Origin of the sequence: Sphingomonas sp. AAP5, from assembly GCF_004354345.1 — a bacterium.
GTDB classification, from domain to species: Bacteria; Pseudomonadota; Alphaproteobacteria; order Sphingomonadales; family Sphingomonadaceae; genus Sphingomonas; species Sphingomonas glacialis.
Genome location: NZ_CP037913.1, coordinates 2,222,204 through 3,115,000, shown reverse-complemented (window position 1 = coordinate 3,115,000; position 892,797 = coordinate 2,222,204). Strand labels below are relative to the sequence as shown.

Annotated in this window: 804 protein-coding genes, 10 tRNA genes, 2 rRNA genes, 14 pseudogenes, 2 riboswitches and 1 other annotated feature (1 of these 833 running past the window's edge); of the genes and pseudogenes, 422 read left to right on the top strand and 408 right to left on the bottom strand. The window is 65.8% G+C overall.

Annotated elements, in window-relative coordinates; genetic code table 11:
- The 4 genes from E2E30_RS14350 to E2E30_RS14335 form a co-directional block, all read left to right on the top strand.
- Positions 1 to 1,118, top strand: a 23S ribosomal RNA gene (locus E2E30_RS14350) (it extends 1,678 nt beyond the left edge of the window).
- Between the two features lie 185 nt (positions 1,119 to 1,303).
- Positions 1,304 to 1,418, top strand: a 5S ribosomal RNA gene (gene rrf / locus E2E30_RS14345).
- A 104-nt stretch (positions 1,419 to 1,522) separates the two neighbouring features.
- Positions 1,523 to 1,599: transfer RNA gene (locus E2E30_RS14340), tRNA-Met, on the top strand.
- A 218-nt stretch (positions 1,600 to 1,817) separates the two neighbouring features.
- Complete coding sequence (locus E2E30_RS14335) at positions 1,818 to 2,006, top strand: hypothetical protein (protein ID WP_133190896.1); 189 nt, start codon at positions 1,818 to 1,820, stop codon at positions 2,004 to 2,006.
- A gap of 423 nt (positions 2,007 to 2,429) precedes the next feature.
- Here the strand turns inward: E2E30_RS14335 and E2E30_RS14330 are convergent, their stop codons facing one another.
- Genes E2E30_RS14330 through E2E30_RS14320 form a run of 3 tightly spaced genes read right to left on the bottom strand, consistent with a single transcriptional unit; the run spans position 2,430 to position 7,851 of the window.
- Positions 2,430 to 5,495 carry an efflux RND transporter permease subunit gene (locus tag E2E30_RS14330; RefSeq protein ID WP_133190894.1) on the bottom strand — a complete coding sequence of 1,022 codons (3,066 nt, stop codon included), beginning with the start codon at positions 5,493 to 5,495 and terminating at the stop codon, positions 2,430 to 2,432.
- Positions 5,495 to 6,526, bottom strand: a complete 1,032-nt coding sequence (locus E2E30_RS14325; protein ID WP_133190892.1) for an efflux RND transporter periplasmic adaptor subunit — start codon at positions 6,524 to 6,526, stop codon at positions 5,495 to 5,497. Before E2E30_RS14325 ends, E2E30_RS14330 begins: the two co-directional genes overlap by 1 nt.
- Complete coding sequence (locus tag E2E30_RS14320) at positions 6,523 to 7,851, bottom strand: TolC family protein (protein WP_133190890.1); 1,329 nt, start codon at positions 7,849 to 7,851, stop codon at positions 6,523 to 6,525. Before E2E30_RS14320 ends, E2E30_RS14325 begins: the two co-directional genes overlap by 4 nt.
- Positions 7,852 to 8,037: 186 nt before the next feature.
- Here E2E30_RS14320 and E2E30_RS14315 point away from each other — a divergent pair, with 186 nt between their 5' ends.
- The 6 genes from E2E30_RS14315 to E2E30_RS14290 all read left to right on the top strand — a co-directional run bounded on the left by E2E30_RS14315 (position 8,038) and on the right by E2E30_RS14290 (position 12,562).
- The gene (locus tag E2E30_RS14315; RefSeq protein ID WP_133190888.1) at positions 8,038 to 8,715 is read left to right on the top strand and encodes a winged helix-turn-helix domain-containing protein; all 678 of its coding nucleotides are present in this window, start codon (positions 8,038 to 8,040) and stop codon (positions 8,713 to 8,715) included.
- Positions 8,702 to 10,093 (top strand): sensor histidine kinase, encoded by a 1,392-nt coding sequence (locus tag E2E30_RS14310; RefSeq protein ID WP_133190886.1) that lies wholly within the window; start codon positions 8,702 to 8,704, stop codon positions 10,091 to 10,093. Before E2E30_RS14315 ends, E2E30_RS14310 begins: the two co-directional genes overlap by 14 nt.
- Positions 10,094 to 10,160: 67 nt before the next feature.
- A complete protein-coding gene (locus E2E30_RS14305; protein WP_133190884.1) occupies positions 10,161 to 11,171 on the top strand; it encodes a YncE family protein in 1,011 nt (336 codons plus the stop codon).
- A 10-nt stretch (positions 11,172 to 11,181) separates the two neighbouring features.
- Positions 11,182 to 11,373, top strand: a complete 192-nt coding sequence (locus E2E30_RS14300; protein ID WP_133190882.1) for a hypothetical protein — start codon at positions 11,182 to 11,184, stop codon at positions 11,371 to 11,373.
- A 179-nt stretch (positions 11,374 to 11,552) separates the two neighbouring features.
- Positions 11,553 to 12,032 (top strand): cupin domain-containing protein, encoded by a 480-nt coding sequence (locus E2E30_RS14295; protein ID WP_133190880.1) that lies wholly within the window; start codon positions 11,553 to 11,555, stop codon positions 12,030 to 12,032.
- An 8-nt stretch (positions 12,033 to 12,040) separates the two neighbouring features.
- Positions 12,041 to 12,562 carry a hypothetical protein gene (locus E2E30_RS14290; RefSeq protein WP_133190878.1) on the top strand — a complete coding sequence of 174 codons (522 nt, stop codon included), beginning with the start codon at positions 12,041 to 12,043 and terminating at the stop codon, positions 12,560 to 12,562.
- 53 nt (positions 12,563 to 12,615) lie between these two features.
- Here the strand turns inward: E2E30_RS14290 and cueR are convergent, their stop codons facing one another.
- Positions 12,616 to 13,005, bottom strand: coding sequence for a Cu(I)-responsive transcriptional regulator (cueR, locus tag E2E30_RS14285; RefSeq protein WP_133190876.1), 390 nt, complete (start codon positions 13,003 to 13,005; stop codon positions 12,616 to 12,618).
- Positions 13,002 to 15,284 carry a heavy metal translocating P-type ATPase gene (locus tag E2E30_RS14280; protein WP_133192114.1) on the bottom strand — a complete coding sequence of 761 codons (2,283 nt, stop codon included), beginning with the start codon at positions 15,282 to 15,284 and terminating at the stop codon, positions 13,002 to 13,004. Before E2E30_RS14280 ends, cueR begins: the two co-directional genes overlap by 4 nt.
- Before the next feature lie 387 nt (positions 15,285 to 15,671).
- Here E2E30_RS14280 and E2E30_RS14275 point away from each other — a divergent pair, with 387 nt between their 5' ends.
- Positions 15,672 to 16,250 carry a chemotaxis protein CheB gene (locus E2E30_RS14275; protein WP_133190874.1) on the top strand — a complete coding sequence of 193 codons (579 nt, stop codon included), beginning with the start codon at positions 15,672 to 15,674 and terminating at the stop codon, positions 16,248 to 16,250.
- A 127-nt stretch (positions 16,251 to 16,377) separates the two neighbouring features.
- Positions 16,378 to 16,587, top strand: a complete 210-nt coding sequence (locus tag E2E30_RS14270) for a hypothetical protein (protein ID WP_133190872.1) — start codon at positions 16,378 to 16,380, stop codon at positions 16,585 to 16,587.
- Between the two features lie 48 nt (positions 16,588 to 16,635).
- On the opposite strand, the gene E2E30_RS14265 is transcribed toward E2E30_RS14270, so the two are convergent.
- The gene (locus E2E30_RS14265; protein WP_133190870.1) at positions 16,636 to 21,045 is read right to left on the bottom strand and encodes a chemotaxis protein CheB; all 4,410 of its coding nucleotides are present in this window, start codon (positions 21,043 to 21,045) and stop codon (positions 16,636 to 16,638) included.
- A gap of 392 nt (positions 21,046 to 21,437) precedes the next feature.
- Between E2E30_RS14265 and E2E30_RS14260 the strand changes: the two genes are divergently transcribed.
- Positions 21,438 to 21,806 carry a response regulator gene (locus E2E30_RS14260; RefSeq protein ID WP_133192113.1) on the top strand — a complete coding sequence of 123 codons (369 nt, stop codon included), beginning with the start codon at positions 21,438 to 21,440 and terminating at the stop codon, positions 21,804 to 21,806.
- Between the two features lie 128 nt (positions 21,807 to 21,934).
- On the opposite strand, the gene E2E30_RS14255 is transcribed toward E2E30_RS14260, so the two are convergent.
- From E2E30_RS14255 to E2E30_RS14235, 5 genes are all read right to left on the bottom strand, one after another.
- Complete coding sequence (locus E2E30_RS14255; RefSeq protein WP_240698949.1) at positions 21,935 to 22,510, bottom strand: oleate hydratase; 576 nt, start codon at positions 22,508 to 22,510, stop codon at positions 21,935 to 21,937.
- Between the two features lie 106 nt (positions 22,511 to 22,616).
- Positions 22,617 to 23,579: a hypothetical protein gene (locus E2E30_RS14250; protein ID WP_133190868.1), complete on the bottom strand. Its 963-nt coding sequence runs from the start codon at positions 23,577 to 23,579 to the stop codon at positions 22,617 to 22,619.
- Positions 23,576 to 24,259, bottom strand: coding sequence for a MarC family protein (locus E2E30_RS14245; RefSeq protein ID WP_133190866.1), 684 nt, complete (start codon positions 24,257 to 24,259; stop codon positions 23,576 to 23,578). Before E2E30_RS14245 ends, E2E30_RS14250 begins: the two co-directional genes overlap by 4 nt.
- Positions 24,256 to 25,776 (bottom strand): putative glutamine/gamma-aminobutyrate antiporter GadC, encoded by a 1,521-nt coding sequence (gene gadC, locus E2E30_RS14240; RefSeq protein WP_133190864.1) that lies wholly within the window; start codon positions 25,774 to 25,776, stop codon positions 24,256 to 24,258. The genes E2E30_RS14245 and gadC overlap by 4 nt, the downstream gene beginning before the upstream one ends.
- 62 nt (positions 25,777 to 25,838) lie before the next feature.
- Positions 25,839 to 27,611, bottom strand: a complete 1,773-nt coding sequence (locus tag E2E30_RS14235; RefSeq protein WP_133190862.1) for a pyridoxal phosphate-dependent decarboxylase family protein — start codon at positions 27,609 to 27,611, stop codon at positions 25,839 to 25,841.
- A 127-nt stretch (positions 27,612 to 27,738) separates the two neighbouring features.
- On the opposite strand from E2E30_RS14235, the gene E2E30_RS20940 reads away from it, so the two are divergent.
- Both E2E30_RS20940 and E2E30_RS14230 read left to right on the top strand, forming a co-directional pair.
- Positions 27,739 to 27,906, top strand: a complete 168-nt coding sequence (locus E2E30_RS20940) for a hypothetical protein (protein ID WP_206365588.1) — start codon at positions 27,739 to 27,741, stop codon at positions 27,904 to 27,906.
- 160 nt (positions 27,907 to 28,066) lie between these two features.
- Positions 28,067 to 29,254 carry a M20/M25/M40 family metallo-hydrolase gene (locus E2E30_RS14230; protein ID WP_240698948.1) on the top strand — a complete coding sequence of 396 codons (1,188 nt, stop codon included), beginning with the start codon at positions 28,067 to 28,069 and terminating at the stop codon, positions 29,252 to 29,254.
- Positions 29,255 to 29,372: 118 nt separating this feature from the next.
- Here E2E30_RS14230 and E2E30_RS14225 read toward each other — a convergent pair whose 3' ends face one another.
- Positions 29,373 to 29,990: a hypothetical protein gene (locus E2E30_RS14225; protein WP_133190858.1), complete on the bottom strand. Its 618-nt coding sequence runs from the start codon at positions 29,988 to 29,990 to the stop codon at positions 29,373 to 29,375.
- Between the two features lie 275 nt (positions 29,991 to 30,265).
- Here E2E30_RS14225 and E2E30_RS14215 point away from each other — a divergent pair, with 275 nt between their 5' ends.
- From E2E30_RS14215 to phbB, 3 genes are read left to right on the top strand one after another with little or no spacing between them, the layout of a single operon-like run.
- Positions 30,266 to 32,515: a xanthine dehydrogenase family protein molybdopterin-binding subunit gene (locus tag E2E30_RS14215; protein ID WP_133190854.1), complete on the top strand. Its 2,250-nt coding sequence runs from the start codon at positions 30,266 to 30,268 to the stop codon at positions 32,513 to 32,515.
- Positions 32,515 to 33,519 carry a ferrochelatase gene (hemH, locus tag E2E30_RS14210; RefSeq protein WP_133190853.1) on the top strand — a complete coding sequence of 335 codons (1,005 nt, stop codon included), beginning with the start codon at positions 32,515 to 32,517 and terminating at the stop codon, positions 33,517 to 33,519. Before E2E30_RS14215 ends, hemH begins: the two co-directional genes overlap by 1 nt.
- Before the next feature lie 37 nt (positions 33,520 to 33,556).
- On the top strand, positions 33,557 to 34,279 hold the full coding sequence (gene phbB / locus E2E30_RS14205) for an acetoacetyl-CoA reductase (protein WP_133190851.1): 723 nt from the start codon (positions 33,557 to 33,559) through the stop codon (positions 34,277 to 34,279).
- A 326-nt stretch (positions 34,280 to 34,605) separates the two neighbouring features.
- Here the strand turns inward: phbB and E2E30_RS14200 are convergent, their stop codons facing one another.
- Positions 34,606 to 35,004: a glycine zipper 2TM domain-containing protein gene (locus E2E30_RS14200; protein WP_133190849.1), complete on the bottom strand. Its 399-nt coding sequence runs from the start codon at positions 35,002 to 35,004 to the stop codon at positions 34,606 to 34,608.
- Between the two features lie 150 nt (positions 35,005 to 35,154).
- Between E2E30_RS14200 and E2E30_RS14195 the strand changes: the two genes are divergently transcribed.
- Positions 35,155 to 36,156 (top strand): esterase-like activity of phytase family protein, encoded by a 1,002-nt coding sequence (locus E2E30_RS14195; protein WP_133190847.1) that lies wholly within the window; start codon positions 35,155 to 35,157, stop codon positions 36,154 to 36,156.
- A gap of 1 nt (position 36,157) precedes the next feature.
- Here the strand turns inward: E2E30_RS14195 and rpmB are convergent, their stop codons facing one another.
- A complete protein-coding gene (rpmB, locus tag E2E30_RS14190; protein ID WP_133192112.1) occupies positions 36,158 to 36,463 on the bottom strand; it encodes a 50S ribosomal protein L28 in 306 nt (101 codons plus the stop codon).
- 198 nt (positions 36,464 to 36,661) lie between these two features.
- Between rpmB and E2E30_RS14185 the strand changes: the two genes are divergently transcribed.
- Together E2E30_RS14185 and E2E30_RS14180 are read left to right on the top strand one after the other, a co-directional pair.
- The gene (locus E2E30_RS14185) at positions 36,662 to 36,949 is read left to right on the top strand and encodes a hypothetical protein (protein ID WP_133190845.1); all 288 of its coding nucleotides are present in this window, start codon (positions 36,662 to 36,664) and stop codon (positions 36,947 to 36,949) included.
- A 58-nt stretch (positions 36,950 to 37,007) separates the two neighbouring features.
- Complete coding sequence (locus E2E30_RS14180) at positions 37,008 to 37,436, top strand: nucleoside deaminase (protein ID WP_133190843.1); 429 nt, start codon at positions 37,008 to 37,010, stop codon at positions 37,434 to 37,436.
- Between the two features lie 121 nt (positions 37,437 to 37,557).
- Here E2E30_RS14180 and E2E30_RS14175 read toward each other — a convergent pair whose 3' ends face one another.
- Positions 37,558 to 38,238 (bottom strand): OmpA family protein, encoded by a 681-nt coding sequence (locus tag E2E30_RS14175; protein WP_133190841.1) that lies wholly within the window; start codon positions 38,236 to 38,238, stop codon positions 37,558 to 37,560.
- Between the two features lie 177 nt (positions 38,239 to 38,415).
- On the opposite strand from E2E30_RS14175, the gene E2E30_RS14170 reads away from it, so the two are divergent.
- Positions 38,416 to 39,741, top strand: coding sequence for a hemolysin family protein (locus tag E2E30_RS14170; RefSeq protein ID WP_133190839.1), 1,326 nt, complete (start codon positions 38,416 to 38,418; stop codon positions 39,739 to 39,741).
- 64 nt (positions 39,742 to 39,805) lie between these two features.
- Here E2E30_RS14170 and E2E30_RS14165 read toward each other — a convergent pair whose 3' ends face one another.
- The 3 genes from E2E30_RS14165 to purD all read right to left on the bottom strand — a co-directional run bounded on the left by E2E30_RS14165 (position 39,806) and on the right by purD (position 42,650).
- Complete coding sequence (locus tag E2E30_RS14165; RefSeq protein WP_133190837.1) at positions 39,806 to 40,363, bottom strand: hypothetical protein; 558 nt, start codon at positions 40,361 to 40,363, stop codon at positions 39,806 to 39,808.
- Positions 40,364 to 40,628: 265 nt separating this feature from the next.
- Positions 40,629 to 41,345, bottom strand: coding sequence for a hypothetical protein (locus tag E2E30_RS14160; protein ID WP_133190835.1), 717 nt, complete (start codon positions 41,343 to 41,345; stop codon positions 40,629 to 40,631).
- Positions 41,346 to 41,384: 39 nt separating this feature from the next.
- Positions 41,385 to 42,650 (bottom strand): phosphoribosylamine--glycine ligase, encoded by a 1,266-nt coding sequence (gene purD / locus E2E30_RS14155; protein WP_133190833.1) that lies wholly within the window; start codon positions 42,648 to 42,650, stop codon positions 41,385 to 41,387.
- Here purD and xseA point away from each other — a divergent pair.
- From xseA to E2E30_RS14135, 4 genes are all read left to right on the top strand, one after another.
- Positions 42,650 to 44,044, top strand: a complete 1,395-nt coding sequence (gene xseA / locus E2E30_RS14150) for an exodeoxyribonuclease VII large subunit (protein ID WP_443018341.1) — start codon at positions 42,650 to 42,652, stop codon at positions 44,042 to 44,044. The genes purD and xseA overlap by 1 nt on opposite strands.
- Before the next feature lie 12 nt (positions 44,045 to 44,056).
- Positions 44,057 to 44,257 (top strand): DUF2093 domain-containing protein, encoded by a 201-nt coding sequence (locus tag E2E30_RS14145; protein ID WP_133190831.1) that lies wholly within the window; start codon positions 44,057 to 44,059, stop codon positions 44,255 to 44,257.
- The gene (locus tag E2E30_RS14140) at positions 44,254 to 45,186 is read left to right on the top strand and encodes a M23 family metallopeptidase (protein ID WP_240698947.1); all 933 of its coding nucleotides are present in this window, start codon (positions 44,254 to 44,256) and stop codon (positions 45,184 to 45,186) included. The genes E2E30_RS14145 and E2E30_RS14140 overlap by 4 nt, the downstream gene beginning before the upstream one ends.
- A gap of 202 nt (positions 45,187 to 45,388) precedes the next feature.
- Positions 45,389 to 48,343, top strand: coding sequence for a TonB-dependent receptor plug domain-containing protein (locus E2E30_RS14135; protein WP_133190829.1), 2,955 nt, complete (start codon positions 45,389 to 45,391; stop codon positions 48,341 to 48,343).
- 222 nt (positions 48,344 to 48,565) lie between these two features.
- Here E2E30_RS14135 and E2E30_RS14130 read toward each other — a convergent pair whose 3' ends face one another.
- On the bottom strand, positions 48,566 to 49,102 hold the full coding sequence (locus E2E30_RS14130; protein ID WP_133190827.1) for a hypothetical protein: 537 nt from the start codon (positions 49,100 to 49,102) through the stop codon (positions 48,566 to 48,568).
- Between the two features lie 224 nt (positions 49,103 to 49,326).
- On the opposite strand from E2E30_RS14130, the gene E2E30_RS14125 reads away from it, so the two are divergent.
- A complete protein-coding gene (locus tag E2E30_RS14125; protein WP_133190825.1) occupies positions 49,327 to 52,428 on the top strand; it encodes a TonB-dependent receptor domain-containing protein in 3,102 nt (1,033 codons plus the stop codon).
- 137 nt (positions 52,429 to 52,565) lie between these two features.
- Here E2E30_RS14125 and E2E30_RS14120 read toward each other — a convergent pair whose 3' ends face one another.
- On the bottom strand, positions 52,566 to 54,218 hold the full coding sequence (locus tag E2E30_RS14120) for a tetratricopeptide repeat-containing sulfotransferase family protein (RefSeq protein WP_165954528.1): 1,653 nt from the start codon (positions 54,216 to 54,218) through the stop codon (positions 52,566 to 52,568).
- Between the two features lie 66 nt (positions 54,219 to 54,284).
- On the opposite strand from E2E30_RS14120, the gene E2E30_RS14115 reads away from it, so the two are divergent.
- Positions 54,285 to 54,533, top strand: coding sequence for a hypothetical protein (locus tag E2E30_RS14115; RefSeq protein ID WP_133190821.1), 249 nt, complete (start codon positions 54,285 to 54,287; stop codon positions 54,531 to 54,533).
- A gap of 4 nt (positions 54,534 to 54,537) precedes the next feature.
- Here the strand turns inward: E2E30_RS14115 and E2E30_RS14110 are convergent, their stop codons facing one another.
- Positions 54,538 to 55,599 carry a hypothetical protein gene (locus E2E30_RS14110; protein ID WP_133190819.1) on the bottom strand — a complete coding sequence of 354 codons (1,062 nt, stop codon included), beginning with the start codon at positions 55,597 to 55,599 and terminating at the stop codon, positions 54,538 to 54,540.
- A gap of 63 nt (positions 55,600 to 55,662) precedes the next feature.
- Between E2E30_RS14110 and E2E30_RS14105 the strand changes: the two genes are divergently transcribed.
- The gene (locus E2E30_RS14105) at positions 55,663 to 56,955 is read left to right on the top strand and encodes an aspartyl/asparaginyl beta-hydroxylase domain-containing protein (RefSeq protein WP_133190817.1); all 1,293 of its coding nucleotides are present in this window, start codon (positions 55,663 to 55,665) and stop codon (positions 56,953 to 56,955) included.
- Here E2E30_RS14105 and E2E30_RS14100 read toward each other — a convergent pair.
- Positions 56,945 to 57,913 (bottom strand): hypothetical protein, encoded by a 969-nt coding sequence (locus E2E30_RS14100; protein ID WP_133190815.1) that lies wholly within the window; start codon positions 57,911 to 57,913, stop codon positions 56,945 to 56,947. The genes E2E30_RS14105 and E2E30_RS14100 overlap by 11 nt on opposite strands.
- 47 nt (positions 57,914 to 57,960) lie before the next feature.
- Between E2E30_RS14100 and E2E30_RS14095 the strand changes: the two genes are divergently transcribed.
- Positions 57,961 to 58,944 carry a TauD/TfdA family dioxygenase gene (locus E2E30_RS14095; protein ID WP_133190813.1) on the top strand — a complete coding sequence of 328 codons (984 nt, stop codon included), beginning with the start codon at positions 57,961 to 57,963 and terminating at the stop codon, positions 58,942 to 58,944.
- Positions 58,945 to 59,278: 334 nt separating this feature from the next.
- A complete protein-coding gene (locus E2E30_RS14090; protein ID WP_240698946.1) occupies positions 59,279 to 62,230 on the top strand; it encodes a TonB-dependent receptor domain-containing protein in 2,952 nt (983 codons plus the stop codon).
- 80 nt (positions 62,231 to 62,310) lie between these two features.
- Here E2E30_RS14090 and clpB read toward each other — a convergent pair whose 3' ends face one another.
- The gene (gene clpB / locus E2E30_RS14085; protein ID WP_133190809.1) at positions 62,311 to 64,890 is read right to left on the bottom strand and encodes an ATP-dependent chaperone ClpB; all 2,580 of its coding nucleotides are present in this window, start codon (positions 64,888 to 64,890) and stop codon (positions 62,311 to 62,313) included.
- A gap of 214 nt (positions 64,891 to 65,104) precedes the next feature.
- Between clpB and E2E30_RS14080 the strand changes: the two genes are divergently transcribed.
- From E2E30_RS14080 to E2E30_RS14055, 6 genes are all read left to right on the top strand, one after another.
- On the top strand, positions 65,105 to 67,420 hold the full coding sequence (locus E2E30_RS14080) for a TonB-dependent receptor (protein WP_133190807.1): 2,316 nt from the start codon (positions 65,105 to 65,107) through the stop codon (positions 67,418 to 67,420).
- 121 nt (positions 67,421 to 67,541) lie between these two features.
- On the top strand, positions 67,542 to 68,612 hold the full coding sequence (locus E2E30_RS14075) for a hypothetical protein (protein WP_133190805.1): 1,071 nt from the start codon (positions 67,542 to 67,544) through the stop codon (positions 68,610 to 68,612).
- Between the two features lie 46 nt (positions 68,613 to 68,658).
- Entirely contained in the window at positions 68,659 to 70,800 is a 2,142-nt protein-coding gene (locus E2E30_RS14070) for a penicillin acylase family protein (protein WP_133190803.1), read from the top strand.
- A gap of 224 nt (positions 70,801 to 71,024) precedes the next feature.
- Positions 71,025 to 73,835 (top strand): M16 family metallopeptidase, encoded by a 2,811-nt coding sequence (locus tag E2E30_RS14065; RefSeq protein WP_133190801.1) that lies wholly within the window; start codon positions 71,025 to 71,027, stop codon positions 73,833 to 73,835.
- Positions 73,836 to 73,858: 23 nt separating this feature from the next.
- Entirely contained in the window at positions 73,859 to 74,161 is a 303-nt protein-coding gene (locus tag E2E30_RS14060; protein WP_133190799.1) for a hypothetical protein, read from the top strand.
- Between the two features lie 309 nt (positions 74,162 to 74,470).
- Positions 74,471 to 76,360 carry a CocE/NonD family hydrolase gene (locus E2E30_RS14055; RefSeq protein ID WP_133190797.1) on the top strand — a complete coding sequence of 630 codons (1,890 nt, stop codon included), beginning with the start codon at positions 74,471 to 74,473 and terminating at the stop codon, positions 76,358 to 76,360.
- Positions 76,361 to 76,395: 35 nt separating this feature from the next.
- Here the strand turns inward: E2E30_RS14055 and E2E30_RS14050 are convergent, their stop codons facing one another.
- Positions 76,396 to 77,466, bottom strand: a complete 1,071-nt coding sequence (locus E2E30_RS14050) for a 5-(carboxyamino)imidazole ribonucleotide synthase (RefSeq protein WP_133190795.1) — start codon at positions 77,464 to 77,466, stop codon at positions 76,396 to 76,398.
- Positions 77,467 to 77,623: 157 nt separating this feature from the next.
- The gene (gene purE, locus E2E30_RS14045; RefSeq protein WP_133190793.1) at positions 77,624 to 78,115 is read right to left on the bottom strand and encodes a 5-(carboxyamino)imidazole ribonucleotide mutase; all 492 of its coding nucleotides are present in this window, start codon (positions 78,113 to 78,115) and stop codon (positions 77,624 to 77,626) included.
- Between the two features lie 119 nt (positions 78,116 to 78,234).
- On the opposite strand from purE, the gene E2E30_RS14040 reads away from it, so the two are divergent.
- Complete coding sequence (locus tag E2E30_RS14040) at positions 78,235 to 78,870, top strand: hypothetical protein (RefSeq protein WP_133190791.1); 636 nt, start codon at positions 78,235 to 78,237, stop codon at positions 78,868 to 78,870.
- A gap of 171 nt (positions 78,871 to 79,041) precedes the next feature.
- Here the strand turns inward: E2E30_RS14040 and gpmA are convergent, their stop codons facing one another.
- Genes gpmA through E2E30_RS14025 form a run of 3 tightly spaced genes read right to left on the bottom strand, consistent with a single transcriptional unit; the run spans position 79,042 to position 81,502 of the window.
- Positions 79,042 to 79,728, bottom strand: a complete 687-nt coding sequence (gene gpmA / locus E2E30_RS14035) for a 2,3-diphosphoglycerate-dependent phosphoglycerate mutase (RefSeq protein ID WP_133190789.1) — start codon at positions 79,726 to 79,728, stop codon at positions 79,042 to 79,044.
- Between the two features lie 23 nt (positions 79,729 to 79,751).
- Positions 79,752 to 80,870 (bottom strand): M14 family metallopeptidase, encoded by a 1,119-nt coding sequence (locus E2E30_RS14030; RefSeq protein ID WP_133190787.1) that lies wholly within the window; start codon positions 80,868 to 80,870, stop codon positions 79,752 to 79,754.
- Positions 80,867 to 81,502 (bottom strand): DUF4136 domain-containing protein, encoded by a 636-nt coding sequence (locus E2E30_RS14025; RefSeq protein WP_133190784.1) that lies wholly within the window; start codon positions 81,500 to 81,502, stop codon positions 80,867 to 80,869. Before E2E30_RS14025 ends, E2E30_RS14030 begins: the two co-directional genes overlap by 4 nt.
- Positions 81,503 to 81,674: 172 nt before the next feature.
- On the opposite strand from E2E30_RS14025, the gene ykgO reads away from it, so the two are divergent.
- Positions 81,675 to 81,800 (top strand): type B 50S ribosomal protein L36, encoded by a 126-nt coding sequence (gene ykgO, locus E2E30_RS14020; RefSeq protein ID WP_010160916.1) that lies wholly within the window; start codon positions 81,675 to 81,677, stop codon positions 81,798 to 81,800.
- A gap of 5 nt (positions 81,801 to 81,805) precedes the next feature.
- Positions 81,806 to 82,414 carry an HAD family hydrolase gene (locus E2E30_RS14015; protein ID WP_133190782.1) on the top strand — a complete coding sequence of 203 codons (609 nt, stop codon included), beginning with the start codon at positions 81,806 to 81,808 and terminating at the stop codon, positions 82,412 to 82,414.
- A gap of 146 nt (positions 82,415 to 82,560) precedes the next feature.
- Here E2E30_RS14015 and pyk read toward each other — a convergent pair whose 3' ends face one another.
- Positions 82,561 to 84,018 (bottom strand): pyruvate kinase, encoded by a 1,458-nt coding sequence (pyk, locus tag E2E30_RS14010; RefSeq protein ID WP_133190780.1) that lies wholly within the window; start codon positions 84,016 to 84,018, stop codon positions 82,561 to 82,563.
- Positions 84,019 to 84,098: 80 nt separating this feature from the next.
- On the opposite strand from pyk, the gene E2E30_RS14005 reads away from it, so the two are divergent.
- From E2E30_RS14005 to ftsH, 13 genes are all read left to right on the top strand, one after another.
- A complete protein-coding gene (locus tag E2E30_RS14005) occupies positions 84,099 to 84,392 on the top strand; it encodes a DUF1244 domain-containing protein (RefSeq protein ID WP_133190778.1) in 294 nt (97 codons plus the stop codon).
- Positions 84,393 to 84,455: 63 nt separating this feature from the next.
- Entirely contained in the window at positions 84,456 to 84,695 is a 240-nt protein-coding gene (locus tag E2E30_RS14000; RefSeq protein WP_010185731.1) for a DUF2312 domain-containing protein, read from the top strand.
- A 112-nt stretch (positions 84,696 to 84,807) separates the two neighbouring features.
- Positions 84,808 to 85,551, top strand: coding sequence for a YebC/PmpR family DNA-binding transcriptional regulator (locus E2E30_RS13995; RefSeq protein ID WP_133190776.1), 744 nt, complete (start codon positions 84,808 to 84,810; stop codon positions 85,549 to 85,551).
- Between the two features lie 322 nt (positions 85,552 to 85,873).
- Entirely contained in the window at positions 85,874 to 86,359 is a 486-nt protein-coding gene (gene ruvC, locus E2E30_RS13990; RefSeq protein ID WP_133190774.1) for a crossover junction endodeoxyribonuclease RuvC, read from the top strand.
- A 43-nt stretch (positions 86,360 to 86,402) separates the two neighbouring features.
- Entirely contained in the window at positions 86,403 to 86,996 is a 594-nt protein-coding gene (gene ruvA / locus E2E30_RS13985) for a Holliday junction branch migration protein RuvA (protein WP_133190772.1), read from the top strand.
- Positions 86,996 to 87,223 carry a type II toxin-antitoxin system HicB family antitoxin gene (locus E2E30_RS13980; protein WP_240698945.1) on the top strand — a complete coding sequence of 76 codons (228 nt, stop codon included), beginning with the start codon at positions 86,996 to 86,998 and terminating at the stop codon, positions 87,221 to 87,223. Before ruvA ends, E2E30_RS13980 begins: the two co-directional genes overlap by 1 nt.
- Positions 87,216 to 87,434, top strand: coding sequence for a type II toxin-antitoxin system HicA family toxin (locus E2E30_RS21265; RefSeq protein ID WP_133190770.1), 219 nt, complete (start codon positions 87,216 to 87,218; stop codon positions 87,432 to 87,434). The genes E2E30_RS13980 and E2E30_RS21265 overlap by 8 nt, the downstream gene beginning before the upstream one ends.
- Positions 87,431 to 88,453: a Holliday junction branch migration DNA helicase RuvB gene (ruvB, locus tag E2E30_RS13970; RefSeq protein WP_133190768.1), complete on the top strand. Its 1,023-nt coding sequence runs from the start codon at positions 87,431 to 87,433 to the stop codon at positions 88,451 to 88,453. The genes E2E30_RS21265 and ruvB overlap by 4 nt, the downstream gene beginning before the upstream one ends.
- A 175-nt stretch (positions 88,454 to 88,628) precedes the next feature.
- Positions 88,629 to 90,896, top strand: coding sequence for a phosphoenolpyruvate--protein phosphotransferase (gene ptsP / locus E2E30_RS13965; RefSeq protein WP_206365587.1), 2,268 nt, complete (start codon positions 88,629 to 88,631; stop codon positions 90,894 to 90,896).
- 107 nt (positions 90,897 to 91,003) lie between these two features.
- The gene (locus E2E30_RS13960) at positions 91,004 to 91,975 is read left to right on the top strand and encodes a helix-turn-helix domain-containing protein (protein ID WP_133190764.1); all 972 of its coding nucleotides are present in this window, start codon (positions 91,004 to 91,006) and stop codon (positions 91,973 to 91,975) included.
- A gap of 64 nt (positions 91,976 to 92,039) precedes the next feature.
- On the top strand, positions 92,040 to 93,059 hold the full coding sequence (locus tag E2E30_RS13955; RefSeq protein WP_133190762.1) for a tetratricopeptide repeat protein: 1,020 nt from the start codon (positions 92,040 to 92,042) through the stop codon (positions 93,057 to 93,059).
- Between the two features lies 1 nt (position 93,060).
- Positions 93,061 to 94,170 carry a tRNA lysidine(34) synthetase TilS gene (tilS, locus tag E2E30_RS13950; RefSeq protein ID WP_133190760.1) on the top strand — a complete coding sequence of 370 codons (1,110 nt, stop codon included), beginning with the start codon at positions 93,061 to 93,063 and terminating at the stop codon, positions 94,168 to 94,170.
- A gap of 91 nt (positions 94,171 to 94,261) precedes the next feature.
- A complete protein-coding gene (ftsH, locus tag E2E30_RS13945) occupies positions 94,262 to 96,229 on the top strand; it encodes an ATP-dependent zinc metalloprotease FtsH (protein ID WP_133190758.1) in 1,968 nt (655 codons plus the stop codon).
- 336 nt (positions 96,230 to 96,565) lie between these two features.
- Here ftsH and E2E30_RS13940 read toward each other — a convergent pair whose 3' ends face one another.
- A complete protein-coding gene (locus tag E2E30_RS13940; RefSeq protein WP_133190756.1) occupies positions 96,566 to 97,630 on the bottom strand; it encodes a DUF3667 domain-containing protein in 1,065 nt (354 codons plus the stop codon).
- A gap of 77 nt (positions 97,631 to 97,707) precedes the next feature.
- Between E2E30_RS13940 and E2E30_RS13935 the strand changes: the two genes are divergently transcribed.
- The 13 genes from E2E30_RS13935 (at position 97,708) to E2E30_RS13875 (ending at position 107,279) form a co-directional block, all read left to right on the top strand.
- On the top strand, positions 97,708 to 98,976 hold the full coding sequence (locus tag E2E30_RS13935) for a glutamate-5-semialdehyde dehydrogenase (protein ID WP_133190754.1): 1,269 nt from the start codon (positions 97,708 to 97,710) through the stop codon (positions 98,974 to 98,976).
- A 31-nt stretch (positions 98,977 to 99,007) separates the two neighbouring features.
- Positions 99,008 to 99,274, top strand: a complete 267-nt coding sequence (locus E2E30_RS13930; protein ID WP_133190752.1) for a CopG family transcriptional regulator — start codon at positions 99,008 to 99,010, stop codon at positions 99,272 to 99,274.
- A complete protein-coding gene (locus E2E30_RS13925; protein ID WP_133190750.1) occupies positions 99,271 to 99,555 on the top strand; it encodes a type II toxin-antitoxin system RelE/ParE family toxin in 285 nt (94 codons plus the stop codon). Before E2E30_RS13930 ends, E2E30_RS13925 begins: the two co-directional genes overlap by 4 nt.
- Positions 99,552 to 100,169 (top strand): nicotinate-nucleotide adenylyltransferase, encoded by a 618-nt coding sequence (locus E2E30_RS13920; RefSeq protein WP_133192108.1) that lies wholly within the window; start codon positions 99,552 to 99,554, stop codon positions 100,167 to 100,169. The genes E2E30_RS13925 and E2E30_RS13920 overlap by 4 nt, the downstream gene beginning before the upstream one ends.
- A gap of 8 nt (positions 100,170 to 100,177) precedes the next feature.
- On the top strand, positions 100,178 to 100,579 hold the full coding sequence (gene rsfS / locus E2E30_RS13915) for a ribosome silencing factor (protein WP_133190748.1): 402 nt from the start codon (positions 100,178 to 100,180) through the stop codon (positions 100,577 to 100,579).
- A gap of 162 nt (positions 100,580 to 100,741) precedes the next feature.
- The gene (locus E2E30_RS13910) at positions 100,742 to 101,164 is read left to right on the top strand and encodes a 23S rRNA (pseudouridine(1915)-N(3))-methyltransferase RlmH (RefSeq protein ID WP_133190746.1); all 423 of its coding nucleotides are present in this window, start codon (positions 100,742 to 100,744) and stop codon (positions 101,162 to 101,164) included.
- 4 nt (positions 101,165 to 101,168) lie between these two features.
- A complete protein-coding gene (locus E2E30_RS13905; protein ID WP_133190744.1) occupies positions 101,169 to 102,353 on the top strand; it encodes a murein hydrolase activator EnvC family protein in 1,185 nt (394 codons plus the stop codon).
- A 131-nt stretch (positions 102,354 to 102,484) separates the two neighbouring features.
- Complete coding sequence (locus tag E2E30_RS13900; RefSeq protein ID WP_133190742.1) at positions 102,485 to 103,822, top strand: S41 family peptidase; 1,338 nt, start codon at positions 102,485 to 102,487, stop codon at positions 103,820 to 103,822.
- Complete coding sequence (locus E2E30_RS13895; protein ID WP_133190740.1) at positions 103,822 to 104,295, top strand: disulfide bond formation protein B; 474 nt, start codon at positions 103,822 to 103,824, stop codon at positions 104,293 to 104,295. The genes E2E30_RS13900 and E2E30_RS13895 overlap by 1 nt, the downstream gene beginning before the upstream one ends.
- Complete coding sequence (locus tag E2E30_RS13890) at positions 104,292 to 104,828, top strand: demethoxyubiquinone hydroxylase family protein (protein WP_133190738.1); 537 nt, start codon at positions 104,292 to 104,294, stop codon at positions 104,826 to 104,828. The genes E2E30_RS13895 and E2E30_RS13890 overlap by 4 nt, the downstream gene beginning before the upstream one ends.
- Positions 104,829 to 104,843: 15 nt before the next feature.
- Positions 104,844 to 105,272 carry a hypothetical protein gene (locus tag E2E30_RS13885; RefSeq protein WP_133190736.1) on the top strand — a complete coding sequence of 143 codons (429 nt, stop codon included), beginning with the start codon at positions 104,844 to 104,846 and terminating at the stop codon, positions 105,270 to 105,272.
- A gap of 14 nt (positions 105,273 to 105,286) precedes the next feature.
- Entirely contained in the window at positions 105,287 to 105,802 is a 516-nt protein-coding gene (locus E2E30_RS13880) for a DUF2306 domain-containing protein (protein ID WP_133190734.1), read from the top strand.
- Between the two features lie 4 nt (positions 105,803 to 105,806).
- Positions 105,807 to 107,279 (top strand): hypothetical protein, encoded by a 1,473-nt coding sequence (locus E2E30_RS13875; protein ID WP_133190732.1) that lies wholly within the window; start codon positions 105,807 to 105,809, stop codon positions 107,277 to 107,279.
- Here the strand turns inward: E2E30_RS13875 and E2E30_RS13870 are convergent.
- The 8 genes from E2E30_RS13870 to E2E30_RS13835 all read right to left on the bottom strand — a co-directional run bounded on the left by E2E30_RS13870 (position 107,271) and on the right by E2E30_RS13835 (position 117,469).
- The gene (locus tag E2E30_RS13870) at positions 107,271 to 107,618 is read right to left on the bottom strand and encodes a tRNA-binding protein (protein WP_133190730.1); all 348 of its coding nucleotides are present in this window, start codon (positions 107,616 to 107,618) and stop codon (positions 107,271 to 107,273) included. The two genes, E2E30_RS13875 and E2E30_RS13870, sit on opposite strands and share 9 nt — an antisense overlap.
- On the bottom strand, positions 107,605 to 108,276 hold the full coding sequence (locus tag E2E30_RS13865) for a glutathione S-transferase family protein (RefSeq protein WP_133190728.1): 672 nt from the start codon (positions 108,274 to 108,276) through the stop codon (positions 107,605 to 107,607). The genes E2E30_RS13870 and E2E30_RS13865 overlap by 14 nt, the downstream gene beginning before the upstream one ends.
- A gap of 69 nt (positions 108,277 to 108,345) precedes the next feature.
- Positions 108,346 to 108,783, bottom strand: a complete 438-nt coding sequence (locus tag E2E30_RS13860; RefSeq protein ID WP_133190726.1) for a hypothetical protein — start codon at positions 108,781 to 108,783, stop codon at positions 108,346 to 108,348.
- A 206-nt stretch (positions 108,784 to 108,989) separates the two neighbouring features.
- Positions 108,990 to 113,501 (bottom strand): glutamate synthase large subunit, encoded by a 4,512-nt coding sequence (gltB, locus tag E2E30_RS13855; RefSeq protein WP_133190724.1) that lies wholly within the window; start codon positions 113,499 to 113,501, stop codon positions 108,990 to 108,992.
- Positions 113,498 to 114,079 (bottom strand): DUF2059 domain-containing protein, encoded by a 582-nt coding sequence (locus tag E2E30_RS13850; RefSeq protein ID WP_133190722.1) that lies wholly within the window; start codon positions 114,077 to 114,079, stop codon positions 113,498 to 113,500. The genes gltB and E2E30_RS13850 overlap by 4 nt, the downstream gene beginning before the upstream one ends.
- Positions 114,076 to 115,530 carry an NAD(P)-dependent oxidoreductase gene (locus tag E2E30_RS13845; RefSeq protein ID WP_133190720.1) on the bottom strand — a complete coding sequence of 485 codons (1,455 nt, stop codon included), beginning with the start codon at positions 115,528 to 115,530 and terminating at the stop codon, positions 114,076 to 114,078. Before E2E30_RS13845 ends, E2E30_RS13850 begins: the two co-directional genes overlap by 4 nt.
- 154 nt (positions 115,531 to 115,684) lie before the next feature.
- Entirely contained in the window at positions 115,685 to 116,494 is an 810-nt protein-coding gene (locus E2E30_RS13840; protein ID WP_133190718.1) for an undecaprenyl-diphosphate phosphatase, read from the bottom strand.
- A 24-nt stretch (positions 116,495 to 116,518) separates the two neighbouring features.
- Entirely contained in the window at positions 116,519 to 117,469 is a 951-nt protein-coding gene (locus E2E30_RS13835) for a complex I NDUFA9 subunit family protein (RefSeq protein WP_133190716.1), read from the bottom strand.
- Positions 117,470 to 117,578: 109 nt separating this feature from the next.
- Between E2E30_RS13835 and E2E30_RS13830 the strand changes: the two genes are divergently transcribed.
- The 4 genes from E2E30_RS13830 to E2E30_RS13815 all read left to right on the top strand — a co-directional run bounded on the left by E2E30_RS13830 (position 117,579) and on the right by E2E30_RS13815 (position 121,851).
- Positions 117,579 to 117,665, top strand: a tRNA-Leu gene (locus tag E2E30_RS13830).
- A 279-nt stretch (positions 117,666 to 117,944) separates the two neighbouring features.
- The gene (gene otsB / locus E2E30_RS13825; RefSeq protein ID WP_133190714.1) at positions 117,945 to 118,691 is read left to right on the top strand and encodes a trehalose-phosphatase; all 747 of its coding nucleotides are present in this window, start codon (positions 117,945 to 117,947) and stop codon (positions 118,689 to 118,691) included.
- Complete coding sequence (locus E2E30_RS13820; RefSeq protein WP_133190712.1) at positions 118,688 to 120,469, top strand: glycoside hydrolase family 15 protein; 1,782 nt, start codon at positions 118,688 to 118,690, stop codon at positions 120,467 to 120,469. Before otsB ends, E2E30_RS13820 begins: the two co-directional genes overlap by 4 nt.
- A complete protein-coding gene (locus E2E30_RS13815; protein WP_133190710.1) occupies positions 120,466 to 121,851 on the top strand; it encodes an alpha,alpha-trehalose-phosphate synthase (UDP-forming) in 1,386 nt (461 codons plus the stop codon). Before E2E30_RS13820 ends, E2E30_RS13815 begins: the two co-directional genes overlap by 4 nt.
- Before the next feature lie 59 nt (positions 121,852 to 121,910).
- Here E2E30_RS13815 and E2E30_RS20805 read toward each other — a convergent pair whose 3' ends face one another.
- From E2E30_RS20805 to E2E30_RS13770, 10 genes are all read right to left on the bottom strand, one after another.
- Complete coding sequence (locus tag E2E30_RS20805) at positions 121,911 to 122,072, bottom strand: hypothetical protein (RefSeq protein WP_165954526.1); 162 nt, start codon at positions 122,070 to 122,072, stop codon at positions 121,911 to 121,913.
- A gap of 32 nt (positions 122,073 to 122,104) precedes the next feature.
- Positions 122,105 to 122,803 (bottom strand): arsenical resistance protein ArsH, encoded by a 699-nt coding sequence (gene arsH / locus E2E30_RS13810; RefSeq protein ID WP_133190708.1) that lies wholly within the window; start codon positions 122,801 to 122,803, stop codon positions 122,105 to 122,107.
- Positions 122,803 to 124,089: an arsenic transporter gene (locus tag E2E30_RS13805; protein WP_133190706.1), complete on the bottom strand. Its 1,287-nt coding sequence runs from the start codon at positions 124,087 to 124,089 to the stop codon at positions 122,803 to 122,805. The genes arsH and E2E30_RS13805 overlap by 1 nt, the downstream gene beginning before the upstream one ends.
- Positions 124,089 to 124,517, bottom strand: coding sequence for an arsenate reductase (glutaredoxin) (gene arsC / locus E2E30_RS13800; protein WP_133192107.1), 429 nt, complete (start codon positions 124,515 to 124,517; stop codon positions 124,089 to 124,091). Before arsC ends, E2E30_RS13805 begins: the two co-directional genes overlap by 1 nt.
- A gap of 59 nt (positions 124,518 to 124,576) precedes the next feature.
- On the bottom strand, positions 124,577 to 124,930 hold the full coding sequence (locus tag E2E30_RS13795) for an ArsR/SmtB family transcription factor (protein ID WP_133190704.1): 354 nt from the start codon (positions 124,928 to 124,930) through the stop codon (positions 124,577 to 124,579).
- 94 nt (positions 124,931 to 125,024) lie between these two features.
- Complete coding sequence (locus E2E30_RS13790; RefSeq protein ID WP_133190702.1) at positions 125,025 to 125,423, bottom strand: cupredoxin domain-containing protein; 399 nt, start codon at positions 125,421 to 125,423, stop codon at positions 125,025 to 125,027.
- Between the two features lie 203 nt (positions 125,424 to 125,626).
- Entirely contained in the window at positions 125,627 to 125,809 is a 183-nt protein-coding gene (locus tag E2E30_RS13785; RefSeq protein WP_133190700.1) for a CsbD family protein, read from the bottom strand.
- Between the two features lie 103 nt (positions 125,810 to 125,912).
- Positions 125,913 to 127,217: an NRAMP family divalent metal transporter gene (locus E2E30_RS13780; protein WP_240698942.1), complete on the bottom strand. Its 1,305-nt coding sequence runs from the start codon at positions 127,215 to 127,217 to the stop codon at positions 125,913 to 125,915.
- Between the two features lie 221 nt (positions 127,218 to 127,438).
- On the bottom strand, positions 127,439 to 128,281 hold the full coding sequence (gene kduI, locus E2E30_RS13775; RefSeq protein ID WP_133190698.1) for a 5-dehydro-4-deoxy-D-glucuronate isomerase: 843 nt from the start codon (positions 128,279 to 128,281) through the stop codon (positions 127,439 to 127,441).
- Between the two features lie 59 nt (positions 128,282 to 128,340).
- Positions 128,341 to 129,135 (bottom strand): IclR family transcriptional regulator, encoded by a 795-nt coding sequence (locus E2E30_RS13770; RefSeq protein ID WP_165954525.1) that lies wholly within the window; start codon positions 129,133 to 129,135, stop codon positions 128,341 to 128,343.
- A gap of 253 nt (positions 129,136 to 129,388) precedes the next feature.
- On the opposite strand from E2E30_RS13770, the gene E2E30_RS20800 reads away from it, so the two are divergent.
- Positions 129,389 to 129,772 carry a hypothetical protein gene (locus tag E2E30_RS20800; RefSeq protein WP_165954419.1) on the top strand — a complete coding sequence of 128 codons (384 nt, stop codon included), beginning with the start codon at positions 129,389 to 129,391 and terminating at the stop codon, positions 129,770 to 129,772.
- Positions 129,773 to 129,818: 46 nt separating this feature from the next.
- Here E2E30_RS20800 and E2E30_RS13765 read toward each other — a convergent pair whose 3' ends face one another.
- From E2E30_RS13765 to E2E30_RS13745, 5 genes are all read right to left on the bottom strand, one after another.
- Positions 129,819 to 132,779: a TonB-dependent receptor gene (locus E2E30_RS13765; protein WP_133190694.1), complete on the bottom strand. Its 2,961-nt coding sequence runs from the start codon at positions 132,777 to 132,779 to the stop codon at positions 129,819 to 129,821.
- Between the two features lie 187 nt (positions 132,780 to 132,966).
- Positions 132,967 to 133,590 (bottom strand): LutC/YkgG family protein, encoded by a 624-nt coding sequence (locus E2E30_RS13760; protein ID WP_133190692.1) that lies wholly within the window; start codon positions 133,588 to 133,590, stop codon positions 132,967 to 132,969.
- On the bottom strand, positions 133,587 to 134,984 hold the full coding sequence (locus E2E30_RS13755) for a lactate utilization protein B (RefSeq protein WP_133190690.1): 1,398 nt from the start codon (positions 134,982 to 134,984) through the stop codon (positions 133,587 to 133,589). The genes E2E30_RS13760 and E2E30_RS13755 overlap by 4 nt, the downstream gene beginning before the upstream one ends.
- Positions 134,981 to 135,742 (bottom strand): (Fe-S)-binding protein, encoded by a 762-nt coding sequence (locus tag E2E30_RS13750; protein ID WP_133190688.1) that lies wholly within the window; start codon positions 135,740 to 135,742, stop codon positions 134,981 to 134,983. The genes E2E30_RS13755 and E2E30_RS13750 overlap by 4 nt, the downstream gene beginning before the upstream one ends.
- Entirely contained in the window at positions 135,739 to 136,716 is a 978-nt protein-coding gene (locus tag E2E30_RS13745) for an alpha/beta hydrolase (RefSeq protein WP_240698941.1), read from the bottom strand. The genes E2E30_RS13750 and E2E30_RS13745 overlap by 4 nt, the downstream gene beginning before the upstream one ends.
- Before the next feature lie 190 nt (positions 136,717 to 136,906).
- On the opposite strand from E2E30_RS13745, the gene rhmD reads away from it, so the two are divergent.
- The 7 genes from rhmD to E2E30_RS13710 all read left to right on the top strand — a co-directional run bounded on the left by rhmD (position 136,907) and on the right by E2E30_RS13710 (position 143,637).
- Entirely contained in the window at positions 136,907 to 138,100 is a 1,194-nt protein-coding gene (rhmD, locus tag E2E30_RS13740; protein WP_133190686.1) for an L-rhamnonate dehydratase, read from the top strand.
- A 17-nt stretch (positions 138,101 to 138,117) separates the two neighbouring features.
- Positions 138,118 to 138,975, top strand: coding sequence for a fumarylacetoacetate hydrolase family protein (locus tag E2E30_RS13735; protein WP_133190684.1), 858 nt, complete (start codon positions 138,118 to 138,120; stop codon positions 138,973 to 138,975).
- Positions 138,972 to 139,721: an SDR family NAD(P)-dependent oxidoreductase gene (locus E2E30_RS13730; RefSeq protein ID WP_133190682.1), complete on the top strand. Its 750-nt coding sequence runs from the start codon at positions 138,972 to 138,974 to the stop codon at positions 139,719 to 139,721. Before E2E30_RS13735 ends, E2E30_RS13730 begins: the two co-directional genes overlap by 4 nt.
- 64 nt (positions 139,722 to 139,785) lie before the next feature.
- Entirely contained in the window at positions 139,786 to 140,691 is a 906-nt protein-coding gene (locus E2E30_RS13725) for an amidohydrolase family protein (RefSeq protein ID WP_133190680.1), read from the top strand.
- The gene (rhaT, locus tag E2E30_RS13720; RefSeq protein ID WP_133190678.1) at positions 140,688 to 141,752 is read left to right on the top strand and encodes an L-rhamnose/proton symporter RhaT; all 1,065 of its coding nucleotides are present in this window, start codon (positions 140,688 to 140,690) and stop codon (positions 141,750 to 141,752) included. Before E2E30_RS13725 ends, rhaT begins: the two co-directional genes overlap by 4 nt.
- The gene (locus tag E2E30_RS13715) at positions 141,749 to 142,816 is read left to right on the top strand and encodes a glycoside hydrolase family 43 protein (protein ID WP_133190676.1); all 1,068 of its coding nucleotides are present in this window, start codon (positions 141,749 to 141,751) and stop codon (positions 142,814 to 142,816) included. The genes rhaT and E2E30_RS13715 overlap by 4 nt, the downstream gene beginning before the upstream one ends.
- On the top strand, positions 142,810 to 143,637 hold the full coding sequence (locus E2E30_RS13710; RefSeq protein WP_240698940.1) for an alpha/beta hydrolase: 828 nt from the start codon (positions 142,810 to 142,812) through the stop codon (positions 143,635 to 143,637). The genes E2E30_RS13715 and E2E30_RS13710 overlap by 7 nt, the downstream gene beginning before the upstream one ends.
- Positions 143,638 to 143,812: 175 nt before the next feature.
- On the opposite strand, the gene E2E30_RS13705 is transcribed toward E2E30_RS13710, so the two are convergent.
- The 11 genes from E2E30_RS13705 to E2E30_RS13655 all read right to left on the bottom strand — a co-directional run bounded on the left by E2E30_RS13705 (position 143,813) and on the right by E2E30_RS13655 (position 161,102).
- Positions 143,813 to 144,781 carry a glycoside hydrolase family 43 gene (locus E2E30_RS13705; RefSeq protein ID WP_133190674.1) on the bottom strand — a complete coding sequence of 323 codons (969 nt, stop codon included), beginning with the start codon at positions 144,779 to 144,781 and terminating at the stop codon, positions 143,813 to 143,815.
- Positions 144,778 to 146,322 (bottom strand): MFS transporter, encoded by a 1,545-nt coding sequence (locus E2E30_RS13700; RefSeq protein ID WP_133190672.1) that lies wholly within the window; start codon positions 146,320 to 146,322, stop codon positions 144,778 to 144,780. Before E2E30_RS13700 ends, E2E30_RS13705 begins: the two co-directional genes overlap by 4 nt.
- Before the next feature lie 5 nt (positions 146,323 to 146,327).
- Complete coding sequence (locus tag E2E30_RS13695) at positions 146,328 to 148,835, bottom strand: glycosyl hydrolase 115 family protein (protein ID WP_133190670.1); 2,508 nt, start codon at positions 148,833 to 148,835, stop codon at positions 146,328 to 146,330.
- Complete coding sequence (gene bglB / locus E2E30_RS13690; RefSeq protein WP_133190668.1) at positions 148,835 to 149,950, bottom strand: beta-galactosidase BglB; 1,116 nt, start codon at positions 149,948 to 149,950, stop codon at positions 148,835 to 148,837. The genes E2E30_RS13695 and bglB overlap by 1 nt, the downstream gene beginning before the upstream one ends.
- A complete protein-coding gene (locus tag E2E30_RS13685; RefSeq protein WP_240698939.1) occupies positions 149,951 to 151,180 on the bottom strand; it encodes a glycosyl hydrolase 53 family protein in 1,230 nt (409 codons plus the stop codon).
- Positions 151,177 to 154,194, bottom strand: a complete 3,018-nt coding sequence (locus tag E2E30_RS13680) for a beta-galactosidase (protein ID WP_133190666.1) — start codon at positions 154,192 to 154,194, stop codon at positions 151,177 to 151,179. Before E2E30_RS13680 ends, E2E30_RS13685 begins: the two co-directional genes overlap by 4 nt.
- Positions 154,187 to 154,501 carry an L-rhamnose mutarotase gene (gene rhaM / locus E2E30_RS13675; protein WP_133190664.1) on the bottom strand — a complete coding sequence of 105 codons (315 nt, stop codon included), beginning with the start codon at positions 154,499 to 154,501 and terminating at the stop codon, positions 154,187 to 154,189. The genes E2E30_RS13680 and rhaM overlap by 8 nt, the downstream gene beginning before the upstream one ends.
- Positions 154,502 to 154,587: 86 nt before the next feature.
- A complete protein-coding gene (locus E2E30_RS13670) occupies positions 154,588 to 156,093 on the bottom strand; it encodes a rhamnogalacturonidase (protein WP_133190662.1) in 1,506 nt (501 codons plus the stop codon).
- 1 nt (position 156,094) lies between these two features.
- Positions 156,095 to 156,856, bottom strand: a complete 762-nt coding sequence (locus E2E30_RS13665) for an SDR family NAD(P)-dependent oxidoreductase (RefSeq protein WP_133190660.1) — start codon at positions 156,854 to 156,856, stop codon at positions 156,095 to 156,097.
- A gap of 29 nt (positions 156,857 to 156,885) precedes the next feature.
- Positions 156,886 to 157,689, bottom strand: a complete 804-nt coding sequence (locus E2E30_RS13660) for an IclR family transcriptional regulator (RefSeq protein WP_133190658.1) — start codon at positions 157,687 to 157,689, stop codon at positions 156,886 to 156,888.
- Between the two features lie 137 nt (positions 157,690 to 157,826).
- On the bottom strand, positions 157,827 to 161,102 hold the full coding sequence (locus E2E30_RS13655) for a TonB-dependent receptor (RefSeq protein WP_133190656.1): 3,276 nt from the start codon (positions 161,100 to 161,102) through the stop codon (positions 157,827 to 157,829).
- Between the two features lie 313 nt (positions 161,103 to 161,415).
- On the opposite strand from E2E30_RS13655, the gene E2E30_RS13650 reads away from it, so the two are divergent.
- Entirely contained in the window at positions 161,416 to 163,323 is a 1,908-nt protein-coding gene (locus E2E30_RS13650) for a rhamnogalacturonan lyase (RefSeq protein ID WP_165954524.1), read from the top strand.
- Between the two features lie 42 nt (positions 163,324 to 163,365).
- Here E2E30_RS13650 and E2E30_RS13645 read toward each other — a convergent pair whose 3' ends face one another.
- From E2E30_RS13645 to E2E30_RS13630, 4 genes are read right to left on the bottom strand one after another with little or no spacing between them, the layout of a single operon-like run.
- The gene (locus E2E30_RS13645) at positions 163,366 to 164,670 is read right to left on the bottom strand and encodes an oligogalacturonate lyase family protein (protein WP_133190654.1); all 1,305 of its coding nucleotides are present in this window, start codon (positions 164,668 to 164,670) and stop codon (positions 163,366 to 163,368) included.
- Between the two features lie 27 nt (positions 164,671 to 164,697).
- A complete protein-coding gene (locus E2E30_RS13640; protein ID WP_133190652.1) occupies positions 164,698 to 165,687 on the bottom strand; it encodes an alpha/beta hydrolase in 990 nt (329 codons plus the stop codon).
- 1 nt (position 165,688) lies between these two features.
- Positions 165,689 to 166,915, bottom strand: a complete 1,227-nt coding sequence (locus E2E30_RS13635; protein WP_240698938.1) for a rhamnogalacturonan acetylesterase — start codon at positions 166,913 to 166,915, stop codon at positions 165,689 to 165,691.
- Entirely contained in the window at positions 166,906 to 167,706 is an 801-nt protein-coding gene (locus E2E30_RS13630; RefSeq protein ID WP_240698937.1) for a rhamnogalacturonan acetylesterase, read from the bottom strand. The genes E2E30_RS13635 and E2E30_RS13630 overlap by 10 nt, the downstream gene beginning before the upstream one ends.
- A gap of 191 nt (positions 167,707 to 167,897) precedes the next feature.
- On the opposite strand from E2E30_RS13630, the gene E2E30_RS13625 reads away from it, so the two are divergent.
- Together E2E30_RS13625 and E2E30_RS13620 are read left to right on the top strand one after the other, a co-directional pair.
- Positions 167,898 to 168,548, top strand: coding sequence for a DUF6250 domain-containing protein (locus E2E30_RS13625; protein WP_133190650.1), 651 nt, complete (start codon positions 167,898 to 167,900; stop codon positions 168,546 to 168,548).
- Positions 168,549 to 168,559: 11 nt separating this feature from the next.
- The gene (locus tag E2E30_RS13620; RefSeq protein WP_335925400.1) at positions 168,560 to 171,280 is read left to right on the top strand and encodes an exo-rhamnogalacturonan lyase family protein; all 2,721 of its coding nucleotides are present in this window, start codon (positions 168,560 to 168,562) and stop codon (positions 171,278 to 171,280) included.
- A gap of 62 nt (positions 171,281 to 171,342) precedes the next feature.
- Here the strand turns inward: E2E30_RS13620 and E2E30_RS13615 are convergent, their stop codons facing one another.
- Positions 171,343 to 172,041 carry a pirin family protein gene (locus tag E2E30_RS13615; protein ID WP_133190646.1) on the bottom strand — a complete coding sequence of 233 codons (699 nt, stop codon included), beginning with the start codon at positions 172,039 to 172,041 and terminating at the stop codon, positions 171,343 to 171,345.
- Positions 172,042 to 172,133: 92 nt separating this feature from the next.
- Here E2E30_RS13615 and E2E30_RS13610 point away from each other — a divergent pair, with 92 nt between their 5' ends.
- Positions 172,134 to 173,063, top strand: a complete 930-nt coding sequence (locus E2E30_RS13610) for a LysR family transcriptional regulator (RefSeq protein WP_133190644.1) — start codon at positions 172,134 to 172,136, stop codon at positions 173,061 to 173,063.
- 91 nt (positions 173,064 to 173,154) lie between these two features.
- Here E2E30_RS13610 and E2E30_RS13605 read toward each other — a convergent pair whose 3' ends face one another.
- A complete protein-coding gene (locus tag E2E30_RS13605; protein WP_133190642.1) occupies positions 173,155 to 173,991 on the bottom strand; it encodes an alpha/beta fold hydrolase in 837 nt (278 codons plus the stop codon).
- A gap of 634 nt (positions 173,992 to 174,625) precedes the next feature.
- Positions 174,626 to 175,108: a c-type cytochrome gene (locus E2E30_RS13600; protein WP_133190640.1), complete on the bottom strand. Its 483-nt coding sequence runs from the start codon at positions 175,106 to 175,108 to the stop codon at positions 174,626 to 174,628.
- A gap of 246 nt (positions 175,109 to 175,354) precedes the next feature.
- On the opposite strand from E2E30_RS13600, the gene E2E30_RS13595 reads away from it, so the two are divergent.
- Positions 175,355 to 175,885, top strand: a complete 531-nt coding sequence (locus E2E30_RS13595; RefSeq protein ID WP_133190638.1) for a phosphoribosyltransferase — start codon at positions 175,355 to 175,357, stop codon at positions 175,883 to 175,885.
- Positions 175,886 to 175,895: 10 nt separating this feature from the next.
- Here E2E30_RS13595 and guaD read toward each other — a convergent pair whose 3' ends face one another.
- Genes guaD through E2E30_RS13575 form a run of 4 tightly spaced genes read right to left on the bottom strand, consistent with a single transcriptional unit; the run spans position 175,896 to position 179,350 of the window.
- Positions 175,896 to 177,188 carry a guanine deaminase gene (gene guaD / locus E2E30_RS13590; RefSeq protein ID WP_133190636.1) on the bottom strand — a complete coding sequence of 431 codons (1,293 nt, stop codon included), beginning with the start codon at positions 177,186 to 177,188 and terminating at the stop codon, positions 175,896 to 175,898.
- A complete protein-coding gene (locus tag E2E30_RS20935) occupies positions 177,185 to 177,484 on the bottom strand; it encodes a hypothetical protein (RefSeq protein ID WP_206365586.1) in 300 nt (99 codons plus the stop codon). The genes guaD and E2E30_RS20935 overlap by 4 nt, the downstream gene beginning before the upstream one ends.
- A 4-nt stretch (positions 177,485 to 177,488) precedes the next feature.
- Positions 177,489 to 178,865, bottom strand: coding sequence for an NCS2 family permease (locus E2E30_RS13580; RefSeq protein WP_133190634.1), 1,377 nt, complete (start codon positions 178,863 to 178,865; stop codon positions 177,489 to 177,491).
- A complete protein-coding gene (locus tag E2E30_RS13575) occupies positions 178,862 to 179,350 on the bottom strand; it encodes a bile acid:sodium symporter (RefSeq protein ID WP_438810923.1) in 489 nt (162 codons plus the stop codon). Before E2E30_RS13575 ends, E2E30_RS13580 begins: the two co-directional genes overlap by 4 nt.
- Positions 179,351 to 179,593: 243 nt before the next feature.
- On the opposite strand from E2E30_RS13575, the gene E2E30_RS13570 reads away from it, so the two are divergent.
- The 4 genes from E2E30_RS13570 (at position 179,594) to E2E30_RS13555 (ending at position 187,040) form a co-directional block, all read left to right on the top strand.
- On the top strand, positions 179,594 to 181,006 hold the full coding sequence (locus E2E30_RS13570; RefSeq protein WP_133190632.1) for an alpha-amylase family glycosyl hydrolase: 1,413 nt from the start codon (positions 179,594 to 179,596) through the stop codon (positions 181,004 to 181,006).
- A gap of 95 nt (positions 181,007 to 181,101) precedes the next feature.
- The gene (locus tag E2E30_RS13565) at positions 181,102 to 182,013 is read left to right on the top strand and encodes an ABC transporter ATP-binding protein (RefSeq protein ID WP_133190630.1); all 912 of its coding nucleotides are present in this window, start codon (positions 181,102 to 181,104) and stop codon (positions 182,011 to 182,013) included.
- Positions 182,014 to 182,027: 14 nt separating this feature from the next.
- The gene (locus E2E30_RS13560) at positions 182,028 to 185,615 is read left to right on the top strand and encodes an ABC transporter permease/M1 family aminopeptidase (protein WP_133190628.1); all 3,588 of its coding nucleotides are present in this window, start codon (positions 182,028 to 182,030) and stop codon (positions 185,613 to 185,615) included.
- Positions 185,616 to 185,675: 60 nt separating this feature from the next.
- The gene (locus E2E30_RS13555; protein ID WP_133192098.1) at positions 185,676 to 187,040 is read left to right on the top strand and encodes a cation:proton antiporter; all 1,365 of its coding nucleotides are present in this window, start codon (positions 185,676 to 185,678) and stop codon (positions 187,038 to 187,040) included.
- A gap of 12 nt (positions 187,041 to 187,052) precedes the next feature.
- On the opposite strand, the gene E2E30_RS13550 is transcribed toward E2E30_RS13555, so the two are convergent.
- The 15 genes from E2E30_RS13550 to E2E30_RS13480 all read right to left on the bottom strand — a co-directional run bounded on the left by E2E30_RS13550 (position 187,053) and on the right by E2E30_RS13480 (position 206,072).
- On the bottom strand, positions 187,053 to 188,108 hold the full coding sequence (locus E2E30_RS13550; RefSeq protein WP_133190626.1) for a glycosyltransferase family 2 protein: 1,056 nt from the start codon (positions 188,106 to 188,108) through the stop codon (positions 187,053 to 187,055).
- Positions 188,105 to 190,576, bottom strand: coding sequence for a DegT/DnrJ/EryC1/StrS family aminotransferase (locus E2E30_RS13545; RefSeq protein WP_133190624.1), 2,472 nt, complete (start codon positions 190,574 to 190,576; stop codon positions 188,105 to 188,107). The genes E2E30_RS13550 and E2E30_RS13545 overlap by 4 nt, the downstream gene beginning before the upstream one ends.
- A 113-nt stretch (positions 190,577 to 190,689) precedes the next feature.
- Positions 190,690 to 191,448, bottom strand: coding sequence for an SDR family NAD(P)-dependent oxidoreductase (locus tag E2E30_RS13540; RefSeq protein ID WP_443018336.1), 759 nt, complete (start codon positions 191,446 to 191,448; stop codon positions 190,690 to 190,692).
- Between the two features lie 22 nt (positions 191,449 to 191,470).
- Positions 191,471 to 191,546, bottom strand: a tRNA-Phe gene (locus tag E2E30_RS13535).
- Positions 191,547 to 191,576: 30 nt separating this feature from the next.
- Positions 191,577 to 191,765 (bottom strand): DNA gyrase inhibitor YacG, encoded by a 189-nt coding sequence (locus E2E30_RS13530; protein ID WP_133190620.1) that lies wholly within the window; start codon positions 191,763 to 191,765, stop codon positions 191,577 to 191,579.
- Positions 191,765 to 192,721: a ribonuclease gene (locus E2E30_RS13525; protein ID WP_133190618.1), complete on the bottom strand. Its 957-nt coding sequence runs from the start codon at positions 192,719 to 192,721 to the stop codon at positions 191,765 to 191,767. The genes E2E30_RS13530 and E2E30_RS13525 overlap by 1 nt, the downstream gene beginning before the upstream one ends.
- A 6-nt stretch (positions 192,722 to 192,727) precedes the next feature.
- Positions 192,728 to 193,297 (bottom strand): Maf family protein, encoded by a 570-nt coding sequence (locus E2E30_RS13520; RefSeq protein WP_133190616.1) that lies wholly within the window; start codon positions 193,295 to 193,297, stop codon positions 192,728 to 192,730.
- 136 nt (positions 193,298 to 193,433) lie between these two features.
- On the bottom strand, positions 193,434 to 193,652 hold the full coding sequence (gene infA, locus E2E30_RS13515) for a translation initiation factor IF-1 (protein WP_010162480.1): 219 nt from the start codon (positions 193,650 to 193,652) through the stop codon (positions 193,434 to 193,436).
- A gap of 306 nt (positions 193,653 to 193,958) precedes the next feature.
- Positions 193,959 to 194,819 (bottom strand): restriction endonuclease, encoded by an 861-nt coding sequence (locus E2E30_RS13510; protein WP_133190614.1) that lies wholly within the window; start codon positions 194,817 to 194,819, stop codon positions 193,959 to 193,961.
- Entirely contained in the window at positions 194,816 to 197,620 is a 2,805-nt protein-coding gene (locus E2E30_RS13505; protein WP_133190612.1) for a class I SAM-dependent DNA methyltransferase, read from the bottom strand. The genes E2E30_RS13510 and E2E30_RS13505 overlap by 4 nt, the downstream gene beginning before the upstream one ends.
- A gap of 70 nt (positions 197,621 to 197,690) precedes the next feature.
- Entirely contained in the window at positions 197,691 to 198,155 is a 465-nt protein-coding gene (locus E2E30_RS13500; protein ID WP_133190610.1) for a hypothetical protein, read from the bottom strand.
- 284 nt (positions 198,156 to 198,439) lie between these two features.
- Entirely contained in the window at positions 198,440 to 200,596 is a 2,157-nt protein-coding gene (locus E2E30_RS13495) for a sodium-translocating pyrophosphatase (protein ID WP_133190608.1), read from the bottom strand.
- 112 nt (positions 200,597 to 200,708) lie between these two features.
- Positions 200,709 to 201,659 carry a thiamine-phosphate kinase gene (thiL, locus tag E2E30_RS13490; RefSeq protein WP_133190606.1) on the bottom strand — a complete coding sequence of 317 codons (951 nt, stop codon included), beginning with the start codon at positions 201,657 to 201,659 and terminating at the stop codon, positions 200,709 to 200,711.
- Between the two features lie 334 nt (positions 201,660 to 201,993).
- Entirely contained in the window at positions 201,994 to 204,309 is a 2,316-nt protein-coding gene (locus E2E30_RS13485; protein WP_133190604.1) for a putative bifunctional diguanylate cyclase/phosphodiesterase, read from the bottom strand.
- On the bottom strand, positions 204,309 to 206,072 hold the full coding sequence (locus tag E2E30_RS13480) for a ShlB/FhaC/HecB family hemolysin secretion/activation protein (protein ID WP_240698936.1): 1,764 nt from the start codon (positions 206,070 to 206,072) through the stop codon (positions 204,309 to 204,311). Before E2E30_RS13480 ends, E2E30_RS13485 begins: the two co-directional genes overlap by 1 nt.
- A 43-nt stretch (positions 206,073 to 206,115) precedes the next feature.
- Between E2E30_RS13480 and E2E30_RS20930 the strand changes: the two genes are divergently transcribed.
- Complete coding sequence (locus E2E30_RS20930; protein WP_206365584.1) at positions 206,116 to 209,676, top strand: FecR family protein; 3,561 nt, start codon at positions 206,116 to 206,118, stop codon at positions 209,674 to 209,676.
- A 63-nt stretch (positions 209,677 to 209,739) separates the two neighbouring features.
- On the opposite strand, the pseudogene E2E30_RS13470 reads toward E2E30_RS20930, so the two are convergent.
- A pseudogene (locus E2E30_RS13470) lies at positions 209,740 to 211,004 on the bottom strand (IS3 family transposase).
- Positions 210,573 to 210,731: a sequence feature (AL1L pseudoknot), on the bottom strand. It overlaps the preceding pseudogene by 159 nt.
- Before the next feature lie 319 nt (positions 211,005 to 211,323).
- Between E2E30_RS13470 and E2E30_RS13465 the strand changes: the two are divergent.
- The gene (locus tag E2E30_RS13465; protein WP_133190602.1) at positions 211,324 to 211,689 is read left to right on the top strand and encodes a bleomycin resistance protein; all 366 of its coding nucleotides are present in this window, start codon (positions 211,324 to 211,326) and stop codon (positions 211,687 to 211,689) included.
- 424 nt (positions 211,690 to 212,113) lie between these two features.
- On the opposite strand, the gene E2E30_RS13460 is transcribed toward E2E30_RS13465, so the two are convergent.
- Positions 212,114 to 213,304 (bottom strand): IS91 family transposase, encoded by a 1,191-nt coding sequence (locus E2E30_RS13460; RefSeq protein WP_133190600.1) that lies wholly within the window; start codon positions 213,302 to 213,304, stop codon positions 212,114 to 212,116.
- A gap of 4 nt (positions 213,305 to 213,308) precedes the next feature.
- On the bottom strand, positions 213,309 to 214,226 hold the full coding sequence (locus tag E2E30_RS13455) for a tyrosine-type recombinase/integrase (RefSeq protein ID WP_133190598.1): 918 nt from the start codon (positions 214,224 to 214,226) through the stop codon (positions 213,309 to 213,311).
- 383 nt (positions 214,227 to 214,609) lie between these two features.
- On the opposite strand from E2E30_RS13455, the gene E2E30_RS21260 reads away from it, so the two are divergent.
- From E2E30_RS21260 to E2E30_RS13445, 3 genes are read left to right on the top strand one after another with little or no spacing between them, the layout of a single operon-like run.
- Positions 214,610 to 214,780 carry a metal-sensing transcriptional repressor gene (locus tag E2E30_RS21260; protein ID WP_443018335.1) on the top strand — a complete coding sequence of 57 codons (171 nt, stop codon included), beginning with the start codon at positions 214,610 to 214,612 and terminating at the stop codon, positions 214,778 to 214,780.
- Positions 214,768 to 214,875 (top strand): hypothetical protein, encoded by a 108-nt coding sequence (locus E2E30_RS13450; protein ID WP_272482932.1) that lies wholly within the window; start codon positions 214,768 to 214,770, stop codon positions 214,873 to 214,875. The genes E2E30_RS21260 and E2E30_RS13450 overlap by 13 nt, the downstream gene beginning before the upstream one ends.
- A gap of 38 nt (positions 214,876 to 214,913) precedes the next feature.
- On the top strand, positions 214,914 to 215,273 hold the full coding sequence (locus E2E30_RS13445) for an EamA family transporter (protein ID WP_165954523.1): 360 nt from the start codon (positions 214,914 to 214,916) through the stop codon (positions 215,271 to 215,273).
- Between the two features lie 486 nt (positions 215,274 to 215,759).
- Here the strand turns inward: E2E30_RS13445 and E2E30_RS13440 are convergent, their stop codons facing one another.
- Positions 215,760 to 216,674: a diacylglycerol/lipid kinase family protein gene (locus E2E30_RS13440; protein ID WP_133190594.1), complete on the bottom strand. Its 915-nt coding sequence runs from the start codon at positions 216,672 to 216,674 to the stop codon at positions 215,760 to 215,762.
- 74 nt (positions 216,675 to 216,748) lie between these two features.
- On the opposite strand from E2E30_RS13440, the gene E2E30_RS13435 reads away from it, so the two are divergent.
- Positions 216,749 to 217,654: a metallophosphoesterase family protein gene (locus tag E2E30_RS13435; RefSeq protein ID WP_133192096.1), complete on the top strand. Its 906-nt coding sequence runs from the start codon at positions 216,749 to 216,751 to the stop codon at positions 217,652 to 217,654.
- 103 nt (positions 217,655 to 217,757) lie between these two features.
- Here E2E30_RS13435 and E2E30_RS13430 read toward each other — a convergent pair whose 3' ends face one another.
- The 3 genes and pseudogenes from E2E30_RS13430 to E2E30_RS13420 form a co-directional block, all read right to left on the bottom strand.
- Entirely contained in the window at positions 217,758 to 218,126 is a 369-nt protein-coding gene (locus tag E2E30_RS13430) for a hypothetical protein (protein WP_206365583.1), read from the bottom strand.
- Between the two features lie 271 nt (positions 218,127 to 218,397).
- Positions 218,398 to 218,727 (bottom strand): hypothetical protein, encoded by a 330-nt coding sequence (locus E2E30_RS13425; protein WP_133190592.1) that lies wholly within the window; start codon positions 218,725 to 218,727, stop codon positions 218,398 to 218,400.
- Positions 218,728 to 219,143: 416 nt separating this feature from the next.
- Positions 219,144 to 219,332: pseudogene (locus E2E30_RS13420) on the bottom strand (IS701 family transposase); the annotation flags it as partial.
- A gap of 109 nt (positions 219,333 to 219,441) precedes the next feature.
- On the opposite strand from E2E30_RS13420, the gene E2E30_RS13415 reads away from it, so the two are divergent.
- Positions 219,442 to 221,367, top strand: a complete 1,926-nt coding sequence (locus tag E2E30_RS13415) for an AI-2E family transporter (RefSeq protein ID WP_133190590.1) — start codon at positions 219,442 to 219,444, stop codon at positions 221,365 to 221,367.
- Here E2E30_RS13415 and E2E30_RS13410 read toward each other — a convergent pair.
- The 5 genes from E2E30_RS13410 to E2E30_RS13390 all read right to left on the bottom strand — a co-directional run bounded on the left by E2E30_RS13410 (position 221,345) and on the right by E2E30_RS13390 (position 224,950).
- On the bottom strand, positions 221,345 to 222,325 hold the full coding sequence (locus tag E2E30_RS13410) for a polysaccharide deacetylase family protein (RefSeq protein ID WP_133190588.1): 981 nt from the start codon (positions 222,323 to 222,325) through the stop codon (positions 221,345 to 221,347). The two genes, E2E30_RS13415 and E2E30_RS13410, sit on opposite strands and share 23 nt — an antisense overlap.
- Positions 222,322 to 223,587, bottom strand: a complete 1,266-nt coding sequence (locus E2E30_RS13405) for an NRAMP family divalent metal transporter (protein ID WP_133190586.1) — start codon at positions 223,585 to 223,587, stop codon at positions 222,322 to 222,324. The genes E2E30_RS13410 and E2E30_RS13405 overlap by 4 nt, the downstream gene beginning before the upstream one ends.
- 88 nt (positions 223,588 to 223,675) lie before the next feature.
- Positions 223,676 to 223,984: a hypothetical protein gene (locus E2E30_RS13400; RefSeq protein ID WP_133190584.1), complete on the bottom strand. Its 309-nt coding sequence runs from the start codon at positions 223,982 to 223,984 to the stop codon at positions 223,676 to 223,678.
- A 29-nt stretch (positions 223,985 to 224,013) separates the two neighbouring features.
- A complete protein-coding gene (locus tag E2E30_RS13395; protein ID WP_133190582.1) occupies positions 224,014 to 224,628 on the bottom strand; it encodes a general stress protein in 615 nt (204 codons plus the stop codon).
- Positions 224,629 to 224,692: 64 nt separating this feature from the next.
- Positions 224,693 to 224,950 carry a GlsB/YeaQ/YmgE family stress response membrane protein gene (locus E2E30_RS13390; protein ID WP_133190580.1) on the bottom strand — a complete coding sequence of 86 codons (258 nt, stop codon included), beginning with the start codon at positions 224,948 to 224,950 and terminating at the stop codon, positions 224,693 to 224,695.
- Between the two features lie 691 nt (positions 224,951 to 225,641).
- On the opposite strand from E2E30_RS13390, the gene E2E30_RS13385 reads away from it, so the two are divergent.
- Positions 225,642 to 225,788, top strand: coding sequence for a lmo0937 family membrane protein (locus E2E30_RS13385; protein WP_133190578.1), 147 nt, complete (start codon positions 225,642 to 225,644; stop codon positions 225,786 to 225,788).
- A 189-nt stretch (positions 225,789 to 225,977) separates the two neighbouring features.
- Here the strand turns inward: E2E30_RS13385 and E2E30_RS13380 are convergent, their stop codons facing one another.
- Positions 225,978 to 226,568: an RNA polymerase sigma factor gene (locus E2E30_RS13380; RefSeq protein ID WP_133190576.1), complete on the bottom strand. Its 591-nt coding sequence runs from the start codon at positions 226,566 to 226,568 to the stop codon at positions 225,978 to 225,980.
- Between the two features lie 289 nt (positions 226,569 to 226,857).
- On the opposite strand from E2E30_RS13380, the gene E2E30_RS13375 reads away from it, so the two are divergent.
- Together E2E30_RS13375 and E2E30_RS13370 are read left to right on the top strand one after the other, a co-directional pair.
- The gene (locus E2E30_RS13375) at positions 226,858 to 227,364 is read left to right on the top strand and encodes a hypothetical protein (RefSeq protein ID WP_133190574.1); all 507 of its coding nucleotides are present in this window, start codon (positions 226,858 to 226,860) and stop codon (positions 227,362 to 227,364) included.
- Positions 227,365 to 227,391: 27 nt separating this feature from the next.
- The gene (locus E2E30_RS13370) at positions 227,392 to 227,745 is read left to right on the top strand and encodes a hypothetical protein (protein ID WP_133190572.1); all 354 of its coding nucleotides are present in this window, start codon (positions 227,392 to 227,394) and stop codon (positions 227,743 to 227,745) included.
- A 103-nt stretch (positions 227,746 to 227,848) separates the two neighbouring features.
- Here the strand turns inward: E2E30_RS13370 and E2E30_RS13365 are convergent, their stop codons facing one another.
- Positions 227,849 to 228,160: an HU family DNA-binding protein gene (locus E2E30_RS13365; protein WP_165954583.1), complete on the bottom strand. Its 312-nt coding sequence runs from the start codon at positions 228,158 to 228,160 to the stop codon at positions 227,849 to 227,851.
- 424 nt (positions 228,161 to 228,584) lie between these two features.
- Positions 228,585 to 229,082, bottom strand: a complete 498-nt coding sequence (locus tag E2E30_RS13360; RefSeq protein ID WP_133190568.1) for a MucR family transcriptional regulator — start codon at positions 229,080 to 229,082, stop codon at positions 228,585 to 228,587.
- Positions 229,083 to 229,593: 511 nt separating this feature from the next.
- Here E2E30_RS13360 and E2E30_RS21255 point away from each other — a divergent pair.
- A pseudogene (locus E2E30_RS21255) lies at positions 229,594 to 230,405 on the top strand (IS5 family transposase).
- A 72-nt stretch (positions 230,406 to 230,477) separates the two neighbouring features.
- Here E2E30_RS21255 and E2E30_RS13350 read toward each other — a convergent pair.
- Positions 230,478 to 231,239 (bottom strand): COG4705 family protein, encoded by a 762-nt coding sequence (locus E2E30_RS13350; protein ID WP_133190566.1) that lies wholly within the window; start codon positions 231,237 to 231,239, stop codon positions 230,478 to 230,480.
- Positions 231,240 to 231,559: 320 nt separating this feature from the next.
- Here E2E30_RS13350 and E2E30_RS13345 point away from each other — a divergent pair, with 320 nt between their 5' ends.
- Entirely contained in the window at positions 231,560 to 232,864 is a 1,305-nt protein-coding gene (locus E2E30_RS13345; protein ID WP_133190564.1) for an NRAMP family divalent metal transporter, read from the top strand.
- Between the two features lie 48 nt (positions 232,865 to 232,912).
- Positions 232,913 to 233,434 carry a hypothetical protein gene (locus E2E30_RS13340; protein ID WP_133190562.1) on the top strand — a complete coding sequence of 174 codons (522 nt, stop codon included), beginning with the start codon at positions 232,913 to 232,915 and terminating at the stop codon, positions 233,432 to 233,434.
- On the opposite strand, the gene E2E30_RS13335 is transcribed toward E2E30_RS13340, so the two are convergent.
- Together E2E30_RS13335 and E2E30_RS13330 are read right to left on the bottom strand one after the other, a co-directional pair.
- Positions 233,423 to 234,820, bottom strand: coding sequence for a sensor histidine kinase (locus tag E2E30_RS13335; protein WP_133190560.1), 1,398 nt, complete (start codon positions 234,818 to 234,820; stop codon positions 233,423 to 233,425). The genes E2E30_RS13340 and E2E30_RS13335 overlap by 12 nt on opposite strands.
- A complete protein-coding gene (locus E2E30_RS13330) occupies positions 234,807 to 235,481 on the bottom strand; it encodes a winged helix-turn-helix domain-containing protein (RefSeq protein WP_133190558.1) in 675 nt (224 codons plus the stop codon). Before E2E30_RS13330 ends, E2E30_RS13335 begins: the two co-directional genes overlap by 14 nt.
- A 160-nt stretch (positions 235,482 to 235,641) precedes the next feature.
- Between E2E30_RS13330 and E2E30_RS13325 the strand changes: the two genes are divergently transcribed.
- The 3 genes from E2E30_RS13325 (at position 235,642) to E2E30_RS21070 (ending at position 237,498) form a co-directional block, all read left to right on the top strand.
- Positions 235,642 to 235,956: a PepSY domain-containing protein gene (locus E2E30_RS13325; RefSeq protein WP_133190556.1), complete on the top strand. Its 315-nt coding sequence runs from the start codon at positions 235,642 to 235,644 to the stop codon at positions 235,954 to 235,956.
- A 100-nt stretch (positions 235,957 to 236,056) separates the two neighbouring features.
- Complete coding sequence (locus E2E30_RS13320; RefSeq protein ID WP_133190554.1) at positions 236,057 to 236,830, top strand: COG4705 family protein; 774 nt, start codon at positions 236,057 to 236,059, stop codon at positions 236,828 to 236,830.
- Positions 236,831 to 237,132: 302 nt separating this feature from the next.
- A complete protein-coding gene (locus E2E30_RS21070) occupies positions 237,133 to 237,498 on the top strand; it encodes a hypothetical protein (protein ID WP_240698934.1) in 366 nt (121 codons plus the stop codon).
- Between the two features lie 179 nt (positions 237,499 to 237,677).
- Here E2E30_RS21070 and E2E30_RS13310 read toward each other — a convergent pair.
- The 4 genes and pseudogenes from E2E30_RS13310 to E2E30_RS13295 all read right to left on the bottom strand — a co-directional run bounded on the left by E2E30_RS13310 (position 237,678) and on the right by E2E30_RS13295 (position 241,599).
- Positions 237,678 to 238,849: pseudogene (locus tag E2E30_RS13310) on the bottom strand (IS3 family transposase).
- A 406-nt stretch (positions 238,850 to 239,255) separates the two neighbouring features.
- On the bottom strand, positions 239,256 to 240,296 hold the full coding sequence (locus tag E2E30_RS13305; RefSeq protein ID WP_133190550.1) for an IS110 family transposase: 1,041 nt from the start codon (positions 240,294 to 240,296) through the stop codon (positions 239,256 to 239,258).
- A 223-nt stretch (positions 240,297 to 240,519) separates the two neighbouring features.
- A complete protein-coding gene (locus E2E30_RS13300) occupies positions 240,520 to 241,116 on the bottom strand; it encodes a hypothetical protein (RefSeq protein WP_133190548.1) in 597 nt (198 codons plus the stop codon).
- A 72-nt stretch (positions 241,117 to 241,188) separates the two neighbouring features.
- Positions 241,189 to 241,599, bottom strand: coding sequence for a MarR family winged helix-turn-helix transcriptional regulator (locus E2E30_RS13295; RefSeq protein ID WP_240698933.1), 411 nt, complete (start codon positions 241,597 to 241,599; stop codon positions 241,189 to 241,191).
- Positions 241,600 to 241,672: 73 nt separating this feature from the next.
- Between E2E30_RS13295 and E2E30_RS13290 the strand changes: the two genes are divergently transcribed.
- The 3 genes from E2E30_RS13290 (at position 241,673) to E2E30_RS13280 (ending at position 245,407) form a co-directional block, all read left to right on the top strand.
- Complete coding sequence (locus E2E30_RS13290) at positions 241,673 to 243,424, top strand: chloride channel protein (RefSeq protein ID WP_240698932.1); 1,752 nt, start codon at positions 241,673 to 241,675, stop codon at positions 243,422 to 243,424.
- A 64-nt stretch (positions 243,425 to 243,488) separates the two neighbouring features.
- Positions 243,489 to 244,205, top strand: coding sequence for an HPP family protein (locus E2E30_RS13285; RefSeq protein WP_133190546.1), 717 nt, complete (start codon positions 243,489 to 243,491; stop codon positions 244,203 to 244,205).
- Between the two features lie 137 nt (positions 244,206 to 244,342).
- On the top strand, positions 244,343 to 245,407 hold the full coding sequence (locus E2E30_RS13280; RefSeq protein ID WP_133192092.1) for an NAD(P)H-dependent flavin oxidoreductase: 1,065 nt from the start codon (positions 244,343 to 244,345) through the stop codon (positions 245,405 to 245,407).
- Positions 245,408 to 245,419: 12 nt separating this feature from the next.
- Here the strand turns inward: E2E30_RS13280 and E2E30_RS13275 are convergent.
- The 3 genes and pseudogenes from E2E30_RS13275 to E2E30_RS13265 form a co-directional block, all read right to left on the bottom strand.
- Positions 245,420 to 245,893 (bottom strand): annotated as a pseudogene (locus tag E2E30_RS13275) (transposase); the annotation flags it as partial.
- Between the two features lie 89 nt (positions 245,894 to 245,982).
- Positions 245,983 to 247,068 (bottom strand): sensor histidine kinase, encoded by a 1,086-nt coding sequence (locus E2E30_RS13270; RefSeq protein ID WP_133190544.1) that lies wholly within the window; start codon positions 247,066 to 247,068, stop codon positions 245,983 to 245,985.
- Between the two features lie 182 nt (positions 247,069 to 247,250).
- Complete coding sequence (locus E2E30_RS13265; RefSeq protein WP_165954522.1) at positions 247,251 to 250,310, bottom strand: PAS domain S-box protein; 3,060 nt, start codon at positions 250,308 to 250,310, stop codon at positions 247,251 to 247,253.
- An 871-nt stretch (positions 250,311 to 251,181) separates the two neighbouring features.
- Here E2E30_RS13265 and E2E30_RS13260 point away from each other — a divergent pair.
- The 3 genes from E2E30_RS13260 (at position 251,182) to E2E30_RS13250 (ending at position 255,270) form a co-directional block, all read left to right on the top strand.
- On the top strand, positions 251,182 to 251,787 hold the full coding sequence (locus tag E2E30_RS13260) for a general stress protein (RefSeq protein ID WP_133190540.1): 606 nt from the start codon (positions 251,182 to 251,184) through the stop codon (positions 251,785 to 251,787).
- 225 nt (positions 251,788 to 252,012) lie between these two features.
- On the top strand, positions 252,013 to 253,938 hold the full coding sequence (locus E2E30_RS13255) for an AI-2E family transporter (RefSeq protein ID WP_133190538.1): 1,926 nt from the start codon (positions 252,013 to 252,015) through the stop codon (positions 253,936 to 253,938).
- Between the two features lie 501 nt (positions 253,939 to 254,439).
- On the top strand, positions 254,440 to 255,270 hold the full coding sequence (locus E2E30_RS13250) for a class I SAM-dependent methyltransferase (protein ID WP_240698930.1): 831 nt from the start codon (positions 254,440 to 254,442) through the stop codon (positions 255,268 to 255,270).
- A gap of 220 nt (positions 255,271 to 255,490) precedes the next feature.
- Here E2E30_RS13250 and E2E30_RS20795 read toward each other — a convergent pair whose 3' ends face one another.
- Complete coding sequence (locus tag E2E30_RS20795; RefSeq protein ID WP_165954521.1) at positions 255,491 to 255,655, bottom strand: hypothetical protein; 165 nt, start codon at positions 255,653 to 255,655, stop codon at positions 255,491 to 255,493.
- 38 nt (positions 255,656 to 255,693) lie between these two features.
- On the opposite strand from E2E30_RS20795, the gene E2E30_RS20790 reads away from it, so the two are divergent.
- Positions 255,694 to 255,837: a hypothetical protein gene (locus tag E2E30_RS20790; protein ID WP_165954520.1), complete on the top strand. Its 144-nt coding sequence runs from the start codon at positions 255,694 to 255,696 to the stop codon at positions 255,835 to 255,837.
- A gap of 69 nt (positions 255,838 to 255,906) precedes the next feature.
- On the opposite strand, the gene E2E30_RS13245 is transcribed toward E2E30_RS20790, so the two are convergent.
- Positions 255,907 to 256,188: a hypothetical protein gene (locus E2E30_RS13245; protein ID WP_133190536.1), complete on the bottom strand. Its 282-nt coding sequence runs from the start codon at positions 256,186 to 256,188 to the stop codon at positions 255,907 to 255,909.
- A gap of 165 nt (positions 256,189 to 256,353) precedes the next feature.
- The gene (locus E2E30_RS13240; RefSeq protein ID WP_165954519.1) at positions 256,354 to 256,557 is read right to left on the bottom strand and encodes a hypothetical protein; all 204 of its coding nucleotides are present in this window, start codon (positions 256,555 to 256,557) and stop codon (positions 256,354 to 256,356) included.
- Between the two features lie 158 nt (positions 256,558 to 256,715).
- Here E2E30_RS13240 and E2E30_RS13235 point away from each other — a divergent pair, with 158 nt between their 5' ends.
- Entirely contained in the window at positions 256,716 to 257,576 is an 861-nt protein-coding gene (locus E2E30_RS13235) for a type IV toxin-antitoxin system AbiEi family antitoxin (RefSeq protein WP_133190532.1), read from the top strand.
- Entirely contained in the window at positions 257,573 to 258,460 is an 888-nt protein-coding gene (locus tag E2E30_RS13230) for a nucleotidyl transferase AbiEii/AbiGii toxin family protein (protein ID WP_133190530.1), read from the top strand. Before E2E30_RS13235 ends, E2E30_RS13230 begins: the two co-directional genes overlap by 4 nt.
- A gap of 781 nt (positions 258,461 to 259,241) precedes the next feature.
- On the opposite strand, the gene E2E30_RS13215 is transcribed toward E2E30_RS13230, so the two are convergent.
- Positions 259,242 to 261,494, bottom strand: a complete 2,253-nt coding sequence (locus E2E30_RS13215) for a transferrin receptor-like dimerization domain-containing protein (protein ID WP_133190524.1) — start codon at positions 261,492 to 261,494, stop codon at positions 259,242 to 259,244.
- Between the two features lie 740 nt (positions 261,495 to 262,234).
- Between E2E30_RS13215 and E2E30_RS13210 the strand changes: the two genes are divergently transcribed.
- Both E2E30_RS13210 and E2E30_RS13205 read left to right on the top strand, forming a co-directional pair.
- A complete protein-coding gene (locus tag E2E30_RS13210) occupies positions 262,235 to 263,227 on the top strand; it encodes an MlaA family lipoprotein (RefSeq protein ID WP_240698929.1) in 993 nt (330 codons plus the stop codon).
- Positions 263,224 to 263,760 (top strand): cytochrome b, encoded by a 537-nt coding sequence (locus E2E30_RS13205; RefSeq protein WP_133190522.1) that lies wholly within the window; start codon positions 263,224 to 263,226, stop codon positions 263,758 to 263,760. The genes E2E30_RS13210 and E2E30_RS13205 overlap by 4 nt, the downstream gene beginning before the upstream one ends.
- Here E2E30_RS13205 and E2E30_RS13200 read toward each other — a convergent pair.
- The 10 genes from E2E30_RS13200 to E2E30_RS20785 all read right to left on the bottom strand — a co-directional run bounded on the left by E2E30_RS13200 (position 263,723) and on the right by E2E30_RS20785 (position 273,517).
- Entirely contained in the window at positions 263,723 to 264,670 is a 948-nt protein-coding gene (locus E2E30_RS13200) for a hypothetical protein (protein ID WP_133190520.1), read from the bottom strand. The genes E2E30_RS13205 and E2E30_RS13200 overlap by 38 nt on opposite strands.
- On the bottom strand, positions 264,667 to 265,266 hold the full coding sequence (locus E2E30_RS13195; protein ID WP_133190518.1) for a class I SAM-dependent methyltransferase: 600 nt from the start codon (positions 265,264 to 265,266) through the stop codon (positions 264,667 to 264,669). The genes E2E30_RS13200 and E2E30_RS13195 overlap by 4 nt, the downstream gene beginning before the upstream one ends.
- Positions 265,263 to 265,922 (bottom strand): hypothetical protein, encoded by a 660-nt coding sequence (locus E2E30_RS13190; RefSeq protein WP_133190516.1) that lies wholly within the window; start codon positions 265,920 to 265,922, stop codon positions 265,263 to 265,265. The genes E2E30_RS13195 and E2E30_RS13190 overlap by 4 nt, the downstream gene beginning before the upstream one ends.
- A 14-nt stretch (positions 265,923 to 265,936) precedes the next feature.
- Entirely contained in the window at positions 265,937 to 266,698 is a 762-nt protein-coding gene (locus E2E30_RS13185; RefSeq protein ID WP_133190514.1) for an SDR family NAD(P)-dependent oxidoreductase, read from the bottom strand.
- Positions 266,685 to 268,778: an AMP-binding protein gene (locus tag E2E30_RS13180; protein ID WP_133190512.1), complete on the bottom strand. Its 2,094-nt coding sequence runs from the start codon at positions 268,776 to 268,778 to the stop codon at positions 266,685 to 266,687. The genes E2E30_RS13185 and E2E30_RS13180 overlap by 14 nt, the downstream gene beginning before the upstream one ends.
- Positions 268,775 to 269,317 (bottom strand): thermostable hemolysin, encoded by a 543-nt coding sequence (locus tag E2E30_RS13175; RefSeq protein WP_133190510.1) that lies wholly within the window; start codon positions 269,315 to 269,317, stop codon positions 268,775 to 268,777. The genes E2E30_RS13180 and E2E30_RS13175 overlap by 4 nt, the downstream gene beginning before the upstream one ends.
- Positions 269,318 to 269,393: 76 nt before the next feature.
- Positions 269,394 to 271,712 (bottom strand): TonB-dependent receptor domain-containing protein, encoded by a 2,319-nt coding sequence (locus E2E30_RS13170; protein WP_133190508.1) that lies wholly within the window; start codon positions 271,710 to 271,712, stop codon positions 269,394 to 269,396.
- On the bottom strand, positions 271,672 to 272,589 hold the full coding sequence (locus E2E30_RS13165; protein WP_133190506.1) for a FecR family protein: 918 nt from the start codon (positions 272,587 to 272,589) through the stop codon (positions 271,672 to 271,674). The genes E2E30_RS13170 and E2E30_RS13165 overlap by 41 nt, the downstream gene beginning before the upstream one ends.
- 70 nt (positions 272,590 to 272,659) lie before the next feature.
- Positions 272,660 to 273,193, bottom strand: coding sequence for an RNA polymerase sigma factor (locus tag E2E30_RS13160; RefSeq protein WP_240698928.1), 534 nt, complete (start codon positions 273,191 to 273,193; stop codon positions 272,660 to 272,662).
- Between the two features lie 156 nt (positions 273,194 to 273,349).
- A complete protein-coding gene (locus tag E2E30_RS20785) occupies positions 273,350 to 273,517 on the bottom strand; it encodes a hypothetical protein (RefSeq protein ID WP_165954518.1) in 168 nt (55 codons plus the stop codon).
- Here E2E30_RS20785 and E2E30_RS13155 point away from each other — a divergent pair.
- From E2E30_RS13155 to E2E30_RS13120, 8 genes and pseudogenes are all read left to right on the top strand, one after another.
- Positions 273,517 to 273,822: a hypothetical protein gene (locus tag E2E30_RS13155; protein ID WP_133190502.1), complete on the top strand. Its 306-nt coding sequence runs from the start codon at positions 273,517 to 273,519 to the stop codon at positions 273,820 to 273,822. The two genes, E2E30_RS20785 and E2E30_RS13155, sit on opposite strands and share 1 nt — an antisense overlap.
- A 395-nt stretch (positions 273,823 to 274,217) precedes the next feature.
- A complete protein-coding gene (locus E2E30_RS13150) occupies positions 274,218 to 275,078 on the top strand; it encodes an MlaA family lipoprotein (protein WP_133190500.1) in 861 nt (286 codons plus the stop codon).
- Between the two features lie 289 nt (positions 275,079 to 275,367).
- Positions 275,368 to 275,760, top strand: coding sequence for a hypothetical protein (locus tag E2E30_RS13145; protein ID WP_133190498.1), 393 nt, complete (start codon positions 275,368 to 275,370; stop codon positions 275,758 to 275,760).
- Positions 275,761 to 276,172: 412 nt separating this feature from the next.
- Positions 276,173 to 276,799, top strand: a complete 627-nt coding sequence (locus E2E30_RS13140; protein WP_240698927.1) for an MIP/aquaporin family protein — start codon at positions 276,173 to 276,175, stop codon at positions 276,797 to 276,799.
- Between the two features lie 77 nt (positions 276,800 to 276,876).
- A complete protein-coding gene (katG, locus tag E2E30_RS13135; RefSeq protein ID WP_133190496.1) occupies positions 276,877 to 279,168 on the top strand; it encodes a catalase/peroxidase HPI in 2,292 nt (763 codons plus the stop codon).
- 361 nt (positions 279,169 to 279,529) lie between these two features.
- A pseudogene (locus E2E30_RS13130) lies at positions 279,530 to 280,066 on the top strand (cytochrome b).
- 61 nt (positions 280,067 to 280,127) lie between these two features.
- Positions 280,128 to 280,355, top strand: a pseudogene (locus tag E2E30_RS13125) (MFS transporter); the annotation flags it as partial.
- A 593-nt stretch (positions 280,356 to 280,948) separates the two neighbouring features.
- Positions 280,949 to 281,713 carry a protein-L-isoaspartate(D-aspartate) O-methyltransferase gene (locus E2E30_RS13120; RefSeq protein WP_165954517.1) on the top strand — a complete coding sequence of 255 codons (765 nt, stop codon included), beginning with the start codon at positions 280,949 to 280,951 and terminating at the stop codon, positions 281,711 to 281,713.
- Between the two features lie 337 nt (positions 281,714 to 282,050).
- On the opposite strand, the gene E2E30_RS13115 is transcribed toward E2E30_RS13120, so the two are convergent.
- Positions 282,051 to 282,413: a DUF4142 domain-containing protein gene (locus tag E2E30_RS13115; protein WP_133190492.1), complete on the bottom strand. Its 363-nt coding sequence runs from the start codon at positions 282,411 to 282,413 to the stop codon at positions 282,051 to 282,053.
- Positions 282,414 to 282,636: 223 nt separating this feature from the next.
- On the opposite strand from E2E30_RS13115, the gene E2E30_RS13110 reads away from it, so the two are divergent.
- A complete protein-coding gene (locus tag E2E30_RS13110) occupies positions 282,637 to 283,935 on the top strand; it encodes a glycosyltransferase (RefSeq protein WP_133190490.1) in 1,299 nt (432 codons plus the stop codon).
- Here E2E30_RS13110 and E2E30_RS13105 read toward each other — a convergent pair.
- Positions 283,932 to 284,609 (bottom strand): ferritin-like domain-containing protein, encoded by a 678-nt coding sequence (locus E2E30_RS13105; protein WP_133190488.1) that lies wholly within the window; start codon positions 284,607 to 284,609, stop codon positions 283,932 to 283,934. The genes E2E30_RS13110 and E2E30_RS13105 overlap by 4 nt on opposite strands.
- Before the next feature lie 122 nt (positions 284,610 to 284,731).
- A complete protein-coding gene (locus E2E30_RS13100) occupies positions 284,732 to 285,370 on the bottom strand; it encodes a class I SAM-dependent methyltransferase (protein WP_133190486.1) in 639 nt (212 codons plus the stop codon).
- 456 nt (positions 285,371 to 285,826) lie between these two features.
- Here E2E30_RS13100 and E2E30_RS13095 point away from each other — a divergent pair, with 456 nt between their 5' ends.
- The 6 genes from E2E30_RS13095 (at position 285,827) to E2E30_RS13070 (ending at position 292,569) form a co-directional block, all read left to right on the top strand.
- Positions 285,827 to 286,402, top strand: coding sequence for a recombinase family protein (locus E2E30_RS13095; protein WP_133190484.1), 576 nt, complete (start codon positions 285,827 to 285,829; stop codon positions 286,400 to 286,402).
- Positions 286,403 to 287,461: 1,059 nt separating this feature from the next.
- Positions 287,462 to 289,990 (top strand): TonB-dependent receptor, encoded by a 2,529-nt coding sequence (locus E2E30_RS13090; protein WP_133190482.1) that lies wholly within the window; start codon positions 287,462 to 287,464, stop codon positions 289,988 to 289,990.
- Complete coding sequence (locus E2E30_RS13085; RefSeq protein WP_133190480.1) at positions 289,990 to 290,433, top strand: MaoC family dehydratase; 444 nt, start codon at positions 289,990 to 289,992, stop codon at positions 290,431 to 290,433. Before E2E30_RS13090 ends, E2E30_RS13085 begins: the two co-directional genes overlap by 1 nt.
- A complete protein-coding gene (locus E2E30_RS13080) occupies positions 290,430 to 290,951 on the top strand; it encodes a MaoC family dehydratase (RefSeq protein ID WP_133190478.1) in 522 nt (173 codons plus the stop codon). Before E2E30_RS13085 ends, E2E30_RS13080 begins: the two co-directional genes overlap by 4 nt.
- Positions 290,948 to 291,379 (top strand): Zn-ribbon domain-containing OB-fold protein, encoded by a 432-nt coding sequence (locus E2E30_RS13075; RefSeq protein WP_133190476.1) that lies wholly within the window; start codon positions 290,948 to 290,950, stop codon positions 291,377 to 291,379. Before E2E30_RS13080 ends, E2E30_RS13075 begins: the two co-directional genes overlap by 4 nt.
- Entirely contained in the window at positions 291,376 to 292,569 is a 1,194-nt protein-coding gene (locus E2E30_RS13070; RefSeq protein ID WP_133190474.1) for a lipid-transfer protein, read from the top strand. The genes E2E30_RS13075 and E2E30_RS13070 overlap by 4 nt, the downstream gene beginning before the upstream one ends.
- Here E2E30_RS13070 and E2E30_RS13065 read toward each other — a convergent pair.
- Both E2E30_RS13065 and E2E30_RS13060 read right to left on the bottom strand, forming a co-directional pair.
- Positions 292,559 to 293,515 carry an alpha/beta hydrolase gene (locus E2E30_RS13065; RefSeq protein ID WP_206365582.1) on the bottom strand — a complete coding sequence of 319 codons (957 nt, stop codon included), beginning with the start codon at positions 293,513 to 293,515 and terminating at the stop codon, positions 292,559 to 292,561. The two genes, E2E30_RS13070 and E2E30_RS13065, sit on opposite strands and share 11 nt — an antisense overlap.
- On the bottom strand, positions 293,508 to 295,124 hold the full coding sequence (locus E2E30_RS13060; RefSeq protein ID WP_133190470.1) for a flavin-containing monooxygenase: 1,617 nt from the start codon (positions 295,122 to 295,124) through the stop codon (positions 293,508 to 293,510). The genes E2E30_RS13065 and E2E30_RS13060 overlap by 8 nt, the downstream gene beginning before the upstream one ends.
- A 246-nt stretch (positions 295,125 to 295,370) precedes the next feature.
- Here E2E30_RS13060 and E2E30_RS13055 point away from each other — a divergent pair, with 246 nt between their 5' ends.
- From E2E30_RS13055 to E2E30_RS13045, 3 genes are all read left to right on the top strand, one after another.
- Positions 295,371 to 297,062 carry an AMP-binding protein gene (locus E2E30_RS13055; protein ID WP_133192089.1) on the top strand — a complete coding sequence of 564 codons (1,692 nt, stop codon included), beginning with the start codon at positions 295,371 to 295,373 and terminating at the stop codon, positions 297,060 to 297,062.
- Positions 297,059 to 297,832, top strand: a complete 774-nt coding sequence (locus tag E2E30_RS13050) for an SDR family oxidoreductase (protein WP_133190468.1) — start codon at positions 297,059 to 297,061, stop codon at positions 297,830 to 297,832. The genes E2E30_RS13055 and E2E30_RS13050 overlap by 4 nt, the downstream gene beginning before the upstream one ends.
- Positions 297,833 to 297,897: 65 nt before the next feature.
- The gene (locus E2E30_RS13045) at positions 297,898 to 298,563 is read left to right on the top strand and encodes a TetR/AcrR family transcriptional regulator (RefSeq protein ID WP_206365581.1); all 666 of its coding nucleotides are present in this window, start codon (positions 297,898 to 297,900) and stop codon (positions 298,561 to 298,563) included.
- Between the two features lie 116 nt (positions 298,564 to 298,679).
- Here E2E30_RS13045 and E2E30_RS13040 read toward each other — a convergent pair whose 3' ends face one another.
- A complete protein-coding gene (locus E2E30_RS13040; protein ID WP_335925399.1) occupies positions 298,680 to 299,672 on the bottom strand; it encodes a LysR family transcriptional regulator in 993 nt (330 codons plus the stop codon).
- Here E2E30_RS13040 and E2E30_RS13035 point away from each other — a divergent pair.
- The 5 genes from E2E30_RS13035 to mmsB all read left to right on the top strand — a co-directional run bounded on the left by E2E30_RS13035 (position 299,662) and on the right by mmsB (position 305,460).
- Positions 299,662 to 301,173, top strand: coding sequence for a CoA-acylating methylmalonate-semialdehyde dehydrogenase (locus E2E30_RS13035; protein WP_133190464.1), 1,512 nt, complete (start codon positions 299,662 to 299,664; stop codon positions 301,171 to 301,173). The genes E2E30_RS13040 and E2E30_RS13035 overlap by 11 nt on opposite strands.
- Before the next feature lie 4 nt (positions 301,174 to 301,177).
- Positions 301,178 to 302,323: an acyl-CoA dehydrogenase family protein gene (locus tag E2E30_RS13030; protein ID WP_133190462.1), complete on the top strand. Its 1,146-nt coding sequence runs from the start codon at positions 301,178 to 301,180 to the stop codon at positions 302,321 to 302,323.
- Positions 302,324 to 302,540: 217 nt separating this feature from the next.
- Positions 302,541 to 303,581 carry an enoyl-CoA hydratase/isomerase family protein gene (locus E2E30_RS13025; RefSeq protein ID WP_133190460.1) on the top strand — a complete coding sequence of 347 codons (1,041 nt, stop codon included), beginning with the start codon at positions 302,541 to 302,543 and terminating at the stop codon, positions 303,579 to 303,581.
- A 103-nt stretch (positions 303,582 to 303,684) separates the two neighbouring features.
- Positions 303,685 to 304,458: an enoyl-CoA hydratase gene (locus E2E30_RS13020; RefSeq protein WP_133190458.1), complete on the top strand. Its 774-nt coding sequence runs from the start codon at positions 303,685 to 303,687 to the stop codon at positions 304,456 to 304,458.
- Positions 304,459 to 304,587: 129 nt separating this feature from the next.
- Complete coding sequence (gene mmsB / locus E2E30_RS13015; RefSeq protein ID WP_133190456.1) at positions 304,588 to 305,460, top strand: 3-hydroxyisobutyrate dehydrogenase; 873 nt, start codon at positions 304,588 to 304,590, stop codon at positions 305,458 to 305,460.
- Between the two features lie 187 nt (positions 305,461 to 305,647).
- On the opposite strand, the gene E2E30_RS13010 is transcribed toward mmsB, so the two are convergent.
- On the bottom strand, positions 305,648 to 306,550 hold the full coding sequence (locus E2E30_RS13010; RefSeq protein WP_133190454.1) for a LysR family transcriptional regulator: 903 nt from the start codon (positions 306,548 to 306,550) through the stop codon (positions 305,648 to 305,650).
- A 96-nt stretch (positions 306,551 to 306,646) separates the two neighbouring features.
- Here E2E30_RS13010 and E2E30_RS13005 point away from each other — a divergent pair, with 96 nt between their 5' ends.
- Positions 306,647 to 307,756, top strand: coding sequence for an aldo/keto reductase (locus E2E30_RS13005; protein WP_133190452.1), 1,110 nt, complete (start codon positions 306,647 to 306,649; stop codon positions 307,754 to 307,756).
- Between the two features lie 425 nt (positions 307,757 to 308,181).
- Here E2E30_RS13005 and E2E30_RS13000 read toward each other — a convergent pair whose 3' ends face one another.
- Together E2E30_RS13000 and E2E30_RS12995 are read right to left on the bottom strand one after the other, a co-directional pair.
- A complete protein-coding gene (locus tag E2E30_RS13000) occupies positions 308,182 to 311,565 on the bottom strand; it encodes a PAS domain S-box protein (protein ID WP_133190450.1) in 3,384 nt (1,127 codons plus the stop codon).
- A gap of 484 nt (positions 311,566 to 312,049) precedes the next feature.
- Complete coding sequence (locus E2E30_RS12995) at positions 312,050 to 312,682, bottom strand: tyrosine-type recombinase/integrase (RefSeq protein ID WP_133190448.1); 633 nt, start codon at positions 312,680 to 312,682, stop codon at positions 312,050 to 312,052.
- A 296-nt stretch (positions 312,683 to 312,978) separates the two neighbouring features.
- On the opposite strand from E2E30_RS12995, the gene E2E30_RS12990 reads away from it, so the two are divergent.
- Positions 312,979 to 313,476 carry a MucR family transcriptional regulator gene (locus E2E30_RS12990; RefSeq protein WP_133190446.1) on the top strand — a complete coding sequence of 166 codons (498 nt, stop codon included), beginning with the start codon at positions 312,979 to 312,981 and terminating at the stop codon, positions 313,474 to 313,476.
- A gap of 159 nt (positions 313,477 to 313,635) precedes the next feature.
- On the opposite strand, the gene E2E30_RS12985 is transcribed toward E2E30_RS12990, so the two are convergent.
- The 7 genes from E2E30_RS12985 to E2E30_RS12955 are packed head-to-tail and all read right to left on the bottom strand — an operon-like array spanning position 313,636 to position 323,778.
- The gene (locus E2E30_RS12985; protein WP_133190444.1) at positions 313,636 to 315,315 is read right to left on the bottom strand and encodes an AMP-binding protein; all 1,680 of its coding nucleotides are present in this window, start codon (positions 315,313 to 315,315) and stop codon (positions 313,636 to 313,638) included.
- The gene (locus tag E2E30_RS12980) at positions 315,312 to 316,733 is read right to left on the bottom strand and encodes an MFS transporter (protein ID WP_240698926.1); all 1,422 of its coding nucleotides are present in this window, start codon (positions 316,731 to 316,733) and stop codon (positions 315,312 to 315,314) included. The genes E2E30_RS12985 and E2E30_RS12980 overlap by 4 nt, the downstream gene beginning before the upstream one ends.
- Positions 316,730 to 317,119 carry a hypothetical protein gene (locus E2E30_RS12975; protein WP_133190442.1) on the bottom strand — a complete coding sequence of 130 codons (390 nt, stop codon included), beginning with the start codon at positions 317,117 to 317,119 and terminating at the stop codon, positions 316,730 to 316,732. Before E2E30_RS12975 ends, E2E30_RS12980 begins: the two co-directional genes overlap by 4 nt.
- Positions 317,120 to 317,128: 9 nt before the next feature.
- Positions 317,129 to 318,592 carry an aldehyde dehydrogenase family protein gene (locus tag E2E30_RS12970; protein WP_133190440.1) on the bottom strand — a complete coding sequence of 488 codons (1,464 nt, stop codon included), beginning with the start codon at positions 318,590 to 318,592 and terminating at the stop codon, positions 317,129 to 317,131.
- 22 nt (positions 318,593 to 318,614) lie between these two features.
- Entirely contained in the window at positions 318,615 to 319,412 is a 798-nt protein-coding gene (locus E2E30_RS12965) for an SDR family oxidoreductase (RefSeq protein WP_133190438.1), read from the bottom strand.
- Positions 319,409 to 321,235, bottom strand: a complete 1,827-nt coding sequence (locus E2E30_RS12960) for a flavin-containing monooxygenase (RefSeq protein ID WP_165954516.1) — start codon at positions 321,233 to 321,235, stop codon at positions 319,409 to 319,411. The genes E2E30_RS12965 and E2E30_RS12960 overlap by 4 nt, the downstream gene beginning before the upstream one ends.
- 8 nt (positions 321,236 to 321,243) lie before the next feature.
- Positions 321,244 to 323,778: a TonB-dependent receptor gene (locus tag E2E30_RS12955; RefSeq protein WP_133190436.1), complete on the bottom strand. Its 2,535-nt coding sequence runs from the start codon at positions 323,776 to 323,778 to the stop codon at positions 321,244 to 321,246.
- 123 nt (positions 323,779 to 323,901) lie between these two features.
- Between E2E30_RS12955 and E2E30_RS12950 the strand changes: the two genes are divergently transcribed.
- Complete coding sequence (locus tag E2E30_RS12950; protein WP_335925471.1) at positions 323,902 to 324,561, top strand: TetR/AcrR family transcriptional regulator; 660 nt, start codon at positions 323,902 to 323,904, stop codon at positions 324,559 to 324,561.
- A 537-nt stretch (positions 324,562 to 325,098) separates the two neighbouring features.
- Here the strand turns inward: E2E30_RS12950 and E2E30_RS12945 are convergent.
- From E2E30_RS12945 to E2E30_RS12920, 7 genes are all read right to left on the bottom strand, one after another.
- On the bottom strand, positions 325,099 to 325,902 hold the full coding sequence (locus tag E2E30_RS12945; RefSeq protein WP_133190432.1) for a S1/P1 nuclease: 804 nt from the start codon (positions 325,900 to 325,902) through the stop codon (positions 325,099 to 325,101).
- A 396-nt stretch (positions 325,903 to 326,298) separates the two neighbouring features.
- The gene (locus E2E30_RS20780; RefSeq protein WP_165954515.1) at positions 326,299 to 326,442 is read right to left on the bottom strand and encodes a hypothetical protein; all 144 of its coding nucleotides are present in this window, start codon (positions 326,440 to 326,442) and stop codon (positions 326,299 to 326,301) included.
- A 215-nt stretch (positions 326,443 to 326,657) separates the two neighbouring features.
- Positions 326,658 to 327,164 (bottom strand): hypothetical protein, encoded by a 507-nt coding sequence (locus E2E30_RS12940; RefSeq protein ID WP_133190430.1) that lies wholly within the window; start codon positions 327,162 to 327,164, stop codon positions 326,658 to 326,660.
- Positions 327,161 to 327,667, bottom strand: a complete 507-nt coding sequence (locus E2E30_RS12935) for a hypothetical protein (protein ID WP_133190428.1) — start codon at positions 327,665 to 327,667, stop codon at positions 327,161 to 327,163. Before E2E30_RS12935 ends, E2E30_RS12940 begins: the two co-directional genes overlap by 4 nt.
- Positions 327,664 to 327,912, bottom strand: coding sequence for a helix-turn-helix transcriptional regulator (locus E2E30_RS12930; RefSeq protein WP_133190426.1), 249 nt, complete (start codon positions 327,910 to 327,912; stop codon positions 327,664 to 327,666). Before E2E30_RS12930 ends, E2E30_RS12935 begins: the two co-directional genes overlap by 4 nt.
- A gap of 660 nt (positions 327,913 to 328,572) precedes the next feature.
- Positions 328,573 to 329,046: a BLUF domain-containing protein gene (locus E2E30_RS12925; protein ID WP_133190424.1), complete on the bottom strand. Its 474-nt coding sequence runs from the start codon at positions 329,044 to 329,046 to the stop codon at positions 328,573 to 328,575.
- Between the two features lie 209 nt (positions 329,047 to 329,255).
- A complete protein-coding gene (locus E2E30_RS12920) occupies positions 329,256 to 329,873 on the bottom strand; it encodes an SOUL family heme-binding protein (RefSeq protein WP_133190422.1) in 618 nt (205 codons plus the stop codon).
- Between the two features lie 522 nt (positions 329,874 to 330,395).
- On the opposite strand from E2E30_RS12920, the gene E2E30_RS12915 reads away from it, so the two are divergent.
- On the top strand, positions 330,396 to 331,310 hold the full coding sequence (locus E2E30_RS12915) for a cobalamin B12-binding domain-containing protein (RefSeq protein ID WP_133190420.1): 915 nt from the start codon (positions 330,396 to 330,398) through the stop codon (positions 331,308 to 331,310).
- Between the two features lie 425 nt (positions 331,311 to 331,735).
- Here E2E30_RS12915 and E2E30_RS12910 read toward each other — a convergent pair whose 3' ends face one another.
- From E2E30_RS12910 to E2E30_RS12890, 5 genes are all read right to left on the bottom strand, one after another.
- The gene (locus E2E30_RS12910) at positions 331,736 to 332,128 is read right to left on the bottom strand and encodes a response regulator (protein ID WP_206365579.1); all 393 of its coding nucleotides are present in this window, start codon (positions 332,126 to 332,128) and stop codon (positions 331,736 to 331,738) included.
- Positions 332,128 to 333,906 (bottom strand): sensor domain-containing diguanylate cyclase, encoded by a 1,779-nt coding sequence (locus E2E30_RS12905; protein ID WP_133190418.1) that lies wholly within the window; start codon positions 333,904 to 333,906, stop codon positions 332,128 to 332,130. The genes E2E30_RS12910 and E2E30_RS12905 overlap by 1 nt, the downstream gene beginning before the upstream one ends.
- Positions 333,907 to 334,350: 444 nt before the next feature.
- Positions 334,351 to 335,547: a beta-propeller fold lactonase family protein gene (locus E2E30_RS12900; protein ID WP_133190416.1), complete on the bottom strand. Its 1,197-nt coding sequence runs from the start codon at positions 335,545 to 335,547 to the stop codon at positions 334,351 to 334,353.
- Between the two features lie 276 nt (positions 335,548 to 335,823).
- A complete protein-coding gene (locus E2E30_RS12895; RefSeq protein ID WP_133190415.1) occupies positions 335,824 to 336,870 on the bottom strand; it encodes a glycosidase in 1,047 nt (348 codons plus the stop codon).
- Positions 336,867 to 337,634 (bottom strand): SDR family NAD(P)-dependent oxidoreductase, encoded by a 768-nt coding sequence (locus E2E30_RS12890; RefSeq protein ID WP_206365578.1) that lies wholly within the window; start codon positions 337,632 to 337,634, stop codon positions 336,867 to 336,869. Before E2E30_RS12890 ends, E2E30_RS12895 begins: the two co-directional genes overlap by 4 nt.
- A gap of 612 nt (positions 337,635 to 338,246) precedes the next feature.
- Here E2E30_RS12890 and E2E30_RS12885 point away from each other — a divergent pair.
- The 5 genes from E2E30_RS12885 to E2E30_RS12865 are packed head-to-tail and all read left to right on the top strand — an operon-like array spanning position 338,247 to position 344,451.
- A complete protein-coding gene (locus E2E30_RS12885) occupies positions 338,247 to 340,544 on the top strand; it encodes an FdhF/YdeP family oxidoreductase (RefSeq protein WP_133190413.1) in 2,298 nt (765 codons plus the stop codon).
- 19 nt (positions 340,545 to 340,563) lie between these two features.
- On the top strand, positions 340,564 to 341,424 hold the full coding sequence (locus E2E30_RS12880; RefSeq protein ID WP_133190411.1) for a COX aromatic rich motif-containing protein: 861 nt from the start codon (positions 340,564 to 340,566) through the stop codon (positions 341,422 to 341,424).
- Complete coding sequence (locus E2E30_RS12875; RefSeq protein ID WP_133190409.1) at positions 341,421 to 343,505, top strand: cbb3-type cytochrome c oxidase subunit I; 2,085 nt, start codon at positions 341,421 to 341,423, stop codon at positions 343,503 to 343,505. The genes E2E30_RS12880 and E2E30_RS12875 overlap by 4 nt, the downstream gene beginning before the upstream one ends.
- On the top strand, positions 343,502 to 344,128 hold the full coding sequence (locus tag E2E30_RS12870) for a cytochrome c oxidase subunit 3 (RefSeq protein WP_133190407.1): 627 nt from the start codon (positions 343,502 to 343,504) through the stop codon (positions 344,126 to 344,128). Before E2E30_RS12875 ends, E2E30_RS12870 begins: the two co-directional genes overlap by 4 nt.
- Positions 344,125 to 344,451, top strand: a complete 327-nt coding sequence (locus E2E30_RS12865) for a cytochrome o ubiquinol oxidase subunit IV (RefSeq protein ID WP_133190405.1) — start codon at positions 344,125 to 344,127, stop codon at positions 344,449 to 344,451. Before E2E30_RS12870 ends, E2E30_RS12865 begins: the two co-directional genes overlap by 4 nt.
- A 460-nt stretch (positions 344,452 to 344,911) precedes the next feature.
- On the opposite strand, the pseudogene E2E30_RS12860 reads toward E2E30_RS12865, so the two are convergent.
- A pseudogene (locus E2E30_RS12860) lies at positions 344,912 to 345,145 on the bottom strand (chloride channel protein); the annotation flags it as partial.
- Positions 345,146 to 345,505: 360 nt separating this feature from the next.
- Here E2E30_RS12860 and E2E30_RS21250 point away from each other — a divergent pair.
- Positions 345,506 to 345,868, top strand: coding sequence for a PilZ domain-containing protein (locus E2E30_RS21250; RefSeq protein ID WP_133190401.1), 363 nt, complete (start codon positions 345,506 to 345,508; stop codon positions 345,866 to 345,868).
- Positions 345,869 to 346,023: 155 nt separating this feature from the next.
- On the opposite strand, the pseudogene E2E30_RS12845 reads toward E2E30_RS21250, so the two are convergent.
- Positions 346,024 to 347,047, bottom strand: a pseudogene (locus E2E30_RS12845) (IS3 family transposase); the annotation flags it as partial.
- Between E2E30_RS12845 and E2E30_RS12840 the strand changes: the two are divergent.
- A pseudogene (locus tag E2E30_RS12840) lies at positions 347,042 to 347,446 on the top strand (transposase); the annotation flags it as partial. The pseudogenes E2E30_RS12845 and E2E30_RS12840 sit on opposite strands and share 6 nt — an antisense overlap.
- Before the next feature lie 449 nt (positions 347,447 to 347,895).
- On the opposite strand, the gene E2E30_RS12835 reads toward E2E30_RS12840, so the two are convergent.
- Positions 347,896 to 348,933, bottom strand: coding sequence for a LacI family DNA-binding transcriptional regulator (locus E2E30_RS12835; protein ID WP_133190399.1), 1,038 nt, complete (start codon positions 348,931 to 348,933; stop codon positions 347,896 to 347,898).
- Between the two features lie 180 nt (positions 348,934 to 349,113).
- Here E2E30_RS12835 and E2E30_RS12830 point away from each other — a divergent pair, with 180 nt between their 5' ends.
- A complete protein-coding gene (locus E2E30_RS12830) occupies positions 349,114 to 351,342 on the top strand; it encodes a glycoside hydrolase family 3 N-terminal domain-containing protein (RefSeq protein WP_133192083.1) in 2,229 nt (742 codons plus the stop codon).
- Here the strand turns inward: E2E30_RS12830 and E2E30_RS12825 are convergent.
- Positions 351,326 to 352,537, bottom strand: a complete 1,212-nt coding sequence (locus tag E2E30_RS12825) for an MFS transporter (RefSeq protein WP_272482952.1) — start codon at positions 352,535 to 352,537, stop codon at positions 351,326 to 351,328. The genes E2E30_RS12830 and E2E30_RS12825 overlap by 17 nt on opposite strands.
- A 216-nt stretch (positions 352,538 to 352,753) precedes the next feature.
- Here E2E30_RS12825 and E2E30_RS12820 point away from each other — a divergent pair, with 216 nt between their 5' ends.
- The gene (locus E2E30_RS12820; RefSeq protein WP_133190395.1) at positions 352,754 to 354,199 is read left to right on the top strand and encodes a glucoamylase family protein; all 1,446 of its coding nucleotides are present in this window, start codon (positions 352,754 to 352,756) and stop codon (positions 354,197 to 354,199) included.
- A 36-nt stretch (positions 354,200 to 354,235) separates the two neighbouring features.
- On the opposite strand, the gene E2E30_RS12815 is transcribed toward E2E30_RS12820, so the two are convergent.
- A complete protein-coding gene (locus tag E2E30_RS12815; protein WP_133190393.1) occupies positions 354,236 to 357,316 on the bottom strand; it encodes a TonB-dependent receptor in 3,081 nt (1,026 codons plus the stop codon).
- Between the two features lie 381 nt (positions 357,317 to 357,697).
- Here E2E30_RS12815 and E2E30_RS12810 point away from each other — a divergent pair, with 381 nt between their 5' ends.
- A complete protein-coding gene (locus E2E30_RS12810) occupies positions 357,698 to 359,896 on the top strand; it encodes a glycoside hydrolase family 3 N-terminal domain-containing protein (protein ID WP_443018406.1) in 2,199 nt (732 codons plus the stop codon).
- A gap of 585 nt (positions 359,897 to 360,481) precedes the next feature.
- On the opposite strand, the gene E2E30_RS12805 is transcribed toward E2E30_RS12810, so the two are convergent.
- From E2E30_RS12805 to E2E30_RS21060, 4 genes are all read right to left on the bottom strand, one after another.
- Complete coding sequence (locus E2E30_RS12805; RefSeq protein ID WP_133190389.1) at positions 360,482 to 360,715, bottom strand: DUF6894 family protein; 234 nt, start codon at positions 360,713 to 360,715, stop codon at positions 360,482 to 360,484.
- Positions 360,716 to 360,863: 148 nt separating this feature from the next.
- Complete coding sequence (locus tag E2E30_RS12800; protein ID WP_133190387.1) at positions 360,864 to 361,055, bottom strand: hypothetical protein; 192 nt, start codon at positions 361,053 to 361,055, stop codon at positions 360,864 to 360,866.
- Positions 361,056 to 361,102: 47 nt separating this feature from the next.
- Positions 361,103 to 361,363 (bottom strand): hypothetical protein, encoded by a 261-nt coding sequence (locus E2E30_RS21190; protein WP_335925470.1) that lies wholly within the window; start codon positions 361,361 to 361,363, stop codon positions 361,103 to 361,105.
- A 104-nt stretch (positions 361,364 to 361,467) separates the two neighbouring features.
- A complete protein-coding gene (locus tag E2E30_RS21060; RefSeq protein ID WP_240698924.1) occupies positions 361,468 to 361,884 on the bottom strand; it encodes a cellulase family glycosylhydrolase in 417 nt (138 codons plus the stop codon).
- Between the two features lie 94 nt (positions 361,885 to 361,978).
- Here E2E30_RS21060 and E2E30_RS20925 point away from each other — a divergent pair, with 94 nt between their 5' ends.
- From E2E30_RS20925 to E2E30_RS12775, 4 genes and pseudogenes are all read left to right on the top strand, one after another.
- Entirely contained in the window at positions 361,979 to 362,443 is a 465-nt protein-coding gene (locus E2E30_RS20925) for a transposase (RefSeq protein WP_133190385.1), read from the top strand.
- A pseudogene (locus E2E30_RS21245) lies at positions 362,341 to 362,814 on the top strand (transposase); the annotation flags it as partial. The gene E2E30_RS20925 and the pseudogene E2E30_RS21245, both read left to right, overlap by 103 nt.
- 498 nt (positions 362,815 to 363,312) lie before the next feature.
- A complete protein-coding gene (locus E2E30_RS12780; protein WP_165954513.1) occupies positions 363,313 to 366,345 on the top strand; it encodes a TonB-dependent receptor domain-containing protein in 3,033 nt (1,010 codons plus the stop codon).
- A gap of 250 nt (positions 366,346 to 366,595) precedes the next feature.
- Positions 366,596 to 366,811: a DUF6771 family protein gene (locus E2E30_RS12775; RefSeq protein WP_133190381.1), complete on the top strand. Its 216-nt coding sequence runs from the start codon at positions 366,596 to 366,598 to the stop codon at positions 366,809 to 366,811.
- 289 nt (positions 366,812 to 367,100) lie between these two features.
- Here the strand turns inward: E2E30_RS12775 and E2E30_RS12770 are convergent, their stop codons facing one another.
- Positions 367,101 to 367,505, bottom strand: coding sequence for a hypothetical protein (locus E2E30_RS12770; protein WP_206365576.1), 405 nt, complete (start codon positions 367,503 to 367,505; stop codon positions 367,101 to 367,103).
- Positions 367,506 to 367,564: 59 nt separating this feature from the next.
- On the opposite strand from E2E30_RS12770, the gene E2E30_RS12765 reads away from it, so the two are divergent.
- Complete coding sequence (locus tag E2E30_RS12765; protein ID WP_133190377.1) at positions 367,565 to 368,833, top strand: MFS transporter; 1,269 nt, start codon at positions 367,565 to 367,567, stop codon at positions 368,831 to 368,833.
- Positions 368,834 to 368,887: 54 nt separating this feature from the next.
- On the opposite strand, the gene E2E30_RS12760 is transcribed toward E2E30_RS12765, so the two are convergent.
- The 4 genes from E2E30_RS12760 to E2E30_RS12745 form a co-directional block, all read right to left on the bottom strand.
- Complete coding sequence (locus E2E30_RS12760; RefSeq protein ID WP_133190375.1) at positions 368,888 to 370,027, bottom strand: M42 family metallopeptidase; 1,140 nt, start codon at positions 370,025 to 370,027, stop codon at positions 368,888 to 368,890.
- Positions 370,028 to 370,161: 134 nt separating this feature from the next.
- Entirely contained in the window at positions 370,162 to 371,151 is a 990-nt protein-coding gene (locus E2E30_RS12755) for an MBL fold metallo-hydrolase (protein WP_133190373.1), read from the bottom strand.
- Positions 371,151 to 372,257 (bottom strand): alpha/beta fold hydrolase, encoded by a 1,107-nt coding sequence (locus tag E2E30_RS12750; protein ID WP_133190371.1) that lies wholly within the window; start codon positions 372,255 to 372,257, stop codon positions 371,151 to 371,153. Before E2E30_RS12750 ends, E2E30_RS12755 begins: the two co-directional genes overlap by 1 nt.
- A 148-nt stretch (positions 372,258 to 372,405) precedes the next feature.
- A complete protein-coding gene (locus E2E30_RS12745) occupies positions 372,406 to 373,500 on the bottom strand; it encodes an alpha/beta fold hydrolase (RefSeq protein ID WP_133190369.1) in 1,095 nt (364 codons plus the stop codon).
- 108 nt (positions 373,501 to 373,608) lie between these two features.
- Between E2E30_RS12745 and E2E30_RS12740 the strand changes: the two genes are divergently transcribed.
- From E2E30_RS12740 to E2E30_RS12710, 8 genes and pseudogenes are all read left to right on the top strand, one after another.
- Positions 373,609 to 377,160, top strand: a complete 3,552-nt coding sequence (locus tag E2E30_RS12740) for a hydantoinase B/oxoprolinase family protein (RefSeq protein ID WP_206365575.1) — start codon at positions 373,609 to 373,611, stop codon at positions 377,158 to 377,160.
- On the top strand, positions 377,161 to 377,814 hold the full coding sequence (locus E2E30_RS12735; protein ID WP_133188008.1) for a DUF969 domain-containing protein: 654 nt from the start codon (positions 377,161 to 377,163) through the stop codon (positions 377,812 to 377,814).
- Positions 377,811 to 378,752, top strand: coding sequence for a DUF979 domain-containing protein (locus E2E30_RS12730; RefSeq protein WP_133188010.1), 942 nt, complete (start codon positions 377,811 to 377,813; stop codon positions 378,750 to 378,752). Before E2E30_RS12735 ends, E2E30_RS12730 begins: the two co-directional genes overlap by 4 nt.
- Complete coding sequence (locus tag E2E30_RS12725; RefSeq protein WP_133190367.1) at positions 378,752 to 379,726, top strand: DUF2891 domain-containing protein; 975 nt, start codon at positions 378,752 to 378,754, stop codon at positions 379,724 to 379,726. Before E2E30_RS12730 ends, E2E30_RS12725 begins: the two co-directional genes overlap by 1 nt.
- Positions 379,727 to 379,947: 221 nt before the next feature.
- Positions 379,948 to 380,759: pseudogene (locus tag E2E30_RS21240) on the top strand (IS5 family transposase).
- Positions 380,760 to 380,978: 219 nt separating this feature from the next.
- Entirely contained in the window at positions 380,979 to 381,218 is a 240-nt protein-coding gene (locus E2E30_RS12715; RefSeq protein ID WP_133190365.1) for a hypothetical protein, read from the top strand.
- Positions 381,211 to 381,468: a hypothetical protein gene (locus E2E30_RS21185; RefSeq protein ID WP_335925398.1), complete on the top strand. Its 258-nt coding sequence runs from the start codon at positions 381,211 to 381,213 to the stop codon at positions 381,466 to 381,468. Before E2E30_RS12715 ends, E2E30_RS21185 begins: the two co-directional genes overlap by 8 nt.
- Positions 381,378 to 382,196: a sensor domain-containing diguanylate cyclase gene (locus E2E30_RS12710; RefSeq protein ID WP_335925397.1), complete on the top strand. Its 819-nt coding sequence runs from the start codon at positions 381,378 to 381,380 to the stop codon at positions 382,194 to 382,196. The genes E2E30_RS21185 and E2E30_RS12710 overlap by 91 nt, the downstream gene beginning before the upstream one ends.
- 1,246 nt (positions 382,197 to 383,442) lie before the next feature.
- On the opposite strand, the gene E2E30_RS12705 is transcribed toward E2E30_RS12710, so the two are convergent.
- From E2E30_RS12705 to dapB, 4 genes are all read right to left on the bottom strand, one after another.
- Positions 383,443 to 383,519, bottom strand: a tRNA-Arg gene (locus E2E30_RS12705).
- A 41-nt stretch (positions 383,520 to 383,560) separates the two neighbouring features.
- On the bottom strand, positions 383,561 to 383,929 hold the full coding sequence (locus E2E30_RS12700; protein WP_133190363.1) for a hypothetical protein: 369 nt from the start codon (positions 383,927 to 383,929) through the stop codon (positions 383,561 to 383,563).
- A gap of 1 nt (position 383,930) precedes the next feature.
- A complete protein-coding gene (nth, locus tag E2E30_RS12695; RefSeq protein ID WP_133190361.1) occupies positions 383,931 to 384,593 on the bottom strand; it encodes an endonuclease III in 663 nt (220 codons plus the stop codon).
- Positions 384,590 to 385,318, bottom strand: coding sequence for a 4-hydroxy-tetrahydrodipicolinate reductase (dapB, locus tag E2E30_RS12690; protein ID WP_133190359.1), 729 nt, complete (start codon positions 385,316 to 385,318; stop codon positions 384,590 to 384,592). The genes nth and dapB overlap by 4 nt, the downstream gene beginning before the upstream one ends.
- Before the next feature lie 174 nt (positions 385,319 to 385,492).
- Here dapB and E2E30_RS12685 point away from each other — a divergent pair, with 174 nt between their 5' ends.
- Both E2E30_RS12685 and E2E30_RS12680 read left to right on the top strand, forming a co-directional pair.
- Entirely contained in the window at positions 385,493 to 386,194 is a 702-nt protein-coding gene (locus tag E2E30_RS12685; protein WP_133192081.1) for an NAD-dependent deacylase, read from the top strand.
- A gap of 102 nt (positions 386,195 to 386,296) precedes the next feature.
- Positions 386,297 to 386,572 carry a GCG_CRPN prefix-to-repeats domain-containing protein gene (locus E2E30_RS12680; protein ID WP_189677112.1) on the top strand — a complete coding sequence of 92 codons (276 nt, stop codon included), beginning with the start codon at positions 386,297 to 386,299 and terminating at the stop codon, positions 386,570 to 386,572.
- Between the two features lie 67 nt (positions 386,573 to 386,639).
- Here the strand turns inward: E2E30_RS12680 and era are convergent, their stop codons facing one another.
- The 4 genes from era to lepB form a co-directional block, all read right to left on the bottom strand.
- Complete coding sequence (gene era / locus E2E30_RS12675; RefSeq protein ID WP_133190357.1) at positions 386,640 to 387,545, bottom strand: GTPase Era; 906 nt, start codon at positions 387,543 to 387,545, stop codon at positions 386,640 to 386,642.
- The gene (locus E2E30_RS12670; RefSeq protein ID WP_133192079.1) at positions 387,427 to 387,918 is read right to left on the bottom strand and encodes a GIY-YIG nuclease family protein; all 492 of its coding nucleotides are present in this window, start codon (positions 387,916 to 387,918) and stop codon (positions 387,427 to 387,429) included. Before E2E30_RS12670 ends, era begins: the two co-directional genes overlap by 119 nt.
- A 172-nt stretch (positions 387,919 to 388,090) precedes the next feature.
- Positions 388,091 to 388,771 carry a ribonuclease III gene (gene rnc / locus E2E30_RS12665; protein WP_133190355.1) on the bottom strand — a complete coding sequence of 227 codons (681 nt, stop codon included), beginning with the start codon at positions 388,769 to 388,771 and terminating at the stop codon, positions 388,091 to 388,093.
- Positions 388,768 to 389,589: a signal peptidase I gene (lepB, locus tag E2E30_RS12660; protein WP_133190353.1), complete on the bottom strand. Its 822-nt coding sequence runs from the start codon at positions 389,587 to 389,589 to the stop codon at positions 388,768 to 388,770. Before lepB ends, rnc begins: the two co-directional genes overlap by 4 nt.
- A 116-nt stretch (positions 389,590 to 389,705) precedes the next feature.
- On the opposite strand from lepB, the gene pgi reads away from it, so the two are divergent.
- The 3 genes from pgi to gorA are packed head-to-tail and all read left to right on the top strand — an operon-like array spanning position 389,706 to position 392,962.
- Positions 389,706 to 391,196, top strand: a complete 1,491-nt coding sequence (gene pgi, locus E2E30_RS12655; RefSeq protein ID WP_133190351.1) for a glucose-6-phosphate isomerase — start codon at positions 389,706 to 389,708, stop codon at positions 391,194 to 391,196.
- Positions 391,196 to 391,567 carry a DUF4174 domain-containing protein gene (locus E2E30_RS12650; protein WP_206365710.1) on the top strand — a complete coding sequence of 124 codons (372 nt, stop codon included), beginning with the start codon at positions 391,196 to 391,198 and terminating at the stop codon, positions 391,565 to 391,567. Before pgi ends, E2E30_RS12650 begins: the two co-directional genes overlap by 1 nt.
- Before the next feature lie 45 nt (positions 391,568 to 391,612).
- Complete coding sequence (gene gorA, locus E2E30_RS12645) at positions 391,613 to 392,962, top strand: glutathione-disulfide reductase (RefSeq protein ID WP_133190347.1); 1,350 nt, start codon at positions 391,613 to 391,615, stop codon at positions 392,960 to 392,962.
- Positions 392,963 to 393,087: 125 nt separating this feature from the next.
- On the opposite strand, the gene E2E30_RS12640 is transcribed toward gorA, so the two are convergent.
- Positions 393,088 to 393,516, bottom strand: a complete 429-nt coding sequence (locus tag E2E30_RS12640) for a hypothetical protein (RefSeq protein ID WP_133190345.1) — start codon at positions 393,514 to 393,516, stop codon at positions 393,088 to 393,090.
- A 140-nt stretch (positions 393,517 to 393,656) separates the two neighbouring features.
- Here E2E30_RS12640 and thrS point away from each other — a divergent pair, with 140 nt between their 5' ends.
- The 3 genes from thrS (at position 393,657) to E2E30_RS12625 (ending at position 399,384) form a co-directional block, all read left to right on the top strand.
- On the top strand, positions 393,657 to 395,660 hold the full coding sequence (gene thrS, locus E2E30_RS12635; protein ID WP_133190343.1) for a threonine--tRNA ligase: 2,004 nt from the start codon (positions 393,657 to 393,659) through the stop codon (positions 395,658 to 395,660).
- A gap of 130 nt (positions 395,661 to 395,790) precedes the next feature.
- Positions 395,791 to 396,315 carry a translation initiation factor IF-3 gene (gene infC / locus E2E30_RS12630; RefSeq protein ID WP_037492586.1) on the top strand — a complete coding sequence of 175 codons (525 nt, stop codon included), beginning with the start codon at positions 395,791 to 395,793 and terminating at the stop codon, positions 396,313 to 396,315.
- A 243-nt stretch (positions 396,316 to 396,558) separates the two neighbouring features.
- Positions 396,559 to 399,384 (top strand): TonB-dependent receptor, encoded by a 2,826-nt coding sequence (locus tag E2E30_RS12625; protein ID WP_133190341.1) that lies wholly within the window; start codon positions 396,559 to 396,561, stop codon positions 399,382 to 399,384.
- Positions 399,385 to 399,474: 90 nt separating this feature from the next.
- Here E2E30_RS12625 and E2E30_RS12620 read toward each other — a convergent pair whose 3' ends face one another.
- The 5 genes from E2E30_RS12620 to mutS form a co-directional block, all read right to left on the bottom strand.
- A complete protein-coding gene (locus E2E30_RS12620) occupies positions 399,475 to 399,876 on the bottom strand; it encodes a VOC family protein (protein WP_133190339.1) in 402 nt (133 codons plus the stop codon).
- A gap of 108 nt (positions 399,877 to 399,984) precedes the next feature.
- Positions 399,985 to 400,446, bottom strand: coding sequence for a YaiI/YqxD family protein (locus E2E30_RS12615; protein WP_133190337.1), 462 nt, complete (start codon positions 400,444 to 400,446; stop codon positions 399,985 to 399,987).
- Positions 400,447 to 400,501: 55 nt separating this feature from the next.
- The gene (locus E2E30_RS12610; RefSeq protein ID WP_133190335.1) at positions 400,502 to 403,246 is read right to left on the bottom strand and encodes a [protein-PII] uridylyltransferase; all 2,745 of its coding nucleotides are present in this window, start codon (positions 403,244 to 403,246) and stop codon (positions 400,502 to 400,504) included.
- 113 nt (positions 403,247 to 403,359) lie between these two features.
- The gene (locus tag E2E30_RS12605; RefSeq protein WP_133190333.1) at positions 403,360 to 403,647 is read right to left on the bottom strand and encodes a hypothetical protein; all 288 of its coding nucleotides are present in this window, start codon (positions 403,645 to 403,647) and stop codon (positions 403,360 to 403,362) included.
- A gap of 190 nt (positions 403,648 to 403,837) precedes the next feature.
- On the bottom strand, positions 403,838 to 406,411 hold the full coding sequence (mutS, locus tag E2E30_RS12600) for a DNA mismatch repair protein MutS (protein WP_133192078.1): 2,574 nt from the start codon (positions 406,409 to 406,411) through the stop codon (positions 403,838 to 403,840).
- A gap of 155 nt (positions 406,412 to 406,566) precedes the next feature.
- Between mutS and E2E30_RS12595 the strand changes: the two genes are divergently transcribed.
- Positions 406,567 to 408,834, top strand: a complete 2,268-nt coding sequence (locus E2E30_RS12595; protein WP_133190331.1) for an NADP-dependent malic enzyme — start codon at positions 406,567 to 406,569, stop codon at positions 408,832 to 408,834.
- A 9-nt stretch (positions 408,835 to 408,843) separates the two neighbouring features.
- On the opposite strand, the gene E2E30_RS12590 is transcribed toward E2E30_RS12595, so the two are convergent.
- Complete coding sequence (locus tag E2E30_RS12590; protein ID WP_240698923.1) at positions 408,844 to 410,403, bottom strand: hypothetical protein; 1,560 nt, start codon at positions 410,401 to 410,403, stop codon at positions 408,844 to 408,846.
- A gap of 201 nt (positions 410,404 to 410,604) precedes the next feature.
- Here E2E30_RS12590 and E2E30_RS12585 point away from each other — a divergent pair, with 201 nt between their 5' ends.
- Positions 410,605 to 411,900, top strand: coding sequence for a glycoside hydrolase family 130 protein (locus E2E30_RS12585; RefSeq protein ID WP_133190329.1), 1,296 nt, complete (start codon positions 410,605 to 410,607; stop codon positions 411,898 to 411,900).
- 63 nt (positions 411,901 to 411,963) lie between these two features.
- Complete coding sequence (locus tag E2E30_RS12580) at positions 411,964 to 412,587, top strand: retropepsin-like aspartic protease family protein (RefSeq protein ID WP_133190327.1); 624 nt, start codon at positions 411,964 to 411,966, stop codon at positions 412,585 to 412,587.
- 116 nt (positions 412,588 to 412,703) lie between these two features.
- On the opposite strand, the gene E2E30_RS12575 is transcribed toward E2E30_RS12580, so the two are convergent.
- The 3 genes from E2E30_RS12575 to E2E30_RS12565 form a co-directional block, all read right to left on the bottom strand.
- Positions 412,704 to 413,492 (bottom strand): SDR family NAD(P)-dependent oxidoreductase, encoded by a 789-nt coding sequence (locus tag E2E30_RS12575; RefSeq protein ID WP_133190325.1) that lies wholly within the window; start codon positions 413,490 to 413,492, stop codon positions 412,704 to 412,706.
- A 167-nt stretch (positions 413,493 to 413,659) separates the two neighbouring features.
- The gene (locus E2E30_RS12570; RefSeq protein WP_133190323.1) at positions 413,660 to 414,805 is read right to left on the bottom strand and encodes an acyl-CoA dehydrogenase family protein; all 1,146 of its coding nucleotides are present in this window, start codon (positions 414,803 to 414,805) and stop codon (positions 413,660 to 413,662) included.
- Positions 414,806 to 414,947: 142 nt separating this feature from the next.
- On the bottom strand, positions 414,948 to 415,427 hold the full coding sequence (locus tag E2E30_RS12565) for a hypothetical protein (protein ID WP_133190321.1): 480 nt from the start codon (positions 415,425 to 415,427) through the stop codon (positions 414,948 to 414,950).
- A gap of 204 nt (positions 415,428 to 415,631) precedes the next feature.
- Between E2E30_RS12565 and E2E30_RS12560 the strand changes: the two genes are divergently transcribed.
- Complete coding sequence (locus E2E30_RS12560; protein WP_133190319.1) at positions 415,632 to 416,159, top strand: CHAP domain-containing protein; 528 nt, start codon at positions 415,632 to 415,634, stop codon at positions 416,157 to 416,159.
- A gap of 33 nt (positions 416,160 to 416,192) precedes the next feature.
- Here the strand turns inward: E2E30_RS12560 and msrB are convergent, their stop codons facing one another.
- Positions 416,193 to 416,684, bottom strand: coding sequence for a peptide-methionine (R)-S-oxide reductase MsrB (gene msrB / locus E2E30_RS12555; RefSeq protein WP_133190317.1), 492 nt, complete (start codon positions 416,682 to 416,684; stop codon positions 416,193 to 416,195).
- Positions 416,685 to 416,818: 134 nt separating this feature from the next.
- Here msrB and E2E30_RS12550 point away from each other — a divergent pair, with 134 nt between their 5' ends.
- Positions 416,819 to 417,103, top strand: coding sequence for a hypothetical protein (locus E2E30_RS12550; protein ID WP_133190315.1), 285 nt, complete (start codon positions 416,819 to 416,821; stop codon positions 417,101 to 417,103).
- Between the two features lie 65 nt (positions 417,104 to 417,168).
- Here E2E30_RS12550 and E2E30_RS12545 read toward each other — a convergent pair whose 3' ends face one another.
- Genes E2E30_RS12545 through E2E30_RS12535 form a run of 3 tightly spaced genes read right to left on the bottom strand, consistent with a single transcriptional unit; the run spans position 417,169 to position 420,616 of the window.
- On the bottom strand, positions 417,169 to 418,398 hold the full coding sequence (locus E2E30_RS12545; protein WP_133190313.1) for a cytochrome P450: 1,230 nt from the start codon (positions 418,396 to 418,398) through the stop codon (positions 417,169 to 417,171).
- A 29-nt stretch (positions 418,399 to 418,427) separates the two neighbouring features.
- Positions 418,428 to 419,684: an ABC transporter permease gene (locus tag E2E30_RS12540; RefSeq protein WP_206365573.1), complete on the bottom strand. Its 1,257-nt coding sequence runs from the start codon at positions 419,682 to 419,684 to the stop codon at positions 418,428 to 418,430.
- The gene (locus tag E2E30_RS12535) at positions 419,681 to 420,616 is read right to left on the bottom strand and encodes an ABC transporter ATP-binding protein (RefSeq protein WP_133190311.1); all 936 of its coding nucleotides are present in this window, start codon (positions 420,614 to 420,616) and stop codon (positions 419,681 to 419,683) included. Before E2E30_RS12535 ends, E2E30_RS12540 begins: the two co-directional genes overlap by 4 nt.
- A 104-nt stretch (positions 420,617 to 420,720) precedes the next feature.
- On the opposite strand from E2E30_RS12535, the gene queG reads away from it, so the two are divergent.
- Positions 420,721 to 421,785, top strand: coding sequence for a tRNA epoxyqueuosine(34) reductase QueG (gene queG / locus E2E30_RS12530; RefSeq protein ID WP_165954511.1), 1,065 nt, complete (start codon positions 420,721 to 420,723; stop codon positions 421,783 to 421,785).
- 205 nt (positions 421,786 to 421,990) lie between these two features.
- Here the strand turns inward: queG and E2E30_RS12525 are convergent, their stop codons facing one another.
- Together E2E30_RS12525 and E2E30_RS12520 are read right to left on the bottom strand one after the other, a co-directional pair.
- On the bottom strand, positions 421,991 to 422,356 hold the full coding sequence (locus tag E2E30_RS12525; RefSeq protein ID WP_133190307.1) for a hypothetical protein: 366 nt from the start codon (positions 422,354 to 422,356) through the stop codon (positions 421,991 to 421,993).
- Complete coding sequence (locus E2E30_RS12520; RefSeq protein WP_133190305.1) at positions 422,353 to 423,033, bottom strand: EI24 domain-containing protein; 681 nt, start codon at positions 423,031 to 423,033, stop codon at positions 422,353 to 422,355. Before E2E30_RS12520 ends, E2E30_RS12525 begins: the two co-directional genes overlap by 4 nt.
- A gap of 128 nt (positions 423,034 to 423,161) precedes the next feature.
- On the opposite strand from E2E30_RS12520, the gene E2E30_RS12515 reads away from it, so the two are divergent.
- A complete protein-coding gene (locus E2E30_RS12515) occupies positions 423,162 to 424,160 on the top strand; it encodes an adenosine kinase (protein WP_133190303.1) in 999 nt (332 codons plus the stop codon).
- A 96-nt stretch (positions 424,161 to 424,256) separates the two neighbouring features.
- Here E2E30_RS12515 and E2E30_RS12510 read toward each other — a convergent pair whose 3' ends face one another.
- The 8 genes from E2E30_RS12510 to hisB form a co-directional block, all read right to left on the bottom strand.
- Entirely contained in the window at positions 424,257 to 425,795 is a 1,539-nt protein-coding gene (locus E2E30_RS12510) for an amino acid permease (RefSeq protein WP_133190301.1), read from the bottom strand.
- 124 nt (positions 425,796 to 425,919) lie between these two features.
- On the bottom strand, positions 425,920 to 426,297 hold the full coding sequence (locus tag E2E30_RS12505; RefSeq protein ID WP_133190299.1) for an HIT domain-containing protein: 378 nt from the start codon (positions 426,295 to 426,297) through the stop codon (positions 425,920 to 425,922).
- A gap of 124 nt (positions 426,298 to 426,421) precedes the next feature.
- On the bottom strand, positions 426,422 to 426,745 hold the full coding sequence (locus E2E30_RS12500) for a phosphoribosyl-ATP diphosphatase (RefSeq protein ID WP_133190297.1): 324 nt from the start codon (positions 426,743 to 426,745) through the stop codon (positions 426,422 to 426,424).
- Between the two features lie 31 nt (positions 426,746 to 426,776).
- Positions 426,777 to 426,965, bottom strand: coding sequence for a hypothetical protein (locus E2E30_RS12495; protein WP_133190295.1), 189 nt, complete (start codon positions 426,963 to 426,965; stop codon positions 426,777 to 426,779).
- A 208-nt stretch (positions 426,966 to 427,173) separates the two neighbouring features.
- Positions 427,174 to 427,944 (bottom strand): imidazole glycerol phosphate synthase subunit HisF, encoded by a 771-nt coding sequence (gene hisF, locus E2E30_RS12490; RefSeq protein WP_133190293.1) that lies wholly within the window; start codon positions 427,942 to 427,944, stop codon positions 427,174 to 427,176.
- Between the two features lie 190 nt (positions 427,945 to 428,134).
- On the bottom strand, positions 428,135 to 428,872 hold the full coding sequence (gene hisA, locus E2E30_RS12485; protein WP_133190291.1) for a 1-(5-phosphoribosyl)-5-[(5-phosphoribosylamino)methylideneamino]imidazole-4-carboxamide isomerase: 738 nt from the start codon (positions 428,870 to 428,872) through the stop codon (positions 428,135 to 428,137).
- Entirely contained in the window at positions 428,860 to 429,465 is a 606-nt protein-coding gene (hisH, locus tag E2E30_RS12480) for an imidazole glycerol phosphate synthase subunit HisH (RefSeq protein WP_133190289.1), read from the bottom strand. Before hisH ends, hisA begins: the two co-directional genes overlap by 13 nt.
- 109 nt (positions 429,466 to 429,574) lie before the next feature.
- Entirely contained in the window at positions 429,575 to 430,162 is a 588-nt protein-coding gene (gene hisB, locus E2E30_RS12475; protein WP_133190287.1) for an imidazoleglycerol-phosphate dehydratase HisB, read from the bottom strand.
- 71 nt (positions 430,163 to 430,233) lie between these two features.
- Here hisB and E2E30_RS12470 point away from each other — a divergent pair, with 71 nt between their 5' ends.
- The 4 genes from E2E30_RS12470 (at position 430,234) to gmk (ending at position 433,322) form a co-directional block, all read left to right on the top strand.
- The gene (locus tag E2E30_RS12470; protein WP_133190285.1) at positions 430,234 to 430,716 is read left to right on the top strand and encodes an SspB family protein; all 483 of its coding nucleotides are present in this window, start codon (positions 430,234 to 430,236) and stop codon (positions 430,714 to 430,716) included.
- Positions 430,717 to 430,950: 234 nt separating this feature from the next.
- The gene (gene fumC, locus E2E30_RS12465; RefSeq protein WP_133190283.1) at positions 430,951 to 432,339 is read left to right on the top strand and encodes a class II fumarate hydratase; all 1,389 of its coding nucleotides are present in this window, start codon (positions 430,951 to 430,953) and stop codon (positions 432,337 to 432,339) included.
- Positions 432,340 to 432,395: 56 nt separating this feature from the next.
- Positions 432,396 to 432,617 carry a hypothetical protein gene (locus E2E30_RS12460; protein ID WP_133190281.1) on the top strand — a complete coding sequence of 74 codons (222 nt, stop codon included), beginning with the start codon at positions 432,396 to 432,398 and terminating at the stop codon, positions 432,615 to 432,617.
- A gap of 48 nt (positions 432,618 to 432,665) precedes the next feature.
- Positions 432,666 to 433,322 (top strand): guanylate kinase, encoded by a 657-nt coding sequence (gmk, locus tag E2E30_RS12455; protein ID WP_189677141.1) that lies wholly within the window; start codon positions 432,666 to 432,668, stop codon positions 433,320 to 433,322.
- A gap of 118 nt (positions 433,323 to 433,440) precedes the next feature.
- Here gmk and E2E30_RS12450 read toward each other — a convergent pair whose 3' ends face one another.
- Positions 433,441 to 434,124 carry an ATP12 family chaperone protein gene (locus E2E30_RS12450; RefSeq protein WP_133190279.1) on the bottom strand — a complete coding sequence of 228 codons (684 nt, stop codon included), beginning with the start codon at positions 434,122 to 434,124 and terminating at the stop codon, positions 433,441 to 433,443.
- Positions 434,125 to 434,173: 49 nt separating this feature from the next.
- On the bottom strand, positions 434,174 to 435,553 hold the full coding sequence (locus E2E30_RS12445; protein WP_240698922.1) for a hypothetical protein: 1,380 nt from the start codon (positions 435,551 to 435,553) through the stop codon (positions 434,174 to 434,176).
- A gap of 131 nt (positions 435,554 to 435,684) precedes the next feature.
- Between E2E30_RS12445 and E2E30_RS12440 the strand changes: the two genes are divergently transcribed.
- Positions 435,685 to 438,927: a S41 family peptidase gene (locus E2E30_RS12440; protein WP_133190277.1), complete on the top strand. Its 3,243-nt coding sequence runs from the start codon at positions 435,685 to 435,687 to the stop codon at positions 438,925 to 438,927.
- A 78-nt stretch (positions 438,928 to 439,005) separates the two neighbouring features.
- Positions 439,006 to 440,904, top strand: a complete 1,899-nt coding sequence (locus tag E2E30_RS12435; RefSeq protein ID WP_133190275.1) for a S9 family peptidase — start codon at positions 439,006 to 439,008, stop codon at positions 440,902 to 440,904.
- A gap of 154 nt (positions 440,905 to 441,058) precedes the next feature.
- Here the strand turns inward: E2E30_RS12435 and E2E30_RS12430 are convergent, their stop codons facing one another.
- The 13 genes from E2E30_RS12430 to E2E30_RS12370 form a co-directional block, all read right to left on the bottom strand.
- A complete protein-coding gene (locus E2E30_RS12430) occupies positions 441,059 to 442,090 on the bottom strand; it encodes a cell wall hydrolase (protein ID WP_206365572.1) in 1,032 nt (343 codons plus the stop codon).
- A gap of 131 nt (positions 442,091 to 442,221) precedes the next feature.
- Positions 442,222 to 445,053 carry a M16 family metallopeptidase gene (locus tag E2E30_RS12425; protein ID WP_133190273.1) on the bottom strand — a complete coding sequence of 944 codons (2,832 nt, stop codon included), beginning with the start codon at positions 445,051 to 445,053 and terminating at the stop codon, positions 442,222 to 442,224.
- Positions 445,054 to 445,254: 201 nt separating this feature from the next.
- A complete protein-coding gene (locus tag E2E30_RS12420) occupies positions 445,255 to 445,437 on the bottom strand; it encodes a hypothetical protein (protein ID WP_133190271.1) in 183 nt (60 codons plus the stop codon).
- Positions 445,437 to 446,594: a tRNA guanosine(34) transglycosylase Tgt gene (tgt, locus tag E2E30_RS12415; RefSeq protein WP_133190269.1), complete on the bottom strand. Its 1,158-nt coding sequence runs from the start codon at positions 446,592 to 446,594 to the stop codon at positions 445,437 to 445,439. The genes E2E30_RS12420 and tgt overlap by 1 nt, the downstream gene beginning before the upstream one ends.
- 112 nt (positions 446,595 to 446,706) lie before the next feature.
- Complete coding sequence (locus E2E30_RS12410) at positions 446,707 to 447,390, bottom strand: DUF1013 domain-containing protein (RefSeq protein ID WP_133190267.1); 684 nt, start codon at positions 447,388 to 447,390, stop codon at positions 446,707 to 446,709.
- Positions 447,391 to 447,494: 104 nt separating this feature from the next.
- Positions 447,495 to 448,532 (bottom strand): glycosyltransferase family 4 protein, encoded by a 1,038-nt coding sequence (locus tag E2E30_RS12405; RefSeq protein ID WP_133190265.1) that lies wholly within the window; start codon positions 448,530 to 448,532, stop codon positions 447,495 to 447,497.
- 5 nt (positions 448,533 to 448,537) lie between these two features.
- Entirely contained in the window at positions 448,538 to 449,437 is a 900-nt protein-coding gene (locus E2E30_RS12400) for a UDP-2,3-diacylglucosamine diphosphatase (protein ID WP_133190263.1), read from the bottom strand.
- A 118-nt stretch (positions 449,438 to 449,555) separates the two neighbouring features.
- Positions 449,556 to 449,864: a GIY-YIG nuclease family protein gene (locus E2E30_RS12395; protein ID WP_272482951.1), complete on the bottom strand. Its 309-nt coding sequence runs from the start codon at positions 449,862 to 449,864 to the stop codon at positions 449,556 to 449,558.
- Positions 449,865 to 450,017: 153 nt separating this feature from the next.
- Positions 450,018 to 451,712, bottom strand: a complete 1,695-nt coding sequence (locus E2E30_RS12390) for an AMP-binding protein (RefSeq protein WP_133190259.1) — start codon at positions 451,710 to 451,712, stop codon at positions 450,018 to 450,020.
- A gap of 68 nt (positions 451,713 to 451,780) precedes the next feature.
- The gene (locus E2E30_RS12385; RefSeq protein WP_133190257.1) at positions 451,781 to 451,975 is read right to left on the bottom strand and encodes a hypothetical protein; all 195 of its coding nucleotides are present in this window, start codon (positions 451,973 to 451,975) and stop codon (positions 451,781 to 451,783) included.
- Between the two features lie 56 nt (positions 451,976 to 452,031).
- Positions 452,032 to 453,717: a GGDEF domain-containing protein gene (locus tag E2E30_RS12380; protein ID WP_133190255.1), complete on the bottom strand. Its 1,686-nt coding sequence runs from the start codon at positions 453,715 to 453,717 to the stop codon at positions 452,032 to 452,034.
- A gap of 182 nt (positions 453,718 to 453,899) precedes the next feature.
- On the bottom strand, positions 453,900 to 456,227 hold the full coding sequence (gene clpA, locus E2E30_RS12375; RefSeq protein WP_133190253.1) for an ATP-dependent Clp protease ATP-binding subunit ClpA: 2,328 nt from the start codon (positions 456,225 to 456,227) through the stop codon (positions 453,900 to 453,902).
- Positions 456,228 to 456,368: 141 nt separating this feature from the next.
- The gene (locus E2E30_RS12370; protein WP_133190251.1) at positions 456,369 to 456,566 is read right to left on the bottom strand and encodes a DUF1192 domain-containing protein; all 198 of its coding nucleotides are present in this window, start codon (positions 456,564 to 456,566) and stop codon (positions 456,369 to 456,371) included.
- Between the two features lie 89 nt (positions 456,567 to 456,655).
- Between E2E30_RS12370 and E2E30_RS12365 the strand changes: the two genes are divergently transcribed.
- Complete coding sequence (locus E2E30_RS12365; RefSeq protein WP_133190249.1) at positions 456,656 to 457,636, top strand: NAD(P)H-quinone oxidoreductase; 981 nt, start codon at positions 456,656 to 456,658, stop codon at positions 457,634 to 457,636.
- 183 nt (positions 457,637 to 457,819) lie between these two features.
- Here the strand turns inward: E2E30_RS12365 and E2E30_RS12360 are convergent, their stop codons facing one another.
- On the bottom strand, positions 457,820 to 459,247 hold the full coding sequence (locus E2E30_RS12360) for an NAD-dependent succinate-semialdehyde dehydrogenase (protein ID WP_272482931.1): 1,428 nt from the start codon (positions 459,245 to 459,247) through the stop codon (positions 457,820 to 457,822).
- 9 nt (positions 459,248 to 459,256) lie between these two features.
- On the opposite strand from E2E30_RS12360, the gene E2E30_RS12355 reads away from it, so the two are divergent.
- From E2E30_RS12355 to E2E30_RS12310, 10 genes are all read left to right on the top strand, one after another.
- Entirely contained in the window at positions 459,257 to 459,496 is a 240-nt protein-coding gene (locus E2E30_RS12355; protein WP_010185119.1) for an exodeoxyribonuclease VII small subunit, read from the top strand.
- Between the two features lie 4 nt (positions 459,497 to 459,500).
- Positions 459,501 to 460,400: a polyprenyl synthetase family protein gene (locus tag E2E30_RS12350; RefSeq protein WP_133190245.1), complete on the top strand. Its 900-nt coding sequence runs from the start codon at positions 459,501 to 459,503 to the stop codon at positions 460,398 to 460,400.
- Positions 460,397 to 460,906 (top strand): pantetheine-phosphate adenylyltransferase, encoded by a 510-nt coding sequence (gene coaD / locus E2E30_RS12345; protein WP_133190243.1) that lies wholly within the window; start codon positions 460,397 to 460,399, stop codon positions 460,904 to 460,906. The genes E2E30_RS12350 and coaD overlap by 4 nt, the downstream gene beginning before the upstream one ends.
- A 92-nt stretch (positions 460,907 to 460,998) precedes the next feature.
- Positions 460,999 to 461,763, top strand: a complete 765-nt coding sequence (locus E2E30_RS12340; RefSeq protein WP_133190235.1) for a peptidylprolyl isomerase — start codon at positions 460,999 to 461,001, stop codon at positions 461,761 to 461,763.
- A 32-nt stretch (positions 461,764 to 461,795) separates the two neighbouring features.
- Positions 461,796 to 462,839: a tRNA preQ1(34) S-adenosylmethionine ribosyltransferase-isomerase QueA gene (gene queA, locus E2E30_RS12335; RefSeq protein WP_133190208.1), complete on the top strand. Its 1,044-nt coding sequence runs from the start codon at positions 461,796 to 461,798 to the stop codon at positions 462,837 to 462,839.
- Positions 462,836 to 463,306 (top strand): EF-hand domain-containing protein, encoded by a 471-nt coding sequence (locus tag E2E30_RS12330; protein WP_133190206.1) that lies wholly within the window; start codon positions 462,836 to 462,838, stop codon positions 463,304 to 463,306. The genes queA and E2E30_RS12330 overlap by 4 nt, the downstream gene beginning before the upstream one ends.
- Before the next feature lie 9 nt (positions 463,307 to 463,315).
- Positions 463,316 to 463,972: an HAD hydrolase-like protein gene (locus E2E30_RS12325; protein ID WP_133190204.1), complete on the top strand. Its 657-nt coding sequence runs from the start codon at positions 463,316 to 463,318 to the stop codon at positions 463,970 to 463,972.
- Between the two features lie 44 nt (positions 463,973 to 464,016).
- Positions 464,017 to 465,084: an MBL fold metallo-hydrolase gene (locus E2E30_RS12320; protein ID WP_133190202.1), complete on the top strand. Its 1,068-nt coding sequence runs from the start codon at positions 464,017 to 464,019 to the stop codon at positions 465,082 to 465,084.
- A gap of 99 nt (positions 465,085 to 465,183) precedes the next feature.
- Positions 465,184 to 466,056, top strand: a complete 873-nt coding sequence (locus E2E30_RS12315; RefSeq protein WP_133190200.1) for a dienelactone hydrolase family protein — start codon at positions 465,184 to 465,186, stop codon at positions 466,054 to 466,056.
- 64 nt (positions 466,057 to 466,120) lie between these two features.
- Positions 466,121 to 466,744, top strand: coding sequence for a glutathione S-transferase family protein (locus tag E2E30_RS12310; protein WP_133190198.1), 624 nt, complete (start codon positions 466,121 to 466,123; stop codon positions 466,742 to 466,744).
- A gap of 243 nt (positions 466,745 to 466,987) precedes the next feature.
- Here the strand turns inward: E2E30_RS12310 and E2E30_RS12305 are convergent, their stop codons facing one another.
- Entirely contained in the window at positions 466,988 to 468,625 is a 1,638-nt protein-coding gene (locus E2E30_RS12305) for a DEAD/DEAH box helicase (protein ID WP_133190196.1), read from the bottom strand.
- Positions 468,626 to 468,724: 99 nt separating this feature from the next.
- The gene (locus E2E30_RS12300; RefSeq protein ID WP_240698921.1) at positions 468,725 to 469,180 is read right to left on the bottom strand and encodes a hypothetical protein; all 456 of its coding nucleotides are present in this window, start codon (positions 469,178 to 469,180) and stop codon (positions 468,725 to 468,727) included.
- A gap of 85 nt (positions 469,181 to 469,265) precedes the next feature.
- Here E2E30_RS12300 and E2E30_RS12295 point away from each other — a divergent pair, with 85 nt between their 5' ends.
- Genes E2E30_RS12295 through E2E30_RS12285 form a run of 3 tightly spaced genes read left to right on the top strand, consistent with a single transcriptional unit; the run spans position 469,266 to position 472,128 of the window.
- Positions 469,266 to 470,723, top strand: coding sequence for an FAD-binding oxidoreductase (locus tag E2E30_RS12295; RefSeq protein ID WP_443018405.1), 1,458 nt, complete (start codon positions 469,266 to 469,268; stop codon positions 470,721 to 470,723).
- A gap of 59 nt (positions 470,724 to 470,782) precedes the next feature.
- Positions 470,783 to 471,553: a SapC family protein gene (locus E2E30_RS12290; protein WP_133190192.1), complete on the top strand. Its 771-nt coding sequence runs from the start codon at positions 470,783 to 470,785 to the stop codon at positions 471,551 to 471,553.
- Positions 471,553 to 472,128, top strand: coding sequence for a cytochrome b (locus tag E2E30_RS12285; RefSeq protein ID WP_133190190.1), 576 nt, complete (start codon positions 471,553 to 471,555; stop codon positions 472,126 to 472,128). Before E2E30_RS12290 ends, E2E30_RS12285 begins: the two co-directional genes overlap by 1 nt.
- A 169-nt stretch (positions 472,129 to 472,297) precedes the next feature.
- Here E2E30_RS12285 and E2E30_RS12280 read toward each other — a convergent pair whose 3' ends face one another.
- Entirely contained in the window at positions 472,298 to 473,146 is an 849-nt protein-coding gene (locus E2E30_RS12280) for an N-formylglutamate amidohydrolase (RefSeq protein ID WP_133190188.1), read from the bottom strand.
- A 111-nt stretch (positions 473,147 to 473,257) separates the two neighbouring features.
- Between E2E30_RS12280 and cpdR the strand changes: the two genes are divergently transcribed.
- The 4 genes from cpdR to E2E30_RS12255 all read left to right on the top strand — a co-directional run bounded on the left by cpdR (position 473,258) and on the right by E2E30_RS12255 (position 476,683).
- Complete coding sequence (gene cpdR / locus E2E30_RS12275) at positions 473,258 to 473,635, top strand: cell cycle two-component system response regulator CpdR (RefSeq protein WP_133190186.1); 378 nt, start codon at positions 473,258 to 473,260, stop codon at positions 473,633 to 473,635.
- 81 nt (positions 473,636 to 473,716) lie between these two features.
- Positions 473,717 to 473,791, top strand: a tRNA-Val gene (locus E2E30_RS12270).
- 834 nt (positions 473,792 to 474,625) lie between these two features.
- Positions 474,626 to 475,477 carry an archaetidylserine decarboxylase gene (asd, locus tag E2E30_RS12260; RefSeq protein WP_133190184.1) on the top strand — a complete coding sequence of 284 codons (852 nt, stop codon included), beginning with the start codon at positions 474,626 to 474,628 and terminating at the stop codon, positions 475,475 to 475,477.
- Positions 475,478 to 476,035: 558 nt separating this feature from the next.
- The gene (locus E2E30_RS12255) at positions 476,036 to 476,683 is read left to right on the top strand and encodes an outer membrane protein (protein WP_133190182.1); all 648 of its coding nucleotides are present in this window, start codon (positions 476,036 to 476,038) and stop codon (positions 476,681 to 476,683) included.
- An 80-nt stretch (positions 476,684 to 476,763) separates the two neighbouring features.
- On the opposite strand, the gene E2E30_RS12250 is transcribed toward E2E30_RS12255, so the two are convergent.
- From E2E30_RS12250 to E2E30_RS12220, 7 genes are all read right to left on the bottom strand, one after another.
- Positions 476,764 to 479,346, bottom strand: a complete 2,583-nt coding sequence (locus tag E2E30_RS12250; RefSeq protein WP_133190180.1) for a TonB-dependent receptor — start codon at positions 479,344 to 479,346, stop codon at positions 476,764 to 476,766.
- Positions 479,347 to 479,448: 102 nt separating this feature from the next.
- Positions 479,449 to 481,044 carry a tetratricopeptide repeat-containing sulfotransferase family protein gene (locus E2E30_RS12245; RefSeq protein WP_133190178.1) on the bottom strand — a complete coding sequence of 532 codons (1,596 nt, stop codon included), beginning with the start codon at positions 481,042 to 481,044 and terminating at the stop codon, positions 479,449 to 479,451.
- A gap of 67 nt (positions 481,045 to 481,111) precedes the next feature.
- Entirely contained in the window at positions 481,112 to 481,930 is an 819-nt protein-coding gene (locus E2E30_RS12240; RefSeq protein ID WP_443018329.1) for a TorF family putative porin, read from the bottom strand.
- A gap of 303 nt (positions 481,931 to 482,233) precedes the next feature.
- Positions 482,234 to 483,712, bottom strand: coding sequence for a SulP family inorganic anion transporter (locus E2E30_RS12235; RefSeq protein WP_165954579.1), 1,479 nt, complete (start codon positions 483,710 to 483,712; stop codon positions 482,234 to 482,236).
- A gap of 17 nt (positions 483,713 to 483,729) precedes the next feature.
- Positions 483,730 to 484,425, bottom strand: a complete 696-nt coding sequence (locus tag E2E30_RS12230) for a carbonic anhydrase (RefSeq protein ID WP_133190174.1) — start codon at positions 484,423 to 484,425, stop codon at positions 483,730 to 483,732.
- Positions 484,426 to 484,650: 225 nt separating this feature from the next.
- Positions 484,651 to 485,985: an ATP-binding protein gene (locus E2E30_RS12225; protein WP_206365570.1), complete on the bottom strand. Its 1,335-nt coding sequence runs from the start codon at positions 485,983 to 485,985 to the stop codon at positions 484,651 to 484,653.
- Positions 485,982 to 486,686 carry a response regulator transcription factor gene (locus E2E30_RS12220; protein WP_133190172.1) on the bottom strand — a complete coding sequence of 235 codons (705 nt, stop codon included), beginning with the start codon at positions 486,684 to 486,686 and terminating at the stop codon, positions 485,982 to 485,984. Before E2E30_RS12220 ends, E2E30_RS12225 begins: the two co-directional genes overlap by 4 nt.
- A 174-nt stretch (positions 486,687 to 486,860) precedes the next feature.
- Here E2E30_RS12220 and E2E30_RS12215 point away from each other — a divergent pair, with 174 nt between their 5' ends.
- Positions 486,861 to 487,115: a hypothetical protein gene (locus E2E30_RS12215; protein ID WP_133190170.1), complete on the top strand. Its 255-nt coding sequence runs from the start codon at positions 486,861 to 486,863 to the stop codon at positions 487,113 to 487,115.
- A gap of 99 nt (positions 487,116 to 487,214) precedes the next feature.
- On the opposite strand, the gene E2E30_RS12210 is transcribed toward E2E30_RS12215, so the two are convergent.
- From E2E30_RS12210 to E2E30_RS12200, 3 genes are all read right to left on the bottom strand, one after another.
- Positions 487,215 to 487,754, bottom strand: a complete 540-nt coding sequence (locus E2E30_RS12210) for a DUF3833 family protein (RefSeq protein WP_133190168.1) — start codon at positions 487,752 to 487,754, stop codon at positions 487,215 to 487,217.
- A gap of 90 nt (positions 487,755 to 487,844) precedes the next feature.
- Entirely contained in the window at positions 487,845 to 489,206 is a 1,362-nt protein-coding gene (locus E2E30_RS12205; protein WP_133190166.1) for a sensor histidine kinase, read from the bottom strand.
- Entirely contained in the window at positions 489,193 to 489,870 is a 678-nt protein-coding gene (locus E2E30_RS12200; RefSeq protein WP_133190164.1) for a response regulator transcription factor, read from the bottom strand. The genes E2E30_RS12205 and E2E30_RS12200 overlap by 14 nt, the downstream gene beginning before the upstream one ends.
- A 206-nt stretch (positions 489,871 to 490,076) precedes the next feature.
- On the opposite strand from E2E30_RS12200, the gene E2E30_RS12195 reads away from it, so the two are divergent.
- Positions 490,077 to 490,808, top strand: a complete 732-nt coding sequence (locus tag E2E30_RS12195; RefSeq protein ID WP_133190162.1) for a VIT1/CCC1 transporter family protein — start codon at positions 490,077 to 490,079, stop codon at positions 490,806 to 490,808.
- A 37-nt stretch (positions 490,809 to 490,845) separates the two neighbouring features.
- Here E2E30_RS12195 and E2E30_RS12190 read toward each other — a convergent pair whose 3' ends face one another.
- From E2E30_RS12190 to E2E30_RS12175, 4 genes are all read right to left on the bottom strand, one after another.
- On the bottom strand, positions 490,846 to 491,559 hold the full coding sequence (locus tag E2E30_RS12190; protein ID WP_133190160.1) for a phosphatase PAP2 family protein: 714 nt from the start codon (positions 491,557 to 491,559) through the stop codon (positions 490,846 to 490,848).
- A gap of 23 nt (positions 491,560 to 491,582) precedes the next feature.
- The gene (locus E2E30_RS12185; RefSeq protein WP_133190158.1) at positions 491,583 to 494,042 is read right to left on the bottom strand and encodes a TonB-dependent receptor; all 2,460 of its coding nucleotides are present in this window, start codon (positions 494,040 to 494,042) and stop codon (positions 491,583 to 491,585) included.
- Between the two features lie 193 nt (positions 494,043 to 494,235).
- A complete protein-coding gene (locus E2E30_RS12180) occupies positions 494,236 to 495,579 on the bottom strand; it encodes a sensor histidine kinase (RefSeq protein ID WP_133190156.1) in 1,344 nt (447 codons plus the stop codon).
- Positions 495,560 to 496,240 (bottom strand): response regulator transcription factor, encoded by a 681-nt coding sequence (locus tag E2E30_RS12175; protein WP_133190154.1) that lies wholly within the window; start codon positions 496,238 to 496,240, stop codon positions 495,560 to 495,562. Before E2E30_RS12175 ends, E2E30_RS12180 begins: the two co-directional genes overlap by 20 nt.
- A gap of 190 nt (positions 496,241 to 496,430) precedes the next feature.
- Between E2E30_RS12175 and E2E30_RS12170 the strand changes: the two genes are divergently transcribed.
- Complete coding sequence (locus E2E30_RS12170; RefSeq protein ID WP_133190152.1) at positions 496,431 to 497,273, top strand: oxidoreductase; 843 nt, start codon at positions 496,431 to 496,433, stop codon at positions 497,271 to 497,273.
- Between the two features lie 72 nt (positions 497,274 to 497,345).
- Positions 497,346 to 498,125: a MerR family transcriptional regulator gene (locus E2E30_RS12165; protein ID WP_133190150.1), complete on the top strand. Its 780-nt coding sequence runs from the start codon at positions 497,346 to 497,348 to the stop codon at positions 498,123 to 498,125.
- 147 nt (positions 498,126 to 498,272) lie between these two features.
- On the opposite strand, the gene E2E30_RS12160 is transcribed toward E2E30_RS12165, so the two are convergent.
- From E2E30_RS12160 to rimP, 15 genes are all read right to left on the bottom strand, one after another.
- Complete coding sequence (locus E2E30_RS12160; protein ID WP_133190148.1) at positions 498,273 to 499,490, bottom strand: histidine-type phosphatase; 1,218 nt, start codon at positions 499,488 to 499,490, stop codon at positions 498,273 to 498,275.
- Positions 499,491 to 499,543: 53 nt separating this feature from the next.
- On the bottom strand, positions 499,544 to 501,295 hold the full coding sequence (locus tag E2E30_RS12155; RefSeq protein ID WP_133190146.1) for a DUF885 domain-containing protein: 1,752 nt from the start codon (positions 501,293 to 501,295) through the stop codon (positions 499,544 to 499,546).
- Between the two features lie 142 nt (positions 501,296 to 501,437).
- On the bottom strand, positions 501,438 to 503,816 hold the full coding sequence (gene pnp, locus E2E30_RS12150; protein WP_133190144.1) for a polyribonucleotide nucleotidyltransferase: 2,379 nt from the start codon (positions 503,814 to 503,816) through the stop codon (positions 501,438 to 501,440).
- Positions 503,817 to 503,989: 173 nt separating this feature from the next.
- Positions 503,990 to 504,259 carry a 30S ribosomal protein S15 gene (rpsO, locus tag E2E30_RS12145; protein ID WP_010183700.1) on the bottom strand — a complete coding sequence of 90 codons (270 nt, stop codon included), beginning with the start codon at positions 504,257 to 504,259 and terminating at the stop codon, positions 503,990 to 503,992.
- Positions 504,260 to 504,279: 20 nt separating this feature from the next.
- A complete protein-coding gene (gene truB / locus E2E30_RS12140; protein ID WP_133190142.1) occupies positions 504,280 to 505,278 on the bottom strand; it encodes a tRNA pseudouridine(55) synthase TruB in 999 nt (332 codons plus the stop codon).
- Positions 505,279 to 505,282: 4 nt separating this feature from the next.
- Entirely contained in the window at positions 505,283 to 505,987 is a 705-nt protein-coding gene (locus E2E30_RS12135) for a site-2 protease family protein (RefSeq protein WP_133190140.1), read from the bottom strand.
- Between the two features lie 15 nt (positions 505,988 to 506,002).
- On the bottom strand, positions 506,003 to 506,581 hold the full coding sequence (locus E2E30_RS12130; protein ID WP_133190138.1) for a thymidine kinase: 579 nt from the start codon (positions 506,579 to 506,581) through the stop codon (positions 506,003 to 506,005).
- Entirely contained in the window at positions 506,581 to 506,979 is a 399-nt protein-coding gene (locus tag E2E30_RS12125) for a type II toxin-antitoxin system VapC family toxin (protein ID WP_165954509.1), read from the bottom strand. Before E2E30_RS12125 ends, E2E30_RS12130 begins: the two co-directional genes overlap by 1 nt.
- Positions 506,976 to 507,248, bottom strand: a complete 273-nt coding sequence (locus tag E2E30_RS12120) for an AbrB/MazE/SpoVT family DNA-binding domain-containing protein (RefSeq protein WP_165954508.1) — start codon at positions 507,246 to 507,248, stop codon at positions 506,976 to 506,978. Before E2E30_RS12120 ends, E2E30_RS12125 begins: the two co-directional genes overlap by 4 nt.
- A gap of 31 nt (positions 507,249 to 507,279) precedes the next feature.
- A complete protein-coding gene (rbfA, locus tag E2E30_RS12115) occupies positions 507,280 to 507,675 on the bottom strand; it encodes a 30S ribosome-binding factor RbfA (RefSeq protein ID WP_133190132.1) in 396 nt (131 codons plus the stop codon).
- A 155-nt stretch (positions 507,676 to 507,830) separates the two neighbouring features.
- Positions 507,831 to 510,635, bottom strand: coding sequence for a translation initiation factor IF-2 (gene infB / locus E2E30_RS12110; protein ID WP_133190130.1), 2,805 nt, complete (start codon positions 510,633 to 510,635; stop codon positions 507,831 to 507,833).
- The gene (locus E2E30_RS12105) at positions 510,632 to 511,402 is read right to left on the bottom strand and encodes a DUF448 domain-containing protein (protein WP_133190128.1); all 771 of its coding nucleotides are present in this window, start codon (positions 511,400 to 511,402) and stop codon (positions 510,632 to 510,634) included. Before E2E30_RS12105 ends, infB begins: the two co-directional genes overlap by 4 nt.
- Before the next feature lie 144 nt (positions 511,403 to 511,546).
- Complete coding sequence (locus tag E2E30_RS12100) at positions 511,547 to 511,774, bottom strand: tautomerase family protein (protein WP_133190126.1); 228 nt, start codon at positions 511,772 to 511,774, stop codon at positions 511,547 to 511,549.
- A complete protein-coding gene (nusA, locus tag E2E30_RS12095) occupies positions 511,774 to 513,405 on the bottom strand; it encodes a transcription termination factor NusA (RefSeq protein ID WP_010183714.1) in 1,632 nt (543 codons plus the stop codon). The genes E2E30_RS12100 and nusA overlap by 1 nt, the downstream gene beginning before the upstream one ends.
- A complete protein-coding gene (gene rimP, locus E2E30_RS12090; RefSeq protein ID WP_133190124.1) occupies positions 513,405 to 513,983 on the bottom strand; it encodes a ribosome maturation protein RimP in 579 nt (192 codons plus the stop codon). Before rimP ends, nusA begins: the two co-directional genes overlap by 1 nt.
- A 263-nt stretch (positions 513,984 to 514,246) precedes the next feature.
- On the opposite strand from rimP, the gene E2E30_RS12085 reads away from it, so the two are divergent.
- Positions 514,247 to 515,479 (top strand): PQQ-dependent sugar dehydrogenase, encoded by a 1,233-nt coding sequence (locus E2E30_RS12085; protein WP_133190122.1) that lies wholly within the window; start codon positions 514,247 to 514,249, stop codon positions 515,477 to 515,479.
- A gap of 105 nt (positions 515,480 to 515,584) precedes the next feature.
- On the opposite strand, the gene E2E30_RS12080 is transcribed toward E2E30_RS12085, so the two are convergent.
- Entirely contained in the window at positions 515,585 to 515,962 is a 378-nt protein-coding gene (locus E2E30_RS12080) for a PaaI family thioesterase (RefSeq protein WP_133190120.1), read from the bottom strand.
- Positions 515,962 to 516,399: a PaaI family thioesterase gene (locus E2E30_RS12075; protein WP_133190118.1), complete on the bottom strand. Its 438-nt coding sequence runs from the start codon at positions 516,397 to 516,399 to the stop codon at positions 515,962 to 515,964. Before E2E30_RS12075 ends, E2E30_RS12080 begins: the two co-directional genes overlap by 1 nt.
- 152 nt (positions 516,400 to 516,551) lie before the next feature.
- Between E2E30_RS12075 and E2E30_RS12070 the strand changes: the two genes are divergently transcribed.
- The 3 genes from E2E30_RS12070 to E2E30_RS12060 all read left to right on the top strand — a co-directional run bounded on the left by E2E30_RS12070 (position 516,552) and on the right by E2E30_RS12060 (position 520,206).
- Entirely contained in the window at positions 516,552 to 518,087 is a 1,536-nt protein-coding gene (locus E2E30_RS12070; protein ID WP_133190116.1) for an acyl-CoA synthetase, read from the top strand.
- A gap of 17 nt (positions 518,088 to 518,104) precedes the next feature.
- The gene (locus tag E2E30_RS12065; protein ID WP_133190114.1) at positions 518,105 to 518,893 is read left to right on the top strand and encodes a crotonase/enoyl-CoA hydratase family protein; all 789 of its coding nucleotides are present in this window, start codon (positions 518,105 to 518,107) and stop codon (positions 518,891 to 518,893) included.
- 218 nt (positions 518,894 to 519,111) lie between these two features.
- The gene (locus tag E2E30_RS12060) at positions 519,112 to 520,206 is read left to right on the top strand and encodes an FUSC family protein (RefSeq protein WP_206365569.1); all 1,095 of its coding nucleotides are present in this window, start codon (positions 519,112 to 519,114) and stop codon (positions 520,204 to 520,206) included.
- On the opposite strand, the gene E2E30_RS12055 is transcribed toward E2E30_RS12060, so the two are convergent.
- The 3 genes from E2E30_RS12055 to E2E30_RS12045 all read right to left on the bottom strand — a co-directional run bounded on the left by E2E30_RS12055 (position 520,201) and on the right by E2E30_RS12045 (position 522,831).
- The gene (locus tag E2E30_RS12055) at positions 520,201 to 520,629 is read right to left on the bottom strand and encodes an acyl-CoA thioesterase (RefSeq protein ID WP_133190112.1); all 429 of its coding nucleotides are present in this window, start codon (positions 520,627 to 520,629) and stop codon (positions 520,201 to 520,203) included. The two genes, E2E30_RS12060 and E2E30_RS12055, sit on opposite strands and share 6 nt — an antisense overlap.
- A gap of 131 nt (positions 520,630 to 520,760) precedes the next feature.
- The gene (locus E2E30_RS12050; RefSeq protein WP_133190110.1) at positions 520,761 to 521,543 is read right to left on the bottom strand and encodes an SDR family NAD(P)-dependent oxidoreductase; all 783 of its coding nucleotides are present in this window, start codon (positions 521,541 to 521,543) and stop codon (positions 520,761 to 520,763) included.
- Between the two features lie 115 nt (positions 521,544 to 521,658).
- Positions 521,659 to 522,831: an acetyl-CoA C-acetyltransferase gene (locus tag E2E30_RS12045; protein ID WP_133190108.1), complete on the bottom strand. Its 1,173-nt coding sequence runs from the start codon at positions 522,829 to 522,831 to the stop codon at positions 521,659 to 521,661.
- A gap of 103 nt (positions 522,832 to 522,934) precedes the next feature.
- Here E2E30_RS12045 and E2E30_RS12040 point away from each other — a divergent pair, with 103 nt between their 5' ends.
- Positions 522,935 to 523,600 carry a nitroreductase gene (locus E2E30_RS12040; protein WP_133190106.1) on the top strand — a complete coding sequence of 222 codons (666 nt, stop codon included), beginning with the start codon at positions 522,935 to 522,937 and terminating at the stop codon, positions 523,598 to 523,600.
- A 33-nt stretch (positions 523,601 to 523,633) separates the two neighbouring features.
- Here E2E30_RS12040 and E2E30_RS12035 read toward each other — a convergent pair whose 3' ends face one another.
- The 6 genes from E2E30_RS12035 to E2E30_RS12010 form a co-directional block, all read right to left on the bottom strand.
- Positions 523,634 to 525,097 carry a DEAD/DEAH box helicase gene (locus E2E30_RS12035; RefSeq protein WP_133190104.1) on the bottom strand — a complete coding sequence of 488 codons (1,464 nt, stop codon included), beginning with the start codon at positions 525,095 to 525,097 and terminating at the stop codon, positions 523,634 to 523,636.
- A 220-nt stretch (positions 525,098 to 525,317) separates the two neighbouring features.
- Positions 525,318 to 526,388, bottom strand: coding sequence for a hypothetical protein (locus E2E30_RS12030; RefSeq protein ID WP_133190102.1), 1,071 nt, complete (start codon positions 526,386 to 526,388; stop codon positions 525,318 to 525,320).
- Complete coding sequence (locus E2E30_RS12025) at positions 526,388 to 526,996, bottom strand: hypothetical protein (protein WP_133190100.1); 609 nt, start codon at positions 526,994 to 526,996, stop codon at positions 526,388 to 526,390. Before E2E30_RS12025 ends, E2E30_RS12030 begins: the two co-directional genes overlap by 1 nt.
- 58 nt (positions 526,997 to 527,054) lie before the next feature.
- Positions 527,055 to 527,894: a peptidoglycan-binding protein gene (locus E2E30_RS12020; protein WP_133190098.1), complete on the bottom strand. Its 840-nt coding sequence runs from the start codon at positions 527,892 to 527,894 to the stop codon at positions 527,055 to 527,057.
- A 138-nt stretch (positions 527,895 to 528,032) separates the two neighbouring features.
- Positions 528,033 to 529,328: an amidohydrolase family protein gene (locus E2E30_RS12015; protein ID WP_133190096.1), complete on the bottom strand. Its 1,296-nt coding sequence runs from the start codon at positions 529,326 to 529,328 to the stop codon at positions 528,033 to 528,035.
- Positions 529,325 to 530,758 (bottom strand): amidohydrolase, encoded by a 1,434-nt coding sequence (locus E2E30_RS12010; RefSeq protein ID WP_133190094.1) that lies wholly within the window; start codon positions 530,756 to 530,758, stop codon positions 529,325 to 529,327. Before E2E30_RS12010 ends, E2E30_RS12015 begins: the two co-directional genes overlap by 4 nt.
- Before the next feature lie 182 nt (positions 530,759 to 530,940).
- Here E2E30_RS12010 and E2E30_RS12005 point away from each other — a divergent pair, with 182 nt between their 5' ends.
- Positions 530,941 to 531,306 (top strand): hypothetical protein, encoded by a 366-nt coding sequence (locus E2E30_RS12005; protein ID WP_133190092.1) that lies wholly within the window; start codon positions 530,941 to 530,943, stop codon positions 531,304 to 531,306.
- A 71-nt stretch (positions 531,307 to 531,377) separates the two neighbouring features.
- On the opposite strand, the gene E2E30_RS12000 is transcribed toward E2E30_RS12005, so the two are convergent.
- Positions 531,378 to 532,070: a hypothetical protein gene (locus E2E30_RS12000; protein ID WP_133190090.1), complete on the bottom strand. Its 693-nt coding sequence runs from the start codon at positions 532,068 to 532,070 to the stop codon at positions 531,378 to 531,380.
- Positions 532,071 to 532,074: 4 nt separating this feature from the next.
- Positions 532,075 to 533,271: a toxic anion resistance protein gene (locus E2E30_RS11995; RefSeq protein ID WP_133190088.1), complete on the bottom strand. Its 1,197-nt coding sequence runs from the start codon at positions 533,269 to 533,271 to the stop codon at positions 532,075 to 532,077.
- A gap of 171 nt (positions 533,272 to 533,442) precedes the next feature.
- Between E2E30_RS11995 and E2E30_RS11990 the strand changes: the two genes are divergently transcribed.
- The gene (locus E2E30_RS11990; RefSeq protein ID WP_133190086.1) at positions 533,443 to 535,815 is read left to right on the top strand and encodes a TonB-dependent receptor; all 2,373 of its coding nucleotides are present in this window, start codon (positions 533,443 to 533,445) and stop codon (positions 535,813 to 535,815) included.
- 262 nt (positions 535,816 to 536,077) lie between these two features.
- On the top strand, positions 536,078 to 537,919 hold the full coding sequence (gene typA, locus E2E30_RS11985) for a translational GTPase TypA (RefSeq protein WP_133190084.1): 1,842 nt from the start codon (positions 536,078 to 536,080) through the stop codon (positions 537,917 to 537,919).
- A gap of 389 nt (positions 537,920 to 538,308) precedes the next feature.
- On the opposite strand, the gene lepA is transcribed toward typA, so the two are convergent.
- On the bottom strand, positions 538,309 to 540,168 hold the full coding sequence (lepA, locus tag E2E30_RS11980; protein ID WP_133190082.1) for a translation elongation factor 4: 1,860 nt from the start codon (positions 540,166 to 540,168) through the stop codon (positions 538,309 to 538,311).
- A 153-nt stretch (positions 540,169 to 540,321) separates the two neighbouring features.
- Here lepA and E2E30_RS11975 point away from each other — a divergent pair, with 153 nt between their 5' ends.
- Positions 540,322 to 541,236, top strand: coding sequence for a CsgG/HfaB family protein (locus E2E30_RS11975; RefSeq protein WP_443018404.1), 915 nt, complete (start codon positions 540,322 to 540,324; stop codon positions 541,234 to 541,236).
- Between the two features lie 308 nt (positions 541,237 to 541,544).
- Positions 541,545 to 542,087, top strand: coding sequence for a peroxiredoxin (locus E2E30_RS11970; RefSeq protein WP_133190080.1), 543 nt, complete (start codon positions 541,545 to 541,547; stop codon positions 542,085 to 542,087).
- A gap of 155 nt (positions 542,088 to 542,242) precedes the next feature.
- Here the strand turns inward: E2E30_RS11970 and E2E30_RS11965 are convergent, their stop codons facing one another.
- The gene (locus E2E30_RS11965; RefSeq protein WP_133190078.1) at positions 542,243 to 542,758 is read right to left on the bottom strand and encodes an AAA family ATPase; all 516 of its coding nucleotides are present in this window, start codon (positions 542,756 to 542,758) and stop codon (positions 542,243 to 542,245) included.
- A complete protein-coding gene (pnuC, locus tag E2E30_RS11960; RefSeq protein WP_133190076.1) occupies positions 542,755 to 543,327 on the bottom strand; it encodes a nicotinamide riboside transporter PnuC in 573 nt (190 codons plus the stop codon). The genes E2E30_RS11965 and pnuC (E2E30_RS11960) overlap by 4 nt, the downstream gene beginning before the upstream one ends.
- A 113-nt stretch (positions 543,328 to 543,440) precedes the next feature.
- Between pnuC (E2E30_RS11960) and E2E30_RS11955 the strand changes: the two genes are divergently transcribed.
- From E2E30_RS11955 to E2E30_RS11945, 3 genes are all read left to right on the top strand, one after another.
- A tRNA-Pro gene (locus E2E30_RS11955) sits at positions 543,441 to 543,517 on the top strand.
- A gap of 208 nt (positions 543,518 to 543,725) precedes the next feature.
- Positions 543,726 to 547,118 (top strand): polysaccharide deacetylase family protein, encoded by a 3,393-nt coding sequence (locus tag E2E30_RS11950; RefSeq protein ID WP_133190074.1) that lies wholly within the window; start codon positions 543,726 to 543,728, stop codon positions 547,116 to 547,118.
- Between the two features lie 143 nt (positions 547,119 to 547,261).
- On the top strand, positions 547,262 to 548,725 hold the full coding sequence (locus E2E30_RS11945; protein WP_133190072.1) for a carbohydrate porin: 1,464 nt from the start codon (positions 547,262 to 547,264) through the stop codon (positions 548,723 to 548,725).
- A 40-nt stretch (positions 548,726 to 548,765) separates the two neighbouring features.
- Here the strand turns inward: E2E30_RS11945 and E2E30_RS11940 are convergent, their stop codons facing one another.
- The 6 genes and pseudogenes from E2E30_RS11940 to rpoB all read right to left on the bottom strand — a co-directional run bounded on the left by E2E30_RS11940 (position 548,766) and on the right by rpoB (position 561,700).
- On the bottom strand, positions 548,766 to 549,446 hold the full coding sequence (locus tag E2E30_RS11940) for a type 1 glutamine amidotransferase domain-containing protein (RefSeq protein ID WP_133190070.1): 681 nt from the start codon (positions 549,444 to 549,446) through the stop codon (positions 548,766 to 548,768).
- Positions 549,447 to 549,700: 254 nt separating this feature from the next.
- Complete coding sequence (locus E2E30_RS21235; protein ID WP_443018327.1) at positions 549,701 to 550,333, bottom strand: TonB-dependent receptor domain-containing protein; 633 nt, start codon at positions 550,331 to 550,333, stop codon at positions 549,701 to 549,703.
- Between the two features lie 1,445 nt (positions 550,334 to 551,778).
- Positions 551,779 to 552,018 (bottom strand): annotated as a pseudogene (locus tag E2E30_RS21230) (TonB-dependent receptor plug domain-containing protein); the annotation flags it as partial.
- A 429-nt stretch (positions 552,019 to 552,447) separates the two neighbouring features.
- Positions 552,448 to 552,885: a hypothetical protein gene (locus E2E30_RS11930; protein WP_165954506.1), complete on the bottom strand. Its 438-nt coding sequence runs from the start codon at positions 552,883 to 552,885 to the stop codon at positions 552,448 to 552,450.
- Positions 552,886 to 553,078: 193 nt separating this feature from the next.
- Complete coding sequence (rpoC, locus tag E2E30_RS11925; RefSeq protein WP_133190066.1) at positions 553,079 to 557,371, bottom strand: DNA-directed RNA polymerase subunit beta'; 4,293 nt, start codon at positions 557,369 to 557,371, stop codon at positions 553,079 to 553,081.
- Positions 557,372 to 557,518: 147 nt separating this feature from the next.
- Positions 557,519 to 561,700, bottom strand: coding sequence for a DNA-directed RNA polymerase subunit beta (gene rpoB / locus E2E30_RS11920; RefSeq protein WP_133190064.1), 4,182 nt, complete (start codon positions 561,698 to 561,700; stop codon positions 557,519 to 557,521).
- A 320-nt stretch (positions 561,701 to 562,020) separates the two neighbouring features.
- Between rpoB and E2E30_RS21040 the strand changes: the two genes are divergently transcribed.
- Positions 562,021 to 563,253 carry a hypothetical protein gene (locus E2E30_RS21040; protein WP_240698920.1) on the top strand — a complete coding sequence of 411 codons (1,233 nt, stop codon included), beginning with the start codon at positions 562,021 to 562,023 and terminating at the stop codon, positions 563,251 to 563,253.
- A gap of 193 nt (positions 563,254 to 563,446) precedes the next feature.
- Here the strand turns inward: E2E30_RS21040 and rplL are convergent, their stop codons facing one another.
- Complete coding sequence (rplL, locus tag E2E30_RS11910) at positions 563,447 to 563,824, bottom strand: 50S ribosomal protein L7/L12 (protein WP_010183774.1); 378 nt, start codon at positions 563,822 to 563,824, stop codon at positions 563,447 to 563,449.
- Between the two features lie 52 nt (positions 563,825 to 563,876).
- Positions 563,877 to 564,398, bottom strand: coding sequence for a 50S ribosomal protein L10 (gene rplJ, locus E2E30_RS11905; protein ID WP_133190062.1), 522 nt, complete (start codon positions 564,396 to 564,398; stop codon positions 563,877 to 563,879).
- A 449-nt stretch (positions 564,399 to 564,847) separates the two neighbouring features.
- On the opposite strand from rplJ, the gene E2E30_RS11900 reads away from it, so the two are divergent.
- Positions 564,848 to 566,032, top strand: a complete 1,185-nt coding sequence (locus E2E30_RS11900) for a pyridoxal phosphate-dependent aminotransferase (RefSeq protein WP_133190060.1) — start codon at positions 564,848 to 564,850, stop codon at positions 566,030 to 566,032.
- Between the two features lie 135 nt (positions 566,033 to 566,167).
- Here the strand turns inward: E2E30_RS11900 and E2E30_RS11895 are convergent, their stop codons facing one another.
- Positions 566,168 to 566,479: a hypothetical protein gene (locus E2E30_RS11895; protein ID WP_133190058.1), complete on the bottom strand. Its 312-nt coding sequence runs from the start codon at positions 566,477 to 566,479 to the stop codon at positions 566,168 to 566,170.
- Between the two features lie 175 nt (positions 566,480 to 566,654).
- Here E2E30_RS11895 and E2E30_RS11890 point away from each other — a divergent pair, with 175 nt between their 5' ends.
- The gene (locus E2E30_RS11890; RefSeq protein WP_133190056.1) at positions 566,655 to 568,598 is read left to right on the top strand and encodes an AsmA family protein; all 1,944 of its coding nucleotides are present in this window, start codon (positions 566,655 to 566,657) and stop codon (positions 568,596 to 568,598) included.
- 55 nt (positions 568,599 to 568,653) lie between these two features.
- Here E2E30_RS11890 and E2E30_RS11885 read toward each other — a convergent pair whose 3' ends face one another.
- The 3 genes from E2E30_RS11885 to rplK form a co-directional block, all read right to left on the bottom strand.
- Positions 568,654 to 568,860: a cold-shock protein gene (locus E2E30_RS11885; protein WP_133190054.1), complete on the bottom strand. Its 207-nt coding sequence runs from the start codon at positions 568,858 to 568,860 to the stop codon at positions 568,654 to 568,656.
- A gap of 267 nt (positions 568,861 to 569,127) precedes the next feature.
- On the bottom strand, positions 569,128 to 569,820 hold the full coding sequence (gene rplA / locus E2E30_RS11880) for a 50S ribosomal protein L1 (protein ID WP_133190052.1): 693 nt from the start codon (positions 569,818 to 569,820) through the stop codon (positions 569,128 to 569,130).
- A gap of 4 nt (positions 569,821 to 569,824) precedes the next feature.
- Positions 569,825 to 570,256, bottom strand: coding sequence for a 50S ribosomal protein L11 (rplK, locus tag E2E30_RS11875; protein WP_133190050.1), 432 nt, complete (start codon positions 570,254 to 570,256; stop codon positions 569,825 to 569,827).
- A gap of 268 nt (positions 570,257 to 570,524) precedes the next feature.
- On the opposite strand from rplK, the gene E2E30_RS11870 reads away from it, so the two are divergent.
- Positions 570,525 to 571,253, top strand: coding sequence for a Crp/Fnr family transcriptional regulator (locus E2E30_RS11870; protein WP_133190048.1), 729 nt, complete (start codon positions 570,525 to 570,527; stop codon positions 571,251 to 571,253).
- Between the two features lie 274 nt (positions 571,254 to 571,527).
- On the opposite strand, the gene nusG is transcribed toward E2E30_RS11870, so the two are convergent.
- The 5 genes from nusG to E2E30_RS11845 form a co-directional block, all read right to left on the bottom strand.
- Positions 571,528 to 572,070: a transcription termination/antitermination protein NusG gene (gene nusG / locus E2E30_RS11865; RefSeq protein ID WP_010185156.1), complete on the bottom strand. Its 543-nt coding sequence runs from the start codon at positions 572,068 to 572,070 to the stop codon at positions 571,528 to 571,530.
- 16 nt (positions 572,071 to 572,086) lie between these two features.
- Positions 572,087 to 572,284 (bottom strand): preprotein translocase subunit SecE, encoded by a 198-nt coding sequence (gene secE / locus E2E30_RS11860; protein WP_029625164.1) that lies wholly within the window; start codon positions 572,282 to 572,284, stop codon positions 572,087 to 572,089.
- Positions 572,285 to 572,540: 256 nt separating this feature from the next.
- Positions 572,541 to 572,617 (bottom strand) — tRNA-Trp (locus E2E30_RS11855).
- A 47-nt stretch (positions 572,618 to 572,664) separates the two neighbouring features.
- Positions 572,665 to 575,019 carry a putative bifunctional diguanylate cyclase/phosphodiesterase gene (locus tag E2E30_RS11850; protein ID WP_133190046.1) on the bottom strand — a complete coding sequence of 785 codons (2,355 nt, stop codon included), beginning with the start codon at positions 575,017 to 575,019 and terminating at the stop codon, positions 572,665 to 572,667.
- A 103-nt stretch (positions 575,020 to 575,122) separates the two neighbouring features.
- Complete coding sequence (locus E2E30_RS11845; RefSeq protein WP_240698919.1) at positions 575,123 to 576,904, bottom strand: fatty acyl-AMP ligase; 1,782 nt, start codon at positions 576,902 to 576,904, stop codon at positions 575,123 to 575,125.
- 125 nt (positions 576,905 to 577,029) lie between these two features.
- Here E2E30_RS11845 and E2E30_RS11840 point away from each other — a divergent pair, with 125 nt between their 5' ends.
- The 5 genes and pseudogenes from E2E30_RS11840 to E2E30_RS21180 all read left to right on the top strand — a co-directional run.
- On the top strand, positions 577,030 to 577,581 hold the full coding sequence (locus tag E2E30_RS11840) for a regulatory protein RecX (protein ID WP_133190044.1): 552 nt from the start codon (positions 577,030 to 577,032) through the stop codon (positions 577,579 to 577,581).
- 103 nt (positions 577,582 to 577,684) lie between these two features.
- A complete protein-coding gene (locus E2E30_RS11835; RefSeq protein ID WP_443018326.1) occupies positions 577,685 to 578,275 on the top strand; it encodes a cold-shock protein in 591 nt (196 codons plus the stop codon).
- An 8-nt stretch (positions 578,276 to 578,283) separates the two neighbouring features.
- Positions 578,284 to 578,775, top strand: a complete 492-nt coding sequence (locus E2E30_RS11830; RefSeq protein WP_133190042.1) for a DUF192 domain-containing protein — start codon at positions 578,284 to 578,286, stop codon at positions 578,773 to 578,775.
- Between the two features lie 42 nt (positions 578,776 to 578,817).
- Entirely contained in the window at positions 578,818 to 579,210 is a 393-nt protein-coding gene (locus E2E30_RS11825) for an NADH:ubiquinone oxidoreductase subunit NDUFA12 (RefSeq protein ID WP_133190040.1), read from the top strand.
- 185 nt (positions 579,211 to 579,395) lie between these two features.
- A pseudogene (locus E2E30_RS21180) lies at positions 579,396 to 579,629 on the top strand (DUF2155 domain-containing protein); the annotation flags it as partial.
- Positions 579,630 to 579,664: 35 nt separating this feature from the next.
- Here E2E30_RS21180 and aat read toward each other — a convergent pair.
- From aat to E2E30_RS11800, 4 genes are all read right to left on the bottom strand, one after another.
- Positions 579,665 to 580,336 carry a leucyl/phenylalanyl-tRNA--protein transferase gene (gene aat, locus E2E30_RS21030; protein ID WP_443018403.1) on the bottom strand — a complete coding sequence of 224 codons (672 nt, stop codon included), beginning with the start codon at positions 580,334 to 580,336 and terminating at the stop codon, positions 579,665 to 579,667.
- A gap of 65 nt (positions 580,337 to 580,401) precedes the next feature.
- Complete coding sequence (locus E2E30_RS11810; RefSeq protein ID WP_133190036.1) at positions 580,402 to 581,127, bottom strand: ParA family protein; 726 nt, start codon at positions 581,125 to 581,127, stop codon at positions 580,402 to 580,404.
- Between the two features lie 113 nt (positions 581,128 to 581,240).
- Positions 581,241 to 581,618, bottom strand: a complete 378-nt coding sequence (locus tag E2E30_RS11805; RefSeq protein WP_133190034.1) for a hypothetical protein — start codon at positions 581,616 to 581,618, stop codon at positions 581,241 to 581,243.
- A 101-nt stretch (positions 581,619 to 581,719) separates the two neighbouring features.
- Positions 581,720 to 583,123: a Y-family DNA polymerase gene (locus tag E2E30_RS11800; protein ID WP_240698918.1), complete on the bottom strand. Its 1,404-nt coding sequence runs from the start codon at positions 583,121 to 583,123 to the stop codon at positions 581,720 to 581,722.
- A 301-nt stretch (positions 583,124 to 583,424) separates the two neighbouring features.
- Here E2E30_RS11800 and E2E30_RS11795 point away from each other — a divergent pair, with 301 nt between their 5' ends.
- The 21 genes from E2E30_RS11795 (at position 583,425) to E2E30_RS11695 (ending at position 608,217) form a co-directional block, all read left to right on the top strand.
- The gene (locus E2E30_RS11795; RefSeq protein ID WP_133190032.1) at positions 583,425 to 583,751 is read left to right on the top strand and encodes a DUF962 domain-containing protein; all 327 of its coding nucleotides are present in this window, start codon (positions 583,425 to 583,427) and stop codon (positions 583,749 to 583,751) included.
- Positions 583,752 to 583,934: 183 nt separating this feature from the next.
- Positions 583,935 to 584,927 (top strand): cysteine synthase A, encoded by a 993-nt coding sequence (locus E2E30_RS11790; RefSeq protein WP_133190030.1) that lies wholly within the window; start codon positions 583,935 to 583,937, stop codon positions 584,925 to 584,927.
- 50 nt (positions 584,928 to 584,977) lie between these two features.
- Positions 584,978 to 585,280, top strand: coding sequence for a hypothetical protein (locus E2E30_RS11785; RefSeq protein ID WP_133190028.1), 303 nt, complete (start codon positions 584,978 to 584,980; stop codon positions 585,278 to 585,280).
- Between the two features lie 331 nt (positions 585,281 to 585,611).
- Complete coding sequence (locus E2E30_RS11780) at positions 585,612 to 586,112, top strand: division/cell wall cluster transcriptional repressor MraZ (RefSeq protein WP_133190026.1); 501 nt, start codon at positions 585,612 to 585,614, stop codon at positions 586,110 to 586,112.
- Positions 586,109 to 587,068 (top strand): 16S rRNA (cytosine(1402)-N(4))-methyltransferase RsmH, encoded by a 960-nt coding sequence (gene rsmH, locus E2E30_RS11775; RefSeq protein ID WP_133190024.1) that lies wholly within the window; start codon positions 586,109 to 586,111, stop codon positions 587,066 to 587,068. Before E2E30_RS11780 ends, rsmH begins: the two co-directional genes overlap by 4 nt.
- Positions 587,068 to 587,688, top strand: a complete 621-nt coding sequence (locus tag E2E30_RS11770; protein WP_133190022.1) for a hypothetical protein — start codon at positions 587,068 to 587,070, stop codon at positions 587,686 to 587,688. The genes rsmH and E2E30_RS11770 overlap by 1 nt, the downstream gene beginning before the upstream one ends.
- The gene (locus E2E30_RS11765) at positions 587,685 to 589,424 is read left to right on the top strand and encodes a peptidoglycan D,D-transpeptidase FtsI family protein (protein ID WP_133190020.1); all 1,740 of its coding nucleotides are present in this window, start codon (positions 587,685 to 587,687) and stop codon (positions 589,422 to 589,424) included. Before E2E30_RS11770 ends, E2E30_RS11765 begins: the two co-directional genes overlap by 4 nt.
- Complete coding sequence (locus tag E2E30_RS11760; RefSeq protein WP_133190018.1) at positions 589,421 to 590,836, top strand: UDP-N-acetylmuramoyl-L-alanyl-D-glutamate--2,6-diaminopimelate ligase; 1,416 nt, start codon at positions 589,421 to 589,423, stop codon at positions 590,834 to 590,836. Before E2E30_RS11765 ends, E2E30_RS11760 begins: the two co-directional genes overlap by 4 nt.
- Positions 590,837 to 590,966: 130 nt before the next feature.
- On the top strand, positions 590,967 to 592,370 hold the full coding sequence (locus tag E2E30_RS11755) for a UDP-N-acetylmuramoyl-tripeptide--D-alanyl-D-alanine ligase (protein ID WP_133190016.1): 1,404 nt from the start codon (positions 590,967 to 590,969) through the stop codon (positions 592,368 to 592,370).
- Positions 592,370 to 593,440, top strand: a complete 1,071-nt coding sequence (gene mraY, locus E2E30_RS11750; protein ID WP_133190014.1) for a phospho-N-acetylmuramoyl-pentapeptide-transferase — start codon at positions 592,370 to 592,372, stop codon at positions 593,438 to 593,440. The genes E2E30_RS11755 and mraY overlap by 1 nt, the downstream gene beginning before the upstream one ends.
- Positions 593,437 to 594,738, top strand: a complete 1,302-nt coding sequence (murD, locus tag E2E30_RS11745; RefSeq protein ID WP_133190012.1) for a UDP-N-acetylmuramoyl-L-alanine--D-glutamate ligase — start codon at positions 593,437 to 593,439, stop codon at positions 594,736 to 594,738. The genes mraY and murD overlap by 4 nt, the downstream gene beginning before the upstream one ends.
- 38 nt (positions 594,739 to 594,776) lie before the next feature.
- Positions 594,777 to 595,958: an FtsW/RodA/SpoVE family cell cycle protein gene (locus E2E30_RS11740; protein ID WP_133192062.1), complete on the top strand. Its 1,182-nt coding sequence runs from the start codon at positions 594,777 to 594,779 to the stop codon at positions 595,956 to 595,958.
- On the top strand, positions 595,958 to 597,100 hold the full coding sequence (murG, locus tag E2E30_RS11735) for an undecaprenyldiphospho-muramoylpentapeptide beta-N-acetylglucosaminyltransferase (protein WP_133190010.1): 1,143 nt from the start codon (positions 595,958 to 595,960) through the stop codon (positions 597,098 to 597,100). Before E2E30_RS11740 ends, murG begins: the two co-directional genes overlap by 1 nt.
- A complete protein-coding gene (murC, locus tag E2E30_RS11730) occupies positions 597,097 to 598,500 on the top strand; it encodes a UDP-N-acetylmuramate--L-alanine ligase (protein ID WP_133190008.1) in 1,404 nt (467 codons plus the stop codon). The genes murG and murC overlap by 4 nt, the downstream gene beginning before the upstream one ends.
- A gap of 170 nt (positions 598,501 to 598,670) precedes the next feature.
- Positions 598,671 to 599,576: a UDP-N-acetylmuramate dehydrogenase gene (gene murB / locus E2E30_RS11725; RefSeq protein ID WP_133190006.1), complete on the top strand. Its 906-nt coding sequence runs from the start codon at positions 598,671 to 598,673 to the stop codon at positions 599,574 to 599,576.
- Between the two features lie 100 nt (positions 599,577 to 599,676).
- Entirely contained in the window at positions 599,677 to 600,624 is a 948-nt protein-coding gene (locus tag E2E30_RS11720; protein ID WP_272482930.1) for a D-alanine--D-alanine ligase, read from the top strand.
- Entirely contained in the window at positions 600,621 to 601,604 is a 984-nt protein-coding gene (locus tag E2E30_RS11715; protein ID WP_133190004.1) for a cell division protein FtsQ/DivIB, read from the top strand. The genes E2E30_RS11720 and E2E30_RS11715 overlap by 4 nt, the downstream gene beginning before the upstream one ends.
- A 29-nt stretch (positions 601,605 to 601,633) precedes the next feature.
- Positions 601,634 to 602,896 (top strand): cell division protein FtsA, encoded by a 1,263-nt coding sequence (gene ftsA / locus E2E30_RS11710; protein ID WP_133190002.1) that lies wholly within the window; start codon positions 601,634 to 601,636, stop codon positions 602,894 to 602,896.
- Between the two features lie 111 nt (positions 602,897 to 603,007).
- Positions 603,008 to 604,480, top strand: coding sequence for a cell division protein FtsZ (gene ftsZ, locus E2E30_RS11705; RefSeq protein WP_133190000.1), 1,473 nt, complete (start codon positions 603,008 to 603,010; stop codon positions 604,478 to 604,480).
- 124 nt (positions 604,481 to 604,604) lie between these two features.
- Complete coding sequence (locus E2E30_RS11700; protein WP_133189999.1) at positions 604,605 to 607,016, top strand: SPOR domain-containing protein; 2,412 nt, start codon at positions 604,605 to 604,607, stop codon at positions 607,014 to 607,016.
- A 28-nt stretch (positions 607,017 to 607,044) separates the two neighbouring features.
- Positions 607,045 to 608,217, top strand: a complete 1,173-nt coding sequence (locus E2E30_RS11695; protein WP_133189997.1) for a deoxyguanosinetriphosphate triphosphohydrolase — start codon at positions 607,045 to 607,047, stop codon at positions 608,215 to 608,217.
- A 78-nt stretch (positions 608,218 to 608,295) separates the two neighbouring features.
- On the opposite strand, the gene E2E30_RS11690 is transcribed toward E2E30_RS11695, so the two are convergent.
- A complete protein-coding gene (locus E2E30_RS11690; RefSeq protein WP_133189995.1) occupies positions 608,296 to 608,589 on the bottom strand; it encodes a hypothetical protein in 294 nt (97 codons plus the stop codon).
- Positions 608,590 to 608,800: 211 nt separating this feature from the next.
- Between E2E30_RS11690 and E2E30_RS11685 the strand changes: the two genes are divergently transcribed.
- Positions 608,801 to 610,351, top strand: a complete 1,551-nt coding sequence (locus E2E30_RS11685) for a DUF1800 domain-containing protein (protein ID WP_133189993.1) — start codon at positions 608,801 to 608,803, stop codon at positions 610,349 to 610,351.
- Between the two features lie 3 nt (positions 610,352 to 610,354).
- Entirely contained in the window at positions 610,355 to 611,506 is a 1,152-nt protein-coding gene (locus E2E30_RS11680) for a DUF1501 domain-containing protein (protein ID WP_240698917.1), read from the top strand.
- Between the two features lie 208 nt (positions 611,507 to 611,714).
- Here E2E30_RS11680 and E2E30_RS11675 read toward each other — a convergent pair whose 3' ends face one another.
- Entirely contained in the window at positions 611,715 to 613,631 is a 1,917-nt protein-coding gene (locus E2E30_RS11675) for a CocE/NonD family hydrolase (protein WP_133189991.1), read from the bottom strand.
- Positions 613,632 to 613,852: 221 nt separating this feature from the next.
- On the opposite strand from E2E30_RS11675, the gene argS reads away from it, so the two are divergent.
- The 8 genes from argS (at position 613,853) to tatC (ending at position 620,389) form a co-directional block, all read left to right on the top strand.
- Positions 613,853 to 615,577 carry an arginine--tRNA ligase gene (gene argS / locus E2E30_RS11670; RefSeq protein WP_133189989.1) on the top strand — a complete coding sequence of 575 codons (1,725 nt, stop codon included), beginning with the start codon at positions 613,853 to 613,855 and terminating at the stop codon, positions 615,575 to 615,577.
- Positions 615,577 to 616,248: an SPOR domain-containing protein gene (locus E2E30_RS11665; protein ID WP_206365566.1), complete on the top strand. Its 672-nt coding sequence runs from the start codon at positions 615,577 to 615,579 to the stop codon at positions 616,246 to 616,248. Before argS ends, E2E30_RS11665 begins: the two co-directional genes overlap by 1 nt.
- A 189-nt stretch (positions 616,249 to 616,437) precedes the next feature.
- Positions 616,438 to 617,445 (top strand): glycoside hydrolase family 3 N-terminal domain-containing protein, encoded by a 1,008-nt coding sequence (locus E2E30_RS11660; protein ID WP_133189985.1) that lies wholly within the window; start codon positions 616,438 to 616,440, stop codon positions 617,443 to 617,445.
- A 78-nt stretch (positions 617,446 to 617,523) separates the two neighbouring features.
- On the top strand, positions 617,524 to 618,267 hold the full coding sequence (locus tag E2E30_RS11655) for a segregation and condensation protein A (protein WP_133189983.1): 744 nt from the start codon (positions 617,524 to 617,526) through the stop codon (positions 618,265 to 618,267).
- Positions 618,264 to 618,851 carry an SMC-Scp complex subunit ScpB gene (gene scpB, locus E2E30_RS11650; protein ID WP_133189981.1) on the top strand — a complete coding sequence of 196 codons (588 nt, stop codon included), beginning with the start codon at positions 618,264 to 618,266 and terminating at the stop codon, positions 618,849 to 618,851. Before E2E30_RS11655 ends, scpB begins: the two co-directional genes overlap by 4 nt.
- A gap of 26 nt (positions 618,852 to 618,877) precedes the next feature.
- Entirely contained in the window at positions 618,878 to 619,126 is a 249-nt protein-coding gene (locus tag E2E30_RS11645; RefSeq protein WP_133189979.1) for a twin-arginine translocase TatA/TatE family subunit, read from the top strand.
- Positions 619,127 to 619,145: 19 nt separating this feature from the next.
- Entirely contained in the window at positions 619,146 to 619,613 is a 468-nt protein-coding gene (tatB, locus tag E2E30_RS11640; RefSeq protein WP_133189977.1) for a Sec-independent protein translocase protein TatB, read from the top strand.
- Positions 619,610 to 620,389: a twin-arginine translocase subunit TatC gene (gene tatC / locus E2E30_RS11635; RefSeq protein WP_133189975.1), complete on the top strand. Its 780-nt coding sequence runs from the start codon at positions 619,610 to 619,612 to the stop codon at positions 620,387 to 620,389. Before tatB ends, tatC begins: the two co-directional genes overlap by 4 nt.
- Positions 620,390 to 620,490: 101 nt before the next feature.
- Here tatC and E2E30_RS11630 read toward each other — a convergent pair whose 3' ends face one another.
- From E2E30_RS11630 to E2E30_RS21025, 3 genes are all read right to left on the bottom strand, one after another.
- Complete coding sequence (locus E2E30_RS11630) at positions 620,491 to 620,625, bottom strand: entericidin A/B family lipoprotein (protein ID WP_133189973.1); 135 nt, start codon at positions 620,623 to 620,625, stop codon at positions 620,491 to 620,493.
- A gap of 303 nt (positions 620,626 to 620,928) precedes the next feature.
- Positions 620,929 to 622,524, bottom strand: coding sequence for a sensor histidine kinase (locus E2E30_RS11625; protein ID WP_133189971.1), 1,596 nt, complete (start codon positions 622,522 to 622,524; stop codon positions 620,929 to 620,931).
- A 7-nt stretch (positions 622,525 to 622,531) separates the two neighbouring features.
- Positions 622,532 to 622,708: a NepR family anti-sigma factor gene (locus tag E2E30_RS21025; protein WP_229839242.1), complete on the bottom strand. Its 177-nt coding sequence runs from the start codon at positions 622,706 to 622,708 to the stop codon at positions 622,532 to 622,534.
- A gap of 249 nt (positions 622,709 to 622,957) precedes the next feature.
- Here E2E30_RS21025 and E2E30_RS11620 point away from each other — a divergent pair, with 249 nt between their 5' ends.
- The 3 genes from E2E30_RS11620 (at position 622,958) to E2E30_RS11615 (ending at position 624,697) form a co-directional block, all read left to right on the top strand.
- Entirely contained in the window at positions 622,958 to 623,764 is an 807-nt protein-coding gene (locus E2E30_RS11620; RefSeq protein WP_133189969.1) for a response regulator, read from the top strand.
- Between the two features lie 68 nt (positions 623,765 to 623,832).
- On the top strand, positions 623,833 to 623,976 hold the full coding sequence (locus tag E2E30_RS20765) for a hypothetical protein (RefSeq protein WP_165954505.1): 144 nt from the start codon (positions 623,833 to 623,835) through the stop codon (positions 623,974 to 623,976).
- Positions 623,977 to 624,052: 76 nt separating this feature from the next.
- Positions 624,053 to 624,697 (top strand): sigma-70 family RNA polymerase sigma factor, encoded by a 645-nt coding sequence (locus E2E30_RS11615; RefSeq protein WP_133189967.1) that lies wholly within the window; start codon positions 624,053 to 624,055, stop codon positions 624,695 to 624,697.
- Between the two features lie 16 nt (positions 624,698 to 624,713).
- On the opposite strand, the gene E2E30_RS20760 is transcribed toward E2E30_RS11615, so the two are convergent.
- Positions 624,714 to 624,851, bottom strand: a complete 138-nt coding sequence (locus tag E2E30_RS20760) for a hypothetical protein (RefSeq protein ID WP_165954504.1) — start codon at positions 624,849 to 624,851, stop codon at positions 624,714 to 624,716.
- 128 nt (positions 624,852 to 624,979) lie between these two features.
- Between E2E30_RS20760 and E2E30_RS11610 the strand changes: the two genes are divergently transcribed.
- The 6 genes from E2E30_RS11610 to E2E30_RS11585 all read left to right on the top strand — a co-directional run bounded on the left by E2E30_RS11610 (position 624,980) and on the right by E2E30_RS11585 (position 631,172).
- The gene (locus E2E30_RS11610; RefSeq protein ID WP_133189965.1) at positions 624,980 to 627,658 is read left to right on the top strand and encodes a DUF294 nucleotidyltransferase-like domain-containing protein; all 2,679 of its coding nucleotides are present in this window, start codon (positions 624,980 to 624,982) and stop codon (positions 627,656 to 627,658) included.
- A complete protein-coding gene (locus E2E30_RS11605) occupies positions 627,655 to 628,137 on the top strand; it encodes a peroxiredoxin (RefSeq protein ID WP_133189962.1) in 483 nt (160 codons plus the stop codon). Before E2E30_RS11610 ends, E2E30_RS11605 begins: the two co-directional genes overlap by 4 nt.
- A 221-nt stretch (positions 628,138 to 628,358) precedes the next feature.
- Complete coding sequence (locus E2E30_RS11600; protein WP_133189960.1) at positions 628,359 to 629,552, top strand: M23 family metallopeptidase; 1,194 nt, start codon at positions 628,359 to 628,361, stop codon at positions 629,550 to 629,552.
- A 47-nt stretch (positions 629,553 to 629,599) separates the two neighbouring features.
- Complete coding sequence (gene erpA / locus E2E30_RS11595; RefSeq protein WP_133189958.1) at positions 629,600 to 629,938, top strand: iron-sulfur cluster insertion protein ErpA; 339 nt, start codon at positions 629,600 to 629,602, stop codon at positions 629,936 to 629,938.
- A 30-nt stretch (positions 629,939 to 629,968) separates the two neighbouring features.
- Positions 629,969 to 630,739, top strand: a complete 771-nt coding sequence (gene xth / locus E2E30_RS11590) for an exodeoxyribonuclease III (RefSeq protein ID WP_133189956.1) — start codon at positions 629,969 to 629,971, stop codon at positions 630,737 to 630,739.
- A 178-nt stretch (positions 630,740 to 630,917) separates the two neighbouring features.
- Positions 630,918 to 631,172 carry a hypothetical protein gene (locus tag E2E30_RS11585; RefSeq protein WP_133189954.1) on the top strand — a complete coding sequence of 85 codons (255 nt, stop codon included), beginning with the start codon at positions 630,918 to 630,920 and terminating at the stop codon, positions 631,170 to 631,172.
- 47 nt (positions 631,173 to 631,219) lie between these two features.
- Here the strand turns inward: E2E30_RS11585 and E2E30_RS11580 are convergent, their stop codons facing one another.
- Positions 631,220 to 632,377: an N-acetyltransferase gene (locus tag E2E30_RS11580; RefSeq protein WP_133189952.1), complete on the bottom strand. Its 1,158-nt coding sequence runs from the start codon at positions 632,375 to 632,377 to the stop codon at positions 631,220 to 631,222.
- A gap of 126 nt (positions 632,378 to 632,503) precedes the next feature.
- Between E2E30_RS11580 and E2E30_RS11575 the strand changes: the two genes are divergently transcribed.
- The gene (locus E2E30_RS11575) at positions 632,504 to 633,601 is read left to right on the top strand and encodes a fatty acid desaturase family protein (protein ID WP_133189950.1); all 1,098 of its coding nucleotides are present in this window, start codon (positions 632,504 to 632,506) and stop codon (positions 633,599 to 633,601) included.
- 174 nt (positions 633,602 to 633,775) lie between these two features.
- On the opposite strand, the gene lptG is transcribed toward E2E30_RS11575, so the two are convergent.
- The 10 genes from lptG to E2E30_RS11525 all read right to left on the bottom strand — a co-directional run bounded on the left by lptG (position 633,776) and on the right by E2E30_RS11525 (position 644,101).
- On the bottom strand, positions 633,776 to 634,873 hold the full coding sequence (gene lptG, locus E2E30_RS11570; RefSeq protein ID WP_206365565.1) for an LPS export ABC transporter permease LptG: 1,098 nt from the start codon (positions 634,871 to 634,873) through the stop codon (positions 633,776 to 633,778).
- On the bottom strand, positions 634,870 to 636,069 hold the full coding sequence (lptF, locus tag E2E30_RS11565; RefSeq protein ID WP_189675456.1) for an LPS export ABC transporter permease LptF: 1,200 nt from the start codon (positions 636,067 to 636,069) through the stop codon (positions 634,870 to 634,872). Before lptF ends, lptG begins: the two co-directional genes overlap by 4 nt.
- A gap of 90 nt (positions 636,070 to 636,159) precedes the next feature.
- Positions 636,160 to 638,112, bottom strand: a complete 1,953-nt coding sequence (locus E2E30_RS11560; protein ID WP_133189948.1) for an ATP-binding protein — start codon at positions 638,110 to 638,112, stop codon at positions 636,160 to 636,162.
- A 62-nt stretch (positions 638,113 to 638,174) separates the two neighbouring features.
- Positions 638,175 to 639,437: a serine palmitoyltransferase gene (spt, locus tag E2E30_RS11555; RefSeq protein ID WP_133189946.1), complete on the bottom strand. Its 1,263-nt coding sequence runs from the start codon at positions 639,435 to 639,437 to the stop codon at positions 638,175 to 638,177.
- Between the two features lie 4 nt (positions 639,438 to 639,441).
- On the bottom strand, positions 639,442 to 639,684 hold the full coding sequence (locus tag E2E30_RS11550; protein ID WP_010185174.1) for an acyl carrier protein: 243 nt from the start codon (positions 639,682 to 639,684) through the stop codon (positions 639,442 to 639,444).
- Between the two features lie 61 nt (positions 639,685 to 639,745).
- Complete coding sequence (locus E2E30_RS11545; protein WP_133189944.1) at positions 639,746 to 640,654, bottom strand: NAD-dependent epimerase/dehydratase family protein; 909 nt, start codon at positions 640,652 to 640,654, stop codon at positions 639,746 to 639,748.
- Positions 640,655 to 640,685: 31 nt separating this feature from the next.
- Entirely contained in the window at positions 640,686 to 641,804 is a 1,119-nt protein-coding gene (gene proB / locus E2E30_RS11540; protein ID WP_133189942.1) for a glutamate 5-kinase, read from the bottom strand.
- 43 nt (positions 641,805 to 641,847) lie between these two features.
- On the bottom strand, positions 641,848 to 642,405 hold the full coding sequence (locus tag E2E30_RS11535; RefSeq protein WP_133189940.1) for a Uma2 family endonuclease: 558 nt from the start codon (positions 642,403 to 642,405) through the stop codon (positions 641,848 to 641,850).
- A 30-nt stretch (positions 642,406 to 642,435) separates the two neighbouring features.
- The gene (gene obgE / locus E2E30_RS11530; RefSeq protein WP_133189938.1) at positions 642,436 to 643,476 is read right to left on the bottom strand and encodes a GTPase ObgE; all 1,041 of its coding nucleotides are present in this window, start codon (positions 643,474 to 643,476) and stop codon (positions 642,436 to 642,438) included.
- A gap of 28 nt (positions 643,477 to 643,504) precedes the next feature.
- A complete protein-coding gene (locus tag E2E30_RS11525) occupies positions 643,505 to 644,101 on the bottom strand; it encodes a TetR/AcrR family transcriptional regulator (protein ID WP_133189927.1) in 597 nt (198 codons plus the stop codon).
- A gap of 54 nt (positions 644,102 to 644,155) precedes the next feature.
- On the opposite strand from E2E30_RS11525, the gene E2E30_RS11520 reads away from it, so the two are divergent.
- Positions 644,156 to 645,016, top strand: a complete 861-nt coding sequence (locus E2E30_RS11520) for a metal-dependent hydrolase (protein WP_206365564.1) — start codon at positions 644,156 to 644,158, stop codon at positions 645,014 to 645,016.
- A 117-nt stretch (positions 645,017 to 645,133) separates the two neighbouring features.
- Here the strand turns inward: E2E30_RS11520 and E2E30_RS11515 are convergent, their stop codons facing one another.
- The 3 genes from E2E30_RS11515 to rplU all read right to left on the bottom strand — a co-directional run bounded on the left by E2E30_RS11515 (position 645,134) and on the right by rplU (position 646,501).
- On the bottom strand, positions 645,134 to 645,685 hold the full coding sequence (locus E2E30_RS11515; protein WP_206365563.1) for a GNAT family N-acetyltransferase: 552 nt from the start codon (positions 645,683 to 645,685) through the stop codon (positions 645,134 to 645,136).
- 167 nt (positions 645,686 to 645,852) lie between these two features.
- Positions 645,853 to 646,125 carry a 50S ribosomal protein L27 gene (rpmA, locus tag E2E30_RS11510; RefSeq protein ID WP_133189925.1) on the bottom strand — a complete coding sequence of 91 codons (273 nt, stop codon included), beginning with the start codon at positions 646,123 to 646,125 and terminating at the stop codon, positions 645,853 to 645,855.
- Between the two features lie 13 nt (positions 646,126 to 646,138).
- A complete protein-coding gene (rplU, locus tag E2E30_RS11505; protein ID WP_133189923.1) occupies positions 646,139 to 646,501 on the bottom strand; it encodes a 50S ribosomal protein L21 in 363 nt (120 codons plus the stop codon).
- A 489-nt stretch (positions 646,502 to 646,990) separates the two neighbouring features.
- Between rplU and E2E30_RS11500 the strand changes: the two genes are divergently transcribed.
- Positions 646,991 to 649,762: a TonB-dependent receptor plug domain-containing protein gene (locus E2E30_RS11500; RefSeq protein WP_240698916.1), complete on the top strand. Its 2,772-nt coding sequence runs from the start codon at positions 646,991 to 646,993 to the stop codon at positions 649,760 to 649,762.
- A gap of 119 nt (positions 649,763 to 649,881) precedes the next feature.
- On the opposite strand, the gene hspQ is transcribed toward E2E30_RS11500, so the two are convergent.
- Entirely contained in the window at positions 649,882 to 650,262 is a 381-nt protein-coding gene (gene hspQ / locus E2E30_RS11495) for a heat shock protein HspQ (RefSeq protein ID WP_133189921.1), read from the bottom strand.
- A gap of 147 nt (positions 650,263 to 650,409) precedes the next feature.
- On the opposite strand from hspQ, the gene E2E30_RS11490 reads away from it, so the two are divergent.
- The 4 genes from E2E30_RS11490 (at position 650,410) to E2E30_RS11475 (ending at position 652,560) form a co-directional block, all read left to right on the top strand.
- A tRNA-Ser gene (locus E2E30_RS11490) sits at positions 650,410 to 650,499 on the top strand.
- A gap of 36 nt (positions 650,500 to 650,535) precedes the next feature.
- The gene (locus E2E30_RS11485; protein ID WP_133189919.1) at positions 650,536 to 650,868 is read left to right on the top strand and encodes a DUF6481 family protein; all 333 of its coding nucleotides are present in this window, start codon (positions 650,536 to 650,538) and stop codon (positions 650,866 to 650,868) included.
- Positions 650,869 to 651,010: 142 nt separating this feature from the next.
- On the top strand, positions 651,011 to 652,123 hold the full coding sequence (locus tag E2E30_RS11480) for a PAS domain-containing protein (protein WP_240698915.1): 1,113 nt from the start codon (positions 651,011 to 651,013) through the stop codon (positions 652,121 to 652,123).
- Positions 652,120 to 652,560 carry a response regulator gene (locus E2E30_RS11475; protein ID WP_133189915.1) on the top strand — a complete coding sequence of 147 codons (441 nt, stop codon included), beginning with the start codon at positions 652,120 to 652,122 and terminating at the stop codon, positions 652,558 to 652,560. Before E2E30_RS11480 ends, E2E30_RS11475 begins: the two co-directional genes overlap by 4 nt.
- 12 nt (positions 652,561 to 652,572) lie before the next feature.
- Here E2E30_RS11475 and E2E30_RS11470 read toward each other — a convergent pair whose 3' ends face one another.
- Positions 652,573 to 654,624: an NAD(+) synthase gene (locus E2E30_RS11470; RefSeq protein ID WP_133189913.1), complete on the bottom strand. Its 2,052-nt coding sequence runs from the start codon at positions 654,622 to 654,624 to the stop codon at positions 652,573 to 652,575.
- Positions 654,625 to 654,739: 115 nt separating this feature from the next.
- Here E2E30_RS11470 and E2E30_RS11465 point away from each other — a divergent pair, with 115 nt between their 5' ends.
- The gene (locus E2E30_RS11465; RefSeq protein WP_133189911.1) at positions 654,740 to 655,126 is read left to right on the top strand and encodes a winged helix-turn-helix domain-containing protein; all 387 of its coding nucleotides are present in this window, start codon (positions 654,740 to 654,742) and stop codon (positions 655,124 to 655,126) included.
- Here the strand turns inward: E2E30_RS11465 and E2E30_RS11460 are convergent.
- From E2E30_RS11460 to hpnI, 7 genes are all read right to left on the bottom strand, one after another.
- On the bottom strand, positions 655,110 to 655,628 hold the full coding sequence (locus tag E2E30_RS11460; RefSeq protein WP_133189909.1) for a hypothetical protein: 519 nt from the start codon (positions 655,626 to 655,628) through the stop codon (positions 655,110 to 655,112). The two genes, E2E30_RS11465 and E2E30_RS11460, sit on opposite strands and share 17 nt — an antisense overlap.
- A 61-nt stretch (positions 655,629 to 655,689) precedes the next feature.
- Entirely contained in the window at positions 655,690 to 656,664 is a 975-nt protein-coding gene (locus E2E30_RS11455; protein ID WP_133189907.1) for a lysylphosphatidylglycerol synthase domain-containing protein, read from the bottom strand.
- Positions 656,665 to 657,020: 356 nt separating this feature from the next.
- On the bottom strand, positions 657,021 to 657,923 hold the full coding sequence (locus E2E30_RS11450; protein ID WP_133189905.1) for a ferritin-like domain-containing protein: 903 nt from the start codon (positions 657,921 to 657,923) through the stop codon (positions 657,021 to 657,023).
- Between the two features lie 14 nt (positions 657,924 to 657,937).
- A complete protein-coding gene (gene hpnK, locus E2E30_RS11445; RefSeq protein WP_133189903.1) occupies positions 657,938 to 658,762 on the bottom strand; it encodes a hopanoid biosynthesis-associated protein HpnK in 825 nt (274 codons plus the stop codon).
- Entirely contained in the window at positions 658,759 to 658,959 is a 201-nt protein-coding gene (locus E2E30_RS11440) for a hypothetical protein (protein ID WP_133189901.1), read from the bottom strand. Before E2E30_RS11440 ends, hpnK begins: the two co-directional genes overlap by 4 nt.
- Positions 658,960 to 658,968: 9 nt before the next feature.
- The gene (gene hpnJ / locus E2E30_RS11435) at positions 658,969 to 660,393 is read right to left on the bottom strand and encodes a hopanoid biosynthesis associated radical SAM protein HpnJ (protein WP_133189899.1); all 1,425 of its coding nucleotides are present in this window, start codon (positions 660,391 to 660,393) and stop codon (positions 658,969 to 658,971) included.
- A gap of 3 nt (positions 660,394 to 660,396) precedes the next feature.
- A complete protein-coding gene (gene hpnI / locus E2E30_RS11430) occupies positions 660,397 to 661,554 on the bottom strand; it encodes a bacteriohopanetetrol glucosamine biosynthesis glycosyltransferase HpnI (RefSeq protein WP_133189897.1) in 1,158 nt (385 codons plus the stop codon).
- A 297-nt stretch (positions 661,555 to 661,851) separates the two neighbouring features.
- On the opposite strand from hpnI, the gene hpnA reads away from it, so the two are divergent.
- The 7 genes from hpnA to E2E30_RS11395 are packed head-to-tail and all read left to right on the top strand — an operon-like array spanning position 661,852 to position 669,736.
- Positions 661,852 to 662,850 (top strand): hopanoid-associated sugar epimerase, encoded by a 999-nt coding sequence (hpnA, locus tag E2E30_RS11425; protein ID WP_133189895.1) that lies wholly within the window; start codon positions 661,852 to 661,854, stop codon positions 662,848 to 662,850.
- Entirely contained in the window at positions 662,847 to 664,070 is a 1,224-nt protein-coding gene (locus E2E30_RS11420) for a glycosyltransferase (protein ID WP_133189893.1), read from the top strand. The genes hpnA and E2E30_RS11420 overlap by 4 nt, the downstream gene beginning before the upstream one ends.
- Positions 664,067 to 664,918: a squalene synthase HpnC gene (hpnC, locus tag E2E30_RS11415; protein WP_133189891.1), complete on the top strand. Its 852-nt coding sequence runs from the start codon at positions 664,067 to 664,069 to the stop codon at positions 664,916 to 664,918. The genes E2E30_RS11420 and hpnC overlap by 4 nt, the downstream gene beginning before the upstream one ends.
- A complete protein-coding gene (hpnD, locus tag E2E30_RS11410; protein WP_133189889.1) occupies positions 664,915 to 665,754 on the top strand; it encodes a presqualene diphosphate synthase HpnD in 840 nt (279 codons plus the stop codon). The genes hpnC and hpnD overlap by 4 nt, the downstream gene beginning before the upstream one ends.
- Positions 665,751 to 667,004 carry a hydroxysqualene dehydroxylase HpnE gene (hpnE, locus tag E2E30_RS11405; protein WP_165954503.1) on the top strand — a complete coding sequence of 418 codons (1,254 nt, stop codon included), beginning with the start codon at positions 665,751 to 665,753 and terminating at the stop codon, positions 667,002 to 667,004. The genes hpnD and hpnE overlap by 4 nt, the downstream gene beginning before the upstream one ends.
- Positions 667,005 to 667,013: 9 nt before the next feature.
- Positions 667,014 to 668,963 (top strand): squalene--hopene cyclase, encoded by a 1,950-nt coding sequence (gene shc, locus E2E30_RS11400; RefSeq protein ID WP_133189887.1) that lies wholly within the window; start codon positions 667,014 to 667,016, stop codon positions 668,961 to 668,963.
- Positions 668,960 to 669,736 carry a phosphorylase family protein gene (locus E2E30_RS11395; RefSeq protein ID WP_133189885.1) on the top strand — a complete coding sequence of 259 codons (777 nt, stop codon included), beginning with the start codon at positions 668,960 to 668,962 and terminating at the stop codon, positions 669,734 to 669,736. The genes shc and E2E30_RS11395 overlap by 4 nt, the downstream gene beginning before the upstream one ends.
- Here the strand turns inward: E2E30_RS11395 and hpnH are convergent.
- Both hpnH and ispH (E2E30_RS11385) read right to left on the bottom strand, forming a co-directional pair.
- Positions 669,656 to 670,801: an adenosyl-hopene transferase HpnH gene (gene hpnH / locus E2E30_RS11390; RefSeq protein ID WP_133189883.1), complete on the bottom strand. Its 1,146-nt coding sequence runs from the start codon at positions 670,799 to 670,801 to the stop codon at positions 669,656 to 669,658. The two genes, E2E30_RS11395 and hpnH, sit on opposite strands and share 81 nt — an antisense overlap.
- Before the next feature lie 8 nt (positions 670,802 to 670,809).
- On the bottom strand, positions 670,810 to 671,766 hold the full coding sequence (gene ispH / locus E2E30_RS11385) for a 4-hydroxy-3-methylbut-2-enyl diphosphate reductase (RefSeq protein WP_133189881.1): 957 nt from the start codon (positions 671,764 to 671,766) through the stop codon (positions 670,810 to 670,812).
- Between the two features lie 282 nt (positions 671,767 to 672,048).
- Here ispH (E2E30_RS11385) and E2E30_RS11380 point away from each other — a divergent pair, with 282 nt between their 5' ends.
- Both E2E30_RS11380 and E2E30_RS11375 read left to right on the top strand, forming a co-directional pair.
- A complete protein-coding gene (locus tag E2E30_RS11380; RefSeq protein WP_133189879.1) occupies positions 672,049 to 672,654 on the top strand; it encodes an ABC transporter substrate-binding protein in 606 nt (201 codons plus the stop codon).
- 35 nt (positions 672,655 to 672,689) lie between these two features.
- The gene (locus E2E30_RS11375; protein WP_133189877.1) at positions 672,690 to 673,712 is read left to right on the top strand and encodes an MlaA family lipoprotein; all 1,023 of its coding nucleotides are present in this window, start codon (positions 672,690 to 672,692) and stop codon (positions 673,710 to 673,712) included.
- 153 nt (positions 673,713 to 673,865) lie between these two features.
- Here E2E30_RS11375 and E2E30_RS11370 read toward each other — a convergent pair whose 3' ends face one another.
- Together E2E30_RS11370 and E2E30_RS11365 are read right to left on the bottom strand one after the other, a co-directional pair.
- Positions 673,866 to 676,460 carry an MMPL family transporter gene (locus E2E30_RS11370; protein ID WP_133189875.1) on the bottom strand — a complete coding sequence of 865 codons (2,595 nt, stop codon included), beginning with the start codon at positions 676,458 to 676,460 and terminating at the stop codon, positions 673,866 to 673,868.
- The gene (locus E2E30_RS11365) at positions 676,457 to 676,927 is read right to left on the bottom strand and encodes a DUF2141 domain-containing protein (protein WP_133189873.1); all 471 of its coding nucleotides are present in this window, start codon (positions 676,925 to 676,927) and stop codon (positions 676,457 to 676,459) included. The genes E2E30_RS11370 and E2E30_RS11365 overlap by 4 nt, the downstream gene beginning before the upstream one ends.
- A 196-nt stretch (positions 676,928 to 677,123) precedes the next feature.
- Here E2E30_RS11365 and E2E30_RS11360 point away from each other — a divergent pair, with 196 nt between their 5' ends.
- From E2E30_RS11360 to E2E30_RS11330, 7 genes are all read left to right on the top strand, one after another.
- A complete protein-coding gene (locus E2E30_RS11360) occupies positions 677,124 to 677,825 on the top strand; it encodes a DUF4129 domain-containing protein (protein ID WP_133189871.1) in 702 nt (233 codons plus the stop codon).
- Positions 677,822 to 679,033, top strand: coding sequence for a DUF4350 domain-containing protein (locus tag E2E30_RS11355; protein ID WP_133189869.1), 1,212 nt, complete (start codon positions 677,822 to 677,824; stop codon positions 679,031 to 679,033). Before E2E30_RS11360 ends, E2E30_RS11355 begins: the two co-directional genes overlap by 4 nt.
- On the top strand, positions 679,015 to 679,995 hold the full coding sequence (locus E2E30_RS11350; RefSeq protein WP_133189867.1) for an AAA family ATPase: 981 nt from the start codon (positions 679,015 to 679,017) through the stop codon (positions 679,993 to 679,995). Before E2E30_RS11355 ends, E2E30_RS11350 begins: the two co-directional genes overlap by 19 nt.
- Positions 679,996 to 680,137: 142 nt before the next feature.
- Entirely contained in the window at positions 680,138 to 681,448 is a 1,311-nt protein-coding gene (locus tag E2E30_RS11345) for a DUF58 domain-containing protein (protein ID WP_133189865.1), read from the top strand.
- Complete coding sequence (locus tag E2E30_RS11340; RefSeq protein ID WP_133189863.1) at positions 681,448 to 682,473, top strand: stage II sporulation protein M; 1,026 nt, start codon at positions 681,448 to 681,450, stop codon at positions 682,471 to 682,473. The genes E2E30_RS11345 and E2E30_RS11340 overlap by 1 nt, the downstream gene beginning before the upstream one ends.
- Positions 682,454 to 683,311 (top strand): RDD family protein, encoded by an 858-nt coding sequence (locus E2E30_RS11335; protein WP_133189861.1) that lies wholly within the window; start codon positions 682,454 to 682,456, stop codon positions 683,309 to 683,311. The genes E2E30_RS11340 and E2E30_RS11335 overlap by 20 nt, the downstream gene beginning before the upstream one ends.
- 149 nt (positions 683,312 to 683,460) lie before the next feature.
- Positions 683,461 to 684,465 (top strand): MBL fold metallo-hydrolase, encoded by a 1,005-nt coding sequence (locus E2E30_RS11330; RefSeq protein WP_133189859.1) that lies wholly within the window; start codon positions 683,461 to 683,463, stop codon positions 684,463 to 684,465.
- Positions 684,466 to 684,470: 5 nt separating this feature from the next.
- On the opposite strand, the gene E2E30_RS11325 is transcribed toward E2E30_RS11330, so the two are convergent.
- Positions 684,471 to 684,547, bottom strand: a tRNA-Arg gene (locus E2E30_RS11325).
- A gap of 80 nt (positions 684,548 to 684,627) precedes the next feature.
- Here E2E30_RS11325 and E2E30_RS11320 point away from each other — a divergent pair.
- On the top strand, positions 684,628 to 685,392 hold the full coding sequence (locus tag E2E30_RS11320) for a queuosine precursor transporter (protein ID WP_133189857.1): 765 nt from the start codon (positions 684,628 to 684,630) through the stop codon (positions 685,390 to 685,392).
- Between the two features lie 130 nt (positions 685,393 to 685,522).
- On the opposite strand, the gene purQ is transcribed toward E2E30_RS11320, so the two are convergent.
- From purQ to E2E30_RS11290, 6 genes are all read right to left on the bottom strand, one after another.
- Positions 685,523 to 686,194: a phosphoribosylformylglycinamidine synthase subunit PurQ gene (gene purQ / locus E2E30_RS11315; protein ID WP_133189855.1), complete on the bottom strand. Its 672-nt coding sequence runs from the start codon at positions 686,192 to 686,194 to the stop codon at positions 685,523 to 685,525.
- Positions 686,191 to 686,421, bottom strand: coding sequence for a phosphoribosylformylglycinamidine synthase subunit PurS (gene purS / locus E2E30_RS11310; protein WP_010185224.1), 231 nt, complete (start codon positions 686,419 to 686,421; stop codon positions 686,191 to 686,193). The genes purQ and purS overlap by 4 nt, the downstream gene beginning before the upstream one ends.
- Positions 686,422 to 686,502: 81 nt before the next feature.
- Entirely contained in the window at positions 686,503 to 688,107 is a 1,605-nt protein-coding gene (locus E2E30_RS11305; protein ID WP_133189853.1) for a hypothetical protein, read from the bottom strand.
- A gap of 6 nt (positions 688,108 to 688,113) precedes the next feature.
- A complete protein-coding gene (purC, locus tag E2E30_RS11300; RefSeq protein ID WP_133189851.1) occupies positions 688,114 to 688,893 on the bottom strand; it encodes a phosphoribosylaminoimidazolesuccinocarboxamide synthase in 780 nt (259 codons plus the stop codon).
- A 114-nt stretch (positions 688,894 to 689,007) separates the two neighbouring features.
- Entirely contained in the window at positions 689,008 to 690,222 is a 1,215-nt protein-coding gene (gene kynU / locus E2E30_RS11295; protein ID WP_133189849.1) for a kynureninase, read from the bottom strand.
- A 130-nt stretch (positions 690,223 to 690,352) separates the two neighbouring features.
- Complete coding sequence (locus E2E30_RS11290; RefSeq protein WP_206365561.1) at positions 690,353 to 691,225, bottom strand: alpha/beta hydrolase; 873 nt, start codon at positions 691,223 to 691,225, stop codon at positions 690,353 to 690,355.
- A 112-nt stretch (positions 691,226 to 691,337) separates the two neighbouring features.
- Here E2E30_RS11290 and parC point away from each other — a divergent pair, with 112 nt between their 5' ends.
- Both parC and E2E30_RS11280 read left to right on the top strand, forming a co-directional pair.
- On the top strand, positions 691,338 to 693,584 hold the full coding sequence (parC, locus tag E2E30_RS11285) for a DNA topoisomerase IV subunit A (RefSeq protein WP_133189847.1): 2,247 nt from the start codon (positions 691,338 to 691,340) through the stop codon (positions 693,582 to 693,584).
- A 155-nt stretch (positions 693,585 to 693,739) separates the two neighbouring features.
- Positions 693,740 to 695,410, top strand: coding sequence for a putative bifunctional diguanylate cyclase/phosphodiesterase (locus tag E2E30_RS11280; RefSeq protein ID WP_133192052.1), 1,671 nt, complete (start codon positions 693,740 to 693,742; stop codon positions 695,408 to 695,410).
- Here the strand turns inward: E2E30_RS11280 and E2E30_RS11275 are convergent.
- From E2E30_RS11275 to E2E30_RS11260, 4 genes are read right to left on the bottom strand one after another with little or no spacing between them, the layout of a single operon-like run.
- Positions 695,380 to 696,603, bottom strand: coding sequence for a CCA tRNA nucleotidyltransferase (locus E2E30_RS11275; protein ID WP_133189845.1), 1,224 nt, complete (start codon positions 696,601 to 696,603; stop codon positions 695,380 to 695,382). The two genes, E2E30_RS11280 and E2E30_RS11275, sit on opposite strands and share 31 nt — an antisense overlap.
- Complete coding sequence (locus tag E2E30_RS11270; RefSeq protein ID WP_133189843.1) at positions 696,591 to 697,187, bottom strand: CoA pyrophosphatase; 597 nt, start codon at positions 697,185 to 697,187, stop codon at positions 696,591 to 696,593. Before E2E30_RS11270 ends, E2E30_RS11275 begins: the two co-directional genes overlap by 13 nt.
- Positions 697,184 to 697,750 carry a DUF1285 domain-containing protein gene (locus tag E2E30_RS11265; RefSeq protein WP_133189841.1) on the bottom strand — a complete coding sequence of 189 codons (567 nt, stop codon included), beginning with the start codon at positions 697,748 to 697,750 and terminating at the stop codon, positions 697,184 to 697,186. The genes E2E30_RS11270 and E2E30_RS11265 overlap by 4 nt, the downstream gene beginning before the upstream one ends.
- Before the next feature lie 47 nt (positions 697,751 to 697,797).
- Positions 697,798 to 698,310, bottom strand: a complete 513-nt coding sequence (locus E2E30_RS11260; RefSeq protein WP_133189839.1) for a GNAT family N-acetyltransferase — start codon at positions 698,308 to 698,310, stop codon at positions 697,798 to 697,800.
- A gap of 151 nt (positions 698,311 to 698,461) precedes the next feature.
- Between E2E30_RS11260 and E2E30_RS11255 the strand changes: the two genes are divergently transcribed.
- Both E2E30_RS11255 and E2E30_RS11250 read left to right on the top strand, forming a co-directional pair.
- A complete protein-coding gene (locus tag E2E30_RS11255) occupies positions 698,462 to 698,833 on the top strand; it encodes a dihydroneopterin aldolase (protein ID WP_133189837.1) in 372 nt (123 codons plus the stop codon).
- Positions 698,830 to 699,147 carry a Rossmann fold domain-containing protein gene (locus tag E2E30_RS11250; RefSeq protein WP_133189835.1) on the top strand — a complete coding sequence of 106 codons (318 nt, stop codon included), beginning with the start codon at positions 698,830 to 698,832 and terminating at the stop codon, positions 699,145 to 699,147. The genes E2E30_RS11255 and E2E30_RS11250 overlap by 4 nt, the downstream gene beginning before the upstream one ends.
- Positions 699,148 to 699,180: 33 nt before the next feature.
- Here the strand turns inward: E2E30_RS11250 and E2E30_RS11245 are convergent, their stop codons facing one another.
- A complete protein-coding gene (locus E2E30_RS11245) occupies positions 699,181 to 700,032 on the bottom strand; it encodes a hypothetical protein (RefSeq protein WP_133189833.1) in 852 nt (283 codons plus the stop codon).
- Between the two features lie 221 nt (positions 700,033 to 700,253).
- On the opposite strand from E2E30_RS11245, the gene E2E30_RS11240 reads away from it, so the two are divergent.
- From E2E30_RS11240 to E2E30_RS11210, 7 genes are all read left to right on the top strand, one after another.
- Positions 700,254 to 700,922, top strand: a complete 669-nt coding sequence (locus tag E2E30_RS11240) for an energy transducer TonB (RefSeq protein ID WP_189675411.1) — start codon at positions 700,254 to 700,256, stop codon at positions 700,920 to 700,922.
- 69 nt (positions 700,923 to 700,991) lie between these two features.
- A complete protein-coding gene (locus E2E30_RS11235) occupies positions 700,992 to 701,780 on the top strand; it encodes a MotA/TolQ/ExbB proton channel family protein (protein ID WP_133189831.1) in 789 nt (262 codons plus the stop codon).
- Positions 701,781 to 701,872: 92 nt separating this feature from the next.
- The gene (locus E2E30_RS11230; protein WP_165954502.1) at positions 701,873 to 702,355 is read left to right on the top strand and encodes an ExbD/TolR family protein; all 483 of its coding nucleotides are present in this window, start codon (positions 701,873 to 701,875) and stop codon (positions 702,353 to 702,355) included.
- A gap of 54 nt (positions 702,356 to 702,409) precedes the next feature.
- Positions 702,410 to 702,838, top strand: coding sequence for an ExbD/TolR family protein (locus tag E2E30_RS11225; protein ID WP_133189829.1), 429 nt, complete (start codon positions 702,410 to 702,412; stop codon positions 702,836 to 702,838).
- Between the two features lie 781 nt (positions 702,839 to 703,619).
- The gene (locus tag E2E30_RS11220) at positions 703,620 to 704,288 is read left to right on the top strand and encodes a TadE/TadG family type IV pilus assembly protein (RefSeq protein ID WP_165954501.1); all 669 of its coding nucleotides are present in this window, start codon (positions 703,620 to 703,622) and stop codon (positions 704,286 to 704,288) included.
- A gap of 47 nt (positions 704,289 to 704,335) precedes the next feature.
- Positions 704,336 to 704,956, top strand: coding sequence for a hypothetical protein (locus E2E30_RS11215; RefSeq protein ID WP_165954500.1), 621 nt, complete (start codon positions 704,336 to 704,338; stop codon positions 704,954 to 704,956).
- A 26-nt stretch (positions 704,957 to 704,982) separates the two neighbouring features.
- Complete coding sequence (locus E2E30_RS11210; protein WP_165954499.1) at positions 704,983 to 706,800, top strand: TadE/TadG family type IV pilus assembly protein; 1,818 nt, start codon at positions 704,983 to 704,985, stop codon at positions 706,798 to 706,800.
- A 70-nt stretch (positions 706,801 to 706,870) separates the two neighbouring features.
- Here E2E30_RS11210 and dcd read toward each other — a convergent pair whose 3' ends face one another.
- Positions 706,871 to 707,425 carry a dCTP deaminase gene (dcd, locus tag E2E30_RS11205; protein ID WP_133189821.1) on the bottom strand — a complete coding sequence of 185 codons (555 nt, stop codon included), beginning with the start codon at positions 707,423 to 707,425 and terminating at the stop codon, positions 706,871 to 706,873.
- Positions 707,426 to 707,543: 118 nt separating this feature from the next.
- Between dcd and E2E30_RS11200 the strand changes: the two genes are divergently transcribed.
- Positions 707,544 to 708,215 carry a hypothetical protein gene (locus tag E2E30_RS11200; RefSeq protein ID WP_133189819.1) on the top strand — a complete coding sequence of 224 codons (672 nt, stop codon included), beginning with the start codon at positions 707,544 to 707,546 and terminating at the stop codon, positions 708,213 to 708,215.
- A 121-nt stretch (positions 708,216 to 708,336) separates the two neighbouring features.
- Here E2E30_RS11200 and E2E30_RS11195 read toward each other — a convergent pair whose 3' ends face one another.
- The 3 genes from E2E30_RS11195 to E2E30_RS11185 are packed head-to-tail and all read right to left on the bottom strand — an operon-like array spanning position 708,337 to position 709,980.
- On the bottom strand, positions 708,337 to 708,792 hold the full coding sequence (locus tag E2E30_RS11195; protein ID WP_443018325.1) for a cytidine deaminase: 456 nt from the start codon (positions 708,790 to 708,792) through the stop codon (positions 708,337 to 708,339).
- Positions 708,789 to 709,478, bottom strand: coding sequence for a glycoside hydrolase family 25 protein (locus tag E2E30_RS11190; RefSeq protein WP_133189817.1), 690 nt, complete (start codon positions 709,476 to 709,478; stop codon positions 708,789 to 708,791). Before E2E30_RS11190 ends, E2E30_RS11195 begins: the two co-directional genes overlap by 4 nt.
- Positions 709,479 to 709,497: 19 nt before the next feature.
- Positions 709,498 to 709,980, bottom strand: coding sequence for a UPF0262 family protein (locus E2E30_RS11185; RefSeq protein WP_133189815.1), 483 nt, complete (start codon positions 709,978 to 709,980; stop codon positions 709,498 to 709,500).
- A gap of 111 nt (positions 709,981 to 710,091) precedes the next feature.
- Between E2E30_RS11185 and E2E30_RS11180 the strand changes: the two genes are divergently transcribed.
- Positions 710,092 to 711,594, top strand: a complete 1,503-nt coding sequence (locus E2E30_RS11180) for a replicative DNA helicase (RefSeq protein WP_133189813.1) — start codon at positions 710,092 to 710,094, stop codon at positions 711,592 to 711,594.
- A 10-nt stretch (positions 711,595 to 711,604) separates the two neighbouring features.
- Positions 711,605 to 712,987, top strand: a complete 1,383-nt coding sequence (locus E2E30_RS11175; protein WP_133192048.1) for an RNB domain-containing ribonuclease — start codon at positions 711,605 to 711,607, stop codon at positions 712,985 to 712,987.
- 237 nt (positions 712,988 to 713,224) lie between these two features.
- On the opposite strand, the gene E2E30_RS11170 is transcribed toward E2E30_RS11175, so the two are convergent.
- The 9 genes from E2E30_RS11170 to E2E30_RS11135 all read right to left on the bottom strand — a co-directional run bounded on the left by E2E30_RS11170 (position 713,225) and on the right by E2E30_RS11135 (position 720,825).
- Positions 713,225 to 713,980, bottom strand: a complete 756-nt coding sequence (locus E2E30_RS11170) for a phosphoadenylyl-sulfate reductase (protein ID WP_133189811.1) — start codon at positions 713,978 to 713,980, stop codon at positions 713,225 to 713,227.
- Positions 713,973 to 714,380, bottom strand: coding sequence for a DUF934 domain-containing protein (locus tag E2E30_RS11165; RefSeq protein WP_133189809.1), 408 nt, complete (start codon positions 714,378 to 714,380; stop codon positions 713,973 to 713,975). Before E2E30_RS11165 ends, E2E30_RS11170 begins: the two co-directional genes overlap by 8 nt.
- Entirely contained in the window at positions 714,373 to 716,004 is a 1,632-nt protein-coding gene (locus E2E30_RS11160) for a nitrite/sulfite reductase (RefSeq protein ID WP_133189807.1), read from the bottom strand. The genes E2E30_RS11165 and E2E30_RS11160 overlap by 8 nt, the downstream gene beginning before the upstream one ends.
- A gap of 1 nt (position 716,005) precedes the next feature.
- Positions 716,006 to 716,302 (bottom strand): DUF2849 domain-containing protein, encoded by a 297-nt coding sequence (locus tag E2E30_RS11155; protein ID WP_133189805.1) that lies wholly within the window; start codon positions 716,300 to 716,302, stop codon positions 716,006 to 716,008.
- Positions 716,299 to 717,087 (bottom strand): uroporphyrinogen-III C-methyltransferase, encoded by a 789-nt coding sequence (cobA, locus tag E2E30_RS11150; RefSeq protein ID WP_133189803.1) that lies wholly within the window; start codon positions 717,085 to 717,087, stop codon positions 716,299 to 716,301. The genes E2E30_RS11155 and cobA overlap by 4 nt, the downstream gene beginning before the upstream one ends.
- 92 nt (positions 717,088 to 717,179) lie before the next feature.
- The gene (locus E2E30_RS20755) at positions 717,180 to 717,356 is read right to left on the bottom strand and encodes a hypothetical protein (RefSeq protein ID WP_165954418.1); all 177 of its coding nucleotides are present in this window, start codon (positions 717,354 to 717,356) and stop codon (positions 717,180 to 717,182) included.
- A gap of 59 nt (positions 717,357 to 717,415) precedes the next feature.
- Positions 717,416 to 717,871, bottom strand: coding sequence for a GAF domain-containing protein (locus tag E2E30_RS11145; RefSeq protein WP_133189801.1), 456 nt, complete (start codon positions 717,869 to 717,871; stop codon positions 717,416 to 717,418).
- Positions 717,864 to 719,276 carry a succinylglutamate-semialdehyde dehydrogenase gene (gene astD / locus E2E30_RS11140; RefSeq protein ID WP_133189799.1) on the bottom strand — a complete coding sequence of 471 codons (1,413 nt, stop codon included), beginning with the start codon at positions 719,274 to 719,276 and terminating at the stop codon, positions 717,864 to 717,866. The genes E2E30_RS11145 and astD overlap by 8 nt, the downstream gene beginning before the upstream one ends.
- A 190-nt stretch (positions 719,277 to 719,466) precedes the next feature.
- On the bottom strand, positions 719,467 to 720,825 hold the full coding sequence (locus E2E30_RS11135) for a protein adenylyltransferase SelO (RefSeq protein WP_133189797.1): 1,359 nt from the start codon (positions 720,823 to 720,825) through the stop codon (positions 719,467 to 719,469).
- A 70-nt stretch (positions 720,826 to 720,895) separates the two neighbouring features.
- Here E2E30_RS11135 and E2E30_RS11130 point away from each other — a divergent pair, with 70 nt between their 5' ends.
- The 7 genes from E2E30_RS11130 (at position 720,896) to E2E30_RS11100 (ending at position 728,550) form a co-directional block, all read left to right on the top strand.
- Positions 720,896 to 721,756: an alpha/beta fold hydrolase gene (locus E2E30_RS11130; protein WP_133189795.1), complete on the top strand. Its 861-nt coding sequence runs from the start codon at positions 720,896 to 720,898 to the stop codon at positions 721,754 to 721,756.
- Between the two features lie 167 nt (positions 721,757 to 721,923).
- Complete coding sequence (locus E2E30_RS11125) at positions 721,924 to 722,685, top strand: SDR family oxidoreductase (RefSeq protein ID WP_133189793.1); 762 nt, start codon at positions 721,924 to 721,926, stop codon at positions 722,683 to 722,685.
- A complete protein-coding gene (locus E2E30_RS11120) occupies positions 722,682 to 723,797 on the top strand; it encodes a glycosidase (RefSeq protein ID WP_133189791.1) in 1,116 nt (371 codons plus the stop codon). The genes E2E30_RS11125 and E2E30_RS11120 overlap by 4 nt, the downstream gene beginning before the upstream one ends.
- Positions 723,798 to 723,992: 195 nt before the next feature.
- Complete coding sequence (locus E2E30_RS11115; protein WP_133189789.1) at positions 723,993 to 725,135, top strand: glycosyltransferase; 1,143 nt, start codon at positions 723,993 to 723,995, stop codon at positions 725,133 to 725,135.
- Positions 725,136 to 725,199: 64 nt separating this feature from the next.
- Entirely contained in the window at positions 725,200 to 726,603 is a 1,404-nt protein-coding gene (locus E2E30_RS11110; protein ID WP_133189787.1) for an NAD(P)H-dependent flavin oxidoreductase, read from the top strand.
- Positions 726,604 to 726,676: 73 nt separating this feature from the next.
- Complete coding sequence (locus E2E30_RS11105) at positions 726,677 to 727,633, top strand: polysaccharide deacetylase family protein (RefSeq protein ID WP_133189785.1); 957 nt, start codon at positions 726,677 to 726,679, stop codon at positions 727,631 to 727,633.
- On the top strand, positions 727,630 to 728,550 hold the full coding sequence (locus E2E30_RS11100) for a GNAT family N-acetyltransferase (protein WP_240698913.1): 921 nt from the start codon (positions 727,630 to 727,632) through the stop codon (positions 728,548 to 728,550). The genes E2E30_RS11105 and E2E30_RS11100 overlap by 4 nt, the downstream gene beginning before the upstream one ends.
- Positions 728,551 to 728,742: 192 nt before the next feature.
- On the opposite strand, the gene E2E30_RS11095 is transcribed toward E2E30_RS11100, so the two are convergent.
- On the bottom strand, positions 728,743 to 729,651 hold the full coding sequence (locus E2E30_RS11095; protein WP_133189781.1) for a LysR family transcriptional regulator: 909 nt from the start codon (positions 729,649 to 729,651) through the stop codon (positions 728,743 to 728,745).
- 217 nt (positions 729,652 to 729,868) lie between these two features.
- Here E2E30_RS11095 and E2E30_RS11090 point away from each other — a divergent pair, with 217 nt between their 5' ends.
- From E2E30_RS11090 to E2E30_RS11070, 5 genes are all read left to right on the top strand, one after another.
- A complete protein-coding gene (locus tag E2E30_RS11090; RefSeq protein ID WP_133189779.1) occupies positions 729,869 to 730,279 on the top strand; it encodes a (R)-mandelonitrile lyase in 411 nt (136 codons plus the stop codon).
- Positions 730,280 to 730,401: 122 nt separating this feature from the next.
- Positions 730,402 to 731,157 carry an SDR family NAD(P)-dependent oxidoreductase gene (locus E2E30_RS11085; RefSeq protein WP_133189777.1) on the top strand — a complete coding sequence of 252 codons (756 nt, stop codon included), beginning with the start codon at positions 730,402 to 730,404 and terminating at the stop codon, positions 731,155 to 731,157.
- A 108-nt stretch (positions 731,158 to 731,265) separates the two neighbouring features.
- Entirely contained in the window at positions 731,266 to 731,892 is a 627-nt protein-coding gene (recO, locus tag E2E30_RS11080) for a DNA repair protein RecO (protein WP_133189775.1), read from the top strand.
- Between the two features lie 46 nt (positions 731,893 to 731,938).
- Complete coding sequence (gene leuB / locus E2E30_RS11075) at positions 731,939 to 732,991, top strand: 3-isopropylmalate dehydrogenase (protein WP_133189773.1); 1,053 nt, start codon at positions 731,939 to 731,941, stop codon at positions 732,989 to 732,991.
- On the top strand, positions 732,988 to 734,088 hold the full coding sequence (locus E2E30_RS11070) for a glycosyltransferase (RefSeq protein WP_133189771.1): 1,101 nt from the start codon (positions 732,988 to 732,990) through the stop codon (positions 734,086 to 734,088). The genes leuB and E2E30_RS11070 overlap by 4 nt, the downstream gene beginning before the upstream one ends.
- Before the next feature lie 665 nt (positions 734,089 to 734,753).
- On the opposite strand, the gene E2E30_RS11065 is transcribed toward E2E30_RS11070, so the two are convergent.
- On the bottom strand, positions 734,754 to 736,112 hold the full coding sequence (locus E2E30_RS11065; protein WP_133192047.1) for a phospholipid carrier-dependent glycosyltransferase: 1,359 nt from the start codon (positions 736,110 to 736,112) through the stop codon (positions 734,754 to 734,756).
- Between the two features lie 57 nt (positions 736,113 to 736,169).
- Between E2E30_RS11065 and E2E30_RS11060 the strand changes: the two genes are divergently transcribed.
- The 5 genes from E2E30_RS11060 to E2E30_RS11040 all read left to right on the top strand — a co-directional run bounded on the left by E2E30_RS11060 (position 736,170) and on the right by E2E30_RS11040 (position 739,473).
- Positions 736,170 to 737,375 (top strand): trans-sulfuration enzyme family protein, encoded by a 1,206-nt coding sequence (locus E2E30_RS11060; protein ID WP_133189769.1) that lies wholly within the window; start codon positions 736,170 to 736,172, stop codon positions 737,373 to 737,375.
- Entirely contained in the window at positions 737,372 to 737,770 is a 399-nt protein-coding gene (apaG, locus tag E2E30_RS11055; protein WP_133189767.1) for a Co2+/Mg2+ efflux protein ApaG, read from the top strand. Before E2E30_RS11060 ends, apaG begins: the two co-directional genes overlap by 4 nt.
- Positions 737,771 to 737,885: 115 nt before the next feature.
- Entirely contained in the window at positions 737,886 to 738,677 is a 792-nt protein-coding gene (locus E2E30_RS11050; RefSeq protein WP_133189765.1) for a LysR family transcriptional regulator, read from the top strand.
- Complete coding sequence (locus E2E30_RS11045) at positions 738,674 to 739,201, top strand: GNAT family N-acetyltransferase (RefSeq protein WP_133189763.1); 528 nt, start codon at positions 738,674 to 738,676, stop codon at positions 739,199 to 739,201. The genes E2E30_RS11050 and E2E30_RS11045 overlap by 4 nt, the downstream gene beginning before the upstream one ends.
- Positions 739,198 to 739,473 (top strand): hypothetical protein, encoded by a 276-nt coding sequence (locus E2E30_RS11040; RefSeq protein ID WP_133189761.1) that lies wholly within the window; start codon positions 739,198 to 739,200, stop codon positions 739,471 to 739,473. Before E2E30_RS11045 ends, E2E30_RS11040 begins: the two co-directional genes overlap by 4 nt.
- Before the next feature lie 6 nt (positions 739,474 to 739,479).
- Here the strand turns inward: E2E30_RS11040 and E2E30_RS11035 are convergent, their stop codons facing one another.
- From E2E30_RS11035 to parE, 3 genes are all read right to left on the bottom strand, one after another.
- Positions 739,480 to 740,673 carry a hypothetical protein gene (locus E2E30_RS11035; protein WP_133189759.1) on the bottom strand — a complete coding sequence of 398 codons (1,194 nt, stop codon included), beginning with the start codon at positions 740,671 to 740,673 and terminating at the stop codon, positions 739,480 to 739,482.
- Positions 740,674 to 740,767: 94 nt separating this feature from the next.
- The gene (locus E2E30_RS11030) at positions 740,768 to 742,087 is read right to left on the bottom strand and encodes a serine hydrolase (protein WP_133189757.1); all 1,320 of its coding nucleotides are present in this window, start codon (positions 742,085 to 742,087) and stop codon (positions 740,768 to 740,770) included.
- Positions 742,088 to 742,154: 67 nt separating this feature from the next.
- A complete protein-coding gene (gene parE / locus E2E30_RS11025; protein ID WP_133189755.1) occupies positions 742,155 to 744,137 on the bottom strand; it encodes a DNA topoisomerase IV subunit B in 1,983 nt (660 codons plus the stop codon).
- A 171-nt stretch (positions 744,138 to 744,308) separates the two neighbouring features.
- Here parE and E2E30_RS11020 point away from each other — a divergent pair, with 171 nt between their 5' ends.
- Positions 744,309 to 745,178, top strand: a complete 870-nt coding sequence (locus E2E30_RS11020) for an outer membrane protein (RefSeq protein ID WP_133189753.1) — start codon at positions 744,309 to 744,311, stop codon at positions 745,176 to 745,178.
- A 110-nt stretch (positions 745,179 to 745,288) separates the two neighbouring features.
- Here E2E30_RS11020 and E2E30_RS11015 read toward each other — a convergent pair whose 3' ends face one another.
- Positions 745,289 to 746,050 carry a GcrA family cell cycle regulator gene (locus E2E30_RS11015; RefSeq protein WP_133189751.1) on the bottom strand — a complete coding sequence of 254 codons (762 nt, stop codon included), beginning with the start codon at positions 746,048 to 746,050 and terminating at the stop codon, positions 745,289 to 745,291.
- Positions 746,051 to 746,113: 63 nt separating this feature from the next.
- Here E2E30_RS11015 and E2E30_RS11010 point away from each other — a divergent pair, with 63 nt between their 5' ends.
- The 8 genes from E2E30_RS11010 to queE all read left to right on the top strand — a co-directional run bounded on the left by E2E30_RS11010 (position 746,114) and on the right by queE (position 753,203).
- Positions 746,114 to 746,962, top strand: coding sequence for an ABC transporter permease (locus E2E30_RS11010; RefSeq protein WP_133189749.1), 849 nt, complete (start codon positions 746,114 to 746,116; stop codon positions 746,960 to 746,962).
- Positions 746,963 to 747,015: 53 nt separating this feature from the next.
- On the top strand, positions 747,016 to 747,738 hold the full coding sequence (locus E2E30_RS11005) for an efflux RND transporter periplasmic adaptor subunit (RefSeq protein WP_133189747.1): 723 nt from the start codon (positions 747,016 to 747,018) through the stop codon (positions 747,736 to 747,738).
- A gap of 108 nt (positions 747,739 to 747,846) precedes the next feature.
- On the top strand, positions 747,847 to 749,046 hold the full coding sequence (locus E2E30_RS11000; RefSeq protein ID WP_133189745.1) for an aspartate aminotransferase family protein: 1,200 nt from the start codon (positions 747,847 to 747,849) through the stop codon (positions 749,044 to 749,046).
- Positions 749,047 to 749,202: 156 nt separating this feature from the next.
- Positions 749,203 to 750,120 carry an ornithine carbamoyltransferase gene (gene argF / locus E2E30_RS10995; RefSeq protein ID WP_133189743.1) on the top strand — a complete coding sequence of 306 codons (918 nt, stop codon included), beginning with the start codon at positions 749,203 to 749,205 and terminating at the stop codon, positions 750,118 to 750,120.
- Between the two features lie 117 nt (positions 750,121 to 750,237).
- The gene (gene hslO, locus E2E30_RS10990; protein ID WP_133189741.1) at positions 750,238 to 751,152 is read left to right on the top strand and encodes an Hsp33 family molecular chaperone HslO; all 915 of its coding nucleotides are present in this window, start codon (positions 750,238 to 750,240) and stop codon (positions 751,150 to 751,152) included.
- A 91-nt stretch (positions 751,153 to 751,243) separates the two neighbouring features.
- Positions 751,244 to 751,675: a DUF3617 domain-containing protein gene (locus tag E2E30_RS10985; RefSeq protein ID WP_133189739.1), complete on the top strand. Its 432-nt coding sequence runs from the start codon at positions 751,244 to 751,246 to the stop codon at positions 751,673 to 751,675.
- A 180-nt stretch (positions 751,676 to 751,855) separates the two neighbouring features.
- The gene (gene queC, locus E2E30_RS10980; RefSeq protein ID WP_133189737.1) at positions 751,856 to 752,566 is read left to right on the top strand and encodes a 7-cyano-7-deazaguanine synthase QueC; all 711 of its coding nucleotides are present in this window, start codon (positions 751,856 to 751,858) and stop codon (positions 752,564 to 752,566) included.
- Between the two features lie 4 nt (positions 752,567 to 752,570).
- Positions 752,571 to 753,203 (top strand): 7-carboxy-7-deazaguanine synthase, encoded by a 633-nt coding sequence (gene queE / locus E2E30_RS10975; RefSeq protein ID WP_133189735.1) that lies wholly within the window; start codon positions 752,571 to 752,573, stop codon positions 753,201 to 753,203.
- Positions 753,204 to 753,224: 21 nt separating this feature from the next.
- On the opposite strand, the gene E2E30_RS10970 is transcribed toward queE, so the two are convergent.
- The 3 genes from E2E30_RS10970 to lipB all read right to left on the bottom strand — a co-directional run bounded on the left by E2E30_RS10970 (position 753,225) and on the right by lipB (position 755,097).
- Positions 753,225 to 753,902 (bottom strand): hypothetical protein, encoded by a 678-nt coding sequence (locus E2E30_RS10970; RefSeq protein WP_133189733.1) that lies wholly within the window; start codon positions 753,900 to 753,902, stop codon positions 753,225 to 753,227.
- 162 nt (positions 753,903 to 754,064) lie between these two features.
- The gene (locus tag E2E30_RS10965) at positions 754,065 to 754,325 is read right to left on the bottom strand and encodes a hypothetical protein (protein ID WP_133189731.1); all 261 of its coding nucleotides are present in this window, start codon (positions 754,323 to 754,325) and stop codon (positions 754,065 to 754,067) included.
- 88 nt (positions 754,326 to 754,413) lie between these two features.
- On the bottom strand, positions 754,414 to 755,097 hold the full coding sequence (gene lipB, locus E2E30_RS10960) for a lipoyl(octanoyl) transferase LipB (protein ID WP_133189729.1): 684 nt from the start codon (positions 755,095 to 755,097) through the stop codon (positions 754,414 to 754,416).
- Between the two features lie 113 nt (positions 755,098 to 755,210).
- Here lipB and E2E30_RS10955 point away from each other — a divergent pair, with 113 nt between their 5' ends.
- Positions 755,211 to 756,041, top strand: a complete 831-nt coding sequence (locus E2E30_RS10955; RefSeq protein WP_206365559.1) for a hypothetical protein — start codon at positions 755,211 to 755,213, stop codon at positions 756,039 to 756,041.
- A complete protein-coding gene (locus tag E2E30_RS10950) occupies positions 756,038 to 756,778 on the top strand; it encodes a hypothetical protein (RefSeq protein ID WP_133189727.1) in 741 nt (246 codons plus the stop codon). The genes E2E30_RS10955 and E2E30_RS10950 overlap by 4 nt, the downstream gene beginning before the upstream one ends.
- On the opposite strand, the gene E2E30_RS10945 is transcribed toward E2E30_RS10950, so the two are convergent.
- The 3 genes from E2E30_RS10945 to E2E30_RS10935 form a co-directional block, all read right to left on the bottom strand.
- Positions 756,751 to 757,341 carry a GNAT family N-acetyltransferase gene (locus E2E30_RS10945; protein WP_133189725.1) on the bottom strand — a complete coding sequence of 197 codons (591 nt, stop codon included), beginning with the start codon at positions 757,339 to 757,341 and terminating at the stop codon, positions 756,751 to 756,753. The genes E2E30_RS10950 and E2E30_RS10945 overlap by 28 nt on opposite strands.
- Positions 757,342 to 757,345: 4 nt before the next feature.
- On the bottom strand, positions 757,346 to 758,185 hold the full coding sequence (gene hemF / locus E2E30_RS10940; RefSeq protein WP_133189723.1) for an oxygen-dependent coproporphyrinogen oxidase: 840 nt from the start codon (positions 758,183 to 758,185) through the stop codon (positions 757,346 to 757,348).
- A 75-nt stretch (positions 758,186 to 758,260) separates the two neighbouring features.
- Positions 758,261 to 758,710 (bottom strand): tRNA (cytidine(34)-2'-O)-methyltransferase, encoded by a 450-nt coding sequence (locus E2E30_RS10935; protein WP_133189721.1) that lies wholly within the window; start codon positions 758,708 to 758,710, stop codon positions 758,261 to 758,263.
- Between the two features lie 188 nt (positions 758,711 to 758,898).
- Between E2E30_RS10935 and petA the strand changes: the two genes are divergently transcribed.
- The 5 genes from petA to E2E30_RS10910 all read left to right on the top strand — a co-directional run bounded on the left by petA (position 758,899) and on the right by E2E30_RS10910 (position 762,794).
- Complete coding sequence (gene petA, locus E2E30_RS10930; protein WP_133189719.1) at positions 758,899 to 759,471, top strand: ubiquinol-cytochrome c reductase iron-sulfur subunit; 573 nt, start codon at positions 758,899 to 758,901, stop codon at positions 759,469 to 759,471.
- Between the two features lie 10 nt (positions 759,472 to 759,481).
- Positions 759,482 to 760,789, top strand: a complete 1,308-nt coding sequence (locus E2E30_RS10925; protein ID WP_133189717.1) for a cytochrome b — start codon at positions 759,482 to 759,484, stop codon at positions 760,787 to 760,789.
- A 15-nt stretch (positions 760,790 to 760,804) separates the two neighbouring features.
- Positions 760,805 to 761,623 (top strand): cytochrome c1, encoded by an 819-nt coding sequence (locus E2E30_RS10920; protein ID WP_133189715.1) that lies wholly within the window; start codon positions 760,805 to 760,807, stop codon positions 761,621 to 761,623.
- A gap of 109 nt (positions 761,624 to 761,732) precedes the next feature.
- On the top strand, positions 761,733 to 762,269 hold the full coding sequence (locus tag E2E30_RS10915) for an adenine phosphoribosyltransferase (protein ID WP_133189713.1): 537 nt from the start codon (positions 761,733 to 761,735) through the stop codon (positions 762,267 to 762,269).
- Positions 762,270 to 762,362: 93 nt separating this feature from the next.
- A complete protein-coding gene (locus E2E30_RS10910) occupies positions 762,363 to 762,794 on the top strand; it encodes a hypothetical protein (RefSeq protein WP_133189711.1) in 432 nt (143 codons plus the stop codon).
- Between the two features lie 41 nt (positions 762,795 to 762,835).
- On the opposite strand, the gene E2E30_RS10905 is transcribed toward E2E30_RS10910, so the two are convergent.
- The 5 genes from E2E30_RS10905 to ychF form a co-directional block, all read right to left on the bottom strand.
- The gene (locus E2E30_RS10905; RefSeq protein WP_133189709.1) at positions 762,836 to 763,285 is read right to left on the bottom strand and encodes a MaoC family dehydratase; all 450 of its coding nucleotides are present in this window, start codon (positions 763,283 to 763,285) and stop codon (positions 762,836 to 762,838) included.
- Between the two features lie 38 nt (positions 763,286 to 763,323).
- Positions 763,324 to 764,598, bottom strand: a complete 1,275-nt coding sequence (locus E2E30_RS10900) for an alkaline phosphatase family protein (protein WP_133189707.1) — start codon at positions 764,596 to 764,598, stop codon at positions 763,324 to 763,326.
- Positions 764,599 to 764,857: 259 nt separating this feature from the next.
- Entirely contained in the window at positions 764,858 to 766,105 is a 1,248-nt protein-coding gene (locus tag E2E30_RS10895) for a hypothetical protein (RefSeq protein ID WP_240698912.1), read from the bottom strand.
- A 415-nt stretch (positions 766,106 to 766,520) separates the two neighbouring features.
- Positions 766,521 to 766,835: a hypothetical protein gene (locus E2E30_RS10890; RefSeq protein ID WP_229839236.1), complete on the bottom strand. Its 315-nt coding sequence runs from the start codon at positions 766,833 to 766,835 to the stop codon at positions 766,521 to 766,523.
- A gap of 38 nt (positions 766,836 to 766,873) precedes the next feature.
- Positions 766,874 to 767,974, bottom strand: coding sequence for a redox-regulated ATPase YchF (gene ychF, locus E2E30_RS10885; RefSeq protein WP_133189705.1), 1,101 nt, complete (start codon positions 767,972 to 767,974; stop codon positions 766,874 to 766,876).
- A gap of 198 nt (positions 767,975 to 768,172) precedes the next feature.
- Between ychF and E2E30_RS10880 the strand changes: the two genes are divergently transcribed.
- Positions 768,173 to 768,823 carry a hypothetical protein gene (locus tag E2E30_RS10880; RefSeq protein WP_133189703.1) on the top strand — a complete coding sequence of 217 codons (651 nt, stop codon included), beginning with the start codon at positions 768,173 to 768,175 and terminating at the stop codon, positions 768,821 to 768,823.
- A 131-nt stretch (positions 768,824 to 768,954) separates the two neighbouring features.
- Here E2E30_RS10880 and E2E30_RS10875 read toward each other — a convergent pair whose 3' ends face one another.
- Positions 768,955 to 769,569 (bottom strand): TIGR02466 family protein, encoded by a 615-nt coding sequence (locus tag E2E30_RS10875; protein WP_133189701.1) that lies wholly within the window; start codon positions 769,567 to 769,569, stop codon positions 768,955 to 768,957.
- Positions 769,570 to 769,634: 65 nt separating this feature from the next.
- Between E2E30_RS10875 and E2E30_RS10870 the strand changes: the two genes are divergently transcribed.
- The gene (locus E2E30_RS10870) at positions 769,635 to 770,822 is read left to right on the top strand and encodes a JmjC domain-containing protein (RefSeq protein ID WP_206365558.1); all 1,188 of its coding nucleotides are present in this window, start codon (positions 769,635 to 769,637) and stop codon (positions 770,820 to 770,822) included.
- 15 nt (positions 770,823 to 770,837) lie between these two features.
- On the opposite strand, the gene pth is transcribed toward E2E30_RS10870, so the two are convergent.
- The 6 genes from pth to E2E30_RS10840 all read right to left on the bottom strand — a co-directional run bounded on the left by pth (position 770,838) and on the right by E2E30_RS10840 (position 774,878).
- Positions 770,838 to 771,407, bottom strand: a complete 570-nt coding sequence (pth, locus tag E2E30_RS10865) for an aminoacyl-tRNA hydrolase (RefSeq protein ID WP_133189699.1) — start codon at positions 771,405 to 771,407, stop codon at positions 770,838 to 770,840.
- A 93-nt stretch (positions 771,408 to 771,500) separates the two neighbouring features.
- On the bottom strand, positions 771,501 to 772,184 hold the full coding sequence (locus E2E30_RS10860; RefSeq protein ID WP_133189697.1) for a 50S ribosomal protein L25/general stress protein Ctc: 684 nt from the start codon (positions 772,182 to 772,184) through the stop codon (positions 771,501 to 771,503).
- A gap of 252 nt (positions 772,185 to 772,436) precedes the next feature.
- Positions 772,437 to 773,294 (bottom strand): TraB/GumN family protein, encoded by an 858-nt coding sequence (locus tag E2E30_RS10855; protein WP_133189695.1) that lies wholly within the window; start codon positions 773,292 to 773,294, stop codon positions 772,437 to 772,439.
- Positions 773,291 to 774,217, bottom strand: coding sequence for a TraB/GumN family protein (locus E2E30_RS10850; RefSeq protein ID WP_133189693.1), 927 nt, complete (start codon positions 774,215 to 774,217; stop codon positions 773,291 to 773,293). The genes E2E30_RS10855 and E2E30_RS10850 overlap by 4 nt, the downstream gene beginning before the upstream one ends.
- 30 nt (positions 774,218 to 774,247) lie before the next feature.
- Entirely contained in the window at positions 774,248 to 774,697 is a 450-nt protein-coding gene (locus E2E30_RS10845; protein ID WP_133189691.1) for a hypothetical protein, read from the bottom strand.
- Positions 774,663 to 774,878, bottom strand: coding sequence for a helix-turn-helix transcriptional regulator (locus E2E30_RS10840; RefSeq protein WP_133189689.1), 216 nt, complete (start codon positions 774,876 to 774,878; stop codon positions 774,663 to 774,665). The genes E2E30_RS10845 and E2E30_RS10840 overlap by 35 nt, the downstream gene beginning before the upstream one ends.
- Positions 774,879 to 775,126: 248 nt before the next feature.
- Here E2E30_RS10840 and E2E30_RS10835 point away from each other — a divergent pair, with 248 nt between their 5' ends.
- The 3 genes from E2E30_RS10835 to ppdK all read left to right on the top strand — a co-directional run bounded on the left by E2E30_RS10835 (position 775,127) and on the right by ppdK (position 781,228).
- Entirely contained in the window at positions 775,127 to 776,026 is a 900-nt protein-coding gene (locus E2E30_RS10835) for a glycine--tRNA ligase subunit alpha (protein ID WP_229839235.1), read from the top strand.
- Between the two features lie 127 nt (positions 776,027 to 776,153).
- On the top strand, positions 776,154 to 778,484 hold the full coding sequence (gene glyS / locus E2E30_RS10830) for a glycine--tRNA ligase subunit beta (protein WP_133189687.1): 2,331 nt from the start codon (positions 776,154 to 776,156) through the stop codon (positions 778,482 to 778,484).
- A gap of 80 nt (positions 778,485 to 778,564) precedes the next feature.
- The gene (gene ppdK / locus E2E30_RS10825) at positions 778,565 to 781,228 is read left to right on the top strand and encodes a pyruvate, phosphate dikinase (RefSeq protein ID WP_133189685.1); all 2,664 of its coding nucleotides are present in this window, start codon (positions 778,565 to 778,567) and stop codon (positions 781,226 to 781,228) included.
- Between the two features lie 82 nt (positions 781,229 to 781,310).
- Here ppdK and E2E30_RS21020 read toward each other — a convergent pair whose 3' ends face one another.
- The 8 genes from E2E30_RS21020 to E2E30_RS10785 form a co-directional block, all read right to left on the bottom strand.
- Complete coding sequence (locus tag E2E30_RS21020; RefSeq protein WP_240698911.1) at positions 781,311 to 781,967, bottom strand: hypothetical protein; 657 nt, start codon at positions 781,965 to 781,967, stop codon at positions 781,311 to 781,313.
- Between the two features lie 93 nt (positions 781,968 to 782,060).
- Positions 782,061 to 783,059, bottom strand: coding sequence for a type II secretion system F family protein (locus E2E30_RS10815; protein ID WP_133189683.1), 999 nt, complete (start codon positions 783,057 to 783,059; stop codon positions 782,061 to 782,063).
- Between the two features lie 4 nt (positions 783,060 to 783,063).
- The gene (locus E2E30_RS10810) at positions 783,064 to 784,038 is read right to left on the bottom strand and encodes a type II secretion system F family protein (protein ID WP_133189681.1); all 975 of its coding nucleotides are present in this window, start codon (positions 784,036 to 784,038) and stop codon (positions 783,064 to 783,066) included.
- A gap of 83 nt (positions 784,039 to 784,121) precedes the next feature.
- Positions 784,122 to 785,408 (bottom strand): pilus assembly protein CpaE, encoded by a 1,287-nt coding sequence (locus tag E2E30_RS10805; RefSeq protein ID WP_133189679.1) that lies wholly within the window; start codon positions 785,406 to 785,408, stop codon positions 784,122 to 784,124.
- Positions 785,408 to 786,049: a CpaD family pilus assembly protein gene (locus E2E30_RS10800; protein WP_133189677.1), complete on the bottom strand. Its 642-nt coding sequence runs from the start codon at positions 786,047 to 786,049 to the stop codon at positions 785,408 to 785,410. Before E2E30_RS10800 ends, E2E30_RS10805 begins: the two co-directional genes overlap by 1 nt.
- Positions 786,050 to 786,067: 18 nt before the next feature.
- The gene (locus E2E30_RS10795) at positions 786,068 to 787,759 is read right to left on the bottom strand and encodes a type II and III secretion system protein family protein (protein WP_133192042.1); all 1,692 of its coding nucleotides are present in this window, start codon (positions 787,757 to 787,759) and stop codon (positions 786,068 to 786,070) included.
- Entirely contained in the window at positions 787,759 to 788,790 is a 1,032-nt protein-coding gene (cpaB, locus tag E2E30_RS10790; protein ID WP_133189675.1) for a Flp pilus assembly protein CpaB, read from the bottom strand. Before cpaB ends, E2E30_RS10795 begins: the two co-directional genes overlap by 1 nt.
- Positions 788,791 to 788,825: 35 nt before the next feature.
- On the bottom strand, positions 788,826 to 789,308 hold the full coding sequence (locus E2E30_RS10785; RefSeq protein WP_133189673.1) for an A24 family peptidase: 483 nt from the start codon (positions 789,306 to 789,308) through the stop codon (positions 788,826 to 788,828).
- Between the two features lie 48 nt (positions 789,309 to 789,356).
- Here E2E30_RS10785 and E2E30_RS10780 point away from each other — a divergent pair, with 48 nt between their 5' ends.
- The 3 genes from E2E30_RS10780 to E2E30_RS10770 are packed head-to-tail and all read left to right on the top strand — an operon-like array spanning position 789,357 to position 791,629.
- On the top strand, positions 789,357 to 790,319 hold the full coding sequence (locus tag E2E30_RS10780) for an alpha/beta fold hydrolase (protein WP_133189671.1): 963 nt from the start codon (positions 789,357 to 789,359) through the stop codon (positions 790,317 to 790,319).
- The gene (locus E2E30_RS10775) at positions 790,316 to 791,410 is read left to right on the top strand and encodes an NAD(P)/FAD-dependent oxidoreductase (RefSeq protein ID WP_133189669.1); all 1,095 of its coding nucleotides are present in this window, start codon (positions 790,316 to 790,318) and stop codon (positions 791,408 to 791,410) included. Before E2E30_RS10780 ends, E2E30_RS10775 begins: the two co-directional genes overlap by 4 nt.
- A gap of 45 nt (positions 791,411 to 791,455) precedes the next feature.
- Entirely contained in the window at positions 791,456 to 791,629 is a 174-nt protein-coding gene (locus tag E2E30_RS10770; RefSeq protein WP_133189667.1) for a YegP family protein, read from the top strand.
- Between the two features lie 10 nt (positions 791,630 to 791,639).
- On the opposite strand, the gene rnhA is transcribed toward E2E30_RS10770, so the two are convergent.
- Genes rnhA through ispH (E2E30_RS10755) form a run of 3 tightly spaced genes read right to left on the bottom strand, consistent with a single transcriptional unit; the run spans position 791,640 to position 794,017 of the window.
- A complete protein-coding gene (gene rnhA / locus E2E30_RS10765) occupies positions 791,640 to 792,104 on the bottom strand; it encodes a ribonuclease HI (protein ID WP_133189665.1) in 465 nt (154 codons plus the stop codon).
- Complete coding sequence (gene thrB / locus E2E30_RS10760) at positions 792,101 to 793,051, bottom strand: homoserine kinase (RefSeq protein ID WP_133189663.1); 951 nt, start codon at positions 793,049 to 793,051, stop codon at positions 792,101 to 792,103. Before thrB ends, rnhA begins: the two co-directional genes overlap by 4 nt.
- A gap of 3 nt (positions 793,052 to 793,054) precedes the next feature.
- Entirely contained in the window at positions 793,055 to 794,017 is a 963-nt protein-coding gene (gene ispH / locus E2E30_RS10755; RefSeq protein ID WP_133189661.1) for a 4-hydroxy-3-methylbut-2-enyl diphosphate reductase, read from the bottom strand.
- A 103-nt stretch (positions 794,018 to 794,120) separates the two neighbouring features.
- Between ispH (E2E30_RS10755) and E2E30_RS10750 the strand changes: the two genes are divergently transcribed.
- The 8 genes from E2E30_RS10750 to E2E30_RS10715 all read left to right on the top strand — a co-directional run bounded on the left by E2E30_RS10750 (position 794,121) and on the right by E2E30_RS10715 (position 802,617).
- Complete coding sequence (locus tag E2E30_RS10750; RefSeq protein ID WP_229839234.1) at positions 794,121 to 794,798, top strand: hypothetical protein; 678 nt, start codon at positions 794,121 to 794,123, stop codon at positions 794,796 to 794,798.
- Between the two features lie 65 nt (positions 794,799 to 794,863).
- A riboswitch (glycine riboswitch) is annotated at positions 794,864 to 794,966 on the top strand.
- A gap of 162 nt (positions 794,967 to 795,128) precedes the next feature.
- Positions 795,129 to 796,379, top strand: coding sequence for a glycine cleavage system aminomethyltransferase GcvT (gene gcvT / locus E2E30_RS10745; RefSeq protein ID WP_133189659.1), 1,251 nt, complete (start codon positions 795,129 to 795,131; stop codon positions 796,377 to 796,379).
- Positions 796,376 to 796,747 (top strand): glycine cleavage system protein GcvH, encoded by a 372-nt coding sequence (gene gcvH / locus E2E30_RS10740; protein WP_133189657.1) that lies wholly within the window; start codon positions 796,376 to 796,378, stop codon positions 796,745 to 796,747. The genes gcvT and gcvH overlap by 4 nt, the downstream gene beginning before the upstream one ends.
- Before the next feature lie 101 nt (positions 796,748 to 796,848).
- Positions 796,849 to 798,207 (top strand): aminomethyl-transferring glycine dehydrogenase subunit GcvPA, encoded by a 1,359-nt coding sequence (gene gcvPA, locus E2E30_RS10735; RefSeq protein ID WP_133189655.1) that lies wholly within the window; start codon positions 796,849 to 796,851, stop codon positions 798,205 to 798,207.
- Positions 798,204 to 799,772, top strand: a complete 1,569-nt coding sequence (gene gcvPB / locus E2E30_RS10730) for an aminomethyl-transferring glycine dehydrogenase subunit GcvPB (protein WP_133189653.1) — start codon at positions 798,204 to 798,206, stop codon at positions 799,770 to 799,772. The genes gcvPA and gcvPB overlap by 4 nt, the downstream gene beginning before the upstream one ends.
- 12 nt (positions 799,773 to 799,784) lie before the next feature.
- Entirely contained in the window at positions 799,785 to 800,288 is a 504-nt protein-coding gene (locus E2E30_RS10725) for a DUF1453 family protein (protein ID WP_133189651.1), read from the top strand.
- Complete coding sequence (locus E2E30_RS10720) at positions 800,285 to 800,908, top strand: DUF938 domain-containing protein (protein WP_133189649.1); 624 nt, start codon at positions 800,285 to 800,287, stop codon at positions 800,906 to 800,908. Before E2E30_RS10725 ends, E2E30_RS10720 begins: the two co-directional genes overlap by 4 nt.
- A 176-nt stretch (positions 800,909 to 801,084) precedes the next feature.
- On the top strand, positions 801,085 to 802,617 hold the full coding sequence (locus E2E30_RS10715; RefSeq protein WP_133189647.1) for an aminoacyl--tRNA ligase-related protein: 1,533 nt from the start codon (positions 801,085 to 801,087) through the stop codon (positions 802,615 to 802,617).
- Between the two features lie 147 nt (positions 802,618 to 802,764).
- On the opposite strand, the gene trhO is transcribed toward E2E30_RS10715, so the two are convergent.
- From trhO to glpD, 3 genes are all read right to left on the bottom strand, one after another.
- Positions 802,765 to 803,697 (bottom strand): oxygen-dependent tRNA uridine(34) hydroxylase TrhO, encoded by a 933-nt coding sequence (trhO, locus tag E2E30_RS10710; protein WP_133189645.1) that lies wholly within the window; start codon positions 803,695 to 803,697, stop codon positions 802,765 to 802,767.
- 155 nt (positions 803,698 to 803,852) lie between these two features.
- Positions 803,853 to 804,917, bottom strand: a complete 1,065-nt coding sequence (locus E2E30_RS10705) for an NAD(P)-dependent alcohol dehydrogenase (protein ID WP_133189643.1) — start codon at positions 804,915 to 804,917, stop codon at positions 803,853 to 803,855.
- Between the two features lie 64 nt (positions 804,918 to 804,981).
- Positions 804,982 to 806,472 (bottom strand): glycerol-3-phosphate dehydrogenase, encoded by a 1,491-nt coding sequence (gene glpD / locus E2E30_RS10700; protein ID WP_133189641.1) that lies wholly within the window; start codon positions 806,470 to 806,472, stop codon positions 804,982 to 804,984.
- A gap of 263 nt (positions 806,473 to 806,735) precedes the next feature.
- Between glpD and rpsL the strand changes: the two genes are divergently transcribed.
- The 35 genes from rpsL (at position 806,736) to E2E30_RS10525 (ending at position 831,660) form a co-directional block, all read left to right on the top strand.
- Positions 806,736 to 807,107, top strand: a complete 372-nt coding sequence (gene rpsL / locus E2E30_RS10695) for a 30S ribosomal protein S12 (RefSeq protein WP_019516007.1) — start codon at positions 806,736 to 806,738, stop codon at positions 807,105 to 807,107.
- A gap of 55 nt (positions 807,108 to 807,162) precedes the next feature.
- Positions 807,163 to 807,633 (top strand): 30S ribosomal protein S7, encoded by a 471-nt coding sequence (gene rpsG / locus E2E30_RS10690; RefSeq protein ID WP_133189639.1) that lies wholly within the window; start codon positions 807,163 to 807,165, stop codon positions 807,631 to 807,633.
- An 80-nt stretch (positions 807,634 to 807,713) separates the two neighbouring features.
- On the top strand, positions 807,714 to 809,810 hold the full coding sequence (gene fusA, locus E2E30_RS10685; protein ID WP_133189637.1) for an elongation factor G: 2,097 nt from the start codon (positions 807,714 to 807,716) through the stop codon (positions 809,808 to 809,810).
- A gap of 118 nt (positions 809,811 to 809,928) precedes the next feature.
- On the top strand, positions 809,929 to 811,119 hold the full coding sequence (tuf, locus tag E2E30_RS10680) for an elongation factor Tu (protein ID WP_010185493.1): 1,191 nt from the start codon (positions 809,929 to 809,931) through the stop codon (positions 811,117 to 811,119).
- 201 nt (positions 811,120 to 811,320) lie between these two features.
- Positions 811,321 to 811,629, top strand: a complete 309-nt coding sequence (gene rpsJ, locus E2E30_RS10675) for a 30S ribosomal protein S10 (RefSeq protein WP_007406109.1) — start codon at positions 811,321 to 811,323, stop codon at positions 811,627 to 811,629.
- 216 nt (positions 811,630 to 811,845) lie between these two features.
- The gene (gene rplC / locus E2E30_RS10670; RefSeq protein WP_010185494.1) at positions 811,846 to 812,601 is read left to right on the top strand and encodes a 50S ribosomal protein L3; all 756 of its coding nucleotides are present in this window, start codon (positions 811,846 to 811,848) and stop codon (positions 812,599 to 812,601) included.
- A 2-nt stretch (positions 812,602 to 812,603) separates the two neighbouring features.
- Positions 812,604 to 813,230, top strand: coding sequence for a 50S ribosomal protein L4 (rplD, locus tag E2E30_RS10665; RefSeq protein WP_133189635.1), 627 nt, complete (start codon positions 812,604 to 812,606; stop codon positions 813,228 to 813,230).
- Positions 813,223 to 813,534, top strand: a complete 312-nt coding sequence (locus tag E2E30_RS10660; protein ID WP_133189633.1) for a 50S ribosomal protein L23 — start codon at positions 813,223 to 813,225, stop codon at positions 813,532 to 813,534. The genes rplD and E2E30_RS10660 overlap by 8 nt, the downstream gene beginning before the upstream one ends.
- A 4-nt stretch (positions 813,535 to 813,538) precedes the next feature.
- The gene (gene rplB / locus E2E30_RS10655) at positions 813,539 to 814,393 is read left to right on the top strand and encodes a 50S ribosomal protein L2 (protein WP_133189631.1); all 855 of its coding nucleotides are present in this window, start codon (positions 813,539 to 813,541) and stop codon (positions 814,391 to 814,393) included.
- Position 814,394: 1 nt separating this feature from the next.
- A complete protein-coding gene (gene rpsS, locus E2E30_RS10650) occupies positions 814,395 to 814,670 on the top strand; it encodes a 30S ribosomal protein S19 (RefSeq protein WP_010164582.1) in 276 nt (91 codons plus the stop codon).
- Entirely contained in the window at positions 814,670 to 815,050 is a 381-nt protein-coding gene (gene rplV, locus E2E30_RS10645; RefSeq protein ID WP_010185498.1) for a 50S ribosomal protein L22, read from the top strand. Before rpsS ends, rplV begins: the two co-directional genes overlap by 1 nt.
- Entirely contained in the window at positions 815,050 to 815,751 is a 702-nt protein-coding gene (gene rpsC / locus E2E30_RS10640; RefSeq protein WP_010185499.1) for a 30S ribosomal protein S3, read from the top strand. The genes rplV and rpsC overlap by 1 nt, the downstream gene beginning before the upstream one ends.
- Positions 815,752 to 815,761: 10 nt before the next feature.
- Complete coding sequence (gene rplP / locus E2E30_RS10635) at positions 815,762 to 816,196, top strand: 50S ribosomal protein L16 (protein ID WP_010185500.1); 435 nt, start codon at positions 815,762 to 815,764, stop codon at positions 816,194 to 816,196.
- 1 nt (position 816,197) lies between these two features.
- Positions 816,198 to 816,416: a 50S ribosomal protein L29 gene (gene rpmC / locus E2E30_RS10630; protein ID WP_133189629.1), complete on the top strand. Its 219-nt coding sequence runs from the start codon at positions 816,198 to 816,200 to the stop codon at positions 816,414 to 816,416.
- Positions 816,417 to 816,426: 10 nt separating this feature from the next.
- Entirely contained in the window at positions 816,427 to 816,699 is a 273-nt protein-coding gene (gene rpsQ, locus E2E30_RS10625) for a 30S ribosomal protein S17 (RefSeq protein ID WP_010185503.1), read from the top strand.
- Between the two features lie 145 nt (positions 816,700 to 816,844).
- A complete protein-coding gene (gene rplN / locus E2E30_RS10620) occupies positions 816,845 to 817,213 on the top strand; it encodes a 50S ribosomal protein L14 (RefSeq protein ID WP_010164574.1) in 369 nt (122 codons plus the stop codon).
- A gap of 1 nt (position 817,214) precedes the next feature.
- The gene (rplX, locus tag E2E30_RS10615) at positions 817,215 to 817,532 is read left to right on the top strand and encodes a 50S ribosomal protein L24 (protein WP_133189627.1); all 318 of its coding nucleotides are present in this window, start codon (positions 817,215 to 817,217) and stop codon (positions 817,530 to 817,532) included.
- The gene (gene rplE, locus E2E30_RS10610; RefSeq protein ID WP_029625217.1) at positions 817,525 to 818,118 is read left to right on the top strand and encodes a 50S ribosomal protein L5; all 594 of its coding nucleotides are present in this window, start codon (positions 817,525 to 817,527) and stop codon (positions 818,116 to 818,118) included. Before rplX ends, rplE begins: the two co-directional genes overlap by 8 nt.
- Position 818,119: 1 nt before the next feature.
- The gene (gene rpsN / locus E2E30_RS10605; RefSeq protein WP_010185506.1) at positions 818,120 to 818,425 is read left to right on the top strand and encodes a 30S ribosomal protein S14; all 306 of its coding nucleotides are present in this window, start codon (positions 818,120 to 818,122) and stop codon (positions 818,423 to 818,425) included.
- Between the two features lie 10 nt (positions 818,426 to 818,435).
- Positions 818,436 to 818,831: a 30S ribosomal protein S8 gene (gene rpsH / locus E2E30_RS10600; protein WP_010185507.1), complete on the top strand. Its 396-nt coding sequence runs from the start codon at positions 818,436 to 818,438 to the stop codon at positions 818,829 to 818,831.
- A gap of 1 nt (position 818,832) precedes the next feature.
- Positions 818,833 to 819,366, top strand: coding sequence for a 50S ribosomal protein L6 (gene rplF, locus E2E30_RS10595; RefSeq protein WP_010185508.1), 534 nt, complete (start codon positions 818,833 to 818,835; stop codon positions 819,364 to 819,366).
- Positions 819,366 to 819,725 carry a 50S ribosomal protein L18 gene (rplR, locus tag E2E30_RS10590; protein ID WP_010185509.1) on the top strand — a complete coding sequence of 120 codons (360 nt, stop codon included), beginning with the start codon at positions 819,366 to 819,368 and terminating at the stop codon, positions 819,723 to 819,725. Before rplF ends, rplR begins: the two co-directional genes overlap by 1 nt.
- A 2-nt stretch (positions 819,726 to 819,727) precedes the next feature.
- Complete coding sequence (gene rpsE, locus E2E30_RS10585) at positions 819,728 to 820,474, top strand: 30S ribosomal protein S5 (RefSeq protein ID WP_133189625.1); 747 nt, start codon at positions 819,728 to 819,730, stop codon at positions 820,472 to 820,474.
- Positions 820,475 to 820,479: 5 nt separating this feature from the next.
- On the top strand, positions 820,480 to 820,656 hold the full coding sequence (rpmD, locus tag E2E30_RS10580) for a 50S ribosomal protein L30 (RefSeq protein ID WP_010164564.1): 177 nt from the start codon (positions 820,480 to 820,482) through the stop codon (positions 820,654 to 820,656).
- Positions 820,657 to 820,916: 260 nt separating this feature from the next.
- Positions 820,917 to 821,459 carry a 50S ribosomal protein L15 gene (gene rplO, locus E2E30_RS10575; protein ID WP_010185512.1) on the top strand — a complete coding sequence of 181 codons (543 nt, stop codon included), beginning with the start codon at positions 820,917 to 820,919 and terminating at the stop codon, positions 821,457 to 821,459.
- Between the two features lie 258 nt (positions 821,460 to 821,717).
- The gene (gene secY, locus E2E30_RS10570; RefSeq protein WP_133189623.1) at positions 821,718 to 823,070 is read left to right on the top strand and encodes a preprotein translocase subunit SecY; all 1,353 of its coding nucleotides are present in this window, start codon (positions 821,718 to 821,720) and stop codon (positions 823,068 to 823,070) included.
- A 42-nt stretch (positions 823,071 to 823,112) separates the two neighbouring features.
- Complete coding sequence (locus tag E2E30_RS10565; RefSeq protein WP_133189621.1) at positions 823,113 to 823,763, top strand: adenylate kinase; 651 nt, start codon at positions 823,113 to 823,115, stop codon at positions 823,761 to 823,763.
- A gap of 234 nt (positions 823,764 to 823,997) precedes the next feature.
- Positions 823,998 to 824,690, top strand: coding sequence for a response regulator transcription factor (locus E2E30_RS10560; RefSeq protein WP_133189619.1), 693 nt, complete (start codon positions 823,998 to 824,000; stop codon positions 824,688 to 824,690).
- The gene (locus E2E30_RS10555) at positions 824,687 to 826,042 is read left to right on the top strand and encodes a HAMP domain-containing sensor histidine kinase (protein ID WP_133189617.1); all 1,356 of its coding nucleotides are present in this window, start codon (positions 824,687 to 824,689) and stop codon (positions 826,040 to 826,042) included. The genes E2E30_RS10560 and E2E30_RS10555 overlap by 4 nt, the downstream gene beginning before the upstream one ends.
- Before the next feature lie 28 nt (positions 826,043 to 826,070).
- Positions 826,071 to 826,667 carry a Uma2 family endonuclease gene (locus E2E30_RS10550; protein WP_165954497.1) on the top strand — a complete coding sequence of 199 codons (597 nt, stop codon included), beginning with the start codon at positions 826,071 to 826,073 and terminating at the stop codon, positions 826,665 to 826,667.
- Positions 826,668 to 826,819: 152 nt separating this feature from the next.
- Positions 826,820 to 827,188, top strand: a complete 369-nt coding sequence (gene rpsM, locus E2E30_RS10545; RefSeq protein WP_010185518.1) for a 30S ribosomal protein S13 — start codon at positions 826,820 to 826,822, stop codon at positions 827,186 to 827,188.
- 55 nt (positions 827,189 to 827,243) lie between these two features.
- The gene (gene rpsK, locus E2E30_RS10540) at positions 827,244 to 827,633 is read left to right on the top strand and encodes a 30S ribosomal protein S11 (RefSeq protein WP_010164557.1); all 390 of its coding nucleotides are present in this window, start codon (positions 827,244 to 827,246) and stop codon (positions 827,631 to 827,633) included.
- 95 nt (positions 827,634 to 827,728) lie between these two features.
- A complete protein-coding gene (locus E2E30_RS10535; protein ID WP_133189613.1) occupies positions 827,729 to 828,793 on the top strand; it encodes a DNA-directed RNA polymerase subunit alpha in 1,065 nt (354 codons plus the stop codon).
- A 240-nt stretch (positions 828,794 to 829,033) separates the two neighbouring features.
- Complete coding sequence (gene rplQ, locus E2E30_RS10530; protein ID WP_133189611.1) at positions 829,034 to 829,456, top strand: 50S ribosomal protein L17; 423 nt, start codon at positions 829,034 to 829,036, stop codon at positions 829,454 to 829,456.
- A gap of 77 nt (positions 829,457 to 829,533) precedes the next feature.
- Complete coding sequence (locus tag E2E30_RS10525) at positions 829,534 to 831,660, top strand: prolyl oligopeptidase family serine peptidase (protein WP_133189609.1); 2,127 nt, start codon at positions 829,534 to 829,536, stop codon at positions 831,658 to 831,660.
- 65 nt (positions 831,661 to 831,725) lie between these two features.
- On the opposite strand, the gene E2E30_RS10520 is transcribed toward E2E30_RS10525, so the two are convergent.
- Positions 831,726 to 832,856 carry a 50S ribosomal protein L11 methyltransferase gene (locus E2E30_RS10520; protein ID WP_133189607.1) on the bottom strand — a complete coding sequence of 377 codons (1,131 nt, stop codon included), beginning with the start codon at positions 832,854 to 832,856 and terminating at the stop codon, positions 831,726 to 831,728.
- Positions 832,857 to 832,905: 49 nt separating this feature from the next.
- Between E2E30_RS10520 and guaA the strand changes: the two genes are divergently transcribed.
- The 3 genes from guaA (at position 832,906) to E2E30_RS10505 (ending at position 836,941) form a co-directional block, all read left to right on the top strand.
- Positions 832,906 to 834,462 carry a glutamine-hydrolyzing GMP synthase gene (gene guaA, locus E2E30_RS10515; RefSeq protein WP_133189605.1) on the top strand — a complete coding sequence of 519 codons (1,557 nt, stop codon included), beginning with the start codon at positions 832,906 to 832,908 and terminating at the stop codon, positions 834,460 to 834,462.
- Between the two features lie 123 nt (positions 834,463 to 834,585).
- Positions 834,586 to 835,935 (top strand): amino acid permease, encoded by a 1,350-nt coding sequence (locus E2E30_RS10510; protein ID WP_229839270.1) that lies wholly within the window; start codon positions 834,586 to 834,588, stop codon positions 835,933 to 835,935.
- 55 nt (positions 835,936 to 835,990) lie between these two features.
- Entirely contained in the window at positions 835,991 to 836,941 is a 951-nt protein-coding gene (locus tag E2E30_RS10505) for a cation diffusion facilitator family transporter (RefSeq protein ID WP_133189601.1), read from the top strand.
- A 4-nt stretch (positions 836,942 to 836,945) separates the two neighbouring features.
- On the opposite strand, the gene E2E30_RS10500 is transcribed toward E2E30_RS10505, so the two are convergent.
- The 3 genes from E2E30_RS10500 to E2E30_RS10490 all read right to left on the bottom strand — a co-directional run bounded on the left by E2E30_RS10500 (position 836,946) and on the right by E2E30_RS10490 (position 839,680).
- A complete protein-coding gene (locus E2E30_RS10500) occupies positions 836,946 to 837,623 on the bottom strand; it encodes a DUF4893 domain-containing protein (protein ID WP_229839233.1) in 678 nt (225 codons plus the stop codon).
- Positions 837,624 to 837,719: 96 nt separating this feature from the next.
- The gene (locus E2E30_RS10495) at positions 837,720 to 838,505 is read right to left on the bottom strand and encodes a 3-hydroxybutyrate dehydrogenase (protein WP_133189597.1); all 786 of its coding nucleotides are present in this window, start codon (positions 838,503 to 838,505) and stop codon (positions 837,720 to 837,722) included.
- 17 nt (positions 838,506 to 838,522) lie between these two features.
- Positions 838,523 to 839,680 (bottom strand): patatin-like phospholipase family protein, encoded by a 1,158-nt coding sequence (locus tag E2E30_RS10490; RefSeq protein WP_133189595.1) that lies wholly within the window; start codon positions 839,678 to 839,680, stop codon positions 838,523 to 838,525.
- Positions 839,681 to 839,831: 151 nt separating this feature from the next.
- Here E2E30_RS10490 and ypfJ point away from each other — a divergent pair, with 151 nt between their 5' ends.
- Positions 839,832 to 840,758 (top strand): KPN_02809 family neutral zinc metallopeptidase, encoded by a 927-nt coding sequence (ypfJ, locus tag E2E30_RS10485; protein ID WP_133189593.1) that lies wholly within the window; start codon positions 839,832 to 839,834, stop codon positions 840,756 to 840,758.
- Positions 840,759 to 840,896: 138 nt separating this feature from the next.
- Here ypfJ and E2E30_RS10480 read toward each other — a convergent pair whose 3' ends face one another.
- Positions 840,897 to 841,943, bottom strand: coding sequence for a DUF2171 domain-containing protein (locus E2E30_RS10480; RefSeq protein WP_133189591.1), 1,047 nt, complete (start codon positions 841,941 to 841,943; stop codon positions 840,897 to 840,899).
- Positions 841,944 to 842,187: 244 nt separating this feature from the next.
- On the opposite strand from E2E30_RS10480, the gene E2E30_RS10475 reads away from it, so the two are divergent.
- The 3 genes from E2E30_RS10475 (at position 842,188) to E2E30_RS10465 (ending at position 843,940) form a co-directional block, all read left to right on the top strand.
- Positions 842,188 to 842,263, top strand: a tRNA-Ala gene (locus E2E30_RS10475).
- An 85-nt stretch (positions 842,264 to 842,348) separates the two neighbouring features.
- Complete coding sequence (locus E2E30_RS10470; protein WP_133189589.1) at positions 842,349 to 843,197, top strand: oxygenase MpaB family protein; 849 nt, start codon at positions 842,349 to 842,351, stop codon at positions 843,195 to 843,197.
- Positions 843,194 to 843,940: an NUDIX hydrolase gene (locus tag E2E30_RS10465; RefSeq protein WP_133189587.1), complete on the top strand. Its 747-nt coding sequence runs from the start codon at positions 843,194 to 843,196 to the stop codon at positions 843,938 to 843,940. Before E2E30_RS10470 ends, E2E30_RS10465 begins: the two co-directional genes overlap by 4 nt.
- A gap of 9 nt (positions 843,941 to 843,949) precedes the next feature.
- Here E2E30_RS10465 and E2E30_RS10460 read toward each other — a convergent pair whose 3' ends face one another.
- From E2E30_RS10460 to E2E30_RS10445, 4 genes are all read right to left on the bottom strand, one after another.
- The gene (locus E2E30_RS10460) at positions 843,950 to 844,489 is read right to left on the bottom strand and encodes a hypothetical protein (protein WP_416194491.1); all 540 of its coding nucleotides are present in this window, start codon (positions 844,487 to 844,489) and stop codon (positions 843,950 to 843,952) included.
- A gap of 216 nt (positions 844,490 to 844,705) precedes the next feature.
- Entirely contained in the window at positions 844,706 to 845,011 is a 306-nt protein-coding gene (locus tag E2E30_RS10455; protein ID WP_133189583.1) for a hypothetical protein, read from the bottom strand.
- Between the two features lie 56 nt (positions 845,012 to 845,067).
- Positions 845,068 to 845,847: a transglutaminase-like domain-containing protein gene (locus tag E2E30_RS10450; protein WP_133189581.1), complete on the bottom strand. Its 780-nt coding sequence runs from the start codon at positions 845,845 to 845,847 to the stop codon at positions 845,068 to 845,070.
- Positions 845,848 to 845,922: 75 nt separating this feature from the next.
- Positions 845,923 to 846,657 (bottom strand): Bax inhibitor-1/YccA family protein, encoded by a 735-nt coding sequence (locus E2E30_RS10445; RefSeq protein WP_133189579.1) that lies wholly within the window; start codon positions 846,655 to 846,657, stop codon positions 845,923 to 845,925.
- Between the two features lie 257 nt (positions 846,658 to 846,914).
- On the opposite strand from E2E30_RS10445, the gene E2E30_RS10440 reads away from it, so the two are divergent.
- On the top strand, positions 846,915 to 848,474 hold the full coding sequence (locus E2E30_RS10440) for a spinster family MFS transporter (RefSeq protein WP_133189577.1): 1,560 nt from the start codon (positions 846,915 to 846,917) through the stop codon (positions 848,472 to 848,474).
- A 3-nt stretch (positions 848,475 to 848,477) separates the two neighbouring features.
- On the opposite strand, the gene E2E30_RS10435 is transcribed toward E2E30_RS10440, so the two are convergent.
- The 5 genes from E2E30_RS10435 to E2E30_RS21010 all read right to left on the bottom strand — a co-directional run bounded on the left by E2E30_RS10435 (position 848,478) and on the right by E2E30_RS21010 (position 853,163).
- A complete protein-coding gene (locus E2E30_RS10435) occupies positions 848,478 to 849,011 on the bottom strand; it encodes a superoxide dismutase family protein (protein ID WP_133189575.1) in 534 nt (177 codons plus the stop codon).
- 129 nt (positions 849,012 to 849,140) lie between these two features.
- Positions 849,141 to 850,160 (bottom strand): ferritin-like domain-containing protein, encoded by a 1,020-nt coding sequence (locus E2E30_RS10430; RefSeq protein WP_133189573.1) that lies wholly within the window; start codon positions 850,158 to 850,160, stop codon positions 849,141 to 849,143.
- A 32-nt stretch (positions 850,161 to 850,192) separates the two neighbouring features.
- Positions 850,193 to 851,188: a ferritin-like domain-containing protein gene (locus E2E30_RS10425; protein WP_133189571.1), complete on the bottom strand. Its 996-nt coding sequence runs from the start codon at positions 851,186 to 851,188 to the stop codon at positions 850,193 to 850,195.
- Between the two features lie 219 nt (positions 851,189 to 851,407).
- Positions 851,408 to 852,328, bottom strand: a complete 921-nt coding sequence (locus E2E30_RS21015; RefSeq protein WP_240698910.1) for a tetratricopeptide repeat protein — start codon at positions 852,326 to 852,328, stop codon at positions 851,408 to 851,410.
- Entirely contained in the window at positions 852,258 to 853,163 is a 906-nt protein-coding gene (locus tag E2E30_RS21010; RefSeq protein WP_240698909.1) for a retropepsin-like aspartic protease, read from the bottom strand. Before E2E30_RS21010 ends, E2E30_RS21015 begins: the two co-directional genes overlap by 71 nt.
- 321 nt (positions 853,164 to 853,484) lie before the next feature.
- On the opposite strand from E2E30_RS21010, the gene acnA reads away from it, so the two are divergent.
- From acnA to E2E30_RS10395, 5 genes are all read left to right on the top strand, one after another.
- Positions 853,485 to 856,157 carry an aconitate hydratase AcnA gene (gene acnA / locus E2E30_RS10415; protein ID WP_133189569.1) on the top strand — a complete coding sequence of 891 codons (2,673 nt, stop codon included), beginning with the start codon at positions 853,485 to 853,487 and terminating at the stop codon, positions 856,155 to 856,157.
- A 459-nt stretch (positions 856,158 to 856,616) separates the two neighbouring features.
- A complete protein-coding gene (locus E2E30_RS10410; RefSeq protein WP_133189567.1) occupies positions 856,617 to 858,002 on the top strand; it encodes a helix-turn-helix domain-containing protein in 1,386 nt (461 codons plus the stop codon).
- A gap of 130 nt (positions 858,003 to 858,132) precedes the next feature.
- Positions 858,133 to 858,915 (top strand): SDR family oxidoreductase, encoded by a 783-nt coding sequence (locus E2E30_RS10405; protein ID WP_133189565.1) that lies wholly within the window; start codon positions 858,133 to 858,135, stop codon positions 858,913 to 858,915.
- A gap of 150 nt (positions 858,916 to 859,065) precedes the next feature.
- Positions 859,066 to 860,661: an isocitrate lyase gene (locus E2E30_RS10400; protein ID WP_133189563.1), complete on the top strand. Its 1,596-nt coding sequence runs from the start codon at positions 859,066 to 859,068 to the stop codon at positions 860,659 to 860,661.
- A gap of 213 nt (positions 860,662 to 860,874) precedes the next feature.
- On the top strand, positions 860,875 to 861,699 hold the full coding sequence (locus tag E2E30_RS10395; RefSeq protein ID WP_240698908.1) for an ATP-grasp fold amidoligase family protein: 825 nt from the start codon (positions 860,875 to 860,877) through the stop codon (positions 861,697 to 861,699).
- 11 nt (positions 861,700 to 861,710) lie between these two features.
- Here E2E30_RS10395 and E2E30_RS10390 read toward each other — a convergent pair whose 3' ends face one another.
- The 3 genes from E2E30_RS10390 to E2E30_RS10380 are packed head-to-tail and all read right to left on the bottom strand — an operon-like array spanning position 861,711 to position 863,169.
- Positions 861,711 to 862,661 carry an aldo/keto reductase gene (locus tag E2E30_RS10390; RefSeq protein WP_133189559.1) on the bottom strand — a complete coding sequence of 317 codons (951 nt, stop codon included), beginning with the start codon at positions 862,659 to 862,661 and terminating at the stop codon, positions 861,711 to 861,713.
- The gene (locus tag E2E30_RS10385) at positions 862,658 to 862,867 is read right to left on the bottom strand and encodes a hypothetical protein (RefSeq protein WP_133189557.1); all 210 of its coding nucleotides are present in this window, start codon (positions 862,865 to 862,867) and stop codon (positions 862,658 to 862,660) included. Before E2E30_RS10385 ends, E2E30_RS10390 begins: the two co-directional genes overlap by 4 nt.
- The gene (locus tag E2E30_RS10380; RefSeq protein WP_133189555.1) at positions 862,867 to 863,169 is read right to left on the bottom strand and encodes a hypothetical protein; all 303 of its coding nucleotides are present in this window, start codon (positions 863,167 to 863,169) and stop codon (positions 862,867 to 862,869) included. Before E2E30_RS10380 ends, E2E30_RS10385 begins: the two co-directional genes overlap by 1 nt.
- A gap of 156 nt (positions 863,170 to 863,325) precedes the next feature.
- Between E2E30_RS10380 and E2E30_RS10375 the strand changes: the two genes are divergently transcribed.
- The 5 genes from E2E30_RS10375 (at position 863,326) to E2E30_RS10355 (ending at position 870,360) form a co-directional block, all read left to right on the top strand.
- On the top strand, positions 863,326 to 864,285 hold the full coding sequence (locus E2E30_RS10375) for an ArsR/SmtB family transcription factor (protein WP_133189553.1): 960 nt from the start codon (positions 863,326 to 863,328) through the stop codon (positions 864,283 to 864,285).
- Complete coding sequence (metF, locus tag E2E30_RS10370) at positions 864,282 to 865,226, top strand: methylenetetrahydrofolate reductase [NAD(P)H] (protein ID WP_133189551.1); 945 nt, start codon at positions 864,282 to 864,284, stop codon at positions 865,224 to 865,226. Before E2E30_RS10375 ends, metF begins: the two co-directional genes overlap by 4 nt.
- Before the next feature lie 127 nt (positions 865,227 to 865,353).
- Entirely contained in the window at positions 865,354 to 866,400 is a 1,047-nt protein-coding gene (locus tag E2E30_RS10365) for a homocysteine S-methyltransferase family protein (RefSeq protein ID WP_133189549.1), read from the top strand.
- 158 nt (positions 866,401 to 866,558) lie between these two features.
- A complete protein-coding gene (metH, locus tag E2E30_RS10360) occupies positions 866,559 to 869,270 on the top strand; it encodes a methionine synthase (RefSeq protein ID WP_206365557.1) in 2,712 nt (903 codons plus the stop codon).
- 160 nt (positions 869,271 to 869,430) lie between these two features.
- On the top strand, positions 869,431 to 870,360 hold the full coding sequence (locus E2E30_RS10355; protein WP_133189547.1) for a right-handed parallel beta-helix repeat-containing protein: 930 nt from the start codon (positions 869,431 to 869,433) through the stop codon (positions 870,358 to 870,360).
- Positions 870,361 to 870,556: 196 nt separating this feature from the next.
- Here E2E30_RS10355 and E2E30_RS10350 read toward each other — a convergent pair whose 3' ends face one another.
- Positions 870,557 to 872,203: an alkaline phosphatase family protein gene (locus tag E2E30_RS10350; RefSeq protein WP_133189544.1), complete on the bottom strand. Its 1,647-nt coding sequence runs from the start codon at positions 872,201 to 872,203 to the stop codon at positions 870,557 to 870,559.
- 75 nt (positions 872,204 to 872,278) lie between these two features.
- On the opposite strand from E2E30_RS10350, the gene E2E30_RS10345 reads away from it, so the two are divergent.
- From E2E30_RS10345 to E2E30_RS10325, 5 genes are all read left to right on the top strand, one after another.
- Positions 872,279 to 874,321 carry a protein-disulfide reductase DsbD family protein gene (locus tag E2E30_RS10345; RefSeq protein ID WP_133189542.1) on the top strand — a complete coding sequence of 681 codons (2,043 nt, stop codon included), beginning with the start codon at positions 872,279 to 872,281 and terminating at the stop codon, positions 874,319 to 874,321.
- On the top strand, positions 874,318 to 875,169 hold the full coding sequence (gene bla / locus E2E30_RS10340; protein WP_133189540.1) for a subclass B3 metallo-beta-lactamase: 852 nt from the start codon (positions 874,318 to 874,320) through the stop codon (positions 875,167 to 875,169). Before E2E30_RS10345 ends, bla begins: the two co-directional genes overlap by 4 nt.
- A 90-nt stretch (positions 875,170 to 875,259) precedes the next feature.
- On the top strand, positions 875,260 to 876,753 hold the full coding sequence (locus tag E2E30_RS10335) for a circularly permuted type 2 ATP-grasp protein (protein WP_133189538.1): 1,494 nt from the start codon (positions 875,260 to 875,262) through the stop codon (positions 876,751 to 876,753).
- 40 nt (positions 876,754 to 876,793) lie between these two features.
- Positions 876,794 to 877,729 (top strand): alpha-E domain-containing protein, encoded by a 936-nt coding sequence (locus E2E30_RS10330; RefSeq protein WP_133189536.1) that lies wholly within the window; start codon positions 876,794 to 876,796, stop codon positions 877,727 to 877,729.
- Positions 877,729 to 878,541 (top strand): transglutaminase family protein, encoded by an 813-nt coding sequence (locus tag E2E30_RS10325; RefSeq protein ID WP_133189534.1) that lies wholly within the window; start codon positions 877,729 to 877,731, stop codon positions 878,539 to 878,541. The genes E2E30_RS10330 and E2E30_RS10325 overlap by 1 nt, the downstream gene beginning before the upstream one ends.
- Positions 878,542 to 878,554: 13 nt before the next feature.
- Here E2E30_RS10325 and E2E30_RS10320 read toward each other — a convergent pair whose 3' ends face one another.
- Complete coding sequence (locus E2E30_RS10320; protein WP_133189532.1) at positions 878,555 to 879,358, bottom strand: arginyltransferase; 804 nt, start codon at positions 879,356 to 879,358, stop codon at positions 878,555 to 878,557.
- Between the two features lie 220 nt (positions 879,359 to 879,578).
- Positions 879,579 to 880,817: a threonine ammonia-lyase gene (locus E2E30_RS10315; RefSeq protein WP_133189530.1), complete on the bottom strand. Its 1,239-nt coding sequence runs from the start codon at positions 880,815 to 880,817 to the stop codon at positions 879,579 to 879,581.
- 54 nt (positions 880,818 to 880,871) lie between these two features.
- On the opposite strand from E2E30_RS10315, the gene E2E30_RS10310 reads away from it, so the two are divergent.
- Positions 880,872 to 882,533 carry an amidohydrolase gene (locus E2E30_RS10310; protein WP_133189528.1) on the top strand — a complete coding sequence of 554 codons (1,662 nt, stop codon included), beginning with the start codon at positions 880,872 to 880,874 and terminating at the stop codon, positions 882,531 to 882,533.
- A gap of 73 nt (positions 882,534 to 882,606) precedes the next feature.
- Here E2E30_RS10310 and ctrA read toward each other — a convergent pair whose 3' ends face one another.
- From ctrA to E2E30_RS10295, 3 genes are all read right to left on the bottom strand, one after another.
- Positions 882,607 to 883,311 (bottom strand): response regulator transcription factor CtrA, encoded by a 705-nt coding sequence (gene ctrA / locus E2E30_RS10305; protein ID WP_133189526.1) that lies wholly within the window; start codon positions 883,309 to 883,311, stop codon positions 882,607 to 882,609.
- Positions 883,312 to 883,418: 107 nt separating this feature from the next.
- Positions 883,419 to 884,483 (bottom strand): AI-2E family transporter, encoded by a 1,065-nt coding sequence (locus tag E2E30_RS10300; protein WP_133189524.1) that lies wholly within the window; start codon positions 884,481 to 884,483, stop codon positions 883,419 to 883,421.
- Positions 884,480 to 885,385: a LysR family transcriptional regulator gene (locus tag E2E30_RS10295; RefSeq protein ID WP_133189522.1), complete on the bottom strand. Its 906-nt coding sequence runs from the start codon at positions 885,383 to 885,385 to the stop codon at positions 884,480 to 884,482. Before E2E30_RS10295 ends, E2E30_RS10300 begins: the two co-directional genes overlap by 4 nt.
- Positions 885,386 to 885,510: 125 nt before the next feature.
- Between E2E30_RS10295 and E2E30_RS10290 the strand changes: the two genes are divergently transcribed.
- Entirely contained in the window at positions 885,511 to 886,209 is a 699-nt protein-coding gene (locus E2E30_RS10290; RefSeq protein ID WP_133189520.1) for a pirin family protein, read from the top strand.
- Between the two features lie 138 nt (positions 886,210 to 886,347).
- Positions 886,348 to 886,950 (top strand): NAD(P)H:quinone oxidoreductase, encoded by a 603-nt coding sequence (gene wrbA, locus E2E30_RS10285; RefSeq protein WP_133189518.1) that lies wholly within the window; start codon positions 886,348 to 886,350, stop codon positions 886,948 to 886,950.
- Here wrbA and E2E30_RS10280 read toward each other — a convergent pair.
- Entirely contained in the window at positions 886,940 to 887,743 is an 804-nt protein-coding gene (locus E2E30_RS10280; protein ID WP_133189516.1) for a M15 family metallopeptidase, read from the bottom strand. The two genes, wrbA and E2E30_RS10280, sit on opposite strands and share 11 nt — an antisense overlap.
- Before the next feature lie 70 nt (positions 887,744 to 887,813).
- On the opposite strand from E2E30_RS10280, the gene E2E30_RS10275 reads away from it, so the two are divergent.
- The 4 genes from E2E30_RS10275 to pnuC (E2E30_RS10260) all read left to right on the top strand — a co-directional run bounded on the left by E2E30_RS10275 (position 887,814) and on the right by pnuC (E2E30_RS10260) (position 892,686).
- Entirely contained in the window at positions 887,814 to 888,506 is a 693-nt protein-coding gene (locus E2E30_RS10275; RefSeq protein WP_133189514.1) for an RluA family pseudouridine synthase, read from the top strand.
- 32 nt (positions 888,507 to 888,538) lie between these two features.
- Positions 888,539 to 888,648: riboswitch (TPP riboswitch) on the top strand.
- Positions 888,649 to 888,678: 30 nt separating this feature from the next.
- A complete protein-coding gene (locus tag E2E30_RS10270; RefSeq protein ID WP_133189512.1) occupies positions 888,679 to 890,982 on the top strand; it encodes a TonB-dependent receptor in 2,304 nt (767 codons plus the stop codon).
- A 4-nt stretch (positions 890,983 to 890,986) separates the two neighbouring features.
- Positions 890,987 to 892,129: a phosphotransferase enzyme family protein gene (locus E2E30_RS10265; RefSeq protein ID WP_133189510.1), complete on the top strand. Its 1,143-nt coding sequence runs from the start codon at positions 890,987 to 890,989 to the stop codon at positions 892,127 to 892,129.
- Positions 892,129 to 892,686, top strand: a complete 558-nt coding sequence (gene pnuC, locus E2E30_RS10260; protein WP_133189508.1) for a nicotinamide riboside transporter PnuC — start codon at positions 892,129 to 892,131, stop codon at positions 892,684 to 892,686. Before E2E30_RS10265 ends, pnuC (E2E30_RS10260) begins: the two co-directional genes overlap by 1 nt.
- Positions 892,687 to 892,797: the final 111 nt, after the last annotated feature.

The window sequence follows — 892,797 nt, the reverse complement described above, 5'->3', positions numbered from 1 at the left end:
AGGGGGTAGCGACTGTTTAGCAAAAACACAGGGCTCTGCTAAGTCGGCTTCAAGACGACGTATAGGGCCTGACGCCTGCCCGGTGCCTGAAGGTTAAGTGGAGGGGTGCAAGCTCTGAAATGAAGCCCAGGTAAACGGCGGCCGTAACTATAACGGTCCTAAGGTAGCGAAATTCCTTGTCGGGTAAGTTCCGACCTGCACGAATGGCGTAACGACTTCCCCACTGTCTCCAGGACATGCTCAGCGAAATTGAATTCCCCGTGAAGATGCGGGGTTCCCGCGGTTAGACGGAAAGACCCCGTGCACCTTTACTGCAGCTTCAGAGTGGCATTAGGAAGAAACTGTGTAGCATAGGTGGGAGGCTATGAAGCGTTGGCGCCAGCTGACGTGGAGCCATAGGTGAAATACCACCCTGTTTGTTTCTGATGTCTAACCTCGATCCATGAAACTGGATCAGGGACCCTCTGTGGCGGGTAGTTTGACTGGGGCGGTCGCCTCCTAAAGAGTAACGGAGGCGCGCAATGGTGGGCTCAGGACGGTTGGAAACCGTCTGTTAGAGTGCAATGGCATAAGCCCGCCTGACTGCGAGACTGACAAGTCGAGCAGAGACGAAAGTCGGTCATAGTGATCCGGTGGTCCCTCGTGGAAGGGCCATCGCTCAACGGATAAAAGGTACGCCGGGGATAACAGGCTGATAACCCCCAAGAGCTCATATCGACGGGGTTGTTTGGCACCTCGATGTCGGCTCATCACATCCTGGGGCTGGAGCAGGTCCCAAGGGTTTGGCTGTTCGCCAATTAAAGTGGTACGTGAGCTGGGTTCAGAACGTCGCGAGACAGTTTGGTCCCTATCTGCCGTGGGCGTCGAAATTTGAGAGGAGTTGACCCTAGTACGAGAGGACCGGGTTGAACATACCTCTGGTGTACCTGTCGTTCTGCCAAGAGCGCAGCAGGGTAGCTATGTATGGACGGGATAACCGCTGAAAGCATCTAAGCGGGAAGCCTCCCTCGAGATAAGATTTCATAGAGCCGTCAGAGACCATGACGTTGATAGATCGGATGTAGAAGTGGAGTAATCCATGGAGCTAACCGATACTAATTGCTCTATTCGCGCTTGAGAGTCCCACCATCAATGACAATCCTGGGTAAACCAGCACGTCACCGATGGCGGATGATCAAATGCAACGCCTGATTGAACAAACTACATCATCACATAGGTATGCACGGACATCGATTTTGGGAGCCCAGCGCAAGCTGGGCCCCCCGAAAGAACCCGAACTTTTTGCTGTTCACCGGCTCCATTGCTTGGTGGCTATAGCGTCAGTGCCCCACCCGATCCCATCCCGAACTCGGCCGTGAAACCTGACTGCGCCGATGGTACTATCGCTTAAGCGATGGAAGAGTAGGTCGTCGCCAGGCATTGAAGCCGGTGAACACAAAACGTTCGTGTCTCTCATGAGAACCCATTTACATGTCATCTAAAACCCACTCGCGCTCGCGAGCAAAACATACAAAATCCCTGTCGCGGGGTGGAGCAGCCCGGTAGCTCGTCAGGCTCATAACCTGAAGGTCACAGGTTCAAATCCTGTCCCCGCAACCATACCCCGACGTACCAAACCGTCTCGGCATAGCCTGAGGCGGCTTTTTTGTGCCTGCTTTCCGTGGCTTGCCGCCAATCCGTCGCCGCTTGCTGCGCGCGCTTGGCCGCGTTTTTGGCCTATGATGTCGAGTTCCATTTGGGGGTATTTCGGGCGGCACGTCATAGCGCATGCCAGTCTCAGGAGCAGCCAATCGTTGCGGCAGGCGGCGGCATGGTTGATGCTGTGGATCACGCAGATTGCGATCGTCCTCTCGACCATGGCAGGCGTGATGTTCGGCGGCCATTATGCTGTGCTCGCCCATGTCGCGCATCAGGCGGTTCAGCAGTACCATCGGATTACCGCGCGCGAGATGCTCGGCGGCTTCGCCATGGCCGGACCACGCCAAGGCGCTGAACATGATTTTTGATTTCTGTGGGCTCCCCTGGTGCGGATCGCCTCTCAGGCATTTGGTCGCCGCGGCTCGCGCGGACGCGCGGTGATGCAGCACTATCGGGTGCGGTGTCGGCGATCACCGCTGCGATCGCGGGCGCACTGCGCAACCGCGCGGTCGGGTCCGCGCTCCACACCACTTTTCCGCGTCACACAGCCGGTTGCGATCGGTCCGTTGCGCCAATCGCGACAACCATCGACGGCGAAGGCGATTGCTACCGCCCCGATTCTCGCCGTGTTCGGGCTAGGGCTCAAGATTTTCGCGATCGTTGCTGACGTGTCGGCTGCCGGAATTCCCCCTCACAATACCGCGATGGTGGTCCGAGCGCAGCCGCGATTATTTCGGCGGAAAGCGATAGTCGGTCTGGCATCTCCTACACCTTCTCGTCGGTCCGATCGATCAGGATTCGCGTACGGTGTCGAGGACACGCTCGCCCTTTGGCAACGTAAGCCGTACCAGGACCGGCATCGCGAGCAATACCAAGGGGTATTGCAAGATCAGACCGGCGATGATCGCAATCGCGAGCGGTTGCTGGATCCCCGAGCCCTGACCGATAGCCAGCGCAAGTGGCAGCAGCGTGAAGATCGCCGCGAGTGTCGTCATCGTGATCGGGCGCAGACGGTTGCGGCTCGCCTCGCGCGTCGCCGCCGCGGGCGGCATGGTCCGCGCCAGCTCTTCGAATTCCGAGACGTAGAAGATCGCCATCTCGGTGCCGATGCCGATGATCATCGTCATTCCCATCAGCGCCGTGATGTTGAGATCGACCCCCGCCGCCCACAGCGCGGTGAACACAGCGGTGGTCGACAGCAGCGAACAGCCGATGATGATCACCGGCAACCAGAAGCGGCGATAGAGGATCAGCAGCAAGACCAGCTCTGCCACCAGCGCCGCCCCGAACACCTTGATCAACCCGGCAAAAGCGATCTGTTGCTGCTGGTAGAGGCCGCCCAGTTCATACCGCACGCCGGGGCCGAGAACGCTTGGCCGGTCGAGCGCCGCCCGCACGTCGCCGACCGCAGCACCGATCCCGCGGCCTTGGATCCGCCCGGTCACCGCGATCATCGGTTCGAGATTTTCGCGGCTGATCTGCGGCTGTCCGGTCACCGCCTCGATCGTGGCGACGCGCGACAGCGCGAAGACGTGTCCGTCGCTCGCGCGGATCGGCAATTGGGCGAGCCCGGCTTCGCTGAGCGTCAGTGCGTTGGGCAAGCGCACCCGCACGTCGACCGCCTTGCTCGGCTGGGCGAGCGTGGTTGCAATGCTCCCGGTCAGCGCGGCGCTCAACTGCGCCTCGATATCGGCGGGAGCGACACCCTCGATCCCTGCGCGAACCGGATCCACATGGACGTCGAGCGCATCGCCCGCGAGCTGTACCCCATCCTTCACCTCGACCACGCCGTCGATCTTGCCGATCAGCGCAGCGACCTTGCGCGCCTCGCCCTGCAGGACCGAAGGGTCGGCGGCATAGAGCTTCACCTCGATCGGCTGCGGCACTGCGGTCAAGTCGCCGATCAGATCCTCGATCAGCTGCGCGACTTCGACCTGGACGCCGGGTACCTCCGCGGTGATCCGCTCCGCCACCGCCGCCGCGATCTCCTCGGTCGGGGCGGCATGACCGGGCTTGAGCCGCACGAAATAGTCGCCGTGATAGCTCTGCCCGAGATCGCCGCCGAGCCCGGAGCCGAGCCGGCGCGAGAAGGTCAGTACGGCCGGGTTGGCCTTCAACATCGCGTCGATCTGCCCGACCTGCCGCCCCGTTTCATCGAGCGACGTGCCGGGCGCAGTGTAATAGTCCATCACGAACCCGCCTTCGTCGACCTTGGGCATGAAGCCGCTCGGCACGTTTTCGTAGCTGACATAGCCGATCGCCAGCAAGGGAACCGCGGCGATGGCGAGCAGCCAGGGGCGTGCCGACAGGCGGTCGAGAATGCCGTCGTGGAGCCGCGCCATACGCCCGACTCCGGGCGCGCCGGGGTCATGCCATGCGCTGAAATCGACCAGCCAGCGAACCAGCACCGGCACGACGAACGCGGTCATCGCCCAGGAGATCGCAAGCGCCGCCGCCATCGTCAGCGACAGTGCCTTGGAGAAGGCGCCGGTCACCCCGGTGAGGAACGACAGCGGCACGAACACGATCAGCGTCGCAAGACTCGATCCGGTGAGCGGCGCGAGGAACTCGCGCGCCGCCGGGATCACCGCGGCGTCCCCGGCGGGTCGGCCGTCCGCGCCGATCGCGCCGGCGCGGCGTGCGATATGCTCGACCATCACGATGACGTCGTCGATCAGCAGCCCGACCGCCGCGGCGATCCCGCCGAGCGTCATGATGTTGAAGCTCATCCCCAGCATGCTGAGGACGAGCACCGTTGCCGCAAGCGTCGCGGGCACGACGATGACCGCGACCAGCGTCACCCGCCAGCTGCGCAGAAAGCCCAACAGCACCACCGCTGCGAGCACGAGCCCGATCAGCACTGCGTCGCGCACACTGGCGACCGATTGCGTGACGAGCTCGCTCTGATCGTACCAGCAGACCAGCTTGACGCCGGGCGGGAGCGCGAGCGTGGCGAGCCTCTGCTGCACGCCCTGCGCGATCCGCACCGCATTGCCGTCGGGCTGTTCGTAGATGTTGAACAGCACCGCGGGCGTGCCATCCTCGACGATGCGCTGCCACACCGGGACGGCACCATTCTGCACGGTCGCTACGTCGTGAACGCGGACGACGCCCTGCGGATCGGCAGAGACGATGATTGCACCGATCTGCGCCGCGGTCGTCACGCTGCGATCGGCGATGACGAGCGACAGGCGCCCGCGATCCTGCACCTGTCCGACCGCGCTCAGCACATTGCCGTTGCGGATCGCGGTGGTGAGGTCGGCCATCGACAGAGCGTGATCGGCGAGCCGGTGCGGATCGGCGAGCACTTGCACCTCGGCTGTGTCGCCCCCCTGCACCCCGACGCGCGCGAGCCCTGGAACCGAGGAAAGCAACGGCGTGATCTGATATTTTGCGATATCCTGCAGCGCGACCGGATCGGCGGCGGTCGAGACGAGCGCGTAGGAAATGATCGGGAACACCGTCGGGTCCATCCGCCGGACGGTGTATTGGGTGCCACTCGGAAGCGACGCGATCGTCCGCGCGATCGCCGAATCGACCAGCAGCGTGCTCGCGACCATGTCGCGGCCCCAGCCGAAATCGATCGAGATCTGCGCTGCCCCGCGGCTGGTCGCGGAACGGACGTCCTGCACACCGGGGATCGCGCGGAGCGCTTCCTCGACCGGGCGGGTGACGGTCAGCGCGGTCTGATCGGCGGGGCGGCTGCCGGCATCGAGATCGACGACGACGCGCGGGAAGGACACTTGCGGAAACAGTCCGATCGGCAACGACAGCGCGGCGACGAGCCCCGCCACTGCCAGCGCGATGGCGATCAGGACGAAGGCGCGCGATTGCTCGCGCAGCAACCGCTCGAGCATCAGCGCGTCCACCGCACGGCGGCACCGTCGCTGACCTGATAGGCACCATCGACGATCAGGCGACGCCGGGGGTCGAGCGCCCCGCTGACGACATCGCCCGCATCAGAGGCGAGCGCCACCGTGACGGGGACGGCGACCGCCTTGCCGCCGCTGACCTGAAAGACGTGCGTCGGCCCGCCCGCGGTGACGACGGAGCGATGCGGCACCACCCAGCCGGCGACGTGCCCAGTGGCGATCGCGACCTGCATAGCTTCGCCCGGCAACAGGCTTCCGACCGGAAACGCAACGTCGACGTCGACCAGCCGGGTCTTGGCATTGAGCGCATTGCTGACCCGTAGCACGCGTCCGGTCAGCGACGTTCCGCCCGACAGCCGGAAGAGCGACGCGGATTGCCCGACCGCGACGCGACCGCGCTCGGCAGGGTCGACGCCGGCGGTCACGATGATACCCGTTCCCTTGGCGACCGTCAGGATCGGGGCGCCCGCTTGCGTCCGGTCACCCTGGGCGACGCTCACGGTGGTGACGACGCCGTCGAACGGGGCGGTCAGCGTCTGTTCGCCGTTCCCCGCGCCATCCGCCTGCAACGCCGCAAGCGCGGTCTGCGCGTCGGACACCGCCTTTTCCGCCTGGACCAACTGATCCTGCGTCGCGAGCTGTTGCGACAACAGCTGCGCGGTGGTCGTGCGTTGCTTGCGTGCCGCGCTCAGCGCATCGACCGCCTGGCGGTACAGGCTCCGCGACGCGGGCGCGGTGGCGAAGCTGGCGAGCGGCTGCCCGCGCCGGACCGCCGTGCCGGGGGCGACCATCAGGCGCGTGATCTGGCCCGGCTGCGCTTCGTTGAAGCTACGCGTTCCGTTGAGCGCGGGCGCAACGGTGCCATAGCCGGTGACCGTTTGGGGCAAGGATCCCTGGATCGGAGCGACTGTGGAGACGAGCGCGCTCGGTACTGCGGTTTGTGCGGAATCTGGGGTGCCCCCCGCACCGCAGCCCGACAGCGCCAGCGCGATCGACAGACCGAGCGGCACCCTCATCGCGACACCGCACGGGCGTCGTCGGCGCGCCAATCCACGGTCGGCAGGCCATCGCCGACAAGCGTCTGGATCGCGACCTGTCGGTCGAGCAATCCCAGTTCCAGCGTCATGATCTCCTGTTCCTTGGCAAAGCGGTTGTAGACGAGGTCGACATAGCCCCGCTCGTCGATGTTGGAGGCGCCGAACGCGGCCTGCGCGCGGTCGGCGGCGGACCGCGCCGCGGGTAGGTCGCGGCGCGCGACCGCGAGCTGCGCGGACAGTTGCTCCATCTCACGCAGCAACGCACCGACCGTGCCGACCGCCGTCGCAAGGCGCGCAGCATAGTCGGCCTGGAGCTGCGCACGAGTCGCGCGCGTGATCGCGACATTGCCTTGGTTGCGGTCGAAGATCGGCAGGCCGATCGCGACATTGGGGCCGCTGTTGATGACCTTCGAGCTGTCGCTGCTGACGCTGCCGCCGAGAACGACGTCGGGGAATTGCGCTATGATGGCTTGGCGCAGCTGTTCGTCGGCGGCGGCATAGCCCATCCGCAGCGCGAGCAGATCGGGGCGGCGGTCGGGCAACGTCGCGAGCTCGGCGCGGATCGCGGCGGGGTCGAACCGCGGCAGATCGATCTGCGTCGCGAGCGGGACGACGACGTCCGGCGCGAGCCCGAGCAATGCGTCGAGCTGATGCATCAACGCCAATTGTCGCTGATCGAGCGCATCGAGCGCGGTCCGCGCGGCCTGCAGCGCGACCCGGTCGGGCGCGACCGTCACCAGCGTGACGTTGCGCGCGGCCAGTGCCTGTTCGAGCTTGGCGTTGCGCGCGGCCAGCAACCGATAGGCCGCGACATAGCTTTGCCGACTGGCTGCGCCGAGGATCAGGTCGCCTGCGACTTGCCGCGCCTGCCCCGCGACTTGCCATTCCTGCCAGACGATATCCGCGGCGACCTGGCGTTCGCTGTCGACAGCGGCGCGGCGGCGCGTGCGGTAGGTGAGCAGCGCCTTGATGTCCTGGCTGAGGCCGATGTTCCACGCGGGCACCGCCCCGCCACCCGACAGCAGCGGGAGGAAGGCGCCGGTCAGCGACGGATTGGGCAGGACACCGGCCTGCCGCGTCTGGCCCGCGGCGATCGCGCGCCGCAGCCGTGCCGCCTTGAGGTCGGGGTTGTTGGCGAGGGCGAGGTCGACCACTTGCGCAACCGACAGCGGTTCTGTCGCGACGATCGTTTCCGCCCGCGCCAACGATCGCACGTCGGCCGCCAGCGGTGGCGCGGTCGCCAGCGGGAGCGGGGTGTAGCGCGCGCACCCGGTCACGCCGCTCAGTGCGGCGAGCGCAGCCATAGCGCGGCGCGGAAGGGTACGTCTCAACGCGGTCAACTCCGGAAGCCGAGCCACGGAAAGAACGCGCGGCCGTCGTGCGATATGGCATAGGCGGATGATGATCCGGATGTTGTTTATTCCCAACTTGCGCGCGACGCGGGACGTCCGGCTAGGCGATCGTGCTACGCAGCCGGTGGAGGTGATGCGGTGAACCTGCTGCTGCTCGAGGATGACGAAGCGACCCGCACCCATCTGGAGCGCACATTGGTTGCGGCAGGGCATGTCGTCGACGCTTGCAGCAACGGTAGCGACGCGGTCGTCCTCGGGTCCACCAACGATTATGCTGTCCTCATCCTCGATCGCATGGTGCCCGGAGTCGATGGGCTTGGCGTGCTCAAGGCGCTTCGCGCGGCCGGTGTTCGCGCCCCCGCGATCTTCCTCACCGCGATCGACGGAGTCCATGACCGCGTCGAGGGGCTCGACGCGGGCGCCGACGATTATCTGGTCAAGCCGTTCGCCGCGATCGAGTTTCTCGCGCGGGTCAACGCCTTGTTGCGCCGCCAGCCGGCTCGAGACGTGGCGACCGTGCTGCGCGTCGCCGATCTCGAAATCGATCTGATCAAGCGCAGCGTGCGGCGTGGCGGCCGGGCGATCCCGTTGCAGGCGCAGGAGTTCAAGCTGCTCGAATATCTGATGCGGCACGCAGGCGAGATCGTCACAAGGACGATGCTGCTCGAAAATGTGTGGTCGTTCCATTTCGACCCGCAGACCAATATCATCGAAAGCCACATGAGTCGCTTGCGCTCGAAAGTCGATCGCGGCTTCGATCAGGAACTGATCCATACGGTGCGCGGCGCGGGCTATCGGTGCGATGGCCTGGCTTAGCGGTTTCCGGAGCGGCGCGTTCCGCTTTGCCTGCCTGCTCGCGCTTGCGTTCGCGGCAGGCTCCGCGCTCGTCTTGGTCGTGGTCGAGCGGTCCATCGCGCATTATGCGGTCGATGCCACCGAAGGCGGCTTGACCAGCGAGGCCGCGATCCTTGCGGGCGAGGACCGGGAAGAAGGGCGAATAAGCCTGCTCGGGGCGATCGCCCGGCATCGGCGCGCGAGCGGCGCGGAAGCGTTCCGGTACCAGGTGATCGACCGCGCCGGACGCCTGCTGGTCGACGATATCGGCGCGCCGACGGTCAGGCTCGGCTGGGGGCAGGTCGCGGTGCACGACGACCCGCAGGACCCCGCCGCCGAGACCTTGCGGAGCCTCGGGGTTGCCCTCCCCAACGGCGGGACGCTGGTCGTCGCCACCGACACTTACGACATCCAGGAGTTGCGGCGTGCGCTCGACCGCTTCCTGGTCGTCGCGGGAGCGGTCATCACCGTGCTTGCGCTGGTCGGTGGCTATCTCATCGGCGCGCTGTTCATGCGCCGCCTCGACCGCGTGAACGCTGCGATCGCGCGGGTGATGGCGGGCAATACGGCCGAACGTCTGCCGCCGATCGGTATCAGCCGCGAATTCGACCAGCTCTCGGCGAACCTCAACGCGATGCTAGACCGGATCGGCGCGCTGATGGACGGCCTGCGCCAAGTCACCACCGACATCGCACACGATCTGCGCACTCCGCTCGGGCGGCTTCGCCAGCAGCTCGAGCAAACGCGCGATGCGCGTGACCCGGAGCGGTTCGACGCCAGCATCGACACCGCCATCGCGCAGACCGACGAGATTCTCGCGATCTTCCGGGCGTTGTTGCGGATCGGGACGCTCGAGGGGGGCGACGGGCGTCAATATTTCGCTCCGCTCGATTTGAGCGAACTGGTCGGGCGAGTGATCGCCGCGTATCAGCCCGTTGCCGAGGACGATGGGAAAACCTTGATCGCGGCGCATGCCGACGGCCTGCTGATCGAGGGCGATGCCGAATTGCTGGCGCAGATGATGACCAATCTGGTCGACAATGCGATCCGCCATACGCCGGCCGGAAGCACCATCGTCAGCCGGCTAGAGCGGATCGACGGCGCGATTGTCGCGAGCGTCAGCGATGACGGACCTGGCATTCCGCCGCATGAACGCGACGCCGTGCTGACTCGCTTCTACCGCCTCGACCGCAGCCGAAACTTGCCGGGCGCAGGGCTCGGCATGGCGCTGGCCGCGGCGATCGCGGCGCTCCATCGCGTCCGTCTCGAACTGCTCGACAATCGCCCCGGCTTGCGGGTTCGCCTGACCTTCGCGCGGCCCACACGCGTGGTCGAGACCGGGGTCGCAGCGCTGGATTAGCGATCCCTAACGTGACCGCGGTAGGGCGCTGGGGCAAAAGGCAGCCCTCATCTTCGTGGAGACCGCCATGCGCCGCCCTTCGCTTCTCGTCCTGCTCGCTGCAGCTGCCGCCACGCCGTCCGGTCTCGCGGCGACGCCCGCGCCGATCTATGCCGTCACCCAATCGATCGCTGGGCCCGACGGATCGTGGGACTATGCCCGCACCGACGACGACGGCACTTTCGTGTATGTCGCGCGCAGCAACGCGGTCACGGTGCTGGAAGTGGCGACCGGCAAGGTCACTTCGCTCGGCAGCGTGCAGCGCGGTCATGCAGTCGTGCCGCTGTCCGGCGGCAAGCTGCTGGTGACGAGCGGGACCGATGGCACTGTGCGGTTGTACGATCTGCGGTCGGGTGCCGAAACCGCGAGCATCGCCGTCGGCAAGAAACCCGACGCTGCCATTCTCGATCCGCAGAAGACCCATGCCTATGTCATCAATGCCGATAGCGGCACCGTGTCGGTGATCGACCTCGCCACCAGCAAGGTGTCTCGCACGATCCCGGTCAAGCCCGCGCTCGAATATGCCGCGTTCGGCGCGGACGGGACGCTGTTCGTCAACAACGAGGAGGCGGACGAGATCGAAACGGTCGACGGCGCGCGCGGGGTCGCCGGCAAGGCGATCGCGCTGCCGGGCTGCAAGGCACCGACCGGGCTCGGCTATGACAGCGCGCACGACCGCCTGATCGCGTCATGCGCCAACGGCAAGGCCGCCATCGTCGACGCCCGTCGGCGGCAGCTGAGCGCGCTCGTCGATATCGGCGCGGGGCCCGACGCCGTGATTATGGACGAGGCGCGCGGGCTCGCGTTCATCCCGTGCGGGAAAGACGGGGTGCTCGACATCCTCTCGCTGAAAGGTGTCCGTGTGGAAGCCGTGGGCGTCGTGACGACCGAAGTCGGCGCGCGCACCGGCGCGCTCGATCCCAAAACGGGGGCGCTGTATCTGCCAACCGCGAAGTTCGGCGCGCCTGCAGCGGGGGGCGGACGTCCCGCGATGGTGCCGGGGTCCTTTCACATTCTGGTGGTCAAACCTGCGCGTTGAAGGTGCGGTTTTGCGATCGTCGAAACTTTGTTCAACGATCGTCGGCACAGCCACGCGCGCGGCAAAAACCGCGCGCGCCGAGGAGAAGGCGGCTTCCCATCTCATCAACGTCCAGTCCGCCGAGGACATCGTCAAATATCCCACGACGCAACGCGAATTCTACGACCAAAGCTACGAGGCGGGTGTTCGGTTCAAGTTCTGACGATCTCGCGCGTTTCTCCGATGGTGATGCATACCGGCGGCGCAGCGTCCTGTGGCGTGCGTAGTTTCCGACGCTGTTCCGTCGCAGCGGCCTGCCAGATAGCGCCATCGCGACACGGCGTGCGCTTCAGAATGGGTGAAGCAGTCCCCGCCCGGTCGACGCTTTCGAGGAGACGAATGATGGCCGGCACCGACTCACGCATCAAAGACGTCGGGCCACAGCCGCAGTCGTTCGACCTCGAACGCGCGACTAGGGACAATGCCGAGTATCGGTCCGTCGCGTGGAGCGGTCGCTATCTGCAGGTGACGTTGATGTCGATCCCGGTCGGTGGCGATGTCGGTCTCGAGGCGCATCCCGAGACCGATCAGTTCCTGCGCCTTGATGCCGGCCATGGGCGCGTGCAGATGGGTGCTGCCAAGGACGCGCTGAGCTTCGAGAAAGACGTTTCGGACGGCTGGTGCGTGCTCGTTCCGGCGGGGACGTGGCACAACATCACCAACACCGGCACGACGCCGATGCAACTCTATACCGTCTACGCCCCCGCGCATCACAGGCCAGATACCGTGCAGGCCACGGCAGCGGCGGCCAAGGCCGACCAGGGCGACGAACCGGCCGCCTGGTCGGTGCAACCAAAGCCTGCAGCCGACAAGCACGGTTGACGGGGGAGATGCGCAAGGTTCGGATCGACATGGCCGGGCAGCGCTATGCGCGGCTTCTGTGCGTGGATTTTTCGCACACCGATCGGCACGGCCATTGTCATTGGCTGTTCGCCTGTGATTGCGGCACCATGATCGTGGCCCATGGCGGCAACGTACGGGCAGGAAGCACCACGAGCTGTGGCTGCAGACACCGCGAGATCAGCGCCGCGCGGCTGCGCACGCATGGCGAGCGCGCTGACAAACGGCATGCGCCGACCTACCGCGCTTGGCAGGCGATGAAGAGCCTGTGCGACAATCCAAAGGTCAGCGGCTATCCGCAATGCGGCGGCCGAGGGATTGCGGTGGCTGCGCGGTGGAGAGACGATTTTCCCGCATTCCTGGCGGATATGGGCGAACGCCCGCTCGGAATGACGCTCAGGCGCGACGATGCCCAACGCGACTTCGGCCCGAACGCCTGTCATTGGGCAGTGGTGCCGACGCGCGCTGAGCGGACTGCGCGCTCGTGGAGCCATCGCCACGCCGAGGTGTAAGGCGGATCATCGGCGCGCGCCGGGGCATCGCACGGACTGACGTCGTGGCGACCCTATGCGGTATCGAGGGCGGCGATGATGGGGCAATCCGGCCGCCCGTCACCATGGCATCGTTCGGCGAGATCGAGCAGCGTATTTCGCATCGCCTCCAGTGCAAGGGCCTTGCGGTGGAGGTCGTCGGCGCGCGCCAAAGCGAGGCGCTTGACGTCGATGCTCTGGCGGTCGCGATCGTTCCACAATCCCAGCAGCGAGCGGATGTCCTCGATCGGGAAGCCCAGATCGCGCGCGTTCGCGATGAAGCGGAGGCGGTGCACATCGGCATCGGCATAATCGCGATACCCGCTGTCGCGGCGGAGAGGCGCCGGGATCAGGCCGATCGTCTCATAATGGCGGATCATCCGCTGCGAGACGCCGCTCGCCTGCGATGCTGGCCCGATTTTCACAGCTTGGCCCGGTTCAATCGCAACGCGTTGGTCACCACGGTGAAGCTCGACAGCGCCATTGCCGCGCCCGCGATCATCGGTGACAGCAGCAAACCCGTGACGGGATAGAGCACGCCGGCTGCTATCGGGACTCCGATGCCGTTGAACACGAACGAGAAGAACAGGTTCTGGCGGATGTTGCGCATCGTCGCGCGGGCCAGACGGCGCGCGCGCACCATCGCCGCCAGATCGCCCTTGGTCAGCGTCATGCCCGCGCTCTCGATCGCGACGTCGGTGCCGGTGCCCATTGCCACACCCACGTCTGCCGCGGCGAGCGCGGGCGCATCGTTGATGCCGTCGCCCGCCATCGCGACCTTGGCACCCTTTGCCTGGAGCTCGCCGATGATCCGCGCCTTGTCTTCGGGTTTTAGCCCGGCATGGACCTCGTCGATCCCGCCGATTGCCGTGGAAACGGCTTGCGCGGTTGCCTCGGCATCGCCGGTGAGCATGACGATCCGCAACCCTTCCGCCTTGAGAGCGGCAATGGCGTCGCGCGCGGAGTCCCGAATGGGATCGGCGACCGCGATCAATCCGGCCGGCTTGCCCGCGATTGCGACGAGCATCACGCCCGCGCCGTCACGGCGATAGCGTTCCGCTGCTTCCGCGAGCGACCCCGCATCGACCCCGATCCGGTGCATCTGCGCCGCATTGCCCACCACGACCGCCTTGCCATCGACATGACCGCTGACACCCAATCCGGTCTGCGATGCAAACTGCGCAAGCGACCCGAGCTTCAGTTTTGCGTCCTGCGCGGCGCGCAGGATGGCAGCGGCCAGCGGATGCTCCGACTGGCCCTCCACGGCCGCCGCCGCCGCGAGCACCGTATCGCGATCGAAGCCGTCACCAGGCTCGATCGCGGTCACCTTCGGGCGGCCCTCGGTCAGCGTGCCGGTCTTGTCGATCACCAGCGTGTCGACGACGGCCATCATCTGAAGCGCCTCGGCATCCTTGATCAACACGCCGCCGCGCGCACCACGCCCGGTGCCGACCATGATCGACATCGGCGTCGCGAGCCCTAACGCACACGGGCAGGCGATGATCAGCACCGCGATGGCGTTGAGCAACGCGTGACCGAAGCGCGGCTCCGGCCCCACCATATTCCAGACGACGAAGGTAAGGATCGCGATCCCCACCACCAGCGGCACGAACCAGCCCGACACACGGTCGGCGATCGCTTGGATGGGTGCGCGGCTGCGCTGCGCCTCGGCGACCATCTTGACGATCCGCGCCAACACCGTGTCGGCGCCGACGGCACGCGCCTCGATCGCCAGCGAGCCGGTGCCGTTGATCGTCCCGCCGGTGACGGAAGAGCCCTTCTGCTTGAGCACCGCTGCCGGTTCGCCGGTCAGCATCGCTTCGTCGACCGACGACCGGCCATCGACCACGATGCCATCAACCGGCACTGCCTCGCCGGGCCGCACCCGCAGCGTATCGCCGGTGGCGACGTCGGAGAGGGGGATTTCTTCCTCGCTGCCGTCCTCGCGCAATCGCCGTGCTGTCTTCGGCGCGAGATCCATCAACGCGCGGATGGCTCGACCCGTCGCCGCGCGCGCGCGCAGTTCGAGGACCTGCCCGAGCAGCACCAGCGTCACGACGACGCCAGCCGCCTCGTAATAGACCGGAATGACCTTGTGCATGCGGAACGAGGGCGGGAACACGCCGGGCGCGATCGTCGCGACGAGACTATAGCTGAATGCCGCGCCGACGCCGAGCGACACCAACGTAAACATGTTGAGGTGTCGCGTGCGGATCGACGTCCATCCGCGCTGAAAGAACGGCGCACCCGCCCACAGGACGATCGGTGCGGTGAGCGCGAGCTGGATCCACGGCGAATATGTCGGCGGCACGACCGTGATGCCGAGCATCTCGGCCACCATCGAAATCGCAAGCAACGGAACGCTCAATGCCCCGGCCATCCAGGCTCGTCGGGTAAAATCGGTGAGTTCAGGGTTTGGCCCCGTATCGAGCGTCGGATCTTCGGGCTCGAGCGCCATGCCGCAGAGGGGGCACGTTCCCGGACCGTCGTTCCGGATCTGGGGATGCATGGGGCATGTCCATACTCCACCGGGGCCCGCTTTGGGCGCGGGTACGGGTTTGCCGGCGCGGTAGGTCTCGGGGGCTGCGATAAATTTGCTCCGGCAGCGCGCACTGCAAAAGGAATAGCGGTGACCTTCATGGTCGGCGTGATGTGCGGTCTTTGTCGCGTCCACGGTCATGCCGCAGACGGGATCGGTCACCATCCCGTCCGCTCGAGGACTGTCGGCATCGAGGCCGTGCACGGGAACATCGCTGGTCATCTGGGTCTCCATGCGAACCCAGATAGGGTCTGACACCGTGTCAGGGTCAAGCCCGGAGCCGGTCTGGTTCATAACGCACAACGCGCCGGCCATCACTTCGGCCTTTGAACGCGGCAGCGTGCGTTGGCGCCCGGGGCAACCGCTGCGCCGCCGCCGTCACGATGCTCGAGCGGAGCGGCGACTCCGAGCGATGCCGACCGAATGCCGGCACCGCACCAGAAAGCGTACGGGGTTCCGCGCAGAAATGCCTATGGTCGATCACCGCCGCCCGTCGCGCGTGCCGACGCAGGGACGTAGCTTGGCGCATTCACGCAAAGGAGCATTCGTTCGATGACAGCTCGGGATATACCGATCATCTGCGTCGGCGGATCGGCGGGTGGCCTTGATGCGTACAAGCGCTTGCTCGACAATCTACCGAGTGATCTCGGGGCGGCGATCGTGATCGTGAACCATTTGCGAACCGTCTCGACCCTGCTCCACGAAATCCTCCCGCGGCATACCGCGATGCCGGTCGAGCTCATTACCGAAGGGCTCGATATCCGACCGAACCACGTCTTCATCATTCCCGCGCAACGCGACCTGCACGTGCTCGACGGGGCATTTCGCCTCACGGCGATCTCCAAACCGCGGGGATGGCCGGACGTCATCACCGTCTTCCTGCAATCGCTGACGCAATATTGGCATGGCCGGCTCATCGCGGTGATCGTGTCGGGCTATGACGGCGACGGTGCGGACGCGCTGTGCGGGATTCGCGCGTGCGGCGGGGTCACGATCGCCCAATTGCCGGCATCGGCGATTCAGGCGGACATGCCCGACAGCGCCATTGCCAGTGGCTGTGTCGATTTTATCCTAGGTCCCGAAGATATCGCCGCCAAAATTGCGGAAATCCTCGGATCGGATAGCGAGTAGGCGTCCGTCCGCTCGAGTTGGTTGTTCCGTGCGTAGTTTCCGATCCTTGGGCGGCCGTGTTCGTCACCATAGCGTCTGGTCCGAGGACCGCTCCACCCCGCCGCGGTCGGCCGGAAAGACCAGCGCCATGTCAATCGAAACCAGAGCGTTTTTGCGCGACCGGGCACGCACCGAAGACCTGATCGCGGCGGCGACCGACTGTGGCCCCGCCGCATGGTCGCACGCCCATCTCGCGCGCCTCTACCGTGCGCGGTGTATCGACACGGTGGGCGAGGCCGCGGCGTGCTGCGATTGCGATATGCAGGCGGACTGCCGGACCCTGATATCGGCCGGGTAGCGCGGTGCAGCGGCGCTATGCTCCGCTCGACCGCTGCAACGCGCTGCCTCAGACCGCCGCGCTTTCGGTCGGGGGCAGAGCCGAACGCGGCCGTGTGGCATTCCCGTCGGCGGCGGCTTGCGCGATCCGCGCGAGTTCGGGAAGCGACTTGGCTTGCATCTTGTGCATGACCGTAGCGCGATGGTTTTCCACGGTGCGCTGGCTAATCCCGAGATCGGCGGCGATGTTCTTGTTGGGATGGCCCGCCAAAACCAGGTCCATGACTTCACGCTGGCGGTCGGTCAATTCGCCGACATGCGCGGCCGCTTTCTGGTGCGCGTCATCCCGCAGCCGAAGGTCGTGTGACTGATCGATTGCACGCGCGACGCTCGCAAGCAATTCGACCCGGCCGACCGGCTTTTCGATGAAGTCGCAGGCGCCGCTTCGCATTGCTTTGACCGCGAGCCCGATATCGCCGCTCCCCGTGATCAAGATCGCGGGGAGATGGTTTGCGCGGGCGCGCAATTGCTCGATCAGCGCCACGCCGCTCATCCCCGGCAAGTGCGCGTCGACCAGCAGGCACCCGTCATTGCCCGGCGCATACGCGGCAAGAAACGCCTCTGCATTTGGGAAATCCTGGACACTGCGGCCATCGCGCTCCAGCACATCGCGGATCGTCGCCAGAATGTACGGGTCGTCGTCGACGACATAGGTGATCGATGGGCCCGCAATCGCAACAGCTCCGGCCGGGTGCAACGCCGACGGCAGTGCCCGGGCCAACAGGAGTTCGATCGCCGCGAGCAGGTCGCGCGCCTTCACCGGCTTGCTCAGTTGCACGCAGTCTTCTGCCGCGATCCGCGCTAGCGCCGCGCTCGATATGTCTCCGGTGAGGACGATTGCCGGGAGCCCGTGCGGCAGGGTCGCCCGAAGGCTGCGCAGGAGATCGAGGCCATCCCGGCCGCCGGGCAGGTTATAGTCGGTCAACAGCAGTTCCGGCTTGATCGCACTGCCCGCAACCAGCTTGATCGCGGATGCTGCATCGGCCGCGGTCTTGACGATATGCCCCTCGCGCTTGAGGAGTTGTTCCAGCAATTCGACGACATCCGGGTCGTCGTCGACGACGACGATCTTGCAGGTGCGCCGGTGCCCGTCCGGGGCCGCATCGGGTTCGGGTGGTGTGGCGACGGCGCCCGGCGGATCGGCGGCCGGGCAGGGAAGCGTGATCGTGAAGACCGAGCCCGCGTTCGGGCGCGAGCGAACGTCGATGGCATGCCCGAGCAAATGGCCGAGGCGTTGCACGATCGACAGGCCAAGACCCAGACCGAGGCTGCGTTCGCGCGCGGCGTTGTCGATCTGGTGGAATTCCTCGAAAATCGCGTGCAACTGGTCGGCGGCGATCCCGATCCCGGTATCCCAAACCTCGATTCGAAGCGTGGCGCCGCGCCGTCGACAGCCGAGCAGGATCTTGCCCTGCTTGGTATATTTGATCGCGTTCCCCAGCAGGTTGCGAAGCATCTGCGTGAGCAGCGTGGCGTCGCTGTGAACCAACGCCGCACTGGGCAGGATGTGCAGCGACAAGTTACGGGCCTGTGCGAGATAACCGAACTCGTCGCGCAGCAGATCGAGCACGTCGGAGATCGGAAAGACCACCGGCATCGCCTCCACCACGCCGGCTTCGATCTGGTTTATGTCGAGCAATGCGTTGAGCATGCCGGACATCGCGGCCAGCGTCTGGCCCTGGCGGGAGACGAGTTTTCTGGGCTTCTCGCCCTCGACGGTCTGGCTCAGCAGTTCCTGCAGCAGCGTCAGCGACTGGAGCGGCTGGCGCAGATCGTGGCTTGCTGCCGCGAGGAAGCGCGACTTGGCAAGATTGGCGCGGTCCGCCTCGATCTTGGCGGCCTCGAGCGCCTTGGCGGTCATCTTCCGGTCGGTGGTGTCGGCGAAGGTGATGACGACGCCTTCGACGGCATCGTCATGCGTGCGATAGGGAAACACGCGGCGCAGAAACCACGTATCGTTCGGCGCGCTGATCTCGCGGTCGATCAAGCCGTGATCCGCCAGCACCTTGCGCGCATCACCCAACAGGTCGGGATCGGTCGCGATCGAGCGCAGGTCGGTGATCGGTCGTCCGATGTCGCCGGCGATGATGTTGAAGACCGACTTGATCGCGGGCGTATAGAACCGGATCTTCAAGTCGATGTCGAGAAAGAGCGTCGCGACATTCGTGCTGTAGAGCACGTTCTGCAGATCGTCCGAGGTCAGGCGCTGTCGTTCCAGCGTCTCCTGCAACTGGCTGTTGAGCGCGGTCAGCTCCTCGTTGAGCGACTGCAGCTCTTCCTTGGACGTCAGCAATTCCTCGTTGGTCGACTGGAACTCCTCGTTGACCGAGAGCGCTTCCTCGTTGATCGTCTTCTGTTCCTGGCTCGACGTTTCCTGGTTCAGGATCGACGTCTGCAATTCCGCCTGGGTTGCCTCCAGTTCCTGCTCGAGCTCGGTGACGCGCGCGGCGTCACCGCGATTGGGGGATGCCGTCGCACCCGCGCTCTCGCCCGGTTCCTCGACGAAGCAGACGAGCAGCATGTCGTCCTGCCCGTCGACCACCGCCATGACATCGATCCGAAACCAGATCGCGATGCCGTCCTGCATCACGCGCGTCCGGCCGCCATCGACGCGCGGCGTCGCCTCGCTGACCTTGTCGATCGCGAGCCGCAACTTGGTGCGGAGCGTCGGGGACGCCATCGCAAGCAAGTCGAGCGTGGCATAGCCCGGCGGGATCCGCAGATAGCGATCGGTCGGCCCGATCGAATAGAGACACTGCCGCTTGCGATTGATCAGGATGGCGGCGGGCGCGTGGGTGGCGATGACGGCCCGGCGGCAAATGTCCGCCAGCGTGGCCTGGCGCTGCGATGAGGCGGACCGGCCCGTCGTCCCCGGCATCGGCAGCGCGTCGCCGAAGCTGACGGGAAAGCCCGCGGTGCCGGTCCGGCCGTGCGCGACGTGCCGGTAGATGCGTTCCGACTTGGCGATCACTTCGAACCGGTCTCCGGCGCTGCCCACCGTCTCGGACGATCCGAGCAGCAGGATGCCGCCTTCGCGGAGCGCGAAATGGAACAGCGATATGACCTTGGCCTGCGCCTCGGGGTTCAGATAGATCAGCAGGTTACGGCAGGAGACGAGATCGATCTTCGAGAATGGCGGGTCCGACAGTACGTCCTGGACGGTGAAGACGACAGTGTCCCGCAGCGCGGTCGCCACCCGGTAGCCGGCCTCGTCCCGAACAAAAAAGCGCGCGAGCAGGTCCGCGGGGACCGTGTTCTCGATATCGAACGGATACAGCCCCTCGCGTGCGGTCGCGATCGCGTCCGGGTCGACGTCGGAGGCGAAGAGCTTGAGTTTGATGTCGCGTCCTGACGCCTTGATCGCGTCGCGGCAGAGCATCGCGATCGAATAGGCCTCTTCACCGGTGCTGCATCCCGCGACCCAGATCCTGAGCGGTGTTTGCTCGGGGAGGAGCCGGACGAGGTCGGGAAGGATCGTCTGCGCCAGCGCATCGAAGATCGCCGGATCCCGGAAGAAGCGCGTCACGTTGATCAGCAGGTCCTTGGCGAGCAGGTCGCGCTCGGCCGGCTCTGTGCGCAGCAGATCGAGATAGCCGGCAAGATTGCCGGGCGCGAGCGTGCGTAGCACGATCCGCCGCTCGATCCGCCGTTCCAGCGTCCCCGACTTGTACTGGCGGAAGTCGTGCGCCGTGTTGTCGTTGAGGAAGGCGATGATCGCGTTCAGGTCGGTCGATGCGGGCGGGGCGGGCATGCTCGGCGGGGCGGGCACGCTCGGTGCGGCGGGCACGCTCGGTGCGGCGGCGGACTGCGCGATCGCGACTTTGCGGTTCGCCAGTGCCTGGGGGATGTCTTCCAGCGCAAGGGTCTGATCGACCAGCCCCGTTTCGATCGCGCTCCGCGGCATACCGTCATAATCGGCCTGTTCGGGCTGTTGCGCGATCGCATAGCCGCCTGCCGCTTTCAGCGCGGCAAGCCCGCCACTGCCGTCCGCGCCCGTTCCCGACAGGATTACGGCGATCGTCCGGTCACCGCATTCTTCCGCCAGCGACGCCAGCAGACAATCGAACGGCAGGCGCGCGCCATGGTGCGCCTGTTGCGGGGAAAGGGCCAGCGCGCCGTCTTCGACCGAAAGATATCGGCCGGGGGGAATGACGTAGATATGGTCGCGGCGGATCACGCAGCCATCGATCGCTTCGCCGATGTCCATCGTGGTATGATCGGCCAACAGGTCGACCATCATGCTCTTGTGCGTCGGATCGAGATGCTGAACGACGATGAACGCCATGCCCGTGGTGGGTGAGATCGCGTCGAGCAGTCTGGATGCCGCCTTAAGTCCCCCCGACGAAGCGCCTATCGCGACGATCGGGACCGACTCCGCAAGCCGCGGCCCAGCGACTTTGGGGGTAGCTTTTTGCGGCATCGGCGACGCCGGATGGGGCAGAGGCTGGTCGCTTGCCCCCACCGATGGTGTTTTATTTACGGTCATGAAATGGACGTAGCACTGTCTGGTCCCATCCATCCTACGCATAGTTACGCTGAAAAATAAATCGCCGGTGCGCACCATGAGCTTGAGTATTTTCCGAGACTGACTGCGCGCATTTTTCTGAGGCAGTACCGCGGACGACCCTGATGACAACGCCGTTCACGATCGTGCCCGGGTTCATGTCTATCGCCGACGGGGTGGCCTGGAGGCTAGACAGTGTACCCGAACCCGAACAGCTTGCCCAAGATCGTGCGCGCGCAGCCACCGGCGGTGCACCACGGTGCGTCGCGGCGTGGACGTCGCGCGGATGAGGCAAGGCGTGCGCGGCTGTGAGCCCTGGACGCAGAATCCTCCTCGTCGAGGATGACGTCCTGATCGCGATGGATCTTGCCGACCTGCTGATCGCGATGGGGCACGATGTGTGCCACATCGCATCGACCGAGACCGATGCCGTGGCGGCGGCGCAGCGCTTGGCGCCCGATCTGCTGATCGTCGACGGCAATCTTGCCGAGGGCAGCGGAGTATCCGCAATGCGGCGGATCCTTGCCCGCGGCTTCGTCGCGCATTTCTATATGAGCGGGGATACGATCCAGCTCTTGAAGGCGGTGCCAGACGCCGTGGTCCTCGCCAAGCCTTTCACCCTGCATGCGCTCACGACTGCGATGGACACGGCAACGCGTGTTCGGGGCGGCCAGTGAGATGCCGCTCACGGTGATCGCGGTGCTGCGTGCGGCAAAGCCGAGATCCTCGAGACAGACGCGATGGCGGACTTGAACGCCACGATCATGCCGTCATACTGCGTATAAATGGTACGACAGATGTCGTCCTAGACGTCGATCGCCGAGAAATGATCGATGAAGCGTCGCAAGTAGCGGCGGAATTCGATTGCGCTGTGCCACGGCTCGAACGCGAACAGCGCGCCCCATTCCAGCCAGAAGGTGGTCTCGAAGAAATGGGCCGCGAAGCAGTCGGTGATGCGCTTGTCGTCGAGCCTGCGCTCGGATCCACCGATGAGCGCGAGCAGGTCGATCCGGTCGTGCTCGGTGAATCCCATGGCGTGCGCATCCGGGCGAGAGCCGTCCAGATTGGCGAGCCGCACCTCAGTGTCCCACCGCCATTCCGCAGCGGGGTTGGCTTCCTCGGGCACCGAGATCGTCGGGTCGCTCGCCGAAGGAATGTCGTCGAGCACGTCGACGGTGCATTGGTACATCGCCTCGAGCATATGGCTGCCGCTCAGGAAATATCGGTCCTCGGCGCTACCGTGCGCATCGAACGCGCCGCCGCTCTGGTGACGTTCCTCGAGGATCGTGATGTCCGCGCCCGCGACCTCTCCATCCCGCAGCAGGATGACCGCCCCGGCAAGCGCGGCAATTCCGCTGCTGACGAGAGTATAGCTGCTCATGCGTTGATCCTCTTGTCCCAAGGATCCCGCGGTAGTCCCGTTCCCCCGGCGCGAGCAGCGTCGGAAATTACGCACACCATCGGGGTATAGCTCGACGCGACGAACGCTAGAATGCCACGGCAAATGCTATCTGGGGCGCGGCGTAGGACGGTGTATTGCGGCCGGCGACGGACACTTCGACCCCCGCAATGAGCCCGGCGCGGGCCGACCAGTTATATTCCAGCGCAGGCGCCAAAGTCGTTCGGCTTGCGCGCCGGCCCGTGGTCCGTCGCACTGTGCCGCCGGCATCCATGCCCGTCAGCCGCGAACCGCCGGCATCGCTCCGGACAAGATCGAGTGCAACCACCCAGCGCTGGTCGAGCGCATAGCCGGCGGCCACACCGACCTGCGCGGACACGCCCGGCATGGCGTGGCCGACGAAGCCGTCCGTCGTGCCATAGACGCTCAGATCGCGAACGCCCGCCGACGCCAGCGCCTCGGTCATTGAGGCGAAGAGCCGGAGACGAACCGGGTGGCCGCCCGCGGTGTCAAACAGCGATTCGACGACGATCCCCTGTTTTGCCAGCAGCGCGCCGGTGCCGAGCCCGTCGAGCACGGTCGTCAGATGATCGTAGCGGCCGATCGGCAGCACGAGGCCGGCGCTCGCTGTGATCGAGGGCGATCCGCTTCGGCCATTCTCGTCCTTCAGGCGATATTCCAGCTCGATCGGCAGATCGGCGATCCCCAGGCCCCGCGCGTCATGCCCATCGGTCACGCGGACGACCGTCGGCAGCGCCTGAAAGCTCAGCCGGTCGGTGAGCGCATATTTCACGACCGTCACCGACTGCAGCTGCTGCACGCCGTCTCCGCCGGAGTGGCGATGGCCCACATCGTCATAGGCGCCGGTATCTATCTTGTAGATGAGATAGGGTTCGATCGCGAGCGTCCCCGCCGTCGACAAGGCTGGCGACGACGCCTCGAGCGAGCCGGTGAACCATTGGTTGCGAACCGCGAGATCGCCGTCCTGCGCCAGCGCTGCGCCAGGCGATCCCAGCGCGCACAAGGCGATCGCGGCGCACACCGTCTTCATCGCCCGCTGAGCCCGGGAAACAGCACGACCAGCGCGCTCGCCATCCCGCCGACCGCGATCGCGACGACGAGCAGGCCGAAGATCTTCTCGGTGATCAGCAACGCCTTCTCCCCGATCACCCGCGTGATCGGCGCGGCCAGGAAATCGAGCGCGACGATGACCGCGGCATTCGCGAGGATCGCGGCCATCGCGGCGAGATAGACCGGGCGGCTGCCGCTGCCCCAGGCGATGATGACCGACAAGACCCCGGGCCCGGCATAGATCGGGAAGCCCAGCGGCAGGATGCCGACCGATGCGGGGGAGGGCGCGACGGCATTGTGCGCGGCGACCGGCACATGCGTGTTGGACGCACGGTGGTGGTGGCTGCGGAGGGGCGTCGCCTCGGTCGGGGTCGGGGCGTTGAGCATCTGCCAGCCGATCACGCCGATCACCGCCATTCCCGCCACGCGCAATGCGGCGATGCTGACCCCGAAGACGCCGAGCGCGGCATTGCCGATGAACAGCGCGAGCAGCCCCGCGACGACATAGGTCGCCGCCGCAACCAGCGCGGTGCGACGCTGGTCCCCTTGTGTCTGGCCTGCGGTGGCGGCGACGAACAAGGGCAGAACCGCGATCGGCGCGGTAATTGCGAACAGGCCGACGGTCATCGTCACCAGCGCGCTGGTGTCGAGTGCCGTCATGCCGCGGTTTCGAACGGTTCGAAGTCCGAATCCGCCGCTTTCCAGTCGGGCTTGTGAAAGGCGTAGATCACGAAGGGGATGGCGAGGAAGACCGCCGACCCGACCACCAGCGCGCCGACATAGAGCACCGGGCTGCCCGTGCTGATCTGCGCCGGCGGGATGAAGCTGAACCCCAGCGCGACGAGCGCCCCGGCCAGCCCTAGCAAGCCGACCAGCCACATCCCGACATTCCCGCCGGGGATGCGGAACGGCCGCTCGCGGTCGGGCTGGGTGTAGCGCAACCGGATCGCGGCGACGTACAGCAGGACGTACATCACCAAATAGATGATCGTCGCCATCTGGCTGAGCAGTTGATAGGCCGATTCGACCGACGGCAGCACGGTGAACGCGACGCACAGCAGCGTGACGAGCAGACCTTGCAGGATCAGGATCGCGACCGGAATGCCGTGCGCGTTGGTCTGCTGCAGGATATGCGGCAGATACCCTGCCTTGCCGACCGCGAGCAGCCCGGTCGATGGCCCGGCGACGATCACGCTGACCTGGCCGAGCACGCCGAACGCCAGCATCGCCGCCATCACGTTGCCGAGCCACGGCAGCCCGAACGCCGCCCACAGTTCGTTATACGCGACGAGCAGCCCGCGGTTGATGTCGATCGCCTCGCGCGGAATGACCGCGCCGACCGCGAGCGTGCCGAGCACGAAGATCACCACGACCATGACCGTCGCGATCAGCACCGACAGCGGATAGTTGCGCGTCGGGTTCTTCAGGTCCTGCACATGGACCGCCTGCATCTCCATGCCGGCGAAATAGAGGAAGACGCTGGCCGCCAGCACCATGTTGTGGAAGTCGCTGAAGTCGGGGATCACGCTCGCGTGCAGGTCGAGGTGCATCGGCTTGCCGGCCGCGACATAGGCCACGCCGAGCGCGATCAGGATCGCGCCGGGAATGATCGTCCCGAACAGGCCGCCGAGCGAACTCAGCCGGGTCGACGCCGCCATGCCGCGAAAGGTTACCAGCGTCACGAACCAATAGACCGCGAGCAGGACGACGATCGTATAGAGTTTGTTGTCGGCAAGCGCCTGGTCGAACGCCGGCGGCCACCAGATATAGGCGAGCGCGGCTGCCGCGAAGATCAGCACGGTCGGGAACCAGATCACCACCGCCTGCCATTGATAATAGATGGCGGCAAAGCCCCAGCGCGGGCCGAACGCCTCGCCGATCCAGCGGAATACACCGCCTTGCTTGGGGAAGGTCGCGGCGAGTTCGGCGGCGACCAGCGCCACGGGCACCAGGAACACGATCGCGGCGAACAAATAATAGAAGATCGACGCCATGCCGTATTCGGCCTGGGCAGGCATGCCGCGCAGGCTGACGATCGTCGTCACGTTCATGATCGCGAACGCCATCATGCCGATCACGATCTTGGGTTGGGCCTTGGTCTGGCCGCCATGCGCGAGCCAACCCGCGGGCTTGGGCCTGCCGCCAGGCGCGGCGGCAGGAGGCGAGGGCTCGGTCATGGGAACAGCCTTGAAAGGGGCGCCGCCGACCACGGTCGACGGCGCAGAGATCGGACGAGGGGTTAGCGCTTGAGCACTTCGTCGCGCGCTGCCGCGACGCAGTGCAGCGCCCATTGCATCGTCTCGGGCGTAATGAAGACGTTCATCGGAAACGACTTCAAAGCGTAGACGACGGCCTCTTCGTCGGTGCCGTCGCGATTGTAGGTCGCGTCGCGGAAGCCCGTGCTGAAGCTCATGTACGGCGTGTACTTGCCGTCGATCTGCTTGCCCGAGCGGAACCATTCGAACAGTTTGTTGCCAACCGCTTCGGTCAGATGGTTATGCTTGATCAGGTCGCTGCGCAGCGCCGGATCGCCCAGTTCGCGGCCGAACTGGACCTGCGCGTCGACGCCCTCGGGATAGACCCGGAACAGCGTGATCAGGCCAGTGTCGTCGGGGTTGACGCAGACCATGTCGGGGTGGCTGCGGATCAGGTCGTAAAGGTAATATTTGGTCTCGAGAATGCCGCCGAGGATCGCCTGCATCCCTTCCTTGCCGAAATATTTGAGCGTCGCCCAACCCGCGAGCGACCCAGATGCGGTACGCGAGACTTCGAGCGTATAATACATCGGATTGTACGGCGTGCGCGCCTGTAGATAGGCGTCCGCGCCGCGGCGATGGATCGACTCGAACTCGGTCGCGTCGCGGTACAGGAAGCAGCTGCTGACATAGGGTGCCCAGCCGACCTTGTGGAAATCGATCCCGACGCAGTCGGCGTGTTCGAGCTCGCGCATCGCTTCGCCATTACGGCGCAGCACGGGCAAGATGCGGTCAGAGAATTCGAGCGGATTGGCGTCGAAATCATAGTCCTTGAAATAGACCCACGACCATCCGACGACGGCATCGGCATAGAGCACCGCCTTGCCAAAGCCCGCGGGATTTGGGTGGCGGTCCATCACTTCGCGGACCAGGCCGATCGGATCGAACGCGCTCGCGTCGGTCGTGCCCATCGTACAGACGACGGTCGCGACCGGAATGCCGCGCGCGGCGAAATCGGTCAGCAATTCCTCGAGATGGCCCAGATCCATCTGGTTGGTCGCGACATCGGTGCGGACATGGACGATGTTGTCCATGCCGAGGCCCAGCCAGTCGGTCGCATTCTGCTGCACATAATGCGCTTGCTGCGAACAGATCACCTTGGCGTCGGTCCGCACGCCCTTTTCGCGCGAATCCTTGAGGACGCGCGTCAGTCCGTATTTCAGGCCGTAAGTCCAGCAGCCGCCACCGCCATAGGTGTAGATCGCGCCGCTGTTGACCGGGTTCCAGCCGAACATGTTGGCGACCATGCCCGCCGTCTCCAGCTCGGCACGGTGGACGTTCCAGGCATATTCGCCCTCGAGGATGTTGGCGGAGAACACCTGCGACAGCATCGACGCGACGACGGCCGCAGTGTTCGACTGCGGGATGACGTTGCACATCGTCAGCGGGTTGCCCCAATTGGGCGCGCCCTCGAACAGCTTGACGACATCGTCGAGCACTTGGTCGAGATCGCCCATCGCCTGCGGCACGGTGATGTTCTTGACGTCGGGATAGGCATACGTGAGCGCCGGGTTCTTGCCGAGAAAGGCCGGGCCACCCTTTTCGGGGCGCAGCATGTCGAGCTTTTCGACGAATGTGTTGATCTGGCGCGCGAGCGGATCGTCATCGCCGCGAAAGGGCGAGGGGAACTCGCCTGCCATCTTGGCGTGGTATTTCGCCCATTTGGGCGATCGCGCGGCGGAGGACGGGGTCTCGCTGTCGCGCTCGGTGGATGCCGCATGCGCAATGGCTGCAGCGGCGTGGGTCCGGTCGTGCATCGCAATACCTCTGATCGAAGGGCGGGAGAATGCCGCCTGATCGGCGCACTGCGGGCCGCGCGTCAGCCTCGGAAAATACCCAGCATGGGGCACGGCTTGGGCGCGCGGATCCCGCGACCTCGAGCGCTTGGATCAGCGCAGGCAGTGCACCGGCCGGAAGGCGCCTGCCATCCGCACGGCGCAGACGCTGGCGATGTCCGCTGCGTTCGGTGGCATCAAGCACTCCGGTATCGGCGGGGAGAATGGCGTGTTCTGGCTCGAAGCCGATCTCGAACCCAAAGCCGTGATCGGCTGACGCGGCGCCATTTCGGGTATGGCGCCCAGGCGATCCTCGGCTACGATGGAGACACATGCTGCTGATCCTTTACGGATTATGGCGGCGAGAAGGGGACGCTTTGAACCACCGCCCGATCCAACCGACGCCCCAGAGCGTCCTTCGCGCCCTTTCCGCAGCGATGGCCCTCGTCCTGACCGCCCCCGTTCTGACCGCTCCCGTTCTCGCCCAGCCGACGGCGCAGCCGGTCGACCCGGTCCGCGTGCTGGTCAAGCGGCTTGATCTGGAGCGCTACAAGGCGACGATCAAAGCGCTCACCCGGTTCGGCGATCGCCGCCAGGGCACCGCGCGCAACCGCGCCGCGACCGACTGGGTCGAAGCGCAACTCAAGAGCTATGGCTGCACCAATACCGAGCGCTTGAAGTACACGTTCGGCGAGGAGCCCGTCCATACGGTCGCACCGGCCAAGGCAGCGGTGGTGGCCGGGTCGGACGAACCCGGCCGGTCGGTCGGTGGCGGGCGCTCGCGCGGATTCACGCGCACGACCGGCGTGAACAGCGATCCTGGCGCGCAGTCCGACCCGCGGATCAGGGCGCTGGACACGCCGCCCGCGGTCCCGGGCGCGCGCGAGGAGGTCTATTGCACCAAGATCGGGAGCGGCCACCCTGGCGAGATGTATATCGTCAGCGCCCATATGGACGGGATCGGCTTTGGCGAAGCCGCCAATGACGACGGCTCGGGTACGGCGCTGGTGATGGAATTGGCGCGCGTGTTCAGCAGCCCCGACGTGCAGACCGATCGTTCGATCCGCTTCATCCTGTGGAACAACGAGGAGACCGGCCTCAACGGCGCGAAGGCCTATGTCGAGCAGCGGGCGGCACTGCAAGGCAAGGAGTCGCCCGCCGGATCGGGCCGCTACCCCGAGCCGAAGTGGCTCGGCGTAATGCAACACGATATGATGCTGTTCGATCACGGCATGCCCCGCGCCGACGGCAGCATGAGTCCGGTGCAGCGTCCCGAGGCCGACGTGAACATCGAATTCCAGTCTGCATCCAAGCTAGCCGGCCAATCGCAGGAATTGGCTTGGGCGCTGCAGGCGGCGAACGAGCGGTACGCGACAGACTATCCGGCCGCGGTCGGACGGCACATGACCAATACCGATTCGAGTCCGTTCATGGACCTGGCACCGGCGGTCAGCCTGCGCGAGAACGACCGTGGCGCGCAGGTCGGAAGCGGCTGGGACCCGCAGTGGCACCAGCCGAGCGACCGCTACAGCACCTATGACGACAAGGATTTCCGCCTTGGGCTGAACGCGGCGCAGACCACGCTGTCTGCCACGGCGCAGCTGGCGGGTGCGACGCTGCGCTAGACGCCGCTGCCGATCCGCGGTGGCCGCGTTTCGACCGGTCGCGGTTTCCTCAGCGGATCCTCCGCGCCGTCGGGCAAACGGCCGCGCCACCACGACGCCGCCGGGCGGGGCCACGGCGTCACAGCGGCGCCCCGTCCTTGTCGAGCATCTCGAAGCGGTAGCTGCAGCCGTAGAAGGTCTTGCCGGGATGCGTCGTGGCGTTGGAGATGGTCCGCGCGACGACCAGATGGCTGCCGTAGCTTTGTCCCTCCGCCGCGGGCTCGGTGACGTCTTTCAGAACGCGCTCGCCCATGAATTTGCGGAACGGGACCGCAGCCTTCGTCTGCGCATCGGTCATGGTGCCGGTGTCGACGAGCGCGGCGACCATCGGGTCGCTGGACATGGCGTTTTCGACCTGCTCGGGGCGCGCGACCGTAGCTGGGTCGGGCAGGTCGAGGATGGCGAGGATCGCGTTCGCGGTGAACGCGATCCGGCGGGTGCTGTACGCGCCGGCGACGGTGATCGCCTGCGGCAGCTCATATTCGTTCATGAAGGCATTGCGCGAGGCGATCCGTTTCCAACGGCGCGTTTGCGCGAGTTTCTCCTCGCCATCGATCGCCATGGCGAACTGCGTGTAGCCGGGGACATCGAGGCGGCAGTGTATGGCGTCGACCTCAGATGTGCTCGCGGGACCGCCATTTGCGGTGTCGGCGTGCTGCACTGCTGAGGCTAGCGCGAGCGCGTAGAGAGACATCATCCGCCCTTGATAGCCCTACGCCCGGCATTTGCCAGCAGCTGCGCGGCACCGGACCCGGGCACGATCAGGCTCGGATCATCGACACGCGGTCGCGGCGCTGCCTCGGCCCGGTGACCAGCGCGTCGCTGGCGACCACCCCGAGCCTTAGCACAGGATCGCTTGTGCGGTTTCGGCGCTTCGATGCCGCCATGCCGCTTTGCAGCCCGTCGGCGTCCGGTCGCCGCGCGGTGCACAGCGAACTGGCGGCGCACCGCGCGGCGCGATAGAGCTTGGCGATGGCATCCCCCACGCTCCCCACGGTCGACCGTCGCACGCTGCTGATCGCGGGCGGCGCGGGGATCGGTCTGGTCGTCGCGTGGCAGCTGTGGCCGCGCGGCTATGTCGGCAATCTCACCGCCGACCCCGGCGAGACGATCTTCGGCGCGTGGCTCAAGATCGGCGATGATGGACGCGTCATCGTCGCGGTGCCGCAGGCCGAACATGGCCAGGGCGTCTATACCGCGCTGCCGCAGATCGTCGCCGACGAGCTCGGCGCGGACTGGCGCACCGTCGGGGTCGAGCCGGCGCCGAGCAATCCGCTTTACGCCAACCCGTTCGGCGCCGAGCAATTGTTCGAACAGCCCGACAACGGCCTGCTCAAGCATTGGCGCGATGGCCATGCGGTGCGGATCGGGCTGACGCTGACCGCAGGGTCGAGCTCGGTGCGCAGTTTCGAGGATCCGCTGCGCGCGGCGGGGGCAGCGGCGCGTGTCCTGCTGTGCAAGGCAGCCGCCGCGCGGTGGAAGATCGATTGGCAGGCCTGCACCACTGGCGAGGGCTTCGTCGTCCATGGCAAGGACCGGCTGCGCTTCGGCGAGCTCGCGGTCGAAGCGGTGCGCGATTTCGGGGGGGCGGCGCTGCCCGATCCGCTTCCGCTGCGCAGCGATCCCGCCGGGCGGCTGTCGGGACAGTCGCTGCCGCGGCTCGATGCGCCGTCGAAGGTCGACGGTTCGGCGACCTTTGCCGGCGACGTCCGGCTCCCCGACATGGTCTATGCGAGCATCCGCCAGGGTCCGGTCGGCGGCAGCAGAGTGGTGCGCGTCGATCGTGCAGCGGCCGACCGCGTCAATGGCGTGCTGCAGGTCGTCACCAACGATCGCTGGGTCGCGGCGATCGGGAACACCTGGTGGTCGGCCAACCGCGCGCTCGATGCGCTCGCGCCGCGCTTCGAGACCAGGGGGCCGATTGTGAACAGCGCGAGCATCGCCGCGGCGCTCGCCACCGCGCTGGCGGCGCCGGGGACGCGGATGGTCGCGCAAGGCGATGTCGCGGCGGCGTTCAAGGGTGCGCGGCTGGTCAGCGCGGCGTATCAGGTCGGGCTCGCGCCCCACGCCGCGATCGAGACGATGACCGCGACCGCGCAGTTCAGCCATGGCCGGCTCGAACTGTGGCTGCCGACGCAAGCCCCGGGCGTGGCGCGCGCCGCAGCAGCGGCGGCGATCGGGCTTGCCGAGGATGCGGTGCTCGTCCACCCGATGCTCATCGGCGGGTCGTTCGGCGCCAATCTCGAGACCGAGTGCGCGGCGCAGGCGGCGGTGCTGGCGCACGCGATCAAGCGTCCGGTCCAGCTCGTCTGGAGCCGGGTCGAGGATCTGCTGCACGATCGCTATCGCCCGCCGGCGCACGCGCGGATGACCGCGCGGCTCGGCACCAACGGCCAGATCCTCGGGCTTTCCGCCAAGATCGCCGCACCCGCGACGGGGCACGACCTCGCGCGGCGGATGTTCGCGCACGACGCGGGCACGAGCGCCGCGCTCGCGCTCGCCGGGGCGGCCGACCCCTATGCCGTCGCGGGCGCGATGCCGGCGTATCGCATCCCCGCCGTCGCGATCGATCACCATCCCGCCGAGATCGGCGTGCCGACCGGGCATTGGCGCTCGGGCGCGCACAGCTACACCAGTTTCTTCACCGAATGCTTCCTCGACGAACTCGCGCATGTCGCCGGAACCGAGGCCTTGTCGTTCCGCATCGCCATGCTCGGCGGCGACGCGCGGCTCGCGCGGTGTCTCTCGACCGCCGCGTCGCTCGGCGGCTGGGAAGGCGGCGTCGCGGGAAGCGGGCAGGGGATCGCCTGCCACAGCTTTCGTGGCAGCCACATCGCGGTGCTGGTCGAGGCGCATGTCGGCGAGGGGCAGGCGGTCAGCGTCGACCGCATCGTCGCCGCGGTCGATTGCGGGCGGCAGATCAACCCCGACCTCGTCCGCCAGCAGATCGAGGGCGGGCTGCTGTTCGGCATGGCGGCGGCGACGGGCTGCACGACGGGCTTCAAGGATAATCTTGCGACCGTTCGCGGGTTCGGCGGCCTCGGGCTGCCAAGGCTCGCCGACACGCCCGATATTACCGTCGAGCTCGTGCCGAGCGAGGCCGATCCGGGCGGGGTGAGCGAACTTGCCGTGCCGCCCGTCGCGCCAGCGATTGCCAATGCGCTGCAAGCCGCTACGGGCTATCGCCTGCGGAGCTTGCCGCTAATGCCCGGAACCCTGTGATGCTGCCTGCCGATCATCCCCCCATCCCCAAGCGGAAAGTCGGCATCTTGCTGACCAATCTCGGCACGCCCGACGGCGCCGATACCAAGTCGGTCAAACGCTATCTGGCGGAATTCCTGTCGGACCGGCGCGTGGTCGAGATTCCGCCGCTGATCTGGCAGCCGATCCTGCGCGGCATCATCCTCAACACGCGGCCGCAGAAATCGGCCGAAGCCTATGCGCAGGTATGGAGCGAGGACGGCTCGCCGCTCGCCGCGATCACCAAGGCGCAGAACAAGGCGCTGCAAGGCGCGTTCGGGCCGGGCGTGATGGTCGATTGGGCGATGCGCTATGGCAAGCCGTCGATTCCCGAGCGGTTGCAGGCGATGAAGGATGCTGGCTGCGAGCGCATCCTCGTCGCGCCGCTCTATCCGCAATATTGTGGGGCGACGACCGCGACCGCCAACGACAAGGCGTTCGAGGCATTGGCGAAGATGCGCTGGCAGCCCGCATTGCGCACGCTCCCGCCCTATCATGACGATGCCGTTTATATCGACGCGCTCGCGACCTCGATCGAAGCGGGTGTGGCGGCGCTCGATTTCGAGCCGCAGGCGATCGTGGCGAGCTTCCACGGCATGCCGCAGCGCACGCTCGAACTCGGCGATCCGTATCACTGCCATTGCCAGAAGACCGGGCGCTTGCTTGGCGAGCGGTTGGGGAAGCCCTTGGTCGTGTCGTTCCAGTCGCGTTTCGGGCGCGCGAAATGGCTCGAGCCGGCGACCGACATCACGCTCGAGGAATTGCCGGCCAAGGGAATCACCAAGATCGCGATCGTCGCACCCGGTTTCTCGGCCGATTGTCTTGAGACGCTCGAGGAACTCGCGATCCGCGGGCGCGAGAGTTTCGAGGAGAAGGGCGGCACGCATTTCGCCTATATCCCGTGCCTTAATGCCAGCGACACCGGTGTCGAAATGTTGCGCACTTTACTCGCGCGTGAACTTGAAGGCTGGGTGAGCGCCGCTTAGCGTGGCGCCCGGACACAGATCCTTTGAGGAGAGTAGAATGGCACGCGTCGCGATCGTAACCGGCGGAACCCGCGGGATCGGCGAGGCGATCAGCCTTGCGCTCCAGGATCACGGGATGACCGTCGCAGCGACCTATGCCGGCAATGACGACCGCGCGCGAGACTTCACCGAGCGCACCGGGATCGCCGCGTACAAATGGGACGTCGCCGATTATGACGCCTGCCAGGACGGGTGCGCGCGCGTCGCCGCCGATCTCGGGCCGATCGATGTGCTCGTCAACAATGCCGGCATCACGCGCGACGGCACGATCATGAAGCTCAGCTACCAGGCGTGGAAAGAGGTGATCGACACCAATCTCGGCGGGTGCTTCAACATGGCCAAGGGCGTGTTCCCGGGGATGCGCGACCGCAAATGGGGGCGGATCGTCAATATCGGGTCGATCAACGGGCAGGCCGGGCAGTACGGGCAGGTCAATTACGCTGCGGCGAAATCGGGCATTCACGGGTTCACCAAGGCTTTGGCGCAGGAGGGCGCGCGCGCTGGCGTGACGGTCAATGCGATCGCGCCGGGGTATATCGATACCGACATGGTGGCGGCGGTGCCGGCCGATGTGCTGGAGAAGATCGTCGCGAAGATCCCCGTCGGCCGGTTGGGCCAGGCGAGCGAGATCGCGCGCGGCGTGGCGTTCCTGTGCTCGGACGAGGGTGGGTTCGTGACGGGCTCGACGCTCAGCATCAATGGCGGGCAGCATATGTACTGACGGGCGCAGGCGCGGCCAACCGCGCCGGTGCGGGCCAAGGCCCGCAGCGCCCGGCACGGCCGGCGGACGGGGTTCACCCGGATCCGGCCGACGGCTTTGCCGGCGGCGTTTTCCGAGCAGCCCGTTCACACAAAAGAGGCCGGCCTCCTCGAGGAGAAGCCGGCCTCACACCCTCGCTTTGCGTGCGCCGAGGGTAGCTCTGAAATCCTCCAGCGCCGGCGGCAAAGCCGCCGTCGGTCGGGTTCGCCCGGGGGGCGACCCGCCGGCCGTTCCGAGTGCTGCGGGCTATGCCCGCACCGGCGCGGTCGTAGCCGCGCCTGCACTCGTCATCGGCAGCGCTGTCCGTCCTTCTCGATCGCGCGCCCGGCCAGCGCACCACCGCCTGCGCCGAGCACGGTGCCGAGCGTCCGGTCGCCGCGCCCTGCGATGGTGTTGCCGAGCAGACCGCCCGCGATCGCGCCGAGGATCGTGCCCGTATTGCCCGAATTGCAGCGCGAGCGGTTGTAATAGCGGCGGTCGTCGTAGCGGCGCCCATCGTCATACCGGCGGTCATCGCGGTATGCGCGGCGGTCCTGATAGCCATCGTCACGATTGTAGCCGTCGCGATACGCCTGGGCGTAGGCATAGCTCTGATCGTCATAGCGCTGCGCGGCAGCGGGCGTTGCGGCCAGCCCCGAGGCGGTCATGGCAACCGCGGTAGCGGCGAGCGTGAGCGTCTTCATCATGATGCGTCTCCTGATAGGCGGTGGCCCAATGCTGACGGTATGGCGACTCGCTGCTGAGGTAAGCCTGAATGCGCTTGTTACCCACCGTTCATCGCAGCACTGGGTCGAAACGCTGTTGCGCGCGCTTCGTGCCTCCCGCAGGGGCGGGGAATGCGAATTCTGTGGTCGGTCCTGCTGTGCGTCGTTCTCGTTCCCGACTGGATGGGAGCGCAGCGGCGCGAGGTGTTCGACCCAGCCTATCCCTTCCAGGTCGAGCCGGTCGAGCTCGACTTCGCCGACCCGCACCGCACGCGCGTGGGCGATCTGGCGTGGCTCGGCGGGATCAAGCTGTCGAGCGGCGACCCCGCCTTTGGCGGCTTTTCGTCGCTCCACGTCGCGGGCGACCGCTTCACGCTGCTGAGCGACGGCGGCGATGTGCTGCGCTTCACGATGGGGCGCGATTTTCGTGTCCATCGGCGCAGTATCACCACGCTCCCCGACGGACCGGGGCAGGGCTGGAGCAAGCGCGACCGCGACAGCGAATCGATGAGCGTCGACCCCAAGACTGGCGACGTCTGGGTCGGGTTCGAAAGCTATAACCAGTTCTGGCGCTACGATTCGGGCTTTCATCGCGCGCTGGCGCATGTCGCGCCGCCGGTGATGAAGAACTGGCCCGAAAATGAGGGCCCCGAGGCGATGACGCTGCTGCCGGGCGGCGGGATGGCGACGATCAACGAGACGACGCCGTGGCCCGATCAGCCCGGGCGGGGCGGGATCGTCTTCTATGGCGATCCGGTCGCGCACCCGCGCGGCGGCTTCCGCTTCAACTTCATTCCGCCCGCGGGGTATGACGTGACCGACATGACGGTCCTGCCCGACGGACGCTGGCTGATCCTCAGCCGTCGCTTCGCGCAGCTGCGCTTTTCGAGCACGCTGACGATCGTCGACGCACAGCAGGTCAAGCCGGGCGCGAGCGTGCGCGGGCGCGACATCGCGACGATCGCGGCACCGTTGCTGCACGACAATTTCGAGGGGGTCGCCGCCACGCGCGAAGCGGGCACGACGATCATCTGGCTCGTCTCGGACGATAACCAGTTCGCGCTAGAGCGCAGCCTGCTGTTCAAGTTCAGGCTCGATCCGGTCGGGCATAAGCCCGACCGGAGCAAAGGGTAGGTTAGGCTGCGGCCTGCGGCGCAGCGGCCGTCAGCTTCTTCGACACGTCGCGCTTGAGGCGACGCGCACGCAGCGAGAGCTTGTCGTTGGTCGTCTTGACCAGCCAGTTGTCGAGCCCGCCGACATGCTCGACCGAGCGCAGGCCGTGCGCCGACACGCGCAGCTTGACGCTGGTGCCGAGCGCGTCGGAGATCAGCGTGACGTTCTGCAGGTTCGGGAGGAACGTGCGCTTGGTCTTGTTGTTCGCGTGGGAAACGTTGTTACCCACCATCCGGCCCTTGCCGGTCAGTTCGCAGATGCGCGACATCTTGAATTCCTGAATACCAGATTGAGCCGTGAAGCAGCTCGTGAAGGCGGGGCGCATACCGAACGCGAGCCAGTCGGTCAACCGCGCGCGGCGATTCGGCTGCGCGTTCGGCACCGCTTGCAACCTTCAGGAAGACGCGGCGTTGGTTACGGTAACGATTCGAATGCGCAGTGTTCGAGTGTCCTGTTGGAGAAGATCATGCGGTTTCTGTTAGCTCTGGTCGGCCTTGCCGCGCTTGTCGTGGTCGCGCTCGTATCGCTGGGTATGCTCAAGATCGACACCAGGGCGGGCTCGTTGCCGTCGCTCAGCGTCAACGGCGGCAAGGCGCCCGAGGTCACCGCCAACATGGCGACCGTAGAATTCGGCAGCAAGACCAAAGAGATCGAAGTCCCGACCGTGACCACCACGACCAAGACGATCTCGGTCCCGACGCTGCGTGTCAACAAGCCGACCGGCGCCGACGGCAACAGCGTCACCACGCAGTAAGTAGCGATTCGCGCTTGAGTGGGGCATGGGGACGGTCGTGATCCCCATGCCCCTTTTCATGCGCGCCGCACTCGATGCCGCCGCCGCCGCCGGTGCCGCCGGTGAAGTGCCGGTCGGCGCGGTGGTGGTGCTCGACGGCCGCATCATCGCGACCGCGGCAAACGCCCCGCGCGCGCTGCACGATCCGACCGCGCACGCCGAGATGCTGGCGATTCGCGCCGCCGCCGCCGCGATTGGCGAAGATCGGCTGCAGAACTGTGATCTGTGGGTCACGCTCGAACCCTGCGCGATGTGCGCCGGCGCGATCGCCCACGCCCGAATCGCGCGGCTCTATTACGGCGCGAGCGATTCGAAGGGCGGCGCGGTCGAACACGGCCCGCGGCTGTTCTCGCAAAGCACGGTGCATCACCGGCCCGAGATCTTTCCCGGGATCGGCGAGGGCGAGGCTGCGGCGTTGCTGAAAGGCTTCTTCGCCGCGCGGCGCTGAGACCCGCGGACCGTTACCCCATCCGTCACCCAAGCGAAAACTGGGGGCTCCGGCCTGGAGGCACCGCGCGAGCAGCACGAGACCCCAGCTTTCGCTGGGGTGACGGGCGCGCTGCCGCGCCTTAGCGCAGATCGGTATCGGCGATCGGCACGATCTTGATCTCGACGCGCCGATTCGTCGCCTGGCCGTCGGGCGTCTCGTTCGAGGCGATCGGCTGACCCTTGCCGAACCCCTTGGTGCCGAGCCGCGCGGAATGGACTCCATGTGCGACGAGATACGCCGCGACGGACGCCGCCCGCCGTTCCGACAGCCGCTGGTTGTACGCATCCGACCCGACCGAATCGGTGTGGCCATAGACGTCGACGAGCGCGTGATCATACGCTTTGAGCACGCTGGCGATCTGGTCGAGCGTCGGCTGGAAGCCCGGCGCGACGCTCGCATCCTTATAGGCAAAGCTCAGTCCCGACGGGATCGTCAGGATCAGATCGTCGCCGCGCCGCGTCACTTGAACGTCGGTCCCCGTGATCGGCGCGCGCAGCTCGGCTTCCTGTCGGTCCATATAGGCGCCGATCCCGGCGCCCGCGATCCCGCCGATCCCGGCGGCGCTGATCCTCGCGGTGCGTGCGCGCCGCCCGCCGATGACGTCGTCGAGCAGATAGCCGCCGAGCGCCGCGCCGATCCCGCCGACCGCGGTGTCCGCCACGCGCGGCGTCTGCGCCGCCTGCGGCGTCGCGCACGCGCCGGTCGCGAGCAGGGCGCCGAGCGCGGCGGTGGTCGCCAAGGTGCGGAAGGTCGTCGTCATGCTGCTATCCCTTTTCCAGCCGGTACGCGCTGCTACGGCTGATCAAACCCGCCGGATGCGCCGGTTGTTCCGCTTGCGCACCGATGTCCAGCCCCGGCCTGACGCAGCGCTGCCTGCACGACGGCGTGCGAGAACGGTTGTGCAATGACCCGATTCGCGCGAAAGGTGCGCGGCGCCATGCACCCGCTTCCCCCCTTTCCTTGGATCGACGTCGCGATCATCGCCGTGTTGATCATCGTCAACGGCGTCTTCGCGATGTCGGAGCTCGCCATCGTTTCTGCGCGGAAGGCGCGGCTCGAGGCGATGGCGCGCGTCGGCGCGCGCGGCGCGCGCACCGCGCTCGCGCTCGCCGCCGATCCGGGCAAGATCCTCTCGACCACGCAGATCGGCATCACGCTGATCGGCATCCTCTCGGGCGCCTATTCGGGCGCGAGTCTCGGCGGCCCGGTCGCGGCGCGGCTGGCGTTCCTCGGGTTTGGCGCCGAGACGACGCAGTCGCTCGGCTTCGCGATCGTCATCGGCATCACGACGTACGCCTCGCTGGTGATCGGCGAGCTCGTCCCAAAGCAGATCGCGCTGCGCGCGCCCGAGCCGCTCGCCGCGATCATGGCGGGGCCGGTGCTGCTGCTCGCGCGGATCACCGCGCCGTTGGTGTGGCTGCTCGATTCGTCGTCGGGGCTGCTGTTCCGGCTGATGGGCCTGAAGCGCGAGAGCGAGGAGCATGTCACCGCCGAGGAACTCCACCTGATCGTCGCCGAGGCGAGCAAGTCGGGGATCATCGAGGAGCATGAACGCTCGATCATCTCCGGGGTCGTCCGCCTCGCCGATCGCCCGGTGCGCGAGGTGATGACGCCGCGCACCGACATCGAGTGGATCGACGCGACGATGGACGATGCCGGGATTCGCGCCGCTTTGATGCAGGCGTCGCACAGCCGGTTGCCGGTGACCGAAGGCTCGGTCGATACCGTGATCGGCGTGGTGCAGGCGCGCGACATCGCGGTCGCGTTGCTGGAGGGCGGGGCATTCGACCTGCGCGCGCTGATGCGCCAGGCGCCGGTGGTGCTCGACCAGATCGACGCGATGGACGCGCTCGACGCGTTGCGCCAGGCCGAGGTGCCGATGGCGTTGATCCATGACGAATACGGCCATTTCGAGGGGATCGTCACGCCGGCCGATCTGCTCGCGGCGATCGCGGGCGAATTCGCCTCCGACACCGATCCCGACGATGCGCCCTCGGTGGTGACGCGCGACGACGGCTCGCTGCTGGTCGCCGGCCAGATGGCGGTCGACGCGCTGGCCGAGCGGCTGGGGATCGATCTGCCCGAGGGGCGCGATTATGCGACCGTCGCCGGGCTCGCGCTCGCGGTGTTCCGACATCTGCCGGGCGAGGGCGAGAGCTTCGTCGAGCAGGGCTGGAAGTTCGAGGTGGTCGATCTCGACGGGCGGCGGATCGACAAATTGTTGGTGAGCCGCGCGCGCGAGGCTGGGTTCCGGCTGGGCTGACCCGGCGGGTTTCGCGGCGGCTGAGGCGCCGCCAAGACCTCAGCGGTCGAGCTCTGTTGAGAAATCAGGATCCGGTCCGGCGCAGCACCGACCGGTTGCGCGGAAGCCAGACGTCCTGCTTGTCGCCATCGGGGTTGACCTCCTTCAGCGTCGTCATCGTATCGCCCGCGCGCGTGGTCGTTTCCCGAACCTGCGCCATGTCGTTGCCGTCGCCGCGCCGCTCGGTCGTCACCATCGTCCAGTGCGCCGCATCGACCCCAGGCACGACCGAGTCGATCTTGGCGCTTCCCGAATCGGGCGCGCGGCTGCGGCGGAAGCTGGCGTAGGCCACCGTCGCGGCGGCGGGGTCGACCATCGTCACCGTGGTGATCGTCACGATCCCCGTCTTGGGGCCGTCGTCGAATTGGGCGGTGCGGATCGTCGTCACTTGGTCGGGCTGCGCGGCGATCGTCACGGTCATGGGCAGCGCCTGCCAGCTGTTCGACTGGTAATCGCGATATGCGAGCTCCCCCTGCCAGCGACCGGCGGTCTGCGCCAGCAAGGCGGCGGCACCATCGGTCGGCGTGCTTGCCGAAAGCGCCGGAGTGGCGACGAGCGCGAAGAGAAGTGCCAGATAGCGCATCGATGGTCTCCGACAGATCGCCACGACGAGTAGCCCCCTCGCCGACGATATGCCGGGGATCGGGCGTCTGCAATGGAGCGTCTGCCGACCCCGCGCTGTCCTACATCACGGGATTGTGGTATGCCTTCCAGGCTTTTTGAAATCGTCGAACGCTCCCGCCTGCATTATGCAAGGAATGGAAACGATCGCCGCTGAAGATGTCGCGTTTTGGGGTCAATCGAGTCAAGCGAAAGCCCCCCCCGACCTGCGTCCCCCGTTGCCGTGCTTACCCGCCCAGCTTCCCGAACGCCGCCTCATAGCCCGCGCGGTCGCCCGCGCTCAGCAGCGTGGCCTGCTCGATCCAGCGGTCGCGCGTCATGCGGCCCTTGAAGACGCCGAGCTTGGCGTCGAGCGCGGCGGCGGCATCGGGGGTCAGCGCGGCGATCTGCTCGACGCGAGTGATGCCGAGGTCGACGAGCGTTGCCGCCAGCTTGGGGCCGAGCCCCTTGATCTGCGTAAGGTCGCTCGCGATCGGTGTCGCCGCGGCGGGCGCTGCAGCCGGGGCTGGAGTGGGGACGGGCGCTGGGGCCGGGACAGGTGCTGCAACTGGGGCTGGGGTCGCAACCGGCGCTGGAGCCGCGACAGGTGCGGCAATCGGAGCCGGAGTCGGAGCCGGAGCAGAAACTGGTGCAGCCGCAGGCGCTGGACGCGGCATCTCCGCAGCGTCAGGCGCGCGCTCCGCCTTCGGCACGTCGGACGACACCGCCGGCGTCCCGTCGATCGACGCGCTCCCCGGCTCGGCGGTCGCGCCGTGCTCCTCGGCGATCGCGAAATTCTCCTCGACCTGCTTTGCCGCATTGCGGCGGCGGCGGGCGATGATCGTGCCGTAGATCAGGATCGCGATCGCGGCGGCGGCGAGCGCGACCATCAGGATGACGTGCGAGATGGTGATCGGCACCATCACGTCGATCGCCTGATTGGGGTTCTGGGGGCCGGAAGACATGACGCTACTCCTGAAGTTCACAAAGGCTAACGCACAAGCTCAGCCCGCGTCGCGCGCAATCTCGCGCCAGCCGATGTCGCGGCGGCAGAAACCGCTCGGGAAGCCGATCTGGTCGACTGCGTGATACGCCGCTTCCTGCGCGGCGGCGACGGTATCGCCGAGCGCCGTCACCGCGAGCACGCGCCCGCCCGATGCGACGAGCTGCTCGCCGTCGAGCCGCGTGCCCGCCTGGAAGACCAGTGCGCCGGTCTCCTCGGCTTCGGCCACGTCGTCGATCGCACCCCCGCTCGCCGGTGTGCCGGGATAGCCGTTGGCGGCGAGCACGACGGTCAGCGCGGTCTGCGCGACCCACTTCGCGGGCCCACGCTCGCCGAGCGCGCCGGTCGCCACCGATAGCAGCAGCTCGAGCAGATCCTCGTCGAGCCGCGCCATCAGCACCTGGCACTCGGGGTCGCCGAAGCGGGCATTGTATTCGATCAGCTTGGGGCCGTCCTCGGTCAGCATCAGCCCGGCATAGAGCACGCCCGAAAACGGTGTCCCCGCCGCCGCCATCGCCGCGACGGTCGGCTTGACGATCTCTTCGATCGCGCGGGCTTCGAGCTCGGGGGTGAGCACGCGCGCCGGGCTGTACGCGCCCATGCCGCCGGTGTTGGGGCCGGTATCGCCTTCGCCGACGCGCTTATGGTCCTGCGCCGAGCCGAAGCTGAGGATGTCCGTGCCGTCGGTCAGCACGAACAGGCTGGCTTCCTCGCCTTCGAGGAATTCCTCGATCACCGCTTCCCCGCCACGCGCGCCGAACAGATCGGCGAGCGCCGCCTCGGCTTCTTCACGCGTCATCGCGACCGTCACGCCCTTGCCGGCGGCAAGGCCATCGGCCTTGACGACCACGGGAACGCCGAAGCGATCGAGCGCATGGCGCGCCTCGGCGCGGCTCGTCGCATGGACATAGCCCGCCGTCGGGATGCCCGCGCGGTCGCACAGCGCTTTGGTGAAGGCCTTCGAGCCTTCGAGCTGCGCCGCTGCCTTGTTCGGCCCAAATACCGCGACGCCGGCGGCGCGGAGACTATCGCCGAGCCCGTCGACCAGCGGCGCCTCAGGGCCGATCACCACCAGTTCGACCGACTGTTCGGCGCAAAAGGCCACCACCGCGGCGTGATCGGTCAGCTCGAGCGATACGATCTGCGCATGCGCTGCAATGCCCGGATTGCCGGGTGCGGCGAACAGTGTACGCAGGCGCGGCGATTGCGCGAGCTTCCAGCTCAGCGCATGTTCGCGACCCCCCGAGCCGATCAACAGGACATTCAATGGCGGACCCTTTTCTAGAGATTGCGCGGCGCGAGGGGATGGGCGCCGGATTGGGCGGCCTCGTAGCCGAGCCCGCTCCCGGCGACAACGCCGCGCCGATGAGTGTCGGGGAACTCGCCGGAAAGCTCAAGCGCGTCGTCGAGACCGAATTCGGCTTCGTCCGGCTGCGCGGCGAAATCTCGGGCTACAAGCGCGTGTCGTCTGGCCACGCCTATCTCAGCCTCAAGGACGACAGCGCGGTGATCGACGGCGTCATCTGGAAGGGCAATGTCGCGCAACTGGGCTTCACCCCGCAGGACGGCGCGGAGGTGATCGCGACGGGCAAGATCACCACCTATCCGGGTCGCTCCAAATATCAGATTATCATCGATCGGATGGAGCTGGCGGGCGAGGGCGCGCTGATGGCGCTGCTCGAAAAGCTCAAGGCGAAGCTTGCGGGGGAGGGGCTGTTCGCACCTTCCGCCAAGAAGCCGCTGCCGTTCCTGCCGCGCCGGATCGGCGTCGTCACCTCGCCGACGGGCGCGGTGATCCGCGATATCCTCCACCGGCTCGAGGATCGCTGCCCGACGCACGTGCTCGTCTGGCCGGTCAAGGTGCAGGGTGCGGGCGCCGCCGAGGAGGTCGCACGCGCGATCGCCGGGTTCGACGCGATGCCGCTCGGGGACCGGCCCGACCTCGTCATCGTCGCGCGCGGTGGTGGGTCGATCGAGGATCTGTGGGCGTTCAACGAGGAAGTCGTCGTCCGTGCGATTGCGGCCTGCAGCATCCCTTTGATCTCGGCGGTCGGCCACGAGACCGACACCACGCTCGCCGATTTCGCCGCCGACCTGCGCGCGCCGACCCCCACGGCGGCGGCCGAAATGGCGGTGCCGGTGCTCGCCGATTTGCGCCTGACGCTGGCGGGCTATGGCAACCGCACCGAGAAATGCGCGCGGCGCTATGCCGAGCGCGGCCGCGAGCGGCTCGACGCGCTGGTCCGCGTGCTGCCGCGCCGCGACGCGCTGCTCGGGCCGCAGCGGCAAAAGGCCGACGATCTCGGCGCGCGGCTCGACCGCGGGCTCGAACGCCGCGTCGTCGTCGCGCGCGGGCAGCTCGATCGCTCGGCAGGCGCCTTGCGGCTCGCGACGCTCGACCGCCAGCTCGAACGCGGGCGCGACCGGCTGAGCGCGACGTGGCGGCTGGTCGAATCGCTCGGGCCCAATGCGATCCTCGACCGCGGCTACGCCTTCGTCTCGGCCAGGCCCTCGGGCGCGGTGGTCGGTTCGGCGAGCGCGGCGCGCAGCGCCGGCACCGTCACGCTCCACTTCCGCGACGGCGAGGTCGACGCCAAGGTTGAGCGCAGCGGCGCCAAGGCATATGGTGGCACGTCACCCGAACAGCCCACCCTCCTCTAAAAGAGCCGCGCCATGTTGATGTCCAATACCGATCGCCCCGCGCGGCTCCACTTCATGGCGAACGGGTTTCGCGTGCTGGCGCCCGGCGATCACGTCGTCTGCGCGGTCACGGCCACGCGCATCGCGCTCGACGATCTGCGCTATTGGAGCGTCGCCAAGCAGGAAGCCTATGCCAGCGCGGCGCTCGCGACCGAAGCGATGACGCCCGCATGAAGGCCCGGGGGGGCATTTCGATCATCGCCAACTGGACCACCGGTTTCGCCGCAATGGTCGTGCTCGGCAGTTGCGCGGCGGCGGCCGAGCGTTCGGCTCCCCAACAAGCGGCGCCCCAGCGCGTCACCGCGCCGCCGGTGCGCCGTCCGGCGCCGCTCCCGGCAAGCTTCAGCTACACCGGATCGATGATCCAGGGCGGCATCGTCATCGGCATCGCGCCCGCCGGCACCAGCCTGTTGAGCTTCAACGGCGCCGCGATCCCGGTCGCGTCTGACGGCCGCTTCCTGATCGGCTTCGACCGCGATGCCGGCCCGAGTGCGAGCCTCGTCGCGACGCTCGAGGATGGCCGCGTCGTGCGCGACACGCTGACGATCGCGCCGCGCGGCTGGGACATTTCGCGCCTGTCGACGCTCCCCAAGATTCCGCTGCCGCAACCCGAATTCGACCGGCTCCGCCCCGCCGAACTCGCGCAGATCAACGCCGCGCGGCGCGTCCAGTCGGATTCGCAAGGCTGGCGGCAGACCTTCCTGTGGCCGACGACGGGCCGCATCTCGACGCTGTTCGGCTCGCAGCGGATCTACCAGAATGGCGAGGCAGGGTCGTACCATTCGGGCCTCGATGTCGCCAAGCCGCAGGGCTCGGTGCTCCTCGCGCCCGCCGACGGCGTGGTCATTCTGGCCGCCGATCACCCCTTCACGCTCGAGGGCAACCTCTTGATGATCGATCACGGCAATGGCCTCAACACCGCGTTCCTCCACCTCGCGCGGATCGACGTGCGCGTCGGCGAGCGAGTCCGGCGCGGGCAGCCGGTGGCGCTGTCGGGGATGACCGGGCGCGCGACCGGGCCGCATCTGCACTGGAGCCTGAAGTGGCGCGAGGCGAAGATCGATCCGCTGCTGGTTGCGGGGCCGATGCCGCGTTCGGAATGAGCGGCGATCGGTGAAGCGGCGTTTGTAACGCCAAACCGGTTTCATTTGAAATAGTGTTGCATTGCGGCGACACTTGGAAAAGTTCCGTTACGAACCCTTTACAATACGGTCTCTGCCTTACAGTCTCGTGACATAGCGACGACACGGGGGATCGTGGTCGTCGCCGGCAACACTGCCGTAAGCACAACAGGGGTTTTCTTCGATGCAGTCCATGCAAGCCCGCGCAGTCGCGCGTCTTCGTTCAACCGCAGCGCCCGTCGCATTGCTCATTGCGCTTTCGGCGGGGCCAGCCTTTGCGCAGAGCACCGCACCGCTGCCACCTGAGTCCGCGCCGACCCAGGCGAGCGAAGAAGGCAAGGACATCGTCGTCACCGGCTCGATCTTCCGCCGCACCAATACCGAGACGCCGTCGCCGGTCACCGTGCTGACCACCGAGACGCTGTCGCGTGCCGGCATCACCAACATCAACGACGCCGTGCGCTCGATCTCGGCCGATGGCGCGGGCTCGATCTCGACCGGCTTCACCAACGGCTTCTCGGCCGGCGGCGCCGCGGTATCGCTGCGCGGCCTCGGCGTCTCGTCGACGCTGGTGCTGATCGACGGGCTGCGCTCGACCAACTTCCCGCTCAACGACGACGGCCACAACGCCTATGTCGATCTCAACTCGATCCCGTTCAGCGCGGTCGAGCGGATCGAAGTCCTCAAGGACGGCGCTTCGTCGAGCTACGGTGCAGACGCCATCGGCGGCGTCGTCAACATCATCATGAAGAAGCACTTCACCGGCGTCTCGGGCACGGTCGAAGGCGGCGTGACCGAGAAGGGCGACGGCGCCCGCTATCGCGCCAACCTGACCGCCGGCTATGGCGACTATGACGCCAAGGGCTGGAATTTCTACGTCAACGGCGAATATCAGAAGGACCAGCCGATCGGCGCGACGACGCGCGGCTTCCCGTACAACACCAACGATCTGAGCTCGATCGGTGGCCTCGACAACAATAGCGGCGACAGTTCGCTGCAGTTCCAATCGACCAACGCCGTCGTGCGCCGCGCAACGCAGACCGATCCCAACAATCCCTTCGCCGGCGGCGCCGCCTCGGGCACCTACACGCTGCTCGGCGGGACCGCGCAGTGCACGCGCGGCACCTTCACGGTGGCGGGCGCTGCGGGGGGCACGGGCTGCGCGCACGATTACGGCCAGGAATATGGCACGCGCTATAACGACATCCAGCCCTCGCAGGAGCGGTACAACTTCAGCGGGCGACTGAGCGTTCGCCTTTCCGACGCAATCGAGGGCTATGCCACCGGCAGCTATTCGCACAGCCAGGTCACGATCGGCCGCGCGCCCAACGGCATCCGCCAGACGCAGCCATACGGTGCTTCGCCGACCCAATCGTCGAGCAACCCGGGCATCGTGCTTCCGGCCTTCGTGTGCGCAGCCGGCATCAACTGCCTGACCGCCGCAGATCGCCGCTTCAACCCCAACAACCCGTATGCGGCCGAGGGCAATGCAGCGCGCATCTATTATGCGTTCGGCGACATCCCGGTCTATTCGATCCGCAACAACGAAGTGATCCGTGGCGCAGTCGGCTTCAACGGCGACATTGCAGGCGATTATCACTGGAAGGTCGATGCGGTCGGCGCGCGCGACAATTTCTCGATCGAGAACCACGGCGTGCTCGACATTGCCGGGCTGAAGAACGCGATCAACACCGGCGCTTACAACTTCGTCAATCCGTCGCTGAACACCGAGGCGGTGCGCAACACGATCGCGCCGGTCTACACGACTCCGTCGCACACCTCGCTGATCTCGGTCGATGCATCGATCGCCAAGGACCTCTTCGCCCTGCCAGGTGGCAATCTGCAGGTCGCGGTCGGCGGGCAGTTCCGCCACGAGACCGAAGTCAACAACAGCAACAACCCGGGTCTGACCAAATACGCCAACACCTCGGCGGCGTTCGGTACGCATGACGTCTTCGCTGGCTATTTCGAAGTCAACGCGCCGATCCTCGACACGCTCGAGGTCAACGCTTCGGGCCGCTACGATCATTATTCGGAAGGCTTCAGCCACTTCTCGCCCAAGATCGGCGCCAAGTGGACACCGATCAAGCAGCTCGCGATCCGCGGCACCTATTCGAACGGCTTCCGCGCGCCGACCTTCGCCGAAAATAATCCGGCGTCGAGCTATGCCGGCTTCGTGACGGTAACGCCGCCGGCGAGCTTCCAGCTGGCACATGGTGGCCTGATCACTGGTGGCAACACCAACCCTTACGCCCAAGCCTACAGCCTTGGTTCGGGCTCGACCGGCAACCCCAATCTGAAGCCCGAGAAGTCGCGCAGCTTCACCGCCGGGATCGTGGCCGAGCCGGTCCGCAACGTCAGCTTCACGGTCGATTACTACAACATCAAGAAGACCGACGTGATCGTGACCGGTCCGGATGCGCTCACTGCCCGTGCGAACTATTTCGCTGGGACCGCGCTGCCGGCAGGCTACACCGTTTCGGCCGTCGACTCGCCCGATCCGCTGTTCCCGAACGCGCTGCCGCGCGTGCTCATCATCAACGTGCCGTTCGTCAACGCCGGCTCGATCAAGAGCTCGGGCCTCGACTTCGGCGCCAACGTGACCGTTCCGATCGCCGACGGCGTGAAGTTCACCAGCCGCCTCGATATGACCTATGTGATCCAGTACGACCTCGATCCGGCGACCGGTGGCAAGATCCAGAAATATGCCGGTACGCTTGGGCCTTACGAACTGTCGTCGGGTGCTGGCACGCCGCGCGTCCGCGGCAACTGGCAGAACACGCTCGACTTCGGTCGCTTCGCGCTGACCGCGACGACCTATTACGTGTCGCGGATCAAGGAAGTCGCCGCTGACGAAGGCGACGATCTGAGCTGTGCCAATGCGAAGGGCGAGAACACCGGCAACCTGTACGGCACTGGCAACAACTTCTGCTATATCAAGCGGTTCGTCTATGCCGACGTCAACGCTGCCTTCAAGGTGAACGACAGCTTCACCTTCAACGTCTATGTCGGCAACATCACCGGCGAGAAGGCCCCGCTGGCACCGGCATCGTATTCGGGCGCCAACTACCTGCCGACCTGGCACATGGCCGGGATCGTCGGTCGCAGCTTCCGCGCTGGGGCGAACTTCAAGTTCTGATCTCGCGGCTCCCCGAGCGGGTTTGCCTGCTCGGGGGTGCCGGCGGGACGGCGCAGCGGCGTGGCGAAAGCCCCGACGTTGCGCCGTTTTGCTGTGTGCGGTGCCGACGCGGCGATTGCCGCCGTCATCCGGGCTAACGCCTGGAGCGCTTCAAACCGACGCAGCGCATGCACGTCACAAGATCCCGGCCTTCGCCGGGGTGCCGATGCGACCGCGTCCGAATCAGCGGAGGCGTTTCACATCGACCGCGCGGCCTTTGCCGATCTTGGCGGTATAGCGGCCCAGCATGCCCGCCTTGATGGTGACCGTGTCGCCCTTGCGCGGATCGAAGGTCGGCGATTCAGCCGTCGACTGCCATTCCCCGCCTTCGGCAAGCCCGAACGCCCACAGGCCGTAGGCCGCCTGGCGGGCGGATGTCACGGTGCTGGTGATCTCGCGAACGTCGGTGTCCGAATCGGCGCGGGGATCCTCCTTGCCGGTGCCGAACAGATTGAGGTGCGGTAGCGAGAACCCGAACAGCGAGCGCTTGGCGCGCTGGACAGCTTCGCGGTCGACGATCCTGATCTCGTGGCGATCGCGCGCGGAGATAAGGGCCGCGCTGGCCTGTTCGTAACACGCCAGGCGTTGGTCGGCGGCTGCCGTGCGACATGCAGCGAGCGCCGAAACCAAGCCTTCACCCCGGCTCTCGGTGGTCTGCGCTGCGGCAGGGAGTGGCGCCAGCGCAAGGCAGGCGATCAGGGCAGTGGCGCGTGTGGGCAAGAGACCGTGCTCCCATGGTTGTAGCCGTCGTAGCGGGCGCCCGCCGGGCGGAAATCTGTCCGAACGTGGCGATCTGTATCTAAAACATCACAGCCCGAACAATATTCACACGGCGGCGTATTAGCCCGTTGCGGTCCTACCTCGGGATATCATACCCATGTGTCAACGTCCGTCCAAAATCGGACACAGATTACACCAGCCGAACAGGCCGGAATGGGGGTTTTATGAAATCGACGACGCGGTCCATTTTGCTTGGGTCCACTCTCTTCGCCAGCGCGGCACTGGCCTCGGCGCCTGCCTTCGCGCAGACGGCACCCGCAACGCCGCCCGCTGACACCACCGCGCAACCCGCGCCCGCAGCGCAGCCGACTCCCACGGAAAGCGGTGCCGATATCGTCGTCACCGGCAGCCTTATCCGCAATCCCAATCTCGTCAGCTCGACGCCGGTTGCAGTGATCGGTTCGGACGAACTGGCGCTGCGCCAGACCAACACCGCCGAACAGGTCCTGCGCGATCTGCCGGGCGCGGTCGCGAGCATCGGCTCGGCGGTCAATAACGGCAATGGCGGCGCCAGCTACGCGGATCTTCGCGGCCTCGGCAACTTCCGCAACGTCGTGCTGCTCGACGGCAACCGCATCACGCCGTCGAACACCGTCGGTCGCGTCGATCTCAACAACATCCCGCTCGCGCTCGTCCAGCGCGTCGAGACGGTCACCGGCGGCGCTGCCACGACGTATGGCGCCGACGCCGTGTCGGGCGTCATCAACTTCATCACGCGCCAGGATTTCTCGGGCGTCGAGGCGACGGTGTCGAACCAGATCACCGAGCGCGGCGATGGCCACACCTATCGCGCCGATCTGACGATTGGCGCGAACTTCGACGACGGCCGCGGCAACGCGGTGCTGTCGGTCGGCTATCAGCATTCCGACCCGGTCTATCAGGGCGCGCGCAACATCGCGGTCAACAACTACACCTCGACCAGCGGCGCGGCCGGTGGTTCGGGCACGACGGTGCCGACGCGCTTCTCGGTCGCCGGTCTTGGCACGGGGGCTGCACGCGTTTCGGGCAATCGTCAGATCAACCCGACCACGGGCGCGCTGCAGTCGCCGGTCGTGCCGTTCAACTTCAACCCGTACAACATCTTCCAGACGCCGTTCCAGCGCTACAACATCTACGGCGCGGCGCGGTATGACATCTCCGACCATGTCGAAGTCTATTCGCGCGGAATGTTCTCGAAGAACCAGGTGAGCACGATCATCGCGCCGTCGGGCAGCTTTGGGTCGTCGCTCGCGATTCCGTTCTCGAACCCGTATCTGCCAGCGGCAGCACGGCAGACCTTCTGCGATAACAACCCGACCTTCAGCGCAACGGGCGTCCAGGTCGCCCAGCTGACGGCAGCGCAGTGCGCCGCCGCAGCGACGGCAACCGCGACGACCGATCCGAACTTCCGCTACTTCACGGTGGCGACCAACCGCCGCACGACCGAAGTCGGCTCGCGTCTGTCGGATTACACCACGACGTTGTTCGATTACCGCGCCGGCGTGAAGATCGGGATCACCGATTCGATCAAGCTCGACATCAACGGTTCGTACGGCGAATCCGAGAACATCCAGTCGATCCAGAACTATGTGCTGACCTCGCGGCTTCGCGCTGCGGCGTTTGCCACCAATACCACGAGCTGCCTTCCCAACGGGCCCAACGGCGCCGCCAGCATCACGGCGGGGACCGGCTGCGTTCCGATCAACCTGTTCGGACCTGAAGGATCGATCACGCCGAATCAGGTGTCGTATCTGACCGCGAACAGCACGACGTCAAACCGCGCATCGCTGGCGCAAGCGCGCGCGCTGCTCAACGGTGACATCGGCGTGACGTCGCCCTTCGCCGATACGCCGATCGGTTTCGCGCTGGGTACCGAGTATCGCAAATACACCGCGTCGCAGGCGTCCGACACGCTGTCGCAGACGCCGGGCGAGCTCGGTGGCGCAGGCGGTGCAGCGCCGACCTTCCAGGGCGGCTATCATGTCACCGAAGGCTATGGCGAGTTGATCGTTCCGGTGGTCACCGACAAGCCGTTCTTCAAGAGCCTGACGCTCGAGGGCGGCCTGCGCTATTCGAGCTACAAGGTCGATACCGCGGGTTCGCGTGGCTATGACACGCTGACCTACAAGGGCGGCGCAACCTGGGAGCCGACGAGCGGGATCCGCATCCGTGGCACCTATCAGCGCGCTGTTCGCGCGCCGAACATCAACGAACTGTTCGCACCGGTTTCGACCGGCCTGACGAACCTGTCGTACGATGCGTGCGCCGGCACCGGGCCGACCACGAATGCCAACCTCCGCGCGGTCTGCCTTGCGCAGGGCGCCCCGGCGGCCTCGATCGGCAGCATCCAGACCCCGACCGCAGCGCAGGCCAACTTCACCGGCGGCGGCAATCTCGCGCTCCAGCCCGAAAAGTCGGACTCCTACACGCTCGGCCTCGTATATCAGCCGAACTACGTTCCCGGCCTGTCGGTCTCGGTCGATTACTACAATATCTCGATCAAGAACGCGATTTCGCAGCCGACCGCAGGCGACGCCTACAATCTGTGCTTCGGCAACCGCACGGGCGCCGGGATCACCGCCGCCAGCGCGTCGAACGTGGCGTGTACGTCGATCCGCCGCAATCCGGCGACCGGTGCGCTCGACGGCGATCCCGCAACCACGGCCGGTCTGTTCATCGCCCCGAGCAACCTCGGTACGGTCCTCACCGATGGTATCGATCTCAACGTCAACTATCGCCGTAACCTCGGTTTCGCGAAGCTGAACCTCGGCTTCCTCGGCAACTGGACGTCGCGCTCGAAGTTCCAGGCGACACCCTTGTCGCTGGTCCGCAGCTGCGTAGGCTATTACGGCCAGAACTGCGGTTCGCCCGCTTCCGCTGGTCCGTCGTCGTCGGCCGGCTCGCTCCAGCCGCAGATCACGTGGAACCAGCGCACCACGCTGACCTTCAACCGCGTCGATTTCTCGGTGAACTGGCGCCACATCAGCTCGATGCGCGTCGAGCCGGGCGTCACGACGTTCAGCGGCACGATCGCCACGGGCGCACTGGCGGGCAAGGCCGTCAATTTCGGCAAGATCCCGTCGTACGATTACTTCGATCTGACGACGCGCTTTGCCATTGGCGACCATTTCGACCTGACCTTCACGGTCATGAACCTGTTCGATCGCGATCCGCCCGTCGTCGGTGGTACCGTCGGTTCGACCACGTTCAACAGCGGCAACACCTATCCGTCGACCTACGACGCGCTGGGCCGTCGCTTCGCAGTCGGCGCCACCGTCAAGTTCTGACGGATCTCCGACACGGGCAAACAGGGGGCGGGCCGCAAGGCTCGCCCCTTTTTGTATGCGTGCCGCGCTCGCGCGGGATGCTTTGAGACCGTGGACTTCGTAGGCAAGGCGGCGGCACGCGCCCGCCGCCGCCGGGCCTAATCGCCGCTGCCGAAGCGTTCGATCCACGGCGCGAGGATTGGCAGGACCGGGCCGAGCTGGTCGGCATAGCGCCGCCACTGGCCACCGCCATTATAGAGCCCCTTGCGCACTTGCGTCTCGCTCGCGGTACGGACGCCACGGTTCCTCGCCGTGCTGGCGAACGCTGCGAAATCCTCGGTCCAGGCGATCCCGATGAACTCGGCCAGTGCGCGGACGGTGGGTTCGAACTCCCCGACCAGTCGATCGTAACGGACGTCATGCGTCGCGATCGGCAGCGTCTCGCGGACAAGGTCGATCAGCCGCATCAGCGAATCATAATGCCGCGCGGTCTCTTCGAGATCGCTGAACGCCCAGGCACCCGCACCGGGCGTGAAATTGACGCGGAAACAGCTCAGGACGACGTCGCGCGGGTCGCGGCGCATCACGACAAAGCGCGCCTGCGGGAACAGCCGCGCGAGGATCGGCAGCTTGATCCCGTTGAACGGGTTCATGTCGACGAGCACCTTGCCCGCGACAGATGTTTCGGCGAGCGCCGCGACGCGCGCCCAATAGCGCGTCCGCAAATCGAGCAGCAGCGCGGGGTCGAGCGTATCGAGGTCGGGCATCGTGCCGTCATTGGCAAGCAGCGCGGCGTCGATATCGACCAGCGTGTCGCGTTCCTCGAGCGCGACGACATCGGTCGCGCTCGCCAGCACATTCTCGATCAACGTCGTTCCCGACCGCGGATAGCCCAGCAGGAAGACGTGCGTCGCGGCGGCACCCGCGACGCGCTTGTCGGCGGGCAATGCTGCGATTGAGCCGGTCGCGGCGACCTGCGCGCGGATCGAATCGATGAAGGCGCGGTGCGACGGACGGTCCACCGCCGGCGCGAGCTGTTCGCGATACGCCTCGCGAAAGGTGGCTTGCGCTGCACGATACGCGTCGAACGCTTCGGCGGGGCGGTCGAGCCGGTCGAGCGCGTCGCCGAGCAAGGTCAGCGTCCGCGTGCGATCGTCCAGCGCGAGCGGCGTCTCGAGCAAGGGGCGCAGCAAGGCCTCGGCACGTGCGCCGTCGCGCGCTTCGACCGCGAGCAGCGCCAGCGCGAAGATCGCCGACGGCTCGTGTGGGTTGAGCGCCAAGGCGCGCTGCGCATAGCTTTGCGCGCTCCCAGCATCGCCGCGCCGCGCGGCGGCGTCGCTCAGCTTGCCGAGCGCCGGCGACAGCGTCGGATCGAGCGCGAGCGCGCGGTGATAGCTGTCGGTCGCGGCGGCATCGTTCCGCAGTGCATCGAGCACATAGCCACGTTCGAGCCACGCCGCCGAATGCCGCGGTTCGGCCGCAACGACGCCATCGAGCACCGCGAGCGCGTCTTCGAGGAACCCCTGTTTGCGCAGCACCGCGCCGATCGAGCCGAGGATCGCAACGTCGCCCGGGCTGAGCGTCAGCGCTTGGCGGAGCAACGCGTGTGCCGCTGCGAAATCGCCGGCTTCCTCCTTGCGCCACGCGGCGAGGTTGAGCACGAGCGGATCGGCGCGCTCCGCCGCGAGCTCGCGCTCGGCGAGCCTTGCGGCGTTCACCACATCGCCCGCCGCAAGCGCTTGATCGATCTGCGATCTTTGCGATCGAGGTGCGACCGGCGGACGGCGGTTCTGCGTGTTTCGCTTTGACATTAGTCCGCCATAATCCGTATCGTTACGCAGGCACATCGCCATATGCTGTTATGCTGTGAGGACGTCATGCTGATCCTGCTCTTGCTATCGCTGACGGCTCCCGATCCGCAGCCAACACCCGCGCAAGCGACGAAGACGGCCGCCACCGCGCCCGAGAAGCGCGTCTGCCGGGAATTTCCGGTGACCGGCTCGCTGGTCGGAAGCCAGAAGGTGTGCAAGACGCGACGTGAATGGGACATCGACCGCGAAAGAATCCGCGCGAGCGGTCTCACATCCGGTGTCTGCGGCAATCAGGGCATCAGCGGGAATTGCTGAGCGCCTAGTCAAGCAAGCCCGCCGGGGCGATCAGCGCGATCGCGTTTGCCGCCGCGACCGCTTCTGCCCAGATCGCGACCTTTTCGATTTCGTCGGCGTGGAGCGTGTCGCCGCGCTGAAGCTCGGCGGCGCGATCGCGTGAATCGAACGCCGCGCCGGACTTGGAATGGGTGGTGAAGGCCGGTCCGTGCGCCATCGCCGCGAGCGTCACCGGATCGATCGCGCGCTGCGTCAGCGCAGCCAGACTCGCGAGCGCCGCCGACGGATCCGCCATCAACGTGGCGCTGTCGAGCGTGCGCACCCGCGCCGGCCCGAATTGCGCGACCAGCCGCGCGAAGAGCTGCTGGTGCGCGAGCCATCCGACCGCGGCGACCTGCAGGTCGGTCAGCCCGAGATAGTCGCGCGGACCAAAGCCGAGATTGACGAGCCCGTCGTCGAGCATTCCGGTCAGCAGCGTGCGCACCCAGAGCCGCCCGTCCAAACCCTTGCGCGCGATCGAGCCGAGATAGGTGCGCAGTGGCGCATAGAGCAGCACCGCACAGGCATCGCCGCGCAGCGTCAGCAGGGCAGGGGCCAGCGCGTTGACCGCGGTCGACGGCTTGACGAACACCGCTTCGCCCGGCTCGAACGGACGCGCCAGCAAGGTCAGCACATCGTCGAGCACCTCCGCCATGTCGGGCCCTTGGCCGCCGCGGCGGCGCCAGCCGATGATGTCGTTGAGGATCACCGGCTCTTTCAGCCCCATCGCCCAGCCGGGGTGATCGAGCGCGCGCGCCAGCAGCGTCGAACAGCAGAAGGCCGAGTGAAACAGGAAGTGGATCGGCGCGGCCGTCGGTGCGGCGGCGATCGCGTCGGCGCGGCGTACGACGAGCGGGGCGAGGCCAGCGGGCAAATACTCGTCGGTGAGGAAGGTCGCGCGGCGGTGCTCGGCGCGCGGCACCGGCACGAAATGCACGGCGTCGTGGCCGGGATCGTAGCGATGCGCGAGCCAGCTCGCATCGCGCACCGCTTCGGCGATCGATCCCGGCTGGCCTTGCGGGCCGCCCGACAAGGTGGCCGGCGTCATTGCGCCTGTTTGTGCAGCCGCGCGCGCGTTGTCTAGTCGGTTCGACGCCGATATGCAGGTGGCATGGACGATGCGGATATTCAGCGGATGCTTCAGGCGGGGGTCCAGGAGCGGCGCGCCGGACGGCCTGAAATCGCCGCGGGCCTGTTTCGCGACGTGCTGGCACAGGCCGGCGAGCATCCGCTGGCGCTCAACGCGCTGGGAATGCATGCCTTGGCGCTATCGCGTCCGGGAGAGGCCGCGGCCTATTTCGAGCGCGCGATCGCCGCCGACGCGCTTGCCCCCGAATTGTGGATGAACCTCGCGCGCGCGCGCCGCGAGCAGCGCGACGACGCGGCCGAGGCCGCCGCGCTCGAAGGCGCGCTGGCGATCGACCAGCGGCACTTCATGGCGCTGGTGCGGATGGCGGAACTGCGCGAGCGCCAGGGGGACGAGGCCAGTGCCGCCGACCGCTGGGGCAGCGTGCTCGCGATGGAAGCCTCGATCGAGGAGCGCAGCCCGGCGCTAGAGTTGATGTTCGACCATGCGCGCGCCTTCGTTCGCGAGCAACGCGCGGCGTTCGGCAATACCATCGACCGCGGGCTCGCCGCTGTGCGCGAGGCGATCCCGGTGACGGAGCGTCGGCGCGCCGACGCGTGTATCGATCATGCGCTCGGGCGGCGCGCGATCTATGCGAACGTCTGTGCCGGGATGCACTTTCCCTTCCTTCCGGCCGAGGAATATTTCGCGCGTGCGCATTTCCCGTGGCTCGCTGAGATCGAAGCCAAGGCCGACATGATCCGCGCCGAGCTCGAGACGATCCTCGCCGAGGATGCCGCGGCGATCCGCCCCTATGTCGCGATGCCGCCGGGGACGCCGCAGAACAAATGGTCGGCGCTCGATCATTCGCTGCAATGGGGGGCGCTGCATTTGTGGAAGGACGGCGTGCGCGACGGCGCCGCCTGCGCGCGCGCGCCGCGTACGGCGGAAGCGATCGCGGCCTTGCCGCTGTCCGATCTGCCGGGCCGCACGCCGACGGTGTTCTTCTCGCTGCTCCAGCCGGGCGCGCATTTGCCCGCGCATACCGGGGTCAGCAACGTCCGCTCGATCGTTCATCTGCCGTTGATCGTGCCGCCCGGCTGCAGCTTCCGCGTCGGCGGCGAGACGCGCGACTGGCGCGCGGGCGAGGCGTGGGTGTTCGACGACACGATCGAGCATGAGGCGTGGAATCGCTCGGACCGGATGCGCGCGATCCTGATCTTCGACGTGTGGAACCCGTATATCACCGAAACCGAGCGCGACCTGCTGCGCCGCTTCTACGCGGTCGCTGCCGAGACCGACGTCGCGGGTCAGTCCGCGCTCGGCGTCAGCGACTGAGCGCGGCTGCCAAAAGCGCGGCGTCGGGCGCCGCGGTCGCCGCGTGGCGTGCGACATAGCCTTCCGCCGCGTCGAGTTCGGGCGCGATCGCCGCAGCAACCTCGGCCGCGCGAGTGCGCCGCGCCGCATTGTCGAACGCGACGCTCGGATTCTTCGAATAGGTCGAGAAGAGCGGGCCCGCGACGACCGTCTCGAGCGTCTGCGCGGCGATCGGCACGCCGAGCTGCGCCGCGGCGGCGTGCAGCGTCGGGAGCGGCGCATCGAACAGCGTTTCCGCATCGAGCGTGCGGGCATTGGGCATCGCCGCCAGCGCGGTGGTGAACGCCTCGACTTGCGCGAGCCACAAGGCTGCACCGCGCTCGGCATCGCTCAGCGCCGACCAGTCGCCGAGATAGGGCGCCAATTGCGTCGTCACGTGGCGCAGCCAGCCGCGGTGATTGTCGTCGCGCAGGATCGCGAGCAGATACGCGCGCAGCGGGAGATAGAGCAGGATCGCGGGCGCGTCGCGCTGTGCCGCGGCGATCTGGGGCAGCAGGAAATTGACCGGCACGTTCGCCTTAACCAGCGTCGGCGCATCGCCGCGATAGCGCTTGCCGAGCATCGCCAGCACCAGCGCGAGCCGGGCAGGGTCGCGCTCGATCGCGCTCTGCCGCAGCGCCAGCGGCTCGCGCAGCACCAGGCTGGCGGCCGGATCGTCGAGCGCGCGCGCGAGCAAGGTCGATCCGCAATGCGCCATGTGGAAGATCCACGCGGTCGGCGCGGCGCCCCGCGCGCGCGGCATCAGATCGGCGAGCGGCAATGCCATGCGCTGCGCCGCCGCCGGCGAAATCCGGTGATCGAGAAAGATCGAACGATGATAGGCGGCGCGGTCCATCGGCACGAACACCGCATGGTCCTGCTCGAACGCCTGCAGGAAATGATCGGGCGAGCCGAAGAGATCGTCGAAGGTCAAGGCCACGCTTCGCTGTAGCGCGCAGGCGTGATGGCGGCTATCCCCGGTAGGCCATGGCCGCCATTCATTTGCCCGCGCTTCACCAGCCGCACGTCGTGATCGAAGCGACCGGCGAAACCTCGATTTTCGAGCTCGACCGGGCGCGCCTGATCGATCTTTACACGGCGCATGGCGCGCTGCTGTTTCGCGGCTTCGGCGTCGATGTCGCCGGCTTCGGGACCTTCGCCAAACAGTTCTGCGCAACCTCGGTGGTCAATGAAAGCCCCGGGCGTCAGCCGGTCGATCCTGCGGCGAACGTCTTCACGGTCGATGCCGGAAACGGTGCATTCGCGCTCCATCCCGAACTGTCGCGCGAACCGTGGAAGCCCGATGTCGCCTTTTTCGGCTGCATCGTCGCGCCGCGATCGGGCGGGCGCACGACGATCTGCGACGGCGTCGCGCTCGCCCGCGAAATGCCCGAGCCCGTGCGCCGTGCGCTCGCGAGTCGGCGCCTGCTCTACATCAAGCCGACATGGCCGGCGCTGCTCGACTATTGGCTCGGCACGCCCGAGCCGAGCGACGCGCAACTCGCGTCCCCGCCGCCCGGCTGTCCCTATTATTTCCGGCGTTATCCCGATGCTGGGATCTTGCGCGTGTTCAGTCGGCCGGCGCTGCACATTCCGATGTTCAACGACGCACCCGCCTTCGGCAATTTCCTGCTGTTCTCGCGCTTCAACCACGGGCGCGCCGACCATCCGGTGCTCGACGACGGTCACCCGGTGCCCGAGGAGTGGTTGCAGGCGATCAAGGCGACGGGCGATCGACTCAGCGCCGAGATCGAATGGGATCCGGGCGATCTGCTGATGCTCGACAATACCCGTTTCCTGCACGGACGGACCGCGATCGTCGATACCGCCGAGCGCGTGATCCTGACCTATTTCGGCTATCTCGATTTCGCGCGGCCCGACCCCGAGGAGCCCGCGAACGCGATTTGGCGGCGCGAGGATTTCGAACCGCCGTTGCGACCGGATCATCCGCGGTTGACGGTCGCCGACTGAGCGCTCGATCGGTGCGCGCGGGGGCGTTTAGCGGCCGCGGACGAGCCAGCACCGTCGCGACGCAATCTGTGCGGGGATGCACGCAAAAGACCCCGAATCTTTCGTAAATCGCCGAGTTACAGGCCGATATGGCCGGTCCGGATGCAATGTTGCAGCGCGGTTACAGGTCGTTGCAGAAGTTATCATCGATTCGTTTCGCGTATTTACAGCGACCCGGCGCGCCGCCAATCAATCGCCATGTCTCGGGGGGCCGAGCACATGTTCGGTTACGAGACTTGCCATCTACGCAGCACCGCGAGCGATCGGGGGGCGTGCGTTCAGCAAGGAATCGCATGTGACTGACACGACCTTTATCGCGCGTAAGACCCGGCTGCTGGCCAGTGCTGCATCGTCCGCCGTCCTTCTTTCGCTCGCCGTTCCGGCTTTCGCTCAGGACCAGGCGCCCGCTCCCGCTCCCGCAGCGCCCGCGCCCACACAGGCTGCGCCGGAAGACAATGGCGGCAAGGACATCGTCGTCACCGGTTCGCTGTTCCGCCAGGCGGTGACGCCGTCGCCCGTCACGACGCTTTCGGTGGAAAGCCTCGACCAGCGCGGCATCCAGACGGTGCAGGACGGTATCCAGCGGCTGTCGTCGAACAACGGCCCGGCGCTCACCAACTCGTTCACCGCGAACGGCGCTTTCGCCGGCGGCGCGTCGGCCGTGTCGCTGCGCGGCTTGTCGAGCAGCTCGACGCTGGTGCTGATCGACGGCCTGCGCGCCGCCTATTATCCGCTGGCCGACGACGCGACGCGCAACTTCGTCGATCTCAACACCATCCCCGACGACATCGTCGACCGGATCGAAGTGCTCAAGGACGGCGCCTCGTCGAGCTATGGCGCCGACGCGATCGCGGGCGTGGTCAACATCATCACCAAGCGCAGCATCCAGGGTGTTTCGGGCCGCGCCGAGGCCGGCATCTCGCAGGACGGCACCGCGCCGAGCCAGCGTCTGTCGCTCACCGCGGGCACGGGCGATCTGAACGAGAAGGGCTATAACGCCTATATCAGCGGCTTTTATTATCACAGCGGCCAAGTCCGCAACAGCGACCTGCGCGCGCCGTTCAACTCGTCGAACCAAAGCGGCATCGGCGGCCCGAACGACATCGTCAGCGGCGATAATTTCGGTGCGACCACGGCCGGTTCCAACCTTTACGTACGGCCGACCGGCGGCACGCAATATTCGCTGCTGGGCAATGGCTGCGCCAACGGGACGCCGTCGACCAACACCGTCGGCGGGATCGTACCTTCGACGGTCTGCGGGACCGACGCGATCAACCAATATGGCGTCGTCGCCCCGAACATCGATCGCTTCGGCGGGTCGGCCAAGTTTACCGCCAAGGTCGGCAGCACGTCCGAAGCGTATGCCGAGTTCAACTTCCTGCAGACGCGCAGCAGCTACACCGGCAACCCGTCGCAGATCTACGCGAACGCTCCGGCCGGCATCTTCTTCCAGCCATACTCGACCCGCTCGAACGCTGCCTCTTATGCGGCGGGTTCGGGCGCACTGACGCTGCCGGTGTTCGTCTGCGCTGCACGCGTCAACTGCACCGCGGCCAACGGCACGTTCAACCCGAACAACCCCTATGCCGCCTCGGGCCGCACCGCACAGGTGATCGGCACGCTGCCTGACACCGTCATGCGCGACGAGACGCGCTACCGCGTGTATCGCGCCGCGGCGGGCATCCACGGCACGGTGTTCGGCGATTGGGACTATCGCCTCGACCTGACCGCGATGCATACCGACTTGCGGCGCAAGCAGGACGGCTATGTCTACATCCAGCATCTGCTCGATGTCGTCGCGGACGGCACCTACAATTTCGCCAACCCCGCGGCGAACAGCCAGGCGGTTCGCAACTATCTGACGCCGACCAATACCACCGATTCGAGCTCCGATCTGTATCAGGCGCAGGCAAGCGTGAATAAGGCACTGTTCCAGCTTCCGGGCGGTCCGCTCGAGCTCGGCGCGGGTGCTTCGGTCTATTACGAAGCCGTCGACTCGCCGAGCGCAAACTCGGACATCAACGGCCCGACGCAGCGCTACTTCACGATCAACGCGTTCGGCACCAGCGGTCATCGGACCGTCACCTCGGGCTTCGCCGAGTTGAACGCACCGATCGTCGACCAGTTCACGGTCAACGCTTCGGGACGGTACGACCATTACTCGACCGGCCAGGGCGCTTTCTCGCCGAAGGTCGGCGCGAAGTTCACGCCGTTCAAGCAGCTGACGATCCGCGGCACCTGGTCGCGCGGTTTCCGCATCCCGAGCTTTGCAGAAGCCAATGCGTTGCCGACCACCGGCTATGTCACGAACTCGGCAGGCCTGTTCAACAACGCCTACCTCGCGCAGTATAACTGCACGACCGCGACCTTCAGCACCGCGTGCCCGACCTATCTGCGTTCGGGAAGTTATGGTGCGACCACGCTCGCCTCGCCCAATCTGAAGCCCGAGCGGTCACGCAGCTTCACCGGCGGCGTGGTGTTCGAGCCGATCCGCAACGTGACGCTGACGGTCGATTACTTCAACATCAAGAAGACCAATGCGATCACCTCGCTGACGTCGGGCGACGCGCTCAACGCGTATTATTCGGGCGCAGCGATCCCGGCTGGCTTCACCATCACGCCGGACGCGGCGGACCCCGCCTTCCCGAATGCCAAGCCGCGGGTGCTCTACGTTGCATCGGCGCTGGTGAACGCCAACACGATCAAGTCGTCGGGTATCGACTTCGGCATCAACAGCCGCGTCCGCTTCCACGGGATCACTTGGACCAGCAACCTCGACGCGACGATGCAGATCGAGCTCAGCACGAGCTTCCCCGATGGCCACTCCGAAACGTACGTCGACACGCTCGGCAACTTCAACCTGACCGCGGGTTCGGGCACGTATCGCTGGCACGGCAACTGGCAGAACACCTTCGAGGCCGGTCCGGTCGCGCTGACGGGCACCGTCAACTATACGTCGGGCTATGATCTCTCGGCGGAAGACCAGGGCACGGGCTATAAGGATTGCGGCCTGGCACCGTCGCCGGCGTACACCGGCTGCCGCGTGAAGAGCTATATCACCTTCGACCTCAACACGAGCGTCAAGGTCAACGACCGGATGACCTTCTACGTCAATGCGATCAACCTGTTCGATCGCCTGCCGTCGATCGATCCGGTCACCTATGGCGGGTATCTGTACAACCCGGTCCAGTCGGGCGAGGGCATTTACGGCCGCCGCTTCCTGGCGGGGGCAAAGTTCAAGCTGTAAGATCGCACTTTGCGCGAACGGAAAAAGGGGCGGCCTCGCGGTCGCCCCTTTTTTTGTCGGTCTCGCCAAAGGCAGGCGGCTTACTCGACCGCCAGCTCGAGCTTGCCGTCGCCTTCGTCGACCCGCACCGCCGCGCCGTCGTGCACGCTCCCGCGCAGGATCAGGTCGGCGAGCGGGTCCTGCAGATAGCGCTGCACCGCGCGCTTCAGCGGCCGTGCGCCGTACACCGGGTCATAGCCGACGCGGCCGAGCCACAGCCGGGCGGCATCGGTGAGATCGAGCTCGACCTTGCGTTCGGCCAGCAACGTCGCGATCCGCTTGACCTGGATATCGACGATCGGTGCCATCTCCGCCTGGCCGAGCCGGTGGAACAGCACGATCTCGTCGAGCCGGTTGAGGAACTCGGGTCGGAAGTGGCCGCGGACGATCTCCATCACCTGCGGTTCGACGCTCGCGACGTCCTCGCCTTCGCCCAAAGTCGTCAGCACCTGGCTGCCGAGGTTCGAGGTCAGCACGATGATCGTGTTGGTGAAGTCGACCGTGCGGCCCTGACCGTCGGTCAGCCGTCCGTCGTCGAGCACTTGCAACAGGATGTTGAAGACATCGCCGTGGGCCTTCTCGACCTCGTCGAACAGCACGACCTGGTACGGCCGGCGCCGCACCGCCTCGGTCAGCACGCCGCCTTCCTCATAGCCGACATAGCCCGGAGGCGCGCCGATCAGCCGCGCGACTGCGTGTTTCTCCATGAACTCGCTCATGTCGATGCGCACCATCGCGGTTGGATCGTCGAACAGGAATTCGGCGAGCGCCTTGGTCAGCTCGGTCTTGCCGACGCCCGTCGGCCCGAGGAACAGGAACGAGCCGAGCGGCCGGTTGGGATCCTGCAGCCCCGCGCGCGCCCGCCGCACTGCGGTCGACACCGCGCGGATCGCGTTCTGCTGGCCGATCACGCGCTTGCCGATCGTCGCTTCCATCGCGAGCAACTTGTCGCGCTCGCCCTCGAGCATCCGCTCGACCGGGATCCCGGTCCAGCGCGCGACGACGCCCGCGATGTCCTCGGCGGTCACCTCCTCGCGCAGCATGGCGCCCTTGGTCGCGCCCGCCGCGGCATCGAGCTGGCGCTGCAGATCGGGGATGCGCCCGTAGGACAGCTCGCCCGCCTTGGCGAGGTCGCCGGCCCGTTGCGCCTGCTCGAGCTCGAGCCGCGCGGCATCGATCTGTTCCTTGAGCTTGGCCTCGGCCGAGATCTTGTCCTTCTCGCCCTGCCAGCGCGTCGTCAGCTCGCTCGATTGCTGCTCGAGATTGGCGAGCTCGCCGTCGAGCTTGACCAGCCGGTCGCGCGACGCTTCGTCGCTCTCGCGCTTCAGCGCCTCGCGCTCGATCTTGAGCTGGATGATCCGCCGGTCGAGGATCTCGATCTCCTCGGGCTTGCTCTCGACCTCCATGCGGATCCGGCTCGCGGCCTCGTCCATCAGGTCGATCGCCTTGTCGGGAAGGAAGCGGTCGGTGATGTAGCGATTCGACAGCGTCGCAGCCGCGACGATCGCCGCATCGGTGATCCGCACGCCGTGGTGGAGCTCGTATTTCTCTTTGAGTCCACGCAGGATCGAGATCGTGTCGGGCACGGTAGGCTCGCCGACGAACACCGGCTGGAAACGACGCTGGAGCGCCGCGTCCTTCTCGACGTACTTCCGATATTCATCGAGCGTGGTCGCACCGACGCAGTGCAGCTCGCCGCGCGCGAGGGCGGGCTTGAGCAGATTGCCCGCATCCATCGCGCCTTCGGATTTCCCTGCGCCGATCAGCTGGTGCATCTCGTCGATGAACAGGACGATGTCGCCCTCGGCAGCCTTCACCTCGTCGAGCACGCCCTTGAGGCGCTCCTCGAACTCGCCGCGATATTTCGCGCCCGCGATCAGCGAGCCCATGTCGAGCGACATCAGCTTGCGGTCTTTCAGCGTGTCCGGAACGTCGCCATTCGCGATGCGCAACGCGAGCCCCTCGGCGATCGCGGTCTTGCCGACGCCGGGTTCGCCGATCAGCACCGGGTTGTTCTTGGTGCGGCGCGCGAGGATCTGGATTGTGCGGCGGATCTCCTCGTCGCGGCCGATGACGGGGTCGAGCTTGCCGTCGCGCGCCGCCTGCGTCAGGTCGCGCGCGAACTTCTTGAGCGCGTCGAACTTGTCCTCGGCCCCCGCGCTGTCGGCGACGCGGCCGTTGCGCACGTGCTCGATCGCGGCATTGAGCGCCTCCGGGGTGACGCCCGCGGTCTTCAGCGCCTTGCCGGCGACGGTATTGAGCGACAACGCCAGCGCGACGAGCAGCCGCTCGACCGTCACGAAGCTGTCGCCCGATTTGGTCGCGATCTGCTCGGCCTGGTCGAGCACGCGCACCGCGTCGTTATCGAGCCCCGGCGTCGTTTGCGCGCCGCTGCCCGACACTGCGGGGATCTTCGCGAGCGCGAGATCGGTCTCGCTCAGCGCGCGTTTGGGGTCGCCGCCGGCGGCGGTAATCAGCCCGGACGCCATGCCCTGCTCGTCCTCGAGCAACGCCTTCAACACATGTTCGGGCGCGATCCGCTGGTGGCTCATGCGGATCGCGACGGTCTGCGCCGATTGCAGGAAGCCCTTGGCGCGGTCGGTGAATTTCTCGATGTTCATTGGGAAGTGTCCCTCCTTCTTGCCAATCGATGTAGTGTTGCACTTATGCAACACAAGGGGCCGTGCCGGCGCGATCTCTCAAAACACGTCTAGCTGTAAAGACCGTCATCGGCGTGCCACGGAATCTACGCATTTCGGCAACGCAGCATGGCTAGGCACCGCGGCAGGGCGCGGGGAGTAGTGCCCCACAAACGATCAAATCGGGGATCCTATCATGCGTCGTTTCACGCTTTGCCTGCTTGCGGGCGCCGCCCTTTCCTGGCCACTGGCCGCGTCCGCGCGCGATGGCGCGCTCGCACCGACGCCGGCACCCGCAGCACCGGCACCCGAGGCAGAGCCGGTTGCGGATGATGCCGGCAACGACATCATCATCGTCGGCAAGGGCCAGACGCGGCAGGTCCAGCAACTGGGGCAAGCCGACATCGCGATTCTCGCGCCGGGCACAAGCCCGCTGAAAGCCATCGCCAAGCTGCCCAACGTCAACTTCCAGTCGGCCGATGCGTTCGGCGCGTACGAATGGTCGCAGCGCGTCTCGATCCGCAGCTTCAACCAGAACCAGATCGGCTTCACGCTCGACGGCATTCCGCTCGGCGACGGATCGTATGGCAACACCAACGGGTTGCACATCAGCCGCGCGATTTCGTCGGAGAATATCGGGCGGACCTTGGTCTCGCAGGGATCGGGCTCGATCGGCGCGCAGGCGACCAACAATCTCGGCGGCACGATCGAATTTTTCTCGAGCGATCCCAAGCCGACCACCGCGCTGACGCTCAACGGCAGCTATGGCAGCGCGAACACCGTGCGCGCGTTCGGGCGGTTCGACACCGGCGTGCTCGGCGACAATGGGCCGAGCGCCTATGTCTCGTACGGCTTCCTCGATACCGACAAATGGAAGGGCTTCGGCGTCCAGCGGCAGAATCAGGTCAACGCCAAGTTCGTCGCGCCGGTCGGCGCGGTACGGCTCGTCGGCACCTTCAACTATTCGGATCGGCGCGAGCAGGACTATCAGGACCTCTCGCTCGATATGATCAAGCGGCTCGGCTACCGCGTCGACAACATCGCCAAAAATTTCCCGCTCGCGGTGCTGATCGCCGATACCGGCGCGAACAGCGGCTATACTGGTGCGCCGAAGCTCAATCCGGCGGCGGGGTCGGTCACGCCCGCACCCTATGCCAATGCCGACGACGCCTATTTCGACGCGGCTGGGTTGCGTCAGGATTACCTCGCCTCGCTCGGCGTCGAGACCGCCAAGGACGCGACCGTCCACGGTGAATTGAAGGCCTATTATCACGCCAATCACGGACAGGGCCTGTGGTTCACGCCGTATGTCCCGTCGCCGTCGGGCGTGCCGATCTCGGTGCGCACGACCGAATATGACATCCACCGCAAGGGCGTGTTCGGCTCGCTCGGCACCAAGCTCGGCTTCAACGACATCACCGTCGGCGGCTGGTACGAAGTCAACGACTTCCGCCAGGCGCGCCGCTTCTACGCGCTCGACAGCCGCACCGCGCCGAGCCGCAGCGCGCGCGAGTTCCAATACCTTCCGTTCGCGACGCAGTGGTACAACACCTATCAGACCGACACCGTCCAATATTACGTGCAGGACAAGATCGCGCTTGGTGATCTGACGATCGATCTCGGCTGGAAGGGGTTTGCCGTCACCAATAAAGCGACGCCGATCGTGTCGGGCGGGCTCGCCTCGGGGCGGATCCAGGTCAAGGACTTCTTCCAGCCGCACGCCGGGCTCAATTACAGGATCGGCGATGCGTTCGAAGTGTTCGGCGATTTCACGCAAGTGAAGCGTGCGTTCGTCTCCGCCGCGACGAGCGGGCCGTTCGCGACGACGCAGGCTGGGTTCAATGCGCTGCTCACCACCAACAAGCTGAAGCCCGAATCGTCGGACACGTTCGAGCTCGGCGGGCGATACCACTATCGCGGCGTGACCGCGTTGCTCGCGGGCTATTACGTCGATTTCTCGAACCGCACGCTCGCGCAGAGCGTCGGCGCGGGGATCGTCGGCAACCCGCCGATCCTGTCGAACGTCGGTTCGGTGCGGGCCTACGGGCTCGAGACCGCGCTCGAGGCGAAGCTCGGCTACGGCTTCGGAGTTTACGGCTCGTACAGCTACAACGACTCGACCTATCGCGACAATGTGACCGTCGGCGGCGTTGTGCAGGCGATCCGCGGCAAGCAGACGGTCGACACGCCCAAACACCTGATCAAGGGCGAGCTGACCTACGACAAGGGCATCTTCTTCGGCCGCGTTGGCGCGGATTATATGAGCCGCCGCTACTTCACCTACACCAACGACCAGTCGGTGCCCGGCCGCGTGCTGGTCGATGCGACGATCGGCGCGCGCGTCACGATCGCCGATCGCAAGTTCGAGATCCAGGCGAACGCGACCAATCTGTTCGACAAAAAATATGTCGCGACGATCGGATCGAACGGCTTTGGCTATAAGGGCGACAACCAGACGCTGCTGGCGGGCGCGCCCGCGCAGTATTTCGTGACGATCAAGGCAGGCTTCTAAGCCATCGGAGGAGGGCAGGTCGTAAGATCGGGCTGCCCTCCATTCGCTCCGGGACGCGAATACGATATTAACCCTGACTGCCATAGGATCGCGCCGAAACCGCAGGCAATCCGGGGATACCGTGGCAACGCACTATGACACTCTGCGCTGGACCGCCGCAGCACCGGCACCCGGCTCGCTGTCCGACCCGTCGCGCGCGATCCTCGGCCCACGCCGTGATGCGCTGGTGTTCTGGGGCGCGCCGCTCGTCGCATTCCTCGCGGTCGAGCTGTGGCTCGACGGCTGGGCGCTGGCGGCACCGCACGACGCGGCGTCGGTCGCGATCAAGGGCATGTTCGCGGTGATCGCGATCACGACCTGGGCGCATCTCATCGCCGTCGTCCCGCGCGCCTATGGCAATCGCACGGTGTTCGCGGCGCATCGCGGCAAGCTGACAGTCGCGCCGATCGCGTTGATCGCGACGCTGTTTCTCTCGCCGATCGCTTTGGTCGCGGCGAGCGTGTTGGCGGTGTTCTGGGATGTCTACCACTCGGCAATGCAGAATTTCGGCTTCGCGCGGATCTACGACATGAAGGCGGGCAATCCGCCCGAGCTGCTGCGCAAGACCGATTTGCGGCTCAACACCTTGCTCTATGTCGGCCCGCTCGCGGCGGGGGCCGCGCTCGCGACGCATCTCCAGAGTTTTGCGAAGTTCGACCATACCGCGCTGGCCACGTTGGCCAGCGTGCCGGGCGTGCTGGCCGGCTACAATACCGGCATCCGGGCCGTCGCGCTGCTTGCTTATGCGATCGTGCTGGTGTGGGCGATCCTCGACTATCGGCAGGCGATGCGCGCCGGGTATCGCCTCCCCGCCCACAAGGTCGCGACGCTCGTCTCGACGGGCGCGGTGTCGATCCTCGCCTGGGGCTTCACGCCGCCGATCGTCGCGCTGGCGGTGATCAATCTCTATCATGCGGTGCAATATTTCGCGCTCGTCTGGGTGAAGGAGGGCGGGCGGATGACGCAGGCGTCGGGCGGGCGGCAGGGCCGCACGATGCTGTATTTCTGGGGCGGTTGCATCCTGTTCGGCTTGGCCTATGCGGCGGCGATGACGGGGAGCGTGCGCGTGTTCCTGGCGCCGTTCATCGCCTGCTCGCTGCTGCATTTCTGGTATGACAGCTTCATTTGGTCGGTGGCGCGCAAGCACGTCTAGCCTAATCCCCCGAAGGCTGCTCTATTCGCCCCGAGAGGGGATCCGAATGCGGACGATACGATCCGGGGCGGTATGGCTGGCGGTGGTGCTGCTCGGCGCCGCAATTGCTTTGGCGGTGTGGGAGCCGTTCACTGCGGCGCGCGTCGTCGCACCGGTCGAGCGCCATTACGACAGCGTGATCGCGCGGGATCGCTTCGGCGTTCCCCATATCTTCGGCAAGACCGATCCCGATGTCGCCTACGGTGTCGCTTATGCCCATGCCGAGGACGATTTCGCGACGCTGCAGGAGGCGGTCGCGATGGCGCGCGGGCGGCTTGGCGCGATGACCGGCGCGGACGGCGCCAAGGTCGATTACACGCTCGCCTTGCTCGGCGCGCGCGAGACCGCGCAGCGCGATTACGACAAGCAGCCCGCCGATGTGCGCGCGTTGCTCGACGCCTATGCCAGCGGGCTCAACGCCTATGCGCGGCGGCATCCCGGAGAAATCCGGCTCGCGCGACTGTTCCCGGCGAATGGCGAGGATATCGCGACGGGTTTCGTGCTGCGCACGCCGTTCTTCTTCGGGCTCGACCAGACGCTCGGTGCGCTGTCGGGCGACAAGCCGCTCCCGGCCGAGATCGCGGGGGCCGTGCCCGACAGCCCCGATCCGACCGCGCGCCCCGCGACCGGCGAGGCGATGCCCAACGGCTCGAACGCCTTCGTCGTCGCGCCGAAACGCTCGGCCGACGGTTTCACGCGCGTGATCTCGAACTCGCACCAGCCCTGGAGCGGGCCAGTGGCATGGTACGAACTCAGCGTGCAATCGGGCACCGGCTGGCATTTCTCGGGCGCGACCTTCCCCGGCGTGCCGTTCCCGGTGCTCGGGCATAACGAACATCTGGGCTGGACCAACACCGTCAACCGGCCCGACCTGACCGACGTCTACAAGCTCGTGCGCAATCAAGCGGGCACCGAGTATCGCTTCGACGGCAAGTGGCTCCCGCTCGAGGCGCGCCGCGTGTGGCTAAAGGTGCGCTTCGGGCCGTTCGTGCTGCCGATCCCGAAGATGGTGTATCGCGCGGTGCAGGGGCCGGTGATCGTCAACAAGAGCGGCGCGTTCGCGATCCGTTATGCCGGTGCCGACCAACTCCGCATGGTCGAGGAATATTACCGGCTGACGCGCGCGCGCGATTTCGGCGAGTGGCAGAAGGCGCTGGCGCTCCAGGGCGTTCCCGCGACCAATTTCCTCTATGGCGATGCCGCGGGCAACATTGCCTATGTCTACAATGCCAGCTTCCCCAACCGAAAGCCGGGGTTCGATTATCGCCACCTCCTGCGCGGCGATACCTCGCGCGATCTTGCGGCCGGCACGGTGCCGTTCGCGCAAGTGCCGCGCAACGTGAACCCCGCATCGGGCTTTCTCGCCAATGCCAACAACACGCCGTTCCAGGCGGCGGGGGCTGGGTCGGAGCTCAAGCCGGGCAACTATTCGCCGCTGCTCGGGATCGAGACCGACACGACCAATCGCGGCACGCGCGCGGTCGAGCTCCTGGGGGCCGATCCGTCGATCTCGGCCGAGGATCTGCTGCGGATCAAGTTCGACACCGGCGTCAGCAAACTGAGCTGGGCGGCGAAATGGTATGGCGATGTCGCGCGCGTCAATCCGAAGGGCGATGCGCAGCTGAAGCAAGCGATTGGCCTGCTGCGCGGCTGGAACTGGGATTTCGACGGCCATCACAGTGGCCAGGCGCTTGCCGCGATCCTGCTGCGGACGGGGCAGAAATGGCATTACCAGCGCCGCCCCGAGCTCGACCCGCGCGACGCGCTGGCCAAGGCCGCGGCATATCTGCAGACGCATTTCGGGACGCTCGATCCGCCGCTCGGCACGCTGCTGCGGTTGCGCCACGGTAGCGCCGATCTGCCACTCGACGGCGCACCCGATGTGCTGCGCGCGGCCTCGACGTGGGACGAAGCCGATGACGGGCGGCTGGTCGTCAAGCATGGCGACAGCTTTGTCATGGTGATGGCGTGGGACAAGGCCGGGCGCGTCGCGTCGGAGTCGATCCAGCCCTACGGCGCGGCGACGACGCGGCCCGAATCGCCGCATTATGCCGACCAGGCGCCATTGTTCGCTGCGCACCGGTTCAAGCCGGTGCTGTTCTGGCGCGACGATCTGCGGAAGAATGTCGAGCGCGTATACCGGCCCTAGTTGCTCCCCTCCCGGGAAGGGAGGGGCTGGGGGTGGGTCGGCCTAGGGCGGGTGTTACCCTCCCAACGGGCCGACCCACCCCCGACCCCTCCCTTCCAGGGAGGGGAGGAGAATGCGAACCGACCCGTTCAAACGAAGGCCGAGGAAGCGTTTGCTACCGCCCAAGCGCTGCTATAGCCTCACACTACAGTTCATCTTTCAGACGCCATTCCCAGGGGATTTCCATGACCGTCAAGCTGCTCGCGCTCTCTGGTGTAGCGCTCGCAACCTTCGTCACGCCGAGCTTTGCGCAGACCGCGCCGAAGCCCGTTCCGGTGGCGGACCTCGTGAAGCAGGTCGACATCCCCTATAGCGAATTCCGCCTGCCCAATGGCCTGCGCGTCATCGTCAACACCGACCGCAAGGCGCCCGTCGTCGCGGTGTCGGTGTGGTACAATGTCGGCTCGAAGTTCGAGCCCAAGGGCAAGACCGGCTTCGCGCATCTGTTCGAGCATCTGATGTTCAACGGCAGCGAGAACGCGCCGAAGGACTATTTCACCTATACCAAGGCGATGGGCGCGACCGATCTCAACGGCACGACCTATTTCGACCGCACCAATTATTTCGAGACGGTGCCGGTCGCGGCGCTCGACCGTGCGCTGTTCCTCGAAAGCGACCGGATGGGCTATCTGCTCGGCGCGATCACGCCTGCCGTCGTCGACGAGCAGCGCGGCGTCGTCCAGAACGAGAAGCGCCAGGGCGACAATCAGCCCTACGGCCTGGTCCAGTACAAGCAGACCGAAGCGCTGTTCCCCGCGACGCATCCGTATGGCCACACCACGATCGGCGCGATGGCGGATCTCGATTCGGCAAGCGTCGAGGACGTGAAGAACTGGTTCCGCGGGCATTACGGGCCGAACAACGCCGTGCTCGTGCTCTCGGGCGACGTCGACGTCGCGACCGCAAAGACGCTCGTCACCAAATATTTCGGTGCGATCCCCAAGGGGCCCGAAAGCGTCGTCCCGACCGCCGATGTCCCCACGCTCGCCGCACCGAAAAGCGAGGTGATCAAGGATCGCGTCGCCAATACGCGGATCTACCGGATGTGGGCGGTGCCCGGCATCAACAACCCCGACGCGGTCGCGCTCGATGTGGCGGCGGGCGTGCTCGGCGGGCTGTCGAGCAGCCGGCTCGACAATGCGCTGGTGCGCAAGGAAAAGCTCGCGGTGCGCGTCTCGGCGAACAATGAGAGCTTCGCGCAAGTCGGCATGTTCGTGGTCAGCGCCGATGCGCGCCCTGGTGTCGACCCCGCGCTCGTCGCCAAGCGGCTCGACGAGATTATCGCCGACGTCATTGCCAACGGCCCGACTGCCGACGAAGTCGCGCGCGTCGCGACGCGCGACGCCGCAGGGCGGATCGCCGGGCTCGAATCGACCGGCGGCTTCGGTGGCAAGGCGGTCGCGCTCGCCGAGGGCGCGCTGTATGAAAACGATCCCGGCTTCTACAAGAAGCAGCTCGCCGAGCTCGCCGCGCAGACGCCCGCGCGCGTCAAGGCAGCGAGCGCCAAATGGCTGACGCGCCCGGTCTATGCGCTGACCGTCATCCCCGGTGCGCGCGACGCCTATGTCGAGGCGACGCCGCCGGTGAAGGTCGCCGCGGCGCCCGAGCCGGAATTCAAGGGCACGCGCGGTGCGCTTCCGCCGGTCGGCACGCTGTCGAGCCTGGTCTTCCCCAAGGTCGAGCATGCCAAGCTCAAGAACGGCATCGAGCTCATCTACGCCTATCGCAACGCCGTGCCGATCACGCAGGCGTCGATCAGCTTCGACGCGGGCGTCGCGGCCGACGTGCCGGGCAAGCTCGGCACACAGGGGCTGACGCTCGACATGCTCGACGAGGGCACGACGACCCGCGATTCGATCGCGATCGCGGAGGCCAAGGAGCGGCTCGGCGCGAGCATCACCAGCGGTTCGGCGCCCGACCGCACGATCGTCGGCATGTTCACGCCGAGCGCCAATCTCGCGGCGTCGACCGAATTGCTCGCCGATATCGTGCGCCATCCCAAGTTCGATCCGGCCGAGGTCGCGCGGCTCAAGAACCAGCAGCTTTCGCGTATCTCCGCCGAGCTGACGAGCCCGCAGGGCCTCGCGCTGCGCGTGTTCCCTAAACTCGTCTACGGCGCGGCCTATCCCTACGCCAAGGCGCTCGGCAGCGGCGACGCCAAGGCGGTGGCGGCACTGACGCGCGACGATCTGGTCGCCTTCCAGCAAGCCTGGATCCGTCCCGACAAGGCCAAGATCTTCGTCGTCAGCGATCGTCCGCTCGCCGAGATCAAGGCCGCGTTCGACGCGCGCTTCGGCGACTGGACGCCGACCGGGCCCGCCGGCGTCAAGGATTTCAGCGTGAAGACCGCGCCGTCCGCGCCGAAAATCGTGCTGATCGACCGGCCCGATTCGCCGCAGTCGTTCATCATCGCGGGCGCACCCACCGCGCTCGTCGGCACCGACGATCTGCTGCCGCTGGAAACCGCGAACGACACGCTCGGCGGGGATTTCCTGTCGCGCGTCAACATGGACCTGCGCGAGGCGCGGCACTGGTCGTACGGCGTGAACGGATCGTTCCGTCGCGCGCAATACGCCACGCCGTATCTGCTCGGCACCGGCGTCCAGGCGGACAAGACCGGCGAATCGATCGCATCGCTGCGCACCGACTTCGCCGATTTCGTGACGACCAAGGGGATCACGAGCGACGAGTTCGACCGCACGATCACCGACGCGATCAGCTCGCTGCCGGGCAATTTCGAGACGTCGGGCGCGGTGCTTGGCGCGCTGCAGTCGAACGACCTGTATCGCCGCCCCGACGATTATTATGCGACGCTGCCGCAAAAATATCGGGGCTTCACCGCAGGCCAGCTTGACGCTGCGGCACGCGCGGCGCTCGATCCGAAACGCTTCGTCTGGATCGTCGTTGGTGACGCAGCGAAGGTCCGCGGTCAGCTTGACAGCATCGGGTTGCCGGTCGAGGTGATCCCTGCGGCGTCCGTGGCGGACGTGCGCTAGAAATTATTGGCAGGAGACACATCATGGCTGCAGTTGATGGGACGTGGGATACGATCGTCAAGTCGCCGCTCGGCGACCAGAAGGCGGTGCTGACGGTCAAGACCGACGGCACCAGCTGGACCGGGTCGCAGAACGGCGCGATGGGTTCGGTCGAGATCACCGACGGCACGGTCGAGGGTGACACGATCAGCTGGAAGATGTCGATCGTCGTCCCGATGCCGATGACGCTCGACTGCAAGGCGACGGCCGAGGGCGACACGCTCACCGGCACCGTCGGCGCAGGCGCGTTCGGCAGCTTCCCGATGACGGGCACGCGCGCGGCGTAACGCCGTTCGTTTGAGCGATGAAGACGGCCTGCGCTCCAATCGGAGCGCGGGCCGTTTTTGTATCGCGCGACCGTCACCCCGGCCTTGTGCCGGGGCCCACCGTGCCGCACACTTTGCGCGTCGGGGTTTGCAATCCGGTGTGCCCCGGCAGCATGAGGTCGTCCGATCGCCCCACTCCTGTCACCCTCGCGAAAGCGAGGGTCCCGCTTCTTCTTCGGGGGCGGGGCCAGGCAGCGGGATCCCCGCTTTCGCGGGATGGCGGCGAGAGGTGTCACGTGCTTGGCTGGGCGGACGCGCAGGGGATGGGGCATGAAGGCACGTTGGTTGTTGGGCGCAGCATTGGCGGTCTCGCCGCTCACCGCGCAGGCGCAAACCTATGACGAGCGCCCGGCGAAGCTCGTCCCCCCGAGCGAAGGCTTCAACTACGAGCGTCGCATCGTCGAGATCCCGATGCGCGACGGGGTCAAGCTCCACACCGTCATCCTCCTGCCCAAGGGGGCGCACGATGCCGGCATCCTGATGACGCGCACGCCGTACAACGCCGACGGGATGACGGGCAAAGGCGGTAACAACGCCGATCTCGCGACGAGCCTCACCGGCTATGACAATGCCACCGACGTGATCGTCGACGGCGGCTACATCCGCGTCGTGCAGGACGTGCGCGGCAAATACGGGTCGCAGGGCATCGCGATGATGAACCCGCCGCTCCACGACACCGCGCTCAACCCGACGCATACCGACGATTCGACCGACACCTACGATACGATCGACTGGCTGGTGAAACATCTGCCAGAGTCGAACAAGAAGGTCGGGATCCTCGGCATTTCCTACGACGGTTTCCTGTCGCTGATGCCGCTGATCAACCCGCATCCGGCGCTCGTGGTGGCTGTCCCCGAGAACCCGATGGTCGATGGCTGGCGCGGCGACGACTGGTTCCATAACGGCGCGTTCCGCGTCGGGATCGACTATATCTGGGAGCAGATCGCGACGCGCGACAATTCGTCGCCCTATGCGCGCACAACCTATGACGAATATGACGCGGTGATGCGCGCCGGCTCGACCGGCGCGCTCGCCACGGCGCACGGGCTCGACCAGATCGGCTTCTGGCGCAAGATCGCCGCGCACCCGGCGTATGACAGCTTCTGGCAAGCGCAGGCGATGGACCAGGTGCTCAGCCGCCAGCCGCTCAAGGTGCCGGTGATGCTCGTCCACGGCCTGTGGGACCAGGAGGATATCTACGGCGCGACGGCGGTGTACCGCGCGCTGAAACCCAAGGATACCGCCGGGAACATGGTCTATCTGACGATGGGCCCGTGGTATCACGGTCAGCAGATCGACGACGGCAAGGCGCTCGGCGATATCCAATGGGACCAGGACACCGCCAAATGGTGGCGCCGCCAAGTGCTCGGCCCGTTCCTTGCGCATTACCTCAAGGGGACGCCGATGGACGTCGCGCCCGTCACCGCGTTCCAGAGCGGCACCAATCAGTGGCAGCGCCTGCCGAGCTGGTCGGCGCAGCCGGCGATGACCAAGCTATACCTCCAACCGGGCGACGCGGTTGGTTTCGCACCGGCCGCTGGACCGGCGCAGACTGCGGACTATGTCTCCGATCCGGCGCATCCGGTGACCAACGTGCCGCGTCCGGTGCGGCCGGTTAGCTATGAGGACAATCACTGGAAGGCGTGGCTGGTCGGCGACCAGCGCATCGTCTCGAGTCGGCCCGACGTGTTGACCTTTACCGGCCCGGTGCTGACGCAGCCCGTGACGATCGCCGGGCAACCGGTCGTCCATCTCACCGCGGCGACCAGCGGTACCGACAGCGACTGGGTGGTCAAGCTGATTGACGTCTATCCCGACCAGGTGCCGAGCGACCCGAAAATGGGCGGCTATCAGCTGGCGGTCGGCATGGACATCTTCCGTGGGCGCTACCGCGAGGGGCTCGATCATGCCGTCGCGCTCAAACCCGGGGTGCCGCTGGCGTATAGCTGGGCGTTGCCGCAGGCGAACCATGTGTTCCTGCCGGGGCACCGCATCATGGTGCAGGTCCAGTCGAGCTGGTTCCCGCTCTATGACCGCAACCCGCAGCGCTTCGTGCCCAACATCTTCTACGCCAAGCCGGCGGATTACGTGAAGGCGACGCAGCAGGTTATGGTGAGCGGGCCCGACCAGAGCTACATCGCGCTGCCGGTCGTCCCCTAAATCCTCCCTCGCCCAGCGAGGGGAGGATCAAGCGTTTACCGCCCGAGTCGCGTGACATGCCCCATCTTGCGGCCCGGCCGGCTTGCGCCCTTGCCGTAGAGATGCAGATGCGCGCCCGGCTCGGCGAGAATCTCGGCCCAGCGGTCAGCGTCGTCCCCGATCAGGTTCTCCATCGCTACCGTGGGCGCCGTCAGGGCGGTGTCGCCGAGCGGCAGCCCGCAGATTGCGCGGATATGGTTCTCGAATTGCGAGCAGACCGCGCCCTCGATCGTCCAATGCCCCGAATTGTGGACGCGCGGCGCCATTTCGTTGAACACCGGCCCGTCAGCGCCGGCGAAGAATTCGCACGCGAGCACGCCGACATACTCGAGCCGGTCTGCGATCCGCCCGGCTAGCGCCGCCGCCTCGCCCCATTGCGCGGCAATCTCGGGCGGGGCGGGGAGGGTGGAGGTGGCGAGGATGCCGTCCTCGTGCTGGTTCCACGGCGGCGGATAGCTCACCATCTGACCGTCGGCGCGGCGCACCAGCAGGATCGAGAATTCGTGGGTAAACCGTACGAACCCCTCGAGGATCGCCGGCCGCTGCCCGATCGCTTCCCAAGCCGCGTCAACCTGGTCGAGCGCGGTGATGCGCACCTGGCCCTTGCCGTCATAGCCCATGCGCAGCGTCTTGAGGATCGCGGGCGTGCCGATCTCAACGAGCGCGGCGGCAAGGTCCGCGCGCGTCTCTACTTTTGCCCACGGTGCGGTACGCCCGCCGATCTCGGCGACGAAGGCCTTTTCGAGGGCGCGATCCTGCGCGATGCCGAGCGCGGCCGGGGCGGGATGGACCGGCACTTTGCCCGCGAGATAGGTGACAGGCGCCAGCGCGATATTCTCGAACTCATAGGTGACGACATCAGCCGCGGCGGCGAATTCGTCGAGCACGATGTGGCTGTGATAGTCGGCGCGAATGTAGCTCGACGCGGTTTGCGCGGCGACCGCTTCCTCGTCGGGGGCGAGGATCCGGGTTTGATAGCCGAGCTGCGCCGCGGCGACCGCAAGCATCCGCCCGAGTTGCCCGCCGCCGAGGATGCCGATCGTCGAGCCGGGGGGGAGGGGGGTCATGCGCGCGTGTCCGTCGAATGGGGGAGCCTCCCCTCCCTGGAAGGGAGGGGGCGGGGGTGGGTTGGCCCGTGGTTCGGCCGGGCGCCCGCCCCAGGCCGACCCACCCCCAAACCCTCCCTTCCAGGGAGGGGAGGAGACGGGAAGCAGCCGTCGAGCATCATTCCGGATCGATCGCCACGCCATCGGTCTGCGCCGCGCGCCACGCCTGCAGCCGCGCGCTCAGCGCCGCGTCCGACAGCGCAAGAATCGCCGCCGCCAGCAACGCCGCATTCTTCGCGCCAGCCTTGCCGATCGCCAGCGTGCCGACCGGGATCCCCGCAGGCATCTGGACGATCGAATAGAGGCTATCGAGGCCCTTCATCGTCTTGCTCTCGACCGGCACGCCGAGCACCGGCAAATGTGTCATCGCCGCCGCCATTCCGGGCAAATGCGCAGCACCGCCAGCGCCCGCGATCACCACCTGCAATCCGCGTTCCGCGGCACCGGTCGCATAATCGTAGAGCCGCTGCGGCGTACGGTGCGCCGAGACGATCTTCGTCTCGTGCGCAACGCCCAATTCGGCGAGCAAATCGGCCGCATGGTGCATCGTCTCCCAATCGGACGTGCTGCCCATGATGATGCCGACAAGGGGGGACGCGCTCTGTGCCATCACACCCGACTAGCGAGCGGGGTGCCGCAGGGCAACCACTCCGCCGTCATATCGCAAGCGGAACTTGTTCGACGTGGCGCGGGTTGGGCGAGTCCATACAGTCATATCGGACACACGCCATGACCCGTTTTTCGACCCTTTCGTCCGTCGCGCTCGCCAGCGTGCTGGCATTCTCCGCCCCCGCCTTTGCCGAGGGCAAGCACGACCGCGCCGAGCAGGCGATCGCCGAAGCGCGCGCCAAGATCGACGCGTCGGCCAAGGTCGGCGCGACCACCGAGACGCCGCGGCTCCAGGCCGATGCACAGGCGCAGCTCCGCGCCGCCGAAGAGCATCTCGCCGCTGGCAAGAAGGCCGAAGCGATCGACGATGCGCACCGCGCGTCGCAGCTTGCCGACACCGCGCTCGGCCAGGCGCAGCGCGCGCATAACGATGCCGCCCATGCCGCCACGACCAACGCCCGTAATGTCGCAATGGACGCGCAGGCCGATGCCGCAGCCGCCAACGCCCGTGCGAACGCGGCCGAGGAGGCCGCCGCTTCGGCAGCCGCCGACGCAGCCGCAGCACGGTCGGCGCCGCCGGTCGTCGTCCAGGCGCCCGCACCGACCACGACGGTAACGACCGAGACGACGAAGACCGCGGCGCCTGCCGTTCGTCACACCGCAGTCAAGCGCGTCGTGCGCAAGGCAACGACGCGCCGCGCTGCACCTGCGCGCGTGACCGAGAAGACCACGACGACGGTGACGACGGGCCAGTAAGCCCGAGCGATGGTTTGATCCCCTCCCCCGGCGACCGGGGGAGGTGGACGCCGAGCAGTCTGCGAATAGTGGAGGGGGCAACATGCGCTGTGCGCGCTGTCGATCTCCCTCCACCATCCGTTTGAAGAAGGCGGGCAGTTCCCCTTTCCGCCCAGCGACCGAGCTAAGAGCTCAGCGCTCGCTCAAATAATAACGATCGGTCGCCGCCAGCGAATCATCGAGTTCGTAAACGATCGGCTGCCCGGTCGGGATCTCGAGCGTCGTGATCTCGTCATCGGGGATCCCCGACAGATGCTTGACGAGCGCGCGCAGCGAATTGCCGTGCGCCGAGATGACGACGCGCTGCCCGTCGCGCAGAGCAGGCGCGATCCGGCCCTCCCAATATGGCAGGACGCGAGCGATCGTGTCCTTGAGGCTCTCGGTCGCGGGGATGTCGATCCCGGCGTAGCGGCGGTCCTGCGACAGATCGTATTCGCTGCCGGCTTCAAGCGGCGGCGGCGGGATGTCGAAGCTGCGGCGCCAGATATGGACTTGCTCGGCGCCGTGCTTGGCGGCGGTCTCGGCCTTGTCGAGCCCGGTCAGCCCGCCATAATGCCGCTCGTTGAGCCGCCAGTCCTTCTCGACCGGCAGCCACAGTCGCCGCATTTCCTCGAGCGCAAGGTTGAGCGTCTTGATCGCACGCGTCTGCAGCGAGGTGAAGCAGGTGTCGAAATCGAGCCCCTTCTCCGCCATCAGCCGCCCCGCGGCGCGCGCTTCCTCGACGCCCTTTTCGGTCAGGTCGACATCCCACCAGCCGGTGAAGCGGTTCTCGAGGTTCCAGGCCGACTGGCCGTGGCGGATCAGGACGAGGGTGGGCATCGGGGTCTCCTTTGCGAGGGGACCTAGATTGCGTCGATCATGTCGGCAAGCACTTCGAGACAGGCATGCGCCAGCGTCTTCGAGCGGGCGCCCGACCAGCCGAACTCGGCATCGGGGTTGGGGTCATGGTCCTTGAACGGCATTTCGAGCGTCATCGACACCGCACCGAACCGCTCGGCGAGCTGGTTGGTCGACATCGACAGGTTGGCTTTGCCCGGCGCCGCCTTGTCATACCCGCGTGCGGTCTGGAAATCGGGCGAGTGCGCCGCGAGCCGCTCGCCGAACTCGGTATATTTGGCGCCGAGCGCGTCGGTCCAGGACGGGATGCCCTCGAACCCGGCGAAGAAATTCGCCGCGATCGCCTCGTCGCCGTGCACGTCGATCGCGAAGGCGACGCCGGTCGCGTCCATCGCATCGCGGACGCACAGCACTTCGGGGCTCTTCTCCGGCGTCGGCGTATGCCACTCGCGGTTGAGGTTCACGCCCGCCGCATTGGTGCGCAGATGCCCGCGGAACGAGCCGTCGGGGTTCATGTTGGGGACGCAGTGGAAGGTCGCCTTTTCGCGCAAGGCGCGGGCCACCGGATTGGCGGCATCGGTCAGCCAGTCGAGCGCGCCTTCCATCCACCACTCGGCCATGCTCTCGCCGGGATGCTGGCGCGCGTAGAGCCAGACATGCGCGGGGCCGGTGCCGATATCGAGGCAATCGATCGCGCGGCCGTCGAGCGACTGGCCGAGCTCGCGATGCGTCACGCCCGGCTGCACCGCGATGCGGGCGACCAGCGCGTCGTGCTGCTCGATCGTATAGGGTTCGAAATAGGCGAACCAGACGAGTTCGCTGTCGCCGTTCCACTCGAACTCGAGCATCCCGTCGACGTAGCGCGTCGGGATCATCCGCCATGCCAGGCGATCGGTGCTCGCGCGCACCTTGTAGCCCGGCCAGCCGAACGGATAGGCCGATTGCGCAGCGTTGGTGATGCGCAAGGTGAGCCTCCGCCCCTTCGCGCCGGCGACGCGGAAGTGGAACCACTGGAAGAAGTCCGACTGATGGTCGAGCCGGATGGCGAGATCGACGCGGTCGCCGTCGATGGCGACCACGTCGATGTTTCCGCTATCGAAAGCGGCGTTGATGGTGATGCTCATCGCACCGTAATAGTGCGACCCGATTCCCCGGGGAAGCCCAGGAACAGCGCATGCGACAATTTGGCTGCCGCGGCGTTGGCTTGTGCCGCGGGCGCCTCGCCGGGCGAGAAGGTCTGCGCATGGCCTTCCCAGATCACCGTCGCGTCGCGGCGGCGGCGGATCTGGACGGTGAGGTCGGTGAGCACCACGGTGCGGTATTTCTGCTTGCCGATCGGGAAGGAGATGCCGCCACCGAGGCCCACGCCGCCGCCGCCACGATAGCCGCCACCACCGCTATAGCCACCACCACCGAGGCCGATGCTCACGCCGCTGCCGCCATTGCGCGGCGGCGCCGGGCGCGTCGTCCGCGTAAAGCCGACGACCGCGAGATATTGCGCATCGGGATCGGTTTTGGGGACGGTGAAGCCGTGCGCCAGCGCCTCGGTCTGGACGGCGGCGGCATAGGTCTTGAACTCAAGGCTGGCGGGGCCGCCACCGGGCGCGGGTTCGACCGCGAGCGTCCCCGTCTCGAGCGGCGTTGCCGTCGACCCGAGGTGGAATCGCGTCACTTCGACCGGACCACTCGTCGTCGTCGTCGCGCAGGCGCTCAAGCTCGCTGCCGCGGCAATTGCCATTCCCAAAGCCAGCTTCATACTCTTGTCCTTGTTATCACAGTCGTTGCAGGGGTGTAACGCCTGGACCCGGGCTTCGGGTTCCGTCGCTATAGCGCGGCGTATCGACGCGGTCGCGCTTGACTTGGGGAGGGCGCGACCATATGCGCAGCGGCTCTTTTCCACATTCCAGATTTTGCAAAGCGAATCGATCATGAAGATCCGCAATTCCCTGAAGTCGCTCAAGGGCCGTCATCGCGATAACCGCGTGATCCGTCGTCGTGGGCGTACCTATATCATCAACAAGACCAACCGCCGCTTCAAGGCCCGCCAGGGCTAAGCGACGTGACGCGGGCCGTCGTCTTCGACGTCGGCAATGTCTTGTACGATTGGAATCCCAGATTCCTCTATGAGCGCCTGATCGGTGACGATCGGGCGCTCGATGCATTCCTGCGCGATGTCGCGACCAAGGAATGGCATTTCCAGCATGACGCTGGCCGTCCGTTCGCCGAGACCTCGGCCGAGCTCGCCGCCGCGCATCCGCAGCATGCCGCGCTGATCGCCGCCTGGGGGCCGCGCTTCGGCGAGCAGCTTGGCGGGATGTTGCCGGGGATGCGCGACCTGGTGCGCGAACTCGAGGGGGCGGGGGTTCCGCTCTATGCGATCACCAATTTCTCGGGCGAGTTCTGGCCGTCGTTCCGCGACCGCGAGGCCGATGTGTTCGATCGCTTCGACGACATCGTCGTCTCGGGCGACGAATTGCTGACCAAGCCCGATCCGGCGATCTACCGCCTCGCGCTCGACCGCTTCGGCTTGCGCGCCGAGGACACGCTGTTCGTCGACGATCGCGAAGACAATGTCGCGGGCGCGCAGAGCGTCGGGATGGGCGCGGTGGTCTTCACCGACGCCGCGACGCTGCGCGCGGATCTCGCGCGCTACGGCATTCTCGCCTAAGCCACACCTTCGGTTCCATCGCGTAGCACCCACTTCGTCACCCCGGCCTTGTGCCGGGGCCCACCGTGCCGCGCGCGCTCGGGCGGCAGGGTGGGCATCGCAGTGGACCCCGGGACAAGCCCGGGGGTGACCGTGAGGGGTTGGACCTAGCTCGCATACCCCTTCAGCTCATCGCCACTGACCCGCACGACGTGGAGCACGTTGGTTGACCCCGGCGTCTTGAACGGCACGCCCGCGATCAGGATGATGCGGTCGCCCGCCTTGGCGAGGTTGTGGCGCAGCGCCATGCGCTTGGCCTTGGCGACCATCTCCTCGAACGAATCGACGTCCTTGGTCAGGATCGCATAGGCGCCCCACAGCAGGCCCGCCCGCCGCGCGGTCTCGGGGTTCGGGGTAAGGATCATCAGCGGCACGCCGGGCCGCTCGCGCGCGACGCGGCGGGCGGTCGAGCCCGAGGCGGTGAAGCAGATGATCGCGGCGGCCTCGACCGTCTGCGCGATGTTCTTGGCGGCTTCGGCCAGGGCATCGGCGGTGGTCGGGTCCGAGCGGATCACGGTGAAGTGGATCCGGTCGCCATGCGTCGGATCCTTTTCGACCGCCTCGCCGATCGCGTTCATCATCGCGACCGATTCGGTCGGCCACGCGCCCGCCGCGCTTTCGGCCGAGAGCATGATCGCATCGGCGCCGTCATAGATCGCGGTCGCGACGTCGGACACTTCGGCGCGCGTCGGCGAGGGCGAGGTGATCATCGATTCGAGCATCTGCGTCGCGACCACCACCGGGCGGCCCAGGCGGCGCGACACTTCGATGATGCGCTTCTGCAGCGGCGGGACGCTCTCGGGCGGCATCTCGACGCCGAGATCGCCGCGCGCGACCATCACGCCGTCGCACATCTCGACGATTTCCTCGAGCCGCTGGATCGCTTGCGGCTTCTCGATCTTGGCGAGCAGCGACGCCTTGCCGCCGATCAGCTTCCGCGCCTCGGCGAGATCCTCGGGGCGCTGGACGAACGACAAAGCGATCCAGTCGACCCCCTGGTCGACCGCGAAGGCGAGATCGCTGCGGTCCTTTTCGGTCAGCGCCGCCATCGGCAGCACGACGTCGGGGACGTTCAACCCCTTGCTGTTCGACAGCGCGCCTCCGACCACGACCTCGGTGACGATCGTCGTGTCGGTGTGGTCGGTCACGCGCAGCACGAGCTTGCCGTCGTCGAGCAGCAGGCGTGCGCCGGGCTCGATTGCCTCGAAAATCTCGCGGTGCGGCAGCTCGACGCGGGTGGTGTCGCCGGGCGTGGTGTCGCGGTCGAGCGTAAAGGTCTGCCCTTTGACGAGCTCGATCTTGCCGCCCTCGAACTTGCCGACGCGGAGCTTCGGCCCCTGCAGATCGGCGAGGATCGTGGTCGGGCGCTGATAAATCTTCTCGAGCGCGCGGATCGCCTGGATGACGGCGATCTTCGATTGCTGGTCGCCGTGGCTCATATTGACGCGGAAGGCGTCGGCGCCCGCTTCGAACAGCGCCGCGATCATCTCGGGGCTGCTGCTGGCGGGGCCGAGCGTGGCGAGGATACGTACCTTACGCGCGCGCGGGGCGATGGTCTTGATCATGGGGAGGTCCTTGCCGTGGGGAGGCTATACGCCTGCTGCTCTACCTCCTATCTCGCCATGATCAACCGTGGAGCGAACAGATGCGCGATTTGGATGGACTGGATGATGCCGTAGCGGCGGCGGCGTTTCGGCGGCTGGTGCGCCATCTGCGCCACCGCAGCGACGCCGAGAATATCGACTTGATGGGGCTGGCCGGTTTCTGCCGCAACTGCCTGTCGGACTGGGTCGAAGAGGCAGACGGCGGCATGACCAAGGACGAGGCACGCGCGATCGTCTACGGCATGCCGTACGCGCAGTGGAAAGCCGAGCATCAGGGCGACGCGACGCCCGAGCAGCTCGAGCGGATGCGCCAGAGTGTTTCGAAGAATGCGTGACGGCGGCGCTGCGCTGGCCTAAAGCGCGCGCCTTTCACTGATTCAAACCCCGGGGGATTTACCGTGAGCGACATTATCGCCGCCGACCAGCTACGCCTTCTCATCGAGCGCATCGAGCGCCTCGAGGAAGAAAAGAAGGGCATCGCCGACGACATCAAGGACGTGTACGGCGAGGCCAAGTCGACCGGCTTCGACGTCAAGACGATCCGCTCGATCGTGCGGCTGCGCAAGATGGAGAAGCATCACCGCGAGGAAGCCGAGGCTTTGCTCGAGACCTACAAGCAAGCGCTCGGGCTCGACTAAGCCGACCCGTCATGCTGAACTCGTTTCAGCATCTATGCGATCGGCCGAGCGTCGCCCATGGACCCCGGCTCCCAAGCCCGGGGTGACGACACTGTAGTTTGAGAGAGATCCAATGGCAGGCCATTCCAAATATAAGAACATCATGTACCGCAAGGGCGCGCAGGATAAGAAGCGCTCGGGCATGTTCTCGAAGCTCAGCCGCGAAATCACCGTCGCGGCGAAGATGGGCCTGCCCGATCCCGACATGAACCCGCGGCTGCGCATGGCGATCAACGCCGCCAAGGCGCAGTCGATGCCCAAGGACAATATCCAGCGCGCGGTCGACAAGGCGTCGAAGGGCGACACCGAGAATTACGAGGAAATCCGCTATGAGGGCTTCGGCCCCGGCGGTGTCTCGCTGATCATCGAAGCGCTGACCGACAACCGCAACCGCACCGCGACCAACGTTCGCACCGGCATGGCGAAGAATGGCGGCAACATGGGCGCTTCGGGCTCGGTCAGCCATGCGTTCGACCGGATGGGGCTGATTTCCTATCCGGCGTCGGCGGGCGATGCCGAAAAGGTGTTCGAGGCCGCGCTCGAAGCCGGCGCCGAGGACGTCCAGTCGAGCGAGGACGGCCATGAGATCTGGACCTCGAACGATTCGCTCCACGAAGTCGTGACGGCGCTGACACCGGTGCTCGGCGAGCCAGAAGGCGCCAAGCTCGCCTGGCGCCCGCAGACGATGGTCGAAGTCGGCGAGGACGATGCGGCGACGCTGTTCAAGCTGATCGACACGCTCGACGATGACGACGACGTGCAGACCGTGTGGGGCAATTACGAAGTGTCCGACGCGATCCTCGAGAAGCTGGGTTGATCTGGGTTTCACGCGAAGGCGCGAAGGCACGAAGAGAAGAAGGTTTGTTCGCGCGGAGGCGCGGAGGCGCGGAGATGGTGCGCTCCGGATCGGGCACCACCACTCCTCCGTCATGCCGGGCTCGTCCCGGCATTCACCGTGCCGCACTTGCTGCGCTCGGACGCCGGTGGACCCCGGGACAAGCCCGGAGTGACGGTCAGGGTGCGGTCGAGAAAATCTCTCCGTCTTCTTCTTCTTCTCCTCCGCGCCTCCGCGCCTCCGCGCGAACAAACCCCTTCTTCGCGCCTTCGCGCCTTCGCGTGAATCCCGTTCGCGCAGCGCAATGCTGATCCTCGGCCTCGACCCGGGCCTAGGCACCACCGGCTGGGGGCTGATCCGCGCCGAGGGCAACCGGCTCAGCCATGTCGCCAACGGCAAGCTCAAGACCGACACCGTCGCCCCGCTGCCGCGCCGGCTCGCGCATCTCGACGCGATGCTCAGCGCGTTGATCATCGACCATGCGCCCGAAGGCTGCGCGGTCGAGGAAGTGTTCGTCAATTCCAACCCGCAATCGACGCTCAAGCTCGGCCAGGCGCGTGGCGTCGTGCTGTGCGCGGGCGCGCGCGCGGGGCTCGAGGTCGGCGAATATGCTGCGCGGCTCGTCAAGAAAGCCGTGGTCGGCACCGGCGGCGCGGAGAAGGCGCAGGTCCATGCAATGGTCTCGGTGCTGCTCCCCGGCGTCAAGATTGACGGCGCCGACGCCGCCGATGCGCTCGCGGTGGCGATCTGCCACGCGCATCATCTCGCGAGCGCGCGGCGGCTGCCCTGATTTCGCTTTCCCGCAGCATCCCGTTCCTGTTACGTACCGGCGCATGATCGCCCATCTCAAAGGCCGCCTCGATGCGACCGGACTCGACCATGCCGTGATCGACGTCGGCGGCGTCGGCTATCTCGTCGGCGCGTCGAGCCGGACGCTCGCCAGCATCGGCCCGGTCGGCGAGGCGGTGATGCTCCATACCGAAATGCTGGTGGCCGAAGACTTCATCCGCCTCGTCGGCTTTTCGAGCGCTGCCGAGCGTGACTGGTTCCGCTTGCTCACCGGCGTGCAGGGGGTCGGCGCGCGCGTTGCGCTGGCGATTCTGTCGGCGCTCGAACCGACCGACCTCGCCCGCGCGATTGCCGCCCAAGACAAGGCAATGGTCGCGCGTTCGAACGGCGTCGGGCCGAAGCTCGCCGAACGCATCGTGCGCGAATTGAAGGACAAGATCGGCGGGGTCGAACTTGGCCACGCCGCGTCGTCGATCATGCCGGTTGGGGCGGGCGCGGACGCGGTTTCCGCGCTGCTCAATCTCGGCTTCCGTCCTGCCGAAGCCAGCGGGGCGGTGGCGGCGGCGGAGGAGGAATTGGGGGCGGGTGCGACGCTCGACGCCCTGGTGCGGCTGGCGCTGCGCAAGGCGGCGAAGTAATGCAGAGCGAGGAGATGACGATGCACATGACCGCCGTCCTGACCGCCGCCGAAGAGGGCGGTTTCAACGCCTTCAACCCTGAAACCGGCACGGGCAGCCAAGGCGACACGCTCGAAGACGCGATCGCCAATTTGCGCGAGGCGGTCGAACTCTATCTCGAAGAGTTTCCGATGAAGGTCGGGGCGCCGCCGGTCGTGACGTCGTTCGAAATTCCCGTTCATGCCTAAGCGCCCCGTCGTCTCCGGGGCGCAAGCCGTTCGCGCGCTGGAACGACTGGGATACGTCGCGATGCGCCAGCGCGGCAGTCACGTGGTGCCGCGTCGCGCGGAAAGAGGCTGCGTCGTGCCGCTGCACGGGAAGATCCGGGCCGGCATACTCGCCACCATCCTTCGTCGGGCCGACGTGCCCGACGAGGACTTTTTCGGAGCCATTCGCTGACCGACGACCGCATCCTCGCGCCAACGCGCAAGTCCGAAGACATCGACGCCGCGCTGCGCCCCAAATCGCTTGACGATTTCGTCGGGCAGAAGGCCGCGCGCGAGAATCTGCGCGTGTTCATCGCCGCCGCCAAGGCACGCGGCGATGCGCTCGATCATGTACTCTTCTTTGGCCCGCCGGGGCTCGGCAAGACCACGCTCGCGCAGATCGTTGCGCGCGAAATGGGCGTGGGCTTCCGCGCCACCTCGGGGCCGGTGATCGCCAAGTCGGGCGATCTTGCCGCCTTGCTCACCAATCTCGAGGATGGCGACGTCCTCTTCATCGACGAGATCCACCGGCTCCAGCCCGCGGTCGAGGAAGTGCTCTACCCCGCGATGGAGGACCGTGCGCTCGATCTGATGATCGGCGAGGGGCCGTCGGCGCGCTCGGTGCGGATCGACCTGCCGCGCTTCACGCTGATCGGCGCGACGACGCGGCAGGGGTTGCTGACGACCCCTTTGCGCGATCGCTTCGGCATTCCGGTGCGGTTGAGCTTCTACACCATCGAGGAGCTCGAAAAGGTCGTGTCGCGCGCCGCGCGGCTGCTCGACCTGCCGCTGTCGAGCGATGGCGCGACCGAGGTCGCGCGGCGCTCGCGCGGGACGCCGCGGATCGCCGGGCGGTTGCTGCGCCGGGTGCGCGATTTCGCGCATGCCGCGGGGCATGACCTGGTCGATGCGAAGGCTGCCGATGCCGCGCTCAATCGGCTCGAGGTCGACCGGCTCGGGCTCGACGCGATGGACCGGCGCTATCTGATGATGATCGCCGACATCTATCGCGGCGGACCGGTCGGGGTCGAGACGCTGGCGGCGGGGTTGAGCGAACCGCGCGACACGGTCGAGGAAGTGATCGAGCCGTATCTAATCCAGCTGGGCCTGATCGCGCGGACGGCGCGTGGGCGCTGCCTGAATGCGAGCGGGTGGAAGCATCTCGGGCTCACGCCGCCCGAAGGCGCGCAGGAAAGCCTGTTCGATAGCTGACCAAAAGCCCCTCCCCTGCAGGGGAGAGGTTGGGGTAGGGCCGTATCGGGCGCTGTCCTCTGCGAGGCTTCCCCCACCCCCGGCCCCTCCCCTGAAGGGGAGGGGAGGACCAGAGAAGCAAATCTTGTGCGGCGCACGATAGCCAAGCCCCGCACCAATCTGTTAGCCCATTCGTATGACTGCAGCCGCCTCCGCCCGCGAAATCCTCGTTCGTCTTCACGACGTGATGGCCTCGCGCACCGCGCCGCAGGCCAAGCTCAACGCAGTGGTCGCCATCGTCGGCGAAGGCATGGCGAGCGAAGTGTGCTCGATCTACCTGCTGCGCGAGGGCGTGCTCGAACTCTATGCCACCCGCGGCCTTGCGCAGGAGGCGGTCCACGTCACCAAATTGGCGCTTGGCGAGGGGCTGGTCGGCACGATCGCGCAGCAGGCCGAGATCCTCAACCTCGACGAAGCGTCGAGCCACCCCGACTTCGTCCAGAATCCCGAGACGGGCGAGGAGAAGTTTCGCAGCTTCGCCGGCGTGCCGATCATCCGGCGCGAGCGCGCGATCGGCGTGCTGTCGGTCCAGCATGTCGATCCGCGCCGCTATGACGAGGTCGAGATCGAGGCGTTGCAGACCGTTGCGATGGTGCTGTCCGAGCTGATCGCCAATGCCGAACTGGTCGATGCGAGCGGCGCCGCGACGATGCGCCCGCAATCGACCGCGCCGATGCGCATCATGGGTCTGAAGCTCGTCGAGGGCATGGCGAGCGGTTACGCCGTGTTCCACCAGCCGCGCGTTCATGTCGAGCATACCGTCGCCGAGGATACCGAGGCCGAGCGTCACCGCGTCTATGCCGCGTTCGACAAGATGCGCGCGCAGATCGAGCGGCTCGCCAGCCAGGCCGAGTTCGGTGGCGGTGGCGAGCATGAGGAGGTGCTCGAGACCTACAAGATGTTCGCCTATGACGAGGGCTGGGCACGGCGGATCAACGAGGCGATCGATTCGGGGCTGACCGCCGAGGCCGCGATCGAGCGCGTCCAGCAGCGCACGCGGATGCGGATGCGGCAGATCGACGATCCGTTGCTCGCCGACCGGATGCACGATCTCGAGGATCTGTCGAACCGGCTGCTGCGCATCGTCTCGGGCCAGATGGGGACCGCGGCGCAGATGGGACTGCGGCAGGACACGATCCTGATCGCGCGCAACTTGGGACCCGCCGAACTGCTCGAATATGATCGGCGGCGACTGAAGGGCGTGTTGCTCGAGGAAGGGTCGCTCACCGCGCATGTCACGATCGTCGCGCGCGCGATGGGGGTGCCCGTGCTCGGCCGCGTTCGCGACGTGCGGCGGTTGATCGGCGAGGGCGATCTGCTGCTGCTCGACGTTACTGCCGGCAATGTCTTCGCGCGGCCGTCCTCCGCGATGGAGGAGGTTTTCGATACCGCGCTCAACCTGCGCCAGAAGCGCCGCGCGGTCTTCGCCGCGCTCAAGACCGAGGCGCCGGTGACCAAGGACGGACATCGCCTGACGGTTATGGTCAATGCGGGCTTGCGCGACGACGTGGCGGCGCTCGACGTGACCGGCGCCGATGGGATCGGGCTGTTTCGAACCGAATTCCAGTTCCTCGTCTCGGCCACGCTGCCATCGCGCGAGCGCCAGCAGCGGCTCTACAAGGACGTGCTCGACGCCGCGGGCGACCGCCCGGTGATCTTCCGCACGGTCGATATCGGCGGCGACAAGGCGCTGCCGTATCTCAACAAGGAAGACGCCGACGAGGAGAACCCGGCGATGGGGTGGCGCGCGATCCGGCTTGCGCTCGAGCGCGGCGGGTTGATGAAGGTCCAGGCGCGCGCGCTGCTCGAGGCGGCGGCGGGGCGGACGCTCAGCGTGATGTTCCCGATGGTCAGCGAACCGTGGGAGTTCGACGAAGCGCGCGCGCTGTTCGAGGCGCAGCGCGAATGGCTGAGCGCGCGTGGCAAGAAGATGCCGAGCGAGATCCGCTACGGCGCGATGCTCGAAGTCCCGGCGCTTGCCGAACAGCTCGATTTGCTGCTGCCCAACATTGCGTTCCTGTCGGTCGGCACCAACGACCTGACGCAGTTCCTGTTCGCGGCCGACCGCGCCAATCCCAAGCTGGCCGAACGCTATGACTGGCTGAGCGGGGCGATCCTGCGATTCCTCGCAAAGCTCGTCGCACCGACGCGCGCGGCCGGGGTGCAGCTCACCGTCTGCGGCGAGATGGGCGGGCGGCCGCTGGAGGCGATGGCGCTGATCGGGCTCGGGATCGAACGGCTGTCGATCACCCCGGCGGCGGTTGGGCCGATCAAGGCGATGGTGCGCTCGCTCGATCGCGCCGCGCTCACCGTGTTCATGGCCGATCTGCTCAAGACGCCGCCGCGCGACATGCGCGGGGCGCTGCTTGCATGGGCGGGCGAAAACGGTGTCGAACTGGCGTGATCGTACGGCGGGCGGCGTGACAAGGCGTTGACTTGTCCCGCCCCCTTTGTGAGACAGCCGCTGGGCAAGGGACATATCGGGCCGCACGCGCCTTGCCGGAGGAAGTGATGACCGAACCGATCCCGGCCGACGAGCCGAAGCTGTTTCCCAAGACCGCGGGGGACACGCTGCGCGAGGCGCGCGAGGCGCAAGGCCTGTCGCTTGCCGAAGTCGCCGCGCGGACGCGGATCCCGGTGCGCCAGCTCGAGGCGATCGAGGAGGGCAATTATGCGGCGCTTCCGTCGATCACCTATTCGGTCGGCTTCGCCAAGGCCTATGCCCGCGCGGTCGGCGTCGACGAGGTCGCGATCGCGCGCGAAGTCCGCGGCGCGAGCGACCAGCCGAGCGCCAAGCGCACCAATTACGAAGCGTACGAAATCGACGAGCCGTCGCGCGTTCCGCCACGCGGCCTGGCGATCACCACCTTGCTGATCGCGGTCGTGGTGCTGATCGGCGCTGGGCTGTTCTACGGCACCTCGCTGTTCCGCGGCGATGGCGAGCCCGCCAGCGCCCCGAGCACACAAAGCGCCAATACCATCGCGGCCGCCCCGACCGTAGCCCCGTCGCCAAGCGTGCCGACCGGTGCAGTCGTGCTGACCGCGTCCGACGAGGTGTGGCTCCGGATCTACGACACGGCCGGCAAGACGATCCATCTCGGCACGATGAAGGCGGGCGAGAGCTATACCATCCCCGCCGACGCGGTCGGCCCGATGATCAATGTCGGGCGCCCTGACAAGCTGCAGGTGACCGTTGGTGGCACCGCGGTCGCGCCGCTCGGCGACGGCAAGCGCGCGATCAAGGACGTACCGCTCGACGCCGCTGCGCTCACTGCGCGCGTCACCGCGCCCGCGGCCGCGGTGACGCCTTCGGCCGCTGCTGGACCGACGGCGCGGCGCGAGGAGACACGCTCGACGCGGACGCGCACTGCGGCATCGACTTCGGCGCCGTCGTCGTCGCTCCAGCCGCTCAACATCGCGGCGCCTGCCGCGGTGGCGCCCGAACCGGCCGCACCCGCCGCCGCTCCGACGCCCGCCCCTTAACGCTGGCGGCACAAGGCTAATGTCGGCTATGCTACTCGCTTCATCAGCACCGGGGGGTGTACGAATGCGTAACCATCTATTGACCGCTTTCCTGCTCGCCGGGAGCATGCTGAGCGCGCTGCCCGCGAATGCGCAGAGCAGCAGCGGCAACGGGCGCGCGATCGAGGGCCGGGTCGACCGGCTCGAAGGCGAGATGCGCGCGGTGCAGCGCAAGGTGTTCCCCGGCGGGAGTGGCGGCAGCGGTGGCCAGTATATCCAGCCCGACAATCGTCCGGCCGATCCCGACGCAATCCTCGGCGGATCGCCGACCAGCCCGGTCGCCGATTTGACCGCACGCGTCGATTCGCTCGAGAACCAGCTGCGCACCTTGACCGCGCAGACCGAGACCAACCAGCACCGACTGCAAGGGCTCGACAGCCGCCTGAAGACGCTCGAGGCCAATGCCGCTGCGGCCGCTGCTGCGGCGACACCTGCGGCTGTGCCAGGGGATGACGGCGGCAGCTTCGACCGGCCCGTGCCCGCGCGCCCGACGGCGGATCGCACCCCCGATCGCGGGTTCGACCGACCCGCCACCCCGGCACGCCCCGCGCCGGCAAAGTCGACGGTGACCCCGCCGCCAGTGGTCAGCACCAAGGATCCGGCGCGCGCGCAGCAAGTCGCCGCGGTCGAGCGACCCGATTCGGGCGACGTTGCCGAGGACACCTATCTCTACGGCTATCGCCTGTGGGCGGCGCACCTCTATCCCGAGGCCGAGGCGCAGTTCACCACGGTCACGACCAAGTTCCCGACGCACAAGCGCGCGAGCTATGCGCAGAACCTGCTCGGCCGTTCGTATCTCGAGGATGGCCAGCCGTCGCGCGCGAGCCTCGCTTTCTACGACAATTACAAGAAATGGCCCGATGGCGACCGCGCGCCCGAGAGCCTCTATTACCTCGCCCAGGCGCTGGTGAAGCTGGACAAGCCCGCCGCGCAAGTGTGCAAGGTCTATACCGAACTCCAGCGCAGCTACGGCGCGAAGGTCGATGCCGATGCGCGGATGAAGGCGGGCGTCGCCAAGGGTCGTGCCGCTTCCAACTGCTCGTGAGATGAGTACGCCCGACCGCGTGCCGGTGGAGCCGGCACTGGTCGCGCGGTTTACCCGGGATGTCGAGCGGGCGCGCCCGCTCGCCCCCGTCGATCGTCTGGCGCTCGCGGTCTCGGGCGGGCCCGACAGCATGGCGCTGCTCGCACTCGCCGCCGCCGCTTTTCCCGGACGGATCGTCGCCGCGACGGTCGATCACCGGCTGCGCGTTGCCGCCGCCGACGAGGCGCGGATGGTCGCCGAGTGGTGCGCCGCGCAGGGCATCGCGCATGCGACATTGGTGGTCGACGACGCGATCGGCACGCGCGCGGTCCAGGGGCGCGCGCGCGACCGGCGCTATGCGCTGCTGCTCGAATGGGCGGCTGCGGCGGGAGCGATCTGCCTCGCTACCGCGCACCATGCCGACGATCAGGCCGAAACTTTCCTGATGCGCGCGGCGCGCGGGGCGGGGGTCGCCGGGCTCGGCGGTATTCGCGCGCACCAGCAGCTCGGCGCGATCGCGCTGATCCGGCCGTTGCTCGGCTGGCGGGTCGCCGAATTGCGCGCGCTTGCTGTGACGCACGCACTGCCCTTCGTCGATGACCCGAGCAACGTCGACCCGCATTACGAGCGCACCCGCTTTCGCGCATTGCTCCGCGACACGCCGTGGCTCGACCCGTTGCAGATCGCGCGCGCCGCGGCGCACGCGGCCGAGGCCGATGCCACGATACGGGGGATGGAAGACTGGCTATGGCAGACCCGCCGCAGCCCGATCCCCAACTGTCACCCCGGCCTCGTGCCGGGGACCACCGCCGTCCACGAGCAACATCCGCAGGACGTGCGGCACGGTGGATGCCGGGACGCGCCCGGTATGACGGGGGCGGGGGGCGTCGTCATCGACCTCGACGTCGCGGACCTACCCCGCGAGTTGAAACGCCGCCTCGCCCGGCGCGCGATCCACGCCGTCCGCGCGGCGCACGCGCTCACCACGCCAGCCTTCACCGACTCGGCCAATATCGAACCGCTGCTCGACTCGCTCGAAGCCGGCAAAACCGCGACCCATGCGGGAATCCTGGTCGCGGTGCGCGACACCCTCTGGAATTTTGCGCCACAACCGCCGCGTCACTCACACTGATCGACGATTTGATCGACGATTGCGCGGGCCGTTGCATTGCCATTAATCGCGCTGTGCTTATCTTATGGGTCACGAAAGGTATCCCGTGCCCATGAACGACAATGACAAGCAGCCCGGCGGCGACTCTGGCGGGCCCAACCCCTGGATGAAATCGCTGCTGATCTGGGTCGGCATCCTCGTCGCGCTGGCGCTGTTCGTGACGCTGATCGACAATCGTTCGGTCGGCCCCAACGTCAACGGGATCGCCTATTCGCAGTTCCTCGACCGTGTCCAGAACGGGCAGGTCAAGGACGTCAACATCGCCGGCGAAGTCGTCACCGGCACGATGAGCGACAACACAAAGTTCCGCACCTATGCGCCGCAGGACCCGCGCCTGACCGATCGTTTGCGCGAGAAGAACGTGACGATCACAGCCAAGCCCGAGGAAGGCGCGCCGATCTGGCAGGTCCTGCTCGTTAATTCGCTACCCTTCTTCCTGTTCCTCGGCCTCGGCTATTTCGTGATGCGCCAGATGCAGAAGAACAGCGGCTCGGGTGCGATGGGCTTCGGCAAGAGCCGCGCGAAGATGCTGACGCAGAAGGAAGGTCGCGTGACCTTCAACGACGTCGCGGGCATCGACGAGGCCCGCGAGGAGCTGCAGGAAATCGTCGAGTTCCTCAAGGACCCGACCAAGTTCGCCCGGCTCGGCGGCAAGATTCCCAAGGGCGCGCTGCTCGTCGGCTCGCCCGGCACCGGCAAGACGCTCCTCGCGCGCGCGATCGCAGGCGAGGCGGGTGTGCCGTTCTTCACGATTTCGGGGTCGGACTTCGTCGAGATGTTCGTCGGCGTCGGCGCGAGCCGTGTGCGCGACATGTTTGCCGAAGCCAAGAAGTCGGCACCGTGCATCGTCTTCATCGACGAAATCGACGCGGTCGGCCGTCACCGTGGTGCGGGCCTCGGCAACGGCAATGACGAGCGCGAGCAGACGCTCAACCAGCTGCTCGTCGAGATGGACGGCTTCGAGGCTTCGGAAGGCATCATCATCGTCGCGGCGACGAACCGCCCCGACGTGCTCGATCCGGCACTGCTCCGTCCGGGTCGCTTCGATCGCCGCGTCACGGTGCCGCTGCCCGATATCGAGGGCCGCGTGAAGATTCTCGAAGTGCACATGAAGAAGGTGCCGCTTGCGCCCGACGTCGATGCGCGCACGCTCGCACGCGGCACGCCGGGCATGTCGGGTGCCGATCTCGCCAACCTCGTCAACGAGGCGGCGCTGATGGCGGCTCGGCTCGGCAAGCGGCTGGTGGCGATGGCGCAGTTCGAGACCGCCAAGGACCGCGTCATCATGGGCACCGAATGGCGCTCGCTGGTGATGACCACCGATGAGAAGCGGATGACCGCCTATCACGAGGCGGGCCATGCTCTCGTTCGTGTCCACACGCCCGCGTCGGACCCGATCCACAAGGCGACGATCATCCCGCGCGGTGGTGCGCTGGGCATGGTCGTGTCGATGCCCGAGCGCGACAATTACTCGTATCACCGCGACAAGATGTACGCCGATCTCGCGACCGTAATGGGCGGCCGAGTGGCGGAAGAACTGATCTTCGGCTACGACAAGGTGTCGAGCGGTGCCTCGGGCGACATCAAGCAGGCGACCAAGCTTGCGCGTGCGATGGTGTCGCAATGGGGCATGTCGGACGCGCTCGGCCCGCTGCAATATGAAGAGCAGCAGGGCGAGACCTTCCTCGGCTACTCGCAGACGCAGCGCCAGAACATGTCGAACGAGACCGCGCTGATGATCGACAGCGAGATCCGCAAGCTGGTCGATGGCGGGCTGGCGCAGGCCCGCGAAATCCTGACCGAGCATATCGACCAGCTCCACCGGATCGCCGGTGCGCTGCTCGAATATGAGACGCTGACCGGCGACGAGATCAAGCGCCTCGCGTTCGACGGCGACATCGGCCGCGACGATGCCGATGCGAAGGTATCGATCGTGCCCGGCGCGGGGACCTCGATCCCCAAGACGCGCCGGCCCAAGGGCGGCGGGCCGTTCGGTAACCCGGCGCCTGCCGGGGCGTAACGCTCGCGGGACTGGAACGGTAAAAAAGCCGCGTCCGACAAGTGTCGGGCGCGGCTTTTTCGTATCTGCGCGGTGTGCGGACGCTTCTGCGCTGTTTTCCGCATCCGGTCGTCTTTGAGCGTGTCGAAGGACTATCGTTCTCGCTGCGACCGAGAGAATGGACGAGCTTCGACGCGTACAGCCCGACAGGGAATAGGCGGGTGCAACCGCAAAGCGGTCTCTCGCGCGCTCCGTTACAACGCTAAGACGCCGTTCACCCTGAGAAGCGGACCGACCGCGTAGGTAGTGCGATTTTACGGGTCCCTTAGCGAGGCACCGCAAGCCCGCCCGGCGCCGCTATTCCATGAACCCCATCGCCAGCAACAGGCAGGCGAAGGCGGTAAGCGCGATCCAGGCGAAGACGATTAGCGCGACCGTTCGCCACAGCGCCGAGCGTTTGCGCAGCGTGTAGGCACCCCGCAACTGTGCGAACATGTGCACCGGCGGCACGAACATCACGAGCAGCCCGATCAGTCCACTGCCAACGCCGACCGCGCCGGCGGTGCTTAGCGAGGCGACCAGCATCATCATGAAGGCGAGTGAATAGGTCACGAAAATGGCGTGGTCGTAGAGTTTGTAGCGCCGCCGCCACAGGAAGAGCAGCGCGACGAACGGAGTCGAGATCGGGATCAGCGCCCAGCTGTATTTGTAGGCGCTCGACTGCAGCTTGTAGAGCGCCAGTCCGGGATTGGCCTTCACCTTGGCGATGCCCTTGTCGAGCGCGTGCCAGTCGGTGCGCAGCCCGGAAAGCGGGACGTCGCCGATCGTGGCGCCCGACCCGCCATCCATCACGCTACGCGCGACCTGCAGGCTGCGCAGATCTTCCTGCACCTTCGCGATCTTGGCGTCGGCATTGGCGCGGCGCGGGGCGGCCTGCAGCCGGGCGAGCTTGGCTTGTCCCTTGGCGATGTCGGCGTCGATGTTCTGCAATGCGGTTTCACGCGCGGCGGGGGGCAAGTCGGTGCCGAGCTCGCCGCCAAAGGCGTGGATCGTCGCAAACATCAGGAACACCGCGAACAGGAACAGCGCCAGCGGCGACACGAAGCGCGCGCGTTCGCCCGCGATGTAGCGCCGCGTCAGCGCGCCGGGCTGGAACACCAGCATCGGCACGGTGCGCCAGATCTTGCCTTCGAAATGGAACACGCCGTGGAGCAGATCGTGCCCGATCGAGTGGAGCGAGCGGTGGACATGCCCGCTTTGCCCGCAGGCGTGGCAGAACTCGCCGTGCAACGCGGTCCCGCAATTGAGGCACAGTCCGTGCGCGAGCGGTCCGTGCGCGGTTTCGCCCGCAGGCGGCTCGACCGCACGCGCGACAAAGAGTCCCGTGGCGATATCGCCCGCTGTATCGATTCCCCCCGACATTGCGGCAGCATAGCAGTGGCTTTGGCGAATGCGATAGCTTTTGCCGCAAGGGGCGCGGTCGTGATACCGCGAGCGTCATGACCGACGCCACGACCCTGCTCGCCACCATGACCGATCGCGCCCGCGGCGCTGCCCGCTTGCTCGCGACGCTGCCGACTGCGGTGAAGGCGCGCGGACTGCTGGCGGCGGCGCAGGCGTTGCGCGATGCCGCGCCGGTAATCCTCGAGGCGAATGCCAGCGACATGGCGAAGGCGACCGCCGCCGGCTTGTCGGGCGCGATGCTCGACCGGCTCAAGCTCGACACCGCGCGCGTCGCGAGCATGGCCGACGGTGTCGCCGCGGTCGCAGCACTCGCCGATCCGGTCGGCGCGGTGATCGACGAGAGCGTGCGTCCCAACGGGCTGCGCTTGCGCCGCGTCCGTGTGCCGATCGGCGTGATCGGGATCATCTATGAAAGCCGCCCCAACGTTACCGCGGATGCCGCCGCACTCGCCGTCATGGCGGGCAATGCCGTCATCCTGCGCGGCGGTTCGGAGGCGATCGAGAGCAACCGTGCGATCCAGACCGCGCTCGTCGCGGGACTGGTGGCCGAGGGTATTCCTGCCGATGCCGCGCAACTTGTGCCGACCACCGATCGTGCTGCGGTCGGGGCGATGCTGACGGCGGACGGGTCGTCGGGCGCCGCCGCGATCGATCTGATCGTCCCGCGCGGCGGCAAGGGGCTCGTCGCGCGCGTCCAGGCCGAGGCGCGCGTCCCCGTGCTCGCGCATCTCGACGGGATCAACCATATCTATGTCGACGGCTCGGCCGATCCGGCGATGGCGAAGGCGATCGTCGTCGACGCCAAGATGCGGCGTACCGGCGTGTGCGGCGCGATGGAGACGCTGCTGATCGACCGCGCCTATCCCGATCCGGCGGGCCTCGTCGCGGCGCTTTCGGCGGCCGGCTGCGAAGTGCGCGGCGGGCCTGGCCTGCGCGCGCTGGTGCCGGGCCTCACCCCCACGACCGACGCCGATTGGGATACCGAATATCTCGACGCGATTGCTTCGGCCGGGCTGGTCGACGGCATCGACGGCGCGCTGCGCTTCATCGCGGCGCACAGCTCGCACCACACCGACGCGATCGTCACCGCCGACGAGGCCGTGGCGACCCGCTTCCTCGCCGAGGTCGACAGTGCGATCGTGCTGTGGAACGCCTCGACGCAGTTCGCCGATGGTGGCGAGTTCGGCCTCGGTGCCGAGATCGGCATCGCGACGGGGCGCCTCCACGCCCGCGGCCCCGTCGCGCTCGAAGGGCTGACGACGTACAAATGGGTGGGTTACGGCAGCGGGCAGGTGCGGGGTTGATGGCGGTCGGGCTCCGGTGTAATTTGCCGCGATGAACCATCCTGCGCCTTTTTCGCGATCGGTCACGATCGACCTGGACGATGAGACGGCTGCGCGGGTCGCCAAAGCAGCGGCTGCGCAAGGGATAACCGGAGCCGCATTTGCGGCCGAAGCCATCCGGCGAGTCATTGAGAGCGAAGACGATCTTCTCGCCTTCATCCAGGTCGGGATTGATGCGGCCGATCGTGGTGCCCTGACCCCGCAAGCTACCGTCTTCGAAAACCTGCGCCGCCGGAGGCAGCAGCGCGCCGTCGCATGAGGACCGTCGAATGGAGCGACCCCGCGATCGCCGATCTCGAGGAGATTGACGATTACTGGTCGGCATATTCTCCCGACGCCGCCGAGCGGATTGCAGCCCTGATTGAGGAGGCAGCCGAATTCGTCGCGGCCACCCCGGCAGCAGGGCCGGCGATTCCCGAGGTCGACGCTCGAAAATGGCGCGTCGCGCCCACCGACTATCTCCTTCTGTATCGGGTAAGCGACACGCACATCGAGGTGCTGCGTATCCGTCATGCGCGCGAAAATTGGATACGGACCTGACCCGCGTCGGCATCCTCGGCGGCTCGTTCAATCCAGCGCATGCCGGCCACCGCGCGATCAGCCTTGCAGCCCTCGATGCGCTGGGGCTCGACGAAGTGTGGTGGCTCGTCTCGCCCGGCAATCCGCTCAAGGAGAAGAGCGGCGACATGGCCCCCTACGCCGCGCGCTTTGCCTCTGCGGTGCGGATGGCGCGCCACGCGCCGATCCGCGTCAGCGCGATCGAGCACAAGCTCGGCACGCGCTACACCGTCGATACCGTCACCAAACTCCGCCGCGCTTTCCCCAAAAAGCGCTTCATCTGGTTGATGGGATCGGACAATCTCGCGCAGTTCGACCAGTGGAAAGGGTGGCGCCGGATCGCCCGCGAGGTTCCGATTGCGGTAATCGCGCGTCCGGGGTATGAACGTGCTGCTCTCGCGGCTCCCGCGATGGGTTGGTTGCGGCGCGCACGTCGGCCCGCACACCAGGCGAAGAACTGGACGCAGTGGAGATTGCCGGCACTCGTGCTGTTGCGCTTCCGCCCCGACCCGCGCTCCGCGACACAGCTTCGTGCTGCCGACCCCGCCTGGCAGCGGCATTTCCTGCCAGCCGTCCCGACCCCACCTTCTGCATAGGAATCATCTTGGCCTCATCTTCTCCCGTCTATCGCGCGTCCGAACCCGAAGAGGTCGACGCGCTGCTTCGGCTCGTGCTCGCGTCGCTCGACGACGATCAGGCCGTCGATGTCATCTCGATCCCGCTCGCGGGCAAATCGAGCATCGCCGATTACATGGTGATCGCGAGCGGCCGCTCGACGCGCCAGGTCGCGTCGATGGCGCAGAAGCTCAGCGAGAAGATCAAGGCCGAATACGGCCGGCCGTCGCGTATCGAGGGCCTGCCGACCGCCGATTGGGTGCTGCTCGATGCCGGCGACGTGATCGTCCATCTGTTCCGCCCCGAGGTCCGCACCTTCTACAATCTCGAGCGGATGTGGGCGTTCGGCGATGCGCCGACCCCGCCCGCCGCGCCGGTTATCGAGGACTGATCGCTGGATCTCCTGCTCCCCGGCGAAGGCCGGGGTCCAGGAGCGAGCGGTGCGGCGGAGTGCGCAGCGCCCGGCTATGGCGACCTTCGCGACTGGGCCCCGGCCTTCGCCGCGGAACGTGTAGCGGTACAGCGCTGAGCATCGCTCGCAACGGAGGCAAGCATGCTGCTCCACATCGTCGCGCGCGGGCGGATCGGGCGCAGTCCCGAGGCCGAACTGGTCGAGCGCTACGTCAAGCGGCTGTCCTGGCCGTACAAGCTGACCGAGCTGCCCGACACCGGCGGCAAGATGCCGGCGGTCGAGCACGGCTGCCGGATCGTCATGCTCGACGAGACGGGGCAGGTCCTGCCATCGCGCGATCTCGCCGCCACGCTCGAGAAATGGCGGGACTCAGGCGTGCGCGAGGCGCGCTTCCTGATCGGCGCAGCCGACGGCTTCGACGATGCGCAGCGCGCCTCGGCCGATCTGCTGCTGAGCTTCGGGCGGGCGACGTGGCCGCACCTGCTCGCCCGCGCGATGCTCGCCGAGCAATTGTACCGCGCGACGAGCATCCTTGCCAATCACCCCTACCACCGCGAAGGATAGCGCCATGCGGGGGCGGGCTCTTCTGATCGCGGGTGTCGCAGCGGCGATTGGCGCGAGCGTGGCCGTCGCGCAGGAACCCGTCGACCAGCGCACCCGGCTCGCCGAAGCCAAAGCGCAATCCGATGCCGCCGCGCGCCGCTCAGCCGCGCTCGAACGCCAGGCCGCCGCAGAGCGCGACCAAGCGCGTCAGGCGCAAGCGCAGGAAGCCGCGGTCGCCGCCCGCATCCAGCAGGCCGAGGCCGATATCGCCGCAGGGCAGGCGCGGCTCGCGATCGTCGATCGCTTGCTCGATGCGCAGCGCACCAAGCTGGCCGCCAAGCAAGTGCCCGTCGCGCGGCTGATGGGCGCACTGCAATCGCTCGCGAGGCGGCCCGCGATCATCAGTTTAGTCCAGCCCGGATCGGTCGACGATCTCGTCCATGTCCGTGCGGTGCTGGCGAACACGATGCCGGTGATCCGCGCGCGCACCGCCGACGTCCGCGCCGATCTTGCGCGCACCCGCCAGTTGCAGGCGGCAGGCGCGGTCGCGACCCGCGCGCTCGCCGAGAGCCGGTCGCGGCTCGAAGTCCAGCGGCTTGCGCTGACGCGACTCGAGGTGGCGCACCGGCTGCGCTCGCGCGCGTTCGGACGCGATGCGCTGATCGAATCCGATCGCGCGATCGCGCTCGGCGAAAAGGCGCGCGACATCGTCGACCTGATGGACACGATCGGCAACCAGGCGGCGACGCGCGAGAGCCTTGCGACGCTGCCCGGACCGCTCGCGCGCCCGCCACGCCCGGGCGAGGTCGCCGCGCCGATCGACCGCGGCACCTGGTCGCACAGCGCCCCACCGTATCGCTTGCCGGTGGAGGGCAAGATCGTCACCGGGCTCGGCGAACTCTCGGACACCGGCGTCCATTCGCGTGGGCTGACGATCGCGCCGCTGGCAGGCGCGCAAGTCGTCGCCCCAGCGGCGGGGCGCGTCGCTTTTGCCGGGCCGTTCCGCGGCTATGGCACGATCGTCATCCTCGATCATGGCGGCGGTTGGACGACGCTCGTCTCGGGGCTCGGCAGCACCAGCGCGCGGATCGGCGAAACGATCGGCCAAGGCGCGCCGATCGGGCAGGCGGCGCGCGGCGAAGCGCCGAGTGTGACGGTCGAGCTGCGCCGCCGCGATCGCGCGGTCGACATGACGCCGCTGCTCGGGTGAGGCGAAATCCGCGGCGGCAATCCCGCTCAGCTTCGGTTCAGCCCGGGCACGTCATCGATTGCCCCGCTTTGATCCCCGCGCAAACCCCGCTACGGTGCCTCCAAGACCTCTTGCTTGCCGAGTATTGACCGATGTCGCGTTTCACCACTTCGCTGCTCCAAGCTTCCGCGATCGCGGCGGTGCTGGCGATCGTGCCGATCGGTACGAGCGCAATGGCGGCGGTCGACAACGGCACGTATCGCGAGATGGCGGTGTTCCTCGACGTCTATAATCGCGTGAAGGCCGAATATGTCGACAAGGTCGACGACAAGGTGCTGGTCAAGGGCGCGATCGAAGGCATGCTCGCCGCGCTCGATCCGCACAGCGCGTACGAGACCGGGCTCGATTACGACAATCTCAAGATCCAGACGATGGGGAGTTACGGCGGGCTCGGCCTGACCGTCACGATGGAGGACGGCGCGGTCAAGGTGATGTCGCCGCAGCCCGACGCGCCGGGCGCGCGCGCCGGGATCAAGTCGGGCGACTACATCACGCATATCGACGGCAAGCTGATCTTCGGCGACACGCTCGACGAATCGATCCAGAAGATGCGGGGGCTCCCCGGCAGCAAGGTCTCGCTGACGCTGCTGCGCCCGGGACACGACAAGCCGATCGTCGTCTCGCTGATCCGCGAGAAGATCGTCCAGAAGCCCGTCAAATGGAGCGTCAAGGACGGCGTCGGGCTGATCACCATCACCGCCTTCTCCGAACATACCGGCGACGCGGTGACCGGCGCGATCCGCGGGATCGTCAAGCAGCTCGGGCACGACCCACTCGGCTATGTCATCGATCTGCGCGACAATGGCGGCGGTTTGCGCGACGAATCGATCGCGGTTGCCGACAATTTCCTGTCGTCGGGCGAGATCGTCTCGCAGCGCGGGCGCGACAAGGCCGATATCGAGCCGTTCTACGCCGAATCGTACGTGAAGGGCGATCTTGCGCACGGGCTGCCGGTGATCGTGCTGACCAATGCCGGCACCGCCTCGGCCTCCGAGATCGTCGCGGGTGCGCTGCAGGATCATCACCGCGCGCTGGTGATGGGGGAGCGCTCGTTCGGCAAGGGCTCGGTCCAGACGGTGATCGACATGGGCGCCAACGCCGCGCTGCGGCTCACCACCTCGCGCTATTACACGCCGTCGGGCCGGTCGGTGCAGGAGGGCGGGATCGAGCCCGATATCGCCGTGCCGCAGCTTTCCGACCCCGACTACAAGTCGCGCCCCGTTTTCCGCGAGGACGATCTGCGCCGCCATCTGATCAACGAGGCCAAGACGACCAACGCCGCGGTCGAGGAAGACGGCAAGCCCGATCCGCGCTTCGTGATGACGCCCGATCAGCTCAAGGCGAAGGGGATCGAGGATTTCCAGTTGACCTACGCGCTGAAGACGCTCGCGCGGCTGTCGAGCACGACGCAAGCGGTGGCGGCGCGGTAATGGCGCGCGACCGTTTCATCCTCGCCCGGCTGCTCGCGCTGCTGATTCCGCTCGCTCTGCTCGGCGGTGCGCTCGCCTTCCAATATATCGGCAAGCTCTATCCGTGCGAGATGTGCTGGTGGCAGCGCTACCCGCACATCGCCGCGCTGCCGCTCGCGTTGCTCGCCTTCGTCGTGCCGAGCCGCGCGCAGCGCGAGGTGTTCGTCAGCCTGGCGGCGGTGGCGATCCTCATCAGCGGCGTGATCGGCGCCTATCACGCAGGCGTCGAATATCATTGGTGGGCGGGTGTTACGGCCTGCACTTCGACCGTGTCGGGCGCGATCACGCTCGACAGCATCATGGCTGCGCCGATCATCCGCTGCGATGTCGCGCAATGGACGCTGTTCCATGTTTCGCTCGCCGGCTTCAACGCGCTCTTTTCGGTCGGTGGGGCGATCACCATCTTTGGCCTGATGCGAGGAGCAAAAGCATGAGCGGCTGGAAACCCGGCGACCCCAAGCGCGACACCGCCTCGATGGTGCGCGTCGACCAAGCGGGCGAATTCGGCGCGACGCGGATCTATGCCGGGCAGCTGGCGATACTCGGTGACCGCAGCCCGGCGGCGCGTGCGATCGCGGGGATGGCCAATCAGGAAGAGCGCCACCGCGCCTTTTTCGATTCGATGATGGCGCGGCGCTCGGTACGGCCGACATTGCTCGCGCCGCTCTGGGATGTCGCCGGCTTCGCGCTCGGCGCGGTGACGGCGGCGCTCGGGCCCAACGCGGCGATGGCGTGCACCGCCGCAGTCGAGACCGAGATCGACAAGCATTATGAAGACCAGCTCGTCGCGCTTGGCGACAGCGATCCCGAACTGTCCGAGGCGATCCGCGATTTCCAGGCCGAGGAGGTCGAGCATCGCGAGACAGCGCTCGCCGCGGGTGCCGAGAACACGCCGGGCTATCCAGTGTTGAGCGGGCTGATCCGGCTCGGTTGCAAGGTCGCGATCGCGACCGCGAAACGTATCTGACGGGGAGACAGGATCATGCAGAACCTGATGACGAAGGGCGCGCTTGCCGCGCTCGTGCTCGCTGGCTTCGGCGCGGGTGGGCTCGCCTCTGCGCCTGCTGCGGCGCAGGGCGTGAGCAACCCGCCGCTGGTGATCTACGGCAAGCAGAAATGCCCGACCGATTCCGATGGGAATGAGATCGTCGTCTGCGTGCGGCGTGCGCCGGGCGAGCAGTTCCGCATTCCCAAGGAATTGCGCGAATTGAAGGTGACGCCCGAAAACGAAAGCTGGGCCGCCAAGGGCGCAGCCAACGATCGGGTCGGTGCGACGGGAATCGGCAGCTGCAGCAACGTCGGCGCCGGGGGCGGCATGGGCTGCTTCGCGCAGGCGGGGCGCAAGTACAAGCGCGAGAAGCAGGACGCCAAGGCCGACCAGCGCGCTGTCGACGCTGCGCTGGTTCCCTGACGCAGGCCGGGGGGATGGCGACGCCTGCGGGGGCAGGGCGGACGAATGCGAGCAAGTCGCTACGCGCCGACCGCTATGAGACCGTGCTTGCCGGCGCGGCGGTGGTGCTGTTGGTCGCTATCCTCGTCGCGCTCGCCAAAGGCGCGGCGCATTGGGGAAGCGTGCCGCTCGTCGTATGGGGCCATCTCGCGACGGTTGTGATCGCGCTGGCGTTGACCCCCGTGATGCTGCTGCGTCCGCGCGGCGATGCCGCGCACCGGATGCTCGGCAAGGTGTGGGTCGTCGCGATGTTCCTGACCGCCGCCGAATCCTTCTTCGTCCGCCACGGCACGCCGCCGCGCTTCAGTTTCATCCATATCCTGTCGGCCTATGTCGTCCTCGCCGCGCCGCTCATCTGGTGGACCGCGCGGACGCACCGGATCGCGGCGCATCGCCGACAGGTTCGCGGGATGGTGACGGGCGCGCTGCTTATCGCGGGGTTCTTCACGCTGCCGCCGTTCCGGCTGCTCGGCCAATGGTTGACCGCCTGACCTTATGACACCCTCCGCCCCGATCGTTCGCGCGCCGCATGCGGTCGCGCTCCTGCTGTTCGCGCTCGTCTGGCTGTCGTGCGTGTGGTTCGGCTCGTTCGTATTCAATCCCAACAGCGCGACGCGGCTGTTCGGGACGCTGGCGCTGGTCGAGCGCGGGGAAGCGACGATCGATCGCTACCAGACGCTGACGATCGACAAGGCCGAGTTCAAGCAAGGCGGCGTGACGCATTACTATATGGACAAGGCGCCGGGCATGACGCTGATGGCGGCGCCGGTGGTGTGGGCGACCAACCGCGTCACGGGCGTCAGCTCGTATGATCATATCATCGACATTACCAATCCCCGGCTTGCCGAGTTCCTGCGGCTCCGTATGCAGCTCGCGGTCGCGTGTGGCGCAGCGATCCTCACCGCGTTTGCCGCGGTGCTGCTGCTCGATCTGGCGACGGGGATCACCGGCAGCCCGGCCGCAGGGCTGTTCGCCGCGCTCGGCTATTCGCTTGGGTCGATCGTGTGGGGCTGGTCGACGACGCTGTTCGGCCATGCGCCCGTTGCCGCGCTGTTCCTGATCGCGACCTGGGCGATCTGGCGCGGGACGTCGGGCGAGCGCGAGTTCGGCCGCTGGCGCTATCCGTTGATGGCAGGCGCGGCGCTCGGCTTTGCGGTGACGATCGAGTTCCAGGCGGCGCTCGGCGGGCTGGTGATCGGTGGCTGGGCGTTGTGGCGCAGCCGTGATGCGGCCTGGCCGGTGCGGCGGCGGCTGTATCTCGTCGCGGTGGCGACCGCGCTCGTCGCGGTGCTGCCGATGCTCGCCTATAACCAGTTCGCCTTCGGGACGCCGTTCATGACGGGCTATACCGGCGTGGTCGGGTTCAGCGGGATGAACCAGGGGCTGTTCGGGCTGACCTATCCCAAGATCACCGCGCTGCTCGGAATCACCTTCGGCGTGCGGCGCGGGCTGTTCTGGGTTGCGCCGATCCTGTTGCTCGGCTGGTTCGGCGTGGTGAAGCTGGTGCGCGACCCCGCGACGCGCGACCTTGGCGTGCTGTGCGTCGCGATGATCGTTATCGTACTGTCGATCAACGCATCCTATGCCTATTGGGATGGCGGCGCGTCGGTCGGCCCGCGGCATTCGGTCCCGGCGATCCCGTTTTTCGCGATTGGCCTCGCGCCGATCTGGGCGTCGATCGAGCGGCGCAGCGACAAGATCAAGGCGATCGCGCTGCTCGCCGTGTCTATCCTGCTCAACCTGATCGTCGCGGCGACCGACATCTTCGCCCCCGAGACGATGATGACGCCGGTGTGGTCGCGCAACATCATGGGCTTGCTCGCGCACGGCTATCTCAACACCGTGCCCAATATGTATTGGGGATTTTCGCCCTGGATCGGGCTGATCCTGTATCTCGACCTGGCGCTGCCGATGCTCGGGCTGATGCTGTGGTGGACCCGCCGGGCCGAGCGTCGCGGTTCAGTATAGCCGACCGCCGTTGGGGATCGGCAGATTGGGCTGGACGAGCACGACCTCGCCATTTTCATCGGGAAAGCCGAGCGTCAGCACTTCGGACATCATCGGGCCGATCTGGCGCGGCGGGAAGTTGACCACCGCGGCGACTTGCCGCCCGGGCAAATCCTCGAGCGTGTAGCGCGCGGTGATCTGCGCCGAGGAGCGCTTGATCCCGATCTCGGGGCCGAAATCGATCGTCAGGCGGAATGCGGGCTTGCGCGCCTGCGGGAAGGGCAAGGCCTCGACGATCGTCCCGACACGGATGTCGAGCTTCGCGAAATCGTCGAAGGTGACCTGCTCAGAAATCGACATCGTCATAATGTTTCGGTGCCATGATCCCTTCCATCCGTTCGGACAGCAGGGGACGGAAGCTCGGGCGGCTCTTGAAGCCGCGATACCATTTCGCGGTCTGCTCGTGGTTGCGCCAGTCGATTCCGCCGAGATAATCGGCCACAGAGATCTGCGCTGCCGCCGCCAGATCGGCGAGGCTCATCGTCGCGCCGGCCATCCAGTTATGATGGTCGAGCAAATAATCGATATAATCGAGGTGGCGCACCGCCGCCTTCATCGCATCGCGCAGCCGCTTCGAATCGGGCGGTTCCTTGGTGACGAGGCGCTTCTCCATCCGCTCGTGGAGCAAGGGCGCAACGACATCGGCGAAGAATTGCGAATCGAACCAGGCGACGAGCCGGCGAATCTCGGCGCGGTTGACCGCGGTGCCGTTGATCATCGCGTTCTTCTCGACCGTCTCTTCGAGATATTCGCAAATCGCCATCGAATCCATCAGGCGGATGCCGCGCTGTGGATCGGTCATCACCGGCACTTGGCCGGCGGGGTTCATGTCGAGGAACTCATCGCGCTGTTCCCACGGGTTTTCGCGAACGAGCTCGCAGCCGACGCCCTTTTCGCCGAGCAGAAGCCGGACCTTGCGCGAGAACGGGCAGAGCGGGAATTGGTAGAGTTGCCACATGCCCGCTTGGTAGAACGCACGAGCCGGGAGGGGAAGGCGTCACGCGACTTTGTGTCGGGCCACCCCGGATCAGCGGACCGCGTTAACCTCGGCCTGGGTGAGCGCAATCGCCGCGCGGAGGCGTTCGGTGGTGTGCTTGAGCTCGGCGCTGAGGCTGGCGATGTCGCGCGCGGCCTGGCCAGTCGCGGCGACCGCGCTGCGGGTCTGGTTGTGCAGGTCGCGCCGGTAATCGGGGTGGGTGCGCGCGGCGAGATCGCCGAGCGTGTCCTCGGGGCGGACATGGTCGCGCGTGTCGGTCAGCTTGGCGAGCGGGCCGACATGCGTCTGGAGCAGCGCATCGGCATATTGGTCGACCGTGGTCGCGATGATTTCCTGGACGAGCGGGCTCGACAGCAGCGCGCCGACCTGCGCCGCATCGGGGAGCGGGCGGGGCGGGGGTGCGCTCTCATTCGCGAACGCCGGAGTGGCGATGCCGCAAGCGACCAGACCGAGCAAAATTCTACGCATAATCAACCCTCGAACGCCCCCGATCGAGCGGTGCGCATAGCACGATTCGGGGCGTTTTGTCGATCCGCGAGTTGCATCGGGACAGATGCACCTGCCCCGTCATCCCCGCGAAAGCGGGGATCCCGCTTCTTTCCAGCGTCGGCAGAAGAAGCGGGACGCCCGCTTTCGCGGGGGTGACGGAGGGGCTGTCCCCCGACGGAAGGGGCCTATTCCGCCGCGACTTGCTCCACCCGATCATCGAGCGGGTGGCTGAGGCGAGTGAGCATTTCCTTCGGCACCACCTGCCAGAAGCGATCGACCACACGGCCCCAATCGTCGAGCAACGCCCCCGACCATTTCGAATCGGTCGCGGCATGGTGCGCGCGGACCAGGCCGAGCAGCACCGCTTCCCAGTGCAGCGACGACAGCCTGTTCCAGGTGATGTTCTCGGGGTTGGCGCGGCGTGCGAAGCTGCCGTCGGCGTCATAGACGAACGCCATCCCGCCGGTCATCCCCGCGCCGAAATTCGCACCGACCGGCCCGAGCACCACCGCGGTGCCGCCGGTCATATATTCGCACCCGTTCGCGCCACAGCCCTCGACCACGACGGTAGCGCCAGAATTGCGCACCGCGAAGCGCTCGCCCGCCTGGCCCGCCGCGTAGAGGCTGCCCGAGGTCGCGCCATAGAGCACGGTGTTGCCGATGATCGTGTTGTCCTGCGAGGCGAGCGGCGAGCTCACCACCGGGCGTACCGCGATGATCCCGCCCGACAGCCCCTTGCCGACATAGTCGTTGGCATCGCCGAACACTTCGAGCGTGATGCCCTTGCACAGGAACGCGCCGAGGCTCTGCCCGGCCGAGCCCCGCAGGCGCACATGGACATGCCCATCGGCGAGCGCCGACATGCCGAAGGTCCGCGTGATCTCGCTCGACAGCCGCGTGCCGACCGCGCGGTGCGTGTTACGCACCGAATAGGTCAGCTGCATCTTCTCGCGTCGGCTGAACACGGCCGCCGCGTCCTTGATGATCTGCGCGTCGAGGCTGTCGGGCACCTCGTTGCGGCGACCGGTGAGGCTGAAGCGGCGCTGATCGTCGGGCGCGTCGACCTTCGCGAGGATCGGGTTGAGATCGAGATCGTCGAGATGCTCGGCACCACGGCTGACCTGGCGGAGCAGTTCGGTGCGGCCGATCACCTCGTCCAAGCTGCGGAAACCGAGCCGCGCGAGGATGTCGCGGACTTCCTCGGCGATGAAGGTCATCAGGTTGATGACCTTCTCCGGACTGCCACTGAACTTGGCGCGGAGCTTCTCGTCCTGCGTGCAGACGCCGACGGGGCAGGTGTTCGAATGGCACTGCCGCACCATGATGCAGCCCATCGCGACGAGCGACAGCGTGCCGATGCCGAATTCCTCGGCGCCGAGGATCGCGGCGATGACGATGTCGCGCCCGGTCTTCAATCCGCCATCGGTGCGCAGCTTGATGCGACCGCGCAGGCCGTTGAGCGTCAGCGTCTGGTTGACCTCCGAGAGCCCCATTTCCCACGGCGTACCGGCATATTTGATGCTGGTTTGCGGGGAAGCGCCGGTGCCGCCGACATGGCCGGCGATCAGGATCACGTCGGCATGCGCCTTGGCGACGCCCGCCGCGACGGTGCCGATGCCGGCCGAGCTCACCAGCTTGACGCAGACGCGCGCGACCGGGTTGATCTGCTTGAGGTCGTAGATGAGCTGCGCGAGATCCTCGATCGAATAGATGTCGTGATGCGGCGGCGGCGAGATCAGCGTCACGCCGGGCGTCGCATGGCGCAGCTTGGCGATGAACTCGGTCACCTTGAAGCCAGGCAGCTGCCCGCCCTCGCCGGGCTTGGCGCCTTGGGCGACCTTGATTTCGATCTCGTCGCAGGCGTTGAGATATTCCGCCGTCACGCCGAAGCGGCCGCTCGCGATCTGCTTGACGCCCGAGTTGGCGTTGTCGCCGTTCGCATAGGGTTGGTAGCGCGCCTTGTCCTCGCCGCCTTCGCCCGACACCGCCTTGGCGCCGATCCGGTTCATCGCGATCGCGAGCGTCTCGTGCGCCTCGGGGGAGAGCGCGCCCAAGGACATGCCCGGCGTCACGAAGCGCTTGCGGATCTCGGTGATCGCCTCGACCTGGTCGACCGGAACGCCTTCGGCGGGGAAGTTGAACTGCAGCAGATCGCGCAGATAGACCGGCGGCAACGCCTCCACCCCGCGCGAGAATTGCAGATAGGTCGAGTAGGAATCGGTCGCGACCGCGTTCTGCAGCAGGTGCATCAGCTGTGCCGAATAGGCATGCGTCTCGCCGGTATGGCGCTGGCGATAGAAGCCGCCGATCGGCAGCGTCGCGACACCCTCGTCGAACGCCTTGTCGTGGCGCAGCTGCGCGTTGAGATGGAGCGAGGCATAGCCCTCGCCCGAAATCTTCGCGGGCATGCCCGGGAACAGATCGTTGACCAGCGCACGGCTCAAGCCGACCGCCTCGAAATTATAGCCGCCGCGGTAGGACGAGATTACCGCGATCCCCATCTTCGAAATGATCTTGAGCAGACCCTCCTCGACCGCATGGCGATGCCGCGCGAGGCATTCCGCGAGGCTCAGCGCGCCGAACAGCCCGCGCGCGTGGCGATCGGCGATCGACGCCTCGGCCAGATAGGCGTGGACCGTCGTCGCGCCGACGCCGATCAGTACGGCATAATAATGCGTGTCGAGGCATTCGGCGGTCTGCACGTTGATGCTGGCGTAGGAGCGCAGGCCCATCCGCACGAGATGCGTGTGGACCGCCGCCGCCGCGAGCACGCCGGCGATGCCGATGCGGTCGGGGCCGATGTTGCGATCAGTCAGGAACAGCTCGCTATGCCCCTGGCGTACTGCGGTGACCGCCTCGGCGCGGATCCGCGCGATCGCGGCGCGCAGCGTCTCGGGGCCGCCGCCGGCTTCGAAGGTGCAGTCGATCTCGGCCGCCTGGCTGCCGAAATGCGCCTTGAGCTTCGCCCAGTCGGCCCCGTCGAGCACGGGCGATTCGAGCACGAGCACGCCGTCGCGCCGATCCTCGGTGTCGAGGATGTTGGCGAGGTTGCCGAAGCGCGTCTTGAGCGACATCACATGACGTTCGCGCAAAGGGTCGATCGGCGGGTTGGTGACCTGGCTGAAATTCTGCCGGAAGAACTGGCTGATGAGGCGCGGCTTGTCCGAGATGACCGCGAGCGGCGTATCGTCGCCCATCGAGCCGATCGCTTCCTTGGCCCCCTCGACCATTGGCGCGAGGATCAGCTCCATATCCTCGAGCGTCTGGCCGGCGGCGACCTGGCGGCGCGTTAGATCGGCGCGGTCGAAGCGCGTGACTGGATCGCCGCCGGGCAGCGGCAGGTCTTCGATGCTGGTGAACTCGCCGATCATCGCGGCATAATCATGCTCGCCCGAGATCCGGTCCTTCACCGCGCGGTCGTGCAGCAGCACGCCTTCGTCGAGATCGATCGCGATCATCTGGCCCGGCCCGAGCCTGCCCTTCTCGATCACGGTCGATTCGGGGACGACGACCATCCCGCTCTCCGACCCGACGATCAGCAGGCCATCGATCGTTCGGACATAGCGGAGCGGACGCAGCGCGTTGCGGTCCATGCCCGCGACCGCCCAGCGGCCATCGGTCATCGCGAGCGCGGCGGGGCCGTCCCACGGTTCCATGACGGAGGCGAGATACTGGTACATCGCGAGATGATCGGCGGGCATGTCGATCGAATCGGCCATTGCCTCGGGGACTAGCATCAGCTTGGCGGTCGGCGCGTCGCGGCCCGAGCGGCAGATCGCTTCGAACACCGCGTCGAGCGCCGCCGTGTCCGATGCGCCCGCCGGGATCACCGGCTTGATGTCCTCCGAATGCTCACCGAAGGCGAGGCTCGCCATGCGGATCTCGTGGCTAAGCATCCAGTTCTTGTTGCCGCGGATCGTGTTGATCTCGCCATTGTGCGCGAGCGTACGGAACGGTTGCGCCAGCCACCATTGCGGGAAGGTGTTGGTCGAATAGCGCTGATGGAAGATCGCGACGCGGCTCTCGAAGCGCGTGTCGCGCAGATCGGGGTAGAAGATCGACAGCGATTCGGCGAGGAACAGCCCCTTGTAGATGATCGAGCGGCACGACAGGCTGCAGATGTAGAAGCCCTGGATCTGCGCTTCGATCACGCGCTTCTCGATCCGGCGGCGGACGAGATAGAGGTTCTTCTCGAACTCGGCGTAGCTCGCCTCCTCGGGCAGCGGCCCGGCGATCATGATCTGCTCGATCTCGGGGCGCGTGGCCAAGCCCTTCTGGCCGATCACCGACACATCGACCGGCACCTGGCGCCAGCCATAGATGGTGTAGCCCTCGTCGATGATGATGCTCTCGACGATCGTGCGGCACGCTTCCTGCGCGCCGAGATCGGTGCGCGGCAGGAAGATCATGCCGACCGCGAGGCGGTTGGGGAGCGGGCGGTGGCCCGACGCAGCGATCGCATCGTCGAAGAACTTGAGCGGCAAGTCGATGTGCAGCCCGGCGCCGTCGCCGGTCTTGCCATCGGCATCGACCGCGCCGCGGTGCCACACCGCCTTCAACGCATCGATCGCCGACTGGACGACGCGGCGCGATGGCGTGCCGTCGGTCGCGGCGACGAGGCCGACGCCGCAGGCATCGCCCTCGAATTCGGGGCGGTACATGCCGTGCTCGGCGAGATAGGCGTGCTGGTCGGTCATCGTTGGGACCCCTTGGTGTCGGCGGCTGTGGCGGCGCTCAGATAGCGGCGCACGATCTCGCGCTTGCGGGATTGAACTTCGTTGAGGAGCTGCGGCGAGGTGAGCGCATAACGCTGCCCGACCGTCGTGCGGAAGAAGCGCGCGATCTCGTCGAGTTCGGCAGCGGTGAAGCGCCGCGCGTAGATCGTCTGGTTCGCCGCCATCAGATCGTCGAGGATCGCGGATTCGCTCGCGGCAAGCCGCGCCCGCGTCCCCGCGCTCGGGCTGACAAACGCCTGGCACGGCTTCATGTCGCGCCCTGTCGCCGCGCGATCGAGGCAATTCTCGGTCAGTTCGGACTCGGCGGCGCGGATCGCGTCCTTGATCAGCACCGCTTGCCGCGCACGGAAGCGGCTGACGACGAGCAGCCGACCGGCAGCGGCGCGGCGTTCGTCATAGTCGGCGGCGGCATCGGCGTTGGCGGCGGGCGCGGGCAAAGCAGGGCGCCGCGCCTGGCCATGCGCCGTCGCGCCAGCAAGCAGCGCGACGCCGAGCGTGGCACTCCGGCCGAGCCACAGGCGGGTCCGACGCCGCATCATGCCGCTTGCTTGCTCGCCGCCATATCGGCCGCGGCCTTGGTCTTGAGATAGCGGTGCATGTTCGCCGCAACGTCGCGCCCATCGCGGATCGCCCAGACGACGAGGCTCGCGCCGCGCACGATGTCGCCCGCCGCGAACACGCCGTCGAGCGAGGTCATCAGCGTCTTGTTGTCGACCAGCACCGTGCCCCAGCGCGTCACGTTCAATTCGGGCGCGCCGAACAGCGTCGGCAGATCCTCGGCATCGAAGCCGAGCGCCTTGATCACCAGGTCGGCGTTGAGCTCGAACCCGCCTTCGGGGTCGATCTCGGGCGCGCGGCGGCCCGAGGCATCGGGTACGCCGAGCCGCATCGCGCTCGCCTTGACGGTCGAGACCGCGCCTTCGCCGGCAAAGCTCTCGGGCGCGGACAGCCAGACGAACTCGACGCCTTCTTCCTCGGCATTGGCGACTTCGCGCTGCGATCCCGGCATGTTGGCGCGGTCGCGGCGATAGAGGCACTTCACCGACGCCGCATCCTGGCGGATCGCGGTGCGGACGCAGTCCATCGCGGTGTCGCCGCCGCCGATCACGACGACATGCTTGCCGGCCGCGTTGAGGCTGCCATCGTCGAAGCTCGGCACGGCATCGCCAAAGCCCTTGCGGTTCGATGCGGTAAGGAAGGCGAGCGCGTCGACCACGCCGTTTGCGTCGACGCCCGGCGCCTTGATCGCGCGGGCGCGGTACACGCCGGTGGCGATCAGGATCGCGTCGTGGCGTTGGCGCAGCTCGTCCATGCTGGCGTCGCGGCCGACTTCGAAATTCTCATGGAAGACGATGCCGCCGGCCTTGAGCCGCTCGACGCGGCGCGTCACGATGGGCTTTTCGAGCTTGAAGCCGGGGATGCCGTAGGTCAGCAGCCCGCCCGCGCGATCGTAACGGTCATAGACATGGACGTCATAGCCGTTGCCGCGCAGGTATTCGGCGGCGCTAAGGCCTGCCGGGCCCGCGCCTATCACGCCGACCGATTGCCCGCGCGAGCGGCCGGGGACGAGCGGCTCGACCCAGCCTTCTTCCCATGCGGTGTCGGTGATGAACTTCTCGACCGCGCCGATCGTCACCGCGCCGTGGCCCGAGAATTCGATCACGCAATTGCCTTCGCACAGGCGGTCCTGTGGGCAGATCCGCCCGCAGATCTCGGGCATCGTCGAGGTCGCGTTGCTGAGCTCGTACGCCTCGCGCAACCGGCCCTCTGCGGTCAGCCGCAGCCAATCGGGGATGTGGTTGTGGAGCGGGCAGTGGACCGAACAATAGGGCACGCCGCATTGCGAACAGCGCCCGGCCTGGGCTTCCGCATCGGGAACCGGATAGCGCTCGGCAATCTCGCGAAAGTCTTCGGCGCGGAGCTCGGGCTCGCGCTTTGCGGGATAAACCTGCTCGCGATCGACGAATTTCAACAGGGACGTGTCAGCCATGTGCGCACCTTTCGGATGCGCAAATACCGAGCGATCGTCACGCTGTCATTACGAAAACGTGATTTATGGCAGCAACGCTGACCTATTTAAATCGTGACGCCGGGAATGCAACGAATTTCAGCGTCGTTCGTAGCCTAAATATGGCCGAAACGGACTAAATAGTCATAAGCCACATGAAAGCCGCGGTTCCGGCAATAATGCGGTACCAAGCAAACGGCACGAAGCCATAGCGTGTCACGACACCGACGAACCACTTCACGACCAGCAGTGCCACGATGAACGCGACGACGAAGCCGAGGCCGATCGCGCCAAGCCCGACGCCTTGCCCGCTCAGCAATTCGTGCCGGTTCTTGACGAGTTCGAGCGTGGTCGCGCCGAGCATCGTCGGGATTGCGAGGAAGAAGCTGAACTCGGCAGCGGTGCGCCGCTCGACCCCGAGCGCGAGCGCACCGAGGATCGTCGCGCCCGAACGGCTGACGCCCGGCACCATCGCCAGGCATTGCAGGCAGCCGATCCCGACGACCTTGCCGAGCGGAATGTCCGCGACGCCGACGATGTCGCTTTTGGGGGCGAGCCGCTCGACCGCGATGATCGCGATCCCGCCGACGACGAGCGCGATCGACACGACCACCGCATTGCCGAGCAGCGCCTCGATCTGCTTGTGGATCGCAAGCCCGAGGATCGCGGCGGGAATGAACGCGACGAGGATGTTGCGCACGAAGCGCAGCGACACCGGATCGCGCCGCGCCAGACCCATCGCGACCGCGAGGAAGGTCCGCCAGTACAGCACGACGATCGCGAGGATCGCGCCCAGCTGGATGACGATGTTGAACACTTGCCAGCGCGCCGCATCATAGCCGAGCAGCTTGGTCGCGAGGATCAGGTGGCCGGTCGACGACACCGGCAGGAATTCGGTCACCCCCTCGACGATGCCGAGCAGGATGATGCTGATGATGTCGCTCACGAAATTCCCCCTAATAGACGGCGCTTATGCCGCCGCCGGCACCGCGAAGCGTCCGCCCTTGCGGTAGCGCACCAGCCAGCCCGGCGCGACCGCGTCGAGCGGCGTCGGCGTGATGCCGAGCAGCTCTAGTCCGTTGGTCGCCGAAACCACATTGTCGTTTGCCAACATCTTCCACTGATCCTGCGTGATCGGCGCACCCGGGAGGAAGCCGACCGCAGCGATCGCCGCGCCGATCGCATCGGGCAGTTCGACGATTTTCGGCGTGCGGTTGGTCGCCTTGGCGATCCAGCGCACCAGAGCTCCCATCGACAGCACGTCGGGCCCGCCGAGCTCGAGCGTCTTGCCGGCGGCGAGCTCGGGATGGCTCAGCGCCGCGATCACGGCGTCCGCCACGTCACCGACATAAACCGGCTGGAACTTGGTGCCGGCGCGCAGCACGGGCACGACATGGACGAGCGGCATCGACGCCGCCGTCGCGACCATCGCGGCGAAGCGGTTGATGAACTGGTCCTCGCGCCCGAACACGATCGACGGGCGCAGGATCGTGGCGGTCGGGAAGGCGGCGTGGACCGCAGCCTCGCCTTCGCCCTTCGAGCGGCCATAGGCCGAGGCGGAGTGCGGATCGGCCCCGATCGCCGAGACATGGACGAGCGATGCGACCCCCGCAGCGGCAGCGGCCTCGGCGACGATCCGCGCACCCTCGACTTGGATCTTCTGGAAGTCCCCGCTCAGGATGCCGACGAGATTGACCACCGCGTCGGAGCCCGCGACCGCGCGGCGGATCGAATCGGGCTTGGAAATGTCGGCAACGGCGAATTGCGTCTGGCCCAAGCCACCGAGCGGCTTGAGGAAAAACGCCTGGCGCGGATCGCGCTGTGCGATTCGCACGCGCGCACCGCTTTCGAGCAGCGCCTGTGCGACATAGCGGCCGAGAAACCCTCCGCCGCCGATCAGCGTAACCAGTGTATTCTTCATCGCGTGCGCCTTGTGCCTGCCATTCGCTTGGGGTGGTCAGCCCTTGCCCCAGCACACAGTGTGTTGACAAGGCCGACTCGCCTCCCCTAAGGCCCGCGACCTACCCAGTGCCCGGATGGCGGAATTGGTAGACGCACCAGCTTCAGGTGCTGGCGCTCGCAAGGGCGTGGAGGTTCGAGTCCTCTTCCGGGCACCATTCGTTCTTCGCAGGACACCCGACAACCATCGACAAAGCGGCAGATTTTTGCCAACTTGTCGTGCGTGATGTCGGATGCTGTCCGAGCAGATTTCAGTCGACCTTAGCTCAATATGGGCCATGGCCCGAACCATCGGTGGCCCGTCTGAAAGATTGCCCGGCGGGGCATCCCGACACGGTTGACTGGATGATTTCGATAGAAACCGATCATATCGGGATGTGCAGGCATCGCTCACATAAGGGGCGCGAGCGCGGGATTTGTGATCTAACGCAGGCGCGATGACAAAGCCTTTGCCACGACCGCCCGCTGCCCTGTTGCGGAACGCTTCGCTGTTCCTCGATTTCGACGGAACGCTCGTCGCGCTTGCCACGCGCCCCGATCTGGTCGCGGTCGATGCGCGGCTTGCGGCGTTGATCGCGCGGTTGACGGAACGGCTCGATGGCCGCGTCGCCGTGATCAGCGGGCGCTCGGTCGATGGCATCGCCGCGCTGTTCGGCAGCCTGCCGCTCACGATCGCGGGGAGCCACGGCACGGAGGTGCGCTGGCGCGACGGAACGGTATCCTTGCCGGAACGACCGGCTGCTCTCGATCGTATTCATGCCATCATGACAGAATTAGCACACGCAACGCCGGGCCTGTTGGTCGAGACGAAGACGCTGGGCGAGGCGCTGCACTATCGCGGCGCCCCCCATATGGAAGCCGCGGCACACGCGCTCGCCGGGAAGCTTGCGGACGAGACGGGGCTGCACTTGCAGACCGGCAAGATGATGGTCGAACTGCGCGTCGGCGGGGCCGACAAGGGAAGCGCGCTACGCCAGTTGATGCAGCAGGCGCCGATGGCGGGGCATCGCCCGGTCTTCCTCGGCGACGACGATACCGACGAACCGGCTATGGCCGCTGCCGCCGCGCTCGGGGGTGCGGGTATCCTCGTGGGCGATCCGCGCCCGAGCAGCGCGCTCTATGGTCTGCACGATGTTGCCGACACGCTCGCTTGGCTCGAAACCGCGTGCGAGCAGGCGGCATGAGCTCGGTCGATCTGTGGCCGATCGGCAATTGCCAGGTCAGCGCGCTCGTCGATCGGGCGGGCCAGTTCGTGTGGGGCTGCGTGCCGCGGATCGACGGCGATCCGGTGTTCTCGTCGCTGCTCGGCGGCGAGACGCCGCAAGCCGGCTTCTGGGCGATCGAGATCGAAGACAGCGTGCAGGTCGAGCAGCACTATGTTCGCAACACCCCGATCCTGGTGAGCCGTCATACCGACGCGACGGGCAACGCGATCGACGTGATCGATTTCTGCCCGCGCTTCGAACGCCAGGGGCGCAGCTATCGCCCGGTGTCCTATGCGCGGATCGTGCGGCCGGTGACCGGCAGCCCGCGCATCCGCGTGCGGTTGCGTCCGACCTGCGGTTGGGGCGGGTCCTGCGGCGAGCAGACCGGCGGATCGAACCACATCCGCTTCCTGATGCCGGGCATGGCGCTGCGTCTGACGACGACCGCGCCGGTCGGGATGGTCGAGGAAGAGCGCGCGTTCCGCGTCGAGCGGCCGCTGCATTTCTTCCTCGGGCCCGATGAGGGGTTTGCGGGCGATCTCGCCGCGACGCTCGACACGATGCTCGCCGATACCACGCGCTACTGGCAGGAATGGGTGCGTGGCCTCGCCATTCCGCTCGAATGGCAGGACGTAGTAATCCGTTCGGCGATCACGCTGAAGCTGTGTCAGCATGAGGAAACCGGCGCGATCGTCGCGGCGATGACGACTTCGATTCCGGAACATGCCGGATCGCAGCGCAACTGGGATTACCGCTACTGCTGGGTGCGCGACGCCTATTATACCGTCCAGGCGCTCAACCGCCTCGGTGCGCTCGACGTGCTCGAAAACTATCTCGGCTACCTGCGCAACATCGTCGATGATGCCGCCGGCGGGCACATCCAGCCGCTGTACGGCGTGCTGGGCGAGGCGCGGCTCGAGGAGCGGATCGAACCGGCGCTCGCGGGGTATCGCGGCATGGGGCCGGTTCGCGTCGGCAACCAGGCCTATGAGCAGATCCAGCACGATGCCTACGGCCAGATCGTGCTGTGCGCGGTGCACGCCTTTTTCGACACGCGCCTGTTCCGCATGGCGGGTCTCGAGGATTTCGAATCGCTCGAGCGCGTGGGCGAGCGCGCCTGGCTCAATTACGACGAGCCAGATGCCGGTCTGTGGGAGCTGCGCACGCGCAAGAGCGTCCACACCTATTCGTCGGCGATGTGCTGGGCGGCGTGCGACCGGCTCGCCAATGCCGCGCTGGCGCTCGGTCTGACCGATCGCGCGACCTTCTGGCAGGAGCGCGCCGACACGATCCGTGCGCGGATCGAGACCGCCGCGTGGCGGCCCGAGACCAAGCGCATGTCGGCGACCTTCGCGGGCGACGATCTCGACGCGAGCGTGCTGCAATTGCTCGACCTGCGCTTCCTGTCGCCCGACGATCCCCGCTTCCTCGATACGCTGACGGCGGTCGAAGCGGGGCTGCGCCGTGGGTCGTTCATGCTGCGCTACGCGATCGAGGACGATTTCGGCCTGCCCGAGACCGCGTTCAACGTCTGCACCTTCTGGCTGATCGAGGCGCTGCACTTCACCGGGCGCAGCGCCGATGCGCGCGCGCTGTTCGAGGAGATGCTCGCCAGGCGGACCGCGGCGGGCCTGCTCTCCGAGGATATCGAGCCCGAGACCGGCGAATTGTGGGGCAATTACCCGCAAACCTATTCGCTGGTCGGCATGATCAATTGCGCCGTCCTGCTCAGCAAGCCGTGGAGCGCGATCCGATGAGCCGGCTGATCGTCATCTCGAACCGCGTGTCGGCCCCCAAGGGATCGCAATCCGGTGCCCAGGGTGGGCTGGCGGTCGCGCTCGCATCGGCGCTGCGCGAGCATGACGGCCTGTGGTTCGGCTGGTCGGGCGAACGGATCGATACGTTCACCGGCGAGATCGACTATCAGGTCAATCAGGGTGTGACGACCGCCACGATCGACCTGGAAGACCAGGACATCGACGAATATTATAACGGCTACGCCAACCGGACGCTGTGGCCGCTGTTCCACTACCGCGTCGATCTGGCCGAATATGAGCGCGATTTCGCGGGCGGTTACCAGCGGGTCAACGCGCGCTTCGCCGACATGGTCGCGCCGCTGCTCGAGGCCGACGACGTGGTGTGGATCCAGGATTACCATTTGTTCCCGCTCGGCGACGAACTGCGCCAGCGCGGCTGTGGCAATCGGCTCGGTTTCTTCCTGCACATTCCCTGGCCGCCGCGTCGGCTGCTGTCGATCCTGCCCGAAGCGGCGGAATTGGTGCGGCGGATGTTCGCCTATGACGTGATCGGCTTCCACACCGCCGAATGGCTCGAGTCGTTTCTCGATTTCGTCCGTCTCGAGCTCGGCGGAACGATCGGTGCGGACGGGATCGTGACGCTCGGCGACCGCAGCGTGCGCGCTCTGGTGTGCCCGATCGGGATCGACACGCCCGAATTCGTCGAGCTCGCAGCGGGCGTGCCGGCGCGGCTGGCGTACCGGAAGATGCGCGACAGCGCCGATGGTCGCGACATGATCGTCGGGGTCGACCGGCTCGATTATTCGAAGGGGCTGGAGGAGCGCTTCCTCGGCTACGAACGGTTCCTGGTCGAGCATCCCGAAGAGCGCAAGGAAGTGTTTCTCCTGCAGATCGCGCCGCCGTCGCGTGGCGCGGTCGGCAGCTACCAGCGGATTCGCGACACGCTGCAGGGCCTGTCGGGGCGGATCAACGGTGCCTATGCCGATGTCGATTGGGTCCCGATCCGCTACGTCAACCAGGGCTATGGCCGCGATACGTTGGCCGGAATCTATCGGGCGGCGAAGATCGGACTGGTCACGCCGCTGCGCGACGGGATGAACCTGGTGGCGAAGGAATATGTCGCCGCGCAGGATCCCGAGGATCCCGGCGTCCTGATCCTGTCGCGCTTCGCCGGGGCAGCCGCCCAGTTGACCGAGGCGATCCTGGTCAACCCGTATAGCGCCGAGGAAGTGTCCGACGCGATCCTGAAGGCCATGCGAATGGATCGCGCGGAGCGCATCCGCCGTTGGCGCGCGTGCATGGATTCGATTGAATCGCAGGACATAAATTGGTGGCGGCAGACGTTTCTCGACGCGCTCATGCTGCCGCGAGCAGGCGCGTAGGGTGTTGAGCCGACTGGACAGCGATCCTCCGATCCGAGCGGATTGACCGCAGACCCCGGCTAACCGGAGCGTTGGCTTGAACCCGGTGTGACAAGGCGCAGGGTCGTGGGGTCGGGGATATCCTCGCTCGGCAGGCGCAGCGGTGTCCCGTCGGAGCGCTCCCACTGCACCAGATTGCGGCCGAGCGCAGGGGCGATCGGCAGATCGATGATGCCCGACAAGCCGCCGGCCTGGTCGGTCGGCGCGATCCAGCCTAGGCCCGCCCAGCATCCTTTCGCTCGGAATAGCGGTCGACGAGCTGCGCGGTATGGGGTCGCAGCACGATCGTGAAGCGGACCAGCTCCTCCATCACGTCGACGATCCGATCATAGTAAGCCGACGGCTTCATCCGGCCGGATTCGTCGAACTCCTGATACGCCTTTGCAACGCTCGACTGGTTCGGGATCGTGAACATCCGCATCCAGCGCCCGAGGAGGCGTAGCGTGTTGACGCTGTTGAACGACTGCGACCCGGCCGATACCTGCATGACCGCGAGCGTGCGCCCTTGCGTCGGGCGCATCCCACCCATGGCGAGCGGGAGGTGGTCGATCTGCGTCTTCATGATGCCGGTGACTTGTCCGTGCCGCTCCGGGCTGCACCACACATGGCCTTCGGACCATAGCGACAGTGCGCGCAATTCGTGCACCGCGGGATGGTCGTCGCCTGCCACCTGATCGGGCAGCGGCAAGGTCGAGGGATCGAAGATCCGTGTTTGCGCACCGAAGAACTCGAGCAGCCGCGCGGCTTCCTCGACGCACAGGCGCGAGAACGAGCGTTCACGCAGCGACCCGTAGAGCAGCAGGATGCGCGGGGCGGGATCATCCGGTCCAAGGCCGATCGCCGGACGCCGCCGGGCATAGCGCGGATCGAGCGCGGGGAGATGGGTTGGATCGGGCAGCGAGCGCAGCGGCATCAGCGAAGGCTGAGCCGTAGCGCCAACGCCGCGAGCGTCACCAGCAGGATCGGGATGGTCAGCGTCACGCCGACCCGGAAGTAATAGCCCCAGCCGATCTTCACGTCCTTCTGCGCGAGGACGTGGAGCCACAGCAGCGTCGCCAGCGAGCCGATCGGCGTGATCTTTGGCCCGAGATCGCAGCCGATGACATTGGCGTAGATCATCGCGTCCTTGATCACGCCGGTGGCGTGGGTCGCATCGATCGAGAGCGACCCGACGAGCACGGTCGGCATGTTGTTCATGATCGATGACAACAGCGCTGCGATCATGCCGGTCCCGAACGCCGCGCCCCATACGCCGCCATGTGCCGCGTAATCGAGCGTGACCGCCAGATGATCGGTCAGGCCCGCATTCTTGAGGCCGTAGACCACCAGATACATGCCGAGCGAAAAGATCACGACCTGCCACGGCGCCCCGCGGACGACCTTGCGGGTTTCGATGACAGGACCGCGCGCGGCGATGACGATCAATACCAGCGCCCCCACCGCAGCGGTCGCGCTGACCGGAACGCCCAGCGGCTCGAGCAGGAAAAACCCGGCAAGCAGCAGGGCCAACACCACCCATCCGGCGCGGAACGTCGCGCGGTCGCGGATCGCTTCGCCGGGCACGCGAAGCTGCGTCACGTCGTAATTCGAGGGGATGTCGCGGCCGAAGAACAGGAGAAGCGCCGCGAGCGTCGCCGCTATAGCCGCCAAATCGACCGGCACCATGACGAGCGCATAGTGCGCAAAGCCGAGCTTGAAGAAGTCGGCCGAAACGATGTTGACGAGGTTCGAGACGACGAGCGGCAAGCTGGCCGTGTCGGCAATGAAGCCCGCCGCCATCACGAACGCCAGCGTTGCCTTGGTGCCATAGCCGAGCGCCCGCAGCATCGCGATCACGATCGGGGTCAGGATCAACGCCGCGCCGTCATTGGCGAACAGCGAGGACACTGCCGCCCCCAGCAGCACGACGAGCGCGAACAGCCGCTTGCCGTTGCCCCCACCCCAGCGCGCGACGTGGAGCGCCGCCCATTCGAAAAAGCCTGCTTCGTCGAGGATGAGGCTGATCAGAATGATCGCGACGAACGCGCCGGTCGCGTTCCACACGATCCCCCACACCACCGGCACGTCCGCCAGCGTGATCGCGCCGGCCAGCAGCGCGACGAGCGCACCGGCCATCGCGCTCCACCCGATCCCGAGCCCCCTGGGCTGCCAGATGACCAGCGCGAGCGTCGCGAGGAAAATCAGCACGGCGATCGTCATCAGACGATCCGCGCGCCATCCGCGCCGATGACCGCCTCGCCATCTTCCTTGGTGAACGCCCCGATATGCGTTGCGGGCAACAGGTCGAGGACGATTTCGGACGGACGGCACAGCTTCACGCCGAGCGGCGAAACGACGATTGGGCGATTGATCAGGATCGGATGCGCGATCATCGCATCGAGCAGGACCTCATCGCTCAGCGTTTCGTCGGCCAAACCCAGTTCGGCGTGAGGGGTGCCTTTTTCGCGCAACAGGTCGCGCGGGCTTAGGCCCGCCCGGTCGATCAAGCGGACGAGCAACGCCCGCGACGGCGGCGTCTTGAGATATTCGACGACGTGGGGCTCGATCCCGGCATTGCGGATCATCGCCAGCGTATTGCGCGAAGTTCCACAGGCGGGATTGTGATAGATGATGATATCGGCGGTCATGCCAGGCGCGCGCGCGTCGGGCGTCGCGTCTTCGGGCACGCTGGTATCGATACGGTCGCTCATGCGGTGCCCTCTTCGACGCAGCGGCCACGCAGCACCATGTCGCCCATGCGCGCGCAGATTTCTGGATTGCCATCGCAACAATCCTCCAGGAGATATTCGAGCAGGTTGGCCATGCTCTCGTATCGTGCCGAGTAGATCAGCGACCGGCCATCGCGGCGGTTCTCGACCAGATCGGCATTGGTCAGGATGGTGAGGTTGGACGATAGGGTATTGGGCGGGACATCGAGCCGCCGCGCAATCTCGCCGGCCGCGATCCCCTCATGCCCAGCCTGTACCAGCATCCGAAAGACGGCGAGCCGACTCGGATGGGCAAGCGCCGAGAGCGCTGTGACAGCGTTTTTTAGTTCCATTGTTCGACTACAGCCGAACTATCGTATCGTGCAATGAAAAGCGCTGACCTGTGACGGGCCGACCCCGACACAGGATCCGTCGTTCGTGCGACCGTTATTGGATGCGGAACGCGCCGGTATACGCGTTGTCGGCATCGCCAAGCGTCGTGCTGCTGAACTGGAACATCCCGCCCCGGCGCGTCAGCGGAGCCTGGAAGCGGATCGTGGCGCGTTCGCCCGCTGCAAGGACGATCTGCCCGTCGCGCACGACACCACGGTCTTCGCGGCTCAGGCGCGCCGCGGCGAAAAAGGCCTTCTGCGTGAGGTTGTGGCCCTTGTCCGATCGGTTCGCGATATGCAGCACGTACGAGCCGCCGCGGCGCAAAGCGATATTGCGGGGGACAAAGCCATGATCGGTCATCGTGATCGTCACTGGCTGCAGCGAGCGCGAAGCGGGGGTTTGCGCGAGGGCAGGGGTGGCCAGGGCAACCATGGCAAGCAGGACGGTTTTCATTGCGGTGTCTCCGTGTCGCATTCGCAGATGCAAATGACGGAGGGCGTGGTTCGTTCCGCGCGCCGTCGCCTGTCGCGGTGTTCGGACCTTTGGGTGGGATTGCCCGTTTTAGAGCGTTCAAGCACCGCGCGAGAACTGACGCAGGTCGTATCGAAAAAGGCCGCAGCGTCTCCGCGGCGGCCCCTGACAAGATCAGCGCTTGTTTAGATCTTGTCGCCGAGTGCGCCCTTGACGCTGCCCTTGACGTCCTGCGCGGTGCCCTTGAGCTGCTGCGCTTCGCCTTCGGCGACCAGCTTCTCATTGTCGGTCGCCTTGCCGATTGCTTCCTTGACGTTGCCGGCGATCTTGTTGCCTGCGGCGTTCAGCTTGTCGGTGAGTTCGCCCATGATTTTTCTCCATGACACCGCCGGGACCGCCTGCCGGCCCGGTCGTTTCGCGAACAGAACAGGCAAAGGCGACGTCGGTTCCGTGGTCGGCCGCGATCGTGCGTTATGCGTCGAATGTCGCGAACATCCCGATCGCCGCCAACGCCATCGTCGCGGTCGCCAGCCAGCCGATGATCGACAGCATCCGCGGCAGGCGGAAGGCGCCCATCGCTCTCGGGTTGTGCGCCAGGAGCATCATCATGATCATCACGGGAACGGCGACGATGCCATTGATGACCGCGCTCCAGAACAGCGCCTTGATCGGGTCGATCGGCGTGAAGTTGAGCGCTCCGCCCACCAGCGTCGCGGCGGCGATCATTCCGTAGAAGCGCTTGGCCCGGCCCGGTTTGCGGGTGAGGCCGACATGCCATCCAAAGACTTCGCCCAGCGCATATGCCGATGATCCGGCGAGCACCGGCAGCGCCAGTAATCCCGTCCCGATGATGCCAAGCGCGAAGATCAGGAAGGCGAAGCGCCCGGCGATCGGTTGCAGCGCCTGCGCTGCCTGCGCCGAGGTCTGGATGTCGGTGACGCCGTGCGCGTGCAGCGTGGCAGCGGTCGTCAGGATGATGAACAGCGCGACGACGTTCGAAAAGCCCATGCCGACGATCGTGTCCCAGCGAATCCGGCGCAATTCGGACGGGGCCTGTTCGGGCGCGCGAATGAGCGGCTTGGCGCCGGCGCGTTCCTTGACGTCCTCGGCTTCTTCCTCGGCCTGCCAGAAAAACAGATAGGGGCTGATCGTCGTGCCGAGGATCGCGACGACCACGGTCAGATAGGCGGCGTTGAAGGCAATATCCGGGATGACCACCGCATGCGCGACGATGCCCCACGGCAGCTTCACGATGAATGCGACGCCGACATAGGCGAACAGCGAGACGGTCAGCCATTTGAGCACCGAGACATAGCGCGCGTAGCGCACGAAGATCTCGAGCAGTGCGGATGCCACGGCGAACAGGGCGACATAGAGGAGTTGCGGCCCGCCGATCAGCAGCTGCAACGCCGCCGCCATCGCGCCGAGATCGGCACCGAGATTGATCGTATTGGCCACGACCAGCAGCGTGACGATCGCGTGGAGCAAGGGCGCCGGATAGTGTCGTTTGAGATTGCCGGCGATCCCGCGGCCGGTGATCCGCCCGATCCGTGCGCTGATCTCCTGGATCGCGCACATCAGCGGCCAGCTGAACAGCATGATCCACCCGAGGGTATAGCCAAACTGCGCGCCTGCTTGCGAATAGGTCGCGATGCCGCTCGGATCGTCGTCTGACGCACCGGTAATGAGGCCGGGGCCGAGCACATCGCGGAGCCTGGGGCGCTGGGGCTGTTTGACCGCGTCGGGTGGATTGGGCGATGCTGCCAGATCGGTCACGTATGCAGTCGCCTTGGTACGGCCGAAGGCCGGTTGCCGGACGCGTACTCCCGAAACGCGCCTTCTCCATAGCGTGTTCGATGCGCTACTCAACGCACCTTAGACGGTTTCGACTGTCGGCGCGCCGCACCGACTTCGCTCGGCGCCGTCGACCGGGATGACCCCGGCGACGCCTCTCCGGCGCGCCCGGGAAGAGCAACGCTCTCCCCAGGCCCGACGGGTTACGCCAGCTGGCAGATATCCAGCACGTTCATGTCGGTATAGTCCTGGTTCTCGCCCGCCATCGCCCAGATGAAGGCATAGGCCTTGGTGCCCGAGCCCATGTGGATCGACCAGGGCGGCGAGATCACGGCTTCCTCGTTCGCCATCACGATGTGCCGGGTGGCCTCGCCCTCGCCCATGTAATGAAACACGCGATCCTTCTCGAGATCGTCGAGCTCGAAGTAGAAATAGATTTCGCTGCGGCGCTCGTGGATGTGCGGCGGCATCGTGTTCCACACGCTGCCTTCCTTGAGCACGGTGAGGCCCATCACCAGCTGCGCCGAATCGCAGATGCCGGGGATGACCATCTGGAAGATCGTCCGTTCGTTCGACTCGGCGAGGCTCCCACGCTCGAGCGCGGTCGCGTCCTTGGTCGAGATCAGCTTGGTCGTGAACGCCTTGTGCGCCGGGCACGACGCCAGATAGAAGCGCGCGCCGTCGCCCGAGAATTGCACGTCCTTCGAGCCCATCGTCACATACAGGCAATCCTTGTTGCCGAGCGTGAACGCCTCGCCATCGACGGTGACGGTGCCCGCGGCCTTGCCGACATTGACGATCGCCAGTTCGCGGCGCTCGAGGAAGGGATGCCCCGCCGCCGAGGCCGGTTCGGTCTGGTCGGGAAGCTTGACCGATCCGGTCGCGACCGCGACGCCGCCGATCACGGCGCGCTCGGCATGCGTATAATTGAGCACGCATTCGCCGGCGCGGAACAGATCCTGGATCAAATAGCGATCGCGCAATTCGTCGTTGGAGACGCACTCCATCATGTCGGGGTGGGTTGCGTAATAGGTGCGGTCGAACATGTGAAACTCCGTTTCAGATATCGGACCGCCTGCGCCGCGAATGCGCGGAGGTCAAGCGGCTATGCGTTCGATCTGCTGCGCCGCACGCCAGCATGCCCGAGCACGGTTCCGACCGCCTCGGCCGCCTGCTTCACCCATGGCGCAAGCTCGGCCATTCGCGCGTCGCTGAGATAGGGGGCCGCGGCGGCGACGTTGATCGCGGCGACGATGCGGCCGGTGGCATCGCGCACCGGGGCTGCGACCGAACAGATCGAATCGGGCGGTGGCCCGCGCTGCAGCACGACGCCGCTCGCCGCCGCGGCCTCGAGCGCCGGCACCAAGGCGTCGGGGCGATGCTCGGCGCCGATCAGCGTCTGCAGTCGCGCCCATTCGGCGGGCGTGTCGTCGAGCATCAGTGCCTTGCCCATGCCGGTCTCGGGCAACAGGCGGCGCGTGCCAGGCTGGGTCGTCACGGCAACACGCTCGCTGCCCTGCGAGCGCAGCAAATGCACCGAATACTCGCCGTCGCGCCGGCCGAGGAACGCGCTCAGCCCGGTGCGCTCCGACAGCGCGTCGAGATGCGGGCGTGCGATCGCGGCGATGTCGGTCTGCTCGCCCGCGCGGTGGCTCAGGCGCAACAGGCTCGGTCCGCCGCGAAAGCGACCGTTGCCCGATTGTGCGAGGAACTCGCGCCCGGCGAGCGCGGTCACCAGGCGGTATGCCACGCCGCGCGGCAAGCCCGAGCGTGACGTCAGCTCGGCGAGCGTGAGCGACTCGTTGACCGCAAGTTCGAGCAAATCGAGCCCGCGCTCGAGCGTCTGCGTCCCGGTCTTGCGCGAATCATCGGCGTCGCTGTTCACCGCCTTGTCGCTCATGCGGAAAGACCAAGGGGGCGGGGGGAGGCGGGGAGAAGCGCGGACATGCGCCGTCCTAGCAGATTTGCGGCTGCGCTTGCCAGCGGCTCGATGATGGCGGGAGCGGTCGGATCGGTTCGCCGATCGCGTCGCGGCAACACACGCCGACTTCCAACTTGTAGTGTATCGGTTCGCAGTGCGGGATTGTCGCGTGCGTGTCAGGTGGGTACCCCTACCGAACACCACGCGACACATCGTGGATCGGGAGGTCGGTATGCACAGCCATGGCAGAGCGCGCGCGGGCGCCGTCGGGACCGCGACTTCCCGCTGGCTGGGTGTCGCGGCGCTGCTCGCCTCGACTGCCGCGTCTGGGCAGACGGTTGTTAAAATCGATGCCAGCGAGCCGCCGCCGCCGCTGCGCAGCGCCCATCTGCACATGGGGACCGCTACGGGCCCTGGCGGCACGATCGGCGTCAACAGCCTCTATCTGACGCGCGACGGCAAGCCGTGGACGCTCACCGCGCTCCCGCTGCGCAGCGACGCGCCGATCTACCTCGACGACAGCGCACGCACGCTGCTCCCGGCGACGGGCCAGGTGGCGGACCTGCGGACGATCCGCGTGGTGCCCGAATATACGCTCGGCGTCCGCGCGCGCTGACGGGTAAGCGAGGGGCGACCGATCCGCCCCCCCCCCCGCCCTCCGACTACAGCTTGAAGTTCACGCCGAAGGTGAACGTCCGCCCGATGCGCGTCTGGAACAGCGTGTCCTGGCGGACGCTGTCGGTGTAGAGCCGGTTCTGCTCACCCGTCAGGTTGGTGCCCTCGACGATCAGCTTGATGTTGTCGTTGACGTTGTACGAGGCCGAGGCGTCGACGAACAGCGTCTGCGAATTGCCTTGCAGATCGCTGCCCGGCGACGCCGGGATGCCGCGGATGAAGCCGTCGCGCCAATTGGCGGTGCTGCGGATGCTGAACTTGCGGTCCTCATAATACAGCGTGCCCGAAGCGGTGTTCTTCGACAGGCCGACCAGATCGGCAGTGGTCGTCACGGTCGGCACGCCGTTCACGCTCGCCAGGATATAGCGGATGCGCGAGGTGACATGCGTGTAGTTCGCCAGCGCGCCGAAATTCTTGAGGAAACCGGGGAGGAAGGTGAAGGGCATTTGCACATTCGCCTCGATCCCCTTCAGCTTGCCGCCGGGCGTGTTGGTCGGGCGCGAGATCGTGAAGATTTCGGTCGGGGCGGTGTTGGTGCCGTTGAGCAAGGCCGCCGGCAGGCCGAGCGTGTTGAACACTTCCTGCGTGTTGACGTTCTGCACATAGGACTTGATGTCCTTGTAGAAGAACGCCGCCGACAGCAGCGCACCCGGGCGGAAATACCATTCGACCGCGGCATCGAACGTCGTCGCGCGGATCGGATCGAGTTGCGGGTTCTGGAAGCTGCCGACGCGTGTCGTCGCGGTGATGCTGCTGGTCGGGGTCAACTGCGCGAGTTCGGGGCGCGCGAGCACCTTGGCGCCCGAGAAGCGGAACAGCAGGTTGCGGACCGGCTCGATCACCAGATTTCCCGATGGCAGCCAGTCGCTGTAGCGCTTCGACGCACTCTGGAAACTGCCGGTCACGCCGGTCGGCGACGAGGGCAAGGCGACCGAGATATAGCCCGACGAAGTCTGGTCGGTGTGGACGTAGCGCACCCCGGCATCGCCGCGCACGCCGATACCCCCCAGCCGCTCCCCGAGGTCGAACGCCGCCATGGCATAGGCCGACGAGACTTCCTCGAGCACGCGGCTCGACTGCGCGCCGCACTCGATCCCGCAATAGCGCACGGCATTGAGGTTGAAGGTCGAGATCAGCTTGTCGGGATCGAGCGCCGCCCAGCTTGCCGGGGCGCCATTGCCCCAGAGCTGGTCGACACCCTTGATCTGCGTGGTCAGGCTGGCCAGCGTCGTCCCGGCGGGCAAGGCCTTCGTCACGACGTCGGCGGTGTAGGGGACGAGGTTGCGCACGGTGAAGTCGGCGCGGCGATACTGGCCGCCCGCCTTGAGCGTCAGGCTGTCGCTGACCTTCCAGTGGAAGTTGAGCTCGCCGGTCGTGCCGTTGTTGGTGTTGACCGACGGCTTGCCCTGGAAGTTGTAGCCGCCGCGCACCGTGCCGTCGGCCAGCGCGGGCCCGTACGCGAAGGCGTTGGGATCGGCGACGTTGAAGCCGAAGCCGAGCAGCGGCGTGTCATTGCCCTTGCGATAGTCGACCGAGAAATTGGGCGTGTCGATCGCATCCATGAACGACTGGAAGCGCTGCTTGTTGTCGAATACCGATTCGTTGATGCCGAACAGGCCGGTGACGCCGAAGCGGTCGGTGAAATCGTGCTTCAAGTTGAGGTTGGCTTGCTTGAAGGTCGAAACGAAGCGATCGACCAGCCCTTCCGAGCGGACGTCGACGCCGTCGAACAGCCCGTAGACCAGGCTGCCCTTCGGGCTGAGCTGCACGTCCTTGACCGAGGTGACCGGCTGGCCGTTGTTCGTCGCCGAGCGTCCGAACGACAGGCCGGCGATGTAATTGTCGCGGCGCACGACATCGAACTGCGAATAGAGCAAGTCGAGCGAGATGTCGGTGGCGCTGTCGGGCTGCCACTGGAAGGTCAGCGTGCCGCCGATCCGCTTCTGGTTCTGCGTCGAGTTGAGGTAGCGCGGAATGCGCGGCAGGAAGGCGCCGCTGCCCGGCGTGTTGGGCAAGTCGGCACGCCGCGCGTTGACGATGGTGTTGTAGGCAGCCGCGGTGCTGGTGCGCGGTACGCCCGGATAGCATTCGGTCGCCGAGGCGCCTTTGCTGCCGACCGCCGGGTTCACCGGCGTGAAACCGACCGGCGAGCAGAATCCGCCATTGGTGTTCGACGACAGGATGTCGACCGCCGAATAGCCGACTTCGCGGATGTCGCGCTGCTGATAGGCGACCGAAGCGAGCACGCCGAAGGTGCCGTCGGCGAACTTCTTCGAAATGAGCAGCGAGGCGCGCGGGTTCACCTTCTTGGACAGCTCGTTGTAGATGCCGCGCGCGGTCGCGGTCAGCGTGAAGTCACGCTTGCCGGCGAGCGGCTTGGGCGCGGTCAGATCGACCGTCGCGCCGAGCGAGCCTTCCTCGACATCGGCGGACGGCGTCTTGCGAACCGCCAGTTCGGAGAAGATTTCGGTCGGGAAGACGTTGAAGTCGAAGCTGCGGCCGCTGTTGCCGGCGCCGTAAATGTCCGACGACCCGGTCTGCGCGGTGCCTTCCATGCCGTTGATGCGCACGCGCGTGAAAGCGGCGCCGAGACCGCGGACCGAGATGTTGCGACCCTCGCCGCCATCGCCGCGCGCGAGCGCGACGCCGGGAATGCGCTGCATCGATTCGGCGAGGTTGGAATCGGGGAACTTGCCGATGTCCTCGGCGACGATGCTGTCGACCGCGGCGGTCTCGCGGCGCTTCTGGTTGATCGCTGCATTGAGCGAGGCGCGAAAGCCGGTGACGACGATGTCGGGCGCCTGCGCGTCGTCGCCCGGAGCGGCGGCGGTTTCGGGCGGGGTGGCTTGGGGGGCGCTCGCCTGCTGCGCCCAGGACGGGGTCGCGGCGACCATAAGGGCCAGCGTGGAAACTTGAGCGGCTGCGAGCGCTAAGCGACGATAGGTCATGATATCCTCCCCGAAAATCACGCGGGTCAGTCGTTGCTGATCCCAATATGTGAAGTGCGTTATCTATATACGGCTAATAAAATGCCATATGAAAGGCTAAATGTACGAAATGTGAAATTCCGTGTCGTGTGGGACACACGCTCGCCCATCGGGTTGCCCGTTCAGCGCAAGCGTTCGTCGGGTCCGTTCATGGCTTTAGCGGGGTCGCCAGTCGGATAACGTGGAGGAAGCGCGGGCCATGCGCGCCGCGAACATAGGTGCCCTCGATGTCGGTCGTGCCCGAAACGCCCGTCACCCAATAATGCGCGCGCGGCTGTGCGCCTGGCAGGATCGCGTCCTCGAGATGCGCGACCAGCGTGGGGACGATCACGAGATGATGCAGCGCGAGGAAGTTCGGCAGCATCGGCGCTTCGGGGCTGGTCTCGAACACCAGCGATCCGGTTTCGGCGACGCCGCACCGCGCGATCGCCAACGCCGCGTCTTCATCGGGCGCGGCCCCGTCGTGGAGCGTCACGCCGCGCCAGTCGAGCGCGGTGAGGCGCGGGTCGGGGGGCAGGCACAGCACCGCCGGCAGGCCGTTCGCCGCGCAATAGCGCCGCACGGCCTCGGGGACTTCGCTCCAGTCCGAGATGCGGTCATAGCTTGCGGCCACACTCGGCAGCGCGAGCCGCTCCGCGAAGGTTTGCTCGAGCGCGGCCAGATCGACGGGTGGTCGTTCGGGCGCGATCAGCAAAGCGGCGGCTTCGTCCGCGATTTGCGAGGGCGTCATGGTGCCGCCGAGCCGCGACAGGATTGCGTCGCGCGCGGTCATTGGCGCTGCCCTTTCTTATATTGCGCCATGAAGCTTTCCGCCGCCGGCTTGGGCAAGTCGCGATGCCGCGTCCAGCCGCTGGCGAGCGGCACATTGCTCAGCCAGCCGGTGCGCCCCAGCAAGCGCAGCGCGGTGAGCGCGGTCGCGGTCGCCGTGCGGTAGAGCCGCGGGCGGCGTGCGACCCACGCCCAGAGTCCGATCCCGGCGCGGGTCGCTTTCGGCTCGAGCCCCTCGCGCCAGCTCTTCTCGCGCCAGCCGCGTAGCAGCGTGGGGAGCGGGATGCGCACGGGGCACACCTCCTGGCATTTGCCGTTGAGCGTGCAAGCGTTGGGCAAGTCGCGGTTCGCCGCCAAGCCATCGATCGCCGGGGTCAGCACCGCGCCCATCGGGCCGGGATAGGTGCCGCCGTAAGCGTGGCCGCCGATCTGCCGGAACACCACGCAATGGTTCATGCACGCGCCGCAGCGGATGCAGCGCAGCATCTCGGCAAGCCCGTCTTCGCGCATCGCGGTGCGGCCGTTGTCGACCAGCACGATGTGCATTTCCTCGGGCCCGTCGCGGTCGCCGGGGCGCTTGGGGCCGGTGTAGAAGGTCGTATATTGCGTCAGCGGCGCGCCGGTTGCCGAGCGCGCGAGCATCCGCAGCATGTGCACGGCGTGCCCCATCGACGGCACGATCTTCTCGATCCCGGCGGTGACGATCTGCATCCGCGGCGGCACCAGTGACAGTTCGGCATTGCCTTCGTTGGTGACGGTGCACACCGCGCCGGTGTCGGCGATCAGGAAGTTCGCACCGCAAATGCCGACATCGGCCGCGAGCATCCCCTCGCGCAGATGGCGCCTGGCGCTCTCCGCCATCGCCGCGATCGTCTCTTCGGTGTGCGGATCGCGGTGGTTGGCCTTGAACAGCACCGAGACCTGCTCGCGCGTCTTGTGCATCGCGGGCCAGATGATGTGCGACGGGCGCTCGCCCGACAATTGGATGATATGTTCGGCAAGATCGGTTTCGACGCGGGTGATGCCGGCCTCGGTGAGTGCGTGCGGCAGGCCGATTTCCTCGCCGAGCATCGATTTCGAGCGCGCGACGCTTTTCGCGCCGGCAGCCTTGCACAGGCCGATGACGATGTCGCACGCCTCCTGCGAGGTGCGTGCCCAGTGGACGACGGCGCCCGCCGCCACCGCGTTCGCCTCAAAGCGTTCGAGGTAGCCGCCGAGATTGGCGATGACATGATCCTTGATCGCCGCCGCACGGTCGCGCGCGGCTTCGAAATCGGCAAAGGCGTCGATCGCGAGCGTGCGCTTGGCCTCGGCGGTGCCGGCGGTGCGCTCGACCGCGAGCTTGAGGATCGGATCGGCAAGCGCGGCGTCGACGCGTTCCGCGAACCCGCCGCTCACGCCTCTTCGCCGATCGCCGGGCCGTCGCCCATGCCCGCGAGCAGTTCGACCGCGTGGAACGCACGGACCGGCGAGCCGTCGCGGTGGAGCTTGCCCGCCATGTTCATCAGGCAACCGAGATCGCCCGCGAGCAGCAGGTCGGCGCCGGCGGCATCGATCGCCGCCGTCTTTTCGCCGACGATCGCGTTCGAGATCGCCGGATATTTGACGCAGAACGTGCCGCCGAAGCCGCAGCACGTCTCCGCACCCGCCAGCGGCTTCAGCTCCAGCCCGTCGATCGCGGCGAGCAGGCGGCGCGGCTGGCGCTTGATACCGAGCTCGCGCAGGCCCGAGCAGCTGTCGTGATAGGTCGCGGTCGTCGGCAGCGCGACGCCCTCGGGCTTCCAGCCACGGACTTCGTCGAGATAGGCAAGGATCTCGAACGTCTTGGCGGCCAGTGCTTGCGCGCGCGGGAACCACGCCGCGTCATGCTCGAGGATTTCGGGATAGTGGACGCGGATCGTCGCCGCGCACGAACCCGACGGGACGACGACCTGGTCATAGCCTTCGAGCAGCGCGATGTTGCGGCGCGCGAAATCTTCGGCGGTCTTGCGATCGCCCGAATTGAGCGCGGGCTGGCCGCAACAGGTCTGCGCCTCAGGCACGACGACCTCGCAGCCCGCCGCCTGCAGCGCGGCGATCGAGGCGAAGCCGATGCGCGGGCGGATCAGGTCGACCAGACAGGTGACGAACAGTGCGACGCGCGGCGTGGTGGTCATACGCCGTGCCGCCCGAGGAAACCCGCAACCAGCTCGGGCCAGTTCGCCACGGCCGGCTTGGTGGTGCCGAGCCCGAAGCCGTGGCCGCCGGACTCAAGCAAATGCACCTCCACCGCGCCTTTGCGCGCGCGCAGCGCCTCCGCCATCAGCAGGCTGTTCTGATAGGGCACGGCGGGATCGTCGAGCGCATGCACCAGCACCGCTGGCGGCGGCGTCGCCATCACGTTCTCCTCGAGCGAATAGGCCGCGATCCGCGCGGGAGCAGCATCGGCGCCGAGCAACTGCTCGCGCGAGCCCTTGTGCGCGACCGGATCGCGCAGCGTGATCACCGGATAGACGAAGGCGGCGGCGGTGACGCTGGCCGGCAACCGGTCGATCGCATCGAGCGGCGCGGCGATCTCGCGCACGTCGCGCGTCGCGAGCCAGGCGGCGAGATGCCCGCCCGCCGAGAAGCCGACCACGCCGATCCGCTGCGGGTCGAAGCCCTCGCGCGGAGCAAGGCTGCGGATCGTGCGCACGGCGCGCTGCGCATCCTGCAGCGGCACGTCGGCACCGGCGGACCAGCCGTCGGCGGGCAGGCGATAGAGCAGGATGAAGCAAGTGTACCCCGCCTCGGCGAAGCGCCGCGCGACGGGAAAGCCTTCATTGCCCATCGATACGAAGCGATAGCCGCCGCCGGGGATCAGCAGCACAGCGGCGCCGTTGGGCTTGGCGGGCTTGAGCATCGTCAGCGTCGGCTGGCGGACATGTTCGACGATGTAATTGCCATCGGCCGTCGCCGGCTGGCGCTCGACCCGGTTCTCGGTCGCGGCGACGCGCGCGCCGCCTGGGGGCTTGCCCGGCCAGAGCGGCATCGTGAGGAACGCCCCCACACCTACGTCAGCGCCCTGCGCCACGGCAGGCACCGCGCCGGCAAAAGACAGCGCGCCAGCGCCCGCGAGCACGCTCCGACGATCCCATAGACTGTCGCGCACTGCAGCATCCTCTCGTTCGCCCGAGTCTGTATTTGACGCGGCTCTTTCCATCAACTAACGACCTATCTCATAAAGTGAGACCATGCAAACGGCCCGGGAGAGGCTGCCAGCTTCGGCGCGGTGCCCCGGAACGTCTGCTTAGTGGAGGACCGCTTCGCATCCGTGAAGCGATGATGAGGAGCAGAGACACGTGGCGATCGTCCAGTTGCCCAAGATCAAGCATGTCCGCGCATTCACCGTGCGCGGCGGCGGGGCCGACTATCACGACCAGGGTGCCGGCCACTGGATCGACGACCATATCGCCACGCCGATGAGCCGCTATCCCGAATATCGCCAGAGCCGGCAGAGCTTCGGGATCAACGTGCTCGGCACGCTGGTGGTCGAGATCGAGGCCGAGGACGGCACGATCGGTTTCGCGGTCACGACTGGCGGCGAGCCCGCGGCGTTCATCGTCGAGAAGCATTTGGCGCGCTTCCTCGAGGGCCGCAGCCCGACCGAATATGAGAAGATCTGGGATCAGATGTATTTCTCGACGCAATATTACGGCCGCAAGGGCCTGGTGGTGAATGCCATTTCGGGGGTCGATCTCGCTTTGTGGGATCTGCTCGGCAAGCTGCGGCAGGAGCCGGTCTATCACCTGCTCGGCGGTGCGGTGCGCGACGAACTGCAATTCTATGCGACCGGCGCGCGGCCCGATGTCGCCAAGGAGCTCGGCTTCATCGGCGGCAAAATGCCGCTGCACCACGGCCCGGCCGAAGGGCTCGAGGGTTTCCACAAGAACATCGCCGAGCTGGCCGAAATGCGCGAGCGCGTCGGGCCCGATTTCTGGCTGATGTGGGACTGTTGGATGGCGCTCGACCTCGATTACGCCACACGCCTCGCGATCGCGGCGCATGAGCACGGCCTTAAATGGATCGAGGAGGCGATCAGCCCCGACGATTATTGGGGCTATCAGCAGCTCAAGCGCAACGTCCCCAAGGGCATGCTGGTCACCACCGGCGAGCATGAGGCGACCCGCTGGGGCTTCCGCATGCTGCTCGAGATGGAATGCTGCGACATCATCCAGCCCGATGTCGGCTGGTGCGGCGGCGTGACCGAATTGCTCAAGATCTCGGCGCTCGCCGATGCCGCGGGCAAGATGGTCGTGCCGCACGGATCGTCGGTCTACAGCTATCACTTCGTGATCACGCGCCACAATTCGCCCTTCGCCGAGTTCCTGATGATGCATCCGGGACCGACCGAAGTGGTGCCGATGTTCCACCCGCAGCTGATCGGCGAGCCGGTGCCCGAGAATGGCCGACTCAAGGCCAGCGCGCTCGATGCGCCGGGCTTCGGCGTCGAGCTCAATCGCGAGATCGCGATGCACCGTCCCTATACGCACTGATAACGAAAGACCGTCTCATGAAGCTCTGCCGCTATGGCCAGCCCGGCCAAGAAAAGCCCGGTATCGTCGACGCCGACGGTACGCTCCGCGACCTCTCGGGCGTCATCGCCGACCTGACGATCGCAACGCTGCCGCAGGCGCTCGCCGCCGATGTCGCGTCGTTGCCGGTGGTCGAGGGAACGCCGCGCTACGGCGTGCCGATCGCCGGGATCAGCAAGATCGTCGCGATCGGGCTCAACTATCGCGACCATGCGATCGAGTCCGGCTTGCCGATCCCGACCGAGCCGGTGATGTTCGCCAAGGCGCTGTCGAGCCTCAGCGGCCCCAACGACGACGTCGTGTTGCCCAAGGGCTCGACGCACAGCGACTGGGAAGTCGAGCTCGGCGTGATCATCGGCAAGACCTGCCGCTATATTGCGAAGGAAGACGCGCTCGACGCGATCGCGGGCTTCACGCTCGTCAACGACGTGTCCGAGCGCTTCAACCAGAAGGAGCGCGGCAGCCAATGGTCGAAGGGCAAGGGCCACGACACCTTCTGTCCGACCGGCCCGTGGCTGGTGACGCCCGATGAAGTCGGCGACGCGCAGGATCTCGACATGACGCTCGACGTGAACGGCGTGCGGATGCAGACCGGCAACACCAAGACGATGATCTTCGATCTCGCCGAGCTGATCTCCTATGCCAGCGAATATGTCACGTTGATGCCGGGCGATCTGGTCATCACCGGCACGCCGCCTGGCGTGGGCGAGGGCAAGAAGCCCGACAAGATCTTCTTGAAGGCCGGCGACGTGATGGAGTTGTCGATCGCCAAGCTCGGCACGCAGACTCAGACCGTCGTCGAGTGGCGCCACCTCGGCGAAGGCAAACTCGCATGAGCGTCTACGAAGGACGTTTCGCAGGGCGCTGCGCGGTCATCACCGGCGGCGCTTCGGGGCTCGGCAAGGATGTCGCCCGGCGGATCATCGCCGAGGGTGGCAAGGCCGTGCTGTGGGATCGCAACGCCGCGGCGCTCGCCACGACCAAGGACGAGATCGGCGCGACGCATGTCGTCGCGCTCGACGTGTCGGATGCCGATGCCGTCGCCGCTGCCGCCAAGGAAAGTGCTGAGGTTCTGGGCAAGATCGACGTGCTGATCTGCTCGGCCGGGATCACCGGGGCGACCGCCCCGGTGCACGAATTCCCGATCGACAGCTGGCTGCAGGTGGTCAACGTCAACCTCAACGGGCTGTTCTACTGCAACCGCGCGGTCGTGCCGTATCTGCTCGAGAATGGCTATGGCCGGATCGTCAACGTCTCGTCGGTGGCGGGCAAGGAAGGCAATCCCAACGCCAGCGCGTATTCGGCGACCAAGGCGGCGGTGATCGGCCTGACCAAGAGCCTCGGCAAGGAACTCGCGGGCAAGGGCGTGATCGCCAATGCGATCACCCCGGCGACCTTCGAGAGCCCGATCCTCGAGCAGCTGCCGCCGAGCCAGGTCGAATATATGCGCTCGAAGATCCCGATGGGGCGCCTGGGCGAAATCCACGAATCGACCGCGATGGTGTGCTTCGCGGCGTCGGAAGAGTGCAGCTTCACCACGGCGGCGACCTTCGACACGTCGGGCGGTCGCACGACTTTCTGATCGCCCATATGGCCGCGACCGTCCGAAAGACGACGGCGCGGCCTTGCTCAGCCGGAGAGGCTTCGTGACCATCCCGTTCGTCGATGCGCACATCCATTTGTGGGAGCTCGGCCGGATCCGCTATCCGTGGCTGACGCCGCCGTTTGCGGAGGACGGGCCCAACGGCTCGGTCGAAGCGATCGCCCGCGATTACACGCTCGCCGACTATCGCGCCGACATGGCGCGCTGGAACGTCGTCGGCGCGGTGCACATCGATGCCGGGGCGGACCCGGCGCAGGCGCTCGACGAGACCGAATGGCTCGAAGGCGTCGCCGACGCGGGTGGCTTGCCGAGCGCGATCGTGGCGTTCGCGCGGCTCGACGATCCCGACGTCGAAGCGTTGCTCGCGCAGCAGGCGGCGCATCCGCGCGTTCGCGGCATCCGCCACATCGTCAACTGGCACGCCGATCCGCTGCGCAGCTACACGCCGCGCGACGTGACGCAGGACGCGCAGTGGGGGGCGGGCTTCGGCCTGCTCGCGAAATACGGCCTGTCGTTCGACCTGCAATGTTATCCCGCGCAGATGGCCGGGCTCGCCCCGCTGCTCGCGCGGCATCCCGACGTGCCGGTGATTATCAACCATCTCGGCATGCCGGTGATCGGCGATCGTGACGGCATCGCGCAATGGCGCGCCGGGCTCGAAACGCTCGCCGCGCTGCCGCATGTCGCGATCAAGCTGTCGGGGCTCGGCTTCATCGATCGCGCCTGGACGCTCGACAGCGTGCGGCCGTTCCTGCTCGCGGCGATCGAGCTGTTCGGCACCCACCGCTGCCTGTTCGCCAGCGATACCCCGACCGACACGCTCTTCGCGCCGATCGACCGCACGATGGCGGCATTCCACGCGATCGCCGCCGACTTCAGCGACGACGAGCAACGCGACCTGTTCGCGCGCAATGCCAACCGCCTCTATCGCCTGGGATTAGATTTATGAACCCGTTGCTCGGCGTCCTCTACCACTGGCTTGGCGGCCTCGCCTCGGCGAGCTTCTACGTGCCCTATCGCGGGGTGAAGCGCTGGTCGTGGGAGATTTACTGGCTGACCGGCGGCGTCTTCTCCTGGCTGTTCGCGCCGTGGTTCTTCGCCAGCCTTCAGACCAACGATCTGCTCGGCGTGCTCCACGGCGCCACGCCGACGGCATTCTGGTGGCCGATTGTCTTCGGCGTGCTGTGGGGGTTCGGCGGGCTCGGCTACGGGCTGGTGATGCGCTATCTCGGGCTGTCGCTCGGCATGGCGGTGGTGCTGGGGCTGTGCACCGTGTTCGGCACGCTGATCCCACCGTTGTTCGCGGGGGATTTCCACGCGAAGCTGCTCGCCAACGCTTCGGGCCGGATCGTGCTGCTCGGCATCGCGCTGACGTTGCTCGGAATCATCGTCGTCGCGATCGCGGGTGCGAAGAAGGATGCGCTGCTGACGCCCGCGCAGAAGGCGGCGGTGGTCGCCGAATTCGACTTCAAGAAGGGCATCCTCGTCGCGATCTTCGCGGGCATCATGTCGGCCTGCTTCGCCTTCGGCCTCGCCGCGGGCGAGCCGATCAAGGCGCTGTCGGCCGCGGCGGGGACGGGGCCGCTGTGGACCGGGCTGCCGGTGCTGTGCCTGGTGATGTTCGGCGGGCTGATCACCAACGGAGCGTGGTGCGCGTTTCTCATCACAAAGAACCGCAGCGCGCCCGAATGGCGCGGTGTCACGAAGGGCGACGTTGGCCGGCCACCGTTGCTGCGCAACTATCTGCTCAGCGCGCTGGCGGGGGTGACCTGGTACTTCCAGTTCTTCTTCTACACGATGGGCGAGAGCCAGATGGGCCGGCTGGGCTTCTCAAGCTGGACGCTGCACATGGCGAGCATCATCATCTTCGGCACGCTGTGGGGCTTTGCTTTCCGCGAGTGGAAGGAAGCCGGCGCGCGGATCAAGGCGACCGTGTGGAGCGGGGTCGGCCTGTTGCTGATCGCCACCGTGGTGATCGGCTATGGCAACAGCATCGCGGTCGCGCCATGAAGTGGCTGTTCGCCGCTGCCGCGTTGCTCGGATTGACGGGGGCGGCCCCCGCCGCACCGCAGGGCGACGGGCCGCTCGTGCTGACCGCGATGCACCTGCACGATCCGTGGATCGTCGCCGACGCCGCAAGCAAGACCTATTACCTGTTTACCCGCAACGAAGCGGCGATGAGCGGCGACCAGCGGCTTGGTACGATGGTCTATGCCAGCCGCGACCTGAAGCATTGGAGCAAGCCCAAGCTCGCCTTCGTCCTGCCCGCCGGGCTGTGGGCCAAGGCCGGCAGCTGGGCGCCCGAGGTGCATCGCTGGCGCGGCAAATGGTATCTGTTCACGACCTTCCACAACCCCGACCTGCCGCTCGGCAAGAACGGCACGCGCGACACCTATCGCCGCGGCACGGTGCTGGCTGTCTCGGACACGGTCAACGGGCCGTACCGGCTCGTGCGTGGCGGGGCGCCGATCGTCGATCCCAAACTGATGACGCTCGACGGGTCGCTCTATGTCGATCCTGCGGGCAAGCCGTGGCTCGTCTACGCGCATGAATGGTGGCAGACGACGGTGGGCACGATGGAAGCGCTGCCGCTCACCGACGATCTCGCCGCCGCCGGCCCGCCGCAGACCTTGTTCAAGGCGAACGACGCGCCGTGGGCAGTCGGCCAGAAGCAGCCGAACGGCGACGTCGTCTACGTCACCGACGGCCCCGAACTCTATCGATCGAAGACCGGCACGCTGCTGATGCTGTGGTCGAGCTATGGCGCGAAGGGCTATGTCGAAGCGCAGGCGCGCTCGACCTCGGGCACGATCGCCGGGCCGTGGGAGCAGCTCGGGCCGCTGGTGCAGCGCGATAGCGGGCACGGCATGCTGTTCCGCACCTTCGACGGCAGACTGATGATGATCCTGCATCGGCCGTTCAATTATGCGCTCGGCAAGCTGTACGAGATGCGCGACGATGGCGACCGGTTGTCGGTGGTGCGCGAGGCGGTCGAGCTCGACGGCGAGGCCTATCCGACGCATCCGTGCGTCGCTGGCCACTCGTCGTTCGACGGGGCGCATCCGGGATGCTGATGCTCGGTGCCGATCAGGTGCGCACGCTCGATGGCGCTGCGCTGCGGATGTTCGCGGTGACGTTCGATCCCGCCTTCGCCAATCCGGCGCAAGCGGTGGTGACCGCGGTGACCCAGCCGGTGCTGCTGAGCTTCGCGCCTGCGCAGCCCAATGGTCGCGCGATGTTGGTGCTCGGCGGCGGCGGCTATGTCCAGCTGATGGCGGGGCGCGAGGGCGTCCAGGTGGCGCGCTGGCTCAATACGCTCGGCTATCACGCGCATGTCCTGATCCACCGCTTCCCCGACGCGGCGAACGGGCCTGTCGCGGCGCTTGCCGATGCATTGGCGGCGATGCGGCTGCTGCGCGAGGATATCAGCGCGCTCGGTGTCGTCGGGCTGTCCTCGGGCGGGCATCTCGCTGCGTGCCTCGCGGCGGCGGTGCCGGAAGAATGGGGCGTGTCCTGCGATGCGACGACGCGGCCCGATGTGCTGGTGATCGGCTATGCGCCGATCTCGACCAATGCCGCAGGCCGCACGATCATCGCCGACAAGCCGCCGCTGCCCCCGGTCGAGAAGCAGGCGATGTACGATCGGCTGCAGCCCGACGCGCAACTGCTGCAAGACCCGCCGCCCGCGTTCATCGTCTATTCGGGCAACGATCCGGTCGTCCCGGTCGAGAATACGCGGCGGCTGCACGCTGCTTGGGAGCAAGCCGGCGGCGCGGCGGAGTGCCACATCTTCGCCGATGCCCCGCACGGCTTCGCGCTCGATACGCAGGGCCTGCCAGTGTCGGTGTGGCCGCAGCTGTGTGCGGCTTGGTTGCGGCAGGTCGGATTTCTCTAGGTCACATTCGAATTGGCGTGATCCGCCAACGCCGTTCGGGCTGAGCTTGTCGAAGCCCTGCTCCCCGCGTGAGGGCTGGCTCGTTGTGGAGAGGTGCCCTTCGCCCGGCTCAGGGCGAACGGGCGGGGGGCGTTCGGGAAAGCGCCAAGCGTACTCGACCCTTTAGCGCCCGCGTTCAGCGGGTCAGGAAACGCACATAGACCGGCGCGTTGCGATCGACCGTGAGGATGCCGTCGACCTCGTTCAGCTCGGCGATCTGGAGCACGCTGCGACGGTGCCACTCGGGATCATGCGCGGCCTGCGGTTCGCCCGACTGGTGGACGAAATAGACGAGATACGCACGCTCGCCCGCGACGATCACGTCGGGATGCTGCCCCTTGGCGCGGTCGGTCGCGGCGGCGCCGGGGGCGGCGAGCAGATAGTCGCTCTGGCGCGTCCAATGCTCGCCATCGGACGAGCGCATCACCAGCAGCCCCTTCCACGCATCGGACACCAGCCACCAGCGCCCGCGCCAGCGGAACGCCTTGGGCGCTTCGCCGGGCGTGTCGGTCAGCCGGTCCTTGAGCGTCCAATGCACTAGATCCCGGCTGTCGGCGGTGCGGATCGCCTTGTTCATCCGCTCGTCGTTGAAGAACAGGCGGTAGCCACCGCGCGGCAACGCGACGACGCTCGCATCGATCACCCGGTCCGAGCCCAGCTCGACTCGCCCGCCGCAGCGCCAGCTTTTGAGGTCGGAGCTGGTCAGGTGGACGAGGAATCGCGGCGCGTTCCAGTCGCGATAGATGCCGGGGACGACGGTGACCCACATGTGCCATTGCCCCGCGAACCGCTCGACATCGGGCGCCCACAGCGTCGCGCCGGTGCATGCGACCGGGATCGCCGCGGTGCCGCCGTAGCGCCACTGCGCGCCGTCCTTCGAGCGGGCGATGCCGATCGCGGTGCCGTGGACCCAGCGGACGTCCGTGGCATCGTCCATCGGCAAATCGGCGCGGCGGTTGGTGTAGAACATCACCCACTCGCGCGTCGCCGGATCGTAGACCGTCGACGGATCGGCAGCGCCGTCATGCACGGGATCGCGGAACAGCGGCTTGGGCGCCAGCACCGCGGCCTGCGCGAGCAAGGCCGCGGCGAGCAGCGCGATCATTTCTGCGCTTCCGCCACCGGATTGTTGCCCCACAGCCGGTCATACGACCAGCCCGACAGATCCTCGACCACGGCGGCATGCTCGGGATCGGACGGCGTGCGTGCGCCGCTGCGCAAATGCTCGATCTCCTCGAGCAGGATCGCATGCGTGCGGGGGTCGAGCCGGAAGCGCGTCGACACGAACATGCCGAACAGCAGCATCGCGATCGTGCCCGCGCCCATCACCCCGACGATGCCGACCAGCGCGCCGGCGCTCTGCGTCTTCGCGCCCGAGACGAAGCCCGATGCCTGCATCACCTGGCCGACGAGGATGATCGCGGCGGCCTGGCTCATCTTGCGCACGAAGGTCATCACGCCCGCGAACGCGCCTTCGCGGCGGCGCCCGGTGACGATCTCGTCGACATCGGCCATGTAATTGTACGTCGCCCACGGGATGTAGTTGAGCGCGCCGCGGCCGAGCCCGGCGAACAGCACCGGCACCCAGAACAGCATCGCGGTCGCGGTATAGCCCGCAGCGTACATCGCGAGGAACAGGATCACGCCGATCGCGAAGCTGATCGCCGCCATGCGGTATGCGGCGGCGGGGGAGAGCTTCAGCGCGAAGTTGATCGCCAGGATCACCGCGACGAACTGGACGATATAGGTCACCCCGACGAGGTTGGCGACGATCGCCGCCGAGCCGGCCAGCGCGAAGATCACGAAATAGGTGAAGGCCGCGTTATAGATGTCCTGGCTGATATACCCGCCGAGATACATGCCGAGATGCAGCCGGAAGGCGCGGATCCGGAGCGTCGAGAACAAATTGCGATAGAGCGCCTTGAACGCCGCGCCGAGCGTCGGCTTGGCGCGCGCATCCTCCTCGGCGTCGAGCCCGGGCGGGCGCTGCCGCTCCCAACTGAACGCATAGAGCAGGCCGGCCGCGCCCATGAAGAGCCCTGAGAAGATGATGCCCATGTAGAGATAGGTGTCGGGCGAGCCCTCGCCGAGATACTGGATCAGCGCCTTGGGCAGGAACGCCGCGCCGATCGCCGAAAGCTGGCCAAGCAGGATGCGCGCGCCGGCGAACTTCGCCTTGGTCTTGTAATCGGTCGCCATTTCGCTGGCGAGCGTCTCGTACGGGATGATCTCCATCGCATAGACCATCTCGAACAGCACGTACGTGACGAGGTAATACCAGAAGCCTTGCCCCGCGACCCACATGATCGCGAACGACGGCAGCAGCGGGATCGCGGCGAGGATGAAGAAGCGCCGCCGCCCGAACTTGCGCCCGAGCCACGAGCGGCCGAGGCTGTCGGAGAGGTGGCCGATCAGCGGGCTGGTGAACGCGTCGAGCACGCGCGCGATGCCGAAGATCGCGGTCGCCTGCAGCGCCGACAGCCCGCAGAAGGTGGTGTAGAAGAACAGGATCCAGGTACTGATCACCGCCATCGAACCGGCGCCGAGCACGTCGTTCGAGCCATAGGCGAGCAGCGTGTACCAGCGCACCGGGCGCGTCGGCGCGATCGGGTTGGCGGGCGCGGCGGCGATAGGGTCGGTGGCCATGGCGGTCAGTCCTTTGCGCCGGCGGGCGGCGGGCTGGCGGGAAGCGGATCGAAACGGAAGCGATCGAGGATCAGCGCGGGATCGGCGAGGCCGACGGTGAAGCGATGGCGGCCGGCCGCGAGCGCGGTCGGCAGCGCGAGCTCGATCCGATTGTCGAGCACCGCGCGCGCCCAGGCGGCATCGCCGGTGACGCGCGGTGCGGCGAGCGTGACGGGCGCGGCATCGTCGAGCGCGAGCGTCAGGCGCAGCGGATCGCCGTCGTGCGTGGCGTAGCTCGGCAGGAGCTCGGCGACGAGGCGCCAGCGGCCGGGCGGCAGGTCGATCGTGTAAGACAGCTGCGCCGGCAGTGCCGCGCCGACCGCGGCCCCGTTGCGGCCGAGCCCGTCGATCACGCGCCAGCCGGTGCGCGCGCCCTCGGCGGCTTCGGCTTCCACGACGGGTGTGGCGGCGGCGGCAGGAGCTTGCGGTCGGGCTACAGTCTCAGCCGGGAGGAGGGCAGCGGCGGGCAGGATCGGCGGGGTCAGGCGATAGCGGCGCCATTGGCCATCGGCCGGCTCCATCGCGAGCATCCCGCGCCATTTGCCGCCGGCGATCGTCTCGTTGTAGCGGCGCGTCAGGCGCGTGAGTTCGGCATCGGCGGCGCGTGCGCGGGCACCCGCTTGCGCCGCGGCTGCCGGATCGCTGTCGTGGAGGCGGTCATAGGCTTCGGCGTCGAACAGCCGGACATTGGCGAGCGCGGCGGCGGAGATGGGATAGTCGACCAGCTCGAAGAACGCATCCCGGCGGTCGGCCGCGATGCGCGGTGCGAGCGCGCGGACGCGGGCGGCGAGCGTGTCGAACGCGGCGAGGCGGGTGGCGATCTCGGGCGGCGACAGCGGGCTGGGGCGCGACAGCTCGCCGGGCAGCCACCATTGCAGATGCTCGGGCCGACGCGCGAAGTTGAGGCGGTGATGCTCGGCGAGGATCGTCGTGGCGTCCGCCGCGACATCGGCGCCGAGCGTGCCGGTCGCCCACTCGCGCACGACGGCGTCGATCGGCTGCGCGCGCGTCGCCGGCACGTCCCACGCCAGTCGCAGGAAATAGTCGGTGGCGAGTTCGCCCGGCTTGAGATCGCCGACATTGGCCACCCACATCTCCCGCGCCCCGGCATCCCAGGCGCGGCCCAGTTCCTCGCGGATCAGCGCGGGCGGGGTGGTCGACAGCCACAGATACGACAGCGGCGCACCGAGATAGGAGAGGTGGTAATAGACACCCGATCCGCCGGGCCGCTGGCGTTCGGCGGTGTCGGGGAGGTGGCGGATATAGCCGAAATTGTCGTCGGGCCACAGCAGCGTTACGTCGCCCAGCACTTTCAGCCCGCTGCGATAGACGTCGAGCACTTCCTTATACGGGGTGAACACCTGCGGCGCATTCGCGGGCAGCATCGCACGCTGGTCGGCGAAGATGCGCTCGAGCAGCGTCCGGCGTCCGGCATCGTCGCTCGGGCCGACCATCCCGCTGTCGTGGATGCCCCGCATGCCGAGCGTCCAGAGGCTCTCGTAGCGCGCGTTGGTCGCCACCCGCTCGCGCCAGTAGCGCGCGACACCGGCAGCGTTGGTGGCGTAATTGAATCGCTCCGCCGGCGCGGTCCATTCGCCGACATTGTTGCGCAGCATCGGCTCGGCATGGCTCGAGCCCATCACGATGGCATAGCGATCGGCGAGCGCGGCGTTGCCGGGATCGGCATTGAACGGGCGCGTCACCTTGTGCATCGCCGGCCAGACGAGGTTGGCCTTGAGCCGCAGCATCAGTTCGAACAGCTTGGCGTAGGTCTTCGGGCCGATCGTGCCCGCCGCGGGCTCGAAGGTGTGCGCGGCCCAGGGTTGCAGCCCCCAATCCTCGTCGTTGAGGAACACGCCGCGATACTTGACCGAGGGCGGACCGAAGCGCGCGACGCCCGCGGGCGCGCGCAACAGCGCGTGATGTTCGGGCGTGACGTCCGCCCACCAATGCCACGGCGAGACGCCGATCGCGCGCGACAGTTCGTACGCGCCGAACGCGGTGCCGCGCCGGTCGCTGCCGACGATCACCAGCGCCGAGGTGACGCCGGGGGCGGGGCGATCGACCGTGGCGATCACGAAGCTCTCCCACGCGCCGCGCAATTTGCTGACGTCGAGCAGGCCGCGCCGCGCGAGGCCGTCGATCGCCGCGCTGCGACCGAGCGTGCCGAGCCAGATCTGCGTACCGTTGCCGGTCGCCGTGCCCGACACGCGGGCGAGATCGGCAGAGAGGTCGGCGGCGGCGATCCTTACCACCGCATGGTCGCGCGGGTCGGTCATCACCCGCGCGACGCCGCGCGCATCCGCCAGCACGACACCCGGCCCGGCATCGAACGCGACCAGTGGAGTCTCCGCCACCGCCGATCGGGCCGCGCCGCCGAGTGCCAGAAGGAGCGCGAGCGCGCCGGCCGGGCGGCGCCAGGCGGCCCAACGCGACGCTACGCGGTGGAAGCCGGGAAGCGCCGCCTGCTGCATTAGATGTAGGTACGCAGGAACTCGCCGAGCGCGATCATCGCCAGGCTCTGCCCATAGGGCATCGAGGTCAGCGCGATGTCCTTGTAGAATTGCTGCGTGTCGCCCATCGCCGTGCCGAACGACACCTGCTTGAGCTCGCCCGCCGCGTCGATATTGGCGAGCACGCCCTGCACCGCCTTGATGCCGACCGCCTCATAGTGCCGCGGCAGATAGCCCTTCCGCACGCCCTTGAGGATGCCGTACGCAAAGCCCGCCGTCGCCGACGCCTCGAGATAGCTGGTCGGATCGACGATCAGCGTGTGCCACAGGCCCGTCGCGGGGTCCTGCGTCTCGGCGAGCGTCTTCACCTGCGCGGCGAGCGTGTCGATCAGGAAGGTGCGCAGCGCGTCGCCTTGCGGCAGATCGAGGATCTCGATGATCTCGGGGATCGCGATCGTCACCCAGCAATTGCCGCGCGCCCACAGCGCCTCGGCGAAATTGTGCCGGCCGTTGAAGTCCCAGCCGTGGAACCACAGCCCGGTCTTCTTGTCGAACAGGTATTTGATGTGGACGAGGAACTGGCGCTTGGCTTCCTCGACATAGTGCGGACGGTTCAGCAGCAGGCCGATCTTGGCGAGCGGCAGCACCGACATCATCAGCGTGTCGTCCCACATCTCGCCGGGATTCTCGTCATTGTAGACGATGTGCTGGAAGCCGCCTTCCTCGGTCTTGGGCAGGCCGTCGGGCGCCATCAGCCACTCGGCCCAAGTGTCGAGATAGGGGATGTAGCGCGGGTCGCGTTCGAGCTCGTACAAATAGGCGAGCGTGATGAACGGCGCCATCGTGTTGATATTCTTGGTCGGCGTACCCTCGACGAAGCGATCCTCGAACCATTGCTTGATGATCGCGAGTGCGGTGCTGTCGCCGGTCTGCTCGTAATAGCGCCACATCCCGAACAGGCCGACGCCATGGGTCCATTCCCAGCCGGCCCAGCCCTTGGTGTCGATGATGCGCCCGTCTTCGAGATGGAGCAGGAACTCGCCGGTCTCGTCCGTGATGTTGACGAGATTGTCCATCAGTCGGGCGATCGCGGCGGTCACGTCTGCACGCGGCACGTCGTGGGTAAGGGCGGCCAATTAACTTCTCCTGGTAGGAACGCGCACGGGCTTCAGACCGTAATCGTGCGCCATGGTGCGATAGAGGGTGCGGAACTGGGGATCGATGTCGTACCGGCCCTGATGGCCGTCGGGCGGCGTCTGGGTCGGCACGCCGGGCGCGGCGCCGGGGGCTTCCGCGGCGTTGATGCCCTGGCTGAGCAGATCGGGGCGGGCGCCTTCGCCGGCGGGCTTGCCGTCGTGGCGGAAGATCGCTTCCTGGTGGCGCGTCGGCTCCCAGATGTAACTGCCCCAGCCGTGCGGTTCGGCATGGACGAGATCGTTGAGATAGCGTTTGCGCGCGGAATATTCCATCGCGAGGAAGCCAAGATCGGGATAGGCCTTGGCGAATTCGGCGAAGGTATGCTGCCAGTCGCCCTGCGCCGCCTGCTGGTAGCAGGAGAAGCCGATGGCATCGGGGCGGACGCCACGCTGAAGCAGAGAGTCGGTCCAATATTTCGTGATCGGCCAGTGGCGACCGAGATGGTTGTGCAGCGCCACCTTGGCGCGCGGCGCCGCAGCGCGCGCGCCGGCGATCCCCGCCTTCAGCAGCGCGGCGAACTGGTCATAGCCGCCAGCGCCGGCCACGTTAAGGTGGACACCGTCGGTCTGCGGGTTGCCGGTCGGAATGGTCAGCGGCACGCGGCCGTCGGGCAAGAGCATGCCGAAGGTGGTCTCGTTGCCGATCACCACCATGTCGGGCGCGGCCCCGCCGCGGACGAGCGCGGCGATCGTGTCGGCGGTATAGCCACCGACGCGCTCGACCAGCCGGGGAAACGGCAGGTCGGCCCAGGCTGCGGGTTTCGCCTGCTTCTGCGGATCGGCCCAGTCGTCCGAATAGTGCAGCGTCAGCGAGAAATGGAAGCCGGCGGCCTTGATGCGACGGCCGAACGCCAGCGTCTGCTGCAGGTCGCACCACGGGCCACCGGGCTTGCGCTTGCTATAGCCGTTGGCGGGGTCGACGAAGGTGCGCAGCTTGATCGCATTGAACCCGGCGTCGGCGAGGATCGCGAGCGGATCGCGTTGCCGGCCATCCTGCCAATAGGTCGCGCCGACCGCCTCGTCCTCGGGGATCCACGAGACGTCGGCGCCGATCAGATACGGCCACGGCCGCGCCGCTCCGGCAGCGAAGGCGGGGCGCGTCATCGCTGCGAGCGCCGCTGCACCGGCGATGCCGCCGAAGCCGCGGCGGGTGACAAGCGCGTCGCTCATCGGAGTTGGTCCGGGCGGCTGGGCGCGGCGACCATCTGGACGGGCACGCCGCCCTTCACGCTGCGCAGCGTGACGAGCTTGACCTGTTCGAGCGCATTGCCCGCCGCGCCATCCGACGTGACGGCAAGTGCGATCGTGTTGGCGCCGTGGTGGTTGAGGATGCCCTCGGGGATCGGGAAGACGCGCTGCGGGCCGACATGCGCGATGAACTGGCCCATGTTCCAGCCGTTGACGAACAGCAGCGCACGATAGCGCGCGACCGAGCGCGGCGTGGTGGTGTCGCCGAACGTCACCGCAACGGTGGTATCCTGCGCCTTGGGCAGGTCGAGCGTGAAGCGCGTGCGATACCAGGTGGTGCCGGCGGTCGTCGTGGCGGCGGGCAGCGTCGCCGTGGTCCAGCGCGCGTCGTCGAAGCCGGGCAGATGCCAGCCCATCCGCTCGCCATATTGGCCGCCATTGTTGGCGGCGCCGCGCGCGGGATCGGGGAGATCCTCGCCGCCTTGCTTGCCCTGGATCTTCCACGCGATCGGCACGGCGAAGCTGCGTCCGCCCGGTGCCTCGAGCGAGGCCGAGACGAGCCCGCGCGCTTCCTTATGGAAATCGTCGGAGTCGAGATCCCAATTGTGCCCGTTGTTGCGGACCATGATCGCCAGCACATGCGCGCCGGGCGTCTGCGCGGCGGCGGGGAGGTCGAAGCGTGGCGCGGCGGTGGTGATCGGGCGCGGCAGGCCACCGGGGAGCTCGTCCTGGCCGACCAGCTTCCCGTCGAGGAACACCTGCACCATGCCAGCGCCGCCGCCGCCGTAGAACAGAGCCAGCTGCTTGGCGTCGGGCGTGCCGCTGAAGCGGCCGCGATACCAGACATCGCCGTCGTGGAAGCCGTAAGCGTCCATCACCAGCGTCGGCTCGCCGTCGGGCTTGGCGGTGGTCGTCGCCGACCCGCGCCGGTCGATCGCCTGCCAGCCGCTATCGTCGAAATCGGAGCGCGCTTCGGCCGTCCCCGCAGCGACGCGCCAGTTGGTGAGGAGGGGGAGGGTGACGGGTGTCGGGCCGGCGAGCGGGCGGAGCGCACGGCGGCTGCCGATCGCGCTGGTCTCGAGCGGCACCGCGACGCCGTTCCAGCGCACCGAGGTGAGCCGTGCTGGCGTCCACAGTTCGAGCGGCGTGGCCGCCTTCGTGTCGCCGGTCAGCGCGAGCGTCGCGCCGGTCGCATCGGCGTGGCGAAGCAGCGCGGGCCCACGGACGAGCACCGGGCCGGCGGCGGTGTCGCGGCGCCAATAGCGCACGCCCTCGGCCTCGTCGGCGAGCAGCAGCGTCAGCGGCGGTCGGCCACCGCCGGTGATCCGCACGACGCTGCGCCCAGCGAGCGTGTAGGTCAGCTTGAGATCGCCCTTGGCGGCATCGAACGCGCTGGTGGCCGCGCCCTCGAGCACCTCCACCTTGGGCGCCGACGCGTAGCACAGCACGGTCTCGTTCGCTTCGCCCGCGCGGCCGTAGAGCAGCAGCAGGTCGCGGCCATCGGCGGTCAGGGTCGCCTGCAATTCGGAAGTCGAATAGACGAGCCGCTGGCCGCCGAGCGTCACCCCAGCAAGCAGCCACTTGGCGTCGAAGCCGTTGAGCCGCATCGGAAAGCTGTACGCGCCGTCGGGCAGGGTCGCGGCGACGGTGAAGCTGTCGTCGCTTTGGCCGTTCGACGGCTTGTGCGTGACCATCAGGAAGCGCGCGTCGGTCTGCGGGTTGCGGTCGTGATAGACTTGCACATTGGGCGACGAGACCGTCACCGCGCCGGCCGGGACCATGCCGGCGAGATCGGGCACCGCGGCGATCATCCCGCCGAGCTGCTTCATCTCCCCGGCCTTTTCGCGCAGCTCGCGCGCTTCGGAGATTGCCGAGCCGTAATCGTAGCTGGTGAACACGACGGGCGCGGGCAGCCAGCCCCAGCTGGTGCCGCCATAGCCCATGTAGAAGCTCTGGATATCGATGCCGTTGGCGAGGTTTGTGCCGTAGAACACGCGCTGGAAGCGCTTGCCGCGCTGGATCGCGTTGCAGCCATAGCCGCCGTTCGACCCCCAATAATCGAACCAGCCGCCGCCGAATTCGGCGAGGAAGGCGGGGGTGTCGGGCGAGGCGGACGCGCCGCCCTTGGCGCCGCCCGGGCCATAATAGCCCCAATCGGGCGCCGCCGAACCGCGCGTCGGCTTGCCCGCGACGGTGCAGGTGCCGCCGGGATAGCCGTCGAACGCGTAGAGATCGTTGGGCCCGTGAACGACGTTTTCGACCTTGGACGACTCCGGCACCCAATAGCCGTTGCGACCCTGGTCGTTGTGGAACAGCGGCACGGTGATGCCATCGGCGCGCGCCTTGACGGCGAGATGATCCATGTAGCGGCGCTGTGCCGGGGTGGTCAGCGCGAGCTCGTTCTCGATCTGGTGGAGGATGACGGTGCCGCTATGGCCCTTGCCGTCGCCGTTGATCTGGTGCCGCGCGACGATCGCGTTGATCCGCGTCAGCCATTCATCGGCCGCGGCGAGATAGGCGGGATCGTCGGTGCGGGCGCGCGCCTTCTGGTTGACCAGCCAGCCGGGGAAGCCGCCGCGCGACAGTTCGGCGTTCACATACGGCCCGGCGCGGGTGATGACGTAGAGGCCTTCCTCCGCCGCCATGTCGAGCACGCGATCCATGTCGCGGATGCCGCTGAAATCGTACACGCCCTGCTTCGGCGAGTGATAGCCCCAGTCGAAATAGAGCGCGACGGTGTTGAAGCCGCTCGCCTTCATCTTCTGCAGCACGTCGCGCCACAGATCGGGCGAGGGCAGGCGGAAGGGGTGGAATTCGCTCGACCAGATGATGCGGCGCTGGCCGTCGATCATCAGCGAGCGCGCGTCGTAGCTGACGCGGCCAAAGGTCTTGACCGGGGCTTGCAGGTTCTGCGTCGGGCGCGCGACTTGCGAGCCGGCAGGCGAGGCAAGCGCGATGGCGAGCGCGGCGATCGAGCGCGCGGGAAGCTTACGCATGGTGGAAGATCAGCGGCAATGCCCATTCCTTGGGCCGGTTGTCGGGCTCGACCTCCATCAGCGGCGCCATGTAATCCCACCAGCGCTTCATCACCGGATGGTCGGGCAGCGCATCGCGATTGCTGTCCGCACGGACGCGCAGCACGGCGAACAGGCTCAGCGTCTGCTCGTCGAGGAAGATCGAATAATCGTGGATGCCGCTCTCGGTCAGCAGCGCGGAGAGCTCGGGCCAGATCTCGTCATGGCGCTTGCGATATTCGTCGAGAACGCCGGGCTTCAGCTGCATCTTGAACGCATGGATCGACACAGCCTTCTCCCTCTCCGGCCATTATATGGCACCAATTTGTAGTATTTGGTACCGTTGAATGGGGGGAAGGTCAAACCCAAAGCGCGTCAGAGCTGGGTATTGTGCACGCTCAAACGGTCGACATGATCGGCGAGAAAGCGCGGCCGGGCGTCGGGCGTGGCAGTCTCCAGTCGTAGGCCGTCGATTGTGATGTCGCGTGCATGGCGCAGCCACAGGCCCCAGGCGGGCAAGGTCCCGAACATGCTCGGTTCGGGATAAGCGGAGGCGTGTTCCTCGGGGCGGCGCGCGGTGTCCTCGGCGGTGCCGCCGCCGCGATACGTGAGCGCGATGTTGCGCAGCGTAACATGCTCGATCGGATGGCCGGGCAGGCCGGCGAGCGCCGCCGGGTAGCGATGGTCGATGCCAGTCGCGGTGACGTCCTCGATCGTGACGTGGCGGATCGCGCCGATGCCGGTGCCGGCAGGTCCGCGCCGCCGATCACCGAGCCGCAGGAACAGCGGCGCGGTGGTGACGTCGGTCATCGTCAGGCGGCGCGCGACGATCTGCTCCACCACCCCGCCGTCGACCGTCTCGAGCGCGAGGCCGCGGCAATGTGTGAAGCTGCAATCCTCGATCAGCACGTTGCGATAGCCGCCATTGCTCTCGGTCCCGAGCTTGATCCGCCCGGTCACGCGGTCGCGGTCTGGTGCGAGTTCTTGTGTCGTACGGCGCGTACCATCGAGCAGCGTGCCGAGATCGAAGCCCGAGACGGCGCAGTGGCGGATGACGATGTTTTCCGCTGCGACGGCGTGGCCGAGCGCATAGCTGCTCTTGACCACGATCGCGTCGTCATTGGGCGTGTTGACGCGGCAGCGCTCGACCACGACGTCGCGCACGCAATCCAAGTCGATGCCGTCGCGATCGGTGTCGATCGTCAGGTCGCGGATCGCCAGATGGCGCGTGCGGGTGGCGAGGATCGCGAAATGCCCGCATTGGCGCATCGTGAACCCCGACAGCACGATGTCGCGACCGTTCTTGAGCGCGATCGCCTTGTTGCCCTGGCCGTTCATCGCCGCGGTGGCGGGTTCAAGCTGGTCGATCTGGCGCTGGCTCATGCCCTGCATCGACAGCGGGCGCTCGCCGGTCTGCGCCTTCCAGCGCGCGCCCGGGCCGTTTCGAGTAAGCCCGGCGCCGTCGATCAGTCCAGGACCGGTGATCGCCACTTCGACGACATCGTCGCCCCACAGCAAGCTGTTGTGCCAGTGGCTGTGACCGAAATCCTGGTAGAGCTGTTCGACCCCGGACTCGGGCAGGTCATAGCTGCCGGAATGCCGTGCAGGATCCGCCGCCTCGATGATCGCGCCCTTAGCGAGCTGGAGCGTGACCTTGCTCTTCAGCCGGATCGAGAAGCAGAGATAGCGCCCCGGCGGGACGATCACGGTTCCGCCGCCCGCCGCCGCGGCGATCGCGGCGTTGAAGGCAGCGGTGTCGAGCGTCCGCCCGTCGCCGCGCGCGCCGAAGCGTCGCACGTCGAACAGACGCGCGGCATGCGCCGGGAAGGGGAGCGCGGCCGCCATCAGGCCCAGGGCCAGGTCGCGCCGCGTCCAGTTCATCTCACTGCAGGTTCACGTAGGCGCCGCCGTCGACCAGCAGCGAGGCGCCGGTCACATAGCGCGCGAGGTCGGAGGCGAGGAACACCGTCGGCCCGACGAGATCGTCGGGCTGGCCGAGCCGGCCGAGCGGGATACGGCTTTCCATGTATTCGCGCTTCTTGGTGTCGGCGAGATCGTCCTTGTTGATGTCGGTGAGGATCGTACCGGGGAAGAGCGAGTTGCAGCGGATCTTGTGCTTGCCGAGCGCGATCGCGACCGACTGCATCAGCGAGTGGAGCCCAGCCTTGGTCGGCGTGTAATGCGTCTGATACTCGCCGCCGACCAGCGCCGAGATCGACGACATCGCGATGATCGAGCCGCCATCGCCTTGCTTGACCATCTGGTTGGCGGCAGCCTGCACCATGAAATAGGCGCCGTGCAGATTGACCTGCATCGTCCGCTCGAAGGTCTCGACCGGCATGTCGAGAAAGGCGTGGAACGGGCAGATGCCGGCATTGTTGACGAACACGTCGACCCGCCCGAGCGCGGCGACCGCCTTGGTGACGAAGTCGGTCGCGGTCTTGGGATCTGCAACATCGCCCTGGATCGCCACGCCCTTGCGGCCGAGCGCCTCGATCTCGGCGACCGCGCTTTCGGCACCCGCCACGTCGCGCGCGAAGTTGAGCGCGACGTCGGCGCCGTGCCGCGCACAGCCGATCGCCACTGCGCGGCCAATGCCGGCCGATGCACCGGTGACGAGCACCGTCTTGCCTGCGAGTAACATGCTAGTCTCCTGGGGATACGAAGGAAGGGTCAGGCGTCGGCGGGGTCGAAGCCGAGTTCGCGGCTGATCGCCAGCGCCACCGCGCAGACGTCGTCGGTGAGCGTGGTCATGCGGTCGTCGCTCATATATTGCGCGGCGCTCGACACGCTGATCGCGCCGACGATGCGCTTGCCGGCATCGCGGATCGGCGCGGCGACACAGCGCACTTGATCCTCATTCTCCTCGAGATCGAACGCGCGACCGCGGCTGGCATAGCCGGACATGCGCTCGAACCACAGAGCGGGGTCGACATGCGGTGCGCCGTCGGCCTGGTCGGCGGCGAAACGCTCGCGCCAATAAGCGGGTGTGTGATCGATGATCAGCGCCTTGCCGAGGCCGGTCGAGGTCAGCCGCTGGCGATCGCCGATCCGGCTCGAGATGGTGATGCGCCGGCGTCCGGGCACCTTGTCGAGATACAGCGCCGAGTCACCATCGAGGATGCCGAGATGGACTGTATCCTCGGTCGCGGCGGAAAGATCCTCGAGATACGGCCGCGCGACCTGGACGAGATCTGCCTGCGCTTGCGCCAGCGTACCAAGCAGCAGCAGTTTCGGCCCGAGCCGATAGCCTGCGCGCGGCGTAAAGGCGAGGTAGCCACGATCGACCAGCGCCGACAGCAAGCGGTGCGTTGTGCTCTTGGTGAGGTCGAGCTTGACCGCGAGTTCGCTCAGCGTGAGCACTTCGTGGCTCACCGCTTCGATCAGGTCGAGCCCGCGCATCAGCGTCTGGCTGCCGGCGCCGACGGCTGGCCCTGCGGTTTCGGGCATTTCGGTGTCGATGATCGGGGCGTTCATGTCCATCCCTTAGAATGTCGCGCCGTATGTTGGCAATCGACCAGCCAGTGTCGGTCCAGCGCCCCCGGGAAAAACCGGCTGGCCATCCGTTAGGATAGCCAGCCGCAGGGGGGGAGGGAAGGTGCTTCGCGCAAGCGCTAGAACTTGAGCTGAAGGCCGGCGAACAGCCGCTGGCCAGCGTAATAGGCTTCCGACGTGCCGATCCCCTTCACGAAGGAGCGCGAGTACGCCTTGTTGATGTTCTGCATCTCGACGAACAGGCTGGTGTGATATTTCGGGAAGCGCAGCGTGATCTTCCCGTCGAGATAGCCTTCGCCCTGGCGGTAGATCGGCAAATTGCCGTTGTTCGAATCCGCCGCCGTCACCAGCCAGTCGGAGCGATAATTGTAGCTCAGCCGCGCATTGAGGAAGCCCTTGTCGTAAAAAATGCTGGCGTTGTAGGTCCACTTCGACAGGCCGGGATATTCGAGCAGCGGCTGACCGGTCGCCGAGTTGGTCAGGTTGGTGCGGATCGCCCGCGCGAAGGTGACGTTGGCCGACGCGCCGAAGCCATCGAACGGCTTTGGCAGGAAGGTGAATGCGGTCTGCGCGCTGCCTTCGATGCCGTCGAGCAAGGCGCCGAACCCGTTGATCGGCTGGCGCACGGTATAGAGGACGCCGTCCTTGAACAGATCGACGCCCGAGCGGGTGACGTTCGGCACGACGAAGCTGCTCTCGTACTTCTTGTAATAGCCGACACTGACGAGCGTATCCCGGTTCGGATACCAGGCCATGTTGAGCTCCCACTGATCGGCGCGGTACGGCACCAGATCGGGGTTGCCCGCGGTGCAGGTGTCATCGGCTGCGGCGACGGTGGCGTCATCGGTGCAGGTGATCGTCGCGACCAGATCGGTCGGCTTGGGGCGCGCGAGGTTCTTTGCCCAGTTCGCCCGCAGCACCAGGTTCGGCGTGAATTCGAGCGCCGCGTTGAACGCAGGCAGCACGTCGCCATAGCTGTTCTTGAGCGTCGATTGCTGCGCCTTGAGCACCACCGTCTCGACCGCACCGGTCGGCGTGAAGCGCGTCACGCGGCTGATGTTGACGCCGGTGCCGTCGTCGCGCGTGTAGGTATAGCGCACGCCGGCATTACCGGTCAGCCGCATGCCGAACACGCGCGTTTCGAAATTGCCCTTGAGATAGCCCGCGGCGATCTTCTCGTTGATCGTGTAGGACGGGATCTGCGGCAGGCCATTGGCGGCAAGCGTCAGATCCTGGTCGAACCCCGACAGATCGTAATATTTGGAAATCTCGCCGGCATTGAAATTGGCAAAGGCGATCCGGTCGGGAATCCCGCCGGGGGCGCCGCGCAACCCGGTGAACAGCGGCGCGCCGCCGCTGGTGACGCCGAGCGCGTTGATGAGCGACGCGTATTCGGCCTGTGTCAGCTGGTTGGTGTAGGTGCCGTTGCCCGTCTTCGTCGTGCGCGCGGTGACCGCCGAGACGATGTTGGTCGAATAGGAGACGTTCGCGGTGTCCTGATAGACTTGCGGCGTCACACCGACCGCGGTCAGCAAGCGCGAGCCGCCGCCATTGTACGACACATAGTCCTGGTCGCGATATTGGCCGCCATATTCGATGGTCTTGAGCGGCCCGAACTCGACCTCCCAATCGACGTCGAGCTTGGCTTGCTTCTCGCTGTTCGAGGTCTGCGTCGGACGATACTGCACCGTCGGCCCCGATTGCGCGACGTTACCGGGACGCGTGAGATCGGTGTAGATGCCCGGGTCGGCCGGATTGACGCTGCTCGGATAGGTGAACACCGGGATGCCGAGCGCGTTCGACGTATCGACGTTCACGCCGGAGATGCCGGTGTTGATCGAGATCAGATTGGTTTCGCCGACCGTCTTGGCCTTGGCATAGGACACCATGCCCTTGACCTTGAAACGATCGAGATTCCAGTCGAAGCCGCCCTGGAAATATTGCGACTTCTGGTCGTACTGGAAATCGCGCCGCTGCACGCCGAGGATATTGCTCGAGCCGCTGGTGACCGTGCTGCTGACCGCGACCGAATTGAGCGCCGTGGTGTAGCCCGTTACGACATGGTCGGGATTGATCGTCGCGGTGCCGAGCTTGACCTGCTGGGTCGAGCTGGTGCCGAGCACCGGGTCGAGCTGGTAGCGTTGGACGCGGCCCATATCGAGCGAGTAATTGGTGTCGAACAGCCGCTGGTCGCGGTTGTTGATCTGCGCTTCGGCATAAGCGCGGAAATTGTGCGCGAGCTCATATTGCACCGTGAAGTCGCCCGACAGGCGCTTGTCGCGGCGGACGAGGTTGCGATAGCGCGGCACGGTCGGCGCCCAGTCGAAGAACTGGTTTTCGCACGCCGCACGCCGCGTCGCGAAGGTCTGGGTCGAGGTGGTGCCGACGTTGCCGCAGCTCGCATAGGTCGGGAAGGCCGCATAGGCGGCGTTGGCGACCGTCGGCTTGTCCGAATGGTCGAAGTCCGCAAGGCGGTTGTAGTTGGTGTTGCTGGCGTAATCCTGCCGCGTCGACTTGTCGTCATAGGTGACGTTGAGCAGGACGCCGAGGCCGTCCATCAGGAACCGCGGCGTGCCGAGCACGAGCGTGCCACGCGGACGCCAGTCCTGCGTCGTCTCGAGATGCTGCGCCGACACGACGACGCTGCCGAGTGCCTTCTTCAATTCAAGCGGCTTGCGCGTTTCGACCAGCACGGTGCCGCCAAGACCGCCTTCGGTCAAATCGGCGGCATAGCCCTTGAAGACGTCGATCGACTTGACGAGTTCGGTCGCGAGCTCGCGGAAATCGCCGGCGCGGCTGCCGCCGGCCGAGACCTGGCTGACGCCGTTGATCTCGACGCGGTTGAGATCGGGCTCGACGCCGCGGATCGACACCTGCGTCCCTTCGCCGAAATCGCGGCTGAGCTGGACACCGGTGATACGCGACAGCGAGTCGCCGACATTCTTGTCTGGGAAGCTGGCAATGTCGTCGGCGACGATCGAGTCGACGATCGTGCCGGCGTTGCGCTTGCGGTTGATCGCCGACTGGAGCGACGCGCGGGTGCCGACGACGACGATGTCCTGCGCGGTCGCGACGTCGGGGCTGGTGCGTCCGGCGTTCTGCGGCTCGTCCTGCGCGGATTGCGTCTCGGCCGGCGGGGACACGTCACCCGAAGCGCGGTCGCGCGTGGCCGGCTCGACCGTGGCGGAGGAGGGCGCGATGGTCTGGTCGTTCTGCGGCGCGGTCTGTGGCTGCGGCTGGACCGCGGGATTGGACGGCGTGGCCTGCGGCCGAGCGGTCTGTGGCTGAGCGGTCTGTGCCTGGGCGATCGCGGGCAGGACGCAGCCAAGCGTCAATGCGAGGACCGAGGTCGTGCGGAAAAGCTGCCGACGCGGTGCCGAACGAATAATGGTCATGAAATTCCTCCCCCTGGGGCGTCCTGGCTTTTCGAACCATTCGGACGTCCTGCTATGATCTGATGCTGCTTCAGCTATGCCGCGCGCTGTCGTGACGGCACGGATCGAACCGGCGTTCATGCATGCGTTGGCCGTTTCACGTCATCCCCCCTCGTAGTGCAGCGCGGTTCGTGCCAGCGCCATCGACTTCGTTCTGTAACATCCACATTGTGGATCGCTGTTCCGTTCTATGTTGCCATTTGGTGAAATGCAATCATAATTGTTGAGATATGGCGAGGCTGACCGTCGCCAGGGGAGAGACAGGATGATCCGGATGCGCAGCTACTTTTGGGCGAGCGTCGCGCTCGGTGCCGTGGCGGCAGCAGCAGCAGCGGCTCCGCCGCCGCGTGCGATCGAGACGCTCGACCGCGGGCTCGTCGCGACGCCAGCAAAGGGTGGCGGCTGGCTGGTGAGCTGGCGTTTGCTGGCGAGCGATCCGCGCGCGACCGCGTTCGACGTCTATCGCGATGGTCGCAAGATCACGCCGCGCCCGGTCACCAACGCCACCGCCTTCGTCGATCCGCAGGGGAGTGCCGACGCGCGCTATACGCTCGCAGTCGCGAACGGCGCTCCTGAAAAGCGGTCCGCCCTGATGGCGCCCAACGGCTATCTGTCGATCCCGCTGACCCCGCCGCCGGGCGGTACGACCCCCGCTGGCGAGGCGTATAGCTACACCGCCAACGATGCCGGCGTCGGCGATCTCGACGGTGACGGCCGCTATGAGATCGTGCTCAAATGGGATCCGACCAACAGCCACGACAACAGCCAGGCGGGCTATACCGGCGACGTGTTCGTCGACGCCTATACGCTCGAGGGCAAGCGGCTGTGGCGGATCGACCTCGGCAAAAACATCCGCGCGGGCGCGCATTACACGCAGTTCCAGATCGCCGACTATGACGGCGACGGTCGCGCCGAGATCGCGATGAAGACCGCCGATGGAACGGTCGACGGGACCGGCACGGTGATCGGCGACGCCACGGCCGACTGGCGCGAGCATGGCGGCGAAGTGCCGCAGCCCGACCGGACCGGCGCGAAGGTGCTCGCCGACGGCAGCAAGGTCGCGCCCTTGATCGGACGGATCCTCAAGGGGCCCGAATATCTCACCGTGTTCGACGGCCGCAGCGGCCGCGCGCTCGACACCAAGCCCTATGATCCGCCGCGCTATCCCGGCGGCAACCCCACCTTCGAGCAGCTGCGCGACACGTGGGGCGACGGCTATGTCAACCGCGCCGACCGCTTCCTCGCGGGCACCGCCTATCTCGACGGGCAGCATCCGAGCATGGTGTTCGGCCGCGGCTATTATGCGCGCACCGTCGTCGCGACGTGGGACTTCCGCGCCGGCAAGCTGGTCAAGCGCTGGACCTTCGATTCCTCCGCACCGGGCAATGGCGACTATGCCGATCGCGGCAATCACCAGCTCAGCATCGCCGATGTCGACGGCGACGGGCGCGACGAGGTGATCTACGGATCGATGGCGCTCGACGATGACGGCAAGGGGCTGTGGACCGACCCGCTGTTCCACGGCGATGCGATGCATGTCGCCGATCTCGACCCGATGCGGCCGGGGCTCGAAAAATGGGGCGTGCACGAGCAGGTGAAGACCAATGGCGGGATCGGCTCGGCGCTGCTCGACGCGCGGACCGGGCAAGTGCTGTGGACCAAGCCCGCCGACACCGACACCGGCCGCGGGCTCGCCGCCGATATCGACCCGCGGCATGTCGGCGCCGAACTGTGGGGCTCGAACAGCCGCGACCTGTTCGACGTGAAGGGCAATGCGATCGGCCCGGCGCCGCGCCAAACCAACTTTGCGCTCTATTGGGATGGCGACCTGCTGCAGGAGCTGCTCGACAAGACGACGATCAGCAAATGGGACTGGAAGACCGCCACCGCCGTCCCGCTCTTGTCGCCCGAGGGGCTCGCGTCGAACAACGGGACCAAGGCAACCCCGGCGCTGCAGGCCGACCTATTGGGCGACTGGCGTGAGGAAGTGGTGTGGCGCACCGCCGACAATCGCGCATTGCGGATATACGTCACGCCCTATCCGACCACGCACCGGCTGGTCACGCTGATGCAGGACCCGGTCTATCGCGCCGGGGTGGCGTGGCAGAACACGGCGTATAACCAGCCGCCGCATCTCGGCTATTTCCCCGGCAGCCTGACCCCGGCCGAGACGGCGGAATAAGCCGGCGGGGAGCGTCCGGCGGCGTCACGCCCGCCGGACGCGCTACCGCGCCTTGTCCGTCGCGACGGCGTAGATCGCCGCCTTGCCCTCGATATTGGCGCGGAAGAACAGCCAGCGGCCATCGGGCGAGAAGCGCCCGTTGGGCTCGAGCTTGTAATCCTGCCTGGCGAGATCGACGAGTTTCTCGGTCGCGAAGGTACCCGGCGCGATCAGTGCACCGGCATTGTCGGCATGGATGCCCGCAACGTCGGGGATCGCGCGCGGGCGGAACAGGTACATGTATTTGCCGTCGGGCGCGTGCGCGACCATCTCGGGGTCGCCGCCATCGCCCGAGAACAGCGTCTGGTCGGCAGAGACGTTGTAATGCACCGACCATTCGTTGCGCTCGAGATGGAACCAGCGGCGCTTGGCGGTGGCGACGTCATAGCCGGCGAGCCAGAAATCCTCGCCGCGCGGGGTCTGCAGATCGTACCAGATCGTCTTGCCGTCGGGTGACCAGAATTCGTGGCCGGCAATCTCCATGTTCATCGTGCGCGTGTGGATCTTGGTATTGCGGCTGCCGTCGGTGCGGACGGTCCAGATGCGGTCGACCTTGTGCCACGGGCCTTCGTGACAATACATCAGCAGCGTCGGATCGGTCGGCGAGAATTGCAGATGGTTGAGCCAGTCGGTCGCGGTGACGATCGTGCGGCGGGCGCCGGTCTTCACGTCGAGCGTGAAGATCTCCATCGGGATTTTCGCCTCGAGCCGGTCGTTGAGACGCACCTCCTTGGCCTCGGCATAGGGCAGCGGCTTGCCGTCTGGACCATTGGCGGCATAGGCGGCCTGGTCGGTGCGCGGGTCGCGACCTGCGGTGCCGGGCTGGAGCTCGACGGGGCGCGTGGTGAACTGCCCGGCGAGCAGCGTTTCGTCGGCGTTGATCGTGTCGATCTGGCTGCCGCGCGGCACCTCGGCGATCTTGCGCACCACGCCGGTATCGATGTCGGCAGCCGAGATGGTGACCGGTGCATCGGGTTTGCTGCGGTCGGTCTCGGAGAAATAGGCGGTGCGCGTCTTGTGGCCGGCGAACAGCAAGCGGACGCCGCGCCGCTTGAGCACGGTGCGCAGCGTCCACGTCTTGAGGTCCATCGCCTGGATGCCCTCGGCGGTCGAGAAGAGCATCGTGTCGCCGTTGGGCGTGTAGGCGTTGTAGTTGAAGTAGAGCGCGTAATTGCCGGGTGCATCGGTGATGCGGACGATCTTGTGGCCGGTCTTGGCATCGACCCAGCTCTTCATGTCGGCGGTCTGCGCCGCGGCAGGCGCGGCGAGCAGGGTGAGCGGCAGGAGCGCCGCGACGGTGATACGCATGGTCATTTCCTTGCTCGGGGCGTCGGGTCAGGCGGGCCAGCCATGATCCCCGGCCCAGTCGGCGAACATCTGCTGCCAGGGGACGATCGTCCCGTCGCGACGCTTGGCGGGTGGACCGTGCCCGCCTTTTTCGAACACCATCAGCGAGGCCGGGACCTTCGCTGCGTGCAGCGCCTCGATCATCAGCAGGCTGTTCTTGAAGGGGACGACAGGATCGTCCGCGTTGCACGCGATGAAGGTCGGCGGCATGTCGGCGGGCAAGTCGACCTGCGCCGAATAGCGGCGCTGGAAGTCGGGGCTGGCGGCGTTGGCGCCGAGCAGTTCGCGGCGCGACTGCGCGTGTACGCCCTCATCGAACATCGTGATGACGGGGTAGAACAGCCCGGCGACGGTCGGCGTCGCCGACAGCCGGTCCGCGGCGTCCTGCGGATCATAGACCGCGAGCGTCGAGCGCGCCGCGAGCTTCGCGGCGACATGGCCGCCCGCCGAAAAGCCGGTGATCGCGACGCGCGCTGGATCGACCGTCCAGCGCGTGCCCGCGCCCGCGCGGATCACGCGCATCGCGCGCTGCGCATCCTGCAATGCGACGTCGGGCCCCGCCGCCCAGCCGTCGTGCGGCAGTCGGTAGAGCAGTTCGAACGCGGTCACGCCGCGATCGGCGAACCATTGCGAGATCGCGCCGGGATTGCGCCCGACCGCGACGCGGACATAGCCGCCGCCGGGGCAGATCAGCACCGCGGCGCCGTTCGGCCGGGCAGGCTTGAGCACGGTGAGCATCGGCGTCGCGACATGCGGCCAGGCGATGTCGTCGGCGGCGCCCGTGGGGGAACGCTTGACCCATGCGTCGGTCACTTTGGTCTGCGGGGCGCCCGGCGGCGTCTTCGGCCAGAGCGGGAAGCGCTCGGCGGTGTCGCTGCCAGCGCGCCCGCCCGCGCCGACACCGGGATCCTGCGCGAAGGCGGGAAGGGGGAGGCTCGCGGCGAGCCCGCAGGCGAGGAACGTGCGGCGTGAGGTCATGTCAGCTTCCGTCGGGTCGGGTGGCGTCGTGGGCGATGCTGGGCGCGAGGTGGAACGTCGCCGGATCGGGCGGCTGCGCCGGATCGAACGCCCGCAGATCGGGCGCAAGATGCGCGGCGAGCGGGATCCCGGCGTCGGCAATGCCCTTGGCGACACTGCGCGCGAGCACCCAAGCGCCGTAATTGTCGTGATGCGTCGCGTCCTTGCCGCCATCGTTGAACGCCAGCGGCGCACGCTCCGGCCCGAGCGCTTCGTAGAAGGCGATGCTCGCGGCGTTGAGATCGATCACCGCGACCTGCTGCTCGGCGCCGACCGCCTTCACCGCCGCGACATAGTCGGCGAGCGTCGACTTGATCTTGGTGCCGCTCCACATCCGGCGATCGGGCGAGGTGACGAGCACCGGCGTGACGCCGCGGCGGCGGAACTCGGCGATCCAAGTGCGCAGATAGGCGCGATAGGTCGTCTCGGCGGCGGCATAGGTCTGCGGCCAGTTCGCCTTCTGGTCGTTATGGCCGAACTGGATGACCGCCCAGTCGCCGGGCTTCACCGACTCGAGCACCTTGGCGAAACGCAATTCGGCGATGAACGATTTGAGCGTCTCGCCGCTCTCGGCATGGTTGGCGATCGCGATGTCGGGTTTGAAGAAAGCGGGGAGCATCTGGCCCCAACTCGCGGCGGGTTCGGCGCCCTGGTCGGTGACGGTCGAATCGCCGAGCAGGAAGACGGTCGGCACCTGCACCGGCGCGATCGAAATCGCGGTGACGCCGGGATGATCGCCGAGGATCTCGAGCGTGAGCTTGTCGTCCCAGCTGAACGAGCTCCGCTCGCGCGGTTTGAGGAGCACCGCACTGCCGCCGGGCGCGTTGAGCGGCGGGGGGACGAGCGCGGCATTGCGGACATTGACGATAAAGCTGCGCGTGATGCTGTGCCCAGCGGGCACGCGGACCGCATCGAGCATCAACCGGCGCGACTCCGCCTTGATCGTCGTCTCGGTCGCCTGTCTGGGCAGGCCGAGCGTGACAGTGACTCTGTAGTTGCCCGGCGTGGCAGCGACCGAGAACAAGCGCGTCGAACCGGGTTCGTAGCCGACGCCGTCGGCATAAGCGTGATCGGGGGCGACGGGCGTCGTGCCGGGTGCCGCCTTGCCCGCGAGCGTAAGGCTGCGCGTCTGCGCGTGCGCGGGAAGCGCCACGGAGAGGCTCAGTGCGAGACCGGCGATCAGGCGCAAGACGGGCCGCCGGCGGGCGTCGTGCGGGTGAGCGCGGGGACATGCGGGGTGACGTAACGCGACACCGGCAGCTTGAGCCCGCGCAGCTCGACCGCGACGAGATCGGCGACATGGCGCGCGCCGAGTTCACTGAAATGCGTGTTGTCGTGCACGCCGGTGGGATAACCGGGCGCCCCGGCGCTGCCGTCATAATGCAGGTAATAGGCCGCTGCCGCCTGTTCGCCGAGCGCCTGCACCATCGCCTCGGACAGCTTGCCGAGATCGATCAGCGGCGTGTGCGTGTCGCGCGCGACCTGGCGCGCGGCGTTGGCGTAGAGCGGATAGGTCTGCTGCTCGATCCCGTCCTTGAAGTCGCGGCGCGCGACGGGGGTGAGGATTACCGCCTTCGCCCCGGCCGTTTTCGCCACGGCGAGGAAGCGGTGGAGATTGGCGATGTACTGGTCGACCGTCGTGTAGCGTTCGGGCTTGTCGGCGCTCTGATCGTTATGGCCGAACTGGATCATCAGCGTGTCACCTTTGCGCAGATCGGCCGCGATCGTGTCGAGCCGGCCTTCGCGGATGAAGCTGTTGGTGCTGCGCCCACCGATCGCTCGGTTCTCGAGCGTGACATTGGCCGCGAGAGCGCAGCGTAGCATCGTCCCCCAGCCCGATTGCGGATATTTTTCGGGCTTATAGTCCTGCGCGGTGGAATCGCTGGCGATGAAGATGCGCAGCGGCGGCGGCGCTTTGGCGCCGATCGCTGGCACGGTGACGATAGCCAGCAATGTACTCAGCAGGATTTTCGCCTTCATGGCATCCTCTCTTTTCTTTGTGTCCCGCATCATGCGATTTGATTCCATAAATCGCAACATCTCATATCGGCTGACGCCGAGCACAAGTTTCCACAATATGACCTGTGGTTATAGATTACGGGAATAGCTTGGCAACGCACCCTGTGTCGGCCTATGCTGACGCAAACGCTGAACAGAGGCGGGGAGAGGGTATGCAGAGCGTAAAGCTCCTCGGCAGCATCGCCGCGCTGACGCTGCTCGGCGCCTCGCCACAGGCGTCGCTCGACGGCTGGCGGGTCGAGGCCGAGTCGCCGGCTGCGCGGGTCACCGAAGCCGACGGCGTTATCGACATCGACACGCCCAAGGGTCTGACCCTGTGGTCGACCACGCCGATCACCGCGCCGACGACGATCACCTTCGAAGCGATGGCGGTGTCCGCCGGCGGTGCCAACGACCAGGTCAGCGACCTCAACGCCTTCTGGATGGCGACCAACCGCGACGGATCGTCGGTGCTGACTACGCCGCGCTCGGGCGCGTTCGGCGGCTATGACGACCTCATCACCTATTATGTCGGGATCGGCGGCAACCGGAATAGCACAACGCGTTTCCGCCGCTATATCGGCGTTCCCGGCAACCGTCCGATCCTGCCCGAGCATGACACGGCAGCCCCCGCCGACATGCTCGTCGCCAATCGCTGGACGCGGATCGTGCTGATCGCCGACGGCCACACCATCGCGGTCGAGCGCGACGGCAAGCGGCTGTTCACGCTCGACGACACCCAACCCTACACGCGCGGCCATTGGGGCTTGCGCACCACGTGGAGCCACCTGCGCATCCGGCGCGTGTCGGTGACGCACCGATGATGGAGAGAGATATGCTCAATCGCCGCGAGACACTCAAGGCGGCTTTGCTCGGGAGCGGCGTCGCGCTGCTACCGGCGCGGTTGGGCGCGGCCCCGGTCGCGGCGTTTCAGTCGGCGCCGGTGCGGTGGATCGACGGCGCGGCGCCCGCGCTCCAGCCTGGGCAGACGTTCGGCGTCGCCTGGCCACGCGGCGCGGTCAAGCGCGGCACGGCGCTGAGCGTGACGGCGCGGGACGGCACGCCGGTCCCGTCGCAAGGCTGGACCACCGCGAGCTGGCCTGACGGCTCGATCAAGTGGAGCGCGCACGCGATCCCCGCCGACATCGCGCCCGACGGCTTGAGCGTCACGCGCGGCCGCCCCGCGATGCCAGCCCGCCCCGTCCGCGTGACCGAGAGCGCCGATGCGGTGACGATCAGCGTCGGCGATCTGCAATGGCGTATCGGCAAATCGGGCGCGGCGCTGGTGCAGCAAGCGAGCATCGCCGGCCGCGCGGTGCTTGGCCCTGTGACCCTCATCGGTGCATCGCGCACCGAGCCGCTGCACGGCGCCGACCTGCCCTTCGCGGGGCGGATCGAGCGCGTCACCGTCGAGCAGACCGGGCCGGTGCGCGCGGTCGTGAAGATCGAGGGCGCGCACGTGTCGGGCGAGCGCCGCTGGCTGCCGTTCGTCGTCCGGCTCTATGCCTATGCCGGGTCGAGCGGGTTGCGGATGGTCCACAGCGTCGTGTTCGACGGCAGCGCGTCGAAGGATTTCATCTCGGCGCTGGGCGTGCGCGCGAGCGTGCCGGTGAAGGACGCCGCGCTCCACGATCGCCACGTGCGCTTCGCCACCGACGCGCAATTCTTCGCCGAAGGGGTCCGCCCGCTGACCGGGTTGCGGCGCGATCCGGGAATGGCGTTCAAGGCGGCACAAGTCGCCGGCCGCGCGGTGCCGCCGCTCGACACGATGGCCAAGGCGGTGCGCGCGACGCTCGAGCGGATCCCCGCCTGGGGCGACTTCCGGCTCGAGCAGCCGACCGCCAATGGCTGGACGATCACCAAGCGGACCGCGCCCGAGCAGGGTTGGATCGACGCCGACGAAGGGCATCGCGCGCCGGGGCTGGCGTATGTCGGCTCGCCGCAGGGCGGCGCGGCGCTCGGCGTGCGCTATTTCTGGCAGCGGCATCCGACCGCGCTGCACATCGATGGCGCGACCGGCGACGCCGCCGCGCTGACGGCATGGCTATGGTCGCCCGAGGCGGCGGCGATGGACATGCGGCCGTATCACGGCACGATGGGGATGGAGCGCTTCGATGCGCAGAACGAAGGCCTGTCGGTCACCTACGAAGATTACGAACCCGGCTGGGACGATGCCGCGGGGATCGCGCGGACCAGCGAGCTGATGCTGTGGGCGTTCCCCTCAACGCCCGACAGGGCACTGCTGCAGGGGCTCGCGACGATGCAGGCCGCGCCGCCGCAGTTGATGGTCGCACCCGCGCACCTCCACGCCGCGCAGGTGTTCGGCGACTGGGGCCTGCCCGACCGGTCGACCCCCAACCGCGCCGCGATCGAGAACCAGCTGAGCAACCTCGTCGATTTCTACGCGGGCGAAGTCGATCGCCGCGCCTGGTACGGTTTCTGGAATCATGGCGACGTGATGCACACCTATGACAGCGACCGGCATCGCTGGCGCTACGACATTGGCGGCTTTGCGTGGGACAATAGCGAACTCTCGCCGGACCTGTGGCTGTGGTACCAGGTGCTGCGCACCGGCGATGCGAAGACCTGGCGCTTCGCCGAGGCGATGACGCGGCATACTGGCGAAGTCGACGTGTACCATAGCGGCCGCTTCAAGGGGATGGGGACGCGCCACGGCGTGCAGCATTGGAGCGACAGCTCGAAACAGCCGCGCGTCAGCAATGCGAGCTATCGCCGGCCGTTCTACTACCTCACCGCCGACGAGCGGGTCGGCGATCTGCTCCACGATCTGATCACGTCGGACCAGACGCTGACCACGGTCGAGATCGGCCGCAAGGTGCCGAACGCGGCGAAGAAGCCCGCGCTGCCGGCGGGGACGATCGAGATGACCTTCGGCACCACCTGGTGCCCGCTCGCTGCGGCGTGGCTGACCGAATGGGAGCGGACCGGCGACGTGCGCTGGCGCGATCGCGTGACGGCGGGTCTCGACAGCATCGGGCGGCTGCCCAAGGGCTGGATGACGGGGAGCGCGCCCTTCGACCTGGCGAGCGGACGCTTTCTCGACCAGGGGCGTGGCATCCAGTTCTCGCATCTCAACGCCGTGTTCGGCGCGGTAGAGGTGAGTTCGGAGCTGATTCGCCTGTTCGACGTGCCGCGTTATCGCGCTGCATGGCTCGACTATTGCCGCTGGTACAATGCGCCGCAGAGCGCGTATCTCGCCAAGTTCGGCGCGCCGTTCGGTCCGCGCAACCTGCGCGAGGGGCATTCGCGGCTCACCGCTTATGCGGCGTTCGTGGAAAAGGATGCGGCGCTCGCGACGCGCGCCGCAGACGAGTTCCTGTCGGGCGATGCCGGGCTCGGTACCTGGCCATCCGATCCGCGGCATCGCGTCGATGGTGTGCTCGAATGGCCTGGCGTTTCGACCAATGCCTCGGCGCAATGGGGCCTCGCGGCGATCCAGAATCTCGCGCTGGTCCCCGAAGCGCTCGATCGCGCGACGATCACCGCCCCGGACGCTCCGGGGCGGCGGCGACAGGGCGATGCCGGGCGCGATTAAGCGAGCCGGGACACTCGCCCCGATGCTGCGAGGCCACCCGGCACGCGCCGGACGGCCATCGCTCAGGCCGCGTCGACCAGGACGATCTCGCTGTCCTCGAGCGCGGTGATCACCACCGTCGGCTGGTCGCTGATCGCGACGCCGTCGCGCGCGGCGATGCGCTTGCCCTCGATCTCGATCGCACCGGTGGCGGGGACGAGATAGCCGCGGCGGTCGCGGCCGAGCCGATAGGTCGCGGTTTCGCCGGCTTTGAGCGTCGCGCCGATAACGCGCGCATCGGTGCGGATCGGCAAGGCGTCGGTGTCCTCGGCAAAACCGCTGGCGAGCACCACGAACTGTCCGGCGCGGTCATCCTTGGGGAAGGGACGCGCGCCCCAGCTCGGCTTCTCGCCGGTCTGCGTCGGCTGGATCCAGATCTGGAAGATCTTCGTCGTCACGTCTTCCTTGTTATATTCGGCATGCGTGATGCCGGTGCCCGCCGACATCACTTGCACGTCACCCGCCTCGGTGCGGCCGAGATTGCCGAGATTGTCCTGGTGCGTGATCGCGCCTTCGCGGACATAGGTGATGATCTCCATGTCGCGGTGCGGGTGGGGCGGAAAGCCCGATTGCGGGGCGATCGTGTCGTCGTTCCAGACGCGCAGATTGCCCCAGCTTTCGCGCGCCGGATCGTAATAGTTGGCGAACGAGAAATGGTGCTTGGCATCGAGCCAGCCGTGGTTGGCACCACCGAGGCTGGCGAAGGGGCGAATGTCGATCATGGCGTGTCTCCGTTGTGTTGCGACGGATATAGACGGCCTCGACATGCCCGGTCAGTCGGATAAAATAGACTGAAACGTTCGATGGAATTGATATGTCCAACCCCGGCACGCCGACCTTCGACCAGCTGCGCGTGTTCCTCACCGTGGTCGAGACGGGGAGTTTTGCCGCCGCTGCGCGCAAACTGAACCGCGCGGTCTCGGTGATCAGCTACGGGATCGGCAATCTCGAGACGCAGCTCGGGCTGACGCTGTTCGACCGCGAAGGCACGCGCAAGCCGCAGCTGACCGACGCCGGTCGCGCGGTGCTGGCCGAGGCGCGCACCGTTGCGCAGGGGATCGACGGGCTGCGCGCCAAAGTGAAGGGGCTGCTCGACGGGCTCGAGGCGGAGGTCAATCTCGCGGTCGACGTGATGCTGCCGACGCACCGGCTGGGCATGGTGCTGCGCAGCTTTGCCGCGGCGTTCCCGACCGTGACGTTGCGGCTGCACGTCGAGGCTTTGGGTGCGATCACGTCGCTGGTCCTCAACCGCGATGCGGTCGTGGGGATTTCCGGGCCGCTCGCCGCCGGGGTCGAAGGGGTCGAATGCGTCGGTGCTGGATCGGTGGTGCTCGTGCCGGTCGCAGCGCCCGACCATCCGCTCGGCAAGATGGAGCGGATCGCGCCTGGTGCAGGGCGCGATTACGTCCAGCTCGTGCTGACCGACCGGTCGCCGCTGACGCAGGGACAGGATTTCTCGGTGCTGAGTCCACGGACCTGGCGGCTGGCGGATCTCGGCGCCAAGCACGCGCTGCTGCGCGAGGGGATCGGGTGGGGCAACATGCCGCTGCCGCTGATCCAGCCCGATCTGATCGCGGGCACGCTTAAACGCCTCGCGATGCCCGATCACCCCGGCGGCACCTATCGCTTTGCGGGCGTGTTCCGGCGCGACACCCCGCCCGGACCGGCCGCCGCGTGGTTGCTCGACCAATTCGTCGCGCTGGGCGCGGACGATCGGGGCGAGGACGGGATGCGCGACGTCTAGTCGCGGCGGGGCGTGAAGATGCTCCCCAACGGATCGACGCAGGCGCGATCCGTTGGGGCTTGTTGCCATGCCGCCGCGGCGTGAGGCCGGGTCAGCTGCGCGCGAAGGCGAGCAGATCGGCGTTGATCACGTCGCCGTTCACGCTGAGCATGCCATGCGAGAAGCCGGGATAGATCTTCAGCGTCGCATTCGGGAGCAGTTCGGCCTGCATCACAGAGGCGTTCTTGTACGGCACGACCTGATCGTCATCGCCCTGCAGCACCAGCGTCGGCACGGTGATCGCTTTGAGATCCGCGGTCTGGTCGGTTTCCGAAAACGCGGCGATGCCGTCGTAATGCGCCTGTGCGCTGCCCATCATGCCTTGGCGCCACCAATTGTTGATCGTCGCCTGGACGATGGTCGCACCGGGGCGGTTGAAGCCGTAGAACGGCCCTGCGGCAAAATCGTGGAACAGCTGCGCGCGGTTGGCGGCGAGCCCGGCGCGGATCCCGTCGAACACCGCCATCGGCAGGCCGTCGGGGTTGCCCTCGGTCTGGAGCATCAGCGGCGGCACCGCGCTGACCAGCACCGCCTTGGCGACGCGGCCCTGCGGTTGACCGTATTTGGCAACATAGCGCGCGACTTCGCCACCGCCGGTCGAATGGCCGATATGAATGACGTTGTTGAGGTCGAGATGCGCGACCACCGCAGCTGCATCGGCGGCATAATGGTCCATATCGTGGCCGGTGCCGATCTGCGTCGAGCGACCGTGCCCGCGACGATCATGCGCGACGACGCGGTAGCCGTTGGCGAGGAAGAACAGCATCTGCGAGTCCCAATCGTCCGACGACAGCGGCCAGCCGTGGTGGAACATGATCGGCTGCGCGTCCTTCGCGCCCCAGTCCTTGAAGAAAATCTCGACGCCGTCTTGGGTGGTGACATAGCTCATGGGTCAGTCCTTTTTGGCCAGGGGGGAATTCGGTCGGGAGGCGTTAGCGGTTCACCTGTTTGGCGGGGGCGGCGCTGCTGGCGAGCGGCGCATGGCGTCCGGCGTGTGCAGTGCTCGACATGGCAGCGTTCCTCGATGAGGCAGTGTGAAGCGGTGCGTCTGAGAGCGGTTTAGAGCGGTGCTCTTGTCGAAATCACCTCGATAAAACTGTCGTGACTATTCGATGAAGTTGAAAAGGTCAGTCGGTTTTCGCTCGGCCTCACGCCGATCGTCGAAAGCGTGGCAGATCGCGGATCGTCGCACGCCTTTTTCACAGGCGCCGACGTCATCGCGATCCGAGTCTTGGTGTTTATACAACGCAACGGTCTGATCGTCTTCGACAATATCCCAGGGCAGCACGTGCAATAGCGGCAAAAGCGAAACCCGCCCGCGACCGCGAGCGCGATGAACCCCGCACCGACCCCGCCGAGCGTGGCTAGCAACGCCCAGGAACGATCCGTCGCCGGCTCAGCCGTCGTCACTGGCCCATTTCCGCGACCGGATGCTGCGACTCGCTCCCCCCCGAAACGTCGAGCAGAGCTACGCGCAGCGAATCGAACAGACGCGCCGGCAGTCGCGGGCGAGCATCGATGCCTCAGGTGTTCGAGCGGAACTGGCGATGGCAGCCGCCGCACACTGCGCCGGTCGCCTTCGTCTGCGCGCCGATCGCCGCGGCGTCGCCGCTGTTCGCGACCGCGACGAGCGTGTCGGCGGCGGTGACGAGCTTGGCCATCTGCGCGTCGAAGGTCGCGCGGTCGGTCCAGATGATGGGCAGCGCATCGGTCTTGACGCCGGGCGCAGGCCCGCTGCCGGCGGGGAACAGCTTGCCCTGCGCGCGCGCGGTCTCGGCGATCATCTGCGCGGCGGCGACCATCGTCGCCTTGACGGGCGCGTCGCTCTTCAACTCATCGTTGAGCGCCTTCATCGCGCCACCCATCTTCTTGAAGCCATCGACGCGCGTGGCGATCACGGCGTCGGTCGACGGGCCTGCACCGGCGGCGAGCGATCCCGCCACTATGGTCGCGCAAAGCGCACAGGCGGCGAGCGACACAGTCTTGAAGGTACGCAGTCTCAGCATCGCGAATATCCATGATGAAAGAGGAAACGATCCATTCCGCGCCGTCGCCGGCACCGGGTCCCTGTGTCCCGCATCTGTGCGTTTGACGCCAGAGCGATCGGAAAATTGGTCGTGCGGAACCGCTCTGATCCCCGACAGGTCGGCATCCGCCATCAGGCGCGGCGGCGGTTGCCCTTGCCGACCAGACGCGATAACCGGCCTCGCTTCGGCGGGCCGCCATCGCGCCGCCATACGGAGTGTCGCGTCATGAGCACCGCCGCCAGCCCCCAGCTCTATTACATTCCGCACGACGATTTCGTCGCCGATACGCAAGCCGTCGCGCACGCCGTCGCGCGCGGGGACTGGATGCCCGATTTCGTCGTCGGGATCGGGCGCGGTGGGCTCGTGCCCGCGGTGTTCCTGTCGCACGCGCTGAAAGTGCACATGCTGTCGATCGATCATTCGTCGAAAGTGCCGGGCTTTGCCGACGAATTGCTCGGCAAGGTCGCGGCCAAGAGCGCGGATGGCGTCCGGCTGCTCTTCGTCGACGACATCAACGACAGCGGCGGGACGATCGCCGATATCCGGCGCCTGCTCGCGGAGGCGGGGTGTGACACCGGCAACGTGCGATTCGCCGTGCTGCTCGACAATGTCCGTTCGCAAGTGCGCGTCGATTATCACGCCAGGACGATCGATCGCGCCGAGGACAAGCGCTGGTTCGTCTTCCCGTGGGAAGCCGTCGGCATGAGCGAGACGATCGTCGAGGAAGCGCTGTCGGTCCCGCATCGCCTCGCCTGACGCGAGGGCGTCACCGATCGGCGTGTTTGTCCCACACGCACTCGCCGAGCACATAGGTCCGGCTGATTGCGCGGTCATCGCCGAGGACCTGCAGCGCGAACAGCTGCTCGGCGAGGCTCGCGCCGGTCGTGCGGCGTGCGAGCAAGGACGTCGCGGTTGTATCGAGCACGACGAAATCGGCTTCCTGCCCGGGCTCGAGGCTGCCGACCCGATCCTCGATGTGGAGCAAACCGGCACTGCCCGCGGTCGCCAGATACAGCGCACGGAACGGATCGAGCCGATCGCCGCGCGCGAGCGCCGCCTGATAGGCGAGCCCCGCGGTCGACAGCAGCGAGAACGACGTTCCTGCGCCGACATCGGTGCCGAGCCCGAGCCGTAGCGAGTGGCGGTCGGCTTGCCCGAAGTCGAAGAAGCCCGAACCGAGGAACAGGTTCGAACTCGGGCACACCGCGATACCCGCCCCGCTTTCGTGGAGCCGCGCGCAGGCACGGTCGGACAGATGCACGCCGTGCGCGAAGACCGAGCGCGGGCCGACCAGCCCGAAGCGATCGTACACGTCGAGATAATCGCGCGCGTCGCGGAAGCGCTCGGCAACCGCGGCGCATTCGCCCAGATTTTCGGCGAGATGCGTGTGGAGCAGGACGTTGGGATGCGCCGCGAGGAGCGCGCCGGTATCGGCCAATTGTGCATCGGACGAGGTCAGCGCGAAACGCGGCGTGACCGCGTAACCGAGCCGTTTGTGGCCATGCCAGCGCCGGATCAGCACCTCGCTCTCGGCGCGGCCCGAATGCGGGGTATCGGCGAGGCCCTCTGGCCCCAAGTCCATCAGCGCCTTGCCCGCGACGATCCGCATATTGCGGCGCGCGGCGGCCTCGAACAGCGCATCGACCGACTGCGGGTGGACGGTTGCGAACACGAGCGCGCTGGTCGTGCCGTTGCGCAGCAATTCGGTGAGGAACGCCGCGGCGACGGCGTCGGCATGTGCGCGGTCGGCAAACGCCTTCTCCGCGGGGAAGATGTGGGTGTCGAGCCAGTCGAGCAATTGCGCACCGTGCGACGCTATGCGATCCATCTGCGGATAGTGGATATGCGCATCGATAAAGCCGGGGACGATCAGTCCGGGCAGTGCCTCGATCGCGAGTCCCGGATAGCGCGGCGCCACGTCCTGATAGTCGCCACGCGCGACGACGATCCCGTCCTCGACGATCAGCAGTCCATCGGGTTCGTGGCGGATCGCATCGGCATGATCGCGCGGATCGTGCGCGACCGAGAGCAGCGCGCCGCGAAAGCCGCGCGCGCTCATGCTGCGCGGCCGAGCTGGGCGGTCTTGCGCGCCGCGCTGCGGCTTGTCGCGGCGACGAGCACGATCGCTTGGCCGATGCTGGGCAAACAGCGACTGCCGTAGCCATTCGCCTTCGCGCAACGGCCGGCCGACGCGCTCGAAGATCGCGGGATAGGTGCGGCGCTGCCGGCGCAGCTTGCTAGCTTTTGCGCGTTCGCTGCGGTCCCGCGGTCGCGCAGCACGTCGAGCCCGGCCTGCGCGGCGAGATGGTGCGGCGCGGTGACCATGCCGCGATAAGATCGGACGGTGTGGCGCATCAGCTCATGCCCCCGCGCTCATCCAGACGAAGCGCACGACGAACAACCCGGCGAGCAGCAGCAGGAACCAGTCCGCGGTGGTGATCCGCCCGCGGATCAGCTTCAACAGCGCATGCGCGGTGATTCCGAAGGCGAGTCCGTTGGCGATCGAGAAGGTCAGCGGGATCATCGCCACGGTGAGGAAGGCGGGGATCGCCGAATAGGCATCCTCCCAGTCGACTTCGCGCAACGGGAGCAGCATCAGCCCGCCGACGATGATCAACGCGGGCGCGGTCGCGGCCAGCGGGATCAGCTGCGCATAGGGCGCGACGAACATGGTGAGCAGGAACAGCACGCCCGTCACCACCGCGGTCAGCCCGGTGCGGCCGCCCGCCTGCACGCCAGCCGCGCTCTCGACATACGACGTCACCGTGCTCGTGCCCGCGAGCGAGCCGACGATCGTCGCGACGGCATCGGTCATCAGGATGCGGTTGAGCCCGGGGATGCGCCCGGCGGCGTCCATCAGCCCGGCGCGCTTGGTCACCGCGACGAGCGTGCCGATATTGTCGAACAGATCGACGAACAGGAAGACGAACAGGATCTCGATCAGCCCGAGCCCGTGCCGCCCGCCGATCCCGAACACGCCGGGCAGATCGAGCTTGAACGCGGTGCCGGTGAGCGCCGAGAGGCTGTAGGGCTCGGGCTTGAACACGACTTGGCCCGCGAACCAGCCGACCAGGGTGGTGCCGATGATCCCGATCAGCATCGCACCGCGCACGTTCCACACGCTCAACGCGCCGATCACGAGCAGGCCGAACAAGGCGAGCGCTGCGCCGGGTGCCGTGAGATCGCCGAGCGCGACCAGAGTCGCCGGGCTGGCGACGACGATCCCGGCATTCTTCAACCCGATAAAGCCGATGAACAGTCCGATCCCGCCAGCCACCGCGGCGAACAGTTGCTGCGGGATGACGGCGACGATCATCTGCCGCACGCCGGTCAGCGTCAGCAGCAGGAAGGCGACGCCCGAGATCAGCACGCAGCCGAGCGCGACCGGCCATGGCACGCCCATCTGCTGGACGACGGTGAAGCTGAAATAGGCGTTGAGCCCCATGCCCGGCGCGAGCGCCAGCGGGGTATTGGCGACCATACCCATCAGGATCGAGGCGAAGGCGGCAGCAAAGCAGGTCGCAGCGGCGACCGAGGCGACCGGCATCCCGGCCTGGCCGAGGATCGCGGGATTGACCAGCACGATATAGGCCATCGTCAGGAAGGTGGTGACCCCCGCCAGCACCTCGGTCCGCGCCGTCGTGCCGCGCTCGCTCATCCGGAAATAGCGGTCGAGGCGGTGCGCTCCCACGATCGGCGGGGCTCCCGGATCGATCGGTCGGGTCGCTTGCGTCATCGATAGTCCCCCTGAAATGCCCCGCCCGGCGAGGAAGCCCCGGTCAGCCCCCGTTCCTCCAGCATCGCCGCGGAACGGAACAGCGTCCGCTCGGCCCCCGGCCGGCCAATCACCTGCAAGCCCAGCGGCCGCAGCACATGCCCGGCGAGAAAGGGCAGCAGCAATTGCAGCGCGACTGCGCCGCCGCCCGCGACGTGCAGGAACACGCCGACCAAGAGCGGTGTCAGGAAAATGCCCAGCAGGTTCGACAACGATGCGCTGCACACCGCCGCGGCGACATTCCCGCGCGCCATTGCCGTGACCGCGATCGACGATTGCACCGTTGAGGGCAGCAGCGTGAGGTAGAGCATGCCGGAGAGCAGCACTGGATCGACCCAGCCCGTCGCCGCCCCGCGCGCGGGCAGCAGGCTTGCCAGCACCACGGTGGCAATCAGCCAGAGGAGAAAGCGATCGATCGAAAGAAGAAGTTTGACGGCGCGCGACATGGCGCACGTCATGGCCTGCTTTAGGCGCACGATCCAACATAATGACCGGCATGCTCCGTTGCCAAAAAACCGTGCACTCGCAGGGGGCAGTGGTCGGGCGTCCGCTGGCCGGGATGGCATGGGCAAATCTGCGTCGGTGCCTCTAACACGCGGCGGCGTCGCACGCGCCGTCACATACGTATTCACCGTGCTCCCTGCCCGAGCAGTGGCATAAGCGCCCCAAGATAAAACGGGAGGAATGCGATGCGGGCGATGCGGATGGGTGCGCTTGGACTGGCAATGGTCGCGCTGCTGTCTTCGGGCATGGCCTCAGCCAAGCAAGCGGCCGCTCCGGGCAGCGCCGCGATCGACGCGCGCTATCAGCCGCGGCCCTATGTTTTGCTGCACCATCCCGCCTGGACCAAGACGGCGGTGCTCTATCAGATCAACACGCGCCAGTTCACCCCCGAGGGAACGTTCCGCGCTGCGCAAGCGCAGCTGCCGCGGTTGAAGGCGCTCGGCGTCGACATCCTGTGGCTGATGCCGGTCCATCCGATCGGCGAGAAGAACCGCAAGGGCGGGCTCGGCAGCCCCTATGCGGTCAAGGACTATCGCGCGGTGAACCCCGAGTTCGGGACGGTCGACGATCTCAAGGCGTTCGTCGCGGCGGCGCATGCGCAGGGGATGCACGTCATCCTCGACTGGGTCGCCAACCATACCGCATGGGACAATGTCATCCACACCACGCATCCCGACTGGTACGAGCATGACTGGAAGGGCGCGAACCGGCCGACGCCGTTCTGGGATTGGTCCGACATCATCGATCTCGACTATTCCAAGCCCGGGCTGCGGCAATACATGACCGAGTCGATGAAATATTGGGTGCGCGATGTCGGTGTCGACGGCTTCCGCTGCGACGTCGCGGGTTATGTGCCGCTCGATTTCTGGGAGACGGCGCGCGCCGAACTCGACGCGATCAAGCCCGTCTTCATGCTCGCCGAATTCGACCAGCGCGATGTCCACGCCAAGGCGTTCGACGCGTCCTATGCCTGGAAATGGAACAATGCGATGGCCGACATCGCCGCCGGCAAGGCCGATGTGAACGCGCTGTTCGGGTATTACTCCGAAGTCCAGAGCGCATGGCCGGCCGAGGCGATGCGGATGACCTATACCGAGAATCACGACCAGAATGCGTGGGAAGGCACCGAGTTCGAACGCTTCGGTCCCGCGCTTCCCGCCGCGATCGCGCTGTCGTTCGTCGGCGAGGGGATGCCGCTGATCCATAACGGGCAGGAGGCGGGCAACCCGCGGCGGCTCAAATTCTTCGACCGCGACCCGATCACGTGGCGCGACCATCCCAATGCGGCGCTGTTTCGCCAGTTGATCGCATTCCGCGATGCGCACCCGGCGTTGTGGAACGCGCCGTGGGGCGCGCGCATGACGCCGGTGGTCAACAGCGCACCGACCAAGGTCTTCTCGTTCGTGCGCGAAAAGGGCAGCGACACAGTCCTCGCGCTGTTCAACCTGTCGGGTGCGCCGCAGACGGTGTCGTTCAGCGACGGCCCGGTCGCGGGTCGCTATGTCGATGCCGCGGACGGATCGGCGCTGGTGATCGATACCGCGAGCAAGGTCACCTTGCCGGCATGGGGGTATCGCCTGCTCGCCGGCGCACGCTGATCTGACCCGGCCGCACTGCGGCGCACGCGCAATGCATTTTGCGCTTTAGCTTTGTAATACACTGCGCTAGCTTTCCTCCGACATAGGGGGAAATCATGCTCGAACTCGAACACGTTACGCATGTCTATGCCAACGGAACGCGGGCGCTCGACGATGTCACGCTGTCGATACCCAAGGGCATGTTCGGGCTGCTCGGGCCCAATGGCGCGGGCAAGTCGACGCTGATGCGGACCGTGGCGACGCTGCAGGCCCCGACCTCGGGCAGCATCCGCTTCGGCGAGATCGACATCCTCGCGACCCCCGACCGGCTTCGCGAGCGGCTCGGCTATCTGCCGCAGGATTTCGGCGTCTATCCACGCGTTTCGGCATACGACATGCTCGATCACATGGCGGTGCTCAAAGGCGTCGCCTCGGCGCAGGAGCGCAAGGCGACGGTCGAGACGCTGCTCAACCAGACCAATTTGTGGAACGTGCGCAAGAAGGCGATCGCGGGTTTCTCGGGCGGGATGCGGCAGCGCTTCGGCATCGCGCAGGCGCTGATCGGCAACCCCGAGCTGATCATCGTCGACGAGCCGACCGCAGGTCTCGACCCCGAGGAGCGCAACCGCTTCCTCAATTTGCTCGCCGAGATCGGCGAGAATGTCGTCATCATCCTGTCGACGCATATCGTCGAGGATGTCGCCGATCTGTGCCCGCGCATGGCGGTGCTCGCCGCCGGGCGGATCCAGCTCGAGGGCGCGCCGCAGGATCTGATCCAGGCGTCGCGCGGCACCGTCTGGGCGAAGACGATCGCGCGCGACGACATGGCGCACTATGCGCAGACGCAGAAGGTCATCTCGACCCGCCTGTTCGCGGGCCGCACGATCATCCACGTCCTGTCCGACACCGACCCGGGCGACGGCTTTGCGCCGGTCGTCGGCGGGCTCGAAGATGTCTATTTCTCGACATTGTCGCGCTCGCGCAGCGGCGACGCAGCCTTGGTCGATCCCACCGTCGCAGCCGCGTGAAGGGGGCCGGGGGCATGTTCGGCAAGATCGCGCGCTTCGAGCTCGGCTATCAATTCCGCAACCCGGTGTTCTGGGTCGTCTCGGTCCTGTTCTTCCTGCTGCCGTTCGGCGCGATGACGACCGAGCAGATCCAGATCGGCGGCGGCGGCAATATCCACAAGAACGCGCCCGTCGCGATCGCGCAGATCTCGCTGATCCTGACGCTGTTCTACATGTTCGTGACGACGGCGTTCGTCGCCAACGTGATCGTGCGCGACGATGAGAGCGGCTTCGGGCCGATGGTGCGCTCGACGCGCGTCTCGCGCTTCGATTATCTGATGGGGCGCTTCCTCGGCGCGTTCGTCGCCGCGGCGATCACGTTCATCGTCGTGCCGCTGGCGATCTATCTCGGCTCGCTGATGCCGTGGGTCGATGCCGATACGATGGGGGCGAACCGGCTGCTCGATTATGTGTCGGTCTATTTCCTGCTGGCGCTGCCCAATTTGTTCCTGACGGCGTCGATCTTCTTCGCGGTCGCGACGATGACGCGGTCGATGATGTATTCGTATCTCGGCGTCGTCGTGTTCCTCGTCGCCTATGTCGTGCTCAACACCGTGATCCGCGCGAAGCCCGAATATCGCGAGCTGGGCGCGTATATCGAGCCGTTCGGGCTCGGCGCGCTCGCCAAGACGACTCGCTATTTCACCGCAAGCGAATCGAACACGAATCTGCCGTCGTTTGCCGGCGTGCTGTTGTGGAACCGGCTGATCTGGCTCGTCGTGTCGTTCGCCGCGCTCGCGCTGGCCTATTCGCGCTTCACTTTTTCCGAACGCGGCGCGTCGAAGCGTCAGTTGCGGCGACAGCAGCGCAAGGACGCCAAGCTCGCCGCGTCGGCGCCGCTGCTCGTCGATCGCCTCCCGCCGGTTCGCCCGGCAGCAGCGAACGGCGCGCGGCTGTGGTTGCGCTGCCGCTTCGAGATGGGGCTGGTGTTTCGCAGCCCGGCATTCTTCGTGCTGCTGCTGATCGGGCTGTTCAACGCGCTCGGCGGGCTGCTGTTCGCAGGCGAGATGTACGGCACCGCGGCGCGCCCGCTGACCTTTGCGGTGATCGGCACGCTGATGGGCGCGTTCGGCGTCTTCCCGCTGATCATCGCGATCTATTACGGCGGCGAGGTCGTCTGGCGCGACCGCGAGCGGCGGATGCACGAGATCATCGATGCGACGTCGCTGCCCAATTGGGCGTACATCGTGCCCAAGGCACTCGCGGTTTCGGGCGTGCTGTTTGCGACGCTGGTCATCTCGGCGGTGGCGGCGATGCTCGTCCAGCTCGCGCGCGGCGTGACTGCGCTCGAGCCGCTGCAGTATCTCGGCTGGTATCTGCTGCCGATGACGGTCGACATGGTGCTGATCGCGATCCTGTCGGTGTTCGTCCAGGCGCTCAGCCCGAACAAGTTCGTCGGCTGGGGGATCATGGTGATCTACCTCGTCGCGACGCTGACGCTGCAGAATATCGGGTTCGAGCATCCGCTCTACAATTACGGCAGCAGCGGCAACCTTCAGCTGTCGGACATGAACGGCGACCAGATCGGCGGGCCGCTCAGCTGGTGGCTGCGGCTCTATTGGTCGGGGATCGCGCTCGCGCTCGCGGTGGTCGCGCATCTGCTGTGGCGGCGCGGGACCGAGACGCGGCTCGCGCCGCGGCTGCGCCAGCTCCCGGCGCGGCTCAAGGGGCCGGCGGGTGCAGTGCTTGCCGGCGGGTTGCTCGTGTCGATCGTGACGGGGGTGTGGCTCTATCGGCAGATGGACGTGCTCAACGTCTATCGCACGCGCGAGAACCGCGAGGCGCGGTTGGCGACGTATGAAAAGAAGTATCTGAAGTACGAAAAGGTCCTCCAGCCGTCTACCACCGACATCAAGCTCGATGTCGCGCTCTATCCGGCGCAGCGCCGGATGGAGGCGAAGGGCAGCTATCGCTTCGTCAACGATACCGGCGCGCCGGTGCGCGACCTGCACGTGCGGCTCGCCAACGAGGATACCACGATTGTGTCGATCGCGGTTCCGGGCGCCACGCTCGCGATGGACGATGCCGATCTCAAATACCGCATCTACCGCTTCGCCACGCCGCTCGCGCCGGGGGCGACGGGGACGCTGTCGTTCGTGACGCATCGCCAGACGGTCGCGCTGCGCGCCAATGGCGATGACGCGCGGCTCGTCGGCAACGGCACCTTCCTCAGCAATTCGGAATTCGCGCCGCAGATCGGGATGGACCGCGACGGCCTGCTCAGCGACCGCGCCAAGCGGCGCAAATACGGGCTGACGCCGGAGTTGCGAAAGGCCAAGCTCGAGGACGTGTCGGCGCAGCGGCGCAATTATATCGGCGATGCCGATTGGGTGAATTCGGACATCACCGTCTCGACCGATGCCGGCCAGACGCCGATCGCGCCGGGGCGCAAGCTGTCCGACACTGTCGCGAACGGACGACGCACCGCGCACTTCGTCTCGCCCGCGCCGATCCTCGCGTTCTTCTCGGTGCAATCGGCGGACTATGCCGAGAAGTCCGAAATGGCCGATGGGGTCAAGCTGTCGGTCTTCTACGATGCGAAGCACGGCTATAACGTCGATCGCATGCTTGCGGCGATGAAGGCGTCGCTCGGCTATTATCGCGCCAATTTCGGCCCGTATCAGTTCGACTATGCGCGGATCATCGAGTTCCCGGGCTATGCGAGCTTCGCCCAGGCGTTCGCGGGGACGATCCCGTATTCCGAGCGGATCGGCTTCCTCGCCGATGCCAATGCGCCCGACAAGATCGACTATGTCACCTATGTCACCGCGCACGAGCTGGGCCACCAATATTGGGCGCACCAGATCATCAGCGCCGACATGCAGGGCGGCACAATCCTGGTCGAGACGATGGCGCAATATTCGGCGCTGATGGTGATGAAGCACCTCTATGGCGAGGACAAGATCCGCCGCTTCCTCAAGTACGAGCTCGACAGCTATCTGCGGTCGCGCGGATCGGAGCGGATCGAGGAGCTGCCGCTCGACCGTGTCGAGGACCAGGGATACATTCATTATCGCAAGGGCGCGGTGGTGATGTACCTGCTTCAGGACCGGCTCGGCGAGGCGCGCGTCAATGCGATGCTGCGCGACCTGCTCGCCAAATATCGCTTCAAGAGCCAGCCGTATCCGCGCTCGCTCGATCTGGTGAACGGCTTCCTCGGCCTCGCGCGGACCCCGGCCGAGCGCGAGCTCGTCCGCGACGTGCTCGATCGCATCACGCTCTACGATCTCAAGGCGAAGACCGCGACCGTGCGGAAATTGCCCGACGGGACGTTCGAGACGCTGCTCAGCGTCGATGCCGCGAAATTCTACGCAAGCGGCACGGGCAAGGAGACGCCGGCGCCGCTGTCCGACACGATCGCGGTCGGGCTGTTCGACCACAAGCCCGATTACGGCGCCTTCTCGTCCAAGGACGTCGTATCGATGGAGCGCCTGCCCGTGCGGTCGGGCGTGCAGACGCTGCGCATCGTCAGCAAGCGCAAGCCGGCGTTTGCCGGGATCGATCCCTACACCACCTATATCGATCGTAATTCGGACGATAATATCGTGCCGGTGACCGGGTGATGCGCTAACGCGTCACCCGGGCGCAGCGGGGAGCGCTGCGCTGGATATGTGGGGACGATGATGGGCGAATTGCTGGGCCAGGCGTGGCAGGCGCTGGGCGGGGTGCTGGGGGCGCACGGCCCTGCGGTAAATGCCGTAAAGAGCTATACGCCGGGCGATTTCAGCGTCCATTTCTTTCTTCAGCTCGCGGTGATCATCCTCGCATGCCGCGTCGTCGGCTGGCTCGGGCAGAAGCTGCTGCGCCAGCCGCAAGTCGTCGGCGAGATGATCGCGGGCGTCGTGCTCGGCCCGTCGCTGTTCGGGCTGCTGCTGCCCGACCTGCAGCTCGCGATCTTCCCCAAGGAGACGCGCAACGTCCTCTATGTCGGCGCGCAATTGGGCGTCGGCCTGTACATGTTCATCGTCGGGCTGACGCTCCAGCTCGACCATTTCAAGTCGAAGGCGCGCAGCGCGGCGATGGTGTCGGCAGCGGGGATCGCCGCGCCGTTCCTGCTCGCGGTGCTGATCACGCCCTTCCTGCTGACCGTGCCCGGCCTGTTTGCGCCCGGCATCGACCGCGCGAGCGCGACGCTGTTCATGGGCGCGTGCATCGCGCTGACCGCCTTCCCGATGCTCGCGCGGATCATCAACGAGCGCGGGCTCGCCAATTCGGCGCTCGGTACGCTGTCGCTCACCGCCGGCGCGTTCGACGATGCGGCGTCGTGGTGCGTGCTCGCGATCGTGCTCGCGACCTTCGGGGCGGGGGCGGGCGTGGCGGTGCTCGCGATCGGCGGGGCGCTGATCTATACCGGCTTCATGCTGTTGCTCGGACGGCGGCTGCTTGCGCCGCTCGGCCGGATCGTCGAGGCGCGCGGCGAGATGACCAGCGGAATGCTCGCGGTCGCGTTGCTGCTGTTCTGCCTGTCGGCGTTCGTGATGGACGCGATCGGCATCCATGCGATCTTCGGCGGCTTCCTGATGGGGGTGTGCATGCCGCGCGGGCTGTTCGTCGCGGAACTCAAGCGCAAGGTCGAGCCCCTTGCGGTCGTGCTGCTGCTGCCGATGTTCTTCACCTATTCGGGGCTCAACACGCGGATGGACATGGTCGCGTCGGGGTCGCTGCTGCTGATCGCGCTCGGCATTCTGGTCGTGTCGATCCTCGCCAAGTTCGGCGCCTGCTATGCCGCCGCGCGGCTTTCGGGTGAGGACAATTCCACCGCGCTCGGCATCGGCGCACTGATGAACTCGCGCGGGCTGATGGAGCTGATCATCATCAATATCGGGCTGCAAAAGGGCATCATCGGGCCGACGCTGTTCGCGATGCTCGTGCTGATGGCGATCGTCACCACCGTGATGGCGACCCCCTTGTTCGAGGCGGTCTATGGCCGCGCGGCGCGTGCGCGCGGCGATCTGGCGGCGGTCGACGAGGACTTGGCGACGGTCTGACGCGGCGCGCGATCAGCCGGCCTTGCGCCGCTGCGCCGAGCGGATCGTGCCGACAAGGCGCGAGAGGATCAGTTCCTCGATCCCTGCATAGCCCATCCCGAGATGATCGGGGCGCACGCCGGTCGCGTCGCCGAGTTTCAGCCGGCCGGTGCGCAAGCCGGCGCGCCCGATCCGCGCCCAGCGCCGCGCGGTTTCCCAGCGGATCAGAGCAAGGCTCTCGGCGTCGGGCGCGTGGCGGCGGATGAAATCGTCCTGCAGCGCGACGAGCGTCTCGCCGACACGCTCGAAGGTCGCGCGGTCTGGAACCGGCTGTTGCGCCATCACGTAGCGGCCGATCAACGCCGCGGCATCATCCGCCGCATCGCCGAACAGCGGGGCATAGGCATCGGCCAGGACTTCGCTCGCACGCTCGCGCATCGCCGTCGCCTGGCGCTGGGACGCGCCGCCGCCATGCCGGCGATAGGTCAGCAATTCGTCGTCGATCCGAGCGATTCCGCCAAATGCGGAGATACGGTGATACAGATCGAAGTCCTCGGCATAGACGCGCTCGGGGCGCTGGAACGGATCGAGCTTGCGCGCCACGTCGGCGCGCATCATCACCGACGACCAGACCAGCGGGTTCTCGATCCGCATCAACCATTCGATCAGCGCCGGGGTCGATAGCGGCGCGAGCGCGGACGGCAGAATCGCGCCCTCGAACAGCACGTTCGCCGCGCTGCCGACCAGCACGATCTCAGGATGCGAGTCGAGATAGGCGACCTGGCGCGCGAGCCGCGTCGGGTGGCACAGATCGTCATGGTCGAGCGCGGCGATGTAGCGCCCGCGCGCCTCGACAAAGGCGGCGTTGCGCGTCAGCACGACGCGGCGATTGGACGGCGCCTCGATCACGCGGATCCGCGGATCGGCGAAGCTGCGCGCGACCGCGACGGTATCGTCGGTCGAGCAGTCGTCGACGATGATCAGTTCGAAATCGGCAAACGTCTGCGCCTGCAACGAAACGATCGTCTCGCCGATCAAGTCCGCCCCGTGATAGGCGGGCATGATGACACTAACGGTAGGGGCAGTCATGCCACCGCCCGTGCGCCATCGCCGAGCACCTGGTCAACGATCATCGCGCCGACATCGTTCTGCCATTGCCACAGTCCGTTCGCTTGCCCCGAGAAGCTCGCTTCGCCGCCGAGCCGGCCCCATGGCACGAAGCCCGCCGCCAGACCGATGCCGAACAGCCCCGGGATCGCCGCACCGCTCGCATCGAGGATGCGGCAATGCCGATCGACCATCGCGCTGCCCTGGTGCGCCGCAAGCGCGATCGCGCGGCCATCCTGATCGTGCACCGGCAGCGCGCGCGGGCGATAGCCGAGCGCTGCGATGACGAGATCGGCCTCGGCGAGATGCGCGCGCGCGGCCGCATCGTCGTCGCCGCGCACCTGATGGACGGTGAGCCGTGGATCGGGCGTGCGTCCGTCGACGCGGAGCTCGCGCAGGACGAGTTCGCGCGCCTCGAGCCGGAAGCCCGCGAGGCGATAGACGAAGCCGCTGACCGGGCAGATGTCGTCGGGCCCGAAATCGGTGAAGCCCTCGGCCTGCGCCGCGGCGGGGGTGGGATAGAAGGGGCGAAGCGGGCGGCGGTGGAGCAGCGTGACCGCGCCGGCGCCAAGCGGGAGGCTCGCGGTCTTGAGCAGCAGGACGATCGTCGCGATCGCGCTCGTCGATCCGCCGATCACGACGATCTTGGGATTGCGCTTGGTCGAGAGCAGATCGATGATCTTGGCCGGGCCGCCGAGCGCGAGCGCCTCGTCCGACTGCATCAGCCGATCGCCGACCTCGCTCACGAGCGATACGCCGCCGACGCGTTGCGCCGCGAGCCGGTCGAGCGGCTGGTGGCCGCCCGTCGCAATCGCGACCGCGCTCGAGAGTTGGTCGAACTCGTGCCCATCGGCGCGCCGCCGCATACGGCTCGACCACAGCCCGCCTGCCACGCGCGTCGTGCCGAGCACGTCGTGTCCGGTCAGGACCGTCCCGCCATGCTGCGCCACCAGCGTCTGAAGGCGATGACCGGTGGCCTGGACGAACGGGCCCACTTCGACGAGCGGCACGCCGAGCGCGCCGATATAGTGACCGACGGCTTGCCCGGTCGGATGATCGACCAGCGCGGCGAGCTCGGGATGCGGATTGTCGCGCACCGCGCTGAGGAAGGTCTCGGCGGTGCTGTCCGAGGTGATCGCGTAGCGACCGATCCGCCCTTCGCCGAGCGTCGCTTCGCGTTCGGCGACGATCAGTCCCGATGCTGCCAGTTCGGGAAGGCGACCCCGCTTGCTCGCCGCGGTGAGCAGCGCGGTGCCGGCAGGGCCGCCGCCGACGATGAGCAGCGAGGCGATCGCGTGCTGGCGCGGCCGGGCGGCGCTGCGCGTTTCGCGCGCCAGGATACGGTTGAAGGCCTTGGCGATCACCGCGACGTCGGCGATGGTCATCGCATCGGTGACGGGCAACGAGAGCGACCGCGCCCCGATCGAATCGGCGACCGGCGTCGGCAGGATCGTCGCAGTTCGCTGGAACAGCGGCTGTTCGCCAAGATGCGGGCTGAAATACTGGCCCGACCCGATCCCGACCGCTGCGAGCGCGGCGGCAATTTCGCTCCGACGATGCGCCACCGCTTCGGGCAGCAGCACCGGCATGAACTGGCTGGCGCGGCGCTGGCCTTCCGCCTGCTGGAACGCGACTCCCTTTAGTTGCGTACGGTAGGCATGCTCGAGCGCGGCGCGCTGGTCGCATACCGTGTCGATCTCGGCGAGCTTGGCGCGCGCCATCACCGCGAGCACTTCGGGCAATTTGGCGTTGAGGCCGAACAGCGTCGCGCTGCGATTGGCCTCGAAACCGAAATTGGTCATCGCGCGCAGCCGGGCGATCAAGTCGGTGTCGCCCGAATGGATCAACCCGCCCTCGGCAACAGAAAAGGTCTTGGTCGCGTGCATCGAATGCACCACCGCGAACGGCGCCCCCGCGCCGAACCCGCCGCCGCCGGCGTCGCGCGTGCCGAGCGAGGCGGCCGCATCGACCACCACGCCGACGCTGTGTTCGCGCTGGAGCCAGGCGTAGCGGTCGAGGTCGATCGCGGTGCCGAAGGTCGCATAGGGCAGCAGCACCGCGATGCGATCGCCATAGTCGCGCAGCAGCCGCTCCTCGGCCTCGGCGCTGGCGGTCCAGTCGGCCGGGTCGATGTCGCAGATCAATGGGGTCAGCCCCGCCCACAAGGCCGCCTGCGCGGTCGCGGCGAAGGTCAGCGCGGGCATCAGCGCGTAGCGGCCGGCGGTGCGCTCGCCCGCAGCTTCGCGGATCGCGATCATCAGGCCGAGCGTTGCATTGTTGACCGCAAGGCAGGCGCCTTGGCCGTCGAAGAGCTGCGCGGTCGCCGCGGCCTCGAACGCGCGGACCTCGGGGCCGTTGTTGCTGAAATGGCCCGACGCCTCGACGCGCTGCAGTGCGTCGACATGATCGCTGAGCCGCGGAGGGTTGGGAGCGATCAAGGGGTAGCGCATGGTGGTCGGGCCTGTCTGGACTACGGACCCGCGCCTTGTGGCGTCTAGCCCCCTAAAATCTCGTTACACGCCTGACATATCCTGCGATCCGCTGCGGACCGTGTGCGGTGCGATCAGCTTTCGCGCGCCACGGCGAACCCCGCGAACGACTGGTTGACCGGCATGAGTTCGAGCGTGTTGATGTTGAGGTGCGCCGGCAGTTCGGCGATCCACAGCAGCGTTGCCGCGATGTCGCCGCCGGTCATCGGGTTGGCGCCGGCATAGAGCGTGTCCGACGCGGCCTGATTGCCGCCGGTGCGCACCACGGTGAATTCGGTCTCGACCATGCCGGGCTCGATCGAGGTGACGCGCACGCCGGTGCCGTGCAGATCGGCGCGCAGGCCGAGGCTGAACTGGCGGACGAACGCCTTGGTCCCACCATAGACGTTGCCGCCCGCGTAAGGGTAGGTCGCCGCGACCGACGACAAATTGAGGATTGCGCCCTTGCGCGCGACGAGACCCGGCAGCAGCGCCCGGGTGACGGCGACCAGTGCCGACACGTTGGTGTCGATCATGGTCTGCCAGTCGTCGAGCTTTGCGGCCTGCGCGGGCGCGGTGCCGAGCGCGAGGCCGGCATTGTTGATCAGCGCGTCGATGCCGGCAAATTCGGACGGCAGGCCGGCGATCGCGGCCTCCATCGCCGCGCGGTCGCGAATGTCGAAGGCGAGCGTGTGGACCGTGTCACCGAGCGAATCGGCTAATGCCTGCAGCCGATCGGCACGGCGCCCGGTGGTGACGACGCGCCAGCCGGCGGCGGCAAACGCGCGGACCGCGGCCTCGCCGATGCCCGAGGTTCCGCCCGTGATGAAGACCGTACGCATCGTCATCACCATGTCTCCGACGCTGTCAGGAAAATGGTGCCCGAGGGCGGATTCGAACCACCGACACTGCGATTTTCAGTCGCATGCTCTACCAACTGAGCTACTCGGGCACTCCCGAATTGCTCCGGGGAAGCGGCCTCTTAGTCGCGGTCTTGGGGCGTGTCTAGCCCGTCTTCATCATCTTCGCTCGGCAAAGTGCGCACCGGGATCGCATACCCCTCGCCGAGCCACTGTAGCAGGTCGCGGTCGCGACAGCCTTGCGAGCAGAACGGGGAGAAGGCCGCGAGCGGCGGTTTGCCGCAGAGCGGACAGGGTTTGGAACGCGCCATCATGCCACCTCGAAGACCGGGGTGACGCCGGTACGCCGGGCGAGCTCGGCGATCCAGTGCGGATTGGCGGCGAGTGCGCTTTGCACGCGCGCCGACACACGGTGCTGCGTCGGGGCCGGCGGCGGGGTGCGCTCGATTCGGCGAAGCAGCGCACGCGCCTCGGCGGCGGCGGGATCGGCGCGGAGCAGCTCGGGGAGCGAGACGCGGGTGCGGCGGCGGATGATCTGGACGAAGCCGAAGCCGTTCATCGCGGTGCGCTCGAACGGTTGCGGCAAGCCAGCGTCGAGCGCGGCATCGACCGCGCCGCGCGCTGCCTTGCCGGTGAGCGTCGGGAAGTCGATGCCGATCGACCCGCCGATGTCGAAGCGCACGATCGCCGCCGCGACCGCGCGCGCGGCGGCGAGCGCGAGCGGTTCGAGCGGGGGATAGCCGTCGACGTCGAACAGCGTCATCGCCGGGGTCGGGCTCATCCGCAGCGCGCCGCCGACGGGGCCCGAAAAGACGATGTCGCCGGTCTGCGCTTCCTCGAGCATTTCGGACCAGCCGGCGGCCTCGAAATGGTCGGGCTCGTGCGCATGGCAGGTCCGCACGGCCACGCCGCTTGCGGTGATTCGCTCGAGCAGGCTCGGCCCGACGCGCTCGGGGCCGTCAGCGGGGACGCAGCGTGGCAGCTTGGTGCGGCGGCCCTCGGGGATCGCCTCGCGCACCAGCTCGACCAGCAGCGTGGCCCCTTGCGTGATGCCGGGCGGGAGCGGCGCGAGCATCGCCTCGCCGCCGGCGAAGGCGACGCGGCCCTCGCGGCCCTTGACCGTGATCTCGACCAGCCGGGCGGGCAGCACCGCGCCGATCCGCGGGCCTTCGCGCTCAAGCTCGATCCGCGCCTCGACGATCGCGCCGCCCGCGACCAGGATCGCGCGGGCCTCGCCGATCCCGGCCTCGTAGAGCCATTCGCTCATCGGCGCTCAGCCAAGCGCCACGCCCGCTGCCAGCAACAGCGCGCGCGTCTCGAACAGCGGCAACCCGACGACGCCCGAATGCGACCCCGACAGGAAGCGCACGAACGCCTCGGCGCGGCCCTGGATGGCATAGCCGCCAGCCTTGCCGAGCCCCTCGCCGCTGGCGACATAGCTGTCGATCTCGGCCGCGGAGAGCGGCTTGAACGCGACGATCGTGTCCGACAGCCGGGTGCGCGGCGTGCCGTCGGCGGCGATGACGCACACCGCACTCAGGCACTGATGGCGCCGGCCCGAGAGCAGGCCGAGCAAGCCGCGCTGGATCTCCTCGGTGTCGGCGGGCGGCAGGATGCGGCGCCCGCATGCGATCGTGGTGTCGCCGGCGAGGACGATCTCGCCCGCGGCACGCGCCACCGCCTGCGCCTTGGCGATCGCGAGCCGCAGCGCATAGACGCGGGGCGCCTCGCCGGGCAGCTGGCTCTCGTCGATGTCGGGCGATTCGATTCGCGACGGCGTCACCCCGATCCGCGCGAGCAGATCGCGGCGGCGCGGCGAGGAGGAAGCGAGGACGAGGGTCATATCATACCTTCCCCGGCGACGGCCGCCGGCCGAGCGCGCAGGTCGTTGTCATCACGCGCGGCAGAACCCGCGGCAGTCCACGACCGGGCCACGACCGGACCCCGGCCGTCGCCGGGGCGGAACGGGGTCGGCGCGCTTACTTGAAGCGGTAGGTGATCCGCCCCTTGGTCAGATCGTACGGCGTCAGCTCGACCAGCACCTCGTCGCCGACGAGCACGCGGATGCGGTTCTTGCGCATCTTGCCGGCGGTGTGACCGAGGATTTCGTGATCGTTCTCAAGCTTCACGCGGAACATGGCGTTGGGCAGAAGCTCCACCACCTGGCCGCGCATTTCGAGCAGTTCTTCTTTTGCCAAACAAACCTCTGAGGATGTGGGTGATCTTGTGCGGTGTTCGCGAAGCGCGGCGCATAGCCGAACACGCCCGAAAAGGAAAGCGGTGCGACGAACCGAGCCGTGCTTGACTCGATTGACCCCTGGAGCTGGTGTTATCGAGTTCGATCGTTTCCGTTTTTGTGATGATCGCGCGGGGTGGGCGCGCGGGGGATGCGGGTGACGGGCTGACGCTGAGAAAGAGCGGCGCTGTGGAGCGCGAGTCGGGTGGGAGGATGACAAAAAGGGGGCGTGTAGGACAGCGGTTTTTAGAGGGCCCGAGAACCGGCTCTAGATTTCGTCGAAGAAAGCCCCATCGACGCTGATCTCATAGGTCGTCACCGGGCGCACGACGACGCCAAGCCCGACCTCGCGCAGCAGATCGCACAGCGCCTCGCCGTCGATCAGGTCGATCGCGGGCGCCCCGTCGCGCGTCGCCTCGCGCCGTGCATCGGGGGTGAAGGTGCCGGTGGTGATGACCAGCCCCTTGTCCGCGCGGCCCTGCATCGCGCCGCGAAAATCTCGGATCGTCGGCGCGCCGACCGAGCCTTTGTAGCGCTTGCACTGGAACAGCACGTGGAACGAGACGAGGTTGACGCGCAGCACGCCTTGCCCGTCGATCCCGCCATCGCCCGATTTGCCGGTGACTTCGACGCGGGTGAAGCCATGTTCGCGCAGCAGCCGCTGGCAGAGCCGTTCGAAGGCGGCGGGTTCGATCGACTGGAGCTTGGCGAGGAGCAAGTCGGCCCAGACGGTATCGCTTTCGTCGTTTTGGCCAAGTTCGGGCGCGTCCTTTGGCTTGGAGGGCTTTCGCGGGTGGCGGGCAGCGTAGCCAGCAGCGACGGCCTTGCGAACTTCGGCATCGGACCAGTCTGCCGCTGCGCGGCCTTCCTCGGTGAGAATCCAGACGCCGCGCTTTGGATTGGCGACGAAGCCGGGATACTTCAGATAACTGCGTGCCCATGACATTCGATCTGGCGCAATCAATACGCCGGTCGTCGCGTAGGCGAGCTCCATTTGCTCCGGGGTGAGCGCGAATTGCTCGATCAATGCCGTCTCGATCTCCTCGTTGCTAGCCGACCCGCCGAGCGCGGCTAGGACTTTCAGCGTCGGCAGCATAAAATCATCGTGTTTGGGGAGGGCGGCGGTCATTTAGTTTCCTTGGTCGTAGTGCCGCTCTTGCGCGCGACGCGGCGGTTGGCCTTTACGCCGGTGGTGGCGAGCGGGTTCACCAGCGCCTCGTAGCGGCCGAAAAGATGCTCGACGCGGTCGCGGTCCGAGGCGAAGGGGGCGGGGCGGTAGAGCCGATCAACCGCCAGATCGAGCGCATGATGCGCACGGCGCAGGTCGCCGGGCATGGTGTCGGGATCGTAGAGGTCGGCGAGGCTGGCGGTGGGATGCGCGGCGCGGGCCTTGAGCACGGCTTGCGCGAGTTGCTCGATTTTGGAGCGCTGGGTGGACGTGGCATCGGGCCAAGGGAAAGTATTATAGACGACACCATTAGAGTAGCGGTAGTCGCTTTTCATCCGTCCGCCGATATGAGCGAGCCAAGACATATGTGACCGGCTGGTTAGGACGCCAAATTCAAAAAAAGTTGCGTCCGGCAAAATTCGAAGAGTCTGATTGGCGATACTCGTTGGAGTAAGCCAACCAATGGGGACGTAAGCTCGACGCTCGGAGCTGGTGTTTGGGATAACCAAATAATCGGAAGTGAGCCGCTCATCGACGCCAATTTTTGTGGGATAGTCTGCCATTGCGAGCGTGCTGGGTCGTTCGCTTTTAGAACGATAGTCGCGCAACATACGCATTCGCTCCATGACCCTGGGCAAAGCTCGAAGAAGAGCAGGATCCGCTTCGGCCAAATACAAAATCGAACGTGAAAACCCATTGATATATTCGTCTCCTCCCAAGAAATCGCGAAATAGCGGCTCTGCGGCTGGTTCATCTCTGAGGAAAAGATCGCGTTCATCATGCGTGAAAGTTAGAAGGCCGTTGTCGATCATCTGCACCCCGGTTTTTAGGCGGCGTGCTCCATTAATTGGAGACTTCGCTGAAGGAATTACCAAGTGGCGATTTGTTACCCCTAGCGCATCGAATAAGTATGCCGTAAGCGAAGTGTGTCGGGTTTCTACCGGATCTTTCTTAATATCGGGGTAGCTAAAGAGCCTTTTTTCTGCGGGTTCGTTGTCGCGATGTGCAAGACCGGTCACGACCACATGCACATGCGCTGTTCCGCGCGCCTCGCTGTTCCAGCTAAAGGTTCGATGCGCGAAAGCTATCTCTAGATGAGTGCGGTCAAATAATATTGGCCATAACTGAGCAACTTGCTCGCCTTGGGTAATAGAATTTGTCGAAACGAAAGCTATCCGAATGCTGGGGTTTTTATCGACGAATTCTCCTGCCTTGACAAACCACGCCGCAACATAGTCAAGAATTGCGAAATTCTCGGCAGAACCGACTGCGCGTTTGAGCTGGTTTTTTTGCTTGGTGGACTGCTCCTTCTTTCCCACAAACGGCGGATTGCCCATGATATAATGCAGCTTTTCCGGCGGCACCAACTCGGCCCAATCGGTGTCGAGCGCATCGGCGTTGAGGATATGCGGCGAATCCTTGAGCGGGATGCGCGCCGAATTGCCCTGGAACGCCTCGTTATATTCGTTGTTGGCGAGGTGGTCCGCCATCCACATCGCCACCTCGGCGATGCGCGCGGGGAATTCCTCGATCTCGATGCCGTAGAATTGCTCGACCGTGACGCGGCTGAGCAGCACCGCGTCGATCTGCTGCGTCGGATACAGCGCCTGCAGGCAGGCGAGTTCGAGCCGCCGCAGCTCGCGATAGGCGATGACGAGGAAATTGCCGCAGCCGCACGCCGGATCGAGAAAGGTCAGCCGCGAGAGTTTCGCCTGGAATTCGAGCAGCGCGGTATCCCGCCCGGTGCGGCGCGCGACCAGGCGGTCGAGCTCGGCGCGCAGATCGTCGAGGAAGAGCGGGCCGATCACCTTCATGATATTGGCTTCGGAGGTGTAATGCGCGCCCTTCGAGCGACGCTCCTTGGCGTCCATCACCGACTGGAACAGCGAGCCGAAGATCGCCGGGCTGACCCCGGTCCAATCATGGCGGCACGCGTCGATCAGCAGCGCGCGCATTTTCGTGTCGAACACCGGGGTGCGCAGATGCCCGGCGAAGAGCTGGCCGTTGATATAGGGGAAGGCGTTGAGTTCGCCCGAGAGGCCGGTCTGGCGCTCGCTTTCCGGCGTGTCGAGCACGTCGAACAGCTCGACCAGGATGCGGCCGGTGTCGCTGCCATCCTCGCGCGTGTCGGTCTGGAGCAGCTCGAGGAAGATGTCCTTGGGCTGGAAGATGCCGGTATCGTCTGCGAACATGCAGAACAGCAGGCGGACGAGCAGCTGTTCGAGATCATGCCCCTTATAGTTGGCCGCCTCGAGCGCGTCGTGGAGCTTGCCCATCAGCTCGGCGGCCTTGATCGTCACGCCCGCCTGCGTCTCGAAGGTGCGCTGACGGCCGAGGACGAAGGCGAACGCCTCGATATGCTTGTGCAAATCGGCGAGCTTGAAGCGCGTCTCGGTGCCGGTATCGAGATCGAGCAGGCGCCAGCTCTGGAAATCGCAGGTCAGCACGTAGCGCGGCTGTTCGGCCGGCGGCAGGCCGTCGATATAATCGAGCGCTTGCGTGCCGGCCTTGTCGAGATCGAGCTTGGCGCTTTTCTGTTCGATCAGCAGCGTGCGCGGCCAGAACAGGTCCATGAAGCCGTGCTTGTTGCTGAGCAGTTTGACGCGTTGCTCATAGGTGGCGACGCGGCGGCGCTTGATGCCGAAGATGTCGAAGAAATCGTTGTAGAAGGACTGCGTTTCGCCCTTCTCGTAATGCGCCTCCTGCCACTCCTTGCTGAACGCGCGCGCGCGGCGCTTGATCTCGTCCCAGCCTAACCGCATCGCTCGCCCCCGTTTCGGGGCATGTGGCGGAAAGCGCGGGAGAAAGGCAAGGGGCTTGCGCTCCCGCCGCTCACCCGCCGCCGATGAACGGCAGCACGCGCTCGTAATCGGCGCGCGCGCCGCGGCCGTGTTGGGCGTGGAAGCCGTTGGTGGTCAGCACGTAATCGCCGACGATCGCCGCCTGCTGCTCGATGTTGAAGCGCGTGAAGGGGCGGTTGGTGTCGGCGAGGTCGCCGTAATGGTAGCGCCCGGCGGCGAGCGTGCCGCGCAGGCGGACCCACATGCCGTGCTGATGCTGCCAGACGTGCGTGAGTTCGTGGAGGATCCAGGCGAGATCGGGGACGGTGGTCGAGAAGTCCGGCTTGTAGCTGGGCTTTGGGAAATAGATGTGGCCGTTGGGGGCCATCGCGACGCCCCGCGGCTGGAAGGGGAGGTAGCGGCGGGCGTGGACCTTGATGCCGTCGTACGCGATCGCGTCGCCGAACAGGGCTTGCGCGTGGTGGAGCTCGCCGGGGGAGAGGGGGCGGTGGGGCATTTGCTGGGGGTAGCGGGTTTTTGGGGGCGGGGGAAATTTGGGGGGGATTCCCCCCACCCGTCACCCCGGCCTTGTGCCGGGGTCCACCGGGATGCGCGCGCAACGCGCGTTGCGCGCGCGGGGCGGTGGGCCCCGGCACAAGGCCGGGGTGACGAAGAAGGGGCGTCGTGGCAAAGCCACGCCGTCGGTCGGGGGCGTCGGGCGCCCCCGCCGGCCGGTCGCGCCTGCTAGGGCTTTCGCCCTAGCCTGCGCTCGCAGCAGGGCTGCGAGCGGCAGCAGCGCGACTAGCCTGCGCTCGCCGCCAACGCCGCCAGCAACAACAGCGCGACAATGTTGGTTATCTTAATCATCGGATTAACCGCCGGCCCCGCGGTGTCCTTGTACGGATCCCCCACGGTATCCCCCGTCACCGCCGCCTTGTGCGCCTCCGAGCCCTTGCCGCCATAATGCCCGTCCTCGATGTATTTCTTGGCATTGTCCCACGCGCCGCCGCCCGATGTCATCGAGATCGCGACGAACAGCCCCGAGACGATCACCCCGAGCAGCATCGCGCCGAGCGCCGCGAAGCCCTCGGCCTGCCCCGCGACGAAGCGGATCACGAAGAACACCAGGATCGGCGAGAGCACCGGGAGCAGCGAGGGGACGATCATCTCCTTGATCGCCGCCTTGGTGACGAGATCGACCGTGCGCGCGTAATCGGGGCGGCTGGTGCCCGCCATGATGCCGGGGTTTTCGCGGAACTGGTGGCGGACTTCCTCGACGACCGCGCCCGCCGCGCGGCCGACCGCGGTCATCCCCATCGCGCCGAACAGATAGGGGAGCAACGCGCCGAGCAGCAGCCCGACGATGACGTACGGGTTCGACAGCGCGAAATTGACCGTGAGATCGGGGAAGTCGCGCGCGAGGTCCGAGGTATAGGCGTTGAACAGCACGAGCGCGGCGAGCGCCGCCGAGCCGATCGCATAGCCCTTGGTCACCGCCTTGGTGGTGTTGCCGACCGCGTCGAGCGCATCGGTGCGGTGGCGGACGTCGTCGGGCAGCCCCGCCATTTCGGCGATGCCCCCGGCATTGTCGGTCACCGGGCCGTAGGCGTCCAAAGCGACGACCATCCCCGCCTGCGCGAGCATCGCGGTCGCGGCGAAGGCGATGCCGATCACGCCCGCGAGCTGATACGCCGCGATCACCGCGACGACGATGACGAGGGTGGGCAGCGCGGTCGATTCGAGGCTGATCGCGAGGCCCTGGATGACGTTGGTGCCGTGGCCGGTCTGCGACGCCTTGGCGATGCTGCGGACGGGGCGGAAGTTGGTGCCGGTATAATATTCGGTGATCCACACCAGCAGCCCGGTGACGGCGAGCCCGACCATCATCGACCAGAACAGCTCCCAGCCGGTGAAGGTCGCCGCCGCGATGCCGGCGGCGGCAACCTGCGTCCCGCCGTCGAGGAAGGCGTTGCCGCCGATGATCGCGCTCATGTCGCCGAGCACATAGCGCGTGACGAGGTAGATCGCCGGGATCGACAGCAGGATGCTGACCCAGAACCCCTTGTAGAGCGCGCCCATGATCGATTGGCCGCGCCCCAAGCGGACGAAATAGGTGCCGATGATCGAGGTCAGGATGCACACCCCGCCGACGATCAGCGGGAGCGTCATCACCTGCAGCAGCGCATCGGCCTGGCGCAACGCGAGCGCGACCGAGATCATCGTCACGCCGATCGTGACGACATAGGTCTCGAACAGATCGGCCGCCATGCCGGCGCAATCGCCGACATTATCGCCGACGTTGTCGGCGATGGTGGCGGGGTTGCGCGGGTCGTCCTCGGGGATGCCCGCCTCGACCTTGCCGACGAGATCGGCGCCGACATCGGCCGCCTTGGTGAAGATCCCGCCGCCCAATCGTGCGAAGATCGAGATGAGCGAGGCGCCGAACGCGAGCGCGGTGAGCGCCTTCACGACGACCGGCGCGCCGGCATCGGCGCCGTTCGGCCCGGCGAGGAACCAGAAGGTGCCCGAGATCGCGAGCAGGCCGAGGCCCGCCACCAGCAATCCGGTGACCGCGCCCGAACGGAACGCCATGGTAAGGCCGCCCTGGAGCGATGTCCGCGCGGCTTCCGCGGTGCGGACGTTGGCGCGGACCGAGATGTTCATCCCGACATAGCCCGCCACGCCCGACAGCACTGCGCCGAGCGCGAAGCTCACCGCCGAGACGGGGGTGCGCATCCCGTCGAGGAAGATCCAGACGAGCACGAGGACGATCACCCCAACGATCGCGATCGTGCGGTATTGCCGACCGAGATAGGCCTTGGCGCCCTCCTGGATCGCGGCGGCGATGTCCTGCATCTTCTCGTTGCCCGCGGGCGCTCGGAGGACCTGGGCGGAGGTGAGGAGGCCGTAGGCTACGGCAAGCAAGCCACAGATGATGGCGGCATAGACGATCGTCATGCGTGTCCTTTCCCATGGATTATCGGTGGGACGGTACGCGACGGCGGCCCCCACGCTTGCCCGGCAGAGTAACGCGGCGGCGGGGCTTGGCAAGCGGCGTGGTTCGGGCGGGTTAGCCCGCGTGCTGATAGCCGAGCGCGGCGGGGAGCGGCAGCGGCGCCCCGGCGTCGTGTAGCGTCAGGCCCGCGCCCGACGCGAACACGCCGATCCGCGTCGCGGGGGCGGCGGGGGCGCGGTGCGGCGCGAGTGCGAAAAGCAATTGATAGTCGTCCCCCGCGGTCGCCGCGGCGCACCGCGCAGCGCGGGTGTCGCCGGCCTGCGCGCGGTACGCGTCGGACAGCGGGATCGCCGCGAGGTCGATCGTGACGGCGAGCCCGCTTGCCGCCGCCATGCGCTGCGCGTCGATCAACAGGCCGTCGGACACGTCCATCATCGCATGGACCTGCGGGGCGAGCGCTTGACCTGCGGCAAGCTGCGGCTGCGGGCGGCGATAGGCGGCAAGCAGCTCGGCGGGGCCTGGCTGGCCGTGCGCGATGGCGAGCCCTGCGCCGGCATCGCCGATCGTGCCGGTGACCCAGAGCGCGTCGCCAGCCTGCGCGCCGCTGCGCGTCGGCGCGTGTGCGGCGTCGCCGAGCGCGGTGAGCGTGATGACGCGCGGGGCGTGGGCGGGGAGCGAGACGGTGTCGCCGCCAAGGATCGGCGCGGCGAAGGTGATGAGCGCGTCGGCGAGGCCGGCGAGGAAGGCGCTGTCCCAGTCTTCGCTCGGCGAGGCTTCGCCCGCTGTCGCGTCGCCTGGAGGGAGGACGGCAGCGCTTCGCAGCGGGTAGTTGAGCATCACCCCGACGGGCACCGCGCCCTTGGCGGCGAGATCCGACAGGTTGGTCGCGACCAGCTTCCAGGCGACGTCGCCCGGCGGATCGCCGGCGAGGTAGTGCACGCCTTCGACGAGCGCATCGCTCGTCAGCACGAGCCGCCCGAGCCGCGCGGCATCGTCGCGCAAGCCCAGCGCGCCGGGATGGAGCGGCAGCGCGCGCACTGCGGCGAGGAAATCGGCTTCGGTCATGCGCGCCGGTCTAGCCGGGGTGGGCGCGGATGTCTGCTTTCAGTGGGAAGCGGTCTGTCTGCTTTCGGGCGGAAGGCGGCGTAAACAGACCATCGTTCACCTTGCTGCGCAGAAGAAGCGCCTGCCGCTGATCGAGATTAGCGGGTCGGCGTCCCGTTCTCGCGAAAGAATTTTAGGCACTCCGGTTTATTTAGGAACGCGGTAGTAAACCGGCCGGCCGGGAAAGGACACGTGGCCAGAAAGGTACTATCCTTTTTTTGGGGAACTGCACCAAGTGGCATAAATACTTTAGAGCGAGCATTTGGCGCCCACGCCCATGGAGTTCGCCTCTCCCTTAAGCTGCGACCTTGAACTCCTCGCTCAGCAAGGTCACGAACTCGCCAAGCGGAAGCGGCCGACTGATGAAATAACCTTGGATGAGGTCGCACCCGCACGCCGCGAGAAAGTCCAGGCAGGCGCGGTCCTCGACGCCCTCCGCGACGACCTTGAGCCCGAGTTCGTGCGCCAACTCAATCGTCGAGCGCACCAGCACGCTGTCGGCACGATTGACATGCGCGTGCTGGACGAAGCTGCGGTCGATCTTGAGTTCGTTGAGCGGCAATTGCTTGAGATAGGTGAGCGTCGACTGGCCGGTCCCATAATCGTCCATAGAAACCGCCACGCCGATTTCGCGATAGCGGTTCAGCGCGGCAATCGCGCTCGTCGGATCGGACATCGCGGCGGATTCGGTCACTTCGAACACCAGGGCCGTGCTCGGCACGCCCGAGGTAAGCAGTATGTTTTCGACCTGCGCATTGAACGCGGTGTCGGACAGCAAGTTCGCCGAAATATTGACCGCAGCCGTAACCGACCCATGGAGCACGCGCCAGTCGGCGACATCGTGCACGACGCGTCGCAGCACATGTAGCGTAAGCGGCGCAATGCGATTGGTCTTTTCGGCCAGCGGGATGAAGACGTCGGGCCCGACGAACCCGCGTTCGGGATGTCGCCAGCGCACCAGCGCCTCGGTGCTGGTGATCCGTCGTTTGCGCAGATCGTACTTCGGTTGGTAATAGACATCGATCTGGTCAGCGGCGAGCGCGGCATCAAGCTCGCCCATCAACGAGATCGAGCGCTCGAGATTGCCATCATCGGCGACGCTGCGGTGCCAGAAATTCCCCGCCTGCAGCGCTTCGTCCGCCGCCATTGCCGCGTCGACGAGCAAACGTTCGAGCGTGTCGCCAGCCCCGCTGGCGAGACCGAGGGCAATCACGACGTCGACCCGCCGCCCGGCAACTTCGACCGGCTGCAGCATGATCGCGCGCAATCCGTCGAGCGTGTCCTCGATCACTTGATCCTGCGGCAACACGAACGCAAGGTGCCGGTCGGCGGTGCGATAGACCCGCGCATCCTGCGCCACCAGCGCGAGCCGATCGGCGATGCGCAGCACGACATCGGCCCCGCCGCGCGGACCGAGCACCGCAAGCAGGCTGTCGTAATTGTTGAACTGCGTCACCACCAGCGTGCACGTCGCGCCACCCTGCCGCTCCGCCACCAGGGATCGGCCGTTGGGCAAACCGGTCGCCTCGTCGATCGTGCGTTGCAGACGGAACCGTCCGGCGACATCGCGGACCCCGCACGCCAGCCCGGCGACTGCGATCATACCCAGCCCGGCCGCCAGCGGATAGACGATCAGCAGCGCATGCTGCGCGATCAGCACCAGGCCGGCGAGGACGACGTGAGCGCCCAGCATGGCAGGAAGGATAGCGATGCCTCTGGTTCGCACGATCAGCAGGATCGCGACGAGCGCCAGCACCAAGGGCACGATCGGCTCGCCCGCTACGGGCACGCCGCGGAGCAAGGTCTCGGAACCGAGCGCTTGGATGAACACTCCCGGGATGACGCCCCACAATGGTGTCCCGTAGCGATCGCCCATTTCGATCGCGGTCGCGCCGATCAGGATCGAGCGACCGCGCACCAGCGCCGGATCGAACTTGCCGTTGCGCACGTCGATGAAGCTCAAACGCGGGATCGTCGCGGGGTCGATCGACATGTCGATCGGGAAGCCGGTATCGGCGGTGCCCGAGCGCTGCGCAATATAGGCAGAGATCGAGGGTCGCGGGGTGCCTGCGGTAATCGTGCCGAACGGCATCGAGCGGACCTGCCCGTCCCGATCGGGCCGGATGCTGACCGAGGCGAGCGCGACGTTCGGCCGGAACAGCGGGATCGGCAGCGCATCGATCGTGCGCTGGTCGAGCAGGTCGGCGCTCTGGCCGAAGGTCGGCAAGGTCACCATGCCGTCGGCGCGCGCGAGCGCGGCCGCGAATGCGGCGTCGCCTGCCGGATCCGACGCCGACGAGAAATCGACGTCGAACAGGATCGAGGTGGCGCCCGCATGGCGCAGATGATCGACCACTGCGCTGTAATGCGCGCGAGACCAAGGCCAGCGCTTGATCGCCATCGCGCTCTTGGCATCCATCTCGACGACCAGCAGCTTGCCGCTGGCCGCACGATGGACGACGGCGAAACGGGCGGGCGAAATCGCGCGGTCGAGCGCGTCGCCGATCGGTAGCAACGCGAGCAGCGTCCCAATCAGCACGCTGACGCCGAGGATCGCCCAGTTCGAGGTGCGGCGGGCAAAGGCTTTGCCAAAGGCGATAAGGCGTCGCATCAGATCAGCCGCGATAGGCGGAAGGAGAAGCGCGGATTGCGCTTGCCGGTGTCGAAACGATCGGCGTTGAGGGGCAGCGCAACCTCGATCATCGCGCCCAGTTTGCCGCGGCCAGCCCGTACGCCTGCCGCGGTCGACAGCAGTGCGCCACCGCCGCCGCCGCCGCGCAGGTTGGCGACGTAACCGCCATCGACCGAGCCATAGAGCTGCAATCGATCGATAAGCCGCGGCACGGCCCGCCCGAGATCGAAGCGGATCTCGCCCGATCCGAGGATGCCGTTGTCGCCAGTGCGTTCGGCATAGTCGTAGCCACGGCCGAAGATTGGGCCGCCGACACCGATTTCCATCGTCGCCAGCAGCGGGCGCGACGCGACCTGTCCTTCGGATGCGAGCGCCACGCCGACCCGCCCGGTGAGCGGTGCGGTCCATTCGGCGGCATAGCCGAGGATCACGAAACGGGCATCGCCATCGCCGCGCGAACTGCGGGTCGCTCCCTCCTGCGTAACCCCCGGCAGCGGCAGACCGTCGATGAGATGGACCTCGCCGCGCACGATGCCGGATCCCGCGCGTGCCGTCCCGTTGAGCGACCCAGTCAAGGTCGCGATACGATCATTGCGCAAGGGGAAGCCGAGCAGGCTCTGATTGCTGCGCAGGCCGCGCACCTCGATCGTTCCCCACAGGCTGTCGGCCCGCGTCCGTATGATCGGCTTGGAATAGAAGACGCTGGCGTCATAGCTTTCGCCGGTCACGTCGAGCGGCGCGAGCGATCCGCCGGGCTTGGCGCGCCCATAGGATGCCGATGCCGACAGGATCGCGCCGTTCGCATCGATTGGTGCCGAATAGCGGCCACGCACGAACAGAAACTCGGAGGGATTGATCGGGGTCTGCGCGACGACAAAACTCGCTTCGTCCCCCGATCGGAACAGGCCGCGCGCATTGGCGATGATCGTCGAGCGCAGTGGCCCGACTTCCTTGCTGCCGCGATTGTCGATCTGCGCATAGGCGCTCAGCCGATCCTCGGCGATGGTGACCAAGAGGATGCCAAAGCCATCCTGCCGGACGAATTTGCTCTCCTTGACGCTGACGCCGGGAATGTCGCCGACGAGCAGGATCGCTCGTTCCAATTGCTCGCGACGCACGGCTCGCCCGGTAACCAGTGCGGTGGTCAAGATGTGGTCGGCACGCGCGTTGGCATGGCCAATGACGCGAACCGCCGCCAGCGAACCGGCGTCGAGTCGCACGCGCAAAACACCATTCTCCAGCGTTTGCGGTTCGATCCATGCGCTGGCGAAGGGATAGCCCGCCTGGCGCGCAACATCGGCCACTCTGTGCGACAGCGCCTTGAGATCGGCACCCGTAAGATCGCGGCCGATATAGTCGACGAGCGTCTCGCTGAACTGGCTACGGGCGATTTCGCCGCCGCCCTCGACGATGATCGCGTTGGCGAGACGGGTCTCAGTCTGCGCCTCCGGCCTTGCGACTTTCAGAGCGATCGACTCCACGGGATCGGCCGTAGGCGGCGCCTCCACGGCTTGCGGGACGACACGCTCGAGGATCGAAGGGTCGGCGCGGTTCAACTGTGTCTGCGCCTGTGCAGCACCCCACGGACTCAATGCAGCGGCACCCCCTGCCAGCACGCTTCTAACACCACGCATCCATAAATCCCCAACCAATGTGGTGAGGTTAGCGGCCAAGCATTTGCAAAAGGTTAGCCTGGGTTTGACTAATATGAATTTTACCAAATCGTTGAACCTCCCGCACATGCGCCCCCGCTAATCAGGGGTGATGAAATCAAAGGGGATGGGCATGCGAAAAGCGTTTGTCGCGATGCTGGCGGCGAGCTGCTCTTCAGCGGCTGTTGCGAGCGAACCGGGCTGGATCGTCAGCGAAATCAGTGGGTCGGTCCAAATTGCACGCGCTGGGACGAGCAAGGTCGCGACTCGCGGGATTGGCATCTCCGCTGGTGACACCGTTTCGACAGGGCCTGGCGGACGTGCCGTTCTGGTTCGTGGCAGCGAATATCTGATGGTCGCCGCCAACTCGCGGCTGCGCCTTCCCGAGGCGCAGCAGGCGAATGGCTTCACGCAGATGTTCGAAGATTTCGGCAACGTCGTCTTCATGATCAAAAAGAAAATGACGCCGCATTTCGAGGTAAAGACGCCTTACCTCGCCGCCGTCGTCAAGGGCACGACCTTCTCCGTCGGGGTGACCGCGGCGGGGGCTTCCGTGCAGGTACTCGAGGGTGCGGTCGACGTCGCGACGGTCGATAATGGCGCGCATGAACTGCTGCGTCCAGGCGCGGTCGCGCAGGTCGGTGCGAACGATCTGTATCGGTTGGCGGTGGAAAGCGATGGCGTCCGCCGCGTGATCGTGTCGCCCGCGGCGCCGACCGCCCCGGTGATGTCGTCCCCGGCCGCTTCTGCGGAAACGCCAGCAGCGGACGCTGCTGCGCCGGCCGCAGTCGCTTCTGCGCCCGATGCGACCGTGCCTGCTCCTAGTGCGCCTCCAGTCCCGCCGAGTGCCGCCGTCGTCGCGCCGAGTGCCGAAGCCACGGTGCCCAAGCAGGCGGCGATCGTCGCGGCTGTGTACGAAGCGCCCGTTTCGCTCGCCACCGTTACTGGCGGGCTGGTGACCGGCATGAGTGGTGCCAATATTTCCGACGTTTCGAACGCGACGCGTGTCGCAGCCGAGGCCTCGAATTCAGTCGTCAAGGCAGTTGAGATCGCATCGAATTCGACCGCGGGCGATGCGGTGAGGGACAAAACGACGCAGTCGGTGGTGGCCGTGGTCGAACGCGCTACCGCGACCGCGGCGAAAGCCGATACCGATAAGAGCAAGAGCGGAGCGGATGTTGCGACCGCTACTGCGGCTGCGGACCAGGTGGCCAAGGATGCGGCAAAGGCTGCAGACCAGGCTGCAAAGGATGCCACCGACAAGGCAGCGCAAGACGCCGCCAAGGCCGCGTCGGACAAGGCGGCCAAGGATGCGGCAAAGGCTGCGGACCAGGCTGCAAAGGATGCCGCCGACAAGGCTGCGCAAGACGCCGCCAAGGCCGCGTCGGACCAGGCGTCCAAGGACGCGGCAAAGGCTGCAGACCAGGCTGCCAAGGATGCCGCCGACAAGGCTGCGCAAGACGCCGCCAAGGCCGCGTCGAACCAGGCGTCCAAGGATGCGGCAAAGGCTGCAGACCAGGCTGCAAAGGATGCCACCGACAAGGCAGCGCAAGACGCCGCCAAGGCCGCGTCGGACAAGGCGGCTAAGGATGCGGCGAAAACGGCGGACCAGGCCGCCAAGGATGCCGCGGACAAGGCTGCGCAAGACACTGCCAAGGCCGCGTCGGACCAGGCAGCCAAGGATGCGGCGAAAACGGCGGACCAGGCCGCCAAGGATGCCGCGGACAAGGCCGCACAAGACGCCGCCAAGGCCGCGTCGGACAAGGCGGCTAAGGATGCGGCGAAAACGGCGGACCAGGCCGCCAAGGATGCCGTGGACAAGGCCGCACAAGACGCCGCCAAGGCCGCGTCGGACAAGGCGGCTAAGGATGCGGCAAAGGCTGCAGACCAGGCTGCCAAGGATGCCGCCGACAAGGCTGCGCAAGACGCCGCCAAGGCCGCGTCGGACCAGGCGTCCAAGGACGCGGCAAAGGCTGCAGACCAGGCTGCCAAGGATGCCGCCGACAAGGCAGCGCAAGACGCCGCCAAGGCCGCGTCGGACAAGGCGTCTAAGGATGCGGCAAAGGCTGCAGACCAGGCTGCCAAGGATGCCGCCGACAAGGCTGCGCAAGACGCCGCCAAAGCCGCGTCGGACACGGCGGCCAAGGATGCGGCAAAGGCTGCAGACCAGGCCGCCAAGGATGCCGCGGACAAGGCTGCGCAAGACGCCGCCAAAGCCGCGTCGGACAAGGCGGCTAAGGACGCGGCAAAGGCTGCGGACCAGGCTGCCAAGGATGCCGCCGACAAGGCAGCGCAAGACGCCGCCAAGGCCGCGTCGGACAAGGCGTCTAAGGATGCGGCAAAGGCTGCAGACCAGGCTGCCAAGGATGCCGCCGACAAGGCTGCGCAAGACGCCGCCAAAGCCGCGTCGGACACGGCGGCCAAGGATGCGGCAAAGGCTGCAGACCAGGCCGCCAAGGATGCCGCGGACAAGGCTGCGCAAGACGCCGCCAAAGCCGCGTCGGACAAGGCGGCTAAGGACGCGGCAAAGGCTGCGGACCAGGCTGCCAAGGATGCCGCCGACAAGGCTGCGCAAGACGCCGCCAAGGCCGCGTCGAACCAGGCGTCCAAGGATGCGGCAAAGGCTGCAGACCAGGCTGCAAAGGATGCCGCCGACAAGGCAGCGCAAGACGCCGCCAAGGCCGCGTCGGACAAGGCGTCTAAGGATGCGGCAAAGGCTGCAGACCAGGCTGCCAACGATGCCGCCGACAAGGCAGCGCAAGACGCCGCCAAGGCCGCGTCGGACAAGGCGTCCAAGGATGCGGCAAAGGCTGCAGACCAGGCTGCCAACGATGCCGCCGACAAGGCTGCGCAAGACGCCGCCAAAGCCGCGTCGGACAAGGCGGCCAAGGATGCGGCAAAGGCTGCAGACCAGGCCGCCAAGGATGCCGCGGACAAGGCTGCGCAAGACACTGCCAAGGCCGCGTCGGACCAGGCAGCCAAGGATGCGGCAAAGGCTGCAGACCAAGCCGCCAAGGATGCCGCGGACAAGGCTGCGCAAGACGCCGCCAAGGCAGCGTCGGACAAGGCGGCCAAGGATGCGGCAAAGGCTGCAGACCAGGCTGCCAAGGATGCCGCGGACAAGGCTGCGCAAGACGCCGCCAAAGCCGCGTCGGACAAGGCGGCCAAGGATGCGGCAAAGGCTGCAGACCAGGCCGCCAAGGATGCCGCGGACAAGGCTGCGCAAGACGCCGCCAAAGCCGCGTCGGACAAGGCGGCTAAGGACGCGGCAAAGGCTGCGGACCAGGCCGCCAAGGATGCCGCCGACAAGGCAGCGCAAGACGCCGCCAAGGCAGCGTCGGACAAGGCGGCCAAGGATGCGGCAAAGGCTGCGGACCAGGCTGCCAAGGATGCCGCGGACAAGGCTGCGCAAGACGCCGCCAAGGCCGCGTCGGACAAGGCGGCTAAGGATGCGGCAAAGGCTGCAGACCAGGCTGCCAACGATGCCGCCGACAAGGCTGCGCAAGACGCCGCCAAAGCCGCGTCGGACAAGGCGGCCAAGGATGCGGCAAAGGCTGCAGACCAGGCCGCCAAGGATGCCGCGGACAAGGCTGCGCAAGACACTGCCAAGGCCGCGTCGGACCAGGCAGCCAAGGATGCGGCAAAGGCTGCGGACCAGGCCGCGAAGGATGCTGCCAAGGCCGCGTCTGGCTGACCGGCGACCGGCAGTCCAGCGCTGTGAACCGCGCCGGGTCTACCGGAGGCGTTGGGTTGTGAGTCACGCTGCCATATCGATGTTGTCCGCGGCAGCATAATATTGATCTTCGGCTTCGGAAGGCGGGATGTTGCCGATGGGCTCCAGCAGCCGGCGATGGTTGAACCAGTCGACCCATTCGAGGGTGGCGTACTCGACGGCTTCGAAGCTGCGCCAGGGTCTACGCCTGTGGATGACCTCGGCCTTAAAGAGGCCATTGATCGTCTCGGCCAAAGCGTTGTCGTAGCTGTCGCCGACGCTGCCGACCGACGGCTCGATCCCGGCCTCGGCGAGGCGCTCGGTGTACTTGATGGACACGTATTGCGAGCCTCGATCGCTATGATGGATGAGGTCGCCCCGATGGGTCGGCCGACGATCGTGAAGCGTCTGTTCCAAGGCATCGAGGACGAAGCTGGCATGAGCCGTCCTGCTGGCCCGCCAGCCGACGATCCGCCGAGCATAGGTATCGATGACGAAGGCGACGTAGACGAACCCCGCTAAAGGCTCGCGACGTACGTGAAGTCTGAGACCTACAGCATGTTCGGCGCTGGCGCGTAGAACTGGCGGTTGACGTGATCGAGCGGGCACGGCGCAGCCTTGTCGCTGATTGTCGTGCGCACCGGCTTGCCCCGGATCACCCCTGCCAAGCCCATCTCACGCATCAGCCGGGCGACCGTACAGCGGGCCACGGACACGCCCTCCCGCATCATCTGCCGCCAGACCTTGCGCACGCCGTCGACCGCGAAGTTCTCGGCGAACACGCGCGCGATCTCAGGCTTTAGGACCGCATCCTGCCGCGCTCGCGCCGACAGGCGTGCCGGATCCTGTCGCTGCGCGACGCGCTCGTAGTAGGTGGATGGGGCGATCGGCAGGTCGCGGCAGATCGGCTCGACCCCATAGACATCGCGGTGCCTCAGGAAAACAGCCTCCCAGGCTGTTTTCTGATCTTCGGCACCGTCAATGAAGGCGATCATCGCCGGAACGGGCGGTCGAGCTCCGCCTGCGCAAAATATGCCGACGCCTTGCGTAAAAATCTCGTTGGCCTGCCGGACCTCGCGCTCGAGCCTCTTCACCTTGTCGGCAACCTCGGTCGGGACACCAGCACGCTTGCCGCTGTTGACCTCTGCCTTCTTCACCCACTCGTGCAGCGTCTGCGGAACGCAGCCGATCTTCTCCGCGATCGACACCACCGCTGCCCATCGCGAGGGATGATCCCGCTCATGGTCGAAAACCATCCGTACCGCGCGTTCGCGAACTTCCGGCGCAAACTTGTTCGTCGTCTTGCTCATACAGGCTCCACCTTCTTAGGAGTTAGAGCCTGCGGCAAACCCGGCGCGGTTCACCGTTGGACAGGTGTCGCAGCAGCGCGGCCGAAAGCTGCCGATCCGCAATCCACCATCTATTGCCCTTTAGCGGATTGAATGTGGTCACCCAAACGCGCCGTTCGATGGACATTAACGACCGGCTGGTTTCGGGAAGCGGACAGGGTGGCATGAATGTCGTGTATTGGGTCATCGCCGCAATAAACCGGCTTAGTGGCTCGCCGCCACTTGCGGACACACGGCAAACGCGATCTACCTCGCACGAATCGAGACTGGAACCGTCAAGATGCCCGATTTCGCAACGCCCAACCTTCCCTCAAGAAAATTCGAGAACACAGCCCGCTTCTATGCGCTGATTGGTTTTGAGGAGACTTGGAGAGACGCTGGATGGATGATCCTGAAACGCGGTGGTCTCACTCTAGAATTCTTCCCATTTCCCGATCTCGATCCAGCTCAAAGCTCGTTTAGCTGCTGTTTCAGAATGGACGACGTGGACGCGTTCTTCAAAGTCGTTTTAGCGGGCGGTGTGCCCGAAGCTACCAAAGGCTGGCCACGGGTACATCCTCCAAAAAAGGAACCTTGGGGCGGGATCGTTGGAGCGCTGATCGATCCGGATGGATCGCTGATCAGGTTTATTCAAGCGCCAGTCTGAACGGAAGTGTCGTAGCCACCTAATGCCGGTCGGCGGCCGGATCGAACGGCCGCGAAGCTCGTAGCGTTGGTCTGAACGGGCGGCGGAAGTTGGGGCGCCGAAAATCGCCCGCGAACGTCGGATCCTGTGAAGGATATCGGATGCCGGCAGGCGAACGATATCCTCCAAAGCAGGAAGGCGCGGGCCGCGCGCGTTGCCTATGGGGATTTCGGTTTTTGCCCGGTCGTGCGGCGGGCACACTGACGGGTGGGACGCGCATCGATGTGTCGGAACGTGGGGCGCAGGGGCGACATGCCGCGTAGCTGGTGACCAGGATCGGGGCTTGAAGTGGTCGTCGGCGCGATCGGCGAAGGTGCCAACGTGAGCGGCATCGTCGCCGGAAGCACAAGACTTTCGGTGCGCGGTGAGGGCGAGCCATGCCGGGTCATGACGGGGTCGTCCCGGTCGATGCGATGCTATGCGGCGGGGCGCGCGGCTGTCGCCAGCGTTCGAAGGTTTCGATGATGACCATGTGCCCGCCGCAGCATGGGCATGGCGGGCGAACATCGGTCGGCTCGTCGGGCGCAACATCCGGCGGCGGCGCTACGCCAAGCAACTGCCGGGCGTGTTCGAGATGGGCCTTGCGGGTGGCGCCGGCGAGCAGGCCGTAGTGGCGGATGCGGTGGAACCCGCGCGGCAGGACGTGGAGCAGGAAGCGGCGGATGAACTCGTCTGTCGCCAGCGTCATAACCTCCTGGCGATCGGCACCGACGCGGCGATAGTCCTTGTAGCGCATGGTGACGCCGGCCTCGTCGAAGGCGAGCAGGCGACTGTTCGAGATCGCCACGCGGTGGGTGTAGCGTGACAGATAGGCGAGCACGGCCTGCGGCCCGGCGAACGGCGGTTTAGCGTAGACGACCCAGTTCGTTTTGCGGACCGGGGACAGGTGGCGCAGGAAGGCGCGGCGATCGGTCAGGTGCGCGAGGGTGCCGAAGAAGCCGAGCCGCCCCGCCGCATGGAGCGCCATCAGCCGGGTCAGGAACAGGCGGCGGAACAGCTTGCCCAGCACCTTGACCGGCAGCAGGAACGCCGGTCGCGAGGAGATCCAGCGCGTGCCGTCCCGCGCTATGCCGCCACCCGGCACGATCATGTGGACATGCGGATGGTGGGTCAGCGCCGACCCCCATGTATGCAGCACTGCGGTGATACCGATGCGGGCGCCGAGATGCTTCGGATCGGCGGCGATCGTCAGCATCGTCTCGGACGCCGCCTTGAACAGCAGGTCGTAGACCAGCGCCTTGTTGTGGAACGCGACATCGGCGACCTCGGCGGGCAGCGTGAAGACCACATGAAAGTATCCGACCGGCAGCAGGTCGGCCTCGCGTTCGGCGAGCCAGGCGCGGGCGGCCGCGCCCTGGCACCGCGGGCAGTGCCGGTTGCGACAACTGTTATAGGCGACCCGCCAGTGCCCGCAGTCGGTGCAGGCCTCGACGTGACCGCCCATCACGGCGGTGCGGCAATGCTCGATCGCCGACATGACCTTCAGCTGGTGCAGGCTCAGATGCCCGGCATGGGCGGCTCGGTACGCAGGCCCTGCGCTGCGGAAGATGTCGGCGACCTCGATCCCGGTGCGCACCGGTTCAACCGGCGGGTGGCCCTGTTCGCTCTTGGCCCGCCATCAGCGCCATCAACCGGTCGAGCGGGCTGGTGACGGCGCGGATCGTGCGGGTGGCGACCTTGGTGTAGAGCGCGGTCGTCTCAAGCTTACTGTGCCCGAGCAACACCTGGATCACGCGGATATCGACATCCTGTTCGAGCAGGTGCGTCACAAAACTGTGGCGCAGCGTGTGCGGGCTGACGCGCTTGCGGATCCCGGCCGCCTCGGCCGCCTCGCAGACCGCGCGGTGAAGCTGCCGCGTCGAGATCGGATCGGTGTAGCTGCGCCCGGGAAACAGCCAGCCGTGCGGCAGCAGGACGCTGCGCCGCTTGCCCTCGCGCCACCACAGCCGCAGCAGCTCGAGCAGTTGCGGCGACAGCATGGCGTTGCGGTCCTTGCGCCCCTTGCCCTCCTCGATCCGGATCAGCATGCGCTTGCTGTCGATATCGTCGGCCTTGAGATGCGCCACCTCCGACACGCGCAGGCCTGCGCCATAGGCAACGCCCAGCGCCGCGCGGTATTTGATGCCCGGTGCCGCCTCGAGCAGCCTGGCCACCTCATCGACGCTCAGCACGTCGGGCAGCTTCCTGGGACGATGCGCGAGCACCAGCCGCCGCGACAGGTCGGGTCGCTCGAGCGTCACGTCGAACAGAAAGCGCAGTGCCGACACCGAGCCGTTGATCGTGGACTCGCCGACACCGTGTTCGCGCTGATGAAGCTGGAAGCGGCGCACGTCCTCCGCGGTCGCGGTATCGGGCGAGCGCCCGAGGAACGCTGCGAAGGCACGGACGTGGCGGACATAATCGTGCTGGGTCCGCGCGCGCATCGCACGCATCGCCATGTCGTCGAGCATGCGCTGACGCAGCGGGGTGACGGGTGGGTCGATCGGTTGAGTCGCCATGATGAGTTCCTCTCGTTCAAGGAACTCCATCGTCCGCCACTGCCTCCGCAGGGCCAAACCTCAGCGCAGACGCGCTACCTCACCGCCAACACCACTGCCGCGCAGCGGCTTCGTGCATTGGGTCGTCGCTGCTGCGGCAGGTGTCGACCAACTCAAGCCGCGCCCCTACTAGCGTGTGAATGGCCGCTCGTGCCGGAACCTGCCGTTCAGTTTCCAATAAGCGGCCTGGCGGCAGTGTGCCCTTTCACGACATTCAGACGGTGCTTGGCCATCGCTGAAACCTGCTGTCCGCAAATTCTTGGGAACGACGCACGAGAAGCCGCAGGTTCGACGATAAAATCTTACCAAGTGTCTCGAATAAAAAAGCGCCGTGGCATCCGAACTTGATCTGGTGCTATCCTTGGGAGGAGGATATTGGGTGGCACCTGTCTCATGCAAACGACTGCAAGATCCTGAACCGGCTCCGGCGCGCGCATGGCCACTTATCCACGATCATCTCCATGGTGGAACAGGGACGAGAGGGGCTGAAACCGCGCAGCAGATGCAAGCGGTAATCAGCGCGCTCGAGGCCGCTAAGACGCTCCTGGTCACAGACCATATCGAGCACCACCTCGAGGGGGCGGTCGGCCCGCTGTCGGACGATGCGTGAGCCGAACTCGTGCGCCTTTCGCAACTGGCGAAGTACCTGTGAGACCACGGTTCATCCTCGGCAACATCCGCCGCGGCGGCCTCTTCTCCATTGCAGCGGCAGCTTTGTTCGGCACGTCCACACCGGCAGCCAAGGTCGTGGTCGGAAACGTGTCGCCGTTGATGATGGCGGGACTGCTCGATCTCGGTTCGGGCCTCGGCCTGACCCTGTTCCGCCTCGCGAGCGGCCGTGTACGACTTCCGTTTTCCCGCAGCGACATGCCCTGGCTCGCAGCAGCCGTCCTGTTCGGCGGGGTGCTGGGCTCGGCGTTGCTGATGCTGGGATTGACCAGTGTGACCGGCTCGGCGGCGTCGCTGCTGCTGACGATGGAAGGCGTATTCACCGCTTTGATCGCCTAAACCGTCTTTCGCGAGCCGTTCAACGTCCGTGTCGGGCTCGGGATGGTTGCGATCGTAGCCGGGGCGGTGCTGCGCGCGCTGCAGGGCGGCGGCGGCCGCGCTGCACTTGGCGGCGCGGCGGCGGTGGTCGGCGCCTGCCTGTGCTGGGCGATCGACAACAATTGCACGTCGCGAATCGCCGAAGCGGATGCGCCGGCGCTGGCCGCCGTGAAGGGGCTGATGGCCGACTTCGTCAACGTCTGTCTCGCACTCGTCGCCGGGGCTGCGTCTCCGTCGCTCGGGAATGCCGCACTCTCTGCGCTGATCGGTCTGCTAGGCTATGGCATCAGCCTGGTGCTGTTCGTGCTGGCGCGCATCCACTTCGGGTTGACGATCCGTGTAAAAGATAAGCCTCAAAGCGGGGCTCCATCACGGCGAGGAAATGGGGCAGCTTCCTCACACGGGTCTTTCGCACAACGGGCGAAAGCGCCACGTTGTCGCGCAATGCTAGGTCACTGGCGCAATGTGGGGCGCAACCACGTTCAGTGCCCCGACCTGAATCGAGAACGTCAACGGAAGCGGCATCTGCTGCACCTCGCCGTCGAGGCCGATTTCGATCGTCGAACCGCTCGATCGGACGGACATCTTCTGGCAGTCGCCGACAATCTCGAAATCCTGTGCATGATCGGCCAAGCCAAGCGTAGCCCGAAGACCAAACCACAGCAGCGACAACCGCGTCATATGCGAAACCGCGTAAACGGCCAGTGTGCCGTCGCTAAGCGAATCGCGACACCCGACGGCGCCCCGCTCCAGGGAATAGCGGTTGTTCCCAACGAAAAGCAGAGGGGTAACGATCGGCGCTACGCCATCGCCCATGTCTATGCGCATGCGGTGATGCCGCATTTGCGACAAGGTGCCCCACGAAGCGGGAACAGAGGCAAGCCATTTCGGCAGGTGAAGCCGATGTTGGATGCGGTCACGATCTTTGACCATCGTTGAATAGAGACCAACCGACGCGTTGTTGATGAAAAGGCGCTCGTTAACTTTGCCTAGGTCGACTGGTGAGGATGAACCGTTAACGGCCAGATCTGCTGCGTCGTCTAGGATTGTGGGGATGCCGAGATCGCGAGCGAAGTGGTTCAAAGTGCCGAGCGGCAAAACGGCTAGCTCGACCTGCGTCCCGGCCAGCACCTGAGCCGCCGACGCGATCGTGCCGTCTCCCCCCGCGACAACGACGCGGCGATGGCTGGCGGCCGCCCGTTCGACTGCCTCGTGCAACTCTTCTCCCGGAAGCGTGTGAATGTCCACTTGCGCACCGGCCTTCGCAAATGCTGCACTCACGGTATCCGGCAGGTTCGGGCCGGCAGAACTCGCTGCGCCACCTTCGCGGTTGATCAAGACGATCAATGGTTCGCCGCTCATGCTCGCGTCACCGGCAACTCCAGGTTTTTCCGTGGCCAAATGAACCGGTGATGATGATGCTCGTTCCTTTGTTCATGGCCCGCATCGCGCACCTGTCCGATATACATTTTGGCGCAAACGATCCAGCCATCGTGGCGGCGACAGAAGAGTGGTTGAGCCAGCAACGGCCGGACCTCGTCATCATTTCGGGCGACTTCACGCAACGCGCGCGCGCGCATCAATTTCAAGCGGCGTCTGACTATCTCAAGAGACTGCGTGCGGCAGGCCATTCCCTTCTTCTGGTGCCCGGCAATCACGACATACCGTTCTACGATGTTATACGACGTTTCGGAGCACCGCTGCAGCGCTATCGGCACTACATCGACGATGTCCTCTGCCCGTGGTTCGAAAATGGTGAGATCGCGGTGCTGGGCCTCAACACCGCGCGCTCTTTCACGTTCAAGGATGGGCGCATCAACCAGGAGCAGATCAGCCTCATGCAGCAGCGCTTCGGTTCGGTCGCGCCAAGCAAGATCAGGATTCTCGTTACGCATCACCCCTTGTTCGCGATGCCGATCGGCATGGGGAACGAACTGAGCGAAGCCGTTGGGCGCCATGAAGAAGCGGTTCAAGCCGTGTGCGAAGCCGGAGTGCATGTCGCCCTTGCCGGGCATTTCCACCGGACCTACGCCGAAGCCGCCCGCAAGATGGTAGAAAGGTCGGGCAGATCGCTTGTGATCCAGGCTGGAACGGCAACCTCGACGAGGCTCCGCAACGACGAGCCACAGAGCTTCAATTGGATCCAGACAAGCGGCGCGGGAGAAATCGGCCTACAGGTCATTGTCTGGCTCGACGGCAAATTCAAGCCGAAGAGCCACGTTGGTTATCGGTTCCTGGATGATGGGTGGATCCGCTCCGAAATCGCAGATGCCGTGGATACGATAAAGCATGGTCTCGCAACTCGCGGACCCCGAAGACCTTCGTCCGATGCCATGGCGTGACGCCGTCCTCGACCGTGAGATTGCGGCGAACGCGTAGAACTGAGACGATCGTTTAAAGAGGGCACCGCCGCCGCGATGTCATCGCAGCAGCGGCGCATTCCAATTAGCAGCCGTTGCGGTTTCTGTTGCGATCCCGCGTGTTGTTTTTGTCGAGCGTTCGTCCGAGCAGTGCGCCCCCGACGCCGCCCGCAACCGTGCCGAGCGTTCCGCCACCCAACACGTTGCCAAGCACAGCGCCGCCAGCACCACCGGCAATCGTGCCGACCGCACCGTCTCCGCTTCCGCAATGGCGATTGTCATATTGACCACGGTCGGCATTGCTACGGTAATACCGGTCGCTACCACTATAAGCGCGATGATGACGATAATGATGATAATTTTGAGCAAGTGCCGCGTCGGGCACAGTGGCAACGCCAGCAGTCGTCAGCGCGGCGACTGCCAAAACTGCTGAGCGGGTAAGTTTCTTCACCATAGTTTACTCCTTCAATTTGCTGCACATCCAATACACGATCGGTTTGGCTATATGCTGAATGCATGTGACAGAAGCCGTTCATCTCAAAAGGTTCGCGGCGGATAGTCCAAGTCCGACACCTCAATCTTGATGAGGCAGTGCTTCCTGCAGGCGGTCGGATTTCTGACAGCTGGGATTTCTCGGTCTGCAGGAAGGGGCGTTCTACCAAGCAGTGAGCGGCGGAGGTGCGCCGAGTTCATGGCGCCACCCCGCATGCAAAGAGCAACGAATGCTATTGCTTATTATCGTCTTTGACGCCGATCGTTGGAACGTCGATCGATGTCTTTTTCGTTTCGACCTTGGGGACCGTCACGGTCTGCTTGCTGGTTCCGACGACGACTTCTTTAGAATGCACCGCCACGTCCGGAAGGGCGCCGCTCTTGGCGCTCACATTCACGGTTGGCAGGGCGCCCCCTTTGACGTTCGCGCTCCAGAAGCCGGTTGCGAAAAGCAGTCCTACTACGATCAGGATGGCAAGCACTACGCCGCCGATGACAAGACCGGTGTTGCTCCGCCTCTCTACGTATGTCGTGTCGACGTTCGCTTCGCGATATTCAGCCATTTCCGTTCTCCTCTGCTATCTTTGGTCAACCGGAGGGGCCGCTCATCTGAACGGTTCCAAGCCAAGCCAGGCCGATTTGAACGCCCGTGGCCATATTGCGGCGCCCGGGTATGAGGTGGTCCTGGCTTCCTCCAACTCAGATGAAGACGTAACTCCGGCGTAACAAAAATGTTGCATTACCTTTAGCCAATCCACTTTTGCGCTAGTTCGTCAAAGGCCGGCTGGCAGTAGGTCACCGCCTGCCGTGACGAAATTCAGACGTTAAAGCACTCGATGGCAGGATGAGGTATTTCGCAGGGCTGCTGCAAACTGCCAGGCGCTTCTCGCCACGCACGGACCAAGAGGATGCTGAGCAGGCTCTGAGGAACTTCAATCATGGTCATGAGTGCGTGTCGATGCAGCCCTGTCAGTGATCAGCCTTCGAAGCGGTCGAGGCTAAGTTCTTCGTTGAACTGCTGTTGTGCCTGCTCGCAGATCCACCGTGCCTTGATGGCGCCGGCGAGCGTCTTGTTAGGCGTGGCGACCGGTAGGTTCGAGAGATAGTATTTCCGCTCACGGGTCGAGCGGCGCTCCCCGATCAGCCAGACTTTCTCGCCGATCAAATTTGATAATTGCGGACTTGGAGGTTTTGCTGAAATTGATCGACGCAATCTGCAGCCATCATGCTTGCTTGCCGCATTTTTTTAATGGAGCTTCCCGTATTGTCGATTAGCGATGATGAAGGACGGTCAAGCCATGCGTGAACCAGTGGCGATCGGTCGCAGCTTGCGTTGGCGTAACCAGAACGCTTTGGGCGCGACAGCACCGTGGATCATCGCCGCGATCACGACGACCGGGCTCTACTTCGGACGTTCGATCCTCCTGCCGATTATCCTGGCGGTGCTGCTTTCTTTTCTCCTCGCGCCGATTGTGAGCGGCTTCAGACGACTGCGTGTCCCGAAAGCGCCTGCGGTCCTTTTCGCCGTCGCACTGGCGCTTGGAGGGATCGGGGTGACCAGCACCATCATTGTCAGCCAGGCCGCCACCCTGAGCAAGGACGCACCGGCTTACGCCGAACGAATTACCGCCAAGGCTGCAGTGTTGCGCGTCGCGATCAGGCGAAGGTTTGGGGCGATCCTTCAATCCGACGGCGGCAGCGGACAGCGCAAGACGAGGAGCGCACGAGCCGCGGGACTCCAGGCGACGACCAGAACAACGAGCAGCGGCGTTGTCCCTGTCGAGATTCGTCCAGCCCCGGAGACGGCGCTTGAGGAGGTACAGAGCTACGTCATCCCAGCGCTCGAGCCGATCGAGACGATCCTAATCGTGCTGATCGTCACGATCTTCATTCTGTTTCAGCGAGAGGATCTGCGTGATCGTCTGATCCGCCTCATGGGAACCGCTGATCTCCACCGGACCACAGTAGCGCTCGATGAAGGAGCGAGTCGGCTCAGCAGATACTTCCTGTCGCAGTCGGTCGTGAATCTGGGATTTGGCCTGGTCGTGTGGGCGGGGCTATTCCTGATCGGCGTGCCATCGCCTGGCCTATGGGGCGCGTTGGCCGGGCTGGCGCGCTTCGTACCCTATGTCGGCGTGGTCGTGGGCCTGGCCGGGCCATTGGCCTTGGCGGCGGCGGTAGATCCGGGCTGGACCATGGTGTTCTACGTTCTCCTGCTGTTCATCGTCGTGGAGCCGGTCGTCGGCTATGTGCTCGAACCGCTGCTGTACGGCCACTCGACTGGCCTGTCGCCGGTGTCGGTAGTGCTTGCCGCGCTGTTCTGGACGTGGATCTGGGGCCCCGTTGGGCTGGTTCTGGCGATGCCTGTGACCCTGATGCTGGTCGTGCTGGGGCGCCACATCCCAGCTTTTGAGATCTTCGATGTGCTGCTCGGTGATCGCCCCGCGTTGTCGCCGGCCGAGACCTTTTACCAGCGCATTCTGGCCGGGAACGTCGAGGCAGCCATCGAGCAAGGGGAGTCGTGTCTCGAGACGATGTCGATGGTGCAATACTATGATGAGGTCGTGCTGGGCGGCATGCGGCTGGCGGCGGCAGCCTTCGATCGGGGCGCGGTCGATCGCTCCGCGCTCGAGGGTGTGGGGGATACGGTATATGACGTGATAGACGTGATGCAGGATTATCGCGGAACCAACACTCTCGATACCGACCTTGGAAGCGGTGCCCTCGCTTACGGTCCGCCAGGCGCGGGCGAGCCTCCGACCGGCCGATCGGTCCTGTGCGTGGCTGGACGCGGACCGCTTGATCCGGCGGTAACCCGGCTGGCTGTGCAGGTCCTGCGCATCGCAGGTTGCGATGTGCAGGAGCAAAGCAGACTGCCGGGTCGGCTCCAGGGTGGTGCGGATTTCGCAATTGGCGACGCGGACGTGGTCTGTATGCTGGGCTTGTTCGACGACAGAAGTTACCGCCGCCTGCAGCCCCTCGTAGAAAGCCTGGCCGCCAAGACTTCTGAGACGGTGATCCTCATCGGCGTGGCGCGTGTTGTCGACCAGACCTCGACCGCATCAGACAATAGGCTGGTTCCGTCGTTGGACCAGCTTTCCCAGGCGGTCAGCGGCCTTGGGCAAAGGGGGTCGCCTGCGCCGCACGGCGAGGCTGTAAGTGGCACTGATCTGACGCTCGTCACCGCGCGTGGGGATCCGTGAGCGCCTCGAGGCGCGCGTCGTCAGCGACGATCGGCTCCGGCACCTTTGGAATGCTCTTGAACGGCAGGTCGCGGTGAAGCGTCGTCGCCCAGCGCTCCAGCCACTCGTTGCCATCGGGACCGACATATCCGTCGGGTGTTCGATAGGCCGGATCTCGCATGACGTTATCAAGTGATACGACGCGAAGTCGTTGTTCGTGCAGTATCGCTGCAAGCCCATCGACGCTCGCTGCGTTCAAACGGCTGGCATGCCGCAGGAAGACGAAGGCGGGCTCACGCGCGAATAGCGTGTGCCCCGCACGTCTGTACCAGCCCACGATCCGACGCGTGAAATCGAGATATGACCTCTGGATCGCGGCCGCTTGCCGGACGTCCCCCCGCTCGACCGCGTCATCATACGGTGCGGAGAACTGCCAGTCGCTATTCTCCATCGTGACCGGCGCGACCCGGTAGCCACGGCCCTTGAGCCATGCCTGGAAGATGCTTCGCGTGGCTTTGGTCGTTCCGGTCTCGAGATAAGGGTAGCGGAACCAGCGTTCCCGCATGCCGTGGGCCCCGAGCAGAGGGGCAGTCACCGTTTCGCCGCGAACGACATCGGCGATGTAGCCGTCCACCAGCGTCGTACTCAACGATACATGCGAGTAAGTGTGATTTCCAAGATCCATTCCAGCATCAAGCCATCGTCGGAGCAACCCGATGCGCTGCGGCCGGTCTGCGGCATCGAGCTGCATCTCGTTCACGAAACCCGTCGCTTTCCAGTGATGTCGTGCCATCCCGACCAGCAACTTGTCAGTCACATCCGCGCCGTCAGCTGCGGTGACGAACTTTCCGAACACCGGCAGATCGTCGAATGTCAGCGCGACTCGGCCCGCGGTAGCCGGGCTGGCTATGGAAGTCACGCATCCCAGTGCGAACACCGTGCGGGTACGAACGAGCCGCCTCCACGTCGATGTTTTCATTGCACGAAAATCATCGCGGCGACCGCCGCAGCCATTACAACGGTCGCCGCCCAGCCGAAGAAGTAGAGACGTGTCCCGATCATGAACTTCCCCATCGCCTTGCGACGTCGCGCCACCAGCATCATCGCCGCCATGATCGGCACTGCGACCACGCCGTTGATAACGGCGCTCCAGAAAAGCGCCTTGATCGGATCGATCGACGACCAGTCGATGGCGATCCCCAGCAGCGTCGCCATCCCGATCACGCTGTAGAACCCGACCGCCTCCCAAGGCTTGTGTTCGAGCCCGCACTTCCAGCCTCGGCTCTCGCCGATCGCATAGGCAGCAGAGCCGGCGAGCACGGGCACGGCCAGCAGCCCGGTGCCGATGATACCAAGCGCAAACAGCAGGAATGCGAACTTGCCGGCGACCGGCTCGAGCGCCTTGGCGGCATCGGCGGCGGTGCCGATGGTGGTGTGCCCGCTGGCGTGCAGCGTGGCCGCTGTGCCCGCCATGATCGCAAGCGCAACGATGTTAGAGATCGCCATCCCGGCGAACGTGTCGATGCGCATTCGGCGGAATTCTCGTCGCGCCTGCCATGGCGCATCGACCAGCGGTTCGGCGGCAGGTTTCTGCGCGACTTCCTCTACCTCCTGCGCGCTCTGCCAGAAGAAAAGATACGGACTGATCGTGGTGCCGAAGATGGCGACGACGGTGATCACCGCGACCTTACCGTCGATCCTCGGAACGATGAACCCGACCGCCGCCGCTTTCCAATCCATGTGGACCATGAAGACCAGCGCTACATAAGCGAGCAGGCAGAGCGTGATCCATTTCAGGAACGCTGCGTAGCGGCGATAGGGTATGAACAGCTGAAGTCCGAGCGACAGCAGCGCGAAGCCGATCGTGAGCAGGTGTCCGTTGGTTCCGACCACCAATTGCCCGGCGTCTCCCATCGCTGCGATGTCCGCGCCGATGTTGATGGTGTTGGTCACGAACAGCAGAATCAAGAGGCTGGTCACGATCCATCGCGGCAGCAGGTCGCCCATGTTCTTAGCGAGGCCACAGCCGGTTACACGGCCGATGTGCGCGCTGATAAGCTGTACCGCCGACATCAACGGATAGGTGAGCAGCATAGTCCACAGAAGTCCGAACCCGAACTGCGCACCGGCTTGGGAATAGGTCGCGATGCCGCTGGGATCGTCATCGGCCGCTCCGGTCACAAGGCCGGGACCAAGCTGTTCGAAGAGTGCGATCGAGCGGAGCCGTGTGCCGAGTTTCATGGTGCGTGGCCGATCGTCTTATCGCCTCAGATGACAATGGCAGCGACCGCACGCGGAGTCACCCGCACGCGCCGCCGCTGCCACCTAGTCACTTGGCCGTGGACACGTTGCCCTTGAAGTCGAGCGCGACGTGCACGGTGTGGCCGCCCTTCGTGGCGGAGCCGTGCCAAATGCCGCTCTTGTCCTTGGTCAGCCCCGACACGTTGGTGAAGCCGGACTTGGCGATATGCTCGCGCGCCTGAACCTGCGTGAACGAGTTGGCCCCATTGCGGGCACCTCCATCGTCAACGGTGTGTGCGGTCTTTAGCGCGGCATTGTTCTTCGCGGGCACAGTCTGCGCCAGCGTTGGAGCGGCGAACAGGGCCGTCCCAAGCAATACGATGTTGGTGATACGCATAGTCATCTCCCTAGGATCTTGATTGAGGATCAGACGCGATCGTAGCTGGCGCGCTCGGTTGCGACGTCGGCTTCCGAATAGGCGGGAGCGGTCTCGTCGAACTTGCTCCAACCCTTCGACTCGTATGCATGACGACGCTCGCCGAGATTCACCGAACGGTCGTCGCTTAGGATATTGCGCGCGGTCGGCACCAGCGGCTCGTCGACCTTGACGGTGACAAGGGTGCCGCCGCGGCGAACACCTTCGGCGTAGACGTGCGCGTCGTTCTCCGGCACGCCTGCATGGGTCAGCGCACCGACTAAGCCACCAGCCGCTCCGCCGATCAGCGCGCCGCCAGCCGCACCCGCTGCGGTCGCCGCCAGCCAGCCGGCGGCCACCACCGGCCCGATGCCGGGGATGGCAAGCAGTCCGAGTCCTGCAAGCAGACCGCCGACGCCGCCGACCGTCGCGCCGATACCTGCACCCTTGCCCGCGTCCTCGCCAGCCGGATCGGCCACGTCCCGCACTCCGTCCGTGCCGTCATGGTTCTTGTCATGACCAACGATGCTGACGTCGCGGTGCGGCACGCCCGCCGCCTCGAGATCCTGCACCGCGCGGCGCGCGTCGTGGTAGCTGTCGAACAGGCCTGTGAGTGTCTGTGTCATGATAGTCTTCTCCTAGTTCCGGTCCGAAATTGGCCGGTTTGTTATCGGGCAGAGGTGCCGAGAGTCAGCGGGTCGTGCCGCGGACCACCAGATGGTAGAGGAGCAGCACCACGATCGCGCCAATGACGGCAACGATGAGGCTGTAGATGTTCAGACCGGTGACCCCTGCAGCGCCGAATTGGTTGAAAAGGAACCCTCCGACGACGGCGCCGACCACGCCGAGTACGATGTCGAGCAGTATGCCCTCACCGGACTTGTTGACAATCTTGCTGCCGATGAAGCCGGCCACGAGACCGAGGACGATCCAGGCTAGGATGGACATTAGCATTCTCCTCTCTGACGGACCTCTGCCCGCGAACTGAGAACCTAGGTGGCGCAAAGTCGTTCCCCAAGATGCTTACGCACCCGTTCGACAGGTGCATTGGCACCCATCGGCAATCTTGCGTAACTTGTTCAACTCGATCTGATGCTCACGATCGCGCGCCCAGATGCTGCTTGGCCTGGCTACGGCTGCCGGGTCGAGCAGCATCTCGTGGGAACACGGCGAAATGCTCGCCCATCACCCGTCGCACGGTCAGCACGGCTCGGGAATCGCCGCCAATCTCGATAAGCCTCAACCAGGTCCCGGATTCGGGTCTCGGTGTCGATCATGCTGACGACGCAACCTTGAGGCCGAAGTTGCGAACGTGAGATTTCGCATCAAGAACCGTCAAAGTGGCCGGTTGCGCTTGGGCAGCGTTTGGCTAGAAAGCGTCGCGTAGAGGCCCTTTGATCACATCGCTCCGTGACAGCGGTTAACGACCCAGTTCAGCCATTCCCCGATCCGCCCGTAGGTGGCCACTCGCCGAAGAACCGGCATTCGCTTATTCTGACAGCAACGCGCTTGGAAGCGGGGGTATGCGATCCTCCGCACAGCATGGCGAGAACTTGAGTGCCAAGGAACACTTTCCGTTACGGTCGCGTTTTGGCCTCAGAAGGATGCTGTTGTGGCATCCGCCGATCGGAGGCTTCCCATGCTTTGGACCATTGCCGTAATTCTCCTCATTCTCTGGGTCCTTGGGTTCGCTGTCCATATCGGGGGCGGATTGATCCATCTTCTGCTGGTCGCCGCGGTGGTCGTGGTAATCTTCAACTTGGTGAGCGGCCGTCGCGCGGTTTAGGCGATGGCTTAACCTTACGTGTTTAGCAACGCGGCGTCGGAGGGACGACCGGCCCTCTTTCGCCGTACCGCTATCTCCTGTTCGCAATAGGCTTCAGCCGACCGGCCGCGTTGCGCTGTCGCATTGATGCGCAATTTTTTGATTTTCCCATCAGGGATGACCAATTATCACGGTCATATTATAATGCGGCTATCCGATCAGCACGCCTTTCCAGTCGCGGCGTTCTGGAGTTTTCTCCTTGCGTACGCTTGCTGAGAACGGCCGGGCATCGGAGTCCTCGATCAGCTGCCGGAGATGGGCCCTACCGCGCGCAACCCGGCTCTTGAAGGTGCCTTCCGGGATAGCGAGTTGGCATGCGGCCTCCTCGCTCGACACGCCTTTTCCGGCAAGCAGCACTGCATCGCGATGGTCTGGGCTGAGTTGACCGAGCGCCCATCCGATGTCGCGTAACTCTACCGCCTGGTCCTGCCCGCCCTCGGCACCGGGCAGGCGATCGAAAGCTTCCTCCGGCAGACTGGCATGGAAACGATCACGGCGATGAGCCGAAAGAAAGCTGTTGCGCATCACCACCCGGCTCCACGCCCCGAAATTGCTGCCCGGCTGGAAGCTGTTCCGGGCCGACCAGCACCGCAGCATCGTGTCCTGCACAAGATCGTCGGCATCGAAGCTGTTTCCGGTGAGACGACGTGCATGGGCGCGTAATAGCGTCTTTTGGCGATCGAGTAGCTCGGCGAAAGGCACATCCGCAGTATCTGTGACGTCGAAGCGTCCGTGGTCCATGGCGACATCTCCGCTCTTTCATATCAGACACCCTATACGCCTGGGTTTCTTGCTGGCTGATGAGCGGGGCGGGCCATCAGCGCTCGTCAGTCGCTATAGTTCGCCAACGAAATACCGATCATCGCGATATCCCGGAGGGCAAGACCGCAATCCGTACGAAGCTTATCGGCCCCGGCTGCGAAAGGGCCGATTAGGCCATAAATGAACCTCCGATAACAATCGTGTTCAGCACGATTTCACGGCCGCTCGCCTACACCGGCAACATTGGATCACTCCGAGGAGACGAGCCGTGAAGAAGACGTTGATCTCAGCCTTGATAACCTCAAGCGTCGCTCTCGCCGCAATCGTTGCGGCCCCTGCATCAGCGCAGGATTATTACGGCCGCCAGGTCTATCACCAGCAATATCAGGGTGAGCACGATGGCTATGATCAGGATGCGGGTTACCAGAACTACCGCCAGCAGCGCGAATATCAGCGCTACCAGCAGCAGCGTCGCGCCCAGTATGAGCGTCGCTACCAGCGGAGCCGCTATCAAGGGTACTACAATGCGCGTGAGCCCCAAGGCTACACCGATCGTGACGACTACCCGCAGCAGCAGAATTATTATCAGGGGGAGCGCTGCAAATCCGGTACCACTGGGGCCATTCTTGGCGCAGTTGCCGGCGGCCTACTCGGGCGTGAAATTGGTCGGGGTGGTCAATATGACCGGCCAAGCACGACAGGCCTTATTCTTGGTGCAGGTGGTGGCGCGCTGGCTGGCCGTGCAATCGAGCGCAGCGGGAACGACTGCCGGTAACATTTCCATCGTGTGAAGGGAGTACCCATGACGAATGTTCGCAAACTCGCTATGACGGTTGCATTGGTGACCGCCTCTGCCTTCGCACTGGCCTCGCCGGCGTCAGCGCAGAGCTTCGGTGGGATTACACTGAGCTTTGGGTCGGGCGGCTACAACAGCTACGCCTATGATGACGAAGAGTACCCGGTAGACAGCTATTACACTTACGGCGTGCCGCAGTACCAATCCTATTCTTATTACCGGCATCCCCGCTACGAGTGGCAAGTGCGAGCACGCCGCGAGCAGATCGAGCGGTGGCGCGCGGAGCAGCAAAGGCGGCTCTATTGGGCGCACGAACGTCGCGAGCATCAGCAATGGCGCGATGACGACGACGACAATTAATGATCTCGATGCTATCAGTGCACCCGGCTCGACATGTTGAGCTGGGTGCACTGAGGGCCTCAGACAGGAAGCCAGTACGCCAGAAAGCGACGACGGCTGAAAATTAGGCGGAGAGCCTGTCCTTGACAGCCTTTGCGGGGGAAAAAGTGAGCTTCCGCGCTGCCTTGATCGTGATAGTCTCGCCTGTCGCGGGGTTACGGCCTTCGCGTTCAGGTGTGTTCTTCACCTTGAATTTTCCGAATCCGGGCAGAGAGACCTCCTCGCCACGCGATGCTGCATCGGTAATTTCAGCAAAAAGATTGGCAAGCATCTCGCGGGCGTCCACCTTGGTCACTCCGTGCGCGTTGGCGAGTTTTGAAGCGAGATCCAGGTTTGTCATGTTTCCTCCTTGTGCTGAGTGCAAACAGTAGTGCATATCGCAGACAAGCTGCGCCGTCACTGACGTAGGGTTTCAATACCAAGTTCGCGACGCATCCCGATAAAATCATTGGTGCCATCGGATCGGTCGGGTCGGGCTGATTGCAGCTGCGGTTCCAAGTGCTTTAGCCATGCTGAGAGGCGTTCGCTTCCTGCCGTGGTTTGGGCGGCCGCCCGCGGTGTCACGTCCTGAGCATCCCCCGGGCTCGTCCACCGTGGCTCGGTACTACTGATCGAGCATGAGCACGAGCGGGGGTGGTGATCTCGGATGCTATGCTTGGGACCGGTTCGGAAAGAGCGTAAGGCCGTAGCGCTATCGCCTGTTCGCCCGTTTCGATTGTCGTCAGCGGCGTACCGCCCAAGCCGCCCAGAGCATCACTGATGAAAGCGGTTCCCCGCGCCGCACGCTCGCCGCCTGTCGTTCAACCAGGATCGACAAGCTTCGCGGGCCGACCACGCTTCGGCTCCGATGGGGAAGCCTCGGCCTTTACAGGAGCGTTTTGTCTCGGCTTTCGTCCAAGACCGATTTTCTTCGCCATATCACGACGCATTGCCGAGTAGGACGGCGCGGTCATGGGATAATCGGGCTTCAAACCATAGCGCGCGCGATATTCGTCGGGCGTCAAACCGTTGGTAGTGAGATGCCGGGTCAATGCTTTGTAGGGCTTGCCGTCGATCATCGAGATAATAACATCGGGATTGGCCAACGACTTCCGCGCAGTGACCGCGGCGGTAAATTCCGGAGCAGCGTCGTCCGCAGGAGCTTGAGACGCTGCAGTCGAGAGGCCGATCAGTGCGTCATGCATCGACTTTAAGAAGGATGGAACATCCTCCGCCGACGTGCGCGTATTTGGGTTCGACAGCCATGCCATTGTCAATTCTGTAGCAAGTTCAACGGCGTCGATAGTTTCATCAGTCAATGTCGATTTCCTTCAATTGAGGCTGCAGTAAAAAATCTCAAAAATTTACATTCAATATCGCAGGTGTGTGTGACCCATAAAATACGCTATCAGGATGCGACTAACCCGCTCTGAAAGTTCGACATTGACCAGAAGCGACTATCGCGGCCGCACAGTGCCCGAGTAGCTATTTCGTTCTGAAGCTAGCGTTTGGACACGTTCAGCGCGCTGGGCCATTTCCTCCCATCGCTCGGCCGATCGAAGGGCTCGAATACGAACATTTGGTAGCGTGGCAGTCTCAGCTACTGCACGTTCGGGCTCCGCACGTTTGCGGTACGATGTTGCTTCATTGCTCATCTCAACCGTTTATCTCATTTGGCATCCGCCCGCTAGCGATGTTGCTTTCAAAGCGAATGGCTGCACTATGGCGCTTTGTGTCCATCACGCCAGCGGTAGCGCGCTTGCCGCAGCGGGCGTCAGATAGCTCTCTCTTAGGCGGCGTGGACAAATTGGTTGACGCGAGATTCGGTGATTGATTCAAGGCTTCCTTTTGGAGGCGGGGTTGAGCCGGGGCGATCTGAGCGAAGCGGAATGGCGTGTTTTGAGAGGCTTGCTGCCGATTGATGCGGCGAGCCGTGGGCCTGGGCGACCGCCCGAAGAGAACCGTTCGATCATCAACGGCATCCTCTGGCGGCTGCGCTGCGGCACGCCTTGGCGCGATGTGCCGCCCAAATACGGCAACTGGAACACGATCTACCGCCGGTTTCGGCGCTGGAGCGAGGCCGGGGTTTGGGAGGCCGTTTCGGTCACGCTGGCCGAGATGATGGCGGACAGCGGCCATTACAGTATCGATAGTACCACCGTTCGCGCCCACGTCTCGGCAGCGGGCGGAAAAGGGGGGCTCATCGACGCGCTCTTGGCCGCTCGCGGGGCGGGTTCACCAGTAAGCTTCACTGTCTGGCAGATGCCCGAGGACGACCGCTCGCCTTCCACCTGACAGTCGGCGAAGCGGCCGATTGCAAGGCCTATGACACGCTGATCGCCCTGCCGGAGCAGGCGCCAAAGGCGCTGCTGGCCGACAAGGGATATGACGCCGACGCCATCCGAGCCGACCTTGCGCGCCGCAACATACAGGCCGTCATCCCGGGCCGATCAAACCGCCGGATCAAGATCGAACACGACCGCTCGCTCTACAAGGAACGCAATCATATCGAACGCTTCTTCGGCCGCCTCAAAATCAACCGCGCCATCGCCACCCGCTACGACCAGCTCGCCGAAAGCTTCCTCAGCATGATCCATATCGCCGCCGCTAGATACTGGCTCAAATTTGTCCACGCCGCCTAGGTTTTCATAAAGCCGCTCGTATCGAGGAACGCGAAACGGCCAGTGGCGGTCGGGCCATCCTCAGATTGGCGCCTACGATGAACCCTCGAGCGCATCAGCACGCGTGGTCGTAAGGTATATAACCAACCCGACGATCACCATTAGAAACGCAGCGCTAACGATCGTCGTTGAATATCCCAGCCCGCCGTCCTTCGGGGCTTGTGTCAGGAAATCGCCCATCGATGCGCCGAGCGGCCGGGTCAGAACATAGGCTGACCAGAAAGCGAGCACCGGATTGATGGCTTTGGCATAAAAGCCGAGCGTGATTACTACGATCAGTCCTCCGAAAATCGCGCCCGACAGTGCGTAGCCCAAGCCCATTTGCTCGGAAACCAAGTCGCCAGCCGCAGTGCCCAGCGCGAAGGTAAACAGGATCGCCAGCCAATAAAATCGTTCTCGCCGCGGCGAGGTGATGTCGTGGATCGAAAGGGTGTGTTCGGCCCGGTACCAACCGATGAAGGTTGCAGCGAGCGCGACCGCAAAGGCAATCGTGGTGACATACAGGCTGACCCCGAACGTGTCGCTCAGATTGTCGGTGATGAGCGTTCCGACAACGCTAAGCAAAACAACCGTGATCCAATAAATCCACGGGACGTAGCAGTCCTGCCGCATCTGAATGACGAGGAAGATCGCCAAAACGGCCGCTGCGAGCAGCGACGTAATCGTTAATCCGAAGCGCAGATTGAAATTGAGAAAATCCGCACCCGTTTCGCCGACCGTGGTCGCGAGGATTTTGATCACCCAGAAAGCGAGCGTGACAAGCGGCACCTTGTTCAGCATGGCGCGATCGGACATTGTCATAAATTCCTCGACCTAATTCCCTGCAGTGAGATGCTAACCGAACGAATTGTCATTCGTTCCGAGTTCGCAACGGATTCAGGACACGTTGGTAAGAAACAATCTTCAAGCAGGTGTGGGGTGAGGTCGACGCGAAAACATCTGCTATCATAACGGGCGTTTGAAACTGTCAGCCAATTCGTCCCAGGATCGCTCATCTCTCGACGATTAAATTATGGCAGATTTCATGAAGTGCAGTGACGGAGGAGCTGTCTCGGTCTAGTTCGGGAGTGTCGCGGCCGGGAGCGCAGTCGATAGTCCTAAACAGGATCCCCCGCATGCCCAACGACGTCCCCGCGCCAAATCCACACGAAGCGGTAAAGCAGCCGGAAACACCCAAGCTGCTTGAAGTGCTCGGACCGGGTCTGATCACTGGAGCATCCGACGACGACCCCAGCGGCATCGCCACCTATTCGCAGGCGGGTGCGCAGTTCGGCTATGATCTGGGCTGGGTGATGCTGTTCAGTTGGCCGCTGATGTGCGCGATCCAGGAAATCAGCGCCCGGATCGGCCGCGTTACCGGGCGGGGGATCGCCGGCAATTTGAAGCGGCATTATCCCCGAGCGCTTCTATGCGGCATCGTCGCGTTGTTGGTGATCGCCAACACCATCAATCTCGGCGCCGATCTAGGCGCAATGGCAGCAGCCCTGAAGCTGCTGCTACCCGGCCCGCAGTGGGCATATGTCGTGGCGTTTGGGATCGCGTCGCTCGCGCTGGAAGTGTTCGTTCGGTATTCGCGTTACGTCTCGCTTCTCAAATGGCTGACGCTTTCGCTGTTCGCTTATGTCGCGGTCGCGCTGATGGTGAAGCTGCCCTGGACGACGGTTGGCTACCACCTGATCGTCCCCCATGTCGCGTTCAGCACCGGCTATCTTACCGTCGTCGTTGCCATTCTGGGGACGACGATCAGTCCCTATCTCTTTTTCTGGCAAGCCGAAGAGGAAGTGGAGGACATCAAGGAGCGGGCAGGCGCACGCCCGCTCGGGCGAGCCCCTGATCAAGCGAAGACGGAGCTGCGGCGCATTCGGCTGGACACGCTAGTGGGCATGGGGCTGTCCAATATCGTCGCCTTGTTTATCATCCTGACGACGGCGGCGACGCTGCACGCCCATGGTGTGACCGATATTCAAACGTCCGCGCAGGCTGCCGAAGCGTTGCGCCCGATCGCCGGTCAGTTCGCGTTCCTGGTTTTCGCGCTGGGGATCATCGGCACCGGCATGCTGGCGCTACCGGTTCTGGCGGGCTCTGCCGCTTATGCGATGGGCGAAGCCTTCGGTTGGCATGTAGGCCTAGCCCGAAAGCCGCAGCGGGCAAAGGCATTCTATGCAACGATCGGGGCGGCCATGGTCATCGGAACGGTGTTGAACTTTACGCCGATTGACCCGGTCAAAGCGTTATTTTGGAGTGCAGTGATCAATGGGGTCGTAGCCGTGCCCGTGATGGTCGCCATGATGTTACTCTCGAGCAATCGAGCGGTAATGGGCGACTTCCGGCTACCCCCCATCCTGAAATCGATCGGGTGGATTGCCACTTTGGTTATGCTTGCGGCCGCAATCGGGATGGTCGCGACCTTGACAGGCTAGGTTGTCAGGCTGCGGTTATTAAAATGTTCGCGAGAAAGGCTGGCGTGTATGCCAGCCTTCCTGACGGTCAGATCAATGGCATTGGCGAACCCGGCGGTGGTGATACCAGACCGTGCGGCACTGACGCTGCTGCCAACCATAGCCGCGGCCGCGATCACCATATCCATGGTCACCATATCCGCGATCGCGATAGCCCCGGCGGTCGTCGCGACGCATGCCATGGTCGCTGTTCGATTGCTGGTCGCCATTGCGACTATCGTCGCGCCGAGCGTGATCGTCCTGTCGCATTCCATTATCGCGCCGTGCCTGTTCGTCGCGACGCATTTGATCATCGCGCGACACAGGTTGATCCCGTCGCATATTGGGGTCCGGCTGCTGGTTCGGATAGTTCTGGGCCAAAGCTGGGACTACCAGGCTGGCGGTACCGACCGTCAGGGCAATTGCGGCGGCGAATTTCAGGAAGCGCATTTTCTCTCTCCGATGGTTGAGGACTTCAAGCGCAACCAATGGCGTTCGAGAACGGGTACATCATTCGCAATAACCAATGTGGTGATGCGGTTAGCGCTTTGATGTTGGCGAACCGGGGTGGGGGCTCTGAGCGAGCGACAATTCCGCGCGAAGCCCAGGGGTATTGTCAAGCAAGCGCAACGTTGCACCGTGGATTTTGGACACGGCGGAGACGAGCGACAATCCCAGGCCCACGCCGGGCGTCGCCCGGCTTTCGTCGAGCCGGTAAAAGCGTTCGAGCACATGCTCACGCTCGGCCAGGGGAATGCCCGGGCCGTCATCCGCGACGCTGAGAACGACCCTGTCCGCGCCCTGCTCAAGCGCCACCGAGACATGCGTTCCGGTTGGCGTGTGTATGATCGCGTTCTCGATAAGGTTCGTGACGGCCTGCGTGAGCATCTCGGGATCGGCTCGAGCGAGCACCTCCGATTGGATCGTGGCGGACAGCAAATGCCCTGCATCTTCAGCAACGACGCGATAGGCCTCAACCATTCGCGACACGAGCGCGCTCAGATCGATCTCGATAATTCGCTGCTGCCCCGCTCCTGCTTCCAGCGCGCTGATCCGAAGCAGCGCACGGAACACGCGCAGGATTTCGTCGACCTGCGCCAACGCAGCTTCGACCTGTGGTTCGGCCGCCGACCCTCTCACGCCATCCTGCAGCGTTTCCAGCCGCTGGCGCAGTCGCGTCAGCGGCGTGCGCAGATCGTGCGCAATATTGTTCGAGACGTGCCGCATGCCGTCCATGAGTGCCTCGATCCGCGCCAGCATCTGATTGAGATTGGTGGAGAGGTCGTCAAACTCGGCGCTTATGCCAATCTTCGGCAAGCGTTCGGTCAGGCTACCGTCAATGATCCGCGCAACCGATCTATTCACCTTGTCGAGGCGACGCAGAAAAATACTGCCGACCACGAACCCGCCAATAAGTGCAAGCGCGGTAATCAGTCCGCCAAAGGCAGCGCTCGCCGTCCCGAGGGTCCAGCGCAATTCTTCGAGATCCGATGTGTCGCTGGCGACGACCAGCATTGTGCGATCATCAAGCCGTGCGCCGAGCGCTGACAACGTCATGGTTGCGGCACCATCGTCATTATTGGCATCGTGGTTGGGAAGCGTGACCAGGTGCCACCCCGGCTGGGCCATCGATGCCGGCAGGCTACCCGCAAGATATTTGCCGCCACGGTCCACCAGTAAATAGCGCAGTTGATGCTCGCGTGCCGCATTCTCACGGCGGACGACAGACCGGATTGTCTCCGCCGCACCGACCGCGTGGCTTTCCTCGCGCAGTACGGCGACCTCGGCGACGATGCTGTCGTTCGCGACCTCGCTCGCGTACCGACTAACCGACTGTTCGACCATGAACAGCAAGGCGATCGCGCCGACCGCGAAGATCGCCGCCATCATCAGCGCGAAGCGAAAAGCGCTGCTGCGAAGCGGGCTAAGCCGCCGCATCGAGCCGATATCCGGCGCCGCGTACGGTATGGATCAGATCATGGCCGTATCCACGGTCCACCTTGGCGCGCAACCGACTCATGTGGCTTTCGATGAGATTGGTTCCCGGATCGAAATGGAACGACCATACGTTCTCGAGCAGCATCGTCCGCGTGACGATCTCGCCCGCGTGCCGCATCAAAAATTCGAGCAATTTATACTCCTGCTGCTGAAGATCGATGCGTAGGCCGCCCCGCATGACCGTGCGCTTGAGCAGATCGATCTCGAGGTCGGCGACCGCGAGCTTGGTAACGGTCTCGGTCACAAGAGGGCGTCGCCCCAGCGCACCGACCCGCGCCAGCAATTCTGAACCGGCAAACGGCTTCACGAGATAATCATCGGCGGTCGCAAGGCCTTCCACCCGGTCATCGACATCGTCCATGGCGGTCAGGAATAAAGCGGGGGTCTGAACCCCCGCTGCGCGCAGCGCCTTGAGCACAGCGAGGCCGTCGATACCGGGCACCATGCGATCGAGGATCAGGACGGAATAGCTGTTGCTGGTCCCGAGAAAGATTGCATCCGGTCCCGTCGCACAGTCATCGACCACATGACCGGCAGCCTGCAGCAGGCGCACGATATGCTCGCGAACCTCCCTGTCATCCTCCAGTAGCAAAAGCCTCATCGCAATATCCTCGTTATGCTGCGGCCTGTGCAGAGCAGGAGTGAGTGGGGCGATCGGCTAATTCGCCAAGTTAGCAATTCCTAACCTTCGCCTCAGGTCCGGCGAATGCGGGGTCGTCTAAAGCAACTGCCAAGGCGCTTCGCCTTTGTAGGAGACTATCATGCGTAAACTCATTTGTCTGACCGCGGTTGCGATGCTCGCCGCGACTAGCGCTTCGGCCGCCCCTGCCCAGCACGCGCTGAAGGGCGCGAGCCTCGCACCAATGGCCAAGGTGACCCTCGCCACTGCTCGGACGACTGCGCTCGCCGCCCGTCCTGGCGTGATCACCGACCAGGAACTCGAAAAGGAAAAGGGCGGCACGGGCTTGCGCTATTCGTTCGACATTAAGAGCAACGGCAAGACGTTCGAGGTCGGCGTCGATGCCCGCACCGGCAAGGTGCTCGAGAATGGCGCCGAAGGTCCCAATGCCGACTGATCGCTAACGAAAGCCGACCGCCGTTGCCCAAGGATCGTTTGGGCGGCGGCGTTCGTTCGCCGGACAATCTGACACATGGTCGACGATAATAGGATTGCCAATGGCTGACGCACCAACCGAGCCCGAGAAGGTCAGCAAGGTGCCCGAGGTCGTGCTGACCTTCTGGATCATTAAGATCGCAGCGACGACGCTTGGCGAAACCGGCGGCGACACCGTCACGATGTCGATGAACCTTGGTTATCTCGTCGGCACAGTGATTTTCGCCTCGCTGCTCGTCGGCTCAGTATGCTGGCAGATCAGCGTGAAGCGGTTTCATCCGTTTCTTTACTGGGGGACGATCATTGCCTCGACCACGGCGGGGACGACGCTTGCCGATTTTGCCGACCGCTCGCTCGGAATCGGCTACACTGGCGGCTCGGCATTGCTGCTGACGTGCCTCCTCCGCACGCTGGCATTGTGGCGTTGGTCGATGGGCTCGGTCTCGGTCGATTCCGTTCGGACGCCCAAGGCAGAGATTTTCTATTGGGTGACGATCACCTTTTCCCAGACGCTCGGTACCGCGCTGGGGGACTGGATCGCCGATACCGGCGGGCTTGGCTATGAGGGTGGTGCGCTAGTGTTTGCGGCCGCACTGCTACTCCTCGTTGCCCTTTACTTCTGGACCAGCGTATCGCGCGTTTTCCTGTTCTGGGCAGCGTTCATTCTGACGCGCCCGCTCGGCGCTACGGTCGGCGATTTGCTCGACAAGCCGCTCGACAAGGGCGGTATGGATTTCAGTCGGCCGCTAGCTTCGGCCGTGCTGGCGGCCTTTATTTTTGCATGTATCCTGTTGCTGCCGCAGCGCGCCGCACAGCATCTGGAAAATGCAAGGTAAGAGGGATGGACGGTCAACGATGGATTGGCGCCCTATTCCGCTGCTGCGCGCCGATCGCACTTGTGGCTGCATCAATCCGAATAACCCCGGCCCACGCTCGCGAGGTAGCGATAACGTTCGACGAATTACCCGTCTTCAAAAAATTTAGCTCAGCGGCAGATGGCGCTGCCGTGACCGCTCAACTGCTAGTGGCTATGAAGCGCAATCGCTGGAAGGCGACCGGATTCGTCAACGAGATTCAGCTCGACGCGCCTGATCGGCCGCTCCGCATAGCTCTAATGTAATAGTGGATCGATGCAGGGATGGATCTTGGCAACCACACGTATTCGCATCTCTCGCTGAACAAAACGCCGGTAGACGCCTATATCGCCGATGTTGCGCTGGACGAGACGGAGACCGCTCCACTGCTCGCTTCAAGTGGACGTCGCGAACGCTGGTTTCGGTATCCATTCCTTGAAACCGGTCCAACCAAGGAGACGCGTGCCCGCTTTGAAGCTTGGCTTGGTGCACATTATTACCGGGTCGCTCCTGTGACGATGGAGAATAGCGATTGGCAATTCTCAGGCCCCTATGACGACGCGATGGCACGCGGGGTTGCGCGACAGGCACTTCGCATCCAACAGCAATATCTAGGATTCACCAGGCAAATCGTGGCATGGTATGTTTAGGCAGGCCACCGCTTGTTCAAACGCGACCCCGCGTTTGTCTTATTGCTCCACGCTAGTCGACTTAATGCCGCGAGCATTGATGGCGTAAGCCTCGATCCTTCGTGCGGGAAAACTTCGCCCGGTTTCTCTCGCTAAGGCAATGCGCTGACCTGCCCCCACCAAGTGGACCGTGTTGATTGTTAGTGGATTATGCTCGCCCCCGCCATATCCGGGCGGAGGTGGAGCGAAGCGGAACCGGAGGCCGGATATGGCGGTGAGGCCGTTTCCGGGGCCGGCGGTCGTTAGCCCAGGCTGCTGTGCGGACGGACCGTGTTGTAATGTCGCCGCCAGGCTTCGATCAGCACCTTTGCCTCGGCGAGGCTGTAGAAGATCTCGCCGTTGAGGAGTTCGTCGCGCAGCGACCCGTTGAAGCTCTCATTGTAGCCATTCTCCCATGGTGACCCCGGTGCAATGTAGAGCGTCTTCACGCCGATCTGGCCGAGCCATTTCTGCACAGCGTTGGCGATAAATTCGGCGCCATTGTCCGACCGTATATGCGCCGGTGGTCCTCGTGTAACGAACAGGTCGGCCAACGCCGCCAGCACGTCTTCATGTTTGAGCTGACGAGCAACGACCAACGCCAGGCACTCTCGACTGGCCTCGTCGATGATGGTCAGGATGCGGAACTTGCGACCATCATGCGTGCGGCCTTCGACGAAGTCGTACGCCCACACATGCCCCGGATATTCCGGGCGCAGCCGGATACATGATCCATCGTTGAGCCATAGCCGCCCACGCTTCGCCTGACGTTGCGGGACCTTGAGCCCCTCACGCCGCCAGATCCGCTCGACCCTTTTATGGTTCACCGACCATCCGGCATGGCACAGCAATGCCGTCACGCGGCGATAGCCATAGCGACCATATTGCTTCGCCAGCGCGATGATGTCCTCGCTCAGCGCCTGCTCATCATCCGCCCCGCGCGGCACCTTGCGCTGCGTCGATCGATGCTGGCCCAGCACCCGGCAGATCCGTCGCTCGGACACCGGAAGCTCTCGTCGCACATGATCGATGCAGCGCCGTCGCCGCGCAGGGCTCAGAAGTTTCCCCGGGCTGCCTCCTGTAAAATCAGCTTGTCCAGCGTCAGGTCCGATATCGCACGCCGGAGACGCAGATTCTCCTTCTCCAGATCCTTCATCCGCCGCGCCTGGTCGGTTTTCAAACCACCATATTCCTTACGCCAGCGGTAATAGGTCTGCTCGCTGACCGCGATCCGCCGACACGCTTCGGCAGTCGACGCACCCTGTGCCAGCACGATCTCAACTTCACGCAGCTTGCCGATAATCTCTTCCGGCTTGTGCTTCTTGAATGGCATCTGTCGTCCCTTTCGTGGTCCAGACTATCATAGTCTTTGGGCCACTCAGCGGGGGGCAGATCACTTGCCGCCGACCCTCTCTATCGCGGATTGAGTCAATAGGCGCAGACTATCGTTCGTCGCCGCGAGAGTGTCGGGAGGTGTGGTCGGGACGTAGCGCCGGGTATCCGCGTGAATTCTCGTTTTCTGCCGAGCTGGAGGAAGTGCCACACGGGGTTCGTGCTTCTCTTCGGGGTCGGCGCGCAGCCGCCCCATGATGGGTAAGAAAGAGCAGGGTGGATCAATCTAACGAGCGCCCCTGCCGTTGCAGGCGGGCTGCTGCCGTTACGATCTCACCCCACCTTCGTCCCCGTGAGGACCTATTGCTGCCGAGGCAGAACCGTTAAAGCTCCTGTTTGAGATTGTGTCAGGCGACCGCGGTACCGGGCTCGCTGCCCCAGCGGAAATCGGTGCCGTCCGTCCACATGCGGTGGAGGACGACCGCCAGGCGACGCGCGACGGCGACGATGGCGCGCCGCATGCCCCGGCGCTGTGCGACCTGCATCCCCCAGGCCTTGAGCCACGACCAATGCCGGCTCTGAGTCAGCAGGACCTGGGCCGCTTCGTACAGCATGGTTCGCAGCATGGCGTCGCCAGATTTGGAGATGCCGCCATCATAGTCGATCTCGCCCGATTGATAGCGCCGGGGTGTCAACCCGACATGCGCGCCGACCGCCCTGGAATGCAAAAATCGCTGTGGTTGGTCGATCGAGGCACGGTAGGTGAGCGCCACCACCGGGCCGACGCCGGGCGCGGTCATCAACCGTTTGCAGACCGGATCATGCCGGACCGTGTCGAGCAGCATCTTGTGGAGCGTGGCCAGTTGCTGGCGCATCACCCGCCGCACCGTCAGCAACGGCTCGACGATCGCCGCCAGTCTCGGAAAGCCCTCGACCAAGTGCCGGATCCGGGCCTCGTAACCGATCGTGCTGACGACACCGACCTTTAGGCCGAAGCTGCGCAGCGTGCCGCGCATGTCGGATTCGATGTCGATCAGCTTGCGCTGGACGAGCTTGCGGCTGGTCAGCAGCATCCGCTGCTCCTGCGCGGCCAGCGTCTTCACATGCACCGGCTTAAACAGGCCGACCCGCATCATCTGGGCGATCCCGCGGGCATCGTTGCGGTCGGACTTGTTGACCTGCTGCGCCTGCAACAGCGCCTTCATGTGCCGTGTCTCGACGCAGATCACCGGAAGGCCCGCTTCGCTCAGACCGTTCACCAGCCATTGCGACAGCGGTCCGGCCTCGATCCCGACTCGCAGGTAATCGCCGCCAACCGACGTCAGCAGCACCGCAATGTCATCGGGCTCGGTCGGCACCTTGTGCTCGCACAAGACCTTGCCGGTATCGTCCACTACGCACACCGACGTTTCCTTCACCGAAACGTCCAGACCCACGAAATGCGCCATCGCCCTTACTCCTTCCCTCGATGCGCGAGGTCAGGTTCGACCTCGATCCAGGCATCGTACGTGAAGGGGCTGCAATCTCATCGTCCGAGGATCGAAATGCAGCCGCCGCGATACACCATCTAATGAGCTTCCTTTTCGGGCTCGCCCGTCCACTGCCGGCATGAATTAAGCGGAAACAGTTTTGCATATAGGTCTTCAGCGCAAACGGCGGCTCGGTCCGTACTCATACCATTTCTGGCGGTATCCGCACGCCGCTCCTCGATCCGGCGCGAGCGTACACGACCTTGCCGCCCAGAGCTGCGGTAGCGGCGCGCAACAGCACGCGTCGCGCAGCAAAGCTCGCCGGCACAGTCTGCGACCCAAACCGTTGCGCGAAACCCTCCCGCCAAAGCCGCGAAGCGACGACATGAATCTCGTCCCGTGTCGGCGGTCGCTCTTCACAGATGCAGGCCGTTATCGCGGGATACAATCGAGGCGAGAGCACTGTTTCTGCCGGTGCGGTCGGCGCGCTGGGCCATATTCCACGCTTCTCGCACTGGGCGTCCAAGACCGGCCTGCGTTGCTTGCGCCAAGCGCACCCTGCGAACCAGAGGGGCGCGGCAGCAACTACAGCGAACGCCAATGTCATATGCAGAAATTCGCTTGTCGGCAGTTCACCGAGCAGCGCGAGCACCAGGAGGGTGAGAATAGCCGGTGCCCCCCATTCCGGATGCAGCACGAGCCGAAACCCATACCACAGGAACCAGCAAAGCAGCGCGGCTGCCAGCAGGCTGGTGACGACCAGACCGATTGCTCCAACCATGACGAGGATCATCTGCATTTCGCCGACTCCTTCCGGTAATATATATCGTATTACGACATATGTTAGAATGGGAGCGGCTCACAAGCCCAATCAATCGACGCGCGCGAGCAGTTCGGTCAACATGGGCCTGATACGCACAAGCTCTTCGCGATGCGTCTGCGACAGCTCTCGCAAGAGCGTTCGCGCCTTCTGTGTCAATTCCAGCAGCGCTTGCCGACCATCGTCGGGGGATGGTCGGCGCGTCACCAGGCCAAGCATTTCCAACCGATCAACCAGTCCGGTTGCACTGTGCGGCCTCAAGGTTAGACGCTCAGCTACATAGCCGATGCTGACGTTCGCGTTCGCAGCCCCCCGAAGGGCGAGCAGCGCCTGGTGTTGCTGCGGCGTCAGTCCACAGCTGGCCGCCCCGCGTTCACTGAAAGCCAGAAACTGGCGAAGGGCGTAGCGAAAGTCCGCAAGCGCGGCATAGTCCGCGTCGGTCGGTTCATCCCGGTCGATCATCAATCCGTTCCTAGATATTGAACTATATCGTGTCACGATATAGGCACGCGCCATTCCTGAACGGCGGGTGTGCATGACGACTTCCACGATAAGTATCCCGAAAACCAGACGGCTTGCCGACCACAGCGCCGATTGGCGCATGGTCATGCTCGCCGGCGCGGCAATCGTCGTTGGCACGGGCGCGGCATTTGGCGCCTGGATCCTGCTGAAGCTCATCGCGCTTGCCACCAACCTGTTCTGGTTCGGAAGGCTGTCGACCGCGCCTGCTGAAATCGTAAACGCTCACGTCGGTCTGGCGGTCGTCGCGATACCAGTCATCGGCAGTGTACTGATCGGCTTGATGGCGCGCTTCGGCTCCGAAAAGATCAAGGGGCACGGCATTCCCGAGGCGATCGAGGCCATCCTCTATAGCGAAAGCCGCCTGTCGCTCAAGGTCGCGATCCTCAAGCCGCTGTCCTCTGCAATATCGATCGGCAGCGGCGGCCCGTTCGGGGCTGAAGGGCCGATCATCATGACTGGTGGTGCGATCGGGTCGCTGTTTGCACAATGCTTTCACCTGAGCGCGGCCGAGCGGAAGACCCTGCTCGTCGCCGGTGCTGCGGCGGGCATGACCGGAATTTTCGGCACGCCGATCGCGGCGATCCTGCTGGCGATCGAGGTGCTGCTGTTCGAGTGGAAGCCCCGCAGCTTCGTGCCCGTGGTCGTGGGCACGTTGGTGGCGTTTGCCTGGCGACCCATGCTGCTCGGCGCCGCACCACTCTTCCCGTTCGCAGCGGCTCCCGTGCAGGCGTGGTGGCCGACCGGAGGGTTGGCCCTCGGGATGGGCGTTCTGGTTGGGCTCGAGGCGGCGCTGCTGTCAGCGTTGCTCTACCGCGTCGAGGATGCGTTCCACCGCCTGCCCGTGCACTGGATGTGGTGGCCGGCGCTGGGCGGTATCGTCGTCGGGATCGGGGGGCTGATCGATGCCCGTGTCCTCGGCGCCGGCTACGCGAACATCCAAGCGTTGCTCGACGGATCATTGGCAGTGCGTGTCATCCTGGCGCTGCTGGTCGTCAAGGCAATCGTGTGGCTGGTCGCGCTGGGATCGGGAACGTCGGGCGGCGTCCTCGCACCACTGCTGATCTTGGGTGGCGCGCTGGGTGCCCTGCTCGGGCAGTTTCTGCCCGGGTCGGTAGGGTTTTGGTCGATGGTCGGCATGGCGGGCATGATGAGCGGCGCCATGCGCGCGCCACTGACCGGCGCGCTGTTCGCGGTCGAGTTGACCGGTCACTACGATGCCTTGCCCGCGACGATCGCGGCCGCGACCGGAGCTTATGCGATCAGCGTCCTGATCATGCGCCGGTCGATCCTGACCGAAAAAATCGCTCGGCGCGGCCGTCACATCCTTCAGGAATATACGGTTGATCCGCACGAATTCCTGCAAGCAGAGCAGGTGATGACACCCGATCCTGCCGTGCTGTCGAGCGCCATGTCGATCAAGGATGCGGTCGCCTTTTTCGCGGACGCAGCAACGCACCGGACCTATCCCGTGGTGGACGATGGCGGACGCCTGGTCGCGATGGTGTCGCGATCCGATGCCCTGCGCTGGCAGGTCGAAGGTGAGCTGCCCGATACCTCACTTGCCGAGACGCTGTCCGACTCATCGCAAGCGATCGCTTATCCTCACTCGCCGATCGGCGAGGTTGCCGACCTGATGGTCGAAAGCGGGGTCGGACGTATCCCCATTGTCGAGGCGGGCACCAATCGAGTTCTCGGCATCCTCTCGCGCCATGACCTGCTCAAGGTCCGCAGCGCCCGCAAGCGCGCAGAAATCGACCGAACCTAGCAGGGCTATCGCGGTGGGTATTGCTGCTAGAAGGCATACCGGTCGGAGCAGGTGATCTGAAAATATGAAGCTGTCTTTGCCTTTTGTGCCTATCCTCGCCGGTGCGACCCTGCGTGACCGGCTACTCGCGTGCATCGGCGCGTTGATCGGCGTTGCGCTGACGAGCCTCGTAAGCGCGGCGGCCCTGCACGGATGGGCACCGCTCCCGTTGCTTGTGGCGCCGATCGGCGCGTCCGCGGTGCTGGTCTTCGCCGTACCGGCGAGCCCATTGGCCCAACCCTGGTCGGTCGTTGGCGGTAACGTCGTCTCGGCGCTGGTGGGCGTAACCGCGGCCCGGTTCGTACCCGTCCCGTATTTGGCGGTAGGGGTTGGCGTGGGCGGGGCGATCCTCGCCATGTCGCTGCTCCGCTGTCTGCACCCGCCCGGTGGGGCTGCCGCGCTTACGGCCGTGATCGGAGGCCCTGCGGTGCTGGGCGCCGGTTACGCCTTCCCGTTCGTGCCCGTCGGAATCAACTCGCTGATATTGGTTCTGGCCGGCATCGCGTTCCACAGGGCCTCCGGCCATTCCTATCCGCACCGCCCGATCCCGATCGTCGGTCACGAACTCGCAGCGTCCGAATTAGGCATTCCGCACCCTACGGACATCGACCTTGCGCTTGCGGACCTCGGCGAGACCTTCGATGTAACACGGGAGGATCTTGACCTGCTGTTTCGACGGGTGGAGTTCCACGCGGCCAAGCGGACCGCGGGATCCAAGCGCGCTCCGCCGAGCTTGATCTGACTCTCGGGAGGCATGCCCGGGGTTCCCCTGCGGACACGCACACCTCGCCAGGTTTTGTCGCCACTCGCTGTTATTCACATCCTCCGCGGTAAGGCCGATAAGCAGTTATAGCGCTCGCATTTAGGTGTCAGATGCCAATATCATTACTCAACCGATTGGGCCTGTCGGTCCCTCTGATCCAGGCGCCGATGGCAGGCGTATCCACCCCGGAACTTGCGGCCGCAGTATCCGAACAGGGCGCATTGGGCTCGATCGGCGTCGGAGCGACCGACGCTAATGGTGCGCGGGCCATGATCGAAGCCACCCGAGCTCGAACAAACAAAGCCTTCAACGTCAATTTATTCGTCCACGGCGCCGCCACCGCGGACGCCGTCAGAGAAGCTGCCTGGCTCGACTGGCTCACGCCTGTCTTCGCCGAGTTCGAGGCCAGACCGCCGAGCGCGCTCAGAACCATTTACAAAAGCTTATCCGACGATCCCGACATGGTCACCATGCTGCTCGAAATGGCGCCCCGGGTGGTCAGCTTTCACTTCGGCCTGCCGTCCTTTGAAATCATCGCCGCCCTGCACGACCGAGACATCGTGTTGATGGCGACGGCCACCAACCTTGATGAGGCCCGAGCGATCGAGGACGCGGGCATCGATGTGATCGTGGCGCAAGGGATCGAAGCCGGCGGCCATCGAGGCATGTTTGATCCTGTTGCTGCGGACGACGCGCTCGGCACGATTGCGCTAACTCGTCTTCTGGTACTTGAAACCAAGCGGCCGGTAATAGCGGCGGGAGGCATTATGGACGGCGCGGGGATCGCTGCAGTTCTCGACCTGGGTGCAGTTGCGGCGCAGCTCGGGACCGCCTTCATCGCCTGCCCCGAGAGTGCCGCCGACGATGGATACCGGGCCGCCTTGACGGGACCGGGCGCCCATCACACATCGCTCACATCGCTGATTTCGGGTCGACCAGCCAGGGCGCTTGCCAACCGGTTCACCGGACTTGCGGCCGCGATTGGCAATCGACGGCCTCCAGATTACCCCATCGCATATGACGTCGGCAAAGCACTGAACGCGGCGGCGAAGGCAAAGGGAGAATATGGGTTCGGCGCGCAATGGGCCGGGCAAGGTGCGCCTCTTGCGCGTGCGATGCCGGCGGCCGAACTGGTCCAGCTATTGCGAACAGAATTACAGCGCTGCCGGAACGCGGTTTGAAAGGCAGATTCACACCCGGCGATAGCCGTAGCGGCCATATTCCTTCGCCAGTGCGATGATGTCCGCCGTCAGCGCCAGTTCGTCATCTGCCCCGCGCGGGACCTTGCGCTGTCTCGATCGATGCCGAGCCAGCACCCGGCATATCCGTCGCTCGGACACCGGAAGCTCTCCTCGCGCATGATAAGACAGCGCAGTCGCCGCGCGGGGCTCAGAAGTTTTCCCCTTTCAGCCTCTCCCAAGATCAGCTTATCCAGTTTGAGGTCCGAGATCGCACGGCGAAGCCGCTGGTTCCCTCGCTCGAGGTCCTTCATCCGCTGGCCTGATCCGTCTTCAGGCCGCCATATTTCTTGCGCCAGCGATATAGGTCTGCCCGCTGACCGCGATCCGCCGACCGGCGGCAGCAGTCGATCCCCCTTGTGCCAGCACGATCTCAACTTCACGCAGCTTGCCGATAATCTCTTCTGGCTTGTGCTTCTTGCTCGGCATTCAACGTCCCCTTCATGATCCAGACCATCATAGTCTCTGGGCCACTCAGCGGGGGGCCGATCAGTTGGTAGTCGACCCTAAAGGAGCCCTTACAATGCCACCGGCTCCGCAGTCCCCCGCGCAAAGAAGATGTCGACGCGCATGCCTGCCCCTCGCGCGGAATGCACCGCGAGCGTAGCCTTCGCATTCTGTCGCAGGGATTGAGTGATCACAGCGCCGAGTTTACCGGATTGGGGCCAAGTGGCGCCCTCCGCCAGGCCAACTCCATCGTCGGATACGACGACGCGGCAGCCCTCGTCATCGACCAGGCTCGACAGCGAGATGACGCCCTTGTCGCGTCCGACGAAGGCGTACTTAAGCGCGTTCGTCATCAGTTCGTTTACAACGAGCCCGGTCGGCATCGCGACGTTGATGGAGCACGGCCAAGCGTCGACACTAAGGTCGAGGCGCACGCCCTCGACGGCATGGGCTTCCATCACCGACGATGCGATCTTGCTTAGGTAGACGCCAAGGTCCACACCGTCATCGGCATCCTCACCGGAGAGGAGGTCGTACAGCATCGCCAGCGAGTTGATCCGTCCCGCAAGCCCGTTAAATCGCGCACCGGTCTCGTCATCGGACACGTTTCGCGCTTCCATGCGGATCAGCGCTGTGATCATCTGAAGATTGTTCTTAACCCTGTGCTGCAACTCGCGCAGCTGGACGTCCTTGTCGCGCAGGAGTTGTCCGTCCTTCTCACCGGGAAGTGATTTCCTCTGTCCGGTTTTTGCCAGCGCCACCAACCGGAAAAGCGGTTCGCCGTTGTCGGACTCAATGGTGTTGGACCAGGCGTCCACTTCGACGCTCCCTTCATCGCAGCCAATGGTGAAGGTCCCGATGTATTCGTCGTCCTTCAGAACGGCTTCGCCCAGATGTGTTTCATCGTCGCGCGCCGCCGCAACGCCCGGAAGCGCGCTCCACTGCTGACCCTGTAATGCCACGGCGCTTTGGCCGGTGAGTCGCTCGAATTCGAGATTGCAATAGGTGATCGTCTCCGAGGCGTGCAGTTCGGCAACCGCAATCGCCACGGGAACATGATCGAGAAACTGCTTAAAACGGTCGCTCTCGAGGGCGTCCGCAAGCCCCGGGGTCGCTAGGATTTTCTCGACATTGGCCGACCTTGCTTGTTCGTCCATTCCTACCCCCATAAAACTCTATCCAGCGCGCCACCCAACGTCACCCTCCTCAAACAATTCGTCGCTCTCAACTTCAGGAATCGCCTCCCAAATTTGCTTGTCGCGAGAGTGTTCGAACAGGATTGTTCCGACTGACCACTATTCTAACGGACTGCGTCGGTTCGTGACAGTCTTCGTTCCAGTCAGCTCAACGCGGCTAGACCAGCCGCGAGATCGCTGCTCCGGAACGGCTTTGTAAGACGTTGCAGGTCGGGCGCTATGCCCGCCGTTTCGGCATAGCCTGACACCACCAGAACCTTAATACCGCGCTCACTTTGGAGCTTCCGTGCGAGTTCTGTGCCCGACATGCCGGGCATCAGGTGGTCGGTCACCACGATGTCGGGGTTGAGCCCACGGGTGAGCAACTGGAGCGCCTCGTCTGCGGACGCCGCCTCCACCACATCATATCCAAGCTCGATGAGCATGTCGGCCGTGCTGAGCCGCACCAGGTCCTCGTCGTCCACGAGCAGTACCGTGCCCCTCGCGCTAAACGTCGGGTCATCCGTCGGCACAGACTCAGCTGACGTCGAAGCGGCTTTGCCCTGCGGCAGCCAGAGTTCCACGTTGGTTCCGATCCCGGGCGTACTACGCACCGTTAGCGCTCCCCCAAGCTGTGACGCCAAGCCGTGGACCATCGACAGACCTAATCCGGTGCCCTTTCCGACACCCTTGGTCGAGAAGAACGGCTCGATGGCCCGCGCCAGCGTGGCCTCATCCATTCCGACACCTGTGTCGGCGACGGACAGGTTCAGGTATCTGCCGGGTCGGAGATCGGTGCGGTGCTGCCGTCCCACCGTAACAGCCTCCACCGAGACGCGCAGTATCCCGCCCTCTGGCATCGCGTCCCTGGCGTTCACGGCAAGGTTGAGCACTGCCATCTCGAGCTGGTTGGGGTCTGCGTTCGCGGGCGGCAGGGCGGGAGCGATGTCGACCACGACCTTTATTTGCGGCCCGGTCGTGCTCGCCACTAGATCAGCCATACCCGTGACAAGCTTGCCGACGTCGACCGACACCGACTGGAGCGGTTGACGCCGTGCGAAGGCGAGCAGCCGCTGAACCAGCGTCTTTGCCCGCTCCGCCGATTGTGCCGCCCCGTCGATGAGACGACGCTCGCGCTCACCACCCAAGCCTTTGCGCTGGAGCAAGTCGAGTGCGCCGACGATCGGAGTGAGCAAATTGTTAAAGTCGTGCGCGACGCCGCCGGTTAGCTGACCCATCGCCTCCATCTTCTGGCTCTGTCGCAGCGCCTCCTCGCGTTCGCGTTCGCTGGTGATGTCCCGCCCAACCGCATAGAACCGGTCGCCCTCGGGAACGCCAGCCCATGCCACCCAGACGGTCCCCCCGTCCTTGCGGATCAACCGGTTCTCGAACTGCTGCACTGCTTGGCCGTCGACCATCGGCGCGATCGCTGCCCGAGTGGCGGCATGGTCGTCGGGATGGATGCGCTCGATGAACGGCCGCGCGAGCAATTCAGCTTCGGAGTAGCCGAGGAGCTTCTCCCACGCCGGATTGATAGTCTTGAGGTAGCCATCGAAGCTCGCCGCTGCGAACAGCTCGCTCGAGAGCTCGAACACCCGATTCCGCTCGCGGGTGCTTTCCTCAAAGGCAGCTGCTAGTTTCTCCGTCTCTCCGCGCAGGGCCTCGACGACCCGGTGCTGGGCGGTGACGTCGAGGTTGATACCGGTGAGCCGAACAGGCCTGCCCTCTGTATCCACGACCGCGGTTGCCTGCGATCGCAGCCAGCGAATATCGCCGTCACCGCGCGCCACGCGGAAGTCCATCGAGAAGGCTTCACCAGCGCGCGCAGCGTTTGAGACTACGGCAGCGGCACGCTCGCGGTCCTCAGGATGTACCGCCTGCGTCCAGGCTTCTAACAATTGACCAGGGTTGTGCCCAGGGTCGATGCCCAGAAGCTCATACATCTCCGGTGACCACGCAATGATATCCGTGGACAGGTTCCAGTCCCAGACTCCGAATCCGGCCGCCTGCTGCGCCAGCTGCAATCGCTGCTGGCTTTCGCGCAGTTCGGCGTCGGCCGCGCGGGCGGCACTGATGTCCTGCACCGAAACGACGACGAAGCCTGGTTCGCCAAGCAGCGGCGCAGACGCGATGCGGACTGGGAAACGGCTGCCGTCGGGGCGGTAATATTCCTTTTCGTACGTCTCCCAGGAGCCATGCTCGCGCGCTTGCGCGATGGCGGCCTCGTCGAGATGAAGAAATTCAGGCACGGTAAAGTCGCGCCAGTTCCATTTGCCCGCTTCAAAATCGGCATGGCTGTGACCCGTCATAGCCAGGAAGGTGTCGTTAATCGCGAGGGTCCGATCCGTTTCCGCGTCGAAGATCGTGAGGCCGGCCAGCGAAGAGTTGAACACGCCACGGAAATATGACTCGCTCTCTCGAAGGCGCTCCTCGGCTTGCACGCGGTCCGTCACGTCGCGGTAGAAGACCGCAAGTCCACTATCGACGGGGTATGCCCGCATGTCGATCCAGGTGTCGCGCCCATCTGGCCATACGTAGCGGTGCAGCAGGGATGCCGCACGGCGTTCGCCCATCGCTAGTCGGTACAGCTCGTTGAGCTCCGGCGACGCGTCGGGATGCGCCTCCCAATGCGTTTTCCCGAGGATGGCCTCCTTTGGACGGTTCTCCAGTCGCATCGCCTCGACGTTCATATCGACAATGCGGAATTCGCGATCGAGAAGAACGAACGCCTCGCCCATGTTGTCGAGCACGCCCTGTGCGCGGTCACGCTCGGCGCGCATCGCCGCCTCTGCCAGCACCCGTCCGGTCGTCTCTGTGCAAGCGCAATACAGGCCTGCGACCCGCCCGTCCGCGTCGCGTACGGGCGAATAGCTGAAAGTGAACCACGTTTGTTCGTCCCGGCCGGCGCGATTCATGAGAAGCGGCAGGTCCTCGCGGAAGCTTGCTTCTCCCTCGAGCGCCGCGTTGACGAGCGGCACGATGTCGGGCCAAATCTCGGCCCACACATCGCGGAACGGGCGCCCCAGCGCGGCGGGGTGTTTGCCGCCGAGTACCTGGGCATAGGCATCGTTGTAGAGGAACCCCAAATCTGGGCCCCAAGCGACGAACATCGGCAGCTTAGAGCCAAGCAAAAGATCGACCACTGACCGCAGCGAGCTTGGCCAGGTCGAAGGATGGCCGAGCGGCGAGGAAGACCAGTCACACTTAGCGATCAGGTTCACCATGTGTCCGCCACCGTCGGAATGCATACGCGAGTCTGTCACCTCTTCTGGCAATTCGGACACGGCTCCTCCACGGCATTGCTAGTGATCGCCATGCGTTCGCCGGAGTCTTGCCCCGGCGCTGCGGTCGACCCCGTAATGCATAACAACTCACATAGGATGCAAGCGATCCCTGAGAGTCCGTTTGAGAATGTTGAAGCGGAAGACCGACGTGATTCACGCCCGGAATGTGGACCCGAGCGAGCCATGACCGGATGGCTAAATTTGAGCGGCGTGCGAGCGTTAAGTGCCAATCGTACGATCGAACTTAGAGCCCTGACTCAGCGTAAGCATCGCCTGCCGAGCGTGCCCGTCGTGGTCACGATTAGGGGCGGTAGATGGAAAGAGGTCCAGTCACAAGCTCGACCAATAGCAGCCCGACGACGACAAACAACGCGGTGCGCAAGAGACATGTAAGTCGTGGTTATCGGCAATAATAATCCAGTCGGCTTCCAGATCTTCATTCAGCCCCCAGCACCGTCTGCGTTCAAGATTTGCCCACGGAGACAGGTGTCGGAGTTTTTAACACGAGCGATTCGGAAGCGGACGCTCGATCGGGCGCGGCACGAAAAGACATAGCCGCCTGCGTGTGATCGCGCGTAATCGGAATTAGCATCCGAAACGCTCGTGCATGATCCATGCAGCGTTTCGATGTTCGGCCCACAAACGCTGATACTTTGGCGACAGGCCGAGCTAATGGTGCGACCGATTTAATGTGGGTTTGAAACTATTTGGGAGGCGCGGTGGTTCGGCATCAGCGACCTTGAGTACGACGATCTGTCGCTCCCACAAGTCGCACGACAAGAATAAAGCTTGCCCTCTAAGGAGAAACCCAATGACGCAGACCCTGACCGGATTGTTCGATCATTATGACGATGCCAAGCGCGCCGTGGAGCGACTGGAGGAAGCGGGGGTTCCCCATTCCGACATTAGCGTCGTCGCCAGCAACGCCGACGGCGCTCACGGTGAAGGCGCGGCAACAGCGGCCGGCGAGGACGCTACAACCGGGGCGGGTATTGGCGCGACAGTTGGCGGCATCGGCGGTCTGCTAGCAGGACTCGGCCTTCTCGTCATTCCGGGGGTTGGCCCGGTCGTAGCGGCTGGATGGCTGGGAGCAACAATCATTGGCGCCATTGGTGGCGGCGCGGTCGGTGCTGCAGCTGGCGGACTCGTTGGCGGCCTTACCCATTCGGGCGTTCCAGAAAACGATGCGCATGTCTATGCAGAGGGCGTTCGCCGCGGAGGGTCTTTGATTACCGCGCGGGTGGACGAAGCCCTTACGTCGAAGGCGCAAGATATCCTTAAAAGCGGCAACTCGGTCGACATCGCCGAACGCGCCGCGGCTTATCGCAACAGCGGCTGGACGCGATTCGATGAGACCGCGCCTGCATACACTTCCACGCAGGTCGTGGATGAGCGGAACCGCTTCGAGCGGGCATAAATAAATGAGGGCGGAGGGGCCGGTTCGCCCCTCTGCCCTTATCGCACTGGACTACCCAAGCGCTACGAGATGCTTCCTGCTGATTTCGCGTTCGTCGGAGATGCTGACCCTCGTCAGGCACAAACTTCAATATCGAACCCGGCCAAATTTGCCGAGCCACCGCGTTTTGGCACATTACTTTATGCTGTCCGTTACTAGCGCTGACCTCGGTTTGGAGCGGCGCAGATGACAGAAGCACGACTTACATCTGAACCGATTACGTCTGCGCGGGCTTTGCGCTGGCGTAGCCAGCACGCGCTAGGCACGACCGCTCCGTGGATCATCGCCGCGATCGCGACTACCGGGCTGTACTTCGGACGCTCGATCCTTTTGCCAATCATTCTGGCGGTTCTGCTGTCTTTCCTGCTCGCACCGATCGTTAGCGGCTTCAGGCGGCTGCGCGTGCCGCGCGTGCCAGCAGTGCTGTGCGCAGTCGCACTCGCTCTTGGCGGAATTGGAGTGACCAGCGCGGTCATCGTCAGCCAAGCCGCGACCTTGAGCAAGGATGCCCCGGCCTATGCGGAGCGGATTACCGCTAAGGCCGGCGCTCTGCGCGTCGCGGTGCACGAGCGTTTCGGAGCTATCCTCCCGTCCGACGGCGGCAGCAGTCACCGAAAGGCCCGGAGCGCGCGCGCGGCACGCCTCCAAGTGATGAACCAGCCGACGAGCAGCGGCGCGGTCCCCGTCGAGATCCGTGCCCCCCCGGCCAGCGCGCTCGACGAGGTTCGCAGTTACGTAGTGCCAGCGCTCGAATCGATCGAGACCATCCTGATCGTGCTGATCGTTACGATCTTCATTCTGTTCCAGAAGAAAGATTTGCGAGATCGATTAATCCGGCTGATGGGAACAGCGGACCTCCATCGCACCGCCGTTGCGCTGGATGAAGGGGCGAAGCGGCTTAGCAAATATTTCTTGTCACAATCGGTCGTAAACCTGGGCTTCGGCTTGGTCGTGTGGGGCGGCCTGTTCCTCATCGGCGTGCCCTCACCAGGGCTGTGGGGCGCACTTGCAGGCTTTGCGCGCTTCGTGCCCTATGTCGGCGTGGTGGTAGGGATGGCGGGGCCACTTGCACTGGCCGCCGCAGTCGATCCGGGTTGGTTAATGGTGTTTTACGTCGTGCTGCTGTTCGTAGTGATTGAGCCCATCGTCGGATATGTCATCGAGCCGCTTCTCTATGGACATTCGACTGGGCTTTCGCCGGTGTCCGTCGTAATTGCCGCGCTGTTCTGGACGTGGATCTGGGGTCCGGTCGGTTTGGTGCTAGCGATGCCCGTTACGCTGATGCTCGTAGTGTTGGGACGGCATATTCCGGCTTTTGAGATTTTCGACGTCCTGCTTGGTGATCGCCCGGCATTGTCGCCTGCCGAAACGTTTTACCAGCGCGTGCTTGCGGGCAATGTCGAAGAGGCGATCGAACAGGGCGAGGCCTGTCTCGAAACGATGTCGATCGCGCAGTATTTCGACGACGTGGTGTTGGGAGGCATGCGACTTGCAGCAGCGGATTTTGACCGCGGTGCGGTCGATCGGCACGCGCTTATAAGTGCGCGCGATGCCATATTGGAGGTATTGGAGGCGTTGCAGGACTATCGCTACTTCGCGGTTTCCGATGCCGACCTCGGCCCGACGCAGTCCACTTCGCAGAACGAAACAGGCGCTTGCGAAACCCCGATAAACCGATCCGTCCTGTGCTTGGCTGGGCGCGGACCGCTCGACCCGGCTGTGGCTCGAATGACGGCGCAGATGCTGCGGCGGGCTGGCTGTTCGGTGGAGGAACAGGTAAGACTGCCTGGAAGGCTGGACGATCCTTCCAAACTCGCTGTTGGCGATGCGGAATTCGTGTGCATGTTGGGTCTGTTCGACGAACGCGGATACCGTCGGATGGAGCGACTCGCGAAGAGTCTGCGGGCGAAAGCCTTCGGCATTACGGTCTTGATCGCCCTTGCCCGCACGCAATATCCGGTGACGAAGCCAGCGGCCGAAGGCCTGATACTCTCGCTCAATCAGTTATGTCAGGAGGTTTGCGGTGCCGAACAGGCCGAGCAGGCCGCGCCGGATATCCGGTTTGACGTCACGGAGAAACCGGGCCTAGCCACTTCGCGTGTGGATCGGTAGTTCCCTCGAGGGGCGGGTCGGTTTCGAGAATTGGGTGGGGCACTTTGGGAATGCTCCCAAACGGCAGGTCGAGGTGCAGCGTCAGCGACGATCGTCCCAGCCAGTCGTTTGGCGACTGCGTATTTGATAAACCCGTTAGTCGTGCGGGACGAGCATGGCCGCAACCAGAACCGCAGCCGCAGTAGTCGCATAGCGCAGATAAATTCTGTCGATCAGCCAAACCGCGAGAGGACCAGCCGTGATTTTAGCCGGGCGCTGCATGGGCACCCAGCCCGACTTTCTGCAGTCGATAAACAAGCGACTTCGCCTCAAGTTGCAGCTGGGTCTGCGCCAGCGGCAAGTTTGATCGCGGTCGTCCCGAAGCGGTCATTTGCTACCAACGCCAGTGCTAAGTTCGCGTTCAGCTGCCTCTTCGTTAAATCTGAAATGATCGGCATCTCCCACACCTGACAGCCCGTCGTCGCGGTGCATCAATTTGGGGATCGTGCTATGGGTTTCTGCATGTTGGGAGACACGGCGATGAATCCGAATAAGGCACTATGGGAGAAGGGTGACTTCACCCGAATCGCGGCGACGATGCGCGACAGCGGGTCGGAACTGGTTCGAAGTCTGGGCGTGACCACCGGCACCGAGGTTCTCGATCTCGGCTGCGGAGACGGCACCACCGCGCTCCCAGCCGCGGAAATGGGAGCGAACGTGCTCGGCGTGGACATCGCGAGCAACCTCGTCGCCGCTGGCAGCGCCCGCGCGGCCTTTGCGGGCCTCGCGAACCTTCAGTTCCAGGAAGGCGACGCCTCCAATCTGGACGGCATGGCGAACGAACGCTTCGATCTGGTCGTGAGTATCTTCGGCGCAATGTTCGCCCCGCGACCGATGGACGTTGCACGCGAGATGGTGCGCGTGACCAAGCCCGGCGGCCGCATCGTCATGGGGAACTGGATCCCAGGCGACCCGACGCTAGTCGCGCAAATTCTAAAGATCAGCGCGGCGTACACGCCGCCGCCGCCAGAGGGCTTCGTCAGCCCCGTGACCTGGGGCGTCGAAGCCAATGTGCGGGAACGGTTCGGTGCCGCAGGAATTTCCGACGATCGCATCACCTGCGAGCGCGCGACATATGTTTTCCGCCATCCGGGACCGCCCGATGAGCTCGTCGATGCCTTTCGCCTCTTCTACGGCCCGACCATGAACGCCTTCGCGGCTGCGGAACAGGACGGTCGGTCGGGAGCCCTCCGTGACGAACTTGTCGCTCTGTTCGATGCGCAGAACCAGGGCGGTGCCGACGACACGGTCATCCCAGCAACATTTCTGAAGGTCGTGGTCCGCAAGCCTTAGGATGCCGCTCGGAGAAAGGTTGTTCCCTTGCCTTCGGCTGACCGGGAGTGTGTAGCGGTCTGACCTGGCTCCCATAACGGGCGACCAAAACAAGCGCGATCGCGGCGAAGGCCGCCGGGGTCAGGAAACTGGCGTCCGGTCCTTCACGCTCCCATACCACCTGTCCCGATGCTGGCGAACAGCAAGGTGACGCTGAGGAGGGTGCCGATGAGACTGTGCATCACCCCATCACTTCAGCGGTGTTCCAAGGGTGCAGGACAATCTTGCCACCAAGGCCGCCTTTCTCGATGCGCTCGTTAACTGCTCTCGCGGCGGAAAGCGGCAACCGATCGACAACGACCGGGTGGATCTGGCGGTCGCGCAATAGGGCGAAAAGCGTCGCCATATCGAACTTGAACTGCTCGGGATGCAATTTGCGACGAGATGACCTACGCTCGACTCCGAAAGGCGAGCGCCGAGATCAGCGTCGTCAACCAGGTTGTGACCGAACTGGCGAACGATTTCAGCGTGCCGCATGGCACGAAGGCGCAGCAGATCATGGGCGACGAGATCATCTCGAAGCTGTAAATTGTTTGTAGTGACCTGACGGCCGCGCGAACCCCGGGCCCTGCAAGATATTCAGTTAGGTAATGTGATTTAGGAAGTTCGAAGCTCGATCATGCCGCATTCTGTGCACCGCATTGCGGTCACGAGGCTGCGGCTTTCCTCGACGAGGCGGCGCTGATCGCTTGATCGCTCAGCTTTCGCGCCCCAGCCATAGACGTTGCGGCCCCCTGGCCCGTTCAACTCGGCAACCTCGATTACCCATTCCACTGGAAACGGCTGCTGCTCGATGCGCAGGTGGCCGCGAGTCAATTGTCCGTCGCATCGCAAGCACAACGAGGGCGATGATTCGGTTTCCGGCGTGGGGGCTGGCATTTCGTCTCCGTCAGATTGTCCGCGGCAGCTGACCCGGCGATAACTGAACCTTATTAAGGGGCAGTTACCCCGGCAGCCCGCGGACGAATTGCGCCACCGCTGGGAAAGGCCTGGCAATTCAGCCAAGGGCACCCCGCTTGTTTTCCGGCTAGTGATCAATTGCCGTCAGCGCGTCGCCACCAGAAAGAGACCCGCGGTTCCCAAGACGTAGAGGATTAGGACCGCGATTGAATCCACGCCGATTCCCAAGATCAGCCGCTTCGGCCGGAATATCAGTCTGGCCAAGTAGACGCTCGTCAGCAGGATGCCGAGTGCTGCGAGGTAGTTGTCAGCGTGGCCCGCCTGCGGGAGGACGGCCTTGTTCGGCAAGGCCGGGATCACAAGCCGCCCGAGCGCAGCCGATCGCGCTGATGCAGGCGCGGAGGTTGGTTTGAGAAACCTACCGTTCTTTCGTATAGGGCGAACATATTTGACCTACCGTAAACTGCGCATTGCCACCGGTTCGCAAATCATTCAAATAGTTCGTCATGAACGAACGAAAGCGCCAACCATTAAACCAGCTTTTCATCAACCTAGCCCCCGGGCTGATGGTCGATTCCGCGTGGTTGCAGGCGCAAGGTATCTCGAGGACATCGATCCATGATTATGTCCAGCGGGGCTGGCTCGAACGCGTCGCGCCGCGCGTCTACCGACGTGCGACCCCGGCTGGCGGGGCAACAAGCTTGCGCTGGGACATGGCAGTGATGTCAGCGCAACGGATTGGATCTGCATCATTCTATGTCGGCGGCGTGACCGCACTCGAACTCCACGGGCTGGGGCATTTCGCCCGTCTCAGCGGCGATCGGACGGTCCATCTCTATGATCCGGAAGGCGCGGTTCCCTCCTGGCTGCCGAAGCTCCCGACCGACGCGATGGTAGTCCTTCACAACCGCGCGCTGTTCTCGAATCCGTCGCTTGGAGTCGAATGGCATCGGCTCGATCTGGGGACAACGCGCCTCGGTGCTGCCGTGCCGTCGCCAGACGCGAGTGAACCTTGGGACCATTTCTTGGCGGTAGCGGGTGCCGAGCGGGCAACCATCGAGATGATGGAAGACGTGCCCCAAAGCCTGAGCTTCGAGCATGTCGACACGATCTTCGAAGGCCTGACGACGTTGCGGCCGAGGCTCCTGACCAGCCTGCTTGAAGGATGCAAGAGCATCCGGGCCAAGCGGTTGTTTCTGTTCTTCGCTGATCGCCACGACCATGGCTGGGCGAAGCATATCGATCGCCAACATATCGATCTGGGTCGCGGCAAGCGGCAACTTGTCCCGGGCGGGCGCTTGGACCCTCACTACCAGATAACGGTGCCGGCGACATTCACCGCCAAAGCAGGGGAAACGGCCCAATGACCGCGCAGCGATATGTCGATCAGGTCAGCTTGCTCGTCCGCGCCATCCCCGAGATCGCGCGCGAAGACATCTTCGCGTTGAAGGGCGGGACCGCGATCAACCTGTTCGTGCGTGACCTGCCGCGCCTGTCGGTCGATATCGATCTCGTCTATCTGCCCGTCGCCGATCGCGACAGCTCGCTGCAGGCAGTCCACGATGGTCTCGACCGGATCGCGTCACGGCTCGAACGAGACGGGCGCACGGCCGTCGAACGGCGGCTCCTTCCCGACGGCAAGCGCCTTGTGGTCCAGTCCGACGGCGTGACCATCAAGATCGAGGTATCGCCGGTATTGCGGGGCACGGTGTTCCCGCCGGTGCTGAGATCCGTGAACGCCGCGGTGGAGGAGCGCTTCGGCTTCGCCGAGATGCAGCTCGTGTCCGAGGCCGACCTCTATGCCGGGAAGATCGCGGCCGCGCTCGATCGCCAGCACCCCCGCGACCTGTTCGACATCCACTTCCTGTTCGCCAACGAAGGGATCAGCGACGATCTCTTTAAGGCCTTCCTGATCTATCTCGTCAGCCATCCCCGTCCCGCGCACGAACTGCTTTGCCCACACCGGCTCGATATCAGCGCCCAATATAGCGACGAGTTTCTCGGCATGACCGTCGCGGACCTGTCCCTCGATTCCCTTTTGGAGGCGCGGGAACAACTGGTGCGCGAGATCCTCGGCCGCGCGAGGCAGGGAGCAAATCGCCACTTCCTCACCTCTTTCCATCACCTCACGCCCGATTGGGATGCGCTCCGCTTCGATTCCACGATCGCGGAGCTGCCGGCGCTGCGCTGGAAGCGCCTCAATCTCGAGCGGCTGCGCGTAGATAATCCGGCGAAGTTCGATCAACAGTAGCGGGCACTGCAGGATTGCCTTGGACGGACCGCATAGCGGCGAAGCACTGAGCCTCGGCTAGCGTTGTAGCGGCGCGCGTAGAAAAAGGTCTTGGTCGCATGCCTCCGCCGCGTGCTGCACCGGCCGATCCCAACGCCCCTCAGCGACCAAAGCTGAAGCTCCCAAAGATTGTCGACAAAAACCACGGTGTTTCAGGTTCGTTGATCGGTCAGGATCCCAGTAGCGCTGCCTGCGCTGCACGCAGCGACGTCAGCTTTGCGGGGTCGGTTGGCGCTAGGCAGTCCCAGCGAAACGCCGATCGATCGGGCGCACCCTCAGCCCAGATGAGCTCCGCAACATGGAACAGCTCCTGGACGGTAGGTGCACGGCCGCTTGCGACGCAGTCTATCACGGCGTCATCGAACATCGGGCTAATCGAGCGCATCGTCTGGTCTCCTGATCGCTTGATAACGTGTGACCGTGACGCTGTGATGGCGGCCTTGAGCGAGCCATCCACATCATGCCTTCGAAATAGCGCCGGTTGTCGCCTGCAGGCCTACATCCGCGGCCATGTTCGGGTGGAAGCAGCGGCCCGATCAGCGCCCACTCTTGGTCCGAAACCCCGATCCGCTCGCCCAACGCCGCCTCCAAAAGACAGCCTTGAATCAATCCGCGAGGCTCAGGTCAACCTTTGTCCACGATGCGTAGGAGGCTGAATGAACGTCAAAAATTGGGAGCCGGTGAGGGCGCGTTAAGTGACCGCATTTGGGTCAAAATTCCAACAGGCTGGTAATGCGGCTCGTTAGTTTCCTTCGATCGTTCCCCGCGCCCCAACCAGCCTTGCAGCATAGTCCGACAGCACTTTGGCGGTGCGTGCGGCATAGACATTTGCGTCGTCGAAACGCCGCTCCTCGATCGCCTCCCGCACGCCCGGTAGTGTCTTCGCGCCATAGCCGGTGAAGCGGCCCGGGGCGTAGACGAGGTTCTTGTACCAAGGCCGACCGGGAAGTCCGCGCTCGTCGAGCAACAGCTGGTCGATATCCCGGACTTGCGCGTTGAGCTTCATCCGGCGCGCGGGATCGAGCTTTCCGCCCTTTTCGGCGTAAGCGGCGTCGTAGCGCGTGGCTGCGCCTTGCAATTTGTCGACGGCATCCTCCAGCACGGCCAGTTCGATGAAGGGCGTGCGGGCTTCGAACGTCGGGGCCGACACCGGTTTGAGCGGATCGGATGCCAGACGGAAAGCCCCGTCCTCAACCAGTTTCTCGCGGTTTCGATCCTGGGCACGGCGGTCCTCGGCGAGCTTCTTGATTTCGGTCATATACGTCGCAACGGTCGTCGCGAAGTCGCCGAAGCGCTGCGGCGGGGTATCGGCATCGGCAACGCGCAGCACCATCCGTCCGACTGTCTTCGACAGCGCAGCGCCGTATTTCAGGCCCGGGTCGTCGAACGTCGTCATGTGGTGATAACTATCGTAGATCGAATGATAGACCCCGCCGCTCTCATCCTCGCCGCCGAAGCTTATGTTTAGCGCGGGTAGCCCGAGATGCTGGAGAAAGGCGGAGTAATCCGACCCCGACCCGAGCGCGCCGAGCGGGAAATCGCCACCTTTCTCGGCCGCAGCAAGCGCGACGTCGTCGAGCCGTCCGGTCTTATCATACGCCCCGACGCGGATTGCTGCGGCGCGCCGTGCAGCAACGGTTGCGCCCGTTTCGGGGTCGATCACGTCGGCGGCAACGCCGTTGACGAGATGCTGGAAATCGTGGCTGCCCTCCGCTTGCAGGAACCCGCGGCCATTGCCGTCGGTGTTAATGTAGATGACGCCCTTGGCCTTCAATTCCGCGGCATGCTGTTCGGCCCATTCGGTCGAACCGAGTAGCATCGGCTCCTCGGCGTCCCAGCCGGTATAGACGATCGTCCGCGCCGGCCGCCAGCCTTGCGCCCATAGCGCGCCGAGCGCCTTGGCCTCCGACATCATCGCCACATTGCCCGACAGCGGATCGGACGCGCCGAACACCCAGCCGTCATGATGGTTGCCGCGCAGCACCCATTGGTCGGGATAGACCGCCCCCCTCAACGTAGCGACGACGTTGTAGACCGGCTTTTGCGACCAGTCGGACTTGACCGCGAGATGCACCTTGACCGCTCCGTCTCCGCCCAGATGGTAGGTGATCGGCAGCCCCCCACGGAACGACGCCGGCGAAATCGGCCCGCCGAGCCGCTGCAGCAGCTTTTGGGCATCGCCGTAAGACATCGGCAGCACGGGGATTTTCAGGATCGTCTGCGCATCGGCCCGCGATAGGCGTTTTGCCCCCGGCACCGAGCCGATACCGGGCGTCAGCGGATCGCCGGGATAGACCGTCATGTCGGCAACCGAGCCGCGCTGGACGCTTTGCGCATTGCGCGCGCCTCCCTTGGGATAAACGTCGCCTTCGCCGTAACCGTCATCCGCCGGATCGGAATAGATGATCGTGCCGACTGCACCATGTTCCTGCGCCAGTTTCGGCTTCAACCCGCGCCAGCCAACGCCGTAGCGCGCGATCGCGATTTTGCCCTTCAACTCGACGCCGCGCCGCGCCAGCGCCTTGTAATCGTCGGGCAGGCCGTAATTGACATAGACCAAGTCGGCGGTGACATCGCCGTCACCCTGGAACGCGACATAAGGCGGCAATGCGTTTGCGGTGTTGGCGGACGTGGCGTCGCCAGCGACCGGCGGTTCCTGCCCGCCGAGAACGATCTTGTCGGGCGCGACGAGTTCTACGGTCGTCGAAATCGGCGTGGGATAAAGTACCGAGAAGATTTCGATCTTCGCGTCCCAGCCCCATTCCTTGAACTTCGCGAGCATGAACTCGGCGTTGGCCTTGTCGTGCTGGGAGCCGACATGATTGGGTTCCGACGACATCGTCTTCAGCCAGTCGAGCTGGTCGTGCGAACTGATGCTCGCGTCGAACGCGCGCTCGATCGCGTTCGGGTCAGTCGGTGCACCGCTCTGCGCTCCGGCTGCTGTCGCTACCGCGAGCGCGCTGGCGCCCGCCAGTATCCTGCCTAATCTTACCATTGTCTTGCCCCCACCAGTTATCACATGGATGCGCCACGCCATGGTCCGGCGCAAGACAACTGTTATTTGCAGCGCTAATGATCGAACTACACGACTTGCGCGGCGCGTCTCGATCGTGCGCGGCTGCCAGGAGAGCGGGCAGTTTCACATGAACGGGCGTCCAAAGCTGGACGCTGCGAAGGGCACGCTGGACGGCGGGATATGGGTCTTCCGGACCGAAATCGCCCAACCGCGAAAGGTTAGGCTAATCGATCACAAAATCTAAGGGCGCTCGATCTCGAAGGCGGCGTTGTGATCTAGCTAGAACCAAGTGGCCCATGCCTGCTGTGGATTAGGGGCGCGCTTTGGGCCGCGCGCGCGACCCTTATTCACGGGCGAAGCTCGTGAAAAGCAGGATCTAACGACGAGTGTCCCATCGCATGCCTCAACGGTGTCGAGTGATCGCAGCCGCTACAGCAGCAATGGTAAAGTGGGCGTGCGAATTTTTGGTTGCGCTATGTCGGTAAGCGAGCGGCCGAGAGCGGGAAAGCCGGGTCGACAGCCGAATGGCTGCACTTTGATCGAAGAAGCCTGCGGCAAATAAGTTTCGAATCGTTGCGCGCCGAGCTCACGACCACTGGGGTGGCGAGAGGCAATCGGCGTCATTGGTATGCAATGCGGAGAGTATCCATGGTTGAGTGCCGGGAAGACACGTTAGGAAGCCCGCTTCGGGCAAGCGCAACACAGTCGAGAACGAGCGCGTGACCGCAGCGTTGCTCGCCGCAGCGTTGGTCTTCACCCAAGGGCCTGCTGGCATTGGTGAAGACGCTCGTGCGGGCGGGGTGGCTGTCGTGGGCGAGTGGCACCAAACCGGATTGACCGATCCGGACGGCATTCACGTCAGCTTTGCTGAATCGAATGTTTCAAGCGAGGCCGATTCCAGCAAACGGTCAGGCGTGGACCAGGGCGACATCGTCGTGACGGGCAGGAAGGGGAGACCAGACGATCCCTTGGCTGGCGTCAACGCGAAAGCGTTCGAGGCGACACAGACGATCGATCGGGCGCTGGTCGGGCCGGTGGCGCTCGCGTATAAGAGAGTTCTCCCGCCGCCTGTGCGCAGCGGATTGCGCAATTTCCTGTACAATCTGCATGAGCCCAATGTGTTCGTGAACTACCTGCTGCAGTTAAAGCCAGGCAAGGCCGTGGAAACGCTTGGACGCTTCGCCCTCAACAGCACGCTGGGGGTAGGGGGGCTCGTGGATGTTGCGAAGCGGCGGCCGTTCAAGCTGCCCCGTCGCCCCAATGGCTTTGCCGACACGTTCGGGTTTTACGGCATCAAGAACGGCCCCTTCCTCTATTTGCCGCTGATCGGCCCGACGACGCTGCGCGATTTTGCGGGCGGAATGCTCGACCGTTTCGTGCTTCCCGTGGCGGTGGGAAGCCCGTTCAATCAATTGGCATTCTCGGTGCCGGTCGGGGTACTGAGCACGCTCGATCACCGCGCGGAATTCGACGATCAACTCCACGTCCTGCATGACGGCGTCGCTGATCCCTATGCGACATCGCGTGATTTCTACCTGCGCCGGCGCCAGCAGGAAATCGACCATATCCGCGGCAAGGCGATCCAATCCCCACCGACGCCTCCGGCAGACGCGACAGCTCATGTCGATGCTGAGCAAACCCCGGCCGCGCAGGCTCTGGTGGCGCCCGGCGACCGAGACAGACACACGACGAAGATGGGAGATGGCGCATGAACGAGACGATCCGCACGGAGCGATACAGCGCCGTCGCCCGGCTGCTGCACTGGTCGGTCGTGGGCCTTGTGGTGGTGCAGTTCGCGATTGCATGGACCATGCCTGATATCGGCCGCGGAACCGAGCCGGTTGGGTTGATCGCCTGGCATCTTTCGGTCGGCCTGGCGATTCTGGCGGTGATGCTGGTACGGGCGCTATGGCGTCTCAGCCACCGCGAACCGCCGGCGCCGGTGGCGCTGCCCGCGTCCTTGCGGATCGTATCGCGGATCACGCATGTGCTGCTCTATGCGCTGCTGGTCGCGCTGCCGCTGCTCGGCTGGGCCAATGCCTCGGCGCGCGGTTGGCCGGTCACTTTGTTCGGCATCTTGTCGCTTCCGCCGCTATCCGCGACCGGGTCGCCGCTTGGCCGCCAGTTGGGCGACCTGCATCAGGTCGTCGCGATCGAATTGCTGGTCGTTATCGGGCTGCACGTGTTGGGTGCGCTTTATCACGGCGTCATCGTGCGGGATCGAACCCTCCAGCGGATGCTCTGAGGCGCGGCACGCGCCATCCGCCGGGAATCACTCGGCGGATCTTAAGCCCGGCGGGAAGCAGGGTCGCGGCCGCCAGGAAAAGGGCGAGCAGCGTCTCGGTCGCGGTAATTCCAAGCGCCCCGCTCGCCGCCGCGACGGTCGCCGCGGCGCCCGCTTTGCCGATCAGGGCGACAGAGCCGGCGAACAGCATGTCCTTGCCCGGCATCAGCGGGACGCGCGAGAGCAGCTGGCGGATCGTCAGAAACAGCAAGCACGTGCCCCACCCCAATGTCGGCTCGGCCGCTAGCCAAAGCGGTACCAGCATCGCCAGCATCGCGACCGCGCGCACGATATGAACGCCACCGACGAACAGCGCATCGCGTCCCGACATCTTGAGCAGGCGCCGCCGAAAGCCGATCATCGTCAGGCTCGGAACAACCACCAGCGCCACGGATAGAGAGATATGGGCGGCGCCCAGGCCGAGCGACGCGAGTCCTGGGCCCAGGGCAAATGCCGCGATAAGACCGATCGTCACGACATTGCCGACCAGCGCCGACAGCACTGAAACGTCCTTGATCGCGTGCAACGGTGCGTCGATCCGCTGTCCTCGCGCCCACGCGAAAAGGTATACGTCGCCCGAATAGCTGAACATCACTTCATTGCTGATGAAGCGGCGGGTCAGCACGCCGAGAATACCCTCCCGTCTTCCCCATAGCCGCCGGAAGATCACGAGATCGGCGAGCGGATGCAGAAAAACGTAACCCACCGCTGCACACCAGAAACTCGGCGACGCGCCAATCAGCGCCCTGAACCCTGAGACAGGCATCTGCCGGAAAGCAAAGATCGCAACGCTGAACCAGCTTAGTGCCAGCGCTGCTCGGAGGATCACCCCGCGATGCCGGGACAGGATCGACTGCAGCGAAACGATCATCGATCGATCGTACCGATGAGTCCGCGCACCCCGAACCCGGCATCGACCGCGCGGATCGTCGCCGTGGCGCCGAGCATCTCCGAAAACTGCTTGGGGGTGAACAGACGGTGCGTCCCGGTCTCGTGCAACCCGATGCGGCGCAGGGCGGCGGCTTCGGTGACGTAGACCGCGATTCGGCCGCCTGGCCGGACGACGCGCGCAAGCTCGGCGAGGACCGCCTGATCGTCCTGCCAAAAATAGGCGACGTTGGTGGCCAGGATGCGATCGAAGCGCGTGTCGGCGAACGGAAGCGCGTCAAAATCCGCTACCGAAAATCGCGCCTCGGGGTGCTGCTGCTTCGCCAGTGCAATCATCTCCTCGGCATGATCGACGCCGTGGACGGCGCCGCCAGCCGCGGCCGCCTGCAAAGCCGCAATGGCATCGCCCGGACCGCAGCCCAGATCGAGCACCGCATCGCCCGCCCGCACGTCGAGCGCCGCGATGGCGAGCGCGGTCGGGCGACGGTTGGCGAGCCGCATCGCCTGCGCGACGACGCGCCCACCCAGGCCTCGCGGCCGTGCCAATTGTCGGCCGAGCGCCGACGCCAAGGCGTTCATGCGTGTCGGAGCTTCGCGTCGATCTTGCCCAGCAAGGCGCGCAGCTCCGCGCGGCGTCCGGCATCCCATACCGGGCGCGCGGCGTTGACGGGGGCCTGGAGCGCGCGCTGCGCATACACCTTCGCGTCGGCGGGATGCCCCTCGTCGTTCAGAAAGTCGGCGTAGAAGAAATTGTTGTCGAGCCCGCGCGGATCCTGCCGCAGCGCGGCCTCGAGCAACGCTCGCGCCTTGGGAGTGCTGCCGAACCCGACCGGGAAGCCGGGCACGCGGTAATAGAGCACGCCCAGGCTCATCTTCACGCCGCCATCGGCGATGTTGGGGTCGATCGCCTGCGCGCGCTCGAGGATGCCCTTGGCGGCCTTGGCGAGTCCGAGTTGACGGAACACGCTCGCGCGCGCCGCCTCCTCGCTGGTGACGATGCCCTGCCACAGCAACGGCTCGGCGCGCCCCGGGAAGCGCGCCGCGACCTGCGCGGCCTGTCCGGCGAGGACATCGAGCTGGCGGTATTGCTGGTCGCGATCGGTAACTTCGTAGCGGATGTGCGCCCATTGATCGTTGATGCGCTGCACCGCTGCATCCATCTGCGGGTTGTTGCTGGCATGCGCCACGCCCGAGACGGCGAGCAGCGTGCATAAGGCGGCGGCGAGACGGCGCATGGGAAGCTCCTGGATCATGGTTCGACGAAAAGGGTGCGCGCGATCGCGACTTGCTTGGCGAGACCGCGGTCGATCAGGCGTGGCACCGCGGCATTGAGCTGGGTGAAGACGCGTTCGGGCATTCCGATCGAGACATCCGTCGCGCGCCGTTCGATCGCCGCGACGATCGTGTCGGCAACGTCTTCGGGGCGGTCGGCGGCCATCCCGCTCAGCGCCATGAAACGCTCGATCGCGGCGGTGTTGAACGCGGTGCGCACGGCACGCGGAGCGATATAGGTGATCGCGATATTGCGCCCTGCAACCTCGCGCCGCAGCGCCTGGCTGAACGCCTTCAGCCCCGCCTTCGCGCTCGAATAGGTCGTGAAATAGGGATAGGGCACCGCGCCCATCACCGATCCGATATTGACGATCTGACCGTCCCGCCGCGCGATCATCTGCGGCAGCACGGCGCCGCTCACGATCGCGGGCGCGACGAGGTTGACCGCATAGCCGAGCGCGATGCGGGTCGCGCCCTGCGCGTCGAGCGGGCCGAAATATTGCAGCCCGGCCAGGTTCACGAGAATGTCGACGTGGGTCGCGGAAAGCTTGCTCGCCAGCGCCTCGAGCGCATCGGGATCGGACAGGTCGCATGCGAGGCATTCCTGGCATGCGACGGCATCGACCCGGTCTACGCCGATGACATAGGCACCGGCCAACCGGAGCCGTTTGGCCACGAGCGACCCGATCCCACCGGCGGCCCCGGTCAGGACGACGCGCTTCCCCTCAAGCCGCGACACGCATCGCCTCCAGTTCGATCCCGGCGAACAGCCCGCCGAACAGGCCGAACATCGCGCGCGCCATCGCGATGATCGCGGCTTGGTCGCCGGGATCGTCGATCCGGTTCATCAGGCGTTCGAAGAACGCCATATGGTCCTGGTCGAGCGCGCCGTGCGATGTGAGATAATGGAACGCCCCTTCGGGCAGCCCGAGCGACGCTTGCACCGCGCCTGCGCCGTGGCTCGCCATCGCGATACTCGTCCCTTCGAGGACATAGACCATGCCGAAGAACGCCGCCGGGTTACCCTCGCGGATCGTGCGATAGGCGTGATCGACCATTGCCTTGGTGGCGGGGGAGGGGGCGCTCGCTGCGGCACCTGCGCGGTTGCCCCCGGCGGCGGCGATGTCGTCGAGGATCCACTCTTCGTGGCCGGTCTCCTCCTCGATATACTCGTCGAGCGCGCGCACGAGCACCGGGCGGGCACCGAGCCGTGCGCGTACTTCCTGCATCAGCGGGACGGTGTGGCGGACGTGATGATACGCCTGGGTGAGATAGGCGATATAATCGAGCACCGAGATCCGGCCGGTCAGCCCCGCGATCAGCTGCGGCGTCATCGCGAAGCGCGCTTGCGCCTCGCGCGTCTCGGCGACGAGGCGGTCGAAGAAGGGCTGCTCGGCGGCGTCGTCGCGATACGGATAGGCCGTATCGATCGCGGCGCGGCGGAGCCGACCGTTGCCGGTGAGCAATCCCGCGGAGGGCAGGAACGGCGGCACGATCTGCCATGCGCCGACCCGCGCATATGCCGGCAAGGTCAGGTTCGCCGTGGCGACCGCCGTGGCGATATCGGCATCCGGCGCGGCCGGCACGATCAGCGCGTCGAGGAGCGCGCGTCCGTCGCCGCGGACCATGACCTGCGCGATCGCCGGATCGGCCTTCAGCACGCCTTCGACCCATTCCGGCGAGACGTTGCGCCCATGGCTCGTCACGATCAGCGCCGATTTGCGGCCCTCGATCCAGAGCCGTCCCGCGTCATCGATCCGACCGATATCGCCGGTCGCAAGCGCGCCGGGGGGGCGGGGCGCGCCGACGGTGCCGAGATAGATCGGCCCGTCGATGAGGATCTCGCCATCCTCGGCAAGGCGGATCGTGTTCGCGCCGATCGCCCGGCCGACACTGCCGCGTGACCCCGCTGCGCCGTCATCGAGCGCGACCACCGAGGCACATTCGGTCAGGCCATAGCCTTGCCGCACGGGCAATCCCACGGCTGCTGCGGCATCGAGCAGCTTGGGCTCGATCCGCGCGCCGCCGACTGCGACGAGCGTCAGGCGCGGGAACCGCGCGCCGCTCGCGGTCATCGCCGCGACGAGGCCCGCCAGATATTCGGGCACCAGGATCAGCGAGGTGATCGCGTGTGCGTCGATCGCGCGCAGCATCATGCCGAAATCGGGGCGGAACGGGTCGGCCATGCCGACCGCCGCTTGCGGCAGGGCGACATAGGTGCCGCCGGCGAGGATCGTCGCATAGAAACCCGCGACGTTCTCGAGCAGAATCCCCGGCGGGAGCAGCGGCAAGTGCCGACCGGCATGATCCGCGCCCAGCTGGGCCACCACCGCACCCGCCACTTGCGAGAGATGGTCGAGCGACAGGCATATCCCCTTGGGGTCGCCGGTCGATCCCGAAGAAAAGGTGATCCGCGCTGTGGCTTTGGGCAGCGGGGCGGCGGTGCGCACTTTCCGCTCGGCGGTGAACGAAAACCCGCCCTGCGGATCGCCCGCGAGCGCGACCGGCCCGCTGATCAGCGCCGACGCGCCGGCGTGGTCGAGTGCCGCCTCGACCTGTGCCGACGTGAAAAATGCCGGTAACGGGATGGTTGAAATGCGCGCTTCAACGAGCGCCAGGTCTAGGAGGCATTCTGCTACGCCATGATCTGTGCGCGTCGCGATCGGGCGGCCTACTTCGAACTCGGCCGACACAAAGGCCGTCAAGCCAGGCACCGTGGTGGCCAACGCGGCCCATGTCATCGGTTCGGCGCCGTCGAGGGCTAGCGCGTCGGGTCGTTCTTCCGCGTGGCGCAGGATCGCCGTCCAAAGGTCGCTCACGAAAATGTCCTTCGCATCGAGGTTCGGAGGAGTTTCTCGCGACACAGCGCGACGTCACCGGCGCACAGCATCGGGTCGGAGTCGTAATATTGGCCCCAGCGCGAGGCCTCGGCCGCCACGGCCTCGATTCGCGCAGGGGCGAGAACGACGATCGGGAGATCGAGCCGCGCGAACATCGCGCGGAGCGGCTGCGTCAGGACGGCAACGGCAATGTCCGCCTGGCCCTGCAGAGCAGCGGCGGCCTCGCGCCACAGGGCGATCGTCGCGGCGGGGCGGTGCGAGGCGTGGTTGCCGATCTCGGCAATCCGATGGCGCGCGATGCTGCGCCCGAACCGCTCGCTCAGCATGAGCTCGATCGGCTGGTCGATATAGCGCTCGAGCAGCAACGCGCCGGCGTCGGCAGCGCGGAAGCCCAACACGGCTTGTGGCGCCTCTGGCTGGCCGACGCTCAGATAGGTCGGATAGTCGGATGGCGGAAAGGCCGCATGGACTGCCGCATAGCGGTCGGCAATCAGGGAGCGAATGGCCGTATCGTGCATGAACACCTCGTCGATGCACGAGAGACGTCACGCCTGGCCGGCCACCCTACCTGGGCGGTCGAGAGAATCGTTCGGGCTAGAAACTTCGGCGTACCGAAAGCGATGCGGTCCTCGGACGGACGGGGGTGCGCTGCGGCGCGGCCGTCACCGTGAACGGATTGCCGAACGCGAAACTGTCGGCGCGCGTATCGCCCGCATTGTCGAGACCGGCGCGGATTTGCCACGCGGCGATCTCCGCGCTCAGCGATCCCGAAAGCAGCAGGATCGGGCTGCTTTCGCGGTCGAGCGCGGGATCGAAACTGAGCCGCGTCTCGCCGATATAGCTTGCGCGCCCGGTCGCGCGCAGCTGCCACCGGCCGAGCCTGAGCGCGTAGCTTGCCTCGCCATGCGCGCTGGCGTCGGGAATGATCGGGAGCCGGCGGTCGGGCTCGACCCCAGGAAGCGCGCCGGGATTGATCCGCGCGTGCTGGAGCAGCGTCCCGGCCGAGAGCGAGATGCGTCCTGCGGGCCGCCACTGAAGGCTGAGATCGATCCCGCGATTGCTCGCATCGCCGGCATTGCGCGTCGAGATCAGGCCGTCGGTGGCGAGATAGTCGGCCTGGACATGCGCCCAGTCCGATGCGAACAGCCCGAGATCGAGCGACAGGCGATCGTTGGGCGACGACCAGCGGGCCCCGAGGTCATAGGCCTGCAATTCGTCTGACTGATACGAGGTCGGCGACGAAGGGCCGACCGACGTCGTGTCGACCCCACCGGGACGCAACGCGGAGGCATAGCGCGCGAACACCAGCAAGCGCGGATCGTGCTGCCAAGCGATCGTCGCGCTCGGGCTCGCGCGGACGATCGCACGGCTGACGGCGCCGCCTACGGAGCCCTCCGCCCGTTCGTCATCGACCGAAGACCGGAAGACGCGGACACCGGTGCCGACACGCAGCCGATCGGACAGATGCCAAGTCACCTCGCCGAACACAGCGGCCTCATTTACGATGCGGGTGACGCGGAGCACCGGCACGGTGGTCGCGCCGACCAGCATTCCGGTCGCGGCGGTTTTCACGGTCAGCAGCGCCGCGCCGCCGAGCCAATCGAACCGTCCGGCCGAGCCGGTCGCGCGTATCTCGCCGGTATAGACATGATAGGTGCGCGCATCGCGATAGGACGCAGGCGCGGTCCCGCCGAGCAATGCGGCCTTGGACGACGCATCGTAGGTGGCGTTGACCTCCTGCGACGTGGCGCTTGCAACGGCGGTGACCCGAGCCCCGGCGATCGACCCGTTCGTCGTCACGCTGACGAGCGATATCCCGGTGTCCTGCGGCTCGCGTAGCCGCGGGGTGCGCGTCAGTGTGTGCGGCGCTTCGACATATTGGCTGTCGGCAACCGACGATCCTTGGTTGATTCCCTGAAGATCGACGATCCAGTCGCCAAATGGCCGGGCGCGCACCGCGATCCGGCCACCGCTGGTCTGCCCATGATTGAGGTCGCTTGTTCCGTCGGTCGAACCGATCCAGCCGCCTTGCCCGATCCGATAGCCGGCCAACCGGATGGCGAGCCGGCCGGGTACGAGTGGGAGATTGACAACGCTGTCGAAATCGCCAGCGCCGCTCCCGTTTTGCGTTGCGCTGCCGCCGCTGCGGAGCGATCCACTGGCGCGCGTGAGGTCGGGCTTGGCGGGCACCAGCCGATACACGCCGCCAAGCGCGCCGGTGCCGTAGAGCGGCCCCTGCGGTCCTTTGAGCACTTCGACCTGCGCCATGTCGATCAGGCGCAGATCGGGGTCCGGCGCGTCGTAGGTCACGCGCGATTCATCGACCTGGACGCTGACGCTCGATTGCCCGAAACCGTCGAACGGGCTGTCGGCGATGCCCCGGATGAACAACCGGTTGCGCCCGGGACCGAGATTGGTGACCGAAAGGCCGTTGATCGACGCGGCGAGATCGCGCGTGCCGGGCGTATCGCCGACACTGGCGAGGCGCTCTGGCGACGCGATCGTGAGCGGGGTCGCCGCCGATGCCAGTGTCTCGCGGTGCTTGGTCGCGGTCACCACGATGTCGCTTTGCTCGGCGTGCTCGCGCGCAGCCGGTGGGGGAATGGAGCGCACGGAGCGTATGACCTGGCGCGGCGCGCGTTCGATCCGCCAAAGATCCGGACCGACGCGGATCGCCCGCAGCCCGGTGCCGCGCAGCATGTCTGCGAGCGCCGCGGCCACCGACATGCGGCCATGGACGCCGCGCGTGAGCGTTGTACCCAGCGGAATGTCGGCGCCGATTGAGGATCCCGACTGTCGCGCCAGAGCGGTGATCGCGCGGTCGATTTCTCCTGCCGGAATATCGAGCCGCAGCGTCTGCGCGCGCGCCGTGCTAGTGGCGGCGGCGCTCCAGCCGAACGCCAGCACCAGCATGGCGCGCCTCGAGCCCGATGATCGTGGCCAACGCGTCCGCAGCTTGCGTTCCTTTTCCAATCTTCAACGCCCCCGAGAAACGGAGATTGGCGATTGCGGGATCGACCGTCGTTTCGGCTCCCGCATAGCGCGTGATGTCGCTTGCAACCAGCGCCAGCGGCGCATCGGCATAAACGAGCTGCCCGCCACGCCAGCTTCCGACGCTTTCGGCGGCGATGCTGGTTAGCGTGACGCTCCCCTGTTGCCCGAGCAGCGCCCGGCCTTGCACCAGCGTGACCGGCGTATCCAGACCCGCTGCCGTCACGGCGATTTGGCCCTCGGCCACCGCGATCCGGGTCGTCGGACCATCGACCGCGATATCGAAGCGTGTCCCGATATCGCTGATGCGGTAGCGCCCGGCGGTTATCGACAGCGTCCGGTCGGCGCGGTGCGGCACATCGAAATAGGCTGTACCGTTGAGCGCGAGCTGCGTTTGGTCGCCGTGCTGCGCGACGAGACGGCTACGCGGCGCGAGCGTGGCGCTGCTGCCATCGACCAAGGCAATCGTGCGCGCTGTCGCGCCGGTTTGCCAGGCGATATCGGCGGCGGGCCGGGGCAGCGCTACGACGACGGCCAGCGCGGCCGCCATCGCACCGCCTGCCACCACCGCCCAGCGCCAGCGCCTCGGTTCACGCTGGGCCGGGGCAGGGGCGGCGAGGTGCGCGACGATGGTTGCGCGTTGCTCCACGATGTCGTCATCGAGAAGCGCGATGCGGTCGAACGCGGCGCGGTGGCGCGGGTCTGCTTCGAGCCAGGTGGCAAAGCCGTCCCAATCCATGTCGTCGGCATCCTGCGCCGCGTGCCATTGTGCCGCGCGTTCCGTGATATCCTCGTTCATTGCATCACCTCGCCGCAGCCTGCGCTGCCGCCGCTCTCTGTTCCACTGCCAAGACGGCGCGGCGTGTCGTTCACCCCAGTTCCCCTGCATCGAGCATGCGTCTCAGATGCGCCATCGCGACTGCCATATGCTTTTCGACGCCCTTGCGGCTGATCCCGAGCCGTGCCGCGGTCTCGGCATGGCTCAGGCCGTCGAGCTTGTGCAGGCGGAGCGCGCGGGCGGCGCCGGGGGGCAGCCGGTCGATCGCCACAGCGAGGCGCGCGGCGTCCTCGCGCGCGATCAGATCGGTTTCGGCGACTGCCTCTGCGTGCGGTTCGGGGCCGTCGGGGCGCTGGCCCTGCTCCACATCCGCCCAATCCTGCTCGCGGACCGCGCGCCGTCGTCCCGCGCGGAGACGGTCGAGCACGAGGTTCTGGGCAACGCGGTAGAGATAGGCACGGCCGTTGCCGATCGGTCCGGACGGCGCCGAGCCAATTTTGAGCCACATCTCCTGCACCACGTCTTCTGCCTCGGCGGCGCTACTGGTTCGGGCATTCAGAAAACGTACGAGGGCAGCCCGGTGCTGGATGTATAAAGCCGCAAGTCCGTCGCTGCCGTCGTCCACACTTCCTTCGCTCAAACGACTGACCTTCCGTTGTTTGAGCTAGCATGGCGGATGGCTCGAGGCGTCAAGCTGTAGCACGATCTCGCCAACAGCAAAATTCACACCGAATTGGTGCTTCATCACCTCTGTTGTCGCATTCCAGCACCTTTTGCGGAGCTACGTACCGATGGCGTGGGAAAGCCGGTAGCGGCCAAGCTCTTGGTCCAATTCAGAAGGATTGATGGGATCGAGGCCGGAGCCCGGATAAAACATCATCTCGCCAAACCTGGGGATCACGCCCGCGTCGTAAATCTCGCTGCACATGAGATCGAAGTCTAATTCCAATGTTCAGCGCCTTTGTTCATTTGGTCAAAAGTGGCGGGTGGTCCTCTATCGATCCGCGGTGCGTTTGCCGTAATCCGAAGGTCAGTGGATATACGCAATGCGGCGGGCACAGGATTGCCGTCGCTGCGCGCTGGCGCGACGATTTTCCCACCTTTCTCACTGATATGGGCGAACGGCTGCTGGGAACGGCGGTGAAGCAAGATAATGCTCACCGCCAATTCGGCCTTAACATTTATCATTTGGCAATGGTGCCGAACCGCGCTGAGCGCGCTGCAAAATCGTGGCCTCGCCGCCAAGCCGAGTAGGCCGGGCTGTACTCCCGCATCTGCAGACGGGAGGTCGACGGGGGGCCGGACGCCATCTCCCCGGGCTTATCCGCAAGATGATCGCATTCGGGCAATAGGGCACCTCTCCCATACTGTGGGAGCGCCCTTTGTGGTTCATCCGCTATCGTCTGGTCCAGTCTGAAGGACCAGATCCCACCGCTTCAGGCCAGTGATTACCAACTCTTAGCGCGATTTCTTTTTATAGCCCCCGCCGGGACTGGGGCTTGTTCGCATTGTCGCCGTCTAGTGGCCGATGGAGCAATCCGTGAGGAATCAATGTGTATGTTAGCATATCGAACTTCTGACGACCGAGGCACGTTCCTGGGAACCGTCAGAGCGCGAACAGCACGCCCGCTCAGAACGGAGGGGATCCAATGAGCATCGGCGTGGCAATCCTATTAGCGACGCTTAGTCCGTCTTTTGAGGCTGCTTACCCCGCTACTCCATCGCTTCCTTTCCCAGCAGCCGGCCAAACTGGGGACAGTGGGGTTGCGGTCGTTCCCCGAGAGGAGCAATCGATTCCATCGTCAAAGACGTCTCAAAGCCCGCCCTTTGAAGAATTGGGACAAACTGACATTATAGTTACTGGACGAGCGCGATCGCCCGGAGATCCGATCGAAGCGATTAACGTCAAGTCCTTTGCAATTAATCAAGCCGTCGATGGGGCCGTAATCGGCCCGGTCGCACATACCTATATGCGAATCGTTCCTCAGCCGGTTCAACTGGGCGTCAGCAATGCTCTTAGCAATATCCACGAACCCGTCGTATTCGTAAATTATATTCTCCAAATGAAAATCGGAAAAGCCGCTGAAACCCTGGGACGATTCGCGATAAACTCAACCATCGGCATCGCCGGGATAATAGATATAGCAGCCCGGAAACCGTTCCATCTTCCTCGTCGCCCGAACGGTTTTGCTGATACGCTAGGATATTATGGTGTGAAGCCGGGAGCGTTTATTTTCGTTCCGCTTATTGGAGCTACAACGGTTCGTGACCTGATCGGAACTTTGCTCGACCGAGCCATGTTGCCAACGGCGTTTGGCAAACCCTTCAATCAGCCTGGTTACGTCATACCAATCAGCGTTGGGCGTACGTTGGATCAACGCGCGGGTCTCGACGATAAGCTGGAAGGATTCCGTGATTCGCCGGATCCCTATACCGCACGGCGCGACTATTACCTTCAAACCCGAGAAGCAGAGATTATAAGTCTGCGGCACATTAAACCATTAAAATAGCTGGATAATTTAGAGGCTAAACTCAAGTTAAATTGGCGCAATAGAGTCGCCCTGTCGTATTTTAGGCCAGACACCCTTTCGCCGGAAAGATGGATCGAACGGCAAGTCGGGAATGAAAACTGCCCTCGCTGAGAGCTAAGCGAGATAGTCGAACTGGACTGGCTGCGGCCGGGGCTGGAATCGCCGAGTTTCGGACACCTGATGCCGCCCTTCAAATTCGACGAGGATGTTTGATTCAGGTTCGTCGACCGTGGGACTGGGGTGTCGGCAAGAGCGCGGCGTCACTTGAATGGCCACAGGTTATGTCACGATCATGCCTTTCGCCGGACGGCGCCAGCGCACTCTAGCAAGCGGAGTTATTATGAAAAAAATTAACATTCTTGTTCTGGTATTTGTGAGCGTCGCTTTAGATGCGACAGCGATTGCCGCACGGACACTACAGTCTGGTTCCATTGCTCAGCCTGTCCAAGTCGATACACGCCGACGTGGGAATGCCATTTCGACGGATACTCCCACCAATCCACCTACTATTGCGACTTCAAAAGTAGATGCGTGTACCAAGAACGGCGAATATCCCCGTGTCGGCTGCGCGCCACTTCCGTCTCCACGTAACCGTCGCGCCGCCAAACAGTTAGATGCGAAGTCGGATCCACGTCGCTGGACGTCAACGCTTGGCTTTTAGTCACATTTTGGCAGCAGGTTCGGGCGACGCTACCCGCGGACAGATACGGGCGATCACGAACGACCGCCCCCCATGTCGGCGATCGACGGCTGTGATCCTCAGACCCGTGCAAGCGAATGCGCAGATACCCCTCTCCGTTGTCGCGCTCCCGAACGAGGCCGACGAGCGACTTCCCTCTGGCCGATCGCACAGGAACACATGTTCCGACGTACCGTCCGATGAAACCGGCTTCAAAAATGAACTTAAGTTTACGTAATGTGTGGGATCATAATGTGTCGACAGAGAGTTAAGCATCAATATCAGCATTCGCATTGTATAGATTGTACCAGATTGGATTTTTTATGCATCTAATCAAAGCATTGCTTGCCGAGTTTATTGGTACCTTCGCCCTTATCTTATTGGCGCCGGCGCAGTGACTGTGCTGGATCCCCCTAATATCGCCGCCATTGCGCTGGCGCCTGGCTTCGTCATCATGGCGTTCGCTTACGCTTTTGGCAACGAGAGCAACTCGTACCTTAATCCTGCGCTGACCCTCGGGGTCGTCCTTGCTGGCGAAGGAAAGATCGCAGCCGCGATCCCCGTGTTCATTGCACAGTTTGCCGGGGGGATCTGCGGTGGACTAACGCTGTCGGCAATCTACGGAGCTGGCGCGCCACATCGCTTAGGCATGACGACCGTGACCGGGAGTCTGACGTCGCTCAACGGTGCCTTGGTGCTCGAGGCCATCGGGACGTTTTTCCTCATGACGATCGTACTCAACACTGCGTTACGCGGCACGGCGGGCAAGTTTGCACCATTCGCGATCGGCATGACCGTCGCGTTTTGCATCATGAGCTTCGGTGCTGTTACCGGCGCCTCGATCAACCCGGCGCGGACGCTGGGCCCGGCGATCGGCGTCGGGAGGTTCACCGATGCCGTTCCCTATATGATCGCCCAGTTCGTCGGTGCCGCGATCGCAGCCATATTCTACCGCTTCGTCTTCCCCCGATCGATAGGGGACGAGGAGGATATCCCGGATGAGGGCGCGCCAGCCTTCTGACCGCTCTTGGCCGACCGATCATCCGCCAAGCCACCCCTCCCAGCTACATCGCCTCACCGCTTCGAAAGGATCGTGATATGCTTGATATCAAGAACGACAAAACCAACACGCAGACTCATGAGATGGAGGGCAAATGCCCGTTCGGCGGTGATCGCGTCGGCGGCGCACTGGGAACACCGCCGACCCTGTCCGACTGGTACCCAGACCGGCTAAAGGTCGAGCAACTCCACAGCAACGGGCCGCAGGCCAATCCGCTGAGCGATTTCGACTATGCCGCAGCGTTCAACAGCATCGACTACGCAGCGCTGAAGCAGGATATCCGGGCATTTCTGACCTCGTCGGTTGCTTGGTGGCCGTCGGATTACGGCAATTACGGCCCGCAGATGATCCGCATGGCATGGCATGCCGCCGGCACGTATCGCATCTCGGACGGTCGCGGCGGTGCTGGTGAGGCGCTGCAACGCTTCGCGCCAATCAGCAGTTGGTGGGACAATGGCAACACCGATAAGTCACGCCGGCTGATTTGGCCGATCAAGCAGAAATACGGCAGCGCGCTGTCGTGGGGCGACCTGATGATCCTGACCGGCACTGTCGCGCTCGAGATCATGGGCTTTCCGACCTATGGCTTTGCCGGCGGTCGGCGCGACGCTTGGGAGGCCGACACGAGCACCTATTGGGGCCCGGAGGTCTGGGATCCCAGGAATATCGCGTCATTCGACAGCATGGTGACGCGTGACAAGCGCTGGCGCGGCCAGAATGGTGATGCAGATTACGACCTCGAGAACCCGCTCGCCGCGACTCATCAGGCGCTGATCTACGTCAATCCCGAAGGCCCATATGCGAACGGCGACCCGATGGGCTCTGCGCGCGATATTCGCATCTCCTTCACGCGCATGGCGATGAACGACGAGGAGACGGTCGCGTTGATCGCTGGCGGTCACGCCTTTGGCAAGAGTCACGGCATGGCCAAGGCAGATGAGATCGGACCGCCGCCCGAAATCGCCCCGATCCAGGCGATGGGGATGGGTTGGCAGAACCCGAACGGCACCGGTTTTGCCGAATATACGATGACCAACGGCATCGAGGGGAGCTGGACCCCCAATCCGACGCAGTGGGACAACAGCTATCTCGAAAACCTCTTCAAGTTCGAATGGGAGCAGACCAAGAGCCCTGCCGGCGCGATCCAGTGGACGCCGGTAGATCCCGATGCGCCGAAGACGCCGGACGCGCACATTCCGGGCAAGATGAACCCGCTGATGATGATGACCAGCGACATCGCGCTCAAGGTCGACCCGGATTTCCGGGCGGTGTGCGAGAAGTTCCTGCAGGATTTCGACGCGTTCACCCAGGCGTTCTCGAAAGCGTGGTACAAGCTCACCCACCGCGACATGGGGCCGCGCGAACGCTATCTCGGGCCCGAGAAGCGCAACGAGAATAGCTTGGCCTGGCAGGACCCGATTCCGCCGCTCGACTATGACCCGATCGGCGCGGGTGACGTGGCCACGCTGAAGCAGGCGATCCTGGCGACGGGCATGTCGTCGTCCGATCTGGTGTTCGCCGCCTTCTCGGCAGCGGCGACGTACCGCAATAGCGACAAGCGCGGCGGCGCGAATGGCGGACGGCTCGCGCTGTCCCCGCAGAAGGACTGGGCGGTCAACCGGCGGACGGTGCCGGTGGTCGCGGCGCTGCGCGGCGTGATGGAGGACTTCAACGGCACGCAGTCCGGCGGCATAAGAGTTTCGCTCGCCGATCTGATCGTGCTGGGCGGTTGCGTGGCGATCGAGCGGGCCGCCGCCGAGGCCGGCGTCGAGGTGACCGTCCCGTTCACCCCGGGGCGGCGCGATACAACGCAGGAGCTGACCGACATCGAAATGTTTACCTGGCTCAAGCCCGTGGTCGACGGGTTCCGCAATTATGTCGACGACCAATACGGGCAGATCGCGCAAGGCGTTTCCCCCGAAGGGATGTTCCTCGACAAGGCGCAGTTGCTGGCGCTTACTGCTCCTGAATGGGTCGCTCTGGTCGGCGGTCTGCGCGTGATGGGGGCAAACCACGACGGCTCGTCGCACGGCGTCTTCACCGACCGGGTCGGCGTGCTCTCGAATGACTTCTTCACTGTGCTGACGAGCATGGAGTATGAGTGGAAGAAGCTTGACGAGCAGGGCATGTCCTTCTCGATCGATGACCGCGACACCGGTACGCCACGTTTCCAGGCTACGCGGTGTGACCTTGTCTTCGGCTCGAACAGCCAGCTCCGTGCGGTTGCCGAGGTCTATGCTGGGCACGACGGACACGGCCGCTTTGTCCGGGACTTCGTAAAGGCCTGGGACAAGGTTATGATGCTCGATCGCTACGACATCCACGGTTGAGGTCGGCCGATGGCTTTGCCGAGGGAGAGGTGCTCGCTCGGATACTTCAACTGCCAAACCAGGCCATGACATTGGTCGAGGTTCCAGAAACGCTGCTACCTCAGGCCCTTAATTGGGAACAGCCGCGCTATTGGTCGCCCCGTTCACGCAGCGGCTAATTTCCGAGTCAAGCTGGCTTGATGCCAAACCGTTCGTCATCAAGACAGCTCGGCTAGGAATTGGCGCAAACACCGGATCGTCCAAAGCCGGCTTGGTCGAGCAGGCTGGAAGCAGATTGTCGGACAGAGTCCTATCAGTTTTGGTCTTCAACAGCGCGGCCTGTTGTCTCGTATTACGAAATGCGCTCGCAGAGGGAATTTAGATGCCAAACGTCCCAGGTTCCGAGCGGTATGACGGCGTCGCGCGGTTGCTGCATTGGCTAACCGTCGCGCTGATCGTGACACAGTTTGCCATCGCCTGGACCATGCCCGACATCCACCGCGGCACGGTGCCAACCGGACTGATCGCCTGGCATTTGTCGGTTGGCGTCACGATTCTAGCGGTAGTTCTGGTCAGGGTCGTTTGGCGGGCAACGCACTATGAGCCTTCCGCACCGATAACGCTTTCGCCGACGATGTAAGCCGTGTCGCGTGTCACGCATATATTACTTTATGCGCTTCTGGTGGCGTTGCCATTGCTGGGCTGGGCGAATGCATCTGCGCGCGGCTGGTCGGTCAAATTATTTGGCGCGTTCCCGCTGCCTCCATTGACCTCGACTGGCTCGCCACTTGGCCGGTCGCTTGGCGATGTACACCAGACTGTCGCGATCGTGCTGCTGGCTGTTATCGGATTGCACGTGCTCGGCGCGTCGTACCATCTGCTGATAGTTCGCGACCGAACCGTTCACCGAATGATTTGAGGTCTGCCGGCGCTCGCGACATCGTGAACGCTGGTCAACCCAACCAAACGATGACGTCAGGATCGCGGTCGCGCTTGTGGAAATGTTCCCCAGCCGCATCCCTTACACTTCGATGTCGCTGCCCTATCGCATCGGGAACGGCTGGTCGGGCGGGGTGTTGCTGGCGATCGTCGCAGGCAACGGCAACATCTATTGCGGGCTTTGGTACCCCGGGGTGGTGGCGGCTGGCACGATGGTGATTGGGGTCTTGGTCCTGCCCAAGATCTTCCGCCGCAATATCGACGCTTGATAATCAGTGATGCGCTTTCAGCAGATCGCGAGCGATTGAAATGCTCTCGATCCGGTTGGGGCGCCGCGCAGACTCTTAGGTAATTAGTTCCGGCATCTGATGGATCGGCTGTTCTCGAGCGCTGCCCGCAAAAGCGAGACAGCTTGCGCGGATTCAAGCTGAGATCGCAACGTGAATGAACGACCGGTCTGGGACGCGGAAAGAGCACCCTGACTGTCGCATTCTGGATCGATCCGGAGGGAGGAATATCGAGGTATGGCTGAAGGACGGCAATACTGTTTCCCTGCATAGGCGCCTTGGCGACCGGGTAACTGCCAATTTTTACGAACCGCCCCCGCCACGGGCTAATGGGCACCGAAAGTAGTTTATCGCGCCTGACTACGAGAGCAGATCAGAGACGGCGAACTGGGGCGCATCGGTTTGGTGACGTCTTGTCCGATAAGGGGGACAAGATGGCGATACGCGAAACGTCTAAAATCTCATCAGCGGCCGATGATGGAATTAGGGGACATGGGGAAACGTCGCTAGCCGAATGGCTAAACCTTTGGAGACAGCTTGCCCCGGCTTTCGCAGCAAGAGAGGCGGCGGCGCCCGTGACGAGCCAGATCCAAGGGAAATTCGCAGAATTCGGGCATAAGACTTGGGCGAGCCCAGGAACGCACTACCTGATGGATTTACTTGCAAATCAACCACCCGGATTCAGCGACCAGCGAATTTCGCTGATTGCGGCGATCCGACAAAGCATCCTTGAGTACGATGCGACCGCCGATCCCTCGAAGCTCGAGCGGGTCCTAGGCGCAATGAGCTCGGTGCCGCGCGAGCTCTTCGTCCATCCAGAAGTGCCGGAATTCGCCTACCTGCCGACATCGCTGGACATTGGTTGCGACCAGACCATCTCCAACCCGCATCTCGTCGCGATAATGACCCTCGCGGCCGACCTGCCCTGCAATGCCAACGTCCTCGATATCGGGACCGGCTCGGGCTATCAGGCCGCCATCCTGTCGTTGATCGCCGAGACAGTCATAACAATCGAGATCCTTCCGGTTTTTGCCCAGGTCGCGCGCGACCGTTTGCGCGATTGTGGATACCTAAACGTTGAAGTTAGAAAGGGTGATGGCTTCACCGGTGCGCCTGACCGTGCTCCGTTCGATGCTATCATCGTCGCGGCGGCCGCAGCATGCGTTCCCGGCCCGTTGCTGGAGCAGCTCGCGCCACAGGGGCGATTGATAATGCCGCTCGGAGCTTCGCCTGAGTGCGAGCTTCTGACCGTCGTCACCAGATCGCGCTCCGGCGGGATCGAAACACGATCGCTGGGTGGGGTGAAGTTTGTGCCATTGACAGGCAAAGGGCGAAGATGATCATGATTAGTGCTGACGAAGGGGAAGGGTGTTCTCGCAGTCTCACCTCCCCATCTGAATCATGACTTCGAAAAGGGGAAGACTTGGAATATTTGCAGGGGGTGTACCTGGCGGCCAATAACCAGATTTTCTTGTCCAAAACCATGCTGGAGCCAGATCCGTCTCAAAAGCGGCCGGACAGCTGGCGGCCAAGCCATGCGCAATCGCGGACGCGGACGAGCGGCCGGTCCGGGTGCTATTGTGGTTCGCGTTCCAACCCGATCGTTCAATGTATAATCTAAAACCCACCAGCGCTGCGATATCGCGAGCGCTGGTGGGTCTCAAAAAACCGATTCCTTCAGGTCAGGCGTTTTGCCATATCGAGATGCTTCTGCAAAACCGGCAGCGTGTTTGTTGCCAACATTTTTACGTCGGCCGGGGCGTCGCTTTCAGCTTCTTTCTTGAAGTCGGAAATGTCGCTTTCGTGATCACCGATCATGTAGCTGACGAATTCTTTGTCGAAGTCGACGCCGCTGAGCCCCTTCAGCTTCGCCTCCTCCTTGCTCGCTTCCGGCAAAACGTCTGTGGGTGGTGTCAGGCCGTAATGTTGCGCGACAGCCACAGCATCGGCTCGGCCCTTGGTATGTCCGGTCACCAGAGCCCGACCATAATCGGCGACTGCTGATCCGCCTTTGCTTGCGGCAAGAGCACCAAGTGTCATTTCCGAATTTTCGCCCTAAATTGCCTTCGTCAAAAACGCGTTCGGACCTAGTGGCTTCGCACAGCCTGATGCGAGCGACAGCGGCACGAGTGCAACAAGGATCAAGATGCGCATGGTGTTTCCCTCATGATGTTATTGTCAGAACGCTCAGGCTTCTCGTTGGATGCGCGGCAAGCCCTTATCTTACCTACCGAGAGGAGATTATTGGGCGAGCGGTTAGTCTATGCGTAAGGTCATTCTCACGACTGCTGGCACGCTCGGCGACCTGCATCCGTTCATCGCGATCGCTCTGGCGCTGAGGGACCGAGGCATCACTCCCGTTTTGGCAGTGCCAAAGGATCATGTGCAGAAGTGCGTACGAGCAGGTCTTGAAGCGGTCGGCGTTCTGACGAGCTTCGATGAAATCTGTGCTCAGATGGGGCTGAGCCCCGAAGAAGCGGTGCGCCGCATCATGAGCAATCAACGTGTGATGCTCGAGCGCGTGCTGCTTCCTGGCCTGTCCGAATGTACCATGGCGCTAGAAGCGATGGCTGCGGATGCCGAGGCGATCGTCGCCTCGATTTTCGTCTTCGCGGCCCCAATCGTGGCCGAGAAGCACCGCCTGCCGCTGGTTTCCGTCATACTGCAACCCATGGCGATGCTGTCTCCCTGGGATCCACCGCGAACGCCTGATTTCTGGATGATGGTGGGGGCGCCGGTGACTGCGATCAGCGCGGCGTGGAATCGCGTCGTCTTTGGCGCGCTCCGACGCTTGGTCAATCGTTTATATGGCAGGCGGATCGACCGGGTCCGGGTCGAACACGGGCTGCCGCCTGCCGGTGCCGCCAATCTCCTCGACCCGCCGCCGACCGCCCTACTTCGGCTTGGGTGCTACTCGTTGCAACTGGGCGCATTGCCAGCCGATGCCACGCAGACGACCAGGATCGTCGGGTTCCCGATGTTCGATCAGGGAAGTAGCAGCCGAGGCGCGCTCCATCCTGCAATCGTAGCGTTTCTTGAAGCCGGGCCTGCTCCACTAATCTTCACGCTCGGCACCTTCGCGGTCGAGGGTGCCCGCAGTTTTTACAACAAGGCAAGCGACGTCGCGCGGGCGCTCAACATGCGGGCGATCCTGCTGGTGGGCGGAACTGCCGAACCGAGTATTGACGGCGATATCCTCCGAGCAGGATATGCCCAACACTCGCTGATTTTTCCGCATGCCGCGGTGATCATTCAGCACGGAGGCGTCGGGACCACGGGTCAAGCCCTGCGCGCGGGAAAGCCGCAACTTGTGGTTCCTCACATGGGGGATCAGTATGATCACGCCTATCGCGTCATGCGCATGGGTGCTGGATTGCGGCTCAAGGCACGTCACTTCACCGTCCGCCGCGCGACTAAGCTGATCGCCCGCCTACTCAATCAAGGCTTCTACCGCGAAACCGCAGAGCGCGTGGCTGTGACGATGGCAGAGGAAAAAGGTGCTGACGCCGCGGCAGACACGATTCTTATCGCGCTCGATGCGCTCGCCGCCAGCAGACGCTAGACCGCAATCAGTGGCTTGGGACTCGGCTCCTGCTCATCGGCATCGGCCCAGTCTCGGCGTCGCGGCAGCCAAGGATTGAGAAACACCAGCGGCAGTTTGATGAACAGCAACTCGCGATGAATCCAGAAATCCGTGAGCCGCTCATACCATTTAGCCTGTGCCCGGTTCGTCCGGGTCAGCCACGCCTGATAGGGCTGCCAGTGGCTCGGCTCGTCGCGCTCGACAATCCTGAAAATCTTCACCAGCACGGGATCGGAGCGTAGCAGCGGTGACTTGAGCAAGGTGGCTACCTGTCGCATGCCCCTCATTTCGGTCAGCATTATCACCCTGCAGAGTCGCTCGAACATTGCGTCGCTTGCTATAACGGCGTCTGTGTCGAGCGCGTCGATCGTCGAGCCGAATACGATCTCGACGAAACGGTCGATATGGCCGCACGCACGATCGACCTTCAGCGGCATCGATCCGCGCAATTCGAACCAGCGCTTGAACATGACATAGTGCTTGCGCTCATCCGCACGATGTTTCCGGACCGCCGCGATAAAGACGGCATCGTCGGGGCACCGCACCTGGACTGCTTCCAGGACACGATCGATACTCGTGTAGCCACGATGCTCGTTATAGATGTAGATCGATGCGAGCACATCGAGATACCGGCGAAGGAACGCTTGGTACATTGGATTTCCTAGTGGGCGCCGCCACGATCAGTGATTGGCGCGGATAAAGGGCAAACGCACGACCGAGGAAATGATCAGGATCATGCCGAGGCCGACATAGAGCCAGAATTGCAGCGGTTGCCTCATGCGGCCGACCAATCGAGCGTAGCAATGAGACCGTGAACCCCCAATCCGACGGACACGCGCTGCTGGCGGAAATTGGCGCTATCAGGGGCGGTTGCCATGAGCCCATCGAGCGCGGCTGCGGTGTACAAGATGTGTGTACCGTGTTTCACGAACGACCATTTTGCCATGTCGGTGCCGTCGGTGGCATAAATCGACAAGCGACCCGCGGGTTTGAGCACGCGCAGGATTTCGACCAGCACCGCATAGGGGTTTTGCCAGAAATAGATCACGTTCGAAGCGAGCACCCGATCGAAGCTGGCGTCGGCAAAAGGCAACGCAGCGAAGTCACCGTAATTTAGCACGATCGAGCCGGCTCGAATGCGACGTGCGTGCCGCTTGCGGGCAACAGCCAACATAGCGTCGGATTGGTCAAGCGCGTAGACAACGCCAGAGCCCGCCTTGCGCGCAAGCGCTTCAAGCGCGTCGCCGGTACCGCACCCCATGTCGAGGACGATGCCTCCGGCTTGCACCGCCAATGCGTCGATCGTCAGTGCGGTTGGACGCGCGTTGACGACGCGCATCGCATGACCGGTCAACCATCCTCCAATCCCGCGGGGATGTTCCAGTTGTCGTCCGATCGCATGGGCAAGTGTCATGCTTAGGCGTGCGCCAACTGAGCGTCAATCTTGCAGAGCAGTGCGCGCGCCTCAGCCCGCGCGTTGGCGCGACAATCGGCGCGTGACAAAATCAAGTTCATCGGTGTCTTTCGCTTTTCGCGTCGGAAAACGCGAGCCGTTCTGGATGGGTGACACTCGCTCCGACGCACAACGTCGTAGCGAGTGGCGATCAATCGCGTGACAGCGGCTTCCGGCATCCAAGCTCCTTGGCATCGATACTGGCAAGACGCCGATGGGGGGCGATCACCCCAGCGCCCACTCTCCTATTTTAACGGCTGCATCGAATGAACAAGACGCGGCGCGCGGTTTCACAGGGGTATACCCTGACAGACCGCACAGCTTGATACGGTCCCTGCGTTCAATCAGGGTTATTATCAGGGACATTGAACACTCCGCGCCGACGGTCGAGAGCCTGATCGAACAGAGGGAGTCCAAATGTCACTTTTTGGCTACGCGCGTGTATCTACCTCCGATCAGGACCTTGGCATCCAGGAAGCGGCGTTGCGCGCTGCCGGTTGCCAGACGATCCGGGCCGAGAAGAAGTCTGGGTTGGACCGCGGCTCTCGGACCGAACTGCAGGTCTTGCTCGACTTCTTTCGTGAAGGCGACACACTGGTTGTCACGCGCATCGACAGGCTGGCTCGATCAACGAAGGATCTGCAGGAGATCGTCCATGAACTGAAGGGGAGGGGAGTCGCCCTGAAAGCGACAGAGCAGCCAATCGATACCAGCACCGCTGCTGGGAAGGCGTTTCTCGATATGCTCGGCGTATTCGCCGAGTTCGAGACGAACCTTCGCAAAGAACGTCAGATAGAAGGCATAGAAGCGGCGAAGGCGAGGGGGGTGTATAAAGGAGGCAAAGCACGCATCGATCCAGAGACCGTGCGCAGGCTCGCTGCGGATTGCGTGAAGCCTGCGCATATCGCACGGCAGCTCGGGATTTCCAGAGGCACTGTCTATCGGTTCATTCCGAAGCCTGCCGACGCAGAATCGCCGGAGGAGACCGTCTGATTTTCCGGTGATTAGGGTGGAAAACGGCGCGGCCGCTTTCGAGCGGCAATTCGACATAGCAGACATTCGTTCAACCGCATCATTGCAGCGGCTTTGCCCCAGCTAGCGTTTATGTCGCGCGAACGGCGATGGTTCGAAAAGCAGTCATGACGGGCGCGCTACTGATGTTTCCGCGCCACTTCGCAGCGATCGCTAAGGCAATCTCGACGATCAGAGCCGCCGTGTGGGGAAAGAGCATTGCCGACCGGTCCACGACAACCGTCGCGGTCGGCAACGATGCGCCGAGGGCGCAAAGAACGGTGTGGGGTGCTGCGTCGACCGTAGCTTTGTCGCGAAGGCGAAAAAGCTGGAGCATTGCAGCGTAAGGGCGCGGCTTTCTGATACCAAAGCGTGGGACGATCAAAGCGGCGCAAGGATCTCGACGACCGAAAACGCATGCGTAACGCAGTGCAGATGGCGCGCTACCGCCGCGCGGTCTGCTATGAAAGGGACAGCAGTTGCGTCTTTTGTGAGCGATCTACGTGGTCGTTGACGTTCTGAAGATCACGCCTTAATTTCTCCTTATATATCGATGGCTGCATGCCTTTGTTTCGGAGCAAAATTGGCAACCGGTTCGGCCGAGATACGCTCTCCCAGGCCGTATCCTGCGGAATGCAACAAGATGCTGTTTTTAGCACCGTATTGAAAGTTAGAATCCGACTATGACATCTGCGGCTCCGCCGCGGTCGTTCGACGTATAAAACCTTCATTCAGAGATATTTAGGCGAATTTATTATCTCATTCGTGTTTCCGATATCGCCGATCTGCTACCCCAAAGATTTCATGCTGATACCCGTCGCGGCATTATAACAAAATCCCCTTAACGAAATCGGCGTTCTTCAAAAAGCTTGCGCCTGCACTAACGCGAGCGCCGCGCCCCTACACTCCAATCAGCACTGCAGTCCGCAATGCGCCATGTGTCAACACATGCATTGACAAACCTGAAAGCCTCGGTCAGTTTCCTATGAGCGACCGCCCCAACGAGGGCGGCGCGGCGAGGATGCTAACAGGAGGCTGACAATGCGCGGCACGGTGAAGCGGGGCCCGGCAATCAGGGCGATGCTGGCAAGTGGAATTTCGGGGCTGGCGCTGATCGCGCTCCCGGCGGCGGCGCAGACCGAGCCGACGATGCCAACTAGCCCTACGACACCGTCGACGGCCCCCGCAGGGTCCGAAGCCGAGGCGCAAGCGGAGGCCGCTGCGACTGGCGATATCGTCGTGACCGCGCGGCGTCGGAGCGAGACGCTCAACGGCGTGCCCGTTGTCGTATCGGTCATCGGTCAGACGCAAATCGCCAACAACAACGCCACGGATCTGAGCAAGATCGGCGAGCTGACGCCGACGGTGATCGTCGGCGCATACAAGTCTAACGGCGGCGGCTCGATCGCGATCCGTGGGATCAGCTCGCCAGCGAACCAGGCGGGCTTCGAGCAGGCGGTGTCGGTCGCGCTCGACGGTGTCCAGACGAGCGACGGCCGGATCGCGCAGCTCGGCATCTTCGACGTGCAGCAGGTCGAAGTGCTGAAAGGGCCGCAGGCGCTGCTGTTCGGCAAGAACAACACAGCAGGCGTAATTTCGATCTCCACCGCCGATCCGACAGATCGGTTGGAGATCAGCGGGCGCACTGCGTACGAATTTGTCGGCGACGAGACGACGACCGACGTGGCGGTGTCGGGGCCGCTGTCCGACCGCTTCGGCGCGCGTCTGGCGGTGCGCTACCGCAACCTCGACGGCTGGCTGCGCAACACCGCGCAGCCGATCGCCAACCCCTTCTACCGCGCCGCGACCGGGGCACCGGCCGGCGCGGCGCAGCTGCCGGGCACGACCGATCCGCGGCCTGGCGACGAGGAGTTCCTCGCACGACTGACGCTCAAGGGCGAGCCGACCGACAATTTCACCTTCCGGATCAAGTCTTTCTTCGCGCGCAACAAGGACGCCGGCCCGGGCACCGCGACGCAGAATATCGGCCCGTGCACCGGCCCCAACCCGCGCATGTACGGCATCGCCGATCCGGCGGCCGATTGCGTGATCGACAACCGCACGACGATCGGCAACCTACCCGCCGCGATCTCGACGACGATGCGCGGCGGAACCGCCGACGGATCGCCCTATGGCAAGCTCACCGTGCTGACGGAGGCGATCAATCTCGGCTGGAAGATCGGCGCCGTCTCGATCGATTCGACCACGGGTTACAATTACACCAAATACCGCTTCTTCTCGGGGCTCGACCAGACGAGCTACTCGCAGCTCGCCTTCTTCAACGAACAGCGCGCCGAACAATTCTCGCAGGAGCTGCGCGTTACCAGCGACCTACAGGGCCCGTTCAACTTCATGGTCGGCGGTTTCTATCAGACCGCGCGGTTGCACGACAACAACGACACCAAGCTCAACGACGGAAACTACAATGCCGCGGCCAATCGCTATTCGAGCTATGAGGATCTGAGCCTGCAGACCGGCAACACGCTGTCGGCCTTCGCGCAGCTGATGGTGAAGCCGATCCCGACGATCGAGATCGCCGGCGGCGCGCGCTACACGCGCGAGCGCAAGCAGTTCAGCAAGGAAAACCTCTACGGCATCGGAACCTTCAACACCGCGAACACGGTGTACTCGGGGTCGAACCAGATCGGCTTCCTGCAAGGGCGCTTCGCCGACAGCAACGTCTCGCCCGAAGCCACCCTGACCTGGCGTCCCGACAGCCGCAAGACGCTGTTCATCGCCTATAAGACGGGGTTCAAATCGGGCGGTTTCGGCGTCACCAGCCCGCTCCAGACCGGGACGCGGATCGGCGACACCGACTTCGATTCCGAAAAGGCGCGCGGGTTCGAGGTGGGTGCCAAGGGGCTGTTCCTGAATGGAAGGTTGCGCCTCAACGTCGCGGCCTTCGCCTATAAGTTTACCGATCTCCAAGTTAATACCTACGACCCCGCGCGCGTCGCCTATACCATCAACAACGCCGGCGAAGTCCGTCAGCGCGGTGCCGAGGCGGAGGTGCATTATTCGCCCGTGCAAGCGCTGACGCTGCACGGCGCGGTCGCCTATACGCACAACCGCTTCCGCAATTTCGTCGGGCAATGCTACGGCTATGCCTTCCCGACGGGAACGGTGCGCGCGACCGCGACCGCGCCCGCCAATTGTTCGTTCGTCAATGCGACGACGCTTACACTCCAGCAGGATTTCGGCGGCCGTGCCCCCGCCCGCTCGCCCGACTGGGCGGGTAATGGCGGCGTCGAACTCGCGATCCCGGTCGGCGATTACAAGCTGACGGTGACGGGAGACGCGGTCTACAGCGGCAGCTACTACGCCGCGGAAACCATGGCGCCCTCGACCTTCCAACGCGCGCTGTGGCGCTTCAACGCGAGCGCGCGGATCGCGCAGATCGACGATCGCTGGGCAGTGTCGGTAATCGGCCGCAACCTCACCAACAAATATTATCTGCTCTACGCCGCAGACCGCACCGGGGGCGCGAGCGTCCCAGGCGCGATCAGCGAGCAGCGCGGCGTCGTCGCGCGCGGGCGTGAAGTCGCGCTGCAGCTTTCGGGGAAGTTCTGATGACGATGACGGATCTGGTGATCACGCGCGACACGCCGATCGGGTACGAGCTGCAACCGATTAAGAAGAAGGCGGCGATCCAGCTGATGGGGTCACGCCTGTGGGGGCGGTTCAACCCCAACCATTGGGATCCGGTCTATGCCGAAGCGACCGGGCTCAAAGCGCCGATCCAGACTGGCGAGATGTCGTCGGCCTATATTGCCGAGATGTGCGTCAATCATTTCGGAGCGGCGATGTTCAGCGGCGCGAGAATCGTCTGCAAATATATCGCATCGACGCTGGCGAACGAAGTCGTCACCACGCACGGCGTCGTCCGCGAAAAGATCGCCAAGGGGAGCGGCTTCCGCTTCGTCGTCGACGTCTGGGCTGACAATGAAGCAGGCGAGAAGAAGACCGTCGGGTTCGTCGAGGTCGATGTGGATGTAACGGGAGGCGCGGCATGAGCACCGATCAATTGCGGCCGATGTCACCGGTCCAGATCGTGCAGACGCGTGATTTCATCGACGGGCTCGAGGCCGGCGCGGTGACCTATTGGGATATGGTCGCGATCGGCGACGAACTTTCGCGCGAGCTGACGATCAGCCCCGAACTGGTGATCCTGTACGCCGACGGTGTCGAGGATTTTAATCCGTGGTACGAAGGCTGGCGGATGAACAGTTGGACGATCCCCGGCGAATCGCCGTTCGGCGAAGCGATCGTCCCACCCTTGCTGGTCTCGCATTTCGTGCTGTCGGTCCAGTTCGATCATACCAAGCCGTTCGCGATCGGTTCGATCCACACCAACCACGATTCCGAGATCCTGGCGCCGATCCCGGTCGGCGCGACGGTGCGGATCACGACGCGTGCGACCGATAAATTTGTGAAGCGCGATCGCCGCTATGTCCGCCATACGGTGACGGTCGAGGATGTCGCCGACGGCACGCTCTATTTCCGAGAGACGCGGGATATCCTGTCGCTGTGAGCAGCGCGGGCGGGAGCATGGTCGCCGACGGGCTGTTTGATCTCGACGAAGGCGCGCCGCGGCTGATCGGGACGCGGTGCACCTCCTGCGGGACGCTCTATTTCCCGCAGGCGCCGAGCTGCCGGAACCCGCAATGCCGCGAGAAGGCGATCGAGCGCGCGATATTGCCGACGCACGGGGCGCTGCTGAGCTATACCGTGCAGCGGTATCGCCCCCCGCCGCTGTTCCGCATCGACGATTGGCAGCCTTATGCGATCGGGTTGGTGGGATTGGGCGACGAGGTCGAGGTGATGGGAATGCTGTCAGGGTTCGCGCTCGATGCGATCGCGATCGGCACGCGCGTCCGGCTGGTGGCGCAACCGCTGTATCGCGATGCGGAGCGTGGCCCCGTCCTGACCTACGCCTTTGCGCCGGAGGCGGCGGCATGACGCAGCCGGTCTATGTGCTCGGCGCAGGCGCGCATCCCTGGGGCAAATGGCCCGAGAAGACCCAATTGCAGCTCGCGCTCGAGGCGATCGATCTCGCGCTCGCCGATGCCAAGCTCGCCTGGCCCGACGTGCAGGGGCTGGTCGCGGCGAGCTCGCGCTTCGAGGGCGGGATGGGCTGGGGCCTCCATGCCAATGAGATCGTCCAGGCCGTCGCCGAGCAGGGCATTCCGTGCGTCAATGTCGGCGGTGCCTGTGCCGCGGGCGCGATCGCGTTTCACACCGCGCACGCAATGATCGCGAGCGGCGAGCGCGACGTCGTGTGCGTGATCGGCGCCGAGCGCATGCCCAAGGGCTTCATCCCGCGCCCGCCGGGCAGTCAGGACGATATCACCGACAGCGACTATCTGCGCTGGGTGGCGATGGGCGCGACCAATCCCGCCTATTGGGCGATCGAAGCGCGCCGGCGGATGCACGAGCTCGGCACCACCGAGGAGACGCTCGCGCGCGCCGCGGTGCTGATGCGCCGGAACGCGGCGGGCAATCGCCTTGCGCGGTTCCGCACCGAGACGAGCGTCGACGAAGTGCTCGCCTCGGCGATGGTCGCCGATCCGCTGCATCTGCTCCAGATCTGCCCGGTCAGCGATGGTGCGGCGGCGATCATCCTCGGCAGCGAAGCGTGGATGAAGCGGAGTGGGCGCTCGGCGGTCGAAGTGGCCGGATGCGCGATCGCGACGGGGAGCTTCGGCGACCCCGCGCGCCGCATCCCGACGATCGCCGCGACGGTGCGGGACGGCGTGACGCACACCAGCGAGGTCGGCAATGCGGTCGCGCGCGCGTGCGAAATGGCCGGGATCGGCCCCGGCGACGTCGATGTGCTCGAGATGGCGGACAACACCGCCTGGCATATTCTCGCCTGGCCCGAGCAGTTCGGCTTTTACGAGCCGGGCAAGGGCGACTGGATGCTCGCGCAGGGCGAACTCGGGATCGGCGGGAAACTCCCGATCAACCCGAGCGGCGGCTTCCTGTCGTTCGGCGAGGCGACCACCGCGCAGGCTGTCCTGCAGATCTGCGAACTGTCGTGGCAGTTGCGCGGGCAGGCCGAGGGGCATCAGGTCGAGGGTGCGCGCGTCGGCATGTCCGCGGTGCTCGGGCTCGGGGCGAACGGGGGCTCGGTTATCCTTAAGGCTTGACGGCGCTCCCTGGCCAGACCGCGCTTCCGCTCCCAAGCGCGCTGATCCGCCTCGCGATAAACGCGATCGCTTCGTCGGCGACGGGCGTCATCTGCGGCAATCCGGCGAAGCCGTGGATCATCCCCGCATAATGCTGCAGCACGATATCGCCATCCGCGGCCTGCATCTTGCGGGCGAGCGCCTCGCCCTCGTCGCGCAACGGGTCAAACTGCGCCGTGACGATGGTGGTCGCGGGCAGACCGCCGAGATCGGCCAGCGTGAGATCGAACGACGGACCCGCCGCGCCATCGCCGCGATAGGCGGCCCAGGCATAGTCGAGGAACGAGGCGGTCAGCATATAGCCGTCGGCGAACGCAACCGCCGAAGCGCTGTTACAGGCCGGATCGAGCAGCGGATAGAGCAGGCCGATATGATCGAGTGCAATGCCAGCGTCGCGGCAGCGCAGCGCGATGCCGAGCGCGATATGGCCGCCGGCGCTGTCGCCGACCACGGCGACGCGCCCCGGTGCGAGGTCGACCGACGCTTCCCCCCGCCGCAGCCAGGCGAGCACCGCCGCGGCATCGTCGCGCGCGGCGGGGAAGGGGTGTTCGGGCGCGAGCCGGTAGTCGACTGCGACGACCACGCGCCCGCTGGCAGTGGCGAGCGTCCGGCACATCGCATCGTGCGTTTCGAGATTGCCGAACACAAATCCGCCGCCGTGGCAGAACAGGATCGCGCCGCTGCTGGCGGGCGCTGGAAGATAGAGCCGCACCGGGATCGGGCCGCCCGGCCCAGGCACGACCGCATCGATCACCGCCGCGATGGGCGGCCTCGGCGCGGCCGCCTGAAACGCATTGGCGGCACGCCGCAGATCGGCGAGCGCGACGTGCGGCGGGGGGCGGCGGAGCGCCATCCGCGGATCGCCGAGCAGCGCGTCGAACGCGCGATCGGGCCGGTCGTCAGGCATCGGCATGCTGCGCGACGGTGCGCAGCGTCAGCCCTTCATATCCGCTGGCGGCGGTGCGTTCGAGGATACGGCGATACCCGCGGACCCCACCCGAATAGGGCATGAACACCTGCGGCTTGCCGGGCATTTCGGCGCCCATGTAATAAGACGGGGTCTTCAGATAGAGCGTCTCGCGCGCCTTCTCGTTCACGTGCGCGACCCAGTCGCGTTCCGCCGCCGCGGTCGCCTCGATCTCGTTAATCGCGTCGGCGCGGCAGCGCTCGAACAGCGTCGCGAGCCAGTCGACCTGTTCCTCGGTCGACAGCAGGACATTGCTGAGCAGCGACGGGCTGCCCGGCCCGACGATCACGAACATGTTGGGGAAGCCATTGACGCCGATCCCGAGAAAGCTGGTCGGCCCCGCCGCCCACGCCTCGCGCAGTGTGCGCCCGCCGCGGCCGACGATCTCGGGCTTGAGCAGCGACCCGGTGAAGGCATCGAACCCGGTCGCGTAGATCACGATATCGAACGGATATTCGGCAGCGCTGGTTTTGATCCCGCCCTCGGTGAAGCGCTCGATCGGGGTCTCGCTGATGTCGACGAGCGCGACGTTCGGGCGGTTGAACGCGGTGAAATAGCCGCTGTCGACCGATGGGCGACGCGTTCCGAACGGGAAGTCGCCGGGGGTCAGCTTGGCGCGCACGGCGGGATCGTCGACCTGTTCGGCGATCTTGGCGCGGATGAAGGCGGAGGCGGTGTCGTTCGATCGCTGATCGAGCAGGATGTCCTTGAAGGTCAGCGCGAAGCCGAAACCGAGCCGGTTCCACGCCGCCTCGAACGCGGCGGTGCGCTCGTCTTCGGGCACGTCGATCGCGGCGCGCGTGTCGGGGACGAAGCCGAGCCCGCTCGGCGAATTGCGCGCCGCCTCGCGTCGCGCCGGATAGTCCGCTTTCACGGCACTGTCCTCGGCGTCGGTGACGGGGGCGTTGGCGGCGGGGATCGAGTAATTCGCGGTGCGCTGGAAGACGGTGAGGTGCGCCGCTTCCTTGGCGATCACCGGCGTCATCTGCACCCCCGATGACCCGGTGCCGATGATCGCGACGCGCTTGCCGGCGAAATCGACCGGGTCCCTGGGCCAGCGGGCGCTGCTGATGATGCGCCCCGCGAAATCGTCCTGCCCCGGATAGCGCGTAGCCTTGGGCGTCGACAATTGGCCGACCGCGAGGATCAGCTTTTCCGCGTTCCAGCGTCGGCCGTCGCTTGCCTCGACGGTCCAGCGCGCGGTCGCCTCGTCGAAGATCGCGCGTTCCATCCGCGTGTTCAGTTCGATGTCGCGACGCAAGTCGAAGCGGTCGGCGACATGGTTGATGTACCGCAGGATTTCGGGCTGCGTCGCGTACCGCTCGCTCCAGCGCCATTCCTGTTCGAGCTCGGGCGAGAAGCGGTAGGAATAGTCGTAACTCTCGACGTCGCAGCGCGCGCCGGGATATTGGTTGAACTGCCACACGCCGCCGATCGCCTCGCCCGCTTCGAGCACGACGACCGAGAAACCCTGCGCGCGCAGCGTATGCAGCGTGCGCAATCCGGCGAAACCGGCACCGACCACCAATGCGTCAACCAACGTTGTCATGGACCTCTCCTGTGCAGCTATAATCTCTCATTCCGACAATTTCGTCAACGGGTGTGTGGAGAGGGCGTGCCTTGGGAATGCGCGACAAGCGTCGCGATTTCTTGCCAGCTTTTCCACGGATGCATTGACGATTGCGGCGGCCGTGGATTAGCTTCGGGTGTCGGCTCCGGTCGGCCAATGATTCCTATCCGGCCGAGGGGCATCGTGCGGTGCGCGGACCGGTCATGGCGAGGTGTGCAGGAGATGATGGGATCGGTCGCGGATCGGCAGCAGGCATTGCGGCGCGCGCTGCCCGTGTGGGAGCCGCAGACGCTGCACGGCGTGCTCGACGCCGCCGCCGGCGCGACCCCCGACCGCCCGTTCGTGATCACCGACGCGCGCAGCTGGACCTATGCCGAGTTGGCCGACTGGTCGAAGCGGCTGGCGGCCGGGCTGGTGGCGCTTGGCGTGACGCCTGGCGAGACGGTGGCGCTGGTGCTGGCGAACTATCCCGAATTCGTCGCGATCAAATATGCCGTGTCGCGGATCGGCGCGGTGTGCGTGCCGATCAACATCCTCAATCGGCGCGACGAACTCCGCTATCTGCTCGACCAGTCGGATTCGGTGCTGCTCGTCACGATGGATCGGTTCCGCGGGGTGGACTATCTTGCGATGCTCGACGAGATCGCGCCGCGATGGGAGACGAGGGGTGGTGGCGACGGCCTGCCTAGGCTGCGCAATGTCGTCGTGCTGCCGACCGGCGAAGCGCCACCGCGCGACGGCGTACCGACCCTGGCGTCGCTCGACGCCAACGCCGCGTGGGTGGCGTCTGCGGTCGCGCCCGATGCGGTGTGCGACATCATCTACACCTCAGGCACGACCGGCCCGCCTAAGGGCGTGTTGCTGACGCACGACATGCTCATGCGCACAGCCTATGGAAGCGCCTATGCGCGCGCATTCGAAGATGGCCGCCGCATCCTGTTCTCGCTGCCGATGTACCATGTGTTCGGCTATGTCGAAGGCCTGCTCGCGGTGCCGTTCGTCGGCGGCGCGATCGTGCCGCAGCTGCGCTTCGATGCGGCGGCGACGCTCGACGGCATTGCGCGGCACCGGGCCAGCGACGCGCTGCTGATTCCGGCGATGTCGCTCGCGGTGCTCGATGCGGCCGAGACGACGGCATACGACCTGTCGAGCTGGCACGCGGTGCTGGCGTCGGGCGGGCGCGCGCCCGAACGCGTATGGCAGGGCCTTCGCGAAACGCTGCGCGTGCGCGAGATCACCACCGGCTACGGCATGACCGAGACGACCGCATCGACCACGGTCACCCGGCCCGACGATCCCGTCGAGCGTTTGCTGACGACCAACGGGCGGCAACGCGACGTCGGCATCGCCGGCGATCCCGCCAATGGCGGGCGGCTCGTCACCTACCGCGTCGTCGATCCCGCGACGGGCGAGCCCCTGGCCAATGGCGCGACCGGCGAACTCGTCGCCAAGGGCTATGGCGTGACGCCCGGCTATTACAAAAAGGCAGAGGCGACCGCCGCCGCGTTCGACGCCGAGGGGTGGTTCCGCACTGGCGATCTCGGCCGGATCGATGACGACGGCTATATCATGCTGCTCGGCCGGACCAAGGAATCGTACCGCTGCGGCGGCGAACAGGTGCTCCCGACCGAGATCGAGGATGTGCTGACGACGCACCCCGATGTCGCGCAGGCGCATGTCGTGCCGGTTCCCGACGAACGGATGGGCGAGGTGGGGGTCGCGTTCGTTGTCGCTCGGCCGGGCGTCACGCTCGACCCGTCGGCGCTGCAGCACCTCATCGCCGGCCGCCTCGCGCGCTACAAGGTTCCGCGGCATGTGCTGCTGGTCGAGGCGGCGGCGATTCCGACCACGGCGTCGGGGCGCGCGCGGAAATTCCTGCTCAGCGAACACGCCCGCCAAATCCTGGAGCTGCCATGACGACGATCTTCACTGCCCCCGACCGCAAGGTCGCGATCGTCACCGGCGGCGCGCGCGGGATCGGCGCGGCGATCGCGGTCCGCCTTGCAGCTGATGGGCATGATGTCGCGGTGTTCGATCTCGACGTCGCCGCCTGCACCGAGACGGTCCGCACGATCGAGGCTACGGGGCGCAGCGCGCTCGCGCTCGCGGTCGACGTGTCGAGCGAAAGCGCGGTCGTCGAAGGCGTCGCGCGCGTCGCCGAGACGCTCGGCGCGCCGACCGTGCTGATTAACAATGCCGGCATTCTGCGCGATCGGACACTCGCCAAGATGTCGCTTGACGATTGGGAGGTGGTGATGGCGGTCAACCTCCGCTCGGTCTTCCTGATGTGTCGCGCGGTGCAGCCGCACATGCGCGCCGCGCGCTGGGGACGGATTGTCAATCTATCGAGCATCGCCGCGCTCGGTGTCGCGGGCGAGGCCAATTATGCGGCCGCGAAGGCCGGGGTGCAGGGCATCACGCGGACGCTAGCGATCGAACTCGGCCGGCACGGCATCACCGCCAACGCGGTCGCGCCGGGCTTCGTCGTCACCGACATGACGCGCGCGGTCGCGGCGCGGATGAACATGCCGTTCGACGACATGGTCGCCGAAATGATGGCGGGCATCCATGTCGGCCGTCCCGGCGCGCCTGACGACATCGCGCAGGCGGTCGCATTCTTCGCCGACGAGCGGTCGGGATTCGTGACGGGGCAGGTGCTCTATGTCGCGGGCGCGCCGCGCGGGTAGCGCGGCTGCCCCTCGCCAAGCGCGCCGATAGCCCTTAGGTCCGTCGCGCATCGAGAGGTATGAGCGTGGCAAAAGAACCATCGTTGATCGGCAAGCGACGGTCCGCCGCGGGCAAGGAGCCGCGCGAATCCTATCACAATCGGCGCCAGGAAATCTCCGAGGCGGCGATCCGCGTGTTTCATCGGCTGGGCTACAATGCGGCGAGCGTCAGTGCGGTCGCGGCCGAGCTCGGCGTTGACCGCGCGACGCTCTATTATTATTTCTCGTCGAAGGAGCAGATGTTCGACGAGATCGTCCGCACCGTCCTCGAGAGCAACGACCAGCTCGCGCGCCGCATCGCCGACAGTCCGATCAGCCCCGCGCGCAAGCTGCGCGAACTGATCACCGCGCTGATGAACTCCTACGGCTCGAACTACCCGCTGCTCTACATCTACATCCGCGAGGATCTGGCGCATGTCAGCGACACGCGCTCGACCTGGTCGCAGCATATGCGGCAGCTCAACCGCAACATCGAGCAATCGGTGATCGACATCATTCAGCAGGGCTATGCCGACCAGAGCTTTCGCCGGGTCGGCGAGCCGCGGATCGTCGCCTATGGCATTCTTGGCATGCTCAACTGGTCGCACCGCTGGTACAAGCCCGATCGTGGCGGCTCGACCGACGAGATCGGCAAGGTGTTTGCCGAAATGATCCTGAGCGGACTCGAATCCCCGTATCAACCCGCTGTATGATCTACGCCGCCGCAGCAGGATAGCGGCGATGTGACGCCATCGCCAAGAACGCGCGGCGTGCGGGCCAAATCGGCCCGGATTGGTGCTGTCGAGATGGCGCGCCGTTCGGGCAGGCTTCAACCGTGTAGCAGGTCGGTATGGTCGCCCGTCAATGCGACCAACCAGTCGACGAAGTGGCGGATCGGCGGCAGGTTTCGGGTGTCGCGATGGGTGGTGATCCAGAACGAGCGCTTGATGTAGATCTGCGGCAGGATCGCGGTGAGCGTCGGATCGGCCGAGCCGATGAAGCATGGCAGCACGCCGACTCCCGCCCCTGAGCGAACGAGGCGGTATTGGGCATTGATGCTCGACGAGCGAAGCTTGGGCTGGAGCCCGGGGGCGACCTCTTCGAGATAGTCCAGTTCCGGGGCGTAGATGAAATCGGGTATGTAGCCGATCAAGGCGTGGTCCGCGAGATCGGCTGGCGTCATGACGACGGGATGGTCCGCGAGATATCCGCGCAACGCGTAAACGCGCAGCCCATAGTCAGTGAGTTTGCGCGTGACGAGCGGCCCTTTGCGCGGACGCGCGAGCAGGATCGCTACGTCGGTCTCGCGCTTTGATGGACTTAGGAAGCCGCTGCTGGCGACAAGGTCGACCGATACCGCCGGGTGGACGGCAGACAATCGACCAAGATGGCCGGCGACGAACCACGTGCCGAACCCTTCCGCGACGCTGACGCGGACGAGGCCGGATACTTGGCCCGATTTCTCTACTTGCGGGGCAAGACGGGTGATCTGATGCTCGATCTCCTCGGCAACCATGAGCAGCTGCGCGCCGCTGGTGGTCAAGCGCTGGCCGCCCGAATGCTGCTCGAACAAGATCTCGCCCCGCGCGGCCTCGAGCCGTCGGACGCGACGCGCGACCGTGGTCGCGTCGATCCTCAGCAGTCGCGCGGCACGAGCGATTTGCGCGGTACGCGCAACGGCGAGGAAGATTCGCAGGTCATCCCAATCCATGGCCTGCAGTATTGCAGGTTCCACCTGCATTCCCAAGCCTTGCTTAGGTGATGTCGGGAACCCAGAACAATCCAAACACGCGATTGACGGAGAGAGTGCCATGCGGATCATCGACCATCATATCGTCGGCCACACCGGTGCGGCGGCGGGCGGCGGCGCTGCGCGGACCGGCGATGTGTTCGATCCCAACACCGGCCTCGTCCAGGCGAGCGTCAACCTCGGCACGCAGGCGACGCTCGACGCCGCGGTCGCCGCCGCGCTGAAGGCGCAGCCGGGCTGGGCGGCGACCAACCCACAGCGTCGCGCGCGCGTGATGTTCAACTTCAAGGCGCTGGTCGAAGCGCACATGGACGAGCTCGCGCATCTGCTCTCGTCCGAGCATGGCAAGGTGATCGCCGATTCGAAGGGCGACATCCAGCGCGGGCTCGAGGTGATCGAATTCTGCTGCGGCATCCCGCACGTGTTGAAGGGCGAATACACCCAGGGCGCGGGCCCCGGCATCGACGTCTATTCGATGCGCCAGCCGCTCGGTATCGGTGCTGGGATCACCCCGTTCAACTTCCCGGCGATGATCCCGCTGTGGATGTCGGGCGTCGCGATCGCGACCGGCAACGCCTTCCTGCTCAAGCCCTCCGAGCGCGACCCCTCGGTGCCGGTCCGGCTCGCCGAGCTGTTCGCCGAGGCGGGGCTGCCCGAGGGCATCCTCCAGGTCGTCCACGGCGACAAGGAAATGGTCGACGCGATCCTCGATCATCCCGCGATCAGCGCGGTCAGCTTCGTCGGTTCGTCCAACATCGCGCATTACGTCTACAAGCGCGGCGTCGCGGCGGGCAAGCGCGTCCAGGCGATGGGCGGCGCCAAGAACCACGGCATCGTCATGCCTGATGCCGATCTCGACCAGGTCGTCGCCGATCTGTCGGGCGCGGCATTCGGCAGCGCGGGCGAACGCTGCATGGCGCTGCCGGTGGTGGTGCCGGTCGGCGAGAAGACCGCGATCGCGTTGCGCGAGAAACTGATCCCGGCGATCGCGGCGCTCCGCGTCGGCGTCTCTACCGACAACGACGCGCATTACGGACCGGTGGTCAACGCCGCGCATCGCAGCCGGATCGAGCAGTGGATCCAGACCGGCGTCGATGAAGGCGCCGAGCTCGTCGTCGATGGCCGCGGCTTCGAGCTGCAGGGGCATGAGAAGGGCTTCTTCATTGGGCCGTCGCTGTTCGATCACGTCACGCCCGAGATGTCGGCGTACAAGGAAGAGATTTTCGGCCCCGTCCTCCAGATCGTCCGCGCCGACGATTTCGAGCACGCTTTGCGCCTGCCGAGCGAGCATCAATATGGCAACGGCGTCGCGATCTTCACGCGCAACGGCCACGCCGCGCGGGAATTCGCTGCACGTGTGAACGTTGGGATGATCGGCATCAACGTGCCGATCCCGGTGCCGGTCGCCTATCACACCTTCGGCGGTTGGAAGCGGTCGGCGTTCGGCGACACCAACCAGCACGGCATGGAAGGCGTAAAGTTCTGGACCAAGGTCAAGACCGTGACGCAGCGCTGGCCCGATGGCGGGGTGGGCGACGGCGCCAACGCCTTCGTCATCCCGACGATGGGATAGCGCTATGACCGACCAATTCGACCTCACGGACGACCAGCGCGAGATCCAGGATCTCGCGCGCAAGTTCACCGCCGATCGGATCACCCCGCACGCGGCGGAATGGGACGAGAAACACATCTTCCCGCGCGAGACGATCAAGGCCGCGGCCGAGCTCGGTTTCGCCGCGATCTACGTCTCCGAGGAATCGGGTGGCATCAACCTCGGCCGGCTCGAGGCGGCGCTGATCATGGAGGCGATGGCCTATGGCTGTCCCTCGACCTCGGCGTTCATCAGCATTCACAACATGGCGGCGTGGATGATCGACCGGTTCGGAGCGCAAGGCGTGAAGGACAAATATCTCCCTTCGCTCGTCACGATGGACCGGATCGCGAGCTATTGCCTGACCGAACCCGGCTCGGGCTCGGACGCGGCGGCGCTCAAGACCAAGGCGGTGCGTGACGGCGACGATTACATCGTTACCGGTTCGAAGCAGTTCATTTCGGGCGCGGGCGAGAATGAAGTCTATGTCACGATGGTGCGCACCGGCGTCGAAGGCCCCAAGGGCATTTCGTGCCTGGTGATCGAGAAGGACATGCCCGGCGTCAGCTTTGGCGCGAACGAGCGTAAGCTCGGCTGGCACTCGCAGCCGACGCGGCAGGTGACTTTCGACGGCGTGCGCGTTCCTGCCGAGAACCTCGTTGGCGGCGACGGCGAGGGCTTTCGCATCGCGATGATGGGGCTTGACGGCGGCCGCCTCAACATCGGCGCTTGCTCGCTCGGGGGCGCGCAGCGCTGCCTTGACGAGGCGATCGCCTATACGCGCGACCGCAAGCAGTTCGGCACCGCGATCGCCGATTTCCAGAACACGCAGTTCATGCTCGCCGACATGGCGACCGACTTGGAGGCGGCACGCGCGTTGCTCTACATGGCGGCAGCGAAGGTGACCGCGAACGCGCCCGACAAGACCAAGTTCGCCGCGATGGCCAAGCGGCTCGCGACCGACACCGGGTCGGCCGTCGCCGACCGCGCGCTGCAGCTGCACGGCGGGTACGGCTATCTGATGGACTATCCGATCGAACGCTTCTGGCGCGACTTGCGCGTCCATTCGATCCTCGAGGGCACCAACCAGGTGATGCGGATGATCGTCGGTCGCGAATTGACGCGGCAATGAGCGAGAGTGCTCTCAACTCCCTCTCCCATCGGGAGAGGGAAGGGGCCCGCTCGGCGCAGCCGAGTGGGAAGGGTGAGGGCAGTGCCCATCGGGCGCGTGTGCTGCCCTCACCCGACGTCGCTTCGCTCGGCCACCAGCATCGGGTAAACAGCGCCCCGCGCTGTTTAGGTCATGCCGGGGGCATGACCGACCCAATGCTCCCGATGGGAGAGGGGATATGAGCGACGTTCTCACCCAGATTGAGAGCAAGGTCGCCCGTATCCGCCTCAACCGGCCCAAGCCGCTCAACGCGCTGACCACGCCGATGTGCGAAGCCATGCTCGAGGCGCTCGACGCTTGGCGCACCGACCCCGCAGTCGAAGTCGTCCTCCTCGATCACGCCGAGGGCCGCGGTTTCTGCGCGGGCGGTGACATCCGCATGCTTGCCGAGAGCGGCGCGGGCGACGGCACGGAGGCGCGGCGCTTCTTCCACACCGAATACCGCCTCAACCACCGCCTCTTCACCTACGCCAAGCCGACCGTCGCCTTCATGGACGGCATCACGATGGGCGGCGGGGTCGGGCTCGCTTGCCCATGCGACCACCGCGTTGCGACCGAGAACACCAAGTTCGCGATGCCCGAGACCGGGATCGGCCTGTTCCCCGATGTCGGCGGCGGCTGGTTTCTGTCGCGGCTGCCGGGGCGGATCGGCCAGTATCTCGCGCTGACCGGGCACCGGCTCGACGGTGCGGATTGCCTCGCGCTGGGCCTCGCCACGCATTATGTGCCGAGTGCCGCGCTCGAAGACGCCAAGGCGCGGATCGCGGCTGACCCTGCGACGCTGGCGGCAACGCTTGCGGACCTGGCCACGACGCCACCCGAAGCGCGGATCCTCGCGCACCGTGCCGACATCGACCGGCTGTTCGCCTCGGACGTGCTCGAGGACATCTACGCCGCGCTCGAGGCGGATGGCGGTGAGTGGGCGCTCAAGCAGCTCGCGACGCTCAAAACCAAGTCGCCGCAGACGATGAAGGTGTCGCTCCGCCTGCTCCACGAAGGCGCGACGATGTCGACCTTCGAGGACGAGATGCGCCAGGAATATGCCGTCGGCGCGCATGTCGTGCAGCGGCATGATTTCCTCGAGGGCGTCCGCGCCGTGATCGTCGACAAGGACAATGCCCCGCGCTGGGACCCGGCGACGCCCGAGGGCGTGAGCTCGCACGTGCTCGACCAGATCTTCGCGCCGCGGCCCGCGGCCGACGAATGGACGCCCGGCTGATCGTCGCCCCGGCGCAGGCCGGGGCCGCTTTGTATCCGCGCGCGGCAGGCGTCGCGCGCACCACTTAACGGCCCCGGCCTTCGCCGGGGCGACGGAGAGACAAATGACCTACGAAACCCTCCTCGTCGAACAGCGCGGGCGCGTGACGCTCGTGACGCTCAACCGCCCGCAGGCACTCAATGCGCTCAACAGCCAAATCCTCGCCGATCTTCTCGCGGCGATGGCGGCGTTCGATGCCGATCCGTCGCAGGGCTGCGCCGTCATCACCGGCAGCGAGAAGGCGTTCGCTGCGGGTGCCGACATCAAGGAGATGCAGAGCCAAGGCTTCGCCGACATGTACGCGCATGATTTCTTCGCCGGCTCGGATCGTTTCACCAAGACGCGCAAGCCCGTCATCGCGGCGGTATCGGGCTATGCGCTCGGCGGCGGGTGCGAGCTGGCGATGATGTGCGACTTCATCCTCGCCGCCGACTCGGCCAAGTTCGGCCAGCCCGAGATCAAGCTTGCGGTCTCGCCCGGCATGGGCGGTTCGCAGCGCCTCACGCGCGCGGTCGGCAAGGCCAAGGCGATGGAGATGTGCCTCACCGGCCGGATGATGGACGCCGCCGAAGCCGAGCGCGCCGGGCTCGTCTCGCGCGTCGTGCCCGCCGCCGAGCTGGTCGAGAAAGCGGTCAAGACCGCGACGACGATCGCCGCGATGGCGCCGCTCGCGGTGCTGGCGAACAAGGAGATGGTCAATGCGGCGTTCGAGACGAGCCTCGCGATGGGCGTGCAGTTCGAGCGGCGGTTGTTTCACGCGCTGTTCGGGACCGAGGACCAGAGCGAAGGAATGAGCGCGTTCGTCGAGAAGCGCGCAGGGACCTGGACGGGGAAGTAGCCTTCTTCTCCCCTCCCGCTTGCGGGAGGGGTCGGGGGTGGGCGCGCGCTCTCGACGACAGCTGACGCTGATAGCGCGCTCCCACCCCCAGCCCCTCCCGCACGCGGGAGCGGAGCAGGAAGGAAGAACATGACACGCATCGCTTTCATCGGCCTCGGCAACATGGGCGGCGGGATGGCCGCGAACCTCGCCAAGGCCGGCCATGACGTCCGCGCCTTCGACCTGTCGGCAGAGGCACTCGACCGCGCCAAGGCCGCTGGCTGCCTGCCCGTCGCTTCCGCCGCAGAGGCGGCCGACGGCGCTGAGGCGATCGTCACGATGCTGCCCGCCGGCACGCATGTCGAAGCCGTCTATGCCGAGCTCGTCGCCGCCAACGTCGCCCCGCCCACGCTGCTGCTCGACTGCTCGACCATCGACGTCGCCACCGCCAAACGCGTCGCCGAAGCCGCGCAGGCCAAGGGCCTCACCGCCGTCGACGCCCCCGTCTCGGGCGGGATCGGCGCGGCCAATGCCGGCACGCTGACCTTCATGGTCGGCGGCAGCGCCGAGGCATTCGGCCGGGCGCAGCCGATCCTCGCGGCGATGGGCAAGGCCGTCATCCACGCCGGCGCCAACGGCACCGGCCAGGCCGCCAAGATCGCCAACAACATGCTGCTCGGCGCGACGATGGTGGCGACGTGCGAGGCGTTCCTGCTCGCCAAGCAGCTCGGACTCGACCCGCAGACCTTCTACGACATTTCGAGCGTCGCATCGGGCCAGAGCTGGTCGATGACGAGCTATTGCCCAGTCCCCGGCGTCGGTCCAGACACGCCCGCCGATCACGACTATCAGGGCGCCTTCACGACCGCGCTGATGCTCAAGGACCTGAAACTCGCCGCCGCCGCTGCGAGCGATACCGGCGCCGATACGCCGATGGGGGCCAAGGCCGCCGAACTGTATCAACGCTTTGCCGATAACGGGAATGCGGGTCTCGACTTCTCGGCGATCATCCGGACATTGTGAGAGCACCGGTACAACACGTATGGCACCTCATTGATATGACTGCCGCATCGTTTTCGGCATGTTGCGACAAACTAGTCTCCGGCGTCGGCACCGGCGCTACTCCAAGGTCGTGATTGACGAATGTCTGGTTTCCGGCACTGCGCGGTCGGCATCGAAAGTCCGGAACTGGGTCAACGCAGCTGTTTGATCATGGCATGCCAGTAGGTGTCCACCGGAGCGTGTCGACCAGTACGCGCAGCGCCGGCGTGATCTGTCGGCTCGGATAGTAAAGGTAGCACCCCGGAAACGGCGGGCACCAGGTGTCGAGCACCTGAATCAATTGGCCGTTGGCAATCTCTTCGGCGACGTCGTGCTCCAGCATATAGCCCAGGCCCGCGCCGGCACGAACCGCGGCCGCCGCCAGCAGCTCGTCATTGACGATCAGCTGCCCACCCGGGCGGAATTTGATCTCGCGGTCGTCGCGCTCGAACTCCCATGGCAGCAGGCCGCCGCCGCCGAGCAACCGGTAGTTGATGCAATTGTGGTTCTCCAGATCGGCGGGGGCTGCAGGCAACGAGCGGCCTTCGAAATAGCCCGGTGTTCCGACCACGAGCGTGCGCAGCGCAGGGCCCACCGGCACCGCCACCATGTCGAGATCGACGGTTTCGCCCAGCCTGATACCCCCATCGAAACCACCCGCCACCAGATCGACCAGCCGATCTTCGACGATTACCTCGACCGAAATGTCGGGATGCTCGCGTAGGAATTGCGGCAAGATCGGCGCGAGCACAGTGCGCGCTGCATAGCCGAAGGTGGTCAATCGGATCGCGCCCGAGGGTATGCCGCGCCAATCGGCCAGCGCGGACAATCCTCGCGCCACCTCCTGCAAAGCCGGGCCGAGCGAGCTTAGCAGGCGCTCCCCGGCAGCGGTTGGAGCAACGCTTCGCGTGGTGCGCGCGAGCAAGCGGACACCGAGCCGCGCCTCGAGACTACGCATCGCGTGGCTGAGCGCGGAGGGTGAGAGACCGAGTTCCGCCGCGGCACGGGTGAAGCTTCGCGCGCGGGCCACCGCCGCGAAGGCGGCCAGATCGTCGAGGTCGCCACGCTTCATTGCTGCAGATCTTTCACAAGGCCTTGTCGGCGATGACGGCTAATCCACACGCCAACAAGCACTATTTTGAGGTCTACTTTCCAAGGAGCTACAGCAATGACTCTCACCACCTATCGCACGCTCGGACGTTCGGGACTGACGGTCAGTCCGCTCGCGCTCGGCACAATGACCTTTGGCGCCGGACGATGGGGTGCGGACGAAGCGACTGCGCGGGCGATTTTCGACGCCTATGTTGAGGCAGGCGGCAACTTTGCCGATACGGCCGATGTCTATTCCGGCGGGCAGAGCGAGGAGATGCTCGGCCGCTTCATCGCCGAGCGCGGAAACCGCGACCGGATGGTGATCGCAACCAAATCAGGCTTCCCGCGGAGCGAGGGAACGCCGCTCGCCGGCGGCAATTCCGCGCGCAATATCCGCGATGGGATCGAAGGATCGCTCCGCCGGCTCGGCACCGACTTCATCGACATGTACTGGACGCATGTCTGGGACCGGACGACCCCGCCCGAGGAGGTGCTGCGCGCGCTGACCGATGCGGTGCGGCGCGGCGAAATCCTCTATTACGGCTTCTCCAATGCACCTGCCTGGTACGCCGCGCAGATCGCAACGTTGGCGCGCGCGCATGGCCTGCCCGAGCCGATCGGCCTGCAATATTCCTATTCGCTGATCGACCGCGGCATCGAACTTGATGTGATGCCCGCCGGGCAGGCGCTCGGGTTGGGGCTTGTCGCTTGGAGTCCCTTGGCGGCAGGGATGCTGACGGGGAAATACGGGCGCGATAAGATCGCCGAGGCCGGCCCGGCCGGCAGTCTGCCCAACCGTGCCGGCGATGCGGCGCCCAGCGGGAGCAACGGCCGGCTGAACGGCGACAATCCCTTTGGCGGCATGCTGTTCACCGAAAAGAATTTCGAAGTGGTGGACGTATTGCGCGTGATCGCCGCTGAGATCGGTCGGCCGATGGCGCAGGTCGCGCTCGCCTGGGTAGCGGCGCGCGGCGGTGTTGCTTCGGTCCTTGTGGGCGCAAGTCGGCCCGAGCAGCTGCTGGAAAACATTGCCGCGCTGGACATCGTCTTCAGTACCGATCAGCAGGCACGGCTCGATGCCGTGGGCGCGCCCCCGATGCTCAATCCGTATTTCATCTTTGCCTTGCCGCGCGCCCGAATTTTCGGCGGTCAGGCGATCGAGCCTTGGGCGCCAACCTTCGTATAATTGGATGAGATGGTGGTGGGGAGGGTGCTGGCAACATCCCCGCCTCTGTCCAGTTGATCCGTCACATCACAAGACTTGTTCATCGCTGGTTCGAGTGGATATGAACAAGCGTCCGACCTTCTTTCAAAGCAACGATCGCTTCACCATGCGTAAGACTCGCGCGGAGAGCCGACTGTTGGACCTATCGTCGTTCCCATTGCCGACATCGCGCCTGTCAGAAGCTGTCCCAATCGTCGCCAGCGACGGCCATTGCCAGCCGGCTGCGGCAACCGCGAACGGCGATCGCGCGGTTGCTGTGACGACGTTGCGGTGCTGGCGCAGCGTTACAAGGCTGACCGAATGAACGTGGGCGACCCCATGTTTCCGACGCGTTACGGCGAAAAATGATGCGACCGCCTCCGAATCATGGTGTTTAGATGCGCGAACTAGGCTGTCGAGAGAAGATCGCGAATGCGGGTTGCCAAACCTTCCATAGTGAACGGCTTGGTCAAAACGTGCATGCCCGGATCGAGGTGGCCATGGCTCAAGACTGCGTTCTCCGCATAACCTGTTATGAAGAGCACTTTCATGTCGGGTCGAGCAAGGCGCGCTGCGTCGGCGACCTGTCGACCGTTCATGCCGCCGGGGAGGCCAACATCGGTGATGAGAAGATCGATACGGACGTCCGACTGCAACACCTTTAAGCCCGCTGGTCCGTCAGATGCTTCGATGGCCGTGTAACCTAAATCCTCGAGGATCTCGCTCACCAACATGCGGACCGTGGGTTCGTCATCGACAACCAACACGGTCTCGCCCTGATCCGCCCGTGGCACGCTCGATAGCTCCTCCGATATGTCGGGCGAGTCCGCCTCGCCGACGTATCTTGGCAGGTAGAGGCAGACCATCGTGCCATCGCCGACTTCCGAGTAGATACGAACTTGGCCGTTCGACTGTCGCGCAAACCCGTAGATCATCGATAGACCCAAGCCGGTGCCTTGGCCGATCGGTTTGGTGGTGAAGAAGGGATCGAACGCCTTGGCGATGACTGATGCGGGCATGCCAGTCCCGGTGTCGCTGACGCACAGCGATACATATTGCCCCGGTGGCAGATCGCGCTCCGCCGCAGCTTGCCGATCAAGCCATCTGTTCCCGGTCTCGATCGTGAGCTTGCCGCCATCGGGCATCGCGTCGCGCGCATTGATGCACAGGTTGAGCAACGCGTTCTCGAGCTGGCTCTGGTCTACCAGCGTGTTCCAAAGGCCGCCCGCCCCGATAAATTCGACGTTAACAGCAGGACCTACGGTCCGGCTGATCAAGTCCTGCATTCCTGAGACCAGCGGGTTAACAGCTGTCGCCTGCGGCGCGAGCGTCTGACGTCTAGAAAAGGCAAGCAGCCGATGTGTTAGAGCCGCCGCGCGCCGCGCCGCGCCTTGGGCCCCGGTCACGTATCTATCAACATCGGCCATCCGGCCCTGTTGGATGCGGATCTGCAGCATTTCCAGACTGCCGCTGATGCCGGTCAGTAGGTTGTTGAAGTCGTGGGCGATGCCGCCGGTCAACTGCCCGACCGCTTCCATCTTCTGCGACTGGCGAAGCGCATCCTCACTCGAAGCGAGCGCGGCCGCGGCCTCAGATTCGGTCGTTATATCGCGCCCAAAACCATAGAGCGTGCTGCCCTCTGGCACAGTCGTCCAAGCGATGCGCCGGCGCCCGCCGTCCTTCGTGGCAAAGACGTTCTCATACTCGATGACGGGTTTGCCCGCCGCGAGCTGCTCCATCCCCGCCGCGCCGACTTCACGATCTTCAGGCGCCACGAACTCCATGACGTTGTGGCCAATCGTTTCGTCTTCTGACCATCCCAGAGCGATGGTCCACGCGGGATTGACCGCAGCGATCCGACCATCGGTTGAAGCGACGACCTTGAGCACGGGCGATAGCGTCCAGATGCGCTCTCGGTCCTTCGCCAACCTGCGTTCGAGGGTAACGTCTCGGCCGACAGCATGCACGCGGTCGAGGGAAGGAACCGCGCTCCAATTGAAAAGCCGATAGCTGCCATCTTTCGCTCGATAGCGGTTTTCGAATGCGAGCGTCGTCGCGCCGGTGCCGAGCTTCCCGAGCTCGGCGGCCGTCGATGCCAAGTCGTCGGGGTGCAGATAGTCCGACAGATTTTCGCCGACCAACTCGTCCGCTTGCCATCCGAGAACGCGTTCGGCGGTCGGGTTTATGGCCGTGATACGACCATCGAAGCCGCATACGAGCATCAAGTCCTGCGAAAGGGTCCAAAGCCGATCGCGGTCCTCGACGCTCTCGGTCTCTAGTTGCTTCTGGTTATCGATGTCCGTGTTGGTCCCGATCCATCGTTTGATCGTTCCATCCTGATCGCGGATCGAAACGGCTCGCACGAGGTGCCAGCGATACTGGCCATCCGTGCTGCGGATACGAAACTCGATGTCATAGGTGTCGCCCGTGGCGAGCGAAGCAGCCCAGCGCTCTCCTGCGGTAGGCAGATCCTCGGGATGCACGATCGTCGTCCATGCGTCGCCACTCAACGACTCGAGCGTTCCGCCGCTGTAAGCATACACCTGCTCGTTGAACCAGTTGAGCTTTCCATCTGCGGTCGCGGCCCAAACTTGGTTCGGCATCGCCTGCGCAAAGGTACGAAATTCCATTTCGCTAAGGCGAATTCGCTCTTCCGCCGCCCGTCGCGCGGTAACCTCAAGAAACAGGATTGCGAACCGGTCTTCTTCTAAAGGGAATGCTCGTCCCTCATACCACCGGTCAATAGATCCGACCTGCCGCGTGAATGTGACCGACTCGCGCCGATCGACGACCGCGGCCATCTCCGCGATCCAATCGTCCTCGATCCCGGGGAAAACCTGCCGGATCGTCTTTCCTTCCGCGGCTTCGATCGGCACGCCTACCAGCTCACTCCAGGCCGGATTTACGTCCAGATAGCGCCAGTCAGTGACTTGCCGACTTTCGTCGCGGACGAGTTCGCCGAGGATGAAGCCCTCGGCAAGGCGATCGAACATATCATGCCACCGCCGCTCATTGTCCCGAAGCGCTTCGTCGGCGAGTTTGGTGTCGGTGATGTCGCGAGAGATGGACAACAGCTTTTCGGGCTTGCCGTCTTCGCCGAAGATCGGTGTGACCTGAACATCCCACCACCGTGGGTTGCCCTTGAACGTAGCGGCCGGCCCGCGAAAGTGTCCGGTGCGTCCCGCTCTCGCTTCATCGACCGCAGCCTGCGCCGAGGCGTTGCCCTCACCCTCCCAAAATGAGGGCCAAGGGCATCCTCGCACCGCGTTGAAATCGTCGATTTCCATCACGCGCTGGCCGCCCTCGCTCATGAAGACGAGGTTGGCATTCAGGTCCAAGACTTTGATGCAGTCGCCGGATGATGCCAGGACGCTACGAAGAAATTCCGCGTCTGCGCTGTGCGCTATGGCCGCTTCGTGCTGGACAGTGCGATCTCTCATTATTTTCACGTAGCCGAGGTGTGTACCGTCTTCAGCACGCAGCGGCATCATCTCGCCGCTGGCCCAGAAGCGCGTCCCATCCTTTTTAACATGCCAACGCTCGTCGCTCGCACGGCCGTCAGCAAGAGCACTGCGCATTTCGATCGCGGGCCGATCCGTTTGTCGATCTTCGGGCGTAAAAAACCTGTCCGCAGATTGCCCGCAAATCTCGGCAGCGGCCCAACCCAGGATTCGCTCGGCACCAGAGTTCCAGTCTGTGATCAGGCCCTTGTCGTCTAGGGCTATGATCGCAAAGTCGATCGCGCTCTCGAAAATGGCGCGGTATTGGCGGCTTCGCTCGGCGTGGGGCATGCTTTACTCGCAACGTTACTGGCGGGCTGGCCGCCAACCTACGCATACCTAGACCGTAGATTTGTCGATAGCCCGGGAATCTGGTCACTTGCCGAAGATCGCATGAGTCTGCGGCGACTAAACAAGTCGCCGTAACTGCACGCTGACCGATCGAACATGCGCGGAGGCCCGGCCGATGGGCGTGCCCGCTACCAAAGCAGCCAAAGTGCGCTTCGGCGCGAGATAGGCCCAGCGATGGCCAAGCGGCAGCTTCAGGTTGAGGCCGCAAGCTAGTGGCCAAGCTTACGCCTTCGGGAGCAGGATGCCGGAATCTCCGCGAATGACCGCTGCTGCCGAAAAAGTCGTTCGCGATGCTGTCCGCGAACGACGGCTTCGTCGCATTTTTCGCCATTCCCGTGGTGTTGCGGGTTTGGTCGAGGACGATAAATGAATGTCGGAAGTTGGAAGGCGGAAAGGCGCCGGGAATGGCGACTTCTGGGTCCGCTCAGACCTCAGTCCGTTCGGCCAGTTCTAAAGCGTCCTCCACGTCAACGCCCAAGTAGCGAACCGTGCTGTCGATCTTGGCATGACCCAGAAGGATCTGAACGGCGCGGAGGTTGCCAGTCGCCTTGTAGATAATCGATGCTTTCGTGCGCCGAAGCGAGTGCGTCCCGTAATCCTGAGCCGGAAGGCCGATACCGACCACCCACTCGTGCACTAGGCGGGCATATTGTCGCGTGCTCATATGCGCCATGTAGTCGTTTCGGCTCGGGAAGACGAAGTCGTTCAGTGTCCCGCCGCGTCGCTCCAACCAAGCCCGCATCGTCTTTCGTGCCGTGTCCATCAGCTCGAACTGGACCGGTCGTTTCGTCTTCTGCTGAACCACGATGGCGCGGTCACGGACGCGCCCGCCGGAAACTACATCGCCGATCCGCACCGTGACCACGTCACAGCCGCGCAGCTTGCTGTCGATGGCGAAGTCGAACAGCGCTCGGTCGCGCAGTCGTCTATGCTGATCGAGCCAGAAGCGAATAGCCCAGACCTGTTGCTGTTTAAGCGCCCGCTTCGCGCCGATAAGCCGGCCTTCATTCCAAGGTCGAAGTTCGTGAAACGCGGGGTCCATCGACGAGTGACCCATCGACCATCTCCATCGGATCAGCCAATCGAGCGTACCCAGGCGCGGTAAACCGACGGTTCGGAAATGTGGTTGATCGTCCGTCAGTGATGTGAACGAGCGGCAGGTTTCGGGCGGCGCCTCGCAGTCTCTGAGCGGCCGAAAGTGGGTCCAAGCCGCCGCAAAGCTGCCGTTCAGCAGGCGACCAATAATTACCGTTCAACCGCGAGCCTGTCCTTTGTTACTCTTTCGGCGCGCCTGTGATGTTCAGCGTGAGTTTACGAAGCCCATGCTATCTGCGCGCTCGGAAGGAATTCTCATTGACTGACGAAACTACAAACACCGTTGAACTGGCTACCGAATTGACGATGGCATGGCTATCGAACCCAAACACGCGCGCGTCTGCGGAAGAGGTTCCGGCATTTCTCAAGTTGATGCATGACGCAGTGATCGGGCTCTCGACTGCGCCAGTCGAAGCTCCCGCCGAGGAAGCTACTCCTGAGTTCACCGGAGCGGTCACCGTGCGGAAGTCGCTGGCAAATCCCGATGTCATTATCTCGATGATCGACGGGAAGCCCTACAAGACGCTGACGCGACATCTCTCCACCCATGGTCTGACGCCTTCTGAATATCGCGAGCGCTATGGTCTGAAAGCCGATTATCCGATGACTGCGCCGAGCTACTCGGCAATGCGTCGTGAGATGGCGAAGAAGATCGGCCTCGGCCGCAAGCCAGGACAGAAGGCTCCGGTGAAGGACGAGGCTGCCGCATCGGTACCTAAGCGTGGTCGGCCTGCCAAGGTGGCCGAGCCTGCTTGAAGCGACAAGCGGCGAGCGTGCTGGTCATGTTCGCCGCAGTTTAATTCACCTCCGGGAAGCGGTATCGGAAGCTATCCTGCGGAAAAGCTACGTGCAGAAATCGCGTAGGGGTCAAATTGGCACCGGCGATGGCACGGCTTTACAGGTCGCCGAGCCTCGTTAACGCCCCGAAGCTTCTGAGTTTCCAATGTCACCGCGCAACGCCACACGAAGAATTTTGCCGACCGCCGATTTTGGAAGCTCAGCGCGCGCTACAAATTCTCGAGGAACTTTGTAGGCTGCAAGGGAGGCTCGACAATGCCGATCCAGTTCTGCGATGGAAGGAGGAGGGTTACGCAAGACGACGAACGCCTTCACAGATTCACCGGTGCGATCGTCCGGCACGCCAATTACTGCTGCCTCCGCTACACCGGGGTGGCTGGTCAACACAGCCTCGACCTCATTTGGATAAACGTTGAATCCCGACACAAGCACCATGTCCTTGGTACGGTCGCGGAGCACGAGCATACCGGATGCATCAAACGCGGCGACATCGCCAGTTCGCAACCATCCGCCGTCAAAGCTTTTTGAAAATTCCGCTTCGCCACCATGATAGCCTGCCGCTACCTGTGCCCCGCGGACGAGCAATTCGCCGGACTCGCCCATCGGCACTTCGCAACCTTGCTTGTCGACGATCCGGATATCCGTTCCGGGGACGGGTAGCCCGATTGATCCGCTGCGGCGCGCGGCGGTCGGAGGATTGCAGCTGACGATGCCGGTTGTTTCAGTTAGGCCGTAGCCCTCGAGTATCGGCCCAACGAGCTTTTCCCATTCAGCCGCGACGGATGGGCGGAGCGCAGCGCCACCAGCTATTGCAAATCGAAGACGCGGCGGCGTTTCGCGGAACCAAGGTTCTGCCAGCAGACCGGCGTAAAGCGTGTCGACGCCGGCCATCCAGTCGATCTTGAACATCTTAAACGCTGGCTGAAGGTTCGCAACTGGACGCGCAAGCGGCACGATCACATTTTGCGTGCCTGCTTCGACATAGACCAGCATGCCGAACAGGAAAGCGAAGATGTGGTAGAGCGGGAGCGCGGTCAACGCGGTTCCTTGCTCAATGGGGGCGCCAAACCCATCAAAAAAGTCGCGTATGATTACGGCAGTCGCTAGCAGATTTGCCGCTGTAATTACCGCACCCTTGCTACGCCCGGTCGTGCCTCCGGTGTATTGGTAGAGGGCGACAGTGCTTCGCCGTCCAGATGGTATTTCTTTCGACGCCAGGGCCGTGACCAATGCATGGCGCCCTTGCTTACCGTCCAGGGACTCACCCGTGGAACCATTTCCGAAAGGTGCGGAGGTTCGATTGAGAAACGGAGCACCATCGGCGAGGACGACTGCCAGCCCAAGCAGATTGCCCTTCAGGTTATCGGCCATGGTCCCTTCCGTCACGATTACCTTGGCCCCGCTGTCGCGGATCTTATGGATCGTCTCGTCCGCGGTATAGAACGGGTTAACCGGGGTGACGATCAACCCTGCTTTCCAGGCGCCGAAAACGACGATCGGAAATGCAAGGCCATTGGGGAGTTTGACTGCAACCACGTCGCCAGCCGACAGGTGAAGCACCGACTCGAGATAGCCTGCAAATGCGTCGGACAACCGGACAGCTTCGACGAAACTTAGGCTTTCAGTCGTGCCATCGAGATGTGCGACCGTGAAGGCAGGCAGCGCGCCGAAGCGCTCTGCCGCAAGCGTAAGGATATCTGCGGGATGATCGGGTCCAGGCGTGAGGTCAAACTGATAGTTGCGCAGGTGCGTAGGATACAAATTCTCCCACAGACGAGGCGGGCCGGCGTCGGTCATGCGATACTGACTCCGTCGTCTACAGGTTCTTGCACACGAAGGTCGCCGCGCACCAATTGCAAAACAATCAATCCGGCAACCAACAACCCCGAAATTGGTAGTAGTCCGGCGCGCTGGGATCCAGTTGTCGCGGTAGCTACTTGGACCAACAGCGGGCCGAGCCACATCGTCGCGGTCCCTGCGATGACAAAAAGTCCAAAGAAGATGCCGACCTTATGGGCTGGTACGACGCGCGTAAGCATCGTGCGGCTTGAGGCATAAGCAGCTGTGACCGTGACCGCGCCGAGCGTTCCGCATGCGAGCAAGCCGAGTTCGGGCGCGGTACGGAACATCGGCCCACTCCAGATTGGAGCATGCGTTAAGGTCTCGAACGGTTGATAGAATAGGAGCGATTTAGTGTTGCCCAACGAGAGCAGCTGAGACGCTACCACGCCGCAAATTTCCGCCGTTAGGGCGCGCTTCGGACCAATTGTCTGATCGAGCCAGCCGGCAAGCAGGCCTCCGCCGACCGCGAAGACGCAGAGGATCATGCCGTAAGCAAGGAGCTCGAGCGTGTGCCAACCCATGGCACCGGCTGCATAGACGCCCGTGAAGATAAGGATCCCCGTCAGTCCGTCGGTGAAGAGCATCCTGGCGCCAAGGTAGACGAGCGCGTCTCGGTGGCCACGCGCTTCGAGGACAAGGGCTTTCAGGTCGGCGAGGCCGAGTCGGATCGCCGCGCCGAGGCGCACGCCGTTGCTCCCGACGTCGGGGACAAACGCCATCAGCGGAAGGGTTCCGAGCACGAGAGCGAGTGCGGCGAGGACGGGCACAATTCGGTCCTGCTGATGCGTGGCGACGTCGAGGCCGAACAGTGGAGCTGCGGGAACGAAGCCCCAGGCGACCTTTCCCGGCAGCGCGAACCCCCAGAGGACGAAGGCCAGCATTGCGACCGACACGAAGTTGCCGAACGCGAGCGCGAGGCCGGACGCCGACCCGGCACGACGCATCCCGGCGGCGGGGAGGAGCAATGCGTTGTGCAACGTTTCTGTGTAGGCAAAGAAAACCGATAGTGCCGCGAGCATCGCGATGATGGTGCCGACCCCAAGACCCACCCCGCCGGGCTTGGCCCACCACAGCGCCGCCATGAGGGGTGCCATCAGTGCAACCGTGGCAGCGAGCCATGGCTTGCGGGGACCCATTCGGTCGACCATGGCGCCAAGAAGCGGGGCGGTCAGGGCAACGATCCATCCTGCATACTTCGCGCCACCAGCGACAAGTGCCTGACCATGCACCGGGTCTGCGACTACGCTCGTGACGAGATAAGGCACAAACACGTAGATCGTGACCAGAATGACGAAAGGGTCCCGCCCGCCCTGGAACAGCGCCCAGCACCATGCGGCGCGGCCAAGTCGTGTTGGGGATGTCGTGATGGTCAATTCTCGCTGTCAGGTGAGGTAAGCCAGGCGAGTGCCGAGGCTTCGTCTGAGAACAGACGTTGGTTGGGAATGGCGATCCGCTCGACCTGCCGCTTGAAAAGCGCGCTCGACACCAAGGTCGCTAGGCGTCTGGGCAGCAGCCCATCGCGGTCCATGCTCGCTTTGTAGTCGGCCACGGCGTCCTGTGACTGCGCAGAGAGATCGCGCGCGTCGACGAACGCCAGCACGTCGCCTCGCCGGCACCCGGCCGCCAGCATGCCGGATACCGCAGACAATACGGCCTTCTTATATGCTTCGACCGTGTCGAGCGTCCAATGACCCCGCATCGTCACGCGCAGAAGGTTGCGCGCCGCGTCGGTGTTGATGTCGAAATGCTCGCCTTCCATGGCCTCACCTCACGTTCCGGAGAGGACGGCCTGTACCAGCCCCGCAGCCTTGGCATAAGGCGCATAGAACACGTCGATCAGATCGCCTGCGCCGCGCACGACCACGCCGCGCGGGTTGGAAAATTCCCGGAAACCTTCAATGCCGTGGTGCCGCCCCATTCCGCTCATTCCGGAGCCGCCGAATCCCATCGAAGGCAGCGCGCTCTGGATTGCACAGGTGTTGACCGCTGCGCCGCCGGAATGCGTCGCAGCGAGCACGTGTTCGGTCAGTGCCGCGTCGTCACCGAACACATAGAGCCCGAGCGGCCGCTCGCCCGCGTTAATCGCCTCGAGCGCGTCGTCTAGATCGTCGTACGGGACGACCGGTAGGATAGGGCCGAAGATTTCTTCCTGCATGATCCTCAGGTTTTGCGAGGGAGCGATCGCGAGCGACATCGGCATGCGCCGAGTCTCGCGGTCGATCCGGCCGTCTTCCTCGAGTGTCACAATGCGGCATTGGGAGGCGCGGGCCTCCTCGAGCATGTCCTCGATTCGCTGGAGGTGCCGCGTCGATATCATACCGGTGCATTCCTCCCCACGCGAATAGTTCGGAGCGGCCCGTGCCATGAAGCTTTGGGCATGGGCGACGAACGTGTCGAGGTCGCCCCGAGGCACCAGCGCGTAGTCGACAGAGACGCACATCTGCCCGCTTTTAATAAGCTTGGTGCCAATCACGGACTCGACGTTCGTCTCGGTGACGGAATTAGGCGTCATGATGGCGGGGCATTTGCCCCCAAGTTCGAGGGTAACTGGCGTCAAGTTCGCCGCCGCCGCCTGCATCACCTGCCGTCCCACTCCCGGGCTGCCGGTGTAGAGCAGATGGTCCCACGGCATCGAGGAGAAAGCGCGCGCGAGTTCGAGTCCGCCGACGGCAACGGTGACCAGATCCGGGTCGAATGTGCACGCGACCATCTCCGCGAGCAGATCAGCGCATGCCGGCGTGTACTCTGAGGGTTTGATGATGACGCGGTTGCCGGCTGCCAGCATGTCGACCATCGGCCCCACCGAGAGGTCGAACGGAAAGTTCCAAGGCACGATGTTTCCGATGACACCCTTAGGCTGGTATTCGATATGGGCCCTGGCTGTCCCGAGCATCGCTGGATCGGTATGGCGCGGGCTGGGCGCCATCCACTCCTCGAGATGCTCAAGGACGTGTTGCGCGCGGCCCACGACGCCGAGCACTTCGATGAGGTCGGAGGCCGGCACAGGATGGGCGCCGAAGTCCTGCGCGACCGCGGCCGAGATGCGCTCGCGATTGGCTAGCATCATGCCGATCAGCGCGCCGAGGCGTTCCCGCCGCGCTTCAATTGACGGACGGCGGTCCGTCGCGAAGGCGGCGCGCTGCGCGGCGAAAGCCGTTCCGAGGGCAGCGATCGTTCGGACGTCGCGGGTGGCCGTAGGCACGCTCGTTGCTGGGGTCTCGAGTATCGACATTGTGGTCCTCGCTTCTGATCGGTCAGCCGGCTGCAGTCATGGCGGCGAGCAACGCGGTCCGCTCCTCGCGTACCGCCTCGGGTTCCGCAACGACTCGCAGGTGGAAGTCGCGAAGCTCCTCGGGGATGTACCAGTGAACCCGGTCGGTTCCGTACGCCTCCCACACAGTCTCCGCGACTTCGCGCGGCTCAACAAGGCGCCACATCCCCTCACTTGGCGCCATCTGGCGCATGCCATCGGACAGCAAAGGCGTATCAATTAGTCCGGGCAGCAGATCGGCTGCGCGAACGCCGTAGCGCTTGAGCTCGATCGACAGCGCTTCGGTGAGTCCGCGCACGGCATGCTTGGTCGCGGAGTATACGGGAATGCCGGCGGTTCCGAAGATTGCAGAAGAGGAAGAGGTTGTCAGGCACAGCGAATCCGGCGTGTTTTTTAGCAGCGGGACGCCGGCGCGAACGCCGAGCATCACCCCAATGAAGTTGATGTTGACGATGCGCATCACATCGTCCCACGATTGCTCGTCGAGCAGGCCGCTGGCTCCGATTCCGGCATTGTTGAAGAGAAGATCGAGCGTTCCGCCGGTCGCGGTCGCAAACAGGTTCATCGCCGCCGTCCAAGCCGAGGCGTCTGTGACATCAAGGACATTGAACGACCCGTTCGCGTCGCCGATTTGCTCGCGCAGTGTTTCGAGACCGTCGTGATTGACGTCGTATGCGCCGACGAACCAACCCTTCTCGGCAAACAGCCGGGCGGTCTCGCGCCCCATGCCCGAGGCGGCGCCGGTGATGAAGATAGACTTGCGCCCATTGGAACTGCTCACGCCTGCTTCTCCGTTCCGCGCGCATGCACGCCGTCGAGCTCCATACCCGCAAGATCGCCCTGTTCGCGCCATTCACGAAGCAGGTTGACGAACACGACTGGACCCGCGCCAAAGACCGAGCTGCGGGCCGCCGCATCCGACGCGCGGCCCTCATTGTTGTAATAGCCGGGGGTGCACGCCTCGATGAATTTGCGGCGCGATTCCGCCAGTTGAACAATGGTCTCGACCCAGGCGCCCTCCGCCTCCGCGGTTGGTTCGACCGTTGAAATTTTGCGCTTCATGCATTCCTCGACGATATGAGCCAAGTGCAGCGTCTGCTCGCTCAGCATGTGAGGGAAGTTCGGTGACATGCCCGACTGCGCCTGGCTAATTACGAAGCAGTTCGGAAAGCCGCGCGTGTGCATGCCGTGCAGCGTTGAAAGCCCGTCGGCCCACTTGTCGGTAAGCGAAAGACCGCCGACTCCTCGGATCTCCATTCCCGAGCGTTTCGCGTAACTGCCTGCGACCTCGAAGCCCGTGGCGTAGATTAGGCAGTCAAGTGGATACTCCTGCCCGGCGACGACTAGCCCATCGGGCGTCACTCGCTCGACGCCGCGGCCGGCGGTGTCGACGAGCGTGACGTTGTCGCGGTTGAAGACTTGAAGGTATTCGTCATGGAAGCATGGTCGCTTGCAGTAGAGGCTGAACCAGGGCTTCAGCGCCTCCGCGGTTGTAGGGTCGGCGACGATCGCGCCGATCCGGTCACGAATCTGCGCCATCTTCTCGAAGTCGGCCTGTTCGAGCAGCGCGCCGGGATCCAGACCCTGCGGGTTGTTGCCGAGCTTCTCCCGCACGGCGCGTGCCAGCACGGTCCAGCCGTCGTGCACCTTGTCCTCCGGCGGAAGCTGCGCCGTAAATTGCGCGGTGAAGTTCTCCATCCGCTCGCGTTGCCAGCCCGGTTTAAGACTTTCGGCCCAGGCGGGATTCGTCGGGGCGTTGTCGCGCGCGTCGACCGACGACGGCGTGCGCTGGAAGACGTAGAGGTTGCCGGCGGCGGCGGCGAGCGGCGGCACGCACTGGATAGCGGTCGCCCCCGTTCCGATAATCCCGACCCGCTTGCCCGCGAGGCGATTCATCGTTTCGGTCGCGCTCCCGCCGGTGTAGTCATAATCCCAGCGGCTGGTGTGGAAGCTGTGCCCCGCGAAGGTCTCGATCCCCGGGATCTCCGGCAGCTTCGGCCGGTTTAGCGGACCTGTGGTAAGCACCACGAAACGCGCGCGCACTCGGTCGCCGCGATCGGTCACGACGGTCCACCGCGCGGCATCACCGTCCCAGTCGAGCGAGGTCACCTGCGTCGAAAATAGCGCCTTGGGGTAAAGATCGAACTTCTGCGCGATGCGGACGCAGTGCTCGCGGATCTCGGGCGCCTTGGAGTAGCGCTGGACCGGCATATAGCCGGTCTCCTCGAGCAGCGGAAAGTAGATGTAGGACTCGATGTCGCAGGCGGCGCCGGGGTAACGGTTCCAGTACCACGTTCCTCCAAAATCGCTTCCGGCCTCGGCAATGCGGATGTTTTGGACGCCAGCCTGCCCCAGGCGGGCGGCCGTCATTAGCCCGCCAAAGCCCCCGCCCACTACGAACACATCCACGTCCTCGTGGACGGGTTCACGCGGAGGAGCGGTGCCGTACGGGTCGTCCAGCATGCGGCTGAACCCCCCGGTCGGGTCGCGATAGCGGCGTTCCGCCGGATAGCTCGCGACCCGGCGGTCGCGTTCGATCCGGTACCGTTCACGCAAGGCTTCGATGTCGAGCGCAGGCGCCTGGTTGGCAGTGTTCTCGGGCATGGTCTTCCTCAAAAGCGCTTGGTCAGCGTAACGCCGTAGGTGCGCGGGTCGTTGACGTAGCCGCTGTAGCTCCCATCCTGCGCGACGGTCGGAAACGCCCCGATCAGTGTGTTGTTCTCGGTGAGGTTGCGGACCCAGAGCAGCACGTCGACCTTGGCCGATGCGCTGGTGAAGCCGAGGCTCGCGTTTACGTTGTTAAGACCGTAGGTGTTCAACTCCGGCGGCGTGGTCTCCGTCAGCTGCACCTTACTGGCATAGTCGTACTCGCCGCGCAGGAACGCGCTGATGTCCGTGGTGAGGGAGTGCGACAGCGTCGCCGAGGTGGAGAAGCTCCATTTCGAAATCCCGGCGGGGCGGACGCCTGACAGGTCGCGGAAAAGAGGTCGCTGCCCCGTCAGCGGATTGAGCGGGCAGCGCACTGTGTCGTAATTTACGCACGGGGCCCGTAGGAACGAGTCGTATTTCGGATCGAGGTACGTCACGCTTCCGGTGACGGCGAACCACGGGATTGGTTTGTAGGCCGCATCGGCCTCAAAGCCCCGCACCGACTCTTTGCCGGCGTTGACCAAGCTGTAGCCGGTTCCAGTATAGGCGTTCGACTGGAAGCCCTTAATGTCCTGCTTGAACACTGCGAGATTGAAGAAACCGCCGTGGAATGCCGCTTTGAGGCCCGCCTCATAGAGGGTAACGTTCTCCGGATCGGCGGTCCGGCCGATACCATTTGCATCGGGCGCCCGCGCATCGGTCGAAAGGTTGAAGGCGCCTGCCTTCCAGCCAGTCGAATAGCTGACATAGGCGTTCAGGAAGCCGAAGTCATATGCTGCGCGACCAAGATAGGTAACCTTGTCGCCCTTAAGGACGCCTGACTCGTTGGCATTAGGGTAGTTGACCGGACCGTGTGTCGGCGCGTTCCCGTAAAAAAATTGCAGCGCGCCGAGCGCTCCAAAGGAGTTTGCTTTTATTCCAGGAACACCGATGGCAGCGAGCGTCGCCAGTTCCGAAACGTTCTGTAAGTTGAGCCGTGAGAACGCGTCGGTAAGGACTACGTTTGACGTCGATGCTTTGCGATCGTTGAGGTAGGATACGCCGCCGGTGAGGGTGAGCCGGTCCGTGACCTTATAATCCGCCTGTCCAAAGATTGAATAGGAGTCTTGCTTCAGCGTGTACGGAGCTGTCACGGCTTGGCCGGCGGCAAAGTACGTCGAGCCCGGATGAATGTTCGGGTTGACCAAGCTCTGCAAATATTCGAGCGCGAACAGATTGGAATGACCGGGCACCGCCGCCGATGCGCCGCTCAGGGCGTCGGCAAAGGCGCGGATCTGGCTCCCAAAATTGATCGTGCTACGAGTGTCAAGGTTCTCGTGATCGTAGAACGCGCCGACCAGCCAAGTGAAGGGCCCCTTCCCTGTCGAAGCGATGCGAAACTCTTGCGTGAAGGTCTTGATGCGGGTTCGGTCGACGCGGTTCGATAAGTCCGCGCCGGTAAAGTCTACGTCCTGCGCGCCGCTGTCGAGCTGGTCGCGGTATGCGGAGATGGACGTGAACTTCGCAAAGCTTGTGTCATAATCGACCTGTCCGGACACGCCCTTGCCCACGATATGGTTCGTGGGGTCCTGGTTGAAGGCAATGTTGCGATCGAACTTGGTCGCGGGATTGCTGACCGTGGCGTAAAGACCGAACGGCGCGGGGGAGGCGAGGAACTGGGTCGCTGGACCGTTCAACAGCTGCACGGTGCCGCAACACCGTTCCGTGATCTCATTGTAGTCGCCAATAACCCGCACGGACAGGTCCGAACTGGGCTGCCACAGCACGTCGGCGCGGAGCGATCCGCGGTCGCGATTGTTCACATCCTGGCGGGTGACCACATTCTGGTAGAAGCCATCGCGTTCGTTTATTGTACCCGAAAGCCGCACCGCGACTGTTTTTGACAGGGGCCCGGTCGCCGTGGCCTTCGCGATCATCTGCCCATAGTTACCGACGGTCAGGTCTACGCGACCACCAAAGTCGAACTGGGGCCGCTTGGTAATGATGCTGATTGCGCCCGCCGAAACGTTCTTGCCGAACAGCGTCGACTGCGGACCGCGCAGGACCTCGATGCGCTCGATCTCCGGAAGGTCGTTCAGCGAAGCGGCGCTGCGTGAGCGATAGACCCCGTCGATGAAAACGCCGACCGACCCTTCGATGCCGAAGTTCCCGTTGCCGTTTCCGAACCCGCGAATGATGAAATTGGTCTGTCCGACCGCGTTGAATTGCGCGACCTTGAGCGATGGAACGACTGTCTGCAGGTCGATGAGGTCGCGTATCTGTGCGCGTTCGATTGTCTGCGCGCTGGTGACCGACACGGAGATCGGAACGTCCTGCAGCGTCTGCTCGCGCTTGGACGCCGTGACAATAATGTCGTCGGAAGAACCCGCGTCGGTACTGACGCCGCGGCCCTGTGTCCCTGCTGCAGTGACGGGTGCTCGTGGGTCTGCCTGTGCACATGCGGGGACGCTCACGACGAGGGCGATGAACGAGGCACCAAGTAAGTGGATGGTTTTCATATCTCTCTCCTGTTTGGCGCCCTCTCCACGTTCGCCAGAGATCGGCGGTCACTCTATTTCATACTCGAATACCTAGGACAAGCTAGATAATCAAATCGGCTTGCGGCGAACCTAGGTCGCGTTATTGACAGTCCGCGCCACGACCGGATCGCAGAGGATTTAAAGATCGCCAGTTCAGAGATCGCTGAGGGCAAACCACGCGCCAGGGGTCGAAAGTCCGCCAAAAAGCGGGACTCGATCATCCGCGCCGCCATTGAGATTATTAATGCCAAAAGCTTTGCGCTTGCGACGATGAGCGACATCGCCGCAAGCCTCGATCTGCGTGATGCGACCCTGTATTACTATTTCCCGAATAAGCAGGCACTCGTCTACGAATGCCACGTCCGCTCGCTTGAGCGCTTCGAACGGTTGATTCGCGAGTCCGATGCTTTCGAGGGCGATGGCATTGCAAAGATCAGGCATTTCGTCGCCGCGCTGGTCGAAGATTCCTACGTGAACGGTCCACAATTGTATTTCGGCGACTACTCCTATCTCGAGCCAATGCAGCGCGAGACCATAGCCACATGGGCCGAACGGCTGCGCGCAATGCTAGAGGGCGTCATCATCCGCGGAATTGATGATGGAAGCATCGTCGCGTGCGAGACGACCTTGGTCGTACAGCTCCTGCTCGGTATGCTAATATGGCTCGCCAAATGGGCGCCGGACGTGAAAGGCTTGACTGCGGCTCGGCTGATGGCCGCGATCGAGGCTTTTGGGTTCCACGGATTGGAGAGCCGGGTCTGACGGCGGCCGACCCTCATATGCTGTCGCGCAGCGCTTCACAGCGAGCGCGTCGGCGGTCGCGAGCCCACGTTTGAGCGTTAGCTAACTACGTCGATCTTTGGGTCTGGGCCTCCGGCCCTCACCAGCTGCCCAATCATTAAGTCAACTGTTGCGATCAACCGGACCCCGGCATGGCGATCGGCGCCGAAAGCGCGACCCCGCTTCGAGCCAGGCGAATGCCTGTATTTTTTTAAAAGTTTAGGTCATGAAGGGGTCCCGATCGGCGCCGATTGGGGCCCCTTTAAACACTATAATATCAAGCGATCGCAGTGGCTTTCCTGCCAAAAGAAGGGGTCCCGTTTCGACGCCTATCCACAGACTGAGCCGCTCGAAATCGTGAATTAACGACTGGTTTCGGAAAACGACGAAAAGCGCCTGAGCGGCCGAAAATGGGTCTTATCTCTGAGGAAACCGCCGCCTCAGCGGGACCAGGTCATCAACGAGGCGAGTACGGTCCGAATTAAGGAAGGACCGATCAAGCTCTGCGTCGACAAATGGCTAGCCGCGTTTGGCGGGGGCGAACAGCTGATTAAGGTACGCTGCCAGCCGGACACCGCCCTGTTCAAGCCTAAGCTCCATCTGGGCTTTGTGATCAAAGACATATCGATAGGACAGGTTGGTTTCGCCTGGGCTGGGGTAAATACGGTCGCGCAACGCCGCGCTCTCCGCCACCCAGACGGTGGGGTCGGTGGTCGACCAGGTCTTTAGATCCGCGGGCGTAATCCGGTCGCGCAACCAACTTGCCATTTCAGAGAAAGACAATTGCTCGTCATCGATGAGGCCAGAGTCCCATACTGCATGAAGGTTGGTCGGCTTGCCGTCGAACGTGACCTTCACCTCATTCCCACCCTTGTCAGTGCCGTTTCCGGCGTGAAGGGGTTGTTGCAGATCGCCAACGATGTGGACGATGAAGCGCAGTGCGAGCTGTTTGTCCGCCAAGTTAGCGTTGGGATCGCGCACCGTTGCCGAGAAACGCGCCAGTGCCGTCACGCCGTCGCCCTCGGGCGGGGCACTTGCTTCGACGTACATCTTGCCTTTGGGCACGGTGACGTAGTGCCAAGGCCCTGCGGTGTGCTGCCAGAAGTCGCTCGGATCGGACCGCATAAAGTCAGGCCAGTTGGATGCTTCGGCGAGCGTTTCGCTGCCAAGTATACGCTTTACGCCCACAGCAGCCCGAGGAGTAAGATACCTCTGGGCGATAGCGCCAACCACGCGGTGACCAGTTTTGCCCCAGGCAAAAGCTGGCGCGGGAGCAAGGGCAAGTGCGATGCCGGCGAGCGGCGCAAGAAGGCGGGTGATCATCACCGTCGCTATAGCGCAAAACATTGCAAGCGTATGGCATAGAGCAAATTCTAACGCAGAGGCCCCGATCCTTGCTATTGGCGTTGACCGTCCGCTAGCATTACCGGCTCCATCGCTGTTGCCGGTTTTGTCAGACCTGCCGAAGACGCTCGACCCTCTGTATGCCGAGGGCCACGTAACGCGCGCCGGTTTGAACTTGGCAACGATACCCGCTCCCAACCCAGCCGTTTCCGTCACAACGCCGTCGTCACGCCGATGAATGAGTGTCCATAGTTGGAGATGGGCAAAGCCGCCGCGAATGACCGCAACTGGGTCGTCGCTGCCGCAAAGCCGCCGGATCCCTGTCGCCCATAAGGCGGTCGTTCCAGGCCAACCTTTGCAGACCGAACTTTCAGTCTAAAAACCTGCCCTTCCGCTGATGCGAAAATCAAAAGTTTTGCATCCCGGATGGCGATTAGTTGCGTCACAGGCGCGCGCCTGCTGCTCCCTGAGGAGGCGGTCGAGCGCGGCGTCGAAGGCGGCATGCGAATCGAGCATCACGAAATGCCCGCTATCCGGTCCGCCCTGGCCGCAGCGGGAGCGCAAGCTCGGGTGACAGTCCGGCGATCGCCCGCCTTCCTCCCGACCGGCACGCTCCGAAGGTGCTGGCGCTCAGCGCCGAAGGCCACCGCTATTGATCGATCGCGGGCGATCGTGGGCTTAGCAAGAATGCCGTTGCCGCGATCGTTGCACGGGCGCGAACAAACGGTGCTCGATCAACGCTCATCGTCCCAGCGCCAGTGCCAGCTTGCATAGGCGGTAGGGGTCGTGGTCAGGATAGTCATCAACAGGAACAGCAAGATCAAGATCGGCCTGGCTGACAATGAGGTGGGCGCGACGGCGAGGGCCCACAATATCGCAAACAGGCCCACGAAGACGGTCGCTGCAAAAACGCCGAAGGTCACGAGATAGGCTTGTGATCGCACAGCCCGGTCCCACTCGTCGACACGTTCGACAAGCGAAGCGGGAGGTTTTAGCGGACCAAAAATGTTCGTAAAATTGCCGATCGCAAAACCCGTCATCAGGGCAGCGTAACCGATCCAATAGCCGTTGCTGACGATACCCTGCGCCGTTGCGATCACAGCGCCGCCGAAGGCTAGTACCAGCGCGAGCGTCGCTGGCCAACGTAATGGTCGGCGACGAAGTGGCTGTTGGCTGAGCGCAGGTATTCCAGTCCAACCGACCAGATCGTCAAGCCGTTCTAGGAGGGTCTTGCGGCTCATAGGGGCTGATCCTCCGGGTCGGGCATGGGCACCATGAATTCGGCGAAGATGATAGGCAGTGTCAGCATCGTCATGACGGTGGCAAAGCCGATGGCGCCCCATTGCCCGCTCGTCATCGGCATCGACCAGCCGGCGCGGTTCGCCGCCACCAGCCACAGGAACACCGCACCAACTGTGAAGACGTCGATCAGGTAAGCACGGCGCATCGCCTCCGACAGCGCATTGCGTTCGAACTCGTCGTAGGTGGCAAAGCCACGCGGGCTGAGCCACGCTTCTCGGCTGAAGGGCGAGCAGAGCGAACTGATGAACAGCAACATGCTCATGGGCATAACATTGGGCACGATGGCGCTCCGCTCGCCGATGCCAAGCATCGCGAAAACGGGGATTGCCAGGACGAAGACGAGGCCGGCAGTCAGCCCCCACCGTACCCAATAGCGCCGTGGGCGCTTGCGCATACTGCCAGCATACCATTTGCGGAAATCATAGCCGTCGCGGTAGCTCATGCGGCGTCCTCAGGATTGGGTCCCGCCCGCAGCGTCTCGCTGAGCGATGGGAAGGGGGCGAGCGAAAAGATGAGATCGACGGGCACGTCAAAATAGGCGGCGATCTTCAGGCCTAATTCGAGACTGGGATTATAGTCGCCACGTTCGAGATAACCGATCGTCTGGGGGTTGACGTCGACTGCCTCCGCCAGCTCTCGGCGCGATACCGAGCGGTCGCTGCGAAACAAGGCGATTCGGTTATTCACAGTGCGAATATAGCCATACGTTGTGTTTACACAATATCCTGATCGGGCTATTTAGCTTCATCTGTGCGCATGGGCGTGATGAAGGCAGACGACCGAGGTCGTGGCCGTCTGATCGGTCTCCGCATGGTGGGTCCCGAAAGCGGTCGGACCGCTCACCACCAGGTCATGCCGTTCATCCGCGAAATTGGCCTGCCTGAAACCGGCCGACGACGGGGTGAACGAATGGCGGAAGTTGGGGGGCGCAAATGGCGGCGTGAGCGTCCACAAATGGGTCGTGCCGGCCGCTAATCACTTCGTCGAAGCCTTGTGATCTCGGTCGTTTCATCGGCACTATTTGCGCGCGTCGAACGTGCCCGCTTCGACCGCGATGGGTCGTGCGATTGGATAGAATTGAGTCATTTAATTTTTACAACTTGGTCAACTGACGGCAGCTATTCGAAAGTCGCCGACCACGACCGGTCTGTCCGCAACCAGCCTCGTCGCAACCGTTTCGCGGATGACTTGGCGATGACCTCTCCGGGCCAATTGCGAGCCGTCTGTTTCGGTCAGAGCAAAGTCTGCAGCTAAGAGCGTGCCGCACTTTATCAGAGGTGCCCTGTGGCCCTTCTGCCGGTTCGGCCCTCTGGGAATTTGGTTCGAGGCCTCCATTAGCTGACTGAGTTAAGTTCGCCCAAGTGTATCCAGAGGCCCCGAAGCAAGGTGCGCGAGAATACGCTTTAGCGCCGCAATGCTGTTTTCATCTTCGGCATCCTCAAGCGCGTCCTGCAGCACCGTGCGGATGTCGTCGGCTCCGACCAGCTCCATCTGCCAATTCGGATACAGACGCTCGCGCTTTTCGACACACCGGTCCAGTTCGACGATGTCGTTATGGCGCGGATCGCTATGAAGGCTCACGATCAGGGTCTCAACCTCGGCGGGCGGGCCCTCGATCCACTGGAAGAAGACGCCGCTGCCGAAAACCAGCACCCCGGTGATGTCGCGGGCGACGTTGCGGCGTTGCGCCCACTCGACCATGCGGCCGACCTCAGCGTCGTCGACGCCTTCGGCGGCACGACTGCAGTAGACGAAAGTCGCCAGCGTGGGCGCGGCATCATCCACGTAAGGGTCGCGTGGAAAACCGTATTCGTCGAACATAGGTTAGCTCGCTTTGTCTATGCCGGGCAGGTTGGGCGGTTCGGTCGGTCAGCGGCAGGTTAGCGCCTCTTTTTCATTTGTGTAAGGAAGCATAGGAGCCCGATCCCTGCTCCGGGCGAACGACGGCTTTTCCGCAAGGCCCGAATACGACGGAAAAGCAGAGTTTGAGGCGGGTTACGCCGCAGCGGTTAGCCACACCAACCCGGCCGTCACCCTACCGCGATCATCACCTCGTTGCGCCGAAACGGCGGCGCTACGAACGGCGAGTTGTAGAAGGCAATCACAACATCGCCGGTCGCTTCGAGGCCCCGCGCTGACAACCACTCTCGCAGTCGCATCTCCTGTTCGGCGAGCCTTGTGCCACTGCCGAGGCCGGCGAAGCGGACCACCGCCATCCGGCGCGCGGGGAGTTCTGCAGCGGTGACGCCGTCGGGCATATCGGGCAACGTCGCTGCGGTGAAGCGCGCAGGCATCACGAAGCGCGTGCGCCAGGCATCCATCGCGCGGTCCGATAACACTGGCGCGGTCATTGCGATCTTTTCGCGCTTGTTGCCGAAGATATACTCCGCCAGCCGTTGAAATCCCGCTTTGAGTGCGACGCTCCGCTCGGCGAGGACGGCGGTTTCCACCACGAGGATGGCGGCATAATCGCGCAGCTCGAACGCACCGTCTTTCTCGACGACTGTATAATCAGGCTGTTCGAGATTTCGTTCGTACAAGCCCAACCCTCCGGTCACGAGCGTTGCAAGGCCAAGCCCAAGAGCGCCCCAGCCAAGAATGTTGTGCGTCTTCATGTCACGCTCCAATACTGAGCCGGTGTAGATCAACAGCCTATCCGACTACTACAGCCTCGCAGACCTTGAACCATCGCCAATTTGGGCGAGGCATGCGCGACCGCTTTGATGATCGTCCGAAGCGCCAGCGGAGGGATGCGTTTTTGGCGTGCGTTGACGACCGGCTGTCTTAGCCGCCCATTGGAGTTGCGATGGGCCGCCGGGACTAGATTTCCGTTCTCTCGGCAATGGCAAGCCGCTGGCCAACGTCGGGTGATCCGCCATAAACGAATTTGGCCCTAGCCGTTCGGCAGGGGATCGGCACGACCGCGATGAACCAACCTAGACGCGCGCTCCGTGCTTTCATCGCTCTCGATCCTGAGCTTGGCCAAACAGCATTAATGCCGCCCAGCTACCGTCAAGATGAGGTTTGCATTGATCCGTATGAAGCTGCGCGCCGTGCCCTTGACGCTCCGGGTGGCGGTGCCGCGGCAAGGTAAGGTATCGACACCTGCCGTCTGATGTGTTGATCTGAGATATTGCTATCGTCACAAGAACGAAGCGCGGAGAAACCTCATGGGGCCGGCGAGTAGGGCGTTAGCGAGACCAGCAATCGACCGTCACAGCTTAAAACGGCTTGAGACGCACTTCATCGCTCCGGAGATTTATCGCCGGGAAGACGTCGCTGAGCGCCACGCGAAGCTGGCGCGAATCGTATCGAACGAGATCGTCCCGCGGCTGCTTAGGTTGCACGCCGAGGCCGTTCCGGCTGCCCCGCCAGTCACGCTCGTTATCAAGACGCTGGCCCCGACGAGCGCCGACATCACCGGCCTCGCGGACATCGTGCTCGGCAGAGATCTGGATGCAGCCGCCGCGTACGTGCTGATCCTGCGCGATCGCGGACTTTCGATGGAGACCTTGTTCCTCGAGCTGCTCGAGCCCACCGCCCGCCTACTCCGCGAGATGTGGGACCGTGACGAGTGTTATTTCATTGATGTCACCTTGGGCGTTGCCCGGCTGCAGAAGCTGCTCGCGATCTTCAACGACACCCATATCCTATCGTCGCTGGACGAGCGTCGCCATGTCCTGATGGTAATGACGCCGGGCAACCAGCATTCCTTCGGGGTCAGGATTGTGGAGCGGTTCCTGCTGGCTGCCGGTTGGCAGGTTCGGACCGAGCTTGAGGGAACGTCCGAGGACATCGCCGACATCGCCAAGAACACGTGGTTCGCGGTTGTCGGGTTGACGGCGGGGTCGGAACGCCAACTCGAGAGCATGCGCACCACGATTGCGCAGATACGTCGAGAGTCTCGCAATCAGACGGTCGGCATCATGGTGGGCGGGCCAATGTTCACGGCGAATCCGGCGCTTGCCCAAGATGTCGGTGCGGACGCTACGGCGCCGAATGCGCCGTCCGCAGTTATTGTCACACAGAAACTATTCGATCTCGCGGCGACCGAATTTCGGGACACCACGCGGCAGCAGGCCTGACCCCTTATCTCGAACGGTAGCGATGGCGCGCCCGTCGAAGCAGGCGGGGTGCCCTTGCAAGCGTCGTCACAAGGCCGATCCGGAAGAATGAAAGAGATCACGAACCAGACACCTTTGGAACAAACACAGCAGATCAAGATATGAACGAACGGCTGGGTTTAGGAGGCAGCGGCGTGTTTCCACATGTCCAAAGGTGGGTTTCCTGAGGCCAATTCTTTGACCTCTTACGCGCGTCTTGGCTTAAGTCGTGGCAGCCTGGAGAGGCTGGAATAACGAAAGCACAAAGCGAGGACGTTTTGAGGAAAAGCGGTCCGCGGACGAATTGGTGTTCGACAATCAGCTAGCGACGCGGGCTACAGTTGCGCAGGCGTTTGCTGAAAGTAGCACCGTCTCAGCCCATCTGTGGCGCGGTTAATGGTGGCAATTCACACGATGAGCGCGCCTCCAGCGCCAAGCATCTCGCCGATGCAGTTGAACAGCTCGTCCATGACGACCGGCTTACCGAGGACTCGGTCGGCGCCAGAGCGTAAGCAGCGGGCCGTGCCAGGCCCCGAACCCTCCGCAGTGACTACTACAATCGGAATGTCCGCCTTCGCGTCGCCCCGCCCGCGTATGCGCTCAATAACAGTGTGACCATCCATGCCGGGCATTCGCAAATCGACCAGAACGCAGTCGAAGTCTTTGGCGTCAAGCTGGGCAAGGCCGTCCTCGCCGCTCACGCATTCGTCGGTCACTCCTCCGGCCACGTGCAGCATGTCGCTAAGGACCCGTCGGTTAAGTGCGTCGTCCTCAATGCAGAGAAAACGCAGCTGCTTCATCACGCCGCTAGCCGCAGCCGATTTCGACCGTCCCTTTTTGCCTGATAGAGCGCCGCATCCGCGCCGCGTAATACCTCCTCTGCGCCTGAAACGTCGATCGAGGCCAGCCCGCCGCTAGCCGTCACGCGCACAGGGCGCCCGTCGACCACGATTACCATCTCGGCGATGGCAACTCGTAGCCGCTCGCAGACGATCATTGCCTGATCGAGCGAAGAGTGCCGAAGGAGGACGGCGAACTCCTCGCCCCCGATTCGGCTTACGACGTCGTCGCCCCGCAGAGTCGCCATTGCGATGCGTCCGAATTCACGTAGCACGCGGTCGCCCGCTTCATGTCCATAGTGGTCGTTCACATGTTTAAAGTGGTCGAAGTCGAAAATGGCGACGCACCCGAACAACGGCTGCAGCTCCGTGTTTTCGACTAGCCTGTCGAGTTCCAGCTGGAATGCTCTGCGGTTAGGAAGCTGGGTCAGGGGATCAGTCAACGCTGCGTGAAACAGTTGCGCCTCAATCACCTTGCGGTCGGATATGTCGCGAAGCACGCTGACGACGCCTTCCACGGCCCCGGCGTCGTCGCACACTGCGCGGCTGTGGGTCTCGAACCATCGTTCAGCGCCGTTTGCGGTGAGCGCTCGGTATTCGAAACTTACCATCGCGCCGCCACTGCACAGCGTCAGAATGTGCGACTTGGCCGCTGACGGGCGATCTTCCGGAACAACGAGCAGCGCAGCGTTCTGCCCCACAAGGTCCGAAGGCTCGAACCCGCCCAACTGCGTTATGGATGGCGAAACGAAGCGGACCCGGCCATCGACGTCGAGATTGAGGATAATGTCCGTCGAGTTGTCGGCCAACATGCGATAGCGCGCCTTGCTGTCTCGCAGTTCGCGGATCAGGTTAGTGCGCCTCGCGAGGTCGGCCGAGATTGGCAGCACGGTCAGTACAGTCGCGGCGAGATAGAACTGGAGAAACTGCATGTGGTCGCCCATTGTCCCATGCAGCAGGCTGATCGGTCCCAAACCTTGCAAGGTAAGGCTGCATCCGACAATTGTCAGGAGAACGACCGACATGGCGGCCGTAAGCGCCCCGCCACGGAACGTAGCGAAGATCACGGGAAGGAACGGCAGAAACAGGAGCGGCATGCTGTCCTGATCGAAGACGGCGAAGCTCGTGCCAACCACAAGAAACAGCAGCACTGCCGTCTCCCCTGCGCGCTTGCGAGTCGTTGCCCTGATCCACCCACGGAGGTCATGTCTGAAGAGGAGCATGAATACGGGCGTAAACGTCAGCGACCCAAGCGAATGGCCCGCGAACCATCTCGCGAATGACGCGCTGAAGTCTGCGCCAATTACGATCGAAGCAACCGACGCACCGCCGACGCCGCTCACGGCAGGCGCGAGCATCCCGGTTGTAATGACAAAGCCCGCCAGCCAGCGCATCGACTCCAGCGGATGCTTCGGTATCTGGATATGTCTTAACAACGTGGCGGCGATGACGGCTTCGGAGAGGTTGATGATCGCCAGTGGCACCGCCGCTGCTCCGCCAAGTCCGAATAGCGCGGTCACCGCCGCGCCCGCGCTTCCGCAAGCTAGCAGATGCGCGGGCCAAGCGCTTGGCCTCAGCGTTGCCAGCCTCGCGATGAGGAAAGCAGTAGCAACCCAGAGGAAAGCCACTCCACCGTCGAAGCGGGTGGTTGTAACGGTCGCTGCTGCGACGACAAAATAGCCGGCAGATGTCGCGATAACCGATTTCGTAGCGATCTGATTTGATGTCTCGCCGCCCATACGATTGGCCTACGCCGAGAAGGTAAAGATGAAGTTCTGGGGGAAGCCGCCTCAGCGCTTTCTTATCAGACAGCCAAAGAATCGCGACCGCCTCATCAATCCGCCCGACCGGACAATCGTAAAATGGGTTCCGCGTTTCGGCGTAAAACCATTCAGATAAGACCTAACCTCGGACATCAAAGAATCGACCGATTACGAGCCGCTCGCGGTGGATGAACTGCAAGAGTCCTCCCGGTCGCCAAGCCCACCCAACAGCGCGCTCAACTCGATCGAGCGTCCGTTTTCGCGACTCTTGGTAAAATCAGCGAGGCAGACATTTCGATGGGGCGCACGAGGGTAGCGGTTTGCGTTAGTTCGGCAGCATCATTGGAAGATGATCCAACGTCCACTGTTGGGAAGCCGAAAGCACGCTGCGAGTGACCGGGATTGGATCCTGTTGAACCGTCATTGAGGCACGATAAGCTGCACCTGCCCACCATTGTAGTCGGTAAGAAACAGCATTTTATCGCCATCGGCGACGCTAATTGAGCGTGGAAAGTAAGTTGCCGCCAAGATCGTCGTTGGAGCCGACCCGCTCGGCGACGAATCGAGCAAAGCGAGGTTGCCAGTCGCCTTCGCCCCTGCGAACCGGTTAGAGTTCGCCACCGCCAAGCGTTTGCCGTCCGCGAACAGTGCCAGTCCGACCGGCGCCTTTCCGCCACTGTCCCTTGCACCAATAAACGCGTGCGCAGGGTCGGATTCCAGAAGAGCAGATGAGAAGGCGAGCACCTTATCGTCACCACGAGCCGCCACCCATACCGTTCGCCCGTCCGGTGAGACCACCGTTCGTACCGGCGAGCAGCCCGCCGCGCTGGCCAAGATTACCGCATCGACACCGCCTTGCTCGGCTTTCGCAACATCGACGACGGACAAAAGTCCGAAGGGCTGCTCTGGTCCGTCGCCCTGCCGGCAGCCACCATGGGCGAGAGCTGGCATCCGCCCATTGGCCGCTCGTGCACCCGGCTTTGCCACTTCGCTGGTCACGTAAAGCCGCCGACCGTCAGGTGAAAGGGCTACTCCCGCCACCGCAGCGCCCCCCGTCGCGATCCGGCCAACCAGCTTGCCTCCTACGAGAACGCCATTCTCGTCATAAGATAAGGCGAGCACTCCAACGTTGCCCCGAACGTCGTGTCCCCCTGCATCTTTAGCCGCCACCCCATACTCGTTGGCGACGAAGGCGAAGCGTCCGTCGGACGTGACCGCGACATCCAGGCTACCCTGCCGTGATGATTTACTGCCGAGCGGCACGGCTACACCCTTGGCCTTGCAACTCGCTGACACCGCTGTACGGTCAAACAGGAACACGCCTGCGTCACCTGCCGCAACAATCAATGATTTGCCGTTGGGCGTGGTTGCCAAGCCCATCACCTGCGGCGCATCGACGGGCTGAAGGCAGCGAAATGTCAATCTGGTGGGGGATGGCCCAGAAAAGACCAGCAGGCCTGTTTCGCTGCCCGGCCGTCCGTTGGAAGTAACCGTGACAATCAGGCCGTCTGCGCTCGGCAGTGCCGTGAAGGGATGGCCCTTCGTCGCCAACGGGGGGGCGGTCTGAGCAGCGGCCATGCTCGCCGGCAGCAGGAAAGCAAGTAACGCTAAACGCATCGGTCCTCCCGGATCGTTAGTAGCCGTAGCCGGGCCTGAGTATACGCGGCCCTTCAGAAATCTTCAGCAGCTATCTCCGGCTTTCAACACGAGATGCTCAGAAGCGAGGCAACATCGGATTCTGGAGCTGAGCTGAAGGCGGTAAACCGGGGTGAACGAATGGCGAGTGTTGGGGGACGAATATTAGGCCTTGAGCGTCTACGATTGGGGCTTGTCGCGCCTTTCGCCCTGAAAGGTGTCTTTCTGATATGAGTCTTCCATGTTCGCGAACTGATTTCAGCTACGCTTCAGCCTCGCTCGCGACAAACGCCGGTCCTCAAGGGAATAGTATAGCCAGATTTCGCCGTCTCGACTGATGACGGAGGCGGCGAAAGCGATGTCGCTCGCCGTCCGGTCGGGTACCGGCGGCGGGGTGATCAGCGGCTCGATGCAGCGGTCGATCACGCGCGTCAGCTTGCGGTCGAATGCCACCCAGCCGATCCGCCAGCGCGCGTCGTGGGTCGCGCCGTTGTAGAACATCACCGGCATCTCGGGATCATCGAGCAGCATCGGTCCGGTCGAAAGGTGCCAATTGTCCCACCCATCCTCGCGCGGCATGAACGGCGTCGGCTGCTCGTCCCATGGCCCATCCACCTTGGGGCCGATCGCCAGGCCGACACGGCTCGCCTCGTCGGCGGCATATTCGTAGAACAGGCTCCACCGCCCATCCTTCTCGCGATAGACGGTCGCCTCCTTTGTGTTGCCGAGCGACTTTGTGGAGGCAATCGCAACGCCGCTCTTCGCGAGTTTGTCGACGCTCGGCCCGGCGGCATAGAACATCTCGCTATGCGCCAAGTCGGCCTCGACGCCGGTATAATAGACGACGTAGCTGCCGTCCTCCATCTTCACCACGGTAGGATCTTCCACCCCGCCCGCATCCTTTTCGCCGACGGCGCCGGGCACGATTGAAGGCTGGTCGAGCATCGCGAAATGCACGCCGTCGTCGCTCCAGCCGGCCCAGATGATGCCCGTGTCGGTCATCGGCTCGCCGGGCTGCGTCACTGCGCGCACCATGATGCCGAAGCGGCCGTCCGGCTCCAGCCAGACATACGGGCTCATGAGGTCGCGCGCCATGAGTAGCGGCGGCCCCATCAGGTGGATGTCCTGCAACTCCTGCACGTTGAAATCGACCGCGTTGGACGACGGATAGACCAGTACCTTGCGGTCGCCGGTCACGCTGTCGGCGGGCAGGCGCGACCGGACGATTGGCACGCCGGGCGCGATCTCAGACTGGTTCGTGGCGCCGGCCGCCGAGGAGGGGGCCGCGGGCTTGCCCCCGATCATGCGCCGAGTGCCTGCATCAGCGACAGGCCCCCGTCGATCACGATCTGCGCGCCGGTGATGTACGACGCCTTGTCCGAGGCCAGGAACACCGCGAGATCGCCGACCTCTTCAGGCCTTCCCGCCCGATCCATCGGGATGTTCTGTTCCATCGTCTTTCGATAGACAGGATCGGCGCTCGCGCGCTTGTTCATCGGCGTTAGAATCATACCTGGCTCGATCGCGTTCACGCGGATGCCGTTGGGCGCCTCCTCGATCGCGAGCGTCTCGATCAGATTGGTCAAGCCGCCCTTGGCCGCGCAATAATCCGCCCCGCCGGCGCGCACCGCATAGGCGTGGATCGACGATATGTGGACGATCGCACCCGGCATGTTCGCGGGTCGGTCTCGGACGAACCGGCGCGAGGTAAGGAACGCGCCGGTCAGGTCAGTATCGAGCATGCGCTGCCATTGCGGCATCGTCATTTGCCGCACCGGCACACCCGCCATGTTGATTCCAGCAGAGTTGACCAGCACGCTCACGAGCCCGAACGCCTCCTCCGCTTCCGCGAATGCCGCCTCCACAGATGCCTCGTCGCCAACGTTGCACTGGACCGCAATCGCCTCGCCACCTGCCGCCTTCACCTTGGCGACGGTCTCGCTTCCGTCGTTATGGGCATCGTGGAACAGCACCACCACCTTGTCGCCCAGCGCTCCGAAAGCGATCGCGCACGCCGCGCCAATCCCACTCTCAGCGCCGCTCACCAATACGCACCTGCCGTTCGCCATCGCGTTACCCTTTTTGAATCTCTTCCGATCGTATCGGCGCGAGCTTCAACACGAGCCATTATCATCTTTGTCATGTCGCTACCGGCAAGCCGCCTGGCAGAAGAAGATATGAGCGTCAGCTGCCGCCTTCCGACTTAAGGATCGTGCTCAAAGCGGCCGCTCGGCCAACATGGACGAACGGTCGATTTCGGGAAGCTGGAAATGCACGATTACCGGCGGCTTATGGGTCAGCTAGACCGGAAGCACTGTTGCTTAACCGCGCGTAGGCTTCGGTGACGCAACTACCGCCATGGCTCAGCCCAGCAAGGTACGGCGGCTAAGTTTCTCGCTGACAGAAATCTGCAGCGGCAGCCGCTGGCCAGTCCGATTAAGGCGCTGAGGGGGCTTGCAGAGCAGGTTGGAGCGCATTCTAACAATTTCATTAGAATGTTCGAATGCTTTGCCTAATTGCCAAATTTCTGATCACTATGAGCCCGTCACGTCTGATGCGACTGCCAAGATTATTCGTGGGAACAGGGTGGGCTCTTTGAGCCTTGGACGCCATTGGCGTTTCAACGTTAGACCCCCGGGAGTGTACGGGCTGGCATCTGAACCGAATGAAGGACCGTATCGATGACCGACCAGAAGGACCTCCCACACGACACCGGTCCAGCAGGCGGTTGGGGTTCGATGAAGGGGATCTCGCAGATTTTTGGCGAGACTTGGCCCGCGGGTGGGGCGGTGCGCAGCCTCGGCCGGTTGAACAAGCCAAAGGGCGTGATGTGCGTGTCGTGCGCATGGCCGAAGCCGGCCAATTATTCCGCGTTCGAATTCTGCGAGAACGGCGCCAAGGCGACGATGTGGGAGTTGACCAAGGATCGTTGCACGCCCGAATTCTGGCAGGATGAGGGGCACTCGGTCACAGCACTGCGCGATTGGAAGGATCATGATCTCGAAAAGACCGGGCGGCTGACGCATCCGCTGCGGTACGACGCCGCGACCGACCGCTATGTCGCGGTGAGCTGGGACGAGGCGTTTGCGGCAATCGGCAAGACGCTCCAGTCGATCGATCGCGAAAGCGCGGTGTTCTACGCGTCGGGCCACGCAGGACTTGAGGCCTCGTATCTCTATGCGCTGCTGGCGCGGACCTACGGCAACAACAACCTGCCGCAGAGCTCGAACATGTGTCACGAAACGACCTCGGTCGGGCTGACCAAGGTGATCGGCTCGCCGGTCGGGACGATCGTCTGGGACGATCTTGCTGAAACCGACGCGTTCTTCTTCTTCGGGCAAAATCCCGGCACCAACAGCCCGCGGTTCCTGCATCCGCTCAAGGACCTGAAGGATCGTGGCGGCAAGATCGTCACGTTCAACCCGGTGATCGAGCAGGGCCTGGTGTCGTTCGTCGATCCGCAAAGCCCCGCGGCGATGCTGACCGGCAAGGAGACCAAGATATCGGATCAATATCATCAGCTGAAGGCGGGTGGCGACGTCGCAGCGATCCTCGGGCTGTGCAAGTGCGTGGTCGAGGCCGACGACGCGGCCCGGGCGGCAGGCAAGGCCGAGGTGATCGACCACGCCTTCGTCAAGCAGCACACCACCGGTTTCGACGCCTTCATCCAATCGTGCCGCGACGTGACCTGGGCCGAGATCGAGCAGGAATCGGGCCTGACCGAGGCGGCATTGCGTGACGCCGGTGCCGTCTACATTGCCGCCGAAAAGGTGATCGGCGTGTACGGCATGGGTCTGACCCAGCACACGCACGGCGCGCTCAACATCGCGATGCTGGTCAACCTGCTGCTGCTGCGCGGCAACATCGGCAAGCCGGGTGCGGGCTGCTGCCCGGTGCGCGGGCACAGCAACGTGCAGGGCCAGCGCACCGTCGGGATCGCCGAAAAGGTCAAGCTCGTGCCGCTCGACAAGCTCAAGGCATTGTTCGGCTTCGATCCGCCGACCAAGGACGGCATGAACATTGTCGAGGCGGTCGAGGGTATGTTCGCGGGCGAGGTCCGCGCGTTCGTGTCGCTTGGCGGCAACCTCGTCCGCGCTGTGCCCGACCAGAAGCGCATGGAGCAGGCGTGGGCGGCGCAGGATCTGACCGTGATGATCTCGACCAAGCTCAACCGCAGCCATCTTTTTCCGGCTAAGCAGGCGTACATCTTGCCGTGCCTGGGCCGGTTCGAGGTCGACGAACAGGCGACCGGCAACCAGTCGATCACCACCGAAGACAGTTTCTCGATGATCAGCGCGTCGGTCGGTCATACCGCGCCGGTGTCGGACATGGTGAAAAGCGAGCTCGCGATCGTCACCGGCATCGCAAAGGCCACGGTCGCCATGTCGCCCGGGTTGAAATGGGATGAATGGACAGCTGATTACGGGCTCGTCCGCGACCTGATCGAACACACCTATCCCGACGACTTTCGCGATTACAACGCGCGGATGTATGAGGCTGGCGGCTTCTACCGAGGCAATGGCGCGCATGAGCGGATCTGGAAGACGCCCGAAGGCAAGGCGGTGTTCACAACGCCAGGCCAGCTGAATTCGCTCGGGTTCAAGGATGCGCCGGGTCGCTACCGGTTGATCACGATGCGATCGAACGACCAGTTCAACACGACCATCTACGGCTATTCGGACCGCCTGCGCGGGCTGGAGGGTTCGCGCGATATCGTGTTGATGAGCCCCGAGGATATCGCAGAGCGCGGGTTCCACGATGGTCAGCGCGTGACGCTGGTCACTGATGTCGACGCCGACGACGATGTTGGCCAGGATCGCCGCCTCGGCGGGCTGACGCTGACCGCTTACAAACTGCCGCGCGGGACGATTGCGTCCTATTATCCCGAGTGCAACGTGCTCGTCCCGATCGGCCACCATGATGAGCTGTCGAAGACGCCGGCCTCGAAATCGGTGCCCGTCCGGGTCGAGGCGGGCTGAGCGCCCGGCCCGCAGGAGGATGGATCGCGTGAAGGCGATACCCTGGCGACGCGCAACCGCTTGCCTCGCGCCCGTGCTGCTATCGGGTTGCGACGTGCTCAGGCTCGGCGTGGTCGGCCATGCCGGGCCCATCGCGGCGAGCCAGTGGCATTTGTATCTTATCGTCGGCGCGGTGCTTGTGTTCGTCGCCGGCCCTGTGTTGCTGCTGACGCCGATCATGGCGTGGCATTACCGGCTGTCGAACAAGAACAGCGCGTTCAAGCCGAAATGGGACTTCTCCTGGTGGATCGAGGCGCTGATCTGGCTCCCGCCGGTGGGTATCGTGATCGGGCTGGCGATCGTCTTGTGGACGTACACGCACGCGCTCGATCCCTATCGCGCGATCCCATCGGCACAGCCTCCGCTCGAGATACAGGCGGTCGCGCTCGACTGGAAATGGCTGTTCATCTACCCCGACGCGCGGATCGCGACCGTCAACGAACTCGATATTCCGGTCGGCAGACCCGTCCATATCACCCTGACGAGCGGGACCGTGATGCAGTCGCTGATGGTGCCGCAGCTCGCCGGCCAGATCTATGCGATGGCCGGCATGACGACGCAGCTGAACTTCGCGGCAAGCCGACCGGGCATTTTTCGCGGTGAGAACACGCAGTTCAACGGCGCCGGTTTCCAGAATCAAAAGTTTGCCGTCGTTGCGCGTCCGACCGCCGATTATCGGCAATGGATGGACCGCGTTCGCGCAAACGGTCAGCCGCTCGACGCCGCGCATTATGCCCGGCTCGCCAAGCGATCCGTGATCGCCCGGCCGCTATTTTACGCCTCCACGCCGTCCGACCTGTTCTCGCGTATTGTCTCGCAAATCCCGGAAAAGACACGATGACCGACGGCATCTGGCCAACTTTGCTCGGCCGCTTCACCTGGAACGCGCTGGCGTTCGTCCGCGCGTGGCAAAACCCGACCGTCAACGAGATCATCGGGGCAGGGGCGGCAATGATGGTCGTGCTCGGTGCGGCAAGCGTGATAACGTTCATCACCGTGACCGGAAAATGGGGCTATCTGTGGCATGAGTGGCTGACCAGCCTCGACCACAAGAGAATCGGCGTCATGTATGTCGTGCTCGCCTTCGTCATGCTCGCGCGCGCGCTGGCGGAGGCGGTGCTAATGCGGATGCAGCAGGCGGCGGCGGTCAACGCGCCCGGCTTTGTCGAACCCGATCACTTCGCGCAGCTGTTCAGCACGCATGGCAGCATCATGATATTCTTCATGGCGATGCCGTTCCTGACCGGCATTATCAACTACGTCACGCCGCTCCAGATCGGCGCGCGCGACGTGGCGTTTCCGCTGCTCAATTCGATCAGCCTATGGCTCACCGGCGGGGCGGCGGGGCTGATGATGGTCTCGTTGGTGATCGGGCGCTTCTCGACGGGCGGCTGGACCGGGTACCCGCCCTATACCGAACTTGCCTTCAGCCCCGATGTCGGTCCGGATTACTGGATCTGGGCAGTGACGCTGGGATCGATCGCCTCGACGCTGTCGGGGCTCAATTTCGCGGTGACGATCTACAAGCTGCGCTGCCCCGGCATGACGCTGATGCGGATGCCGTTGTTCTGCTGGACGACGCTGTGCACGTCGATTCTGATGATTTTCGCGATGCCGCCCCTGACCGTGGCGACCGCGCTGCTCGCGCTCGATCGCTATCTGGGGTTTCACTTCTTCACGAACGACCTCGGCGGCAACATGATGAACTATGCCAACCTGTTCTGGCTGTTCGGTCATCCCGAGGTTTATATCCTGATCCTGCCCGCCTTCGGCGTCTATTCCGAGGTGGTGTCGACCTTTTCGTCGAAGGAATTGTACGGCTACACCTCACTGGTGCTGGCGACGATGGCGATCGCGGTGCTGTCGTTCACCGTCTGGGTCCATCACTTCTTCACCATGGGGCAGAGCGCAAATTTGAACGCGGTGTTCGGGATCGCGACAATGACGATCGGCGTGCCGACCGGCGTCAAGATCTACGACTGGATCTGGACGATGTTCCGCGGCGAGGTGCGCTTCACCGTACCGATGCTCTACTCGATCGCGTTCATGATGACCTTCGTGCTCGGCGGGTTCACCGGTATCCTGCTCGCGTTTCCGCCGCTCGATTACCTCGTCCACAACACGCTGTTCCTCGTCGCGCACTTCCACAACATGCTCATTCCGGGCCTGCTGTATGGCATGCTGGCGGCTACGCATTACTGGTTTCCCAAGGCGTTTGGGTTCCGCCTGAACGAGAAATGGGGACGGATCGCGTTCGGCTGTTGGGTCGTCGGTTTCTATCTCGCCTTCATGCCGCTGTACGTGCTCGGCGCGGGCGGCGCGGCGCGGCGGAGCCAAGCGTTCTTCGAACCGGCGTTTCGTCCCTGGCTCTACGTCGCCGGTTTTGGTGCGCTGATCCTGCTGGCGGCGCTGACCTCGTTGTTCGTGCAGCTGTGGGTCAGCATCCGCGAGCGGGACGACAACCGCGTATTCGCTGGCGATCCTTGGGACGGGCGCGGGCTCGAATGGTCGACGTCCGCACCGCCGCCAGAGTATAATTACGCGGTGATCCCGGTGGTCAATAGCCGCGACCCATTCTACGACGGCAAGCGTGACGGCGATGGCTACGCAGTCCCAGCCGCGTATGAGGATATCGGCGTCCCGCGCAACAGCGTGGTCGGCCCCGCCACGGGTATCCTCGGGGCGGCGCTCGCGTTCGGTCTGGTGTGGCACATCTGGTGGCTGGCGCTGCTGTGCCTCGCTGGGATCATCGCCACCGTGATCGCCCGCAGCTTCATCCGCGACGTCGAGCGCATCGTTCCTGCCGCCGATGTCGCGCGGATCGAGGACCGCTGGCACCACGCGATCGCAGCGGCACGACCGATCTCCCGACATCATGAGACGACTCCGGCCAATCACGGCCTCGCCGAGGTGACGGCATGAGCGCCGGCGACATGCGGCACGCCGGCATCAATCTCGGCGCCACCGACCAGGAAACGCACGACAAAGCGGAACCCGACATATTCGGCTTCTGGATATTCCTGATGAGCGACGCGGTCATCTTCGCGCTGCTGTTCGCGGTCTATGGCACGATGCTCGGCGCGACCGTCGGCGGGCCGACCGCTGCCAGCGCGTACAAGATCGGCCCGACCTTCGCCGAGACGGTCATCCTGCTGACGAGCAGCTTCACCTTCGGCATGGGCTCGATCGCGATGAAGCACGGCGCGTCGACCCGAGTGCTGCTGGGCTGGCTTGCCGCCACGCTGCTCCTCGGCCTCGCTTTCCTTGGCCTCGAACTCCACGATTTCGCGACGATGATCCGCGATGGCGCGGTGCCGATGCGCAGCGGGTTTCTATCGTCGTTCTTCGCCCTCGTCCCGCTGCACGGCCTGCACGTGCTGGCCGGCTGCCTGTGGCTGATCGTGATGATGGTGCAGGTACGGATCTTCGGGCGCGATGCGCGGGTGAAGATCAACCTGCTGCGGCTCGGGCTGTTCTGGCACTTCCTCGATATCGTCTGGATCGCGCTTTTCTCGGTCGTCTATCTGCAGGGGCTGATCCGATGACCGCGCCGCAAGCCGATCCCCGCCGGGAGAAACGTCGCGAAATCCAGACCTTTGTGATTGGCTATGCGCTGGCGCTCGCGCTGACAGGCGGGGCATTTGCCGCGGTGCACTGGCCGCGCTTCCCGGCGCGCACGACGCTGGCTCTCGTATCCAGCCTCGCGCTGGTCCAGATGATCGTCCACCTCCGGTGTTTCCTGCACGTCAGCCTCAGACGATCGTCGCGCGACGACCTGTTGCTGATCTTGTTTTCGACGCTGATCATCATTCTGATGGTCGCGGGGACCATCGTGATCATCGCCAACTTGCACGGTCGCATGATGTAGAACGAGGCGGTGCCGCTTGCACTTGAGCGTTCGGTGAAGGCGGTGCACGGACGAAAATTTTTGGAACGGTTTGATCCACGGCAACGGCGGCACCGAGTGATGACGGTCGAACGAACCTTCCGGCGCCCGGATCGCCTTGTCCACGACTTTGCGCGACAGTCAAAGAACCCGCGCGATCGCCTTGATCGGCTTGCCACCTGTGTACTCATGCCGGACGCAGAGCATAGTTCCCCCACCCACATCCCGATGTCGCCGCCTGGAGAATACCCACGCCAAGGATTGCGCAGTTGATTGCCATGCGCGCTGATCACCTTGCGCTCCGCGTAACGCTGGCCGGCGGTGCCCAGCGAGATTTGTCAGAACGCGCGTCAAGCGAAAGCAGCCAACACTGTTTTGCGAACGTAAGTGGCGGGTCACGGGATGCTTTATTCTTCGACAGAGGCGTGGGTTTTCCCGGCCGTCAAAAGCGCTTTGCCAGACCGTGATAAAGACGCTCTTGTGAGACCAGCGCGCTGACCCCGGCAGGAATCAGCGCCGCTGCGAACAGCGGAACGATCATCCCAAGGCTGGCGGTGGCTTCGCTGATGATGAAGACGGCCGTGAGCGGCGCGCGTACCACTCGGGTTAAGTAGGCCACCATGCCGAGCAACACGACGGCGCCTGCTGGGCGACCCGGGAAGATCGGCGTGAGCAGATATCGGCGGCGTATCATCGAGCAGCATGTCATCTGTTTCCGGCTAACCAGTTACGGCATCGTTATTATCCGCATCCTGCATCAGCGCATGGAAACGGCCCGCCGTTTGTAAGTGAGAGTAAAAGCAGGCTGAAGTTTTCATTAACAGAATAATGGCAAGAGATTTTTAATAGATTTACTCTTAGAATGATATTTTTTAAAGGGAATTGAAGTGATGGAGCGTGAAGATAAAAAAATTCATCAAAACCGTCGCGTCTCTGACCGACGAATGGTCACCAATCCTGGGTATGCGGGGCCAGAGCGTCGTTCCAGTGAGCGTCGAGATACTTCTAAACTGCAAGATCCGAAATAACTCGTCTTATGATCTTCAAGTACCCTGGCAGCACCGGCCGTCGCAACGATCTTGTGTTAGAGCCTTCTTGGATAGAACACCGGCATGAGCGTCGAATAGCAATTTCAATTGGACTCAGCGTTCGCGAGCGACACGGAAGGGCGCGACCGGTGGAGTTGCTAGATCTTTCTCGACGGGGTTGCTGCGTCGGCGATAGTTCGCTCAAGGCGGGCCAAAAGATTTGGGTGACGCTTCATGGCTTGGTAGCGATCGAAGGAATAGTCAGCTGGTGCCATAAGGGAAAAGCCGGAATTCGCTTTGGCATCCCCCTGCACCAAGCCGTGTTGGATCATCTCGTTAGCACACATGAATCCCGATCGGGTCACTTGTGAATGATTTTGACGGGGGTGACCTGCCCCCTTCTGAGTGGTCCATCGACTATGAGAGTCTGGATCAAGATGACCTGCTCCCCATTTTCAGGCCACTGATAACTTAGCTTTGGTGTTCGTATGAGCTGCTACCCATCCCTGGACCACCCGGCTGGGCGTCATCCAGTTCCTGCCGGCCAGGGCGGGCCATTTGCCGCTAACCGGTTCACCAGCGATATCGGCGGCTTATTGCCGATCGCGCTATGTGGTCGCACCTCGTTATAGTCTCTACGCCAAGTCTCGCATTTTCCGACCGCGTCGTCGAGGCTCATGAACCAGTGCTGGTCAGGCACTCCGCCCGGAACTTGCCGTTGAAGCTCTCGATGAACGCATTGTCCGTCGGCGTGCCAGGCCGCGAGAAGTCCAGTACGACACCCCGCATGTACGCCTTCAGGTCGAGGTCTCGGGAGATGAACTCGCTGCCCTGATCCACCCGGATCGAGGCTGGATAGCCGTCCTCACCGCAGACCCGGTCAAGCACGGCGATCACGTCAGTCGCCCGGAAGCTGAACCGTGGCACTACTGCTGGCGAGAACCGGCTGAACGTGTCGATCACCGTCAAGATGCGCAGCTTCGATCCCGTGGCGAGTTGGTCATGGACGGAGTCCATGGCCCATACTTCATTCGAACACGACGCCGCGCAGCGTCCTTCTCTCAGCTTCGCTTTCACCATGCGCTTCGGTGGCTTTTGTCGCAGCTGCAGCCCCAACTCCTTGTAAAGCCGATAAACACGCTTCGCATTCACGTCCCAACCCTCCCGCCGGAGCAGCACATGGATCCGGCGATAGCCGTAACGCACGCGCGTTTCAGCGATCTCCTGCATCCGCTTCTTCAGGTCGGCCTGATCCGCGCGGCGTCCACGATAGTGGTAGCTCGATCGCTCCGCCCGAAGCACGCTGCACGCCCGTCGGATACTGACGGACCATATGCCCCGGATGTCGTCGACGAGCTGACGCCGCCGATCAGGCATCAGAGCTTTCGCGAGACGACATCCTGCAACATCGCCTTGTCGAGACGCAGGTCCGCCACCAACCGCTTGAGCTTCGCATTCTCATCCTCGAGCTGGCGTAATCGCCGCATCTCCGATGGCATCAAACCGGCGTATTTCTTGCGCCAGGCATAGAATGTCGCATCGCTGATCCCGTGGCAAAGCGGCTGATGACGATACCCGGTGTTGGCCCGGTGATCGCGACCGCGCTGGTAGTGCTGGCGCCGGCGGCCAGCACCTTTCGACGCGGGCGCGACTTCGCGGCCTGGCTGGGGCTCGTCCCACGACAGCACTCCAGCGGCGGCAAGGAGCGGCTGGGGCGTACGACGAAAATGGGCGAGCGCAGCCTGCGACGGCTGCTGATCTTAGGCGCGAGTTCAACAACCAAGGTCGCGGCGCGCGATCCAGACAAGGCCGGGGCATGGTTGGCCGGCATGCTAGCGCGCAAGCCTCGCATGCTGGTCACCGTCGCACTGGCGAATAAGATGGCGAGGACCGTTTGGGCGCTGATGGCGCATGGCGGGTCTTACAGAGCTCCGGCCGCGGCGGTGTGACCGCCAAGGCTTGAGGCGTCAGGGACGCAAGGAAGGTCAGTAGAGAGGTATGGCGCAACGGTCAGAAGACGGGGTTAGGAAAACCAGTGCAATGTCCAAGCGCCTCGAGCGCGCAGAACCGGTCTGGACCCAATCCGCGATCTCCATACAGGCCAGCAGTGATGATGGCTGCATCAGTAGGCCGGACACACGGAAGCACCTAAACCTGCGCGATCAAATCTCTCGAATACCCCCTTGTATCCGACGGGGCGCCCACACACGGACATACATTATAACGACCACGCGGATCACTCGGGTGACGAGTTGAAGCGGCGGAACGGGCTGGGGGGCAGGGCCCTCGATTTGCGGCTCATTGGGCCACGGTCGCGAACGACTCGTTGGTCTGACAGAGCCATTCGGACGCCCAAATGGGGTTTTCGGCGACGAGATTCGGTCCATGGGACCTTGGTCTATTGGCCGTCAGGAGATGCCGTGCTGCGTCGGTCCGGCGGCGTGTCGGCAGTACCGCTGATCGTGCTCGCGCGCTGCCTGATCTGCGGCGCGACCCAGCGAATCTCGGTGTCGTTTCCGCCGACGAGAATCGCCGCGGCGCGCGCCACCGCCTCAGCGCCAATCTCCGCAATCCCCACCCGCATCGTGGTGAGGGCCGGAGTGACGAAGCGGGCGAGCGGGATATCGTCGAACCCCGCGACGGCGATGTCGTCGGGCACGCTAAGCCCGGCGCGCTGAAAAACGACGAGCGCGCCGATCGCCATCATGTCATTCGCCGCGAACAGCGCATCGGGCCCCTCGGCTTCTCTGAGTAGCTCCTGCGCGGCAGCAGTCCCCGATTCCTCATCAAAATCGCCCGTCAGGACGCGCGGGCTGAGGCCGTGGCGTGTCATCGCGGCCCGATAGCCTGCGATGCGCTCCTCGGCATCGCGGTTGCCGCGCGGGCCAGAGAGGTGGACGATGCGCCGCCGCCCGGACGCGACCAGATGCTCGACCATCGCATCGGCAGCGGCGACATTGTCGATGCGGAACTGCGGATGGTCCGCCGCGATGTCGGGACAGCTGATCAGGACCGTCGGTAAACTCGCCGGAATATGGGAGAGCAGGCGCTCGGGGTCGATATCGGGCGCCATGATGATCAGGGCGTCGACGCGCCCGCGCATGAAGCGCAAAGTCTCGGTCCCGCGCTGATCGCCGTGCATGTTCGATAGCAGCAGCTGCAACCCGCGCGCGGAAGCCTCGGCATCGATGCCGCGCAGCGCTTCCGAATAGAATTCGCCGTGAAGGTCGGGCAACATCACCCCGATCGCGTTGGTGCGCGCCAAGCTTAGGCTGCGCGCGCCGGTGTGCGGCACGTAGCCGAGCGCGGCCGCGACCGACTGGACGTGCTCGCGCAGCGCGGCGCGCACATTTCCGTGGCCGTTCAACGCGCGCGAAACCGTGGCGATCGAAACGTTCGCCGCCTGAGCGACATCACGGATTGTGGCATGCGCCATAAAGCAAAGGTTTTCCGGCTGTTGTTTTCAGCCCTGCTTGCACCACGAAAGCGGTACCTCGGCAAGGCTCTTGCTGTAACCGGTTACATTTGCGATAGCCTCGCCAAAACCGGGGAGGATAGTGTGAACACGATACAGGTCTCGCGACGGAGCCTGATGCTCGGCAGCGCAGCGGCGCTGATGTGGCGCACCAGTCCGGCGCGCTCCATGCTCGCGGCGCACAGCGAAGGGGCGCTGCCGCCGGCGGTCGAAGCGCTGGTCGGGCAGATGACGCTCGAGGAAAAGGCCGGACAACTGACGCTGATGGCGGCGGCGTGGGCCGGCGGCGCTGCGAGCAAGCTCAATCCGATCGCCCCGACCGGCGGCTACGAGGGGCAGCTTGCCGATTCCAAGGCGGGCCGACTGACCGGCGTGTTCAACGGCAATGGCGCGAAGATGGCGTTTGCGATGCAGCAGGCGGCGATGAGCAGTCGGCTCAAGATCCCGCTGATCTTTGCAGCCGACGTGATCCACGGCTTCCGCACGGTTTTTCCGGTGCCGCTCGGCGAAGCGTCTAGCTTCGATCCGGCGTTGGCCGAGCGCACCGCACGCGTCGCGGCGGTCGAGGCATCGGCCGCCGGGATCGACTGGACGTTCGCGCCGATGGTCGACATAGCGCGCGACGCGCGCTGGGGGCGCGGGGTCGAGGGTGCAGGCGAGGACGTGCTGCTCGGCTGCGATATGGCGCGCGCGCGGGTGAGCGGCTTCCAGGGCAGCGCGCTGACCGAGAACGACGCAGTGATGGCCTGCGCCAAGCATTTCGCGGCCTATGGCGCGGGCGAGGGGGGACTCGATTACAATTCGGTCGATATTTCCGAGCGAAGCCTGCGCGACGTCTATTTTCCGCCGTTCGCGGCAGCGCTCGATGCCGGCGCGCTGTCGGTGATGGCGGCATTCAACGAAGTGGCGGGCATTCCCGCGACCGCCAACCATTGGTTGATGACCGAGGTGCTGCGCAATCAATGGGGCTTCGGGGGGCTGACCATCTCCGATTATACCGGCGATATGGAATTGATCGCGCATGGCTTTGCCGCAGACGAGCGCGACGCGACCCGGCTCGCCTTTCTGGCGGGTGTCGACATCAGCATGCAAAGCGCGCTCTACCTTAAATATCTCCCCGATCTGGTGGGCTCGGGCGCAGTGCCAATGGCGCGGCTCGATCAGGCGGTTCGCCGCGTGTTGCGCGTGAAGGTGGCGCTCGGCCTGTTCGCCGATCCGTTCCGCCGGATCGATGCAAGGCGCGAGGCGACGCTGATTGGCACGCCCGCCAATCGAGCGGTGGCGCGCGACGCGGCGCGGCGGTCGATCGTCCTGATTAAGAACGATGACGCGCTACTGCCGCTGCCGCAGAACCGCAAGATCGCACTGATCGGCCCGTTCGCAGCGGGACAGCATGATCTGATCGGGCCGTGGAACGTCTATGGATCCGATGCCGATGCGATCGATCTCGCGACGGGCGTGCGGGCGCAAGCCGGTCCGCGGGCTGAGATTAGCGTGACGCCGGGCTCGGGCGTCGATGTGCCGCTCGACGGCGGAATCGCCGCGGCGGTCGCGGCGGCACAGGCGGCGGATGTCGTAGTGCTCGCGATCGGCGAGAGCCAGGACATGTCGGGCGAGGCGCAGGCGCGTACCGAGATCGTGGTGCCCGCAGCGCAGCGCGCGCTCGCCGAAGCCTTGGCCGCGACGGGCAAGCCGATCGTGGTTTTGCTCAAGAACGGCCGGGCGCTGGCGCTCGACGGGGCGGTGCTCGCGGCACCCGCGATCCTGGTGACGTGGTTCCTCGGATCGGAAGGCGGGCCGGCGATCGCCGATCTCCTGTTCGGGCGCTTCAGCCCGTCAGGGCGGCTGCCGGTTAGCTTCCCGCGCGCGACGGGGCAGGCGCCCTATTACTATGCGCACAAGGCGACCGGCCGGCCAAACCCCGGTGGTCCGCTCCAGCCGTTCAAGGCGCATTATCGCGGCATTCCCAATACGGCCTTATTCCCGTTTGGACATGGCCTGACCTATGGGCAGATCAACTATGTAGGGTTGGAGATGAGCAACGGCGGCACGCTGGCGGCGGATGGCTCGCTGACGGTTTCGGCGATGGTCAGCAACAGCGGCAAAGTCGCGGTGGACGAAGTCGTCCAGCTCTACGTCCATGACGTCACTGCCAGCATCACCCGCCCGGTTCGCCAGCTCAAAGCCTATCGGCGTGTGGCGCTCGCGCCTGGTGCAACGCAGAAGGTCAGTTTCACGCTTCGCCGCGCCGATTTGACCTTCATCGGCACCGAGATGAATCCAACAGTCGAGCCCGGCGCTTTCCAGGTTTGGATCGCGCCTTCGGCGGAGGTGGCCGGCGTGTCGGGTCGCTTTACGTTGGCGGCGTAGCGGCCGCGCGCTCCGCCAGCTTCGCCAGGATTTGACGATGCATGTCGCGACGGAGCGGGTTGGCGGCCATCGCTAGCACCGAGAGCAGACGGTCGAGGATTGGCGCCGCGACCATGATCCAGCGGATGTCGGTAATTACGACGGCCGACTGCGTCACTTGCGGCGCATCGCCGGTCGCGGAATAGGCAAATCCGATAATCGCGGTCGCCGCGCCGATCGAGACCTTCTGAAGCAAGGGCGCGACCCCGAACGACAAGGCTCCGACCCGCACGCCGCCGTGGAGTTCGCCATATTCGACGGTGTCGGGCAGCATCGCCCAGAACACGAAACGGAAGGCGGCAAGCGCTGCCTGCACCGTTACCAGGAACAGGTCGGCACGACACGCCGCACCCGTGTCGGTCAGCGCGAATACGATGCTGCCCGCAACCGCCAGCGCAGTTGCTCCGAACCACAGCGAACGGCTGCCGGTTTGGTGACGCGACAGCATCCAGAGTGGCACGAACACGCTGCCGGTGATTCCCATCAGCGCGAGCGCGGTGGTGCCGGCGATTTGATTGCGTACGACATAGGTGAAGTAGTATGGCGTCGAGAGCGACAGCGTCGTCGAGGCGATCGCGACGAGACCTAGCCCTATGGGCGTCGATGTCGCAACAGCGCGCCCGTCGGCCCCCTGCGGCGAGCGGCGCGCACCGTGGATCAGGAGCGGCGTCGCAATCACCGCGAAGCCGGAAGCCGCTGTGAGGAAGCTCGGCGTGCTGGTCGCATCGCAAGAAACCGCGAGCAAAATGCGCTCGGTTGACACCGAGACGACGACCTCGGCGAAAGTGCCAAAGAGCATGCGCAAGCCTGCGATCGCGGCACGGTCGCGGCTGTCCCTACTGATCCACACGCTCCACGCGGCATAGGAGATGTTGACCAGCGCATAGAGCGAGCGAAACGCGATCTGCGCAACGAGCAGGCCGAGAACGAACGCTATGCCGTGGAAGGGCGGCGCGAAGTAGGGGAGCGGGAAGGCGAGCCAGAGCGGAATCGCGCCATAGCCGACCACGCGCGCATAAGCTGGCCGACCGCGCTCTGCCCAGATACCGGTCAGCAGGTCGGCGATCCCGTCCCGCACCGAACCGATCATATAGATCACGCCTGAGACCTCCGGCGCGAGGTGGAGCACATCGGTGTAGTAGAAAAAGAGGAACAGGCTCGAGCTCTGCTAATAGGGATTACACGCGAAATCGCCCGAGGCAAAACGCAGCCGCGTATTCCAGGAAAGCTGCGGTGCGCTGGTCTCCAAATCGGTCATCCGACGCCCGGTAGCACGCCTCCCCCAACCGAGCGGCAATTCCCTTGACCGTCTTTTGTAACCGGTTACACGCGGTGCACCCGATGCAGCAATCTGCACGGATCGGAGAGCCCTGTGATTGATCGCCGTTCGTTCAGCGCCACCTCGCTTCTTGCCGCCGCTGTAGTCACGTCGGGGGGGCGCGCCTCGGCGCTGGCGCGCACGCGGCCGGGAGGGGGGGCGCATCGGGTCAAGCTTCCGGCCCTGTTTGACGATATCGAGGAGCGTACCTTCCGCTGGTTCTGGGAGACGGGCAATCCGGCAAACGGGCTGGTGCCCGACGCCTGGCCCAATCCCGAATTCTGCAGCGTCGCCGCGGTCGGCTTCGCGCTGACCGCCTATCCGATCGGGGTCGAGCGTGGTTGGATCGCCCGCGCCGCCGCGCGCGAGCGCACGCTTGCGACGCTGCGCTTCTTCGATCAGGCGCCGCAGGGCGATGGAACGTCCGGCGTCGTGGGTTTCCGCGGCTTCTTCTACCACTTCCTCCACATGGATAGCGGGCTGCGCTTCCGCGATGTTGAACTGTCGTCGGTCGACAGCACGATACTGTTCCTCGGCATGCTGTTCGCCGCCGAATATTATGATCAGGACCATCCCGACGAACGCGAGATCGGCCGGCTTGCCCGAGCGATCTATGCGCGGGCGGATTGGGAGTGGTTCCGGCGCGGGCAGGCGGTGCTGTCGATGGGCTGGCACCCCGGCGTCGGCTTCATCGCGCGCAACTGGGACGGCTATAACGAGGGCATGATGGTCAATCTGCTCGCGCTGGGATCGCCCACGCACGCGGTTGGCCCCGATGCCTGGGCGGCGTGGTGTGGGCCCTACGCGAAGTGCTGGCGCGGCAGCGGCGCGACGCGGCGGCTCGCCTTTGCGCCGATGTTCGGCCACCAATACAGCCAGATGTGGATCGACTTTCGCGGCATCCGCGACGCCGCGATGCGCGCAGCGGGGATGGATTATTTCGAGAACAGCCGACGCGCGACCTGGGCGCAACGGAATTATGCGATCCGCAACCCGATGGGTTGGGCGGGCTATTCGCGCGACATCTGGGGGCTGACCGCGTCCGCCGGCCCGGCCGACGTGCAATATGACGTCAACGGGCACATCACCTATTACCGCTCCTATTCGGCGCGGGGGCCGGTCGGCGAGCCCGACGGTTTCGACGACGGCACGATCGCGCCGACCGCGGCGATCGGCTCGCTCGCCTTTGCGCCCGAGATTGTGGTGCCGGCGACGCTGGCGCTGCACAAGCAGCAGGGCGATCGGCTCTACGGCCGCTACGGCTTTTACGACGCGTTCAACCCGAGCTTTTGCACCCCTGAAAAGCCGATCCAACGCGGGGCGGTCGATCCGGTGCGGGGATGGGTGTCGGAGAACTATCTCGGGATCGACCAAGGACCGATCCTCGGCGCGATCGCGAATGCGCGCGACGGCATGATCTGGCGGCTGATGCGCCGCTCGGCGCCGATCCGGCTCGGGCTGCAGCGCGCGGGCTTCACCGGCGGCTGGCTCGCAGCGTAGCAAGCAGCGCCCCGAGTTTCCCCAGGGCGCTCGCCCTTAGAACGTGTACTTAGCGCCGATCTTGAAGTTGCGCCCCTGGCTCGCGACCGAGCCAGTGTCAGGATTGCGTGTCGGGCCAGCGCCGTTGAGCGTCTGCAAACCGCCGCCGAACGTCGAATAGTTGCGGTTGACGAAGTCGAACGCGTTGAGCGCCTGGAAATAGACGGTCAGCGCATGCCCGTGCGCATAGGGCATCTTGAACGTCTTCGCGATGTTGAAGTCGATGTTCTTGTAGCCGATTCCACCCGGCTGATAGATGCCGAAATTGGTCGTGTAGCAGCCGCCGCCGCCGGGCGCGGTGGTCGGGATGCCGCAAAGCGCACCGCCATAGGACGGGCCCGACGAGATCGTTGCAAAGCCCGTCGCGCGGATGTTGAGCGGCAGCTTGACGGTGCCGGTCGCGACGAAGCGCCAGCGCTCGAGCCCGCTCGAATCGCCATACCCCTGCGCGCCGATCGTTGGCGCGTCGAAGTTGAAAGGATCGCCGATCGAGGCGCCGTTGCGCGTATCGTTCGAGCGCGAGCTCGAGATCGTCAGCGTCGTGCTGAAGCCCCAGCCCGACGCCTCGGTATAAGGCTTGTCGGCCTGGAGATAGACCGCGGCATAATGCGCCTTGCCGTCGCTGTTGCCGATGAAGACCGCGCCATAGCCGGGCAGCGGCGCGGTGTTGATCGCGGCGGTGCCGTAGAAGATCCCCGCGGCATAGGGCACGCCGTTATAAGAATAGACCGGGTTGCCGCCCGGGCTGTACGATCCGTCCGGATTGCGGTTGCCGATCACTTCCTGATAGATGTTGTGCGACTTGATATAGGCGAAAGTGATCGAGGTGTTGACCACGCCCAGGCGCTTCTTCACCGCGAAATTGACCTGATCCGAATAGGGCATCCGCGTCCGGTTGTTGAGCACATGGACCTCGCCGCCCTGCATCGCGGCGAGCGTGCGCAACTGGTCGACGTTGGTCGGGATCGTCGCTACGCAGCGCGCCGTTCCTAGCGTGCAATTCGGCGGCGTGTTGATCGTGACGACCGATTCATACTGATTCTTGATGGTCTCGATCGCCGAATCGATGAACAGTGAGCGGTTATAATAGCGTCCGCCGCCGAGAACGAACACGAGATCGCGATCGCCTTTCACATCATAGGAAATCCCGAAGCGCGGCTGGAACGCGCCGAGGAACGGCTTCCGATTGTTGCCGGTAGAGATGTAATCGTCGGGGTTGATCCCCGCCGCCTTCCAGCCGGGATAGGCGCGCAGGGCGGTAGCGATCGCGGCCGGCGTGACATAGTTGTTGTTAACCGCGTTGGACTCATAGTCCCAACGCAGGCCGCCGCTGATCAACCAATGGTCGTTCGGCCGCCAATCGTCCTGGACGAAGCCGCCAATCTCGGTGTTGTTCGCGGTGACCGGCTTGACCGCCGCGGTGTTGATCGTCGCGGCATAGGGCGCGCCGGTGTTTGCATTGCCGAGGCCGACGAAGGTGTTGGCATCGTAGAAATAGGTGCCGGCGCTATTATTATCTTCGAGCCGCTGCAACTTGGTGAAGTTGACCTTCACGCCGGCCTTGATGGTGTGCGCCCCGCCGAAGAAGGTGACGTTGTCCTTAAACAGCGTCTGATATTGGTTGTCGTCCTGCGTAAAGTTGGTGCCGCCGAGGATCAACACCCTGGTATCGCCGATATTGGGCGCCCGCGCCGCAGCGCCCGTCGTCGCGCCGTTGTTAAAGGTCACGACGCTCGACGGGCCCGTGACGTTGGGGATCGCGCCGTTGGCGGCGGCGTCGCGCGCGAAAATGAATTCGTTGAGCCAGCCTTCGCCACGATGGTTCCACGTCAGCTGATACCGGTGCTCGTCGTTGCGATTGTTGGTCGAAGCGTCGATCGTCGTCGCTCCGCCATTGATCTGGAGGTTCGATTCCTTGCGGATGAACGCACTGACGTTGATCGTATCGCGCGCGGTCGCGTAGAACGTCAGCTTCCCGAAATAGAGCTTTTCGTCGAAGGTCGCGGGGAAGCTCCCGTTATACTGCGACCGGGCGCTTTGGGCATAGGTCTGCGCGGCCGCTGGCAGGGCCGACAGGAACGTACCGTTATAGACGTTGATGTCGTTCGCGCCGAAGGTCTTACTCGTGCCTTCGAAATCGACGAAGAAGGTCAGCTTGTCCTTGATGATCGGGCCGCCGAGATTGGCGCCGTAATATTTGGTGTCGAAATCGGGTTTCGCTGCGTACGGTGCGGTAGCGTTGTTGCGCTTGCCCGGGCGATCGTCATAGTTCCGGCTGATGAACGCCTTGGGCTGCCATTCGCCGAAGATCTCGCCGTGGAACGTGTTGCCGCCGGTCTTGGTGATCGACGAGATCACCGCCGAGCCGGCCTGCTCGAACTCGGCCTTGAAGTTCTGTGTCTGGACGTCGAACTGATCGACCGCCGACGCCGGGAATGGGTTGCCCGACGACAGATTTTGCCCAACCGTCCCGCCGTGGTTCACCAAATTCTTGATGCTGATGCCGTCGATGAAGGTGTTGGTATTGTCCGAATTGATCCCGCCCGCCTGGACCTGGCGCGCCTTGCCGCCGAGAGTCGGGGGCGAAACGGTGACGCCGGGCGCGAGCGCTGCGAAGTTGAGGAAGTTGCGGTCGCCATTAGGCAAATTCTCGAGCTGGAAGCGCGAGATGTTGGCGCCGACAGTCGCGGTGCGCACGTCGCGCGCGCGCGATCCGGTAACGACTATATCGTTGCCACCGCCGGCAGCGGCCGGTGCGGGTGCGGCGAGATCGGCGGTGATCGCCTGGCCGAGCGGCACGACGACTTCGGCCAAGCGACTGCCCGAGGCCACGCGATACGTGCTCGGCGGCAGGCCGACCAGAATATAGTCGCCCTTGGCGTCGGCCTTGACCGTTTCGACATGGCCGGTGCCGAGATCGGTAAGCGTGACGGTCGCGCCCGCGGTCGCACCGTCGATATGCCCGCGCACGGTCGATGTCGTCTGCGCCATCGCGGGCGCGCTGAGCAGAAGCGTCCCGGTGACGAGGGCGGTAGTCGCAAGCGCCACCTTCAGGCTCGCCTTGATCAGCGTGTTCATGTCGTCTCCCCTAATTCGAGGCGGATGCCAGCCTCGTTATGTTCTCGTTCGTCAGCGGATCGGCCACGTGCGCGGGGGCCGTCGGCAGCAGCGCGGGACGGAATGTCGCGCGACCCTGCGGGCCGAAACCCGTGCGATACACCCGTCTTTTCCTGCCCCAGCGAGGTGCTGGACGGAACCCCGAACCGGCCTCTGACGGGCCGGGTAACCGGTTCCAAGACTTGCCCAGTAACCGGTTTCATGCGCATTCGCCAAGCGGAAAATGCGTCGCGTCCGAGACGCCACGGCAATTCGCGACGGCACAGGAGAGGATGACCAGTGACGAGCCTTGTTTCGCGCCGCACGCTGCTCAAGGGCGCGTCCGTATCGGCGATCTCGATCATGCTTTCGCCCGCGATCGCGCGTGTCGGTCTTATGCGCGATGCGCGGATCGAGCGCCTCATCGCCGCAATGAGCCTCGAGGAGAAGGCCGGACAGCTCAGCATCTTCAGCGATCCCGCACGGATCGACGGGCCGCCGGTCAATCCCGGGCTCGTCGCGCAGAGCATGGACACAGTGAAGCGCGAGATCGCCGCGGGGCGGATGACAGGGCTGTACAACGGCATCGGCGTCGCCGCGGGGCGCGAACTCCAGCGAGTCGCGGTTGAGCAGGGGCCGCGCAAGATTCCGCTGATCTTCGCGGGCGATGTGATCCACGGGATGAAAACGACGTTTCCCGTGCCGCTCGGCGAAGCGGCGAGTTTCGATCCCGAGCTCGCCCGGCGGACCGCGCGCGCGGCGGCGGTCGAGGCGAGCGCCAAGGGAATCCACTGGATCTTCGCGCCAATGGTCGACGTCGCGCGCGATCAGCGCTGGGGCCGCGTCGTCGAGGGCGCGGGTGAGGATAGCTGGCTCGGCGCGCAGTTCGCCGCGGCGCGCGTGCGCGGATTCCAAGGCGACGATCTGACGGCAGAGGATTGCGTGCTGGCCTGCCCGAAGCATTTCGCCGGCTACGGCGCGGTGCTGGGCGGCATGGACTACAACACCGCCGACATCCCCGAGACGACACTGCGCGAGACGCATCTGCCACCGTTCAAGGCCGCGTTCGACGCCGGCGCGCTGTCGACGATGGCGAGCTTCAACGACGTGGCCGGGGTTCCTTCGACCGGCAACCGCTATCTTCTCACCGACATATTGCGCGGCGAATGGGGGTATAAGGGGCTGGTCGTGTCCGATTACACATCGGACGAAGAGATGATCCTCCACGGTTTCGCCGCCGATGGCGCCGATGCGGCGGCCAAGGCGATCAACGCCGGATGCGACATCTCGATGCAGAGCGGGCTGTACAACACGCATCTGCCCGCGCTGGTACGATCGGGAAAGGTCACGCTGGCGACGGTCGATACCGCGGTGCGGCGCGTGCTCCGCGTCAAGCAGGCGCTCGGGCTGTTCGACAATCCCTATCGCTCGCTCGATCTCGCGCGCGAGCAGCGCGACGTGCGCCTGCCGGAGGCGATCGCTCTGGCGCGCGAGGCGGCGGGCAAGTCGATCGTGCTGCTCAAGAATGAAGGTGATCTGCTACCGCTGGCGACGTCGGCGAAGATTGCGCTGATCGGACCATGCGTGTCCGACAAGGGCGATATGCCGGGACCCTGGGCGAGTTTTCCCGATTTCGCGTCGTGCGTCACACCGGAAGAGGGGTTTCGCGCGGCACTTGCGCCGGGGGCAACGCTGCGCGTGGCGCGCGGCGCCGATTATGAGGCGCCGCTCGCGGGCGGGATCGAGGAGGCGGTCGCGGCCGCGGAGGCGTCGGACGTGGCCGTGCTGGTGATCGGCGAGAGTGCGCGCATGTCGGGCGAGGCGCAGGCGCGGGTCGAGGTGACGATCCCCGAGCCGCAACGCGTGCTGGCAGAAGCGGTAGCCGCAACTGGCAAACCCGTCATCGTGCTGCTGCGGCATGGCCGCGCCCTCGCGCTGAGCGGCGCGGTGCGCGGGGCGCCGGCGATCCTGGCGACCTGGTTCCTCGGCTCCGAAACGGGCCATGCGATGGCCGATATCGTGTTCGGCGCCGTCGCGCCGCAGGGCCGCCTGCCGGTTAGCTTCCCGCAGGCATCGGGGCAGGAGCCCTTCTTCTACGACCATCGCACCACCGGCCGCCCGCAACTCGGCGCGGATCCGACATGGAAAGCGCGCTACCGCGACGTGACGAACGCAGCGCTCTACCCGTTCGGGCACGGGTTGAGCTACGCGACCGCCCGTTATTCCAGCACCGCGGTTAGCGCGACGAACCTTGCCGGCGACAGCGCGATCCTTGTCTCGGCGACGGTCACCAACACGGGCAAGCGGCGACTGCACGAGGTCGCGCAGCTGTATATTCACGACAAGGTCGCAAGCCTTACCCAGCCGGTCCGCGCGCTGAAGGGCATTCGCCATCTCGACCTTGATCCCGGGCAGAGTGCGCGCGTGGCGTTCAGGCTGACGCGGGCGGATTTGGCCTTTGTCCATCGCGACTATCGCCGCTTCGCCGAGCCGGGGGTATTCGATGTCTGGGTGGCGCCCTCCTCAGTCGCGGGCGTGCCGGCCTCAATCGTAGTGGTATAAGCGGTTGCGCGGCTTGATCCAGACCGTTCCGTCCCTTGAACGACAGTCAGCCGCAGATCGAAACCACACCAGTCGCCCCAAAGATCACTGTCACGCGCTTCGCTATGCTCCTCCTCACATCTACCGGATTCACAATCAGTGCTTAGGCTGGGAGGGAAACTGGATATTTCCCGCTCGACGCTCCGAGCAATGAGAGTCGAGCCATACTGCACCGACACCGGCCCCTTCAGGAGAATAAAGTGCACGACTGATGAATGAACTCCGGTGCTTAGGGCATGTGGATGGACGCCTATCCACACCGCTGGTGTTGCTGCGGATCGCATTGTTGCGAATACCAGCATCAAACGACTGAATGATGTTTGCGCAATTTTCACGACGATATTTTTTGCGATGGCGAAACGCCAACCGAGTTGAGATTACGTGGATTGGTATCGCTCGGAAAACAAAACAAACAAAGGCGCTTAATTTAGAGGTACTGCAGAATTTTAACTTAGAAAAACCCGATTTTATCATTTTCTGCTGCTAAATTATTAAACAGAAGCCGTAAAATTAGAGCCATCCATTGTCCAACCTTGGGATATTTTTTCAGTAAATCGTCACTACGTCGGCAAAAATTGTCGTCGCTACGACTGTGCCTGCGTCATCCGCGATCTCGATTGACCAACCTAGCGGGATCATGCCGATCTTTGCCTCTTCTCCGATAATTTCGCGTGCGATCCGCATTGCGCGGAAGCATGCGGTCTCAAGGTTGGGAAGCTCGATCCCTTCCTCGTCGGGGAGAGGTGAGCCGTCTGAGAGCAGATTGAAGCGGTATAACATTCTGACATTGTAAGCGTTTTGCCGCCAGCTTCCATAAACCTTGTTATGCGTGCGCCTCTTTTACTGCATTAAGAAAACGAGGCGCGCTTTAGAGAAGGACCGCCCATAGCGCAGCCAGGATCGGCAAATAGGCGGGTAGCCGTCCTCGCTATTTTGAACTGTGATCGAGGTCGGGCAATTTAACGAGCATGACATCGGGATTGGCCATGATTGCCGCGCGGATCGCCGGAAGATCTTCCTGTGCTAGCACTTGGTCGCCCTTGGAGCCGTTCGGTGCGAGGATCGGGCATCTTACCTTGGCCAGCGTCGGACGCGGATCATCGTCGATTAGGTCGCGCATCCGTACGGGACTGAGAAGTGATGAGCTGACTATAACCGCCCCGAGGCTTAAGGCGCGCCGGTCAGCGCATGGCGGATCGGCTCGACCCAGCGATCATGATCTATGTCAAAGACGATGAAATCACTGTCGAATTGCCAAGAGGCCCAAGAAAAGCCATGCGCCTCGGCGTCGCGGCGGACCGTCGCGGTGTAGCGCGCACGATCGGCGACCGGTGTGCCGCTTTTGTCGAACGCGCCGAATTCGCCGAGCAGTACCGGCCGCGCATTGGCCTTGCTCCACGCCGCGACAGTGTCAAGATCGGTCCCGATCCGCGTTTCGTCGGCAGCTGTGAGCGAAATGTCGTCGAGCGTTCGGTTGCCGGTCCAGGATGCGCCCTGATGGGTGAAGCGGAACGGCTCCTAATAATGGAACGTCACGAGAATGTTGCGATCTTCGGCGGGGAGCCTGAGCTCGACGAGTTTGGCCAGACTGTTCCAGTTGGTCGGGCCAACCACCACTTGCGCCTGGGGTTGGTGGCGCGCACCACGGGGATGATCTGGGTGAGCACCAGGTTCCACTGCGTCGCGTCAAGCTTGCCGTGCGGTTCGTTGAGCAGTTCGAACAGCATGCTGTCCGGCGCGTCTTTGAAGCGTGTGCCGATCTGCTGGCAAAAGGCCGTAAGCTTTGGCAGACAGCCGCCGGGGTCGTCCGAACAGGCGGTGAAATCATATTCGTTGATGAACACTGAAAGCCCAGCGGCGCGCGCTTGGCGCACCATCCGGTCGAGCGTCGCGAGCCATTTTGGATCGAGCCGGTGTTCGACGTCCATATGGCTGACGGCTTGCAGCACGAGGCGGATGAAGTTGAACCCGCCTTTACGGATGTGACGCGAGATTCGGTGGTTGATTCAAGGCTTCCTATTGTAGGCGGGGTTGAGCTGACGCGTGTTGAGCAAAGCTAAATGGTATGTTTTTAGAGGCTTGCTGCCGATTGGTTCGGCGAGCCGTGGGCCTGGGCGACCGCCCGAAGAGAACCGGTCGATCATCAACCGCATCCTCTGGCGGCTGCGCTGCGGCGCGCCTTGGCGCGAAGTGCCGCCCAAATACGGCAACTGGAACACGATCTACCGCCGGTTTCGGCTCCGGAGCGAGGCCGGGGTCTGGGAGGCCGTTTCGGTCACGCTGGCCGAGATGATGGCGGACAGCGGCCATTACAGTATCCATAGTACCACCATTCGCGCCCACGTCTCGGCAGCGAGCAGAAAAGGGGAGCTCATCGACGCGCGCTTGGCCGCTCACGGAGCGGGTTCACCAGTAAGTTTCCCTGTCTGGCAGATGCCCGAGGACAACCGCTTGCCTTCCACCTGCCGGTCGGCGAAGCGGCCGATTGCAAGGCCTATGAAACGCTGATCGCCCTGCCGGAGAAGGCGCCAAAAGCGCTCCTGGCGGAGAAGGGCTATGACGCCGACGCCATCCGAGCCGACCTTGCGCGCCGCAACATCCAGCCCGTCATCCCGGGCCGATCAAATCGCCGGATCAAGATCGAAGACGGCCGGTCGCTCTATGAGAAACGCAATCATATCGAACGCTTCTTCGGCCGCCTCAAAATCAACCCCGCCATCGCCACTCGCCACGACCAACTCGCCGAAAGCTTCCTCAGCATGATTCCATATCGCCGCCGCCAGGAACTGGCTCAAATTTGTCCACGCCGCCTAGCGGATCAAGAAGGATATTTGACCGTTGGCCGCCCGCCAAAGCCATTCCGTATCGAACCATTTTAGCGGCTTCGAATCTCACTCAACGCGCGATCTCAGACGTACACCCCGGTTTTTTCGCCAGAGGGCAACATCTATCAAATCCCTCGCTTTGGTCGGATTGCCGAAATGGAAGCTCTGCTCCACGCTAATGCGACCGTAATCAGATGTTGCGCAAGCGCTTGTCGATCTGCTTAAGTATATGATAAAAAAACGAAAATAAGGCGATGGTGCCCAAAGTCAAATCTACTCGATGTTTGCGCAACACCAAGACCGAATCCCCGATACAAATAAAAAACTAAATTCGAGTTCATATGTGTCAGTGGTGTTGCAAAAGAGCGGATAGGCGGGAGAATGAGGCGAGCTCTAAAAAGGGCCGCACATAAAGTCGAACTGATAAACAAGGGGATTTTTATGTTTCCAGGTGCCTCGCAGGGGCGGGCTAAGCTTGCCTTGTCCGCGTCCCTTATCGCTCTATCGTATGTCGGGGCGCCCGCGTTTGCCCAAACTGCGCCGGCTCCGGTGGTGTCGTCCGATACGGCCCCTGATTCTGACACCGACCGTGAGATCGTCGTCACCGGGTCGCGCATAGCGCGGCGCGGCACCGAAACCGCTTCGCCGTTGCAGACCATCACGTCGCAGGACCTCGATGCGCGCGGGTATCAGACCGTGGCACAGGCGCTGAATGAGCAACCAGCATTTGGCGTGCCGGGCGCATCCCCTGTCGGATTCAACCAATCAGGCTTCGGGGCAGGACAGAGCTTCGTCAATTTTCTCGGGTTGGGATCACAGCGTACGCTCACGCTCGTTAACGGCCGCCGCTTCGTGTCGGGTAATACGTCCTCGATCTTCGGTCCGACCGGCTCGGGTGGAAACCAGGTCGACCTCAACGTGATCCCGACCAAGCTCATCGATAAGGTCGAGACGGTCGCTGCGATCGGCGCGCCGATCTACGGCTCGGATGCCATAGCAGGCACGATCAACATCATTCTAAAGCGGAACTACCAAGGCTTCGACATCGACGGGCAAACGGGCATTTCGTCGAGAGGGGACGCGCCCGACAATCGCATTCGTTTCCTGGCCGGCAAGAATTTCGCCGAGGGGCGCGGAAACATCACCGTGTCGGGCGAATATAACGTGTCAAAGGGGTTGCTGTTCACCGACCGAGCGCAGACCGCATCGGACGACCGGTTTGACGTCGCGCCCTCGGGGTCGGGCCCACAGCCCATCTATGCGAACGAGCGCATCCCCTCAATTTCGCCTTATGGCATCCCGCTCGTCACCGATTTCATCAGCACGGCTCCGGGCGCACAATCGTCTGCCTATATCGGCGCGCCAAACCTCAATGTCGGCATCACTAACGCTGCGGGCCAGCAGCTGAAGTTCGACCAGCAGGGCAATCTCGTCCCGATCGATTTTGGTACGGTCGTGGGTTCGGGCGGCACCTCGATCTTCAGTTCGGGCGGTAACGGCTTTTCGTTGCGTGACGTCGAGAATCTGGTCACCGATATCAAGCGCTACAGTGCCAATGCGGAATTTTCGTACGACATCTCGAGCAATCTGCGTTTCTTTGCCGAAGGCTGGTACAGCGTCAGTCAGGGCCGCAACCTTGCCAGTCAGCCTGTCTACAATTCTGCGCTTTTCGCTGGCGGCGGTTCGCGCGACGGGAATCTGATCGTCTCGATCAACAACCCTTACCTCACCCCTTCGGCGCGTACCGCGATCATCAATTCGATCCAGACCAACCCGTTCAGTGACAGCCCGACGCAGAATTATTTCTACCTTGGCCGGGCTAACGTCGATCTGTCGTCTGGCGTGTCCACCGGCAAATCGGAAGTCGTTCGCGGAGTCGCGGGTTTCGATGGAGAGGTGACGATCTTGCAGGCGCGGCCGTGGCGCTTCGAGGGGTATATCAATTACGGCCGGTCGCATGTGACTAGCCGCAATCCCGAGCTCAACGAGCAAAACTTCCTCAACGCGATCAACGCGGTATCGTCAGGTGGGCAGATCACGTGCGCGCCGGGTGCTGTCAACTCGCCGATCGCAACCGTCAGCGCGACCTGTGCCCCGATCAATCCGTTTGGCGGCCAGGTCTCGCAGGCCGCAAAGGATTATATCACCACCATTGCAACGCCGGAAAACATCAACAACCAGTATGACGGCGTGGTATCGATCGCGGGCCCGCTGCTCAAGCTCCCGGGCGGGGATTTGGCTTTTGCGCTGGGGTACGAGCATCGCGCGGAAAACTCGCGGTTTAAACCCGGCGCTTTTTATCAGGGCGCCACGACCGACCTTTATCCCGGCGATTTCGACCAGAATGGCGATCCGATCGACCTGTTCTACGGCCGCTCGGTGCCGATCCAGCCGGTCTACGGGGCGTATCACACCAACGAGATTTTTGGCGAACTCAACGCCGATCTGATCTCGCCGTCGAATGCCGTGCCTTTTGTGCATCAACTGTCGATCCAGACCGCCGGTCGCTATATTTGGAATTCGATCGCCGGGAACGATCCGACCTATACCGTCCAAGGTCGGTATGCCCCGCTTCCAGATATCGCGTTTCGGGGGGCCTATACCCGCGCGGTCCGCGCGCCCTCGATCACCGAAGCGTTCAATCCAACCTCGAGCTCCTTTGGTTTTGCAACCGACGTGTGCGACCAGTCCTTGCGCAACCAGGGGCCAGCCCCTGCAACGCGGGCGGCGAACTGCGCTGCGGCAGGCGTCCCGGCCAATTTCACCTCGCTTTCGAACCAGCGCTCGTTCTTCACCTACGTGTTCGGTAACCCCAAGCTCCAGAATGAAAAATCGGATAATTTCACGGTCGGCGCGGTAGTGACTCCACGTTTTCTCAAGGGCTTCAGCGCGACGATCGATTATATCGACATCAAGCTGCAGAATGCGATCAGCCAGTATTCCAACTCGCAAGTCGTCGCTGCCTGCTATGACGCCGCAACGTTCCCGGCGAATCAATTCTGCTCGCTCGTAACGCGCGATTTCTCTGCCGCGCCGGCGTCGAGCGGCTATGCTCAACTCAAGCAGGTCGGTTCGTCCTACTTCAACTCCGCGCAATTGCGCTACAAGGGTATTCTGGCCGAGGTGGAATATCGTACCCGCTCGGATTTCCTCGGCGCGGGGAGCCATATCGGCTTCTCGGTCAATTATCAGTATCTCGACACGCTCTCGACCGCGGCGACCGCTGGTTCGGCGCCAACCAACACTGGAAATTCGGTCGGCTATTCGCGGCACAAGGGCATTGCCACGGTTCGTTATGACATTGGCGGTTTCTTTGGGCAGGTGCAGGTCAACTATATCGGGTCGGCGCGGGTCGATCCTGATACCGCTTATAATTTCTACTCGGTGCCGAAGGTCGGTGCCTTCACCTATGTAAACCTCTCGCTACGCTATGAAGTGAACAAGCAGTTCTCGATCAATGCCGACGTCGACAATCTGTTCAACGCAAAGGCACCCTTTCCCTATCCGGCGTCAGGTGGGACAGCGACCTACTTTCAGGGCATAATTGGGACGTATCTCCGCTTCGGCGCGGCGGTGCATTTCTAAGCCGGGACACGACGTTCCCGAGGGCGGTGCTGTGCGGCACCGCCCAAGTGGCTACGCTCGGTTACGATCCTGCTTAACCCAATTCAACAAGCGTCCGAAGCGGGAATGCGGAACGCACGGCCCGAACGATCGCAATCGGATCGTACCGGCCGCGAAGCGGTCGGGGGAATTGCAGTGAGATCTACGGTCCGTTGATCGCGCCCTAGCGAATCGGCTTGAGAGATTGTTCGTCATTTGTTCTAATGCGGGCATGGCTCGCTTCGATCATCAATCCGAACCGGTCGTCACGCCCGACGACCTTGCTGCAACCGTCCTGACGCCTCCCGGCTGGGTTCGCGTCGTTCTATCGGCGCCTGATGAGCGGATGCGATCGAGCGCCGCGGAATTCATCGCGCAGTCGATGCTCGACAAAGTTTCGGGCGAACGCGCGCGGGCGCACCCTGACCAACCCGACCTTTCGTTGTGACGTGGGCGCCAATATCCGGTTCCACTCGCTCGGTGATGTCGTCTCTCGAAAGGCCAACATCCACGCGCGATGTCATTTCCACTGCGACAATCAGTCCATCATTGCCGGAGAGCCGCTCTACCGATGGTTTATGGTCCACCGCTGGGACTGCGCCCTCGCGTCTGTTGGAACCCATCTTAGATGCAGCAGGTGCTTTGCCCGGCCTCAGCTATGCAGCGTCACTTTTCACGCTCCATACGGACCTTCAAGGCAGCGATGGCCAAGGTCGGAAGAGGCTTGGGTTGCGCTTCTAAAACGCCTGCGTGGGTAAATGGGGAAGGCGGCTGCCGGGCATAAAAACTCTCAGGCGGAAATCGACCAGCGTCCATTCGCCGCCGATCTGAATGGACCAGCGCGACCCCATCATTGTTCGCAGTTCAGCAGACAACCGTTTTGATCCGACACCAGACCCGAGATCAGACATTGAGCGAATGGCAGGGTTCAAGAAGTACCAAAGCGCCGGAAATGCCGGCTGTTTGTTTATCGCGGCCACGAAGAGGTCGGAAGGGTCCGCGACTAAGCTTGTCATTGGTATATCGCATTGCTGATTGGTCACGCTCGTTCCCAGCTGCGCGCGGGCTGCCGAGCACGAAATGCCTCGGCGCTTGCGTGTCGCGCCAACGGTGTTCAACATAGCCTCGATTTGCCGGATCATTCGAGTGCAGCGCCAACCAGTAGCGAAGCGGTGATGTGCAGGGATAGCGAGGAACCTTAATGATGGATGCGGGCGACGTGAACACGGTCACGTTTCCAAAGATGCTTTCCCGCAGACAGATCGCGGCGATCTGCGCCGGCAATGCGCTCGAGTTCTACGACTTCGTCGTCTATGCGATCTTCGCTGTCCAGATCGGCCGGGCCTTCTTCCCTTCCGACCTTCCAGGCGTGAGCCTGCTCGCGTCTTTGGCAACGTTTGGGGTCGGCTTTGCCACCCGTCCACTGGGCGCTTTCATCATCGGCCGCATGGCGGACCGGTCTGGACGCAAGCCCGCCATGCTGGTGTCGTTTTCGCTCATCGGCGTATCCGTTGGCGGCCTTGCACTGACGCCGGGATTTGCGACAATCGGCATGGCAGCGCCGGTTCTCGCCGTCCTGTTCCGCCTCCTTCAGGGGTTCGCGCTTGGCGGGGAGGTCGGTCCGAGTACCGCATTGCTGCTGGAGAGCGCACCGATCCAGCGCCGCGGCCTTTACGTGTCGCTACAGGCAATGAGCTCCGATGGCGCCGTCATGGTCGCCGGGCTTGTGGGCGTCATTCTGTCGCTAACGCTCGATGCGGCAGCGGTGGATGCGTGGGGCTGGCGTCTCGCGCTGCTGATGGGTCTCGTAATTCTGCCGTTTGCGCTCGCTGCGAGACGCACGCTGGTCGAGACGCTGGCGATGGAAGAGGCGCTGCCGCCGCACGTCGTGGAGGCAGGCACCTGGCGCATCGTGCTCTGCGGGCTTCTTATGCTCGCCGCCGCGACGATCGCCAACTACGTGCTCGTCTATCTCGGAACCTGGGCCTCTACCACGCTCGGCATCGTCCAGCGCTCTGCCTTCGCCTCCGTGATGCTGGTCGGTCTGGGCGGAGTCCTGTGCGACCCACTGAGCGGTTGGCTCTCCGACCGATTCGGACGCCGACCTGTGATGATTGTCCCCGCTGTCGGTCTGGCGCTCGTGGTCCTGCCGGCCTTTTGGTGGGTGGCACATTACCGATCGTCGGAATCGCTGTACGCGGTAAGTACGGTGCTCGCATGCCTCCTCGATCTTTCTACCGGCACTATGCTCGTCGCTGTCGCCGAGGCGCTTCCCCGTGCGCGACGCGCCGGCGGCTTCGCGCTGATCTATGCGGTCGCGATCTCCGCATTCGGTGGCTCTACCCAGTTCGCTGTTGCCGGCCTGATCCGGCTGTCCGGCGACCCGCTGATGCCGGCATACTATATGCTGGTGGCGCTGATGATCGGCCTGACCGCGATGTGGCATTTCCCGGAGACCAAACCAGCCTAGCCCGTCACCATGGCGTTCGGAGTTCCGAGCCACCCGCAATCCGTTACGGGCCCCTCAGCGATCGGGGGCAAAATTGCGCAACCTGGCAACCGTCGGCGCGTCCAAGCGCTGGATCAGCGCAACAACCAAATCCACCGTGCGGTCGAAGTCCGCGCGATCGATGATCCCGTTATGCGCGTGGGTGTAGCGCGCCGGAACGACAAGGTTGATAGTCGGGACACCGCCGGCAGTCGCCTGGATCGCCGCGCTATCGTCGCCATAGCCTTGCACTAAATCCCGCTGTAGCGGGATGCCCTTCGCCATCGCAACATCGCCGACTAGCGTGACGAAGCGCCGGTTGGGGAGAGTACTGCTATCATAAAGGAACAGGCCGGGCCCACCGCCGAGCACGGCCTGAGTCTCTTCGGGGCTGCGTCCCGGGCTGTCGCCGGCGATTCCCCCTTCGATCGCGATCCCGATATCTGGCTTGATAAGGTCGGCGGCGGTCCGTGCGCCGCGGAGCCCGATTTCTTCCTGGACCGTCGCGGCGACATAAAGCTGGTTGGGGTGACCAGACGCCCGCAGCCGCCGCAACGCCTCTATCACGACCGCGCACCCGACCCGGTCATCCCACGCCTTGCCCAGATAGCGACCGCCCGGCAGCGCGACGAAAGGCGAATCGGGCACGACCGGATCACCGGGGCTTATCCCCAGTGCCGCAACTTCGGCAGCGTTGCGGGCACCGACATCGAGATACAGGCTGTCGCGCGAAAAGACCCGCGTGCGTTCGTCCGCCGGCACGACGTGAACGTCGCGAATGCCGGTTACGGCATGCACCGGTCCCTTGCGACCGATGATGATCCAGCGTTGATCGGGCAATGCCTGATCGAGCCATCCGCCGAGCATCTGCATCGACAGGAAGCCCGTCGGCGTGACCCGGCGGACCATGCCGCCAAGCTCGTCCATATGCGCATCCAGCATCACCTTTGGGCCGCTCGCCCCATGCTGCGCGATGACCGAGCCTACGCCGTCATAGGTGATCCTGTCGGCCAGTGGCGTGAACTCGCGGACCATTACGCGGCGCACCGCTTCCTCGTATCCCGAGGGGCCGGGCGCGTCGGCGAGTTCGCCCAACAGCCGCTCGGTCCTGTCCTGCGGCGCGGCCGCGGCAGGACATGCGACGCAGAGAACTGCAAGTACTGCCAAAATCCGCACGGACTTCTCCTCTGGATTGGAGGGATGCCGTTGGATCGCGTAATCCGCAAGGGGCAACCGCCAATTCAGCGTTTGATGAACGGATATCGAGAAGCTGAAGTCAACGCGCGAATCACCGGTATTGGGTTACAACGCTATTGACCGGCTGGTTGCGGTCGACGCTTATGACCCGCCAACTCGTCGTCCATGTAACCGAGTTCGAGCGGCGCGAAATGGGCGAATGCCCCCCAGTCGCCATGCTGCTGTGCGAACTCGGGCAACGTGGCGTCGACCAAAACCTTGCCTGACAATCCACGATCGCGGGCACGGCTTACAAGGCTTCTCAAGTCGGCGAGATAGAGCTGGAAGTCGGCGACGTCGCTTAGCGTCGCCACTCCTCCATGCCCGGGCACGAAAGTGGTGATGCTGGCGTTTTTGGCGTGCTGCATCCCGGCCACGGTGCTGATCCAACTCGCAACGTCGCCGTCGATGATATTGGGCGATACATGGCGCCAGAGGATATCACCGCAGAACACGGCCGTTGCATCAGGTACAGTGACGATCAGGTCGCCCCCGGTGTGGCCGAGCACTGGCTGGATCAGGACTTTTCGGGTGCCGAGCCGGATGGTCAGGTCCTGGTCTGTCGTCACATCGGGCAGGGCCAGCGACTTGACCATCGCCTCTAGGGGCGGTGACGGATGCGCGCCGAACAGATGGAGATTTTCGGTTCGTATCCAGCCGCGCACGTTGTGGTGCGCAATGATGATTGCGCCCGCGGCGCGGAGCACGGCATCCCCCCCGACATGATCCGCATGGTAATGCGTGTTGACCACGTAGCGAATGGGCTTCGGCGTCAGCTTGCGGATGTCGGCGATGAGCACCTTGGTCGCCTCCGGATCGAAGAAGCTGTCGATCACGAGCACCCCGTCATCGCCGATTACGAAGCCGGCATTTGACCCCGACCGCCCCTCCGGGCCGTCGATTGCGGCATAGACGCCCGGCGCGATCAACGTCAGCGTAAAGGGATCCGCGGCCGGTTCGACAGCGGTGGCGCTGGCGGGTGTGGCAAAGAAGGCTCCGGCGAGGAGGGCAGGCCGCCACAGCTGCCGGGCCAGCGTGATCCCGGCGATGATAGCGCGTCGCATCACCGTGCCGTGTCCGTTCCCTGCAGGAACGCGCCGATATGCACGTTCAGGAATTTGGCGTCGGCCGGATTGCTCGCCGCACCCGCCGTGTGACCCCAGAGCGACGGGATTGGAAGCAGGGTCACATGCGGGATAAAGCGGGCCTCGTAGCGTGCATCGTCGACGGGAAAATACAGGTCGGTCGCGGACGGCATGTAGAGCACCGGCACCTTGATCGACGCGAGTGCGTTTTTGACATTTCCGCCGAATCCCGGGGACGTACCGACGTCATGTGCCTCCCATGTGTGCATTTGAAGGATCAAATCGTTGGCATCGGCACCTGGAATGAAATCCTTGTAGAGCCCCTCGAAAACGGTGCGGAAGGTCGCGCCGGGGGGCGAGCCGGCGCGCCACGCTTCCTCGCGCCACCACGCTTGCGAAAACAGCCACCCGGCCCAGATCGCGCCGAAAGTCTGGAGGCCGGTTTTCGGCTGCACCTTGTAATCGCCGCCTGCAAAGGTCGGATCGCTCTCGATCGCGATGATCTGGCTTTCGAGCCGCACGATGCCATGCGGCCAGGTCTTGGCGGTCGCCGAGGTGACGACGATGCGGTCCATGAAGTCAGGATACGTAACCGCCCATTGGAAAGCCTGCTCGCCACCCATCGAAAATCCCACGATCGCGCGCAGATGCCGCACGCCGAGCGCATCGCCGAGCAAGCGGTGCACTGCTGCGACATTGTCGCGGATGCTGGTGACCGGGAAGCGCGGCCCGTCGAACGGCGCGGGTGTGTTGCTGGGCGAGGATGATTTGCCGTTGCCGAACAATTCGGTAGCGACCATGAAATACTTCTTTGGATCGAGCGCTTTGCCTGGGCCAATCAGCCATTCGTAGCCATGCGCATCTGCCATGTAGTGCGACGGCAACAGCACGACGTTGTCGCGCGCGCTGTTGAGTGTCCCGTAGGTCGCGTACATCAGCTTGGCCTCGGGCAGGACCTTGCCGTTCTCCAGTGCAAAATTCTTGATCAGGAAAGCACGCCTGTCGCCATCGGCCGCCATCGCCGGCCCCGCCGCCGCCGCCGCCGCCAATATCAGGGCTAGGAAGCTCGCTAGGACTCTCAGCATCGGGTTTGCCTCAACAGGTTCGGTTGCGTGACTTTACCGTTTTTACGCGTACGGACGACGTAAATTACGAGATGAACGCGTGGCGGCGTTAGGGATCGAGCGGCGCGCCGCTAACCGTCGGAGGCTGGGTCGTGATGATTATGGCGCATTACTCGGTGCGCTGAAGCAGTTCGACCAGATCCTGCTTCCAGAAGCGCGCCGCGGTGTGTGTGCCGTGGCCGCGTGTTTCCGCGGTTTCCGGAATGAGCCGGAAGCGAGCTTCCTTCATCCGCGCGACCGCCTGCCGGGGATAATCGAGGTTGCGCGGGTTGATGAAATCGTCTGCGGAATTGATCCAGGTCGTCGGCACGGTGATCGCCTCGAGCCGAGGCCATGGTGCGTAGGTGCGCGACGCGTTGATCTGATAAATCAAATCATTGGCGTCGGTCGCGGCGATCGATGCCGCCACCCGTTCGCTCGCGAAGGCCTCGGCCGCTTGGCGATGCGGATATTGCGACTGGAAATAGAGCGGGGCCGCCCCCGCTACGAACAGCAGGCTCGCGGCAGTTCGCAAGCCCTGCGTCGGCGGCGCGCGATAGTCGCCGCCAGCCCAGGCCGGGTCCGCCTCGATCCCCTCAACCGCAAGTTCGCGCCACATGCGGTTCAACCCGGCGATCTCCACAGGCTCGCACGCGAGCGGCATCAGCGCGCGAACGTAATCGGGATGCGTCTCCCCCCATATCAGGCTGTGCATGCAACCCATCGACGTGCCCATGATGAGACGCATCCGCTGGATGCCCAGCGCATCGCGCAACAGCCGATACTGTGCTTCGACCATGTCGTCATAATCGTATTGGGGAAAACGCATGTGCAAGCCGTCCGACGGCTTGGACGATTTGCCGTGGCCGATGCCATCGGGCAGGATGATCCAGTAGCGCGCGATGTCGAGCGGCTGGCCGGGTCCGTAGAGCTCGTCGGCGAATTGCGGGCTGAGGAACTGGCGGCCGGTACCGCCGGTGCCGTGGAGCACCATCACCGCATTGTCGATTTCGCCCCGCGCGTTGCGGTGCGGTTGCCCGAGCGTGGTGTAGGTGATGCGGAGTTCGGGCAGGGTTTCCCCAGACTTGAAGCGGAAATTGCGAAAGGTGACCTGCGCCTCGCGCGCGGGCCACCTCGACGTCTGCGCGGCGGGCGCGGTCGCGGCGGCGAGCGGAGGGGTTTGCGGTGCGCTCGCTTGGGCGAGGAGGAGGAGCAGGGTCAGCATCGCGTCAGTTTGCGGTAAATCGGCCCATGCGCCAAGCGGCTTGGCCTAGCCGGTGCAATCAAAGGATCTCCCGCTTGATCCTTCACTGCGGAAATGAGAAACGGACTGATGGTGCCATGGCAGTTCTGGATCGATCGCGGAGGTACCTTCACCGACGTCGTAGCGCGCAAGCCCTGCGGAAAAATCGTCACCGCCAAACTGCTGTCCGAAGATCCCGAGCGTTATGCCGATGCGGCGGTTGAGGCGATCCGGCGCCTGACCGGGCGCGTGGACGTGCCGCTCGAACTGCGCATCGGCACGACCGTCGCGACCAATGCGCTGCTCGAGCGCAAGGGCGAGCCGACCGTCCTGGCGATCACGCGCGGCTTCGGCGATGCGCTGCTGATCGGACACCAGGAGCGGGCCGACATTTTTGCGCGCGACCTGGCGCGTCCCGTACCGCTGTTCGCGGACGTCGTGGAGATCGACGAACGGATCGCAGCGGATGGCGCAGTGGTGACCCCGCTCGACCGCGACGCGGCGGAGGCCGGTTTGCAGGCGGCCTTTGCGGCGGGTTTCCGGTCGATCGCCATCGTCCTGATGCATGGCTATCGCTTCAGCGCGCATGAGGCGGCGCTGGCCGAGCTCGCGACGGCGATCGGCTTCACGCAAATTTCGGTCAGCCACCGCGTCGCGCCGCTGATCAAGCTGATCGGCCGCGGCGATACGACGTTGGTTGATGCCTATCTGTCGCCGGTGCTCGATCGCTATGTCGCGGGGCTGCACGCAGCGCTCGGCCGGAACGCGCTGTTCATGCAATCGTCGGGTGGCCTTGTCGATGGGGCACGCTTTCGCGGCAAGGATGCGATCCTGTCGGGGCCGGCAGGTGGCATCGTCGGGATGGCGGCGACCGCGCGCGCGGCCGGGTTCGACCGAATCATCGGGTTCGATATGGGCGGCACATCCACCGACGTGTCGCATTATGCCGGCAGCTACGAACGCGATACCGAGACGCTGATCGCGGGCGCTCGCATCCGCGCGCCGATGTTGCGCATCCATACCGTGGCAGCGGGCGGGGGGTCGATCTGCAGCTTCGACGGACAGCGGCTACGGGTGGGGCCGGAGAGTGCCGGCTCGATGCCGGGGCCGGCCTGTTACCGCCGTGGCGGGCCGCTGACCGTCACCGACTGTAACGTGATGCTCGGCAAGGTGCGCCCCGAATTCTTCCCCGCGCTGTTCGGGGCGAAGGGCGACCAGCCGCTCGACCCAGCGGCAGTGGCGGCGCGTTTCGCCGAACTGCCGCTCGACGCTTATGCCGCCGCCGAAGGCTTCGTCGCGGTGGCCGTGGCGAACATGGCCAATGCGATCCGCGAAATCTCGGTCGCGCGCGGGCACGACGTCACACGCTATACACTTGCCTGTTTCGGCGGCGCCGGCGGGCAGCATGCGTGTCTCGTCGCCGACGCGCTGGGGATGGATCAGGTGATGATCCACCCGCTCGCGGGCGTGCTGTCGGCGTATGGCATGGGGCTGGCCGACCGCCGCGTGCTGCGCGAGCGGACGCTGGGCGCGGGGATCGCGGACAGCGCGGCGATCGCCTCGGCCTTCGATATGGTGGTGGACGAGGCGCAGCAAGCGCTGGTGGCGCAGGGCGTCGCACCCGACGCCGTCGTTATCGAGCGCCGAGTCCACCTCCGTCGCGGCCAGACCGAACATACGATCGAGCTCGATTTTGGGGACACGGCGACGATGACCGCCGGTTTCGACGGCGCGCATGTCGCGCAATTCGGTTTTGCGAGCACGCAACCTTTGATCGTCGATCGTCTCGTCGCCGAAGCCGTCGCGAAGAGTCCGCCGGTCGAGACCATGCTGGTCGATCTGCCTGGTCATGCCGCCGCACCGCTGACCATCGTGCCGGTGCATATGGCGGGAGCGTGGCACGATACGCCAGTTATGGCGCGCGAGGGCGTGCCCGCCGGCCATACGCTCGCAGGGCCCGCCTTGATTATAGATCCGATGTCGACCACGGTCGTCGAACCCGGCTGGCGCGCGCGCGTGGACAATCTCGGAAACCTGCTGCTCGATCGGGTCGCCGCCCGACGCGTCGCCAGCTTCGGCACGCAAAGCGACCCCACCCGCCTGGCGATCTTTGCCGGACTGTTCATGAGCATCGCCGAGGAGATGGGCGCCGCGCTGCAACGCTCCGCCGCGTCGGTCAACATCCGCGAGCGGCTCGATTTCTCGTGCGCTCTGTTCGACGCCGGGGGCAATCTCGTCGCCAACGCGCCGCATATCCCGGTGCATCTCGGTTCGATGGGCGAGAGCATCCGCACGATCATCGCCGCGCGCGGTGGCAATGCCGACGGACGCGGTATCCGCCGCGGAGACGCCTATGCGCTGAACGCGCCGTATCGCGGAGGCACGCACTTGCCCGACATCACCGTCATCATGCCGGTCTTCGCCGCAGGATCGTCGGGTGGAAGCGGTGCGCCGGACTGGTTCGTCGCCGCGCGCGGCCACCATGCCGATGTCGGCGGGATTACGCCTGGATCGATGCCGCCCGACAGTGTTTCGGTCGAGCAGGAAGGGGTGTTGCTCGACGATGTGCTGGTGGTGGACGAAGGGCATTTCCGCGAAGCCGAACTGCGCGCGTTGTTCGCTAGCGGCCGCTATCCGGCGCGCAACATCGACCAGAATATCGCCGATCTTGCAGCCCAGCTTGCCGCCTGCACGCGGGGCGCGGCTGGCTTAGCGCGGATCGCCGACGAATACGGCGCGGATGGTGTCAGCGCCTATATGGAGCATGTTCAGGCCAATGCCGATGCCGCGGCGCGCCGCCTGATCGCCCGGCTGGACGATGGCGCTTTCACCTATGCGATGGACGACGGTGCGGTCGTCCGGGTCGCCATCTGGATCGATCGCGCAGGCAGGACCATGACGATCGACTTCGCCGGGACCAGCGAGCAGCGTCCGAACAACTTCAACGCGCCGGTCTCGATCGTTCGCGCCGCTGTGCTATACGTCCTGCGCGTGTTGATCGACACCGAGGTGCCGCTCAACGATGGCTGCCTGCGCGGCGTGACGATCCGCGTGCCGGAAGGGTCGATGCTCAATCCGCGCTTCCCGGCGGCTGTGGTGGCAGGCAATGTCGAGACCAGCCAGGTCGTCACCGACACGCTATTCGGGGCGCTGGGGGCAATGGCGGCGAGCCAGGGGACGATGAACAACTTTACCTTCGGCGACGCGACCTACCAATATTATGAGACGATCGCCGGAGGATCGGGGGCCGGCCCGGGCTATGACGGCACGGCGGTGATCCAGACGCACATGACCAACAGCCGCCTGACCGACCCCGAAATCTTCGAGACGCGCTTTCCGGTGCTGCTCGAAGCGTTCGCGATCCGCCCGGGTTCGGGCGGTGCAGGGGCGCATAAAGGCGGTGACGGGGGGCTGCGGCGCGTTCGGTTCCTGTCCGATATGACCGCCTGCATCCTTGCCAATCGCCGCCGCGTGCCGCCGTTCGGACTGCATGGCGGGTCGGCGGGCGCCGTGGGCGCTGCGCGCGTCGAGCGTAGCGACGGATCGATCGATCGCCTCGGATCGACGGCAAAGGTGGACATGCGGGCAGGAGACGTGTTCGTCATCGAAACGCCTGGCGGCGGCGGATTCGGAGGCGATTGAATGCTTGTTCTGGCCGGGATCGCGGTGATCGTCGCGGGCTTCCTGTTGCGCTTCAACCCGCTGCTGGTCGTGGCGGTCTCGGCACTGGTCACCGGCCTTGCCGCGGGGATCGCTCCGCTCGCGATCCTCGCTGCGTTCGGCAAGGCGTTCAACGCCAACCGCTTCGTGAGTGCGATTTATATCGTCTTGCCCGTCATCGGCCTGCTCGAACGCCATGGCCTGCAGGAGCGCGCGCGCGGCGTGATCGCGGCATTGCGGGGCGCGACGGTCGGGCGGTTGCTGATCGGCTATCTCGTGTTCCGGCAGATCACGTCCGCGCTTGGCCTGACCTCGATCGCCGGACCGGCGCAAAGCGTACGCCCGCTGGTCGCGCCGATGGCCGAGGCGGCGGCGGAGCGGCAAGGCGTCGCGCCGGGCGGCGACGCGATCCCCGCGCTGGCCGCCGCGACCGACAATATCGGACTGTTCTTCGGCGAGGATATCTTCATTGCAATTGGATCGATCTTGCTGATGAAGGGGGTGCTCGAGGGCTATGGCATCGTCATCCAGCCGCTGCATCTATCGCTCTGGGCGATCCCGACGGCGGTCGCGGCGCTGATGATCCATGGGGGGCGCCTGTGGTGGCTCGACCGCCGCCTGGCGCGTGGCACATGATCGGCACGAATTTCATCTACACCGTTGCCGGGCTGATGTTCGCGATGTTCGCATGGCTGAGCGCGACCGATCGCAGCAATCCTAAGCGCTTCGGCAGCGCCTGTTTCTACGCCTTGCTTGCGGTCAGCTTCACAATCGGTGACCGGATCGGCGATATCGGGAATGGTGTCCTCGTCCTTGGTCTCGTCGCAATCGCGGGCACCGGCGCAATGGGACGCGGCGCGCGCGGCACCACCGGCGCGGTCGAGCGACAGGCGGACGCGACCACGCGCGGCAATCGGCTGTTCCTGCCCGCTCTGGTCATTCCCGCGACGGCTATGCTGGGCACCCTTGCCTTCAAGGCCATGCCCGCGCTGGTCGATCCCAAGCAAATCACGCTGGTGGCCCTCACGTGCGGCGTCCTGCTCGCGCTGGCGATCGGGTACGCCTGGTTCCGGCCGAGCCCCGCCACGCCGTTTGCCGAGGGGCTGCGGCTGATGGATGGTGTCGGCTGGGCGGCGGTGCTGCCGCAAATGCTGGCGAGCCTCGGCGCGGTGTTCGCGCTCGCCGGTGTTGGGCACGTCGTCGGCGGTATTGCCGGCGCCGCGATCCCCGAGGGCAGCTTGATCGGCGCGGTGCTCGTCTACGCGCTTGGCATGGCGGCCTTCACGATGGTGATGGGCAATGCCTTCGCGGCCTTTCCGGTGATGTTCGCGGCGGTCGCGATGCCGCTGCTGATCGGCCGCCATCACGGCGACCCGGCAGTCATCGCCGCAATCGGCATGCTCGCCGGGTTTTGCGGCACGCTGATGACGCCGATGGCGGCGAACTTCAATCTGGTGCCCGCCGCCCTGCTCGACCTGAAGGACAAGGGCGCGGTGATCCGCGCGCAGGTGCCGACCGCGCTGCCGCTCTTGGTAGTCAATATCGCATTGCTCTACTGGCTGGGATTTCGCTGATGCTCGATGCTGCCACCGCCGAGCGGTTCGCCACGCTGACGCTTGGCCATTTGATGCGCGAATGGCCCTACAAGCTCGATCAGGTCCTCAACGGCCCGGCCGATCTCGCGCTCCCCGCGACACTGCACCCGATCTTCCATGGGAGCTTCGATTGGCACAGTTGCGTCCACGGCTGGTGGCAAGTGATGCGGCTCGCCCGCCTGTTCCCTACGATGGACCAGGCAGCCGCGATCGAAGCGTTGGCGGATCGGATGCTGGTTCCGCACCGCGTGGCGGGCGAGGTCGCCTATCTCGATCGACCGATGACCGGCGGGTTCGAACGCCCGTATGGCTGGGGCTGGCTGCTGGCGTTGCATGACGAGCTCGCGTTGCGCCCCGATCGGCCATGGGCCGCGGCGCTGGAGCCGCTTGCGCGGGCCTTCGCCGCGCGCTTTGCCGCCTATTTGCCCAAGCTCTTGTATCCCGTGCGTAGCGGCAAGCATGACAGTACGGCCTTCGCGCTGATCCACGCGCTGCGGTGGGCGCGAACGCATGACGCGGCCCTTGTCGGGGTGATCGAGGCGCGATCAAGACTTTGGTTTGGTGCGGACCGCGCGGCGCACCCATGGGAGCCGAGCGGCGAGGACTTCCTGTCCGCGACTTTGTGTGAAGCGGTCTTGATGCAGGACGTGCTCGGCGCGGATTTTCGGGCGTGGCTCGGCGCCTTCCTGCCGCATCCCTACGGCGCACCGACCGCTTGCTTGCGCACGCCGGCCGTCGTCACCGATCGCAGCGACGGTCGCCTCGCCCATCTCGACGGCCTGAACCTCGCGCGGGCTTGGTGCTGGCAGTGCCTCGCCGACGATCTGCCCGAGCCAACGTCGGCCCGCCTGATCGCCCACGCACACCTCCAAGCCGCGCTGCCCCATCTCGCGGACGATTATATGGGTGAGCACTGGCTAGCGACGTTCGCGCTTCTTGCGCTGACTGACTGACGCAACGGCTTGATGGACGACGCTATGCGCAAACCGGTAAACCAAAACGGTGGTAAAACCCGCTGCTTGCGCTGCTTGGGAGCGGGTTGCCGGACACCAGCTTTATCCAGCCAAAAATGTAGCGCAATCGTGCTAAACGATTATGCGCTTGGTAACCGACTATCTTGTGGTCCGACGCCCCTAGGCGGCGTGGACAAATTGGTTGACGCGAGATTCGGTGATTGATTCAAGGCTTCCTTTTGGAGGCGGGGTTGAGCCGGGGCGATCTGAGCGAAGCGGAATGGCGTGTTTTGAGAGGCTTGCTGCCGATTGATGCGGCGAGCCGTGGGCCTGGGCGACCGCCCGAAGAGAACCGTTCGATCATCAACGGCATCCTCTGGCGGCTGCGCTGCGGCACGCCTTGGCGCGATGTGCCGCCCAAATACGGCAACTGGAACACGATCTACCGCCGGTTTCGGCGCTGGAGCGAGGCCGGGGTTTGGGAGGCCGTTTCGGTCACGCTGGCCGAGATGATGGCGGACAGCGGCCATTACAGTATCGATAGTACCACCGTTCGCGCCCACGTCTCGGCAGCGGGCGGAAAAGGGGGGCTCATCGACGCGCTCTTGGCCGCTCGCGGGGCGGGTTCACCAGTAAGCTTCACTGTCTGGCAGATGCCCGAGGACGACCGCTCGCCTTCCACCTGACAGTCGGCGAAGCGGCCGATTGCAAGGCCTATGACACGCTGATCGCCCTGCCGGAGCAGGCGCCAAAGGCGCTGCTGGCCGACAAGGGATATGACGCCGACGCCATCCGAGCCGACCTTGCGCGCCGCAACATACAGGCCGTCATCCCGGGCCGATCAGACCGCCGGATCAAGATCGAACACGACCGCTCGCTCTACAAGGAACGCAATCATATCGAACGCTTCTTCGGCCGCCTCAAAATCAACCGCGCCATCGCCACCCGCTACGACCAGCTCGCCGAAAGCTTCCTCAGCATGATCCATATCGCCGCCGCTAGATACTGGCTCAAATTTGTCCACGCCGCCTAGTAGATCGCTCCAAACTCCCGATCTGAACGAACGGCCGGTTTCGGGGAGCGCTCACGCGGCGCTGGACGTGCGCAATAGGGTCAGCGCTGCCATGATACGGCTAGTGAGACGCCCTTGCGTGCAGCTAAGGACTTTGGTCAGGCGCCAATTCCCCAGTTTGAGTTTGCGTTAACCTCTTGCTCCTAACGCAGATCAAATCGGCGGCGTTAAGGATGGGCCATGCGTATCGATCAACTTCATCCGACACCCACGGCGGCGCAACCGCTCGAAATTCCGCCGAAGCTGCTTCCTAGTGTGGAGCGTCACCAAGGGCATCTGAAGGCGCTGATCGCCAGTATGCGTACCGCCGGAATCGAAGGCGATGCGATAGACGCTAGTGTTCGTGTATTGATCGACAGTTATGCGGACGAACTTACAGCCGCAATCCACAGCATGATTCAGGAGGAGCGTCATGTTTGATCCGTTGCTCAGCGACGAGCCGGCGCGCATTGCTGCGCTCCAGCGGCTCGGCGTGCTCGACACCGCAGTTGAGGAGCCATTCGAGAAGATCGTCACGCTCGTACGAACGGTACTTGCCGTACCGATCGCAACGGTGACTCTCGTCGATCGTGACCGCCAGTGGTTCAAAGCCAAGCGTGGTTGGACACGGATCAAACTCCCCGCTCGGTTTCTTTTTGCACTCATACGATTCAGCAACGCGAACCTCTGATTGTGGAAAACGCGGACCGCGATCCGCGCTTTGCCGGCAGCCCGCTTGTAGCGGGCCCGCCTTACGTCAAGAGCTATGCTGGTATCCCGCTGCGTACGCCGGAGGGCTACAATGTCGGATCGCTATGCGCGATGGACACGCGGCCGCGCCGTTTCAGCCCGGCGGACGTTGCCATTCTCTCCAACTTTGCAAGCATAGTGTGCGATGAGCTCGAGCTCCGATTGATAGCGCAGGTGGATCAGCTTACCGGCGCGCTCACACGTCGTGGGTTTGTCGAACAAGCTGAGCGCGAGATAGCGCGCGCTCGCCGTAATGGCCGCTTCGGCACGCTGGTGATGATCGACCTCGATCATTTCAAATTGGTTAACGATACCTACGGCCACGCAGCTGGGGACCAGGTTCTGAGAGCCTTATCTAGTGTCATAAGTTCTACTCTTCGCCCAATCGATGTCTTTGGTCGCTTGGGGGGCGAGGAGTTTGCGGTTCTACTGCCGGAAACGACCGGCGATGACGCGGGTTTTGCCATGGAACGTTTGCGCCAGGCTATCGCCGCACACCCAATAGTTCTCGAAAATTCCGCAACGCTTCACGTCACATCCAGCTTCGGTTTGGCTAATTTTACATCCGGTACCACCTCGTTCGCGGTTTGGTTGAAGCAAGCCGATGCGATGCTTTACGCGGCCAAAGCTGCGGGGCGGAATTGCATGCGTGTTGCCGAATACAACTAGGTCAGGTGCAACTGTTGGCATCTCGCGCGGCTCGCGCCTTTAGTAGGCAAAATTCAGCGATGTGGTTTTTGTATCTACATATCGGCGCTAAAAGGTTTGTTTTCCGAGCCACCAGTAAGGCGTGATGAACCAGCGTCCGGTTTCAGAAGCCGGCAAGGGCCCCGCGAGTGACCGTAATTGCGTCAAGCCGCCGCCCGTTGCAGCTGGCTGGTGACCAGTATTCATCACTTGGTGGTTCAGCCGACGGTGCCTGAAATCTGACATCCGCAGGGCCGCGCTCCGGTGCTAAATTTCCCGGAGGAGAAACAAGGTGGCTATCCGACGGCTTTGCTCTCCGCCGTCGCGCCCGCGGCCACATCTAGCTGTGCTCAACGTTTCATAAGGCTAGGCCTGTCGAAACTTGAACGACTGGTAATGAGGTTGCTCATTGCGACTAGCCGCATTCAACGCCGAATGGCGCTCGAGTTCTTCAGCCTGGCGCGCCATGCAATCCCAACGCTCCGCAGATCGTTGGCGTTGTAGACGACGTAACGGTAGCAGCTCCCGTTCCGCAGCTGTCCGCTCAGCGGCTGCGTTCGCATGATATGTTGATGATCCGCCCACCGCCCGTTTCTCCAACTACGTTTCGACACACACTTATAATAAAGCGTGGCCTGCGCAAATAGCGGTGTATCCGACAAGCTGCACGAACGACCGCTCGCCTCGACTTGCCATCTCCAAGAGCTTGACCCGACGTCCATCACTTACCGGCGTTCCCGCATGCAACGCGGCTCGGCGCTGACCAACAGCAGGCCGTCGTTATTCAACATCTGGCGCTGTTCACCTACGAAACTTTGAGTACGAAATCGCTTGTCGGACCGCGAACGTCTGCAAACGCGAAAGATTAATGAATGTCAAAAGATGGAGTGCTGGAGGCCGCCCTGTAATGGCGGGTCGTGGGTCAAACGACGTGTAAGAATAGTGCTCCGTTCAGAGCGGCATTCGGGCCGATGACCCCCGATCGATCTGGCCTAAGGTAACGCGACTTGCCGCCTCAGCGGCCCCGGTGGCACTCAGTACAGAGTGCGCCGGTGTAACCCGCGAATTGGTATTTGACTGTGGGGGAAGGCCACACCGGGTGAGTTCCACCGGGTTGTGCCCGAGGAATCGTCCTAGCGCGAGCTCGTTTAATCGCATTTTGTCCGAGGGCATTTTCCGTACGTTATCCGTACAGCGACCTCGGCACGCAGCTAAGCCATTGATTTTGTGGTGCACCCGACTGGATTCGAACCAGTGGCCTCTGCCTTCGGAGGGCAGCGCTCTATCCAGCTGAGCTACGGGTGCCTGGAGCTCCGACTAGCAAAGCCCGCGCGGGGACGCCAGCCCTAGTTGCGCGCGAGCGTCACGGGCTGGAATTGGCCGAGGCCGCATGTCGCGCCGGGCGACAAGGCGGCGCCCGAATACAGCACCGTGATCGTATCGGTCGAGCACAACTGGCTGAGGCTCGTCGCGTAGCTGAAGCGCTCTTCGAACCCGAGGCTCGGGCAAGCGAAGGGCAGGGTGTTGCGATAGGCGACCTTGCCGCTCGTGATGAAATCGATCGTGCGGTCGTCGCGCACGTGCGTTTCGCGGATCGATGCGAGGGGGATACAGCTTTGCGGCACACCCGCAGGCGTCGCGGCGGGGGTGCGGTCGCGTGCGACGCTCGGGGCGGCGAAGGCGGCGAGGGTGAGGGCGGCGAACAGCAGGCGCATGTCAGGGCTCCTTCGGCAGCGCAGCCTTGGGCGGCGGCGTCTTGGGCTTGAACGCACAGAGATCGGCGACGATGCAGCGCCAGCATTCGGGCCGCCGCGCCTTGCAGACATAGCGACCGTGCAGGATCAGCCAGTGATGCGCGTGGAGCCGGAACGGTTGCGGGGTCGCCTTGTCGAGCTTGAGCTCGACCGCGAGCGGGGTCTTGCCGCGCGCCAGGCCGGTGCGGTTGCCGACGCGGAAGATGTGCGTGTCGACCGCGAAAGTCTCGGCGCCGAACGCGACGTTGAGCACCACATTGGCGGTCTTGCGCCCCACGCCGGGGAGCGTCTCGAGCGCGTCGCGGTCGTTCGGCACTTCGCCGCCATAGACGTCGACCAGCCGCTGCGAGAGCGCGATGACGTTCTTGGCCTTGGTGTTGAACAGGCCGATCGTCTTGATGTGCTGCTTCAGCGCATCCTCGCCGAGATCGAGCATCTGCTGCGGCGTCGTCACCGTTTCGAACAGTCGCCGCGTCGCCTTGTTGACCCCCACATCGGTCGCTTGCGCCGACAGCGCGACCGCGACGACGAGCTGGAACGGGTTGCCCGCCTCGAGCTCGGTCTCGGGATGCGGGTTGTCGGCGGCGAGCCGCGCGTAGAACTCGACGATGTCGGCGCGCTTCACACGCCGAGCACCTCGTCCATCCCGTAGCGCCCGGCCGGCTTGTCGACGAGCCACAGCGCCGCGGTGATCGCGCCGCGCGCGAAGATCGCGCGGTTCTCGGCGCGGTGGCCGAGCTCGATCCGCTCGCCTTCGCCGGCGAAAATCACTTGATGGTCCCCCGCGACCGAGCCGCCGCGCAAGCTGGAAAAGCCGATCGTCCCCTCGGAACGCGCGCCGGTCAGCCCGGCACGGTCCGCGACGCGCGCTTCGGCGAGCGGGATGCCGCGGCCGGCCGCCGCCGCTTCGCCGAGCAGCAAGGCCGTGCCCGAGGGGGCATCGACCTTGTGGCGATGGTGGAATTCGGAGATTTCGATGTCCCATTCGGGCCCGAGCCGCGCGGCGGCGTCGCGCACGAGCTTGGCGAGCAGCGTCACGCCGAGCGAGACGTTGCCCGTTTGCAGCACCGCGATGTCGGCCGCGGCGGCGTCGATCATCGCGTGGTGCGTGGCAGCGAGGCCGGTCGTGCCGATCAGGATCGGCGTTCCCGTCCGGCGCGCGGCGGCGAGCGTGCGTTCGAGCGCCGAGGGCGAGGAGAAATCGACCAGCACGTCCGAATCGTGCGCCAGCGCCGCGGGATCACCGCCCGCATCGATCCCGCCGGCGAGCGTCGCGCCCAGATCGGGGACGATCGCCGCCAAGGCATGCCCCATGCGCCCAGCGCTGCCAATGATCCCGATCGCGGTCACGCACATTCCCTTCCGATAGGTTCGCGGCGGCCTTAGCCAATGGCCGGGCGACATGCCATGCGCGAATTGCCCCAGGCTCGTGCTTCGCCGCGGATTGCAAGGACGGCTACTGCGAGCGCGGTTTTTGTTGCAGCAAGAATAGCAGCTTCCAGCCCGATCGGCTAAACCTCGATGATGCAGGACAGTCGCAGCATCGTCGTTCTCACCGGTGCCGGTATTTCGGCCGAAAGCGGCATCGCGACCTTTCGTGGGCCCGGCGGGCTATGGGAGGGGCACCGCGTCGAGGATGTCTGCACGCCCGAGGCGCTCGCGCACTATCCCGAGCTCGTCCACCGCTTCTACGATGCACGGCGAGCGGCATTGGCGCGCGTCGAGCCCAACGCCGCGCATCACGCGCTGGCGCGGCTCGATGCCGAGTGGGGTGGGGATCTGCTGATCGTGACGCAGAACGTCGACGATCTGCATGAGCGCGCCGGGGCCAAGCGGCTGCTCCACATGCACGGCGAATTGCAATCGGCGCTGTGCGCGGCGTGTGGTGCGCACATGCGCTGGCTTGGCGCGATGCCGCCGGGGTCGGCGTGCCCGGCGTGCGGGGCGGCGGCGCTCCGCCCCGACATCGTCTTTTTCGGCGAGATGCCGTATGCGATGGACACGATTGAGCGCGCGCTCGGGACGGCGGACCTGTTCGTGTCGATCGGGACGTCGGGCGCGGTCTATCCAGCGGCGGGCTTCGTCCAGGGCGCGCGGCATGCCGGCGCGCGGACGCTCGAGCTCAATCTCGAGCGATCGGCGGGAAGCGCGTTCTTCCACGAAACGCGGCTCGGCGCGGCGGGAAGCCTGGTGCCGCACTGGGTCGATGCGATGCTGGCGGGATGAGCGAGCAGGCCCGGCATGGCCATTTTGGAACGGGTTGCCGCCCCTCTCGTTTGTGAGGTCAGCCCGACGGGCTTTGCTCTAACGCTATATCGAGAGGGTCTCATGAAAAAGCTTCTTGCCGCCATCCTCCTCACCGGGGCTGCAACGCTCGGCACCACTACCGCTGCGGACGCGCGCGACGGCTGCGGTCGTGGCGCGTTTCGCGGTCCCGCTGGCCATTGCCGCGTGATGCGTGGCGGGCCTGCCTTTGTCGGTGGGCCCGTCTATCGCGGTGGCCCGCGCCTGATCGTCGGTCGCCGCTACGATCGCGGCTATTGGGACGGTCGCCGCTACTGGCAGAACCGCTATCGCCACCATGGCGGCTGGCGCTACCGCTAAGCCCTGACGTTCGCGTGCAAAACCCCGCGTCGCAGCTTGCGGCGCGGGGTTTTCATGGGCGCGAGGATCAATCGACCCAGTCGAGCCCCATGTCGCGATAGACGTCGCGTTCGTCGTCCCAGCCGGGACGAACCTTGACGTGCAAATAGAGATGCACCGGGCGACCCATGATGCCGGCGAGCTCGGTCCGTGCGCGCGCGCCGATTTCCTTGATCCGCGCGCCGCCCTTGCCGAGCACGATCGCGCGCTGCGTCGGGCGTTCGACCAGGATCTGCTGGTGGATCTCGACCGACCCGTCTTCGCGCTCGAGATACTGCTCGGTCTCGATCGTCGACGCATAGGGCAGCTCGGCGTGGAGCTGCAGGTACAGCTGCTCGCGCGTCACTTCGGAGGCGAGGCTGCGCTCGCTCGCGTCGGACACCTGATCCTCGGGGAAATGCCACGGGCCGTCGGGCATCCGGTTCGCGAGATGTGCCTTCAATTCGGGCAGGCCGTCACCGGTCGATGCGCTGACGAAGAAGATTTCGTCGAACTGCACCATCGCGGTGAGCTTCTCGGCGTGGAGCAAAAGTTTGCCCTTGTCGGCGAGATCGACCTTGTTGAGGATGAGATATTTGGGTTCGGGGCGATGCGCGATCGCCTCGGCGATGGTTGTGACCTTCGAGCCCAGCCCGCCCTTGGCATCGACCACGAGGGCCAGCACGTCGGCGCCGTCGGCCCCGCCCCACGCGGCCTGGACCATCGCGCGGTCGAGCCGGCGCTTGGGTTCGAAGATGCCGGGGGTGTCGACGAGCAGCAGTTGGGTATCGCCCTCGATCGCGACGCCCATTAGCCGGACACGCGTGGTCTGCGCCTTAGGGCTGACAATCGCGACCTTCTGGCCGACCAGCGCATTGACGAGCGTCGACTTGCCGGCGTTGGGCGCGCCGAGGATCGCGACGAGGCCGCATTTCTGGGTGGGGGTGTCGGTCATTAGCGGTCCTTGGGCGGTACAGGCCCTTCGACAGGCTCAGGGCGACGGGGGAAACGAAGGACCCCGCCCCCACCTCCGTTCGCCCTGAGCCTGTCGAAGGGCTCGTTCGATCTTGGCGATTGCGCGCCAGTAAAGAAAGCCGCGCCCAATCGCCAGCGATTAGGGCTTCCTTCTTGGCGCGCGTCCATCCTTTGACGCGGCGTTCGGCTTCGAGCGCTTCGAGACGGGAGGGGAAATCCTGACACCACACGAGCGTGACCGGGCGGCGGGTGTGGGTGAAGCCGCCAGTCAGGCCGGACTGATGCTGGCCGATGCGGTATTCGAGATTGTCGGTGTGGCCGATATAGTAGCGGCCATCGGCGCAGCGCAGCATGTAGGTCCAGAACGCCACAACGCTCCCCCGTTGCGAGGGCCCTTCGACGGCTCAGGGCGAACGGGGAAGGGGGTGCCCCACTCAAAACCCGATCCTCAAGGCCGATCGAAGTGACCCGCTCTATATAAAGCGAGCCCCACATACCCGTTCGCCCTGAGCCTGTCGAAGGGCCTTACCCGCGTGACCCCTGCTGCACCTTCTCCAGCAACGCCGTCGCCGCAGCCGTCTCTGCTTCCTGCTTCGAACTCCCCTCGGCCTCCGCCTCGGCGAACGTCCCGATCACCGCCTTCACGCGGAAGCGCGGCGCGTGGTGCGGGCCCGAGCGCTCGACCACTTCGTACGCCGGCGCCTTGCGGTTGTTCGCCGCGGCCCATTCCTGCAGCGCCGATTTGGGATGCTGCGGCACGGTCAGTTCGCGGCTGGCGCGGTCGGCCCAGGCGGTGCGGATCGCGCGGCGGGCGCCATCGAGCCCGGCCTCACGGTAGAGCGCGCCGATCAGCGCCTCCATCACGTCGCCGAGCACATTGTCGCTGTCCGACGCGCCATCGTCGCGCGCTTGCTTGCCGAGCTTCAATTGTGCCGCGACGCCGAGGCCCCGCGCGACATCGGCGCATACCGCGCCCGTCACCAGCGCATTGAAGCGCTTCGACAGCGCGCCTTCGGGCTCGTTCGGGAACAGCTCGAACAGCCATTCCGCCATCACCAGCCCGAGCACGCGGTCGCCGAGGAATTCGAGCCGCTCGTAATTCGCCTTGGCCTGGCTGCCATGCGTCAGCGCGCGCTCGAACGGCGCGATGTCGCGTGGGGTGTGGCCGAGGCTCGCGGCGATCCAGGCGCCGAGGTCAGCGCTCAAAAGCCTTCCCCGATGCGGCTCCAGCGTGCCGCCGAGAACCACGTCCAGGGCAGGACCCAATTGGCGCTGCCATCGGTCGAGAAGAAGGAGAACACCGCCTTGCCCTCGATCCGCTCCATCGGGACCATCCCCATGCCTTCGGGCGGCGCGAAACGGCTGTCGCCGCTGTCGTCGCGATTGTCGCCCATCACGAAGACGTGGCCCGCGGGGACGTTGTAGACACCCGTCTCGTCGGCGTTGATCTGCTCGCCGCGGTCGAGCACGGCGTAGCTCTTGCCGTTCGGCAGCGTCTCGCGGAATTGCTGGTAGCGGCAGATCGGCTTGCCGGCGGCCATGTCCTCGAACTCGGCGGGGCATTCGCTGCCGCCGGGGTAATTGGGCGAGAGCGGGATCGTGAAGTCGGCGATCTTGACCTTGGGCACGGCACGGCCGTTGAGGATCACCTGACCGCCCCGCATCTGCACGCTGTCGCCGGGCAGGCCGATCACGCGCTTGATCACGTCATGATCGTCGCCCGGAGGGCCGCGGAACACGACGACGTCGCCGCGCGCCGGATCGCGGCCGAGGATCCGCCCCGGGATCAGCGGCACGCCCCATGGCAGCGACCAGCGCGAATAGCCGTAGTTCCACTTCGAGACGAACAGATAGTCGCCGATATAGAGCCGCGGCAGCATCGACTGCGACGGGATGCTGAACGGCGCGAACACGAAGCTGCGGAACACGAACACGACGATCGCGAGCTTGAGGAAGAAGACGAGCGTTTCGCGCGTTTCGGATTTGCGCGGCGACACGTCGCGAAGCGGGGTGGGATCGGCCATATCGCGCGGTTTGGTGCCGTGCGCGAACATCGTCAAGCTGGTGGTTGTAATGCCGCCTCGATAGGGCGATCTAGCGCGGGAATCGTTTCCCTCCCTACGACCGATGAGGTACCTGCATGTCTGCCGACTGGACCGCGATCGAGGCTTTGCCCTCGCCCAAGCTCGAGACGCTGTTTGCGGAGGATGCCAATCGGCTCGAGACCTTCAGCGTCGACGTCGCCGGGATCCATTTCGACTGGTCGAAGACGCATCTGACGACCGAGGCGGTCACCGCGTTCGAGGCGCTCGCCAAGGCCCAGGATCTGCACGGCAAGCGCGAGGCGCTGTTCTCGGGCAAGGTCATCAACGTCACCGAGAACCGCTCGGTCACGCACGTCGCCGAGCGCGGCGAGGGGGGCGAGGACGATAACGCCAAGGCCGCCGCGCTCCACGCGCGGGTGCGCGCGCTGATCGACGCGATCGCGGCGGGTGCGCTCGGTGACATCCGCCACGTGCTCCACGTCGGCATCGGTGGCTCGGCGCTCGGCCCCGACCTGCTGATCGATGCGCTGGGGCGCGAGGATACCGCATACGAGGTCGCGATCGTCTCGAACATCGACGGCGCCGCGCTTGAAGAAGTTTTCAAGAAGTTCGATCCGACCGCGACGCTGCTGGTGATCGCGTCGAAGACCTTCACCACCAAGGAAACGCTGACCAACGCCGATTCGGTGTTGCAGTGGATGGGCGAGGCGGGCGTCGAGGACGCCTATGGCCGCGTCATCGCGCTGACGGCCGATCCCGACAAGGCGGTCGAATGGGGTGTCGACGAGACGCGCGTGCTGCCCTTCGCCGATTCGGTCGGCGGGCGCTATTCGCTCTGGTCGTCGATCGGCTTCCCCGCCGCGATCGCGCTCGGCTGGGATAATTTTGCCGAGCTGCTCGAGGGCGCGGCCGAGATGGACCGGCATTTCCAGCACACCACGCTCAGCCAGAACGCGCCCGCGCTCGCGGCATTTGCCGATCTCTATTACACGCAAGTCCGCCACGCCGAGACGCGCGCGACCTTCGCTTATGACGAGCGGCTGCGGCTGTTGCCGTCGTACCTCCAGCAGCTCGAGATGGAATCGAACGGCAAGGGCACGACGATCGACGGGCAGAAGCTCGATCGGCCGAGCGCGGCGATCACCTGGGGCGGGGTCGGCACCGATGCGCAGCATGCGGTGTTCCAGCTGCTCCATCAGGGCACGCATTTGGTCCCGGTCGAATTCGTCGCGGTGATCGAGGCTGGCGATACGCTGTCCGAGGATCATCACCGCCAGTTGCTGCTCAATGCCTTTGCGCAGGGTGCGGCGTTGATGAAGGGCCGTCCCAACGACGATCTGGCGCGCAGCTATTCGGGCGACCGGCCGAGCTCGACGATCCTGATCGACGATCTCGACGCCCGCACGCTCGGCGCGCTGATCGCCTTCTACGAACAGCGCGTGTTCGTCAGCGGCGTGCTGCTCGGGATCAACTCGTTCGACCAGTTCGGCGTCGAACTCGGCAAGGAAATGGCAAAGGCCGCCGACGCGGGCGACCAGGCGTTCGACGTGTCGACCACCGACCTGATCAAGCGCGCGTTCGGGTGATGCTGCTCGCGGCGGCGATAGCGGCGGCTACGGTCGCCGATATGCGGTACGAGCGCCGCGTGCTGATCGTCGCCGCGCCGAACGAAGCCGATGCGCGACGCATCGCGCAGCGGGCCTCGCTCGACGCGATGCCGCAGGAGCTCGGCGATCGTGACGTCACGGTCGTCGAGGTGACCGGCGATAGCGTGCGCGGTGCGACGGATAGCGCGGCGGCGCTCAGGACGCGCTGGCGGCTGCCCAAGACGGCGTTCGGCATCGTCCTGGTCGGCAAGGACGGCAATGCCGCGCTGCGCCGTGCCGAGCCGATCGATCGCGCCACGTTGGTCGCGACGATCGATGCGATGCCGATGCGCCGCGCCGGGCAACGATAAAGATGAGCGACGGTCCGCATCTGTGCGACCGCAAGAGGACACGACATGGCTGAGTATGACTACGATCTTTTCGTCATCGGTGCGGGTTCGGGCGGCACGCGCGCGTCGCGCGTCGCGGCGGCCCACGGCGCTAAGGTCGCGGTGGCCGAGGAATATCGCGTCGGCGGCACCTGCGTCATCCGCGGCTGCGTGCCCAAGAAGCTCCTCGTCTATGGCGCGCATTTCGCCGAGGATCTGAAGGACGCCAAGCGCTTCGGCTGGGACGTGCCGGAAAATCTCGGGTTCGACTGGGCCCGCCTGCGCGACAATGTGATGGAGGAGGTCGACCGGATAAACGGCGCCTATACCGACACGCTGACCAATAACGGCGTCGAGATCATCCTCGATCGCGCGACCGTGACGGGGCCGCATTCGGTCAAGCTCGGCGATGGGCGCGAAGTCACCGCGGGCACCATTCTGATCGCGGTCGGCGCGACGCCGATCGTCCCCGAATGCCCGGGGCACGAGCTCGGCATCACCTCGAACGAGGTGTTCCATCTCGACGCGGTGCCCAAGCGAATCCTGATCGCAGGTGCTGGCTATATCGCCAACGAGTTCGCCGGGATCTTCAACGAATTCGGTTCGAAGGTGACGTTGATCAACCGCACCGACGTGATCCTGCGCGGCTATGACGAATCGATCCGCGACCGCTTGCTCCAGATCTCGATGATGAAGGGGCTCGATTTCCGCTTCAACGCGGCGTTCCGCGGGATCGAGAAGCAGCCCGACGGCTGCCTGCGCGTGTCGATGACGGGCCACGAGCCGATCGACGTCGATTGCGTGATGTTCGCGACGGGGCGTTCGCCCAACACCGAAGGGCTGGGGCTCGAGAGTGCCGGCGTCGAGCTCGACGACAAGGGCGCGATCGTGGTCGATCCGGACAACAAGTCGACCTGCGACAGCATCTATGCGGTCGGCGACGTCACCAATCGCGTCCAGCTGACTCCGGTCGCGATTCGCGAGGGGCAGGCGTTTGCCGACACGCTGTTCGGCAACAAGCCGCACCGCGTCGATTACGAGAACATCCCCTCGGCGGTGTTCAGCCATCCCCCGATGGCGGGCGTTGGCCTCACCGAGGCGCAGGCCAAGAACAAGTTCGGATCGGTGAAGGTCTATACGTCCGACTTCCGCCCGATGAAGAACGTGCTGGCGGGCCGCAACGAGCGCGCGCTGTACAAGATGGTGTGCAATGCCGAGACGGGGCAGGTGCTCGGGCTGCACATGATCGGGCCCGATTCGCCCGAGATTCTGCAGGCGGCAGCGGTCGCGGTGAAGGCCGGGCTGACCAAGGATGCGTTCGACCAGACGGTCGCGTTGCATCCGTCGATGGCGGAAGAGTTGGTGCTGCTGCGCTAGGGGTCTTTCGCGCGCCCATCTAATCTCCGTCACCCCGGCCTTGTGCCGGGGTCCACGCGGATGCACGCACTGACGGGTCAGCGCGCGCGGCACGGTGGGCCCCGGCACAAGGCCGGGGTGACGAGTTAGGCGGCGCGCGCGAACGCCGCCGGTCGCTCATCATCATTCGCCGACGGCGCTGCCTTGCGCGCGCTCCGCTGCCGCCGCGCGCGCGGGCTCCGGCGCGAAGCGATCCGCGCAACAAGCGCGTGCCAGCCGGTCATCCCGCGCGTCGCGGTGGCGACGACCATCGTTGTCAGCACGATGTCGACATACGCCCAGATATCCCACAGCAGCACCAGCGCGATGTCGAACGGCCCGGCGAGCGCGAGCAGTTCGGTCCCCGCGACGAGAACGAGCGTCATCAGCGCAAGGAAGATCACATGCTTGCGCTCAACCCGGCCGAGCGCGGTGAGGGTCTCGCCGACCATCCGCATCATCCAGCGCGCGGCTGCGGTCTCCGGGAAGCGCTTGAGCACCACGATCGCGAACACCAGCAGACCCGTCAGCATCATCGTTCCCCCGTTTCCCATTCCCGAGATGGGGTGTCCGTGCCGCCATACCAGTCCCGGGGATGACGGCGCGCTTGCACGTGGCTATATCGGCGCTCCCGGTGTCACCGCCGGTTCCTATTGTCCCACGAAAGACCGCGATAATGTCCGCCATGTTCCGCATCACGCTGCCCGACGGTTCCGTCCGCGAGGTAGCCCCGGGGACTACCCCGGCCGATGTGGCCGCTGCGATCGGTCCCGGCCTCGCCAAGGCCGCCATCGCCGCGCGGATCGACGGCGAGCTGCGCGACATCATGCGCCCGTTCGAGGGCGACACGCAGCTGGCGCTGGTGACCTCGAAGGACGAGGCCGATGCGCTCGAACTCGCGCGCCACGATTTCGCGCACGTCCTCGCCGAAGCGGTGCAAAGCCTGTTCCCCGGCACGCAGATCACCTTCGGTCCATCGACCGACGACGGCTTCTACTATGATTTCGCGCCGAAGGATCGCCCGTTCACCGACGAGGATCTGCCCGCGATCGAGGCCGAGATGCGCCGCATCATCGCCAAGAACGAGCCGCTGATCCGCGAAGTGTGGAGCCGCGCCGATCTGATCGCGCGCTGGCAGGCCGAGGGCGAGACCTTCAAGGCCGAATGGGCCGCCGAACTGCCCGAGGGCGAGGAACTGACGGTCTACAAGGCGGGCAACGGCCCCGGCGCCTGGCTCGACATGTGCCGCGGCCCGCATCTCGCCTCGACCGGCAAGCTCGACCCCAACGCGTTCAAGCTGACGCGCGTCTCGGGCGCATACTGGCGCGGCGACCAGAAGAACGCGATGCTCAGCCGCGTCTATGGCACTGGCTGGCTCAACAAGAAGCAGCTCGACGCGCATCTCACGATGCTCGAGGAAGCGGGCAAGCGCGACCATCGCAAGATCGGGCAGGAGATGGACCTGTTCCACCTCCAGTCCGAGGCGCAGGGCTCGGTGTTCTGGCACCCCAAGGGCTTCATCCTGTGGCGGCAGCTCGAGGCCTATATGCGCCGCCGGCTCGACGCTGCGGGCTATGCCGAGGTCAAGACGCCGCAGCTGATGGACGCGCGCCAGTGGGAGCAGTCGGGCCATTGGGGCAAGTATCGCGAGAACATGTTCGTGGTGCCCGACGAGATCCCCAATACCGAGGATGACGCCGCGATCTTCAGCGGCACCGCCGACCTGATGGCGCTGAAACCCATGAATTGCCCGGCGCACGTGCTGATCTTCCGCCAGGGGATCAAATCGTATCGCGACCTGCCGATCCGCATGGCCGAGTTCGGCTGCTGCCATCGCAACGAGCCGCACGGCGCGCTCCACGGCATTATGCGCGTCCGCCAGTTCACGCAGGACGATGCGCATATCTTCGTGCGCGAGGACCAGCTCGTCGCCGAGGTGCAGCAATTCTGCGAGCTGCTCGACAGCGTGTACCGCGACCTCGGCTTCGAGGATTATGCGGTCAAGCTCGCGCTGCGCCCCGACAAGCGGTTCGGCAGCGAGGAGATGTGGGACAAGGCCGAGGACGAACTGCGCACGGCGGTGCTCGGGTCCAGCCTCAGCGAGTCGATCAAGGCCAAGTTCGAGGAACTGCCGGGCGAGGGGGCCTTCTATGCGCCCAAGCTCGAATTCCACCTGACCGATGCGATCGGGCGGACGTGGCAGGTCGGCACGATCCAGTCGGACCGCGTGCTGCCCGAGCGACTCGACGCGTCGTACGTCGGCGCCGATGGCGAGCGGCATCGTCCGATCATGCTTCACCGCGCGATCCTCGGCACGTTCGAGCGCTTCATCGGCATCCTGATCGAGCATCACGCCGGGCGCTTCCCGTTGTGGCTGTCGCCCGTCCAGGCGGTGGTCGCGACGATCGTGTCCGACGCCGACGATTACGCGCGTGAGGTCGCCGAAAAGCTCAAGGCGGCGGGGATTCGCGTCGAGACCGATCTGCGCAACGAGAAGATCAACTACAAGGTGCGCGAGCATTCGCTGGCGAAGGTTCCCAACCTGCTCGTCGTCGGCAAGCGCGAGGCCGAGGAGGGCAAGGTCGCGCTGCGGCAATTGGGCAGCGACCGCCAGCAGTTCCTGACGCTCGACGACGCGATCGCGATGCTGACCGAGGCGGCCAAGGCCCCGGATCTGTAACCGGGTTGCGCTCCCCGGCCTTCGCCGGGGAGCGCGCGACGAAGATGCGCGACGCCACCTTTCGTTTTGCCCGAAAAAGCCCTATATCGTCCCTGAAACAATCGCAGGAGCTACACCTATCCGACCCCCGATGACCCGCCAGGCGCCGCCGATGAATGGCCCTCGCTTCAACGAATTCATTGTATCGCCCAAGGTTCGCGTGATCGACCAGGACGGTGAGAACCTCGGCGTGATGTACACCCGCGAGGCGATGGAGCAGGCGCGCGAGGTCGGTCTCGACCTGGTCGAAGTGTCGCCCAACGCCGATCCGCCCGTCGCCAAGTTCCTCGATGTCGGCAAGTTCAAGTACGAGGCGCAGAAGAAGGCCAACCTCGCGCGGAAATCGCAGAAGACGCAGGAGATCAAGGAGATCAAGATGCGTCCGAACATCGATGACCACGACTATGACACCAAGATGAAGAAGGTGCTCGAGTTCATCGACGAGGGCGACAAGGTCAAGATCACGCTGCGCTTCCGCGGTCGTGAATTGAGCCACGGCCAGCTCGGCATGGTTCTCCTTCAGCGCGTCCAGGCCGATGTCGCCGAGACCGCCAAGGTCGAGGCCTATCCGCGCATGGAAGGCCGTCAGATGCTGATGGTGCTCGCACCCAAATAAGTCCTAAAATACAACCTTTTCCGGGCTGGCCGACGCGTTTGCGCGCCGGCCCGGGGCATTCCCAGCATTACGTAGCGTCATTTCGGGGCCGCCATCGCGCGCGCGGCTGGGCCGGTGTGGCCATACTACATCACCTATCTTCTAAATCGTGTTTCCGCAGGGCTTTTTGCTTTACGCTCAGCCTTGCGTAGCTATTCGGGGCGACAATACCCAAAAAACTAAAAAACGTTGGAGAGTTCTGAAATGCGCAAAACCGCGTACTTATTGTCGGTCGCTGCTGTCGCGATCTCGGCACCTGCTTTCGCCCAGACTGCCCCCGCCACCACGCAACAAGACGCACAGGTCGGAACCTCCGCAACCGCTCCCGCCGCCACCCAGGACAACAATGCCGGCGACATCATCGTCACCGCGACGCGCCGCTCCGAGCGTCTGTCGAACGTGCCGATCGCGGTCTCGGCCGTCGGGCAGGAATCGCTGCAGAATTCTGGCGGTTCCGACATTCGCGCGCTCAACCAGCTGGCGCCGTCGCTGCTGATTTCCTCGACCGGCAGCGAATCGAATGCCTCGGCGCGTATCCGCGGCGTCGGCACCGTCGGCGACAATCCCGGACTCGAAAGCTCGGTCGCGGTGTTCATCGACGGCGTCTATCGCAGCCGCACCGGCGTCGGTCTCAACGAACTCGGCGAGATCGACCGCGTCGAAGTGCTGCGCGGGCCACAGGGCACGCTGTTCGGCCGCAACGCATCGGCCGGCCTCATCAACATCATCACCGCATCGCCGAAATTCACCTTCGGTGGCTATGCCGAGGGCACCTACGGCAATTACGACCAGAAGCGCCTTGCCGGCGGGATCACCGGGCCGATCACCGATCAGCTCGCGTTCCGTCTCGACGGCGTCTACGTCAATCGCGATGGCTTCTACCGCACGGTCAACCCGGCGAACGGTACAGAGTCGCGCGTCAACAATCGCGACCGCTATTTCGTCCGTGGGCAATTGCTGTTCAAGCCGACCGCCGACCTCAGCTTCCGCCTGATCGGCGATTATTCGCACCGCAAGGAAAGCTGCTGCGGCGCGACCTATTACAGCCAGAAGCAGACCTTCGATCCGACCGCGAATGCGGTCCAGGCCAATGGCAGCTCGGTCAATGACGACCGCGCCGTTTCGGTGAGCCCGGCCAATCCGATCGTCGACATTCTGCGCCGTGCCGGTGCGACCTATCCGCTGGCCGGCAACACGCCGGGCACCTTCAACCGCGAAGTCGCGATCACGCCGGGCCAGACGTATCGCAACACGACGGTCGACTATGGCGGGTCGCTCCAGGCCGACTGGAATCTCGGCGGCGCGACGCTGACCTCGATCACCGCATACCGCGAATACAAATCGGGCAATGCCGGTGACGTCGACTACACCAATATCGATCTGACGCACCGCGCGGCCGACGGCAACGCCTACCGCCAGTTCCACACCTTCACGCAAGAAGCGCGCCTCCAGGGGTCGGCCTTCGGCGACAAGCTCGACTGGCTCGTCGGCGGCTTCTACTCGAAGGAGACGCTCCGCGTTGTCGATAACGCGGTGTTCGGCGCGAATTACGGCGCGTTCGCCGCGTGCCGTCTGGTCACCAACATCAGCCAGAATGCCGCGCTCCAGAACAACACCGCGCCGGGCTGCTTGTCGGCAGCCGGCCGCGCGACGGTCACCGGCGCTTTCGGTACGCTGGCACCCGCAGTGCTCGGCGGGCTCGATCGCCTGACGGGTGGCCCGGGCCTCGGCGGCGGCGTCAACAATGTCGGCGACAACGGGTCGGTCTATCGCCAGAAGAGCGAGAATTACGCGTTCTTCACGCACAACATCTTCCACATCACCGACACCGTCTCGCTGACGCTCGGCGCGCGCTACACGCACGAGGCCAAGACCTTCAGCGCGAACTTCAACAACACCAACACCGTCTGCCCCGTGCAGCAGGCCAATCTGGGACCGCTGCTGAGCAGCGCCGCTGTCCCGGCATCGGCCAAGGGCTTTATCGGCGGCATCCTGACGCTCAGCTGCACCGGCAACTCGTCCTCGTCGCTCAACGCGCTCAACCTGCAGAACAATTTCGGCGAGGGTAAGGTGACGGGCACGGCGGTGCTGTCGTGGAAGCCGATCCCCAGCCTGCTGACCTATGCGTCGTACGCCAAGGGCTACAAGTCGGGCGGCTACAACCTCGATCGCTCGCCACTCGGCGGTGCATCGGGCGTGTTCAGCCCGCGCAGCAATGCCGATGCGGCGGCGCTGCGGTTTGCGGCGGAAACGGTCAACAGCTACGAACTCGGCGCCAAGTTCAAGACGCGCGGCTTCAGCCTCAACGTCGCGGCGTTCCGGTCGGAGTTCAAGAACTTCCAGCTCAACACCTTCAACGGCTCGGTCTTCGTCGTGCAGAACCTGATCGGCTGCTCGACCAGCCTCAACGGCGGCGACACCGACAATCTGGCCGCGACTGGCCAGTGCACGGGCAAGGCGGACAAGCCCGGCGTGATCTCGCAGGGCGTCGAGCTCGAAGCGACGATGACGCCGATCCGCCAGTTCCAGGTGACGGCAGGCTACACCTTCGCCGACACCAAGATTGCGCGCAATCTGGTCGGCAATTCGGCGGGTGCACCGCTCGATCCGGCGTTGTTCCTGCTCCCCGGCAGCCAGCTGTCGAACGCCCCGCGTCATGTCGTGACGACGTCGGCGGCGTGGACGCCCGATCTCGGCTCGAACGGCATGTCTGGCTTGGTCTATGTCGATAGCCGCATGACCTCCGACTATAACACCGGGTCGGATCTGGCGCCCGAGAAGAAGCAGGACGGCTTTGCGCTGGTCAATGCGCGTCTCGGCATCCGTGGCAAGGATCAGCTGTGGGCGATCGAGTTCTGGGCACAGAACGTGTTCAACAAGCAGTACATCCAGGTCGCCTTCAACACGCCGTTCCAGGGCGCTGGCTCGTCGGCCAACGTCGCAAGCTTCGGCGGAACGGGCAATGCGCTCTACTCGGCCTTCCTCGCCGAGCCGCGCACCTACGGCGTGACACTGCGCTCGCGCTTCTGACACGCCTAATGCTGGATTAAGGGCGGCCCGCTCCTCGATTGCGAGGGGCGGGCCGTCGTATTTGTAGCGGAGCCCTCGGGTTCGCCGGGCTCAGTGGGCCGGGTGCTCGGGCGGCACGGTCGGCTCCCACAACTCGATCGGATTGCCCTCGGGATCGTGAATGCGAACAAAGCGCCCGACTGCCGGATCGTTCCAATCCTCGTTGGTGACGACTTCGATCCCCGCCAGGCCGAGTGCGATCGTCAGCCCTTCAAGATCGCGGACGCGCAAATTGAGCATGTACGGCTTGTCGCGCGTGAAATAATCGGTGTCGTCGGCAAACGGCGCGAACACCAGGGGGCCGCCTTGCGCTTGCCACGCCCATTCGTCGGGGGTCGCACCCTCGACCGAGACGCACCCCGCACCGACCCCGAGGTGGTGGCGATACCATTCGGACAGTGCGTCCGGATCCTTGCTGCGGAAAAACGGGCCGCCAATTCCGAGTACCGGCATCGATCGTTCCTTTCGTGCATGCGTGGGCAAGATGCGTCGCGGGAATCGATTATCCCCCAGGGGTTTACGGCAGATCGGGGCGATCGCCAATGGCGCAGCGCAGCGGGGTCAGCGCGCGCGCAGCACTCGGGTGATCGCCAGATCGAGCGCCGAGAGGAAGCGCGAGCGATCCTCCTTGCGGAACGGCGCCGGGCCGCCGGTCTGTTCGCCGCCGGCACGCAGATCGGCCATGATCGCGCGCACCGCGATCGCGCTGCCGATCGAGCTGCTCGTGAAGGCCTTGCCGGTCGGCCCGATCACTACTGCGCCGGCCTTGAGACAGCGGTCGGCGAGCAGGATATCGGCGGTGACGACGATCGTCGCGGCATGGGCATGCTCGGCGATCCAGTCGTCGGCAGCATCGAACCCCGAATCGACGACGATCCGCGCGATCAGCGGATGGACCGGGATGCGCAGGTGCATGTTGCTCACCACGATCACCGGCACGTCGACGCGGTACGCGACGCGGTAGATCTCGTCCTTCACCGGGCAGGCATCGGCGTCGACGAGGATCTGCGGTTGGATGGTCACGCTCTGCCCATGCCACGCCGCCCGCCGCGGCGACAAGCCGTCCACGCATCGCGACTCATGCGGCGTCGGCCATCCGCTCCCCGGCCGCGGCGGCGAGCAAGCGCCGCTCGATCGTCTTGAGCCGCGCCGCCGCAGCGATCTTGTCGCCGGTCAGATCGGTCAGATAGAAAGTGTCGACCGCGCGCTCGCCATAGGTTGCGACATGCGCCGAATGGATCGTCACGCGCGACTGGAACAGCGTGTAGGCGAGCTGGTGGAGCAGCGCCGGCCGGTCACGCGCATTGACCTCGATGACGGTGAAGCGGTTCGACGCCTTATTGTCGATCAGCACGTTGGGTGCGATCGCGAAGGCTTCTGCGCGCGGACGGGGCAGCGGCTTCGCCATCAGCCGGTCGATCATCTTGCCGCGATTGGCGAGCGCGTCCTCGATCGCCTGTTTCAATCGCGCGAGCTGGCCTGCTTCGTCGAACGGGCGGCCGAACGGATCCTGGACGAGGAAATTGTCGAGTGCCATGCCGTCGCGCGTGGTATGGATCCGCGCGTCGATGATGTTGCCGCCCGCCACGCTGATTGCGCCGGCAATGCGGTAGAACAGCCCGGGGTGATCGGCCGCGTAGATCGTCACGAGCGTCGCGCCGCGCTCGGGATAGACTTGCGCTGCGATCGATAGCTGCGCGTCTCCGGCTTCCTCCACCAAGCGCGCATTGCGGGCGATCACGTCCTCGGGCTCGGCCACCCAATAGGGCTCGGGCAAGCGGCGAACGAGCGCGTCGAATTGGTCGGGGCTCCAGCCGAGCAGATCGCGCAACGCCGCCTGCTTGACCGCGACGCGCTCGCTACGGCCCTTCTGTTTGTGCCCGAGCCGCAGCACTTCCTCGGCCGAGTCGTAGAGCGTCGCGAGCAACTGCCGCTTCCAGCCGTTCCACACGCCCGGCCCGACCGCGCGAATATCGACGACGGTCAACAGCAGCAGCAGCCGAAGCCGCTCGGGGCTTTGCACGATCTCGGTGAAGTCGAGGATCGTCTTGAAGTCCGACAAATCGCGCTTGAACGCGGTTGCCGACATCAGCAGGTGGAAGCGCACCAGCCAGGCGACGGTCTCGGTCTCGGCGGGCGACAGGCCGAAGCGCGGGCACAGTCTGTGCGCCACCTCGGCGCCGAGGATCGAATGGTCGCCGCCGCGGCCCTTGGCGATATCGTGGAGCAGCACCGCGACATACAGCGCGCGGCGCGACACGATCTGATGGAGCAGCACTGTCGCGAGCGGATGGTCGACCTCAAGGTCGCCATGCTCGATCTTCGCCAGCAACCCGATCGCGCGGATCGTGTGCTCGTCGACAGTGTAGTGGTGGTACATGTCGAACTGCATCTGCGCGACGACGCGGGCGAAATCGGGAACGAAGCGGCCGAACACGCCGGCTTCGTTCATCCAGCGCAGTACGATTTCCGGATCGCGCGGCGAGGTCAGCACGTCGAGGAACAGCGCGTTGGCGGTCGGGTCCTGGCGGATGTCGTCGGCGAGCTTGGCGTCGCGCGCGGCGGCGCGCATCGTCAGTGGGTGAATTTCGAGGCCATGCTTGTCGGCGAGCGCGAACAGTTCGAGCAGCCGCGTCGGTTTCTCCGCGAGGAAGTCGTCGCTCGGGATTGCGAGGCGCCCGCGATTGACGATGAAGCCGTTGAGCTTGCGGGGGGACCGGCGCAGCGACGGCAACCCGAAGCGGCGCCCGCGCGCGGCGAACTTCTCGTCGAGATGCGCGAGGAACACGCCGGTCAGGTCGCCTGCCGTCCGCGCCTGCAGGAAGTAGAATTGCATGAAGCGCTCGACCTTGGATTTGCCCGGTCGATCGGCAAAGCGCATCCGTTCGGCAATCTCGCGCTGCAGGTCGAAGGTCAGGCGGTCCTCGGCGCGGCCCGATATGTCGTGAAGGTGGCAGCGCACCGCCCACAGGAAATTCTCGGCGCGGTGGAACTGACGATATTCGGCGCGGCTGAGCAGCCCCGCTTCGACCAGTTGGGCGGGTTCGCTGACGTTATAGGCGAACTTGCCGATCCAGAAGAGCGCGTGGAGATCGCGCAGGCCGCCTTTGGCTTCCTTGACGTTGGGCTCGACGACATAGCGCGTGTCGCCCATCTTGCGGTGGCGCACGTCGCGCTCGGCAAGCTTGTCGGCGATGAACTGGCGCGCGCTGTCGGCCTGGACCTCGGCCTTGAAGCGCCGTGCCGCCTCGTCATAGACCTCCTGGTCGCCCCACACATAGCGGGCCTCGAGCAAGGCGGTGCGGATCGTCACGTCGCTCTTGGCCTGGCGCACCATCTCGTCGAGCGAGCGGCTGCTATGGCCGACCTTCATGCCCAGGTCCCATAGCGCGTAGAGCATCGTCTCGATGACTTGCTCGGTCCAGCCGGTCTGCTTCCACGGGGTCAGAAACCCGACGTCGACGTCCGAATAGGGTGCCATTTCGCCGCGGCCATAGCCGCCGACCGCGATGATCGTGATGCGCTCGGCGGCGGTCGGGTTGCTGTTGGGGTAGAGCCGCTCGGTCGTGAAATCGTAGAGCAGCCGCAGCAGTTGGTCGGTGAGGAACGCCTGGCTCGCGGCGATCTCGAGCCCGCGCGAGGGATGTTCGATCAGCCGCCGGGCAATCTCTTCGCGGCCAGCGTCGAGCGCGGCCTTGAGCAAGGCGGTGCCCTGCATGCGCAATGCGGCCTTGTCGCCCTCGAGCGCTGCAAGCGCATCGGCGAGACCGCGCCGGTCGATGATCGCACGGCGCTGGGGGACGGATTCGAAGCGTGAGGCCATAGCGCGCAGATAGGGGGTTTGGCCGCGCGCGTCCACGCGGGCGACCTTATGCAAAAACGCCCCGCCATTGCTGGCGGGGCGCTTCGTAGGGCACCATTAGCGAGGTGCGATGCTTACTTGTCGTCGTCCTTGACGCCAACGGTCGGCACGTCGACCGTCGTCTTCTTGGTGCCGACAACGACTTCCTTCGACTTCACGTCGACATCGGGAAGGGCGCCTTCCTTGGCACTGACATTGATCTTCGGCATTTCGCCACCCTTGACGTCCGCGCTCCAGAAGCCGGTCGCGAACAACACACCGACGACGACGAGCGCCAGGACGATGATGGTGCCAATCACCATGCCGGTGTTGCTCTTCTTTTCCACATAAACCTTTTCGGTCGTGTCGCGATACTCAGCCATTTCAATCCTCCTGTTAAGAACCTGGCTGCACAACCTATGTTTGTTAGTATTGGTTCCGTGGACATTGTGGATGACGATGGCAGCGCACGCGGATGTGCTGTCGGTGAGTTGTTCGCCAGCCCCGCCCGGCATTTGCCATGACGATGTCAGGTCGCCGCAGTGCCCGGCCTCGCCGGCGCACCGTGCCGCGTCATTCGCGCGCGAGCGCCTTGAGCCGGTAGAGCGTTTCGAGCGCCTCGCGCGGCGTCAGCGCATCGACGTCAAGCGTTTCGACTTCGGCGCGGATGGCGTCGCATTGCTCCTCGGCGACTTCGAGCGCGGCGGCGAACAGCGGCAAGTCGTCGAGTCCTGCCGCGAGCCCGCCGGTCTTGGCGCGCCCGGCCTCGAGCTTGCTCAGCACCGCTTTCGCGCGCGCGATCGTCGCAGGCGGGAGGCCGGCGAGCCGCGCGACGGCGAGGCCGTAGCTGCGATCGGCGGGGCCTTCGGACACTTCGTGCAGCAGGACGAGTTCGCCCTTCCACTCGCGCGCGCGGACGTGGTGGAGCGTGAGCGCGTCGCAGCGCTCGGCGAGCCGCGTCAGCTCGTGATAATGCGTCGCGAACAGGCAGCGGCAGCGATTGTCCTCGTGGATCGCCTCGACCACCGCCCAGGCGATCGCCAGCCCGTCATAGGTCGATGTGCCGCGCCCGACTTCGTCGAGGATGACGAAGCTGCGCGGCGTCGCCTGCGCGAGGATGGCGGCGGTCTCGACCATCTCGACCATGAAGGTCGATCGCCCGCGCGCGAGATTGTCCGACGCGCCGACGCGGCTGAACAGCCGGTCGACGAGCCCGAGCGTCGCGGCGGTGGCAGGGACGTAGCTGCCGGCTTGCGCGAGCACCGCGATCGCGGCGTTCTGGCGCAGGAAGGTCGATTTGCCGCCCATGTTGGGGCCGGTGACGAGCCACAGCCGCGAGTCTTCGGACAGGCGGCAATCGTTGGCGACGAAGCGCTCGCCGCGTTTGGCGAGCGCGTCCTCGACCACCGGGTGCCGCCCGCCGACGATGTCGAAACAGGCGTGATCGACCAGCGCTGGACGCGCCCAGCCGCCTTCGGTCGCGCGCTCGGCAAGGCCGGCCGCGACATCGAGCCGCGCGAGCGCGTCGGCGGTGGCGGCAACCGCCTCGCGCTTGGCGAGCGCGGCGGCGATCAGATCCTCGAGATGCGCCGCCTCGGCCGCGAGCGCGTGGGCGCCGGCCTGCGTCACCTTCAGCGCGACCTCGTGGAGTTCGGGCGCATTGAAGCGGATCGCGCCCGCCATCGTCTGGCGATGGGTGAAGCCGCTGTCGGGCTTCATCAGCGCATCGCCGAAGCGCGCGGGCACTTCGATATGATAGCCGAGCACGCCGTTGTGGCGGATCTTCAGCGCGGTGACGCCGGTACGGTTACGAAATTCGGCCTCGAGCGCGGCGATCGCGCGCCTGCCGCCCGCGCCCGCATCGCGCAGGTCATCGAGCGCTGCGTCATAGCCCGGCGCGATATAGCCGCCGTCCGAGGCGTCGATCGGCGGGCTCGCGACGAGCGCGCGCGTCAGCAGGTCGATCAGCGCGCCGTGACCGCGCAGCGCGGGCGCGAGTTCGCCGAGCAGCGCGGGCGGCTGCTCGATCTTGCCGAGCCGCTCGCCGAGCCGCCACGCGCCGTCGAGCCCGTCGCGCAACTGCCCGAGATCGCGCGGGCTCCCGCGCCCCGCCGCGAGCCGCCCGAGCGCGCGGCCAATGTCGGCCATGCTGCGCAGCGTCCCGCGCAAGGCCTCGCGCAACCCCGCATCCTCGGCGAGCAACGAGACCAGATCGAGCCGCGCCTCGATCCGGCCGCGGTCCATCAGCGGCGCGCCGATATCGGCCGCCAGCAGTCGCGCGCCCGCCGCCGTCACCGTGCGGTCGACCGCGTCGAGCAGGCTGCCCTTGCGCGCGCCGTTGGTGGTCTGCGTGAGTTCGAGGCTTTCGCGCGTCGCCGCGTCGATCGCCATCTGCTGCGCGGTCTGGGCGAGGCGTGGGGGGCGCAGGAAGGGGATCGCGCCCTTGGCGGTATGGTCGAGATAGGCGACGAGACCGCCTGCCGCAGCGAGCGCCGCGCGCCCGAACTGGCCGAAGCCGTCGAGCGTGGCGACGTCGTACAGCGCCTTGAGCCGCGTCTCCCCCCGTCCGCTGTCGAAATCGGCGCGCGGGCGCAGCATCGTCGCCGCTTCGCCAAACGCCGTCGCTTCGGACGCGATCGTCTCTGCGGGCGCGAGCCGTGCGAGTTCGGCACCAAGGCTCGCCGCATCGCACTCGATCAGCTCGAAACGCCCGGTCGAGATGTCGGCGGCGGCGACCGCGACGCCGCCCGCCGCCTCGCCGATCGCGACGCACCAGTTCGCGGTGCGCGCATCGAGCAGCGCCTCCTCGGTCAGCGTCCCCGCCGTCACCACGCGGACGATCGCGCGCGCGACGAGCGTCTTGCCGCTGCGCTTCTTGGCGTCAGCCGGGCTCTCGGTCTGCTCGGCGATCGCGACGCGGTGGCCGGCCTTGATCAGCCGCGCGAGATAGGCGTCGGCGGCATGGACCGGCACGCCGCACATCGGGATCGGCACCCCGTCATGCTCGCCGCGCGCGGTGAGCGCGATGTCGAGTACCGCGGCGGCGATCTTCGCATCGTCGAAGAACATCTCGAAGAAATCGCCCATCCGGTAGAACAGCAGGCAATCGCGCGCGTCGGCCTTGAGCGCCAGATATTGCGCCATCATCGGGGTAGGGGGGGTGCTCGCCATCGCCCGGCAACTAGCAACGAATTGGCGGCGCGTCATGCCGAACGATCGTGTCAAATCGTGAAGCGTGCATCTGCGGGGTGACGTGGGGGAAGGCATTGCCTACAGACACAGGCGATTCCGAAAGGCCGAGCATGTCCACAGACACCAATCCGCAGAATGTCCAGTTTTCAGAGCGCGAAGCGCTGCTGTTCCATTCGGAGGGGCGTCCGGGCAAGCTCGAGATCATCGCGTCGAAGCCGATGGCGACGCAGCGCGATCTCGCTCTGGCCTATTCGCCGGGCGTCGCGGTGCCGGTGCTGGCGATCGCCGCCGACCCGAGCCTCGCGTATGATTACACCGCCAAGGGCAACCTCGTTGCGGTGATCTCGAACGGCACCGCGATCCTGGGGCTCGGCAATCTCGGCGCGCTCGCGTCGAAGCCGGTGATGGAAGGCAAGGCCGTGCTGTTCAAGCGCTTCGCCGATGTCGATGCGATCGACATCGAGCTGAAGACCGAGGACCCCGACCGGCTGATCGACGCGATCGAATTGATGGAGCCGAGCTTTGGCGGCATCAACCTCGAGGATATCAAGTCGCCCGAATGCTTCATCATCGAGCAGACGCTGCGCGCCAAGATGAACATCCCGGTGTTCCATGACGACCAGCACGGCACCGCGATCATCTGTGCGGCGGGCCTGATCAACGCGCTGTTCCTGACGGGCCGCGACATCAAGACCACCAAGGTGGTGATGAACGGCGCCGGCGCGGCGGCGATCGCCTGTGCCGAGCTGATCAAGGCAATGGGCCTGCCGAGCGATCATCTGACGATGGTCGATCTGGGCGGTATCATCTATCAGGGTCGCGACGACGTGAACCAGTGGCAGTCGGCGCACGCCGTCGTCACCGAGAAGCGCACGCGCGCCGAGGCGCTCGACGGTGCCGACGTGTTCATCGGCGTGTCCGCCGCGGGTGCGCTGCCCGCCGCCGACCTGATGAAGATGGCGCCCAAGCCGATCATCTTCGCAATGGCCAATCCCGATCCCGAGATCACCCCGCCCGAAGCCAAGGCGGCGCGGCCCGATGCGATCATCGCGACCGGGCGATCGGATTATCCCAACCAGATCAACAACGTGCTCTGCTTCCCGTTCATCTTCCGCGGTGCGCTCGACGTGCGCGCGACGACGATCAACGACGAGATGAAGCTCGCCGCGGCGCACGCGCTGGCGGCGCTCGCGCGCCAGCAGGTACCCGAGGAAGTCGCGGTCGCCTACGGCGTGCGGCACACCTTCGGCCCCGATTACATCATCCCCGCGCCGTTCGATCCGCGGCTGATGGAAATCGTCCCCGTCGCGGTCGCCAAGGCGGCGATGGATTCGGGGGTCGCGACCAAGCCGATCCTCGACCTCGACGCCTATCGCGAGAAATTGAAGGCGCGGCTCAACCCGACCACTTCGGTGCTGACGCTCGCGTATGAGGGCGCCAAGGCGCATCCCAAGCGCGTGCTGTTCGCGGAGGGCGAGGAAGAAGTCGTGCTGCGCGCCGCGATCGCGTTCAAGGATGGCGGCTACGGCACGCCGGTACTCGTCGGGCGCGACGACGTTCCCGAGCGGCTGCGCGCATTGGGCGTCACCGACCCCGACAGCTATGAGCTGCACAACAGCCGCAAGTCGCCGCTGGTGCCGCGGATGGTCGACTTCCTTTATGGCCGGCTCCAGCGCCGCGGCTATCTGCGCCGCGATTGCGAGCGGATGATCAATCAGGATCGCAACATCTTCGGCGCGGTGATGCTCCAGCTCGGCGAAGCCGACGCGATGATCACCGGCATCACGCGCACCTATGCGCACACGATGCGCGAAGTGCGCCGCGTGATCGATCCCGAGGCGGGCCGCACGCCGTTCGGCATCCACCTGATGGTCGGGCAGAGCCACACGGTGTTCATGGCCGACACCACCGTCAACGAACGCCCCAATGCCGAGGAACTCGCCGACATCGCCGAGGGCACCGCGCTGGTCGCCAAGCGGATGGGCCACGAGCCGCGCGTCGCCTTCCTCAGCTATTCGACCTTCGGCAATCCCGAGGGCAATTGGCTCGACGATATCCGCGCCGCGGTGAAGGTGCTCGACGCGCGCAAGGTCAGCTTTGAATATGAGGGCGAAATGGCGCCCGACGTTGCGCTCAACCCCCGGCAGCTCGCCAATTATCCGTTCGCGCGGCTGTCGGGGCCGGCCAACGTGCTGATCCTGCCGGGGCTGCAATCGGCCAACATCTCGGCCAAGCTGCTGCGCGAGCTCGGCGGCGACGCGGTGATCGGGCCGATGCTCGTCGGCATGGAAAAGTCGGTGCAGATCGCCCCGATGACGAGCACGGCGAGCGAGCTGGTGACGTTGGCGGTGCTCGCCGCAGGCGGCATCGCGCGCTGAGGCGCGGCGTCAGGCGACTGGCGTCGGAGATGGGCCGCGCGGCGTGGCGGCGGGGCGCACGTTGAAATCGTCGAGCGCGGGCGCGTAGCTGTCGGGCAGCGGGCGCCCGAATTCGGTGAAGCTGCGACGGACGTCGGTGCGCGATTCGATCCGGCGCAGCATCTGCTCGGTGAGCGTCAGCGCGGGCAGCCCCTGCTTCGCACGATAGCGCGCGGTTTCGAGTGCGACGAGTGCATCGTTCCGCGTGTCCGGATCACGGACGGTGGCGATCCAACGGGCGGCTTGCTCGTCAATCGGCGCGACGCAGGCGACGGCATAGTCGCCTGCGGTTTTGGCGGTGGGATAGACGCTGCGGAGCCGCGCGAGCTGCGCCGCGGCCTGCTCGTGCTTGCCGAGCCCCTGCAACGCGCACGCACGCAGGGCGACGAAATAGCCTGCCGCGACCGGGCTTTCGAGCGTGTCTGCGCTCGGCGGATGGCGGTCGAGCATCGCGATTGCGCCGCCAAAGTCCTGCGCCAGCAGCAATTGCATGACCAGATTGGGGACGATGTTCTCGATCCCCGATTCGGGTTGCGCCGGGGCATCGACCGCGGAGCGCATCCGTCGGATGCCTTCGGCGCGCTCCCCCGCTTCCGCCAGCCAGCGGCCCTGTTTGAGCACCGCCATGCTGCGCACCCACATGTCCGTGTTCGCCGCGTCGGTCTGCAGCCATTGCTCGATCAGCGTGATCGCCTCGCGGCGGTGGCCCGTGTCGACCAGCGCTTGCGCGTAGGCGAGCCGGGCTTCCGGGGTTTCGCTGGTCTCGAAGGTCGCGCGCGCCGCCGCCAGCAACGCGCCGCGCTGGACCGACAGATCATTGCCCGCCCACTCCCCGATCGCGGGCCAGATCGGCGCATAGCGGCGATCAACGAGCATCGCGACGCCAGCGTGCGGGCTCAGCACCGAGGGCAGCAGTTGCATCGCGGTCGCTGCATCGCCGGTTCGCAAACGGTACAGGATGGCGGTCTGGGTATAGTGCGAAAACACGCCCGGATTGTCGCGCGGATAGCCCGCGCCTACCAACGCATCGATCATCGTGTCGGCGAGATCGCCCTTCCCGACATAGGCCAATTGGCGCAACACCGTCGCCATTGAATCGGCATCGATCTGGTCCAGCGCGGACGCCTTGAGCTTGGCGGCGCGGATGATCAGCTGCGCGGCCTCGACCGGGCGCTGGCGGTGCGATTCGTCGAAGGCGATCGGCAGCAGCACATTGGGTTCGTCGGGCAGCAATTGGCGGCACTGGTCGAAACCGCGGCGGGCTTCGTCGTCACGATGCAATTGACCGAGCACCGCGGCGCGGCCGCACAGCACGTGCCCGCGAAGCGGGGTCGGCTGTGGGAGAAGCGCCAGCGCGCGATCGAACAGGATGAGGCGCGCGGCATCGTTCGGCGCTGCGCCGAGCTGATTGAGCACCGTCAAAGCGGGCTGCTCGGCGACGAGCGGTGCCGGCTCGGCCAGTTGCGCATATAATGGCGCGGACAGTGCGACGAGACCGATACCCGCTGCAAAGATTCTGTAGGTGATCATCCGGCTGCCCCCAACGCCCGGCATTTCACGAGCGACGCGATGGTGGCATGGCACGCGGATGCATCACAAGATCCGAATCCGGGCTAAGTACCGCTGCACAGCGTAGTATTTTGATTCTCCGCTGATCTGGATCAACCGTGATCCTCGCACGTTGGCGCGGTTCTGGTGGGATAGTCTGCCGTTTCCTCCAAGGGAGTTGCCATGCCGGACGCACACCCGATTCTCGACCATGCCGATGTCATCCTCCGCCCCGATCCGTCACGAACGGTGGTGCGGCCGTTCAGCCTCGAATATCCCAAGGCATTCCAGGTCGAGGGGCAAAGCCGCACGCAGGCGATTGTCGACCGCGTGATGACGCTCGACGCTGCGGGGCTCGCCGCCGAGCTGGCCATCACCACCGATTCGCTCGACGAGCGGCACCGCGATGTCGATGCGATGCTGGTTAGGCGCTACGAGGAAATCGCCGCGACGCTGGCCGAGCGGCCGACCGCGAACACCGCGCAGCAGCGCTTGATCGGTGCCTATTTCAGCGAAGAATATTCGTATGAAGCCGCCGCCTTGTTCAACCCGAGCGCGGTCCTCGCGCACGATCAATCGACCGCACCGGAGGGGGGCGTACGCTTCATCGTGTCGCTGCGCGGGATCGGCGAGGGCCATGTCTCGTCGGTGGCGTTCCGGTCGGGCAGCTGGGTCCCTGGCGGGCGGATCGCGATCGACCCGTCGAGCCTGGTCGCGGTACCGCCGATCATCGAGGGCGACAGCGTCGCCGCGGGCGCCGTGGTGACGCTCCGCGTCGATCGCAGCCGCGACATTTCGGAAACCGTGCTGTTTCCCGTGCTGCCGAGCCAGCATCAGGGGATCGAAGATCTGCGGCTGGTGCGCTTCACCGAAGACGATGGCACAACGACCTATCACGGGACCTACACCGCGTTCAGCGGCTCGACCGCGCGGCCCGAATTGCTGTCGGGCGACGGATCCGAAACCTTTATCATGCGCGCGCTGACCGGCGATGCGGCGGGGGCCAAGGGCATGGCGCTGTTCCCGCGGCGCGTGGGCGGGCAATATGTCATGCTCGGGCGACAGGACAGCGAGAGCATCTGGCTGCATCGCTCCGACGACATCCTGCACTGGGAAGGCGGCGGCAAGATCGTCAGCCCGCGATATCCGTGGGAATACGTCCAGATGGGCAATTGCGGCTCGCCGATCGAGGTCGACGAAGGCTGGCTGGTGTTCACGCACGGCGTCGGGACGGTGCGCAATTACTGCGTCGGGGCGTGTCTGCTCGACAAGGCCGATCCCTCGAAGCTGCTCGCGCGCACGCCCGAGCCGATCCTTCGGCCGAGCCCCGACGAGCGCGACGGTTATGTGCCCAATGTGGTGTACAGCTGCGGCGCGCTCGCGCTCGGGCGTGATATTCTGTTGCCCTATGGCGTCGCCGACAATTTCACCGCCTTTGCGACGACGACGGTCGATCGGCTGCTGTCTGCGATGGAGTGACGCGGGCGCACATATGCAGCGGTCAGCCTTCATAAACGCAGGCCCGCATATTATATTGCGATCGTGATCGATCTCTCCCGTCTTGGCCCGCACGCGCCGCTGTACCTGCTGATTGCCGGCGTCGTGGCGATACTCTTCCTGGCGCGGCGCGTGCCGGTGTTCGGGCGCGTGCTGTCGTTCGCCATGACCGTCGGCGCGGTCGTCGTGGTCGCGCTGCTGTTCGCCGAGCGCGCGCAATTCGATCCGATGTTCGCGCGGATGGCGCAGCGCTTCCAGATCGGCGGGCAGCAAGTCGTCGGCAAGGAAATGCGCGTGCCGATGGCGAGCGACGGACATTTCTGGGTGCGGGTGAAGCTCGGCGCGATCGAGCGGCGGATGCTGGTCGACAGCGGCGCGACGGTGACAGCGATCTCGGCCGATACCGCCGCCGCGGCGGGGATCGAGCCGAACGATTCGCTCATGCCGGTGGTGATGCAGACCGCGAACGGCAACGTCGCCGCGCAGACCGCGACGGTGCCTGTGCTGCGGATCGGCAACGTCGTCGCGCGCGACCTGCCGGTGGTGGTGTCGCCCGCGTTCGGCGACATGAACGTCGTGGGGATGAACTTCCTGTCGCGGCTCAAATCGTGGCGGGTCGAGGAGGGCGTGCTGATCCTCACGCCGCATCATCCGCAGGAGACGACGTAGGTCAATCGTCACCCCGGCCTTGTGCCGGGGTCCACCAGGCCGCGATCGTGCCGATCCATGTCGAAGGCTGGCTGCGCTGCACGGTGGACCCGGCACAAGGCCGGGGTGACGACGCATTATGCGTCGATGCTTGTCCCTAGCGCGGCATGCACCAGCCCGCCGTCGACCGTGATCGTATCGCCGATCACATAATCCCCGGCGCGCGACGCGAGGTAGATCGCCGCGCCCGCCATATCCTCGTCGACGCCGATGCGCTTGGCCGGAATGCTCTGCGCGATCGCCGAGCCATGATCGCGCGCGGCCTTGTTCATCTCGCTGGCAAACGCGCCCGGCGCGATCGAGGTGACGTTGATATGATCGGTGACGAGCCGCGCCGCCATCCGCTTGGTGAGATAGATCAGCGCCGCCTTCGACGCTTGGTAGCTGTACGTCTCCCACGGGTTGAGCCGCTGGCCGTCGATCGAGGTGATGTTGATGACCTTGGCGGGTTGCCCTGCGCTCGCGGCGGCCTTGAGCGGTTCGAACAGCGCCTGCGTCAGGAAGAATGGCGATTTGACGTTGAGGTCCATCACCTTGTCCCAGCCTTTTTCCGGGAACGCCTCGAACGGTTCGCCCCAGGCGGCGCCGGCATTGTTGACGAGGATGTCGAGCCGGTCGGTGTGTTCGGCGAGTTGCGCGGCGAGCGCCTTGCAGCCCGCGACGGTCGACACGTCCTGCGGCAGCGCGATGCACTTCTCGCCGAGCTCCTTGGCGGTCTCGAAACAGGCATCGGCCTTGCGCGCCGAGATGTAGACGGTCGCGCCTTGCGCGATGAAGCCAGCCGCGATCATCTTGCCGATGCCGCGCGAGCCCCCGGTGACGAGCGCGACGCGTCCGTCGAGGCGGAACAGGGTAGTGGTGTCCATCATCTTCTCTCCTGATTTTTTCTTGCTCCCCTCGCGCTTGCGGGAGGGGCCGGGGGAGGGGCGTGCCTCAAGCCCGGCGCTTGCCGGTACTGCCCTCCCCTGACCCCTCCCGCAGGCGGGAGGGCGATTTGGTCGTGCGCCTTATACGGCGGCGGCTTGCGACGAGCTCACCCGCCGCGTTTGATCGTTTCGCGCGCGATGATGATCTGCTGGATTTGGCTGGTGCCCTCGTAGATGCGGAACAACCGGACGTCGCGGTACAGCCGCTCGATCCCGTAATCGGCAATGTAGCCCGCCCCGCCGAAGATCTGCACCGCGCGGTCCGCCACGCGGCCGACCATCTCGCTCGCATAATATTTGGCGGCGGCCGATTCCATCACGACGTCCTTGCCGGCGTCCTTGGCAGCCGCAGTCTCGAGCACCATCGCGCGCGCAACCAGCGCCTCGGTCTTCGAATCGGCGAGCATCCCCTGGATCAACTGGTGCTCGGCGATCGGCTTGCCGAACTGCGTGCGCGTCGTGGCATAGGCGACGCAATCGGCGATCAGCCGCTCGGCCACCCCGACGCACACCGCCGAAATGTGCAACCGCCCACGGTCGAGCACGCGCATCGCGATCTTGAAGCCCTCGCCCTCGGCACCGAGCCGGTTCTCGGCGGGGACGACGACATCGTCGAACACCACGTCGGCGACCTTGGCGCCCTTCTGCCCCATCTTCTTCTCAGGATGGCCGATCGAGACGCCCGCCAGATCGCGCGGCACGAGGAACGCCGAGACGCCGCGCGCGCCGGGTGTGTCGCTGGTCCGGGCCATCACGGTGAACAAATCGGCCTTGTCGGCATTGGTGATATAGCGCTTGGTGCCGTTCAGCCGGTACGACTGGCCGTCGAAGGTCGCGCGCGTCTTCACCGCGCCCGAATCCGATCCGACATCGGGCTCGGTCAGCGCGAAGCTGGTGATGATCTCGCCGCTCGCGATGCGCGGCAGCCACGCGGCTTTCTGCTCGGCATTGCCCGCCATCACGAGCCCCTGCGAGCCGATCCCGACATTGGTGCCGAAGGTCGAGCGGAAGGCCGGCGTGGTGCGACCGAGCTCGATCGCGACCTTGGCCTCTTCGAGCATCGTCAGCCCGAGCCCGCCATATTCCTCGTCGATCGACAGGCCGAACAGCCCCATCTCGCGCATGTCCTGCACGACGTCGGCTGGGATCGCATCGGCTTCCTCGACCGCGGCTTCGAGCGGGCGGAGCCGTTCGGCGACGAAGCGGCGTACCGTGTCGATCAATGCGTCGAAGGTTTCGGGGTCGAGTGCCATGGGTCCGCCATCTGCCGTTTCTGTGCAGGGACGCGATGCCCGATCCGGGCGCGGCTCGCAAACCCGAAATTCAAAAGCGCGGCGTGTCGCGCGTTTCGTAGCTGTGAAGCGCCATACTAGGCTACCAAACGATCGTTGGACGTCAGCCCGCCGATGGCTGGACGAAGCCGCTCAACACCCAGCCCGATCGGCACGGCCCGGCATAAGCGCGCGGAACCGCGAGCGAGGCGGTGACGCCGCAATCGCTGGTCGGCGAGTCGGCGGGCGGTATCACTACGCCTTGCCAGCGCTGATCGAGCGAGCGCGAGCACAGATACATTTTTGCGCCGTCGCCGAGCCGGACGACTTCGTCGGCTTCGGCGAAAGGGGCGGTGCGTACCGCAAGATAGCGCTCTCCGGCAGGGGACAGGTTCACCACCTGCCCGACACTGGCACAGGCGCGAAATGCCGGGCCGCCTTCGCCGACACGCACCGGCTGGACGCCCGGCGTGAGCGTCGCAGCGTTCGACTGGTAGAGCGCAGCGTCATCATCGGGCGCAGCCTCGCGCGAGCATCCTGTCAGCGCGGCGCCAACCATCAGCAAGGCAAGCACGAGGCGCGGGCGGGCAGTGGTTGGTTTCATGGTGCGATTCTTAGCCGGGATCGCGTGACTTGGCGAGCGCGCACCGCTGCTCCGGACCGTCGGCGGATGCCGAAACGGGCAGTCATCGTGCGGTCAACTCGCTTCATCGGAAAAGGTTCCGTTCATCGGGGAGACAGGGTTTCCAGCGGCGCGGCGACCTGCTTTGAGACACTCAACGAGTTCAAACGACCTTTGGGGGGTCACATGACATTCAAGGCTTTGGCAGCGCGTTTAGCGCTGGTGGTATCGTGCGCCCTGCTGACGGCGACCCCTGCAATGGCGCAGTTCTGGCAGTGTGCGCCGTTCGCGCGCGAAGTGTCGGGGATCGACCTGCACGGCAACGCGAACACCTGGTGGGGCCAGGCCGCTGGTCGTTACGCCCGTGGCCATGCCCCCAAGGTCGGCGCAGTGCTCGCTTTCTCGGCGACCAGCCGCATGCGCATGGGCCATGTCGCGATGGTCAGCGAAGTGGTGAACGACCGCGAAGTCCTGCTGACCCACGCCAATTGGTCGCGCCGCGGCGGCGTCGAGCACGACGTCCGCGCGATCGACGTCTCGGCCAATGGCGACTGGAGCGAAGTCAAGGTGTGGTACGGCCCGCAGGGTGGCCTCGGCACCTCGGCCTATCCGACCAAGGGCTTCATCTATTCGGCCAAGTCGACCGGCGACGACACGCAGGACCGCGCCGCACCGATGATCATGGCGTCGCTGTCGAACGAGCGTCACGGCTGATCGACCCCCCGGCCGTAGCCGGGGAGCGGGGGATCAGGCCTTGCCCGGCGTGAAGGTCATCGCCACGCCATTCATGCAATAGCGCAGGCCCGTCGGCTTCGGGCCGTCGTCGAACACATGGCCGAGATGCCCGCCGCAGCGGCGGCAATGCACCTCGGTCCGCGCCATGCCGAGCGAACTGTCGGTGCGCGACTTGACCGCATTGGCGAGCGGTGCCCAGAAGCTCGGCCAGCCCGTGCCGCTCTCGAACTTGGTCTTCGACGAAAAAGCCGGCAGCGCGCATCCGCCGCACGAGAAAATCCCAGCGCGATGCTCCTTGTTGAGCGGGCTGCTATACGGCGCTTCGGTGCCTTCATGGCGCAGCACGTTGTACGCGGCGGGCGAGAGCTTGGCCTTCCACTGCGCATCGCTCAGCGTCAGTTCGAATTTCTCGGGCGGGCCAGCGCTCGCGCCCTTGCAGCCGAACAGCGCGAAGGCGGCGGCACCGGTGCCGGCGAGAGTGAGGAAATGGCGGCGGTCGTGCATCGGTCGGATCCTCTTGGCGTCACAGTCCTTATACGCTCGGACTGCGGGATAGTTACGCGATTTTGCGGTCCCCGGACGCATCGGGTGACGCGCGGATAGGGGAACCCCAAACGATTTCGCGCGCTTCAAGCCGTATGACGATGCAACAGCTCGATCCGCCGCTTCCGGTTCACGTGCTCGACAAGGGGCCAGGCTTTGCCTTTGCCGTGATCGATTACGGCCAGGAGCATAACCTCATCTGGGTCACCGCGATCAACGAGACCGGCGAGATCTGGTGTGCGCCCAATCCCAAGGTCCGCATGCAAGCGAACTGGACGATGGGCCGCAAGGCACCGCCCGCAGTCGTTGCGCGGCAGAATGGCGATTGCTCCGGGGATGCCGAGCCGGTGCGTGCCGAGGCGATTGCCAAGCCAAACTGAGGTGGGCAATCCTCCCTCCCTAAGCCATCACCCCGGGACGAGGCCGGGGCGACGGCAGGGTAGGGTCAGTAGCGGCTGATTTCCACCGGCAGCTTGCGATACCCGTGGACGAAGCACGCCGCGACTCGCTCGGGCTCGCCCAGCACATTCACCCGCATCCGCCGCTTCGCCATTTCCTCGAGCAGGATCGCGATCTGCATCTCGGCGAGCCGCGCTCCGACGCAGCGATGGATGCCGTGGCCGAACGCCAGATGGCGTCGTGCGTTGGGGCGGTCGACGATGATCGTGTCGGGATCCTCGAACACGCTCTCGTCGCGATTGGCCGATATATACCAGAGCGCAAGCTTGTCGCCCGCCTTGATCTGCTGCCCCTCGAGCTCGGAATCGACCGTCGCGGTGCGGCGCATGTGCGCGAGCGGCGTCTGCCAGCGAATCACTTCCTGCACCGTGTTCGCGATGAGCGACGGATCGGCTTCGAGCTTCGCCCGCTGGTCGGGGAACAGGTCGAGCCCATACGCGACCGCGCTCATCGTGTTGCGCGTGGTGTCGTTGCCGCCGACGATCAGCAGGATCAGGTTCCCCAGGAATTCCATCTGGTCCATTTCCGCCATCGCGTCGGAATGGATCATCATCGAGATCAGGTCGGGCGTCGGCGGCTTGCCGATCTTGGCGTTCCAGAGGTTCTGGAAATAGCCGCCGCACTCGTACATGTGGCGGAGCCGTTCGATCCGGAGCTCCTCATTCTTGACGAGCTCGATATCGCCCGCCCAGTCCGACCAGAAGGTCAGCTTGCGGCGATCCTCCCACGGAAAATCGAACAGGATCGCGAGCATCTGCGTCGTCAGTTCGACCGAGACGGTGTCGACCCAGTCGAACGGCGTGTTCCAGCTGAGCGAATCGAGCACTTCGGCGGTGCGCATGCGGATATTGTCGCTCATCCGCACCATCTCGGACGGCGTGAAGGCGGGCGCGACGGTGCGGCGCTGGCCGGTATGCTTTGGCCGGTCCATCGCGATGAACATCGGCATGCGGACGTCGGTCGGGTTGTTCTCGATGAAATCGGCGAGCGTTATGCCGCCGGCCTGCGACGAGTAGAGATCGGGCAGCGATTCGACCGTGACGATCGGCTTGTAGGTCGACACCGACCAATAGGGGCCGAAGTCCGAATGCTCGACGCGGTGGACTGGCGCGGTCGCGCGCAGCTCGCGGAACGGCGCCTGCCAGACATCGTCCCGGTAGAGTTCGGGTCGACTGACGTCGAACCGATCGATCACGTCCTGCGCCAAAGTCGCCATAGTCCCTCTCCTTTTGAGGGAGTGAACGTCTAACTGACACTCATGTCAACAGTCTTGCGCCGACCGAACAGCCGGCCGCTCCCCGATTGCAGCACGCCGCGCCGGAAAGCCCGCGCGCCGACGGTGATCGCGATCGCGACCCATAGCGCTTGCCAGGCGAGGGCTGCGACATGCGGCCATAGCTCGGGCTGGTTCGCGGCATGCGCCGCCATCGCATAGGGTGAGCTGAGCGGGAAGATTTCGACCACCTTGGCGAGCATCGAATCGGGGGCGGCGCTGGCCTTCAACGCAAGCCCGAACATCGCGACCTGGATGATCGTGATCGGCAACGACATCATCTGCAGTTCGCGCGCGGTCGAGGCTTGCGCCCCGACGCCGAGGAACACCGCGCCGAGCAGCAGATACGCCATCGCGAAATAGGCGAAGAACAACAGGAAGAACATCGGCGCACCCACCGCCGGGCCGATCTCGCCGATTGCGGTGGCATAGCGCGCGGGCAGGATGCCGCCGATCTGGGTGACGAGCGTCGTCCAGAAACCGACGAAAAGGATCGCCGAGCCGAACATCCCGAGCAACTTGCCGAAGAACACCGCTTCGAGCGGGACCGCTGCGGCGAGCACTTCGACCACCTTGTTGCTGCGCTCTTCCATCATCGTACCGACGACCTGGCCGGCGAGCAGCAGGGCGAGGAAGAAGATGCCGAACACGGCGATGAAGGCGGCTTGCTTGTGGCCGCTCTCGGTCGGTGCGGCGCGCGCGATCGAGCTGAGCGTCGCGGTACTGAGCGGCTTGGTCTGCGCCGGGTCGGTGCGCAGCGTCGCCTCGGCGAGCGAGGCGAGATAGCGCGCATCGGCGCGGCCCTGGCCGTCATACAGGATCGTCGGATGGGTCAGGTCGCCGAACAGCGTCGCAGACGCATCGATGCCCTTGCGGCTCTTGAACGCGGCGCGCGCCTGCGCCTCGGGATCGGCACCGGGCGCCTCGATCGCCAGCAGGGGCGGGCGGTCACCGCGCGCGAAGGCATCGCGCAGCCGCGCATCGGCCGATCGCATCGCGTCCTGTTGCGCCGAGGGGACAATCGCGACGATCCGCGTCTTCTCGCTCGATCCGCTCGCCACGGTCGACGCCCCCATCCCGCCGACGAGGCCGAAGCCGATCGTGAACAGCGGCGAGAGCAGGAACAGCAGGAAGGTCGGCGTGAACACCGTCGCGACGAAATCGCGCCGTGCGATCGTCATCGCCTGGCGGATCGTGCGGCGCGTGTTGCTTATCGGGTGCGCGCTCATGCGGTGTGCTCCGTCGCGGCCTTGGCGGTGTGTCCTGCAGCGCCGACGATCCGCACGAACGCGTCGTGCAAGCCGGGACGTTCGATCGACAGGCCGGCGATTCCGTGGCCCGCACCGATCAACCGGCTGAGCGCTTGCTCGACCCCGCCATCGGGGACTTCGAACGACCAGCCGTGCTCGCCGTGCCGGGCGTCGGCGGGCAAATGCTGCGCGATCGTCGGATCGTCGCGCTCCGGCACATAGTGCGCGCGCATCGGGAGCATCCCGCGCGCGTCGGCGACGGTGCCCTCGAAGCGACGCTTGCCGCCGGCGATGATCGCGAGCCGGTCGCACAGCCGTTCGGCGTGCGCCATCACGTGCGTCGAGAAGAGCACCGTCGCGCCGCGGTCGCGCTCGGCGAGGATCAGCGCTTCCAAGCGTTCCTGATTGACCGGATCGAGCCCCGAAAAGGGTTCGTCGAGCACGAGCAAATCGGGCTGGTGGACGACCGAGCCGAGCAATTGGACGAGCTGCGCCATGCCCTTCGACAGCTTGCGGATCTTGGTGTCGACCGCATGGCCGAGCCCCGCCGCCTCGAGCAGTTCGACCGCGCGCTTGCGTCCGGTCTTGAGATCGAGCCCGCGTAAAGCACCCATGAAGGCAACCGCCTCCTTGGCGCGCATCGCCGGGTAGAGCCCGCGTTCTTCGGGGAGATAGCCGACGCGGTCGCTCGCATCGCGCGGGCGATCATGGCCGAGCAGCGTGCGGCTGCCGCCATCGGGCTCGATGATGCCGAGCAGCATCCGCAGCGTCGTCGTCTTGCCCGCGCCATTGGGCCCGAGCACGCCGTAGATCGCGCCCTTGGGCACCGCGATGTCGACGCCGTCGACAACGCGCCGCCCGCCGAAATTCTTGATCAGGCCGGAGGCGCTGACCGCCAGATGATTGTCCAAGAAGACCCCCGCCGCGTGGCCCCGATACGGAGCGCTGTGTTAGCTGTGTAGTATAGCGCGCCGGGCTTCGACAAGCGCGGCGCGAACACGCTATGTGGGCGACAATGGTTGACGCTTTGCCCCTCGAACAGCGCCTTGCGGCAAAAGCGCGCGAATTCGGTTTCGTCGCGTGCGGGGTCGCCGCGGCGGACGCTGCGCCCAGAACCGCCGAGCGGTTGCAGCAATGGCTGCGCGAGGGGCTGCACGGCGGCATGATCTGGATGGAGGAGCGCGCGCACCACCGCGAATCCCCCGCTGGGCTGTGGCCCGCGGTGAAGAGCGTGATCGCGCTCGGGATGAGCTATGCCCCGGCGACCGATCCGCTCGCATTGGCGGGCGAGGGCGGGGTAGGGCGGATCTCGACCTATGCGCAGGGCGGCGATTATCACGATGTGGTGAAGCGCGCGCTGAAGGCCCTCGCGCGCTGGCTGGTGGCGGAAGAACCGGGGATCGACCTGAAGGTGTTCGTCGATACCGCGCCTGTCATGGAAAAGCCGCTCGCCGAGGCGGCGGGGCTGGGGTGGCAAGGCAAGCATACCAATCTGGTGAGCCGTAGCGAGGGCAGCTGGCTGTTCCTCGGCGCGATCTACACGACGCTCGACATCGCCGCGTTCGGGGCGCTTCCGCCACCGGTCGCCGATCACTGCGGATCGTGCGACGCCTGCCAGCGCGCGTGCCCGACCGACGCCTTTCCCGCGCCCTACCGGCTCGATGCGCGACGCTGCATTTCGTACCTGACGATCGAACATGCCGGGCCGATCCCGCTCGAATTCCGCAAGGGTATCGGCAACCGCATCTACGGCTGCGACGATTGTCTCGCGGTCTGCCCGTGGAACAAGTTCGCCGCCGCTGCGCACGCCAACCGCGCCTTCCTGCCGCGCGCCGAACTGGTCGCGCCCGAACTCGCCGACCTGCTTGCGCTCGACGATGCGGGGTTTCGCCAGGTGTTCGCCGGCTCGCCGATCAAGCGCATCGGGCGCGACCGAATGGTGCGCAACTGTCTGATCGCGGCGGGCAATAGCGGCGATGCGGGATTGCGCGCGCAGGTCGCTGGACTGCGCGACGATCCAAACCCCGTCGTGGCGGAGGCGGCGGAGTGGGCATTCGCGGCGCTAGCCACCGCGTCATAGCGCGCTCCCCCACCGTTCTCAGCGCGCTCCCCCACCGTTCGCCCTGAGCTCGTCGAAGGGCTGACCTTCTTGCCACCGTCGAAAGCGAGAACAGTGCTTCGACAAGCTCAGCACGAACGGGGTGGGGTAACGCGCGCCAACCGGGGCTTGGGGGCACGCACGGATAAGGTAGGCGGGATGGCCGTACCTCCCACTCGCTTGAGCCTTACTTCCGCCGCCCGACTTGCAGCGCTCCGACGCAGCTCGCGCGATCGATCGGCGAGCCGTCGGTCTGGCGCGCGTCGAGATAGGTGACGACCGGCTCGGACTTGCCGCTCGGGTAGAGATAGGCGTCGAGCACGCAGGTCGCGTTGTTGAACTGCAGTTTGCGCGCTGTCCCCTCGCGCACATCGGCGACGGGTGCGCCGAACAACCCGGTGAGGTGCGCCGCCGTCGCGCCGATCACGCCGCCGAGCCCCGCCGTGCCCGTTGGGATCGGCACCATTGCGGGCCGCGCGGCGGGTGTCGTCGCTGTGCTGGCGGCGCAGCCCGACAGCGCCAGCCCCACCAGAATTGCACCAAAAAGCTTCATGTCGTTCGCCCCGAATGGAACAGATGCGTCGCCATCGCCGCGCCGAGGATCGGCACGAAGAGGTTCGCAATCGGAACCATGAACAGGGCGGTCCCCGCAACCCCCAGCGCGAAGCGGTCGACCGCGCCCGTCTTGCGCCAGTCTCGCATCAGCGCAGGCGGCACGTGGCGCGCCGCGACGAGCTCGCCGAGATCGCGCCCGAGCAGCCAGCCATTGACCAGGAAGAACAGCAGCCACGTGCCGACGCCGGTGACGAGCAAGGCGATATAGACTGGCGCGAGGGCGAGATTGACCAGGATCGCGCGCGCCGCCGAACGCAGGCCGAGCCCGGCACCGCGCAGAGGCGAGACGCTGCGCGCGGTCTCGAGCGCTTGCGGGTAGTGCCGCGCCTCGACCGCGACGACCACGTCGTCGGCAAACGCCATCATCACCGCGATCGCGATCGCGCGGAATAGCAGCCAGCTGATCCCGAACGCGGCGAGCAGCGCGACCGCGCCCAGCACGCCGCCGGCCGCCGGATCCCACCCTCGCTCCGCCGCCGCTTCGGTCGCGCCATACCACAGCGCGACGCCGAGCGCGGCGATCAGCACTACGGTCAGCGCGAGCGACTTGAGGAACACCGCGACGATCTTGCGATCGCCGAGCTGGCCGAGCGAGAGGAGGAGCGCACGCAACATGGGGCTGGTCCTAGCCGCCTCCCACGGGCCCGTCACCCCGCGCTTGCTCCCGGCGACGGAGAGTTGCGCGCGCCGCACCCCCCCGGTACGGCGCGGCAACGCTATTTTTTCAGAAATCGGAGATTCCCGTGACCGAGCCCACTTATGACGTCGTCGCGATCGGCAATGCCATCGTCGACGTGCTGTCGCAGTCGACCGATGCCTTCCTCGCCGAAGCCGCGATGACCAAGGGCTCGATGCAGCTGATGTTCTCGCCCGAGGAAGCCGATGCGCTCTACGCCAAGATGGGCCCGGGGATCGAGGCGAGCGGCGGCTCGGCGGCGAACACCGTCGCCGGCATCGCGGCGATGGGCGGCAAGTGCGGTTTCATCGGCCAGGTGGCGAAGGACGAGCTCGGCGACATCTTCGCGCACGACATCCGCGCGGTCGGGATCGACTTCACCACCGCGGCGCGCGACGGCGACCCGACGACGGCACGCTGCCTGATCTTCGTTACCCCCGACGGCCAGCGCACGATGAACACCTTCCTCGGCGCGTCGCAGTTCCTGCCCGAGGCAGCACTCGACCGTGACCTGATCGCCAACGCTGCGATCCTCTATCTCGAGGGCTATCTGTGGGATCCCGAGGAACCACGCCAGGCAATGCGCGCTGCGATCGACGTCGCGCGGGCAGCGGGCCGCAAGGTCGCCTTCACGCTCAGCGACGTGTTCTGCATCTCGCGCCACGGCGGCGATTTCCGCCAGCTGATGGCCGATGGCCTGATCGACATCATGTTCGCCAACGAGGCCGAGATCACCGCGCTGATGGCGACCGAAGATTTCGACGCGGCGGTGGCCGAGGCGGCGACGCAGGTGCCGATGCTGGTGGTGACGCGCAGCGAAAAGGGCGCGATCGCTGTCTCTGGCGGGGAGACCGTCAGCGTCGCTGCCGAGCCGATCGAGCGTGTCGTCGACACGACCGGCGCGGGCGACCTGTTCGCCGCGGGGTTCCTGCGCGGCCAGGCACAGGGCAAGAGCATCGCCGATTCGCTCAAGATGGGCGCGGTCTGCGCGGCCGAGATCATCTCGCATTACGGCGCGCGTGCGCAGGTCGATTTGAAGGCGCTGGTGGCGTCGAAGCTGGGTTGAACGGGCACTCCTCCTCCCCCTCGGGGGGGGGCTCAGACACAAAAAAGGCCGGGGAGCGATCCCCGGCCTTTTTCGTGTCCTACGTGGCGCCTGCCCTTACGGGCGATGCACCGGCGCGACATATTCGCCGAGCTCGGGGCCGTCTTCCTCGTCGAGGCCCTTTGCCAGCCGGCTGTTGTGCATACCGTAGGCGAAATAGAGGATGATCGCCGCCAGCGTGTACCAGGCAAAGAACACCAGCACGCGCGATTCGACCGTGAAGATCAACGCGATGCAAGTGAGGATGCCGACCGCCGGCACCACCGGATAGAGCGGTACGCGGAAGCCGCGCGGGATCTCCGGGTGGGTGCGCCGCAGCCAGATCACCGACAGGCAGACGATCGCAAACGCCGCGAGCGTGCCGACCGAGGTCATGTCGCCGAGCGTGTTGATGTCGAAGAACGCCGCGGCGACCGCGGTGATCAGCCCAACGAGCAGCGTGTTGACCCACGGCGTCTGGAACTTCTTGTGGACCGTCGCGAACACGCGCGGCAGCAGGCCGTCACGCGCCATCGTGTAGAAGATGCGCGTCTGGCCATACATCAGCACGAGCACGACCGAGGTCAGCCCGACGATCGCACCGGCCTTCACCAGCTTTGCGAACCACGCCCATTGCGGGCCGAGCGCGTCGACCGCGACCGCGACGGGATCCGGCACGTCGAGCGTCTTGTAGTTGACGATCAGCGTCATCACGATCGAGACGAGGATGTAGATTGCGGTGCACACGAACAGCGAGCCGAGCAGGCCGATCGGCATGTCCTTGGCGGGGTTCTTGGCTTCCTGGCCCGCGGTCGAGACTGCCTCGAAGCCGATATAGGCGAAGAACACGATCGAGGCAGCGCGCAGAATGCCACCCCAGCCGAACTCGCCCTTGTCGCCGCTCGCCGGCGGGATGAACGGCTGCCAGTTGGACTTGAGCGTGTCGAAATGCGCGATCACGAACGCGCCGCAGATGACGATGAAGGCAATGATCACGGTCAGCTTGATCGCGACGATGACGTTGTTGACCTTGGCGCTCTCCGACACGCCGATGATCAGCAATGCGGTCATCGCGCCGCAGATCAGGAAGGCGGGCAAGTTGAAGAGATAGGTCAGCGGCGCGCCGTTGACGATCACGGGGACGAGCTCGCCACCGACCGCATGCTTGATGACATGGCCGGTCGGACCAGTCAGTTCGACCGGGATGACGAGGCCGAAGTCGCCGAGCAGGCTGACGACATAGCCCGCCCAGCCAACCGCGACGACCGACGCCGCGAGACCGTATTCGAGCAGCAGCAGCGCGCCCATGATCCACGCGGCGAACTCGCCGATCGTGGTGTAGCTATAGGTATAGGCCGAGCCCGAGACGGGCAGGGTGGAGGACAGCTCGGCGTAGCACAGGCCGGCGAGCGCGCAGACGAAGCCCGCGATCAGGAACGAGATGAGGACGGCGGGGCCGGCATGGAGCGCAGCGGCGTTGCCGGTCCGCACGAAGATGCCCGCGCCGATGATGCAGCCGATGCCGAGGAACACGAGGTTCCAGGGGCCGAGCGTGCGTTTGAGTTGGCTGGTCTGTGTCTCGCGTTGAACTTGCTCCACGGTTTTTCGGAGCAGCATGCGGTTCAGAATACCCGTAGTGGGCTGTGTCGCCATTCGATAAGTCCCCTGGGCCGGATCGTTGCCGGCGCGAAAGTTTTGGTTGGCGGGAAACCTAACCGCAAAACGTGGGCGCGCAATCCCCTTAGCGCGCCAGCATCAGCCCGAGTGGGCGGCCGGCGAAGATATGAACGTGGAGGTGCGGCACCTCCTGGTGCGAATCGTGTCCGGTATTGGCCAGCAAGCGATAGCCCGGCGCGACCAGCCCGGCATCGCGCGCGACCGTGCCGACCGCGCGAACGAACCCGGCGATCTCGGCGTCCGACGCTCTCGCGCTGAAATCATCCCACGACACATAGGCGCCCTTGGGGATCACCAGGATATGCGTCGGCGCCTGCGGGGCGATGTCGGGGAAGGCGATGGCGTAGTCGTCGTCGTAGAGCCGCGTCGCGGGAATCTCACCGCGCAGGATCTTGGCGAAGATGTTCTGGTCGTCATACGGCTGCGTCGCGTCGATCGGCATAGTTCCCCTCCCGCTTGCGGGAGGGGTTAGGGGAGGGGCTGTCCTCCCATGCCTCCCGCCAGTGCGTGCGACATGCCCTCCCCCAGCCCCTCCCGCAAGCGGGAGGGGAGCAAGAAAGAGCGCGTCAGTCCTTCGTCCGCGCGGCCTTCTCGTCGATACCCGACACGCCTTCGCGCTGGCGGATTTCGGCGCGGATGTCGTCGAGCGAGACGTCGCACTCGGCGAGCAGCACGAGCAGGTGGAACATCAGGTCGGTCGCCTCGCCGACGAGCGCGGCCTTGTCCTCGGTCAGCGCGGCGATGACGGTCTCGACCGCTTCCTCGCCGACCTTCTGCGCGATCTTGCCGCGTCCCTTCGCGAACAGCTTGGCGGTGTAGGAGGTCGTCGGGTCGGCGCCGCGGCGTGCGCGGATCGTTGCCTCTAACGTGTCGAGTGTATCTTCGGCCATCAAAGCGGGCTGGCCCAAGCGGGCGCGCAGGTCAATCCTTGGGCGTGCCGCGCTTGGCGAAGCGCGCGCGCATCGCCCGCCGCACGAACCAAACGCCGAGCGCCGCGACGACGAACAGGACGATGTCGGAGAGTTCGGGTCCGGTGCGAACCTTGACGACACCGCTATGCGGCGCGGCGAGCGCGGGGTTTGCGATCAGCAGGGCGAAGAGGAAGCGCATGCGGGGTGTGTAGCATCGCGCTGTTAAATTTCCGCTTCTTTCGCTCCCCTTGCTTTCCCGTTCTTCGATCTTCCCCGGCGGAGGCCGGGGCCCAGTCGCGAAGGCCCATGCCAGCACGCGCAGCGCTCTCCAACGAACGGCTCGCGACTGGGCCCCGGCCTCCGCCGGGGAAGAAATATAGAAAGAAGGAAGGAAGAAAGTCCCGCGGTCAGCTGGTAACCGGCCGCCGCACCGGTATCCCCGCCGCCGCAAGCGCGGCATGCGCCTCGGCGATGCTGACTTCGCCGAAGTGGAAAATCGACGCCGCCAGCACTGCGCTCGCATGTCCCTCGCTGATCCCCGCGACGAGATCGGCCAGCCCGCCCACGCCGCCCGACGCGACCACCGGCACGCGCACCTGGTCGGCGATCGTCCGCGTCAGCGCCAGGTCGAACCCGCTCTTGGTCCCGTCGCGGTCCATCGAGGTGATGAGCAGTTCGCCCGCGCCGAGCTCGGCGAGGCGCAGCGCATGTGCGACGGCGTCGATCCCGGTCGCCCGCCGGCCGCCATGCGTGAACACTTCCCAACCGCCATCGACCTGCCGCGCATCGACCGACGCGACGACGCATTGGCTGCCGAACTTGTCGGCGAGCTCGGCGACGAGTTCGGGCCGTGCCACCGCGGCGGAATTGACCGCGACCTTGTCGGCACCCGCGAGCAGCAGCGCGCGCGCATCCTCGACGGAGCGCACTCCGCCGCCGACGGTTAGCGGCATGAAGCACACTTCGGCGGTGCGGCGCACGACGTCGAGGATCGTGCCGCGCGCCTCATGGCTCGCACCGATATCGAGGAAGCAGAGTTCGTCGGCCCCGGCGGCGTCATAGGCACGCGCTTGCTCGACCGGATCGCCGGCGTCCTTGAGGTCGACGAAATTGACGCCCTTGACGACGCGACCGTTGGCGACGTCGAGGCACGGGATGACACGAGCGCGGACGGTCATGGGCGAGCGGCTTTGAAGAAAAAGAAGATGGGTTCGCGCGGAGGCGCGGAGACGCGGAGGAAAGAAGACGGGTCGCCAAGTCTCTGGCATCGGCGTCGGGCGAAGCGCATTCTGCATTCGCGGATCACTCGGGACGGTCGCGACGCGCGCACCATCTCCGTGCCTCCGCGTCTCCGCGCGAACATGCTTTTCACGCCGCCGCCGCCACGGCGAGCGCCGCCGCCAGATCGAGCCGGCCGTCATACAGCGCGCGCCCGGTAATCACGCCCTCGATCCCGTCACGCGCATGCAGCGCGAGCACATGGATCTCGGCAATCCCCTTGACGCCGCCGCTGGCGATCACCGGAATCTTCACCGCGCGCGCAAGGTCGACCGTCGCCTGGACATTGGCGCCCTTCAGCATCCCGTCGCGGCCGACGTCAGTGAACAACAGCGCCGCGACACCCGCATCCTCGAACTGCCGCGCCATATCGGCGACCTCGACCGTCGAGACATCGGCCCAACCCTTGGTCGCGACGAAACCGTCCTTGGCATCGACCGCAACGACGATCCCGCCGGGGAAATCGCGCGCCGCTTCGCGCACCAGCTCCGGGTTCTCAAGCGCCGCCGTGCCGATCACCACACGCGACACGCCCATGTCGAACCAGCGCTCGATCCCGGCGCGGTCACGGATCCCGCCGCCCAATTGCACATGGCCGGGAAAGCGCTTGACGATCTCGGACACCGCTTCGCCATTGACCGATTTGCCGGCGAACGCGCCGTCGAGGTCGACGACGTGGAGATATTCGGCACCCTGCTCGGCGAACAGCATCGCCTGTGCTGCGGGATCGTCGCCATAGACGGTCGCGCGGTCCATATCGCCCTCGGCGAGGCGGACGACCTGACCGCCCTTGAGGTCGATCGCGGGGAAGATGATCAAGGACGCCACGTCAGGAACCTCTCCAGCAGCGCAAGACCGTAGCGCTGGCTCTTTTCGGGATGGAATTGCACGCCGAGCAGATTGTCGCGGCCGATCGCCGCGGTGAACGGGCCGGCATGCTCGGTCGTTGCCAGCGTGTCGGCCCCGTCAAAGGCGTAGCTGTGCAGGAAATACGCTTCGCCCGGCACGATCAGCGCGTGCGGGGTGGTCGGGACGACGTCGTTCCAGCCCATGTGCGGGACCTTGGCGGTCGCGTCGCTCGGCGTGAGGTGACGTACCGTGCCGCCGACCCAGCCGAGCCCGGCATGGACGCCGTGTTCCTCGCCGGTATCGGCCATCAGCTGCATCCCGACGCAGATGCCGAGGAACGGCACGCCGTCGCGGCGGACGCGCTGCTCGAGCGCCTCGACCATGCCGGGGACGGCGCGCAACGCCGCGGCGCAGGCGCCGAACGCACCGACGCCGGGCAGGACGATGCGGTCGGCCTCGAGCACTGCATCCGCATCGGCGGTGACGAGCACGTCGGTGCCGCCCGCCGCTTTCAGCGCATTGGCGACCGAATGCAGATTGCCCGCGCCGTAATCGATGAGGGCAAGCGTCAAATCCCCCTCCCGCTTGCGGGAGGGGTTAGGGGAGGGGTGTGCCGCAAGCGCAGCGCGGGGATCCAGGTCGTTCCCTCCCCCGGCCCCTCCCGCATGCGGGAGGGGAGCATCACAACGTCCCCTTGGTGCTGGGGATCACGCCCGCTTTCCGCGGGTCGAGCTCGACCGCTTCGCGCAACGCCCGCGCGACGCCCTTGAACGCCGCCTCGGCGATGTGGTGGTTGTTCGACCCGTAGAGCGTCTCGATGTGCAGCGTGATGCCGGCGGTCTGCGCGAACGAGTGGAAGAAATGCTCGAACATTTCGGTGTCCATCTCGCCAAGTTTCTTCTGCGAGAATTCGGTCTTCCACACGAGATACGGCCGCCCCGAAATGTCGATCGCGACGCGGGTGAGCGTCTCGTCCATCGGCGAATGCGCGTCGGCGTAGCGGCGGATGCCGCGCTTTTCGCCGAGCGCCTCGAGGATCGCCGCGCCGATCGCGAGGCCGGTGTCCTCGACGGTGTGGTGCTGGTCGATATGCAGATCGCCGACGGTCTTTACGTCCAAGTCGATCAGCGAGTGGCGGCTCAGTTGTTCGAGCATGTGATCGAAGAAGCCGATCCCGGTCGAAATCTGGAACGCCCCCGTTCCATCGAGGTTGACCGAGACGTCGATGGAGGTCTCGCTGGTCCGGCGGGTGATCGTGGCGGTGCGCATTTGCTTCCCATAGCGCCGTTAGGGACGCATGCAATCTTGACCCGCCATCAAACCGCGCTACCCAAGGACGCATGAGCGATGGCATGCCCGATAGCCTGATTCCCTACGATGATATCGTACAGGAAGCCCTGCGTGCCGTGGTCGGCCGCGTCCTTGGGTCGGTGGCGACCAATGGTGGCCTGCCCGGCGAGCACCATTTCTACATCACCTTCAAGACGCAGGCACCCGGCGTCGACATTCCGCAGCGGCTGCTCGAGCGCTTTCCCGACGAGATGACGATCGTGATGCAGAACCGCTATTGGGATCTGGTCGTCGATGACGAGCGCTTCTCGGTCGGCCTGAGCTTCAACCAGGTCGCCTCGAAGCTGGTCATTCCCTATTCGGCGATCACCGGTTTCCACGATCCTGCGGTCAATTTCGAACTGCGCTTCCAGGCGCAGGATATTCCCGACGGCCCCGAGCCGCACGACACCGCGGAAAACGACGAGCCGGTGCACAAGCCGGTCGAGGATGGTTCGAACGTCGTCGCAGTGGATTTCAAGCGGAAGAAGTAGGGAGCGAGCCGCGCGAACTGCGCGGCGGTCGCGCAAGCGACGCGAACCGCCGGCCGGCGCGGCCCGCCGCGTCCGACGTCACGGGATTTACTCCGGTGACGGCTGTCTCGCCAAAATCGCGAGCAATTTCCGTCACCCCGGGCTTGTCCCGGGGTCTACCGTGCCGCACATGCCACCCGTCCGGTCTTGCGGCCCGGTGGATGCCGGGACGGGCCCGGCATGACGGAGTCTGGCATGGCTGAAAACACCCGCACCGAAACCGATTCGCTTGGGGCCGTCGAAGTCCCTGCCGCCGCCTATTGGGGCGCGCAGACGCAGCGCTCGATCGAGAATTTTCCCTTCCCCGCGACCGAGCGGATGCCGATCGCGATCATCCACGCGCTCGCGATCGTCAAGCAGGCCGCTGCCCGCGTAAACCGCGCGCACGGCTTAGCGCCCGAAATCGCCGACGCGATCGAATCGGCCGCCGCCGAAGTCGCTGCGGGCACGCTCGACGACGAGTTCCCGCTCGTCATCTGGCAGACCGGCAGCGGCACGCAGTCGAACATGAACGTCAACGAAGTCATCGCCGGCCGTGCGAACGAAATGTTGACGGGGAAGCGCGGCGGCAAGACCCCGGTCCACCCCAACGACCACGTCAATATGAGCCAGTCGTCGAACGACAGCTTCCCGACAGCGCTCCACATCGCGGCCGCGATCGGCGCGACCCAGCGGCTGCTCCCCGCGCTCGACCGGCTCAACCGCGCGGTGAAAGCGAAGTCGGACGCGTGGCACGATATCGTCAAGATCGGCCGCACGCATCTGCAGGACGCGACGCCGATCACGCTCGGCCAGGAATTCTCAGGGTACGCGGTGCAACTCTATCGCTGCTACCACCGCATCGAACCCGCGATCACGCACAACATGCTATTGCTCGCGCAAGGGGGGACTGCGGTCGGCACCGGGCTCAACGCGCCCACCGGCTTCGACGTCGCGATCGCCGCCGAGATCGCGCGGCTCACCGGGCTCGCTTTCGAGACGATGCCCAACAAGTTCGAGGCGCTCGCGTCGAACGACCCGATCGTCCACGTCTCGGGGACGCTCAACACGCTCGCCGTCGCGCTGACCAAGATCGCCAACGATATCCGCTTGCTCGGCTCGGGCCCGCGCTCGGGGCTTGGCGAACTCCACCTCCCCGAAAACGAGCCAGGCAGCTCGATCATGCCGGGCAAGGTCAACCCGACGCAGTGCGAGATGTTGACGATGGTAGCCGCGCAAGTGATCGGCAATCACCAGGCGATCACGATCGGCGGCTTGCAGGGGCATCTCGAGCTCAACGTATTCAAGCCTATGCTCGGCGCGGCGCTGCTGCGCTCGATCGACCTGCTCGCCGTCGGCATGGCGAGCTTCGCCGAGCGCTGCGTCGAGGGGATCGAGCCGGATCTCGCGCGGATCGCCGAACTGGTCGATCGCTCGCTGATGCTCGTCACCGCGCTCGCGCCCGAGATCGGCTATGACAATGCCGCCAGGATCGCGAAGCACGCACACCACGAAGGCCTGACGCTCAAGGAAGCGGGGCTCGCGCTCGGCCTCGTCGATGCAGCGACCTTCGATCGCTTGGTCCGTCCCGAGACGATGGTCTGAGAGCCCGGAACCATCGTCCGTTTCGTGCGCTAAGCGTAACGAATTGGAGAAAGACGATGAGTTTCACGACGATGATCGGCGCTGCAATCGGTGCTGCGATCGATGGTTCCGACGGTGACGACAGCACGATCGACGGCGCGATCGAGGGTGTGATCGTCGCCAATGTCGTCAAGGCGGTGATCCCGCTCGCGCTGACGTTCGCGACCGGCTGGCTCGTGCTGCGCGGCCTCGGCCAGATCAAGACGCGCGTGTTCGGCGAGGATGCGCCGCGCAGCTGAGTCACGCCAAACCTTGACGGGAGGGGCAGGTGCGCGCCACTAGCGCGCATGGTCGATCATCGCTCCTCCCAGCCCAAGAACTTCAAGCGTCGCGGGCTGATGTTCGTGCTGTCCTCGCCGTCGGGCGCGGGCAAGTCCACGATTGCCAACCGCCTGCTCAAGGAAGAGCGCAACCGCATCAAGATGTCGGTGTCGTATACGACGCGCGCGCCGCGCAAGGGCGAGGTCGACGGCAAGGACTATCACTTCGTCGACAAGGAAACCTTCCGCGCGATGGCGGAAGACGACCAGTTCCTCGAATGGGCGCGCGTGTTCGACGAGCGCTACGGCACGCCGCGCGACACCGTGTTCAAGGATCTCGAGCACGGCCAGGACATCTTGTTCGACATCGACTGGCAGGGTGCGCAGCAGCTGTTCCAACTCGCCGGTGGCGACGTCGTTCGCGTCTTCATCCTGCCGCCCGGCCTCAAGACGCTGCGCCAGCGACTCGAGGATCGCGCGACCGATACGCAGGAAGTGATCGACCGCCGCATGGACCGCGCACAGGCCGAGGTGAGCCATTGGGACGGCTATGACTACGTGCTGGTCAACGACGATCTCGACGATTGCTACGAGTGCGTCGAGACGATCCTGACGGCCGAGCGGCTCAAGCGCTCGCGCCAGCGCGGGATGATCGGCTTCATCCGGCGGCTGCCTGAGAAATAAACGCTTCTTAGCCGTCACCCCGGCCTTGTGCCGGGGCCTACGGTGCCAAGCGGTATTCGCGGGCAGGACGCGTATCCCGGTGGACCCCGGCACAGGGCCGGGGTGACGAGGATAGCGCCTACCGCAGCAATTCCAGCATCCGCACGCCCGCGCCGAAATCGCGCCGCCGCGTCGCAATCCCCGCCTCGGCGAGCGGATCGCGGCCCCAGCGTTCGGCCTGATAGTCCTCATCGAGCGTCACCGCGTCCCACACCTGTTCGGGCGTCGCGGCGTGTTCGACGAGCGCCAGCGCGGCGATCAGCGAGCCGCCGATCGTCACGATCGGCGACAGCGCCGCCAGCTCGTAGGGCCCGCGAACGGCGATCGCATCGCCGAGTCGTTGCAGCGTTGCCGCTGGCTGCGCGCGGTGGAGGATGCCGGTGACGACCTCGACATGCACATCGTAGCGCAGCCGCGCCCAGTCGATCAGCGGATCCCAGGCCTCGGCCTGCCGCGCGACCAGATCCTCGGGCGAATCGGCGCGGTAGCAGAGCAAGTCGCTCTCGGCGTACGCGGCGAGCCCGTGCGCGAACAATGCCGGGTCGGGCGAGATCCGGTCGATCGCGGCGTTGGCGAGGCCCGTCAGCGGCATCGCGCGCGGGTCGATCTCGCCCTCGACCGCGCGCCATTCATCGGCGACGGCCTCGGCTAGCGCAGCGCTCGGCAAGGCGAGCGGCACGCGGCCGGGGGTGCGCACGGGCTTGCCGTCGAGAAAGACGGCGCGGGTGTCGTCGAGGGTGACGTGGGTCCAGAAACGCTTCATGCCCGCAGCCCTAGAGCAGGAACGCGCCGCTTCAAACCGCTTCGAGACGTCACGCCCGCGCGATGACCCCCGCCGCGACGACGATGAGCAGCGGTGCCGCCGCGAGTGCGAGCTGCCAGCGCGGCAGTCGCCACGTCGCGCGCTGCGAGAGCACCAGCGCGGCGGCGATCCCGACCGCGGTCATTGTCCAGAAGTGGTAGCGCACCTCGGATGCGACGCTCAGCGGCAGATAGCTGAAGCCGTAGAGCACCGCCGACCACGCCAGCGCGACCGCCGGATCGGCACCGCCGAGCCTTGGGCGCAGCACGAGCAACCCGAGCCCGAGCGCCAGCCAGCAGATCGGCCAGCCCGGCGGCGTCGTCAGCAGCGCGTCGGCGGCGTGCTGGAGCGCGCTGCGCCAGCCGTTCGGCGCGACGGTGAAGCTCCAGGGGTTGGGATCGGACTGCCGCGACAGGCCGGGCAGATCGGCATCGTGGACCAGAAAGCGCGTATTGCGGTCGAAATGCGCGAGGCGGTGCCCCGCATAGGCGAGCGGATTCGCGGCGACGGCGGCGGCCCACCAGCCATAGGGGCCGTGCCCAGTCTTGAGCGGCGCGGCGAGCGTGGTGAAGCCGATCGCGCACGGTGCCGCACCCCACCAGGCATAGCGATCCCATGAGATCGGCGAATAGCAATCAGCATTGACCGCGACCGGATTCGAGACCCCCGTACGCGGGAAGACATCGGTCCGGGCGAACGCGCCGATCCCGCCGAGATCGTAGATCACCAGCGACAGTTCGACGCCGCTGCGCTTGGCGTGAAGCGCTGTGTTGGCGAGCGGCAAAGCGAGCACCAGCGGGATCGCCGCAAGCACCGCAGTCGCGCCGAGCCGCGGCCACGTTCGCCGCCATGCGGTCGGCAGGGCAAGCAACAGCAGCGGCAGGCACGCCGGAACCGCATTGAAGCGCAGCGTCGCCGCCGCGACGAGCAGCAGCGCGGCGACGATCCGCGCCGCGCGGCTCCCCGGTCGCGCGACGAGCAAGCCGCTCGCGAGCAGCAGCGTGCCCGCGAACAGGCTGTCCTTGAGGATCGTGCCCACCAGCACCAGCACGATCGGCGACAGTGCGAGCAAGCCGATCGCCCCCGCCGCCGCGCGCTGTCCGCGCGCCCATGCCGCTTGCATCCACCAGGCGGTGCCGCCCCAATAGAGCGCAAGCTGCAGCACCAGCATCGGCGCCGGCCCCGCGCCGAACAGCCCGAGCTGCCGCCACAGCCAGTTCATCGCCGGCGGGTGCCAATCGTCATACTGGCCGTTCAGCGCCTGGCCATATTGCCGGATCGCGTCCCACGTCATGATCCCCGGCCAGAACAGCGCGCCATGCAGCAGCGCCAGCAGCATGATCGCGCCGCCGCCCATCAGGATCGCGCGTCTGTCCGTCAAATTTTTCACGACGCCGCGCTAGCATGCTGATCCTGCAAAACCATCCGCGATTGCGTCCCAGCCGCGCAAACGCGTGTGGCTTGTGATCGTTCGGCTTTTGCGCTTCATTGCCGGGGATAACGACGAAACGGGGCTCCTTCATGACATTTCAACGCCTTGCGCTGGCGGCTGCGGGCCTGCTCGCCTCGACCACTCTGGCCGCGCCCGTTCTCGCGCAGGAGGCCAGGCCCGCCTTCGCCGAGCCGACGCTCTCCCCCGACGGCGCGCTGATCGCCTTCGCCTCGGGCGGCGACATCTGGGAGGTCGCGGCGAACGGCGGTGTCGCGCGCCCGCTCGTCACCGATGCGGCGACCGAGGCGCGCCCGCTCTATTCGCCCGACGGAACCAAACTCGCCTTCACCTCGACGCGCGGCGGCAATGCCAACATCTATGTGCTCGATCTGGCGAGCGGCGCGGTGACGCGGTTGACCTATGCCGAGGCGGGCGAGGAGCTCGATGCCTGGTCGCCCGACGGCAAATATCTGTACTTCGCCTCGGGCGTCACCGATGTCGGCCGCCAGGCCGATGTCTTCCGCATCGCGGTCGATGGCGGCACGCCGATGCAGGTCAGCCGCGAGACCTATCTCGCCGAGTTCCAGGCCGCGCCGTCGCCCGATGGCAGCACGCTTGCGATCAACACGCGTGGGATCAGCGCGGGGCAGTGGTGGCGCAACGGCACCTCGCACATCGACCAGACCGAACTGTGGCTCAAACCGGTCGCCGAGGGCGGGGCGTATAGCCGTCTCCTCGCCGATGGCGAGAAACACGCCTGGCCGATGTGGAGCCGCGACGGTGCCAGCCTCGTCTATATGAGCGCGAAGGGCGGGCCCGAGAATCTCTGGCGCATCGGCGTCGGCGCGGGGGCGGCGCCCGAGCAGCTAACGCACTTCACGAGCGGCCGCGTTCTGTACCCGTCGATGGCGGCAAACGGGTCGGGGGTCGTGTTCGAACGCGATTTCGGTGTGTGGCGCTACGATCCCACGACGGGGCAGGCCGCCGCGGTGCCGATTACGCTCCGCGGGGCTGCGAGCACGACGCCGCGCCGCCACGAACAGCTGCAGAGCTTCTCGCGCTTGGCGCTTTCGAGCGACGGGCAGAAGATCGCGGTGATCGGGCATGGCGAAGTGTTCGCGACGTCGGCCAAGGACGGCGGTACGGCGCAGCGCGTGACCAACACGCCGGGTGCCGAGCGCGAAGTGGTCTGGTCGCCCGACAGCCGCCGCGCGCTCGTCATTTCGGAGCGCGGGCTCGCGCATTGCCTCGTCGAATATGACGTCGCAAGCGGGCGCGAGACCGTGCTGACGCGCCAGGGGATCGCGTCCGCGCCCACCTACGCGCCCGACGGAAAGTCGGCCGCCTATGTCCTCGACGATCGCGAGCTCCACGTCGTGACACTCGCGGGCGGCGCCGATCGTACGCTGTTCACCGGCGCGATCGCGACCGACGAGCGCGATGGACCGCGCCCGACCTGGTCGCCCGATGGCCAGTATATCGCCTTCCCGTTGCTCGATTCGCGCTCGTTCGTGAACGTCCATGTCGTCCCCGCCGCAGGTGGCGCGGCGCGGCCGGTCAGTTTCCTCGCCAACGGACAGATGGGCGGGATCGCCTGGTCGCCCGACGGCACCTACATCCTCTTCGACACCGCGCAGCGCAGCGAGGATTCGCGGATCGTGCGGATTGATCTGCTGCCGCACGTGCCGAAGTTCAAGGAAGACAAGTTCAGCGACCTGTTCAAGCCCGGCAAGCAGCCCGGCACGCCCGACACGCCGTCGGATACGCCCACACCACCGACGCCCAAGCCGCTGCCCGTCGCAGCGAAGAAGGGGGCCGCGCCGCCGACGCCCGCGCCGAAGGTGAAGCCGGTGTCGATCGTGTGGGAGGGCCTGCGCGCGCGCGCGACGATTCTGCCGCTCGGGCTCAATGCCGATACGCCGGTGATCAGCCCCGATGGCAAGACGCTCGTCTTCCGCGCACGCGAGAAGGGCCGTGCCAACCTTTACAGCTACAATCTCGACGAACTCGCCGACGAGCCGCCGGTCGCGCAGCAACTCACGCAGAGCGATCGGCCGAAGGGCGATTTCGCCCTCGCGGGCGACGGCAAGACGCTCTTCTATCTCGACGGCGGCCGCGTCATCTCGACACCGCTCGACAGCCCCAAACCCAAGCCGATCCCGGTAGGCGCCGAAATGGACGTCGACTTCGCGACCGAGAAACAGATCGTGTTCGACGAGGCGTGGAGCATCCTCGACCGCAAATTCTTCGATGCGAAGTTCAACGGCCAGGACTGGAAGGCGCTGCGCGCGCGCTTCCAGCCCTATATCGCCGGCGCCCGCACGCCCGACGAGGAGCGGCGGATCATCAATCTGATGATCGGCGAGCTCAACGCCTCGCATTCGGGCATTTCGCTCAGCCCCGGCGCACCGGGTAGCGCGCGGCCCAATCGCGTCGGCGATCTCGGGCTGCGCTTCGACCGCGCCGCCTATGATGCGGGACGCGGTCTGATCGTGCGCGACGTGGTGCGGCTCGGGCCTGCGGCGATCGAAAAGATCGCGCCCGGCGACCGGATCGTCAGCGTCGGTGGCGTCGCGATCGGCGCGCATGGCAATATCGATGCGCTGCTCGAGAACAGCGTCGGCCGCCGCGTCGCGCTCGGCATCGTTGGCGCGACTGGTCAGCGCAGCGTCGTCGTCCGGCCGATCTCGGTCGGCGCGGCGGCGGGGCTCGCCTACCGCCAATGGGTCGATGATCGCCGCGCGCTGGTCGATCGGCTGTCGGGCGGCAAGCTCGGCTATGTCCATATCGCCGACATGTCGTCCGAATCGCTCGACCAGCTCTATCTCGATCTCGATGCCGAGAATCAGCGGCGGCAGGGCGTCGTCGTCGACATCCGCAACAACAATGGCGGCTTCATCAACGGCTATGCGATCGACGTCTTCGCGCGCGCCAATTATCTGACGATGACGCCGCGCGACCTGTTCCCGCTGCCCGGCCGCCAGGCGCTCGGCCAGCGTGCGCTCGGCAAGCCGACCGTACTCGTCACCAACGAATCGTCGCTGTCGGACGCCGAGGATTTCACCGAGGGCTATCGCGCGCTCGGGCTCGGCAAGGTGGTCGGGCAGCCGACCGCGGGGTGGATCATCTTCACCGGCGGCGAGCCGCTGATCGACGGCTCGTCGGTGCGCACGCCCGGCACGCGAATCCAGGACGGCCGCGGCCAGGACATGGAGATGCACCCGCGCCCGGTCGACGTCACGGTGGTGCGGCCGCTCGGCGAAGGCCCCGGCACCGATGCGCAGTTGAGCGCGGCGGTCGACGTGCTGCTCGCGCAGGTGGGGAAGCCGTAATCGATCGGCGCAGCGACGCGATTGCTCCGCCGCCGCACTGTGCTATCCCGCTCCATCACTCGACGGAGCTTCCCTGCCATGCGCCTCAGCCTGTTCGCTTTTCTGCTCGCCGCCTCCGCCAGCCCGGCGCTCGCCGCACCCACGGTGCATTCCTATGGCGGGCTCGCGCTGTCGGCGCAGGGCGACCGGATCGCGACGATCGATGCGGAGGGCAGCAAGACCAGCATCACGATTCGAGCGACGAGCGGCAAGGTGCTGCGCAGCTTCGATCCGTGCGGCGCCCTGTGTTCGGTGTCGGGTCTGACCTTCGCGCCAGACGGCAGCCTCGCCTATCTCACGCGCGACAAGAAGGCCGGGCTCGTCACGCTGTTCGTCGACCATGACGGCAAGCCGCATACGGTCGCGACGATCAGCGGCATCGCACAGACGCCGCGCTTCTCGCCCGACGGGTCGCGCATCGCCTTGCTCGTGACAATCGGCGCGGCGAAGGAAGCGGGCGCTGCGCAGGCCGGCGTGCGCCAGATCGGCGAGATCGGCGAGAAGAGCGACGAGCAGCGGCTCGCCGTGTTCGACGTGAGCGGCAGCGTGACGGCGGACAAGGCCCAGCCGCTTTCGCCCGCCGATCGCTACATCTACGAATATGACTGGACCCCCGATGGCAGCGGCTTCGTCGTCACCTCGGCGCTCGGCAATGGCGACAACAATTGGTGGGTCGCGACGCTCGACGCGGTCGACGCCAAGACCGGCGCGGTGCGCACGATCGCCCGCCCCAAGACGCAGCTCAACTTCCCGCGCGTTTCCCCCGACGGCAAGACCGTCGCCTATATCGGCGGGTTGATGAGCGACTTCGGCTCGGTCGGCGGCGATGTCTGGACCGTTCCCTTCGCTGGCGGCGAACCGCGCAATACCCAGCCCAACAGCAAGCTGACGGTGACGTCGCTTGTGTGGCGCGACGCCGCCATCCGCGGCACCGCGCTGCGCGGCGACCGGATGGGGCTCTATGCCGAGCGCGCAAGCACCGACGGCCTCGGCTGGAGCCGCCCGTCGAACCTCGCCGCGGGCGATGCCAAGGCCGCGTGGAGCGCCGATGGCAAGACCGTCGCCACGGTGGTGCAGGACTTCACGCATGCCCCAGCGATCTTCGCCGGCCCGGTCGATGCGCCCGTCCAGATCACGCACGACAATGACGCGATCCCGGCCAAGATGACCGCGCGCAGCATCAGCTGGAAGAATGACGGCTTCGACGTCCAGGGCTGGCTGCTCGCCCCGCTCGGCGCCGATCCCAAGGCGAAGGCGCCGATGATCACGATCGTCCATGGCGGTCCGTCGGCGGCGAACGTGCCGTATTTCGGCGGTGGCTACGGCGCGATGCTCGATGCCGGCTATTACATCTTCCTGCCCAATCCGCGCGGCAGCTACGGCCAGGGCGAGGCCTTCACCGCCGCCAACAAGCGCGATTTCGGCGGCGGCGATCTGCGCGACATCCTCACCGGGATCGACGCGGTCGAGAAGGTCGCCCCGGTCGACGACGCGCGGCTCGGCCTGACCGGCGGCAGCTATGGCGGCTTCATGGCGATGTGGGCGAACACCCAGACCAACCGCTTCAAGGCGATCGTCGCGGGGGCAGGGCTGTCGAACTGGGTGAGCTATTACGGCACCAACGGCATCGACCAGTGGATGCTGCCGTTCTTCGGCAAGACGCTGTACGAGGATCGCAAGGCCTATGAGGACGTCTCGGCGGTCAATTTCATCAAGAACGCCAAGACGCCGACCTTCATCTATGTCGGCGAGCGCGACATCGAGGTGCCGCCGACGCAGTCGATCGAATATTGGCATGGGCTGAGGGACATGGGCGTACCGACCAGCCTGGTGATCTATCCCGAGGAAGGCCACGGCATCCGCGCGCCGGCCAATTCGGCCGACGTCGTTGCGCGCACGCGGGCGTGGTTCGACAAGTATCTGGCGGTGAAGAAGTAGGGCGGTTCGTCGCGAACGGTAGATACCGCGCTCCGTTCGGGCTGAGCCTGTCGAAGCCCCACGCTCCGCTCGCGCACCGTGCGCAAGCGGAGAGCGGCCCTTCGACAAGCTCAGGGCGAGCGGGGGGAGGTCGCGGCGCTACCGAGAGACGAGTTCAGCGCAGCGGCTTGCCCGAGTCTTTCCAGCGGTCGAGGATCTGTGAGTCACCCGGCAGCGTATCCGCAGCCGGGGTTGCAGGGGCGATCGGCGTGCCGCTTTGCGCATAGGCAGGCTGGATCGTGACCGGCTTGGCGGCGGGTAGCGCAGGCGTCACCACGGCTGCCGTCATAGGAGCCGGCGGATCGAGCCGCGGGTGCGGGCCCGGGATCGGCTCGCCGCCCAGATACGGCTGGCGGAACGCCGCCGGCGTGCCCCAGCCACCCTGCCAGCGGTGGAAGAAATGCGCGCCGATCGCGGCCGTCATCACGAGGCTCCGGTTCCACGCCGGGGTGACGGCATAGGTGTGGTAATGCGTCGCGAGCCCGACTTGCGGCATGACATGCCCGTTGAGCGCCGCGGCGGCGACCTTCAGCGCGCGCAGCCAATAAGCTTGCGACGGGCTCCCACGCTGGAGCGCGCCGTCGCACGCGAAGCTGAACTGACAGCCGGTATGTTCCGAACCCTGGAACACCACGCCGCATACCGTCGCCGGGAAGGCCGGGTGCCGCACGCGGTTGAGGATCACCTGCGCGACGGCCTGTTGCCCGGCGTCGGGCTCGCTCGCGGCTTCATAATAGATCGCGGTGGTCAGGCATTGTAGTGCGCGGCCACGGTCGATCGCGCTCGCGCGCGCCATCGAAAAGGGGAGGGCGGGACGGACCGATGTATCCCCCGCGAGCGCCGCCGCGCCGGCCGGGAGCGGCAGGTCGGGGAGTGCGATCGTCCCGGTCGCGCCGCGCGCCGGGGCGCTGTCGCTCTGCACCGCATCGTCGGCCGCGTTGAAATACGCGGCGCCGGGGAAATGATCCTCGATCTCATAACCGCTCGGCGCAGGGGCGTGCTGCGCCGCCCTGGCGTGCTGGAGGATGATCGCGCGAAGCGCCGCATGCGCCGATACGCCCGCGAGCACGAGCGCGCACAGGCCGACGGCACCGAGCTTGCTCAGCCGCCGCATCTTCACCCAGCCAAGGATCGCCTGCAAATACACGCGCGCGCTGTAGCCGATTTTGGCGCGCTGCGATGCTGCTGATTTAGGTGTGTCTCGCGACGATACGATTGGTGGTTAATGCAGGGGTTCGGTCACCCCGGCGCAGCCGGGGTGACGGTTGCAGGGATCGCTCAGCGCAGCGCCGCGCTGTCGAGCTTGAGCACGTCCGCGCCGATGACCTCGACGTTGGGATAGGCCTTGCGCAGTTCGGGCAGGAAGAGCTTCGCATCGCCGACCACGACGACGCTCGCCGCCGCTGGATCGAGCAGCTTTGCCGCTGCCGCCTGCACCGCCGCCGGATCGACCGCCGAGACGCGCTGCGTGTACTGCCCGAGCTCGCTCAGCGGCAGGCCCTGGACGACATAGCCGCCGACCGTGCCGGCGATCCCGCCCGTCGTCTCGGTCGCACGGCCGAAATTGCCGACCAACACCGCTTTGCGCGTATCGAGCTCGGCCGCGCTGACGGGTTCGGCGCCGAGCCGCTTCATTTCGGCGAGGATGATCGACACCGTCTCGGGCGCGCTCGGATTCTTGGTCGAGGTCCGCGCGGCGACGACGCCCGGCAGGCGACCGGCCTGCAGGCTGCTCCCGGCGCCATAAGCGAGCCCGCGCTTGATGCGGATCTCCTGGTTGAGCCGCGACGAGAAACCGCCGCCGAGCACCGTATTGGCGACCGCCGCAGGATAATAAGCCGGATCGCTGCGCGCGATTCCCGGGCGCGCCACCACGACGCCGGCCTGGCCCGCGCCCGGCATGTCGACCACGACGACGCGCGGCGCGGGGTAGATCTGCCGCGGGCCATCGGGACCGACCGGCACGCTCGCCTTCCAGCTGGCGAAATTGGCTTCGGCAAGCGCCTTGGCGCGTGCCGGGGTCACGTCGCCGACGATCACCAGCGTCGCCTGTGCGGGCGCCCAGGCCTTGGCATAGGCGGCGCGGATGTCGCTCGCGGTGATCGCCTTGAGCGACATCGGCGTGCCCGAGCGCGGATGCCCGTACGGCGAGGCACCGAGCGCCGCGCGCGCGGCGACGAGCCCGGCGAGCTGGCTCGGATCCTTGATCGCGACCTGGACGCCGTCGATCGTCTGCGCGCGCGCGCGCTCGATCTCGGCGGGCGCGAAGACTGGGTTGCGCGCGACATCGGCGAGGATCGCCAGTGCCGGCGTCGCCTGGTCGGACTTCACCGTCACCTCGATCGAGCTGCCGTCCCAACTCGCATCGCTCGAGATCGAACCGCCAAGCGCCTCGATCTGCCGCGCGATCTGCGTCGCCGAGCGCGTCGTGGTGCCCTTGGTCAGCAAGTCCGCGGCGAGGCTGTTGACCCCGGCGCGATCGGGCCGGTCGTCGGCCGCCCCACCCTGCGCGACGAGCAACGCGGTGAGCAGCGGCAGATCGTGCTTCTCGACCACGACGACGCGCATCCCGTTGGCGAGCGCGAATTCGTGCGTCACCGGTGCGGCGGCGGCGATCGCGGCGGCGGGTGGTGGCGGGGCGATGCGGTCGGCAGCGCTGGCGGGCGTCACCACCTCGATCTTGCCGGGCGCGACCAATGGCGTGACCACCACGCTATCGGCGACTTCGATCCGGTCGTTCTGCGGTGCCTTGGCGGTCGCGTCCTCGGGGAGGTACTGGATCGTCGCCGAACGCTGGTCGCGCAGATATTTGGCGGCGACGCGCTGGACGTCGGCGGCGGTGACGCGGCCGATCGCGGCGAGCTGCCGGTCGGCGGCGCGCGCGTCGCCGTCGATGATCACCGACGAGGCGATCGTGCGGCCCTTGCCCTCGGCAGTCTCGCGCGCCTGGAGTGCGCCCGTAAGGATCTCGTTCTTCGCCTCGGCGAGTTCGGCGGCACTCACCGGGGTATCGCGCAGCTTCGCGACTTCGCGGCGCAGCGCCGTCTCGCCCGCTGCTGCGGTCTTGCCGCCTGCGAGGATCGCGAACACCGCGAGGTTGCCCGGGCCCTGCTTCGAATCGAGTACGCTCTCGGCGCTCTGCGCGAGCTGGTCGCGATAGACGAGCGATTCGTACAACCGCGAGCTCTCGCCCTGCGACAACACCGCGTTAAGCACGCTCAGCGCGGGGCCGTCGGGATGGTTGTCGGCGGGGATCGGATAGCTGATCATTACCGCGGGGAGCGGCGTATTTGCTTCATGGACGACGTAGTGCGTCGCTTTGGTGCGCTCTGGCTCGGTCACCGTGACGCGCGGGATTGGCGTGGTCGGGCGTTTGATCTTCGCGAAATACTGGTCGACCCAGGCGTCGAGCTGGGCTGCATCGAAATTGCCCGAGACGACGAGCACGGCGTTGTCGGGCCGGTAATAGGTCGCGTGGAACGCGCGGACATCGTCGATCTGCGCGCTCTCGAGATTGTCGAGGCTGCCGATCGTCCCGCGTGCGTACGGATGGCGCGTGTAGGACACGGCCGGGAAATAAAGCGAGAACAGCTTGCCGTAGGGGCGAGCGTTGGTGTTCTGGCGCAGCTCCTCCTTCACCACGTCGCGTTCGGACGCGAAGCTCTTGGGCTCGACGACAAGCGCGGCCATCCGGTCGGCCTCGGCGAACAGCAGCCGCTGAAGGTGGTTCGCCGGGATCGTCTCGTGATATTCGGTGTAATCGTCATTGGTCGAGGCATTGTTGTTGCCGCCGACATCCTCGGTCAGCCGGTCGAACTGTTCGGAGACGAGGTTGCGCGTCGCCTTGAACATCAAATGTTCGAACATGTGCGCGAAGCCCGAACGCCCGGCGGGATCGTCCTTCGAGCCGACATCGTACCAGACCTGCACCGAGACGTTGGGCGTGGTCGTGTCGCGAATCGCATAGACGCGCAGGCCATTGGCGAGCGTGCGCTCGGTAAAGGCGATCGGCTTGATCGCGGGGGCGGGTGTGGTCGGGGCGGGTTGCGCGGTGGCGGCGGTGAGCGGGAGCAGGGCGGCGCCCAGCAGGAGGGCGGCACGGGACAGCATAAGGGAGGCTCCGGATGGGGGCGGTGTTGCGCCACTGTGTCGCGCGGCGGCAGGGGCTGTGTCAATCAGATGGCACACCACCCGATACATCGTCACCCCGGCCTTGTGCCGGGGGCCACTCCGATGCTTGCGCAGCGTTCGATGATCGCACGGTGACCACGCGGCACGGTGCACCCCGGCACAAGGCCGGGGTGACGGCGCTTACGGCTTCTTCGAGCGGTTCACGTAGAGCAGCGCCGCCGCCAGCGCGGCCGATCCGACACCGACCCCGATCGCGATCGGCGCGACCGGCCAGTTGCCGTGCTTCTCACCCTTCGCTTCGGCGGCATCACGGACGCGCTTGTGTTCGAGCGCGGCGGCTTCGATTTCGTTGATCTTGGACATTACACCCTCTCTGCGTGGCTCTCATATGCCTGTCGGAACGCATCGGCGAAGGCTTTGAGCCGCCCCGCCGCGATTGCTGCCCTCAGGTCGGCCATCATCGCCTGATAGAACCACAGATTGTGCTCGGTCATCAACATTGCGCCGAGGATTTCCCCGGATCGGACCAAATGGTGCAGATAGGCGCGGCTCCCACCGTGCTCGGGATGCTGGCAGGTCGGGCAGCCGCACGCGGAATCGAGCGGCCCCTGGTCCTCGGCGAACTTCGCGTTGCGGATGTTGATCGGGCCGTTTCGCGTGAACGCTTGTCCCGTGCGCCCCGACCGCGTCGGCAGCACGCAGTCGAACATGTCGATCCCGCGCTCGACCGCGCCGACGATGTCGGTCGGCTTGCCGACGCCCATCAGGTAGCGCGGCTTGTCGACGGGAAGCTGTCCGGGCGCGAAGTCGAGGCAGGCGAACATCGCCTCCTGGCCTTCGCCGACCGCGAGCCCGCCGACCGCATAACCGTCGAAACCGATGTCGATCAGCGCCGTCGCGCTGTCGCCGCGCAGCGTCTGGTCGAGCGCGCCCTGCTGGATGCCGAAAATCGCTGCGGCCTCGGCATGCGCGCCGCCGCCGTCGAACGCATCGCGCGAGCGCTTGGCCCAGCGCATCGAGCGCGCCATTGCGGCTGCCTGCACTTCGGGCGTCGAGGTGGTCGGGACGAGCTCGTCGAACGCCATCACGATGTCCGAGCCGAGCAGCCGCTGGATTTCGATCGAGCGCTCCGGGCTGAGCGTGTGGCGCGAACCGTCGAGGTGCGACTTGAAGGTCACGCCATTCTCGTCGCGCTTGGTCAGGTCGGACAGGCTCATCACCTGATAGCCGCCGCTGTCGGTGAGGATCGGGCGGTCCCAGCCCATGAAATCGTGCAAGCCCCCCAATCGCGCGACGCGTTCGGCGCCGGGGCGGAGCATCAAGTGATAGGTGTTGCCGAGCAGGATGTCGGCGCCGGTTGCGCGGACGTCGGCGGGCTTGACGCCCTTGACCGTCGCGGCGGTGCCGACGGGCATGAACGCCGGCGTGCGGATCGTGCCGCGGCGCATCGCGATTTCGCCGGTCCGCGCCTTGCCGTCGGTGGCGTGGATGGTGAAATCGAAGCGGGGAGGCTGGGTCATCTTACTTCCCGGACCCCTTCTGCCGCCATTCCCGCAAAAGCGGGAATCCCGCTTCTTCTCCGGGCCGGCGGTAGAAGCGGGACCCCCGCTTTCGCGGGGGTGACAGATTACATCAGCGCTTGAACAGCGTCTCGGCGGTCGGCTCGGCGCGCGGGGCGACGACTTCGCCATTCTCGGCGGCTTCGGCGTCGCGCGCGAGCTGGTCGCGCTGCGCGCGCAGCTCGGTGATCAGCGCTTCGCGGTCACCCTCGAGCCGCGTGTCGACCGGAGCTTCGAGGCCAGCCGCCTTGGCGGCCTTGGCGACCGCCGCATCGAGCTCGCGCTGCGTCGTCAGGCCGAGCGTCACCGGATCCTTCGGGGTGATGTTGGCGATGTTCCAGTGGCTGCGGTCGCGGATCGCCGCGATCGTCGTGCGCGTCGTGCCAATCAGCAGGCCGATCGCGCCGTCGCTGATCTCGGGATGGTTGCGGATGATCCACGAAATGCCGTCTGGCTTGTCCGACCGCTTCGACACCGGCGTGTAGCGCGGCCCCTTGGTGCGGCGGACCTGCTCGGGACCCTTGAGGATCTTGAGCGTGTACTCCGGATCGGCCTGGCCCTTGTCGATCTCGTCCTGCGTCAGCTCGTGCGCGCGGATCGGGTCGCGGCCGGTCAGCTTGGTCGCGGCGGTGTCATCGGCGATCGCCTGGACCTCGAGGATGTGCAGGCCGCAAAATTCGGCGATCTGCTCGAAGCTGAGCGCGGTATTGTCGACGAGCCAAGCGGCGGTCGCGTGCGGCATGAGCGGCTGGGCCACGGGATACTCCTCAAAAACGGAAAGGGCCGCCCCTTTCGGAGCGGCCACTTATGCTGACATGCAATGTAGAGCGAATGCGGGGGGGTGGCAAGCGCGGTTGCACGCTAGGCCGCGATCGCCTCGGGATGCTCCACGGGAACGAGCGCACCGAGGAACTGGCGCGCGCTCGCTTCCCAGGTGAAGGTCTGGCCATAAGCCGCGCAGGCGGCACGATCGCGGGTGAGCGCGGTGGCGATCGCGGTGTCGAGATCCTCGTCCATCGCGCCGACCTGCGGGGTGAGCACATCGACCGGCCCGGTCACTGGGTAGGCCGCGACGGGGGTGCCGCTGGCGAGCGCTTCGATCATCACCAGGCCGAACGTGTCGGTGCGGCTCGGGAAAACGAAGACGTCGGCGGCGGCATAGGCGCCGGCGAGATCGGCGCCGAACAATGGCCCGAGGAAATGCGCGTCGGGGTAGCGCGCGACGAGCGTGGCGCGTGCCGGGCCGTCGCCGACGATCACCTTGGTGCCGGGATGCTTGGCGGTGAGGAACGCCTCGATATTCTTCTCGACCGCGACGCGCCCGACATAGAGCTGGATCGGCCCGCCGCTCGTCGCCTTGAGCGCTTCGATCGCTGCAAGCGGGGCGACTTGCGGACCAAACGTCCCGAGATCGACGCCGCGGCCCCAGTGGCGGATCTTGGTGAGGTCATGCGACTTGAGCGTCGCCGCGATCGACGGCGTCGAGGCGAGGATCGACTGGGCGGGCCAGTGGAACCAGCGAATGTAGCGCCACACCCATTCGGGATTCACGCCGGTCCGCGCCGAGACGTAATCGGGGAACTGCGTGTGATACGCGGTGGTGAAGGGAAACCCGCGCGTCAGGCACCAGCGCCGCGCGGCAAGGCAGACCGGTCCCTCGGTCGCGAGATGGATCGCGTTGGGTGCGAAATCGGCGAGCATCTTGCCGACGCTCGCGGTGCTGGCAAAGGCGAGGCGGATCTCGGGATAGGTCGGGCACGGCATCGAATAGAAGAGATCGGGCGAGACGATCAGGACCTCATGGCCCTGGCGCTCGAGTTCGGCACGCACCGCTTGCAAGGTGCGCACGACCCCGTTGACCTGGGGGCTCCATGCATCGGTGGCGATGGCGATCCGCACGCGGGTCAGGCCGCCAACATCTCGATTTGCGCCGTCGGCCGGGACGTTTCCCGCGCGGCAATCTCGTCAGCCCAATGCAGCAATTCCATTCTCCCGTCGAAATGCTCGACCAACGCCGTGCAGCCTTCCACCCAGTCGCCGTCGTTATAATAGGCGATGCCATCAATATCACGGAACTCGGCGGTGTGGATATGGCCGCAAACGACCCCATCGACGCCGCGCGCACCCGCCGCCTGCGCGACGATCTCTTCGTAGTTGGAGATGAACTGGACCGCGTTCTTGACCTTGGCCTTGGCATGCTTCGACAGCGACCAATAGGGCAGGCTGAAAGCGCGGCGATAGGCGTTCACCCAGCGGTTGAGCGCCATCATGAATTCGTACGCCGCATCGCCGACATGCGCCAGCCAGCGGTGCGCGAGGGTGATTGCATCGAATTCGTCGCCATGCAGCACCAACAACCGACGCCCGTCGGCGGTTTCATGCACCGCGTTGCGGCGGATCGCGATGCCGCCGAAATCGAGCCCGCAGAACTGGCGGACCACTTCGTCGTGATTGCCGGGGATGTAGACGACATGCGCGCCCCGCTTGGCGCGCTTGAGCAGGCGCCAGACGACGTCGTTATGTGCGGCGGGCCAGTAGAACTTCTTCTTCAGCCGCCAGCCGTCGATGATGTCGCCGACGAGGTAGAGCGTCTCGCTGTCGACATGGTCGAGAAAGTCGATCAGCAGATCGGCATTGCAGCCGCGCGTGCCGAGATGGATGTCGGAGATCCAGATCGTGCGATAGCGCCGACGCTCGCTGATCGTCCGCTCGGGGATCGACGGTTGCGAGTGCGCGAAGTCTGCCAGATCGGCGATCGTGCCGCCCGACAGACCATTCATTGCGATCTTGGTCACAGCGTCCATCGTCGACAACCCCGAAGCCTTACTGGTCTTGGGTCTATGCAGACAGATTGTTACAATCGGAATCGTTGACCTTCACGCAACTGTCATACGGTGCGTGAATTCACCGCGCCTGTACCCGTCATCCCCGCGAAAGCGGGGATCCCGCTTCTTCTTCTGCTGCGCCGTTGAGGGTCTCGAACAGGTCGAGCCAATTTGGATTGGCGGCTTCGATCAACTCGATCTTCCATGCGCGACGCCATTTCTTCATCGCCTTCTCGCGCGCGATGGCGTCGGCGATGTGCTCCGCGAAATCGGCGTATACGAGGCGCGTGAGGTTGTGGCGGCGGCAAAAGTCCGAACCGGTTTTGTCGCGATGCTGGAAACTGCGGCCAGCGATGTGGGACGTCACACCGATATAAAGCGTCCCGCGGTAACGGTTGGACATGATGTAGATCCAACCGCCGCGCGTCGCGCTAGCGCCTACCGACCGCTAACTGCCCCACCGTCACCCTCGCGAAAGCGAGGGTCCCGCTTCTCCTGCCCAGTGCGGAGCCAAGAAGCGGGACCCCCGCTTTCGCGGGGGTGACGGGTGGGGCGGTGGTCATACGCTGGGCGTCTCCGCCATCACTTCTGCGATCAGATCCTTGCGACTGAGCTTGCCGATCATCGTCTTGGGCATCGTCAGGCGGATCACCACGTCGTCGACGCGCTCATGCCGCCCGAGCTGCGGGTTGAGCCAGTCGCGCAACTCCGCGCCGGTCGCCGCGACCTCCTCGTTGAGCGTGACATAGGCGCGCGGCTGCTCGCCGCGATACGGATCGGGGAGGCCGATCACCATCGCCTCCTTGACCGCGGGATGATGGTGCAGGATCGCCTCGATCTGGCTCGGGAAGACCTTGAAGCCCGATACCGACAGCATGTCCTTCAACCGATCGACGATCCGCACGAAGCCGTCTTCGTCGATCGTGCCGACATCGCCGGTGCGCAGCCAGCGCCCTGCGCCATTGGTGACGAACACTTCGCCATCGGCGTCGGGCCGGTTCCAATAGCCCTTCATGATCTGCGGCCCCATCGCGACGATCTCGCCCGGCTCGCCGGGGGGCGGGGGCTGGGTCGGATCGGCTTTGTCGACTAGCCGCAGATGCGTCGACGGGATCGGCTGGCCGATGCTGCCGGTCTTGCCGGGCCGCTCGTACGGATTGGCCGACAGCACGCCCGAGCTTTCCGACAGGCCATAGCCCTCGACCACGGTCGCCCCGGTCGCCGCTTCGAACTTCGCCTTCAACTCGGCGGCGAGCGGTGCGCCGCCCGAGATGCAGACGCGCAACGACGAGAAATCGGTCTTGGTGATGTCGGGATGGTCGAGCAGCGCCTGGTACATCGTCGGCACGCCCGGAAGCGCGGTCGCCTTGGTCCGCGTGATCGCGCCGAGCACCGCGCCAGCCTCGAAGCGCGGCAGCATCACGATGCATCCGCGGTTGAGCACGGTACGGTTGAGCACGCAGGTATTGGCGAAGACGTGGAACAGCGGCAGCACGCCGAGGATACGGTCGGGTTCGTTCGGGTGCGGGTCGATCCCCATCACCTGCCGCGCATTGGCCGACAGATTCTGGTGCGTCAGCATCGCGCCCTTGGGGGTGCCGGTGGTGCCGCCGGTATATTGGATCAACGCGACGTCGGTCATCGGATCGATCGTCGCGGGTGCGTGCTTGCCGTCATTGGCGATCAGCCCCGAAAAGCTCAGGATGCGCGGATCGTTCGGGCGCGGCGTGACTTCCTTGCGCTTGAACAGCCGGTAGAGGATCGATTTCGAGGCGGGCAGCGCCCCCGCGATCGACCCGACGATCAGCCGCTCGAGCTGGCTGGTCTCGAGCACTTTCAGCGCGGTCGGGAGCAGCGCGCTGGCGGACAGCGTGAACAGCACGCGCGTCCCCGAATCCTCGACTTGATGTGCGAGCTCGGCAACGGTGTAGAGCGGCGAGAAATTGACCACCGTCGCGCCGAGCTTGAGGATGCCGTAATAGGCCGCGAGATAATGCGGCGCATTGGGCAGGAACAGCCCGATCCGGTCGCCCGGACCATAGCCCAGCGCCTGCAACCCCGCCGCGACGCGATTGGCGCCGTCGAGCGTCTCGGCATAGCTGTAATGCCGCCCGAGAAAATCGATCAACGGCGCCTTGCCCGCGCTGGCGGCCGATTGATCGAACATATCCACCACCGAAAGCGGCGGATAGACGCTGTCCCAGGCAGTGGGGTGACGATAGGATTCGTGCCAAACGGCTTCAGGATCGCTCATTGACACGTGTGTAAGCAAGCCTTCCGTTCCCGGCAACCCACCGGCGCCGTCCGCGGATAGTCAGCGGATTACAAATGGTTTCCCGTCCAGGTCACCAGCACCGAGATGCCGACGAGACCGAGATCGATCGCGGCCTTCATCCGATGCGGCGCGGGGTCGGTCGAATCATGGGTGAGGATCTGGATATCGGCGCTCGGATGGCGCGCCACCGCGATCAGCGCGACGACTGCGACGAACCCGACCATGATGCGACGGTTGCGCACAGCATATCCCCTTGGGCTGCGCTTGTACGCTCAGTGCCGATTCGCGGCAAGGCGTCTCACGCGGCGATGCGGTCGGGCAGCGCGCGGATCCGCGCGCGATCGCGCCCGGCGCTCTTGGCGTCGTACAAGGCCCGGTCGGCGGCGCCGTAGAGCGCCTTCCAATCGACTTCACGGTGCAATGGGCCAATGCATTTGCCGATGCTCGCGGTCACCGCGACGTCGTACGGCATCCGCGTCGCGCGCAATCGGTCGAGAATGTCGCGGGGTTCGATCGGGGTGTCGGCGGGAAGCACGATCGCAAATTCCTCGCCGCCGATCCGCGCGACGAGCGCCGCGTCGGGAACCGACAGTTGCAGCGTGCGCGCGACCGCGCGGAGCACGTCGTCGCCGCCGTCATGGCCGATCGTTTCGTTGATCAGCTTGAAATGGTCGAGATCGAGGATGAGCAGCATGTGCTCGCCCGTGCGCCCGATCGCGGCCGCCAGAAAGGCACGGCGGTTGAGCAGGCCGGTCAGCGGATCGATCTCGGCGAGCAACAGCGCGGCGAGCTCGCCTTCGCGCGCGGCATCGCGCTCGAGACTGAGCACGCGCACGCGGTAGGCAATCGCAAAGCTCGACAGCAAGGCTTCGAGTGTCATCATCACGATCGTCGAATTGTCGATCCAGAAGTTCCACTGGATCAGGCTGAGCCCGCTCGCCACGCGGAAGCAGGCGACGAATACGGGCGCACCCCAGGCGAGGGCGAACAGCCACAGATAGTTGCTCCGCGTCCGCCACGCGCGCCACAGCATCGGTCCCACGACAAGCAATTGGCCGGCAAACGCCAAGGTAAAGCAGCGGTCGAGCAGCCAGACATTGCTCGGCCCGAACAGCGCATAGCCGAGCGTCGCCGCGAGCATCGTCGCGGCGGCAACGGTGAACAGTCGCCCCAGCCCGCCTGCAAAGACGCGCGGCTCGAAAAAGGTCCGCGCAAACAGCAGGGCCGCCACCGCCGATACGCCGAGCGTAAGGTAGTTGATGCGCATCCGGTCGTTATTGGCAAGCTCGGGCCAAGCCCAGGCGAGCGCGCCCGACGAGGAAATGGCGTAGCACAACAAGCCCAGCACCATCGCGCAATACGCAAGCTGGAATCGATGTCGCAGCGTCGCCCACAGCGCCAGATTATAGGTGAACAGCGCGATGCACAGGCCGGCGAACCCGCCATACAGCGCGGCCAGCAGCAGGTTCGATCGCACGGCTTGTTCAGGCGTCGCGATCCGCGCATCGCGCAGGATGCCGCGCAGATTGGCAGCACCCTCGACATGCCAGAGCAATCGAACCAGCGGTGCACCGCGCGCGGGCAGCGGCTGGCCGACGATCGCGCCGAGCTGGATATGCCGCATCGTGCCTTGTTGATCGAGCCGTTGCGATACGATCGTGCCATCGGCGTAGAGCGCGTAGAGCGTCACGGCGCGCTGCCACAGGCTGGCGACGCGGATTTCGACCGGACCCGATCGCTTCACCGGAACCGAGCGGACCCAGTAATCGCCGCCGCCAAGCGTCGTCTGTTGCGGATTGCAGTCGAAGCGTGTCGTGCCGACAAACAGCGACTGCGGCGTCATCCCAGGCTGGGCGCGGACGACACAGACAGAGACCGGCTGGCCGGATCGGTCGGTCTGCGCAGTGACGGGGCACGACCAGCCAAGCGCCAGCAGAACAGCGGCGACAAGGCTCAAAAGACGGTAGTGCGGCGCACTTTGCATAGCGGCGCCATAGAGCGCCTTTGACGAAAAGACCGTTAATGCGGCTGGAGGGATTGCGGCGGAAGGGATTGCGGCTGGAGGGATTGCCGCTAGGCGCAATCTCGATCGTCGGGCCAGTGCTCTCTACGGCAAACAGGACCGCCGGGCGCGAACGCGGTGTTCGCACCCAGCGGTCATATCGGTCACTTTACCGTGGTCGTGTCCTTGTCGGTGCGGCTCACCGGCTTCTTCTTGGGCTTCTTGGGTGGGGCCGAAGTGATCTCGAACGCAAGCGCGTTGTCCTTCAGCTTGACCGTCACCTCGCCGCCATGGACCAGCTTGCCGAACAGCAATTCCTCGGCGAGCGGCTGCTTGATCTTTTCCTGGATCAAGCGGCCCATCGGGCGGGCACCGTAGAGCTTGTCATAGCCCTTGGTGGTGAGCCACGTCTTCGATTCGTCGTCGAGCTTGATATGGACGTTGCGGTCGGCCAGCTGCAGCTCGAGCTGCAGGATGAACTTGTCGACCACGCGCGCGACCACTTCGGTCGGCAGATAGCCGAACGGCACGATCGCATCGAGACGGTTGCGGAACTCGGGCGTGAACATCTTCTGCACCGCCTGCTCGTCCTCGCCCTCACGGGTGAGGTTGCCGAAGCCGAGCGTTTCGCGCGCCATGTCGCTGGCACCCGCATTGGTCGTCATGATCAAGATGACGTTGCGGAAGTCGACCGTCTTGCCGTGCTGGTCGGTCAGACGCCCGTTGTCCATCACCTGCAACAGGATGTTGAACAAATCGGGATGCGCCTTCTCGATCTCGTCGAGCAACAGCACGCTATGCGGCTGCTGGTCGATCGCATCGGTGAGCAAACCACCCTGGTCGAACCCGACATAGCCCGGAGGCGCACCGATCAGTCGCGAGACCGAGTGGCGTTCCATATATTCGGACATGTCGAACCGCTGGAGCGGAATCCCCATGATCGTCGCGAGCTGCTTGGCGACTTCGGTCTTGCCGACGCCCGTCGGGCCGGTGAACAGATAGTTGCCGATCGGCTTCTCGGGATCGCGCAAGCCAGCGCGCGACAGCTTGATCGCCGACGCCAGCTTCTCGATCGCCGCATTCTGCCCGAACACCACGCGCTTGAGATCGGTCTCGAGCGATTCGAGCGCCTTGGTGTCGTCGGTCGAGACCGACTTTGGCGGGATGCGCGCCATCGTCGCGATGACCTGCTCGATCTCGCGGCTGGTGATCGTCTTCTTGCGCTTGGCGAGCGGCACCAGCATCTGCATCGCGCCGACTTCGTCGATCACGTCGATCGCCTTGTCGGGCAGCTTGCGGTCGTTGATGTAGCGCGCGCTGAGCTCCACCGCCGACTTGATCGCGTCGGGGGTGTACTTGACCTTGTGATGGTCCTCGAACGCCGAGCGCAGGCCCGCGAGAATCTTGATCGTGTCCTCGATCGTCGGCTCGTTGACGTCGATCTTCTGGAAGCGCCGCAGCAGCGCGCGGTCCTTCTCGAAGTGGTTGCGGAACTCCTTGTACGTCGTCGAGCCGATGCAGCGGATCGTCCCGCCCGACAGCGCCGGCTTGAGCAGATTCGACGCATCCATTGCGCCCCCGCTGGTGGCGCCCGCACCGATCACGGTGTGGATCTCGTCGATGAACAGGATCGCATCGGGCATCTTCTCGAGCTCGGTGACGACCGCCTTGAGGCGTTCCTCGAAGTCACCGCGATAGCGCGTGCCGGCGAGCAGCGCGCCCATGTCGAGCGAGTAAATCACCGCCGGCAGCAGCACCTCGGGAACATTCCCCTCGACGATCTTCCGCGCGAGGCCTTCCGCAATCGCCGTCTTCCCGACGCCGGGATCGCCGACATAAAGCGGGTTGTTCTTCGAACGACGGCACAGGATCTGCACGGTGCGATCGACCTCGGGACCACGACCGATCAGCGGATCGACCTTGCCCTTCTTGGCCTTCTCGTTGAGATCGACGCAGAACTGCTTGAGCGCAGACTCGCTCTTGCCCTTCTCGCCGGGCTTTTGCGGCTTTTCTTCCTCGACGCCCTTGGGCGTCGACGCTTCGGGTGCCGCGCCGCCCTTGCCGACGCCGTGGCTGATGAAGCTCACGGCATCGAGCCGGCTCATGTCCTGCTGCTGCAGGAAATAGACGGCATAGCTCTCGCGCTCGCTGAACAAAGCGACGAGCACGTTGGCGCCCGTCACTTCGTCGCGGCCCGACGACTGGACGTGGAGGATCGCGCGCTGGACGACGCGCTGGAAGCCGCTGGTCGGCGAAGGGTCGGTCGCCGCATCGACCTTCAAGGCCTCGAGCTCGGTATCGAGATAATGTTTGACGGTGGCGGTCAGCTCGGCGGTATCGACGTTGCACGACTGCATCACCTTCGAGGCATGCTCGTCATCGATCAGCGCCAGCAGCAAGTGTTCGAGTGTCGCATATTCGTGGCGACGTGACGACGCGGCTTCCAACGCCTTGTGAAGCGTGGTTTCAAGCGCGGAGGCAAAGGATGGCATCAGGTCTTCACTCCTTGCGGGCTGCGGCGAAAGCGCAGCCCTTTGCGCCTATGTTGGAAGGCGTATCCGCCACTGCAAGCACTTGAAAATCGTTCGCCGCCCTTACTGCCATCTTATAGCGGATAGGAGGGCTGTCTGGCGTCAAGACTTGAACAGATTATCGGCTTCAACGCGATGGCTGGCGGCGTGTTCCATCTTCGCGGTTGTGCGCGCGATCTCGGTTTGCAGCGCGGCAACCCGCGCCTCAAGTTCCGCGACCGACAACGGGTCGAGGTCCTGCGCGAGCAGCGCCGCGAGCGGATCGCCCGCGCGTTTCGGGAGAATCTCGTCCAAGTCCATTGCGGGATCGTTGACCCGGCGAGCGGCCATGTCAATAAGGCGCGCAGGCAAAACGGGGCATAAGATCGATGGACGGAATTCCGGATACCATGCGCGCAATCGACCCCGATGGTCCGGGCGGACCCGAAGTCCTGCGCGTGGTCGAACGGCCCGTTCCGACACTGCGCCCCGATGAAGTGCTGATCCGTGTGGCCGCGGCCGGGGTCAACCGGCCCGACGTGCTCCAGCGCAAGGGCGGCTACGCGCCGCCGCCGGGCGCGCCGTCGATCCCGGGGCTCGAGGTGTCGGGAATCGTCGTCGCGCAAGGCGCTGACGTCGATTTCGAGCTGATGGGGCAGCCCGTCTGCGCCTTGCTCGCGGGTGGCGGCTATGCCGAATATGTCGCGGTTGCGGCGGGGCAAGTGCTGCCCGTGCCGCATGCCTTGTCGATGATCGAGGCAGCGGCTTTGCCCGAAACGCTCTTCACCGTGTGGACCAATTTGTTCGAGCGTGGGTATGCGACCGAGGGTGACACCGTGCTGGTGCATGGCGGGACGAGCGGGATCGGGACGATGGCGATCAGCCTCGGCGCGATCTTCGGGCTGAGCGTGATCATCACCGCGGGCTCCGACGACAAATGCGCCTCGGCGCTGAAGCTCGGCGCGGCGCATGCGATCAATTACAAGACCGAGGATTTCGTAGAACGCGTCGCCGAGATCACCGACGGGCAGGGCTGCGCGGTCGTGCTCGACATGGTCGGCGGCGACTATTTGCCGCGCAACCTCCAATGCCTGGCCGAAGACGGTCGGCACGTGTCGATCGCGGTGCAGGGCGGGGCGACCGCCACCATCCCGATCTTCGACATCATGCGCCGCCGCCTGACGCTGACCGGATCGACGCTGCGTCCGCGCGATTCGGCGTTCAAGAGCCTCGTCGCCGACGAACTCCACCGCACGGTGTGGCCGCATGTCGAAGCGGGCCGGTTGAAGCCGATCCTCGACCGCAGCTTCCCGCTCGCCGAAGCCCCCGCTGCGCATGCGCGGATGGAGGCGGGGGATCATATCGGGAAGATCGTGCTGACGATGGACTGAGTGCAAGCCTTCAAAGCCCTCTCCCGCTTTTGCGGGAGAGGGTTGGGCGAGGGTCTTTTTCTTCTGATTCTCGACGCTCGTAAAAAAGGAAGACCCTCACCGACGACGACCAGGGCCGCGCTGAAGAAGCGCGACCCAAGTCTCCGTAGCCTCTCCCGCTCGCGGGAGAGGGCGGGAGGCACCTTACCCCAGCACGGTCTTCAGGTTCATGAACTCGTGCAGCCCGTAAGGCCCCAACTCGCGCCCATGCCCGGAGCGCTTCACCCCGCCGAACGGCGCCTCGGGCGCGCTTGCCAGCATCTTGTTGACCGCGATCATCCCCGCCTCGATATCGCGCTCGAAGCGCGCGCGCTCATCGGCATCCTGCGTCCACACCGACGAGCCCAGTCCGAACGGCACGGCATTGGCGATATCGATTGCCTCGTCGATATCCGCCGCCTTGAACAGCATCGCAATCGGCCCGAACAGTTCCTCGTTCGCGACTTCGTGATCAGTCGGCACGTCGACCAGAATGCCGGCCGACATATACGCGCCCTTGCCGGGAAGCGCCTCGCCGCCGAACAGCAGCTTCGCGCCCGCCTGCTCGAACAGCTTGAGCTGGCCGAGCACGGTCGCGCGCTGCTCCTCGCTCGATAGCGGGCCCATGTCGCTCGCCGCATCCATCGGGTCGCCCGCGACGACCGCCTGCATCCCCGCCGAGAATTTCTCGAGGAAGGCGTCGTAGATGTCAGCATGGACGATCATCCGCTTGGCGCAGATGCACGACTGGCCCGTATTCTGCACGCGCGCGGTCACCGCGGCCTTGGCCGCCGCATCGAGATCGGCCGAGGGCATCACGATGAACGGGTCCGACCCGCCAAATTCGAGCACGACCTTCTTGAGCGCACGGCCCGCCGCCTCGGCAACCTTCATCCCGGCGCCTTCGCTGCCCGTCAGCGTCACCGCGACGATCCGATCATCGGCAATCAGCGCATCGACCTTGTCGGATTTGATCGCCAGATTCTGGAACAGCCCGGCTGGCCCGCCCGCGGCGATCACCATTTCCTCGAGCGCCGCTCCACAACCCTGCACGCTCGACGCGTGCTTCAGTAGCCCGACATTGCCCGCCAGGATCGTCGGCGCTATGAAGCGCACGACCTGCCAATACGGGAAATTCCACGGCATCACCGCGAGCACCGGACCCATCGGATGCCACGTCGCGGTCGCGCCGGGGAAGCTGCGCGGTTCGAGCATGGCCGCGCCTTCCTGCGCATAATGGCGGAACGCCTGCGCACATTTCTGCACCTCGGCGATGGCGGACTTGAGCGTCTTGCCCATTTCGCGCGTCGCGGTTTCGGCGAGGCGCTGGGTATTGGCGTCGAATTGCTCGGCGATTCGCTCGAGTAGGGCGGTGCGGGTCGCGAGATCGGTCAGCCGCCATTCGCGGAAGGTTTCGTGCGCGCGCTGGAGCTTGATCTCGATTTCTGCGCCGGTCAGCTCGGCATAGGATTGGCCCGGCGCGCCGGTGGCGGGGTCGATGCTGGTAAACATGGGGTATTCCTCATTGGGGACGAACAACAAACGCAACCGAGGCCTCGCGTATCCTTGACCCCAAACGCTCGCGTGCCGCATAGCTGCCAAATGGATACACCGATCGAAGAGTTGACGTTCGAAGCGGCGCTCAAGGAACTGGAGGGGATCGTGTCGAGGCTCGAGAGCGGCGATGCGCCGCTCGACCAGGCGATCGCGCTCTATGAGCGCGGCGATAAATTGCGGCGTCGTTGCGACGACCGTCTGACGGCGGCACAGGCGCGGATCGAAGCGATCCGTACCGACAGCGAGGGGCGTGCCGTCGGCACGCAGCCCTTTGCCGCAGGTTGATGGCATGACTGCAGCGTCCCTGTCGCTCAAGGCGGCCTTGTCCCAGGTCGGCGCCGACGTCGATCGCCGGCTCGACACGTTCCTCACCATCCCCAATGACCCGCGGGCCGATCTGTATCGCGCGATGCGCCATGCCGCGATCGGCGGGGGCAAGCGGTTGCGACCGCTGCTCGTCTTCGCGACGGCGCGGCTGTTCGCGGTCGATCGCGATTGCGCCGGCCGCGTCGCCACCGCGATCGAATGCATCCACGTCTATTCGCTGATCCATGACGATCTCCCCGCGATGGACGATGACGACATGCGGCGCGGCAAGCCGACGGTGCACAAGGCGTTCGACGAAGCGACCGCGATTCTCGCGGGGGATTGCCTCCATGCGCTGGCGTTCGAGATTCTCGCCGATCCCGCGACGCATCCCGATCCGTTCGTGCGCAGCGAGCTGGTGCTCGATCTCGCGCGCTCGGCCGGCCCGTCGGGCATGGCGGGCGGGCAGGCGATGGACTTGGAGGCCGAGAAATCGACCTTCGACCTGCCGACCGTCACGCGGCTCCAGGCGATGAAGACCGGCGCGCTGATCGCCTGTTCGGTCGAGGCGGGCGCGATCCTCGGCAAGGTGCCGCCCGAGGGGCGCGTGGGCCTGCGCGGCTATGCGCGCGACATGGGGCTCGCCTTCCAGATCGCCGACGACATCCTCGACGTCGAGGGAGACGAGGCCGCAGTCGGCAAGAAGCTCGGCAAGGACGAAGGCGCGGGGAAGGAAACCTTCCTGTCGCTGCTCGGGCTCGACCGCGCGCGCGCGCAGGCGCGGATGCTGGTCGATCAGGCGATCCAGCATCTCCAGCATTTCGGCCCCGAAGCCGATCTGCTCCGCGATATCGCCCGCTTCACGCTGGAGCGCGATCGTTGACCGATCGCATCGGCGTCTATCCGGGGACGTTCGACCCGGTGACGCTGGGGCATATGGACATCATTCGGCGCGGCGCGACCTTGGTCGACCGGCTCGTCATCGGCGTCACGACCAATGCGTCCAAGTCGCCGATGTTCACGCTCGACGAGCGGCTCGCGATGATCGAGCGCGAAACCGCTGAGATCGAGGGCGTCAGCGTCGTAGCATTCGATTCGCTGCTGATGGATTTCGCCGAGGCCCAGGGGGCAAACATCATCTTGCGCGGCGTGCGCGGCGTCACCGATTTCGAATATGAGTATCAGTTGACCGGCATGAACCGGGCGCTCAACGACCGCGTCGAGACGGTGTTCCTGATGGCCGACGTGGCGCTGCAGCCGATTGCGAGCCGGCTGGTCAAGGAAATCGCTTTCTATGGCGGGCCGGTTACGCGGTTCGTGACGCCGAGCGTGGCGCAAGACGTCGTCGACCGCGTCGAGCAGATCGGCCGAAAGGGCATGCGGCCCTAATTCGGTCGCCTTTGCCCGGCAACGTTCAGTTTGGCGCAAAGCGGCACATGGTCTAAGCGCGACTCCATTCCGAGATATTTCGCGGGGAAATAATGCGTTTCGTTGCCAGCCTGTTTGTCCTTCTCCTGGCGTTTCTCGCCGGACCCGCCCTTGCCAACAAGAAGAAGGACGACGCCAAGTCTGCGGTCGTGACGACCGCCGGTCGCCCGCCGATCCCGTCGGCGACCGACCCCGAGAATTTGCTGTATCTCGATCTGTCGACCGGCGGCCGCGTCATCATCTGGCTGCGTCCAGATGCCGCGCCGAAGATGGTCGAGCGGGTCAAGACGCTGACGCGCCAGCATTTCTATGACGGCCTGCTGTTCCACCGCGTGATCGAAGGCTTCATGGCGCAGACCGGCGACCCCAAGGGCGACGGCACCGGCGGTTCGACGCTCCCGGACGTTCCCGCCGAGTTCAACTGGCTGCCGCACGTCCGTGGCGCGGTCTCGGCAGCGCGCGAAGGCTCGGCCGAAGGCGCGACCGTCGAGCAGGTGACCAAGGCGGAGAACAGCGCGAACAGCCAGTTCTTCATCGTGTTCAACCCGAACATGAAGCTCGACAAGAAGTACACGATCTTCGGTCGCGTGATTTCGGGCATGGAATATGTCGACACGATCGCACGCGGCGAGCCGCCGACGCGCCCGTCGCGCATCCTCCACGCGTATATCGCCGCCGACAGCCCGCCGGCCTATGTGCCTGCGCCGCCGGCGCCCGAGCCGACGATCGCACCTGCTACGCTTGCCCCGAGCAAGCCGGCGGTGAAGCCGATGCTCAAGGGCAAGCCGGCCGCTGCACCGAAGAAGAAGGCCGCGTAAGCCAGGTCTTCGCGGCGGGGAGCATGCGGTCAATGAACGTCGACCTGTTCGACTTTGTCCTGCCGCCCGAGCGGATCGCGCTGCGCCCGGCGTCGCCGCGCGATTCGGCGCGGCTGCTCGTGGTCGCGGGCACTGCGCTGCACGACCGCAGCGTCGGCGATCTGCCGGGGGCGTTACGCGCGGGCGATCTGCTCGTGTTCAACGACACGCGCGTTATCCCGGCGCAGCTCGAGGGGACGCGCGGCGATTCGCGGATCGGCGCGACGCTGCACAAGCGCGAGGGGCCGCGTCGCTGGCGCGCGTTCATCCGCAACGCGCGGCGGCTGCGCGACGGCGACGCGATCGATTTTGGCAGCGGCGTCATCGCGACCGCGCACGACCGCGGCGAAGACGGCAGTTTCGCGCTCGAATTCCAAGGCGACGAGCCGGTCGAATTGCTGCTCGAGCGCGCCGGGCGGATGCCGCTCCCGCCCTATATCGCCGCGCGCCGCGCCGCCGATGCGCAGGACGCCGACGATTACCAGACGATGTTCGCCGCCGAAAAGGGCGCGGTCGCAGCGCCCACCGCAGCGCTGCACTTCACGCCCGAGCTGATGGCGCGCTTCGCTGCCGCCGGGATCGCGCATGCCACGCTGACGCTGCATGTCGGCGCGGGCACCTTTCTGCCGGTCAAGGCGAGCGACACTGCGGACCACAAGATGCACGCCGAATGGGGCCGGATCGACGCGGCGACCGCCGATCGCCTCAACGCGGTGCGCGCCGCCGGGGGCAGGGTGATCGCGGTCGGCACGACCAGCCTGCGGCTGATCGAGAGCGCGACGGGCGAGGACGGCGTGATCCGTCCGTTCGAGGGCGACACCGCGATCTTCATCACGCCGGGCTATCGTTTCCGCGGAATCGACGGGCTGGTGACCAATTTCCACCTGCCGCGCTCGACCCTGTTCATGCTGGTCAGTGCGTTGATGGGTACCGATACGATGCAGGCCGCCTATGCGCATGCCATTGCAGACGGATACCGTTTCTACAGCTACGGTGACGCCAGTCTGCTGCTGCCGGACAGGGGGGTGCGTGCATGAGTCTGATTCTTCTGCTCGCGCTCGCTGCGCAGGTGCCGCCGCCGGCAGCGCCGGTTCCGCCGCGCCAGCCGGGCGCGACGATCGTCGCCGAACCCGCCGCGCTGTTCATCGCCGCCTGCGACGCCAATGGTGATGCGCGCACGACGCGCGCCGAGTTGACCGCCTCCGTCGCGCGCAGTTTCGTCGATGCCGGGCCGAACCCCGCCGGATCGGCTGGCTATATCGGCTATAGCGACTGGGCGCAGAAATGGCTCGGCGACCGCAACGCGTTGCCGAGCCCCTATCAAGTCGATGCCGACACCGACAACCGCATCACGCTCGCCGAACTCCAGGCGCAATTCGGCGTGCTGTTCGACCGGTTCGATCTCGACAAGGATGGCGTCGTCACTCGCGCTGAACTGGTGACGATCCGCAGCGCCGCCGTCCCGCAGGACGGCGATGGCGGCAAACGTCGCGGCCGGCGCTGAGATCGCCCGATGTCGCCGCGCTATCGTCTCGTGATCTTCGATTTCGACGGGACGCTGGCCGATAGCGCAGACTGGTTCCTGTCGATCGCCGACCACCTCGCCGAGCGCTTCAAGTTTCGTAAGGTCGCCGCGGACGAGGTCGAATCATTGCGCGGCAAGACGTCGAGCGAAGTGATCCGCCATCTCGGCATCCCGCGCTGGAAGCTGCCTGCGATCGGCCGATATACACACGACCTGCTCGCCCAACAGACCGATCGTATCGCGCTGTTCGACGGGATCCCGGCGTTGCTCGAGCAATTGGCGGCGAGCGGCGTGCGGATTGCCCTCGTCACGTCGAATGCCGAGGACAATGCCCGCGCCATTCTGGGCCCTGCCAATGCCGCGTTGATCGAGCGGTTCGAATGTGGCGCGTCGCTCTTTGGCAAAGCGCGGCGCTATCGTCGCGTATTGCGCAAATGCGACATCGCGCAGAGCGAGGCGATTTCGATCGGCGACGAGACGCGCGATGTCGTTGCGGCGAAGAAGGTCGGGATCTGCTCGGGCGCCGTGCTGTGGGGCTATGCCAATCGCGACGTACTGACGCGGCTTGAGCCCGATATGCTGTTCGAAACACCCGACCACGTGCTGCGCCATCTGCTCGGCGAGGACGCCGCGCTCGCCGCATAGCGGAAACGCGTGACTTCGGCGGCGCCATCGCGCTACCCCGTGCCATGTCCACCGCACCCATCGCCCCCGCGTTCGCCCCGACCAGCCACAAGGGGCTGACCTATCCGTTCGGCGGCGCCGAGCCTGACGCGCACGACGTGATGCCAGTGGCACCCGGCATTGGCTGGGTCCGACTGCATGTTCCCGGGCCGCTCAAGCACGTCAATTGCTGGCTGCTCGATGACGATGGCGGCGTTGCGCTGGTCGATACGGGGATGAACACGACCGAGGCGCGCGATGCCTGGAAGGCGCTGTCGAAAGCGCCACTCGCCGGCGTTCGCGTGACGCAGATGATCGGCACGCATTTCCACCCCGACCATATCGGGCTCGCCGGCTGGATGTGCGACAAACATGGCTGCCCGCTCGTGATGACGCGCGGCGAGTGGCTCACCGCGCGGATGCTGGTGGCCGACGCGCGCGACGCGGTGCCCGACGAGATGCTCGCGTTCTGGCGCGGCGCTGGATGGGACGATGCGCAAATCGCGCATGCGTGCGAACGCGGCTGGGCAGGGTTTCGCCGGATCGTCACGCCGCTGCCGCTCGGCTACACGCGGATCCAGCATGGCGACACGCTGCGGATCGGGCAAACCGAGTGGCAGATCGTCGTCGGATCGGGACACAGCCCCGAACACGCCTGCCTCTACGATCCTGCAGCCAAGGTGCTGATCGCGGGCGACCAGGTGTTGCCGCGGATCAGCCCGAACATCTCGCTCGGCGTGACCGAGCCCGCTGCCGATCCGCTCGGCGAATGGTTCGAATCGATCGCGCGGCTCAAGCAATTGCCCGACGATCTGCTCGTCCTGCCGGGGCATGGCGACCCGTTCACCGGGCTGCACGCGCGGCTCGACGCGATGGACCGCGAACATCGCGAACGGCTCGACGAGCTCGAGGTGTTCCTCGCCGAGCCGAAGCGCGCGATCGACTGTTTCGGGCGGCTGTTCCGCCGTGCGATCGGCCCCGACATGCTCGGCATGGCAACGGGCGAGGCGCTCGCGCACGTGCGGCGGCTCGAGGTCGAGGGGCGGGCGGTGCGCGCGGTCGAGGACGGCGTGTGGTGGTGGCGCGCGGTCTAGCGTCCCCGGGATCGTCGAGGATCGGCAGGATATCCGTCGCGAAAAATTTCCCTATGGTGCGGCAAACGCCTCAATGGCGATTCGCGAGGAGAGAGACCGATGTGTGACGATTTCACCGTGGCCGAGAATGACGCGCATCTCGCCGATCCGTCGCTCACCCGCCGCGGCTTTGCCACGATCGCCGGTGCGGCCGGGCTCGCGATGCTGCTTCCGGCGCCGGCCAACGCCGCCAAGATCCTCGGCCGCGACGTCGTGATCGACACGCCCGACGGCAAAGCCGACGCCTATTTCGTCGCACCCGCGACCGGCAAGGCGCCCGGCGTGCTCGTCTGGCCCGACATCATGGGATTGCGCCCGGCGTTCCGGCAGATGGCCGATCGGCTCGCGCAATCGGGCTATGCAGTTCTGGTCGTCAACCAATTCTACCGCTCGGTGAAATCGCCGATCATCGCGCCGGGCGAGGATTTCGGGCAGCCCGAAGTGCGCGCGAAAATCATGCCCTATGTCCAGGCGCTCAGCACCGACGGCACGACGCGCGACGCGCTCGCCTTCATCGCCTGGCTCGACGCGCAGAAGCAGGTCGACCGCGGCAAGGGTCTCGCGACCACTGGCTATTGCATGGGCGGCCCGATGGTGATGCGCACCGCGGCCGCCAACCCGACACGAGTCCGCGCGGGCGCGAGCTTCCACGGCGGCGGGCTCGCCACCGACAAGCCCGACAGCCCGCATCTGCTGATCCCCAAGATGAAGGCGAGCTACCTCGTCGCGATCGCTGCGAATGACGACGCACGTGATCCCGCTGCCAAGGACACGCTGCGCACCGCGTTTGCCGCAGCCAAGCTGCACGCCGAGATCGAGGTCTATACCGGCACGATGCACGGTTGGACCCCGCCCGACAGCAAGGTCTACAATGCAGCGCAGGCCGACAAGGCGTGGGCGCGGATGCTGGCGCTGTTCGCCAAGTCCCTCTGAGGATTGACGCTTCGGCTCGGTAATGTTCTTCTATTGTTCTTGCTGACCGATTCGGAGACCGATCATGGCGCTGACCTTCTATACCAACCCGATGTCGCGCGGGCGGATTGCGCGCTGGATGCTCGAGGAGGTCGGCGCGCCGTATGAAACGGTCGTGCTCGATTATGCGACGACGATGAAGGGCGAGGCGTATCGGTCGATCAATCCGATGGGGAAGGTGCCCGCGATCGTCCACGACGGACATGTGTTGACCGAGGGGGCGGCGATCTGCGCCTATCTCGCCGACGCCTTTCCCGAAGCCGGGCTCGCGCCGCCGCTCAGCGAGCGCGCCGATTATTATCGCTGGCTGTTTTTTGCGGCGGGGCCGGTCGAGCATGCCGTGACCAACAAGTCGCTCGGCGTGACGCCGACCGATGATCAGCAACGGATGGCGGGCTATGGTCATTTCGATCTGACGGTCGATGTGCTGGAGAAAGCGGTGTCGGCCAATCCGTACATTGCTGGGGAAAGCTTCAGCGCGGCCGATGTCTATGCCGGATCGCAAGTCGCGTGGGGCGTGATGTTCGGTTCACTGCCGAAGCGCGCGGCGTTCGAGGACTATCTCGGCCGGATCCTCAGCCGCCCGGCGTACAAGCGCGCTGGCGAGATCGACGATGCGCTGATCGCGCAGGCGGGGGCGGCAGGGTAACTTCAATCCTCCCTCGCGAGGCGGAGGAGGGGGACCACCAGCCTTCAGGTTGGTGGTGGACGCGGCGTAGCCACAAGCGACACGCTCGCGGAGAGCTCCGCCTTTCGCCGAGTGCTCCCCCCGCCGGTTCGCGGGGGAGGAACCTGGCGGCAGTGTAGACTGATTTCCACGCCGTCGCGTGGAGCAGCCCAGATAGCCAGCCCGAAGCGGCAACTGCCGCCGCTTACCCAGCGATCCGCAGGCTCACTCGGTCAGTGTCAGCTTGGCGAGCAGGAATGCCGGCATAGGGCCGTTCCAACCGCCGTCGTCGATGGCATCGATCGGCGCGATCTGGTTGGGAACCTCGGCGCGCGGCGCGTCGCTCTCGCGGGTCGGGCGCGTATCGCGCTGCTGTCGCGTGTCGCGGGCCGAACGGTCGTCGCGCGGGGCGCGCTCCTCACGCGCAGGGCGTTCGTCACGAGCCGGACGCTCGTCACGAGCTGGGCGTTCCGCGCGAGCAGGTCGTTCTTCACGAGCCGGACGCTCTTCGCGGGCAGGTCGCTCCTCGCGTGCAGGCCGTTCCTCGCGAGCAGGCCGCTCCTCCCGCGCAGGACGTTCCGCCCGCGGTGCGCGCTCTTCGCGCGGAGCGCGGGCAGGGCGCTCGGACTCGACCGCCGTCTCGACCTCGGCGGGTGCCGCCTCGGGCTTCGCAGCCGCCTTGGGGCGACGCCGCGCCTTGGTCGTCGCGCGCGGCGCTTCGGCCTCGTCGGACGCGACGACCGGTGCTTCGCCCGCTTCATAGCGCTCGATCTTCAAGCCGGTCAGCTTCTCGATATTCTGGATGTTCTCGACGTCATCGGGCGTCGCGAAGGTAAACGCGATCCCCGTCGCGCCGGCGCGGCCGGTGCGGCCGATGCGGTGGACATAATCGTCGGGATGCCATGGCGCGTCGAAGTTGAAGACGTGGCTCACGCCCTTCACGTCGATCCCGCGTGCCGCCACGTCGGACGCGACGAGGATGCTGACCTCGCCCTTCTTGAAGCGGTCGAGCTCGGCGATCCGCTGCGATTGCTCCATGTCGCCATGGATTTCGCTCGACGCGAAGCCGGCGCGCTGGAGCGCCTTGTTGAGCTCGCGCACCGTCGTCTTGCGGTTCGAGAAGATGATCCCGGTCTTGACGTCTTCCTGGCGCAGCAGCTCGATCAATTTGTCGCGCTTCTTGGCGGCGGTAACATGCACCAGCCACTGCTTGATGTTGACGTTGGCGGTCGCGGGGCGCGCGACTTCGATCGTCTTGGGATTGTCGAGGAACTTGTCGGCGAGCTTCTTGATCGGCGGCGGCATCGTCGCCGAGAAGAGCAAGGTCTGCCGCGTCTTTGGCAGCTTGGTGCAGATTTCCTCGATGTCGGGGATGAACCCCATGTCGAGCATCCGGTCGGCCTCGTCGATCACCAGCATCGAACAGCCGGTCAGCAGAATCTTGCCGCGCCCGAACAGATCCATCAGCCGGCCCGGCGTCGCGATCAGGACGTCGACGCCCTTTTCGAGCGCGGAGGTCTGGTCGCCCATCGACACGCCGCCGATCAGCAGCGCCATCGAGAGCTTGTGATACTTGCCGTATTTCTCGAAATTCTCGGCGACTTGCGCGGCGAGTTCGCGCGTCGGCTCGAGGATCAGCGTGCGCGGCATGCGGGCGCGGCTGCGGCCTTCGCCGAGGATGTCGATCATCGGCAGCACGAAGGCGGCGGTCTTGCCGGTGCCCGTCTGCGCGACGGCAACGAGGTCCTTGCCCATCAGGATCGAGGGGATCGCGCTGGCCTGGATCGGAGTCGGCTCGGTATAGCCCGACTCGTTGACGGCGCGCTGGAGTTCGTCGGAAAGGCCGAGATCGGCAAAAGTCATGCGGTGTCCGGAAAAAGCGCCGGGGCGAAAGCGCCCACGAACAGGGCAAAGCGCTTGCGGATTAAGCCGCGAATGTCAAGAAAAAGGGCATCGCAAGCCTCATCGCTTGGCGACGAGCCGCCGGAAACGCTCGATTTTGCACGCGCTGCCCGAGCGCGAGCGAATCGAGTCGCGGTCGGCGCAGACCATCGCATCCGACGTGCCTTTCACGTACAATCCCGAATAGAAATCGAGCGCCGGGCAATCGTCGTCGAACTCCGCGCGCAACCGCGTACCATCGGCGACGAGCAGATCGACGCTGTCGCTGCCAGTGATGACTGCGCCTTCGATCGCTCCCATCGGCACGCATTTCGGGCCTTTTTTAGTGACCCAGCGCTGCTCGGCAAACTCCGAACGCTCCTCGGCGCGCCGCCCGAAGACGCGCGGGATGCGGATCACGATGCGCTGGTGGATCGACAATTGCGCCAGTTCGACACGGTCGAACGGCCCCATCTCGGTCGAAGCAGCCGGGGCGAGCGCAAGCAACACAATGAGGGGAAGGACGAGGTTCGGCATCGGGGACGCGGGGTTACCCTATAGGCTTGAACAGCGGATGAATTGGCGGCGTGCGAAGGGCGGTGATAGAGGCAGCGATATGACCATGATACAGCCCAGTCCGCGCCAGACCAGCCTCATCGACGCCGTGCGTGCCGCGCTTGGCGACGCTGCGGTGACGACCGATCCGGGCGACATCGCGCCGTGGCTCGACGATTGGCGTGGACGCTATCACGGCCGCAGCCCGGCGATCCTTTCGCCCGATAGCACCGCGGCGGTTGCGACGGTCATGCGGCTCGCCGCCAAGCATGGCGTTCCGCTCGTCCCGCAAGGGGGCAATACCTCGATGGTCGGCGGCGCGACGCCGCCGGCCGACGGTTCGGCGCTGATCGTCTCGCTGCGGCGGATGAACCGGATCCGCTCGATCGACCCTGCCGCCGGGCTCGCGGTCGCCGAGGCGGGCGTGATCCTCGCCAATCTCCATGCCGCGGCCGAGGCGGAGGGGATGCGCTTCCCGCTGACGCTTGGCGCACGCGGAAGCGCGACGCTCGGCGGGCTCGCCTCGACCAATGCCGGCGGGACGCAAGTACTGCGCTTCGGGACGATGCGTGGGCTCGTCGCAGGCGTCGAGGCGGTGTTGCCGAACGGCGAAATCCACGACGGTCTTGCCGCGCTGAAAAAGGACAATCGCGGCTATGATCTCGATCATCTGCTGATCGGGGCCGAGGGCACGCTCGGCATCCTCACCGCGGTCACGCTCCGCCTGTATCCGGCGATCGCGCAGCGCGCCGTCGCCTGGGTCGGGCTCGCCGACCCCGAAACCGCGCTCGCCTTGCTGCGACGGCTCGAGCGGCAGACCGATACGATCGAGAGCTTCGAAATCGTCTCGGGCGATTCGCTCGCGCAAGTGCTCGCGCATATCCCGGGTACGCGCGCACCGCTCGCGAGCACGCATCGCTGGCACGTGCTGATCGAATCGGTCGCGACCGATCCTGCCGCCGAGTCGCCCGCGGCGCTGCTCGAGCGCCTGCTGGCCCCGGCGCTTGCCGATGGGCAAGCCTCCGATGCGACGATCGCCGCATCGGAGGCGCAGGCCGAGGCGTTCTGGCGGATTCGCGATTCGCTGTCCGAGGCCGAGCGCGCCAGCGGCCCTGCGATGCAGCACGATATCTCGGTCCCCGTCGCAAGCATGCCGCGCTTCATGGTCGAGGCCGCCGCCGCCGCCGAGGCGCGCTTTCCCGGGAGCCACGCCACCGCCTTTGGCCATCTCGGCGATGGCAACGTCCATTTCCACGTCCGCGCGCCCGCGGGCGCCGATCCGGCGCGCTGGTATGCCGAGGAGGCGCCGGGGGTCACGCGCTTCGTCCACGATCTTGTCGTCGCGGCGGGCGGATCGATCTCGGCCGAGCACGGCATCGGCCAGATGAAGCGCGCCGAACTCGCGCGCCTGTCCTCGCCCGCGCGCATGGCCGCGCTTCGTGCGATCAAGGCGGGACTCGATCCTTATGGGTTGATGAACCCCGATAAACTGCTCGGCCTTGCGGAAAGCCCTCCTGCACCATAGAGCCAGCGGCCATCCGGCGTAGCAAACCGCAGCGCTTTGACGTTCGATGGAGAATCCCGATGGCCAGCGCGCCGCAATCGCTTCCGCTCTTCTACAACGCGCTCGAGCCGCTTTCGAGCGAGACGCATGCCGCCTTCAAGATGCGCATGCTCGACCGCGCGACCTTCCTCGTCGGCCAGCACGCCATTCCGATCACCGTCGACGAATTCGTGATGGCGCAGCGCACGTTGCCAATCGTTTTCACCAGCGGCGACGATGCGATCCCGATCGCGCTGATGGGCCTCAACGAAGGCGTCAACGTCTTCATCGGCGACGACGGCAAGCTGACCGAAGATACGGTCTATGTCCCGGCCTATGTCCGCCGCTATCCCTTCATGCTCGCGCGGCTGCGTCCCGACGCCGAGGAACTGTCGCTCTGCTTCGATCCGACCGGCGAGGCGATCGGCGCGTTCGACGATGGCGAGGCGCTGTTCGCCGACGGCAAGCCGACCGAAGTCGTCCAGAACATCCTGGGCTTCAACGAGCAGTTCGAGCAGGCCGGCGCACGCACCGCCAACTTCATGTCCGAACTGCGCGAGATGGGCTTGCTGATGGAAGGCGAAGTCACGCTGCAGGTCGAGGGCAACGAGCAGCCGTTCATCTACCGCGGCTTCCAGATGGTCAATGAAGAGAAGCTCAACGAGCTGCGCGGCGACCAACTGCGCAAGATCCAGAAGTCGGGCCTGCTCCCGCTGATCTACGCTCACCTCTTCTCGCTCTCGACGTTGCCGCAGATCTTCGATCGGCAGGTCAAGCTCGGCAAGGCACCGGTGCCGCAGCTCGTCAACTGATGGCGCGCAGCGCGATCGTTCGGATCGATCGCTATTCGCGCGGCGCGATCTGGTTTCACTGGATCATCGCCGCGCTGATCGGGGTCAATCTGGCGATCGGGCTGCTGCACGAATCGCTGCTCGACGGGGTCGCGGGCGCGATCCCGCTGCACAAGTCGATCGGGCTCACCGTGCTGGCGCTGACGCTGGCACGGATCGCCTGGCGGCTGACGCACCGTCCGCCGCGGCTGCCCGCGACCTTGCCGACATTGGAGCGCGCGGCGGCGCGGGCGAGCCACGTCGCCTTCTACGCGCTGCTCCTCGCGCTCCCGCTGTCGGGCTGGGCGATGGGCTCGGCGGGGCGCGAAGCGCGCTATCCGCTGCGCTGGTTCGCGCTGTTCGACGTACCCCGTCTGCCCGTCTCGGCGCAGACCGCTGCGGTCGGCGACGCGGCGCATTCGGTCCTTGGATATGCGATGGCCGCGCTCGTTGTCGTGCATGTCGCTGCCGCGCTGCGGCATCATTTCCTGCTACGTAACGGCGTGCTCGCGCGGATGCTGCCGGGCGTGCGAAAGCGCGATCGCGCCGAATTCTGACGAACTGTTGCCGGCGAAACTTTTGCCCTTGAAGGCCGAAAAGCGTCAACCTATATCCCTCGTACGCGGACCCGTGTTCCCCCCTTTCGCGGGACCGCGCGGCGCCCTTTCAGGGCGCCTCCTCCCTGAACCTTGGCCACCGCGTGCTGCATTGCACGCGGTGGTTTTTTTATTCCGCAGCGAGCGCCAGCCCGGCAGTCGCTTCGTCCGCCAGCGCGTCGATGATCGCGCGGAGCAGCCGTGCGATCGCGGGCATGCCGTCGCCGGGCTGATCTCCTGCCGCATCGAGATACAGCGTCCGGTCGAATTCGATCTGCAAAGCATGCACCCCCGCGCCGGGGCGGGCCTGCGTGTCGAGGATATGCCCGCCGGCATACGGCGCATTGCGCGCGACGGCATGGCCCGACGCTTTCGCCGTCTCCTCTGCCACCGCGACGAAGCGCGACGCAGCACTGCGCCCGAAGCGGTCGCCCAGCACGATTCGCGGCGCACCAGCGCCCAGCGTCGGCATCGAATGGATGTCGAGCAGCATGGCGACCCCGAAGCGGGCGCGTGCTGCCGCCAGTGCCGCTGCGAGTGCTGCGTGATACGGGCGATGATCGTCGCGGATCCGCGCCGCGACGTCATAGCCATCGAGCCGCCGCCGCCACAGTTCGCCCGCCCCTGCGACCCTCCGCGGGATCAGCCCGAGCCCGCCGCGCAGCTTGGCGGTGGCGAGCGGCTGCGACGTCCAGGTCGCGCCCTCGTCGATCATCGGATCGCGTTCCTGCTCCGAGCGGTTGAGGTCGATCCAGGCGCGTGCGCGGCACTGGATGAACATCGTCTCGCGCGCATGCGCGGCGAGCGCGACGGCATCGATGTAGCGGTCCTCGAGCACCGTCACCGCATTTAACGGCACGCGCAGCGCGGCCTGCAGCGCCACCGGATAGTCGCGGCCGGCATGCGGCACCGACAGCACGACCGGGCTGGCGGGCGGATCGTCGCCATAGCGCTCGAACAAGGGCGGGAGGGAAGCCATGGGACAATACCTACCATAAGCCCGCGCCGATCCGGCTGGAAAATGTTAAGGCCTGTGCGCATAGGATCGCGCGGTACGGAAGCGGCGCGGCCGCGAAGCGGGATTTTGGACATGATACGCATTTTGCTCGCCGAGGATGATCGCGTGATGCGCGAATATCTGACGCGTGCGCTCGAACGCTCGGGCTATGCCGTCGCCGCGGTCGACCGCGGGACCGCAGCGATCCCGCTGCTCGAAAGCCAGCATTTCGACCTGTTGCTCACCGACATCGTGATGCCCGAGATGGACGGCATCGAACTCGCGCAGAAGGCCGCCGATCTAGCGCCCGACTTGCGCGTGATGTTCATCACCGGATTCGCCGCGGTGACGCTCAAGGCCGGCAAGACGATGCCGCAAGCGCGCGTGCTGTCGAAGCCGTTCCACCTGCGCGATCTGGTGCTCGAGGTCGACCGGATGTTCGAGCTCGAACGAATGAGCGACAATATCTGATTTTTCCGCACTGCAAGTGCTTGCGCCCGGGCAAAGGCTTCGCTACAGCCCGCCCCTCGCTAGGCACTGCCGCAGCGAAGTGGGCGTGTAGCTCAGTGGTAGAGCACTGTGTTGACATCGCAGGGGTCGCAAGTTCAATCCTTGCCACGCCCACCATTAAAAGCCCGCCAAACTCAATGAGTTGGCGGGCTTTTTTGTTGCTGGTCGCTTGAGAAGCGGGGCCGCTTGCGGTGCAGCAAAGTCAACTCGACTGCAAACGTCGTCGCCCCAACCGAGCTTTAGCGGAGCGCAGCACGGCGCGCCGGTTGCGACGTTGCCAGCTCCGGCGTTCGCTCAGCGGTGCCTGGGTCGGACCGGGATCGAGCCGCGCGCAGACAGGCGGCTGTCCGACGATGCATCGTTCGTTCCAGACGCGCTGTGGCGGGCACCGCATGAGGGCGACATCGACGCCACGACGCTTCCGGCGCTCGGCGCCTTGGCGCGCGCGCTGGAGGCAAACGGCAGGCTCGGCCGGTGTCCGTAGTCGTCGTTATGCGCTGCGTCGCCGTGTAGGGGCGCGGAAATCGGCGGGTTTTCCGGCGATCCAGCGAAGATAGTGCCGTATATCATCACGTTCGCGCAACAGCTCCATCGAACCATAGGCCGAAGCGAGTTCACGGTTCGTCACGAAGGCATGGATGGTACGGTGGCAGATCGGATGCACTGGCACGGTCGTCGTGCCTCCCTCGCTCTTGGGAACACCGTGATGTCGCTCAACCTGGTGTCCGAGAGGCCGGCCGCATAATGCGCAGCGCGCATCTTCGGGCTGTGTCGCCGTTCTTGCGGCAGCCTCCGTAAGCCCAGCTATCCGTTTCAACCGACCGCCCATGCCCGGCATATGGTGGTTCGGCGCGCACTTTCGAGGGTGCGTCCAGGGATCTCTTTGATGAGACGCTCGCATAGCCGCTCAATCGATCGTTATAGTCGCTGGCCGATGCGCGAGGGTCCAAGATGTCCGATCGATTTGCTGTCCTGCTTCAATACGCCCTGCCGAAACAGCGCCTGACCCTTCTGGCGGGTCGTATCGCCAGCGCGCGCGGTGGTGCGATGACCACTCGACTGATCCGATGGTTCGTCGCCCGATACGGGGCCGACATGAGCGAAGCCGAAAATTCGGATGTCGCCAGCTATGCCAGCTTCAACGACTTTTTCTCGCGGCGCTTGCGGGCGGGCATTCGCCCTTTGGCGCAGGCTGACTTCATCTGTCCAGTCGATGGCGCGATCAGCCAAGTCGGGGCGATCGACGACCATCACATCGTGCAAGCCAAGGGACACCGGTTCACCACGACCGAACTGGTCGGCGGCGACGGCACACTGGCTGCTGAGTTCCGTCATGGCAGTTTTGCCAATCTGTATCTGTCGCCACGCGACTATCACCGGCTGCATATGCCGTGTGCCGGCAGCTTGATCCTGATGCGCCACATTCCGGGCACGCTGTTTTCCGTGAACCCCGTCACGGTACGCGGCGTGCCCAATCTGTTTGCGCGAAATGAACGTCTCGTGTGCGTGTTCGAGAGTCCGGAGCACGGCACGTTCGTGATGGTGCTCGTCGGAGCCACGATCGTCGGGAGCATCGCGACGGCATGGCACGGCACCGTCAATGCGAAGCGGACTGGCAAGCCGACGGAATGGCGCTATGCCGATCAAGCGATTGCGCTCGAGCAGGGCGAGGAAATGGGGCGCTTCCTGCTTGGCTCGACGATCGTGATGCTATTCCGGCAGGGAACGATTGCGTTTGATCAAAGCTGGATGCCAGCGCGGCCGGTGCGGCTTGGTGAGCACATGGGCGATCGCCCGATGTGACACCAGAGGCTCAACCAGCAGATTTGTCCTGTAATTCCGCTACACCCCAGATGCCCACATGGAATGGCTTGGGGCTCACCCGGCCCTGGACGTTCGCAATCGGGGCGCGCGCCGCCGTCGCGCGGGTTGCGACTTTGATCCTAGCCCCGCCGCGACATTTTTGTCGGCGCGCTGATATCGTCCGCCCAGCGCATATTTGCGGTGCGATCGCATTGCCTTGGGTGTCGTCTGCACGACTTTCTACCGTTCCCGACCTCGGTGCCGACTCGGCCGTGCGATGTGTCGGAATCGCGTTGCTCGAGCTACCTGAGTCTCGACCTGGTGGAAGGCACGACGTCCCCAACCCGGAGCGCCAACTGCGCCAGTGGAGGCATTTTCCGGGTTTCATTCATCCTGTGGAAAGAAACCGTTGCAGAAATGTGACAAAATCCTGGGCTGGCAAGATTATTACGCTGCGGTGCAACATCGGCTGCGAAAGCTTGTTAAGGGCGCACCGGGCTTCCGGACACATACCCGGCACACCCCCCTAAAAACGTCCGTAAATTAAGGTCATTCCACATGCGTACTCTTAAAATCGCCGCTGCCGCGTTGGCCGTGGTCGTCGCTGCGCCCGCTTTCGCCCAGGACGCGCCCGCCGCTGCGCCAGTCGAAACCGCTCCGACCGCACCCGACGGCAGCCGTGCATTCGGCATCGAGCCCTATGTCGGCGTGATGGGCGGCTGGGAACAGTTCGACAACCAGCCCAACCACGGCATCCCGCGCGCGCTCAACGCCAATGGCTCGCTGCGCAACAACTATCGCCTCGCCGGTGCGCTGGTGCAGGGCGTCGTCGGCGTCAACGTTCCGCTCGGTCCGGTGTTCGTCGGTGTTGAAGGTAACGTCATCAAGGGCGTGTCGGGCAACATCAACTGGGAATATGGCGCAGCAGGCCGCTTCGGCGTCCGCGCTGGCGACAGCGGCATGTTCTACGGCAAGGTCGGCTACCAGTGGGTCGAGTTCGACAAGTTCCCCGCCTATACGACGGGCAACCGCAACGACAAGAAGTATGACTCGATCACCTACGGCATCGGCACCGAGTTCGGCCCCAAGGACATCGGTCTCAAGGGCATCACGGGCAATGCGGGCTTCCGCATCCGTGCCGAGGTCAATACCTACAGCAACTTCAAGAGCCTGCGGCCGATGCTGGGCGTGATCACGCACTTCTAAGCCAAACTTTTTCGGACAGCGCGAGGGGGCGGGGAGTGGCGACACTCCCCGCCCTTTTCGTGTCCGGCGCAGACCTAGGCCTAGAACTCGCTGTGGAGCCGCACGCCGACCGTCTGCGGGACGATCGGGATGATGTAGGGCCGCTGACCGCAGCTGCCGCATTCCTGGAAACGCGCGATCTGCCCGCGCGTGTCGAACGCATTCTGCAGGAACAGCTCGATGCTGAAACGGTTGAACTCCGCACCGAGTGCAAAATCGGCGCTGGTGAAGGCGGCGAGCCGGCCGAGCACTGCGGCGGGGTTGTAGACGTTCCCGGTCGGGTATTTCGTCGCGGTGCGGATGTCCGACGCGGCCGAGCTTTGGTGCGAGACGACACCTTGGCCGTATAGCTTGAAGCTGCCGACCGGCACCGAATAGCGCGCCGACGCGCTCCCCTTGAAGCGCGGCGTGATCGGCAGCCGCGTGCCAGCCGGTGCTGAGACGATGTTGCCATTGCCGGTGTCGGTGCAGCGATACGTCGGATCGTCGATCAGGCACAGATTCTGCCGCGTCTTGGCGTCGTTATACGCTCCCGACGCGCTGAGCGTCAGCCCGCCGAGGTTGAGGTTGCCGTTGAGCTCGATCCCGCGGACGCGCGCATTCGGGCCGTTGTGGATCTCGGTGAAGCTGTTTGCGCCGAGATAGGAGAATTGGAACTTGGCCCAATCCTCCTGATAGATTGCGCCGTTGATATGCGCTCGTCCGCCAAGCAGCGTGGTCTTCGCGCCGAATTCGTAATTGGTCAGATAATCGGCGGCATAGGGCGCGACGTCGGCGCGCCGGTTGATCCCGCCCGGCCGGAAGCCACGCGAGACGGTTCCGTAGAGCAGCACGCCGCGCACCGGCTTCCAGCTGAGATTGGCGCGATAGGTGACGCCCTGGCCCGAGGCCTTGACCGGTTGGACCCCAAGCCCTCCGACAAAATTGCCGAGATTGGTACACGGGCTCCCGGCGACTGCGGCGGGGGCGAGCGTGGTCGATGCGCCCGCGGCGACGGCTTCGCGCAGCCGCGTACCGTTGGTGGTGAAGCACCCCGCGACGCCGGTGCGCGAGCTGCCCGCGCCGTTATACGGCGTATCCGAATAATTGCCCGACGGATTGCGACCGAAGCCGAAGAACCCGATCAGCGAATTGTCGTAGATGAAGGCGCGTGCGCCCGCGGTTGCGGTGAGCGTCGGGGTGATGTCGAAGCTCGCCTCGCCGAACATCGCATAATCCTTGTCGACGCGGTGCTGCTGCGTCAGCCACAAGGTGCCCGGCGATCCGTTGACCGAGAGCGCGGTGGCGAGCCCGGCGACGCGGTAGTCCTGGTTGATGTCGTTGCTCTGGCGCTGGTAGAATGCGCCCGCGACGATCCGGAAGCGGTCGCTTGCGGGGCTCGCGACGCGCAGCTCCTGGCTCAGTTTCTTGAAATGGTCGGTCGCCACCACGTTCTGCAGCGGGGCGATCTGCCGTCCGGCATTGTCCTTGTAATAGAAATAGCCGGCGAGCCCGCCGACCGACGAATAGAGATTGTCGTAGGCCTCGGCGTAATCGGTATAGTCGCTCGACTGCGCCGCCTTGCGGTCGAGATACGCGCCGGCATAGGTCAGGTCCCAATTGCCGACCTTGCCCTCGATCGTCAGCGCTGCCTGGACGTAGCGGTCGCGGCGATATTCGGGGAGGAAATGCTGGAGCTTGAGGTCGCCGACCTTGGGATCATACCCATAGGCACCGTGGCTGCGGGTATCCTGGTACATGACGGTCGGCGTCACGGTCCAATTGCTGTCGAGATCGATCTTCAGCGCGGCGCGCCCGCCGGCGATCTCGGTGTCGTTATAGTCTTTCTTGACGAAGCTGGCATTATTGACGGTGATGCCGTCCTTCACGCAATTGCCCGCGGCGTCGAAGTTGGTGCCGCCGCAGAAGCGGCGTGTACCCGCGACATTGTCGATATAGCCGGCGTCGCGCTGGTAGAAGCCGACGACGCGGAGCGCGACACTGTCCGCAAGCGGGATGTTGAGCATCCCCTCGGCCTTGCCGCCGAAGCCGCCCTTGCTGACGTGATTACCCTCGACATCGGCACGGCCGTAGAAATGCGAGAGATCGGGCTTGTTGGTGATGATGCGGACGGTGCCCGCCTCCGACGACGCGCCGAACAGCGTGCCCTGCGGCCCCGACAAGCTCTCGATCCGCGCGACGTCATAGATATGGACGTCGAGATTGCCGCCGACCGTCGTGACCGGCTGCTCGTCGAGATACACGCCGACCGCGGGGAGCGAGCCCGAATGGTTGCCTTCGCCGCCCGCCGCGATGCCGCGCTGGTAGATTACGATCTGGCCGGGATTGCCGCCGGCATTGGCGGCGGGCTGGAACGAGACCGAGGGCAGTTGCTTGGCGTATTGCGCGAAGTTGGTGATGTTGAGCTGATCGAGCGCCTTGGTCGGCAGTGCCTGGACCGCGATCGGCACGCTCTGCAACGTTTCCGAGCGCTTGGTCGCGGTGACGACGATGTCGCCGCCATCGACGACAGGCTCGGAGGGCGGCGTCCGCTCGGCTGGTGCGGTCTGCGCCAGCGCTGGGCTGACGCAGGCGACCGATGACAGCAATGCAGCGACGACGGCGCGGTGCCCGAACAGCGACATCAAATTCCCCCTTACGATGTTGCGGAGAAGCTGTTCGCGACTGCGGTATTCGTCAAGCGTGCAGCAACACGACAGCAACAATGCTGCGCAAGCGTGGCGGAATTACAACGCGTTCGGTGCTGCCGGATAGGCGTCGAGCGTCTCGCCGAGCGCCGCCGTGAGGGGGCCGAGCCACGGCTCGAACGGCTTCCACGCGTCGGTGCCCTCGCGGAAGATCGGGCGGCGCACTTGCTCCGAACTCGCCGTCCGTACCGCGCGCTCGGTTTCATGGAAGGCGAGGCAGGCCGGCTCGAACGCGAGTCCGCATGCGGTCAGCAGCGCGCGCACCGTGGACTCGGTATCGTCCACCATGTCTTCGTACAGCACGCGCTGGACGCGACCGGGGAGCACGGCATCGACATGCGCCATCAACCGCACATAATCGCGATAGTAACGCCCCATATCGTCGAGCCCGTAGCTGAAGCCCTGACCGCGCGCGAAATGCTGTTTGAAGTTGGAAAAGCAGCAGCCGAGCGGATGCCGCCGCGCATCGATGATCCGCGCATTCGGCAGGATCAGCTGGATGAAGGGAACGTGCGCCCAATTGTTGGGGAGCTTGTCGATGAAGAACGGGCGGTCGGTGCGGCGCTGGATGCGGGTGCGCGCAAGATACGCCTCGCCGGCCTCGCGCAGCCGCCCGGGCGACCAGTCGGCAAGGCCCTCGGGATACGCGGGTTCGCCGCGGGCGAGCGCGGGGATGTCGGGGAGCTCGCTCGTGCCCTCGACCTGGCTGTGGCTCGACAGGATCTGTTCGATTAGCGTCGATCCAGCGCGCGGCATGCCGAGGATGAAGATCGGGTCTGGGGCAGGACAGCCCGAACCGGTGCGCTCGGCAAAGAAGCTGGCGTCGAACGCCGCGATGCTGCGATCGACGAAGCGCGTCGTCTCCTCGGCGTCATACGCCAGCTGCGCGCGGCGGCGCGCATTGCCAGCGGCATAATGCGCGAATGCTGCCTCGGCCTGGCGGCGATCCTCGAACGCCTTGCCGAGCGCGAAATCGAGGTGGAAGCGGTCCTCGTCCGAGATCCCCGTCGCAGCGAGCGCCGCCTCCATCCGCGCGATGTCGGCCTCGTCGAAGCGCACCGTCTTGAGATTGGCGAGGCTCCACCACGCTTCGCCAAGACTCGGCAACAGATCGATCGCGCGGCGGTACGCGGCGATCCCGTCGGCCTGACGCCCGACGGTCTTGAGCATATGGCCAAAGCTCATCCACACGCGCGGCTGTGCCGGGGCGTCGGCGAGCACGCGCTCGTACAGCGCGATCGCCGCGTCGAAATCGCCGATCCGGCCGAACGCGGCGGCCTGGAGATTGGCGTGGCCGGGATTGTCGGGGTCTTCGACCACCACGGTGGCGAGCTCGGCGATCGCCTCGGACGGGCGGTTGAGGCGGTAGAGCACCAGCGCGAGATTGGCGCGCGCCGCGGTGAAGGCGGGCGACAGCTCGATCGCGCGGCGCAGCAACACCTCGGCATCGCGGTAGCGCCCGATCCGCCCGGCAAGCTCGGCGAGCATTCGCATCGCGGCGACGTCGAACGGATCGTGCTTGAGCTGCTGCTTGAGCAAAGGTTCGGCATCGGACAGCCGATTGTCGTGGAGCGCGAGCGCGGCATCGACCAAGGCCGGCGCGTAACGCGATTGCGGGAGGGGAGGGGATGCCATGCGATCCCCTGTGTAGCGCCGCGATGCGCCCCCCGGCTAGCGGGGGACGCATTTCATCCAGCCGCGATCAGAAGGCGGCGGACAGCGAGACGACGAGCTTGCCCGACGAGATCGACGACCCGTTCTTGGTCGAGGAGAAATTGGGCAGCAGATAGGCGGCGCGGCGGCGCGAAATGTCGGTGCCGACATAAGCGAGCCCCAGCGTGACGGGCTTGAAGGTCACGTCGAGCCCGACGAGATAGTCGAGATACTTGCCCGTCGGTGCTACGCTGGTGCCGTTCGGCCCGAGCCCCGGATTGCCCCACGAATAGCCGAGATGCGCTTTGGCGGTGACCGGCGTGGTCGGGATCCCGGCGCTGACATCGCCCCACAGATAGGTATTGTCCTGGCTCTGCCCGCGGCTCTGCGGCGTGTTCGAGAAGTTGCCGAGCGCGCGCTGCTTGGGCGCATAAGCGACGCCGGCGAGCGCGCTGACCGGCCCGAGCGTCGTCGACAGCTTGGCATAGCCTTCGCCGAAATCGGTGAGATCGGCGCCGCCCGGATACATATACCACGTCAGCCCGACATCGACTGCCGTCCCTCCGCCGAGGCTACGCTTGTAGCCGCCGTACAAATCGAGCTCCATGTTGGCGCCGCCAAAGGTGCCCCAACCGGCCAGGTTGGATGCCCAGGTGCCGACATACAGGCCGCTCTTGTGCGTGGCGGAAATGCCGCCCTGGATCGCGGCCTCCTTGTCGCTCTGCGAGACGCCGCGGAAACGATAGTCCGACACGATCGCGACCGAACCCGACAGCACGACGGGTGGCGGCGGATCGGTTTCGTCGGCGAACGCTGGCGTGGCGATAGCGGTCAGCGCTGCTGCCGCGATGGTGGAATAGATCTTCACTGGAACCCCCTGAAAACGGTCGATCGGGTCCCGCCTGCTGCCCCGACCGCCGCCGCATCTCACCGCTAGCGCTTCTCCAAGCGGGAAGCGATGGGGCGGCGATCGGCCGGGACCTCATTTTTTTATGCGCGCTGTGCTGCTGCTTCCTTGCTCGACCGTAACGAACTGTTGCTCGATGCGGCAGCGCACAAAAAACCCCTCCCGGTGAGGGGAGGGGTCGGGGTGAGGCGTACCTGGGGGGTCGGTCTCGGGGGAGAGATGCCCCACCCCTATGTCCCTCCCCGAAGGGAGGATTCGCTGGCGTTACGCGGTCTGTTTGGTCAGCCGTTCGGAAGCGCCATAGACTTCGACCTGGCCACCCGCCGCACGGCGGCGTGCGAGCCATTCCTTGAGCAACTCTGCCGTCGTGTGGTCCGCCGACGAAAGCTGGCTCATGTCGAGCCGCATCGGGGCACCCTCGGGCACGGCATCGAGCGCACCCGACAGCTTGGGCAGCGTCAGGAAGGTCGCGGCACCCGCGAGATGGACGGTCTCGTGTCCGTCATTCTCGACACGCACCACCTTGAGGCGGAGGTTGCGCAGCACCGGGATCAGTTCGAGCAAGGACAGCCCGATCCCGACCAGCACGCCGGTCAGCAGATCCTGCGTCACGACCAGCAGCAGCGTCACTGCCCAGATCACCACCGGCAGCAGCCCGTGATCCTTGAACAGATGCTTGGCATGGCTGAAGTTGACGAGCCGCCAGCCGGTCAGCACGAGCACCGCCCCGAGCGCCGCCATCGGAATCTCGCGCAGCAGCCACGGCAGCAGCGCGACGAAGCCGAGGATCCACGCGCCGTGGAGGATCGTCGACAGCCGCGACGTCGCGCCCGCCTGGACGTTCGCCGAGCTGCGCACGATCACGCCCGTCATCGGCAGCGACCCGGCGAAACCGCACAGGAGGTTGCCGATGCCCTGCGCGCGCAGTTCCTTGTTATAGTCGGTGCGCACGCCGTCATGCATGCGGTCGACCGCTGCTGCCGAAAGCAGCGTCTCGGCACTCGCGATGAAGGCGATGGCAAGCGCTGCGCCGATCACCGCAGGGTCAAGGAAACGCGTGAGGAAGTCGGCGCCGGGCAGGCTGATCGCGCCGGCGATGTTCTGCGGCACCGCGACGCGCGCGACATCGATACCCGAGAGCCAAGCGACGAGCGTTGCCGCGACGACGCCGAGCAACGCGCCCGGCACGAGCCGCAGCGCCTTTGGCCGGAACTTCTCCCAGCCGAGCATCACGAGCAAGGTGAAGATCGCGAGCGCGATCGCGACTTCGGTCGTGCCGATGTCGCTCGACAGGCCGAACAGGCGGCCGGGGACCGCCGCGAGGTTCTTGAGGCCACTCGGTAGCGGCTTTTCATCGAACATCACGTGGAACTGACCAACCACGATCAGCACACCGATGCCCGCGAGCATGCCGTGCACCACCGCCGGCGAAATCGCGCGGAACCAGCCGCCAAGCCGGAAGATGCCGGCCACGACCTGGATCGCTCCGGCCAGGATCAGTATCGGTCCAAGGGCTGACAGGCCCTGGTCGCGGACGAGTTCGAACACGATCACCGCGAGGCCGGCGGCGGGGCCGCTGACCTGGAGTGGCGAACCCGCGAACATGCCGACGACGAGACCACCGATGATGCCGGTGATCAGGCCCTTTTCAGGCGGCACGCCCGACGCGATCGCGATGCCCATACACAGGGGCATCGCGACCAGGAACACGACGATCGAGGCGGTGAAATCGCGCCCCATCATGCTCAGCGACGGGAGTTTCACTCTGCGGCTTCCAGATACTCGACGTCCGAAGCGCGGTGGCGCTGCGCGGCGTGGGCGACCGGGAGCGGCTCGTCCGCCTGGATCTGCGCGAAGCGACCCGTTGCGCCGTCGAGCGCGTACATCGCGCCGGCGCCGATGTCGAAGAACCAGCCGTGCAGCGAAATCTCGCCGCGCGCGATCCCCGCGGCGACCGAGGGATGCGTGCGCAGATGCTGGAGCTGGACGACGACGTTCTCAAGCGCTGCGGCGCGGACGCCTTCCTCGTTGGTCAGCTCGGGGTAGCCCTGGCGCACGACGCATTCGGCGGCGTGGCTGTGGCGCAGCCAGGCGGCGACGTTGGGCATGCCGTTCAGCATCTCGGGGTTCATCAGCGCCTTCATCGCACCACAGTCCGAATGGCCGCAAATGATGATGTCGCGCACGCCGAGCGCCGACACGGCATATTCGACGGTCGACGACACGCCGCCCATTTGCGACGACGACGGCGGGACGATGTTGCCGGCGTTGCGGCAGACGAACAGATCGCCCGGCTCGGCCTGCATGATGTGTTCGGGGACGACGCGCGAGTCGGCGCACGAGATCATCAGGGCCTTGGGGCTCTGGCCGTGCTGCGCGAGCTTTGCATAAAGAGCGCTCTGGTCGGGAAAGACGGCTTTCTCGAAACTGAGGACGCGTCCGATGAGGTCGTTCATGACTCTGCTCCTTGAGGTACCCGTGGGGGAACGGGGTCAGGAAAGCATTTAGCCGGCGTGTTTTGCTGCGACGCGGCGGGTCCGTTACGAATGATTGCTCTGGCGCAGGCGACCCATTCTCCGTCACCCCGGCCTTGTGCCGGGGTCCACCGGGACACGCGCGCTGTCAGCCGCAAGGTGCGCGGCACGGTGGGCCCCGGCACAAGGCCGGGGTGACGGTTGGGTCTAAGAAACCGCCGGCAGCGCGATCTCCGCGCGCAACCCGCCCTCGGGCCGGTTGGACAGGCTCAGCGTCCCCTCATGCTCCGCCACCACGCGCGCCACGATCGACAGGCCGAGCCCGAGCCCGATCGTGTCGCGCGCGCGCGCCGTGTCGAGCCGCACGAAAGGCTCGAGCACGCGCGCCAGCGATGCCGCCGGAATGCCGGGTCCGTCATCCTCGATCCGGATCACCACGCTGCTGCCGTCGCGCAGCAGCGTCAGGAAGACGCGCTCGCCGTAATGCAGCGCATTCTCGACGAGGTTGACGATCGCGCGCTTGAGCGTGACGGGGCGCACCGACAGTTCGAGATGGTCGGGGCCGGTGTACACCGCCTCGCGCCCGCGATCGCTGACGTCGTCGCACACCGTTTCGCACAGCACCGCGAGGTCGATCGCGACGCGCGGCTCGCTCTCGCCCTCGCCGCCGAGATAGGCGAGCAGCGAGGCGACCATCGCGTCCATTTCGAGCACATCGGCCTCGACCGCATCGCGCAACGCCTCGTCCGAGATCGCATCGGCGCGCATCCGCAGCCGTGCGAGCGGGGTGCGCAGGTCGTGCCCGACCGCGGCAAGCGCCTGCGTCCGGTCGGCGATCAACTGATAGATTCGCGCGTGCATCCGGTTGAACGCGCCGATCACACGGCGCACTTCGCTCGGACCCGCTTCGGGCACCGCTTCGTCGCGGTCGCTCCCGCTGCCGACCGCGTCGGCGGCGAGCGCAAGCCGGCGCAAGGGGAGCAGCGTGCGGCGGATGAACAGACCGCCCATCAGCAGCAAGGCGCCCGCCGGGATCATCGCGAGGATGATGCGTTCGCTCGACAGATTGGCCTGGTGGATCGGCTGGCGCGTGTGGAAGCGCATCCAGCTGCGGTCGGCGAGCGTCACGCCGCCCGCGGTCACCGCATTGCGGCCGGGCGAGGCGAGGTTGAGCCGCAGATCGGCATGCGCGAGATCGGGCTCCCAGCCGATCACCTGGCGATACATCCGGTCGAGCGACGGCGCGAGCGGCGGCGGCGGGGCGAGCGCTGGCGCCCACTCGATTTCGTAGCGGCTGGTGGTCAGCTCGCGCGCGAGCAGCGGGCGTGCGGCGGGTACCTGCTCGTCGAGCAATTTGCGCGCGATGACGAGATGCTCGGCAAGCCGCCGCGCCTCGTCGTCGCGCACCGAGAATTGGCTCGCGCGTTCGTAGAGCACCGTCGACACGCCGAATTCGAGGATCATCGCGAGCAGGAGGATCGCGAAGATCTGGCCGATCAGGCCGGCCGGTGTGTGGAGGTGCCGGCGCAGCGCCGCGCTCAATCGCGCGTCACGGGGGCGCTGAACATATAACCGATGCCACGCACCGTCGCGATCGGCGCATCGACCCCGGTGCTCGACAGCTTGCGCCGCAGCCGGCTGACGAGCACGTCGATGCTGCGATCCGAACTGTCGCCGAGCCGGGTGCGCGAGAGCTCGATCAGCCGCTCGCGCGCGATCACGCGGCCGCTATGGTCGCACAGCGTGACGAGCAGGTCGAACTCGGCGCCGGTCAGATCGACCAGCGCGCCGGTCGGCGACAGCAGCTCGCGACGTGGCAGATTAACCGACCAGCCGTCGAAGCGCAGCATCCCATTGTCGCGCGGCGTCGCCTGACGCTCGACGCCGCCGCGGCGGAGCACCGCGCGGACGCGCGCGAGCAGTTCGCGCGTGCCGAACGGCTTGGCGATGTAATCGTCGGCGCCGAGCTCGAGCCCGATGACGCGGTCGGTCTCCGATCCCTTGGCCGAGACGAAGATGATCGGCACGTCGCTCTTCTGGCGGATCGCGCGGCACAGATCGATCCCGCTCGTCCCCGGCAGCATGATGTCGAGCAGCACCAGATCGACCGGCCCCTGGTCGATCGCCAGCCACATTTCGGGCGCGGTCGAGGCGGGGCGGACGGTGTAGCCGTTTTCCTGCAGCGCGCGCGTCGTCAGCATGCGCAGATGCGGGTCGTCCTCGACCAGGACGATGGTCGGCATGAGCGGGGTGGGGTCGGTTACAGACATTGCTGCAGTGAGGTAGGCGAGGGCTGGAGGGGGGTCAAATCCGGCGTGGCACCCGATTGTGCCGGAAACACTTTGTCATCGCGGCGAACGGCGCGAGCAAGGTTGCGCGCGTATTTGGGTGTCAGTGTCCCTTCGAGGAGATCTCCCATGTTCCGCACCATTCTCGCCGCCGCGCTCATCGCCCCCGCTCTCATTGCAACGCCCGCGCTCGCCAATCGCCTGGCGCACAGCCCGCAGCAAGTCAGCGACGCGCTCAAGCAGGGTTGCACCGTCCAGCACGTCCATACCCCGGCCGGCAAGACTGTCCAGTCGCCCGCGCTGGTCCGTTGCGACGGTCGCAGCGCGGTTGCTGCCGCCAAGGCGGCACCGGCCGCCAAGACCGTGCTCGCCGCGGCCAATTGATGCGACCGGGCCCGCCGCCAGGAGGGCCGGTCATGCAAGCCACCAAGGCCTCGCGCAGACGAGTGCCACTAGCAGAGGATGCAAACCGCTCGGGCGCGTTCAGCGCCGGAGCCGCGTAATCGTTTCGTCGAGGCGCGCTACGGCCACGCCCAGCTTGCGGACGATCATCACGTTTTGCGCGACCGTTCCGCCCGGCTGAAGCGCGAGGAACTGCTCCGCCTGCAACCCGCCTTTCATCGCGAAGCGCAAGTGCAGCACAGAGCCGTCGACACGCCCGTCGACCGGGCCGACCGCGTCGCTGAGCGTCCCCGTATAGCGATCGGTGCCGACCGGATGCAGCACCCATTGGCGCTGCGTCGCGGGCTTGCCTTGCCGCCGCACCGTCTGATCGAGCACGATGCTGCCATCGTCGGTAACGCGGCCATTGCCCTCGACCAGCGTGGTGGCAGGCCGGTGCAGCGCGATCTTGAGCACGCCCTTGCCTTCGCTGCGCCCCGCAAAGAACGCCACCGCATCGAAGCGCGGCGCCGGTGCGCTTGCGACATGCGTCGTGGACACGCAGCCGGCGAGGGCGAGGCCGGCGATCAGCGCACCAAGCGGTGCGATGCCATGCCGCCGGGCTCGATCGAAAATGGTCATGCGTGTCGCTCTTTCAACGCGGCGCAGGACAAGGCGTCCACGGCGCTACGCCCGCGACAACGGACGAAACGCGCATTGGCTCTCTAAATTCTAGTTCAGTCGCGCGGTTGGGCGACAAACGAGCGACACCGCGCTCCCCTGGTCGGCGAATTGCAGCGTGAAGCCGTGCAAATCGACGATTGCCTTGACGAGGCTGAGGCCGAGTCCAGCCCCCTCGCACTCATGCCGCCCGCGATAAAAACGCTGCGTGACGAGCGCGCGCTCGGCCGGCGCGACGCCCGCGCCGTCATCGGCGACGGTGATCACCGCGGCCTCGCCCTCGCGGCGGAGCGTGACGCGGACGGTGCCGCCGGCAGGGCCGAACTTCATCGCATTGTCGATCAGATTGGACACCGCTTCGATCAGCAAGCTCGCATCGCCCTCGACTGCGGGCGCGGGCTCGATCGCGCACTCGAGCGTGATACCGCGATCCTCGGCGGTCGGCGTGTGGAGTTCGCACGCGTCGCCGACGAGGTGCGCGAGGTCGATCGTCGCGAAGCGGCTGCGACGTGCGGTGTTCTCGAGCTCGCGGACGCGCAGCAGCGCCGCGACGATGCCGAGCAGCGTGTCGATCTCGGCGAGCGCGGCCTCGGCCACTTGCTCGAACGCGGGGCGATCGCCCGCCTCGCGCAAGCCGCGCTCGATCCGCGCGCGCAGTCGCGTGAGCGGCGTGCGAAGCTGGTGCGCGATGTCGTCGCCGATGACGCGCACATCGGAGACGAGCACCTGCAATCGGTCGAGCATCGTGTTGATGTGCGCGCACAGCAGCTCGAAACTGTCGGGCCGCGCGCCGACCGCAAGCCGCACGTCGAGATCGCCTGCGACGATCGCCTCGGTCAATTCCCGCACGCTGTCGACTTGGCGCGCGGCACGGCGGCCCGCGATCAATCCGACGCCAACTGCGAGCACCAGCCCGAGTGCGAGCCCGATGATCAGCGATCGCTCGACGACGCGGAGCGCCTCTTCGGCTTCGTCGAGGTCGATCCCGGTGAGCAGCAGATCACCATCGGGCATTGCGCACAGCGCGAGCCGCGCGACGTCGCTGGACTTGCCGGGCAATTGCGTCGGCACCACCGTCGCGATCGTCGAGCCCCGACCGACGATGACGCCGGGCGGGATCGCGGCGACATTGCCGTCGAGCAGGCGCCGGTCCGCGTCGAACAAAGCGAGGAAGCGATCGCGGTGGATGTCCTCGGCGATCATCCGGCGCAAGGCGGCATGGCGTTCGGGATCGTGCAGCGCGCCGACCGTCCGGCAATCGGCCTGGAACGCGGCCTCGGCCGAATGGCGGTGGCTGTTCGAGGCGAGCAGCCAGAACAGCCCCGACAGCACCACCGACTGGACGATCAGCAACACCGCGATCGCACCGCCCCAGCGCCACGTCGCACGGACGCGCGGGTCAGCCAGGAACATCGAAGATATATCCTTGTCCGCGAACGTTGCGGATGAGCTGCGGCTCGCCCTCGGCATCGACCTTGCGCCGCAGCCGGCCGATATGGACATCGACCACGTTGCTGTTGGGCTCGAACGTATAGCCCCATACATCCTGCAACAACATCGAGCGCGTCACGATCCGGCCCGGGCGCCGCACCAGATAGTCGAGTAGCTTCAATTCGCGCGGCAGCAGCTCTAGCGCGCGACCGGCGCGCGTGGCGACGCCGGCGAGCAAGTCGAGATCGAGCGGCCCGGCAATCAGCCGCGTATCGCGCGTCTCGTTGGGGCGGCGCAGCAGCGCCTCGACGCGGGCGATCAGCTCGACCAGCGCGAAGGGCTTGGGCAGATAGTCGTCGCCGCCCGCGCGCAACCCGCGCACGCGATCGTCGAGGCTGCCGAGTGCGCTGAGCACGAGTGCCGGCGTCCGGCGACCGCTCCGGCGGAGCGCGGCAATGAGTTCGAGCCCGTCGCCATCGGGCAACTGGCGGTCGACGATCAGCAAGTCGATCGCCTCCTCGTGCGCTGCAGCCAACCCTTCGGATACGAGGAGCCGGTGCGTCACCGCATAGCCGTTCGCCACGAGCTCGAGCGTTATCTCGGTCGCGGTGCCGATATCGTCTTCGAGGAGGAGGATGCGAGTCACGCACGCGTGTTCGGCGTGGTGGGCGGTGGGCGTCAACTGAATTGCGGTTCAGACTCCGCGCTGTGATGCCGGACGCGCTGCCGGCGGGGCGTCCCCTGCGGATTGTGGAACGTGCCGACGTGCAAAGGGGCTTACGGGTACGTGATCGGCGCGGTACGGCCGGATCGGGCGATTCGGACGGGGATCGGCTATTGGAAAGGCGTTCGATGAGTTTGCTCGAGGCAACCGCACAGGAGCGCGCCGACAAGGCGCATGGCGAATCGCATTATGTCACGCGGATCGGCTGGCTGCGCGCGGCGGTGCTCGGCGCGAACGACGGGCTGTTGTCGACGTCGAGCCTGATGGTCGGCGTTGCCGCCGCCGCTGCGGGAACGTCGCAGATCATCCTGACCGGCGTCGCGGGGATCGTCGCGGGGGCGATGTCGATGGCGGCGGGCGAATATGTCTCGGTCAGCTCGCAGGCGGATTCGGAAAAGGCCGATATCGAACGCGAACGGCTCGAGCTCGAGGCCAATCCCGAGCACGAACAGCGTGAACTCGCGGCGATCTACATGAAGCGCGGCCTGCCCAAGGCGCTCGCGGTCGAGGTGGTCGCGGCGCTGAGCGAGCATGACGCGCTCGAGGCGCATACCCGCGACGAGCTCGGCATCACCGACACCTCGACCGCCAATCCGCTCCAGGCGGCGGTCGCCTCGGCCGCATGCTTCCTCGCCGGTGGCTTGCCGCCGGTGCTGACCGCGTTGCTCGTGCCCGCGAGCATGATCCTGTGGGCGATCGCGATCGTCGCGGTGTTGACGCTCGGGGTGCTCGGCGCAGCGGGGGCGCGGACCGGCGGAGCGCCGATCCTGCCCGGCGTGGTCCGCGTGATGGTGTGGGGATCGATCGCGATGGCGGTTACCGCGGGCGTCGGGCACGTGTTCCACACGACGGTCGGCTGAGCGTATAGGCTGCGGGCAGTCGCGCTGCCCGCTTCGCTCAGGCCCCGGCGACGTGCGCCGCGAGCAGTTCGGCGTGCGCCGCCTCGAACTTCGCGCGGAACGCGGGATTGGCCAGAAGGTCGCTCGCGACGAGCGTGCCGAGCGCGTGGCTCGCATCGAGGTCGCTTGCGAAATGGACGCCGCACAATTCGCGGCTCATCGCATAATCGGCGGCGCGATCGAAGATCTCTGACGAGCGGCCCTTGATCAGCCGCGCGAGCACGAAGCCCGTCGAATAGCCGAGGATGGCGTGGCCGCTCGGATAGGAAGTGGCGGGCTTGCCGATCGTCTTCTTGGCGCAATTGGGCAGCGTCGGGTCGATCCCATAAGGCCGCGTGCGGTGGAAATAGGCCTTGCTCAGGCTGACCGCCGCCTCGGCTTCCGCCTGCACGTCGCGCAGCAGCGCCCAAGTCAGCGGGTATTTCTCGAGTTCGACGCCGAGCGTGCGATCGAACAGCGCCGGGGTCTCGTTGCCGTCGTCGAACCGCGCGCGCGCGAGCCGTTCGGCCGGTGCCGCCGCGATCAGCGTGCGCAGCTGCGCGAGTTCGCTCTGCTCCTGCACCGATCCCGGCGCGGGCGGGGCGGGGAGCACCGCATTCGGCGCGAAATCGGGCGCCGCGAGATAGTGGAAGGCGTGCGGGGCAGCCATTCCGGCCGACCCGATCATCCCCAGCGCCAGCACCGCCAGCGCCGAACCCAGAAGCTTCTGCATCGTCTTGTCCTTGCTCGAAGCGATCAGAACTTGATCCGGGCCGAAGCCAGGAACGAGCGCGGCGGCAAATAGCTGAACTGGTCGAGCTGACCGTAACCGCTCTGGAAGCCGCCCGTGACCGGCGCGCCGCTCGCGCTGGTCGAGATCGCGGTCACCGCGCGGCTGTTGAACACGTTGTTGACCGTGACGCCGAGCCGCAGCCCGCCCTTGAATTCCTGGCTGATCGCGAATTCGCCGATGCTGTACGGGCGGATGCGATACAGGCGGTAGCCGGGGCTGCCGGTATATTCGCTGGCATATTGGGGACCGGTGAACTTCTGGTCGAACGACAGGCGGAAGCCAGCATTGCGATAGATGAAGCCGCCCGCCGCGGTCGAGAAGGGCGCCTTGGCGATCTGTGCGCCGCTCGTCACGCTGAGCGCCTTGTTGTACGAGCCGTTGCCGAACAGCGTCAGACCACGGACCGGCATGTAGCTGAGCGAGCCCTCGACGCCCTTGTAGCGGACCTTGCCGATATTGACGAGCAGCGTCTGGTCGCAGCCGGTCGTGGTGCAGGTGCCGATCTTGTTGTCGATGTTGATGATGTATCCGTCGACATCGACCGAGACCTTGTTGCCGTGCCACACGGTGCCGAGCTGATAATTGGTCGAGGTCTGCGGCTTTAGCGCATCGAGCGCGGTCGAGAGCGTGCCCGAGGCCGAGTAGAAGCTCGACAGGTCGGGGACGTACATCCCTTGCGCATATTGGCCGTAGAACGACCAGTTGCTCGTCGGCATATAGTTGATCGTCGCGAACGGCAGCGTCTTGGTCCAGATCTGGCTGGTGTAGAGTGGCAGGCGCGTCTTCTGGTTGACCGGGGCGGCGATGCCGCGCTCGAAATGGACGTATTTCACGCCGGGCGTGATCGACAGGCCTTCGACCGGGTGGAATTCGAACTCGCCGAACAGCTGATACTGGTTCCAGTTCGAATGCTGGACGTAAGCGAGATTGGCCTGCGCGATCGGCGGCAGCGCGAGCTGCGCTGCGGTGCCGTTGTTGAACTTCTCGTTGAAGCTGAAGCCGCCGGTGGTGCGGTCGAGGTCGATCAGGTGGCGATCGGTGACGGCGTGTTCGTACCAGCCGCCGACGCGGATCTTGCCGAGCGCGAAGTCGTAATTGATCTGGCCGATATAGCCGAAGACACGATATTTGTTGAGCTTGTCATAGCCGAGGATGTCGGTCGGCTGGCCCGCCACCGTCTTGTAGGGCGAGGCCGCGGTGCCTGCGCCGCTGAAGCCGCTGATGACCGAGCCGGTGTTCCCCGATAGCGTGTTGTTGGTGTAGCCATACATGTACCCGCGATTGTCGAGCGAGAAGCCCGACCCGAGATCGCTCTGCAGGCGAACGTACGAGAAATCGGTGGTCTTGTCGGTGCGGTTGTATTTCCAATAGTCGGGCAGGCTCGGATTGTTGCCGAGCCCGTAGTTGCGGCCATACAACCCGACGTTGGAATTCACCGCACAATCGTTGCCGGTCAGCTGTGTCAGCGGCTGGCCGTCGGCGCCGAGCGCAGTCGTACCGTTGGCGCCGACGCGTGCGCTCCCGCAAGTCGCGCCCTTGAGCACGTCCGACTGGTAATAATGGTTGCGGTTCCACGTGCTCATGATCGTCAGCGTGTTGTGGCTGCCGATCGGCGCGACGATCTTGCCGTAGAGGTTCTTCGAGCCGACCGGCGAATAGGTCAGCGCGCCGTCCGACTGGAGATACTGCCCGGTCAGCACGATCCGCGCCCCGCCGAGCTTGGCGATGCTGCCCGACTGCAATTCGGCGCGGCCGATAAAGGTGTTCCAGTTGCCGACGATACCCTCGACCTGCGCGCTCTGCTGCTCGCTCGCGGCGCGCGAATACATGTTGATGTTGCCGCCATAGGTCGCCTGGCCGAGCTGGCTGGCATTGCCCGGGCCGCGATCGACGACGATCGTCTCGATCGTGTTCGACGGGAAGAACGCGGTCGAATGGTGCGTCGGGTTGTTGGTGTCGGCAAAGGGGATCGAATCGTAGGTGACGTTATATTCGCCGTCCTGAAAACCGCGGATCGTCGCCTTGGTCTCGCCCAGGCCATAGCCGTTGCCCGCGCCCGAGATCGACACGCTCGGGGTGAGCGCGATCAGTTCGTTGAAATCGGCTGTGGCGGTGGTGTTGGCGATGTAATCGCGGCTGACCGCAGCTTGCGGCTGCGTGGTCGTCAGCGAGACGGTGATCGGCGCGCTCTGCGCGGTCTTCGACCCGGTGACGATGATGTCGGCCGAGGTCAGCGACTGCTTGTCGTTCGCTTGCCCCGCGCTGTTCGCGCTGGTCGAGGTCTGCTCGCTACCCGGCGTCGCTTGCGCGGCAGGCGCAGGCGCAACGACGGGTGCGGTCGTATCGTTCGCCATCGCGGTGCCAGGCAAGGTTACGGACAAGGCCACCCCGGCGAGCAGGGTCTGTCGGAAAGTCGCGCGCATCGAAAATTCCCCAATAAGATCGGCCAGACGCTGCAGGCGATTGTTGCGCTTCTGCCGGGCCGCCATCGCGTGGCGAACCCCGGTTGCTTCCCCGCTGGCTGACCCCGCCTCTAGGCCGACGCGGTTACGGTCGTGTGGCGGTTCGATGGCCCGCCCAAGTCGCTATGCTAAATTCGAGTTAATTCAGCGCCGCTCACGCCGCGGCGAGCGTGGCGACGCAGCCGGGCGCGCCATCGCCGATCCGCAGCTCGAGTCGATGGACCTGCGCGATCGCCGAAACCAGCGCGAGGCCGAGGCCGTTCCCCGGCTGGCTGCGGCTCGCCTCGACGCGGTGGAAGCGCGCGCAGACCTTGTCGCGCTCGCCCGGCGGGATGCCGGGGCCGTTGTCCGCGACGGTCAACACCGGCCCCGCCGCGAGCCCGATGACGATCTCGCCGCCCGCCGGCGTATACTTTATCGCATTGTCGACCAGATTGCCGACCGCCTCGAACAGCAGATCGGCATCGCCCTCGAACGCCACCGCGGCGGGCATCTCACGGCGGATGCGAACCCCACGCTCGATCGCGGCGACTTCGTGGAAGTCGGTCGCATCGGTCACCACTTGCGCGAGATCGAGCATGCGGAAGCCCTCGCGGCGCGCGCCCTCGTTCATTTCCGAGATGCGCAGCAACGCGTTGAACATCGCGATCATCCCGGTCACTTCCTCGACCGCGTCGCCGATCGCCGCGGCCATGACCACGGGGCTGGCGTTGCCGGCATCGGCCTGGCGCAACCGCGCGAGCAGCCGCGTCAGCGGGGTGCGCATGTCGTGCGCGATATTGTCGCCCGCCGCCTTCACTTCGAGCATCAGCCGCTGGACCTCGTCGAGCATGCGATTGACTTCGCACGCGAGCGCGTCGAGCTCGTCGCGACGTTTCGAGGGCGCGAGGCGCGCGTCGAGCCGCCCCGCCATGATCGCGTGCAGCGACTGCGTCAGCTGGCGGATCCGCCGTTCCTGCGAGACGGCAAGCAGCACCGAGCCCGACAGCCCGAGCACGAGCAATGTGAGGCCGCCCCACACGATCGCCGACACCATTTCTGCGGCGAAGGCGCGCGATTCCTGCAGGTCCTGCGCGACGAGGAAGCGATCGCCGGTGGCCAGCCGGAGCGTCATCGCGCGAAGATCGACTTCGCCGCGCGGCGTCACGCTGGTCAGGTCGAACGGCCGCTCGTCGGGATGCCCGACGGGGAGCGCGCGCGGCGCGCCGGCGAGCCAGCGTCCGCTCGGATCGAACAGGCCGAAGGGGCGCAGATGATGAACGTCCGAGCGGTTGTGCCGCGCGACGCGTTCGATCGCCCCGGCGCGATCGGCCTGCGTCTTCATCCGCACGATTTCGCGCGCGAGCCATTCGTCGGTCTGCGCATTGAAATGCGCGATCGCGCGATCATGCACGAAGCCGAGCAGGCTGGTCGCCGCCGCACCGAACAGCAGCAGGAAGAGGATCGCGACGCGGACGCTCGAACTGCGGCGCCAGCGTTCAAGCGCTGCGAAAGACATAGCCGGTCCCCCTCACGGTCTCGATCAGCGGCGGCAGGTCGCCGCGCTCGATCTTGCGCCGCAGCCGCGTGACATGGACGTCGATGACGTTGGTACGCTGATCGTAGCGATAGCCCCACACGTCCTCGAAGATCATCGCGCGGCTGACGGGCCGATCGTGATGCCGCACGAGATATTCGAGCAATTGCAGCTCGCGCGCCTGCAGTTCGATCTTCTGGCCGTCGACCCACGCCTCGCGCGCGATCAAGTCGATCCGCACGCGCCCCTGCTCGAGGCTGATCGACGAGGTCTCCGCCACGCGCCGGCGGATCAGCGCCATCACGCGCGCGGCGAGCTCGAGCGGCTCGAACGGCTTGGCGAGATAATCGTCGCCCCCGGCGCGCAAGCCCCGCACGCGCTCCTCCAAGGCCGAAAGTGCGCTGAGGATCAGCACCGGGGTGCGAATGCCGGCCTTGCGCAACATGTCGAGCACGCCGACTCCGTCGATCCCGCCGGGCAGCATCCGGTCGAGCACGATCGCATCAAAATCCTTGTCCTTCGCCTGAAGGAACGCCGCGGCGCCATCTTGCACCGTCGTCACGCGCAAGCCCTCGTCGGCGAGGATCGCGCAGATCGCGTCCGCCGATTTGGGATCGTCCTCGACCACCAGGACCGTCGCCACCGCTGTTACCTTGGACAGAGGAAAGCACCGCCATCCGCCGCAAGTGTGAAACCTTCGTGACGGTCGGTCCGCCCGACCCGCAGGTGACGCGCAGGGATCGCTTCGCCGCGTCAGGCGTCTTGACCAGACCGAGCGCGGAGCGCGTGACACGCGCGCGCAGATCCCGCCGACCCCGACCAAGGAATTGCGCATGGCCTCCGATACCCCCGTCTGGTTCGTCACCGGCTGCTCGACCGGCTTCGGTCGCGAGCTTGCGCAGCAAGTGCTCGCGCGCGGCTGGCGGCTCGTCGCGACCGCGCGCGACGCCGCGCGCGTCGCCGATCTGGCGGAGGGTGCCGAGGACCGCGTGCTCGCGCTGACGCTCGACATGGCCGATGCCGGGCAGATCGCGGCGGCGGTGAAGGCCGCGACCGAGCGCTTCGGTGCGATCGACGTGCTCGTGAACAATGCGGGCTATGGCTATCAGGCGTCGATCGAGGAAGGCAAGGATGCCGAGATCCGCGCGCAGTTCGAGGCCAACGTCTTCGGCCTGTTCGCGCTGACCCGCGCCGTGTTGCCGGGAATGCGCGAGCGGAAGTCTGGCCATGTCATCAATCTGAGCTCGGTCGCCGGGTTCGCTGGCTTCCCGGGCTCGGGCTATTACGCCGCGAGCAAGCACGCGGTCGAAGGCTTCTCCGACGCTTTGCGCGCCGAGGGCGCGCCGATCGGCATCAAAGTGACGTGCGTCGAGCCCGGGCCGTTCCGCACCGACTGGGCCGGGCGCTCGCTCAAGCAGACGCCGGTGGCGATCGCGGCCTATGCCGAAACTGCGGGCAAGCGGCTGGCCGGGACGTCCGAGGGCAGCGGCAGCCAAGCCGGCGATCCCGCACGCGCCGCGACCGCGATGATCGCGCTCACCGAACAGGCCGATCCGCCGCGCCATCTCGTGCTCGGCAAATGGGGCTATGACGCGGTGACCAAGAAGCTGCGCGAAACGCTCGCCGAAATCGAGGCGGGGGAAGCGACCAGCATCGGGACCGATTTTCCGAGCTGATCGCCCCGACTTTGGGCGCTCCGTAAAAAAAACGCTTGCGGTTGACGCTGCGTCAAGCGGCATAGCGTCGTCATGCCCGATCTACCGCCCTCGCTCGACATCAGCGATGTCGCCCGCCGCACCGGGCTGACGACACGCGCGCTGCGCTTCTACGAAGCGCGCGGACTGGTGCGGCCGCTGCGCTCGGCGTCGGGGCGGCGCTTCTACGGCGCGGCCGAGCTCGAGCGCGTTCATCAGATCGTGACGCTCAAGCGCGCTGGACTGACGCTCGCGCAGATCGAGCGCTTCACCCGCGATGGGCCGGTGTCGCTCGCGCGGATCGTCGCGGCGCAACTCGCCGCGCTCTCGTCGCAAGCCGACGACATTGCCGCGGCGCGCGCGCTGCTGCTCACCGTTCAGTCCCGCATCGAGCGTAGCGAGCCCATCGATGTCGCGACCTTCTGCTCGCTGATCCAGCACGGAGACCGAGTGATGACGCACGATCAATGGGATTTGGTGACCGACCGCTTCTTCACGCCCGAGGAGAAAGCCGCGTTTGCCGAAACGGCGCGCGCGATGCCGCGCGAATACGATCCGACGGCCTATGCCGCGCAATGGGCCGATCTTGGCGGGCGGATCAAGGCGGCGCTACCGCTCGCGCCCGCGAGCGATGCGGCGCAGCGCTTTCTCGACGAGTGGCAGGCGTTGCTCGCGCCGTTCGAAGCGGTCGCGACGCCCGCGATGCGGTCGGGGGTGAACGCGATGTACCAGCGGATGGACGAATGGCAGCACGAGGCCGATCCCGGCTTCGACGCCGTCGTGTTCGGGTTCATCCAGCAGGCGATGGTCGCGCGCAAGGCGCAGGCCGTCTGAGTCCCAAACGCCACTCCTAACCGTCACCCCGGCCTCGTGCCGGGGTCCACCGTGCCGCGCCTCCTGCACGTGCAGGATCCGCGTCCCGGTGGACCCCGGGACAAGCCCGGGGTGACGAGTGGGGGGGCGGCGCGGTGCGCGAGCCGCTTAGCGTCCCGCGAGCTTCGCACTGAACGCCGCCAGCGTGCACAGGCCGACCACCCCCCGCGCGGTGCAGCCTGCAATCGGCAACACCGCGCGGTACGGCGCCCGCGCGGTGCCGGCGCGCAGTTCGGCGAGCGACTGTGCGCGATACACCGCGCGGACGTAATGCTGTCCGCTCGCGTCGCTCAGCCGCTCGAGCACGATCGCGCCGCCCGGCACCGGATCGTCGACGGCGATGCCCGGCACGCGCCAATGCAAATCGAGCAGCCCGGCGAGGTTGGCGACCTGCGTGTCGTGCCCCGCGATCATCGCGATCGTCGGCGCGGTTGGCGCATCGTCCGACAGCCAGCCGACGATCCGCGGGCTCAGCCCCGCCATGTTGCGCGCCGCGATATGTGGCGGGCGCGCGAGCAGGCGGAATTCGAGCGCATGGAACGCGCCGAGCGCGGTAACGTCCTCAGCTGTTGCGCGGCCCCAGCCGATCTCTGCCACGGGCTTCCCCTCGGCATATTCGAGCAGCAGGATCTGCGCCGCGGTCGAGGCGCGGTCGAGCGCGCCGCCGAGCTTGGGGCGCGTCGTCGCGGTGGCGGGGGTGAGCGTCGAGGGCTCGCGCGCCACGCCGCACTCGGTCTTCGCCGCCCCGCACTGGATGCGATCGAGCCGCGCGAGCAAAGGCGCCACGCTCCGCTCGACTGCCGCGATCCCGCCCGGCCCGACCGCCGCATCGACCGCGGCAGCCGCGCGCGCCGGGTCGAGCGGTGCGTGGCCGTCGGCAATCTGGTTGAACAGCGGGTCGGCCTCGTCCTGCGCGCGATGCTCGATCGCGATCGCGCAGCCGGGCGCGAGCCCGGTGGCATAGCTCTGCGCGGTCGCGATCGTGCGCTGGTCGCTGTCGGCGAGCAATGCGACGCGCGTCGGGCACGCCGTCGCGGGCATCAGTCCGCTTGCGGCAAAGCTTGCCCTGTCCGCGCCCGCGACCGCCACCACCGCGGCGGCACCGTGCGGGGTCAACCAGCCGGGCGCGACCGGCCAGCTCGGCCACGCCTCGGCGGTGACCCCATGCGGCATCGGCGGCGCCTTGGTCGGCGGGCGGATGCCGTGGCGCATCAGCAGCACGACGCGATCGACCTTGAGGCCGGTCGGGGCGTTCGGCGCGGGCGCAGCGCCACCGAGCGCCGCCACGGCAAGCGCGAGTGCGGCAAGCCGCAGCGGGGTCTTCATGGGTCTGTCTCCTCCGCCCCGCCTTGCCCGCTTTGTATGACAGCCGTGCGGCGTCAGGCGGCGCGTTGCTCGCGCGCGATCCAGGCGTCGATCTGCGTGTCGAGCAAGTCGAGCGGCACCGCGCCATGTTCGAGCACCGCATCGTGGAAGCGCCGCACGTCGAACTTTGCGCCGAGCTTGGTCTCGGCGCGCTTGCGCAGTGCGAGGATCTTCAATTCGCCGAGCTTGTAGGCCAGCGCCTGGCCCGGATTGGTGATGTAGCGATTGACCTCGGCCTCGATATTGGCGTCGGTCAGCGCGGTGTTGGCCTTCATGAAGGTGAGGGCCTGGTCCTTGGTCCACCCTTGCGCGTGCAGCCCGGTATCGACCACCAGCCGGCACGCGCGCCACATTTCGTACGACAGCCGCCCCATGTCCTTTTCGGGCGTGTCGTAAATACCGAGCTCGATCCCGAGATGCTCCGAATAGAGCCCCCAGCCTTCGACAAAGGCGGTGAAATTGGTGTCGTATTTGCGGAAGTCGGGCAGGCTCATTTCCTGCTGCAGCGCGATCTGGTTGTGATGCCCCGGCACAGCCTCATGGCTCACCAGCGCGGGCAGCTCATAGAGCGGGCGCTGGTCGAGCTTCGAAGTGTTGACGTAGAAGGTCCCCGAAATCCCGACCTTGGGCGATCCCGGCATGTAATAGGCGGTCGGGCTGCTCGGCGCGGTTTCGGCCGGGATCGCGCGCACGCCGTAGGGCAGGCGCGGGAGCGTGCCGAACAGCTTGGGCATATTGCCGTCGTTCGCCTTGGCCTGCAGCGCGGCGGCGCTCATCAGCTCGGTCTCGCTCTTGGCGTAATATTTCGGGTTGGTGCGCAGTTCCTGGATGAACGCCTCGCGGCTGGCAAAACCGGCCTTTCTGGCGAGCGCTTCCATCGCGGTCTTGATGCGCTTGACTTCCGACAGGCCGATATCGTGGATCTGCGCCGGCGTCAGATCGGTCGTGGTCTGCTGGCGTACCTGGAAAGCGTAGTATTTCGCGCCCTCGGGCAGCGCCGCGGCGCCGACGCTGACGCGGCATTTGGGGAGATAGGCGGTGCGATAATAGTCGGCGATCTTGCGATATTCGGGGTTGATCGTGTCGGTGATCAGCACGCGCGCGCGGCTCTGCCAGTCGGCCCATTCGGTGTCGCTCATCCCCGCCGGGCGGTTGCCCTTGAACGGCGCGTAGAAGCGCGAGTCTTCGGGCTTGGCGGTGATCACGCCGGAGATCGTCGTCTCGAACCCAACGAGCGCGGCGCAAGGCTGAACATAACCGCCAGCGACGGCTTGCCGCGTGATCTCGAGTTGCTGCGCATTGGCACCGGGGAATTGCGCAAGCCGGATAAGGTAGCTCTTGAAGTCGGCGCGCGTGCGAACCGGCACCGTGTCGGCGAGCCCGGCAAAGCTCTGGTACCAGCTGCCGAGCGTGGTGAAGGTGATCATCCGCTCGCCGAAACCGTTCGCCTCGATCTGCTCGGACAGGATGCGGCGCAGGATCGCCTTGTTGGTGCGGTCCTCGTCGGTCAGCTTGGCCGCCGGGATCGCATCGAGCCGCTTGATGAACAGCGCCGCCTGCGCTGCCTGGCGGTCGAGCTCGGCCAGGCTGAAATCGCCGAGCCGATCGTCATAGGCGTGGACGCCGAGCGAGGTCGCATAGACCGGGTTCGATTTGAGGAACCACGCCCAGTGATCCGCGATGACGCGGTGGAGATCGTCGGCGGGTGCGGCAACCGCGGGCGCGGCGACGGTGGCGAGCAAGGCTGCGAGAACGAAACGACGCATGGAATCCCCCTTATGTTGGGGCAAGCCTAGGCGAAGTTTCGGCAGCCGATAAGAGCCGGTTTCTACGCAGTTCGAGCGCGCACGAAAAAGGGGCCCGGATCGCTCCGAGCCCCTCTCTCACCATAGCCTTGCGGCCAGGGTGTTAGTCGCGATCGCCAGTCAGGAACGCCGGGGCGAACTCGGGCGCAGGGCCGTCCTCGTTGCCGCCAGCGGCGCGCTCGGGGCGTGCACCGCCGCCATCGCGGCGCGGACCACGGCCACCGTCGCCGTCACGACGCGGGCCACGGCCTTCGCCGCCGCCACCGCCGCCGCGCGGACCACGATCGCCGCCGCCCGGGCCACGGCCACCGTCGCCATCACGACGCGGCGGACGCGGACCACGGTCGCCGCCTTCGCGCGGCTCACGCGCTGGGCGCGTATCTTCGAGCTCGGCACCGGTCTCCTGGTCGACGACGCGCATCGACAGGCGAACCTTGCCGCGCGGGTCGATCTCGAGAACCTTGACCTTCACTTCTTGACCCTCGGAAAGAACATCCGAGACCTTCTCGACGCGCTCGTTCTTGATTTCTGAGACATGGACGAGGCCGTCCTTGCCACCCATGAAGTTCACGAACGCACCGAAGTCCACCAGGTTGACGACCTTGCCGTCATAGACCTTGCCGACTTCGGCTTCCTCGACGATGCCCTTGATCCACTTGATCGCGGCTTCGATCTGCGCGGTGTCGGACGACGACACCTTGATCACGCCCTCGTCGTCGATGTCGACCTTGGCGCCGGTCGTCGCGACGATCTCGCGAATGACCTTGCCGCCCGTGCCGATGACGTCACGGATCTTGGTCTTGTCGATCGTGAAGGTCTCGATGCGCGGGGCGTGCGCCGAGAGTTCCTCACGCGTGTGGTCGAGCGCCTTGGCCATTTCGCCGAGGATGTGCGCGCGGCCTTCCTTGGCCTGGGCCAAAGCGACACGCATGATCTCTTCGGTGATGCCGGCGATCTTGATGTCCATCTGCATCGTGGTGATGCCGGCCTCGGTCCCTGCGACCTTGAAGTCCATGTCGCCGAGGTGATCCTCGTCGCCGAGGATGTCCGAGAGAACCGCAAAGTCCTTGCCCTCGAGGATCAGGCCCATCGCGATGCCCGAGACCGGGCGCTTGAGCGGCACACCGGCGTCCATCATCGACAGCGAACCGCCGCAGACCGTCGCCATCGACGACGAGCCGTTCGACTCGGTGATGTCCGACAGAACGCGGATCGTGTACGGGAACTCGTCCTTCGACGGCAGCACCGGGTGCAGCGCGCGCCAGGCGAGCTTGCCGTGGCCGACTTCACGACGGCCCGGCGCACCGAAGCGACCGACTTCACCGACCGAGTAGGGCGGGAAGTTGTAGTGCAGCATGAAGTTCTCGTACGACAGGCCGGTCAGGCCGTCGATCATCTGCTCGGCGTCCTTGGTGCCGAGCGTGGTGGTGCAGATCGACTGCGTCTCGCCACGCGTGAACAGTGCCGAACCATGCGCGCGCGGCAGGAAGTGCACCATCGCCTCGATCGGACGGATCTGCGTGGTGGTACGACCGTCGATGCGCGTGCCGTCCTTGAGGATCGCACCGCGGACGATCTCGCCCTCGAGCTTCTTGACGAGCTTGCCGGCCGCCATCTGGTCCTGCGGGGCGGCATCGGCGAAGGCTTCGCGAGCCTTGGCGCGGACTTCGTACAGCAGGTGCGAGCGCTGGCCCTTGTCGGTCACCTTGTAGGCAGCGGCAATGTCCTTGCCGACGAGCTTGCGCAGCTTGTCCTTGGCGGCGGTGAGATCGGCCTGGGCGGCCATTTCCCACGGATCCTTGGCAGCCTGCTCGGCCAGATCGATGATCAGGTTCGCGGCTTCGCGGCATGCCTTGTGCGCGAACTGGACGGCACCGAGCATGACCTCTTCCGAAAGCTCCTTGGCTTCGGACTCGACCATCATCACGGCCTGGCCGGTTGCGGCGACGACGAGGTCGAGCTCGCCCGACTTGGTCTGCTCGACGGTCGGGTTGAGGATGTACTCGCCGTCGATGTAGCCGACGCGCGCTGCGCCGATCGGGCCCATGAAGGGCACGCCCGAGATCGTCAGCGCAGCCGATGCGGCGACCATCGCGAGCACGTCGGGCTCGTTCTCGCCGTCATACGACAGAACCTGGCAGATCACGTTGATCTCGTTGTAGAACCCTTCGGGGAACAACGGGCGGATCGGGCGGTCGATCAGGCGGCTGGTCAGCGTTTCCTTTTCGGTCGCGCCGCGCTCACGCTTGAAGAAGCCACCGGGGATGCGGCCGGCAGCCGAATATTTTTCCTGGTAATGGACGGTCAGCGGGAAGAAGTCCTGGCCTTCCTTCACGCCCTTGGCGGCGGTCACGGCGCAAAGCACCACGGTCTCGCCGAGCGTCGCCATCACGGCGCCGTCTGCCTGGCGCGCGACGCGGCCGGTTTCCAGCGTCAGCGTCTTGCCACCCCATTGGGTGGTTACGGTCTTGGTATCGAACATATCGTTTCCTTCAACACCACTGGCCGGATGCCAGTGGGGCCTATGTGCGGACTAGCCGGTCCGCGCGGTTCGGAGCCTTTCGTGGCTCCCGGCCAAACCGCCGAATTGCGGAATGGCGAAAGGGGTTAGATGTAGAAACGGCGCCCGAGGGCGCCGTTCCGTGAGTTCCCGTGTTACTTGCGCAACCCGAGCTTCGCGATGAGGGCGGTATACCGCGCCCCGTCCTTGTGGCGGAGATAGTCGAGCAGCGTGCGCCGCTTGTTGACCATCATCAGCAGCCCGCGGCGCGAATGGTTGTCCTTCTTGTGGCCCTTGAAGTGTTCGGTCAGGTTGCGGATGCGCTCGGTGAGGATCGCGACCTGGACTTCGGGGCTGCCGGTGTCGCCTTCGACGCGGCCATGTTCCTTGACGAGCGCGTCCTTGCGCTCTGCAGTGATCGTCATGTTGCTTCCTTCGACATCATTCAGAGATTGAAACCGCGAACGACGCGAACCTCGCGGTTCTCGACTTCCACCAGAGCGACGGGAATTTCTTCCGATGTCGCGAAGTAGGAGCCATCGTCTGCGGCGATCCCGATCAACACCCGCCCCTGACGGAGCAGCCCTGCCTGATCGGGGGAGAGGGAGAGAGCCGGGATGTCGTCCAGCCCCGCCCTCAATGGCAGGAGTTTGTCTTCAAGGGCGCGCGCCTGCCCGAGTTCGGCCAGTTTGTCCAGCGATATCGCGTTTTCGAAGGTGAACGGGCCGGCCTTGGTGCGGTGGAGCATGGTGACGTGGCCGACCGTTCCGAGCGCGAGTGCGATGTCGCGCGCGAGGCTGCGGATATAGGTGCCCTTGGAGACGTGCGCGGTGAGGGTGACGTGGTCGAGAGGAAGAAGAAGGCCCTCATCCCGACCTTCTCCCGCGAAGGCGGGAGAAGGAGCAGGAGCAGAAAGCCCTCTCCCGCCTTCGCGGGAGAGGGTTGGGTGAGGGCCTTCTTCTTGAACGCGGACGAGCGAATGGATGGTGACGGACCGGCTCGCCAGCACCACCGCCTCACCAGCGCGCGCCCGGTCGTAAGCCCGCTCGCCATCCACCTTCAGCGCAGAGTAAGCCGGCGGCACCTGTTCGATCGGCCCGGTGAAGCGCGGCAAAACAGCCTCGACCTGCGCCAGCGTCGGCCGCACCGCGCTCTCGGCAACAACCTTGCCCTCGAGATCGAGCGTGTCGGTCTCCGCCCCGAACGTCACGGTAAAATCGTACACCTTGTCGCTGTCGAGCATCCGCCCGGCGAGCTTGGTCGCCTCGCCAAGCGCGATCGGCAGCACGCCGGTGGCAAGCGGATCGAGCGTCCCGCCATGCCCGACCTTGATGCCACGCTTGCTGACATCGTAACCCGACGCCCGCAGCGCGCGCTTGACCGCGGACACCGCTTGCGTCGAACCCAGCCCGATCGGCTTGTCGAGGATCAGCCAGCCATGCATCCGCTCACAACCCGCCGAGTTGCGCGATACTGAGGAAGAAGTCGGCGACAGCATTGGCGATCGGTCCGATGACACGGCGGATGATGTCGAGCTGCGGGCTGATCATCGGCAGCACGAACAGCAGGATCAGCAGCAGCGGCAGCCCGAAGCGCGCGAGCTTGGCGTACTGGATCGCCGCGGCACGCGGCAGCAGGCCCTGCACGACATGCCCGCCGTCGAACGGCGGCAGCGGGATCAGATTGAAGACGCCGAGGAACACGTTGATCAGCAGAAAGCTGTAGAGCACGTCGAACGCGAAGCCGACCGCGGTGTGCGGTGCGCCCTCGGCAGGAACCCCGCTCGCCAGCCCGACGAACGCCGCCAGCCCAAGCGCTGTCAGCGTCGCCAGCACGAAGTTGGTTGCGGGCCCCGCGAGCGCGACCAGCATCATGTCGCGCCGCGGGTTGCGCATCTGCGACGCGATCACCGGCACGGGCTTGGCCCAGCCGAAGATCGGCGCGTGTGCGATCGCCAGGATCATCGGCAGCACGACCGTGCCGATCGGATCGACATGTTTGATCGGGTTGAGCGTCAGCCGTCCCATCCGCTCGGCGGTATGGTCGCCGAAGATCCGCGCGACATAGCCGTGCGCGACCTCGTGGAACACGATCGCGATCACGAGCGGGATGAGCCACACCGCGATGGTGTAGGGAAGGTCGGGATTGGTCATCGGGGTCCGTTCGGGTCAGGCGGCGGAAAGCGCTTCGCTGAAATGGCGACGGCACAGCGCAATGTACAGATCGTTGCCGCCGATCTCGGTCTGCGCGCCCGCGGCGACCGCGCGGCCGGTGGAATCGACGCGCAGGTTCATCGTCGCCTTGCGCCCGCACGCGCAGACCGATTTGATCTCGATCAGCGAGTCGGCGATCGCCAGCAGCCGCGCCGAGCCCTCGAACAGCGCCCCGAGGAAATCTGTGCGCAGCCCGTAGGCGAGCACGGGAATGCCGTGGAAGTCCGAGAGGGTAGCAAGCTGATCGACCTGGGTGGCGGTGAGGAATTGCGCCTCGTCTACCAGCACGCACGCCGGCGGCGTCTCGCCTTCACGCGTCACCACCGCGATCAGATCGGTGTCGCGATCGAACGCGATCGCATCGGCGGCGAGCCCGATCCGCGAGGTGATCGTCCCCGCCGCAAAGCGATCGTCGATCGCGGCGGTGAGCAGCACGGTGCGCATGCCGCGCTCGCGATAGTTGAAATCGGCCTGTAGCAGGTTGGTCGATTTGCCCGCGTTCATCGAGGCGTAGTAGAAATAGAGCTTGGCCATCAGCGGATCGTGATGGCGGGCACCGGCGAGGCCGCTCCTGCCGCATGTTCGATCGCAGCATCGAAGGTGGCAAACCCCGTTGCGCCCGCCGCGTCGGCTTGCACGATATGGATCATGTCGGCGAAATCGGCGCCAGCGATCAGCCGGTCCAATGCCCAGCGAACACCGCTGAGATGTTCGAACACCAAATTGGCCACATCCGTCAGTGCGTCGAACGCAGCCGCAATTTGCAGCGGCGAGCGCTTGTAGAAGCTCCGCAGCACCCACTCGCACTCCAGCGTTACCGTCAGCGGCACGAGAACCGGTTCCGCCTCGATCAAAGCGCGCGCCTGCGCTTCCTGAATCCGATCGTCACCCACTATCAGTCGGACGAGGACGTTCGTGTCGAGGGCGTTCAAGGACGGCCACGCTCGGCAAACATGCGATCGACGGCTTCGCGCATTTGTTCCAGCGTCGCGGGCGGCCCCTCGTAACGCGGCACCCGTTTGCGAAATTCTTCGAAGCTGATTTTCGGCCGGGCTGTTTCCGCCAGCGGGGCCTCGAGGACGATCTGCCGACCCACCCGCGTCATTCGCAGCGTCGATCCGACATCGAGCCCGAGCGCATCGCGAACGTCCTTCGGGATGACGACTTGCCCCTTCGAAGAGAGTTTCAGATCCACGCCCATACTGGTAAGATGCGTCTTACCAACACGCATGTCAATCTTCGGAAGGCAAGTCCCGCGCCACCTTCGGATCGCGGAGCAATGTGTCGATGTGGCTGCCTTCGTCAAAGCTGTCGTCCGCCAGGAACTTGAGCTTGGCGGCATATTTCATGTGGACGCGCGCGGCGACCTCGCGCTGGAGGTAGGCGGTGTTGGTGCGCAGCGCCTTCAACACGGCTTCCTCGTCGCGGCCGAGCAGCGGCTTCATGAACACCGTCGCGTGGCGCAGGTCGGGGGACATGCGCACTTCGGTGATCGTCACGGAATGCTTGGCGAGCACCTCGTCATGCACGTCGCCGCGCGCGAGGATGTCGCTCAGCGTATGGCGCATCTGCTCGCCGACGCGAAGCAGGCGGACGTTGCGGGATTCGGCGGTTTCGTTGGGGCGCATCGCTAAAGCCTAAAGCCCTCGCCCGCCTTGGCGGGAGAGGGTTGGGTGAGGGTCTTCTTCGTCGAGGCGTGACGAGCAGGAGGAAGGAGAAAACCCTCACCCTCCCGCTGCGCGGGCCCCTCCCTCTCCCGCGAAAGCGGGAGAGGGAAACACGATTACAGCGTGCGTTCGCGCAGTTCGACTTCGAACGTTTCGAGGAAGTCGCCCGGCTTGATGTCGACGAAGTTCGACGTGAAGGTCACGCCGCACTCCAGACCTGCGCGCACTTCGGCCACGTCGTCCTTGAAGCGGCGCAGCGAGGCGATCTCGCCCTGGTAGATGATGACATCCGCCCGGGTGATACGCGCCTTGAGCGCCTTGCGGATGTTGCCCTCGGTAACGAGCAGACCCGCTGCCTTGCCGTGCTTGCCCGCCGAGAAGACCTCGCGGATTTCGGCGCGGCCAACGACCGTCTCGAACGCTTCCGGCCCGAGCTCGCCCGCCATGCCGGCGCGGATCTCGTCGGTGAGGTCGTAGATCACATCGTAGTACTTGAACGCGACCTTGTGACGCTCGGCGATCTCGCGGGCCTTGGCGTTCGGACGAACGTTGAAGCCGATGATCGGCGCGCCACTGGCACCCGCCAGCGTAACGTCGCTCTCGGTGATGCCACCGACGCCCGAATGTAGCACGCGCGCCTTGATGAGATCGGTCGAGATCTTGTTGATCGCGCCGACGATCGCCTCGACCGACCCTTGCGTGTCTGCCTTGACCACCAGCGGATATTCGATCGCCTGCTTTTCCTTGAGCGCGCTGAACATCGACTCGAGGCTCGCCGGACCACCGCCGGTGCGCTTCGAGGTGATGACGCTCTGGCGATACTCGGCAACTTCACGCGCACGCGCTTCGTTCTCGACCACCGACAGCGGATCGCCCGCACGCGGGACACCCGAGAGACCGAGGACCTCGACCGGCATCGACGGGCCGGCTTCCTTGATCTGCTGGCCCTTGTCGTTGGTCATCGCGCGGACCTTGCCGCTCTCGGCACCGACGACGAAGATGTCGCCGACCTTGAGCGTGCCGCGGTTGACGAGCACGGTCGCGACCGGACCACGGCCCTTGTCGAGCTTGGCTTCGATCACGGTGCCTTCGGCCGCGCGGTTCGGGTTGGCCTTCAGTTCGAGCAGTTCGGCCTGGAGCTGGATCTTCTCGATCAGCTCGTCGAGCCCGGTCTTCTTAAGCGCCGAGACTTCGACGTCCTGGACGTCGCCCGACATCTCCTCGACCACGACTTCATACTGCAGCAGGGCCTCGCGGACCTTCTGCGGATTGGCGTCATGCTTGTCGACCTTGTTGATCGCGACGATCATCGGGACGCCAGCGGCCTTGGTGTGGTTGATCGCCTCGACGGTCTGCGGCTTGATCGCATCGTCGGCCGCGACAACGAGCACGACGATGTCGGTCACGTTGGCGCCGCGCTGGCGCATTTCGGTGAAGGCTTCGTGGCCCGGCGTGTCGAGGAAAGTGACCTTCGACTTGTCCTTCAGCGTGACCTGATAGGCGCCGATATGCTGGGTGATGCCACCGGCTTCACCGCGCACCACGTCGGTACCGCGCAGCGCGTCGAGCAGCGAGGTCTTGCCGTGATCGACATGGCCCATGATCGTGACGACCGGCGGACGCGGCAGCAGCGTGTCCTCGGGATCGGCATCGGTCTCGATCGCGATGTCGATGTCCGAATCGCTGACGCGGACGATGTTGTGGCCGAATTCGGTCACCAGCAGCTCGGCTGTATCCTGGTCGATCGTCTGCGTCATCGTGACGGGCGAGCCCATCTTGAACAGCATCTTGACGAGGTCGGCGCCCTTCTCGGCCATGCGGTTGGCGAGTTCCTGGACGGTGATCGCTTCCGGCACGACGACGTCGCGGACTTGCTTGGCCTGCACTTCGCGCGGGCCACCCATGCGGCGATGTTCCTTTTCGCGCGCACGCTTGAGCGCGGCGAGCGAACGGGCGCGGGCGCCGTCGCCGCCGTCGAGCGCACGGTTGACGGTCAGCTTGCCGCCGCGACGCTCGTCGCCCTTGCGGTCACGCTGGCCGGGACGCGCGGGTTCGTTCGGCGCAACCGGCGCGGCAACGCCGATGGCGGGACGCTTGGCGGCACCGGCAGCACCTGCAGCCGGCGTGGCGGCAGCAGGCGCCGGCTCGGGCGCCGGGGCAGGCGGTGCCGGACGCGGACGCTCGGGACGCGGCACTGGCGTGAACAGGCGCGGTGCCGGCATCGACGGATCGCGCTCGAGGCTCAGCGGACGCAGTACCGGGGCAGGCGGTGCGGCTGGCGCGGGAGCAGGGGCCGGGGCAGCAGCGACGGGCGCAGGCGCAGCCGGAGCAGCGACCGGGGCAGCCGCCGCAGGGGCGGGCGCGGGTGCGGCTTCGACGGCCGCGGCCGGTGCGGCGACGGGCTCAGCAGCCTCGGCGACCGGGGCCGCGACAGGCTCGGGCGCCGGCTGCGGCACGGGGTCGGGCGCGGCGGCGCTGTCGGGGGCATCACCGGCACGGCGATTTTCCTCGGCGCGGCGGCGCTCTTCGGCTTGCGCCTCGATCCGCAGACGCTCCTCGCGGCGACGCGTTTCTTCGAGCGCGTTCATCCGCGCTTCGTCGGCTTCGCGCAGCAGCTTGGCCTGGAGCTCCTGACGCGACAGCAGCGAATTGCCGGGCGAGACGGGCGGGGGCGGCGGCGGGGTCGGCGCGACCGGACGCGGCGCGGCGACGGGCGCCGGTGCCGGAGCGGCCTGCTCGACGGGTGCCGCGACCGGCGCGCCGCCGGGCCCGAGCACGCGACGGCGCTTCACTTCGACCTGGACGGTATTCTGCCGTCCATGGCTGAAGCTCTGCTTGACCTGGCCGGTCTCGATCGTGCGCTTCAGCCCGAGCGGCTGACGCATTCCGAGTTTCGGCTTTTCGTTGTCGGTATCGCTCACTCAAATTCCTCGCATGTGTCGTCGTCAGCCGCAGCAGGGATGCCACTTCCCGCCGGGTTGGATATGTGCGCCGATGCGCCTTGCGACGGTGTTTCGCAAGCCACGAGGGCGGATTCGGGGCCGATGAAATGCAGCCAGCGGTTGAGCGTTTCGCCCACCCGCTTTGCAGCATCGCGTTCTGTCAGGCCGATATGTACCACATTCTGCCGACCTAGCGCCACGGCCAATATGGTGCGTGACACCGGCAGTGCCAACCCCCGCAAAGCGCTGCCTTCTTCATCGTTGCCGATTCGCCACGCCTGGTCGAGCTTGCGGTTGCCGTCGGTGCCTGCGTCGGACGCGTGGAGCAGCATGGTGAGCTTGCCCGAGCGTGCCGCGGTCTCGATCTTGTCCGAGCCGGTGAGCAAGTGACCGGTGCGGGCTTCGAGGCCGAGTCGGTCTAGGACAGCGCGTTCGAGTGCGGTGGCGATCATCTCCGGCAGGTCGTCGGGAATCAGGATAGGGCCGGTCTTGAACGCGCGGGCGAATGCGCCCTTGAGCTTGCCCTTGGCGATCGCGGTTTCGAGCTCGGCGCGCGTCACGCCGATCCACGCGCCGCGGCCGGGGGCCTTGGCGCGCACATCGGGGAAGACGTGGCCGTCAGGCGACAGTGCCAGTCGCACGAGGGCCTCGCGCGGCGCGCGTTCGCCGAGCAGGATGCAACGGCGGATGGCGCCGGTGGGGTCCTCGATGCCGTCTACGTCGGTCGAGTCGGTCGCGGTGGTCATGAAAGCCCCTCCCCTTCAGGGGAGGGGTTGGGGGTGGGGCCGAGTCTCGCAGAGAGCGCGGCTCCAGGCACCGCCCCACCCCAACCCCTCCCCTGAAGGGGAGGGGCTAAGGTCGCGCCCGATGCTGGCTGAAGCGCTAAGGCCTCATTGTGAGGGAACCGCATGCGCGTCCTCCCTCTTAGGGGCATCACGGTCGGCGAGCAAAATCCCGCCCGCGCCGTAATTCTCGAGGCTCACTTCTTCGATCACGATCTGCACCGCAGCCGGGTTCTTGCCCAGCCGCTCGACGAGCGACTGGGTGACATCGGCGACGATTGCGGACTTCTGGTCCTTGGTCGCGCTGCCCGAAATGCGGATGCTGACGAACGGCATCAGGCTTCGCTCTCCTCCGACGCGGTTGCTGCCTCTGCCGGCTCTTCGTCGAACCAGTGCGCGCGCGCGGCCATGATGATCTCGTTGCCCTGCGCTTCGCTCAGGCCGTACTCGCCGAGCACGCCGCCCTTGTCCTCGGGGCGCTTGTTGGCGTCGGCACCCTCGGCGCGGCGGCGCTGTTCCTGGCGCTTCTTCTGGATCAGCTCGTCGGTCGCGAGATCTGCGAGGTCGTCGAGCGTCTTGATCCCGGCCTTGCCGAGCGTGACGAGCATCGCCTCGTTGAGATGCGGCAGCTCAGCGAGTGCGTCCTCGACGCCCATCGCGCGGCGTTCCTCGCGGTTCGCGCCTTCGCGACGCTCGAGCGCCTCGGCGGCGCGGCTCTGCAGCTCGGCGGCGAGATCGTCATCGAAGCCTTCGATCGAGGCGATTTCCTCGACCTCGACATAGGCGACTTCCTCGAGCGCGCCGAAGCCCTCGGCGACGAGCAGCTGCGCGAGGGTCTCATCGACGTCTAGCTCGGTCTGGAACATCTCGGTGCGCTCGGCGAATTCCTTCTGGCGCTTCTCGGACGCGTCCTGCTCGGTGAGGATGTCGATCGCCTTGCCGGTGAGCTGCGATGCCAAACGCACGTTCTGGCCACGGCGACCGATCGCGAGCGACAGCTGATCGTCGGGAACGACGACCTCGATGCGGTCCTCTTCCTCGTCGATCACCACGCGCGACACGGAGGCCGGCTGCAGCGCGTTGACGACGAAGGTCGCGGTGTCGGGCGACCAGGGGATGATGTCGATCTTCTCGCCCTGCATTTCCTGGACGACCGCCTGAACGCGGCTGCCCTTCATGCCGACGCACGCGCCGACCGGATCGATCGACGAATCATGGCTGATGACGCCGATCTTGGCGCGCGAACCCGGGTCGCGCGCGGCGGCCTTGATCTCGATGATGCCGTCGTAGATTTCGGGGACTTCCTGCGCGAACAGCTTCTTCATGAAGTCGGGGTGCGCGCGGCTGAGGAAGATCTGCGGGCCACGGTTCTCGCGGCGGACGTTGAGGATCAGCGAGCGGATGCGGTCGTTGACGCGGACGACTTCGCGCGGGATCTGCTGGTCGCGACGGATCACGCCCTCGGCGCGGCCGAGATCGACGACGACATGGCCGAACTCGACGCGCTTGACGACGCCGGTGATGATCTCGCCCATGCGGTCCTTGAATTCTTCATGCTGGCGCTCGCGCTCGGCGTCGCGGACCTTTTGGAAGATGACCTGCTTGGCGGCCTGCGCGGCGATGCGGCCGAATTCGATCGGGGGCAGCGGATCGACGATGTAGTCGCCGACGACCGAGTCCTTCTGGAGCTTCTGCGCTTCCTTGAGGTTCACCTGCTTGAAGTAATCGTCGACCGCCTCGACCACTTCGACGACGCGCCACAAGCGGAGGTCACCGGTGTTGGGATCGAGCTTGGCGCGAATGTCGTTCTCGGCGCCGTAGCGCGCCTTGGCGGCGCGCTGGATCGCGTCTTCCATCGCCTCGATGACGATGCCCTTGTCGATCATCTTCTCAGTGGCGACGGCGTTCGCAATGGCGATCAGCTCGGCGCGGTTGGCGGTAACGCCTGAAGTTCCTGCGGTGGCCATCACTTGTGTCCTTCGTCTTCAATGCCCTCGGGCAGCGCTTCGTCTTCGATTTCTTCTTCTTCGACGCCCTCGATCGAAAGCGGCCGGGTGGCCGCGATCAGCGCGTCGGTCAGCACCAGCTTGGCGGTGCCGACCTGGTCGTACCCGATTTCCATCTCGCCATGCTTGGGGAGATAGATGGTGATGCGATCGCCCTCGACGCCCTTGAGCAACCCGGTGAGCACCTTGCGGCCCTCGATCGGCGCGGCAAGCACGATGCGCGCCTCATGCCCCGTCCAGTCGGCGAAGTCCTTGAGGCGCGTCAGCGGCCGGTCGATCCCGGGTGACGACACTTCGAGGCGATATTCGTCGGTGATCGGGTCGCGGCCTTCGGCCTCGAGCGTGTCGAGCACGTCGGAGATGCGGCGCGACAGTTCGGCGCAATCCTCGATCGTCAGCTGGCGCGTATCAGGGCGCTCGGCCATCACCTGCAGCGTGAGGTCGCCCTTGCCGCCGAACAGCTTCACGCGCACCAGATCGAAACCCAAAGCCGCGGCTTCGGGAGCAATCAGGGCGGTCAGATCAGGCGTTTCGGCCAATGGAAATCCTCGAGTCGGTTAGGCAAAGGGGCTCGGCGCCGGAACCGGGGGGCTCCAGCCTCTTCACCTGACGATGTAGAGAGTGATCGCGATATAGGCGCAAGCGCGGGGGCTGGCAAGCCGTTCTCGCGAGCGCGTCACCCCCAACCTGTTCCGGGGTCCACGGTGCAGCGTACGCCTACGCCCGCTGTCTGTGTCGCACGGTGGACCCCGGAACAAGTCCGGGGTGATGGCGGTTTTCGAAACACTTACAGGAGAACTCCATGTTGTCGTCGTCCCGCACGCCTTTCGTTGCTCTGGTGCTGGCCGCGACGGCCTGCTCCGCGCAGCCGCAGCAATCGAACGCCGCGGCGGCGGCGGCGGCACCGACCCCGACGGCACGGCCGAACCGCGCGCCTGTCACCAGCCTGCCCGACGACGCGCCCGCCGCGACGATCCGAAACGTCCCCGCGACGACGGGCCGCGCGAACCGCGCCGCGACCAGGCCACCGTTTGCGCAAGCGACGCTCGCGACGTTCAGCGAGCCGTTCGCGATCGCGGTGCTGCCCGACGGCAGCGCGCTCGTCACCGAGAAGGCGGGCAAGATCAAGCTGCGCCGCGCCGACGGGTCGATCGCCGATATCACCGGCGCGCCCAAGGTGCTCAACGACAATCAGGGCGGCCTGCTCGACATCGCGCCAGCGCCCGATTTCGCCAAGAGTAAGCTCGTCTATATCAGCTATTCCGAACCGCGCCCGGGCGGCAGCAGCCTGGCGCTGGCGCGCGGGCAGTTCACTGGAACGGCTCTGGTCGACCTGCAAGTGCTGTGGCGCGCCGGGTCGGATGGTGTCGGCGGGCAGTTCGGTGCGAACATCGCCTTCGCACCCGACGGCAAGTCGCTCTTCCTCTCCTCGGGCGAGCGGCAGCGCTTCACGCCGGCGCAGGACCCGGAGCAGGCGCTTGGCAAGATCCTGCACCTGACGCTGGACGGCGAGGCGGCGCCGGGCAATCCGATGGCGGCAGCGGGCGGGGTGCGCGCGGAGATGTGGAGCAGCGGGCATCGCAACCCGTACGGCTTGGTGTTCACGCCCGATGGCCGGCTGTGGGAAGAGGAGATGGGGCCCAAGGGCGGCGACGAGCTCAATTTGATCCTGCCGGGCAAGAATTACGGGTGGCCGATCGTTTCCAACGGCGACAATTATTCGGGCAAGCCGATCCCCGACCACCCCAGCCGGCCCGATCTCGAAGCGCCCAAACTGTGGTGGAACCCGTCGATCTCGCCGGGCGGGATGGCCTATTATTCGGGCAAGATGTTCCCGGCCTATCGCGGCTCGCTGCTGATCGGCGCGCTGTCGGGCGAGTCGCTGATCCGCGTTGCGCTCAACGGGGACAGTGCGATGGTCGCCGACCAGTGGGACATGGGCGCGCGAATCCGCGACGTCGCGCAAGCGCCCGATGGGGCGATCTGGCTGCTTCAGGATGACGGGAAATTGGTGCGGCTGACGCCGAAGAAGTGACCTGCCCGTCACCCCGGCCGTGTGCCGGGGCCCACCGTGTCGCACCCGGTGCTCTCCCGTCCCGGTGGACCCCGGCACAAGGCCGGGGTGACGGGTAGCGGGTGGTTATCCCCGCACGATCAGATAATTCATCCGCGCCGCGGCAATGGGCTTGGCCGGATCATCCTGCCACGCCGTCGCCTCGACATTGGCGACGCGCCCGCCGAGCCGCGTCACCACGCCGCGCGCGAAGGTCGGTTTCTCGCGCCCGCCGCGCATGTAATCGACCGTGACGTTGATCGGCTTGATCTGCCCGCCGCCATCCTCGGCCAGCGCATATTGCAGCGCGACGATCGCGGCCATTTCGAGCATCCCGCCGATCGCGCCGCCATGCAGATAGCCCGGCCGCCCGAGCAGGCTCGTCGCGCTCGGCATCGTCAACAGCGTCGGATCGTCGCCCTCGGCAACGGCGATCCCCAGCAAGTCGGCATAAGGCGGCAACATCAGGCGGCATCCGTGAACATGAAGGTGCCCGCGACATGCGCGAGCGGATCGGCCGGGTCGCCGTCATGCGCCTGACCGCGCACGAACGAGATCGAGCGCGTGATGCGATAACATTCGCCGCGGCCGTACACCGTCTTGCCCGGCGTCGCGGGGCGCAGATAATCGATCCGCAGGTCGAGCGTCGCATGCGGGCGGAAGCTGCCGAGCTTGGTCCACACCGCAAGGCTCGTCGCCATGTCCATCATCGTCAGGATCGGCCCCGAGGCGAGCACGCCGCTCGCCGGATCGCCGATCAGGTCGGTCTGATAGGGCAGTTGCAGCTCGACCCAGTCGGGCCCGTGGCTGTGATAGCTCAGCTTGAGCAAGCCGCCATGCCCGCCGACGCCAAGCCGGCTGAAGCGTTGCGGGTCGAAGGCGGAGGGGGTGTCGGCGGCCATGATGCCGGGCGCTGTATCGCAAAGCCGCGTGCGTGCAAGGGGCGAGCGCCGTGGCATTGGCGAGCCGCTTGCGGCGTTCGGCACGCCGGTATAGCATCGCGTTGCAAAAGAAAACGAAACGGCCCGCAAGCGGCCGTTCAGGAGGGTCTGAAATGTCGCATCCGAGCGTGCACGCGCGCACCGATCCCGGCAAACCCGCGCTGATCGTCGCCGAAACCGGCGAGCGCGTCAGCTTCGCGGAGCTCGACGCACGTTCGAACCGCGCGGCGCATCTGTTCCGCGCGAAGGGGCTGAAGGCCGGCGACACGATCGCGCTGTGCCTCGAGAACAGCCCGGCCTTCTACGACATCGCCTGGGGCGCGCAGCGTGCGGGGCTGTTCTTCGTGTGCATCTCGACCAAGCTGACCGCATCTGAAGTCGATTACATCTTCAACGATTCGGGCGCGCGACTCGTCATCGTCTCGGCCAGCCTCGCCGGAGTGACCGCCGCGCTGGGCACCGAGCTCGCGCGCTTTTCGGTCGGCGGACCGGTGGCGGGATGGGCGGCGTGGGAAGACGCGGTCGCCGCGATGCCGGATACGCCCATCGCCGACGAACGTGCGGGCGTCGACATGCTCTATTCGTCGGGAACGACAGGACGCCCCAAGGGCGTGCGCGTCGCGCTGCCCGAGGATCCCGATATCGCTGCTGGCACCGTGCTCGAGATGCTCGCGCGCGGGCTGTACGGGCTCGGTCCCGACAGCATCTATCTCAGCCCGGCGCCGCTCTATCACGCCGCGCCGCTGCGCTGGTCGATGACGGTGCAAAGGCTCGGCGGCACCGTCGTAATGATGGAGCATTTCGACCCCGAGGCCGCCCTCGCCGCGATCGACCGCTATCACGTCAATGCCAGCCAATGGGTGCCGACGCATTTCGTGCGGATGCTCAAGCTCGATCCGGCGACGCGTGCGCGCCACGATCTGTCGAGCCTCAAGGTCGCGATCCACGCCGCCGCGCCGTGCCCGGTCCCGGTCAAGGAAGCGATGATCGACTGGTGGGGTCCGGTGCTCTACGAATATTATGCCGGGTCGGAGGGCAACGGCCTGACGACGATCGCCTCACCCGAATGGCTGGCGCACAAGGGGTCGGTCGGCAAGGCGGCGTACGGCGTGCTCCACATCTGCGGCGAAGATGGCGCCGAGCTGCCGCCGGGCGAGCAGGGGCTGGTCTATTTCGAGGGCGGTACGCCGTTCGAATATCACAACGACCCGGCCAAGACCGCGGAGGCGCGCAACGCGCACGGCTGGACGACGCTCGGCGATATCGGGCGGATCGATGGCGACGGCTATCTCTACCTCACCGATCGCAAGAGCTTCATGATCATCTCGGGCGGGGTGAACATCTATCCGCAGGAGATCGAGAACCGCCTGATCACCCACCCGCGCGTCGCCGATGTCGCGGTGATTGGCGCGCCGTGCCCCGAAATGGGCGAGCGCGTCGTTGCTGTGGTCCAGCCGGTCGATATGGCGGAAGCGGGGCCGGCCTTCGCCTCCGAGCTCACCGCGTGGTGCCGCGCCGAGCTGTCGGGGGTGAAGACACCGCGCCAGATCGATTTTGCGGCGGAACTGCCGCGCCACGCGACGGGCAAATTGTACAAGCGCTTGCTGCGCGACCAATATTGGGCAGAGACCGGCGCGCAGAGCGTGTGACGCCGATGGAGAGACAGATGAACGACCGCGTATCGACCACGATCACCGATCATATCGCCGACGTCCGCCTCGCGCGCGCCGACAAGATGAACGCGATCGACCCGGCGATGTTCGAAGGTATCGGCGCGGCGATCGATGCGCTGCACCCGCGCAAGGACGTGCGCTGCGTCGTGCTGTCGGGCGAGGGGCGCGCGTTCTGCGCCGGGCTCGACATGACGAGCATGGCGGGCGGCGGCTCGGGGCTGTCGCGCAACGAGCGTAACGACCAAGGCGCGATCCTGCCGCAGCATGTCACCTGGGGCTGGCGCAATCTGCCGATGCCGGTGATCGCCGCGGTCCACGGCGTGGCGTTCGGCGGCGGCTTCCAGATCATGTCGGGCGCCGACATTCGCATCGCCGCGCCCGACACGCGCTTTGCGATCCGCGAAAGCTATTGGGGGCTGGTGCCGGACATGGCGGGCTTCCCGATCTGGCGCGGGCTGGTGCGCGACGATGTGCTGCGCGAGCTTGTCTATACCTCGCGCGAGTTCGGTGCCGAGGAAGCGCTCCACCATGGCTTCATCACGCGCATCGCCGAGGATCCGCACGCCGCGGCGCTCGCGCTGGCGCACGACATCGCCGCCAAGAGCCCCAACGCGATCCGCGGTGCCAAGCGGCTGTGCAACATGGCGTTCGACGCCGACCCTCGCGCGATGCTCGAGGCCGAGACCGACGAGCAAGTCAAGGTAATCGGCCAGCCGCCGATGATGGAGCAGGTCGCCGCGAACATCCAGAAGCGCCCGGCGCGGTTCGGGGATGCGGATTAAGCGGGCACTGCCGCTGGACGTCTAGCCTCTGCCTTCCGCCGTCTGCACCGCTGGCTGCCGCGACCCCGCCTCTCTTCGTCACCCCGGCCTTGTGGCGGGGGCCACCGTGCCGCGTATCCTGCGGCATGCATTTCGTTGTCACGGTGGGCCCCGGCACAAGGCCGGGGTGACGGGAAGTGGCCTTTAAGCGCCGCCCGCTTTGCGCCATAGCCACCGCGATGCAGCGCCGGCTCACCCAGTTCTTCCAGTCCCGCGTTGGCCGCGCCCTCTCGACCTTCTTTTCGCCCGGCCCGCGGATGATCGACGAGCTCGAATGCGTGGCCTCGGTCGCGCTGGCGATCCTGCTCGCGCACACGATCGGCGCGAAGAGCGTCGCCTGGGCGGCGTTCACCGGTTTCGTGCTGATGCGCGGCCATGTCGCGCAGACGCTGTTGCGCGGGTTGCTGCGGATCGTCGGCACCGCGGTCGGGGCGGGGGCGGCATTGCTGATCGTGCCCTATGCGGTGCGCTCGCTCCCGATGGCATCGCTCGCGGCGGCGGTGATGGGGGCGATCGGCCTGTACGGGATGCTCACCGCCAAGCGTGCCTATGCGTGGCTGCTGCTCGGCCTGACCTTCGAGCTGATCCTGCTCGACACGCTCGAGCATCCTGCGCTCGACACGCTGGCGTTTGCGCAGACGCGGTTGCTCGAAGTGCTTGCGGGCACGGCGGCGTGCGTCGCGGTCAGCCTGATCTCGACGCTGACGGTGCGGCGGCGCTGGCCCGCGCCGCCCGCGCTGCCGGCGCAGCGGATCGGCTGGCATCGCGATGCCGCACGCCATGCCGCGCAAGCGGGCGTGACGCTCGCGCTGCTGCCGCCGCTCCATGCGCTGTTCGGGATCCCGCAATTGGCGCAGGCAGGCGTGACCGTGATGACGGTGATGATCGTGCCGGTGGCGCGGCTCGGGCGCAGCGGTCTGGCACCGGTGAGCAAGCGGCTGTGGCACCGCGCGCTCGGCTGCATTGGCGGTGGCGCGCTGGCCGCCGCCGTGCTGGTCGTCGCGCACGGATCGGCGCCCGTGCTGATCGCGGGGACATGCCTCGGCGTCGCGATCGGGCGGCATATCGAAAATGCCGGCGGGCGCGTGCCCTATCTCGGGCTGCAATTCACGCTGGCGATCCTGGTGACGCTGGTGCCCGACAGCTATGCCGACGTGGCGATCCGCCCGGCGCTCGAGCGGCTGACGAGCATCTTCATCGGCATGGCGCTGATCGAACCGGTACTGCTCGTCTGGCACTTTGCGTCGCGGCGGATGCCCGCCACCGCATCATAGCCGCAGGCGGTTGGCCTCCAGTCCTGCACGGAATTCGTCAGGGAGTGCCGTGAGCCCGCCACTCGCGCTCATCACCAGCACGACATCGCACGTCGCGATGCACGCGCCGTTCTGGAAGGCGGCCGAGAGGATGTTCCAGCTGCGGGTGCCGATTTCGCCGATCCCGCTCGCGATCTCGACATCGGCGGGGAAGAAGCCCTCGCCAAGATAATTGATCTCGACCCGCGCGACGAGCCAGCGATGCCCCGCCCAGCCGTGGAGCTTGATCGCCTGGTTGAAGCGCACCCGCCCGCTTTCGAACAGCGCCGCCATTGCGACATTGTTGATATGGCCGAGCACGTCGAGATCCTGGAAACGCGTCTGGATCGTGACGGTATGGGGGTAGGTCGCGGGGTCGAGGCGCGCGGGATCGGGACGGGGCATGAAATTCTCCAAAAGCCCCTCCCCTTCAGGGGAGGGGTTGGGGTGGGGCCGTGCCGCGAATTCGACGACCCGGTTTCGGTGAGACCCCGCCCCACCCCCGACCCCTCCCCTGAAGGGGAGGGGAGTTTACGTCAGCGCGGCGCCATGCGGATCGCGCCGTCGAGGCGGACGTCCTCGCCGTTGAAATAGCTGTTCTCGAGCATCGTCAGCGCGAGATGCGCATATTCCGTGGGAATGCCCAGCCGCTTGGGGAAGGGGACGCTCGCCGCGAGATTGTCCTTCACCGCCTGCGGCGCGCCCTGCATCAGCGGGGTCTCGAAGATGCCCGGCAGGATCGTGTTGATGCGGATGCCTTCGCCCATCAGGTCGCGCGCGATCGGCAGCGTCATGCCGACGACGCCGCCCTTCGACGCGGAATAGGCCGCCTGGCCGATCTGCCCGTCCTCAGCGGCGACGCTCGCGGTCATCACGATCGCGCCGCGCTCGCCGTCTTCGCCGGGCGTCAGCGTCAGCATCCCCGCCGCCGATTTGGCGACGCAGCGGAAGGTACCGATCAGGTTGATCTGAATGAGCCAGTCGAACGCGGCGAGCGGGAAATGCTTGATGCTGCCGTCTTCCTTCGAGCGGCTCGCGGTCTTGACCGCATTGCCGGTCCCCGCGCAGCAGACGAGCACGGCTTCCTGGCCGTTGGCCGCGCGCGCCTTGGCGAAGCCGGCGTCGACCGACTCGTCCGACGTCACGTTCACTTCGCAGAACAAGCCACCGATCTCGGCAGCGAGCGCCTCGCCTTTTTCGGCTTGCAGATCGAAGATCGCGACCTTGACGCCCTTGGCGGCGAGCGCGCGGGCGGTGGCGGCGCCGAGGCCCGATGCGCCGCCGGTAACGACTGCAGCGGTGGTGGAGTCGAGATTCATGTGAGGTCCCCCTAAATTCGTCGCCCCGGCGGAGGCCGGGGCCGCTGTGTTGGGTGCGGTGCCGCCGTTGCGCGTCGCAACGGGACGGCCCCGGCCTCCGCCGGGGCGACGGGGATCAGACCCGTTCGATGATGGTCACGTTAGCGACGCCGCCGCCTTCGCACATCGTCTGCAGGCCATACCGCCCGCCCGATTTCTGCAGCGCGTGCACCAACGTCGCCATCAGCTTGGTGCCCGAAGCGCCAAGCGGATGCCCGAGCGCGATCGCGCCGCCATTGACGTTAAGCTTCGCCGGATCGCCACCGGTATGCTTCAGCCACGCGAGCGGAACGGGCGCGAACGCCTCGTTGACCTCATACAGGTCGATCTCCTCGATCTTCATGCCAGAGCGCTGCAGCGCGCGGTCGGTCGCGAACAGCGGCTCCTCGAGCATGATGACGGGGTCGCCGCCCGTCACGGTCAGGTTGACGATCCGCGCGATCGGCGTGAGGTTGTGCGCTTTCAGGGCCGCCTCGCTGACGATCATCACGGCGCTCGCACCGTCGCAGATCTGGCTGGCATTGGCCGCGCTGATGCTGCCGCCTTCCTGGAGCAATTTGACCGAACCGATGCTCTCCAAGGTCGCGCCATAGCGGATGCCCTCGTCGGTGCTGTGCTGGACAATCCCCTCGGGCGTCTCGATCTCGAGCGCGATGATCTCGTCGGCAAAGTCGCCGCGCTCGGTCGCCGCCTGCGCACGACGATGGCTCTCGAGCGCGAAGGCGTCGAGCATCGCGCGGTCGAAGCCGTGCTTCTTGACGATCATCTCGGCGCCCATGAACTGGCTGAACATGATGCCGGGGTATTTCTCCTCGAGCCGCGGCGACTTGTAGTTGCCCAGGCCCTCTTTCATGAACAGCGTCGCGGTGGTGCCCATCGGCACGCGCGTCATGCTCTCGACGCCCGCGGCGATGACGATGTCTTGCGTTCCCGACATCACCGCCTGCGCGGCGAACTGCAGCGCCTGCTGCGACGATCCGCACTGCCGGTCGATCGACACGGCGGGCACGCTGTCGGGAAGGTTCTTGGCGGCGAGCACGGCGTTGCGGCCGACTTGTCCGGCCTGCTGCCCGCCCTGCATGACGCAGCCCATGATCACGTCGTCGACCGCGGCGCCGTCGATCCCGGTGCGCTCGACGATCGCGTCGAGCACGGACGCCGCCATGTCGACGGGGTGCCAGCCAGCGAGTTTCCCGCCGCGCTTGCCGCCCGCGGTGCGCACTGCATCAACGATATAGGCTTCGGCCATGCTCGACTCTCCATAATCGGTTTCTGTTTGCAACCTCTATTGCCGTACTCCAGGCGCTTGGGCAAGGTGGAACGACGTACCCGATGATCGAAAGGCCAGGCATATGGATGTGAGCGAAGCGATTGCAGCGCGCCGATCGGTACGCGGTTTCCTGAGCGATCCGGTCGACCCGGCGGTGCTCCACGGCATCGTCACCAAGGCGGCACGCGCAGCAACCGGCGGGAACCTCCAGCCGTGGCATGTCGACGTACTGACCGGCGCGCCGCTGGAACGGCTGAAGGCAGCGGTGTTGCACAAGATCCAATGGGGCCAGCCCGAGACGGCGGCGTATGATATCTATCCGAGCGAACTCGTCGCGCCGTATCGCGACCGGCGCTTTGCGGTGGGCGAGGCGATGTATCGCGAGATCGGCATCCCGCGCGAGGACAAGGCGGCGCGGCGGCTGTGGTTCGCGCGCAACTTCCAATTTTTCGGGGCGCCCGCCGCTTTGTTCTGTAGCGTCGACCGGCGGATGGGGCCGCCGCAATGGGCCGATCTCGGCATGTATCTGCAGAACGTCATGCTGCTTGCGGTCGAGGCGGGGCTGGGAAGTTGCGCGCAGGAATGCTGGGCGATGTATCCCGAGACGGTGGGGGAGGCGATCGCGCTGCCGGCCGAGCGGATGCTGTTCTGCGGCATGGCGTTGGGGGTGGAAGATACGACAGAGCCCGCGAACCGCTTACGCAGTGCACGGGCTCCGGAAGAAGAGTGGCTGACGCTGCACGCCTAAACGCCCTCTCCCAAGGGGAGAGGGACAGGAGGATCAGCCGGCCGCAGGCGAACGACGGCCGCCGCCACCGCCGGCACCCGAGCGCCCACCGGCGCCACCGGGACGACCGCCACCGGGACGGCCCTGGCCGCCGGGGCGACCCTGGCCACCGGGACGGCCACCGCCGGCCGGACGCCCGGCACCAGTTGGACGACCAGCACCCTCGGGACGCGCGCCCATCGGGCGACCGGCACCCGCTGCGCGATCCCCGGTCGGACGCGCCGCATGCGTCGCCTTGGGCGGCGCACGGTGACGGCCCGAGTCATCGCGACGCTCGAACGTGTCGGATCCGGCCGGACGCGCCGCCTTGATTCGTGCCGCCTCGGCGGTGAAGCCTTCTGGGAGCTGCATCATCTCGGGCTTGACCTTGGTCAGCTTCTCGATGTCGCGCAGGTACGTCCGCTCATCATCCGCCACGAAGCTGATCGCGGTGCCCGATGCGCCGGCGCGCGCGGTACGGCCGATGCGGTGGACATACTGCTCGGGAACGTTCGGCAGCTCGAAGTTGAAGACATGCGAAACACCCGAAACGTCGATCCCGCGCGCGGCGATATCGGTCGCGACCAAAACCTTGGCCTTGCCCGACTTGAACTCGGCGAGCGCGCGCTCGCGCTGCGGCTGGCTCTTGTTGCCGTGGATCGCGTTCGAATCGACACCGTTCGCCGCGAGCAGCTTCACGACGCGGTCGGCGCCATGCTTGGTGCGCGTGAAGACGAGCGCACGCTCGACCTTCTCGTCGCGCAGCAGGATCGTCAGCAGCGCCTGCTTCTCGCCCTGGTTGAGGAAGGTGACGAACTGGTCGACGCGCTCGGCCGTGCTCGACGTCGGCGCGACCTTGACGGTCTGCGGATCGTTGAGGAACTGGTTGGCGAGCTCGCGGATCGCGTTCGGCATCGTCGCCGAGAAGAACAAGGTCTGGCGCTGCTTCGGCAGCATGCGGACGATCTTGCGCAGCGCGTGGATGAAACCGAGGTCGAGCATCTGGTCGGCTTCGTCGAGCACGAGGATCTCGAGCATCGCGAGGCTGACGAACCGCTGCTCGATCAGATCGAGCAGGCGACCCGGCGTGGCGACGAGGATGTCGACGCCGCGTGCCATGTCCTGGCGGTTCTTGTTGATGCTGGTGCCGCCGAACACGGTCGCGACCGACATCTTCGAGAACTTGCCGTATTCCCGCGCGCTCTCGGCGATCTGGCTGGCGAGTTCGCGCGTCGGCGCGAGCACGAGCATGCGGCAATGCGTCGGCAGGACGCGCTTTTCGTTGTTCACCAGATGCTGGATCGACGGCAGCACGAAGGCTGCGGTCTTGCCGGTGCCGGTCTGCGCGATGCCGAGCAGATCGCCGCCCTGGAGCAGGATCGGGATCGACTGCTTCTGGATCGGGGTGGGGGTGGTATAGCCTTTGGCCTCGAGCGCGCGGACGAGCGGCTCGGCAAGGCCGAGTTGAGCGAAAGTCATGGGTATTTTAGTCCATTGCATAGGCCATGGACGCGCATCATCGACGCGCGAATGGCGGGGGGAGATGTGACACCCCGCGTGAAAAGGGAGGTCCGTTGTGGTAACGACCGAGGCGGAGCCGGACCTATCAAGGACCCATCACGCTGCATGACGCTTCGATGGGGCGCACATAGCGAGCAACCCGCGATCCGTCAAGATCAGGGTCGGAATGCCTGCCGAGTCAGCTCTTCTCCTTGCTCTTCTCGCCACGCTTGGCGAGCGCATCGAGCATGTCGGGGACGAGCGTCTCGGCAAACCCCGCGATGAAGGCCCAGATGAACAGCTTGAACAGATCGGATTGCTCGGCGAGGCCGAGGCCATTTTTCAGCGCGCTCAGGATCGGTTGCTGGCCGGCATCACCATCGCTGCCCGTACGGGGCGGCATTGCGCTGGCGGTGAGATAGGCATTTTCGGAGCTGCGCGCGTCGATGGTTGAAAGATCGGCCAAACGCTTCTGGCGCGCGCAGTCCGCGGCCGGGTCGGGCGTAGCCGACACAGCAGACGTTGGCGTGGGGGATGCCGCTGCGTTATCAGGCGCGGCGCTGTCACCATCGGCGGTGGTGGCGTTGCTTTCCGCGGCATTTTCGGCGGGCGGTTCGACGCTGCTGGTCGTCGCTGTGGCGGCCGTCTGTGCGGCCTTCTCTTCTGGGGCAGGCGGGTTGCCAAGCGTCGCACCACACGCGCGTGCCCGCTGTTGCTGATCGTCTGCGGCAGCTTGATCGACGTGCATCTTGGTGCGCAGCGCCTCGAGCGTTAGCCGGAAGGTTGGAGCGATCCCACCCGTGAGGCCGACTGCCGAGGGCAGTCCCGACGCGAACAGCGCATACATGACGAGGCCGAACGCATTTGACGACATCAATGCGATCGCGAGTCCGTTGATCCCCGATCCGAGCGTCGCCAGCGCATAGATCGCATCGGCGCCGACGCTTTGCCCGATATCCTCGTCCTTGATGCGGCGCCCGATGCTGATCAGAGCGCCGACGCGCGCCATCAGCAACAGCAAGACGATGCCGCACAGGAACCCCCGATTTGCCGCGATCGCGGTCCACAGCGCGCTCGCGGCGCAGATGGTCGTGATCGCGATCGCGGTGCTGACCAAGCTCCACCAAAAGCGCCCGAGCAGCCATGCCTGGATTTGGCTCACCGCGGTTTCGCGCGCCATGCTGACGATCCGCGCGCCCTGGATGAAGCTGAGCATCGCCTGCATGTCGCGACGTTTGAGCGCGATCTCGCTGGGGCTGGGATCGGGCATCAGGGCTTCTCCTGCTGGGCGACGTCGGATGCTGGTGCCTGCGCCATGTCGTCGGACGTCGCGGCATCGGCCGCGCCGCCCGGTGCTTCGTCCGCTGCGATCTCGGCCGATTGGTCGCGCCGGAGCGCCGCCTCGCGGTCGCCGGCATCGCTGGCAAGCGCATCGGGGTCGACGGTGGCAGGGTCGTCGCTGACAGCGGGTGATAGCGTATCCCGGGATGGAATGGTTTCAGCGACCGGCGCCTTGGCAGGCTCGGCCAGCGCCGCCGGCGACCAAGCGAGATGCTGCGCGATCGCAGCGGGACCGACGACGCGATTGAAGCGTTCGCGCACGATCCAATACGTGCGGTCGATCAGATCGTCGCTAATCGCTTCGACCAGCTTGGTCTCGACACCCATCAGCTCTGGAAAGGGTGCGGTCACGCAAGGGGAGTCGGCGTCGCTCGACGTGGTCAGCTTCTTCAGCAGAACGTCGGCATTGGTCGGTGCGAAGCCGACGATCTGCGCGTGGAGATAATCGGCATAGGCTTGACGCGCCACGGCCTGATCGCACGCGCGCACCGGAGGAACGTCGCCGCGTACCCACCGCCAGAAACGTTCCATGTCCATCCCGATCTCCCCCGTTCAACTGTGCTGCGCCGCGCGCCGCGGTGCGGATCGACGCGCGCTAGACGCCCAGCGCGTGGACCAGATCGGGCGTGACCTGCGGGGAGGGGGCAAGCCCCCTGGCAGCGCGATAGGCGAGGATCGCGAGCCGCGTCGCCGGCCCGACCACCCCGTCGGGCAGGCCAAGGTGATAGCCCGCTGCGACCAGCGCGCTCTGCACTTTCCATTCGGTGCTGTGTTCGAGCGGCGCCGCGCCGATGATGAACGGCCAGATTCGCGCGAACCACGCGCGCCGCTGCGCCATGCCGATCAGCCCGCCATTGATGCCGAGCGTGACCGTCTCGATGTCATTATTGTCCGCCGCGGCATTGAGGTGCTTCGCGTTCCATTCGAGCAAGGCGGGCTTGAGTGCATGCGCTGCGTCGACGACCAGATCGGGGTGGCCCTCGAAATCGACGTGGCAGCGCGCGCCGAAGCGAGCATAGGCCTCGCGGCCGGTGGTCTGAAGCACACCCCGTCCGCGATAGCGCCAGCCGTCTTGCGTTTCGCGCGGGCCATTCCCCATGCGGTTGCCGTAGACCAGGCTGAACAGCGCGATGCCGCCATCGATCGCGCATTGATCGGCCATCGCGACGCAGGCGGCGCGATCGGGGAAATAGCGGTGCCAATTGCCCGAATCCCACATCGCGCCAAGGTTCTTGGCCGAATAGCGGCCGCTTTCGACGAGGATCGTCAACCCCCCGGTCTCGTGCAGCGCTTGCGCCATGAAATGCGCGAGCCGCAGCGGGGTGGTGATCCCCGCCGCCGCCAGCAGACCGGCGGGGTCTGCAAGAGCGGCGACATAGCCGGGCTTCGCGTTCGGGGCGAACTTCGCCACGACTTGGTTGGCCAGAACCCCCATCGCTTTTCCCCTCGCGCCCCGTTGTGAAATTGGGCCGATTCGGATGAAAAATCAACGGATCAGGGCATAAAACCTATTATTATCAGTAATATACCTACGTTCGAAGCATGGCTTGTTTAAATAGAGCGTTGAGCTCCGTTAGCGCTCATACGCCTTGGGCAGCGTACCTTCTTGCGGCACCCTGTAGCGCTCGCGCAGCGCATCCTGTCGCGTCCGCAGCGGTTGCTTGACGCCGTCGATATAGACCGCCGCCACCGCACTGCCGAGCTCGAGCGGATCGCCGTCCCAGATCACCACGTCGCCGCGTCGTCCGGCGCGTAGCGAGCCGATCTCGTCGCCCATGCCGATCGCCTCGGCCGGTGCCGAGCTGATCGCGGCGAACGCGGCGTTCCAGTCGAGGCCGGTCGCGCCCGGCACCTTGGTCAGCGCGACGAGGTTGCCGGCATATTGCTTTTCGAGCCGCGCCTGGCGCGCCTCGTCGTCATTGATCGTGCCGATCCCGACGAGCACGCCCGCCGCCTTCAACCGCCCGACATTCGACTGCGTCGCGCCGAGCTGATCGAACGACGCGGGCAAATCGGTAAGTGCCGAGGCGATGACGGGGATGCGCGCAGCGGCGATCTGGTTGGCGACGAGCCAGCCTTCCGCTGCGCCGACGAAGACGAGTTTGAGCGCGGGATAGTCGCGCTTCAAATCGATCAGCGCGAGCATGTCCGAGGCGCGCTCGACATGGACGAGCAGCGGCATCGCCCCCGACGCGACGGGGACCAGCGCGGCCGCATCGGCGCGCGTCAGCAACGCATCCTTGCCCTGATCGGAATAGGCGGCAGGCGCGCGGACATAGTCCTTCACTTGCGCCAGCGCGTTGCGGAACATCGCGACCATCGCCGGGCGGCTGTTGCCGCGACGCGACCCGCCGCCGCCATATTCCATGAACTGGAAGGCGCGCGGCTTGGTGATCGGCGATCGGTCCGTGCCGAGATCGATCACTGCGCCCAGGCCGGCGAAGATCGATCCGTCAGTGTCGGGCGCGACGATCGCGCGGGTGATGCCTTCGGCGCGGTTGAGCGGGATCGAGGAGGTCGCCGGGTTGACCGCAGGGGCGACATCGATCGCCGCATGGAACGGGCTGCCGCGCGCGGCGGTGTCATTGGTTTCCTCGACTCCGTCGGATTCGACGATCCCCATTCGCGTGAAGCCCGCGACGATCCCCGGCGTGACCCAGCGTCCGCCGGCATCGACCGTGGCAGTCCCCGCGGGCACCGCGACCGAGCGGCCCGCAGCGACGACGCGGCCGTCGCGGACGATCACGGTGCCGCCCTCGATCGGTGCGGAGCCATCGCCGATGACGAGCTTGGCGTTGGTGATCGCGACGCTTTGCGCCGCGGCGGGCGCGGCGAGGAAGGCCGCGCTGAGGAGCAGGAGGCGCTTCACTTGGTATCTCCCGCACCGGGCTGGCCGAGTTCGAAATCGGAAACGGGGCGGCGTTTCGGATCGTTGGCGTCGTAGAGCAGCGCGCCGTCGATCCACACCTTTTCGGGGCGGGTGTAGACGCTGAACGGATTGCCGTTCCACAGCACGACATCGGCCATCTTGCCGGGCTTGAGGCTGCCGGTCTTGTCGGCGATGCCGAGCGCCTTGGCGGGGTTATAGGTCAGCCACTCCCACGCGACTGCATCGGAGATGTCGATCCCGGCATGGCGACCGGCGGCGAGCGCCTTGGCGACTTCCTGGTTCAAGCGTTGGATGCCGTTGGGATCGTCCGAGTGGATCATCGCGCACGCGCCGTTTGCCTGGAGCAGCGCGAGATTTTCGCTGATCGCGTCGTACGACTCCATCTTGAAGCCCCACCAGTCGGACCACACGGCCGCGCAGGTGCCGTTTTCCTTCAGCAGATCGGCGATCTTGTACGCCTCGACCGCATGGTGGAACGCGCTGACATGGTAGCCAAACTCCTTGGCCATATCCATGACGATGGCCATTTCGTCGGCGCGGTAGCAATGGTTCTGGACGAGGATCTCGCCGCCGAGCACGCCCGCGAGCGTATCCATCGCGATGTCGCGGGCGGGGGGATCGCCGCCGTCCTTTTCGTATTTGTCCCATTTGCGCTTGTACTCGACCGCCTTGGCCCAGGTCTGGCGGTCGACCGCGATATTGCCCATTCGCGTCGAGGGTTCGCGCCCCTTGCTGCCATAGACGCGCTTGGGGTTCTCGCCGCACGCCATCTTGAGGCCGTAGGGCGCGCCGGGGAATTTCATCCCCTGCTCGGTGCGCGCATAGACGTTCTTGAGGACGACCGATCGGCCGCCCATCAGATTGGCCGAGCCGGGCAGGATCTGCAGCGTGGTGACGCCGCCATTGACGAGCGCGCGGCTGAAGCCGGGATCCTGCGGCCAGACGCTATGCTCGGCCCATACGTCGGCGGTGACCGGACCGGTCGCTTCGTTGCCGTCCGAATTGGCCTCGACCGCGGGCGAAGGGTAATCGCCGAGGTGGCTGTGGATATCGATGATGCCGGGGGTGAGCGTCTTGCCGGTACCGTCGATCACCGTGGCGCCGGCAGGAGCGGCGATGCTCTGGCCGACGCGCTCGATCTTGCCGTCGGCGAACAGCACCGAGCCATCATCGATCCGAGCGCCTTCGCCGTCGAAGATCGTGACATGCGTGACCAGCGTCGGCGTGCCGGGATAGGCCTTGTAGGTCGAGGGGAAGGGATCGTGCGCATAGCCCTTGCCAGCGCCGGGGCCAGCGCCGGGGCCGCTCTTGCTCCGCTTGGTCGATGCGCTCGCCGGGCGCTCGCCATCGCTTGCACAGCTTGCGAGCAACGTGGCGAGCGCCACCATGGTCCAACCGATACGCTTCATGCGACCCCCTTTGACGCGCTGTGCGCTGTATTGGTCGAGTAATCCGGGAGGAGTGGGACGCTGTCAATCATGCGGGAGCGTGCTGCGCTGTTTTCATGCCAGGCTTTGCGTGCGCGTCGCGCTGGCGTAGGGCGCGCGCAGTGCGGTGTGCCGGGTGCGTTGGGGCCGCCAATCGAGGGCCCATGTTTCACGTAGACTATGATCGAAACACCAACTGTCTCACCCTGCGCGTCGCCGGGTTCTGGAAGCCCGAGGACGTTACCGACTTTGCGCGCGACGTCGGACTCAAGGTGCTGGCCGCCAAGGCGGTCCGCAGCGATTTCAACGTCTGTGTCGAATCACTCGATTTTCCCGTCCAGGCGATGGATGTCGCCGACCTGCTGACGCAGATCATGCGGGGCGGCATGGCGATGACCACCGGCCGCGCTGCCGTCGTGGTGGGAAGCCAGCTCAACAAGGCGCAGGCGGAGCGCACGCTGGTCCACCCGCGGCTGCGCGTGTTCCTGGCGGTCGCCCCGGCGCGAGCGTGGTTGGCTTTGCCGGAGTGAGCGGATCCCGGTGCCGGGGCCCGAATGCGGCCGCGTCGGAGCGGCGCCGAAGCGTCGGCTAGGTCCGCGCGTCAGACCTCATCGCGATATTTGATTTCGAGGAAGCGCCCGCGCGTTTCGAGCGAATCGAGATCGCCTTGCGCAATCTGCGTCGACATCTGGCCGATCTCTTCATCGATCAGCCTGAGCGCATCGGCGAGCTGGGCGTCGGGGCTCTTGCCGTTGCGCGCGACGCCGCGCAGCGGGGCCGGGACCTTGGCATAGCCCTTGAGCAATTCGGGCAATTGCTCGCCGATCAGCTTGCGCACTTCGATCGCGACGGGCTCGCCTTCGTCGAGGCTCGCGAGTTGCGGCGACAGCGTCTCGAGCCGCACGCCAATGCCGTCGACCAGTGTCTGCGCAGGCGTGGGGAGCAGCTTGCGCTGCGTGTCGAGCCATTGTTCGGTCTTGGCCGGCAGCGCCTTGAGCGGGACTTGCGTCAGTTGCTCGACGCGGACCGCCGGCGTCAGCGTCGCGAACAACAGGAACGCCGTCACCACCGCGAGCAGCGCAGCGACGAGCAGCGCGCCACCCATGCCGATCGGCACGAACCAGCCGACCGCGATCGCCGCGACGATGATCGCGAGATCGGCCGTGCCCGCCAGCGCGAGGCGGCGTGTAACGCTCACCCCCTGGCGGCGGCGAGCGGTGAGCGCCTGGCGCTCGGCGCGGGTGCGGTCGAGCAAGTCTCCGGCGCGTGCGATCTGGCGGTCGACGTCGGTCATGGCCTTACAGCGCCTCCAGCTTGAACGCGTCGCCCCCGGCGCCCTTGTTCTCGATCGCGCCCTGCGCTCGCGCGATATAGCCCTTCGATTTCTCGACTTCGTTCGACAGCGTTCCGACCGTGCTCTTCATCGAATCGAGCGCCTTCAGCTTGAACGTGTCGATCGCATCCATCGTATCATAGATGTTCTGGAACGCGCGCTGCAGCGTCTCGACCGGGATCGTCGCAGCGGCGGCCTGTTCGTGGATCGTCGCGGTCTGCGACTTGAGCAGCTTGCCGGTCGCATCGATGATATTGGCGGTGGTCGAGTTGAGCGCGGTGATCTGGTCGAGCACGAGCTTTTGGTTCGCCAGCGCCTGCGCCACCGTGACTGCGGTGCGCAGGGCCGAGACCGTGGTGGTCGAGGCGCGATCGACGCCCTTCACCAGCTCGACATTGTTCTTCTTGACCAGATCGAGCGCGAGATAGCCCTGCACCGTCACCGCCATTTGCGTCAGCAGATCCTGCGTGCGCTGGCGGACGTAGAACAGCGCGCTTTCCCGCAACGCCTTGGCCTTGGCCGGATCGCTATGGTCGAGGTCGTTGGCCTTGTCTTCGAGCCGGGCGTCCATCTCCTTCGACAGCACGATCATCTGTTCGAGCCGGCCCATCGCCGCCCACAGATTGGCGCGCTCGGTGTCGATCGCGGCATTGTCCATCAGCAACTCGTCCTTGCCGCGCGCGAGCGTCTTGAGGATCGCCGAGATGTGCGACTGCGAGGAGCGGTATTTGTCGAAATAGGTGTTGATCCCGCCGCCGAACACTTTGCTCAACATGCCGCGGCCCGAGAGCAATTTGCTGTTCACCGACGGATCGAGCTTCTCGATCGTGCGGCGCAGTTCGGTGAGGTCGGCGCCGACGCCGCTTTCGCCGTCCATCGCCTTGACCGGGCGATCGAGAAAGCGGTTCGACTGGTCGGCCGCGGCGCGGATTTCCTTCTGGCCCATCGCCGCGATCGCATCGACGCGCTTGCCGAATTCGGGGCTGTTCACGTCCTGCGCGACGAGATCGTCGACGAAGCCTGCAACCTTGGTCTGCAATTGGGTGCGGACGGCGTCGTCGACCGGCACCAGGCCGATCGCCTTTTCGGGCGCGACCACGGGAACGGGGTCGGGCGGCGTCAGGATCAGCGCGGTCGCGTCGGTGTCGGCAGCGGTCGCCATGTCTTCCCTCCAGGTAATCTCGCTCCCTAGATGAAGGGGATCGCGTTGCGGTTCAAGTGTGTCATTGTGGTAATACGCACATCGTAACACAACCGTAACGAAACTGACGCGAATCCGACGCAGCTTGCCCGTACCGCGCTGCAGCAAGATAAAAAAACAGGGGTTTCCGTGATGCGTCGTTCCGTCTCTTTTGGGTTTGCCGGCATTTTGCTCGGCTGCACTTCCACCGCCGCGCTTGCGCAATCTACGCTCCAGCCGAGCGCGCCCGAAGAAGGCGGCGACATCGTCGTCACCGCGCAGAAGCGCGAGCAGAAGATTCAGGACGTGCCGATCACCGTCACCGCGGTGACCGGCGCGAAGATGCAGGAGCTCGGCGTCAATTCGCTCGCCGAAGTTGCGATGTACATCCCCGGCCTGCGCATCCAAGAGCAGAGCGACAACAATCCCGGCTTCGTGATCCGCGGGATCACCTCGGACAGCGGCTCGGCGCAGCAGGGCGCGCGCGTGTCGATCTATTATAACGGCATCGACATCTCGCGGACGCGCGGCGCCTATCAGGATCTGTACGATCTCGAGCGCATCGAAGTCGTCAAGGGGCCGCAGGCGACGCTGTTCGGCACGGCCTCGGCGGTCGGCGCGGTCAACTTGATCTCGGCACAGCCGCATGCTGGGACCTCGGCGGGGCTCCAGGGATCGTACGGCAATTACCATCGCGGCCAGGTGTCGGGCTTCGTCAACCTCGGCAACGACACGCTCTCGGGGCGGCTCGCCTTCGCCTACAAATATCATGACGGCTTCGTCCGCAACATCGCGGGCGACCCCAAGGTGGCCAACCAGAATCAGGGCAAGATCGACCAGGACGATCTCAACGGCCAGGACCAGCGCGGCATTCGCGGTTCGCTGCGCTGGACCCCGACCGATGCGATCACCGCGAGCCTGGTGCTGACCTATGACGGCCAGCGCAACCCGGGCACCGCGTTCCGCTCGCGCGCCCTGGCGCCGACCGGCGGCAATGGCGGCGATTACAGCTATGCCGAACTGTCGGGTTCGCCGTACAGCGCCTCGGTGCTCGGCGCCGCCAAGCTCGGCCTCAAGCGCGACGTGTATGACGCCAACTTCACGCTCGCCTGGGAACTGGCGCCGGGTGTCACCTTCACCACCGTCAACGGCTATCGCAAGTTCAACAGCAACGAAGTGTTCGATGCCGATGGCGGTCCGGCCTGGTATCTCGAATTCGCCGAGGATGCGCGCGGCGACCAGTGGAGCCATGAGGGCCGCTTCAACTTCTCGGGCGACAAATATCGCGCCTCGTTCGGCTGGAACGGCTTCTTCGAGAACAACCTCCAGCGCGTGCCCTTCTCGACCGAAGAGGGGACCTATCTCGGCTGCTCGGTCTCGGCGGCCTATGCCGGCGTTCGCGCGTCGCTCGCGGCAAGCGGCGTTTCGGGCTGTGTCGCGCCGAACGGCACCGTGACCGCCGCGCGCGCGACCGCGGTGCTGACGCGCGGCGCGGCGACGCAGATTCCGTATCAATCGGTGTTCACCAATTACGGCACCAACGACACCTATTCGGTGTTCGCCGACGGCACCTACATCCCGACGCCACGGCTCGAGCTGACCGCCGGCGCGCGGTTGCTGATCGAGCAGCGCAAGTCGGGCTACAGTTCGGTCCAGCCCAATTCGACGCTCCTGGCCTCGCTCGGGGTACGCAGCAGCTTGCTCGGCACCGCGAACACCAACGGCACGATCTTCAACGCGCAGCGCAGCTTCACCGCGGTGCTGCCGCGCTTCAACGCGCTCTACCGCGTCAGCGATTCGATCAACCTGTACGCAACGATCAGCAAGGGTCGTCGCTCGCCGGTGGTACAGCTCGCCGCGACGACGGTTGGCGGGGTGGTCGTGCCGAACCTGCAAGTCGTGCCCGACGAAGTCGTGTGGAACTACGAAGGCGGCATCAAGGGCAAGGTCGGGCCGTTCACCGGATCGCTCGGCGTGTTCTATCAAGCGTATAACGGCTTCCAGGTGTCGGTGACGAACAACGGCGTCACCACCACGCAGAGTGCCGGCAAGGCGAAAAACCCGGGTGTCGAGTTCGAGGGCAATCTCAAGCTCGGCCGCTTCCTGCAGGTGTTCGGCGCGTTCGCCTATGTCGACGGCAAGATCGCCAACAATGCGTCGTACGGCGTCTATGCCGGCGACCAGTTCCGCTTGCAGCCGAAATACAGCGCCTCGGGCGGCGCGACGCTGCGCGTTCCGGCGGGCGACCTGACCTTCTATGCGACGCCGTCGGCGACGTATCAGAGCAAGCAGTATTTCGAACTGCCGAACTCGGAGGCGATCAGCCAGGGCGGCTACACGCTCGTCAACGTCCGCGCGGGCGTCGAGATTGCGCAGGGGAAATACCGGATCGGCGGCTTTGCCCGCAACGCGTTCGACAAGAAGTATCTGATCGACGCGGGCAACACCGGTGGCGGCTTCGGCATCCCGACCTACATCCGCGGCGAACCGCGCGTTTACGGCGTCGAAGTCGCCGGCAAGTTCTGATCCAAGACTAGCCCACCGCCCGTCATCCCCGCGCACGCGGGGATCCCGCTTCTTCTGCCAAAGCCAGCAGCAGAAGCGGCGCCCTCGCATTCGCGAGGGTGACGGGGCGAGGGGGCATGCGCTTTAAGCCGGCAAGCGCCCCGCGTGCTACGCCCGGCCTCATTCCGCCCGAGCTCCCCGAAAAACCACCCCCCCTTTCCGCGACGCACCATTTGCGCTAGGGGCCCAACGCAATCATTCCTCACTTCATCGAGCTATATTCATGAGCCTCCGCAATGTGGCCATCATCGCACACGTCGATCATGGTAAGACAACCCTCGTCGACCAGCTGTTCCGCCAGTCCGGCACCTTCCGCGACAACCAGCGCGTCGAAGAGCGTGCGATGGATTCGAACGACCTCGAAAAAGAGCGTGGCATCACGATTCTCGCCAAGCCGACCTCGGTCGACTGGACCCCGCCGGGCGAATCCGAGAGCATCCGCATCAACATCGTCGACACCCCCGGTCACGCCGATTTCGGCGGCGAGGTCGAGCGGATCCTGAGCATGGTCGACGGCGTCGTCCTGCTGGTCGATTCGTCGGAGGGCGCGATGCCGCAGACCAAGTTCGTCACCGGCAAGGCGCTCGCACTCGGCCTCAAGCCGATCGTCGTCGTCAACAAGGTCGATCGTAACGACGCGCGCATCCAGGAAGTGCTCGACGAAGTGTTCGACCTGTTCGTGTCCTTGGACGCGAACGACGAGCAGCTCGATTTCCCCGTGCTCTACGCATCGGGCCGCAACGGCTATGCCTCGACCGACATGGATGCGCGCGAAGGCACGCTGATCCCGATGTTCGAGACGATCGTGAAGCACGTCCCCGCACCGAAGGTCGAAGTCGCCGGCGTGCCCTTCACCTTCCTCGTCACGCTGCTCGATCGCGATCCGTTCCTCGGCCGCATCCTTACCGGCCGCGTCAACTCGGGCGTGGTCAAGCTCAACCAGCCGATCCACGCGCTCGACAACGACGGCAAGATCGTCGAGACCGGCCGCGCATCGAAGATCATGTCGTTCCGCGGGCTCGACCGCGTTCCCGTCGACGAAGCCAAGGCAGGCGACATCATCAGCCTCGCCGGCCTGTCGATCGCGACCGTCGCCGATACGATCGCCGACGTCAGCGTCAGCGAGCCGCTCCACGCGCAGCCGATCGATCCGCCCACGCTGTCGATGCGCTTTGCCGTCAACGATTCGCCGATGGCGGGCCGCGAGGGCACCAAGGTGACGAGTCGCATGATCCGCGAGCGGCTGTTCCGCGAGGCCGAGTCGAACGTCGCCGTCAAGGTGACCGAAGCCTCGGACAAGGACAGCTTCGAAGTCGCCGGCCGCGGCGAGCTTCAGCTCGGCGTCCTGATCGAGACGATGCGCCGCGAAGGCTTCGAGCTCGGCATCAGCCGCCCGCGCGTGCTGTTCAGCGAAGACGAGCAGGGCAACAAGACCGAGCCGTACGAGACCGTCATCATCGACGTCGACGAGGAATATTCGGGCACGGTCGTCGAGAAGATGAACCTGCGCAAGGCCGAGATGACCGACATGCGGCCCTCGACCGGCGGCAAGACGCGCATCACCTTCTCCGCGCCGTCGCGCGGCATGATCGGCTATCACGGCGAGTTCCTGTCGGACACGCGCGGCACCGGCATCATGAACCGGCTGTTCGAGAAGTACGGCCCGCACAAGGGCAACATCGAAGGCCGCAAGAACGGCGTGCTGATCTCGAACGGGTCGGGCGAAGCCAATAACTACGCGCTCGGTCCGCTCGAAGAGCGCGGCATCCTGTTCGTCGGCCACGGCGAGGCGCTGTACGAGGGCATGATCGTCGGCGAGAATGCCAAGCCCGACGATCTCGAAGTCAACCCGATGAAGACCAAGGCGCTGACCAACTTCCGCGCGAGCGGCGGCAAGGACGACCAGGTCCGCCTGTCGCCCCCGAAGCGCGCGACGCTCGAGCAGGCGATCGCGTACATCGACGACGACGAGATGGTCGAAGTGACGCCGAAGTCGATCCGGCTGCGCAAGCGCTTCCTCGATGCGAACGAGCGCAAGCGGGCGAGCCGGGCGAAGCTTAGCTAAGGCTGGTTTTGTAGGTTGAGTTCTAAGGGGCCGGGCGCGAAAGCGTCCGGCCTTTTTCGTGATATGGCTAAATCTAATGCGATTTTCAGGGGCCAATTTCGCTGGTGACTGAGTAGCCAGATTCATGGCTTGGGGTTCGTACGTCACACAGCGCTTTGGGAACTTGGTATAAAACCCAGTCTTTTCAAGCTGACCTGGCGTGGCCTACCGTGCCGCGGGCGCTGCGCATGTGGGGCGGTGGACCCGGGGTGACGGTTGGAGCGCGGGGTGTGGAGCGCGCCGCGGCAAAGCCGCGTCGTCGGACGGCGCTTTAGCGCCGCCGGCCGGAGTTCGGCTGATCCTCGTCTAACGCCCCGATTGCTGCGCAATCGGGGCGTTAGGCTCGGGCCTCACTCTTCCCCCATCCTCAGCGCGGCAATAAACGCCTCCTGCGGGATGCTCACGCTCCCGTATTCGCGCATCTTGAGCTTGCCCTTCTTCTGCTTGTCGAGCAGCTTGCGCTTGCGGCTGGCATCGCCGCCATAGCATTTCGCGGTCACGTCCTTGCGCATCGCGCTGATCGTCTCGCGCGCGATCACCTTGCCGCCGATCGCCGCCTGAATCGGGATCTTGAACAGGTGCCGCGGGATGAGGTCCTTGAGCCGCTCGACCATGCCGCGCCCGCGCACCTCAGCGGTGCCGCGGTGGACGATCATCGACAGCGCGTCGACCGGCTCCTCGTTGACGAGGATGCTCATCTTGACGAGGTCGCCCTCGCGCTTGCCAATCTGCGTGTAGTCGAAGCTGGCATAGCCCTTCGACAGCGACTTCAGCCGGTCGTAGAAATCGAACACGACTTCGTTGAGCGGCAGCTCGTAGGTCGCCTGCGCGCGGCCGCCGACATAGGTGAGGTCCTTCTGGATCCCGCGGCGGTCCTGGCAGAGCTTCAGCACGCTGCCGAGATATTCGTCGGGGACGTAGATGACGGCCTGGATCCACGGCTCGGAAATGCTCAGGATCTTGTTGGGATCGGGCATGTCGGCGGGGTTGTGGAGCTCGATCGTCCCGCCATTGTGCGTCAGCTCGATGTCATAGACCACCGACGGTGCGGTGGTGATGAGGTCGAGATCGTATTCGCGCGTCAGGCGCTCCTGGATGATTTCGAGGTGGAGCAGCCCCAGGAACCCGCAGCGGAAGCCGAAGCCGAGCGCCGCGCTGGTTTCCATCTCGAACGAGAAGCTCGCGTCGTTGAGGCGCAGCTTCGAGATGCTCTCGCGCAGTTTCTCGAAATCGGCGGCGTCGACCGGGAACAAGCCGCAGAAGACCACCGGCTGGACTTCCTTGAAGCCCGGCAGTGCTTCCAGGGCAGGGCGCTTGGCGTCGGTGATCGTGTCGCCGACGCGGGTCTGCGCGACTTCCTTGATCTGCGCGGTGATGAAGCCGATTTCGCCCGGGCCGAGATCGGTGAGCTGTTCGATCTTGGGGCGGAAGCAGCCGACGCGGTCGACCAGATGCAGCGTGCCGGCCTGCATGAACTTGATCTGCTGGCCCTTCTTGAGAACGCCCGCGACCACGCGCACGAGGATGACGACGCCGAGATACGGGTCGTACCAGCTGTCGACGAGCATTGCCTTGAGCGGCGCATCGGCGTCGCCCTTGGGCGGCGGGATGCGCGTGACGATCGCCTCGAGCACTTCGGCGATGCCGATCCCGGCCTTGGCGCTGGTGAGCACGGCCTGGCTCGCGTCGAGGCCGATCACTTCCTCGATCTCGGCCTTGACCTTGTCGACGTCGGCGGCGGGGAGATCGATCTTGTTGATGACCGGGATGATCTCGTGATCGTGCTCGATCGACTGATAGACGTTGGCGAGCGTCTGCGCTTCGACGCCTTGCGCGGCATCGACGACGAGCAGCGCACCTTCGCATGCGGCGAGCGAGCGGCTGACTTCATAGGCGAAGTCGACATGGCCCGGCGTGTCCATCAGGTTGAGCGTATAGTCGACGCCGTCCTGCGCAGTGTAGCGAAGCCGCACCGTCTGCGCCTTGATGGTGATCCCGCGTTCTTTCTCGATGTCCATGTTATCAAGGACTTGCTCTGACATTTCGCGGTCGGTCAGGCCGCCGGTCGCCTGGATCAGGCGGTCGGCGAGCGTCGACTTGCCATGATCGATATGCGCGATGATCGAGAAATTGCGGATGGTGTGGAGAGGGGTCACGAATTCGCCCGGATGAGTGCTGCGGAAAGGGAAAGGCGGCCCATAGCATCGCATGCGGCCGGGCACAAAGCCCGTCGCGCGAGGGCGCAATACGCCTATGCCGTCGGGTCGCTTTTCGATATTGGAGGCGTAACGATTCTCAGCGGGGGTGGCATGGCGAAACTGACGGCCGGAATGGCGATCGTGGCGGTGTTGAGCGGCGTACCGATGCAGGCGGGGGCGCAGCGGATGGCCAAGCCGTCGGGCACGCAGAAGCTGCAGGAGGCGACGATGAACGACGTGCCGCGCTGCGCGCGCAAGCACGGCACGATCTCGATCGTCGATGGCGACGATCCGCGCGGCTGGACGCAGTACAGCCTTGCCCCTCCGCAGAAGCTGCTCAAGGTGCTCGTGCAGCGTTCGGGCTGCTTCAACATCGTCGATCGCGGCAGCGGGCTGCAAGCGGCGCAGCGCGAGCGCGACATCGGTGGCGATCTCGGGCTCCAGCGCGGCGCCAATGTCGGGCAGGGGCAGATCAAGGCGGCCGATTACGTGCTCCAGGCCGAAGTGCAGGGCGCCAACAGCAACGCGAGCGGCAGCGGCGTCGCGGCGGGCGTCGGCGGGCTGATCGGCGGGCCGTTCGGTGGGCTCGTCGGGGGCTTACGCAGCCGCAAGATGGAAGCCAATGTCGTGCTGTCGATCACCAACGTCCGCACGACCGAGACGCTCGCGACCGAGGATGGCTATGCCGCCAAGAACAGCCTGAGCTTCGGCGGCGGCGGCGGGGTGTTCGGCGGTTTTGCCGGCGGCGGCGTGGTCGGCGGGGGGTATGACAATACCGATATCGGGCGGATCGTGACGCTTGCCTTCATCCAGGCGTATGCGAAGCTCGTCACGGGGCTCGGCTATACCAACCCTGGCGACACCGGGACGGCCGAGGCCGCGCCCGCCAAGACCTTCACGACGCAAGGCCCGGTCGCGCTGCGCAGCGCGGCGAATGCAGCGGGCAAGGTGGTGCGCACGCTGCCGCCGGGCGCGATCGTTTACCCGACCGGCAACAAGGACGGCATGTGGTGGGAGGTCGCCGACGAGAACGACAATGTTGGGTGGGTGCTCAACTCCAAGCTCGCGCCGTCGCGGTAGGGCGACGCTACTCTCCCTGGTCGCCCTGAGCGTGTCGAAGGGCTGCCCTGCAAACGCGAGCGGCGCGTTGGGCGTGGGGTGCTTCGACAGGCTCAGCCCGAACGATTTTGGGGGCGAGCTTTTGTTCGTCACCCCGGCCTGGTGCCGGGGGCCGCCGTGCCGCGCGTTCTGCGCTGGCACGTTGGGCATCCCGGTAGACCCCGGCACAAGGCCGGGGTGACGGTTGGAGGGTGGCGCAGATGTGCCGATCGTGCTGGCGGACCGCCAGCCGGCGCGGTAGGATGCGGCGCTATCCAGGAGACGATGCCATGAAGTTCGCTGTTCCGCTTATCGCCGCTGCCACCGCCGCCCTTCTCGCCGCCGCGCCCGCCAGCGCCGCGCTGAAAGTCGGCGATGCCGCGCCCAACTTCTCGACCGAGGCGGCGCTTGCCGGCAAGACGCATCCCTTCTCGCTGGCGGCAGCGCTCAAGAAGGGGCCGGTCGTGCTCTACTTCTTCCCCGCCGCCTTCACCTCGGGCTGCACTGCCGAGGCGCACGCCTTCGCCGAAGCCGCCGACGACTTCACCAAGCAGGGCGCGACGCTGATCGGCCTGACCGCGGGCAATGCCGAGCGGATCAAGGAATTCTCCTCGGTCGAATGCCGCGACAAGTTCCCGGTCGGTCTCGCGACCCCGGCGACGATCTCGGGCTATGACGTCGCGCTGCCGCAAAAGGCCGGCTGGACCAACCGCACCTCGTACGTGATCGGCAAGAACGGCAAGATCGCCTATGTCCTGTCCGACATGGCGCCGGCCGGGCACATCACCGGCACGCTCGCCGCGGTGAAGGCGCTGAAAGCCAAGAAGGGCTGATCCGGCTACCCTCGCAGCATTGAAATGTGTTCCCCGGCGAAGGCCGGGGCCCACGGGAAGGCCACGACGATCTCGCGAGGCCGCGCGCCTCGGTCGTTCCGCTCCTGGGCCCCGGCCTTCGCTGGGGAGCGCCCAAGCGGATCGCCGTCCCGGCGTCAGCCCAGTCCCGCCGCCGCGATCGCCGCCAGCGCGGCGGCGAGGCGCGCGGGGCCCTGACCGCCAACGATCGCATACCGCAGGCCGCGCCGGTCGAGCTCGGCGCGCGACAGATCGAAGAAGCGCTGGCGTTCGACCGTGCTGCCGAACATCCGCGTACCGTCGTCGATCCACGGCAAATCGATATCGAGCAGCAGATACAGATCGGCGCTGCCGCGCCACGCGCCGAACCACGGATCGCGCGCGCCGAACAGCATGTCGGCCCACACCGCAGTCATCAACGGATCGGTATCGAGCAGCAGCGGATCCGCGCCCGTCGCCAGCGCCGCGCGCGTCTGCGCATCGTGCTGCTGCGCGATCTCGAGCAGATCGGCCATCGTGAACTCGGTTCCGTGCGTCTCGGCGAAGGTGCGGCCGTATTCGGGCACGAAGATCGTTCCGAAGTGCGCCGCCAGTTGCGGAATCAGCGTCGATTTGCCCGTGCTCTCAGGGCCGTGCAGGCAGATCGTGCTCATACGACGACCGCCGTCCGTCGCGCGACGCGGCGCCAATCGATCAGCCCCCAGATCGCGAGCGCGAGGAAGATCGCATAAAGCAGCATCGTCAGCTTCAATCCCTTGGCCGCGTAAAGCGCGACCGAGCCGATATCGACCGCGATCCACAGCCACCAACTTTCGAGCTTGCGACGCGACTGCAGGATCTGTGCAACGACGCTGACGATCGCGAGCGTCGCATCGAGCCAGGGGAAGGACGCATCGGTGAAGCGGAACATCGCATAGCCCCAGCCCGCGCTGCCCACCGCCGCCGCCGCCAGCCACAGGAGGCGCTCGCGGTCCGGCAGGGTGCCGACCGCGATCTCGCCGGTTTGGGCTTTGACGCGCGACCAGTTCCACCAGCCGTAGATTTGCACGACGAAGAAGAACACTTGCAGCAGCGCGTCGCTATAAAGCTTGGTATGGACGAAGATGACTGCATAGAGCGCGACCATCGCCAGCCCGAAGACGTAGTTCCAGATGCTGCGCAGCACGACGAGCGTGACATTGGCGAGCCCGAGCCCGAACGCCAGGATTTCCAGGGTGGTCATGCCGCCCGCGTAGCAGCGCGATTGCGCCAGCGTCGAGCATTGCGCGAACGCGGGGCGATTTTCCGCTTGATAGTCGCGAGACGGGGGTCTACGCGCTGCGCCCTGCAATGTGTCGGGGCGTGGCGCAGTCTGGTAGCGCACTGGTCTCGGGGTCCAGGGGTCGTAGGTTCGAATCCTATCGCCCCGACCATTGCAGCATTGGCCCCGAACCGCCGTGAGCGCGTCTCCGGCAGGCACCTGCGCAGACACCTCCAATGTCGAACGACAGCGCGCCCGAATGGGGTGCCGTCGAAAACTGTGTCGGGCCAGATGAAGCGTTTGTCACCTTGGCGTCGTGATTGCGCCATGCCAAAGCACCGATGCGAGCCTAATCTTTTCACCCTGAGGACACCGATCGCATGAGCCGCTCGCCCGTTTTCTACGATGCTTCGGGACGGCGCCGCCGGCGATTTGCGATGGCGGTCGCGGCGTTCGTGCTGCTGGTGGTGATGGCGGTGGCAGCGCTCGCGATTTCGATCGGTGCGGTGCCGCGCGCGCCCTTGCTTCCGGTCGAGGCCGAGCACGCGGCGATCACCAAATTGCCGCCGCCGCACGAGCCGCTGCTGCGCCGCGCGCGCCACGGGCTTAGCGGCTATGCGCGGCTGCTCGGTGCACCCGCGCGCGGCGTCGGGGTCGATCAGCCGCTTGCGATCGCCTTCCATGTGCCGTGGGATCCGTCCTCGACGGCGTCGCTGCGCCGCCATATCGGCGAGCTCGATTGGCTCGTGCCGGGCTGGGTGTCGGTGTCGGGCCCCAACCATCACATCACCGTGTTCCGCGACACCGCGGGCCGCGAGATCATCAACCGCGCGAGCCCACGCCCGCTGATCCTGCCGATGATCCAGAATGCGATCGACGGGAAATGGGATGCGGCCGGCATGGAAGCGCTGCTGCGCGACCCCAAGTTGCGCAAGAAGTTCCTCGACACGCTCGAGCCGTGGCTCGCCGCGAACGGGGCAGGGGGCGCGTTCTTCGATTTCGAGGAGCTTTCGCCCAAGGGACAGCAGGATTTCCTCGCCTTCCTGCGCGAGACCAAGGCGCGCTTCGCCAAGCGCAATTGGGTGATCGGGATCGCGGTGCCGGTCGGCGCGGCGGAAGACGAAGCGGGCGGCGAGCCCGGCTGGAACATCGGCGCGTTCGCCAAGGTCGTCGATCGCGTCGTGCTGATGGCCTACGACCAGCACGAGATCAGCGGCGAGGCCGGGCCGATCGCATCGCAAAGCTGGTTCGAGCAATCGGTGTCGCGCGCGGTGCGCGACGTGCCGCGCGACAAGATCGTCGTCGCGATCGGCAATTACGCCTATAACTGGCACGACGGCACGGGCGAACCGCTCGCGATCGACGAAGCCTGGGAAGCCGCGCGCGAATCGAGCGCCATGCCGACCTTCGACCGGCAGAGCGGCAATAGCGGCTTTGCCTATGAGGAAGCGGGCAGCCGCCACGTCGTGTGGATGCTCGATGCGCCATCGGCGTACAACCAGATGCGCTGGCTGCAGAAAGTCGGTTTGAGCGGGATCGGGCTGTGGCGGCTCGGGTCGGAAGATCCAGGGCTGTGGTCGATCTTCGGGCGGGCGCATCGCACCTTGCCCGCGGCCTCGGCGATCGAAAACATTCCGGCGGGTACCGATGTCGATATCGACGGCAGCGGGGAGATCCTCAAGATCGCGGGCGTCCCCGTCAAAGGCGTGCGGCGCGCGCAAGTGACCAAGGACGGCGCGATCGGCAACGTCACCTTTCAGACGTTGCCATCGCCCTATGTCGTCGCGCGGACCGGCTACAAGCCGGGTCTCGTCGCGCTGACCTTCGATGACGGCCCCGATCCGACCTGGACGCCCAAGATCCTCGACATCCTCAAGCAAAAGAAGGTGCCCGGCACCTTCTTCGTGATCGGCGAGAACGTGCTGACGCAGCGCAGCCTGATCAACCGCATGGTCGCCGAGGGGCATGAGATCGGCAGCCATACCTATACCCATCCCAATCTGGCGGGCGCCTCGCAGTCCGAGACGACCTTCCAGCTCAACACGACGCAGCGGCTGTTCCAGGCGTTCACCGGGCACACGCTGCGGCTGTTCCGCGCGCCCTATTTCGGCGATGCCGAGCCGAGCACCGCCGACGAAATCGACCCGGCGCTGATGGCGCAGGACCGGGGGTACATCTCGGTCGGCCTGCACGTCGATCCGGGCGACTGGAAACGGCCGGGCGTCCAGTCGATCATCGACGCGACGGTCGACGAAGTGACCGACCCCAACGGCAAATGCGATGCGGCCAATCCCGACCCGCAGTGCAGCCGCAACATCGTGCTGCTCCACGATGCCGGTGGCGACCGCTCGGAAACCGTCGCCGCGCTGCCGCAGATCATCGACCAGCTGCGCGCCAAGGGGTACACCTTCGTGGCGGTGTCGGCGCTTGCGGGGATTCCCAAGTCGGTCGCGATGCCGACGCTCTCGCCGTCCGACCGCGCGGCGGCGGAGACCGATCTGTTCATCTTCTCGGTGCTCGGCGGCGGCGTCGTCGCGCTCGGCTGGATCTTCTTCTTCGCGATCAGCATCGGCATCGCGCGCGCGGTGATCCTGTCGCTGCTCGCGCTGATCCAGGCGCGGCGCGAGAGCAAGACGGTGTTCCCGGCGATCGACCCCAACCGCTTCGTCACGGTGATGATCCCGGCGTTCAACGAGGAACTGGTGATCGAACGCGCGGTGCGCGGCGTGCTCGCCTCGACCGACGTGCGGATCGAGGTGATCGTGATCGACGATGGATCGAGCGACGATACGAGCGAAGTCGTGACCTCGGCGTTCGCGGGCGATCCGCGCGTACGGTTGCTGACGCTCGAGAATGGCGGCAAGGCGCGCGCGCTCAACCAGGCGCTGGCGCTTGCGACGGGCGAGATCGTCATCGCGCTCGACGCCGATACGCAGTTCGAGCCGACGACGATCGCACGGCTTGCGCGCTGGTTCGACGATCCCAAGATCGGCGCGGTCGCGGGCAACGCCAAGGTCGGCAATCGCGTCAATCTGCTCACCAAGTTCCAGGCGGTCGAATATATCACCGCGCAGAATCTCGAGCGGCGCGCGCTTGCGCGGATGAACGCGATGACGGTGGTGCCGGGCGCGGTCGGCGCGTGGCGGCTGGCGGCGATCCAGCAAGTCGGCGGCTATCCCGACGACACGCTCGCCGAGGACCAGGATCTGACGATCGCGATCCAGCGCGCCGGCTGGGCGGTGACCTACGACCAATACGCCATCGCCTGGACCGAATCGCCCGAGACGATCAAGGGCCTCGCCAAGCAGCGCTTCCGCTGGGCGTTCGGCACGCTGCAATGCCTGTGGAAGCATGGCAGCATCATGGCGACCGGCCGCCCGGCGGGCCTCGCGCGTGTCGGCTTGCCGCAGGCGATCCTGTTCCAGATCGTCTTTGCGGCGATCTCGCCGATCATCGATCTCGCGCTGCTCGTCAGCTTCGTGATGACCTATATCGCGGTGCAGGCGCATGGCTGGGCGCAGACGCAGCACGACGTCGACAAGATGCTGCTCTACTGGCTGGTGTTCACCGCGATCGACCTGCTCGCGGCGACGGTCGCCTTCGCGCTCGAGCGGCGCGAGCAGTGGCGTTTGCTGTGGCTGCTCATCCCGCAGCGGATCGGCTATCGCCAGATCATGTATTATGTCGTGCTGAAAGCGATCACGCAGGCGTTGCGCGGGCGCAGCGTCGGCTGGGGCAAGCTGGTGCGGACCGGGCGGGTGCAGGCGCGGTAAACGCGCCCATCCGCCTGTGACATAAGCGCGACATTCTAAACCGAAATCAAACAACTGGCGCAGCTTCGGGCGATGGCCGCTATCCTTCGCGCGCCGCAGGTTGCATCGCACGCCGAGTGACGGGTTCGGTGTAAGGCAAAGCGATGATCGTGCGGACATTCCAAGCAAGTGCGGCGGCGGGTGTGCTCGCCGCGCTGCTGCTGCCGGCGGGCGCGATGGCGCAACAGGTCGATATCGGCGCTCCCGCACCGCCGCCGACCGCCCCCGATGCGCCCGCGGCGAACGATACCAAGAAACCCGCGACCGAAGCGCCTGCGGCAGCACCGACGCCCGCGCGCTACCGGCCGAACCATCTTGCGCACCCGCGCGATACCTCGCCCGGTTCGCAGATCGGCGATACGCAGAGCGCGGCACCGCCCGGCCTGTTCGGCGACTGGCGCAACAGCCGCACCTGGCTCGGCGCGCGCGGCGTCGACGTATCGGCGCGCTACGCGTCGGAGACCGCGTACAACCCGACCGGCGGGCGGCGTCAGGCGATCACCGAGACCGGCCAGTTCGACATCGGCGCCAAGGTCGACATGGGCAAGCTCGTCGGGCTCGAGGGCGGGACGCTCCAGGCGACGCTGACGTGGCGGCGCGGCGACAATCTGTCCGACGTCGCCGGGCTGGGCACGCTCCAGCAAGTGCAGGAGGTCTATGGCCGCGGGCAGACCGTCCGCGTCACCGAATTGTGGTACGAGCAGAAGCTCGGCGATGCGGTCGAAGTGAAGCTCGGCCGCACCAATCCGGGGTCGGATTTCGCGGTCTTCTCGTGCCACTTCCAGAACCTGACCTTTTGCGGCGCGCAGCCGGGCAATCTGGTCGGCGATTACTGGCAGAACTGGCCGGTCGGGCAGTGGGGCGCGCGCCTCCACGTCGATGTGCGGCGCGGCGTGTACGTCCAGGCGGGCGTCTATGAGGTCAATCCGCTCAACCTTCGGAACAACTTCTTCGTCGCGCGCTGGCACGGCGCGACGGGGGTGCTGATCCCGTTCGAGGCGGGCTGGACGCATGGCGGCGATGGCGGCCATGTCGGGTCGTACAAGGTCGGCGGCTGGTACACGACCGCCAATGGCACCGACGTCTATCGCGACATCAACCGGCGGCCGATCGCGATCACCGGGCTCGCCCCGCTCGAGCATTCGGGGCGCTATGGCGGCTATGTCAGCGTGCAGCAGCAGATCACCGGCACGTCGAAGGACGGCAAGTCGCTCGACGGGCTCGGCGTGTTCGCCAATTTCACGCAGACCGACCGCGCGACCGCGGTGACCGACAATCAGGCGGTGGTCGGTGTGTTCTACAAGGGGTTGGCGACGTGGCTGCCCGGCGACGTGCTCGGCGTCGCGTTCGGGCGGACCAACGTCAATGGGCGCGCGGCCGATGCCGACCGGCTGACCCCGGGCAAGCCGGTGCGCGACGCCGAATATGCCGCCGAACTCTATTACAGCGTGACGCCGCTGCCGTGGCTCGAGCTGCAGCCCAACGTCCAGTGGATCCACCACCCCGGCGGCGTGCGCAGCGCCGAAGAGGTCGTGGTGCTGGGGTTGAAGGGCGCGATTACGTTGTAAGAGAGGGGGAGGCGCCTTGGTCGCGCCTCCCCCGTGTCGCTTACTTTGCGAGCGCGTCGAGCAGCTTGTGCGCTGCAGCCGCCGACGAGGCCGGGTTCTGGCCGGTGATCAGCAAGCCGTCCTGCACGACGTGAACGCCCCAGTCGCTCGTCTTCTCATACTTGCCGCCGAGCGCGATGAGTTCGTCCTCGACGAGGAACGGCACGATCTTGGTCAGACCGACGGCTTCCTCCTCGCCATTGGTGAAGCCCGTCACGCGCTTGCCCTGGACGAGCGGCGTGCCATCGGCGGCCTTTACCCGGCGCAGCGCGCCCGGTGCGTGGCAGACCAAGGCGACGGGCTTGTCGGCCGCGACGAACGCCTCGATCAAGCCGATCGAGGTCGCATCCTCGGCCAGATCCCAGAGCGGGCCGTGGCCGCCGGGATAGAAGACCGTGTCGTAATCGGCCTGGTCGACCGAATCGAGCCGGACGGTGTCCGCGAGTTGCGCGGTTGCGGCGGCATCAGCCTCGAAACGACGCGTCGCGTCGGTCTGGCTGTCGGGCTCGTTGCTCTTGGGGTCGAGCGGCGGCTTCCCGCCGGCGGGCGAGGCGAGCGTGATCTCCGCACCCGCATCCTTGAACACGTAATACGGCGCGGCGAGCTCTTCGAGCCAGAAGCCCGTCTTCTTGCCGGTGTCGCCCAATTGGTCGTGCGACGTCAGTACCATCAAAATCTTCATGTCGGCTGCTTTCTGATCGCGGATCCAGTGCACGGACGCGGCGAACGTGCCGGGCGGACGTGTTCGCCCATATCCCGCACCGCCGTGGTCGTTTCCGTGCCCTCAGGAAATGGGCGTGGCGCAGCGGTGGCGCAAGGGGCGGGGGGCTTTTTGGGAGCCTTTGGGGCAAGCGCGAGACCACGCCGTCCTGCCCACCCGTGCAGCGCGGCGGCGGCGTCACCCTTTGCGGGTGACACCGCCGATCCGACAGGTGCTCAATAGGCGGCCGACACCGTCAGGAACCACTGTCGCGGCGCGATCGGATAGGCCGAGTAGCTGTTGGTCGCCGATCCGATCGACAGCGTCGAGACGCCCGTCTTGTCGAACAGGTTGGTGACGTTGAGCGAGATCTCGAGCTTGCGCAGCGGGGTGGCGCCGTCCGGCACCTTCGCCGCGAGCCGCAGCGAGGTCAGGAAGTAGGACGACACGCTCGCGTCGTTGGTGAAGGTCGCGAAGCGCCGACCGACGTAATCGCCGATCATCTGCACTTCGATCGGCCCCAGATCGAGCGTGGCGACGGTCTTGTTCATCCATTTCGGCGTGCCCGGCAGCTGTTTGCCGCAGGTCGGCACGACGCCCGCCGTGACGAGATAGCCGCCGATGCACGTGCCCGTCGCAGCGCCGATTCCGGTCGCGGTCGAGGTATAGTCGCTCTGGTATTTCGACAGATTGTACGACGCCGCATTGTACAGCGAGAAGGCGCGGCCGAAGTGCAGCGTGAAGGCGGCGTCGACGCCGTCGGTATGCACCGCGCCGACATTGACCAGGATCGAGGTCCCGCCGGTGATGCCGCCGCCGGCGATGCCGCCCGGGTTGGTCGAGATCGCGAGCAGGCGATTGTTGAACACGACGTGGTAGTAATTGACCTGCGCCTCGAGCCCGCTGAGCACGCCATCGAAGCTGCGATGGCTGCGCACGCCGCCTGGCTGCCGGTGAACCACGGCCCGCCACCGCCCGCGAGATACGCCTGATACTGGCGCAGGTTCTTCTGCACGTTGAAATAGAGCTGCTCGTTGCGCGTCAGATCATAGGTCGCGCCCGCCGAGGGGAGGAACCAGCGCAGCGTGTTGATCCGGCCTTGCGGAAGGCCGCCGGTGAGGCCCGAAAGCGACCCGAGGACGGGCTGCACGGGGAAGCGGCCATCGGCCCATTGCGCGCTGGTCTTGAACCCGGCCTGGAGCAGCAGGCGATCGGTCGCCTGCCAGGTGTCCTGCAGATGCAACTGCAGCTGGTTGATCCGCGCCTCGCCCTGATATTGCGTGAAGAGCGGCTGCGCCACGTCGAGCGGACGGATATAGGGCGTGCTCGAATCGGGGTTGGTGACGCTGACGCCGTACCAGCGGCGCCACTGCGTCGTGCTGTTGCGTTCGAACCAGCCGCCGAACTCGATCGTATGCGCGCCGAGCTTGGCATTGATCGCCGAGATCACGCCGCCGCGATCGATGCGATATTCGGTGGTGCGCGTGACCAGGCCAGACCCGCCGGTCGCCGCGACCAAAGCGGCGCCGGCGGCACTCTGCTGTGCGGTCGTGCGTGCGGTGCAGGCTGCGGGTGCGACGCCGTTGCTGTTCGCGCCGAAGCGGCAGTTGGTCGGCAAGCTGGCATAGCCCGGGTCGAGATAGGGCTGGATCGTCGTGATCGACTGCCCGAGCGGCCCGGCGACAACGCCCGCGCCGTCATTGTGATGGTAATAGCCCGTCGTCGACCAAGTCACGTTCGACGAGAGATGCGCGTCGTAGCGCAGATAGCCGAGGAAATCGGTCCGCTGCGCATCCGAATAATAATTGCGGTAATTGCTGCCGACCGCCGCCGGCGAATTGCCCTGCGCACTGAGATACGACGTCCGATAGGTGGTGAAGTCGGGGTAGAAGAACGGCTTGGTGTACGGCGTGTAGAGCTGCACCGCGGTGGCGGTGCCGCCGGCCGACGGCTTGAAGAAGACGGTCGAATCCTCGTTCGGCTGCGTCATGTCGTTATAGTCGAAATAGGCGGTCAGCTTGCCGATGCCGTCGTCGTGGACGAACTTGGCGTTGACCTGATAGCCGCCCTGCTTGCCGTTGAAGTCCCACGCGCGTGCGTCCTGGCGCGCCGCCGAGACATAGGCCGCGTTGCCGTTGCCGAACGTGCCGCTGTCGATCCGCACGAAGCTGCGCGAGGTCGAATAGCTGCCGACGGTCTGCGCGGCCTGAATGCCGAATGTCTTGAGCGGATCGGACGAATAGGTCTCGACCGTGCCGCCGAGGTTGCTGTTCGAGGCGGTTGCGAGATCGCCTGCGCCGGTCGAGACGATGACGCGGCCGACATTCTCCGAAATCACCGCGCGCTGCGGCGACAGGCCGTTGTAATTGCCATAGCTCTGGTCGCCGAGCGGCAGGCCGTCCATCGTGTAGCCGAGCTGCTGCCCGCTGAACCCGTGAATGAAGATCTGCGCGTTCTGCTCGTTATAGCCCCACGGGTCGGCGGTGATGTAGAGCACGCCCGGCAGCGTCTGGATCGCTTTCAGTGGCGAGATACCCGGCAGGATCTTCTGCATTTCGCTGCCCGGCAGCGCGGTGGCCGAGCGGGTCGCCTTGGCGGTGACGACGATCGCCTCCGCCGCATCATCTTCAGCGGGGGCGGGCGCGGGGTCGGCGATCGGAGCCGCCGGCGCCGGCGGCGCGGTCTCGGCGTGCGCGGCGGTGAGTGGCAGGCCAGCGGCCAGGCTCGCGGCAAGCGCGAAGGTCGAGACGTAGGATTTGATCATGGAAGGCCCCCTGGATGTGCCGCTGCACTTGTGGGCGCCCTACGGGATGGCTGTGACGGTTGGACGGCAGTTTTCCAGCAGTTTCATTGCCGTCGTGCGTCAGACTCGTGACAGGGCCCGCCGAAGCCGGGTGCCGCGCTGCCCCAAACGAAAACCGCCGCCCGGGTTTCCCCGGACGGCGGCTCTCAACGCATCATGTGGTAACCCGAACCCGGAGGATCACTCCTTGTTCAGATACTCGCCGGCGTCGGCATCGGTGCCGGTGCCGCTCGTCACGACCGCACCGAGCGCATCGTCACCGGTGCCGCCAGCATCGCGCGTCGAGCGGGCGAGCTCGGCGTCGTGGCCTGACGCTCGACGAGCTTCACGCAAGGTTTCCAAAACGTTTTCCCGTATGGGGTGCAATTTTTGTAGAAGACTACTTTGCACCCTAAACGCAATCGCTTCGTACAGAGCACTTGTTGAGCATAGGTTTTCAACATCGAGTAAAAATTGCCTGGACGATTCACGAATGCCCATTTCCAAAAGATCTATCAACGCATCGACTTCATCAGCCGATTTCAATTCGATCGAAACCGTCTCGTTCAATGGTGTTCGGATGCTGCACTGGCTCTCGTAATCCAGCATTTCGTCTGGAGTAGCCCGCTTAATCTCCATCGTCGTGACCTTCTCGTACTCGGCTTTTCGGCGGGGTATCGAACACACTTACCTTAACATTCTTTTCTGCGATCCACCAACGTCCGAAGTGTAATGACCAACTCTCCCCGCGGCACCCCAAACGAAAACCGCCGCCCGGGTTTCCCCGGACGGCGGCTCTCAATGCATCAGGTGGTAACCCGAACCCGGAGGATCACTCCTTGTTCAGATACTCGCCGGCATCGGCATCGGTGCCGGTGCCGCTCGTCACGACCGCGCCGAGCGCATCGTCACCCGTGCCGCCGGCATCGCGCGTCGAGCGGGCGAGCTCGGCGTCATGCTCTTCTTTCGCCGAGTTCGGCGCGACGATCGAGACTTCGGCCATGCGACGCTGCGAGACGCGCATCGCCGCATCGCGCGACGAAGCGGTGACGCGCAGGCGACCCATGCCCGCACCGGTGCCGGCCGGGATCAGACGACCCACGATCACGTTCTCCTTGAGACCGGTGAGCGTGTCCTTCTTGCCCTGCACCGAAGCCTCGGTGAGCACGCGCGTCGTTTCCTGGAACGATGCCGCCGAGATGAAGCTGCGGGTCTGCAGCGACGCCTTGGTGATGCCGAGCAGGACGGGCTTGCCCTGCGCCGGACGCTCCTTCTTGCCGATCTTGGCGTTCATCTCGTCCATCTCGTCGCGATCGACCTGCTCGCCGGCGAGCAGCGTGGTGTCGCCGCCGTCGGTGATCTCGACCTTCTGCAGCATCTGGCGAACGATCGTCTCGATGTGCTTGTCGTTGATCTTCACGCCCTGAAGTCGGTAAACTTCCTGGATTTCCGACACGAGATATTCGGCCAAGGGCTCGATGCCGAGCACTTCGAGAATGTCGTGCGGATCGGGCGAACCACCGATCAAATTGTCGCCGCGCTTGACGTAATCGCCTTCCTGTACGTCGATGACCTTCGACTTGGGCACCAGATACTCGACGACCTCGCTGCCGTCCTCGGGCTGAATGCCGATCTTGCGCTTGGCCTTATAGTCCTTGCCGAACACGACACGGCCCGAGACCTTTGCGATGATCGCATTTTCCTTCGGCTTGCGCGCTTCGAACAGCTCGGCAACACGCGGCAGACCGCCGGTGATGTCGCGCGTCTTGGCGCTTTCGCGGCTGACACGCGCCAGGACGTCGCCGCCCTGAACCATCGCGCCATCCTCGACCGAGAGCGTTGCGCCCGCGACCAGCATGTACCGGCCCGATTCCTCGGCGCTTTCACCCGTGAGGGTCAGGCGCGGACGAAGATCCTCCTTCTTGCTGGCGATGCCGCGGTTTTCGGTCACGACCCGCTGCGAGATGCCGGTCGCTTCGTCGGCCTGCTCGGTGAGCGTCTTGCCCTCGATCAGATCGACATACTTCACGACGCCGCCATTCTCGGTGATCACCGGCATGGTGAACGGGTCCCACTCGGCCAGACGATCGCCCTTCGACACGATGTGACCGTCGTCGAACAGCACATAGGCGCCGTACGGGAGACGATGCACCGCGCGCTCGCGGCCATCCATGTCCATGATCGCGACTTCGCCCGACCGCGACAGCACGACGCGACGGCCGCGCTGGTCGGTGATGATGCGCAGGTCGCGATATTCCATCGTACCGTCCGACAGCGCCTCGAGGTTCGACTGCTCGTTGAGCTGTGCCGCACCACCGATGTGGAAGGTACGCATCGTCAGCTGCGTGCCCGGCTCACCGATCGACTGGGCGGCGATGACGCCGACCGCTTCACCGATGTTGACCGGCGTACCGCGGGCGAGATCGCGCCCGTAGCACTTGCCGCACACGCCGATCTTGGTCTCGCAGACGAGCGGGGAGCGGATCTTGCACGATTGCGTGCCGATCGCCTCGATCTGCAGGATCATCGGCTCGTCGAGCAGCGTGCCCGAGGGGATGACGACCTCGCCGGTCTTGCTGTCGACGATGTCCTCCGCGGTCGTACGACCGAGGATGCGCTCGCCGAGCGACGCGATCGTCGAGCCGCCCTGGACGATCGCGCGCATTTCCAGCGCGCGGGTCGTGCCGCAGTCGAGCTCCATGATCACGCAATCCTGCGACACGTCGACCAGACGACGCGTGAGGTAGCCCGAGTTCGCCGTCTTCAACGCCGTATCCGCGAGGCCCTTACGCGCACCGTGGGTCGAGTTGAAGTATTCAAGGACGGTCAGACCTTCCTTGAAGTTCGAGATGATCGGCGTCTCGATGATCTCGCCCGACGGCTTGGCCATCAGGCCGCGCATGCCGGCAAGCTGCTTGATCTGCGCCTGCGAACCACGCGCACCCGAGTGGGCCATCATGTAGATCGAGTTGATCGGCTTCTCGCGACCCTTGTTGGGGCCGTCCTCATAATGCTTAACCGCCTTGATCTCGTCCATCATGGCGTTCGCCACCTGGTCGCCGCAACGGCTCCACGCGTCGATCACCTTGTTGTACTTCTCCTGCTGCGTGATCAGGCCGTCCTGATATTGCTGCTCAAAGTCCTTCACCAGGCCCTTGGTCTCGTCGACCAGAGCGATCTTGGCATCCGGAATGATCATGTCGTCCATGCCGAACGAGATGCCGGCCTTGAACGCGTGCTTGAAGCCGAGGCTCATGATCGCGTCGGCGAACAGCACCGTGTCCTTCTGGCCGGTGTGACGATAGACCTCGTCGATCACGTCGCCGACGTCCTTCTTGGTGAGGAGGCGGTTGACGGTATCGAACGGCACCTTGGACGACTGCGGCAGGCACTCGCCGAGCAGCATGCGACCAGGGGTGGTCTCATAGCGCTTGAGGTACTGGTTGCCCTTTTCATCGGTCTGCGGAACGCGGCTGATGATCTTGGTGTGCAAGGTGACCGCACCGGCTTCGAGCGCCTGATGGACTTCCGACATGTCGGAAATCATCATGCCCTGGCCCGGCTCATTCTCCTTGAGCATCGAGAGGTAATACAGACCCAGCACCATGTCCTGCGACGGCACGATGATCGGCTTGCCGTTGGCGGGCGAGAGGATGTTGTTGGTCGACATCATCAGCACGCGCGCTTCGAGCTGCGCCTCGAGCGAGAGCGGCACGTGGACCGCCATCTGATCGCCGTCGAAATCGGCGTTGAACGCCGAGCAGACGAGCGGGTGCAGCTGGATCGCCTTGCCCTCGATCAGCACGGGCTCGAACGCCTGGATGCCGAGACGGTGCAGCGTCGGGGCGCGGTTGAGCATGACCGGATGCTCGCGGATCACCTCGTCGAGGATGTCCCAGACTTCCTTGCGCTCCTTCTCGACCCACTTCTTCGCCTGCTTGAGGGTCATCGAGAGACCCTTGGCATCGAGACGGGCGTAGATGAACGGCTTGAACAGCTCGAGCGCCATCTTCTTCGGCAGGCCGCACTGGTGCAGCTTGAGTTCCGGACCGGTCACGATGACCGAACGACCCGAATAATCGACGCGCTTGCCGAGCAGGTTCTGACGGAAGCGGCCCTGCTTGCCCTTGAGCATGTCGGACAGCGACTTGAGCGGACGCTTGTTGGCGCCCGTGATCGTGCGACCGCGGCGACCATTGTCGAACAATGCGTCGACGGCCTCCTGCAGCATGCGCTTCTCGTTGCGGACGATGATGTCCGGCGCGCGGAGCTCCATCAGGCGCTTCAGGCGGTTGTTGCGGTTGATCACGCGGCGATACAGATCGTTCAGATCCGACGTCGCGAAGCGGCCGCCGTCGAGCGGCACCAGCGGACGCAGCTCGGGCGGGATGACCGGCACGACTTCGAGGATCATCCACTCGGGGCGGTTGCCCGAATCGATGAAGCTCTCGACGACCTTGAGGCGCTTGATGATCTTCTTGGGCTTGAGCTCGGACTTGGTGACCGCAAGCTCCTCAAGGAGCTCCTTACGCTCGCCCTCGAGATCCAAGTCCTGCAGCATGATGCGCACGGCTTCCGCGCCGATGCCGGCCGAGAAGGCGTCTTCGCCATACTCGTCCTGCGCGTCGAGGAGCTCGTCCTCGGTCATCAACTGATACTTTTCGAGCGGGGTGATGCCCGGCTCGATCACGATATACGCTTCGAAGTACAGCACGCGCTCGAGCTGCTTGAGCTGCATGTCGAGCAGCAGGCCGATGCGCGACGGCAGTGACTTCAGGAACCAGATGTGCGCGACAGGTGCTGCCAGCTCGATATGGCCCATGCGCTCGCGGCGAACCTTCGAGACGGTGACCTCGACGCCGCACTTCTCGCAGACGATGCCCTTATACTTCATGCGCTTGTACTTGCCGCACAGGCACTCGTAATCCTTGATCGGACCGAAGATGCGTGCGCAGAACAGGCCGTCACGCTCGGGCTTGAACGTGCGATAGTTGATGGTTTCGGGCTTCTTGATCTCGCCGAACGACCAGCTGCGGATCTTGTCCGGGCTGGCGATGCCGATCTGGATCTGGTCGAAGGTCTCGGCCTTGACGACCGGGTTCGCGAAATTGGTCAGTTCGTTCATGGATGAACAGCCTTCCTAGAAATTCTTTGCCCTCGCCCGCTTTCGCGGGAGAGGCTGCGCAGACTTGGGTCGCGGTCTTCCCGCGGCCCTAGTCGAAGCCTCACCCAACCCTCTCCCGCGAACGCGGGAGAGGACTAGGCCGGCATATTACTCCGCCGCGATCGCGACGCCGTCGGTGTCGAACTGCTCGGTGGTGGTGAGCTCGATGTTCAGACCCAGCGAGCGCATTTCCTTGACGAGCACGTTGAAGCTCTCAGGGATACCGGCCTCGAACGTGTCGTCACCCTTGACGATCGCCTCATAGACCTTGGTGCGCCCGACCACGTCGTCCGACTTCACCGTGAGCATTTCCTGCAAGGTGTACGCCGCGCCGTAGGCCTGGAGTGCCCAGACCTCCATCTCGCCGAAGCGCTGACCACCGAACTGCGCCTTACCACCCAGCGGCTGCTGCGTGACGAGCGAGTACGGTCCGATCGACCGGGCGTGGATCTTGTCGTCGACCAGATGGTGGAGCTTGAGCATGTAGATGATGCCCACCGTCACGCGGCGATCGAACATGTCGCCGGTGCGACCGTCGAACAGTTCCGACTGACCCGACGAGTGCAGACCCGCCAGCTCGAGCATGTCGGACACATCGGCTTCGCGCGCGCCGTCGAACACGGGGGTGCCCATCGGCACGCCGGTCCGCAGGTTCTGCGCGAGTTCGATGATCTGGCTCGCATCGCGTGCCTCGATGTCCGCGGCGTAATGCTCGCCGTACACTTCGAGCAGCCGTGCCTTGACCGCGTCGGGCATGTCGCCCGCTGCGGGTTCGGGGTTGGCCTCGCGCCATTCCTCGAGCTGCGTGTAGATCTGCTGACCGAGGTTGCGGGCAGCCCAGCCGAGATGCGTCTCGAAGATCTGCCCGACGTTCATGCGCGACGGCACGCCCAGCGGGTTGAGCACGATGTCGACCGGGGTACCGTCGGCGAGGAACGGCATGTCCTCCGCCGGCAGGATCCGCGAGATCACGCCCTTGTTGCCGTGACGGCCGGCCATCTTGTCGCCCGGCTGCAGCTTGCGCTTCACCGCGACGAAGACCTTGACCATTTTGAGCACGCCTGGCGGCAGCTCGTCGCCACGCTCGAGCTTGTCGCGACGATCCTGGAACTTGTCCACGATCACCTTGACGGCGTCGTCATACTGCACCTTGACCGCTTCCAGATCGCTCTGGGTCTTGTCGTCGGCGACAGCGAACTTCCACCACTCGTGACGGTCGACCGAGTCGAGCACGTCCTGGTCGATGACCACGCCCTTCTTCGGGCCGTTCTTGGGAACGGCGGTCGCGGTCTGGCCGAGCAGCATTTCCTTGAGGCGCGACCAGGTCGCGCGGTTGAGGATCGTGCGCTCGTCGTCCGAGTCCTTCTTCAGGCGCTCGATTTCCTCGCGCTCGATCGCCATCGCGCGCTCGTCCTTGTCGATGCCGTGGCGGTTGAACACCCGGACCTCGACGACGGTGCCGGCAACGCCCGGCGGCAGGCGGAGCGAGGTATCGCGCACGTCCGACGCCTTTTCACCGAAGATGGCGCGGAGGAGCTTTTCCTCCGGCGTCATCGGGCTTTCGCCCTTCGGCGTGATCTTGCCCGCGAGAATATCGCCCGGCTCGACCTCGGCACCAATGTACACGATGCCCGCTTCGTCGAGGTTGCGCAGCGCTTCCTCGCCGACGTTGGGAATGTCGCGCGTGATGTCTTCCGGCCCGAGCTTGGTGTCGCGCGCCATCACTTCGAACTCTTCGATGTGGATCGACGTGAACACGTCGTCCTTCACGATGCGCTCGGAGATGAGGATCGAATCCTCATAGTTGTAGCCGTTCCACGGCATGAACGCGACGAGCGTGTTGCGGCCAAGCGCGAGCTCGCCGAACTCGGTCGACGGACCGTCGGCGAGCACGTCGCCCGCGGTGACCACATCGCCCACCTTCACCAGCGGACGCTGGTTGATGCAGGTGTTCTGGTTCGAGCGCTGGAACTTCATCAGCGTGTAGATGTCGACGCCCGACTGGCCGGCATCGATCTCGCCGGTTGCGCGAATGACGATACGCGCCGCGTCGACCTGGTCGACCACGCCCGCACGCCGTGCGGAGATGGCAGCACCAGAGTCACGCGCGACGGTCTCTTCCATGCCGGTGCCGACGAACGGCGCCTCGGCCTGGACGAGCGGCACGGCCTGACGCTGCATGTTCGAGCCCATCAGTGCGCGGTTGGCGTCATCGTTTTCCAGGAAAGGAATGAGCGATGCCGCGACCGAGACGAGCTGCTTGGGGCTGACGTCCATCAACGTGATGTTGTTGGGGATCGCCATCAGGAATTCGCCAGCCTGACGCGACGAGACCAGTTCCTCGACAAAGCCGTTCGACGAATCGAGCTCGGCATTGGCCTGCGCGATCGTGTGCTTGGCCTCTTCCATCGCCGACAGATAGACGACGTCGTCGGTGACCTTGTGATCCACGACCTTGCGGTACGGCGTCTCGATGAAGCCGTACTTGTTCACACGGCTGAAGCTCGCGAGCGAGTTGATCAGACCGATGTTCGGGCCTTCCGGCGTCTCGATCGGGCAGATGCGGCCATAGTGCGTCGGGTGAACGTCGCGGACTTCGAAGCCGGCGCGCTCACGCGTCAGACCACCCGGTCCAAGGGCCGAAACACGGCGCTTGTGGGTGACTTCCGACAGCGGGTTGGTCTGATCCATGAACTGCGACAGCTGCGACGAGCCGAAGAATTCGCGGACCGCGGCAACCGCAGGCTTGGCGTTGATCAGGTCGTTCGGCATCACCGTCGAGACGTCGACCGACGACATACGCTCCTTAACGGCGCGCTCCATGCGGAGCAGGCCGACACGATACTGGTTCTCGAGCAGCTCGCCGACCGAACGGACACGACGGTTACCGAGATTGTCGATATCGTCGATGTCGCCCTTGCCGTCCTTCAGATCGACCAGCGTCTTGATGACCGCGAGGATGTCCTCGGTCCGCAGCGTGGTGACCGTGTCCTCGGCGTCGAGGTCGAGGCGCATGTTCAACTTCACACGGCCGACGGCCGACAGGTCGTAGCGGTCGGGATCGAAGAACAGGCCGCTGAACAGCGACTCCGCGGTCTCGAGCGTCGGCGGCTCGCCGGGGCGCATCACGCGGTAGATGTCGGACAAGGCCTGCTCGCGCTCTTCGGCCTTGTCGACCTTGAGCGTGTTGCGGATCCACGCGCCGGTCGCGATATGATCGATGTCGAGCAGTTCGATCCGGTCGATGCCGGCCTGGTCGAGCAGTTCGAGATTCTCGGCCGAGACTTCGTCGCCGGCTTCGATGTAGATCTGGCCAGTGGTCTCGTTGATGAGATCATAGGCGCTGTAGCGGCCGAAGATTTCTTCCGTAGGGATCAGCAGGTCGGTGAGACCGTCCTTGGCCGACTTGTTGGCAGCGCGTGGGGAAATCTTCTGGCCGTTGGGGAACACCACTTCGCCGGTCTTGGCGTCGATGATGTCGTACATCGGCTTCTGGCCACGCCAGTTCTCGGCCTGGAACGGGATGATCCAGCCACCCTGGCCGCGGACGAAGGTCACGCGGTTGTAGAACTGGTTGAGGATCTCCTCGCCGGTCATGCCGAGCGCGTACAGCAGCGCCGTCACCGGCAGCTTGCGCTTGCGATCGATGCGGACGTTGACGATGTCCTTGGCGTCGAACTCGAAATCGAGCCACGAACCGCGATACGGGATCACGCGCGCAGCGAAGAGGTACTTGCCCGAGGCGTGCGTCTTGCCGCGGTCATGGTCGAACAGCACGCCCGGCGAACGGTGCATCTGCGAGACGATGACACGCTCGGTGCCGTTGATGATGAAGGTGCCGTTGCCCGTCATCAGGGGCATGTCGCCCATGTAGACGTCCTGCTCCTTGATATCGAGGACCGAGCGCGAATCGGTATCGGCATCGACCTCGAACACGATCAGGCGCAGCGTGACGCGCATCGGGGCTGCATAAGTGATGCCGCGCTGACGGCACTCGTCGGTGTCGAACTTGGGGGGCTCGAGCTCGTAATTGACGAAGTCGAGTTCGGCGGTGCCGGCGAAATCGCGGATCGGGAAAACGCTGCGCAGCGTCTTCTCGAGGCCCGAGACATAGCCGATCGACGGATCTGAGCGGAGGAACTGTTCGTAGGATTCGCGCTGAACCTCGATCAGGTTCGGCATCTGCACCACTTCGTGGATGTTGCCGAACACCTTGCGGATGCGGCGCTTTGCCGTGCCGCTCTCGGCGCGCCGCGTGGGCGTGCTACCGTCGATTGCCTTGGTTGCCATGGAGTTTTCTGCCCTCAAGCCTGAAATTCGGCCCGGAATCCACCGGGCGGGCGTGCAAATCGGAAACGACAAAAAGCCGCGTGTTGTCCGCGCAAGCGGAAAACAGCAGCTTTCATGCGTCTCGAGAAACCCTAACCATCAATACGATCGATGCACTGCGCGACGGCACATCATTTCCCGACGGTTTGGGTTGAGTGCGCGATATAGGTCGACGGCGCGAGCGTGTCAACGCAGTCGCGTGGCGTCGGGGGGGGGGCTGCGGCGAACCGCTCGGCGCAGCAAACCTTGGCAGGCGGGGTTTTATCGCTATGCCCGGCGCTGTGAAACGCTTTGTCTTTGTATCCCTCCTCGTCGCCACCAGCCTGACGGCGTTTGGCAGCCCCGCGCTCGCCCAAAACAGCGTGCCTGCGCAACCCTTGCAGGGGCTCGATTCGTTCAGCCTGCCGTCGAACCGGCCGGCGCCGCGGATCTCGCCGACACCCGAGCCGACGACCAACCCGCGTCCGGTCGAGACCCAGACCGTCGCGCCGCCCGCCGTGGCGCCGACGGTCCGCGCGACCACGACGCCGCGCGCGACCGCGACGCCGGCGCGCGCCACGCCCACGGCGCGCGCGACGCCAGCGCCCGAGCGAACGCCAGCACCGCGTGCCAGCGCGACGCCAACGCCAATTATTCCGGCGGCTCCGGTCGCCGTGCCGACCGTCGTGCCGTCGCCTGTCGCCGGGATACCGCCGACCCCAGCCCCGACGCCGCAGTCGAGCGCGGCAGCGGCGGCAGCGATCGCGCCAGCGGACGGCGCAAGCGCGTGGCTGTGGCCTGCTGTCGGGGGCGGGCTCGCGCTGATCGTCGCGATTGGTCTGGGACTATGGTGGCGCCGGCGTGGCGCGCAGGACGCCGTGGCCTATGAGGACGAGCCCGTGGCCGAAGTCGTTCCGCCAGCGGGTGTCGAGCTCGCAGTCGTCGCGCCCCAAGCGGCTCCTCCGGCGGTTCCTGCTGCGAACGCGGTTGCGGAGGCTCCTCTTCCAGTCGCGGTCGTGCCCGATGCCGCCCCGGCCGATCGCGCGTCGATTGTGTTCGAGCTGACCCCGAAGCGCGCCGGCACGAATTTGCTGAGCGCCGCGGTCGAATATCTGATCGTGCTGCGCAACGCCGGCGATGTCGCCGCGACGGGGGTTCGGCTCGACATTCGCTTGCTGAGCGCGGGGGCGCAGCAGGATGCGGTGATCGAGGCGCTGTTCGCCGCGCCGATCGCGCAGCCGATCACGACCCCGTTCGATCTGCCGGCTGGCGTCTCTGTCGAACTCGGCGGCATGGCGATGCATCCCAAGGCGACGCTCGAGGTGATGGACGTCGGCGGCAAGGCGCTGTTCGTTCCCGTGCTGACGATCAACGCGCACTATGCGTGGGCGCGCGGCGGCAGCGGCCAGACCGCGCGCTCCTATGTCATCGGCATCGATCGCGGGGCAGGGGGCAAGCTCGCGCCGTTCCGCATCGATAGCGCTGCGCGGATGTACGATACGGTGAGCGCGATCGAATACACCGTGTCAGCATAGGATTTCCGCTCCCGCGCTTGGGGGGTGCGGTGCGGGTCGGAACGAAAAAAGGGGCGACACCGCATGGTGTCGCCCCTTTTTCTTGGGCAAGCCGTCATGGGCAAAGCCCATGACGTCGGACGCGGCAAGCCGCGCCGGCCGGCTTCGCGGGAGTGCGATTTAGCCGAGGCTAAATCGTCGCTCCCGCTTCAGCTCACTTGACCTCGACGGTCGCGCCGGCTGCTTCCAGCTGCGCCTTGATCTTGGCGGCTTCGTCCTTCGACACGCCTTCCTTGATCGCCTTCGGAGCCGACTCGACCAGCGTCTTGGCTTCGGTCAGGCCGAGCGCGGTGATCGCACGGACTTCCTTGATGACGTTGATCTTCTTGCCGCCGTCGCCGGTGAGGATGACGTCGAATTCGGTCTGCTCTTCAGCAGCCGGTGCTGCAGCGCCGCCGCCAGCAGCAGGAGCCGCTGCAACAGCAGCAGCGGCCGAGACGCCCCACTTCTCTTCGAGCAGCTTCGAGAGATCAGCTGCTTCGATGACGGTCAGGGCGGAAAGCTGGTCAACCAGCGCGTTCAGGTCTGCCATGTGTATTCTCCAGTAAAATCAGTTCGGGTTTGAAATCTCGAAGCGCCTGAAATCAGGCGTCCGCCGTGTCCTTTTCCGCATAGGCGGCAAGCACGCGCGCGAGCTGGGCAGCTGGCGCCTGCGTGATCGTCGCGAGCTTGGTTGCAGGAGCAACCAGGAGGCCCACGATCTTCGCACGCAGTTCATCCAGCGACGGCATCGTCGCGAGGGACTTGACACCTTCTACGTCGAGGACGGTCGCACCCATCGCACCACCAACGATTTCGAACTTGTCGTTCGTCTTCGCGAAGTCGACGGCCACCTTGGCAGCCGCGACGGGGTCGATGGAGGTGGCCAGACCGACCGGCCCGGTGAGCATTTCGCTCAACGAAGCATAGTCGGTGTCGGCCAGTGCGATCTTGGCAAGCTTGTTCTTCGAGACCTTATAGCTCGCCCCTGCGTCGCGCATTGCGTTCCGCAGCTTGGTCGACTGAGCCACCGTCATGCCGAGGTTGCGGGTGACGACCACCACGCCGACTTCGGCAAAATTGTGGTTCAGCTCGGCGACGAGCTCGGTCTTTTGAGCGCGATCCATGCCATTCTCCACGTTTGGCCGTGTCGCTTGCGCGGCACGACCGGTTACAAACCGGGCGCTGTTGCACCCGGAATTGTCCAGCGATGGGGAATGGGAGCGTCGCCCCGTTTGATGGAGGGCGGCAGACCGGTCGCGGCTGGGCCGAGAGCGGTTGTAATCCTGGTCCCCGTCTCGGCAGGAAATTAAGACCGGGCAAATCCCGATCACCTACTGTCTTGGACGGTCCCGCCGAGCCGAGGCGTGACGGGAGAGCGCGGCCTTTAGCGGATGAGGGGGGAAAGTCAACGCCCGGTTGATCGTCACACCCGCTTTCGCCGGGGTGGCGGACTGCGGTTTTTCTTCGACTGCCTGTAGCTTTTGCATCGAAACTGCGGAACACTCGGCATCAAGGACCGCACGAGTCCATGCAGGACGGAATCGAAAACCGCTTGAAGCAGGGGGCCGATTCAATGACCGAAGCTACCATCATTACCACCGCAACGCTCGGCGCCGAGGCGCAGGACGATCTGCTCACCCGCGGCTTTGCGCGGCGCGATCTGGCGCGGATTGCCGCGGTGTTCGGCGTCGGCGCGCTGGCCGCGTCGGTCGGGCGACCGGCGTTCGCCTCGGGCGGCGTGCCCGATCCGGCGCCGACCGCCAAGGTCCGCATCGGGGCGAACGAATGCTGGACCGGCCCGCTTGCCCCCGGCCAAAAGGCCGCCGCTGCGATGATCGCGATGGGCAACCGCTATTCGCCGCATGACGAGCGCAGCGATTTCATCAAGGCTGTCATGTCGGTCGAGGGTGTACCGTTCGACCATGTCGCGCCCTGGCCGGGGTCGAGCGATCCGCTCTGCCGCGCGGTCGTCACCTATTGTTCGCCGACCAAGGGCCTCGTCACCGCCGACCCGACCTTCGAACTCGCCGGGCGCACCGCCGCCTGGCTCGGCGCGCCGGTCAAGGCGGTGCCGCTGACTGCCGAGTATACGCACGACGTCAAGGCGATGCTCGCCGCCAACCCCGATGCCGGGCTCTATTATATCTGTACGCCCAACAACCCGACCGGCACGATCACCCCGCTCGCCGATATCGAGTGGTTGATCGCCAACAAGCCGGCGGGATCGATGGTGCTGATCGACGAGGCGTATACGCACTTCGCCGGCGTGCCCGTCGCCTCGTCGCTCGCGGTGAAGCACCCCGACGTGATCGTGATGCGCACCTTCTCCAAGCTGTTCGGCATGGCCGGGCTGCGGATGGGCTATGTCATCACCAATCCCGCCAACCTCACCAAGATGATGCGCTATGACGGCGGGATGCAGTCGGGCGCGTTGCCCGTCACCAGCCTGGCGTGCGCGACCGCCAGCCTGACCGCCGCCCCGCTGATCGCCGCGCGCCGCGCCGAGATGCAGAGCGCGCGCGGGCTGACGTTCGATCATCTCAAGGCGCGCGGCGTGAGCGTGTTTCCGACCAACGCCAACATGTTCATGATCGACTGGAAGACGCGGGCTGCCAAGGACATGCAGGCGGCGTTCCGCAAGCAGAGCGTCGAGATCGGGCGGTCGTGGCCGATCTGGCCGACGGTCAGCCGCGTCACCGTCGGTTCGAGCGCCGAGATGAAGGCGTTTTGCACCGCGCTCGACAAGGTTATCGCGTAATCCGACCGCCTGACCGTCTGACCGTCTGACCGTCACCCCGGGCTGGTCCCGGGTCTACTTGACGCGCGCGCTGGCGTCGAAGTGCGTGCATCCCGGTGGGCCCCGGCACGGGGCCGGGGTGACGGTTGGGGGGCGTTACGATTCCTTCGGCACGTCGGGCACGATCCGCGTGTACCAGCGCGGATGGCCAGCCGCGTCGCGTTCGATATCGGGGACGCCGCGCGGGTCGTCGCCCGTCTCGACCCAACCAGCGCCCTGGCAGTGGTTGCAGATCGTGCGCTTGCTGCGGAAGCTGACCAAGTCGATCTCGAGGTTCCACTGGCCGTGCCCCTTGCACACCGGGCACGCCGCATCGAGCGCGCCGTTGCGCGGCTGGAGCGGGATGATGTCGAAGGCGTGAGGGGATTCGGGGCCGGTACATTCGACGATCTGGCTGGCATGCGGCATCGCGGTGGTTTCTCCTTTCCGCAGCCAACGTGCTGCGGCGGTGTCGGCTCCGGCGCTAGCGTGATTTTGCGGCCGCGGGGAGGGTGGTCTGCGCGGCGATTGCGCGCGCCGCAGGCCGGCCCCACGAAATCATGTCGGGCGTGCAACAATCCGGCGGCGTCTGGGTTTCAGACGCGTGACGACACCTTCAGACCCCCTGCCGTCATCCATCCAACCGGCCAAAGGCTGGCACCGCCCGGCGCTCGCGATCGGCGCCGCCCTCGCCGCTGCGATCGGCGTGCTCGTGCTCGCGCTCGGCGCGTTTCCAGTCGGGCTCTTGCGCGGCATGGTCGAGAACCGCGTGTCCGCCGCGCTCCACACCAAGGTCGCGGTCGGCTCGGTCACGCGCGATGGTGTCTTTTCTTACACGCCGGTCGTCGCGCTGCGCGATGTGCGGATCGCGCAGCCGGCCTGGGCCGGGCAGGGCGATTTCGTCCGCGTTTCGGCGCTGCGCGTGCGCGTGCCGGTGCTGGCGCTTCTCACCGGGCGGTTCCGCCCCGATCGCATCGCGATCGACGGCGCGCGGATCGCGCTGGTCCGCGACGCGAGCGGGCGCGCAAACTGGGAGCCCGACGGCAGCAAGCCGAAGCAAGGCGGAACGAGCCGCCCGAGCCTCTCCGACCTCAGCGTCACCAACACGCAGATCGTGCTGCGCGATGCCAAGCGCCAGCTCGTCGTTGCAGGCCCGCTGTCGGTCGATGCGACGCACGGGTTGCGGCTCGCGGCGAAGGGCAGCTTCCGCGAGACCCCCGCGACGCTCGCGCTGAGCGGCGGTCGCATCGCCGGGATCAACCCGACCGCACCATATCCGTTTGCGGTGAAGCTTTCCTCGTCGGCGCTCGATTTCGTGGCGCAGGGGACGATGCGGGGCGTGCTCGACACGCGCCACTTCAGCGCGACGCTGCGTGCGCAGGCACCGACGCTCAAGAACCTCGATTATCTGATCGAGGCGGGGCTGTTCGGGACGCAGCCGATCGACCTCGCCGGCACGATCCGCCACGACGCGCGCGACTGGTATATCGACCGGCTCGCCGGCACGATCGGCCGCTCGCGCCTCACTGCGCGTGCGACCGTCCACAAATACGGCATCCGCACCGCGATCGACGCGCGGATCCACGCGTCGCAATTCGATTTCGACGATCTCGCCGACAGCAAGGGGCGCGCCGAAGCCGCAGCGCGGCTCGCGCGGATCGGCCCGCGCGTGATCCCGCCGACGCGGATCGACCTGTCGAAGCTGTGGAAGACCGACGGGACGATCCGCTTCGCGGCCGATCATGTGCTGTCGAAGGGCGGCACGGTGTTCGAAAGCCTGTCGGGCACGCTCAACCTCGACAATCGGATGCTGACCGTCAGCGATGTCGTTGCCACACTCGCGAACGGGCGGATGACGGGCACGATCCGCGTCGATCATCGCAGCGGCTTGCCCAAGCTCGCGATCGACATGCGGCTCGCCGGGCTGAGGCTCGAGCGCCTCGTCGGCAAGCCCGACATGATCGGCGGACAAGTCCGCGGGCATATCGTGCTCAGCGGGCAGGGCGAGACGGTGCGCGAGGCGCTTGCGCACGGCAGCGGCAAGGCGGCGATCGTCGCGACGCAGGGGCATGTCCAGCGGATGATCGCCGATGTGCTCGGGCAAAGCCTGAGCGGCGCCGTCGCGCATGCGATCAGCGGGCCGAGCGAAACCGTCCCGCTGCAATGCCTGATCGCCGACTTCCGCGGTTCGAACGGTGTGCTCGTGCCGCGCCCGCTCGAAATCGATACGGGCAGTTCGGTCGGGCGCGGGACGGGGCGGATCGTGCTCGACGGCGAACGGATCGCGCTGACGCTTGCGGGTACGACCAAGAGCCGCGCGTTGTTGCGGATCGCCGACCCGATCCAGGTCGGTGGCACGCTGAGCGCGCCGAGCATCTCGGTCGCAGGTGTCCGAGCGAGCGACAAGCCGAGCGCCGGGGGCGTGTTCAAGGTGCTCGGGCGCTCGCTTGGCCAGGCGCTCGGCATCACCAAGATCGACCCGAGCGCGGGCGGGTCGACGCCGCAGCGCTTCGATTGCCAGGCGGCGGTTACGGCGGCGCTGCGCTAGGCACAAAAAAGGGCGGCCCGGAGAACCGAACCGCCCTTTCTTTTAGCAGACGCTATTAGGCGTGCTGCAGGTTCACAGCCGACATCTTGCCGCGCTTGTCCTGCTCGAGCTCGTACTGGACGCGCTGGTCCTTATCGAGCGTCGCCATGCCGGCGCGCTCGACGGCCGTGATGTGCACGAACGCGTCTTCGCCGCCGCCTTCAGGCGCGATGAAGCCATAGCCCTTGTCTGCGTTGAAAAACTTTACGGTTCCGATGGTCATAACATGATCCTTCTTGTGGGGCCGACGCGAAGAGCCGCGTCAGCGGTTGCCGAAATCAGCAGAGAAAGAAGGAAGATGGTGCCGCAAAGCGCCCTAGACCGTCGATTTGCGAACTGTAGCAACGCCTATGTAGGGCAGGTGGCGGGGAATTGCAAATCGCGCTCGAAATCATGCGCGCCCCCCCCCCTTCAGGGGAGGGAGTAAGACAAAGAAAAAGGGCCGGGGTTTCCCCCGGCCCTCGATCTTGTCGAAAAAATCCCGAAAGATTTAAGCCGCCGAAACCTCGGCGACGTCGACCTTGATGCCGGCGCCCATCGTCGAGCTGACGGCGACCTTCTTGACATACTTGCCCTTGGCGCCGGTCGGCTTGGCCTTGACGATCGCGTCGACCAGTGCGTCGAAGTTCGCGCGCAGGTCTTCTGCCGGGAACGACGCCTTGCCGATGCCCGAGTGGATGATGCCGGCCTTCTCGACGCGATATTCGATCTGGCCGCCCTTGGCAGCTTCGACCGCGGCCGCGACGTTCATCGTGACCGTGCCGAGCTTCGGGTTCGGCATCAGGCCCTTGGGACCCAGGATCTTGCCGAGACGACCGACGATGCCCATCATGTCCGGGGTCGCGATGCAGCGATCGAAATCGATCGTGCCGCCCTGGACGAGCTCCATCAGGTCTTCCGCACCGACGACGTCGGCGCCAGCGGCACGGGCTTCGTCAGCCTTTGCGCCCTTGGCGAACACACCAACGCGGACGGTCTTGCCCGTGCCCTTGGGCAGCGTGACGACACCGCGGACCATCTGGTCGGCGTGACGCGGATCGACGCCGAGGTTGAGCGCGACTTCGATCGTCTCGTCGAACTTCGAGGTCGCACCCGACTTGGCGAGGGCGATCGCTTCGTCGATGCCGTGGAGCTTCTCACGATCGAGCGTGATGGCCTTCTGCTTTTTGCTTACGAATGCCATGAGCTCAGCCCTCCACCACTTCGAGGCCCATCGCGCGGGCGCTGCCTTCGATGATCCGCGTCGCGGCTTCGAGATCGTTGGCGTTGAGATCCTTCATCTTCGCGGTCGCGATGTCGGCGAGCTGTGCGCGCGAGATCTTGCCACCCGAAACCTTGCCCGGCTCCTTCGAGCCCGACTTGATGTTGGCGGCCTTCTTGATGAGGTACGATGCCGGCGGCGTCTTGGTCTCGAACGAGAACGAACGGTCGGCATAGACGGTGATCACGGTCGGCAGCGGCGTGCCGACTTCCTGGTCGCCGGTCGATGCGTTGAACGCCTTGCAGAATTCCATGATGTTGACGCCGCGCTGACCCAGCGCAGGGCCGATCGGCGGGGAGGGGTTGGCCTTGCCTGCAGGAACCTGCAGCTTGATATAGCCGGTAATCTTTTTTGCCATGTGGCGGTCTCACTCTCTTTCAAGTTTAGCGGTCCTGACGGCGGGGCCATAGCTCCGCCTCCCGCCTTCCCTGGCATGCTGCCGGGGAAGGCGGGGCGCATAGCCGAAAGCGGTGCCCGAGGCAAATCGGAAGCGCGCGCTCGGCACGCGGCGGCACGACAATTGTACGCCGCCGATGCCGCAATCTGTGTTATGACGCGCGATCATCGAGCTTCTTGGCGTCCGATGACTGAGAGTTTTGCGCTCCCGCCGTGACCGGGAACGATCCATGACAGACACCCTCCAGCGATTGCTGGTCAAGCTGAAGCGACGCAGTCGGTTCGACGCTGCTGACGAGGCGGCGTTGCTGGGGCTGCCCTTCACCGTCAAGACGCTCGAGCCGGGCCACTATCTCGTCCGTCAGGGTGAGCGCGCAGACTTCACCTGCGTGCTGCTCGAGGGCTTTGCCTATCGGCAGAAGATCGTCGGTGACGGCGGGCGGCAGATCATCGCGCTGCAAGTGCCGGGCGACGCGGTCGATCTGCAGAACTCGCTGCTCAAGATCGCCGATCACAGCGTCCAGGCGCTGACCGCGATCACGATGGCGCGGATCCCGCGCGTCGACTTGCTTGATATCGCGGCAAGATACCCCGCGATCGCGCACGCCTTCTGGCTCGACACGCTGGTCGACGGGTCGATTGCGTGGGAATGGATCGCCAATATCGGGCGGCGCGACGCGCAGATGCGGCTGGCGCATCTGTTGTGCGAATGCGCGGTGCGGCTCGAAGTGGTCAATGCGGCAAGCGGCGACAGCGACACGCTGCCAATGACGCAGGAACAGATCGGCGATGCGCTCGGGCTGACCCCGGTGCACGTCAACCGGATGCTCAAGCTGCTCGAGCAGGACGGGCTGATTGCGCGGCGCGCGCGGACGATCGTGATTCTCGACGCGGTGCGGCTGCGCTCAGTGGCCGATTTTCAATCGGCCTATCTGCATTTGAACTTGCTGGAGGATTGAGCCGGGGTCGCGCGTCTCGGCCCATAATTACCCGCCACCGTCACCCCGGCCTTGTGCCGGGGCCCACCGTGCCGCGCGTGCTGCGGTCTTAGTGCGTGTATCAAGGTGGACCCCGGAACGAGCCCGGGGTGAAGGGTAAGGACGGAGCGTTGGGGGCAGGGACGCGGGAGTAAATCCCGCGTCTTGCGTCGGACGGGTTCGCGTGGCCGCGACCCGCCGGCCGGTCTTGGTCGTCTCGCGGATAGCTTTCGCTATCCGCGTGCGGCCTTCCGACTTACGACTTGCTGCGTTCGACCTGCTCGAATTCCAGCTCGACCGGCGTTGCGCGGCCGAAGATCGACACCGACACCTTGACGCGGCTGCGATCGAAATCGAGCTCTTCGACGATGCCGTTGAAGCTTGCGAACGGACCGTCGAGCACCTTGACCGAATCGCCGATCTCGAAGTCGACCTTGACCTTCTGCTTGGGCGCAGCAGCGGCGGCTTCGTCCTTGGTGCTGAGCATCCGCGCAGCTTCCGATTCCGGAATCGCCTGCGGCTTGCCGTTCGGCCCGAGGAAGCCGGTCACCTTCGGGGTGTTCTTGACGAGGTGATAGACGTCGTCGTTCATGTTGAGCTTGGCGAGCACGTAGCCCGGCATGAACTTGCGCTCGACGAGGATCTTCTTGCCGCGGCGCGCCTCGGTGATCGTCTCGGTCGGGACTTCGATCTGCTCGACGAGCTGCTCAAGGCCCATGCGGGTCGCCTCGGCCATGATCGAATCGCGGACCTTGCCCTCGAAACCCGAATACGCGTGAATGATGTACCAGCGTGCCATGTGTCTTTTACCTAGATTATTTGGCGAGGCTGAGCAGCAGGTGGACGATCGCCTCGAAGCCGGTGTCGACGATGAAGAAGAACAGGCCGAGCAGCGTCGTCATGATGACGACCATCACGCCGGTCATGATCGTCTCGCGCCGGGTCGGCCACACGACCTTCTTGGTCTCGGCCTGGACCTGTCGGATGAATTCGAGGGGGGTCGTCTTCGCCACGGTCTGTGCACTCATGTTCTTTTTAGCCGAAACGGACATGGGCCCGCCGTCCGGACCTGCCAAGGCCCGATGACGAGAATTCCCAATTTCGGAATGATAGCGGCGTAGCGCGTGTGCGTTGCGAAATCAAGCGGGGGGCGGGGTGGCGGTCACCGGAGTAAATCCGGTCACTCGTCGGACGGGGTCGCTGTAGCGACCCGCCGGCCGGCCCTGCGCGTCTCGGGATTAGCTTCGCTAATCTCGTGCGCGCGGCGGCTGGCAGGGGAGCTCGGACTCGAACCGAGGGCCTTCGGTTTTGGAGACCGACGCTCTAACCAACTGAGCTACACCCCTATCAGGTGGGCTCGTTTAGCGAGAGGTTGCCTCCGCTGCAAGCACCCTCATGCAGCTTCGCGATTCTGCGCTGCACGCGCCGCCAGGACGCGCGCTTCCTCGACCGGGAGCGGGCGGCCGAAATAATAGCCCTGGACCTTGGTGCAGCCCAATTCCTGGACCATCAGATGCTCGTCCTCGGTCTCGACCCCTTCGGCCGTTGTCGCCATGCCGAGACTCTGCGCGAGTGCGACCACCGCGCGGATGATCGCGATCGCCTCGGGCACCTTCTTCGATGCGCTGATGACGAAGCTGCGGTCGATCTTGATCGTCGAGAAGCGCGTGCGGCTGAGATAGCCGAGCGACGAATAGCCCGTGCCGAAATCGTCGAGGCTCAAGCGCACGCCGAGATCGAGGATTCGTTCGAGCACCTTCACCGCGCCGGTATCGTCGCGCATGAACACGCTTTCGGTCACTTCGAGCTCGAGCCGGCGTGCGGGCAGCCCGCTGTTCGCCAGCGCCGAGGCGACCACCGCGACGAACCCCGGATTGTGGAGCTGTTCGGGCGAGACGTTGACCGCGACGCGGGCGTCACCCGGCCATTTCGCCGCTTCGGCACACGCCGAGCGCAGCACCCATTCGCCGATCGGCGCGATCAGTCGTGCATCCTCGGCGAGCGGGATGAACTTGACCGGCGAGATCGGCCCGAGCTCGGGATGCGTCCAGCGTACCAGCGCCTCGAACCCCGTCAGTCGGCCGCTCCCGGCATCGACGACCGGCTGGTAGGTGAGGTGCAGCTCGTCATTGGTCAGCGCCTTGCGCAGCGCTTGTTCGAGCACGCGGCGTTCTTCGGCCGCGACGTGGAGCTGTGGTTCGTAATGGTGGAATTTGCCGCCGCCGGCGTCCTTCGAGCGGTACAGCGCGAGGTCGGCCGAGCGAATCAGCATTTCGGTGGTGCGGCCATCGCGCGGGCCGGTCGCGACGCCGACGCTTGCGCCGGTGTAGAGCGTGTGATGATCGATATCGTACGGGCGGGCGAGTGCATCGACGATCGTCTGCGCGAGCGTCTCGAGTCGTTGCGTATCGCTCGCGTCGCGCACCACGACGGCGAATTCATCGCCGCCGAGCCGTCCGATGACTTCGTTCGCGCCCATCAGCGTCGTGAGGCGTTCGGCGACACGGCTCAGCAAGCGGTCGCCGATCGGGTGACCCAGCGTGTCGTTGACCGCCTTGAAGCGATCGAGGTCGATCATCATGAAGGCGCAGCGACTGCCCCATTTCTCCGCATCGGCCATCGCGTGCGACAGGGCTTCGTTGACGTGGAGGCGGTTGGGCAAGCCGGTGAGCGTGTCGAACCGCGCCATGCGGTTGATCTTGTCGGCCGAGGCGCGCTGTTCGGTGACGTCGGCGCCGACGCCGCGAAAGCCGAGGAATGCACCGTGATCGTCATAGCGCGGGTTGGCGGCGATTTCGTACCAGCGCTCCTGCTCGGCGACGTTGACCGGCAGCACGAGCCCGCGAAACGCCGTGCGGCCTTTGAGGTTTTCGGCAAGCGTGCGCAGCGCGGGTGCGAAACTGCCCGAATCCCAGGTCTTCCCGGCGAGCACTTCGAGCAGCGACTTGCCGTTCACGCCAACGGGGTCGAGCCCGACTGACAAGGCAAAGCGTGGCGAGGCGCGCACGACGCGGCGCGCAGCATCGGTTTCCCACAGCCAGTCGGCGCTCTCGTCCTGCTTCGCTTCGCGCAGCAAAAGGCTGACGGTCTCGTCGCGCTCGGCAAGCGCGATCTCGCCCGAGCGGATGAGCACGAGCGAACGCGCCCGCGTGAAGCAGCCGATCATCAGCAGCGTGGTGAACAAGGCGACCGAGGCGGCAAGGACCGGGCCGGCGATGCGCAGGACCATGACCGAAATCGCCAGGCCGAGGATGCCGAGAAAACTCAACGTCGCGAGCGGAAGTGCCGCCATTGCGACAGCGGATGCGGTCATCAGCACCGACAGCACGATCCACAGCCCGAGCGCCGTGCCGACATCGGGGTTGAACCCGAACGCGAGCGGCGGGACAGACCAGATTGTGGCGAGCGCGATGCCCTCGATCACGGTGTCGCGCACGGCGGCGAGCGTCGCCGCGCCGCGCTGCTTGGCGGCAAGCCGGCGGAAGGTGATCGCGACCGAAATCGCGGCGACCACCGCACCCCAGCAAGCGAGCGCCCAAAGCGGTGCGCTTCGCTGGAGGATCAGGGTGACCATCGCTGCGCCGATCACGTTGGCGGCGAGCAGGAACAGCGCCAACTGCCCACCGGCATGGACTTGCGCCGCGCGGATCGGCGCCCAATCGGTGGTGTCCGCCGGATCGTACAGCCCAAGCAGTGCTCGCGCGTCGATATGCGGCTTGGCGAATTGGGATGTGTTTTCGGTGCTCACGCACCCGCTATACCGCAAGGAGCCTTACCGGAAGGTTAGGCGCAGGCGTTTGCCGGGGAGGGGCGCGGCGTATCCGCGCGCGCCCCCCCCCCGGCGGCGGGGCTTACGCCGCCAGGTCGTACGGCTTGATATCGCCGTTGAGATAGAGGTTGCGCGCCTTGGCGCGGCTGAGCTTGCCCGAGCTGGTGCGCGGCAGCGTGCGCGGCGGGATCAGTTCGATCACGCAGTTCATGCCCGTCACCGAGCGGACGCGCTCGCGGATTTCCTCGCGCAGGCGGACGCGCTCGGCATCGTCCGAGCTGCGGCACTGGACGAGCACGGCGGGGGTTTCCTCGCCGCCCGGCGTGGTGATCGCAAAGGCAGCGATGTCGCCGGCCTTGAAACCGGGGAGCTGCTCGACCGCCCATTCGATGTCCTGCGGCCAGTGGTTGCGGCCGTTGATGATGATCATGTCCTTGGCGCGACCGACGATGTAGACATAGCCGTCGCTCAGATACCCCATGTCGCCGGTGTCGAGCCAGCCGTCGACGAGGCACGCGTCGGTCGAAGCCTGGTCGCGGAAATAGCCGACCATCACCGAGGGGCCCGAGCACCATAATTTGCCGATCGCGCGCTCGGGGAGCGGGGTGCCGTCCTCCTCGCGGATCTCGACCTTCATGTCGCGCACCGGCTTGCCGCAATTGACGATCGCGCGGTAGCGCTGCGGCCGGTCCTCGCCGGCGGCGACGCCCGAAAGCTGCGTTTCCTCGACCAGTTCGACGCGGATGCCTTCGGTCGGGGGCATGATCGAGACGGCGAGCGTCGCTTCGGCCAGGCCGTAGCTCGGCAGGAACGCGCTCGCCTTGAAGCCGGCATCGGCGAAGGCGTCGACGAAGCTCTGCATCACGTCGGGGCGGATCATGTCGGCGCCATTGCCCGCGAGCCGCCAGCGCGACAGGTCGAAGCGCTCGGAGGCCTTGGTCTGGCTCGACATGCGGCGTGCGCAAATGTCGTAGCCGAAGGTCGGCGAATAGCTGATCGAGGTGCCCGGGTTGCGGCTGATCATGTCGAGCCACGCGAGCGGACGCCGCGCGAAATCCTCGGTCTTGAGATAATCGGTCGAGACCTGGTTGGCGACCGGCGAGAGGAAGCAGCCGACCAGCCCCATGTCGTGATACCAGGGCAACCACGAGATGCAGCGATCGCCGTCGATGAGCTGCATGCCATGCGCGTGCGCCGCGAGATTGTTGAGCAAGGCGTGGTGCGTGATCGCGACGCCGTGCGGGAAGCGCGTCGACCCGCTCGAATATTGCAGATAGGCGATGTCGTCGCCCTTGGCCTGCGGCAGCGCGACGTCGGGCGCGGCGCGCATCGCGAGCTCCGACCAGTCGATGCCGGTGATGCCCGCGACCGTCGCAGCGTCGGCGCCCATCTGCGCGAGTTCGGGCGGGTAGATCAGCAGGGTGGGATCACAGCTGGTGAGCTGGACGCGCAATTGCTCGATATACGAATCGCGGCCGCCGAACGATGTCGGCAGCGGCAGCGGGACGGGCCACGCGCCAGCGTAGATGACTCCGAAGAAAAGCGCGGCGAATTCGGGGCTGGTCTCGGCGACGACGGCGATACGGTCCTCGGGCCGGATTCCCGATGCGATGAGGCGACGCGCGACCACCTGCGCATCCTCGCGCAGTTCGGCGAACGGATAGGGCCGCGCGAGCGCGCCGCGGGCATCATGAAAATTCAGGCCGCGGACGCCGGTTGCGGCATAATCGAGCGCTGCCCCCAGCGTTTCGAAATCGGCAAAACGACGCAAAAGCGTGTCTTCGGTCGGCGTCGCGAGCAGGGCAGGCGGAGCGGCTGCACCCTTCCGCTCGTCCGACTGCGTATCTATCGTCTTGAAATTCATTGGTCTTTGCGCCCTTGATCGCGGCATCCTGCGTTGGCCGCGCCTCTATGTCTCGTCTTCAGCACGCACCCCTGCTTATGCCAAGCGTTCAAAATCGGGACCGACTATGGCACAATGATGGCGTCATGCACGATCCAGCCCCGAAACGATCCGCTCGCAAAGAGATACGCGTTGCGCCGCCGTTAGATGCGGCGGCGCTCGAACGGCTCGCTTTGCGCTATGTCGAGCGCTTTGCGACGACGCGTGCCAGGCTGACGGCGTACCTCGTCCGCAAGATCCGCGAACGCGGCTGGGACGGGGCGCACGCGGCGCCCGAAGCGCTCGCCGAAAAGCTCGCCGAACTCGGCTATATCGACGATCGCGCCTTTGGCGAGGCGCGCGCCGCGGCAATGGGTCGGCGGGGCTTGGGCAAGCGGCGCGTGACCGGCGCACTGCATCATGACGGGATCGACGAGGCCGACAGCGCCGCGATCGTTCCCGCGGTCGAGGAGCGCGCTCTCGAGACCGCGCTGGCGTTTGCGCGCCGCAAGCGGATCGGCCCGTTCGCGCTGGCGCAGGCCGAGCGTCCGCTGCGTGAGAAGCATATCGCCGCGATGATTCGCGCCGGCCATGACTATGCCCTTGCCCGACGGATTGCCGCGATGGCCCCCGGCGAAGTTTTCGATACGCTCAGCTAATGAATCCTGTATAGTTCAAATAAAAGTACCGGTTCGGACCGAAGGGCGGAAGATATTGCTTCGCGCTCAGACCGTGCTTATTATTGTGCCGGGGGAAGTGGCGATGCGCAACGAAACGATTCCGGCGCTTGGGGCGCTGGATTGGAAAGAAGAGATGGAGTTTTCCGGCGCAGAGTCGTCGGATTCCGCGCGCGTCTATACTGGCGTGCTCAAATGGTTCGATATGACGCGGGGGTTCGGCTTTCTCGTCGCGGACGATGCGTCGGTCGGCGACATCCTGATCCATTTTTCGGTGCTGCGCCCGCATAACCGCCGCAGTCTGCCCGAGGGCGCGCGGCTCGAATGCCTCGCCGGAATGCGCGACCGCGGCTTGCAGGCGACCGAGATCCTGTCGATCGACCTTTCCAACGCGATCGAGCCGCTCCAGCGCCCGCGCAGCGACGCGCTGCGGAACGATGTGCTCGGTTTGCTCGACCAGGCCGGGCCGTTTGAACCGGTGACGGTGAAATGGTTCAATCGTCTCAAGGGCTATGGTTTCCTGATGCGCGATGACGATTCGGGCGATATCTTCGTCCATGTCGAAACGCTGCGGCGCGCAGGCTTTGCCGAGGTCGAGCCCGGCCAACGGCTGCGCGCGCGGATGAGCGCGGGCGACAAGGGGCCGCTTGCGGTGGCGGTCGAAGAGGAAGGCTAAGCGTACCCATGGTTGTTGCAAACGCGCGCGCGGCGGCGCTCGCTTTGGTGTTCGCGACCGCTGGATGCACCGCGGCGCCCACGACTCAAGCTGCCGAGGCGCCCGCCGGGACGATCGCGCTGACGATCGCCAGCAGCAACGGCACGCACGCCTTTGCGGTCGAACGCGCCAAGACCGAGGAAGCACAGCAGCGCGGGCTGATGTTCCGCACCGATATTCCGCTCAATGGCGGGATGCTGTTCGCGCCGTACCCGCCCAAGGGGCCGCCGCGCGAGGCGAGCTTCTGGATGAAGAACACGCCGAGCCCGCTCGACATCCTGTTCATCCGCCCCGACGGGACGATCGCGCGGATCGCCGAAAACACCGTCCCGCAATCCGAAGCGCAGATCCCCTCGGGCGAGCCGGTCAGCGCGGTGCTCGAGTTGCGGGGCGGACGCGCGCTCGATCTGGGGATCAGCGAGGGCGATCATGTCAGCTGGCAAGGGCGCCCGGCGAAGTGATCGCGGTTGAAGGCGGCGCGAGCCCGCGCTAAGCGCTACGCTATGGGCATCAATCTCAATCCTTTCACGTGGTGGACCGGCGCGAGCTGGGGCACGGCATTCGGTCTGCGCGGCAAGGCGCGTGTCGGCGAAGACGCGCTCGGCAATGTCTATTACGAGGGCGGCGCAGATACTGCGGGCAACCCGCGGCGCTGGGTGATCTATAACGGCGTCAACGATGCCAGCCGCGTGCCGCCCGAATGGTTTGGCTGGCTGCACCATCAAGTCGCCGATGTCCCCTCGCGCGCGCTGCCCGCGCCGCGCGCCTGGCAGATCCCCGCCGAGCCCAATCTCACCGGCACGCTTGCTGCGTATCGGCCGAGCGGTGCGCTCGAAAAGGGTGGCGTGCGCGCCGCCGCGACGGGCGATTACGAAGCCTGGACCCCCGACGCGTGATTCGCCGCGCGTTGGTGGGCGTGGTGCTGGCGTCGCTGGCGGTAACCGCCTGCGGCCCGACCAAGACCGCCGCGCCGACGCAGCAGCCGACCCCCGAGACCGCGCTCGACGCCGACACCAGCGCTGCCAATATCGTGACGGTCGATGTCGGTGGCGGCGTCGACCCGAGCTTTGGCGCGACGCCGATGGCGCAGCGCGTCGCGACGCTCGGGCTGCTCAACAAGCGCAACGGCGTGGCGCGCGACGTGACGCTCAAGCCCGGTACTGCGGTGCGCGTCGGCGATGTCGTGATCCGGCTGCGCGCGTGCGAGCAGACCGCGCCGTGGGAGCAGGAGCATTATACCGGGGCGTTCGTCCAGCTCGACGTGCAGGGCACCGACAAGGTGTGGCGCCGTCCGTTCTCGGGCTGGCTGTTCAAGGAACGGCCCGCGCTTAACGTCGTGCCGCACCCGATTTACGATGTCTGGGTCAAGAGCTGCGCGATGACCTTCCCCGAAGGCGGACCCGAGTCGGTTTCCGGCGGCGGTCCGGCCGAGTCGAGCGCGAAGCCGCGGTCGAGTGCGAAGAAATCGGCGACCGAGACCGACGAAGCCGATGAGCCGATCGCCGAGGATACCGCGGGCGACAGCAACGCGAGGTAGTCCGCGCGGCTGATCTCGACCGCGCCCAACGAGGCGAGATGATCGGTCATGAACTGGCAATCGAGCAAGCTGAACCCGCCGACGCGCAGCCGCGCGACGAGCCACGCGATCGCCACCTTCGACGCGTCGCGCGCGCGGCTGACCATGCTCTCGCCGAAGAACGCGTGGCCGAGCGCGAGCCCGTAAAGCCCGCCGACCAGCGTCTCGCCGTCCCATACTTCGATCGAGTGCGCGAAGCCGAGTGTGTGGAGCGTGTTGAAAACCTGTTCGATCGGCCCGTTGATCCAGGTGTCGGGGCGATCCTCGGCCGATTCGGCGCACAAGCGCAGGATGTCGGGGAAGGCGCGGTCGGCGGTGACGCGGTAGCGCTCGGCGGCGATCGTCTTGCGCAGCGATTTCGAGAGGTGGAAGCCGTCGAGCGGGAGGATCGCACGGTCGTTGGGCTCGACCCAATAGACGTCGTCGATGTCGCGCCCATCGGCCATCGGGAAGACGCCGACCGAATAGGCGCCGAGCACGAGATTGGGATCGAGCGGCGTGACGCGCGGTCTCACGCGGCGAGGCGGCGCTCGATCGCCTGCCACAGACTGGCAAATGCCTGCGCCCCCGCCGAGCGTGGCGCGAAGCTGCCGACCGCTTCGCCCCGCACGGTGACTTGCTCGACCTGGCTCGCCATCGGGATCACCGGCCAGTCGGGATGCTGCGCGATCGCGTCGGCGTGGAGCTTGCGGCGGCGGTCGACCATCGAATGGACCGGCATGACCTCGACCTTGGCGCCGAGATGCTTGACCACTTCAGCGAGCGCGCGTTCGGACAAAGGCGAGGGGATGACGGGAACGACGATCAGATCGGCGGCGCGCATCACCTGGTCGCTCGTTTCGGTCAGGCCGGGCGGGCAATCGAGCAGCACGCGGTCATAATTCTTGCGCAGGCCGACGAGCAGTTTCTGCAGCCGCTTCTTCTTGTCGAGTTCGTGGAACAGGAGATCGAGCCCGCGCAGCGAGGCATCGGCGGCGAGCAGGTCGAGCCGCGCGACGGCGGTCTGCTCGATCAGCTTTTCGGGTTCGACATCCTTGGCGAAGACCGATTGCGCTTGTTCGCGCGGCTTGGTGCCGGCGGCGCGGTTCGACAGGAGAAAGCTCGAGGCGGCTTGCGGGTCGAGATCCCACAACAGCGTCCGGCGCGACGACAGCGTGGCGGCGCACCAGGCGAGGTTCACCGTCAGCGTCGTTTTGCCGACGCCACCCTTGAGGCTGTAGATCGCGATCGTCGACATGAAGGGTCCTTATCGTATCGAACGACCCATCGTGGCCAATCGCCGCGGCAGAGGCAAGGTTTGGAGGACGGAAAGCCCCGCCCCCGAGGGAGGAGGGGCGTTCCGTGAAAGGATCAGATGTCGCAGAGCTGGGCAGGCTTGCCCGGCTGCGTGAGCGTGACGGCCTTGGGGTTGCCCGTCAGCACATAGCCATCGGCCTTGAGCGGATCGCCGGCCTTTTCGGCGGTGAGCTTGACCGGGGTCGCGTCGGGCTTCGACTTGACCAGCACTTGCTTGTCGCCCTCGAAGAAGGTGACGTAGACGAGGCTGTTGTCCTTGCAGCGCAGCGTCGCTTCGGACTTGATCGCGGGCGGCAGCTCGACCGGCGCCTTGTTGGCGAGGACCGACGCCATCGGGTCGGGCGTGACCGAGGTCACTTCGGTCGGCTTGCTGTCGCAGGCCGAAAGGGCGAGGAGCGCGAACGCGGCGGCGGGGAGGAGTCGAGTGGTCATGCCAACGGCTTCGCGCACGCAACATTGTGCGTCAAGAGGGTAGTGTTACTGCGACGTACACTTTCTTGCGTTGCAATAATTCGGTCATCCGAGGTTCATCTTCATTCATGAAACTCATCAAGATCCGGGATTCTGCCAAAGGCGATCTTGGTTCCGATGCGGTCGATTCGCTCGCCGTGCTGCGGGCCGAGGCTGACCGCATTGCGCCCGAACTTCTCGTTGATCCGGTCCATCGCGCGGCTGAGCGCGAGCGTGCGGGTTTCGCGTGCGAGCGGGTCGTCGGGGTCGAGCAGGCCGAACAGCGAATCCTGTTCGCCAGCGACAGGTTCGATCTCGGCAAGCGTCACACCGACCATGCGGATCTGGAAATCGCCGCGTCGCGTCCGCCCCGCCGCGATCAGCCGGGGGAACAGCGACTCGAGTGCTGCGAGCACGACGAAGCTGTCTTGCGTCGCTGGCAGCTTGACCGACGTCCGCCAGCTCGACTTGTCGTCCTCGAAGCGCGCGTGGAGCACCAGCAGCCGCGCGCGGCACTGCTTGCGGCGCAACCGGCTGGTCGCCTTGAAGGCGAGGCGGCGTGCGGTGAGGCGGACGGGCACGACGCCGCGCTTGCCGGGCGAGAGCACGTGGCTGTGGCCGATGCTGCGGCTTTGCGTCGCCTTTTCGGGCAGATCGACGCCGTGGAGCTGGTACCACAGCCGATCGCCATTGGTGCCGCCCCACGCGGTGCCGGCGTCGCGCGGGCGGCGTTCGCAATATTGCCGGATGTCGTTGATCCCATCCTGCGCGAGCCGCCGCTCCATCTTCGCGCCGATGCCGCTGATGTCGCGGAGCTGCAGATCGTAGAGCCGCTGCGGCAAGCTCGCGGCTTCGAGCACGACGAGTCCGTCGGGCTTCTGCATGTCCGACGCGAGCTTGGCGAGCAGTCGGTTGGGGGCGATGCCGACCGAGCTCGTCAGGCATTCGCCGACATGCGCTAGGATCCCGGCCTTGATCCGCCGTGCGAGCGCGGTCGCCTCGGCGACGCTGTTTTCATTGTCGAGCAGGCGGCAGGCGACCTCGTCGATCGAGCAGACCTTGGTGACGGGGATATGCTTCCAGATCTCGGCGACGATCGCCTCGTGGAATTCGACATATTTGTCGTGGCGGGCGGGGACGACGATCAGCTCGCGGCACAACCGCTTCGCTTCCCAGACGGGCGTGCCGGTGCGGATGCCGAAGCGCTTGGCCTGGATGCTCGCGGCGATCGCGACGGTGGTATCGCTGTCGACGGGCGCGACGAGGATCGGCTTGCCGCGCAATTCGGGTGCGAGCTGTTGCTCGACTGCTGCGAAATAGCTGTTGAGATCGAGGAACAGCCAGCGCAGCGGCCGCGGCGGAAAAACGTGCGCGTCGCGCCCCGGGGGCGCCTCACAGGGGGGCGCGGCGGCGCGCTCGCGGCCGATTTCCGCTCCGTAGGAATCGGCGGCGCGCTGAGCGGCGGACTCGGGAGCGATCGTGAACATTGCAGGAACATATCACGCGCTGCATGCCGGGAACAGGGGCTGCAATAGGCTCTCCCCGCACGCACGGGGCAGGGGAGGCACGCGATCGTCCGGGCGATGCGATCATGAAGATCGGCGAGAGTCTTCTCGTCATGGCCACCACGACATTCTCGATCCCGCCGAGCCGCACCGCGGGCTGCCGCTGATGCGGTGGGTCTCACTGATCAGCCGCGCCATTCCTCGTACAATCGCGCGTTCAGCAATTCGGACGGGGCGCCGGGCAGGGCTTGCAACGGGCGCGGGGAAGGATAGCATCGACGCCATGGCGCATCCGATCACCCGCTTCGCCGACTTCTGGCCGTATTATCTGCGCGAGCATGCGCGGCCGCAGACGCGCGCGCTGCATTATGTGGGCACTGGGCTGACGTTCCTGTTCCTTGCGGTCGCGCTGCAATGGGGCGGGTGGTGGTGGCTGGCGCTGCCGATCGCCGGCTACGGTTTTGCCTGGGGCGCGCATTTCGGCGTCGAGAAGAACCGTCCGGCAACCTTCACCTATCCGCTCTGGTCGCTCGCGAGCGATTACCGGATGTTCTTCCTGTGGCTGAGTGGACGGCTGCGGCCACATCTGCGCGCGGCGGGGGTGGCCTAGCGCGGTTGCTGGCCGCGACGATGTCGGCGTAGGCGCACTTCTGTCTGCGAGATTCTGTCTGCGAGATTTTCGCGCCAGCGGAGCGTCGCGTCATTGCTCCCCGGCCGAGGACTGAAAGGCGGATTTCTTGTCAGCAAAGCGGCCCTCCATTGCAGGGGCGGACAGGCACGCTATGTCTGCGCGATGCACACCACGCCCAACACGCTCGCACTCATCGGCAACACCCCGCTCGTCCTGTTGAAGGGGCCGAGCGAAGCCGCCGGTGCCGAAATCTACGGCAAATGCGAATTCGCCAACCCTGGTGCCTCGGTCAAGGACCGCGCCGCGCTCGGGATCGTCGAGGATGCCGAGGCGCGCGGGAGCATCGCGCCGGGCGGCACCTTCGTCGAAGGAACTGCGGGCAACACCGGGATCGGGCTCGCGTTGGTCGCCAATGCCAAGGGCTACAAGACGATTATCGTCATGCCCGAGACGCAGAGCCGCGAGAAGATGGACACGCTGCGCGCGCTCGGCGCCGAGCTCGTGCTTGTCCCGGCGGCGCCCTATTCGAACCCTGGCCATTTCGTCCACACCTCGCGCCGGATCGCCGATGAGACCCCGAACGCGGTATGGGCCAACCAGTTCGACAACATTGCCAACCGCAAGGCGCACATCACCGGCACCGCCGAAGAGATCTGGGCACAGATGGACGGGCGAATCGACGGCTTCACCTGTGCCGCGGGGACGGGCGGGACGATTGCGGGCGTTGGCCTTGGCCTGAAGGCCAAGGACGAGAAGGTCTGCATTGCGCTCAGCGATCCGCACGGCGCTGCGCTGTACGAATATTATGCGCATGGCGAATTGAAGTCGGAAGGGTCGTCGGTCGCCGAAGGAATCGGGCAGGGGCGAATCACCGCCAATCTCGAAGGCGCGCCGATCGACACGCAGTTCCGAATCTCGGATGCCGAGGGGATGGAATGGGTCACGCGGCTGCTCGCCGAGGAAGGGCTGTGCCTCGGGCTTTCCTCGGGAATCAACGTCGCCGGCGCGGTTCGCCTTGCACGCCAAATCGGCACGGGCAGCCGAGTCGCGACGATCCTGTGCGACAGCGGTTTCCGTTACCTATCAACGCTCTACAACCGCGCATGGCTAGAGGCCAAGGGGCTGGTCGTTCCACCTTGGTTACTGCACGATTGATCGCGGGATCGACAACCGTGCCTTAACACGTTACATTTATGCCACAGCTTATGAAAATCATCGCCCAGGATCCGGCTCAGACGAGCCAGCGCGCCAAGGTCGGCATGATCGGTCTCGCCGCCGTTTTGCTGCTCATCGGCCTCGCTTCGGCGATTTTCGCGACTGCCAACCACGATCGGCAAGTCGCGGCGATCGGCAGTGCGCGGCCAGACGTCGTCGCCAATATGGTCGCGGCGAACATCGTCGATCCCAACGCGCCCAAGGAGCCGCTTGCCGAACTCGGCGTCGCGCCGAGCGCTGCCACGCCCGATGGCAATACCGTCGAAACGCGTCCTGCCGCAGCCAACCACTGAGCGTGGGAGAGGTGGGGATTTTACGGGAAACCCACCCGCGACCTGCGGTTTGCGCGGGTGTTCACCTGCGTTTTGCGCCGCATCTTCGAACACAGCGAGAACAACCTGATATGGCGCAAAAATCTTCGAGGGTGATTCGAAGCGATTGAGCTCATTTCCCGGTAGATCCCCGGATTTCCCCTTGTGTCCCCGATTGGCCCCATGGTAACTGTTCGCTACAGGGACAGACTTATCTCGCCTGCGCGTCATGCGCTGACACTACAGGCACCGAAATTTGCGATTGGGCACTTTTCGGTTCGGGAGAGGCTTGTCCGCCGTGTGCGGGGGAAGCGTGGAAGACCGGAGCGATTATCAGGGGGAGGGACTGGGACTTGTCGATGACAAGGGCCGGGTCGCGATTCCTGCATCGCTGCGTCAGGCGCTCGCCGCCAACAGCCCACGCGCCGACGGCAAGGACGGCGGCACCGTCATCATCGGCGTCCATCCCGAGCAGACCTGCCTGCGCGCGTACGATCCGGGCTATGTCCGCATCCTGAAGGCGGAGGTCGAGGATCTCCAAGCGCGCCACATCGCCGAGCACGGCAAGCCCGACTTCAACCTCAAGCGCCGCAACGCCAGCGGTGAAGCCGTGCCGTTCGATGGATCGGGCCGCTTCATCATGCCCGGCTTCCCGCGCGATTATGCGCGGATCGCCGAGAATGCGTTCTTCTGGGGTACGTTCGACTGGATCGACATCTGGGATCCCAAGACGCTGCTCGACGCGGTCGGCGTCGATGATGCCATGCAGGCGGCGTGCCGCTATCATTGCAAGACCAAGGGGATCGCGCTGTGAGCGACGCGATCCAGGCCGATGCCCCGCATATCCCCGTGCTGCTCGACGAGGTGCTCGACGCGCTCGCGATCGAGGCTGGTGAACGCCATGTCGACGCGACTTTTGGTGCGGGCGGCTACACGTCGGGCATGCTCGCGCGCGGCGCGCGCGTCTTCGCCTTCGACCGCGATCCTGATGCGATCGCGGCGGGCGCGGTGCTCGTCGAGTCCGCGGCTGGCGCGCTGACGCTCGTTCCCGCGACCTTCTCCGCGCTCGACAGCGAACTCGCGGCGCGCGACGCCGTGCCGGTGCAGGGCGTGACGATGGATATCGGCGTGTCGTCGATGCAACTCGATCAGGCCGAGCGCGGCTTCTCGTTCCAGTCCGATGGCCCGCTCGACATGCGGATGAGCCAGGAGGGCATGAGCGCCGCCGACTTCCTCAACACCGCCGACGAAGCCGAGATCGCGCACGTCATCAAGGAATACGGCGAGGAGCCGCGCGCGCGCCGCGTCGCACAGGCGATCGTCTACAATCGCCCGATCGCGCGGACCGGCGAGCTGGCGCGGATCGTGCGCAAGGCGCTCGGCTACAAGCCGCATGACAAGAAGGACCCCGCGACGCGGACCTTCCAGGCGATCCGCATCCACATCAATCGCGAGCTGGGCGAGCTCGAGGACGGCCTGGCGGCTGCCGAACGCGCGCTCGCGCCCGGCGGGCGGCTGGCGATCGTCACCTTCCACAGCCTGGAAGATCGCATGGTCAAGCGTTTCCTGCGCGAACGCTCCGGGTCGCTGCCGTCGGGCTCGCGGCATCTGCCCGAGGTCGCGGCGAAGCACGCCCCCAGTTTCGAAGAGGTCGGTCGCCCGGTGAAGGCGAGCGAGGACGAGATCGCGCGCAACCCCCGCGCGCGATCGGCAACGTTGCGGACGGCACGACGGACCGGTGCCGCCGCATGGTCAGAAGGAAGTTTGTAATGCTGGGTCTTGCGGGCAAGAGTCTCGGTTGGTTCCTCGCCGGCGTCGCGGTGGCGCTCGGCTTCCTGCTGGTGCCGTTGCAGGTTGCCGCCGAGCGCAAGCGACTCGACCGCACCGCCGCCGACATCGTCCGGGCCAAGCGCGACATCCGCGCGCTCGAGACCGAGTTCGACACCCGCGCCAACCTTGCCCAGCTCGACAAGTGGAATGCCGAGACGCTGGGGCTGGTCGCCCCTGCGGCGGACCAGTTCGTCGCCGACGAGAGCGCTTTGGCGTCGATCGAACCGACGCAGCGTGGCACGGCGCCGCAAATGGCCTCGTTCGTTCCAGCCGCTCCCGCTGCCGTGGCGATGAGCCAGCAGCCGGTGATCCAGCCTGCGGTCGCGACCGCCGTTGCGCCGGCCGCGCCACGCGCCGCTGCCGCCGCCTCCACGCCGGCGCAGCGGGTTGCACCAGTGTCGGGTGCGGTCGCGGCGCCCGTGGCCCGTACCGCGATGGCGTCGGTCAGCCGCGAGCGTCCCCGTGCCGCGGTCGCCTTGCTCGATCGCGCCTTGCTCGACGACAGTGTGATCGGCGATCTGCGCAGCAGCGCGCGCGCTGAAAAACGGACCTCTCGATGAGCACGTTGGTCGCCCGCCCCGTCCCCGCCCGTCGCTCGAACGATCAGCGGCATGCGCTGGTCGCGGTGGCGCATGTGCGGCTGATGATGCTGATGCTGCTGATCGCGGCGGGCTTCCTGTTGGTGATCGGGCGGATCGCGTTGCTCGGGCTGTTCGGCGGCCCGGCGGGCGCGGCGACGCTCGCGATCAATCCGGTGGTGCGCGGCGACATTCTCGACCGCAACGGCCAGCCGCTCGCGCGTACGATCGAGGCGTGGACGATCGGCGTGCGCCCGGGTGACGTGCTCGGCGACCGACAGGAACTGGCGGGGCGGCTCGCCGGGCTGATGCCCGAGCATGATTCGGCCTGGTATCTCGACCGGCTGACGATGAAGGCCAAGTTCACCTATCTCGACAAGCACGCCTCGCCCGCGATGGTGAATCAAGTCCACGCGCTCGGCGAACCCGGCATCGTCTTCGCGCGCGAGCCCGAGCGGCTCTATCCGCAATCGACGATGGCGGCGCACGTGCTCGGCTATATCGGGCCGACCGGCACCGATCCCAAGATTCTCGGTCGCGCCGGTGTCGAGCGCGCGTTCGAGCAGCGCCTCACCGATCCGACTCGCCGCGGCGACGCGATCGACCTGTCGATCGATGCGCGCGTGCAGGGCGCGATGGAGAGCGAACTCAGCCGCGCCATGGTGATGTTCCAGGCGCGCGCCGCGACCGGGCTGGTGCTCGACGTGCGGACCGGCGAGGTGATCGCGATGGCGTCGCTGCCGGTGTACAATCCCAACAAGTTGACCGGCACCACCAGCGACGCTTTGCGCAACAACGTCACGCAATCGGTCTACGAGCTCGGCTCGACCTTCAAGCCGATCACGATGGCGACCGCGATCCAGACCGGCACGATCACCTCGATGGCGCGCCGCTTCGATGCGACCGCGCCGCTCAAGGTCGGCAGCTATACGATCCATGACGAACGCGGCGACCCGAAACGCTGGCTCAACATCCCCGAGACGCTGATCTATTCGTCGAACGTCGCGACCGCGCGGATCGCCGACGAGATCGGCAAGGACAAGCTTTCGGCGATGTTTACCGCGATGGGCTTTGGCGAGCGCCCCTCGATCGAGCTGCGCGAGCGCGCCGGGCCGATCTGGCCGCGCTATTGGGGGCGCACCACGGTGATGACGACGGCGTACGGCCACGGCATCGCGGTGACCCCGCTACATCTCGCCAATGCCTATGCGACGATGGTCAATGGCGGCATCTGGCGCCCGACGACCCTGCTCAAGGTGGCGCCCGGCCAGGCGGCGGCGGGGCGGCGCGTGTTGAGCGAGCAGACCAGCGCGCGGATGCGCCAGCTGCTGCGGCTCGTCTGCCTTTACGGCACCGGGCGCAAGGGCGATGCGCCGGGCTACCGCGTCGGCGGCAAGACCGGGACGGCCGAGGCGGCTTCGAACGGCGGGTACGACCATCATCGCAACGTCGCGACCTTCGTCGCTGCCTTCCCGATGGATGCGCCGCGCTACGTCGTGCTGGCGATGCTCGATTCGCCGCAGGGCACCAAGGAGACGGGCGGCTGGAAGACCGCGGCGTGGAACGCGGCGCCCGTGGTGGGCCGCGTGATCGCGCGCACGGGGGCGATCCTCGGTGTGATGCCCGATACGCGGCGCGAGGTGAATCTCGCCGATCTGCAACCGATGCTGAGCCTGGTCGCGGGTGCCAAGCCCCCGACCGGCGGAGAAGAGCAATGAAGCTTTCGGCGCTGGTTCCCGGCGCCCCGGATACGACCGTGACGGGCTTTGCGATCGACCATCGCAAGGTCGCGCCGGGCGTGGTGTTCGGTGCGTTCCAGGGTGCGGCCGTCAATGGCGAGGATTTCGTCCCCGCTGCGGTGGCCGGTGGCGCGATCGCGGTGGTGGCGCGGCCCGAGGCGGCGGTCGAAGGCGCGCTGCATGTCGCCGATGCCGAGCCGCGGCGAAAATTCGCCGAGCTGGCGGCACGCTTCTTCGCGCCTTTTCCGCGGATGGCGGTCGCAGTGACAGGGACCAACGGCAAGACCTCGACCGTCGAGATGGTACGCCAATTGTGGCGGATGGCGGGGTTCCATGCCGCCTCGATCGGGACGCTCGGGGTGACGACGGGCGACGACCAGGTCTCGACCGGCCTCACCACGCCCGACGTGGTGACCTTCCTCTCGAACGTCGCGGGGCTGGCGCGCGAGGGCGTGAGCCATGTCGCGTTCGAGGCCTCGTCGCACGGCTTGTCGCAATATCGCACCGAAGGCCTGCGCGTCTCGGCGGCGGCGTTCACGAACCTCAGCCGCGATCATCTCGATTATCACGGCACGATGGAGGCGTATCTCGAGGCCAAGCTGCGATTGTTCTCCGAAGTGCTCGTCGAGGACGGCGTCGCGGTGGTGTGGGCCGATGATCCGATGGCGGCGCGCGTCGCCGAGGTTGCGCGGTCGCGCGGGATCCGGGTGATCTCGGTCGGGACGCAGGGCGAGACGCTCAAGCTCGTCGGACGCGTGCCGACCTTGCTTGGGCAGGGGCTCGCGATCGAAGCCGAGGGTAAGACGTACAAGATCAATCTGCCGCTGATCGGCGCGTATCAGGCGGCCAATGCGCTGGTCTCCGCCGGGCTGGTGATCGCGGCCGGCGGGGATGTCGCGACGACGCTGTCGGCGCTGTCGCGCCTTCAGCCGGTGCGCGGGCGGCTCGAGCGCGCGGTGATCGCGCAGAGCGGTGCGCCGGTCTATGTCGATTATGCGCATACCCCCGACGCGCTCGACGCGGCGATCTCGGCGCTCAAGCCGCATGCTGCAGGCCGGCTGATCGTCGTGATCGGCGCGGGCGGCGACCGCGACCAGGGCAAGCGCTCGGCGATGGGTGCGGTCGCGGCGGCGATGGCGGACCAGGTGATCGTCACCGACGACAATCCGCGCTCGGAGGACCCGGCGGCGATCCGCGCGATGGTGCTCGAAGGCGCGCCCGGCGCGACCGAGATCGGCTCGCGTCGCGAGGCGATCGGCGCGGCGATCGCGGCGGCGGGGCCGCAGGACATCGTGCTGATCGCGGGCAAGGGGCATGAACAGGGGCAGATCGTCGGCGATCTGGTGCTGCCGTTCGACGATGTGAGTGTTGCGCGGGAGATGGCGGCGTGAGGGGCTCCTTCTTTTTCTCATCCCCCTCCCGCTTGCGGGAGGGGTTAGGGGAGGGGCGTGCCTCAAGCGGCGCGCTCTCCATTTCCGTCACTTCCCTCCCCCACCCCCTCCCGCAAGCGGGAGGGGAGTTGTGAGCGCGAGTCTCTGGACCTCCGCCGACATCGCCGCCGCCATCGGCGGCGTCGCGTCCGCACCCTTCGCCGCGACCGGCGTCACGTTCGACTCACGCGAAGTCGGCCCCGGCGACCTGTTCATCGCGCTGACGGGAGAAGCGACCGACGGTCACCGTTTCCTGCCGCAAGCCTTCACCCAAGGCGCGGCGGGTGCGATCGTCTCGCAGCCGGGCGAGCACCCCCACGTCCTCGTCGCCGACACGACGGCCGCGCTCGACGCGCTCGCCCGTGCGTCCCGCGCCCGCACCGCCGCAAAAATCATCGGCGTTACCGGATCGGTCGGCAAAACCGGCACCAAGGAAGCGCTGTTCGCAGCGCTCGATCGCGGCGCGCGCGGGGCGGCGCATCGCTCGGTCAAGAGCTACAACAACCATACCGGCGTGCCGCTCAGCCTGTCGCGGATGCCAGCCGATACCCGCTTCGGCGTGTTCGAAATGGGCATGAACCACGCTGGCGAACTCAGCGCACTCACCCAGCTCGTCCGCCCGCACGTCGCGATCGTCACGACAATCGCGCCTGCGCACACCGCTTTCTTCCGCGACGAAGCCGCGATCGCCGATGCCAAAGGCGAGATCTTCCAAGGCCTCGAACCCGGCGGCGTCGCGATCGTGCCGTATGACAGCCCGCACCGCGACCGCTTGGTCGCCGCCGCCGCGCCGCATGCCGCGCGGACCGTGACCTTCGGGCTCGACAAGGGCGCCGACGTCCGCGCGATCGAATCGATGCGGCTGGCAAGCGGCGCGACCTTCGTGACCGCGGTGGTGGGGGAGCGCGAGCTGAGCTTCACGATCAGCCAGCCCGGGCAGCATTGGGTGTCGAACAGCCTCGCGGTGCTGGCAGCGGTCGATGCGGTCGGCGGCGATCTCGCGGCGGCAGGGCTTGCGCTCGCGGAGCTCGGCGGGCTCGCCGGGCGCGGCGCGCGCTTCGCGATGCCGCTCGGCGATGGCGACGCGCTGGTGATCGACGAAAGCTACAACGCCAATCCGTCGTCGATGCGCGCGACGCTCGCCGTCCTCGGCGCCGAGCGCGCGGCGCGCAAAATCGTCGTGCTCGGCGAAATGCGCGAACTCGGCGAGCGTTCGGACGGCTATCATGCCGCATTGCTCGAGCCGATCCTTGCGGCCGGGGTCGAAGCGGGCATTCTTGTCGGTGAAGCGATGGCGCCGCTGGCAAACGTGCTTGAGGGGAAGGGTGATTTCGTCCATGTCGCCGACGCCGCCGCGGCGCGCGCCAGTCTTTTGAAGATGCTGGCGCCGGGCGATGCGGTACTCATCAAGGGATCGAACGGCGTAGGGCTTTCGGCAATTGTCGCCGACCTGCGAAGCAGGATACCGGAAACCCTGCGGGGCGGGACACTTTAATGCTCTATTTCATTGCCGATTATTTGGGCTTCCCCGGGCTACTCAATCTCATCCGGTACCAGAGCTTCCGCACCGGCGCCGCAGTCGCGACGTCGCTGTTCCTCGGCTTGCTGATCGGCCCGCGCTTCATCGGCTGGCTGCGGCTGCGCCAGGGCAAGGGGCAGCCGATTCGCAGCGACGGCCCGCAATCGCATCTCGCCAAGCGCGGCACGCCGACGATGGGCGGGCTGATGATCCTGACCTCGATGGTCGCCTCGATCCTGCTGTGGATGGATCTTTCGAGCCCGTATGTCTGGGCATGCACCTTCGTGACGCTCGGCTTCGGCGCGATCGGGTTCCTCGACGACTATGACAAGGTCCGCAAGGCGAGCACGGCGGGCGTGTCGAGCCGGATGCGGCTGATCGGCGAGTTCGTCATCGCCGGGATCGCCGCGATGCTGATCGTCCACCAGAACGGGACGCATCTCTATCTGCCGTTCTACACCGGGTCGGTGATCGATCTCGGCTATTTCTACGTCGTGTTCGCGGCGTTCACGATCGTGGCGTTCGGCAATGCGGTGAACTTGACCGACGGGCTCGATGGCCTCGCGACGATGCCCGTCATCATCGCGAGCGTCGCCTTCATGGCGATCGTCTATCTCGTCGGGCGCGCCGATTTCGCGCATTATCTTGGCATTCCGCATGTGCCGCACGCCGGCGACCTCGCGATCTTCTGCGGGGCGATCGTGGGGGCGGGGCTTGCCTTCCTGTGGTTCAATGCGCCGCCCGCCGCGGTCTTCATGGGCGATACCGGGAGCCTTGCGCTCGGCGGCGCGCTCGGCGCGATTTCGGTCGTCGCGCATCACGAGATCGTGCTCGGCATCATCGGCGGGTTGTTCGTCGTCGAGGCGATGTCGGTCATCATCCAGGTGTTCTTCTACAAGCGCACCGGGAAACGCGTCTTCAAGATGGCGCCGATCCACCATCATTTCGAGCAGCTCGGCTGGAGCGAGCCGACCGTCGTGATCCGATTCTGGATCATCGCGCTGGTGCTCGCGCTGGCGGGGCTTTCGACGTTGAAATTGCGGTGATCGTCTCGCCCCTCTGGCGCGGCAAGAGCTTCGCTGTGCTGGGGCTCGCACGCTCGGGCGCAGCGAGCGTGCACGCGTTGCTCGCTGGCGGCGCGCGAGTCGTTGCGTGGGATACCGATGAGCAGCGACGCGACCACATCCGCGCTCGCGCAGTCGGGCAAGATCTGGTGTTGGCCGACCCGCTCGAGGTCGATCTTGCCGATTTCGACGCGTTGATCGTCTCCCCCGGCGTTCCGCTCAACCGTCATCCCGTCGCCGCGAAGGCGCGCGCCGCCGGCATTCCGATCATCGGCGATATCGAACTGTTCGCGCAGGCGCGGCCAGCGCTCCCCGCGCACAAGGTCGTCGGCATCACCGGAACCAACGGCAAGTCGACCACCACCGCGCTTGTCCACCACATCCTGCAGAACGCGGGGATCTCCAGCCTGATGGGCGGCAATATCGGCCTGCCGGTCCTCGAACAGACCCCGTTGCCCGAAGGCGGCGTCTATGTGCTCGAACTGTCGAGCTACCAGATCGACCTTACCGTCAGCCTCGATTGCGAAGTCGCGGTGCTGCTCAACCTGACGCCCGACCATCTCGACCGCTATGACGGGTTTGCCGCCTACGCCGCGTCGAAGGCAGGGCTGTTCGCGATGCAGGCCACGACGCACGACGCCATTATCGGCATCGGCGATACCCCCTCGGCGCTGATCGCGCGCAGCCTTTCGGGACGTGGCGAGCATCTCACCAAGATCGCGCCGGGCGTGTGCATGGACCAGTCGCGCTGGCCGAGCCTGCAGGGGCCGCACAATGCGCAGAACGCGCTCGCCGCGATTGCGGTATGCCAGGCGCTCGGCGTGCCCGAGGCGATGATCGATCGCGGGCTCGAAAGCTTCGCCGGCCTGCCGCACCGGATGGAGCGCGTCGCGGTGCGGGGCGGCGTCACGTTCGTCAACGACAGCAAGGCGACCAACCCCGAATCGACCGCGCCCGCGCTCGCGGCGTTCACGCGGATCCACTGGCTCCTCGGCGGCAAGGCCAAGTCGGACGATCTCGATGCCTGCGCTCCGTCGTTCGGCGATGTCGTCCACGCTTATACCATCGGCGACGCCGCGCAGACGTTCGCCGCGATCCTCGACGGCAAGATCCCCGTGACGGTGAGCGGCGACCTCGCCACCGCCGTCGCGCAGGCCGCCGCCAACGCGCAGCCGGGCGACACCGTCCTGCTGTCGCCGGCGTGCGCCTCGTTCGACCAGTTCCGCGATTTCGAGGATCGCGGCGACCAGTTCCGCGCCGCGGTCGAGGCGCTGGCGTGACCGAGCAGCGCACCCCGCCTCCAAAGCTGTGGAAGAGCATGAAGCATCGCGGCGGTCGGGGAGACCGCTCGGCGCTCGGCATGTGGTTCTGGGATATCGACCGGATGCTGCTGCTGCTGACGCTGCTGCTGGTGGCGGTCGGGCTCGTTGCGGTCGGTGCGGCGTCGCCTGCCGCTGCGACACGCTATTCGGACGGCAAGCATGTCGTGCCGCCGCTATTCTATCTGTGGTGGCAGCTCGCCTGGGTCGGCGTGTCGCTCCCCGTGCTGCTCGTCGTCTCGATGCTGCCCGTGCCGGTCGCGCGACGGATGGCGCTGATCGGCACCGTCGCGTGTCTGATATTGCTGATGCTCGTGCCGGTGATCGGCGTGCAGAAGAACGGCGCGACGCGCTGGCTCAACCTCGGCGTGTCGCTGCTCCAGCCGTCCGAGTTCCTCAAACCCTTCTTCATCGTCACCGCCGCCTGGGTGCTGTCGATGCGCGCGCAGGACGAATCGCTGCCGGTGGTCATGATCACCGGCGGGATGACCGCGCTCGTCGCGCTGCTGCTGATGCTCCAGCCCGATTTCGGGCAGACCGTGGTGTTCTGCGCGGTGTGGATGGCGTTGCTGATGATCTCGGGCACGTCGCCCAAGGTGATCGGCGGGCTGATCGCCGCAGTGCCGCTGGGGCTGGGGGCGGCCTATATGTTCTACGGGACGGCACGCGCGCGGATCAACGCGTTCCTGTTCCCCGATGCAGACGGCATCGGCGCAGCCGACCATTTCCAGACCAATGCCGCGCACGACACGATCACCGCGGGCGGCTGGCGCGGGACCGGCCCTGGCGGCGGCGCGATGAAGTTCCGGCTGCCCGAGGGGCATACCGACTATATCTTCTCGGTGATCGGCGAGGAATTCGGGCTGATCGCGTGCATGATCATCGCGTTTCTGTTCCTTGCAATCGTCGTACGGGTGTTCGTCAAGCTGCTCGACGAGCAGGACGAATTCCGTCTGTTCGCCGCCGCCGGGCTCGCGACGCAGTTCGGCGTGCAGGCGCTGATTTCGATGGCGGTCAACACCGGGCTCGCGCCGTCGAAGGGGATGACGCTGCCCTTCATCAGCTATGGCGGATCGTCGCTTGTCGCGCTGTCGATCGGGATGGGGTTGCTGCTGGCGTTTACCCGGCGCAATCCGTTCGTTACGCGATCCAAATATATCGCGCATCGGAGCGGCATATAATGGCAAAGCATTTCGTATTGGCAGCAGGCGGCACCGGCGGGCACATGGTCCCGGCCGCCGCCCTTGCCGCCGAGCTGATCCAGCGTGGGCATTATGTCGCGCTCGTCAGCGATGAGCGCGGCGTGCGCTTTCCCGGGCTGTTCGAGGGGATCCAGACGCATATCCTCCCGGCCGGACGCCTGAGCGGCGGGCCGATCGGCTATCTGAAGGCGGCGCGCGCGATGCTCAACGGGCGCGCGATGGCGATCGAGCTGTACAAGAGCTTTCGCCCCGATGCGGTGATCGGCTTTGGGGGGTATCCGGCGCTCCCGGCGCTGCTCGGCGCGTTCAACCACGGCATTCCGACTGCGGTGCACGAACAGAACGCCGTGCTCGGCCGCGTCAACCGGCTCGTCGCAGGCAAGGTCGATGCGATCGCCACGTCCTACGCCGACGTTGCTCGGCTCAAGCCGAAGCTGCTGGCGAAGACGCATCTCGTCGGCAATCCGGTGCGCGACGCGGTGCTCGCCTTGCGCTCCAAGCCGTATCCGCTGCTCGAGGAGGACGGTATCTTCCGCGTCCTCGTCACCGGCGGGAGCCAGGGCGCGAGCGTCCTGAGCCAAGTCGTCCCCGACGGCCTTTCGATGTTGCCCGTCGCCTTTCGGCGGCGGCTGCAAGTCACCCACCAGGCGCGGATCGAGGATATCGAGGCCTGCCGCGCCAAATATGCCGAGCTGTCGATTGCCGCTGACCTTGCCACGTACTTGCCCGACATGCCCGAACAGCTCGCCTGGGCGCATCTCGTGATCGCCCGCGCAGGGGCCTCGACGCTCGCCGAACTGACCTGTGCCGGGCGTCCGGCGATCCTCGTGCCGCTCCCCTCGGCGACAGACGATCACCAGACCGCCAATGCGCGCGAGATGACACAAGCCGGTGGCGCGCGGACGATCGATCAGCGCCACTTCACCCCGGTCGAACTCGCCAAGCAGATGCAGAAGCTCGGGCTCGACCCCGAGGCGCTGCAGAACGCCGCTGGGCGCGCGCGCGCGTGCGGGCGGCCCGACGCCGTGCGCGACCTTGCCAACCTCGTCGAAAGCCTCGGCGATCCGCTCGGCGACATGCCGATCGGAAAGCCGCAGCCCGTAAAGGCAGCATTCGCATGAGGGGCGTCGCAACCGATATCGGGACGATCCACTTCGTCGGCATCGGTGGCATCGGCATGTCGGGCATCGCCGAGGTGATGAAGAACCTCGGCTATGCGGTGCAGGGGTCGGACGTGGCCGAGGGCTATGTCGTCGAGGGCCTGCGCGCCAAGGGGATCAAGGTGCTGATCGGGCACCATGCCGACAATCTCGGCGATGCCGCGGTGATCGTCACGTCGACCGCGATCAAGCGCGGCAACCCCGAGGTCGAGGCCGCGCTCGAACGGCGCATCCCGGTGGTGCGGCGCGCGGAAATGCTCGCCGAGCTGATGCGGCTGAAATCGACCGTCGCGGTCGCCGGGACGCATGGCAAGACGACGACGACGTCGATGGTCGCGGCGCTGCTCGATGCGGGCGGGGTCGATCCGACCGTGATCAATGGCGGGATCATCAATTCCTACGGCTCGAACGCGCGATTGGGCGCGAGCGACTGGATGGTGGTCGAGGCCGACGAGAGCGACGGCAGCTTCCTGCGTTTGGACGGGACGATCGCGGTCGTCACCAATATCGATCCCGAGCATCTCGACCACTATGGCTCGTTCGATGCGGTGAAGGATGCGTTCGTCGAGTTCGTCGAGAACGTGCCCTTCTATGGCGCGGCCTTGCTGTGCCTCGATCATCCCGAAGTGCAGAACATCATCCCGCGCGTCCGCGACCGGCGTGTCGTGACCTATGGTTTCTCGGCGCAGTCCGACGTGCGCGGGGTGAACGTGACGCCGATCCCGGGCGGCAACCGCTTCGAGGTGATCGTGCGACACCGTGACGGGACGACCCGCTCGATCGAGGGGATCGAGATGCCGATGCCGGGGCGCCACAACGTCCAGAACGCGCTCGCCGCGATCGGCGTCGCGCTCGAGCTCGGGATCGACGATGCGACGATCCAGCAGGGGTTCGCCAAGTTCGGCGGGGTGAAGCGTCGCTTCACCAAGGTGGGCGAGACGGGTGGCGTCACGATCATCGACGATTACGGGCATCACCCGGTCGAGATCCGCGCAGTGCTGTCGGCAGCGCGCGAGGGCGTCGAGAACCGCGTGATCGCGGTGGTGCAGCCGCATCGCTTCTCGCGACTGGGCGATTTGATGGAGGAGTTCCAGGGCGCGTTCAACGATGCCGACATGGTGTTCGTGGCGCCGGTCTATGCAGCGGGCGAAGCGCCGGTCGAGGGTGTCGATGCCGAGGCATTGGTCGAGGGGTTGAAGCGGCGCGGGCATCGCTCGGCGACGACGATCGCCGGGCCCGAGGCGCTGGCGGCGCGGCTGGCCGAGGTCGTGCAGCCCGGTGATATGGTGGTCTGCCTGGGGGCTGGGGATATTACCAAATGGGCGGCTGGCTTGGCGGCTGGTATCGAGGCTGCGCGATGAGCGTGAGCGAGTCTTCTCTGTCTTCTCCTGCTGCTTCTTCCCCCCTCCCGCTTGCGGGAGGGGCCGGGGGAGGGCCTTCTTTAGGCGTCGCCCAAGCTTCCAGGTCATTCCCTCCCCTAACCCAGTCCGAGGTGAACGATGCCCCGCATCGTTCAGGTCATGCCGGGGGCATGACCGACCTCGGACTCGCAAGCGGGAGGGGGATTGAAGGCAGGGTCACCGACAATGCCCCGCTTGCCCCGCTCGTCTGGTTCAAATCCGGCGGCAGCGCGCAGTGGCTGTTCGAACCCAAGGACGTCGCCGACCTCAGCGCCTTCCTCGCCGCGCTCGACCCCAGCATCCCCGTCCTCCCGCTCGGCCTCGGCTCGAACCTGATCGTCCGCGATGGCGGCGTGCCCGGCGTGGTGATCCGCCTCGGCAAGCCCTTCGCCAAGGTCGAGACGCTCGACTCCACCACCCTGCGCTGCGGCGGCGGCGCGAGCGGGATCCTCGTGTCGTCGAGCGCGCGCGATGCTGGCATCGGCGGCGTCGAGTTCCTGCGGTCGATCCCCGGCACGGTCGGCGGCTTCGTGCGGATGAATGGCGGCGCGTACGGGCGCGAAACCAAGGATGTGCTCGTCGAGTGCGAGATCGTCTTGCGCTCGGGCGAGCGGCAGACGCTCGCGGTCGAGGCGCTCGGCTATACCTATCGCCACTCGACGCTGCCCGCTGGTGCCGTCGTCGTGAGCGCGACCTTCCGCGGTCATCCCGAAGCACCGGCAGTCATCCAGGCCGAGATGGACCGCATCGCCGCCGAGCGCGAGGCGTCGCAGCCGTTGCGCTCGAAGACCGGCGGTTCGACCTTCAAGAATCCGCCCGGCCACAAGGCCTGGGCGCTGATCGACGCCGCCGGCTGCCGGGGCCTGCGGCGCGGCGATGCGCAGGTCAGCGAGAAGCATTGCAATTTCCTTCTCAACCTCGGCGCGGCGACGAGCGCCGATATCGAGGCCTTGGGTGAGGATGTGATTGCGCGGGTGAAGGCACAGTCCGGGGTGACGCTCGAGTGGGAAATTCAGCGGGTGGGAATCGAGCAGTGAACGGGACTCTTTCGTCGCCGCGGTGCAGGCCGGGGCCGCTCGGTTTCGGGCGTACCCTATCATCGCAAGGCGGCCCCGGCTTGCGCCGGGGCGACGGGCTGTGAGCGCACTTCATGTCGCAGTCCTGATGGGCGGCTGGTCGGCCGAGCGCGACGTGTCGCTGATGTCGGGCGCTGGCGTTGCCGATGCGCTCGAATCGCTCGGGCACCGCGTGACGCGGATCGACATGGGGCATGACGTCGCGGCAAAGCTCGCCGAGGCGAAACCCGATATCGTCTTCAACGCGCTCCACGGGACGCCCGGCGAGGATGGGGCGGTGCAGGGCATGCTCGATCTGATGGGGCTGACCTATACGCATTCGGGGCTCGCCACCTCGGTCATCGCGATCGACAAGCAGCTGACCAAGCTGCTGCTCGTCCCCGCCGGGATCCCGATGCCGGGCGGGCGGATCGTCAAGAGCGAAACGCTGTACGACGGCGACCCGTTGCCGCGGCCCTATGTGCTCAAGCCCGTCAACGAAGGGTCGTCGGTCGGCGTCGCGATCGTCACCGCCGAGGGTAACTACGGCAACCCGATCGCGCGCAGCACGCCCGGGCCCTGGAGCGAGTTCGACGAATTGCTCGCCGAGCCGTACATCCGCGGCCGCGAGCTCACCACCGCGGTGCTCGGCGACACAGCGCTCGGCGTCACCGAGCTCAAGCCGCTCACCGGCTGGTACGATTACGAATCGAAATATACCGACGGCAAGACCGAGCACATCTTCCCCGCCGCGATCCCCGACGAGATCACCGCGGCGTGCAAGCAGATCGCGCTCGACGCGCACCGCCTGCTCGGCTGCAAGGGCGCGTCGCGCTCCGATTTCCGCTGGGACGACGAGGCCGGGGTCGAGGGGCTGTTCCTGCTCGAGGTCAACACCCAGCCGGGGATGACCCCGCTCAGCCTCGTGCCTGAGCAAGCCAAGCATTGCGGGATTACCTATCCGCAGCTCGTCCAGGCGATCGTCGACGAGGCGGTGAAGGATCGGGCGCTGAAAGAAAAGGCGCCATGAGCAGCGGCACGATCAAGCGCGGCACCGCACGCCGCCCGGTCCAGCCGAAGCGGCGCAAGCCGCCCAAGGCATCGACGATCGACAAGCTGATCGCGATGCTGCCGGTCAGCGAAGCGACGCTCCATAAGATCGCGACCTGGTCGATCATGGGCGCGGTCGGCGCGGCGGTGCTCGTCGGTGCGACCTATCTCGGCGTGCCCGCGGCGATCGGCAGCGCGATCGGCGAGGGGATCGGCGATGCGGGGTTCCGCGTCACCAATATCCAGATCACCGGTCTCAAGCGGATGGACCACAACGTGATCTACAAGATCGCGGCGAACCAGCCGTCGATGGCGATGCCGCTCGTCAGCCTCGAAAAGATCCGCCAGGATCTGCTCGCGCACAGCGGCTGGATCGAGGACGCGCACGTCTCGCGGCGGCTGCCCGACACGCTGATGGTCAACGTCATCGAGCGTACGCCGAGCGCGATCTGGCAGAACAAGGGCCAGCTCTCGCTGATCTCGGCGAACGGAACGTGGCTCGAGCCGGTCAATCCCGAGGCGATGCCCGATCTGCCGCTGGTGATCGGCGCGCACGCCAATGAGCAGGAGCCGGCGTATCGGCAATTGCTCGACGTCGCGCCGGCGTTGCGCGGCCAGGTCAAGGCGGCGACGTGGGTCGGCAACCGCCGCTGGACGCTCACCTTCGAAAGCGGCGAGACGCTCGCTTTGCCCGAGGGCGACGCGGCGGCGGGCAAGGCGCTGGTGCGTTTCGCGCAGCTCGACGGGGTCAAGCCGCTGCTCGGCAAGGGCTGGCTGGGGTTCGACATGCGCGACCCGACGCGGCTGGTCGCACGCAAACCGGGGCTGGTCGACAACAAGGCGATCACCGATCCCACGGCGACGACGCCCGCGGGGACGCCGGTGACGGGGCAGGCGACTCCGGCGAACAAATCGGGCGTGATCGAAGCGAAACAATCGGGGCCAGCAGGCCAAGGATAGCGTAAGCGGGCGGAACAGGGGACAAGCAGATGGCGAAGACAGCACCGGAAGGCCTCATCACCGCGCTCGACATCGGGTCGTCCAAGGTGTCGGCGATGATCGCGCAAAAGGGTGACGGCGGCGAGTTGATCGTGCTCGGCACCGGCCAGCGCGAGAGCCGCGGCGTCAAGCGCGGCTATATCGCCGATGCCGCCGCGACCGAAGTCGCGGTGCGCGAGGCGGTCGAGCAGGCCGAGCGGATCGCGGGCACCAATATCGAGAACGTGTGGGTCAGCTTCTCGGCCGGTGGCCTCGTGTCCGACGTCGCGTCGATCGAGTTCGAGCTCGGCGGCCACCGTGTCGAGCAGTCCGACATCGACGCTTTGCTCCAGGCCGGTCGCGATTCGATCGACCCGGCGGGGCGGATGGTGCTGCACGCGCAGCCTGCGCTCTACACGCTCGACGGGTTGACTGGGGTGAAGCGCCCGCTCGGGCTGCATGCCGACCGGCTCGGCGTCCATATCCATGTCGTCGCCGCCGACGGGTCGCCGGTGCGCAACCTTGGGCTGTGCGTCGCGAATGCGCATCTCGAGGTGAAGTCGATCATCGCCTCGCCGGTCGCCACTGGAATGGCATGCCTTAGCGACGAGGAGCGCGAGCTCGGCGTCGCGCTGGTGGAACTGGGGGCAGGGATCACCAACGTTTCGCTGTTCGCCGGCGGCATGCTCGTCGGGCTGATGTCGATCCCGATCGGCGCGCAGGACATTACCGACGACATCGCCTCGGCCTTCGGCACGCGTCGGGCGCAGGCCGAGCGGATGAAGTGCGTCCACGGCTCGGCCAATGCGTCCCCGCGCGACAATCACGAGATGATCGACGTCGCGCCGATCTCGGCCGAGGACGACGCGCATGACGGCACGCGGATCACCAAGGCGCAGCTGATCGCCGTGATCCGCCAGCGGCTCGATCATCTGATCGGCGAAGTCGGCAAAGCGCTTGCCGAGCTGAAGTTCGAAGGGCCGGTCGGGCGCCAGGTCGTGCTGACTGGCGGCGGGGCGGAGCTCAAGGGCATCGCCGATTACGCGCAGCAGGCCCTCGGCCGCTCGGTGCGGATTGGGCGTCCGCGCGGGCTGACCGCGTTGCCCGAGGCGCATGCCGGACCGGCATTCGCGACGCTCGCCGGGCTCGCATTCTACGCGGCGGCCGATCCGGTCGATCTGCGCGCACTGTCGAGCAAGCAGCAATTGGTCCATCGCCCGAAGGGTTTCGCGCTGTTCCGACGCCTCATGGCGGCAGCCCGCGCGAATTATTAAAGATTTGCTACTGGATTGTGCGGTTCGCTCTGGAAGGACCGCCAGCGATGGTGCAAGACTGCACCTATATCAGTTTGGCGCCGGGGTGTGGGCGCACGTTGGAGACCGGACATGAGCATCGAATTTTTGCCGCCAGAAGTCGATGAGCTCACGCCGCGCATCGCGGTGATTGGCGTTGGCGGCGCTGGCGGCAACGCCATCGCCAACATGATGCGTGCCGATGTGCAGGGCGTCGAGTTCCTCGTCGCCAACACCGACTCGCAGGCGCTCAAGCAGTCGACCGCGAGCCACAAGATCCAGCTCGGTGCGAAGATCACGCAAGGCCTCGGCGCCGGCTCGCGCCCCGAGATCGGGCGTGCGGCGGCCGAAGAGACGATCGAGCAAGTCACCAAGATGCTCGAAGGCTCGCACATGTGCTTCATCGCCGCCGGCATGGGTGGCGGTACTGGTACCGGTGCGGCGCCCGTCATCGCCAAGGCGGCACGTGACATGGGCATCCTGACGGTCGGCGTCGTCACCAAGCCGTTCGCCTTCGAGGGCACGCGCCGCGCGAAAAGCGCCGAGGCGGGCATCGAGGAGCTGCAGAAGTATGTCGACACGCTGATCGTCATCCCCAACCAGAACCTGTTCCTCGTCGCCAACGCGAACACGACCTTCAAGGAAGCGTTCCAGATGGCCGACGAAGTTCTGCAGCAGGGCGTTCGCGGGATTACCGATCTGATGGTCATGCCCGGCCTCATCAACCTCGATTTCGCCGACGTCCGTTCGGTGATGCAGGAAATGGGCAAGGCGATGATGGGCACCGGCGAGGCCGAGGGCGACAATCGCGCGATCGAGGCGGCATCGAAGGCGATCGCCAACCCGCTGCTCGACGGTGTCAGCATGAAGGGCGCCAAGGGCGTCATCGTGTCGATCACCGGCGGCGACGACATGCGCCTGCTCGAAGTCGACGAAGCCGCAAACCACATCCGCGAGCTGGTCGACGAAGACGCCAACATCATCTGGGGCTCGGCGTTCAACCCCGATCTCGAGGGCAAGATCCGCGTTTCGGTGGTCGCCACCGGGATAGAGGCCGAAGTGCGCCCCGTTCCGGCAGCGCCGCCAGTGTCGCGCGCGTTCAGCTTCTCGGGCACCAAGAAGACCGAGACGCCGGCGGCTCCCGCGGCTGACCCCGCGCCTGCCGACGAAGCGGCACCCGAGCCCGCGTCGCAGGACGACGAGCTGGTGCTCGGCAGCGAGACCGTGGTCGCCCCCGAGCCGGCACCCGCTCCGGCCCCTGCGCCCGCACCGGTGACGAGCTTCGACGACACGGCCCCCGCGCCATCGGCACCCGCTGCCGACGACACCGCCGCCGAAGCGCCGACGCGCCGCCGCTGGCTGTCGCCGGGTGCGCCCGCCGCAGAAGCGGCTCCCGCCGCCCCCGAGCCCACGCCCGCGGCGCCAGCGCCGCGCGTCAAGCTCGGTGGAACACTGTTCGAGCGCATGTCGAGCGTCTCGCGCGGCGCCGCGCGCGACGAGGAGCCTGCCGCCGACAAGGATCCGCTTGATATCCCGCGCTTCCTGCATCGGCAGAACAACCAGTAACGATCCGCGGCGGATCACGGCGAGCGCTCCCGATCGGGCGCTCGCCGTCACTGGGTGTCGATTGGTCGCAGCGCGGCCGGGCGGTCGCTTGCCGCCTGCGCGATAAACCGCTCTAGGACTGACCATGCGCGCCGTTCGTCTTATTGCCTCCGTATCTGCGCTGACGCTTGCGTCTGCGGCGAATGCGCAGTCGAGCTATCCCTCGCCCTATGGCAGCTCGCCTTATGCCAGCGTGCCGTCGCCTTATAGCGTGCAGCCGCTCTCGGATGCCGATCTGCTCGCGAGCCAGATCCGGCTGCTCGCGGCCAATCCGCAGGATTTGCAGGCGCTGATTCGGGCGGGCGAACTCGCGCTGAGGCTCGACGACGATACTGCAGCTGCCGCCTTCTTCGCGCGCGCCGAGCGGATCGATCCCCGTAATGCGCGCGTCAAGGCGGGCGAGGGCAGCTTGCTCGTCTCAGCCGAGCGGCCCGGCGACGCGCTGCGCCATTTCGCCGAGGCCGAGCGGTTGGGCGCCGATCCGCGCAGCTTCGCCGCCGACCGCGGTCTGGCCTATGACCTGATCGGCGAGCAGGAGCGCGCGCAGCGCGACTACCGCGTGGCCCTGCGCGCTGGCGCGAATGACGAGACGCAGCGACGCTATGCGCTGTCGCTCGGCATTTCGGGCAAGCGCGAGCTCGCGCTGACGCAGATCGACCAGCTGTTGCGCAAGAGCGATCGTGGCGCGTGGCGCGCGCGCGCCTTCATCCTGGCGATGGCGGGCGACAAGGCCGGCGCCGAGAAGATCGCGACGAGCATGATGCCGAGCGGGATGGCGCAAGGGTTGCAGCCGTTCTTCGAGATCCTGTCGAGTTTGCGCCCCGCCGACCGCGCGTTCGCGGTGCATTTCGGCGAAGTGCGGCCGAGCCTCGACCGCGTCAACGACGCGCGGCTCGTGCCCCCGCTCGCGGCGCTCGGCCCCGATCCGACCGCGCCGGTTCAGGTCGCGGCGGTGGTCAAGGCACCCGTCGTGGTCGACGCGCGCGAGGAACGCCGCCGCGCCAAGGAAGCGCGCCGCAATCGTGGACGCGTCGAGGTCGTCGCGAGCGTGGCGCCACCACCGCCGCCGCCGCTGCCCGCACCCCCGTCGTACGGAGCGATCGCGCCGCGCACCGCGCTTGCCGCCAACACGCCGATGACGGGCGCGCCGACGGCGACCTTTGTCCAGCGCCTGCCTGGTACGCCGGCGGTGCAATCGCCCTACGCGCAACCGCAGCGCGCGCCCGCCACGCCGTATGTCCAGTCACTGCCGGCCTCGCCCTACGCGCAAGCGCTGCCCGCTCCGCGCTACGTCCAACGCGCGCCGGTGACGGCCGCGCAAGCCGCGAACACCGCAGCGATGGCGCAGCTTCGCACCCTTCCCACGACGCCGAGCATGACCGTGCCGTCGCGTCCGGTCCAGACGGCGGCTGCCCCGACCCAGGCCACGATCGCGGCGCCGGCAGCGACCGTCGCTGCGCCGCTGCCCGTCGCGGTGCCGCAAGTCAGCGCTCCGGTGGTGAGAGCGCCCGCGCCGACAGCGGTTGCCTCGGCAACCGCCGCGCCGGTTGTGCTCGCCGCGTCGAACACCCCGCTCCCGGTCGGCGATCGTGGCACAGCGGCGTCGACGACGCGCCTCGGCGCGACGCCGGGCGGGCTCGTCGCAGCACCGAGCACCAGCACGGCGGGCGCGGCCGTTCCGTCGCCGGCGACTGCTCCGACTCAGACCGCCACGGCGCCGCCCGACGGTACGCTCGCAGCGGCGGCGGAAAGCGCGACGATCGTTGCAGCGACGCCTGCACCGGTTGACGTCGCCCCAACCCCGGTCGCGCCTACGCCAGCGGCGCCGACACCCGTCCGCAGCGAGGATTCGATCCTCGCGGCGATCATCTCCGACATAAAGGTGCCCGCCAACGAGTCGCCGGTCGAAACCGCGCCGAGCCCGACCCCGGCGCCAATCGAGCGTGCGCGCGCTGTGGTCCCGCCCTTGGATACGACCCGAGCCGATGAAGTAGCGGCGCAGAAGAAGCTGGCAGCCGAGAAGAAGCTCGCCGACAAGAAAGCCGCCGATCAGGCCGCGCTCGCCGAAGCGAAGAAGGCGGCTGCCGACAAGAAGCTCGCCGACACCAAGAAGGCCGCTGCCGACAAGAAGATCGCCGACGCGAAGAAAGCCGTCGCCGACAAGAAACTGGCGGACGCCAAGAAGGCGGCCGAGGAAAAGCGCAAGAACGATCCCAAGCTGCTCGAGCCGTCGCGGATCTGGGTCCAGGTCGCGGGCGGCGCGAACGAGAACGATCTGCCCAAGCAATGGTCGAAGCTGCGCAGCGGCAACAAGCAACTCGCCGGCCGCAGCGGCTGGACGACGCCGCTGCGCGCGACCAACCGTATCCTGACCGGCCCGTTCAAGACCGACGACGAAGCGCAGGCGTTCGTCAACAAGATCGCCAAGGACGGCGTATCGGGCTTCGTCTTCGTCAGCGACGCCGGCCAGAAGATCTCCAAGCTCGGCGCCAAATGACCCTTCGATTGATGGACTACCGACCGGTATGACGCTGCTTGCGCCCTGGGCCTCTCACCCGGAGCGCAGCCGCGGTCGCCTCCATGTAGAACAAAAGGGGAGCGCGCCCGGTGGCGCGCGCGGCCCGCGCGATGCCTTCCAGCGCGACCGCGACCGGATCATCCATTCGATCAGCTTCCGCCGGCTGCGCCACAAGACGCAGGTGTTCATGGCGCCCGACGGCGACCATTTCCGCGTCCGGCTGACGCACAGCCTCGAAGTCGCGCAGATCGCGCGCACGATTGCGCGAACGCTCGGGCTCAACGAGGATCTGACCGAGGCACTGTCGCTCGCGCACGACATCGGCCATCCGCCGTTCGGCCACGCCGGCGAGGATGCGCTTCAGGCGGCGCTGGCCGGGCAGGGCGGGTTCGACCATAACGGCAATACGCTGCGCGCGCTGATGACGATCGACAGCCCGTATCCGCGCTGGAACGGGCTCAACCTGACATGGGAAACGCTCGAGGGGCTCGCCAAGCATAACGGCCCGGTAAAGAAGCCGCGCTGGGCGTTGGCGGATTGCGATGCGGCGTTTCCACTCGATCTGGGCAATTGGTCGAGCCTAGAGGCGCAAGTCGCGGCGATTGCCGACGACATCGCCTATGACAATCACGATATCGACGATGGCCTGCGCGCTGGCTTGCTGACGCTCGACCAATTGCTCGAAGTGCCGCTGATCGCGCGCGGCTGGGATGCCGTACGCGCGCGCTTTTCCGACGTCGTACCCGCACGGCTGGTCGGCGAGCTGATCCGCTCGCAGATCGGCGCGATGGTCAACGATCTGATCGCCGAGACGCGGTCGCGGCTAGTCGGGATTGGTGATAGCGCCGACGTGCGCGCGGCGGGGCGCTGCCTGGTCGGCTTCTCGCCCGAAATGCGCGAGGACGAGCGGATCCTCAAGCGCTTCATGTACGCGAATCTCTACCACCACCCGCGCCAGCTCGAGGCGGCGCGCGCGGCGGAAGGGATCATAACAGGGTTGTTTGCCGCCTATCGCGCCGATGCGCGACGGATGCCGGCGGATTGGGCGGCGCGGATCCCGGCTGAAGAGCCGTGGCGCAGCCGCCACATCGCCGATTTCATCGCCGGGATGACCGATCATTACGCAGTGTCGCGTTACCGCGAGGTGGTCGGTCCAATCGATTTGCCCGAAGGTTTCTGAACCCGGCACTCGATACGGCTTGAGCGTGTCGCTCCGCTTGCCATTGGCAGTCGGAGCAACACGCCCGGCCCGAACGGCTTAGCGGAATGCCAGCTTGGTCGACGAGGTCAGCTTGGCCTGCGCGTTGGGGACGACGAACGAGACGGGGGTCCCGCCCGAAACGCCGGTCACCTGGTCGCCGCGGACGTTGAGCTCGAACGCGCTGCCCGACTGGCGGCGGCCGCTGATCAGGACGTGGTCGCCCTTGTCGATCGTCTTGTAGGTGTAAGTCTCGCCGTCGCGCGTGAAGGTGTGGCTGGCGGAATCCGTGGCAAGCGCAGGCGAAACCGTGGCAGCAAGCAGGGCCGTAGCGGCGAAAATGGTCTTGATCATGATCGTTCCTTCCGAATTTCGAAAGCCGATCGCGCATCCTCTCCACAGAAGATGATTGTGATGATGGGACTAACATATTGCGGTGCAGCATGAGCCCAAGCGCAAAGAATGCGCGACCAGTTGCACGAAACGAAAGCGTCTGACCGTAGCGGGCATAATTCTGCGACAGATTGCGGTGATACCTCCGCACGGCGTAAAGAAGGACGCGGTGATGACGAAGGCAAGTATCGCACTCAATCGGTTCGGTTTGGGCGCACGCGGCGATCAGCCGATTCCGGCCGACCCGGTTGCATGGCTGAACGGGCAGTTCGCGCATTATGATCCCCGTCCCGATGCGATCGCCTCGGCGCCGACGAGCGCGGCGGTATCGGCCGATCTCGCCGACTATTTCCGCCAGCAGCGCGCGCTGCGCGCGCAGCAGGGTGGCAAACCGGGCGTGCCGCCTGGTCCTCCTGCCGCAGTCGCGCCGATGCCGGGATCGGCACCCGCGGGATTGCAGATGGGGGCGCAGTCGGTCCAGCCGCCGGGGATGGCGCCGTTGCCGCCGGCCGCAAAGCCGATGCCCGACGATGCGATGAAGCAGGCGCGTCAGTTCGCCGCGCGCACCGGGCGCGGGGATTATGCCGGCGCGGTCGGCGCGCGGGTGACGCAGGCACTGATCACCGACACGCCGTTCGTCGAGCGACTGGTGCATTTCTGGGCGAACCATTTTGCGGTTTCGGCCGATAAGCTCCAGGTGGTCGGGCTGGCGGGAACGCTCGAATTCGAGGCGATCCGGCCGCATGTACTCGGCAGTTTCCACGACATGCTGATGGCGGTGGAACAGCATCCCGCGATGCTGCTCTATCTCGATCAGGCGGTGTCGGTCGGTCCGAATTCGCCGCTCGGTCAACGGATCGCCGCACGCGCGGCCGGGAATGGTGGGCGCAAGGTCGGCCTCAACGAGAATCTCGCGCGCGAGATCCTCGAGCTGCATACGCTCGGCGTGCGGACGGGCTATAGCCAGGCCGACGTCACCGAATTCGCGCGCGCGATGACGGGTTGGACCGTCGCCGGGATCGGGCAGGGGCCGGGCGCTCGCGCCGCCGGGACCGATGGCTTGCCGGGCGATTTCGTCTTTGCCGCACCGTTGCACGAACCAGGCGACCGCATGGTGATGGGCAAGACCTATCCCGCAGGCGGAGTCGAGCAGGCGAGCGCGGTGCTCGCCGACGTGGCGGTTTCGCCCGCCACCGCGAGCCACATCGCGACCAAGCTCGCGCGGCATTTCGCGGGCGACACCCCGCCGCCGGCGATGGTCGCGCGGCTGCAGGCGGCATTCGTCAAATCGGGCGGCGATCTGCCGAGCGTGTATCGCGCGCTGATCGCTTCGCCCGAGGCGTGGGTCGAGCAACCGCTCAAGTTCAAGACGCCGTGGGAGTGGACGATCTCGTCGATGCGCGCGCTGAACGTGAAGACCGCGGATCCACAGGCGATGGTCGGCCTGCTCAACCAGCTCGGCCAGCCGACGTGGAAGCCGGGGCAGCCGATCGGCTATGACGATATCGCCGGCAGCTGGGCCGGGCCCGATGCGGTGCTGCGGCGGGTCGAGGCGGCGGAACGCTTCGCCTCGCGCGCGGCAAGCGTCGACGCGCGGGCGCTTGGCCCCAAGATCCTGCCCGGTGCGGTAACCCCGGCGACGAGCACGGCGCTCGCCAATTGCGAGAGTCCGGCGCAAGCGCTCGCGCTGCTGCTCGTCGCTCCTGAATTCATGCGGAGATAGGCCATGTATTCCCCTATTCTTGATCGTCGCGCGTTCCTCGGTGCGGGGGCGCTCGCGCTCGCGCTTGCTCCGCGCATGGCATTCGCCAAGGCCGAGACCGACAAGCGCTTCATCTTCATCATCCAGCGCGGCGCAGCCGACGGGATGGGTATCGTCGCGCCGGTCGGCGATCCGGCGTTCGTCGGCGCGCGTGGCGATCTCGCCGCCGATTTCGCGAGCGCGCCTAAGCTCGACGGGATGTTCGCGTTGCATCCGACGATGACGGCGCTGCAGGGTCTTTATGGCCGCAAGCAAGCGCTGTTCGCGCATGCCGTCGCCTCGCCGTACCGCGATCGATCGCATTTCGACGGGCAGAACGTGCTCGAGAGCGGCGGGCTGAGCGCGTATCAAGTCAAGGATGGCTGGCTCAACCGGCTGCTCGGCGTGCTGCCGCCGACCGAGGCGAAGGCGATCGCGGTGTCGGCGACGGTGCCGCTCGCGCTGCGCGGCAAGCATGACGTGTCGTCCTATGCCCCCTCCAACCTGCCGCAGGCGTCAGACGATCTGATGCAGCGCGTGGCGATGCTCTATCAGGGCGACGCGCAGCTCCACGGGCTGTGGAGCGAGGCGATGAGCACGCGCGAGCTCACCAGCGATCTCGCGGCGGGCGGCGGCGCCAATGCGGTGGCGACGGGGGCGCTTGCCGCGCGCCTGCTTGCGCCCGCCAATGGCGCGCGGATCGCGATGATCGAGACCGGCGGGTGGGACACGCATACGCAGCAGCGCCAGCGGCTCGGCGCGCAGTTGAAGGGGCTCGATGGGATGATCGGCGCGCTGCAGGCGGGGCTCGGGCCTTTGTGGAGCGACACGATGGTGCTCGTCGCGACCGAATTCGGGCGGACCGTCGCGGTCAATGGCACCGGCGGGACCGATCATGGCACGGGCAGCTCGGCGATGCTGCTCGGCGGGGCGGTGCGCGGCGGACGGGTGCTGGCAGACTGGCCGGGGCTGCAAGCGGCGGCTTTGTTCGAGGGGCGCGATCTGAAGCCGACGCTGCAGCTCGACGCGTTCATCGCGGGCGCGGTGGCGGGGCATTTCAGCGTCGAGCCGGCGCGCGCGATGGCGGCGCTGTTCCCGCTGAGCAAGGGGACGAAGGCGGTCGACGGGCTGGTGTGACGCAGCAGTCACCCCGGACTTGATCCATGGATACCGGCTCAGCCCGGCATGACGGGCGTCTTCCGCGCCCCGGAGCACCGGTGCTCCCTATCCCGTTCGCCCTGAGCTTGTCGAAGGGCCCGTGCCCCGCGCGACGCGGTCGCGTGGGGAGGGCAGGGCTTCGACAGGCTCAGCCCGAACGGGGGAGGGGGCAGCGCAAAAGCGTTCTTTACTTCGCCACCACCGGCAGCAGCACCGCGCTCGCCCCCGCCGCGCCATGCTCGATCGTGACGGTCGCCTTCTTGTAGTCGGCGGGCTTCGCGAGGAAGATGTTCGGCACGAAAGTCTGCGGGTTGCGGTCATAGACCGGGAACAGCGACGACTGCACCTGCACCATGATCTTGTGCCCCGGCAGGAACTCATGGTTCACCGCCGGCAGACGGAACCGATACTGCTGCGTCTTGTTCGCCGGGATCGCACTCGGCTTGGCGAAGCTCTCGCGATACCGCCCGCGGAAGATGTCGAGGCTGATCGCGAGCTGATAGCCGCCCATTTTGGGGTTGCTCGCCATTTCGTCGGGATAGACGTCGATCAGCTTGACGACGATGTCGCCGTCGCTGCCGGTCGTCTTGGCGAAGATGTCGGCCCACGGCACGCCCGAGACCTTGACGGTCTTGGTCAGCGCAGGCGTCGAATAGCTCATCACGTCGGTGCGACCGTCGACCGAGCGCTGGTCCGAGACGAGCCAGTCGCCCCAGCGGCCATCGTCGAAATTGATCGGGCGCGGGAGGTAGGGGACCGGGTTGGCGGGGTCGGACACATAGCTGTCGCCACCGCTCGCCGCGCGCTCGAAGCCGAGTCCCTTGTCGGCCTGCAGATAGAGCGGGGTCAGCGGCGTGTCGCAGCCGGTGTCGCACGACAGCGGCCATTTGGGGAAACTGTCCCAATGGTTCGCACCAGTGTTGTAGATTGCGGCGGCGGGCAGCGTGACTGCCGGACCGTCCTTCAGATATTGGTTGAAGAACGGCAGCACCATGTCTTCGCGATATTGCTGCGCGGTGTCGCCGTTCCACGTCAGCGGTCCGAGCGTGCGGCCCTCGCGATTGACTTGGCTGTGGCGCCACGGGCCCATCACGAGATAGTTGTTCGACTGGTGCCCGGCCTTGACGAGTGCCTCATAGCTGTGGATCCCGCCCCACATGTCCTCATGATCCCACAGGCCCTGTTCCCACAGCGTGGGAACGTTCGACGGGCTCGCCGCGAGCAAGGTGTCGAGCGCCTGGCCCGACCAGAAGCCGTCATAGGCGGGATGCTCGACCATCCGCTTCCAGTACGGCAGCTGGTCGTAACCCGACTTCTTCGCCCAATCGCCCGCCGAGATGGTGCGGAAATTATCGTAATCGTCATAGCCACCCGACGGGGGCGCCTTGCCCTCGCCCTTGTAGCCGGTCTGCGACCCGAGCCAGCCGATATTGGGCAAGCGGAACGCGCCGTAATGGAACCAGTCGTCGCCCATCCAGCCGTCGATCATCGGGCTCTGCGGTGCTGCGACCTTCAGCGCAGGGTGCGGATGGAGCAGCGCCATCACCACGGTGAAGCCCTCGTACGACGATCCGATCATCCCGACGCGGCCGTTCGATTCCGGCAGGTTCGCCTTGTTCACCAGCCAGTCGATCGTGTCGTACGCATCGGTCGTGTGATCGACCTTGGTCTGGTTGAGCGGGCCGATGACCGGACGCGTGACGACATAGTCGCCTTCCGAGCCGTATTTGCCGCGAATGTCCTGATAGACGCGGATATAGCCGCCCTTGACGAACATCTCGTCGGCGAGCGGCAGCGTCGACAGCTCGCTCGCCGAGTCCGTGCGGTGCGCGCGGCCCTTGGCGTTGTACGGCGTGCGCGTGAGGACGATCGGCGCGTTGGTCAGGCCCTTGGCGTAGACGATCACGGTGTAGAGCTTGGTCCCGTCGCGCATCGGGATCATCACCTCGCGCTTGACGTAATCGTTCTGCGCCTCGGGCGGGCTGAACTTGGCGGGGATGTCGCCGCCGACCGCGGCTGCGGCCGGCGCCTTCTGCTGGGCGTGGACCGGCGCGAGCGCGATCACCGCGGCGGTGGCGGCGAGCAGAAGGGCGTGGCGTTTCATGGGCGACCTTTCGGAAGGGAGATATGCCGTTGGTAGGCGCAGTGTGATGCTGCGATCAACCACCCAAATCCTCCCCGGAATGGGGAGGGGACCTTGTGGCTCCTCCACCCTTTTGCTGAAGGGGCAAAAGGGTCACGCTCCCCGTGGCGGGTAGGAGTGTTTGAAGCCGCCCCCCGTATCCGCTATGCGCCGCGCTCGCAGACACCACCGGACGTGCCCCAATGACCCTCTACACCCGTTTCGCCGCGCATATCGATGCGGTGCTCGATGCCCTTGAAGCCAGCGGCGACCTGCCCGCAGGGCTCAACCGCGCGAACATCACGGTCGAGCCGCCGCGCGACACGACGCATGGCGATCTCGCCACCAATGCCGCGATGGTGCTCGCCAAGCCCGCGCAGACCAACCCGCGCGCGCTCGCCGAGAAGATCGTCGCGCAGCTGGCCGGCCTCGACGAGGTCGAGAAGGTGTCGATTGCCGGGCCGGGCTTCATCAACATGAGCCTGACCGACGATACGTGGCGTGCCGAACTGTCGGCGATCCGCGATGGTGGCGACGATTACGGCCGCTCGAACCGCGGCGCGGGCACCACGGTCAACATCGAATATGTCTCGGCCAACCCGACCGGGCCGATGCACATGGGGCATTGCCGTGGCGCGGTCGTCGGCGATGCGCTCGCTGCGCTGCTCGAATTCGCGGGCCACAAGGTGATCCGCGAATATTACGTCAACGACGCCGGCGGCCAGGTCGACGTGCTCGCGCGCTCGGTCCACTTGCGTTACCGCGAAGCGCTTGGCGAGACCGTCGAGATCCCCGAGGGGCTGTATCCGGGCGATTACCTCGTGCCGGTCGGCCAGGCGCTCGCCGCCGAATTCGGCGACGCCTATGTCGGCAAGCCTGAAGACGAGTGGCTCGTGCTGTTCCGCACCAAGGCGGTCGCGGCGATGCTCGTGCTGATCAAGGCCGATCTCGCCTTGCTCGGCATCCATCACGACCTGTTCTCGTCCGAAGCCGAGCTGCAGGCAGCGGGCAAGCCCGAGGAGGCCGAGGCCGAATTGCGCTCGCGCGACCTGATCTATGACGGCGTGCTCGAAGCCCCCAAGGGCCAGGAGCTCGAGGATTGGGAGCCCGTCGTGCTGCCGCTGTTCCGCTCGACCCAGTTCGGCGACGACCAGGATCGCCCGATCAGGAAATCCAACGGGCAGTGGACCTATTTCGGCGCCGATCTCGCGTACCATTTCCAGAAGGCACAGTCGGCCGACGCGCTGATCGACATTTGGGGCGCCGACCATGCCGGCACCGTCAAGCGGATCGTCGCCGCAGTGCAGGCGCTGACCGGCGGCAAGACGCGCTTCGACGTCAAGCTGGTGCAGATGGTCCGCCTCATGCGCGCTGGCGAGCCGATCAAGATGTCGAAGCGCGCGGGCAATTTCGTCACGCTCGCCGATGTCGTCAACGAGGTCGGCAAGGACGTCGTCCGCTTCACCATGCTGACACGCAAGGCGGATGCGCAGATGGATTTCGACTTTGCCAAGGTGGTCGAGGCGTCGAAGGACAATCCGGTCTTCTATGTGAACTACGCGCATGCGCGCGTCGCGTCGCTCCATCGGCGTGCGGCGGAGGCGGGAATCGTCTGTGATACGGTCGACTTGTCCCAACTTGACACGGAGGACCTCGCGCTGGTGAAGTTCGCCGCGCAGTTCCCGCGGATCGTCGACACCGCTGCCGCGGCGCGCGAACCGCACCGGATTGCCTTTTATCTCTACGACTTGGCCGCTTCGCTCCATGCTTTGTGGAACGTCGGCAACGACCGGCCCGACCGGCGCTTCCTCCTGCCCGATAATCCGGCGATGACGTGCGCGCGGCTTTTCTTGGCCGATGCAATCGGGCAGATTATCCGTAACGGGTTGGGCATCATGGGCGTCCAGGCGGTCCAGGAGATGAACTGATGGCAGGCGAATACGATATGCGCGACGAGGATCGCCTTCCCTGGCTCGAAACGGTCGAGGACGATTATGACGATGGCCCGTCGGTCGTGAAGATCATCGGCCTGATCGTGGCGGCGCTGCTCGTCGTCGCGGCGGTGATCTTCGGCTATCAATATTACAAGCAACACCAGGGCGTCGACGGCAACGGCGCGATGATCGCGGCGCAAGAGGGCGATTATAAGGTCAAGCCCGACGATCCCGGTGGCATCAAGGTCGACGGCGAAGGCGACAGTGCGATCGCGACGAGCAACGGCGCCGCCACCGGCAACGCCGCGATCGACATGAAGGCGCTTCCCGAAAAGCCGATCGCGGGCAAGAAGGCTCCGGTTGCCAAGGCCGAGGCTGGCGCGAGCAAGGCCGTCGCCAAGATCCCGTCGGCCGAAAAGGCGTCGGGCGGCGCGCTGGTGCAACTCGGGTCGTTCGGCAGCGAGGCCGAAGCCGATACCAATTGGCGCGCGATCTCGAAAAAGCATGCCGATCTCGCGCCGATGGGCAAGTCGGTCCAGGCGGCGCAGGTCGGCGGCAAGACCGTCTATCGCCTGCGCGTCAATGCCGGCAGCGCGGGCCAGGCCACGAGCCTGTGCGCGAAGCTCGCCGCGGCGGGGCAGGCCTGCTTCGTGCCGCGGGGCTGATCGCGACGGCTCCGCGCGGTACCCGTCACCCCGGCCTTGTGCCGGGGTCCAGCGGGCCGCAAGTGTTGGGAGCGTAGCACGCGCGTCCCGGTGGACCCCGGGACGAGCCCGGGGTGACGTATCGGAGGGAATGGCCCGGGTCGCATTCGGAATGGTGCGAAGCCCCGCGCTTGTTGCTAAGCGCGTTGCATGAAGCCCGTCATCTTCGGCCTATCCGGCCTCGAACTTTCGCCTGCCGAGCGCAGCTTTTTCGCCGCTGCCGAGCCGGCCGGTTACATCCTGTTCAAGCGCAACATCGCGACCCGCGCGCAAGTCCGCGCGCTGACCGACAGTCTGCGCGCGCTGTCGGGGCGCGACGACGTGCCGATCCTGATCGATCAGGAAGGCGGCAGCGTCGCGCGGATGCGGCCGCCCGAATGGCCTGCTTTCCCGGCAGGCCCCGCGTTCGACCGGCTCTACGATATCGCGCCGATCTCGGCGATCGAGGCGGCGCGCGCGAATGCCGAAGCGATCGCGCTGATGCTCGCCGAGGTCGGCATCAACGTCGACTGCCTGCCGCTGCTCGACGTGGCGCAGCCCGATACGACCGAGGCGATCGCCACGCGCGCTTTCGGCTCGGACCCGATGCGCGTTGCAGCCCTCGGCAAGGCGACGCTCGACGGGCTGCAGCGCGGCGGCGTAGTCGGTGTCGTCAAGCACATGCCGGGGCATGGCCGCGCCAAGCTCGATACGCATTATCATCTGCCGACCGTCACCGCGACGGATGCCGAGCTCGAAATCGATCTCCAGCCGTTCGCGCGGCTCAGCGATGCGCCGATGGGGATGACCTCGCACATCGTGTTCGAGGCCTGGGATCCGGCGCGCCCCGCAACGCTGTCGCCCGTCGTGATCGAGCAGATCATCCGCCAGCGGATCGGCTTCGACGGGCTGTTGATGACCGACGATATCGACATGAAGGCGCTGTCGGGCACGGCCGGCGACAAGGCGGCGGGGTCGATCGCTGCGGGATGCGACCTGGTGCTCGATTGCTGGGGGCGGATGGACGAGATGGAGGATATCGCCGCGCGGCTCGGGGAGATTTCTGCGATCTCGCGCACGCGGCTCGATCGCGCGATGGCGAGCGTGGCGGGGGTGCGTGGCGACGGCGATTTCGCCGCGCTGATTGCCAAACGCGACGCGTTGCTCGCGCTCACCTGAATGCCCCCTCGCCGCGGTACCAGGTGAGGATTTAGAAGGGGCTGCCGCTCGGCGAGCGTCTTTGCTACCGTTCGCGCAATGACCGAAGACCTTGCAACGCTGACGCTCGATCTCGACGGCTGGGAAGGCCCGCTCGACGTCCTGCTCGCGCTCGCGCGCAACCAGAAGGTCGATCTGAAAGCGATCTCGATCCTCGCCTTGGTCGATCAATATCTCCGCTTCGTCGAGGAGGCGCGCGCGATCAAGCTCGAGCTGGCGGCGGATTATCTCGTGATGGCGGCGTGGCTCGCCTATCTCAAATCGGGGCTGCTGCTACCCCGCGATCCCGAGGTAGAGCCCAATCCCGAAGAGCTCGCGCTGCGCCTGCAACTCCGCCTCGAACGCCTCAGCGCGATGCGCGAGGCGGGCGCGCGGCTGGTCGCGCGCGACCGGATCGGGCGCGACGTTTTCCCGCGCGGCGCGCCCGAAGGCTTGCGCACGCAGCGCAAGGCGCTGTGGCAGGCCGAGATCTACGATCTGATCGCCGCATACGGCGTCATCACCGCACGGACGCGCCCCGTCATGCACGTCGTCGCGCAGCGCGAGGTGATGACGCTCGAGGCCGCGCTCGAGCGCGTCGGGCGGCTGCTCGGGATAACGATGGAATGGCGGACGATCGAGACCTTCCTCCCGCCGGCGGCGACGGGCGTGTTCCGCAAATCCGCGCTCGCCTCGAGCTTCGTCGCCGCGCTCGAACTCGCCAAGCAGGGCCGGGCCGAACTCCGCCAGCAATCGCCGTTCGCGCCGTTATACCTGCGCACACCCGTCGAGCCGCGGGCGTGAGTGCACCCGATCCGGTCGTTCGCGCGGTCGAAGCGGTGCTCTTCGCCGCGACCGAACCGATGACCGCGGACGCGATCCGCACGCATCTGCAGGGCGTCGAAGTCCGCGCCGCGCTCGCCACGCTGCAGGCCGATTATGCCGGGCGCGGGATCGAACTCGTCAAGCGCGGCGAGCGATGGCACTTCCAGACCGCGCCCGACATGGCGCACTTGCTGCGCCGTACGCACGAGGAGCCGCGCAAACTGACCCGCGCCGGGATCGAGACGCTCGCGATCATCGCGTACCACGAGCCGACGACGCGCGCCGAAATCGAGGCAATTCGCGGCGTCGGCATCTCTAAGGGCACCTTGGACGTATTGATGGAAGCGGGCTGGATCAGGCCTGCCGGGCGGCGCGAGGTGCCGGGACGGCCGCTGCTCTATGCGACGACCCCGGAATTCCTCGCGCATTTCGGATTGGCGAGCCGGCGCGATCTGCCGGGGATCGACGATCTGCGCGCGGCGGGGCTGCTCGACCCGGTCGATCTCGCCTTCGAGCGGATCGACTCCGACGCGGAGGTGGAAGTTTCCGACGAGGAGGACTAGATAGGGATGACCTTAGGAGACCGATCATGGGTGGTTTGAGTATTGTACACTGGCTGATCTTCGGCGGGATCGCGATCCTGGTCCTTGGTGGCGGCCGTTTCTCGAACATGATGGGTGACGTCGCCAAGGGCATCAAGTCGTTCAAGAAGGGCATGGCCGAGGACGACGAACCCAAGCGCGAACCCAATGGTGTTCCGGGCCGGATCGAAGCCAAGGCGTCGGCGGACCCCGTGTTCGACCGCGACGGCAATCGCATCCGCGACACCGAAATCTGATCAGCGGCACCGCGCTGCCATGTTCGATGTCGCATCGTCCGAAGTGATCCTGCTGGGGGTCGTGGCCTTGCTGGTGATCCCGCCCAAGGATCTGCCCAAGGCGATGCGCTTTGCCGGCCATTGGGTCGGCAAGGTTCGCGGCGTCGCGAACCAGTTCCGCTCGGGCTTCGACACGATGGTGCGCGAGGCCGAGCTGCAGGAAATGGAAAAGAAGTGGGCGGCGGAGAATGAGCGCATCATGCGCGAGCATCCGCCCGAGCCGTCGCAGCGCGCCGCGCTTTCCGGGCATCCGCATCTCGAATCGGGCGCGGAGACCGATGTCGGCTATGATGGCACCGAGGGCGATGCCCCGCCGATGATGGTCGAGACCCCGGCGCTGACCGCGCCGCCGGTGATCGCCGAACCTGCCGGCCCCGGCGCGCATGACGTGGCGCCGCACCCGGCCGAGCCCGAAACCGCCGAGCATAACCCTAGGGCGCATCCGTGAACGCACCCGTCGATGATCTCGAAGCCAGCCGCGCGCCGCTGCTCGATCACCTGGTCGAACTGCGCAAGCGGCTGTTCTTCTGCCTCGTCGCAATCCTGCTGGTGTTCATCGGCACTTATGTCTTCTCGCGCGAGATCTTCACCGTCCTGGTCCATCCGCTGCTGCTCGCCGGGCAGACCAAGCTGATCACGGTCGGGGTGTTCGACGGCTTCTTCGTCCAGCTGAAGGTCGCTTTGTTCGCCGCGCTGATGATCGCGTTTCCGGTCATCGCGATGCAGCTGTGGGCGTTCGTGTCGCCTGGCCTGTACATGAAGGAGAAGCGCGCGCTGCTCCCCTTCCTGTTCGCGACGCCGGTGTTGTTCATCGTCGGCGCGACGATGGCGTATTTCGTCGCCATCCCGTCGGCGCTGCGTTTCTTCTACAGCTTCCAAGGCAATCTTGGCGGGGTGCAGCAGGAGGCGATGACCTCGGTCGCGTCGTATCTCGATTTCGTGATGCAGTTCCTGTTCGCGTTCGGGCTCGCGTTCCTGATGCCGATCCTGCTGATGCTGGTCGAGCGCGCCGGGCTCGTGACGCGCAAGCAGCTGGTGAGTGGGCGCCGCTATGCCATCGTCGGCTGCTTCGCGCTCGCGCTGGTGCTGGCGCCGCCCGACGCAGGCTCGATGATCATGCTCGCGATCCCGCTGGTCGCGCTGTACGAGCTCGCGCTTGTGGCGATCTGGTTCACCGAGCGAAAGCGTGTGAAGGCCGCGTCGACCGAGCTCGTCGAGAGCTGATCTTCGCGCCGCACGCGTAGCGGCTCCTCAATACGACTGACACGAAAAAGGGCTGCTCCCGAACCCGGGAACAGCCCTTTTTCGTATTGCTGAAGCGCGGCTTACTTTGCGCTGTCGGCGGTCTTTGCGACGGTGTCGCCAGCCGACTTCACGTCCTTGCCAACGCCTTCGACGGTGTTGCACGCGCCGACGAGCAGGGCGGCGGCGAGGATCGCGAACGAGGTAGCCTTACGCATGATAATACTCCTGAAAAATGCCGGGGCAGCCATAAGCTGGCGGCCTCATGCGTCCAATGATCGATCTGTCGAATCGTTCCGCAACGCGATCGTGGCGCGTCCCGATTTCGCGCCGATGGTGCAGGAAATAATTGGGCCCGGAAGCGCGACCCGGGGGGGGAGGGGTAGCGCGTCCGGGCCCATGTCTTGGATAGCGAGAGCGGGGGGGCATAAATTCGCTATCCGAATATCCAAACGGCCATCGCGATGATCGGTTCCGAGAAAAGATGCGCGTCGGCGATTTTTTCGGTCCCCCCGGGCGGATCAATCGCGCCCGGTCACCGCGACTGCGATCTCGTATGCTCCGACCATCGGATCGTAATGGAGTTTCGAGCGCAATTGGCGCGATAAACCCTCGATGACGCGGCCATAGCGCTCCGCCACCAACGCGCGCATCCGGTCGTTGTCGACCAGCGCCGGCGAGTTGATCCGCAGGACGGCGCGATCGGCCACATCGGCGGCGGCGATCGAGATGCGCATGTTGGCTGTGGGATTTACCGTCATCGCGAGTTCGATGATTTCGGTGAGCAGGAAGGCGATCGCGATCGCGACGTCCTGGTTGGCGAGGTAGGGGGCAATGTCGAGCTGGATCGCGATCGGTGCGTCCTCGGGCGCGGTCGCGCGGATGTTCGCGGCCAATTCACCGAGCACCGAGCGCAGCGATAGCCCGCGATTTTCCTCGAGCTCGGCAAAATGGTTGCGATGCACCACTGCCAGCGCGTCGACGCGGCGCTGGATCGAAGCATAGGCCTGCGTCGCCTCGACACTGCGGGCCGCGCGGGCGTGGAAATTGATCAGGCTCGATATGACTTGAAGGTTGTTCTTGACGCGGTGGTGCACCTCGCGCGTCAGCTTCGTCTGGCGGACCAGTCCTTCGGCGAGGCCGGCTTCGTGCTCGGCGACCGTCCGGCTGATCGCGCGGAAGGTCTCGCCGAGTTCGCGGATTTCCTGCGCGGGCAGGGCTTGCATCGTGCCCGGATCGATTTCCTCGCCCGGCACGAAGTTCGCGACACGCGTGCGCAATTGACGCAGCGAGCGGATCAGCAGGCGGTCGACGACGAACCAGCTGATACCGGCGGCGGCGGCCCACATGATGATCGGCAGCAACAGCGCGACCAGCACCGGCGAGGTGATCGGCGCACCCTGCACTTCGGTGGTCAGGACGACGGACCCCACGCCGATGACGGTATTGATCGTCGCGCGGCGTTCGAGCGCGGTCCGCGGCGGCAAGGCGTGGAGCAGGAGCGCGTCGCGATCGAGCACCAGTTGCGCTTCATAGGGGAGCGGCGCGTTGCTCGGCATCGCGGTGGCGGCGAGCACGCGCGTCGGGAAAAACGCGGCGGCGTTGGTCCGGCCACTGGTGCTTGTGGTCGAAAGCGTCAGGCCCTGGCCGGGGATGAGATGCGCGGCAATCGCAGTGCCCGGCTTGGTCGCGCTGGGCGCTGCCCCCGCGCGAAGCGGCTCGCCGCAGATCACGCGTCCAGTGGAGTCGGAGATGACGAATCGGGTACCCATCGCGGCTTGCGGCGCGAAAACGCCTTGCGCACGCGCGCAGCTCGGCGCGTCGCCGGGATCGCTTTCGAGGGCGTTGAGCGAAACCCGCAGCGCGGTCATGTCACCGACCAGCTCGATTGCGAGCTTACGCGCGCTCTCGGTGGCGGTGACCTGCATCTGCGCACGCGTGGCTTCGTCGGCGAGCTGTGCGGTTCGGATTGTCGCGAAGAAGGCGATGATCGCCAGTGGCAAAAGACAAATGCCGAGGATCAGAAAGACCTTCGCGCCGGTCGGAATCCGGTCGAGCGCGCCACCGATCCGCCCGGACTGAAGAGGAGGGGCGGTGTCGCCAGCGATGTCAGTCATGCAACGCTCAGTCTAGTTTGCCCAGCAAGTCCAGCATCTCGGGCGGAATCGTCTCTTCGACGGTGCGTTGATACACCGTCCGCAAGGCCGCACCCATATCGCGGTCCTTGCTTTGAACCTTCGCACCAGGATTGGACGCGCGCGCCGCAACCGGCTTCTTCGAAGATTCGTCGCCCGAACGCAATGCAGTCCCCCTGGGTCACACCGGCAGACCCGGTCGTGTGAATATGGTACCGTAACAAACGGCTCGTAGATCGACTGTCGGACAATCGCAACGACCGATGTTCCAGCATGAAACCAAATAAGCGTTCGATGGTTCCGCACTCGACGCGATTTTAATTCCGGTTTTTTGGGGTACGAAAACGCGTTGCATTGCCAGGGGGCCGCTTCCACAAGGTCCCCCGATCATTACCTCAGGGAGACCCCGACAGTCATGTCGTTAGGACAGCAGCTTGCCCCCCATCTTCCGTTCCTGCGTCGCTATGGTCGTGCGCTGACCGGGAGCCAGACGCACGGCGACCGGTATGTGCGCGCTACGCTCGAAGCGATCGTTGCCGCTCCCGACGAGTTCCCACGCGAAGTCGATCCGCGCCTCGGCCTGTATCGCATGTTCCAGGCGATTTGGACCTCGACGAATTACGACGAGACTCCGGAGAACATGAGCGCGGGCGATCTCGACGGTCAGGAATCGATCGCGCGGGCGCGGCTCGCGCGGATGACCCCGTTGTCGCGTCAGGCGTTGCTGCTGACCGCGATGGAAGGCTTTACGCCCGAGGACGCGGCCTATCTGATCGATGTCGATACGAGCGAAGTCGAATTGCTCGTCACCGAAGCCCTTGCCGAAATCGAGAAGCAGACGCGCGCGCGCGTGCTGATCATCGAGGACGAGCCGATCATCGCGATGGATATCGAGACGATCGTGCGCGATCTTGGCCATGACGTGACAGGCGTTGCGGTTACGCGCGACGAAGCCGTTGCACTGGCGATGGAAGATCGTCCTGGCCTGGTGCTCGCCGATATCCAGTTGGCCGATGACAGTTCGGGCATCGACGCGGTCAAGGACATCCTCGCCGAGTTCGAGGTTCCCGTGATCTTCATCACCGCGTTCCCCGAGCGTTTGCTGACCGGCGAGCGGCCCGAGCCGACCTTCCTCATCACCAAGCCGTTCCAGCGTTCGACCGTCAAGGCGGCAATCGCCCAGGCGCTGTTCTTCGACCAGGCAACCGTTCCCGTCATCTGAGGGAACCCATTCGCGCCCCTGTGTGTTGGGTTCCATACGATACGGAACCACAACGACAGGGGGCGCGCATGGACCATGACGATCCGATCGAACTGAGCAAGCAAGATGCCCGCGCCGGTTCGACGCCCCATGTCACGCGGTACGTGCTGGGCATATCGCTGACCCTGATCATTGTGATCTTCGCGGTCCTGCTGTTTTTCTCCCAACGATAAAGTCGCTTAGCCGGTCGTGTTGGACATTGATGTCCGATGCCCCCATTTGAGCTCTGCAAAGCCGAGACTGGATTACATGACCGACGCGATCGACCATGACGAAGATGATGCGCCCGAACCCGTGGTGGAGCATGTTTCGCTCTCTGACCCGGAGTTCAAGGCGCAGCTGGCACAGGTCATTCCGCACCTGCGCGCCTTTGGTCGGTCGCTTTCAGGCAATCGCGATCTCGCAGACGATCTCGTCCAGGAAACGCTGATGAAGGCCTGGGCGGCGCGGCTGCGCTTCCAGGCTGGTACGAACATGCGCGCCTGGACCTTCATTATCTTGCGCAATCTGTATCTGAGCCAGATGCGCCGGTCGCGCTTCAAAGGCGAATGGGACGATCTGGTCGCCGATCGGATTCTCGCGGCGCCGGCGAGCCAGGACAAGCATGTCGAGCTCGGGGACATGCAGCGCGCCTTGCTGCACCTTCCGCAGCCCCAGCGCGAGGCCTTGATCCTCGTCGGCGCGGGCGGTTTTGCCTATGAAGAGGCGGCGGAGATCTGCGGCGTCGCGGTCGGCACGATCAAGAGCCGGGTCGCGCGTGGCCGCGTCGCCCTAGAAGCTGTGATGAACGACAATTCGCTCGCATCGCGGCGTACCCACAGCAATGAGCCCGGCATGTCGGCGCTCGACACGATCATGGGCGAAGTCGATGAATTGAGCCGCGAGCGACGCTAGCCGTCGTGTCGCGCGCTCAGCGCCGCACTTTTTGCAGGTCGATCGTGTCGAGGACCGCAAGGATGTCGCTGAACGGGTCGGTCGCTGCGTGCGCTTGCGGATACGCACTGCGGAGCGCCGACGAGATGATGTCCGAGCGAGCTGGCGCCGCCACGAGATACGCCGTGGTGGGCAGGTTTTGTCCAGTCGAGGCATAGGACTTTGACATATGTCAACAACGGCCGACCACACCGTTAGTTGCGTGCTATTTGGCCTGTCCTGGCTCAAGGCATGATCTCGACCATGAAAAACGCTGTCTCCGATCAAGATGTTGTTGCAGCCGTCGATCGCGCCAGGCGCTGGTCGCCGTTCCTCGCTGTCTTGCTCGAACGCGAGCCTGAACTGGCGCAGAGCCTTGCGGGCGGCGTTCTACCCGCGCTGCGCACGATCGAGATCGCAGACCTGACGATGCCGCCGGCACGCCGGCTGCGGCTGGAGCGCCGGCGGCTGGCACTGCGAGTCGCGATCGGCGACCTGTCGGGGCGCGAGGATTTGTCGGCGGTCACGCGCGCTTTGTCGGACTTTGCCGATCGCGCGCTGCATACCGCGATCCTGACCGCGATCGAGGAACGTACGCCTGGCGCCGCCCCGATCGGCTTTACCGGAATCGCGCTCGGCAAGCAGGGCAGCCACGAACTCAATTATTCCTCCGACATCGATCCGATCCTGTTGTTCGATCCCGCGACGCTGCCGCATCGCGCGCGCGAAGCGCCCGAGGAAGCCGCGGTCCGCATCGCCAAGCGCGTCGTCGAGATCCTGCAGGCGCGGGATGGCGACGGCTATGTCCTGCGCGTCGACTTGCGGCTGCGCCCGTCGCCCGAGATCACGCCGATCGCCTTGTCGGTCGATGCGGCGATTTCCTATTACGAATCGCTGGCCCTGCCATGGGAGCGCGCCGCCTTCATCCGTGCGCGTGCGGCGGCGGGAGACATTGCGCTGGGCGAGCGCTTCCTGGCCGCGGTGCAGCCGTTTGTGTGGCGCCGCGCGCTCGATTTCGGCGCCATCGGCGAGATTCGCGGTATCTCGCGGCGGATCCGCGATCATTATGCGCAGGGGCAGGCGTTCGGCCCGGGCTACGATCTCAAGCGCGGGCGCGGTGGCATCCGCGAGGTCGAATTTTTCGCGCAGATCCACCAGCTGATCCACGGCGGCCGCGATCCCGCGCTGCGCGTCGCCGATACGCGCGGTGCGTTGGCGGCGCTCGCTGCGGCGGGCTGGGTCGATCCGGACGAGGCGGTGGCGCTGAGCGACTCGTATACGTTGCTTCGCACGATCGAACACCGCGTCCAAATGATCGAGGACCGCCAGACGCATCAACTCCCGACCGGAGAGGCGCTCGATGGCGTCGCGAAGCTGCACGGTGTTGCCGATGCCGGCGCGTTGCTCGATCTGCTTCGCCCGGCGGTGACCGCGACGGCGCGCAGCTATGACGCGCTCGACCCCGAAGAGGGCGATGCGCTGTCGTTCGAGGGGGATCGGCTCGATACGCAACTGGCCGAGGCAGGCTTTGTCGAGACCAAGCTTGCGGCGCAGCGGATCGAGCAATGGCGCGGTGGTGGCTACCCCGCGCTGCGCAGCCCGGCGGCGCGCGCGGCGCTCGAGGCGGTGTTGCCCGGTCTGATCGCGGCGCTCGGTGGCGCGCCCGATCCGCAAGGCGCGATCGTGCGGCTCGACCGGATGCTCGCGCGACTGTCGAGCGCGGTCAATTTCTTCCGGCTGCTCGAGGCACGGCCAGCGCTCGCGCGGCTGCTCGGTCTGATCCTCAGCCATGCCGAGACGCTTGCCGAGGATCTCGCGCGGCGGCCCGAACTGATCGACGGGCTGATCGACGCGACTGCGCTAGATCCGGTCGAGGATGTCGCGATGCTCGCGGGCGAGATGCGCGGCGGTGCGGATTACCAGGCGCAGCTCGACCATGTCCGGCGCATCGTCGGCGAAAAGCGCTTTGCGCTCGGTACCCAGATCATCGCGGGCGTGTCGGATCCGCTGATCGTCTCGGCCGGCTATGCGCGCGTCGCCGAGGCGGCGATCCGCGTACTCGCCGCCGCCACGATTGCCGAGTTCGCACTCGCGCACGGCCGTGTGCCGGGCAGCGAGCTGGTCATTCTCGCGCTCGGCCGGATGGGCGGCGGGGCGTTGACGCACGCGTCGGACCTCGACCTGATCTATCTCTTCACCGGAGATTATCTCGCCGAATCCGACGGCGCCAAGCCACTCGGCGCGGTGCTGTATTACAATCGGCTGGCGCAACGGATCAGCGCCGCGCTGTCGGTGCCGACCGCATCGGGACCGCTCTACGAGGTCGATACGCGGTTGCGCCCGTCGGGGACGCAAGGGCCGCTCAGCGTCTCGCTCGACGGGTTCGCACGCTATCAGCGCGAAAGCGCGTGGACGTGGGAGCATATGGCGCTCGCGCGCGCGCGGTGCGTGTTCGGAAGTGCGGACGCCGAGGCGGCGGTTTCGGCGATCGTCGGCGCGGTGCTGCGCGGTGATCGACCGCGGCGCGATGTCGTCGCCGAGGGGACGAAGATGCGCGCCGACATGGCCGCGCACAAGCCGCCGCTCGGGCCGCTCGATGCCAAACTGCTCCCCGGCGGGCTCGTCGATCTCGAATTCGCGGTGCACATGGTGCAGCTGCAAAGCGGGCAGGGGCTCGATCCCAATTTGCGCCGCGCCATCGCTGCGCTGGACGCGGCGGGTCTGGCGCCCGCGGCGATGCTCCCCGCGCACGATCTGCTGACGCGGCTGCTCGTCACGCTGCGGCTGGTCGCGCCCGATGCGCGTGCGCCGGGCCCCGCGACGCAAGCGCTCGTCGCGCAGGCGCTCGGCATGACGGATTGGCCCGCGGTGGTTGCCTCGCTCGAGACGACGCGGCAGGAGGTGTCCGCCTGGCTCAAGCATGTCGAGGAACCAACACCATGACGAACACCCAGACGACCGTCGATGTGGGCGATGCGCTGCCGGATCTCGACCTCGTCCTGCCCGACGGCGCGCGCACCGCCTTGCGCGACCGGGTCGGCCGGATCTTCGTGCTCTATTTCTACCCCAAGGACGATACGAGCGGGTGTACCCGCGAAGCACAGGATTTCAGTGCGCATCAGGCGGATTTCGATGCACTCGGCGCAGACGTGCTCGGTGTATCGCGGGACACGCCCGCGAAGCACCAGAAGTTCATCGCCAAATATGATCTCGCCGTACCGCTGGCGAGCGACGAGGACGCGGTCGTGCTCGAGGCGTTCGGCGTCTGGGTCGAGAAGCAGATGTACGGCAAGACCTATATGGGGATCGAGCGCGCGACGTTCCTGTTCGATGCGAAGGGCGTGCTCGTGCGCGCCTGGCGCAAGGTGCGCGTGCCCGGCCATGCCGCCGAAGTGCTCGAGGCGGTTCGCGCCATCGCGTGACGGTTCCCCGCATCTGTCGATTCCATCAGTATTTTTACGATGCGCTAAACGACTCGCCGTGGCGATCAGCCGCTTGGCCGCGCCGGACCTATCCAGCCCTTGCGTGACACGCGCGCTATCGGTCACACACTGCGTGTCCGGGTGCAGGGGGTTGTAGCCGGATCGAAAGTGGGGCGGGCGCTGGCATTATCCGGCAAACGCAATTTGATCGCCGGGGTCCAATGAACCGAATTTCGATCGAGTCTGGTGTGCGACTTGCGTCGCGTCTGAAGGCGTATTTCAAGACCCGCGATTTCATCTTCCATGACGGACGTGATCTCAAGCGTTTCAGCCTGGGCGGTCGTGCGCAGGCGATGATGGCGGGTGTCGCTGGCGTGACGCTGTGCTTCTCGGCTTACGGCGTGGCGCAGGCCGCGGTCGGCGCCGCAGCGATGAGCGGTATCGTCGATGCGCCGCTCTCGCCCGAAGCCAAGGTCGCGCAGCTGCGCATTCGCGTCAGCAAGATGCAGGCCGACGTCGCGACGATCAAAGCCGCGGCACAGGCGCACGCCGCGCGGATCGACCAGCGCCAGGCGCTGCTCGTCGCGGTCGTGTCGGGCAAGGGCGATGTCGCTGCACTGACCAAGCCGACCCCTAGCGTTGACCCCAAGGCCGATGCGCTCGCCGCCGATGTCGTCGCGCCGCTCAAGAAGATCGAACTGCAGCAAGTCGCGGTTGCCGTCCAGGCGCGCCACGTCGTCGACCAGCGCTTTGCAAGGGCCGTTGCGCATGTCCGCAGCCTCGGGCTCAACCCGGCGCGGATCGTCGCCAAGCAGCCCGCAATGGGTGGCCCGTACGAAGCCGCCGACAGCGCCGCGACCGAAGCCGATCTGCGCGCCGACACGCAGTTCCGCTCGCTGTTCATGACGTGGAAGAAGCTCGATACGCTCCAGCAGGGCGTGATCGCGATCCCCTCGGCGCAGCCCGTCGCGCATCTCAATTACACCAGCAATTACGGGATCCGCTCGGATCCCTTCCGCGGCACCGCCGCGATGCATGCCGGCGTCGATATCCCTGGCCCGGTCGGCACGCCGATCTACGCTACCGCCGACGGCATGGTCGATCGCGCCGAGCGCGCCGGCGGCTATGGCAACATGGTCGAGCTCGATCATGGCAAGGGGATCCAGACGCGCTACGGCCATCTCTCGAAGATCCTGGTCGAGCCGGGCACGCGCGTGCATCGCGGCCAGCTGATCGCGCTGATGGGTTCGACCGGGCGTTCGACCGGCCCGCATCTCCATTATGAAGTGCGGATCGACGGTCGCGCGGTGAACCCCGTGCCGTTCCTGCAGACCGCCGACTATCTCGTCGCGGCGCAGGACAAGTCGATCTCGACGATCCCGGTCTCGGTCGGCGGGCCTGCCGCGGCGGACTGATCTGCGCGCTGGTTGCCGTTGGCGCTGCAAAGGCTTATCTTGGCGGCATGGCCACACTCGCTCCCGAAATCGCGCTCACGCCCTCTGCCGCCGCTCGCGTCGCGATGATCGCGGGCAAGCAGGGCAAGCCGCCGATCCTCCGGCTGTCGGTCGATGGCGGGGGATGCTCGGGCTTCCAGTACAAGTTCGGCTTTGCCGATTCGGTCGATGCCGATGATGCCGTCGCCGAGCAGGACGGCGTGCGTCTGGTGGTCGATTCGATCAGCCTCGATCTCGTCCGCGGCGCGGCCGTCGATTATGTCGAGGAACTCGGCGGCGCCGCGTTCAAGGTGACCAACCCGCAGGCGGCGTCGGGTTGCGGTTGCGGTTCCAGCTTCTCGGTGTAACGTCCGGCCCCAACCAAGGGGCAGCGCCACGTGAAGATCGTTACATTCAACATCAACGGCATCAAGGCGCGCCTGCCGCGCCTGCTGGAATATCTCGCCGAGCAGCAGCCCGACGTCGTGTGCCTGCAGGAACTCAAGACCAGCGACGAGACCTTCCCGGAGGCCGACATCCGCGCGGCGGGCTACGGCGTGTTGTGGCACGGCCAGAAGAGCTGGAACGGCGTTGCGATCCTCGCGAAGGGGCAGGATCCGGTCGAGCGCCAGCGCGGCCTCGAGGGCGAGCCCGAGGACGAGCACAGCCGCTATCTCGAGGCCGAGATCGACGGGCTGGTGGTCGCCTCGATCTACCTCCCCAACGGCAACCCGCAGCCGGGACCCAAGTTCGACTACAAGCTGCGCTGGATCGATCGCCTCGCCGCGCGGGCGCGCGTTTTGCTTGCCGACGAGCTGCCCGTCGTGCTCGCGGGCGATTATAATGTCATTCCCAATGACGACGACACCTATTCGGTCCGCGCGATGCAGGACGATGCGCTGATGCAGCCAGAGAGCCGCGCCGGCTTCCGCACGCTGGTTGCGCAAGGCTGGACCGATGCGCTGCGCACGCGTCACCCGGGTGGCGGGGTGTGGACCTTCTGGGACTATCAGGCAGGCGCATGGCAACGTGATGCCGGCTTCCGCATCGATCATCTCCTGCTCAGCCCGATGGCAGCCGATCGGCTGCTCGATGCCGGCGTCGACAAGGCGTATCGCGCGCGCGAGAAGGCAAGCGACCACGCGCCGACTTGGGTGACGCTGCGCTGAGGTTTGCCACCGACAATCGGTATTATCCGCCGGAGGTTGGTCTGCAAGGCCATTCATCTGAATGAAAGAATCGAAAAATAGCCAGGTAAATCAGGCTATTAAGTGTTTGGCATGACTAATGCACTGCTTCAGTCGCGAGCCGTTCAGCGGAACTCGCGAACTTTGCGGAGGACAGACCATGACCATCTTTTTGCTTCTCGCCACCAGCGCCCTGAGCATCGCAACCGCCCCCTTCGCCGGCGAGGCCCGCCCGGCGGCGACGCCATCGTCGCAGTCGATCGAGGCTGGCACGCGCGCACCGACGGCGCAACGCGTGACGCGCTATTGCGTCGTCAACCAGGTCACCGGTTCGCGAATTCCACGCCGGACCTGCAAGACGCGCGCCGACTGGCTTGCCGACGAAGGTGTCGATCCGCTCGCCAAGGCCGACTGACCGATCGGATGGTGCCGCGACCCGCGCGGCACCATCGACCGCCTGCGCTACAGCGTCTTTTCGAAGATCCAGTAGCGCTTGTTGATCGTGCACTGGATCGCATCGGCGATCGAGCGCATCCCCTGATTGTCCTCGAGGATCCAGCCGATTTCGCCGCGCGTCGCGCCGTAATGCTCTACCGAGGCATCCTTGATGTACTGGATCAGCATGAAGGCGAGCTGGCTGGCGAGCCGCGAGGATTGGAGCTCCTTGAGCACCCCCATCAACGGCACGCGGACCGTGCGCACCTTCGGCTTGCGCAGCCACAGCAGGATCTTGGCCCAGCCGAAGGGGAGCAGATTGCCCTTGAGCGGCTTGATCACTTCGTTGAGATCGGGAAGGTCGATCATGAACGCGACCGGGCGTCCGTCGAGTTCGGCGATGCGGATGAGATCGTTGAACACGATCGGCTTCAGCTTGACGCCGACATCCTTGATCTCGGGCGGGGTGAGGGGCACGAACCCCCAATTGTCGGCCCACGCATCGTTGAGGATCGCGAGGATGATCGCGGCTTCTTCCTCGAACTTGGTCTTGTCGACGTTGCGGATGCGGATTCGCGGGTTCTTTTCGCCCGACGCGATGATCCGCTGGAGCAGCGGCGGGAAGTCCTTGGTGATGTCGAGGTCGTAGGTCAGCAACTCCTTGACCTTGTGATACCCCGCCGCCTCGATCCAGCCGCGATATTCGGGCTTGGCATGGCCCATCATGATCGTCGGGGGGTGATCGTAGCCCTCGACCAGCAGTCCCGGCTCTTCCCAGATCGACATGCTGATCGGCCCGAGCGCGCGCGTCATGCCCTGGTCGCGCAGCCAGCCCTCGGCCGCCGCGATCAGCGCCGCCGCGATCGTCGCGTCCTCGGCGTCGAACAGCCCCCATTGCCCACACCCGGGGCCGAAGCCCTTGGACGGATCCATCGTCAGCGCGAGCGTATCGATATGCGCCGAAATCCTCCCGACGACCTTGCCGCCGCGCTCGGCGAGGAAGAGCTGTGCGATCGCATGGCTGAACCAGCCGTTCTTCTCGGGCGTGATCAGCCCGAGCGCTTCGCCTTTCAGCGGTGGAACCCAATTGGGGTCGTTCGCGTAGAGCCGAAACGGCAGGTCGACGAAGCGCTTGCGATCGGCCTTGCTGTCGATCGGCCGGATGGTTAGCGGGGCAGGGGCCATGAGCGGTTCACCTCGAGAAGATCGGTCAACGCCCTTCCGGGTCTGCCCACTCACTGTCAAGCAATCGCGCAGCTCCCCCCTGTTTTGCCACCGTCTAGCCACTATCTTCTTGCAATGGCACACTCCATGAACGCTTCGATTTCCCTGGACCAGCGCGCGGCCGCGCCAACGATTGCTCCGCGCGTCGCGCTGTCGAGCATTGCCGATGATCGCGCGATGTTGCGCACGGTCGCGGAATTGACGCGCGATCTCAACGCGCCACGCCCGCTTATCTATTGGACCGACTTCTTGCTTTCGGCGGGAGTCGGTTACGCTGGCTTGGCGATCGCGATGACGACTCCGTCGCTTGGCCTCGGGCTGGTTGCGGCGTTGGTCGCGATTCTCGGCCTGTATCGCGCGGGCAGCTTCATCCACGAAATCACGCATATGCGGCACGCATCGGTGCCCGGCTTCCGGCTTGGCTGGAACCTGATCGCCGGCGTGCCGCTGTTGGTGCCGAGCTTCATGTATGAGGGCGTCCACAACCTTCACCACGCCCGCACGCGCTACGGCACGGTCGAGGATCCCGAATATCTGCCGCTCGCTTTGATGAAGCCGTGGACGTTGCCGGTGTTCATCCTGACCGCGCTGCTCGCGCCGATCGCGTTGCTGGTCCGCTTCGGCGTGCTGAGCCCATTGTCGCTCGTCGTGCCGGGTCTGCGCCGCACGCTGATCGAGCGCTATTCGTCGCTGTCGATCAACCCGTCGTTCCGCCGGCGCATGCCCGAGGGCGACGTCGCGCGGCAGATGCTGCTGCTCGAGATTGCGTGCAGCGTGTGGGCGATCACGCTGATCGTGCTGATCGCGACGGGCGTGCTCCCGCTGCGTCAGGCGGCGATCTTCGGGGCGATCCTGTCGGTTACCTACGTTCTCAACCAGGTCCGCACGCTCGTCGCGCATTTGTGGGAGAATGAGGGAGAGACGATGACCGTCACGGCGCAATATCTCGACACGGTCAATGTGCCGCCGCCGGCGTTGCTGCCCGTGCTGTGGGCGCCGGTCGGTCTGCGCTATCACGCGCTGCATCATCTCATCCCGGGCGTGCCGTATCACGGCCTGGCCGAGGCGCACCGGCGCTTGTCGGCTGCGCTCGCACCCGAATCGCCGTATCACAAGGCGAGCTATAAGGGGCTGCCGGGGCTGGTCTCACGGCTGGTGCGCAGCACGATGGGACGCCGCGGCTAGGTTCGCCCCTCCGGCTCGCGCGTTCCCCGGCGAGGGCTGGGGCCCAGTAGCATGCCGGTCCACTGCTCACGAGCGAGCCCACCACGCCCGGACCCGGACCTTTGCCGGGGACCTGCTATTCCCTAGGATGCAATGGTGTCGCGCGCCTGTTCCGGTGGGGCAGGCGGTAGGCGTTTATTCCTCGGTGCGGATCAGGACCGCTTCGCCGATCATCAGGAACAGCAGGAACGGCGCCCACGCGGCGAGGAACGGCGGGTACGCGCCGAGATTGCCCATCGCCAGCGCGAAATTATCGGCGACGAAGTAGAAGAAGCCGAGCATCATTCCGATCACCGCGCGGACGAACAGCTTGCCCGAGCGCGCCAGCCCGAACGCCGCGACCGCACCGAGCAGCGGCATCAGCATCGATGACAACGGCCCCGACAGTTTGTGCCACATCGCGCCCTCGAGCGCCTTGGTCGGGCGTCCTCCGGCCTTCAGATCAGCGATCGCGGAGTGGAGCCCGCCGAACGACAGCCCGTTGGCGTCGATCGTCGCAAGCGTGAACTGGTCGGGCCGAACGTCGCGACCGATGACGAGCGACGGGAGTCGCGTCAGCTTGCCGCTTGCCACGTCGAAGCGAGTCGCCGGGCCGACCTTCCAGCCACCCGACACGCGCACGCCGATCTTGGCCGAGACGACCGCGACGAGGCTGCCGCCCTCGCGGTCGAACAGCGTGATCCCGCCGAGTTTGGCGGCATCGCCATGCCCGCGGACCTGTTCGACCTGGATCAGATCGTCGCCGTCGCGCACCCAGACATTGGCGCGGTCGCCGCGGTCGATCGGCATCGGGCCGTAATCGACCTTCTGCCACTGATTGAGCGTCGCGGTCGCGCGGCTGACGATGCGGTCGTTGAAGCTGAACGAGATGATCGCGACGCCGAGGCTCGCGACGAGCAACGGCGCGAGGATCTGGTGGGCCGACAGTCCCGATGCTTTCAGCGCGATGACTTCGCTGTTCTGGTTGAGCGTCGACAGCGTGATGATCGTGCCGAGCAGCACCGAGAAGGGCAGGAAGGTCGCGATGATCTCGGGAATGCGCAGCGTGAGATAGCGCGTGATCTCAGCCTGGCCGTTGCCGGCATAGGCCAGGATGTGGCCGCTCTCGCTCAGCAAGTCGAGCGCCTGGAGCACGAGCACGAACATCGCGAGCACCGCAAAGGTGCGGATCAGGAACATCTTGCCCATGTAGAGCGAGACGGTGCGCGACGGGAACAGTTCGAGCGAGATCATGCCTTGGCGCCCTTATCGCGACGACCGGGGAGCAGCTTGCGGACAGATTTCGCGAGCTTCGAGAAGACGCGTTCGAGCGCACCGATCGGTTGCCCGCCGGGGACATAGGCGATCGTGTAGAACATCCACAGCGTCAGCCCGGCAAACACCGTGAACGGGATCCAGATCGCCAGTACCGGATCGATCTTGCCGAGCCCGCCGACTGCCTGCGCATATTCGTTCACCTTGTGATAGGCGACGATCATGATGATCGCGAGGAACACGCCGAGCGCCGAGGTCGAGCGCTTGGGCGGGATGCCGAGCGCGAGTGCGAGCAGCGGGAGGAGCAGGATCGACAGCACTTCGGCGGTGCGGAAGTGGAAGGCAGCGCGGCTGGTGTCGCGCAGTTCCTTGTCGGCCTTGCGGTCGCTGCCGATGCGCGCGAGCTCGGGCAGCGTGCGTTCGAGATTCTCGCCGCCGCGGACACGGAAATTCTCGGTCTTGGGCAGCGGGATCGGCAGGTCGTTGCTGCTGAAGCGCAGCACGCGCGGCGTCGCGACCTTGGCTTCGGTGCGCACCAGCGTGCCGTTGGTCAGCCGGAAGATGATCTCGTCGGGATTGTCGGTCGCGAAGAACTGGCCGGTCTCGGCGGTCACCGCGATCGAGCCGCCCTTATTGTCGTCCTTGCGCAGGAAGATGCCCGACAGGCGGCGGCCATTGTCGTGGCTCTCTTCGATCCTGAGCGTCATGTCGTTGCCGAAATGCGTGAACTCACCGACCTTGATCGACGCGCCGAGCGCGCCGGTGCGCAGCTCGAAGCGCAGCTTCTCGTAATTGTAACGCGCATCGGGCTGGACGAAGCCGACGATCGCGAAATTGAGGGCACAGAGCGCGATCGCGTACATATAGGGCACGCGCAGCATCCGCGGGTAGCTCATGCCGACCGCGCGCATCACGTCGAGCTCGGACGAGGTGGCGAGCTTGCGGAAGGCGAGCAGCGTGCCGAGCAGCAGCCCGACCGGGATGCCGAGCCCGAAATATTCGGGAAGCAGATTGGCTAGCATCCGCCACACTACGCTGACCGGGCCACCCTCGGTCGCGACGAAATCGAACAGCCGCAACATGCGGTCGAGCACGAGCAGCATCGCGAAGATGACGAGCGTCGCAAAGAGCGGCACCGCGATCAATCGCACCAGATAGCGGTCGATGGACTTCATGAGCTGGGGCGAAGGGCTTCTGGCCGGAGGGAGGGGAACACCCGCATCGCGCGGCTATATCGAGCCGCAGACGCCGCGTCAGCTACCAAATCACGCGGCGGCAAGGCGGTCTAGAATCGTTGCAGCACGCGCGGCGATCGCGGCGGCGACCGCGCGTTCGAGCGCGACCAGCGTGAAAGGCTTGCGCAGCACGTGATGCCCGCCGAATTCGGCCTCGCCGCCCGCTTCGCCGGCATAGCCCGTGACGAACAGGACAGCGAGCTCGGGGTTTGCCGGCAGCAACGCCGCCACCATTTCGGGGCCGGTCTGCCCCGGCATCAAAACATCGGACACAAGCAAGTCGACGTGCGCGGCCTGTGCCAGCATCCCCGGCGCGGCAAGCGGATCGTCGCACGCGATCGGGCGATGGCCGAGTTCCTCGAGCGCGCCCATCGTCGCGGCGAGCACGCGCGGATCGTCCTCGACCACCAGAATGTCGAGGGCTAGATGTTCGATCACCGTATCGGGCGCGGTCTCGACCCGCGGCGCGACCGCCGATCCTTCGCGGTAGCGCGGCAGGTACATCGTCACGATGCTCCCCTGGTCGACGACCGATTCGATCCCTACTTGGCCGTCGGCCTGGCGGACGAAGGCGAACACCTGGCTGAGGCCGAGCCCGGTGCCTTTGCCCGCCGGCTTGGTGGTGAAGAACGGCTCGAACACGCGCTCGAGCAGATCGGCGCTCATGCCGCAGCCGCTGTCGGCGACGCTCAGCGCGACATAGTCGCCGGCATGGCACGTCCCGACCGCACCTTCGGCAAGCGTGACCCCGGCGGCGGTGATCGTCAACTTGCCGCGTCCGTTCATCGCATCGCGCGCGTTGACCGCGAGGTTGAGCACGGCGTTTTCGAGCTGGTGGCGATCCGAGCGTACCAGCCAGGCGGCGTCCTGCGCGGCATCGACCGCGACCGATACGCCGTCACCGAGCGTACGGTCGAGCAAGTCCGACATGCCAAGGACCAATGCGACGGGCTCGATCGGTTCGGTGCGCAGCGCCTCTTCGCGCGAGAAAGCGAGCAATTGGCGCGTGAGCGCGGCGGCGCGATTGGCCCCTTCGGTGGCGTTGTCGATATGCCGGTGCGCGGCGCTCGATTCGGCCCCGAGCTGGCGCTTGGCGAGCTCCAGCCCCCCCAGCACGACCGCCAGCATATTGTTGAAATCATGCGCGATGCCGCCGGTAAGCTGGCCGACGGCTTCCATCTTCTGGACTTGGCGCAGCTTGCTTTCCTGCGCGAGCAATACCGCCGAGGCGCGCTCGACCGCGGCCTCGAGCTCGATCGCGCGGTCGCGTTCGGCATCGGCCTCGGCGCGTGCGACCGCGCTTTGGCCGAGCGCGGTGACGGTCAGCCAGCCGAGCGCCACCGCGCCGACGAGCAGCAGGATGCCGAGCACCGACAGCGTGCTGGCAAGGCCGCTCGAGCGGGCGACCGAGCGCATCGCATCCCCTGTGCGGTCGGCGAGCAGCGCGCGCTCCTGAGCGCCGATCTTGTCGAGCAGGTCGTCGATCTGGCTCAGCGAGGCCGACTGGCGCGCCTTGTAATAGAGCGGGATCGCCTGGCCGTTGCGCTTGTAGAAAGTATTGAGCGCGATCGTCGACAGCTCGGCGCCGCGCGCGTCGAAAGCGCGACGCAACGGGATGATCAGCGCTTGCTGCTCGGCATTGTCGCGCGTGATCCGGTCGAGCCGCGCGAGTTGCTGGCCGGCCAATTGCCAGTCGGCCGAATAGGTCTGGCCGAGATTGGTGTCTGCACTGATGACGTAGCGCCCGAGCGACGCCTCGGCGCGCGCAATCGTTCCCGACAGGTTCGCCGAAAGGATCATCACCTCGTAGCTGTGCGTCTGCAGTTTCAGCGCACGGTCGCGCTGGCGATTGGCCTCGCCGAGCGTCAGGATCAGCGCGACGAGCACGAACACGCCCAGCGCCGCCACCACGACCAGCGTGATGGTGCGCCAGATCGACCGCGACGTATCCTCGTCGCTCGCTTCGCCCACTGTCCCGCTCATCGGATCAGTCTAACCTATGGCAAAACTGGTGAATAGGCCCGAGCGGCGGTCTGGTCGGGGGTTCAGCCGATCACGCCCAGGCTTCGGCCCGCAGCCTCGAACATCTTGAGCACGGTCGCGATCTGCGCGGGCGTATGCTCGGCGCAGAGCGAGCAGCGCAGCAGGAAGGTGCCTGCCGGAGTCGCGGGCGGGCGCGCCATGTTGACGTAGAGCCCGCCGTCGAGCAGCGCCTGCCACATCGCGACGGCGCGTTCCTGGTCATCGAGGATGATCGCAATGATCGCACTGTCGGAGGTTTCGGTGCCAAGCTTGAAGCCGAGCGCTTTCAGCCCGGCATGCAGCGAGCGGGCATTCTCCCACAGCTGCGCGCGCTTCTTGTGCGCATGCTTCAATTTGCGGATCGAGGTGGCCGCGGTCGCGACGACCGAAGGCGGGAGCGACGCGGTGAAGATATAGGGGCGGCACGCAAGGCGGATCGCCTCGAACTTGGGGTGGTTCGACACGCAGAAGCCGCCGACGGTGCCGACCGATTTGGAGAAGGTGCCGATGATGAAATCGACATCGCCCTCGCAGCCGAGCTCTTCGTACACGCCGCGCCCGTTGGGGCCGTAAAAGCCCATCGAATGCGCTTCGTCGCTCAGCACCATCGCATTGTGCTTCTTGGCGACCGCGACCATTTCCTTGAGCGGGGCGATGTCGCCGAGCATCGAATAGACGCCCTCGAGGATGACGAGCTTGCCGGCGTCCTTGGGCAAGCGCCCGAGGCGCTTGTCGAGATCGTTGACGTCGTTGTGGCGGAAGCGGACGATCTCGGCATTGCCCTGCTTGCAGCCGTCATAGATCGAGGCGTGGCTATCGGCGTCGAGGATGACGTATTCGCCCTTGCCGACGAGCGTCGAGATCATCCCGAGATTGGCCATATAGCCGGTCGAGAAGACGATCGCGCCCGACACGTCGTAGAAATCGCGCAGCGCGTCCTCGACTTCGATATGGTCGCGGAAGGTGCCGTTGAGCATCCGGCTGCCGTTGGTGCCCGATCCGTACTGGTCGAGCGCGTCCTTGCCTGCCTGGATCACGTCGGCGTCGAAGGTCATGCCCATGTAATTGTAGGTGCCGAGCAGGATCGTGTCGCGCCCGGCGATCACCGCCTCGGTCGGCGACTTGACCTGCTCCATCACGATCGCGAAAGGATCGGTGACGCCAGTGTCGATCAGCGCCTGGCGTTCGGCGATCAGCGCGTCGAATTTCGACATCAGGTCGCGTTCCGGCGCGACCTCGACGGGATCGACGGGCAGCTTCTCTGCGACAAGGCCGGCATCGGTCATCGAATCACCCCTTCAACTTGGCAACGGCGTCGACCAGCTGGCCGACGGTCTCGATCTCGGCCTGCATGTTCATCGTGATGATGATGTCGAATTCGTCCTCGATCGCGGCGACGAAATCCATCACTGTCAGGCTGTCCCATTCGAGATCGCCCTGGAAGGTCGTCGCATCGCTCAGCGTGACGCCCTTTTTGTTGAAGGGTTCGATCTGTGCGGTGACGGTATCGTAAATGGCCTGGCGGTCGCTCATGGTCGGTCCTTGATAACTCTCATCGTCGTTGCCGCACAAATGCGGCAGTTTTGCAGCAAGCCTATAGCAAGCCGTTGGCGCGATACCACGCCACCGTCTCGGCAAACCCCGCAGCCGTAGCCACCTTGGGATGCCATAGGGCGGGGTCGGGGCGTTTGGCGGGGTCGGCGACCCAGTCGGGATGCGAAAGATAGCCGACGCGGTCGGCGGTGAGCTTGGCACCCGTGCCGCGAAACGCGCCATCGAGTTTCGCGCCGAGCGTCAGGATCGCCTTGGGGAGCGCGATCGGCAGCACGCGGTGTTGTCCGGCCGCGATGCCCATCGCGCGGACCATTTCGGCATGGCTCCACCCATTGGGGCGGCCGTCGTCGGGTTCGAGGATCAGCCGCGGCGTTGCGTTCGTGGCGAGGACGATCAGCAGATCGGCGATGTCATCGGCGGCGATGATCGACGCACGCCCGCCCGGCGGGAGCAAGGCGATGCCGCGCGACGCCATGCGGAACAGGTCGCGCATCTCCATGTCGCCGGGCCCATAGATCGCGGGGGGACGCACCACGACCCAGTCGAGCCCCGACGCGGCGAGGACGCGTTCGGATTCGGCTTTCGACCAGCCGTAATTCGACAGCAACGGCTCGCGTCCGGCGATCGAGGAGACGTGGACGAAGCGCTGCACGCCAGCGCGAGTCGCGGCGTCGATCATCGCCTGCGTGCCCGCGATATTGCCCGCGGCAAAGCCGGCTCGGTCGGGTGCGTTGACCACGCCCGCGATGTGGACGACCGCGTCCGCGCCCATCACGAGGCGATCGAGCGCGTCGTATGTGTCGAGCGCGCCTTCGATCCAGGTGACGCCTGCGCGCGGCGGTTGCGGGCGGCGGGTGAGGGCGCGGACGTCGTGTCCCGCGGCGAGCGCAAGCGTGATCGCATGCGATCCGACGAAGCCGGTGCCGCCGGTGAGGGCGAGGACGCTCATGAATTGAATTCCTTCAGCAGGACGGAGCGCGTCACAGCAACGCCATATGGTTGCGATGGATCAACGCGGCGCGCGGCGCGTAGCCGAGGATCGCGGCATGATCGCTGCTGCGCTTGCCGGTGATCGCGATTGCGTCGGCCATGTCATACTCGCTCAACCCCCGCGCGAGCGTGCGCCCGTCGGGGCCGACCACCGCGACCAGATCGCCGCGTGCGAAGCCGCCCGAAACCGCTGTCGCGCCTGCCGCGAGCAAGCTCTTGCCGCCGAGCAGCGCGGCCGCGGCGCCGGCATCGATCGTGATGTCGCCCTTGGCGGTCAGCCCGCCCGCGAGCCAGGCTTTGCGCGCCGGCGCGGTTTTCTCGGCGACGAACACCGTGCCGCGCCCGCTCGTGTCGTATGCGGCGAGCGGATGGTCAACATGCCCTGACACGATCGCGAGATGCGCTCCCGCTGCGGTCGCGATTCGCGCCGCTGCGATCTTCGAGACCATCCCGCCAGAGCCCATGCCCGAGCCCGACCCGCCATCGGCCATCGCCTCGATTCGTGCGTCGATTCGCTCGACGCGCGGGATCAGCGTCGCGTGCGGATTGGTGTTGGGGTTGGCATCGTACAGTCCGTCGATGTCCGACAGCAGGATCACGCCGTGCGCGCCCGCGGCTTGTGCGACGCGTGCGGCGAGACGGTCGTTGTCGCCGAAGCGAATCTCGGCGGTGGCGACGCTGTCATTCTCGTTGATCACCGGCACGACGCCGAGCGACAGCAATCGCCCGAGCGTCGCCGAGGCGTTGAGATAGCGCCGGCGATCCTCGAGATCGTCGATCGTCACGAGCATCTGCGCCGCGGTCAGCCCCTCGGCGCCGAGCAGTTCGGCCCAGACTTGCGAAAGGGCAATCTGCCCGGTCGCGGCGGCGGCCTGCGCGTCCTCCAGGCTCGCGCGGCCGCCCTTGGGGAGCTTCAGGCGCCGCGCACCAAGCGCAATCGCGCCCGAGGAGACCACTGCGATCTCCTGACCAGCGCGCGCGCGCGCGGCGATATCGGCGACGAGGCTCGCGAGCCAGCCGCGCCGCACCGTGCCATCGGGCGCGACGAGCAGCGACGAGCCGACCTTGACGATCAGGCGCGGGCAAGCGGCGGGGGCGAAGACGGACATTGCGACGAGCGTTAGCGCGCAGCGCGGCGTGCGCCAACCGCGTTCAGTCGCGCGCGAAGATCTCGTCGTGCGCGATCGTGAGACTGAGTGCGGGGAGGGGGAGATCGAGCGGAAGGCTATGCGTGGTGTCGTTCCACCCGTTGGGACCGGTACGTTGGATCACGCGCAAGCGCTCGATCGCGATGTCGACAAAGACAATCGTATCCACACTCGGCAGCGCCCGATATTCGGCGAGCTTGATCCCCAGGTCCGTTCGGGCCGTGCCGTCAGATAGAATTTCAAAGAGGATTCGTGGGTCGGGTGCGGACGTGTCGGCGTCATGCTCAGCGCTTTCGCGCCCGCAAAACACACTGACATCGGGATAGCGGATCGACATGTCGCGCGTTCTGGTCGCCATGTCGGGTCCATAGGCGGCGCAGCCCGTCCCGCGAAGACGTGGGGCGAGCGCTACGATGAGATTGCTCTGCACACGAGCGTGGCGTTGGGTCCCGCCCGCCATCATCCGAATCACGCCATTGTCGAGTTCCGCCTTGAGATCGCCGAAGTCGATTTCAAGGAATTGCTCGGCGGTCAGCAGCGGATAGACAGGACGCGTAGCCATGCCCTGCTCATATCATACCCGCGACCGGTCTCAAACCGGCGACCATTCCCCCGGCGAATCATCATCGCGCGCCGGTGCGCCCTCGGGCGGACCGATTTCCTCGATCAGCCGCTCGACCACCGCCTCGATCCCCGTGCCGCCTGCGCCCGACATCGGAAGGACATCGGCCTTGCTCGCGCGCTTCAACTTGGTGACGAGCTTCTTGACCTCGGCGGGATCCAAGGCGTCGATCTTGTTGAGCCCGATGACTTGCGGCTTATCCACAAGCCCCGCGCCGTACGCGTCGAGTTCTCCACGGACGATCCGGTAGTTACCCACAGGATCGTCCTCGGTCGCATCGACCAGATGCAGCAGTACCTTGCAGCGCTCGATATGCCCGAGGAAGCGATCGCCGATCCCCGCGCCATCGGCGGCGCCTTCGATCAGGCCGGGAATGTCGGCGATCACGAATTCGCGATTGTGGCGGCTCACGACGCCCAATTGCGGGCGCACGGTGGTGAAGGGGTAGGCGCCGACCTTGGCCTGCGCATTGGTCACCGCATTGATGAAGGTCGATTTGCCGGCATTGGGCAGCCCGACGAGACCTGCATCGGCGAGCAGCTTCAGCCGCAGCCAGATCCACATTTCCTCGTACGGCCAGCCGGTGCCGTGCTGGCGCGGCGCGCGGTTGGTCGAGGTCTTGTAGGTCGCGTTGCCGCGCCCGCCGTCACCGCCGCGCAGGAAGACGACGCGCTCGCCCGGCACGGTGAAATCGGCGAGGACTTCCTCCTTGTCCTCGGACAGCACTTGCGTGCCGACCGGAACGCGGATGAGCAGATCATCGCCGCCAGCGCCGGTGCGGTTCGAGCCCGACCCGCCATGCCCGCGCGGGGCGCGGAAATGCTGCGTGTAGCGGAAGTCGATCAGCGTGTTGAGACCGGGCACGGCCTCGAAAATGATGTCGCCGCCCTTGCCGCCATTGCCGCCGTCGGGGCCGCCATATTCCATAAACTTTTCGCGGCGGAAGCTGACGGCGCCCTGGCCACCCGCGCCCGACCGGACGAAGATCTTTGCTTGGTCTAGAAAATGCATCGGCGGCCCTTAGCCGAAGATACGATTTTTAGCCAGTCGCTGCGGGAAGCGCCACGCGCGCCGATATCAGCTGTTCGAGCGCGAGCTCGCGCGCTTTGCCGAGCGGCAGGCCGAGCGCCTTCGCCATCGGCCCGCCGAGCAGCGAATCACCCAGCGCCATCAGCACCAGTTGCAGCGTTTCCTCATGGATCGGCTTGCCGCCGACCATGTCGGGATCGGCGGCGAGATCGTCGACCAGCCGGTGGATCGCCTCGAGGATCGGGTCGAGCGCATCCTCGTTGCCGGTCAGGATCATCCAGCTCGCCATCGCCCCCGCGCCCTGCGCAAAGGCGTCGAAGGTCATGTCGACGACGACGCGCGGATCCTGCTCGCCCGCGCGCGCGCGCTTGGCCGCCGCGCCGATCTGCGCGGTGATCGTATCGGCGAGATGCGTGATCAACGCCTTCTGCAGATCCGCCGCCGAACCGAAATGGTGCAGCAGATTGGCATGCGTCCGCCCGATTCGCGCAGCGACGGCCTTGAGCGTGACGGCCTGCGGACCTTGTTCGACGAGCAGGGCGCGGGCGGCCTCGATCGCGGCCTCGCGCGATTCTTCGGGGCTGAGACGTTTGCGGACTATTGACACTGTTGTAAGTAACGCTTAATTCGAGGCCTGTTGTCTTGCTGTTTGGAGGTTTTCGTGGCGAAAGCAACCAGTCCCGCCGATCTCACCATCACCCCGCGCGACCTGCGCTTCGGCCGCGGCGTCCAGATGCGGCGCTGGTGGCTCAACAACGATCCGTTCGCGACCGCGTTCTACAACGCGCTGTCGGTGACGTTTCCGAAGGGCGAGGGGTTCTTCGTCGACAGCGTCCGCAATTTCCGCGAGGGCACGCCGCCGCGGCTCCACGCCGAGATCCAGGCCTTCATCAAGCAGGAAGTGATCCACACGCGCGAGCATGTCGCGTTCAATCGCCATGTCACCGACCAGGGATATGGCACCAAGCTCCTCGAACAGCATATCGACGAAGCGCTCGCGCTGACCAAGGGGCGTCCGCCGATCGCGAGCCTCGCCGCGACGATGGCGCTCGAACATTTTACCGCCATGCTGGCGCACGAATTGATTGCCGATCCGCGCCACCTGGCAGGCGGTGACGAGCAGGCGGCGGCGCTGTGGCGCTGGCACGCCGCCGAGGAGATCGAGCATAAGGGTGTCGCCTACGACACCTGGCTCCATGCGACGCGCGACTGGAGTCGCTGGATGCGCTGGAAGATCAAGGCGCTGGTGATGATCGGCACGACGCAGAAGTTCTTCGCTGGACGCTATAAGGGGATGCTCGAGCTGCTGCGGCAGGACGGGATCACGGGTGTACGCGCGCATTGCGGGATCGTGTGGTACGCGCTCGGCAAGCCGGGGATGGCGCGAAAGATCCTCGGCGCGTGGGTCGCCTTCTTCCTACCGGGCTTCCACCCATGGAACCACGATGACCGCAAGCTGATCGCACTCGCAGAAAGCGATTATGCCGATGCGGTTCTGCCGCGCGTGGCGGTCGCGGCCTGACCCCACGCCCCGTCGTGCCAAGATCGATCCGGCGTCATGCGAGACCGCGGTGTCGCGCTCACCGTTGACACCGCGCACCTCGCATGAACATCGGCACGAGGCCGGGGTGACGCAGCCTCACGCCGCCAGGCTGAAGACTGCGCCGTGCGTCTCTTCGGCCAGATCGAGCTCGAGCGTCGCGCATGGTGCCTCGGCGCCGCGCGCGATGCTGTGGAGCATCGCCTCTCCAGTCGGCCGGAAGCCGAGCTTGGCCAGCACTTTGCCCGATGCGGGATTGTCGATGAAGTGGTTGGCGCGCAGCCGGTCGAGACCGATCGCATACCGGGCGATCCCGAGCATCGCCTTGCCCGCCTCGGTCGCATAGCCACGCCCGCGCGCGCTCGGCGTCAGCCAATAGCCGAGCTCGTGCGCGCCGCAGGGGTCGCGCTGGAGGATCGATATCGCACCGACCAGTTCGGGATAGGCGTGCTCGTGGCTGAAGATCAGGCAATTGACCTCGTCCGCACCCGGCGCGCGCGTGAGCCACGCCTCGGCATCGGCCTTGGTGTAGGGCCAGGGTAGCCGCGACAGCATGCAGGCCACGTCGAAATGCGCGATCGCCTGCGTCAGCGCAGCCGCGTCCTCCGGCCAGCCGGGCCGCAGCGTCAGTCTCGGGGTCCGAGCAAACATCGATACTCTCCTCGTCGCCGCCCTTTGCCCGTCTTGCATGACGAACGAAGGACAATGGGTGGGGAGGGAGCATGAAAAAAGGGAGCCGGGGCGACCCGTCTCCCTTGTTCGGTCCGCTTGCGCGGTCCCGGGTCGCCCTGGTGGGCAACCCGTCCGGTTACCCGATGTTATTCAGCGGCAATCGCTGCCGGCATCTCTACCGAGCAGAATTTGCGACCGAGCTTGCCCTGGTGGAAAGTCACGCGACCTTCGGTCAGCGCAAACAGGGTGTGATCCTTGCCGATGCCGACATTGACGCCCGGGTAGAACTTGGTGCCGCGCTGACGCACGAGAATGTTGCCCGGAATGACGGCTTCGCCACCGAACTTCTTGACGCCAAGGCGACGGCCTGCCGAATCGCGACCGTTGCGCGAAGAGCCGCCTGCTTTCTTATGTGCCATCTGGGATTACTCCTTACGCCTGAGCGGCCGACGCTTCGGGCGCCGCTGCTTCGGTGGACTTCTTGTCGGCTGCCTTATGGTCGCCGATCGCGGTGATGCGCAGGATCGTGTGACGCTGACGATGGCCGTTCTTGCGACGATAGTTGTGGCGACGACGCTTCTTGAAGACGATGACCTTGTCGGCCTTCGCCTGCGCGATGATCTCTGCGGTGACCGTCAGGCCCTCGAGCGATGCCATCTCCGAGCCTTCGCCCGCGAGCAGAATGTCACCGAGCGTAATCGACGCCCCAGCTTCGCCGTCGAGCTTCTCGACGACGATCTTGTCTCCGGCGGCAACGCGATACTGCTTGCCGCCTGTGCGCACGATTGCGAACATGGCCCTCATCACCTTCAAAAATACCTGTGCTCCACGCAACGGCAAGCCGAGCGCGGGAAAGAAGCGCCAGCTATGCGAGAGCGAGCTCGCTGTCAACCGCCGAGGTGCGGGCGATGCGCTGCAAAAGCGTTGCTCAAACGCAATAGTAGGGCCGAAATCGCCCTATTTTGGATGAGTGGATGCCCGATCGTGAAGTTTATGTTGCATCGCTAAACGACCTGTGGCGCAATCCGATTCGGAACAGACGAGGCGAAGACGAATCCGGCGCAGCACGAGTGCCGGAGAGTCTCCAGCAGAGCATGGTTTCCACAGTGCAGGCTGCGGCGCAGAAGTCTCTGTGTTCGCTGAAGAAGCGCATGTCTGAAGTCGAATAGTATTTCTGTAAATGCCGGGTTGAGCGGCAGGGGGGACTGTGCGCGTCCGATCCGGGCGGTGCACGATACGGTGTAGGTTCAGGTGAAATCTATCAAAACAGGGGGAATAGCCGTGATGTCCAGACAGTCCGTTTCGTTGCTGGCACTTGCTGCCGGTCTGAGCGCATCACCTGCGTTCGCGGCACCCGCCACGGCGCCCGAGGCGCCGGCACAGGCGCTGACCACCGCAGCGGGAGCCGCCGTTGCGCAGGAAGCGCCGAGCGACATCGTCGTCATCGGCACGCGCCGGACCGATCGATCGGTCACCGATTCGGCATCGCCGATCGATGTGATCAGCTCAGCCGAGCTGGCTCAGCAGCCGGCGGTGAACATGCTCGACGCCGTCCGCAATCTCGTTCCGTCCTTCTTCGTCCCGCAGAACACCATCTCTGACGCATCGACCTTCGTGCGCGCGCCGTCGCTGCGCGGCCTGGGGGCGGACCAGATCCTGGTCATGATCAACGGCAAGCGGTACAATCGCTCGGCGCTCGTCAACGTCTATACCGGTGCCGACACGGCGCTGTCGTTCGGGTCGCAAGGCTCCGACATCGGCAACATCCCCGCGATCGCGATCGGCAATCTGCAAGTGCTGCGCGACGGCGCGACCGCGCAATATGGCGCCGACGCGTTGGCGGGGGTGCTCAACTATTCGATTCGCAAGGACGTCGGCTTCGAGGCGCAGGCGCTTTACGGACAGACCTATCGCGGCGACGGCGAAAGCAAGATCTTTTCGGGATACGGTGGGCTGAAGCTCGGCGAACGTGGCTTCGTCAGCCTTGCGGGCGAATATTACGACCAGGGCCAGACCAGCCGCGGCGTGACGCGCGCCAGCGCGATCACCATCCAGGCGAACAACCCCGCGCTCACCGTGCCGAACCCGGCGCAGATCTGGGGAACCTCGCCGGGCCATGGCTACAAGCTGTTCGCCAATGCGGCGCTCGACGTGGGCGCGCAGAGCCAAATCTATTTCACCGGAAACCTGGCGCATAGCGAGACCAACCAGAGCTTCAACTATCGCCCGTCGCAGACGAATGGCGGGTTCGTTCGCAACGATGGCACGGCCAACTCAACGGTGACATTGACCCGCAACGGATCGTTCAACCCGATCTTCACGACGGCCTGCCCTGCAGGGAATGCGACCTGCCCGACGGGTGGCTTTGTCAATTCGGCGTCGACGCAATTCCCGCTGAACAACGGCGCGACCTACAGTTTCGCGAGCCTCTATCCGGGTGGCTTTACGCCGCGCTTCATCGGTAAGGTCGATCAAATCTATGGGACGCTGGGCTTCAAGGGCAAGACCGGCAGCGGCTTCACCTACGACCTGTCGGGGACGTTGAGCCGCAACTCGCTCGACCTGTCGATGAACAACTCGCTGTCGGCATCCTACGGCCCGCAGAGCCAGACGAGCTTTCAGTTCGGCAAGCTGATCCAAAGCGAAATCACGCTGAACGCCGATTTCACCTATCCGCTCGAAGTCGGCTTCGACAGCCCGATCGTGCTTTCGGCCGGTTCGGAGTATCGCCGCGAGCGGTATGAAAAGACGACCGGTGACCTGCAATCCTATGGTGCAGGGCCCTTTGCGTCGCAGCCACTCTATGACCTGGTCGCGCCGGGCGTGTACCAGCGCACCATCGTGCGCGATGCAGCCGGCGTGCCGGTCCTGCTCAACGGCGCCGTCCAGCCTGTCACCGCGACCCAGTCGCCGGCCGCCAGCGGCTATGGCGGCACCAGCCCGAACTTTGCGGGCGTGTCGACCCAGAAAAGCTATGCGTTCTACGTCGGTGCCGAAACCGACATCACCAAGGCGCTGACGGTCGGCTTTGCGGGCCGATACGAGAACTACAACACCTTCGGCGGCGTCTTGGTGGGTAAGGCGAACGCGCTGTTCCGCGTAACCGACGCGGTGTCGCTGCGCGCAACGGTCGGCAACGGCTTCCACGCGCCTTCGCCGGGCCAGAACAACACGCAGGTCGTGACGACGAACTTCCTCGGCGGCAATCAGGTGCAGACCGGGACCTATCCAACGTCGAGCGCGATCGCGCAATTCTACGGCGCGGGGCTGCTCAAGCCCGAACGGTCGACCAATTATGGGGCGGGTATCGTCCTGAAGCCGACCAGCGCGCTCTCGCTGACGGTCGACGGCTACATCATCCAGATCAAAAACCGCATCGGCATCTCGCAGAACTTCACGGTGACCCCGGCGAACATCACGGCGCTGCCGGCGCTGGCGTCGGTCGGTCTCGGCGGTGTGGTGAACTATTTCACCAACGGCTTCGATGTCTCGTCAAAGGGGATCGAGGCGGTGGCGAACTATCGCACCAAGCTGCTGGGCGGGCCGATCAACTTCACGCTGGCCTATAGCTACAACAATTTGAAGGCGAAGAACATTAAGCTGACGACCACCGGCCAGCCGCTGGTCAGCTTGCAGCAGCAATATAACATCGCCAACCTCGCGCCGCGCCACCGCATTACCGCCTCGGCCGGGTGGCAGGTCGACGACTTCTCGATCAACGCGCGCGCCAACTATTTCGGCGAGTGGTCGAACGCGCTCGAGTACAACCTCGTCGCACCGGCCGCCGGCGCAACAACGGCACCGCCGTCGCAGATCTTCGGGGGGAAGGCGTTGTTCGACCTCCACGTCAGCTACACCTTTGCCGAGCACTTCACGTTGACGTTGGGCGCGAACAACCTGTTCAACACCTTCCCCGACAAGATCAAGGCATCGCCGGTCAACCCGATCTATGCGCTTTCGGGCGGGCTGAACGACGGCCAGGTCTATCCACGCTCGGGCGGACCGTTCGGCATGAACGGCGGGTTCTACTACGCCCGCCTGCGCGTCAAATACTGAGGGTAGCATGATCCGGGGGTAGCGATGCTCCCGGGCCTGGGTTGCGACACGACCAACGAAAAGGGGCGGCGGATCGCACGATCCACCGCCCCTTTCTCCTCGTCACGCGCAGCGGCGCATCAGTGGCGGTGTTCGCGCCGCAGCGGATATTTGCCGTCCTCATACTCGCCGAACAGCCCCGAGATCGCCGGATGATCGACTGGCTCGTCGAGATCGTCGGGCACCAGATTCTGCTGGCTGACATAGGCGACGTAGCTCGACTCCATGTTCTCGGCGAGCAAATGGTAGAACGGCTGGTCCTTGCGCGGCCGGATGTTCTCCGGGATCGCGTCATACCATTCGTCACTGTTGGCGAAGACCGGATCGACATCGAACACCACGCCGCGGAAATCGAACATGCGGTGGCGCACGACGTCGCCGATCGCGAAGCGTGCGTGGCTGATCGGCGCCAGCGGAATTTCGGCGGAGAAGGGCGGGGAGGTAATCGGGGTGCGGTGCATGGGTCTAACTTAGGCCCTGTTCCGCGCTGCACAAGAGAATGCTGCGGCAAAGCCTTGCGCTCCCCGATCGACTGCGTTAGTGGCGCCCGCTCACCGACCGGTGCCGCTTCGTGGGTCTCCCTCACAGACGGCATCATATGACCTCGCGGAGAGGTGGCAGAGTGGTCGAATGTACCGCACTCGAAATGCGGCGTGCCCTCACGGGTACCGTGGGTTCGAATCCCACCCTCTCCGCCATTTCCTTATCTGCAAGACAAGGCTAAAGCCCGCCACATGGCATCCTACAAAGAACCTTCCTTCAAAGACCGCGCCGCCCTCTCGGCCGACGCCAAGCAGCGCGCCCTCGAGAAGTTGAAGGCCAAGCCGCCGGTCGATCCCGCCGTCGTCGCTGCCCGCGCCGCCGCGCGTGAAGCGAAGGAAGAGGCCGAAGCCAAGAAGCGCGAAGAGAAAAAGGCCGCGCTCGAACAGGCCCGCCTCGACAAGCTCGCCAAGGCCGCCGCCGCCGAGCAGGCGATCAAGGATGCCGAGCAGGCCGCGATCCAGGCCGAGATCGACAAGAAGGCGGCGCGCGACGCGCGTTACGCCGCGCGGAAAAGCCGCAAGTAAGCGTCCGGCGCGAACGGGGGGCGTCTCCCCGTTCGACGCGATCCGCATGTCGCGATAGCGTGTGCGCCAGTGCGCTGGTGAGGAACGCTTTTTATTAACTGACGTTACATTCCGCGCGCAGCCATCTGGCTAGACGCCGGAGGTGATCTTGAGACAACGCGACGACTGGCATCTTACCGACGTGCTCGAGTATGAACACGGCCGCGGCGATCCGTTTGCCGCTGCGGTTCGCGCGACGCGCATGCCGATGGTCATCACCGACCCCGCACAGCCCGACAATCCGATCGTTTTCTGCAACGTCGCGTTTCAGCGCCTGACGGGCTATGATCGCGAAGAAATCATCGGTCGCAATTGCCGATTCCTCCAGGGGCCCGACACCGATCCTGCCAAGATCGCGGAAATCCGCGAGGCGGTCCGCGACGGGCACGCCGTCGACGTCGACTTGCTGAACTATCGCAAGGACGGCACGACCTTCTGGAACGCGCTGTATCTGTCGCCCGTCCGCGACGCCGATGGCGTCGTGCGCTTCTTCTTCGCCTCGCAGTTCGACGTGACCGAGCGCGTCGAGGCGCAGAATATCATCAACGACCAGAAACTGCTGGTCGAGCGCGAAGTCGAGCGCCGCACCGCCGATCTGCGCGCCGCGCTCGAGGCGAAGACGCTGCTGCTCCACGAGGTCGATCATCGCGTCAAAAACAATCTGACGATGATCGGATCGCTGCTGCGCCTGCAAGTCCGCACGATCGACGATCCGTCGATCGCAGCCAAGCTCGATTCGATGCTCGAGCGCGTCGATGCGTTGGCGGTGGTGCATCGCCAGCTCTACCAATCGTCGGATATCGCGCGGTTCGATATCGGCAGCTTTGCGGAAAACCTGATTTCCGACGTGGTGGGGTCGAGCGGCCGGGGCGACATCGATCTGAATATCAAGGCGCAACCGCTGTTCGTCGATGCGGCGAACGCCTCGGCGCTCGGCCTGATCCTCAACGAGATCCTCACCAACGCCGTCAAGCACGCGTTCGCCGACGGCCGGTCGGGCAGTTTGAGCCTGCTGGTCGAGGGCGAGGAGGATCACGGGATCATCAAGATCTGTGACGACGGTCCCGGCATGCCCTCGAGCCAGCGCAGCCGGAGCATCGGCACGTCGCTGATCACGCGTCTCGCACGGCAGGCCAATGCCGAGGCGACGTGGCGCGACGCCAAGCCCGGCACGTGCGTGACGATCACCTTCCCCAAGACCGAGATGCGATCATGACCCGGATCATGGAAGTGCTGGTCGTCGAGGACGAAATGCTCCTGGCGATGGATATCGAGGCGATGATCGAGGATAGCGGGCATCGCGTCCTCGCCGAGGCGGCCAGCCTGCAGGACGTGCAGGCGCTGCCCGACGATCTCAATCCGCAGCTCGCATTCGTCGATCTCCATCTGGCGCACAATTCGACCGGCTTCGAGGTGTGCAGCTATATCCGCCAGCATTGGCCCGACACGCTGATCATCTTCGTCACCGCGAACGTCTCGAAGATCCCGGCGGATTTCTCGGGCGCGCACGGCGTCATCGCCAAGCCATTTTCGCACGCCGGTGTCGTCAACGCGATCAAGTATCTGGCGGACGGGGCGTTCGATCCACCGCCGTCGATCCCGCGTCCGGCGAGCCTCGTCGCCTCCCCGCATCTCAAGACACGCTGGGGCTGAGCGCCGACGCCGTTACGGCAGCCCGCGCGCCAGCTCCTCGAGCCACACCCGCGCTGTGCCGTCCGACGGCGCGCGCCAGTCGCCACGCGGGCTGAGCGCGCCGCCCGACGAGACCTTGGGGCCGTTGGGGATCGCCGAGCGCTTGAACTGGCTCGTCGCGAAGAAGCGGTGGAGAAATTTCTCGAGCCAGCCGGCAATCGTCGGGAGGTCGTAGGCGACTCGCCCCGCCGCCGGGAAATCGCGCGGCCAGCGGCCCGCGTTCGCATCGCGCCAGGCGTGGAGCGCGAGGAATGCGATCTTCGACGGCGCCATGCCGTGGCGCACGACGTGGTGCAGGAAGAAATCGTTGAGCGCATACGGCCCGATTCGCGCCTCGGTGCTCTGGATCGCGCCGTCGGCGCCTGCGGGGACCAGTTCGGGCGAAATCTCGGTGGCGAGGATCGCCGCGAGGATCGCGTCGGTGGCGCCATCATACTGATTCGTGCGGATGCACCAGCGGATCAGGAACTGGATCAGCGTCTTGGGGACGCCTGCATTGACCGCGTAATGGCTCATCTGGTCGCCGACGCCGTAGGTGCACCAGCCGAGCGCGAGTTCGGACAGGTCGCCCGTGCCGACCACCAGCCCGCCGCGCTGATTGGCGAGGCGGAACAGGTAATCGGTGCGCAGGCCCGCCTGGACGTTCTCGAAGGTCACGTCGTAGGTCGGTTCGCCATCGGCGAACGGGTGGCCCATGTCGCCGAGCATCTGACGCGCGGCGGGGCGGATGTCGATTTCGGCCCCGGTGACGCCAATTGCGCGCATCAGCGCCCAGGCGTTGTCCTTGGTGCCGTCGCTCGTCGCGAAGCCGGGCATCGTAAAGCCGAGGATATGGTCGCGCGGGCGGCCAAGGCGGTCCATCGCCTTGGCGGCGACGATCAGCGCGTGAGTCGAATCGAGCCCGCCCGACACGCCGATGACGAGGCGCTCGGCCCTCGCCGCCTCGAAACGCTTGAGAATGCCCTCGACCTGGATGTTGAACGCCTCGTAGCAATCCTCGTCGAGCTTCTCGGGCGTGTTGGGCACGAACGGGAAGCGGCGCTGGTCGCGGAGCAGGCCGATGTCGCCGAAATCGGGCTGGTGGGTGAAGCCGATGCGGCGGAAGCGCGTCTCGGGGTCGCCCGCGAGCCGCGCCGAATCGTTGAAGGTGCCGACGCGCATCCGCTCCTGCGCGATTCGCCCGACATCGACATCGGCGAGCACCAGCTCCGAGTCGCGCCCGAAGCGCGTCGATTCGGCGAGCAGCTCGCCGAGTTCGTGGACCATGCCCTGGCCGTCCCAGGCGAGGTCGGTCGTGCTCTCGCCCGAGCCGGCGGCGGAGAAGACATAAGCACATACCGCGCGCGCGGATTGCGAGGCGCACAGCATCGCGCGTTCGCGCGCCTTGCCGACGACGATGTTCGATGCGGACAGGTTGCAGCAGATCAGCGCGCCGGCGAGCGCCCCCATCGTCGAGGGTGGGGTCGGCGCCCAATAATCCTCGCAAATTTCGGCATGGAGCACGAAATCGGCGAGATCGTCGGCGGCGAAGAGCAGGTCGGTGCCGAATGGGACGGTCTGCCCGGCGAGCGTGATGTCGCTGACCGGCAGGCCGGAGCCGCTCGCGAACCAGCGCTTTTCATAATATTCGCGGTAATTGGGCAGGAAGGTCTTGGGCACCACGCCGAGGATCCGCCCGCGCGCCATCACCACTGCGCAATTGTAGAGCCGGCCGTTGCGCACCAGCGCCGCGCCGAGCACGAGAACCGGGCGCAGGTTGGTGGTCGCCTCCGCCACCGCGGCGATGGCCGCCTCGGTCGCGCGTTGCTGCGCGGTTTGCAGGTGGAGATCGTCGATCGCGTAGGAGGTGAGGTTGAGCTCGGGGAAGACGAGCAGGTCGGCGCCCTTGGCGTGGGCCTCCTCGGCGAGCGCGATCGTCGCCGCGGCGTTGGCGGCGCAATCGCCGACGGTCGCGCGCGGGGTCGCTGCGCCGACGCGGATCAGCCCGTGGCTGTGGATCGAATGGAACGGGTGCGCCTTCGCCATCCACACGCGCTTAACGGGCTTTGCTTTTGAAAGCGACACCCTGCACGGTCGGTTGGCCATCACCAGGAGGTTCGACAATGCAGATCCGCGTACGCGCGCGCCTCGGGCTGGCGCGATGAGCCGGATCGGCCGCCTCAAGATCAAGGCGCAGCTCTATTGCGGCGACGAGCTCGCGATGGGGCCGGGCAAGGCCGATTTGCTCGACGCGATCGCGCGCGAGGGGTCGATCTCGGGCGCGGGGCGCGCGATGGGGATGAGCTATCGGCGCAGCTGGCTGCTCGTCGACAGCATGAACCGGTGTTTCGTCGAGCGGCTGGTCGAGACCGTCGCCGGCGGCGGGGCGGGGCGGGGCGCTTCGCTCACGCCGACGGGCGTAGCGGTGCTCGCCGCTTACCGCACGTTGGAGGCGGCGCTGGCCGAATCGGCGGGGAGCGGCGCTATGGCCGAGCTCGACGCTTTGCTGCGCGCGGTGCCGCTACCGCCGGTCAGGGACGATTCGTGATCAGCACCGGCGCGGCGGCGGCCTTGCTGCCGGCGATCTGGAGCACGTAGCGACCGGGCGCGAGTTTGAAGTCGACCATCTTGGCGATGCCGCTGCACGCCGCGCCATGCGCGTGCGCGGTCGAGGTCTGCGCCTTGCGGCCTTTCACCACGTCGATCCACCCGGGGGTGCCGAGCAACACGCGGTAGGTGCCGGTGCGCGCGATGGTGAAGCTCGCCATGCCGCCGAGGCTGGTCGGCTCGCCCGGCTTAGACGGGGCGAAGGGATAGCGGACGGTGTCGGCGGGCGCGAGCATCAGCTCGGTGCGGCGGCCGACCGTCAGCCGCGTGCGGGCGAGCGTATTGCGGTCGGTCGCGGCGGCGAGGCTCGGGCCGGTCTTCCACGCCGCCAGTTCGGGGGGGAGCGGCGCGGCGGGGGTCGGGCAGGTCTCGGGCGCGTGCTCCATCGGCGCCGCCTGCGCGGCGACGAGGACGGGGGCGAGCAGCAGGAACAGGGAACGCATCGAGGGTCGCCTTGGCCGGAGGATCGCCCCGGCTATACGGCGGCGCACCAAGGCGGGCAATTCACGAGACGACGCGCCGCGCCTCGCCGACCTGCCAGGCGAGCAGCGCCGGCACCGCGATGATCACGTCGCGCGCGCGCTTGAGCAGCGACAGCGCGAGCGCGGTCGCGGGCGGCAGGCCGACAAGCGGGCCGATCAGCACATAGGCCGCCTCCTGCACGCCGATCGCACCGGGGATCGCGAAGGCGACGCTGCGCAGCGTGAAGATCAGCGCTTCGATCATCAGCACCGCCCACAGCGGGACGTGCGAGCCCATGAACTGCAGCGCGATCCACGCCCCGGTGGCGCTCGCCAGCCACGCCGCGAGGTTGAAGGCGAAGGCGAGAAGGACGCGCTTGGGCTCGCGATAGATCGCGTCGAGCTGGTCGCGCACCGCCGCCATCGCCGCGACCGATCCGGGCAGCATCCGTGCACCGAGCGAGCCGGCGAGTTTCAGCACCGGTTTCTGCGCGAACACGAACAGCAGCATCAGCGCGATCATCGCCGCAACCCCGCCGAGCGCGAGCGGCACGAGCCCCTGCTGCATCGGGGCATGCGACAGCACCATCAGCAACACCGCGACGCCGCCGAGCGTAAAGATCAGTTGCGCCGCCATCTCGGTCGTCATGTCGGCGATCATCGAGGCGTAGATCACCGGCTGCGGCACGCCGAACGCGGCGAGCGTGCGCGCGCCAACGACGAGCCCGCCGAGCTGCGAGAAGGGGAGGATATCGGTCGCCGCCTCGCGCGTGGTGCGCGCCCAGACGAACAGCCACAGCCGCTCGCTCGGCTGGTCGGTCGCGACCGCGAGCCACGCCATGCCGAGCAGGCCGAGCACGCCCGCCGACCAGAGCACGAACGTCGCCATGCCGATCCAGCCGATCGACGCCATCGCGGCGAGCACTTGCCCGATCCCGACGGTGCCGACGGTCCCCGCGGCAACGGCGAGGCCGACGATCGTTGCGAGGAGGAGCCCGATACGGGCGGAGCGGCTCATCGCGTCCCCGATCTTGGAGCTGGGCTACCTTCGTCACCCCGGGCTTGTCCCGGGGTCCACCGGGATGCGCGGCCTGCGGGCCGAGCGAGCGCGGCACGGTGGACCCCGGCACGGGGCCGGGGTGACGGGTTTGGGGCGGCGGGACCGCGGGCCCCTATGGGGCCCGCATAGTCTGGCCGGGGAAGGATTCGCGCGGAGACGCGGAGACGCGGAGGGGGTGCGCTCGTGGCGCAGCGCGCTTGCTTCTTCCGAACGGAATGGAAACGCTTCGCGCGCGGCTTCCGCACTATCTCTGCGCCTCTGCTCCGCTGCGCGAACCCTTCAACCCCAGCCACGTATCGCCATCTCCGAAAGAGTTAAGCCGCTGTGGCAGCTTTCTTCTTTCCCATAAAGCGCAACACCAGCCGGATCGCGCCAGGGACAAACTTCGGACGGATCAGCCGCTGATCATAGACCGACAGCCGCCGGTCGTTCTCGGCAAGACAGATCGCCGCGAGCTCGGGGAATTCGATCTCGACGCCCAGCTCCTTCGAGCCGTTGAGCGTGAAATTGTTCTCCTGCGCCTTGGTATTGTCCTCGCCCATGCCCTTGGCCATGTCGATCCGTTCCCAGATGAGCGCGATCCACACCGCCCACACCTTGAGCTCGAACCATGGTCGGCGCCACAGCGGCATGGTGCGGCGGTGCCAGGCAACCCAGTTGACGAAGAACAGGATGTGCCGCCCTTCCTCGCGCATCACCGGCTCGAACGTCTCGACCAGCTCCTCGGGGAAGAAGCCGGTATCCTTGGCGATCTTGAACAAGCCGAAGCCGAAAAAGCTGTCGATGCATTCGGAAAAGCCCGTCCGCATGAAGGCGAATTCGGGGTCGCGTGGACGCTTATACTCTTCCTCGGGCTGGAGCTCGATGCCGTAGAAGGTGACCATGTCGGCGAGCACGATCTTGTGGCGGCTCTCCTCATACGCATTCATGTCGATCGCGTCGCGCAGCAACGGATCGGCGATCTGCTCGCCATACGTCTTGACGTTCATGCCCGCGCGACCTTCGGTCGCGACTGCGATGTCCCAGATCGGCAGCGACACGATGCGCTGGCGCGTTTCCTCGTCGATCACCGGCCAATCGATCAGCGCGGGGCGATAGGGGTCGTGCGTGTCGAGCATGGTGCGGCAGAACAAGGTCTTGTGCGCATCGCTGCCGAGCGGAACGCGCGTGCCGGGGGCGGGGCCGGCGGGGGCCATGGATTTTGGTATGAAGTTCATCGGGTCTCTCCCGGTTACAGATCGGCGAAACGCGCCAGGGTTATACCACGCTCGGCGACGATCGCGCGCGCGTTGGAATCGAGCAAGGCGGCGAATTCGGCTTCGTACTGATAGCCCGGCGCCGAGAGTGGATAGGGGCCGGTGGCGGGGTGGAGATAGATTTCGCTGACGCCCTCGGGCAGATGCGCGAGCACGCCGCGCAGCCGCTCGGCATGCATCGCACCCGACCAGGCGAGGCCAAAGACGCGGTCGGGCACCTTGACCCCACGCTTGCGCGCCGCGACCTGGACGAGCTTGGCGAAGGGCCGGGCGATGTCGATGCCGCTGACGGGCTCGAACTTGGCCAGCGTCGTGCGATCCTCGATCGGCGCGCGCATCGCCGTCATGCCGTGGCGCAAGCCGACGTCGAGCAGCACGCCGGCGATCACCGGGTGCATGTGCATGTGCTTATGCGTGTTGACGTGATCGAGCGGCAGGCCGGTCGCTTCGAACAAAGCGAATTGCGCTTCGATCTCGGCCTCGAGCTGGCGGCGGACCGATTTCAGCCCGACGAGTTTCAGAGCGACGGGGAGCGACTCGATGCGGAACTTGCCGTGCGCATCGACCAGATCGGGGATCTGCGCCGGCGGCAGCGCGGGCGGCGTCTCGGCAAGCGCGACGTGCAGCCCGACCCCGAGCGTCGGTGTCCGCCGCGCGCGCTCGACGGCATCCGCCGCGCCTACGCCCGTCACCATCAGGCTGGTGACGGTCAGCACGCCCTCGCGATGCGCCTGCTCGACGGCGGCGTTGACCTCGATCGACACGCCGAAATCGTCGGCGGTGATGATGGCGGTCTTCACGCCGGCGCGAAACCGTAGAACACCGGGTCGGCGAGCACGGCGTCGGCGACGTTCTGCGGATTGGGCACCGCGATCCGGCGCAGCAGCGCGATCATCGCGGTACGATCCCGCGCGCGCACCGCGTCTTCCCACAGCTCGACCCGGCCCGTCGCGGCGAGCCGCTCGTTGACCGTCATTCCGGCAAGCGTCATCGTCATCGGTTCGGCTCAGGCAGGCTCTTTGCGGCGGCGCAGGAAGTCGAAGAATTCGACGCCCTCGCGCAGGCGACGCTTCATCATCTGCCAGTCGGTCAGCATCTCGCGGACGATGTCCCAGATCTTCGACGGGCGGAAGTAGAAGCGCTTGTAGAACTCCTCAACCTTGTCGAAGATCAGCGCCGAGGGGAGATGCGGATAGGACAGCTGTGCGATCTGCGTGCCGCCGTCGGTCAGCAGGTGATCGCCACCGTCGAACCAATTGTTCTCGACCGCCTGCTTGTACAGGAACGTTCCCGGATAGGGCGCCGCCAGCGACACCTGGATCGTGTGCGGATCGATCTCCTTGGCGTAGTTGATCGTCTCCTCGATCGTCTCTTCGGTTTCGCCCGGGAGCCCCAGGATGAAGGTGCCGTGGATGACGATGCCGAGTGCGTGGCAATCCTTGGTGAACTGCCGCGCGACGTCGACGCGCAGGCCCTTCTTGATGTTGTGCAGGATCTGCTGGTTGCCGCTCTCATAGCCGACGAGCAGCAGCCGCAGGCCGTTTTCCTTGAGGATCTTGAGCGTCTTGTACGGCACATTGGCCTTGGCGTTGCACGACCAGGTCACGCCGAGCTTGCCGAGCTCGATCGCGAGCTCCTCGACGCGCGGAAGGTTGTCGGTCAGCGTGTCGTCGTCGAAGAAGATTTCCTTGTTCTGCGGGAAAGCCTCCATCACGTATTTCACTTCCTCGATCACATGGCCGATCGAGCGCGTGCGGTAGTTGTGCCCGCCGACGGTCTGCGGCCACAGGCAGAAGGTGCAGCGGCTCTTGCAGCCACGGCCGGTGTAGAACGAGACGTAGGGGTGGAGCAGATAGCCGCCGAAATACTTCTCCATCTGCAGATCGCGCTTGTAGATCGGCGAGACGAAGGGGAGGCTGTCCATGTCCTCGATGACCTTGCGGTCCTTGTTGTGGATGATCGCGCCGTCGTCGTCGCGCCAGCTGATCCCCTCGACCTCGCGCAGCGGCATGCCGTTTGCGACATCGACGATCGTGAAGTCGAACTCGTTGCGCGCGACGAAGTCGATCGCGGTCGAGGTTTCGAGCACCTTGGTCGATTCGACAGCGGCCTTGGCGCCGATGAAGCCGATCTTGATCCGCGGGTTGCGCTCTTTGATCAGCTCGGCGGTGTGGACGTCCTGGCGGAACGACGGCGTCGAAGTGTGGAGGATGACGAGGTCGCGCTCGTCCATCTCATGCTTGATGTCGTCCCATGACTGGTCGTGCGCGGGGGCGTCGATCAGCTTCGATCCCTCGACCATCGCGGCGGGCTGGGCGAGCCAGGTCGGATACCAGAACGACTTCACTTCGCGCTTCATCTGGTAGCGCGCACCGGCACCGCCGTCGTAACCGTCGAACGAGGGAGCCTGGAGAAAAAGGGTCCGCAACATGTCTTAGTGCTCCGTGGCCGCTGCGATGCGGCCGTCCTGCTTCATTGTAAGGGTCGCCCCGCGCCAATCAACCGACCGGACGAAGAAGCTGGCGATATAGACCGCAAAAGCGGCGAAATCATGCAGCAACGCGATTCCGAACGACGCGACCGGTCTCCCTACCGCCGCATCGACGCTTCGCACAACCACCCAGCGCGCGAAAATTGCTGCAAGTGCGAGGATGACGCCGGCGGCGGGCCAATACAGCGCGGCCAGCACCGCGACGGGGAGCGGCAGGCCGACGATGCTGCCGACATAGGGCCAGAAGGTCAGATCGCGCACCGTGGCCGCCCAGCGCAGCTCGTGGCGCCATACGGCGCCGAAGCTTGGCTCGTCGCAGGCATGGGTGACGAGGGACGGCGGAACAGCGACCTGTAGCCCGAGCGCGCGAACACTTTCGCCGATCGCATAATCGTCGGCGAGCACGTCGGCGAAGCGGGCGAACCCGCCGATCGCGTCGAGCGTCTCGCGGCGCAGCGCGATCGTCGAGCCCATGCACGGCGTGGCGAGCTGCTTGGCGACGCCGAAGGTCGCGCCGAGCAGGAACTGATAGCTGACGCCGGCGGCGGCCATCAGCGACCAGAAGCCGGCATCGCCGCGTCCGCGATAGAGGCAGGTGACGGCTCCGACGCCTGGGGCATCGAGTGCCGCGAGCAGCTGCGCGAGATAATCGGGCGCGACCGCGATATCACTGTCGCTGAGGATCAGGATCGGATGGCGTGCGACGCGGTCCATGTTGATGAGGTTCGACAGCTTGCCGCTCGCGCCGTGGCTGGTCGCGTCGATGACGAGCTCGATATCCGCTTGCGGGTGTGCTGCCTTGAGCGCGGTAACCACGCCGATCGCGGCATCGTCCGCACGCTGCACCCCGAGGACGATTTGCAATGGCCCGCCGTGCGTCTGCGCGAGCAAGGTCGCGAGGTTGTCGAACAGCCGCGGCTCGGCGCCGTAGAGTGGCTTGAGCAAGGTGACGGCTTCGTTGCGTGCCGGCGCGGGGACGGCTGCGGCGAAGAAGCGGCGGAACGTGTGCGCGGAGACGAGCAGGAAGCCGACCCCGCACGCGGCGATCGCAATCGCCAGCCAGCCGAGCGCTGCGCCGATAAGGATTGGGAGATGCTGCACGATGGTGGCCCTTACGCTGCCGGAGCGGGGTGGGCTAGGCGGCGGAAATGTGAAAAGCGCGTCATGTCTTTGCGCTTCCTGTCGTCACCCCGGCCTTGTGCCGGGGCCCACCGGGCAACGCCGCTGCGCCCTGAAGGCCTGCGATGCGCGCGCGGCGCGGTAGGCCCCGGCACCCGGCCGGGGTGACGGCGGGGGGCACTTCTTCCTCCCCCTGATGGCGGAGGATTGCCGGTGGACGCATCGCGGAGGTTTGACTGGACGCCGCGGCGTTCTACAGCGCGGCGGCAAGGAGATACGGTGGCGGACGCAGACATCATACTCGTAACCGGGGTTTCGGGCTTCGTCGGTTCGGCGGTCGCGCTCAAGCTGGCGGCATCGGGCGCGCACGTGCGCGGGCTGGTGCGGGCGAGCAGCGCGCGGACCAACCTCGCCGAATTTCCGGGCGAGCTGGTTGAGGGCGATGCGCGCGATCCCGTCGCGATGGCGCAGGCGATGGCCGGTGTGCGGCATCTGTATCACGTCGCCGCCGACTATCGCATCTGGGCGCGCGACCCCGAGGAGATCGTCCGCAACAACCGTGCAAGCACCGCGACGGTAATGGAGGCGGCGCTTGCCGGCGGCGTCGAGCGGATCGTCTATACGAGCAGCGTCGCGACCTTGCTGCCCCATCATGGCCGACCTTCCGACGAGACTCGCCCCGCAACGCCCGAGCAGGCGGTTGGCGCGTACAAGCGCAGCAAGGTGGTGGCCGAGCGGTTGGTCGAGTGGATGGTGCGCGAGCAGGGGCTGCCCGCGGTAATCGTCAATCCCTCGACCCCGATCGGCCCGCGCGATGCGCGCCCGACGCCGACCGGGCGGATCATCGTCGAGGCGGCGAGCGGGCGGATGCCGGCATTTGTGGAGAGCGGGTTGAACCTCGTCCATGTCGATGACGTCGCGGACGGGCATATCGCGGCGATGGCGCGTGGTCGGATCGGCGAGCGCTATGTGCTCGGCGGGCAGGATGTCGCGTTGCGCGAGATGCTGGCGAGCGTGGCCGGGATCGTCGGGCGCAAGCCGCCGACGGTGCGGATTCCCCGCGCGCCGCTTTTTCCGCTGGCGTGGGTGAATGAGCAGGTTGCGCGGGTGACGGGGAAAGACCCGTTCCTGACGCTCGATTCGCTGCGGATGGCGGCGCACGACATGTATTATTCGAGCGCCAAGGCCGAGGCGGAGCTGGGTTATCGCGCGCGGCCGTACCGCGAGGCGTTGGCCGAGGCGATCGCGTGGTTTGCGCAGGCGGGGATGCTGGCGTGATCGTGCTGGGGGTGGCGCTGGTGTCGCTGGCGATCTGGCTGGTGCTGGTGTTTGCGCGCGATGGGTTCTGGCTGACGCGCGAGCGGGACGGTCCCGTCACCCCGGACTTGATCCGGGGTCCATGCGAGCCGGCTGCCGAACCGAACGACCGCCGTGGGGGCGAAGGTCTCGCGTGGATGCCGGGTCAAGCCCGGCATGACGGTAAAGGGTGGCCGTCGGTCATTGCTATCGTTCCCGCACGCGACGAGGCTGAAGTGATCGCGCGGTCGATCGGGAGTCTGGCCGCGCAGGATTATCCCGGCGATTTCCGTATCGTGCTGGTCGATGATTCGAGCAGCGACGGCACCGCCGGCATCGCGCGCGCGCTTGGGTCGGACCGGCTAAGCGTCGTTACCGGCGCGCCGCTCGCGCCCGGCTGGACCGGCAAGCTCTGGGCCGTCTCGCAAGGCATCGCCGCCGCAGGCGACGCGCCCGACTACCTCCTGCTGACCGACGCCGACATCGCCCACGCCCCCGACACGTTGCGCAGCCTCGTCACGCGCGCAGTCGAGGACGATCGTGTGCTCGTCTCGCTGATGGCACGGCTGCGCTGCGAGAGCCTCGCAGAGCGCGCGCTGATCCCGGCATTCGTCTGGTTCTTCCAGATGCTCTACCCGTTCGCCACGGTGAACCGCCGGGGGCGCGGGCTGGGTGCTGCGGCGGGCGGCGTTATGCTGGTCGAACGGCGCGCGCTCGAAGCGGCGGGCGGGATCGCGGCGGTGCGCTCGGCGCTGATCGACGATTGCGCGTTCGGTGCGCTGCTCAAGACCCAAGGCGCGGTGTGGCTCGGGCTGACCGACCGAGCGAAGAGCATCCGGCGCTACGACACATGGGGCTCGGTCGCGGCGATGATCTCGCGCTCGGCGTATGCGCAGCTGCATTATTCGCCGCTGCTGCTCGCCGGCACGACGCTCGGTCTCGCGCTCACCTATCTCGCGCCGCCGGTGCTGGCGATTGCGGCGCGCGGGCCGGCGCAATATGCTGCGATCGCCGCGTGGGCGCTGATGGCGCTGGCGTTTCTGCCGATGGTGCGCTTCTACCGCCGCTCGCCACTTTGGGGACTGCTCCTGCCTGCCATCGCGACCTTCTATGCCGGATGTACGCTGCTCTCGGCGTGGCAGCATGTCCGCGGGCGCGGCGGGCTGTGGAAGGGCCGCGTCCAGGCGGATCTCGCGGCATGAGCGGCGCGACCACCGCCGATGCGCTCGCCTCGGGCAAGGGGCATAAGGACGAAAATTTCCCCGTCGCCTCGGTGCTGCTCAAGCCCAAGCATCGCGCGCCCGTAATGGCCTTCTACCGCTTCGCTCGCGGCGCGGACGACGTGGCGGACAATCCCGCGGTCTCGGCCGACGAAAAGCTCGCACTGCTCGGCGCGATGCGCGCGACGATCCTGGGGACGCGCGACGCCGACGCCGCCTCGGTTGCGCTCCGCGCGACGATGGAGGCGCACCGGATCAGCCCGCAGCACGCGCTCGACCTGCTCACCGCGTTCGAGCGCGATTGCACGGTGAACCGCTGCGCCGACTGGGCGGCATTGATAGACTATTGCCGCTATTCGGCGATGCCCGTCGGGCGCTACGTCCTCGACGTCCACGGCGAGGACCATGCGACCTGGCCCGCGTCCGATGCGCTGTGCGCGGCGCTGCAAGTGATCAACCACACGCAGGACTGCGCGAAGGATTATCGCGCGATCGGGCGAGTCTATCTCCCGCTCGACCTGATGGCGCAGCACGGCGCGCGGCTCGACGACCTCGAAAAGCCCGTCGCCACGCCGGGCCTGCTGGCGACGATCCGCGATCTTGCCGCGCGCAGTCAGCACTTGCTCGACGAATCGGCCGGGTTCGCCGGGCAGATACACGATCGCCGCCTCGCGGTCGAAGTCGCGATCATCCACCGGCTCGCGGTAAGCCTGACGCAGCGGCTCAAGACGCGCGACCCGCTCTCGCAGCGCGTCCACCACCGCCCGTACGAGGCACTCGGGCTCGCAGCGTTGGCGGCGGTCTCGCAAACGGTTAAGGGGCGGGGATGAACCCCAAGGCGACCCCCGCGCAGCTCCAGGCGCAAGTCTCCGGCAGCTCCTTTTATGCCGGCATGCGCGTGCTCCCCAAGGTGCAGCGCGAGGCGATGTACGCGGTCTACGCCTTTTGCCGCGAAGTCGACGACATTGCCGATGACGAGATCGGCGACCGGCCCGCGCGGATGGCGGCGCTCGACGCGTGGCGTGCCGATATCGAATCGCTCTACGCGGGCGGCAATCCCGGGCGCGCGGCGCTCGTCGCGGAGGCGGTCCGCCGCTTCGCGCTCGACAAGGCCGATTTTCTGGCGGTAATCGACGGCATGGCGATGGATGTCGATCGCGATATCCGCTGGCCCTCGATGGCCGAGCTCGAACTCTATTGCGACCGCGTCGCCTCGGCGGTCGGGCGGCTGTCGGTCAAGATCTTCGGGATGGAGGACGCGGTCGGCATCGCGCTCGCGCACCATCTCGGGCTCGCGCTGCAATTCACCAACATCCTGCGCGACGTCGACGAAGACGCGGGTATCGGGCGCGTCTATCTGCCGCGCGAGGCGCTGCTGGCGGCAGGGGTCGAACTGCTCGATCCGATCACCGTGGTCGGCGATCCGCGCGTCGATGCCGCAGCGCGGGTGCTCGCGGCCAAGGCGCACACGCATTTCGCCGCCGCGCAGGCGATCCTCGACGCGCGTCCGCGTGGGCATCTCATCGCACCGCGGCTGATGGCGGCGGTGTACGCGCCGATTCTGGTGCGGATGGAGGCGATCGGCTGGGCGCCGCCGCGCACCCGGATCAAGGTCAACAAGCCCGCGCTGATCTTCACCGTGCTGCGGCTGATGCTGTTCCGTTGAGCGCGCGGGTCCGGATCATCGGCGCGGGGATGGCGGGGCTCGGCGCCGCGGTCGATCTTGCGCGCGCCGGCACCGCCGCCGAGCTGATCGACGGCGCGGCGCAGGCCGGCGGGCGGTGCCGCTCGTATCACGATCCGCAGCTCGGCCGGACGATCGACAATGGCAACCACCTCGTCTTGTCGGGCAATCGCGCGGTCAACGCCTATCTCGGCGCGATCGGCGCGCTCGACCGGTTGAGCGGGCCACTGCACGCCGACTTCGCGTTCGTCGATCGCGCGACGGGCGCGCGCTGGTCGGTGCGCATCAATGACGGGCGGCTGCCGTGGTGGATTTTTCGAGATGGCCGCCGCGTGCCGGGCACGCGCGCGAGCGACTATCTGCGGTTCGGCGGGTTGCTCGGCGGTGGCGCGGGGCAGACCGTCGCCGATCGCGTCGCGCCGCGCGGCGCGGTGTGGGACAAATTGATCGAGCCGATCCTGCTCGCGGTGCTCAACACCGCGGCGGCAGACGGATCGGCGCGGCTGACCGCGGCGGTCATGCGCGAGTCGCTGGCGATGGGCGGACGCGCGAGCCGACCGCGGATCGCCGAGCCGACACTAGCGGCGGCATTCGTCGAGCCTGCGCTGACGTGGCTCGAGGGGCAGGGGACGCACCTGACGCTCGGGCGGCGGCTGCGCGCGCTGAAGTTTGCCGACGACCGCGTCGTCGCGCTCGATTTCGGCGCGGGCGAGGAGCCGCTGGCGCCCGGCGATTCTGTGATCCTCGCGGTGCCGCCCTGGGTCGCGCAAGCGCTCGTGCCGGATCTGGTCGTCCCGACCGACTTCCGCGCGATCGTCAACGCGCATTTCGCTTATGTCCCGCCGCCCGGCGTCGCGCCGATGCTCGGCGTGCTCGGCGGGACGGCGGAATGGATCTTCGCCTTTCCCGATCGGCTGTCGGTAACGATCAGCGCGGCCGACGCGCTGGTCGAGCTCGACCGCGCCGAGCTCGCGGCGCGAATCTGGGCAGATATCGCGGCGATCCACAAACTGCCCACGACGCTGCCGCCGTGGCAGATCGTCAAGGAAAAGCGCGCCACCTTCGCGGCGACGCCCGAGCAGGATGCCAAGCGCCCGCCCGCGCGCACGCGCTGGCGCAATCTGTTCCTGGCGGGCGACTGGACGCAGACCGGGCTCCCCGCGACGATCGAGGGCGCCTTGCGCTCGGGTGAGACCGCTGCCCGCTTGGCGCGTGGCGCTGCGGTCGGCTAAGGGCGGGGCATGACTATCGAGACGATCGACCGCGCGAGCCTGGTGAACGAGGCGGACGCCACCGCGACCCGTGCCGCGGCGGCATTGGGCGCGCTGCAACGCGCCGACGGGCATTGGGTGTTCGAGCTCGAGGCCGATGCGACGATCCCGGCCGAATATGTGCTGCTCCGGCACTATCTGGGCGAGCCGCGCGACGTCGAGATCGAGCGCAAGATCGGCAATTATCTCCGCCGCATCCAGTCGGCGAGCCATCACGGCTGGGGACTGTTCCACGGCGGCGCGTTCGACGTGAGCGCGAGCGTGAAGGCGTATTTTGCGCTCAAGATGATCGGCGATGCGGTCGATGCCCCGCACATGGTGCAGGCGCGTGCCGCCATCCACAAGGCGGGGGGCGCTGCCGCGGTCAATGTGTTCACGCGGATCCAGCTCGCTTTGTTCGACTGCGCCGATTGGCGGACGGTGCCGACGCTGCCGGTCGAGCTGATCCTGCTGCCGCGCTGGTTCCCGGTCCATCTCTCGAAGATGTCGTATTGGGCGCGGACGGTGATCGTGCCGTTGCTCGTGCTCGCCGCGAAGAAGCCCGTTGCGCGCAACGTTTCGGGCGTGCGCGTCGACGAACTCTACACCCACAAGCGCGCGCCGCTCGAGAGCCGGGCGGCGGGGACCAAGCGCGCCTGGACGGCGTTCTTCAACGGGCTCGACGTCGTGCTCAAGGCGGGCGAGCCACTCTGGCCGAAGCGCACCCGCCGCCGCGCGATCCGCGCATGCCTCGACTTCGTCACCCAGCGGTTGAATGGCGAGGACGGATTGGGCGCGATCTATCCGGCGATGGCCAACAGCGTGATGATGCTCGATTGTCTGGGCTGCCCGGCGGATGATCCGATGCGGGCGATCGCGCGCGAATCGGTCGAGCGGCTGCTCGTGATCAAGGACGACGAGGCCTATTGCCAGCCGTGCGTGTCGCCGGTGTGGGATACCGCGCTTGCCGCGCATGCGATGCTCGAGGCGGGCGGCGACGATGCCGAGGCGCGCGCAATGGCGGGGCTGGCGTGGCTCAAGCCGCTGCAGGTGCTCGACGTGAAGGGCGACTGGGCGGAGGAAAAACCGGATGTCCGGCCAGGCGGCTGGGCGTTCCAGTACAACAACGCGCATTATCCCGATCTGGACGACACCGCTGTCGTGGTGATGGCGATGGACCGCGCGAAGGATCGCGGTGGCTTGCCCTATGACGAGCCGATCGCGCGCGGCGTCGAATGGACCGTGGGGCTGCAGAGCAAGGACGGCGGCTGGGGCGCGTTCGATGCCGACAACAGCTATCATTACCTCAACAACATCCCGTTCGCCGATCACGGCGCGCTGCTCGATCCGCCGACGAGCGACGTCACTGCGCGTGTAGTGTCGATGCTGGCGCAGCTGGGCGAGACCGATTCGCCGCGGATGAAGGCGGCCTTGGCGTTCCTCGAGAAGGAGCAGATGGCGGACGGCAGCTGGTTCGGACGCTGGGGGGTGAATTACATCTACGGCACCTGGTCGGTGCTGTGCGCGCTCAATGCCGCGGGGCTCGATCCGAAGCATCCGATGGTGCGCAAGGGCGCCGACTGGCTGCTCCACATCCAGAACCTCGACGGCGGCTGGGGCGAGGATTGCGAGAGCTATGCGCTCGATTACAAGGGCTACACGCCGGCGCCCTCGACCGCGTCGCAGACGGGATGGGCGCTGCTCGCGCTGATGGCGGCGGGGAAGGTCGATCATCCCGCGGTCGAGCGTGGGGTGCGCCATTTGATTGCGACGCAGGCGGCGGATGGGCTGTGGGGGCAGGAAAAATATACCGGCGGCGGTTTTCCGCGTGTCTTTTACCTCCGGTATCACGGGTATCCGGCGTATTTCCCGCTCTGGGCGGTGGCGCGGTATCGCAATTTGAAGCGCTCGAATGCGGGCCGGCCGGCGTTCGGGATGTGACGCTGCTCGTCGCCTGCGGGCTGCACCGCGAGGCGGCCATTATTGCGCGGCCGGGTGTCGTGGTAGTCGCTGGTGGCGGGGATGCGGCGCGGTTGGAGCGTGAGCTCGAGGCGGCTGTGGCTGGGGCGACCGCGATCCTGTCGTGCGGCGTCGCGGGCGCGCTCGATCCGGCATTGCGTGCCGGCGATGTCGTGGTGGGCACCCTCCACGACAGCCGTCACCCCGGACCTGTTCCGGGGTCCACTGTGCCGCAAAATCTACGGCCCGAGCACGCGCGGCACGGTGGACCCCGGGACGAGCCCGGGGTGACGGAGAAGGGGACTGGGCGCGAATTCGTGCGATGGCTCGTGCATCATCTTCCCGAGGCGCACGCTGGCACAATCGTCGGTGCCGCTACGATCATCGGCTCAGCCGCCGAAAAAGCAGCGCTCTATGCGCAAACCGGCGCAATCGCCGTCGACATGGAATCGCACATCGCCGCCCGCGTCGCCGCGCGCCACGGACTGCCCTTCGCGATCCTGCGCACGATCTCCGACACCGCCGACCATGCGCTTCCGCCGGCGGCGCTCGTCGGCATGAACCCCGACGGCAGCGTCGCGCTCGGCGCAATCCTCAAGTCGCTGGCGAAAAACCCCGCGCAGCTCCCCGCGCTCCTCCGCACCGGCCGCGATGCCGGTGCGGCGTTCCGCGCTTTAGGCCGCGCGCTGGGTGCGCTTGAAGCCGTCGGGATCGGCCGCCTTGATCTTCGCGAGTTCGGCCTCGACATGCGTTGAGTGGACGTCCTCGGCCTTGCGCGCATGGCTGAGGTCGATGTCGGGCGCCATCGGACCCTCGGTGCGGATGCCCTTGCGGCCGACGGTGAACATCTTGAGCGGGTTGCGCACGGCGTCTGCCGCGGCGGTGCCCTCGAAGCCGCAATGCACCATGCAGTTCGAGCACTTTTCATACTTGCCGACGCCGTACTGATCCCAGTCGGTGCCTTCCATCAGCTCGGCAAATGTGGGCACATAGCCCTCGCCGACGAGGTAGCACGGCTTCTGCCAGCCGAAGACGGTGCGCAGCGGCATCGACCAAGGTGTGCACTCGTAGGTCTGGTTGCCCGCGAGGAAATCAAGGAACAGCGGCGAGTTGGTGAAGCTCCACGCCCGCGCGCCATCGCCGCGCGAGAAGACGTCGCGGAAGAAGTTCTTGGTGCGCTCGCGCGTCAGGAAATGCTCCTGGTCGGCGGCGCGCTCGTACGAATAGCCCGGCGAGATGGTGATCTCGACGCCCAGCTCTTCCATGATGTCGAAGAATCCGGCGAGCCGCTCGGCCGAGGCGCCCTCGAACACGGTGCAATTGACCTGGACGCGGAAACCCTTCGACTTGGCGAGCTTGATCGCGTCGATCGCGATCTCGTACGTCCCGTCCTGGTCGACGGCGTGATCGTGCATGCCCTTGTCGCCATCGAGATGGATCGACCAGGTGAAATACGGCGACGGCTTGTAGTCGTCGATCTTCTTCTTGAGCAGCAGTGCGTTGGTGCAGAAGATCACGAACTTCTTCTTCGCGATATAGCCCTCGACGATGCGCGGCATGTCGCGGTGGAGGAGCGGCTCGCCGCCCGCGATCGAGACCGCGGGCGCGCCGCAATCGTCGATCGCTTCCATGCACTGCTCATACGACAGGCGCTGGTTGAGGATCGCGTCGGGATAATCGATCTTGCCGCAGCCGGGGCAAGCGAGATTGCAGCGCAGCAGCGGCTCGAGCATCAGCACGAGCGGGTATTTGCCGCCCATGATCTGGTTCTTGAGCGTGTAGGCGCCGATGCGCATGAGCGGAGCGAGGGGAAGCGTCATGGCTGTTCCTATGCGCCGACGGCGGCGCGTTTGGTAGGGGCAGGGTCGCGCAGTTCGCGCGGCAGGCCGAATTCGAGCGATTCGACGACGCCCGAGAGTTGCGTCACCTCGACCGGGCCGAGCTTGCGCAAGGCGGCGATCACGCTTTCGACGAGTTCGTCGGGGGCAGACGCGCCCGCGGTCAGGCCGACGCGCTCGATGCCCTCGAACCATGCCGGGTCGATCGCGCTGCCATCGGCGACGAGATAGCTCGGCAAGCCTTCGTCGGCGCCGAGATCGCGCAGGCGGCTTGAGTTCGAGCTGTTTTCGGAGCCCACGACGAGGATCAGATCGGCGACTTTGCAGAGGTCGCGCACCGCACTCTGGCGGTTCTGCGTCGCGTAGCAGATCTCCGACACGTCGGGGCCGATCAGGTTGGTGAAACGCTCGCCGAGCGAAGCGATGACGTTCTTGGTGTCGTCGACGCTGAGTGTGGTCTGCGTGATATAGGCCATCGGCGTATCGGTCGGCAGGTCGAGCGCGGCGACATCTGCCTCGGTCGAGACGAGATGCACCGGCGCATCGACCTGGCCGCGCGTGCCGACGACTTCGGCATGGCCCTCATGGCCGATCATCACCAGCGTGCGGCCGTCCTTGGCGTAGCGGCGGCCCTGCAGATGCACCTTGGTGACGAGCGGGCAGGTCGCGTCGAACACCGGCAGCTTGCGCGCCTTGGCTTCGTCCTCGACCGAGCGCGCGACGCCGTGCGCCGAGAACACCGTCATCGCGCCCTCGGGCACGTCGGACAATTCCTCGACGAACACCGCGCCCTTCGCGCGCAGCGTATCGACGACGTGGCGATTATGGACGATTTCGTGGCGGACATAGACGGGCGCACCGTAGCGATCGATCGCCCGCTCGACGATTTCGATAGCCCGTACGACCCCAGCGCAAAAACCGCGTGGGTTGGCGAGAATGACCTGCAAACACCGTTCCTTCCGTCCGCTCGAATGCCGAACCGGGCACGAACGCCCTACAGCATTCGCGCTAATCCGTCATCTATGCCTCCCAGATAGCTATCTTAGCCGCGTTGCAACATGAGGGGAACGCAAAAAAGCCGTCGGCGCGGGGCGGTGCCGCGACGAGCGTCGTGCAACCCGCCCGGCGCGAGCGCGTTCATCGCCGCTACAGCCGTTTGTGCTAGCGGCAGGACAGTGGTACCGGCGCTGCCCAGGCGGCCCCCCGGAATATCCCAATAGGAGCTTTCGATGACGTTTTCTCTCAGAGTGATCGTGCCTGCCGTGGCGCTTGTCCTCGCTGCGCCACTCGCCGCCCAGGCCAATGACCCTGCGCGCGCGCCGGTCCAGACGCTCGACGACGGCTTGCTCGCGATCATGAAGGGCGGCAAGGCGCTCGGGACCGCGGGCCGCGCTGCGCGGATCGGGCCGGTGGTCGACCAGACCTTCGACGTCGCGCTGATCACGCGGCTGTCGGTCGGTCCCGACTGGCTCAAGGTCGCGCCGGCCGATCAGACCGCGCTCGTCGCGGCGATGCGGCGGCTGACGGTCGCGCAATATGCGGCGAACTTCGACAGCTATGGCGGCGAGAGCTTCAAGATCGATCCCGCCGTCGAGACGCGCGGAACCGACAAGGTGGTGCGCACGACGCTCGCCGCGCCGAAGGGCGACCCGGTCGCGATCAGCTATCGGCTGCGCCAGAGCGGCGGGTCTTGGCGGATCGTCGATGTCTATTACAAGAACGCGATCAGCCAGCTCGCGACGCGCCGCGCGGACTTCGCGACGATCTTCGCCAAGGGCGGGGCAAAGGCGCTGATCAGCCACCTCAACGATCTTTCGGCCAAGGGCGGACGCTGATCTTGCGGCTGCGGGGGACGAGCAGTGCGATAGCGATGGCGCTCGCGCTGTTCGTCGCACCCGTGGCGATGGCGCAGGACGTCGCGGCGCCGGTAGCGGTCACGTCGCGTGCGGCAGCGCCGGCAGCGGCGCCTGCCGTGGCGAGCGAGGCGCGGCCGCGGCATCACCGGACCAAGGGCGATCCGCTCGAGGGCTTCAACCGGACGATGTTCTCGATCCACCAGTTCCTCGACCGGATCGCGTTCCGGCCGCTGGCGATGCTGTACAAGACGGTGGTCCCCAAGCCGCTGCGCACCGGGATCCGGCACGTCTTCTCGAATGTCGGCGAGCCGTTGGTGTTCGCCAACGACATGCTGCAGCTGAAGCCCAAGCGCGCGATCAAGACCGTCGGGCGGTTCTTGGTCAATTCGACGATCGGGATCGGCGGCGTGCTCGACGTCGCCAAGACGCGAGAGTTCAACCTGCCGCATCACGACAACAGCTTCGGCACGACGCTCGGGCATTACGGCCTGGGGCCCGGGCCGTACATCTTCCTGCCGCTGGTCGGCCCGAGCGATTTCCGCGATTTCGGGGCGGGCATCGCGCAGGGGCAAACCTATGCCTTCACGATCGGCACGCCCTTCGACCGCGCCGAATATCGCGTGTCGGAGGCTGTCCTGACCGGGCTCGATCTGCGTGTCGAATCGGATGGGGCGCTGAAGGCGCTGCTCGGCGGCGCGATCGATCCGTATGCGACACTGCGCTCGGCCTATCTGCAGGACCGCGCAGTGAGCATTGCCGAGAGCCATGGCGCCAAGGCTGCCGCGGCGAGCGCGCTCGACGATCCGTTGACCGATCCCGCGGCGGATCCGCTGGTGGATCCGGCAGCAGGGGCTGCGCCGGCGAGCGCGACTCCGGCAGCGAAGCCCGACGATTTCCCTGCGGATCCGGCGGCGGCGCCAACGCCGCCGTCTGCGGAGAAAACGCCGGTCGATGATTTTCCGGCTGATCCCGCAGCGCCGGTCAACCCGACGCCGTCGGTTCCCCCTGCTCCGGCGACTACCGCCGTCCAGCGATAGCGTCGTCGGGCGTCGAGCGCGCCGCCAGCCGCAAAGCATCCCCCTCCCGCCTGCGGGAGGGGTTAGGGGAGGGGCGTGCCTCACGCGGAGCGCAGGGGATCCAGGTCGTTCCCTCCCCCAGCCCCTCCCGCAGGCGGGAGGGGAGCAAGCGGGCTACGCCTTCTTCGCTCGCGGCGGGCCTAGCAACGCTGGCTCGAAGATCAGCGCACACACCAACGTCCACGCTAGCGAGATCATCAGGATCTTGCCCATGCTCGCCGTCCCCGGATGGTGCGACAGCCACAGGCTGCCGAACGCGCTCCCCGTCGCGAGCGCGCTGAACAGCACCGCGCGCGCGAGGCTCGATTGCAGCAGATCGGTCGCGCCATCGCGCCACGCCATCACGAAATAGATGTGGAACGCGACCCCCACGCCGAACAGCAACGGGAAGGCGATGATGTTGGCGAAGTTGATCGGCTGCCCGATCAGCACGCAGCTCCCCAGCGTCAGGAAGCCCGACAGCACGACCGGCGCGAGCGTGAAGGCGACTTCCTTCGCATCGCGCAGCACGACGAACAGCAGGCCGCTGACGAGCACGAGCGCGAGGATCCCGGCCTCGACGAACGCCCATGCAACCGTCCCCGCGGCTTCCTGCGTCGCGACCGGCAGGCCGCTGGCGGTCGGCGCGACCGCGCGGACGGCCTTGGTGAAGCGGCGGAGCACGGCATTGTCGTTGCTATTGCCCTTGGGGAACACCTGGACGAGCGCGCGGCCGTCCTTCGACACCCAGTCCCCCGCAATCTCGGGCGGAAGCGTCGCACGCGTCACTGGCTCGGCCTGGAGCGTCGCGCGGATCTGGTCGAGCATCGTGCCGAGCGGCGTGACGAGCAGCGCGCTCGCCTTTGTCCGCTCGGGTGGCGCAGCGCGCGCCAGGCGATCGAACGCCGTCGCGAGCCGGCGCGCATCGGCTGCGGCGGCACCGGGATGCGCGCTCGCGCTCGCGCGCAGTTCGCCAGCGACCTTCATTAGCGCCGCCACCGATTCGGCATCGCTTGGCGGCGGCGTCACGTCGAACGGATTGACCGCAGCGTCGAGCAGCAAGGCGGCGTCCTGCACCACCGCGAGCTTGGCGGGCTGATCCTCGGGCACGAACCCGTCGACCGACACCGCCTCGGCAACCTCGGGCAAGGTCCGCAGCTTCGCCGCGAGCGCCTTTGCCGCATCGGCATTGGGCGCGAGCACGTTGATCGTGTTGGGCGTGCGCAGCGGATCGCGCATCAGATCGGTCAATGCGACCATCGCCGGCCCGTCCTTGGCGCGCAAATGCAGCGGGTTGAAGTCGAACTGCACGAAGGGGAGCAACGCGATGCTCCCCGCCATCGACGCGGTAAATGCCCACAGCACCGTCTTGCGATGCGTGTGCAGCCAGTGGTCGAGCGGGGCGGCCGCGCTGAAGCCGACTTCGCGCCGCGGCGCGCCGGGCTTGAGCAGCATCAGCATTGCGGGCAGCAGCGTGACGCTCGCCACCAGCGCGACGACCATCCCGAGCCCGGCGATGATGCCGAGCTCGGCAATGCCGATATAGTCGGTCGGCAGGAACGCGCCGAAGCCGAGGAACACCGCCCCCGCGGCAAGCGCGAGCGGCGCGCCGAGCGCGGTCGCGGCACGCTGGAGGGCTGCCCCGGTATCGGCGCCGTCGAGCCGCTCGGCGTTGAAGCGCACCGAGATCTGGATGCCGAAATCGACCCCGAGCCCGACGAACAACGGAATGAACGCGACCGAGATCAGATTGAGCGCGCCGACCGCGAGCAGCCCGAGCGCGGTCGTGACCACGAGCCCGGCAACGATCGTCACGACGATCCCCGCGACGATCTTCACCGAGCGCGTCGCGAACCACAAGGTCAGCAGCATCGCGGCGGCCATCACCAGCCCGACGAAGCCAATATTCTCCTCGAGCGTCGCGAACTCCTCGTCGGCGAGCGGGACTTCGCCGGTCGTTCGCACGCTCACGCCATGCGCCGGATCGAGCCCGAGTTTGCTGGCCTGCGCGACGATCGCGGCGACGGCGTCCTCGCCGGGCTGCAGCGCGCCGTAATCGAGCTTGGGCTGCGCGAGGATCAGGCGCCTACGCGGCGGCGTGGCGCCCGAACCCGGTTCGGCGAACAGCTCCTGCCACGAGAAATAGGCGGGCTTGCCCGCCGCCGATGCATCGAGCGCAGCGGCCATCGTCCGCATCGGCCGCGCGATCCGCGAGAGGGGTACGTCCCCGCGCTCGACTCCGGTCAGCATCGTCGAGAACGCAGCCGCGATCCCGCGCAGCGACGGATCGCTAGCGAGCGGCCCGAGCAGCGGCTGCGCGCCGATCAGCGCCTTGGTCGACGCCTGCACCTCGGCGGTCGAGCCGAACAACAACCCTTCGCGGTCGAAATAGGCGCCGCCATCGGGTCGCTGGACGCGGCGGAAATGCGTCGTGTCCGCAGCGAGCGCGGCGGAGAGCTTGGCGGTCGCGGCTTCGGCGAGTTCGGGGGTCTTGCCGTCGACGATCACCAGCAGCACGTCGGACAGCTGCGGGAACGCGGTCTCGACCGCTTTCTCATTCTGTCGCCAGGCGATCTTGGGCGAGATCAGCGCCGCGGTGTCGGTGGTCATCGCGAAATGACCCGCGGCATAGACCGCCGCGCCCACGACGAGCGCGAGGCACAGGCCGAGCACTGCGAACGGACGCCGCACGCCGAGCGCGACGAGCTGCTGGAGCAAGCGGGCGATCACTTGGCGGGCGCGTTCGGGCCGATGAAATAGCGCAGCTTCAGCCGGATCGTCTTTTCCTGCCCGTCATAGTCGAACACGGCTTCCTCCCATTTCGGCGCGGCGAGCTTGATCTTGGCATCGTTCGAGAAGCCGACGCCTTCCTTCGGCACGCCGAACACCGCGCGGTCGAGCTTGTTGTTGCCATTCTGGTCGTAATACACCTCTGCGGCATAGCGACCCGGCTTCAGGCCACTCACCGTCACGATGGTCTGGCCAAGCCGCGCGGGCGCTTCGCCCGAGATCGGACAATCCTTGAGATACTGCGCTTGCGTGCAGAGATCGACATGGACGCGACCGGTGCGATCGCGGACGTTGTCGACCGCGATGTGGAGCTGTCCGCTCGACCCCTGGCCGGCGGTCAGCGCGAATACCGGCAGCGAAACGATCAGCAGCTTTGCTGCGCGCGGAAGCGAAGAGAAAGGTTGCATGGCGGCCCTTTAGACCAGATTGGGACCGGAATGAAACCGGCTGGTCGGGAGCGTTTGCGGGTGGTGCGCTGAACCCCGGCTTAAGCCGTTCCGCACTGCAACACGGCGACCGATGCGACCGCGATTGGCGATTGCGCGGCGGTCGGGTTGCTCTACTCTTGTACGCACCGCAGCAGCGCGTCGCAGAGGAATATACGTGAGCGAAGGGACATCGCAGGTGGCAACCGCCACCGACCGCTTTGCCGCCGCCCACGCCGCGCTCAAGGCCGATCCTGCGGTGCAGTTCACGCTCCAGCGCGCGCCGCCGCCGCCCCAGCCGCCCGAATGGTTGGTCCAGCTCGGCAAATGGCTCGGCAAGCTGTTCGAGCCCGTCGGGCGCGCGTTGCTGTGGATCGGTTCCCGCATGCCGCATTGGCCTTATGCGCGGATCCTGTTGTGGGGCGTGCTGGGGCTGGTCGCGATCGCGATTCTCTGGGCGGTGTATACCCGTGTGCGGCATGGCGAATGGCGCTGGCCGCGCTTCGTGCGGCGGCGTCCGACCGTGTCGCAGCCGATCGATGAAGCCTGGGCACCCGACGCAGCGCCGGTCCACGAGTGGCTGCGCGAGGCCGATCTGCTTGCGGCGGAAGGGCGCTACGCCGAGGCAGTGCATCATCTGTTGCGCCGCTCGATCGACGATATCGCGCGCCGCCGTCCGCAGCTCGTCCGTCCGGCGCTGACCAGCCGCGAATTGAGCGCATCGAGCGCGATCCCGTTTTCCGCCCGCGACCTGTTCGCCGGGATCGCGCGGCTGGTCGAGCGCAGCCTGTTCGGCGGGCGCCCGGTCGATGCGTCGGACTGGACGCAAGCGCGCGCCGCCTATCGCGACTTTGCGCTACCGGGATCATGGCGCGGATGAGCGACGTCACTGTCAGCGGGGCAAGTGGAGCGAATGCGTTCAGCGTGCGGACCGTCGCGATCCTGCTCGCGGTCGGCATCTTCGCGTTCATCGCGATGCTCGTGCTCGGTGCCTATGCGCCCGATCTGCGCTCGGGCCGCGACGGGCGCGCGCACGCGCTGTCGAACGCGGCGGTCGGCTATAGCGGGATCGTGCGGCTTGCCGAGGCGACGGGGCGCAACCCGCAGATCGTCCGCAATCCGCGGCAGCTGGCGGGCGAGGATCTCGTCGTGTTGACGCCCGAATCGGGCGCGACCGACATGACCAAGGCGCTTGCCGCGCGCGGGGCCAAGCCGACGCTTGTCATCTTGCCGAAATGGCGCACCTCGGTCGATCCGACGCATACCGGATGGGCGCGCTTCGTCGATTTCCGGGATGTGGATGATGTCGAGCGCGTCCTCGCGCCGCAATACAAGCTCAAGGTCACGCGCTACGCGAGCGGCGGGCGTCCGCTGCGCGCGCTGTCGTGGATGCCGCGCAGCATCGCGTTTGCCGCGCCGCGCCCGGTGCAGACGATCACCGGCCTCGACGTGCGTCCGATCCTGACCGACGCCGACGGGCATGTCGTGCTGGGCCAGATCGGTGGTGGGCCGCTCTATGTGCTCGCCGATCCCGATCTGTTGTCGAACATCGGCATGCGCGACCCGGCGCAGGCGCGTGCGGCGCTCGAGTTGCTCGACTGGCTGAATGCGACCGGCGCGAAGGCGATCACCTTCGACGTCACGCTCAACGGCTTCGGCGCATCGCCGAGCCCGCTCAAGCTGCTGTTCGATCCGCCGTTCCTCGCGATGACGCTGACGCTGGCGGCGGCGGTGCTGCTCGCAGGCGTTCAGGCGACCGCGCGCTTCGGCCCGGCGCGGCGGCGCGCGCGCGCGATCGCGTTCGGCAAGACCGCGCTGATCGACAATGCCGCAGCGCTCGTCCGCAAGGCCGGACGGCAGGGGCGGCTGGGCCCGCGCTATGTCGATCTGGTGCGCGAGCGCGCCGGCGGCGTGTTCGGCGTGCCCGCGCGGCTGCAGGGCGCGGCGGTCGACGGCTATCTCGACGGCCTGAGGGGGCGGGCGCGTTTTAGCGCGTTGGCGGCAGAGGCACAGGCGGCGCGCGATCCGCGCGCGATGCTCGCGGCGGCGCAAGCGCTGCATCATTGGTTATGGGAGAAGACGCGGTGACATTCGAAACGGTCGAAGACGTGGCGGCGCTCGGCGTGGCGATTCGCGACGAAATCGGCAAGGCGGTGGTCGGGCAGGAGCAGACCGTCGAGATCCTGCTCGTCGCGCTGTTCGCGGGCGGACACGTGCTGCTCGAAGGCCCGCCGGGGACTGCCAAGACGCTGCTTGCGCGGAGCTTCGCAAGGGTGGTCGGGCTCGATTACGGGCGTATTCAGTTCACGCCCGATCTGATGCCGGGCGACATCATCGGCGCGAACCTGTTCAACTTCCAGACGAGCAGCTTCACGCTGACGCGCGGGCCGATCTTTACCGATCTGTTGCTGGCCGACGAGATCAACCGCACCCCGCCCAAGACGCAGGCGGCATTGCTCGAGGCGATGCAGGAACGCACCGTGACGATCGACGGGCAGAGCCTCTCGCTCGGCGAACGCTTCATGGTTGTCGCGACGCAGAACCCGATCGAGCAGCAGGGCGTCTATCCGCTGCCCGAGGCGCAGCTCGATCGCTTCCTGTTCAAGCAGACCGTCGATTATCCGAGTGCCGCCGAGGAGCGCCGGATCATCGCCGCGCACGGCAGCGCCGCGCACGCGATGGAGCCGGCGGAATGGGGCGTCGCGCAGGTGTCCGACGCGGGCGTGATCGGCGCGGCGGTCGCTGTGGTCGGGCAGGTGCGGCTCGCCGACGAGGTGATCGACTACATCACCGCGCTGATCCGCGGGACGCGCGATGTCGCCGATCTCGAGAGCGGCGCGTCGCCGCGTGCGGGCGCGATGCTGGCGGGTGCGGCGCGGGCGCGGGCAGCGCTCGACGGGCGCGATTTCGTGATCCCCGACGATGTGAAGGCGCTTGCGCCGGCGTTGCTGCGGCACCGGCTGATCCTGTCGCCGGCGGCCGAGATCGACGGGCGCGCGATCGAGGATGTCGTGAGCCACATCATCGAGACGATCGAAGCACCGCGGTGATGAGCCCCGCGCTCCCTATCCACCGCCACCCCCGCGAACGCGGGGGTCCCGCTTCTTCTTCGGCGGCGGGAAGAAGCGGGATCCCCGCGTTCGCGGGGATGACGGGGGCGGGCGTGGTGCGCGTGCAGCGGGCAATCGCGCAATGATCTACCCCACGCGTACCGCAGTCCTGGCCGCAGCAGCTGGCGCGCCGGTGGCCTTGCTGATCGCGGTGGCGCTCCCCGGTCGCTGGTATGTCGGGCTCGCCTGGCCGATCGCGGTGCTGCTGCTCACCGCGTTCGATGCTTTCAGCGCGCACCGCACCGCGACCGCCAGCCTTTCGGTCCCGACGACTGCCCCGGTCGGTGCGACGGTCGACGCGACGATCCGCGTTGCGATCGCGGGCGGCCGGCCGCCGCGCAGTGCAGAGGTAGCGCTCGATGGCGGACCGTTGCTCGCGCTCGAGAATGACGGACGGCTGTGGCTCACGCTGCACGACGGGCGCGGCGAAGCGCTGCTCCCGCTCACCACGCTGCGGCGTGGCACCGCGCGAGTCGACCGCCTGTGGCTCCGGTGGCGCGGGGGCTTCGGGCTGGCGTGGCAGCAGCGGATCCTCCCCGCCGACGTGACGCTGCCGATCCTCCCCGACATCCGTGCGCTGCACGACCGCGGCGCGCAGATCTTCCAGCGTCACGCGCTGTCCGGCCTGCTCGCGCAGATCGACCGCGGCGACGGCACCGATTTCGATGCGCTGGTCGAGTTCCGCTCGGGGATGGACCGCCGGTCGATCGACTGGAAACAGTCGGCGCGCCAGACCAAGCTCCACGCCAAGGAATATCGCAGCGAGCGCAACAACCAGATCGTCTTCGCGATCGATTCCGGGCGGCAGATGTCTGAGCCCGTCGCCGGCCTGCCGCGCGTCGATCGCGCGGTGTCGGCGATGCTGCTGACTGCCTGGATCGCGTTGAAGCTCGGCGACCGCGTCGCGCTCCACGCGTTCGATTCGCGGCCACGGATCGCGAGCGGGCTGGTGTCGGGAATGCCGGCCTTCGCCAATCTCCAGCGGCTTGCGGCCGCGATCGATTATAGCGGCGAGGAGACCAACTACAGCTTCGCGCTGACCACGCTCGCCGCAAAGCTGACGCGACGCTCGATGATCGTGCTGTTCACCGAATTTACCGACCTGACCTCGGCCGACTTTCTGGTCCGGGCGGCGGCCCGGCTGCTCAAGGGGCATTTGCTGCTCGTCGTCGTGCTGCGCGACGAGGAGGTCGAGCGTCTCGTCGATGCGGCCCCGACGAACGCCGACGACGTAACGCGCGCCGTCACCGCCGCGGCGTTGCTGCGCGATCGCAAGCTGGTGCTCACACGTCTCCAGCATCTCGGCGTGCATGTGATCGAAAGCGCGCACGACCGCGTCGGCGAGGAGCTCGTCGCGGGCTATGTCGCGCTGAAACGCAGGAACCTGCTCTGATGGCCACCGCTCTCCTCGCTGCGCAACCTGCCATGGTCAACGCCAGCCGCTTCCGCGCGGCGCACGACGCCGACTGGCAGCGGCTCGAAGCGCTGGTGACGCGGATCGAGAAACGCTCGATCAAGGCGCTGAGCGACGACGATCTGCTCGCTTTGCCCGTGCTGTACCGCACAGCCCTGTCCTCGTTGTCGATCGCGCGCGAGACGTCGCTCGACCGCGCGTTGGTCACCTATCTCGAACAGCTGTGCACGCGCGCCTATTTCCAGCTGTACGGCGTGCCGACCTCAGCCGTGCGGCAATTGCGCGTTTTCTTCACGCAAACATGGCCCGCCGCGGTCCGCGCGCTGTGGCGCGAGACGCTCGTCTCACTGCTGCTGACGGTGGCGGGCGCGGTCGTCGGCTATCTGCTGGTGCGCTCCGATCCCGGCTGGTTTTTCGGACTGGTCGGCCAGGGGATGGCGGGCGGGCGCGATCCGTCGGCCTCGGTCGAGACGTTGCGGGGCACGCTGTACGGCAAGCATGACGACATGCTGACGATCTTCGCCGCCTATCTGTTCACGCACAACGCGCAGATCGCGATCTTCTCGTTCGCGCTGGGCTTTGCCTTCGCAGTGCCGACGGCGTTGCTGATCGCGTATAACGGGCTGATGCTCGGTGCGTTTTTAGCGGTGTTCGTGCCCAAGGGACTGGGCTTCGGCTTTGCCGGCTGGATCGCGATCCACGGCACGACCGAACTGTTCGCGATCATCCTGTCGGGTGCGGCGGGGTTCCGCATCGGCACCGCGATCGCCTTTCCCGGGCGCGCGACGCGCGGCGACGCGGCGGTGCAGGCGGGCAAGACGGGCGCGACCGTGATGGGGGGGGCGGTCGTGATGCTGCTCGTCGCCGGGCTGCTCGAAGGGATCGGGCGGCAGACGGTGACCAACGATCTCGCGCGCTATGCGATCGGCTCGGTGATGCTCGTCGGCTGGCTGCTCTATTTCTATCTGCCGAGGAGTCGCCGCGATGGCGTGGCTGCGGCGTAAGGCGCGCAAGGCGCCGCTGTCGCTGCGGCGCAGCTTCGTCACGCCCGAGGGCGTCGATCTGCGGATCGAGCTCGGCAGCGCGGGCGAGCGCGCGGGGGCGTTCGTGATCGACCTGCTGGCGATTCTCGTCGTGCTGATCGTCGCGACGATCGCGATCGCGTATCTCGCCTGGGCGAGTCATCAAGGCGCGTTTGCGGTGCTGTGGCTGCTCGGCTTCTTCGTGCTGCGCAACGGCTGGTTCGCGCTGTTCGAGCTGAGCGGGAGCGGGTCGACGCCGGGCAAGCGGCTCGTCGGCCTGCGAGTCGTCGCGCGCGACGGGGCGCGGCTGACCGGCGGCGCGGTGATCGCGCGCAACGCGATGCGCGAGATCGAGCTGTTTCTGCCGCTGAGCTTCCTCGGCAGCCAGGCGGTGCATGGCTGGGCCGACAGCGCGCTGACGCTGTTCGCATTGGGCTGGAGCGGCATCTTCCTGTTCTTCCCGCTGTTCAACCGCGACCGGCTGCGCGTCGGCGATCTGCTTGCGGGGACGTGGGTCGTGCATACGGTGCGGGGAAAGCTTGGTTCTGATCTTGTCGTGCCGGTCGAGCGCGAGCGGCGCGTGTTCAGCGAGGCGGCGCTCGGGCTGTACGGCGTGTACGAGCTGCAGATGCTCGAGGAAGTGCTGCGCGGCGGGAGCAAAGAGGCGATCGTCACCGTCGCCGCGACGATCCGGCGCAAGGCGGGGCTGCCCGACGACCACGACGATCTCGGCTTCCTGACCGATTATTATGCGGCGCTGTGCGGGCGGCTGGAGCGCGGGCTGCTCGTCGGGCGACGGCGGGCGGACAAGTTCGCGTGATCCGCCATCCTTCGTCACCCCGGCCTTGCGCCGGGGCCACCGGGATACGCGTGCTGCCGCGGACGCGCGCGCGGAACGGTGGGCCCCCGCACAAGGCCGGGGTGACGGTGAGGAGGCGTGTCTGTTGAACCCCGATCCAGGCGCAGCCCATGCCCCGTAACCGCTATTATTCCGGCCCGCCGAGCGACCATTTCGACGGCGTGCGCTTCTTCAACCCTGGCCAGCCATCGAGCGATGCCGGGCTTGGTGCGGTGCTGCGCTGGAAACTGGCGAACGGCGCAGCGCGCTGGCCGGCGTCGGTGCCGGTGGTCTCGGCCAAGCCCGTCGCGCGGCACGACGGCTTGCGCGTCACGATGGTGGGCCACGCGTCGCTGCTGATCCAGGCGGCCGGGGTCAATATCCTGACCGATCCCGTGTGGTCGGAGCGCGCGAGCCCGTTCTCCTTCCTCGGCCCCAAGCGAGTCACCGCGCCGGGGATCGCGTTCGAGGATCTGCCGCCGATCCACATCGTGCTGCTCAGCCACTGCCATTACGACCATCTCGATCTCGCCACGTTGCGCCGGCTCCACGCCGCGCACGCGCCGCTGATGGCGATGCCGCTCGGAAACGGCGCGATCGTCCGCGCGGCGATCCCCGAGGCAGGTTGCGTCGTCGGCGACTGGTGGGACAGCCTGGCACTGGCTGAGGGCTTCGCAACGACGCTGACCCCGGCGCGGCACTGGGCGAATCGCTGGCCGACCGACGTGCGGATGGCGCTGTGGGCGGGGCATTATCTCACGACGCCGGTCGGGACGGTGTGGTTCGTCGGCGACACGGGCTATGGCGACGGCGCGATCTTCGGCAGCGTCCGCGAGCGGCTCGGCGCGCCCGACGTCGCGTTGATCCCGATCGGTGCGTACGAACCACGCTGGTTCATGGCCGAGCAGCATGTCGATCCGGCGGAAGCCGTGCGAATTTTCGAGGATGTCGAAGCGCGGCAGGCGCTCGGCATCCATTGGGGGACCTTCCAGCTGACCGACGAAGCGCGCGATGCGCCGCAGTTGGCGCTGGGCGCAGAGCTGTCGGCGGCGGGGATCGCGGCATCGCGCTTCGTCGCGGCGGAACCGGGCGGGGTGTACGACATGGATCGAGGGGCGAGCGGCGCGGCCGCCTGAGGCGTTGGCGCGCCCGGAGGGAGTCGAACCCCCGACCGAGGAGGTAGAAGCTCCTTGCTCTATCCAACTGAGCTACGGGCGCGCACTGGCTGTGCCATTAGCGCGGATTGCGTGCGCGCGAAACCGGCTTCATAGCTTGGGTCGATCAGGGAGCGAAACGACATGGATGGTTTGAAAACGATCACCGCGGAGCAGACGCGCGGTCGCGAATTCCGCTATTTCGATTTCGTCATGGTCGCCTTCGTCGTCGTCCTGTTGCTGTCGAACGTCGTCGGCGCGGGGAAACGCTCGGTGATCGACTTGCCGTGGATCGGGCCCTGGCCGTTCGGCGCGGGAATCCTGTTCTTCCCGGTCAGCTATGTGATCGGCGACATCCTGACCGAGGTGTACGGCTATGCCCGCGCGCGGCGCTGCGTGTGGGCGGGGTTCGGCGCGCTGATTTTCCTCGCGCTGATGGAGCAGATCGTCGTCGCGTTGCCGCCGGCGGCGGCGTGGAACGGGCAAGCGGCGTATGAATATGTCTTCGGCCGCTCGATCTTCGTCGATCCTGCCGCGGCGACCGGCTTGCGCATCATCCTCGCCTCGGTGACGGCCTTCTGGGTCGGCGAATTCGCCAACAGTTTCGTGCTCGCCAAGCTCAAGATCCTGACCGAGGGCCGGATGCTGTGGACTCGGACGATCGGTTCGACCGTCGTGGCGCAGGGGTTCGACAGCTTGATCTTCTACCCGCTCGCCTTCTATGGCGCGCCAGATTGGCCGGTCGAGGCGATGCTCGCGGTGATGGTCAGCCAGTTCTTGTTGAAGGTGTCGTGGGAGGTGCTGCTGACGCCGTTCACCTATCTCGTGGTGAACTTCCTCAAGCGCGGCGAGGGGGTCGACGTGTACGACCGCGGGACCGACTTCTCGCCGTTCCGCGCGCGGGTGTAGCGGCCGCTTCGGTTTTGCCCCAACTCGTCACCCCGGCCCTGTGCCGGGGCCCACCGTGCCGCGTTCGCAACGGGCGCAGCACGCGCGTCCCGGTGGACCCCGGCACAAGGCCGGGGTGACGATCGGTTTGTCAGGCCCGGACCGCCTCGAACAGGCCCTCGAACATCCGCCGGCCGTCGTCGCCGCCATGCGCGGCGGTTTCGATCCGCCGCTCGGGGTGCGGCATCAGGCCGAGCACGTTGCCCGCCGGGCTGAGCACGCCGGCGATGCCGCGCGCCGAGCCGTTGACCGGCCCCGCATAGCGGAACGCGACACGGCCTTCGCCCTCGAGCCGGTCGAGCGTTTCTTCGTCGGCCGAGTAATTGCCATCGTGATGCGCGACCGGATAGACGATCTGCTCGCCCGCGGCGTAGCGGCTGGTGAAGACGCTCTGGCTGGTGCCGACCGTCAGCGCGACGTCGCGGCAGACGAAATCGAGCCCGGCATTGCGCATCAGCGCGCCCGGCAGCAGGCCCGCCTCGGTCAGGATCTGGAAGCCGTTGCAAATGCCGAGCACGGGCACGCCGCGCCCCGCCGCGTCGCTCACCGCGCGCATGATCGGCGATCGCGCGCCGATCGCGCCCGAGCGCAGATAGTCGCCATAGGAAAAGCCACCGGGAATCGCGATCAGGCCGACGCCGTCGGGCAGTTCGGTCTCGGCGTGCCACACCATCGTCGGCGCGGTGCCGCCGACCTGCTCGAGCGCGGTCGCGATATCGCGGTCGCAGTTCGAGCCGGGGAAGACGAGGACTGCGGTCTTCATACGCGCTCGACCCGATAGTTTTCGATGACGGTGTTGGCGAGCAGCTCGCGGCACATCGCGTCGACGCGCTCGTCGGTGGTGTCGTCGGCGACGTCGAGTTCGATCAGCTTGCCCGCGCGGACATCGTTGACGCCGGCGAAACCGAGGGTGCCGAGCGCCTTGTGGATCGCGCGGCCCTGCGGATCGAGCACGCCGGGCTTCAGCGTGACGAAAATGCGGAGCTTCATGGGGCTTGTCCTGGCTACGACGATTGAGCGCGCAAGCCTATGGCGACCCGCGGCCCGTGTCGCAAGCTTTACGCGCGCGGCTCACTCGGCCTTGGGTACGGCAGGCGCGCCGCTGAACCAGTGTGGCAGGCCGATCGTCGTTGCGATGCCGTAGCGGGCGAGCGCGGGCTTGGGCCACGGACCGGTCAGATAGAGCGGCGCGAAGCCGCCATCATCTTTCCCTGCGAGCAAGGCGCGGACATGCGCGTCACCCAGCCAGCGTTCCTCGCCGGTGAAGGCGCGGCGCAGCGCGACGGCATGGACTCGGCCGGACACCAGGATCTGGTGGTAGTCGAACGAATTGCGCAGTTCGCCGGTCGTGTCGGCCATCCAGGCGGTGGCGAAATAGGTCGGGATCCATTCCGCCGCGTTGGGGGCGGGGAAGATCACCATCCGCGCGGGCTCGCTCGGCCCGACTCGAATGGGTTCGAGCCGGATCGTCAGCGCGAGCAGTACGGGGGCTAGCGCGATCAGCAGGATCGGGCGGCGGCGCGCGTTGAGCAGGAAGCGCAGCGCGAACAGGCCGAACAGCGGCAACACCCATTTGAAATAGTGCAGATTGTTGAAGCGCCACAGGCCGGTCGGCAGCAGATCGACATACGCCAGCATCAGCACGCCGTAGATCACCCCCGCAGCGGCGACGGTGAGCGTCACGGGCCGTCGCGCAGGCGGCGTCGCGAGGCACGCCGCGATCAGCCCCGCGCCGCCGAGCAGCAGCCACGGCGCATATTCGAGCAACCCCATCCCCTCGCCGAACCAGCCGCGCGGGTCGACGAGCACGACATACGCCTTCCAGCCGAGCCAGGCGAAGGTGAAGCCGTATTGCGCCGAATAGAGCATGTAGGGGCTGGGCGCGGCGCCATAGATTGCGATGTAGAGCGTGGCGAGGAGCGCAAAGGCGATCGCGAAGCTGCCGATTGCGATACCAGCGGCGCGCCCGTCGCGCGCACGGTAGAGCGCTGCCGCCGCCGAGAGCGCGATGATCGCGCCGATGATCGCATCGCCGGGCCGAGCGAACGGGATCAGCCCGAGCGTGATGCCGATGATGCTCGCTGGCCAGCGGGATATGGTGATGGCGCGGGCCGTAGGCTCGGGCAGCGCTTCGTTAGCCGCGGCATCGAGACTGGGCCCCGGCTTTCGCCGGGGTACGGACATGCGCGGATTCGCCCACAGTTGCGCCATCGCGCCGAGCGCGAGCCACAGCAAGGCCGCCGAGGGTGTCGTCGTCCAGGGCTCGATCCACAGCTTGGCGATGCCGAATTGGGCGAGCGTCGTCGCGGCGAACAGCAGTGCCGCCCCCGCGCCGGGCACGCCGAATGCGCGCGCAACGCTCCTGAACCCGGCGAAGGCGAGCAGATAGCAGGCGAGATCGACGAAGAAGAAGGGCTGGCTCGGCCACGCCTGCAGGAACGGCATGCCCAGCAGCGGATAGAGCAGCGGATAATAATGGACGGCGGGATCGAAGTTCCCCGCCGCCAGCGCGCTCGCCGAGCGCACGTACAACGCCTGGTCCTGCCAGTCGTGCCAGTAGAGCAAAGAAGGGTCGCGCAGGCCGGGAAGCCCGACCACGCGCCACACCGTCAGCAGATACGCCAGAGCGAGCGCCGCGAACGGCCAGGCCGCCCGCGCCAGCGCTCGCGCTTGCATTGGGGCTTACTTGCCCTTGTTCAAACGATGCTGCTCGAGATCGAGCACCGCACCGTCGGTCTCCTCGGTCAGCAGGCCGAGCCGGCGCGCGACTTCCTGATAGGCCTCGACTTCACCGCCGAGATCACGACGGAAGCGATCCTTGTCGAGCTTCTCGTTGGTCGTCATGTCCCACAGGCGGCAGCCATCGGGGCTGATCTCGTCGGCGAGCAGGATGCGCGGATAGTCGTTGTCCCACACGCGTCCGAATTCGAGCTTGAAGTCGACCAGACGGATCCCGATCCCGGCGAACAGCCCGCACAGGAAATCGTTGATGCGGATCGCGAGGTCGGCGATGTCGTGCATCTCCTCCTGGCCCGCCCAGCCGAACGCGGCGATATGCTCGTCGGTGATCATCGGATCGCCGAGCGCGTCGTCCTTGTAATAATATTCGATGATCGTGCGCGGCAGCTGCGTGCCTTCCTCGATCCCGAGGCGAGTCGAGATCGACCCCGCCGCGACGTTGCGCACGACGACCTCGATCGGGATGATCTCGACTTGGCGGATCAACTGCTCGCGCATGTTGAGCCGGCGGATGAAGTGCGTCGGCACGCCGATCAGCCCGAGCAACGTGAAGATGTGCTCGGAAATCCGGTTGTTGAGCACGCCCTTGCCGCTGATCGTGCCCTTTTTCTGGGCGTTGAAAGCGGTGGCGTCATCCTTGAAATATTGGATCAGCGTACCCGGCTCGGGACCCTCGTAAAGGATCTTGGCCTTGCCTTCGTAGATCTGGCGGCGGCGTGCCATGTGCGCGGAAACCCTTAAATGAAGCGGCCCCGGCAACGCGATCGCGGGCCGGGGCGGGAAGAGCAGCGGCTATACCGGATGCATGCCGGGGGTGCAATCAGCTTGGCGCGGGCGTCAAGTGACCGCGTTGCGCGTGGCGAACGCCGGATCGGCGTAGCTGCCGTCGCCGAGGATTTCGCCGAGTATCGCGCCCGCGCGGACCACGTCTTCGAAGCCGAGATACAGCGGCGTCAGCCCAAAGCGCAGGATGTCGGGATCGCGGAAATCGCCGATCACGGCGCGCGCGATCAACGCCTGGCACAGTGCATAGGCTTGCGGGTGGCGGAACGAGATATGGCTGCCGCGCGCGCTCGGGTCGGCGGGTGACACGCATTCGAGGCCGAGGTTTGCCCCGATCGCGGCGAGCGCGTCGAACAAGGCGGCGCTCTTGGTGGCGACCTGCTGCTGGTCGACGTCGCGCCACAGGTCGATCCCGGTTTCGAGCCCGGCCATCGCCAGCATCGAGGGGGTTCCGGCGAGCCAGCGCTTGATGCCGGGGGCGGGGCTGTAGGCGTCGCCGAACTCGAACGGCGCGGCATGGCCCATCCAGCCCGAGAGCGGGCTGGCGAGCTGCTCCTGCAACCGGCGCGAGACGAACAGGAAGGCGGGCGCGCCGGGGCCGCCATTGAGATATTTGTAGCCGCAGCCGATCGCGAGATCGGCGCCCGCGCCGCCCAGGTCGAGCGGGATCGCGCCGACGCTGTGGCTGAGGTCCCACAGAGCGAGCGCGCCGGCGTCGTGCGCGCGGGTGGTCCAGGCCGCCATGTCGAAGCGCTCGGCGGTCTTGTAGTGGACGTGGGTGAGCATCAGCAGCGCGGTGTCGCCGTCGATCGCTGCCCGGATATCTGCGCGGGCGACCGCGTTGAGGCGCGCGCCGGGAACGCAGCCCGCCGCGCCCTCGGCGATGTGGAGGTCGGTCGGGAAATTGCCCGTCTCGCTGACGATCGTCGTGCGGGGCGCCGCGTGGCGGAGTGCGGCGACGAGCAGCTTGAACAGGTTTACCGAAGTCGAGTCGGCGACGATCACTTCGTCGGGCTCGGCGCCGATCAGCGCGGCGATCTTGCCGCCGATGCGCTGCGGTGCGTCGATCCAGCCTTCGTTCCAGCTGCGGATCAGGCGCTCGCCCCATTGCCGCTGCGCCATGTCGGCGAGCGCCGGCGCAGTGGCGCGGGGGAGCGGGCCGAGCGAGTTGCCGTCGAGGTAGATCACGCCTTCGGGGAGCGCGAAGCGGTCGCGATAGGCGCGGAGGGGATCGGCGGCGTCGAGCGCGCGGGCTTCGTCGCGGGTCATGCGGATGCCTTGCTGGAGGGGTGGTGTTTGAAAGCGATCACCGGAGCGGAGCGCAACCGACTCCCCTCCTTTCCAGGGAAGGGAGGCGCGATGCGGCGGCCGTTGCTCGAAATTGTAAAGGAGAAGACGCTCACTTCTTCAGCCCCGCCTCAATCAGCTTCTTCGCTTGCGCCCAAGCCGCGCTCTCTGGCGCGATCAGTTCGACATGCCCCGTCCGCTCGACCAGATGCAGCGTCGCGGTGTCGCCCTTGGCCTGTGCCGCCGCGACATAGTCCGTTCCGAGTCGCACCGGGATGATCTTGTCCTCGCGCCCGTTGACCAGATCCTGCGGCATGCCGAGCGGCAGCAGCCGAGGGACCGAGGTGTCGGCATAGACATCCGCCCGCGCACCGGGCTTGCCGACGAGCTGCGCGACCACCTCGACGCCGCAGCCATTGTCGGGGCTCGCCGCAGTCGCCTCGAGATCGGGCAATCCACCGAGGCTGACGACACGCGCGATCTTCAGCGGGTGCGCCGTGTAGAGCGGACTCGTCGGCGCGATCCGCGACCGACCGGCGAGCCACAAGGCAAGATGCCCGCCCGCCGAATGCCCGACGACGACGATTCGCTTGGTATTGAGGTGATACTCCCCCGCATGCGTGCGCAGCGCATCAGCCGCCGCGCCCGCATCGAGGAAGGTTCCCGGATAGCCGCCGCCGCTCTTATCGACGCCGCGATATTCGACGTTCCACACCGCGATGCCGTCGCGCCGCAGATCGTCGGCGATCCAGTTCATCAGGCGGCGATCGGCGATGCTCGTCGTCCAGCAGCCGCCATGCACCATCACCACGACGGGATGCTTGCCGCGACCGGCGGGCAGCCAGACGTCGACCTTCTGCAAGGCGTCGGGGCCGTAATCGATCGTCGCATCGGGGGCCGGCTGGGGACGCTTGGTCAGATCGGGCCAGGTCAGCAGCGCGGCGGGCGCAGGCACGGCGGGAGCGGGGGGCGGGGTCTGGGACATGGAGGCTGTCGATACAGCGATCAGGGCGAGCGGGAGAAGACGCAGCATGCCTCGCCTGTAAACGCCGCGCTGGCATCTCGCCACCAGCGAATAGCGCTGCTATCGCCGGAGGATGCCAACCGATGTGACCGATCCCTTCAACGCCATCGTCGACGCGCCGTTCGATAGCGCGCTGAGCGATCGCTACCTCGTCTATGCGCTTTCGACGATCACCGCGCGCTCGCTGCCCGATGTGCGCGACGGGATGAAGCCGGTCCACCGCCGCCTGCTATGGGCGATGCGCCAGCTGCGGATGGACCCGAGCACGCCGTACAAGAAATCGGCGCGCGTCGTCGGCGAGGTGATCGGCAAATATCACCCGCACGGCGATTCGTCGGTGTACGACGCGATGGTCCGCCTCGCGCAGGATTTCTCGGTGCGCTACCCGTTGGTCGAGGGTCAGGGCAATTTCGGCAATATCGACGGCGATGGCGCCGCCGCCTTCCGCTACACCGAGGCGCGGCTGACGCAGGTCGCGATGGACCTGATGGCGGGCCTCGACGAGGATGCGGTCAACTACAAGCCGACCTACAATAACGAAGAGCAGGAGCCCGAGCTCTTCCCCGGCGCCTTCCCCAACCTGCTCGCCAATGGCGCGGCGGGGATCGCGGTCGGCATGGCGACCAACATCCCGCCGCACAATGTCGCCGAGCTGTACGACGCGGCGATCATGCTGATCGACCAGCCCGAGGCCGACGACGCGGCGATGCTGCAGCATATCCAGGGGCCCGATTTCCCGACCGGCGGGCTCGTCGTCGATTCGCCCGCGGCGATCGCCGAGGCCTACGCGACCGGCCGCGGCGGCTTTCGCCTCCGCGCGCGCTGGAGCATCGAGAAGGAAAAAGGGGGCGGCTGGAACGCGATCATCACCGAGATCCCGTACGGCGTGCAGAAGGGCAAATTGATCGAGCAGATCGCCGCGCTGATCAACGACAAGAAGCTGCCGATCCTCGCCGACGTCCGCGACGAATCGGATTCGGAAATCCGCGTCGTGATCGAGCCGCGTAGCCGCTCGGTCGAGCCCGACATGCTGATGGAGAGCCTGTTCAAGATGACGGACCTCGAGGTCCGCTTCAGCATGAACCTCAATCTGCTCGACGCCGACCGGACGCCGCGCGTGATGAGCTTGCGCCAGGCGCTGCTCGCGTGGATCACGCACCAGTTCATCGTGCTCCAGCGCCGCACCGCGCACCGGCTCGACAAGATTCGCGACCGGATCGAGCTGCTCGACGGCTATATCATCGCCTATCTCAACCTCGACCGCGTGATCGAGATCATCCGCACCGAGGACGAACCCAAGCCAGTGATGATGGCCGAGTTCGAGCTCAACGATCGCCAGGTCGAGGCGATCCTCAACATGCGGTTGCGATCGCTGCGTCGGCTCGAGGAAATGGAGCTGCGCAAGGAGCGCGATGGGCTCGAGAACGAGCGCTCGGGGCTCGAGGCGCTGCTCGGCAGCGAAGCGCGGCAGCGCACGCGGCTCAAGAAGGATTTCGGCAAGCTGCGCGAGCGCTACGGCCCGGAGACCAAGCTCGGCCGCCGTCGCACCACCGTTGCCGAGGCCGCCCCCGCGCGCGACATCCCGTTGGAAGCGATGATCGAGCGCGAGCCGATCACCGTGATCCTGTCGCAGCGCGGCTGGATCCGCGCGATGAAGGGGCATCTCGATGCCGCGGGCGTGGCGGCGGTGAAGTTCAAGGACGGCGACGCAGCCGCGTTCGATTTCACCGCGCAGACCACCGACAAGATCATGATCGCCGCCGAGAACGGCCGTTTCTACACGCTCGCGGCCGATCGCCTGCCGGGCGGGCGCGGTTTCGGTGAGCCGGTACGGTTGATGATCGACCTCGATGGCGATGTCGATATCGTCGAGATCTTCCGCGCGAGCCTTGCCGAAAAGCTGCTCGTCGCGGCGACCGACGGGCGCGGCTTCCTCGTGCGCACCGCCGACATCATCGCCGAGACGCGCAAGGGCAAGACCGTCGTCACGCCGCGACTCGGCGCCAAGCTCAAGCTCGTCCGCCCGGTCGATCCGGCGCACGATTATGTCGCGGCGATCGGTGACAATCGCCGCTTGCTCGTCTTCCCGCTGAGCGAGCTTGCCGAGCTGTCGCGCGGGCAGGGGGTGCAGCTGATGCGCTTCCGCGATGGCGGCTTGTCGGATGCGATCACCTTCGTCTTTGCCGACGGACTGAGCTGGCCGATGGGGGGCGATACCGGCCGGACGCGCACCGAAACCGACCTCGCGCCGTGGCGCGCAGCGCGGGGCGCGGCGGGGCGGATGCCGCCCAACGGGTTCCCGCGCGACAATCGATTCTAGCGCGAACAACCGCGCCCATCTGTTTGCAAAGCATCGGATTTCTGGCGGAAATCTGGGAAAATCGTTTCGACTAAGAGGGATGTTAACGAATCGACCCTATCGCCAGGACTATGGCGCCGAAGTCCAATCCCGTGCTGACGCATGCGACCCCTCCGATGCCCTCGGCGGCGCTGGAGGCTTACCCGACATCGGTGGCGATGGCGGCTCGGATGATCGACCTTTTGCCGATCCCCGCGGCGATGGTCGCGCTCGGCGACTCGGGGGTGACGGTTCAGATCGCCAACCGCGCGTATGAAATTGCCGGCCTCGGCATGAACGACCGGCGGCGTTCGCTGATCGCGCAGATCGAGCCGCAGATCGTCGCGTTCATCGAGGGCGATACGCTGCGCACCGAATTCTCGGTCGAGTTCGGCGACAAGGTCGATTGCCATTATTATCAGGCAACGCTCGCACGGCTCGAACGCAACCCACTGCAGCGCTGCATGCTCGCGTTGGTCGACCAGACCGCCGAATTGCGCACCGAACACAATCTGCGGCGCGAGATGCTCACCGACAGTCTGACCGGGCTGCCCAACCGTGCCGGGTTCAGCGATCGGCTCGAAATGTTGCTCGAAGAACCGACCGAGCGTGCGAATTACGCCGTGTTGGTGATCGATCTCGATCGCTTCAGTCGAGTCAATGCCTGTCTCGGATCGATGGCGGGCGACGAACTGCTCATCACCGTCGCGCGTCGGCTCAAGGGTGCCTTGCGCGCACAGGATGTGCTCGCACGCACCGGCGGCGACGAATTCGGCATCCTGCTGACGCTCGAGGACGGGGTCGGCGATGCCGAGCGCGTCGCGCGGCGGATCCAGGGCGCGCTGTCGACGCCGTTCCGCCTCTCCGACTTCGAGATTCGCGTCGCCTGCTCGATCGGCATTTCGTTCGGCGCGGCGGCGATCGAAGACGGCGAGGAATTGATCCGCCACGCGCAATTCGCGGTCAAGCGTTCGAAGGCGACGGGCAAGACCGAAGCCTATCAGACGCAGGCGTTCGACATCGCGCGCGAACAGTTCGGCATGGAAACCGCGCTGCGACGCGCGATCGAGCGTGGGCAGATGCGGCTGACCTATCAGCCGATTCGCGACCTTTCGACCGGGCAGCTCGTCGCGTTCGAATCGCTCGCGCGCTGGCGCGACGAGAACGGCGTGGAATATTCGCCCAACGATTTCATCCCGGTCGCCGAGGAATCGGGGCTGATCGTGCCGCTCGGGCGCTGGGCGATCCAGGAAGCCGCCGCGACGCTCGCGCAGTGGGATGCCCGCTGTGGCGGCCATTGCGGCGTACGACTCGCGGTCAATCTCTCGGCGATCCAGCTGCAGCGCGATACCATCGCCCCCGTCGTCGAGGCTGCGCTCTCGGCTTACGGACTCGAGGGCTCGCGCTTCACGCTCGAACTGACCGAAAGTGCGTTGGTCACCGATCCCGACCGAATCGCCGGGATCATGCATGCCTTGAAGCGACTCGGTACGACGATCGCGATGGACGATTTCGGGACGGGCTATTCGAACCTCGCCTATCTCCAGAAGCTGCCGATCGACATTCTCAAGATCGATCGCAGCTTCGTCAGCGGGATGCTCGCCGATCGCGACAAGATCGCGATCGTCCGCGCGGTCCTGTCGCTGGCGCAAGCGCTCGGCATGAAGACGACGGCCGAGGGGATCGAGACCAACGAACTCGCGCAGACGCTGGCGGCGCTGGGCTGCACTTACGGCCAGGGCTATCTCTACGCGCGGCCGCTCGAGGCCGAGGCGGCTTATGCGATGCTGGTCGAGGACCGCCACTGAGCGACGGCTTCGTCGGCGATCGCGTTTGCGCGCGCGGCGTCGGGGAAGGTTTCTGCCACCCACCGATCCTCGATCTGCTTGAGCAAGCGCGCCACGTCGGGCCCCTTGTTGACGCCGCGCTGGACGAGCGCCCCTCCGGTCAGCGGGAAGCGCGGAATCTCCCAGGCGACGATCTCGCGTGCGCCGCGCACCGCGTCCGCCGCATCCTCGACGGTCAGCAGCCAGCGGTCGAGCGCGCCGTCGCGCCCCAGCCGATAGGCGAGCGGATGGGGCGAGTCGGTCGGATCGGTCAGCGCCGAGACGATCCGCTTGCGCTGCGCGTTCGACAGTTTGAGCCGTGCACCGACGTTTTCGCCGATCACGGGGTCGCGCGGCAGCACTGCCGCGAGGCGGCGGAGCGGATCGGGCGCGAGTTCGGCGTGCATCTCGGCCGCAGCGACACGGGCGAGGCGGCTTACCCCAGGATCGTCGATCTCGGGCAGCACCGGCAGCAGGATGCCGCGCGCGATCATCAGCGCAAGCGTCGCGACCGCGTTGGGCGCGACGAGCAGCTTGAGGAATTCCGCCGAGATCCGTTCGCGCGACAGCGCCATCAGATCATTGGCGCGCTGCGTGCAGGCGTCGAGCCCCGCCGCATCGGGTGCGTCGCCGAAGCGCGCATGGAAGCGGAAGAAGCGCAGGATGCGCAAATGATCCTCGGCGATGCGCTGCAACGGATCGCCGATGAAGCGCACGCGCCGCGCCGCGAGATCGTCGAGCCCGCCGAAATAGTCGAAGATCTCGCCGCTCGCCGGATCGGCATAGAGCGCGTTGATCGTGAAATCGCGCCGCGCCGCATCCTCGCGCCAATCGTCGGTGAAGGCGACCGTCGCGTGGCGGCCGTCGGTCGCGGTGTCGCGGCGCAGCGTCGTCACTTCGATCGGCGCGCCATCGGCGAGGACTGCGGTGATCGTGCCATGCGCGAGCCCCGTCGGAACCGCCTTGATCCGCGCCCGCGCGAGCAAGTCGATCACGTCTTCGGGGGTATGGCGCGTCGCGAGATCGACATCGGCAACGTCGATTCCGAGCAGCGTGTCGCGCACCGCGCCACCGACATAGCGCGTCTCGCCGCGCGCGGCACCGAGCACGTCGCACAGTCCCGGCAGACCCGCCCGCGTCCGCCACGCGGCGGCGGGAAGGATCAGCCGTTCCATCGCAGTCGTCGCGACAGATTGACGATCATCGCCGCGGTCGCGCCCCAGATGCGGTGGCCGTCCCAATGGATCTCGTAATAATGCCGGTTGCGCCCCTGCCACTCGACGCTCGCTTCGGTGTGGTTGCCCGAATCGAGCAGGAAGCCGAGCGGCACCTCGAACACTTCGGCCACTTCGGCGATCGCCGGGGTGAACACCAGACCGGGCGGCACGACGCCGATCACCGGCGTCACCTCGAACCCGGTGACGGTACGATAGCGGTCGGCCTCGCCGACGATCGTAACACGGTCACGCGGCAGCGCGATTTCTTCCTCGGCTTCGCGCAAGGCGGCGGCGATCGCATCGGCATCGCCCGAATCGACGCGGCCGCCAGGGAAGGCGACTTGTCCGGCATGGCGCGACAGCGTGTCGGTGCGAAGCGTCAGGATCACGCCAGGTTCGGCGCGATCGGTCACCGGGATCAGTACCGCTGCCTGGGCGAGCGGGCTCGCGATCGACTCGACATCGACATGGTCGCCGGTCAGCAGCACGGTGTCGGCGTGGCCGATCGCCATCGCCTGGCGAAGCCGTTCGACGAGCGTCATGCCGCGGGCTCCAGCGCGAAGAACGCGCCGCCGCTCCACACGCCGGGCGGGGTCTCTCCGCCATCGATCGCGCGCTGCGCAAGTTCGTAATAGACCGTCCGCGCCACGACCGCGTCGAGCTCGCCGCGGACGCGCAGATAGGGGCGGGGGCCGTCGTCGCGCGGTTCGAAGCGCAGCGGATGATCGGCATCGGCGGTGACGAGGTCGCCGGTGTTGAGCCGGAAGGTCAGCATCGCGGCACGCCCTTCGCCCGATGCTTTCAGCTCGACCGCGACAAACGGCGCGTCCTCGACGTCAATGTCGAGCTTCTCGACCGGGGTGACGAGCACATAGCCGCCATCGGGCTCGCGCCGCAGGATCGTCGAGAACAGCCGCACCATCGCCTGGCGTCCGATCGGCGATCCCTGGTGGAACCACGTCCCGTCGCGCGCGATGCGCATTTCGCTGTCGCCGCAATGCGTCGGGTTCCAGCGCTCGACCGGGGGCAGCTTCTGCTCTTCGGCAAGGCGGGCGATGTCGGCGAGCGACAAAGCGGAAAGGTCGGGGATCGGCTCCATGGGCATGGCGGTGGCGGTAGGACAGGCGCGCCGCCTCGTAAAGCCGCGTCGCGTCAGACCAAGGCTGCCACGCGCGGTCCGAGCAGGCCGGCGCCGGTCGGAACGTTCGCGCCGCGGGCGAGCAGGCGATGCCGCTCGACCGGGCCGGGCACGCGCCACGCGGCTGTGCGCGATGCGTCGAAGCCGAAGAAGCGGCTGTAATATTCGGGGTCGCCGATCAGCGTCAGCGCATCGTCGAGCCCCGGGGCTTCGGCTGCGGCCAGTGCGCGCGCGGTCAGCATGCGGCCGATGCCGCCTTGCTGGCGGTCGGGCGCGACCGCGACGGGGCCGACTTGCACCATCGCGACGTCGCCGCCGTCGTCACCGGCGAAGCGAATCGGCCAGCACTGGATCGTGCCGATCAACGCGCCGTCCTCGACCGCGGCGAGGCTCAGCGCGGGGATCGCGGTCATGCCTTCGCGGATTCGGTATGCCGTTCGGCCGTGGCGGTCGGTCCCGAAGGCACGGTCGAGCAACGCCTCGACGGCGTCGGGTGCGACAGCGGCAATCGGCAAGACCTCGATCACGGGCGTTGATCCTTCATGGCCGCATGGCAGCACGCGGGCCGCGCGCTTTACCCCCGATCTGCCCCAACGCAAGCGTCATCGTAGGGCAAAGGTTCCTCACACGGCGACTTCTGCTATGGGGCGCGGCGATACGACCAGGATTGGGATCGATTTGACCGACCGTTTGACGCTCAACGTGCACGACCTCGAAGTGATGGTGCTGACCGGCATCTATTCGGAGGAGACGCATTTGCCGCAGCCGCTGCGGATCTCGCTGACGGTCGATCTGGCGGTGCCCGATCGCTTCGATCCCGAGACGCCGCTGGCCGCCTCGAAGAACTATCTCGACCTCAAGCACGCGGCGACGACCGCGCTGCCGACGGGCGTGCATTTCAAGCTGGTCGAGGCGGTGGCAGACCATATCTGCGAGACGCTGTTCCTGCAGGACAGCCGGGTCACGCGCGTCGAGGTGTCGATCGTCAAGCTCGCCATCGCCGAGGCGGGCGAGTCGATCGGCATTACCCTGGTGCGGAACCGGCGGTGAGGGCGGCGCTCGCGGCGGCGGTGGGCACGCGCGCGGCACTGGTTTTCGGCGATGATCGCGACGCGGTCGCCGCAGTGCGTACGGTGCCGCGCGAATCCGGGATGATCTTGCTGGTGATCGACGCGCGCGTTGCAGCGCTCGATCGCGCCATGCTGCTGGCGGCGGTCACGCCGCTCGCGGTCGAACTTGCGCCGCACACGCGCCTTGCCGCGCTCGATGTGGCGGCGGATGCGAACTGCGACGCCGTGGTCGCTGCGGCCGACTATCTCGTCAGCGCACATTCGACGACCGGGCAGGTGCTCGAGGTTCGCTAAACCGTCACTCCTGCCTTGCGCCCGGGGGTGTTTCTAGCGTCGCCCCCCGCGCTCGCACGCGCCGAGCTCGCGGACGACCAGCGCATAATCTTCGCGCGCGATCGTCGCATCGTCGCCGCTTTGCGGGACCGAGGTGTCGGGCAGCGTGGCGGGCAGGGTGCAGGCGAGGCGGTACCACAAGAGCGTATCGCGCGCCGGTGGTGGGGCAGATTGGTCGACCACTTCGCTGAGCGCGATCACCCAATGCGGCGGCTGATCGGGTTTGCGCTCGATATCGAACGAGATCGGACGGCTGTCGCTGGTCGTAAGGAAGATCTGCGTCTGGCCCGAGCCGGGCAGATCGCCGCGCGTATGGACGGCATTGCCGATGCCGGTCACCGTTGGCGGCGCGTCGGGGGCGAGCACTTCGCGGACGATTCGGCGGGTGAGCCCGTCGCCCGTCGGGGTCCAGCTGCGCTGCCCGTCGGGCCGGACGAGCTGGACCTGGCCAGCGTTGCTTGCGACACTGCGCGCGAACAACAGCACCCGCGCCTTGCGATAGCGCGGGACTCGCCCATGGGCATCGAGCGGGACGTCGAGCGTGTAGCCGAGCCGCGGCGGAACGGCGGTGGTGCCGCGAATCAGCGCGGTGACGTCGGCCTCGACGTACAGTCGCACGATATTCGGTGGGAGGTCCGGCGCATCGGCAGGCTTGAGCCGAAGCTGGCTGCGGATCGTCGCATCGACGATCACCGGCGCCGCGACGACGAGGTCGGCATAGTCGGCATAGTATAACGCCGGAATCGCGACATCTGTCGGATTTGCACGGGTTTGCTGCCCTGCGGCGAGGGTTGCGGGCAGGCCGAGCAGGGCGGCTGCGAGAGCGAATTTAAGCGGTATCGGCATGCTGCTGGATTAGCTGGTCACGACATTTTTAAACAGAAATAATTCTGCCACGGTGAGGTTGTACGTTTGTTGCGCGAGACAAAGCGTTTGCGTCGTGGTTTTTGGCACGATAGAGGTTGTGGTCTGTCCAGGATACACTAGCCCATGACAGGCCGGATAACGAGCGGACGTTACGGATCGGCTTGGACCGTCGTGCCGGAATAGAGGAGTTTCGTTTCTGAATGGCATACGCTGATCGCAATACGAGTGGCAGCAAAGTGGTGTCGATCGTGATCGTTTCGGTCATTGTCGCGCTGTTCGCGTGGGGTTTCGTGAACGGGCTGACCTTCAAGTACATCAAAAAGGTGACCGAGAAGCTTAACACCTTCGACGTCGTCGAACCGCCGCCCCCTCCACCAGACAAGCCGCCCCCCCCGCCGCCCGAACAGCCGCAGCTGCAGACCCCACCGGTCGTGTCGCCGCCGCCGATCGTGCGCGTCCAGTCGCCGCCGCCGCCGATCGCTACGGTCGTCACGCCGCCGCCGGCTGCGCCGATCACGGTTCGCGCCGCAGCGCCTGCTCCTGTCCCGGTCGCGGCACCCCCCGCACCCGTGGTCAGCAAGGCCGCGGGCCCCAAGGGCGATCCGTCGCAGTGGGTGACCACCGACGATTATCCTTCCGACGCGCTGAGCGCAGAGGCGCAGGGTACCAGCAAGATCAAGTGGGAAATCAATACCGCTGGTCGTGTTGAGAACTGTGTCGTCGTCGCATCCAGCGGCAACTCGTCGCTCGATCGCGCGGCCTGCTCGAACATCACGCGTCGCGGGCGGTATTCGCCGGCGATGGACCAGAGCGGCAACCCCATCCGTTCCGCTTCGTCGCGCAACGTCGTGTGGCGCTTGCCAGAATAAAACCAATCCTAGCCGTGCGGGCCCGGGAAGGGGCCCCACGGTCATCTTGTCGAGAAGGAAGTTCCCCTAATGTCCACCATCATCCTCGCTGCCGGTGCCAACGCCGCAGACAATTTCGGCTTCATGAACGCGATGAAGCAGGGCGGCCCCGTCACCTGGACGACCGCTGGCATCCTTACGATCTTCCTGTTCTTCACGCTCTACATCTTGTTCACCAAGATCTTCGAGCAGCAGAAGATCATCAACCAGGGCCGTCGCGTCCGTGCGACCTTCTGGGCGTCGAACTCGCTGCGCGAAGGCGCTGCCAAGCTCGAGAAGAACTCGGCCTACAAGCAGATCGTCGACGACGGCATCGAAGCCCAGGAGCAGCATTCGCGTCTGACCGATCCGGTCGAAGCGCATGACTGGCTGCACGGCTCGCTCGCTCGCTCGGAAGCGATCATCAACTCGCAGCTCGGTGGCGGTCTCGCCTTCCTCGCAACGGTCGGCGCAACCGCACCGTTCGTCGGTCTGTTCGGTACGGTTCTCGGTATTTACCGCGCACTGATCGGCATCGGCCAGGCTGGCCAGGCATCGATCGACAAGGTCGCAGGCCCGGTCGGTGAGTCGCTGATCATGACCGCCTTCGGTCTGGTCGTCGCGGTTCCGGCCGTGCTCGCCTTCAACTGGCTGCAGCGTCGCAACAAGGCGATCGCCGAGCATCTCTCGGCCTTCTCGAACGACGTGCTCGGCTACCTTGCATCGAACGGTGCGGTTCGTCCGCATGCACCGGGCAAGAAGGCTCCGGTTGCTGCAGCGAAGCCCGCTGTGACGACCACGACGGCTGGCCAGGCCGGCGGCGTGCAGACCCGCGTCTAAGACTACCGAACGGGGCCGCCGCTCGGCGGCCCCGCTTCCTTCGCCGCCCGGTATGTCGGGCGGCCTGACCGATACGAATAGGATGGCCTTTCATGGCGATTAGTACAGGTGGCGGCGGCGATGACGCCCCGATGTCCGACATCAATACGACGCCGCTCGTCGACGTCATGCTGGTGTTGCTCATCATCTTCCTCATCACGATCCCGGCGATCGTGCAGACCGTCAAGCTGAAGCTCCCGGACGTGCGCTACGATCCGACCGTGACCAAGCCCGAGAACGTGTCGCTCTCGATCACGCGCAAGCCAGACGGCAGCTGCGCGGTGTTCTGGGGCCAGACGCCGGTGACGCATGAGGAACTGCTCAAGCGTGCGACCGACAAGCTCAAGGAAATCGTCGACAAGGCCGGCGGCGCCGCGAACTTGACGACCGACGACCTTCCCGAGGCGCATATCCGCGGCGACGTCGAGACTCCGTATCGCTGCATTGGCGGTGCAATCTACACGATGCAGTCGGCAGGCTTCGCCAAGGTTGGCTTCATTTCGGAACCCCCTCCCACGGGCGGTCCGTCTTCGTGATCGCTGCTGCAGCAGCGCATTTGATTTGCGGCCTCGCCGCAGGGAGTATTTGACATGGCAATTAGCGCAGGGCGTGCTGACGACCAGCCGATGATGGACATGAACACGACGCCGTTGATCGACGTCATGCTCGTGCTCCTCATCATGTTCATCATCACCATCCCGATCCAGACGCACGCGGTGAAGGTCGATCTTCCGATCAACGACCCGAACCAGACCAAGCCCTTGATCGACCCGCAAAAGAACAAGATCGTGATCCAGCCCGACGGCGTCGTGCTGTGGAACGGCGCGGCGACCGACCCGGCAACGCTGCAGCAGTATCTGACGCAGACGACGCAGCTGAACCCCGAGCCCGAGCTGCACTTCCAGCCCGACCCGGCGGCAAAGTACGAGAAGGTCGACCAGATCCTCGCGATCATCAAGCGGTCGAACGTCTCGAAGCTCGGCTTCATCGGCAACGAGCAGTATCGCAACGACTTCTAAGGCGTTCGCGACCATCGACGCACAATCAGGGCGGTCCTTCGGGGCCGCCTTTTTTTTGGCCGAGGCGCCGCGACAGGCGGGGGCTTGCCGCCGGGGCTCCGCATTCCCGCTGCAACGACCGGGCGGACATCCGCAGGCGATCGGGCGGTCCGCGCTAGGCAGTGACCGGCCCCCCAAGTCGCCATCGCCACAAGCCGTGGCGGCGAGTCGCAGGAGTGCTGCCCAGCGGCGCGAAAAGCCGGCCAATCGCACCTGTCGCGCTCCGGGCGCTTGGCTCGATCGCCCCCCCAGACGCGTGTTTTACAAAGTCGAGCGTTGCCAAATCTTGCCTGATCTATAGGTGTCACCAGCGGCTCGACACGCTGGTGCGCGTCCGATGCTGGCGCCGCCGCGAGGCCTGCGGCATCGCGGATCGGAAAGAACAGTCCGAAAATATCGCGACCCGATCGATGTAGGATAGCGCCAATTACGCGTCCGACCGCCCGTCCGTGCCGTACGCTTTGCACCCCCCCAAAAAAGCGCCCGTTCGTGGATGTTGGCCAATGGCCGCTTGCACCATGCTATTCCGAACGAAGTGCGGGGCCGCCCGGCTATGCTTGCGCCGAAGCAGCTTGCTGGCGCCGACATCGCAAAAATGAAACTTGATTTATGTTTGAGGTCGATCCGATCAGGCGAAACCTCATGAGGATGGGCTGATCCGTCCCATTTAATACTGTTTTCCCAGGAGCATTAACGAAATCTGAAGCAGAAGAGACTTATCGATACCGCAAGGGGACCGTCGGTGAAGCTATTGCGCGCAATTAACCGGGCATCATGCGGTCTCTCGCGCGTCGGGACTATTGCGAAACGGTGTGATGGGACTGCCGCGGTCGAATTCGCGATTGTTGGGCCGGCTTTCATCGGCCTTGTGCTCGCGATCCTCTATACTGCATTAATCTTCCTGGCGCAGCAGATGCTCGAGACGGCGGCCCTGGCGTCGGCGCGCTTGTTGCTGACAGGATCCGCGCAAACGATCCGGCTGGCCAACGGCACCGTCGGAATGTCCGCGAGCGACTTGAAGAATGCGATCTGCAACGGGACCACCGGCACCAACGCGAGCGGCGCTGCCGTCACCATTGCGCCGTTGCTGCCACCGATGCTGTCGTGCAGTCGGCTCACGGTCAACGTCAGCACCGCGAACACGTACAATGTCGCGAGCACGACGGCTCCGACGTTCACCTACAACAGCCAAGGCGTCATAACGTCGACGAATACCGGCTATAACACCCAGTCGAACGGCAACGGGCAAAGCCAGATCGTTGTCCTGCAACTCATCTATCTGTGGCCGACGGGCGTCGGCCCCTTGGGTTTGAACCTCACGAACCAGCCCAACGGCAATCGCATGCTCGTGGCGACGTCTGTATCAACGACCGAGGCCTATTCGTGCAATTCGGGGCAGACCTCGTGCTGAGGCGCCTGGTCGATAGCACGCGCGGGGTCGCCCTCGTCGAGTTTGCAATGTGCCTGCCCGTGCTCATCGTGATGTATCTTGGCGGGTACGCGACGATGGATATGATCTCGTCGACGCGCAAGGTTACCACGGCGACGCGTTCGCTGGTCGACCTGGTCAGCCGAACCATGTCGCCAGCGATCATCTACAACAAGCCGCAAGACGCGAGCGCGACGTCGTACCTCAGCGCGAGCGCGGTTGCCCTGGCGCCGTACGCGCTCAACAACGCAACCGAGCAAATCTCGCTCCTGCGAATCTGCGACGCGACGCACGCCTATGTCGTTTGGACCCAGGCTCAAACGCAGACCGTCGATGGCAGCGCCGTGTCGGCGGTGACGTCGACCCACACCGCCGGGACGCTCCCCGCGAACCAGACACAGTCTGCCGCGAATGTGATTTCGATCCCGAGTTCGATGGTCACGGCCCCGATGGTTCCCGTTTCGCCGGACGGCTCGAACGTGTGCACGAACTTCGCGCCGGGCACCAGCACCAAGACCCAAGTCGGTACCGCGGGTGGCTGGCTGTTCGTCGGGACCGTCAACTACAGCTATACGCCAGGCGTCAGCGTCTTGTCCTTGCCGACGATGAGACTGACCGACACCATCTACATGTCCCCTCGTCTATACTAGGTGTACGGATGATGAAGAGCGCTCGCATGTTTCAGCCCTGGGTCGCCGTGGTGAGGCTCCTTCGTCGGTTGAACGCCGACCGAAGGGGTGGCGTTCTCATGATCATGGGGTTTGCCATCATTCCGCTGACCTTCGCGACGGGTTTCGGTATCGACTATGCGCGCGCCATGCGGCTCCAGACGCATTTGAACTCCGCGGCCGATGCAGCGGCGCTGGCGGCGGTTTCGCCCGCGATGATCCTGCGGACGGGTACCGATCCGTCGGATGCAGCCTATGCCATGTTCGACGCACAAGCCTTGGCGATCGGCGGCTATCAGGGGATACAACGGACCGTCACCATAACGGCGAGCGCCTCGGGCAGCGGCCAGACACTGGCTGCACTCCGCACGGCAACCGTCGCCTACACCGCACAATCGATCAACATCTTTGGCGGGATCCTTGGTGCGACGACGCTGACGGTGCGTGGCACCGCGACGGCCAATGCAGCGCAGCCGCCCAATGTCGATTTCTACCTGGCGATGGACAATTCCCCATCGATGCTTCTGCCCGCGACGTCGGACGGGATCAGCAAGATCCAGAAGGTTACCGGCTGCGCCTTTTCCTGCCATGAATCGTTGCCGCACAATGATTCGATCAATGTGACGAACAGCGCCGGGCTGCAGGTATTATTGTCGTCTAGCTATTATACCGCCGGTGCATCCAACCAGAACGTATACTATCTCTATAATCCAACGACCAAAATTCTCTTCGATAGTTCGCAAAAACCCCTAAATCCTGCGTCATCGTCATCGGTTTCTGGCCCAAGCACAACGGGTGGGACGTGGTTAAACCCAACGACAACGACGACCACCGTAACGACCGCAACCGTGGTTACCTACTCCATCACCGATAGTAACAGCGGGCCGGTGACGATCACCAAGACGACAGCTTCCACCCCGACGACGGTCGTGAAAATCACGCCGCCATTCGGTACTTCGACCACGACCAGCACGACCGGGAGCACATCGAGTTCGTCGTCTACCTATGACACCGGCTATTGGGCGGACGGCTATTGGCTGACGCACAATTACGGGCTCCTCTATGGGAGTCCCGCCAGCATCACGTTGCGCAAGGATGACGTGGTCTCCGCGGCCAGCCAATTGATCCCCTTCGCTGCAAATCAGGCCCAGCAGTTCAAAGTCACCTATCAAGCGCAGATGTTCTCGTTCGACTGGACGCGGTCGGGGAACACCTCCCCCGTCAAAACGCTGAATACGCTCACCAATGTCGCATCGTATGGCAGCAATTTCTCGGCAGCCTCGTTGTTTCCGAACGATGATTTATGGTGGCAGAACAGCCAACCGACCAGCACGACGAACACCAACGATCAAGCCACCGAAATATCCAATATGCTGACGACGATGAACGGCCTCATCCCGACGGCTGGTTCAGGCGCGCCCGGGGTCACCCCACAGAAAATTCTGTTCCTCGTGACAGATGGCATGGTGGACCAGCCCAGCCGCTATTTCGGGCCGCTGCGGAGCAGTGATCAGACGATCTGCACGGCGATCAAGGCAAAGGGGATCAAGATCGCAATCCTCTACACCCAGTATCTGCCCGAGGCGCTGGCCAACGATGCTTGGTCGCAAACCAATGTCGCGCCATTCCTGCCACCCCCTCCCGCGCCGTATTCGGGCAGCAGTGCGGGAACCTCGGACAAGGTGTTGACCGCGTTGCAGCAGTGCGCCTCGCCCGGGACCAACGGGGCCGCGCTTGTGCAGACGGTGACCGCTAACGACAGCATCATCACCGCACTCCAGCAGCTGTTCTCCACTGCGCTCCAGACTTCGCGCCTCGTCCAGTGATCGCGCAACGCGATCGACCGTTGCCGACGCGCGCGCGCGCGTCGTGCGGCACGCGTCCGCGGCGGCGCGCTTACAACCGCGGCAGCGTGACCCCGCGCTGCCCCATATATTTGCCCGCGCGGTCGGCATAGCTCGTCTCGCACGGCTCGTTGCCTTCGAGGAAGAGGAACTGGCACGCGCCTTCATTGGCGTAGATCTTCGCGGGCAGGGGGGTGGTGTTCGAAAATTCGAGCGTGACGTGCCCCTCCCAGCCGGGCTCGAGCGGGGTGACATTGACGATGATCCCGCAGCGCGCATAGGTCGACTTGCCGAGGCAGATCACCAGCACGTCACGCGGAACGCGGAAATACTCGACCGTGCGCGCCAGCGCGAAGCTGTTGGGCGGGATGATGCAGCAATCGGTCTTGCGGTCGACGAAGCTGTTGGCGGCAAAGTCCTTGGGGTCGACGATCACGCTGTCGATGTTGGTGAAGATTTTGAACTCGTCGGACACGCGCGCGTCATAGCCGTAGGACGACAGGCCGTAGCTGATGCAGCCGTCGCGCTTCTGGCCGTCGACGAACGGCTCGATCATCCCGGTGGTCAGCGCCTGCTCGCGAATCCAGCGGTCGGACATGATCGACATGTGAAGGCTCCCTGTTGGTTGCCGCCAGCCTGTTGCCGGAAATGCGGGGACGGGCAAGGCGCTATTGCGTGGACCTTGGTGTGCTGTCATAGTAATACACGCACGGGGAGATGGATCGATGCGACGATGGCATAGGCTTTTCAATCGCGGGCTTGTGCTGGCCGGGGTCGGGCTGGGCACCGTGGTGCTCGCGCCCGAGGTGCTGGCCTTTCCGCATCGCCAGATCATCGGCGATACCGTCGTCTATTCCGAACGGGCGCTGCCGGCGACGATGCCGCAGCTTCTGGCGCAATCCGACGCGCTGCTGCGCAAGAGCGCGATCTTCGGGTCGGGCTATGGTCGGCGCATCTTCCTGACCGATGGCGGCTGGCGCTGGCGGGCGCTCGCCTTGCAGACGTCGGGTGCGTTCGCGCTCTCGCGCGGGTTCGGCGAGACGATCGTCGTCAACCGCAGCGATGCCGCGCGCGACGTGGTTTTCAACGGCGGGGCGATCGCGGGACAGCGCAGCCTGTCGGGCGTGATCGCGCACGAGCGCACCCACGGGCTGATCCGCGCGCGCTACGGCGTCGCCGCCGATGTCGTCTATCCAGCGTGGCTGCGCGAGGGATATTGCGATCTGGTGGCGGGCGGGGGGAGCCTGTCGGACCGAGATGCGGCTTTGCTCAAGGCGGGGCATCGCAGCGTTCCGGCGCTGCGCTATTATGACGGGCGCAAGCGGGTGGAGGCAGCGTTGCGCGCCAATGGCGGCTCGGTCGATGCGCTGTTCGCTGGGGCATCGAAGGTGGACTGACGCGACGCTCCCCGGCGAAGGCCGGGGCCCAGATGCGGGCGTTGCAAGGGTGGCGTCGCGTTCGACCACCGAACGCTCGCGACTGGGCCCCGGCCTTCGCCGGGGAGCGGCAACCTCGCGATTACGCTTTCGGCCCCAACCCCAGATCCGCCGGCCCGAAGGCATGCGGCAGCAATTCGCTCAACAGATAGCGCTCGACGGCGTCGCCCTCGGCCGCGCCGCACCACACGACGATATCTCGCCCGCCGATCTGCGCGGCTTCGTTGATCACCTGGCGGCAGCGGCCGCACGGGCCGACCGGCGCGGTTCCCGTCGGACGCCCCTCGGCATCCATCGCGCCGCCAATCACGCCGATCTCGATCACGTCGCGGAAATCGCCCGCGCTGTTGACCGTGGCAAGCGCGACCGTTTCGGCGCAGAGCGACAGGCCATAGCTCGCATTCTCGAAATTGGCGCCGGTGACGATCCGCCCGTCGGCGAGTAGCACCGCCGCACCGACCGCGAAGCGCGAATAGGGGGCGTGTGCGTTCAACGCGGCGGCGCGCGCTGCGGTGATCAAGGTTTCTTGCATCGTCATGGTGCCACTACATCCCAATGGACCGGCCCATCGACCCCGTCGATGCGCCGCATGTCGCTTGCCTGCCACATCCGCCAGCGCCTTGCCGGATAATCGGGCGGGAAGAAATCCTGCATCGCCCAGACCGGGCGGGGAATCGCCAGCGTCACGCCGTATGCCGCATCGAAGCGCTTGCTGACCTTGATCAGCAGCGGCTTGCCGGTATGCGATTCGACCATCGTGATGAAGCGCCGAAGCTCGTCGAGCACGATCGGCGCGGTCGGCCGCGCCGTGCAGTCGTCGCTGAAATCGAGCTCGAGCGCGGTGGGGAGCGCGCCATCGTCGCGCGCGACGATCGTGTTGAAGGCGTTGGCCTGATCGGCGGCGAGGCGGCACAGCGAATAGGCATGGCTCGCGCCGCGGCGCATCCCCGTCTCGGCGACTGCCGCCCAGTTCGCCTCGAAGCGCGGGTCGCGCTGATCGGCGGCGGTTGCGCGGACATAGGCGAAATCAGCGCCGCCGCGCTTGACGGCAAACCAGTCGATCTCGCCATTGGCGGCGGACACGTCGAGCCCCTGGAACGCGAAGCGGTCGGTCGGCCGCCAGCTCAGCGCGAGCACCCAGAGAATGATGGCAGCAAGGGCAAGTACGCCGGCGATCGTGGCGTACAGCCCGACCCGGATGCCCCACAGGCGATATTTTAACACGATAGTCCCGTTCGGGCGGTCAGCCCTTGATATGAAGTACGCAGATCAGCGTGAACAGCCGGCGGGCGGTGTCGAAGTCGATCTCGATCTTGCCCTCCAGCCGCTCTTTGAGCAGCTCCGCCGCTTCGTTGTGGATGCCGCGCCGCGCCATGTCCACCGTCTCGATCTGCGCCGGTGTCGCGTTTCGGATCGCCTGGTAATAGCTGTCGCAGATCGCGAAATAGTCTTTGATCGGGCGGCGGAAGCGCCCCATGCCGAGCACATAGGTCTCGAGATGGCTGTCGTCCGCGCGGTGGATCGCGATGCCGAGCCGGCCTTCCTCGACGCTGAGCGCGATCCGGTAGGGGCCGGCATAGCCATCGGGATACGCCCTTTGCGGCGCGAAATGGTTGCCTTCGATCAGATCGAAGATCGCGATGCGGCGCTCTTGCTCGATATCGGCCGACCGCCACAGGATCGTGCGTTCGTCGAGAGTCACGGCAATGATGCGCGGATCGGCCATGATTACGCCGTAGCGGGGGCGGGGCCAGGGGACAACATCCGCCCACGGGATTCACACCCGGGTGAGCGCAATCCGCTTGAGTGGGCAGGCGCCGAGTGGGATGAGAGCGCCATGGCCACAGCATTCCTCCCCACACCGCCCGTTCCCGAAACCGTATCGCTACCACAGAACGTCGAAGCCGAAGCCGCGATGCTCGGCGCGATGATGATCGACAACCGCCTCGCCGACGATCTGATCGACCGGCTCGACGCGGAACATTTCTTCGAGCCGCTCCACGGCCGCATCTTCAGCGCGATCAAGACGTTGCGCGGCAACGACATGCTCGCGAGCCCCGTCACGCTGCGCCCGATGTTCGAACAGGACGCCGGGATGCGCGAGCTGGGCGGCCCCGCCTATCTCGCGCAGCTCACCGGCTCGGGCGCGGGGCTGATCGGCGCGCGGCAGTTCGCCAAGCAGATCTATGATCTGGCGATGCTGCGCACGCTGGTGACGGTCGGCCGCGGCCTCGTCGATCGCGCGATGGATACGTCGGAAGAGGTCAACCCGCGCGCGCAGATCGAAGCGGCCGAGGAGGAACTCTACAAGGTCGCCTCCGACGGCGCGACCGAGAGCCAGACCAAGAGCTTCCTGCAGGCCGCCAAGACGACGCTCAAGATGGCCGAAGTGGCGCTCAATTCCGGCGGGCATATCTCGGGCATCACGACGGGGATCGAGAGCATCAACACCAAGATCGGCGGCATGCACCGCTCCGACTTGATGATCCTCGCCGGGCGTCCGGGCATGGGCAAGACCTCGCTCGCCACCAATATCGCGTTCAACGCGGCGCAGCGCTGGATGCGCGACATGGCCGACGGGATCGACCCCGAGCGCTCGCTCGGCGCGAAGGTCGCGTTCTTCAGCCTGGAAATGTCGGCCGATCAGTTGGCGGGGCGCGTGCTCTCCGAGCAGGCGCGAATCAATTCGGACGTGTTGCGTTCGGGCAAGATCAGCCGGCATGAATTCCAGGCGCTCGCGACGACCGCGGCCGAGCTCGAGAATCTGCCGCTGTTCATCGATGATACCGCCAACCTCTCGATCGCCTCGCTCCACACGCGTGCGCGGCGGTTGCAGCGGCGGCACAACAACCAGCTCGGGCTGATCATCGTCGATTATCTTCAGCTGCTGTCGGGCTCGGCGAAGAGTTCGGGCGACGGGCGTGTGCAGGAAATCTCGGAGATCAGCCGTGGCCTCAAGGGCGTCGCGAAGGATCTCAACGTGCCGGTGATGGCGCTGTCGCAGCTCAGCCGCGCGGTCGAGCAGCGCGAGGACAAGCGCCCGCTGCTGTCGGATCTGCGCGAATCGGGATCGATCGAGCAGGACGCCGACATGGTGATGTTCGTCTATCGCGAGGATTATTATCTCAACATGGCGCAGCCCGAGATCCCGAGCGCGAACAGCCCGGCTGGGGTGCAGGACAAGCACGCGCAATGGTCCGAGCATCTCTCGCGCGTCGATGGCCTGGCGGAACTGATCATTGCCAAGCAGCGCCACGGCTCGACCGGCAAGGTGATGCTCAAGTTCGAGCCGCACATCACGCGCTTCAGCGACGTCGTGGTCGGTGGCGGCGGCTATTGAGGCTGCGCGGTTGAAGACGCTCGTCGATTCGAACGCGGTACTGGCCGCGGGGCTGCCGCTGATCCGTACGCAGTTCGGCGTGCCCGAGTCGTTTCCGCCGCAGGTGCTCGCGGCGGCGCAGGAAGCCGCCAAGCGCGTGCCGAGCGCGCATGTCGATCGGACGGCCATGCCCTTCGTCACGCTCGACCCGGCGAGTTCGACCGATCTCGATCAGGCGTTCGCGATCGAGCGGAGCGGGGCGGACCTGTTGCTTCACTATGCGATCGCCGACGTGGCGTGGTTCGTCGACGATGGCGGGGTGATCGACGCCGAGGCGTGGAAGCGGGGCACGACGCTCTATCTGCCCGACGGCAAGGCGGGACTCTATCCGCCGGTGCTCGCCGAGGGCGCGGCGAGCCTCTTGCCGAGCGGGCCGCGGCCGGCGGTGGTGTTCACCGTGCGCGTTGCGCCCGATGGTACGCCGACGCTCGACGGGGTCGAGCGCGCGATCATCCGCAGTCGGGCGAAGCTTGCCTATGACAGCGTGACCGAGGCCAATCTCCCGCCCGATTTCGCCGAACTCGCCAACCGCATCGCCACCGCCGAGGATGCGCGCGGCGCGAGTCGCGTCGATCCGCCACAGCAGGATGTGATTGCTGACGGGAAGGGCGGGTATCGGCTGGCGTTCGAGCCGCGGTTGCTGTCGGAGGACCGCAATGCCGCGCTGTCGCTCGCGACCAACCTTGCGGTCGCTGCGCTGTTGCACGCGCACCATACTGGGCTGTTCCGCGTGATGGCCGGGCCGGACGATCGCGCGGTGCAACGGCTGCGCAATGTCGCGCTGGGGCTTGGGTTGGAGTGGCCGGCCGCGCTGACGCTTCCGCAGTTCGTAGCGACGCTGTCTGCCGCCGACCCGGCGCAGGCCGCCTTCATGATTGCCGAGCGGCGCAGCGGGGGCGGGGCGACCTATACGCCGTACCGCGACGGCGTGATCCCGTGGCACGCGGCGATGGCGGCGACCTATGCGCATGCGACGGCGCCGCTGCGCCGGTTGGCGGATCGCTATGTCGTGCGCGCCGCGCTCGCCATCGCCAACGGACAGCCAGTGCCCGAAGTGGTGACGCAGGCGTTCGAGACGCTGCCGCCGGTGATGGCGCGCGCCGATGCGATCGGCGGGCGGATCGACCGCGCGGTGATCGACCTGGCCGAGACGGCGGTGCTGCAGGGGCGCGAGGGCGAGATCTTCTCCGCGGTGATCGTCGATGCGGATGCGCACGGCGCGCGGATCCAGCTGTGCGAGCTGGCGGTGCTGACGAGCGTCAAGACCGAGGGCAAGCCGGGTGAGACGATCTCGGTGCGGCTGGTGGCGGCGGACACGACGGCGCGGACTTTGAACTTCGAGCGGGTTTCGTAAGGCGAAAGCACGCAAAGAGGCGACGAAGCAAAGGACCGGCGCACGGAGGCTTTAATCGCGGTGCACCGCGGTGTTCCTCCCCTCCCTGGAAGGGAGGGGCCGGGGGTGGGTCGGCCCGTGGCACGGGTGACCTTCCTATTGAGAGCAACCCACCCCCAACCCCTCCCTTCCAGGGAGGGGAGTCAGAACGGCGGGCTGGCTAGGACTGTCTGCGTTCACTGCAGCGGGGTCATACGCCTAAAAAACCGGCTCCTCGCCCGGCTTCTCGGGAACGTGAATCCCGCACTCGACCTTCTCCCACCCGCGCCAGCGGCCCGAGCGCGGGTCTTCGCCGGGAAGCACCTTGCTCGTGCACGGCGCGCAGCCGATCGAGGGATAGCCTTCGGCTTCCAATGGATGCCGCGGGAGCCTGTGCTCTTCGAAATAGGCGTCGAGCTTGGCCTTGTCCCACGCCGCGAGCGGATTGAGCTTCAGCCGACCCTCATCCTCCTCGAAGCGCGGCATCGCCTGGCGCGTGCCCGCCTGGAAGCCCTTGCGGCCCGAGATCCACGCATCGAACGGCGCCAAAGCCCGGCGCAATGGCTCGACCTTGCGCAGGTCGCAGCAGCCGTCGGGGTCGTAATTCCAGCGCAAGCCCGTCGCGTCCTTCGCCGCAAGCAGCCGCGGATCGGGACGAAACACGCGCAGGTCGGTGAAGCCGAGCGTCTCCGACAGTCCGTCACGATACGCGAGCGTCGCGCCGAAGATCTTCTGCGTGTTGAGGAAGATGACCGGAATGTCCTTGTCGACCTGCGAGATCAAGTGGAGCAGGACCGCGCTCTCCGCGCCGAACGACGAGACCGCCGCGACGCGCCCCTTGAGTTCGCCGGTCAGCAGCTCGCCGATCATGTCGCGCGTGTCGACGCCGGCGAAGCGTGCCTCCATCGCTGCGGCATCGGCGGGCGAGAAGGGCGCGACGTCGATCAGGTCGAGCTTGCGCAGCGCGTTACCCATGCCGCCGCGCCCAGATCGGCACGCGGCCGTCGGCGGCCTTCTGATAGACGTTCTCGTAGCGCTTGAGCGAAGCCTCGAGCGTTGCCGGGTCGATTTCCGATTCGGGCGCGAAGCTGTCGAAGCCGCAGCGTTGCATCAGCGGCATCTGGTCGACCAGCACATCGCCCTGCGCGCGCAGTTCGCCGGTATATCCCGCCTCGCGCAAAATCCGCGCCGACGAATAGCCCCGCCCATCGCGGAAGCTCGGGAAGCTCACCTCGATCAGCGCGATCCGGTCGAGATACGGCAGCAGCGCGCGCGCATCGTCGCCCGCCTCGAGCCGCACCGCGGTCGCGTTGGTCTGCGAGTCGAGAAACGCGTCGAGCGTCACTGCGGGTTCGTCGTGCTGGTTCTCAACCATAAAGCGCTTCCTTGAACGGCTCCATGCCGATGCGGCGATAGGTATCGAGGAAGCGTTCGCCGCCCTCGCGCTGCGCCAGATAGACGGTGGTGACCTTTTCGACCGCGTCAACCACGCCGTCTTCGTCGAACCCCGGGCCGGTGATCTTTGCGAGACTCACGTCCTCCGCGCCCGATCCGCCGAGCGAGAGCTGGTAATTTTCGACGCCCTTCTTGTCGACGCCGAGAATGCCGATGTGCCCGGCATGGTGATGCCCGCAGGCATTGATGCAGCCGCTGATCTTGACCTTCAACTCGCCGATGTCGCGCTGGCGTGCGGGATCGGCAAAGCGCTCGGTGATCTTCTGCGCGAGCGGGATCGAGCGCGCATTGGCGAGGCTGCAATAATCGAGGCCGGGGCAGGCGATGATGTCGCTGATCAGGTCGAGATTGGCGGGCGCGAGGCCGGCCGCGTCGAGCTGCTGCCAGATCGTGTGGAGATCGGCCTTGCGGACGTGCGGCAGGACGATGTTCTGCGCATGCGTCACGCGCAGTTCGTCGAAGCTGTAGCGCTCGGCGAGATCGGCCATGAGGTCGATCTGCTCGGCGGTCGCGTCGCCGGGGATGCCGCCGGTCGGCTTGAGGCTGATCGTGACGATCGCATAGCCCGGCTGCTTGTGCTCGGCGGTGTTCTGGTCGACCCAGACCGCGAAATCGGGGTCGCTGCGGTCGATCGCGTCCGCTGCATCCGCTTCGTACGCGGGGGGTGCGAAGAAGGCAGTGATCCGGTCGAACTCGGCCTTGGGCGGATCGAGCCCGAGCGCCTTGACCGCGATGAACTCCTCCTCGACCTGGCGGCGATAGTCTTCGGGGCCGATCTCGTGGAGCAGGATCTTGATCCGCGCCTTGTAGATATTGTCGCGCCGGCCGTAGCGATTGTAGACGCGCAGGCACGCCTCGAGATAGCTCAGCAGATCGTCGCTGCCGACAAAATCGCGGATCTCGTGGCTGATCATCGGCGTGCGGCCCATGCCGCCACCGACGAATATCTTGCCGCCGAGCTCGCCGTCACGGCGGACCATCTGGATGCCGATGTCGTGCAGCCGCATCGCGGCGCGATCCTCGTCGGCGCCGATCACCGCGATCTTGAACTTGCGCGGCAAATAGGTGAATTCGGGGTGGAAGGTGCTCCACTGGCGCAGCAGTTCGGCCCACACGCGCGGATCGGTCACCTCGTCGGCGGCGGCGCCGGCATACTGATCCGACGAGATGTTGCGGATGCAATTGCCCGAGGTCTGGATCGCATGCATCTCGACCGTCGCGAGTTCGGCGAGGATGTCGGGCGCGTCCTCGAGCTTGATCCAGTTGAACTGGAGGTTCTGGCGCGTCGTGAAATGGCCATAGCCGCGATCGTACTTGCGCGCGACATGGGCCAGCATGTGCATCTGGCGGCTGTCGAGCGTGCCATACGGGATCGCGACGCGCAGCATATAGGCGTGGAGCTGCAGATAGAGCCCGTTCATCAGCCGCAGCGGCTTGAACTGGTCCTCGGTGATCTGGCCCGCAAGGCGGCGCTTCACTTGGTCGCGGAATTCCTCGACGCGGGTGTCGACCATCTGCTGGTCGTATTGGTCGTATTTGTACATCTCAGATTACCCAGCTTCCAGCCATCGGATCGGCCGGCTTCAACGTCAGATCGGCGCGCACCGTAGGACCGAGCGCGCGGATGCGGTCCTTGATGTGCGCGGGGCGGGGGCCGTCGGCGGTGAGCGTCGCGTCGATCACATAGGGTACGTTTACGCGCCGCGCGCCTTGCTCGGCATGCGCGATGCTCTCGCCCTGGTCGGCGACGTCGCACGCATCCTCGATATGGCGCGACCAGCCCGAGCCGGTCCACCACACCACGTCGCCTGTCGGCAAATCATTCCCGGTCAACACTCTCACGCAACGGACTCCGCAATCTTGGCCCAGGCGCCGAGCTTATCCTCGGCGTCGGACAATTCGACGACTTCGCCGACGACGATGATCGCCGGGCTCGCCACTGTCTCGCGCGCGACCATCTGGCCGAGATCGGCGAGCAACGTCCGGATCGCGCGCGCGCCGCTGAGCGTCCCGCGCTCGAGCACCGCGACGGGCATTTCGGGGGCGACGCCATCGCGCATCAATTTGTCGGCGATGTCATCGGCAGTGGCCACGCCCATATAGATGACGAGCGTCCGGCCCTTGCCCGCCAAGCCCGACCAGTCCTGGTCGGACAGCCCCTTGCACTGGCCCGCGACGAAGCTGACCGCGCTTGCATGGTTGCGATGGGTGAGCGGCAGCATCGCCTCTGCCGCGCAGCCGAGTGCCGCCGAGACGCCGGGGATCACCTCGACCGGCAGGCCGGCGGCGCGCACCGCTTCGACTTCCTCGCCGCCGCGCCCGAAGATGAACGAGTCGCCGCCCTTGAGCCGCACGACGACCGCGCCGGCCTTCGCCTGCGCGACGATGAGCGCGTTGATCGCCTCTTGCGGCAGCGTGTGGCGCGCGCGCCGCTTGGCGACCGAGATTCGCTGCGCGCTGGCAGGCGCGAGGTCGAGCACGCGCGGATCGATCAGCCCGTCATACACCACGACATCGGCCTGGCCGAGTGCCGCAACCGCGCGGACGGTCAGCAGACCGGGGTCGCCGGGACCGGCGCCAACCAGGATAACGCGCCCGCGCGCGGTAGGATCGAGCAATATGGCCATCGTTGTCAGATGGGCTGGACCAGCGCGCGCTTCAATTCAAGCTTGCTTGGGGGCGGGGTAGCCAAACTTTTGCCGACCTCTCCGCTGGGGGATCACGCTTTGTCGTGCAACTCCTTGACGCGCCGCGCGAGTTTGGCGGCTTCGTCGATCAGCATCGCGGCGACTTCGGGCTCGCGTTCGCGAATCGCGATGGCCAGGCAGTTGTCCGACTCGAGTTTCAATTTGCGCGCGCGGGGAGTGGGGCCATCGGCCACTTTGTCGTGTTTCACGCCAGGCCCAAAGCATTGGAACGCCTACGGTTCCACGGCTTTGCGACCAAAGGTGCCGCTCAGGCCAGCAACGCCCCGATTTCCGCGGCGAAGCGTTCGAACAGGAGCGCGACGGCGGGCGTGCCGATCGGCCGGGGCTGCGGATCGATCGCGCACAGCGTCCCGAAGAACGCGCCGTCGGGCAGGCGAATCGGAAAGGAGATATAGCTTTCGAACCCGTACAGGATCGGTGTCGGGTGCGTCCGCCAGTCGGGATTGCCCGATACGGTGTCGATGATGACGGCTTGCCCGCTTTGGCGGATTTCGTCGCAGATCGTGGTCTTCAGCGCGAGTTCGTCGCCCGCCTCGAGCCCGAATTCGATCCGATCGACGACTTGGCAGGCGATCCACTGGGTATCGGTGACGCGCGCGACGGCGGCGAAGCCCATCGTGGTGATGTCGCAAATCCGCTCCAGCATCGCCGTGACCGCGGGATCCGCGCGCAACCGTTCGACGCGGAATGCGTCTTCACCCATCGCGTAACCCCACCCCGATGCTCGCGCGCGCCTGATCGGCTTCGCTCGAAACCACAGGGTAGGCGCAATAGTCCGCCGCATAATAGGCACTCGGACGGTGGTTGCCCGACCAGCCGATGCCGCCGAACGGCGCCTTGGACGAGGCGCCGTTGGTCGGCTTGTTCCAGTTGACGATCCCGGCGCGCGCATTCGCCCAGAACTGGTCGTACAGCGCCGGATCCTGGCTGAGCAGCGACGCCGACAGGCCATAGCGCGTGTTGTTCGCCTCGGTGATCGCATCTTCGAAACTGGTCTTGCGGATCACCTGGAGGATCGGCCCGAACAGCTCGATATCGGGCCGGTCGTTCATCTCGGTCGTGTCGATCAGCGCGGGGCGCAGGAAGGGACGGTTGGCGATCGGTCGTTCGAGATGCTGGATCGGGCGACCGCCGCGCATCATCAGTTCGAGGAAACTCTCGGACAGCAGGTCGGCGCTGTCATTGTCGATCACCGGGCCCATGAACGGCGCGGGATTGGCGTGCGGCTCGTCGACGATGATCCGCTTCATCAGTTTGGTCACTTCGGCCATCAGCGGATCGTAGAGCTTCTGGTCGACGATCAGCCGGCGCGCGGCGGTGCAGCGCTGGCCCGCCGAAGTGAACGCCGATTGGACGACGACGACCGCGGCGGCGTGGAGATCGGGCGAATCCCACACGATGATCGGGTTGTTGCCGCCCATTTCGAGCGCGAGGATCTTCTCGGGGCGTGTCGCAAACGCGCGGTTGAGCGCGATGCCGGTGTGCGCCGAACCGGTGAAGAGCAACCCGTCGATCCCGTCATGCGCGGCGAGCGCCTTGCCCTCGGCCGCGCCGCCGATCAACAGGCGCAGGCAGCCCTCGGGAATCCCGCCGGCATGGAAGCAGCCGACGAGGAATTCGCCCGTCGCGGGGGTCTTTTCCGACGGCTTGAACACCACCGCATTGCCCGCGAGCAGCGCGGGGATGATGTGCCCATTGGGCAGATGCGCCGGGAAATTGTACGGCCCGAGCACCGCGAGCACGCCGTGCGGCTTGTGGCGCAGCGCCATGCGGCTGCCCATCTGCGCCTCGAGCCGGCGCTGCGGGGTGCGTTCGGCATAAGCCGTCACTGAGATATCGACCTTGGCGATGACCGAATCGACCTCGGTATGCGCTTCCCACAGCGGTTTGCCGGTTTCGCGCGCGATGATGTCGGCAAAGGCGTCGGCGCGGGCGCGCACGACATTGGCGACGCGGCGCAGCGCCTCGACGCGATAGGCGAGCGGTTGCGCCGCCCAGCCGGCCCAGCTGGCGCGCGCGGCGGCGACTTCGGCATCGACATCGCCGATCGCGCCGCGCCAGAGCTCGGCCCCGGTGGCGGGTTCGTAGGAAAGGAGTTCTGACGACATTTATTGGGTCTTTGCCTGAGATTGGGATGGGAATCTACTCTTCTCCCGCTCCCCGTGTGGGAGAGGGAAGGGGCCCGCTCGCTTAGCGAGTGGGAAGGGTGAGGGGGACGTCGATGGCGCGGCCGCCGCCACACCCCCTCACCCTTCCGCGCCTGCGGCGCTCCCTCCCTCTCCCACAGGGGGAAAGGGGTTAGGCCAGCGCTTCGCCCATAGTGCGGATCTGCGTGACCTTGGCGTCGAACGGCGCCCAGTCGTCGCGCTGGTCGATCGCCGCCCAGATCGCCTCGACTTCGTCGATCAGCATCGCGCACGGTTCGCCGTGCCAATAGCGATGGTCGCGGCTTTTTCGCGGCGCATACGGCTCGAGCGCAGCGCGCAATTCGTCGAACGCCGCGCCGTCGGGCGCGAGGCCGCCGAACGCGTCGAAATAGAAGCGGTCGATCCCCAGGCCGCTCGTGCGCAACCCGCGCTCGATCGTCTGGACGAGCGCGCGGTCGCTCGTCGGATCGCGCGGCACGACGCCGAGCCGCCACAGGATCGCCGCCGAGACGGCGCTCTGATAGCGCTCGGCAAAGGTATCGAGCACCGCGATCAGCGGCTCGGCCTCGACCAGCGCGCGCAGCGAGATCGCGAGTTGCGTCGCGTTCCAATGGATCGCCTCGGGCTGGCGGCCGAAGGCGTAGAGCCCGGCATGGTCGAAATAGGCGGCAGTGAAGGCCGGGTCCCACGTTGGCGCGAACCGCCAAGGCCCGTAATCGAAACTCTCGCCGGTGACGTTGATGTTGTCGGTGTTGAGCACGCCGTGGACGAAGCCTGCCGCCATGTAGCTGGCGGCAAGCGTCGCGGTGCGATCGACGACCAGATCGAGCAAGCGGACTGGCGCATCTTTGCCCGGCTCCTCGCCATACAAGTTGCGCAGCACATAGCCGACGAGCCGCTCCATCGCTTCGGCATCGCGCAGATAGGCGAGCCGCTGGAACGTGCCGATGCGGATATGCCCGTGGCTGAGCCGCACCATCACCGCCGAGCGGGTCGGGGAGGGCTCATCACCGCGCTCGAGCGCTTCGCCCGTTTCGATGAGCGAGAAGGTGCGCGAGGTATTGACGCCCAGAGCCTGCAGCATCTCGGTCGCGAGGACTTCGCGCATTCCGCCCTTGAGCGTGAGGCGTCCGTCGCCGAAGCGGCTCCACGGCGTCGTGCCCGAGCCCTTGGTGCCGAGGTCCATCAACCGGCCGCGATCATCGCGCAACTGCGCGAAGAGAAAGCCGCGGCCATCGCCGATCTCGGGGTTGTAGTTGCGGAACTGGTGGCCGTGATAGCGCAGCGCGAGCGGCTGATCGAGGCTGCCGGGAAGCGGATCGAACCGCCCGAAATGCCGCAGCCAGTCGGCGTCGCTCAGAGTATCGAGCCCGACCTCGGCGGCGGCGCGATCGTTGCGGAAACGCAGCAGCGTCTGCGGAAAGTCGGCGGCGGCGACCGGATCGTAGAACCCGTCGCCCAATTCGAGGATGGTGGTTTCGGGCCGAGAGTCTTGCGGGGGGATGCTCATGCGTGGATATGGAGGGCGCCGACCGCCGGACGCAACCCCGTGAAATTGGCCCCAGGCTCAGGACCAGACCATGTCGCCTTATGAAAATCGATATTGGTGGTCGAAGGACGGCGTCCGGCTGCATTGCCGCGATTATCCGGGGCCAGCCGATCGCCCGCCGATCCTCTGTCTGCCCGGCCTGACGCGCAACGCGCGCGATTATGACGCGCTCGCGCGTCGGCTCTCGCCCGCGTGGCGCGTGATCGCGATCGACCTGCGCGGGCGCGGTGAGAGCGGCTATGCCAAGGATCCGATGAGCTATGTCCCGCTCAGCTATGTCCAGGATGTCGAGGCGCTGCTCGGCGAGCTCGGTGTCGATCGCTATGTCGCGTTCGGCACGTCGCTCGGCGGGATCGTGTCGATGCTGCTCGCCGGTACCGGGCATGAGAGTGTCGCGGGCGTGCTGCTCAACGATGTCGGGCCCGACATCATGGCCGAGGGCTTGTCGCGGATCCGCGGCTATGTCGGCAAGTCGAACACCTGGCCGACCTGGCTCCACGCCGCGCGCGCGGTCGCCGAGGCGAATGGCGACGTCTATACCGGCTTCACGCTCGAGGATTGGCTGGAAATGGCCAAGCGGTTGTACCGGCTCAACAGCGCGGGGCGGATCGTGCTCGATTACGACATGAAGATCGCCGAGCCGTTCCGCGTGCCTGGCAACGAAGCCGGCCCCGACATGTGGCGCGCGCTCGCGGTGCTGAAGGACGTGCCGACGCTGATCGTGCGCGGCGCCGCGTCGGACGTGCTCTCCGCGGCGACCGCAGAGAAAATGGTCGCGGCGCTCGACCATGGCGAGCTTGTCACGATCGACCAAGTCGGCCATGCGCCGAGCTTGAGCGAACCCGCCGCGGTGGCGGGAATCGATCGTCTATTGTCTCGGATCGCGGTCTAGTTTCCTCCCCTCCCTTGAAGGGAGGGGCTGGGGTGGGTCGGCCTAAAGAGAGGTCCGCCGCCGCCGCGGGCCGACCCACCCCCGACCTCTCCCTTCCAGGGGGGCGTAGAAGAAGCGGAACCGCGCGCACATCGGCGCGTCTGCATACGACATAACAGGAGCCCTGCATGAAGACCGTTACCGACGCGCATACCGCCGTGACCAGCCTGAAAGGCAAGCGCGTCGCCATCACCGGGGGCACCACCGGAATCGGTCGCGCGATCGCGGTTCTCCTCGCAGCCGAGGGTGCCAAGGTGTTCATTTGCGGGCGCAATCCCGAATATCTCGACGATGCGCTCGAGCGCATCCGCGAAGTCGGCGGCGAGGCCGACGGCATCACCACCGAGCTGTCCGATCCCGAGAACGTGCTGAGCTTCTTCAAGCAAGCCAGCGACTATCTCGGCGGGATGGACTGCGCGGTCATCAACGCCGCGGTCGCTGCCGGTGGCCTCACGCAAATGAGCGAGCCCGAGCTGCGCTATGCGATCGCGGTCGATTTCACCGCCTATCTGCTGAGCGCGCACGCCGCGGTCGACAAGCTCGAAGGGCACGGCGACATCATCCTGATCGGCTCGATGAGCGCACACGTGCTCGGGCCGAGCTCGACCGTCTATGCCGGGATCAAGGCGGGCATCGCGGCGTTCTCCGAAGCGCTCCGCCGCGAACTCGGTCCCAAGGGGATCAAGGTCGGCTTGATCGAGCCCGGCAAGACCGGCTCGAACATGCAGCTCCCCGACATCACCCCCGAGGAGCAGCGCAAGATGATCCACGAGGAAACCTCGCTCCGTGCCGAGGACATTGCGGTCGGCGTGCACTATATGCTGACCCAGCCACGGCGGACCGTGATCCAACAGCTCGTGATTTCCCCGCGGGCGCAGGAGGGTGAATGACCTTTTCGCATGATGCGCTGATCTTCTCGCCCGGCGACGTCGATCTTTCCCGTTCGCCGCTGGCAGGGAAGGTCGATGCCGAGACTTATGTGCTCGGCGCGTTCAACCCGGGAATGACGCGGCTGCCCAATGGCAATCTGTTGCTGATGGTGCGCGTCGCCGAGGCGCTCAAGACGCCGATCCACGACCAGCACATCCATGCGATCCGCTGGACCGAGCACAGCTACGCGCTCGACGCCTGGCCGCTCGAATATGTCGACACCGCCGACCCGCGCAAATTCATGATGCGCGGTGGCGGGTGGAAGGTGATGGCGCTGACCTCGCTGTCGTGGCTGCTGCCGGTCGAACTCAACGCCGACGGGACGAAGGTCGAGCAGGTCCATTACGACAAGGCGATCGCGCCGCGCGCGCCGTACCAATGCTACGGCGTCGAGGATGCGCGGATCAGCAAGGTCGGCGACCGCTATTTGATGACGACCTGCTCGGTCAGCCCCGAGCGGCATTCGACCACGCTGTACACGTCCGCCGACGCGCTCGACTGGAAGCTCGAGGGGATCGTGCTCGATCACCAGAATAAGGACATGCTGATCTTCGAAGGGCTGATCGGCGGCAAATATTACGCGCAGACGCGCCCGCTTGGCGATTTGTACTTCGCCTATCCGCCGGGGAGCGAGTGGCGTTCGGGCCCGTCGATCAACCTCGCGAGTTCGCCCGATGCGCTTCATTGGAAGCCGTACGACAAGCCCGGCATCCGCCCGCACGCCAAGACGATGGCGACCGCGCGGATGGGCGGCGGCGCACCGCCGATCCTGACCGAGGAGGGTTGGCTAACGCTGTGGCACGGCGTCGAGCCGATGGGCGTGGTCGGCGTGTACCGCACCTATTGGTCAGTGCTCGATCGCGACGACCCGAGCGTGGTGCTGCGCACCTGCCACGATCCGCTGATCGAGGCCAACCCGGCGTTGACCGAGCCGATCAAGGATCTGATGTATCTCGACAATGTCGTATTCACGACCGGGATCGCCGACGCCGGAGATCAGTATGTCGTGGCGAGTGGCGAGGCGGACCTCGGCTGCCGGATCACGCATATACCAAAGACCGCGTTCGCCTGATTTGCCTCATCCCCCTCCCGCTTGCGGGAGGGGCTAGGGGAGGGACCGACCTGGAACCTCCTGCGCTGCGCCCGCGGCACGTCCCTCCCCCAGCCCCTCCCGCAGGCGGGAGGGGAGCAAGAAGCAGGAGGGCGGTCTTGCTCCCCCACACCAACAGATGACGCCGCCGTCATTTCACGCTAACGCCGCGCGGAAATGAGCCGGCCCGTCAACATCCTGCACTTGCACTCGACCTTCTCGCTCGGCGGCAAGGAAGCGCGCGCGGTGCGTCTGATGAACGCGTTCGGCGACCGCGCACGCCACACGATCGTGTCGAGCATGGATGGCCAGTACGGCGCGCGAGACGCCATCGCCAAGGGCATCGATTACGAGATCGCGCAGAACCCGCCGCCGCTGACCGGCTCGCCCTCGGTCAAGCGCTACGAGGCGATTGCGGCGTACATGCGCCGCTTCGACCTCGTGCTGACCTACAATTGGGGCGCGATCGACGGGGCGATGGCGCGGCGTGTCTCGTCGAACGGCGTGCCGCCGCTGGTGCACCACGAAGACGGCTTCAACGCCGACGAGGCGAAAGGCCTCAAGGCCGAGCGCAATATCTATCGCCGCTTCGCGCTGACCAAGGCCGCCGCCTTGGTCGTGCCGTCCGAGACGCTCGAAACCATCGCGCTGAAGACGTGGAAGCAGCCGCGCGAGCGCGTCCACCGCATCGCCAACGGCATCGCCACCGCGCGCTACGCGATCCCGCCCAAGCCCAATGCGATCCCCGGCTTCAAGCGCAAGCCCGGCGAACTCGTGATCGGCACGCTCGCGGGTCTGCGCGAGGTCAAGAACCTCCCGCTGCTCGTCCGCGCGTTCGGCGGCATGTCGAGCCGCGCGCGCCTCATCATCGTGGGCGAGGGGCCCGAACGCCAGGCGATCCTCGATGCCGCCGAGCGGATGGGCGTCGCCGATCAGGTGCTGCTGCCCGGCTTCCTGCCCAACCCGCACGACTATATCGGGCTGTTCGACATCATGGCGCTGTCGTCAAAGTCCGAGCAATTCCCGATCTGCGTGCTCGAAGGCATGGCGGCGGGGCTGCCGATCGTCTCGACCCCGGTTGGCGACGTGCTCAAGATGGTCGCGCCCGAGAACAGCAGCTTCATCGAACGCCGCGACCAGGAAGTGCTGATCCGCGACGCGCTCGAGTCGCTCGCACAGGCGACTCCCGAGGGTCGCAAGGGGCTCGGCGAGCTCAACCGGCGCAAGGCCGTCGCCGAGTATGACGAAGCAACGATGATCGCGCGCTATGCACAGCTCTATGGCAGCGTTATCGGACGTCCCGGGGCGTTCGGGGATTAGAGATTTGCCCGATCGGGCGTCCAAAGCGTATAACAGAACGTAAGTTAAGTCGGAGGCGGTCACGTTGTTCACTGGTTTGAAGCCCATCGTCTATGGCGGCCGCGAGGTCTGGCCGCTCGTCGAGGGCGGCAAGGGCGTCGCTGCGACCAATCATGCGAGCGCGGGCGCCTGGGCGGCGGCGGGCGGCATCGGCACGGTGTCGGCGGTCAATGCCGACAGCTATGACCCCGACGGCAAGATCATCCCGCAGGTCTACAAGGCGCTGACGCGGCGCGAGCGCCACGAAGAGCTGATCGAATATGCGATCGAGGGTGCGGTCCAGCAGGTCCGCAAGGCGTTCGACATTGCCGGTGGCAAGGGCGCGATCAACATCAACGTGCTGTGGGAAATGGGCGGCGCGCAGCGGATCCTGCACGGCGTGCTCGAGCGCACGCGCGGGCTCGTCGCGGGCGTGACCTGCGGCGCAGGGATGCCGTACAAGCTGTCGGAGATCGCGGCGTCGTACGAAGTCAGCTATCTCCCGATCGTCAGCTCGGGCCGCGCCTTCCGCGCATTGTGGAAGCGCGCGTACTCGAAGGCGGCCGACTGGCTGTCGGCGGTGGTCTATGAGGATCCGTGGCTTGCGGGTGGGCATAACGGCCTGTCGAACGCCGAAGACCCGCTGATGCCGCAGGATCCGTATCCGCGCGTCAAGGCGCTGCGCGACACGATGCGCGAGGGCGGGATTCCCGACAGCGTGCCGATCGTGATGGCAGGCGGCGTCTGGTATCTGCGCGACTGGGCGAACTGGATCGACAATCCCGAGCTCGGCACGATCGCCTTCCAGTTCGGCACGCGGCCTTTGCTGACGCAGGAAAGCCCGATCCCGCAGGAGTGGAAGGCGCGGCTGACCAACATCCAGGAAGGCGAAGTGCTGCTGCATCGCTTCTCGCCGACCGGATTCTATTCGAGCGCGGTGCTCAACCCGTTCCTGCGCCATCTGCAGGAGCGTTCGGAGCGCCAGATCGCCTTTTCGACGCAGAGTGCGGGCGATCACACCTATCAGCTCGACGTGGGCGTCAAGGGCAAGAACTTCTGGGTCACGCGCAACGACCTGCTGCGCGCGCGGCAGTGGTTCGGCGAGGGCTTCACCGATGCGCTCAAGACGCCCGACAACACGCTCGTCTTCGTCACCACCGCCGACAAGGGCGTGATCCGCAAGGATCAGGCCGATTGCATGGGCTGCCTCAGCCAGTGTGCCTTCTCGTCGTGGTCGGACACCGAGACGAATTCGACCGGCCGGCTTGCCGATCCGCGCAGCTTCTGCATCCAGAAGACGCTGCAGGACATCGCGCATGGCGGCGATGTCGAGCAGAATCTGATGTTTGCCGGACACGGCGCGTACCAGTTCAAGCACGATCCGTTCTACTCGAACGGCTTCGTCCCGACCGTCAAGCAGTTGGTCGATCGCATCCTCACCGGAGATTGATCCGGGTCAGAAACAAAATGCAACATACGGACTTTGCGAAATCTTTACGCCCGTCCGGCTATGGCTGGACGGGATGACAACGCCCGTATTCCTGACGATCGACACCGAAGTGATGTGGCGGCACCACAGCGATGGCCTCGCGAGTGCCGAGATCTTCGAGCGCTCGCTCGAGCCGGCCGGTGTCGGCGTCAGCTACAAGCTCGAGATGCTCGCGCAGCACGGGCTGAAGGCGTGCTTCTTCGTCGATCCGATGCCGGCGCTCACCTTCGGGCTCGCGCCGCTGCGCGGCATCGTCGAGAAGATCCTCGCCGCTGGGCAGGAGGTGCAGCTCCACCTCCACCCCAATTGGACGAGCGCGGTGTCGGGCGACGGCGGGGCGAGCGCGTCGCGCTTCGAGCTCGCCGAATACAGTTTCGCCGAACAGCGCGCGTTGATCTCGGGCGCGACCGACTTGCTCACCGCGATCGGCGCGCCCAATCCGATTGCATTCCGCGCCGGGTCGTACAGCGCCAACGCCGACACGCTGCGCGCGCTCGCCGAGCTCGGTTTCAGCTATGATGCCAGCCACAATGGCGGCGAACATCCGTGGCCGAGCGCAATCGACTTGCCCGAGCGCCAGATCGCGCCGGTCCTAATCGACGGCGTGATCGAGATTCCCGTCACGGTGATCGAGGAGCGGCCCGGCGCGTTGCGCAACTTCCAGATCTGCGCGCTGTCGGTCGGCGAGATGCGCGCCGCGCTCGACCATGCCGAGCTCCATCGCCATGCCGCGGTGAACATCGTCAGCCACGGCTTCGAGCTCGCCAATCGCGCGGGGACGCGCGCCAACACGGTGCATGTCCGGCGCTTCGAAGCGCTGTGCGGCTTGCTCGCCGAGCGCGCCGAGGCGATGCCGACGGTGCATTTCGCCGATCGCCCCGCGCTCCGGCTCGAGCAGAACGACGTGCCGCTCGGCCCCGATCCGCTGCGCACGCGCTGGCGCCAGGCCGAGCAATTATGGTCGAACATGGTGGCCGAGCGCGCGGCGTGACGCCGCTTGCTGCGGAAGCGGTTGCGCTACGCTTCCAGATCGGCGCGCGCACGCTGGCGTCGATCTCGCGCCGGCTGGTGCGGCTTCCTTTGTCGCTCGACACGGTGTTCGACGGCCCGCTCCCGATCCTCCCGCCGCTTGCGCGCGGTGCCGATGGCTATGCCGTGACCTCGCTTCCCGAACACGGTCTCGCGTCGCTGCGCCGCGCGGCGGGCGGGATGATCGGCTATGTCCGGCAACGCTATCCGCGGCATTATGCCGATCTGACGATCGGCTTTGCGGCCTATCAAGCGGCGCTGTCGGGCAACACGCGCTCGGGGCTCAAGCGCAAGACCAAACGCGTGATCGCGCTGTCGGGCGGCGCGCTCGACGTCCGCCGCTCCCGCACCGCCGACGAGCTCGGCGCTTTCCACGCGGTCGCGCGCGGGATCTCACAGCGGACCTATCAGGAGCGCTTGCTCGGCGGCGGCTTGCCCGACGATCCGGCGTTCGTGCACACGATGACTGCGCTCGCGGCGGCGGGCCAAGTGCGCGCCTGGCTGCTCTATGTCGCAGGCGAGCCGGCGGCGTATCTCTACTGCCCGATCGAAGGCGGGACGGTCCGCTACGACCATGTCGGGCACGACCCGGCGTTCAACGATCTGTCGCCCGGCGGCGTGCTGATGCTGGAGGCGATGCGCGACCTCTATGCCGAGCCCGGCCTCACCCGTTTCGATTTCACCGAGGGCGACGGCCAGCACAAGCGCAGCTTCGCCACCGCCGGCGTTGCGTGCGTCGACGTGCTGCTGCTCCGCCCGACGCTCGCCAACCGCGCGACGATCGCCGCGCTCGAGGCGTTCGACCGGGGCGCGCTGTGGGCCAAGCACGGCGTGACGCGGCTGGGCCTCGAGCGGGTCGCGCGGCGGTTGCGGCGCTAGCGCACGCAGAGCGAGTGCGACGAACCGTGCTTGCCTGGCTCGATTGGCCTCGCGGTACTGGATGGCAGATTGGACGCCGCCGGGTGGGTGAGTTCCGACACTTTCAAAGCGAGGGATCGGTGCGGCACAAATCGAGTGTGCAAGACCGCGGCGATGCGGTTGGCACGCCCCGCAAAGGGACACGCCGCCCGCCTACTCCTTGAGCGGTCGCAGCTCTTTGATGAGATCGATCAACAGCCGCAGCCCGGTCGGCAGGTGCCGACGCCCCGAATAATAGACGTGGAAACCGCTCCCGACAGTCGTCCACTCCGTCAGCACCGGCTGCAAGGTCCCACGCTCCAGATGCGCCCGCAGAACCGCCTCGCTCGCGTACACGATCCCCGCGCCGCACAGCCCGAACGCGATCGCAGCGTGGCTTGAATCGACCGTCAGCGGGCCGGGTGTCGCGATCGAGCAGGCATCACCATCGCGCTCGAACTCCCAGGCATAGACCTGGTCGTTCCCCAGGCGGATGCCGACACAACGGTGGTTTTGCAGGTCTTGCGGGTCGGCCGGCGCACCGAAGCGCGCAAGATAGTCCGGGGACGCGGCGGCGACCCAGCGAAGATCGGGCGACAGGCGCTGCGCAATCATGTCCTCGGGCACCGTGCCGCCATAGCGGATGCCGGCATCGAAACCGCTGCCGACGACATCGATCAGGCGATTGCTGATGCTGATGTCGATCGCGACGTCGGGATAGCGGTCGACGAAAATCGGCATGACCGGCTCGAGCAGCAGGTCGACCGCATCTTCGAGGACGTTGATCCTGACGCGGCCGGCCGGTGCGTCGCGATACCGGTCGAGGGTTTCGCCGGCGGCGGCAATGCTCTGCATCGGCGCTTCGATCGCCGCGCGGAGCTCTTCGCCGGCTGCGGTCAGCGCGACGCTGCGCGTCGTTCTGTTCAACAGTCGCACGCCGCGGCGGCCCTCCAGCGCGGTGATCGCGTGGCTGAGGGCGGACGTGGTGACGCCCATCGCGAGGGCAGCGCGTCGGAAGCTACCATGTTTGGCGATCGCCAGAAAATAGGCGAAGTCCGCCAGGTCCGCTCGGCTCAGCTGCATCCCGACCTCCTACACCATTGTTGAACACTGTTCATCGTCTCGTTGCTGGCGAAGCCGCTAATTCGGGCGCTTCCCCCGCCCTATCTTGCCAGTCGTGACGGTCGTCGGTGTGACGATCGGCGGATCGAGAAGGCGGCACCCCCCATGAAGATCGGCCTTTTGCCGCTTCGCGGCGCTGCTGTCCGTCACCGCGCAGGCGCAACAAGGAGCGACCGACATGAGTATCGCACGCAAGGCGGAGCTGAAGACCGTCGACGGACCGGCCGCGTATTTCACCGGCACGGTCACCATCACCGGCCAGTTCCAGCGCGAGGCGCCGTCGCGCGTGTCGGGGGCGATCGTCCATTTCGAGCCCGGTGCGCGGACCGCGTGGCACAGCCACCCCGCCGGCCAGACGCTGATCGTGACCGAGGGCGTCGGCTGGACGCAGATCGCGGGTGGCCCAAAGCTCGAATTCCACGCGGGCGACATCCTGTGGTGTCCCGCCGACCACAAGCACTGGCACGGCGCCACCGCGCATCAGGCCATGACGCATATCGCCATCCAGGAAGCGGTCGACGGCACGCCGGTGACGTGGATGGAGCCCGTGACCGAGGCAGACTATCGCGCGCCGCTTGGCACGGAGTGAGATCGCGCCGCGCATCATCGTCGCGCGCCCGCTGAACGGGTGGCTCGCAGCGACGATCCGGACATCGTCGCAGGGTTCGCCCGACTGACTGCCCTCAACACCTCCCCTAGAAAGGTTTCCCCATGTCAGACACACAGCGTTTCTCCGGCAAGGTCGTCTTCATTACCGGTGCCGCCAGCGGTATCGGCCGTGCCACGGCCATCGCGTTTGCGGCGGAGGGCGCACGCGTCGCCATCCTCGACCGCACCGAAGACGGTCTTTCCGAAACCGCCGATGCCGTGCGAAGCGCCGGCGCCGAGGCCTTGGTCATCGCGTGCGACGTGTCGCAGCCCGACCAAATCGAGGCGGCCGTCGGCCGGGTGGTCGAGACATTCGGCCGGCTCGACATCGCCTTCAACAATGCCGGTGTCGAGAACAAACCCGCGCCGGTCCACGAGATTTCGCTGAGCGAGTGGGACCGCATCCTCGACATCAACTTGCGCGGCACCTTCGTCTGCATGAAGCACGAACTGGCGCAAATGGTGCGGCAGGGCAGCGGGGTCATCATCAACACGTCGTCGGGCGCTGGCGTCCGCGGAGTGGCGGGTGGCGCGTCCTACACCGCCTCGAAGCACGCGATCATCGGGCTGACCAAGGCCGCCGCGCTCGATTATGCCAAGCTGAATATCCGCGTGAACGCGATCCTGCCGGGCAATATCGAGACGCCGATGATGGACCGCTTTACCAACGGCGACATCCAGAAGGCGATCGATCTCGAGCCGGTCGGGCGCCTCGGGAAGCCCGAGGAAATCGCCGATGCGGTGCTATGGATGAGCGCGGATCTCGGCGCGTTCGTGACCGGCGCGGCGATCTGCGTGGATGGTGGCTGGTCGCTGTAAGGGGGGGGCGGTGGCCGCGCACGCGCCAACACGGTGGCGGAGGCTCAGACATCGCCTGCGCGCCATCCGCCCCCTAGCGTATCCCCCCACCCACGTTAAACCGCCGCCATGCACTTGCGCGTCGAAGCCCTGATCCTCGCGATCCGCCATCACGGCGAACACGGCGCGATCGTGCGGGCGCTGACCGCCGAGCATGGCCTGCAGGCGGGCTATGTCCGCGGCGGGCGCTCGACGCGGATCCGGCCGATCCTGCAACCCGCCAACCGCGTCATCGGCGAATGGCGGGCGCGCACCGATGACCAGCTCGCGAGCCTCACGGTCGAGCTCGTCACCAGCCGCGCACCGCTCTACGCCGAGCCGCTGCCCGCGCTTGCGCTCGAATGGGTGACCACGCTCACCGCCGCCGCGCTCCCTGAGGCGCAGCCGTATCCGCGGCTCTATGCCGCGCTCGACGGGACGATCGGCGTGATCGCGGCGGCGCCCGCCGCGCGCGGCTGGGCGCTGGCGCTCGCGCGCTACGAACTGCTGGTGCTCGCCGAGCTCGGCTATGGGTTGGAGCGCGAGACGCTGCCGCCCGCGCTGACCACGGGTGTCGCGCCGGAGTGGGACGAAATCTTCGAGGCGCTCAGGCTGACCGGCGGCGCGCTCGAGGCTTCGATCCTGGTCGATCGCCGCGCGGTGACGCTCGCCGCGCGCACGCGGCTGGTCGAGCGGCTGAAAAGGGCGGTTGCGTGACGCGTCGCGGCTCGGCATTGGCGGGGCAATTGAAGGGAACTGCACCTTGGCACTGATCGCGATCCTCGCCGGCGACGGCATCGGCCCCGAAGTCACCCACGAAGCCCGCCGCGTGCTCGAAGCGCTCGGCCTCGACCATCAGTTCGAACCCGGTCTCGTCGGCGGCGCGGCGTATCGCGCGCTCGGCCATCCGCTCCCGCCGCAGACGCTCGAACTCGCGCACCGCGCCGATGCGATCCTGTTCGGTGCGGTCGGCGATCCCGAGATGGACGGGCTCGAGCGCACGCTGCGTCCCGAACAGGCGATCCTGGGCTTGCGCAAGGCACTCGGCCTGTTCGCAAACTTGCGCCCCGCAACGATGTTCCCGGGGCTGGAGGACGCCTCGGCGCTGCGCCCCGAAGTCGCGCGCTCGATCGACATGGTGATCGTCCGCGAGCTGACCGGCGACGTCTATTTCGGCGACAAGGGCCGCGGCCACACCAAGATGGGCCTGCGCGAAGGTCATGACATGATGCGCTATGACGAGGCCGAAGTCGCACGCATCGCGCGCGTCGGCTTCGAGATGGCCAAGCGCCGCAAGAAGATCCTGACCTCGGTCGACAAGGCCAACGTGCTCGAGACGTCGCAGCTGTGGCGCGAGATCGTCAACGAGGTCGCGCTCGATTATCCCGAGGTCAAGCTCACCCACATGTATGTCGACAATGCCGCGATGCAGCTGGTGCGCAACCCCGGCGCGTTCGACGTGGTGGTGACGGGCAATCTGTTCGGCGACATCCTCTCCGACCAGGCGAGCATGTGCGTCGGCTCGATCGGGATGCTTCCTTCCGCCTCGCTCAACGAATGGACCGGGACGTGCGGGCTGTACGAGCCGATCCACGGTTCGGCGCCCGACATTGCCGGGCAGGGCAAGGCCAATCCGTGCGCGGCGATCCTGTCGGCGGCGATGCTGCTGCGCCATTCGCTGTCGGACGAGGCCTCGGCGCAGCGGATCGAGGCGGCGGTGATCGCGGCGATCGGCGCCGGCGCGCGCACGCCCGATCTCGGCGGCACCCATTCGACGAGCGCGATGGGCGATGCGGTGCTGGCCGCGCTGCAATGATCCCACGCCTCGAGCTCGCGGTCGTCATCCCGACGTTCAACGAGCTGCGCAACGTTCCGCTGCTGATCGCCAAGCTCGACGCGGCGCTCAGCGGGCGTGCGTGGGAGGCGATCTTCGTCGATGACGACAGCCCCGACGGCACCGCACAGGCGGCGCGCGACCTCGGGCTGAGCGACCCGCGCGTCCGCGTGATCCAGCGTTTCGGGCGGCGCGGGCTGTCCTCGGCGTGCATCGAGGGGATGTGCGCGACCGCTGCGCCCGTCGTCGCGGTGATCGACGGCGATCTGCAGCATGACGAGACGATCCTGCCCGCGATGCTCGACGCGCTCCAGGCCGATCCCGCGCTCGACGTGGTGATCGGTTCGCGCTTCGTTGCAGGCGGCGGGACGGGCGATTGGGACCAGGACCGCGTCAAGAAATCGGCGCTGGCGACGCGGCTGTCGCGGCGCGTGCTGAAAGCCGATCTGAGCGACCCGATGAGCGGCTTCTTCATGCTGCGCACGCAGATCGCGCGCGACCTGATCCCGCACCTCTCGGCGATCGGCTTCAAGATCCTGCTCGACATCATGACCGCGAGCCCGCGGCCGCTGAAATTCCTCGAACTGCCCTACACCTTCCGGCTGCGCACCGAGGGCGAGAGCAAGCTCGATTACGTCGTCGCGATGGAATTCCTGATCGCGCTCTATGATCGGTTGTTCGGGCGGATCGTGCCGGTGCGCTTCGTGATGTTCACCGGCATCGGCGCACTCGGCGCGCTGGTGCATCTTGCCGTGCTCTACATGCTCTACCGCAAGGCGGGGGTCGCGTTCGTGTCGGCGACGGTCGTCGCGGTGGTGCTGGCGATGACCTTCAACTTCTTCCTCAACAACGCGCTGACCTACCGCGAACGCCGCCTCAAGGGCGCGCGCGCGTTGCTCGACGGGTGGATCTCGTTCTGCCTGGTCTGCTCGGTCGGCGCGGCGGCGAATGTGGGGGTGGCGTTCTTCCTGTTCCGGATGGAGCATGGGACATGGGCCTTTTCGGCGGTCGCTGGGCTGCTCGTCGCGGCGGTGTGGAATTACGCGCTGTCGTCGCGGTTCGTGTGGGGGCGGTATTAGGGGGCTGTCTACGGCCCGCGTCCACTTGGGCGCGTGAGTGTCCGAAAGTGGTGGAAAGCAGACATAACGGGTGCGCTTTAAGAAATCGCCGCAGCCCGCGCCTCTTTGACCAACTGACGAAGCATAAGTCGATCTGCGCCTGGCGGGCCGCAAACAACTGCTCGCTGGCGGATGGCATCAAGCCGTGCGTCCCGGATCGGCTTTTGAGTGAAACACCGCCAATTTCGCTCCGACAATGTGCCTTCCGAAGCGCGCTCTAAGATGCGCGCAACCTGTTCACTTGAAAGACTTTTGGGACGTGAGAAAATCAAGATGAAGGGGGAAGCGAGCAACAGCAAAAGAACCACGACGGGCACAACCACGATCGCCAACAAGATGCCGAGCGGGCGACTTTTAATTCGTCCGCGTGGCCAATCCCGTCCCTTGGCAGTGGCTACTGTGGTTTGGTTCATGAGGCGAGACTGCCCGCAATTACAAACGTCCGCAATTGGTCGAAAGCGGACAAGGCGCTGTCCTACATCTGCCGTTCATGGTATGTACCAACTGCTCTTTGAAATCGTCGAACCCGGATCGCTGCATTAGCGCAGAAACGGAAACGATCGCGATCGTAAACATCCCGTCTTGGGGTCAATCGAGTCAACCGACTTGCGCGCTGCCGACGCCCGCTAGACCCAGCTCGGAAACCACGTCCATACCCGGAACGCATCCGGGCCCCACAGCGGCAGCGCGGAGAGGATCGGGTAGAACACCGCGAACAGCGCGACGCATCCGCCGAGCACCGCCATGTCCCACTGCCGCCCGTGCCGGAAATGGTCGAGCGCGACCGCTAGCGTGATGCACAGGAAGATGCTCGGCAGATAATAATAATAGAAAAAACCGAGCGACTTGGGGATGAGGATCCACACGACATAGCTGCCGATCCACAGCCCCGCCGCCGCAAGCAAGCGCAGGTCGCGCGCGCGCGCGCCGCGATACAGGCATGCCGCGACCGCGACGAGCCCGCCCCACAGCACGACCAGATTGCCGATCAGCAACACCCCGCGCTGCGCGCCGTCGGTGCGTTCGTAGAGATACCAGATCGGGCGGAGCATCAGCGGCCAGCTCCACCAGCGCGACTGATAGGTGTGCGATGGGAGCACTTGCGTCTGCTGGGCGTACATCGTCGCCTGGAACGGCAGCAGCGTACGCCACGTCAGCGGATCGATCGTGTAGAAGAAGGCCGGCGCGAAGGTCGCGAAATAGACGCCGATGCTGACGACGCCGAGCACCAGGATCGCCGGGATTGCCGCCATGCCGCGCCAGTGGCGGTGCGTGCCGCCGGTCGGGCGGGCGTTGAGCGCAGCGAAGACCGAGCGCCCGCTGCGCCGTGCATCGACCAGCCGCACGACGACGAAGCCGAGTGCTGCATAGGCGACGAACGGCGCCGCGATCCACTTCGCGGCGACCGCGAGGCCGAGCAGCGCGCTTCCCAGGATCCAGCGCCCCCATGCGCCGCGCGCAGTCTCGGCGCGCATCGCCCATAACAGGCTGGCGATGCCGAGCAGCGTGAACGCCGCCATGAAGCCGTCGAGCATTGCGATCCGCGCTTCGACGAAGACGGTGAAGTTGAACAGTGTGAACAGCGCGGCGAACACCGCCGGCCGCACGCGCCCGAGCATCAGCCAGACGATCGCGAACACGCCGAGCACCGTCGCGGTCCCGGCGAGCGTCGAGAAGAAGCGCCACCCCAGGCTGTTGTCGCCGAGCAGCAGGATGCCGCCCGCGATGATCTCCTTGGCGAGCAGCGGATGCTCGATGTTGCGCGGCCCCGCCAGCGCGATCAGCGTGCGCGCGGCGGGGACGTAATGGACCTCGTCGAACATCAGCTTGGTCGGGATGGTGAGGCGGTAGCTGAACAGCAGCTGCGCGAGCAGCGCGATCAGCGCGGCGGCGCGATACGGGCGGGGGCGTGCCGAGAGGGAGGGGGCTATGGAGGAAACGGCGCTCACCTGCGCATCTATCCCGCCGAACAGCGCGGCTTTCAAGCGCATAGGCCGGCACCCCATTGACGCGCGCCCCCCGCCACCGGCAAAGCAACGCCCATGAAACGTCGTACCGGCCAGGACCAGAGCATCACGCGCCAATGGCGCCCCGCCACCCAAGCCGTGCGCGGCGGCACCGCGCGCAGCGAGTTCGGGGAGACGTCCGAGGCGATCTTCCTCACCTCGGGCTATGCCTATGATTGCGCCGCCGACGCTGCCGCGCGCTTTGCCGGCGAGCAGGACGGCATGACCTATTCGCGGTTGCAGAACCCGACGGTCGAGATGCTCGAAGGCCGCATCGCCTTGCTCGAGGGGGCGGAGGCATGCCGCACCATGGCGACGGGTATGGCAGCGATGACTGCGGTGCTGCTGTGCCAGCTGCAGACCGGCGACCATGTCGTCGCCGGGCGCGCCGCGTTCGGGTCGTGCCGCTGGCTGGTCGATACGCTGCTCCCCAAGTTCGGGATCGAGACGACCGTCGTCGATGCGCGCGACCCGCAAGCGTTTGCGGATGCGGCGAAGGCGAATACCAAGGTGTTCTTCTTCGAAACGCCTGCCAATCCGACGATGGACATCGTCGATCTCAAAGCCGTGTGCGACATCGCGCGCGAACGCGGCATCACCTCGGTGGTCGACAATGCGTTCGCCACGCCCGCGCTGCAGCGGCCGATGGAATTCGGCGCCGACGTCACCGCGTATAGCGCGACCAAGATGATGGACGGGCAGGGGCGCGTGCTTGCGGGTGCGGTCTGCGGGACCGAGGATTTCATCACCAACACGCTGCTGCCCTTCACGCGCAACACCGGGCCGACGCTTAGCGCGTTCAATGCCTGGGTGGTGCTGAAAGGGCTCGAGACGCTCGACCTGCGCATTCGCCGGCAGAGCGAGAACAGCCTCAAGGTCGGTGCCTTCCTCGAGACGCGCGTGCCCCGCATGCTCCATCCGGGGCTGGCGAGCCACCCGCAGCATGCGCTCGCGATGGCGCAGATGGACGCGTGCGGGCCGATCTTCGCGTTCGAGGTGGCCGATCGTAAACAAGCGCATGCGCTGCTCGACGGCCTGCGCCTCGTCGACATCTCGAACAATATCGGCGATTCGCGCTCGCTGATGACGCATCCCGCGTCGACGACTCATTACGGCGTGTCCGAGGACAAACGGCTCGAAATGGGCGTGACCGAGGGGCTGCTGCGCTTCAACGTCGGGCTCGAGGATCCGCAGGACGTGATCGAGGATCTCGACGGCGCCTTGACGGCGGCCGGCTTGTGAAGGCGCTGTTCCCGTACGTCGCAGAGACGCGCGGGGTCATCGTCCGCGTTGCGGTGAGCTTCCTGCCCGAGCAGTCCGAGCCTGCGCGCGGGCGGTGGTTCTGGGCGTATCATATCCGTATCGAGAATGCCGGCGCGATGGGCGTCCAGCTGCTGACGCGCCACTGGGCGATCACCGATGGGCGCGGCGCACGACACTCGGTGGAGGGCGAAGGCGTGATCGGCGAACAGCCGATGATCGCGCCGGGCGAGAGCTACGATTATGTCTCGGGCTGTCCGCTCTCGACGCCGACGGGGTCGATGCTCGGCAGCTATCGGATGATCGCCGAGGATGGCTCGGCATTCGATGTCGATATTCCGAAATTCGCGCTGCTTGCGCCGGCGGTGGGGGCGTGAAGCTCGCCAAGCATCGTCACCCCAGCGAAAGCTGGGGTCTCTGGGGCGAGGTGCGCGCGCGCTCCCGTGAGATGCCAGCTTTCGCTGGCATGACGGATGTGGGGCGTGGCATCGCATGAAGCGCACGCACCTCCCGCTCAACGGCCTGCGCGTGCTCGACGCCGCCGCGCGCCACCTGAGCTTCACGCGCGCCGCCGATGAGCTCGCCGTCACCCCCGCCGCGGTCGGGCAGCAGATCCGCGCACTCGAGGATACGCTCGGGGTCGTGCTGTTCCGCCGGACGACCAAGGGGCTCGAGCTGACGCCGGAAGGCGAGGCCGGGCTCGCGCCGCTCCGCCACGGCTTCCTCCAGTTCGAGGAGGCCGTCCGCGCGATGCAGGCGGGGCAGACGAGCAAGTCGCTGACGATCGCCGCGCCGCGCGATCTGACCGAAAAGTGGCTGATGCCGCGGCTCGCCGATATCGCGCGCGGCGATGGCGAATTGCGCTTCGTGCTGATCTCCGCCGACGACATGATCGACTTCACCGAAGCCAATCTCGATCTCGCGATTCGCTGGGGCGATGGCCCGGGCGGGCATGAGGGCGAGGCGATCGCCTCGGCCGGAATGGTGACGGTCGAGGCGGCCGGCGGTGGCGTCGATACGCGGATCGCCTGGCCGGGCTGCGTCGACGACGAAGCGACTTCGCTCGTGCGGGTCGGCGATGCAGGCCTTGCGCTCGATGCCGCGGCGCAAGGGCTGGGACGCGCGACCGTGCCCGAATTGCTCGCCGCTGCCGATCTGGCGAGCGGGCGCGTCGTCGCCTTGGGCGAGGCGAAGGCGTACCGGCTCGGCTATTGGCTCGTCGCGCCGACGCCGCAGTGGCGGCAGAAGAAGGTCAAGACGCTCGTCGCCGCGCTGACGGCATGACGCCGATCCCGGTCCTCGAAACCGCCCGGCTGCGCTTGCGCGAGCGCACGGTCGCAGACGCCGACGCGCTGTTCCCGAGCTTCGCCGATCCCGAGCTGATGACCTATTGGTCGCACGGCCCGCACGTCTCGGTCGACCAGACCCGCGCGAAGTTCGCTGAGTCGGATAATGGGTGGCGCGGCTGGGCGATCACGCTGCACGGCGACGATCGCGCGATCGGCTTCGTCGCGGCGGGCGAGAAGCGGCCGGGCGTGGTCGAGATCGGCTATATGCTGGCGCGCGACCAGTGGGGCAGCGGGATTGCGCGTGAAGCGGTGCGCGCGGTGCTCGATCAGCTGTTCGGCGTCGAGCAGCGGCGCCGTGTGTTTGCCGATACTGACCCCGACAATACCGCCTCCAACGCGCTGCTCGAATCGCTCGGCTTCCAGCGCGAGGGACGGCTGCGCGCCGAATGGGAAACGCATATCGGGGTCCGCGACACGATCCTGTGGGGACTCCTCGCCAGCGAATGGACAAATCGATGACGCAAGACCCGGCCGCTGCGCCGCCGCCCGACCTCAACGACCCCGTACAGCGCGCCGCCTACAAGGCCGAACTCCGCATGGTCGCACGGCCGATCCGCTGGATGGGCGTCGCGCTTGCGGTGGCGGGTGCGCTGCTCGCGGCGTTGCGCGCACGCTATTGGCCGCAAGTGCCGATGATCCTGCCGCTGTTCCTCCTCGGCGTCGCCGCGCTGCACCTGCTCGCGGGCATCGTCGTGCGCGCGAAATACCATCAGGCGCGGATGCGGGGTTAACGCGCGTCAGGATGAGGGAAGGGCGGCATCGCTCGTCAAGTCGAGGACTTCGATCTTGGGGACCGGCCGGCGCGTTCGAATCCGCGAGCCGGTCTCGAACTCCCACGTCGCGGTATAGGTGTAGCGCTCGACTCGCGACGTGCCTGGCCCGGTTGCGTTTGGCGCATACCGCCGGCCACGGATCGCAGTCATCACGGGTTGCGCCCATTTGCCCGAATAGTGCGGGCTCTGGCGGAGCACCTCGGCCTCGTCGACGGTGCCGTCGGGCGCGATGTTGAAGCCGATATCGACCCATTGATCCGCGAAGTCCTGCACCGCCCCCTTGATCGGCGCTTCGCCGTCCGGGAATTCGAGATAGGCCTGCATCGGACGATCGATCGTGGGGGCGTAGAGCAGCACCGGCTTGGCCGCGCCCTTCGCCAGCGTGCGATAGGTCGCGACCAGCCGATCGACCGCACCGGGCTCTCCGGTTCGTACCGCGAGCTTCGCCTTGAGCACGGTCGCGGCGGCGCCGAATGGCGCGATCGCGGGGTCGGTCGCGGCGCGGACGGCGTCGCACGCTTTCAGCGCCGCTGCGTAATAGCCGTCGTTCCGGACACGCGAGGCGGCGACATAGGCGTTGGCGATGCTGAGCAGCGCCATGCCTTCCGCCCGGCCGAGGTGCAGCTCGTGCGCGCGGCGCGCAACGGTGCGATACAGGCCGACCGCGTCCTCGAACCGTCCGGTCTTGAAGTACGCGTCTCCCAGCTCGAGCTTGGCGCCGAGCACGCGCCAATCGTCATCCGCGAAGCCGGCCTTCAGCGTGCTGACCACGTCGAGCGCGCTTCCGAAATAGGCGCCATCCTCGCCAAGATGCGCCGCGACACGCGAGTGCGCGCGATAGAGGTCGGACACGGGCTCAGGATATGTCTTGGCGAAGCGCCGGTTGCGGTCGATCGATTTGAGCATCGTCGCGCGCGCATCACGGTATTGGCCGGCGACGAACTGCGCCTCCGCCACCGCCAGCGTGGCGTCGATGTCCTTGTCGGGCGGGCAATGCTGCTCGAGACACCGCGCGAGCGCGTTTCGCAGATCCTTGAGCGGTGTTCCCGTGACGACGATGTCGCGGCCACCGGTCGATGGTGCCGGAAGCGGCTGCTGCGCGGACGCTGCGCCGGTGGTGAGCAATGCGACCAAGGCAAACGACGTCGTTCGAAACATGGCAACACTCCTGGCTGCTATAGCTGGCGGGAAAGCTATGCTTCGAAAGGATATATGTCGATTCCAAAGTAATACGCAGTAATCGCCATCAAGATCACGGGTTTGCTGCAGCGAGATCCACCGCCCTGCTGACCAATGCCACGAAGCGTGCATCGTCGACCGCCGCCGCGGGATTGTTCCAGCTTGCCGCCAGCGCATACCAGGCGCCCGCCTTGGACTGCAGCAACAGCGTCATCTCGATCACGCCCGGCTCCGAGCCGCCCTTGTAGCCGACATAGCCCCAGCGCGCCGCTTGCGCCGGGCCGACCCCGGGGTTGACGCCGAGGATCGCGCGAGCCTCCGCGCCGGGGCCGGTTTCGGTGTTGCGGCGGATCCAGTCCATCGTGCGAACGAGGTCGGCGGGGCTGGCGAACCATTCGATGTCGAGCATTACCGGTACGCCGCGCTGGAACATCCGCGGGTCGATCGCGCCCAGCGGCGTTGCGGCGATGTCCTTGGCGAGCAGCGCACGGCGTCCCGCTTCGTCGAGCGCCAGCCACCGCTTGCCGAGTGCTCCGCCCGGAATCCCCTTGAGCTTGAAGACGTCGAGTGTGCCGAGCAGCGGGCGATTGCGCGCAGCATGGCGCCAGCCGATCACCGGTAACATCGCCTCGACCTTCGCGCGGCCGAGCGCGGCGAGCAGAATGTCGGTCGCGCTGTTGTCGCTCACCGAGATCATCTTCTGCGCGAGTTCGCGCAGCGTGACCTTGGTGCCCGCAGGCTGCTGCGTATAAAACCCGCCGGGGAGCGGGGCGCCGTCGAGCGTGACGAGATCGTCCCACCGCCGTTCGCCCGCATTGGTTGCGCGGATCGCCTCCGACAGGATGGCGAGCTTGAACGCCGAGCCAATCGCGAAATCGGTGTCCGGCTTGGTCGCTTGCATCACGCTTGGCGCGCCGTCGCCGAGCCGTGCGAGCGCGAACCCGCCGACGCCCGGCAGCGTGCCGATCGTCGCGACGATCTGGTCGAGCGACGCCTCGCCCGAGGTCGTGCCGGTGACGAGCAGGCCGGTGATGCGATGCGCCGCGCTCGGCTCGACCGTCATCGTCATCGCCACGCTTCCACGCGCATAGCGGACGGTGAGACTGGCTTTCTGCGGAGTCGTAGCAGTCAGCGACTCGATCGCCAGCGGCGCACCGAAGGCGTCCGACAATTGCTTGGCGATCGTGCGGATCTTCGCGTCGGGGATTTGCGCCAGGAAAGTCGGGTCGAATTCCGCCGCGGTGTCGCCGCCGCCGCCGAGGATCCCGAGCAGCGCCTGCGCGCGCGGGCGGAGCGGGTCGCTCGCCACGGTCGCTGCCGCCTGCGGGGTCTGCGCAACGGCGGGCGCACCGAGGCCCAAGATCGCGACCAGCAAAACGACCTTGCGAATCATCGTGTGTCCCCCGTCACATAGCCTGGATCGCAGCGTATCGCAGCGGTGCGGGGTCGGGAAGCCTCGCTCAGGCGTCGATCGCCGCTTCGTCGAGCCGCGCGGCATTTTCCTGGATGAAGGCGAAACGGTGCGCGGGGTTGGTGCCCATCAGCCGGTCGACCAGATCCTTGACGCCCGCACGGTCCTCATATTCCTGCGGCAGCGTGATCCGCAGCATCGCGCGCGACTTGGGGTCCATCGTCGTCTCGCGCAGCTGCATCGGGTTCATCTCGCCAAGACCCTTGAAGCGCCCGATCTCGACCTTCTTGCCCTTGAACTCGGTCTTTTCGAGCAGCTCGCGATGCGCGTCGTCCATCGCGTAGAGGCTCTTGGTGCCCGAGGTGAGGCGATAGAGCGGCGGCTGCGCGAGATAGACATGCCCCGCGCGGACGATCTCGGGCATTTCCTGGAAGAAGAAGGTCATCAGCAGCGTGGCGATATGCGCGCCGTCGACGTCTGCGTCGGTCATGATGACGACGCGTTCGTAGCGCAGGTTTTCCGCGACGCACGTCTTTCGCGTCCCGCAGCCGAGTGCCTGGATGAGATCGGCGATTTCCGAATTGCCGGCGATCTTGGCCATCGTCGCCGACGCCACGTTGAGGATCTTGCCGCGGATCGGCAGGATCGCCTGCGTCTTGCGATCGCGCGCCTGCTTGGCCGAGCCACCGGCCGAATCCCCCTCGACGATGAAGATCTCGGTGCCCTCCGGGCCAGCCGAGGCGCAGTCGGTGAGCTTGCCGGGCAGGCGGAGCTTGCGCGCGCTGGTCGCGGTCTTGCGCTTGACCTCGCGCTCGGCTTTGCGCGCGAGCCGCTCGTCCATCCGCTCGATGACATAGGTCAGCAGCGCCTTGCCGCGCTCCATATTGTTGCTGAGGAAATGGTCGAAATGGTCGCGCACCGCTTTTTCGACGAGCGGGGTCGCCTCGGGGCTCGAAAGCCGGTCCTTGGTCTGGCTCTGGAATTGCGGATCGCGGATGAAGACCGAGAGCATCAGCTCGCTGCCGGTCATGATGTCCTCGGCCGAGATTTCCTTGGCCTTCTTCTGCCCGACCAGCTCGCCGAACGCGCGGATGCCCTTGACGAGCGCGTTGCGCAGGCCCGCTTCGTGCGTGCCGCCATCGGGGGTCGGGATGGTGTTACAATACCAGCTGTACGAGCCGTCGCTCCACAGCGGCCACGCGACCGCACATTCGACGCGACCCGCCGCGGCGGGGAAATCCTGGCGCGTGACGAAGAAGTCGCTCGTCGCGCACTCGCGCGCGCCGACTTGTTCGCGCAAGTGATCGGCAAGGCCGCCGGGGAACTGGAACACCGCTTCGGCCGGCGTGTCGTCGCTGATCATCTCGGGCGCGCACTTCCAGCGAATCTCGACGCCCGCGAACAGATACGCCTTCGAGCGCGCGAGCTTGTGCAGTCGCGCGGGCTTGAAGCTCATCTCGGGGCCGAAGATCTGCTCGTCGGGGATGAAGCTGACCATCGTGCCGCGCCGGTTGGGTGCGGCACCGACATGCTCGATCGGCCCGAGCGTCTCGCCGCGCGAGAAACGCTGGCGATAGAGCTCGCGGTTGCGCGCGACCTCGACGATCGTGTCCGACGACAGCGCATTGACGACGCTGACGCCGACGCCGTGCAGACCGCCCGACGTCGCATAGGCCTTGCCGTCGAACTTGCCGCCCGAGTGCAGCGTGGACAGGATCACTTCGAGCGCCGACTTGCCGGGAAATTTCGGATGCGGGTCGACCGGGATGCCGCGGCCATTGTCGACGATTACCAGCCGGTTGCCCGGATGCAGTTCGATCTCGATCCGCGTGGCGTGGCCCGCGACGGCTTCGTCCATCGCATTGTCGAGCACTTCGGCGGCGAGATGGTGATAGGCGCGCTCGTCGGTGCCGCCGATATACATGCCCGGTCGGCGGCGGACGGGCTCCAACCCCTCGAGCACCTCGATCGAGGAGGCGTCGTAATCGGTCGGCTGGTGTTTGGGGGTGGCGGCGAACAGGTCTTCGGACATGTCCTTGCTATAGGACCGCGGTGGCACCGCTGCCAACCACTGCGTGATGGCGCGGTCGCAGCGGCCGGGTGTGATATTTTCGCATCAACATGACAGAATGTTCATGTTGATGCGGCCAAGCGCCGCGCTCGCTCGTCTCTCCTGCGCTGAAGCAGCAACCCAGGAGTTTCCATGCGTACCAAGTCTCTTCTTTCCGCCGCCACCATGCTGGTTGCCGGCCTCGCTTTCGCAGCCCCCGCCATGGCGCAGGAGGCTGATCCCAAGCCGTTCGACGGCCTGTATGTCGGCGGCACCGTCGGTTTCGACGCGCAGCCCAACGATGTCGGCTCGAGCATCCTGTTCGACCGCAACCGTGACGGCAATTTCAACGAGCTGGTAACGACCGCAGCTGGCGCGAATGCCTTCGCCCCGACCGCCGCGCAGCCCGGCGCCGGTTTCTGCAACGGTCGCGCGACCAGCACCGGCGCGCTGACCGGCTGCACCAACGACAAGGACAATATCAGCTATTCGGGCCGCGTCGGCTTCGACAAGCAGTATGGCCATTTCGTGATCGGTGTCGTCGGCGAGTTCGGCAAGAGCCAGGTGCGTGACAGCGTCTCGGGCTTCAGCACGACGCCTGCCAGCTACGTCATGACGCGCAAGGTCGACTTCGACGCCAATGCCCGCCTGCGCGCCGGCTATGCGTTCGACAAGACGCTGTTCTATGCAACCAGTGGCGGCGCCTATGCCAAGACCAAGTCGAGCTTTGCCACGAGCAACACCGCCAATGCCTTCGCCGACAATGGCAGCCGGCATGACGCATGGGGCTTCGTCGCGGGCGGCGGCATCGAGCAGAAGCTCGGTCGTCACTTCTCGATCGGTCTCGAGTATCTGTACAACCAGTATAAGGACGATGAGTATCGCGTTCGTGTGACGCAGGGCACTGCGCCGGCGACCAATCCGTTCGTGCTCGCACCGAATACTGGCGGTACCGACTTCAAGCGCAGCGACGACAAGTTCCGCTGGCACAGCGTGCGCGCGACCGCGAACTTCCGCTTCTAGGAACCGCGACGCGTCACTCCGGGCGTTTCCCGGGGTGACGAACGCAAGCAAACGAAAAGGGGCGCCCGGCATCTGCCGGGCGCCCCTTTTTCGTAACGCTTCGCGTGCGTTCAGCGCGCGCGCGGGCCGCCGAACGGGAGCGGCGGGGCGGGGCGGCGATCGCGGCGCGGCAGCTGCGCCTGATACGCGTGGCCGCAATGCCCGACGCAATATGGGAAACCGGGGTTCACCTTCTCGCCGCAGAAGTGGAAGTCGGGTTCGCCCGGGTGGCCGATCGGCCATTTGCAGATCTTGTCGTTGAGATCGAGCAAGGTCGTCTTGCCCGCCATTTCGGCCGAGGGCTTGGCGGGTACGAGGCGGCGCGGCGGCGCTGGCGTGATCGGCGCTTGCTGCTCGCCGGGTGCCTGGCGCAGGAAGCCGCCGGGGCCGACCGAGCGCAGGATCGGGGGCGCGGGACGCGCGACGACGGGGGCCGCGTCAGCCTCGTCGGTGTCGTCGTCGCTATCGGCCTCGACCGCGACCTCCTGTTCTTCCGCCTCGTCTTCGATCTCAGCGACCGGGGGCGCTGCGACGACCGCCGGGCGCGGGGCAGGCGGCGCTGGCTTGGGTGCGGGTGCGACCGGGGCCGCTGCCTTGGGCGGTGCTACTGGTGCGGGCGCGGGGGCCGGCGTCGGTGCGGGCGCGGCGGCGGCCGCCGCCGCTGGCTCGTTCGGCTTGACCGGCGAGGGACGCGACTGCAGGCCAAGGCGGTGCGCCTTGCCGATGACGGCATTGCGGCTGACGCCACCGAGTTCCTCGGCGATCTGGCTTGCGGTCTGGCCTGCTTCCCAGCGCTTGCGCAGCGTATCGATGCGTTCGTCGGTCCAGCTCATTCAATTTTCCCAATCGTCATGCCGGGGTTGCGGGCGGCGGCGGCAGTCTTTAGCGACACCCCCATGAGCAGCCAGCCCCCAATCGGCGAAATTCGTACCCAAATGAACGCTCCCGGCGTTCCGGTCATCCGGAATGTCAATTGGGGCGGTCTTCGAACGCTCTATATCAAGGAGGTGCGCCGTTTCTTCAAGGTGCAGCTGCAGACGATCTGGGCGCCGGCGATCACGACGCTGCTGTTCCTGATCATTTTCACCGTCGCGACGGGCGGAAAGCGCCCGGTGATGGTCGGTGGGGTCGCGGTTCCCTTCGCCGATTTCATCGCCCCCGGGCTGATCGTGATGGGCATGCTGCAGAACGCGTTCGCCAATGCGAGCTTCTCGCTGCTGGTCGGCAAGATCCAGGGGACGATCGTCGATTATCTGATGCCGCCGCTGTCGACCGCCGAGTTGCTCGTCGCGATGGTCGGTGGTGCGGTGACGCGCGCGATTTGCGTGGGGCTTGCCGTGTCGGTCGCGATGGCCTTGTGGCCGGGCGTCCATATCGTGCCCGTCCATCCGCTCGCGATCCTGTGGTTCGGGCTGCTCGGCTCGGCGTTCCTGGCGCTGGTCGGGGTGCTGACCTCGATCTGGGCGGAGAAGTTCGATCATGCCGCCGCCGTCCAGAATTTCGTGATCGCGCCGCTGACGCTGCTGTCGGGCACGTTCTATTCGGTCGATACGCTCGCGCCCGCGTTCCGCGCGTTCAGCCATGTAAACCCGTTCTTCTACATCATCTCGGGCTTCCGCTACGGCTTCCTCGGCACCGCCGACTCGCCCGTGCTGGTCGGCGGCGCGGTGATCCTCGCGATCGACGTCGCGCTCGGGACGCTGTGCTACGCGCTGCTGCGCTCGGGCTGGAAGATCAAGAACTGAGGCGTTCCGTGTCGCGCGCGCTTGGCGTAGCGCGCGGGCAGAAGGAATTGGCGATGCGGATCTGGTGTGCGCTGGGAATGGGGCTGCTCGTCGCGGCGTGCGGCAAGGCTGCGCCAAACGCCGTCCCGACGGCGGGGGCGGGGGCGGGGGCGACGGCGCAAGCCCCGCAGGCACCGCAAGTCCGCATCGCACAAGTCGGCGGGACGGTGTTTGCCGCAACCGTCAGCGGACCCGGCACGGTCGCCGCGCGCGCGGTCGAGGCGATGCCGGGGAGTGCGGCACCGGGGGCGAAGGCCGCCAACGCCAGCTATGCCTTGCTCGCCACGCTGCCCTGGGCGGACGCGGCGCGCATCACGCTCGGCGCAAGCGCGCAAATCCGCTTTCCGGCATTCCACGGCGATGTCGTCGTCGGGCGCGTAATCCGGATCGCGCCGCCCAAGGCGGGCGCATCAGAGGTCGAAATCACCTTGCCGCGTGATTCGCGTTTCGCCGCTGGCCAGTCGGCAACCGCGCGAATTGTCGCGACGGGCGCTGGCACGACGATGCTCGCGGTCCCGCCGAGCGCGATCCTCGGTCCGCATACAGGCGCTGCGGCGGTCTATGTCGTCGATCTGGCAAGCGCGCGCGTCCAAAAGCGCGCGGTGACGCTCGGCGAACAGACGCCCGACGGCATCGGCGTAAGCGCCGGGCTGCAAAAGGGCGAGTGGGTCGCGCTGACGCGAGTCGATCAACTCGGCGACGGCATGAAGATCGCGCCGGTCGGCCCGTCGCAATAGCGTCTTCCCGGCCGATGCCGCGCGGTGTTGCGCTTGCGGCGGCATCTTCGTAAAACGGGATTCGGGCGACCGGTTGGGTCGCCCTTTTGCTTTTTCAGGAGACGGCCCGTGTCGACCCCCGCTTTGATGCCTGTGTACCCGCGGTGCGGCGTACGCCCGGTGCGAGGCGAAGGCTGCTATCTGTACGGCGAGCAAGGCGAGCAATATCTCGATTTCGCCGCCGGCATCGCGGTCAACGCGCTTGGCCACGGCCACCCCAAATTGGTTGAGGCGATTGCCAAGCAAGCAGCCACGCTGATGCACGTCTCCAATCTCTACGGTTCGCCGCAGGGCGAGCATCTCGCGCAGCGCATCGTCGAGAATTCGTTCGCCGACACGGTGTTCTTCACCAATTCGGGCACCGAAGCGGTCGAATGCGCGATCAAGACCGCGCGGCGCTATCACTACGCCAACGGCAATCCGCAGCGCACGACGCTGATCACCTTCAACAACGCCTTTCACGGGCGCACGATGGGGGCGATCTCGGCGACCAACCAGCCGAAGATGCGCGACGGCTTCGAACCGCTGCTGCCGGGCTTCGCCTATGCGCCGTTCAACGATCTCGAAGCGGCGCTGGCGCTGATCGACGATACGACGGCGGGCTTCATGGTCGAGACGATCCAGGGCGAGGGCGGCGTCTCGGCATCCACCACCGAGTTCCTGCAAGGGCTGCGCAAGGCGTGCGACGAGCACGGCCTGCTGCTTGTGCTCGACGAGGTCCAGTGCGGCTATGGCCGGACCGGCAAGATGTGGGCGTATGAACATTACGGCATCACCCCCGACATCCTGTCCTCGGCCAAGGGCATCGCCGGCGGTTTCCCGCTCGGCGCGTGCCTCGCGACCGAGGAAGCCGCGAAGGGGATGGTATTCGGCACGCACGGCTCGACTTATGGCGGCAACCCGCTGGCGATGGCGGCGGGCGAGGCGATCCTCGACGTGATGCTCGAGCCGGGCTTCCTCGAGCATGTGACCGCGATGGGCGAGCGGCTGCGCGCCTCGGTCGAACAGATGATGCCGAATTACGACCAGATCTTCGACAGCTTGCGCGGCAAGGGGCTGATGTTCGGGATCAAGCTCAAGGATGCCGTCGTCGCACGCGATTTCGTGGCGCATCTGCGCGATCATCACGGGCTGCTGACGGTCGCGGCGGGCGAGAACGTCGTCCGCGTCCTGCCGCCGCTGGTGATCGAGGACGCGCATATCGCCGAGTTCGTCCAGAAGCTGAGCGACGGCGCGCGCGATTTCACGCCCGTGGCGGTGGCGGCGTGAGCTAAAACTCCCTCTCCCTTTGGGAGAGGGAAGGGGCCGCTCGGCGCAGCCGAGTGGGAAGGGTGAAGGCAACGCACGCCAACACCCTGTCCTCACCCTTCCGCGGCTTCGCCGCTCCCTCCCTCTCCCAGAGGGAGAGGGAATTAAGGATTTAGGATGCGTAACTTCCTCTCGCTTTCCGATGCCGGCCCTGACGGCGTGGCCGCGATGCTGGCCGATGCGCTCGACCGCAAGGCGGCGCGCGCCGGCCGGCCCAAGGGCAAGCCCGATGCCGACGCGCCGCTCGCCGGCCACACGCTCGCGATGGTGTTCGAAAAGAGCTCGACTCGTACGCGTGTGTCGTTCGACATGGCGATCCGCCAGCTGGGCGGCAGCTCGGTGATCCTCGACTCCGGCACCACGCAGCTCGGCCGCGGCGAGACCGTTGCCGACACCGCGCGCGTGCTGTCGGGCTATTGCGACGCGATCATGCTGCGTACCGACGATCACGCCAAGCTCGAGGAAATGGCGCAGTATGCGACGATCCCGGTCATCAACGGCCTGACCGACGATTCGCATCCGTGCCAGATCATGGCCGACCTGCTGACGATCCTCGAGGCGGGCAAACCGCTACCCGGGCTCAAGGTCGCCTGGCTCGGTGATGGCAACAACGTCCTCGCCTCGATCGTCGAGGCCGCCGGGCTGATGCAGTTCGACGTCGTCGCGGCGTGCCCGCAAGGGTTCCAGCCCGACGATGCCGTGATCGGCCGCGGCGCGGGGCGCGCGCGCGTCGTCTCGGACCCCGCGGAGGCGGTGGCGGGCGCCGATGTCGTCATCACCGACACCTGGATCTCGATGGGGCAGGCGCATGCCGACACCAAGCTCAAGGCGATGCTGCCGTATCAAGTCGACGCCGCGCTGATGGCGCAGGCCAATCCAGCAGCGGTGTTCCTCCACTGCCTCCCCGCGCATCGCGGCGAGGAGGTGACGCCCGAGGTGATCGACGGGCCGCAATCGCTGATCTGGCCCGAGGCGGAGAACCGGCTGCATGCGCAGAAATCGGTGCTGCGCTGGTGCTTCGGTCAGATCGGTTGAACCCGCGCTGAGCGTCCACCATATCCGTCATCCCGGCGAAAGCCGGGATCTCCTGGCTGTAGGGCGCTCCCGAGCCCCATGAGACCCCAGCGTTCGCTGGGGTGACGAAAGTTTGCGATGACCGATCCGATCACCACCGACACCGACCGCGCGCTCGGCTTCACTATTCCGCAGCGCCACGCGCGCGGCCGCATCGTGCGGCTGGGGCCGGTGCTCGACACCATCCTCGCCGCACACGCTTACCCGCCCGCGATCGAGGCGTTGCTCGCCGAGGCGCTGACGCTCGCCGCGCTGATCGGCTCGACGCTCAAGGATGCTGGCGGCCAGCTGACGATGCAGGCGCAGACGCAGAACGGTATCGTCACGCTGCTGGTGTGCGATTATCGCGGCGGCGAACTGCGCGGCTATGTCCAATACGATGTCGAGCGGCTCGCCGCGGGGCCGGAAGAGCCGAGCCTGTTCGCGCTGTTCGGTGCAGGCTATCTTGCGATCACCTTCGACCAGGCGACGACGGGCGAGCGCTATCAGGGGATCGTCCCGCTCGATGGCAGCTCGCTGAGCGAGGCGGCCGAGCATTATTTCCTGCAGTCCGAGCAGATCCCGACGCTGGTGCGCGTCGGCGTCGGCCGCGCGGCGGACGGCAAGCGCGTCGCGGGCGGGCTGCTGCTCCAGCATCTCCCCGAGGGCGAGGATGGCCGCGAGCGGCTCCACACCCGGCTCGACCATCCCGAGTGGGAACATGTCGCGATCCTGGGTGGGACGATGGCGGCCGATGAACTTGCCGACCCGGCGCTGCCGCTCGAGACGCTCGTCTGGCGCCTGTTCAACGAGGAGGAAGAAGTCCGCCTCCACGGCGAGACCGCGTTCGCGCGCGGCTGCCGCTGCTCGCCCGATTATATCGCGCAAGTGCTCGGCAAATTCCCGCCGTCCGAGCAGCAGGCGATGGCCGATGAGAACGGCATGATCTTCGTCGATTGCGCGTTTTGCGCGACCAAATTTCCCGTTCCCGCCGCGAGCGAGATCGTTACGTAAACGCATTGTAACAGGCCGGGTGTATCCCCAGATACGCGTCTGGAAGCGAGCCGGCCGCGCAGAGGCGCGCTGCCGGACAGGGATCGATACAATGCAAGTGCGAAACGTGGTGCGCGCAATGATTGCGGGCTTGGCAGCGACGGGCGGCTTGGCCGCCGCAGCGCCAGCGGGCGCGCCGACACTGGCCGCGCTGGCGCGGATCGAACCGGGTGAATGGCAGTTCAAGGCGCTCGATAGCGATGCGCCGCCGCGGTCAATCTGCATCGCCGATGCACGCCCGCTGATCCAGTTCGGGCATGGCAACGCGCAGTGCCAGCACAAAGTCCTGGTCGACGATGCCAATGTCGCGCGGGTGACCTATGTCTGCCCCGGGACCGGCCATGGGCAGACCAGCGTCAAGGTCGCGACGCAGCGCAATTTCAATCTCGAGACGCAGGGCATTCTGAGCGGTGCGCCGTTCGACGAGCAATATGAGGCGCGTCGCGTCGGCGACTGCGCGGCAGGTGTCGCGCGCCTTAAGTGATCGCGGTAAAGGTCTTTTCAATCTTTCGGCACTAGGACGGGTTCGTGCAATTCTTGTGAGCGCACGCTTTTCTCCCAATCGCCCAGAGATGGGCATCCCCTGGGCCGCCTAAGGGCGGCCCGTTTTTCTGACGGGGCTATACTTGCGTAATGCGAGGGCGAGGGGTACCCGCGGGAGATTATGACAAACGAAAACATTTCGGCAGCGCCTGCAGGCGCCGCACCGCTTGCGGTCGTCTTGGTCTCAGGCGGTCTTGATTCGATGGTCGCGGCGGCCTTTGCGCGCGAGGCGGGCTATCGGCTGCTCGCGCTGTCGGTCGATTATAACCAGCGGCATCGGCTCGAGCTCGCTTCGGCGCGGCGGATCGCGCATGTGCTCGGCGCCGAGCGACACGTCATGTTGCCGCTCGATCTCGCGGCGTTCGGCGGATCGGCGCTGACCGCCGATATCGACGTGCCCAAGGACGGCGTCCAGCCGGGGATCCCGGTGACCTACGTACCGGCACGCAACACGATCTTCCTCAGCCTTGCGCTCGGCTGGGCCGAAGCGGCGGGCGCGCGCGATCTGTTCATCGGCGTCAATGCGCTCGATTATTCGGGCTATCCCGATTGCCGTCCCGAATTCATCGCTGCGTTCGAGGGGCTTGCCGAACTTGCCACCAAGGCAGGCGTCGAGGGCAGCCCGTTCCGCATCCATGCGCCGTTGCAGGACATGACCAAGGCCGACATCGTCCGCGAAGCGGCGCGGTTGAAGATCGATCCGGCGCTCAGCTGGTCGTGCTACGACCCCGCGCCCGGTGGGTTGCATTGCGGCGTGTGCGACAGCTGCCGGCTGCGCAAGAAGGGCTTCGCGGAAGCGGGGTTTCCCGATCCCACCGCCTACGCGGTCTGAGCCGATGTCGTACGCGGTCAAGGAAATGTTCCTCACGCTGCAGGGCGAAGGCGTGCAGGCCGGGCGGCGCGCGGTGTTCGTCCGCTTTGCCGGGTGCAATCTGTGGTCGGGGCGCGAGCAGGACCGCGCGAGCGCGATTTGCCGTTTTTGCGATACCGATTTCGTCGGGACCGACGGCGCGGGCGGCGCGAAATTCGCCGATGCGGTCGAGCTGGTCGCGGCGGTCGCGGACTTCTGGGGTACGGACCCGGCGCATCGCTTCGTCGTGCTCACCGGTGGCGAGCCGATGCTGCAAGTCGACGATGCCTTGGTCGACACGCTCCACGCCGCGGGTTTCGAGATCGCGATCGAGAGCAACGGGACGCTCGCGGTGCATCCCGGGATCGACTGGGTGTGCATCAGCCCCAAGGCCGGGAGCGAAGTCGTCCAGCGCAGCGGGGATGAATTGAAGCTCGTCTGGCCGCAGCCGGGTAGCGATGTCGCCGAGCTCGAAAGCTGGGACTTCGCGCATCATCTGATCCAGCCGCTCGACAGCATCGCTGCCGAGGCCAATCTTGCTGCCGCGATTGACCTCGTCATGGCGCGCCCGCAGTGGCGGCTGACGCTGCAGGCGCACAAGGCGCTCGGCCTGCGCTGAGGCAGGCCCCGACGCGCCGCGTCAGCGGAACGTCGTCGAGAATTCCCCGCACTTGCGCTGGAGCCAGGTGCCGCGCTTGTCCCAGCACACGTCGTCGAGCCGCGGCAGCGACAGCCGCGTGTCGACGCGGACGCGGCGCGCGAAGCGTTCCTCGCCGAACGGGATCAGCGCATTGCGCAGCGAACTCATGTCGCGCACCGCGACCTTGTACAGCTCGCCGCGCGGTGCGTAAGCCGCATCGGTCGCGACGGCTGCCGCGGTCTGGCAGAAGCCGAGCTGCGCGTTGACCGTGGTGAACGCCGAATAGGTCTTCGTGCCATAGCGGTCCATCGCCGCCTGGCCGGGCTTGAGGCCCTTGTTTACGCGCGTGAAATATTTGGTCAGGATGTCGAGCGACTTCTTGAACTCGTCCTTATGGTTGATCAGCGAGATGTTGTAATTCTCGACCGTCAACAGGCTCGGTTCGAACTGGCACTGCAGCGCCGCGACGTTGAGTGCCGAGCGCATGTTCCACACCAGGTTCGCCCGAACTTCCTCGTCGGTTGCACCCGGCAGCGTCGGCAGGCCGGGCTCGTCGCCGCGGATCGGCGGGCCACTGAAATCATGCGGTTTGAAAAAGAACTGTGCCGACGCAGGGGTGACGGCGAGGGCGGCGCCCGCGATTGCGGTGATCGCAGCCAGTTTACGCAACACGGTCATTGAAAGCCTCTCGTTAACGATGCTGCGATTACGGCTTTTTGACGCGCAACCCAACTCTTTTCGTTTCATCGCATGCCGATGCCCGGGCGTTCTGCGCTGGAATCGAAAGGGCCGCCCGGTTGCCCGGACGGCCCTCGCCATAATCGTTCCCTGACGGGAAGATTACATTGCGTTGGTGGTGGTCATGGTCGTGGTGTTCGAGGTCATCATGGTGTCGTTTGCCATCATGCCTTCGTTGCCAGCGGCGTCGGTCGACGTCATCGTGTCGTTGGTCGTCGCGCCCATCGTGTCGGTCGAGTTCATGTCGGTGACCATCGTGTTGTCGGTCGTCGTCGTCTCGGTCTTCGGGGTGCATGCCGAAATCGCGATCGCCGCAACAGCGATCATCGAACCAGCAGCGACCTTGGAAATGAATGCACGCATTGGAAAGCTCCCTAGATAAATGGTTGGTTGGCCTCGAGACCTTTAATACCCAAACCGTGGTGGACATTAGTCCGGAAACGCCTGACCCTCAAGCCCAGTTTTGTTGCCTGATAGAATGAGTTTGCAGGAACGCTGCAAGGCGCAACGCCAAGGCTGCGTCAAAAGTTGCATAATCGGTCGGCCGGCCGAGCATCTCGGCGCTGGTCACCGCGAAGTCAGGGAGGCCGCAAGGCACGATCCCGCCAAAGTGCGCGAGGTCGGGCGAGAGGTTGACCGAAAAGCCGTGAAGCGTCACCCAGCGCCGAACGCGTACGCCAATCGCCCCGATCTTGGCCTCGGCCGGGTCGCCGCCGAGCGGGCCAGCGATGTGCGTCCAGATGCCGACGCGGCCCGGCGCACGGAAGGCGGTGATGCCGAGATCGCCGAGCGTGGCGATCACCCAGCCTTCGAGACCGTGGACGAACTGGCGCACGTCACGCCCGCGCTTGTTGAGATCGAGCACGACATAGCCGATCCGCTGCCCGGGGCCGTGATAGGTGTAGCGCCCGCCGCGTCCGGTCTGCACCACCGGGAATTGCGGGTCGCGCAGTTCGCTCGGGTCGGCGCTCGTCCCGCCGGTGTAGACCGCAGGATGTTCGAGCAGCCAGATCAGCTCGCGCGCTCGGCCTTCGACCACCGCCGCGGCACGCGCCTCCATCTCGGCGAGCGCCTCGGCGTAGGGGATCGGCGCGGGAGAGATGCGCCATTCGATGTCGTCGCGAAGATCGGTCACCTGCGCGATGTGGCCCGGCTGCAGGCCGGACGCAAGTGATTGGCAAGCGCGGCGGCGTCGGTCTAAGAGCGGGCGCGCGGTCGGGGCCGCGCGGCGAAGCGGGGAGGAACGGCGTGAGCGTGACGATGAGCACCGTGTGGGATCGCACCACGGACTGCCTGAGCGAGCACCGCGCCGCGATGCTGCCGATCGTGCTGCTCGGGCTGTTCGTGCCGCTGGCCCTGATCGGTACGCTGATGCCGCTGATGGGATCGAGCGGGCATGGCGGCGACCTGCTGCTCGGGATTATCGTCTTGCTGCTGTCGCTGCTGACGAGTTGGGCGGGGCTCGCGCTCACCGCGCTCGCGCTCGATCCGGCGATCTCGCGCGCTGCCGCGGTGCAGGTCGCCAATCGGCGTTTCCTGCCCGTGCTCGGGATTGGGCTGGTGACGCTCGCGGTGGTCGTCGTGCTGGCGATGCCGATCGTGATCGTGCTTGGCCTGAGCGGGATGAACATGGCCGCGCTTGCCGCCGGCACGCTGCAGCCGGGCGACGTCAATGGCGGCGCGATGGCGTTCGTCTCGCTCTACAGTCTCGTACTGGCCGTCGTGCTGTTCTGGGCCTATGCGCGCTGCGTGGTGCTGGTGACCCCGATCGTGCTCGAGGAGCGGCGCGGATTGGGCGTCTATCGCCGGAGTTTTGATTTGACGCGGCATATCGCGTGGAAGGTGATCGGCGTGGTGATGCTGTACGGCGTGGTTTCATGGGTCGCCTCGGCGGCGGCCAAGAGCGTATTCGGGACGGTGTTCGCGCTCGTTCTCGGCGGCGAGGGGACCGTCACGCTCGCCAGCATCCTGACGCAGGTCGTCGTCGCTGGCGTCTCGACGCTCTTCTCGCTGCTCGCGGTGGTGTTCCTCGCCAAGCTGTATCTCGCCGCCCGCGAGGCGATCGTCGCGCGCTCATGAAGCTCGATGCTGCCGCCGTGCTGCGCGACGCCTGGGCGATGGCGAAGCGCGATCGCGACCTGTTGATCGCGGTCGGGGGCGTCTTCCTGCTGGTGCCGCGGGTGGCGCAAGTGATGTTCGTCGACCCGACCCCGCCGCTGCCCGCGTCGAGCTCGGATCCGGTCGCGCTGCAGGCGTGGCTCGATGCGGTCGCTCTGTGGTCGAGGCATAACGACCTGCTCGTGCTCGCGCTGACGCTGGCGTCGCTGTTCGGAACGCTGACGCTGCTGCTGCTCTATACAGATCGCGACCGCCCCGATGTCGCCGGCGCGTTGCGCAAGGCTTTGCCGCTGCTGCCGCGCTACATCCTGCTGGCGCTGGTGGTGACCTTCCCCGTCAACATCGCCTCGCTGCTGCTGATTCCGGGCCTGTATCTGAAAGGGCGGCTGATGGCGATCGGCCCGGCCTTCGTCGCCGAGCGGCCGCTCGGCGTGATCGCGGCGTGGCGGCGCAGCTTTGCGCTCACGCGCGGGCATGGCCTCACGCTGATGGCGTTTGCGTGCGTGCCGTTGATTGCGGGCGACGTGCTGGCGCTGCCGTTCGAATTGCTCGGCTCGGCGATGAACGGCGCGCCGATGGCCAACCCAGTCGTCGCTGCAGTGCTCGACGTGTGCAATGGCGGCGCGCGCAGCGTCGCGACGGTCGCCGCGATCCTGCTCGAGGTCGCGCTCTACCGGCGGCTCAGAAGCGGAATCTGAGGCGCCGTCTCGGGCGGGAGGTGCCCGGTGATGCGCGGATCGGCGAAGGTTTCGATCGTCCGCTGGATCGCGGTGAAGCCTTGCGCGCGGTAGAAATTGAGCGCGCTCGGATGGTCGAGCGTGCAGGTGTGGAGCCAAACGCGCGCGATCCCCTTGGTCCAGGCGCGCGCGAGCGTTTCTGCCATCAGCCAGCGGCCAAAGCCCTGACCCGCAAGTTCGGGGATGAGCGCGAAATACGAGATTTCGCATGTTGCGGGCTGGCGAAAGTCGAGCTCGACCATCCCCACTTCGATCCCCGCGGGATCGACCACGGCATAGACCGCAACGGCCGGATCATGAATAATCGCGCGCAGGGCGGCTTCGTCGATCACGAGGCGCGAGAACCACAGCCACGGCGCGCCGACGCGGCGGAACAGAACGCGGTAGCGATCGGGCGTCGGCGCCTCCCAGCGTGCGAGCCGTAGCCGCGAGGCGGGGAGGGGGCGCAGCGGCGGCTTTTGCCGCATCTCGAGCGTGGTGACGATCGCCGCGACCTCTGCGTCGCGGACCGGTGTCAGCCCCATCGGCTCACGACCAGGTCGCGAGCGGCGGCAAGCTCATCAGGATCGCATCGATATTGCCGCCGGTCTTGAGCCCGAACAGCGTGCCGCGATCATAGACCAGGTTGAATTCGGCATAGCGCCCGCGCCATTCGAGCATCTGCGCGGTGTCGGCGGGCGTGAAGGGCAAGTTCATCCGCCGCCGCACGATCTTCGGGTATACGTCGAGAAACGCGCGGCCGAGATCCTGGATGAAGGCGAAATTGGCGGCGAAATCGCCCTCGAGATGGTCGCAGAAGATCCCGCCGACGCCGCGATGCACCTTGCGGTGCGGGATGTAGAAATAGTCCTCGGCCCATTTCGAATAGCGCTCGTAATAGTCCGCGCCGTGCGGGTCGCACGCGGCCTTCATCGCGGCGTGGAATTCGGCGGTGTCCTCGGGATAGGGCAAGGGCGGGTTGAGATCGGCGCCGCCGCCAAACCAGCGCTTAGTGGTCACGAGGAAGCGGCAGTTCATATGGACCGCGGGCACATGCGGGTTGGCCATGTGCGCGACCAGGCTGATGCCGGTCGCAAAGAAGCTCGGGTCTTCGGCCGCGCCGTGGATCGACTTGGCGAATTCGCCCTCGAACGCGCCACCGACGGTCGAGACGTTGACCCCGACCTTTTCGAAGACCTGGCCCTTCATCACGCCGCGCACCCCGCCGCCGCCGTCACCGCCGCTCGGGTCGGTGCGGTCCCACGCGGTGTAGTCGAAATCGGCGTCCGAGCCGGCCTCGCGTTCGATCGCGACGAATTCGGCGCAGATCTGGTCGCGCAATTGCTCGAACCAAAGGCGGGCGGTGGTTTGTTCGGGGTCGAGTTGCATGCCGCTGTTGTGACGAGGGATCGCGCCCAAGTCGAGATGGCTTTCCACATCCTCCCCCGAGTTCCGAGCGCGGATTTATGCCGGCCAGCCGCCGGTCTGGCGCAGCGCCTCGCTCAACGCGATTCCCGCCGCCACCGCGATATTGAGCGAACGCATCCCCGGTACCAGCGGGATCCGCACCGCAAGATCGGCCTGGTCGTGTACCGCGTCGGGAACGCCGCTGCCCTCCGATCCCATCAGCAGCACGTCGTCGGCGCGGAACGCTGCGGCGTCGAGCCGCACCCCGCCGCGCGTCGACAGCAGCACGATTCGCCCCGGCACAGTCGCGACGAACGCGTCCCAGTCGACATGTCGCCGCACCTCGACCAGTTCGGCATAATCCATCCCCGAGCGGGCGAGCGCCTTCTCGCTCCAGGTAAAGCCCGTCGGCTCGATCACGTCGACGCCTGCGCCGAGACAGGCGCCGAGCCGGAAGATGGCGCCGACATTGCCGGCCATGTCGGGTTGATAAAGAGCAATACGCATGCCGCCCCGCTAGCACCCTTAAAATGCAGTTGGCAAAAGCTAGGCGGCCCGGCTAACAGAGCCCTCAAGCTTCCCCGATCGAGGGAAGCGTTCAGGCGTGCCTGTGGATCCGTCGTGCAGGGCGTCGTGTCAAAAATTGATCGCTCGACCGCGCGCAGTGGCGGGGGGCGAAGAACAAGGGCGAGTGGATGGCAAGCGGAAACACCCTGGACGTTCCCCTACACGAGGAACCGCACCATGACGGGGAGCCGCGACGTCGCGATTTCCTCAACATCGCGGCGGTTTCTGTCGCCGGCGTGGGCGCGCTCGCCATCGTCGTCCCCTTGATCAACCAGATGAACCCGTCGGCCGACGTGCTCGCGCTGGCGACGACCGAAGTCGATCTCAGCAAGGTCGAGGCCGGGCAGGGCGTCGTCGTGTCGTTCCGCAAGCAGCCACTCTTCGTCCGCAACCTGACGCCTGCGGAAATCTCCGCCGCCGACAAGGTCGACATCAAGTCGCTGCGCGACCCCGAAACGCTCGAGCAGCGCACGCGCGGTCAAAAGAACTGGCTGATTACGCTCGGCGTCTGCACGCATCTCGGCTGCATCCCGCAGGGCATCACCAGCGGCGAGGATCGCGGCCAGTTCGGCGGCTATTTCTGCCCGTGCCACGGGTCGCAATACGACACGGCGGCACGCATCCGCAAAGGCCCGGCACCGAAGAATCTGCTCGTGCCGGATTACAAATTCACGTCGCCGACGACGGTCGTGGTGGGTTGAGGATAGCGATATGAGTTTTCCCTGGGCCAAGCATTACGAACCCAAGAGCGGGTTCACCAAATGGATCGACCAGCGCTTGCCGCTCCCGCGGCTCGTCTACGGCGCGGTCGGTGCGGGCTATCCCGTGCCGCGCAACCTCAACTATTTCTGGAACTTCGGCGTGCTCGCCGGCGCCGCGCTCGCAATCCAGATCGTCACCGGCATCGTTCTCGCGATGCACTATGCGGCCAATGGCGGCGTGGCGTTCGATTCGGTCGAGCACATCATGCGCGACGTCAACGGCGGCTGGTTCCTGCGCTATGCGCACGCCAACGGCGCCTCGATGTTCTTCGTCGTGGTCTATATCCACATCTTCCGCGGCCTCTTCTACGGATCGTACAAGGCACCGCGCGAGATGATCTGGCTGCTCGGCGTCACGATCTTCCTGCTGATGATGGCGACCGCGTTCATGGGCTACGTCCTCCCCTGGGGGCAGATGAGCTTCTGGGGCGCGCAGGTCATTACCGGCTTCTTCTCGGCGATTCCCGTGGTCGGCGAGACGATCCGGATCTGGCTGCTCGGCGGATATGCGCCGGACGATGCGGCGCTCAACCGCTTCTTCTCGCTCCACTACCTGCTGCCGTTCGTGATCGCGGGCGTCATCATCCTGCACATCTGGGCGCTGCACATTCCCGGCTCGAACAACCCGACCGGCGTCGACGTGAAGGGCGAGCAGGACACCGTCCCGTTCCATCCGTATTACACTGCCAAGGACGGCTTCGGGCTCGGCGTGTTCCTGTTCATCTTCGCAGCGCTCTTGTTCTTCGCGCCCAACAGCCTTGGCCATCCGGACAACTATATCCCGGCAAACGCGCTACAGACTCCGGCGCACATCGTCCCCGAATGGTATTTCTGGCCGTTCTACGCGATCCTGCGTTCGTTCACCGCGGATTTCCTGTTCATTCCGGCCAAGCTGCTCGGCGTGCTCGCGATGTTCGGCTCGATCCTCATCCTGTTCTTCCTGCCGTGGCTCGACAGCTCGCCGGTGCGGTCGTCCAACTATCGCCCGCTGTACCGCATCTTCTTCTGCATCCTGGTGGTCGACGTGCTGGTGCTCGGCTGGGTCGGCGGATCGGAGATCTCGCCGTTCAAGGTCGCGCTCGGGCAGATCACCGCAGCCTATTATTTCGCACACTTCCTGATCATCCTGCCGATCGTCTCGCGCGCCGAGCGGCCGCAGCCATTGCCGAACTCGATCACCGAGGCGGTGCTGGCGAAAAAGGGTGGCACCAGTCCGGCTCATACCGCGCTCAGCGGTAGCCCGGTTCCGGCCGAATAAGGGGCATTCAGACCAATGGTTCGCGCAATCGCAATCCTCATCGGCGCCGGTATCGTCGCCTGCCTCGCCTGGGCGTTGTTTGGCACCGTCTCGGGCGCCATCACCGACCCGGCGCCCCCCACCGCGGTCGAAGAATTCCATCGCCATCCCAAGGACGTCGAGCTCGCCTCGAACGGCTTGCTCGGTACGTATAACGAGCGTCAGCTCCAGCGCGGCCTGCAGGTCTACAAGGAAGTTTGCTCGAACTGCCACTCGCTCAAGCACGTCGCGTTCCGCGACCTGACCCAGCTCGGCTATTCGGCGGGTCAGGTGAAGAAGTTTGCGGCGGACTGGGCGGTCAAGGCCAAGCAGTTCGACCCCAAGTCGGGCGACACGACCGAGCGTCCCAACACGCCGGCCGATTATTTCCCGGCGGTCTATTATCCCGGCACCGGCAACCCGCCAGATCTCTCGCTGATCACCAAGGCGCGGCACGAAGGTCCGGCCTATGTCTATTCGCTGCTGACCGGGTATCAGGATCAGCCGGCCGCGTTGCTCAAGCACTTCCCCGACGCGAAGGTGCCCGACGGCCTCTACTACAATCCGTATTTCGCGAACCTCAACCTCGCGATGCCGCCACCGCTGACGCAGGATGGGCAAGTCACCTATCTCGACGGCACCAAATCGACCGTCGACCAGAATGCCAAGGACGTCGCGGCATTCCTGACCTGGGCGGCCGAGCCAAACCTGCCGGCACGGCATGGTTATGGCCTCGCAGTCCTCGGCTTCCTGCTGCTGTTCTGCGTGCTTTCCTACGGCGCCTACCAGAATATCTGGCGCGACATTAAGCACTGATCCATAGGCGTCGCCCCGGCGGAGGCCGGGGCCGCTACGTTGTCTGCGGGACAGTCGTTTCGCAGCGCGGCATAACGGCCCCGGCCTTCGCCGGGGCGACGAGGATTATATGGCTGACAATGACGACCTCAAGGCGCTGATCCGGACGATCTCGGACTTCCCCAAGCCCGGCATCCAGTTTCGCGACATCACGACCTTGCTGCTCGACCCGCACGGCTTCGCGCAGGCGATCATGCGAATGGCGGCGACGACGCTCGGGCCGATCGATCTCGTCGCCGGGATCGAGGCACGCGGCTTCATCTTCGCCGCCGCACTCGCCCGCCCGCTCAACGCCGGCGTGCTGCTGATCCGCAAGGACGGCAAGCTGCCCGGCGCAACGATCGCCGAGGATTACGCGCTCGAATATGGGACCGACCGCATCGTGATGCATGCCGATGCGCTGGCACCTGGCAAGCGCGTGTTGCTGGTCGACGATCTCATCGCCACCGGTGGTACCGCGCGCGCCGCGCTGCGGCTGCTGCGCAAGGCAGGCGCGGTGGTCGAACAAGCGCAGTTCCTCGTCGATCTGCCCGATCTCGGCGGCGCCGATGCGTTGCGCACCGACGGCGTTACGGTCGATTCGCTGATCGCCTTTCCCGGGCACTGAGCACCGGACAGGAACCAAGCACGGGCCGCCGGGTTGAGGATCTACCCCCGCGCCCCGCATGATGTCCGGCGCGTCGTCCAGCAGGAACGCGCCATGTCCTTTATCAAGCTGACCCTCGCCGCAGCCGCCCTCGTCACCGTCGGCGGCCTTTCGGGCTGTGTCGACGATTACGGTTATGGCGGCGTCCAGGTCGGCTACGGCGCAAGCGCGTGGGATCCCTATTATGGCGGCTACAGCGCGGATCCGTATTGGGGCTGGCAGGGCGACTATTATTATCCCGGCTCGGGCTATTACGTGTACGATCGCAACAATTACCGCCACCGCTGGAACGACCAGCAGCGTGGCTATTGGCAGGGCCGCTCGCAGCAGTGGCGTAGTGCGCGGCGCGAGATTCGCCCGATGTGGCGCGATTACGGCATCCAGGGGCGCCCGGGCGGCGGGTTCCGCGGGTCGCCAGGGCGCGGGCCACAGGGCGGTGGCGGCTATCACGGCGGCGGCAATCGCGGCGGTGGGCATCACCGCTGACCGCCGTCAGTCGTCCTTACTGAATCCGCCGCGTCGAACCATTACGCGGCGGGTCGGGTGCGAATGAGGCCGATCGAGACGAAGGTCATCACCGTGACATCGTCCTGGTTGAGCACGGTCATCCGGCTGCGATAGCTCCCCATCTCGGGCCGGCTCTGCGATGCGCGCTTGTCGAGGATTTCGGTTTCGCAGCGCAGCGTGTCGCCGGGATAAACGGGCTTGAGCCAGCGCAGTTCGTCGATCCCGGGCGAGCCGAGACCGGCTTGATCGTGTGCCTTGAGGTTCTCGACAACCATTGCCATCGTCATCGCGCAGGTGTGCCACCCGCTCACCGACAGCCGGCCGAAATGCGTCTCGGCGGCGGCCGCATCGGAGAGGTGGAACGGCTGCGGGTCATAGGCCTTGGCGAATGCGACGACCTCGTCGTGCAGCACTGCATACTGGCCGAACGACGCTTTGGTCCCGACCACGATATCTTCGAAATATTGCATCGCGCGAGTGTCCGTCGCGCGCGCTTCGAAGGCAAGCGCTACTTGGCGAGCGCTGCGCGGAACGGCGCGTCGTCGCCGTCCAGTCCGGTCCCCGCGGGCAGGCCGAGCACATCGCGGATCAGCGGCGCGACATCGACATTGTCGAAACCGGGCAGCGGCCCGAGCGGCTTGATCGCCGGGCCGCTGGCGATGAACAGCGCGGCCATTTCGGGCGCGGTATTGTCGAATCCGTGATTGCCGCCGGGCTTGGCATCGGGCTTCGGCGTGCTGGCGGTGAGCGACCAGCCCGTCTCGGCGAGGCAGAAATAGGGCGGCACGCGCGGGTTGGCGCCGTAGTGGAGCCGCGCCGGGATCTCGCTCTTGCGCCAGCAATCGTAATGCGCGTGATGGCCGAGCAGCGCCTTTTCGAGCGCCGCCTCATGTCCCGGCACCGCATAGAGGCTGGCGAACGGCCCCGATTCGAACAGGCGATAGTCCGCGGGACTCGCGATGCTGTCGATCGCGATCGTACGCGCCGGGCTGGTCGCGGCCATGCCGTGATCGGCGACGATTATTAGATTGGCGGGCTGGCCGAGTGTTCGCAGGCCCGAGACGAGCGCCCCGATCTGGGCGTCGACCTGCTTGACCGCTTCGGTCGTCTCGGGCGCGTCGGGGCCAAAGCTGTGGCCCGCACTGTCGACGGTATCGAAATAGAGCGTGATGAAGCGCGGGCGCTGCGCCGCCGGCCGGCGCAGCCAGTCGATCACGCCGGCGACGCGCTGTTCGCCCGGCACCGCTTGGTCGAACGGCCACCAATCCTCGGGCCGCATCCCGCCATTGGTCGCGCCGTGACCCTTGAGTGTGCCGCCCCACGCGACGTTCGAACCCGGCCAGAACATCGTCGCGCTGCGGACCCCGCCGCGCTCGGCAGTGACCCAGAGCGGCTCGGCTGCGTTCCACCAGAAGGGGTCTTTCGAATCCTCCATCGTGAACTTCTCGCCCGGCCGCGCGACGTCCTCCATCGCGTTCGAGACGATGCCGTTGCGATCGGGCCGGAGGCCGGTGACGAGCGTCCAGTGATTCGGGAAGGTCTTGGAGGGGAAAGACGGCCGCATCGCCGCGCTGATCCCGCTTGCGGCGAGCGCATCGAGGTTCGGCGTCACCCCGCGCGTGCGGTAATCGGGGCGGAAGCCGTCGATCGAGACGAGGATCGTAACGGGCGTCCGCGCTTCCGCGCGCAGCGCGCTGGGGCGCGGTCCGGGGGCGGGCGCGGTGACGCAGGCCTGGAGAGCGGCGCACAGGGCGGCGGCAAAGATCTTGGTGGTAAAACGCATGTGCGATTCCCTGCGGCACGATTGCGTCGGCGCTATGACAGGGTGCGCTGGGCGCGCCTAGCGGGCGCCGCCTGCTGTTCTCCCTTCTGATCCTCCTTCTTCCCCGGCGAAGGCCGGGGCCCAGTCGTGGAACGATGGCGAGAAAGCGCGGCGCTCGCTTGCGATCGGCTCGCTCCTGGGCCCCGGCCTTCGCCGGGGAAGAGAAGAAGAAAGGGGAAAGGGTAAAGGGTAGACGAGAAGGGCAGGCGCGATGGTGCGCCTATCCCCCCAGCGAGACCTTGGCGAACAGGCTGAAACTCACCGGCATCTTGCCATACGCGGCATCGAGCGCCGAGGGCTTGGCGAACACCCCGACCGACCCGCCGAGTGCGAGATCGAACGGCCCGACGAACGGCAGCCGATAGGCATAGCCCCCCTCGAGCTTGCCGACGCGGAACTTGCGGTCGTGCAGCGGGTCGGTCCGGTCGGGGAACAGCTCGTCATTCGCGACGTCTTCCGCGCGCGCGAACAGCGTGTGGTGCCGGTCGATGTCCCAATTCGCCTCGGCGAGCCATGCCGTCAGCGTGCGCCCGGGCAGCAGATGTTTGTTCGAGAAAGCGAGCAGCGCCGAGACGCCGTGCCGCGCATATTGCACGCTCGCCGTCGTGCGCGCCTCGTCGCGGTCGGGCTCGAGCTGTTCGGGGCTCTTGAGCCGGCCGTGGCTGATCTGCACCGCCCAGGCGGGCGAGGGGGTCCAGGTCGCGCGCACGCTCCACGAATCGAGGCTGGGGCGCTCGATGTTCCAGCGAAACTGGTCGGGCTCGCGCCCGCGGAACGCCGAGGCCTCGAGCTGCCAGCGCGATGCCGCATAGCCAACGGTGACGACGCCGTAGCTGATATGCGTGCTGTCGAACCAATGGTGCGTGATCGGCGAGAGCGGCTGATAGGTCGCCGAGGTGCGGTGCATGAACGCCGACGGTCCGATCGCCGGCTCGGCGACGGGACCGCCATAGACGAACACGCTGCCGGGCCCGGCATCGACATCGAGCCGCGCCGACAGCTCCATGAAGAGGTCGTGCGGATGCTGGCGATCGGTCAACTGGATCCTGCCGTCGGCGGTTTCGCCGGTGGCGAAGAGGTTGGGATAGCCCTTTTTGCCCATCGCCGGTTCGAGGCTCATCATCGAGCGCAACTGCAACCGCGCTCCGCCGTAATCGCGCGCGGCGGAGAGCATCGCCATCGAGGTGACGAACGCTTCGTTCTCGCCGCGCGGCCCGCCCTGGTCGGTATAGACGCCCCAGGCATAGCCGTGGAGCATCAGCATCCAGTCGCCCGCCATGAAGTGCGACCCCCGCATCGCCCCATCGTTGCCGGGGTTGCGCGCGGTGCCCGAGCCTTCGGCATAGGCGCCGTCGGGCGGGCCCATCGTCATGCCGGGCATCGCAGCCATGTCGTGGCCGGCGTGCTCGGTGTGGACGATGTGGTCCCCCTGCCCGGTTGGGGCGGGGGCTGCTGGCGACATCGCCATGCCAGGCATCGCCTCGGATGTCGGATCCGTAGCGGCATCCCCGGCTTGCTTCTCCGGCGACGGCCGGGGCGAAGGCGTGGAGGTGGGTGTCGGCGCGTGCTGCGCGTGATCTTCAGCCGCTCGCGACTGGGCCCCGGCCTTCGCCGTGGAAGCGGAAGGGGGGAGGGGGGGAGTGGCGGGAGCTGCGGCGGGCGTATGCACGGGTGAAGCGTCATGCTGATGCACCGGCGCCGGAACCGCGCGTTTCGGCTTCGGTTTGGCGGGCATCGGCATGTCCATCTTCATGCCGGGCATCATCTGCGCGAGCGCGCCCGTCGGCAGCAACGCCGCCACGGCACAGCCCGCGATCATCATCGATCGAGTCATTGTCGGTCCTCACGAACAAGAAAGCAAAGCGGGCACATGGCCCGCCGGTTTAGGCTTTCGAGCGCGGAGGGGGCAAAGCGGGCGGCGTGCCCGACGCCGGGTCGAACGCCGCGGCAACGATGCGCCGTGGCGGTGCGGCGGGTGCCAGCGGCGCGGTTACGCCGCGCGCGGCAAGGCTCGCGGGCGGGATGCAGCCGATGCACATGTGCGGGATGGTCGCATGGTCGTCGCGGACCGGCACGGCGTGGCCGGCATGATGCATCGCCGTGGCCTTCGGCGCGGGCGCGTCATGGCACGGCGCGCTCGCGAATGCCGGGAAGGCAAAGGCTGCCAAGAGCAGCGCAAGGATCAGGCGGGCGAACACGGGAACAGCGCTACGCCGTGTCCGCCCGCACGACAAGGTCAGACGTTGAAGCGGAAGTTGAGCACGTCGCCGTCATGGACGACATACTCCTTGCCTTCCTGACGCAGCTTGCCGGCATCGCGCGCGCCGGTTTCGCCGCCAAGCGCGACATAGTCGTCATAGGCGATCGTCTCGGCACGGATGAAGCCGCGCTCGAAATCGGTGTGGATCTCGCCCGCTGCCTGCGGGGCCTTGGCGCCGGCATGGACGGTCCAGGCGCGCGCTTCCTTCGGGCCGACGGTGAAGAAGGTGAACAGCTTGAGCAGCCGATAGCCCGCGACGATCACGCGCGTCAGGCCGGTCTCGGTCAGCCCGAGCTCGGCCAGGAACTCGCCGCGTTCCTCGGCGGCCATCGTGGCGATCTCGGCCTCGATCGCGGCGGAGACGACGACGGCTTCGGCGCCCTCGGCCTTGGCCTTCTCGAACACGCGCGCCGACTGGCTGTTGCCGTTGGCGGCGCTCGCCTCCTCGACGTTGCAGACATAGAGAACGGGCTTGGCGGTGAGCAGCTGCGCCTGGCTGAAGGCGCGCGTCTCGTCCTCGTCCTTGGGGACGGTCAGCCGCGCGGGCTTGCCCTCGCGCAGCAGCTCGAGCGCCTGGCCGAGCACCGAGGCGGCGACCTTGGCCTCCTTGTCGCCCTGCGTCGCCTTTTTGAGCAAATTGGGGACGCGCTTTTCGAGGCTCTCGAGGTCCGACAGCATCAGCTCGGTCTCGACCGTCTCGGCATCGGCGATCGGATCGACCTTGCCCTCGACATGCGTGACGTCGTCATCCTCGAAGCAGCGCAGCACGTGGACGATCGCATCCACCTCGCGGATGTTGCCGAGGAACTGGTTGCCGAGCCCCTCGCCCTTCGACGCGCCGCGCACCAGACCGGCGATGTCGACGAACCCGAGCTGCGTCTCGATGATCTTGGCCGAGCCCGCGACCGCGGCGAGCTTGTCGAGCCGCGGGTCGGGCACCGCGACGTTGCCGACGTTCGGCTCGATCGTGCAGAACGGATAGTTCGCCGCCTGCGCCGCCGCGGTTTGCGTCAGCGCGTTGAAGAGGGTGGACTTGCCGACATTGGGCAGCCCGACGATGCCACAGCGAAAACCCATGATATTCCTTGGTGTGCGATGATGTGCGTGAAAGCCCGCCCGATACGGCGTTGCGCCGCGAAAGACCAGCCTGTCGCACCATGAAGGCCCTTGATGAAGGCCCTTGCCGGGAACCCGCAAAGGCATAGGCTGTTGATTCTGGATCAAGTCGCTTGCTTGCCGAGTCGTACGTCGGAGTTTCTTGCTGGGGTCAATGTGATGCGCCGAAAGTCTCTGCAGAGCTGTTGTGTCACGATCCTGCTTTCGGGCGCGGCGCCGGGCGTTGCCAGTGCGGCCGACTTCGAATCGCACATCGTCTCGCTCGAGGATCCGGCGAGTACGCAAGACCCCGCCGCTGTGCGCGGCACGACCGCTCATGCGCTCGTATCGATGTCCCCGCATACCGAAACGGGTGACCAGCCTGCGGTCTCCTACGATCTCCGGCTGGCGAGGGGCTATCAGGCGAACGCGGTGACGACGCTCAAGCAGAATTTGCGCGCGCGCGGCACCGGGATGAAGGACGCCTATGCGCATGGCGATCGTGGACTGCGGGTATCGGTCGGATCGAGCTATCACATGCGGTACCGCGCTTCGGATGTCGGGCCGGGCGCCGCGGCTGGCACCGCCGCGCTGATGCGGCTCCCGGTCGGCGCGGTAAATTTGCGCGACGGCTATGAAAATTACGCGCCGGTCGCGATGCTTGGCTATGACGCCGCGGTCAGCGAGCGGATGAAGGTCGGGATCGAGGGTGGCATGATGGTCGGCCGCTCGACCGCGATGTATGCCGACGAGACGGTCCCGGGCCTGCGCGAGGAGAGCCATAGCGCGCGCAATCCGGTGGCGGATCTGGTGATGACCTACGCGTTTTGAACGCCACAGCGTGACTCGTCACCCCGGGCTGGTCCCGGGGTCCACCGCGATACGAATGCCGCAGCCGCAATGCGCGCGGCACGGTGGGCCCCGGCACAAGGCCGGGGTGGCGATTGGGAGCTTAGCCGACGCTACCAGCGATAGTTGAAGCTGATGCTCACGCGCTCGGTCTTGGCGGTCCCGGGCGCGACCTCGTGGCGCAGCCAGCTTTCCCACAGCAACACGCTGCCCGCCTGCGGCTCGACATAGACGAAGGTCTTGAGCGCCTCGGCGACATCGTCGCGGCGGCGCGGGGCGGCCATCATCATCGGTAGCCGTGGATCCTCGAACTTGATCGCGCCCGCGCCCGGCGGGACGGCGATATAGACCGTTCCCGAGATCACGCTGTGCGGGTGGATATGCCCCGAATGCGTGCCGCCCGGCTTCATCACATTGACCCACAGGCTGTCGAGCTTGAGCTTGCCGCCGTCGAGTTCGAAGCCACAGTCCTCTGCGAAGGCGGCGACATGCTTGTTGAGCAGCTTTACCAGGTCGGCGAACGCCGGATCGCGCATCGGCAGGTCGTTGAGCGAGGCGTAGGAGGTGTAGCCGCGATAGCCATGCGTCTTCGACCAGCTCCGTCCGGCGCGATCATCCTCGGCGAGCGCGTGGCACGAGCGTTCGAGATCGGCGACCAGCGCCGCGTTCTTGAGCTTCGCCTCGTAGAGCGGGGTGGCGAACAGGCTGCGGGTCGAGGCATTCTTCATGCTGCGCCCTATCCTCCAGTGCGACGCCGTTGCCAAGGTGTCGGATGCACGTCTAGATTTCGCGCGTGACCTTTGCAGATCTCGTCGCGCCGCTCGACAGCGCCGTCTTCCAGTCGAGCTATTGGGGCGTGCAGCCGGTGCATATTCCCGCGCCGCCGGGCGGGCGGGGCGCTCTGCTCGATTGGCCGCGCTTTGCCGAACTGCTCGGGGTCGGCGCGCACTGGACCGCGTCGAACCTCAAGCTGATCCTCAACAGCCGACCGATCGTCCCCGATTTCTATCTCGACGGCGATGCGACCATGCCGATCGAGGCGCGGCGGGTCGATCCGGCGCGAGTCGACGTGTTCCTCGGCATGGGCGCCAGTCTGGTCGCCAACGATATCGAACGCATCGCGCCCGAAATCCGCGACTGCACGCAAATGCTGGGCGAGCAGTTCGCCGCGCTGACCAACGCGAACGTCTATTGCTCGTTCAAGGGCGTCCAGGCGTTCGCCACGCATTTTGACGTGCACGACGTGTTCGCGGTGCAGTGCGAGGGCGAGAAGGTGTGGCGGGTCTATCAGAACCGCGCCGACGCGCCGCTCGTCGCGCCGCACGGTGGCGAAGAGGTGCAGCGCCAGATCGACGCGGCGCGCGGGCCCTTGCTCGCCGAGGTGCGGATGCGGCCGGGCGACGTGCTGTATCTGCCGCGCGGCTGTTACCATGATGCCTTGGCGCAGGACGGCGCGTCGCTGCACGTCACCTTCGCGGTCGCGCCGTTGACGGGCATGACGCTGCTGCGCGTGCTCGAGAGCGAGGCGCGGCGCGATCCGCAGTTCCGCGCGTATCTCGAGGATGCGCGAGTCGATGCGGGCCAGCCGCTCGCGGCGCAGCTGCACGCACTCGCGACGCGGCTCGGCGAACTCGCCGCCAGCCCGCTGGTGCGCGATGCGGTGATCGACGCGCAGCGTGCGCGGGTTCGGCCCATCTATGCCTTCACGCTGCCGCAGCATCCCGCGCTTGAATCCTATGCGCGGACGCAACGGCCAGCACGGATCGATTGGCGCGATAGCGGGATGGTGCTGTTCACGCAGAGCGGTGCGCATCCGCTCGGGACGTTCGGCGCGGTGGCCGAATATGCGCTGTCGCGGCCGGCTTTCTCGGCACAGGAGTTGCGCGCGCGGTTCGCGCATGTGCCGGTGGCCGAGCATGACGCGCTGATCGCGTTGCTGGTGCGCGAACGGCTGTTCGAACGCTACACGCCCGAGATGTGACAGCGCGGCGGGCGTTCAGCCCGCGAGGCGCACCGCGACGTCGCTCATGAATCGCCCGTCGTCGCCGCTGGCGAGCCACGGCGCTTCGGCCGCGACCGCGCCGAGCATGTCGGCGAGCGGATCCATTTCGGCTTTGGCGTAATTGCCGAGCACGTACGGGCTGACTTTGTCTTTATGGCCGGGGTGGCCGATGCCGAGGCGAACGCGGCGGAAGGCATTGCCGATATGCGCTTCGGTCGAGCGCAGGCCGTTGTGGCCAGCGGTGCCGCCGCCGGTCTTCACCTTGACGCGGAACGGGTCGAGGTCGAGCTCGTCGTGGAAGACGGTGACGTCGCCCTCGGTCAGCTTATAGAAGCGCATCGCCTCGCCGACGCTGCGACCGCTTTCGTTCATGAAGGTGGCGGGTTTCAGGAGCAGGATCTTTTGCGCGCCGATGCGGCCTTCCTGGGTCCAGCCCTGAAACGCCTTCTTGACCGCGCCGAAGCCGTGCATCTCGGCGATCGTGTCGAGCACCATGAAGCCGACATTGTGCCGGTTGAGCGCATATTGCGCGCCGGGATTGCCGAGACCAACCCAGATTTGCACGGCGGATGCCTACCTTTTCAAACGAACGGGGCAGCGAAAGCGTCTGCTTCCGCTGCCCCGATTGTGCGCATCCCGCAAGGGGACAGCGGCTGCTTACTCGGCCTTGTCGCCTTCGGCTTCGGCTTCAGCTTCGGCGGCTTCAGCTTCTGCTTCAGCCGACTGGGCTTCGGCAACGGCAGCCTCGAGCTCTTCGTCCTCGACGGTCGGGACCGTCGGCGGAACGATCGTCGCGATCGCGAAGTCGCGGTCGGCGATCGCCGGCGTCACGCCCTTGGGCAGCTTGACGTCCGAGATGTGGATCGAGGCACCGACGTCGAGACCTGCCAGCGAGATCGTGATCTCGGTGGGGATGTCGGCCGCGTCGCAGACCAGCTCGAGCTCGTGGCGCGTGATGTTGAGCACGCCGCCAGCCTTGGCGATACCGGGGGCATCGTCCTCGTCAGCGAACACGATCGGCACGTTGACGTGTACGGTGGTGTGCGCGCCGATGCGCAGGAAGTCGACATGCGTCGGACGATCGGTGACGGCGTCGAACGAGACGTCCTTCGGCAGGGTGCGGATCTGCTGGCCACCGGCGTCGACCATGACGACCGAATTCATGAAGTGACCCGTCATGAGGAGACGCATCAGCGCCTTTTCCTCGACGTGGATCGAGAGGGGTTCTTGCTTGTTGCCGTAGATCACGGCGGGGACGCGGCCTTCGCGACGAAGCAAACGGGAGGCTCCCTTGCCAACCTGTTCGCGCGTCTCGGCTGCGAGCTCCAATTGGTCGCTCATTGCATTACTCCGAAATACGGTTGTGGTGTTTCCGGCCAAGCCTCCAGGGATGACCCTGGCCGAAGCGCGGCGCTATAGGGGAGGCGGGGCTTAAGTGCAAGACAACGGTTCGGCGCTTCCGCCCCACACGTCACCCCAGCGAAAGCTGGGGTCTCCCCGGAAGGCGCGCACCCGGAGAACCACAAGACCCCAGCTTGCGCTGGGGTGACGGGTGGAGGGTGGGCCTTCGCACGATATCGCCCGCCCGTTATCCTATTCGACCCGCTCGACCTTCAGCCCCCGCGCCAGCAGCATCGCAACGACCGACCCCGGCCCTACCAGATGCCCCGCGCCAACCGCGACGAACACCCGCCCCGGCCGCGCCAGCCGACGCACGATCGCGCTCGCCCAGCGGGCGTTGCGATCGGTCACCAGCGCCGCCTCCATCGCCGGATCGCGCTGTAACGGCGCGACATCGGCGGCTAGCCCCGCCGCATCGCCGGCCATCCACGCGGTGCGAAGCGCGGCATCGCCCTTCGCCGCCGAGAGGGCGTCGCGCACCGCGGCGATCAGCAGCGTATGTTGCGACTCGGCGGGCAGCCGGTCGAACAGCCGCAATTGCCCCTCGCGGCTCTCCAGCGCACCGATCGCCCTGCCGGCGAACGCCCGCGTCAGCACCGCCTCGACGCCATTGGCGGCGTCGGAGTCGGAGAGATGTCCGGCCCCAGCACTGATCGTCAGCGCCGCTGCCCAGGTCTTCAACCCATCGAGCGTTTCCGGCGATTGCCCCGCGAGCGCCATGCCACGTGCGAGCACCCCGCGATCATCTGCCGCCACCCGCTCGAGCAGCGGCGGCAAACCCGGTTGCTCCGCCAGCGCCAGGAACTGCGCGCGCGCCGCGGCGTCGTCGGCGGGCGGCACTTCGAGGATCAGCGTGTCCGCCGCCGCGATCGCGCCCGCCACCGTGGGCGTCTGCCACGCGACGCGGGGCGGCAGCGCGTGGATCGATCCGAACAGCCAGATCGTCGTATCGCGGTCCGCCACGCGCCATACTGCTGGATGCGCCGGGGTCTCGGGCGCCTGCGCGCACGCGGCGAGCGCCAGCCCGAATGCCAGCGCCGCGTACCTCAATAGCGGATCCGCGTCGCGACGATGCGATGCTTGGCGAGCTGCGCCTGGACGCTATCCTTGCCCGCGAGATGCCCCGCGCCGACCGCGATGAACACCGTGCCCGGCGTCTTCATCCGCGAATCGATCCAGGTCGCCCAGCGCGCGTTGCGATCGACCAGCAGCACCTTGTAGAGATTCTTCTGCCCGGTCAGATCCTCGTTCATCAGCTTGCTCAAGCCCTCGGCGTCGCCGGCTTTCCATTTGTCGACCATTGCGTTGATCGTGGTGTCGAACTTGTCGAGGTCCTTCACGCTTTCGAGCAGGAAGGCGATCTGGTCGGCCTGTGGCAGATCGTGGAAATAGCCGAGCTGCTGTTCGAGCGTCTCGAGCCCGGTGACCGGCTTGCCCGCGGCCTTGGCGGCAGCATCGAGCGCCATCTCGGCGCCGTCGGCGGCGCTGTAGCCCGCCTTTTGCAGCGAGATCTGCGACATCGTCACCGCAGCGAACCATGGCTCGAAGCGATCGAGCGCGGCGGCGGGAACGCCGAGCTTGGCGAGCGCGGCGGCGTAGGCCGCGCGGCTCTTTTCGGGGAGCTTCTGCGTCAGCGTGGGGCCGGTCGGGTCCATCGCGAGCGGTCCGATCACCTTCTGCGCCTGCTCGGGCGTGGGCAACGGGATTTCGAGCACGAGCTGCCCGCTCGCGTCGAACGCCTTGCGCACCGCCGAATCGAACCAGCTGAGGTTCGGCTTGAGCGCATGGACCGTGCCGAACAAATAGATCGTCGTGTCCTTGTCCTTCACCACCCAGAGCGCGGGGTCGGCGGGAACGGTGGCGACGGGCGCGGACGCCGCGGGGGCAGGGGCAGGAGCTTGCGGCGCGGTGTTGGCGGCGAGCAGCAGTGCGGCGAGTGTGATCACCGTCTGCCCGAAATCGAGCGTCTTCATGGTTCGATCCTTCTTAAAGGTTTGGCGAGGTCAGCGCAGCTTGCGCCAGGCATAAGCGAGGCCGGTCGAGACCAGCACCGCGAGATAGAGCGTCATCGCATCGGGGGCGGGAACGAGGCCGCCTTTCCAGAGGATCAGCCAGACGGGATAGGCCATCAGCAGCACGTTGGCGCCCATCGTCGCGGCCCAGTAATTGTCGAGTCGCTGGAGCTCGTCGATCGTGCGGTAATAGACGAGGCTGCCCGCCGTCACCGCGCCGATCAGCAGCAGCGCGGCAAGGATCGCGAACCATGCCGGGAGCGAGCCGCCGGTGGTGAGCGTCGCCTCGTGCGGCTCGATCAGCGCGGCGGTGAAACCGACCGCGCCGCCGAGCATGCTGAGCACGGCGAAGGTGGTGAACGTGCGACGCGAGCGCGCGCGATCGGCGGCTTCGCCAGGGCCGATCTCATTCTGCGGCATGGCTATCTTCGGTCTGGTCATCGAAAATCTCCTCGATCGGCATTTCGAACAGGCGCGCCAGCTTGAACGCGAGCGGCAGCGACGGATCGTATTTGCCGGTTTCAATCGCGTTGACCGCCTGCCGCGATACGCCGAGCCGGCCGCCAAGCTCGGCCTGGCTCCAGTCGCGCTCGGCGCGCAGCACCTTCAAGCGGTTCTTCATAGCGGTTTCCATCGGAGCCGCATCGTCAAGCGAGCGGCGACGTCGGGCTTGCTGAATGATCGTACATCGGTCCCTCCATCATGCGACGCTGACACTCTGTCAGCTGTCCATGACTAAATGACAGTGAGTCGTGTCCATGTCAAGAACCCCTGACAAAAGGTCAGTGCAGGCTGACCGGGGGCGGCAATGCCCAGCGCGCGGTTGAAATTCCCGTCGCCCTGCGCCAAAGCCCCCCCGTGACCGACATCGTGACCGACAGACCCCTCAGCTTCCAGGGCATGATCCTCAAGCTCCACGAATACTGGAGCCAGCATGGCTGCCTCATCCTCCAGGCCTATGACATGGAGATGGGGGCGGGGACGTTCCACACCGCCACGACGCTGCGCGCGCTCGGCCCCAAGCCGTGGAACGCCGCCTTCGTCCAGCCGTGCCGCCGCCCCACCGACGGCCGCTATGGCGAGAACCCCAACCGGCTGCAGCATTACTATCAGTATCAGGTGATCCTGAAGCCGAGCCCGTCGAACCTGCAGGAGCTGTATCTCGGCAGCCTCGCGGCGATCGGCATCGACCCGCTGGTCCACGACATCCGCTTCGTCGAGGACGATTGGGAAAGTCCGACGCTCGGCGCGTGGGGCTTGGGCTGGGAAGTGTGGTGCGACGGGATGGAAGTCACCCAGTTCACCTATTTCCAGCAGATGGGCGGCTTCGACATGAAGCCCGTCGCGGGCGAGCTAACCTATGGGTTGGAGCGGCTCGCGATGTACGTGCAGAATGTCGACAATGTGTACGACCTGGCGTTCAACGATGCCGGTGTGACGTACGGCGAGGTGTTCCACGAGAATGAGGTCGAGATGTCGACCTGGAACTTCGAGGTCGCCGATACCGACAGCCTGTTCGACCAGTTCCGCAAGCATGTCGCCGAGTGCGAGAACAGCCTTGCCGCAAAGTTGCCGATCCCGGCGTACGAGCAGGCGATCAAGGCGAGCCACGTGTTCAACCTGCTCCAGGCGCGCGGGGTGATCTCGGTCGCCGAGCGCCAGGCCTATATGGGCCGCGTGCGCGATCTCGCGAAGGGCAGCTGCCAGGCGTGGATGGACAAGAATGCCGAGGGCTGGAAGGCCGAGTATCCGGCCTGGAGCGCCGCGTGATGGGTTCGTTTAAGAAGGCCCTCACCCAACCCTCTCCCGCAAGGGCGGGAGAGGGCTTTTCTGTATGCGCCCGGCTCCCTCTCCCGCTCTTCGCGGGAGAGGGCTGGGGTGAGGGCCTTCTTCTGCCATGACCGATTTCCTCCTAGAACTCCGCTCCGAGGAAATCCCCGCGCGTATGCAGGATCGCGCGCGCGAGGATCTCGCCAAGCTCTTCACCGCCGAGCTCGCCAAGGCTGGCCTCCAGCCCGGCGCGCTGCAGACCTACGCCACCCCGCGCCGCCTCGTGCTGATCGCGCGCGATCTGCCCGCGCAGACCGCCGCCGTGTCGGAAGAGACCAAGGGCCCCAAGACCAGTGCCCCGCCGCAAGCGCTCGAAGGATTCCTGCGCAAGACCGGCCTGACGCGCGAGCAGCTCGTCGAGCGCGACGGCATCCTGTTCGCGGTGATCGACAAGCCCGGCCGCGCCACCGCCGACGTGCTGGCAGCAGCGATCCCCGCGATCGTCCGCGCCTTCCCCTGGCCCAAGGCGATGCGCTGGGGTGCCAGCTCGACCACGATGGAATCGCTGCGCTGGGTTCGCCCGCTGCAGGGCATCGTCGCTCTGTTCGGTGACGACGTGATCGATTGCGAGATCGCCGGCATCACCAGCGGCGCCGCGACCGTCGGGCATCGCTTCCACCATCCGCACGTCATCACGATCGGAAGCGCCAACGACTATGTCGAGAAATTGCGCGCCTGCCATGTGATCGTCGACCAGGCCGAACGCCGCCAGATCATCGCGCTCGGCGCGACGATGGCGGCGCGCAAGGCCGGGCTCGAGCTGGTGCAGGACGAAGGGCTGCTGAGCGAGAATGCCGGCCTCACCGAATGGCCGGTGCCGCTGCTCGGCCGCTTCGACGAAGCGTTCCTCGAAGTGCCGCCCGAGGTGATCCAGCTCACCGCGCGCGTGAACCAGAAGTATTTCGTGTGCCGCTCGGCCGACGGCGCCTTGGCGAACGCGTTCATCTGTACCGCCAATATCGACGCGGCCGATGACGGCGCGAAGATCGTCGAAGGCAACCGCAAGGTGCTCGCGGCACGGCTGTCCGACGCGAAATTCTTCTACGAGACCGATCTCAAGGTGCCGCTCGAAGAGCAGGCGGCCAAGCTCGACCGGATCGTGTTCCACGAAAAGCTCGGCACGGTCGCCGACAAGGTCGACCGCGTCGCCAAGCTCGCGCGGTGGCTGGTTGAAGAGGGCATCGTCACCTCTTCTGCTCCCCTCCCGCTCGCGGGAGGGGCTGGGGGAGGGCCTGTTCCACTCGCCGACGCCGCCAGTGCTGACGGCCCCTCCCCTAACCCCTCCCGCAAGCGGGAGGGGGACCTGTCGCGCGCGGAACTGGCCGACCTCGCCGAGCGCGCCGCGCGCCTGTGCAAGGCCGATCTCGTCACCGGCATGGTCGGCGAATTCCCCGAGCTGCAGGGCTTGATGGGCGGCTATTACGCCGCCGCGCAAGGCGAGCACCCCGCCGTCGCCGCGGCGATCCGCGATCACTACAAGCCAGTCGGGCAGGGCGATGATGTGCCGACCGATCCGGTGACGGTGGCGGTTAGTCTAGCGGACAAGCTGGATACGCTTGCGAGCTTTTTTGCTTTCGAGATGCTCCCGACGGGGTCGCGTGATCCGTTCGCTCTAAGGCGTGCTGCAATTGCGATAATCAGCCAAATCATTGCTGCGAATGTTCGCGTTTCAATCAGTCAGGCTGTGCGTTTTGGAGCGCTGCCGATGGGTCGGAAGCGAGCTATGGAAATCTTTCTGGAAGAATATGTAGCGTACGACGGTTCGCTTCAATCTGAGTTCCTCGGGTTTACCGACGCGGTCGTTTCAAGCGTTGCCATAGAGTTGGAGAGCTTCTTCGCCGACCGCCTCAAAGTCCAGCAACGCGAAGCCGGCGTTCGGCACGACCTGATCGACGCGGTGTTCGCGCTCGGCGGGGAGGACGATTTCGTCCGCCTGCTCGCGCGTGTGCGTGCGTTGCAGGGGTTTGTCGGGACCGAGGATGGGGCGAATTTGCTCGCCGGCTACAAGCGGGCGGCGAATATCCTGAAGAAGGAGGGCTTCGTCGCCCCGGCGCAGGCCGGGGCCGGCCTGAAATCGGACACACCGGCGGACACCAACGCAACGGCCCCGGCCTCCGCCGGGGCGACGGCATCTGGCTACACGCCAGAACCCGCCGAAACCGCACTCGCCACCGCGCTCGACGCGGCCGAACCCGCCGCCTCGGCCGCAATCGAGCGCGAGGATTTCGAAGCCGCGATGGCCGCGCTCGCGACGCTGCGCGCCCCGATCGACGCGTTCTTCGAGGGCGTCATCGTCAACGACCCCGAACCCGCCAAGCGCACGGCGCGGCTCGGGCTGCTTGATCGCGTTCGTGCTGCGGTGCACAACGTGGCCGACTTCTCGAAGATCGAGGGCTAGCCCCCGCGATGATGTGATCATACCGCGACTTTTGCCGACGCCTCCCCAGCGAAAACCCAGGCACTGAGTAGGGAATATCCATGACGTACGTATATCGGTTCGGCGGCGGCGTTTCGGACGGCGGCAAGGGCGATCGCAACCTGCTGGGGGGCAAGGGCGCGAACTTGGCCGAGATGGCGTCGATCGGCCTGCCGGTGCCGCCGGGCTTCACCATCTCGACCGATTTCTGCGCGGTCTATTACGACGAAGGCGGGCAGTTTCCGCAAGGCCTGCGCGACGAAGTCGCCACCGGGATCGCGCATATCGAGGGCGTGACGGGCAAGCGCTTCGGCAATGCGGCCGATCCGCTGCTCGTCTCGGTCCGCTCGGGCGCGCGCGCCTCGATGCCGGGCATGATGGACACCGTGCTCAACCTCGGCCTCAATGACCAGACCGTCGAGGGCCTCGCCACCACGAGCGGCGACGCGCGCTTCGCGTGGGACAGCTATCGCCGCTTCATCCAGATGTATTCGGACGTCGTGCTCGAGCTCGACCATGACGCGTTCGAGGAAGCGCTCGAAATCGCCAAGGAAGACCGCGGCTACTTCCTCGACACCGATCTCACCGCCGATGATCTGCGCGCGCTCGTCGCCGAATATAAGGCGCTGGTCGAAAAGCAGTGGGGCAAGCCCTTCCCGCAGGACGTCCACGATCAGCTGTGGGGCGCGGTCGGCGCGGTGTTCGGCTCGTGGCAGTCCGAGCGCGCCAAGGTCTATCGCCGCCTGAACGACATCCCGGCATCGTGGGGCACCGCGGTCAACATCCAGGCGATGGTGTTCGGCAACATGGGCGACACCTCGGCGACGGGCGTCGCGTTTACGCGCGACCCCGCCAAGGGCGACCGCGCCTATTACGGCGAATTCCTGATCAACGCGCAGGGCGAGGACGTCGTCGCCGGCATCCGCACCCCGCAATACCTCACCACCGCGGCGCGTGAGGCGGCGGGTGCCAAGCCGCTGTCGATGGAAGAAGCGATGCCGGTGGTGTTCGCCGAGCTCGCCAAGGTGTTCGACCTGCTCGAGACGCATTACCGCGACATGCAGGACATCGAATTCACCGTGCAGCAGGGCAAGCTGTGGATGCTCCAGACGCGCTCGGGCAAGCGCACCGCCAAGGCCGCGCTCAAGATCGCGGTCGACATGGCCGAAGAGGGGCTGATCACGCGCGAGGAAGCCGTCCAGCGGATCGACCCCGCCGCGCTCGACCAGTTGCTCCACCCGACGCTCGACCCCAAGGCGCCGCGCGACGTGCTGACCAAGGGCCTGCCCGCATCGCCCGGCGCGGCATCGGGGCAAGCGGTGTTCGACAGCGACACCGCCGAGAAGCGCGCGAATGCTGGCGACTCGGTGATCCTGATCCGCACCGAGACCTCGCCCGAGGACATTCACGGCATGCACGCGGCGCGCGGCATCCTGACCGCGCGCGGCGGGATGACCAGCCACGCCGCCGTCGTCGCGCGCGGCATGGGGCGGCCGTGCGTCTCGGGCGCCGGCTCGATCTCGATCGACGCCAAGGCCGGCGTGATGAAGGTCGGCGACCGGACGATCCGCGAGGGCGATCTCGTCACGATCGACGGCACCACCGGCGAAGTGATGGCGGGCGAAGTGCCGACGGTGCAGCCCGAACTGTCGGGTGATTTCGCCGCGTTGATGGTCTGGGCCGACGGCGTGCGCCGCCTGAAAGTCCGCGCCAATGCCGAGACCCCGCTCGACGCCAAGGTCGCGCGCGAGTTCGGTGCCGAGGGCATCGGTCTGTGCCGCACCGAGCACATGTTCTTCGATGCCCAGCGCATCACCGACGTGCGCCAGATGATCCTCGCCGAAGACGAAGCCGGCCGCCGCACCGCGCTCGACAAGCTGCTGCCCGCACAGCGCAGCGATTTCGTCCAGCTGTTCGAGGTAATGGCGGGCCTGCCCGTCACGATCCGCTTGCTCGATCCGCCGCTCCACGAATTCCTGCCGCACCAGGAAGCCGAATTCGCCGAGGTCGCGCGTTCGGCGGGGATCGACATCGACGTGCTCAAGCGTCGCGCTGCCGAGCTCCACGAGTTCAACCCGATGCTCGGCCATCGCGGCTGCCGCCTCGGCGTGACCTACCCCGAAATCTACGAGATGCAGGCGCGCGCGATCTTCGAGGCGGCGATCGAGGTCGCGGTCAAATCGGGCGCGGCACCGATCCCCGAGGTGATGATCCCGCTGGTCGGCACCGCGCGCGAGCTCGAGCTGATGAAGGCCGTGGTCGACAAGGCGGCGGAAGCCGTGTTCGCCGACAAGGGGCACCGCATCGAATATCTCGTCGGCACGATGATCGAGCTGCCGCGCGCCTGCCTGATGGCGGGCGAGATCGCCGAGTCGGCCGAGTTCTTCTCGTTCGGCACCAACGATCTGACGCAGACCACTTTGGGCGTAAGCCGCGACGACGCCGCGCGCTTCCTCACCACCTATGTCGAGCGCGGCATCTACGCGCGCGATCCGTTCGTCTCGCTCGACGTCGAGGGCGTCGGGCAGCTGATCGAGATGGCGGCGGAGCGTGGTCGCGCGGCGCGCCCGGGAATCAAGCTCGGCATTTGCGGCGAGCATGGCGGTGACCCGGCGAGCATCGCGTTCTGCGAGGCGACCGGGCTCGACTACGTCTCGGCCTCGCCGTACCGCGTGCCGATCGCGCGGCTCGCGGCGGCGCAGGCGGCGCTGGCAAAGCAGGGCTGAGCGGGCTCGGCCGCACCGCGTTGCGCGCCATGCTCCCGAAACCCTCCTCCGCATAGCGGGGGAGGGGCGCCGCCAGCCGTCTTCAGGCTGACGGTGGAGGCGGTACCTCACGCGCCTGCAGTGCGCCCGTTTCGACGTGTTCCCCCGGCGCATCCGCCGATCCGGCGCGAAGCGCCGCAGCCTGCGCGCGCCATTCGTCGCGCGCCATCAGCCCTGCGGGCAACGCGAGCCGCTGCTCGAGCGCGATCTCGTCGGCGGCCGAGAGCTTCTCGATATCCTCGAACCGCACCAAGCCGAGGCTGAACAGTCGCGTCGCAAGCAACGCGTCGATCCCGCGGATCCGCGTCAGATCCTCGCGCGCCGGGCGCGGATCGACTCTGGCGTGGGGGATGACGTTGTCCGCTTCGACAACAGGCTCGTGAACCGGCGCAACCGTCGTCGGCACGACCTCTGGCGTGACATCGTGCCTCGCGCCGCTCCGCAGCCGCGCGATCGTCTGTTCGGCGTCGGCATGGTCGGCGCGTAGCGACGCAAGCTCGTCCTTCAGGTCGGTCGCGCGCTGCTGTGCCGCGCGGAGCTTGTCCTCGGCATCGCGGTGATAGGCCGCGTAGCTGTCGGCCTGCGCCCGCGCGCGCCGCTTCCATTTGGCGGCATTCGGTGCGCTGGCAAACCCGATCAGCCACCCGCTCAACAGCACGATCGTCAATACGACGAACTGCTCCGATGTAGTAAACAGCATGGCCTGATCCCTCGACAGAACGTCGCGGGATAAAATGCCGGTAACCGCGTCGTGCGGCAAGGGCGCTTGCCGGCACCCCTGCCGCCGCGGTCGTCAGTGGTTGAACGCGTCGGAGATCGAGCAGGCCGCCGGGCCGAGAATGACGACGAACAGCGTCGGCAGGATGAACAGGATCAGCGGGATCGTCATGATCGCGGGGAGGCGCGCGGCCTTTTCCTCGGCGCGCATCATGCGTTCGTTGCGGAACTCGCCCGACAGCACGCGAAGCGCAGACGCGAGCGGCGTGCCGTATTTCTCGGTCTGGATCATCGTCGTGACGACGCCCTTGACCGCGTCGAGCTTGACGCGCTGGGCGAGGTTCTCGAACGCCTGGCGCCGTTCCGACAGGAAGCCGAGTTCGATCGCGGTGAGCGTGAATTCGTCGCCCAGTTCGGGATAGGCGCGGCCCAGTTCGCGCGCGACGCGGTTGAACGCGGCGTCGACGGTAAGTCCCGCTTCGGCACAGATCACCAGCAAGTCGAGCGCGTCGGGCAAGCCCTTCTGGATCGCCTGAGAGCGTTTGGTGACGAGATTGTTGAGGTAGATATCGGGCGCCTTGTACGACAGCACGAAGTTCATCGCGACCAGCGCGTACGCCTTCCAAGGCGTCCAGCCGGCGAACATCTCGGTACCGTACACGACATAGACGCCGAACACGCCCCAGGTGAGCGGCAGCATCAGCCGGCCGAAGATCACCGCGACGGCATATTCCTTCGAGCGGATGCCCGCCTGCATCAGCTTGACCTGCGCCGCCTTGACCTGGCTGTCCTGAAGCACCTTGAGGCCCGACAGGAGCGCCTTGATCCGGTCGGTGGTCTCGTTCTTGGTGACGAGCTTGGCGCGGCGCTTGGTCGATGCGGTGATGCCCGCCTTCAGCTGCTCGCGCCGGTCGTTGAGCGCCTTGACGCGCTTGGTCATCGGGTCGCGCGCGGTGGTCGCGGCATAGACCGCGAGCAGCACCATGAACGCTGCGATGCCGGCGAGGAAGGTCGCGACGGTGAAGACGTTGACGCCAAGGATGACGGGGCCAGCGGGATGATCGAGTGGGGTCATCGCATCAGATCTCGAAATTGACCATGCGGCTCATGATGAACGCGCCAAGCCCCATCCACAGCAGCCCCCCGCCGCCGACGACCATCAGCCGCTGGTCGACGAAGAAGTTCTGCATGTAGCTGCCGTTGATCATCCAGATCATGCCGAACACGATGAACGGCAGCGATCCGACGATATAGGCCGACGCCTTCGACTCGGACGACATCGCCTTGATCTTCAACTTCATCTGACTGCGCATGCGCAACACGTTGGCTAGGTTGGCGAGCGTTTCGGCCAGGTTGCCGCCCGTTTCGCGCTGGATCGCGATGGTGATGACGAAGAACTGGAATTCGGGCGTGCCGAGCCGGTCGGCGGTTTCCTGCAGCGCGGCGTCCATCGTCCGGCCGATCTTCATCTTGTCGGTGATGCTCTTGAACTCGACGCCGACCGGACCGTCGACCTCGGCGCCGACGACGGCGATCGTCTCGGTGATCGGCAGGCCCGAGCGCAGGCCGCGCACGAGCAGCTCGATCGCATCGGGAAACTTGCTGGTAAATTGCGCGATGCGGCGCTTGATGAAGAAGCCGACGACCATGTGCGGCACGCCACCCCCGATCACGACGCCGAGCAGCAGCCCGAGCAGCACCGGCAACCCGATGATCGACAGCAGGATCGTCACGCCCATCACGATGCCGATCGTCGCCATGCCGTATTGGCCGACGGTCCAGGTCTTGCCCGTCATCGCCAGCCGCTTCTTGAGCAGCGCAGGGCGGGGCAGGAAGCGCGCCGCGGCAGCATCCATCTTGGTGCCTTGCAGCGACGAGATGCGGCGCATCTGGGCGTCGACCAGCGTATTGGCCGAATCGCCGTGACGCGCGCGCATCGCCGCGACACGCCGCGTTCGAGCGCGTTCGGGTGAAGGGCCGGCAAAGGCGAACGCGACCAGCATCAGCATGATCAGCGCGCCGCCACCCAGCGAAAGAACGGGCATCAAGTCCATGAGCCTATCAAGCGCTCCGCTTCGTTACGACGGCGTTTACGGCGCCCCCAAAAACTGACCCAAAAACCGACATCGGCGTGGCTTCACGCCTTCTTCTTGCGCGACACCAGCGCCTTGAAGTCGAATTTGCCGACGAGCGAAGTGCCCTTGGCGGCAGGTTTCTTCTTGCCGCCGGTATCGATCGACTCGGCCGAATCGCCGACCGCCATCAATTTCGTCGCGAGGTCGATGATCGGCAGGATCGTCTTCGAACCCTTGCCCGCCTCGGCGAACGGCTTGCCGAGCTTGGCGGACTGCGCCGCGAGCTTTTGATCGAACACGATGCTGAAATCGATCTTGCGCTCGATCGACCCCTCGAAGTCCTTGCGGCTGATCTCGAGCTGCGCGACCGGCTGGACGCGGTTGGCGACGACCACGACTTGCGTCTGCGGCGCGTTGGACTTCATCCACGATAGCAGCCGGATCGTGTCGCGGGCGGCCGCCAGCGTCAGTTCGGTGACGATCACCGCGACTTGAATGTCCGAGATCAAGTGCGGATGCTGGACCAGCATGGTGCGCGGCAGATCGACCACGGTGCATTCGAACGCGGCGCGCATTTCCTCCTGCAACTGATAGAAGGCCGATCCGTCGGTCATCAGCGGCGAATTGATCGGCGCCTCGGCCGACAGCACCGACAGTCGCTCGCTCGATTTGACCATCGCGCGTTCGATGAACAGCCCGTCGATGCGGCTCGGATTCTCGATCGCGTCGGTCAGGCCGCGGCCGGGCTCGAGATCGAGCGACAGCGCGCCGGTGCCGAAATGCACGTCGAGATCGAGCAGTGCCGTGGTCCGCGCGCCCTTTTCGCTCAGCACCCAGGCGACCGAGGTCGCCAGGCTCGACGCGCCGACGCCGCCGCGCGCGCCGATAAACGCGGTCGAGATATGCGGACGCTCGGTCCCCGCCTCGACCGCTTTCGGCGCGTTGAGGATCGCCTGCGCGTTGGTGAAGGCCTCGCGCAGCATATCGGGGTTGAGCGGCTTGAGCAGATAATCCTGGATCCCGCTGACGACGAGATCGCGATAGAGCCGGACGTCGTTGACCTGGCCCGCCGCGATCACGACGGTGCCGGGCTCGCACACCTCGGCGAGCGCATTGATGTCGTTGAGCGGGTCGCCGCTTTCGGACAGATCGACGAACAGGATCTGCGGCGAGGCCGAGACCGAGAGCGATTGCACCGCGTTGCGCAGGCCGCCCTTGTTCACCTTTTCGGGCGCCCAGCCCATTTCGGTGACGATCGGCCGTAGCGTCTCGGCGGTGGTCTCGTCGCAGACATAAGCGGAGAAGGGATCGCGAAGACCCATCCGGCCGGGATTGAACGGTGCGTTCATTATTTGCCTCCGGCGCTTTCGGCCTTGATGGTGGTGCCGCCGGCGCCGCTCGGCGGGGCCTTGCGGAAGCTGTCGATCGCCTTTGCCGAAGCGGACTGATCGGCGACTCCGTTGCCCGTCTGGCCGAGCACGAGATCGGCCGGGTTGGCGATCATCGCAGCGAGCGTCGCGTTGCTCGCACAGCCATGATTCGAGGACGTGTTCGCCTCGAAATCGGTCGAGCTATCACGGCTGAAATCGGGGCAACCGGGCACGCTCGCCTTCATCCGCGTCACCACCACACGGACGGTGCCCGCGGTGATCGGCGCGTTGGTAACGGGCGCGTCGTCGGAAACGAGCAAGCCGTAATGCGCCACCTGGCGCGCCACCGCCTCGCGCACGCCAGCGCCGTAGGGGTTGGGATCGTCGATCGCGACTCGGTCGCCATAGCCGACGCGGAGCGAGGCCATCCAGCCGGCGAGACGCTGTTCTTCGCCGGGTGCGAGGTCACCGCCGCTGGTCGCGACGTCGAGTGCATAGTCGCTGCGGCTGACGACCGGCTGGTGGACCGATTCGAGCCCGCGATTCTGCGTGCCGGCGCATGCGCCGACGAGCAACGCGGGGGCGAGGGTGGTCGCGATCAAGAGACTGCGCTTGAACATGATCATGTTCCTCCGGCCTTAGTTGCTGAAACCGGGCGCGACATTGGCGCCCCTTTTGGGCTTGCCCGCGGGTGCGGGAAGAGCGGGCAGCGGTGCGCTGTCGCGATCACCCGGTGCCGAAGGCGCGCGCTGCGGCACTTGCAGCGCGGCTTGGAAGGCGGGCTGCAGCGGGTCGCGCGGGGCCATTGTCGGCTTGGGACGATCGCCGCCGGTGGTGCCGCCGCCCAATTGCCCCATGAACACGCGGCCGAGATCGGTCGGCGCCTTATAGCCATCGGTCGGCAGGACGATGTCGGCGGCGTTGACCGGCTTGACCAGATACGGCGTGATCACGATCACCAGTTCGGTCTCGTTGCGCTGGAACGCGTTCGAGCGGAACAGCGCGCCGACCACGGGCATGTCGCCGAGCGCCGGTGCCTTGTCGATCGAGTTGTTGTGGTTGTTCGACAACAGCCCGGCGATCATCATGCTCTGGCCCGAGCCGAGCTCGACCGTCGTTTCGGCGCGGCGCGTCGTCAGCGCGGGAATGCTGACGCCCGACAGCGTGACCGCGCCTTGCGACGACAGCTGCGACACTTCGGGGCGAACGTGGAGCGAGATGCGCCCGTCGGAGAGCACCGTCGGCGTGTAGGACAGGCTAACGCCATATTGCTTGTAGTCGACCGACACCGCGCCGAGCCCCTGCGAGATCGGGATCGGGAATTCGCCGCCGGCCAGGAACGAGCCGGTCTCGCCCGAGATCACGGTGATGTTCGGATTGGCGAGCGTCGAGACTTGCCCGTCGCGTTCGCCCAGATCGAGCGAAGCGAGCAGATCCATGCCGAACGCGCGGCCCGCAATCCCGAGCGCAGTGCCCATGCCGGTCGCGGCCGGGAAGGCGAATTGCGTCTGGCCGGGCTTCAGGCCGCTCGCGATCAGCGTCGGATCGCCGGGCACGCCAGGGACGGTCGTGATGGATGCGGCGCGGCCTTGATTGAGGTTGAAGATCGCGCCGCTGCCGATTTGGCGGTTGGCGAGATTGACGCCGATATTCTTGACGAAGCTGCGGCTGACTTCGGCGATCCGCACTTGCAGATTGACTTGCAGCGGAGTCGCCGCGCGCAGCCGGTTGATCACGCCGATCTTGAGCCCGGTCTCGGCCCCTGGCACGACGCCGGGGTTGAGCAGTCCGCTCACCAGCCGCTGTGCCTGGGCGCTGTCCTCGGGCGAGGCGACCGTCCCGGTCAGCACCGCGATCTGGCCGACCGTGGTGACGCGGATGTCGCTGTCGGGCATGGCGAGCTTCACCATGCGGTCGATCGAGGTCAGGTTCTGGCTAACGCGGATGTTGGCGGCGTAGATCACAGCACCGCTCGCGCTCGTCGCGAAGATCGTCGACTCGCCGAAATCCTTGCCGAACAGATGGATCTGGTGCGGGTTGCTGACATAGACGTCGGCGACACCCGGGTTCGAGATCCACACGTCGCTGACGCTGGCGGGCAGATTGATCAACTCGCCCTGGCCGGTCGACAGCGTGACCTCGTTGGTCGGGCGGACGGTGCCCGTGGGGGCCGATCCGATATGCGTCACGGCGTGGCTGGCCGGGCGGGCGGGCGAGCCTCGCCGCGGTGGCTTGCCGCCTGCGGCGAGGAGCGGAGCGGGTGCGCTGGCGACCAGCGCTGTCAGGACCGTCGCCGAAACGGCGCGGTGCAGGAAGCCGAGGTTGCGCATCACTTCTTCCCCTCAACGGCGACATCGGTCACCGCATTGCCGCGAACGATATGGACCATCGGCCCGGCGCGTACCGCACCCCCCCCGGGAAAACCGCCGCCTGGAGCGACCATGCCAGGCGCACCCTGCGGGCCGGCCTGGGCGACCTTGCCCGGCACCGAGCTGCGCTGGAAGCGCGAGACATCGGCACCCGTCGCCATCGTGCCGCCACCCGCCGAGGGCGAGGCCGCGATGCGCGTGAGCATCGCCTTTTCGGCCTTGGGGTCTTCGGGCATGGTGACGTTGCCGCTGGCGATCGCCTGTTCGAGATCGCTGTTATTGTCGGCGATCGAGCGCAGCGACAGCGACAGCGAGCCGAGCGTCTGCGCGACGGCAATCTGTTCTGCGATCTTGGGCGTTGCCTCGATCGTCACGTTCGAGAAGGTGCGGACGACCGACTTGCCGTCTTCGCCGACGCCATTGTCGGTGCGCTGATCGGTGGCGAGCACGCGCAAGTTGCGCATGATCGTCTCGGCCGCCTTGAGCGGGGGACCATCACCGCCGCCCACCACGGCCTGCGTCAGGATCAGATCGATTCGGTCGCCTGGAAACACGAAGCCCGCGACGCTCGTCTGAGTCTGCACGGGTACGGTGACGGCGCGCATGCCAGGCCCGAGCGCTGCAGCGAGAAATCCGCGATCGCCCGGCTTGACCAGCGCGCCTTGCGTCAGCGGCTGCCCAGCGGTGATCGCGTTGCGCACCACGGTGCCAAGCAGCGTACGCTGGTCGAAGCCGCCCTTCTTGATGAAGTAGGCATTCTCGACGAGCTCCTTTGGCCAAGGCTGATACTTCAGCGCAGTGGCATCGAGGATCGTGCCGACCGGCAGCGCCTTGGTCGCGACGAGCACTTCGGGCCCGTCGACCACCGGAGCGGCGACCACGGCATTGGCTTGCGGCGCCGAACTGCCGACGATCAGCGATCGCGCCATGAACGCGGTGATCGCAGCGACGATCAGCGCTCCCACCAGCAATAGGACCTTGCGACTATCCATTTCGAACCTTTCGAACGTGGGCGGTTGAGCCCGCGTTAAGCATTCACACCAAAGTGGTTAAAAAGCGGTTCACGAAGCGCGAACAAGGCGGCGATTGCGATCGCGACGCCATAGGGGATCTCGATCGGGGTGGTCCGACGGCGGAGACGATGCTCGATCATCACCACCGCGGTCAGCGCGCCGCCGACCAGCGACATCACGATCAGCATCCACACCAGCGGCACCAGCGGCAGCCACAAAGCGAGCGCGCCGATCATCTTGACGTCGCCGCCGCCCATCCAGCCCAACTGGAATGTGGCGATGAACAGCGCGAATACGATCAGCGCGAGCCCGAACTGCGCGGCCATGTCGGGCCAGACGGCGAGCCCGCACGCCCACCAATAGAAGGGCGCGAGCAGTGCGATCGCGGCGTTTTTCCAATTGGCGATTTCGCGCGTGCGCGCGTCCTGGATCCCGGCCGAAACCAGGATCAGCGCCAATGTCGCCAGCAACACGATCGAAAGAGTATCCCCACGCATGCGGGAAAGGCCTAGACGACAGGCCTTTCGAAACCGTAACCATGATCCATGGTTTCCCCCCAGCTGTATCGACGCGCGATTCCCGCCGCGGCGCGGATCACGCGCTGGACCGCGCCCGATGGCTGGGCGCTGCGCCGGTTCGACTGGCCCGCGAGCGGGCCCGCGCGCGGGCGGATGCTGTTCCAGGGCGGGCGCGGCGATATCTTCGAGAAATATCTCGAGGCGTTCGCGCATTGGCAGGCGCAAGGCTGGTCGATCACCTCGTTCGACTGGCGCGGGCAGGGTGGCTCGGGCCGGGTCTCGCCCAATCCGCATGTCGGGCACGTCGACGATTTCCAGCTCTATATCGACGATTTCCGCGCGTTCTGGGCGGAATGGCGGGCCGAGCGTGCTGCTGGCACTGGCGGGCCGCATGTCGCGATCGGACATTCGATGGGCGGGCATCTGTTGCTGCGCGCGCTGGTCGAGGGTGCGGCGGAGCCCGATGCGGCGGTGCTGGTCGCGCCGATGCTGGGGCTACACAGCCCGCTCGGTGCGACGCTCGGCGAGCGCCTCGCGGTCCTGCTCGGCGGGATCGGCGACGCGGCGCGGCCGGCGTGGCGCGGCAATGAGAAGCCCGCGACGACCGAAACCCGCCAGGCGCTGCTCACGCATGATCAGGATCGCTACGAAGACGAGCTCTTCTGGCAGGCGAGCAAGCCAGATTTGCTGCTTGGCCCGCCGAGTTGGCGCTGGGTGATCGAGGCATTCCGCTCGACTCGACGGTTGCGCGCCGATTCGCGGTTGAAAACGCTCTCCGTGCCGCTGCTGTTCGTCGTGCCCGAGAACGACCAGCTCGTCGCGCCCAAGGCCGCTTACGGCGTCGCGGCAAAGCTGCCCGATGCGCAGGTCGCGCGCTTCGGCGTGGAATCGGCGCACGAAATTCTCCGCGAGGTCGATGCGGTGCGCAATCGCGCGCTGGGCGCGATCGACGGCTTTCTGGCGGCGCGGGCACCCGGACCACGCGCATGAAGCACTACGATGTCGCAATCGTCGGTGCGGGAATCGCGGGCGCGAGCCTTGCCGCGGCGATCGCGCCGTTCGTGTCGGTGGTGCTGCTCGAGGCCGAGGACGTGGCGGGCTATCACGCGACGGGGCGGTCGGCGGCGTTCTGGTCGGAAACCTATGGCGGCCCGGGAATCCAGCCGCTGACCACGGCGTCGGGGCCTGCGCTGCGGGCAGGCGGGTTCCTGCAGGATCTCGGGTCGCTCCATATCGGCCGCGCCGAGGATGCGCCCGCGATCGACGCGTTCCTTGCCGAATTCGCCGGGAGCGGCGTCGCGCTCGACCGAGTCGACCCGCACGCGCTCGTTCCGGGCCTGCGTCCCGAATGGACGCTCGGCGTGCTCGAGGCGAGCAGCACGTACATCGACGTCGCCGCGCTGCACGCCCATTACCTCGCCCAGGCCAAGCGCGCGGGCGCGACGCTGCTGGTCTCGGCACCGCTGCAAAGCGCCGAGCGGCGCAACGATTGCTGGGAAGTGCAGACCGGGGGCGGGCCGGTGAGCGCGCCGATCCTCGTCAACGCCGCGGGCGCCTGGGCCGATCAGGTCGCGCGAACCGTCGGAGTCGCGCCGATCGGGATCACCGCGTACCGCCGTACCGTCGTGCAACTCGCGACCGACCCGGCCGCACCCGATACGTTGCCGCACATCGCCGATATTTCGGGAAGCTTCTACTTCAAGCCCGAAGCAGGCGGGCGATTGTGGCTGAGTCCGCATGACGAGACCGAAGCGCTCCCCGGCGATGCCCAGCCCGAGGAACTCGACGTCGCGATCGCGATCGACCGGTTCGAGCATGTCGTCGACTGGACGATCACGCGCGTCGAGCGGCGCTGGGCGGGATTGCGCAGTTTCGCGCCCGATCGCTTGCCCGTTTATGGCTTCGCGGCCGAGTCGCCGGGCTTTTTCTGGTTTGCCGGGCAGGGGGGATTCGGCATCCAGACCGCGCCGGCCGCCGCCGCCCTGGCCGCTGCGCTGCTGCTCGGCAGGGAGCCTGATCCAAGCGTCGCGGGAATCGATCCCGCGCGATATGCTCCGGGTCGGTTCGTCGCGGTAGCGTAACGACCGAATTCGCGCTATGCCTGCGGCTCATCCGGGAGAGCGATGATGGCGCATAAGTTCGTGATCGAGCAGAACAAAGCCGGCGAGTACGTCGCAAAGTTCAAATACAATGCCGAGCTGATCTGGTGGACCGAAGGCTATTCGAGCAAGGCCGGCGCTAAGAACGCGATCGAGTCGGTGCTCAAGAACGGCCCGGATGCGCCGGTCGAAGAGGCCTGAGGCCGAGGCCTTATCCGCGCCGCCCGGCGAGCACCGCGGCATCGCTTGCCAGCCGATCGGCGCGCTCATTGTCGGGGTGGCCGGCATGGCCCTTGACCCACACCCAGTCGATCCGGTGCGGCTTGGCGGCGTCGAGCAGCGCCTGCCACAGTTCGGCATTCTTGACGGGCTGCTTCGCGGCGGTCTTCCAGCCGTTCTTCTGCCAGCCCTTGATCCACTTGGTCAGCCCATCCATCACGTAGCGGCTGTCGGTCGACAGCGTTACGCGGCAGGGGCGCTTGAGCGCGTTGAGCCCCTCGATCGCCGCCATCAGCTCCATGCGGTTGTTGGTGCTGGGATTTTCACCGCCCGACAGTTCCTTTTCGGTCGCGCCCGAACGAATCAGCGCACCCCAGCCGCCGGGGCCGGGATTGCCCTTGCACGCGCCATCGGTGGCGATTTCGACGCGAGTCATTTCGGCGGCAGTATCGGTCATGGGAAGAGGTCGTCCGTGGCATAGGTTTGGAAGCGCCGCAGATAGGCCAGCGGATCCTTGCGTGTCACCAGCGCATCGGCCGGGGTGTTGAGCCAATCCCACGCGCGCGACAGGAAGAAGCGCAGGCACGCGCCCTTGGCGAGCGTGCCGAGCTGGCCGCGTTCGGCATCCGACAGGCCAAAGCTCGAATCATAGCCGTCGATCAGCGCCGCGCCGACCGCGCTGTCGACCGAGCGGCCCTCGGCATCGAACGACCAGGCGCTGTGCAGGATCGCGACGTCGAACGCACGGATATCGGTGCACGCGAAATAGAAATCGATCAGCCCGCTGACCTGATCGCCGCGCATCAGCACGTTGTCGGGGAACAGGTCGGCGTGGATCGTCGCGGTCGGCAAGTCGCTCGGCCAGTCGCGCAGGACGGTGTCGAGCATCGTACTTGCCTCGGCGTGGAGCCCCGGCGCGATCGAATCGAGATCCGCGCCGCAGCGCTCGAGCAGCGGCTGCCACGTTGCGACGCCCATCGAATTGGGGCGCTCGCGCGTGAAATCGGCGAGCGCGGCGTGCATCCGGCCCATCGCTTGCCCGGCAGCGAACGCCTGCGCCGGGGTCGGGTGCGTCACCGATACGCCCGGCAGGAACTGGATCAGGCAGGCAGGGCGCCCCTCGAGCATCTGGATCGAAATGCCGTCGCGGTCCTTGATCGCAGGTGGTACCGGATTGCCGCGCGCCGCGAGATGATCGAGCAAATCCATGAAATAGGGCAGGTCGCCGCCTTCGACGCGCTTTTCGTAGAGCGTCAGGATGAAGCGGTCGGTCGTCGTGTCGACGAGATAGTTGGTGTTCTCGACCCCCTCGGCGATGCCCTTGGAGGAGACCAGCTCGCCGACGTCATAGCGCGCGAGGAAGGCGGCCAGCAGTTCGGCCGAGACGGGGGTGTAGACAGCCATCGGTCAGGCAGCGGCGGCGGCGTCGAGTTCGCGCGGCAGCTTGAAGATGATCGTCTCGCGCTTGGTCTCGACCTCTTGCTCGCTGACCGCATAGTGTTGGCCGAGCAGATCGACGAGTTCGCGCACCAGCAGTTCGGGGGCAGACGCCCCGGCGGTGATGCCCAAAGTCTTGACGCCATCGAGGAAGCCGAAGTCGAGGTCGGCGGCGCGTTCGATCAGCCGCGCGGGCGTGCCCTCGCGCTCGGCGACTTCGACGAGCCGCACCGAATTGGACGAATTGGGCGCGCCGATCACCAGCACCGCGTCGCACGCATGCGCGATCGCCTTGACCGCGGTCTGGCGATTCGACGTGGCGTAGCAAATGTCCTCGCCGCGCGGCGAGAGCATCGACGGGAAGCGCCGCTGCAAGGTCGCGACCACTGCGGCGGTGTCGTCCATCGACAGCGTGGTCTGCGTCAGGAAGGCGAGGCTGTCGGGGTCGGCGGGGGCATAGGCCTCGGCATCGGCGACGGTCTCGATCAGCGACATCGATCCTTCGGGCACTTGGCCGAAGGTGCCGATGACTTCGGGATGCCCGGCATGGCCGATGAACACGATGTGCCGCCCCGCCTCGACCAGCCGCTCGGCCTGGCGATGGACGCGCGAGACGAGTGGGCACGTCGCATCGAGGAAGATCATGCCGCGTTCGGTCGCCTTGTCGGGGACCGCCTTGGGAACACCGTGCGCCGAGAAAACGACGGGTACGCCCTCGGGCACTTCGTCGAGCTCCTCGACGAACACCGCACCCTTGCCGCGCAGCATGTCGACGACGAAGCGGTTGTGGACGATTTCGTGGCGGACATAGACCGGCGCGCCGTATTTCTCGATCGTCAGCTCGACGATCTGAATCGCTCGGTCGACCCCGGCACAAAAGCCTCGCGGGGCGGCGATGATCAAATCGAGTCTAGGCTTGGAAGCGGGCACCATCAGGCATGGAGCCTACGCGATTGCTTGCGCGGGCGGAAGGCGGTTCCTATGGTGAAGCGCCCTCTGTGCCGAGAATTCTCATCGGCCAGCGGATTCCTTTTGCATGAATAAGGTGCGTGCCCCCGTGACACTCCGGAAATCGACCATCGCCGCTCCAGTGTTCCTGCTGTCGGCGCTTTCGCTGCTCGCGGGGTGCAAAACGACGGGCGACTTCGACGAAACCGGCGGCATCACCGCGATCCGCAGCGCGTGCCCGAGCGTCGCTGTCCCAGCGCATACCGGCGACATCACGCTGTTCGACCCCGTCACCAGCCGCGATTCGAGCGCGATCGACGTGACTGCCGTGCTGACCAATGTGCGTTCGACGTGCGACGATACCGGCGCCGACGTGGTGACCACCGTCACCTTCTCGGTCGAGGGGCGGCGCGTCCGTACCGAGGCGGCGCGCGACGTGACGCTGCCGTATTTCGTGACCGTGGTGCAGGGCGGCAACGCCGTCGTCGCCAAGCGCATCGGCCGTTCGGTGCTGCACTTCGACGCTGGCCAGGCGCGCGCCGTCGTCCAGGGGACGGGCACTGCGACGGTATCGCGCGCTGCGGCGACCCTCCCGGACGACGTCCGCAAGAAGCTAACCGAGAAGCGCAAGGCCGGCGGCGACGATGCTGCGGTCGATCCGCTGAGCCGACCCGAAGTCCGCCAGGCGGTGCTCCGCGCGACCTTCGAGGCGCTGGTCGGATTCCAGCTGACCGACGATCAGCTGAAATATAACGCGACGCGGTGATCTGGCGCGTTGACTCGCTTGCTGCAGCGCGTCAAACCGAATTGGTCGATGCAGGGCAACCTGGATAGGCACGCGCGGGAGAGTGCCCGGGGGTCCGCAAGGATCAGCCGGGCCGCCGAAGGAGCAACCGCCCCGGAATCTCTCAGGCAACCGGACCGCGCGGGCTAACGACACTCTGGAAAGCGCTTCCGCCGCGTTGGTGGGGCCACCGAAGGGGTAAGCCTGCAACACGCAGGTCAAAGCTCTCAGGTATCCGTGACAGAGGGGGCGGTGTGGGTATCGGCGCAATCGCGTCGAGCCGCGCCGTAGTCCCAGCACGGAAGGCCCGACATGAGCGACACCGAGATTCCCGACGAGATCGCGACACAGACGCTGCCGCTCGACGCATGGCACCGCGCGCAGGGCGGGCGGATGGTCGAATTCGCCGGCTATCACATGCCCGTCCAGTATGAAGGCATCATGGCCGAGCATCTCTGGGTGCGCGAATCGGCCGGGCTGTTCGACGTCAGCCATATGGGCCAACTCGTCTTCCGTGCAGAAGGTGGCGCCGATGTCGTCGCCGCGCTCGAATCGCTGCTCCCGGCCGATATTGCCGGGCTTGCCGAGAACAAGCAGCGCTACTCGCTGCTGCTCGCCGAGAATGGCGGCATCCTCGACGATCTGATGGTCACGCATCTGCCACGCGAGAGCCCGTTCGCCGCGGATGACGAAGCGGCCGAACCCGCCGAGCCCGCAGGCTGGTCGCCGCTCGACGCGTCGCCGACCGATCCCGACGCGCCGACCTTCTACATGGTCGTCAACGGCGCGACCAAGATCGACGATATCGCGCATCTGCTCGAATTCCTGCCCGATGGCATCGCGATCAACCATCTCGAGGAGCAGGCCTTGCTCGCGCTGCAGGGGCCCAAGGCGGCCGATGCGCTCGCGCGGCTGGTGCCGGGCGTCGAGGCGATGGTGTTCATGACCGCCGGCGCGTTCGACTGGAACGGCGTGCCGCTGTGGATCAGCCGCTCGGGCTATACCGGCGAGGACGGCTTCGAGATTTCGGTGCCGGGCGAGCATGTCGTCGCGCTTGCCGATGCGCTGATCGCCGAGCCCGAGGTCAAGCCGATCGGCCTTGGCGCACGTGATTCGCTGCGGCTCGAGGCAGGGCTGCCGCTTTACGGTCACGATCTCGATCCCGAGACGACGCCGGTCCAGGCCGATCTCGGCTTCGCGCTGTCGAAGCGTCGCCGCGAGGCGGGCGATTTCATGGGTGCCGAACCGATCCTCGCCGAGCGCGCCGCCGGTGCGGCGTCAAAGCGCGTCGGCCTGCTGATCGCCGGTCGCCAGCCGGTGCGCGAGGGCGCGACCGTCGTCGATGCCAGCGGCGCCGACATCGGCCGCGTCACCAGCGGCGGCTTCGCGCCGAGCGTCGGGGCGGCGATCGCGATGGCCTATGTGCCGACCGAGCTCGCGACGCCGGGCACCATTGTTACTTTGTCGCAGCGCGGGAAGGTCCACACCGCGACCGTCACCGCAATGCCTTTCGTTCCCCACCGCTACGTCCGGCAACCAAAGTTTCTGGGAGGTCCAAAATGAGCCGTTATTTCACCGAAGACCATGAATGGGTCGATGTCGATGGCGATGTCGGCACCGTCGGTATCTCCGAATATGCGCAGAGCCAGCTCGGCGACATCGTGTTCGTCGACGTTCCCGAAGAGGGCAAGGCACTGACCAAGGGCGACGAAGCCGCCGTGGTCGAATCGGTCAAGGCCGCATCTGACGTCTATTCGCCGGTGTCGGGCACGGTGATCGAGGGCAATCCTGCGCTCACCGAGACGCCGGGCCTCGTCAACGAGGAGCCCGAGAGCGACGGCTGGTTCTTCAAGCTGACACTGTCCGATCCGGACGAGCTGAGCGGCTTGATGGACGAGATCGCCTACGCGGCGTTCGTCGAGAAGCTTTAAGATGCGTCGCCCCGGCGAAGGCCGGGGCTGCTGGGTTGTCTTGCCCGGCGCGTGATCCAAACCTAGCGGCCCCGGCCTTCGCCGGGGCGACGGGAATTCTGATGCGCTACCTGCCCCTGACCCAAATCGATCGCGACGCGATGCTCGGCGTGATCGGCGTCGCGACGATCGACGATCTGTTCGTCGACGTGCCCGAAGCCGCTCGCCTCGAGGGCCCGATCCCCGGCCTGCCGATGCATGCGAGCGAGATGGCGGTCGAACGCCACATGACCGCGCTGTCGCGGAAAAACCTCACCGCGGGGGAGGTGCCCTTCTTCCTCGGCTGCGGCGCGTACAAGCATCATGTGCCCGCTTCGGTCGATCACCTGATCCAGCGCGGCGAGTTCCTCACCGCCTACACGCCGTACCAGCCCGAGATCGCGCAGGGCACGCTGCAAATGCTGTTCGAGTTCCAGACCCAGGTCGCGCGCCTGCTCGGCACCGATGTCGCCAATGCTTCGATGTACGACGGCTCGACCGCCTGCTGGGAGGCGATCGGCATGGCGCGGCGCATCACCAAGCGCGGCAAGGCGCTCCTCTCGTCGGGGCTCCACCCACATTACGTCTCGGTCGCCAAGACGATGGCCAAGTTCACCGGCGACGCGCTCGAGACTTCGGCACCGACGCTCGGGGCAGATACCGATATCGACGCGCTGATCGCGGCGATCGACACCGACACGTCGTGCGTCGTGGTGCAATATCCCGACATTCTCGGCCGCATCGCCGATCTGAAGCCGCTCGCCGATGCGTGCCATGCCAACAAGGCGCTGCTGATCGCCGTCGTGACCGAGCCGGTCGCTTTGGGCGCGATCAAGGCGCCGGGTGAGATGGATGCCGATATCGTCGTGGGCGAGGGGCAGTCGCTCGGCGTCGGGCTGCAGTTCGGCGGGCCGTACGTTGGCCTGTTCGGCTGCAAGGAAAAGTACGTTCGCCAGATGCCGGGCCGGCTGTGCGGCGAGACGCTCGATGCCGACGGGCGCCGCGGTTTCGTGCTGACTCTGTCGACTCGCGAGCAGCACATCCGTCGCGAGAAGGCGACGTCGAACATCTGCACCAATAGCGGGCTGTGCGCGCTGGCGTTCTCGATCCACATGACCTTGCTCGGCGAGGCTGGCCTGCGCCAGCTCGCGGCGATCAACCATGCGGGCGCGGTGGCGGCGGCCGAGCGGCTGTCGCAGGTGCCGGGCGTCGAGCTCGTGACGACGCACTTCTTCAACGAATTCACGCTGAAACTGTCCAAGGAAGCACGCCCGATCGTGCGCACGCTCGCCGATCGCGGGATCCTTGCGGGCGTGTCGCTCGGGCGGCTCTATCCGGGCGAGGATTCGCTGGCGAACGGCCTCGTCGTCGCCGTCACCGAGACGACCACCGCGGAGGACGTCGAAATCCTTGCCGCTGCGCTTCAGGAGGTACTGGCATGAGCATCAACGCAAGCGGATGGCGCCCCGAAGCGCCGATCTCGGGCGGTAAGGCTGCGCCTACAACCACCGGCAACAAGGCACTGATGCTGGAGGAAGCGCTGATCTTCGAGATCGGCGATACGACGACTACCGGTGTCGACCTTGTCGAACCCGTCGCCGCCACCTCGCGGCTGGGCGACCTGGCCCGTACCGCGCCGATCGGCCTTCCTGGTTTGTCCGAGCCCGAGACCGTCCGCCACTACACGCGCCTGTCGCGCCAGAATTACGGGATCGACCTCGGCTTCTTCCCGCTCGGCTCGTGCACGATGAAGCACAATCCGCGCCTCAACGAGAAGATGGCGCGGCTCCCCGGTTTCGCCGACATCCACCCGCTCGCGCCGGTGCAGAGCGTGCAGGGCGCGCTCGAGGTGATCCAGCAGCTCGCGCACTGGCTCGTCACGCTCACCGGCATGGACTCGGTCGCGATGAGCCCCAAGGCGGGCGCGCATGGCGAGCTGTGCGGCGTGCTGGCGATCCGCGCCGCGCTCGAAGCGCGCGGGGAGGGGCATCGCAAGATCATCCTCGTCCCCGAGAGCGCGCACGGCACCAACCCGGCGACCGCGGCGTTCGCCGGCTACAGCGTCGAGGACATCCCGGCGACCGCCGACGGCCGCGTCGATACCGAGAAGCTGATCGCGCGACTCGGCCCCGACGTGGCGGGCGTGATGATCACCAACCCCAACACCTGTGGCCTGTTCGAGCGCGACATGCGCGTGATCTCGGACGCGGTGCATGCGGCGGGCGGTCTGGTCTATTGCGACGGCGCGAACTTCAACGCGATCGTCGGGCGCGTGCGGCCGGGCGATCTCGGCATCGATGCGATGCACATCAACCTGCACAAGACCTTCTCGACCCCGCATGGCGGCGGCGGGCCAGGCTCGGGGCCGGTGGTGTTCTCGAAGGCGCTCAGCCCCTTCGCGCCGCTGCCGTTCGTCGAGAAGACCGACGACGGCTTCCACCTCGTCGAGGAGGAAACCGCGGGCGAGCATCATGCCGGCGCGTTCGGCCGGATGGTCGCGTTCCATGGGCAGATGGGGATGTTCACCCGCGCGCTGACGTACATTCTCAGCCACGGCGCCGATGGGCTGCGGCAGGTGTCGGAAGATGCGGTGCTCAACGCGAACTATATCCTGCGCAGTCTCGACTCGACGCTCGAGGCGCCGTTCGGTGGTTCGGGGCCTTGCATGCACGAGGCCTTGTTCTCGGATAATGGCCTTGCCGACGGCTTCTCGACGATCGACGTCGCCAAGGGGCTGATCGACGAGGGCTTCCATCCGATGACGATGTACTTCCCGCTCGTCGTCCACGGCGCGATGCTGATCGAGCCGACCGAGACCGAATCGAAGGCCGCGCTCGACCAGTTCATCGTGGCGCTCCGCTCGGTCGCCGAGCGGGCCAAGGCGGGCGACGTCAGCCTCAAGTCCGCGCCGCATTTCGCGCCGCGCAGCCGGCTCGACGAAACGCTGGCGGCGCGCAAGCCGATACTGGTATGGAAGGACCCGGGACTCGCGCAAGCCGCGGAATAACGGGGGGAATATATGCAGATGCATCAGGTTCAGGCCAGCTGGCAGCAATATGCCATCATGGCCGTGGTCTTCGTCATCGTCTTTGCGATCCGCGGACGGAGCCTGATGCGCGTGCGGCCGCTCAAGATCGAGCAATTGTGGATCGTGCCGGCGGTCTATGCGCTGGTCGTCGCCTATCTGTTCGTCCGCTTCCCGCCGAGCGCGCTCGGTTGGGCCGTCTCGGCGCTCGGTCTGGTGGTCGGCGGGGCGATCGGCTGGCAGCGCGGCAAGACGATGCGGATCCATCTCGATCCAGCAACCGGGCTGCTGATGCAGAAGGGCTCGATCTGGGCGCTGGCGATCATCGTCGTGCTGATCGCGGTCAAGACCGTCGCGCAGGCCGAGGGCAGCGCGCTCCATTTCGACGTCAGCGTGCTGGTCGACGGGCTGGCGGCGCTGTCGCTCGGCATCTTCGCGGTGCAGCGGCTGGAGATGTACCTGCGCGCCAAACGCCTGCTCGAAGGCGCCCCCGCTTGAGCGAGCCGTGGATCCCGGCCGAGGCGGGCGTCGAGGCGCGGCGCCATGCGCCGGCAACCTTACGCAACCGGATGACGATTGCGGACACGCTGCGCGGCGTGTTGCCGTTGTCGGGGAGCGTGCTCGAGATCGCGAGCGGATCGGGCGAGCATGCAGCCTATTTTGCCGGGGAGTTTCCCGCGCTCGACTGGCAGCCGAGCGACCCCGATGCCGCTGCGCGCGTGTCGATCGCGGCGTGGTGCGAGGGGATCGAGAACGTCCTGCCGCCGCTCGAGATCGATGCGGCCGCCGCTGCGTGGCCGGTCGACCGCGCTGACGCGGTGCTGTGCATCAACATGGTGCATATCAGCCCGTGGGAAGCGACGCTCGGGCTGATGGCGGGCGCGGCACGGCTGCTTCCGGCAGGAGCGCCGCTGATCCTGTATGGCCCGTTTCTCCAGTATGACGTGCCGACGGCGGAGAGCAATCTGGCGTTCGACGAGTCGCTCCGCGCGCGTGATCCGCGGTGGGGGATTCGCTCGGTCGATGCGGTACGCGAGGCCGCTGCGGGGTTCGTGCGCGAGCAGACGATAGCGATGCCCGCGAACAATCTGCTGCTGGTGTTTCGGCGCGCCGGTTAGCTAACGCGCCCGTCCGGTCGCCCCGAGCGTGCGGAAAGCCTGCGCTCGACTCCCGCGCGCTCGCGCGGGGAGGGCAGGGCTTCGACAGGCTCAGCCCGAACGGAGGTGGGGCCGCCGGCCCGGATCGAGATCACCCGGGGGTGACGCCGCCGCTTCTCCGCGCTATCCGCGCCAGCATGATCAAGCATGCACTCCCCGTCACCCGCGAGGCCGATTTCTCGGCCTGGTACCAGTCCGTCATCGCGGAGGCCGATCTCGCCGAGGAATCGGGCGTGCGCGGCTGCATGGTCATCCGGCCGTGGGGCTATGGCATCTGGGAGCGCATCCAGCGCTTGCTCGATGACCGGATCAAGGCGACCGGCCACGAGAATTGCTATTTTCCGCTGTTCATCCCGCTCTCCTATTTCGAGAAGGAAGCCGATCACGTCGAAGGCTTCGCCAAGGAAATGGCGGTCGTCACGCATCACCGGCTGGTGAGCGACGGCAAGGGCGGGTTGATGCCCGACCCGACCGCCAAGCTCGAGGAGCCGCTCGTCGTGCGCCCGACTTCGGAGACGGTGATCGGCGCGGCGTTCGCGCGCTGGGTGCAGTCGTGGCGCGACCTGCCGGTACTGATCAACCAATGGGCCAATGTGGTGCGCTGGGAGATGCGCACGCGGATGTTCCTGCGCACCAGCGAGTTCCTTTGGCAGGAGGGACACACCGCGCACGCGACGGCTGAAGAGGCGCGCGAAGAGACGCTCAAGATGCTCGAAGTCTATCGCAGCTTCGCCGAGGATTGCCTCGCGCTGCCGGTGGTGGCGGGCGAGAAGCCCGAGAACGAGCGCTTCCCCGGCGCAGTTTCGACCTACAGCATCGAGGCGATGATGCAGGACGGCAAGGCGCTCCAGGCGGGCACCTCGCACTTCCTCGGCACCAATTTCGCGGCTGCGCAGGACATCAAGTTCCAGAATTCGGAAGGCGTGTTCGAGCTCGCCAACACGACGAGCTGGGGCGTGTCGACGCGGATGATCGGCGGCGTGATCATGGTCCACGGCGACGACGACGGCCTGCGCGTGCCGCCGCGGATCGCGCCGTGGCAGGTGGTGATCGTGCCGATGCTGCGCGAAAGCCCTGAGGACGCAGCGCTGATCGACTATTGCAAGGCGCTCCAGGCCGAGCTTGCGCAGCAATCGGCGCTCGGCGAACCGGTGCGCGCGCTGCTCGACCTCAAGTTCGGCAAGGCCGCGACCAAGCGCTGGGGCTGGGTCAAGAAGGGCGCGCCGGTCGTGATCGAAGTCGGCGGGCGCGACATGGCGGGCGGCAACGTCTCGGTGATCCGCCGCGACCGGCTGTACCGCGCCGACGGCAAGCTCGACAGCGCGATCGTCGCGCAGGGCGATTTCGTCGCTTCGGTCTCGGCGACGTTGAGTGAGATCCAGGCGTCGCTCCACAGCGAGGCGCGTGCGCGGCTCGAGGCGAGCATCGTTCCGGGTGCTGATTTCGCGGCGCTCGAGACGCATTTCGCCGAGGGCGTGAAGAACCCGGGCTGGCTCGAAGTGCAATGGTCGAAGCCGACCGGCGCAGCGCTCGACGGTGTCGTGGAGCGGCTCAAGAAGCTCAAGCTCACCATCCGCAACGCACCGATGGCGCAGGGCGCGATCGACGGCACTTGCGTCTTCACGGGCGAGCCTGCGGTCGAGCGGGTGCTGATCGGGCGGTCGTACTGAGGCTTCAGCGTTGCGAAAGCGCGAAATCCGGTTCCCCGGCGAAGGCCGGGGCCCAGTCGTGATGGCTACCGTCATCGCGCGCGACGCCAGCGTTGACCGCCCGCGACTGGGCCCCGGCCTTCGCCGGGGAACAGCACCCTGTTGAGTCTAGAGCTTCTCGAACGAAGCCCCGACATGCGCTTCGCCGCGGGCTTCGGCGAGCTTGACCTGGCGGTGGCGCTCGGCGGCGGAGGCGCGCTTGGTTGCGTCGATCGTCTCGGCGCAGGCCGGGCAGGCGACGCCATCCTCATAGAGCGGCGATAGGCGGTCCTCCAGGCTGACCGGCATCCGGCAGCCGCGGCACAGTGCATGCGTTCCCGGTGCGAGGCCATGGCCGACCGCGACGCGCTCGTCGAAGACGAAGCATTCGCCCTGCCAGCGGCTCTCGGACTCGGGCACGTCCTCGAGATATTTCAGGATGCCGCCGTCGAGGTGATAGACCTCGCCGAGACCCTCGGCCTTGAGGAAGGCGGTCGATTTCTCGCAGCGGATGCCGCCGGTGCAGAACATCGCGATCTTCTTGCCCTCGAGCTCGGCGCGGTGCGCGCGCGCCCAGGCGGGGAAATCGCTGAAGCTTGCGGTCTCCGGGTCGATCGCGCCGGCGAAGGTGCCGACCTTCACTTCATACGCGTTGCGGGTGTCGATCACGACTGTGTCGGGCGAGTCGATCAGCGCGTTCCAGTCGGCGGGTTTGACATAGGTGCCGACGCCGCCGAGCGGGTCGATGTCGGGTTCGCCCATCGTCACGATCTCGCGCTTGAGGCGGACCTTGAGGCGGTGGAACGGCATCGTTTCCGCGTGGCTGTATTTGGGGGCGAGCTCGCCGCAGTCGGGAAGGGTGCGGATGTGCGCGACGACGGCGGCGATGCCGGCTTCTGGCCCGGCGATCGTGCCGTTGATGCCTTCCTGCGCCAGCAGCAGCGTGCCGCGCACGCCATTGGCGGAGCAGAGATCGAGCAGCGGCTGACGGAGCCCCGCCGGATCGGGGAAGCGCGCGAAGCGGTAGAGCGCGGCGACGGTGATGGGGGAGGGGGCAGTCATGGCACGGCCCCTCTAACGCGTTTCAGGCACTAGGTGAACAACACCCATCCGTTCGCCCTAAGCCTGTCGAAGGGCCCTCGCCACAGGCAACGCGGGCCACGGGAGGGCTGCCCTTCGACAAGCTCAGGGCGAACGGGTGGGGGAAGCAGGCTGGGTTACGCCGCCTTCAACGACTCCATGTCGATGACGAAGCGATACTTCACGTCGCTCTTGATCATCCGGTCATAGGCGGTGTCGATGTTCTGGATATCGATCATCTCGATATCAGCGGTCAGGCCGTGCTTGACGCAGAAATCGAGCATTTCCTGCGTCTCCTGGATCCCGCCGATCAGCGAGCCCGCGATCGAGCGACGCTTGAACACCATCGCGCCGATGCTCGGCGAGGGATGCGGCGTCTCGGGGACGCCGACCAGCGTCATCGTGCCGTCGCGCTTGAGCAGGTTGAGGAACGGGTCGAGATCGTGGCTTGCCGCAACGGTGTTGAGGATGAAGTCGAAGCTGTTGGCATGTTCGCCCATCGCGGTTTCGTCCTTCGACACGATCAGGTCGGTCGCGCCCAGCCGCTTGGCATCCTCGCGCTTGCTCGGCGAGGTGCTGAAGACATAGACGTCGGCACCCATTGCCTTGGCGATCTTGACGCCCATGTGACCGAGACCGCCGAGACCGACGATGCCGACCTTCTGGCCCGGACCGACCTTCCAGTGGTGCAGCGGCGAATAGGTGGTGATGCCCGCGCACAGCAGCGGGGCGACGGCGGCGAGATCGGCCTCGTCATGCCCGACCTTGAGCACGAAATCCTGCTTCACGACGATATGGTCGGAATAGCCGCCGAAGGTGTAGCCGCCCGAGCGCGTGTCCGGCGCGTCATAGGTGCCGACGAAACCCGTGGTCTCGCAATATTGCTCCTCGCCGTCGGTGCACGACGGGCAATGGCCGCAGCTGTCGACCATGCAGCCGACGCCGGCGAGATCGCCGACCGCGAACTTGGTGACGTCGCTGCCGACCGCCGAGACGCGGCCGACGATCTCATGGCCGGGGACGCACGGATAATTGACCGAGCCCCACTCGCCGCGCGCGGTGTGGAGGTCGGAATGGCAGACCCCGCAGAACAGGATGTCGATCGCGACGTCGTCGGCGAGCAGGTCGCGCCGCTCGAACGAAAAAGGCGCGAAGGGCGCGTCGGCGGATGGCGCCGCGAACGCGTGGGCGGTGGTGGTCATGGGGGAGTCCTCGGATTTGGAAACGGAATGTCGAGGCCCTCAAGATCGGGTTGTGTACCGCTCGTTACAAGGCGCCTTGCTGCACTGCGGCAGAAAAGAGCCGATCCCAATGCTCGGCAAAACGCGCCTGCGCGGCATCGGACAAGTGAAGTCCGAGCTTGCTGCGACGTTTGAGCACATCGTCGGGGGTGCGCGCCCATTCGCGGTCGTGGAGCCAGCGCGCCTCGACTTCGGTCAGGCCACCGCCGAGGTCCGGCCCGAGCTCGTCGGCGCTCGTCACGTCGGCCAGCAGCTCGGCCAGCATCGCGCCATAGGCGTGCGCCATCCGCTCGGCGCGGGCATCGCCGAGGAACGGCCATGTCGCGCGCACGCTTGCGAGGAAGGTATCGAAATCGGCAATCGCGCCGCCGGGGAAAACGCGCGCGCGGCTCACCGGGTGCGCGGTGAAGCCCATCGGCATCGCGAGCTTCTCCATCGCTTCCTCGGCGAGATGGCGTGCGGTGGTGATCTTGCCGCCGAAGATCGAGAGCAGGGGCGGGCCATTGGTGTCGAGCTCGAGCACATAGTCGCGCGTCACCGCCTTCGCCTCGCTCGCGCCATCGTCGTAGAGCGGGCGCACGCCCGACCAGGTCGAGGTGACGTCGGCGGGGGTGATCTGCTTGCTGAAGTGGAGGTTCACCGCGTCGCAGAGATAGGCGATCTCGGCATCGTCGATCTTGGCGTCCTCGGGCGCATCGACCGGGATGTCGGTCGTGCCGATCTCGGTGAACTCGCCCTGATAGGGGATGGCGAAAACGATGCGGCGGTCGGGCTGCTGGAGGATGTACGAATGCGTCCCCTCGAACAGCTTGGGGACGACGATATGGCTGCCCTTGACCAGCCGCACGCCCGACGCGGCGTTGACGCCGAGCTTGCCGAGCATCTGGTGGACCCACGGGCCTGCCGCGTTGACCATCGCGCGAGCGCTTACCGTGCTGCCATCGGAGAGCGCGGCCTGCCACAGCCCATACTCGCGCCGTGCCGACTCGACTGCGGTGCCGACTCGCACGTCGGCGCCGTTGGCGGCGGCATCGATCGCGTTGAGCACGGTCAGCCGCGCATCGTCGACGAACGCGTCCGAATAGACGAACCCGGTCGCCGCACCCTTGAGCGGCGCGAGATAGGCGGTGTCGGTCTTGCGCAGCCCGCGCGAGCGCGCCAGCGTCATCTTGCCGCCGAGGAAATCGTAGAGGTAGAGCCCGAGCCGAACCATCCACCATGGCCGCACCGCATTGGTCTGCGGCAGCACGAAGCGCATCGGATGGATGATGTGCGGCGCCGCCTTCACCAGCCGCTCGCGTTCGCGCAGCGCCTCGGCGACGAGCTTGAACTCGTAATATTCCAGATAGCGCAGGCCACCATGGATCAGCTTGGTCGAGGCCGACGAGGTATGCGCGGCAAGATCGTCGCGCTCGACCAGCAGCACGCTGAGCCCTAAGAGGGATGCTTCGCGCGCGATCGCGCAGCCGTTGATCCCGCCGCCGACGATGAGCAGGTCATAGGGTGATGGTGTCATGCGACTGGCCTTACCAGCATGATCGGCCCATCGGAAGCGCCGAAGATTGCAGCGGTGCGCGGTTGACCCAAACCGAGTCGCATTGTATGCGCACCCCCGCTCGACCGGAGTTTTGCTCCGGGACGGTGCTTGAACATTGCTGGATGCATTCCAGGGCCCGGTGGCGGTTTCGCTGCCAACGGCCCTTTTTGTATTCCCCGAATTGTTCTGGGGGGGCGTCAAGGCTCCAGCAAAGTAACCAACAGTCAAGGTGAAGAGATTCAATGCCGACAATCAACCAGCTGGTCCGCAAGGGCCGCGATCCGCAGAAGGCCAAGTCCAAGGTCCCTGCAATGGAGCAGAACCCGCAGAAGCGCGGCGTTTGCACCCGCGTCTACACGACGACCCCGAAGAAGCCGAACTCGGCGCTGCGCAAGGTGGCCAAGGTTCGCCTGACCAACCAGCGCGAAGTCATCAGCTACATCCCGGGCGAGGGTCACAACCTGCAGGAGCACTCGGTCGTGCTGATCCGCGGCGGTCGCGTTCGCGATCTTCCCGGCGTGCGCTACCATGTCCTGCGCGGTGTCCTCGATACACAGGGTGTCAAGGATCGTCGCCAGTCGCGTTCCAAGTACGGCGCCAAGCGTCCGAAGTAAGCCGGTCGGCTCGATAGCCGATCATCGAATGGCTGAAGTTTAGAAGGAAATTGAAATGGCACGTCGTCGTCGCCCAGAAAAGCGTATCATCCTCCCCGATCCTAAGTACGGTGATGAGGTCCTCTCGAAGTTCATGAACTCGGTTATGCTCGACGGTAAGAAGTCGGTCGCAGAACTGATCGTGTACGGCGCGATGGAAACCGTCGAAGCCCGTGCGAAGAAGGATCCCGTCGCGGTGTTCCATGACGCGCTCACCAACGTGAAGCCCGGCATCGAAGTCCGTAGCCGCCGTGTCGGTGGTGCGACCTATCAGGTCCCGGTCGAAGTGCGCCCCGAGCGCGCCCAGGCTCTGGCGATTCGCTGGTTGATCTCGGCTGCCCGTGCGCGCAGCGAGAACACCATGTCGGCCCGCCTCTCGGGTGAGCTGATGGACGCCGCCAACAACCGCGGCAACGCGGTCAAGAAGCGCGAAGACACGCACCGCATGGCCGAGGCCAACCGCGCGTTCTCGCACTACCGCTGGTAAGCTAGCGCTCGCTGCAATCGTAACCTATATCGTGGGGAGCCGGACCATCCGGCTCCCCACATCGCTAAGGAAGCACTGACATGGCCCGCAGCCATCCGCTCGAACGCTATCGCAACATCGGCATCATGGCGCACATCGACGCCGGCAAGACGACGACGACCGAGCGTATCCTCTATTACACCGGCAAGTCCTACAAGATCGGCGAAGTGCATGAAGGCACCGCGACGATGGATTGGATGGAGCAGGAGCAGGAGCGCGGGATCACGATCACGTCGGCTGCGACGACCTGCAAGTGGCGCGCCAGCGAAGGCAAGGGCGAAGAGCACCTGATCAACATCATCGACACCCCGGGCCACGTCGACTTCACGATCGAAGTCGAGCGTTCGCTCCGCGTGCTCGATGGCGCGGTTGCGTGCTTCGACGGCGTTGCCGGCGTCGAGCCGCAGTCCGAGACCGTCTGGCGCCAGGCTGAAAAGTACAAAGTGCCGCGGATGTGCTTCGTCAACAAGCTCGACCGCACCGGCGCCGACTTCTATTTCTGCGTCCAGTCGATCATCGATCGCCTCGGTGCGCGTCCGGCCGTGCTGTATCTCCCGATCGGCATGGAAGGCGGCTTCAAGGGCCTCGTCGACCTCGTCGAGAACCGTGCGATCATCTGGCTCGAAGAGAGCCTCGGCGCGAAGTTCGAATATGCCGAGATCCCCGAGGATCTCGTCGAGAAGGCCGCCAAGTATCGCAGCGACCTGATCGAAATGGCTGTCGAGCAGGACGACGCGCTGATGGAAGCGTATCTCGAGGGCAACGAGCCTTCGACCGCCGACCTGAAGAAGCTGATCCGCAAGGGCACGCTCAACTTCTCGTTCGTGCCGGTCGTTTGCGGTTCGGCGTTCAAGAACAAGGGCGTTCAGCCGTTGCTCGACGCCGTCGTCGACTATCTGCCTTCGCCGCTCGACGTTCCGGCCATCCAGGGCCTCAAGCTCGACGGCACGACCGTCGACGAGCGTCCTTCGTCGGATGAAGCGCCGTTCTCGGCGCTTGCGTTCAAGATTATGAACGATCCGTTCGTGGGTACGCTGACCTTCGCGCGCATCTACTCGGGCAAGCTCGAGACCGCGTCGCAGGTCACGAACTCGGTCAAAGACAAGAAGGAAAAGGTCGGTCGCATGCTGCTGATGCATGCGAACGAGCGCGAGGACATCCAGGTGGCCTATGCCGGCGACATCGTCGCTCTGGCGGGCCTCAAGGACACCACGACGGGCGATACGCTCTGCGCGATGAACGCTCCGATCATCCTCGAGCGGATGGAATTCCCCGAGCCCGTGATCGAGCTCTCGGTCGAGCCCAAGACCAAGGCTGACCAGGAGAAGATGGGCGTCGCGCTCAATCGTCTCGCACGCGAAGATCCGTCGTTCCGCGTTTCGTCGGACGCCGAGTCGGGCCAGACCATCATCAAGGGCATGGGCGAGCTCCATCTCGAGATCCTGGTCGACCGCATGAAGCGCGAGTTCAAGGTCGAGGCAAACGTCGGCGCGCCGCAGGTGGCTTACCGCGAATATCTCGGCAAGCCGGTCGACGTCGACTACACGCACAAGAAGCAGTCGGGTGGTACCGGCCAGTTCGGTCGCGTGAAGGTCAAGGTCACGCCGGGCGAGCGCGGTTCGGGCATCGTCTTCAAGGACGAGATCAAGGGCGGTAATATTCCGAAGGAATATATCCCGGCGATCGAGAAGGGCTTCCGCGAGACGGCGGCTACGGGCTCGCTGGTCGGCTTCCCGATCATCGATTTCGAGATCCTCGTCTATGACGGCGCCTACCATGACGTCGACTCGTCGGCGCTGGCGTTCGAAATCTGTGCGCGTGGCGCGATGCGTGAAGTCGCGCAGAAGGCCGGCATCAAGCTGCTCGAGCCGATCATGAAGGTCGAAGTCGTGACCCCGGAAGATTATCTGGGCGACGTCATCGGCGACATGAACAGCCGTCGTGGCCAGATCCAGGGCACCGATACGCGCGGCAACGCGCAGTCGGTGGACGCGATGGTCCCGCTGGCGAACATGTTCGGCTATGTGAACGCGCTCCGCTCGTTCACCCAGGGCCGCGCGAACTACTCGATGCAGTTCTCGCATTACGAAGAAGTCCCGGCGAACGTCGCGGACGAGGTCAAGGCAAAGCTGGCGTAATTGCAAGCCCTGGCGCCCGGTTGGGCGCTAGGGCTAGCGTATCCCGAAATAGGTCGCTATGGGCCCGCGTTCGCGTGGAGCTCTGAAGGCCGCGAGCGAATCAATAAGGTAGGAAATCATGGCGAAAGCAAAGTTCGAGCGGAACAAGCCGCATCTCAACATCGGCACGATCGGCCATGTCGATCATGGCAAGACGTCGCTCACGGCTGCGATCACCAAGGTGCTCGCCGAGACCGGTGGCGCCACGTTCACCAGCTATGCCAACATCGACAAGGCTCCCGAAGAGCGCGAGCGCGGCATCACCATCTCGACCGCACACGTCGAGTATGAGACGCTGGCACGTCACTACGCGCACGTCGATTGCCCGGGTCACGCCGATTATGTGAAGAACATGATCACCGGCGCAGCCCAGATGGACGGCGCGATCCTCGTCGTTTCGGCGACCGACGGCCCGATGCCGCAGACCCGCGAGCACATCCTGCTCGCACGCCAGGTCGGCGTGCCGACGATGGTCGTGTTCATGAACAAGGTCGATCTCGTCGACGACGAGGAAATCCTCGAGCTGGTCGAGATGGAAATCCGCGAGCTTCTCTCGAAGTACGATTTCGACGGCGACAACATCCCCGTCATCCGCGGTTCGGCTGTTGCAGCTCTGAACGACACCACGCCTGAGATCGGCCATGACGCCGTCCTCAAGCTGATGGAAGCTGTCGACACGTACCTGCCGCAGCCCGAGCGTCCGCTCGACAAGCCGTTCATGATGCCGATCGAGGACGTGTTCTCGATCTCGGGTCGTGGTACGGTCGTCACCGGCCGCGTCGAGACCGGCATCGTCAAGGTTGGCGAGGAAGTCGAGATCGTCGGCATCAACGACACGCGCAAGACCACGGTCACCGGCGTCGAAATGTTCCGCAAGCTGCTCGACTCGGGCCAGGCTGGCGACAACATCGGCGCGCTGATCCGCGGCGTTGGTCGTGAAGAAGTCGAGCGTGGCCAGGTCCTCTGCAAGCCCGGCTCGATCAAGCCGCACACGGCGTTCTCGTCGGAAGTCTACGTGCTGTCGAAGGACGAGGGTGGCCGTCACACGCCGTTCTTCGCCAACTACCGCCCGCAGTTCTACTTCCGCACGACCGACGTCACCGGCACCGTCGAGCTGCCTGAGGGCACCGAAATGGTCATGCCTGGCGACAACATCGCGCTCGGCGTCAAGCTGATCGCACCGATCGCCATGGACGTCGGCCAGCGCTTCACGATCCGCGAAGGCGGCCGTACCGTTGGTTCGGGCATCGTCTCGGGCATTTCGGCCTAAATTTTCTAGCAATAGAAAAAAGTGCAGCCCGCGCCTCGATGAGAGGCGCGGGCTGTTGCTTTTTATGGAAGGGCCCTGTAGTGGCCCGCCTCCAGTTTTGGTTTTAATCAGTAGAGGCGGCCATTCAGCCGTCATCCCCGGCGCGAGATGCCGGGATGACGAATGGGTGAGTTGCCCCGCTCTTTCGCATCGGTAGGGACTATGGACAGCAATATCCGCATTCGTCTGAAGGCATTCGATCATCGCGTGCTCGACCAGGCTACCGGCGACATCGCCGACACTGCCCGCCGCACCGGCGCGCTCATCCGTGGCCCCATTCCGTTGCCGACGCGCATCGAGAAGTTCACGGTCAACCGCGGCCCGCACATCGACAAGAAGTCGCGCGAGCAGTTCGAGGTCCGTACCTACAAGCGCATGCTCGACATCGTTCAGCCGACCCCGCAGACGGTCGACGCGCTGATGAAGCTCGACCTCGCCGCAGGCGTTGACGTCGAGATCAAGCTGGCTTAAAGGCCGCTCCTCTACGAGATTCGGTGCCGCTTTCGGCGGCATCAAATAGACGGGATACCGCCGGAATTATCCGGGTCTGCGTCCCCCGACACGCTCCACCGCCAACGCGGGGAGCACCAGCCCGGGTCGGGGCCGCAGTATAAAATGAGTTTGGGCTGAGTACGCACCCTTCGGAATGGTCCGAGGGGTGCCTCTGCATTGAATGGAGCATTGATCATGCGCACTGGCGTGATCGCGAAAAAGATGGGGATGACCCGCTGGTTCCAGGACGACGGGCGCCATGTGCCCGTGACCGTTCTGGCACTGGAAAATCTGCAAGTTGTGGCCGTTCGCGAGGCCGATCGAGATGGGTATGTTGCAGTCCAGCTGGGCGCAGGTACCGCAAAAGCAAAGAATGTCGCCAAGCCGCAGCGCGGCCACTTCGGCAAGGCCGAAGTCGAGCCCAAGGCGAAGCTGGCGGAATTCCGCGTGAGCGATGATGCCGTGCTCGAAGTCGGCGCGACCATCTCTGCCGATCATTATGTTTCCGGCCAGATTGTCGATATCCAGGGCGTGACCCAGGGTAAGGGCTTCCAGGGCGGCATGAAGCGTTGGGGCTTCGGCGGTCTGCGCGCGACCCACGGCGTTTCGGTCTCGCACCGTTCGCTCGGTTCGACCGGTCAGCGCCAGGATCCGGGCAAGGTCTTCAAGAACAAGAAGATGGCCGGGCACATGGGCGACAAGAACCGCACCCAGCAGAACCTCGAAATCGTCTCGACCGACGTCGAGCGTGGCCTCATCTTCGTCAAGGGTTCGGTCCCTGGCTCGAAGGGCGGCTGGTTGCTGGTCAAGGATTCGGTCAAGGTCGCGCGTCACGCCGATGCGCCGTACCCCGCCGGCCTCCGCCAGGTTGCCAACACCAACGACACCGCTCCCGCCGAGACGCCTGCTGACGTCGCGACCGTGGACGCGACCGACGGCCAGGAGGGCTGATCATGAAGGTTACATCTCAGTCTTTCGACGGCGCAGCCGGCACGGAAGTCGAGCTCAACGACGAGGTCTTCGGTCTCGATCCGCGCGCCGACATCCTGCACCGCGTCGTCACCTGGCAGCTCGAGAAGCGCCGTGCGACCGCAAGCGGCACGCGTGAGCGTTCCGACGTTGCGCGTACGGGCAAGAAGTTCGGTCGCCAGAAGGGCGGCGGTACGGCGCGTCACGGCGATCGCCGCGCTCCGATCTTCGTCGGTGGTGGTAAGGCGCACGGTCAGCGGACCCGCGACTTCAACCCCGGCCTGAACAAGAAGATCCGCGCACTCGGTCTCAAGATGGCGCTGTCGACGCATGCACAGGCCGGTACGCTGGTCGTCATGGACAGCCTAGGCGTTGCCGAGAACAAGACCAAGACGCTGATCGCGGATTGGGCCAAGCTCGGCACCGGCAAGACCGCGCTCGTCATCGACGGCGACATGGTCGACACGAGCTTCGCACTGGCTGCGGGCAACCTGCACACGATCAACGTGATGCCGGCGGCTGGCGCCAATGTGTACGATATCCTGAAGCACGACACGCTGGTCCTGACCCGCGCTGCCGTCGAAATGCTGGAGGCGCGCTTCAATGGCTAAGCCAAAAACCGGGATCGACGCACGTCATTACGACGTGATCGTTGCTCCGCACATCACCGAGAAGGCGACCTTGCTCTCCGAGCATAACGCCGTCGTGTTCCGTGTCACCAACGACGCGACCAAGCCGCAGATCAAGGCTGCGGTCGAGGCGCTGTTCGACGTGACCGTTCTGGGGGTCAACACGATCGTCCAGAAGGGCAAGACCAAAAAGTGGAAGGGCGCGCCCTACACCCGCTCCGACATCAAGAAGGCGATCGTGACGTTGAAGGACGGCCAGTCCATCGACGTGACGACGGGGATCTGATCCGATGGCACTGAAGCATTATAACCCGACGAGCCCGGCACGCCGCGGGCTCATCCTCGTCGACCGTTCGGCACTGCACAAGGGCGGCCCCGTCAAGGCGCTGACCGAAGGCAAGCGCAAGACCGGTGGCCGTAACAACAAGGGCCACATCACGTCGCGCGGCATCGCCGGCGGTCACAAGCAGCGCTACCGCATCATCGACTTCAAGCGCCGTAACTGGGGCGTCGATGGCGTGGTCGAGCGGATCGAATACGATCCCAACCGCACCGCGTTCATCGCGCTGATCAATTATGGTCAGACCGCCGATGGCAAGGAAAACGTGGCCTACATCATCGCGCCGCAGCGCTTGGCCGTCGGTGACAAGGTCATCGCGGACAAGAAGACCGACGTGAAGCCGGGCAACGCGATGGAGCTGGGCCAGATGCCGGTCGGCACGATCGTCCACAACGTCGAGATGAAGCCGGGCAAGGGCGGTCAGATCGCACGTTCGGCCGGCACCTATGTGCAGGTCGTCGGTCGCGACAAGGGCATGGTCATGGTCCGCCTCAACTCGGGCGAGCAGCGCTACCTCCATGCGAACTGCATGGCCACGGTCGGCGCCGTGTCGAACCCCGACAACGGCAACACCAACCTCGCCAAGGCAGGCCGCAGCCGCTGGTTGGGCATCCGCCCGCTGACGCGTGGTGTCGCCAAGAACCCGGTCGACCATCCGCACGGCGGTGGTGAAGGCCGTACCTCGGGTGGCCGTCATCCGGTTACGCCATGGGGCAAGCCGACCAAGGGTGCGCGCACCCGTCACAATAAGTCGACGGATAAGATGATCATCCGTTCGCGTCATTCGACGAAGAGGAAGGGCTAAGATGGCTCGCTCAGTCTGGAAGGGTCCCTTCGTGGACCTCCACCTGCTCAAGAAGGCAGAAACCGCGCAGGAAACCAATGCGCGCGGTGCGATCAAGACCTGGTCGCGTCGCTCGACGATCCTGCCGCAGTTCGTGGGCCTCACGTTCAGCGTCTATAACGGGCGCAAGTTCGTGCCGGTCTCGGTCAACGAGGACATGGTGGGCATGAAGCTCGGCGAGTTCGCGCCCACCCGTTACTTCCCCGGCCACGCCGCGGACAAGAAGGGCAAGCGCTAATGTCTAAGGCGAAATCCCCCCGCAAGGTCGGCGAGAAGGAAGCCCTCTCGGTCGGCACGCAGATCCGTGGTTCGGCGCAGAAGCTGGGTCTCGTTGCAGCGCTCATTCGCAACAAGCCGGTTGGCCAGGCGATGAACATCCTGCAATTCTCGACCAAGGGCATGGCAATCGAAGCGCGCAAGGTGCTGGCCTCGGCCATCGCCAACGCCGAGAACAACCATAACCTCGACGTCGACTCGCTCGTCGTCTCGGAAGCCTCGGTCGGCAAGTCGATCGTCATGAAGCGGTTCGCCACGCGCGGCCGCGGCAAGTCGACCCGCATCCTCAAGCCCTTCAGCCGCCTGCGCATCGTCGTTCGCGAAATGGAAGAAGAAGCGTAATGGGTCAGAAATCGAACCCCATCGGTCTGCGCCTGCAGATCAACCGCACCTGGGACAGCCGCTGGTATGCCGAGGGCGCCGATTACGGTCGTCTTCTGCTCGAAGATCTCAAGATGCGGGCTTTCATCATGAAGACGCTGCCGCAGGCAGCGATCTCCAAGGTGGTGATCGACCGTCCGGCCAAGCTGTGCCGCGTCTCGATCTTTGCAGCACGCCCCGGCGTGATCATCGGCAAGAAGGGCGCAGACATTGAAAAGCTGCGCCGCCTGCTCGGCAAGATGACCACGTCCGACGTGAGCCTCAACATCGTCGAAATCCGCAAACCGGAAGTCGATTCGAAGCTCGTCGCGCAGGGCATTGCCGATCAGCTCGAGCGTCGTATCGCTTTCCGCCGCGCCATGAAGCGTGCGGTCCAGTCGGCGATGCGTCTCGGCGCAGAGGGCATCCGGATCAACTGCGGTGGCCGTCTCGGCGGTGCTGAAATCGCGCGTTCGGAATGGTATCGCGAAGGTCGCGTTCCGCTCCACACGCTGCGCGCCAACGTCGATTATGCCGAAGCGACTGCACACACGGCCTACGGCGTGTGCGGCGTGAAGGTCTGGATCTTCAAGGGCGAAATCCTGGGTCATGACCCGATGGCGACCGACCGGCTGATGATGGAAGCACAGACTTCCGGCGTCCGGCCTGATCCGCGCCGCTAAGGAATAGATCATGCTGCAACCGAAAAAGACCAAGTTTCGCAAGGCCTTCAAGGGCCGCATCCATGGCGACGCCAAGTCCGGCACGACCCTCAACTTCGGCTCGTACGGGCTGAAGGCGATGGAGCCGGACCGGATCACCGCACGCCAGATCGAGGCGGCTCGCCGCGCGATCACGCGTCACATCAAGCGCCAGGGGCGTTTGTGGATCCGCGTTTTCCCGGATCTTCCCGTCTCGGGCAAGCCTGCCGAAGTCCGCATGGGTAAGGGCAAGGGTTCGCCGGAATATTGGGCAGCTCGCGTAAAGCCGGGCCGCATCCTGTTCGAACTCGATGGCGTTCCGGGTGACATCGCCGCTATGGCGTTCAGCCGCGCAGCGATGAAGCTGCCGATCAAGGTGAAGGTCGTTGCCCGTCTCGGCGACACCTCGCATCTGGGAGTTGCATAAGATGGCAAAGCTCGACACGCGTCGTTCCGACCTGGTCGCCAAGACCGAAGACCAGCTGGGCGAAGAGCTCGGCAACCTGAAGCGTGAGGCGTTCAACCTCCGCTTCCAGGCGGCGACCAACCAGCTCGAAAAGTCGAGCCGGGTGAAGGAAGTCCGTCGCGACATCGCTCGCATCAAGACCCTGCAGTCGACGCGTTCGCGCGACGCTGCGGCAAAGTAAGGATTTAGACATGCCAAAGCGCGTGCTGACGGGGCTGATCGTCTCCGACAAGGGCGACAAGACGGTGGTCGTGAACGTGGAGCGCAAGGTCAAGCACGCGCTCTACGGCAAGATCATCCGTCGTACGAAGAAGTATCATGCCCATGATGAGGGCAATGAGTTCAAGCAGGGCGAAACCGTGCGGATCGAAGAGACCGCACCGATCTCCAAGCTTAAGACCTGGAAGGTGATCGATCGGGTTAACACCCACGCGACGCCTGAGCGGGTCGACGTCGACGCCTGACACCTCCGTCGCGGTCCCCCGGTGAAAGCCGGGGCCGCATGGAAAGGGTCAGGCAATAGTCGTGCTACCCCGGTATTGGGGTGACGACTGAGTTTAGGCGGCACCGGTCGGAATCGGTGCCTGGAATGAGAAGGAAGCGGATCCAATGATCCAGATGCAATCCAATCTCGAGGTCGCTGACAACAGCGGCGCGAAGCGGGTTATGTGCATCAAGGTGCTTGGGGGTTCCAAGCGTCGTGTTGCAGGCGTGGGCGACATCATCGTCGTCAGCGTCAAGGAAGCTGCCCCCCGTGGCCGCGTGAAGAAGGGCGACGTGCACCGTGCCGTCATCGTGCGTACGGCGAAGGACATTCGCCGGGCCGATGGCACCGTGATCCGCTTCGATTCGAACGCAGCCGTGCTGGTCAACAAGAACGAGGAGCCGATCGGCACGCGTATCTTTGGCCCAGTGGTGCGCGAGCTCCGCGGCAAGAAGCATATGAAGATCATCTCGCTCGCACCGGAGGTGCTGTAAAATGGCCGCCGCTAAGATCAAGAAGGGCGATCGCGTCATCGTCCTGTCGGGCCGCGACAAGGGCAAGACCGGCGAAGTCACGATGGCCATGCCGAAGGACGGCAAGGTTGTTGTCGCTGGCGTCAATGTCGCCGTGCGCCACACCAAGCCGAGCCAGGGCGACCCCGAGGGTGGCCTGAAGCGTTCGGAAGCACCGATGCACATTTCCAAGGTTGCGCATGTGACCGCCGACGGCAAGCCGACGCGCGTTCGCTTCGAGACCCAGGACGGCAAGAAGGTCCGCGTTGCGGTCAAGACCGGGGAGAAGATCAGTGGCTGATGCTGCAACCAAGCCCCGGATGAAGGGCATGTACGACGACAAGATCGTCGCTGCGATGACCGAGAAGTTCGGCTACAAGAACGCGATGGAAGTTCCGCGCATCGACAAGATCGTCCTGAATATGGGCGTTGGCGAAGCGACGCAGGACAAGAAGAAGGTCGACCAGGCAGCCCAGGAAATGGAGCTGATCGCCGGCCAGAAGCCCGTCGTGACCAAGGCCAAGAAGTCGATCGCTCAGTTCAAGCTGCGCGAAGGCATGCCGATCGGCGTGAAGGTTACCCTTCGTCGTGAGCGCATGTACGAATTCCTCGACCGTTTCATCACGATCGCGCTCCCGCGCGTTCGCGATTTCCGCGGGCTCAACCCCAAGTCGTTCGACGGACGCGGCAACTATGCCTGCGGCCTGAAGGAGCAGCTGGTGTTCCCGGAAATCAGCTACGACCGGATCGACAAGATCCGCGGCATGGACGTGATCGTCACGACCACGGCACGGACCGACGACGAAGCGCGCGAGCTGCTCCGCCTGTTCGGCTTCCCGTTCCCGCCGGAAGTCACTGAAGACGCGACCGAAAAGAAGGCGGCATAAGATGGCGAAGGTAAGTTCTGTCAACAAGAACGAGCGTCGCAAGATGCTCGTCAAGAAGTACGCGCCTAAGTATGCGGCGCTGAAAGCAATCGCTGGCGACAATTCGCTCAGCGACGGCGAGCGGATCGAAGCCCGTCTGAAGATGGCCGAGATTCCCCGCAACGGGAACCCGACGCGCATCCGCAACCGCTGCGAGCTGACGGGTCGTCCGCGCGCTTATTATCGCAAGTTCCGCCTCTGCCGTATTCAGCTGCGCGATCTGGCCAACAAGGGCCTGATCCCGGGCGTTACGAAGTCGAGCTGGTAAGGATCAACAGATGGCATTGACCGATCCCCTGGGTGATATGCTCACCCGCATCCGCAACGGCCAGCGCGCGCGCAAGGACTCCGTCCTGACGCCGGGCTCCAAGCTGCGGGCCCGCGTTCTCGACGTTCTCCAGCGCGAAGGCTACATCCGTGGCTATAGCGAAGAGCAGATGGGCCCTGCGGCCGGCATCCGCATCGAGCTGAAGTATTTCGAGGGCCAGCCTGCGATCAAGCACGTTGCTCGCGTTTCGAAGCCTGGCCGTCGCGTCTATTCGGCTTCGACCGAACTGCCGCGCGTAATGAACGGCCTCGGCATCACCATCGTCTCGACGCCTCGCGGCGTTCTGTCCGACGCCGAAGCGCGCGAACAGAATGTCGGCGGCGAAGTCCTCGCGGAGGTGTTCTGATATGAGCCGCATCGGTAAAAAGCCGGTCGCGATCCCCAGCGGCGTGACCGCGACGATCGAAGGCCAGCAGCTCACCGTGAAGGGGCCCAAGGGCACCCTCGCGATGCCGCTGCGCGAAGAGATCAGCTATGTGCTCGAAGAGGGTGGCGTTTCGGTCAACCCCGCAAACGAGACCAAGCGCGCTCGCGCGTTCTGGGGCATGCAGCGTACTCTCGTGCAGAACCTGATCACCGGCGTGTCGGACGGCTTCACCAAGAAGCTGCTGATCAACGGCGTTGGCTATCGTGCTGCGGCGCAGGGCAAGAACCTGAACCTCAAGCTCGGCTACAGCCACGACGTCAACATCGACGTGCCGGAGGGGATCGAAGTCAAGACCCCCGACAACACGACGATCGAGATCTCGGGTTCGGACAAGCAGAAGGTCGGCCAGCTGGCAGCTGAAATCCGTCGTTGGCGCAAGCCCGAGCCTTACAAGGGCAAGGGCATCAAGTACGACGGCGAGTTCATCTTCCGCAAGGAAGGGAAGAAGAAGTAATGTCGACCAAGGGTATGTCTCTCTTCGAGAAGCGGCGCCGCCGCAACCGCACCGCGCTTCGTGCACGGGGTTCGGGCCGTCCGCGGCTGTCGATCCACCGCTCGGGCCGCCACATCTATGCGCAGATCATCGACGACGCCAAGGGCGTGACGATCGCTGCCGCTTCGACGCTGGAAAAGGACGTGCGCGACACGTCCGGCGCCAACCTCGACGCAGCGACCGGTGTCGGCACGCGCATCGCCGAAGCCTGCAAGGCTGCTGGCGTGACGCAGGTCGTGTTCGACCGCGGTGGCTTCCTGTTCCACGGCCGGGTCAAGGCGCTGGCGACTGCCGCGCGTGAAGCCGGATTGGAGTTCTAATTATGGCTGACGACAACATTCCAAACGAAATCGCAGCGTCGCCCGACGGCGCACCGGTTCCGCAGCAGGAAGCGCCCCGTGGTCGTGGTGGCCCTGGCGGCAACCGTGGCGGCCCTGGCGGCGGTCGTGGTCCTGGCGGCGGTGCGAACCGTGGCGGCCGTGACAACCGTGGCGGTCGCGACAATCGCGGTCGTGGCGGCCCCGGTGCCGACGATGGCGGCGAAGAGCTGATCGAGAAGCTGGTTCACATCAACCGCGTCTCCAAGACGGTCAAGGGCGGCAAGCGCTTCGGCTTTGCTGCACTCGTCGTCGTCGGCGACGGCAAGGGCCGGGTCGGCTTCGGTCATGGCAAGGCGCGCGAAGTGCCGGAAGCCATCTCGAAGGCGACGGCTGCTGCCAAGAAGGCAATGGTCCGCGTTCCGCTCAAGGAAGGCCGCACGCTGCATCATGACGGCAACGGTCACTTCGGTGCCGGTCTCGTCACGCTGCGCTCGGCACCTGCCGGTACCGGCATCATCGCTGGTGGTCCGATGCGCGCCGTGTTCGAATCGCTCGGCGTCGCCGACGTCGTGACCAAGTCGGTCGGCACGTCGAACCCCTACAACATGATCCGGGCAACCTTCGAGGCGCTAACCTCGCAGGTTTCGCCGAAGTCGGTTGCACAGCGTCGCGGCAAGAAGATTGCCGACCTGCTGGGCCGTGGTGGATCCGAGACTGCCGAGGCCGATGCGGCCGCGGTTGTGGAGTAAGCGACATGGCAACCATCAAGATCACGCAGACCGGTTCGCCGATCCGCCGCGAAGCCGACCAGCGCGCAACGCTGATCGGCCTCGGCCTCAACAAGATGCACAAGACGCGCGAGCTCGAGGATACCCCCGAAGTCCGGGGCATGATCCGCAAGGTCGCGCACATGGTGAAGATCGAGGCGTAAGCCGAGATCTGAAGCCCTCTCCCGCTTGCGGGAGAGGGTTGGGTGAGGGCCTTCTTCTTCTGTTCCGAGCGAGCAGAAAAAGAAGGCCCTCACCGGCTGCGACTAGGTCCGCCTGAAGAAGGCGAACCAAGTCTCCGTTGCCTCTCCCGCATGCGGGAGAGGATACTGGGGCTAGTCGGATATAGACAAACGCGGGGCAGGGGGCTAACGGCCCCCTTCTCCATTTTATCAGCGCGACAAAAGCGAAAGCGAGTGCACTCATGAAACTCAATGAAATCCGCGACAATCAGGGCGCGCGTAAATCCAAGATGCGTGTCGGCCGTGGTATCGGTTCGGGCAAGGGCAAGACTGCCGGTCGTGGCCAGAAGGGCCAGAAGAGCCGTGAAGGCGTCTCGATCGCAGGCTTCGAGGGCGGCCAGATGCCGCTCCACATGCGTCTGCCGAAGCGCGGCTTCAACAACATCTTCGCCAAGGACTATGCCGAGGTGAACCTCGGTGCGATCCAGGCTGCGGTCGATGCAGGCAAGATCGAAGCCGGCGCGACGCTCGACCATGACGCGCTCAAGGCCGCTGGCCTGGCGCGTGGCGGCAAGGACGGCGTCCGTCTGCTCGCCAAGGGCGAGATGACGGCTGTGCTCAGCTTCACCGTCGCCGGCGCGTCGAAGGGCGCGATCGAGGCGGTCGAGAAGCTCGGCGGCAAGGTCGACGTGATCCACGTCGTGCCCGCAGCTGAAAAGGCTGCTGCCAAGAAGGGCGTCAAGTATCGCGAGCGCAAGGCGCACAAGGAATCGTTCAAGGCCTGAACGCTTCGGGCCTGAGTTTCCTAGGTCCGTGCTCTCCTCCGTCACCCCCGCGACAGCGGGGGCCCGCTTCTCTTTTAGCGTACGCTAGAAGAAGCGGGATTCCCGCTTTCGCGGGAATGACGGAAGGGTGCATCGACGGGAAATATAACCGCAAGGTTAGACAAGCCCGTACGGGCCCCTATATGAGCGGCGGGGGGCGGTAACGCTTTCCGCCGTTTTTTGTTTCCTGACACCTGAGTTACCGGGACGATACGCAGCATGGCATCCGCAGCCGACCAGATGGCTTCCAGCATCAGCCTGTCGAAATTCGCACAGGCGACCGACCTCAAGAAGCGGCTGTGGTTCACCATCGGCGCGCTGATCGTCTTCCGCCTGCTCAGCTACGTGCCGCTGCCGGGGATCGACCCGACCGCGCTGACCGAGCTGGCGAATCGCACCAGCGGCGGCGTGCTCGATTTCTTCAACGCCTTCTCGGGCGGCTCTCTCAAGCGCGCCAGCCTGATCGCTTTGGGCGTCACCCCCTACATCACCGCTTCGATCGTGGTGCAGCTCGCGACCTCGCTGTCGCCGACGCTTGCCGCGATCAAGAAGGAAGGCGAGAGCGGGCGCAAGAAGCTCAACCAGTACACGCGCTACGGCACCGTCGCGCTGACGATCATCCAGGGGTATTTCCTCACGCTCGGCTTCCAGAGCCAGGGCGTGGTGGTCGATCCCGGCCCGATGTTCATCGTCGGCTCGATCGTTAGCCTGGTCGGCGGCACGATGTTCCTGATGTGGATCGGCGAGCAGATCACCGCGCGCGGGATCGGCAACGGGATGTCGCTGATCATCATGGCGGGCATCGTCGCCAACTTGCCCACCACGCTATACAATCTCGCGCAGGGCGGCCGCGCGGGTAACCTCAACGGCTTCACGATCATCGCGATCGCGGTCGCCGTCGCGGGCCTGATCCTGTTCATCTGCTTCATGGAGCGCGCGCAGCGCCGCATCCTGATCCAGTACCCCAAGCGCCAGACGCAGCGTGGCATGCAGTCGGACCGCAGCCATCTGCCGCTCAAGATCAACACCGCGGGCGTGATTCCGCCGATCTTCGCCTCGTCGCTGCTGCTGATGCCGCTGACGGTGATGCAGCTCGCGGGCAAGCAGACCGCTGGCGCCAAGGAAACCTGGTATGGTGACCTGGTCATCACGCTCAACCAGTACCTCCAGCACGGCAGCCTGGTGTACATGCTGCTGTACGGTGCCGGCATCGTGTTCTTCTCGTTCTTCTACACCGCCGTGGTGTTCAATCCGGAAGAGACCGCCGACAATCTCAAGCGGCATGGCGGGTTCATCCCCGGTATCCGTCCCGGCAAGAACACCGAGAATTATTTCGACTATGTGCTGACGCGGATCACCGTGATCGGTGCCGGCTATCTCGCGATCATCTGCCTGTTGCCCGAATATCTCGTGTCGGCGCTGGCGATCCCGTTCTACCTGGGTGGCACTAGCCTCCTGATCGTGGTCAACGTAACGATGGATACGGTGACGCAGATCCAGAGCCATTTGCTTGCGCATCAATATGGCGATCTGATCAAGAAGGCGAAGCTGAAGGGCGGGCGTCTGCGCTGAGCGCGACGCCGCCGAAGAGCGGGTCGAAGAGGGGATTGTGGCGTGAATATCATTCTGTTGGGGCCTCCGGGCGCGGGCAAGGGCACCCAGGCGAGCCATCTCGAGGCGACGCGCGGGATGATCCAGCTCTCGACCGGTGACATGCTGCGTGCGGCGGTAAAGTCGGGCAGCCCGGTAGGCTTGCAGGCAAAGGCCGTGATGGAAGCGGGCGAGCTCGTCTCCGATGCGATTGTCTCGGGTATCATCGATGAGAAGCTTGCGTCGCTCGATCCCGCGCAGGGCGTGATCTTCGACGGCTACCCGCGGACCGCGGCGCAGGCCGAACAGCTCGATACGATCCTCGAAGGCCGCGGCCGCACGCTCGACAAGGTGATCGAACTCGAGGTCGACGAGGACAAGCTCGTCGCGCGGATCGTCGGCCGGTACACCTGCGCGGTGTGCGGTGCGGGTTATCACGACCATTTCAAGCAGCCCAAGGTCGCCGAGACTTGCGACGTCTGCGGCAGCCACGACTTCAAGCGTCGTCCCGACGACAATGAAGACACCGTTCGCACGCGCATGGCCGAATATCGCGCCAAGACCGAGCCGATCATCCCGATCTACCAGGCACGCGGGCTGCTCGCGCGCGTCGACGGCATGGGCGAAATCGGTGCCGTGACGCACGCGATCGAAGCGATCCTCGACGCCGCCTGACCGCGGCGACCGCTTCGGTCCCCGATTCATTCCAAATGACGATTTCGTCACCTCGCCGTCACCGCCGTGGCAGCCGCGCGGCGCCATAAGGTGTGCATCGCCGAGTGCATGCGGCGGGAAGATTTGACGAGATCGGCACTCGCACTCCCGGGAGTGTCGTTGGCTGGCGGAAGGCTTGCTTTCCGTCAGCCTCATTTCATTCTAGGCACGAGGAAACCGCCCGGAATGCCACCTATGTCGCGTAAAATCCTGATCGTCGAAGACGATGCCTCGACCGCCGCCTATCTCGCCAAGGGGCTGGGGGAGGCGGGCTATGTCGTCCAGACCTGCGGCGATGGCCGCGACGGGCTGTTCCTGGCGAGCGAAGGCATTTTCGACCTGATCGTCGCGGATCGCATGCTGCCCGGCCTCAACGGGCTGGCGATGCTCGGCGCGATTCGCGCCGCAGGCGTCGCGACCCCCGCCTTGATCCTCTCTGCGCTCGGCACCGTCGATGACCGTATCGATGGGCTGAACGCCGGCGCCGACGATTATCTCGTCAAACCCTTCTCGTTCGCCGAGCTGACCGCGCGGATCGACGCGATCTTCCGGCGCGTCGACCGCGGCGGCACCGAGGGGCAGCCGACCAAGCTGTCGGTTGGGGACCTCGAGATCGACTTGCTCGCGCGCAGCGTCGTCCGGCAGGGGCGAACGATTGCGCTTGGCGCGCGCGAGTTCAACTTGCTCGAATATCTCGCGCGCCACGCCGGGCAGGTGGTGACGCGCACGATGATGCTCGAGAAGATCTGGAACTATCATTTCGACCCGGGATCGAACGTCGTCGACGTCCATATCGGGCGGTTGCGGCGTAAGCTCGAGGAAGGCTTTAGCGCGCCGATCCTGCATACCGTGCGCGGCGCGGGGTATCGGTTGTCGACCGAGCCTTGATCCGGCTTTCGGTCACCGCGCGGATCGCGCTGCTCGCGATCGGGCTGGCGCTGATCTCGAACCTCGTGCTCGTCGGGTTCGTGTGGAAGCTCGTCCATGACGACGCGATCGACGCGGTGCGGCGCGACACGATCGAGGAATCGGATGCGCTGGTCGCGGTGTATCGCACGGGCGGCCTGCCGGCGCTCGTCCGCGCGATCGAGGATGCGCAGGCGCCGAGCGATCCGACCAGGATCGTGATGGTGGTCGCCGCCGACGGTCGTCGGCTGGCGCAGGTCGGTCCCGCGATCGGGCATGTCGGGCGGGCGCCTTCGATCGGTTTCCATATTGGGCAAGTCGGCGATTCGATGCCGTGGTCCGAACGCGAGGCCGGCTACGCCGTGCGCCAGATCGGGCCCAATCGGCTGGTCAGCGGGCATCTGCTCGACGATTGGGAGGCCGAACAGCGCGGCATCGAACGCGCGCTGGCCGCCGCGACGCTGCTGTCGCTCGCGCTGGGGGTCGGGGGCGGTCTCGTCGTCACGCGTTATGTCGGGCAGCGGCTCAACCGCGTCACCGACGTGATCGAGGGGGTCGCCGAGGGCGATCTGTCGCGCCGCGTCCCCAATGCGGCGAGTGGCGGGGACGCGTTCGACCGGCTCGCGCTGCGGCTCAACGCGATGCTCGACAAGACCGAACGGCTGATGACCGAATTGCGGATCGTCACCGACGGGCTCGCGCACGATCTCCGCTCGCCGCTCGCGCGGCTGCGCGCAAAGGCCGAGGCGGCGGTGTTGCAGGCCGATCCCGCGCAGCGCGAGGCAGCGATGGGCGGGCTGCTGATCGAGACCGACCTCGTGATGCGGATGCTGTCGACGATGATCGAGATCACGCGCGCCGAATCGGTGCCGCGCGACCGGCTCGCGCCGATCGATCCCGCCGCATTGATGGAAGAAATCGCCGAACTGTATGCGCCGGTCGTCGAGGATGCCGGGATGCGCTTCGAGGCAGTGATCGAGACCGGCGCGCCGCGTATCGTGCTGCACCGCGAATTGATGACGCAAGCGCTCGCCAATCTGATCGACAATGCGCTCCGCCACGCCGGGGCGGGCGGGGCGATCACCTTGCGGTTGGCGATCGGCGCGGGCGAGGCGCGCTTCCAGGTCGAGGATCGCGGACCTGGCATCGCCGAGGCCGACCGCGCACAGGCGTTGCGCCGCTTCGGCCGGCTCGACAGTGCGCGCAGTCTGCCCGGGGCAGGGCTGGGGATGGCGCTGGTCGAGGCGGTCGCGCGGTTGCACGACGGGCGGATCGAGCTGGGGGACAATGCGCCGGGGCTGGTCGCAGCAATCGTGGTGCCGGTTGCGTTGTGAGGACGGCCGGTTTTTGGTAAGAAAGGCCATGGGTGCCGAGCAAGCCATTCGAGCCGCCGACGCCTCCGTGGAGGAGGGCGATCCTGTTCGTCATCTGATCACCGTCGATGAATTTCTGATCTTGGACGAAGCGGGGGCTTTCGAAAATGTCGGACGCGTGCAGCTCATCGATGGTGAGATCTTCGTCATGAACGCGGTTCATCGCCCGCACGCCAAAGCGCAGGCCGAGATCTTGATTGCCATCAGCCTCGGTGTGCGAAAGTTGAAAGCCAACCTCACGGCTTATGCACCCGTCTCGACGCACCTCGACGATCACAGCCTGCCCGAGCCGGATGTCGTCGTAGCAACGGTCGAAGACGATCGCTTCGTCTCGCGCGACTCGGTCCGGCTTGCGGTCGAAGTGTCGAGCAGTTCGCTGCAGTTCGACCTCGGACGAAAGGCCCGCCTGTATGCGCGGACGGGTGTACCCGAATATTGGGTCGTCGATGTCGTCGCTCGAAAGATTATCCGAATGGCGGGCCCGGAAAACGAAACATACGCGCAGCGCGACGAGTTTGCATGGGGCGCTCCGGTGCCGTCCGCGACCATCCCCGATCTGCTCGTCGACACTACAGCGCTGGCTTGACAGCACCCGAGTCGGGGCTTACCGAGCCTCTATTCCGAAACACCGGTCTCCGGCGGCGCTGTTTGCGTGCGCCGGTGTCGTGCGTTACGGTATTCAACGCGTCGAGATGGGGTCTGCAGCCATGCAGCCCCGTGGAGCAGGAGAAAAAGTTCATGGCACGTATCGCCGGGGTCAACATCCCGACCAACAAGCGCGTCGTTATTGCGCTCACCTACATTCATGGCATTGGCAACACCAAGGCCAAGGAAATCGTCACCAAGCTGAACATCCCGATGACGGCGCGTGTGCAGGACCTGACCGATCAGGAAGTGCTCCACATCCGTGAGGCGATCGACGCTGATTACACCGTCGAAGGCGATCTGCGTCGCCAGGTTGCGATGAACATCAAGCGTCTGATGGATCTCGCCTGCTATCGTGGCCTGCGCCATCGCAAGGGCCTGCCGGTTCGTGGCCAGCGCACGCATACCAATGCGCGCACCCGCAAGGGCAAGGCTAAGCCGATCGCCGGTAAGAAGAAGTGAGCTTGAGCCGCGGGTGACCGCGGCTCGCTCCTCGTTCAGGATTTAGGATTTCAAAATGGCACGTGAACCACAGCGCATTAAGCGGCGCGAGCGCAAGAACATCACCTCGGGCGTCGCCCATGTGAACGCAAGCTTCAACAACACCATGATCACGATCACCGATGCCCAGGGCAACGCGATCTCGTGGTCGTCGGCCGGCGCAATGGGCTTCAAGGGCTCGCGCAAGTCGACTCCGTACGCAGCGCAGGTCGCTGCCGAAGACGCCGGCAAGAAGGCTGCCGAGCACGGCGTCCGTACGCTCGAAGTCGAAGTGAAGGGCCCGGGTTCGGGCCGTGAGTCGGCGCTTCGCGCGCTGCAGGCGGTCGGTTTCCAGATCACTTCGATCCGCGACGTGACTTCGATCCCGCACAACGGCGTGCGTCCTTCGAAGCGTCGTCGCGTCTGATTTCTCTCGGGCGTGCGCGGTTGATCGCGCTGCACGCCCGGGATTCGTAATTGGTCGGCATTGCGCAGTGCCGACCCAAAACCAAGGGATAGCCTATGTCCGTCAATGCAAAGAACTGGCAGGAACTGAAGAAGCCGTCCGGCCTCGAGAAGAAGTCCGGTGATGGCAAGCGCAAGGCAACCTTCGTCGCCGAGCCGCTGGAGCGTGGTTTCGGCCTGACGCTCGGCAACGCGCTGCGCCGCGTTCTGCTGTCGTCGCTGCAGGGGGCAGCGGTCACCTCGATCAAGATCGAAAACGTGCTGCACGAATTCTCGTCGCTTGCCGGCGTTCGCGAGGACGTGACCGATATCGTGCTCAACGTGAAGCAGATCGCTTTGCGCATGCAGGGCGAGGGGCCCAAGCGCCTCCAGCTCTCGGCAACGGGTCCGGGTGCGGTCACGGCTGGCGACATCGCGGTGACGGGCGACATCGAAGTGATGAACCCCAAGCTGGTGCTGTGCCACCTCGACGAGGGCGCGACGCTCAACATGGAATTCACCGCTGACGTCGGCAAGGGCTATGTCGCTGCCGTCGCCAACCGTCCGGCCGATGCGCCGATCGGCCTGATCCCGGTCGATGCGCTGTATTCGCCGGTCAAGCAGGTGAGCTACAAGGTCGAGAACACCCGCGTCGGGCAGGAACTCGATTACGACAAGCTCACGCTGACGATCGAGACCGACGGCACGATCACGCCTGAGGACGCCGTTGGTTACGCAGGACGCATCCTGCAGGACCAGCTCGCGCTGTTCGTCCACTTCGACGATTCGTCGGTGACGCGTTCGGCTCCGATCGGTCACGCTGCTCCGGCGGCTGCGGCTGGCGAAGTGTCGGGCGACACGCAGCAGATCAACCGCTATTTGCTCAAGAAGGTCGACGAGCTCGAGCTTTCGGTGCGCAGCGCCAACTGCCTCAAGAACGACAACATCATCTATATCGGCGATCTGGTCCAGAAGACCGAAGCCGAGATGCTGCGTACGCCGAACTTCGGCCGCAAGTCGCTCAACGAGATCAAGGAAGTGCTGTCTTCGATGGGGCTCCGCCTCGGGATGGAAATCCCGGGTTGGCCGCCTGAGAACATCGAAGAGATGGCGAAGAAGCTCGAGCAGGAAATTATGGGCTGAGCCGCACGGGATTAGCGCACGCTAATTCTGAGACGGCGTAAGCCCGGCCGGCGTCGCTTGCGACGTCCGACGACGCGGTTTCGCCGCGGCGGGCGCGAGTAGAAGAAGACCCTCACCCAACCCTCTCCCATGAAGAATGGGAGAGGGCTACGGTCAGCAAGACGGCGATAGGTGGCGGCCATAACGGTCACCTGGTCTGGGGTACCTCACACGGCCCCCTAACGAACGAAGGAAATCACCATGCGTCATCGCGTAGGCGGTCGTAAACTGCAGCGTACCTCGGCACATCGCATTGCGTTGTTCCGCAACATGTCCGCTGCCCTCATCAAGCACGAGCAGATCACCACCACCGTCGCCAAGGCGAAGGAACTGCGCCCGTACATCGAAAAGCTGATCACGCTCGGCAAGAAGGGTGGTCTCAGCAACCGCCGCCTGGCGCACGCACGGCTGCTCGACGACGCGCAGCTGATCAAGCTGTTCGACGTTCTGGCAACGCGCTATGCCGATCGCAACGGCGGTTACACCCGCGTGATCAAGGCCGGCATCCGTATGTCGGACGCGTCGCCGATGGCCGTCATCGAATTCGTCGACCGCGACGTGAGCGCCAAGGGCCAGGATTCGGGCCCGGTGATCGTCGACGGCGAGTATGACGAGGCCGCATAAGCCTTCGTTGCTTTGCAGGTTGAGAAAGGAGTCGCGCTCGGTAGAGTGCGGCTCCTTTTTCCGTTTCGGAGCCCTACATGCGCTTGACCCTGCCGCTGATCGCTCTCGTTCTCGCGGCCCCCGTGCAACTACAGGCCCAGACCATGCAATATCCCGAGACCCGCCGTGTGCCACAGGTCGACGAACAGTTCGGCGTCAAGGTCGCCGATCCGTATCGCTGGCTCGAGAACGACGTCCGCACGAATGCCGAGGTGGCGAAGTGGGTCGCCGATGAGAATGCCGTCACCAACGCCTATCTGGCGACGCTGCCGGGTCGCGACGTTTTTGCCGCACGGTTGAAGCAGCTGCTCGATTACGAGCGGTTCGGCGTTCCGGTGAAGAAGGGCGGTCGCTATTTCTATACGCGCAATGCCGGGCTGCAGAACCAGGCGGTGCTCTATGTGCGCGACAGTGTCGATGGGGCGGGCCGGGTGCTGGTCGATCCCAACGGCTGGTCGAAGGACGGCGCGACGGCGCTCGCCGAATGGACCCCGTCGGAGGACGGCCACAAGCTGCTCTACGCGGTGCAGGACGGCGGCACCGACTGGCGTACCGTAAAGGTCCTCGACGTCGCGAGCGGCGGCATCAGCGACCAGATCGACTGGGTCAAGTTCTCGAGCCTGTCTTGGGCGAAGGATGGATCGGGCTTCTATTATTCGCGCTTCGCCGCTCCTGCCCAGGGCGCCAAGTTCCAGGCGCTCAACGAGAACCAGCAGGTCTATTTCCATAAGCTCGGCACGCCGCAAAGCGCCGACTCGCTGATCTACGCGACGCCCGATCGGCCCAAGATGGGCCATGGCGCGATCGTGACCGACGACGGCAAATGGCTCGTCATCACGACGCATGAGGGCACCGACAATCGCTACGAGATCACCGTGATCGATCTCACCGCGCCCAAGCTCGCCCCGCGCACGATCTTCAAGGGGCTGCAGAACCAGTGGACCTTCGCGGGCAATGTCGGCGGCAATTTCTACTGGCTGACCAACAAGGATGCGCCGCGGCTGCGGATCGTCGCGACCAACCTCTACGCGCGCTCGGCCGAGGTGCCTGAGCATGAGGTGGTGCCACAGGGCAAGGACGTGCTCGACGGCGCGTCGATCGTCGGCGGCAAGCTGCTCCTGTCCTATCTCGCCGACGTGAAGAGCGAGGTCCGTCGCTACACGCTCGACGGCAAGCCCGATGGCGTCGTCCCGCTCCCCGGGATCGGCGATGTCGGCGGCTTTGGCGGCGACCCCGACGATCCCGAGACCTTCTACGCCTTCACCAGCTTCGCCACGCCGACGACGATCTATCGCTACGATGTCAGCACCGGCAAGGCGACGCCGTGGGCGGCGCCCAAGGTCGCGTTCGATCCGTCGCGCTATGCGGTCGAGCAGCGTTTCTATGCGTCGAAGGACGGGACCAAGGTCCCGATGTTCATCGTCAAACGCAAGGACGTGACGGGCCCCGCGCCGACGCTGCTCTATGCGTATGGCGGCTTCAACATCTCGGTGACGCCGGCGTTTTCGGCGACGCGGATCGCGTGGCTCGAGCAGGGTGGGGTGTTCGCGGTCGCCAACATCCGCGGCGGCGGCGAATATGGCAAGCCGTGGCACGACGGCGGCCGGCTGGCCAACAAGCAGAACGTGTTCGACGATTTCATCGCGGCGGGCGAGTTCTTGAAGGCGCAGCATATCACCGGCGCGGATCAGCTCGTCATTCAGGGCGGATCGAACGGCGGTCTGCTCGTCGGGGCGGTGACCAACCAGCGGCCCGATCTGTTCGCGGCGGCGCTGCCGGCCGTGGGCGTGATGGACATGCTGCGCTTCGACCGCTTCACCGCGGGGCGCTATTGGGTCGACGATTATGGCTATCCGTCGAAGGAAGCCGATTTCAAGACGCTCTATGCCTATTCGCCGTACCACAATATCCGGCCGGGCAAGCCGTATCCGGCGATCCTCGCCGAGACGGCGGATACCGACGACCGTGTCGTGCCGGGGCATACGTTCAAATATACGGCCGCGCTGCAGGCGGCCGACCTGGGGCCGAAGCCGCGGCTGGTGCGGATCGAGACGCGCGCGGGGCATGGCTCTGGCAAGCCGACCGACAAGGTGATTGCCGAGACCGCGGATGCCTGGGCATTCGCGGCGAAGTGGACCGGGTTGCAGGTGAAGCCGGTAGAATAGCGCGCAAGCCCCTCCCCTTTAGGGGAGGGGTTGGGGTGGGGAAGTACTGGGCGCGCGGGTGCCCGTTACAGCCCCACCCCCAGCCCCTCCCCTGAAGGGGAGGGGAGCTCTGTCGCGCCCGCGTTTTCGCGCCACACCAGCAACTGGTGCCCGTCATGCACCCCCACGACGCGCACCGCGGTCCCCGCCGCCAGCTCGAGCGGCACATCGAACGGATAGTATTGCGCGCCCCAATGCGATTTCGCATCGGGGCCAGGCCGGTTCTCGTAATCGACGACCTCGTCGAGCTGCAGCCGGATCCACTGCACGATCCCGCCGATCGGCCCGCCCTGCGCGACGAGCGTCGCAGCGCCATGATGTGGCTCGCGCGCCGCCTCGCCGGTAAAGTCGAACGACAGCAACGCCGCCGGATCGCTTTGCAACGTCAGCGTCGCATCGCTCACCGCAACGTTGCGCGGCACTTGCGTCAGCGCGTTGAAGCCGCCGAGGTCGAAGCCCGCCACCATCGTCATCCGGTGCTCCTCCGCCGCCGACCAGCTGCCGAGCGCGATCATCACGTCGCCGCCCGCCGGGATCATCTGCCCGCCCGGCGCGAGCAGCCGCGTCGCGGCGTCGGCGAGCGTCTTGAGCACACCCTCGGCCAGCAGATTGTTCGACACGATCTCCGAGACGATCACGTCGGCGCGGCCTTCGAGATCGGATTCAACGTCGAGCTCGGTCGAATTGCCCGTCACCACGCGCACGCGCTCGGCAAAGCCGTTCGTCGCGACGATCTGGCGCGCCATATCGGCAATCGCCGGGTTCTCCTCGCATGCGACGACGCGCCCGGCGCCGGCGCGCGCTGCCATCATCGAGAGCAGGCCGCTCCCTGCGCCGATGTCGAGAACATGCGTGCCCGGCGTCACCGCGCGGCGGATCGCGGCGTCGAACGCGGCGTTGCGCGGTTCGTCGCGCAGCATGTTGAAATGCCAGCGCGGGACGCTCTGGCCGATCAGCTGCTGGGTGCGTGCAGCGACCTCGACATCGTCGGGCCCGTGCGTGCGCGCTTGCATCGCAAGCGGGTAGACGCGCCCACGCAGGCCGATCTTCGCAGCGAGCCCGGCAAGCCCTGCGAGCTTGCGCCCGTCCTCGCCGGCGGCAACGACCATCGGCTCGAATCCGGCGCGCGCTGCGGCTTTTAAATAGGTGTCGGTCATTTCGTCCCCAAAACTCTTCCCCCACGGCGCGCATCTGCTATCTGGCGGCATGACCCATCCGACAGACTCGATCCTCATCGTCGATTTCGGCAGCCAGGTAACGCAATTGATCGCGCGACGCGTGCGGGAAGCCGGCGTCTACAGCGAGATCGCTCCCTTCACCACCGCAGAAGCGGCCTTTGCGCGAATGGCGCCCAAGGGCGTGATCCTGTCGGGCAGCCCGGCCTCGGTGCTCGACGAGGGGAGCCCGCGGATCCCGCAGGCGATTCTCGACAGCGGCGTGCCGATCATGGGGATCTGCTACGGCCAGCAAGTGCTGATGCAGCAGCTCGGCGGCAACGTCACGCTCGGCGAAAGCGGCGAGTTCGGCCATGCCGTGATCGAGATTACCGACGACTGCGTCCTCTTCGACGGCGTGTGGAAGACGGGCGAGAAGCACACCGTCTGGATGAGCCACGGCGACAAGGTCAGCGCGCTTGCCCCCGGCTTCCGCCCGGTCGCGGTCAGCCCCGGCTCGCCGATCGCGGTCGTCGCCGACGATTCGCGCAAATATTACGCGACGCAGTTCCACATGGAAGTCGCGCACACTCCCGACGGCGCCAAGCTGATCGCCAATTTCGCGCGCCACGTCTGTGGCCTCACCGGCGACTGGACGATGGCCGAGTTCCGCGCCGCCAAGGTCGCCGAGATCCGCGCGCAGGTCGGCAGCGGCCGCGTCATCTGCGGCCTGTCGGGCGGTGTCGACTCGGCGGTTGCTGCCGTCCTGATCCACGAAGCGATCGGCGAGCAGCTGACGTGCGTGTTCGTCGACCACGGCTTGATGCGCACCGGCGAGGCCGAGCAGGTCGTCAGCCTGTTCCGCAATAGCTACAATATCCCGCTCGTCCATGTGAATGCGGAAGAGACGTTCCTCGGCGGCCTCGCGGGCGAGACCGATCCCGAGAAGAAGCGCAAGTTCATCGGCGGCGCGTTCATCGACCTGTTCGAGGAAGAAGCGCGCAAGGTCGGCGGTGCCGATTTCCTCGCGCAGGGGACGCTCTATCCCGACGTGATCGAGAGCGTCAGCTTCACCGGCGGCCCATCGGTGACGATCAAGAGCCACCACAATGTCGGCGGGCTGCCCGCGCGGATGAACATGCAACTCGTCGAGCCCTTGCGCGAGCTGTTCAAGGACGAAGTCCGCGCGCTCGGCATGGAGCTTGGCCTGCCGCAGGCGTTCGTCGGGCGGCATCCCTTCCCGGGGCCGGGTCTCGCGATCCGCATTCCAGGCGAAGTGACCAAGGAACGCTGCGACATCCTGCGCAAGGCCGATGCGATCTATCTCGAGGAGATCCGCGCGGCGGGGCTGTACGACACGATCTGGCAGGCGTTCGCGGTGCTGCTGCCGGTGCGCAGCGTCGGCGTGATGGGCGATGGGCGCACCTACGACAACGTACTAGCTCTCCGCGCCGTCACCTCGACCGACGGCATGACCGCCGAGGCGTTCCAGTTCCCCGGCGACTTCCTGCCGCGCGTCGCGACGCGAATCGTCAACGAGGTCAAGGGCATCAACCGCGTGACCTACGACTATACGAGCAAGCCGCCCGGCACGATCGAGTGGGAATAAGTCCCCGCAGCTGAGGGGTTTTGACCGCGCGATCGTGTCGCGGTCCGGGGGGGAAGCATTTTGACCGGTCTGTTTCGCAAGAAGATCATTCTCCATGGCGACGACCAGCCGGTCGAGGAGCGCATGGCGCGCACGCTGTCATGGCCACATCTCGTCGCGCTGGGCGTCGGCGCGATCGTCGGCACCGGGATCCTGACACTGATCGGCGTCGGGGCGGATCGCGCCGGGCCTGCCGTGCTTCTGAGCTTCGCGATCGCGGGCGCGATCTGCGCGTGTGCCGCGCTCTGCTATGCCGAGATGGCGACGATGATCCCCGCCTCGGGCAGTGCCTACACCTATAGCTATGCCGTGCTCGGCGAGGTGATCGCCTGGGTGGTCGGGTGGAGCCTGATCCTCGAATATTCGCTCGTCGTCTCGACCGTCGCGGTCGGCTGGTCGGGCTATGCGGTCGGCTTCCTGCATGGTCTCGGCATCGACCTGCCGGACTGGGCGACGCACGGGCCGAGCATCGGCGGCGCGTTCGGGATCAACCTGCCCGCCGTCTTCATCATCGCGGTCGTGGCAGGGCTGCTGACGCTCGGCACGCGTGAAAGCGCGCGGATCAATACCGTGCTCGTGCTGGTCAAGATCGTCACGCTCGCTTTGTTCGTCGCGGTTGCGCTGCCGCATTTCGATCCGGCGAACCTGCATCCGTTCGCGCCCTATGGCTATGGTAGCGTCGCGGGCGATGGCGGCGTGAAGTATGGCGTGATGGGGGCCGCGGCGATCATCTTCTTCGCCTTTTACGGCTTCGACGCGATCTCGACCGCCGCCGAGGAAACGCGCAATCCCGAGCGCGATCTGGCGATCGGCATCATCGGATCGATGGTGGCGTGCACCGCGATCTACATGATCGTCGCCGCGGTCGCGGTTGGCGCGGTGCATTTCTCGGTGTTCGGCAAGAGCAGCGAGCCGCTCGCGCTGATCCTGCGCCAGATCGGGCAGGGCGGCGTCGCGACGATCGTCGCCGCCGCCGCGGCGATCGCGCTGCCGACGGTGCTGCTCGGGTTTCTCTACGGGCAGAGCCGGATCTTCCTGGTGATGGCGCGCGACGGCTTCCTGCCGCCAGCGCTCGCGCGGCTGTCGACGCGTGGCACGCCGGCACGGATTACGCTGGTGACGGCTGTGTTCGTCAGCGTCATTGCCGCGCTGACCCCGCTCGACGTGATCGCCAGCCTCGCCAACGCGGGCACGCTGTGTGCGTTCGTCGCGGTCGCGGCGTGTGTGCTCGTGCTGCGCCGGCGTGACCCCGCAGCACGACGGCCGTTCCGCACCCCGCTCGCCTGGGTGGTTGCGCCGCTTGCGATCCTCGGCTGCGTCTATCTGTTCACCAGCCTGCAGGTGGTGACGCAAATCTCGTTCCTCGCGTGGAACGCGGTCGGGCTCGCGGTCTATTTCGCTTATGGCCGTGCGCGCGCTACCGTTGCGCAATAAGGCATAGTCAGCGCCGGGCGGCGCGTTTATGTCGCCGCCAAAGGGAGCTTCCACTATGTCCGCGACCAAGCAAGGCGGCTCGAACTTCGTCGTCATCGCGGCGCTTGCCGCCAACCTCGGCATTGCGGTGGCGAAATTCGTCGCAGCGGCGTTCACCGGATCGTCGTCGATGCTGACCGAGGGCTTCCACTCGGTCGTCGACAGCTTCAACCAAGTGCTGCTGCTGTATGGCCAGCACCGCGGCAAGCGCCCGCCCGACGAGGCGCATCCGTTCGGCTATGGCCGCGAACTCTATTTCTGGAGCTTCGTCGTCGCGATCCTGATCTTCGGAGTCGGTGCGGGCGTCTCGATCTATGAAGGCTGGGAGCATTACAAGCATCCCGAACCGCTGCGCGATCCGCTGGTCAATTATATCGTGCTCGGCGTGTCGTTCGCGCTCGAGGGCGGGTCCTGGTTCTTCGCGATCCGCGAATTCGCCGCAGCCAATCGCGGCGTGAACTGGTGGAAGGCGGTGCGCCGGTCGAAGGATCCGGCAGGCTTCATCGTGCTGTTCGAGGATTCGGCGGCGATTGGCGGGCTGATCGTCGCTGGTGCCGGCGTGTTCCTGAGCCATGCCTATGGCGATCCGCGGATCGATGGCATTGCCTCGATCGTGATCGGCGTGCTGCTCGGCGTCGTCGCCGCGCTGCTCGCGCGCGAGGCGAAGGGTCTGCTGATCGGCGAGGGCGCCGACCCCGAGATCGTCGCCAAGGTCCACGCGATCGTCGATCGCCGGCCGCAGATCACCGCGGTTAACCATGTCCGCTCGATCCATACCGCGCCCGAAAGCATCTTCCTCGCGATCAGCGCCGACTTCGAGGATTCGCTGACAATGGGCGAGGCGGAGTTGCTGATCGAGGACATCGAGACCGAATTGAAGGCGGCCGAGCCCAAATTGTCGTCGATCTATATCCGGCCCGAGCGCAAGGAAGACGCTGCGCGGCTGCCGGCGGCGCCGACGGACTGAGGACTCAGCGCGGCGCCGGGACGATCTCGACTACGTCGAGCAGCGATTCGAAGCGGGGGCGTGGCAGCACGAGGCGCCAGCGCTGCTCGCCGATCCGTTCGACATACCCGGCGAGATCGCGATTGACGTCCTGGCCGTAATTGAGCGGCCGGGTTTCGTCGCCGATCACCATCGTGCCGAGGAACACCGCGCGCGACGAGGAGTCGGGAAAGAGCAAGCCGACCGGGCGCTGTGGCCCGGACACTTTGTAGAGGCTCGACACCGCGCCATCGCGGGTGACGTGGCAATCGACCTCGGGATAGATCGTGATGTTGTGCATCGCGGTGCCGTTGGCGCCGAGCTTGTAGACGCGGCAGTGATACGCGCCGGGCGGTGGCGTCGCACCGGGTAATGCGCGGTCTGGGTCGAACAGCAAGGGATCGGCCGTCAGCGTCCCGGCATTGACGCTCGCCGACGCCTTGGCGAGCGCGGCGATCCACGCCTGGCGCCAGCCGCGCAGCCGCTCGCGATCGTTGGGGGTGGCGACGCGGCGCCAATCGGTGGTGTCGTGCGAGACGCCGATCAACGAGCGGGGCTCGATCCGCACTTCGATCGTCTTGTGCGCCCCGGCGCCGCATTGGCCGAACAGCGCGAACGGCAGCGTACACAACGTCGATCCCAAACCCCGGGCAAATCTCTTCAAGGCGACCATTCTTTCATTGCGACCGTTATAGCCCGCACAACTAACCACGGCGGCGCTAGGTTGCCAACGACGCGCCGCCGCGGCCGAAAAGCCCGATCAGGCGGCGGTCCAGCCGCCGTCGACCGAGAGATTGGCGCCGGTGATCGATTTTGCCTCTTCGCGGCAGAGGAACAGCGCGAGCGCTGCGACTTGATCGACGGTCACGAACTCCTTGGTCGGCTGCGCCTCGAGCAGGACGTCGTTCATCACCTGCTCCTTGGTCATGCCGCGCGCCTTCATCGTGTCGGGAATCTGCGCCTCGACGAGCGGCGTCCAGACATAGCCGGGCGAGATGCAGTTCACGGTGATCCCATAGGTCGCGGTTTCGAGTGCGATCGTCTTGGTCAAGCCGGCAAGGCCGTGCTTGGCCATGACATAGGCCGATTTGTTGGGGCTCGCGACGAGACTGTGCGCCGAGGCGGTCGAGATGATGCGGCCCCATTTCTTGGCCTTCATCAGCGGGACGGCGGCCTGCATCATGTACCAGGCCGAGTTGAGGTTGATCTTGATGATCGCCTCGAACTTGTCTGCGGGGAAGTCCTCGATTCTAGCGACGTGCTGGATGCCGGCATTGTTGACGATGATGTCGGGCCCGCCGAGCTCGGCATGGCAGCGCGCGACCATCGCGGCGATCTCTTCGGGCTTGGTCATGTCGGCGGCGTCGTACAGCGCCTTCGCACCACTTGCCGCCTCGAGCTTGGCGCGCTCGGTCTCGATCGCGGCGGCATCGCCGAAGCCGTTGATGACGACGCTCGCGCCCTCGGCGGCGAACAGCTTGGCATATTCGAGCCCGATGCCCGAGGTCGAGCCGGTGACGATGGCGGTCTTGCCCTTGAGGAACATGCGTATCTCCGTTTCGGTCAGGGTAGGGGCGTGCGGTGGACGGTCAGATCGAACGCGGCACTCTTGCCGGTCTCGATATTCTCGGCGACGAGTTGCGCATGCGCCATCGTCTCGGCGACGGCTTCCTGCCCCGCCTCCCAATGTTCGCGCATCGTGCGGGCAGAAAACTCGAAATCGCGGCTGCCGCCCTCCCACGCATTGGCGCGGTAGATCAGGTGGACAAGATTGACCGGGTCCTCGTTCGACCGGTTGCGCAGCGCGACGACGTCAGGGTCGTCGGCGAGCTCGGGCGGCAGCTTGGCGAGCACTTTGCGCGCGAGTTCGCGATCCTTGCGAACCTTCATCACTTGATCGGACACTTGCCGCGTCCGGCTCGAGAAGCGGATTTCCTTCTCGCGCGCCATCACGTCCATGATCGTGCGCGGGCGCTCGGTCGCGGCGGAGAAGAGATCGACCTGGAAGGCGAGCAGCGCGCCGTCCTGATGATCGAGCACGTGCGTCAGCGGCGTGTTCGAGACCAGGCCGCCATCCCACCACAGCCGCCCGTCGATTTCGACTGGCGGCAGGCCAGGCGGGAGCGCCCCCGACGCCATGATATGGCGCGCGTCGATCACGGTCTCGGTCGTGTCGAAATAGCTGAAATTGCCGCTCTCGACATCGACCGCGCCGACCGAGAGGCGGACCGGGCCATGGTTGAGCAGATCCCAATCGACCAGCGCGTCGAGCAAATCCTTGAGCGGCGCGGTGTCGTAGAAGCTCATCGCGCCGGGCGTGCCGGGCGCCGCGAACATCGGCGAGACGAGCCGCGGCTTGAAGAACCCCGGCACGCCCGCCGCAAGCACGAAGCCCGCCGACCATTCGTGGAGGAATTCGCGTATCCGGTCGTCGGGGAAGATCGGGAAACTGGGCAAGGCCGAGGTGACCGTGTCCCAGAAGATATTCAGCCGCTCGACCCGCCGCTCGGGCGGATTGCCCGCGACGATCGCGGCGTTGATCGCGCCGATCGAGATGCCGGCAACCCAGTCGATCTCGATTCCGCTCGCCGCCAGCCCCTCGATCACGCCCGCCTGATAACTGCCCAGCGCGCCGCCGCCCTGCAGCACCAGCGCGACGCAATCGGGCAAGGGAAGCGCCTTCGCGCGACGTTTCGGCCGGGTCGGAGCTGCATCTGCCATGCCCTCGACATGCGCGTGTTGCCGGAGCGGATCAACGACAGTTTGATGAAAGCCGCGTCATGTGGCGGTCGATCGGGAGCAAGTGCTCCTTGCAACAAGCGCGCGCGCGAAGCATTCAGCATCGAGCGGCAACGACCCCGGGACTGATCCAATGCGCCTCGACGATTTCGACCCCAACATCAACGTCGAGGACCAGCGCGGTCAAGGCGGCAGCGGATTTGGCGGATTTGGCGGCGGCGGCGGTGGGGGTGGCTTGCTGCTCGGGCTGCTGCCGATGGTGTTCAGCCGCTTCGGCTGCGGCGGCGTCGCGATCCTGCTCGCCGTGCTGTTCTTCTTCGGCGGCGGATTGGGCATGCTCGGTGGTGGGGGGACGAGCCAGCGATCGGCGCCGACCGAGCAGGTCGGGCAGCCGAGCTCCGGCAAGAGCGCGACCGCGAGCTGCACCACCGATGCGGCAAGCAAGGTTGCATGCAACGCCTTCAGCTCGGCCGACAAGACCTGGGCGTCGATCTTCCAGCGGGAAGGCAAGACCTTCCAGCAGCCGAAGCTGGTCTTCTTTGCCGGCAACGGACGCTCGGGCTGCGGTGCGGCGCAGAGCGCGATGGGGCCCTTTTATTGCCCGCGCGACCAGGGCGTGTATCTCGACACCAGCTTCTTCGACGAACTGGCCAATCGCTTCGGCGCGAAGGGCGATTTTGCGCAGGACTATGTCGTCGCGCATGAATTCGGCCATCACATCCAGAATTTGCTCGGCACGTCGGATCAAGTCGCGTCGATCCAGCAGCGTGGCAGCGCGCTCGAGGGCAACCAGGCCTCGGTCAAGCTCGAGCTACAGGCGGATTGCTATGCCGGCGTGTGGGCCGCGCAGAACAAGGATCGGCTCGACGCGGGCGATGTCGAGGAAGGCATGACGGCGGCGCAGGCGATTGGCGACGATACGCTCCAGAAGCAGTCGCAGGGCCGCGTCGTGCCCGACAGCTTCACCCACGGCACCTCGGCGCAGCGCATGGCGTGGCTGCGCAAGGGCATGGATAGCGGCGACCCCGCGCAGTGCGACACCTTCTCGGGCGCGCTGTAACCCGGACAAACAAAAAGCCCCTCTCCACTGGGAAGAGGGGCCGAGGAGCAGCGCGACGGAAGGGGGGGCGGCTTCCGTGTCGTGCGCCACCTTTCGCGCGGCTGGCCCCGCTCCCGACCGGGAGCGGGGCGCCTCGCGTCAATAGGTCCGCGTGGTCTGGCCGAAGTCCTGCGTGCCAGTGGCGGTCTTGTCGTCGCTCTTTTCAGCGCGATGCGTGCCGTCTTCGTTGAAGAACGCCTGGTTGCGTTCCTCGTCACGCCAATGTGCCTTGGCGTCCTCGGCGGTCTTCGAGATCGTCACCTTGTCGGCGACCGACTGGAGCCAGCGCGACGGGATCGAGTGATGCCGGCCGCCGGCATCGGCGTCGTTCTTCGTCAGGATGATCCGGTCGCCGCGCACCTTGTCGACCGTGCCGACATGCGCGCCGTCAGAACCGACGACTTCCATATGCTCGGTGACTTGCGCGAGCGAGCCGCGCTGCGTCTGGCGCTGGGTGCGCCATGTGCCGAATTCGCTGTCGAACTTGGTGCGGTTTTCCTGGCGATATTCGTGATAGTCGCGGTCGAGCGCATCGATCTGCGAGCGGCGCCAGTCGCTGTAATGGTCGTCACTGGGATGGCCTGAGCGCTGCTCGTCATAGCGTGCGTCGAGATCGCGGCGGCGATTGGCTTCCTCGTCGCCGAACCACGAGCGGACTTCGTCACCGGCGCGGTCGAAGAAGCCGCGATCGTCATAGTCATAGCCCTGCGGCTGGCGGCCATAGCCCGGCTGGGCGCGACCTTGCTGGCCACGATCCTGCTGGAAGCGATCGTTGGTGGTGCCGCGGTACATGTCGGGACGGCCATAGTCGCGTGCGCCGTAGCGATCGCCCTGATTGCTGTTCTGTCCGTAGCCGCTGCGGCCATCATTGTCCCGGCGGTATCCGCCCTGGCCCTGATAGCCCTGACCTTGATAGCCATAGTCGCGCCCGGACTGCGGCTGGGAGTCACGGCGGGCGTCGTCGTTATAGCGGTCGCGCTGGCCGAATTCGTCATAGGCGCCCCAGGGCTGGGCGTCGCGGCTGCCATAGCGATCGCGGTCGGCGCCGTAGGAATCGCGGTTGTTGGATTCGCGGCCATACCCTCGGCCCTGGTCGCGATCGTCATATCCACCCGAAGTGCTGCGGGGATAGCGTTCATAACCCATGATATCGTCCTCCTGAGACGGTGAACGCCGCGCCGCATGATCTGCTCGTGTCGGCGGGGCTGTTCAATACAGCGCAGGAGATCGCCATCCGTTCCGGGACTTAGCCGCGTTCAGGCCGCATGCGTCGCAGCCTGCATTCGCTTCGTCGCAAGGAATTTTCTGCCGACGAAGGCGGGCAGTTGCGTCGCTCAAAAAGCCTCGTTAAGGCGGCGTACCGCCCAGAAACACGGCGCGGGCGTGGTGCGGGGCTGTAGCTCAGATGGGAGAGCGCTGCAATCGCACTGCAGAGGCCAGCGGTTCGATTCCGCTCAGCTCCACCACGCCAGATGTTGCTCTCGATCAAATCCGCTCCGCGCTGCATCGCGGGCCTAGCCGCACTGCCTTCCTTCGGGCACGATGCGCCGCATGTCTGCTGCCAGCCACCTGACTCGTCCGCTCAAGGGCTTGATCGTCGGGCAAGTGCGCGCCGTGTTCAATGATGCGGCGCGGGGCGAAAAGCCCGTGCAGCGCCACGCGGACGCACTGTTTCCGTCCGATTCGGTGGCGTGGCGCGTCCATGGCGACGTCACCTCGATGATGGTCGGCGGGATCGCTGCGCTGCTGCTCCAGATGCTCCATCCCAAGGTGCTGGCCGGGGTGTGGGATCATTCGGGCTTTCGCGACGACATGCAGGGGCGGTTACGCCGGACCGCGCGCTTCATCGCGGTCACCACCTTCGGCGCGCCCGACGATGCGCGCGCGCTGATCGCGCGCGTGCGGCAGATCCACGACCATATCGGCGGTACGTTGCCCGATGGTACGCCGTATCGCGCCGGCGATCCCGCATTGCTCGCCTGGGTGCATGTCTGCGAGGTGCTGAGCTTCCTCGATGGCTGGATCCGCTACGGCGAGCCAACCATGTCGCGCGCCGACCAGGACCGCTACGTCGCCGAGATGGCGCGCATCGCGGCGCCGCTCGGAGTCGATCCCGTGCCGCACAGCCGCGCGGAGGCCGAGGCGATCATGGCGGCGATGCGGCCCGAGCTGCTGGTCGATGCGCGCACGCGCGACGTGGCGAGCGTGCTGTTCGACCAGCCTGCGCCCTCGGTCGCGGCGGGCCCGTTCGCGTCGATCACCTTGCAGGCCGGGGTCGATCTGCTCCCCCGCTGGGCGCGTGCGATGCATGGCCTCGCGCAGCCGAGCCTTGGCGTGCCGTTCCTGCGCGCTGGCACGTTCGGCGTCGCGAGCACGCTGCGCTGGGCATTCCGCGCATGAGCACGCCGATCCCCGCCGCCACGCTGGTGCTGTTCCGCGAAACGGGTGGCCCGGCGCCCGACCTTCTGTTCGTCGAGCGATCTCGCGCGATGGTGTTCGCGGGTGGGGCATTGGTGTTCCCGGGCGGGCGCGTCGATCCGGGAGATCGCGCGCTCGCGCTCGAGCTCGGTGGCGACCCTGACGATATGGCGGCGCGGATCGCCGCGATCCGCGAGACGATCGAGGAAGTCGGCGTTGCCGTCGGCATGTCGCCGATGGCGGGGGCGACGCTCCAGCGGCTGCGCGCCGCGTTGCATGACGGTGTCGCGTTCGGCGCGGTGCTCCACGAGCTGTCGTTGACGCTCGATCCGTCGGCGCTGACCGGCTTTGCGCGGTGGCTGCCGGCGCACGCGGCGAGCCGGATCTTCGACACGCGCTTCTATCTCGCACAGCTGCCCGCGGAGTCGGCGGCCGCGGTGGTCGATGCGACCGAGAATGTCCGCACCTTCTGGGCGACCGCGCAGGATGTGCTCGACGATGCCGATGCGGGCCGCGCGACGATCATCTTCCCGACGCGGCGCAATCTCGAGCGGCTCGCGCAATTCGCAGATTTCGATGCTGCGGTGGCGGACGCCCATGCGCATGAAATCCGTACCGTGACACCGTGGAGCGAAACGCGCGATGGGCGCGAATATCTCTGCATTCCCGACGATCTCGGCTATCCCGTCACCGCCGAGCCCATGAGCGCGGCGGTTCGGGGGTAGCGTCGCGCCTCAGTGCGGAAGCGCGGTCGATTCGACCTTTTCGACCCATTTCGGATAGAAGGCCGGCTGGCGGTTCGACCAGCCGGATGCGGTCGCCGCCGCTTCGCTGATCGACTGGAGCAGCTTGCGCCGCAGATCGGGATGGAGATGCGGGAGTGCCGCCGCCGAGCAGAACGCGGCGGGCAGCCATGGCCGCACTTCGGCGCCGATCAGACGTTCGTACAGGAAGCGATACGCCGCGAAGGTGGTGAGGCGGCCCTGGCCGAGATCGAACGCGGTGACCGTCATCAACGGCGTCAGGAACGGTTCGATCGCGTCGAGCCCAGTGTCATCGGGAAGCAGCGCCCGGATCGCGGGGAGGCGGGTGTAGAGGCGGGCTTGCGCGCGAATGCTCGCGGTTTCGACGCCATCGCGCGACCAGCGTTCGATCGCGTCGTCACGGTCGAGGCCGATGTCGAGCGAGCGACGCACGTAGCGCTGCGTCGCTGAGGCAAAGGTCGCAAATTCCTGCATTTCCGACAGCGTCATCGCGCCATTGGCCGGTTTCATTCGAGAGCCCATTTCCGTCACCCCACTCTAAAGTGCAGTCGAGCAACGTTGCGCCTCAAGGCCTTTCGCCATGGTTAACGCCGCACCGTCCCCGCCCATCAAGCGACCACGTTTCGTGATGCGACGCAACATATCTTATGATAGAAATGACCTATCAGAAGGATAAGTTCGCGATCTGCGGCGATCGCGCAACATCTGCGCGACCGCCGCTGGAGTTCAGTCGGCGTCGCTCGCGCGCTTGGCTTCGGCGTCCGAGTCATAGCCCGAAGACTTGGGCGCAGCGCCATTGTCGCCCGGCTGGGTGTTCGAGGGCGGATCCGATGCGTCCATCGACTCGTCGAGCGCATTGTCGAGGGCCGCATCGGGGCTGTCGGGATTGCGTTCGAGCCGCTTGGCGATCGACTCGTCCTGGCCAGCATTCTGCCGTGGATCGTGAATATCCTTGGCATCGTCGGGGTTGCCGGGCGCAACCGACAGGCTGTCGAGCGCTTTTTGATCAACCAGTTTGGTGTCTTCGGTCATTTTGGCTCTCCTGAATAACAGAAAGCCCCAACACTCGAGCGCGCTGCGGTGTTCCCTCAGGACAGTTTCGTGACCGCAACATTCTGCCAGTTGAGCGTAGCAGTGCCGAACACGGTCATGAACGCGATATCGGTGGCATCGCGCCCCACCGCGACGCGGGCAAGGTCGGCGCACGATGCCATTCCGGTCGCGTCGATCAAGTGCCAGCCGCCATCGATCCACAATTCTGCGACGGCGTGGAAATCGGGCGGATCGACGCCGGGCGCATAGGCCGAGACGCAGCGCGCCGGGATGCCGCCAGCGCGCGCGAGTGCGACGAGCAAATGCGCGTAATCGCGACACACGCCGCGGCGTTCGGCAAAGGTCATCATCGCGGTGGTGGTGCCGGTCGATGTCCCGCAGGCGTAGGTGAGGTGGTCGCCGACCCACTGGGTCAGCGCGATCGCGAGCGGCCCGGCCGCAAGACCCGGAAATTCCTGCTGGACGAAGCCCTCGAGCCGGTCGGATTCGCAATAGCGACTGGGGAGGAGATAGGGGATCGTCTCGCCCGGCATCAGGCGGATCGGTGTATCGCCAAGCGTCGCGAGGTCGATCGGCGTTCGGCCGATCTCGACGATCGCCTTGTATTCGGCGCGGAACGGACCGTTGCCGCGCGCCCAGCAGCGCTGGCCGATCCCGGCTTCGCCCGGCACCGCGCGGAGCGGGGTGTCGGTGTAGACTCGCATGTCCTGAAGTTCGAGCCGCTGGTCGATGCCTTTTGCCGCCTCGATCAGCAGCAGCACATCGGCCGCGCCATCGATCGTATAATCGAGCGTCACATCGATCCCGAGCCGCATGCTGGTCTTTCGCGCAAAAGAAAGGGCCCGACGGAGCGGTCCGCCGGGCCCTGGAAGATGATATCCCTGATACGCTTAGTTGCGGTTGCCGAACAAGCGCAGGATGAACAGGAACATGTTGATGAAGTCGAGATAGAGGCTGAGCGCCGACATGATCGTCACGCGCTGCTCGTCCGACGTGCCCGCGACCTGCGCGTAGAGGCTCTTGGTGCGCTGCGTGTCGTAGGCGGTGAGGCCTGCGAAGAGCAGCACGCCGACCAGGCTGATCACGAAGCCGAGCGGGCCCGACTGCAGGAACATGTTGAGGATGCTCGCGACGAACAGGCCAACGACGCCCATGATGAGGAAGGTGCCGAACGCCGACAGGTCACGCTTGGTGGTGTAGCCGTAGAGGCTCAACGCGCCGAACGAAGCCGCCGTCGCAAAGAACGCCTGCGCGATCGCGACGGGCGAGTAGACCAGGAAAATCGTCGAGAGCGACAGGCCCATCGCGACCGCGAAGCCCCAGAACATCGCCTGCAGCGTGCCGTTGGTCATGCGTGCCTGGCCAAAGCTCATGCCGAACACGAAGCCGAGCGGGGCGAGCGAGATGACCCACTTCAGGATGCCGGGGCCACCGAAGACCTGCGCGGCAAAGCCGCTGGCGACGAAACCGAGCGCGACGATACCCGTCAGCAGCACGGCCGACGCCATGTAATTATAGACAGAGAGCATGTAGCGCCGCAGACCCGCGTCATACGCGTCGGTGCGCGTGGTCCCGGCCGTCTGGAATGCCGAGGCATTCGAACGGGGATCAGACCAGTTTGCCATTGCGAAAAGCTCCTAATGACCGGCCAAGTGCCGGATACCAGCAATATCGGCCTTCACCCGGACCATTTCAAGCGAATCCGCAGAGCGTGAGCGGTAGCGTTTTGTGGCAGCAGCACTTTGTTACAAACGCGCTTCCCCGGCGTGTGTGCGATCGTCCGGTCGCACACACGCCGGGGACGTGCGAAAATCGCTTTCGTATTTCGGGTATGGTCTGCTAGGTCCATCGGCAGAGCAGAAAATGCCGAGAGGATCGATTGATGGCGACCATTCCGGGTTCCGCGCCGACGCGCGCGCCGGCCTATGCCTGGTATGTGCTCGGCATCCTTTTCCTCGTGTACGTGCTCAATTTCGTCGATCGGCAGATCATTTCGATCCTCGCCGAAGACATCAAACGCGATCTGCATTTGAAGGACGAGGATCTCGGCTTTCTGTACGGGACGGCGTTTGGCGTATTCTATTCGTTGTTCGGGATTCCGCTCGGGCGGCTCGCCGACAATTGGCACCGCGTCCGCTTGATGACGCTCGGGCTCGCCTTGTGGTCGGCGATGACCGCGTTTTCGGGGATGGCGCGCAGCGGCGGGATGTTGGCGACCGCGCGGATCGGCGTCGGCATCGGCGAGGCGACCGCCAGCCCGTCGGCCTATTCGCTGATCTCGGATTACTTCCCCAAGCGGCTGCGCGCGACCGCGCTCGCAATCTATTCGTCGGGCCTGTACGTCGGCGGCGGGCTGTCGCTCGGGATTGGCGGGCTGATCGTCCAGCGCTGGAACCACGCCTATCCCGATGGCGGACCGTTCGGGCTGCACGGCTGGCAGGCGGCGTTCATGATCGTCGGCATTCCGGGGCTGGTCCTCGCGCTCGTGATCGCGACCTTGCGGGAGCCGATCCGCGGCGCGGTCGAAGGCCTGCCCGAACCGCCGGCGCATCCCGCGCCGTTCAAGGAATTCCTCGCCGAGCTCGTCACGATCCTGCCACCGCTGACGCTGATCGGCGCGGCGATGGGCGGGGGCAGGGCGCTGCTGGTCAATCTGCTCGGGCTGGGCGTCGTGGTCGGCGCGGTGACGCTGTTGATCGCGTTCGGCGAGCCCTGGCCGCAATGGGTCGCGATCGGGATCGGCGCCTATGCGGTGTTTTCCTGGGCATGTGCGCTCAAGCGCCGCGATCCGCCGACCTTCCGCTTGATCGTCGGCAATCCCGCCTTCCTGTGCGTCGTCATCGCATACGGCCTCAACGCCTTTGTCAGCTATGCGGTGAGCTTCTGGGCGTCGCCCTATGTCCTGCGCACGCTGCACGAGACGCCGGCGATGGCGGGGCTGTTGGTCGGGTCGAGCGGTGCGCTCGGCGGGTTTCTCGGCGTGACGCTCGGCGGCATCGCGGCCGACCGCTTGCGGCGGCGTAACCCGGCGGGGCGGTTGATCGTCGTGCTGTTCGGGGCGACCGTCCCGCTGCCGTTCGTGATGCTGGCATTCACCGCGACGTCGACGATGGTGTTCTATCCCGCGGTATTCCTGTCGGGGATCTGCGCCAGCACGGCGCTCGGCGCGGCGGGGGCGACGATGCAGGATCTCGTGCTGCCACGGATGCGCGGCACCGCCACGGGGACGTTCTTCATCGGCACCACGCTGCTCGGGCTGGCGATGGGGCCATATCTCGCCGGGCGGATCTCGACGCTGTCGGGAAGCCTCTCGACCGGCGTGCTGTCGCTGCTGCTCGTCGCGCCGATCACGATCGCCGCCGCCATCGGCGCGTACAAGCTCGTCCCGCGCGCCGAGGCCAACCGTGAGGCCTGGGCGCGCGCGGCAGGGGAAGCGATCTAACGGCTAGCTCGCGGCGAACACGCCGCAGGCGATCCGCCCGCCGCTATTGCCCGACGGGTCGGTCATCAGATCGTCGGGCTTGTCGTGAATGACGATCGCCGCGCCATCGGCATCGAGCAAGGCCGCCATCGTCGCGGCGGGCAGCACCGCGCCGATCGTGCCGCGCCCGTTCGCCCCGACGATCAGATTGGGCATGTCGCCCTCATGCGGGCCTTGCGGGTTCATCGACCCGTGCTTTGCGCCGAGCGGATTAAAGTGGCCGCCCGCGGTGGCGAAATCGGGTGCGTCGCAGCGCCCGACGGTGTGGATATGCGCGCCGTGCGTGCCCGGCGGCAGGCCCTGCAGGTCGAGCGTCACACGCAGCCCGCCGGTGACTTCGGTCACCGTCGCGCGCCCGACATCGGCGCCATCGGCGGTGCGCAGCATGGCGACCGCACGCGCGCCTTGCGCGATCGGCGCGCCGGTCTTGCCGGGGTGCTCGGTATTGCAGGCTGCCAGGCCCAGCAGGGCCGTCGTCGCGATCATCACCTTACGCATCGGATCCTCCTTGTTTCAGGGCTGCTTGCTGCGCGCGAACGCCGGGTTGCGCAACAGCGCACGACGTCGCCCACGAAAAAGGCCCGCGCGACAGGTGTCGCGCGGGCCATGAACGTGCGGTGCGGCGGTTTAGTTCGCTGCGCTCGTCCGGATATTGCCGTTGATGCCGTTCGGGAAGAACCCGCCACCGACCAAAGCCGACTTCGACAGATAGACGATGTTGAGCACCTGGCCCGTCGTCCGGCTGTAGGCGAGGCCATTGGCATCGGTCGGCACGATGTTCGACTGGCTCGCATCTGGGCCGGCGATGCCCTGATCGTCGTCGCTTGCGCCATCGAGGCTGTCGCGCGCATCGCTGATCTTGCCGGCCGCGGTGACGAGCGACGGCGTCGCCAGGCCCTTGGCATAGAGCACCGTGCGGACGAGCCCGGCATGATAGGCCTCGGCCGCGAGGATCCCAGCGGCCGCCTCGAGATAGGTCTTGTTGGTGATCAGCGGCGACGCGCCCTTATAGGCCGACACGCCGACGTCTTCGAAGATGAAGGCGCCGAGCAGGAAGTTGACGTCGCTGGCATAGGGATCGAACGTGCCGGCGGTGTTGTCGATCGCGCCGCTCGCGTTGGTCGCGATCCCGGCAGCGCGCGCCGCCATGGTGAAGGCGCCATTGGCACCACCGTCGATATTGATCGCCGGTTGCGCCACCGCTGCCGACCCGAGTGCCGAGCGCAGGAAGGTGACGTGCGCCGCTTCGTCGGCCGCGATTTCGCGGGCGTATTGGGCGACGACCGGGTCGGTGAAGGTGACCTGGCGACCGCCGACGACGGCGCCCTGCGTTCCCGTGCCGGTCAAGGCCGACGCCGGGAGGCCCTGGCCGTACACCGCGTTCACATAGAATTGCGCCTCGAGATATTCGAGGTTCAACGCGAAGTTGAGCACGTCGAGATCGGTCTGCATGCTCGACGATGTCGTCGGCGTTGGGGTCGGGGTGGGCGTGGGTGTCGGGGTCGTGCTGTCGTTGCACGCTGCAAGCAACGACAGGCCACCGGCCGCTACGGTCGCGGTTGCGGCGGTGCGCATGAAGTGGCGGCGCTCCTGGCGGCGGCGTTCACCGGCCTCGAGGACTTGCGCGAGTATGGTCTGATCGGTCATGTCGATATCTCCCCAAATGGGAACGGCGCGGCTTAGTTCGCGGCGCTCGTCTTGATGTTGCCATTCACGCCAGCCGGGAAGAACCCGCCCATCGTGACCGAAGCATTGTTCAGATAGACAATGTTGAGCACCTGGCCGGTGGTCCGGCTGAACGCGATGCCGTTACTGTCGAGCGGCACGATGTTCGACGCAGCGCCGCCGTTGATCGTCGTCGGAGAGATGCCTTGATCGAGGTCGGTCGCCCCATCGAGCGAATCGCGGGCGTTCGAGATCGCATCGGCCGAAGTGCGCAGCGACGGGGTCGCAACGCCGCGCGCATAGAGCGCGGTGCGCACGAGTGCGGCATGATACGCCTCGACCGCGAGGATACCGGCGGCCGCCTCGATATAGGTCTTGGTGAGCAGCGGGGCAGCGCCCTTGTACGCGGTGACGCCGACGTCTTCGAAGATGAACGCGCCGAGCAGGAAGGCGTCGTCGTTCGCATAAGGATCGAACACCGAAGTCTGCGCGGTGCCGGCAGGGGCGGAGGCGATCAGGCCTGCGGCGCGGGCGGCCGAGCTGAACGCGCCGGTTGGCGTAATGCCGATGTCGATCGCGGGCTGCGCGACCGCCGAACTGCCGAGTGCTGTGCGCAGGAAGGTCACGTGCGTGATTTCATCCGCCGCGATTTCCTTGGCATAGGCGGCGACGAGCGGGTCGGTGAAGACGACCTTGCGGCCACCGACCGCGGCGCCTTGCGTACCGGTGCCGGTCAGCATCGATGGCGACAGGCCGACGCCGGTTACGGCCACGCTGTAGAACTGTGCCTCGAGATATTCGAGGTTGAGCGCGAAGTTGAGGATGTCGGGATCGGTCGGAGTGGTCGGGTCGGCTGCCGAGGCGCGGCTGCCCATCGACATCGCGCCGATGCCGGCGCCTGCGACGGCTGCGGCGCCAAAGGCGGTCTTGAAGAAATCACGGCGTTCGTTGCGGCGTTCGACACGCCGATCCAGAACGTCGATCAGTTGCTTGCTTACATCGTCGGTCATCGGTTCAGACCTCCCCTGCTGCGAGTGCATCGTCGGACCATGACCGCGACGTCTCCGTGGCGGACCTTGATCTGCGATGTCACCGCTTCGCCTACACACGACAGGACGCTAACCGCCGCGAGACCGCTTTGGCTGTTCTTGTCGGCGCAGGTACGAGCGCAAGCGTGCGTAAGACGCACGCGGCATGAACAAATTTGCAGTTTGTCGGGCGTTGCCCGGTCAGAGGCCGATCTTGCGCGCGCGCTCGACCACGTTGGGGTCGAGGCTCAGCGCCAGCGCGCGGTCGCTCTCGGCTTTTACCGTATCGCCGCTCTTCGCCGCGACAAGGCTGCGCATGTACAGCGTCCAGGGGTTCTTGGGCGCGACCGCCAGGGCGGCGTCATAATCGGCGAGCGCCTGGCGGAGCTCACCGCGCCGCAGCCGGATCAGCCCGCGACTGTCGAGGTACGACGGGTTCTTGGGCTGGATCCTAATCGCGGCGTTGCAATCCGACAGCGCCTTGTCGGTCTCGGTCCCGAGCAAGCCGCGCGCCCAGCAGCGCCCGTTGAGCGCCGATGCGCGACCGCTGTCCTCCGGATGGCTGGCGAGCCATTGATCGTAATTGGCAAGCGCGGCGGCGGGTTCGTCGAGCCGGTCGTACAGGCTCGCAACGGCGAGCCGCTTGTCCGACGAGGGGGCGATCGCGCGATCGGCGGCTTTGACGTCGTCGAGCACCTCGGCGCGTGGCGCGATCGAGACTTTCAGCCGCGCCCGCGCGATCCGTGCGTCAGGGTCGCCCGGCGCGAGCCGGATCGATTCGGCGAGATCGCCGAGCGCCGCGTCGCGCTGGCGATTGGCGAGCCGCGCCATCGCGCGCTGATAGAAATAGCGGCCCTCGGTCGGGGCGAGCGCGCACGCCTTGGAGAAATCGAGCAACGCCTCGGTAACGCGGTGGTTGGAAAACAAGACCGCGCCGCGCCGGCTATATTCCTCGGCGGTGGTCGGCTCGGGGGCGGTGTTGGTCAAGTTGAGCGCCTTGCCCTCGGCCGACATCGCGCCCTTCGGCGTCAAGTTGAACACCGGGCCACCCTCATAGGTGATGAACAGCGCGCGATTGGCGTTCGACACGAACATGCGGTGTGTCAGGAAGAAAATCGGCACCGACCAGCATGTCGATATCCTGCATCCCGATCTCGGAAATGGTCAGGCGAGGGCGGCGGATCGCCTCGCCGCCAATGTCGATCGTGTCGAACGGCGCGAGCCACGCCGGCACCTGACGCGCGCCGAGGCCGCGGCTGAAGCCTGTCCGGATAACGCCGGGGGAGTCGGGCGTTACCCCCGCGCGCTTGGCGGCGGCGAGCGACACTAGCGAGCTTTGCGCGCCGCTGTCGAACATCGCGCGGATCTTGACGCCGTTGAGCAGGATCGTGCCGATCGTGTGCGGCTTCCACGGCCCCGGACCCGGCGCGGCGAGCGGGACCATCGTGCTGGGCTTGTCGCCTGCCCAATACGCCAGGTTGGCCTTCGCGCAGCCGGTCACCTTCATCAACCGGACAGCGCCATGCGGCAAATCATATTCGACATCGCCGATGCCGAGGACGTTCTGACCAAGCAGGCCCGCGGTCCCGGTGTCGCTACCGGCCACGACAAAATCCGCCTTCGGGATGGCGATACCGCCTAGCGAGAAGTCCTTGGCGGTGATGAAGGCGGCAGAGGCATCGCCGCCAATGCCCGTGATCCGGAAATAGCTTGGCAGGGGCAATACGCGTTCGCCGAACTCGGCGGCGTTCGCCCGCGAGATCGTGCTGTAGAAGGCTCCGCTGTCGAGGATGAAGCGCGCATCCTTGGCGCCGAATTTGGCGAGCACCATCGGTGATCGGCCGTTCATCGTCACGGGAAGCTCGAGCATTTTGGCGATCTCACACCCCGCCGGCGTTCTGGCGAATGCCGGCATCGGTGCGATCAGCGCTGCCGCAGGAAGGATAAGGCGCAACATTTGCATCGACGGCCCCCTCGTATCGCAGTCTCGAGCTGTTGCGCCGGAGCGAAAATCTCCAGTCTGCTCAATGCTAAGCCGCCATTCGGCCCGGCTGAGACGTAGCGCGCCTGGCGCCTGCGCGAATAGTGAAAAAACGCTCACGCGCCGAAGATTGCGCGCGTCGCGCCTGCGCGCGGCCGTCACGCCCTTCCCCAAGCGACACCTCGCTGCTATCGGCCTCCCGACTCTCGCATTCGCATAGTCGGTCGCGCCCGCGCGGAACCTCCAAGGTTTCGCCTCCCCGCCGCGGCCTGACGCAAAGGGAAGGACCCGCTGCTTATGACCGCCATCGGCCAGGATACCCTCGGTACACGCACCACGCTCGACGTGGGTGGCGTGCACTACGACTATTACAGCCTCGCCGCTGCGGCCGAGAAGCTCGGCGACATCAGCCGTCTGCCCTTCTCGATGAAGGTGTTGCTCGAGAACCTGCTGCGCTTCGAGGACGGCAAGACCGTCACCACCGAGGATCTCCAGGCGATCATCGACTGGCAGCAGGAGCGCAAGTCCGACCGCGAAGTCCAGTATCGCCCCGCGCGCGTGCTGATGCAGGATTTCACCGGCGTCCCTTGCGTCGTCGATCTCGCCGCGATGCGCGACGCGATCACCAAGCTCGGTGGCGACGCCGCCAAGATCAACCCGCTCGTGCCGGTGCATCTCGTGATCGATCACTCGGTGATGGTCGACGAATTCGGCACGCCCAAGGCGTTCGAGGATAACGTCGAGCTCGAGTATCAGCGCAACAACGAGCGCTACGAGTTTCTCAAGTGGGGCTCCAAGGCGCTCGACAATTTCAAGGTCGTGCCCCCCGGCACCGGCATCTGCCACCAGGTCAATCTCGAGAACCTCGCCCAGACGGTGTGGTCCTCGGTCGCGCCCGACGGCAAGACGATCGCCTATCCCGACACCTGCGTCGGCACCGACAGCCACACGACGATGGTCAACGGCCTCGGCGTGCTCGGCTGGGGCGTCGGCGGGATCGAGGCCGAGGCCGCGATGCTCGGCCAGCCGGTGTCGATGCTGATCCCCGAAGTCGTCGGCTTCAAGCTCCACGGCTCGCTCGCCGAGGGCATTACCGCGACCGACCTCGTGCTCACCGTCACGCAGATGCTGCGCGCCAAAGGCGTCGTCGGCCGCTTCGTCGAGTTCTATGGTCCGGGCCTCGACGCGCTGTCGCTCGCCGATCGCGCGACGATCGCCAACATGGCACCCGAATATGGCGCGACGTGCGGCTTCTTCCCGATCGATGACGCGACGCTCACCTATCTGCGCTTGACCGGCCGCAGCGAGGAAAACATCGCGCTGGTCGAGGCCTATGCCAAGGCACAGGGCATGTGGCGTCTGGCCGATGCGCCCGACCCCGTCTTCACCGACACGCTCGAGCTCGACATGGCCAATGTCGTGCCGTCGCTCGCCGGTCCGAAGCGCCCGCAGGACAAGGTCATCCTCACCGAGGTCGACGACACGTTCAACGCCGACCTGGCGAAGATCTATCATCATTCGACCGCCAAGCGCGTTCCGGTCGAAGGCCGTGACCATGACATCGGCGACGGCGACGTGGTGATCGCCGCGATCACCAGCTGCACCAACACGTCGAACCCGTCGGTGCTCGTCGCCGCCGGCCTCGTCGCGCGGAAGGCCAATGCGTTCGGTCTCAAGCCCAAACCGTGGGTCAAGACCTCGCTGGCGCCGGGTTCGCAGGTCGTCACCGACTATCTCGACAAGGCCGGGCTGACCGAAGATCTCAACGCGGTCGGCTTCAACCTCGTCGGCTATGGCTGCACCACCTGCATCGGCAATTCGGGCCCGCTCGCACCCGCCATCTCGGCAGCGATCAACGGCAACGACATCGTCGCTGCCTCGGTGCTGTCGGGCAACCGCAACTTCGAGGGCCGCGTCTCGCCCGACGTGCGCGCCAATTTCCTCGCCTCGCCGCCGCTCGTCGTCGCCTATGCACTCAAGGGCACGGTGACCGAGGACTTCACCACCACCCCGATCGGCCAGGCAACCGACGGCACCGACGTCTATCTCAAGGACATCTGGCCGACCAACGCCGAAGTCCGCGACGTGATGGACGCGAACATCGACCGCGGCATGTTCCAGTCGCGCTATGCGAGCGTCTTCCTCGGCGACAAGAAGTGGCAGGCGATCGCGATCGAAGGGTCGGACACCTATGCCTGGCCGCCGGCATCGACCTACATCGCCAACCCGCCGTACTTCGAGGGCATGTCGATGACCCCGGCGCCGGTGCAGGACATCATCGAGGCGCGTCCGCTCGCGATCCTCGGCGATTCGATCACCACCGACCACATCTCGCCGGCCGGCTCGATCAAGGCGGATTCGCCTGCAGGCGCGTGGCTGATGGAGCGGCAGGTCACCCGCGCCGACTTCAACTCGTACGGCGCGCGTCGCGGCAACGATAACGTGATGGTCCGCGGCACCTTCGCCAACATCCGCATCAAGAACGAGATGGTCCCCGGCGTCGAGGGCGGCATGTCCTCGTACAAGGGCGAGACGATGCCGATCTATGACGCGGCGATGCGCTTCAAGGCGGACGGCGTTCCGCTGATCGTCATCGCGGGCAAGGAATATGGCACCGGTTCGTCGCGCGACTGGGCGGCGAAGGGCACCAATTTGCTCGGCGTGCGCGTCGTCATCACCGAGAGTTTCGAGCGCATCCACCGCTCGAACCTGGTCGGCATGGGCGTGTTGCCGCTGCAGTTCGCCGAAGGCGTCGATCGCAAGACGTTGAACCTGGATGGCTCCGAGAGCTTCACGATCATGAAGGTCTCGGAAATCCGTCCGCGCCAGGACGTCGAGGTCACGATGACCCGCGCCGACGGCACGGTCGAGACGTTTATGACGAAGTGCCGGATCGATACCGTCAACGAGCTGGAATATTTCCTCAACGGCGGCATCCTGCAGTACGTGCTGCGCAAGCTCGCGGCCTGATCTGCGGGGATTGAAGAGGGGACGGGCGGCGCTGCTGCCCGTCCCTTTTTTGTGTCTGGTAGGCGCGTGATCGCCCCTCCCCTTCAGGGGAGGGGATGGGGGTGGGGAGGCCTCGCAGAGAGCCCGCGCCTGTTACAGCCCCACCCCAACCCCTCCCCTGAAGGTGAGGGGCTTTTCCAAACAGGAAATGCCCGCCGCGCACGAGGCGCGGCGGGCATCCTTTCCTCCCCAGGAAACTCTCAAAGCCATTCAAACTGTGGCGCTTTTTACAAGCCTGCTCACCAGTCGTGGCGCCACTAGGAGCGATTGCGTGCCAACCGCCAGCGGGATTCGGCTGCGGTATCGGTAAAGGCGTGACCAATCCTGACGCAAACTCGGGTGATCTTGTAAAGATGTGACAGTTAGGGTCATGTACGCCTGCGACTCCGCCGGAGCGCCGAGCAGATCCGAGGACGTGTCATGGCCGATCGCAAACTCTTCGCTGGCCACGCCATCCGCCGCTTGCGGCGTCAGGCGGGGCTGACCCAGGCGGCGATGGCCGAGGTGCTGACGATTTCGCCGAGCTATCTCAACCTCGTCGAGAAGAACCAGCGCCCGCTGTCGGGATCGCTGATCGTCAAGCTCGCCGAGAGTTTCGACTTCGATCCGCGCGCGCTCGCGGCAGGCGAGCCGGGCGGGGGCGAGGCCGCGCTCAGGCGGCGGCTTGCCGACCCGATGTTCGCCGATCTCGAGATCGACCGCAACGAACTCGAGGAATGGCTTGCCGGCGCACCCGGCGGCGCCGAAGCCTTTGCGCGCGCCTTCGACCGGATCGGCGCGGGCAGCGCGGCCGCGCCCGGCGCGCTCGATTCGGTCGGCGAGGTACGCCGCGAGATCGAACGCTGGCGCGGCTATTTTTCGGATCTCGACACGATCGCGGAGAAACTCGCCGACGAGCTGCGGCTTGGAGCCGGCGATCTCTACGGCGCGATCGCTGAGCGATTGCGCGTCAAGCATCAGCTGACGATCCGCGTGCTGCCGGTCGACGTGATGCCCGACCTGCTGCGCCGTACCGATCTCCACGCGCGGCAATTGCAGGTGTCGGAAATCCTCGACCCTGCGTCGCGCACGTTCGCCGTTGCCTATCAGCTCGCCGAGATCGAGGCGCGCAGCGAAATCGACGGGCTGGTCAAGGGCGCGGGCTTTACCGATCGTGCTGCCGAGCGACTCTATCGCCGCCACCTCGCCAGCTATTTTGCCGCAGCGGTGATGATGCCGTACGCCCGCTTCCTGCGCGCGTGCGAGGCGACGGGATACGATATCGAGCTGCTCCAGCGCCGCTTCGGTGCCGGGTTCGAGCAAGTCGCGCACCGGCTGACGACGTTGCAGCGCGTGGGCGCTCGGGGGCTGCCGTTCTTCTTCGTGCGGATCGACCGCGCGGGGCAAGCGTCGAAGCGCTTTTCGGGCGCGAGTGCGTCGCCTTTGGCAGAGGCAGAAGGGCGCTGCCCGTTGTGGCAGATCCATGCCGCATTCGATCGGCCGGGCAAGCTCGTCGTGCAACTCGTCGAACTCGAGGATGGTGCGCGCTGGTTGACGCTCGCGCGGACGGTGGCGCCGCAAGGGCGTCGCTTCGGCGCGGTGGCGGCCGAGTTCGTCGTCGGGCTGGGCGTGGCGGCGGAGCATGCCGGCGCGCTGGCGATCGCGCGCGGGGTCGATCTCAAGGGGGAGGCGACCCCGATTGGCCTGGGGTGTCGCGCGTGCGGGCGCGGGCATTGTCCGCAGCGCTCGCTGCCGCCGGCGGGGCGTGCGCTGGTGCTCAACGATCGCGAGCGCGGAGTAAGCGCGTTTACCTTCGGCGGGGATTGAACGGGGATTTGCCGCCCGTCACGCCAGCGGTTAGACTGTGCCGCTAACCGGAGTGAGATCGATGAACACGCAGCCGACTGCCTGACCATCCTGCCGCGCGAGCGCGGCCTCTCATCTCTGGAATTCTCGCGTGAAACGATTGGAAGACAAACTGTGCGTCGTGACCGGCGCAGGGCGCGGCATTGGCGCGGCGATCGCGCGCGCGTTCGCGGCGGAAGGCGCGCATGTCGTGGTGACGGACAAGAATGGACCAAGTGCGCAGGCGCTTGCGGCAGAGCTTGGTCAGCCGTGGGCCTTGCTCGACGTTGCGCGCGAAGCGGATTGGGCGCGGTTCGCGGTGGTGTGGCCAGCGATCGACGTGCTGGTCAACAATGCCGGCGTCACCGGGTTCGAGGACGGCGTCGCCGCGCATGATCCCGAACATGCCACGCTCGAGGATTGGCGGGCGGTTCACCGCGTCAATCTCGACGGCACCTTCCTCGGCTGTCGCTATGCGATCGGCGCGATGCGGGCGAAGGGTGCTGGGTCGATCATCAACATCTCGTCGCGTTCGGGGATGATCGGGATCCCGGCCGCGGCGGCTTATGCCTCGTCGAAGGCGGCGATCCGCAACCACAGCAAGACCGTTGCGCTCTATTGCGCGCAACAGGGGCTGGCGATTCGGTGCAACTCGATCCACCCCGCGGCGATCCGCACGCCGATGTGGGATCCGATGCTGGGTGACGGGCCGGATCGTTCGGCGCGCGAGGCGGCGCTGGTCGCGGACACGCCGCTGCGCCGCTTCGGTGAGCCCGAGGAAGTCGCCGCACTCGCGGTGCTGCTGGCAAGCGACGAAGCGCGCTACATGACGGGGACCGAACTCACGATCGACGGCGGCATTCTCGCCGGATCGGCGGCAAGCCCCGAGCGATAGCAGCCGGTAGGGATAGTGTGATATTTACAATATTACACTGCACCGGTGGCGGGTTTGACAGAATAACGCGGTAATTTGTCGATGAACGGCTTACAGTGCTGTCAATTCATGTACCTATCTCGCCATACACACAGAGCGAGGGGCACCCCCATGACCTACCAGACCGACATCGCCCAGACCAAGAGCCTGATCCAGCGCTACAACGGCACGTGGGATGGCATCGATGCCGAGAGCGTCGCGCGGATGCGGGTGCAGAACCGGTTCCAGAGCGGGATCGACATCGCGCGCTACACCGCCGCGATCATGCGCAAGGATATGGCGGCGTATGATGCCGACCCGTCGGCCTACACCCAGTCGCTCGGCTGCTGGCACGGCTTTATCGGCCAGCAGAAGATGATCAGCATCAAGAAGCATTTCGGTTCGACCGAGCGCCGCTATCTCTACCTCTCCGGCTGGATGATCGCCGCGTTGCGATCCGAATTCGGCCCGCTGCCCGATCAGTCGATGCACGAGAAGACCAGCGTTCCCGCGCTGATCGAAGAGCTCTACACCTTCCTGCGCCAGGCCGATGCACGCGAGCTCGGCATGATGTTCCGCGATCTCGATGCGGCTCGCGCCAGCGGCAACCAAGTCGAGGAGCAGCGCCTGCTCAACGCGATCGACGGCTATCAGACGCACGTCGTGCCGATCATCGCCGATATCGACGCTGGCTTCGGCAATGCCGAGGCGACCTATCTGCTCGCCAAGAAGATGATCGAGGCGGGTGCGTGCGCGCTGCAGATCGAGAACCAGGTAAGCGATGAAAAGCAGTGCGGCCATCAGGACGGGAAGGTCACCGTGCCGCACGAGGACTTCCTCGCGAAGGTCCGCGCGTGCCGCTACGCCTTCCTCGAACTCGGCGTCGAGGACGGGATCATCGTCACGCGGACCGACTCGCTCGGCGCGGGGCTGACCAAGCAGATCGCGGTGTCGAAGGAACCGGGCGATCTCGGCGACCAGTATAACAGCTTCCTCGATTGCGAGGAGATCGACCCGGCGACCGCGCGCAACGGCGACGTCATCCTCAACCGCGACGGCAAGCTGCTGCGCCCGAAGCGGCTAGCCTCGAACCTGTTCCAGTTCCGCGCCGGAACCGGCGAGGATCGCTGCGTGATGGATTGCATCGCTTCGCTGCAGAACGGCGCCGACCTGCTGTGGATCGAGACCGAGAAGCCGCATATCGAGCAGATCGCCGGAATGGTCGACCGCGTTCGCGCGGTCATTCCCAACGCCAAGCTGGTCTACAACAATTCGCCGAGCTTCAACTGGACGCTCAACTTCCGCCAGCAGGTCTATGATGCCTGGGCGGGCGAGGGGAAGGACGTCTCGGCGTATGACCGGGCGCGGCTGATGTCGGTCGATTATGACGGGACCGACCTGGGCGACGAGGCCGACGAGCGGATCCGCACCTTCCAGAAGGACGCCGCCGCGCGTGCGGGGATCTTCCATCACCTGATCACGCTGCCGACCTATCACACCGCGGCGCTGTCGACCGACAATCTCGCCAAGGAGTATTTCGGCGATGCGGGGATGCTCGGCTATGTGAAGGGCGTCCAGCGCAAGGAAATCCGCGAGGGGATCGCCTGCGTCAAGCACCAGAACATGTCGGGCTCGGACATCGGCGACGATCACAAGGAGTATTTCGCGGGTGAGGCGGCGCTCAAGGCGGGCGGCGCGCACAATACGATGAACCAGTTTGCGGCCTGACGCAGCCGGCGGAGCGAAGCTCCGCCGCGCCCGCGGCAGGCCCGGCCGGCGGGGCCTGCAGCCCCGTCCGACGACGCGGCTTTGCCGCGGCGGGGTTTGAGCTCCCCCTCGAACCCGCCGCAGCTTTCGGCCGGTCCGGAACCAACAGCATCGATCGCGGCTTGTGCTGCGATGGATGTTGCGTTTCCGGCCTCAGCGCCTCGACTTGCCAGGGTGCGCGCACGGTGGCGGATCTACCTGACTTATTGGTGGCGACACGGGCGCTGGCCCGCGCTCGATGATCCGCGCACTTTCACCGAGCTGGTCCAGGCGCGCAAGCTGGCCGGCGCCGACCCCGCGATGGTGCGAATGGCGGACAAGCTGGTGGCGAAGACGATCGTGACCGAGCGGCTCGGCGCCGACTGGGTCATCCCGACGCTGTGGCAGGGGACCGAATTACCCGAGGCACCGGCATGGCCTATGCCATTCGTCGTCAAGGCGCGGCACGGCTGCAACCAGACCGCCTTCGTCTTCGACGATAGCGCCAACTGGGCCGATATCCGCCGGCGTGCGGCCGGATGGATGCGGTCGACCTATGGATATTGGCTCGACGAGGATCTCTATGCGGGCATCCCACACGGGCTGATGGTCGAGCCGTTCATCGGCGCGCCGCCGGTGCTGCCGATCGACTATAAATTCTACGTGTTCGGTGGGCGCGTCCGCTACGTCCAGGTTCATCTCGGTCGCGGCGGACGGCATCGCTGGATCCTGTTCGACCGCCACTGGCAGCGCGTGTCGTCGGCAAGCGCCGATCCCGACCCGACGCCGCCAGTCACGCTCGGCCCGATGATCATGGCCGCCGAGCGCCTGTCAGACGGGCGCGATTTCGTGCGGGTCGATCTCTACGAGATCGACGGGCGGCCGTTGTTCGGCGAAATGACCTTCTATCCGGGTTCTGGGCTCGATCCGTTCAGCCCCATCGCGCTCGACGCCGAGCTTGGCGCGCACTGGCTGCGCGCCAAGCTCGCCATGCTCGAACCGCTACGCGCGGTTGCCTGACGCCTGGGCGTTCAGGCGCCCGCGACCGCCAAGCGCTCGATCTGCTCCGGGGTCAGCACGAGGTCCATCGATCCCAGCAATTCCTCGACCTGCGCCACGCTCGTCGCGCTGGCGATCGGCGCGGTTACGGCGGGCTGTTCGGCGAGCCATTTGAGCGCGATCTGCGCGAGACTCGCGCCGGTTTCCGCGGCGATCGCGTCCATCACGGCGAGGACGGCCGGTCCGCTGCCGTCGAGCAACGCCTGCATCCGTCCGCCGCGCACGCTCTTGCCGAAATCGTCGGCGCTGCGATATTTGCCCGTCAGGAAGCCCGAGGCGAGCCCGTAATAGGGCACCACGCCGATATTGTACTCGACGCAATACGCCTGGAGCTCGCCCTCGAACTTCTGGCGGCTGACGAGGTTATATTCGGGCTGGAGCACATGATAATGTGGCAGCCCGTGTGCCTTGGCGGCATCGTTTGCCGATTTCAGCCGCCCGGCGTGGAAGTTCGATGCGCCGAGCGCGCGGATCTTGCCCGCGTCGATCAGCTTGCCGAACGCGGCCAGCGCGTCTTCCTGCGCGACCGCGTCGTCATCCTGATGCGCGAAATACAGGTCGATCGTGTCGACGCCGAGCCGCTTGAGCGAGGCGTCGCAGGCAGCGGCAATCCGGGCCGGCGCGAGCTTTTCGCCGCCTTCGCCCGGCAGCATGCCGACCTTGGTCGCGATCTGCACCTGGTCGCGCTTGCCCGATTGCTTGAGCCACGCACCGATCACGGTCTCGGACTCGCCGCCTTTGTGGCCGGGAACCCAGGCGGAATAGACGTCGGCGGTATCGATCATCGTCCCGCCACCCGCGACGAAAGCATCGAGCACGGCGAAGCTGGTCGCTTCGTCGGCGGTCCAGCCGAAGACGTTGCCGCCGAGCACGAGCGGGGCGATGTGGAGGTCGGTTGCCCCGAGGCGGCGAAGAGTGGTCATTGCGGCTGGTCCTCGTTGCCGGGCGCGTCGTCATTGACGATCACGGCGGCGTTGGTGTCGGGAGAATTGGCGTCGAGCGAAGCGGCCGCCTCGTCGAGCGCCTGGTCCTCGCCCGGCGGTGCGCCGGTCGAGGACGTACCGCGCGAGCAGGCGGCAAGCAGCAGCAACGAGACGAGCAGGGCGCGTCGCTTGGAACCGATGCGCATCAATCGCGGATGTCGTTGCCGAAGTCGGAAATTGCGGCCCCGGCGCGATCGGCGGCGCGGTCGGCCTTGTCGGACAGCCGGTCGGCCTTGTTGCTGAGGACAGCGCCGGCATTGTCGAGTCGCGTTTCGGCAGCACCCAGCGCCGCATCTGTATCGTCGACGGCCTTGGCGCCGGTCGCGTTTGCGTCGGCGGCGACGCTGTTGGCGGCTTCGCCGATATCGTTCTGCGCCTTGGGGCTGCACGCGGCGAGGCCGATGGCGGCGACGATCGTGAGCGGCAGCAGGATGCGGGTCTTGATCATGATAGGTCCTTGGCTCCCAGCAATGGGCGCACGCTAGAGGATGGGGTCGGGGGCTTCAACTCCGCGGACGGCATGTTGTTGCGCTGCCAGTCTCGGAATAGGGGCGTTCGAACCGCGTTGACCTCATATAAAGATATCTTTATATGTGATGCCACAATGACCATTGCCCTCGATATCTTTCGCGCGCTTGCCGACGCCACGCGGCTGCGGATCGTCGCCTTGTTGCGGACGATGGAGCTGTCGGTCGGTGAACTCGCGCAAGTGCTCGGGCAGAGCCAGCCGCGCGTTTCGCGGCACGTGAAAATCCTGTGCGACGCGGGGCTCGCCGAGCGGCGCAAGGAAGGCAGCTGGGTGTTCGTCGCGCTCGGCAGCGGCGCCACCGTCGGCCCGATCGCGACCGCGCTCGATGCGTGGGGCGAGATCGAGCCCGATCATTGGCGGGTCGCCGATGCCGCGCGGCTCGCTGCGGTCCGCGCCGATCGCGCGGCGTCGGCGGCAAGCTGGTTCGAGGCGAATGCCGGGCAGTGGGACGCGATTCGCTCGCTCCACATCGCCGAGAGCGAGGTCGAGGCGGCGATGTCGGCAGTGCTTGGCGACGCACCGATCGGCCAGTTGATCGACATCGGGACCGGCACCGGGCGGATGCTCGAGCTGTTCGCGGGACGGGCAGGGCAAGCGCTCGGGATCGATCGCAGTTCCGAAATGCTGCGGCTCGCGCGCGCGAAACTGTCCGAGCGCGGGCTGAGCAATGCCGAACTGCGCCAGGCCGATCTCTATGCGCTGCCGCTCGGCGACGCCGCGGCGGACGTCGCGATCGTCCACCACGTGCTGCACTTTGCGCAGCAACCCGGTGCGGCGATCGCCGAGGCCGCGCGCGTGTTGAAACCGGGGGGGCGCCTGCTGATCGCGGACTTCGCGGCGCATGACCGCGAGGATCTGCGCGCCAAGGATGCGCATACCCGCCTGGGCTTCGCGGACGATCAGATCGAAACGTGGTTCGCCGCGGCGGGGCTGGCGCCGGCCCGGATCGAGACGCTCGAGGGCGGGGAATTGACGGTCAAACTGTGGCTCGCCCGCAAGGTCGGCCAACGCGTAGCAGAGGTGAAGGCGGCATGACGGTTTCGGTAAAGCAGATGCAGGAGGCGCGGCTCGCGCTCGCAGCGCCGTTGTTCGCCGATATCGCGGGCGACGCGCGGGTGAGCTTCGAATTCTTCCCGCCCAAGACCGAGAAGATGGAGGAGACGCTGTGGGAGTCGGTTCAGACGCTCGCGCCGCTCGGCCCGCGCTTCGTCTCGGTCACGTACGGCGCGGGCGGCACGACGCGCGAACGGACGCATGCGACGGTCGCCCGGATCGCGCGCGAGACGGACATTCCGGCAGCGGCGCACCTCACCTGCGTCGATGCGACGCGCGAGGAGATCGACGCGATCGCCGATGAATATTGGAAGGCGGGGGTGCGCCACATCGTCGCGCTGCGCGGGGACTCGCCCGTCGCGGGTCAGAAGTTCCAGTCGCCGGTCGGTGGGTATGAGAATGCCGCGGCGCTCGTCGCGGGGCTGCGCAAGCTCCACCCGTTCGAGATTTCGGTTTCGGCCTATCCCGAATGCCATCCGGATTCGGCGAGCGAGGCGGCCGATCTCGATAATCTCAAGCGCAAGCTCGATGCCGGCGCGACGCGCGCGATCACGCAGTTCTTCCATGAGGCGGAGACCTTCTTCCGCTTCCGCGATGCCGCTGCCAAGGCCGGGATCGACGCCGAGATCGTGCCGGGAATCATGCCGATCATGAATTTCGGCGCGGTGCAGCGCATGTCGGCGATGTGCGGCACGGTGGTGCCCGACTGGATGGGGACGCTGTTCGACGGGCTCGACGATCGTCCCGCCGCGCGCCAGTTGGTGTCGGCGACGATCGCGGCCGAGCTGTGCCGGCGCTTGTATGCGGGCGGGGTGCGCGACTTCCATTTCTACACGCTCAACCGGGCAGAGCTCAGCTACGCGATCTGCCATCTGCTCGGCATTCGCGGGCAGCCGGCGTTGGTCGCGGCGCAAGCGGCGTAACAGATTTCACCCCTCCCCTTCAGGGGAGGGGAAGGGGGTGGGGGATGTCTCACCGAGCCATCGGCTTGCCGGACTTCCCCACCCCAACCCCTCCCCTGAAGGGGAGGGGCTTAGAAGGAATAAGATCATGACCACCCGCCAGACATTCCTCGCCGAAGCCGCCAAGCGCATCCTGATCACCGACGGCGCATTCGGCACCGAGATCCAGAACTGGAAGCTGTCCGAAGCCGACTATGCAGGCACGCTCGGCCTCGCCAAGGACCAGAAGGGCAATAACGACATCCTCGCGCTGACCAAGCCCGAGGTGCCAGAAGCGATCCACCGCGCCTATTTCGAAGCCGGCGCCGATATCGCCGAGACCAACACCTTCTCGGCCAACCGCATCAGCCAGGCCGATTACGCCGCCGAGCATCTCGTGCGCGAGATCAACGTCGAGAGCGCCAAGCTCGCGCGCCGCCTCGCCGACGAGTTCCAGGCAAAGGACGGTCGGCCACGCTTCGTCGCGGGCGCGGTCGGGCCGACCAACAAGACGCTGTCGCTCAGCCCGGACGTCAACGATCCGGGCTTCCGCGAGATCGACTTCGATTATCTCAAGGACGTCTATCGCGAGCAGGTCGACGCGCTGCTCGAAGGCGGCGCCGATTTCATCCTGATCGAGACGGTGTTCGATACCTTGAACGCCAAGGCCGGGATCATGGCGGTGCTCGAAGCGGCCGACGCGCTCGGTCGCGACGTGCCGATCATGCTGTCGATGACGCTGACCGATCTTTCCGGGCGCAACCTGTCGGGGCACACCGTTGAGGCATTCTGGCACGCGGTGCGCCACGCCAAGCCGGTGACGATCGGGCTCAATTGCTCGTTCGGCGCCGAGCAGCTGCGGCCGCATGTGCGCACGCTGTCGGATATCTGCGATACGCTGATCATGGTGTATCCCAATGCCGGGCTGCCCAACGAGCTCGGTGAATATGACGAGCAGCCGTCGACCACCGCGGGGCTGGTGCGCGAATGGGCGGCCAACGCGCAGGTCAATGTGCTGGGTGGCTGCTGCGGATCGACCCCGGCGCATATCGCGGCGATCGCCAAGGCGGTCGGCGAGCTGCCCCCGCGCGCGCTGCCGGTGCCGCCGGTGGTGACGCGGTTGGCGGGGCTCGAGCCGATGACGATGGCGGCTTAGCCGCGAGCGAACTGCCTTCTTCCCCTCTCCCGCATGCGGGAGAGGCCGGGTGAGGGCCTTCTTCTCCTACTACGTTTCAATCGGGTCCTGCGTCGCGCAGAAGAAGACCCTCACCCCAACCCTCTCCCGCGAAAGCGGGAGAGGGAGAAGCAGGCAAAATGACGATCGCGAACTCCTCCACCAATTTCGTCAACATCGGTGAGCGCACCAACGTCACCGGCTCGGCGCGCTTCAAGAAGCTCATCATGGCGGGCGATTACCCCGCCGCGGTCGAAGTCGCGCGCCAGCAGGTCGAAAGCGGCGCACAGGTGCTCGACGTCAACATGGACGAGGGCCTGCTCGACGCCGAGTTCGCGATGACGACCTTCCTCAAGTTGATCGCCGCCGAGCCCGACATCGCGCGCATCCCGTTCATGGTCGACAGCTCGAAATGGTCGGTGATCGAGGCGGGGTTGAAGTGCGTCTCGGGCAAGCCGATCGTCAATTCGATCAGCATGAAGGAAGGCGAAGACCAGTTCCTCGCCCAGGCGCGGAAAGTGATGAACTACGGCGCCGCGGTGGTGGTGATGGCGTTCGACACCATCGGCCAGGCCGACACGCGCGCGCGCAAACTCGAGATCTGCGGCCGGGCGTACGATCTGCTGATGGGCATCGGCTTTCCCCCCGAGGACATCATCTTCGATCCCAACATCTTCGCGGTCGCGACGGGGATCGAGGAGCATAACAATTACGCGGTCGACTTCATCGAGGCGTGCCGCGACATCAAGGCGCGCTGCCCGCACGCGCATATCTCGGGCGGTCTGTCGAACCTGTCGTTCAGCTTCCGCGGCAACGAGCCGGTGCGGCGTGCGATGCACTCGGTGTTCCTCTATTATGCGATCCCCGCCGGGCTCGACATGGCGATCGTCAATGCGGGGCAACTCGACATTTACGACGCGATCGACCCCAAGCTGCGCCAGGCGTGCGAGGACGTCATCCTCAATTCCGATGACGGCGCGACCGAGCGGCTGATCGCGATGGCCGAGAGCTTCAAGGGCACTGACGCCGTCGCCGAGAAGGCCGCCGCCGAATGGCGCAGCCTACCGGTGACCAAGCGGCTCGAATATGCGCTGGTCAAGGGCATTGACGCACATGTCGTCGACGATACCGAGGAGTGCCGCCAGCAATTCGCGCGGCCGATCGAGGTGATCGAGGGGCCGCTGATGGACGGGATGAACGTCGTCGGCGACCTGTTCGGATCGGGCAAGATGTTCCTGCCGCAGGTGGTGAAGTCGGCGCGCGTGATGAAGAAGGCGGTGGCGCATCTGCTCCCCTTCATCGAGGCGGCGAAGGAGCCCGGCGCGCGCGGCAAGGGCAAGATCATCATGGCGACCGTCAAGGGCGACGTGCACGACATCGGCAAGAACATCGTCGGCGTCGTGCTCCAGTGCAACGGCTTCGACGTGGTCGACATGGGCGTGATGGTGCCGTGGTCGGACATTCTGAAGTCGGCCAAGGAAAATGACGCCGACATGATCGGCCTGTCGGGGCTGATCACGCCGTCGCTCGACGAGATGGTGACCGTTGCCGAGGAAATGAAGCGTGCGGGCATGACGATGCCGCTGTTGATCGGTGGCGCTACGACGTCGAAGGTCCACACCGCGCTGCGCATTGCGCCGGCCTATGATGGGCCGGTCGTGCATGTGCTCGACGCAAGCCGTGCGGTCGGGGTCGCCTCGACGCTCGTCAGCGACACGATCCGCGACGATTTCGTCCAGAAGACCGCCGACGAATATGAAGCGGTGCGGATCGCGCGCGCCAACAAGGGGCAGAGCGAGCTCATCCCGATCGAGGCGGCGCGCGCCAATGCGTTTCCGGCCGACATGGCGTTGAAGCCCGAAGCGCCGAAGCAGCCCGGCGTGCATGTGTTCGAGGATTGGGACCTCGCCGATCTGCGCGAATTGATCGACTGGACGCCGTTCTTCCGCGCGTGGGAGCTGGCGGGGAATTACCCGGCGATCCTGACCGACGCGGTGGTTGGGGAGAGCGCGACGTCGCTCTTCGCCGATGCGCAGAAGATGCTCGACCAGATCATCGCCGAGAAGTGGCTGACCGCGAAGGGCGTGGCCGGGCTGTGGCCGTGCCGGCGCGAGGGGGACGACGTGGTGATCTCCGCAAAGCCCCTCCCCTTCAGGGGAGGGGTTGGGGTGGGGCCGTCCAGCGCGTCCGCCGCTTGCAGTCTCGGTGAGACGTCCCCCACCCCCAACCCCTCCCCTGAAGGGGAGGGGCTTGAAGACGTCCGCATGCCCTTCCTGCGCCAGCAGATCGCCAAGCGCGAGGGGCGCGCCAACATGTGTCTTGCCGATTTCATCGATCCGGCAGGCGACTGGATCGGCGGGTTCGCGGTCACCGCAGGCCACGGCATCGACGCGCACCTCGCGCGCTTCAAGGCGGATAACGACGACTATTCGGACATCCTGCTCAAAGCCCTTGCCGACCGTCTCGCCGAAGCTTTTGCCGAGCGGCTCCACCAGCATGTCCGCACCGAATTGTGGGGCTATGCCGAGGGCGAGCAGCTCACCAACGAGGCGCTGATCCGCGAACAGTATCGCGGCATCCGCCCGGCGCCGGGCTATCCGGCGTGTCCCGACCACAGCGAGAAGCCAATGCTGTTCGAGCTACTCGGCGCGACCGACGCGACCGGCATCACGCTGACCGAAAGCTTTGCGATGCTGCCGACCGCAGCGGTGTCGGGCTTCTATTTCGGCCATCCGCAGGCGGAGTATTTCGGTGTCGCGCGCGTCGGGCCCGACCAGCTCGAGGAATATGCCGAGCGGCGTGGTGTCGATCTGGCGACCGCGACCCGCTGGTTGCGGCCCAATCTGGACTGACCCCGCGTCATGCCGGACTTGATCCGGCATCCATGCGAGTCCTCGGCCGTCTCGCCTGAACCCCGGATCAAGTCCGGGGTGACGGCGCGGGGTTAACCCTCAATTAGCCTTCCCACCTAGCCTCCCCGCGGGCATCGTGCCGCGCAAAGGAGCCAGCCCCATGCGTCGCATTCTACCACTGCTCGCCATCGCGATCGCCGCACCCGCCGCCGCGCAGCAGCGCGCACCCTTCACGATCGAGGGGACGGGCCAAGGCTTCCAGACGATCGACGAGGCGGTGCAGTCGATCCGCATGGGCACCGCGACGATCCTGATCGCGCCCGGTGTCTATCATCAATGCACGATCCAGTCGGGCGGGCACATCACCTTCAAGGCGGTGACGCCGGGCACCGCGATCTTCGAGGGGACGGCGTGCGAGGACAAGGCGGCATTCGTGCTGCGCGGGCAAAGCTCGGTGGTCGACGGCATCGTCTTCCGCAAGATCGCAGTCGGCGACGGCAATGGCGCCGGGATCCGCAGCGAAGTCGGCGATCTCGTCGTGCGTAACTCGATGTTCCTCGACAATCAGGAGGGCATCCTCGGCGGCCAGCCCAGCGGGCAAAAGATCACGATCGACCATTCGACCTTCGCGGGTCTCGGGCAGTGCGACATCACGCCGAGCTGCTCGCACAGCATCTACCTCGCCAATCTCGGATCGGTGACCGTCACCAATTCGCGCTTCGAACGCGGCACCGGCGGGCATTACGTCAAGCTGCGCACGCCGCGCGTCACGATCACCGACAACAGCTTCGACGACACCAAGGGCAGCAAGACCAACTATATGATCGACCTGTCGCAAGGGGCGACCGGACTGATCGCGCGCAACACCTTCGTGCAGGGCGCGCACAAGGAGAATCACAGCGGGCTGATCGTCGTCTCGGCGGAGGCGAAGACCTACAGCGCGGCGGGCCTGCGGATCGAGGATAACGACGCGAGCCTCGCGCCGGGTGCGCCGACCAATCCGGCGTTCGTCGCCAATATGAGCGGGGATCAGCTTGCGATCGGCGCGAATCGGCTTGGGGCTGGGATCCGATCGTACGAAGTGCGGTGAATATCTCCCTCTCCCTTTGGGAGAGGGAAGGGGCCCGCTCGGCGCAGCCGAGCGGGAAGGGTGAGGGCAGCTATTCTAGCCTGCCCTCACCGGACCTCGCTGCGCTCGGCCACCAGCATCGGGTAAACAGCGCCCCGCGCTGTTTAGGTCATGCCGGGGGCATGACCGACCCGATGCTCCCGGTGGGAGAGGGATTTTAGCGGCAGGGCGCTCCGCCGGCATTCAGATCCAGGCACCGCCCATCCACCTTCGGTGCGGTCAGCGGCAACCCGATCTGGTGCGCGAGCGTCGGCGCGATATCGACCGTCTCGACGCCACCGGTATGTTCGAACGCGCTCATCCCCTTGCGCCAGAACAGGATCGGGACGCGGCGATCGTAATCGTACGGGCTGCCATGCGTCGCCACATAGCCGCCCGCCGCGCTCGGGATCGGGGTGACGCGCGGCTGCAGGAAGACGAGCAAATCGCCCGACCGCCCGGCCCGGAACGACGCACGCGCCCGCTCGAGCATGGTCCACTTCTCGGGCGGTCCCTTGGGGCTCGGCGTCGCGCGGATTTGTGCGGCGGTGAACACCTCTGCGACTTGCGGTGACGCCTTGTAATAGGCAATCGCCGCGGCCTCGACCGCCTTGTGCTGCGCACTCGTCAGATCCTTGGCGATATAGACGTCGCCATTGGGGATGTCGCCGAACAGCACGGGCTTTGCGATGCCGAGCTTCGCCGCGATCTCTTTCCCAGCGATCGCGGGGGCGAGCATCACCTTGGCGCGCTGCGCGGCAGGCAGCCCGGCATCGACCTCGCGTTCGGGAAGGTCGTTGCCGCCATGGTCCGCGGTGAGCACGACTTCATAATCGACCCCGGTCGAATCGAGCATTTGGAAGAACGAGCCGAGCGTCGCGTCGAGCTGCTGGAGCTGGATGCACATTTCGGCGCCTTCGGTGCCATAAGTGTGGCCGATATAATCGGTCGCCGAGGCGCCGACGTCGATGATGTCGGTGGTGGGCCCTTGCCCGAGCTTCATGTCCTGCACGAGCCCCGCCGCCAGCGCAACGATCGCGCCGTCGAACGCGGGCGAGGCGCGGAACGCCGAAGCGCTGCCCGCAGCGCGCTCGAAATGGCCGGCGCCGACGGTCTTGCCGCCACCGAGTTGCACCGCGCGATCGTGCGGCTTGCAGACCTCGGGCACGTCGAGCGCGGCTTGCGGCGCGGCGATGTTCGCGGCGGTCGCGGCATTGGCACGCGCGACGACGGCGGGGGTGGCGCGGCCGGCATAGCTGACGAACGCCTTGCCGTTCCACCACCAGAGCTCGTCGACGTTGTGGCCGCCCATCATCACCGCGGCGCGATCCTTGCCCGCGACCGAGACGACGCGGATCGCCGGATTGGCGGCCTTCATCCGTTCGCCGAGCGTGGGGACGAGCAGGTGCTTGTCGGACACGGTGTACTGGCCGTCGTGCGTCGTGCCGGGAACGGTCTCGTCCTCGGCGCAATAGACGACCTTGTCGGCGCGCGCGACGCTGAGGTCGATCCAATTGTTGGCGATGATGCCGGTATGTTCGGGGCGCAAACCGGTCAGGATCGTCGAATGGCCGGGGCAGGTCTCGGTCGCGGCGTGGCTCTGATAGCCGCTCGGGAAGACGCCACCCTGCTGCAGCCGCGCGAAGCCGCCGGTGAAGGACTTGCGATATTCGTCGAACAGGTCGGCGGAGAATTGGTCGACCGAGACGACCACGATCAGCTTCGGTGCGCTCGCGGGCGGGGTGAACGGCGCGGGTTCCTTTGCCGAGAGCGGGGCCGAGAGCAGCGCGAGCGCCATCGCCACGAGGGAAGCCTGTCGTTTCATCGGTGATCTCCGCGCCATATACTTGACCCCGCGCGAGCTATGCCCTTGGTGCGCGTGACCTACAAGGATGTGCGAATGCGCTGGTTTCATTTCGGCTTGATGACGGTTCTGGCGATGCTGACGGCAAGCGCGGCGCAAGCCGATGGCGGCCCGATCGGCGCGCCGGGCGCGCATCACCTCGCGATCACGCTGGTGGCGGAGAGCACGACGCCGGCGGCGGGGTCGACCGTCACGGTCGCGCTGGCGACGGTGCCCGAGGCTGGCTGGCACGGCTATTGGGAAAATCCCGGCGATGCGGGCTTCCCGGCCAAGCTCGAATGGAAACTGCCCAACGGGGTGACCGCAAGCGATCCGGTCTATCCGGTGCCGGGGCGGCTCGTCGTCGCCGACTTGATGAACTATGTGTTCGAGAAGCCCTATGCGCCGCTCGTCACGCTCAAGGTACCAGCTGGCATCGCCGCCGGGACCGCGCTGCCGATCACGCTCCACACCACCTATCTCGTCTGCTCGGCGACGGTATGCGTGCCTGAAGCCGCCGATCTGTCGCTTTCGCTGACCGTCGGCGACGGCGCGATTGCGCCCGACACGCAAGCGCGCTTCGATGCGTGGCGGCGCGCAGTGCCCAAGCCGCTCGATGCGAAGGGCGTCTTCCAGAGAAGCGACGGTCGCATCCGCATCGCGATTCCGTATCCGGCGGGCGCAGCTCCGAAGGACGCCTATTTCTACCCGGTGACGACCGGGCTGCTCGATTACAACGCGCCGCAGACCGTGAGCCAGGATGGCGACCGGCTGATCGTCGAAACCAAGGCGGGCGCGACCGGCGGGGCAGGACCGCTCGTCGGCGTGTTGCAGATCGGCGCGCAGCAGGGACTGCGCGTGACCACCAATGCCGGCACCGTCGCCGCGACCGCGGCCACATCGACCGGCGCACCTGCCGGCGGCGTGCTGATGGCGACGCTGATCGCCTTTGCCGGCGCGATGCTTGGCGGGTTGATCCTCAACATCATGCCGTGCGTCTTCCCGATCCTCAGCCTCAAGGCGCTGAGCCTAGCGCGCGGCCATCTCGACGAGGGCGCGGCGCGGCGTGAGGCGCTGGCCTATACCGGCGGCGTTGTCGCGGTGTGCGTCGGCCTGGGCGCGGCGATCCTGGCGCTTCGCGCCGGCGGGACCGCGGTCGGCTGGGCGTTCCAGTTGCAGGATCCGCGCGCAATCGTTGTGTTGCTGCTGCTGACGGTGGCGCTGTCGCTCAACCTTGGCGGGTTGTTCGAGATCCCGACGCCGCAATTCGTCAATCGCTCGGGCGGGGCAGGCGGCGCGTTTGCGACCGGTGCGCTCGCGGCGTTCATCGCGACGCCGTGCACCGGGCCGTTCATGGGCGCGGCGCTGGGCGCGGCGCTCGTGCTGCCGTGGCCGGCGGCGCTGGCGGTGTTCGCGGGGCTCGGGCTCGGGCTCGCCATCCCGTTTCTCGCGCTCGGTTTCGTGCCAGCGCTGCGCAAGCGGCTGCCCAAGCCCGGCGCGTGGATGGAGACCTTCCGTCACATCCTGTCGGTGCCGATGTGGCTGACCGCGCTCGCGCTCGCCTGGGTGCTCGGGCGGCAGGCGGGGGTCAACGGGCTGATCCTCGGGCTCGGCGCGGCGCTGTTCGCGGGTTTTGCTTTGTGGATCGGCGGTCGCCGCCAGGCACGCGGGCTGGCGTTCGGCTGGGGCGCGCTGATCGCTTTGCTGATTGTGACGATCGGCGGCGCGGCGCTCGTGTCGCGCGCGCCGGCGCAGGCAGCGGTCGCCGAGGCGGGCAACGAGCCCTTCACCGAGGCGCGGCTCGACGCGTTGCGCAAGGCGGGGCGGCCGGTGTTCGTCTATTTCACCGCCGACTGGTGCCTCACCTGCAAGGTCAACGAGAAGGCCGCGATCGAGACCGATGCGACGCGCAAAAGCTTTGCCGATCACAAGGTCGCAGTGCTGCTCGGCGACTGGACCAATGGCGATGCGACGATGGGCCGCTTCATCGAGGCGCATAACCGCGCGGGCGTGCCGCTGTATCTCTATTACGCACCGGGCGCGGCCGAACCGCGGGTGTTGCCACAAGTGCTGACCCCGGGGATGCTGGCGGCGCTATGATCGCGCGCGCGCTTGCCGGCTTCGCCGCGCTGGTCCTCGGGGCAGGCGCGGCGGTTGCGCAGAACCCACCCGCCTGGTCGCGACCGACAGCGCCGTTCCACATTGCCGGGCCGGTCTGGTATGTCGGGACCGAGGGGCTCGGCGTCTATGCGATCGTCACGCGCGCGGGAACGATCCTCGTCAGCGGCCCACTCGCGCAGAGCGCCGGTCTCGTCGAGCGCAACCTCGCGACGATCGGGGTGCAGCCACGCCAGATCAAATGGATCCTCAATTCGCACGCGCATTTCGACCATGCCGCTGCGTTCGCCGAACTACGCCGCTGGAGTGGTGCCAAGCTCGTCGCCTCGGCCGGCGATGCCTCCGCTCTGCGCCGTGGCCGACACGAAGCTGACAATGCGAGCGGCCACACCCGCTTTGCGCCGGTTCCGGTCGACCGGATCGTCCGCGATGACGAGCAAGTCCGCGTCGGGACCGTCGCGCTGACGGCGGTGCTGACACCGGGACATACGCCGGGCTGCACGACGTGGACGATCCCGGTAGTCGAGCGGGGGCGGCGATTGAACGTCGTGTTCCCGTGCAGCGTGACCGTGGCGGGCAATCGCCTGATCGGCAATCGCGCCTATCCCGGCATCGCCGCCGATTATCGCCACAGCTTTGATCGGCTGGCAACGCTGCCCGCCGACATCGTGCTGCCGATGCACCCCGATCAGGTCGATCTGCTCGGACAGGCCAGGCGCCACGACGCCGGCGCGGTGGACGCCTTCGTCGATCCCAGCGCGCTGCCGCATTTGGTGGCGGAAGCGCGGCGCGATTTTGCCAGTGCGCTGGCGCAGGAACGCGCGCGCTAGACAGCAGATTTCTTTTCGGCGACGCTTGTGCGGCGCAACAATCCATCGCAGCATGGAACCCAAGACGTATTTGGGGGCTTTACCTTCTCGATGGGGACACGACCGGCGTTTGATGAAATCATGGGGCAGGCAGGGTCGACGACCCCGCGGGACGAACTTGCCGCCTTGGGCGCCTGGATCGAGACCACCCCCGACGCCGAGCTCCGCCGGCGCCAACAGTCGGCCGAGGCAACTTTCCGCCAATTGGGCATCACCTTCGCCGTCTACGGCGAGAGCGATGCGAGCGAGCGGATCATCCCGTTCGATATCGTCCCACGCATCTTCCTCGCCGACGAATGGGAGCGACTGTCGGTCGGTCTCGTCCAGCGTGTCGCGGCGATCAACGCTTTCTTGCACGACATTTACGGCGAACGCCGGATCCTTGCCGAAGGCGTGCTGCCGCCCGACCTGATCTTCGGCAATCCGCAATTCCGCCCCGAGATCGCTGGGATCCGCCCGCCGCACGACATCTGGGCGCATATCTGCGGGATCGATCTGGTGCGCACGGGACCCGACGATTTCTTCGTGCTCGAGGACAATGCGCGCACCCCGTCGGGGGTGAGCTATATGCTCGAGAACCGCGAAGCGATGCTGCGGCTATGCCCCGAGCTGTTCCGCGATTTCCACGTCGCGGCGGTCGATTCCTACCCCGATCGCTTGCTCGAGACGATGAAGTCGGTCGCACCGGTGGGCGTCGCCGCGCCGGTCTGCGTCGTGCTGACGCCGGGGCACTATAATTCGGCCTATTACGAGCACAGCTTCCTCGCCGATTCGATGGGGATCGAGCTGGTCGAGGCGGCCGATCTCGTCGTCGATGATGACGTCGTGTGGATGCGCACGATTGCGGGGCGCGTGAAGGTCGATGTCATCTATCGCCGGATCGACGACGATTATCTCGACCCGCTCGTTTTCCGGCCGGATTCGATGCTCGGCGTGCCGGGGCTGATCGCGGCCTATGCCGCCGGCAACGTCGCGTTGCTCAACGCGCCAGGCAACGGCATCGCCGACGACAAGGCGATCTATTCGTACATGCCCGAGATCGTGAAATTCTATTCGGGCGGTGACGCGAAGCTGCCCAATGTCGAGACGTGGCGCTGCCGCGAGCCGCAGGCGCTGAAATACGTGCTCGAAAGGCTTCCCGAGCTGGTGGTGAAGCTGGTCGACGGGTCGGGCGGATACGGCATGCTCGTGGGGCCGACCGCGACCAAGGCCGAGATCGAGAGCTTCCGCGCCGCGCTGATCGCCGAGCCGCACCGCTACATCGCGCAGCCCACGCTGGCGCTGTCGACGGTACCGACGCTTGCCGCGGCAGGCCTGGCGCCGCGCCATGTCGATTTCCGGCCGTTCGTGCTGACGGGCTCGAAGGGCGTCCAGGTCGTTCCCGGCGGGCTGACGCGCGTCGCGCTGAAAGAGGGATCGCTGGTAGTCAATTCATCGCAGGGCGGTGGTACCAAGGACAGCTTCGTCCTGATGGACAATGGCGCGGGCGCGCAACCGTCCCACCCGCTCCAGTCGCAGACGCAATCGCAGGAGCAAGTCTCGTGAGCGGCGCGCTGCGGTCCTCGCCATGCCGCGGAGCCTCGCGATGCTGAGCCGTACTGCATCGTCGCTGTACTGGCTCGGCCGTTATGTCGAGCGGACCGACTTCATCGCGCGGCTCGTCGAAGCGACCGTCAGGCTCGACGTCCTCTCACCGCGCCCGGCGGGCGAGGCGGCGTGGGCATCGGCGCTGGCGGTGACCGAGACCGACCAGGCCTTCGCCAAAACCGGCAAGGACATCTCGCAAAGCTCGGTCGCGCGCTTCCTCACCGTCGACACCAGCCATCCGGGCTCGATCGTCCGCGCGCTCGACATGGCGCGCAACAATGCGCGCGCGGTGCGCACCGCGCTGACCAAGGAAGCCTGGACCGCGATCAACGGCGCCTGGCTGATCTTCGACAATCGCTCGAGCCCCGGCGGCGCGATGGCGACGCTCAACCTGGTCGAGGCGGTAAAGGCCGAGACGCGCGGGTTCGAGGGCGCGGTGCACCGCATGCTGCGCAACCAGACGACGTGGTTCATCCGCCTGGGCCAGGCGATCGAACGTGCCGACAACACCGCACGGCTGCTCGACGTCAAATATCATATCCTGCTGCCCAAGGGCGAGTCGGTCGGCGGTGTGGTCGATCGCGACCAATGGACGACGATCCTGCAGACGGTGTCCGCAGTCACCGCGTATCGCTGGCTCTATTCGGAAGGGTTGAAGCCGGCGAACGTCATCGACTTGCTGATCGCACGCTCCGAACTGCCGCGCAGCCTCGCCGCCTCGGTCGAGGAAGCCGTCGAGATCCTCAATTTGCTCGCCAAGCGTACCGGCCTGCACGGCGAGGCCGACCGGATGGCGCGCACCCGCCAGCAACGCTTGGCTCGCACCAAATCGGGCGAAGTGATCGCGCGCGGGCTGCACCAATATCTGCAGGGCTTCATCGCCGAGAACGACAATCTCCACATGGCCGTCGGCCGCCAGTTCAAGTTCAGCTGATGCGGCTCGCGATCGATCACCGCACGACGTATCGCTTCACCAACCCGCAGGCGCGGCTGACCCAACTGCTTCGGTTGACCCCGGAAGATACGCACGACCAGTCGGTCGCAGGGTGGAACTTGCACGTCGATTGCGATGCACGGCTGCGCTATGGGCGCGACGGTTTCGGCAACCGCACGACGATGCTGTATGTCGAGGGACCGCTCGACAGCATCGAGATCCATGTCTCGGGCGAGGTGCTGACCAACCGCTCGCACGGGATCGTGCATGGCGGGCACGAGCCGTTGCCGCCCGAACTGTTCCTGCGCGAGACGGCGCTGACCAAGCCCAATGCCGAGATCGTCGGCTTTTCAAGCGCGATCAGCGAGACCGATCCGGTCGCGCGGCTGCATGCGCTCAATCTGGCGGTGCACAGGCGCTTCGCGCTGTGTCGCGGGCGTCCGGTCGCAGGTCGCACCGCAATCGAGGCGTTCGCCGAAGGGAAGGTCAGCGCGCGCGATCTGGCGCAGGTGTTCGTCACCGCGGCGCGGACGCTCGGCGTGCCGGCACGTTATGTCTCGGGCTACAGCCCGTCGTGCATCGAGGTCGGGGATGGTCGCCCCGCGCCGCACGGCTGGGCCGAGGCGCATGTGGCAGGGCTCGGGTGGGTAGCGTTCGATCCGTGCACGGGCCTCTGCGCCGACGAAGCCTATGCGCGCGTGGCCGTCGCGCTCGATTCGGCAGGGGCCGCACCCGTCGCCGGATCGCGGCTGGGCGAGGGCGACGAGGTGCTCGACGTCGACCTCCATGTGGATCGCGCGGCGGGGCAGTAACCCCGCGATCGGATCAGCGCGTCGTTACCATCTGCTCGGCCATGATCGCGTATTTCTCGGCAGGGGGCGAATAGACCGCATCCTCGTCGACTAGCAGCCCCCAGCCTTGCGGGCCGAGCACTTCGATCGGACGATAGCGGATCTTGTACGCCATCCGCGGCGAGCCCTTCACCCAATAGCCGAGATAGACATAGGGCAGCCCGACGGCACGTGCGCGCAGGATGTGATCCATGATGATCATGTTGCCGAGCCCCGGGCGATCGGTGCTGTCGGAGTCGAAGAAGCTGTAGATCATCGAAAGGCCGTCGGCGTGCTGATCGGTGAGGCATGCACCGATCAGCTTGCCGCGCTCGCCGTGAAGCGACGGCTCGCGATATTCGACGATGAAGCTGTTGACCGGCGAATGCTCGACCATGTCGGCATAATCGCCTTCGTCCATTTCGGCCATGCCGCCGCCGGGATGGCGCGAGGCGAGGTAGCGGCGCAGCAGCTGGAATTGTTCGTCGGTCGCCCACGGCCGGCACGCCGAGACTTCGAGGTCGGCATTCTTGCGCAACTGCTTGCGCTGCGTCGCATTCGCCTCGAAGTCCGAAACGACGACGCGCACCGAAACGCACGCGGTGCAGCCCGAGCAGCTCGGGCGATACGCGACCGACTGGCTGCGGCGAAAGCCGATCCGGCCAAGCGCATCGTTAAGATCGCTCGCTTGCTCGCCGCGCAACTCGGTAAACACCTTCCGCTCCTGGCGACCGGGCAGATACGGGCAGGGCGACGGGCTGGTGACGAAGAATCGTGGAAAGCGGAATGGCGCTGTCACCGCAGAGGGTCCCTTGAATAAGCGTGTCCTGCCGCCCCAGCGGCCAGTTCGCACCGCCGTTATGAATCTTCCCGAACGTGATGAAAAGCGGCTTTACCAATATTGGTGGTTAATGCCGCATTTGCTGAATCGATTCAGCGCGCTGGCAATAAAATGCACCGATCCGGGCCCCTGCGATAGAGTCGCGGGACTCGGTTGGCCGCACGCCAGATTCGTTTCGTCACGCGAGTTCGACGGTGCTCACTTCATAGCCCCCGGCGCGCAAAGCGGCGATGAGCCGGTCGAGATGCGCGCGGTCGCGCGTCTCGCATTCGACATCGGTGATCAGGCCCTTGGCGGGGAGCGTCGTGAAGACGCGCTGATGATAGATCTCGATGATGTTGACGCGTTCGGCATCGAAGATCCGCGCGACGTTGAACAACGCCCCGGGCTGATCCTGCAGCCGGATCCGCAACCGCGCGAGCCGGCCCGAGCGCGCGAGATCACGCAGCAGGACGTTGGCGAGCAGCCGCGTGTCGATATTGCCGCCGCACAGCACGACGCCGACGGTCTTGCCGGCGAAGCGCTCGGGATGCTGGAGCAGCGCGGCGAGGCCGGCTGCGCCCGCACCCTCGACCACGGTCTTCTCGATCTGCAGCAACAGGCTGACGGCGCGTTCGAGATTGCGCTCGCTGACCAGCACGATGTCGTCGACCAGCGCCTTGACCATCCCCGAAGTGATCCCGCCGGGCTCCTTGACCGCGATGCCCTCGGCGAGCGTATCGCCCGCGCACGGCATTGCGGTGCCGTTGATGCGGTTGAACATCGACGGGAACAACTCGGCCTCGACGCCGACGACTTCGATCGGATGGTCGGCCGCCGCAGCGACCACCGCCATGCCCGAGATCAGGCCGCCACCACCGATCGGGGTGAGGAAGGTGTCGATGCTCGGCACATCCTGCAGCATCTCGATCGCGCAGGTGCCCTGGCCGGCGATCACGCGGACGTCGTCGAACGGATGGACGAAGGTCAGCCCGCGCTCGCCTTCGAGCTCGCGGGCGTGCGCATAGGCCGCGTCGAACGTGTCGCCGAACAGCACGACGGTCGCGCCGTGGCCCTCGGTCTGCGTCACCTTCACGGTCGGCGTGTTGGTCGGCATTACGATCGTCGCCGGGATGCCGAGGCGATTGGCGTGATAGGCGAGGCCCTGTGCATGGTTTCCGGCCGACGCCGCGATCACGCCGCTGGTGCCCGCGGGCAGTTGCAACAGCGTGTTGAGCGCGCCGCGCTCCTTGTACGCCGCGGTGAATTGCAGGTTCTCGAACTTGAGATAGACCGTCGCCCCGGTCAGCTCGGACAGCGTCTTGCTGATGAACGTCGGCGTCCGCACGATCTGATCGGCGATCCGCGCGTGCGCCGCCTGGACATCGGCGAGGGTGACGGGGAGGGTTTCGGGCGCGGGGCGGGGATGAGTAGCCATGCCGCCGCCTAGACCATCTGGCGCGACGAAGGAACATTGCTTATCGCATTGCGCATGCAGACCAAGTCCTTCGCCCGTCGCGCCGCATTCGTCCTTGCGGCGCTCTCGCTCCCGAGTGCTGCCTTTGCTGATGGGTTGATCGACAATGTCACCGGCATCACGCTCGACAAGGACGGCAAGGTCCTGCGCTTCACCGGCCTGCTGATCTCGCCCGAGGGCAAGGTCGTCAAGCTGCTCGCCGACAGCGAGAAGCGCCCGGTCAAATTGGACTGGCGCGCCGACGAACATGGCAAGGTGCTGCTCCCCGGTTTCATCGACGCGCATGGGCATGTCATGGAATTGGGCTTCCGCGCGCTCGAGCTCGATCTGTCGGGCACCAAGTCGCTCGACGAGGCCAAGGCGCGGATCGCGGCTTACGCCGCCGCCAACCCCGAGAAGAAGTGGATCATCGGCGGCGGCTGGAACCAGGAGGTGTGGGCGCTCGGCCGCTTCCCGACTGCCGCCGATCTCGACGCGGTGGTCAGCGATCGCCCGGTATGGCTCGCGCGCGCCGACGGGCATGCGAGCTGGGGCAACAGCGCTGCGCTGAAGGCAGCGGGCGTCACGGCCAAGTCGGTCGCCCCCGCGGGCGGGCGGATCGAGAAGACCGGCCCGCTACCGAGCGGCGTGTTCGTCGATGCGGCGCAAACGCTGGTCGAGAAGGTCGTGCCGCAGCCGCAGCCCAAGGAGCGCGACGTCGCCTTCCTCAAGGCGCAGGAGATCCTGATGTCCTACGGCATCACCGCGACCGCCGACATGGGCACGAGCATGGACGATTGGCTGGCGTATCGCCGCACCGGCGACGCGGGCAATCTGCGCGTGCGGATCATGAGCTATGGCATGGGGGTCGATACCGCGGTGCGGATCGGCGGCGCCGGGCCGACGCCGTGGCTCTATGGCGATCGGCTGCGGATGGGCGGGGTCAAGCTCTATGCCGATGGCGCGCTCGGGTCGCGCGGCGCTTGGCTCAAGAAGCCGTATAGCGATGCGCCGGGGCAAACGGGGGCGGGGTTCATGTCCGACGACGTGATCCGCAATTACATGAGCCGCGCCGCGCTTGATCATTACCAGGTCGCGGTCCATGCGATTGGCGACCGCACCAATTCCGAAGTGCTCTCGGCGATCGAGGACATGGCCGATACGTACAAGGGCGATCGCCGCTGGCGGATCGAACATGCACAGATCGTCGATCCGGTCGATCTGCCGCGCTTCGGCAAGAACGGCATCATCGCCTCGATGCAGCCGACGCACCAGACGAGCGACCGCGCGATGGCCGAGGCGCGACTCGGGCCGGATCGGCTCATCGGCGCCTATGCGTGGAACTCGATGCTCAAAAACGGCGCGACACTGGCGTTCGGGTCGGATTACCCGGTCGAGAAGCCCGATCCGTTCGCCGGCTGGGCGGCGGCGTTCACGCGGCAGGATGTCGATGGGCAGCCGTTCGGTGGTTGGCGCCCCGAAGAGCGCATCACGCGCGAGCAGGCGTGGTGGGCGTTCACTGGGGGCGCGGCCTATGCCGGCTTTGCCGAGGACAAGTTCGGGCGCCTGGGCGTCGGGCAGCGCGCTGATTTCATCATCGTCGACCGCGACCCGCTGCTCGCTTCGCCAACCGAATTGCGCGCGACCAAGGTCGAGCAGACCTGGATCGGCGGCGCCAAGGCATGGAGCCGCAAGTAAAGAAAAGGCCGCGACGTCCCCCGATGTCGCGGCCTGTCTCCCGCCGCAGCGGGAGCGGTAAACTGTTGGGCGATCAGGCGACGGCCGCGGGTGCCATCATCTCGTCGGCCTCGCGCAGCACATAGCCGCGACCCCACACGGTCTCGATGTAATTCTCGCCTTCGCAGGCGAGCGACAGCTTCTTGCGCAGCTTGCAGATGAAGACGTCGATGATCTTGAGCTCGGGCTCGTCCATCCCGCCATAGAGGTGGTTGAGGAACATTTCCTTGGTCAGCGTGGTGCCCTTGCGCAGGCTCAGCAGCTCGAGCATCGCATATTCCTTGCCGGTCAGATGGACGCGGCTGCCATCGACTTCGACCGTCTTGGCGTCGAGGTTGACCGCTAGCTTGCCGGTGCGGATGACCGATTGGCTATGGCCCTTCGAGCGGCGCACGACGGCGTGGATGCGCGCGGTGAGTTCTTCGCGGTGGAACGGCTTGGTGACGTAATCGTCGGCGCCGAAGCCGAAGCTGCGGACCTTGCTGTCCATCTCGTTGATCCCCGAAAGGATCAGCACCGGCGTCTGGACGCGCGCGACGCGGAGCTTTTTCAGCACGTCGTAGCCGTGCATGTCGGGCAGATTGAGGTCGAGCAGGATGATGTCGTAATCGTAGAGCTTGCCGAGATCCAAGCCTTCCTCGCCGAGGTCGGTCTTGTAGACGTTGAAGCCTTCGGCCGTCAGCATGAGCTCGATCGCCTTGGCGGTCGTCGGCTCGTCCTCGATCAACAATACGCGCATCTGGCGGTCCCCATTGCTTACCAGACGATCGGAGCTCCCTGCGGCCCGATATGCCTGACACAAACCATTAACCTGATCAGTGATGAAGGCAAAAGGTTAATTTCGCATTAATCGGCCTGAATCCGCGATTCGCGGGGTGATTCGGCATCGTCTGTGAGGTCCTCGCCGAGCACCTCGCGCAGATACAGGCTGCGCACGAGCGAAAATCCGACCACCAGCAGTCCTGCCGAAAAGAAGAGCCCGAACAGCCCGAACACGAAGCCGATCGCAATGATCGCGAACACCGTGATCGCGGGCGGGATGTCGATCACGCGGCTCTGGACATAGGGCGTGACGAAGTTGGTCTGGATCACGCGGACGATCGCATAGGTGATCAGCGTGCCCATCAACGGCGCCGTTCCCGCGGTCGCGGCAAGCCCGAGCGCGGGAAGCATTGCAGCGGTAGGCCCGACATAGGGAATGAATTCGCTAAGGCCCGCGAGCAGCCCGAGCGCCCACGCCGAGGGCACGCCAGCGATCCACAGCCCCGTGCCGACGAGCAGCCCCATCGAGGTCATCCCGATCAACTCGGCGCGCAGCCACAGCCGCAGCGTCGTGCCGACATCGACCAGCGCATCGGCAAACGCCGGGCGCACCGATGGCGGCACGAGCAGCAACGCGCCGCGCTGATAGACGTCGGGGTCGGCGGAGAAGAACAGGGCGCCGACGAGGAGGAGGATGCAGTTGAGCAGCAGCTGGCCGCTGCCGCTCAGCAGGCCACCGATGTCGCTGGCGACGCGCGATCCAGCGAATGCCGCCTTGACCGCTTCGACGATCTTCGCACCGACCGGCGATTGCGACATCCAGTGCGAAAGCTGGTCGAGCAGATGCGGCAATTGCGAGACGAGCTGGTTGATCTGCTGCGCGAATTCGACGCCGAACAGCCACCCGAGAAACCCGATCACCGCGAGCACCGTGGTCACCGCGAGCGGCATCGTCGCGCGTTGCGGGACGACCCGGCCGTAGAGCTCGGCAATCGCGCGGATGGCGACTGCGCCGAGCATCGAGCCGAACGCGAGGATCAGCAGATTGCCCGCACGCCACACCGCCGTAGTGAGCGCGACGATCAGAATGACGATCAGGACCCGGCGGATGAACCGGGCATCGTCGGCATCGGGGGCAAGGCGCTTCACCCTTCGCGAACGCAAGGGTTGCGAACTTTCTCCGTCAAAAAGTCCATCAGCGCCTCGACGCGCGCGGGCCGCAGCGCACTTGGCGGGGTCACTAGGTGCAGCGCGATCGGCGGTCCGTGCCAGTCGGCGAGCACGACCTCGAGCTTCCCCGAGGCAAGGTCGGGACCGACAATGAAGTCGGGAAGCAAGCCGATGCCGAGTCCAGCGCGGAGCGCCGGGAGCAGTGCGTCGCCGCTGTTCGCCGATAGCGGGCCTCTGGGCCGCACGGCAGCTTCTGCACCACCAGGGCCGAAGAAGCGCCACGGTCCGGTGACGTTGGTATAGCCGAAACAGGCATGTTCGCCGAGTTGCGCGGGATGGGTCGGTCGGCCCTCTCGCGCGAAATACTCAGGCGAGCCGACTATATGGATGGCGATCGGCCCAAGCCGACGCGCGCGCAGCGAACTGTCGGGCAGGTCGGCGATCCGCAGCGCGATATCGAACCCCTCGGCAACGATATCGACCTTGGCGTCGGACAGGATCAGTTCGATCTCGATGCCGGGATGGAGCAGCAGGAACTCGGCGACGAGCGGCGCGACGATCGCGAGGCCGAGCGTCATCGGTGCGCTCAACCGTACCAGCCCGGTCGGGGTCGTCGCGGCATCGTGCGCGGCTTCCTCGGCGGCGATCGCCTCGGCGAGAATCCGGGCGGCATGTTCCGCCAGGCCCTTGCCGGTCTCGGTCAAGGTCAGCCGGCGCGACGTGCGGTGGAACAGCGATTGCCCGAGATGCGCCTCGAGCCGCGTCACCGCTTTCGACACCGTCGCCTTCGAAACGCCGATCGAATCGGCGGCTCCACTGAAGGAGCGGTGTTCGACCACACTGGCGAAAATCGCCCAGGCTTCGAGATCGGGAAGACGCATTTGGTACAAGGCTCCAGGCGACGCGTTTCCTTACATGTCGAAACGATCGGTTTCCAGTGTTTCCATTTACCGCGCAATCCAAACGCCTATCTTGGTGCCAACGCAATTCCTTCGGGAGATCCGCAATGATCGAGAGACGTTCGTTCGAGAGCCTCGGCCATGCCGAGCATGGCTGGCTCAACGCCCGCCACCATTTTTCCTTCGCCAATTATTACGAGCCCGCCCGCATGGGCTGGGGCGCGATCCGCGTGTGGAACGACGACGAGATCGCCGCCAACAGCGGCTTCCCGCCGCATCCGCATCGCGACATGGAAATCGTCACCTATGTCCGCAAGGGCGCGATCACGCACAAGGATTCGATGGGCAATGAAGGCCGCACCGGGGCGGGTGACGTCCAGGTGATGAGCGCCGGGACCGGCGTGCGCCATGCCGAATACAATCTCGAGCCCGAGCAGACGACGATCTTTCAGATCTGGATCGAGCCGAGCCGCAAGGGCGGATCGCCGAGCTGGGGCGCAAAGCCTTTCCCGAAGGACGATCGTTCGGGGCAGTTCGTGACGCTGGCGAGCGGCTTTGCCGAAGACACCGATGCGCTGCCGATCCGTGCCGAGGCGCGCGTGCTCGCAGCACTCGTGCGGGCTGGCGAGACGATCACGCACGAAGTCGGCCCCGGGCGGCACGCGTATCTCGTGCCCGCGACGGGATCGGTCGAGATTGACGGCCAGACCTTCAAGGCGCGCGATGGCGCGGCGATGGATGGCGGGCAGACCGTGACGATCACCGCGCTCGAGGATTCCGAGTTGGTGCTCGTCGACAGCCAGTAGCGTACGCGTATCCCCCTCCCGCTAGCGGGAGGGGTTAGGGGAGGGGCGTGCCTCGGGCGCTAACCTCTCCGTGTCAGACTTCCCTCCCCCAACCCCTCCCGCAAGCGGGAGGGGAGCTAGCAGAAGAAGGACTATCCGATGACCAAAGTTCTCGTGCTGTATTACTCGTCCTACGGCCATATCGAGCAGATGGCCGACGCCGTCGCCGAAGGCGCGCGCGCCGGTGGTGCCGAGGTCGACATCCGCCGCGTCGCCGAAACTGCGCCGCAAGCGGTGATCGAAGCGGCGCACTTCAAGACCGATACCGCGCACGAAGTGATCTCCGGCCCCGACGCGCTCGCTGACTATGACGCGATCATCGTCGGCGCACCGACGCGCTTTGGTCGCATGCCGAGCCAGATGGCGTCGTTCTGGGATACCACCGGCGGGCTGTGGTTCGGCGGCAAGCTGATCGGCAAGGTCGGCGGTGCGTTCACCTCGACCGCGAGCCAGCATGGCGGGCAGGAGACGACGCTGTTCTCGATCATCACGAACCTGATGCATCACGGCATGACGATCGTTGGCCTCGACTACGGCTTCCAGGGCATGACCGGCGTCAAGGAAGTGGTCGGCGGCACGCCGTATGGCGCATCGACGATCGCCGATGGTGACGGCAGCCGCCAGCCGCATGCCGAAGAGCTCGCCGGCGCGCGCTATCAGGGCAAGCGCATCGCCGAGACGGCGGCCAAGCTCAAAGCCTGAACCATTTGCGCCTCCGCCGCTCGACCGGAGCGATGATCGGCGGCGGCAGCAATTGCGGGAGCATGACGGGTGGCGGCACCGACGGTGGCTTGAGCCAGAGGTCGGATATGTCGGTCACCCGCGGGCTCGCCGGGTAGCTCGCGCGCGCGCGGCCGACCGCCAGGCGCGCGCGCGTCGCGCCAGGCACCTTCAGATTGGCGCCGACCCAGCGCCAATGCCACGGCTCCCACGTGACGCCTTGCGCATTGCCGATCGGGAACGACAGTTCGAAACCGAAGTCGGGCGCGTGGCTGATCAACCAGCGACCGGCGGGAGTCGTCGCGATGCAGCTGTCGACATCGGCGCATCCCGCCGACGGCCGGATCGCGAAGTCGATCGCATAGCCCGTTGCGTGCTCGCTGAACCCCGGCGGCGCGACCGTCAGCGCGCGCATCGCCGGGTCGCCGCAATGGCCGCGTCGGCGATTGTGGCAAAAGACCGCGCGCTGGTGCGCAATCGAGCGGAAGCACGACAGGCCGCGGAGCGTCTTGCCTACGCTGGGCGTCAGCGCGGCGGCGGTCAGCATCCGCGCAAGGTCGGGCGCGGCATCGCGATTGATCACGCAAGGCTGGCCGACCGCGAAACCGGGCGGCGCCGCAACCAGATCGCCGATTGCGACTTCAGGATAGGGCAGGTGGCCAAGCATGCGTCCGTCGGCCATCGCAGCGGGGAGGTCGCCGGGATAAAGGCCCGCCGGAACAGCCGTTTGGGCGAGCGTGGGGGAAGCCGCCCACGGCGCGAACGCGATCCCCATCGCCCAAGTTCGCATCGCTCGCACGGCGCGGGCTCTGGCATGTCGGCGCTTGCGGTGGCAAGGGGGTGGGATGCTAGCCAATCATGTTCTTTTCCTCGACGGCGAGGCGCTTGTCATCGACAAGCCCGCCGGTCTCCCGGTCGATCGTCCGCGCGATGGGTCGCTCTCCCTCGAAAACCATCTCGACGGGCTGACCTTCGCCTTCAAGCGCTGGCCGGTGCCGGTGCATCGGCTCGATCGCGACACGTCGGGCTGCCTGCTGCTGTCGCGCAATCCCAAGGCGCACGCGCGGCTGCAACAGGCGTTCGAGCAGGGTCTCGTGCGCAAGCGCTATCTCGCGGTGCTCGAGGGTGTGGTCGAGGGTGAAAGCGGGCTGATCGATCTCGCGCTTGCGAAGGTCAGCACCGAAGAGACCGGCTGGCGGATGGTCGGCGATCCGCTCGGCGCCAAGGGCAGCAAGGCATCGCGGACCGCGTGGCGCGTGCTGTCGATCAAGGACGGGCGCAGCTTCGTCGAGTTCATCCCCGAGACCGGCCGAACGCACCAGATCCGCGTCCATGCCGCCGAGGCGCTCGGCGCGGCGGTGGTCGGCGATCCGATCTACGGCAACGGGACCAAGGCGAACGGCGCCGCAACGCTGCTCCACGCCGCCGAACTGATGGTGCCACGGGCGGGCAAGGAGCCGATCATCGCCAAGGCGCCGCTCCCCGAGCGCTTCATCGCGGCGGGATTTACCGAAGCTGATGCCGCGCCCGCGCAATAGCGCTTTCCTCGCGTGACCTGACCGACTAAGCCCCGCGCTCCCCGGGGGGCCGCTAATGCGCGGCTGAGAGGTGGGCTGCAGCCCACGACCCGCTGAACCTGATCCGGTTGATACCGGCGTAGGGAGGGCTGGCGGCAGACTCCGTTACCCCTCCGTGTAGGAGTGACGACGGATGACACGCAGGCTTTCCACGACCGACGGCATCGCGCGCGGCGCGCTCGGCTTCGCGCTGCTGTCGAGCGCGGTGCTCGCGGTCCCGGCGTTCGCCGAGGACAAGGACCCGCCCGGCGATATCGTCGTCACCGGCCATCCCGATCCCGAAGGCCTGCTGCCCGACCAGCACGCGCCCAAGGCGCAAAGCGCGATCTCGGCCGATTTCATCACCAAGCAAGCGCCCACGCTCAACGCGTTCCAACTCATCGGCCTGCTGCCCGGCGCGAACGTCTCGTCGAGCGACCCCTACGGCCTGTCGACCAGCTCGAGCCTGACGCTGCGCGGGCTCGGGCAGGACGAGATCGGCGTGCTGCTCGAAGGCGCGCCGCAGAACGACATCGGCTATTATTACGCCTATCCGGCGCAATTCGCCGATGCCGAGAATCTCAAGCAGATCACGCTCGCGCAAGGCGCGGTCGATCTCGACTCGCCGACCGTCGGCGGGGCGGGGGGGCTGCTGTCGCTCACGCTCGACGATCCCAAGGCGAGCCCGCAGGCGCTCGTCAATCTCTCGCTCGGATCGTACGCCGCGCGGCGCGCCTTCGTGCGGGTCGATACCGGCACGATCGGCCGGACCGGGCTCAAGGCGTTCGTGTCCTACTCCAACATCCGCGCCGACAATTGGCGCGGGGCGGGGTTCGACACGCGCCAGCATGTCGACGCCAAGCTGCTCAACGAATGGGGCAACGGCAACCGCGCGAGCCTCGCCGTGTCGTTCAACGATGCCAATTCCTCGACCTATCCCAGCCCGACGCTCGCCGACTGGAAGGCTGAGGGGCGGGGGTTCAATTACGACCGCAGCTATAGCGCCGGGAACACCAATTACTGGCGGCTTCACCGCGCGCCGTTCCGCAACGTCTATCTCGCGGCACCGCTGCATCTGGTGCTCAATGATCGGCTGACGCTCGACACGACGAGCTATCTCCAGTTCGGCTACGGCAATTCGCCCTACGGCACGGCGCTCTCGACCACGGGCAATTACCTCGGCACCGAGGCGCTGGGGCCGGTCGCGCTGCCCGGCGCGGTCGACGGCACGGCGACCGTGCTCGGTAACTATACCGGCGACCAGTTCCGCGGCGGCACCGTCGCCAAGCTCACGCTGGCCGCCGGAGCGCACCGGATCACGGCTGGCCTGTGGTTCGATTACGGCAAGGACCGCGTGCTGCAGACCTATGGCGCGGTGCGTGCGGACGGGCGCCCGGTCGATCCGTGGGGCTATCAGGATACGGCGATCCGCACTGCCGACGGTCGCTTGCTGGCGTATGAGGATCAGCGCACGCTCACGGTGACCAAGGGTTTCTTCCTCGCCGACAGCATTACGCTCACCCCGCGGCTGACCATCGACGTCGGGTTCAAGGGCGTCGATCTGCTCCGCAATGGGCGCAATTATTTGCCTGGTCCGCAATCGGCGGTGCGCCGCGACAGTTTTGCCGCACTGCCGCGCGCGGCGATCCATTATCAACTCGACGACCGGCAGCAGCTGTTCGCCAACGTCACCACCAACTTCCGCGGCCCCAACGAATTCACGCTCTACAACAGCTATTACGGCGGTGTGCTGAGCACGCAGGGGACGAACGCGCTCAAGAACGAATATTCGGTCTCGCAGGAGCTCGGCTATCGCTACATCGGGCCGAGCCTGTCGGCGTCGGTGACCGCCTTCCATTACCATTTCCGCAATCGCCAGCTCGCCACGCTGGTCGATGTCGGTGGCGCGCAGGTCAATTCGACGCTCAACGCCGGCAGCCAGACGTCGTACGGCGTCGATGGCGAGATCGACTACCGCCCCGCCGCCGGGGTCAGCCTGTATGTCTCGGGCGAATTTCTGCGCGCGCGGCTCGACAATGACCTGCCGGTCGGCGCGGATTTCCTGCCGACGCGCGGCAAGCATGCGGTGTCGAGCCCGACCTTCCAGGTAGGGCTCGGCGGGACGTATGACGACGGCCGCTTTTTCGGCAGCAGCGCGCTGAAATATGTCGCGCGCCAATATGCCACCTTCGTCAATGACGAGAGCATCCCGGGCTATGCGACGCTCGACCTGTCGGTCGGCGTGCATCTGGCCGAGTGGCTCGACGGCAAGCGTACCGATCTGCGGCTCAATGCGATCAACGTCACCAATCCGCGCGTGCTGTCGGGCGTCGCGGCGGTCACCCCCAACGCGCGGGACACGATCGGGCGTCGCGGGAGCGTCATCGCCGGGGCAGCGCCGGCTTATTATGTCGGGAGCGGCGCGGCGCTGATCGCGACGCTGTCGCGCGTGTTCTGATCCCATGGCCGCAAGCGCCCCGCATCTCGTCCACGGCATGGGCACCACGCTCGAGCCGCCGACCTGGCCTGCCATCACGCATGATGACGCGGCTGCCGCGCTTGCGCGCTTCCCTGTCGCCGGGCGGCTCGAGGCGCTTGAGTGGCATTCGCCACGGCCCTTCTCGGCGGCGGCGCGGGTGCGCACGACGCGCGGCATGTTCGTGCTGAAGCGGCACCACCCGGCGGTGCGGACGCCAGCGGGCCTGGCGGAGGAGCACGCCTTCATCGCGCATCTCGCCGTTGCCGGGATACCGGTGCCCGAAATCCTGCTGACCGACGCCGGGACAAGCGCGATCGCCGTCGGCGACTGGACCTATGAGCTGCACCGCCAAGGCGCGGGGCTGGACCTGTACCGGGAGCGGCTTTCCTGGACCCCGTACCTCGCGGCCTCGCACGCGCATGCGGCAGGTGCGTCGCTCGCACGGCTACACGCAGCATCGCGCGGTTTCGCAGCGCCGGCGCGCGCGGTGCAGCCCTTGGTGGCGAGCTTCAATATTCTTCCCAGCACCGATCCGTTGGCGGCCACCGAGGCCTATGTCGCGGCACGGCCGGCGCTAGCGGCATTCCTCGAACCGCGCGACTGGCGGCCGGCGGTGGCGCGACTGTTTGCCGAGCTCGGCCAGGGTGTGCCGGAAGCGCTGGCGGCGCGCGAGGCGCTGTGGACGCATAACGACTGGCATCCCTCGAACGTGCTGTGGAGCGCGGACGGGCAGGTGGAGACGGTGTTCGACTTCGGTCTCGCCGACCGCACCTGCGCGGTGCACGATCTCGCGACCGCAATCGAGCGCACTGCGATCGACTGGTTGGCGTTGGGGCAGGGGAGAGACGCGACGATCGGCCATCCCGAGACCGCGCAAGCGCTGCTCGCGGGGTATGCGACGGTGATCCCGCTCGACCGCGGTGAGGTGGCGGCGCTGCTGCGCGTGCTGCCGCTCGTCCATTTCGAATTCGCGCTGTCCGAGATCGACTATTTCGCGGGTGTCGTCGGCGATGACGAGCAGGCGAGTGTGGCGTGGGACCAGTATCTGCTCGGCCACGCCGACTGGTTCATCGCGCCACACGGACAAGCTTTCCTGAACACCATCGAGCATGGGCCACTCGGCTGATGTCCGCGCTCGAGATCGTCGCTGTCATCGTCAGCCTTCTCGGCATCTGGCTGACCGCCGTGCGGCGGATGCTGTGCTGGCCGATCAACCTGCTGGCGTGCGCGCTCTACTTCAAGCTGTTCCTCGACGTTCGGCTCTATGCCGACATGGTGCTGCAAGCGCTGTTCGGCATCGCCATCGTGTATGGCTGGATCGTCTGGGCGCGCGGCAAGGAAGATGATGGCGACGTCGTGGTCGAGCCGCTGCGCGCGGGGCCTGCGGCAATCGCGCTTGCGGCGGGCGCGATCGGGGCGGTCACGATCGGGTGGGGCACGAGCCACTATACCGATGCGGCACTCCCGTGGATCGACTCCGCGCTGAGCAGCTTCAGCCTCGTCGCACAATATTGGACGGCACGGCGACATCGCGAAAGCTGGTTGCTGTGGGTCGCGGTCGACGTGATCTATGTCGGCATGTTCGTGTTCAAGGGGCTGATGCTCACCGCCGGCCTCTATGCCGCGATGATCGTCCTGGCAGGGCTTGGCTATCGCCGCTGGCGGACCGCGCAGCGCGTTTGACGCTGCGACGGCGGGTAGTTCTTACCTAGCGCATGGCGCAAAAATACTAGGAACCGCGCATCGACCTCGCCGTTATATGGGTCCGATCCGAGCACAATTCGGTGGTGTGCG

Excerpts from the sequence above, each read along its gene's own strand:
- E2E30_RS14230 (WP_240698948.1), top strand. The coding sequence starts at position 28,067 with ATGGCCCTCGTCCTGACCGCCCCCGTTCTGACCGCTCCCGTTCTCGCC.
- E2E30_RS12285 (WP_133190190.1), top strand. The coding sequence starts at position 471,553 with ATGGCGCGCAGCGCGATCGTTCGGATCGATCGCTATTCGCGCGGCGCG.
- E2E30_RS10950 (WP_133189727.1), top strand. The coding sequence starts at position 756,038 with ATGAAGCTCGATGCTGCCGCCGTGCTGCGCGACGCCTGGGCGATGGCG.
- E2E30_RS11795 (WP_133190032.1), top strand. The coding sequence starts at position 583,425 with ATGGCGCATCCGATCACCCGCTTCGCCGACTTCTGGCCGTATTATCTG.
- rpmD (WP_010164564.1), top strand. The coding sequence starts at position 820,480 with ATGGCAACCATCAAGATCACGCAGACCGGTTCGCCGATCCGCCGCGAA.
- E2E30_RS14280 (WP_133192114.1), bottom strand. The coding sequence starts at position 15,284 with ATGGTGACCGATCCCGTCTGCGGCATGACCGTGGACGCGACAAAGACC.
- E2E30_RS10365 (WP_133189549.1), top strand. The coding sequence starts at position 865,354 with ATGACCACCCGCCAGACATTCCTCGCCGAAGCCGCCAAGCGCATCCTG.
- E2E30_RS13805 (WP_133190706.1), bottom strand. The coding sequence starts at position 124,089 with ATGACGATCGCCGTGCTGATTTTCCTCGCGACGCTCGCGCTGGTCATC.
- E2E30_RS10385 (WP_133189557.1), bottom strand. The coding sequence starts at position 862,867 with ATGCGCATCGGTTCCAAGCGACGCGCCCTGCTCGTCTCGTTGCTGCTG.
- E2E30_RS11695 (WP_133189997.1), top strand. The coding sequence starts at position 607,045 with ATGACGCTGCTTGCGCCCTGGGCCTCTCACCCGGAGCGCAGCCGCGGT.
- obgE (WP_133189938.1), bottom strand. The coding sequence starts at position 643,476 with ATGCATTTTCTAGACCAAGCAAAGATCTTCGTCCGGTCGGGCGCGGGT.
- E2E30_RS10840 (WP_133189689.1), bottom strand. The coding sequence starts at position 774,878 with ATGAAGAACCGCTTGAAGGTGCTGCGCGCCGAGCGCGACTGGAGCCAG.
- ppdK (WP_133189685.1), top strand. The coding sequence starts at position 778,565 with ATGACGTACGTATATCGGTTCGGCGGCGGCGTTTCGGACGGCGGCAAG.
- E2E30_RS14235 (WP_133190862.1), bottom strand. The coding sequence starts at position 27,611 with ATGCACGACCGGACCCACGCCGCTGCAGCCATTGCGCATGCGGCATCC.
- E2E30_RS12190 (WP_133190160.1), bottom strand. The coding sequence starts at position 491,559 with ATGCAGAAGCTTCTGGGTTCGGCGCTGGCGGTGCTGGCGCTGGGGATG.
- E2E30_RS12035 (WP_133190104.1), bottom strand. The coding sequence starts at position 525,097 with ATGACTTTCGCTCAACTCGGCCTTGCCGAGCCGCTCGTCCGCGCGCTC.
- E2E30_RS11380 (WP_133189879.1), top strand. The coding sequence starts at position 672,049 with ATGACGTTTTCTCTCAGAGTGATCGTGCCTGCCGTGGCGCTTGTCCTC.
- E2E30_RS12575 (WP_133190325.1), bottom strand. The coding sequence starts at position 413,492 with ATGGACACCACTACCCTGTTCCGCCTCGACGGACGCGTCGCGCTCGTC.
- rpsG (WP_133189639.1), top strand. The coding sequence starts at position 807,163 with ATGGCACGTCGTCGTCGCCCAGAAAAGCGTATCATCCTCCCCGATCCT.
- E2E30_RS12725 (WP_133190367.1), top strand. The coding sequence starts at position 378,752 with ATGCTCGATGCTGCCACCGCCGAGCGGTTCGCCACGCTGACGCTTGGC.
- E2E30_RS12735 (WP_133188008.1), top strand. The coding sequence starts at position 377,161 with ATGCTTGTTCTGGCCGGGATCGCGGTGATCGTCGCGGGCTTCCTGTTG.
- E2E30_RS11320 (WP_133189857.1), top strand. The coding sequence starts at position 684,628 with ATGGATGGTTTGAAAACGATCACCGCGGAGCAGACGCGCGGTCGCGAA.
- E2E30_RS12280 (WP_133190188.1), bottom strand. The coding sequence starts at position 473,146 with ATGGCTTCCCTCCCGCCCTTGTTCGAGCGCTATGGCGACGATCCGCCC.
- thrB (WP_133189663.1), bottom strand. The coding sequence starts at position 793,051 with ATGGCTGTCTACACCCCCGTCTCGGCCGAACTGCTGGCCGCCTTCCTC.
- fumC (WP_133190283.1), top strand. The coding sequence starts at position 430,951 with ATGGCTGAAAACACCCGCACCGAAACCGATTCGCTTGGGGCCGTCGAA.
- E2E30_RS12435 (WP_133190275.1), top strand. The coding sequence starts at position 439,006 with ATGCGCCTCAGCCTGTTCGCTTTTCTGCTCGCCGCCTCCGCCAGCCCG.
- E2E30_RS11550 (WP_010185174.1), bottom strand. The coding sequence starts at position 639,684 with ATGAGCGACCGCCAGGCCATTTACGATACCGTCACCGCACAGATCGAA.
- E2E30_RS11230 (WP_165954502.1), top strand. The coding sequence starts at position 701,873 with ATGGCGATTAGTACAGGTGGCGGCGGCGATGACGCCCCGATGTCCGAC.
- E2E30_RS11290 (WP_206365561.1), bottom strand. The coding sequence starts at position 691,225 with ATGTCCCAGACCCCGCCCCCCGCTCCCGCCGTGCCTGCGCCCGCCGCG.
- hisF (WP_133190293.1), bottom strand. The coding sequence starts at position 427,944 with ATGACCGTCCGCGCTCGTGTCATCCCGTGCCTCGACGTCGCCAACGGT.
- E2E30_RS14120 (WP_165954528.1), bottom strand. The coding sequence starts at position 54,218 with ATGTCAAAGCGAAACACGCAGAACCGCCGTCCGCCGGTCGCACCTCGA.
- E2E30_RS13655 (WP_133190656.1), bottom strand. The coding sequence starts at position 161,102 with ATGACCATTATTCGTTCGGCACCGCGTCGGCAGCTTTTCCGCACGACC.
- petA (WP_133189719.1), top strand. The coding sequence starts at position 758,899 with ATGGCAAGCGGAAACACCCTGGACGTTCCCCTACACGAGGAACCGCAC.
- cpaB (WP_133189675.1), bottom strand. The coding sequence starts at position 788,790 with ATGGATAGTCGCAAGGTCCTATTGCTGGTGGGAGCGCTGATCGTCGCT.
- E2E30_RS12545 (WP_133190313.1), bottom strand. The coding sequence starts at position 418,398 with ATGGCGACTTTGGCGCAGGACGTGATCGATCGGTTCGACGTCAGTCGA.
- E2E30_RS14185 (WP_133190845.1), top strand. The coding sequence starts at position 36,662 with ATGCGGTTTCTGTTAGCTCTGGTCGGCCTTGCCGCGCTTGTCGTGGTC.
- lptG (WP_206365565.1), bottom strand. The coding sequence starts at position 634,873 with ATGATCTCGCTCGAACTGTTCCCGTCGCGCACCGTCTCGCTCTACATG.
- aat (WP_443018403.1), bottom strand. The coding sequence starts at position 580,336 with ATGGCCGATGGGCGCGACATCGACGACGTCTATTGGGTCGAGCCCAAC.
- thiL (WP_133190606.1), bottom strand. The coding sequence starts at position 201,659 with ATGACCGAAGCCGATTTCCTCGCCGCAGTGCGCGCGCTGCCGCTCCAT.
- rpsS (WP_010164582.1), top strand. The coding sequence starts at position 814,395 with ATGGCTCGCTCAGTCTGGAAGGGTCCCTTCGTGGACCTCCACCTGCTC.
- E2E30_RS20790 (WP_165954520.1), top strand. The coding sequence starts at position 255,694 with ATGACCTACGCTCGACTCCGAAAGGCGAGCGCCGAGATCAGCGTCGTC.
- E2E30_RS13380 (WP_133190576.1), bottom strand. The coding sequence starts at position 226,568 with ATGGACCACGGACGCTTCGACGTCACAGATACTGCGGATGTGCCTTTC.
- murC (WP_133190008.1), top strand. The coding sequence starts at position 597,097 with ATGAGGGGCGTCGCAACCGATATCGGGACGATCCACTTCGTCGGCATC.
- E2E30_RS13645 (WP_133190654.1), bottom strand. The coding sequence starts at position 164,670 with ATGCGTATCACCGTCGCGGCGCTCCTGCCGCTCACCCTGCTCGCCGCG.
- E2E30_RS11805 (WP_133190034.1), bottom strand. The coding sequence starts at position 581,618 with ATGACCACTCGACTCCTCCCCGCCGCCGCGTTCGCGCTCCTCGCCCTT.
- E2E30_RS13570 (WP_133190632.1), top strand. The coding sequence starts at position 179,594 with ATGCGGGCGATGCGGATGGGTGCGCTTGGACTGGCAATGGTCGCGCTG.
- E2E30_RS12805 (WP_133190389.1), bottom strand. The coding sequence starts at position 360,715 with ATGTTATACCGCTTCAATCTGCTCTCAGACGGCTCACCTCTCCCCGAC.
- lptF (WP_189675456.1), bottom strand. The coding sequence starts at position 636,069 with ATGAAGTCCATCGACCGCTATCTGGTGCGATTGATCGCGGTGCCGCTC.
- E2E30_RS12740 (WP_206365575.1), top strand. The coding sequence starts at position 373,609 with ATGGTGCCATGGCAGTTCTGGATCGATCGCGGAGGTACCTTCACCGAC.
- E2E30_RS12800 (WP_133190387.1), bottom strand. The coding sequence starts at position 361,055 with ATGCGCGACCTAATCGACGATGATCCGCGTCCGACGCTGGCCAAGGTA.
- E2E30_RS13100 (WP_133190486.1), bottom strand. The coding sequence starts at position 285,370 with ATGACACTTGCCCATGCGATCGGACGACAACTGGAACATCCCCGCGGG.
- E2E30_RS13905 (WP_133190744.1), top strand. The coding sequence starts at position 101,169 with ATGCGGGGGCGGGCTCTTCTGATCGCGGGTGTCGCAGCGGCGATTGGC.
- rhaT (WP_133190678.1), top strand. The coding sequence starts at position 140,688 with ATGAACCCGTTGCTCGGCGTCCTCTACCACTGGCTTGGCGGCCTCGCC.
- thrS (WP_133190343.1), top strand. The coding sequence starts at position 393,657 with ATGTCCGCCATGTTCCGCATCACGCTGCCCGACGGTTCCGTCCGCGAG.
- E2E30_RS11485 (WP_133189919.1), top strand. The coding sequence starts at position 650,536 with ATGGCATCCTACAAAGAACCTTCCTTCAAAGACCGCGCCGCCCTCTCG.
- arsH (WP_133190708.1), bottom strand. The coding sequence starts at position 122,803 with ATGCCGCTGCGCTCGCTGCCCGATCCAACCCATCTCCCCGCGCTCGAT.
- E2E30_RS11930 (WP_165954506.1), bottom strand. The coding sequence starts at position 552,885 with ATGGAGATTAAGCGGGCTACTCCAGACGAAATGCTGGATTACGAGAGC.
- E2E30_RS12020 (WP_133190098.1), bottom strand. The coding sequence starts at position 527,894 with ATGGGGGTTCTGGCCAACCAAGTCGTGGCGAAGTTCGCCCCGAACGCG.
- E2E30_RS13065 (WP_206365582.1), bottom strand. The coding sequence starts at position 293,515 with ATGCCTGACGACCGGCCCGATCGCGCGTTCGACGCGCTGCTCGGCGAT.
- E2E30_RS13305 (WP_133190550.1), bottom strand. The coding sequence starts at position 240,296 with ATGGCGCATTTCGTGGGTCTGGACGTTTCGGTGAAGGAAACGTCGGTG.
- E2E30_RS13495 (WP_133190608.1), bottom strand. The coding sequence starts at position 200,596 with ATGACGATCGTCTATGCCGCCATCATCTGTGGCTTGCTTGCCGTAGCC.
- E2E30_RS11610 (WP_133189965.1), top strand. The coding sequence starts at position 624,980 with ATGAAAAACGCTGTCTCCGATCAAGATGTTGTTGCAGCCGTCGATCGC.
- E2E30_RS12595 (WP_133190331.1), top strand. The coding sequence starts at position 406,567 with ATGTCCACAGACACCAATCCGCAGAATGTCCAGTTTTCAGAGCGCGAA.
- E2E30_RS10505 (WP_133189601.1), top strand. The coding sequence starts at position 835,991 with ATGTCCGCGACCAAGCAAGGCGGCTCGAACTTCGTCGTCATCGCGGCG.
- E2E30_RS12305 (WP_133190196.1), bottom strand. The coding sequence starts at position 468,625 with ATGACTTTTGCCGATCTCGGCCTTTCCGACGAACTCCAGCGCGCCGTC.
- E2E30_RS11475 (WP_133189915.1), top strand. The coding sequence starts at position 652,120 with ATGACCCGGATCATGGAAGTGCTGGTCGTCGAGGACGAAATGCTCCTG.
- E2E30_RS10315 (WP_133189530.1), bottom strand. The coding sequence starts at position 880,817 with ATGGCTACTCATCCCCGCCCCGCGCCCGAAACCCTCCCCGTCACCCTC.
- ftsZ (WP_133190000.1), top strand. The coding sequence starts at position 603,008 with ATGAGCATCGAATTTTTGCCGCCAGAAGTCGATGAGCTCACGCCGCGC.
- rplX (WP_133189627.1), top strand. The coding sequence starts at position 817,215 with ATGGCCGCCGCTAAGATCAAGAAGGGCGATCGCGTCATCGTCCTGTCG.
- E2E30_RS13895 (WP_133190740.1), top strand. The coding sequence starts at position 103,822 with ATGGCGCGCGACCGTTTCATCCTCGCCCGGCTGCTCGCGCTGCTGATT.
- E2E30_RS12025 (WP_133190100.1), bottom strand. The coding sequence starts at position 526,996 with ATGGACATGGAACGTTTCTGGCGGTGGGTACGCGGCGACGTTCCTCCG.
- E2E30_RS11835 (WP_443018326.1), top strand. The coding sequence starts at position 577,685 with ATGCGCAACGAAACGATTCCGGCGCTTGGGGCGCTGGATTGGAAAGAA.
- pgi (WP_133190351.1), top strand. The coding sequence starts at position 389,706 with ATGTCTGCCGACTGGACCGCGATCGAGGCTTTGCCCTCGCCCAAGCTC.
- E2E30_RS12365 (WP_133190249.1), top strand. The coding sequence starts at position 456,656 with ATGCGCGCAATCGACCCCGATGGTCCGGGCGGACCCGAAGTCCTGCGC.
- E2E30_RS12985 (WP_133190444.1), bottom strand. The coding sequence starts at position 315,315 with ATGACCGACGCCGGCCCGCCTCGTCTGTGGGAGAATTTGTATCCTACG.
- E2E30_RS11355 (WP_133189869.1), top strand. The coding sequence starts at position 677,822 with ATGAGCGACGTCACTGTCAGCGGGGCAAGTGGAGCGAATGCGTTCAGC.
- E2E30_RS10460 (WP_416194491.1), bottom strand. The coding sequence starts at position 844,489 with ATGAAACCGGCCAATGGCGCGATGACGCTGTCGGAAATGCAGGAATTT.
- E2E30_RS13665 (WP_133190660.1), bottom strand. The coding sequence starts at position 156,856 with ATGTTACTCGCAGGCAAGACGGTGCTCGTCACCGGTGCATCGGCCGGC.
- E2E30_RS13055 (WP_133192089.1), top strand. The coding sequence starts at position 295,371 with ATGGGATCGGTCGCGGATCGGCAGCAGGCATTGCGGCGCGCGCTGCCC.
- E2E30_RS11225 (WP_133189829.1), top strand. The coding sequence starts at position 702,410 with ATGGCAATTAGCGCAGGGCGTGCTGACGACCAGCCGATGATGGACATG.
- E2E30_RS11265 (WP_133189841.1), bottom strand. The coding sequence starts at position 697,750 with ATGCCCATGGAGCCGATCCCCGACCTTTCCGCTTTGTCGCTCGCCGAC.
- E2E30_RS10520 (WP_133189607.1), bottom strand. The coding sequence starts at position 832,856 with ATGACCGACACCTATTTAAAAGCCGCAGCGCGCGCCGGATTCGAGCCG.
- rplJ (WP_133190062.1), bottom strand. The coding sequence starts at position 564,398 with ATGGATCGCGCTCAAAAGACCGAGCTCGTCGCCGAGCTGAACCACAAT.
- E2E30_RS10410 (WP_133189567.1), top strand. The coding sequence starts at position 856,617 with ATGGCCGATCGCAAACTCTTCGCTGGCCACGCCATCCGCCGCTTGCGG.
- E2E30_RS11965 (WP_133190078.1), bottom strand. The coding sequence starts at position 542,758 with ATGAGCACGATCTGCCTGCACGGCCCTGAGAGCACGGGCAAATCGACG.
- E2E30_RS12320 (WP_133190202.1), top strand. The coding sequence starts at position 464,017 with ATGTCCACCGCACCCATCGCCCCCGCGTTCGCCCCGACCAGCCACAAG.
- rplR (WP_010185509.1), top strand. The coding sequence starts at position 819,366 with ATGTCGACCAAGGGTATGTCTCTCTTCGAGAAGCGGCGCCGCCGCAAC.
- E2E30_RS10850 (WP_133189693.1), bottom strand. The coding sequence starts at position 774,217 with ATGAAGACGCTCGATTTCGGGCAGACGGTGATCACACTCGCCGCACTG.
- E2E30_RS13835 (WP_133190716.1), bottom strand. The coding sequence starts at position 117,469 with ATGAAGAATACACTGGTTACGCTGATCGGCGGCGGAGGGTTTCTCGGC.
- E2E30_RS13005 (WP_133190452.1), top strand. The coding sequence starts at position 306,647 with ATGACTCTCACCACCTATCGCACGCTCGGACGTTCGGGACTGACGGTC.
- E2E30_RS12155 (WP_133190146.1), bottom strand. The coding sequence starts at position 501,295 with ATGCGTCGTTTCGTTCTCGCAGCCTTGCTCGCCACCGTCGCCGCGCCC.
- E2E30_RS12495 (WP_133190295.1), bottom strand. The coding sequence starts at position 426,965 with ATGCGCTTCCTCTTCGCCCTGCTGATCGCAAACCCCGCGCTCGCCGCG.
- E2E30_RS12470 (WP_133190285.1), top strand. The coding sequence starts at position 430,234 with ATGAGCGATGGCATGCCCGATAGCCTGATTCCCTACGATGATATCGTA.
- E2E30_RS12040 (WP_133190106.1), top strand. The coding sequence starts at position 522,935 with ATGGATGTGAGCGAAGCGATTGCAGCGCGCCGATCGGTACGCGGTTTC.
- E2E30_RS12560 (WP_133190319.1), top strand. The coding sequence starts at position 415,632 with ATGACATTCAAGGCTTTGGCAGCGCGTTTAGCGCTGGTGGTATCGTGC.
- E2E30_RS12565 (WP_133190321.1), bottom strand. The coding sequence starts at position 415,427 with ATGAAACCAACCACTGCCCGCCCGCGCCTCGTGCTTGCCTTGCTGATG.
- E2E30_RS10430 (WP_133189573.1), bottom strand. The coding sequence starts at position 850,160 with ATGACCGATCAGACCATACTCGCGCAAGTCCTCGAGGCCGGTGAACGC.
- queC (WP_133189737.1), top strand. The coding sequence starts at position 751,856 with ATGACAAACGAAAACATTTCGGCAGCGCCTGCAGGCGCCGCACCGCTT.
- E2E30_RS13415 (WP_133190590.1), top strand. The coding sequence starts at position 219,442 with ATGATGAAGGACGGTCAAGCCATGCGTGAACCAGTGGCGATCGGTCGC.
- E2E30_RS12340 (WP_133190235.1), top strand. The coding sequence starts at position 460,999 with ATGCGTTTCGTTGCCAGCCTGTTTGTCCTTCTCCTGGCGTTTCTCGCC.
- trhO (WP_133189645.1), bottom strand. The coding sequence starts at position 803,697 with ATGACTGCCCCCTCCCCCATCACCGTCGCCGCGCTCTACCGCTTCGCG.
- ruvC (WP_133190774.1), top strand. The coding sequence starts at position 85,874 with ATGCTGATCCTCGGCCTCGACCCGGGCCTAGGCACCACCGGCTGGGGG.
- ykgO (WP_010160916.1), top strand. The coding sequence starts at position 81,675 with ATGAAGATCCGCAATTCCCTGAAGTCGCTCAAGGGCCGTCATCGCGAT.
- E2E30_RS13640 (WP_133190652.1), bottom strand. The coding sequence starts at position 165,687 with ATGACCTCACGCCGCACGTTCCTCGCCTGCGGGCTCGCCGCGAGCCTC.
- hpnD (WP_133189889.1), top strand. The coding sequence starts at position 664,915 with ATGAACCCCAAGGCGACCCCCGCGCAGCTCCAGGCGCAAGTCTCCGGC.
- E2E30_RS12210 (WP_133190168.1), bottom strand. The coding sequence starts at position 487,754 with ATGACCATTTTCGATCGAGCCCGGCGGCATGGCATCGCACCGCTTGGT.
- E2E30_RS11335 (WP_133189861.1), top strand. The coding sequence starts at position 682,454 with ATGGCGTGGCTGCGGCGTAAGGCGCGCAAGGCGCCGCTGTCGCTGCGG.
- E2E30_RS11800 (WP_240698918.1), bottom strand. The coding sequence starts at position 583,123 with ATGTTCACGATCGCTCCCGAGTCCGCCGCTCAGCGCGCCGCCGATTCC.
- E2E30_RS13255 (WP_133190538.1), top strand. The coding sequence starts at position 252,013 with ATGACAGAAGCACGACTTACATCTGAACCGATTACGTCTGCGCGGGCT.
- E2E30_RS10795 (WP_133192042.1), bottom strand. The coding sequence starts at position 787,759 with ATGCGCAACCTCGGCTTCCTGCACCGCGCCGTTTCGGCGACGGTCCTG.
- tuf (WP_010185493.1), top strand. The coding sequence starts at position 809,929 with ATGGCGAAAGCAAAGTTCGAGCGGAACAAGCCGCATCTCAACATCGGC.
- gcvT (WP_133189659.1), top strand. The coding sequence starts at position 795,129 with ATGAGCGACACCGAGATTCCCGACGAGATCGCGACACAGACGCTGCCG.
- gmk (WP_189677141.1), top strand. The coding sequence starts at position 432,666 with ATGGTCGATCATCGCTCCTCCCAGCCCAAGAACTTCAAGCGTCGCGGG.
- gpmA (WP_133190789.1), bottom strand. The coding sequence starts at position 79,728 with ATGCCCACCCTCGTCCTGATCCGCCACGGCCAGTCGGCCTGGAACCTC.
- E2E30_RS11210 (WP_165954499.1), top strand. The coding sequence starts at position 704,983 with ATGTTTCAGCCCTGGGTCGCCGTGGTGAGGCTCCTTCGTCGGTTGAAC.
- E2E30_RS11825 (WP_133190040.1), top strand. The coding sequence starts at position 578,818 with ATGGGCATCAATCTCAATCCTTTCACGTGGTGGACCGGCGCGAGCTGG.
- E2E30_RS13115 (WP_133190492.1), bottom strand. The coding sequence starts at position 282,413 with ATGACACTTGGTGCTCTTGCCGCAAGCAAAGGCGGATCAGCAGTCGCC.
- E2E30_RS14170 (WP_133190839.1), top strand. The coding sequence starts at position 38,416 with ATGCACCCGCTTCCCCCCTTTCCTTGGATCGACGTCGCGATCATCGCC.
- E2E30_RS13170 (WP_133190508.1), bottom strand. The coding sequence starts at position 271,712 with ATGCTGGTGCTGGCGTTCGGCTGGAGCGCCGCCGCCACTAGCACGGCG.
- E2E30_RS13520 (WP_133190616.1), bottom strand. The coding sequence starts at position 193,297 with ATGACCCTCGTCCTCGCTTCCTCCTCGCCGCGCCGCCGCGATCTGCTC.
- E2E30_RS13025 (WP_133190460.1), top strand. The coding sequence starts at position 302,541 with ATGAGCGACGTTCTCACCCAGATTGAGAGCAAGGTCGCCCGTATCCGC.
- E2E30_RS12220 (WP_133190172.1), bottom strand. The coding sequence starts at position 486,686 with ATGCCGACCATCGTCCTGGTCGAGGACGACCCGCATCTGCGCATGCTG.
- lepA (WP_133190082.1), bottom strand. The coding sequence starts at position 540,168 with ATGCGATGCTATGGGCCGCCTTTCCCTTTCCGCAGCACTCATCCGGGC.
- E2E30_RS10800 (WP_133189677.1), bottom strand. The coding sequence starts at position 786,049 with ATGTTCAAGCGCAGTCTCTTGATCGCGACCACCCTCGCCCCCGCGTTG.
- E2E30_RS12185 (WP_133190158.1), bottom strand. The coding sequence starts at position 494,042 with ATGCGCGCGACTTTCCGACAGACCCTGCTCGCCGGGGTGGCCTTGTCC.
- E2E30_RS13995 (WP_133190776.1), top strand. The coding sequence starts at position 84,808 with ATGGCAGGCCATTCCAAATATAAGAACATCATGTACCGCAAGGGCGCG.
- E2E30_RS20765 (WP_165954505.1), top strand. The coding sequence starts at position 623,833 with ATGGACCATGACGATCCGATCGAACTGAGCAAGCAAGATGCCCGCGCC.
- E2E30_RS11060 (WP_133189769.1), top strand. The coding sequence starts at position 736,170 with ATGAAACGTCGTACCGGCCAGGACCAGAGCATCACGCGCCAATGGCGC.
- E2E30_RS13820 (WP_133190712.1), top strand. The coding sequence starts at position 118,688 with ATGAGCTCGGTCGATCTGTGGCCGATCGGCAATTGCCAGGTCAGCGCG.
- E2E30_RS10295 (WP_133189522.1), bottom strand. The coding sequence starts at position 885,385 with ATGCGTCTTCCCGATCTCGAAGCCTGGGCGATTTTCGCCAGTGTGGTC.
- E2E30_RS12325 (WP_133190204.1), top strand. The coding sequence starts at position 463,316 with ATGTCGCCGCGCTATCGTCTCGTGATCTTCGATTTCGACGGGACGCTG.
- E2E30_RS11810 (WP_133190036.1), bottom strand. The coding sequence starts at position 581,127 with ATGTCGACGATCGCGATCTACAGCCTCAAGGGTGGCGTCGGCAAAACG.
- E2E30_RS11115 (WP_133189789.1), top strand. The coding sequence starts at position 723,993 with ATGAGCCGGCCCGTCAACATCCTGCACTTGCACTCGACCTTCTCGCTC.
- E2E30_RS13540 (WP_443018336.1), bottom strand. The coding sequence starts at position 191,448 with ATGGTGATGACGATGCGTACGGTCTTCATCACGGGCGGAACCTCGGGC.
- E2E30_RS11280 (WP_133192052.1), top strand. The coding sequence starts at position 693,740 with ATGCCCTCGGCGGCGCTGGAGGCTTACCCGACATCGGTGGCGATGGCG.
- astD (WP_133189799.1), bottom strand. The coding sequence starts at position 719,276 with ATGTCGTCAGAACTCCTTTCCTACGAACCCGCCACCGGGGCCGAGCTC.
- msrB (WP_133190317.1), bottom strand. The coding sequence starts at position 416,684 with ATGCACGACCGCCGCCATTTCCTCACTCTCGCCGGCACCGGTGCCGCC.
- E2E30_RS12650 (WP_206365710.1), top strand. The coding sequence starts at position 391,196 with ATGCTGCTCGCGGCGGCGATAGCGGCGGCTACGGTCGCCGATATGCGG.
- E2E30_RS11215 (WP_165954500.1), top strand. The coding sequence starts at position 704,336 with ATGTGCCTGCCCGTGCTCATCGTGATGTATCTTGGCGGGTACGCGACG.
- tilS (WP_133190760.1), top strand. The coding sequence starts at position 93,061 with ATGAGTACGCCCGACCGCGTGCCGGTGGAGCCGGCACTGGTCGCGCGG.
- E2E30_RS11895 (WP_133190058.1), bottom strand. The coding sequence starts at position 566,479 with ATGCCGCATGCCAGCCAGATCGTCGAATGTACCGGCCCCGAATCCCCT.
- E2E30_RS11845 (WP_240698919.1), bottom strand. The coding sequence starts at position 576,904 with ATGAATTTCAAGACGATAGATACGCAGTCGGACGAGCGGAAGGGTGCA.
- E2E30_RS11045 (WP_133189763.1), top strand. The coding sequence starts at position 738,674 with ATGACGCCGATCCCGGTCCTCGAAACCGCCCGGCTGCGCTTGCGCGAG.
- E2E30_RS12355 (WP_010185119.1), top strand. The coding sequence starts at position 459,257 with ATGGATACACCGATCGAAGAGTTGACGTTCGAAGCGGCGCTCAAGGAA.
- E2E30_RS12590 (WP_240698923.1), bottom strand. The coding sequence starts at position 410,403 with ATGATCACCTACAGAATCTTTGCAGCGGGTATCGGTCTCGTCGCACTG.
- E2E30_RS12105 (WP_133190128.1), bottom strand. The coding sequence starts at position 511,402 with ATGACCACCGCGACCGACTCGACCGACGTAGACGGCATCGAGGACCCC.
- E2E30_RS12605 (WP_133190333.1), bottom strand. The coding sequence starts at position 403,647 with ATGGCTGAGTATCGCGACACGACCGAAAAGGTTTATGTGGAAAAGAAG.
- E2E30_RS13790 (WP_133190702.1), bottom strand. The coding sequence starts at position 125,423 with ATGAAAACCGTCCTGCTTGCCATGGTTGCCCTGGCCACCCCTGCCCTC.
- E2E30_RS10455 (WP_133189583.1), bottom strand. The coding sequence starts at position 845,011 with ATGACCGAAGACACCAAACTGGTTGATCAAAAAGCGCTCGACAGCCTG.
- E2E30_RS12235 (WP_165954579.1), bottom strand. The coding sequence starts at position 483,712 with ATGATGGGGCGCGATTTCACCGCCTCGATCGTCGTGTTCCTGGTCGCG.
- E2E30_RS13715 (WP_133190676.1), top strand. The coding sequence starts at position 141,749 with ATGAAGTGGCTGTTCGCCGCTGCCGCGTTGCTCGGATTGACGGGGGCG.
- E2E30_RS14025 (WP_133190784.1), bottom strand. The coding sequence starts at position 81,502 with ATGAAGCTGGCTTTGGGAATGGCAATTGCCGCGGCAGCGAGCTTGAGC.
- E2E30_RS13345 (WP_133190564.1), top strand. The coding sequence starts at position 231,560 with ATGCCCAACGACGTCCCCGCGCCAAATCCACACGAAGCGGTAAAGCAG.
- hemH (WP_133190853.1), top strand. The coding sequence starts at position 32,515 with ATGCTGCCTGCCGATCATCCCCCCATCCCCAAGCGGAAAGTCGGCATC.
- E2E30_RS10905 (WP_133189709.1), bottom strand. The coding sequence starts at position 763,285 with ATGCAATATTTCGAAGATATCGTGGTCGGGACCAAAGCGTCGTTCGGC.
- E2E30_RS11135 (WP_133189797.1), bottom strand. The coding sequence starts at position 720,825 with ATGAGCATCCCCCCGCAAGACTCTCGGCCCGAAACCACCATCCTCGAA.
- E2E30_RS10480 (WP_133189591.1), bottom strand. The coding sequence starts at position 841,943 with ATGGGTTATGAACGCTATCCCCGCAGCACTTCGGGTGGATATGACGAT.
- E2E30_RS12540 (WP_206365573.1), bottom strand. The coding sequence starts at position 419,684 with ATGAGCGCGCACCCGATAAGCAACACGCGCCGCACGATCCGCCAGGCG.
- rpsN (WP_010185506.1), top strand. The coding sequence starts at position 818,120 with ATGGCGAAGGTAAGTTCTGTCAACAAGAACGAGCGTCGCAAGATGCTC.
- E2E30_RS12120 (WP_165954508.1), bottom strand. The coding sequence starts at position 507,248 with ATGGGCGTGGATCTGAAACTCTCTTCGAAGGGGCAAGTCGTCATCCCG.
- E2E30_RS13080 (WP_133190478.1), top strand. The coding sequence starts at position 290,430 with ATGAGCACCGATCAATTGCGGCCGATGTCACCGGTCCAGATCGTGCAG.
- E2E30_RS13465 (WP_133190602.1), top strand. The coding sequence starts at position 211,324 with ATGCCCGATTTCGCAACGCCCAACCTTCCCTCAAGAAAATTCGAGAAC.
- nusA (WP_010183714.1), bottom strand. The coding sequence starts at position 513,405 with ATGGCCACCGCAGGAACTTCAGGCGTTACCGCCAACCGCGCCGAGCTG.
- murG (WP_133190010.1), top strand. The coding sequence starts at position 595,958 with ATGGCAAAGCATTTCGTATTGGCAGCAGGCGGCACCGGCGGGCACATG.
- E2E30_RS10425 (WP_133189571.1), bottom strand. The coding sequence starts at position 851,188 with ATGACCGACGATGTAAGCAAGCAACTGATCGACGTTCTGGATCGGCGT.
- recO (WP_133189775.1), top strand. The coding sequence starts at position 731,266 with ATGCACTTGCGCGTCGAAGCCCTGATCCTCGCGATCCGCCATCACGGC.
- E2E30_RS11945 (WP_133190072.1), top strand. The coding sequence starts at position 547,262 with ATGATCGTGCGGACATTCCAAGCAAGTGCGGCGGCGGGTGTGCTCGCC.
- E2E30_RS13400 (WP_133190584.1), bottom strand. The coding sequence starts at position 223,984 with ATGCGTATCACCAACATCGTATTGCTTGGGACGGCCCTGTTCGCCGCT.
- E2E30_RS13285 (WP_133190546.1), top strand. The coding sequence starts at position 243,489 with ATGAAGCTGTCTTTGCCTTTTGTGCCTATCCTCGCCGGTGCGACCCTG.
- E2E30_RS14115 (WP_133190821.1), top strand. The coding sequence starts at position 54,285 with ATGCTGATCCTGCTCTTGCTATCGCTGACGGCTCCCGATCCGCAGCCA.
- E2E30_RS12440 (WP_133190277.1), top strand. The coding sequence starts at position 435,685 with ATGACATTTCAACGCCTTGCGCTGGCGGCTGCGGGCCTGCTCGCCTCG.
- E2E30_RS12245 (WP_133190178.1), bottom strand. The coding sequence starts at position 481,044 with ATGGCATCCCCTCCCCTCCCGCAATCGCGTTACGCGCCGGCCTTGGTC.
- rpsJ (WP_007406109.1), top strand. The coding sequence starts at position 811,321 with ATGGACAGCAATATCCGCATTCGTCTGAAGGCATTCGATCATCGCGTG.
- E2E30_RS13035 (WP_133190464.1), top strand. The coding sequence starts at position 299,662 with ATGCGGATCATCGACCATCATATCGTCGGCCACACCGGTGCGGCGGCG.
- phbB (WP_133190851.1), top strand. The coding sequence starts at position 33,557 with ATGGCACGCGTCGCGATCGTAACCGGCGGAACCCGCGGGATCGGCGAG.
- E2E30_RS10810 (WP_133189681.1), bottom strand. The coding sequence starts at position 784,038 with ATGGACTTGATGCCCGTTCTTTCGCTGGGTGGCGGCGCGCTGATCATG.
- E2E30_RS13105 (WP_133190488.1), bottom strand. The coding sequence starts at position 284,609 with ATGTACCAAGCGTTCCTTCGCCGGTATCTCGATGTGCTCGCATCGATC.
- E2E30_RS11085 (WP_133189777.1), top strand. The coding sequence starts at position 730,402 with ATGTCAGACACACAGCGTTTCTCCGGCAAGGTCGTCTTCATTACCGGT.
- E2E30_RS12315 (WP_133190200.1), top strand. The coding sequence starts at position 465,184 with ATGTGTGACGATTTCACCGTGGCCGAGAATGACGCGCATCTCGCCGAT.
- E2E30_RS13785 (WP_133190700.1), bottom strand. The coding sequence starts at position 125,809 with ATGGGCGAACTCACCGACAAGCTGAACGCCGCAGGCAACAAGATCGCC.
- E2E30_RS10380 (WP_133189555.1), bottom strand. The coding sequence starts at position 863,169 with ATGATCAAGACCCGCATCCTGCTGCCGCTCACGATCGTCGCCGCCATC.
- E2E30_RS12835 (WP_133190399.1), bottom strand. The coding sequence starts at position 348,933 with ATGGCGCATGCCACAATCCGTGATGTCGCTCAGGCGGCGAACGTTTCG.
- E2E30_RS13435 (WP_133192096.1), top strand. The coding sequence starts at position 216,749 with ATGGCCCGCATCGCGCACCTGTCCGATATACATTTTGGCGCAAACGAT.
- E2E30_RS21265 (WP_133190770.1), top strand. The coding sequence starts at position 87,216 with ATGCCTAAGCGCCCCGTCGTCTCCGGGGCGCAAGCCGTTCGCGCGCTG.
- E2E30_RS12420 (WP_133190271.1), bottom strand. The coding sequence starts at position 445,437 with ATGTCCAAGATCAACGAAATCGAAGCCGCCGCGCTCGAACACAAGCGC.
- E2E30_RS11245 (WP_133189833.1), bottom strand. The coding sequence starts at position 700,032 with ATGCCGATACCGCTTAAATTCGCTCTCGCAGCCGCCCTGCTCGGCCTG.
- E2E30_RS10945 (WP_133189725.1), bottom strand. The coding sequence starts at position 757,341 with ATGGGGCTGACACCGGTCCGCGACGCAGAGGTCGCGGCGATCGTCACC.
- E2E30_RS13925 (WP_133190750.1), top strand. The coding sequence starts at position 99,271 with ATGAGGACCGTCGAATGGAGCGACCCCGCGATCGCCGATCTCGAGGAG.
- rplO (WP_010185512.1), top strand. The coding sequence starts at position 820,917 with ATGAAACTCAATGAAATCCGCGACAATCAGGGCGCGCGTAAATCCAAG.
- ispH (WP_133189661.1), bottom strand. The coding sequence starts at position 794,017 with ATGGTGCCCGCTTCCAAGCCTAGACTCGATTTGATCATCGCCGCCCCG.
- E2E30_RS10845 (WP_133189691.1), bottom strand. The coding sequence starts at position 774,697 with ATGACCAGACCGAAGATAGCCATGCCGCAGAATGAGATCGGCCCTGGC.
- E2E30_RS10510 (WP_229839270.1), top strand. The coding sequence starts at position 834,586 with ATGGCGCGCACGCTGTCATGGCCACATCTCGTCGCGCTGGGCGTCGGC.
- metF (WP_133189551.1), top strand. The coding sequence starts at position 864,282 with ATGACGGTTTCGGTAAAGCAGATGCAGGAGGCGCGGCTCGCGCTCGCA.
- E2E30_RS11470 (WP_133189913.1), bottom strand. The coding sequence starts at position 654,624 with ATGGCGAAGGCGCACCCGTTCCATTCGATCCACAGCCACGGGCTGATC.
- E2E30_RS21010 (WP_240698909.1), bottom strand. The coding sequence starts at position 853,163 with ATGTTGCGCCTTATCCTTCCTGCGGCAGCGCTGATCGCACCGATGCCG.
- hpnC (WP_133189891.1), top strand. The coding sequence starts at position 664,067 with ATGAGCGGCGCGACCACCGCCGATGCGCTCGCCTCGGGCAAGGGGCAT.
- E2E30_RS11185 (WP_133189815.1), bottom strand. The coding sequence starts at position 709,980 with ATGGCCGATCCGCGCATCATTGCCGTGACTCTCGACGAACGCACGATC.
- E2E30_RS13485 (WP_133190604.1), bottom strand. The coding sequence starts at position 204,309 with ATGCGACGCCTTATCGCCTTTGGCAAAGCCTTTGCCCGCCGCACCTCG.
- E2E30_RS11660 (WP_133189985.1), top strand. The coding sequence starts at position 616,438 with ATGAAGCCCGTCATCTTCGGCCTATCCGGCCTCGAACTTTCGCCTGCC.
- otsB (WP_133190714.1), top strand. The coding sequence starts at position 117,945 with ATGACAAAGCCTTTGCCACGACCGCCCGCTGCCCTGTTGCGGAACGCT.
- E2E30_RS11950 (WP_133190074.1), top strand. The coding sequence starts at position 543,726 with ATGAGCCGCTCGCCCGTTTTCTACGATGCTTCGGGACGGCGCCGCCGG.
- E2E30_RS14065 (WP_133190801.1), top strand. The coding sequence starts at position 71,025 with ATGACCGTCAAGCTGCTCGCGCTCTCTGGTGTAGCGCTCGCAACCTTC.
- E2E30_RS13040 (WP_335925399.1), bottom strand. The coding sequence starts at position 299,672 with ATGATCCGCATGGCACTCTCTCCGTCAATCGCGTGTTTGGATTGTTCT.
- E2E30_RS10875 (WP_133189701.1), bottom strand. The coding sequence starts at position 769,569 with ATGAAGAATGCCTCGACCCGCAGCCTGTTCGCCACCCCGCTCTACGAG.
- E2E30_RS10985 (WP_133189739.1), top strand. The coding sequence starts at position 751,244 with ATGCAAGTGCGAAACGTGGTGCGCGCAATGATTGCGGGCTTGGCAGCG.
- E2E30_RS13270 (WP_133190544.1), bottom strand. The coding sequence starts at position 247,068 with ATGGACGAACAAGCAAGGTCGGCCAATGTCGAGAAAATCCTAGCGACC.
- E2E30_RS12830 (WP_133192083.1), top strand. The coding sequence starts at position 349,114 with ATGTGGCGCACCAGTCCGGCGCGCTCCATGCTCGCGGCGCACAGCGAA.
- guaA (WP_133189605.1), top strand. The coding sequence starts at position 832,906 with ATGACCCATCCGACAGACTCGATCCTCATCGTCGATTTCGGCAGCCAG.
- E2E30_RS12520 (WP_133190305.1), bottom strand. The coding sequence starts at position 423,033 with ATGTTGCGTGCGCTCCTCCTCTCGCTCGGCCAGCTCGGCGATCGCAAG.
- E2E30_RS11130 (WP_133189795.1), top strand. The coding sequence starts at position 720,896 with ATGTCGCCTTATGAAAATCGATATTGGTGGTCGAAGGACGGCGTCCGG.
- E2E30_RS11975 (WP_443018404.1), top strand. The coding sequence starts at position 540,322 with ATGCAGGCGGGGGCGCAGCGGATGGCCAAGCCGTCGGGCACGCAGAAG.
- E2E30_RS11270 (WP_133189843.1), bottom strand. The coding sequence starts at position 697,187 with ATGACGCTCGTCGAACGGCTTCGCCAGGCGATGGCGATCGGCCACGCC.
- E2E30_RS13760 (WP_133190692.1), bottom strand. The coding sequence starts at position 133,590 with ATGACCGCGCGCGACGCAATCCTGTCGCGGCTCGGCGGCACCATGACG.
- E2E30_RS10920 (WP_133189715.1), top strand. The coding sequence starts at position 760,805 with ATGGTTCGCGCAATCGCAATCCTCATCGGCGCCGGTATCGTCGCCTGC.
- E2E30_RS11120 (WP_133189791.1), top strand. The coding sequence starts at position 722,682 with ATGACCTTTTCGCATGATGCGCTGATCTTCTCGCCCGGCGACGTCGAT.
- E2E30_RS11785 (WP_133190028.1), top strand. The coding sequence starts at position 584,978 with ATGAAAATCATCGCCCAGGATCCGGCTCAGACGAGCCAGCGCGCCAAG.
- rpmC (WP_133189629.1), top strand. The coding sequence starts at position 816,198 with ATGGCAAAGCTCGACACGCGTCGTTCCGACCTGGTCGCCAAGACCGAA.
- E2E30_RS12085 (WP_133190122.1), top strand. The coding sequence starts at position 514,247 with ATGTTGTCGTCGTCCCGCACGCCTTTCGTTGCTCTGGTGCTGGCCGCG.
- E2E30_RS12960 (WP_165954516.1), bottom strand. The coding sequence starts at position 321,235 with ATGCCCGAGAACACTGCCAACCAGGCGCCTGCGCTCGACATCGAAGCC.
- E2E30_RS12165 (WP_133190150.1), top strand. The coding sequence starts at position 497,346 with ATGCCCGATCTACCGCCCTCGCTCGACATCAGCGATGTCGCCCGCCGC.
- E2E30_RS13265 (WP_165954522.1), bottom strand. The coding sequence starts at position 250,310 with ATGGTGAACCTGATCGCTAAGTGTGACTGGTCTTCCTCGCCGCTCGGC.
- clpA (WP_133190253.1), bottom strand. The coding sequence starts at position 456,227 with ATGCCATCCTTTGCCTCCGCGCTTGAAACCACGCTTCACAAGGCGTTG.
- E2E30_RS13530 (WP_133190620.1), bottom strand. The coding sequence starts at position 191,765 with ATGGCGCGTTCCAAACCCTGTCCGCTCTGCGGCAAACCGCCGCTCGCG.
- E2E30_RS11460 (WP_133189909.1), bottom strand. The coding sequence starts at position 655,628 with ATGCGTTCCCTGTTCCTGCTGCTCGCCCCCGTCCTCGTCGCCGCGCAG.
- E2E30_RS13325 (WP_133190556.1), top strand. The coding sequence starts at position 235,642 with ATGCGTAAACTCATTTGTCTGACCGCGGTTGCGATGCTCGCCGCGACT.
- E2E30_RS10770 (WP_133189667.1), top strand. The coding sequence starts at position 791,456 with ATGGCGCATAAGTTCGTGATCGAGCAGAACAAAGCCGGCGAGTACGTC.
- hspQ (WP_133189921.1), bottom strand. The coding sequence starts at position 650,262 with ATGCACCGCACCCCGATTACCTCCCCGCCCTTCTCCGCCGAAATTCCG.
- tatB (WP_133189977.1), top strand. The coding sequence starts at position 619,146 with ATGTTCGATGTCGCATCGTCCGAAGTGATCCTGCTGGGGGTCGTGGCC.
- E2E30_RS13430 (WP_206365583.1), bottom strand. The coding sequence starts at position 218,126 with ATGGTGAAGAAACTTACCCGCTCAGCAGTTTTGGCAGTCGCCGCGCTG.
- E2E30_RS10925 (WP_133189717.1), top strand. The coding sequence starts at position 759,482 with ATGAGTTTTCCCTGGGCCAAGCATTACGAACCCAAGAGCGGGTTCACC.
- E2E30_RS11450 (WP_133189905.1), bottom strand. The coding sequence starts at position 657,923 with ATGAACTTCATACCAAAATCCATGGCCCCCGCCGGCCCCGCCCCCGGC.
- E2E30_RS12870 (WP_133190407.1), top strand. The coding sequence starts at position 343,502 with ATGAGCGCCGGCGACATGCGGCACGCCGGCATCAATCTCGGCGCCACC.
- E2E30_RS11600 (WP_133189960.1), top strand. The coding sequence starts at position 628,359 with ATGAACCGAATTTCGATCGAGTCTGGTGTGCGACTTGCGTCGCGTCTG.
- E2E30_RS10915 (WP_133189713.1), top strand. The coding sequence starts at position 761,733 with ATGGCTGACAATGACGACCTCAAGGCGCTGATCCGGACGATCTCGGAC.
- E2E30_RS10715 (WP_133189647.1), top strand. The coding sequence starts at position 801,085 with ATGATCAAGCATGCACTCCCCGTCACCCGCGAGGCCGATTTCTCGGCC.
- E2E30_RS11690 (WP_133189995.1), bottom strand. The coding sequence starts at position 608,589 with ATGATCAAGACCATTTTCGCCGCTACGGCCCTGCTTGCTGCCACGGTT.
- E2E30_RS12975 (WP_133190442.1), bottom strand. The coding sequence starts at position 317,119 with ATGGAAGGCGAGCATTTCGACATCAACACCGACGCGGCGCGCAACCTT.
- katG (WP_133190496.1), top strand. The coding sequence starts at position 276,877 with ATGCTTGATATCAAGAACGACAAAACCAACACGCAGACTCATGAGATG.
- E2E30_RS12570 (WP_133190323.1), bottom strand. The coding sequence starts at position 414,805 with ATGGCACTCGACCCCGAAACCTTCGACGCATTGATCGACACGGTACGC.
- asd (WP_133190184.1), top strand. The coding sequence starts at position 474,626 with ATGTCCGATCGATTTGCTGTCCTGCTTCAATACGCCCTGCCGAAACAG.
- glpD (WP_133189641.1), bottom strand. The coding sequence starts at position 806,472 with ATGACACCATCACCCTATGACCTGCTCATCGTCGGCGGCGGGATCAAC.
- E2E30_RS10495 (WP_133189597.1), bottom strand. The coding sequence starts at position 838,505 with ATGTTCCTCAAGGGCAAGACCGCCATCGTCACCGGCTCGACCTCGGGC.
- E2E30_RS13710 (WP_240698940.1), top strand. The coding sequence starts at position 142,810 with ATGCTGATGCTCGGTGCCGATCAGGTGCGCACGCTCGATGGCGCTGCG.
- E2E30_RS10805 (WP_133189679.1), bottom strand. The coding sequence starts at position 785,408 with ATGAACGCACCGTTCAATCCCGGCCGGATGGGTCTTCGCGATCCCTTC.
- rpsC (WP_010185499.1), top strand. The coding sequence starts at position 815,050 with ATGGGTCAGAAATCGAACCCCATCGGTCTGCGCCTGCAGATCAACCGC.
- E2E30_RS10325 (WP_133189534.1), top strand. The coding sequence starts at position 877,729 with ATGCGGCTCGCGATCGATCACCGCACGACGTATCGCTTCACCAACCCG.
- E2E30_RS11620 (WP_133189969.1), top strand. The coding sequence starts at position 622,958 with ATGTCGTTAGGACAGCAGCTTGCCCCCCATCTTCCGTTCCTGCGTCGC.
- E2E30_RS13890 (WP_133190738.1), top strand. The coding sequence starts at position 104,292 with ATGAGCGGCTGGAAACCCGGCGACCCCAAGCGCGACACCGCCTCGATG.
- E2E30_RS12940 (WP_133190430.1), bottom strand. The coding sequence starts at position 327,164 with ATGAGCCGCAAGACCCTCCTAGAACGGCTTGACGATCTGGTCGGTTGG.
- rpsE (WP_133189625.1), top strand. The coding sequence starts at position 819,728 with ATGGCTGACGACAACATTCCAAACGAAATCGCAGCGTCGCCCGACGGC.
- E2E30_RS13205 (WP_133190522.1), top strand. The coding sequence starts at position 263,224 with ATGAACGAGACGATCCGCACGGAGCGATACAGCGCCGTCGCCCGGCTG.
- rplQ (WP_133189611.1), top strand. The coding sequence starts at position 829,034 with ATGCGTCATCGCGTAGGCGGTCGTAAACTGCAGCGTACCTCGGCACAT.
- E2E30_RS14255 (WP_240698949.1), bottom strand. The coding sequence starts at position 22,510 with ATGAGCAGCTATACTCTCGTCAGCAGCGGAATTGCCGCGCTTGCCGGG.
- E2E30_RS13700 (WP_133190672.1), bottom strand. The coding sequence starts at position 146,322 with ATGGCCACCGACCCTATCGCCGCCGCGCCCGCCAACCCGATCGCGCCG.
- E2E30_RS11020 (WP_133189753.1), top strand. The coding sequence starts at position 744,309 with ATGCGTACCAAGTCTCTTCTTTCCGCCGCCACCATGCTGGTTGCCGGC.
- E2E30_RS12500 (WP_133190297.1), bottom strand. The coding sequence starts at position 426,745 with ATGGCCGAAGATACACTCGACACGTTAGAGGCAACGATCCGCGCACGC.
- hpnJ (WP_133189899.1), bottom strand. The coding sequence starts at position 660,393 with ATGTTGCGGACCCTTTTTCTCCAGGCTCCCTCGTTCGACGGTTACGAC.
- rplK (WP_133190050.1), bottom strand. The coding sequence starts at position 570,256 with ATGGCAAAAAAGATTACCGGCTATATCAAGCTGCAGGTTCCTGCAGGC.
- E2E30_RS10330 (WP_133189536.1), top strand. The coding sequence starts at position 876,794 with ATGCTGAGCCGTACTGCATCGTCGCTGTACTGGCTCGGCCGTTATGTC.
- E2E30_RS14195 (WP_133190847.1), top strand. The coding sequence starts at position 35,155 with ATGCGAATTCTGTGGTCGGTCCTGCTGTGCGTCGTTCTCGTTCCCGAC.
- E2E30_RS12100 (WP_133190126.1), bottom strand. The coding sequence starts at position 511,774 with ATGCCGTTCGTCAGCATCCGCATTTCGGGCAGCGCGACCAAGGACCAG.
- E2E30_RS13390 (WP_133190580.1), bottom strand. The coding sequence starts at position 224,950 with ATGTCCATCCTAGCCTGGATCGTCCTCGGTCTCGTGGCCGGCTTCATC.
- rpoC (WP_133190066.1), bottom strand. The coding sequence starts at position 557,371 with ATGAACGAACTGACCAATTTCGCGAACCCGGTCGTCAAGGCCGAGACC.
- murB (WP_133190006.1), top strand. The coding sequence starts at position 598,671 with ATGACCGACCTCGGACTCGCAAGCGGGAGGGGGATTGAAGGCAGGGTC.
- E2E30_RS13955 (WP_133190762.1), top strand. The coding sequence starts at position 92,040 with ATGCGTAACCATCTATTGACCGCTTTCCTGCTCGCCGGGAGCATGCTG.
- E2E30_RS13405 (WP_133190586.1), bottom strand. The coding sequence starts at position 223,587 with ATGAAACTCGGCACACGGCTCCGCTCGATCGCACTCTTCGAACAGCTT.
- ftsH (WP_133190758.1), top strand. The coding sequence starts at position 94,262 with ATGAACGACAATGACAAGCAGCCCGGCGGCGACTCTGGCGGGCCCAAC.
- E2E30_RS13330 (WP_133190558.1), bottom strand. The coding sequence starts at position 235,481 with ATGAGGCTTTTGCTACTGGAGGATGACAGGGAGGTTCGCGAGCATATC.
- E2E30_RS11040 (WP_133189761.1), top strand. The coding sequence starts at position 739,198 with ATGACGCAAGACCCGGCCGCTGCGCCGCCGCCCGACCTCAACGACCCC.
- E2E30_RS13095 (WP_133190484.1), top strand. The coding sequence starts at position 285,827 with ATGTCACTTTTTGGCTACGCGCGTGTATCTACCTCCGATCAGGACCTT.
- E2E30_RS11195 (WP_443018325.1), bottom strand. The coding sequence starts at position 708,792 with ATGACGATGCAAGAAACCTTGATCACCGCAGCGCGCGCCGCCGCGTTG.
- E2E30_RS11015 (WP_133189751.1), bottom strand. The coding sequence starts at position 746,050 with ATGAGCTGGACCGACGAACGCATCGATACGCTGCGCAAGCGCTGGGAA.
- E2E30_RS12290 (WP_133190192.1), top strand. The coding sequence starts at position 470,783 with ATGGCCAGCGCGCCGCAATCGCTTCCGCTCTTCTACAACGCGCTCGAG.
- E2E30_RS14200 (WP_133190849.1), bottom strand. The coding sequence starts at position 35,004 with ATGATGAAGACGCTCACGCTCGCCGCTACCGCGGTTGCCATGACCGCC.
- E2E30_RS13260 (WP_133190540.1), top strand. The coding sequence starts at position 251,182 with ATGACGCAGACCCTGACCGGATTGTTCGATCATTATGACGATGCCAAG.
- E2E30_RS13670 (WP_133190662.1), bottom strand. The coding sequence starts at position 156,093 with ATGAACTGGACGCGGCGCGACCTGGCCCTGGGCCTGATGGCGGCCGCG.
- E2E30_RS14070 (WP_133190803.1), top strand. The coding sequence starts at position 68,659 with ATGCGGACGATACGATCCGGGGCGGTATGGCTGGCGGTGGTGCTGCTC.
- E2E30_RS13660 (WP_133190658.1), bottom strand. The coding sequence starts at position 157,689 with ATGAACGCCCCGATCATCGACACCGAAATGCCCGAAACCGCAGGGCCA.
- E2E30_RS14080 (WP_133190807.1), top strand. The coding sequence starts at position 65,105 with ATGCGTCGTTTCACGCTTTGCCTGCTTGCGGGCGCCGCCCTTTCCTGG.
- E2E30_RS10265 (WP_133189510.1), top strand. The coding sequence starts at position 890,987 with ATGGCCGCAAGCGCCCCGCATCTCGTCCACGGCATGGGCACCACGCTC.
- E2E30_RS13555 (WP_133192098.1), top strand. The coding sequence starts at position 185,676 with ATGGGCGAATTGCTGGGCCAGGCGTGGCAGGCGCTGGGCGGGGTGCTG.
- E2E30_RS21185 (WP_335925398.1), top strand. The coding sequence starts at position 381,211 with ATGTTTGATCCGTTGCTCAGCGACGAGCCGGCGCGCATTGCTGCGCTC.
- E2E30_RS13145 (WP_133190498.1), top strand. The coding sequence starts at position 275,368 with ATGGCCACAGGTTATGTCACGATCATGCCTTTCGCCGGACGGCGCCAG.
- glyS (WP_133189687.1), top strand. The coding sequence starts at position 776,154 with ATGACCGATTTCCTCCTAGAACTCCGCTCCGAGGAAATCCCCGCGCGT.
- E2E30_RS12770 (WP_206365576.1), bottom strand. The coding sequence starts at position 367,505 with ATGATCCGGCAAATCGAGGCTATGTTGAACACCGTTGGCGCGACACGC.
- arsC (WP_133192107.1), bottom strand. The coding sequence starts at position 124,517 with ATGACCGCCGATATCATCATCTATCACAATCCCGCCTGTGGAACTTCG.
- E2E30_RS12310 (WP_133190198.1), top strand. The coding sequence starts at position 466,121 with ATGGCGCTGACCTTCTATACCAACCCGATGTCGCGCGGGCGGATTGCG.
- guaD (WP_133190636.1), bottom strand. The coding sequence starts at position 177,188 with ATGAGCGCGCGCGGCTTTCGCGGCGCGCTGCTCTCGGTCGCGCACGAT.
- E2E30_RS14055 (WP_133190797.1), top strand. The coding sequence starts at position 74,471 with ATGAAGGCACGTTGGTTGTTGGGCGCAGCATTGGCGGTCTCGCCGCTC.
- E2E30_RS13395 (WP_133190582.1), bottom strand. The coding sequence starts at position 224,628 with ATGACACAGACACTCACAGGCCTGTTCGACAGCTACCACGACGCGCGC.
- E2E30_RS10880 (WP_133189703.1), top strand. The coding sequence starts at position 768,173 with ATGCGCCGAAAGTCTCTGCAGAGCTGTTGTGTCACGATCCTGCTTTCG.
- E2E30_RS10355 (WP_133189547.1), top strand. The coding sequence starts at position 869,431 with ATGCGTCGCATTCTACCACTGCTCGCCATCGCGATCGCCGCACCCGCC.
- gcvH (WP_133189657.1), top strand. The coding sequence starts at position 796,376 with ATGAGCCGTTATTTCACCGAAGACCATGAATGGGTCGATGTCGATGGC.
- E2E30_RS11675 (WP_133189991.1), bottom strand. The coding sequence starts at position 613,631 with ATGAAACGCCACGCCCTTCTGCTCGCCGCCACCGCCGCGGTGATCGCG.
- E2E30_RS11275 (WP_133189845.1), bottom strand. The coding sequence starts at position 696,603 with ATGGAACGGCTGATCCTTCCCGCCGCCGCGTGGCGGACGCGGGCGGGT.
- E2E30_RS13875 (WP_133190732.1), top strand. The coding sequence starts at position 105,807 with ATGACACCCTCCGCCCCGATCGTTCGCGCGCCGCATGCGGTCGCGCTC.
- E2E30_RS10895 (WP_240698912.1), bottom strand. The coding sequence starts at position 766,105 with ATGGCGATGTCGCCAGCAGCCCCCGCCCCAACCGGGCAGGGGGACCAC.
- E2E30_RS13175 (WP_133190510.1), bottom strand. The coding sequence starts at position 269,317 with ATGCACGATACGGCCATTCGCTCCCTGATTGCCGACCGCTATGCGGCA.
- E2E30_RS20795 (WP_165954521.1), bottom strand. The coding sequence starts at position 255,655 with ATGGCGACGCTTTTCGCCCTATTGCGCGACCGCCAGATCCACCCGGTC.
- E2E30_RS11655 (WP_133189983.1), top strand. The coding sequence starts at position 617,524 with ATGACCGAAGACCTTGCAACGCTGACGCTCGATCTCGACGGCTGGGAA.
- E2E30_RS10860 (WP_133189697.1), bottom strand. The coding sequence starts at position 772,184 with ATGAGCGACCAATTGGAGCTCGCAGCCGAGACGCGCGAACAGGTTGGC.
- E2E30_RS12170 (WP_133190152.1), top strand. The coding sequence starts at position 496,431 with ATGGCCTCCGATACCCCCGTCTGGTTCGTCACCGGCTGCTCGACCGGC.
- E2E30_RS21020 (WP_240698911.1), bottom strand. The coding sequence starts at position 781,967 with ATGCTGTTTACTACATCGGAGCAGTTCGTCGTATTGACGATCGTGCTG.
- E2E30_RS14250 (WP_133190868.1), bottom strand. The coding sequence starts at position 23,579 with ATGAAGACGGTGTGCGCCGCGATCGCCTTGTGCGCGCTGGGATCGCCT.
- E2E30_RS13370 (WP_133190572.1), top strand. The coding sequence starts at position 227,392 with ATGACGAATGTTCGCAAACTCGCTATGACGGTTGCATTGGTGACCGCC.
- E2E30_RS13650 (WP_165954524.1), top strand. The coding sequence starts at position 161,416 with ATGCGCAGCTACTTTTGGGCGAGCGTCGCGCTCGGTGCCGTGGCGGCA.
- E2E30_RS13050 (WP_133190468.1), top strand. The coding sequence starts at position 297,059 with ATGACGACGATCTTCACTGCCCCCGACCGCAAGGTCGCGATCGTCACC.
- E2E30_RS12900 (WP_133190416.1), bottom strand. The coding sequence starts at position 335,547 with ATGCGTTTAGCGTTACTTGCTTTCCTGCTGCCGGCGAGCATGGCCGCT.
- E2E30_RS11645 (WP_133189979.1), top strand. The coding sequence starts at position 618,878 with ATGGGTGGTTTGAGTATTGTACACTGGCTGATCTTCGGCGGGATCGCG.
- E2E30_RS13510 (WP_133190614.1), bottom strand. The coding sequence starts at position 194,819 with ATGACCGCCGCCCTCCCCAAACACGATGATTTTATGCTGCCGACGCTG.
- E2E30_RS13750 (WP_133190688.1), bottom strand. The coding sequence starts at position 135,742 with ATGACCACCACGCCGCGCGTCGCACTGTTCGTCACCTGTCTGGTCGAC.
- E2E30_RS12030 (WP_133190102.1), bottom strand. The coding sequence starts at position 526,388 with ATGCCCGATCCCAGCCCCAGCGAGATCGCGCTCAAACGTCGCGACATG.
- E2E30_RS11995 (WP_133190088.1), bottom strand. The coding sequence starts at position 533,271 with ATGGCGACCGCTGCCGACACCGACGCGACCGCGCTGATCCTGACGCCG.
- E2E30_RS14305 (WP_133190884.1), top strand. The coding sequence starts at position 10,161 with ATGCGCCGCCCTTCGCTTCTCGTCCTGCTCGCTGCAGCTGCCGCCACG.
- E2E30_RS11840 (WP_133190044.1), top strand. The coding sequence starts at position 577,030 with ATGCACGATCCAGCCCCGAAACGATCCGCTCGCAAAGAGATACGCGTT.
- ychF (WP_133189705.1), bottom strand. The coding sequence starts at position 767,974 with ATGGGTTTTCGCTGTGGCATCGTCGGGCTGCCCAATGTCGGCAAGTCC.
- E2E30_RS20930 (WP_206365584.1), top strand. The coding sequence starts at position 206,116 with ATGCGAAAAGCGTTTGTCGCGATGCTGGCGGCGAGCTGCTCTTCAGCG.
- E2E30_RS13300 (WP_133190548.1), bottom strand. The coding sequence starts at position 241,116 with ATGCAGATGATCCTCGTCATGGTTGGAGCAATCGGTCTGGTCGTCACC.
- E2E30_RS11340 (WP_133189863.1), top strand. The coding sequence starts at position 681,448 with ATGGCCACCGCTCTCCTCGCTGCGCAACCTGCCATGGTCAACGCCAGC.
- E2E30_RS12000 (WP_133190090.1), bottom strand. The coding sequence starts at position 532,070 with ATGACCGACGTCGACCGCCAGATCGCACGCGCCGGAGACTTGCTCGAC.
- E2E30_RS11090 (WP_133189779.1), top strand. The coding sequence starts at position 729,869 with ATGAGTATCGCACGCAAGGCGGAGCTGAAGACCGTCGACGGACCGGCC.
- erpA (WP_133189958.1), top strand. The coding sequence starts at position 629,600 with ATGGCCACACTCGCTCCCGAAATCGCGCTCACGCCCTCTGCCGCCGCT.
- E2E30_RS13110 (WP_133190490.1), top strand. The coding sequence starts at position 282,637 with ATGCGTAAGGTCATTCTCACGACTGCTGGCACGCTCGGCGACCTGCAT.
- E2E30_RS10525 (WP_133189609.1), top strand. The coding sequence starts at position 829,534 with ATGCGCTTGACCCTGCCGCTGATCGCTCTCGTTCTCGCGGCCCCCGTG.
- E2E30_RS12815 (WP_133190393.1), bottom strand. The coding sequence starts at position 357,316 with ATGAACACGCTGATCAAGGCGAGCCTGAAGGTGGCGCTTGCGACTACC.
- E2E30_RS10435 (WP_133189575.1), bottom strand. The coding sequence starts at position 849,011 with ATGCGTAAGGTGATGATCGCGACGACGGCCCTGCTGGGCCTGGCAGCC.
- gorA (WP_133190347.1), top strand. The coding sequence starts at position 391,613 with ATGGCTGAGTATGACTACGATCTTTTCGTCATCGGTGCGGGTTCGGGC.
- E2E30_RS10775 (WP_133189669.1), top strand. The coding sequence starts at position 790,316 with ATGAAGCACTACGATGTCGCAATCGTCGGTGCGGGAATCGCGGGCGCG.
- E2E30_RS11305 (WP_133189853.1), bottom strand. The coding sequence starts at position 688,107 with ATGCAAGCGCGAGCGCTGGCGCGGGCGGCCTGGCCGTTCGCGGCGCTC.
- E2E30_RS11545 (WP_133189944.1), bottom strand. The coding sequence starts at position 640,654 with ATGAGCGTCCTCGCCCTCACCGGCGGCACCGGCTTCGTCGGATCGCAT.
- E2E30_RS14325 (WP_133190892.1), bottom strand. The coding sequence starts at position 6,526 with ATGAGGGTGCCGCTCGGTCTGTCGATCGCGCTGGCGCTGTCGGGCTGC.
- E2E30_RS11770 (WP_133190022.1), top strand. The coding sequence starts at position 587,068 with ATGCTGGGTCTTGCGGGCAAGAGTCTCGGTTGGTTCCTCGCCGGCGTC.
- E2E30_RS11585 (WP_133189954.1), top strand. The coding sequence starts at position 630,918 with ATGACCATCTTTTTGCTTCTCGCCACCAGCGCCCTGAGCATCGCAACC.
- E2E30_RS13735 (WP_133190684.1), top strand. The coding sequence starts at position 138,118 with ATGAAGCTCTGCCGCTATGGCCAGCCCGGCCAAGAAAAGCCCGGTATC.
- E2E30_RS14040 (WP_133190791.1), top strand. The coding sequence starts at position 78,235 with ATGACCCGTTTTTCGACCCTTTCGTCCGTCGCGCTCGCCAGCGTGCTG.
- E2E30_RS21250 (WP_133190401.1), top strand. The coding sequence starts at position 345,506 with ATGATCTTCAAGTACCCTGGCAGCACCGGCCGTCGCAACGATCTTGTG.
- E2E30_RS11515 (WP_206365563.1), bottom strand. The coding sequence starts at position 645,685 with ATGTTTGCTCGGACCCCGAGACTGACGCTGCGGCCCGGCTGGCCGGAG.
- E2E30_RS10780 (WP_133189671.1), top strand. The coding sequence starts at position 789,357 with ATGGTTTCCCCCCAGCTGTATCGACGCGCGATTCCCGCCGCGGCGCGG.
- E2E30_RS13560 (WP_133190628.1), top strand. The coding sequence starts at position 182,028 with ATGTTCGGCAAGATCGCGCGCTTCGAGCTCGGCTATCAATTCCGCAAC.
- E2E30_RS11160 (WP_133189807.1), bottom strand. The coding sequence starts at position 716,004 with ATGTACAAATACGACCAATACGACCAGCAGATGGTCGACACCCGCGTC.
- E2E30_RS13630 (WP_240698937.1), bottom strand. The coding sequence starts at position 167,706 with ATGAAGGCGAAAATCCTGCTGAGTACATTGCTGGCTATCGTCACCGTG.
- E2E30_RS13600 (WP_133190640.1), bottom strand. The coding sequence starts at position 175,108 with ATGCTGAGACTGCGTACCTTCAAGACTGTGTCGCTCGCCGCCTGTGCG.
- E2E30_RS12680 (WP_189677112.1), top strand. The coding sequence starts at position 386,297 with ATGAAAAAGCTTCTTGCCGCCATCCTCCTCACCGGGGCTGCAACGCTC.
- E2E30_RS12055 (WP_133190112.1), bottom strand. The coding sequence starts at position 520,629 with ATGCCCCGTCCCGATCCCGCGCGCCTCGACCCCGCGACCTACCCCCAT.
- mmsB (WP_133190456.1), top strand. The coding sequence starts at position 304,588 with ATGACACGCATCGCTTTCATCGGCCTCGGCAACATGGGCGGCGGGATG.
- E2E30_RS13900 (WP_133190742.1), top strand. The coding sequence starts at position 102,485 with ATGTCGCGTTTCACCACTTCGCTGCTCCAAGCTTCCGCGATCGCGGCG.
- E2E30_RS12005 (WP_133190092.1), top strand. The coding sequence starts at position 530,941 with ATGTTTCACGTAGACTATGATCGAAACACCAACTGTCTCACCCTGCGC.
- E2E30_RS11375 (WP_133189877.1), top strand. The coding sequence starts at position 672,690 with ATGGCGCTCGCGCTGTTCGTCGCACCCGTGGCGATGGCGCAGGACGTC.
- E2E30_RS12880 (WP_133190411.1), top strand. The coding sequence starts at position 340,564 with ATGGATCGCGTGAAGGCGATACCCTGGCGACGCGCAACCGCTTGCCTC.
- E2E30_RS10900 (WP_133189707.1), bottom strand. The coding sequence starts at position 764,598 with ATGCGTTTTACCACCAAGATCTTTGCCGCCGCCCTGTGCGCCGCTCTC.
- E2E30_RS13880 (WP_133190734.1), top strand. The coding sequence starts at position 105,287 with ATGGCGACGCCTGCGGGGGCAGGGCGGACGAATGCGAGCAAGTCGCTA.
- E2E30_RS13870 (WP_133190730.1), bottom strand. The coding sequence starts at position 107,618 with ATGTCGATTTCTGAGCAGGTCACCTTCGACGATTTCGCGAAGCTCGAC.
- bla (WP_133189540.1), top strand. The coding sequence starts at position 874,318 with ATGATCGCGCGCGCGCTTGCCGGCTTCGCCGCGCTGGTCCTCGGGGCA.
- E2E30_RS13770 (WP_165954525.1), bottom strand. The coding sequence starts at position 129,135 with ATGAGCGACAAGGCGGTGAACAGCGACGCCGATGATTCGCGCAAGACC.
- E2E30_RS14145 (WP_133190831.1), top strand. The coding sequence starts at position 44,057 with ATGTTGATGTCCAATACCGATCGCCCCGCGCGGCTCCACTTCATGGCG.
- gcvPB (WP_133189653.1), top strand. The coding sequence starts at position 798,204 with ATGAGCATCAACGCAAGCGGATGGCGCCCCGAAGCGCCGATCTCGGGC.
- E2E30_RS10310 (WP_133189528.1), top strand. The coding sequence starts at position 880,872 with ATGCAGACCAAGTCCTTCGCCCGTCGCGCCGCATTCGTCCTTGCGGCG.
- E2E30_RS12640 (WP_133190345.1), bottom strand. The coding sequence starts at position 393,516 with ATGATGCTGACGGGTCTGCTGGTGTTCGCGATCGTGGTGCTCAAGCGC.
- E2E30_RS13685 (WP_240698939.1), bottom strand. The coding sequence starts at position 151,180 with ATGAGCGACGCGCTTGTCACCCGCCGCGGCTTCGGCGGCATCGCCGGT.
- E2E30_RS11465 (WP_133189911.1), top strand. The coding sequence starts at position 654,740 with ATGAGCCGGATCGGCCGCCTCAAGATCAAGGCGCAGCTCTATTGCGGC.
- E2E30_RS12620 (WP_133190339.1), bottom strand. The coding sequence starts at position 399,876 with ATGCCGGTACTCGGAATTGGCGGCCCGTTTTTCCGCAGCAAGGATCCG.
- E2E30_RS13295 (WP_240698933.1), bottom strand. The coding sequence starts at position 241,599 with ATGATCGACCGGGATGAACCGACCGACGCGGACTATGCCGCGCTTGCG.
- E2E30_RS11330 (WP_133189859.1), top strand. The coding sequence starts at position 683,461 with ATGCCCCGTAACCGCTATTATTCCGGCCCGCCGAGCGACCATTTCGAC.
- hemF (WP_133189723.1), bottom strand. The coding sequence starts at position 758,185 with ATGCAACTCGACCCCGAACAAACCACCGCCCGCCTTTGGTTCGAGCAA.
- E2E30_RS14295 (WP_133190880.1), top strand. The coding sequence starts at position 11,553 with ATGGCCGGCACCGACTCACGCATCAAAGACGTCGGGCCACAGCCGCAG.
- E2E30_RS13620 (WP_335925400.1), top strand. The coding sequence starts at position 168,560 with ATGCTCAATCGCCGCGAGACACTCAAGGCGGCTTTGCTCGGGAGCGGC.
- E2E30_RS12255 (WP_133190182.1), top strand. The coding sequence starts at position 476,036 with ATGCGTACTCTTAAAATCGCCGCTGCCGCGTTGGCCGTGGTCGTCGCT.
- E2E30_RS11345 (WP_133189865.1), top strand. The coding sequence starts at position 680,138 with ATGATCTACCCCACGCGTACCGCAGTCCTGGCCGCAGCAGCTGGCGCG.
- E2E30_RS12130 (WP_133190138.1), bottom strand. The coding sequence starts at position 506,581 with ATGGCCAAGCTCTATTTCTACTACGCCTCGATGAACGCGGGCAAATCG.
- gcvPA (WP_133189655.1), top strand. The coding sequence starts at position 796,849 with ATGCGCTACCTGCCCCTGACCCAAATCGATCGCGACGCGATGCTCGGC.
- E2E30_RS13340 (WP_133190562.1), top strand. The coding sequence starts at position 232,913 with ATGCCAGCCTTCCTGACGGTCAGATCAATGGCATTGGCGAACCCGGCG.
- E2E30_RS13615 (WP_133190646.1), bottom strand. The coding sequence starts at position 172,041 with ATGATCGACATTCGCCCCTTCGCCAGCCTCGGTGGTGCCAACCACGGC.
- E2E30_RS12895 (WP_133190415.1), bottom strand. The coding sequence starts at position 336,870 with ATGATCGGGGGCAAGCCCGCGGCCCCCTCCTCGGCGGCCGGCGCCACG.
- E2E30_RS11200 (WP_133189819.1), top strand. The coding sequence starts at position 707,544 with ATGCGACGATGGCATAGGCTTTTCAATCGCGGGCTTGTGCTGGCCGGG.
- E2E30_RS11870 (WP_133190048.1), top strand. The coding sequence starts at position 570,525 with ATGACAGACACCCTCCAGCGATTGCTGGTCAAGCTGAAGCGACGCAGT.
- E2E30_RS12205 (WP_133190166.1), bottom strand. The coding sequence starts at position 489,206 with ATGTTCCTGGCTGACCCGCGCGTCCGTGCGACGTGGCGCTGGGGCGGT.
- E2E30_RS20935 (WP_206365586.1), bottom strand. The coding sequence starts at position 177,484 with ATGCGCCACACCGTCCGATCTTATCGCGGCATGGTCACCGCGCCGCAC.
- E2E30_RS12300 (WP_240698921.1), bottom strand. The coding sequence starts at position 469,180 with ATGCCGAACCTCGTCCTTCCCCTCATTGTGTTGCTTGCGCTCGCCCCG.
- E2E30_RS13695 (WP_133190670.1), bottom strand. The coding sequence starts at position 148,835 with ATGCAGCAGGCGGCGCTTCCCGGCTTCCACCGCGTAGCGTCGCGTTGG.
- rpsQ (WP_010185503.1), top strand. The coding sequence starts at position 816,427 with ATGCCAAAGCGCGTGCTGACGGGGCTGATCGTCTCCGACAAGGGCGAC.
- E2E30_RS10375 (WP_133189553.1), top strand. The coding sequence starts at position 863,326 with ATGACCATTGCCCTCGATATCTTTCGCGCGCTTGCCGACGCCACGCGG.
- E2E30_RS13935 (WP_133190754.1), top strand. The coding sequence starts at position 97,708 with ATGACCGACGCCACGACCCTGCTCGCCACCATGACCGATCGCGCCCGC.
- nusG (WP_010185156.1), bottom strand. The coding sequence starts at position 572,070 with ATGGCACGCTGGTACATCATTCACGCGTATTCGGGTTTCGAGGGCAAG.
- E2E30_RS12610 (WP_133190335.1), bottom strand. The coding sequence starts at position 403,246 with ATGGCCTCACGCTTCGAATCCGTCCCCCAGCGCCGTGCGATCATCGAC.
- E2E30_RS10450 (WP_133189581.1), bottom strand. The coding sequence starts at position 845,847 with ATGCGGCTCGGGATCGATGTGACGCTCGATTATACGATCGATGGCGCG.
- E2E30_RS12745 (WP_133190369.1), bottom strand. The coding sequence starts at position 373,500 with ATGCTGACCCTGCTCCTCCTCCTCGCCCAAGCGAGCGCACCGCAAACC.
- E2E30_RS12750 (WP_133190371.1), bottom strand. The coding sequence starts at position 372,257 with ATGCTGAGAGTCCTAGCGAGCTTCCTAGCCCTGATATTGGCGGCGGCG.
- E2E30_RS10400 (WP_133189563.1), top strand. The coding sequence starts at position 859,066 with ATGACCTACCAGACCGACATCGCCCAGACCAAGAGCCTGATCCAGCGC.
- rnhA (WP_133189665.1), bottom strand. The coding sequence starts at position 792,104 with ATGACCGATACTGCCGCCGAAATGACTCGCGTCGAAATCGCCACCGAT.
- E2E30_RS11125 (WP_133189793.1), top strand. The coding sequence starts at position 721,924 with ATGAAGACCGTTACCGACGCGCATACCGCCGTGACCAGCCTGAAAGGC.
- E2E30_RS10280 (WP_133189516.1), bottom strand. The coding sequence starts at position 887,743 with ATGGGGATCGCGTTCGCGCCGTGGGCGGCTTCCCCCACGCTCGCCCAA.
- gltB (WP_133190724.1), bottom strand. The coding sequence starts at position 113,501 with ATGACCGACCAGCACGCCTATCTCGCCGAGCACGGCATGTACCGCCCC.
- E2E30_RS12505 (WP_133190299.1), bottom strand. The coding sequence starts at position 426,297 with ATGCCGATCGACGCGACGCAGCCGTATGACGACCAGAACATCTTCGCC.
- E2E30_RS12330 (WP_133190206.1), top strand. The coding sequence starts at position 462,836 with ATGAGTCTGATTCTTCTGCTCGCGCTCGCTGCGCAGGTGCCGCCGCCG.
- E2E30_RS12955 (WP_133190436.1), bottom strand. The coding sequence starts at position 323,778 with ATGAAAACCATCCACTTACTTGGTGCCTCGTTCATCGCCCTCGTCGTG.
- hpnH (WP_133189883.1), bottom strand. The coding sequence starts at position 670,801 with ATGACGCTTCCCCTCGCTCCGCTCATGCGCATCGGCGCCTACACGCTC.
- E2E30_RS12390 (WP_133190259.1), bottom strand. The coding sequence starts at position 451,712 with ATGAGCGATCCTGAAGCCGTTTGGCACGAATCCTATCGTCACCCCACT.
- E2E30_RS14270 (WP_133190872.1), top strand. The coding sequence starts at position 16,378 with ATGTCAATCGAAACCAGAGCGTTTTTGCGCGACCGGGCACGCACCGAA.
- E2E30_RS12425 (WP_133190273.1), bottom strand. The coding sequence starts at position 445,053 with ATGCTGTCCCGTGCCGCCCTCCTGCTGGGCGCCGCCCTGCTCCCGCTC.
- E2E30_RS14140 (WP_240698947.1), top strand. The coding sequence starts at position 44,254 with ATGAAGGCCCGGGGGGGCATTTCGATCATCGCCAACTGGACCACCGGT.
- argS (WP_133189989.1), top strand. The coding sequence starts at position 613,853 with ATGACCCTCTACACCCGTTTCGCCGCGCATATCGATGCGGTGCTCGAT.
- E2E30_RS10750 (WP_229839234.1), top strand. The coding sequence starts at position 794,121 with ATGAATAAGGTGCGTGCCCCCGTGACACTCCGGAAATCGACCATCGCC.
- E2E30_RS13320 (WP_133190554.1), top strand. The coding sequence starts at position 236,057 with ATGGCTGACGCACCAACCGAGCCCGAGAAGGTCAGCAAGGTGCCCGAG.
- rplF (WP_010185508.1), top strand. The coding sequence starts at position 818,833 with ATGAGCCGCATCGGTAAAAAGCCGGTCGCGATCCCCAGCGGCGTGACC.
- E2E30_RS12875 (WP_133190409.1), top strand. The coding sequence starts at position 341,421 with ATGACCGACGGCATCTGGCCAACTTTGCTCGGCCGCTTCACCTGGAAC.
- typA (WP_133190084.1), top strand. The coding sequence starts at position 536,078 with ATGAGCCTCCGCAATGTGGCCATCATCGCACACGTCGATCATGGTAAG.
- kynU (WP_133189849.1), bottom strand. The coding sequence starts at position 690,222 with ATGACCCGCGACGAAGCCCGCGCGCTCGACGCCGCCGATCCCCTCCGC.
- cobA (WP_133189803.1), bottom strand. The coding sequence starts at position 717,087 with ATGGCCATATTGCTCGATCCTACCGCGCGCGGGCGCGTTATCCTGGTT.
- E2E30_RS13385 (WP_133190578.1), top strand. The coding sequence starts at position 225,642 with ATGCTTTGGACCATTGCCGTAATTCTCCTCATTCTCTGGGTCCTTGGG.
- E2E30_RS13155 (WP_133190502.1), top strand. The coding sequence starts at position 273,517 with ATGTTCAGCGCCTTTGTTCATTTGGTCAAAAGTGGCGGGTGGTCCTCT.
- E2E30_RS12080 (WP_133190120.1), bottom strand. The coding sequence starts at position 515,962 with ATGTTGCCGCCTTATGCCGACTTGCTGGGGATCGCCGTTGCCGAGGGC.
- E2E30_RS13365 (WP_165954583.1), bottom strand. The coding sequence starts at position 228,160 with ATGCACTACTGTTTGCACTCAGCACAAGGAGGAAACATGACAAACCTG.
- E2E30_RS10705 (WP_133189643.1), bottom strand. The coding sequence starts at position 804,917 with ATGACCACCACCGCCCACGCGTTCGCGGCGCCATCCGCCGACGCGCCC.
- ctrA (WP_133189526.1), bottom strand. The coding sequence starts at position 883,311 with ATGCGCGTATTGTTGATCGAGGACGAGCCGACGACCGCCAAGGCGATC.
- E2E30_RS12755 (WP_133190373.1), bottom strand. The coding sequence starts at position 371,151 with ATGCGACGCGCTATCATCGCCGGGATCACGCTGGCCCGGCAGCTGTGG.
- purE (WP_133190793.1), bottom strand. The coding sequence starts at position 78,115 with ATGGCACAGAGCGCGTCCCCCCTTGTCGGCATCATCATGGGCAGCACG.
- purQ (WP_133189855.1), bottom strand. The coding sequence starts at position 686,194 with ATGAAGACCGCAGTCCTCGTCTTCCCCGGCTCGAACTGCGACCGCGAT.
- rpmA (WP_133189925.1), bottom strand. The coding sequence starts at position 646,125 with ATGGCACATAAGAAAGCAGGCGGCTCTTCGCGCAACGGTCGCGATTCG.
- E2E30_RS14050 (WP_133190795.1), bottom strand. The coding sequence starts at position 77,466 with ATGACCCCCCTCCCCCCCGGCTCGACGATCGGCATCCTCGGCGGCGGG.
- E2E30_RS13930 (WP_133190752.1), top strand. The coding sequence starts at position 99,008 with ATGAACCATCCTGCGCCTTTTTCGCGATCGGTCACGATCGACCTGGAC.
- E2E30_RS12450 (WP_133190279.1), bottom strand. The coding sequence starts at position 434,124 with ATGAAGCGTTTCTGGACCCACGTCACCCTCGACGACACCCGCGCCGTC.
- E2E30_RS13060 (WP_133190470.1), bottom strand. The coding sequence starts at position 295,124 with ATGACAACGTTGGTTGACGCATTGGTGGTCGGTGCCGGTTTCGCCGGA.
- hslO (WP_133189741.1), top strand. The coding sequence starts at position 750,238 with ATGACCGATCCGATCACCACCGACACCGACCGCGCGCTCGGCTTCACT.
- dcd (WP_133189821.1), bottom strand. The coding sequence starts at position 707,425 with ATGTCGATCATGTCCGACCGCTGGATTCGCGAGCAGGCGCTGACCACC.
- E2E30_RS11500 (WP_240698916.1), top strand. The coding sequence starts at position 646,991 with ATGTCCAGACAGTCCGTTTCGTTGCTGGCACTTGCTGCCGGTCTGAGC.
- acnA (WP_133189569.1), top strand. The coding sequence starts at position 853,485 with ATGACCGCCATCGGCCAGGATACCCTCGGTACACGCACCACGCTCGAC.
- purC (WP_133189851.1), bottom strand. The coding sequence starts at position 688,893 with ATGGCACGCCGCCGCCAGATCTACGAAGGCAAGGCCAAGATCCTTTAC.
- E2E30_RS11005 (WP_133189747.1), top strand. The coding sequence starts at position 747,016 with ATGCGGATCTGGTGTGCGCTGGGAATGGGGCTGCTCGTCGCGGCGTGC.
- kduI (WP_133190698.1), bottom strand. The coding sequence starts at position 128,281 with ATGTTCGACCGCACCTATTACGCAACCCACCCCGACATGATGGAGTGC.
- E2E30_RS13150 (WP_133190500.1), top strand. The coding sequence starts at position 274,218 with ATGAGCATCGGCGTGGCAATCCTATTAGCGACGCTTAGTCCGTCTTTT.
- E2E30_RS12400 (WP_133190263.1), bottom strand. The coding sequence starts at position 449,437 with ATGGACGCTGTGACCAAGATCGCAATGAATGGTCTGTCGGGCGGCACG.
- E2E30_RS12765 (WP_133190377.1), top strand. The coding sequence starts at position 367,565 with ATGATGGATGCGGGCGACGTGAACACGGTCACGTTTCCAAAGATGCTT.
- E2E30_RS11830 (WP_133190042.1), top strand. The coding sequence starts at position 578,284 with ATGGTTGTTGCAAACGCGCGCGCGGCGGCGCTCGCTTTGGTGTTCGCG.
- E2E30_RS12070 (WP_133190116.1), top strand. The coding sequence starts at position 516,552 with ATGTCGCATCCGAGCGTGCACGCGCGCACCGATCCCGGCAAACCCGCG.
- E2E30_RS12010 (WP_133190094.1), bottom strand. The coding sequence starts at position 530,758 with ATGAAGCGTATCGGTTGGACCATGGTGGCGCTCGCCACGTTGCTCGCA.
- E2E30_RS13350 (WP_133190566.1), bottom strand. The coding sequence starts at position 231,239 with ATGTCCGATCGCGCCATGCTGAACAAGGTGCCGCTTGTCACGCTCGCT.
- E2E30_RS11760 (WP_133190018.1), top strand. The coding sequence starts at position 589,421 with ATGAAGCTTTCGGCGCTGGTTCCCGGCGCCCCGGATACGACCGTGACG.
- pnp (WP_133190144.1), bottom strand. The coding sequence starts at position 503,816 with ATGTTCGATACCAAGACCGTAACCACCCAATGGGGTGGCAAGACGCTG.
- E2E30_RS10660 (WP_133189633.1), top strand. The coding sequence starts at position 813,223 with ATGGCTAAGCCAAAAACCGGGATCGACGCACGTCATTACGACGTGATC.
- parE (WP_133189755.1), bottom strand. The coding sequence starts at position 744,137 with ATGTCCGAAGACCTGTTCGCCGCCACCCCCAAACACCAGCCGACCGAT.
- E2E30_RS13455 (WP_133190598.1), bottom strand. The coding sequence starts at position 214,226 with ATGGCGACTCAACCGATCGACCCACCCGTCACCCCGCTGCGTCAGCGC.
- gadC (WP_133190864.1), bottom strand. The coding sequence starts at position 25,776 with ATGACCGAGCCCTCGCCTCCTGCCGCCGCGCCTGGCGGCAGGCCCAAG.
- E2E30_RS10275 (WP_133189514.1), top strand. The coding sequence starts at position 887,814 with ATGCTAGCCAATCATGTTCTTTTCCTCGACGGCGAGGCGCTTGTCATC.
- E2E30_RS12585 (WP_133190329.1), top strand. The coding sequence starts at position 410,605 with ATGCCGGACGCACACCCGATTCTCGACCATGCCGATGTCATCCTCCGC.
- rpsL (WP_019516007.1), top strand. The coding sequence starts at position 806,736 with ATGCCGACAATCAACCAGCTGGTCCGCAAGGGCCGCGATCCGCAGAAG.
- E2E30_RS13865 (WP_133190728.1), bottom strand. The coding sequence starts at position 108,276 with ATGTGGCAACTCTACCAATTCCCGCTCTGCCCGTTCTCGCGCAAGGTC.
- E2E30_RS13425 (WP_133190592.1), bottom strand. The coding sequence starts at position 218,727 with ATGGCTGAATATCGCGAAGCGAACGTCGACACGACATACGTAGAGAGG.
- E2E30_RS12045 (WP_133190108.1), bottom strand. The coding sequence starts at position 522,831 with ATGGCCGAAGCCTATATCGTTGATGCAGTGCGCACCGCGGGCGGCAAG.
- E2E30_RS12050 (WP_133190110.1), bottom strand. The coding sequence starts at position 521,543 with ATGAATCTCGACTCCACCACCGCTGCAGTCGTTACCGGCGGCGCATCG.
- parC (WP_133189847.1), top strand. The coding sequence starts at position 691,338 with ATGCCAACCGATGTGACCGATCCCTTCAACGCCATCGTCGACGCGCCG.
- pnuC (WP_133190076.1), bottom strand. The coding sequence starts at position 543,327 with ATGACCACCCTGGAAATCCTGGCGTTCGGGCTCGGGCTCGCCAATGTC.
- rpsM (WP_010185518.1), top strand. The coding sequence starts at position 826,820 with ATGGCACGTATCGCCGGGGTCAACATCCCGACCAACAAGCGCGTCGTT.
- E2E30_RS11990 (WP_133190086.1), top strand. The coding sequence starts at position 533,443 with ATGCGTCGTTCCGTCTCTTTTGGGTTTGCCGGCATTTTGCTCGGCTGC.
- tgt (WP_133190269.1), bottom strand. The coding sequence starts at position 446,594 with ATGACCCAGCCTCCCCGCTTCGATTTCACCATCCACGCCACCGACGGC.
- E2E30_RS10350 (WP_133189544.1), bottom strand. The coding sequence starts at position 872,203 with ATGAAACGACAGGCTTCCCTCGTGGCGATGGCGCTCGCGCTGCTCTCG.
- E2E30_RS13030 (WP_133190462.1), top strand. The coding sequence starts at position 301,178 with ATGACCGACCAATTCGACCTCACGGACGACCAGCGCGAGATCCAGGAT.
- rplP (WP_010185500.1), top strand. The coding sequence starts at position 815,762 with ATGCTGCAACCGAAAAAGACCAAGTTTCGCAAGGCCTTCAAGGGCCGC.
- E2E30_RS13765 (WP_133190694.1), bottom strand. The coding sequence starts at position 132,779 with ATGACCTATCGTCGCTTAGCGCTCGCAGCCGCTCAAGTTTCCACGCTG.
- E2E30_RS13165 (WP_133190506.1), bottom strand. The coding sequence starts at position 272,589 with ATGAACGAGGATATCACGGAACGCGCGGCACAATGGCACGCGGCGCAG.
- clpB (WP_133190809.1), bottom strand. The coding sequence starts at position 64,890 with ATGAACATCGAGAAATTCACCGACCGCGCCAAGGGCTTCCTGCAATCG.
- E2E30_RS11030 (WP_133189757.1), bottom strand. The coding sequence starts at position 742,087 with ATGATTCGCAAGGTCGTTTTGCTGGTCGCGATCTTGGGCCTCGGTGCG.
- rplD (WP_133189635.1), top strand. The coding sequence starts at position 812,604 with ATGAAGGTTACATCTCAGTCTTTCGACGGCGCAGCCGGCACGGAAGTC.
- E2E30_RS14290 (WP_133190878.1), top strand. The coding sequence starts at position 12,041 with ATGCGCAAGGTTCGGATCGACATGGCCGGGCAGCGCTATGCGCGGCTT.
- E2E30_RS11095 (WP_133189781.1), bottom strand. The coding sequence starts at position 729,651 with ATGCAGCTGAGCCGAGCGGACCTGGCGGACTTCGCCTATTTTCTGGCG.
- E2E30_RS11105 (WP_133189785.1), top strand. The coding sequence starts at position 726,677 with ATGACAACGCCCGTATTCCTGACGATCGACACCGAAGTGATGTGGCGG.
- E2E30_RS14060 (WP_133190799.1), top strand. The coding sequence starts at position 73,859 with ATGGCTGCAGTTGATGGGACGTGGGATACGATCGTCAAGTCGCCGCTC.
- E2E30_RS13610 (WP_133190644.1), top strand. The coding sequence starts at position 172,134 with ATGTCCAACCCCGGCACGCCGACCTTCGACCAGCTGCGCGTGTTCCTC.
- E2E30_RS13705 (WP_133190674.1), bottom strand. The coding sequence starts at position 144,781 with ATGATCGCGCTGCTCGCCGCGGCCTTGCTCGCGCAGGCCGCGGTGCTG.
- E2E30_RS12700 (WP_133190363.1), bottom strand. The coding sequence starts at position 383,929 with ATGCGCCTGCTGTTCGCCGCCCTCACCCTCGCCGCCTTCGCCGCCCCG.
- E2E30_RS11145 (WP_133189801.1), bottom strand. The coding sequence starts at position 717,871 with ATGGGTGAAGACGCATTCCGCGTCGAACGGTTGCGCGCGGATCCCGCG.
- E2E30_RS12135 (WP_133190140.1), bottom strand. The coding sequence starts at position 505,987 with ATGACCAATCCCGACCTTCCCTACACCATCGCGGTGTGGCTCATCCCG.
- queE (WP_133189735.1), top strand. The coding sequence starts at position 752,571 with ATGTCGTACGCGGTCAAGGAAATGTTCCTCACGCTGCAGGGCGAAGGC.
- E2E30_RS11035 (WP_133189759.1), bottom strand. The coding sequence starts at position 740,673 with ATGTTTCGAACGACGTCGTTTGCCTTGGTCGCATTGCTCACCACCGGC.
- E2E30_RS14275 (WP_133190874.1), top strand. The coding sequence starts at position 15,672 with ATGACAGCTCGGGATATACCGATCATCTGCGTCGGCGGATCGGCGGGT.
- ftsA (WP_133190002.1), top strand. The coding sequence starts at position 601,634 with ATGGCGAAGACAGCACCGGAAGGCCTCATCACCGCGCTCGACATCGGG.
- E2E30_RS10440 (WP_133189577.1), top strand. The coding sequence starts at position 846,915 with ATGGCGACCATTCCGGGTTCCGCGCCGACGCGCGCGCCGGCCTATGCC.
- E2E30_RS12215 (WP_133190170.1), top strand. The coding sequence starts at position 486,861 with ATGTTCCGCACCATTCTCGCCGCCGCGCTCATCGCCCCCGCTCTCATT.
- E2E30_RS13565 (WP_133190630.1), top strand. The coding sequence starts at position 181,102 with ATGCTCGAACTCGAACACGTTACGCATGTCTATGCCAACGGAACGCGG.
- E2E30_RS14215 (WP_133190854.1), top strand. The coding sequence starts at position 30,266 with ATGGCATCCCCCACGCTCCCCACGGTCGACCGTCGCACGCTGCTGATC.
- lepB (WP_133190353.1), bottom strand. The coding sequence starts at position 389,589 with ATGGCCGATCCCACCCCGCTTCGCGACGTGTCGCCGCGCAAATCCGAA.
- E2E30_RS12970 (WP_133190440.1), bottom strand. The coding sequence starts at position 318,592 with ATGTCGATACTCGAGACCCCAGCAACGAGCGTGCCTACGGCCACCCGC.
- E2E30_RS13020 (WP_133190458.1), top strand. The coding sequence starts at position 303,685 with ATGACCTACGAAACCCTCCTCGTCGAACAGCGCGGGCGCGTGACGCTC.
- E2E30_RS13235 (WP_133190532.1), top strand. The coding sequence starts at position 256,716 with ATGAACGAACGAAAGCGCCAACCATTAAACCAGCTTTTCATCAACCTA.
- E2E30_RS13215 (WP_133190524.1), bottom strand. The coding sequence starts at position 261,494 with ATGGTAAGATTAGGCAGGATACTGGCGGGCGCCAGCGCGCTCGCGGTA.
- rbfA (WP_133190132.1), bottom strand. The coding sequence starts at position 507,675 with ATGCGCCCCAACGAAACCGCCGAATCCCGCAACGTCCGCCTGCTTCGC.
- E2E30_RS13940 (WP_133190756.1), bottom strand. The coding sequence starts at position 97,630 with ATGTCGGGGGGAATCGATACAGCGGGCGATATCGCCACGGGACTCTTT.
- E2E30_RS13680 (WP_133190666.1), bottom strand. The coding sequence starts at position 154,194 with ATGCGTAAGCTTCCCGCGCGCTCGATCGCCGCGCTCGCCATCGCGCTT.
- E2E30_RS12925 (WP_133190424.1), bottom strand. The coding sequence starts at position 329,046 with ATGTTCGACGAATACGGTTTTCCACGCGACCCTTACGTGGATGATGCC.
- queA (WP_133190208.1), top strand. The coding sequence starts at position 461,796 with ATGAACGTCGACCTGTTCGACTTTGTCCTGCCGCCCGAGCGGATCGCG.
- E2E30_RS13885 (WP_133190736.1), top strand. The coding sequence starts at position 104,844 with ATGCAGAACCTGATGACGAAGGGCGCGCTTGCCGCGCTCGTGCTCGCT.
- E2E30_RS13960 (WP_133190764.1), top strand. The coding sequence starts at position 91,004 with ATGACCGAACCGATCCCGGCCGACGAGCCGAAGCTGTTTCCCAAGACC.
- queG (WP_165954511.1), top strand. The coding sequence starts at position 420,721 with ATGGTTGACGCTTTGCCCCTCGAACAGCGCCTTGCGGCAAAAGCGCGC.
- rplA (WP_133190052.1), bottom strand. The coding sequence starts at position 569,820 with ATGGCATTCGTAAGCAAAAAGCAGAAGGCCATCACGCTCGATCGTGAG.
- E2E30_RS13085 (WP_133190480.1), top strand. The coding sequence starts at position 289,990 with ATGACGATGACGGATCTGGTGATCACGCGCGACACGCCGATCGGGTAC.
- E2E30_RS13230 (WP_133190530.1), top strand. The coding sequence starts at position 257,573 with ATGACCGCGCAGCGATATGTCGATCAGGTCAGCTTGCTCGTCCGCGCC.
- shc (WP_133189887.1), top strand. The coding sequence starts at position 667,014 with ATGACTATCGAGACGATCGACCGCGCGAGCCTGGTGAACGAGGCGGAC.
- E2E30_RS14160 (WP_133190835.1), bottom strand. The coding sequence starts at position 41,345 with ATGTCTTCCGGCCCCCAGAACCCCAATCAGGCGATCGACGTGATGGTG.
- metH (WP_206365557.1), top strand. The coding sequence starts at position 866,559 with ATGACGATCGCGAACTCCTCCACCAATTTCGTCAACATCGGTGAGCGC.
- E2E30_RS11070 (WP_133189771.1), top strand. The coding sequence starts at position 732,988 with ATGATCCCACGCCTCGAGCTCGCGGTCGTCATCCCGACGTTCAACGAG.
- E2E30_RS11560 (WP_133189948.1), bottom strand. The coding sequence starts at position 638,112 with ATGAGCGGGACAGTGGGCGAAGCGAGCGACGAGGATACGTCGCGGTCG.
- E2E30_RS12065 (WP_133190114.1), top strand. The coding sequence starts at position 518,105 with ATGAACGACCGCGTATCGACCACGATCACCGATCATATCGCCGACGTC.
- E2E30_RS13815 (WP_133190710.1), top strand. The coding sequence starts at position 120,466 with ATGAGCCGGCTGATCGTCATCTCGAACCGCGTGTCGGCCCCCAAGGGA.
- E2E30_RS11740 (WP_133192062.1), top strand. The coding sequence starts at position 594,777 with ATGAAGCATCGCGGCGGTCGGGGAGACCGCTCGGCGCTCGGCATGTGG.
- E2E30_RS12810 (WP_443018406.1), top strand. The coding sequence starts at position 357,698 with ATGCTTTCGCCCGCGATCGCGCGTGTCGGTCTTATGCGCGATGCGCGG.
- E2E30_RS13525 (WP_133190618.1), bottom strand. The coding sequence starts at position 192,721 with ATGAGCGAATGGCTCTACGAGGCCGGGATCGGCGAGGCCCGCGCGATC.
- E2E30_RS12670 (WP_133192079.1), bottom strand. The coding sequence starts at position 387,918 with ATGCTGCGCTGCGCCGATGGCCGCTACTATATCGGCCACACCGACAAT.
- E2E30_RS14175 (WP_133190841.1), bottom strand. The coding sequence starts at position 38,238 with ATGACGACGACCTTCCGCACCTTGGCGACCACCGCCGCGCTCGGCGCC.
- E2E30_RS13605 (WP_133190642.1), bottom strand. The coding sequence starts at position 173,991 with ATGAGCTATGTCACCACCCAAGACGGCGTCGAGATTTTCTTCAAGGAC.
- pnuC (WP_133189508.1), top strand. The coding sequence starts at position 892,129 with ATGTCCGCGCTCGAGATCGTCGCTGTCATCGTCAGCCTTCTCGGCATC.
- E2E30_RS14005 (WP_133190778.1), top strand. The coding sequence starts at position 84,099 with ATGCGCGATTTGGATGGACTGGATGATGCCGTAGCGGCGGCGGCGTTT.
- E2E30_RS11715 (WP_133190004.1), top strand. The coding sequence starts at position 600,621 with ATGAGCAGCGGCACGATCAAGCGCGGCACCGCACGCCGCCCGGTCCAG.
- E2E30_RS13850 (WP_133190722.1), bottom strand. The coding sequence starts at position 114,079 with ATGATGCGGCGTCGGACCCGCCTGTGGCTCGGCCGGAGTGCCACGCTC.
- E2E30_RS12295 (WP_443018405.1), top strand. The coding sequence starts at position 469,266 with ATGATACAGCCCAGTCCGCGCCAGACCAGCCTCATCGACGCCGTGCGT.
- rpsO (WP_010183700.1), bottom strand. The coding sequence starts at position 504,259 with ATGACGATCACTGCAGAGCGCAAGGACGCGCTCGTCAAGGAACATGGC.
- E2E30_RS13290 (WP_240698932.1), top strand. The coding sequence starts at position 241,673 with ATGACGACTTCCACGATAAGTATCCCGAAAACCAGACGGCTTGCCGAC.
- E2E30_RS13440 (WP_133190594.1), bottom strand. The coding sequence starts at position 216,674 with ATGAGCGGCGAACCATTGATCGTCTTGATCAACCGCGAAGGTGGCGCA.
- E2E30_RS13450 (WP_272482932.1), top strand. The coding sequence starts at position 214,768 with ATGCAAGCGGTAATCAGCGCGCTCGAGGCCGCTAAGACGCTCCTGGTC.
- ypfJ (WP_133189593.1), top strand. The coding sequence starts at position 839,832 with ATGCGCCTCGACGATTTCGACCCCAACATCAACGTCGAGGACCAGCGC.
- fusA (WP_133189637.1), top strand. The coding sequence starts at position 807,714 with ATGGCCCGCAGCCATCCGCTCGAACGCTATCGCAACATCGGCATCATG.
- cpdR (WP_133190186.1), top strand. The coding sequence starts at position 473,258 with ATGATACGCATTTTGCTCGCCGAGGATGATCGCGTGATGCGCGAATAT.
- E2E30_RS11900 (WP_133190060.1), top strand. The coding sequence starts at position 564,848 with ATGACCGAAGCTACCATCATTACCACCGCAACGCTCGGCGCCGAGGCG.
- wrbA (WP_133189518.1), top strand. The coding sequence starts at position 886,348 with ATGACCAAAGTTCTCGTGCTGTATTACTCGTCCTACGGCCATATCGAG.
- rpsK (WP_010164557.1), top strand. The coding sequence starts at position 827,244 with ATGGCACGTGAACCACAGCGCATTAAGCGGCGCGAGCGCAAGAACATC.
- era (WP_133190357.1), bottom strand. The coding sequence starts at position 387,545 with ATGACCGACACCCCCACCCAGAAATGCGGCCTCGTCGCGATCCTCGGC.
- E2E30_RS11615 (WP_133189967.1), top strand. The coding sequence starts at position 624,053 with ATGACCGACGCGATCGACCATGACGAAGATGATGCGCCCGAACCCGTG.
- E2E30_RS12730 (WP_133188010.1), top strand. The coding sequence starts at position 377,811 with ATGATCGGCACGAATTTCATCTACACCGTTGCCGGGCTGATGTTCGCG.
- E2E30_RS13980 (WP_240698945.1), top strand. The coding sequence starts at position 86,996 with ATGCAGAGCGAGGAGATGACGATGCACATGACCGCCGTCCTGACCGCC.
- hisB (WP_133190287.1), bottom strand. The coding sequence starts at position 430,162 with ATGCGCACCGCCACGATCACCCGCCGGACCAGCGAGACCTCCATCGAC.
- E2E30_RS11940 (WP_133190070.1), bottom strand. The coding sequence starts at position 549,446 with ATGAAGATTTTGATGGTACTGACGTCGCACGACCAATTGGGCGACACC.
- E2E30_RS14335 (WP_133190896.1), top strand. The coding sequence starts at position 1,818 with ATGCTGTGGATCACGCAGATTGCGATCGTCCTCTCGACCATGGCAGGC.
- E2E30_RS10560 (WP_133189619.1), top strand. The coding sequence starts at position 823,998 with ATGTCGCGTAAAATCCTGATCGTCGAAGACGATGCCTCGACCGCCGCC.
- E2E30_RS11970 (WP_133190080.1), top strand. The coding sequence starts at position 541,545 with ATGAAGTTCGCTGTTCCGCTTATCGCCGCTGCCACCGCCGCCCTTCTC.
- E2E30_RS14135 (WP_133190829.1), top strand. The coding sequence starts at position 45,389 with ATGCAGTCCATGCAAGCCCGCGCAGTCGCGCGTCTTCGTTCAACCGCA.
- E2E30_RS13545 (WP_133190624.1), bottom strand. The coding sequence starts at position 190,576 with ATGCGCTACCCCTTGATCGCTCCCAACCCTCCGCGGCTCAGCGATCAT.
- mutS (WP_133192078.1), bottom strand. The coding sequence starts at position 406,411 with ATGATGGCGCAATATCTGGCGCTCAAGGCCGACGCGCGCGATTGCCTG.
- E2E30_RS14095 (WP_133190813.1), top strand. The coding sequence starts at position 57,961 with ATGGCCGCCATTCATTTGCCCGCGCTTCACCAGCCGCACGTCGTGATC.
- E2E30_RS12380 (WP_133190255.1), bottom strand. The coding sequence starts at position 453,717 with ATGCAAAGTGCGCCGCACTACCGTCTTTTGAGCCTTGTCGCCGCTGTT.
- E2E30_RS12460 (WP_133190281.1), top strand. The coding sequence starts at position 432,396 with ATGAGTTTCACGACGATGATCGGCGCTGCAATCGGTGCTGCGATCGAT.
- rplU (WP_133189923.1), bottom strand. The coding sequence starts at position 646,501 with ATGTTCGCAATCGTGCGCACAGGCGGCAAGCAGTATCGCGTTGCCGCC.
- E2E30_RS11700 (WP_133189999.1), top strand. The coding sequence starts at position 604,605 with ATGCGCGCCGTTCGTCTTATTGCCTCCGTATCTGCGCTGACGCTTGCG.
- truB (WP_133190142.1), bottom strand. The coding sequence starts at position 505,278 with ATGCATGGCTGGCTGATCCTCGACAAGCCGATCGGGCTGGGTTCGACG.
- E2E30_RS12350 (WP_133190245.1), top strand. The coding sequence starts at position 459,501 with ATGACTGCAGCGTCCCTGTCGCTCAAGGCGGCCTTGTCCCAGGTCGGC.
- E2E30_RS10935 (WP_133189721.1), bottom strand. The coding sequence starts at position 758,710 with ATGCGTATTGCTCTTTATCAACCCGACATGGCCGGCAATGTCGGCGCC.
- E2E30_RS13410 (WP_133190588.1), bottom strand. The coding sequence starts at position 222,325 with ATGAAAACATCGACGTGGAGGCGGCTCGTTCGTACCCGCACGGTGTTC.
- E2E30_RS11535 (WP_133189940.1), bottom strand. The coding sequence starts at position 642,405 with ATGGCTACGCGTCCTGTCTATCCGCTGCTGACCGCCGAGCAATTCCTT.
- ptsP (WP_206365587.1), top strand. The coding sequence starts at position 88,629 with ATGACTGCAGCCGCCTCCGCCCGCGAAATCCTCGTTCGTCTTCACGAC.
- argF (WP_133189743.1), top strand. The coding sequence starts at position 749,203 with ATGCGTAACTTCCTCTCGCTTTCCGATGCCGGCCCTGACGGCGTGGCC.
- E2E30_RS13245 (WP_133190536.1), bottom strand. The coding sequence starts at position 256,188 with ATGCCAGCCCCCACGCCGGAAACCGAATCATCGCCCTCGTTGTGCTTG.
- E2E30_RS12510 (WP_133190301.1), bottom strand. The coding sequence starts at position 425,795 with ATGCTGCTCCGAAAAACCGTGGAGCAAGTTCAACGCGAGACACAGACC.
- E2E30_RS12160 (WP_133190148.1), bottom strand. The coding sequence starts at position 499,490 with ATGAAGACCCCGCTGCGGCTTGCCGCACTCGCGCTTGCCGTGGCGGCG.
- E2E30_RS13575 (WP_438810923.1), bottom strand. The coding sequence starts at position 179,350 with ATGTCGCGCGCCGTCAAACTTCTTCTTTCGATCGATCGCTTTCTCCTC.
- E2E30_RS14265 (WP_133190870.1), bottom strand. The coding sequence starts at position 21,045 with ATGCCGCAAAAAGCTACCCCCAAAGTCGCTGGGCCGCGGCTTGCGGAG.
- E2E30_RS11665 (WP_206365566.1), top strand. The coding sequence starts at position 615,577 with ATGGCAGGCGAATACGATATGCGCGACGAGGATCGCCTTCCCTGGCTC.
- E2E30_RS11685 (WP_133189993.1), top strand. The coding sequence starts at position 608,801 with ATGACGAAGGCAAGTATCGCACTCAATCGGTTCGGTTTGGGCGCACGC.
- rplV (WP_010185498.1), top strand. The coding sequence starts at position 814,670 with ATGTCTAAGGCGAAATCCCCCCGCAAGGTCGGCGAGAAGGAAGCCCTC.
- E2E30_RS14030 (WP_133190787.1), bottom strand. The coding sequence starts at position 80,870 with ATGAGCATCACCATCAACGCCGCTTTCGATAGCGGAAACATCGACGTG.
- E2E30_RS13090 (WP_133190482.1), top strand. The coding sequence starts at position 287,462 with ATGCGCGGCACGGTGAAGCGGGGCCCGGCAATCAGGGCGATGCTGGCA.
- proB (WP_133189942.1), bottom strand. The coding sequence starts at position 641,804 with ATGTCCGTCTTCGCCCCCGCCGCTTGCCCGCGCCTGATCGTCAAGGTC.
- E2E30_RS10470 (WP_133189589.1), top strand. The coding sequence starts at position 842,349 with ATGTCTGCTGCCAGCCACCTGACTCGTCCGCTCAAGGGCTTGATCGTC.
- E2E30_RS12915 (WP_133190420.1), top strand. The coding sequence starts at position 330,396 with ATGGGGCCGGCGAGTAGGGCGTTAGCGAGACCAGCAATCGACCGTCAC.
- E2E30_RS12885 (WP_133190413.1), top strand. The coding sequence starts at position 338,247 with ATGACCGACCAGAAGGACCTCCCACACGACACCGGTCCAGCAGGCGGT.
- E2E30_RS13335 (WP_133190560.1), bottom strand. The coding sequence starts at position 234,820 with ATGCGGCGGCTTAGCCCGCTTCGCAGCAGCGCTTTTCGCTTCGCGCTG.
- E2E30_RS14105 (WP_133190817.1), top strand. The coding sequence starts at position 55,663 with ATGGACGATGCGGATATTCAGCGGATGCTTCAGGCGGGGGTCCAGGAG.
- E2E30_RS10335 (WP_133189538.1), top strand. The coding sequence starts at position 875,260 with ATGGGGACACGACCGGCGTTTGATGAAATCATGGGGCAGGCAGGGTCG.
- E2E30_RS13730 (WP_133190682.1), top strand. The coding sequence starts at position 138,972 with ATGAGCGTCTACGAAGGACGTTTCGCAGGGCGCTGCGCGGTCATCACC.
- E2E30_RS12890 (WP_206365578.1), bottom strand. The coding sequence starts at position 337,634 with ATGGCGAACGGCAGGTGCGTATTGGTGAGCGGCGCTGAGAGTGGGATT.
- E2E30_RS13200 (WP_133190520.1), bottom strand. The coding sequence starts at position 264,670 with ATGATCGTTTCGCTGCAGTCGATCCTGTCCCGGCATCGCGGGGTGATC.
- E2E30_RS13625 (WP_133190650.1), top strand. The coding sequence starts at position 167,898 with ATGCAGAGCGTAAAGCTCCTCGGCAGCATCGCCGCGCTGACGCTGCTC.
- E2E30_RS11170 (WP_133189811.1), bottom strand. The coding sequence starts at position 713,980 with ATGGGTAACGCGCTGCGCAAGCTCGACCTGATCGACGTCGCGCCCTTC.
- E2E30_RS12230 (WP_133190174.1), bottom strand. The coding sequence starts at position 484,425 with ATGAACGACCTCATCGGACGCGTCCTCAGTTTCGAGAAAGCCGTCTTT.
- E2E30_RS10535 (WP_133189613.1), top strand. The coding sequence starts at position 827,729 with ATGTCCGTCAATGCAAAGAACTGGCAGGAACTGAAGAAGCCGTCCGGC.
- E2E30_RS12905 (WP_133190418.1), bottom strand. The coding sequence starts at position 333,906 with ATGGGCGGCGAGACATCAAATCAGATCGCTACGAAATCGGTTATCGCG.
- E2E30_RS11010 (WP_133189749.1), top strand. The coding sequence starts at position 746,114 with ATGAGCAGCCAGCCCCCAATCGGCGAAATTCGTACCCAAATGAACGCT.
- E2E30_RS10390 (WP_133189559.1), bottom strand. The coding sequence starts at position 862,661 with ATGACCACTCTTCGCCGCCTCGGGGCAACCGACCTCCACATCGCCCCG.
- E2E30_RS11365 (WP_133189873.1), bottom strand. The coding sequence starts at position 676,927 with ATGCAACCTTTCTCTTCGCTTCCGCGCGCAGCAAAGCTGCTGATCGTT.
- E2E30_RS10445 (WP_133189579.1), bottom strand. The coding sequence starts at position 846,657 with ATGGCAAACTGGTCTGATCCCCGTTCGAATGCCTCGGCATTCCAGACG.
- E2E30_RS12360 (WP_272482931.1), bottom strand. The coding sequence starts at position 459,247 with ATGCGGCACGCGAGCGTTTGGGGTCAAGGATACGCGAGGCCTCGGTTG.
- E2E30_RS12060 (WP_206365569.1), top strand. The coding sequence starts at position 519,112 with ATGCAGCGCCGGCTCACCCAGTTCTTCCAGTCCCGCGTTGGCCGCGCC.
- E2E30_RS12075 (WP_133190118.1), bottom strand. The coding sequence starts at position 516,399 with ATGGCCGCCGACACCCCCTCCGCCTTCGACCCGCAACGCTTCAGCCGG.
- pyk (WP_133190780.1), bottom strand. The coding sequence starts at position 84,018 with ATGATCAAGACCATCGCCCCGCGCGCGCGTAAGGTACGTATCCTCGCC.
- E2E30_RS12525 (WP_133190307.1), bottom strand. The coding sequence starts at position 422,356 with ATGAAGCTTTTTGGTGCAATTCTGGTGGGGCTGGCGCTGTCGGGCTGC.
- E2E30_RS12865 (WP_133190405.1), top strand. The coding sequence starts at position 344,125 with ATGACCGCGCCGCAAGCCGATCCCCGCCGGGAGAAACGTCGCGAAATC.
- E2E30_RS21070 (WP_240698934.1), top strand. The coding sequence starts at position 237,133 with ATGGATCTTGGCAACCACACGTATTCGCATCTCTCGCTGAACAAAACG.
- E2E30_RS13860 (WP_133190726.1), bottom strand. The coding sequence starts at position 108,783 with ATGCGTAGAATTTTGCTCGGTCTGGTCGCTTGCGGCATCGCCACTCCG.
- E2E30_RS10550 (WP_165954497.1), top strand. The coding sequence starts at position 826,071 with ATGGGTGCCGAGCAAGCCATTCGAGCCGCCGACGCCTCCGTGGAGGAG.
- E2E30_RS11180 (WP_133189813.1), top strand. The coding sequence starts at position 710,092 with ATGGCCACAGCATTCCTCCCCACACCGCCCGTTCCCGAAACCGTATCG.
- rpmB (WP_133192112.1), bottom strand. The coding sequence starts at position 36,463 with ATGTCGCGCATCTGCGAACTGACCGGCAAGGGCCGGATGGTGGGTAAC.
- E2E30_RS10785 (WP_133189673.1), bottom strand. The coding sequence starts at position 789,308 with ATGCGTGGGGATACTCTTTCGATCGTGTTGCTGGCGACATTGGCGCTG.
- ruvA (WP_133190772.1), top strand. The coding sequence starts at position 86,403 with ATGATCGCCCATCTCAAAGGCCGCCTCGATGCGACCGGACTCGACCAT.
- E2E30_RS10345 (WP_133189542.1), top strand. The coding sequence starts at position 872,279 with ATGCGCTGGTTTCATTTCGGCTTGATGACGGTTCTGGCGATGCTGACG.
- E2E30_RS11455 (WP_133189907.1), bottom strand. The coding sequence starts at position 656,664 with ATGAGCCGCTCCGCCCGTATCGGGCTCCTCCTCGCAACGATCGTCGGC.
- E2E30_RS13480 (WP_240698936.1), bottom strand. The coding sequence starts at position 206,072 with ATGTGCGGGAGGTTCAACGATTTGGTAAAATTCATATTAGTCAAACCC.
- E2E30_RS12715 (WP_133190365.1), top strand. The coding sequence starts at position 380,979 with ATGCGTATCGATCAACTTCATCCGACACCCACGGCGGCGCAACCGCTC.
- secY (WP_133189623.1), top strand. The coding sequence starts at position 821,718 with ATGGCATCCGCAGCCGACCAGATGGCTTCCAGCATCAGCCTGTCGAAA.
- E2E30_RS12370 (WP_133190251.1), bottom strand. The coding sequence starts at position 456,566 with ATGGACTTGGACGAGATTCTCCCGAAACGCGCGGGCGATCCGCTCGCG.
- E2E30_RS11765 (WP_133190020.1), top strand. The coding sequence starts at position 587,685 with ATGAGCACGTTGGTCGCCCGCCCCGTCCCCGCCCGTCGCTCGAACGAT.
- rplL (WP_010183774.1), bottom strand. The coding sequence starts at position 563,824 with ATGGCAGACCTGAACGCGCTGGTTGACCAGCTTTCCGCCCTGACCGTC.
- E2E30_RS11605 (WP_133189962.1), top strand. The coding sequence starts at position 627,655 with ATGACGAACACCCAGACGACCGTCGATGTGGGCGATGCGCTGCCGGAT.
- E2E30_RS13550 (WP_133190626.1), bottom strand. The coding sequence starts at position 188,108 with ATGACTGCCCCTACCGTTAGTGTCATCATGCCCGCCTATCACGGGGCG.
- E2E30_RS20800 (WP_165954419.1), top strand. The coding sequence starts at position 129,389 with ATGCACAGCCATGGCAGAGCGCGCGCGGGCGCCGTCGGGACCGCGACT.
- E2E30_RS12995 (WP_133190448.1), bottom strand. The coding sequence starts at position 312,682 with ATGGGTCACTCGTCGATGGACCCCGCGTTTCACGAACTTCGACCTTGG.
- rplB (WP_133189631.1), top strand. The coding sequence starts at position 813,539 with ATGGCACTGAAGCATTATAACCCGACGAGCCCGGCACGCCGCGGGCTC.
- E2E30_RS10815 (WP_133189683.1), bottom strand. The coding sequence starts at position 783,059 with ATGACCCCACTCGATCATCCCGCTGGCCCCGTCATCCTTGGCGTCAAC.
- E2E30_RS13795 (WP_133190704.1), bottom strand. The coding sequence starts at position 124,930 with ATGGAACTAAAAAACGCTGTCACAGCGCTCTCGGCGCTTGCCCATCCG.
- E2E30_RS14225 (WP_133190858.1), bottom strand. The coding sequence starts at position 29,990 with ATGATGTCTCTCTACGCGCTCGCGCTAGCCTCAGCAGTGCAGCACGCC.
- E2E30_RS13845 (WP_133190720.1), bottom strand. The coding sequence starts at position 115,530 with ATGGCTGACACGTCCCTGTTGAAATTCGTCGATCGCGAGCAGGTTTAT.
- E2E30_RS13580 (WP_133190634.1), bottom strand. The coding sequence starts at position 178,865 with ATGACGCAAGCGACCCGACCGATCGATCCGGGAGCCCCGCCGATCGTG.
- E2E30_RS12685 (WP_133192081.1), top strand. The coding sequence starts at position 385,493 with ATGCAGGACAGTCGCAGCATCGTCGTTCTCACCGGTGCCGGTATTTCG.
- E2E30_RS10290 (WP_133189520.1), top strand. The coding sequence starts at position 885,511 with ATGATCGAGAGACGTTCGTTCGAGAGCCTCGGCCATGCCGAGCATGGC.
- E2E30_RS12180 (WP_133190156.1), bottom strand. The coding sequence starts at position 495,579 with ATGTCTTTCGCAGCGCTTGAACGCTGGCGCCGCAGTTCGAGCGTCCGC.
- E2E30_RS10970 (WP_133189733.1), bottom strand. The coding sequence starts at position 753,902 with ATGACCGTGTTGCGTAAACTGGCTGCGATCACCGCAATCGCGGGCGCC.
- E2E30_RS10270 (WP_133189512.1), top strand. The coding sequence starts at position 888,679 with ATGACACGCAGGCTTTCCACGACCGACGGCATCGCGCGCGGCGCGCTC.
- E2E30_RS12550 (WP_133190315.1), top strand. The coding sequence starts at position 416,819 with ATGACGATGCAACAGCTCGATCCGCCGCTTCCGGTTCACGTGCTCGAC.
- E2E30_RS14125 (WP_133190825.1), top strand. The coding sequence starts at position 49,327 with ATGAAATCGACGACGCGGTCCATTTTGCTTGGGTCCACTCTCTTCGCC.
- E2E30_RS13010 (WP_133190454.1), bottom strand. The coding sequence starts at position 306,550 with ATGAAGCGTGGCGACCTCGACGATCTGGCCGCCTTCGCGGCGGTGGCC.
- rpoB (WP_133190064.1), bottom strand. The coding sequence starts at position 561,700 with ATGGCAACCAAGGCAATCGACGGTAGCACGCCCACGCGGCGCGCCGAG.
- E2E30_RS10965 (WP_133189731.1), bottom strand. The coding sequence starts at position 754,325 with ATGCGTGCATTCATTTCCAAGGTCGCTGCTGGTTCGATGATCGCTGTT.
- E2E30_RS13000 (WP_133190450.1), bottom strand. The coding sequence starts at position 311,565 with ATGCCCCACGCCGAGCGAAGCCGCCAATACCGCGCCATTTTCGAGAGC.
- purS (WP_010185224.1), bottom strand. The coding sequence starts at position 686,421 with ATGAAGCTCCGCATTTTCGTCACGCTGAAGCCCGGCGTGCTCGATCCG.
- E2E30_RS11580 (WP_133189952.1), bottom strand. The coding sequence starts at position 632,377 with ATGGCCCCTGCCCCGCTAACCATCCGGCCGATCGACAGCAAGGCCGAT.
- E2E30_RS11165 (WP_133189809.1), bottom strand. The coding sequence starts at position 714,380 with ATGGTTGAGAACCAGCACGACGAACCCGCAGTGACGCTCGACGCGTTT.
- E2E30_RS11350 (WP_133189867.1), top strand. The coding sequence starts at position 679,015 with ATGGGAGAAGACGCGGTGACATTCGAAACGGTCGAAGACGTGGCGGCG.
- E2E30_RS10725 (WP_133189651.1), top strand. The coding sequence starts at position 799,785 with ATGCAGATGCATCAGGTTCAGGCCAGCTGGCAGCAATATGCCATCATG.
- E2E30_RS14245 (WP_133190866.1), bottom strand. The coding sequence starts at position 24,259 with ATGACGGCACTCGACACCAGCGCGCTGGTGACGATGACCGTCGGCCTG.
- xseA (WP_443018341.1), top strand. The coding sequence starts at position 42,650 with ATGGCGGACCCTTTTCTAGAGATTGCGCGGCGCGAGGGGATGGGCGCC.
- infC (WP_037492586.1), top strand. The coding sequence starts at position 395,791 with ATGACCCGCCAGGCGCCGCCGATGAATGGCCCTCGCTTCAACGAATTC.
- E2E30_RS10465 (WP_133189587.1), top strand. The coding sequence starts at position 843,194 with ATGAGCACGCCGATCCCCGCCGCCACGCTGGTGCTGTTCCGCGAAACG.
- E2E30_RS11680 (WP_240698917.1), top strand. The coding sequence starts at position 610,355 with ATGTATTCCCCTATTCTTGATCGTCGCGCGTTCCTCGGTGCGGGGGCG.
- E2E30_RS11885 (WP_133190054.1), bottom strand. The coding sequence starts at position 568,860 with ATGACCATCGGAACCGTAAAGTTTTTCAACGCAGACAAGGGCTATGGC.
- E2E30_RS11575 (WP_133189950.1), top strand. The coding sequence starts at position 632,504 with ATGAACGCTTCGATTTCCCTGGACCAGCGCGCGGCCGCGCCAACGATT.
- E2E30_RS14110 (WP_133190819.1), bottom strand. The coding sequence starts at position 55,599 with ATGACGCCGGCCACCTTGTCGGGCGGCCCGCAAGGCCAGCCGGGATCG.
- E2E30_RS11790 (WP_133190030.1), top strand. The coding sequence starts at position 583,935 with ATGCACACCACGCCCAACACGCTCGCACTCATCGGCAACACCCCGCTC.
- mraY (WP_133190014.1), top strand. The coding sequence starts at position 592,370 with ATGCTCTATTTCATTGCCGATTATTTGGGCTTCCCCGGGCTACTCAAT.
- E2E30_RS14330 (WP_133190894.1), bottom strand. The coding sequence starts at position 5,495 with ATGCTCGAGCGGTTGCTGCGCGAGCAATCGCGCGCCTTCGTCCTGATC.
- E2E30_RS12910 (WP_206365579.1), bottom strand. The coding sequence starts at position 332,128 with ATGAAGCAGCTGCGTTTTCTCTGCATTGAGGACGACGCACTTAACCGA.
- E2E30_RS11235 (WP_133189831.1), top strand. The coding sequence starts at position 700,992 with ATGTCCACCATCATCCTCGCTGCCGGTGCCAACGCCGCAGACAATTTC.
- E2E30_RS13250 (WP_240698930.1), top strand. The coding sequence starts at position 254,440 with ATGTTGGGAGACACGGCGATGAATCCGAATAAGGCACTATGGGAGAAG.
- E2E30_RS14310 (WP_133190886.1), top strand. The coding sequence starts at position 8,702 with ATGGCCTGGCTTAGCGGTTTCCGGAGCGGCGCGTTCCGCTTTGCCTGC.
- rplN (WP_010164574.1), top strand. The coding sequence starts at position 816,845 with ATGATCCAGATGCAATCCAATCTCGAGGTCGCTGACAACAGCGGCGCG.
- E2E30_RS13505 (WP_133190612.1), bottom strand. The coding sequence starts at position 197,620 with ATGCGGTTAGGCTGGGACGAGATCAAGCGCCGCGCGCGCGCGTTCAGC.
- E2E30_RS10490 (WP_133189595.1), bottom strand. The coding sequence starts at position 839,680 with ATGGCAGATGCAGCTCCGACCCGGCCGAAACGTCGCGCGAAGGCGCTT.
- E2E30_RS14320 (WP_133190890.1), bottom strand. The coding sequence starts at position 7,851 with ATGGCTGCGCTCGCCGCACTGAGCGGCGTGACCGGGTGCGCGCGCTAC.
- E2E30_RS12935 (WP_133190428.1), bottom strand. The coding sequence starts at position 327,667 with ATGAGCTACCGCGACGGCTATGATTTCCGCAAATGGTATGCTGGCAGT.
- E2E30_RS12775 (WP_133190381.1), top strand. The coding sequence starts at position 366,596 with ATGGCTCGCTTCGATCATCAATCCGAACCGGTCGTCACGCCCGACGAC.
- E2E30_RS11630 (WP_133189973.1), bottom strand. The coding sequence starts at position 620,625 with ATGCGTAAGGCTACCTCGTTCGCGATCCTCGCCGCCGCCCTGCTCGTC.
- E2E30_RS13190 (WP_133190516.1), bottom strand. The coding sequence starts at position 265,922 with ATGCGCCGTCTCGCCGCCGCCTTATGCACGCTGCTCGCCGTCTCGGGC.
- E2E30_RS11625 (WP_133189971.1), bottom strand. The coding sequence starts at position 622,524 with ATGACTGACATCGCTGGCGACACCGCCCCTCCTCTTCAGTCCGGGCGG.
- E2E30_RS13500 (WP_133190610.1), bottom strand. The coding sequence starts at position 198,155 with ATGCCCCACCGCCCCCTCTCCCCCGGCGAGCTCCACCACGCGCAAGCC.
- E2E30_RS11240 (WP_189675411.1), top strand. The coding sequence starts at position 700,254 with ATGGCATACGCTGATCGCAATACGAGTGGCAGCAAAGTGGTGTCGATC.
- E2E30_RS11050 (WP_133189765.1), top strand. The coding sequence starts at position 737,886 with ATGAAGCGCACGCACCTCCCGCTCAACGGCCTGCGCGTGCTCGACGCC.
- rplC (WP_010185494.1), top strand. The coding sequence starts at position 811,846 with ATGCGCACTGGCGTGATCGCGAAAAAGATGGGGATGACCCGCTGGTTC.
- E2E30_RS14180 (WP_133190843.1), top strand. The coding sequence starts at position 37,008 with ATGCGCGCCGCACTCGATGCCGCCGCCGCCGCCGGTGCCGCCGGTGAA.
- E2E30_RS11440 (WP_133189901.1), bottom strand. The coding sequence starts at position 658,959 with ATGACGATGACGCTTGCCGGAATGACGGTCAACGAGCGGCTCGCCGCG.
- spt (WP_133189946.1), bottom strand. The coding sequence starts at position 639,437 with ATGACCGATGCCGGCCTTGTCGCAGAGAAGCTGCCCGTCGATCCCGTC.
- rpsH (WP_010185507.1), top strand. The coding sequence starts at position 818,436 with ATGGCATTGACCGATCCCCTGGGTGATATGCTCACCCGCATCCGCAAC.
- E2E30_RS10910 (WP_133189711.1), top strand. The coding sequence starts at position 762,363 with ATGTCCTTTATCAAGCTGACCCTCGCCGCAGCCGCCCTCGTCACCGTC.
- E2E30_RS13910 (WP_133190746.1), top strand. The coding sequence starts at position 100,742 with ATGCTGCTCCACATCGTCGCGCGCGGGCGGATCGGGCGCAGTCCCGAG.
- E2E30_RS13070 (WP_133190474.1), top strand. The coding sequence starts at position 291,376 with ATGACGCAGCCGGTCTATGTGCTCGGCGCAGGCGCGCATCCCTGGGGC.
- E2E30_RS12945 (WP_133190432.1), bottom strand. The coding sequence starts at position 325,902 with ATGATCACCCGCCTTCTTGCGCCGCTCGCCGGCATCGCACTTGCCCTT.
- E2E30_RS14165 (WP_133190837.1), bottom strand. The coding sequence starts at position 40,363 with ATGCGCTATCTGGCACTTCTCTTCGCGCTCGTCGCCACTCCGGCGCTT.
- E2E30_RS12195 (WP_133190162.1), top strand. The coding sequence starts at position 490,077 with ATGAGTTTGCTCGAGGCAACCGCACAGGAGCGCGCCGACAAGGCGCAT.
- E2E30_RS13195 (WP_133190518.1), bottom strand. The coding sequence starts at position 265,266 with ATGAACGCCTTGGCGTCGGCGCTCGGCCGACAATTGGCACGGCCGCGA.
- E2E30_RS13595 (WP_133190638.1), top strand. The coding sequence starts at position 175,355 with ATGAGCACCGCCGCCAGCCCCCAGCTCTATTACATTCCGCACGACGAT.
- E2E30_RS12625 (WP_133190341.1), top strand. The coding sequence starts at position 396,559 with ATGCGCAAAACCGCGTACTTATTGTCGGTCGCTGCTGTCGCGATCTCG.
- E2E30_RS12250 (WP_133190180.1), bottom strand. The coding sequence starts at position 479,346 with ATGTCGCTGTTCGGGCACCGCGCCGTCGTCGCTGCATTGCTGTCATCG.